The sequence below is a fragment of the Streptomyces sp. LZ34 genome, from assembly GCF_053890475.1.
In genome coordinates, this window is record NZ_CM132680.1 from 11,004,417 (window position 1) to 11,927,162 (window position 922,746).

General features: G+C 70.7%; 693 protein-coding genes, 48 pseudogenes and 1 riboswitch (2 of these 742 running past the window's edge). Of the genes and pseudogenes, 387 read left to right on the forward strand and 354 right to left on the reverse strand.

Going from position 1 to position 922,746, the window contains the following annotated elements:
• The 4 genes from ACWY4P_RS47350 to ACWY4P_RS47365 form a co-directional block, all read right to left on the reverse strand.
• Nucleotides 1–860, reverse strand: partial view of a BTAD domain-containing putative transcriptional regulator gene (locus ACWY4P_RS47350; RefSeq protein WP_456206990.1) — the 5' portion only. It extends 208 nt beyond the left edge of the window; 860 of the gene's 1,068 nt are visible here — the first part of the coding sequence; the start codon lies at nt 858–860; the stop codon falls past the left edge of the window.
• A 95-nt stretch (nt 861–955) separates the two neighbouring features.
• Entirely contained in the window at nt 956–1,219 is a 264-nt protein-coding gene (locus ACWY4P_RS47355) for a MarR family winged helix-turn-helix transcriptional regulator (RefSeq protein WP_456206991.1), read from the reverse strand.
• Between the two features lie 239 nt (nt 1,220–1,458).
• On the reverse strand, nt 1,459–1,830 hold the full coding sequence (locus ACWY4P_RS47360; protein ID WP_456206992.1) for a DoxX family protein: 372 nt from the start codon (nt 1,828–1,830) through the stop codon (nt 1,459–1,461).
• A 181-nt stretch (nt 1,831–2,011) separates the two neighbouring features.
• The gene (locus ACWY4P_RS47365) at nt 2,012–2,623 is read right to left on the reverse strand and encodes an NADPH-dependent F420 reductase (protein ID WP_456206993.1); all 612 of its coding nucleotides are present in this window, start codon (nt 2,621–2,623) and stop codon (nt 2,012–2,014) included.
• Nucleotides 2,624–2,815: 192 nt separating this feature from the next.
• Between ACWY4P_RS47365 and ACWY4P_RS47370 the strand changes: the two genes are divergently transcribed.
• From ACWY4P_RS47370 to ACWY4P_RS47380, 3 genes are all read left to right on the forward strand, one after another.
• A complete protein-coding gene (locus ACWY4P_RS47370) occupies nt 2,816–3,289 on the forward strand; it encodes a MarR family winged helix-turn-helix transcriptional regulator (RefSeq protein ID WP_456206994.1) in 474 nt (157 codons plus the stop codon).
• Between the two features lie 237 nt (nt 3,290–3,526).
• Nucleotides 3,527–4,138 (forward strand): recombinase family protein, encoded by a 612-nt coding sequence (locus ACWY4P_RS47375; RefSeq protein WP_456213296.1) that lies wholly within the window; start codon nt 3,527–3,529, stop codon nt 4,136–4,138.
• Nucleotides 4,139–4,188: 50 nt separating this feature from the next.
• A complete protein-coding gene (locus ACWY4P_RS47380) occupies nt 4,189–4,599 on the forward strand; it encodes a hypothetical protein (protein ID WP_456206995.1) in 411 nt (136 codons plus the stop codon).
• Between the two features lie 48 nt (nt 4,600–4,647).
• On the opposite strand, the pseudogene ACWY4P_RS47385 reads toward ACWY4P_RS47380, so the two are convergent.
• Nucleotides 4,648–4,836, reverse strand: a pseudogene (locus ACWY4P_RS47385) (transposase); the annotation flags it as partial.
• Nucleotides 4,837–5,055: 219 nt separating this feature from the next.
• Between ACWY4P_RS47385 and ACWY4P_RS47390 the strand changes: the two are divergent.
• From ACWY4P_RS47390 to ACWY4P_RS47410, 5 genes and pseudogenes are all read left to right on the forward strand, one after another.
• On the forward strand, nt 5,056–6,465 hold the full coding sequence (locus ACWY4P_RS47390) for a GntP family permease (protein WP_456206996.1): 1,410 nt from the start codon (nt 5,056–5,058) through the stop codon (nt 6,463–6,465).
• Between the two features lie 34 nt (nt 6,466–6,499).
• Nucleotides 6,500–7,735, forward strand: a complete 1,236-nt coding sequence (locus tag ACWY4P_RS47395) for a CaiB/BaiF CoA transferase family protein (RefSeq protein ID WP_456206997.1) — start codon at nt 6,500–6,502, stop codon at nt 7,733–7,735.
• The gene (locus tag ACWY4P_RS47400; RefSeq protein WP_456206998.1) at nt 7,735–8,676 is read left to right on the forward strand and encodes a hypothetical protein; all 942 of its coding nucleotides are present in this window, start codon (nt 7,735–7,737) and stop codon (nt 8,674–8,676) included. Before ACWY4P_RS47395 ends, ACWY4P_RS47400 begins: the two co-directional genes overlap by 1 nt.
• Before the next feature lie 8 nt (nt 8,677–8,684).
• On the forward strand, nt 8,685–9,647 hold the full coding sequence (locus tag ACWY4P_RS47405) for a 2-hydroxyacid dehydrogenase (RefSeq protein WP_456206999.1): 963 nt from the start codon (nt 8,685–8,687) through the stop codon (nt 9,645–9,647).
• Nucleotides 9,644–10,641 (forward strand): annotated as a pseudogene (locus ACWY4P_RS47410) (glycerate kinase). The gene ACWY4P_RS47405 and the pseudogene ACWY4P_RS47410 overlap by 4 nt, the downstream one beginning before the upstream one ends.
• On the opposite strand, the gene ACWY4P_RS47415 reads toward ACWY4P_RS47410, so the two are convergent.
• Nucleotides 10,607–11,461 (reverse strand): IclR family transcriptional regulator, encoded by an 855-nt coding sequence (locus ACWY4P_RS47415; RefSeq protein WP_456207000.1) that lies wholly within the window; start codon nt 11,459–11,461, stop codon nt 10,607–10,609. The pseudogene ACWY4P_RS47410 and the gene ACWY4P_RS47415 overlap by 35 nt on opposite strands.
• Here ACWY4P_RS47415 and ilvA point away from each other — a divergent pair.
• The 3 genes and pseudogenes from ilvA (at nt 11,436) to ACWY4P_RS47430 (ending at nt 14,159) form a co-directional block, all read left to right on the forward strand.
• Nucleotides 11,436–12,701, forward strand: coding sequence for a threonine ammonia-lyase IlvA (gene ilvA, locus ACWY4P_RS47420; RefSeq protein WP_456207001.1), 1,266 nt, complete (start codon nt 11,436–11,438; stop codon nt 12,699–12,701). The genes ACWY4P_RS47415 and ilvA overlap by 26 nt on opposite strands.
• A 255-nt stretch (nt 12,702–12,956) precedes the next feature.
• A pseudogene (locus tag ACWY4P_RS47425) lies at nt 12,957–13,409 on the forward strand (transposase family protein); the annotation flags it as partial.
• A 507-nt stretch (nt 13,410–13,916) separates the two neighbouring features.
• Nucleotides 13,917–14,159 carry an integrase core domain-containing protein gene (locus ACWY4P_RS47430; protein ID WP_456207002.1) on the forward strand — a complete coding sequence of 81 codons (243 nt, stop codon included), beginning with the start codon at nt 13,917–13,919 and terminating at the stop codon, nt 14,157–14,159.
• Between the two features lie 105 nt (nt 14,160–14,264).
• Here ACWY4P_RS47430 and ACWY4P_RS47435 read toward each other — a convergent pair whose 3' ends face one another.
• Nucleotides 14,265–14,528 carry a hypothetical protein gene (locus ACWY4P_RS47435; protein WP_456207003.1) on the reverse strand — a complete coding sequence of 88 codons (264 nt, stop codon included), beginning with the start codon at nt 14,526–14,528 and terminating at the stop codon, nt 14,265–14,267.
• On the opposite strand from ACWY4P_RS47435, the gene ACWY4P_RS47440 reads away from it, so the two are divergent.
• The 5 genes and pseudogenes from ACWY4P_RS47440 (at nt 14,527) to ACWY4P_RS47460 (ending at nt 17,614) form a co-directional block, all read left to right on the forward strand.
• Nucleotides 14,527–15,042 (forward strand): LysR family transcriptional regulator substrate-binding protein, encoded by a 516-nt coding sequence (locus ACWY4P_RS47440; RefSeq protein WP_456207004.1) that lies wholly within the window; start codon nt 14,527–14,529, stop codon nt 15,040–15,042. The genes ACWY4P_RS47435 and ACWY4P_RS47440 overlap by 2 nt on opposite strands.
• A 235-nt stretch (nt 15,043–15,277) precedes the next feature.
• Nucleotides 15,278–15,742 carry a RidA family protein gene (locus tag ACWY4P_RS47445; RefSeq protein ID WP_456207005.1) on the forward strand — a complete coding sequence of 155 codons (465 nt, stop codon included), beginning with the start codon at nt 15,278–15,280 and terminating at the stop codon, nt 15,740–15,742.
• Nucleotides 15,739–16,728: a threonine ammonia-lyase gene (locus ACWY4P_RS47450; protein WP_456207006.1), complete on the forward strand. Its 990-nt coding sequence runs from the start codon at nt 15,739–15,741 to the stop codon at nt 16,726–16,728. The genes ACWY4P_RS47445 and ACWY4P_RS47450 overlap by 4 nt, the downstream gene beginning before the upstream one ends.
• A 594-nt stretch (nt 16,729–17,322) precedes the next feature.
• Nucleotides 17,323–17,497: pseudogene (locus ACWY4P_RS47455) on the forward strand (IS110 family transposase); the annotation flags it as partial.
• 9 nt (nt 17,498–17,506) lie between these two features.
• Nucleotides 17,507–17,614 (forward strand): aminotransferase class I/II-fold pyridoxal phosphate-dependent enzyme, encoded by a 108-nt coding sequence (locus ACWY4P_RS47460; RefSeq protein ID WP_456213379.1) that lies wholly within the window; start codon nt 17,507–17,509, stop codon nt 17,612–17,614.
• A 469-nt stretch (nt 17,615–18,083) separates the two neighbouring features.
• Here the strand turns inward: ACWY4P_RS47460 and ACWY4P_RS47465 are convergent, their stop codons facing one another.
• Genes ACWY4P_RS47465 through ACWY4P_RS47475 form a run of 3 tightly spaced genes read right to left on the reverse strand, consistent with a single transcriptional unit; the run spans nt 18,084 to nt 20,001 of the window.
• Nucleotides 18,084–18,686 (reverse strand): RraA family protein, encoded by a 603-nt coding sequence (locus ACWY4P_RS47465; RefSeq protein ID WP_456207007.1) that lies wholly within the window; start codon nt 18,684–18,686, stop codon nt 18,084–18,086.
• Nucleotides 18,683–19,339 carry an RraA family protein gene (locus ACWY4P_RS47470; RefSeq protein ID WP_456207008.1) on the reverse strand — a complete coding sequence of 219 codons (657 nt, stop codon included), beginning with the start codon at nt 19,337–19,339 and terminating at the stop codon, nt 18,683–18,685. Before ACWY4P_RS47470 ends, ACWY4P_RS47465 begins: the two co-directional genes overlap by 4 nt.
• The gene (locus ACWY4P_RS47475) at nt 19,339–20,001 is read right to left on the reverse strand and encodes an RraA family protein (RefSeq protein ID WP_456207009.1); all 663 of its coding nucleotides are present in this window, start codon (nt 19,999–20,001) and stop codon (nt 19,339–19,341) included. Before ACWY4P_RS47475 ends, ACWY4P_RS47470 begins: the two co-directional genes overlap by 1 nt.
• A 74-nt stretch (nt 20,002–20,075) precedes the next feature.
• On the opposite strand from ACWY4P_RS47475, the gene ACWY4P_RS47480 reads away from it, so the two are divergent.
• From ACWY4P_RS47480 to ACWY4P_RS47505, 6 genes and pseudogenes are all read left to right on the forward strand, one after another.
• Nucleotides 20,076–20,975, forward strand: a complete 900-nt coding sequence (locus ACWY4P_RS47480; protein ID WP_456207010.1) for a LysR family transcriptional regulator — start codon at nt 20,076–20,078, stop codon at nt 20,973–20,975.
• A gap of 83 nt (nt 20,976–21,058) precedes the next feature.
• A pseudogene (locus tag ACWY4P_RS47485) lies at nt 21,059–21,477 on the forward strand (FAD-binding protein); the annotation flags it as partial.
• A gap of 88 nt (nt 21,478–21,565) precedes the next feature.
• Nucleotides 21,566–21,697, forward strand: a pseudogene (locus ACWY4P_RS47490) (ATP-binding protein); the annotation flags it as partial.
• Between the two features lie 256 nt (nt 21,698–21,953).
• Nucleotides 21,954–22,331 carry an NUDIX domain-containing protein gene (locus tag ACWY4P_RS47495; protein WP_456207011.1) on the forward strand — a complete coding sequence of 126 codons (378 nt, stop codon included), beginning with the start codon at nt 21,954–21,956 and terminating at the stop codon, nt 22,329–22,331.
• Between the two features lie 424 nt (nt 22,332–22,755).
• Nucleotides 22,756–23,889, forward strand: coding sequence for a DUF6183 family protein (locus ACWY4P_RS47500; protein ID WP_456207012.1), 1,134 nt, complete (start codon nt 22,756–22,758; stop codon nt 23,887–23,889).
• Nucleotides 23,890–24,227: 338 nt separating this feature from the next.
• On the forward strand, nt 24,228–25,430 hold the full coding sequence (locus ACWY4P_RS47505; protein ID WP_456207013.1) for an IS110 family RNA-guided transposase: 1,203 nt from the start codon (nt 24,228–24,230) through the stop codon (nt 25,428–25,430).
• Here the strand turns inward: ACWY4P_RS47505 and ACWY4P_RS47510 are convergent.
• The 3 genes from ACWY4P_RS47510 to ACWY4P_RS47520 all read right to left on the reverse strand — a co-directional run bounded on the left by ACWY4P_RS47510 (nt 25,418) and on the right by ACWY4P_RS47520 (nt 26,934).
• Nucleotides 25,418–25,708: an integrase core domain-containing protein gene (locus tag ACWY4P_RS47510; RefSeq protein ID WP_456207014.1), complete on the reverse strand. Its 291-nt coding sequence runs from the start codon at nt 25,706–25,708 to the stop codon at nt 25,418–25,420. The two genes, ACWY4P_RS47505 and ACWY4P_RS47510, sit on opposite strands and share 13 nt — an antisense overlap.
• Before the next feature lie 104 nt (nt 25,709–25,812).
• Nucleotides 25,813–26,172, reverse strand: coding sequence for a hypothetical protein (locus ACWY4P_RS47515; RefSeq protein WP_456207015.1), 360 nt, complete (start codon nt 26,170–26,172; stop codon nt 25,813–25,815).
• 135 nt (nt 26,173–26,307) lie between these two features.
• Nucleotides 26,308–26,934: a TetR/AcrR family transcriptional regulator gene (locus ACWY4P_RS47520; RefSeq protein WP_456207016.1), complete on the reverse strand. Its 627-nt coding sequence runs from the start codon at nt 26,932–26,934 to the stop codon at nt 26,308–26,310.
• Nucleotides 26,935–27,045: 111 nt separating this feature from the next.
• Between ACWY4P_RS47520 and ACWY4P_RS47525 the strand changes: the two genes are divergently transcribed.
• The 6 genes from ACWY4P_RS47525 (at nt 27,046) to ACWY4P_RS47550 (ending at nt 32,581) form a co-directional block, all read left to right on the forward strand.
• Complete coding sequence (locus ACWY4P_RS47525; RefSeq protein ID WP_456207017.1) at nt 27,046–28,467, forward strand: MFS transporter; 1,422 nt, start codon at nt 27,046–27,048, stop codon at nt 28,465–28,467.
• Nucleotides 28,468–28,772: 305 nt separating this feature from the next.
• Nucleotides 28,773–29,060, forward strand: a complete 288-nt coding sequence (locus tag ACWY4P_RS47530) for a hypothetical protein (RefSeq protein WP_456207018.1) — start codon at nt 28,773–28,775, stop codon at nt 29,058–29,060.
• On the forward strand, nt 29,057–29,722 hold the full coding sequence (locus ACWY4P_RS47535) for a winged helix-turn-helix transcriptional regulator (protein ID WP_456207019.1): 666 nt from the start codon (nt 29,057–29,059) through the stop codon (nt 29,720–29,722). The genes ACWY4P_RS47530 and ACWY4P_RS47535 overlap by 4 nt, the downstream gene beginning before the upstream one ends.
• A 69-nt stretch (nt 29,723–29,791) precedes the next feature.
• The gene (locus ACWY4P_RS47540) at nt 29,792–30,670 is read left to right on the forward strand and encodes an NmrA family NAD(P)-binding protein (protein WP_456207020.1); all 879 of its coding nucleotides are present in this window, start codon (nt 29,792–29,794) and stop codon (nt 30,668–30,670) included.
• Nucleotides 30,671–30,861: 191 nt separating this feature from the next.
• Nucleotides 30,862–31,734, forward strand: coding sequence for an NmrA family NAD(P)-binding protein (locus ACWY4P_RS47545; RefSeq protein WP_456207021.1), 873 nt, complete (start codon nt 30,862–30,864; stop codon nt 31,732–31,734).
• 16 nt (nt 31,735–31,750) lie between these two features.
• On the forward strand, nt 31,751–32,581 hold the full coding sequence (locus ACWY4P_RS47550; protein WP_456207022.1) for an oxidoreductase: 831 nt from the start codon (nt 31,751–31,753) through the stop codon (nt 32,579–32,581).
• 104 nt (nt 32,582–32,685) lie between these two features.
• Here ACWY4P_RS47550 and ACWY4P_RS47555 read toward each other — a convergent pair whose 3' ends face one another.
• Both ACWY4P_RS47555 and ACWY4P_RS47560 read right to left on the reverse strand, forming a co-directional pair.
• A complete protein-coding gene (locus ACWY4P_RS47555) occupies nt 32,686–33,078 on the reverse strand; it encodes a YybH family protein (RefSeq protein WP_456207023.1) in 393 nt (130 codons plus the stop codon).
• 225 nt (nt 33,079–33,303) lie between these two features.
• Nucleotides 33,304–33,861: an NAD(P)-dependent oxidoreductase gene (locus tag ACWY4P_RS47560; protein ID WP_456207024.1), complete on the reverse strand. Its 558-nt coding sequence runs from the start codon at nt 33,859–33,861 to the stop codon at nt 33,304–33,306.
• On the opposite strand from ACWY4P_RS47560, the gene ACWY4P_RS47565 reads away from it, so the two are divergent.
• The 4 genes and pseudogenes from ACWY4P_RS47565 (at nt 33,830) to ACWY4P_RS47580 (ending at nt 40,365) form a co-directional block, all read left to right on the forward strand.
• On the forward strand, nt 33,830–35,167 hold the full coding sequence (locus ACWY4P_RS47565; protein WP_456207025.1) for a transposase: 1,338 nt from the start codon (nt 33,830–33,832) through the stop codon (nt 35,165–35,167). The genes ACWY4P_RS47560 and ACWY4P_RS47565 overlap by 32 nt on opposite strands.
• 330 nt (nt 35,168–35,497) lie before the next feature.
• Complete coding sequence (locus ACWY4P_RS47570; protein WP_456207026.1) at nt 35,498–36,346, forward strand: MHYT domain-containing protein; 849 nt, start codon at nt 35,498–35,500, stop codon at nt 36,344–36,346.
• A 304-nt stretch (nt 36,347–36,650) separates the two neighbouring features.
• Nucleotides 36,651–37,007: pseudogene (locus ACWY4P_RS47575) on the forward strand (acetylxylan esterase); the annotation flags it as partial.
• A 226-nt stretch (nt 37,008–37,233) separates the two neighbouring features.
• Nucleotides 37,234–40,365 carry a discoidin domain-containing protein gene (locus tag ACWY4P_RS47580; RefSeq protein ID WP_456207027.1) on the forward strand — a complete coding sequence of 1,044 codons (3,132 nt, stop codon included), beginning with the start codon at nt 37,234–37,236 and terminating at the stop codon, nt 40,363–40,365.
• 482 nt (nt 40,366–40,847) lie between these two features.
• Here the strand turns inward: ACWY4P_RS47580 and ACWY4P_RS47585 are convergent, their stop codons facing one another.
• Genes ACWY4P_RS47585 through ACWY4P_RS47595 form a run of 3 tightly spaced genes read right to left on the reverse strand, consistent with a single transcriptional unit; the run spans nt 40,848 to nt 44,012 of the window.
• Complete coding sequence (locus tag ACWY4P_RS47585) at nt 40,848–42,101, reverse strand: sugar ABC transporter permease (protein WP_456207028.1); 1,254 nt, start codon at nt 42,099–42,101, stop codon at nt 40,848–40,850.
• Nucleotides 42,098–42,919 carry an ATP-binding cassette domain-containing protein gene (locus ACWY4P_RS47590; protein ID WP_456207029.1) on the reverse strand — a complete coding sequence of 274 codons (822 nt, stop codon included), beginning with the start codon at nt 42,917–42,919 and terminating at the stop codon, nt 42,098–42,100. Before ACWY4P_RS47590 ends, ACWY4P_RS47585 begins: the two co-directional genes overlap by 4 nt.
• A gap of 28 nt (nt 42,920–42,947) precedes the next feature.
• A complete protein-coding gene (locus ACWY4P_RS47595; protein WP_456207030.1) occupies nt 42,948–44,012 on the reverse strand; it encodes an ABC transporter substrate-binding protein in 1,065 nt (354 codons plus the stop codon).
• A gap of 313 nt (nt 44,013–44,325) precedes the next feature.
• Here ACWY4P_RS47595 and ACWY4P_RS47600 point away from each other — a divergent pair, with 313 nt between their 5' ends.
• The gene (locus ACWY4P_RS47600; protein ID WP_456207031.1) at nt 44,326–45,132 is read left to right on the forward strand and encodes a DeoR/GlpR family DNA-binding transcription regulator; all 807 of its coding nucleotides are present in this window, start codon (nt 44,326–44,328) and stop codon (nt 45,130–45,132) included.
• A gap of 117 nt (nt 45,133–45,249) precedes the next feature.
• Here ACWY4P_RS47600 and ACWY4P_RS47605 read toward each other — a convergent pair.
• Nucleotides 45,250–45,783 (reverse strand): annotated as a pseudogene (locus ACWY4P_RS47605) (integrase); the annotation flags it as partial.
• A 192-nt stretch (nt 45,784–45,975) separates the two neighbouring features.
• Complete coding sequence (locus ACWY4P_RS47610) at nt 45,976–46,632, reverse strand: hypothetical protein (RefSeq protein ID WP_456207032.1); 657 nt, start codon at nt 46,630–46,632, stop codon at nt 45,976–45,978.
• Nucleotides 46,633–46,884: 252 nt separating this feature from the next.
• On the opposite strand from ACWY4P_RS47610, the gene ACWY4P_RS47615 reads away from it, so the two are divergent.
• Nucleotides 46,885–47,433, forward strand: coding sequence for a GNAT family N-acetyltransferase (locus ACWY4P_RS47615; RefSeq protein ID WP_456207033.1), 549 nt, complete (start codon nt 46,885–46,887; stop codon nt 47,431–47,433).
• Between the two features lie 101 nt (nt 47,434–47,534).
• A complete protein-coding gene (locus ACWY4P_RS47620) occupies nt 47,535–47,783 on the forward strand; it encodes a hypothetical protein (protein ID WP_456207034.1) in 249 nt (82 codons plus the stop codon).
• Nucleotides 47,784–47,960: 177 nt separating this feature from the next.
• Here the strand turns inward: ACWY4P_RS47620 and ACWY4P_RS47625 are convergent, their stop codons facing one another.
• The 3 genes and pseudogenes from ACWY4P_RS47625 to ACWY4P_RS47635 all read right to left on the reverse strand — a co-directional run bounded on the left by ACWY4P_RS47625 (nt 47,961) and on the right by ACWY4P_RS47635 (nt 49,437).
• Nucleotides 47,961–48,206 carry a hypothetical protein gene (locus ACWY4P_RS47625; protein WP_456207035.1) on the reverse strand — a complete coding sequence of 82 codons (246 nt, stop codon included), beginning with the start codon at nt 48,204–48,206 and terminating at the stop codon, nt 47,961–47,963.
• Nucleotides 48,207–48,326: 120 nt separating this feature from the next.
• A pseudogene (locus ACWY4P_RS47630) lies at nt 48,327–48,561 on the reverse strand (LysR family transcriptional regulator); the annotation flags it as partial.
• A 192-nt stretch (nt 48,562–48,753) separates the two neighbouring features.
• Nucleotides 48,754–49,437 (reverse strand): maleylpyruvate isomerase family mycothiol-dependent enzyme, encoded by a 684-nt coding sequence (locus tag ACWY4P_RS47635; RefSeq protein ID WP_456207036.1) that lies wholly within the window; start codon nt 49,435–49,437, stop codon nt 48,754–48,756.
• Between the two features lie 465 nt (nt 49,438–49,902).
• Between ACWY4P_RS47635 and ACWY4P_RS47640 the strand changes: the two are divergent.
• The 5 genes and pseudogenes from ACWY4P_RS47640 to ACWY4P_RS47660 form a co-directional block, all read left to right on the forward strand.
• Nucleotides 49,903–50,247: pseudogene (locus ACWY4P_RS47640) on the forward strand (Gfo/Idh/MocA family protein); the annotation flags it as partial.
• Nucleotides 50,248–50,397: 150 nt separating this feature from the next.
• A pseudogene (locus ACWY4P_RS47645) lies at nt 50,398–52,699 on the forward strand (MMPL family transporter).
• A gap of 7 nt (nt 52,700–52,706) precedes the next feature.
• Entirely contained in the window at nt 52,707–54,038 is a 1,332-nt protein-coding gene (locus ACWY4P_RS47650; RefSeq protein ID WP_456207037.1) for a sensor histidine kinase, read from the forward strand.
• Nucleotides 54,035–54,727 carry a response regulator gene (locus tag ACWY4P_RS47655; protein WP_456207038.1) on the forward strand — a complete coding sequence of 231 codons (693 nt, stop codon included), beginning with the start codon at nt 54,035–54,037 and terminating at the stop codon, nt 54,725–54,727. The genes ACWY4P_RS47650 and ACWY4P_RS47655 overlap by 4 nt, the downstream gene beginning before the upstream one ends.
• 123 nt (nt 54,728–54,850) lie before the next feature.
• A pseudogene (locus ACWY4P_RS47660) lies at nt 54,851–55,312 on the forward strand (NF041680 family putative transposase); the annotation flags it as partial.
• Between the two features lie 10 nt (nt 55,313–55,322).
• On the opposite strand, the gene ACWY4P_RS47665 reads toward ACWY4P_RS47660, so the two are convergent.
• From ACWY4P_RS47665 to ACWY4P_RS47690, 6 genes and pseudogenes are all read right to left on the reverse strand, one after another.
• Nucleotides 55,323–56,546 (reverse strand): FAD-dependent monooxygenase, encoded by a 1,224-nt coding sequence (locus ACWY4P_RS47665; protein WP_456207039.1) that lies wholly within the window; start codon nt 56,544–56,546, stop codon nt 55,323–55,325.
• Nucleotides 56,543–57,940 carry an MFS transporter gene (locus ACWY4P_RS47670; protein WP_456207040.1) on the reverse strand — a complete coding sequence of 466 codons (1,398 nt, stop codon included), beginning with the start codon at nt 57,938–57,940 and terminating at the stop codon, nt 56,543–56,545. Before ACWY4P_RS47670 ends, ACWY4P_RS47665 begins: the two co-directional genes overlap by 4 nt.
• An 11-nt stretch (nt 57,941–57,951) precedes the next feature.
• Nucleotides 57,952–58,134, reverse strand: a pseudogene (locus ACWY4P_RS47675) (hypothetical protein); the annotation flags it as partial.
• A 202-nt stretch (nt 58,135–58,336) separates the two neighbouring features.
• Nucleotides 58,337–58,824, reverse strand: a pseudogene (locus tag ACWY4P_RS47680) (integrase core domain-containing protein); the annotation flags it as partial.
• A 193-nt stretch (nt 58,825–59,017) separates the two neighbouring features.
• Nucleotides 59,018–59,545 (reverse strand): NUDIX hydrolase family protein, encoded by a 528-nt coding sequence (locus tag ACWY4P_RS47685; RefSeq protein WP_456213297.1) that lies wholly within the window; start codon nt 59,543–59,545, stop codon nt 59,018–59,020.
• A gap of 34 nt (nt 59,546–59,579) precedes the next feature.
• A complete protein-coding gene (locus tag ACWY4P_RS47690) occupies nt 59,580–59,840 on the reverse strand; it encodes a hypothetical protein (protein WP_456207041.1) in 261 nt (86 codons plus the stop codon).
• An 87-nt stretch (nt 59,841–59,927) separates the two neighbouring features.
• Between ACWY4P_RS47690 and ACWY4P_RS47695 the strand changes: the two genes are divergently transcribed.
• Entirely contained in the window at nt 59,928–60,272 is a 345-nt protein-coding gene (locus tag ACWY4P_RS47695) for a hypothetical protein (protein ID WP_456207042.1), read from the forward strand.
• A gap of 346 nt (nt 60,273–60,618) precedes the next feature.
• The gene (locus ACWY4P_RS47700) at nt 60,619–61,716 is read left to right on the forward strand and encodes an AAA family ATPase (protein WP_456207043.1); all 1,098 of its coding nucleotides are present in this window, start codon (nt 60,619–60,621) and stop codon (nt 61,714–61,716) included.
• Nucleotides 61,717–61,893: 177 nt separating this feature from the next.
• Here the strand turns inward: ACWY4P_RS47700 and ACWY4P_RS47705 are convergent.
• Nucleotides 61,894–62,121: pseudogene (locus ACWY4P_RS47705) on the reverse strand (NADPH-dependent F420 reductase); the annotation flags it as partial.
• A 4-nt stretch (nt 62,122–62,125) separates the two neighbouring features.
• Between ACWY4P_RS47705 and ACWY4P_RS47710 the strand changes: the two are divergent.
• Nucleotides 62,126–62,755, forward strand: a pseudogene (locus ACWY4P_RS47710) (LysR substrate-binding domain-containing protein); the annotation flags it as partial.
• Nucleotides 62,756–63,003: 248 nt separating this feature from the next.
• Here ACWY4P_RS47710 and ACWY4P_RS47715 read toward each other — a convergent pair.
• Nucleotides 63,004–63,405 carry a RidA family protein gene (locus ACWY4P_RS47715; protein ID WP_431047157.1) on the reverse strand — a complete coding sequence of 134 codons (402 nt, stop codon included), beginning with the start codon at nt 63,403–63,405 and terminating at the stop codon, nt 63,004–63,006.
• A gap of 97 nt (nt 63,406–63,502) precedes the next feature.
• On the opposite strand from ACWY4P_RS47715, the gene ACWY4P_RS47720 reads away from it, so the two are divergent.
• A complete protein-coding gene (locus tag ACWY4P_RS47720; protein WP_456207044.1) occupies nt 63,503–64,477 on the forward strand; it encodes a helix-turn-helix transcriptional regulator in 975 nt (324 codons plus the stop codon).
• A gap of 143 nt (nt 64,478–64,620) precedes the next feature.
• Here ACWY4P_RS47720 and ACWY4P_RS47725 read toward each other — a convergent pair whose 3' ends face one another.
• From ACWY4P_RS47725 to ACWY4P_RS47760, 8 genes are all read right to left on the reverse strand, one after another.
• Nucleotides 64,621–65,982: an ABC transporter substrate-binding protein gene (locus ACWY4P_RS47725; RefSeq protein ID WP_456213298.1), complete on the reverse strand. Its 1,362-nt coding sequence runs from the start codon at nt 65,980–65,982 to the stop codon at nt 64,621–64,623.
• A gap of 116 nt (nt 65,983–66,098) precedes the next feature.
• Complete coding sequence (locus tag ACWY4P_RS47730; RefSeq protein ID WP_456207045.1) at nt 66,099–67,403, reverse strand: sugar ABC transporter permease; 1,305 nt, start codon at nt 67,401–67,403, stop codon at nt 66,099–66,101.
• On the reverse strand, nt 67,394–68,173 hold the full coding sequence (locus tag ACWY4P_RS47735; protein ID WP_456207046.1) for an ATP-binding cassette domain-containing protein: 780 nt from the start codon (nt 68,171–68,173) through the stop codon (nt 67,394–67,396). Before ACWY4P_RS47735 ends, ACWY4P_RS47730 begins: the two co-directional genes overlap by 10 nt.
• Before the next feature lie 50 nt (nt 68,174–68,223).
• A complete protein-coding gene (locus ACWY4P_RS47740) occupies nt 68,224–69,306 on the reverse strand; it encodes a sugar ABC transporter substrate-binding protein (protein WP_456207047.1) in 1,083 nt (360 codons plus the stop codon).
• Nucleotide 69,307: 1 nt separating this feature from the next.
• A complete protein-coding gene (locus ACWY4P_RS47745; RefSeq protein WP_456207048.1) occupies nt 69,308–71,077 on the reverse strand; it encodes an ATP-binding SpoIIE family protein phosphatase in 1,770 nt (589 codons plus the stop codon).
• Between the two features lie 261 nt (nt 71,078–71,338).
• Nucleotides 71,339–71,518, reverse strand: coding sequence for a hypothetical protein (locus tag ACWY4P_RS47750; protein ID WP_456207049.1), 180 nt, complete (start codon nt 71,516–71,518; stop codon nt 71,339–71,341).
• 498 nt (nt 71,519–72,016) lie between these two features.
• Nucleotides 72,017–73,450, reverse strand: a complete 1,434-nt coding sequence (locus ACWY4P_RS47755; RefSeq protein ID WP_456207050.1) for a sensor histidine kinase — start codon at nt 73,448–73,450, stop codon at nt 72,017–72,019.
• Nucleotides 73,447–74,136, reverse strand: coding sequence for a response regulator transcription factor (locus ACWY4P_RS47760; protein WP_456207051.1), 690 nt, complete (start codon nt 74,134–74,136; stop codon nt 73,447–73,449). The genes ACWY4P_RS47755 and ACWY4P_RS47760 overlap by 4 nt, the downstream gene beginning before the upstream one ends.
• A 151-nt stretch (nt 74,137–74,287) precedes the next feature.
• On the opposite strand from ACWY4P_RS47760, the gene ACWY4P_RS47765 reads away from it, so the two are divergent.
• The 4 genes from ACWY4P_RS47765 (at nt 74,288) to ACWY4P_RS47780 (ending at nt 77,539) form a co-directional block, all read left to right on the forward strand.
• A complete protein-coding gene (locus ACWY4P_RS47765; RefSeq protein ID WP_456207052.1) occupies nt 74,288–75,628 on the forward strand; it encodes a ferredoxin reductase family protein in 1,341 nt (446 codons plus the stop codon).
• Nucleotides 75,629–75,638: 10 nt separating this feature from the next.
• The gene (locus ACWY4P_RS47770) at nt 75,639–76,073 is read left to right on the forward strand and encodes an FMN-binding protein (protein ID WP_456207053.1); all 435 of its coding nucleotides are present in this window, start codon (nt 75,639–75,641) and stop codon (nt 76,071–76,073) included.
• Between the two features lie 22 nt (nt 76,074–76,095).
• Entirely contained in the window at nt 76,096–76,797 is a 702-nt protein-coding gene (locus ACWY4P_RS47775) for an FAD:protein FMN transferase (RefSeq protein WP_456213299.1), read from the forward strand.
• 115 nt (nt 76,798–76,912) lie between these two features.
• Nucleotides 76,913–77,539 (forward strand): GntR family transcriptional regulator, encoded by a 627-nt coding sequence (locus ACWY4P_RS47780; protein ID WP_456213300.1) that lies wholly within the window; start codon nt 76,913–76,915, stop codon nt 77,537–77,539.
• A gap of 3 nt (nt 77,540–77,542) precedes the next feature.
• Here the strand turns inward: ACWY4P_RS47780 and ACWY4P_RS47785 are convergent, their stop codons facing one another.
• From ACWY4P_RS47785 to ACWY4P_RS47795, 3 genes are read right to left on the reverse strand one after another with little or no spacing between them, the layout of a single operon-like run.
• Nucleotides 77,543–77,890 (reverse strand): cupin domain-containing protein, encoded by a 348-nt coding sequence (locus tag ACWY4P_RS47785; RefSeq protein WP_456207054.1) that lies wholly within the window; start codon nt 77,888–77,890, stop codon nt 77,543–77,545.
• Nucleotides 77,887–78,678 (reverse strand): carbon-nitrogen hydrolase family protein, encoded by a 792-nt coding sequence (locus ACWY4P_RS47790; protein WP_456207055.1) that lies wholly within the window; start codon nt 78,676–78,678, stop codon nt 77,887–77,889. The genes ACWY4P_RS47785 and ACWY4P_RS47790 overlap by 4 nt, the downstream gene beginning before the upstream one ends.
• 17 nt (nt 78,679–78,695) lie before the next feature.
• Nucleotides 78,696–80,051 carry an MFS transporter gene (locus ACWY4P_RS47795; protein ID WP_456207056.1) on the reverse strand — a complete coding sequence of 452 codons (1,356 nt, stop codon included), beginning with the start codon at nt 80,049–80,051 and terminating at the stop codon, nt 78,696–78,698.
• 141 nt (nt 80,052–80,192) lie between these two features.
• Here ACWY4P_RS47795 and ACWY4P_RS47800 point away from each other — a divergent pair, with 141 nt between their 5' ends.
• On the forward strand, nt 80,193–80,879 hold the full coding sequence (locus ACWY4P_RS47800) for a DUF2848 domain-containing protein (protein WP_456207057.1): 687 nt from the start codon (nt 80,193–80,195) through the stop codon (nt 80,877–80,879).
• Nucleotides 80,880–81,384: 505 nt separating this feature from the next.
• Nucleotides 81,385–84,408, forward strand: coding sequence for a family 16 glycoside hydrolase (locus ACWY4P_RS47805; RefSeq protein WP_456207058.1), 3,024 nt, complete (start codon nt 81,385–81,387; stop codon nt 84,406–84,408).
• 616 nt (nt 84,409–85,024) lie between these two features.
• On the opposite strand, the gene ACWY4P_RS47810 is transcribed toward ACWY4P_RS47805, so the two are convergent.
• Nucleotides 85,025–86,500, reverse strand: a complete 1,476-nt coding sequence (locus ACWY4P_RS47810; protein ID WP_456207059.1) for an FG-GAP-like repeat-containing protein — start codon at nt 86,498–86,500, stop codon at nt 85,025–85,027.
• A 205-nt stretch (nt 86,501–86,705) separates the two neighbouring features.
• On the opposite strand from ACWY4P_RS47810, the gene ACWY4P_RS47815 reads away from it, so the two are divergent.
• On the forward strand, nt 86,706–86,840 hold the full coding sequence (locus ACWY4P_RS47815; protein ID WP_456207060.1) for a hypothetical protein: 135 nt from the start codon (nt 86,706–86,708) through the stop codon (nt 86,838–86,840).
• A 113-nt stretch (nt 86,841–86,953) separates the two neighbouring features.
• Here the strand turns inward: ACWY4P_RS47815 and ACWY4P_RS47820 are convergent, their stop codons facing one another.
• The 3 genes from ACWY4P_RS47820 to ACWY4P_RS47830 all read right to left on the reverse strand — a co-directional run bounded on the left by ACWY4P_RS47820 (nt 86,954) and on the right by ACWY4P_RS47830 (nt 90,335).
• Entirely contained in the window at nt 86,954–88,120 is a 1,167-nt protein-coding gene (locus ACWY4P_RS47820) for an NAD(P)/FAD-dependent oxidoreductase (protein WP_456207061.1), read from the reverse strand.
• Between the two features lie 36 nt (nt 88,121–88,156).
• Entirely contained in the window at nt 88,157–88,870 is a 714-nt protein-coding gene (locus ACWY4P_RS47825) for a GntR family transcriptional regulator (protein WP_456207062.1), read from the reverse strand.
• Between the two features lie 742 nt (nt 88,871–89,612).
• Entirely contained in the window at nt 89,613–90,335 is a 723-nt protein-coding gene (locus tag ACWY4P_RS47830) for a hypothetical protein (protein ID WP_456207063.1), read from the reverse strand.
• Nucleotides 90,336–90,712: 377 nt separating this feature from the next.
• Between ACWY4P_RS47830 and ACWY4P_RS47835 the strand changes: the two genes are divergently transcribed.
• The 3 genes from ACWY4P_RS47835 (at nt 90,713) to ACWY4P_RS47845 (ending at nt 92,780) form a co-directional block, all read left to right on the forward strand.
• Nucleotides 90,713–91,291, forward strand: coding sequence for a carboxymuconolactone decarboxylase family protein (locus ACWY4P_RS47835; protein WP_456213087.1), 579 nt, complete (start codon nt 90,713–90,715; stop codon nt 91,289–91,291).
• Nucleotides 91,288–92,154, forward strand: a complete 867-nt coding sequence (locus ACWY4P_RS47840) for an RNA polymerase sigma-70 factor (RefSeq protein WP_456203233.1) — start codon at nt 91,288–91,290, stop codon at nt 92,152–92,154. Before ACWY4P_RS47835 ends, ACWY4P_RS47840 begins: the two co-directional genes overlap by 4 nt.
• A 239-nt stretch (nt 92,155–92,393) precedes the next feature.
• The gene (locus ACWY4P_RS47845; RefSeq protein ID WP_456207064.1) at nt 92,394–92,780 is read left to right on the forward strand and encodes an ester cyclase; all 387 of its coding nucleotides are present in this window, start codon (nt 92,394–92,396) and stop codon (nt 92,778–92,780) included.
• Between the two features lie 332 nt (nt 92,781–93,112).
• On the opposite strand, the pseudogene ACWY4P_RS47850 reads toward ACWY4P_RS47845, so the two are convergent.
• A pseudogene (locus ACWY4P_RS47850) lies at nt 93,113–93,315 on the reverse strand (helix-turn-helix domain-containing protein); the annotation flags it as partial.
• 71 nt (nt 93,316–93,386) lie between these two features.
• Nucleotides 93,387–94,169, reverse strand: a complete 783-nt coding sequence (map, locus tag ACWY4P_RS47855) for a type I methionyl aminopeptidase (protein WP_456207065.1) — start codon at nt 94,167–94,169, stop codon at nt 93,387–93,389.
• A gap of 66 nt (nt 94,170–94,235) precedes the next feature.
• Here map and ACWY4P_RS47860 point away from each other — a divergent pair, with 66 nt between their 5' ends.
• From ACWY4P_RS47860 to ACWY4P_RS47870, 3 genes are all read left to right on the forward strand, one after another.
• Complete coding sequence (locus tag ACWY4P_RS47860; RefSeq protein WP_456207066.1) at nt 94,236–94,538, forward strand: helix-turn-helix domain-containing protein; 303 nt, start codon at nt 94,236–94,238, stop codon at nt 94,536–94,538.
• Nucleotides 94,539–94,653: 115 nt separating this feature from the next.
• On the forward strand, nt 94,654–95,301 hold the full coding sequence (locus ACWY4P_RS47865; protein WP_456207067.1) for a class I SAM-dependent methyltransferase: 648 nt from the start codon (nt 94,654–94,656) through the stop codon (nt 95,299–95,301).
• 327 nt (nt 95,302–95,628) lie between these two features.
• Nucleotides 95,629–96,246, forward strand: a complete 618-nt coding sequence (locus ACWY4P_RS47870) for an SUKH-4 family immunity protein (RefSeq protein WP_456207068.1) — start codon at nt 95,629–95,631, stop codon at nt 96,244–96,246.
• 129 nt (nt 96,247–96,375) lie between these two features.
• On the opposite strand, the pseudogene ACWY4P_RS47875 reads toward ACWY4P_RS47870, so the two are convergent.
• Both ACWY4P_RS47875 and ACWY4P_RS47880 read right to left on the reverse strand, forming a co-directional pair.
• A pseudogene (locus tag ACWY4P_RS47875) lies at nt 96,376–97,036 on the reverse strand (IS5 family transposase).
• An 80-nt stretch (nt 97,037–97,116) separates the two neighbouring features.
• Nucleotides 97,117–100,899, reverse strand: coding sequence for an nSTAND1 domain-containing NTPase (locus ACWY4P_RS47880; RefSeq protein ID WP_456207069.1), 3,783 nt, complete (start codon nt 100,897–100,899; stop codon nt 97,117–97,119).
• 351 nt (nt 100,900–101,250) lie between these two features.
• Here ACWY4P_RS47880 and ACWY4P_RS47885 point away from each other — a divergent pair, with 351 nt between their 5' ends.
• Nucleotides 101,251–104,952, forward strand: a complete 3,702-nt coding sequence (locus ACWY4P_RS47885; RefSeq protein WP_456207070.1) for a family 78 glycoside hydrolase catalytic domain — start codon at nt 101,251–101,253, stop codon at nt 104,950–104,952.
• Here the strand turns inward: ACWY4P_RS47885 and ACWY4P_RS47890 are convergent.
• Nucleotides 104,922–105,278: an aldehyde dehydrogenase family protein gene (locus ACWY4P_RS47890; RefSeq protein ID WP_456207071.1), complete on the reverse strand. Its 357-nt coding sequence runs from the start codon at nt 105,276–105,278 to the stop codon at nt 104,922–104,924. The genes ACWY4P_RS47885 and ACWY4P_RS47890 overlap by 31 nt on opposite strands.
• 314 nt (nt 105,279–105,592) lie before the next feature.
• Between ACWY4P_RS47890 and ACWY4P_RS47895 the strand changes: the two genes are divergently transcribed.
• Nucleotides 105,593–106,279, forward strand: coding sequence for a class I SAM-dependent methyltransferase (locus tag ACWY4P_RS47895; protein WP_456207072.1), 687 nt, complete (start codon nt 105,593–105,595; stop codon nt 106,277–106,279).
• A gap of 345 nt (nt 106,280–106,624) precedes the next feature.
• Here ACWY4P_RS47895 and ACWY4P_RS47900 read toward each other — a convergent pair.
• A pseudogene (locus ACWY4P_RS47900) lies at nt 106,625–106,753 on the reverse strand (IS30 family transposase); the annotation flags it as partial.
• On the opposite strand from ACWY4P_RS47900, the gene ACWY4P_RS47905 reads away from it, so the two are divergent.
• Both ACWY4P_RS47905 and ACWY4P_RS47910 read left to right on the forward strand, forming a co-directional pair.
• Nucleotides 106,728–106,994 (forward strand): hypothetical protein, encoded by a 267-nt coding sequence (locus ACWY4P_RS47905; RefSeq protein ID WP_456213380.1) that lies wholly within the window; start codon nt 106,728–106,730, stop codon nt 106,992–106,994. The pseudogene ACWY4P_RS47900 and the gene ACWY4P_RS47905 overlap by 26 nt on opposite strands.
• Before the next feature lie 52 nt (nt 106,995–107,046).
• Nucleotides 107,047–109,593, forward strand: a complete 2,547-nt coding sequence (locus ACWY4P_RS47910) for a discoidin domain-containing protein (RefSeq protein WP_456207073.1) — start codon at nt 107,047–107,049, stop codon at nt 109,591–109,593.
• Between the two features lie 199 nt (nt 109,594–109,792).
• On the opposite strand, the gene ACWY4P_RS47915 is transcribed toward ACWY4P_RS47910, so the two are convergent.
• Complete coding sequence (locus tag ACWY4P_RS47915) at nt 109,793–110,242, reverse strand: DUF5709 domain-containing protein (protein ID WP_456213301.1); 450 nt, start codon at nt 110,240–110,242, stop codon at nt 109,793–109,795.
• Between the two features lie 411 nt (nt 110,243–110,653).
• On the opposite strand from ACWY4P_RS47915, the gene ACWY4P_RS47920 reads away from it, so the two are divergent.
• Nucleotides 110,654–114,028, forward strand: a complete 3,375-nt coding sequence (locus ACWY4P_RS47920; protein WP_456207074.1) for a pyruvate carboxylase — start codon at nt 110,654–110,656, stop codon at nt 114,026–114,028.
• Here ACWY4P_RS47920 and ACWY4P_RS47925 read toward each other — a convergent pair.
• Nucleotides 114,028–114,178, reverse strand: a pseudogene (locus tag ACWY4P_RS47925) (IS982 family transposase); the annotation flags it as partial. The gene ACWY4P_RS47920 and the pseudogene ACWY4P_RS47925 overlap by 1 nt on opposite strands.
• Nucleotides 114,179–114,777: 599 nt before the next feature.
• On the opposite strand from ACWY4P_RS47925, the gene ACWY4P_RS47930 reads away from it, so the two are divergent.
• Nucleotides 114,778–116,229, forward strand: coding sequence for an amidase (locus tag ACWY4P_RS47930; RefSeq protein ID WP_456207075.1), 1,452 nt, complete (start codon nt 114,778–114,780; stop codon nt 116,227–116,229).
• 124 nt (nt 116,230–116,353) lie between these two features.
• Here ACWY4P_RS47930 and ACWY4P_RS47935 read toward each other — a convergent pair whose 3' ends face one another.
• The 7 genes from ACWY4P_RS47935 to ACWY4P_RS47965 form a co-directional block, all read right to left on the reverse strand.
• Nucleotides 116,354–116,809, reverse strand: coding sequence for a DUF6585 family protein (locus tag ACWY4P_RS47935; protein WP_456207076.1), 456 nt, complete (start codon nt 116,807–116,809; stop codon nt 116,354–116,356).
• Nucleotides 116,810–117,126: 317 nt separating this feature from the next.
• Entirely contained in the window at nt 117,127–117,723 is a 597-nt protein-coding gene (locus tag ACWY4P_RS47940; RefSeq protein ID WP_456207077.1) for a TetR/AcrR family transcriptional regulator, read from the reverse strand.
• A gap of 87 nt (nt 117,724–117,810) precedes the next feature.
• Complete coding sequence (locus ACWY4P_RS47945; RefSeq protein ID WP_456207078.1) at nt 117,811–118,785, reverse strand: quinone oxidoreductase family protein; 975 nt, start codon at nt 118,783–118,785, stop codon at nt 117,811–117,813.
• Nucleotides 118,786–119,011: 226 nt separating this feature from the next.
• On the reverse strand, nt 119,012–120,700 hold the full coding sequence (locus ACWY4P_RS47950; protein ID WP_456207079.1) for a CocE/NonD family hydrolase: 1,689 nt from the start codon (nt 120,698–120,700) through the stop codon (nt 119,012–119,014).
• A 30-nt stretch (nt 120,701–120,730) separates the two neighbouring features.
• Nucleotides 120,731–122,113: an MFS transporter gene (locus tag ACWY4P_RS47955; protein WP_456207080.1), complete on the reverse strand. Its 1,383-nt coding sequence runs from the start codon at nt 122,111–122,113 to the stop codon at nt 120,731–120,733.
• A 229-nt stretch (nt 122,114–122,342) separates the two neighbouring features.
• Nucleotides 122,343–122,951 (reverse strand): carboxymuconolactone decarboxylase family protein, encoded by a 609-nt coding sequence (locus ACWY4P_RS47960; RefSeq protein WP_456207081.1) that lies wholly within the window; start codon nt 122,949–122,951, stop codon nt 122,343–122,345.
• On the reverse strand, nt 122,948–124,195 hold the full coding sequence (locus ACWY4P_RS47965; protein WP_456207082.1) for a CaiB/BaiF CoA transferase family protein: 1,248 nt from the start codon (nt 124,193–124,195) through the stop codon (nt 122,948–122,950). Before ACWY4P_RS47965 ends, ACWY4P_RS47960 begins: the two co-directional genes overlap by 4 nt.
• Before the next feature lie 112 nt (nt 124,196–124,307).
• On the opposite strand from ACWY4P_RS47965, the gene ACWY4P_RS47970 reads away from it, so the two are divergent.
• Nucleotides 124,308–124,934 (forward strand): glutathione S-transferase family protein, encoded by a 627-nt coding sequence (locus ACWY4P_RS47970; RefSeq protein WP_456207083.1) that lies wholly within the window; start codon nt 124,308–124,310, stop codon nt 124,932–124,934.
• Nucleotides 124,935–124,967: 33 nt separating this feature from the next.
• Here ACWY4P_RS47970 and ACWY4P_RS47975 read toward each other — a convergent pair whose 3' ends face one another.
• Nucleotides 124,968–125,699: a GntR family transcriptional regulator gene (locus tag ACWY4P_RS47975; RefSeq protein WP_456207084.1), complete on the reverse strand. Its 732-nt coding sequence runs from the start codon at nt 125,697–125,699 to the stop codon at nt 124,968–124,970.
• 69 nt (nt 125,700–125,768) lie between these two features.
• Here ACWY4P_RS47975 and gshB point away from each other — a divergent pair, with 69 nt between their 5' ends.
• The 6 genes from gshB to ACWY4P_RS48005 all read left to right on the forward strand — a co-directional run bounded on the left by gshB (nt 125,769) and on the right by ACWY4P_RS48005 (nt 131,229).
• A complete protein-coding gene (gene gshB, locus ACWY4P_RS47980; protein WP_456207085.1) occupies nt 125,769–126,746 on the forward strand; it encodes a glutathione synthase in 978 nt (325 codons plus the stop codon).
• 94 nt (nt 126,747–126,840) lie between these two features.
• Entirely contained in the window at nt 126,841–127,644 is an 804-nt protein-coding gene (locus tag ACWY4P_RS47985) for an enoyl-CoA hydratase-related protein (protein ID WP_456207086.1), read from the forward strand.
• Between the two features lie 5 nt (nt 127,645–127,649).
• Nucleotides 127,650–128,438, forward strand: a complete 789-nt coding sequence (locus tag ACWY4P_RS47990; RefSeq protein WP_456207087.1) for a dienelactone hydrolase family protein — start codon at nt 127,650–127,652, stop codon at nt 128,436–128,438.
• On the forward strand, nt 128,435–129,169 hold the full coding sequence (locus ACWY4P_RS47995) for an enoyl-CoA hydratase/isomerase family protein (protein ID WP_456207088.1): 735 nt from the start codon (nt 128,435–128,437) through the stop codon (nt 129,167–129,169). Before ACWY4P_RS47990 ends, ACWY4P_RS47995 begins: the two co-directional genes overlap by 4 nt.
• A 41-nt stretch (nt 129,170–129,210) precedes the next feature.
• The gene (locus ACWY4P_RS48000; RefSeq protein WP_456213302.1) at nt 129,211–130,017 is read left to right on the forward strand and encodes a 3-hydroxyacyl-CoA dehydrogenase family protein; all 807 of its coding nucleotides are present in this window, start codon (nt 129,211–129,213) and stop codon (nt 130,015–130,017) included.
• A 9-nt stretch (nt 130,018–130,026) separates the two neighbouring features.
• Complete coding sequence (locus tag ACWY4P_RS48005; protein ID WP_456207089.1) at nt 130,027–131,229, forward strand: thiolase family protein; 1,203 nt, start codon at nt 130,027–130,029, stop codon at nt 131,227–131,229.
• 368 nt (nt 131,230–131,597) lie between these two features.
• Here the strand turns inward: ACWY4P_RS48005 and ACWY4P_RS48010 are convergent, their stop codons facing one another.
• The 3 genes from ACWY4P_RS48010 to ACWY4P_RS48020 form a co-directional block, all read right to left on the reverse strand.
• Nucleotides 131,598–131,906, reverse strand: a complete 309-nt coding sequence (locus ACWY4P_RS48010; protein ID WP_456207090.1) for a hypothetical protein — start codon at nt 131,904–131,906, stop codon at nt 131,598–131,600.
• A 248-nt stretch (nt 131,907–132,154) separates the two neighbouring features.
• Nucleotides 132,155–132,343: a hypothetical protein gene (locus ACWY4P_RS48015; RefSeq protein ID WP_456207091.1), complete on the reverse strand. Its 189-nt coding sequence runs from the start codon at nt 132,341–132,343 to the stop codon at nt 132,155–132,157.
• Complete coding sequence (locus ACWY4P_RS48020; RefSeq protein WP_456213303.1) at nt 132,340–132,876, reverse strand: molybdopterin cofactor-binding domain-containing protein; 537 nt, start codon at nt 132,874–132,876, stop codon at nt 132,340–132,342. Before ACWY4P_RS48020 ends, ACWY4P_RS48015 begins: the two co-directional genes overlap by 4 nt.
• Nucleotides 132,877–133,154: 278 nt before the next feature.
• On the opposite strand from ACWY4P_RS48020, the gene ACWY4P_RS48025 reads away from it, so the two are divergent.
• From ACWY4P_RS48025 to ACWY4P_RS48050, 6 genes are all read left to right on the forward strand, one after another.
• The gene (locus ACWY4P_RS48025) at nt 133,155–133,481 is read left to right on the forward strand and encodes a DUF485 domain-containing protein (protein ID WP_456207092.1); all 327 of its coding nucleotides are present in this window, start codon (nt 133,155–133,157) and stop codon (nt 133,479–133,481) included.
• Nucleotides 133,478–135,058 (forward strand): solute symporter family protein, encoded by a 1,581-nt coding sequence (locus ACWY4P_RS48030; RefSeq protein ID WP_456207093.1) that lies wholly within the window; start codon nt 133,478–133,480, stop codon nt 135,056–135,058. The genes ACWY4P_RS48025 and ACWY4P_RS48030 overlap by 4 nt, the downstream gene beginning before the upstream one ends.
• Nucleotides 135,059–135,347: 289 nt before the next feature.
• Nucleotides 135,348–135,656: a transposase gene (locus ACWY4P_RS48035; RefSeq protein ID WP_456213304.1), complete on the forward strand. Its 309-nt coding sequence runs from the start codon at nt 135,348–135,350 to the stop codon at nt 135,654–135,656.
• Between the two features lie 156 nt (nt 135,657–135,812).
• Nucleotides 135,813–136,661, forward strand: a complete 849-nt coding sequence (locus tag ACWY4P_RS48040) for an IS5 family transposase (RefSeq protein WP_456207094.1) — start codon at nt 135,813–135,815, stop codon at nt 136,659–136,661.
• Nucleotides 136,658–137,056, forward strand: a complete 399-nt coding sequence (locus tag ACWY4P_RS48045) for a hypothetical protein (protein ID WP_456207095.1) — start codon at nt 136,658–136,660, stop codon at nt 137,054–137,056. The genes ACWY4P_RS48040 and ACWY4P_RS48045 overlap by 4 nt, the downstream gene beginning before the upstream one ends.
• Before the next feature lie 116 nt (nt 137,057–137,172).
• Nucleotides 137,173–137,964: a class I SAM-dependent methyltransferase gene (locus ACWY4P_RS48050; RefSeq protein ID WP_456207096.1), complete on the forward strand. Its 792-nt coding sequence runs from the start codon at nt 137,173–137,175 to the stop codon at nt 137,962–137,964.
• A 150-nt stretch (nt 137,965–138,114) separates the two neighbouring features.
• Here the strand turns inward: ACWY4P_RS48050 and ACWY4P_RS48055 are convergent.
• The 3 genes and pseudogenes from ACWY4P_RS48055 to ACWY4P_RS48065 all read right to left on the reverse strand — a co-directional run.
• Nucleotides 138,115–138,615: pseudogene (locus ACWY4P_RS48055) on the reverse strand (hypothetical protein); the annotation flags it as partial.
• A 264-nt stretch (nt 138,616–138,879) separates the two neighbouring features.
• Nucleotides 138,880–139,158 carry an HPr family phosphocarrier protein gene (locus tag ACWY4P_RS48060; RefSeq protein ID WP_456207097.1) on the reverse strand — a complete coding sequence of 93 codons (279 nt, stop codon included), beginning with the start codon at nt 139,156–139,158 and terminating at the stop codon, nt 138,880–138,882.
• 171 nt (nt 139,159–139,329) lie between these two features.
• The gene (locus tag ACWY4P_RS48065; RefSeq protein ID WP_456207098.1) at nt 139,330–140,211 is read right to left on the reverse strand and encodes a helix-turn-helix transcriptional regulator; all 882 of its coding nucleotides are present in this window, start codon (nt 140,209–140,211) and stop codon (nt 139,330–139,332) included.
• Nucleotides 140,212–140,385: 174 nt separating this feature from the next.
• Between ACWY4P_RS48065 and ACWY4P_RS48070 the strand changes: the two genes are divergently transcribed.
• From ACWY4P_RS48070 to ACWY4P_RS48090, 5 genes and pseudogenes are all read left to right on the forward strand, one after another.
• Nucleotides 140,386–141,402 (forward strand): zinc-dependent alcohol dehydrogenase family protein, encoded by a 1,017-nt coding sequence (locus tag ACWY4P_RS48070; RefSeq protein WP_456207099.1) that lies wholly within the window; start codon nt 140,386–140,388, stop codon nt 141,400–141,402.
• Nucleotides 141,403–141,499: 97 nt separating this feature from the next.
• Complete coding sequence (locus tag ACWY4P_RS48075) at nt 141,500–142,165, forward strand: SDR family NAD(P)-dependent oxidoreductase (protein ID WP_456207100.1); 666 nt, start codon at nt 141,500–141,502, stop codon at nt 142,163–142,165.
• A gap of 12 nt (nt 142,166–142,177) precedes the next feature.
• Nucleotides 142,178–142,738, forward strand: a complete 561-nt coding sequence (locus ACWY4P_RS48080) for a cyclophilin-like fold protein (RefSeq protein ID WP_456207101.1) — start codon at nt 142,178–142,180, stop codon at nt 142,736–142,738.
• Between the two features lie 98 nt (nt 142,739–142,836).
• Nucleotides 142,837–144,117 carry an MFS transporter gene (locus ACWY4P_RS48085; RefSeq protein WP_456207102.1) on the forward strand — a complete coding sequence of 427 codons (1,281 nt, stop codon included), beginning with the start codon at nt 142,837–142,839 and terminating at the stop codon, nt 144,115–144,117.
• Between the two features lie 15 nt (nt 144,118–144,132).
• Nucleotides 144,133–144,721 (forward strand): annotated as a pseudogene (locus ACWY4P_RS48090) (SDR family NAD(P)-dependent oxidoreductase).
• A gap of 101 nt (nt 144,722–144,822) precedes the next feature.
• Here the strand turns inward: ACWY4P_RS48090 and ACWY4P_RS48095 are convergent.
• The 4 genes from ACWY4P_RS48095 to ACWY4P_RS48110 form a co-directional block, all read right to left on the reverse strand.
• Entirely contained in the window at nt 144,823–145,965 is a 1,143-nt protein-coding gene (locus ACWY4P_RS48095) for an XdhC family protein (RefSeq protein ID WP_456207103.1), read from the reverse strand.
• A 61-nt stretch (nt 145,966–146,026) separates the two neighbouring features.
• Nucleotides 146,027–148,222, reverse strand: a complete 2,196-nt coding sequence (locus ACWY4P_RS48100; RefSeq protein ID WP_456207104.1) for a xanthine dehydrogenase family protein molybdopterin-binding subunit — start codon at nt 148,220–148,222, stop codon at nt 146,027–146,029.
• Nucleotides 148,219–149,199 (reverse strand): FAD binding domain-containing protein, encoded by a 981-nt coding sequence (locus ACWY4P_RS48105; RefSeq protein ID WP_456207105.1) that lies wholly within the window; start codon nt 149,197–149,199, stop codon nt 148,219–148,221. The genes ACWY4P_RS48100 and ACWY4P_RS48105 overlap by 4 nt, the downstream gene beginning before the upstream one ends.
• A gap of 10 nt (nt 149,200–149,209) precedes the next feature.
• Complete coding sequence (locus ACWY4P_RS48110) at nt 149,210–149,860, reverse strand: (2Fe-2S)-binding protein (protein WP_456207106.1); 651 nt, start codon at nt 149,858–149,860, stop codon at nt 149,210–149,212.
• Between the two features lie 606 nt (nt 149,861–150,466).
• Here ACWY4P_RS48110 and ACWY4P_RS48115 point away from each other — a divergent pair.
• Together ACWY4P_RS48115 and ACWY4P_RS48120 are read left to right on the forward strand one after the other, a co-directional pair.
• Entirely contained in the window at nt 150,467–152,482 is a 2,016-nt protein-coding gene (locus ACWY4P_RS48115; protein WP_456207107.1) for a beta-N-acetylglucosaminidase domain-containing protein, read from the forward strand.
• A gap of 326 nt (nt 152,483–152,808) precedes the next feature.
• On the forward strand, nt 152,809–153,402 hold the full coding sequence (locus ACWY4P_RS48120) for an agmatinase family protein (protein WP_456207108.1): 594 nt from the start codon (nt 152,809–152,811) through the stop codon (nt 153,400–153,402).
• A gap of 334 nt (nt 153,403–153,736) precedes the next feature.
• Here the strand turns inward: ACWY4P_RS48120 and gap (ACWY4P_RS48125) are convergent, their stop codons facing one another.
• Complete coding sequence (gene gap / locus ACWY4P_RS48125; protein WP_456207109.1) at nt 153,737–154,735, reverse strand: type I glyceraldehyde-3-phosphate dehydrogenase; 999 nt, start codon at nt 154,733–154,735, stop codon at nt 153,737–153,739.
• 103 nt (nt 154,736–154,838) lie between these two features.
• Nucleotides 154,839–155,795, reverse strand: a complete 957-nt coding sequence (locus ACWY4P_RS48130) for a GlxA family transcriptional regulator (protein WP_456207110.1) — start codon at nt 155,793–155,795, stop codon at nt 154,839–154,841.
• Between the two features lie 373 nt (nt 155,796–156,168).
• On the opposite strand from ACWY4P_RS48130, the gene ACWY4P_RS48135 reads away from it, so the two are divergent.
• Complete coding sequence (locus tag ACWY4P_RS48135) at nt 156,169–156,693, forward strand: hypothetical protein (RefSeq protein WP_456207111.1); 525 nt, start codon at nt 156,169–156,171, stop codon at nt 156,691–156,693.
• A gap of 1,796 nt (nt 156,694–158,489) precedes the next feature.
• On the opposite strand, the gene ACWY4P_RS48140 is transcribed toward ACWY4P_RS48135, so the two are convergent.
• The 3 genes from ACWY4P_RS48140 to ACWY4P_RS48150 all read right to left on the reverse strand — a co-directional run bounded on the left by ACWY4P_RS48140 (nt 158,490) and on the right by ACWY4P_RS48150 (nt 161,458).
• Complete coding sequence (locus ACWY4P_RS48140; protein ID WP_456207112.1) at nt 158,490–159,704, reverse strand: cation:proton antiporter domain-containing protein; 1,215 nt, start codon at nt 159,702–159,704, stop codon at nt 158,490–158,492.
• Nucleotides 159,705–159,753: 49 nt separating this feature from the next.
• A complete protein-coding gene (locus ACWY4P_RS48145; RefSeq protein ID WP_456207113.1) occupies nt 159,754–160,287 on the reverse strand; it encodes a flavin reductase family protein in 534 nt (177 codons plus the stop codon).
• A 274-nt stretch (nt 160,288–160,561) separates the two neighbouring features.
• Nucleotides 160,562–161,458 carry a helix-turn-helix domain-containing protein gene (locus tag ACWY4P_RS48150; protein WP_456207114.1) on the reverse strand — a complete coding sequence of 299 codons (897 nt, stop codon included), beginning with the start codon at nt 161,456–161,458 and terminating at the stop codon, nt 160,562–160,564.
• Nucleotides 161,459–161,805: 347 nt separating this feature from the next.
• Between ACWY4P_RS48150 and ACWY4P_RS48155 the strand changes: the two genes are divergently transcribed.
• Nucleotides 161,806–163,314, forward strand: a complete 1,509-nt coding sequence (locus ACWY4P_RS48155; RefSeq protein WP_456207115.1) for a CoA-acylating methylmalonate-semialdehyde dehydrogenase — start codon at nt 161,806–161,808, stop codon at nt 163,312–163,314.
• Here the strand turns inward: ACWY4P_RS48155 and ACWY4P_RS48160 are convergent.
• The gene (locus ACWY4P_RS48160; RefSeq protein ID WP_456207116.1) at nt 163,244–163,597 is read right to left on the reverse strand and encodes an integrase core domain-containing protein; all 354 of its coding nucleotides are present in this window, start codon (nt 163,595–163,597) and stop codon (nt 163,244–163,246) included. The two genes, ACWY4P_RS48155 and ACWY4P_RS48160, sit on opposite strands and share 71 nt — an antisense overlap.
• Before the next feature lie 216 nt (nt 163,598–163,813).
• On the opposite strand from ACWY4P_RS48160, the pseudogene ACWY4P_RS48165 reads away from it, so the two are divergent.
• The 4 genes and pseudogenes from ACWY4P_RS48165 to ACWY4P_RS48180 all read left to right on the forward strand — a co-directional run.
• Nucleotides 163,814–164,962: pseudogene (locus ACWY4P_RS48165) on the forward strand (protein kinase domain-containing protein); the annotation flags it as partial.
• Between the two features lie 540 nt (nt 164,963–165,502).
• On the forward strand, nt 165,503–165,721 hold the full coding sequence (locus ACWY4P_RS48170; protein ID WP_456207117.1) for a Rieske 2Fe-2S domain-containing protein: 219 nt from the start codon (nt 165,503–165,505) through the stop codon (nt 165,719–165,721).
• Nucleotides 165,718–166,377, forward strand: a complete 660-nt coding sequence (locus ACWY4P_RS48175) for a TetR/AcrR family transcriptional regulator (RefSeq protein WP_456207118.1) — start codon at nt 165,718–165,720, stop codon at nt 166,375–166,377. The genes ACWY4P_RS48170 and ACWY4P_RS48175 overlap by 4 nt, the downstream gene beginning before the upstream one ends.
• A 136-nt stretch (nt 166,378–166,513) precedes the next feature.
• On the forward strand, nt 166,514–167,344 hold the full coding sequence (locus tag ACWY4P_RS48180) for an oxygenase MpaB family protein (protein ID WP_456207119.1): 831 nt from the start codon (nt 166,514–166,516) through the stop codon (nt 167,342–167,344).
• A 241-nt stretch (nt 167,345–167,585) separates the two neighbouring features.
• On the opposite strand, the gene ACWY4P_RS48185 is transcribed toward ACWY4P_RS48180, so the two are convergent.
• A complete protein-coding gene (locus ACWY4P_RS48185) occupies nt 167,586–168,491 on the reverse strand; it encodes a LysR family transcriptional regulator (RefSeq protein ID WP_456207120.1) in 906 nt (301 codons plus the stop codon).
• Nucleotides 168,492–168,571: 80 nt separating this feature from the next.
• On the opposite strand from ACWY4P_RS48185, the gene ACWY4P_RS48190 reads away from it, so the two are divergent.
• Nucleotides 168,572–169,510 (forward strand): DMT family transporter, encoded by a 939-nt coding sequence (locus ACWY4P_RS48190; RefSeq protein WP_456207121.1) that lies wholly within the window; start codon nt 168,572–168,574, stop codon nt 169,508–169,510.
• Nucleotides 169,511–169,778: 268 nt separating this feature from the next.
• Here ACWY4P_RS48190 and ACWY4P_RS48195 read toward each other — a convergent pair whose 3' ends face one another.
• A complete protein-coding gene (locus ACWY4P_RS48195; protein WP_456207122.1) occupies nt 169,779–171,089 on the reverse strand; it encodes an MFS transporter in 1,311 nt (436 codons plus the stop codon).
• 476 nt (nt 171,090–171,565) lie between these two features.
• Here ACWY4P_RS48195 and ACWY4P_RS48200 point away from each other — a divergent pair, with 476 nt between their 5' ends.
• From ACWY4P_RS48200 to ACWY4P_RS48220, 5 genes are all read left to right on the forward strand, one after another.
• On the forward strand, nt 171,566–173,848 hold the full coding sequence (locus ACWY4P_RS48200; protein ID WP_456207123.1) for an ATP-binding protein: 2,283 nt from the start codon (nt 171,566–171,568) through the stop codon (nt 173,846–173,848).
• A gap of 200 nt (nt 173,849–174,048) precedes the next feature.
• Nucleotides 174,049–174,531, forward strand: coding sequence for a hypothetical protein (locus tag ACWY4P_RS48205; protein ID WP_456207124.1), 483 nt, complete (start codon nt 174,049–174,051; stop codon nt 174,529–174,531).
• Nucleotides 174,532–174,669: 138 nt separating this feature from the next.
• On the forward strand, nt 174,670–175,911 hold the full coding sequence (locus ACWY4P_RS48210; protein WP_456207125.1) for a serine hydrolase domain-containing protein: 1,242 nt from the start codon (nt 174,670–174,672) through the stop codon (nt 175,909–175,911).
• A gap of 87 nt (nt 175,912–175,998) precedes the next feature.
• Entirely contained in the window at nt 175,999–176,403 is a 405-nt protein-coding gene (locus ACWY4P_RS48215; protein WP_456207126.1) for a hypothetical protein, read from the forward strand.
• A 432-nt stretch (nt 176,404–176,835) separates the two neighbouring features.
• Entirely contained in the window at nt 176,836–176,961 is a 126-nt protein-coding gene (locus ACWY4P_RS48220) for a hypothetical protein (RefSeq protein WP_456207127.1), read from the forward strand.
• 161 nt (nt 176,962–177,122) lie between these two features.
• On the opposite strand, the gene ACWY4P_RS48225 is transcribed toward ACWY4P_RS48220, so the two are convergent.
• Together ACWY4P_RS48225 and ACWY4P_RS48230 are read right to left on the reverse strand one after the other, a co-directional pair.
• Nucleotides 177,123–177,752 carry a hypothetical protein gene (locus ACWY4P_RS48225; RefSeq protein ID WP_456207128.1) on the reverse strand — a complete coding sequence of 210 codons (630 nt, stop codon included), beginning with the start codon at nt 177,750–177,752 and terminating at the stop codon, nt 177,123–177,125.
• Between the two features lie 78 nt (nt 177,753–177,830).
• Nucleotides 177,831–178,463: a TetR/AcrR family transcriptional regulator gene (locus ACWY4P_RS48230; RefSeq protein ID WP_456207129.1), complete on the reverse strand. Its 633-nt coding sequence runs from the start codon at nt 178,461–178,463 to the stop codon at nt 177,831–177,833.
• 331 nt (nt 178,464–178,794) lie between these two features.
• Between ACWY4P_RS48230 and ACWY4P_RS48235 the strand changes: the two genes are divergently transcribed.
• The 6 genes from ACWY4P_RS48235 (at nt 178,795) to ACWY4P_RS48260 (ending at nt 184,949) form a co-directional block, all read left to right on the forward strand.
• The gene (locus ACWY4P_RS48235; RefSeq protein ID WP_456207130.1) at nt 178,795–179,931 is read left to right on the forward strand and encodes a sugar ABC transporter substrate-binding protein; all 1,137 of its coding nucleotides are present in this window, start codon (nt 178,795–178,797) and stop codon (nt 179,929–179,931) included.
• A complete protein-coding gene (locus tag ACWY4P_RS48240) occupies nt 179,928–180,851 on the forward strand; it encodes a carbohydrate ABC transporter permease (RefSeq protein ID WP_456207131.1) in 924 nt (307 codons plus the stop codon). The genes ACWY4P_RS48235 and ACWY4P_RS48240 overlap by 4 nt, the downstream gene beginning before the upstream one ends.
• Before the next feature lies 1 nt (nt 180,852).
• Nucleotides 180,853–181,728, forward strand: coding sequence for a carbohydrate ABC transporter permease (locus tag ACWY4P_RS48245; RefSeq protein WP_456207132.1), 876 nt, complete (start codon nt 180,853–180,855; stop codon nt 181,726–181,728).
• A gap of 130 nt (nt 181,729–181,858) precedes the next feature.
• Nucleotides 181,859–183,649, forward strand: coding sequence for a beta-glucuronidase (gene uidA, locus ACWY4P_RS48250; RefSeq protein ID WP_456207133.1), 1,791 nt, complete (start codon nt 181,859–181,861; stop codon nt 183,647–183,649).
• 265 nt (nt 183,650–183,914) lie between these two features.
• Nucleotides 183,915–184,124 (forward strand): hypothetical protein, encoded by a 210-nt coding sequence (locus ACWY4P_RS48255; protein WP_456207134.1) that lies wholly within the window; start codon nt 183,915–183,917, stop codon nt 184,122–184,124.
• Between the two features lie 57 nt (nt 184,125–184,181).
• Nucleotides 184,182–184,949 carry a hypothetical protein gene (locus ACWY4P_RS48260; protein WP_456207135.1) on the forward strand — a complete coding sequence of 256 codons (768 nt, stop codon included), beginning with the start codon at nt 184,182–184,184 and terminating at the stop codon, nt 184,947–184,949.
• A gap of 137 nt (nt 184,950–185,086) precedes the next feature.
• On the opposite strand, the gene ACWY4P_RS48265 is transcribed toward ACWY4P_RS48260, so the two are convergent.
• The gene (locus ACWY4P_RS48265; RefSeq protein WP_456207136.1) at nt 185,087–185,764 is read right to left on the reverse strand and encodes a hypothetical protein; all 678 of its coding nucleotides are present in this window, start codon (nt 185,762–185,764) and stop codon (nt 185,087–185,089) included.
• Between the two features lie 265 nt (nt 185,765–186,029).
• Between ACWY4P_RS48265 and ACWY4P_RS48270 the strand changes: the two genes are divergently transcribed.
• The gene (locus ACWY4P_RS48270) at nt 186,030–188,735 is read left to right on the forward strand and encodes a LuxR C-terminal-related transcriptional regulator (RefSeq protein ID WP_456207137.1); all 2,706 of its coding nucleotides are present in this window, start codon (nt 186,030–186,032) and stop codon (nt 188,733–188,735) included.
• Between the two features lie 115 nt (nt 188,736–188,850).
• Here ACWY4P_RS48270 and ACWY4P_RS48275 read toward each other — a convergent pair whose 3' ends face one another.
• A complete protein-coding gene (locus ACWY4P_RS48275) occupies nt 188,851–189,123 on the reverse strand; it encodes an alpha/beta hydrolase (RefSeq protein WP_456207138.1) in 273 nt (90 codons plus the stop codon).
• A 193-nt stretch (nt 189,124–189,316) separates the two neighbouring features.
• On the opposite strand from ACWY4P_RS48275, the gene ACWY4P_RS48280 reads away from it, so the two are divergent.
• Nucleotides 189,317–190,090: an SGNH/GDSL hydrolase family protein gene (locus tag ACWY4P_RS48280; RefSeq protein ID WP_456207139.1), complete on the forward strand. Its 774-nt coding sequence runs from the start codon at nt 189,317–189,319 to the stop codon at nt 190,088–190,090.
• Between the two features lie 183 nt (nt 190,091–190,273).
• Here ACWY4P_RS48280 and sigJ read toward each other — a convergent pair whose 3' ends face one another.
• A complete protein-coding gene (gene sigJ / locus ACWY4P_RS48285; RefSeq protein WP_456207140.1) occupies nt 190,274–191,209 on the reverse strand; it encodes an RNA polymerase sigma factor SigJ in 936 nt (311 codons plus the stop codon).
• 141 nt (nt 191,210–191,350) lie between these two features.
• Between sigJ and wrbA the strand changes: the two genes are divergently transcribed.
• From wrbA to ACWY4P_RS48300, 3 genes are all read left to right on the forward strand, one after another.
• Nucleotides 191,351–191,959, forward strand: a complete 609-nt coding sequence (gene wrbA, locus ACWY4P_RS48290) for an NAD(P)H:quinone oxidoreductase (protein WP_456207141.1) — start codon at nt 191,351–191,353, stop codon at nt 191,957–191,959.
• 121 nt (nt 191,960–192,080) lie between these two features.
• Nucleotides 192,081–192,359, forward strand: a complete 279-nt coding sequence (locus ACWY4P_RS48295) for a hypothetical protein (protein WP_456207142.1) — start codon at nt 192,081–192,083, stop codon at nt 192,357–192,359.
• A gap of 36 nt (nt 192,360–192,395) precedes the next feature.
• On the forward strand, nt 192,396–192,530 hold the full coding sequence (locus ACWY4P_RS48300; RefSeq protein WP_456207143.1) for a hypothetical protein: 135 nt from the start codon (nt 192,396–192,398) through the stop codon (nt 192,528–192,530).
• A 41-nt stretch (nt 192,531–192,571) separates the two neighbouring features.
• Here ACWY4P_RS48300 and ACWY4P_RS48305 read toward each other — a convergent pair whose 3' ends face one another.
• A complete protein-coding gene (locus tag ACWY4P_RS48305; RefSeq protein WP_456207144.1) occupies nt 192,572–193,615 on the reverse strand; it encodes an NAD(P)-dependent alcohol dehydrogenase in 1,044 nt (347 codons plus the stop codon).
• Between the two features lie 46 nt (nt 193,616–193,661).
• Here ACWY4P_RS48305 and ACWY4P_RS48310 point away from each other — a divergent pair, with 46 nt between their 5' ends.
• Nucleotides 193,662–194,024, forward strand: a complete 363-nt coding sequence (locus ACWY4P_RS48310) for a hypothetical protein (RefSeq protein ID WP_456207145.1) — start codon at nt 193,662–193,664, stop codon at nt 194,022–194,024.
• A gap of 183 nt (nt 194,025–194,207) precedes the next feature.
• Here the strand turns inward: ACWY4P_RS48310 and ACWY4P_RS48315 are convergent, their stop codons facing one another.
• Nucleotides 194,208–194,726 carry an ATP-binding protein gene (locus tag ACWY4P_RS48315; protein WP_456207146.1) on the reverse strand — a complete coding sequence of 173 codons (519 nt, stop codon included), beginning with the start codon at nt 194,724–194,726 and terminating at the stop codon, nt 194,208–194,210.
• On the opposite strand from ACWY4P_RS48315, the gene ACWY4P_RS48320 reads away from it, so the two are divergent.
• Nucleotides 194,725–194,940 (forward strand): hypothetical protein, encoded by a 216-nt coding sequence (locus ACWY4P_RS48320; RefSeq protein WP_456207147.1) that lies wholly within the window; start codon nt 194,725–194,727, stop codon nt 194,938–194,940. The genes ACWY4P_RS48315 and ACWY4P_RS48320 overlap by 2 nt on opposite strands.
• Here the strand turns inward: ACWY4P_RS48320 and ACWY4P_RS48325 are convergent.
• On the reverse strand, nt 194,922–195,143 hold the full coding sequence (locus tag ACWY4P_RS48325; protein ID WP_456207148.1) for a glycoside hydrolase family 78 protein: 222 nt from the start codon (nt 195,141–195,143) through the stop codon (nt 194,922–194,924). The genes ACWY4P_RS48320 and ACWY4P_RS48325 overlap by 19 nt on opposite strands.
• Nucleotides 195,144–195,196: 53 nt before the next feature.
• Between ACWY4P_RS48325 and ACWY4P_RS48330 the strand changes: the two are divergent.
• A pseudogene (locus tag ACWY4P_RS48330) lies at nt 195,197–195,383 on the forward strand (IS110 family transposase); the annotation flags it as partial.
• Between the two features lie 8 nt (nt 195,384–195,391).
• Here ACWY4P_RS48330 and ACWY4P_RS48335 read toward each other — a convergent pair.
• The 6 genes from ACWY4P_RS48335 to ACWY4P_RS48360 all read right to left on the reverse strand — a co-directional run bounded on the left by ACWY4P_RS48335 (nt 195,392) and on the right by ACWY4P_RS48360 (nt 202,159).
• Nucleotides 195,392–196,510, reverse strand: coding sequence for a Gfo/Idh/MocA family protein (locus ACWY4P_RS48335; protein WP_456207149.1), 1,119 nt, complete (start codon nt 196,508–196,510; stop codon nt 195,392–195,394).
• Complete coding sequence (locus tag ACWY4P_RS48340; RefSeq protein WP_456207150.1) at nt 196,471–197,100, reverse strand: ThuA domain-containing protein; 630 nt, start codon at nt 197,098–197,100, stop codon at nt 196,471–196,473. Before ACWY4P_RS48340 ends, ACWY4P_RS48335 begins: the two co-directional genes overlap by 40 nt.
• A 124-nt stretch (nt 197,101–197,224) precedes the next feature.
• A complete protein-coding gene (locus ACWY4P_RS48345) occupies nt 197,225–197,971 on the reverse strand; it encodes a sugar phosphate isomerase/epimerase family protein (protein ID WP_456207151.1) in 747 nt (248 codons plus the stop codon).
• Nucleotides 197,958–198,611 (reverse strand): beta-galactosidase small subunit-related protein, encoded by a 654-nt coding sequence (locus ACWY4P_RS48350; RefSeq protein ID WP_456207152.1) that lies wholly within the window; start codon nt 198,609–198,611, stop codon nt 197,958–197,960. The genes ACWY4P_RS48345 and ACWY4P_RS48350 overlap by 14 nt, the downstream gene beginning before the upstream one ends.
• Nucleotides 198,608–199,114, reverse strand: coding sequence for a DUF4981 domain-containing protein (locus ACWY4P_RS48355; RefSeq protein ID WP_456207153.1), 507 nt, complete (start codon nt 199,112–199,114; stop codon nt 198,608–198,610). The genes ACWY4P_RS48350 and ACWY4P_RS48355 overlap by 4 nt, the downstream gene beginning before the upstream one ends.
• Before the next feature lie 117 nt (nt 199,115–199,231).
• Complete coding sequence (locus ACWY4P_RS48360) at nt 199,232–202,159, reverse strand: alpha-glucuronidase family glycosyl hydrolase (RefSeq protein ID WP_456207154.1); 2,928 nt, start codon at nt 202,157–202,159, stop codon at nt 199,232–199,234.
• Between the two features lie 558 nt (nt 202,160–202,717).
• Here ACWY4P_RS48360 and ACWY4P_RS48365 point away from each other — a divergent pair.
• From ACWY4P_RS48365 to ACWY4P_RS48385, 5 genes are all read left to right on the forward strand, one after another.
• Complete coding sequence (locus ACWY4P_RS48365; RefSeq protein ID WP_456207155.1) at nt 202,718–204,466, forward strand: hypothetical protein; 1,749 nt, start codon at nt 202,718–202,720, stop codon at nt 204,464–204,466.
• Nucleotides 204,467–204,626: 160 nt separating this feature from the next.
• Nucleotides 204,627–205,184, forward strand: a complete 558-nt coding sequence (locus ACWY4P_RS48370) for a hypothetical protein (protein ID WP_456207156.1) — start codon at nt 204,627–204,629, stop codon at nt 205,182–205,184.
• Nucleotides 205,181–205,576: a hypothetical protein gene (locus tag ACWY4P_RS48375; protein ID WP_456207157.1), complete on the forward strand. Its 396-nt coding sequence runs from the start codon at nt 205,181–205,183 to the stop codon at nt 205,574–205,576. Before ACWY4P_RS48370 ends, ACWY4P_RS48375 begins: the two co-directional genes overlap by 4 nt.
• A 652-nt stretch (nt 205,577–206,228) precedes the next feature.
• Nucleotides 206,229–206,789, forward strand: a complete 561-nt coding sequence (locus ACWY4P_RS48380) for a GNAT family N-acetyltransferase (protein ID WP_456213305.1) — start codon at nt 206,229–206,231, stop codon at nt 206,787–206,789.
• Between the two features lie 48 nt (nt 206,790–206,837).
• The gene (locus tag ACWY4P_RS48385; protein ID WP_456207158.1) at nt 206,838–207,086 is read left to right on the forward strand and encodes a hypothetical protein; all 249 of its coding nucleotides are present in this window, start codon (nt 206,838–206,840) and stop codon (nt 207,084–207,086) included.
• A gap of 45 nt (nt 207,087–207,131) precedes the next feature.
• On the opposite strand, the pseudogene ACWY4P_RS48390 reads toward ACWY4P_RS48385, so the two are convergent.
• A pseudogene (locus ACWY4P_RS48390) lies at nt 207,132–207,832 on the reverse strand (MBL fold metallo-hydrolase).
• Between the two features lie 135 nt (nt 207,833–207,967).
• On the reverse strand, nt 207,968–208,918 hold the full coding sequence (locus ACWY4P_RS48395; RefSeq protein ID WP_456207159.1) for a LysR family transcriptional regulator: 951 nt from the start codon (nt 208,916–208,918) through the stop codon (nt 207,968–207,970).
• Nucleotides 208,919–209,058: 140 nt separating this feature from the next.
• On the opposite strand from ACWY4P_RS48395, the gene dnaE reads away from it, so the two are divergent.
• The 6 genes from dnaE (at nt 209,059) to ACWY4P_RS48425 (ending at nt 218,860) form a co-directional block, all read left to right on the forward strand.
• Nucleotides 209,059–212,655 (forward strand): DNA polymerase III subunit alpha, encoded by a 3,597-nt coding sequence (dnaE, locus tag ACWY4P_RS48400; protein WP_456207160.1) that lies wholly within the window; start codon nt 209,059–209,061, stop codon nt 212,653–212,655.
• Nucleotides 212,656–212,946: 291 nt separating this feature from the next.
• A complete protein-coding gene (locus tag ACWY4P_RS48405; RefSeq protein ID WP_456207161.1) occupies nt 212,947–214,041 on the forward strand; it encodes a substrate-binding domain-containing protein in 1,095 nt (364 codons plus the stop codon).
• A 40-nt stretch (nt 214,042–214,081) separates the two neighbouring features.
• Nucleotides 214,082–215,170 (forward strand): mandelate racemase/muconate lactonizing enzyme family protein, encoded by a 1,089-nt coding sequence (locus tag ACWY4P_RS48410; protein WP_456207162.1) that lies wholly within the window; start codon nt 214,082–214,084, stop codon nt 215,168–215,170.
• The gene (locus ACWY4P_RS48415; RefSeq protein WP_456207163.1) at nt 215,167–216,246 is read left to right on the forward strand and encodes an ABC transporter permease; all 1,080 of its coding nucleotides are present in this window, start codon (nt 215,167–215,169) and stop codon (nt 216,244–216,246) included. The genes ACWY4P_RS48410 and ACWY4P_RS48415 overlap by 4 nt, the downstream gene beginning before the upstream one ends.
• A complete protein-coding gene (locus ACWY4P_RS48420) occupies nt 216,243–217,319 on the forward strand; it encodes an ABC transporter permease (RefSeq protein ID WP_456207164.1) in 1,077 nt (358 codons plus the stop codon). The genes ACWY4P_RS48415 and ACWY4P_RS48420 overlap by 4 nt, the downstream gene beginning before the upstream one ends.
• Nucleotides 217,316–218,860 carry a sugar ABC transporter ATP-binding protein gene (locus ACWY4P_RS48425; RefSeq protein ID WP_456207165.1) on the forward strand — a complete coding sequence of 515 codons (1,545 nt, stop codon included), beginning with the start codon at nt 217,316–217,318 and terminating at the stop codon, nt 218,858–218,860. Before ACWY4P_RS48420 ends, ACWY4P_RS48425 begins: the two co-directional genes overlap by 4 nt.
• Before the next feature lie 40 nt (nt 218,861–218,900).
• Here the strand turns inward: ACWY4P_RS48425 and ACWY4P_RS48430 are convergent, their stop codons facing one another.
• Nucleotides 218,901–219,617, reverse strand: a complete 717-nt coding sequence (locus tag ACWY4P_RS48430; RefSeq protein WP_456207166.1) for a GntR family transcriptional regulator — start codon at nt 219,615–219,617, stop codon at nt 218,901–218,903.
• A 280-nt stretch (nt 219,618–219,897) separates the two neighbouring features.
• Between ACWY4P_RS48430 and ACWY4P_RS48435 the strand changes: the two genes are divergently transcribed.
• From ACWY4P_RS48435 to ACWY4P_RS48460, 6 genes are all read left to right on the forward strand, one after another.
• Entirely contained in the window at nt 219,898–220,998 is a 1,101-nt protein-coding gene (locus tag ACWY4P_RS48435; RefSeq protein ID WP_456207167.1) for a LacI family DNA-binding transcriptional regulator, read from the forward strand.
• A 68-nt stretch (nt 220,999–221,066) separates the two neighbouring features.
• Complete coding sequence (locus tag ACWY4P_RS48440; protein ID WP_456207168.1) at nt 221,067–222,677, forward strand: FAD-dependent oxidoreductase; 1,611 nt, start codon at nt 221,067–221,069, stop codon at nt 222,675–222,677.
• Between the two features lie 138 nt (nt 222,678–222,815).
• Nucleotides 222,816–224,945, forward strand: coding sequence for a hydantoinase/oxoprolinase family protein (locus ACWY4P_RS48445; protein WP_456207169.1), 2,130 nt, complete (start codon nt 222,816–222,818; stop codon nt 224,943–224,945).
• Nucleotides 224,942–225,547 carry a hypothetical protein gene (locus tag ACWY4P_RS48450; RefSeq protein ID WP_456207170.1) on the forward strand — a complete coding sequence of 202 codons (606 nt, stop codon included), beginning with the start codon at nt 224,942–224,944 and terminating at the stop codon, nt 225,545–225,547. Before ACWY4P_RS48445 ends, ACWY4P_RS48450 begins: the two co-directional genes overlap by 4 nt.
• Nucleotides 225,548–225,550: 3 nt before the next feature.
• The gene (locus tag ACWY4P_RS48455; RefSeq protein ID WP_456207171.1) at nt 225,551–226,837 is read left to right on the forward strand and encodes a transporter; all 1,287 of its coding nucleotides are present in this window, start codon (nt 225,551–225,553) and stop codon (nt 226,835–226,837) included.
• Between the two features lie 57 nt (nt 226,838–226,894).
• Nucleotides 226,895–227,920, forward strand: coding sequence for a hypothetical protein (locus ACWY4P_RS48460; protein ID WP_456207172.1), 1,026 nt, complete (start codon nt 226,895–226,897; stop codon nt 227,918–227,920).
• A 153-nt stretch (nt 227,921–228,073) separates the two neighbouring features.
• Here ACWY4P_RS48460 and ACWY4P_RS48465 read toward each other — a convergent pair whose 3' ends face one another.
• Nucleotides 228,074–229,204: a TetR family transcriptional regulator gene (locus ACWY4P_RS48465; protein ID WP_456207173.1), complete on the reverse strand. Its 1,131-nt coding sequence runs from the start codon at nt 229,202–229,204 to the stop codon at nt 228,074–228,076.
• 95 nt (nt 229,205–229,299) lie between these two features.
• On the opposite strand from ACWY4P_RS48465, the gene ACWY4P_RS48470 reads away from it, so the two are divergent.
• From ACWY4P_RS48470 to ACWY4P_RS48505, 8 genes are all read left to right on the forward strand, one after another.
• Nucleotides 229,300–230,247, forward strand: a complete 948-nt coding sequence (locus tag ACWY4P_RS48470; RefSeq protein ID WP_456213306.1) for an ATP-binding cassette domain-containing protein — start codon at nt 229,300–229,302, stop codon at nt 230,245–230,247.
• On the forward strand, nt 230,244–231,047 hold the full coding sequence (locus ACWY4P_RS48475; protein WP_456207174.1) for an ABC transporter permease: 804 nt from the start codon (nt 230,244–230,246) through the stop codon (nt 231,045–231,047). Before ACWY4P_RS48470 ends, ACWY4P_RS48475 begins: the two co-directional genes overlap by 4 nt.
• Nucleotides 231,048–231,118: 71 nt before the next feature.
• Entirely contained in the window at nt 231,119–231,745 is a 627-nt protein-coding gene (locus tag ACWY4P_RS48480) for a transcriptional regulator (protein WP_456207175.1), read from the forward strand.
• Nucleotides 231,742–233,382, forward strand: coding sequence for a pyruvate, phosphate dikinase (locus tag ACWY4P_RS48485; protein ID WP_456207176.1), 1,641 nt, complete (start codon nt 231,742–231,744; stop codon nt 233,380–233,382). The genes ACWY4P_RS48480 and ACWY4P_RS48485 overlap by 4 nt, the downstream gene beginning before the upstream one ends.
• A gap of 41 nt (nt 233,383–233,423) precedes the next feature.
• Entirely contained in the window at nt 233,424–234,011 is a 588-nt protein-coding gene (locus ACWY4P_RS48490; RefSeq protein ID WP_456207177.1) for a histidine phosphatase family protein, read from the forward strand.
• Entirely contained in the window at nt 234,008–234,217 is a 210-nt protein-coding gene (locus tag ACWY4P_RS48495) for a hypothetical protein (protein WP_456207178.1), read from the forward strand. Before ACWY4P_RS48490 ends, ACWY4P_RS48495 begins: the two co-directional genes overlap by 4 nt.
• Before the next feature lie 162 nt (nt 234,218–234,379).
• On the forward strand, nt 234,380–234,547 hold the full coding sequence (locus tag ACWY4P_RS48500; protein WP_456207179.1) for a hypothetical protein: 168 nt from the start codon (nt 234,380–234,382) through the stop codon (nt 234,545–234,547).
• Nucleotides 234,548–234,844: 297 nt separating this feature from the next.
• Entirely contained in the window at nt 234,845–235,192 is a 348-nt protein-coding gene (locus tag ACWY4P_RS48505) for a DODA-type extradiol aromatic ring-opening family dioxygenase (RefSeq protein ID WP_456207180.1), read from the forward strand.
• A 21-nt stretch (nt 235,193–235,213) separates the two neighbouring features.
• On the opposite strand, the gene ACWY4P_RS48510 is transcribed toward ACWY4P_RS48505, so the two are convergent.
• Complete coding sequence (locus ACWY4P_RS48510) at nt 235,214–235,537, reverse strand: hypothetical protein (RefSeq protein ID WP_456207181.1); 324 nt, start codon at nt 235,535–235,537, stop codon at nt 235,214–235,216.
• Between the two features lie 87 nt (nt 235,538–235,624).
• Between ACWY4P_RS48510 and ACWY4P_RS48515 the strand changes: the two genes are divergently transcribed.
• From ACWY4P_RS48515 to ACWY4P_RS48540, 6 genes and pseudogenes are all read left to right on the forward strand, one after another.
• Entirely contained in the window at nt 235,625–236,275 is a 651-nt protein-coding gene (locus ACWY4P_RS48515; RefSeq protein WP_456207182.1) for a GntR family transcriptional regulator, read from the forward strand.
• 61 nt (nt 236,276–236,336) lie between these two features.
• Nucleotides 236,337–237,085, forward strand: a pseudogene (locus tag ACWY4P_RS48520) (PIG-L deacetylase family protein).
• Nucleotides 237,082–237,795, forward strand: a complete 714-nt coding sequence (locus tag ACWY4P_RS48525; protein WP_456207183.1) for a 4-carboxy-4-hydroxy-2-oxoadipate aldolase/oxaloacetate decarboxylase — start codon at nt 237,082–237,084, stop codon at nt 237,793–237,795. Before ACWY4P_RS48520 ends, ACWY4P_RS48525 begins: the two are co-directional and overlap by 4 nt.
• Before the next feature lie 32 nt (nt 237,796–237,827).
• Nucleotides 237,828–238,883: a 4-oxalomesaconate tautomerase gene (locus ACWY4P_RS48530; RefSeq protein ID WP_456213307.1), complete on the forward strand. Its 1,056-nt coding sequence runs from the start codon at nt 237,828–237,830 to the stop codon at nt 238,881–238,883.
• 17 nt (nt 238,884–238,900) lie between these two features.
• Nucleotides 238,901–239,851, forward strand: a complete 951-nt coding sequence (locus ACWY4P_RS48535) for a VOC family protein (RefSeq protein ID WP_456207184.1) — start codon at nt 238,901–238,903, stop codon at nt 239,849–239,851.
• A 292-nt stretch (nt 239,852–240,143) separates the two neighbouring features.
• Nucleotides 240,144–241,344, forward strand: a pseudogene (locus ACWY4P_RS48540) (MFS transporter).
• A gap of 375 nt (nt 241,345–241,719) precedes the next feature.
• Here the strand turns inward: ACWY4P_RS48540 and ACWY4P_RS48545 are convergent.
• The 5 genes from ACWY4P_RS48545 to ACWY4P_RS48565 all read right to left on the reverse strand — a co-directional run bounded on the left by ACWY4P_RS48545 (nt 241,720) and on the right by ACWY4P_RS48565 (nt 246,650).
• Entirely contained in the window at nt 241,720–242,700 is a 981-nt protein-coding gene (locus ACWY4P_RS48545; RefSeq protein WP_456207185.1) for a cyclase family protein, read from the reverse strand.
• A 17-nt stretch (nt 242,701–242,717) separates the two neighbouring features.
• The gene (locus ACWY4P_RS48550) at nt 242,718–243,470 is read right to left on the reverse strand and encodes an IclR family transcriptional regulator (RefSeq protein WP_456207186.1); all 753 of its coding nucleotides are present in this window, start codon (nt 243,468–243,470) and stop codon (nt 242,718–242,720) included.
• A 104-nt stretch (nt 243,471–243,574) separates the two neighbouring features.
• A complete protein-coding gene (locus ACWY4P_RS48555; protein ID WP_456207187.1) occupies nt 243,575–243,859 on the reverse strand; it encodes a hypothetical protein in 285 nt (94 codons plus the stop codon).
• A gap of 32 nt (nt 243,860–243,891) precedes the next feature.
• Nucleotides 243,892–245,229 carry a TRAP transporter large permease subunit gene (locus ACWY4P_RS48560; protein ID WP_456207188.1) on the reverse strand — a complete coding sequence of 446 codons (1,338 nt, stop codon included), beginning with the start codon at nt 245,227–245,229 and terminating at the stop codon, nt 243,892–243,894.
• On the reverse strand, nt 245,226–246,650 hold the full coding sequence (locus ACWY4P_RS48565; protein ID WP_456207189.1) for an RraA family protein: 1,425 nt from the start codon (nt 246,648–246,650) through the stop codon (nt 245,226–245,228). Before ACWY4P_RS48565 ends, ACWY4P_RS48560 begins: the two co-directional genes overlap by 4 nt.
• Before the next feature lie 179 nt (nt 246,651–246,829).
• Here ACWY4P_RS48565 and ACWY4P_RS48570 point away from each other — a divergent pair, with 179 nt between their 5' ends.
• A complete protein-coding gene (locus tag ACWY4P_RS48570; RefSeq protein ID WP_456207190.1) occupies nt 246,830–247,378 on the forward strand; it encodes a YciI family protein in 549 nt (182 codons plus the stop codon).
• A 44-nt stretch (nt 247,379–247,422) separates the two neighbouring features.
• Here ACWY4P_RS48570 and ACWY4P_RS48575 read toward each other — a convergent pair whose 3' ends face one another.
• Nucleotides 247,423–248,664, reverse strand: a complete 1,242-nt coding sequence (locus ACWY4P_RS48575; protein ID WP_456207191.1) for an MFS transporter — start codon at nt 248,662–248,664, stop codon at nt 247,423–247,425.
• Nucleotides 248,665–248,763: 99 nt separating this feature from the next.
• Between ACWY4P_RS48575 and ACWY4P_RS48580 the strand changes: the two genes are divergently transcribed.
• Entirely contained in the window at nt 248,764–249,849 is a 1,086-nt protein-coding gene (locus ACWY4P_RS48580; protein WP_456207192.1) for a DUF5937 family protein, read from the forward strand.
• Between the two features lie 359 nt (nt 249,850–250,208).
• Here the strand turns inward: ACWY4P_RS48580 and ACWY4P_RS48585 are convergent, their stop codons facing one another.
• From ACWY4P_RS48585 to ACWY4P_RS48600, 4 genes are all read right to left on the reverse strand, one after another.
• Nucleotides 250,209–250,955 carry an MFS transporter gene (locus ACWY4P_RS48585; RefSeq protein ID WP_456207193.1) on the reverse strand — a complete coding sequence of 249 codons (747 nt, stop codon included), beginning with the start codon at nt 250,953–250,955 and terminating at the stop codon, nt 250,209–250,211.
• Nucleotides 250,943–251,323 (reverse strand): MFS transporter, encoded by a 381-nt coding sequence (locus ACWY4P_RS48590; RefSeq protein WP_456207194.1) that lies wholly within the window; start codon nt 251,321–251,323, stop codon nt 250,943–250,945. The genes ACWY4P_RS48585 and ACWY4P_RS48590 overlap by 13 nt, the downstream gene beginning before the upstream one ends.
• A 432-nt stretch (nt 251,324–251,755) precedes the next feature.
• Nucleotides 251,756–252,574 carry an SGNH/GDSL hydrolase family protein gene (locus tag ACWY4P_RS48595; protein ID WP_456207195.1) on the reverse strand — a complete coding sequence of 273 codons (819 nt, stop codon included), beginning with the start codon at nt 252,572–252,574 and terminating at the stop codon, nt 251,756–251,758.
• Nucleotides 252,561–253,130, reverse strand: a complete 570-nt coding sequence (locus ACWY4P_RS48600; protein WP_456207196.1) for a PadR family transcriptional regulator — start codon at nt 253,128–253,130, stop codon at nt 252,561–252,563. The genes ACWY4P_RS48595 and ACWY4P_RS48600 overlap by 14 nt, the downstream gene beginning before the upstream one ends.
• An 88-nt stretch (nt 253,131–253,218) precedes the next feature.
• On the opposite strand from ACWY4P_RS48600, the gene ACWY4P_RS48605 reads away from it, so the two are divergent.
• The gene (locus ACWY4P_RS48605) at nt 253,219–253,650 is read left to right on the forward strand and encodes a nuclear transport factor 2 family protein (RefSeq protein ID WP_456207197.1); all 432 of its coding nucleotides are present in this window, start codon (nt 253,219–253,221) and stop codon (nt 253,648–253,650) included.
• 54 nt (nt 253,651–253,704) lie between these two features.
• A pseudogene (locus tag ACWY4P_RS48610) lies at nt 253,705–254,572 on the forward strand (ISAzo13 family transposase); the annotation flags it as partial.
• An 86-nt stretch (nt 254,573–254,658) separates the two neighbouring features.
• Here ACWY4P_RS48610 and ltrA read toward each other — a convergent pair.
• The gene (gene ltrA, locus ACWY4P_RS48615) at nt 254,659–255,921 is read right to left on the reverse strand and encodes a group II intron reverse transcriptase/maturase (protein WP_456207198.1); all 1,263 of its coding nucleotides are present in this window, start codon (nt 255,919–255,921) and stop codon (nt 254,659–254,661) included.
• Nucleotides 255,922–256,504: 583 nt separating this feature from the next.
• Between ltrA and ACWY4P_RS48620 the strand changes: the two are divergent.
• The 4 genes and pseudogenes from ACWY4P_RS48620 to ACWY4P_RS48635 form a co-directional block, all read left to right on the forward strand.
• A pseudogene (locus tag ACWY4P_RS48620) lies at nt 256,505–256,844 on the forward strand (ISAzo13-like element transposase-related protein); the annotation flags it as partial.
• Between the two features lie 279 nt (nt 256,845–257,123).
• Nucleotides 257,124–258,479 carry a phosphatase PAP2 family protein gene (locus tag ACWY4P_RS48625; RefSeq protein WP_456207199.1) on the forward strand — a complete coding sequence of 452 codons (1,356 nt, stop codon included), beginning with the start codon at nt 257,124–257,126 and terminating at the stop codon, nt 258,477–258,479.
• 282 nt (nt 258,480–258,761) lie between these two features.
• Nucleotides 258,762–259,400, forward strand: coding sequence for a hypothetical protein (locus ACWY4P_RS48630; RefSeq protein WP_456207200.1), 639 nt, complete (start codon nt 258,762–258,764; stop codon nt 259,398–259,400).
• A 199-nt stretch (nt 259,401–259,599) separates the two neighbouring features.
• Nucleotides 259,600–259,749: pseudogene (locus ACWY4P_RS48635) on the forward strand (IS5/IS1182 family transposase); the annotation flags it as partial.
• Here the strand turns inward: ACWY4P_RS48635 and ACWY4P_RS48640 are convergent.
• Together ACWY4P_RS48640 and ACWY4P_RS48645 are read right to left on the reverse strand one after the other, a co-directional pair.
• The gene (locus tag ACWY4P_RS48640) at nt 259,742–260,590 is read right to left on the reverse strand and encodes a hypothetical protein (RefSeq protein ID WP_456213381.1); all 849 of its coding nucleotides are present in this window, start codon (nt 260,588–260,590) and stop codon (nt 259,742–259,744) included. The pseudogene ACWY4P_RS48635 and the gene ACWY4P_RS48640 overlap by 8 nt on opposite strands.
• A gap of 100 nt (nt 260,591–260,690) precedes the next feature.
• On the reverse strand, nt 260,691–261,158 hold the full coding sequence (locus ACWY4P_RS48645) for a helix-turn-helix domain-containing protein (RefSeq protein WP_456207201.1): 468 nt from the start codon (nt 261,156–261,158) through the stop codon (nt 260,691–260,693).
• A 209-nt stretch (nt 261,159–261,367) separates the two neighbouring features.
• Here ACWY4P_RS48645 and ACWY4P_RS48650 point away from each other — a divergent pair, with 209 nt between their 5' ends.
• The 8 genes from ACWY4P_RS48650 (at nt 261,368) to ACWY4P_RS48685 (ending at nt 265,042) form a co-directional block, all read left to right on the forward strand.
• Nucleotides 261,368–261,673, forward strand: a complete 306-nt coding sequence (locus ACWY4P_RS48650; protein WP_456207202.1) for a helix-turn-helix domain-containing protein — start codon at nt 261,368–261,370, stop codon at nt 261,671–261,673.
• A gap of 144 nt (nt 261,674–261,817) precedes the next feature.
• A complete protein-coding gene (locus ACWY4P_RS48655; protein ID WP_456207203.1) occupies nt 261,818–262,123 on the forward strand; it encodes a hypothetical protein in 306 nt (101 codons plus the stop codon).
• Nucleotides 262,120–262,293 carry a hypothetical protein gene (locus tag ACWY4P_RS48660; RefSeq protein WP_456207204.1) on the forward strand — a complete coding sequence of 58 codons (174 nt, stop codon included), beginning with the start codon at nt 262,120–262,122 and terminating at the stop codon, nt 262,291–262,293. The genes ACWY4P_RS48655 and ACWY4P_RS48660 overlap by 4 nt, the downstream gene beginning before the upstream one ends.
• 150 nt (nt 262,294–262,443) lie before the next feature.
• Nucleotides 262,444–263,145 carry a hypothetical protein gene (locus ACWY4P_RS48665; protein WP_456207205.1) on the forward strand — a complete coding sequence of 234 codons (702 nt, stop codon included), beginning with the start codon at nt 262,444–262,446 and terminating at the stop codon, nt 263,143–263,145.
• Nucleotides 263,146–263,328: 183 nt separating this feature from the next.
• Entirely contained in the window at nt 263,329–263,631 is a 303-nt protein-coding gene (locus ACWY4P_RS48670; RefSeq protein ID WP_456207206.1) for a hypothetical protein, read from the forward strand.
• A complete protein-coding gene (locus ACWY4P_RS48675; RefSeq protein ID WP_456207207.1) occupies nt 263,631–263,777 on the forward strand; it encodes a hypothetical protein in 147 nt (48 codons plus the stop codon). Before ACWY4P_RS48670 ends, ACWY4P_RS48675 begins: the two co-directional genes overlap by 1 nt.
• 28 nt (nt 263,778–263,805) lie before the next feature.
• Entirely contained in the window at nt 263,806–264,273 is a 468-nt protein-coding gene (locus tag ACWY4P_RS48680; protein WP_456207208.1) for a hypothetical protein, read from the forward strand.
• A 112-nt stretch (nt 264,274–264,385) separates the two neighbouring features.
• On the forward strand, nt 264,386–265,042 hold the full coding sequence (locus tag ACWY4P_RS48685; RefSeq protein ID WP_456207209.1) for a hypothetical protein: 657 nt from the start codon (nt 264,386–264,388) through the stop codon (nt 265,040–265,042).
• A 382-nt stretch (nt 265,043–265,424) separates the two neighbouring features.
• On the opposite strand, the gene ACWY4P_RS48690 is transcribed toward ACWY4P_RS48685, so the two are convergent.
• Entirely contained in the window at nt 265,425–265,775 is a 351-nt protein-coding gene (locus ACWY4P_RS48690; protein ID WP_456207210.1) for a hypothetical protein, read from the reverse strand.
• Between the two features lie 271 nt (nt 265,776–266,046).
• Between ACWY4P_RS48690 and ACWY4P_RS48695 the strand changes: the two genes are divergently transcribed.
• Nucleotides 266,047–267,210, forward strand: coding sequence for an ISAs1 family transposase (locus ACWY4P_RS48695; protein WP_456207211.1), 1,164 nt, complete (start codon nt 266,047–266,049; stop codon nt 267,208–267,210).
• Nucleotides 267,211–267,419: 209 nt separating this feature from the next.
• Here ACWY4P_RS48695 and ACWY4P_RS48700 read toward each other — a convergent pair whose 3' ends face one another.
• Entirely contained in the window at nt 267,420–270,743 is a 3,324-nt protein-coding gene (locus ACWY4P_RS48700) for a S8 family peptidase (RefSeq protein WP_456207212.1), read from the reverse strand.
• A 503-nt stretch (nt 270,744–271,246) separates the two neighbouring features.
• On the opposite strand from ACWY4P_RS48700, the gene ACWY4P_RS48705 reads away from it, so the two are divergent.
• The 6 genes and pseudogenes from ACWY4P_RS48705 (at nt 271,247) to ACWY4P_RS48730 (ending at nt 275,830) form a co-directional block, all read left to right on the forward strand.
• Nucleotides 271,247–271,927 carry a response regulator transcription factor gene (locus ACWY4P_RS48705; RefSeq protein ID WP_456206765.1) on the forward strand — a complete coding sequence of 227 codons (681 nt, stop codon included), beginning with the start codon at nt 271,247–271,249 and terminating at the stop codon, nt 271,925–271,927.
• Nucleotides 271,928–271,952: 25 nt separating this feature from the next.
• A complete protein-coding gene (locus ACWY4P_RS48710; protein WP_456213308.1) occupies nt 271,953–273,467 on the forward strand; it encodes a sensor histidine kinase in 1,515 nt (504 codons plus the stop codon).
• A gap of 110 nt (nt 273,468–273,577) precedes the next feature.
• Nucleotides 273,578–274,264, forward strand: a complete 687-nt coding sequence (locus ACWY4P_RS48715) for an ISAs1 family transposase (protein ID WP_456207213.1) — start codon at nt 273,578–273,580, stop codon at nt 274,262–274,264.
• 70 nt (nt 274,265–274,334) lie between these two features.
• On the forward strand, nt 274,335–274,646 hold the full coding sequence (locus ACWY4P_RS48720; protein WP_456207214.1) for a hypothetical protein: 312 nt from the start codon (nt 274,335–274,337) through the stop codon (nt 274,644–274,646).
• A 392-nt stretch (nt 274,647–275,038) separates the two neighbouring features.
• A pseudogene (locus tag ACWY4P_RS48725) lies at nt 275,039–275,439 on the forward strand (integrase/recombinase); the annotation flags it as partial.
• Between the two features lie 58 nt (nt 275,440–275,497).
• Nucleotides 275,498–275,830, forward strand: a complete 333-nt coding sequence (locus tag ACWY4P_RS48730; protein WP_456213382.1) for a hypothetical protein — start codon at nt 275,498–275,500, stop codon at nt 275,828–275,830.
• Here ACWY4P_RS48730 and ACWY4P_RS48735 read toward each other — a convergent pair.
• Nucleotides 275,820–277,274: an NF041680 family putative transposase gene (locus tag ACWY4P_RS48735; RefSeq protein ID WP_456202808.1), complete on the reverse strand. Its 1,455-nt coding sequence runs from the start codon at nt 277,272–277,274 to the stop codon at nt 275,820–275,822. The genes ACWY4P_RS48730 and ACWY4P_RS48735 overlap by 11 nt on opposite strands.
• 229 nt (nt 277,275–277,503) lie before the next feature.
• On the reverse strand, nt 277,504–278,313 hold the full coding sequence (locus tag ACWY4P_RS48740) for an alpha/beta fold hydrolase (RefSeq protein WP_456213062.1): 810 nt from the start codon (nt 278,311–278,313) through the stop codon (nt 277,504–277,506).
• A gap of 394 nt (nt 278,314–278,707) precedes the next feature.
• Between ACWY4P_RS48740 and ACWY4P_RS48745 the strand changes: the two genes are divergently transcribed.
• On the forward strand, nt 278,708–278,941 hold the full coding sequence (locus tag ACWY4P_RS48745; protein ID WP_456207215.1) for a hypothetical protein: 234 nt from the start codon (nt 278,708–278,710) through the stop codon (nt 278,939–278,941).
• 233 nt (nt 278,942–279,174) lie between these two features.
• Nucleotides 279,175–279,642: a hypothetical protein gene (locus tag ACWY4P_RS48750; RefSeq protein WP_456207216.1), complete on the forward strand. Its 468-nt coding sequence runs from the start codon at nt 279,175–279,177 to the stop codon at nt 279,640–279,642.
• Nucleotides 279,643–279,888: 246 nt separating this feature from the next.
• On the opposite strand, the gene ACWY4P_RS48755 is transcribed toward ACWY4P_RS48750, so the two are convergent.
• The gene (locus tag ACWY4P_RS48755; RefSeq protein WP_456207217.1) at nt 279,889–280,341 is read right to left on the reverse strand and encodes an Lrp/AsnC family transcriptional regulator; all 453 of its coding nucleotides are present in this window, start codon (nt 280,339–280,341) and stop codon (nt 279,889–279,891) included.
• Nucleotides 280,342–280,528: 187 nt separating this feature from the next.
• On the opposite strand from ACWY4P_RS48755, the gene ACWY4P_RS48760 reads away from it, so the two are divergent.
• Complete coding sequence (locus tag ACWY4P_RS48760; protein ID WP_456207218.1) at nt 280,529–281,515, forward strand: DMT family transporter; 987 nt, start codon at nt 280,529–280,531, stop codon at nt 281,513–281,515.
• Nucleotides 281,516–281,931: 416 nt separating this feature from the next.
• Here the strand turns inward: ACWY4P_RS48760 and infA are convergent, their stop codons facing one another.
• The 5 genes and pseudogenes from infA to ACWY4P_RS48785 all read right to left on the reverse strand — a co-directional run bounded on the left by infA (nt 281,932) and on the right by ACWY4P_RS48785 (nt 284,785).
• On the reverse strand, nt 281,932–282,156 hold the full coding sequence (gene infA, locus ACWY4P_RS48765; protein WP_188182509.1) for a translation initiation factor IF-1: 225 nt from the start codon (nt 282,154–282,156) through the stop codon (nt 281,932–281,934).
• Entirely contained in the window at nt 282,153–282,944 is a 792-nt protein-coding gene (locus ACWY4P_RS48770) for a GNAT family N-acetyltransferase (protein ID WP_456207219.1), read from the reverse strand. Before ACWY4P_RS48770 ends, infA begins: the two co-directional genes overlap by 4 nt.
• A gap of 205 nt (nt 282,945–283,149) precedes the next feature.
• Entirely contained in the window at nt 283,150–283,422 is a 273-nt protein-coding gene (locus ACWY4P_RS48775; RefSeq protein WP_456207220.1) for a hypothetical protein, read from the reverse strand.
• Between the two features lie 80 nt (nt 283,423–283,502).
• Nucleotides 283,503–283,683, reverse strand: a pseudogene (locus ACWY4P_RS48780) (transposase); the annotation flags it as partial.
• An 82-nt stretch (nt 283,684–283,765) separates the two neighbouring features.
• A complete protein-coding gene (locus ACWY4P_RS48785) occupies nt 283,766–284,785 on the reverse strand; it encodes an NADP-dependent oxidoreductase (protein WP_456207221.1) in 1,020 nt (339 codons plus the stop codon).
• 110 nt (nt 284,786–284,895) lie between these two features.
• Between ACWY4P_RS48785 and ACWY4P_RS48790 the strand changes: the two genes are divergently transcribed.
• On the forward strand, nt 284,896–285,543 hold the full coding sequence (locus tag ACWY4P_RS48790) for a TetR/AcrR family transcriptional regulator (RefSeq protein WP_456207222.1): 648 nt from the start codon (nt 284,896–284,898) through the stop codon (nt 285,541–285,543).
• Nucleotides 285,544–285,751: 208 nt separating this feature from the next.
• Here ACWY4P_RS48790 and ACWY4P_RS48795 read toward each other — a convergent pair whose 3' ends face one another.
• From ACWY4P_RS48795 to ACWY4P_RS48805, 3 genes are all read right to left on the reverse strand, one after another.
• On the reverse strand, nt 285,752–287,860 hold the full coding sequence (locus tag ACWY4P_RS48795) for a zinc ribbon domain-containing protein (protein WP_456207223.1): 2,109 nt from the start codon (nt 287,858–287,860) through the stop codon (nt 285,752–285,754).
• Between the two features lie 4 nt (nt 287,861–287,864).
• Nucleotides 287,865–288,569 carry an IS607 family transposase gene (locus ACWY4P_RS48800; RefSeq protein ID WP_456207224.1) on the reverse strand — a complete coding sequence of 235 codons (705 nt, stop codon included), beginning with the start codon at nt 288,567–288,569 and terminating at the stop codon, nt 287,865–287,867.
• Nucleotides 288,570–288,887: 318 nt separating this feature from the next.
• Entirely contained in the window at nt 288,888–289,913 is a 1,026-nt protein-coding gene (locus ACWY4P_RS48805) for a hypothetical protein (RefSeq protein WP_456207225.1), read from the reverse strand.
• A gap of 219 nt (nt 289,914–290,132) precedes the next feature.
• Between ACWY4P_RS48805 and ACWY4P_RS48810 the strand changes: the two genes are divergently transcribed.
• The 3 genes from ACWY4P_RS48810 to ACWY4P_RS48820 all read left to right on the forward strand — a co-directional run bounded on the left by ACWY4P_RS48810 (nt 290,133) and on the right by ACWY4P_RS48820 (nt 292,501).
• A complete protein-coding gene (locus ACWY4P_RS48810; protein WP_456207226.1) occupies nt 290,133–290,948 on the forward strand; it encodes a DUF899 family protein in 816 nt (271 codons plus the stop codon).
• Between the two features lie 81 nt (nt 290,949–291,029).
• Nucleotides 291,030–291,353 carry a transposase gene (locus tag ACWY4P_RS48815; RefSeq protein ID WP_456207227.1) on the forward strand — a complete coding sequence of 108 codons (324 nt, stop codon included), beginning with the start codon at nt 291,030–291,032 and terminating at the stop codon, nt 291,351–291,353.
• A 158-nt stretch (nt 291,354–291,511) separates the two neighbouring features.
• Entirely contained in the window at nt 291,512–292,501 is a 990-nt protein-coding gene (locus tag ACWY4P_RS48820) for a hypothetical protein (RefSeq protein WP_456207228.1), read from the forward strand.
• Nucleotides 292,502–292,555: 54 nt separating this feature from the next.
• On the opposite strand, the gene ACWY4P_RS48825 is transcribed toward ACWY4P_RS48820, so the two are convergent.
• Nucleotides 292,556–293,128 (reverse strand): cupin domain-containing protein, encoded by a 573-nt coding sequence (locus tag ACWY4P_RS48825; protein ID WP_456207229.1) that lies wholly within the window; start codon nt 293,126–293,128, stop codon nt 292,556–292,558.
• A gap of 245 nt (nt 293,129–293,373) precedes the next feature.
• On the opposite strand from ACWY4P_RS48825, the gene ACWY4P_RS48830 reads away from it, so the two are divergent.
• The gene (locus ACWY4P_RS48830; RefSeq protein ID WP_456207230.1) at nt 293,374–293,859 is read left to right on the forward strand and encodes a hypothetical protein; all 486 of its coding nucleotides are present in this window, start codon (nt 293,374–293,376) and stop codon (nt 293,857–293,859) included.
• Here the strand turns inward: ACWY4P_RS48830 and ACWY4P_RS48835 are convergent.
• From ACWY4P_RS48835 to ACWY4P_RS48845, 3 genes are read right to left on the reverse strand one after another with little or no spacing between them, the layout of a single operon-like run.
• On the reverse strand, nt 293,789–295,261 hold the full coding sequence (locus tag ACWY4P_RS48835; RefSeq protein WP_456207231.1) for an MFS transporter: 1,473 nt from the start codon (nt 295,259–295,261) through the stop codon (nt 293,789–293,791). The two genes, ACWY4P_RS48830 and ACWY4P_RS48835, sit on opposite strands and share 71 nt — an antisense overlap.
• A gap of 19 nt (nt 295,262–295,280) precedes the next feature.
• Nucleotides 295,281–296,090: an alpha/beta fold hydrolase gene (locus tag ACWY4P_RS48840; protein WP_456207232.1), complete on the reverse strand. Its 810-nt coding sequence runs from the start codon at nt 296,088–296,090 to the stop codon at nt 295,281–295,283.
• A gap of 56 nt (nt 296,091–296,146) precedes the next feature.
• Nucleotides 296,147–296,605, reverse strand: coding sequence for a cupin domain-containing protein (locus ACWY4P_RS48845; RefSeq protein WP_456207233.1), 459 nt, complete (start codon nt 296,603–296,605; stop codon nt 296,147–296,149).
• Nucleotides 296,606–296,729: 124 nt separating this feature from the next.
• On the opposite strand from ACWY4P_RS48845, the gene ACWY4P_RS48850 reads away from it, so the two are divergent.
• Nucleotides 296,730–297,338 carry a TetR/AcrR family transcriptional regulator gene (locus tag ACWY4P_RS48850; protein WP_456207234.1) on the forward strand — a complete coding sequence of 203 codons (609 nt, stop codon included), beginning with the start codon at nt 296,730–296,732 and terminating at the stop codon, nt 297,336–297,338.
• Here the strand turns inward: ACWY4P_RS48850 and ACWY4P_RS48855 are convergent.
• The 3 genes and pseudogenes from ACWY4P_RS48855 to ACWY4P_RS48865 all read right to left on the reverse strand — a co-directional run.
• Nucleotides 297,325–297,474 (reverse strand): annotated as a pseudogene (locus tag ACWY4P_RS48855) (VOC family protein); the annotation flags it as partial. The gene ACWY4P_RS48850 and the pseudogene ACWY4P_RS48855 sit on opposite strands and share 14 nt — an antisense overlap.
• Before the next feature lie 235 nt (nt 297,475–297,709).
• A complete protein-coding gene (locus tag ACWY4P_RS48860; protein WP_456207235.1) occupies nt 297,710–298,051 on the reverse strand; it encodes a DUF402 domain-containing protein in 342 nt (113 codons plus the stop codon).
• A 106-nt stretch (nt 298,052–298,157) separates the two neighbouring features.
• Nucleotides 298,158–298,760 (reverse strand): TetR/AcrR family transcriptional regulator, encoded by a 603-nt coding sequence (locus ACWY4P_RS48865; protein ID WP_456207236.1) that lies wholly within the window; start codon nt 298,758–298,760, stop codon nt 298,158–298,160.
• A gap of 236 nt (nt 298,761–298,996) precedes the next feature.
• Here ACWY4P_RS48865 and ACWY4P_RS48870 point away from each other — a divergent pair, with 236 nt between their 5' ends.
• The gene (locus ACWY4P_RS48870) at nt 298,997–302,692 is read left to right on the forward strand and encodes a family 78 glycoside hydrolase catalytic domain (RefSeq protein ID WP_456207237.1); all 3,696 of its coding nucleotides are present in this window, start codon (nt 298,997–298,999) and stop codon (nt 302,690–302,692) included.
• Here the strand turns inward: ACWY4P_RS48870 and ACWY4P_RS48875 are convergent.
• Nucleotides 302,679–303,659, reverse strand: coding sequence for an MMPL family transporter (locus ACWY4P_RS48875; protein ID WP_456207238.1), 981 nt, complete (start codon nt 303,657–303,659; stop codon nt 302,679–302,681). The two genes, ACWY4P_RS48870 and ACWY4P_RS48875, sit on opposite strands and share 14 nt — an antisense overlap.
• Before the next feature lie 65 nt (nt 303,660–303,724).
• Between ACWY4P_RS48875 and ACWY4P_RS48880 the strand changes: the two genes are divergently transcribed.
• From ACWY4P_RS48880 to ACWY4P_RS48900, 5 genes are all read left to right on the forward strand, one after another.
• Entirely contained in the window at nt 303,725–303,919 is a 195-nt protein-coding gene (locus tag ACWY4P_RS48880; RefSeq protein ID WP_456207239.1) for a hypothetical protein, read from the forward strand.
• Nucleotides 303,916–304,725 (forward strand): IclR family transcriptional regulator, encoded by an 810-nt coding sequence (locus ACWY4P_RS48885; protein ID WP_456207240.1) that lies wholly within the window; start codon nt 303,916–303,918, stop codon nt 304,723–304,725. Before ACWY4P_RS48880 ends, ACWY4P_RS48885 begins: the two co-directional genes overlap by 4 nt.
• 100 nt (nt 304,726–304,825) lie before the next feature.
• Nucleotides 304,826–305,845 (forward strand): PDR/VanB family oxidoreductase, encoded by a 1,020-nt coding sequence (locus ACWY4P_RS48890; protein ID WP_456207241.1) that lies wholly within the window; start codon nt 304,826–304,828, stop codon nt 305,843–305,845.
• 47 nt (nt 305,846–305,892) lie between these two features.
• Nucleotides 305,893–307,107, forward strand: coding sequence for a cytochrome P450 (locus ACWY4P_RS48895; protein ID WP_456207242.1), 1,215 nt, complete (start codon nt 305,893–305,895; stop codon nt 307,105–307,107).
• A gap of 69 nt (nt 307,108–307,176) precedes the next feature.
• The gene (locus ACWY4P_RS48900) at nt 307,177–308,262 is read left to right on the forward strand and encodes an S-(hydroxymethyl)mycothiol dehydrogenase (RefSeq protein WP_456207243.1); all 1,086 of its coding nucleotides are present in this window, start codon (nt 307,177–307,179) and stop codon (nt 308,260–308,262) included.
• Between the two features lie 396 nt (nt 308,263–308,658).
• Here the strand turns inward: ACWY4P_RS48900 and ACWY4P_RS48905 are convergent, their stop codons facing one another.
• On the reverse strand, nt 308,659–309,645 hold the full coding sequence (locus ACWY4P_RS48905; RefSeq protein WP_456207244.1) for a helix-turn-helix transcriptional regulator: 987 nt from the start codon (nt 309,643–309,645) through the stop codon (nt 308,659–308,661).
• Nucleotides 309,646–309,821: 176 nt separating this feature from the next.
• Between ACWY4P_RS48905 and ACWY4P_RS48910 the strand changes: the two genes are divergently transcribed.
• The 3 genes and pseudogenes from ACWY4P_RS48910 (at nt 309,822) to ACWY4P_RS48920 (ending at nt 311,728) form a co-directional block, all read left to right on the forward strand.
• Nucleotides 309,822–310,244: a VOC family protein gene (locus ACWY4P_RS48910; protein WP_456207245.1), complete on the forward strand. Its 423-nt coding sequence runs from the start codon at nt 309,822–309,824 to the stop codon at nt 310,242–310,244.
• Nucleotides 310,245–310,402: 158 nt separating this feature from the next.
• A pseudogene (locus ACWY4P_RS48915) lies at nt 310,403–310,519 on the forward strand (aldo/keto reductase); the annotation flags it as partial.
• A gap of 102 nt (nt 310,520–310,621) precedes the next feature.
• The gene (locus ACWY4P_RS48920; protein ID WP_456207246.1) at nt 310,622–311,728 is read left to right on the forward strand and encodes a winged helix DNA-binding domain-containing protein; all 1,107 of its coding nucleotides are present in this window, start codon (nt 310,622–310,624) and stop codon (nt 311,726–311,728) included.
• A gap of 20 nt (nt 311,729–311,748) precedes the next feature.
• On the opposite strand, the gene ACWY4P_RS48925 is transcribed toward ACWY4P_RS48920, so the two are convergent.
• From ACWY4P_RS48925 to ACWY4P_RS48940, 4 genes are all read right to left on the reverse strand, one after another.
• Nucleotides 311,749–313,164, reverse strand: coding sequence for a glycoside hydrolase family 5 protein (locus ACWY4P_RS48925; RefSeq protein WP_456207247.1), 1,416 nt, complete (start codon nt 313,162–313,164; stop codon nt 311,749–311,751).
• Nucleotides 313,165–313,262: 98 nt separating this feature from the next.
• Nucleotides 313,263–314,177 (reverse strand): carbohydrate ABC transporter permease, encoded by a 915-nt coding sequence (locus ACWY4P_RS48930; RefSeq protein WP_456207248.1) that lies wholly within the window; start codon nt 314,175–314,177, stop codon nt 313,263–313,265.
• On the reverse strand, nt 314,174–315,103 hold the full coding sequence (locus ACWY4P_RS48935) for a carbohydrate ABC transporter permease (protein WP_456207249.1): 930 nt from the start codon (nt 315,101–315,103) through the stop codon (nt 314,174–314,176). Before ACWY4P_RS48935 ends, ACWY4P_RS48930 begins: the two co-directional genes overlap by 4 nt.
• Nucleotides 315,103–316,428 (reverse strand): ABC transporter substrate-binding protein, encoded by a 1,326-nt coding sequence (locus ACWY4P_RS48940; protein ID WP_456207250.1) that lies wholly within the window; start codon nt 316,426–316,428, stop codon nt 315,103–315,105. Before ACWY4P_RS48940 ends, ACWY4P_RS48935 begins: the two co-directional genes overlap by 1 nt.
• A 413-nt stretch (nt 316,429–316,841) precedes the next feature.
• On the opposite strand from ACWY4P_RS48940, the gene ACWY4P_RS48945 reads away from it, so the two are divergent.
• On the forward strand, nt 316,842–317,900 hold the full coding sequence (locus ACWY4P_RS48945) for a LacI family DNA-binding transcriptional regulator (protein ID WP_456207251.1): 1,059 nt from the start codon (nt 316,842–316,844) through the stop codon (nt 317,898–317,900).
• Between the two features lie 27 nt (nt 317,901–317,927).
• Nucleotides 317,928–320,750 (forward strand): family 78 glycoside hydrolase catalytic domain, encoded by a 2,823-nt coding sequence (locus ACWY4P_RS48950; protein WP_456207252.1) that lies wholly within the window; start codon nt 317,928–317,930, stop codon nt 320,748–320,750.
• On the opposite strand, the gene ACWY4P_RS48955 is transcribed toward ACWY4P_RS48950, so the two are convergent.
• From ACWY4P_RS48955 to ACWY4P_RS48990, 8 genes are all read right to left on the reverse strand, one after another.
• On the reverse strand, nt 320,716–321,801 hold the full coding sequence (locus ACWY4P_RS48955; protein WP_456207253.1) for a maleylacetate reductase: 1,086 nt from the start codon (nt 321,799–321,801) through the stop codon (nt 320,716–320,718). The two genes, ACWY4P_RS48950 and ACWY4P_RS48955, sit on opposite strands and share 35 nt — an antisense overlap.
• Nucleotides 321,785–322,717: a dioxygenase family protein gene (locus ACWY4P_RS48960; RefSeq protein ID WP_456207254.1), complete on the reverse strand. Its 933-nt coding sequence runs from the start codon at nt 322,715–322,717 to the stop codon at nt 321,785–321,787. Before ACWY4P_RS48960 ends, ACWY4P_RS48955 begins: the two co-directional genes overlap by 17 nt.
• Before the next feature lie 114 nt (nt 322,718–322,831).
• Nucleotides 322,832–323,278 carry a DoxX family protein gene (locus ACWY4P_RS48965; RefSeq protein WP_456207255.1) on the reverse strand — a complete coding sequence of 149 codons (447 nt, stop codon included), beginning with the start codon at nt 323,276–323,278 and terminating at the stop codon, nt 322,832–322,834.
• Nucleotides 323,271–324,296 (reverse strand): alpha/beta hydrolase fold domain-containing protein, encoded by a 1,026-nt coding sequence (locus ACWY4P_RS48970; RefSeq protein ID WP_456207256.1) that lies wholly within the window; start codon nt 324,294–324,296, stop codon nt 323,271–323,273. The genes ACWY4P_RS48965 and ACWY4P_RS48970 overlap by 8 nt, the downstream gene beginning before the upstream one ends.
• The gene (locus tag ACWY4P_RS48975; protein WP_456207257.1) at nt 324,286–324,687 is read right to left on the reverse strand and encodes a metal-sulfur cluster assembly factor; all 402 of its coding nucleotides are present in this window, start codon (nt 324,685–324,687) and stop codon (nt 324,286–324,288) included. Before ACWY4P_RS48975 ends, ACWY4P_RS48970 begins: the two co-directional genes overlap by 11 nt.
• Nucleotides 324,687–325,763 carry an amidohydrolase family protein gene (locus tag ACWY4P_RS48980; RefSeq protein WP_456207258.1) on the reverse strand — a complete coding sequence of 359 codons (1,077 nt, stop codon included), beginning with the start codon at nt 325,761–325,763 and terminating at the stop codon, nt 324,687–324,689. Before ACWY4P_RS48980 ends, ACWY4P_RS48975 begins: the two co-directional genes overlap by 1 nt.
• A gap of 47 nt (nt 325,764–325,810) precedes the next feature.
• Nucleotides 325,811–326,233 (reverse strand): GlcG/HbpS family heme-binding protein, encoded by a 423-nt coding sequence (locus tag ACWY4P_RS48985; RefSeq protein WP_456207259.1) that lies wholly within the window; start codon nt 326,231–326,233, stop codon nt 325,811–325,813.
• Nucleotides 326,234–326,245: 12 nt separating this feature from the next.
• Entirely contained in the window at nt 326,246–327,910 is a 1,665-nt protein-coding gene (locus ACWY4P_RS48990; protein ID WP_456207260.1) for a GMC family oxidoreductase, read from the reverse strand.
• A 369-nt stretch (nt 327,911–328,279) separates the two neighbouring features.
• Here ACWY4P_RS48990 and ACWY4P_RS48995 point away from each other — a divergent pair, with 369 nt between their 5' ends.
• From ACWY4P_RS48995 to ACWY4P_RS49005, 3 genes are read left to right on the forward strand one after another with little or no spacing between them, the layout of a single operon-like run.
• Nucleotides 328,280–329,596 (forward strand): Rieske 2Fe-2S domain-containing protein, encoded by a 1,317-nt coding sequence (locus ACWY4P_RS48995; RefSeq protein ID WP_456207261.1) that lies wholly within the window; start codon nt 328,280–328,282, stop codon nt 329,594–329,596.
• Nucleotides 329,597–329,603: 7 nt separating this feature from the next.
• A complete protein-coding gene (locus tag ACWY4P_RS49000) occupies nt 329,604–330,566 on the forward strand; it encodes a PDR/VanB family oxidoreductase (RefSeq protein WP_456207262.1) in 963 nt (320 codons plus the stop codon).
• Nucleotides 330,563–330,982 (forward strand): nuclear transport factor 2 family protein, encoded by a 420-nt coding sequence (locus ACWY4P_RS49005; RefSeq protein WP_456207263.1) that lies wholly within the window; start codon nt 330,563–330,565, stop codon nt 330,980–330,982. The genes ACWY4P_RS49000 and ACWY4P_RS49005 overlap by 4 nt, the downstream gene beginning before the upstream one ends.
• Nucleotides 330,983–331,019: 37 nt before the next feature.
• On the opposite strand, the gene ACWY4P_RS49010 is transcribed toward ACWY4P_RS49005, so the two are convergent.
• Nucleotides 331,020–331,742 (reverse strand): TetR/AcrR family transcriptional regulator, encoded by a 723-nt coding sequence (locus ACWY4P_RS49010; protein WP_456207264.1) that lies wholly within the window; start codon nt 331,740–331,742, stop codon nt 331,020–331,022.
• Nucleotides 331,743–331,864: 122 nt separating this feature from the next.
• On the opposite strand from ACWY4P_RS49010, the gene ACWY4P_RS49015 reads away from it, so the two are divergent.
• The 4 genes from ACWY4P_RS49015 to ACWY4P_RS49030 are packed head-to-tail and all read left to right on the forward strand — an operon-like array spanning nt 331,865 to nt 335,084.
• The gene (locus tag ACWY4P_RS49015; RefSeq protein ID WP_456207265.1) at nt 331,865–332,485 is read left to right on the forward strand and encodes a PadR family transcriptional regulator; all 621 of its coding nucleotides are present in this window, start codon (nt 331,865–331,867) and stop codon (nt 332,483–332,485) included.
• A gap of 57 nt (nt 332,486–332,542) precedes the next feature.
• On the forward strand, nt 332,543–333,148 hold the full coding sequence (locus ACWY4P_RS49020; RefSeq protein ID WP_456207266.1) for a nuclear transport factor 2 family protein: 606 nt from the start codon (nt 332,543–332,545) through the stop codon (nt 333,146–333,148).
• Nucleotides 333,145–334,278, forward strand: a complete 1,134-nt coding sequence (locus ACWY4P_RS49025) for an aromatic ring-hydroxylating dioxygenase subunit alpha (RefSeq protein ID WP_456207267.1) — start codon at nt 333,145–333,147, stop codon at nt 334,276–334,278. Before ACWY4P_RS49020 ends, ACWY4P_RS49025 begins: the two co-directional genes overlap by 4 nt.
• Entirely contained in the window at nt 334,275–335,084 is an 810-nt protein-coding gene (locus ACWY4P_RS49030; protein WP_456207268.1) for a ferredoxin reductase, read from the forward strand. Before ACWY4P_RS49025 ends, ACWY4P_RS49030 begins: the two co-directional genes overlap by 4 nt.
• Here ACWY4P_RS49030 and ACWY4P_RS49035 read toward each other — a convergent pair.
• Nucleotides 335,068–336,267: an FAD-dependent monooxygenase gene (locus tag ACWY4P_RS49035; RefSeq protein WP_456207269.1), complete on the reverse strand. Its 1,200-nt coding sequence runs from the start codon at nt 336,265–336,267 to the stop codon at nt 335,068–335,070. The genes ACWY4P_RS49030 and ACWY4P_RS49035 overlap by 17 nt on opposite strands.
• A gap of 176 nt (nt 336,268–336,443) precedes the next feature.
• Here ACWY4P_RS49035 and ACWY4P_RS49040 point away from each other — a divergent pair, with 176 nt between their 5' ends.
• A complete protein-coding gene (locus ACWY4P_RS49040) occupies nt 336,444–337,187 on the forward strand; it encodes an IclR family transcriptional regulator (RefSeq protein ID WP_456207270.1) in 744 nt (247 codons plus the stop codon).
• A gap of 8 nt (nt 337,188–337,195) precedes the next feature.
• Here the strand turns inward: ACWY4P_RS49040 and ACWY4P_RS49045 are convergent, their stop codons facing one another.
• The 7 genes and pseudogenes from ACWY4P_RS49045 to ACWY4P_RS49075 all read right to left on the reverse strand — a co-directional run bounded on the left by ACWY4P_RS49045 (nt 337,196) and on the right by ACWY4P_RS49075 (nt 344,301).
• On the reverse strand, nt 337,196–337,615 hold the full coding sequence (locus tag ACWY4P_RS49045; protein ID WP_456207271.1) for an alpha-L-rhamnosidase C-terminal domain-containing protein: 420 nt from the start codon (nt 337,613–337,615) through the stop codon (nt 337,196–337,198).
• Nucleotides 337,518–337,946, reverse strand: a pseudogene (locus ACWY4P_RS49050) (alpha-L-rhamnosidase-related protein); the annotation flags it as partial. The pseudogene ACWY4P_RS49050 and the gene ACWY4P_RS49045, both read right to left, overlap by 98 nt.
• 480 nt (nt 337,947–338,426) lie before the next feature.
• Nucleotides 338,427–339,761, reverse strand: a complete 1,335-nt coding sequence (locus ACWY4P_RS49055) for an MFS transporter (protein ID WP_456207272.1) — start codon at nt 339,759–339,761, stop codon at nt 338,427–338,429.
• Nucleotides 339,762–339,776: 15 nt separating this feature from the next.
• The gene (locus ACWY4P_RS49060; RefSeq protein ID WP_456213309.1) at nt 339,777–340,322 is read right to left on the reverse strand and encodes an SDR family NAD(P)-dependent oxidoreductase; all 546 of its coding nucleotides are present in this window, start codon (nt 340,320–340,322) and stop codon (nt 339,777–339,779) included.
• Nucleotides 340,323–340,339: 17 nt separating this feature from the next.
• On the reverse strand, nt 340,340–342,166 hold the full coding sequence (gene uidA, locus ACWY4P_RS49065; protein ID WP_456207273.1) for a beta-glucuronidase: 1,827 nt from the start codon (nt 342,164–342,166) through the stop codon (nt 340,340–340,342).
• A gap of 67 nt (nt 342,167–342,233) precedes the next feature.
• Nucleotides 342,234–343,067, reverse strand: a complete 834-nt coding sequence (locus tag ACWY4P_RS49070) for an SDR family NAD(P)-dependent oxidoreductase (protein ID WP_456207274.1) — start codon at nt 343,065–343,067, stop codon at nt 342,234–342,236.
• A 31-nt stretch (nt 343,068–343,098) separates the two neighbouring features.
• Nucleotides 343,099–344,301, reverse strand: a complete 1,203-nt coding sequence (locus ACWY4P_RS49075; RefSeq protein ID WP_456207275.1) for a family 1 glycosylhydrolase — start codon at nt 344,299–344,301, stop codon at nt 343,099–343,101.
• 438 nt (nt 344,302–344,739) lie between these two features.
• On the opposite strand from ACWY4P_RS49075, the gene ACWY4P_RS49080 reads away from it, so the two are divergent.
• Entirely contained in the window at nt 344,740–347,178 is a 2,439-nt protein-coding gene (locus ACWY4P_RS49080; RefSeq protein ID WP_456207276.1) for a glycoside hydrolase family 95 protein, read from the forward strand.
• A gap of 109 nt (nt 347,179–347,287) precedes the next feature.
• On the opposite strand, the gene ACWY4P_RS49085 is transcribed toward ACWY4P_RS49080, so the two are convergent.
• Together ACWY4P_RS49085 and ACWY4P_RS49090 are read right to left on the reverse strand one after the other, a co-directional pair.
• Complete coding sequence (locus ACWY4P_RS49085; protein ID WP_456207277.1) at nt 347,288–348,337, reverse strand: pectate lyase family protein; 1,050 nt, start codon at nt 348,335–348,337, stop codon at nt 347,288–347,290.
• Between the two features lie 64 nt (nt 348,338–348,401).
• Nucleotides 348,402–349,340, reverse strand: a complete 939-nt coding sequence (locus tag ACWY4P_RS49090) for a pectinesterase family protein (protein ID WP_456207278.1) — start codon at nt 349,338–349,340, stop codon at nt 348,402–348,404.
• 449 nt (nt 349,341–349,789) lie between these two features.
• On the opposite strand from ACWY4P_RS49090, the gene ACWY4P_RS49095 reads away from it, so the two are divergent.
• Nucleotides 349,790–351,934, forward strand: a complete 2,145-nt coding sequence (locus ACWY4P_RS49095) for a sigma-70 family RNA polymerase sigma factor (RefSeq protein WP_456207279.1) — start codon at nt 349,790–349,792, stop codon at nt 351,932–351,934.
• Here ACWY4P_RS49095 and ACWY4P_RS49100 read toward each other — a convergent pair.
• The 9 genes and pseudogenes from ACWY4P_RS49100 to ACWY4P_RS49140 form a co-directional block, all read right to left on the reverse strand.
• Nucleotides 351,894–352,262: a hydantoinase/oxoprolinase family protein gene (locus tag ACWY4P_RS49100; protein WP_456207280.1), complete on the reverse strand. Its 369-nt coding sequence runs from the start codon at nt 352,260–352,262 to the stop codon at nt 351,894–351,896. The genes ACWY4P_RS49095 and ACWY4P_RS49100 overlap by 41 nt on opposite strands.
• Nucleotides 352,263–352,356: 94 nt before the next feature.
• A pseudogene (locus tag ACWY4P_RS49105) lies at nt 352,357–352,947 on the reverse strand (hydantoinase/oxoprolinase family protein); the annotation flags it as partial.
• Between the two features lie 115 nt (nt 352,948–353,062).
• Entirely contained in the window at nt 353,063–353,296 is a 234-nt protein-coding gene (locus ACWY4P_RS49110; RefSeq protein WP_456207281.1) for a hypothetical protein, read from the reverse strand.
• Nucleotides 353,297–353,484: 188 nt separating this feature from the next.
• Entirely contained in the window at nt 353,485–354,102 is a 618-nt protein-coding gene (locus ACWY4P_RS49115; protein WP_456207282.1) for a TOPRIM nucleotidyl transferase/hydrolase domain-containing protein, read from the reverse strand.
• Nucleotides 354,103–354,238: 136 nt separating this feature from the next.
• Nucleotides 354,239–357,112 (reverse strand): NHLP bacteriocin export ABC transporter permease/ATPase subunit, encoded by a 2,874-nt coding sequence (locus ACWY4P_RS49120; RefSeq protein ID WP_456207283.1) that lies wholly within the window; start codon nt 357,110–357,112, stop codon nt 354,239–354,241.
• Nucleotide 357,113: 1 nt separating this feature from the next.
• Nucleotides 357,114–359,198, reverse strand: coding sequence for an NHLP family bacteriocin export ABC transporter peptidase/permease/ATPase subunit (locus ACWY4P_RS49125; RefSeq protein ID WP_456213310.1), 2,085 nt, complete (start codon nt 359,196–359,198; stop codon nt 357,114–357,116).
• A gap of 194 nt (nt 359,199–359,392) precedes the next feature.
• Nucleotides 359,393–360,199 carry an HlyD family efflux transporter periplasmic adaptor subunit gene (locus ACWY4P_RS49130; RefSeq protein ID WP_456207284.1) on the reverse strand — a complete coding sequence of 269 codons (807 nt, stop codon included), beginning with the start codon at nt 360,197–360,199 and terminating at the stop codon, nt 359,393–359,395.
• A 218-nt stretch (nt 360,200–360,417) separates the two neighbouring features.
• Nucleotides 360,418–360,630 (reverse strand): type A2 lantipeptide, encoded by a 213-nt coding sequence (locus ACWY4P_RS49135; protein ID WP_456207285.1) that lies wholly within the window; start codon nt 360,628–360,630, stop codon nt 360,418–360,420.
• A gap of 440 nt (nt 360,631–361,070) precedes the next feature.
• Complete coding sequence (locus ACWY4P_RS49140) at nt 361,071–362,009, reverse strand: LysR family transcriptional regulator (RefSeq protein ID WP_456207286.1); 939 nt, start codon at nt 362,007–362,009, stop codon at nt 361,071–361,073.
• A 250-nt stretch (nt 362,010–362,259) separates the two neighbouring features.
• On the opposite strand from ACWY4P_RS49140, the gene ACWY4P_RS49145 reads away from it, so the two are divergent.
• The 5 genes from ACWY4P_RS49145 to ACWY4P_RS49165 all read left to right on the forward strand — a co-directional run bounded on the left by ACWY4P_RS49145 (nt 362,260) and on the right by ACWY4P_RS49165 (nt 368,232).
• Nucleotides 362,260–363,150, forward strand: coding sequence for an ABC transporter substrate-binding protein (locus ACWY4P_RS49145; RefSeq protein ID WP_456207287.1), 891 nt, complete (start codon nt 362,260–362,262; stop codon nt 363,148–363,150).
• Nucleotides 363,147–364,052 (forward strand): amino acid ABC transporter permease, encoded by a 906-nt coding sequence (locus tag ACWY4P_RS49150; RefSeq protein WP_456207288.1) that lies wholly within the window; start codon nt 363,147–363,149, stop codon nt 364,050–364,052. The genes ACWY4P_RS49145 and ACWY4P_RS49150 overlap by 4 nt, the downstream gene beginning before the upstream one ends.
• Nucleotides 364,049–364,810, forward strand: coding sequence for an amino acid ABC transporter ATP-binding protein (locus ACWY4P_RS49155; protein ID WP_456207289.1), 762 nt, complete (start codon nt 364,049–364,051; stop codon nt 364,808–364,810). The genes ACWY4P_RS49150 and ACWY4P_RS49155 overlap by 4 nt, the downstream gene beginning before the upstream one ends.
• A 65-nt stretch (nt 364,811–364,875) precedes the next feature.
• On the forward strand, nt 364,876–366,036 hold the full coding sequence (locus ACWY4P_RS49160; RefSeq protein ID WP_456207290.1) for an NAD(P)/FAD-dependent oxidoreductase: 1,161 nt from the start codon (nt 364,876–364,878) through the stop codon (nt 366,034–366,036).
• 36 nt (nt 366,037–366,072) lie between these two features.
• Entirely contained in the window at nt 366,073–368,232 is a 2,160-nt protein-coding gene (locus tag ACWY4P_RS49165; RefSeq protein ID WP_456207291.1) for an autotransporter, read from the forward strand.
• Between the two features lie 60 nt (nt 368,233–368,292).
• On the opposite strand, the gene ACWY4P_RS49170 is transcribed toward ACWY4P_RS49165, so the two are convergent.
• Nucleotides 368,293–369,594: a cytochrome P450 gene (locus ACWY4P_RS49170; protein ID WP_456213311.1), complete on the reverse strand. Its 1,302-nt coding sequence runs from the start codon at nt 369,592–369,594 to the stop codon at nt 368,293–368,295.
• 452 nt (nt 369,595–370,046) lie between these two features.
• Between ACWY4P_RS49170 and ACWY4P_RS49175 the strand changes: the two genes are divergently transcribed.
• The 4 genes from ACWY4P_RS49175 (at nt 370,047) to ACWY4P_RS49190 (ending at nt 373,200) form a co-directional block, all read left to right on the forward strand.
• Entirely contained in the window at nt 370,047–370,343 is a 297-nt protein-coding gene (locus ACWY4P_RS49175; protein ID WP_456207292.1) for a hypothetical protein, read from the forward strand.
• A gap of 136 nt (nt 370,344–370,479) precedes the next feature.
• Nucleotides 370,480–371,721: a glycoside hydrolase family 30 beta sandwich domain-containing protein gene (locus tag ACWY4P_RS49180; protein WP_456207293.1), complete on the forward strand. Its 1,242-nt coding sequence runs from the start codon at nt 370,480–370,482 to the stop codon at nt 371,719–371,721.
• A gap of 141 nt (nt 371,722–371,862) precedes the next feature.
• A complete protein-coding gene (locus ACWY4P_RS49185) occupies nt 371,863–372,942 on the forward strand; it encodes a hypothetical protein (protein WP_456207294.1) in 1,080 nt (359 codons plus the stop codon).
• A gap of 24 nt (nt 372,943–372,966) precedes the next feature.
• Nucleotides 372,967–373,200 carry a hypothetical protein gene (locus tag ACWY4P_RS49190; protein WP_456207295.1) on the forward strand — a complete coding sequence of 78 codons (234 nt, stop codon included), beginning with the start codon at nt 372,967–372,969 and terminating at the stop codon, nt 373,198–373,200.
• On the opposite strand, the gene ACWY4P_RS49195 is transcribed toward ACWY4P_RS49190, so the two are convergent.
• From ACWY4P_RS49195 to ACWY4P_RS49230, 8 genes are all read right to left on the reverse strand, one after another.
• Nucleotides 373,140–374,642 (reverse strand): family 43 glycosylhydrolase, encoded by a 1,503-nt coding sequence (locus ACWY4P_RS49195; protein ID WP_456207296.1) that lies wholly within the window; start codon nt 374,640–374,642, stop codon nt 373,140–373,142. The genes ACWY4P_RS49190 and ACWY4P_RS49195 overlap by 61 nt on opposite strands.
• A 160-nt stretch (nt 374,643–374,802) precedes the next feature.
• Nucleotides 374,803–375,240, reverse strand: a complete 438-nt coding sequence (locus ACWY4P_RS49200) for a glutaredoxin domain-containing protein (RefSeq protein WP_456207297.1) — start codon at nt 375,238–375,240, stop codon at nt 374,803–374,805.
• A gap of 82 nt (nt 375,241–375,322) precedes the next feature.
• Entirely contained in the window at nt 375,323–375,889 is a 567-nt protein-coding gene (locus tag ACWY4P_RS49205; protein WP_456207298.1) for a hypothetical protein, read from the reverse strand.
• On the reverse strand, nt 375,886–376,191 hold the full coding sequence (locus ACWY4P_RS49210) for an Ada metal-binding domain-containing protein (protein ID WP_456207299.1): 306 nt from the start codon (nt 376,189–376,191) through the stop codon (nt 375,886–375,888). The genes ACWY4P_RS49205 and ACWY4P_RS49210 overlap by 4 nt, the downstream gene beginning before the upstream one ends.
• On the reverse strand, nt 376,188–376,919 hold the full coding sequence (locus tag ACWY4P_RS49215; protein WP_456207300.1) for a 2OG-Fe(II) oxygenase: 732 nt from the start codon (nt 376,917–376,919) through the stop codon (nt 376,188–376,190). The genes ACWY4P_RS49210 and ACWY4P_RS49215 overlap by 4 nt, the downstream gene beginning before the upstream one ends.
• Before the next feature lie 80 nt (nt 376,920–376,999).
• Entirely contained in the window at nt 377,000–377,503 is a 504-nt protein-coding gene (locus ACWY4P_RS49220; protein ID WP_456207301.1) for a methylated-DNA--[protein]-cysteine S-methyltransferase, read from the reverse strand.
• A 124-nt stretch (nt 377,504–377,627) separates the two neighbouring features.
• Nucleotides 377,628–378,413: a 2OG-Fe(II) oxygenase gene (locus tag ACWY4P_RS49225; RefSeq protein WP_456207302.1), complete on the reverse strand. Its 786-nt coding sequence runs from the start codon at nt 378,411–378,413 to the stop codon at nt 377,628–377,630.
• A gap of 162 nt (nt 378,414–378,575) precedes the next feature.
• Entirely contained in the window at nt 378,576–379,037 is a 462-nt protein-coding gene (locus ACWY4P_RS49230) for an SRPBCC family protein (RefSeq protein WP_456207303.1), read from the reverse strand.
• A 46-nt stretch (nt 379,038–379,083) separates the two neighbouring features.
• Here ACWY4P_RS49230 and ACWY4P_RS49235 point away from each other — a divergent pair, with 46 nt between their 5' ends.
• Nucleotides 379,084–379,692, forward strand: a complete 609-nt coding sequence (locus ACWY4P_RS49235) for a TetR/AcrR family transcriptional regulator (RefSeq protein WP_456207304.1) — start codon at nt 379,084–379,086, stop codon at nt 379,690–379,692.
• A gap of 187 nt (nt 379,693–379,879) precedes the next feature.
• On the opposite strand, the gene ACWY4P_RS49240 is transcribed toward ACWY4P_RS49235, so the two are convergent.
• The gene (locus ACWY4P_RS49240) at nt 379,880–381,259 is read right to left on the reverse strand and encodes an aminotransferase class III-fold pyridoxal phosphate-dependent enzyme (protein WP_456207305.1); all 1,380 of its coding nucleotides are present in this window, start codon (nt 381,257–381,259) and stop codon (nt 379,880–379,882) included.
• A gap of 14 nt (nt 381,260–381,273) precedes the next feature.
• On the reverse strand, nt 381,274–382,779 hold the full coding sequence (locus ACWY4P_RS49245) for a CoA-acylating methylmalonate-semialdehyde dehydrogenase (RefSeq protein WP_456207306.1): 1,506 nt from the start codon (nt 382,777–382,779) through the stop codon (nt 381,274–381,276).
• Between the two features lie 141 nt (nt 382,780–382,920).
• Here ACWY4P_RS49245 and ACWY4P_RS49250 point away from each other — a divergent pair, with 141 nt between their 5' ends.
• Nucleotides 382,921–384,519 carry a PucR family transcriptional regulator gene (locus ACWY4P_RS49250; RefSeq protein WP_456207307.1) on the forward strand — a complete coding sequence of 533 codons (1,599 nt, stop codon included), beginning with the start codon at nt 382,921–382,923 and terminating at the stop codon, nt 384,517–384,519.
• Between the two features lie 33 nt (nt 384,520–384,552).
• Here ACWY4P_RS49250 and ACWY4P_RS49255 read toward each other — a convergent pair whose 3' ends face one another.
• A complete protein-coding gene (locus ACWY4P_RS49255) occupies nt 384,553–385,320 on the reverse strand; it encodes a FadR/GntR family transcriptional regulator (RefSeq protein WP_456207308.1) in 768 nt (255 codons plus the stop codon).
• Nucleotides 385,317–386,777 carry an amidase gene (locus tag ACWY4P_RS49260; RefSeq protein WP_456207309.1) on the reverse strand — a complete coding sequence of 487 codons (1,461 nt, stop codon included), beginning with the start codon at nt 386,775–386,777 and terminating at the stop codon, nt 385,317–385,319. The genes ACWY4P_RS49255 and ACWY4P_RS49260 overlap by 4 nt, the downstream gene beginning before the upstream one ends.
• A 150-nt stretch (nt 386,778–386,927) precedes the next feature.
• Between ACWY4P_RS49260 and ACWY4P_RS49265 the strand changes: the two genes are divergently transcribed.
• The 8 genes from ACWY4P_RS49265 to ACWY4P_RS49300 are packed head-to-tail and all read left to right on the forward strand — an operon-like array spanning nt 386,928 to nt 395,639.
• Nucleotides 386,928–388,001, forward strand: coding sequence for an isocitrate/isopropylmalate dehydrogenase family protein (locus ACWY4P_RS49265; protein WP_456207310.1), 1,074 nt, complete (start codon nt 386,928–386,930; stop codon nt 387,999–388,001).
• 5 nt (nt 388,002–388,006) lie between these two features.
• Entirely contained in the window at nt 388,007–389,539 is a 1,533-nt protein-coding gene (locus tag ACWY4P_RS49270) for an ABC transporter substrate-binding protein (protein WP_456207311.1), read from the forward strand.
• A gap of 16 nt (nt 389,540–389,555) precedes the next feature.
• A complete protein-coding gene (locus ACWY4P_RS49275; RefSeq protein WP_456207312.1) occupies nt 389,556–390,506 on the forward strand; it encodes an ABC transporter permease in 951 nt (316 codons plus the stop codon).
• Nucleotides 390,503–391,396, forward strand: coding sequence for an ABC transporter permease (locus ACWY4P_RS49280; RefSeq protein ID WP_456207313.1), 894 nt, complete (start codon nt 390,503–390,505; stop codon nt 391,394–391,396). Before ACWY4P_RS49275 ends, ACWY4P_RS49280 begins: the two co-directional genes overlap by 4 nt.
• Nucleotides 391,393–392,472 carry an ABC transporter ATP-binding protein gene (locus ACWY4P_RS49285; protein ID WP_456207314.1) on the forward strand — a complete coding sequence of 360 codons (1,080 nt, stop codon included), beginning with the start codon at nt 391,393–391,395 and terminating at the stop codon, nt 392,470–392,472. The genes ACWY4P_RS49280 and ACWY4P_RS49285 overlap by 4 nt, the downstream gene beginning before the upstream one ends.
• Nucleotides 392,465–393,331, forward strand: coding sequence for an ATP-binding cassette domain-containing protein (locus tag ACWY4P_RS49290; protein WP_456207315.1), 867 nt, complete (start codon nt 392,465–392,467; stop codon nt 393,329–393,331). The genes ACWY4P_RS49285 and ACWY4P_RS49290 overlap by 8 nt, the downstream gene beginning before the upstream one ends.
• A gap of 2 nt (nt 393,332–393,333) precedes the next feature.
• Entirely contained in the window at nt 393,334–394,836 is a 1,503-nt protein-coding gene (locus ACWY4P_RS49295; RefSeq protein ID WP_456207316.1) for an aldehyde dehydrogenase family protein, read from the forward strand.
• Between the two features lie 5 nt (nt 394,837–394,841).
• Entirely contained in the window at nt 394,842–395,639 is a 798-nt protein-coding gene (locus ACWY4P_RS49300; RefSeq protein ID WP_456213312.1) for an SDR family NAD(P)-dependent oxidoreductase, read from the forward strand.
• A gap of 85 nt (nt 395,640–395,724) precedes the next feature.
• Here ACWY4P_RS49300 and ACWY4P_RS49305 read toward each other — a convergent pair whose 3' ends face one another.
• The 3 genes from ACWY4P_RS49305 to ACWY4P_RS49315 form a co-directional block, all read right to left on the reverse strand.
• A complete protein-coding gene (locus tag ACWY4P_RS49305; RefSeq protein WP_456207317.1) occupies nt 395,725–397,992 on the reverse strand; it encodes an arylsulfatase in 2,268 nt (755 codons plus the stop codon).
• 242 nt (nt 397,993–398,234) lie between these two features.
• Nucleotides 398,235–399,212 carry a formylglycine-generating enzyme family protein gene (locus tag ACWY4P_RS49310; RefSeq protein WP_456207318.1) on the reverse strand — a complete coding sequence of 326 codons (978 nt, stop codon included), beginning with the start codon at nt 399,210–399,212 and terminating at the stop codon, nt 398,235–398,237.
• A 44-nt stretch (nt 399,213–399,256) separates the two neighbouring features.
• Nucleotides 399,257–399,718, reverse strand: a complete 462-nt coding sequence (locus tag ACWY4P_RS49315) for an Lrp/AsnC family transcriptional regulator (RefSeq protein WP_456207319.1) — start codon at nt 399,716–399,718, stop codon at nt 399,257–399,259.
• A gap of 179 nt (nt 399,719–399,897) precedes the next feature.
• On the opposite strand from ACWY4P_RS49315, the gene ilvN reads away from it, so the two are divergent.
• Genes ilvN through ACWY4P_RS49335 form a run of 4 tightly spaced genes read left to right on the forward strand, consistent with a single transcriptional unit; the run spans nt 399,898 to nt 403,856 of the window.
• Complete coding sequence (ilvN, locus tag ACWY4P_RS49320) at nt 399,898–400,443, forward strand: acetolactate synthase small subunit (protein ID WP_456207320.1); 546 nt, start codon at nt 399,898–399,900, stop codon at nt 400,441–400,443.
• On the forward strand, nt 400,440–401,537 hold the full coding sequence (locus ACWY4P_RS49325; protein ID WP_456207321.1) for a thiamine pyrophosphate-dependent enzyme: 1,098 nt from the start codon (nt 400,440–400,442) through the stop codon (nt 401,535–401,537). Before ilvN ends, ACWY4P_RS49325 begins: the two co-directional genes overlap by 4 nt.
• 56 nt (nt 401,538–401,593) lie before the next feature.
• Nucleotides 401,594–402,520: an alpha-ketoacid dehydrogenase subunit beta gene (locus ACWY4P_RS49330; protein ID WP_456213313.1), complete on the forward strand. Its 927-nt coding sequence runs from the start codon at nt 401,594–401,596 to the stop codon at nt 402,518–402,520.
• Nucleotides 402,521–402,551: 31 nt separating this feature from the next.
• Nucleotides 402,552–403,856: a dihydrolipoamide acetyltransferase family protein gene (locus tag ACWY4P_RS49335; RefSeq protein ID WP_456207322.1), complete on the forward strand. Its 1,305-nt coding sequence runs from the start codon at nt 402,552–402,554 to the stop codon at nt 403,854–403,856.
• Nucleotides 403,857–403,881: 25 nt separating this feature from the next.
• Here ACWY4P_RS49335 and ACWY4P_RS49340 read toward each other — a convergent pair whose 3' ends face one another.
• On the reverse strand, nt 403,882–404,580 hold the full coding sequence (locus ACWY4P_RS49340) for a TetR/AcrR family transcriptional regulator (protein WP_456207323.1): 699 nt from the start codon (nt 404,578–404,580) through the stop codon (nt 403,882–403,884).
• A gap of 200 nt (nt 404,581–404,780) precedes the next feature.
• Here ACWY4P_RS49340 and ACWY4P_RS49345 point away from each other — a divergent pair, with 200 nt between their 5' ends.
• Nucleotides 404,781–405,848, forward strand: a complete 1,068-nt coding sequence (locus tag ACWY4P_RS49345) for a LacI family DNA-binding transcriptional regulator (RefSeq protein ID WP_456207324.1) — start codon at nt 404,781–404,783, stop codon at nt 405,846–405,848.
• Nucleotides 405,849–406,218: 370 nt separating this feature from the next.
• Entirely contained in the window at nt 406,219–407,592 is a 1,374-nt protein-coding gene (locus ACWY4P_RS49350) for an LPXTG cell wall anchor domain-containing protein (protein WP_456207325.1), read from the forward strand.
• Between the two features lie 29 nt (nt 407,593–407,621).
• Here ACWY4P_RS49350 and ACWY4P_RS49355 read toward each other — a convergent pair whose 3' ends face one another.
• Nucleotides 407,622–408,908, reverse strand: coding sequence for a cellulase-like family protein (locus ACWY4P_RS49355; protein ID WP_456207326.1), 1,287 nt, complete (start codon nt 408,906–408,908; stop codon nt 407,622–407,624).
• Nucleotides 408,909–409,112: 204 nt separating this feature from the next.
• Between ACWY4P_RS49355 and ACWY4P_RS49360 the strand changes: the two genes are divergently transcribed.
• Nucleotides 409,113–411,194: a glycoside hydrolase family 2 protein gene (locus ACWY4P_RS49360; RefSeq protein ID WP_456207327.1), complete on the forward strand. Its 2,082-nt coding sequence runs from the start codon at nt 409,113–409,115 to the stop codon at nt 411,192–411,194.
• 7 nt (nt 411,195–411,201) lie between these two features.
• On the opposite strand, the gene ACWY4P_RS49365 is transcribed toward ACWY4P_RS49360, so the two are convergent.
• The 6 genes from ACWY4P_RS49365 to ACWY4P_RS49390 all read right to left on the reverse strand — a co-directional run bounded on the left by ACWY4P_RS49365 (nt 411,202) and on the right by ACWY4P_RS49390 (nt 416,516).
• Nucleotides 411,202–412,098, reverse strand: a complete 897-nt coding sequence (locus ACWY4P_RS49365) for an SMP-30/gluconolactonase/LRE family protein (protein ID WP_456207328.1) — start codon at nt 412,096–412,098, stop codon at nt 411,202–411,204.
• A gap of 15 nt (nt 412,099–412,113) precedes the next feature.
• Nucleotides 412,114–413,088, reverse strand: coding sequence for a sugar kinase (locus ACWY4P_RS49370; RefSeq protein WP_456207329.1), 975 nt, complete (start codon nt 413,086–413,088; stop codon nt 412,114–412,116).
• Nucleotides 413,085–413,714: a bifunctional 4-hydroxy-2-oxoglutarate aldolase/2-dehydro-3-deoxy-phosphogluconate aldolase gene (locus ACWY4P_RS49375; protein ID WP_456207330.1), complete on the reverse strand. Its 630-nt coding sequence runs from the start codon at nt 413,712–413,714 to the stop codon at nt 413,085–413,087. The genes ACWY4P_RS49370 and ACWY4P_RS49375 overlap by 4 nt, the downstream gene beginning before the upstream one ends.
• A 76-nt stretch (nt 413,715–413,790) precedes the next feature.
• Complete coding sequence (gene dgoD / locus ACWY4P_RS49380) at nt 413,791–414,936, reverse strand: galactonate dehydratase (RefSeq protein ID WP_456207331.1); 1,146 nt, start codon at nt 414,934–414,936, stop codon at nt 413,791–413,793.
• The gene (locus tag ACWY4P_RS49385; RefSeq protein ID WP_456207332.1) at nt 414,933–415,685 is read right to left on the reverse strand and encodes a FadR/GntR family transcriptional regulator; all 753 of its coding nucleotides are present in this window, start codon (nt 415,683–415,685) and stop codon (nt 414,933–414,935) included. Before ACWY4P_RS49385 ends, dgoD begins: the two co-directional genes overlap by 4 nt.
• Before the next feature lie 69 nt (nt 415,686–415,754).
• Nucleotides 415,755–416,516: an SDR family NAD(P)-dependent oxidoreductase gene (locus ACWY4P_RS49390; protein WP_456207333.1), complete on the reverse strand. Its 762-nt coding sequence runs from the start codon at nt 416,514–416,516 to the stop codon at nt 415,755–415,757.
• A 98-nt stretch (nt 416,517–416,614) separates the two neighbouring features.
• On the opposite strand from ACWY4P_RS49390, the gene ACWY4P_RS49395 reads away from it, so the two are divergent.
• Genes ACWY4P_RS49395 through ACWY4P_RS49410 form a run of 4 tightly spaced genes read left to right on the forward strand, consistent with a single transcriptional unit; the run spans nt 416,615 to nt 421,924 of the window.
• Complete coding sequence (locus tag ACWY4P_RS49395; protein ID WP_456207334.1) at nt 416,615–418,654, forward strand: beta-galactosidase; 2,040 nt, start codon at nt 416,615–416,617, stop codon at nt 418,652–418,654.
• Nucleotides 418,655–418,701: 47 nt separating this feature from the next.
• Complete coding sequence (locus ACWY4P_RS49400; RefSeq protein ID WP_456207335.1) at nt 418,702–420,054, forward strand: ABC transporter substrate-binding protein; 1,353 nt, start codon at nt 418,702–418,704, stop codon at nt 420,052–420,054.
• Nucleotides 420,051–420,995 (forward strand): carbohydrate ABC transporter permease, encoded by a 945-nt coding sequence (locus ACWY4P_RS49405; RefSeq protein ID WP_456207336.1) that lies wholly within the window; start codon nt 420,051–420,053, stop codon nt 420,993–420,995. The genes ACWY4P_RS49400 and ACWY4P_RS49405 overlap by 4 nt, the downstream gene beginning before the upstream one ends.
• Nucleotides 420,992–421,924: a carbohydrate ABC transporter permease gene (locus ACWY4P_RS49410; protein WP_456207337.1), complete on the forward strand. Its 933-nt coding sequence runs from the start codon at nt 420,992–420,994 to the stop codon at nt 421,922–421,924. The genes ACWY4P_RS49405 and ACWY4P_RS49410 overlap by 4 nt, the downstream gene beginning before the upstream one ends.
• Before the next feature lie 80 nt (nt 421,925–422,004).
• Here ACWY4P_RS49410 and ACWY4P_RS49415 read toward each other — a convergent pair whose 3' ends face one another.
• Nucleotides 422,005–422,391 (reverse strand): winged helix-turn-helix transcriptional regulator, encoded by a 387-nt coding sequence (locus tag ACWY4P_RS49415; protein ID WP_456207338.1) that lies wholly within the window; start codon nt 422,389–422,391, stop codon nt 422,005–422,007.
• A 103-nt stretch (nt 422,392–422,494) separates the two neighbouring features.
• Between ACWY4P_RS49415 and ACWY4P_RS49420 the strand changes: the two genes are divergently transcribed.
• A complete protein-coding gene (locus ACWY4P_RS49420; protein ID WP_456207339.1) occupies nt 422,495–423,118 on the forward strand; it encodes an NAD(P)-dependent oxidoreductase in 624 nt (207 codons plus the stop codon).
• Here the strand turns inward: ACWY4P_RS49420 and ACWY4P_RS49425 are convergent.
• The 4 genes from ACWY4P_RS49425 to ACWY4P_RS49440 form a co-directional block, all read right to left on the reverse strand.
• Entirely contained in the window at nt 423,099–424,127 is a 1,029-nt protein-coding gene (locus ACWY4P_RS49425; protein WP_456207340.1) for a BtrH N-terminal domain-containing protein, read from the reverse strand. The two genes, ACWY4P_RS49420 and ACWY4P_RS49425, sit on opposite strands and share 20 nt — an antisense overlap.
• Complete coding sequence (locus ACWY4P_RS49430; protein ID WP_456207341.1) at nt 424,124–424,930, reverse strand: MerR family transcriptional regulator; 807 nt, start codon at nt 424,928–424,930, stop codon at nt 424,124–424,126. Before ACWY4P_RS49430 ends, ACWY4P_RS49425 begins: the two co-directional genes overlap by 4 nt.
• 83 nt (nt 424,931–425,013) lie before the next feature.
• Complete coding sequence (pdxA, locus tag ACWY4P_RS49435) at nt 425,014–426,027, reverse strand: 4-hydroxythreonine-4-phosphate dehydrogenase PdxA (RefSeq protein WP_456207342.1); 1,014 nt, start codon at nt 426,025–426,027, stop codon at nt 425,014–425,016.
• A 38-nt stretch (nt 426,028–426,065) separates the two neighbouring features.
• On the reverse strand, nt 426,066–427,298 hold the full coding sequence (locus ACWY4P_RS49440; RefSeq protein WP_456207343.1) for a four-carbon acid sugar kinase family protein: 1,233 nt from the start codon (nt 427,296–427,298) through the stop codon (nt 426,066–426,068).
• A 347-nt stretch (nt 427,299–427,645) separates the two neighbouring features.
• On the opposite strand from ACWY4P_RS49440, the gene ACWY4P_RS49445 reads away from it, so the two are divergent.
• From ACWY4P_RS49445 to ACWY4P_RS49460, 4 genes are all read left to right on the forward strand, one after another.
• The gene (locus tag ACWY4P_RS49445; RefSeq protein ID WP_456207344.1) at nt 427,646–428,635 is read left to right on the forward strand and encodes an aldo/keto reductase; all 990 of its coding nucleotides are present in this window, start codon (nt 427,646–427,648) and stop codon (nt 428,633–428,635) included.
• Between the two features lie 55 nt (nt 428,636–428,690).
• Nucleotides 428,691–429,476, forward strand: coding sequence for an HpcH/HpaI aldolase family protein (locus tag ACWY4P_RS49450; RefSeq protein WP_456207345.1), 786 nt, complete (start codon nt 428,691–428,693; stop codon nt 429,474–429,476).
• On the forward strand, nt 429,476–430,429 hold the full coding sequence (locus ACWY4P_RS49455) for a phosphoglycerate dehydrogenase (RefSeq protein ID WP_456207346.1): 954 nt from the start codon (nt 429,476–429,478) through the stop codon (nt 430,427–430,429). The genes ACWY4P_RS49450 and ACWY4P_RS49455 overlap by 1 nt, the downstream gene beginning before the upstream one ends.
• 89 nt (nt 430,430–430,518) lie before the next feature.
• Entirely contained in the window at nt 430,519–431,946 is a 1,428-nt protein-coding gene (locus ACWY4P_RS49460; RefSeq protein ID WP_456207347.1) for an Nramp family divalent metal transporter, read from the forward strand.
• 151 nt (nt 431,947–432,097) lie between these two features.
• On the opposite strand, the gene ACWY4P_RS49465 is transcribed toward ACWY4P_RS49460, so the two are convergent.
• Entirely contained in the window at nt 432,098–432,817 is a 720-nt protein-coding gene (locus tag ACWY4P_RS49465) for a hypothetical protein (protein WP_456207348.1), read from the reverse strand.
• Between the two features lie 136 nt (nt 432,818–432,953).
• Here ACWY4P_RS49465 and ACWY4P_RS49470 point away from each other — a divergent pair, with 136 nt between their 5' ends.
• From ACWY4P_RS49470 to yicI, 7 genes are all read left to right on the forward strand, one after another.
• On the forward strand, nt 432,954–434,312 hold the full coding sequence (locus tag ACWY4P_RS49470) for an SGNH/GDSL hydrolase family protein (protein ID WP_456207349.1): 1,359 nt from the start codon (nt 432,954–432,956) through the stop codon (nt 434,310–434,312).
• A gap of 267 nt (nt 434,313–434,579) precedes the next feature.
• Nucleotides 434,580–435,653, forward strand: coding sequence for a LacI family DNA-binding transcriptional regulator (locus ACWY4P_RS49475; RefSeq protein ID WP_456207350.1), 1,074 nt, complete (start codon nt 434,580–434,582; stop codon nt 435,651–435,653).
• Nucleotides 435,654–435,917: 264 nt separating this feature from the next.
• Complete coding sequence (locus tag ACWY4P_RS49480; RefSeq protein ID WP_456207351.1) at nt 435,918–437,150, forward strand: sugar ABC transporter substrate-binding protein; 1,233 nt, start codon at nt 435,918–435,920, stop codon at nt 437,148–437,150.
• A gap of 9 nt (nt 437,151–437,159) precedes the next feature.
• Nucleotides 437,160–438,113, forward strand: a complete 954-nt coding sequence (locus tag ACWY4P_RS49485) for a carbohydrate ABC transporter permease (RefSeq protein WP_456207352.1) — start codon at nt 437,160–437,162, stop codon at nt 438,111–438,113.
• Nucleotides 438,110–438,934, forward strand: a complete 825-nt coding sequence (locus ACWY4P_RS49490; RefSeq protein ID WP_456207353.1) for a carbohydrate ABC transporter permease — start codon at nt 438,110–438,112, stop codon at nt 438,932–438,934. Before ACWY4P_RS49485 ends, ACWY4P_RS49490 begins: the two co-directional genes overlap by 4 nt.
• A gap of 102 nt (nt 438,935–439,036) precedes the next feature.
• The gene (locus tag ACWY4P_RS49495; RefSeq protein WP_456207354.1) at nt 439,037–440,455 is read left to right on the forward strand and encodes a GH1 family beta-glucosidase; all 1,419 of its coding nucleotides are present in this window, start codon (nt 439,037–439,039) and stop codon (nt 440,453–440,455) included.
• Between the two features lies 1 nt (nt 440,456).
• Complete coding sequence (gene yicI / locus ACWY4P_RS49500; protein ID WP_456207355.1) at nt 440,457–442,778, forward strand: alpha-xylosidase; 2,322 nt, start codon at nt 440,457–440,459, stop codon at nt 442,776–442,778.
• 20 nt (nt 442,779–442,798) lie between these two features.
• On the opposite strand, the gene ACWY4P_RS49505 is transcribed toward yicI, so the two are convergent.
• The 3 genes from ACWY4P_RS49505 to ACWY4P_RS49515 all read right to left on the reverse strand — a co-directional run bounded on the left by ACWY4P_RS49505 (nt 442,799) and on the right by ACWY4P_RS49515 (nt 445,044).
• Nucleotides 442,799–443,083, reverse strand: coding sequence for a hypothetical protein (locus tag ACWY4P_RS49505; RefSeq protein ID WP_456207356.1), 285 nt, complete (start codon nt 443,081–443,083; stop codon nt 442,799–442,801).
• Nucleotides 443,084–443,341: 258 nt separating this feature from the next.
• Nucleotides 443,342–444,409: a D-2-hydroxyacid dehydrogenase gene (locus ACWY4P_RS49510; RefSeq protein WP_456207357.1), complete on the reverse strand. Its 1,068-nt coding sequence runs from the start codon at nt 444,407–444,409 to the stop codon at nt 443,342–443,344.
• A complete protein-coding gene (locus tag ACWY4P_RS49515) occupies nt 444,406–445,044 on the reverse strand; it encodes an RraA family protein (RefSeq protein ID WP_456207358.1) in 639 nt (212 codons plus the stop codon). The genes ACWY4P_RS49510 and ACWY4P_RS49515 overlap by 4 nt, the downstream gene beginning before the upstream one ends.
• Before the next feature lie 711 nt (nt 445,045–445,755).
• On the opposite strand from ACWY4P_RS49515, the gene ACWY4P_RS49520 reads away from it, so the two are divergent.
• The 9 genes from ACWY4P_RS49520 (at nt 445,756) to ACWY4P_RS49560 (ending at nt 455,575) form a co-directional block, all read left to right on the forward strand.
• Nucleotides 445,756–447,132: an MFS transporter gene (locus tag ACWY4P_RS49520; protein WP_456207359.1), complete on the forward strand. Its 1,377-nt coding sequence runs from the start codon at nt 445,756–445,758 to the stop codon at nt 447,130–447,132.
• Between the two features lie 26 nt (nt 447,133–447,158).
• Nucleotides 447,159–448,001, forward strand: a complete 843-nt coding sequence (locus tag ACWY4P_RS49525) for a 5-oxoprolinase subunit PxpA (protein WP_456207360.1) — start codon at nt 447,159–447,161, stop codon at nt 447,999–448,001.
• A 22-nt stretch (nt 448,002–448,023) separates the two neighbouring features.
• Nucleotides 448,024–448,761, forward strand: coding sequence for a 5-oxoprolinase subunit B family protein (locus ACWY4P_RS49530; RefSeq protein ID WP_456207361.1), 738 nt, complete (start codon nt 448,024–448,026; stop codon nt 448,759–448,761).
• Entirely contained in the window at nt 448,758–449,777 is a 1,020-nt protein-coding gene (locus tag ACWY4P_RS49535) for a 5-oxoprolinase subunit C family protein (RefSeq protein ID WP_456207362.1), read from the forward strand. The genes ACWY4P_RS49530 and ACWY4P_RS49535 overlap by 4 nt, the downstream gene beginning before the upstream one ends.
• A 66-nt stretch (nt 449,778–449,843) precedes the next feature.
• Entirely contained in the window at nt 449,844–450,641 is a 798-nt protein-coding gene (locus tag ACWY4P_RS49540) for an SDR family oxidoreductase (protein ID WP_456207363.1), read from the forward strand.
• 24 nt (nt 450,642–450,665) lie between these two features.
• Nucleotides 450,666–451,835: a pyridoxal phosphate-dependent aminotransferase gene (locus ACWY4P_RS49545; protein WP_456207364.1), complete on the forward strand. Its 1,170-nt coding sequence runs from the start codon at nt 450,666–450,668 to the stop codon at nt 451,833–451,835.
• Between the two features lie 32 nt (nt 451,836–451,867).
• Nucleotides 451,868–452,461: a TetR/AcrR family transcriptional regulator gene (locus tag ACWY4P_RS49550; RefSeq protein WP_456207365.1), complete on the forward strand. Its 594-nt coding sequence runs from the start codon at nt 451,868–451,870 to the stop codon at nt 452,459–452,461.
• A 35-nt stretch (nt 452,462–452,496) separates the two neighbouring features.
• Entirely contained in the window at nt 452,497–453,843 is a 1,347-nt protein-coding gene (gene gdhA, locus ACWY4P_RS49555) for an NADP-specific glutamate dehydrogenase (protein WP_456207366.1), read from the forward strand.
• A 193-nt stretch (nt 453,844–454,036) separates the two neighbouring features.
• On the forward strand, nt 454,037–455,575 hold the full coding sequence (locus tag ACWY4P_RS49560; protein WP_456207367.1) for a methionine--tRNA ligase: 1,539 nt from the start codon (nt 454,037–454,039) through the stop codon (nt 455,573–455,575).
• Nucleotides 455,576–455,628: 53 nt separating this feature from the next.
• On the opposite strand, the gene ACWY4P_RS49565 is transcribed toward ACWY4P_RS49560, so the two are convergent.
• The 12 genes from ACWY4P_RS49565 to ACWY4P_RS49620 all read right to left on the reverse strand — a co-directional run bounded on the left by ACWY4P_RS49565 (nt 455,629) and on the right by ACWY4P_RS49620 (nt 469,628).
• Entirely contained in the window at nt 455,629–456,627 is a 999-nt protein-coding gene (locus ACWY4P_RS49565) for a sugar phosphate isomerase/epimerase family protein (protein ID WP_456207368.1), read from the reverse strand.
• 26 nt (nt 456,628–456,653) lie between these two features.
• On the reverse strand, nt 456,654–457,850 hold the full coding sequence (locus ACWY4P_RS49570) for a Gfo/Idh/MocA family protein (RefSeq protein ID WP_456207369.1): 1,197 nt from the start codon (nt 457,848–457,850) through the stop codon (nt 456,654–456,656).
• A gap of 29 nt (nt 457,851–457,879) precedes the next feature.
• Nucleotides 457,880–459,322, reverse strand: coding sequence for a sugar porter family MFS transporter (locus ACWY4P_RS49575; RefSeq protein ID WP_456207370.1), 1,443 nt, complete (start codon nt 459,320–459,322; stop codon nt 457,880–457,882).
• A gap of 36 nt (nt 459,323–459,358) precedes the next feature.
• Entirely contained in the window at nt 459,359–460,849 is a 1,491-nt protein-coding gene (locus ACWY4P_RS49580) for a CoA-acylating methylmalonate-semialdehyde dehydrogenase (protein ID WP_456207371.1), read from the reverse strand.
• Nucleotides 460,850–460,861: 12 nt separating this feature from the next.
• Nucleotides 460,862–462,739, reverse strand: coding sequence for a 3D-(3,5/4)-trihydroxycyclohexane-1,2-dione acylhydrolase (decyclizing) (gene iolD, locus ACWY4P_RS49585; protein ID WP_456207372.1), 1,878 nt, complete (start codon nt 462,737–462,739; stop codon nt 460,862–460,864).
• Nucleotides 462,739–463,617, reverse strand: a complete 879-nt coding sequence (iolB, locus tag ACWY4P_RS49590) for a 5-deoxy-glucuronate isomerase (protein WP_456207373.1) — start codon at nt 463,615–463,617, stop codon at nt 462,739–462,741. The genes iolD and iolB overlap by 1 nt, the downstream gene beginning before the upstream one ends.
• Complete coding sequence (locus ACWY4P_RS49595; protein WP_456207374.1) at nt 463,614–464,486, reverse strand: Cgl0159 family (beta/alpha)8-fold protein; 873 nt, start codon at nt 464,484–464,486, stop codon at nt 463,614–463,616. The genes iolB and ACWY4P_RS49595 overlap by 4 nt, the downstream gene beginning before the upstream one ends.
• Before the next feature lies 1 nt (nt 464,487).
• Entirely contained in the window at nt 464,488–465,468 is a 981-nt protein-coding gene (iolC, locus tag ACWY4P_RS49600; RefSeq protein WP_456207375.1) for a 5-dehydro-2-deoxygluconokinase, read from the reverse strand.
• Nucleotides 465,469–465,684: 216 nt separating this feature from the next.
• Nucleotides 465,685–466,542, reverse strand: a complete 858-nt coding sequence (locus tag ACWY4P_RS49605) for a sugar phosphate isomerase/epimerase family protein (protein WP_456213314.1) — start codon at nt 466,540–466,542, stop codon at nt 465,685–465,687.
• A gap of 70 nt (nt 466,543–466,612) precedes the next feature.
• On the reverse strand, nt 466,613–467,527 hold the full coding sequence (locus ACWY4P_RS49610; RefSeq protein ID WP_456207376.1) for an ATP-binding cassette domain-containing protein: 915 nt from the start codon (nt 467,525–467,527) through the stop codon (nt 466,613–466,615).
• 5 nt (nt 467,528–467,532) lie between these two features.
• Nucleotides 467,533–468,609 (reverse strand): ABC transporter permease, encoded by a 1,077-nt coding sequence (locus ACWY4P_RS49615; protein WP_456207377.1) that lies wholly within the window; start codon nt 468,607–468,609, stop codon nt 467,533–467,535.
• A complete protein-coding gene (locus ACWY4P_RS49620; protein ID WP_456207378.1) occupies nt 468,609–469,628 on the reverse strand; it encodes a substrate-binding domain-containing protein in 1,020 nt (339 codons plus the stop codon). Before ACWY4P_RS49620 ends, ACWY4P_RS49615 begins: the two co-directional genes overlap by 1 nt.
• 332 nt (nt 469,629–469,960) lie before the next feature.
• On the opposite strand from ACWY4P_RS49620, the gene ACWY4P_RS49625 reads away from it, so the two are divergent.
• Nucleotides 469,961–470,992, forward strand: coding sequence for a LacI family DNA-binding transcriptional regulator (locus tag ACWY4P_RS49625; protein WP_456207379.1), 1,032 nt, complete (start codon nt 469,961–469,963; stop codon nt 470,990–470,992).
• A gap of 77 nt (nt 470,993–471,069) precedes the next feature.
• Entirely contained in the window at nt 471,070–471,696 is a 627-nt protein-coding gene (locus ACWY4P_RS49630; RefSeq protein ID WP_456213315.1) for a PhzF family phenazine biosynthesis protein, read from the forward strand.
• Between the two features lie 26 nt (nt 471,697–471,722).
• On the opposite strand, the gene ACWY4P_RS49635 is transcribed toward ACWY4P_RS49630, so the two are convergent.
• From ACWY4P_RS49635 to ACWY4P_RS49650, 4 genes are read right to left on the reverse strand one after another with little or no spacing between them, the layout of a single operon-like run.
• Complete coding sequence (locus tag ACWY4P_RS49635; RefSeq protein WP_456207380.1) at nt 471,723–472,535, reverse strand: ATP-binding cassette domain-containing protein; 813 nt, start codon at nt 472,533–472,535, stop codon at nt 471,723–471,725.
• Entirely contained in the window at nt 472,528–474,246 is a 1,719-nt protein-coding gene (locus ACWY4P_RS49640; RefSeq protein WP_456207381.1) for a dipeptide/oligopeptide/nickel ABC transporter permease/ATP-binding protein, read from the reverse strand. The genes ACWY4P_RS49635 and ACWY4P_RS49640 overlap by 8 nt, the downstream gene beginning before the upstream one ends.
• Nucleotides 474,233–475,297, reverse strand: a complete 1,065-nt coding sequence (locus tag ACWY4P_RS49645; protein ID WP_456207382.1) for an ABC transporter permease — start codon at nt 475,295–475,297, stop codon at nt 474,233–474,235. The genes ACWY4P_RS49640 and ACWY4P_RS49645 overlap by 14 nt, the downstream gene beginning before the upstream one ends.
• A gap of 17 nt (nt 475,298–475,314) precedes the next feature.
• The gene (locus ACWY4P_RS49650; RefSeq protein WP_456207383.1) at nt 475,315–476,757 is read right to left on the reverse strand and encodes an ABC transporter substrate-binding protein; all 1,443 of its coding nucleotides are present in this window, start codon (nt 476,755–476,757) and stop codon (nt 475,315–475,317) included.
• Nucleotides 476,758–477,142: 385 nt separating this feature from the next.
• Here ACWY4P_RS49650 and ACWY4P_RS49655 point away from each other — a divergent pair, with 385 nt between their 5' ends.
• Together ACWY4P_RS49655 and ACWY4P_RS49660 are read left to right on the forward strand one after the other, a co-directional pair.
• Nucleotides 477,143–478,153 (forward strand): Lrp/AsnC ligand binding domain-containing protein, encoded by a 1,011-nt coding sequence (locus tag ACWY4P_RS49655; RefSeq protein WP_456207384.1) that lies wholly within the window; start codon nt 477,143–477,145, stop codon nt 478,151–478,153.
• 174 nt (nt 478,154–478,327) lie between these two features.
• Complete coding sequence (locus tag ACWY4P_RS49660) at nt 478,328–479,578, forward strand: amidohydrolase (protein ID WP_456207385.1); 1,251 nt, start codon at nt 478,328–478,330, stop codon at nt 479,576–479,578.
• A gap of 65 nt (nt 479,579–479,643) precedes the next feature.
• On the opposite strand, the gene ACWY4P_RS49665 is transcribed toward ACWY4P_RS49660, so the two are convergent.
• Nucleotides 479,644–479,775 carry a hypothetical protein gene (locus tag ACWY4P_RS49665; protein ID WP_456207386.1) on the reverse strand — a complete coding sequence of 44 codons (132 nt, stop codon included), beginning with the start codon at nt 479,773–479,775 and terminating at the stop codon, nt 479,644–479,646.
• Nucleotides 479,776–479,896: 121 nt separating this feature from the next.
• On the opposite strand from ACWY4P_RS49665, the pseudogene ACWY4P_RS49670 reads away from it, so the two are divergent.
• The 5 genes and pseudogenes from ACWY4P_RS49670 (at nt 479,897) to ACWY4P_RS49690 (ending at nt 485,177) form a co-directional block, all read left to right on the forward strand.
• Nucleotides 479,897–480,915, forward strand: a pseudogene (locus ACWY4P_RS49670) (cytochrome P450).
• 100 nt (nt 480,916–481,015) lie between these two features.
• Entirely contained in the window at nt 481,016–481,216 is a 201-nt protein-coding gene (locus ACWY4P_RS49675; protein WP_456207387.1) for a ferredoxin, read from the forward strand.
• Nucleotides 481,213–482,406: an NAD(P)/FAD-dependent oxidoreductase gene (locus ACWY4P_RS49680; protein ID WP_456207388.1), complete on the forward strand. Its 1,194-nt coding sequence runs from the start codon at nt 481,213–481,215 to the stop codon at nt 482,404–482,406. The genes ACWY4P_RS49675 and ACWY4P_RS49680 overlap by 4 nt, the downstream gene beginning before the upstream one ends.
• Nucleotides 482,407–482,460: 54 nt before the next feature.
• Nucleotides 482,461–483,951 carry an MFS transporter gene (locus ACWY4P_RS49685; RefSeq protein ID WP_456207389.1) on the forward strand — a complete coding sequence of 497 codons (1,491 nt, stop codon included), beginning with the start codon at nt 482,461–482,463 and terminating at the stop codon, nt 483,949–483,951.
• The gene (locus ACWY4P_RS49690) at nt 483,948–485,177 is read left to right on the forward strand and encodes a cytochrome P450 (RefSeq protein WP_456207390.1); all 1,230 of its coding nucleotides are present in this window, start codon (nt 483,948–483,950) and stop codon (nt 485,175–485,177) included. Before ACWY4P_RS49685 ends, ACWY4P_RS49690 begins: the two co-directional genes overlap by 4 nt.
• A gap of 190 nt (nt 485,178–485,367) precedes the next feature.
• Here ACWY4P_RS49690 and ACWY4P_RS49695 read toward each other — a convergent pair whose 3' ends face one another.
• Genes ACWY4P_RS49695 through ACWY4P_RS49705 form a run of 3 tightly spaced genes read right to left on the reverse strand, consistent with a single transcriptional unit; the run spans nt 485,368 to nt 488,475 of the window.
• Nucleotides 485,368–486,870 (reverse strand): tripartite tricarboxylate transporter permease, encoded by a 1,503-nt coding sequence (locus ACWY4P_RS49695; RefSeq protein ID WP_456207391.1) that lies wholly within the window; start codon nt 486,868–486,870, stop codon nt 485,368–485,370.
• A 1-nt stretch (nt 486,871) separates the two neighbouring features.
• Complete coding sequence (locus tag ACWY4P_RS49700; RefSeq protein ID WP_456207392.1) at nt 486,872–487,465, reverse strand: tripartite tricarboxylate transporter TctB family protein; 594 nt, start codon at nt 487,463–487,465, stop codon at nt 486,872–486,874.
• Nucleotides 487,462–488,475, reverse strand: a complete 1,014-nt coding sequence (locus ACWY4P_RS49705) for a Bug family tripartite tricarboxylate transporter substrate binding protein (RefSeq protein WP_456207393.1) — start codon at nt 488,473–488,475, stop codon at nt 487,462–487,464. Before ACWY4P_RS49705 ends, ACWY4P_RS49700 begins: the two co-directional genes overlap by 4 nt.
• 224 nt (nt 488,476–488,699) lie before the next feature.
• Between ACWY4P_RS49705 and ACWY4P_RS49710 the strand changes: the two genes are divergently transcribed.
• Nucleotides 488,700–489,782 carry a DUF5937 family protein gene (locus ACWY4P_RS49710; RefSeq protein WP_456207394.1) on the forward strand — a complete coding sequence of 361 codons (1,083 nt, stop codon included), beginning with the start codon at nt 488,700–488,702 and terminating at the stop codon, nt 489,780–489,782.
• A gap of 130 nt (nt 489,783–489,912) precedes the next feature.
• The gene (locus ACWY4P_RS49715; RefSeq protein WP_456207395.1) at nt 489,913–490,743 is read left to right on the forward strand and encodes an alpha/beta hydrolase; all 831 of its coding nucleotides are present in this window, start codon (nt 489,913–489,915) and stop codon (nt 490,741–490,743) included.
• A 174-nt stretch (nt 490,744–490,917) separates the two neighbouring features.
• Here ACWY4P_RS49715 and ACWY4P_RS49720 read toward each other — a convergent pair whose 3' ends face one another.
• Nucleotides 490,918–492,021 (reverse strand): aminotransferase class V-fold PLP-dependent enzyme, encoded by a 1,104-nt coding sequence (locus tag ACWY4P_RS49720; protein ID WP_456207396.1) that lies wholly within the window; start codon nt 492,019–492,021, stop codon nt 490,918–490,920.
• 454 nt (nt 492,022–492,475) lie between these two features.
• On the reverse strand, nt 492,476–493,306 hold the full coding sequence (locus ACWY4P_RS49725) for a DeoR/GlpR family DNA-binding transcription regulator (RefSeq protein WP_456207397.1): 831 nt from the start codon (nt 493,304–493,306) through the stop codon (nt 492,476–492,478).
• A gap of 312 nt (nt 493,307–493,618) precedes the next feature.
• Between ACWY4P_RS49725 and ACWY4P_RS49730 the strand changes: the two genes are divergently transcribed.
• Nucleotides 493,619–494,386, forward strand: coding sequence for an HpcH/HpaI aldolase family protein (locus ACWY4P_RS49730; RefSeq protein ID WP_456207398.1), 768 nt, complete (start codon nt 493,619–493,621; stop codon nt 494,384–494,386).
• A 35-nt stretch (nt 494,387–494,421) separates the two neighbouring features.
• On the opposite strand, the gene ACWY4P_RS49735 is transcribed toward ACWY4P_RS49730, so the two are convergent.
• The 8 genes from ACWY4P_RS49735 to ACWY4P_RS49770 form a co-directional block, all read right to left on the reverse strand.
• On the reverse strand, nt 494,422–495,813 hold the full coding sequence (locus ACWY4P_RS49735; protein WP_456207399.1) for an NAD(P)/FAD-dependent oxidoreductase: 1,392 nt from the start codon (nt 495,811–495,813) through the stop codon (nt 494,422–494,424).
• 112 nt (nt 495,814–495,925) lie between these two features.
• A complete protein-coding gene (locus ACWY4P_RS49740) occupies nt 495,926–496,915 on the reverse strand; it encodes a zinc-dependent alcohol dehydrogenase family protein (RefSeq protein WP_456207400.1) in 990 nt (329 codons plus the stop codon).
• Nucleotides 496,912–497,790, reverse strand: coding sequence for a carbohydrate ABC transporter permease (locus ACWY4P_RS49745; protein ID WP_456207401.1), 879 nt, complete (start codon nt 497,788–497,790; stop codon nt 496,912–496,914). The genes ACWY4P_RS49740 and ACWY4P_RS49745 overlap by 4 nt, the downstream gene beginning before the upstream one ends.
• A complete protein-coding gene (locus tag ACWY4P_RS49750; RefSeq protein ID WP_456207402.1) occupies nt 497,787–498,770 on the reverse strand; it encodes a carbohydrate ABC transporter permease in 984 nt (327 codons plus the stop codon). The genes ACWY4P_RS49745 and ACWY4P_RS49750 overlap by 4 nt, the downstream gene beginning before the upstream one ends.
• Complete coding sequence (locus ACWY4P_RS49755) at nt 498,763–500,118, reverse strand: ABC transporter substrate-binding protein (protein WP_456207403.1); 1,356 nt, start codon at nt 500,116–500,118, stop codon at nt 498,763–498,765. Before ACWY4P_RS49755 ends, ACWY4P_RS49750 begins: the two co-directional genes overlap by 8 nt.
• Nucleotides 500,119–500,193: 75 nt before the next feature.
• Entirely contained in the window at nt 500,194–500,955 is a 762-nt protein-coding gene (locus ACWY4P_RS49760; protein ID WP_456207404.1) for a DeoR/GlpR family DNA-binding transcription regulator, read from the reverse strand.
• A gap of 274 nt (nt 500,956–501,229) precedes the next feature.
• On the reverse strand, nt 501,230–502,627 hold the full coding sequence (locus ACWY4P_RS49765) for a 6-phospho-beta-glucosidase (RefSeq protein WP_456207405.1): 1,398 nt from the start codon (nt 502,625–502,627) through the stop codon (nt 501,230–501,232).
• A complete protein-coding gene (locus ACWY4P_RS49770; RefSeq protein WP_456207406.1) occupies nt 502,624–503,385 on the reverse strand; it encodes a DeoR/GlpR family DNA-binding transcription regulator in 762 nt (253 codons plus the stop codon). Before ACWY4P_RS49770 ends, ACWY4P_RS49765 begins: the two co-directional genes overlap by 4 nt.
• A 157-nt stretch (nt 503,386–503,542) precedes the next feature.
• On the opposite strand from ACWY4P_RS49770, the gene ACWY4P_RS49775 reads away from it, so the two are divergent.
• Genes ACWY4P_RS49775 through ACWY4P_RS49790 form a run of 4 tightly spaced genes read left to right on the forward strand, consistent with a single transcriptional unit; the run spans nt 503,543 to nt 507,847 of the window.
• Nucleotides 503,543–504,640 (forward strand): carbohydrate kinase family protein, encoded by a 1,098-nt coding sequence (locus ACWY4P_RS49775; protein WP_456207407.1) that lies wholly within the window; start codon nt 503,543–503,545, stop codon nt 504,638–504,640.
• A 41-nt stretch (nt 504,641–504,681) separates the two neighbouring features.
• Nucleotides 504,682–506,112, forward strand: a complete 1,431-nt coding sequence (locus ACWY4P_RS49780) for an extracellular solute-binding protein (RefSeq protein ID WP_456207408.1) — start codon at nt 504,682–504,684, stop codon at nt 506,110–506,112.
• A complete protein-coding gene (locus ACWY4P_RS49785; protein WP_456207409.1) occupies nt 506,109–507,026 on the forward strand; it encodes a carbohydrate ABC transporter permease in 918 nt (305 codons plus the stop codon). Before ACWY4P_RS49780 ends, ACWY4P_RS49785 begins: the two co-directional genes overlap by 4 nt.
• Nucleotides 507,023–507,847, forward strand: a complete 825-nt coding sequence (locus ACWY4P_RS49790) for a carbohydrate ABC transporter permease (protein WP_456207410.1) — start codon at nt 507,023–507,025, stop codon at nt 507,845–507,847. The genes ACWY4P_RS49785 and ACWY4P_RS49790 overlap by 4 nt, the downstream gene beginning before the upstream one ends.
• A 30-nt stretch (nt 507,848–507,877) precedes the next feature.
• Here ACWY4P_RS49790 and ACWY4P_RS49795 read toward each other — a convergent pair whose 3' ends face one another.
• On the reverse strand, nt 507,878–508,636 hold the full coding sequence (locus ACWY4P_RS49795) for a DUF72 domain-containing protein (RefSeq protein WP_456207411.1): 759 nt from the start codon (nt 508,634–508,636) through the stop codon (nt 507,878–507,880).
• Nucleotides 508,633–508,872, reverse strand: a complete 240-nt coding sequence (locus ACWY4P_RS49800; RefSeq protein WP_456207412.1) for a hypothetical protein — start codon at nt 508,870–508,872, stop codon at nt 508,633–508,635. The genes ACWY4P_RS49795 and ACWY4P_RS49800 overlap by 4 nt, the downstream gene beginning before the upstream one ends.
• A gap of 161 nt (nt 508,873–509,033) precedes the next feature.
• On the opposite strand from ACWY4P_RS49800, the pseudogene ACWY4P_RS49805 reads away from it, so the two are divergent.
• Nucleotides 509,034–509,675 (forward strand): annotated as a pseudogene (locus ACWY4P_RS49805) (phosphoribosyltransferase); the annotation flags it as partial.
• A 41-nt stretch (nt 509,676–509,716) separates the two neighbouring features.
• Nucleotides 509,717–509,986 (forward strand): dsRBD fold-containing protein, encoded by a 270-nt coding sequence (locus ACWY4P_RS49810; protein ID WP_456207413.1) that lies wholly within the window; start codon nt 509,717–509,719, stop codon nt 509,984–509,986.
• A gap of 54 nt (nt 509,987–510,040) precedes the next feature.
• On the opposite strand, the gene ACWY4P_RS49815 is transcribed toward ACWY4P_RS49810, so the two are convergent.
• Nucleotides 510,041–511,330, reverse strand: a complete 1,290-nt coding sequence (locus tag ACWY4P_RS49815) for a transglycosylase family protein (protein ID WP_456207414.1) — start codon at nt 511,328–511,330, stop codon at nt 510,041–510,043.
• 5 nt (nt 511,331–511,335) lie between these two features.
• Nucleotides 511,336–511,517, reverse strand: a riboswitch (cyclic di-AMP (ydaO/yuaA leader).
• A gap of 354 nt (nt 511,518–511,871) precedes the next feature.
• Between ACWY4P_RS49815 and ACWY4P_RS49820 the strand changes: the two genes are divergently transcribed.
• From ACWY4P_RS49820 to ACWY4P_RS49830, 3 genes are all read left to right on the forward strand, one after another.
• Nucleotides 511,872–512,585 (forward strand): DUF4232 domain-containing protein, encoded by a 714-nt coding sequence (locus ACWY4P_RS49820; RefSeq protein ID WP_456207415.1) that lies wholly within the window; start codon nt 511,872–511,874, stop codon nt 512,583–512,585.
• Between the two features lie 234 nt (nt 512,586–512,819).
• Nucleotides 512,820–512,990 (forward strand): hypothetical protein, encoded by a 171-nt coding sequence (locus ACWY4P_RS49825; RefSeq protein WP_456207416.1) that lies wholly within the window; start codon nt 512,820–512,822, stop codon nt 512,988–512,990.
• Between the two features lie 129 nt (nt 512,991–513,119).
• Nucleotides 513,120–514,940, forward strand: a complete 1,821-nt coding sequence (locus ACWY4P_RS49830) for an HEXXH motif domain-containing protein (protein WP_456207417.1) — start codon at nt 513,120–513,122, stop codon at nt 514,938–514,940.
• Nucleotides 514,941–514,955: 15 nt separating this feature from the next.
• Here ACWY4P_RS49830 and fxsT read toward each other — a convergent pair whose 3' ends face one another.
• From fxsT to ACWY4P_RS49855, 5 genes are all read right to left on the reverse strand, one after another.
• A complete protein-coding gene (gene fxsT / locus ACWY4P_RS49835) occupies nt 514,956–519,341 on the reverse strand; it encodes an FxSxx-COOH system tetratricopeptide repeat protein (protein WP_456207418.1) in 4,386 nt (1,461 codons plus the stop codon).
• The gene (locus ACWY4P_RS49840; protein WP_456207419.1) at nt 519,338–520,549 is read right to left on the reverse strand and encodes an AAA family ATPase; all 1,212 of its coding nucleotides are present in this window, start codon (nt 520,547–520,549) and stop codon (nt 519,338–519,340) included. The genes fxsT and ACWY4P_RS49840 overlap by 4 nt, the downstream gene beginning before the upstream one ends.
• Nucleotides 520,546–521,970, reverse strand: coding sequence for a VMAP-C domain-containing protein (locus tag ACWY4P_RS49845; protein ID WP_456207420.1), 1,425 nt, complete (start codon nt 521,968–521,970; stop codon nt 520,546–520,548). The genes ACWY4P_RS49840 and ACWY4P_RS49845 overlap by 4 nt, the downstream gene beginning before the upstream one ends.
• A gap of 260 nt (nt 521,971–522,230) precedes the next feature.
• Nucleotides 522,231–523,328, reverse strand: a complete 1,098-nt coding sequence (locus tag ACWY4P_RS49850; RefSeq protein ID WP_456207421.1) for a phosphorylase family protein — start codon at nt 523,326–523,328, stop codon at nt 522,231–522,233.
• A gap of 97 nt (nt 523,329–523,425) precedes the next feature.
• On the reverse strand, nt 523,426–523,971 hold the full coding sequence (locus tag ACWY4P_RS49855) for a hypothetical protein (RefSeq protein ID WP_456207422.1): 546 nt from the start codon (nt 523,969–523,971) through the stop codon (nt 523,426–523,428).
• Nucleotides 523,972–524,116: 145 nt separating this feature from the next.
• On the opposite strand from ACWY4P_RS49855, the gene ACWY4P_RS49860 reads away from it, so the two are divergent.
• Both ACWY4P_RS49860 and ACWY4P_RS49865 read left to right on the forward strand, forming a co-directional pair.
• A complete protein-coding gene (locus ACWY4P_RS49860) occupies nt 524,117–524,605 on the forward strand; it encodes a glutathione peroxidase (RefSeq protein ID WP_456207423.1) in 489 nt (162 codons plus the stop codon).
• Between the two features lie 193 nt (nt 524,606–524,798).
• Nucleotides 524,799–529,460: a putative T7SS-secreted protein gene (locus ACWY4P_RS49865; RefSeq protein ID WP_456207424.1), complete on the forward strand. Its 4,662-nt coding sequence runs from the start codon at nt 524,799–524,801 to the stop codon at nt 529,458–529,460.
• A 30-nt stretch (nt 529,461–529,490) separates the two neighbouring features.
• Here the strand turns inward: ACWY4P_RS49865 and ACWY4P_RS49870 are convergent, their stop codons facing one another.
• From ACWY4P_RS49870 to ACWY4P_RS49895, 6 genes and pseudogenes are all read right to left on the reverse strand, one after another.
• The gene (locus ACWY4P_RS49870) at nt 529,491–531,329 is read right to left on the reverse strand and encodes a glycoside hydrolase family 9 protein (protein WP_456207425.1); all 1,839 of its coding nucleotides are present in this window, start codon (nt 531,327–531,329) and stop codon (nt 529,491–529,493) included.
• A 111-nt stretch (nt 531,330–531,440) separates the two neighbouring features.
• A complete protein-coding gene (locus ACWY4P_RS49875; RefSeq protein WP_456207426.1) occupies nt 531,441–532,442 on the reverse strand; it encodes a glycoside hydrolase family 5 protein in 1,002 nt (333 codons plus the stop codon).
• A gap of 35 nt (nt 532,443–532,477) precedes the next feature.
• A pseudogene (locus tag ACWY4P_RS49880) lies at nt 532,478–533,236 on the reverse strand (SGNH/GDSL hydrolase family protein); the annotation flags it as partial.
• Nucleotides 533,237–533,465: 229 nt separating this feature from the next.
• Nucleotides 533,466–534,416: an HpcH/HpaI aldolase/citrate lyase family protein gene (locus tag ACWY4P_RS49885; protein WP_456207427.1), complete on the reverse strand. Its 951-nt coding sequence runs from the start codon at nt 534,414–534,416 to the stop codon at nt 533,466–533,468.
• A complete protein-coding gene (locus tag ACWY4P_RS49890; RefSeq protein WP_456207428.1) occupies nt 534,406–535,635 on the reverse strand; it encodes a CaiB/BaiF CoA transferase family protein in 1,230 nt (409 codons plus the stop codon). Before ACWY4P_RS49890 ends, ACWY4P_RS49885 begins: the two co-directional genes overlap by 11 nt.
• Before the next feature lie 141 nt (nt 535,636–535,776).
• The gene (locus ACWY4P_RS49895) at nt 535,777–536,715 is read right to left on the reverse strand and encodes a LysR substrate-binding domain-containing protein (protein WP_456213316.1); all 939 of its coding nucleotides are present in this window, start codon (nt 536,713–536,715) and stop codon (nt 535,777–535,779) included.
• Between the two features lie 158 nt (nt 536,716–536,873).
• Here ACWY4P_RS49895 and ACWY4P_RS49900 point away from each other — a divergent pair, with 158 nt between their 5' ends.
• Entirely contained in the window at nt 536,874–538,178 is a 1,305-nt protein-coding gene (locus ACWY4P_RS49900) for a CitMHS family transporter (protein ID WP_456207429.1), read from the forward strand.
• Between the two features lie 104 nt (nt 538,179–538,282).
• Complete coding sequence (locus ACWY4P_RS49905; RefSeq protein WP_456207430.1) at nt 538,283–540,367, forward strand: 3-hydroxybutyrate oligomer hydrolase family protein; 2,085 nt, start codon at nt 538,283–538,285, stop codon at nt 540,365–540,367.
• Between the two features lie 12 nt (nt 540,368–540,379).
• On the opposite strand, the gene ACWY4P_RS49910 is transcribed toward ACWY4P_RS49905, so the two are convergent.
• Both ACWY4P_RS49910 and ACWY4P_RS49915 read right to left on the reverse strand, forming a co-directional pair.
• Nucleotides 540,380–541,447 (reverse strand): zinc-dependent alcohol dehydrogenase family protein, encoded by a 1,068-nt coding sequence (locus tag ACWY4P_RS49910; RefSeq protein WP_456207431.1) that lies wholly within the window; start codon nt 541,445–541,447, stop codon nt 540,380–540,382.
• Nucleotides 541,448–541,493: 46 nt separating this feature from the next.
• Nucleotides 541,494–541,820 (reverse strand): glycoside hydrolase domain-containing protein, encoded by a 327-nt coding sequence (locus ACWY4P_RS49915; RefSeq protein ID WP_456207432.1) that lies wholly within the window; start codon nt 541,818–541,820, stop codon nt 541,494–541,496.
• Between the two features lie 227 nt (nt 541,821–542,047).
• On the opposite strand from ACWY4P_RS49915, the gene ACWY4P_RS49920 reads away from it, so the two are divergent.
• The 8 genes and pseudogenes from ACWY4P_RS49920 (at nt 542,048) to ACWY4P_RS49955 (ending at nt 548,865) form a co-directional block, all read left to right on the forward strand.
• A complete protein-coding gene (locus ACWY4P_RS49920) occupies nt 542,048–542,500 on the forward strand; it encodes a hypothetical protein (protein ID WP_456207433.1) in 453 nt (150 codons plus the stop codon).
• A 40-nt stretch (nt 542,501–542,540) separates the two neighbouring features.
• A pseudogene (locus ACWY4P_RS49925) lies at nt 542,541–543,503 on the forward strand (aminotransferase-like domain-containing protein); the annotation flags it as partial.
• Nucleotides 543,504–543,512: 9 nt separating this feature from the next.
• A complete protein-coding gene (locus ACWY4P_RS49930; RefSeq protein WP_456207434.1) occupies nt 543,513–544,634 on the forward strand; it encodes a CapA family protein in 1,122 nt (373 codons plus the stop codon).
• 70 nt (nt 544,635–544,704) lie between these two features.
• Nucleotides 544,705–545,472, forward strand: a complete 768-nt coding sequence (locus ACWY4P_RS49935; protein WP_456207435.1) for a DUF2127 domain-containing protein — start codon at nt 544,705–544,707, stop codon at nt 545,470–545,472.
• A 103-nt stretch (nt 545,473–545,575) separates the two neighbouring features.
• The gene (gene opcA / locus ACWY4P_RS49940) at nt 545,576–546,514 is read left to right on the forward strand and encodes a glucose-6-phosphate dehydrogenase assembly protein OpcA (RefSeq protein ID WP_456207436.1); all 939 of its coding nucleotides are present in this window, start codon (nt 545,576–545,578) and stop codon (nt 546,512–546,514) included.
• 143 nt (nt 546,515–546,657) lie between these two features.
• Nucleotides 546,658–547,755, forward strand: a complete 1,098-nt coding sequence (locus ACWY4P_RS49945) for an LLM class flavin-dependent oxidoreductase (RefSeq protein ID WP_456207437.1) — start codon at nt 546,658–546,660, stop codon at nt 547,753–547,755.
• Nucleotides 547,752–548,414 carry an FMN reductase gene (locus ACWY4P_RS49950; RefSeq protein WP_456207438.1) on the forward strand — a complete coding sequence of 221 codons (663 nt, stop codon included), beginning with the start codon at nt 547,752–547,754 and terminating at the stop codon, nt 548,412–548,414. The genes ACWY4P_RS49945 and ACWY4P_RS49950 overlap by 4 nt, the downstream gene beginning before the upstream one ends.
• Before the next feature lie 25 nt (nt 548,415–548,439).
• Nucleotides 548,440–548,865 carry a tetratricopeptide repeat protein gene (locus ACWY4P_RS49955; RefSeq protein WP_456207439.1) on the forward strand — a complete coding sequence of 142 codons (426 nt, stop codon included), beginning with the start codon at nt 548,440–548,442 and terminating at the stop codon, nt 548,863–548,865.
• A 109-nt stretch (nt 548,866–548,974) separates the two neighbouring features.
• On the opposite strand, the gene ACWY4P_RS49960 is transcribed toward ACWY4P_RS49955, so the two are convergent.
• Entirely contained in the window at nt 548,975–550,123 is a 1,149-nt protein-coding gene (locus tag ACWY4P_RS49960; protein WP_456207440.1) for a CapA family protein, read from the reverse strand.
• Between the two features lie 444 nt (nt 550,124–550,567).
• On the opposite strand from ACWY4P_RS49960, the pseudogene ACWY4P_RS49965 reads away from it, so the two are divergent.
• Nucleotides 550,568–559,981 (forward strand): annotated as a pseudogene (locus ACWY4P_RS49965) (amino acid adenylation domain-containing protein); the annotation flags it as partial.
• A 93-nt stretch (nt 559,982–560,074) separates the two neighbouring features.
• On the opposite strand, the gene ACWY4P_RS49970 reads toward ACWY4P_RS49965, so the two are convergent.
• Nucleotides 560,075–560,221: a hypothetical protein gene (locus ACWY4P_RS49970; protein WP_456207441.1), complete on the reverse strand. Its 147-nt coding sequence runs from the start codon at nt 560,219–560,221 to the stop codon at nt 560,075–560,077.
• A gap of 300 nt (nt 560,222–560,521) precedes the next feature.
• Between ACWY4P_RS49970 and ACWY4P_RS49975 the strand changes: the two genes are divergently transcribed.
• The 5 genes from ACWY4P_RS49975 to ACWY4P_RS49995 all read left to right on the forward strand — a co-directional run bounded on the left by ACWY4P_RS49975 (nt 560,522) and on the right by ACWY4P_RS49995 (nt 568,475).
• Nucleotides 560,522–563,062, forward strand: a complete 2,541-nt coding sequence (locus ACWY4P_RS49975) for an ATP-dependent Clp protease ATP-binding subunit (RefSeq protein WP_456207442.1) — start codon at nt 560,522–560,524, stop codon at nt 563,060–563,062.
• A gap of 123 nt (nt 563,063–563,185) precedes the next feature.
• The gene (locus ACWY4P_RS49980; protein ID WP_456207443.1) at nt 563,186–564,814 is read left to right on the forward strand and encodes an AMP-binding protein; all 1,629 of its coding nucleotides are present in this window, start codon (nt 563,186–563,188) and stop codon (nt 564,812–564,814) included.
• 449 nt (nt 564,815–565,263) lie between these two features.
• Nucleotides 565,264–566,307, forward strand: a complete 1,044-nt coding sequence (locus tag ACWY4P_RS49985; RefSeq protein ID WP_456213317.1) for a LacI family DNA-binding transcriptional regulator — start codon at nt 565,264–565,266, stop codon at nt 566,305–566,307.
• A 163-nt stretch (nt 566,308–566,470) separates the two neighbouring features.
• Nucleotides 566,471–567,139 carry a ThuA domain-containing protein gene (locus ACWY4P_RS49990; protein ID WP_456207444.1) on the forward strand — a complete coding sequence of 223 codons (669 nt, stop codon included), beginning with the start codon at nt 566,471–566,473 and terminating at the stop codon, nt 567,137–567,139.
• 106 nt (nt 567,140–567,245) lie between these two features.
• Entirely contained in the window at nt 567,246–568,475 is a 1,230-nt protein-coding gene (locus ACWY4P_RS49995) for an alginate lyase family protein (protein ID WP_456207445.1), read from the forward strand.
• A 267-nt stretch (nt 568,476–568,742) separates the two neighbouring features.
• Here the strand turns inward: ACWY4P_RS49995 and ACWY4P_RS50000 are convergent, their stop codons facing one another.
• From ACWY4P_RS50000 to ACWY4P_RS50020, 5 genes are all read right to left on the reverse strand, one after another.
• Nucleotides 568,743–571,268, reverse strand: coding sequence for a SpoIIE family protein phosphatase (locus ACWY4P_RS50000; protein WP_456207446.1), 2,526 nt, complete (start codon nt 571,266–571,268; stop codon nt 568,743–568,745).
• Nucleotides 571,269–571,403: 135 nt separating this feature from the next.
• A complete protein-coding gene (locus ACWY4P_RS50005; RefSeq protein WP_456207447.1) occupies nt 571,404–572,228 on the reverse strand; it encodes an ATP-grasp domain-containing protein in 825 nt (274 codons plus the stop codon).
• The gene (locus tag ACWY4P_RS50010; protein WP_456207448.1) at nt 572,225–573,127 is read right to left on the reverse strand and encodes an ATP-grasp domain-containing protein; all 903 of its coding nucleotides are present in this window, start codon (nt 573,125–573,127) and stop codon (nt 572,225–572,227) included. Before ACWY4P_RS50010 ends, ACWY4P_RS50005 begins: the two co-directional genes overlap by 4 nt.
• Before the next feature lie 110 nt (nt 573,128–573,237).
• Complete coding sequence (locus ACWY4P_RS50015; RefSeq protein ID WP_456207449.1) at nt 573,238–574,092, reverse strand: ABC transporter permease; 855 nt, start codon at nt 574,090–574,092, stop codon at nt 573,238–573,240.
• Between the two features lie 118 nt (nt 574,093–574,210).
• Entirely contained in the window at nt 574,211–576,934 is a 2,724-nt protein-coding gene (locus ACWY4P_RS50020; RefSeq protein ID WP_456207450.1) for an alpha/beta fold hydrolase, read from the reverse strand.
• 242 nt (nt 576,935–577,176) lie between these two features.
• Here ACWY4P_RS50020 and ACWY4P_RS50025 point away from each other — a divergent pair, with 242 nt between their 5' ends.
• Nucleotides 577,177–577,461 carry a hypothetical protein gene (locus ACWY4P_RS50025; RefSeq protein ID WP_456207451.1) on the forward strand — a complete coding sequence of 95 codons (285 nt, stop codon included), beginning with the start codon at nt 577,177–577,179 and terminating at the stop codon, nt 577,459–577,461.
• A gap of 74 nt (nt 577,462–577,535) precedes the next feature.
• On the opposite strand, the gene ACWY4P_RS50030 is transcribed toward ACWY4P_RS50025, so the two are convergent.
• From ACWY4P_RS50030 to ACWY4P_RS50055, 6 genes are read right to left on the reverse strand one after another with little or no spacing between them, the layout of a single operon-like run.
• Nucleotides 577,536–578,729, reverse strand: coding sequence for a class I SAM-dependent methyltransferase (locus ACWY4P_RS50030; RefSeq protein WP_456207452.1), 1,194 nt, complete (start codon nt 578,727–578,729; stop codon nt 577,536–577,538).
• Nucleotides 578,726–579,973, reverse strand: a complete 1,248-nt coding sequence (locus ACWY4P_RS50035) for a glycosyltransferase (RefSeq protein ID WP_456207453.1) — start codon at nt 579,971–579,973, stop codon at nt 578,726–578,728. The genes ACWY4P_RS50030 and ACWY4P_RS50035 overlap by 4 nt, the downstream gene beginning before the upstream one ends.
• Nucleotides 579,970–580,827 (reverse strand): alpha/beta fold hydrolase, encoded by an 858-nt coding sequence (locus ACWY4P_RS50040; RefSeq protein ID WP_456207454.1) that lies wholly within the window; start codon nt 580,825–580,827, stop codon nt 579,970–579,972. Before ACWY4P_RS50040 ends, ACWY4P_RS50035 begins: the two co-directional genes overlap by 4 nt.
• A 3-nt stretch (nt 580,828–580,830) precedes the next feature.
• Nucleotides 580,831–581,175: an acyl carrier protein gene (locus ACWY4P_RS50045; protein ID WP_456207455.1), complete on the reverse strand. Its 345-nt coding sequence runs from the start codon at nt 581,173–581,175 to the stop codon at nt 580,831–580,833.
• A gap of 11 nt (nt 581,176–581,186) precedes the next feature.
• Nucleotides 581,187–586,091, reverse strand: coding sequence for a beta-ketoacyl synthase N-terminal-like domain-containing protein (locus ACWY4P_RS50050; RefSeq protein ID WP_456213318.1), 4,905 nt, complete (start codon nt 586,089–586,091; stop codon nt 581,187–581,189).
• Nucleotides 586,092–586,144: 53 nt separating this feature from the next.
• On the reverse strand, nt 586,145–593,533 hold the full coding sequence (locus tag ACWY4P_RS50055; protein WP_456207456.1) for an SDR family NAD(P)-dependent oxidoreductase: 7,389 nt from the start codon (nt 593,531–593,533) through the stop codon (nt 586,145–586,147).
• 237 nt (nt 593,534–593,770) lie between these two features.
• Between ACWY4P_RS50055 and ACWY4P_RS50060 the strand changes: the two genes are divergently transcribed.
• Both ACWY4P_RS50060 and ACWY4P_RS50065 read left to right on the forward strand, forming a co-directional pair.
• The gene (locus ACWY4P_RS50060; protein ID WP_456207457.1) at nt 593,771–594,151 is read left to right on the forward strand and encodes a hypothetical protein; all 381 of its coding nucleotides are present in this window, start codon (nt 593,771–593,773) and stop codon (nt 594,149–594,151) included.
• 258 nt (nt 594,152–594,409) lie between these two features.
• The gene (locus tag ACWY4P_RS50065; RefSeq protein ID WP_456207458.1) at nt 594,410–594,940 is read left to right on the forward strand and encodes a TerD family protein; all 531 of its coding nucleotides are present in this window, start codon (nt 594,410–594,412) and stop codon (nt 594,938–594,940) included.
• 27 nt (nt 594,941–594,967) lie between these two features.
• Here ACWY4P_RS50065 and ACWY4P_RS50070 read toward each other — a convergent pair.
• From ACWY4P_RS50070 to ACWY4P_RS50110, 9 genes and pseudogenes are all read right to left on the reverse strand, one after another.
• Nucleotides 594,968–595,373, reverse strand: a pseudogene (locus ACWY4P_RS50070) (transposase); the annotation flags it as partial.
• A gap of 47 nt (nt 595,374–595,420) precedes the next feature.
• Nucleotides 595,421–596,014 (reverse strand): hypothetical protein, encoded by a 594-nt coding sequence (locus tag ACWY4P_RS50075; protein WP_456207459.1) that lies wholly within the window; start codon nt 596,012–596,014, stop codon nt 595,421–595,423.
• Nucleotides 596,011–598,098 (reverse strand): hypothetical protein, encoded by a 2,088-nt coding sequence (locus ACWY4P_RS50080; protein WP_456207460.1) that lies wholly within the window; start codon nt 598,096–598,098, stop codon nt 596,011–596,013. The genes ACWY4P_RS50075 and ACWY4P_RS50080 overlap by 4 nt, the downstream gene beginning before the upstream one ends.
• Complete coding sequence (locus ACWY4P_RS50085) at nt 598,095–598,535, reverse strand: hypothetical protein (RefSeq protein WP_456207461.1); 441 nt, start codon at nt 598,533–598,535, stop codon at nt 598,095–598,097. The genes ACWY4P_RS50080 and ACWY4P_RS50085 overlap by 4 nt, the downstream gene beginning before the upstream one ends.
• Nucleotides 598,536–598,651: 116 nt before the next feature.
• A complete protein-coding gene (locus ACWY4P_RS50090) occupies nt 598,652–599,650 on the reverse strand; it encodes an ArsR/SmtB family transcription factor (protein WP_456207462.1) in 999 nt (332 codons plus the stop codon).
• A 128-nt stretch (nt 599,651–599,778) separates the two neighbouring features.
• Entirely contained in the window at nt 599,779–600,669 is an 891-nt protein-coding gene (locus ACWY4P_RS50095) for an aminoglycoside phosphotransferase family protein (RefSeq protein WP_456207463.1), read from the reverse strand.
• Nucleotides 600,584–600,799: pseudogene (locus tag ACWY4P_RS50100) on the reverse strand (hypothetical protein); the annotation flags it as partial. The pseudogene ACWY4P_RS50100 and the gene ACWY4P_RS50095, both read right to left, overlap by 86 nt.
• 168 nt (nt 600,800–600,967) lie before the next feature.
• Nucleotides 600,968–601,262, reverse strand: a pseudogene (locus tag ACWY4P_RS50105) (Tn3 family transposase); the annotation flags it as partial.
• 4 nt (nt 601,263–601,266) lie between these two features.
• The gene (locus ACWY4P_RS50110; protein WP_456207464.1) at nt 601,267–601,953 is read right to left on the reverse strand and encodes a GntR family transcriptional regulator; all 687 of its coding nucleotides are present in this window, start codon (nt 601,951–601,953) and stop codon (nt 601,267–601,269) included.
• 165 nt (nt 601,954–602,118) lie between these two features.
• On the opposite strand from ACWY4P_RS50110, the gene ACWY4P_RS50115 reads away from it, so the two are divergent.
• The 7 genes and pseudogenes from ACWY4P_RS50115 to ACWY4P_RS50145 all read left to right on the forward strand — a co-directional run bounded on the left by ACWY4P_RS50115 (nt 602,119) and on the right by ACWY4P_RS50145 (nt 608,426).
• Nucleotides 602,119–603,306: a 4-oxalomesaconate tautomerase gene (locus ACWY4P_RS50115; RefSeq protein WP_456207465.1), complete on the forward strand. Its 1,188-nt coding sequence runs from the start codon at nt 602,119–602,121 to the stop codon at nt 603,304–603,306.
• Entirely contained in the window at nt 603,303–604,328 is a 1,026-nt protein-coding gene (locus ACWY4P_RS50120; RefSeq protein ID WP_456207466.1) for an amidohydrolase family protein, read from the forward strand. Before ACWY4P_RS50115 ends, ACWY4P_RS50120 begins: the two co-directional genes overlap by 4 nt.
• A 60-nt stretch (nt 604,329–604,388) precedes the next feature.
• Nucleotides 604,389–605,072, forward strand: a complete 684-nt coding sequence (gene ligK / locus ACWY4P_RS50125; protein WP_456207467.1) for a 4-carboxy-4-hydroxy-2-oxoadipate aldolase/oxaloacetate decarboxylase — start codon at nt 604,389–604,391, stop codon at nt 605,070–605,072.
• A gap of 20 nt (nt 605,073–605,092) precedes the next feature.
• Nucleotides 605,093–606,016 (forward strand): amidohydrolase family protein, encoded by a 924-nt coding sequence (locus ACWY4P_RS50130; protein ID WP_456207468.1) that lies wholly within the window; start codon nt 605,093–605,095, stop codon nt 606,014–606,016.
• A gap of 52 nt (nt 606,017–606,068) precedes the next feature.
• The gene (locus tag ACWY4P_RS50135; RefSeq protein ID WP_456207469.1) at nt 606,069–607,451 is read left to right on the forward strand and encodes an MFS transporter; all 1,383 of its coding nucleotides are present in this window, start codon (nt 606,069–606,071) and stop codon (nt 607,449–607,451) included.
• A 165-nt stretch (nt 607,452–607,616) separates the two neighbouring features.
• A pseudogene (locus ACWY4P_RS50140) lies at nt 607,617–607,757 on the forward strand (IS5/IS1182 family transposase); the annotation flags it as partial.
• Between the two features lie 192 nt (nt 607,758–607,949).
• A complete protein-coding gene (locus tag ACWY4P_RS50145) occupies nt 607,950–608,426 on the forward strand; it encodes a nucleoside deaminase (protein WP_456207470.1) in 477 nt (158 codons plus the stop codon).
• 42 nt (nt 608,427–608,468) lie between these two features.
• On the opposite strand, the gene ACWY4P_RS50150 is transcribed toward ACWY4P_RS50145, so the two are convergent.
• Nucleotides 608,469–609,095, reverse strand: a complete 627-nt coding sequence (locus ACWY4P_RS50150; protein ID WP_456207471.1) for a TetR/AcrR family transcriptional regulator — start codon at nt 609,093–609,095, stop codon at nt 608,469–608,471.
• 40 nt (nt 609,096–609,135) lie between these two features.
• On the opposite strand from ACWY4P_RS50150, the gene ACWY4P_RS50155 reads away from it, so the two are divergent.
• Complete coding sequence (locus ACWY4P_RS50155) at nt 609,136–609,858, forward strand: 2-oxoglutarate/malate transporter (RefSeq protein ID WP_456207472.1); 723 nt, start codon at nt 609,136–609,138, stop codon at nt 609,856–609,858.
• A 49-nt stretch (nt 609,859–609,907) separates the two neighbouring features.
• Here the strand turns inward: ACWY4P_RS50155 and ACWY4P_RS50160 are convergent, their stop codons facing one another.
• Nucleotides 609,908–610,639, reverse strand: a complete 732-nt coding sequence (locus tag ACWY4P_RS50160; RefSeq protein ID WP_456207473.1) for a TetR/AcrR family transcriptional regulator — start codon at nt 610,637–610,639, stop codon at nt 609,908–609,910.
• 103 nt (nt 610,640–610,742) lie between these two features.
• Between ACWY4P_RS50160 and ACWY4P_RS50165 the strand changes: the two genes are divergently transcribed.
• From ACWY4P_RS50165 to ACWY4P_RS50175, 3 genes are all read left to right on the forward strand, one after another.
• On the forward strand, nt 610,743–612,179 hold the full coding sequence (locus tag ACWY4P_RS50165) for an MDR family MFS transporter (RefSeq protein ID WP_456207474.1): 1,437 nt from the start codon (nt 610,743–610,745) through the stop codon (nt 612,177–612,179).
• A gap of 101 nt (nt 612,180–612,280) precedes the next feature.
• Nucleotides 612,281–612,532 carry a DUF6296 family protein gene (locus tag ACWY4P_RS50170; RefSeq protein WP_456207475.1) on the forward strand — a complete coding sequence of 84 codons (252 nt, stop codon included), beginning with the start codon at nt 612,281–612,283 and terminating at the stop codon, nt 612,530–612,532.
• 162 nt (nt 612,533–612,694) lie between these two features.
• The gene (locus tag ACWY4P_RS50175) at nt 612,695–613,684 is read left to right on the forward strand and encodes a sigma-70 family RNA polymerase sigma factor (RefSeq protein ID WP_456213319.1); all 990 of its coding nucleotides are present in this window, start codon (nt 612,695–612,697) and stop codon (nt 613,682–613,684) included.
• On the opposite strand, the gene ACWY4P_RS50180 is transcribed toward ACWY4P_RS50175, so the two are convergent.
• Entirely contained in the window at nt 613,583–614,059 is a 477-nt protein-coding gene (locus ACWY4P_RS50180) for an STAS domain-containing protein (RefSeq protein WP_456207476.1), read from the reverse strand. The two genes, ACWY4P_RS50175 and ACWY4P_RS50180, sit on opposite strands and share 102 nt — an antisense overlap.
• Nucleotides 614,060–614,141: 82 nt before the next feature.
• Between ACWY4P_RS50180 and ACWY4P_RS50185 the strand changes: the two genes are divergently transcribed.
• Together ACWY4P_RS50185 and ACWY4P_RS50190 are read left to right on the forward strand one after the other, a co-directional pair.
• Complete coding sequence (locus tag ACWY4P_RS50185; protein ID WP_456207477.1) at nt 614,142–614,642, forward strand: GNAT family N-acetyltransferase; 501 nt, start codon at nt 614,142–614,144, stop codon at nt 614,640–614,642.
• An 18-nt stretch (nt 614,643–614,660) separates the two neighbouring features.
• Nucleotides 614,661–616,037: a hypothetical protein gene (locus ACWY4P_RS50190; protein ID WP_456207478.1), complete on the forward strand. Its 1,377-nt coding sequence runs from the start codon at nt 614,661–614,663 to the stop codon at nt 616,035–616,037.
• Here the strand turns inward: ACWY4P_RS50190 and ACWY4P_RS50195 are convergent.
• From ACWY4P_RS50195 to ACWY4P_RS50205, 3 genes are all read right to left on the reverse strand, one after another.
• On the reverse strand, nt 615,970–617,991 hold the full coding sequence (locus tag ACWY4P_RS50195; RefSeq protein WP_456207479.1) for an AMP-binding protein: 2,022 nt from the start codon (nt 617,989–617,991) through the stop codon (nt 615,970–615,972). The two genes, ACWY4P_RS50190 and ACWY4P_RS50195, sit on opposite strands and share 68 nt — an antisense overlap.
• Before the next feature lie 118 nt (nt 617,992–618,109).
• Nucleotides 618,110–618,811, reverse strand: a complete 702-nt coding sequence (locus ACWY4P_RS50200) for a glycoside hydrolase family 75 protein (RefSeq protein ID WP_456207480.1) — start codon at nt 618,809–618,811, stop codon at nt 618,110–618,112.
• 107 nt (nt 618,812–618,918) lie between these two features.
• On the reverse strand, nt 618,919–619,824 hold the full coding sequence (locus ACWY4P_RS50205) for a LysR family transcriptional regulator (RefSeq protein ID WP_456207481.1): 906 nt from the start codon (nt 619,822–619,824) through the stop codon (nt 618,919–618,921).
• Between the two features lie 135 nt (nt 619,825–619,959).
• Here ACWY4P_RS50205 and ACWY4P_RS50210 point away from each other — a divergent pair, with 135 nt between their 5' ends.
• The 7 genes from ACWY4P_RS50210 to fabD all read left to right on the forward strand — a co-directional run bounded on the left by ACWY4P_RS50210 (nt 619,960) and on the right by fabD (nt 680,908).
• On the forward strand, nt 619,960–621,456 hold the full coding sequence (locus tag ACWY4P_RS50210; RefSeq protein ID WP_456207482.1) for an MFS transporter: 1,497 nt from the start codon (nt 619,960–619,962) through the stop codon (nt 621,454–621,456).
• Nucleotides 621,457–622,109: 653 nt separating this feature from the next.
• Entirely contained in the window at nt 622,110–640,361 is an 18,252-nt protein-coding gene (locus ACWY4P_RS50215; RefSeq protein ID WP_456207483.1) for an SDR family NAD(P)-dependent oxidoreductase, read from the forward strand.
• Nucleotides 640,362–640,467: 106 nt separating this feature from the next.
• Nucleotides 640,468–663,360, forward strand: a complete 22,893-nt coding sequence (locus tag ACWY4P_RS50220; RefSeq protein ID WP_456207484.1) for an amino acid adenylation domain-containing protein — start codon at nt 640,468–640,470, stop codon at nt 663,358–663,360.
• Entirely contained in the window at nt 663,357–668,810 is a 5,454-nt protein-coding gene (locus tag ACWY4P_RS50225) for a beta-ketoacyl synthase N-terminal-like domain-containing protein (RefSeq protein ID WP_456207485.1), read from the forward strand. The genes ACWY4P_RS50220 and ACWY4P_RS50225 overlap by 4 nt, the downstream gene beginning before the upstream one ends.
• Before the next feature lie 17 nt (nt 668,811–668,827).
• Entirely contained in the window at nt 668,828–672,508 is a 3,681-nt protein-coding gene (locus ACWY4P_RS50230; protein WP_456207486.1) for a beta-ketoacyl synthase N-terminal-like domain-containing protein, read from the forward strand.
• 25 nt (nt 672,509–672,533) lie between these two features.
• The gene (locus ACWY4P_RS50235; protein WP_456207487.1) at nt 672,534–678,638 is read left to right on the forward strand and encodes an amino acid adenylation domain-containing protein; all 6,105 of its coding nucleotides are present in this window, start codon (nt 672,534–672,536) and stop codon (nt 678,636–678,638) included.
• Nucleotides 678,635–680,908, forward strand: coding sequence for an ACP S-malonyltransferase (fabD, locus tag ACWY4P_RS50240; RefSeq protein WP_456207488.1), 2,274 nt, complete (start codon nt 678,635–678,637; stop codon nt 680,906–680,908). The genes ACWY4P_RS50235 and fabD overlap by 4 nt, the downstream gene beginning before the upstream one ends.
• Nucleotides 680,909–680,937: 29 nt before the next feature.
• Here the strand turns inward: fabD and ACWY4P_RS50245 are convergent, their stop codons facing one another.
• Both ACWY4P_RS50245 and ACWY4P_RS50250 read right to left on the reverse strand, forming a co-directional pair.
• A complete protein-coding gene (locus ACWY4P_RS50245) occupies nt 680,938–681,780 on the reverse strand; it encodes a class II fructose-bisphosphate aldolase (protein WP_456207489.1) in 843 nt (280 codons plus the stop codon).
• A 93-nt stretch (nt 681,781–681,873) separates the two neighbouring features.
• Nucleotides 681,874–682,764: an SIS domain-containing protein gene (locus ACWY4P_RS50250; protein WP_456207490.1), complete on the reverse strand. Its 891-nt coding sequence runs from the start codon at nt 682,762–682,764 to the stop codon at nt 681,874–681,876.
• A 155-nt stretch (nt 682,765–682,919) separates the two neighbouring features.
• Between ACWY4P_RS50250 and ACWY4P_RS50255 the strand changes: the two genes are divergently transcribed.
• Nucleotides 682,920–683,705, forward strand: coding sequence for a DeoR/GlpR family DNA-binding transcription regulator (locus ACWY4P_RS50255; protein WP_456207491.1), 786 nt, complete (start codon nt 682,920–682,922; stop codon nt 683,703–683,705).
• Here ACWY4P_RS50255 and ACWY4P_RS50260 read toward each other — a convergent pair.
• From ACWY4P_RS50260 to ACWY4P_RS50300, 9 genes are all read right to left on the reverse strand, one after another.
• Nucleotides 683,686–694,314, reverse strand: coding sequence for an amino acid adenylation domain-containing protein (locus ACWY4P_RS50260; RefSeq protein WP_456207492.1), 10,629 nt, complete (start codon nt 694,312–694,314; stop codon nt 683,686–683,688). The two genes, ACWY4P_RS50255 and ACWY4P_RS50260, sit on opposite strands and share 20 nt — an antisense overlap.
• Entirely contained in the window at nt 694,274–695,593 is a 1,320-nt protein-coding gene (locus ACWY4P_RS50265; RefSeq protein WP_456207493.1) for an MFS transporter, read from the reverse strand. Before ACWY4P_RS50265 ends, ACWY4P_RS50260 begins: the two co-directional genes overlap by 41 nt.
• Before the next feature lie 23 nt (nt 695,594–695,616).
• Nucleotides 695,617–696,858, reverse strand: a complete 1,242-nt coding sequence (locus ACWY4P_RS50270; RefSeq protein WP_456207494.1) for an MFS transporter — start codon at nt 696,856–696,858, stop codon at nt 695,617–695,619.
• A 120-nt stretch (nt 696,859–696,978) separates the two neighbouring features.
• Nucleotides 696,979–697,386: a helix-turn-helix transcriptional regulator gene (locus tag ACWY4P_RS50275; RefSeq protein WP_456207495.1), complete on the reverse strand. Its 408-nt coding sequence runs from the start codon at nt 697,384–697,386 to the stop codon at nt 696,979–696,981.
• A gap of 521 nt (nt 697,387–697,907) precedes the next feature.
• Nucleotides 697,908–698,555: an NADPH-dependent FMN reductase gene (locus ACWY4P_RS50280; protein WP_456207496.1), complete on the reverse strand. Its 648-nt coding sequence runs from the start codon at nt 698,553–698,555 to the stop codon at nt 697,908–697,910.
• A 36-nt stretch (nt 698,556–698,591) separates the two neighbouring features.
• A complete protein-coding gene (locus ACWY4P_RS50285) occupies nt 698,592–707,834 on the reverse strand; it encodes an amino acid adenylation domain-containing protein (RefSeq protein WP_456207497.1) in 9,243 nt (3,080 codons plus the stop codon).
• A gap of 44 nt (nt 707,835–707,878) precedes the next feature.
• A complete protein-coding gene (locus tag ACWY4P_RS50290) occupies nt 707,879–709,225 on the reverse strand; it encodes a glutamate synthase-related protein (protein ID WP_456207498.1) in 1,347 nt (448 codons plus the stop codon).
• On the reverse strand, nt 709,222–710,241 hold the full coding sequence (locus tag ACWY4P_RS50295) for an asparagine synthetase A (protein ID WP_456207499.1): 1,020 nt from the start codon (nt 710,239–710,241) through the stop codon (nt 709,222–709,224). The genes ACWY4P_RS50290 and ACWY4P_RS50295 overlap by 4 nt, the downstream gene beginning before the upstream one ends.
• Before the next feature lie 55 nt (nt 710,242–710,296).
• Complete coding sequence (locus ACWY4P_RS50300; RefSeq protein ID WP_456207500.1) at nt 710,297–710,791, reverse strand: cobalamin B12-binding domain-containing protein; 495 nt, start codon at nt 710,789–710,791, stop codon at nt 710,297–710,299.
• Between the two features lie 151 nt (nt 710,792–710,942).
• On the opposite strand from ACWY4P_RS50300, the gene ACWY4P_RS50305 reads away from it, so the two are divergent.
• The 8 genes from ACWY4P_RS50305 to ACWY4P_RS50340 all read left to right on the forward strand — a co-directional run bounded on the left by ACWY4P_RS50305 (nt 710,943) and on the right by ACWY4P_RS50340 (nt 719,550).
• Nucleotides 710,943–712,229, forward strand: coding sequence for a condensation domain-containing protein (locus ACWY4P_RS50305; RefSeq protein ID WP_456207501.1), 1,287 nt, complete (start codon nt 710,943–710,945; stop codon nt 712,227–712,229).
• A 219-nt stretch (nt 712,230–712,448) separates the two neighbouring features.
• Entirely contained in the window at nt 712,449–713,822 is a 1,374-nt protein-coding gene (locus tag ACWY4P_RS50310; protein WP_456207502.1) for a hypothetical protein, read from the forward strand.
• Nucleotides 713,823–713,856: 34 nt separating this feature from the next.
• Nucleotides 713,857–715,347 (forward strand): class I adenylate-forming enzyme family protein, encoded by a 1,491-nt coding sequence (locus ACWY4P_RS50315; protein ID WP_456207503.1) that lies wholly within the window; start codon nt 713,857–713,859, stop codon nt 715,345–715,347.
• A 12-nt stretch (nt 715,348–715,359) separates the two neighbouring features.
• Nucleotides 715,360–715,626 (forward strand): acyl carrier protein, encoded by a 267-nt coding sequence (locus ACWY4P_RS50320; RefSeq protein WP_456207504.1) that lies wholly within the window; start codon nt 715,360–715,362, stop codon nt 715,624–715,626.
• Nucleotides 715,616–716,395, forward strand: coding sequence for a dihydrodipicolinate reductase C-terminal domain-containing protein (locus ACWY4P_RS50325; RefSeq protein WP_456207505.1), 780 nt, complete (start codon nt 715,616–715,618; stop codon nt 716,393–716,395). Before ACWY4P_RS50320 ends, ACWY4P_RS50325 begins: the two co-directional genes overlap by 11 nt.
• A gap of 8 nt (nt 716,396–716,403) precedes the next feature.
• Nucleotides 716,404–717,171: a class II aldolase/adducin family protein gene (locus ACWY4P_RS50330; RefSeq protein ID WP_456207506.1), complete on the forward strand. Its 768-nt coding sequence runs from the start codon at nt 716,404–716,406 to the stop codon at nt 717,169–717,171.
• Nucleotides 717,168–718,304, forward strand: coding sequence for an acyl-CoA dehydrogenase family protein (locus tag ACWY4P_RS50335; RefSeq protein WP_456207507.1), 1,137 nt, complete (start codon nt 717,168–717,170; stop codon nt 718,302–718,304). The genes ACWY4P_RS50330 and ACWY4P_RS50335 overlap by 4 nt, the downstream gene beginning before the upstream one ends.
• Nucleotides 718,305–718,368: 64 nt before the next feature.
• The gene (locus ACWY4P_RS50340) at nt 718,369–719,550 is read left to right on the forward strand and encodes an LLM class flavin-dependent oxidoreductase (protein WP_456207508.1); all 1,182 of its coding nucleotides are present in this window, start codon (nt 718,369–718,371) and stop codon (nt 719,548–719,550) included.
• Nucleotides 719,551–719,627: 77 nt separating this feature from the next.
• On the opposite strand, the gene gap (ACWY4P_RS50345) is transcribed toward ACWY4P_RS50340, so the two are convergent.
• Together gap (ACWY4P_RS50345) and ACWY4P_RS50350 are read right to left on the reverse strand one after the other, a co-directional pair.
• Nucleotides 719,628–720,635, reverse strand: coding sequence for a type I glyceraldehyde-3-phosphate dehydrogenase (gap, locus tag ACWY4P_RS50345; protein ID WP_456207509.1), 1,008 nt, complete (start codon nt 720,633–720,635; stop codon nt 719,628–719,630).
• 147 nt (nt 720,636–720,782) lie between these two features.
• Nucleotides 720,783–721,811 (reverse strand): TauD/TfdA family dioxygenase, encoded by a 1,029-nt coding sequence (locus ACWY4P_RS50350; protein WP_456207510.1) that lies wholly within the window; start codon nt 721,809–721,811, stop codon nt 720,783–720,785.
• Nucleotides 721,812–721,958: 147 nt separating this feature from the next.
• On the opposite strand from ACWY4P_RS50350, the gene ACWY4P_RS50355 reads away from it, so the two are divergent.
• On the forward strand, nt 721,959–722,318 hold the full coding sequence (locus tag ACWY4P_RS50355; protein ID WP_456207511.1) for an L-rhamnose mutarotase: 360 nt from the start codon (nt 721,959–721,961) through the stop codon (nt 722,316–722,318).
• Between the two features lie 208 nt (nt 722,319–722,526).
• Nucleotides 722,527–724,179 carry a S1 family peptidase gene (locus tag ACWY4P_RS50360; protein WP_456207512.1) on the forward strand — a complete coding sequence of 551 codons (1,653 nt, stop codon included), beginning with the start codon at nt 722,527–722,529 and terminating at the stop codon, nt 724,177–724,179.
• 109 nt (nt 724,180–724,288) lie between these two features.
• Here the strand turns inward: ACWY4P_RS50360 and ACWY4P_RS50365 are convergent, their stop codons facing one another.
• The gene (locus ACWY4P_RS50365; protein WP_456207514.1) at nt 724,289–724,999 is read right to left on the reverse strand and encodes a uracil-DNA glycosylase; all 711 of its coding nucleotides are present in this window, start codon (nt 724,997–724,999) and stop codon (nt 724,289–724,291) included.
• Between the two features lie 83 nt (nt 725,000–725,082).
• Nucleotides 725,083–726,816, reverse strand: a complete 1,734-nt coding sequence (gene polX, locus ACWY4P_RS50370; RefSeq protein WP_456207515.1) for a DNA polymerase/3'-5' exonuclease PolX — start codon at nt 726,814–726,816, stop codon at nt 725,083–725,085.
• 160 nt (nt 726,817–726,976) lie between these two features.
• Between polX and ACWY4P_RS50375 the strand changes: the two genes are divergently transcribed.
• The 3 genes from ACWY4P_RS50375 to ACWY4P_RS50385 all read left to right on the forward strand — a co-directional run bounded on the left by ACWY4P_RS50375 (nt 726,977) and on the right by ACWY4P_RS50385 (nt 731,465).
• Complete coding sequence (locus ACWY4P_RS50375) at nt 726,977–728,131, forward strand: baeRF2 domain-containing protein (protein WP_456207516.1); 1,155 nt, start codon at nt 726,977–726,979, stop codon at nt 728,129–728,131.
• A 247-nt stretch (nt 728,132–728,378) separates the two neighbouring features.
• A complete protein-coding gene (locus ACWY4P_RS50380) occupies nt 728,379–731,147 on the forward strand; it encodes a glycoside hydrolase family 2 protein (protein ID WP_456207517.1) in 2,769 nt (922 codons plus the stop codon).
• 159 nt (nt 731,148–731,306) lie between these two features.
• Entirely contained in the window at nt 731,307–731,465 is a 159-nt protein-coding gene (locus tag ACWY4P_RS50385; protein ID WP_014173534.1) for a hypothetical protein, read from the forward strand.
• A 58-nt stretch (nt 731,466–731,523) separates the two neighbouring features.
• Here the strand turns inward: ACWY4P_RS50385 and ACWY4P_RS50390 are convergent, their stop codons facing one another.
• The gene (locus ACWY4P_RS50390; protein WP_456207518.1) at nt 731,524–732,870 is read right to left on the reverse strand and encodes an alpha-L-fucosidase; all 1,347 of its coding nucleotides are present in this window, start codon (nt 732,868–732,870) and stop codon (nt 731,524–731,526) included.
• Between the two features lie 5 nt (nt 732,871–732,875).
• Nucleotides 732,876–733,580 carry a carbohydrate ABC transporter permease gene (locus tag ACWY4P_RS50395; protein ID WP_456207519.1) on the reverse strand — a complete coding sequence of 235 codons (705 nt, stop codon included), beginning with the start codon at nt 733,578–733,580 and terminating at the stop codon, nt 732,876–732,878.
• A gap of 368 nt (nt 733,581–733,948) precedes the next feature.
• Here ACWY4P_RS50395 and ACWY4P_RS50400 point away from each other — a divergent pair, with 368 nt between their 5' ends.
• Nucleotides 733,949–734,956, forward strand: a complete 1,008-nt coding sequence (locus ACWY4P_RS50400) for a LacI family DNA-binding transcriptional regulator (RefSeq protein ID WP_456207520.1) — start codon at nt 733,949–733,951, stop codon at nt 734,954–734,956.
• A gap of 9 nt (nt 734,957–734,965) precedes the next feature.
• Here the strand turns inward: ACWY4P_RS50400 and ACWY4P_RS50405 are convergent, their stop codons facing one another.
• Nucleotides 734,966–735,109 (reverse strand): hypothetical protein, encoded by a 144-nt coding sequence (locus ACWY4P_RS50405; protein WP_456207521.1) that lies wholly within the window; start codon nt 735,107–735,109, stop codon nt 734,966–734,968.
• Nucleotides 735,110–735,369: 260 nt separating this feature from the next.
• Between ACWY4P_RS50405 and ACWY4P_RS50410 the strand changes: the two genes are divergently transcribed.
• Entirely contained in the window at nt 735,370–735,558 is a 189-nt protein-coding gene (locus tag ACWY4P_RS50410) for a hypothetical protein (RefSeq protein ID WP_456207522.1), read from the forward strand.
• A complete protein-coding gene (locus tag ACWY4P_RS50415; protein ID WP_456207523.1) occupies nt 735,551–737,680 on the forward strand; it encodes a zinc ribbon domain-containing protein in 2,130 nt (709 codons plus the stop codon). The genes ACWY4P_RS50410 and ACWY4P_RS50415 overlap by 8 nt, the downstream gene beginning before the upstream one ends.
• Nucleotides 737,681–737,793: 113 nt before the next feature.
• Here the strand turns inward: ACWY4P_RS50415 and ACWY4P_RS50420 are convergent, their stop codons facing one another.
• Complete coding sequence (locus ACWY4P_RS50420; RefSeq protein ID WP_456207524.1) at nt 737,794–738,600, reverse strand: SigB/SigF/SigG family RNA polymerase sigma factor; 807 nt, start codon at nt 738,598–738,600, stop codon at nt 737,794–737,796.
• 222 nt (nt 738,601–738,822) lie between these two features.
• On the opposite strand from ACWY4P_RS50420, the gene ACWY4P_RS50425 reads away from it, so the two are divergent.
• Nucleotides 738,823–740,424 carry an FGGY family carbohydrate kinase gene (locus ACWY4P_RS50425; RefSeq protein WP_456207525.1) on the forward strand — a complete coding sequence of 534 codons (1,602 nt, stop codon included), beginning with the start codon at nt 738,823–738,825 and terminating at the stop codon, nt 740,422–740,424.
• Nucleotides 740,425–740,466: 42 nt separating this feature from the next.
• On the opposite strand, the gene ACWY4P_RS50430 is transcribed toward ACWY4P_RS50425, so the two are convergent.
• Nucleotides 740,467–741,144, reverse strand: a complete 678-nt coding sequence (locus ACWY4P_RS50430) for a GntR family transcriptional regulator (RefSeq protein WP_456207526.1) — start codon at nt 741,142–741,144, stop codon at nt 740,467–740,469.
• A gap of 210 nt (nt 741,145–741,354) precedes the next feature.
• Here ACWY4P_RS50430 and ACWY4P_RS50435 point away from each other — a divergent pair, with 210 nt between their 5' ends.
• Nucleotides 741,355–742,401, forward strand: coding sequence for a PHP domain-containing protein (locus ACWY4P_RS50435; RefSeq protein WP_456207527.1), 1,047 nt, complete (start codon nt 741,355–741,357; stop codon nt 742,399–742,401).
• 12 nt (nt 742,402–742,413) lie between these two features.
• Here the strand turns inward: ACWY4P_RS50435 and ACWY4P_RS50440 are convergent, their stop codons facing one another.
• The 4 genes from ACWY4P_RS50440 to ACWY4P_RS50455 form a co-directional block, all read right to left on the reverse strand.
• Nucleotides 742,414–743,250 (reverse strand): carbohydrate ABC transporter permease, encoded by an 837-nt coding sequence (locus ACWY4P_RS50440; protein WP_456207528.1) that lies wholly within the window; start codon nt 743,248–743,250, stop codon nt 742,414–742,416.
• Nucleotides 743,247–744,230: a carbohydrate ABC transporter permease gene (locus tag ACWY4P_RS50445; RefSeq protein WP_456207529.1), complete on the reverse strand. Its 984-nt coding sequence runs from the start codon at nt 744,228–744,230 to the stop codon at nt 743,247–743,249. The genes ACWY4P_RS50440 and ACWY4P_RS50445 overlap by 4 nt, the downstream gene beginning before the upstream one ends.
• On the reverse strand, nt 744,227–745,531 hold the full coding sequence (locus ACWY4P_RS50450) for an ABC transporter substrate-binding protein (protein WP_456207530.1): 1,305 nt from the start codon (nt 745,529–745,531) through the stop codon (nt 744,227–744,229). The genes ACWY4P_RS50445 and ACWY4P_RS50450 overlap by 4 nt, the downstream gene beginning before the upstream one ends.
• Nucleotides 745,532–745,636: 105 nt before the next feature.
• On the reverse strand, nt 745,637–746,869 hold the full coding sequence (locus tag ACWY4P_RS50455) for an aminotransferase class V-fold PLP-dependent enzyme (protein WP_456207531.1): 1,233 nt from the start codon (nt 746,867–746,869) through the stop codon (nt 745,637–745,639).
• Nucleotides 746,870–747,110: 241 nt separating this feature from the next.
• On the opposite strand from ACWY4P_RS50455, the gene ACWY4P_RS50460 reads away from it, so the two are divergent.
• From ACWY4P_RS50460 to ACWY4P_RS50485, 6 genes are all read left to right on the forward strand, one after another.
• Nucleotides 747,111–747,833 (forward strand): FadR/GntR family transcriptional regulator, encoded by a 723-nt coding sequence (locus tag ACWY4P_RS50460; RefSeq protein ID WP_456213320.1) that lies wholly within the window; start codon nt 747,111–747,113, stop codon nt 747,831–747,833.
• A 158-nt stretch (nt 747,834–747,991) separates the two neighbouring features.
• Complete coding sequence (locus ACWY4P_RS50465; protein WP_456207532.1) at nt 747,992–748,627, forward strand: extensin; 636 nt, start codon at nt 747,992–747,994, stop codon at nt 748,625–748,627.
• Nucleotides 748,628–748,724: 97 nt separating this feature from the next.
• Nucleotides 748,725–749,405 carry a class I SAM-dependent DNA methyltransferase gene (locus ACWY4P_RS50470; RefSeq protein WP_456207533.1) on the forward strand — a complete coding sequence of 227 codons (681 nt, stop codon included), beginning with the start codon at nt 748,725–748,727 and terminating at the stop codon, nt 749,403–749,405.
• A 71-nt stretch (nt 749,406–749,476) separates the two neighbouring features.
• Nucleotides 749,477–751,435 carry a SpoIIE family protein phosphatase gene (locus ACWY4P_RS50475; protein ID WP_456207534.1) on the forward strand — a complete coding sequence of 653 codons (1,959 nt, stop codon included), beginning with the start codon at nt 749,477–749,479 and terminating at the stop codon, nt 751,433–751,435.
• A gap of 86 nt (nt 751,436–751,521) precedes the next feature.
• Nucleotides 751,522–753,417 carry a molecular chaperone DnaK gene (dnaK, locus tag ACWY4P_RS50480; protein WP_456207535.1) on the forward strand — a complete coding sequence of 632 codons (1,896 nt, stop codon included), beginning with the start codon at nt 751,522–751,524 and terminating at the stop codon, nt 753,415–753,417.
• The gene (locus ACWY4P_RS50485; protein WP_456207536.1) at nt 753,414–754,160 is read left to right on the forward strand and encodes a YoaK family protein; all 747 of its coding nucleotides are present in this window, start codon (nt 753,414–753,416) and stop codon (nt 754,158–754,160) included. The genes dnaK and ACWY4P_RS50485 overlap by 4 nt, the downstream gene beginning before the upstream one ends.
• Here ACWY4P_RS50485 and ACWY4P_RS50490 read toward each other — a convergent pair.
• Nucleotides 754,151–755,524, reverse strand: coding sequence for a CdaR family transcriptional regulator (locus tag ACWY4P_RS50490; protein WP_456207537.1), 1,374 nt, complete (start codon nt 755,522–755,524; stop codon nt 754,151–754,153). The two genes, ACWY4P_RS50485 and ACWY4P_RS50490, sit on opposite strands and share 10 nt — an antisense overlap.
• A gap of 23 nt (nt 755,525–755,547) precedes the next feature.
• Between ACWY4P_RS50490 and ACWY4P_RS50495 the strand changes: the two genes are divergently transcribed.
• Both ACWY4P_RS50495 and ACWY4P_RS50500 read left to right on the forward strand, forming a co-directional pair.
• Complete coding sequence (locus ACWY4P_RS50495) at nt 755,548–756,819, forward strand: VWA domain-containing protein (protein WP_456207538.1); 1,272 nt, start codon at nt 755,548–755,550, stop codon at nt 756,817–756,819.
• Nucleotides 756,819–757,673, forward strand: a complete 855-nt coding sequence (locus ACWY4P_RS50500; protein ID WP_456207539.1) for a hypothetical protein — start codon at nt 756,819–756,821, stop codon at nt 757,671–757,673. Before ACWY4P_RS50495 ends, ACWY4P_RS50500 begins: the two co-directional genes overlap by 1 nt.
• Nucleotides 757,674–757,803: 130 nt before the next feature.
• On the opposite strand, the gene ACWY4P_RS50505 is transcribed toward ACWY4P_RS50500, so the two are convergent.
• Together ACWY4P_RS50505 and ACWY4P_RS50510 are read right to left on the reverse strand one after the other, a co-directional pair.
• Complete coding sequence (locus ACWY4P_RS50505; protein ID WP_456207540.1) at nt 757,804–758,349, reverse strand: DoxX family protein; 546 nt, start codon at nt 758,347–758,349, stop codon at nt 757,804–757,806.
• A gap of 108 nt (nt 758,350–758,457) precedes the next feature.
• Complete coding sequence (locus tag ACWY4P_RS50510; RefSeq protein WP_456207541.1) at nt 758,458–758,937, reverse strand: macro domain-containing protein; 480 nt, start codon at nt 758,935–758,937, stop codon at nt 758,458–758,460.
• A 51-nt stretch (nt 758,938–758,988) separates the two neighbouring features.
• Between ACWY4P_RS50510 and ACWY4P_RS50515 the strand changes: the two genes are divergently transcribed.
• A complete protein-coding gene (locus ACWY4P_RS50515) occupies nt 758,989–759,438 on the forward strand; it encodes a cytidine deaminase (RefSeq protein WP_456207542.1) in 450 nt (149 codons plus the stop codon).
• 18 nt (nt 759,439–759,456) lie between these two features.
• Here ACWY4P_RS50515 and ACWY4P_RS50520 read toward each other — a convergent pair whose 3' ends face one another.
• The 5 genes from ACWY4P_RS50520 to ACWY4P_RS50540 form a co-directional block, all read right to left on the reverse strand.
• Nucleotides 759,457–760,641 (reverse strand): anhydro-N-acetylmuramic acid kinase, encoded by a 1,185-nt coding sequence (locus ACWY4P_RS50520; RefSeq protein WP_456207543.1) that lies wholly within the window; start codon nt 760,639–760,641, stop codon nt 759,457–759,459.
• A complete protein-coding gene (locus tag ACWY4P_RS50525; protein WP_456207544.1) occupies nt 760,632–762,089 on the reverse strand; it encodes an MFS transporter in 1,458 nt (485 codons plus the stop codon). Before ACWY4P_RS50525 ends, ACWY4P_RS50520 begins: the two co-directional genes overlap by 10 nt.
• Nucleotides 762,090–762,211: 122 nt before the next feature.
• The gene (gene gndA, locus ACWY4P_RS50530; protein WP_456213321.1) at nt 762,212–763,648 is read right to left on the reverse strand and encodes an NADP-dependent phosphogluconate dehydrogenase; all 1,437 of its coding nucleotides are present in this window, start codon (nt 763,646–763,648) and stop codon (nt 762,212–762,214) included.
• Nucleotides 763,649–763,827: 179 nt separating this feature from the next.
• Entirely contained in the window at nt 763,828–764,748 is a 921-nt protein-coding gene (locus ACWY4P_RS50535; protein ID WP_456207545.1) for an AEC family transporter, read from the reverse strand.
• A gap of 75 nt (nt 764,749–764,823) precedes the next feature.
• Nucleotides 764,824–766,038: a pyridoxal phosphate-dependent aminotransferase gene (locus ACWY4P_RS50540; RefSeq protein WP_456213322.1), complete on the reverse strand. Its 1,215-nt coding sequence runs from the start codon at nt 766,036–766,038 to the stop codon at nt 764,824–764,826.
• An 86-nt stretch (nt 766,039–766,124) separates the two neighbouring features.
• Between ACWY4P_RS50540 and ACWY4P_RS50545 the strand changes: the two genes are divergently transcribed.
• The 3 genes from ACWY4P_RS50545 (at nt 766,125) to ACWY4P_RS50555 (ending at nt 768,500) form a co-directional block, all read left to right on the forward strand.
• Complete coding sequence (locus ACWY4P_RS50545; protein ID WP_456207546.1) at nt 766,125–766,781, forward strand: winged helix-turn-helix transcriptional regulator; 657 nt, start codon at nt 766,125–766,127, stop codon at nt 766,779–766,781.
• Nucleotides 766,782–767,054: 273 nt separating this feature from the next.
• Complete coding sequence (locus ACWY4P_RS50550) at nt 767,055–767,525, forward strand: VOC family protein (RefSeq protein ID WP_456207547.1); 471 nt, start codon at nt 767,055–767,057, stop codon at nt 767,523–767,525.
• A gap of 291 nt (nt 767,526–767,816) precedes the next feature.
• Nucleotides 767,817–768,500: a prephenate dehydrogenase gene (locus ACWY4P_RS50555; protein ID WP_456207548.1), complete on the forward strand. Its 684-nt coding sequence runs from the start codon at nt 767,817–767,819 to the stop codon at nt 768,498–768,500.
• A gap of 95 nt (nt 768,501–768,595) precedes the next feature.
• Here the strand turns inward: ACWY4P_RS50555 and ACWY4P_RS50560 are convergent, their stop codons facing one another.
• Nucleotides 768,596–769,720, reverse strand: a complete 1,125-nt coding sequence (locus ACWY4P_RS50560) for an MGDG synthase family glycosyltransferase (protein WP_456207549.1) — start codon at nt 769,718–769,720, stop codon at nt 768,596–768,598.
• A 233-nt stretch (nt 769,721–769,953) separates the two neighbouring features.
• On the opposite strand from ACWY4P_RS50560, the gene ACWY4P_RS50565 reads away from it, so the two are divergent.
• The 3 genes from ACWY4P_RS50565 to ACWY4P_RS50575 all read left to right on the forward strand — a co-directional run bounded on the left by ACWY4P_RS50565 (nt 769,954) and on the right by ACWY4P_RS50575 (nt 773,077).
• Nucleotides 769,954–770,772 (forward strand): SDR family NAD(P)-dependent oxidoreductase, encoded by an 819-nt coding sequence (locus ACWY4P_RS50565; RefSeq protein WP_456207550.1) that lies wholly within the window; start codon nt 769,954–769,956, stop codon nt 770,770–770,772.
• 4 nt (nt 770,773–770,776) lie between these two features.
• Nucleotides 770,777–771,754: a DMT family transporter gene (locus ACWY4P_RS50570; protein ID WP_456207551.1), complete on the forward strand. Its 978-nt coding sequence runs from the start codon at nt 770,777–770,779 to the stop codon at nt 771,752–771,754.
• A 570-nt stretch (nt 771,755–772,324) separates the two neighbouring features.
• A complete protein-coding gene (locus ACWY4P_RS50575) occupies nt 772,325–773,077 on the forward strand; it encodes a polysaccharide deacetylase family protein (protein ID WP_456207552.1) in 753 nt (250 codons plus the stop codon).
• Nucleotides 773,078–773,132: 55 nt separating this feature from the next.
• On the opposite strand, the gene ACWY4P_RS50580 is transcribed toward ACWY4P_RS50575, so the two are convergent.
• A complete protein-coding gene (locus tag ACWY4P_RS50580) occupies nt 773,133–773,993 on the reverse strand; it encodes an SMI1/KNR4 family protein (RefSeq protein WP_456207553.1) in 861 nt (286 codons plus the stop codon).
• A 62-nt stretch (nt 773,994–774,055) separates the two neighbouring features.
• Here ACWY4P_RS50580 and ACWY4P_RS50585 point away from each other — a divergent pair, with 62 nt between their 5' ends.
• From ACWY4P_RS50585 to ACWY4P_RS50620, 8 genes are all read left to right on the forward strand, one after another.
• The gene (locus tag ACWY4P_RS50585) at nt 774,056–776,164 is read left to right on the forward strand and encodes a protein kinase domain-containing protein (protein WP_456213323.1); all 2,109 of its coding nucleotides are present in this window, start codon (nt 774,056–774,058) and stop codon (nt 776,162–776,164) included.
• A gap of 226 nt (nt 776,165–776,390) precedes the next feature.
• Entirely contained in the window at nt 776,391–778,736 is a 2,346-nt protein-coding gene (locus ACWY4P_RS50590) for an outer membrane protein assembly factor BamB family protein (protein WP_456207554.1), read from the forward strand.
• A gap of 4 nt (nt 778,737–778,740) precedes the next feature.
• Nucleotides 778,741–781,143, forward strand: a complete 2,403-nt coding sequence (locus ACWY4P_RS50595) for a protein kinase domain-containing protein (protein WP_456207555.1) — start codon at nt 778,741–778,743, stop codon at nt 781,141–781,143.
• A gap of 180 nt (nt 781,144–781,323) precedes the next feature.
• Nucleotides 781,324–782,784, forward strand: coding sequence for a DHA2 family efflux MFS transporter permease subunit (locus ACWY4P_RS50600; RefSeq protein ID WP_456207556.1), 1,461 nt, complete (start codon nt 781,324–781,326; stop codon nt 782,782–782,784).
• Between the two features lie 136 nt (nt 782,785–782,920).
• Complete coding sequence (locus ACWY4P_RS50605) at nt 782,921–783,865, forward strand: TIGR03564 family F420-dependent LLM class oxidoreductase (protein ID WP_456207557.1); 945 nt, start codon at nt 782,921–782,923, stop codon at nt 783,863–783,865.
• Nucleotides 783,866–783,939: 74 nt separating this feature from the next.
• Complete coding sequence (locus tag ACWY4P_RS50610) at nt 783,940–784,428, forward strand: N-acetyltransferase family protein (protein ID WP_456207558.1); 489 nt, start codon at nt 783,940–783,942, stop codon at nt 784,426–784,428.
• Nucleotides 784,429–784,479: 51 nt separating this feature from the next.
• Entirely contained in the window at nt 784,480–786,312 is a 1,833-nt protein-coding gene (locus ACWY4P_RS50615; protein WP_456207559.1) for a gamma-glutamyltransferase family protein, read from the forward strand.
• A 73-nt stretch (nt 786,313–786,385) separates the two neighbouring features.
• Complete coding sequence (locus ACWY4P_RS50620; RefSeq protein WP_456207560.1) at nt 786,386–786,736, forward strand: MmcQ/YjbR family DNA-binding protein; 351 nt, start codon at nt 786,386–786,388, stop codon at nt 786,734–786,736.
• Nucleotides 786,737–786,757: 21 nt separating this feature from the next.
• Here ACWY4P_RS50620 and ACWY4P_RS50625 read toward each other — a convergent pair whose 3' ends face one another.
• The 6 genes from ACWY4P_RS50625 to ACWY4P_RS50650 form a co-directional block, all read right to left on the reverse strand.
• A complete protein-coding gene (locus ACWY4P_RS50625) occupies nt 786,758–788,458 on the reverse strand; it encodes a phytoene desaturase family protein (RefSeq protein WP_456207561.1) in 1,701 nt (566 codons plus the stop codon).
• Nucleotides 788,459–788,720: 262 nt separating this feature from the next.
• Nucleotides 788,721–789,695 carry a threonine/serine dehydratase gene (locus ACWY4P_RS50630; RefSeq protein ID WP_456207562.1) on the reverse strand — a complete coding sequence of 325 codons (975 nt, stop codon included), beginning with the start codon at nt 789,693–789,695 and terminating at the stop codon, nt 788,721–788,723.
• Between the two features lie 67 nt (nt 789,696–789,762).
• On the reverse strand, nt 789,763–790,455 hold the full coding sequence (locus ACWY4P_RS50635) for an alpha-ketoglutarate-dependent dioxygenase AlkB family protein (RefSeq protein WP_456207563.1): 693 nt from the start codon (nt 790,453–790,455) through the stop codon (nt 789,763–789,765).
• Nucleotides 790,452–790,946, reverse strand: coding sequence for a methylated-DNA--[protein]-cysteine S-methyltransferase (locus ACWY4P_RS50640; protein WP_456207564.1), 495 nt, complete (start codon nt 790,944–790,946; stop codon nt 790,452–790,454). The genes ACWY4P_RS50635 and ACWY4P_RS50640 overlap by 4 nt, the downstream gene beginning before the upstream one ends.
• A complete protein-coding gene (locus ACWY4P_RS50645) occupies nt 790,943–792,490 on the reverse strand; it encodes an AlkA N-terminal domain-containing protein (protein WP_456207565.1) in 1,548 nt (515 codons plus the stop codon). Before ACWY4P_RS50645 ends, ACWY4P_RS50640 begins: the two co-directional genes overlap by 4 nt.
• Before the next feature lie 158 nt (nt 792,491–792,648).
• Nucleotides 792,649–793,638 carry a TauD/TfdA family dioxygenase gene (locus tag ACWY4P_RS50650; protein WP_456207566.1) on the reverse strand — a complete coding sequence of 330 codons (990 nt, stop codon included), beginning with the start codon at nt 793,636–793,638 and terminating at the stop codon, nt 792,649–792,651.
• A gap of 368 nt (nt 793,639–794,006) precedes the next feature.
• Between ACWY4P_RS50650 and ACWY4P_RS50655 the strand changes: the two genes are divergently transcribed.
• The 4 genes from ACWY4P_RS50655 (at nt 794,007) to ACWY4P_RS50670 (ending at nt 796,406) form a co-directional block, all read left to right on the forward strand.
• Nucleotides 794,007–794,168: a hypothetical protein gene (locus ACWY4P_RS50655; protein WP_456207567.1), complete on the forward strand. Its 162-nt coding sequence runs from the start codon at nt 794,007–794,009 to the stop codon at nt 794,166–794,168.
• Nucleotides 794,169–794,249: 81 nt separating this feature from the next.
• On the forward strand, nt 794,250–794,435 hold the full coding sequence (locus tag ACWY4P_RS50660; protein WP_456207568.1) for a cytochrome P450: 186 nt from the start codon (nt 794,250–794,252) through the stop codon (nt 794,433–794,435).
• Nucleotides 794,436–794,634: 199 nt separating this feature from the next.
• Nucleotides 794,635–795,963, forward strand: a complete 1,329-nt coding sequence (locus tag ACWY4P_RS50665) for an enolase C-terminal domain-like protein (protein WP_456207569.1) — start codon at nt 794,635–794,637, stop codon at nt 795,961–795,963.
• 131 nt (nt 795,964–796,094) lie between these two features.
• The gene (locus ACWY4P_RS50670) at nt 796,095–796,406 is read left to right on the forward strand and encodes a GNAT family N-acetyltransferase (RefSeq protein ID WP_456207570.1); all 312 of its coding nucleotides are present in this window, start codon (nt 796,095–796,097) and stop codon (nt 796,404–796,406) included.
• 58 nt (nt 796,407–796,464) lie between these two features.
• Here the strand turns inward: ACWY4P_RS50670 and gnd are convergent, their stop codons facing one another.
• From gnd to ACWY4P_RS50700, 6 genes are all read right to left on the reverse strand, one after another.
• The gene (gnd, locus tag ACWY4P_RS50675; protein WP_456207571.1) at nt 796,465–797,346 is read right to left on the reverse strand and encodes a phosphogluconate dehydrogenase (NAD(+)-dependent, decarboxylating); all 882 of its coding nucleotides are present in this window, start codon (nt 797,344–797,346) and stop codon (nt 796,465–796,467) included.
• Nucleotide 797,347: 1 nt separating this feature from the next.
• On the reverse strand, nt 797,348–799,015 hold the full coding sequence (gene pgi, locus ACWY4P_RS50680) for a glucose-6-phosphate isomerase (RefSeq protein ID WP_456207572.1): 1,668 nt from the start codon (nt 799,013–799,015) through the stop codon (nt 797,348–797,350).
• Nucleotides 799,008–799,991, reverse strand: a complete 984-nt coding sequence (gene opcA / locus ACWY4P_RS50685) for a glucose-6-phosphate dehydrogenase assembly protein OpcA (RefSeq protein WP_456207573.1) — start codon at nt 799,989–799,991, stop codon at nt 799,008–799,010. Before opcA (ACWY4P_RS50685) ends, pgi begins: the two co-directional genes overlap by 8 nt.
• Nucleotides 799,988–801,529: a glucose-6-phosphate dehydrogenase gene (gene zwf / locus ACWY4P_RS50690; RefSeq protein WP_456207574.1), complete on the reverse strand. Its 1,542-nt coding sequence runs from the start codon at nt 801,527–801,529 to the stop codon at nt 799,988–799,990. Before zwf ends, opcA (ACWY4P_RS50685) begins: the two co-directional genes overlap by 4 nt.
• Nucleotides 801,530–801,535: 6 nt before the next feature.
• Nucleotides 801,536–802,660, reverse strand: a complete 1,125-nt coding sequence (gene tal, locus ACWY4P_RS50695) for a transaldolase (RefSeq protein ID WP_456207575.1) — start codon at nt 802,658–802,660, stop codon at nt 801,536–801,538.
• 145 nt (nt 802,661–802,805) lie between these two features.
• Complete coding sequence (locus tag ACWY4P_RS50700; protein WP_456207576.1) at nt 802,806–803,456, reverse strand: CatB-related O-acetyltransferase; 651 nt, start codon at nt 803,454–803,456, stop codon at nt 802,806–802,808.
• A 225-nt stretch (nt 803,457–803,681) separates the two neighbouring features.
• Between ACWY4P_RS50700 and ACWY4P_RS50705 the strand changes: the two genes are divergently transcribed.
• The 5 genes from ACWY4P_RS50705 (at nt 803,682) to ACWY4P_RS50725 (ending at nt 810,094) form a co-directional block, all read left to right on the forward strand.
• On the forward strand, nt 803,682–804,983 hold the full coding sequence (locus ACWY4P_RS50705; protein ID WP_456207577.1) for an erythromycin esterase family protein: 1,302 nt from the start codon (nt 803,682–803,684) through the stop codon (nt 804,981–804,983).
• 52 nt (nt 804,984–805,035) lie between these two features.
• Nucleotides 805,036–806,280, forward strand: a complete 1,245-nt coding sequence (locus tag ACWY4P_RS50710; protein WP_456207578.1) for a serpin family protein — start codon at nt 805,036–805,038, stop codon at nt 806,278–806,280.
• Nucleotides 806,281–806,338: 58 nt separating this feature from the next.
• The gene (locus ACWY4P_RS50715) at nt 806,339–807,064 is read left to right on the forward strand and encodes a ribonuclease H family protein (protein WP_456207579.1); all 726 of its coding nucleotides are present in this window, start codon (nt 806,339–806,341) and stop codon (nt 807,062–807,064) included.
• A gap of 54 nt (nt 807,065–807,118) precedes the next feature.
• The gene (locus ACWY4P_RS50720; RefSeq protein ID WP_456207580.1) at nt 807,119–808,177 is read left to right on the forward strand and encodes an NAD(+)/NADH kinase; all 1,059 of its coding nucleotides are present in this window, start codon (nt 807,119–807,121) and stop codon (nt 808,175–808,177) included.
• Between the two features lie 66 nt (nt 808,178–808,243).
• Entirely contained in the window at nt 808,244–810,094 is a 1,851-nt protein-coding gene (locus ACWY4P_RS50725; RefSeq protein ID WP_456207581.1) for a glycoside hydrolase family 15 protein, read from the forward strand.
• Here ACWY4P_RS50725 and ACWY4P_RS50730 read toward each other — a convergent pair.
• The 13 genes and pseudogenes from ACWY4P_RS50730 to ACWY4P_RS50790 all read right to left on the reverse strand — a co-directional run bounded on the left by ACWY4P_RS50730 (nt 810,091) and on the right by ACWY4P_RS50790 (nt 827,832).
• Nucleotides 810,091–810,441 (reverse strand): UBP-type zinc finger domain-containing protein, encoded by a 351-nt coding sequence (locus ACWY4P_RS50730; protein ID WP_456207582.1) that lies wholly within the window; start codon nt 810,439–810,441, stop codon nt 810,091–810,093. The two genes, ACWY4P_RS50725 and ACWY4P_RS50730, sit on opposite strands and share 4 nt — an antisense overlap.
• On the reverse strand, nt 810,438–811,889 hold the full coding sequence (locus tag ACWY4P_RS50735; RefSeq protein ID WP_456207583.1) for an ATP-binding protein: 1,452 nt from the start codon (nt 811,887–811,889) through the stop codon (nt 810,438–810,440). Before ACWY4P_RS50735 ends, ACWY4P_RS50730 begins: the two co-directional genes overlap by 4 nt.
• Nucleotides 811,886–813,562: an FAD-dependent oxidoreductase gene (locus tag ACWY4P_RS50740; protein WP_456207584.1), complete on the reverse strand. Its 1,677-nt coding sequence runs from the start codon at nt 813,560–813,562 to the stop codon at nt 811,886–811,888. Before ACWY4P_RS50740 ends, ACWY4P_RS50735 begins: the two co-directional genes overlap by 4 nt.
• 375 nt (nt 813,563–813,937) lie before the next feature.
• The gene (locus tag ACWY4P_RS50745; protein ID WP_456207585.1) at nt 813,938–815,128 is read right to left on the reverse strand and encodes an alginate lyase family protein; all 1,191 of its coding nucleotides are present in this window, start codon (nt 815,126–815,128) and stop codon (nt 813,938–813,940) included.
• A gap of 184 nt (nt 815,129–815,312) precedes the next feature.
• Nucleotides 815,313–815,996, reverse strand: a complete 684-nt coding sequence (locus ACWY4P_RS50750) for a DUF899 family protein (protein ID WP_456207586.1) — start codon at nt 815,994–815,996, stop codon at nt 815,313–815,315.
• 159 nt (nt 815,997–816,155) lie between these two features.
• Nucleotides 816,156–816,779 carry a hypothetical protein gene (locus tag ACWY4P_RS50755; RefSeq protein WP_456207587.1) on the reverse strand — a complete coding sequence of 208 codons (624 nt, stop codon included), beginning with the start codon at nt 816,777–816,779 and terminating at the stop codon, nt 816,156–816,158.
• The gene (locus ACWY4P_RS50760) at nt 816,776–818,497 is read right to left on the reverse strand and encodes a PHP domain-containing protein (RefSeq protein ID WP_456207588.1); all 1,722 of its coding nucleotides are present in this window, start codon (nt 818,495–818,497) and stop codon (nt 816,776–816,778) included. The genes ACWY4P_RS50755 and ACWY4P_RS50760 overlap by 4 nt, the downstream gene beginning before the upstream one ends.
• Nucleotides 818,498–818,667: 170 nt before the next feature.
• Nucleotides 818,668–819,501 carry an NAD(P)H-binding protein gene (locus ACWY4P_RS50765; protein ID WP_456207589.1) on the reverse strand — a complete coding sequence of 278 codons (834 nt, stop codon included), beginning with the start codon at nt 819,499–819,501 and terminating at the stop codon, nt 818,668–818,670.
• Between the two features lie 95 nt (nt 819,502–819,596).
• Nucleotides 819,597–820,715, reverse strand: a complete 1,119-nt coding sequence (locus ACWY4P_RS50770) for a hypothetical protein (RefSeq protein ID WP_456207590.1) — start codon at nt 820,713–820,715, stop codon at nt 819,597–819,599.
• A 16-nt stretch (nt 820,716–820,731) separates the two neighbouring features.
• Complete coding sequence (locus ACWY4P_RS50775; protein WP_456207591.1) at nt 820,732–823,416, reverse strand: hypothetical protein; 2,685 nt, start codon at nt 823,414–823,416, stop codon at nt 820,732–820,734.
• A 101-nt stretch (nt 823,417–823,517) separates the two neighbouring features.
• Nucleotides 823,518–824,021, reverse strand: a complete 504-nt coding sequence (locus tag ACWY4P_RS50780) for an IclR family transcriptional regulator domain-containing protein (protein WP_456213324.1) — start codon at nt 824,019–824,021, stop codon at nt 823,518–823,520.
• 87 nt (nt 824,022–824,108) lie between these two features.
• Nucleotides 824,109–824,225 (reverse strand): annotated as a pseudogene (locus ACWY4P_RS50785) (helix-turn-helix domain-containing protein); the annotation flags it as partial.
• A gap of 295 nt (nt 824,226–824,520) precedes the next feature.
• Nucleotides 824,521–827,832 (reverse strand): right-handed parallel beta-helix repeat-containing protein, encoded by a 3,312-nt coding sequence (locus ACWY4P_RS50790; RefSeq protein WP_456207592.1) that lies wholly within the window; start codon nt 827,830–827,832, stop codon nt 824,521–824,523.
• An 85-nt stretch (nt 827,833–827,917) separates the two neighbouring features.
• On the opposite strand from ACWY4P_RS50790, the gene ACWY4P_RS50795 reads away from it, so the two are divergent.
• Nucleotides 827,918–829,099 (forward strand): S8 family serine peptidase, encoded by a 1,182-nt coding sequence (locus ACWY4P_RS50795; RefSeq protein ID WP_456207593.1) that lies wholly within the window; start codon nt 827,918–827,920, stop codon nt 829,097–829,099.
• Between the two features lie 113 nt (nt 829,100–829,212).
• Here ACWY4P_RS50795 and eccCa read toward each other — a convergent pair whose 3' ends face one another.
• On the reverse strand, nt 829,213–833,187 hold the full coding sequence (gene eccCa / locus ACWY4P_RS50800) for a type VII secretion protein EccCa (protein ID WP_456207594.1): 3,975 nt from the start codon (nt 833,185–833,187) through the stop codon (nt 829,213–829,215).
• 343 nt (nt 833,188–833,530) lie between these two features.
• On the opposite strand from eccCa, the gene eccD reads away from it, so the two are divergent.
• The 9 genes from eccD to ACWY4P_RS50845 all read left to right on the forward strand — a co-directional run bounded on the left by eccD (nt 833,531) and on the right by ACWY4P_RS50845 (nt 867,874).
• Entirely contained in the window at nt 833,531–834,931 is a 1,401-nt protein-coding gene (eccD, locus tag ACWY4P_RS50805) for a type VII secretion integral membrane protein EccD (RefSeq protein WP_456207595.1), read from the forward strand.
• A gap of 30 nt (nt 834,932–834,961) precedes the next feature.
• A complete protein-coding gene (gene eccB / locus ACWY4P_RS50810; RefSeq protein WP_456207596.1) occupies nt 834,962–836,491 on the forward strand; it encodes a type VII secretion protein EccB in 1,530 nt (509 codons plus the stop codon).
• 38 nt (nt 836,492–836,529) lie between these two features.
• Nucleotides 836,530–836,871, forward strand: a complete 342-nt coding sequence (locus ACWY4P_RS50815; RefSeq protein ID WP_456207597.1) for a hypothetical protein — start codon at nt 836,530–836,532, stop codon at nt 836,869–836,871.
• A gap of 59 nt (nt 836,872–836,930) precedes the next feature.
• Nucleotides 836,931–837,251, forward strand: coding sequence for a WXG100 family type VII secretion target (locus tag ACWY4P_RS50820; protein WP_456207598.1), 321 nt, complete (start codon nt 836,931–836,933; stop codon nt 837,249–837,251).
• Between the two features lie 66 nt (nt 837,252–837,317).
• On the forward strand, nt 837,318–837,821 hold the full coding sequence (locus tag ACWY4P_RS50825) for a type VII secretion system-associated protein (RefSeq protein ID WP_456207599.1): 504 nt from the start codon (nt 837,318–837,320) through the stop codon (nt 837,819–837,821).
• A gap of 75 nt (nt 837,822–837,896) precedes the next feature.
• Nucleotides 837,897–841,106: an AAWKG family protein gene (locus tag ACWY4P_RS50830; protein ID WP_456207600.1), complete on the forward strand. Its 3,210-nt coding sequence runs from the start codon at nt 837,897–837,899 to the stop codon at nt 841,104–841,106.
• 22 nt (nt 841,107–841,128) lie between these two features.
• A complete protein-coding gene (locus tag ACWY4P_RS50835; RefSeq protein WP_456207601.1) occupies nt 841,129–841,587 on the forward strand; it encodes a YbaB/EbfC family nucleoid-associated protein in 459 nt (152 codons plus the stop codon).
• A 5-nt stretch (nt 841,588–841,592) separates the two neighbouring features.
• The gene (locus ACWY4P_RS50840; RefSeq protein ID WP_456207602.1) at nt 841,593–841,979 is read left to right on the forward strand and encodes a hypothetical protein; all 387 of its coding nucleotides are present in this window, start codon (nt 841,593–841,595) and stop codon (nt 841,977–841,979) included.
• Complete coding sequence (locus ACWY4P_RS50845; protein WP_456207603.1) at nt 841,976–867,874, forward strand: lonely Cys domain-containing protein; 25,899 nt, start codon at nt 841,976–841,978, stop codon at nt 867,872–867,874. The genes ACWY4P_RS50840 and ACWY4P_RS50845 overlap by 4 nt, the downstream gene beginning before the upstream one ends.
• Nucleotides 867,875–867,939: 65 nt before the next feature.
• Here the strand turns inward: ACWY4P_RS50845 and ACWY4P_RS50850 are convergent, their stop codons facing one another.
• Nucleotides 867,940–869,334, reverse strand: coding sequence for an RICIN domain-containing protein (locus ACWY4P_RS50850; RefSeq protein WP_456207604.1), 1,395 nt, complete (start codon nt 869,332–869,334; stop codon nt 867,940–867,942).
• 79 nt (nt 869,335–869,413) lie between these two features.
• Entirely contained in the window at nt 869,414–871,378 is a 1,965-nt protein-coding gene (locus tag ACWY4P_RS50855) for a BTAD domain-containing putative transcriptional regulator (RefSeq protein WP_456207605.1), read from the reverse strand.
• A 478-nt stretch (nt 871,379–871,856) separates the two neighbouring features.
• Here ACWY4P_RS50855 and ACWY4P_RS50860 point away from each other — a divergent pair, with 478 nt between their 5' ends.
• Nucleotides 871,857–872,564: a response regulator transcription factor gene (locus ACWY4P_RS50860; protein WP_456207606.1), complete on the forward strand. Its 708-nt coding sequence runs from the start codon at nt 871,857–871,859 to the stop codon at nt 872,562–872,564.
• Nucleotides 872,565–872,842: 278 nt separating this feature from the next.
• Here ACWY4P_RS50860 and ACWY4P_RS50865 read toward each other — a convergent pair whose 3' ends face one another.
• Nucleotides 872,843–873,106 (reverse strand): UBP-type zinc finger domain-containing protein, encoded by a 264-nt coding sequence (locus tag ACWY4P_RS50865; RefSeq protein ID WP_456207607.1) that lies wholly within the window; start codon nt 873,104–873,106, stop codon nt 872,843–872,845.
• 79 nt (nt 873,107–873,185) lie between these two features.
• On the opposite strand from ACWY4P_RS50865, the gene ACWY4P_RS50870 reads away from it, so the two are divergent.
• Nucleotides 873,186–873,548, forward strand: a complete 363-nt coding sequence (locus ACWY4P_RS50870) for an SDR family NAD(P)-dependent oxidoreductase (protein WP_456207608.1) — start codon at nt 873,186–873,188, stop codon at nt 873,546–873,548.
• 72 nt (nt 873,549–873,620) lie between these two features.
• On the opposite strand, the gene ACWY4P_RS50875 is transcribed toward ACWY4P_RS50870, so the two are convergent.
• The 6 genes from ACWY4P_RS50875 to ACWY4P_RS50900 all read right to left on the reverse strand — a co-directional run bounded on the left by ACWY4P_RS50875 (nt 873,621) and on the right by ACWY4P_RS50900 (nt 879,522).
• Nucleotides 873,621–874,871: a cysteine desulfurase-like protein gene (locus ACWY4P_RS50875; protein WP_456207609.1), complete on the reverse strand. Its 1,251-nt coding sequence runs from the start codon at nt 874,869–874,871 to the stop codon at nt 873,621–873,623.
• Complete coding sequence (locus ACWY4P_RS50880) at nt 874,868–875,947, reverse strand: TPR domain-containing protein (RefSeq protein WP_456207610.1); 1,080 nt, start codon at nt 875,945–875,947, stop codon at nt 874,868–874,870. The genes ACWY4P_RS50875 and ACWY4P_RS50880 overlap by 4 nt, the downstream gene beginning before the upstream one ends.
• The gene (locus ACWY4P_RS50885) at nt 875,944–877,233 is read right to left on the reverse strand and encodes an ATP-binding protein (RefSeq protein WP_456207611.1); all 1,290 of its coding nucleotides are present in this window, start codon (nt 877,231–877,233) and stop codon (nt 875,944–875,946) included. Before ACWY4P_RS50885 ends, ACWY4P_RS50880 begins: the two co-directional genes overlap by 4 nt.
• 79 nt (nt 877,234–877,312) lie before the next feature.
• Nucleotides 877,313–878,434 carry a PP2C family protein-serine/threonine phosphatase gene (locus ACWY4P_RS50890; protein ID WP_456207612.1) on the reverse strand — a complete coding sequence of 374 codons (1,122 nt, stop codon included), beginning with the start codon at nt 878,432–878,434 and terminating at the stop codon, nt 877,313–877,315.
• Between the two features lie 9 nt (nt 878,435–878,443).
• Nucleotides 878,444–879,004, reverse strand: a complete 561-nt coding sequence (locus ACWY4P_RS50895) for a GNAT family N-acetyltransferase (protein WP_456213325.1) — start codon at nt 879,002–879,004, stop codon at nt 878,444–878,446.
• Nucleotides 879,001–879,522, reverse strand: coding sequence for a winged helix-turn-helix transcriptional regulator (locus ACWY4P_RS50900; protein ID WP_456207613.1), 522 nt, complete (start codon nt 879,520–879,522; stop codon nt 879,001–879,003). The genes ACWY4P_RS50895 and ACWY4P_RS50900 overlap by 4 nt, the downstream gene beginning before the upstream one ends.
• A gap of 92 nt (nt 879,523–879,614) precedes the next feature.
• Here ACWY4P_RS50900 and ACWY4P_RS50905 point away from each other — a divergent pair, with 92 nt between their 5' ends.
• Nucleotides 879,615–880,112 carry a PaaI family thioesterase gene (locus ACWY4P_RS50905; protein ID WP_456207614.1) on the forward strand — a complete coding sequence of 166 codons (498 nt, stop codon included), beginning with the start codon at nt 879,615–879,617 and terminating at the stop codon, nt 880,110–880,112.
• A 45-nt stretch (nt 880,113–880,157) separates the two neighbouring features.
• Here ACWY4P_RS50905 and ACWY4P_RS50910 read toward each other — a convergent pair whose 3' ends face one another.
• On the reverse strand, nt 880,158–881,084 hold the full coding sequence (locus ACWY4P_RS50910) for an endo alpha-1,4 polygalactosaminidase (RefSeq protein WP_456207615.1): 927 nt from the start codon (nt 881,082–881,084) through the stop codon (nt 880,158–880,160).
• 243 nt (nt 881,085–881,327) lie between these two features.
• On the opposite strand from ACWY4P_RS50910, the gene ACWY4P_RS50915 reads away from it, so the two are divergent.
• Together ACWY4P_RS50915 and ACWY4P_RS50920 are read left to right on the forward strand one after the other, a co-directional pair.
• Entirely contained in the window at nt 881,328–882,182 is an 855-nt protein-coding gene (locus ACWY4P_RS50915) for a hypothetical protein (protein ID WP_456207616.1), read from the forward strand.
• A 154-nt stretch (nt 882,183–882,336) separates the two neighbouring features.
• Nucleotides 882,337–883,668: a YncE family protein gene (locus ACWY4P_RS50920; RefSeq protein WP_456207617.1), complete on the forward strand. Its 1,332-nt coding sequence runs from the start codon at nt 882,337–882,339 to the stop codon at nt 883,666–883,668.
• A gap of 104 nt (nt 883,669–883,772) precedes the next feature.
• Here ACWY4P_RS50920 and ACWY4P_RS50925 read toward each other — a convergent pair whose 3' ends face one another.
• Together ACWY4P_RS50925 and ACWY4P_RS50930 are read right to left on the reverse strand one after the other, a co-directional pair.
• Nucleotides 883,773–884,777: a LacI family DNA-binding transcriptional regulator gene (locus ACWY4P_RS50925; protein WP_456207618.1), complete on the reverse strand. Its 1,005-nt coding sequence runs from the start codon at nt 884,775–884,777 to the stop codon at nt 883,773–883,775.
• Between the two features lie 67 nt (nt 884,778–884,844).
• Nucleotides 884,845–885,867 carry a LacI family DNA-binding transcriptional regulator gene (locus ACWY4P_RS50930; RefSeq protein WP_456207619.1) on the reverse strand — a complete coding sequence of 341 codons (1,023 nt, stop codon included), beginning with the start codon at nt 885,865–885,867 and terminating at the stop codon, nt 884,845–884,847.
• 252 nt (nt 885,868–886,119) lie between these two features.
• On the opposite strand from ACWY4P_RS50930, the gene ACWY4P_RS50935 reads away from it, so the two are divergent.
• The 5 genes from ACWY4P_RS50935 (at nt 886,120) to ACWY4P_RS50955 (ending at nt 893,762) form a co-directional block, all read left to right on the forward strand.
• Nucleotides 886,120–888,462: a beta-xylosidase/alpha-l-arabinosidase gene (locus ACWY4P_RS50935; protein ID WP_456207620.1), complete on the forward strand. Its 2,343-nt coding sequence runs from the start codon at nt 886,120–886,122 to the stop codon at nt 888,460–888,462.
• Between the two features lie 78 nt (nt 888,463–888,540).
• Complete coding sequence (locus ACWY4P_RS50940) at nt 888,541–889,830, forward strand: ABC transporter substrate-binding protein (protein ID WP_456207621.1); 1,290 nt, start codon at nt 888,541–888,543, stop codon at nt 889,828–889,830.
• Nucleotides 889,827–890,819 carry a carbohydrate ABC transporter permease gene (locus ACWY4P_RS50945; RefSeq protein WP_456207622.1) on the forward strand — a complete coding sequence of 331 codons (993 nt, stop codon included), beginning with the start codon at nt 889,827–889,829 and terminating at the stop codon, nt 890,817–890,819. The genes ACWY4P_RS50940 and ACWY4P_RS50945 overlap by 4 nt, the downstream gene beginning before the upstream one ends.
• Complete coding sequence (locus tag ACWY4P_RS50950; protein WP_456207623.1) at nt 890,812–891,714, forward strand: carbohydrate ABC transporter permease; 903 nt, start codon at nt 890,812–890,814, stop codon at nt 891,712–891,714. The genes ACWY4P_RS50945 and ACWY4P_RS50950 overlap by 8 nt, the downstream gene beginning before the upstream one ends.
• A gap of 2 nt (nt 891,715–891,716) precedes the next feature.
• Entirely contained in the window at nt 891,717–893,762 is a 2,046-nt protein-coding gene (locus tag ACWY4P_RS50955; RefSeq protein WP_456207624.1) for a beta-galactosidase, read from the forward strand.
• 13 nt (nt 893,763–893,775) lie between these two features.
• On the opposite strand, the gene ACWY4P_RS50960 is transcribed toward ACWY4P_RS50955, so the two are convergent.
• On the reverse strand, nt 893,776–895,023 hold the full coding sequence (locus ACWY4P_RS50960) for a cytochrome P450 family protein (RefSeq protein WP_456207625.1): 1,248 nt from the start codon (nt 895,021–895,023) through the stop codon (nt 893,776–893,778).
• A gap of 200 nt (nt 895,024–895,223) precedes the next feature.
• Here ACWY4P_RS50960 and ACWY4P_RS50965 point away from each other — a divergent pair, with 200 nt between their 5' ends.
• Complete coding sequence (locus ACWY4P_RS50965; RefSeq protein WP_456207626.1) at nt 895,224–903,551, forward strand: alpha/beta fold hydrolase; 8,328 nt, start codon at nt 895,224–895,226, stop codon at nt 903,549–903,551.
• Between the two features lie 71 nt (nt 903,552–903,622).
• Here ACWY4P_RS50965 and ACWY4P_RS50970 read toward each other — a convergent pair.
• A pseudogene (locus ACWY4P_RS50970) lies at nt 903,623–904,390 on the reverse strand (hypothetical protein); the annotation flags it as partial.
• Nucleotides 904,391–904,620: 230 nt separating this feature from the next.
• Here ACWY4P_RS50970 and ACWY4P_RS50975 point away from each other — a divergent pair.
• Complete coding sequence (locus ACWY4P_RS50975; RefSeq protein WP_456207627.1) at nt 904,621–905,871, forward strand: RNA-guided endonuclease InsQ/TnpB family protein; 1,251 nt, start codon at nt 904,621–904,623, stop codon at nt 905,869–905,871.
• Here ACWY4P_RS50975 and ACWY4P_RS50980 read toward each other — a convergent pair.
• Nucleotides 905,867–906,147, reverse strand: a pseudogene (locus ACWY4P_RS50980) (ATPase); the annotation flags it as partial. The gene ACWY4P_RS50975 and the pseudogene ACWY4P_RS50980 overlap by 5 nt on opposite strands.
• A gap of 991 nt (nt 906,148–907,138) precedes the next feature.
• Nucleotides 907,139–908,845 carry an IlvD/Edd family dehydratase gene (locus tag ACWY4P_RS50985; RefSeq protein ID WP_456207628.1) on the reverse strand — a complete coding sequence of 569 codons (1,707 nt, stop codon included), beginning with the start codon at nt 908,843–908,845 and terminating at the stop codon, nt 907,139–907,141.
• Nucleotides 908,846–909,127: 282 nt separating this feature from the next.
• On the opposite strand from ACWY4P_RS50985, the gene ACWY4P_RS50990 reads away from it, so the two are divergent.
• From ACWY4P_RS50990 to ACWY4P_RS51005, 4 genes are all read left to right on the forward strand, one after another.
• Nucleotides 909,128–910,405, forward strand: coding sequence for an ABC transporter substrate-binding protein (locus ACWY4P_RS50990; protein ID WP_456207629.1), 1,278 nt, complete (start codon nt 909,128–909,130; stop codon nt 910,403–910,405).
• Between the two features lie 4 nt (nt 910,406–910,409).
• Nucleotides 910,410–911,393 carry a carbohydrate ABC transporter permease gene (locus ACWY4P_RS50995; RefSeq protein WP_456207630.1) on the forward strand — a complete coding sequence of 328 codons (984 nt, stop codon included), beginning with the start codon at nt 910,410–910,412 and terminating at the stop codon, nt 911,391–911,393.
• Nucleotides 911,394–911,400: 7 nt separating this feature from the next.
• The gene (locus tag ACWY4P_RS51000; protein WP_456207631.1) at nt 911,401–912,273 is read left to right on the forward strand and encodes a carbohydrate ABC transporter permease; all 873 of its coding nucleotides are present in this window, start codon (nt 911,401–911,403) and stop codon (nt 912,271–912,273) included.
• Between the two features lie 240 nt (nt 912,274–912,513).
• A complete protein-coding gene (locus tag ACWY4P_RS51005) occupies nt 912,514–914,106 on the forward strand; it encodes a glycoside hydrolase family 43 protein (protein WP_456207632.1) in 1,593 nt (530 codons plus the stop codon).
• 19 nt (nt 914,107–914,125) lie between these two features.
• Here ACWY4P_RS51005 and ACWY4P_RS51010 read toward each other — a convergent pair whose 3' ends face one another.
• Nucleotides 914,126–914,728, reverse strand: coding sequence for a TetR/AcrR family transcriptional regulator (locus ACWY4P_RS51010; protein ID WP_456207633.1), 603 nt, complete (start codon nt 914,726–914,728; stop codon nt 914,126–914,128).
• 179 nt (nt 914,729–914,907) lie between these two features.
• Between ACWY4P_RS51010 and ACWY4P_RS51015 the strand changes: the two genes are divergently transcribed.
• Nucleotides 914,908–915,843, forward strand: a complete 936-nt coding sequence (locus tag ACWY4P_RS51015; RefSeq protein ID WP_456207634.1) for a hypothetical protein — start codon at nt 914,908–914,910, stop codon at nt 915,841–915,843.
• Here the strand turns inward: ACWY4P_RS51015 and ACWY4P_RS51020 are convergent.
• A complete protein-coding gene (locus ACWY4P_RS51020; protein WP_456207635.1) occupies nt 915,824–915,946 on the reverse strand; it encodes a hypothetical protein in 123 nt (40 codons plus the stop codon). The two genes, ACWY4P_RS51015 and ACWY4P_RS51020, sit on opposite strands and share 20 nt — an antisense overlap.
• Nucleotides 915,947–916,340: 394 nt before the next feature.
• Between ACWY4P_RS51020 and ACWY4P_RS51025 the strand changes: the two genes are divergently transcribed.
• Genes ACWY4P_RS51025 through ACWY4P_RS51035 form a run of 3 tightly spaced genes read left to right on the forward strand, consistent with a single transcriptional unit; the run spans nt 916,341 to nt 919,265 of the window.
• The gene (locus tag ACWY4P_RS51025; RefSeq protein ID WP_456207636.1) at nt 916,341–917,165 is read left to right on the forward strand and encodes an ABC transporter ATP-binding protein; all 825 of its coding nucleotides are present in this window, start codon (nt 916,341–916,343) and stop codon (nt 917,163–917,165) included.
• Nucleotides 917,162–918,067, forward strand: coding sequence for an ABC transporter permease (locus ACWY4P_RS51030; RefSeq protein ID WP_456207637.1), 906 nt, complete (start codon nt 917,162–917,164; stop codon nt 918,065–918,067). Before ACWY4P_RS51025 ends, ACWY4P_RS51030 begins: the two co-directional genes overlap by 4 nt.
• Nucleotides 918,068–918,110: 43 nt before the next feature.
• The gene (locus ACWY4P_RS51035; RefSeq protein ID WP_456207638.1) at nt 918,111–919,265 is read left to right on the forward strand and encodes an ABC transporter substrate-binding protein; all 1,155 of its coding nucleotides are present in this window, start codon (nt 918,111–918,113) and stop codon (nt 919,263–919,265) included.
• 31 nt (nt 919,266–919,296) lie between these two features.
• Here the strand turns inward: ACWY4P_RS51035 and ACWY4P_RS51040 are convergent, their stop codons facing one another.
• The 3 genes from ACWY4P_RS51040 to ACWY4P_RS51050 all read right to left on the reverse strand — a co-directional run.
• Nucleotides 919,297–919,788: a hypothetical protein gene (locus ACWY4P_RS51040; RefSeq protein ID WP_456207639.1), complete on the reverse strand. Its 492-nt coding sequence runs from the start codon at nt 919,786–919,788 to the stop codon at nt 919,297–919,299.
• Between the two features lie 137 nt (nt 919,789–919,925).
• Complete coding sequence (locus tag ACWY4P_RS51045; protein WP_456207640.1) at nt 919,926–920,795, reverse strand: SAM-dependent methyltransferase; 870 nt, start codon at nt 920,793–920,795, stop codon at nt 919,926–919,928.
• Between the two features lie 159 nt (nt 920,796–920,954).
• A protein-coding gene (locus ACWY4P_RS51050; protein ID WP_456207641.1) for a glycosyl hydrolase family 95 catalytic domain-containing protein crosses the window boundary here: on the reverse strand, nt 920,955–922,746 show its 3' portion. Its footprint extends 497 nt past the window's final position; the window shows 1,792 of its 2,289 coding nt (coding positions 498–2,289); its start codon lies beyond the right edge, outside the window; it ends in the stop codon at nt 920,955–920,957.

Sequence of the window (922,746 nt, forward strand, 5' to 3'; positions counted from 1 at the left end):
GGCGCGACCTGAGAAGGCGTCGCCACGGGTGATGCATTTCGCGCTTCAGCGGTGAAATCGAGAGCGGGGTCGCGGGAGAGAATGGCCGAGTAAAGGGATTCCACCTCCTGCCCGGGGTCGATTCCCAGCCGGTCGGCGAGAAGGCCGCGCACGGCGCCATAGGCATTCATGGCCTCGGTCCGCCTGCCGGACCGATAGAGGGCGAGCATGAGTTGAGCCGAGATCTGTTCACGAAACGGATACTGCTCCGTCAACTGACGTAGCGGTGCGATCAGGCCGCGGTGCCCGCCCTTGCGTAACACCACATCATTTCTCGCGGCCTCGATGTCCAGCTTGCGGTCGTGAAGTTGAGGGACATCCACCCTGTGCAGGAACTCTGATTCGACATCCGCCAACGCCGGACCACGCCATTCGGCCAATGCCTGGTCGAATGACGCCTCGGCGGCGTCCAGCTCACCCGACGCGGAAGCGGCCAGTCCCTGTGCGGCCAGGGACTCGAACCGCCCCAGGTCGAGGTCCTGGTCCGGGATCCGCAGCACGTACCCGGTCGATGTCGTGTCGATCAGCCGTGGCTCACCCAGCAGCTGCCGCAGCCGCATGACATACACGCGCAGCGCGGAGACCATCCGCCGCGGCACATCGTCCGACCAAGCGCTCTGAGCCAACTCGTCGATCGACACCGGTCGGTTGGCGCGCAACAGCAATGCCGCGATCAGAGAGCGCTGCTTGGCGGCCGTGACCGGGATCTTGCACTCACCCCGATGTACTTGGAGTGAACCCAGTAAACGGAACCTGAATCTCGAATTCCTGCCGCCGGGTGCCGCGCCGTCAGTCGTCGGCCCTCGTTCCTTGCGATCCACTCAAGATCCCCCCGTCTCCGCCCACCCCGACTCCGTAGGTCATGTCAAGATCGCACTTCATCGACCTTTAGTCTGCCTTACGCGCATTGCCCTGGTCAGTTTGCGATCTTCCGCAGCGCGGCGGCCTCCGGCAGTGCGTGGCCGTCCAGGTGGTCGAAGACGTGCCGTCGCACGCCGGCCAGGTGTGTCGGCCAGGCCTGCTCCAGGCGGGCGAGTCCGAACTCGGTCAGGACAGCGTTCCAGCCGCGCGCGTCCGTGTCGCACTTGGCGCGCCGTACGAGCCCCCGTTTTTCAAGTCGCGTCACCACGCGGGTCATTCCGCTGAGCGAGAGAGTGCAGGCCGTGGCCGGCTCGCTCATCCGCGGTGATCGTTGTAGAGGGATTCGTACTCGCGCGGTGCGTGGAGGAGGCGTCGCCGGGGAACAGCGAGGAATCGAGGTGCAGAAGAGCGGCCATGGGATGTTCCGCAGTTGTCGAATTGGTCGGGAAGCAGCTACGGATGAACGGTCGCGGTCCGCGTGGAGAGGCGATCTCGCGATCACCCGGCCGGGTTTGCCGGGCGGAGGATGAGCTGTGGCGCCGCGGATTCCGGCCCTGGTCAGGAGGCGAGGACGAGAGTGACGGCGGCAGCGATCGCGATGATGGTGAGGATGGCGGGTGCCATCGCGTTGCCGCGGGTCTCGGGGTTGGCGTAGTCGCCGGACTTGGCGTGGAAGCCGATGGCTCCGACGAGCACGACTGCGAATCCCAGGGCGGCGGCAACGCCGATGGGCTGCCAGAAGAGACCGGCGAGGAGCCCTGCGGCTGCGGCCAGCTCGGCCAGCCCGATGAACCGGACCAGCGGGGCGCTGAGGCCTCCCGGAGACTGCAACTGGGCTGGGATACTGCCCTTGAGCAGGGCTTTCGGTAGTCCGGCGGCCAGCCCGACAACGGCGAGCAGCACGCTCAGCACGGCGGCGAAGACAAACACGGGTCATGCCTTTCTGGAGAGTGGTTCGGACCGCCCGAGCTGTGAGGGACCGGCGTCCGTGGGCCAACCTGGCCGCGGGCCGGGCACCGGCCGCCGCGGTGCGGCCGGTGACGGCAGACGCTGAGGCGGGACGGCTCGTCGGCGCTGGCCGTGCCGCCCGTGGGAGGCGGAACGCGGCCACTCAGGTGAGCGGCTGTTCGGTGAAGTTCCTGAGCACCAGTGCGTTGGGAACCTGGATGAGGCGTCCGCCTTCGTCGATCCTGCCGAGTTCCACGGCCGACAGGCCGAGCGTGCGGGCGAGCTCGGCGATCCGGGAGCTGGCCTCCCCGGAGTCGCTGGAGACGAAGACCACGCGCTTGCCCTGGCCGGAGGGCACTTCGGCGGCGAGCGTCTGGGCGGGAAGCTGGTTGAAGGCCTTCACGATCTGGGCGCCGGGCAGGACCTCGGCCGCGTACCGCGAGGAGAGCCGGCCCTTGAGGATGTCGCCCGCGTTGGGCGCGTAGTGCGCGTTGGTGGTGTCGACGACGATCTTCCCGTTCCAGTCGGGCAGGGCGTTACCGAACGCCTCGACCGCGCCGAACGGGATGGCCATGAAGATGACGTCGCTCGCCAGTGCCTCGGTGAGCGTCACGGCCCGGACCGTGGAGCCCAGGGAGGCGGCGAGTTCGCTGATCGAGCGCGGTCCGCGGGTGTTGGCGATGCTTACCTCGACTCCGGCCCTGGCGAAGAGGCGCGCCAGCGCCGAACCGATGTTTCCGGTGCCCACGATGGCGTAGCGGGTGTCTGCAGACATGTGTGTTCCCATTTCCAGTCGATTGCTGAGGGCTGTCGAAGCGGCAGAGCGGCTTCGCCGTCCGGCTGCCGTCGCCGCGTTCCTGTCGGGCACGGTGGCGCCAACCCTCCGCCAGCCAATTTGGTTGAGGTGTTAACCAAACCGTACGCGCGGACTGGTTAACATGTCAACCAAAGCGGTAGGGTGGCCTTCATGGGCGAATCGCAATGGCTGGACGAGCGTGAACAGCGAGCTTGGCGCAGCCTCATGAAGATGCAGGCCGGCCTGTCCGAGTACATCGAACGGCAGCTGCGCACCCACAGCGGGCTGTCCACCGCCGACTACCAGGTGCTGGCGCACTTGTCCGAGGCGCCCGACGGGCGCCTGAGGTCGTTCGCTCTCGGGGATGCGCTGCAATGGGAGAAGAGCCGCCTGTCGCAGCATCTGACCCGCATGCAAAACCGAAACCTCATCCGTCGCGAGCGTTGTGCCACCGATCAACGGGGGGCCGTCGTGGTCATCACCGAGCAAGGCCGCACCCTGATCGAGGCAGCTGCCCCGCTCCATGTGGCTGACGTGCGCAATGTGCTGATAGACCACGTGACCCCCGCGCAGATGGACCTTCTGATCGAATTGGGAGACCAGGTGGACGCGAGACTCGCCATGATCGATCAGAAGCCGGGATGAGTCCTTCCGCGCCGCCGGGACCGGCTGACGCCGACCGTGCTGCCGGCGCCCCGCCCGGGGCACTGATGAGGGCCTGGCGATGCGCGAACCGTCCCTGCTCCAACACTCCGATCCAACAAAGAGGAGGATGCGGATCGACGTGCCCCGCCTTCGAAAACGTTCGTTTTCTGAAGATCACCCTGCGAGGCCGCCCGGCCCCCGCGGATCGACGCGCTCACCACCGCCGGATGCCGGAAAATCTTCTCGGACAAGAAATCCGGCAAGAACGCCCTCCGCCCGGAGCAGAAGGCGTGCCACGTCTTCCTCGACGCCGGCGACACCCTCGTCGTCCCCTCGCCCGACCGTTACGGCCGCAGCCTCCAGGACCTCATCAACATGGTCGCCGAACTCAGCGACCGTGGCATCGGCTTCACCTCGCTGCACGAGAACCTCGACACCACCACCCCCGGCGGCCGGCTCGTCTTCCACGTGGTTGCCGCCCTCGCGGAGTTCATCCGCGAACTCATCGTCCACGGCACCCGCGAGGGCCTGGTCGACGCCCGCGCCCGCGGCCGGGTCGGCGGACGCCCCACCGTCGGCACCGAGGAAGTCATCCGCGCCGCCCGCGACCTCCTGCCCGACCCCGGACGGGGAACAACGCATGACCGCGATGCCCACGCACGTCTACGTGGTGACGCACAGCGCCACTCAGGTCGGGAAGGTCGGGATCGCCGGTTTGGACTCCGCGTGGATCGCTCAGCACCGGAGCCAGGGCTGGCACCTGTACCGCGCTGTGCTGCTCCTCTCCCGGGAGGCCGAGCGGCAGGTGGAACAGTCCGTCTTTCGGGCAGCTCAGAGCCGACGGGGTGAGCGCACGCATGCGGGCGGACCGCATGCCGCGAGGGGGCCAGAGTGAAACCGTGAACCTCGACGAGGTGTCGGCGGCGGACCTGTGGGACCGGGTGGTTGCGGCGGCCGGCGAAGTGCAGGCTCAGGCGGACATGTCCCGCGTGGTGCTGTTCCTCGCCCGCATGGACGGCGCCCGCGTCCTGGTCGTCGGGACGGACGAGCCGCTTGGGCCGTCCAAGGGGAGCCCCGAGTGCGCCGTCGGGGAGGAACTCGCCGCTGACGGACGGCTGGTGTACGCGGCGAACATGACCGCTGCCGCGTCGGACGCCGCGCTGCGCGGTCTTGGGAAATGGGCGGCCACGGCCCGTGTGACCCGAGGCCGAGGAGATGCGTGCGGCCGACTGGCCAGTGCCGCTGCTCCGCAACAGATACGTACTTCGCCGACGCTCCGGACGAGGACGACTGACCGGCGAGGGGCGTGATCAATCTCAGCGGCACTTCCTGTACCGCAACTACTCACACCCGAAGACCACCGCCGCAAAGCCCTGAAAGCTACGGAACCGCTGGCGGTCGTCTCCGATCTCGGCGAGTACCCGGGCGCCGATCCGCACGCCGACGCCGGGGAACTTGGGGATGACCTCAGCGTCCGGGTGCTGTGGGAAAGCCTCTTCGACCGCCTTGGCCAGGTCGTCCGCGGCTGTGCAGGCGGCCTCCAGCTGGACCGGGCACGCCGCCGGGCAGGCGCTGAGGTCGCGGTAGTCGGGTCCTGGTGCGTCGATCGCATGAGCGGCCCCGCCTCCGGCTGCCGTTCCCACCTGCGCGCCTTCGACGCATCCCGACTGTTGACCCGCATTGTGGGTCCATGCTCATAATGCGGGTCATTGGATCGGGCCGCCGGCTTCGTATACGCCCTATCTCGCACGAAACGGACGGTAGGTATGTCGGACACCGCAATCTTGCTCAACACGGCCATCGCCGTGATCGCCATCGTGTTCCTGATTGTGCGGCTGCGGATGAACCCCGTGGTCGCCCTGGTTCTGGGCTCCTGCTATCTCGGTCTCGCGACCGGCCTTGGTGTCGAGAAGACCGTGAAGACCATCAGCAAGGGGTTCGGCGACGTCATGGCCGACATCGGACTCCTGATCGCGTTCGGGGTGCTCATCGGAGCTCTCCTGCGCGACCTCGGAGCCATCGAGCGCCTCGTCGGCACTTTGTTGCGCGCCGCGGGCCCGAAACGGATCCCCCATGCGATGGCCCTCACGATCGCGACGTTCCTGCAGTCCATATATCTGGACGTGTTGTTGGTGATCACCGGGCCGCTGGCCAAGGGCATAGCCTCCAAGCTCGGTCGGTACGGCACCGCCCGCATGGCCACTGCCTTGGCCATCGGGCTGGAGTGCGGCATCGTCTTCACGATCCCCGGGGTGGGAGCGCTGGCGCTCGCCGCGCTCCTCGATGTGCCGTTCGGTAAATATCTGCTGTTCGGGCTCGTTGTCGTCATCCCGACCGTGACCATCGCCATCGCCGTCATGAACTTCTTGCTGACGCGCGGCTGGTGGAACCCGGCACTCGACGAAGAGGACGTTTCCGGCCCGGCGCCGACCGCGGCAGCGGACGGTGGAAAGGCCGAGGAGGCAGCCCCCCTCGGCCCGAACACCGCTGCCGGGGGAACGATGACGGCCATGGAGGTGAAGACCCGCACGCAGCCCAGCCTCCTCGTACTCTTCTCGCCCCTCCTCGCCTCCCTCCTCCTCATCGCCACCGGAGCCCTCGCCGAGGTGGCGAGGTGGCACAACTCCGTTGTGGAGTTGGTCTCCAGCCCGGTCGTGGCCCTCCTGCTCGGCCTGGTCGCCACCTGCCTCCTCGCCCGGCGCCACCTTGGACAGCCCCGGGTGGACGCCTCGTTGAGCAGGGGCATGCGTGACAGCGGACAGATCCTGCTTCTCAATGGCGTCGGAGGCTGTCTCGCGGCGGTGATCGCCGCCTGCGGGCTGGGGGACATCCTCGGCGATTACTTCAAGACCAACACCTGGGCCCCGCTTCTGTTGGTGTGGCTGGTGGCCGCCGTGCTGCATGTCGCGGTCGGCTCGGTGACGATCTCCGCGATCACCGCCGCCGGCCTGCTCGCGCCGGTGGCCCCCACGCTGGGGCTCGATCCCGTACTGATCGCCCTGGCTGCCGGGGCCGGATCGCTGTTCTTCGTACACCTGACCAGCAACACCTTCTGGCTGCTCCAGTCTCTGATGGGCCAGACCACCCGCGGCACCCTCAAGACCTGCTCGGTCGGGGTCTCCGTCGCCTCCGTCGTCGCGATGGGCCCGATCCTCGCGCTGAGCGCCCTCCTCTGAATCCCCTTATCACCCACCTAGCACGTGAGGACCCATGACTAACCGCAGCACACAGTTGCCGCTGCACGGAGTGCGTGTGCTCGAACTCGGCAACTACATCGCGGGCCCCACCGCCGGGCGACTGCTCGCGGACTTCGGCGCCGAGGTCATCAAAATCGAACGCCCCGGCACCGGAGACGAGTTGAGGAACTGGCGGCTCTACGCCGGTGACGTCTCGATGCTCTTCCGCACCATCAACCGCAACAAGAAGTCGGTGGTGCTCGACCTCAAGACGGACCGCGGCCGGACGACCGTGCTGGAACTGGTGCGGCGATGTGATGTCGTGATCGAGAACTTCCGCCCCGGCACGCTGGAGCGATGGGGATTGGGCCCCGCCGCCCTCGAGGAGGCCAACCCCGACATCGTGCTGGCCCGCATCTCCGCGTTCGGCCAGTCCGGGCCTCTGTCGGACCGCCCGGGGTTCGCCGCGGTGGCCGAGGCCATGGGAGGTCTGCGCCACCTGGTCGGGGAAGCAGACCGCCCGCCCTCCCGGGTCGGAGTGTCCATCGGCGATTCGATCGCGGGCCTGTACGCGGCGTTCGGCGCAGTGATCTCGCTTCTGCAGCGCGAACGAGTCCCCACGAAGTCGCCGCTGTCCGAGCGAACGGTGGACGTCGCCTTGCACGAGGCCGTGTTCTCGATGATGGAATCACTCGTTCCCGACTACCTTGCCTACGGCCTCGAACGGCAGCGGGTCGGCGGCAGGATGGAGGGCATCGCCCCCACCAACGCCTATGAGTGCGTCGATGGGCACAGTGTGGTGATCGCCGGTAACGGCGACGCGATCTTCCGACGCTATATGCGGGCCATCGGCCGTCCCGATCTCGCCGACGATCCCGGACTGCAGACCAACGCGGAGCGATGGGCCCGTCGTGACGAACTCGACGGCGCGATCAGCACATGGACCAGGACGCTTCCTCGTGACGAGGTGCTCAAAGCCCTCGACGCCGCGGGCGTCCCGGCGGGCCCGATCTACACCGCGGCGGACATCTGTGCGGACCAGCAGTTCGCCGCCCGCGACATGATCCAGCGGCTACCTGTCCCCATAGCGGCGGATGAGCCTCAGGAGGTGGGATTCCCCGGCATCGTCCCGGTCCTCGGCGAGAGGTCCCTGCCTGTCCGGTCCCTGGGTCCCGACCTCGGCGAGCACACCCGACAGGTGCTCACCGAACTGCTCGGCAGGAGTGACGAGGAGACCGACGCGATCATCATGGAGATGGAGAAGAAGTGATGAGTACCCCTGTGACCCTGCGTGATGTGACGCTGCGCGACGGCCTCCAGCTCACCGGCAAGCCCTTGTCCACCGACCGGAAGGTGGCTGTCGTCCGTGAACTCCTTTCCCTCGGCATCCCCGGTGTGGAGATCGGCTCGCTCGCCAATCCGGCCCTCGTCCCGCCCATGGCCAACACGCTGGAGGTGATCGAACGCCTGGATCCGGACGAGCTCGCCCGGTCCTGGGTCTGGGTGGCCACCCCACGGCATGTCGAGAAGGCGGCGAGGGCGGGCGCGGTGAACTTCCAGTACTGCCTGTCGGCGTCCGACCGTCACAACCAGGCCAACATCAGCCGGTCGACCGAGGACAGCCTCGCGGCCATGCCGGCCGCGATCGAGTACGCGCGCTCGGCCGGCGGGCGCATCCAGCTCTGCATCGCCACGGCGTTCACCTGCCCGTTCGATGGCCTCGTCCCGGAGGCAACGGTGCTCCGGATAGCCAACGACCCCCGTACGGAGGGCGCCGAGGACATCGTGCTGTGCGACACCCTCGGGCAAGCCATACCGACCCAGGTGACCAGCCTGGTCTCCGCAGTGGCAACGCGATCGCCCGCGCGACGGATCGTCTACCACGGGCACGACACGTGGGGGATGGGCGTCGCCAACTCCCTGGCCGCGGTGGCCGCCGGAGCAAGCGAACTGGACGGGGCACTCGGCGGCCTCGGCGGCTGCCCGTTCGCACCCGGCGCGAGCGGGAACGCCGCGACGGAGGACCTGCTCTTCGCACTGCGTCCCGACTGGCTGACGCCGGACACCTTCGGCGCCGTGGTCGAACTGGCCGACGGGCTGCTGGCGGAGCTGGACGAGCCGAACCGTTCCCGGGCAGGTCAGGCGGCGCACTCCAGCACCACCGCGTTTGACTGGGCCGTGGCGGCACCGGATGCGCAGGCGTGCCGATGAAGTTCCTGGTGACAACCGCCATCCCGGCTCCCGGAATGCACATTCTGGAGGCTGCCGGTGAGGTGCACGTACCCGACCGGCAGCTGTCCGCGGGCGAACTGCGCCGGGAATGCTCCTCGGAGGACGTCGACGTCGTCGTCGCCCAGCTGACGGATGTGTTCGACCGCGCCGTACTGGAAGACGCGACGATCAAGGGCATCTCCAACTACGCGGTCGGATACGACAACGTCGACGTGGCCACCGCCACACGGCGCGGAATCCTCGTGGGCAACACGCCCGGTGTCCTCACCGACGCCACCGCCGACATCGCGATGCTTCTCCTGCTGGCCACGGCACGGCGCTGCGTGGAGGCGGACTGCTTCGTCCGCGCGGGGAAATATCAGGGCTGGCAACCCGAGCTCCTTCTCGGAAGCGACGTAAGCGGGGCCACGCTCGGACTCGTCGGCTTCGGCCGGATCGCCCGGGCGACGGCAGAACGCGCCCTCGGGTTCGGCATGACCGTGCGCTACACCGCACGCAGCGGACCCGTACCCCCCGAGCGGCTCGGACACCTCGCCGGCAGGGTGCAGTTCGCCGAGTGGGACGACCTGGTGCGCACCAGCGACTTCATTTCGCTGCACGTCCCGCTGACCGACGCCACACACCATCTCGTAGATGAGAAGACCCTTCGCGCCATGAAGCCGACGGCCTGCCTCGTCAACACCTCGCGCGGGCCCGTGGTGGACGAGAAGGCACTCGTCGAGGCGCTGCGCTCAGGTGAGATCGCAGGGGCGGGGCTCGATGTGTACGAGGACGAACCCATGCTCGCCGACGGCCTCGCCGACCTGCCGAACACCACCCTCCTGCCCCACGTCGGCAGCGCCACCCGCTCGGTCCGCGCCACCATGGCCGAGGTCTGCGCGAACAACGCGGTCGCCATGGCGCGGGGAGAGCTGCCGGCCCATGCGGTGAACCCGGAGGCGTGGCGATGAAGGTCGTCGGGGCGCCCGACAGCTTCAAGGGCACGTACACCGCACCGCAGGTGGCCACGGCGATCGGCCGGGGACTGGCCCAGACCCCGGCCGTCCCCGTGCTGGTCCCCGTGGCCGACGGCGGCGAGGGAACTCTCGCCGTCCTCGCCGAACCCCTCGGACTACGCCACCGTGCCGCACCGGCCCGCAACCCTTGGGGGGCGGAATGCGCGGGGATGATCGCGCTCGCGTCCTCCGGCGCCGCCTACATCGAGCTCGCCCAGGTGTGCGGGATAACGCTCCCCACAACGGCTCGCGGGATCCGGTGGCCGCCGACACGTATGGCGTCGGGATGCTGATGGCCGACGCCGCCCGTCAGGGCGTCACCGAGATCGTCGTGGCCACCGGCGGATCCGCCACCACCGATGGCGGGTTCGGGGCCATGCGGGCGATCGACGAACACGGCGGCCTGCGCGGCACACCGGTGACGATCCTGACCGACGTCACCACCCCGTACGCCGAAGCGGCACGGGTGTTCGGCCTCCAGAAGGGCGCGGACGCGGGGCAGGTCGCCGCCCTGACCCTGCGCCTGCATCATCGGGCGAGGCTGCTGCGGCGCGACCCGATCCATGTGCCACGGACCGGGGCTGCCGGAGGCTTCGCCGGGGCGATGTGGGCACAATTCGACGCCGAGCTGGAATCAGGCGCCGAATACGTTCTGAACGCACTGTCCTTCGACGACCACCTCGCCGACGCGGAAGCTGTCGTCGTCGGAGAGGGGCGATTCGACGCGCAGGGCAGTCAGGGGAAGATCGTGTCAGCCGTGCCGGCCCGCTCGACCGGCACCCCGCGCTTCGCCGTGGCGGGCTCCGTCGGCGCGAATCTCGGGCCTCTGCGCGAGGAGTTCATGGACATCATCGTGGCGAGCGACGAAGCAGCCATGCAAGCGGCAGGCCGGGCCGTCGGACAGCGGCTCCGGCTCAGGCCGGGTACCGGCCCCCGAGCGCTCGGGTGATCTGTTCGGCATGCTCCACCACCAGATCGACCCATTCGACGCACCGCTCATAGGGCATGCGCAGCGTCGGACCGTGGACCATGAGCGCCCCGACCAGATCCCCGGCCGAATCGAACACCGGGGCCGCGAGGCCCGACGCACCGTCGATGCGTTCACCGACCGTGATGGCATACCCCTCGGAACGCGTCTGCTTGATCAGCCTGCGCAGTTCGTCCCTGTCGGTCACGGTGCTCTCGGTCAGCTGCGGAAGCTCTTCCCGCAGCACGCGCTCCTTGAGATCCGGATCCCAGGCCAGCAGCACACGCCCCGACGACCCCACGGTGATGGGGGCGATCTTCCCCACCGACATCTCCCGGCGAAGGGCATGCCGGGTTTCGGCGACCGCGATGCACACCCGCTGGGTGCCTTCGGAGCGGAAGAAGCACGCGGTCTCCCCGGTCTGGTCGCGGAGGTCCTTCAGGGCGGGGTTGACCACGTGGAGGATGTCGAGATCCTTTGCCGCGGCAGCCGCCCAGTACGCCATCTTCACCCCGATCCTGAACGTGTCCTCGGACCGGTCGAGAAATCCGTGCGCGACCAGGTTCGTCACCAGGCGTTGCACGGTCGAGGCAGGCAGTCCGGTCTGCTGCTGGATCTCGCGCAAGTTCATCGAGGGCCGGGCCAGTGTGAAAGCGTTGAGAATCTCGGCGATCTTTCCCAGGACGAGCAGCGGCGCCTGCTTCGATCCTTCGTTCGCCACCGTGGCGGACTTTCCTCGGGCTGCCATGCGCATAACGATACGACAGGAGAAATGGGTGACTGAGCACAGCGGGACCGGCATCGTGGGCGCATCGGAAGTGGTCGCGGCCGCCCGGCGGTGTGCGGAGGTGATCCGGCCGAGCCCCCTGCACCGCAGCGAGCGGCTGTCCGCACGGTACGGATTCGACGTGTGGCTCAAGCGTGAGGATCAGCAGGCCGTACGGTCGTACAAGGCACGCGGCGCCTACAACCTCATCGCACAGCTGTCCGCGGAGGAACGCCGGCGAGGTGTGGTCTGTGCGAGCGCCGGGAATCACGGCCAGGGTGTCGCACTGGCCTGCGCATCCCTGGGCGTGCCCGCCCGGGTGTACCTGCCCAGGACGACACCCCGGCAGAAGCGGGATCGGGTGAGGACACTCGGTGGCGAGCACATTCACATGATCGTCGAGGGCGACACCTACGACGATGCCGCCGCTGCGGCGATCGAATACACCCATGCTTCCGGAGCGACGCTCGTACCCGCCTTCGACGACCCGCGCACCATCGCCGGACAAGGCACCGTGGTGAGCGAAGCCGTCGAGCAGCTCGGCCGCGCTCCGGATGCGGTGATCCTCCCCGTGGGCGGTGGCGGCCTGCTGGCGGGCGCCATCGCCTGGCTCCGTGAGACACACCCGACCGTCCAGGTAATCGGGGCCGAACCGCAGGGTGCGGCGGGGATGGCAGCGGCGCTGGCCGCCGGAGGTCCCGTCACGTTGCTGGAGATCGACCCCTTCGTCGACGGCGCAGCCGTACGCACGGTCGGCAGACACACCTATGCGGTCGTCGCCCGGCAGCCGCCTCGTCTGCTCACGGTGCCGGAAGGCCGGGTCTGTGTGGAGATGCTCGACCTCTACCAGTCCGACGGCATCATCAGCGAACCAGCGGGCGCCCTGGCCACCGCCGCGCTCGACTGCGATCTCGGCCTGGAGCCCGGCGCGACGGTCGTGTGCGTCGTCTCGGGCGGCAACAACGACGTGAGCAGATACGCCGAGATCGTCGAACGCGCGCTGCTCTTCGAGGGACGCAAGCACTACTTCCTCGTCGAGTTCCCGCAGGAACCGGGTGCACTGCGATGGTTCCTCGACGTCGTGCTGGGGCCGGACGACGACATCACCCTCTTCGAGTACATGAAGCGAAACAACCGCGAGACCGGCCCCGCGCTGGTGGGCATCGAACTCGGTGCGCCTGACGGCCTCGAGCCGCTGCTGGAACGCATGGCAAAGGCCCCGCACCGTATCGAGCGCGTCCCTCCGGACAGCCCGCTCTTCACGTTCCTGACCTGACCGCCGCGCCCCATGGTCCAAGCCCGCCGAACACCCGTGGCTGCTCCGGCAGACCAGCCACGGGTGTCCTGTCCTCTTCGGCAAGCTGATGATCCTCGGGAGATGGCGCGGTCCAGCAAGCCTCATAGCTTCGTGGGCTGTATTCCAACTGGCCGGGTCAGTAGGCAAGTTGGTGCAGCGGTGAGTCCGAGAAGAGGTGAAGCTCCTGGTAGATGAGTTGTCGACCAAGACCAACCTGTCCGCACGGAGCTTCACGTGCTTGTCTGCCCACCGGGGATCGATCTGTCCAGCCTGACGCTGCGGTACCTCTCCCGTCTGCTGGCCGTCCGGCGCCTGGAGCGGGGGAGGCGCTGGCGCCGGCTCACCTCGGACCGTCAGGCTCTGCTGGTACTGGCCCATCTGCGCTGCGGGCACACCTACGCCCAGCTCGCGGTCGGCTTCGGCATTGCCACCGTCTACCGTTACATCGCCGAGGCCGTAGAGGCCTTGGTCACCCGCGCGCCGGACCTCGCAACAGCCGCCCGCGCCGCCAGGCGCAAGGCGTTCGCCTGCTGGGCCGATAAGGGCTACCAGGGTGCCGGCGGCACCGTCCGTGTCCCCTGCCGCGGCCGCTGGGACAATCTCTCCGAGGGGCAGCGCGCCGTCAACGCCTCCCACGCAAAGATCCGCGCACTCGGCGAGCAGGCCATGGCCACCCCGAAATGGCGTCCTCGCTCTCCGCCTGGCAACGTCAGCCAGCGGTTGGAAAAGCTCAGTGAATACACCTCGGCCGAATTCCGGTGTGATACAGGGCAGTTAGGGCCACGGCAAGGCTGCGGACGCACCGGATCGTGCTTCGACAATGCCGCCGTGGAGAGATTCTGGGCCCTGTTCAAAGAAGAGATCGGCACCCGCCTGTGGCCCGACCGGGCCACCGCCCAGGCCGAGGTCTTCGCCTTCGTCGAGACCTTCTACAACCGCCGCCGCCTGCGCAAGCACCCTCATTTCGGGTACCTCACACCCCACGAGACGCGACAGCGGTTCCGCAACGGCCAAGCACTCGCAGCGTAGAAGAAGAGTGTCCGGGATGACGGGGAAACTGCACCGACGCCCTGGCCCCCGCCGGGGGGACCCTTAGGAGCCTCGCCGGCGCAGTCGTGCACACCGAACCACGGCGCCCAGTACACCAGCCGGGCGTTCGCCGATGCCTGCCGCCGAGCCGGCGTCCGCCAGTCCATGAGCGCGACGGGCTCCAGCGCGGACAACGCACTTGCCGAATCCTTCAACGCGACCTTCAAACGCGAGACGCTCGAGGGCCGCAAAAGCTGGCCCGACGAGCGCGATGCCCGCCTCGATGCATTCCGTTGGCTGCACCGCCACGACACCCGACGCCGTCACTCTCACCTCGGGCAACGCAGCCCGATCGCCTGCGAGACGGCGTCCCGAACAACATCAACTACGCTGACACCAGCCGCATAACAGATGTTCGCGGACCCCTACAGTCGCGCGGGGGAGCTACGTGAGCCTGTTGGGACAGCATCCGGCCCTGGTGCTGTGGCTCGCCGAGTCGCGTCCTGAGAGTTGTCAGGAGGCCGCCTTGTCCTTGGGGCGTGGAGCGACGGCCGGCCCCCGTGTGTTGCCGAGCGCGGCCTCAGACCGCCGCTTGCGGCCCATCCGCCCCACTCGGTCGCCATGGCGCTCGACGTACTGGGCCAGCTTGGACAGCAGCCAGTTGATGGTGACGTAGATCGCCCCGGTCACCAGGAACAGGGGGATGGGGTTGTTGAGCTGTTGTGCGGCGAGGTTCGAGGCGCGGGTCGACCTGGTTGCCTCCGGTGCGCTGGACATGGCGATCGTCGCCTGCTGGGGCCGTGAATTGACCCTTCCGCCCGGTCTCCAGGCGCATTGGCTGCTATGCGATCCGATCGTCCTGTGCCTGCCGGACGACCACCCGGTGATCCGCGGATGGCCGGAGCCGCGCGGCCTGCGCCTGGACCAACTCGGCGATCAGCCATGGATCGTCATCACGGCGGGCCACGACACCCGGCGCCAGTTTGATGAAGCGGCCGAACAGGCGGGACTCACTCCGCGCATCGTCTTCGAGTCGGCGAACTACAACGTGGCCCAGTCGCTTGTGGGCACCGGAATCGGGGTGACGGTGCTCTCCAGACTCACGGTCGCGCCCACACCGGGCGCCGTGCACCGGGAACTGTTCGAGCCGCGGCTGAAACGCGAGATCTACGCCGTCACCCAGGCCGACACCGGCCTGGTGCCCTTGGCCGATGTCCTGGTCGGGCTGCTGAAGGAGGTCGCCGACGAGATCCGCGAGGCGTGGGAGGCCCAACCGCTTGACGTCTCCTGAGAACCCGGGCTGACCTGGGGAGATGCGGGCGCGACGCACAGTAAGACGCTCTCGATATCGACGAAAGTCTGAATCAGACTTTGCCTCTATGGCGGGTGTCTGGTGCAGTGAGCGAGGCGACGGCGTCCGCGAGGCGCCACACGCGATCACGATGGAGAAGAGGGCGCGGAGTCACTGCCGGCTGTCTTCCCGCAGGCGAGGGCCTCAGCCCAGATCACCCGAAAGGACACGCGGCTTGTCCGACATTCACACCCGTCTCGAGGATCGGGGACTGCGTCTCCCGGAGCCCCCGAAGCCCAACGGCAACTACATCCCCTTCGCCCGGTCGGGCCGTCAGATACTCGTGGCCGGACAGACCTGTCTGACCGACGGAGTGCTCCAGTACGAAGGGGTCGTCGGCGTCGACCTCACCGTCCCCGAGGCCCAGCAGGCCGCCGGACTGTGCGCGCTCAACGCGTTGGCCATCGCCGGCCTCGCCTGCGACGGCGACTTCGACCGCCTCCGGGTACTGAAAGTGACCGGCTTTGTGCGGTGCGGCACCGACTTCGCCGACACGCCACTCGTCATGGACGGCGCCTTCGACGTGCTGGTTCTGGCCCTGGGCGAACGGGGCCGCCACGTCCGCGCCGCGGTCGGGGCAGCGGCCCTGCCACGCCGCGCGCCGGTCGAGATCGAGACCCTCTTCGAGGTGGAGCAGTGACCGACGATCCCGTGCCCGGCTTCGGCATCGACGCCATCCGCGAGGCCGCGAAGCGCCTGGCCGGCCGCGCGGTGCGGACGCCGCTGCTGAACTCCCCGATGCTGGACGACCTCGTCGGCGGCCGCGTCCTGGTCAAGGCCGAATGCCTGCAGCTGACGGGCTCGTTCAAGGTGCGCGGAGCACTCAACGCCCTGCTCGCCCTGGGCAAGGACGCGCGCCGCGGCGGGATCGTGACCTACTCCGCCGGCAACCACGGCCAGGCCGTGGCCGCCGCGGCACGGCGCGCCGGCTGCCCTGCGGTCATCGTCATGCCGCGCGACGCCCCCCGCATCAAGATCGACAGCTGCCGCTGGTGGGGCGCCGAGACCGTCTTCTACGACCCGGAGACCGAGGACCGCGAAGAGGTCGCCCGGAAGATCCTTCAGGCGCGCGGCATGACGCTGATCCCGCCCTTCGAAGACCCCAGGGTCATGGCGGGGCAGGGCACCGTCGGCCTGGAGATCGCCGAGCAGGCACGGGAGCTGGGCCTGACCCCGGACACGGTCCTGGTGAACTGCAGCGGCGGCGGACTGGCCGCCGGCGTGATCACCGCTCTCAACCACGAGTTCGAGGGCTTGGCCAACCACATCGTCGAGCCGGCCGGCTTCGACAAGATGGCCCGGTCCCTCGCGACCGGCCGCGTGTGCTCCAACCCGCGCCCGCCGGGCGGCGTGATGGACGCGATCTCCGGCCCGGTGGCCGGCGCACGCCCTCTGGCCGTCCTCAGCCGCCACGAGGTGACCGGTCTGACGGTCACCGACGAGGAAGCCCTGGCATCGGTGGGCATTGCCCACCGCCTCCTCAAGATCGTGGTCGAGCCGGGTGCTGCGGCGTCCTTGGCGGCGCTGCTGGCCGGGAAGGCCGACGTACGGGGCAGGACTGTGGCGCTCGTGGCGTCGGGCGGCAACGTCGATCCGGCTGTCCACCGCCAGGCCCTGTCGAACTGAGGCGGCATCCCGCTTTCGCCGGGCGCCCGTTTCTCCCTACGACGCGCCGGGGTGCGAGGAGACAACGTTCGCGGATCTGTCGCGGATCTCGATCCCCTCCTCCGCTCGTTCCACGCCCGCGCCGAGCGCTGACGACCTTCGAAAGCGCCTGGTGACCCCTGTTCCGGCCGTCCCAGGCCGCGGCCGCGAGCCCTAGGCCGTCGTGAACCCGGCGACCGCGTGGTGATCCCGAGCCCACCTACTCGCTCTGTCCCGACGCTGCCTCTGGCGGGCGGTCATGCCGGGCCCGGAGGCCAGCGGTCCCGTTGCGGGACCGCGAAGAACACAACTGTGAGAGTTCTACGGCGGCTCGGGCTGGGCTGCTGCCAGGCATGACGCCGATGTTCCGGTATGACTCGCAACATAACTGGCGTCCCCTCAGGGACTGCCGTGCCCCCGAGATGTCTGCCGGACGTCGGCGTCGGCCTGGCCCACCGTTGGCTTGATCAGCAGCTTGTCCGCCTCTCGGCGTGACTCATCACAGTCCCGCCACGCGGTGACTCCACCCAGGCCGACGCCGACCACGGCCGTCCCGTCTTGGAGGAGAACAACCGCGTGACCACGCTCGCAGAACAGGTCGACGGCGTCATTGGAGTCGACACCCACCGCGACACGCTCGCCGCAGCCGCCGTCAGTCCCATCGGGCCTCAAAGGCGCTGGTGAACGCGTCGTCGAAGTCTGCCGGCCCAAGCGTCCCGCGTTCCGTGGTGGGCGCAAGACCGACATGCTCGGGGGTCGCATGGTCGTGCTCTGCAACCCGTCCAACCCGACCGGCGTCGTGCTGCCGGCCGAGCAACTGCGCGGGCTGGGCGACCTCCTCGACGGCGCAGACACATCGTCCTCGTAGACGAGGCGTACGCCGATCTCGTCCACGACAGCGTGTGGTTTGCATCGCCTCGCTGCGGGAGCGGCTGATTCACTGCAGCACGCTCTCCAAGACGTAGGCGATGACGGGCTGGCGCATCGGCTACGCGATCGCACCGTCCGACGTCATCGCCGCGATCCGCCATGTGTACCGCACCTTCAACCTTCTCGGTCAACACCGCCCAGGGCATACAAGGGAACGCCGTGACTTCGTCGCGAAGCGACCAGCGGGCCTACGCGGCGCATCCCTAGCAGGTCCTCGACTCCGTCCCGGTTCGAACGCGCCGTTGCCCGGGCGGGAACAGCCCCGGCTGCCCCACCCTTGGCCGCTGGGACTTGCGCGTAGGTCCAGGAGGCGGCCGCCGCCCGGAAGCCGAAAGCGCGGCGTGCCACCCGTGAGCGTGTGGTGCTCCGGTGGCACGCCGCGCCGGTGGCAGCGGACCGAAGTCGGCTCAGTCGGCCGACAGGCCGTAGTACTCGAGCGTCGTCACACCGCTGCGGATGGCTTCGAGCGCGCGCTGCTCGGCCGCGACCCGGCTGTCGGACCGGTCGAGGGTCTTGGCCACCGCCTCGGCCGGTACGACCACCACGCCGTCCGCGTCGCCGACGACGAGGTCTCCGGGCCGTACGACGACACCGCCGACGCGTACGGGGACGTCGAACCGACCGGGGTGCTCCTTGCCGGTGCCAGTCACGGTGACGTGACGGGCGAAGACCGGGAAGTCCAGCGCCGCCTGCTCGGCCGTGTCCCGTACGCCACCGTCCGCGACCAGGCCGAGGATGCCCCCCTGCTGGGCGGCGACGGCGAGGATCTCGCCCCAGTGGCCGTACTGGGCGGCCTGGAGATCGATCACCAGGACGCTGCCGACCGGGGCGGCGGCCACCGCGCGGTGCAGGGCGAGGTTGTCGCCGCCGATGCCCTGCACGGTGAACGCCGGACCGGCCACGCGGGCCCCCGGCCAAGCGGCGCGCAGGGCCGGGTCGCAGGCACGGGCGGCCGAGGAGGACGCCTCGTACAGGGTCGCCGTGCTGTGTCCGCGTGCCGCGTCCGTCATGCCGACCTCCTCGTCTGGAGCCGGTGGTAGCCGAACTTCTCCCGCGCCTCGCGCAGGGCGCCGCCGGCGCGCGCGGCGCCGACGATGTCGGCCTCGACGCGCTCGATGCGTTCGGCGGTCACGGTGACCCGCTCCGCCTCGGCGGCGGGCACGGCGACCACCCCATCGGCGTCGGCGCAGATCAGCGTGGAGGGGCGGATCTCGATGCCGGACACGGCCACCGGCTCGCCGACGGCGACCAGGGACACCCGGTCCTTGCCGGTCCGCATGAACCGGCCGCGGCTGAAGAGCGGGTAGTGCTGCGCCAGCGAGGCGGACACGTCGCGGCAGACGCCGTTGATGACGGTGCCGGCGATGCCGCGGTGGGCGGCTACCTCGGTCATGATGCCGCCCCAGACAGTCACGTCGGTGCGGCCGGCGTTGTCGATGACGACGACCGCGCCCGGCGGGACGTCGTCGAGGAAGTCGCCGACCGTGCCGCGGGCGGTGCCGTCGACCGGCGCGTAGCGCACGGTGAAGGCCGGGCCCACCGCGCGGAAGTCGTTCGACAGGGGGGAGAGGCCGTGCAGCGCCCCCTCGACTCCGATCCGGTCGAGGGCGTCGGAGATCGCCGCGGTGGGCAGAGCGCGCAGCCGCTCGACGAGATCACTCATTACTTCGGCTCCGTTCCGGCCAGGCGGGTGTCCCGCATCGCTTCCGGCAGCGGCACCCCGGCCCGTACCTCGGCCTCGATGGCTGCCTCCCGGTCGGCGAGTCGCTGGGCGGCCTCCAGCACCTCGGTGGCGCGCTCGCGGGGCACGACCACGACACCCCCCTCGTCCGCGAGCAGCAGATCGCCCTGGCGCACGGTCACCTCTCCGATCCGGACGGGCTCACCGGACGACTTCTGCCGCAGCCGGCCGCGCGCGGTCACCGGCACCTGGGCGCGGGCGAACACCGGAAAGCCGAGCGCGCGCGCCTGTCCGACGTCCCGGCAGGCGCCGTCCGTGACGACACCCCGGACACCGCGCACTGAGGCGCCGACGCTCACGATTCCGCCCCACGACGACACGTCCGTACGGCCGCCGCCAGCGACCACAATGACGTCCTCGGGACCGGCCTCGGCAATCGCGCCGGTCAGGACGTGGGCGCCGCCATGCTCCCCGGTCAGGGGCTCGAGCTCGACGGTCCGCGCGAACCCGGCCAGCTTGGGCGTGCCCCACACCGGGCGCAGACCGCCCTGTCCCGGCGGCAGGCCATGGGCGTCCAGGGCGTCGGACACGGTCGCGCTGTCCAGCGCCGCGAACTGTGCCAACAGAGAAGTTCCAGCTGTCATGCCCCTCAGTGAAACAAGACGACCTCATATACTGAAGGTCTGATTTCCTATCTCAGCAATATGCGGAGCGACTGATGATCGAGGTTCGCCAGGCCCGTTACTTCCTCGCTGTCGCGGAGACGCTCCACTTCGGCCGGGCCGCTGAACAACTCGGCATGTCGCAGCCACCCCTCAGCCAGGCGATCCTCCAGCTGGAACGCCAGCTGGGGGTGCGGCTGTTCGACCGCAGCGAACGCAGGGTCCGGCTCACCGAGACCGGCCGTGCGTTCGCCGAGGAGTGCCGCAAGCTGGTGGCGGCTGCCCGGCACGCCCACGAGGTGGCGGCCCAGGCCGAGGCCGGACTGGTGGGCACACTGCGGATCGGCGTGGTGACCTCGGCGCTCAGCGAACCCCTGCTGGGCACACTGTCCGACTTCCGGGACGCCCGGCCCCACGTCGACCTGCACCTCACCGAAGTCGACACGGGAGAGGGCCAGGAGGCTGTGGCCCGACACGAGATCGACATCGCCGTCATCAGGCCCAGCGCGCCGGTCCGCGGGCTGCGCATGCAGCCCTGGCGCCACGACCAATTCGTGATCGCCATCCCGCCCGGGCATCCGCTGGCCGGGGACACCACGGACCCGGTCGACCTTGCCCGGTTCGCCGACGAACCCTGGGCGTGGCTGCGGCGCGAAGCTTCCCCCGACTACCATGACCAGCTCATGGCCACCTGCCGCAGAGCCGGGTTCACCCCCGAGGCGCGCCACGTCGCCAACTCGATCCTGACCCAGCTGGCGATGGTGGCCTGCGGCCTCGGCGTCACCCTCGTACCGAACGTGGCCGTCCGCTCGATCCAAGGACCCATCGTCTACCGGCCCCTCACCGACCCCGCCGACATCGTCGAACTGTCCCTCGTCTCCCGCGCCGACACGCACGAGCCGCTGGTGCAGGAGTTCCTGCGCCACGCCTCGGCTCACCGGCAGGAGAAGGTCTAGGCACGTCGGGGGCGGGCGGTGCCCTCAATCGCCGCCGCCCCCGGTTCCCACACCGCACGTGCCCCTCCGAGCCCGGGTGCGGAGACTCGGCCGCCGTGGAGGCCGCTCCGGCCGCCGGTGCAGTGGAGGCCCCGGGCGGTCTGTCTCCTTTTCCGCACAACCACTGGCGCCAAGGTCACCGGCCGTACGCCGCGTGAGGTGACGGGCTGTCCGGAGCTGACCGAGGTCGCGATCGTGGTCTCCAGCGGCTGTGGTGTGAACGGCGTGGAGAGCTTCTCGATCACCAAGGCGCCGCCGACGCGCCGTTGCGGCCATCGGTGCCTCGCGTGCCGCGGTGAACGCGGACTTCTACCGGCAGACCAACCAGGTCGGCCAGACCGGCCAGACCGGCAAGAGGGGCTCACCGCAGCTGGTTCATCGCCAACGGCATTTCGGCGCGATCCAGCACCGTGCTGGCATGCATACCTCGAAGACGATCGTGGCGGTCAACAAGGATGCCGAGGATGCGGCGTTGGTGAGGGCGACGTTGTAGTAGGCTGCGGCGCCCGGGTTGTCCAGGTTCCGACCGTAGTTGACGCAGGCCTCGCTGCGGGGATGAGGTCCTCGCCACCGCGATCCTCAACCGCCTCCTGCACCACTGCGAGGTCGTCTCCATCAACGGCAACAGCTACCGACTGAAGAACCGTCTTCAAGCTATCGAGTGGGACACCGACGTGGCCTGAGCAGTGGTGCACATACCTCTGTACTTGGTGGTGCACTCAGGCGAGTACGGGGACAGGCACGCCCGCTCGCCACCGACTGGCTGCCGACCGACGCTCAACCCTCCAACCAAGAACGCTCTTGACGACGCAGGACCAGCCCTAACTTCGTGGCATTGTCGGTTGAAGAGATTGCGTTGGGCGGCGGGGTGGTGGTCTTTGGTCTTGTGTCGCCGGTCGGGACTGGCTGAAAGACTCCACTGAGGTGGAGGCATCGTGGGTGACCGTGGACCTGACGATCTTCACCGTCAGAGGCGATCAGTTGATGGTGCTCCTGATCGGGCGTGGGGTGGAGCCCTTCCTCGGCCGGCCCGCGCTGCCCGGCGGCTACGTCCAGAAGAGCGAGACCTGGCACGAGGGGGCGCTGCGTGAACTCTGGGAGGAGGCCGGGATCGACGGCAGCCGGCTGCACCTGGAGCAGCTCGGCGCCTACGGAGATCCTCGACGTGACCCGAGAGGAAGGGTGGTCACGATCGCGTATCTCGCGCTGGGGCCAGAACTTCCCGCCCCTGTGGGCGGTACCGATGCCAAGCGCGCCTACTGGGCTCCCGTGTCACAGCTCATCAATGGGGCGCAGGAGCTGGCGACGCTGAAATGACGCTCATTTGGCGTCGTTCTGATGAGCCGTCAGGTAATTTGTGATGGCTATTCAGGGCCTATGCGGCGTGGCTCTTTACGGTAAGCCGCCGAAGAAGAGTGTCGGCGCACACGGTCAGAGTGCGGTCCTGGACAGTTGTCCCGGAAGAGGAGCAGAGAGCCCCGTGACCTGCCGCGATCGGCGGCGGCGGGCCGTTGACCCGCGCAGATGCTGAGGCATACAGACGCATCACCGGTGAGGAGTGGGATCGCAGCACCCACTACTCCTACGAGTCCTACTCGAACACCGCCGGATGGGTCGATGAATAGCCCCTACAGTCTCGTCCTAGGCTGGACATCGAAATGAGACGTCGCACCAGGGTTCCCTGCCTTCTACTCTCGCAGATGATCAGTTTCGGAGTACGGCTCACGGGGGAAGGCGGCACATGGCGAGCGTAGACATGGTGGGAGGGGACGCCGGTAAGCAGTACCCCTGGATCACCATCGAGGCGTGGGCCAACGGTGGGGAGGCTGAGCGGATCGGCGCGGTCGGTGAGGCGCTCGCTGCGGAGGCTCAGCAGATCGAGGAACGGCTGAGGGCGCTGCATCGCGACCTCACGTTCGTGCAGCGGGTCCTGGCTCTCACTCCGGGGCGACCGTTCATGGAGCGACTTCTGGCCCTGAGCCGTCAGGTGCGGTACTCGGGTGCCAGCGACGAGCGCCTGCTCGCGTCGCTGATTGCGGAGGCGCAGTCCCTCGACGACGCGCTGTACGTCCTCCGGCACCCGGAAGGCGAAGAGCACCATGAGCTACGGGCCTGTCTCTTCCACGAGTTGCTCTTGCGCGGGGCAGACCCCGACAAGCTGGTCCCCCACGCCACTCGGCGCCCCGATTTCCGCCCGTTCCACTGGAGCGGCCTTTCCTGGTTGCCGGCCCGGCTCTCGGAGATGGAGGGGCCGGACCTGAGGGCGTGGTTGCCGAGCCGTCGCTATCGAGGAGGCGCCTCCGGAACCGTCCCGACGATGAAATCGCCGACGCCTGTCGATATGGCTGCACGTCGGGTCGGCGTGGCCCACCGCATTCGGGAGGCCACGCCCGCGCATCTGGTCGACCTGATCGGCAGGCCGGCCAGGGACGGCAGATGGTGCAACCACGAAGCTCGGGTCTTCGTCCTGGACGAGCCCGTTGCCCCGGAGAATCTGCCGGGAGTCGTGGCCACGTTGCCGTTGGACTGCTTGCGAGGGCTGGGTGAGCAGGACCGGTTCGAGGGTGAGGCGTGCACGCTCGACTCGGTCTGGCTGACGTTGTTCATGACCGCCTCGGCCGGCGGAGTCGGCTCGGCGGGCGTCCACGGTGCCTGGGGGCGTTTCAGCGCGTGGCTCTCCCTCGCGGGGCTCTGCGGAGCCGAGTACCCCGAGGCAAGCGCTTCCGAGGTCGAGGAGCTGGCCCGGGCCTGTACCTGGTACCGGTTCGAGGCCGACACCGAATGGTTCCACAACGACCTTGACGACTACGGCATCGTCGCCATCTCCCCCGACGGCCGCCGTATCGCCGTACTCGCCGCGACGGACACCGACTGAACTGTTCAGTTACAACGGCTAAGAAGTCGTTGTTAGTCCGGAAAGCACGGCCTGCGCACGCTGCGAGTTCTGCACTGTGGGTGCCGATTATTACATCCGAGCTGGTCAGGTGGCTCTACCTTCTTGATTGGGTTGGTCCTCCCATTCGTAGGGTGAGGGTGCCCAGGGAGCTGGGTGTGGCTTTCAGGTGGCTGCCGACCATGGCTCAGCATGCTTCGCCGCCCGGCTCCCCACGACGACTCGGCCGCCGATTGGGAAGTGCGAACAGGTCGCTGTGTAGAGCAATGCCGGCGAGGTCGTCCGTGGTGTGCAAGACGAGTACGAACGACTGGAGCACGATGAGCCGGATATGGGTGGGGACCGACTGCGGGAAGACCCACCACCACTGCCTGGTCCTGGATGCCGAGGGTGACACGCTGCTGTCGCGGCGAGTGGCCAACGACGAGCCGGAGCTGCTGAAGCTCCTCGGCGACGTCCTGGACCTGGCAGGGGGTGACCAGGTGACCTGGGCCCTGGATATGACAGGCGGTGAGCCTGCTCTGCTGATCGCCCTGCTGGTCAACCATGGCCAGGAGCTCGTCTACATCCCCGGCATCGCAGTCAACCGGGCCACCGACAGCTACCGCGGTGCTGGCAAGACCGACGCCCGCGATGCAGGGGTGATCGCCGATCAGGCCCGCATGCGGCGGGACCTGGAGCCGATCCGGCCTGGCGACGAAGCCGGCATCGAGCTGCGGTTGCTGACCGACCGCCGCATCGACCTGGTCGGAGACCGCACGCGCACCATCAACCGGCTCCGGTCCCTGCTGACCAGCATGTTCCCGGCCCTGGAGCGGGCTGTCGACCTCGGCGGAAGCACCGGTCCTTTGATCCTGCTGAGCGGCTACCAGACTCCCGCCGCGATCCGCCGGACAGGCACCCGGCGCCTGACGACGTGGTTGCGCAACCGGAAGGTCCGCGGTCCCGAAGCGTTCGCATCGAAGGCGGTCGAGGCCGCCGGGCGCCAGCACGCCGCCGTTGCGGGTGAGCAGGCCATCGCCAAGATGGTGCACACCCTCGCGAAGGAGGTGATGGCCCTCAACGAGAAGATCACCGAGACCGACAAACTCATCGAGGGCCGGTTTCGCGAGCACGAACTCGCCGAGGTGATCTTGTCGATACCCGGCGTCGGAGCGATCCTGGGCGCCGAGTTCCTGGCCGGTATCGGGGGCAGCCTGGACGCCTTCCCCTCCCCGGACCGGCTCGCGGCCTTCGCTGGCGTCGCCCCTGCCCCGCGTGACTCCGGGCAGGTCAGCGGCAATCTGCACCGGCCACAGCGATACCATCGGCGGCTGCAACGCGTCTTCTACACCTCCGCACTCATCAGCATCCGCTGTGACCCCAACTCGCGCCGCTTCTACGACAGGAAGCGAGCCGAGGGCAAACGTCACATCCAGGCCGTGTTGGCCCTCGCCCGCCGTCGCGTCAACGTCTTCTGGGCTCTGATCCGTGACCGGCGGTGCTACCAAGTCACACCTCCTCCGGCCCCTCATGCGGCTTGACTTCCAGATTGGGAAGCATGTTCATAGGTGTGGAGAGTGCCGCCGAGTTGGTCCTTCCGCTGGATGTCGAGGTGGTTGAGCTGTTCGGGATTGGTGAGGGGATGGGGGAGTGGGCGCAGGGGTGCTGCGGCGTGGAGGGTGCGGTGGGGCCGGTGCTGGTTGTAGAAGGTCTCGTATGCGCGGAGGGCGTGGAGGAGGTGCGCTTGGTTCCAGATGAGTGTGCGGTCGAGGTGTTCTGTTCTGCAGGAACGGATCCAGCGCTCCATCACTGCGTTCATGCGGGGTACGCGGATACCTGGCTACGCGGATACCTGTCTTGATGATGGCGACGCTCTCGTCTTCGAGTACGGCGTCGAAGGCGTCCGTGTGTCTGCTGTCGCGGTCACGGATCAGGTATTTCACCGTCGCGTCGGCGTTGTGGAGGTCCATGGCGAGGTTCCGGGCGAGTTGTGTGGTCCAGCCTGCGGTGGGGTGGGAGGTTGCGGTGCCGGCGGAGGGCCGTGTCGGGGGAGACGATCAGATGAAGTCGCGGGAGTGTGGTGCGGGGGAGTCGGTGGAGCAGGGCGGCGGGGAATGTGCGGTCGGGCGGAGTGAGCCGGGGTTTGGCGACCTGGCGTTGAAGGACGGCCAGTTGGTGGTGCAGGGTGAGAGTCTCGACGTTCTTGTCGGTGTCGCTCATCGGCAGCAGCCGTAGGAGAGTGAACGCGTTGGTAAGCGTGAGGTAGAGGAGTCGCCGCAGCATGACGGATCATCCCGGCGTACCAGCCCGGTGACTCTCAGGCGCATCCTTAACCCTGCGGGTCACAGCCTACGGATGAGGTTTTCGGCACCCACGCCGCCGGCCTTGGTCCATCCGACGTTTGCCCGGTCAGAACGGTTAGCGCTCGGCGGCGAATGACTCGATGTAGGCCAGGGCCCCGTACAGCGCGTCGCGCAGCGGCGTGGACTCGCCAGCGGCCTGGTCCAGCAGCATTCCGCCCTGGAACGCAGCCGCGAGCAGGTGAGTGAGCGCGACCGGGTCCGCCTCCGGCCGCAGCTCGCCGCGCTCGCGCATCTTGCTCAGGCCGGACCGGAACAGCTCCTGCCACCGTTCGAAGCCGTCGGTCACCGCGTCGCGGTGGGAAGGTTCGGCCTTGACGACCTCGGCGGCCAGGGAGCCGAAAATACACCCGCCGCGCAACGCCTCCCGCGAAGCGATGTAGGAGTCGGCCCACAGGCGCAGGGCGGCGAAGCTGTCCAGCTCGCCCAGCTCGGGTGACTGATGACGGGCGAGGATGCCGTCGGCGCGCCAGGCGAGCACCGCGCGCACCAGGGACTCCTTGGCGGGGAAGTGGCGGGTCAACTGGGAGCCGCTGACCCCGGCGGCCGCGCGGATCTGCTCGTTGTTGGTGTTCTGCACCCCGTGTTCGTAGATCAGCTCGGCGGCCGCCTTGACGATGCGCTCGCGCGTGGCCAGGCCCTTGGGGGTCAGCTTCCTGGCCGGCGCATCGCTGGTGGTACTCATGGCGGCAACCTTACCACGAGAAAGGGCTTGACAGCCCATTTTTTTGGACGTCTCATGGGGGTGGACTCAAAAAGGGCTCTCAAGCCCATTTCTCTGTAAGGAGCGGACGGGATGTCCACACAGGCTTCACTGCAGGCGGCCGCTCTGGCGCCGCACGCCGTCCCGACCCCGGCCGCCACCGAGACGGGCCACCCGCGCCGCTGGGGCATCATGGCGGTGCTCGGCGCGGTCGCGTTCATGGCACAGCTCGACTTCTTCGTCGTCAACGTCGCCCTCGACGGGATCGGCAGGTCGTTCCCGGGTTCGAGCGTTGCCGGCGTGTCGTGGGTTCTGTCGGCCTACGCGATCGTGTTCGCTGCCGTACTCGTACCCGCGGGCCGGATCGCGGACCAGTGGGGGCGCAAGAAGGTGCTGCTCAGCGGGGTGGGGGTGTTCACCCTCAGCTCCGCCGTCGCGGCTGCCGCGCCGAATCTCGGCGTGCTGGTCGGTGCCCGCGCGGTCCAGGCTGTCGGCGCGGCGATGATCGTGCCGACCTCGCTCGGTCTGCTCTACCCGAGCTTCCCCAAGCGGCAGCACACCCTCGTGGTCGGCCTGTGGGCCGGCGTGGGCGCGATCGCGGCCTCGGCCGGCCCACCCGTCGGCGGGCTGCTGGTCAGCCTCGACTGGCGGTGGATCTTCCTGATCAACGTTCCCATCGGGATCGCCACCCTCGTCGCCGGCGCGCTGCTCCTGCCCGAGGTGCGCCAGCCCAAGGGCGCTCCTGTGCCGGATCCCGTCTCCGCCGTCACACTCCTGCTGGCCGTGAGCCTGCTGGTGCTCGCCACCGTCCAGGGATCCGGGTGGGGCTGGACCGACGCACGCACCCTGGCACTGTTCGCCGCCGCCGTCCTGGCCGGGGCCGCGACCATCGAGCGAACCCTGCGTGCCAAGGCGCCGGTGATCGAGAAGCAGCTGTTCACCAGCAGGCCGTTCACCGCCGCTACCGCGGCCCTGTTCCTGTTCTACGTCGGCTTCGCCATCGTCCTGCTCAGCACCGCCATGTTCATGCAGGAGGTCTGGCACTTCAGCCCGCTGCGCGCAGGTGTGTCCATCGCCCCGGCGCCCCTGGCCTCGATCGCCTTCGCGATGAACGCAGGTCCCATCCAGCGCCGCTTCGGGCGCATCGTCCCCGCCGTCACCGGCACCATCGCCATGGCGCTCGCCGCCGGTTACTGGCTCGCGACCGTGCACACCACCCCCGACTACTGGAGCGGCATGTTCCCGGGCCTCATCCTGGTGGGCCTGGCCGGCGGCCTGGCCCAGGCGCCGATGTTCGCCGCCGCCGGCACCCTCGCACCCGAACGCGCCACCACCGGCAGCGCCGTGCTCAACATGAGCCGGCAGATCGGCAGCGCCGTCGGCGTGGCTGTGCTCGTCGCCCTCACGGCCCAGCCCACGCTCACGGGATTCGACCATGCCTGGTGGGTCCAGGCCGGCGCGGGCCTGACCGCGGGCGTCGCCCTGCTCGCCCTCCACCCCCGCCGCGCGTCCTGACAGCAGGGCCTCCTCCCAACCGCGCGGGGTCACCAGCAGTCGGCGCCAACTGAACGCGGGCCATCGGGGTGCAAGAGGGCCTGGTGCGGGCCGGAGAGCCGGGGCCGCCCGATCGCGAACCCCTCGCTTCCGCTTGTCCCTGAGGCGCACCGAAATTTGTCAGCCGTACCGGGAAGGTTCTCGGCCTCGCGCTAGTTCTAAAAGAAGTAGCAACAACTACATGTTCTAGAAGTAGCGCCATCAGTCTCTGGTTCCAGGCACGTGGGCGCGACCGAAGGAGAAGGTCGATGAGTGATAATAAGTGGATGGTCGGATTCCGCCGCCGTTCTGCGGTGGGAGTGATCATTGAGCACTTCTATCTGGTGAACGGCGTAGCAGACAGCGCCGAAGCACGCCGCGCTGCCGCCCGGATGGCCGAGTTCGCGTCCGAGCCAGCGGGCCGACGCGGCGGCGAACTCGACGTACAGCGGGTGCAGGTGCAGCGAGTCATCCCTGACCTGCTGGGCAGGGTCAGCCTGTCCGCTCCTGTACCCGCCGCGATGCCGACGCCTTCCGCGCGCTTGGCGACGTCGCCGGCCGAGGCGGCAGGATGAGCCGCTCCTACGAACAGACCTGTTTCATCGCCCGCTCGCTTGATGTGCTGGGTGAGAGGTGGACACTGCTGATCGTGCGGGAGCTTGCACTGGGGCCCCGCCGCTACGGAGACCTCCTGTCGGCCCTGCCGGGCATGGGGACCAGCCTTTTGGCCGCACGCCTCAAGCACCTCGAACAACATGACGTGCTGCGTCGCACCACGCTGCCGGGCCCGGGCCGCGTCGCCGCCTATGAACTGACCGGCCGGGGCGAAGCGTTGATGCCCGTCCTCGCCGGCCTCGCCGAGTGGGGCGCAGGTCTGGGAGACCCGCCGCCCGGCTACACCGATCGCGCCGCCTGGTCCGTGGTGGCGATGCGCCTTACAGCTCCGGGAGAGGCGGCGCACTTCGACACGCTCACAGAGTTGGTGGTCGGCGAGGAGACGCTGTGGCTGCAGGGCGACGGCGAGCACGTACGGGTGGAGACCGGCCCGGCGCCGGTGACGCCCAATCTGCGCCTGATCTGCGACAAGGAAACGTTCTACGCCCTTGCGAAGGGGCAGGTCGCCGTCGATGACGCGGTGGCCTCAGGACGACTCGTCGTGGACGGCGAGTCTGACACCGCCCGGCTGTTCTTCGAACTGTTCCGCCTGCCCGACGGACATCGCACGACCTCTCCCTGAGCCCGCGCGGCACCCGCTCAAAGGGCCCACTTCCCCACACCGACACTTCTATGGAAACGGAAAGCCATCATGATGGAACGCAATCTTCTGGTGATCGGGGCGACCGGTAAGACCGGTGGCCACACTGCCGAACTGCTGCTTCAGCGCGGCCACCACGTCCGCGCGCTCGTCCGCCGAGTCGATGAGCGCTCCGAGAGGCTTGCCGGCCTCGGGGCGCAGATCGTGGAAGGCGACGTCCTCGACCTCAACTCCTTGGCGGAGGCGACGAAGGGGATCGATGCCCTGTACTTCACCTATCCGATCCTTCCTGGCCTGATGGACGCCACGGCGAACGTGGCCCTGGCGGCGGAGGAGAACGGGGTGCAGGCGATCGTGAACATGTCGCAAGTCTCCGCCCGCCGCGATTCCGCCAGCAACGCGGCACGCCAGCACTGGGTCGCGGAGCGTGTGCTGGACCGCTTCCCGGTGGCCGCCACCCACATCCGTCCGACCTTCTTCGCCCAGTGGCTGATCGATACCTGGGCCGACGGGACCGGCGAACTGCGCCTGCCCTTCGCGGACGGACGCCATGCCCCGATCGCTGAAAGCGACCAGGCAAAGGTGATCGCGGCCATCCTGGAGGACCCCGCCCCGCACGTCGGCAAGATCTACCCGCTGTACGGGCCGGTGGAGCTCAACCACCACGAGATCGCCGAGAAGATGTCGAAGGCACTCGGCCGTCAGGTCACCTACGTGCCCATCGACCTCGACGAGTTCAGGACCATCCTCGAAAACCGCGGAGCGCCGGAGCACCTGATCCAGCACCTTCTCGCCGTCGCGGTCGACTACCGCAACGGCGTCTTCGCCGGCACGAACGACCTCGTGAAGAAGATCGGCGGCACTGACCCCCTCGATGTCGAGAGCTTCGTCGCCCAGAACCGGGCGGCCTTCGACCTGCACACCGCCTGAACCCTCAGGACCGTCAGTAGATCAACTTCCTGATGCGACCGGCGCTGTCCACTGGCCGCGAATGGATTAGCCAGCAAGACCGCCCAGGGTCTGCCTCCGATGCACCTCGCACTGAGACGGCCCGTCGGCCTGGCACAGCTCCTTCGTCCCTACGCGGAGGGGGCTGTGCCCGGAAAAAGGAAATCACCCTCATGGAACGCAATCTGCTCGTGATTGGGGCGACCGGCAAGACCGGTGGCCACACCGCCGAACTGCTGCTTCAGCGCGGCCACCACGTCCGCGCGCTCGTCCGCCGGATCGACGAACGTGCCGAGAGGCTTGCCGGCCTCGGGGCAGAGCTTGTGGAAGGCGATGTCCAGGACCTCGACTCCTTGGCGGAGGCGACGAAGGGGATCGATGCCCTGTACTTCACCTATCCGATCCTTCCTGGCCTGATGGACGCCACGGCGAACGTGGCCCTGGCGGCGGAGGAGAACGGGGTGCAGGCGATCGTGAACATGTCGCAAGTCTCCGCCCGCCGCGATTCCGCCAGCAACGCGGCACGCCAGCACTGGGTCGCGGAGCGTGTGCTGGACCGCTTCCCGGTGGCCGCCACCCACATCCGTCCGACCTTCTTCGCCCAGTGGCTGATCAACATGTGGGACGGGAGTGGCGAGCTGCGGTTTCCTTTCGCCGACGGACGCCATGCCCCGATCGCTGCCAGTGACCAGGCAAGGGTGATCGCGGCCATCCTGGAGGACCCCGCCCCGCACGTCGGCAAGATCTACCCGCTGTACGGGCCGGTGGAGCTCAACCACCACGAGATCGCCGAGAAGATGTCGAAGGCGCTCGGCCGTCAGGTCACCTACGTGCCCATCAGTCTCGACGAGTTCAGGACCATCCTCGAAAACCGCGGAGCGCCGGAGCACCTGATCCAGCACCTTCTCGCCGTCGCGGTCGACTACCGCAACGGCGTCTTCGCCGGCACCAACGACCTCGTGAAGAAGATCGGCGGCACCGACCCCCTCGATGTCGAGAGCTTCGTCGCCCGGAACCGGGCGTTCTACGACTCACACACCGCCTGAAACGCAGGAGAAAACAATGAGTGTTTGGTTCATCACAGGATCGTCCCGTGGATTCGGCCTGGAAATCACGCGCGCGGCGCTCGCGGCAGGACATCAGGTGGCGGCAACCGCACGGAACGCGGAAGCCGTCCGCGAGCAGCTCCCCGACGCCGGTGATGCGCTGCTGGCCGTGCCGTTGGACGTCACCGACCCCGAGAGCATCCAGGCGGCTGTCGACGCAGCAGTCGAACGGTTCGGACGCATCGACGTCCTGGTCAACAACGCCGGCACCGGCCTGCTCGCCGCCGTGGAAGAGTCCGACGACGCCGCGGTGCGCGCGGTGTACGAGACCAACGTGTTCGGTCCCCTCGCCGTCCAGCGCGCCGTGCTACCGCTACTGCGGCGCCTGCGTTCCGGGCACGTCATCAACATCAGCTCCATCGTGGGCTTCGCCACCGCGCCGGGCTGGGGCATCTACGCCTCCACGAAGTTCGCCGTCGAGGGATTCACCGAGACCCTCCACGCCGAACTGGCGCCCCTCGGCGTCCACGTGACGCTCGTGGAGCCGGGCTTCTTCCGCACCGACTTCCTCGACCCGGCCAGCCTGCACACCGACACCGACGTGATCGACGACTACGCGGCCACCGTCGGCACCATGCGTGAAGCCGCTACGGGGCTCAACCACGCCCAGCCCGGCGACCCGGCCAAGGCCGCCCGCGCCATCGTGGAGATGGCGGCCGCCCCCGAGCCGCCCCTACGCCTCCAGCTCGGAGCCGACACCCTGCAAGCCTTCGACGCCAAGCTGGACACCTTCCGCAAGGAGATGGACGCCTGGCGGCACGTCGCCCTCTCCACCGACCACGAATAAGTCGGGTAGCCGGGTCACGTTGCCATGAGCCTGCTACCCGACTAAGCAGAGAGCCAACCGGAGTTCAGAGCGGGCTCCCACCCCAGTGAAGATGGCGCTGCGGGTCAGCCGAAGAAGAGGTCGTCGACGACGTGCAGCCATCGGCCGTTGGCCTGCCGACGCTGGACCTCGGTGCTGACGGTCTGGTGGGTGGTGCCGTCCGGCGCGGTAGTGGTCACGTCGTGCGAGACAAGCGCGATGTCATCCACGATGTGGATCTTACGCAGGGCAAGCTTCACCTGGGCCTGAGAGTCGAGGAGCTGGCCCAGGCCTACGCGGATGGCGTCCGTGCCGGTCAGTGCGGTGCCCGGTTCGTTCTGGACGAGTGCCTTGGGCTCATACAGCGAGACGAGGCCGTCCAGATCGCGCTCCTCGATGTAGCGCACGAAGAGCTGGGCGTGCTCCTGCGGGGTGGCGGTACCTCGGGGGTGCTCGTTGGAGGCAATCGGCGTGTTCATCAGGTCTGACTCCTTGCTGGACGGGAAACGGCTTGTTGATGGATGGGGCAATTTGATCGGGTACCTCTAGCGGGGAGAGGTGCCCCGTGCCCTGGAACTCGGTGAGGGCGGCGGCGGGGATCTTCGGCGGTAGGTGCTCGCGCCGGACCTCCGGGGGTCCTCAGGCCGCGGGGAAGTGGCGGGCCGCGGGGAAGTGGCGGGCCGAAAAGCCTGTGCGCCTGTCGGTCAGTAGCCGACGGCGAAGCGCTGCCGGCGGTGGCTGGGCTGCTCGATCTCGTCGAGGAGGGCGACCGCGTAGTCCTCCACGGTGATGGTGCTGTTGCCGTCGTCGTCGGTGATGAGGTCGTCCAGGGCGGTGCGGTAGCTGCCGGTGCGGGTGCCGGGCTCGATCATGGCCGCGGGGCTGATGTTGGTCCAGTCGACGTCGGTGACGGTCCGGTAGTAGTCGAGGGCGTCGCCGTGGGCGTGCATGATCTGCAGCAGGAAGTCGGGCAGGCCCGGGGCGTCCCACACCTGCTTGCCGTCGGGGGTGCGCAGGGAGCCGGCGCCGCCGACGGTGATCAGGCGGGGTGCCTGCCCGCCGAGGGTCCGCAGTCCTTCGGTGAGGGCGACGGCGGCAGGCTTGATGGTGGCGATGTGGCCGGGGCCGTCACCGCCGCCGACAGCGCTGACGACGATGTCCTGGTCCTTCGCGGCGGCGGCGACCGCAGAGTTCCGCTCCCGTGTTGTCGCCCACGGCCTGGAGGAACGTGTGCTGGACCTGTTGCTGGAGCGCCTGCACACCCTGGATCTGGTGCGGGCGGCCGGCAGCCAGCGCACCGACTCCACGCACATCGTTGCCGCGGTGCGCGATCTGAACCGACTCGAGCTGGTCGGCGAGAGCGTCCGCGCGGCCCTGAACGCGCTGGCCGCCGCATGCCCCGAATGGGTCGATGAGGTGCTGGTGGTAGAGGACTGGAGCCACCGCTACGCGGACCGGATCGACAACTGGCGACTGCCTGCCTCCAAGACCAAGCAGCACGAACTCGCGCTCGCCTACGCCGCCGACGGCTACACGCTGCTGCAAGCCGTCTACGCCCCCGCCTCGCCGGGGTGGCTGCGCGAGCTGCCCGCAGTGCAGACCCTACGGTGCGTGCTGGTGCAGAACCACACCCGCACCACCGACCGGGCCGGCAGGCTGCGGATCCGGCAGCGCGAGCGCACCGAGGACGGCGGCGACGGCCTGCCGCCCGCCCCGGCCCGCCTGGCCTCCCCCTACGACACCGACACTCGCTGGTCCGCCAAGCGTGACCTGTTCTGGAACGGCTACAAGCTGCACGTCTCACAGACCTGCCACCCGCAGGCCGACGGCGACCGGCCGACCCGCCCGAACCTGATCACCAACGTCACGACCACCTGTTCCACCCTGCCGGACAGCAAAGCCCTGGACACGATCCACCAGGCCCTTCGCCGCCGCCACCTGCTGCCTGCCCGGCACTACCTCGACTCCGGCTACCCCAGCGCCGATCTGATCGTTTCGTCCGCCAAGGACTACGGCATCGCCTTGGTCACCCCGGTCCTGCTCGACACCTCCCGCCAGGCCAAGGCCCAACAGGGCTTCACCGCACACGACTTCACCATCGACTGGGATCGTAAACGAGCCGTCTGTCCGACCGGAAAGATCAGCGCCACCTGGAACGACGTCGTCCAGGAGGGCGTGCCCAAGACCGTCGTCGCCTTCGCCGCCCTGGAATGCATCCCCTGCCCGGTCAAGGAGCAGTGCACCAATTCACGAAAGGGCCGCCGGCTCAGCCTCTACCCGCGTGAGCTCACCGAGGCCATCCGCACCGCCCGCGCCCAGCAACAGGACGGAACCTGGCAGCGCGACTATGCACTCCGCGCCGGGGTCGAGGGCGCCATCCGCCAGGCGACCCACACCACCGGCCTGCGCCGAGCCCGCTACCGCGGCCTTGCCAAGACACACCTCGACCACGCCACCAGCACCACCGCCCTCAACCTCATCCGACTCCATGCCTGGTGGAACGGCCACCCCCTCGACCGCGCCAACCACAGCCACCTCGCCCGACTCCAACTCCACCTCATAGCATAGGAGTTGGAATTAACCACCAAGATCGCGCACCTTTGCGGGTGAAGGCACTTGGGGCGAATGTCGAGGAGAGCCGAAGAGCCGTGATCAGGCTCCCGACCTGCGTGGATGATGTATCGGCACCCGCAGGCTCGTGTGTCTTTAGGCGATTCTGTCGTAGCCATGTGTGCAGTTCGTCGCTGCCAGATTGAGTAAAGACCACCGGCACTTTCAGTGGTCATATGACGCCAATAACGATCGTGTAAGGCTCAACTGCTACTAGCGGTAAGGGCTTGCTGCCTGTGGCTGAGGACAGCCTCAATGTCTCAACTACGGAAATAGGGGAGGGCGTGGATGAACGGCGCGATCGACGGTTTCAGCTACGGACTGGTCACGCCGGTGGCCGCCTACGTGATGGCCTGCCTGGGATCGGCCCTGGGGCTGCGCTGCGTGGTGCGCACAGTGCACCGCGCCCCCGGATGGAGGCTGGGGTGGCTCGCCCTGGGGGCCGTCTCTCTGGGCTGCGGCATCTGGACGATGCACTTTATCGCCATGACTGGTTTCTCCGTGCGCCAGACGCCCATCACCTATGACGTTCCGCTGACTGTGCTCAGTCTGGTGGTTGCGATCGTGGTGGTCTCGGCGGGCGTGTTGATCGTCGGCTACCGCGGTGCCGCCCCGGCCACCCTCACTCTGGCTGGCGGCATCACCGGGCTGGGCGTCGCCGCCATGCACTATCTCGGGATGTCCGCGATGCGGCTCAACGGCGACATCCGCTACGACAAGCTCACCGTGGCCCTGTCGGTGGTCATCGCCCTCGTCGCCGCGACGGCAGCGCTGTGGGCCGCAGTCTCCGTCCGCGGCTTCCTGCGGTCCCTCGGCGCCAGCCTTGTTATGGGCCTGGCGATCTCCGGTATGCACTACACCGGCATGGCCGCCATGAGCATCCACCTCCACACCGGCCCGGCGCAGGCGGCCGACGGCCCGTCTGGAGTCTCGCTCCTGCTGCCCATGCTGCTGGGCCCTGTCATCTTCCTGATCCTGGCCGGGGTTGTCGTCATGTTCGACCCGGTCCTGATCCTCGGCGACGGCGAATGGGACAAACCGGTCTCTCGGCTCGCCCCTGAGGCAGACTCACCGAAGTCCGCCGTCGATGCGGGGCACCAGGATTTCTCCCGTGCCCAGAACTGGCTGGTGCAATGACTGAGGAGGATCGTCAAGCCGGCACTTGTCTGGATGGTCGATCGGCGGGGCACAGGCGCGAGGGCCACGAGTGCGCGACCTGGCGTTGAAGGACGGTCAGTTGGTGGTGCAGGGTGAGAGTCTCGACGTTCTTGTCGGTGTCGCTCATCGGCAGCAGCCGTAGGAGAGCGAACGCGTTGGTAAGCGTGAGGTAGAGGAGTCGGCGCAGCGTGATGGATCATCCCGGCGTACCAGCCCGGTGACTCTCAGGCGCATCCTTAACCCTGCGGTTCACAGCCTACGGATGAGGTTTTCGGCACCCACAATCTCCATCGCGGTGGGAGCGCTGGTCCCCGACCTGCTGGCGGTCGCCCCGGACGTGCCGTTCCTGTGCGACGTCCCGCGCGCCGTCACCCTGACGGACTCGGGCCCATACCAGGAGATCGGCCTGTTCCTCCGCACGCATCGCGGTCGCACCGAGGAAGCGCTGCGCACGCTCTCCTGCTTCGACGGTGTCCACTTCGCCGCTCGCGGCCGGGCACCCGCGCTCTTCTCCACCGCCCCTGAGGACCAGACGTGCCAGCCCTCCACCGTGTTCGCGGCCTTCAACGCCTGGGCCCACGAGGGCGGCGGGCCGTACCAGGCGGCGGCGAAGCTGAGGTGGCTCAGGGTTCGGCTGTGACGCGGGCAGCGGCCCGGACCGCTGCAGGACCCCCGGCACGGCCGGTGGGCGGCCCTGCCCCACCGGTCGACGAGGCCTGCCCGGAACACGCCGGTCGCACGGACGGCACCCCGCGAAAACCGGTGAATGGCTGACGTCACACCCGTTGACGCGCAGACCGGGACCGCCGAAGAATATGCGGCACCTTTGCTCTGACAACGTTGTCCAGTCTCCGAGGTGTCGCTCCGTGTCACACCAATCCCTGCCCTTCGACCGCCGCCGCTTCCTGCACCTCGCCGGTCTCACGGGCGCGCTGGCTGCCCTGCCCCCGCTCACCGGAGCCGCGAGCGCCCACGCGGCGCACGGCCGCACGGACACGCTGCCCGGCGCCGTCGCGGCCACCTACCTGCGGGTGCTCCTGGACCACACCCGGTGGTCCGAGACGCAGTGGGACGAGGCCCAGGGCCACTACCGGGCCAAGGACTTCGGGTTCGCCGTGGTCCTCGGCCACGCGGTCCTGCTCACCCACGGCACCTACGACGCGGCGCGCGCGGGCACCGACCGGGAGACCCTCAAGCGGCGCACGCTCGCCACTATCCGTCACTTCGCCGCGTCGAACCGGCTCACCGGCGGCAACGAGTGGGGCCGCACGCTCTTCTTCGACACCACCTTCCAGTCGTACTTCGTCCTCGCCGCCCGGCTGCTGTGGAAGGACCTCGACACCGCGACGCAGAAGAACGTCGAGACCATCGTCCGCGAACAGGCCGCCTACACCGTGTCGTTGGGCAGCGGCGACGACCCCGCCTCGGGCGACTGGACGCCGAACGGCCTGAGCGGCGGACACGTCGGCGACACCAAGCTGGAAGAGATGGGCCTGTACGCGCAGACCCTCGCACCGGCGCTCGCGTGGGCCCACGACGACCGCCGCGCCGCCGACTGGGCCACGTGGTACGGCATCTGGTCGCGCAACGAGGCGGGGCTGCCGCCCGCCGACCTCGCCAACCCCGCCCGCGTGGACGGCGTCGCCGTCTCCGAGAACACCGCCCGCAACCTGTACGACACCTTCATCGTCGAGAACCACGGCTCCTTCGGCCCGCACTACCAAGAGGAGCTGTGGCGCACCTCCGGCCGCAACGCCGCGCACTTCCTTGCCGCCGGACGCCCCCTCCCGCAGGTCCTCGCACGGCAGCCGAACGCCCAGCCGCTGTGGCGCACGCTGCTGGGCGTCATGAGCGACGCGGGTGAACCGCTGATGCCGATGGTCAACGACCGCGAGCACCTCTACGGCAGGGACGTCATCCCGCTCGCCTTCCTCTCCCAGGTGATGCGCGACCGGGCCGCGGCGCGCGCGGAGCAGGAGCTGGTGTCGCGGCTGGAGGCGTACCAGCAGTACCCGCCCGAGCACCGGATGGCGAAGTTCTCGGGGGAGCCGAAGTACGAGCCGGAGGCACGCGCCGAGATCGCGATCAGCTACCTGCTGCACGTGTGGGCGGCGGCGTCCGGGCCGCCCGTCAAGGCGCTGTCGCGCGAGGAACTGTTCGCGCAGGCCTCCGGTGTCACGGACTTCGGGACCGGGCCCGGACTGGTGTCGCACCAGTCGCGAACCGCGTGGGCCGGTGCCGTGACGAAGCCCGGGTTCGTGAAGTTCGCCTGGCAGCCGGGGCACGACGACTGGCTGTTCCGGCTCAGCGGCGCGACCCCGATGTTCCTGCCCGCCACCGCCGCGAAGGTCCAGGGCCGTACCGTGCGCGTGTACGAGTCCCTGTGCGACGGCTTCGACGGCAGCGCGACGCTCCTGCGCCTCGACGGCGGCTGGGCCGGGTTCGCGACGCTCCCGACGGGCGCCGTCGTCTACGCGAGCAGCGGCACCGCCGACGCGGAGGGCCACCTAGACGTGCACAACCTGACGATGCCCGGTATGCCGGGGCTCGACGGCGCGCGCACCTACCGCTTCGAGGAGGGCGAGGCGACCGTCCGCGCCCGTGACACCTCCACCGACACACCCGCCGGACGGGTCGACGACCTCGGCTTCACACCCACGACGGTGCGCCACGTTCGCATGCTCGGCGTGCGGCCCGACCCGGCCTACGGGTACTCCCTGTACGCCTTCGAGGTGCGCGACGGCGCCCAGGGCGCGGACCTCGCGCGCGGCGGGTCCGCCACCGCCTCGTCGGCCGACGCCGGGAAGGGCGCACCGCTCGCGGTCGACGGCGAGGCGGCCACCCGCTGGGCGGTGTCGAGGGCCGACCGTCCGCGCGCCGACAGCTGGCTGGCCGTCGACCTCGGCGTCGAGCGCCGGATCGAACGGGTCACCCTGCGCTGGGAATCGGCGGCCGGCCGCGCCTACCGCATCCAGGGCTCCGCGGACGGCCGGGACTGGAGGGACCTGGCGACCGGGCCGAGGCCGGCGGTGAGCAGCCGCGGCGGCTGGCTCGACGTCGAGGGACGCGCCGGGCTCGTGGTGCGTGAGGGCCGGAACCCGATCGGCGTCTACGACGACAAGATCGTCCTCGGCGACGGCCCGACGGTACCTCTCCTCGTCGAGGGCTTCCCCGGCACGTCGGCCGGGAAGCTGCGCGCGATCGCCCGGGGGACCGCACCCACGGCGGAGGCCACCGAGGTGCGCACGACGCTGACGGACGGGCACCTGACCCTGTTCAACCTCTCCGGCGAGTCCGTCAGGACGCGGATCACGATCCCGCGCACCGGCACGGACACGGTGGTCTTCGAGGGCACGCAGAGGCTGACCGCCGACGGCACGTCCTTCGAGGCCGCGCTGCCCGCCGCCACGGCGGTCGTGCTGGCCCCGCGCTTCACGCTCACCCCCCTCACGAGCCGACGCCTGCCGTCGGGCCTGCGAGTCCAGGTCGTCGACGGCGCGACCGTGCGCCTGTCCGGGGCCTCCTGCGCCCTGCGCGTCCGGGCCCAGGGGCGCAGCAGGGTCGCCGTCGTCAGAGCGGGCCGGACGATCACCGTCGTCCTGGACGGCGCGGCCGCCCACCCGCACGACGACCTGGCCCTTGGCAGGACCGTCTTTCCCACGAGCCCGCTGCCGGAGGGCATGTCCGACCCCGCGGCGGCGGTGGACGGCGACGCCCACACGGCGTGGAAGCCGGGCACGCGCGGCCGCATGGTGGTGGACCTCGGCGCGGTCCGCCCGGTCCGCCTGGTGGAGACCGAGTGGACGGCGGGCGCGGCGCCGGGCGCGAAGGCCGGTTTCAGCACGGACGGCATCACCTACCGGGACGCCAGGACCCTCACCGGCCGGGGCCGCGTGCGCCGGCTGACCGCCTGCGAGACGGCCCGCTACGTCAGCCTCGAGGTCGACGGGTCGGCGCATGCGGCGGTGTCACGCCTGCGGCGCCTGACGGTGCGCTGACCGCTCCGCGCCCGCCGGGCCATGCGGGGACGCTCGCCGGCCGTCCCCCGCTCGAACCCGAGTCGGCCACAACAGCCCGTCCGGCGCTTGAGGACGAGACCGTTGTGGCCGACTACCCTGTGCGACCTGCGCCCGCCACCACCCCGTCCTGCTCCCACACGCTGACCTGGGCCACCGCCCGGCCGTCGTGCCACAGCACCGCGGGAGCAGTGGGCCGCCCCGGCCGTCGACTATCCAGGCACCGTCGCCCTGGGCGGTGAGGGCAACCATGTCCGGTACCGTCCGGGAGTGCGGCGACGACCTCCCGGACGGCCTCGCACACCGCGTCCCACACCTCGGCCATGTCCTGCTCGGCCCAGCCTGGGTGGGCCGAGCGACCCGGGTGGGCCGACGGCTCACCGCCAGCTCCGTTCCGTCGTCGCCGTATCCCACCGCTTCGATGGTGATGGTGCCCGCGTCGATGGCGATCGCGGTCATCCGTTTCACCCCCGGCCGTGTGCCTGCCGCGACCGGCGGGCTACGGCATCCAGGCCTACGGCGATGAACAGGACCAAGCCGGTGATCACGAACCGGTAGGACGAGTCGAGGTTGAGCAGGGTGAGACCACTGGAGATCGACTGGATGACGAGGGTGCCGAGCAGGGCGGCGAAGGCCGAGCCGCGGCCGCCGAACAGGCTCGTGCCGCCGATCACCGCCGCGGCGATGGCGTTGAGATTGACGTCTCCGCCGCCGGCGCTCTGGTTCGCCGCGGCGAGCCGCGACGCGGCCAGGACTCCGCCGAGCGCGGCCAGGCCAGAACAGATGACGAACACCGACGTGTACACGCGCCGCACGTTGATACCCGCCCTGCGGGCGGCCTCAGCATTGCCGCCGACCGCGTAGACGGACCGCCCGTACTTGGTCCGGGTGAGCACATAGTTCAGCGTCAGCACCAGGGCGACGAAGAGGACGAACATCCAGGCGACGCCACGGGTGCGGCACAGGTAGGAGACCATGAACAGCAGTGCGGCCAGCAGCAGCAGCGACTTCGCGACGAGCCACTGCGGCGACTGCGCCGAGAGTCCCGCGCGGCGCCGCGTACGGGCGCGCACCCATCCGGCGGCGGAGAACCCCGTTCCGGCCGCCACTGCCAGCGTGTAGGCCAGCCAGTCGGGGACGAACCACAGCTGCGCGAACTTGACGAGGGTGGAGTCGAAGGGGAGGTTGATCGCGTTCTCGCCCTGCAGCACCAGCAGTTGCACCCCGAGGAAGGCCAGCAGACCGGCCAGGGTGACCACGAAGCTGGGCACCCCGACGCGGTTGAATCCCTGGCCGTAGAGCCACCCGATCAGGCAGCTGGCGGCCACGGCCGCGAGGACGGCCAGCCAGGTCGGCTGCTCGAACCGGACCATCACGACGGCGGTGATCGCCCCCGACAGGCCGCTGACCGATCCCACGGAGAGGTCGATCTGGCCGACCAGCAGGACGCACACGATCCCCAGCGCGATGACGCCGATGGGAACCATGTCGAAGGACAGGTTCACCAGGTTGGTGCTGGACAGGAACGTGGGGTTCAGCACCTGGAAGATGGTCCAGATCACCACGATGCCAGCGATGACGGGCAGCGCGCCCAGGTCTCCGTCCCGGACCCGGCGCACTCCCGCCCGAACGTGGTCGGCGATGTCCCGCGGGGTCGCGAGACGCTCGTCTCGCAGATCGGCGGGCGGCGCCACCCGATTGTCCTCAGTAGTACTCACGGCTGTTCCTTCTCTTCCCGCTGGGCGAGCGTGTGGCGGGCGGCCCGCCGTGACACCACGTTGTCGGCCGCGCCGGTGATCGCGGCGACGATCTCCTCGGACGAGACGTCCCTGGCGTCGAACACGCCGTTGTTGCGGCCCAGCCTGAGGACGGCGACACGGTCGGCGACCGCCCGGACGTCCTCCATGTTGTGGCTGATCATCACCACGCCGAGTCCGTTGTCCTTGAGCCGCTCGACCAGGTTCAGCACCTCGGCCGTCTGTGCGACGCCCAGGGCCGCCGTCGGTTCGTCGAGCAGGACGACCTTGGGGCTGCTGAGCAGTGACCGCGCGATGGCGACCGTCTGCCGCTGGCCGCCCGAGAGAGCGGCCACCGGCACGTCGAGTGACGGGATCTTCGCCGACAGCTCGCGCAGCAGTTCCCACGAGCGCTTCTCCATGACGACCTCGTCCAGCATCCACGGCCGGAGTTCCTGGCCCAGGAACAGGTTCGCCTTGACGTCGAGGTTCTCGCACAGCGCCAGGTCCTGGAAGACCGTGGCTATTCCCATGGCGTGGGCCTCGGCGGGCGAGCCCATAAAGACCTCGTCGCCGTGAAAGAAGATCTTCCCCGAGTCGGCCGCGTACACTCCGGAAAGGACTTTCACGAGCGTGGACTTGCCGGCCCCGTTGTCCCCGACGATGGCCACCACCTCGCCGGCCGCGACATCGAGGTCGATGTCGGTGAGCGCGGCGACCGCGCCGAAGTGCTTGCATATGCCCCGCAGTGACAACGCGGTGTCCGTGTTCTCGCGGGGAACCGCTGTGCCCGTACTCATGGCCCGCTCTCCTCCAAGGCGAAGACCGCTACTTGATGCCCAGTCGGCGGCAGTCGGCGGCGTACTGCCGGGTGCACACGTCCTTGGTCTTGAGCACTCCGTCGGGGCCGAAGATGACCTTCTTGAGGTTCTCCTGCGTCACGACGGTCGGCTGGAACAGCTGGGAAGGCGTGTCGAACAGCGTGGTGTCGGCCTTCGGCTTCTTCCCTTGCATGAGCTCGTAGGCGACGTTCGCGGCGGCCCCGGCGACGGTCTTGATCGGCTTGGAGATAGTGTTGTATTGGCTCCCCGCGATGATGCGCTGCACCGCCGCCAGCTCGGCGTCGTTGCCCGTGACCGGCGGGACCTGCACATCCGCCGCCTTGAACGCGGCGATCGTGCCCCCGCTGGTGCCGTCGTTGGCCGCCACCACGCCGGCGATCCGGCCCTTGTACTGTGCGATCTGGCCGCTCACCCACTGCTGTGCCTTCTCCGGCGACCACTTCGGCGCGTCGTACTCGGCGAGCAGATCGAACCCGCTGTCATCGACGGCCTTGTGGATGCCCTTCTTGATCAGCCCGGCGGCGGCGTCGGTGGGAGACCCGTTGACCTCGAGCAGGCCACCCTTGGCCCCGGTCGCCTTCAGGTGATCGATCAGTGACTGCCCGATCGACGCGCCGATCGCCTCGTTGTCGAACGAGACGTAGAAGTCCGCCGGCTTCGCGACTATAGGTCGGTCGTAGGCGACCACCTTGACACCCTGGGACTGCGCCGTCCGCACGATCGTCGCCGCCGCGGTCGAGTCGACCGGGTCGAGGACTATCACCCTCGCGCCCTGAGTCACGGCGGAGTTCGCCTGCTGTTGCTGAAGCGAGGCGTCGCTGTTGGCATTCTGGTAGATCACCTTGCAGCCCGAGCACAGCTCGGCCATGCGCTTCTTGAACAACGGAGCGTCGTACTGCTCGTAGCGGGTGGAGGCGAGGTCGGGCATCAGGAACGCGACCTTGCCCGTCGTGGCCTTCCCCTGGACGGCCTTGGTAGGTTCCTCAGCGCATGCGGTGAGGACGCTCAGGGCGACGACGCCGATGAGAGCACCATGGGCCGTTCTCCTCATGTTCCACTCCTTGTTCCGGGGCCGCGAACCGGTAGCTATGCCACAACGCACAAAGACGTAGCGCACAAGTAACGTGACGGTCATCGGAGGTGTCAACAGGCAGCCTGAAACGAACATGAGTTGCTGGCAGTTCGATCACCTGAAGTGTTTGATTACCTTGCGTGGCTGAACAGCGGCGTACCACACTCCCCAGGGGGAACACAGGGCATGTCCGGCTGTCACAGCTTCTCTCCAGGTGGAAGTCAGGCAGTCGGCAGGTGAAGTCCGGAGCGCACGAGGATGTTCTCTTCACATCGATCGAACAGGGGGTCTCATGGAGGCAAGCGAACACCCGGCCGCCGACGAAGGCGGACGGGGGCCGAGCGACAGGCGGGAGCGGATCAAGACACGCGTTGTCGACGAAGGCTTCGTCCGCATCGAGCAACTCGCGGACGAGTTTGGCGTCACCCCGATGACCATCCGTCGCGACCTCGACTACCTACAGGGCAAGGGATGGCTCAGAAAGGTGCGTGGCGGGGCAACCGCACAGCCATCGACGGCATTCCACGGTGACGTCCGGCATCGCACCCAAGCCATGGTGGCGCAGAAGAGCATGCTCGCGCGTGCCGCGCTGACCTTCGTCAAACCGGGTCAGTCCCTCGTCATCGACGACAGTACGTCCGCCCTTGCCCTCGTCGGACTGCTCCCGCAGCGGGCACCGCTGACAGTCATCACCAACTTCGTGCCCGTCACCCAGCTTCTCGCCGGCAGCGCCGGAATCGATCTGATATCACTGGGCGGCTTGTACTACCCGGCCTACGACGCCTTTCTCGGTATCCGGACCGTCGACGCGGTCAGCACCCTGCACGCTGACATCCTGTTCGCCTCCACGACCGCCATCACCCGCGGTCACTGCTACCACCAGTCCCAGGAGACAGTGGCGGTCAAGCGAGCCTTGATGGAGGCATGCGACCGCAGAGTCCTCCTGGTCGACCACACCAAGTTCCGACGACGTGGGCTGTACCAACTCGCGCCCGTCACCGCCTTCGACCTCGTCATCGTCGATGCCGACATCCCGGAGCCGGATCTCGACTCGCTGCAGAGCAAAGGTGTGGAAGTCCTCGTTGCCCGACCGGACTGAACGGATGTGGTGTGGGGCTCGAATAATCATCGCCGCTGGTCAGGCGGCATATCTGTACTCGTTGATCGTGCCGTCGAGGATGCGAGTGCGCGGGACTCTGGGGCTGGTCGATGCATGGTCGGCGCGTGGACCGAGGTCGGCCCAGGTCGCGGTTGGGTGTGCGGTGACGCCGGTGATGTGCAGGAGCCGAGTGTGGTGCTCGAGGAAGACCAGGGCGTACAGGCGTTGCAGCCCGATGGTATCGATGTGGAGGAAGTCGCAGGCGATCAGCCCGGTAGCCTGCGCTGAGAGGACCTCGCGCCAGGTCGGACCAGCGCGGCGGGGTGCGGGATCGATGCCTGCGGCGTGGAGAATCTGCCAGACGGCCGAGGCGGCGATCGGGTGTCCGAGCCGGGCCAGTTCGCCCTGGATCCGGCGATGGCCCCATCGGCTGTTCTCGTGGGCGAGGCGCAGCACGAGCTTCTTGAGGGCGGCTTGCGTGGGCGGCCGTCCGGGACCGCGGCGTCGTCGGGAGTAGTCCCGTCGGTGGGCGATGAGCTTGCGGTGCCAGGCCAACAGCGTGCTCGGTGTGATCGGGAGGACCTTGACCCGGCCGTAGCGGGGGATCAGGGAGGGCAGGGACGCGACCCTCCGCAGCCAGGCCGAGGCCATTCTCGCCTGCGATCTCTTCGAAGTCCGCACGCTGACGGGGCGCGCCTGTACGTCTTCGCTGTCGTCGAGCACACCATTAGGGCTTCTCTTTTGGATCAGCGTGCGGACCGCATCACCCGTCTGACCGCCCACGTCGCCGACCACTGACGCGGCGGCGCGGGGGCGGGGTGGAGCAGGCAGGCAGGCGGCCGGTCAGCTGCGGGGGCCGCTCCCGTCGTGGTAGCCGAGTTCGAGGTAGCGGGTGTGGGTGCTCCAGGAGCCGAGGTCGGGCGTGTTGGCCAGGACGTCGTGCCAGGGCTGGGCGCCGGGAGCGGCCGCCTCGCCGGAAGCCGCCGCTTTGCCGGGAGCCGCCTTACCGGAAAGGTCCCCCTCGTCGTGCGCGGGCAGCGGACAGCCGGGGCGCGCGGCCCAGAGCCGCACTCCCGACCGCGCCTCGGACTCGCGGACCGGCTCCCACCAGCCCACCGAGAACATGCCGGCGAGCTGGTGCATGGCGATGAAGCTGGCCACGCCGCCCTCGGGGTCCGTGCGGTCCGGGCGCTCGGTGAGGGCGTGCCACAGGATGTACAGGTTCGGTAGCCGCACCCCGGGCTGGAAGCGGTACACGAGCCGCTCCAGCCTGATCGAGCCAATGCGCGGCAGCTGTACCCGGGTGAGCGGGACGACCTCGCGCTCGCCGCCGGTCCAGGTCAGCCTCTTGTTGCGGCCCATGTAGCCGGGCTCGCTGAAGACCGTGACGTGGAGGCGTTCCCTGCGATCAGGCCGGCGGTTGTGCAGCAGGCCCGCGCCGGCGACGACGCCGCCCATGGAAGCCAGGCCCGCCAGGAGGATTCTGGTTTTGCGCTTCATCGGGACGCGGCACCTCGCTTCTGACGGGACGGGCGCCTCCATCATGCGCCACCGACGGCCTGTTGATCCACCGTCAGGCCCGGTGCCGAGGAGGACCTCCATGGGCCCCCGCATCCCGCCGCCCGCGTCGCTGCCCGGCCCAACTCAGCCAGTCGGTTCGGACGTTCACCACGCGGGAGGAGGTACACGCCGGGACGCAGCTGGGCCGTCTCTTTCGGATCACTCTCACGGGCGTGCGATACGTTGCCCGCCATGACTGGACTCGGGCCCGGCGCCTGGCCACCTGCCCCGATCAGGACCGAACGGCTCGTGCTCCGCGAATCCGAGGCCCGGGACCGTGCGGCGTTCATCGAGCTGTTCGCCTCGCCAGAGGTGGGCACCTACATCGGTGGACCTCGACCGTGTGATGAGCTCGAACGCGCGATGCCTGAGGTGCCCGGGCGGCGCCCCGGCCCTTTCGTGATCGATCTCGACGGAGCGATGATCGGCATGATCACGCTCGATCGGCGCGACGCAGAGCGTCCGGGTCATGTCCTTCCGGATGCCGGAGAGGCCGAGCTCGGCTATATGTTCCTGCCGGAGGCGTGGGGATGCGGGTACGCCGCCGAGGCGTGCGCAGCGGTACTCGGCTGGTGCGCCGACGCGCTTCCCAGCGAGCCGGTGGTGCTCTGCACCCAGACCGCCAACGACCGCGCGATGCGCCTCGCGGCGAAGCTGGGGTTCACCGAGGTGGAGCGGTTCGAGGAGTACGGCGCCGAGCAGTGGTTCGGCGTGTGGTCCTCGGTCACGCCGTCCGGTTGAGCTAGGCCGTTTACTGAGGATCATCTGATCCGTTGGTTGACGTGTGTCGTTGGCTGATGCCCAGTGGCGCGCATCGAGCCGTTGCTGCCGGGACTCCGTGGATGGACCTGCCCGAGCACTTCGGGTCGTGGAAAGGCGTCCATAACCGGCTGCGGGTCTGGGCCACCGGCGGCACATGGGAGAGGGTCTTTACCGCCCTGCTCGCCCAGGCCGACGCCGAGGGCGACCTGGACTGGGTCGCCGCGGTCGGCTCCACGATCGTCCGGGCACATCAGCACGCCGCCGGGGCCCGTGAAAAGGGGCCCTGGCCGGCGAGCCGGACCAGCATAGGTCGACCGGGCCAGCCGTGATCGAAAGCTGGGGGAGCGGGCGAGCGACTGCTCCAACCAGCTCGTCGCTTGCCTCGCGGACGATCTCAACCTCGATGCTCATGCTCTGACGCTACCGAGTGCATGCGAAGGCGGAGGGGAACGATGTGGAACGACAGGGCGATCGGCTCCAACCGATTCGGCGGGCGTCCGGCCGAGTCACACCAGAGTGATCAGCAAGGCCGGGATTTCGAGGCGGAACACGTGTTGGGCCTGATCAACGGAGTATCGACCCTGCGGGCTTTTCGTGAGATAGCGGCTGCCGGTCAGAAACATCCAGGCTTCACCGGCCATCGGCGGTCCAGACCCCATGGCGACAGCCGAAAATGCAATGCCCGCTGCGGCTCCGGCCCAGCTGAGCGGAAGGTCGAGCAGTGCCGCCGTCACGGCCGGCATCACGACCATGACCAGGCGATGGACAACGACTTCTCTGCCAATCCAGCGTGTTGCAGCCGGCCCTGGTTGAGATGCGGCTACCCGACGCGGAGGCCGGCCCGTACTCCCGGGAGGATCAAGTGTCTTCGTGCACATCGCGGCGACCGTGTCGGCAAAGGTTTGAGCGAGCGGGGGAAGGGCGTCCCAGCGGCGTGCGGCCCAGCCGACCGACAGCGGCGGCAGCGCCGGAATGGGGATGAGACGCAGAGGGCCGCCGTTGCCAGGCGTCGGGAGACCCGGTACGGCGGGGACGACGGCGTGGCCCAGGCCGACTTCGGCAAGGAGCAGAGCTGTGTTCCCAGTCGGCGACGCTCGTGTCCGAGCCGGCCCGGATTGAGGTACAGGAAAAGCCGGTGAGACTGACCTTGCTGGTGCCTACTCCGTGGGCCCTGCGAGCCGGCGGGGAATGGCGCCCGCGCGCAACTCCTTCAGGTCCGGGATGTGGTTGTAGAGGCTACCCGGAGAGACGCCCGGCAGCTTGGCGATCTTCTTGGAGAGTTGCGGCCCAGCACAGGTGTCAGCCCAGGGCGAGCCATCGGATGCCGAGCTGTTCGATCTGCGCGGTCTCTGATTCGTCCAACGGCTCGCGGCCGGTGGCTCTGCGCAGGAAATGCGGCTGGCTCCAACCCAATTTGTCCCCCGCCGCCATCTGCTCTGCGCCGAGAAGCAGCTCCAGCACGACGTCACCGGCCGACGAGGTGAGCCAGGGTTCGCGCCCGAGCGCATCAGCCAGGTCGAGGCCGTGGACGGTGACTTCAACGACTCGGGTGAGCAGAAACTCCGACAAGAGCATGGCGTCACCATGACGCGTCCGCACGGTGCGGCTGGCCGGCTGGACCCGGCACAGCCGGTCGACTCGCCGCCAGATCGCGGCGAAATCGTTGGCAAAGGAGGCACCGCCAGCCGACTCTGCTGCCCGGTCCTGAGCCAGTGTGATCCGGGCACTGTTGGTTCGGGGCGAAAACCGGTCGTCCGGGCGGTAGTACTCCGCCGCGGAAACCTTGGCCGCACTCGGCGCCGGCGCATCCAGCATCCCCGGAAGCCAATCGATCACGACGCACACGTGCCCGAGCAGGTCGCGTACAGTCCAGGGGGTGCAGCGTGTCGGGAGGTTCCACTCAGCCTCGGACAGTCCTGACACAGCATCAGTGAGCGCCCCGGATTCCCGACGAAACGCTTCGAGCACACGGTCTGGATCCATGTCAGTGACGCTACCAACCGGGCGCAATCAGGCACCCGGTTGGCCATGATTCTGGAGCTCAGAACGCGGGATTCTCTACGGCGCAGACACCTCCGCCGATATCGGCCGTCCCGCCAGGGCCGGGGGCCTGTGCCGTTCGGAAACTCAGTGCCGCTGCTCGGGGCGGGTCTGGCGTTGCGCCCGCCGAAAACCCCATCCGCCCTGGTGGGAGGCGGTGTGGGTTGTGCAGAGAACCTCGTTGGAGGTCGCTCGAATCCATGCCCTCGCGTGGCTGCCGATCGTCGCGGAATGATGGTCGACCGTGCTGCTGCGGCTGGGCTACCTGGCTGTGACTACCGACATGCCGTATGACCTGCCCGGATGGGATTTCCGGCAAGCGCAACGTCGTCCAGGAACTCCGAGGCGGAGAACCGGCGGCGCAGCGCCACTCCCGCACCGGCTGCGAGCGCGGGCGCCCGGTCGGCGAACCGCCAATGGGACAGCGACTTCCTGACCCTGCGACGCTTGATCGCGGACGGCGAACTCGGAGGTCTCCTGTACGACCTGGGCAGCCATGTGGTCGACCAGGCGCTCGTCCTGTTCGGCGCGGTGGTGCGGGTGTACGCGCAGACCGACGTACGCGGGACGGGTGCGGCGGCCGACGACGACACGTTCCTCGCGCTCACCCACGCCAACGGGGCCCGCTCCCACCTGTACATGTCGGCGACGACCGCGTAGCTCGGGCCGGCACCGCCGCCACGATTCCGGGTGCTCGGTTCACGGGCCGGTTACGTCAAGCCCCGCCCCGGCCCAAGTCGGCCTGTAGTGCGTAGGCACCAGGACACATGAGTGGCTGGTCCGGGTGCACCAGGGGAAGACGGCGGCGGGAGACGATGCCCGGCGGGGCGCCGGAGGGAAGTGTTGGAGGCGCGTGAATCTCACGCATTCCCCTTGCCTAGCGGTGTCTGGAGTGATCAACAGGTGGCGACATTTCTTTACCGGATCGGACGGTGGGCCTTCCGGCGGCGCAGGCTCGTGGGTGGTCTGTGGCTGGGTGCCCTGGTGCTGGCCATCGCCGCCGCCGCCATGGCGCCGGCCGGGGAGGAAGAGGACCTCTCCATGCCCGGCACCGAGTCGCAGAAGGCGTTCGACCTGCTGGACGAGCGCTTCCCCCAGAGCAACTCCCAGGGTGCCGAGGCCCGCTTGGTGTTCCAGGCTCCGGACGGGCAGCGGGTGACGGCCAGGGAGAACAAGGCGGCCGTCGAGGACACGCTCGGCTCGCTGGACGGGGGCGGCCAGGTCGCGTCGGCCACCGACCCCTATGAGACCGGCGCTGTCAGCGAGGACGGCACCATCGCCTACTCCACGATCACCTACACCGCGGACGCCGTCGACCTGACCGAGCAGACGAAGAGCGCCCTCGAGGACGCCGCGAGCCAGGCCCGGGACGCGGGGCTGACCGTGGAGATCGGCGGCTCGGCCCTGGATTCGGAAGAGGAACCGGGCGGTACGACGGAGATCATCGGCGTGGCGGTGGCGGCGGTGGTGCTGGTCCTCACCCTCGGGTCGCTGGTCGCGGCCGGATTGTCGCTGCTGACCGCCCTCTTGGGCGTGGCCATCGCCTTCGGCCTGGTCACCGCGCTGGCCGTACCGCTGGGCCTGACGTCCACCGTCGCCATCCTGGCGCTGATGCTGGGGCTGGCGGTCGGCATCGACTACGCACTCTTCATCACCTCCCGCTTCCGCGACGAGCGCGCCCAGGGCAGCGAGCCGGAGGAGGCCGCCGGCCGGGCGGTGGGCACGGCCGGATCCGCCGTCGTCTTCGCCGGCGCGACCGTCTTCATCGCCCTGGTCGGGCTGGGGGGCGTCGGAATCCCCGAACTCACCAAGATGGGCATGGGCGGCGCGGGCGCCGTGGCCCTTGCCGTACTCGTCGCGCTGACCCTGGTCCCCGCGCTGTTCGGCTTCTTCGGCAATGGGGTATCCCCTGCTCGAGCGAAGCCGAGAGCTTGGGGAAGGGTACTGTCCCGCGCCGTACGCAAGGCACCCTCGTATCGCCGATCGGGAAGCGAGCGCCCGCACCCGGTGCCCACCGCGGCCGGCCGGCCGGCCTGGGCTCGGCACCCGCTGGGCGCGGTTCGTGCTGCGCCGGCCGGTGACCGTGCTGCTGATCGCCGGACTCGGTCTCGGCGCCGTCGCCCTACCGGCGCTGAGCCTCGAACTCGGGCTGCCCGGAGACGAGTCCAAGCCGGTGGAGACCACCCAGCGCCGTGCCTACGACCTGCTGTCAGAAGGCTTCGGCCCCGGCTTCAACGGCCCGTTGACCGTGGTCGTGGACACGTCGGAGTCCGGGGACACCCGGGCCACCACGGACCTGGTCGTCAAGACCGTACGGGGAGTGGACGGGGTCGCGTCGGTCGGTGATCCGGTTCTCAGCCGAACCAAGGACACGGCCGTCCTCACCGCCGTCCCGCAGACCGCGCCGAACAGCGGCGAGACCAAGGACCTGGTGCACGCGATCCGGAGCGCGGTCTCCGGCGTCGAGGCCGACACGGGCGCCGGCATCCTGGTGACCGGCACCACCGCGCTGAACATCGACATTTCCGAAGCCATGTCCGACGCCCTCATCCCCTATCTGACCGTGGTCATCGGCTTGGCGGTGCTCCTGCTGATGGTGGTCTTCCGCTCGGTCCTGGTCCCGGTCAAGGCCGCGCTCGGCTTCCTGCTGTCGGTGGGTGCCGCCTTCGGCGTCCTCGTCGCCGTCTTCCAGTGGGGCTGGGCGGCAGACCTGGTCGGCATCGAGCAGACCGGACCGGTCATGTCGCTGATGCCGATTCTCATCATCGGAATAGTGTTCGGCCTCGCCATGGATTACGAGGTCTTCCTCCTCACCCGGATGCGGGAGGCCTACGTCCATGGCGCGTCCCCCGGCGAGGCAATCGTCAACGGTTTCCGGCACAGCGGACGTGTGGTGGCCGCGGCGGCGATCATCATGATCAGCGTGTTCGCCGGATTCATCGGGATGAGCAGCCCGACCATCCAGACGATGGGCGTCGGCCTGGCCTCCGCCGTCGCCTTCGACGCCTTCGTGGTCCGGATGGCGATCGCACCCGCGGTCCTGGCACTGCTCGGCCACCGGGCCTGGTGGCTGCCCCGTATCCTGAACCGCGTGCTGCCGAATGTGGATATCGAGGGCGAGAAACTGAGCAGGCACGTCCCGGCCTCCGCGACCGAGCCGGACCCAGTGGTGCCGCGGCTCCCCGTCGGCCGGCACAAGCACTGAGCCGGCCATGACGAACACAGGTGGCGATGGCCCGCGACCACACGGCGCGTGGTGGCGGGAGGGAGCGATCACGGCGACGGCGTTCGCGCTCTGTCTGCTCGGCGGCATGCTGCAGGACGACGGCAGCGCCCTGTCACCGCCGCCTGCCGCCGCCTACTTCATCGCCGTGGTGTCCGGTGCCGTGCTGCCGGCGCGGCACCGGGCGCCCCTGGCCACCATGGCGGTCACGACCGCGAGCGGCGTGCTGGTGCCGCCCTTGGGCCTCCTGCTGAGCCCGCCCATCGTGGCCCCCGCCGTGATCACCGCCTACTCCTACTCGCTCACCGCGCGCACCGAACGGCGCGCGGCGATCGCGGTGTCGCTCACCTCCGCGGCGCTGCTGGTCGCCTCCACCCCCTTGTTCGGGGACCTCTCGTGGCAGGACGCGAGCAGAGTGGGAGCGGTGGCGGCGTTCCCGCTGGTGGCCGGCGTACTCGGTCACTCGGTGCAGAACCGACGGGCCTACCTGGCGGCCGTGGAGGAGCGGGCCCAGCGGGCCGAGAAGAGCCGGGACAGCGAGGCGCGCCGGAGAGTGGCCGAGGAACGGGTGCGCATCGCCCGGGAACTGCACGACCTCGTGGCCCATCAGATCACCCTGGCCAACGCGCAGGCCACGGTCGCCGCCCACCTCTTCGACGCCCGCCCGGAGCAGACCCGCAAGAGCCTGAAGGAGCTCGTCGAAACCACCGGCCACGCGCTCGACGAACTGCGGGCCACGGTCGGTCTGCTGCGTCAGTCCGGGGACGCGGCCGCGCCCGCCGAACCGGCGCCCGGTCTCACCCAACTTCCCACGCTCCTCGAGTCCTTCCGCCGCGCGGGTCTGGAGGTGTCGGTGCACCAGGAGGGCACGGCCAGGCCGCTGCCGCCGGGAGTGGACCTCACCGCCTACCGCATCATCCAGGAGGCCCTGACCAACGTGACCAAGCACGCCGGTACCGGTAGCGCCCGGGTGCGCCTCGCCTGGAACCGCGATCGCGTGACCATCGCCGTCGCCGACGACGGAAGGGGCGCCCGTACGGCGCCGACCGCATCCACGGGACCGAGCGCGTCCACGGTGCCGGACCGTCCGCCCGGTTACGGTCTGATCGGGATGCGTGAACGTGCCACCGCGGTCGGGGGACACCTCTCCGCGGGCAGGCGCCCGGAGGGCGGCTTCCTCGTCTCCACCCAGCTGCCCCTCCCGCCCGCCAAGGACACGGCGCGGAGGACTGACGGAGCAACAACCATCGAGGGGCGGATGGCCGACGGAGCGACAGGCGACGGACGGACGGGCGACGGAGAGGCCGGGGATGCGCCGTGACGCTCCGGGTGCTGCTCGCCGACGATCAAGCCCTGCTGCGCGGTGCCTTCCGGCTGCTTCTCGATTCCGCCGACGACATCACCGTGGTCGGCGAGGCCGCCGACGGCAGGGAGGCGGTGAGACTCACCCGGGAGCTGCGCCCGGACGTGGTGATCATGGACATCCGTATGCCCGAAGTGGACGGTCTCACCGCCACGTCGGAGATCTGCGCTGACCCGGAACTGCGGGCCAGCCGCATCCTGATCCTCACCACGTACGAGACCGACGAGTACGTCGCTCAGGCGCTGCGCGCGGGGGCCGGCGGCTTCATCGGCAAGGGCATCGGGGCCGAGGACCTGCTGGACGCCGTGCGTACGATCGCCGACGGCGACACTCTTCTGTCCCCCGCCGCGACCCGCTCCTTGGTCGCCCGTTTCCTGGCCACACCGGACGACGCCCCGCCGCACCACCCCGAACAGCTCGCCGTGCTCACCCCGCGCGAACGCGAGATGGTGGCTCTGGTCGCGACCGGCCTGTCCAACCAGGAGATCGCCGAGCGGATGTTCCTCAGCCCCTTCACCGTCCGCGCCCACGTGCAGCGCGCCATGACGAAGCTGGAGGCCCGCGACCGGGCGCAACTCGTCGTCATCGCCTACCGGACGGGCCTGGCCCACGCCGCCCCCGACGGCGGCACCGACCGCCTGTCGTAGTCCGACACCGGGAGCCCTTCGGCGGCTCCACGCGGCTGGCCGCGCACACCCCGCTGCTGCCTGGCGCGGAGACATCGGCGTTTGTGGACGTACGCGCTGAACTGCGGGAACGTCAACACTTCTCGCCTGCGCCGGTTGTTGGCGGCACTGCCGCAGCCGAGGGCCGCCAACGGACGGCTCGTGCCGGGACGGCCGCGCTCGGACCGGGTGATGCGCCGGCCCGCAACCCGCACCACCGCGTTGCGGCAGGGCGGGCGGACCCCCGAGCACGGGCCGGAGTTCCGCCTGGCCAAGCAGGAGACCTGGGGAGATCCGGAAACGGCGACGGTGCAGGACACCGAACGCCACGGCCTGGCCCGTGCCATGAGCTGGGACCACATCCATCCCAGCCTCTGGCACCGCTCCGCATGGATCGACCACACCGGCGAACTCCCCGTCATCGAGGGCACGCTGATCCGCCTCCAGGTCGACCACCTGCCCGGCGACGGTGACCCGCCGCCGGTCTGGCTCCGGTCCTCCGCCACCGGCCTGACCGGCCCGGACATCAACCTTCGCCGGCAGGCGTTCCTGCGCCGCTGCGACCTGGTGTATCAGGTCACGGCATCGGGGCGAATTCGGGCAGGGTAAGGGCTGAGTGGGCAGGTCGTGCTGTCGCGGAGGGCATGGTGACGAGGTCACGCAGCATGGTGTTGCGTTGCTCCAGGGCCCGCACCGTGGTGGGGAAGAGCGTGGCCGCACCGTTGTCGACCAGTGCCTGATTCATGGCTACGAACTCGCGAACGTCGCGTTCGTAGGCGGCGAAGGCCGCAGTGTGGTCCCGGTTCGTGGCTAGGGCGTTGGCGAGCATGTAGGCACCGACCAGCGCGAGGCTTGAGCCTTGTCCGGTAAGGAACGAGGGTGCGTACGCGGCGTCGCCGACGAGCGCGACGCGGCCGCTGGACCAGTGGGGCATGCGGATCTGACCGGCCGTGTCGAAGAACAGGTCATCCGCGTCGCGCATGGCGTTGACCATGCCAGGGACCTCCCATCCCGCGCCTGCGAAGATCGTGGCGACCAGGTCCCGCTGGGCGTCGGGGTTCCGGAGGGCATCGAACGGCGGTTCTGGTTGGTGAAAATTCAGGAAGGCGTGCAGTTCGTCGCTGTCCCCGACGGCGTAGAGGGCCGCGGCTTTCCCCGGAGTGTTCCACAACATGAGCTCGCGGGAGAGCCCGAAGGTGTTCGGCATGGTGAATATGGCGAAGCAGTAGCCGAGGTAGCGGTGGAACTGTTCTTCGGGGCCGAACAGGGACTCCCGGGTATGCGAGTGCATACCGTCGGCGCCGACTACCAGGTCGAACGTGCGCCGTTGCCCACTGTGGAAAGTAACGTCGACCCCTTGTTCGGACTGGTCGAGGGTGTCGATGGAGTCGTCGAACAGGAATTCCACATCGTCGCGAACTATCGCGTAGAGGATCGTGGCCAGATCCCCACGACGCACCTCGAGGTCCTGTCCCTCGACACTGCCGGCAACGGCGCGCGGGTTGAGCGAAGCCACTTCACTGCCATCGGCGTTGAGGAAAGTGCAGCGACGCGAGTTGATGTGCGCGTCCTGCAGCTGTGGCAGTATCCCCATCCGCCGGACCACCTCTATCGCGGTACCGCGGACGTCGATCGGGTAACCACCGTCGCGCAGTGCGCCTGCCTTCTCCACCACTGTGACCGCGAATCCGGACCGGTGCAGCCAGTACGCCAGCGCGGGTCCGGAGATACTGGCCCCGGAGATCAGGACTTTGCGCTGCGCGGCAGTACTCACGTCCATCGACAGACCGGTGGGTGTCATGCCTGGGCTCCTTTTTTCTTCGTGATACGGACAACGAGCAGTGACAGTGCGGCGACGAGGCCGGAGATGGCGAAACCTGTGACGAAGGCCGATTCGGTCGGCTGGCCCGTCATCGGGCCGGTCCCGGCGTCGAGGATCGCGCCGCCGACCTGGGCGCCCAGGGCGACGCCGATCACGCGTGTCACCACGAGCAGGCTGGTGGCGATGCCGGTGTCCCTGGTCTCGACGGCGGTGGCGGTGCTGGCGAGCAACGCCGTGGTACCGACGCCCGTGGCGAACGCGGTCAGCACCTTCGCGAGGACGAGCTGCCATGCCGCGGTGTGCAGAGACGCCAGGGCGATCATCGTGGCCGCCGTGACGACGGCGCCCACGATGACCACAGCACGTGGACCGAAACGCCGCGCCGCGATCCCGCCGGCCGAATCGCTTACCGCCCCGGCGATGGCGCCGGGCAGCAGGAACAGTCCGATGTCGGTAGTGCTGGCCCCGAAGCCGTACCCGTCGGCCGATACCGCGAACAACTGCGGGAGCAGAAAGAGCACCATCCCGGAACTGGTGGTTATGACGAAGGTGAGCACGCACGAATGCCACATTGCAGGCTTTGCCAGCATTCGTAGATCGACCATCGGCGAGGCTGCCCGGCGCTCGACGACGACCCATCCGGTCGCGAGGGCGGCCACGACCACCGCGATGGCACCGACCACGAGTGGCGGCAGGCCGTCGCCCGTCACCTTCACGAGCCCGAGCATGAACACGAGCAACGTGCCGCTCAGCAGAACCACGCCAGGCCAGTCGATCCTGTTGTCCGATGCGATCGGCGGATCATGCGGCATCAGCCGAGTCACGACCAACGTCGTCGCGATGATCGCGATCGTCGGTAGCGCGAACATCCAATGCCAGGACAGTCTTTCCGCGAGCGGCCCGGCAATCAGCGTTCCCACCATGCCGCCGCCCGTGAACAGCGCGATGACCAGCCCGATCGCGACCTGTGACTCTCCTGTCGGGAGGTGTTTGCGCACCAGGATGAAGGAGAGTGGCAGCGCACCCACCATGACGCCCTGCAATACCTGACCGAGCAACAACACCGGCAGGTTCGGCGCCAGGCTGGCCAACAGACCACCGGCCGAGACCACGGCCATCAGCCCGACCAGCACCCGCTTTCCGCCGTAGCGGTCGCCGAGTTTGCCTGCGACGGGTGTGACGACCGCACCGGTGATGAGTAATGTGTTGGCGACCAATGCCCCTTCGGCAGGACTGACCCCCAGCTCACGTTGCAGCAGCGGGAGCGCAGGCTCCACCACTGACTGCAGGGTGCCGAGGGCGAGTGCCAAGATGCCGAGGGCACCGATCGACAGCCTTCCGATGCGGACCGGGGAAACCACAGCTTCGGACATAGAGGTCCTTTTCATCGTTGGTTGCGAGCAAGTGCGTGGACCTGCTTGTGCGCGCCGTGTCGTAGCGGGGCGCCGACCCGGTGCAGGGGGCCGAGCGCCTCGGCCCAGGACCGGACCAGCCCGGTTTCGTGGTACGGCACGCCGATCTCCGCGCAGTACTGGCGCACGATCGGTTGCGCCTTGCGCAGGTGCGGCATAGAAATGTCGCCACCTGTTGATCACTCCAGACACCGCTAGGTAAGGGGAATGCGTGAGATTCACGCGCCTCCAACACTTCCCTCCGGCGCCCCGCCGGGCATCGTCTCCCGCCGCCGTCTTCCCCTGGTGCACCCGGACCAGCCACTCATGTGTCCTGGTGCCTACGCACTACAGGCCGACTTGGGCCGGGGCTTGATCCTGGCTGTCGGTGAAGGGCGGACGTTGCCCTCGGGCCTGATGGGGGCGATGGCCGTTGTAGTACCAGGCGTAAACGTCGAGGACGTGCCGAGCGTGGGTCTCGTGCCAGATCAGCACGTGATCGAGGAGTTCACGCCGCAGTGTCCCGATGGCTCTCTCGCAGTGTGCGTTCATCCGCGGAGACCGTGGGGCGGTCTTCAGGGTTTCGATGCCCTCGGCTTCGAAGACCGCGTCGAAGGATTCGGTTTATTTGCTGTCCCGGTCGCGGATCAAGAAGTGTAGTGACTCCAGGCGCACGCCCTCGTCGAAGGCGAGGTTGCGGGCCTGCTGGGCCGTCCTCGCGCCATGTCGGCCCCCGTGCGGCGGGGAGCCGGGTCGACGCCAGCTGCCGTCAGGATCTTCCAGACGGTGGAGGCACCGATCCTGTGGCCCAGCCGGGCGAGCTCGCCCTGGATTCTGCGGCAGCCCCAGCGCGGGTTCTCCCGTGCATCGTCGCGCACATCCGCCAGGACCGTCGGCTGGAAGAGTTGCCGACCAGTGAATGCCGGTGGCCACCGCTGACCACGCCGGCCCCCTTAGCCAGCCCTGGTCGGCACGCCGATCGGGCGCGGGTGTCATGGAAACACGCGTGCCCGTCGGCGGCGCGAAGCGACGGGTGGGTGTCTGCGGCAGGCGTCCCCGTCAGGACAGGCAGCCCACGTGGGCGAGTGCCTGCTTGAGCAGGGCCCCCTGGCCGCCCGGCATTTCGTTCTGTACCAGCGGTGACGCGGCCTCTTGCGGGCTGAACCAGACCAGGTCCAGGGCGTCCTGGCGGGGGCGGCAGTCACCGGTCACCGGGACGACATACGCAAGGGCCACCGCGTGCTGGCGGGGATCGTGGAACGGCGTGATCCCTTGTGTCGGGAAGTACTCGGCGACCGTGAAGGGTTGCAGCGAGGCCGGGACCCGGGGCAGTGCCACCGGCCCCAGGTCCTTCTCCAGGTGGCGCAGGAGGGCGTCCCGGACCCGTTCGTGGTGCAGCACCCGGCCCGAGACGAGGGTGCGGCTGACCGCCCCGTCCGGTCCGATGCGGAGCAGCAGTCCGATGCTGGTGACTTCGCCGCTGTCGTCGACTCGCACGGGCACGGCCTCGACGTACAGGATCGGCATCTGCGCGCGCGCCTGTTCGAGATTGTCCGGACTCAGCCAACCGGGCGTGGTTTCGGTCATGTCAGCCATTGCATGATCGTACTTTCACCGCGCCCTATTGTTCGTGCGCACCGCTCCAGGTCACGTGCGATCCGTACGGGCCGTGGGTGCCGGATGAACCGGGCCACTGGTCGGCGGCTGGGGCGCGCAGCCACCTCACGCTGAAGCCGACCAAGTCGTAGAGGAATGCCGCACTGGGCAGGTAAAGCTGCCAGTCGCTGGTCCAGTCCGTGAATCCGACAGGGTGCCGGATGTCCCGGACCGGGAAGTCCTCCTCGACCAGAGTGCCGTCGCCGTACAGCCGAGTACGGGCCATGTCGCGCACCCTAACCGCACCAGAGCAAGGTCAGCGGACATCGCGGCCGGACATCCACCCCGACGGGGGCGTGGCCTCGATCTGGCAATGATGAGTGTATCGGGGGCGGAAGCGACGCTTGGAGTGGTCTCAGGCCGGCGGCGTCAGGGCAAGACGTTCCTGCTGGATGGGCTCTGCCGGGCGGCAGGAGGCTTCTTCTTCGCGGCGAGCGAGGCGACCGAGGCGGAGTCGCTGCGCCAGTTCGGAGCAGCGCTGGCACGGTTTGAAGGACGCCGGGCGCCTTACCGGTTCGCGCACTGGGACGAGGCGGTCTCCGAGCTGATGGGCCTGGCGGGGCCCGGTGGCGCGCCCCTGGTAGTGGTGCTGGACGAGTTCCCTTTCCTGGCGAAGGGTGCTCAGCAGTACAGTGATTCGCTTCAGAAAGCTCAATGATGCTGAGGGAAGGTCAGGGCGTAACCATATGAGTCGCCTGTCGTTCTACCTGGCATACCCGCCGCGTGCTTGAAATGCGCGCGGTCCCCGCCGTCGGCGCCACGGCTTCGCCGAGGTGACCGGCCCAGCGTCCGGCGGGGCGGCAATCCCAGGGTGCGCCCGACCCGGAAGGGCCGGGCGCAGTCCAGATGTCGGCAACGCGTCACAGCCAGTGACGCCGCATGCGGGCTCTACCCAAGGATCGGCTCGGACTCGTCCGCGCTCGTTACCGCTTCCACCCCTCGGGGCCACGCGATAACCCAGGATCCTTAAGAGTTCCAGAGACGCTTCGCCGGAACTGCCCTCGTTGCTGCAGCGGGCCCTGGGGCCCCAGGCCCGGCACGAGAGCGGTCCGGTACGTCTGCTGCTGTGCGGCTCGGCACTGTCGTTCATGGGGAGCCTGCTCGCCGGCACTGCCCCCTTGCGCGGCCGGGTCAGCCTGGAACTGGTGGTGCCTACCCTGGACTATCGCCTGGCCGCCCGTTTCTGGGAGCTGACCGACGATCCCCAACTGGCGCTCCTGGTCAACTCCGTGGTCGGTGGAACCCCCGCCTACCGGCGCGAGTTCGTCCTCGGCGACACGCCCGCGAGTCTGGACGACTTCGGCCCGTGGGTCCTTCGCAACGTCCTCAACCCGGGGCGCCCGCTGTTCCGGGAAGCCCGGTTCCTGCTGACCGAGGAGCCCGACCTGCGGGACACCGCCCTCTACCACGGCGTGCTCGCTGCCATCGCCCAGGGCAACCACACCCGCGGCGGCATCGCCGGCTTCCTGGAACGCAAGTCCACCGACCTCAGCCACGCGCTGACAGTGCTGGAAGACACCGGCATGATCGTCCGCGAGCCGGACGCCTTCCACGGCAAACGCTCCGCCTACCGAATCGCCGAACCCATCCTGACCTTCTACCACGCGCTGATGCGCCCGGAATGGAGCGACCTGGAGCGCCCCGGCCAGGCACCCGCCGTATGGGAACGCTCGCAGGCCACGTTCCGCAGCAAGGTCATCGGCCCCCACTTCGAACAGCTCTGCCGCACCTGGACCCGCTGGTACGCCGGCCCCGACACCCTCGGTGGACGCCGCACCGGCGTGGAGTCCGGCACCGTCCCGGACCCGGCCGCCAAGACCACCCACGAAGTCGACCTCGCAACCTTTGGCCGTGACGAGGACGGCCGCGAGGTCCTGCTCGCCATCGGCGAAGCCAAGTGGAACGAGACCATGGGCCTGGGCCACCTGCAACGCCTCGACCGCATCCGCACCCTGCTGCGCGCCCGGGACGGTGTGCACGCCGAACGGACACGGCTGCTGTGCTTCAGCGGCGCCGGCTTCACCAGCGACCTGCGCGACCTCGCCCACCGCGACCCCACTGTCCAACTCGTCGACCTGGACCGCCTCTACACCGGAGACTGATCCGCACCTTCCCTGATGTACAGGAGGCGGTGTGCCTGTCGCCGGGGCTGCTCGTGATGGAGTTCAGCTGATGGGTCGGCCGCAGTTGTCGGTGTGTGGAGCGGTGGCGCCGATCTCAGCACGTTGTCTCCTCATCCGGGGCCGGCTCCCGCTCCATGGTGCCGGCCCCGGATGTGGTCAGCGGGCGAGGGAGACGGCGAAGGGCTGGAAGCCGTGTCGGCGCAGGATATGGGGAACCACCAGGATCATGGCCTCGGTGGCGCGGGCTGTGGTGATGTCGCCGAGGTCCTCGATCCATGCGGGCTGCCAGCCCAGGTCGCCGAGCAGGCCGGTGACGGTCTTTTTCGCGTGTTCGTCGTTGCCCGAGACATAGACGGTGGGCGGGGTGGTCAGGGTTTCGGGGGCGGCCGCCGCCTGCGGTACGGCCCTCATCGCCGCCGCCCGCCGCCAGGCCCCCGGCGTCCAGCTGCGCCTGCCCGCCGAACCCGGCACGGACACCCCCGAGCTGCGCCGGGGCGAGGTCGACCTCGAAACCAGCTCCAGCCGGCCGACGCTCCCCGACATCCGCCACCGCCTCGTCGGCAGGGACCGGCTCGTCGTCGCCGTCCGCCCCGGCCACCCGCTCACCGAAGGCCCCCTGAGCATCGAGCGCTACGCGGCCGCCGAACACCTCACTGTCTCGCGGCGCGGACGCCTGCGCGACCCGATCGACGACGCCCTGACCACGCTCGGCCATGAACGCCGCGTCGCAGCCGCCGGGCCCACCGCCGCCTTCGCGCTGCGACTCGCCCTCGACACCGACCTGGTGGTCACCCTCCCCGACGCGGTCACCCGCCCGGCCCGGGACCAGCTCGGCCTGATCACGCTGCCGCTGCCACTCCAGATGCCCGACGTCCCGCTGTACCTACTGTGGCACCAGCGCTACGACGACGACCGCGCCCACACCTGGCTGCGCGACCTGGCCACCGAAACCGTCCAGGCGCTGTTCGCACCACCGACCGCCTCCCAACAGGCCCTCACCTTCCCGACCGGGCACTGACAACACCCGGGTCGCACAGAGTCCTGACCTGGGGATTCCCCATGTCGAGGCGATAAGTGCGGGGGAGACGGTTGTGCCATGCCGTGACGGTGCCCTGTGGATACCGTGCAAGTGTGCCGCCCGAAAAGTCATTGCCGCAGGTGGGCAGGGATTCGTGTCCGATGGCGCCCGTTCACATCGCTACGCCACCGCGTTACTGAACCGCCGCCCGCGTCGGGTTGAACAGCCCGGATGCGGGCGGCGACGAGTCAGGGTCGGGCGGCGAGGGCCTCGACCTCGAACAGCACGTCAGGCGCAGCCAGGCTCGCGACACCGATGAGGGTTTGCGTGGGCGGTTTCGTACCCCAACCCTCCTGCACGGCCCCGGCGATTGGTCCAAGCTTGCTGACGTCATGGTTCACCACATACGTCCTGAGCTGGACGACGTGGCTGAGGTCGAGCCCATGGGCGGCAAGAGCGACGCCGATGTTGCGGAACGTCTGCTTCACCTGCTCGGTGAAGTCGGTCGAGACGACCGCGCCGTCTGGGCCCGATCCGTACTGACCCGCGATAAGCACCAGTTCCGTACCTGCGGGGACGGTGGCGGTGTGGCTGTAGCCGAACGGGACCGGGTCGTGCAAACCGTCCGGATTGACAATGGCGTGTGCCATGTGGGTCACCTCTCGTGTGCGATGGGTCTTTGTCGTGCTGGTAAGCCTCCCAACGAATCACGACATCGTGTGTCGTGTATTCCTGTAGAGTTTTCGTATGCGCGCCGACCGGTTGGTATCGCTGGTGCTGTTGCTGCGGCAGCACGGTCGGCTGTCCGCGGCCACACTGGCCCGCGAGCTGGAGGTATCCACCCGCACCGTGCTGCGCGACATCGAGGCGCTGTCCGCGGCCGGCGTCCCGGTCTACGCCGAACGCGGTCGGCACGGCGGTTTCGCGTTGCTGCCCGGTTTCCAGACCGAGCTCACCGGACTGAACCACGACGAGGCACTTGCCCTGCTGGTAGCCGGATCACGGCGCGGCGCGCACGCATTCGGCCTCGGCTCGGCGCTCGCTTCGGCCATGCGCAAGGTGGTTGACGCGCTACCCGAAAGCTATCGGGCCACTGCGGCCGGCGCGGCTCAGCGATTGCTCATCGACCCGGAGACCGACCTCCTCTCGCGCAGGCTGGTCGCTGAGGAGGTGCCCGACACCATCGTGGCCGAGGTCCGGCGCGCGGTGTTCGCCGGACACAAGCTGCGCATCCACTACGCGGCTGCGGACCAGGCCCCGAAGTGGCGCACGGTGGACCCGATCGGCCTGGTCACCGTACGCGACCAGGGCTACTTGCTGGCCACGAGGTCTGGCGCGGACCGCACCTACCGACTGTCCCGGGTCTTGGCCGCCGAGGAACTCCCCGAACCCGCACAGCGACCAGACCGGGTCGATCTGGACCGGGCCTGGCAGGAACGCAGCACGCAGTTTCGGACCGGCGGCGACCAAGTCACCGTGCTGGTACGGATGAACCCGGCGCGGCGGGAGGACCTGGTGGGCACCGCGCTGGCCGTCCGCGCCGAAGAAACCGACGCAGACGGCTGGCTGCGGCTGGAGGTGAGCTTCCAAGATCCGAGACACGCCGAATGGGCGCTGTGGCAGCTCGCCACGAACGCGGAGGCCCTGGCCCCGCAGTGGTTGCGCGACTCCCTGCGCAACCGCGCCGCCGCGATCGCCACCTGCTACGGAGTGTCATCCTGAGAGTAGTCGCCTTCTGCGGGCCGCCGCACCCGCGGCACCCGCAAAGCCCCCGGGCAAGCGCGTTTGCCGAAGGCTCAGCAGCCTGATCGGAATATTGACACCCTTCAGGCTTGAGCTCGTCGGCGCCGTGCCGTCGTTCCGGGTCAGCGGGTGCGGTACTTCGCCGCCGCCGCTTGCGCGAGCTTCTGGGACTGTTTCAGTGCCGCGTCCACCGATTGCTTTCCGGCGATGGCCGAGCCGATGTGCTGGGAGACCTTGGTGCCGAGGGTGGCGAATTCGGGGATGGCGACAAACGAGATACCCGTGTAGGGGCGCGGGCTGACGCCCGGGTTCTTTGGATCGGCGGAGTTCTTCACCGCTGCGTATTCCTGCCGGTACCAGGCAGCGGCGGCCTTCTGGTAGTCGGGGTTGGCATAGAGTGACTGCCGGGTTCCGGCGGGGGCCAGGGGCCAGCCGAGCGTGTCGCCGATCTGCTTCTGGTACTCCTTGGAGGAGGCCCAGGAGATGAACTTCCAGGCGGCTTTCTTCTTCTCGCTGGCGTTCTGGATGCCCCATGCCCAGGTCCACAGCCAGCCGGCCTTCTTGGTCCTGTCGTGCGGCGCCGGGACGTAGCCGACCTTGCCCTTGACGGTCGAGCCGTCGGCCTCGACCGTCTGGGCCGTCGAGGTGGCGTCGTACATCATGGCGCAGTTGCCCTGCACGAACTGGTCGAGGATTTCCAGGACTCCGCTGCGCGAGGCATGGGCCTCACCGTGCTTGCGGAGCAGGTCGACGTAGAACCGGATCGCCCTTTTGAAGTCCGGCGAGGTGAGCTGGGCGTTCCACTTCATGTCGTACCAGGCGCCGCCGAAGGTGTTGACGACGGTGTTGATGGGGGCGAGGTTCTGTCCCCAGCCGGGCAGACCGCGCAGGCAGATGCCTTTCGCGCCGTCCGAGCCGTCGACTTTGGCCGCGAGTGAGGCGACCTGCGTCCAGGTGGGGTTCCGCGGCATGGTCAGTTCGGCCTTGCGGAAGAGGTCCTTGCGGTACATCAGGAAGGACCCTTCGCCGAAGAAGGGTTCGGCGTAGATCTTCCCGTCCGCTCCGCTCACGGCAGTGGTCAGGCTGGGGAAGATGTCGCTCTGGTCGAATGACGGGTCCGCCTTCGCGTAGGAGTTCAAGGGGGCGAGCCAGTGGTTCTTCGAGTAGATCGCCACTTCGTAGGCGCTGACGCTCGCGACGTCATACCGTCCGGACTGGCGAGAGAACTCCTTGTTCATCTGCACCCTCGCTTCATTCTCCGGCAGCAGGGTGTAATTGACCGTTATACCGGTATTCGCAGTGAAGTACCTATTTGTGAGCTTCTTCAGGTTCTCCATCTGGGGGGCGTTGATGGTGAGCACATTGATGCTCTTGCTGGATTCCCCGGAGGATCGCGGCCCCGCGCCGCCGCAGCCGGAAAGGGTCAGGCTCGCGGCAATCGCGATGCTCACGGCCACATGGATGACGGGGGTGCGCTTCTTCATTGGGCTCCGGTGGGGATGGCGGGCCCGGCGGCCCCCTCCCGAACGGTGCGTCCGAATTGCCTGAATGTGGTGATTTGCCGGAAGTGTAGCGAAGTCATATCGGGCATGGCCAATCGTCATGCTCGGCCGCGCGCCCCGCGCGAGCGCCGGGCGAGCGTGTCGGCGGCCACGGCGGCGAGCAGCACGCCACCGGTGATCATGAATTGAACGGAGTCCTCCCATCCCAGAAGTGCCATGCCCGAGGCGAGTGACTGGATGACCAGCACGCCCAGCAGCGCTGACCATGCCGAGCCACGCCCGCCGAACAGGCTGGTGCAGCCGATGACAGCCGCGGCGACGGCGTTGATCAGCAGCATGCCGGAGCCTGCGGCACGGGCCGTCGTGGGGCTCGCCGAGGTGAGCCCCGAGGCCACGAACAGGCCGCCGATCGCGGCCAGCGTCCCCGACACGACGAACATCGAGATCCGCACCCGTATGACGTTGACGCCGGCGCGGCGGGCCGCTTCCACACCACTGCCCACCGCGAAGATTTTCCGTCCGTAGCGGGTGCGGCGCAGGACGTACTCCGAGCCGACGAGGACGACCAGGAAGATCAGAAGGGCGAGCGGCAGGCCCTGGAACTGGTTGAGCACGTACGCGGCGGCGAACCCGATCCCCGCCAGGACGCCAGTCCGCACCAAGGTCTCGCCCAGCGGCCGGTACGGCATCCCGGCGGCCCTGCGGCGTTTGGTGGTCCGGTAGGAGGCCAGGAAGTACGCGGCCGAGCCGAGCGCCGCCAGACTGTACGCGGCGCCGATGCCGCCGAAGTAGTAGCTGGTCAGCGCGGCGACCAGCCCGCCCTCGTCGATGTTGATGGTGCCGCCTGCGCCCAGCAGGTGGAGGGTCAGGCCGTTCCAGGCCAGCAGTCCCGCGAGGGTGACGACGAACGCCGGTATGCCGACTCTGGCGAAGAAGAACCCGTGGACGGCTCCCACGGCCATGCCCGAGACCACCGCCACGATGACGGCGAGCCATTCCGGCATGCCGAGGTTGACATTGAGCACGGCGAACGTGGCTCCCGCGAGCCCGCTGACGGAGCCGACCGACAAATCGATCTCGCCGATCAGCAGCACGAAGACGATACCCACGGCGACCAGGCCGGTACCCACGATGTCCACACTGATGTTGGACAGGTTGCGCGGCGAGAGGAAGTTGTCGTTGAGGCCGTAGAAGACGAGCCAGAGCGCGACGAGGCCGAGGGCGACCAGGATCGGACCGCGCTCACCGCTGTGCAGCCTGCCCCAGACCGCGGCGGCGTATTCTCTGATGTTCCGCCCCCGCGCAACGAGGCTCCGGCCGGCGGCGGCGGACACGGTCTCGGTTCCGCCGCCCGACCCGCCGGGGCGTGCTTGCGGGACTGTCTCCCTCCTGCTCACGGCCATACCTCCTGCGCGCTCGGCATGCGGTGGGCGACGGCGTTGTCCGCCGCGCCGGTGATGGCGCAAATGATCTGTTCCTGGGATGAGGTGTTCACCTCGAACAGGCCGTTGTTCCGGCCGTGGCGCAGCACGGCGACTCGGTCCGCCACGGCCTTGATGTCTCCCATGTTGTGGCTGATGAGGAGGATCCCGAGGCCGCGGTCGCGCAGCTCCTCGACGAGGTCGAGGAGCCGGCTGGTCTGCTCCACGCCCAGGGCGGCGGTGGGCTCGTCGAGGAGGAGGACCTTGGGCGCGCCGAGAAGCGAGCGGGTGATCGCGACGGCCTGCCGCTGGCCTGCGGACAGGGAGGAGACGGGCAACCGCACATCGGGGATGCGGACGGTCAGGGTGCGCATGAGCTCGCGGGCGCGGCGTTCCATCTCCACCTCGTCGAGGACGCCGAGCCTGTGGATTTCGCGGCCGAGGAAGAGGTTGCCGACGATGTCGAGGCCGTCGCACATGGCAAGGTCCTGGTAAACAGCCGTGATCCCCAGCTCCTGGGCGTCGTGGGGCCGTTTGATCTCGACGGCCCGGCCCTCCCACTTGATGACGCCCTTGTCGGCGGGGCCGACACCGGCGATCACTTTGACGAGGGTGGTCTTGCCGGCGCCGTTGTCGCCCACGAGGGCCACGATCTCACCGGCCCAGATCTGCAGCTCGACATCCGTGAGCGCCTGGACGCCGCCGAATCGCTTGGAGACGCCTCGCAGCGCCAGCAGGGGCGCGACCGGCATGGGGGCCACCTCCTTTCCAAGAGCCCCGTCCGAGCGGCTGAGGCCGAGCCTCAGCGGGTGAGTCCGGCCTTGTCACAGGCGCGCCGGAGCTCAGGGGTACAGATCTTGTCGATGGTGTAGACGCCGTCCTTGACGAGGGTCTGCTTGATGTTGCCGGCCGTGACGGCGACCGGAGTCAGAAGGGCGGCTGGGATGCCCTTGGCGGTCGGGCTGTCGACCGTCGTCCCGGCGATGCCATCGAGCTCCTCGCCGCGCCCCAGAGCGACTGCCATCGCCGCGGCGGCGTCCGCCTCGGCTCTGAAGGGCTTGTAGACGGTCATGTACTGATCGCCCTTGACGACGCGCCGTACAGCGTCGAGGTCGGCATCCTGACCGGTGACGGGCGGCAGCGGCCTGATGCGTGCGGCCTTGAGCGCGGAGACGACACCGGCGGCGATGCTGTCGTTGGCCGCCAGGACGCCGTCGATCCGGCCGGGGCCCAGGGCGGCGATGGCGGCGGACATGTTCTCGTGGGCCGTGGACTCCCGGTAGTCGAGAATGTTGTACGACTTGCCGATCTTCACCTTCCCTTGGATGACGGAGAGCGTCCCCCTCTTGAACCAGCCCGCGTTGGGACTGACCGGATCGCCGTTCATCATGACGATCTGGCTGTGGCCCGCCTTGCGGCCCAGGGCATCGAGGAGCGCCTTGCCCTGGAGCTTGCCGACCGTCGCGCCGTTGAAGGTGGCGTAGCCCGAGATCGGGCCCTCGGCGAGCCGGTCATAGGCGACGACCGGGATACCCGCCTTGTGCGCCTCAGCGACCGAGGAGCGGAGCGCCTTGACATCGACGGCGTCGAGGATCAGGGTCCCGACCCCCTTGGTGATCATGGAGTCCATCTGGCGCCGCTGGCTGGTCACATCGTCCCCGGCGTTGGCGTACGTCAGCCGGCACTCCGCGCACAGCGACTTCACCCTCTTCTCGATCAGGGGCCGGTCGAACTGCTCGTAGCGGGAGACTTCGCGGCTCGGCAGCAGCAGGCCGACGGTGAAGCTGTCCGTGCTGGGCCCGCCGTTGTTCCCACAGCCGGCCAGGGTCACGGCCATGAACCCTGCGGTCACGGCGGCGAGGGTGTTCCACACGAGGGCCTTCACGTCACCGGCCCCCTTCCCCTGGATGTACATCCCCGGACGAGGAGCCCGGCTCCGCGGAGCCCGGACCCCCGCGACGGGGCTCACGTGGTAGTAGGACGATCTCGCTCCACACCTGTCTGCCGCCGCCGACCGGCACGGAACCCCAGGATGCCGACCTGGCTTCGACCATGAGGATGCTCCGGCCGCCGGTCGCCTCCCAGTCCACGATCACCGGCTTGGCGGGCGCACGCGGCGAGGAGTCGGTCACCGCCACGCGTAGCCGGTCCGCGGCGGCGGTGAGTTCGAGGTGGACCGTGCCGTGCGCGTGCACCAGGGCGTTGGTGACCGGTTCGGAGACCGCCGGCAGCACGACGTCGGCCATCCGCCCGGGGTCGGCGGGGGGCGCGGCGGCGAGCGCGTCGCACATCCGGCGCACACCCTCGTCCAGATGCCGCCTCGCCGACTCGACCAGGCCGTCCGACAGCAGGGCCAGGACCGTGCCCGGGGCCGGCGCGGCCGTGGTCATGGGGAACTCCGCCTCCGCGAGCACACCCAGCGGGAGCCCGCCCTCGACCATCAGCTCATCGGCGCTGCCGTCCGGATGGCGCAGCAGCGGCGCCAGGTGCCCGGCCCGGACGAACCAGGCGTTGCCCTCCTCCAGGTCCAGCTCGACATAGCAGCAGGTGGCGAAGAGGTCGGTGTCCATGCCGGCGAGCAGGCGGTTGGCGTGCGAGACGACCACATCGGGCGGGTGCCCCTCCACGGCGTAGGCCCCGACCGCCGTGCGCATCTGGCCCATGATCGTCGCGGCGCCCGCGCCGTGCCCCTGCACGTCCCCGATGACCAGTGCCACCCGAGTCCCGGAGATGTGCGGATCGTCCCAGCCGATCAGACACGCTCCCGCCACCCGGCCGGGGGCCGGGAGCGACAGCACGGCCAGACCGCCGGGGCCGACCCCCGTCAGACCCGGCTCGAGCGTGGAGCCCGCAGGCCACAGGTGCGTACGGCCTTCCCACCCGCCGGCGACCACCGGCCGGTCGGTCCGCAGCTCGACCAGCGCCACCCGGTCGGCTCCCAACGGCTCGCGCAAGGCGGTGACCACCACCTGGCCGACGTCCCGGACGGTCATGGCGTTGGCGGGTGCGGTGGTCAGCCATCGCACCCGGGAGAGCACCTGCCCGGGCCCGCCGCCGGCATCACCCACTACCCGGCGGCTCATTGGACCCAGCAGCGACGGTGTGGGCGGGCCGGGCTCCGCCACGCGGCGTGGTTCGTCGCCGGCCTGGAGCTGGGCGACGATCGCGTCGGCGGACCGCTCCAGGAAGCTGCGCTGCCCGGCTCCGAAGCCATTCGCGGCATCACCCACGACGACCAGGTAACCCAGCCGCCTGCCCGCGGCCCCGAGCGACAGTGCGCCAGGCGACGCACCGGCACACATCGCTGTTGGTCCGTCCTCGTGGCACGCGGCGTATTCCGCGGAGCCCAGCCGCAGGGGCCGATCAGCGCTCAGGGCATCGGCGAGGGGAGAGCGACCGGACATGGACCAGCGCTCGGGCAGCCCATACCGGGCGGCGGTGCCCGGCCCGGCGGTCTCGATCAGCCGGAGGACGTCGCGCTCGTCGCCCGGCGCACAGGGGGCCGCCGGCACCGCGCCGGCGAACACCAGGAACCCTTCCCCCGAGGTGGGCTCTGGCGCAGTGGACACCCGGCCGGCGCCATTTGGCGCGGCCTGATATGCCCACAGCTTCGGGGCCTCCACCTGGGCCCCGTCGTCATTGGGCATGTTCCCCATCTACCTCCCCTCCCTGCCGCGGATACGGGCAAAGTGGAGGTCGTCGGGAGGCGGGCGGCGACGGGGTGCGGGAGCACAACCCGGCGGTGCCGGACCGCGCCGCCAAGGAGCGGCAGGGCATTTACACCCCAAATGGTACATGCGCATGGAAATGCCTCACGCATGTGTGCGCCGGGCTCGGCGGCGGCTTCGGCCCCTTCCGGGACCTGCGACCGCCGAGTAGCGCCGAGTAGCGGGACGCGACCCGGGCGGCCGGTCGTGTCAGGCCGTTCGACGGATGAGTCCCTCCTCAGCAGCCATCCGCCAGCGGTGCCGGACGCCAGTCATCCGCGGGGACTCCTCCCACGGCCGCCGGGCGACCGGCAGCGCCTCGGCGCGGTCCGTGAAGTGTCGCCCGCCGACGCCCTCCGGCAGGAGGCACCGGCCCATGGAGCGTCGCACGGGCCCGATGCTCCCAAATCCCTGACCGTCGGCAGCCCGCCGAGGGCTCCGCACAGTTGGCGTGCCGCATCGCCGTTCGGGTTGCGCGGGTGAGCAATCCCCGGAGGACGGCCGCGATGTGGGTGCGCGCAACTGCGCCGGTGCAGTGCGAAGTCGACCCGTGATCGGGCCGGCCGTCGGTCAACGGCCTCTGGAGAGGCAGAAGCGCGCGCTCAGAGCGGCGGGTTGAAGGTGAAGCGCTGCGAGAAGAGGCCCAACTGCAGCAGCTTGAGGCACTCCCATCAGAGGGGCCAGGGCTGCTGCCGCTGCGACTGCGGTCACCACCGACCGCCGCAGAGCCGCCTTCAACCTGACGATCACGTGAACCCCTCCTCTCTTCTTCGCCAGTTGGTCCGGCAAGCCCTTCTGCTTCTCGGTGTCCCAGGCATGGCGGTTGTGGCCGACTCCCGGATTCGATGGCGCAGAACATCGTCGCTGCAGGTCAGGTGGCATCGGGCGTCAGCCCGTCCAGGCCGAGGGGATGCTGAATGTGAAGATTGTCGAGCCCGGGTCACTGGTCAGGTCGAGGGTGCCGCCGTGCGCCCGCACCAGCGACCGCGCGACCGCCAGGCCCAGGCCGCTGCCGCCGCGGCTGCGGGCCTTGTCGACCCGGTAGAAGCGGTCGAAGACCCGCTCCTTGTCGGCAGCCGGAACGCCGGGGCCGGAGTCGGTGACCCGCACCACCGCCGCGCCGGACCGTGACTCCACCACCACGCACACCTTCGTACCCGCCGGGGTGTGCACGGCGGCGTTGGTGAGCAGATTGTCCAGCACCTGGCGGATACGCAGGGGGTCCAGCCGTATCCACAGCGGGGCGGGGCCGGCCGTCACGGTCAGCGGGTGGTCGGGGCGGCCCGCGCGGAACGCGTCCGCTGCCTGGAGCACCAGCTCCACCAGGTCCGCGTCCTCCAGCCGCAACGGAGTCTCCACCTCGGCGGCATCCAGGCGGGCGAGCAGCAGCAGGTCATCCAGCAGCACACTCATCCGGGCGGCCTCCGTGCGCAGCCGCGCCAGGTGCCTGTCCCGTTCCTCCGGCGTGTTCGCCGCCGCGTACTGGAACAGATCCGCGTAGCCGCGCACAGACATCAAGGGTGTGCGCAGCTCGTGCGAGGCGTCCGCGATGAACCGGCGCAACCGCTGCTCGGCCTCCGTACGGACGGCGAGCGAGTCGTCGATGTGTTCCAGCATGGTGTTGAACGCCGTGCGCAGTTCCTCGACCTCCGGCCCGCCGTTCCCGCCGTCGGCGCGCACCGGCAGCCGCGCGGCCGAGTCGGTCAGGTCGTGCGAGGTGATGTCATGGGCCGTGTGCGCCATGTCGCTGAGCGGCTTCAGGCCGCGCCGCAGCATCGCCCGGCCGATCACCACGAGCGTCAGCAACGCGAGCGCGAAGTCCACGACCTGGACCGTGATCAGCTGTCGTACGGTGCTCTGGATCTCCTCCATGGGCGCCGCGGTGACCAGGACCACTCCGGGTTCGACCTCGCAGGCGCGCAGCCGGTACGTGCCCTCCCCTTCGAGGTGCGCGGTGCGCAGGATGTCCCCGGACCCCGAGTGCGCCCTCGCCTCGGCCACGGCGGCGAGCTCCGTCGCGTCCGCCGGCACATCGCTGGGCTCGCGGAGTACGGCCGCCCCGCTCGAGACCTCGTACACCGCGGTATACCAGCGCCAGTACGGCTTGCCCTCCACCGTGCCGTGTGCCGCCGCGTCCTTGGACTGGGTGACCTGGACGAGCTTCATCTGGTCGCTCAGCTGGCGTTCCAGGTAATCCCGCATATACGTCGTCAGCGCCGTGCCGACGACGGCGAACACGACCAGCGACAGCATGCCCAGGCCCAGGGCCAGCCGGGTGCCCAGACGCAGCCTGCGGTAGATCTGCCTGAGGCGTCTGATCACTCGGCGGCCTGCCGTATCACGTACCCGACCCCCCGCACGGTGTGGATCAGCGGCGGGCCGGTGTCCTCGAGCTTGCGGCGCAGCCGACTGACGACCAACTCCACGACGTTGGAGCGGCCTCCGAAGCCGTACTCCCAGACGTGGTCGAGGATCTGGGCTTTGGTCAGCACGGCCGGCGACTTGCGCAACAGATAGCGGAGCACCTCGTACTCGGTCGGGGTGAGCGTGAGCAGCCGGTCGCCGCGCCGCACCTCATGGGTGTCCTCGTCCATGGTCAGGTCCGCCACCCGGAGCACGGATCGCTGGAAGCCGGGCCCGGCGCTGCGCCGCAGCACCGTCCGCAGCCGTGCCATGAGCTCTTCCACCGCGAACGGCTTGACCAGGTAGTCGTCTCCGCCCCGGGTGAGGCCCGCCACCCGGTCGGCGACACCGTCCCGCGCGGTGAGGAACACGACCGGCACCATCGTGCCCGACCGGCGCAGCCGGTCCAGCACACCGAACCCGTCCAGGCCGGGGAGCATCAGGTCCAGCACCACGATGTCCGGGTGGAGCTCGGCCGCTCGGCTCAGCGCCTCCTCACCGGAGTACGCGGTGACAGCCTCCCAGCCCTCATAGCGGGCGACCGTCGCAACCAGGTCGGCGATGGGGGGATCGTCGTCCACCACGAGGAGTCGTACTTTTTCCACGTGCTCATACTGCTTCACCCGGCCGCTGACGCGACACCGGCCGGTGCGCCGGAGCCGTATCGATAAGAACTTGAAAGCTGAAAGACAGGAAAACGACAGCTCCCGCCAGCGAAGCTCGGTGTCCCAGGACCCGATCGAGGAGTTTCCGGCCGTGACGACTGTCCAGACGACCGTCCCTCCGCCTCCCGCGGCCATCCGCCCCAAGGTGGTGGCCCGCACCGGCCTGTACGCCGTGCTGGCCCTGAACGCGGCTGTGGTGACCGTGTTCTTCTTCCGAGCCGGACTCGACTCGAACGCCCTCATTCTGCTGGGGCGGCTGGCCGGACTGTACGGCGCGCTCCTGATGGCGTTCCAACTGCTGCTCGTGGCCCGGTTGCCGTGGCTCGACCGCCGGATCGGCATGGACCGTCTGACCTCCTGGCACCGCTGGGTCGGCTTCTTTGTCCTGTGGCTGCTGGTGGCGCACGCCGTGTTCATCACCTTCGGCTACGCCGAGTATTCGTCGCTGGATCCGGTGAGCCAGCTGGTGGACCTTGCCGAGACCGTCGAGGGCGTGCTGCGCGCGACCGTCGCGCTGGCGCTGATCATCATGATCGGCGCGGTCTCGGCCCGCTTCGCCCGGCGCCGGCTGGCCTACGAGACGTGGCACTTCCTCCACCTGTACACCTACCTCGCGGTGGTGCTGGCGTTCACGCACCAGGTGGCGGTGGGTACGACGTTCACCACGTCGTCCACGGCGAAGACGTACTGGTACGCCGTCTGGGGCGTGGCCTTCACCTCGGTGTTCGTGGGTCGGCTGGTACTTCCGCTGTGGCGCAACCTGCGGCATCGGCTGCGCGTCTCGGCGGTCGTCCCCGAGTCCGACAACGTCGTCTCGGTCTACATCACGGGCCGCGACCTGGACCGGCTGCCCGCGCGGGCGGGCCAGTTCTTCCTGTGGCGCTTCCTGACCCGGGACCGCTGGTGGCAGGCCAACCCGTTCTCGCTGTCGGCGGCACCCGACGGCACGCGGCTCCGGCTGACCGCGAAGACGGCCGGGGACGGCACCGCCGCCCTGCGCCACCTCAAAGTGGGCACCCGCGTGTTCGCCGAGGGCCCGTACGGCGCCTTCACCACCTTGCACCGCACCCGGCCGGACGCCCTGCTCATCGCCGGCGGTGTCGGCATCACCCCGGTCCGGGCCCTGCTGGAGGAGTTGCACGGCCACGCGGTGCTCATCTACCGGGTCGCGGCCAACCGGGACGCGGTGCTCTACGACGAGCTGCGGGAGCTCGCCCACGCCAAGGGCGCCGAGCTGCACCTGATCACCGGGCCAGCCACCCCGGACCGGCTGGCCCCGCGCGAGCTCGCGTCGCTCGTACCGGACGTGGCCGACCGTGACGTCTATGTCTGCGGACCGCCCGGTATGACCACCGCCGTCCTGCGCACCCTGGGCGACCTGGGGGTACCCAAGCCGCAGATCCACTTCGAACGCTTCAGCCTGGCCGGATGAGGGGAATACCGTGAAGCGAGTACTGCCTGTCCTGGCCCTGACCGTCCTCGGCCTGATCCCGCTGTGGCGCTACGAGCCGTCGAGCGGCACGACGGCCGAGGCCGCCGAGCCCGCCCCGTCCTCGTCGACGTCGAGTCCGTCCTCGTCGTCCCCGGCCTCGCCGTCCGCTTCGGCCGCCGGCCCACCACAGGTCGTCCAGGGCTCCACCGTCAACACCGAGAAGGGCGCCGTGCAGGTGGAGGTGGTCTTCGAGAGCGACAAGATCACCGCCGTACGGATGCTGCAGGCGCCGGACCACCCGCAGACCGAGTCCTCCGTGCCGAAGCTGATCGAGGAGACGCTCGAGGCGCAGAGCGCCGACATCGACACGGTGTCCGGCGCCACGATCACCAGCGAGGGGTACATCCAGTCGCTGCAGGCCGCCATCGATGCGAAGGGATCCTGAGGTGCACCGCATCGAGCACATCATGGGGTTCCCGATCTCGGTACGGATCGACGACGAGGACGCCGTCACCGAGGACACCGACCCGGCGTTCGCGTGGCTGAGGGAGGTCGACGCGCGGTTCAGCCCCTTCCGCCAGGACAGCGAGGTGTCGCGCCTGGACCGGGGCGAGCTGGCACCCCACGAGCTCAGCGCGGACCTGGTCGAGATCCTCGACCTGTGCGAGGAGTACCGGGTCGCGACGGACGGGGCGTTCCAGGTGCGGCTGCCCGGCCGCGGCCTCGACCCGTGCGCGGTGGTGAAGGGATGGGCGGTGCAGCGGGCCGCGGACCTGCTGACAGCGGCGGGTACGGCGAGGTTCTGTCTCAACGCCGGCGGTGACGTGGTGGCGACCGACGGTCCGTGGCGGGTGGGTGTACGCCATCCCGAGCGGGCCGACCGGCTGTGCACGGTGCTGGAGATCACCGACGGCGCGGTAGCGACCTCCGCGCGCTACGAACGGGGCGACCACATCCTCGACGGGCGCACCGGTCGTCCGGCGGCCGCCCTGCTCAGCGTGACCGTCGTGGCACCGTCCCTGACCGAGGCGGACGCGACCGCGACGGCGGCGTTCGCGATGGGCGCCGAGGGGATCGAGTGGGCCGCCGATCGGGAAGGCTGCGAGGTGTTCGCGGTGGACGCCGACCGCAGGGTCTTCCGCACCCCGGGGCTCCCCGTCACCGTCTGACCCGCCGGAGCTGCCGACGACCAGCACCGCGGTGCGCAGTCGGCCCAGCCCGGTCATCGGCCGTACCGCATGGTAACCTCGTATACAAGGTGTATGCGAATTGCTGGGGGTTGCGGTGGCGTCCGGTCGGGAGACGGCGTACGCGTATCTCAAGGACACAGTACTGACCGACCCTGAGATGCAGGGGGCGTTCCTGTCCGAACAGGAGATCGCCGACCGGATCGGGGTGTCCCGCACCCCGATCCGGGAAGCGCTGCTGTTGCTCGCGGCCGAGGACCTGGTCGAGCTCGTGCCCAAGCGGGGCGCCCGGGTGTCGCCGCTGACCGGACGCGAGATCAGGGAGCTGATGGAGCTGCGGGGCATCGTCGAGCGGTATGCCGCGCAGCAGCTCGTCACCGCCGGACGGGCGCCTGTGCAAGAGCTGCGGTCGCTGCTGGAGCGGCAGCGTGAACTCACCGGACCCGGCCAGGCCCGGGAGTTCATCGCGGTGGACCACCAGTTCCATTCGACGCTGGTGTCGGCCGTGGGGAACGCGCTGCTGGACCGGCACTACGAGGGGTTGCGCAGCCGTCAGGTCCGGGCCGGGGTGGTGGCCGTGTTCAACCGGCAGGGGCGGCAGGAGGCGGTGCTCGAGGAGCACCGGGCCATCCTGGACGCCCTCGCCGCCGGCGACGCGCAGGCCGCGTGTGCCGCGATCGACCACCATCTCGAGTCGACGCTCAAGGTGCTGCTCGCGGGCTAGCGACTAGCCGGGCTCAGGGTAGGTGATCACGAGCATCGTGACGCCGTCCTGCGAGATCCAGGGGCCGTGCGGCATGCCCGGTGGGCGGCAGGCGTACATGCCCGCGGTGAAGGACCGGTCGAGCGTCAGGTCGTGCAGCGCTCCCTCGACGAGGTAGACCTCCTCCCAGAAGTCGTGGCGTGTCACGCCGCCGGCCGAGGTGTCGGTGCCCGGCGCCCAGCGGACGAGTGCGGTACGGCTTCCGCGCTCGGGGTCGTGGGCCAGGACGCGCTCCTCAACGCCGGGGCCCGCGCCGACCGGGGCAGTCCACGGCCCGTCGGGGAGGTGGAACTCGAGCTCGGGCTTGCTCACCGCCACACCTCCGGCCGCCGGTTGGCCAGCACGGACGTCTTCTCGCGGACCGCACGGACCTCGTCGACGTCCAGGTCGGTCACCAGCAGCTCCGGCTCGGCGCCCAGAGCGTGCCGGACGGTCCCATCGGGCCCGACGACGCGGCTGTGCCCGATGCCCGTCGGCGCGGGGCCCGGCTCGGTGCCGGGGTCGGCCTGGCCGACGGCGGCGAGCCAGACGGTGGCGTCCAGAGCACGGGCCCGCACCAGCAGCTCCCACTGATCGAGCTTGCCGGGCCCGGCGCCCCACGAGGCCGCCAGCAGCGTCGCGACCGCTCCGGCGTCGGCATGGGCCCGGAACAGCTCGGGGAATCGGACGTCATAGCAGGTGGCCAGGCCGAGCCGTACCCCGTCCACGTCGATCACCGTGATGCGGGAGCCCGCGGCGACGGTGTCGGACTCGCGGTAGCCGAAGGCGTCATAGAGGTGGATCTTGTCGTACGACGCCTCGACCCCGGGGCCGGTGGCCAGCAGGGTGTTGGCCACCCTGCCCTCGGGGGCCGGGGTGAACATGCCGGTCACGACGACCGTGCCGGTGGCCCGGGCGATCTCCCGCACCCCGTCGGCCCACGGCCCGTCCAGGGGTTCGGCGAGCGGTGCCAGTGGGGTGCCGAAGCAGGCCATCGAGGCCTCGGGAAAGACGACGACACGGGCTCCGGCGTCCGCGGCACGCTGTGTCCATTCCTCGATGAGCCGCAGGTTCTTCCCGGGGTCCGGGCCGGTGGTGAGCTGGTTCAGGGCGATCTGCACGGTTCCTCCTCAGGGGGTCAGACGGCGTCGGCCGTGGCCTGCGTGGTCGGCGCGGCAAACCGGGCGTCCTCGTCGACGGCGGCTTCCGGATCGCGGCCCAGGAAGACCCCCACGAGGGAGATCGCCGCTGCGAAAGCGATGTAGAGGGCCAGTGGCAGCCAGGTGCCGTAGGCGCTCAGCAGGGTGGTGAACAGCAGCGGAGCGATGGCGCCGCCGATGATGCCGGCCAGGGTATACGCCAGCGAGGAGCCGGTGTAGCGCAGCCGGGGCGAGAACTGCTCGGCGATGAAGGCGGCCTGCGGCCCGTACAGGAAGCAGTGGATCACCAGACCCACGACCACACCGATCGCCAGTGGGATCCAGGTGCCGCCGCCGACCATCGGGAAGAACAGGAACGGCCAGATGCCGGCGGCCACGGCGGCGCAGCCGTACAGCAGGCGGCGGTTGATCCGGTCGGAGATGGCGCCTGCCAGTGGCATGAGGAAGACCTGCAGGGAGGAGCCGATGAGGACGGCCGCGAGTGCGGAGCCGCGCGACATGCCCAGTTCCCCGGTGGCGTACGTCAGGGCGAAGACGGTGAACATGGCGTACAGCACGTCGGGGCCGACGCGGCAGAGGATCGCGGCGAGCAGCGCGCGGGGCTGGGTGGTGAAGACCTCGCGGATCGGTGCCTGGGGCCGGGACTGCTCGGCCTCCATCGCCTTGAAGACCGGGGTCTCCTCCAGCTTGGCCCGGATCCACAGACCGAAGGCGACGAGCACGCCGGAGAGCAGGAAGGCCACGCGCCAGCCCCACGCCTCGAACTGCGCCTCGGTCAGCAGTGCGCCGAGGGCGGCCAGCACGCCGTTGGCCAGCAGGTTGCCCGCGGGCGGGCCGACCTGCGCGGCGGAGGCGTAGAAGCCGCGGCGGCGCGGGTCCCCGAACTCGCTGGACAGCAGCACCGCGCCGCCCCACTCGCCGCCGACGCCCACGCCCTGCGCGAACCGCAGCACCACCAGGGCGACCGGGGCGGCGACCCCAACCGTGGAGTACGTGGGCAGGACGCCGATCAGGAAGGTGGCCACGCCGATCAGGACCAGTGTGGCGATCAGCACTTTCTTGCGGCCGATCACATCGCCGAGGCGACCGAAGACGAACCCGCCCAGCGGGCGCGAGACGTAGCCGACCGCGTACGTGGAGAACGCCAGCAGCGTGCCGGTGAGCGGGTCCTCCGAAGGGAAGAAGAGATCGCCGAAGACCAGGGCCGCCGCGGCGGAGTAGACGGCGAAGTCGTACCACTCCAGGGCTGTGCCGGTCAGGCTCGCGACGAAGGCCCGGCGAACGCCGGAGCGCCTCTCGGACGCCGTCGAAGCGTCCATGGCGGTGTCGTGCATGGTTCCCATCCTTGCTCGGGGGACATCGACTCTTCCTGCATACTTGTTGTATACAGGTCGTATGCGCAAGTCCTGCGCCAGAAGTTAACCGCGGAGAAATCCGGATCCGCAGCCCGTCACCCGAACTCTGGGAGTGCCCTCATGGCCCAGCTGACCTTCGAACTACCCGACGGATCGACGCGCGAGGTCGACATCGTCCAGGTCCTCAACGCCGGGTACGCCGGGCGCAGCCAGGAGGACGTCGCCGCGCACGTCGCCGAGCTCGCCGAGCTCGGCGTACCCGCGCCCTCCGTGACGCCGGCCCTCTACCCGGTCGCCCCCTACCTCGCCCAGCAGACCGACCGCGTGGCGGTGCAGCACGGGCGCACCTCCGGCGAGGCGGAGTGGGCGCTCGTCGTGGCCGGCGAGGGGGAGCTGCTGCTGACGGCCGCCTGCGACCATACCGACCGCGACCTGGAGGTGCACGGCGTGGCCTGGAGCAAGAACGCCGGCCCGGATGTCCTCGCCCGGCGGGCCTGGCGGCTCGCCGACGTCGAGTCACGCCTCGACGACCTGACCCTGCGCGCCTGGGTAACCCACGGCGACACCGAGACCGAGATCCAGCACGGCACCCTTGCTGAACTGCTCACTCCAGGCTATTGGGCCGACGTCCTGCGCTCCCGCCACGCCCTCACCCCGGGCACGGTCCTCATCTCCGGCACCATCCCCATGGCCCCGGATGTGGACCAGTTCGCCGACGCCTGGCGGGTGGAACTGGGCGACCCCGCCACTGGCGACACCATCCGCCTCGCCTACGACGTGCGCCCCATGCTGGAACCCATCGGCTGACGCGCGGTCGGCAGGCCTCCCCAGCCGGTTCGCGACGGCAGGAGGCCTGCCGGGGTGAGGGGTTCGTCCCGGTTCTTCCGTGTCGGACCGCATTGCCGCGTGGGTGGTTCCTGAACGGTCGTCAGCGGTGCTGTTGCGAGGGGGTCGCGTTGCATCGTTCCGCTGGGGCCGGGGCGACCGTGCGTTGTTCGGGGCCCCAGGTTTCGCGCGTGGACAGCACGCCGGTGAGGCCCACCGCGATGCACCCGTAGAACCCGTCGGGTCCGGTCCACCCGAAGGAGTCCGCCAGGAGCACGGCGAGGAAGCGAGGAACGGGGACTTTCGACTTGTTGAGGACAAAGTATGGACGGTTCGGGGTGTTGTTCGTACGCTGGGCGTCGCTTTCGTACGGACGTCTGCGTGCATCACGGCGAAAACCCGCCGCACCACCCGTACATGGACGAGCTCCACTCCGTGACCGCGGTCCGCCGTCGGCCGCTCCGCCTAGCGCCCAGCAGGAGGAAGAGTGACGCCACGCAAGTACCCGAGCCTCCGTAGCCATCGCCGTAGGCCACGAAGAATCGCCGGCCTGCTCCTCGCGACCCTTCTCGTCGGCGGTCTCGCGACACCGGCCGCCCAAGCGGACGAAAAGCCCTTCGGGGACCTGCCGCCCCAGGAACCCGGCGTCACCCTCCGCGTCTTCGATATCCAGTCCCCGCTGAGCAAGCTCTGCGACCTCAAGCCGGCCCAGACCCCCAACGTCGACAAGCTGATCCCCAACGTCGACTGGTCCTCCACCGAGGGCTTCGGTTTCACCGACAACTTCGTGTCGCAGATCATCGGCAACATCGACGTCCCCACCGACGGCACGTACACGTTCCGCCTGATCAGCGACGACGGCTCCCGACTGCTCATCGGCGACAAGAAGGTCGTCGACCACGACGGACTGCACGGTGCCGAGCCCAAGGACGGCGAGGTCGCCCTTTCACCCGGCTACCACGCCCTGCGCATCGACCACTTCGACCGCGGCGGCGACCAGCAGGTCACCCTCCAGTGGAAGCCCCCGGGCGCCGACGACTTCTCCCTCGTCCCGAACTCCGTGCTCAGCACCGACGCCGGCGTCGTCCGTGTCACCGCCCCCGGCCGCAAGGAGTGCGAGGGCAGCTATGACACCCCCGGCGACGGCCTCCCGTTGACCTCGGTCAACCCCGGCTACACCCTCACTGATCTGCGCCCCAAGGGCTTCGAGCCGCAGGTCTCCGCGATGGACTGGCTGCCGGGCGGCAAGCTCGCCGTGACGACGTGGGGCGGCAGCACCAAGACGGAAGGCGAGGTGTACGTCCTCGACCACGTCACGGGTGACACCGGCCCGGAGAAGGTCACGTACAAGAAGATCGCCGGCGGCCTGAAGGAGCCGATGGGGATCAAGTACGTCGACGGAAAGCTCTACGTCTCGGAGAAGCACCAGCTCACCGAGTTGTCCGACACCGAGGGCGACAACGCCGCGGGCGAGATCCGCAAGGTCGCCGACTGGCCGTACGGAGAGAACTTCCACGAGTTCGCCTTCGGACTGCTCTACGAGAACGGGAACTTCTATCTGAACCTCTCCGTGGCCATCAACTACGGCGGTGCGACCACCGATCCGCAGCCCGCCGCGAACCGCGGCACCACCATCAAGGTGAACAAGAAGACCGGAAAGGTGAGTTACCTGGCCGGCGGCCTCCGTACACCGAACGGGATCGGACGGGGCCCCCAGGGCGACCTCTTCGTCACCGACAATCAGGGCGGCTGGCTGCCCGCCTCCAAGCTGCTCCACGTCAAGCAGGACCGCTTCTTCAACCACTACACCAACCCGGACGGCCCGTTCGACGACCGCCCAGTCACCAAGCCCGCGCTCTGGCTGCCGCAGAACGAGATAGCCAACTCGCCCAGCACGCCGATGCTGTTGAAGAAGGGGCCCTTCGCCGGGCAAATGCTCTTCGGCGACGTCACCTACGGCGGAATCCAGCGCGCCGACCTGGAGAAGGTGGACGGCGAATACCAGGGCGCGGTGTTCCGGCATACCCAGGGCCTGGAGGCCGGCATCACCCGAATCAGCACCGGACCGGACGGTGCGATCTACGCCGGCGGTCTCGGCGCCGACGGAAACTGGGGCCAGGAAGGCAAACTCCGCTTCGGCCTGCAAAAACTCACGCCGAACGGCAAGACCGCCTTCGACATCAAGACCATGCGCGCCACCCGCGACGGCTTCGAACTCACCTATACCAAACCCCTGTCGGCTGAGACCGCCGCCAAGCTGACGAACGGCGCCTACTCCGTCGAGCAGTGGCGCTACGTCCCCACCCCGGCGTACGGCGGCCCGAAGGTCGACGAAGAGGCCCTCCCTGTCGCAGCCGCCCGACTGTCCGCCGACCGTCGCACGGTCCGGCTCACCATCCCCGGCCTCAAGACCGACCGGGTGGTGCACATACGCTCACCGCGCCCCTTCGCCTCGGACGCCGGTGAGCAACTCTGGTCCACCGAGGCCTGGTACACGCTGAACGCACGCCCCGGCCCCGAGCAGCCCATCACCTCGTACGACGCAGAATCGGCACGCCTGGCCGGCGGAGCCGACATCGACACCGAGCACGCCGGCTACACCGGCGGCGGCTTCGCCGACGGCTTCAGCACCCCGGGCGCCATGGCCACCTTCGAGGTCGACGCACCCGCGAAGGGCAGCTACGACGTGGGACTGCGCTACGCCAACGGCCCCCACCCCTTCACCGGCACCAAGACCATGGGCATCACCGTCAACGGCGGGCAGGCGCAACAGACCAGCCTCCCCTTCACCGGCGCCTGGAACCGCTGGTCCACCAAGACCGAGCGGCTCTCCCTGCGCAAGGGTCTCAACACCATCGCCTACACCTATCGGCCCGAGGACACCGGCCACGTCAACCTCGACATGATCGAGGTGCGCAGACCCGGCAGCCGGATCGACCTGTTCTCCGGCGGCAGCGTCTCCACCGCCTGGCAGCACACCGACGGCCGCAGCGTCGAATGGCCGCACTCCGCCGAGGACTCCATCGAGGTGTGCTGCGGCGACATCCGGACCAAACAGGCTTTCGGCGACTTCAGGCTGCACGCCGAATTCCGGGTGCCGAAGCTGCCGGACGATGTCACCGGGCAAGACCGCGGGAACAGCGGCATCTACCTCCAGGAGCGGTACGAGATCCAGATCCTGGACTCCTTCGGAGTGGAGAAACTCGCCCCTAACGAGGCCGCGTCCATTTACAACAAAAAGGCCGCCGACCTGAACGCCGCCACTCCACCGGAAAGCTGGCAGACGTACGACATCGTTTTCCGCGCGGCCCGTTTCGACACCGCGGGCCGGAAGACCGATGACGCCAGGATCACCGTGGTGTGGAACGGCAGGAAAGTCCACGACAACGTGGCAGTGGACGGCCCGACCGCCGCAGGCGACGCCGAATCGGCGGCGGCGGGCGCAATCCGGCTCCAGGACCACGGCAACAAGGTCCGCTTCAGGAACCTCTGGATCGAACCGCTGGACTGACGGCCACGAATGGAACTGTCCCGGGCCGGTGAACCCACCGTGCGTGAGAACGCACGGCTTCGTCGGACCCGGGACAGCTGGGCTCGTGATCCTTCGCTTTCCTACGTTCCTGCCGGTAGGCGACGGTGCCCTGGGCGGCCGCGACAACGCAGCGAGTCTGCGTGCCTGTACCGTGTGCCACGCCCAAGGACGTCCAGCCGCGGGCGGAACGGAGCTGTGCGGCACTTGCTCAGGCCGCGTCGTCCCGGTCTCGTTCGATGGCGGCGAGGCGGTTCTTGGTCCTCGTCGCGCCTGTCCGGCCTCACCACCCGTCCGGGGACCGAACACGGCATCGATCAAAGCCCGGGTGCCGCATTTCACCAGCTCAGGCGTGATGATCTGCGTCAACTCTCCAAGCTGCCCAGCTGCAAAGGCACGACGGCCGACAGCAGCGGGCATGCCAGACTGAACATGCAACCGGGCTCCTACCGCGACGGTGTGTCTTGGTCGACTTCCGTCCTACGCGGAGCCCCGTTTGCCTACCCTGCCTTCGCCAGGTGACTCCTCGGTTGCGCGGCCCCATTGCCCGGGCCCGCATCCCTGTGGGGAGCGGGCCCGGTGCGCGGTTGGGGCGCGCTCAGTCGGCGAAGTTGGCGCCGAAGTTCGGCGTGCCGGTGGTGGAGACTCCCGATGAGCTCGGCGAGACGGAGCGGGCGCCGGTCGTGGTGATCTTTGTGCCGCTGGAGGGCAGGTATGTCACCGCGCCGTTGCCGGAGTTCTCCCAGGAGCTGACCAGCAGGTCGGCCTTGCCGTCGCCGGTGACGTCGTCGAGCTTGGTGTCGAGGCCGAACCCGTCGTACTTCTCGTCGTCGCCGGGCACGCCGGCGGTGCTCTGTGCGAAGTACTGGGCGCCGGAGCTGGTGTTCAGGCCGCTCGCTGAGCCGTACAGGACGGTGACCGCACCGGTGTCGGCGACGCCGTTCAGGTCCTCGCCGGCGGCGCTGATGACGATGTCCTGGTAGTTGTCGCCGTTGATGTCGCCCAGGTCGAGCTCGTAGCCGAACTGGTCGTTCTTCTCCGACCCGCCGGGGACGTTGCCGGTGTTCTGGGTGATGCCCGTGGTCGAGCCAGGGCCCCTGTTGGAGCCGTAGGTGATGTTGGCTTTGCCGCCCAGGGCGGAGCCCGGGATGGTCGTGCCGTCGTCGGTCGTGTTGTTCCAGTAGGCGCCGCTGACGATGTCGCCGAAGCCGTCACCGTTGACGTCGCCGATGGCCGTGATCACGCCGGGCTTGAGGGTCTGCGCTGAGGAGGTGCTGAGGCCGCTCGCGGTGCCCGGCACGTAGTAGTTGGTGTTCCAGCCCCAGTCGGTCTGCGTCTCGAAGCCGTCGACCACGAGGTCGGTGCGGCTGTCGCCGTTGACGTCCCCGGCGGTGAGGTTCATCGGGCCTCGGGCGCTGCCGCCGGACTGGATCGGGGGCTTGATCGTGTAGCGGCCGCCGGCGGTGCCGGAGGTGCTGATGCCGCCCTTGTAGACGTAGACGGTGCTGGAGGAGTTGCCGACGGCCAGATCGTCCTTCCCGTCGCCGTCGAAGTCGCCGGCGGCCAGGTTCTTGCCCCAGAAGTCGTGCGACGAGGCGGCCGGGTCCGCGATCGTGACACCGGTGCCGGTGATGCCCGAGGCCGAGCCCCACAGTACGGCGAGGGTGCCGCCGTCGGTGTCGCCGCCCACGTCCTCGCCGGCCGCGGCCACGGCGATGTCGTCGTAACCGTCGCTGTTGAAGTCGCCGTAGGCGGTCTCACCACCGAAGGCGTCGTTGGCCTCCGCGGTGCCGGGGACGCCCGCGCTGTTCTGGCTGAGCACCGTCCGCTTGGCGGACGACACACCGGTGGAAGTGCCGTAGAGCACCACGAGTTGGCCCGCGGTCTTGTTGCCGCTCACATAGGCGCCGGCGGCCGAGAAGGCGACGTCGCCGATGCCGTCGCCGTTGAAGTCGGCCTGGGGGACCGTCGTCGAGTCCGCCGCCATGGCCGTCGCCATCGGTAACGTGAGCACACCGCCCGTCAGCGAGGCCGCGACGGCCGTCGCGAGGGCGATACGAAGGTGCTTGTGCACGCGGGGTTCTCCTGCAGTATGCGGGGGATGCCTGGCAGGCATCCGCAGTCAATGGGGTGTGTTCCGCCCGCGCTTGCCACGAGTTCGCTGGAAGGTAGCCACGGCTTCGCGAGACGGTTGGCGATCAGGAGACTCGCGAGGGAACCTAAGGGTTGTAGGTGAAAATGAAAAATGTCCGGGTGCCCCCACGAGCGACGGTGTCGTCATGGGAATGATCATTGCCCGCGCGCTCGAACTCTCAGTCGCCGCACAAGACCAGGCAAGCGCCGTCCAGTCGATGGAACGAATCAACACGCTCAGAGCCGACATCGTCGGCGGCAACCTCGACATCGAGAGCTGACGACCACGCCCGGCCTCAGCGACGGCGGCCCGAAGCGCTCTTCGGACTGTGCGGCCGGTGTTCTGGGCCGTCTGACGGACAGCACCGTTCCGGAAGCGGTGGAGGGCTGTCGGCTACTGCTCGCCCAGACTGGTGGCGTGTTGATCCACCTCGATGTCCGAGCGCCGTACGCCGGTGAATCGTGTGGGCCGGAAGGCCCCAAGGAGGTCCTGTTCCTGATCAGTCGTGATCTCGGCCGCGACCAGCCGTCCCAGAATCGGCGCCAAGGTGACCCCGCTGTGCGAGACGAGGCAGTAGACGCGGGACTGCGCGGAGGCATAGCCGGCGATGGTGTGGCCGTCTGCGGGCAGTGACCGGAAGCCGACGCGCAGGTCGATCTTCGGTGCCCGGCTCGGGGCGGGCAGCAGTGCGGAGAACCGCCGAGCGAGGGTGCTCGCGATGTCCCCGTCCGCGGACGGAGGGTCTTCTGGATCGACGTCGGCGTTCAGATCGAGAGCCTGCAGGACGGTATGCCCGCCGGCCGCGGGGCGGAGGTTGAGGCCGGGGCTGTGGATCACACAGCGCAGGTCGAGCTCCGGGGACCTGGCGTACCCGAGCAGACCGACGGTCTGCGATCCGCGACCGACATCCGTCACCATGGGAACGTCGATCCCGGCTCGGGCGGCGAGGCGTTCTGTCCAGCGGCCTGCCGCCAGGACGACTCGATCGCCGGTGCAGACCTCTCCTCCGGCCAGAGTGACGGATACTCCGTCAGACCTGTCGACAATGGCCACGACCTCGCCGATCGCGCACTGGGCTCCGTGCTGCTCGGCGTCCGCCAGCAGGCTGTTCACCAAGAGGTCCGGCAGAACGTATCCCTCGCTGGGGAAGTGTGCGATGCATGTGATGGCCGCCGGGATGCGGAGGTCGCCCGCGATCCGTGTTGCTTCGTCGGGCGTGACCCAGCGCGCGGGGTAGCCCAGGGCCTGCAGCCGTTCCACGTTGTCGGCGAGCCGCTGCTCGTTTGTGGCGTCTGTCCACTGCAGCGCCCCCCTGGGGAAGTACGATGGCGCGCCGCGCAGTTGCTCGGCGAGCCTGGCGTGCTCCTCCATCCCCGCGAGGTTCAGCCGGTGGTAGTCCGGGTCGGGCTTCCTGCTGGAGTTGGTCCAGGCGAAGGTGGTCGCGGTCGTACCGGTGCCGGCTCCCCACTGATCGAGCAGGAGAACGTCCTCGCCGGCGACGGCAAGCTGCCGCGCGACGCTCACCCCCAGCACGCCGGCACCGATGATGATGACCTTCATTGTTGGCGTATTTCCTTTCTGGCAGCGGCACGCTGCTCATATGGCGGGGACGGGAAGCTCCAGGAAGAACTCGGCGGTTCCCGGACGGACGAGGGTCGTGACCACCTCGACGGTGCTTCCGTCATCGGCACGCAACTCCCTGCGCCTCATCAGCGCGGGCGTTCCGGTCTCGCTGTGCAGCAATGTGGCGTCGTGCTCGTTGAGGGCCACCGGGTCGAGGTAGAGCCGGATCGCGTCGATCGGTACTCCTCTGCGTTGGAGATACGGGAGGGTGACGAGGTCTTCGAGGTTCTCGTTCAGCAGGTCGGGGGCGGCTGCGAAGAGCACGACATGTCGCTCGACCGACTGTGGCTCCTCGCGCACGTTGAGCTTGCGGCGGACCAGTTCCACTACGGCCGTGTCGGCGGAGGCGCCGGGGAGGGCCAGGATGGCGTCGGCGGCCCTGACGATCCGCGCCGAAACGACTTCGTGTCGGCCCGGCGCGCCCTTTGCGGCTGCCGCGGGGGTGACGAAGTTGAGCAGATTGATCTGCCGCGTCACGTCCGCGACGAACGTTCCGTGGCGCCGCCGGCGGATCGCCAGTCCCGCCTCTGCCAGGTCGTTGAGGACCCGTTGGGCCGTGGCACGACTGACGCCGTGCTGGGCGGAGAGGTCCTTCTCGGTCGGCAGCCGCGCGCCAGGGGGCAGGTCCCCGGCCCGGATCTTCGCTTCGATCTCTCGCCTGATCTGTACGTAAAGCGGCACGGTCATGGTTAGACCGTACATTCAGCCAATTGACTGGTAAGAGCGAGCCGGCCAGCCAGTTCTTCGGCGTCCGCGCCTTGTCGGCGGGATGCTGTTCTCGCCCCGTCCTGCGCGGTTGCTTGGGCCAGGCCGCGGGTGACTCCGGAGCCGAGCCGACGACAGCGCGGGTGCGGCCGCACCTGGAGTGTTCCGGAACGCCGACCACGGGTGATCGGACCCGCCTCCGCCGATTCGCCGAGAACGCGCTGGGCCCCGGCATGGCCGGCGCCGTACCGGCGGTGGAGATCCTTTTCAGCCGGTAGCCGCGTGCCAGCGGGCTGGACCCTGCCTGATTCGCCATGTCGGTCTCCCGTCTGATCTGCACGGCGACCCGCGCCGGGCCCTTAAACCGTACAATTAGCCAATTGACCGGTCAATAGTGAGGTGGTGAGCGCTGGGTCATCAACGACCCTCAGCTCGTCGGGTGAGGAGGAGGCCGCGCGGGGCGCTGCCCCCGTCAGGCCGCAGATTTCTGAGCTCTTCGGCCGCGTTCGTGCCGGCCGGCGGTGATCACGGCCCTGTCTCCGACGCGGCGATGCAGACGGCAACGGCCGGGTAGGGCGCATTCCTGCCACAGGCGGGAGTGCGGAGCGGCGCGTGAGGCAGAGCTGTGCCGTTCAGAAACCCATCGCTGCTGGTCAGGCCGCGTAGCTGTGCTCATTGATGAGGCGTGGCGGGGTGCTTGTGCCGCGCACGCCCAACGTGAGGGTCAGGTTGTGTGGTTGCTGCCCTGTCCAGTGTGCGGTGGGGTGAGCGGTGACGCCGGCCTGCCCAGCGGATAGCCGATCTCCGTGATGTCCCCCGCGAGGTCGGCCAGTGTGACCTCTGCGTTCAACGCGCTGACCACCCCTTCGGTCAGTGGACGTGAGGAAAAGACGTGACGAACGGCCTCCAAGTCGATCGGGACCTCGTAGTAGTCCGCAGCCCACCGCTGAAACGCTTCTGCCGAGCGGTCCACCAGCAGGGGGAACAAGGACCCGGCGCCGTCCGGATCTCCCGTGGTCTCCTCGGGGAAGTCGATTGTCCCCGTCTTCCAGTCGTTGTCTCCCTGCTCCCGCCACATACACGCAGTGATGACAGGCATCCCGTCTTCGTCCGAGAACGCGGGCTCCTCAACACACGACCGGAAGACTTCGGGAACATCATCGAGCACGCCGGGCCATGGCCCGTCCTGTGCATAGGGGCTCATGGGTGATTCGTGAGCGAACCCACGGACATAGGTGCCTGCGGCAGAGAAAACGATCGAGTACTCGTCGCCCGACCCGTTACGCATCGAGGCCATCGACTCCGTCTCGGACCAATGGCCATCGAAGGAGTAGCAGCGGTCCGCCCACTCGGGATTCAGCACCGCCTCCAGCATCGCCATGGAACGGCAGTGATCTTGGAGGACGGCTATCTCGGGCAGCCGCCGAGCAACGTCATGAACGGTCACGCACACATCCAAGCGCATGCCCCTGACACCAGCCGCCGAATGATGGAGCCCATCGGCCAATGCTCGGCGGAGTTCCCGTCAAGGTTCACCAAGGTCGTCCAGGCTCGGAGCCGCGCCCGGATCTTGTGCCGCTCGAAAAGCCATCGCTGCATGTCATGCCGCGACTACGCCGGACACTACAACGGGCATCGACCGCATCAGGCCCGAGGGCAAAAACGCCGTTTGCTGTCACGTGAGTTGACGCTTGTGGCGGTGGGCCGTCTGAGCGGCCGCGGGCCTGTGCGCGCTGACGATCTGTGTGCGGTTTCGGTGGTTGTCACATTCGCGGGCCCGGCGGTGTCTTCATGCCAAACACGCACACGTACACGGAGGACACCATGGCGCTACGCGTCCCGAAGGCCGAGCTCCCCACCGAGCTCAGCGAAAACATGATCAAGCAGCTCGGTGCCGTGCCCGAGCCCGTCGAGGTGGTGTTCAACAACCCCGACGTCGCCACGGACAACCTGGAGTTCTCGGCCAAGCTGGCCGAGTGGAACGCGGCCGACGCGAGTCTCAAGTCGTTCGCGCACATGGCCGTCGCGGCGCAGGTCGGCTGCAGTTGGTGCCTCGACGTCGGCTACTTCCAGGCGCTGAACCAGAACCTGGACCTGGCCAAGGCGAGCCAGGTGCCGCGCTGGCGGGAGTCGGAGGTGTTCACCCCGCTGGAGCGGGATGTCCTGGAGTACGCCGAGGCCATGACGAACACGCCGCCGACCGTCACCGACGAGCTGTACGCGAGCCTGCTCGACCGGCTCGGCCCGGCGGCGATGGTCGAGCTCACCGCGTACATCGCCTTCGTCAACATGGCGACCAGGAACAACAACGCGAACGGAGTCACGTCGCAGGGCTACTCCGATGCCTGCGAGATACCGCTCGCCGCGCGTCCTGAGACGTCCCGCGTAGCGTCGACGGCATGACCGAGGACCCGTTCGTCGCCCACCGCAGCCTGCTGTTCACCGTCGCCTACGAGATGCTCGGCTCGGCGGCCGACGCGGAGGACGTGCTGCAGGAATCCTGGCTGCGGTGGGCCGACGTCGACCACGCACAGGTGCGCGACCCACGGGCATACCTCATCCGGACCGTCACCCGGCAAGCGCTCAACCGCCTGCGAACCCTCTCACGCAGCCGCGAGGAATACGTAGGCGAGTGGCTGCCGGAACCGCTGCTGACCAGCCCCGATGTCGCCGAGGACATCGAACTCGCGGAGAGCGTCTCGATCGCGATGCTGACCGTGCTGGAAACACTCGGCCCGGCAGAACGGGCCGTGTTCGTACTCCGCGAGGTCTTCGAACTACCCTACGGCGAGATCGCCGAAGCCATCGGAAAATCCACGGCCACGGTACGCCAGATCGCCCGGCGGGCACGCGAGCATGTGGCGGCCCGACGCCCCCGGGTACGGGTGAGCCGGTCGGAACAACAGGCCGTGGTGGAGCGGTTCCTGATCGCGCTGCGCACCGGGCAGTTGCAGGAGCTGATGGAGATCATGGCACCCGACGTGGTCCTGATCGCCGATGGCGGCGGGCTTGTGGCCGCCGCTCTGGCTCCGATCCACGGGGCCGAACTGGTGGCGCCGCTGCTGGCGCGCGCGAACCGGGTGGTGACCGCGCTCGAGACGACGACCGTATGGCTCAACGGCGAGCCTGCGGGCCGGATCGCCTTCGACGGCGAACCGGCCGCCGTGAGCCTCGCGGTGGAGAACGGGCAGGTCACCCGGATCTACGTGGTGCGAAACCCACAGAAGCTGACACGACTGGACGAACCGGCCGAACTCGCCAGATAAGCCCGTCGCTGTTCCGGCGTCGTGAGTGTTCCGGGCGGTTCCAACCGCCCGGAACACTCACGGCCGCACAGTGGTCAGTCGCCGACCCGCCCCAGACGGGCTGCCGTACACCGGAAGCCAAGTCCCACACTCTGAGCAGCGATAACCACCTGACTGCTCAGGCCACCCCGACGAGGAGCCACATGTCGACATTCCCGGCAACAAGCAACAAAACGATGTTCAGCCGCTTGCATGACGCCATGAACACCGGCGATGCAGAGGTCATCTCGAAGACTATCGACGAGGTCGTCGCGCCGGACGTGCTGTTCCACGCGCCAGTACCGCTGGGTGCGACGGGAGCGCAGGCACTCAAGCAAGTGTGGGCGGTGCTCCTTCGCGCGTTCCCCGACCTTCACGTTGCGGTCGAGGATGTGATCGCCGAGGGGGACAAGGTCGTCTTCAGAAACACGGTTACCGGGACCCACCAGGGCGAGTACAGGGACCTCCCGCCAACCGGCAAGTCCGTCAGGTACAGCGAGATCTTCATCTTCCGCTTCGCGGGCGGTCGAATCGCTGAGATCTGGGGGGTCGTCGACGTCTTCTCTCAGATGCGGCAGCTCGGCGTGATTCCCCGAGGCTCTTCATGACCACAGCAGCGGAGCGCCTGGTGACGGCCATCGGGTGACTCGCGGATGTCCACATGAATGAGGCTTGTGGGGAACAGGACCGTGTCCTATGAGGTGAGGCGGAATTGAGGGATTGCCGAGGATCGGCATGCCGAGGTCGACCAGTTGTGGGCGGCCGTCGGTGGGGGTGGGTTCGAGGCTGTTGAGCTTGGCCATCGCAGCGTCGTCTGACCGATAGCAGCGGGCGTAGGTCCATCCGTCGGCCATGGTGCGGTGGAAGCGCTCGATCTCGCCACGCCGCGATCAGCAGCCCTGGGGCCGTCCGGCCTAGCGCCACCCGCCGCCGTCGGGAATGTTTCCAACGGCGAGGACTTGGACCGCGACGACCGATCGTGCATGGGCTCGCCGGCGAGGTAGCGGTCGGACCACCGTTCACGGTGGGCCGGGACACCTGGAAGCGGGACGCGACCTCGCTGATAGGCCACCCGTCGTCGACGACGAGACGAGCGATGGTGAGACGGTGTCGGGGAGTCAGGGCGCCGTTGACGTGAGACATTGGCAGCCTCTCATTTCACCAACGATTCGCGGTGAAGTGCTTGGAGCGGAGGGAAACGGGTCGCTCCGACCTCACGGCTGCACCTGCTTGGGCAAGGTGAGGATTTCGGCTCCGTCGTTGGTGATGGCGATCGTGTGCTCACTGTGCGCTGTCCGGCAGCCTGTCGCGCTTCGGAGGGTCCAGCCATCGGCATCGGTGACGAGCTCGGCGGTGTCCGCCATGACCCACGGCTCCAAAGCCAGCATCAGCCCAGGGCGCAGTTTGTATCCACGGCCGGGCCGTCCGGTGTTCGACACGTGCGGGTCCTGGTGCATCGTTGATCCGATGCCATGACCTCCGAACTCGGTGTTGATCGGGTACCCCGCCTCGCTGAGGACGGAGCCGATGGCATGGGAGATGTCACCGATGCGAGCTCCGGGGCCGGCCGCGGCTATCCCTGCGTACAGCGCGCGTTCGGTCGCGTTGATCATCGCGACGCTCTCCGGGGGCTTTGAGCCGCCCACGATGAAGCTGATGGCGGAGTCTGCGGCGACTCCGTTTTTGGAGACGGCGAGGTCGAGCGTCAGCAGGTCGCCGTCGGCAAGCGTGTAGTCGTATGGCAGTCCGTGGAGCACGGCGTCGTTGACGGCCGTGCAGATGTAGTGGCCGAACGGCCCGCGTCCGAAGGACGGCTCGTAGTCGACGTAGCAGGACTGCGCTCCAGCCTCGATGATCATGGTCTCGGCCCACCGATCGATGTCCAGGAGGCTCGTGCCGACCGTGCTACGGCTCTTCAGTGTCTGCAAAATGTCAGCGACCAGGGCGCCTGTGTCCTTTGCTCGGGCCAGTTCGGTGGGGTTCAGGATCTCGATCATGCGGCGCCCTTCTTGCGCTACCAATAACTATCCCGGCCATACTATACCGGTACTATAATCGGAGTCATGGTCAGGTTGCCGCTCACTCCCGCAGAGGTCGAGCGCGGGCAGCGCCTCGGCGCCCTCCTACGTCGGGCCAGGGGGGAGCGCTCGATGCTCGATACCGCGCTGGATGCAGGTGTCTCACCAGAAACCCTTCGGAAGATCGAGTCTGGTCGCGTAGCCACCCCTGCCTTCCCGACCATCGCGGCGATCGCCGATGTCCTCAGCCTTTCCCTCGATGAAGTGTGGGCCGAGATCAACCAGCCTGACGGCGAGGTCGAACCCACAAGAGCAGGTCGCAACGCACGCGAGCGGTTGGCCTCGTGAGTCTCGGGCCCGCAGCTCCGTTGCAGGTGCCGACGGCAGAGATCCCGTGGGCGCGGTGCTCAGTCAGTGTCCCCGGTCGGTACAACCAGCGATACCAGCGACTACTGTTGCGAGCATGGTCGAACACGATGCCCTGAGCGTCACCCGCGAGGCTTACGACGCTGCTGCCCTCACCTATGCGCAGCTGTTCCGCGACACGCTGCGTGACAGTCCCCTGGATCGCGCGATCTTGGGTGCCTTCGCCGAGGTCGTCAGTGCGAGTGGGGACGGTCAGGTCGCGGACCTGGGGTGTGGGCCTGGCCATATCACTGCTTATCTGGACGAGCTGGGGCTGGCGGCGTTTGGTGTTGATGCCTCTCCTGCGATGATCAAGTTGGCCCGGCAGGCCTGTCCGGGCCTGCGGTTCGACGTGGGCTCGATGGCCGCGTTGAACATCGCTGACGGTGTGCTGGGCGGCGTACTCTCACGTTGGTCCATCATCCACACTCCGCCGCAGGAACTCCCCGTCATCCTGGCGGAGTTCCATCGTGTGCTGGCGCCGGGCGGCCACCTTCTGGTCGGCTTTTCGGCAAGCGATGATCCGACTCACCCGACGCAGGTCTTCGATCACAAAGTCGCGCCGGCCTATCGGTGGTGGCCTGATCACCTCGCCGCGATGCTGCGCAAGTCCGGGTTGGCCGAAGTGGCCCGGATGGTTCGCGAGCCTCAGCCCACCGACCACAGGCAGTTCCAGGAGATTCAACTGCTCGCACGCAAAGCCTAAGCAGGGACTGTCTTGTCGAACACGTGACCGCGTCCAGCCTGCCGGACGGGGAGCCGTCAGGCTCCAGGCTGCTGGACGCCGTTTCTGATGGCGGCACACCGCACACGACCGACTGGTTCGTTCAGGGGGGCATGCTGCTCGCTGGTCGGAGATGTGGAACTCCTCGCCCTCGGACCACAAGTTCGTTCCGTAAGAGGGCGGGTGAGCGGGCGGGGCGGAATCGGAGTCGCCGGAAGCGCCTCGATCCGCAACGCTGTTGTTGTGACCGCTTCCACCCACTGAGAGTCCCACGGCGCCCGTACCGCCGCGGAGTTCGGAGTTCCGGCAGTGCTATTCGACGTCACCCGCAGCGAACTCGCCGACATCTTCGGCGAGGACCGGATCGCGACCCTGCCCGCCACCGCCTTCCCGCCCTCCACCGCGGACACCGAGGGCGCCCGCCTCCTGCAGACCGTCGGCGTCCCCACCGGGACGCTCCGGCTGCGTGAGCCCGACGAGGACACCGGCCGGCTGCCCCTCGTCCAGGACGTCGCCGACGCCGACGACTTCGACGACGCCTCGGAGGACGCGGGCGAATGGCCCGTCATCGGCTGGCTGCTCAACGCCCACCTCGCCCTCGACCCCGGTTCCGGCAAGGTGCACGCCTTCGACGCCGACGAGGAGACCGTGCAGGAACTCCACACGGACGTCTCCTCCCTCGTCCAGGTCACCCTCCGGTTCCAGTGCCTGCTCGAGGAGTTCACCTTCAGCGGCGACGACGGCGACGAGGAAGCCGACTTCGAGCGCCTGGAGCGCGAGGTCGAGCGTATCCGTCGGGAGACGAGCAGCATTGACCCGCTCCCCTTCCAGGACGACGAGACCGTCTGGTCGGTGGTCGGCGAGGAGATCGCCGCGGGCCAGCGCTTCAAGGGCAACAGTCCGGGAGCCCGCTCGCTCTACGGGTGATCGCCGGCCGATGCCGCCCACGCACCGCGCGGTCTGCGCGGTACGCAGGCCGCCTTCCTGCGGACCGGTCTCCTCTTCGACCTGCCCGACCAGCTCCCCACTCCGCCTGGCCCCGGCCTGGTAGGCGCGTCATGCACGAGACGCTGCTCCATTGATCAGACGCCGGTGGCAGATCAGGGCTGCCGCGATGCCGACGAAGGCGAGGAAGTGCTCAGCCTTTCGCTCGTAGCGGCGGTGGAGCCGACGGCAGCCCGCCAGCCAGGACACCGTCCTCTCGACGACCCAACGGTGCCGGCCGAGATGGTGTGAAGACTCGAGCCCTTGCGGGCGACGCGGTGGCGGATGCCGCGCCGACGGAGCCATCGACGCAGATGGGCGTAGTCGTAGCCCTTGTCAGCGTGCAGTTGTGCTGGGCGTCGGCGTCGCGGTCCCCGCCGTGAGCGAATGGGTGGAATGCCGCGGACGAGAGGCTCCAGGCCCTGACTGTCGTGCATGTTGGCGCCGGAGATACCCAGAGAAAGAGGGAGCCCGTTCCCGTCGGTGATCAATGGAGTCGGCCACATACGCGAGCCCGGCTCCACTGGGCGAAGCGTCGATAGACCGTCTGCCAGCACGGCCCGAACACCGGTGGGAGCTGCCGCCAGGTGCAGCCCGAGGTGGCCACGAAGATGATCGCGGCCAGGGCCTCGCGATCATCGGCCCTACGCCGACCGCCACCTTGCGGACGCTTCACCTCTGTCGGTGGCACCACCCGCCGGAACAGCACCCATAACTCATCGTTCCTGAGCAGATCAGCCGTTGATCACGACTTCCAGGGGACCTTGTCATGGTCACCGGTCATCGCGACATCCCGGTTGTGGAGACACCGGCTCAGCAGGTTCGGTGATACGACACGTCAGGAATGAGCGCATGCCAATCCGCCGCTGACAGCGGGTCTCCGGTTCGGCGGCAGACGTCCTCCGCCAGGCGCTGTGGAGCGATCGGGTACGTGTACAGCGGGACATGTGCGCCAGCGGCATACAGAGTGTTGCCGTCCCGGCTGAAGGCCAGGGACAGGATGGTGTCGCCCTGGGTCGGCAGGGTCGGACCGAGCTGCAGGTGGGACTCGGTGTCCCAGAGCTGTACCGTGCCGTCCTCGCCGGCCGCGGCCAGGACGCGCCCATTTCGGGAGAACGCGAGAGCTGAGACGTATTCCGCCTCCGTGCTCCGGGACATGCTCGTGGACGTTCCCGCGAAGGCCGCGAGACGGCGCCGCGTACGCCCATTCCACAGGGTGATCTGGTCGAATCGATTGCCTGATGCCAGCAACCGGCCATCGGCACTCGATGCCACGGCTCTGAGTACACCCTCCTCGAGCGGAAGCCGGCTCACCCGGCCTGTTTCCAGATCGGCAATGGTGCCGTCCGAGATGACCACGCGGCGCCCGCCGGACAGGAAGGCGAGGATGTTCGGATGGCCGCCCTGCAGAACCTTGGTTCTGACACGGCGGTGGACGTCCCAGAGTTCGATTCGCGTTGACGGCTCCGACGCCAGAAACCAGGAGACGAGCAAGGTCTTGCCGTCAGGGCTGAGTGCGATGTCCGCAGGGCCGGTGCCGCCTCCCTCAGGTGGCACCAGAGCGATGATGGTCCTCTCGTCGGGTGCCGCGACATCGAAGAGCGTGACGTCCTGCCGATGACGGGCTTTGTCCGGGGTGGACACGCTGACTGCGAACGTTCGGCCGTCTCGGGTGAAGGCCGCGTAGCTCACGCATGTGCGCCGTTTGCCTCGCGTGCGGGGTGAAATGCCCTTGGAGCAGGGCACATCGGGTAGAGCTGCCGGGAACGTGCCACGGTGCCTGCCCCGCAATCGGAAGAACTGCCTGCCATCACGCCGGCTCGTGGCGCTGAGGGTGCGCCCGTCCGAGCTGAACGCCGCCGTCAGAAACGGCTCTTCGCGCCAGCCGGTGCCGGCGATGCCACCCAGGTACAGGGATCGCACCACGGTTCCCGAGGTGCCACCCAGATAGCGAAGCACTCCACGTTCCAGGTCCAGCCTGAGGTGCGTCGCGGTCTCCTTCGGCAGCTGGTACCGGAAGACCGGACGGGCCGGCGCTGCGACGCGCCACAGCAGAATCTCGTCCTTGTCGGCTGCCGCGAGAAATTCCGCGTCCTCGCTGAACTCCGGCTGGGACAAGCCTGATTCTCTGACGCTCAAGCGTTCACGTCCGGTGGAGACATCCCACATACGAACGCCCTCGTCGGTCGTGACGGCCAGGTTCCGGCTGTCCGGGGTGAACCGCATGTGGCGTACGTCGCCCTGGCTGCCGCCGCACACCCCCGGCTTCGCCAGGCCCCGGCGCAAGGGCAGCTTTCGGCGCTTGGCCACGTCCCAGATCTCCGGCGAGCCGCCCGGTGGGCACAGCGCCAGCAGGCGATCGTTCCTGCTGACGGCCGTACGGCGCAGCGCCTGGGCACGTTCCGAGTTCCTCCTGATCAGTAGCCCTCGGCCATCGGCACTCCACACCTCCAGTGTCGAGCGGTTGCCTTCGTAGGAGTCGCTCACGACTACGCTTCGCCCGCTGTCCCCGAACCTGCTGTCGGCCATGACTGATCCGACACTGGTGCCCAGCGCTCGCCTTTTGCGGAGATCCCACAGTCGCGCTCCCTGCGGGGTCATCAGGATGGCCCTGCGCCCGTCCGGGCTGACATCCTCCGTATCCATGATCTGGTTGTAGGCAGCCACCTGCCGGTGTGTGTCCACCTCCCGCTGCACGATCCGGCCCTCTCCGACGGTGGTCAGCGTGCGGCCATGGCGATCGAGGAACCGTGCGGCGCCAGGGTCGGGAAAGGGGTCGCTATCGGTGTTCTGCTCCGTCTGGAAGGCGGCGCGCAGGAGGGAGGAACGCGTTTCCGGCACATCGGCTGTCCTCCACGCGGCCACGCTGAGCCTCATGGCAGCCATCGGGTCCGACTGACGCAGGTTCTCCGCCAGAGCGGCCGTGCTACGAGCCACTGCCTCGGCCCGTCGCTGATCGCGAGCGTGGCTCTGCTGCCAGGCGACCGCACCCGCCACCAGGACCAGGACGACCAGCAGGGCGAGGGCTCCTCGGAACGCCCGCAGACGCCTGCGTTCATATGTGTGATGGCGTGAGCCGGCGGTCAGGAAAGACCACTCGGTGGCGGTGAGTTCACCGTGCGGCCCCCCAGCGGAGAATGCCTCTTCGGCCGCCGCCAAGCGCGCGCCCCGGTACAGGGCCCCTGGGTCACGGTTGAGATCCTGCCATGCGCGGGCATCCTCCGTCAGACGCCGGTGCAGGCGCAGTCGGTCACGGTCGGACTCGATCCACCGGTGGAGCCGCGGCCATGCGGTGATCAGTGCTTCGTGAGCGAGGTCGACGGTGTTCGAGGACAGAGTGATCAGACGGGCGCGGGCCATGCGCTCGAGCACAAACCCGGCGTCCTCGGGACGGCCGGTGTCAAGTTCGGCCCGCTCGGCAGGCCGACGGGCGTCCTTGGCCTCCTCACCAGGGCTGATCAGGCGCAGCAGGATCCAGCGGGCCAGTTCCGCCTGCTCCACCGTGAGCTGGGCGTAGCAGTCCTCCGCCGTTTTGGCGACCGCGCCATGGAGGCCGCCCGCGGCGCCGTACGCCTCCACGGTCAACGAGCGGCCACGGCGGCGGGACCAGGTCTCCCGCAGCACATGGGACATCAGCGGCAGCCCGCCGGGCTCGCTCTCGGCCTCACGGACGAGTCGTGTCGTCAGCGCTCGTTCGACGATCAGGCCGACGGCCTGGGCGGGTTTGGCAATGGCCTCGCGCAGCTCACCCGGGGTCATGGGGCGCACCAGCAGATTGGCGTCGTTGACGGCGTCGGCAAGGTGTCGGTGACCCGCGCAGTGACCGTAGAAATCCGCGCGAACCGCGATGATGACGCGCAACCGGCTGCCGGGCTGCCGCGCGGCCAGCAACAAGGCGATGAACCGCGCGCGCTCTGCAACGTCGTGGCAGAGGGTGAACACCTCCTCGAACTGGTCCACGATCACGAGGGTGTCCGCGCCGGTCTCGGCATCGACGGGGGCGAGAAGACGGGCCTGAGCGCGGAAGGGACGCTCCCCGGGAGTCAAGACCCGGATCGCCGCCAACCCCAGGACCGACCCCTGAGCGTCCTGGAGGGCGGGGACCAGACCGGCACGCAGCAAGGAGGACTTGCCGCTGCCGGACGGCCCGAACACCGCTACGAACCGCTCCCGGCGCACCAGGTCCAACAGCTCCCCGGTCAGCTTGTCGCGGCCGAAGAACAGTTCGCTGTCGGCGGTCTCGTACCGGGCCAGCCCCCGGTACGGCGGCTCCACATCGCCGTGGACGTCCTCGGGAAGCCGAGCGGCCTCCTCCTCCGCCGCCTCACGCCATCGTGCCTCCCACGCGTCCGCATCGCCCCCGCATGCCGCCACGTAGGCCAACGCCACGGGCAGGGTCGGCAACTGCTCACCGCCCGCCGCCCGCGACAAGGTGGTGATCGAATAGCCCGCCCGGCGCGCCATGACCCGGTAGGTGATCCCGCCCGACTCGGTCCGCAGCTTCCGCAACTCACATGCGAATCGCTGCACCGGCCCCGCCCCGGGATCCACCGGCACCTCACGACGCCCTGCCACAGCTCTGCCTCCTCCAGCCATCCCGCACCGGGCAGCTGTCAAGCTACGGACTCTCGCTACCTCATCCCCAGCACACGATCAGCCATTGTTCAGCCGCCTGACGCTCCCAACGCCCCTGCACGGTCGGCGTCCGTCCATGACGCGCAAGTCAAAGATCAGTAGGCGAAGTCCGCGAACGTCAAACCATAGTGCGGCTGCGGTGGATTTGAAACGTTCAATGGCCCTCACCTCGTACATTTACCCAACCTCTCCAAGTCGGTGATCTGGGTTTTTCTGCAGGAAACATTGCCTAGGTGTTCCCGTCACGTTAGCCTCCACGCCAATCTTTGAAACGACTCAAATGGTCGCGCAGGGTAGACGAGGAGGATGCGCATGTCGGAGCTGCCGCAGGGTGCCCTGAGCCGCAGAGACATGGTCGGGATCATCTGTGCGGGAGGAGCCGGGGTGACGCTTCCTCTGGGCCTCGCCGCGGTGGCTTCCGCGGCTCCCGCGGGGGAAGTCACTCCAGCAGCATCCGTGGCCCGCCTGGAGGTCAACTCGGTCACCTCCCCGCTGGGCACTCAGACAGATCCGGTCTTCAGCTGGGTGCCGTATGTGGAGCGGCAGACGGCGTACGAGATCCAGGTAGGAACGGCGCCTGGTCGCTGGAATCTGTGGAGCAGCGGCAAGGTCCGCAGTTCCAACAGCACTGCCGTCCCCTATGAGGGCCGGCCGCTCGCCTCTCGCCAGGAGTGTTACTGGCGGGTGCGGTCCTGGGACGCCGAGGGCAGAGCCTCGCGCTGGAGCGACACCGCGCGCTGGGAGACCGGGCTCCTGGCCGGCGAGCCGGACTGGGGACGGGCACGGTGGATTGGCGGCCGGCAGCCGCAGGACCACGACTGGGAGGATCTGACCGAGACGGTCGTCTTCCGTGGCGGCACCACACCGACCACCGGGCTGACCCTGCTGCTGCGTGCCGAGCCGATCGGCAAGACCTGGGGCGAGGCCCTGAGCTGGACACTGCGCAAGGCTGGATCCGGCGCCGGGATGGAACTGGTGATGGCGACTGTCCACTACGCGGGGAACACCTGGGTCGATGACGGTACGTCCGAGCCCGACTGGGGCCATAACCACTACGACCCGCAGAGCGAGACGAACCCCACGGCTACGGGTACGCGGACCGTCACCATCGCCACTGTCGCCGTGCCGGCGGGCACCGGGCTCACGGCGGAGAGCTGGGACTCCCGCGACCACACCGTCGTCGTCCGGGTCGAGGACCTCACGGTGACCACCACGGTGAACGGCGTCCGCGTCGACTCCCGGACCCTGAAGGGGGACCAGATCCGGCGGCACGGGTCCATCGGTTTCGGAGCGGGCGGCTCGGCGATCGTACGCAAGGTGACAGTCACGGGGACAGGAGCCGCGGACTTCAGCTGCGATCTCACCGGCGGCGCCAACCCCTTCGAAAGCGGCATCGGTACCCCCGACGGTCTGATACTCGTCGCCAAGAACGCGATGCTGCCCATTGCGAACCCGGCCCCCTTGCTGCGCAAAACGGCCGACCTCGCACACGGCGACATCGCCAGGGCGCGGCTCTACCTCAGCGCGGCCGGCAACGTCACTTTCACCATCAACGGCGAGCAGCTCACCACCGACGGCAGGAAGCCCGCCAAGGACCTCTCGAACATCCCGCGGCTGCTGACCGACCACAGCACCTACGACCGCACCGTCTTCTACGACACCTTCGACGTCACCCGCCTGGTCCGTGCGGGCCGGGAGAACGCGCTGGCCGCCGAACTGGGTCGAGGCTGGTACGGGGTGACCACCCCGCAGGAGTGGTACTGGCACCTCGCCCCCTATGCGGGGGCGCCACGGATGCGGGCCATGCTGGTAGTGACCTACCGGGACGGGCGGACCACCACCGTGGTCACCGACGACTCGTGGCAGACCGCGGACGGTCCCACACTCTTCGACTCCGTCTACTCGGGGGAGAAGTACGACGCCCGCCGCGCCGCCGAACTCGGAGACTGGCGCGCCGCCGGCTACTGCGCCCGGTCGCGGTGGCAGCCGGCAACCGTTCTGATTGCGCCCGGCAGTTGCCAGGCCCCCGCACCCAAGCACCACGGGGTACTGCCCGCCACCACGGTCCCGGAGGGATTCACCCCGGCTCGCGTGCGGGCGCACGAGGCGGAACCCGTCGTGGTCAACCAGCGCCTGCACCCCCTCACGCTGCGGCGGGCCGCTCCGGCCGCAGACGTGTGGATCGCCGACTTCGGACAGATCCTCACAGGCTTCCCCGTCCTGTCCCTGTCCGGAGTGGACCGAGCGTCAGCGGGCCTGACCCTGCGGATGAGCGGCGCCAACAAGGTGTCGGGTCAGGGAACGGCGGACGCCCCGCTCACCCTCGTCGAGGAGAACAACTTCCACGACGCCAACCTGCAGACCAACTACTACACACTCGACTCCTCCGCTCGGCAGGACTGGGAACCCCAGTTCCATCACTGGGGCTTCCGCTACATGGAGGTCCGCAACCTCGAAGCGGTCCTCGGCCGCCCGGTAAATCCCAAGCTCGACATGCGCCTGTTCCGCGTGCACGTGGCCCGGTCGGGTTTCGCCCGCACCGGCACCTTCACGACCGGCAACGCGCTGATCAACCGCATCCAGCACAACCTCGAATGGGCCGAGCAGAACAACCTGGTCCAGAAGCCCACCGACACGCCCTCACGCGAGAAGAACGGCTGGACCGGAGACACCGTGGCCAGCTCCGAGTCCCAGCTCCTCACCTGGGACGTCAACGCCGCCTTCACCAAGTACCTGCGCGGCTTCCCCGACGGGCAGATCTCCACCGGCCAGCTCCCCATGATCCTCCCCGCCGCGAAGGGCGGATACGGCTACGACCACACCCCCGGTTGGTCGTCCACCTGGAAGGCCGTGCCCGCCTGGGACTCCGCCTACTTCGTCATCCCTCGCGAACTGCACAAGTACTACGGCAACAGCACCCTGTACGCCGAGCTGTACGACCACCAGGACGCCCTGCTCAAAACCTACGAGGCCCTCTTCACCGAGGCCAACGGCTACCGTTTCACCGCCTCCCTGGGCGCCTACTCCGGCGCCGAGGACCCCGGCGACAACGCGGTGATCAGCCTGGCCTTCTACATCCACTTCTGCGACTACATGGACGAAGTAGGCCAACTCCTCGGCAAGACCTCCAGAGCCCGCCACTACCGCACGCTGGCCGGCACCCTGCGCAGGGCCTTCATCGCCAACTACTGGGACACCGACAAGGGCTGCTTCACCCAGGGCAGCATCTCCAGCGAGAACACCCTGGCCATCGCCTTCGACCTGGTCCCCGGCTCGGACCTTCCCACCGACGACCCCCGACACCTCGCGGGTACCCGCACCCTGGCCCAGAACAAGAAGGCCCTCGCCAAGCTCCTCGCCGACCGCATCGTCGCCGCCGACCATCACATTCAGAACGACATGTACGGCTCGCGCTATGAGTTCAACATCCTTGACGAATACGGGTACACCGACATCGCGCTGAAAGCCGTCACACAGCCCGGCTATCCCGGATACGTGCACCAGATCGCGCAAGGAGCCACCTCCTTGTGGGAGAGCTGGGAAGTCGTCTACGAGGGCTATCCCTTCCAAGGCAGCGTCAACCACCACTACCGCAGCACCGTCGCCACCTGGTTCTACCAGGGCCTCGCCGGCATCCAGCCGACCTCCACCGCCTACGAGACCCTGCGCATCCGGCCGCACATCCCCACCATCGCGGTCAACAGCAAGGTGCCGGCTTCCACGACCGACACCAGTCTCGAACCGGCCCCGCTCGACCACGTGGCCGCGACGCTGAACACCGTCCGCGGAACGGTCGCATCCCACTGGACACGCCGTGACGACGGACGCATCCACCTCAAGGTCACCATCCCGCACAACACCCTCGCCGAGATCTGGGTGCCCACCCGGGGCAAGAGCGTCACAGCTCCCAAAGGCGCGGCGTTCGTCCGTGAGGACACCAGCGGCGGCAAGCCGTACCGGGTCTACCGAGCCACGGCAGGTACCTACCACTTCAACGCCCCGCGCCCCCGGTAAGCCGCGCGAGACGCCCGTGCGGCATCCAGAAAGCAGCAGCTCATGGATGAGATCGGCAACGAGAAGCAGGGGTGAGGGCGGAGGCTTCGATGAGTGGGCCGATCGCGGTCTCCGGGTCGGCCGGTTTCGGCAACGCGGCGCTGGTTTGCTGCCTTGACCAGGGCGGCGACGAACTCGTCCTTGATGGAGGAGTGGACCAGGATCCTGGATCCGGCGGTGCAGTTCTGGCCAGCGTTCCAGAACGCGGCCTCGGCGAGGTCGGCCGCCACCTCGGGGATGCGGTCCGCGTTGTCGCGGTCACGATCTGGGGGCTCTTGCCGCCGCACTCGATGACGACGTTCTTGAGGTTGCTGTCGGCGGCGTAGCGCAGGGGTGCCGCACGCGGCGATGTGGGCCAGGACCTCGCCGGTTGCCGGGGCGAGGCCGCCGCAGCGCAGCCCGCAGGGAAACGGTGTACTGGAGGCGCTCGGGTTCGCGATCGGTCACCCGCCGCGACAGCAGCCGACGGCTCTCACCATCCATCACCAGGCAATGACGGTGCGTCTTGTCATAGGCGGCACAGCGATGAAAGCGAGCAGCGATGACTTTTCGATCAGCGCAAGATAAGATTCACGCAATTGTGACCACGAATGAGAGGTGAATGATGGCGTCAGCGGATGACATCCTGAAGGAAATCGCTGAACTTCGGAGGAGTGTGGTGAACAGTTTCAGGCAGGTTGAGGCTCTGACGAATCTCTACGGAATCATTCCCGTCAAGCACGTAATGCCAAAATCCACAAACTGGACGGCCTCGCCCGACTTCCTGCTATTCCTGATTTCGCAGATCCAGGAGCGACGTCCGGTTTCCGTCCTGGACGTGGGGAGCGGCGCCACGACGGTCTGGATGGCAAACGCGCTTCGCCATTTCGAAATCCCCGGGAAGATTATCTCGATTGATCATGATAAGGACTTCGGTAATGCGACGGCTGCCACATTGGAGCAGCAAGGGCTGAGCGCATATGCGCAAGTGCGTATCGCCCCACTGGTTGAGGTGGATGTCAAAGGAGAGCGATGGCACTGGTACGACCCTATGCAGATAGAAGATGTTGAGAACTGCGACATGGTGGTGATCGATGGGCCTCCAGGATTCTTGTACCCACTTTCAAGGTACCCAGCACTCCCAATGCTTGAATCGAAGGTAAACGGCGATGCCCGGATATTTATGGACGATGCGAGTCGTCCTGACGAGCGGGAGATAGTTGAGCGCTGGTGCCGCGAGTATCCGGATTGGTCCTCCCGTTTCATTGATCATGACAAGGGGACGGCTGTTTTGACGCGATCCCCCTGACCGTTTGGCCTGAAATGCTTTCTCCGCGGTCATCGCGTCGAGGATCCGCACGCGGTCGTGCCGGGGCAGTCTGCTGACCTCGGCCTGTCAGCTCAAGGATTGGCGGGTGCCCCTATCCGCGGAGAGCTTTATCGCGTCAAGGAGGCGGTGCAGCCGCAGGCCGGCATCGAAGTCTGGGACGCTGCGTGAGCCGGTGCGGAGATCGAGGGCCAGCCGGGTATACATCTGAGCCACGTTGAAGCCCTCCGCAGCCGGATCAATACCTGAGATCCCACGGTACTGGCCGGGAATGGGAAGCTCCTGATAAATCCAGCTGTGGCCGAGTGTCGGCGACCGACGGCGAGCTCAAGTGATCAACGCACCACTGCTGTTCAGGAGGTCGGCGTAGACCTCTGCCGGAGTGCGGTAGCCGTGGGATTTACGCGGACGGTGGTTGAGCTCGTGGGCGATGGCATTCAGGTCGGCCTGGCTGAACTCGAGCGACCGGGCGTTCCCGGCGGCGCTGCCGCACCGGCTGCCGTTGCCCGCCCTGCACCGCCTGGCGGACGCCCTCAGCCGGGAGCCCCGGTTCGGCGTGGAACCCCGGATCATCGCAGATCACGAGGTACTCCCGGCACATCCGCACCCGGCCGGTAGCCCCACCAGCCGATCCGCCGACTCTCGTACCGGATTCCTCGCCATGCCGATGGATTGTGGCATCGGCCCCCGACAGTGATGCTCGTGTGAAACATCCGACTCGGAGGTCCTGGAAAGGATGCCGATCCATCATGACGAGCGCTAAGAGAGCCGCCGCGGTGTTCGCCACCGCCGTCTTACTGACTGGAACGACACCCGCCTTGGTGGGCGGCGTATCGTCGGCTGCCGCCGCGTCAGGGAACAAGGTCATCACCAACGGGCAGACGTTCTTCGACACGAACGGCGACCCGATCGATGCCCATGGTGGAGGTTTCCTCAAGCGAGGCGACACCTACTACTGGGTTGGCGAGGACAGGTCGTCGGGCGGCTACGTCTTCAACGGCGTGAATCTCTACGCCTCCAAGGACCTGAAGAACTGGACGAAGATCAAGCAAATCCTGAGCGCCGAAACCGTCGACGCCCGGGGCGACAAGCTCCTCAGCCACTCCAAGGTGGAGCGCCCCAAGCTCCTGTACAGCGAGAAGACCAAGAAGTACGTCCTGTGGGGCCACTGGGAGATGGCAGCCGACTACTCGGCCTCCGAGGTCCTCGTCGCCACCGCGGACAAACCCGAGGGGCCGTACACCATCACCTCGAAGGGCCACTTCCGCCCCGGCGCGGGCAACAACGACGGCAACGCCATGGGCAACCGGCTCGGACAGCTGACGGAGGACTGGGACACCTCGGCCAAGGACGCGTCGAACTCGACCCACGCCTACAAGCCCGTGCGGGCGGACTATCCACCGCGGATCATGGCCTACAAGGATCCGAGTTCCAGCACCCCGGAGAACCTGTCGTACGTCAGTGACGACGACTACGGCACGAGCCAGGCCGGCAACTGGTGGACCTATCAGCTCAACGACATCGCGCACGACACGACGCTGAAGGCGAAGGCGGTCAAGATGACCGCCTTCGACAAGAGCGCCTATGACACATACTCCAAGGACTACAACGTCTCGACTGACGACTACATCGTCCGGTATCCCACGCGGACGGAGTCGAAGACCACGACGGCCGAGTTCAAGATCGGCGACCCGGGCAACTCGCACGACACCCTCACCGCACCGCTGATCAGCCCGACCCTCGACGAGTCCACATCGAAGGACGTCGTCTACGTCAAGAGCAAGGACGTCGCCTTCGTCACCAGCGCGACCGCCGGCTCCGCCAGCTACTTCACCACTGACGGCTCCGACCCCGCCGACGCCTCCAACACCAAGCGGCAGCGGTTCTCGGACGGCATGCGCGTCTCCCTCGCCGGCGATGTCGGACACACGACCACCGTCAAGGCCGTGACCGAGAAGGACGGCAAGACGAGCGAGGTCGCCACCGTCACCTACGAGGTCGCCGCCGACCCATCCACCGTGCCCGTCTTCCAGCCCGTCATCAACCGCGCCTCCGGCACATACGAAGACTTTGGTTACAAGGAACTGCGCGTCTACGAACCCTCCTACGGCGCCGAGACCTACTACACCATGGACGGCCAGGATCCCGAGCCGGCGCGGAAGGGCGACAACATCGGCTACGGCTCCCGCGACTTCACCGTCGACCAGGACCCCAAGACCGGTGAGGCCTACCTGATCACCGCGCAGGACCACATCTACATGCGGGTGTGGAAGCTGAACGACGACTTCACCGACGTCGTGCCCGACAAGGAGTACGACCTGTACGTGGGCGGACACCGCGAGGCCCCCGCGCTGATCCGCAACGGTGGCAAGAACGGCGCATACGTCTACCTCATGACGTCCTCTCAGTCCGGTTGGTACCCCAACCAGGCCCAGTACGGACGCACCGACGACATGGACGCGGGCTTCAGCCAACCTCGCGACGCCTACGGCTACCGCGACGGCCAGAAGGCCTGGTCCGCGTTGCAGCCGGTCGGCGACAACACCACCTACGGCTCCCAACCCACCAAGATCCTCAACATTGGCACCGACAGCAAGCCGCAGTACGTGTACATGGGCGACCGCTGGCGGCCCGACCTCCTGTTGAAGTCCAGCTACGTCTGGCTCCCTCTGACCATCGACGACAAGGGCAACAGCGGCAAGGGCCTGATGGGGATGCGCTTCACCCCGCAGCTCGACGTCGACCTCAAGCGCGGCACGATCGTCGACACCGGCGACAAGCTGTTGTCGCTCAACCAGCCGGTCACCGCCACCGCCCAGGTCAAGACCGCCATCGGCGGGCCCACGGACGGGCTCGACGACTGGGAGACCACGCCCGAGCAGGAGGAGCAGGGCAAGTACCGGCACTACAACGCCGGACAGGCCAATGACGGCAGGGACTACGACGTCGACATCTATGACGACATCGAGCAGTACTACAAGAGCAAGGGGCTGCCCTTCTCCTGGCAGGTCGCCCTCGGCAAGGCGCGCAAACTGTCATGGGTCGGCCTGTCGTTCAAGACCGTCGGCGGCTCCGACAACGTCCACCGCTACACCGTGTCCGTCAGCGACGACGGCGAGAAGTGGACCGAACAGGTCGACAACACCCAGAACAACCGGATCGGCTACCAGAACCACCAACTGACCGGCACACACCGGTACGTCAGGCTGACCGTGTACAAGTCATTCGACCTGGCCCACAACAAGGACGCCGACTGGGCACGCGGCCTCTACGAGGTCTCCGTCTACGGCCGCTGACCTCGTCGCCGACCCGTATGCCCGCCACCAGCTCGGCCACGACGTGGCGGGCATACGGGTCACCATGGAGGCCGGTCGAGCCTGATCCGGGCGTACGGTTCCGGTCCCCACGTTCCGGTCCCCAGCGCGGGGCCCACGGACAGAGCCGTGCGGGCCGGGCCGTACTCGGCACCGGCCCACTCCCCGTGCTCGCGTGGCGTCAGGAGGTCTCGGAGTCGGGGATCAGATGCATCGCGGCTTCCTCTGCCGATGCCCCGGCGCCGTCCAGACCCACGTCGGAAGCGAACAGGTCGGACTCTCTGTTCTCATGGCTGCCCTCGTCCGGCGCGAGAAGCCGCCCGGCCCGCTCATCGCCGACCTCGTAGTCGATGAGCTCACCGTCCGTGTCCAAGGCGTCACCAATACCGTCGCCCTCCGGGACGCCGATGTCCGGCACCTCCTCGGAGAGGCGCTCGTCCAGAGTCTCCCCCCGCTGCTGCTCCGATGCCGTGACACCGGTGTGCTCCACGCCCCAGGGCCGCTCCGGAGGCGAGTAGCCCTCGTCCAGGGCCTGGTCGCCGCCCCGGTAGTCCAGGGTGTCGGACGCGTCCAGCACCCCGACGTCGTCCTGCACCTCCGAGCCGTCCGGCTGGTAGACCTCGTCACCCATCGCTTCGTCGGTCACGTGCGCTCCATCGTTGTTCGGGGCCAGAAGGCCGGGGTAGCCACCCCTCGCCAAACCCTTGCACTGCACCGGTGCCGTCTCGGCAACGGTGACAGGAGACGAGTATCCGCGCCGTATTCCTCGCCATGTCCACTGTAGGCGGCACCGTGCACTCCTGGGCCATAAGAGGGCGTGGGTGCGGCACTGGGTGCCAGGTGTGGGGCGAATGACGGTCGGTATGGGCCAATCGATGCGCGCACGATTTCTACCGAATCGTAATTATTTGTGGTCTATTCTTCCCGTCATCGGGCGTGCTGTATCCCTTTTCATTGGCACGTGGTGCCATTAACGTTCACGTGGCTTCCAGGGTGCGAAGAAGAGCCGATCGACGGCCCGACCGAAGGAGGGGGGACAGCGATGTTCCGGAAGATCCTCGTTGCCAACCGTGGTGAGATCGCGATTCGGGCGTTCCGTGCCGGCTTTGAGCTGGGTGCGAAGACCGTCGCTGTGTTCCCGCACGAAGACCGCAACTCGTTGCACCGGCTGAAGGCCGATGAGGCGTATGAGATCGGTGAGCCGGGGCATCCGGTGCGGGCTTATCTGTCCGTGGAGGAGATCGTCCGCGCGGCGCGCGCGGCGGGCGCGGACGCGGTCTACCCCGGGTACGGATTCCTGTCCGAGAATCCCGACCTCGCCCGTGCGTGCGAGGAGGCGGGCATCACGTTCGTCGGCCCTGACGCGGAGATCCTGGAGCTGACCGGGAACAAGGCGCGGGCCGTGGCCGCGGCCCGTGCGGCCGGCGTCCCGGTGCTCGGCTCCTCGCAGCCCTCCACCGATGTGGACGAGCTGGTCCGGGCGGCGGAGGAGCTCGGCTTCCCGGTGTTCGTCAAGGCCGTGGCCGGTGGTGGCGGACGCGGTATGCGGCGGGTCGAGGACCGAAGGACGCTGCGCGAGTCCGTCGAGGCGGCATCCCGCGAGGCCGCCTCCGCGTTCGGCGACCCCACCGTCTTCCTGGAGAAGGCCGTCGTCGAGCCCCGCCACATCGAGGTGCAGATCCTCGCCGACGGGGACGGCAACGTCATTCACCTGTTCGAGCGTGACTGTTCGGTGCAGCGCCGGCACCAGAAGGTGATCGAGCTGGCGCCCGCGCCCAACCTCGACCCGGAGCTGCGCGAGCGGATGTGCGCCGACGCGGTGAAGTTCGCCCGGCAGATCGGCTACCGCAACGCGGGCACGGTGGAGTTCTTGCTCGACCGTGCCGGGAAGCACGTGTTCATCGAGATGAACCCGCGCATCCAGGTCGAGCACACGGTGACCGAGGAGGTCACCGATGTCGACCTGGTGCAGGCTCAGCTGAGGATCGCCGCCGGTCAGACGCTGGCCGATCTCGGGCTGTCGCAGGAGACCGTCAAGCTGCACGGTGCCGCGTTGCAGTGCCGGATCACCACCGAGGACGCGGCCAACGGTTTCCGCCCGGATGTCGGCATGATCAGCGCGTACCGCTCGCCGGGCGGCTCGGGCATCCGGCTGGACGGCGGCACCGCCCACGCCGGCACGGAGATCAGCGCGCATTTCGACTCGATGCTGGTCAAGCTGACCTGCCGGGGCCGGGACTTTGACACCGCGGTCGGCCGTGCCCGGCGGGCCGTGGCCGAGTTCCGTATCCGCGGGGTGGCCACGAACATCCCGTTCCTCCAGGCTGTGCTGGACGATCCGGACTTCAGGGCCGGGCGGGTCACGACGTCGTTCATCGAGCAACGGCCGCACCTGCTGACGGCTCGGCACTCCGCCGACCGCGGCACGAAGCTGCTTACCTACCTCGCCGATGTCACGGTGAACAAGCCCCACGGTGAGCGGCCGGCGCTGATCGACCCGACCACCAAACTGCCGCGCATCCCCGGCACCGAACCTCCTGTCGGCTCCAGGCAGAAGCTCACCGAACTCGGCCCGGAGGGCTTTGCGCGGTGGCTGCGCGCCTCGCCGACCATCGGGGCGACCGACACCACCTTCCGTGACGCGCATCAGTCGCTGCTGGCCACCCGCGTGCGGACGAAGGACCTGCTCGCGGTGGCCCCGGTGGTGGCGCGGACGCTGCCGCAGCTGCTGTCCCTGGAGTGCTGGGGCGGCGCCACCTACGACGTCGCGCTCCGCTTCCTCGCCGAGGACCCCTGGGAGCGCCTCGCCGCGCTGCGCGAAGCGGTACCGAACATCTGCCTGCAGATGCTGCTGCGCGGCCGCAACACCGTGGGCTACACCCCGTACCCGACTGAGGTGACGGACACCTTCGTACAGGAGGCCACGGACACCGGCATCGACATCTTCCGGATCTTCGACGCGCTCAACGACGTCGGGCAGATGCGCCCCGCCATCGACGCCGTACGGAACACCGGCACCGCGATCGCCGAGGTCGCGCTGTGCTACACCGCCGACCTCTCCGACCCATCAGAGAAGCTGTACACCCTCGACTACTACCTGAAACTGGCCGAGCAGATCGTGGCCGCCGGCGCACACATCCTGGCTATCAAGGACATGGCCGGGCTGCTGCGCGCCCCGGCCGCGGCCAAGCTCGTTTCCGCGCTGCGCAGGGAGTTCGACCTGCCGGTGCATCTCCACACCCACGACACCACCGGCGGCCAGCTCGCCACCTACCTCGCGGCGATCCAGGCCGGCGCGGACGCGGTGGACGGGGCGGTGGCCTCCATGGCGGGCACCACCAGCCAGCCGTCGCTGTCGGCGATCGTGGCCGCCACCGACCACACCGACCGGCCCACCGGGCTGGACCTCCAAGCCGTCGGCGACCTGGAGCCGTACTGGGAGACCGTACGCGCCATCTACGCCCCGTTCGAGGCCGGCCTGGCCTCGCCGACCGGACGCGTCTACCACCACGAGATCCCCGGCGGACAGCTGTCCAACCTGCGCACCCAGGCCGTCGCGCTCGGCCTCGACGACCGCTTCGAGGAGGTCGAGGCGATGTACGCCGCCGCCGACCGGATCCTTGGCCGCCTGGTGAAGGTCACCCCCTCATCGAAGGTGGTCGGCGACCTCGCACTGCACCTGGTCGGGGCCGGCGTGGCACCGGAGGACTTCGAGGCCGAGCCGAACAAGTACGACATCCCCGACTCGGTCATCGGCTTCCTGCGGGGCGAGCTGGGCACCCCGCCCGGCGGCTGGCCGGAGCCGTTCCGTACCAAGGCGTTGCAGGGCCGCCCAAAGCCCAAGCCGACCCCCGAACTGTCCGTCGAAGACCGCGAACTGCTCTTGAAGGACCGGCGGGCGACGCTGAACCGGCTGCTGTTCCCCGGGCCGACCAAGGACTTCGCCACCCATCGCCAGACCTACGGCGACACCAGCCTGCTGGCCAGCAAGGACTTTTTCTACGGCCTGCGCCCGGGCAAGGAGTACACGGTGGACCTCGAGCCCGGGGTCCGGCTGCTCATCGAACTCGAAGCCATCGGCGAGGCCGACGAACGCGGCATGCGTACCGTGATGGCCACACTCAACGGCCAACTGAGGCCGATCCAGGTGCGGGACGCCTCCGTGGCGTCCGACATCCCGGCGACCCAGAAAGCCGACAAGGCCAACCCCGGCCACGTCGCAGCCCCCTTCGCCGGCGTGGTCACGCTCACGGTCACCGACGGCGACACGGTCAAGGCCGGCGCCACCGTGGCCACCATCGAAGCAATGAAGATGGAAGCCACCATCACCGCCCCCAGGGCAGGGAAGGTGTCCCGTGTCGCCATCAGCCAGATCCAGCAGGTCGAAGGCGGCGACCTCCTCATCGAGCTCAGCTGATCGAACGCGATCAGGGACCGTATGACCGGTTGACCGGTCTTGTGGTTGCGGGCGCCAGATGACCGCGGCCAGGGCGAGCACGCGCTGGGCGACGCGGACCGCGCCGCCCCCGGCGGCGCGGCCGTCGTGCTGCTCGAGGTCGAGCATTCCGAACGCTTCACCTTCGGGACCACGGCGTCGGCGGGAGTAGACCCATCGGCGGGCGACGAGCTTTCGGTGCCAGGCCGGCAGCGTGCTCGGTGTGATGGGGAGGACCTTGGCCCAGCGGCGGCGGGAGTTCAGGGAGGACAGGGCCGTGAACCACAGGCGGTCCGCGGGCTCGTACCGTACTCGCCCCTGCAGCTGGCGTCGTAGCACGGCGTTTTCGTGACGCAAGACAAGAAGTTCAGCCTCCTTCGCGGTGTCCCGCCGCAGAAGCACTGCGGGCACCGAGAGAAGACGTCGAGTCACCTGGTCAGAAGGGACACGATCATTCCATCATGGTCGTAGCTCTCTACGAGCCGGGGCGGGGCGTTTGACCAGCAGCGATGAATAACCGAGCCCCGCAGGTCGACGAGCTCACCGGCTTCCGCAGCCAGGCCCTGACTCGGCTCGTCGCCCAGCACGAAGAGATCGTCCGGCTCCGCGAGACGGTCTCTGCGGACACAAGCCTCTGTGGGGGAGAGGAACATGATGGGTACTGAGACATCCATTCCGTTGTGCGAAGCGGCATTTTATGACCTGTTCCAGAGGCCGGTACGGTCGGATTCATGGAGTGGAATTTTCAGACGGCCGAAAAACTGGTGGCTTCCTTGCGTGCCGGTGAAGTGACCTCGGCGGAACTGACCGACGAGGCGATCGCCCGAATCGAGCGGGTCGACAAGGCGATCAACGCGATCTGTGTGCCGGACTTCGACCGTGCACGGGCCGCCGCGCGCGGTGCCGACCAGGCGCGCGCCCGCGGTGAGGACCGGCCGCTGCTCGGCATTCCGGTGACGGTCAAAGAGTCCTACAACATGGCTGGGCTGCCCACGACCTGGGGCATGCCGCAACACCGGGACTATGTGCCGGCCGAGGACGCGGTGCAGGTGTCGCGGCTCAAGGCCGCGGGCGCGGTGGTGCTGGGTAAAACCAATGTGCCCTTGGGGCTGCAAGATATCCAGAGCTTCAACGAGATCTACGGCACCACTAACAATCCGTGGGATCACGATCGCACGTCGGGCGGATCCTCCGGCGGATCAGCGGCGGCCCTGGCGTCCGGATTCTGCGCGCTGTCCATCGGCTCCGACCTCGCCGGTTCGCTGCGCGCCCCCGCGCATTTCTGCGGCATCTATGCGCACAAGCCGACACTCGGACTGGCGGCAACCCGCGGCATGGTCGTGCCGCCGGCACCGCCATTGCCGGTCGACCTCGACCTCGCCGTCGTCGGTCCGATGGCGCGCACTGCCCGCGACCTCACGTTCCTGCTCGACGTCATGGCCGGACCGGACCCGCTGACGCTCGGCAAGGCGCACGACTTGACGCTGCCGCCCGCGCGCCACGAGCGGCTCGGCGACTTCCGGGTCCTGGTCGTCGACGAGCATCCGCTCATTCCGACCGGGTCCGCTGTGCGGGCGGGCGTGAACCGGGTGGCCGACGCCCTTGTCGACGGCGGCGCCCGCGTCGAACGGCACACTCCGCTGCTGCCCGATCTGACCGAAGCCGCGGTGCTCTACACGCAGTTGCTGTTTTCGAGCTCCGTTGCGCGTTTTCCCGTCGAAGCGTACGAGCAGCTGCGGACCCGCGCCGCCGGACTGAGCGCAGACGACCAGAGCCTCGACGCGACGCGGCTGCGTGGCATGGTGTTCAGCCACCGCGACTGGATCGAGGCGAACAACCGTCGCGAACTCCACCGCCACGGCTGGCGGCAGCTCTTCGCCGAGTTCGATGCCGTGGTGTGTCCGATCACGCCCACTCCCACGTTCCCGCACGACCACAACCCCAATGTGTTGGAACGCCGGATCGACATCGACGGCGTCGAGTACCCGTACTTCGACCAGCTTGTCTGGGCCGGTGTGGCCACCATGCCCGGCCTGCCCGCCACCGCCATACCAGCGGGCCGGTCCCCCGAGGGTCTGCCGGTGGGAGTGCAGCTCATCGGTCCGATGTTCGAGGACCGCACCCCGCTGCGGCTGGCCGAACTGCTCGAGCAGAAGATCGGCGGCTTCCAGGCACCGAGGTAGGGCGTACTACCGGGTGTCCGTCGAGGACGAGGTGCGGATCACGACGACATCCTCCGAACGCAACACGAACCCAACCGCACACGGCGACTGTGGAGACAAGACAAGCCATACACAGGCGACGTGTTCACACACCTGCCTGCGCTTCGCGCACCAGGTTCAGGAACGCGGTGAGGTTGGGGACGGCGGAGGTGCTCGCGGTGGCCCAGGCACCGCGCCGTCCTCGCTCGGTCACCTTGACGAGGCCGCGCTCCAAGGTGACCTGTTCGACCTGGGGCCAGGGCAGCCGTTTGTGCTTGCGGCCGGTCCCTGTCGCGAGCGCACTCGGCTCCAGGACATAGGCGCCGAAGGCCACAGCCCGCCCTTGGCGCATGGTCGCGAGCATTCCGGGGAGTTGGGCTGCGGCGATCTTCGGGTCGACGAGATGGCGGAAATCGTCGACGACATTGCGCTCCGTCCGGGTGGACTGGCCCTGCAACCGGTGGCTGCGGCCATCGTTGAGGCCGACCCAACAGGTGGTGGTTATGCCGCGGTAGCTCTGGTTGACGTATCGCTTGACCACGTCCTGGACAAAGCTGCTCACTTCGTCGTAGCGGAAGTGGAAGGGGGCCGCGACAGGAGCCAGAAGCTGCGAACGAAAACGCTCCCGGCGCCCGGCTCGCCGACAGTCGCGAATCACCTGATGGGGGGACGTGCGGATTCGGTCTCCGGATACGCAGGAGGTCGTGCGTCTGCGCCTTCTGCCGATTCAGACAAGTGGCATCAGCCGTGCAGCTCCCGCAGGTCGTCGATGTCGGTGGTGCCGAACGCCTCCCGCATCCAGACGGTGAGGATCTGCAGCCGGTGTCGCCCCTCTCGCACCACAGCACACGGCGGGATCCAGGCGTACGGAGTGGACTCTCAGGCCGTGGCCCGGCGTCGCAGGGAAGCGATGCCCTGGTCCAGGGCCGCTTCGAGGTGTGTCAGACGGCCCGTCGACATGAAGATCAATACTCCGCCTTGGACACCGGCCAGAAGCGCTGCCGCGCTGCTGTCGGTATCCAGATCAGCGTCCACCTCACCGATGCCCTGCATGTGCCGGATGCCCGCGGCCAACTCGTGCTGCCACTGCTCGAGCAGCTCCGTGGCCACGGCCTGCGCGCCCGCCGTGGCCGGCCCGGCCTGGGAGATCGCCACATGGAGCGGACAGTCCCTGCCCTGCTCGCGATAACGGGAGACGACCTTGTCGCGCCAGTCCTGCCAGGCGGACCACGAGGTGAGGGCGGAGAGCTCCGGCTGCTGGTCACTGATCACCCGGGCCGCCTCGTGACGGGCCACGGCCAGCAGTAGTTCCTCCTTCCCGCCGGGGAAGTAGTGGAACAGCTGGCTCTTGCTGGTCGCCGTACGCTCCATGACATCGTCGAGGGTCATGGCGAACACGCCCTGCCGCCGGATCTCCGAGGCGGTGCCCTCGATGATGCGCTGCCTCGTAGCGGCGCCCTTGCGCGTCAACGGCACGAGACCCTCCCTGTTGTGAACTTCCTGCTTCAGACTCCCTGATGCGGACCGCGAGTCCTGCGCAATCCCTCGGTGGCGGAAGGGACCCTACATGCGCGTTGAGGGAATGAGCAGCAGCTTCCCGGTGGTTTTGCGGGACTCGAGGTCCGCGTGTGCCTTCGAGGCTTCCGAGAGGGCGTAACGGGCTCCGATGCGCGGGGTGACCTGCCCCTTCCTGACCATGTCGAAGACCTCGGAACTCCGCTCGACCAGGGCTTCCCGGGTGGGAACGTGGTGGTGTACGACCGGATAGCTCAGCATGATGCTTTTCGGTAGATCGGTCACGGAGATCGACGGGATCCCCATGAAGGGCCCGTAGTAGGCGTGCACACCGTGCAGCCGCAGGGACAGCTGCGACGACAGGAACGTGGGGATGCCGCCGCCGTCGTACACCACGTGTGCGCCCTCGCCGCCTGTCAGCTCCTTCACACGGTCCTCGAAGCCGCCTCCGGCCGACACCAGGACGTGGTCCGCGCCGGCCTCCACGGCCACGGCCACCTTCTCCTCCCGGGACACAAGACCGATCACGTTGCCGCCCCGGGCCTTGACCATCTGCGTCAGCAGGAGACCCACGCCACCGGCTGCGGCGTGCACAACGGCCGTGTCCCCGGGCTTGATCGCGTACGTCTCGGTGGTGAGGTGATTCGCGGTCAGGCCCTGCATCATGACGGCGGCCGCGGTCTCGTCCGACACGTCGTCCGGGACCTTCACCAGCGAGTCCGCGGGAATGGCCAGCACGTCTGCGTAGCTGCCCGCGTGGTAGAACCAGGCCACCCGGTCGCCGACGGCCAGGTCGTCGACCCCGTCACCGACGGCGGTCACATACCCCATGCCCTCGGCGCCCAGGATCGTCGGGGCGGCCCAGCCCGGACCGCCCACCGACCGGGCGCCTACGTCCATGTAGTTGACCCCTGCGGCGCCGAGCCGGACGAGCGCTTCACCGGGGCCTGGTGTCGGATCGGGGAATTCGGTCCAGGACATGACCTCCGGGCCGCCGTGGTTCTGGATATGGATAGCGTGCATGGGGGTTGCCCTTCCCTGAGTGGTCGCCGAGTCCGATCTGTGGGCGTCGACGTTGTGCACCGTAGGGATTCAAAAATGGACCGGCAAGTCCAGAAATTCATTGCGCGATGGCCTGCCCGGAAGAGGCGCTGGGAGTGGTGTTCGGTTGGGGGTCGAGCAAGGTGCCTGCCGCGTCGTCATGACCAGGACAACACAGAACGTCATGTCGTCCCTGGTCAGCCCACGGCTATGGCCCCGACGCCACCGTGAGTGTGATCCCGCTCGGCCGCTGCGGGTCGTGGAAGACCAGTTGGTGGGCTGCCCTGCTGCGGGCGGAGTCGAGGACCGTTGCGCCGGTGTTGAGGTTGCGGTCCCAGCGCGGGTGGGAGCTGGAGGTGATGTCGACGCGGATGCGGTGGCCGGGGAGGAAGGTGGTGGCGGTGGCCCACAGGTCGACGACGTAGCGGTACACGGCGTCCGGCCGGATCGGAGTGGGGGAAACGGGGCGTACGGTGCCGGGCACCGGGTGGCTGTCGCGGGCGCTCGCCCGGATGATCCCGTCGGTGAGGGCGATCGCCGTGCCGTCGGGGTGGACGTCCACCAGGCGGGCGACGAAGTCGGTGTCGGGGGCCGACGAGGCCGCGTAGAGGGTGGCGTGCACCGAGCCGAGCACGGTGTACGGGCGGTCGAGGGCGGTGCTGGTCCAGCTGAGCACGTCGGGGCGCTGTTCGACGTCCCGCTGGTCGTGGGGGCCCGGCGGGTAGCGCGACGGCAGCAGCGTCGCGCCGCCCAGCGTCGGTACGGGGTCCTTCGGGGCGTACGTGTAGGAGTCGGGCTCGCTGGACGGCGGGGCCTGGCGGTCGAGCAGTCCGCCGGGGTGAAGGTGCCAGGTTTCGGCGCGGGTGGTGGGCGCCGGGTAGGTGTCGTATCCGCGCCAGCGGTTCTCGCCCATCACGAACAGCCGTACCGGCGGGGTGTCCGCCAGGCGTTCCTCCGCGCCCTTGAGAGTGGCGTCGAACCAGCGCAGGTGGGCGTCGTTGAGGTCGTACACGGCGTGCGGTCCGAAGTCGAGCTGTCCGCAGCGGTCCGTGAAGGACGTGTGGGACCAGGGGCCGATCATCAGGTGTGGCGGCCTGCCGCCGTGGTGCCGGGCGGCGGTCGCCGCGGCCTCGTACTGGGCGAGCGTGGCGTTGAGGAAGACGTCGAACCAGCCGCCGATGTGGAAGCTCGCCGCGCGGACCCGGTCGTAGCGGCCGATGAGGCTGTGCCGTTCCCGGCGGGGGTCGTCGAGGGGCCACCGCAGCTCGTCCAGCACCTCGGCCAAGGGGCCGTCCGCTCCGGCGGTGAGCGGCAGGGCGTCGTACGCCGCGCACACGCCCTCTTCGTCGAGCCCGCCGACCGTACCGAGCACCCAGCTCAGCCGGGAGCCGAACTCTCGCGCGCCGCCGCGCAGTCCGGTGCCGTCGAGCGTGGTGTGACCCGCGCAGACGCCGGGCACCAGGCTCAGCAACCCCGGCGGGTCGGTGAGGGCGGCACGCCATTGGGTGCCGGCGTGGTACGAGCGGCCCCACATGCCGACCCGGCCGTCTGAGCAGGGCAGGCGGGCCGCCCAGCGGACGGTGTCGTGACCGTCGGCCGCCTCGTGGACGTTGGGGACGAACTCGCCCCCGGAGGCGAAACGACCGCGGACGTCTTGCATGATCACGACATAGCCGTGGGCGGCGGCCCGGACCGGGTCGAAGTAGCCCGTGTTGATGTTGACGTCCTTGCCGTAGGGCAGCCGGGACAGCAGGACGGGGAAGCGGCCGTCGCCGGCGGGCCGGTAGACGGTGCCGCGCAGGATGGTGCCGTCGCGCATCGGGGTCTCTACGTCGCGCTCGACGAGCACGCCGTGGCGAGGCCCGGCCGCCGGTGCTGTCCTCGGCTGCTGGGGCATGGAACCTGTCCTTCGGTGGTGCGGCTCGGGTCAGGCGCGGTCGGTGGCGGGGAGGGGCTCGGCCGCCGGAGCCGTACTGGAGGCGGACTGCTTGTCGCCGAGCCGGCCGGAGGCGGTCCTGTAGGTCTCGCGCACGGTCAGCAGCACGACCAGGGCGGAGACCAGGCAGGCGGCCGAGGTGGCGGTGGCGACCCAGATCCAGCCGCCGTCGGCCGCCACCACCAGGCTCGCGGCGACGGTCGGGGCGAAGCCGGTGACGACCTGCGCGAGTTGGGTGGAGAGGGCGATGCCCGTGTACCGGACGTCGGCGTCGAACATCTCCGCCGTCATCGTGTACGACACCGAGTTGGCCAGTGCGTACCCGACCGCGATCACCAGGAAGTGGCCCAGGAAGACCAGGGGCACCGATTTCATGCCGATCGCGCCGAACAGCAGGAAGGTCGCGAGCACGTCGATCAGGGCGCCGGCCACGAAGACCGGCTTGCGGCCGATGCGGTCGGCGTAGCGGGCGCCCAGGATCTGGAAGCCCACGGCGGACGTGGTGGACAGGAGCTTGACGGTGAGCATGGTGCTGGCGGAGATGCCCGCGTGGAGCGTGCCGTAGGAGAGGGCGAAGACGCCGCCGATGGTGGCGAGCACCGTGTAGAGCTGGAGGCCGATCACGCGCAGGATGCTCAGCGGGTAGCGGGTCAGCACGCCGACGACCGGGAGTCGCGGCCTGGCCCGCTCTTCGCTGTTGGCGGGCTCGGCGGGCTCGGCGGCGGGAGGCTCGGGGAGCTTCGCCCGCAGGACGGTGCCGATGATCACCAGACCGGAGCTGAGCAGGAACGGCACGCGCCAGCCCCAGGACATGAACTGGTCCTCGGGCAGCGTCGAGAAGAGGAGGAAGACCAGGGAGGCGAGGGACGAACCGGCAAGCATGCCGTTCGGCGCCCAGCTGCCGAAGAACGCCCTACGGCCCTCCGGCGCGTGCTCGATGCTGAGCGAGACGGCGCCGGCGGCTTCACCGGCCGCGGAGGCGCCCTGCACCAGCCGCAGCACGGTGAGGAGGACCGGGGCCCAGACACCGATGACGGCGTATGTCGGCATCAGGCCCATCGAGAAGCTGGCCACTCCCATCAGGATCAGGGTCAGCACCAGCATCGACTTGCGGCTGATCCGGTCCCCGAAGTGGCCGAAGAGCACGGCGGCGAGAGGACGTACGACATAGCCGGCGCCGAAGGTCGCCAGCGAGGCCAGGGTGGCCATCGCCGGGTCCGAGGCCGGGAAGAACAGCTTCGGGAAGACCAGCGCCGACGCGCTTCCGTAGAGGAAGAAGTCGTAGTACTCCACAGCGCTGCCTATGAAGGCGGCCTTGGCCGCGAGCTTGGCGTTGCGCTGGGTGGTCTCTGGTGTATCAGGCGTCGTTGCCATGGGGGTGCTCCTGAGCGGGAGTGTGTCACATGGGCGCTCGGCGGCGTGGGGGACGCGGAGGGGGCGCGAGGCGCCGAGGCGGGGAGCGGGGGATGAACCCGCGCTGACGCTACATACAGTCTCCCGAATCGTCGAGAGATTCTGTAGACATTTTTATTGATGCAGCGTTCATCTATGGATGATTTGCCATAGAAAATCCGCTGCTAACGCCCGCGATGCGCCCGCCCGGTCAATTTTCTGTATCCAGAATGGGGTGAGGTGCTGGGAAGGGATCCTCTGCGGTCACGCCGTCCGGCAGTGGGATGCGGTGGACGTTCAGGGTCATGGCGACCATGGAGTAGTAGCCGACCAGAGCGGTGAGCTCCACCACTCCCGGGACACCGAGGGTCCGCAGTGCGCCGTCGTAGACCTCATCCGGGACGTCGTGCCGTCGCAGCAGACCCGTCACGAACGCGTGCACCGCACGGTCGGCCGGGTCGTCGAACATGGGCGCCCGGCCCTGGCGCACCGCCTCCGCGAGCTCGGACGGGACGCCCGCGTTCGCCGCGTGCGCGGTGTGCAGGATCCACTCCAGGCGGCTGTCCCAGTGGCGGGCGGTGATGAGGATCGCCAGTTCGCTCACGCGCGGGGGGAGCGAAGTGCCGTACCTGAGGAGTGCCCCGAGGTGCTGCCAGCGCTCGGCGAGTTCGGGGTTGTGGATCGCCGCTCTGATGGGGCCCTGCACCTTGCCGCGCGGGCCGCTGACCATCGCGTCGAAGACGGCGCGCTGGGCCGGGTCGAGCTCGTCGCCCGTCGGGAGCGGGATCCGGGGCGGGGGCCAGGCGTCCGCGGTCGTCATACGACCCCCTCCTCGCGCAGGGCCTTGATGTCGCCCTCCTCGACTCCGAGTTCGCGCAGCACCTCGTCGGTGTGCTGGCCGAGGAGGGGAGGGGGCTGTTCGAAGGTCAGGGGAGCGCCCGCGAACCGCAGCGGGCTGGCCACGAGGCGGACGCTGCCGGAGAGCGGGTGCGGCACCTCGACGACCATGTCCCGGTGCCGGACCTGTTCGTCCGCGAGGACCTCGTCGACCGTGTTGACGGTGCCGCAGGGCACGCCGGCCCGGTCCAGGCGCTCGACCCAGTGACGGCGTGTCTCGCCGGCCAGGACCGCGGCGATCGTCGGGCGCAGCTCGGCGAGGTTCCGGACCCGGGCGCGGTTGGTCGCGAACCGTTCGTCCTCGGCGAGGCCGTCGAGGCCGAGTGCCTCGCAGAAGCGGGCGAACTGCCCGTCGTTGCCGACGGCGACCGCGAGTCCTCCGTCCTTGCAGGCGTAGACGTCCTGGGGCTGGATGTTGGGGTGCGAGTTGCCGGTGCGGGCCGGGACCCTGCCGTCGACGAGGTGGTTCATGGCCTGGTTGGCCAGGGTGGCGACCTGGATGTCGAGCATGGCGAGGTCGATGTGGTCGCCCAGGCCCGTCTCGCCGCGGTGGGCGAGTGCGGCGAGCACGGCAACGGCGGCGTACGTGCCCGTGGTCAGGTCGACGATGGGGACGCCGACCTTCTGCGGGCCGCCGCCGGGCCTGTCGTCCCGTTCGCCGGTGACGCTCATCAGGCCGCCCATGGCCTGGATCGCGAAGTCGTACGCGGGCTGCGCGCGGCGGGGGCCGGTCTGGCCGAAGCCGGTGATGGAGCAGTAGATCAGGCCGGGGTTGACCTCCCGAAGGTCCTCGTAGCCGAGGCCCAGCCGGGCGAGGGTCCCGTACTTGAAGTTCTCCAGCAGGATGTCGGACTCCGCCGCCAGCTCCCGGATGATCTGCTGCCCCCGCGGCCTGGACAGGTCGACGGTGATGGAGCGCTTGGCGCGGTTGGCACCGAGGTAGTACGCGGACTCGTTGGTCGTGGCGCCGTCGGTGTCGGCGAGGAACGGCGGACCCCACGAGCGGGTGTCGTCGCCGACGCCCGGGCGTTCGACCTTGATGACGTCGGCGCCCATGTCGGCGAGGAGTTGCCCGGCCCAGGGGCCGGCCAGGACCCGGCTGAGGTCCAGGACTCGGATGTGGGACAGGGGACCGGAGCGGCTGAGGGAGGGGCGTGTGGTGGTCATGGGACCTCATCTGAAGACAGTCAGGGGATACATTTGCGCTCTCTTGTATCCAGAAGCTGTATCCAGTTAACTACACCGAGCCTGTAGAACCAACGCCCTCCGGAGACACCTCATGAAGCTCTACTGGTCCCCGAAGTCCCCGTTCGTCCGCAAGGTCATGGTCTTCGCCCACGAGACGGGCCTCGTCGACCGGCTGGAGCTGGAGCGCACGGTTGTGGCCCTCACCAGGCCCAACCTCCCGCACGTGCGGGAGCACAACCCGCTCGGCCGGATCCCCACGCTGCTCACCGACGACGGGATGTTCCTGCCCGAATCGGTCCTGATCTGCGAGTACCTCGACTCGCTGCACGACGGCCGGCCACTCTTCCCCGAGGCGCCGCGGGAGCGCTGGGCCTCGCTGCGGCGCCACGCGCTGGGCAGCGGGCTGCTGGAGATCCAGATCCTGTGGCGCAACGAGGCCCTGCGCGAGGAGCCCTACCGGCTCCCCGCGATGCTCGCCGCCTGCGAAACCAAGGCCGAGGCGACCCTCGACCTGCTGGAACGCGAGGCGGAGGAGCTGGAGAAGGTGCCCTTCGACATCGGGCACATCGGCATCGGCTGCGCGCTGGGCTACCTCGACTACCGCGGCGCCGACTTCACCGACCGCCAGTGGCGCACGGGCCGCGACCGGCTCGCGTCCTGGTACGAGACCTTCCGCGCCCGGCCCTCGGCGCGGGCGACGGAACCGTACGAGGGCTGAGTGCGAGCCCCCGGGCCGGGGGTCTAGCCGGGTCTAACCGGCCTCTTCCAGTACGAAGCGCAGCGATTCGCGGATCGTCTTGGGGTCGTGTGCGCCGGCCACGGAGGCGATCACTGTCAAGGCGGTACGGGCGAGATGCTCGGCCACCAGCCGCGACGCCTCGCGGGCCCGGCCTTCTCCGGCCGCCGCGAAGATCTCGTCGTGCCCTGTGCGGCCCATGGTGATCAGCGCGAGGCGGTAGCTGGGCGCGTTGTGGTAAAGCCGCAGGTAGCGCACGGAGTGGTCCCACATGCTCTCCACCTGCGTCCGCAGCCGGTCCTCGGTGTGCGAGAAGAGCAGGAAGTGGAACCGGCGGTGGTGGGCGATCGCGCCCTCCTCGTCCCCCGTCTCCGCCGCCGTGTTCATGGCCGACATCTCGGCCTCCAGCTCCTCCAGCTCGGCCGCCGTCAGCTGCGGCACGGAGAGGAGTACCGCGAGCGGCTCGCTGACCAGCCGCATCGAGTAGAGCGTCTCCAGGTCCGGGATCGACAGCGGCGCGACCCGGATCCGGCGGTTGAAGTCCAGCTGCACCAGCCCCTCGGTCTGTAGCCGCCGCAGCGCCTCGCGCAACGGCGTACGGCTGACTTGCAGGTCGGCTGCCAGCTGCACCTGCGAGACCCAGGTACCCGGCTTCAGACGCCCCTGAAGGATTGCGTCGCGGACGTGCTCGTACGCGAGCCCCATGGCATCGGTCTGATCGGCGGACGAACGCGGAGTGGTGGACACAGACTCCACAGTAGCGGCTTCCTCCTTGGGCGGATCATCTAGCAGCCGAAGCCGATTTCTGGATACAGAATGAAGATTGGCACACTGTCTCTGGAGGCGCATTACATGCTCGTCTTCGTCATGGATCCCGTCGAGGCGCTCTCGCAGGAGCACGACACCTCGATCGCCCTGATGCGCGCCGCCCGGGAACGCGGTCACCGGGTCTGGCACTGCCCGCCGTCCGGTCTGTCACTGCGTGATGGCAGGGTGCGGGCACGCGCACGGCCGGTGGACTTCACGCCGAGGCTGTCGTTGGGCCCGGCGGAGGACCTGGACCCGCGCAAGGCCGACGCGGTGCTGATCCGCACGGATCCGCCCTTCGACGCCGGCTATCTCGCGACCACACTCCTGCTGGAGCACTTGCGCGGCGACACTCTCCTGGTCAACGACCCGCGCGGCCTGCGCGAGGCCAACGAGAAGCTCTACGCCTGCCGCTTCCCGGACCTGATGCCGGCGACCCTGGTGACCGCCGATCCGGCACGGCTGCTCGCCTTCGCTGCGGAGCAGCGGCACGGTGCGGTCCTCAAACCACTCTTCGGGCACGGCGGGCGAGGCGTCCTCAGGCTCGATCCCGGGGACCGCAACGCCAGCGCCATCGCGGACACCATGACCGAGCGGGGCCGTGTCGTCGTCATGGCGCAGCAGTTCCTGCCCGAGGTCGTCGAGGGCGACAAGCGCATCCTGCTGCTCGACGGCCACCCACTGGGCGCGGTACTGCGACGGCCGCCCGTGGGCGACTTCCGCGCGAACCTCGCACTCGGCGGTGACGCGACAGCGACCGGCCTCGACGCGGACGACCTGCGGATCGTCGAGCGCATCGCACCCGCCCTCCGCGCTGACGGGCTGTACCTCACCGGCATCGACGTCATCGGCGGACGCCTGAGCGAGGTCAACGTCACCAGCCCGACGGGTCTGGTCCAGCTGAACGCGCTGACGGGGGCGCGGCACGACCTGACGGTCGTCGGATGGCTGGAGAGGGCCAGTTCTGTATGCAGATTCTCGCCCTAAGGCCCGGGATTCCTTGGATTTTTGGGCCATACAGAAGAATCTGGATACAGAAATCTCTTGGAACACGCGAATCCTGTGTGTAAAGTCCGCTGCCATGACCCCCCTGCTCACAGCACACGGCGTCCGCGTTGAGATCCTGGAGGCGGTGGCCGAGGTCGTCCTCGACCGCCCGCCGGTCAACGCGGTCACCGTCGAGATGTACGAAACCCTTGTCACCGCCTTCCGGGAGCTGTCGGCCCGTACCGACGTCCATGCGGTGATCCTCCGCTCGGATGGACGGCTGTTCTCGGCGGGCGCCGACATCAAGCAGTCGATCGAACCGGTCAGCGCGTCCGAGAGCGCGGCCGAGCGCCGCCAGCGCATGGCCCGTACCGCGTACGAGGCGATCCTGGACTGCGCCCTGCCGACGATCGCCGTCGTGCACGGGGCCGCACTGGGCGCGGGCGCCGTGCTCGCGGCCTGTTGCGACATCCGGTACGCGGCCACCGACGCCCGGCTCGGACTGCCCGAGATCAACGCGGGCCGCTGCGGCGGCGGCAGCCACCTCATGCGGCTGCTCCCGCAGGGCCAGGTCCGGCTCATGTACTTCACCGGAGACCCGGTCGACGCTGACGAGGCGTATCGCATCGGTCTCGTCCAGAAGATCTTCGAGCCCGAAGCCGTACTCGGCGAAGCCCGCGCGCTCGCCGCGCGGATCGCGGCCAAGAGCCCGCTGGGGCTGCGGCTGGCCAAGCAGGCCCTCAACGAGGCCGAAGACCTTCCCGTCCGCCCCGGCTACGCCGCCGAGCAGGTGTACACCCTGCGGCTGGGCGCCCACCCGGACGCCGCCGAAGCGGCGAAGGCCATCCTCGAAAAGCGCGCCCCCGTCTGGTCCTGGCCGGACGGGGCAGAGAGCTGATCACCATGTGCGAGTTCATCATCAAGACCATCGACGTCGCCACGCCCGGCGGCCCGATGCCGACCCTGGTCACCGCGCCCGCCACCGGCGGCCCGCACCCCGCCGTCGTCATCTACATGGACGCCCTCGGCGTACGCGAGACCCTGCGCGACATCAGCCGCCAGATCGCCTCCCACGGCTACACCGCCGTCCTGCCCGACGTCTACCACCGCATGGGCACCGGCCTGAACTGGACCACCGAGCAGCTCCTGAACGACCCCGCCGCGAAGGAGGAGATCCAGCGCGTCACGCGCAGCCTGCCCGACGCGGACGTCGTCGAGGACACCGCCGCGCTGGTGACCGCCCTGGCCGCCGAACCGCTCGTCGCCGGCGGCGCCATGGGCTGCGTCGGTTTCTGTATGGGCGGACGCCACGTCTTCCGTGTCATGGCCGCCCAGCCCCAGACGTTCGCCGCCGGCTCCGCCTTCCACCCCTCCGGCCTCATGGACGAGCGCTACGGCAGCCCACTCGCGTACGAGGATGCCGCCCGCATCACCGGCGACATCTACGTCGGTCTCGGCGACGCCGACCACCTCTCCCCGCTGGAGGCGATGCGCCCGCTGCGCGACACCCTGCGCGAGCACGGCGTACGGGCGATCGTCGACATCCACGCCGACGCCGAGCACGGCTACATGTTCCCCGGCCCCCGCCACAGCGAGCGGGGCGCCCGCCGTTCCTGGGAGGAGACGTACGAGCTGTTCGCCCGGGTCTTCGGGGAGCAGAAGGACGGAGAGCAGAAGGACGGGGACGCGTGAGCACGATCCTGGTCGAGGAGCGGGACGACAGGACGGTCGTCACGCTGCACCGCCCCGACGCACGCAACGCCCTCAACGCCCGGATGGTCGACGAACTACACGCCGTCTGCGAGCAGTTGGAGAAGTCGCCGAAGCCCCTGCTGCTCACCGGCAGCGGCGGAGTCTTCGCGGGCGGCGCCGACATCACCGAACTGCTCGAACGCGGCCGCGACGAGGCTCTCCTGGGCATCAACAGCCGTCTGTTCGACCGCATCGCCCGCCTCCCGCTGCCCACCCTCGCCGCCGTCGACGGCTACGCGCTGGGCGGTGGCGCGGAGCTGGCCTACGCCTGCGACCTGAGGATCGCCTCCGAGGGAGCCGTGTTCGGCAACCCGGAGCCGGGCCTCGGCATCATCGCGGCGGCCGGAGGCTGCTGGCGCCTTGCCGAACTGGTGGGCAGGTCGGCGGCCAAGCAGGTGCTGCTGGGCGGAACCCGCCTGGACGCCGCGCGAGCGTACGCCCTGGGGCTGGTCTCCGAGGTCGTGCCCGCGGACGAGTTGAGTGATCGGGCGCACGCACTGCTCGACCGCATCACCCGCTCCTCGCCCACCTCGCTGCGGCTGACCAAGCTCGTCGTCGACGCGCCCGGCGGCCACCCGTACATCGACGACCTCGCCCAGGCGGTGCTGTTCGAGTCGAGCGACAAGAAGGACCGGATGAGCCGGTTCCTGAGTGATGGGAGGACCCGGTGACTTCTGTTCCCAAGAGCGTGGGCGTGATCGGCGGCGGCCGGATGGGCGGTGGCATCGCCCAGGTCTTCGCCACCGCCGGAAGCGAGGTCGTGGTCGTCGAAGGCTCGGCCGCGGCGGCCGACGCCGCTCGCGCACGCATCGCGGACAGCCTCGACCGCGCCGCCGCCCGCGGCAAACTGCCGGTGCCCTCCGGCGACGTGCTCGGCAGACTGCACTTCGTCACCGAGGTCTTCGAACTGCCCTTGGACGCCGACCTCGTGATCGAGGCCGTACCCGAGGACCCCGAACTCAAGGTGTCCGTACTGACCGCCGCCGAGCGCGCTGTCTCGGAGCGCACCGTGCTGGCCAGCAACACCAGCTCCTTCTCCGTGACCGAGCTGTCCGCCGCCCTCCAGCACCCGGAGCGGTTCCTCGGGATGCACTTCTTCAACCCCGTACCGGGCTCGCGGCTGGTCGAGGTCGTCACCGGCCCCACCACCACGGTGACAGACCAAGTGCTATCCACTGTACGTGCGTTGGGCAAGACGGACATCGTCGTACGCGACTCCCCGGGCTTCGCCACCAGCCGCCTCGGCGTCCTCCTCGGCCTGGAGGCGATCCGCATGCTGGAGGAGGACGTCGCGGACGCCACCGCCATCGACACCGCGATGGAACTCGGCTACGGCCACCCCATGGGCCCGCTGCGCTCCACCGACCTGGTCGGTCTCGACGTACGCCTGGCCATCGCCGACCACCTGCACCGCACCCTCGGCGACCGCTTCGCCCCGCCTCCGCTCCTGCGCGCCAAGGTCGAGGCAGGCGAGCTGGGGCGGAAGACGGGACGCGGATTCCACACCTGGGACAAGTGAGACCACACCATGACTGACGTCTACATTGTCGATGCCATACGCACCCCGATCGGCCGGTACAACGGCTCGCTGGCCTCCGTCCGCCCGGACGACCTCGCCGCGCACGCCATCCGCGAACTCCTCACCCGCACACCGGACTTGGATCCGGCCCGCATCGAGGACGTGTACTTCGGCAACGCCAACGGCGCCGGCGAGGAGAACCGCAACGTCGGCCGGATGGCCGCGCTGCTGGCGGGCCTGCCCACCTCCGTGCCGGGCGTCACCGTCAACCGCCTGTGCGCGTCCGGCCTGGAGGCGGTCATCCAGGCGGCCCGCGCGATCGCCGTCGGGGACGCCTCGATCGCCGTAGCGGGTGGTGTGGAGTCGATGACACGGGCGCCGTATGTGCTGCCGAAGTCGGACCGGCCGTTCCCGGCCGGGCACGCCGAGCTGTACTCGACCACGCTGGGCTGGCGGATGGTCAACCCGAGGATGGATGCGCAGTGGACCGTCCAGCTGGGCGAGTCCGCCGAGCTGATCGCCGAGAAGCACAAGATCAGCCGCGAGCAGCAGGACGAGTTCGCCCTGTACAGCCATCAGAAGGCGGCCAAGGCGCAGGCCGAGGGCCTGTTCGAGCCCGAGCTCGCCCCGGTGGCGCTCCCGCGGCGCAAGGGCGAGCCGGTCGTCTTCGGCGCCGACGAGTGCGTACGCTCGTCCGCTTCTCTGGACGCGATGGCCAGGCTCAAGCCGTCCTTCCGCAAGGAGAACGGCACCGTCACAGCGGGCAACGCCTCGCCGCTGAACGACGGCGCGGCCGCGCTGCTGCTGGTGGACGAGGAGGGGCTGAAGGCCACCGGCCGCGAACCCCTCGCCCGCATCTCCGCGACCGGCGTCTCCGCGATCGAGCCACACTACTTCGGGCTCGCCCCGGTCGAGGCGGTCAACCGGGCTCTGGCCAAGGCGGGCAGGACATTCGACGGCCTGTCGACACTGGAGCTGAACGAGGCGTTCGCCGCGCAGGTGCTCGGCTGCGTGGCCGAGTGGCCCGAGTTCGACCCGGCGATCCTCAACCCGCAGGGCGGCGCGATCGCCCTCGGCCACCCGCTGGGCGCCTCCGGCGCCCGCCTCGTCGGCACCGTCGCCCACCAACTCGCCCGCAAGGGCTCGGGAGTCGGCGTCGCCACCTTGTGCATCGGGGTCGGCCAGGGCCTGGCCCTTCTCCTGGAACGCTGACCTTTCCCGCCCTTGGCGGGCTCCCGCTGACCGGCTCGGCAGACCTCACCTCATGGACCCACCCACCTCGGCCCGGCTGTTCCCGTCCAGAAAGGACCGCTTCGTGTCCTGTGGGTGTCTTCGGGGTCGATGGGCGGGTTGCGGGCGAGTTGGGTGCCCCATGGGTTCCGGTAACGGTGGCCACCACTATCTGCGCCCAAGTGGCCGAGGCGGTCGGCCGGCTCACGGACGATCTGCTGGCCGCGTACCGGAATCCGGCTGGGAGTACGACTCAGCATCCGGCCCAGCCGCGGTCGGCTCCTCCGGATCGCTGCCCCTGCCGCGGCCGGATAACCCATCCGCTCTGGTGAGAGGTGGTGTGCGCGGTGTCACTGCTGCGGCGGGGCCTGCCAGCCGGCCTGGGGCTGCTGCATGGGCTGGTACGCCTGCTGCGGCGGGTACTGCGGCGGCGCCGAGGGCAGCGGAGGCCGCACGGTGGCACCGCCCCGCGCGCGGTCCAGCAGACCGCAGGCGACGGCGCCGATCATCAACCCGATGCCGAGGTGCGAACTCGCCTCCCGGATCTGCATGAACTCGGCGTTCTCCACATCGCTGCGTTCCGCGATCATCGGCATGGCAAACCCTTGGGCGAGGAAGTACACACCGAGCGTGAGGAAAATCCATCCCATGACTCTCATGGACCGGTACCTTACTCACGCGGCCCTCACCGCCGACGGCGGTTCAGCATGGAGGGGCTGGACGGGGATACATCGCCACGTCGGTGCGAATGGTCTGGGCGCGCGGTCAGCCCAACCGGCCACGGTTCTTTCCGCGTAGCCAGCTTGCCGTGACCATCCCGTCCAGGGACGTTGCTACGCACATGTTCGCCTGTCTCCCCAGGCCGGGTGGGGGCCGTCAGGTGCGGGCGAGGGCTCGACGGCGGGTTTCACGCCGAGAAACGCGCGGCCGTTGGCTTCGAGTGTCGCGGCGTCGATGGATGGACCAGCACGGCGAGACCGAGTTCCGCAGCGGCCGCGAGCACCTCGCGCAGGACGCCGTGGTCGTAGGAGCGGCCCTGTACGAGCGGCGGTACGGCGATGCCGGCGACGCCCTCCGTCTGTGCCAGCCGCGTCATCTCCCCGAGTTGTTCGTTGTAGGCGGCGACGTAGTCGCGGCGATGACCGTGCCGATGTCGGTGATGGCCGCGGTCGGGAACGACAAGGGGATGTCGCCGAGGAAGAGTTCGCCGTTGCGGTCGTTCATGCCTCCGAACGTGTTACCGGGTGGTCTGTCCTCCACCCGCAACGGCCCCGTGGCCTTCACCAGTTCGGCCACGTCCATGGCCGCCGAGCCGTTGTGTACGGCGCCGTCGGACCACTCCACCTCGTCTACCGGCAGCTTCCACATCCCTGCGGCCCGCTCCCGGGCCTCGTCGATCAGCAGCTGGGAGGCGTGCTGCAGCATCGCACCGGCGACCTGCGCCGACCTGCTGCCAGTTCGTCGGTGTCCGATCAACCGGACCCGCTGCTCGTCGACGCCCAGGGTCTCGGCGACCAGCGCGGGGAAGACCGTCTCGTGGCCCTGACCGCTCGGTGCCGCGCCGCAACGGGCGATGATCGTGCCGTCCTCACCGACCTCGATGCTGCCGAACTCGTGCAGCCCTCCCAGGCGGGGGCACGTGGATGTCGCCGCCTAGCCAGCCGGCCTGCGGCGATATCGAACTGGCCGTGAGCGAGTCGACCTCGACGCATCGCCACCGAGTGGCCGGCGCACGGGTCAGTGTCCATCGGCTCGGGCTGACTCATCACTGGGGGAGACCACAGTCTTCGGCGCTCGTGCTGTGGAACAGGACATGGTGCGGGATGACCGGGTCGCCCACGCTGAGGTGCTCAGGAGCCCGAGGCCAGTCGGCCGGCTCCTGCACCGTCCGTTGTCAGGAGAGCGACATGTCAAGCCCACCGAAGCCGATCGATCCCCCCATGGTGATGTTCGAGGAACTGGAGCGGCGGCACCGCCGCTTCGTCTGGCCTGCTGTTGCCGTCTTCGTCGGCGGCTATCTCATCACCATGGCGGTGGTGGCTTACCAGCCGCGGGCGATGGCCGTCGCCGTGCTCGGCCGTCTCAACGTGGGTTACCTGCTGGTGCTGGGGAACTTCGCATTGACCTTCCTTGTCGCAATCGCTTACCGGTGGTACGCCGAGCGCAGGCTTGATCCGCTGGCACAGCAGGTGCGCGAGGCGATGGCCGAACCGTCGCCGGAGGGCGCGCTGTGACCCACCGCATCCTGGCCATTGCCCTGTTCGCGGTGTTCGTCATCGCGACTGTCGCCATCAGTTATGTAGCGGGCAGGCGCACCCGCTCCGCTTCCGACTTCTACGCCGCCGGTCAGCGAATCCGCGGCTGGCAGAACGGCATCGCGGTGGCCGGCGACTACCTGTCCGGTGCGACGCTCCTCGGGGTGACCGGTCTCATCGCGCTCTACGGCTTCGACGGGGCCGTGTATCTGGTCGGCTTCCTGGTGGCGTTCCTGGTCGTGCTGGTGCTCATAGCCGAGCTGCTGCGCAACACCGGCACCTACACGATGGCCGATACCCTGGCGTTCCGCTTGCGCCCGCGCCCGGTGCGCGCCGTCTCCGCCGCGTCCACCATGGTCATCAACCTCTTCTACCTGACATCACAGATGGTCGGCGCCGGCGGGTTGATCGGCCTGCTGCTCGGCCTGCACGGCACCCTGGCGGGGGGCATCGCCATCGGCGCGGTCGGCGCCTTGATGATTCTCTACGTCACGGTCGGCGGCATGATCGGCACCACCTGGGTCCAGGTCATCAAGGCAGTGCTGCTCCTGATCGCCACCGCCGTGCTGACCGTGCTGGTACTGGCTCACTTCGATTTCTCGGTCGGCCACCTGCTCGAGAGCGCCGCGCGGGCATCCGGAGACGCGGACCGGTACATGAGCTCCGGCTCGTACTTCACCAACAAGCTCGACCTCATCTCGCTGAGCATGGCGCTGGTGCTCGGCACAGCGGGCCTCCCACACGTGCTGATGCGGTTCTTCACGGTGCGCGACGCCCGGTCCGCGCGTGCGAGTTCCAACTGGACGATCGGCATCGTCGGCATCTTCTACCTGGGGCTGATCGTCCTCGGACTGGGCGCTGCCGCGCTGGTGGGCCCGAGGGCCATCAAAGCGGCCGACAGCAACATGGCCACTCCGCTGCTGGCGCAGTTCCTCGGCGGCGGGCGGAGCAGCATGGGCGGTACGCTGCTGATGGCGATCATCGCGGCGGTCGCGTTCGCGACGATCCTGGCCGTGGTCGCGGGGCTCACTCTCACTGCCTCGGCATCGTTCGCCCATGACTTCTATGCCGGCGTGCTGCGTCGAGGGACATCGAACGAGCAGCGCGAGGTCGCTGTCGCCCGCAGGACGGCCATCGTGCTCGGCGTGGCTGCCGTCGCATTGGCGATCGGGTTGCAGAAGGTGAACCTGGCGTTCTTGGTGGGCGTGGTGTTCGCCCTGGCGGCGAGTGCCAATCTCCCGGTGCTCGGGCTGTCCCTGTACTGGAAGCGCTTCAACACCGCGGGCGCCGTCGTCGGCACACTGGTGGGTCTGGTGTCCTGCTTGGCACTTGTCGCCCTGAGTCCCACGGTGATCGGCCCTCGCGGGCTGTTCCTGCATGAGGTGACGCCGTACTTCCCGCTGTCGAACCCGGGCATCGTGTCGATCCCCCTGGCATTCCTGTCCGCGATTGTTGCCACCCTGCTCACCGCACGCGAAGAGCAGGACCCCGGTTTCGCCGACCTGCGGCTGCGAGCGCTCACCGGGTTCAAAACCGCCGAGAAGCGTCTGCCGTAACTCCGCCATCGGCCTGTCCAGCGGCGAAGCCGCTGGACGCGGCGGTCTCCGCGGGGCCAGGACACAGGTCCGACGCTCACTCCCGGGCCTATGACGGTGGCCGGGCCCCGCGGGCCCCCGAGCGGCGCGCCGCCCGCTGCTCTGGGCCCGCGGTCCGGTCCGCTTTTCCGGCGCATGTCACATTCGTGCTGACTTCCTTGCCGATGCCGGCCTGCCAGGCGGGGCCGGCAGCCCACCCGGCAGCGCGCCGATCACCGTTGCGTGGAACGCCAAGGAAGACCTCCTGGACCTGCTTGCCACCGCCCGGACCCGCCCGGACCGGGAACAGGTCCGCGATCTGCTGTACCGGTTCTACCGCCGATGCGCCGACGCCGACCTTCCCGAACTGCAGCGCCTAGCCGCAACCGTCGAGACATGGTGGCCAGAGATCCTTGCGTTCCTGCACACTGGGATCACCAACGCTGGCTCCGAAGGCACCAACCGGGTCATCAAGACCATCGCCCGCGACGCCTACGGCTTCCGCAACCCCGGCAACCAGCGCTTACGCACCCGCTGCGCGACCACCCGTCGAGCCCGTGGACACCTCGATGCCCGCTAATTTCGTTGAGCCCGCACCCTGCAATCGTGTTGGCTAGCGGCACCGAACTGTCAGTGGGCGGTTCGTGAGTCTTTGAGTCGATCTGCTGTCGCCTGATGGTGTGGCGGTGGGGCGGAATCTGCCGGTCCGCGGTTGGTGGTCTGGTGATGTGACCGGGTGAGTGAACGCAAGCCGTACCCGAGTGACTTATCGGACGAGCAGTGGTCGTTGATCGAGCCGGTGATCACCGCGTGGAAGGACCGGCACCGCTCGGTCAGCGGCCACCAGGGCGCCTACGACATGCGGGAGATCGTGAACGCGATCCTCTACCAGGGACGGACCGGCTGTCAGTGGGCCTATCTCCCGCACGATCTGCCGCAGAAGAGCGCGACGTACTACTACTTCGCCGCCTGGCGGGACGACGGGACCGACCGGGTCATCCATGAACTCCTGCGCTGCCAGGTCCGTGAACGCGCCCGCCGATTAGAGGACCCGACCCTGGTGGTCCTGGACACCCAGAGTGTTCACGTGGCCGCCGGGGTCCCCGCCGCCACGAGCGGCCACGATCCGGCCAAGCGGGTGCCCGGCCGCAAACGGGGTCTTGCCGTGGACGTCCTGGGCCTGGTCATCGCGGTCGTCGTCCTCGCCGCGAACACCCACGACAACGCCGCGGGCACCATCCTGCTGGACCAGGTCGCCGAGCACGCCGGCAAAACCGTCCGCAAAGCCCTGGTCGACCAGGGCTTCAAGAACCAGGTCGTCGCACACGGCGCCGGCCTGGGCATCGACGTCGAGATCGTCGCCCGCAACCCGCAGGTCAAGGGGTTCGTGCCGCAGCCGAAGCGGTGGAGGGTCGAGCAGACCTACGGGATCCTGATACTGCACCGGCGACTGGTCCGTGACTACGAGCACCGCCCCTCCTCATCCGCCTCCCGCGTCTACTGGGCGATGACCCACGTCATGACCCGACGCCTCACCGGCGCGAACACCCCCACCTGGTGCGAGGCGCAGGCGGTGGGAGCGTGAACATCCAGCCCCTGCTCGACGCCCTGGACCTCCAGGAAGACGCCGCCCGGGCCCTGGCCGACGAACTCCGCACACAGATCGACGACCTGCAGACCCGGCTGCGAGAGGCCGAGACGCACCTGGAGCACCTCGCGATCACCCGCAAGACCGTCACCGCCCTCGCCGACCGACTACCGGCCGCCGCGCCGGACCTGCCCGAGCACCCGGACTACCCCCGCATCCTCACCGCCTTCAACCACACGACCGGGCCGTTGCGGGCAAAGGACGTCTGCGAAGCCCTCGGCCACGAACTGCTGCCGAAGAACGTCGAAGGCACCCGCGCCAAGCTGAAACGCCTGGTCAAACTCGGGATCCTTACCGAGGCCGACACCGGCAACTTCACCCGGAAGCAATAGCCGACGGAACCTCCACCAGCGACCTTGCGCCCACCCCCAGCCGGAAACGGACATAGCCTTACGAACCGCCCACTCAGTACCGCAGGTGTCCGCTTGGCTGTAGCAGGGAGTTAAACGTGCAGGACATTGTTGTCGACCCCGTTGCCCACAATCGGGCAGCCTGGGACAAGTGTGTCCAAGAGGGCAACGAGTGGTCGAGGCCGGTGAGTGCTGAGGATGTCGAGCGCGCCCGCATGGGCGACTGGTCGATTGTTCTCATCGGGCGTGAGCCAGTCGACCGCTCCTGGCTGCCGACGGACCTGACCGGCAAGGACGTGTTGTGCCTGGCCTCCGGCGGTGGCCAGCAGGGTCCGATCCTCGCCGCCGCAGGGGCGCGGGTCACCGTATTCGACAACTCACCCCGCCAGCTCGGCCAGGACCAGATGGTGGCGGCGCGCGACGGACTCGAGCTGCGCACCGTCCTAGGCGACATGCGCGACCTCAGCGCCTTCGGCGAGGCAACATTCGACGTCGTATTCCATCCGGTCTCTAACCTATTCGTACCAGACTTGGCACCGGTGTGGCGTGAGTGCTTCCGCATCCTGCGACCGGGCGGAACCCTGCTCGTGGGCTTCCTCAACCCTGATGTGTACTTGTTCGACCACGAGGCGCTCGACGAGCGCGGCGAGCTGATCGTCGTGCACAAGCTGCCCTACAGCGATGTCACGCAGTACTCCGCCGAGGAACGCGCCACGAAGTTCGGCGCGGATGCCCCTCTTGAATACAGCCACACCCTCACCGACCAGATCGGCGGGCAACTCGCCGCGGGGTTCGTCCTCACCGGCTTCGCGGAAGCGCCGCACCAATCCAACGCATCCGCTCAATACATGTCGAACTATTTTGCGACGCTGGCGGTCAAGCCGGGCTGACCCAGCCGTGGGGCCGGCCGAGACGGCCGTGTCTCCGAATGGCCAAGTGGAGCGCTGTGCCAGCCCGACCCCCACTAACTTCGCTGAGCCCCCTTCCTCCAGCTCGCCGTTGGGCCCTGGAACCAGATAGCAAAGCATTTGCATGCCACGTGAACCGAAGAAGGTGAATCGATTCGAAAGAAGCTCCAGCAGATCGTCCGGCACTCGGGATTCGGATTCCAGTCCGCGCCAGGCCACGTAGCCCGCATACGTGGGAAGCGCAGCGGGGTCGATAAGTCTTCGCGTAGCCGATTCCTCAGCCGTGACGTCATGGCCTTCCACCCGCACACGGGCGAGCGAGCTGTCCAGGCGGTAGCACACCTCGGTGAGCGGATCGCGAAGCGCGCGGTAGAGGGTGTCCCAAGAAGTCATCAACTGCGGGGCTTCGTAGCGCATGGCCTTTCCGCCGATGTGGAGTTGCTGACGTTCGTGCAGGGGGACGGCCACGGATCGCGCGGACGATCCCAGCCGCTCCAGCACATCGAGCCAGCTGAGGTCGACGGGGGCGGTGGCATGGGTGCGAACCTGTTCGTACAGATAGGACTCGGGGCGGCCGAGGAAACGGTGCCGTACTTGCGCGGGGGTGAGGGTCCAGCCGACTTCCGCGGCCATGTCTGCCACGACCTCGGGACCTATGCGTTCGGTGTCCACCAGAACTCCGTCGCAGTCAAAGATGACGAGTCGGGTGTCGGGCAGGGCACTGCGCGGACGCGTGTTCACGGTGACCTCGCTTCGTAAGCGATAGGGAGGCGAGACCGGAGGCGCCGCCGCCGCGAGGGCGGCGGCTCGTTCCTGCTGCCCGTCGACAGCGGACAGCAGGAACCGGGGGTACCGGGGGAGGGGCCGAGCGGCTGTCGCCGAGGTCGCTTCCGGGTGTTATCCCTCTTTCTGAGCGTCGTGGTCGCGGCTGAGCAGGGCGGCCAGTTCTTCCAGGGCGGCCTCCGCGCCGTCCCCCTCGGCGGCCAGCACCACTGAGTCGCCGTGGCCGGCCCCCAGCGCCGGCACGGACAAGAGACTCCGCGCGTCGACGGGGTCCCGGCCGTCGCGGGCGATGGTCACCTTGACCGGATGCTTGACGGCGGTCTGGACGAACACGGTCGCGGGCCGGGCGCGCAGCCCGCTGCGGGAACCGATGGCGACGACACGCTGAGGCATGGCGGATGCTCGGGCGCACGGCGCAGGGGAGCGCGCCGCCAGCGGAAGACGGTACGCAACGGACCGTACTCACCACGGGATGAGACCTGCCCCGCGACTCCCGAGGCCGCTCAGCGCCCGGGGCTCACCGATACCTCTTCAGGGCCTCCCGAACCTGGGCAGCCGACGTCGTCAGCTGAGTGGTTGCGACGGGGACAGATGCTGGTCGGCGGCCCAGGAGGCGAGGATGCGCAGCCGCTCGTGGGTGGGGGAGCCGGGCATGGCGGTCCACACGGTCAGATGCTGGTCGGGGTCGGTGTTGGCGGTAAGGGTGTCCCAGTCCAGGACGAGTTCCCCGACGACCGGGTGGTTGAGGGTCTTCGTGCCGACGGTCCGGGCGGCGACGCGGTGGTCGCCCCACCACTGGGCGAACTGCTCGTCCTGCATCGACAGCTCACCGACCAGCTCTATCAGGCGAGGGTCCTCGGGGTATTTCGCCGCTTCCATCCGCAGCTGGGCCACGGCGATCTGGGCGGAGGTCTCCCAGTCGGCGTACAGGGTGCGCATGGCCGGGTCGGTGAACTGGATCCGCGGGTAGTTTCGGTGCTTCTCCGGGACCCGGGAGAAGTCGGTGACCAGGGCGGCGGCCAACGCGTTCCAGGCCAGGATGTCGCCGCGCCGGCCCTGCACGATGGCCGGGGTGGCGGTGAGGTCGTCCAGGACCCGCTGCAACTGCGGCTGGACCTTCTGCCTGCCGCGGCGGCGGGCGCGGGTGGTGGTCTTGCCCGCGAGCTGGAAGAGGTAGCCGCGTTCGTCGTCGTCCAGGTGGAGGACGCGGGCGAGGACGTCGAGGACGGGCGCGGATGCCTGTATGCGGCCCTGTTCGAGCCGGGTGTAGTAGTCGGTGCTGATGCTGGCGAGGTGGGCGACCTCCTCGCGGCGCAGCCCGGCCACCCGGCGGGGGCGGCCGGTGTCGGGCAGGCCGACCGTGCGCGGGCTCAGCTCGGAGCGGCGCTTTTTGAGGAATTCTCCCAGCTCATTAAGAGGAACATTGCCCGTCATGCCGCCCAGCATGACACCGATCGTCCCGGAACAAGGGGGGAGGAATTACTCCCAGGATGTTTCCCTCCCCGGATGAATTTCACCGCTTTTCACGCCTGCCGCCGCGTGTGACCTTCGACCGTAGCGGCCGTACGCGCGTGACGGCCGCGCCACCCGCCAGAGCACTGCAGTGAAGGAAGACCACCCATGCGCGGAGCAGTCATCCATGCCCCCGGCGACGTGCGCTTCGAGGACCGGGAGGACCCCAAGATCCTCCAGCCCACCGATGCCGTCATCCGCACGGTCGCCACCTGTGTGTGCGGCTCGGACCTGTGGCCGTACCGCGGTCTGGAGTCGATCGGCGACCCGCACCCCATGGGGCACGAGTACGTCGGCCTCGTCGAGGAGACCGGCAGCGAGGTCACCAACGTCAAGCCGGGCCAGTTCGTGGTCGGCTCGTTCGCCACCTCGGACAACACCTGTGCGAACTGCCGTAACGGCTGGCAGTCCAGCTGTCTCAACCGGGAGTTCATGAGCACCTGCCAGGCCGAGTACGTCCGCATCCCCAACGCGCACGGCACCCTCGTCGCCACCGACGAGCACCCGGACGGCGATCTCGTGCCCGGCCTGCTCGCCGTCTCCGACGTGATGGGCACCGGCTGGTACGCCGCTCTCGCCGCCGAGGTCAAGCCCGGCTCCACCGTCGTCGTGGTCGGTGACGGTGCGGTCGGCCTGTGTGGTGTCATCGCCGCCAAGGAGCTCGGCGCGGAGCGGATCATCGCCATGAGCCGCCACGAGTCCCGGCAGAAGCTGGCCCGGGAGTTCGGCGCCACCGACATCGTCACCGAGCGCGGCGAGGACGGCGTCGCCGGTGTGAAGGAGCTGACGAACGGCATCGGCGCGGACTCGGTGCTGGAGTGCGTCGGCACCGCCGAGGCCATGCGGCAGGCTCTGCACTCCGCCCGGCCCGGCGGCAACGTCGGCTTCGTCGGCGTCCCCCACGAGGTCGCGATCGACGGGCAGGAGTTGTTCTTCTCCCACGTCGGCTTGCGTGGCGGGCCCGCCCCCGTACGCCGCTACCTGCCCGACCTGATCGATCGGGTCCTGTCCGGCCGGATCAATCCGGGCAAGGTCTTCGACCTCACCCTGCCCCTGGACCAGGTCGCAGAGGGCTACAAGGCGATGGACGAGCGCCGCGCCATCAAGGCCCTGCTGAAGCCCTGAGGCCGACCGTCCCGCATACGGGGCCGGGCAGCGGATACCCGGCCCCGGGCGGCCCCTGTCTCGTACAAGCAGCCCCTGTCTCGTACAAGGAGTCATCGTGACCACTTTTGCTCTCGTCGGTGCCGGCCCCGGCCTGGGGCTTGCCACCGCCCGGCGCTTCGGAAGCGCCGGCCACACCGTCGCCCTAGTCTCCCGCAGCGCCCAGCATCTGGAGGAACTGTCCGCCGAGTTGGCCCGCGACGGCATCCAGGCCCGCGGCTTCGCGGCCGACGTCCTGGATCCCGCGTCTCTCACCGCGGTCCTGCGGGCGGCGGCCGACGCCCTGGGGCCCATCGAGATCCTCCAGTACAGCCCCGTGCCCCGCGCCGACTTCATGAAGCCGGTCCTCGACACGACTGCCGACGACCTCGACGCTCCCCTGACCTTCTCCGTCGAATCCCCGGTCACCTGCGTAAACGCCGTCCTGCCCGGCATGCGCGCCCTGGGCCGTGGCACCCTGCTGTTCGTCAACGGCGGCAGCGCCGTACGCCCGCACCCCGAGCGGGCCGGTACCTCGATCGCCTTCGCCGCCGAGAGCGCGTACGTCCGCATGCTCCACCACGTCCTGGCACCCGAGAACATCCACGCCGCGCAGCTGATCATCCCGGGGGCCATCCGTCCCGACGCCGAGCACAGCAGCCCCGGCGTGCTGGCCCGGCGCCTGTACGACATCCACCTCGAGCGGGACGGATTCCGCCACTACGCCGAGCCGATGCCCGACTGAGGACCCCGGACGATGCCCATGACCCCGGCCGCCCTTCGCGTCCTCACCCGGGCCATGCCGGCCGCCTCCCTGCTGCTGGCCGTGACCGCCTGTACGGAGGACTCGCCGTCAACCTCCCGGACCTCCCCGGCCTCCGCGTCCCAGCGGACACCGACAGATCCGCCACCGCTCACACCGTCCGCCAGGAAAACCGCCAGGAACACCGTCGGGAACACCGCCATGAACATCCGGCTCACCATCGACGGCCACCAGGTCGACGCCACCTTGAACGACAGCACCACCGCCCGCGACCTCGCCACCCTGCTCCCGCTCACCCTGAACCTGAGCGACTTCCACCGGACGGAGAGGATCGCCGATCTGCCCCGCCGGCTGTCTACCGCCGGCGCGCCGGACGCGGCCGCCGCCAAGGCCGGTGACCTGGCCTACTACGCCCCCTGGGGCAACCTGGCCCTCTTCTACCGCGACGGCACGCCCGACCCCGCCCCCGGCCTGGTTCTCCTCGGCCGCTTGGGCGACGGCGGCACCGAGCGCCTCGCCACCGCCGAAAAGCTCACCATCGAAGCCGCTTCCTGACCTGGGCCCACCGCTCACCCTCCCCCTCGTAAACCAGTGATGGGGAGAGATCTCTCCCCATCTGCCCTCTTTCTGCCTCTCAAGGAAAGAACACACGTATGTCTTCCGCGTCCGGGACCGTTCCCGGCAAGCTGCCCCTCGTCGTCTGGGTGCTCGCCGCCGGCACGTTCCTGATGGGAACCACCGAGTTCGTCGTCGCCGGCCTGCTGCCGGAGCTCTCCGCCGACCTCGGCGTCAGCGTCTCCCGCACCGGCCTGCTGATCACCGCCTTCGCCATCGGCATGATCGTCGGCGCGCCGGCCATGGCCATGGCCACCCTGCGTCTGCCCCGGCGCCGGACCCTGATCCTGGCCCTGACGGTCTTCTGCCTCGGCCATGTGGCCGCGGCTCTGAGCGGCTCTTTCACCGTCGTCCTCGCCGCCCGGGTCGTCACCGCCCTGGCCACCGGGGCGTTCTGGTCCGTCGGCGCCGTCGTCGCGACCACCGCCGCAGGGCCGCGGAACGCCGCTCGCGCCATGGGCGTCATGATCGGCGGTCTGACCCTCGCCAACGTCATCGGCGTGCCGGTCGGCTCCCTCGCCGGCCACATCACCGGCTGGCGCGGCCCCTTCTGGGCCCTGGCCGCTCTCTCCGGGCTCGCCGCCGTGTTCATCGGCCGCTTCCTCCCCGCCCACGAGCGGCGTGCCGAGGTGCCCCTCCGGGCCGAGGTCCGCGCGCTGCGGCAGGGCCGGCTGTGGCTGGCGCTGAGCGCGGCCATGTGCATCATGGGCGGCGTCCTGGCGGCGTACAGCTACATCACCCCGCTGCTGACCGACCGCGCCGGCATCCCCGCAGGCGCGGTACCGCTCGTCCTGATCGCCTTCGGCCTCGGCGCCCTTGGCGGCACCACCACCGGCGGCCGCCTGGGCGACCACCGCCCGATGGCCACCACTCTCACCGCCGCCGCGGCGACCGCCGTGGTCCTCCTTCTGCTGATCCCCCTGTCCGCCAACCCTGTCACGGCCACGGTCCTGGTCTTCCTCATGGGCCTGACCGGATTCACGGTCAACCCGGTCGTCACAGCGCTCGCCATGCGGTTCGCCGGTGACGCCCCCACCCTCACCTCGGCCCTGAGCACCTCGGCCTTCAACACCGGCATCGCCGCCGGATCCGCGATCGCCGGTACGGCCCTGGAGTCCTCCCTCGGCCTGATCGGACCACCCCTGGTCGGCGCCGGTATCGCCGCACTCACCCTGCTGCCGCTGACCGCCCTCACCGTCGGCGGCGCCTCCACCACGACACGGATCGTGGCCCGGCGCACCCCCGCCCCCGAGCAGACCGACGAACCCCGCCCGGACACCGGCACCCCGTTGACGGCACCACGCAGCCCACGCCCGTGAGGAGGGAAGAACGCGATGAACCCCACCTACGACTTCACCGGCCAGGTCGCCTTCGTCACCGGAGCCGGCTCCGGCATGGGCCTGGCGACCGCCCGCGCCCGCGCCTTCGCCGAAGCCGGTGTCGCCGTCGCCCTCACCGACGTCGACGAAGCCGCTCTCGCCACAGCCGCCGAGAAGCTCACCGACGCCGGCCACCGCGTCCTGGCCCTCACCTGCGACGTCACTGACGAACAGCAGGTCGCCGCCGCGGTCGACCCCTGCGGCACATGCGGGCCCAGGGCAGCGGAGCAGTCGTCAACTGCTCCTCCCTCGGGGGCCTGGTCGGCCTCCCCGGGCGCGCCTCCTACCACGCCTCCAAGCACGGAGCCATCGGCCTGACCACCAGCGCCGCCCTCGAATACGCCCCGCGCGGCATCCGCATCAACGCCGCCTGCCCCGGCACCATCGACACCTCGACCGTGCCGAAGCCGAAGCCAACCAGCCCCTCAACCGCCTCGGCACCGCGGACTAGATCGCCCAAGCCGTCCTGTAGCTGTGCAGTCCCGGTGCCGGCTTCGTCGTCGGCGTCGCCCTCCCCGTCGACGGCGGTTACGTCGCCCGATAGGCACTGCCGCCGCACGACCCGCCGCTGTGCCCCGGCAGGCCGTGCAGATCCCTGTCGTACGGGTTGCGGCCGGCCTTGCCGGACAGGCAGTGACCACGGGCTCAGCCCGCCGCCTCCGTCAGCTGGGATTGTGGCAGCGTGCGGTGGATCGGGCCGGACAGGTCGGACAGGGGCAGGCCGGTTCCCCGGTTGCCGGCGGCGAGGATCTCCGCGGTGATGGAGACCGCCGTCTCCTCCGGCGTGCGCGCACCGAGGTCGAGGCCGATCGGGGAGCGTAGCCGCGCCAGCTGCTCCTCGCCGACCCCGGCCGCGCGCAGCAGACGGAGGCGCTCGCCGTGGGTGCGCCGGGAGCCCATCGCTCCGACGTAGCCGACGGGCATGCCGAGGGTCAGTCGCAGCAGGGGGATGTCGAACTTGGTGTCGTGGGTGAGGACGCAGACGGCGGTACGGGCGTCCACCTGGGTGCGTTTCAGATAGCGGTGGGGCCAGTCGACCACGACCTCGTCCGCGTGCGGGAAGCGGGCGGGGGTGGCGAAGACGGGGCGGGCGTCGCACACGGTGACCCGGTAGCCGAGAAAGCGGCCTGCCTGGCTGAGGGCGGCGGCGAAGTCGACGGCGCCGAAGATCAGCATGCGGCGGCGGGAGGCGTGGACGTGGACGAGGACGGTCAGCGGTTCGGGGCAGCCGTTCCCGTTCCCGCCGACCCTGACGCGGGCGGTGCGGCCCGCCCTCAGAAGTGCCCGGGCCTCTTCTGCTACCAGGCTGTCCACCGGCTCGCCGGTCAGGTTTCCGTAGGTGGCATTGCCGTCACCGAGGACGCTCAGCGTGGAGCCTATGAGGTCGTGAGGACCGTCGATGACCTGTGCGACGGCAACGGGCCGTCCGTGGACGACGTCGGCGACAGCCGCGGCGAGCTGCGGCTGGGCCGCGGGGGCGATGCGTTGTACGAGGACGTCGAGTTCGCCGCCGCAGGTCAGGCCGACGGCGAAGGCATTGTCGTCGGAGTAGCCGAACCGGGCACGCTGGGGTGGCCCCTGGTCGTGCAGCACCTGTCGGCACAGCTCGTAGACCGCGCCCTCGACGCAGCCGCCGGAGATGCTGCCGACCGCGTTGCCGCCCTCGTCCACCGCGACCGACGTGCCGGTCGGCAGGGGTGCGCTGCCGTGCACGTCGACGACGGTGGCCAGGGCGAAGGGGCGTGCCTCGCGGCACCAGCGGTGCAGTGTGTCCGCGATGTTGAGCATGGATTTTCTCCGTGGTTCGCCGTGGGCAAGGAGAGGCGGGCCGCCGTGGGGCGGCCCTGAGTCAGAGCAACGCCTCGGCCGTGATGGGCAGCTCGCGGATCCGGCGGCCGGTGGCGTTGAAGACCGCGTTGGCTATGGCGGGCGCCACGCCGATCATCACCAGCTCACCGAGGCCCTTGACGCCCAGTGGGTCGGCCTCGCGGTCCTCACCGTCCAGGTAGATGGCCTTGAGATCGCGGATGTCGGCGTTGACGGGGACGAGGTAGTCGGCGAGGTTGGCGTTGACGATCCGGCCGTCGCGGTGGTCGGTGACCGTGTGCTCCAGCAGGGCCGTGCCGATGCCGCCCACGATGCCGCCGAGGGCTTGGCTGTCGGCGAGCTTGGGGCTGATGATGCGGCCCGCGTCGTACACGCCGAGCACGCGTCGAACCCGCACCAGCCCAAGTGTCGCGTCGACGGCGACCTCGGCGAAGGTGGCGTTGTAGCCGTAGAAGGAGTGTCGCCCGGGCCCCGACGGCGGGGCGAAGGAGCCGTCCGCTTCCAGGTGGGTGCGGTTGTTCCGGGCCAACAACCGCTCGTACGTCTCACCGCGGGCCGGGGCGTTCTTCACGTGCAGTCGACCGCCGCGTACGACGACATCGTCGGCGTTGACCCCGTACAACGGTGACTCCCGGTCCTCGACGGCCAGTTTGACCGCCTGTTGCCGCACCTGGTCGCAGGCGTCCAGCACCGCGGATCCGACGCTGGCCATGGTCATCGAGCCGCCGTGCGGCGGGGTCGGCGGGTAGCGGGAGTCGCCGAGCCGGAAGGTGACCGTGCGCATGGTCAGCCCGAGGGCGTCGGCGGCGACCTGGGTCTGGGAGGTGTAGGTGCCCGGCCCCATGTCGCTGGCGGCGGCGGTGACCAGCGCGGTGCCGTCGGCGTCCAGGCGGGCGCGGGCCTGGGCCGGGAAGCGTGCGGTGTCGTACACACCGGCGGCCATGCCCAGGCCGATCAGCCAGTCCCCGTCGCGTGTCGAGCGGGGCCTGGGGTCGCGGCGATGCCAACCGAACTCCCGGGCGCCGGCGGTGTAGCACTCCCGCAGCCGACGGGTGGAGAACGGCAGCCCGTTGGACTCGTCCTCGTTCGGCTCGTTGCGCCGGCGCAGCTCGATCGGGTCGATGCCGAGCTTGTGCGCGAGTTCGTCCATGGCCGACTCGATCACGAAGGAGGCCGTTTGGAAGCCGGGGCCGCGCATGTACAGCGGCGTGGGCAGATCCAGCGGCACCAGCCGGTACGCCTGGCTGACGTTGGGCATGCTGTAGAGCATCTGCCCGGCCGCCAGGATGGACTCGGTGAACTGCTCGTACGACGACGTCTCGGCGGCCAACTCGTGGACCGCGGCGCTCAGACGGCCTCGACCGTCGCTGCCCAGCCGCAGGCGGTACTCGTACGAGGGGCGGAAGCCGGTCCCGAGATACATCTGCCTGCGGCTCAGAACGAGCTTGACCGGACGCTTCAGCTCGCGGGCGGCCAGCGCGGCGACGACCACGTGCGGCCAGCAGCGCAGCGCCGTGCCCAAACTGCCCCCGACGAACGGCGAGATGACCCGCACCGCGTCCATCTCCAGGCCGAACACCGCCGCGAGCTCGGTCTGCGTGCCCACCACCCACTGGGTCTTGTCCCACACGGTGAGCTTGTCGCCGTCCCAGCGGGCGATGGTGGCGTGCGGCTCCATCGGGTTGTGGTGGTTGCGCGCCGTGCGGTACGTCAGGTCCAGTCGTACGGCCGCGTCGCGCAGCGCCGCGTCGGCGTCTCCCCGCGCGTAACGGGTCGGCTCGTTCGGCTCGGCTTTGGCGAGGTCGGTCGAGGGCTGTTCGGCGTCGTAGCCAACCTTCACCAGGCTCGCGCCGTGCTGCGCGGCCTCCAGGGTGGTGGCCGCCACGACGGCGACCGGCTGTCCGTGGAAGAGGACCCGGTCGTCCTGGAAGACCCGCAGCCGCCGCCCGGCCGGGTTGTTGGACCCGGGGTTGTCGCGGTACGGCAGCTTCGGGGCGTTGCGGTGGCTGATCACCCGCAGAACGCCCGGGTGGTTTTCGGCAGCGCGGGTGTCGATGGACGTGATGCGGCCGCGTCCGACGCTCGCGTCGACGATGACGGCGTGCACGGCACCCTCGACGTCATGCTCGGCGGCGTACCGCGCCTTGCCGGTGACCTTCAGCCGACCGTCCACCCGGGACAGCGGCGCGCCCACGGCTGCCTGCGGCTGGGGGCTCACTTGGTACCTCCTACGATGCGCAGCTGGCGTTCGACGGTGCGCTTGAGCAGCTCGACCTTGAAGCCGTTGTGCCGAAGGGGACGGGCGCCGTCCGCGGCCCGCGCGGCGGCGGCCGCCCACAACGACTCGGAGGGACGCCCACCGACGAGGTGCCGCTCGACCTCGGGCAACTTCCACGGCACGGTGCCGACCCCTCCGGCGGCCACCCTCGCCTCCCGGATCACCCCACCCCGGATGTGCAGCGCGACCGCCGCCGACGTCAGCGCGAACTCGTACGACTGCCGGTCGCGCACCTTCAGGTAGCGGGACTTGAGCGGGCGCGGGAGCGCGGGGATCTCCACTGCGGTGATCAACTCACCCTGGCTGATGGCCTGTTCGCGCTGGGGGGTGTTGCCCGGCCGCAACAGGAAGTCGGCGACGGGGACTTGACGCTCCCCGTCCGGTCCCAGCAGGTGCACGGTCGCCTCCAGGGCCGCAAACGCCACCGCGACGTCGGACGGGTGGGTGGCCACGCAGGACTCGGAGGTGCCGAGGATCGCGTGGCTGCGGTTGAAGCCGTGCAGCGCGGCGCAACCGGAGCCGGGCTGGCGCTTGTTGCAGTCGGCCGTCACGTCACGGAAGTACGCGCACCGGGTGCGCTGCATGATGTTGCCGCCGATGGTGGCCATGTTCCGCAGCTGGGCCGAGGCGCTCAACTCCAGCGCCCGGGAGATGACGGGGTACAGAACGCGCACCTTGGGATGGGCGGCGGCCTCGGCCATCCGCACCAGCCCCCCGATGCGCAAGCCCCCGCCCTCGGTCACCGCGACCTCGCGCAGCGGCAGGCCGGAGATGTCGACCAGTTCCTCGGGGCGCTCCACGGTCTCGCGCATCAGGTCGACCAGAGTGGTGCCCCCGGCAATGTAACGTCCGCCGCGGCGACCGGCGTTGAGGGCCTCCCGGGTGTCGGACACGCGGGTGTAGGCGAAGGGATGCACAGGCCGTTCCTCACTTCCGGCCCGCGGTCTGCTCGACCGCGCGCACGATCTTCACGTAGCAGCCGCAGCGGCAGATGTTGCCGCTCATCCACTCCCGGATCTCCTCCGGCGAACCGGTGTGGCCCTCCTGGATGCAGCCGACGCCGGAGAGGATCTGGCCGGGGGTGCAGTAGCCGCACTGGAAGGCGTCCTGGTCGATGAACGCCTGTTGCAGCGGGTGCAACTCGTCGCCGTCGGCCAGTCCCTCGATGGTGGTGACCTCGGCGCCCTCCAGCCGGACGGCGAGCGTCAGGCAGGAGTTGACCCGGTGGCCGTCGACCAGCACGGTGCACGCGCCGCAGGCCCCGGCGTTGCAGCCCTTCTTCGAGCCGGGCAGGTCGAAGTGCTCGCGCAGCAGATCCAGCAGCGACGTACGGTTGTCCACCGTCACACTCCGGCGGGTGCCGTTGACCGTCAGCGAGACACGGCTGGAGGGGGTCGCCCCCGCGGCAGCCGCCTCCTCCTGGCCGGCCAGGAACGTCCCTCCGATCACACCACCCGCCACGACGGCACCACCGACCGTGGCACTGGTGGCGATGAAGGTGCGCCGGCTGGGCGCCGAGGACGACTCGCTGGATCCGGTGGGAGGAGGTACAGCAGATTCAGGGAGTTCAGAGGGCATACGCACGCCTTCGCATCACGGACGGGTAAGTCGTACAGAGCGGCACCGCAGGAGGCGGGATCGTCGTCGCCGCAGAGCCGGGCGACCGCGCGCCCTTGCTGCGGCCGTCCATGCGGGGAGTCTGGCATCGCGAGTTATGCCTGTGACAGGGAGAGTTTTGTACCCCCTTGATTTTCTCGCCCGCGAGTAAAGGGTATGGGAGCATCCTGGCGAGAACATGCCAGGCTGCTACCTCCGCTGAGTTCACGGGCACGCGCCGCGCCCCGAACGCACTACGAGCATCGTGCGCCACCAGGAATCCTCCGGCAGGCAGCGCGTCGGCCCTGGCCGTGGCGGCCGCAGGCAGCGGAGTGCGGACCGAGCTGATTGCCGACGAGCCAGTGCTGACGCGCCGTCACCCCATCGACGCCAGGCGTCCCGCTCCGCCGTCCGCGCCACTTCGAACGGCCGCGCCGGGATTTGCCGGTCCCGGGCCGTGGGTATGTGTTTCCGGAAAGCCGCGCACCGGGCACCGTGCCCCGCCCCGCCGCTCACTCCGCTCCACGTGTCACCGTCGTGCACCGCCGCCGTACGCCACGCCACGCCACGCCACGGAGGAGATGTCCCATGCGCCATAGCTCCCGCCCCCTGGCCGTTTTGATCGCGTTCCTCACCTTCCTCGGGCTGCTGCTGCCCACCCCCGCTGCCACCGCCGCCGGGGCCGCGCCGGCGGGCGCGTCGGGCCCGTTGCCGTCCGTCGTTCCGCGTCCGCAGGCGATGGCCCGGCTGGGCCCGGACGTCACGGTGCCTGCCGAGGTGCGAGTGGTCTATGGCGACGGGGTGGACAGGCCCACGCGCGAGCTCGTCGCCTCCGTACTGCGCCGGGCGGGGGCGCAGCGTCTGCGGGGCGGCTCCGGACCGGGGCTGACGGTGACCGTCGGGCGGATCGCCGACGCCCAGATCGCGGAGGCGCTGCGGGCCGCCGGGGGCCGGGTGCCCGAGGAACTGCCCGCGGAAGGGTACGCGCTCGCCGCGAGCGGTACCGCGGTGGCGCTCGCGGGCGCGGACGCCGACGGGACGTACTATGCGGCGCAGACGCTGCGTCAGCTGGTCACCGGCACCCATGCGATCGCCTCGGTGTCGGTCGTGGATCATCCGCTGATGCCGCTGCGCGGGGTGATCGAGGGGTTCTACGGAAGCCCGTGGACCCACGCCGAGCGCATGGACCAGCTGGCGTTCTACGGGGACGTCAAAATGAACACGTACGTCTACGCGCCCAAGGACGACCCGTACCACCGGGAGAAGTGGCGCGAGCCGTACCCGGCCGACAGGCTCGCCCAGCTCGGCGAGCTCGTCCGGCAAGCCGCCGGCCACCATGTGCGGTTCACCTTCGCCCTCTCCCCGGGCATGTCCCTGTGCTACAGCGATCCCGCCGAGTTCACGGCGTTTCAGGCCAAGCTGGGGGCGATGTACGACCTCGGGGTGCGCAGCTTCTCGGTGCCGCTGGACGACATCAGCTACACCCGGTGGAACTGCGCTGCCGACCGCGCCGCCTACGGCGAGCCTTCGCAGCGGACCGCGGCCGAGGCGCAGGCCGATCTGCTGAACCGGGTGCAGAAGGAGTTCCTGGGCGCCCATGAGGGCACCGCGCCGCTCCAGATGGTGCCGACCGAGTACGGCGATGTCACCGACACCGCGTACAAGCGGACCCTGCGCGAGCGGCTGGACCCGCGGGTCGAGGTCATGTGGACCGGCACTGAGGTGGTGCCGCCGCGGATCACCGTGGCCGACGCCGCGCGGGCCGCCGCAGTCTGGGGGCGCAAGGTGTTCGTCTGGGACAACTACCCGGTCAACGACTACGGCCAGGCCGAGGGCCGGCTGCTGCTCGCCCCGTATGACGCCCGTGAGCCCGGTCTGCACCAGCAGCTCTCCGGTCTGGTCCTCAACCCGATGAACCAGGCCGCCGCCAGCAAGGTCGCCCTGTTCGGCGGGGCGGATTTCGCCTGGAACGACACCGGGTACGACCCGGACCGCACCTGGCGGGCCGCCGCCGCATACCTGGCCGGGGACGATCCGGACGCCACCACCGTGCCCGCGCTGCTGTCCTTCTTCGACACCCAGCACCTCGCGCCCACCTTCGGCGCCGAACCCTGGCAGCCCCAGGCGCCCGAACTGGCCGCCCGACTGGCCCGGTTCCGTACCGACTGGGACGCCGGACGGCGGCGGGTGGCGCTGGACGCCCTGCGCCCCTCCGCGGAGCTGCTGGCCACCGCGTCGGCCACCATCAGGACGGGCGTGGCCGACCGCGGCTTCGTGGCGGACTGCGCGCCGTGGCTGGACGCGCTGGCGCTGTGGGGCCGCGCGTTCGAACGCACCCTGGACGCGCTGGGCGCCCGGCTCGACGGCAACACCCAGCAGGCCGAGCAGTGGTTCGCCGAGGCGTCGTCGCTGGCCGGGCAGGCCAGGCGGATCCGCACGATCCCGGGCGAGACCCGCCCCGAGGGCCCGGTCCGCGTCGCCGACGGAGTGCTCGACACCTTCCTGGCGGCCGCGCCCGGACTCGGTGGAGCGGGAGCACACGCCCGCTGGCCTCAATACCGGGAGTCTGTTGACCCTGTTACCGAGTTCGGCACGTCAGGGTGACGATGGTGGGTCGGGGGAGACGCCCGTGGCACGGCGTTCGCTCCGCGTCGATGTCGCCGTCGTGCTGCCCACTCTCTCGGCGGTCCCGGGCATCCGCCGCGCGGAGGAGCCCCGGCAGGAGGCAGCACCGGGGGCTGCCCGCGCTGGGGGCCCCGGGGTCGGGCGGACAACCATCAGGTTCGACACCGGGGACTTCAGGCAGCAGTCCTTATATCCGCGGGGTCGGGGGGCGCAACCGGTCGATCTCGGCGAGCACGTGGTCCACATGCGGACGCACCCCGCCCCGCCGCAGCATCATCCCCTGGTGATGGGGGGGTGACCACTCGGTGACGTGGCCGAGCGGGATGGCGGTCGGCGCGCATTACGGCCACGGTCGGATCGGGATGATCCATTTTGATGCGCACGCTGACACGGCTGACATTCTGCGCGGCAACCTCGCCAGTCACGGAACACCGATGAGGCGACTGATCGAGTCGGGAGCGATCGCCGGAAGAGACTTTGTCCAGGTCGGGCTTCGGGGTTACTGGCCACCGGCCGACGTACAGGAGTGGATGCGCGGGCAGGGAATGCGCCATCACACGATGCAGGAGATCTGGGAGCGCGGCATCAAGGATGTGATGGACGATGTCATCGCCGAAGCGATCGACGGCACGGATGGCGTCTACATCTCGATTGACATCGACGTGCTGGACCCGGGGTTCGCCCCAGGGACGGGGACACCCGAGCCTGGTGGTCTCGCGCCGATCGACCTGCTCAGAGCCGTTCGCCGGATCGCTCTGGAGACCAACGTGATCGCGCTCGACGTCACCGAGGTCTGCCCTCCGTACGACCACGCCGACCTGACGGTCAACAACGCCCATCGGCTGATCTGGGAGACACTCGCGGGCCTGGCCTGCAAGCGTGCCCGACGAACTGAGTAACCCCATGAGCGACGACATCCTGTCGATCATTCCGGCCGATCTCCAGTGGCACCCTGACCGGGAGGCGGCCAGTCGACGAGCGGAACGATCACCCGGGCAGGGCTCCAGCAGACTGTGATGGCGCGCCAGACCACCCGCGAGCAGCCGCGATGAGTTTCCGAACGGCACAAGACAGAGATCGTGCACCCTGAACTCACCTGCGGCTGCAAATTCGCGGCAGACGGCCGCAAGCGCTTCGCCGTCTCTGTCGACCCTCAGGAGGTCCGTCGACACCTACGCCGACCGCCTCGCCGACACCCTCGGGGTGGGGCGCCGGGTACCGCCCCGGCGTCGGTCAGCGGTTGGCGAGGAGCTCGAGCGTATCGATCACGCGGTTCGAGAAGCCCCACTCGTTGTCGTACCAGGCGACCACCTTGACGTGGCGGCCGTCGACACGGGTCAGGGCCGAGTCGAAGATCGACGAAGCAGGATTGCCCGTGATGTCGGACGACACGAGCGGGTCGTCCGAGTACTCGAGCACGCCGGCGAGCGGCCCCTCCGCTGCGACGCGGTACGCGGCCAGCACGTCGTCGCGCGTCACGTCGCGGGCGACGGTCGTGTTGAGTTCGACGATGGAGCCCACCGGAACCGGCACGCGGATCGAGTCGCCCGACAGCTTGCCTTCGAGGTTCGGCAGCACGAGACCGATCGCCTTGGCGGCACCCGTCGTGGTCGGCACGATGTTGACAGCGGCGGCACGGGCCCGGCGGGCGTCACGGTGCGGACCGTCCTGCAGGTTCTGCTCCTGCGTGTAGGCGTGCACCGTCGTCATGAAGCCGTGCTCGATGCCGGCGAGGTCGTCGAGCACCGCGGCCAGCGGCGCAAGCGCGTTGGTCGTGCACGAGGCGTTCGAGACGACCGTGTGCGCGTCCGGGTCGTACGCGTCGGTGTTGACCCCGAACGCGAGCGTGACATCGGCGCCGTCCGACGGCGCACTGACGAGGACCTTCTTCGCGCCGGCGTCGAGGTGGGCACGGGCAGCCTTGGCCGACGTGAAGCGGCCGGTCGCCTCCAGCACGATGTCCACGCCGAGTTCGGCCCACGGCAGCTGCGCCGGTTCGCGCTCGGCGAGCACCGTGATGCGACGGCCGTCGACGACGAGGGCGTTCCCGTCGACGGTCACCGGACGACCGAGGCGGCCGGCCGTCGTGTCGTAGGCGAGCAGCCGCGCGAGGGTGGCGGGCTCCGTGAGGTCGTTGACGGCGACGATTTCGAGGTCGCTGTGGCGTTCGAGCAGTGCGCGCAGCACGTTGCGTCCGATGCGGCCGAATCCGTTGACGGCGATGCGAGTCATGAATGGTGTCCCTTCGGTTTGCCACCAGCCTCACGCGCGGCATCCGCCCGTGACAGCGGCGTGATCGCCACGGTTCAAAAGGATCGCGCCAGGTGGCGGTGGGCTACTCGCCCTGGGTGAAGGTGCGCCGGTACTCGCTGGGCGTGGTGCCGAGGATGCGCTGGAAATGCAGCCGCAGATTGGCACCGGTGCCCAGACCGACGTCGGCAGCGATCTGCTCGACGCTCCGTTCCGAACGCTCGAGCAGTTCACGGGCCACGTCGATGCGGGCGCGCATGACCCACTGCATCGGCGTGTACCCCGTGTCTTCGACGAAGCGCCGGGAGAAGGTGCGCGGCGAGACCGCCGCATGCCGGGCGAGCACCTCCAGGGTGAGGGGCTCGCCGAGCCGGTGCAGCGCCCACTCGCGGGTGGCCGCGAACCGCTCGCCAAGCGGCTCGGGCACGCTGCGCGGCACATACTGCGCCTGGCCGCCGCTGCGGTATGGGGCCGCGACCAGGCGCCGGGCCGCGTGGTTCGACGCGGCCACCCCTAGGTCGCCGCGCAGAATGTGCAGGCACAGGTCGATGCCCGAGGCGGCGCCGGCCGACGTCAGCACGTTGCCCTCGTCGACGAACAGAACGTTCTCATCGACCTGGACGAGCGGGTGCTTCGCCGCAAGTGCCCGCGAATAGTGCCAGTGTGTCGTGGCGCGCTTGCCGTCGAGCAGGCCTGTGGCGGCGAGCGCGAAGGCGCCCGTCGAGATGGCAGCGAGCCGGGTGCCCCGAGCATGGGCGGCGATCAGCGCGTCGACGACGGCCTGCGGCGGGTCGTCGCGGTCCGGGAACCGGTAGCCGGGGATGAAGACGATGTCGGCCCACTCAAGGGCGTCGAGGCCGTGGGCGACGGCGTATGACAGGCCGTCTGCGCCGGTCACGAGACCGGGTGCCGCGCCGCACACCCGCACCTCGTACGGCATGCTCGCGCGGGTTGTGAACACCTGCGCGGGAATTCCGACATCGAGCGGCTTCGCACCCTCGAGTACAAGGACGGCGACGCGATGCAGGCGGGAGGCTGGCACGGGACAAAGGTTACGCAGGGTGTGACGTCGATGCGCCCACTGCGCGGACCGGGCAGATGACACCGGCCGGGCTGTCTTCCATGTCGCAGTCCACCGCCCGTCGCACTCTTTGCCCCGCCTCCAGCCGATCCGAGAGCAAACCCGCGATCAAGGGCAACCTCTACCGTCCACGGTCTCCGGGCCCCAGGCAGCACACTGGCGCGCCCTCGGGGTCGCGCGCCTGCTGGGCGCCATGCGGCGCAGGGGTGGCGCCGTAAATGGCTCCCAATGGCGCCACGTGTGTGCCATGATGATGCCACGGACAACGCGTCCCTCGGTCTCATAGGCCGAGGGACGCGCGTTTCGCGGAGCGAGCGATCAAAGGGGTCGGGTCATGGAGACAGCGCAGAGCCAGCAGCAGGCGACACCTGGCGCCTTCACCGCCTTCGCCCGCTTCGTGCTCTGCGGCGGCGGGGTGGGGCTCGCCTCCAGCTTCGCCGTGGCGGCCCTCGCCTCCTGGATTCCCTGGGCCCTGGCCAACGCCCTGATCACCGCGGTCTCCACGCTCCTCGCCACCGAGCTGCACGCCCGCTTCACCTTCGGCGCCGGCGGGCGCGCGACCTGGCGCCAGCATGCGCAGTCGGCCGGGTCCGCGGCGGCCGCGTACGCGGTGACCTGCGTGGCGATGCTCGTCCTGCAGCAGCTGGTGGCGGCGCCCGGTCCGGTGCTCGAGCAGATCGTCTACCTGTCCGCCTCCGCACTCACCGGTGTCGCGCGGTACGCGGTGCTGCGCCTCGTCGTCTTCGCACGGAACCGCTCGCAGGCCGAGGCCGCCGCCCGCACCGCCCGTCCCGTGCGCACGACCGTGGCCCGCGCCTCGGCCCCGGCCGACCCCGCGGCGCTCTGCCACGCCGCCTGACCGATCCGTCGGGCGGCGCGCCGCGCGAGCCGGCGAGGGGAAAGGTCTTCGATCATCTGGGGTGCATCACCCCGCATCACCCCGCATCACCCCGCATCACCCCGCATCACCCCGCATCACCCCGCATCACCCCGCATCACCCCGCATCACCCCACTGTCCCGGAGTGACCCACCACCGCACACCGGCACCGAACCGGCCCTCGCCCCAACGCACAGGTGACGCTGATCGAATCAGGCCCTCACCAGGGCGACCATGATCCACTGTCGGTGGCGGATGCCACGATGGCACGCGTGGAGATCTTCGAGTGGGGACCGCTGCTCAAGCGGTGGAGCGAGGAATGGTTCGAAGCGCTGGCCGCGAACGAGCTGGAGGAGTTCCAGGAGCTGAACGAGGACATCGTGCGGGACCGCTGGCTGGGATTCGCCCCCGTCGATCCGGCACGGATGGCGGCTCTGGAGGAGCGGGTCCGGGGACTAGGGACAGAGGTGCCACTGCCGCCGTCCTTGCGCTCCTTCCTTGAGACGACGGACGGTTGGCGTCATGCGGGTGGCTTCGTCTATCTGCTGGCCGGGGCGGACGGCATCGGGGCATACGGAGACCCGTACGGCCTGCAGGCGATGTACGAGGAGTGTCTGGACAAGGACCCGACCGAAGAGGAAGTGCTCCTGGCCGGCATGTGGGGCCGGGCGCTGCAACTGTCGCTCGACTCGGATATGACGGATGTGCTGCTCGACCCGGGCGATGTGGGCGCCGACGGGGAGTGGGCGGTGTACGTGTACCACGGGTGGGGTGGTGAACGGCCGGACCGGTACAACTCGTTCCGCGCGTTCATGGAGGACATGTACAAGGAGTTCTACCGCCTGGGCGGCAATCGCCCCGGCTTCGAGAACACGGTGACGCGTGAGCTCGACGCCAAGGTGGAGGAGGCCCGACTGGCCTGCCTGAGAGGCGAGTTGGATGAGGCGCTAGCCGTCCTCGGCGAGGCCGGGGAGCTCGGCAGGCCGCGCGCCGGCCTGCTGGCCGCACAGCTCCGGGCGCTGCTCGACGGCGGACGCAGCTGGGTGCCGGTCGACCCGCGCATGGACGATCCGCTGTACGCGGGCGAGGTGCTGCCCCTGAAGGTGCGCGACCACCTGCGCGTACATCGGAGCGACGACACCTTCGTGCTCGGTCCTGTGACCGAGGACTACGCGACGGACAGGGAACGGGCCAGGGTCGTCCTGGAGCAGATCAGGCAGCGCACCTACGAGTACACCTCGCCGGGCCCCTTCGGGCGCGCGGTCAAGGAGGCCAGGGAGCTGGCGCGCTGGGGCGATACGGATGGCGCCTGGCTGGTGCTCGCGGCGGCGGTCCCGCAGTGGGAGCCGTACCGGGAGGACCACATGGCCCCGTTCGGCCTGCTCGGGGACTCGCTGCTCGGGCCGGTCATCACACCGGAGCGGGGCCGACAGCTGCTGACCACGCCCCGAGCCGGTCGGGCGGAGGCGATGCCCTCGCCCGCGGCCGCGGGGGATGCGGTGCGCGACGGGCTCGGGTGGCTGGCCTATTGGCGCCCCAGGGGTGAACCGCGCCCGTACCGCTTCGTCCTGGTGGAGGGCATACGCCCCGAAGAGCTGGCGGAGCGGTTCGGCACGGGCCCGCTGGAGCCGGTGGCGAGCGAGACCGATCTCTGGGATCTCCAGTTCTCACGGCAGCAAGAGCGCCGCGGTCCCATGGCCCGGATCGGCGCCCGGGACGGCTGGAGCTTCGCCTTCGAGTCGGCCCACCTGCTGGGCTTCGACCCGGCCCGCCTGACTCATCCCGGGACCGAGCTGTCGCGTGGCACCCGCGCCCTCACGGTCTGGTGGGCGCCTGGCCTGTTCCACTTCGCCTGCGCCGAGGACGGCGAGCAGCGGTACGCGTTCACGGTCCACAAGGCGGAGCGCCACCAGACGGGCACACTCCCCACCGTGCTCTCCCCCGACCACCTTTTCCCGGACCGTGCAGGGCCTGCCACCGACCGCTCGGACGAGGGCCGTGCTCTGGACGCGATAGCGGCTACGTTCGGGGTCTCACTGCCCCAATTTGCCCTGGACCACGGAAGATTGCCCACGCTGCCGACGCAGCCGTGGATCAGGCCGTCGGGGCGCGGGGAGGCGTATGTGACGATCACGATTGCGCCCAGGTAGGCCATTCGCCGAAGCACGAACAGCGCACCGTTGAGCAGAAACGTGGTGACCTCCCAGAACGAGGTGGCCTGCATCCGGGCGTCGGAGCCGATGACCTTCGGCCCGACACGGCTGGTGACCAGCCCGCAGGTGACCACGGCCAGCACACCCGAGACATGCAGGGCCTCGGCCGGCAGATAGGCGATGAACGGGGTGGCGACGCTCAGACCGCTGTGCAGAACGCGGTCGTGCAGATGCCTGCGCACCGGGATGAGCAGGAGAGCGATCGCCGCGCCGATGGCCGCGCCCCCGGCGTAGGCTTCGACGAAGCGCACCGCGGTGTGGGTCCAGGAGAACGGCTCGCCTGTGGTGAGGAGTTCCAGGCCCACCGCCAGAAGGACGAGAGCCGTGCCGTCGTTGAGTAGGCTCTCGGTGCGCAGCAACGTCAGGATGCGGCGCGGCATGGCCATGGCCACCGCGGCGACCGCCGCCACGTCGGTGGGTGCCAGCACCGCGCCCAGGACGAAGGCGATCGGCCACTCGTAGCCCAGGGCATGAGCGACAAGGGCCACGGCGACGGCGGTCACCAGGACGAGGCCCGTCGCCTGGAGCGCGATCGACCGGAAGTTGTTCTTGATCTCGCGCAGCGAGGTGGTCAGCGACTCCCAGTACAGGAGTGCCGGCAAGAAGAGCAACAGCACCACATCGGGGGGCAGATGCACATTGCCGAAGCGCGGCATGAGACCGATGAGGATGCCGCCGATCAGCAACAACAACGGTTCGCTCAGCCGCAGGCGGCGGGCCGCCCATGTCATCAGCAGAACGGTGGCCGCGACCACCACGATGAGTTCGAGACCGGTCACGGGGGCTCCTCTCCGCGGTGTCGTGCGGATGCCTGGGCCGTCCGGGGCATCACAGGAGGTACTGCCACTTGGTCATGCGGTCCTTGAGGTCGATGGTTTCGCCGTCGAGCGTGAAGGTGCCGTCGCCACGGTGGTGGAGCATCCGCGGATGCGGCTGCGACGGGTCGGTCCAGGCGCGGACCGCTTCGAGGATGAACAAGTGGTACCTGCCGACGAGAGCGGTGTCGGCGACCCGGCATTCGATGTTCGCGAAGCACTCGGCGATCAGGGGTGCCTGGACCTGCCGCGCGGCCAGCGGAGTCAGGTCGAACTCCTGGAATTTGTCCACGTCCTGGCCGGAGCAGTTGCCGATGTCCACGACGGTCCTGGCCAGTTCGCTGCCGGGGATGGAGATAACACATTCCCCGGTCTCGCGCAGCGCGGTGTAGCTGTGGTCCCAGGGGCCGATGGTGCAGCCGATCAGGGGCGGAGCATGGCGAACCATCATGTTGAAGCCGTTGGTCATCACATTCGGGATGCCATGGTGCTGTGTGGTCACCAGGATCACCGGGCCGGGCTCCATGAGGCGGTGGACCTCATCCAAGCGGTGCTCCTGCAAATCGCTGACAGTAATCATCGGACATCTCTCCTGAAACATACGGACCAACCGAAGAGAGAGCTGCGCAAAGAATTCTGGATTTCCTCTTCGGCTTTTGGGTGTACGTACAGCCTGGCCGACGATGGATGTAGCTGTAAGGCCGAGATTTTCCTGGGAGCGGGACGGCTACGATATTCCCGCCCAGGTCACGCTGCGGCGCATTCCGCGCACGTCGCGTACCGAGGGGAAAGGGCGCCGGGCCCCGATCCCCTATCGGGCCTCAGGAGGCACCCGGCGCGCTGTGCGCGGCGGTCCGGGCACCGTCGGGCAGCGGTTCGCTCGACCGCGCCGCCAGGAGCCGCAGGGCGGTTGCGGAGGACGACCCCGGCTCGGTGGTGTAGATGAACAGGGTCTGGTCCGTCCCGCCCGGCAGGGCGAGAGCCTGGTAGGCGACGGTGAGGTCCCCGGCGATCGGGTGGTGATAGCCCTTGGTCCCCTCGCTGCGTTCGTGCACCCGGCGCTCGGCCCAGTACCCGCGGAACGGCCCGCTCCGGGCCGCGAGTTCCGCGACCAGTTCGCCGAGCCGTGGATCGTCGGGGTGGCGCCCCGCGTCCATGCGCAGCATCGCGGCGGTGTCCGCGGCGACGGTGTCCCAGTCCGCGTACAGGTCGCGCGCGGCGGGGTCGAGGAAGAGGAACCGGGCCTGGTTGCGCTGGTGCGCCGGCATGGCGTCGAAGTCGGCGATCAGCACACGGGCGAGCGGGTTGGCGGCCACCACATCGGTACGCCGCCCCAGAACGAACGCCGGACAGTAGGCCGCGCCGAGAGTGGCCAGCAGCTGGCGGGTCGCCGGGCTGACCGGCTCCGGCGCGGCGGGCCCGGTGTGCCGGAGCTGAGTGGGGCGCCGGTTGGCCAGGTCGAAGAGATGCGCACACTCGGTGTCATCCAAGCGCAGCGCGGTCGCCAGTGACTGAAGGATCTCCGGTGACGCGGTACGGCTGCGTCCCTGCTCCAGGCGGGTGTAGTAGTCGACACTGACCCCTGCCAGCTGGGCGAGCTCCTCACGGCGCAGTCCCGGCACCCGGCGCCGCGCCGTCCTCGGCATCCCCGCGCCAGCCGGGTCGAGCCGGCTTCGGCATGAACGAAGGAATTCCCCGAGTTCCACAATCCGTTCCATGCCGCCATTCTGTGCCGTCCGCGCCGTTGCGCGAGGGCGCGAGAGTAGCCCTGGCATACCCAGGATAAAGAGGGTGGATCCGAGCCCACGGTGACGGACTGACGTCACGGTGTGGCACACCGTTCACCATGTGGCGTACCTGCGCCGCTCGGCGCTCGGCGTGCAAGTGTTCCACGCCACGACACTATGGGACCTGAGGGAGGCACTTCGGGCCGCGAGGCTCCGAAGCGCCTGCACGTGGAGACCAGATCGGTAGCTTCGGGTGTCACTAGTCCGGCGCCGCGGGGGCGAGGCATACGACAGGAACCTCGCAGCCCGCCGCCGTCATCTTTGAAGGAGTTCCGCCGATGAAGACCGTCACCCACTGGATCGGTGGCAAGCCCTTCGGAGACGGTTCAGGCGCCATCGGCACCTGGGGCCCCGTGACCGACCCCGCGACCGGAGAGGTCACCACGCAGGTGGCGATGGCCGGCGCCGACGAGGTCGACTCCGCGGTCGCCGCGGCGAAGGAGGCCTACGCCACCTGGCGTACGTCCCCGCTCACTCAGCGGATCGCGATCCTCTTCCGCTACCGCGCCTTGCTGGACGCGCGCCGCGACGACATCGCCGCGCTGATCACCGCTGAGCAGGGCAAGGTCCACACGGACGCGCTGGCCGAGGTGGCCCGGGGCCTGGAGATCGTCGAACTGGCCTGCGGGCTCGGCATGGCGCTCAAGGGCGACACGTCCACGGAGGTGTCGAGCCGCATCGACGTGGCGTCGATCCGCCAGCCGCTCGGTGTGATCGTCGGCATCTCACCGTTCAACTTCCCCGCGATGATCAGCATGTGGATGTTCCCCATGGCGATTGCCTGCGGGAACACCTTCGTCCACAAGCCGAGCAGCAAGGCCCCGTCCGCGTCCATGCTCCTCGCGGAACTCGCGGCCGAGGCTGGCGTGCCCGACGGTGTGCTCAACATCCTGCACGGCGACAAGGTCGCGGTGGACGCGCTGCTCGACCACCCGGACGTGGCGGCCGTGTCGTTCGTGGGCTCCACGCCGGTCGCTCGCCACGTCTACGGCAGGGCGTCCGCCGGCGGCAAGCGCGTCCAGGCCCTCGGCGGCGCGAAGAACCACATGCTGGTACTGCCCGACGCCGACCTCGACGCGGCGGCCGACGCCGCCGTGTCCGCCGCCTACGGCTCGGCGGGCCAGCGCTGCATGGCAGTCTCCGTGGTGGTCGCGGTCGGCTCGGCGGGCGACGCGCTGGTGTCCCGGATCGCCGAGCGCGCCGCGAAGATCAAGATGGGCCCGGGCAACGACCCGACGTCCGAGATGGGCCCGCTCGTCACCAAGGCACACCGCGACAAGGTCGCGGACTACGTCGCGGGCGCGGCCGCCCAGGGAGCCGACGTGGTGCTCGACGGCAGGGGCTTCACTGTCGAGGGCCTGGAGAACGGGCACTGGATGGGTGTCTCGCTCCTCGACAAGGTCAGCACGGACTCGGACGCCTACCAGAACGAGATCTTCGGTCCCGTCCTGTGCGTGCTCCGCGCGGAGACCTACGAGGAGGCCATGGAAATCATCAACGGCTCCCCGTACGGCAACGCCGGCGCGATCTTCACCCGCGACGGCGGCGCGGCCCGCCGGTTCCAGCTGGAAGTCGAGGCCGGCATGGTCGGCGTGAACGTGCCGATGCCGGTGCCAGCGGGCTACCACTCCTTCGGCGGCTGGAAGGACTCGGCCTTCGGCGACCACCGCATGTACGGCAGCGAAGCCGTGCACTTCTACACCCGCGGCAAGGTCATCACGAGCCGTTGGCCGGACCCGGCTGAGACGGCGGCCGGTCCGGACCTGGGCTTTCCCGTGTCCCGCTGATCGCCGCACGCCCGACCACCTGGCGCAAGGGGTGCAGCGATCGGGTGTTGGCGATGCGCTGGTGAGGCCTAAGGGAGTTGTAAAACCGCTCGAACGGGGCGAGTTGGTTTCGGCCTTGGTGGGGTCGGTGTTCGTCGAAAAGGCGTGCGTGGTCGTGAAGCATCTTCTCGACGTGGCCGCGGTCGAGGAGCAGGACTCGGTTCGTGCACTCTTCGCGTACTGAACGCACGAAGCGTTCCGCGTGCGGGGTGCAGTTCGGGCTGCGTGGCGGGATTTCGGCCACCCAGGCTGCGGTGGGGTGAGCGGTGACACCGGGAATTGAACTGCTGTTTCAGCCAGAGGTTATGGGCGACGACTGTCGCCCGATTCGCGTTGAGTCCCGTTGGTGACGCCACCGAGGATCCGGTTGCGGTACCTGTGGCAGAGTTGGGCAGGGCTTTGATCCGAGGGCTCGCGGATCTCGCATCGACCCGGGCCCTCGTCGGGGTGAGGGGGACCTATGGCGCGGGTGATCGACGACCGTTTCGAGCTGCTGGCGCGGCTCGGCGGTGGCGGCATGAGACTGGTGTGGAGAGCGCGTGACCTGGCGCTGCGCCGTGAGGTGGCGCTCAAGGAGGTGCGCCCGCCCGACCCGGGACTCGCCGAGTACGACCCCGAGGCCGCCCGGGCCCTGCGCGCCCGTGTCCTACGGGAGGCCAGGGCGCTCGCGCGCATCGTCCACCCCAACGTGGTGACCATCCATCACATCGTGGACGGCGATGAGCACACGTACCCGTGGCTCGTCATGGAACTAATCGCAGGCGGTTCGCTCCAGGGTCGGCTCGACCGCGGCCTCCTCACCCCTGCCGAGGCGGCCCGGCTGGGGCGAGGAGTGCTGGCCGGGCTGGGGGCGGCACACGCGGCCGGCATCCAGCACCGGGACATCAAGCCCGCCAACATCCTGCTGCGGTCCGAGGACAGCCCGGTCCTCACCGACTTCGGGATCGCGGCCGTCCGGGACTCCACCGCCCTGACGGCCGCCGGCTCCGTCATCGGCACCCCCGACTACATGGCGCCCGAGCGCGCGTCCGGCCAGGCCGGCGGGCCGGCGGCCGACCTGTGGTGGCTGGCCATGACGCTCTACGTCGCCGTCGAGGGGCGCAACCCGATGCGCCGTGCCAACACGCTCGCCACGCTCGCGGCCGTCCTCAGTGAGGACATGCCGCCGCCGGAGAACGCCGGACCGCTGACCGATGTGCTGATGTCCGTCCTGGTGCGCGACCCGCAGGAGCGCCCGGACGCCCGGACACTGGACCGTTTGTTGACCGAGGCGGAGGTGGCAGCCGGGCCCGAGGTGGCAGCCGGGCCCGCGGCGACCGAGGCTCCCCCCGACGGCCCCACCTCCTACCCGCTGGCCCCGCCCCGCACGACCGGGCCGCAGCCGCAGCCGCCGCGGCCCGCAGTGCAGCAGGGCGACGCGCTCGCGCACGCGGCCCCGTACCCGGTGGTGCCGCACACACCACCGGCGCAGCCTCCGACGGCCCGGCCAAGGCGCGGCTGGGTGTACGGGTCGGCCCTCGGTGCCGTGGCGCTCGCCGGTGCCCTCCTGTGGACGCTGCTGCCCGCGGACAACGGCTCGGATGGCGAGGGGCGCGGCCTTCGGCCGGGCTGGGCGGTCGCCGGCCGCTCGGGCGTCTCCCGCCACTGGCTGCCGGTGCGGAACCGCCAGATCACCCCGTCGGCCTCAGAGCAGCCCGGGCTCTTGGCCAGCGGTCAGCGGAAAGTGGGCAAGGAAACGTAACGTCCTCGTCCAACGTATCGAAGTGGGCGATGGGAACACCTGCCGGCTCGAAGAACACATCCCCCGGCCGAAGGATGATCTCGACTTCCTCCTGAGCCAGGTGATCAGTGCCAGGCAGAAGTCCACGGGGCGCGGGCATGACAGCCTCGGCCACCCGTGCCGGCGGAGATGAGCGGTCGTGGCACAGTTGGCCGGCCGTCCTTGCGGACATGTGACAGCGTCCTAAGTCCATGTGCCGAATACGGTTCGATCTGGGGTCGGGTCCCATTCCCGGTCTTCGTCACTAGCGTTGGCGATCAGCCACGATCACACGCGTGACGCTCCTGGGCCGGTGCGGTGCGGCCTCCCCGATGCACCCCTGTGGAGCGGATGGCCGAGCCCGGCTCATGGATGCACCCGAGGAGAGCGATGCCCAGCAGCGGCTACACGTACCTCTGCAAGTTCGACGTATTGGAGGAGCGCGTCCCCCGACGGTTCGAGGTAGAGGGCGTTCCCATCTCCGTCGTCCGGACCGAGCACAAGGTGTTCGCCATCCACGATGTGTGCTCGCACAGTGCCGTCTCGCTCTCCGAGGGCGAGGTGGACGGGTACACGGTCGAGTGCTGGCTACCGCGGAGTGAACGGTGACGCAGGCGCCGGACGAGGCCCCTGTGGAGCGGGCCGATGCCGCCCGCAACCGCGCCCGACTGTTGGAGGCGGCTGCCCGGCTGATGGGCGACCAGGGAGTAGAGCATCTGACGATGCACGAAGTCGCGCAGGCAGCCGGTGTTGGCAAGGGCACGCTCTTTCGTCGGTTCGGCGACCGCAACGGACTCCTGCTGGCTCTGCTGAGCGACGCCGAGGCGGAGTTCCATGAGGCATACACCTCCGGTCCCCCTCCGTTGGGACCGGGAGCACCGGCGAGCGACCGGCTGACGGCGTTCGGGTGCGCCCTGATCGAGCGTATTGCCGATGACGGGGACCTGGGTGCCGTGCTGGCACGCCAGGTCCCCTGCGAACGGCGCCATGCCTCGGACACCGGCCGGGCCTTCCACCATCATGTGGAGTCCCTCTTGCGAGAAGCGGAGGTTGAGGGCGATCACGAAATTCTCGCCCATGCCATGCTCGCCTCCGTGACCTTCGAGACCGTGGACTACTTGCGCAACGAGCGCCAGGCCACCGTCGCACGTCTGCAAACCACCTGGAGGGACCTGGTACGGCGGGTGACCGGAGCCGACGGACGAGAACTCGGAGATCCGAACCATGACCGGCACAGCCCTGACCCAGCGCTCACGACCGAGTGAGCAGCCTTGCGAGGAGCTCCCTGGTATCGATATACCATCACACGCCGAGCGACAGCACCTGGTGGCGGTTGCCCGATTCATGGGGAGCCCTCTGATCACCCGAGCCCTAGCCGAATCCCGCCGGCGCTGAACCGGCATGGCTGACAGGGAGTACACGATCGACAGGAACCCGGCGAAGCGTAGCGAGGAACAAGCCCAGATTGCGTACCGTCGTCTGGCGCTGGTGGACTTTTCCGAGGATCTCCGGCTGGGCCTCAACCTGGCTTTCTACCGGACGTTCGCCGTCCCGACCATCGCCAAGGTGCTGGTCGGGACGGGCAAGATGACCAGCAACCCCAGGGCGCGAGCCAAAGCTACTGGTGAACTGATGTACATGCTCATCGAGCATGGCCTGGATTCGTCTGCCGGGCGAGAGACGGTCGCGGCGCTGAACCGGCTGCACGGCGGCTTGCCGGTGGGCGAGGCGGAGTTCGTATACGTTTTGGCGGCCTTCTGCGTCGCTCCTGTGCGGTGGATCGACAGCCACAGTTGGCGGGCGACCACGATTGCGGAGAAAGACGCATCGTACGGCTTCTACGCCGGCCTGGCGGAGCGGATGCACATCAACCTACCGCCCCGCTCGTACTCAGAGCTCGCCTCATGGATGGAAGAATACGAAGAGCGGAACTTCGCGGTTACCGGCGAAGGGCAGGCACTCATGGATGCCACCCGGTGTCTACTCGCCGCCCGTTTCCCTTCCCTGGTCGCGCCATTGGTCCGGCTCGGGGCAGACGCCTTGCTCGACGAGCGGCTACGCGCAGGCGTCGGAGTGGCTCGCCCGCCGGCTGTCATACGCGGGCTGGTGGGGGCCGCCCTGTGGGTCCGCGCCGGGAGGATGCGATGGCGTAAGAGACAGGCTGCACGCCACAGCGAGAGCACAGGGGAGGATCGCGGCCGGGCTCTGTGCCGGCCGGGGAGCCCGGAGTGATCGCCCGCGCTGTTGCGCTGCGGTCAAGTCGTTCTCGGTGTCGAGGAGTTTCGGCGAGTTGCGCGCGGAGACACGAGGACCGGCGCGGCCTGACCGCCCCGTTCTGGTCGAACGTCAACCCGTACGGAACCTTCCGCCTCGACACGACACGGACAAGCATTTCGGCCTCGCACCGTCGGATTCCGTGCCCAGCCGCGCTTCCCGGCGGACCAGCGTGGGTGTCGGCATCCGGCCGGGACGCTCAGGTGTCTCGGCCTTGGATCGCCGCGGCGGCGCGGTGCAATGCGGTAAGGACAGTTCGGATGGCCTTTCGTGCGGTGCGCTCGGGCCGGTAGAGCACGTCGATGTGGCGTCGGGCGTGTACTCCGCTCAGCGGCCTGAGGACTACGCCGGGGTGGGCACGGGCGGTCCAGCGGGGCATCAGCGCGAGGCCGCCGCCGGCGGCCACGGCCTCGGCGACCACCGCGAATTCGTTGATGCGGTGGACGATGTCGAGTCGGCGGTTGGCGACGCTGGCGATGGCCTCGATGGTGGCCATCAGCGGGAAGCCGTCGTGGACGGTGATCCAGGGCTGGTCTGCCACGTCCCGTGGCGAGAGCAGCGGTTTGGAGGCCAGCGGGTGGCCGGTCGGCAGTGCGACATCGAGGGGCTCGCGCAGCAGAGTCGTGGAGGTCACCGTACGTGGCCACGGCGGACCATGGTCGAGGCGGTGAGCGAGCACGAGATCGTAGTCACGGGTGAGGGTGGGGAAGCGGTCCTGGGCGACGTCTTCGTCGGCGAGAGTCAGGCGAGGGTCGTCCGGGCCGGCGAGGCTGTGGAGCAGGAGCGGGAAGAACGCGGAGCCTGCGCTGTGGAACGCCGCCACCGATACGTCGCCGTCCGGTCGCCCTGCGAAGTCGGTGATGGTGTGCCGTGCCCGGGCCAAGGCGGTCTCCACCTCGATGGCAGCCGCGGCCAGGGCCTGCCCGGCGTCGGTCAGTACCACCCGGCGGCCGGCGCGTTCGGTGAGCGGAACGGAAATCGAGCGCTGCAACAGCCGCAGCTGCTGCGAAATCGCTGAAGGCGTCACGTGCAAGGCCTCGGCGACGGCGCTGACACTGCCCAGCTCTCCCAGTTCGCGCAGGATCCGCAGCTGCCGTTCATCCACCCTGACAGTGTAGGACTGCTACAACTTAGTTTAAGACATTGGTCGTGGCCTTCAATGTCCTGGTGGTGCAGCGTGGGGGCATGCCTGCTGCACGCCGTACCGATGTGGTACTTCTCCTGGTCGCGCTCGTCTGGGGTTCCAGTTACCTGACCGCGAAGACGGCCACCGTCGCCCTCCCGGTCACGGCGGTGCTGTTCGCCCGGTACGCGATCTCCGCGCTCGCGTGCGGCGCCCTGGTCGCCGCTCGTGGCCGGACGCGCCGCTGGACCCGCGCGGAAGTCCGCGTCGGGTCGCTGCTGGGATTCACGCAGGCGGCCGTTCTGGTGCTGGAGACCTACGGGGTGGCGCACACCAGCGCCGCGAACGCCGGGCTGATCATCAGCCTGACCATTGTGCTGACGCCGCTGCTGGACCGTACCGGGGGCCGCCGCAGACTGCCTCCGACGTTCTTCCTCGCCGCCGGCCTCTGCGTTCTGGCTGTCGGGCTGCTCACCTCCAGCACTGGACTGCACGCGCCACGGCTCGGGGACGTCCTGGTGCTCGCCGCCGCAGTCGTACGGGCCGGGCACGTCGCGCTCCTCGGACGGCTCATCGCTGACCGCCCGATGGACCCGCTGCGCCTGACGACCGCCCAGACCATCGTCGGCTCGGCACTGCATTTGCCGGCCGCCATCACCCACGCGCCTGACCTGGCCCACAGCAGTGCCACCACCTGGACCCAGTTGATCTATCTCGCCCTGTTCTGCAGTGTGTTCGCCTTCCTCGCGCAGACCTGGGCCGTGCAACGCACTTCTGCCAGCCGGGCCAGTCTTCTGCTGGGCACCGAACCGATCTGGGCCGTCGCGGTCGGGATCGGCCTCGGCGGCGAACGGCTCACCCTGTGGGCCTCCCTCGGCGCCGTGCTCATGATCGCCGGAACCTATTGGGGCCAGGCCATCGAACGCACCCACCGCACCATCACAGCGAAAACCGTAAAAGAGGACGCAGCGTGCCCGGCAACGACACCTACCAGCGTCTGATGGCCCTGCCGACACCACCAAGGCCGCCCCCCCTACCGGCTCATCGATCACGAACCGGACGGCACCACAGACCAGCTGGCGCAGGTGTTGTGTGCCGGCCCTGGGGGTGATGATCCAGCGTGCGGCTTCGCGTGGGGAGGGCGGTCGGTCGCGTGGCTCGTCCCGGGGCAGGCGACGACGTAGCGGTGTGGAGGCCATTTTCACGCGCTGGTTGTGGCCAGGTGGCCTTGGTCGCGGAGTGGTGTCACGGCGGTCGGTCTCGTGGGAATCAGGGAGATGGTGGGTCGGTGGCGCGTCCTGCGCGGGCCGGAAGCGCCCGTCCCAGGCGGGCGAGCGGGGACAGGGCCATCAGGACTGGGGAGAGCATCATGCCAGCGGCCGTCACCAGGAGGCTGGTGCGCAACCCCCACTCCTGCGCGAGGAAGCCGCCGAGTAGCGAGCCGAGTGGGGTCAGCCCCATGCCGACAAATGTGATCGTCGCGGCCGCGCGGCCTTGCATCCCGTCCGGAGTCACCGCCTGCCGGACGGCCATGACCGTGACATTCACCAACTGGGCGCCAGTACCGAACACGAAGTTGATCGCAAGGAGCACGGGAACAGTCACCGCAGAGGAGCCGTGCAGCGCGGGCACACACAAGAGCGCGCCGTCGCCGAGTGCCGCCGCGGACACGAGCACCGCGCCATAGCCGAACCGGCCCGGCAGACGGGCGGCCAGCACCGAGCCCAGGAGCGCGCCCGGACCCGTCGCCGCAAGCGACAGCCCGACGGCGGTGCCCGTCAAGTGCAGTTCCCGCGGCAGGAAGAGTAGATAGACGGTCATCATGGCCGCGAAGGAGAACTGGAAGGCGGCCGAGGCGAGGCACACGGTCCGCAGCGAGGTGTCGCTGACGGCGAAACGGAGGCCCTCATGAATCCGCCGCCATATGCGAGGGGGACGTTCCGAGCGCTCCGGGATCGATTCGATCCGACGGATCCGTCGGATCGACAGGAACGACAGCGCGAAGAACAGCGCGCTGGAGGCGGCGGCGATCGGCGCCGACAGCAGTGACACCAAAGCACCGCCGAGGGCGGGACCGCCGATCTGCGCCGCGGACCGGCTGCCCTCGAGCGCGCTGTTACCCCGCACCAACTGATCGCGTCTCACCATCCGTACGAGAGACGTCTGGTATGCCACGTCGAAGAACACGGACAGGGCCCCGACGGCGAAGGCGACCACGAGCAGCGTGGGCAGGCCGAGCCAGCCGAGGAGACCGGCCACGGCGGCTGCGCCCAGGGCCAGGGTTCGGCTGACGTCCGTCAGCACCATCACCGTGCGGGTCCGCCATCTGTCGACCCACGCGCCCACGAAGAGCGAGAACAACAGGATCGGTGCCTGCCCCACCGCTCGGAGGACGCCCAACTGGCCGGCACCGGCGTCGAGTGTCAGGACGGCGAAGAGCGGCAACACCAACAGACTTGTATGTTCGCCGAGTTGGGAGGCGGTCTGACCCACCCAGAGTCTACGGAAGTCGCCATCCCGCCACAGACTTGAAGGGACAGGTCGACTGGAATCAGACACAGCGGAGGAAGCGGACGGCACAGGGATCCCTTGGATTGCCGACAACGAGGCCCGTTACCTGGCGCACAACAGACGCACCGATGGTTCAGGCAGGGGAAGGCTCGCTATGCCGCAACATCAAGGGCAGCACGCGATGACAGGCCGATCACGGCCTACAACGTCAACGCGCGCTCGGAAGACCGACCATGCCTCAGCTCCTCGTGGGTCACTCGCCGAACCTGAACACTAGCCTTTGGCGGCCAGGCATGAAAGACGGTTAAAGCCGGGGCGTCCGCGCGGGCCGGGAAAACCACCATCCCGGCGGGAGACGTCGGACCGGACCACCTGATCACCTGCGACATCAACGCGGTCAAGCCCGGCTACGCCGGCGGTCGCCTCGCGGATGACGGGGCCAAGGGAAAGTCCATGTCCGCGATCTACGCGGGGGACGGCCCGGTCCTAAGCCCACTTCACTCCATCTAGGATCAGCGCGTGAAGCTGGAGAAAGGCTGGCAAGAGTGCACGAGGAGTTGGCGGGGCGGCTACGGCAGCTGCGTGACCTGACCGGACGGAGCCTGCGCGAGCTCGCCCGCGACGTGCACGTCAGCAGCTCCTCGCTGTCGCGCTACTTCTCCGGCCAGGCCGTTCCACCCTGGCCGACGGTGGTGGCGCTCTGCAAGGCAGCTGGTCGTGACCCCAGGCCACTGCGTGAGGTGTGGGAGCGGGCCAAGGACGGACCCCAGACGAGCACGGCTGCCACTCCGCCAGTGCGCAATGACCTGCCACACGACATCACCGCCTTCACGGGGCGCCGGGCCGAGTTGGACGCCCTCCTCGGCGCCGCGCGGAACACGTCGGTGGTGGCGATCGACGGCATGGGCGGGGTGGGTAAGTCCGCGTTGGCCGTGCACGCCGCGCATCTGCTGACCACCGACTTCCCCGGTGGCCAGCTCTATCTGGACCTGCACGGGTTCACTCCGGGCCGGGAGCGGGTCGAGCCCGCGGAGGCGCTGCGTGTGCTGCTGGCCGCGATCGGGTTGCCGCCCGGCAGGATTCCCGACGGGGTCGCCGAGCGGGCCGCGCTGTGGCGGTCGGAGCTGGCGACGCGGCGCGCGATCGTGCTGCTGGACAACGCCGCCGACGCCGATCACGTGCGCGATCTGCTGCCCGGCGCCGGCCAGAGCTTCGTCGTGATCACCAGCCGCCGGCGGATGGTGGAGCTGGACGGCGTCCAGCCGATCTCGCTGGACGTCCTGCCGCCCCAGGAAGCGGCGGAGCTGTTCGTCGAATCCGCGGGCGGGGCTCGGCCCGGTGACGTCGGCGAGGTGCTGCGCCGGTGCGGGAACCTGCCGCTGGCCATCCGGGTGGCCGCCGCGCGGCTGCGGCATCGGCCCGCGTGGACGCTCGACACCCTGGTGGAACGGCTGCGCGAGGGCGAGCTGGCCGTCTCGGACGTGTTCGAGATGTCGCTGCGGCAGCTCGACCCCGCCCAGCGGCGGATGTTCGGGCTGCTGGGGCTGGTGCCGGGCGAGGACATCGACGCGTACGGCGCGGCCGCCCTGGCCGGGATCCCGCTGGCCAACGCCCGTTCCCTGCTGGAGGACCTGGTCGACGTCCATCTGGTCCAGGAGCCGGCGGCGGGGCGCTACCGGATGCACGACCTGCTGCGGCAGGCCGCTCGCGCCGACGACGCGGCAGCCGACCCCGTACCGGCGATCGCCCGGCTGGGCGACTACTACCTGAGCGGCATGCTGGCCGTGAAGAAGCTGGTCGAGATCCTCATTTCCCTGCCGGTCATCGTGTCGCAGCCACCTCCCGCGCTTCCCGACCTCTCCGGCTACGACACAGCCGTCGACTGGATGGACACCGAGTGGGGCAACCTCACCGCGACGTTCTCGCTCGCCGTGGAGCTGCGCATCGACGCGCCGGCGGTCGGGCTCGGACAGCTCGCCCTGATTTCCCACGCGCGACGCGGTGGCATGGCGCAGCTGCGCCGCGGGCTCGAGGTCAGCATGCCCGCCGCTGAAAGGCTCGGCGAGCGCCGTGTGCTCGCCTCGCACCGGTACTTGCTGGGCGCCGCGCTGATGCGCGTCGGCCGGCTGGAGGAGGCGGTGCCGGAGCTCGAGGCGGCCCGCGTGCTGATGGCCGCGGAGGGCGACATCGTCGGCGAGGCCATGGCCCTCCTACAGCTGGCGGAGATCCGGGTGTACGTCGCCGACGCCGCGGTTGCCGTCGAACTCCTGCGCCAGGCGACCGCGCTGCTGCCACCCGGCGAGGCCGCCGCCCGCGTGCGTGTGTGTACCGGTCTCGGTCAGGCCCTGGTGCAGCTGGGAAAGTACGACGAGGCCCGCGAGGCCGTCTCGGAGGTGATCGAGACCGCGCGCGGGCTGGACCGGCAAACGGAGCGCATGTGCCTGGACGTGCTCAGCCGGGTGGCGCTCGGCCTGGGTGACGCCCAGACCGCCCTCGGCTTCGCCGAGCAGGCCGTCGCGCTCAATCGGGCGACCCGCCATCCGATCTTCGAGGCGGCCAGCCTCACGGACACCGCCGTCGCCCTGCGCCACCTCGGGCGCGCCGAGGAGGCAACGGCCAGGCACGCCGAGGTCATGCGGATTCTCGAACGGGCCGGTGAGCCGCATCGGATGGTGCGCGGCCTCCTCCCGTACGCGGAGGCATGCCTGGCCACGGGCGATCGGGACGCTGCGGCGCGGCACTTCCAGGCGGCGCTGGAGATCGCCACCGCGCACGGGCTCAACTATCTGGTGTCCGCGGCGCGTGCGGGTCTGGCGCGGGTGTCCTGAGCCTGTCCCAGGGGTGGCGCGGGCGTCCTGAGCCTGTCCCAAGGGCGGCGCGGGTGTCCCGTCCCGTCCCGGGACACCCGCGCCACAGCCGTCCGCTGGAGTGACAGCGCAGGTCAGCCGGGTATCGATGGGATGTCCCGCGTCCCGGAAGGCACGGCATGGGTTGTCCCGGACAGGCCGCCACGGCGAGGCTCTTCGCTATGCACACAACGCCTTCCCTGCTCGCCGCACTGGACGCGCTGCCCCCTCGGTGGGAAGTACAAGGGACGCTCGCCGCGCCCGTCGCAGCGGTCACCGCGCTCCTGCTCGCCGTCGCCGAGGGGCGGGTCGGCGATGACAACCTGCTGGTGCTGGCCAGGGCTTCGGCGGCACGGCAGGGGGCGATGACCGTCGTGGCCGGGTCCGGCGCCGACGCCTACCGCGCCGAGCTCGCCGGGCCGGTGGAGCCGGTGGAGATCCAGGTGGACCGGGCCCAGTCCAGGGTGGCGGTGCAGAGCTGGTACGCCGGGGTGCACGCCGCCACCGCCTGCCCCGCAGGCACCCGGGTGACCCATCGCGTCCACCGGGTCCACCCCGACCATCCGGGGTTCTCGGTCGGGATCGCCGAGATCGGCCTGCGTGCCCGCATGTCACGCGATCTGCGGCAAGTGCTGGGTGTGATCGCCGACCGGCTCGGCTGCTGACCATCCGCTTTCCGCTCAAGGCCGGGGTGCCGAGAGGGAGATCCCCTCGGGTGACCCGACCTGAGCGATCCGGATACCCCTGGCGCCGACAGGGCCGCGTTCCACCATCCGTCCGTTCAATCCAAGGAGCACACGAGCATGTCCATCACCCTCACCGACCAGCACAGCGGCTTCTCCGAAGCAGGGCTGCGCAGACTGCGCGAGGCGCTGGCACGGCATGTCGATTCCGGGAAGATTCCCGGGCTTGTCGCCCTGGTCAGCCGGGGCGATGAGACGCACGTCGAAGTGATGGGGACGATGCGTCATGACGGTGGCGCGCCGATGCGCCGGGACACCATCTTCCGGATGGCCTCGACGTCCAAACCGGTGTCGATCGCGGCGGCGATGGTCCTGCTGGACGAGTGCAGGCTGCGGCTGGATGACCCGGTGGACCCGTGGCTGCCGGAACTGGCCGATCGGCGGGTGCTGAGGCGGGTCGACGGCCCGCTTGACGACACCGTGCCGGCGCGGCGGCCGATCACCGTGCGGGACGTGCTGACCTCCACGTTCGGGCTCGGCATGGATATGACGTCGCTGGGCACTCCGGTCATGAACGCGGTCTTCGAGCAGGGGCTCACGCCCAATCTCCCGGAGCCGATGCCCGAGCCGGATGAGTGGATGCGCCGCCTGGGCGCGCTTCCGCTGATGCACCAGCCCGGAGAGCGCTGGCAGTACCACATCAGCAGCGATCTCCTCGGCGTGCTCGTCGCCAGGGTCACGGGCCAGTCGTTCGAGGCGTTCCTGCGTGAGCGCATCTTCGACCCGCTGGGGATGAAGGACACCGGCTTCGACGTGCCCGCCGACAAGATCGACCGGCTGCCGCCCCTCTATGCCCCCGACCCGCAGACCGGAGAGTTCCTCGTGTGGGACGAGGCCGAAGGGGGACGCCACAGCCGGCCTCCGGTGTTCCAGGGCGGCGGTGGCGGACTGTGCTCCACCGCCGACGACTACCACGCCTACTTCCGGATGCTGCTCAATGGCGGGATGCACGGGAGCGAACGGATCCTGTCCCGGCCCGCCGTCCAGCTGATGACCACCAACCGCCTCACGCCCGAGCAACAAGCCGCCCGACACGCCATGGCCACCGACAACGTCCACGTGTCCTTCGGCCAAGGGCAGCACGGCGGCTGGGGCTTCGGGATGGCGGTGCGCACCTACCGCGGCGACTACGCCCCCATCGGTCAGTTCGGCTGGGACGGCGGAGCCGGCACCTCGACCTACGCCGACCCCGAGAACCAGATCACCGGAATCCTGCTCACCCAGGTCGGGACGTCCGTCCCGGACCCGATGCAGGTTATGCACGACTTCTGGACCACGCTCTACCAGGCAATCGACGACTGACACCGAGCCCACCGAGGGTGAGATCCCCTCGGTGGGCTCCCCGACCCAATCGATCTGGACACCCCCCGTTCCAAGGAGCACACAACCATGTCCATCACCCTCACCGACCAGGACAAGCTCACCCTGCGGATCGCCGCCTACGGCGCCGTCACGCTGCTTGCCGCCGCCGGCGCCGCCGGCAAGCCCCACAAGATCGCCACCGACGGCTCCATCGCCCTGGCCTCGGCGACCGGGCTGGTCGGCCACGTGCTCGGCAAGAACCCCGAAGGCAAGGACCTGGCCGGCAAGTCCACAGCCGAGATCGCCGACCGCGTGCTGCCGGCCCTGACCGCGGCCATGAGCCTGCTGAACGAACAGGCCCCCGCCGAGGCCGACAACTTCCGCCGCACCGTCCTCGTCGCCATCGAAGCCGCCCAGGCCCACCAAGGCGAGCCCAACCCCGCCGTGGTCGAGATGACCCGCAAGATCACCGAAGCCCTCGACGCCGCCTGACCGGACGCCGGCCCGCGTGGCCACAGCGTGTCACGGGGCCCCGGGCCCCGTGACACAGCGGCGTCGCGCGCCAGGAACAGGCCGAGCCCCGTCAGGGCGGCCAAGGCTGCCCAGCACGGGGCGGGGTGTGACCTGGGGCGGGGATGGCTCTGCGGCCGGTGGGGGCCATTGACGGTCCTCGACGGCGGCGTCCACTGGGGGCTTCACCCGATCACCAGACTCTCACCTTCCAGCACGTCGACCCGGATTCGCCGGCCACTGACACCGCGGTGATCTGGGTGAACGTCCGCGCGGCCGGCGACGCTCCTTCTGGGCGGACAGCGTTGGAGTCCGCCGTGGGCGACCAGAGCTCGCTGTCGACCCCGGTGCTCGAGACCGCGGTGGGCGACAGAACTGATCGCCGCACGCCACCCCGAATGGACCGTGCACATCGTGTGCGATGCCGCCTCCGCCTGCGCCGAGGAACTGATGGCCCGCTGTGCGGCGCGCTGGTCGATCGAGCAGGCCTTCGCCGGCGCCCGTAACCGCCTGCCCCAGGCCGTACGGCGCAAGTCCTGATCGACGAACGTCGTGAGGACGGCGCGGGTTGCTTCGGGTGCTTCGGGTGTGGGCAGCCGCCGCAACGTGAGCACTCAAAACCGCGGACCATGAGCGGGCCGTCACGGCCCCGCAGCCCGCTTGATACAGCGATGTCCGGCGCGACCTACCGTGCTCGCGTATCAGACAGCGGCCTCCGGGCTTTCGTCAGCGGAGACCATGAGGAGTCGGGCAGCGGCGTGCTCCAGATCGGCGCGGGGTACGGGCTGGCAGTCCAGTGGCGCGCACACCTCGAACCCGAGGCGCCGCACCGGCGTCTCGCCCGACGGCAGCACCTGGAAGAACTCGGGCCCGCCAGGCTCCTCACGGCCCATCAGGACCTCGACCGTCAGCAAGGTGCCCTCCGCGATGTGCCGTGATCCGGTCTGCGGCTCGCTGTCAATCAGCATGAACTCCTTCTCGTACGGGCCTTCCGGTGGGGGTGCCAGCAGCCACCGGGCGAATGCGGCGGCCCGTCGCGCGCCGCCGCGCAGTGTCACGCGTCCGATGAAGTACGCATCGAACCACCAGGTTCCGTCCGGGTCTTTGCCGACGGCCACCCACAGGTCTTCGACGGGCCTGCCGGAGTAGTGGCTGCCGCGCCAGCCGAGCCGGAAACCCGGGTCGGTCTCATCAACGTTTCCTGACACCATCGAACCTTTATCGTGCTGCCGCGCCTGGTCCACCTCGTCGCGACCAACGCCCGGGCGTTCCCATGCTTCCTGCCGGTGCGCGACGGAGACAAGGACATCGAGATCCTGGTGCTCCGGCACCAACTGCTGGTCCTGCAGCGCCAGGTCAGGAGGCCGACCTTCGCGGCTGAGTCTGGTCGGGAGGGGCGCCAGGTACTGCTACGGGTGCCGGCTGTCGGCGGCAGGATCGCCCAACAGATCCTCCAACCCGGCCGAGATCCCGGCTATGAGATCACGCCGCGGGTCGATGAGCCATTGCAGCTGGAGCCCGTCCCACATCGCGACAAGGGCCGCCGCGATCAGCTCGGGATGCCTCCTGTTCGCGATCCGTCCCTCGTCCTGGTCCCTGCGTACTGCGGTCGCGAGAGCGGTGACGACCCGCTCGTACCTGTCACGGAACCACTCGTGCGCCGGATGATCGGGAGCCGAGGCCTCCGCGGCCAGCAGGGCGAGGAGCCGCAGCATCTCCTGTCGTTCCAGATTGCGGCGGACGTACTGCAGGACCGCGTAGGCCACACCCTTTCCCCGGCTGTCCGACCAGAAGGAGTCGGTGCTTGCGGAATCGGCGTTCTCGAGGACGGCCACAAGGAGCGCGCTCTTGCTGGGAAAGTGGTGGACGACGCTGGTCAGGCTGAGGTCGAGCTGTTTAGCGATCTCCCTCAGGGAGCCTCCGCGGTAGCCGCGCGCCGCGAACACGGCGGTCGCTGAGGCGACGATCTCGGCCCTGCGCTGTGCGCTCTTGGCGTAGGGGCCTCGGCGAGTGGCCGGACGGGCCGCCGTCTCTTCGGTCATGGCTCCAAGCCTAAGCGGGCGGCGCGCAACAGTGTCCGGTCATCCGCCCGCCATCATTGCCCTTGCTGAAACTATGGCACCTGTTCGGTTTTCGCTGTACCGTCTCGCTCACCCACACCGCGACGTGCGGAAGAGCCGCTCACGCATCCACCGGGTGGAGAGGAGACGGGCAACGGTGATCACCTCACATTTTTCAAAAGCGCTCATAGGCGGTCTGACCGCCACACTGCTTCTGATCGGTTGCGGCCGGTCCGACACACAAGGAGGTGGGGGCGGAGCGGGCGCTCCCGTCGACAACTCACCTGCCAAGGGCGAAATCAGCGTATGGGCCATGGGCACCGAGGGTGAGCGCCTGCCCGAGCTGGCCGCGCGCTTCCAGAAGTCCAACCCGGACGCGAAGGTGAAGGTCACGGCCATCCCGTGGCAGGACTACGCCAAGAAGGTCGAAACGGCGATCGCCTCCCAGAGCACGCCGGACGCCACCCTCGTCGGAGCCGCTGACCTGACGAACTTCGCCTCGACGGGCGGACTCGAGCAGGTGCCGGCCGGGTTCGTCGACACCTCGTCCTTCTACCGCGGCGCCGCCCGGAGCACCACCTTCGACGGAGGTACGTACGGCGTCCCCTGGTATGTGGAGACACGCTCCCTCTTCTACCGCAAGGACCTGGCACGGGCTGCCGGAGTTTCCGCGCCGAAGACCTGGAAGGAGTACCGCCCGTTCCTCAAGGCCCTCCAGAAGGAGGGCGCGAAGTGGGGCCTGTCGCTGCCCACCGGCGCGGCGGCGAGCTGGCAGGGTGTCCTGCCCTTCATGTGGCAGGCCGGTGCCGATCTCATGAACGAGAACAGCACCGAATTCACCTTCGACACGCCCGAGGCGCTCGAGGGGCTGGAGTTCTACCAGTCGTTCTTCACAGCGAAGACCGCGAGCCGCAACGGGCCGGTGAGCCTCGGGGAGATCGAGCCGCAGTTCGTCGACGGTTCCACCGCCGCACTCATCTCGGGTCCCTGGGAAACGGCGCTGCTGAAGGCGGCGGGCGGAGCGGACTTCGTCGAGGACAAGGTGGGGATCGCCCCGCTCCCGAAGGGGCCGAAGTCCAACGCCGGCTACATCGGGGGAGGGCACTGGGCGGTGTTCAAGGACGCGAAGAACCGCGACGGTGCCTGGAAGTTCATCCGGTGGCTCTCCCGGCCCGACGTCCAGCAGGATTGGTACGGACTGTCCGGAGACCTTCCCGCCGTGCAGTCGGCCTGGAATGAGGGGAAGCTCAAGTCGGATCCGACGCTGGCCGTCTTCCGATCGCAGCTGGAGACCGCGCTGCCCGGCCCGAACGTCACCACGTGGAAGCAGATCACCGCGGTCCTCGATGCCGAGATCGAGAAGGTGGCCAAGGGCGTCTCTTCGCCGAAGGCGGCTCTGGAACGGGTCCAGGCGAAGGCGTCCGCGATCGGAACAGGGCAGCCTCGATGACCACGACCACCTCCTTGGAACCCACCAGGCAGCGGACTGGCGGTTCCGGACACCTGCGGCGCACACTGGTCGCCTGGGCCTTCTGCTCGCCCTTCGTCCTGCTGTTCGCCACTTTCGGCGTTTGGCCGGTCTTCTCGTCACTGTCGATGAGCGTGACCGACATCACCAGCAGGGACGTGAAGACGCCCTTCAGCGTCAACTTCGTCGGCCTGGACAACTTCACCGAGCTGTTCGCCGATCCCACCTTCGTCCGAGCCGCTCTGAACACGATCTATTTCGTCGCCGTGGGCATCCCTCTGACCATGGTGATCTCCCTCGCCGTCGCCGTCGCGCTCAACTCCGGGATCCAGCGTGCGAAGGGCTTCTTCCGCGTCGCCTACTTCGCTCCGGTCGTGACGAGCATCGTGGCGATAGCGGTCGTGTGGAGGTACCTCTACAAGCCTGACGGGATGATCAATTCAGCCCTGTCCGTGGTGGGAATTTCGGGGCCGGACTGGCTGAACGATCCGAACTGGTCCATGCCCGCTCTCATACTGATGGCGGTCTGGCGGCACTTCGGCATCCCCATGGTGATCTTCCTGGCGGGACTGCAGGCGATACCTCCGGAACTGCACGAGGCGGCCGTTGTGGACGGCGCGTCCCGCTGGCGTGTCTTCCGCAGCGTGACCTTGCCGCTGCTCCGGCCCGCCACGCTGGTCGTCGCCGTTCTGCTCAGCATCAGCTACCTCCAGTTCTTCGAGGAACCGTACGTCATGACGAGCGGCGGCCCCTTGGACAGCACGACATCGATCAGCTACTACGCCTACGAGCAATTCGGCTTCGGGAACTACGGACTGGCTTCGGCCGCGTCCTATGTGCTGGTCATCGCGATCGCTCTGCTGAGCCTTCTGCAGTTCCGTATCTTCCGAGCGAAGGCCTGACATGACCGCCACCACCACAACGGCAGGACCGGCCTTCCGGGACCGGCGTCCGTCCCGGCGAGTCCCGACGGCTCGTGTCGTTCTCTACTGCGCCCTCGTGCTGGGCCTGCTCGCGACGCTGGCGCCTTTCGCCTGGATGTTTCTCGGCTCGGTGAAACCGACGGGTGAGATCGTCGCCCATCCGAGTTCCTGGCTGCCCCGGTCCCCGACCCTCGCCAACTTCGAACAACTGCTGTCGAAGCAGAACTTCGGGCTGTACTTCCTGAACAGCACACTCGTCGCGGTGGCCTGTGTTCTGGGAAATCTGCTGTTCTGCTCGATGGCCGGATACGCCTTCGCGAAGATCGAGTTCGCGGGGAAGCGTCTGCTGTTCGGCCTCGTCCTCACCATGCTGATCATCCCCGGCGTCACAACCTTCGTCCCACTGTTCGTGCTCGTCAGCAACATGGGCCTGAGCAACTCCTACCTCGGGCTCATCCTGCCCTTCCTCGTGACACCGTTCGGCGTGTTCATCATGCGGCAGTTCATCCGGGACATCCCGGACGCCCTCGTCGAGGCGGCGCGACTCGACGGTGCGGGCGAATCCCGGATCTTCCTCAGGGTGATCCTTCCGCTGACACGGCCCGCGCTGGCGACACTGGCGATCCTCACCTTCCTCGCGCAGTGGAACAACTTCCTGTGGCCGCTCGTCATCGCGCAGACCGAGGACCACTACACGCTGCCCGTCGCCCTCGCCCTCTTCTCCGTGGGAGCCAACGGCACCAACTACGGCCTGTTGCTGGCCGGGGCGGTCACGGTCGTCGCACCGATCATCCTGCTCTTCCTCTTCCTGCAACGGCACTTCGTCCAGGGCATCGCCAACACCGGCATCAAATAGACCGGACCGCGCCCGACCCGACCGGCCCTGCAGGCGCCGGCGGCCGCGCGCCCTTCGCCCCCTGGGCACCCTTCATTCCTGCCTTTCGACCGCCGCGTCGACTTGCGCACACAGAACAGGAGAACCAACCATGCTTCGTCCGCAGGACGGCCCGACTCGTGAACGCCGCTCTCTGGGAGGCCTGTGGAGCTTCCGCCTGGACGCGGAGGGGGCCGGCCGTGCCGAGGGCTGGTGGCGCTCGCGGCTCGCGGGCGCTGTGGACATCCCGGTGCCGGCCAGCTACAACGACATCTTTCCGGACACGACCGTCCGTGACCACGTCGGCGACGTCTGGTACCAGACGCATGTACGGGTTCCCGCCCGGTGGGCCGGGGAACGGACGGTACTCCGCTTCGACGCTGCGACGCATCGCGCCACCGCCTGGGTCAACGATGTGGAGGTCGCCCGGCACGAAGGCGGTTACACCCCCTTCGAGGCCGACGTCACAGCGCACCTGCGGCTGGGCGCCGAGAACCGTGTCACCGTCGTGGTCAACAACGAACTGACCTGGGAGTCGATACCACCCGGCCGAGTGGAGGAACGTGCGGACGGCCGCCGGGTGCAGCGCTACTTCCACGACTTCTTCAACTACGCGGGCCTGCACCGGCCCGTGTGGCTGTACACCACGCCCCCCGTCCATATCACCGACATCACCGTGACCACCAGCCTCGAGGACACGAACGGCCTCGTCGCCTACCGCGTGGACAGCACCGCACAGGCCGAAGAGCACGTGGTGCGTGTCTCGCTGCGCGATGCCTCCGGGGTCGAGATCCATGCCACCACCGGGGCGGTGGGGACCCTGAGGATCGCGGACGTGCACCCCTGGGCGCCCGGCGACGGCTACCTCTACGAACTCGAGGCCACGCTGTGGAGCGACTCCGGCGACCTTGTCGACAGTTACCGGCAGTCCGTGGGCGTGCGCACTGTGGAGGTACGGGGCAAGGAGTTCCTGATCAACGGAATCCCCTTCTACTTCAAGGGCTTCGGCAAACACGAGGACGCCGCCGTGCGCGGCAGGGGCCACGATGACATCCTGATGGTGCATGACTTCGCCCTGCTGGAGTGGACCGGCGCGAACTCGTTCCGCACGTCGCACTACCCGTACGCCGAGGAGGTGCTGGACTATGCGGACCGGCAGGGCGTGGTGGTCATCGACGAGACCGCGGCCGTCGGCCTGAACCTGAACATCGCGGGAGGTGTTTTCGGCTCCGGTCGGCAGGTGTCCACGTTCTCGCCCGACACTGTGAGTGAGAGCACCCTTCGCACGCACCTCCAGGCGGTAAGGGAGCTCGTGGCGCGCGACAAGAACCATCCGAGTGTCGTGCTGTGGTCCATCGCCAACGAGCCGGACAACGTCCAACCGGAGGCGCGCGACTATTTCGCACCGCTGGCGGCCGAGGCACGCCGACTGGACCCCACACGGCCCGTCGCCTACGTCAACGCGCTCATGGGGGAACCGGACCAGTGCGTGGTCACCGACCTGTTCGACGTTGTGCTCCTCAACCGTTACTACGGCTGGTACTTCAGCCCCAACGACCTGGCAGCGGCCGAGACGGAGCTGGAGGCGGAACTGCGGCAGTGGGCCGCGCGCGACAAGCCCATCGTCATCACCGAGTACGGAGCGGACACGTACCCCGGACTGCACAACGTCGTACCCAGCCCGTGGACCGAGGAGTACCAGACCGAACTGCTCGACGTGTATCACCGGGTGTTCGACCGTGTCGACGCGGTCGTCGGCGAGCAGATCTGGAACTTCGCCGACTTCGCCACGGCGCCCGGTGTCTTCCGTGTCGATGGCAACAAGAAGGGAGTGTTCACCCGCGAACGTCGCCCGAAGGGCGCGGCGTTCAGTCTCCGCGCCCGCTGGCGGAAGGCCGGCTAGTACCGCAGTTGCGGTTCTCTATTTGGGCCGCAAGAACAGCCGGCAGCTGGCCGAGCTCCTCGTCGTCGACGACGCCGGCTTAATCCGCCCAAGTCCTGGACCGAAGACCCGCAGCGATGCCAGGCGGCACGAATCCCTGTGCTGTCCTGGCCCGCAGCGGGCGAATGGTGAGGCAGTGCCTCGACTGGATGGAAGCCCCGGAATGACGCGGTAGTAGAAAATGCAGCTGAGTGCGGGAGGCTTCGCAACGGGAGGAAAGTGGGGCGTGAGCCAACGGGATCTTCTGCAGCGGCGGCTGACTTGGGAGTGCACCGGAGACGTGCTTGCGCCGTACCGGGTCTCAGTCGGTGATCGGGTACTGACCGTGCAGGTCGGCAGTTTTCCCGATGAGGCCCTCTACACGCTGGTGGTCGACGGGATTCCTGCGGTGGAGTTCGACGACTGGCCGGCTACCTGGCAGCGTCCTGGCCTGTAGCAAGGGACCAAGCGGGGTTGACCGGCTGGAGCCGACGGGCTTGGCGAGGAGGCGGTGATGGCGGAGATCGCGGGTGCACGGGAGCGGCTCGAAGAGGCGTCGGCGTGGTTGCGTGAGCAGATCCGTACGCTGGCCGCTCACGTCACCCCGGGGGAGGACCCGGATGTGTCCGTACCGTTCGATCCGCTGATCGTCGACTGGCGCGAGCCGCTGCAATACCAGTACCGGATGAGCGGGCGGGTCGACCTGCCTGCGGAGCGGCACGAACTGCCGGTGCCCGCCCGGGCGGCTGCGTTCCTGCGCAAGGAGGGCTGGGATACCGCCGAAGAGATTGCGGAGTCCGATTCGGGTCGGCTCACCACCGTGATCGCGTCCCGTGAGGGATTCCGCGTCTCGGTGCGCTTCGAGGACGCCGGCGTGCTGTATTCCGGTCGTACATCGATGCTGGCCCTGTACACGGCGGAGCCGTTCGTACGGCCCGCTCCGGTGCTCACTCCGGAGGCGGTGCGACGCGGTTACCTTTTGTGCTGCGAGTGCGTGGGGCCCTTGGCCTGGCCGCTGTGCGAGAGCTTGCGGGAGGATGGGGGCCCGATGACCTGGGCGACATACAAGTGCCGGTGCAGCCATCCGCGGTATCGGCATGAAGGATCCCAGTTCTCAGGCGCCTGCACCGACGACTGCTTGTGCGCCGTGTTCGAGGCCCCGTCGCCGGGACCAGCGTATGGCGATCCCGAGCCGTCGACGCCCGAGCCGGACCGCACACCGCATCCAGCCTGTCCGTTGCAGGACCCGGACTGCTTGGGCTTCCACGACCTCGGAGCATGACGGGCAAGAGCGCGAACCACTCGTTCACCGGGCAGATGCCCGAAATATTGGCCTGGCCCGCCGTGACCCCGAGGTTGGATTCGCAACGGGCACGGCACCGTGGACGGTGCCGTGCCCGTTGTGGTGTGCGTGCCGGCTCAGCCGCAGTGGCGGAATGCGTCCGTGGTACCGGCGGTGGTGACGAGGCCGGAGCCCTGGTCCAGGACAACGATGGTGGCCGGCTGCGTCTGGCCGCTTCGGCACCTGATGTCCGCGACGTACTGCCACCCTGGCAGGGTGCCGGCGGCGTCGGCGGTCAGCGGGCCAAGCGAGTACGGCCCGGCCGTGTTGATCCCGACCGCGTAAAACCGCACGGTGCCGCCGGGGGTGAGCCCGCTGCCGCCGGCGTAGAGGTAGCCGCCCAGTTGGTGGAACGAGGTGTAGACGGACACCCCGCCGCGCGGCGTCGCGCCCGGGTCAGCCAGCCGCGAGGGAGCGTTGGCGTTGTCGCTGCGGGCCTGATCGCGGCTCGCCGGCGGCACGCAGACGTGGTCCGTGGGTCGTGTTTCGCGCCAGACGTAGCCCTGCTTACAGGTGTCCGGGCCGTAGACGCCACCGTTCGGCTCCCTGCGCGATGGGCCCAGCGCGTTCTCCGTTGAGGTCTGGGAGCGGATCTGCGGCGTCACGCAGACCTGGTCGGCCGGGATCGCCTCCCGCCACACGAAGCCCGTGGCGCAGGTGTACGGCCCGTACGGCAGGTCGGCCGCCGCGGCCGTTGAGCCCGTGACCACCAGTCCGGTCAGCAGCGCCACCGCCGCGATCAGCCCAGCGATCACGCGCCGTAAGGAGCCGGATCCGGCTTCCTCAGAGACGCTTCTCTTGCCGTGCATATGTCCCCCTCCGTTGGTGGGTCAAGAGTTGGGTAACGCCGCCGGATCACGAGTCCGGCAGCGTTACCCGTCATTCAGTGCGTCACCCGCGGGTACGGGAAAAGCTACGTTTGACACGGCGTCATGTCGTGAGTAGTGCGATACTCAATCCCGGGGCGGGGGCCTGCGAGGACCCGCGGGTGAGGGCTGATCTGCGCAGGTGGGGCTGCCGATGAAAGATCAGGAAAAACGTCCGACGTCGACGGGAAGTTGTGATCCGTCTCCGCGCTCCTGGCCGCTCACCGGCCGGGACGGAACATTGACCGAGTTGACTTGGCTGATGGAGCACCCGGCCCCGCCCGGCCTGCTGATCATGGGACCGGTCGGCGTCGGCAAGACGCGGCTGGCCCGCGAACTGCTGTCCCGGACCACCGTGCCCCAGGGGCGGGTACTAGCGGCCTCGGCCACCGAGAGCGCCGCGCAGATCCCCTTCGGCGCTCTGGCGCACCTGTTACCGGCAACGTTGCCCACCGCCGAGGGGCGTCCCAATCTTCTGCGGATCCTCGCCGATGCGCTGCTTGCTCATGTTCGTGACGGACGGCGGATCCTGCTCGTCGATGACGCGCATCTGCTTGACGACGGCTCGGCCGCCCTGCTGCTGCATCTGGCGGTACGTGGTGGCGTCCGGATCGTTCTCACCGCACGCTCCGGTATGCCGATGCCGGACGCGATCGCGGCGCTGGTGCGCGGAAACTACGCCAGCCGGGTCGACGTGCCGCCGCTGGGTCCGGATTCCGTCAGCCGCCTGCTGGAACGGACACTGTGCGGTCCGGTGCAGACTGCGACCGCGCGCCGACTGTGGGAGTGCAGCGGCGGTAATGTGCTGTGGTTGCAGCAGCTCGTAGACGCCGGACTCGTCTCCGGGAGGCTGGCGCTCATTGCGGAGGTGTGGTGCTGGCAGGGACCGTTCCAGCTGAGTGCGCACCTGGTTGACCTGGTAAGTCAGCGCATCGGGCAGCTCTCTTCAGAGGTGCAGCGCGCCGCCGAACTACTGGCGTTCGCGGAACCGCTCGGCGTGATGGTCCTCGAACAACTCACCAGCGCCGCGATGATGGACGAACTCGACCACCGCAACCTCCTCCTGAGTGAGGAGGACGGCCGGCGCACACAGGTCCGGCTGGCTCATCCCCTCTACGGGGAGGTGCTGCGTCGGCAGACGCCACCTCACCGGCGGCGGAAGTACTGCCGGGATCTGGCCACGGCGATCCAGCGGACCGGCATGCGTCGGCGCGAGGACCTGGCGCGGGTCGGCGGCTGGCGGCTGGAGGCCGGCGATCTCACCGATCCACAGTTCCTCCAGTCCGCGGCTGACCACGCCATCCTGACGATGGACTTCACCCTGGCGGCACGGTTGGCCCAAGCAGCCTGTGATGCCGGTGGTGGTGCGTCGGCCCGGCGAGCACTGGCCGTCGCGCTCGGCCACACCGGGGACGGTGTGCAAGCCGAGCAGGTCCACAGCGGACTGGCGCAGGCCGTCACGCCCGAACGCGATCAGTTGCGGTCGGTGCAACTGCGGGCCGTCAACATGTACCTGTCGCTCGACCGGCCCTCCGACGCGCTGGAACTGCTGCGCCTTGCCGAACAGACGATGACCGACGATGCCGCGCGTGCGGAACTGACTGCGCTGGAAGCAGTCCTGCTGGCGCTGCAGGCCGACTGGCCGGCGTACGCGCAGGCCGTCGCCTGCGCCCGGCAGGCGGGATCGCCGAGCACACGGACGACGCTCCGGATGCGCTACGCCGAGTGCATCGATCATTTCTGCCACGGGCGGCCGGGTGCTGCGTTGCAGCTCATCGAATCGGCACTGCCGATGGCGTCGGGCGAAGACGACTTGCCGATGTTGCACGCCGGTCTGCTGAGTTGGCAGTCCAACGCACAGGCATTCGCGGGACAGCTGGGCGAAGCCGAAGCGTCCGCCACCGCCCAGTACCGGCACGCACAGGCTGCCAACTGGATTGGCAGCCAGGGTGCCTGGCAGTTCTACCTCGGCAGGATCGCCGCCCGCCGGGGACGTCTGCGATCGGCCCAGCGGCACATGCGGGAGGCGGCCGCCACGCTGCGCGACGACGACTCCTGGGGCCAGCAGGCGTTGGTCCTCGGCGAGTGGGCCACCATCGAGGCGCTGATCGGCAACGCGGCCAAGGCCAAGACGCTGCTCGACCAGGCACATCTGGCCCGCGTGGAGTCCTACCGTATCCTCCACATCCCGGCCTTTCAGATGGCCCAACCGTGGATCCTGGCCGCTCAGGGCCGCGTACGTGACGCCGCGCGGCAGGCGATGCGCGCGGCCGACGACGCTCGGCGCCAGCACGTCCTTCTCTGGGAGGCAGAGTTGCTGCACGTGCCGGTACGCCTCGGCCAGTCCGCGGCCGTCTCCGGTCGGCTCGCCGAACTCGCCACCGCCTCGGACACCCCGCACATCAGGATCTACGCAGACCATGCGGACGCCCTCGCCGCCCGCGACGCATCCGCCATGGATCAGGTCTGTACCGCATTCGACATCATCGGCATGCATCTGCACGCCGCCGAGGCCGCCGCGCACGCGGCGGGCCTGTGGTCGCGTAACGGAAACGCGGAACATGCCCAGCAGGCCGCCGACCGATGCCACCAACTTGCCCAATGCTGTGGGGGCGTCATGACACCCGCCGTCCTCGCCTGCTGGACTCCCGAGCTGACCGACCGGGAACGCGACATCGCACGCCTCGCGGCCACCGGACAGAGCAGCCAGCACATCGCGAGGCAACTCGGCATCACCGTGCGTACCGTTGACAACCACCTGTACCGGGTCTACCGCAAGACTGGTGTGACGAGTCGAAAAGAACTGCGGAAGGTTCTCACCGTTGGCCTCCCCGAAGCGGGCCTCGCACCCAAGGAGTAAACACCTGGGTGCAGGCCAACCTCCAAGCGGGTGGGAAAGTCGCACCGGACATCCGGGCCGCTGGCTCGTTGACCAGCACGGACAACCCTTCATCGCGGGCGGGGACGGTAGCCGGTCAGCCGGCCAGGTGTTTGCCGAAAAATTCGGTGAGCTCAGCGACGACGGCGTTGACGTATTCGTCCTTGTCGTACAGGTCGATGTGTGTGGCGCCGTCGATGACGACCAGTTCCTTGGGCTCGGCCGCCTTCTCGATCGCTTCCCGGCTGAAGTAAATGCTCTCCGCCTCCGAACCGGCGATCATCAAACGATCACCGGGACAGGGCTCCAGCAGACCGTGATGGCGCGCCAGACCACCCTCGAGCAGCAGCGATGAGTTTCCGAACGGCACAGGACTCGGCCGCCCGCACCTGCCTCGCAGGCTCGGATCGCAGGCGTCTGTGCTCGCAATCCAGCTATGGCGCGTCTTGACTCTTGCCGACTGAAAAAGTTCGGAACACACTCCGGAATGTTTCATCACCGTTGCCCGGAGTCACCAGAGATCGAAAGGCGGCATCGTGGTCTCCCCACCAAGGAAGGTGATCATGACAAGGATAAGACGCCTGGTCACCAGCTCCCTCGCTCTCGCGTCCCTGATCATCGCGCTGATCACCACAACAGGCGCCGCCCACGCCGCCCACGCCGCATCCGCCGGCGGAGTCCGCGTCATGCCGCTCGGCGACTCGATCACCGACGGTTTCAACGTACCGGGCGGCTACCGCGTCGATCTCTGGCAGAAGTTCGTGGCAGGCGGCCACAATGTCGACTTCGTCGGTTCCATGTCCAACGGTCCGAGCAGTCTCGGCGACCGAGATCACGAAGGCCACTCCGGGTGGACGATCGGCCAGATCGACAACAACGTCGTGAACTGGCTCCGCACTTACACCCCGCGCACCGTACTTCTGCACATCGGCACCAATGACATGTACGGTGCCGACCCCGCCGGAGCACCGGCCCGGCTCTCCACCCTGCTCGACCACATCACCGCCACGGCCCCCGATACGGAGGTCTTCGTGGCCACGATCGTCCCCATATCCTTCGCCGACTCGACCGTCCGCACCTTCAACGCGGCGATCCCCGCGATCGTGCAGAGCAAGGTGAACGCCGGCAAACACGTCCATCTGGTTGACATGTACCGGGCACTTACAACCGCCGACCTGGCAGACGGAGTGCACCCGAACGCGGGCGGCTACAGCAAGATGGCCAACGTCTGGTACGGCGCGCTCCTCTCGGTGCCCGGCAGCATGGACGACAGAGGCCCGTCACAGACGGGAGGAGCACATCACGGCGCAGCCGTCGCTGTCCGGTCGAGCCGCTGACAGGAGTGGGAACCCACACTTGTTGATCATGGATCAGCGGCGCTGCGTGCCAAGGAGACTGGGCTCTCCCTGGACACCATCCGTTGATCGGCCGGGTCGAACTTCGGCGGACGGCCGCCGCACCGGCAGCGATGGGCTCGTTGAGTGCAAGGGGCGCATCGCCACGCCATGTTCGCGGGGCCGTCAGCCCGTCGTCCAGGAGCGGAGCTTGTCGGGGTTGAGTACGGCCCAGATGTGATTGATCCGGTTGCCGGTGACGTCGAACGCCATCACCGAGACGGTGGCGCCGTCCAGGTGAGCCACCAGACCCGGCTGACCGTTGACCGTACGCTCCACGAGCGTCACGGCGGGCGCCGCAACGGGCCGGTCGGCGAAGAACCGTGCGACCTGCTCGGCGCCTTGGACCGGGCGGAGCGTGGCCGTGACGAGTCCACCGCCGTCGCCGGTCGCCGTGGCGTCGGAGGCAAGCAGGCCGATGAGCGCGTCTACGTCCTTGGCCTCCCAAGCCTGCTTGAAGGCTCTGACGATGCCAGCGCGCTGGGCTGCTGAGGAGGCGTCGGGCTGCGACGCGCGAATGCGTCGGCGGGCCGAAGAGGCCAGCTGGCGGCATGCCGTCGGGGTTCGGCCGACGATCTCGGCCACTTCGGCGAAGGGGTAACGGAAGACGTCGTGCAGGATGAACGCGACGCGCTCGGCCGGGGTCATCGCCTCGAGCATGACGAGGAAGGCCATGTTGACCGACTCGTCGAGGGTGACCCGGTCGGCCGGGTCGACGCTGCCGACGCCCGGCCACCCGCTGATCCATTCCGCACGGTCGGGCAGCGGCTCCGGGATCCATTCGCCCACGTAGCGCTCGCGCCTGGCCCGCGCCGAGCGGAGCAGGTCGAGGCAGATACGGCCGGCGACGGTCGTCAGCCAGGCGCCGGGGGAGTCGATGGCTTCCTGCCGCTGTGGGGACATGGCGTACCAGCGGGCGTAGGTCTCCTGTACGACATCCTCGGCATCGGCCAGGGAGCCCAGCAGCCGGTACGCGAGGTTGGTCAGCTGACGCCGCTCGCTCATGATCGCGCTCAGGCACGGATCGGGCCGGCCGTGTCCCGGCTCGGATGGGTTGGTCATGGTGTCACCGGCTCCCTTGGACGCTCTGCCTCATCCCTTACGACGAGCCGTCGCATCGAACTGTGAGGTCGGCACCTCGCCTCACATCTCGCAGGGCTCTCTCGTCGTACCGATCAGGCCCGCTCAGAAAGGAAACCGATCATGGAACCCGTGAACGTCGCGATCATCTACTACAGCTCCACCGGCACCGTACATACCTTGGCGCAAGCCGCCGTCGAGGGCGCGGAGAAGGCCGGCGCCAACGTGCGACTGCGCAAGGTCGCCGAAACGGCCCCACCGGAGGCGGTCAGCGCCAGGCCGGAGTGGGGCCGACACCTGAAGGACACCGCCGACATCGCCGAGGCCGGCCACGACGACCTGGAGTGGGCCGACGCGGTGCTCTTCGGCACCCCCACCCGTTTCGGCAACCCGGCCAGCCAGCTCAGAGCTTTCATCGACACCACCGGCCCCCTGTGGTTCCAGGGCAAGCTCGCGGACAAGGTGTACTCGGCCTTCACCGCCTCCAACACTGCCCACGGCGGGCAGGAATCCACCCTCCTGGCGCTGGCGAACACGTTTTACCACTGGGGCGGCATCATCGTGCCCCCCGGCTACACCGACCCCGTCCAGTTCCAGTCGGGCAACCCCTACGGCACCTCCTACGTGGCCGCCGACGGCCCGCCCGGTGAGGTGGCCCTGCAGGCAGCCCGCTACCAGGCCCGCCGCGTCGTCGACACCGCGGCCTTCCTCAAGGCCGGTCGCGCCGCCTGATCCAGCACGGACAGACCGCGCCGCGGTCGACGGGGCTCGGACCCGGATCTGTGACCGCGCAACGGGGCTGTTCCGCTTGAACCGTCGGGCCTGTTCCCGCTTGCTGCGCAGAAACGTCAGGGTGAGGTCGAGTCTTTCGGCCTCACCCCGCCAGCCCTCCTCGATGGCGCGCTGGCGGCGGGCGAGGCGGGCACGGCTGGTCGGGATCCGTGACAACCTGAAGGCACGCGTCGAGGAGGCCGAACACGAGGGCTGGCTCCGCGAGGTCGAGGGACCGTGGGTCAGCCTTGCCGGCGCAGAGGGAAAGCTCACGCAACGCGACTCCCCGGTATCCCAAGCACAGCAGGCAGTCCACCTCGGAATGCCCTCGTTCCGCGAGATCGCCGCACGGGGCACCTGACCTCCGGCTCCGCCGGCACGTCGGCGGAGCGAGGATGTGATTGCCCAGCTCGTTCGGACGCTCGCTCAGGAGGTCCAGGTCCTCAACGAGAAGGTCGCCGAGACCGATCAGCTCATCGAAGCCCGGTTCCGAACGCATGAGCTGGCCGCGATGTGGCATGCGGCCAGGTAGATGGAGCCCCCAGACGTACTGCCGTTCCTGGCCTTCGCCGTTCAGCCCAGGTCGGACATGTCGAGTACGAAGCGGTAACGGACGTCGTTGCGCCGGAGACGGTCGAGGGCCTCGTTCACTCGCGCCGAGGGGAGCAGTTCGATGTCGGCGGTGATGCCGTGCTCAGCACAGAAGTCCAGCATGGCGGCGGTCGCGGGCCTGCCACCGCTGCCTGCCGAGCTGAGTTTCTTGCGTCCCACGAGCAGGTCGGTGGTCTCCACGGTGACGGGTCCCAGGTGTCCGAGGTGGCTGAGCGTCCCGTCCATGGCGACCAGGCGCAGGTAAGGGCCGAGGTCGTGCGGGGAGGAGATGGTGTCGATGACAACGCCGAACCGGTCGCGGGCGTCAGCCATCTGTTCCGGGTCCGTTGAGACGATGAGAGCGTGGGCGCCGAGACGACGAGCGTCGTCGACCTTGTCCGGTGAGCGGCTGACAACCGAGGTGTGGGCGCCGAGCGCCACGGCGATCTTGACCGCGAGATGGCCCAGGCCACCCAGCCCCGCCACCGCGACGCGGGTTCCCGGCCCCACGCCGAGGGCGTGCAGCGGCTCGCAGACAGTGATCCCGGCACAGAGCAGAGGAGCGGCGACGGCCGGATCCAGACCAGCGGGAAGAGGGTAGGCGAAGCGGTCGCGGACGACGTACTCGCGGGAGTAGCCCCCTAGTGTGGCCGATCCGTCGTGCCGGTCGATGCCGCCGTAGGTCAGGGTCGGGAAGGCGTGGCAGAAGTTCTCCTGGCCGGCCCGGCACATGGCGCACTCGCCGCACGAATCGACGATGTTGCCCACCGCGACCGGGTCACCCACGGTGAAGCGGGTGACCGCGGGTCCGGTCTCGGTCACCACGCCCGTGAACTCGTGCCCCGGCACCAGGGGCCGGCCTCCTTCGCCGTCCCGATTGCTGACGGCGTGCAGATCGGTGTGGCAGACACCGCAGTAGTCCACCCGGACCGCGAGGTCGTCGGGGCGCAGGTCGCGCCGTTCCAGTGGCGTCCGCCGCAGTGTCGACGACGGACCTTCCACCTGCCAACCAATGGTGCTCCTCATGGCGCCTCCTCATAGACAGACTGTTCGGTCTATTCACGGTAAGCGCATGATCGACGCCACCGACCTCGCGGACTGGGCCGTGCGCCTCTACGACGAGTATCTCCGCCGCCCCGACCTCATCCGGCTGGCCACATGGGCGCGCCTCGAGCGACGCCCGGCCGGCCACCTGGTCGACGACCCCGACCGCCTCGACGACCACAAGCTGGGCGCCATCGCCGAGGCCCAGGCCGCCGGCGTGGTGCGCCAGGGAGACCCGTTCGACGTGATGGCCATGGGTGATTGCCATGTCCATGGCGCGGTCGCCGTCAGCAATGTCTACGCGGCGACCGCACAGGAGCCCCCCGAACTGCACGAGCAACGTCGCGCCCTGCTCCGCGAGAGCGTCCGCCGCGCCATGGCAGCCGACTAGGTGTATTGATCACGGGCGTCCGAAGACCACGCGCGAGGAGGAGGTCGAGCGGCTACTGAACCTCGGGGCCACCCAAGAATAACCGAGTGTGACCTTTGGTGACTCATTCCGTGCTGGACTGTGTGTACCTCTCCCTGAGCCCTATCGACGTCGCGCCTGTTGGTGCCAGGTGGCGGGCAGACCTCAACTCTTGACGGCCTCTGCGATCTGAAGGGCGGCCTGGGCGGGCGTGAGGTGCGTGGTGTCGACGACCTCGGCCTCGCCGTGTAGCCACGTGCGGGCCGCCTCGGCGTAGGGCTCGAGGTATTTGAGGCGGAACGGGGAGGGGACGGGATGTGCCCCCTCGATGCGCCCGCGGAGGGTGTCCTGGTCAGCGTGGAGGACGAAGTGCCTTACCGGGATGGCATGTTGGGCCAGGCCCGTGCTGATCTCGCGCCAGTACTGCTCGACCAGGACAGTCATGGGCATCACCAGAGTGCCGCCGGTGTAGTCGAGTACGCGGCGGGCGGTCTCGACGACCAGCGGCCGCCACGGCGGCCAGTGCTGGAAGTTGTCCGTCCTGGGCAGCCCCGGCGTGATGTCCATGAGCGTCTCGCCAACCTTCTCGGCGTCGAACACCCGTGAATCCGGGATCAGCTGCTGCACGAATGCACTGGTCGTTGTCTTGCCTGCGCCGTGGGTGCCATTGAGCCATACGATCATGGGACCCAACGCTAGCGCCGTGCGGGCCGCGGGAACGGGTACGGCAGAAATCCGGTACGGCTTCGGGCCCGGCGCCAGGACGGACGGCTGCCAGAAGGCGACCGCTCGCGTGGTCCTGGTGGAACTCGTCGCGCTGGTCGCCCCCGGCGCCGTCGAGCGTGGGCACAACGAGGCACGGTGCGGTGGTCTGCGCGGTCAGGTCACCGGGTGTTGAACCGGCACGAGCCCGCCCGCGCCGGGCGCACCCTTGTCGTTCCAGGTCCGCACCCGCCAGAAGTACGCGTCCTCCGAGTGCAACGCGCCACCGTCGTAGGCTGCTTCGGTGCTGTTCGAACTCGCCACCTTGTCGCTGCGCCAGACATCGGCTTTGCCGGGTGCGGTGCCGACCTGGATCTCGTACGCGGTCTGCTTGGCCATCCGAGGCACCCGGCTGAACGCCGGGAGCGGCTCCGACCGCCGCTGCCGTCATGATCGGTAACGACCGCACCGGCTTCGCCAACGCCTGGGGACTGAAGGCATACGCGGACTCCTCGCCCGTCACCCGCGCCTCCGGCAAGAAGTCAAGCATCGCGTCGCCGCTGGGTGAAGAACGACCGGCGCAACCAAGCCAGCTATTTGTGGGCCTTCGCCGCTCCGAACAGGTCGCCCGGGGCCAAGACCCCTGTCTACTGCTCCTCGGGGCGGGCGTCTGCGGGTACAGCGGCCGGCCGGTCGCAGCTGCTGCCCACCCGGACTGACCTGCCGCTCTCAGCCGCGGCGAGCATGGACTCCATCACATCCAGGACGTGGTAGGCGAGTTCCCCGTCAGCGCGGTGCGGTCCACCCCGGGCGACGGCTCGGGCCAGGTCGGCGACCCCGTAGCCGCGGGAGGCGTCCTGGTAGCCGCCTCGTACCAGAAGCTGCTCCCATTCCTGGGCACCGGCTCTGAAGAGCCGCACCGGTCCGTCGAATCTGTTGGGGTCGGGAACGGAGAGTGAGCCGTCCGTGCCGTAGACCTCGATCCGGGGAAGTGCGCCGGCCCACACTTCGAAGCTCATCATCAGCGTCGACAGGGCGCCGGAGTGGTGTTCGAGTACGCCGGTGACGTGAGTGGCGACCTCGACCGGGACCTGCGCTCCGGCTCGGGGACCTTTGCCGATGGTACGGCTGGCACGGAAGGTCGAGGCCATTCCGACCACCCGGCGGACCGGTCCCAGCAGGGTCACCAGCGCGGTCAGGTAATACGGGCCCATGTCCAGAAGCGGGCCGCCGCCCGGGCGGTAGAAGAATTCCGGGTCGGGGTGCCAGCGCTCGGGGCCACCACTGACCATGAAGGCGGTCGCGGCGACCGGGATGCCGATGTCACCGGCATCCAGTGCTGCGCGGGCGCTCTGCACGCCAGTGCCGAGGACGGTGTCCGGGGCGCAGCCGACCCGGACGCCGGCGCCGGCGGCGGCATCCAGCAGAGCGCGAGCCTCGGTGGTGGTGGCGGCGAGTGGTTTCTCGCCGTAGACGTGCTTGCCGGCGTCGATGGCGGCATGGGCGACCTCCGCGTGTGCGGCCGGGATGGTGAGGTTGAGGACCAAGTCGACGTCCTCTGCCTCGTAGAGCCCGTCGAGGGTGGTGGCGCGGGCTCCAGGTACCGTGTCCGCAGCGGCGGCGGCGCGCGCGGTGTCCAGATCGGCGACGGCGGTCAGCCGCAGGTTGTTCAAGCGCGGAATCGTGGAGAGATAGGCGTTGCTGATCTTTCCTGCGCCTACGAGGCCTATGCGGAGTTCGGGGTGTGCGGCGAGCGGGTTGCCCATGACATTCCCTTCGTGATCATCGAGTGGACCTGGGGTATCTCCAGGTCTGCCAGGTTGTGGCCGATCGCGGTGACGAACACCCGGCCCGCGCCCCAGGACCGGGTCCAGGTCACGGGCATGACGGTATGGGCGAGTTCGGGGTGGTCGGGATCGGCGACGTAGTCGGTCACCGCGAGTACCTCTGCGGCCGGGTCCATGTGGAGGTAGTACTGCTCGGTGGTCACGAGGAACGGGGTGAGCCCCTCGACGATCGGGTGGCCGGCGGCCGCGGGCAGCGGCCGGACCTGGTAGGTGGTGTGTTCGCGGGGGTGGTAGACGAACTGGCCGCCCGTCATCAGCTGGTAGTCGGGCTGGGAGCGGAAGGAGTCGATGATCCCGCCGTGCCAGCCGGCGAAGCCGGTCCCGGCACGGACCGCACGGGACAGGCCGGTCACCTGCTCGCGGGTGATCTCTCCCATCGTCCAGCACTGCACGATCAGGTCCGTGGCGGCCAGCAGTTCCTGGTCGAGATAGCTGTCGAGGGAGTCGGAGACCGTGACCCGGTAGCCGGCCTCCTTGAGCACGGCGGCGTAGCGGTCGCTGGCGGGCACGGGGGCATGGCCTACCCATCCGCCGCGAACCACGAGGGCGTGTTTGGCCGTCATATCAGCTTTCCTGTGGGGTTCGTCGGTGGTCTGGCGTCCACGGCGCCGGTTACTCCGGTGCCGACCGTGCTCATGCCAGGGCGTCCTTGTCGGAGAGAAACCTGAAACTCTTCGCGACCGGGTCGAAGATGTCGCCGTCGAAGTCGTCGAGCTCGACCACGCGCAGCGCGTTCGGAGCCGCGGCCAGAATGTCCCTGACCGGGATGACGCCGTCGCCGACCGCCACCTGGGCTTTGTTGTTCATCGAGCGGTCCCCGTCCTTCACGTGCAGGGCCTTGACCCGGTCGCCGAGCCTGGTGAGCAGGACCGGCACGTCCGCGCCTCCGACGGCGGCCCAGTACGTGTCCACCTCGAGGATCACCTCATCCGCCAGGTGATCCGCGAGGACCTCCAACGCGTGCACGCCGTCCACCTTCAACTCAAGTTCGAAATGGTGGTTGTGGTACCCGACCGTGAGGCCGTGATCGGCCGCCTCGGCCGCGACTCGGTTCAGGTCCTGTGCGATGCCCTTGATGTCATCGGCGGTCTGCCAGTGCTCGGCTTTGACCATGGGCACGATGACAGTGGTGACCCCGAGACGCCGGGCCGCGGCGTAGATGGCGGCTCGATCGTCCCGGAGCAGCGCGGCGTGCGCGGTGGGCGCGGACAGTCCGTACCTGAGCAGCGCGTCTGCCAGCCGCTCCGCCCGATTGACGAAGCTGTACGGCTCCACGGTGCGGTAGCCCATCTCCGCGATGCGGGCCAGTGTTCCCTCCAAGTCGTCCTCGAGTCGCGATCGAACCGTGTACAGCTGAAGGGAGATCTCATCCCTCGGCATTTCGCTCTCCTCGTCGGTGACGCCGGCACATCGTGTGCGGCGGGCGCCGGGGCGGGGCTACTTCTCCAGCAGCAGGTGCCAGCGCCAGGCCTAGTGCCTGGCGTGGAGCCGGTGCCGGGGCCGGGTGTCCGGGCCGAGGCGACCGGTGCCGACTCCCCGATGGGCGATGTCGACGTGTACGACGGTCGCCGCGCTGTCCGGCAGCTTCCACCAGTGGCTCGTGTTCTCCAGTTGGTCGTGCGTGCGTGTGCCGGCTCACGGTGACATGGCAGGGCAACTCCGTGGAGATCATGGCCTGCCCCGCGGGCCCGGTGAGCTCCAGTCGCACGGTGCCGCCGCGGGTGCCGTTCTCCTGCGGCAGGATGTACGGCACCGTGAGCTTGTCGATCGGGCTGCTCCACCGCCCCCGCAGGGCGGAGGAGGAGCGGTCCGGGTAGTTCTCCCATGGGCCGAGGCCGATCCAGCTCGCGGTGTCAAAGCCTTCGGCCAGCTCGAACTCCATGCCGACCCTGGGCACGTCCACGTACTCCTCCGGCAGCCAGACCTCCTCGTCGAAGGTGAAGTACCCGTCGCCACGCTGGATGATGCGCCGCCGATGCCGGACCGTGTCGCCATAGGCCGCGCGGTACACCGTGGTCACCGCGGTTCGCTCGGCGCCCGCCGCCACCTCGGTGTCGGCCGGTTGGAGGGAGAGAAGCCCGAGCGGACGAACTTGTTGTCCAGGGAGTAGGAGGCGTCGTTGTCGGTCAGGGCCCGCCACAGGCACAGGCACAGGCACAGGCACAGGCACAGGCACAGGCGCGGGGACCGCACCAGCAGCTCGTGGGTGACCTGGCCGTCGTTGCGCGCCACCGAGCCCGCCGCGGCCCAGGACGGTTGCTCCGGACGGACCGGGAGGCGGACCTGGAGCGCGGCGAGTTCGGTCCCTGCCTCGGCCCACGGCGACGGTTCCCGGGTCCGCACGGTGAGGGTGAGTGCGAGCGCGGTCGGCTTGCGCAGGTCCCGCTCGACATCGGCCGGCAGCTCGATGTCGCCCTCCTCGCCGGGCCCCACACCGGCTGCGACGACCGTGACCGCGCGGGATCGCCGACCTGCTCCTCGGACACGCCCCGCTCCCGCTGCCCGCGGACGAGCAGATCGCACGACTGCGCTCCTGGCAGGACCCCCAAAGCGGCATCGTCGGCGCACTCGACCAGGACGGACGCCAACGCCCCGCAGGCACGCTCCCCTTCAGCAAAGAGACCGGCTACCACTTCGGTGCTAGGCCCGCTCCTGGCCGTCCGCCAGGACTACGCAGGCGCTGAGATGCCAGGTCTCGTCCTCCTGCGCGGACAGCTCCAGGTCCACCTCGCGTCCGGAGGATCCGCCGTCCAGCGGGATCCGGAGCCAGGTGAACTCCCGGCCGTCGAGTTGCTCGCTCCGGGCTTTCTCCATCCCGTCCACGCGGACGATCAGCGACCTGTTGAAGGTGTTGGGGTCGCCGGTGAGCAGATGCGCGGTGCAGCGCCCGGCGGGCAGCTTCAGCCGTAGCACGGTCGGGGCGCCGTCGCGTACGTAGTCCCGGCGGACGATATCGAACAGTCCGGTGTCCGTGGCGTCAGGCGTGTTGCCGACCCAGCCGAAGTCGGCGCCCTCGTGCCAGCTGCTGGCCGGCGAGAGACGGGTGTAGTCCTTCAGCACCGGCGCCGAGTTGGGCCCGGCGTCCAGCGCGTGTACGCATCGCGCGGCGGGTGGCACGACGACGGCCCTGGCCAGGCTGCGCAGAGAGGAGTCGAGAACCTGCACCGCGCCCGACCTCGGGCGCGCGTGCAGTGTGGCGAGCGCGGGGGTCCGCGGCGGCACGACGGGCAGCTTCACCGTCTCGGCCTCCCGCGAGGCCACGTAGCAGGTCGCCTCCTCGGACCGCCAGCCCCCGGGTACCTCCAGCGTGGTCACCGTGCGCAGCCCGGAGCCCGTCGCGTTGACCACCTGCACCGGCAGCTCGTTGCGCTCCCCGCCCATCAGCGCCGTGTCGGCTGGGGCGACGATCGCCTGGAGCCAGCTGCGGCGCTCGTCGCGGATCCGGCTCAGTTCGAACCAGTAGGCGACCAGGGTGTCCCGCCACTGGGCGGCCTTGGTGATCTGCTCCCCGAACTGGCGGCGCACGTCGGTGAACCGCCGGTGGTCGACGCGGCGGCGCAGCTCCTCCCAGTCCGTGCGCATGTCCGCCACCCGCGCCGCGCCGGAGAAGTGCGTGTCGTAGATGTGCTGGATCACGGTCTTGCCGTTGTCCAGCCGGTGGGTGTACGGGACATGGTGCAGGAAGAGGAGCAGTTCCTCGGGGCAGTTGTCCAGCGACTCGTAGGCGTCCCGTGTCGCCGGCGCGTACAGCTTGGTGTAGCCGTTGCCGGTGGCGGCGGTGCGGTCGTAGCCGATGCCCTCGCGGTTCGACTTGTGGAACTGGGTGGTCGTCGTCGGGCTCGGGTCGAAGTGCCCGGTCACCGAGCCGTCCGGCGGATGGGTGAGATATCCCGTGCCCAGCGGCGAGGTGTAGTCCTCGTAGGTGCGCCAGGAGCCCAGAAGCAGGGCGGAGACGGTCTTGACGACGTCGGGGTCGTTGCCGAAGGTCATCCGGGTCCACTCGGCGGCCAGGTCCTGCGCGGACAGGTCCGGGTTCCAGGAGAGCCGTCCGTAGCCGTGGGTGTTGGCGGCGGCCAGGTGTGAGCCGGTCCAGTTCCTGGCATCGCCGAAGTTCATCACGCCGGCGAATCCGAAGTGCGAGTAGGAGTGCACCCGGCCGGTCACGACACGGGCCACGGTGCTGCCCTCACCCGCCTTGAGTGTGTCGAAGTCCAGGACTTCCTTCCACTGCGGAACCAGATAGCACAGATGGGTGGCGTGCCCTGTGTACTCCTGCGTGACCTGGAGTTCGATCACGGAGTTGGTCCGCGGCAGCGAGCCGAAGAGAGGGTGGGCGGGCTCGCGGACCTGGAAGTCGATCGGCCCGTTCTTGATCTGCACCACGGCGTTGTCCGCGAACTTCCCGTCCAACGGCGTGAAGTCGAGGTAGGCCTGCCGGTCCCACTTCTCGTCACTGTCGTGCACGAACGACCGCCACATCACGATCCCGCCGTACGGCCTCAGCGCGCCCGCCAGCAGGTTGGCCCCGTCGGCGTGGGTGCGCCCGTAGTCCAACGGCCCGGGCCGACCCTCGGAGTTGGCCTTCACCAGGAAGCCGCCGAAGTCCTCGATCTTGCCGTAGATCTCCTCGGCCTTCTTTGTCCACCAGCTGCGCACCCCCGGGTCGAAGGGGTCGGCGGTGTCCAGCCCGCCCAAGTCGATGGGGGCGGCGAAGTTCGCCGTTACGTACAGTGCCACGCCGTAGCGGCGCAGCACACCGGCCAGCGCGGCCAGCTTGGTCAGGAACGGCTCGGCGAGGTAGTCCGCGGGCGTGTTGACATTATTGATCACGGCGCCGTTGATGCCGAGCGAGGCCAGGACACGCGCGTAGTCCGTGTACCGGTTGTCGAGTTGCGGCAGCTTCTCCCAGTCGAAGAAGGACCGGCCCGCATAGCCGCGCTCGATCGAACCGTTCTTGTTGTCCCAGTGGTTGGCCACGCGCAGCGGGGCGGCCGGGCGCTCCGTGAGGTCGACGTGTTCCAGCGGCCGTCGGGTCTGTACGAGGCGCAGCAGGTGGAACGCACCGTAGAGCACACCGCGGTCGGCGTGGGCCGCCACAACGGTGAAGTCCTCGCCGCGCCGGGTGACCCTGCGGATGACGTAGCCCTCGTCGCCCAGCTCGGCCAGGTCGGCCGCGGGGACGAGCTCTCGGATCAGGGCGGAACTTGTCGGGGTGCCCACCACAAGTGCCGCGCGTGAGGGGGCGCTGGTGCGTGGTCTCACCCGTGTGCCGAGCAGCCCGGTGAGCCCGCGGACCAACTCGTCCACCGCCGACTGTTGGAGCGGGCCGCCTCCTTGCCAGACCAGGGCCTCCAAGGCAGCCCGGTATCGGGTGAGTTGAGCGGAGTCCTCCACCTGCCTGTACCGCAGCCACAGGTCGTACCCGTCCTCGGTGGGCAGCACGGCCGCCGGCGGTTCGGCGCCGAGCGCCGGCTCTGCCGACGCCGCCACGGAGAGACCGAGCGAACCGACTGCGCTTCTCAGCGTGGCCGCGGACAGAATGCTGCGGCGCCGTATTCCTGAGCTCATGATTCTCACTTTCCGTTGATGAACGAACAGTGCACATCCAGGCCAGGAGCAGGCCTCGCAACCGTCACACGCGTCACGACAGATGTCAACACAACAAACCATAAAGGAACATGGCAGTCTCCGGTGTGCCACCATCGTGGGGCATCGGTGAATTGATCGGGCCGTATCTACGCGCGATATCAGCGCAGTATGACGTAGGTGGCTCTACATAGGTGAACGCCGGTCGCGTATGCCAACGATCAAAATCCAACAAACGTGAGTCTAGGTCAGCTGCTGGGTCGCGCCGCTGTTGCTCATCCTGTTTAGGTTCGTGCAGGGCTTCGCTGCGGGCGGCGAGAAGGCCGGCGACGGCATGCTCAACGCCGCGGCCCCGCCCATGACATGGGCATTTCGACTGCCGCTCAACACCCCCTGAAGATCACTGCTCCATCACAGAGGGGAGACAGCTGGTTGCCGACGTATCACGGCATGACCGCGATCTCCTGGAGGCCGCCGTGGATCACGCCTCATCGAGTTCGGGGTTTCCAGTGTCGGATCTCTTCGCAGTAAGGAAGATTCATGCCATTAATTCCATTCGAGGCCGGCGCGGCGTTCACAGTGCCAGCCCATTACCCTACCCAGAAACCCAAGTCCACGGAGATCATCCCGACCAGCACCTATTTCCTGCACGGCGACCGGTATACCCGCTTCGAATGGAGCGATGGCACGCCCGGGACCGGTGCATTCGAGGAATCCGGCACCATTACGGACATGGTCGGTGGATATGTGCCGACCGGCGGTTTCGACAGGGACGTCGACGCCGCGCTCACCTACTGGTCCGCAGACTCCATCTACCTGTTCAAAGGTAGTCAGTGTCTCAAGGTAGCCGTCGACGGAACCGCCCCCGAACCCCACGCGAAGTCCATCAAGGATACCTTCAAAAACCTCCCTTCCAATGCTGATGTGAATTTCAACAACGGGATCGACGCAGCCCTCCCCTACGTGGACGGCGAGGGCAACCACTACGTCTGGTTCTTCTCCGGCGAATACTGCTGCCTCTGGAAAAGAGGAGCCCCCGCTCCTGGCATCCAAAGAACACACGACACCTGGGGAATCACCTGGGACGACCACACCGGCACCATCGACTGCGCCGCCCCCCAGCTCGACAGCGAAGGAACACCCAAGGACACCGGCTACCTCTTCCACAACAGCCAGTACGCCATCTGCACACCCAGTACCCCCAAGTCCACGGTCTCGGTCTCCAAGACCGTCACCCACGACGACACGGACGCAGATGGCAACATCACCTTCGCCATCCCCAACGGTGTCAAAGAGCTCACCGTAGAACCGTGGGGACCCGGCGGAAACGGCGGCACCGGCGTTGGCATCGGTTCGTACAGAGGGACCGGCGTTGGCGCTGCCGGTGGGGCCGGTGCCTACCTCCAGGACACCTACAGCCCGGACGGCACCTCACTCACTTTCCACATCGGCAAGCCTGGCGACCACACCCGCAACGCCGCAACCGAGGGCCTGGCCACCCTCATCGCCGCCGGAGGCGGCCACGGCGGCGGCACCGGATATATCAGCGACAATCATGGCTATATACAGATCGCCGGCGGTGACGGCGGGGCCGGCGACGGATACACCAACCCCGAGCACCCCATGGTCCGCGGCGGCGCCCCCGGCAAAGAGGGCGACCTCGTCGCCGGTGGTGACGAAGTCGTCGCCGCTGCCGGCGGCGACGACCTCAAGGGTGGCGACAGCGGCAGCACCAAGTACCGGCCGTCAGCGAAGGGTGGCGACGGATGGGATACCGACGGCGAGGACTCTGACGACCAAAAGAGAGGGGCTGCCGGCGGCGGTGGCGCCGGCCCGGGCCACGGCCGCGGCGGCAACGTGATCGACCTCGGTTCTCCCAGAGGCGGTGGTGGCGGCGGTGGTGTCGGCGGCTCTGGGGGGTACTACAAATTTCTTCCCAGCGGTGGGGGCGACAACGGTGGCGGCCTCGGCATCGGCGTGGCGTATACCGGCGGTGGCGGTGGCGGCGGTGGCGGTGGAAGCGGCTGGGGCGGCTACGGCGCAGGCGGCGGCGGGGCCTGGGAAGGAGGAGGGGGAGGCGGTAGTCAGGGCTGGAGCCTTCTGCGGAATGAATACGCCAGCTACAAGGGCTGCTCAGAGACCGACCCCCGCAAGCCCTACGGCATCCCACCCGCCGACAGCGATGAGGGTATCGGCGTCGGCGGCAGCGGCCCCGGGGACTCGGACACCAACGGCGGCGCGGGCGGCAGCGGAGCCGTGAGGATCACGTGGATCCCGCCAGACCAATAGAGCAGCCGAGCAAACCTGCCCGAAGGCTTCCACTTACCGCTCAGGCGGGATCAGTCGAACAAGGCTCCTGTTCGGGTGATCCCGCGGTGGTCGGGCATATCGGCGCTCGGTCGGGCGCATCGGGCGCATCGGGCGGGTCGGGTACGTCGGACACCGGCAGATGGTGCGCCACGGAGGCGTCGGCGACCAGGGCACACCCACGGTGGGCAAGCTGAACGGGCCCAAGCCGCCGAAGATCACCGAGAGGCTCACCTGTCTCAACGACAACCTCGGCTCGCCGTACGCCAACGATGTGACCACCGCCGTCGAGCGGATCGCGCCACTGTTCCACCTCGTCAACGGCGATCTGTGCTACGCGAATCTCTCCGAGGACCGGCTGCGCACCTGGTCGGACTGGTTCGACATGACCAGCCGGTCCTCGCGGTTCCGGCCGTGGAGGCCCGCGGCCGGCGACCACGAGAACGAGCTGGGCAACGGGCCGATCGGGTTCGCCGCCTACCAGGCGTACTTCTCGCTGCCCGGCAACGGTGGCGACGACGAGACCCAGGGGCTGTGGTACGCCTTCACCGTCGGCTCGGTACGCGTCGTGAGCCTGGCCAACGGGAGGAGCGGCTGCCGCTCTTCGACAAGTACGGCGTGGACCTGGTCGTCTGCGGCCATGAACACCACTACGAGCGGTCCCACCCGATCCGCGGCCGGCAGCCCAACGACACCATGACGCCGACTCCCGCCGCCACCCGCACCGATCTGGTCGACACCACCGAGGGAACCGTGCACATGGTCATCGGTGGCGGTGGCACCTCGATCCCGTCGATGGACGTCCTGTTCGACACCCCGCAATGCAATGTCATCACCGGTGTGGGAGCCACCGGGACGGGCGGTCACAGGACCCCGGTCCATGTGACGGAGGCGGCCCCGTGGTCGGCGGTGCGCGACCGGGTGAACCCCTACGGCTTCGCCGCGTTCTCCGTCGACCCCGGCACCGAACCGGGCGGCTGTACCACGATGTCGGTGACCTACTACGCGGTCACCGGGCTCCACGGCCGCGTCGAACCCGTCGACACCTTCACGCTCCGGCGGACCCGCAGCGACGGTGAGCAGCGCCGGTAAGGGCAATGCCCGTTGGGCGTGCCCTCTGGCCTGCGTGCTCCCCAGTTCGATCAGGCTGAAGATCTGCGCCAGGTCCAGGCGCCTCGGCCCGGTCCCGGCCAGCGGCGGGGGAGTGCCGGTCCGCGGCCTCCGGCCATCGCCACCGCCAGCACCGTCGCCGCCGGCCAGGTCGGCCAGGCGCAGGCACGGGCGGGTGGCCAGCGGATCGGTCGCTGCCAGGGCGACCAGCCGGGGCTCGGTCAGCAGTGGTTCGACGTCCAGACCCCGGTCCTCGGAGGGGACGGGCAGCAGTGCGATGTCCGCACTGTCCAGCGCCAGTCGCAGTCCGGGATCGGTACGGCCGGCGTGCCGGGCGCGCCGGATGGTCGCGGCGACGGCGTCGAGCACGGTTCCGCGACGGAAGCAACGCGCCGTCCGGTCTGGTCGCGCACAGCCCCGAGTACGCCGGCAGGGTCATCCTGCGGGCGCTGCGCACGGGCGAGGAACGCATCGACATCCCGCACGGCCCCGAGCGGCCGGACTTCCCGGAGGCTCCGACGGCCTGACCGCCCCCGTGCCGACGTCCCGAGGCTCACGCGGCATGAACACCATCGCCTGCCGCCGGTCGGAAAACCGATGGCAGGCTTGGTCGGGCGGTGGAGAAGATCGCGGCATGCTCATCTTCCTGCAGACCGACCGGCTCATCCTGCGTACGGTCACGGCGGCCGACACCGACCACCTGTTTGCCTTGGACAACGATCCCGAGGTTATGCGCTTCATCAACGGCGGGCGCGCCACCAGCCGGGAGGCCATCGAGACGAGGATTCTCCCGCGGCTTTTGCGCGACTACCCGTGCTGGCAGACCCGCGGCTACTGGGCCGCGCAGGAGAAGTCCACCGGCACCTTCCTGGGCTGGTTCGAGTTCCGGCCGCTGGAGGATCACAGTCCCGCCGTGGTCGAACTCGGCTACCGGTTGAACCAGGCGGCGTGGGGGCGCGGCTACGCCACTGAGGGATCCCGGGCCCTGATCCACAAGGGGTTCACGGAACTGGGGGTCGAGCGGGTGACCGCGGACACCATGGCCGTCAACACCCGTTCCCGCCGTGTCATGGAGAAGTCGGGCCTGTCTTTCGTCCGGAACTTCACCGGGGACTGGCCGGAGGCGATCGAGGGCTCCGAGCATGGCGAAGTCGAGTACGAACTCACCCGGACCGCATGGGAACAGCTTCGATAGACGTCAGCTGCTCAATCCACAACTCGTGTGCCCGGCGGACGGCTCCGGTTGCGATCGGCAGTCCTGGGGCGGCCGGTCGGCTACCGTGACGTCCCCCTGAAGGAGTGGATCGACCACGATCTCAGGCCGCTGGGGCTGCCGGACCAAGTCTTCCAGCACATCTCCACCATGGCCCGCCGCCATGCGGAGAACCGGTACGACCGCGAGGCGGACGGTGTGGAGCGGGTCACCGGGCGGTCCCCTTCGGGTGTGGCCGACTTCGTCCGGACACACGCCGACTGGTTCACCGGCCCATGAGCGTTCCCGATGCCGCTGCCCGCGCACAGGATGCCGCGGAAGGCCTCACTGCCACGCAGCCCACTCCTTCACCGCGAACCGGTCGCCTACGCGCCGCACTTCGGCTGCGCCCGGCCCGGGGAAGTGCGCGGGAAACAGCAGGGCGCCCCGGTCCGCGGCCTCTCCCAGCACCCGGCGCCGGCTGTCCCGTGCGCGGGGCTCGTCCTCGTCGAAGATGGGGCAGTCGGCCGGCTCCACGATCTGCAGAGGGCTGTGCAGCAGATCCCCGGCGAACACCGCCAGGGCCGGGCCCGACCGCAGCCATACGACCGAGGAGCCGGGCGTATGGCCGGGGGAGGGTTCGATGCGGAGCTGGGCGCCGATGTCGTAGTGGTCGCCCTCCCACAGCACGGTCTGCCCGGCCTGGTGCACGGGGGCGACACTGTCCTCGAAGACGTTGGCCATCCGCGGGCCGGCGCGGGTCCGGTGGCCGTTGGCCGGGTTCCAGTAGTCGAAGTCCGCACGCGAGATGACGTACTGGGCGTTGGGGAAGGTCGCTCGCCACTCTCCGTCGTCCGTCAGGCGGTCTGGCTCATGATGCGGATCTCGTCGGCGGCCGGGTCCAGGAAGGTGGGGGCGAGCCAGTTCTCGTGCGCCTGCCAGTGCTCGACGGGCACGTCGGGGAAGATGGAGTCGCGGGCCCTGCCCTTGCTGGGCACCTCGACCACGCGGGTGATCTCCAGGTTTCCAAGCGCGATCGTGTCCATGTCTCCAGCCTGCGCGCCGGATGACGCAGGCGCTATCGGCCACATGACCGCACCTCGGAGGGAGCGGGATGCGGCGCGACAAGGCCGCGACCGGTGACGCGCCAGGGGGGACAGCGCTGACGCCGGAATCGGCGGTCATGCGTGTTCAGGGTGAGCGGGTTGGGACCATTTCGGGGTCCAGATGCCGGTGCTGGGGCGGCCGGGGTAGGCGGAGGTGAGGTGGCGGCGCAGGGTGGCAAGGGCGGGGTGGGGGTTGTCGGTGCGCCATATCAGCGAGTGCGGGTAGACCGGGGTCGGGTCCCGGAGGGGGATGCGCCGCAGGTCGTGGCCGGCGGGCCAGGCAAGCGGGGTCTGCTCGCTGACGAAGGTGGCCAGCGTCGTGGAGTCCGCGATGGTGTCGAGCAGGGGCTCGATGCCGAAGTTGGGTCCGATCGAGTCGATGGTGATGCCGAACGTGGCGGCGAGTTCGTCGTAGTAGGCGGCCCATTCGGTGTCGGCGGCGTTGCCGGGCATCCAGATCCGGCGGCCGGCGAGCTGCGCGGGAGCGATGGACCGGGCGTCCGCAAGCTCGTGACCAGGGCCCGTGAACAGGTGGAGCGGTTCGTCGAAGACCACGGCGGACTCGACGCCGTCGGGCAGCTGTCGGCCCGGCGCGATAAGGGCGCGGAAGGTGGCGTCAATCGTGCCGGCCTGTACGGCGGCGATGGCCTCGTCGGAGTTGAACAGGGTCACAACATCGAGATCGGTTCCGGGATGCGCATGGTGGAATGCGCGGAGCAGGCCCGCCGTGCAGAGCTGTCGGCCGATCACGTCGACGCGCAGTGCCCGGCGCCCGGGCCGTACGGATGCGGCTGCCCGCTCCTCGGCTTGCAGCAGCGCCCTGGCGTGGGGGAGGAACGCTTGCCCGTCGATGGTCAGCTTGGCTCCACGGGCCGGCCGGCTGAACAGCCGCACGCCGAGGTCCTTCTCCAGTGTGGCTATGCGCTTCGAGACCGCCTGTTGGGTGACCGAGAGAGCGGTGGCTGCCTCCTGGAACTGCCCTGTGTCGACGATCGTGACGTAGGTGCGTACGGCGGTGAGATCCACGGCGCTCATCCTACTGGCACAACCATTCGTTGTTCATTTCGCCGAAATGGTTGTTTGATTCCCCTGTGCACCGCCCGCTTTCATGTCTGTGGTCAACGTGCGGTTGAGCTTGTGCCCAGACACTGGAGGTCATTCCACTCGTGCCGGATTCTTTCGTCCACCTCCACAATCACACCGAGTATTCGATGCTCGACGGTGCACAGAAGCTGACGCCCATGTTCCGTGAGGTGGCCCGGCAGGGGATGCCCGCGATCGCCATGAGCGATCACGGCAACATGTTCGGCGCCTATGAGTTCGCGCAGGTCGCGAAGGGCTTCGAGGGCATCAGACCGATCATCGGTGTCGAGGCGTACGTGGCACCGTCCTCACGCTTCGTCCGGAAGCAGGAGTTCTGGGGGCCGGGAGGCCGTCGCGCCATGAGCGAAGGCGGCGAGGGCTCGAAGGATGTCTCCGGTGGCGGCCGCTTCACCCATATGACCATGTGGGCGCGGGACGTTCAGGGGCTGCGGAATCTGTTCTGGCTCAGTACGCAGGCCAGCTACGAGGGTCAGTTCCCCGCCGGCAAGCCGCGTATGGACCGGGAGCTGATCGCCGAGCGGCCGGACGGCATCATCGCCACCACCGGCTGCCCGTCGGGGGAGATCCAGACCCGGCTGCGGCTGAACCAATACGACGAGGCGAAGGCGGCCGCGGCGGCATATCAGGAGATCTTCGGCCGCGAGAACTACTTCCTGGAACTGATGGACCACGGCCTGGACATCGAGCGTGACGTCCGCCAGGGGCTGTTGCGACTGGCCAAGGACCTCGGCATCCCGCTCCTGGCCACCAACGACGCGCACTACGTCACCGAGGACCAGGCCGACGCTCACGACAGCCTTCTGTGCATCGGTGTCGGCAAGAACAAGGACGACCCGGACCGCTTCCGTTTCAACGGCTCCGGCTACTACATCAAGAGCGCCGCCGAGATGCGCAGCCTGTTCTCGGAGCTTCCGGAAGCCTGTGACAACACCCTGCTGATCGCCGAGCGCATCGAGTCCTACGACGAGGTCTTCGACTACGTCGACGAGATGCCGCAGTTCCCGGACGTACCCGAGGGCGAAACGCAGGAGTCGTGGCTTCGCGAGGAAGTCCTCAGAGGTCTGGCGATGCGCTACGGCGCCCCGGTCCCCCCGCACATCATGGACCGCTTCGAGACCGAGATGTCGGTCATCGGCCCTATGGGCTTCAGCTCCTACTTTCTCGTCGTGGCGGACATCTGCCGCCATGCCCGGGAGCACAAGATCCCGCTCGGTCCGGGCCGAGGTTCGTGCACAGGATCCATCGTTGCCTACGCCATCCGCATCACCGAGCTGTGCCCCCTGGAGCACGGCCTGCTGTTCGAGCGGTTCCTGAACCCCGAGCGCATCAACCCGCCGGATGTGGACCTCGACTTCGACGACCGTCAGCGCGACCGGATGGTCCGCTACGTGACCGAGAAGTACGGCGAGGAGTACACCGCCATGGTGAACACGTTCGGCAAGATCAAGGCCAAGAACGCGATCAAGGACTCCTCACGCATCCTCGGCTACCCCTACGCCCACGGAGAGCGGATCACCAAGGCGCTCCCGCCGGACCAGAACGGCAAGTCCGCCCCGCTGGCTGCGGTCTTCGACTCCTCTCACGAGCGGTATGGCGAGGCCGGCGAGATCCGGCAGCTGTATGACAACGAACAGGATGTGAAGCGGGTCATCGACACCGCCCGCGGGGTGGAGGGGCTCACCCGCGGCACCGGAGTGCACGCCGCGGCGGTGATCCTGTCCAAAACGAAGCTCACCGACCGCATCCCGCTGCACATGCGCGCCTCGGACGGCGTGAAGATCACCGGCTTCGACTACCCGTCCTGCGAAGCCATGGGCCTGATCAAGATGGACTTCCTGGGGCTGCGGAACCTGGGGGTCATCGACCAGGCCATCGAGAACATCCGCGAGAACCGGGGCATCAGCCTGGCCACCGTGGATCCCCTGGACGGCGACCCGTCCACCGTCGTGATCCCTCTGGACGACGCCAAGACGTACGGGCTGCTGGCCGAGGGCAACACGTTCGGTGTCTTCCAGCTCGACGGGGGCGGCATGCGCGTCCTGCTGAAACAGATGGAACCCACCCGCTTCGAGGACATCGCCGCGGTCAACGCTCTCTACCGGCCTGGCCCCATGGCGGCCAACGCGCACACCAACTACGCGCACCGCAAGACCGGCCGCCAGGAGATCACCCCGATCCACCCCGAGCTGCGCGACGCACTGGAACCAATCCTCGGCAACACCTTCCATCTGCTCGTCTACCAGGAGCAGATCATGGCCATTGCCCGGGAACTGGCCGGGTACACCCTCGGCGGCGCCGACCTGCTGCGCCGTGCGATGGGCAAGAAGAAACCGGAGGTGCTGGCCGCGGAGTGGGACAAGTTCCACGGCGGCATGCGGGGCAACGGATTCAGCGAGGAAGCCATCAAGGCCCTGTGGGACGTCATGCTCCCGTTCTCCGGCTACGCGTTCAACAAGTCCCAGACCGCCGGCTACGGCCTCGTCTCGTACTGGACCGCCTACCTCAAGGCCAACTACCCGGCCGAGTACATGGCCGCCCTGCTCACGTCGGTCGGCGACGACAAGGACAAGGCCGCGACCTACCTCGCCGACGCCCGAAAGAACGGCGTCCGTGTCCTCCAGCCCGACGTGAACGAGTCCGTCGCCGAGTTCACCGCCGTCGGCGACGACGTACGGTTCGGGCTGCGGTCCGTACGCAACGTCGGCGACAACGTCATCGAGGCCGTTGTCGACGCGCGCCACCGGAAAGGGAAATTCGCCTCCTTCTCCGACTTCCTCGACAAGGCCGACCTGCCCGCGCTGAACAAACGAGCTGTGGAGTCCCTGATCAAGGCCGGCACCTTCGACTCCCTGAACCATTCCCGTAAGGGCCTCACCGCCATCCACGAGGACGCCATCGACGCGATCATCCCCGTGAAGAAAGCGGCGAGTTACGGACAAGACGATCTCTTCGCCGACCTGGGCGGCGAAGAAGGCAGCGAACCGGCCTTCGGTCTTGACTTCCCCATCGACGACGCAGAGTGGCCCCGCAGGCAGCTCCTGGCGACCGAACGCGAAATGCTCGGCCTCTACGTCTCAGCCCACCCGCTGGACGGTGCCGAACACATCCTCTCCAGGGCACGGGACTGTTCCATCGCCGAACTGCTCGCCTCCGGCCGCGCCACCGGGGACGTACAGCTCTCCGGGCTGATCACCGGCATCCAGCTCAAGATGACCAAACAGGGCAACGCCTGGGCCATCGTGAACCTCGCGGACCGGGATGCCAACATCGAGGTCCTCTTCTTCCCCGCCGCCTACCGGCTCGTGCAGCACGCACTGGCCGAAGACAACGTCATCACCGTCAAGGGCAAGATCGAAGACCGGGACGGAACCGTGAACATCTTCGGCAGAGAACTCGCGGTACTGGACGTGTCCTCCGCCGAGCACGGCGGCAAACCCCCCGTGAGGCTCGCGCTCCCCGCGCACCGCATCACCGAACAGTCCGTCAAGGAACTCAAGCGCATCCTCGCGGACCACCCAGGCGACAGCCCCGTACTCCTCAGTGTCCGCGGCGCCCGCAAAACCACCGTCTACGCCCTCCAGGCCACGGTCGACCCCACGACCATCGCCTCCGATGTCAAAGGCACCTTCGGTACCGACGCCTGGGAAGGCATCGCATGAGAGCCCACCGCGACGCGCTGCAATGAGTTTCCTATATGAATGTGGGATCGAGGGCGGCCAGTCAAGAGGGGGGACTTGACCCGTTCGGGCCGTCGCTCCCGGGAGTGGTGAGGCTGCGGGGGAGGGGGCCAGCTGGCTAATTTGCCTGGCCGAAGACTCTGGGCGCGCATCTGGTCCATGGTTGCGGCGGATGTCGACGGGTCCTCGTGCTCGTCATGGGGCTTGACGGGACAGCCCAACTGGCACACTATCGCGGCATCAATTTCCTATTTGATTTCTGGAGGTGAGGGGATGCGTCTCCGGACCAGATCTCTCCTGCCGGGAGTTGTCGCCGTCGCGGTGCTGACCACGGGTTCGGCAGGTTGCACGATCAAGAACTCGGATGAGCCGACGGGCGGGCAGGGCCCCGCGTCCGCGCGGGCGGGCAACGGCACGGCCGTGCTCGCGGACGGGTCGGCCACCAAGGTCGCGCTCGTGCCCGGCGGCGCTCACCCCTACTTCCAGCCCTGGAAGTCCGCCGGCGCCGACGCGGAGAAGACGTACCGGCTCGGGGACGTGACGTTCGACGAGACGGCGGAGTGGGACCAGCAGAAGCAGAACAATCTGCTGTCCACGCTCGCCGCGCGCGGCTACAACGCGTTCGGCGTCTTCGGGGTCTCGCCGACCGACATCAACACCACCTTCGCGGACCTGAAGTCGCAGGGCTTCGCCGTGGCCTCACTCGGCTCCTGCCCGGCGGGTACGGAGAACAAGGCCGACTTCTGCCTCTCCACGGACGTCGAACTCGCCGCGTACAAGGCGGCCAAGGCCGCCATCGACGCGATGGGCGGCAAGGGCAGGATCGTCCACCTGACGGGCAATAACGTGGACGCCAACACCCAGCTGCGGATCAAGGGCGTTGCCAGGGCCGTGAAGGAGTCGGGCGGCAAGGTGAAGCTGCTGCAGACCGTCACCGACATCGACAAGGACCTGCAGACCGCGCAGAAGGCGGTGTCCGACCTACTGACGGCCAAGGGCAAGCAGATCCAGGGCATTGTCTCCACCGCCTACAACCCGGCCGTTGCCGCCGCCGACGTGGTCAGGAGCTCCGGTTCGCAGGCGAAGGTCGTCGCCATCGACGACGACGCCAAGATCCTCAGCTCGATCAAGCAGGGCACGGTCACCGCCACCGTCGTGCAGAACCCGGTGGGACAGGCCGAGGTCGGGGCGTGGGCACTCGCGCTGCTACAGACAAAGCAGTGCACTATGCGCAAGCCCGGGCAGTCCGTGGACTCCGGCTCGTTCGTCGTCACCAAGGAGAACATCGCGACCTACGACAGTGCGAGGAAGACGAAGACCGACCAGCTGAAGAAGCAGTTCGCTGACGACGTCCTGGCATGCAGCTGACCCCTGCCGTCCCCGCACTACAGAAAACGGACATCACGAGATGAGCATCATCACGACCGCCACGGCCAAGCTGGCCGACATCGCCGTGGAGACGGACCGCACCGACGCGGTGCAGTCCTTCGTCAAGCAGGAGACGGTACTCGTCGACATCACCACGGCGGACGGCAGCGCGGGGACCGGCTACGCCTACACCATCGGCACCGGCGGAACCTCCGTACTGGCCCTGCTGCGGGACCACCTGCTGCCCGTCCTCATCGGGCAGGACGCGCGCAACGTCGAGGCGCTGTGGCAGCGGCTGTTCGCTCTGACCCGCGCGACCACCACCGGAGCCATCACCTCGCTCGCGCTCGCCGCCGTCGACACCGCGCTCTGGGACGTGCGCTGCAAGCGCGCGGGCGAGCCGCTGTGGCGGCTGGCCGGCGGCCACCGCCAGGAAGTCCCGGTCTACGACACCGAGGGCGGCTGGCTCCACCTGACCACCGACGAACTGGTGAAGGGCGCGCTCCGGGCTCAGAAGGCCGGGTGGGCCGGTGTGAAGATCAAGGTGGGTAAGCCGCATGCCGCCGAGGACGCGGAGCGCCTGCGCGCCGTACGAGAGGCTGTCGGCCCCTCGCTGCACATCATGACGGACGCCAACCAGTCGCAGACGATGTCCTCGGCCCTCCAGCTGGCAGCCGCGCTGGAGCCCTACGACCCCTACTGGATCGAGGAGCCCCTGCCGGCGGACGACATCAGCGGCCATGCCCGGCTGGCGCGTGCGACACGGATTCCCGTCGCTGTCGGCGAGTCCATGTACTCGCCCATGCAGTTCCGCAACTACCTCGAGATCGGCGCCGCCTCCATCGTGCAGGTCGACGCCGCCCGCGTCGGCGGGATCACACCCTGGCTCAAGGTCGCGCACACGGCGGAGAGCCACAACACCATGGTGTGCCCGCACTTCCTGATGGAACTGCATGTCAGCCTCGCCGCCGCGGTGCCCAACGGCATGTACGTCGAGCACATCCCGCAGCTGCGGGCCGTCACCCGCAGTGAGCTGACGGTCCGCGACGGGCTGGCCGTGGCGCCCGACGTTCCGGGGATCGGCATCGACTGGGACATGGACGCCATCGACAACCGGAGGGTGTCATGACAACGCCCGTCATCCCGCCGGACAGTGACAGCGGCACCGCCGGGGCCGCGCCGTCGCGTCCCGCGCACCGCATGCCGTTCTGGGTCAACCAGCGGCTCGGCCTGCTGGCGCTCGTCGTCGGCCTCAGCGCCCTGTTCGGCGTGTTGCAGCCGGCGTTCCTCGACGAGCGGCTCGTGCTGTTCCCGCTGCTGCGGGACATCTCGACGCTGACCGTGGTGGCGCTCGCCCAGATGGTCGCCCTCTCGGTGGGGCACATGAACCTGGCCGTCGGACGGATGGCCGCCTTCGGAGCCCTGTTCGCGGGATTCGGATACGACCGGCTGGGCCTGCCACTGCCACTGGGCCTGCTGCTGTGCCTGCTCGCCGGAGCCGCCATCGGCGCGCTGACCGGCTGGATCATCACCCGCACAGGGGTGAGTTCCTTCGTCGTGACCCTGGCGATGGACTTCGCGCTGCTGGGACTCGTCTCCCTGCTCTACTCGGCCCTGACCGAGAACGCCGCCTTCACCACCAAGCCGTCAGGGCTCGCCGAACTGCGCTCGTACTCGCTGGCCGACATCTGCGTCGGGCCCGTCTGTGGATCCCCGGTCGTACCGCAGCTGGCGCAGTTCACCGTCCTGGCACTGCTCGGCATCGGTTTCCTGTACGCCTGCACCCGCATCGGCCGGGAGCTGCTGCTCACCGGGGCCAACCCCGCGGCGGCGGAGCTGTCCGGCATTCCCACCGGCCGCCGCGTCATCCTGGCGCACACGCTCTCGGGGCTGCTCGCCGCGCTCGCCGGATTCATGGCCGCCGTCGGCACCGGAACGTTCCGCGCCTCCATCGGGGACGACTTCATGCTGCCCTCGTTCCTCGGCTCGGTGCTCGGCGGCACCCTGCTCACCGGCGGCGTCGTCTCCGTACTGGGAGCCCTGCTGGGCACGTCCCTGGTCGGCGTCATCCGCAAGGGGCTCGATCTGCTCGGTGTCGGTCTCGAAAGCCTGAACATCTACCTCGGATGCGTACTCCTGCTGGCCCTCTCGGCCGACCGCGTGCGCACCGTCGTGTCCCATCGCAAGGTGGTGCGTTCCACATGATCACAATCCACGATCGGGGAGCCCGGGGCGCCGCGGTCCTGCGCCGCTTCTCCCGCTCCACGACGATGACCCTGCTGTGCGTGGTGCTCGCTGGTTACGTCGCCCTGGGTGTGGCCTCCTCCGGCTCGTTCTTCGAGGGCCCTTCGGTGCGCGTCTTCCTCCAGTACCTGGCCACCCCTGTCCTCATCGGGCTGGCCCAGATGGTCGCGCTGTGCGTCGGACAGCTCAACCTCGCGGTCGGCGCGCTCGGCGGCTTCACCGCCTGCCTGATTGGCGTCCTCATGGCGGACCAGGGCGTGCCCGCCGGGGTCGCGGTGGCAGCCGGTGTGCTGACGGCGACAGCTGTCGGCCTGGTGACGGGCCTGTTCATCGTGGCGACGAAGATCAACGGCTTTATCGTCACACTCGGGACGATGACGATCCTCCAGGGAGCGCAGTACCGGCTGGCCGGCACGCGCACCGTCGACGGCTACTCCGCCGGCCTGAGGGACCTCGGCAGGGCGGCCCCGCTGAACGTCCCGCTGGTGTTCCTCACCGCTCTGGCCGCCGCGGCCCTGCTCGCCGCCTTCCTGTACCGCAGCACCGCCGGCCGGCGGCTCCTGGCGGCCGGAGGCAACCCGCTGGCGGCCCGGCTGTCGGGCATCTCCACCGACCGGCAGATCGTGCTCGCCCACACCCTGTCGGGCCTCTTGATCGGCGTGGCCGCCCTGACCGCGACGGCGTCGCTGCCCGGAGTCAACCGCAGTGTCGGCGGCGACTGGCTGCTGCCCAGCTTCGCGGCTCCCATCATCGGCGGCGTCGCGCTCACCGGAGGTTCGGTCGCCGTGCTCGGCACGGTGCTGGCAGCCTTCGTGATGCGGCTCATCGACGCCGCACGCGCGCAGTTCTCGCTCGACCCGAGCTGGGTGAACTTCCTCATCGGCCTGGTCGTGCTCGGCACGGTGGTCGGCGGCCGTATCCACCAGACCCACCTGGAGAAGAAGGGCAGTTCGCGCGGCCGCATACCTCCCGCGCCACCGCGGAGTGACGCGCAGCCGGCTGTCGTCCTGCCGCACACGGAAGGTTCCCGATGAGCAACGTCCTTCTCGAATGCCAGGACATCGTCAAGGTCTTTCCCGGCGTACGGGCCCTGGACGGCGTCGGGCTGCGCCTCACCGCAGGGTCCGTCCATGCGCTGCTCGGCGAGAACGGCGCGGGAAAGTCCACCCTCATCAAGGTCCTGACCGGGGTGCACACTCCCAACAGCGGCCGTCTCACCTGGTGCGGCCGCGAGGTCCAGCTGCGCTCACCGCTGGAGGCCACCCGCACCGGCATCGGCGTCGTGCACCAGGAGCGCAATCTGATTCCGGGCTTCTCGGTGGCCGAGAACATCACGTTGCAGAGCCCTCCCTCGCGCCGCGGTCTCATCGACCGCGCGGCCATGACCGCCCCCGCGCTGGCCTGCCTCGGTGAGCTGGGCCTGGACATCAACCCGGACCAGCCGGTCCGTGAACTGTCCGTGGCACAACAGCAGTTGGTGGAGATCGCGAAAGCCCTGTACACCGAGAGCCGGGTGCTGCTCCTCGACGAGCCGACCGCTTCCCTCTCCCCGCGGGAGGCGGAGCGCCTGTTCGAGGTGGTCCGGCGGCTGAAGGCCCGAGGGACGTGCGTCGTCTTCGTCAGCCACAAACTGGAGGAGGTGTTCGCCATCTGCGACACCGTCACCGTGCTGCGCGACGGAAGGTCCGTGGTCGAGTCCTCGCCGCTCGCCGACCACACCCAGGACGACGTGGTCAGCCTCATGGTGGGCCGTGCCCACTCGGCGACCGAGATGCGTCCACGGGAGGTGGACACGTCCGCGGCGCCGGTGCTCTCGTTCGACAGGGTCTCCACCGCCGCCGGGCACCGGGACATCAGCCTGGACGTCCGGCCCGGCGAGATCGTCGGTCTGTACGGACTGGTCGGCGCGGGGCGCAGCGAACTGGTCAGGGCCATGCTCGGCCTCGACCGCGTCACCGGCGGCGAGATCCGGGTGCACGGCAAGCCGGCGCGTATCACTTCTCCCCGGCAGGCCTTGCACGGCTTCGGCATCGGCTATCTGACCGAGAACCGTAAGGAGGAAGGGGTCTTCCTGGAGCAGCCCATCGTCCGGAACATCACGGTGACGGTGTGGAAGAAGCTGGCGAAGGCGCTCGGGTTCGTCTCCTCGCGCGAGGAGCAGGACGTGGCGCACGACCTCGTCGAACGTCTCGGCATCCGCATCTCCGGGCTCGGGCAGAACGCCGGTGAGCTGTCCGGTGGCAACCAGCAGAAGGTGAGCCTGGCGAAGTGGCTGGCGGCCGACACGCGGCTGCTCATCGTCGATGAGCCGACCGTCGGTGTCGATGTGCGCACCAAGCACGCCTTCCACGAACTCATCTGGGAGCTGGCCCGCGACGGCCTGCCCATTCTGCTGATCAGCAGCGACCTCGCGGAGATGATCACGCTCGCGGACCGGGTGGTCGTGATGGCCGACCACCGGATCCGCGGTGAGGTCGACAACGATCGCGACTACGAGCGGATGAGCGGCAGGATCATCCGCATCATCCACGACCGCGCGACCTCGGCCGTACGCCCGCAGGCGGTGGAGGCATGATTCGCGGACCCGTCCACCGTGCTCGTCGGAAGCCGCGCGGTCAGGACTCCTCGTCCCGGCTGAGCTGGCGCTGGAGGCTACAGGCGAGGTGCTCCGCCATCGCCTCGGCCGCGCGGTCGGGATTGCGGCGCAATATCGCGTGAACCACGCGCTGGTGCTCCGCGCGGGTCGGGTCATCAGCGCCGAGGACACTGCTGAGCCTGAAGATGTGCAGATGGGAGTGGAGCCGCTCCACCGCGTCCGCGAGCAGCGGCCGTTGGGATGCCTGGGCGATCGCGTCGTGGAAGCGCTGGTCGAGGGCGGCGAAGTCGCGGTAGGCCGCATAGCGCTCGGCAGTCCCCGGGTGGGACTGCATCTCCTCCGCGATCCGCTCGATGCCGTCGAGCTGAGCCTCACTGGCGTTGACCGCGGCGAGAGCGGCTGCCCTCGGTTCCAGCAGCTTCCGCATCTCGAAGAGTTCCTCGAGTCCCTGGCGGGTCAGCAGCTCGGTGGTGCGGTACCCCGAGAGCGGCCTCTTCACCACCAGGCCGTCGGACTCCAGTCTGGCCAGCGCCTCCCGGATGGGGGTTGGCGAGACGCTGAGGGCGCGGGCCAGGGCCTCGATGCTGACGCGCGCGCCGGGGGTGATCTCATGGTCCATGACCATGGCCTTGATGTTCTCGTAGACGCTGTCCGAGAGAGCCTGACGGGCGGGCGGCAGGCCCGGCCCGTGCCCTTCCCGCGGTGCCCCGGGCGCGGACGTGTCGTGGGGCGGCATCCGGCCTCCTGCTGCTGTTCGGGGCTTGTCGGGGCGGCAACAGTTTACCCAGGTGAGGGACGCGGTTCAGGGCCAGTGGCGGGCGAGGCGGACGTACCGGCAGCGGCCCAACATGACGAGTTGGGCGGGGCGGTGACGCCCACAGAGCCATCGGGTCACCCGGCGAAACAGTCCCGCCCACCCTCTTGACGTGAGCTCCACCGAGGCCCAGAGTGCTGGCTAATGCGCATTAGTAATACGCATAAACAGCAGGCGGGGTCATCCCGATGGAGGAGTGCTGGTGGAGAAACCACGCAAGCGAGCCAGGTCAGGACGGGCTCCCACGCCCCCGGGCCGCACCTCACGGCCGCGCCAGGCCGAGGTGGCCCGGCTGGCCGGGGTCTCGCAGGCCACGGTCTCGCTTGTGCTCGGCGGCAAGAAGCAGGGCGCCGCGATCTCGCCGGAGACGCGGCAGAAGGTGCTCGACGCGGCCCTCAGCCTCGGCTACGTGCCCGACCCGGCGGCCCGCAGGCTCGCCTCCGCGCGCAACGATCTGCTCGGCGTCTTCAGCTTCACCGCGACCTTCCCCACGGACGTGCAGCACTCGTACTACCCCTTCCTGGTCGGCGTGGAGCAGGAGGCCGCCGCCCGCGGCTACGACCTCGTGCTCTTCACCGGCTCCAGCTCCGGCGGCGCGGGGGCCGCCGGACCGGACGCCCTGAGCCGAGTCCGGCTCGCCGACGGCTGCCTCTTCCTGGGCCGGCACGCGCCCACCGAGGAGCTGCGGCGCCTGGTCGGAGACGGTTTTCCCGCCGTGCACGTGGGCCGCAGGGGTGAACCGGAGGGCCTGGCCTGGGTCGGTGCCGACTACGTGAGCGCCAGCCACGAGGTCGTCGCCCAGCTCGCCGCGCTCGGTCACCGGCGCATCGTGCTGGTCCGCGAGGACGACGACGCGCCCGCCTCCACCGACCGCGAGCACGGCTTCCTCAAGGGCCTGGAGGAAGCCGGACTGCCCGTCGGCCCCGACGCGGTCTTCCGTACCGCCGACCCCGCGCGCACGCTCTCCGCCGAGCGGCTGCGGGAGTGGCTCGACGAGGGGGTGACCGCCCTGGTCGCCGAGGAGACCGACACCGGCAGCCCGTGGCGGGCCCTGCGCACCGCCGTCGACGAGGCCGGCCTCGACTGCCCCGGCGAGCTGAGCCTCGCCCTGCTCGGCAGCCCGCCCGCCGATCTCGCGGCCGAACCGGTCCCCACCGGATTCGACATCCCCCGCGCCCAGCTCGGCGCCGCCGCCGTCCGGCTGCTCGCCGCCCTGGTCGAGGGGGAGGAGGCGGACGAACCCCTCGTGGTCTGCCCCTTCCGGACCGGCGCCACGGCGGGACCCCCGCCCCACCGCACCTGACCCCCCGTACGAGCGCAGCACGCCGTACGACCGCATCACGCGCGCCACAACGCGCCACAAGGAGGACCGTGACCAGCCAACCCGACATACTCGTCGTCGGCGGCGGACTCGGCGGCGTCGCCGCCGCTCTCGCCGCCTGCCGCGCCGGCCGCACGGTCGTCCTCACCGAGGAGACCGACTGGATCGGGGGCCAGCTCACCTCCCAGGCGGTCCCGCCGGACGAGCACCCCTGGGTCGAGCAGTTCGGCGTCACCGCCTCCTACCGCGCGCTGCGCGAGGCCATCCGCGGCTACTACCGCGACTGGTACCCGCTGCGCGCCGAGGCCGCCGCCCTGCCCGGCCTCAACCCCGGCGCCGGCCGCGTCAGCAAACTGTGCGCCGAACCCCGCGTCGCGCTGGCCGCGCTGGAGGGCCTGCTCGCCCCGCACCGCTCCTCCGGCCGGCTGACCCTGCTCACCGAGCACCGCCCGGTGGCCGCCGAGACCGAGGGCGACACCGTACGGTCCGTCACTCTGGAGGACCTGCGCGGCGGTGGCCGGCGCACCTTCACCGCCCCCTACGTCCTCGACGCCACCGAGACCGGCGAACTGCTGGAGCTGGCCGGGGTCGAGCACGCGCTCGGCGCCGAGTCCCGCGCCGAGTTCGGCGAACCGCACGCCCCCGTGCAGGCCGACCCGCTCAACCAGCAGGGCATCACCTTCTGCTTCGCGCTCTCCCACCACGAGGGCGAGGACCACACGATAGAGAAGCCCGCCGACTACGACTTCTGGCGCAGCTACACCCCGGAGTTCTGGCCCGGCCCGCTGCTCGGCTTCCTGGCGCCCGACCCGCGCAGCCTGGAGGCGGTGCCGCGCACCTTCGTGCCGAACCCGGACATCGACCCGCTCGCCGTCAGCGCCGACCAGTCCGCCGACGCCGGGGACAAGGAACTCTTCGGCTTCCGCCGCATCCTCGCGCGCAAGCTGCACCGGGACGGCTCCTTCGACTCCGACATCACGCTCGTCAACTGGCCGCTCAACGACTACTGGCTCAAGCCGCTGATCGGCGCCGGCGAGCAGACCGCCGCCGAAGCGGTTCGCGAGGCCAAGCAGCTGTCGCTGTCCGTCCTGTACTGGCTCCAGACCGAGGCCCCGCGCCCCGACGGCGGCACCGGCTTCCCCGGCCTGCGGCTGCGCCCCGACGTCATGGGCACCGAGGACGGCCTCGCCAAGGCCCCCTACGTGCGCGAGTCCCGCCGTATCAAGGCCGTCACGACCGTCACCGAACAGGACGTGGCGATCGACCTCGTCGGCCCCACCGGCGGCACCCGCCACCGGGACTCGGTCGGCGTCGGCAGCTACCGCATCGACCTGCACCCTTCGACCGGCGGCGACAACTACATCGACATCGGCTCCGTGCCCTTCGAGATCCCGCTCGGCGCGCTCGTCCCGCGCCGGACACGCAACCTGCTGCCCGCCGGAAAGAACATCGGCACCACCCACATCACCAACGGCTGCTACCGGCTGCATCCCGTCGAGTGGAACATCGGCGAGGTCGCCGGCGCGCTCGCCGCCCACTGCCTCGACGAGGGCGTCGAACCGCACGAGGTACAGGCGGAGGACAAGCGCTTCGACGCCTTCGCCGCCCTGCTCGACCGCGCCGGAGTCGAACGGCACTGGCCGCAGGTGCGCGGCTACTGAACCCCAGCGGAGACCGGGAAGCGGTACAGCGCGCCCGGTCTCCCGGCGCCGGGACGGCCGGACGGGAGCAGCTCCACCTGCCCCGCCCGGCCCACCGCCCGCGTACGCGCCGACCCAGCACAAGGAGGTGCCCAGACCATGACCACCCACCGCATCCGCGTCGGCATCGACGTGGGCGGAACCTTCACCGACGCCGTGGCCGTAGACGCCACGACCCTCGACCTGCTCGGGCAGGTGAAGGTTCCCACCAGCCACCATCACGAGGACGGGGTCGCCCACGGCATCGTGGAAGCGCTCGACCGCCTGCTGGAACAGACCGGACACGCCCCTGAGGACGTCGCCTTCCTGGCCCACGGCACGACCCAGGCTACCAACGCCCTGCTGGAGGGCGATGTGGCCACCGTCGGGCTGCTCGGCATCGGCACCGGGGCCGGGGGCGTCTTCACCCGCCGCCTCGCCTCCCTCGCCAGGCTGGAACTGACGCCCGGCAAGCGACTTCCGCTGACCTACGCCCATGTCGCCGACCCCGAGGACCGGGCCGCCGTCGAAGGGGCCGTCGACGAGGTGGTGCGCGGCGGGGCCCAGGTCCTGGTCGCCACACAGCCCTTCAGCGTGGACCGCCCCGAGGGCGAGGACGCGGTGCGCGAGGTGGCCGCCGAGCGCGACCTGCCGATGACCGCCGCGCACGACATCACCTCGCTCTACGGCCTCCAGAAGCGCAGCAGGACCGCCGTCGTCAACGCGGCGATCCTGCCGAAGATGTTCGCCACCGCCGACCTCGTGGACGCCTCCATCACCAAAGCCGGCGTCACCGCCCCGCTCATGGTGATGCGCTGCGACGGCGGCGTCATGTCGCTCGACGAGATGCGCCGCCGCCCGCTGCTGACCGTGCTCTCCGGCCCCGCGGCCGGCGTCGCCGGGGCGCTCATGCAGGAACGCGTCAGCGAGGGCGTCTTCCTGGAGACCGGCGGCACCTCCACCGACATCAGCGTCGTACGCCGGGGCAAGGTCGCCGTGCGCCACGCGACCCTCCTCGGCAAGTCCTCCTACCTCTCCGCGCTCGACGTGCGCACCGTCGGCGTCGGCGGCGGCTCGATGGTCCGGGTCAGCGGCGGGAAGGTCACCACCGTCGGCCCGCGCAGCGCACACATCGCCGGACTGCCCTACGCCTGCTTCGCCTCCGCCGAGGACCTCGCGGGCGCGCGGCTCGCCACCGTCCGCCCGCTGCCCGAGGACGCCGAGGACCACATCGTGCTCGACGCCGCGGGCGGCCGCTACGCCATCACCCTGACCTGCGCCGCCAACGCCCTGGGCCGGGTCCCCGAGGGCGACTTCGCGCGCGCCGACCGCGACGTCGCCCGCGCCGCCCTCGCCCCGCTGGCCGCGGCCCTCGGCACCGACGTCGACACCGCCGCCACCCAGGTCCTCGACGCCGGCGTCGCCCAGGTCAGGAGCGTCGTCGACACCATGATCGACGACTATCGGCTCGACAAGGACACCGTCCTGCTCATCGGCGGGGGCGGCGGCGCCGCCTCCGTCACCCCGCACCTGGCCGCCACGACCGGCCACGAGGGCCGCATCGCCGCCCACAGCGAGGTCATCAGCCCCATCGGGGTCGCCCTCGCCCTCGTGCGCGAACAGATCGAGCGGATCATCCCCGGCGCCGGCCAGCAGGACATCCTCGCGGTGCGCTCCGAGGCCGAACGGGCCGTCGTCGCCCAGGGCGCCGCCGCCGACGCCGTCGAGGTGGAGGTCACCGTCGACCCGCAGACCAACACCGTGCGCGCCGTCGCCACCGGCGCCACCGAACTGCGCACCCAGGACCGCGCCCACCGCGCCGACGACGCCGAACGCCTGCGGCTGGCCGCCGAGAGCCTCAAGGTCCCCGAGAACCAGGTCGACGTCCTGGCCGGCACCCCCGCCTACACCGTCTACGGCACCGAACTGCGCCGCAGGCTGCGCGGAGTGCACCACCCGGTGCGCGTCGTCGACGCCGACGGCGTGGTCCGGCTGCACGCCCCCGACGCCCGCGTGGCCACCACCACCGTCGGCTCCGCGCAGCAGACCCTCGCCACCCTCGTCGACGAGGCCACCGCCTACGGCGACGGCGGAGTGCGCGCCCCGGCGCTGCGGCTGCTCATCGGCTCCCGCATCGCCGACCTCTCCGGGGTGCTCGACCCGCAACCCCTGCTCGCGCTGGCCCGCGCCGAGATGGAGAGTCGCCCAGGCGACGAGCCCGTCGTCGCGATCGTGGAGGTGCGGTCATGACCCGCCTCGCCGCCACCCGCACACACACCGGCCTCGCCGCCGTCGACACCGCCGTCGACGACATCGAGTACGGTGCGCGGTTCCTCGGCTCGCTCTCGCTGCACGAGGGCCGCGACCCCGCGCTGCTGCGTCACTGGGCCGCGACCGCCGCCGAGTTCGGCGCCGCCCTGGCCCCCGCCGAGGCGCCCGCCCCGCTTCGGATCGTGGAGCGCGAAGGCGGCCTGGAGCGCGGGCTCCTCGCCCGCTACACCTCCCGGCCGCCCACCGTCGAGCTGTACACGGACTCCATCGACGCGGCGGAGCGCCTGGTGACCGCCCACGGCTGGCGGGAGTGGTTCCCGGCCGGCTCGGTCCGCGCTGCCGCCCTCACCCACGAGGCGGTCCACGAACGGCTCCACCACGGCCCCGAGCGCGCCGCGCTCAAGGAGGCCCTCGGCCACACCGCGCTGCGCCTCGGGCGCCTCCGGGTCCTCACGTACGTCGCGGGCGCCGAGGAACTCGTCGCGCACGCCTACGCGCAATCCGTCTGCGGCCTGGGCCGCAGCCCGCTCCTGCTGTCCGCCGCCCTGGCCGCGTCAGCCGCGCCGGCAAGAGAGAAGTAAGTCATGGGCATCCTCATCCTGATCATCATGGCGGCCGGTGTCGCAGCGATACTCACCAAGAAGCTCCCCACCGCCTTCGCGCTCGTCCTGCTCGGCGTGGTCATCGCCTTCGTCTCGGGCGCCCCGGTCACCGGCAAGAACAGCGTCTTCGACACGGTCCTCCAAGAGGGCGCCCCCATGCTCGCCGCGACGATGATCGCGATCCTGCTGGGCTCCTGGCTGGGAAAGCTGCTCGACGAGACCGGCATCGCCGGCACCCTCGTCCGCAAGATAGTCGAGTTCGGCGGCGACCGGCCCACGGTCGTCGCGCTCGGCGTGCTGATGGTCTCGACCCTGGTGGGCACCGTGACCGGCTCCGCGCCCGCGGCGATGCTCGCCGGCATCATCGGCATCCCCGCCATGATCGCCGTCGGCATCCCCAAGGTGACCGCCGCCGGGACGATTCTCATGGGCATCGCCGCCGGGATGCCCTTCGAGCTGCCGGTGTGGCAGTTCTTCTCCAGCGCCCTCGACCTGCCGGTCTCCGAGGTGCGCGACTTCATGATCAAGCTCTTCCCGTTCGCGCTGTTCGCCGCCGTCATGTTCGTCCTCGTCGAGTCCCGCAGGCGCGGGGTCGAACACGCCTGGGCCTTCCGCACCGAGGCGCCGCGCACCAAGGCGGGCCAGCGGCGCGCCCGGCTCGGCGACGCCCCGTGGTACGCGCTGCTCACCCCGGCCGTGCCCCTCGTGCTGGCGCTCGGCTTCGAGATCGCGATCATCCCCTCGCTGCTCGCCGGGGTGCTCTACGCGATCGTGACGACCACCCGCCCACGCGACATGAACCGCCGGCTGCTGCGCACCCTGTACAGCGGCTTCGAGGTGGCCGCCGCGCCCATCACGCTGTTCGTGGCCATCGGCATCCTGCTCGCCGCGGTCAAGCTCCCCGGCGCCGTGGACGCGCTCGAACCCCTCGTCAAGGCGGTCAGCCCGCAGAACCCGGTGCTGTTCGTCGCGGTCTTCACGGTGCTGGTGCCGCTGTGCCTGTACCGCGGACCGCTCAACGTGTACGGCCTCGGCGCCGGCATCGCGGGCGTCCTCATCGCCGCCGGCATCTACCCGGCCGCCGCCGTCCTCGGCATCACCGCCTCCTACAACCAGGTGTTCGGCGTCGCCGACCCCACCAGCACTCAGACCGTGTGGAGCGCGCAGTACGCGGGGGTCGGCCCCCAGCAGGTGATGACGCGCACTCTGCCCTACGTCTGGTTCGTCGCCCTCGGCGGTTTCTGCGTCACCGCCGCCACCGCCCTCTGACCGCTCATCTCCAGCACACACCCCCTACCCCCTTCCACGTACTGGACGGAGCACTCCATGCACGAGCCGCATCACCCCAGCCGTCGCATCCTCCTCAAGTCGGCTGCCGCGACCACGGCGACGCTCGCCGTCGGCGCGACGCCCTCCCCGGCCCAGGCCGCCGCCCCGGCCCAGGCCGCGGCTGCGGCCCCCGGCGGGTTCCCCGACTACCGTTACGTCAAGACCCTCCTGACGCCCGCGCAGCTCAAGTACAACCCCACCGGCGAGATCATCTTCCCGTGCATCCGGGGCACGAAGGGGCGGCTGTCAGCACCGCTGGGCCGCTACTACCTCTACTACGCGCCGCACGACGCGCCCGGCGGGATCTGCCTCGCCTACGGGGACCACATCGAAGGGCCCTTCACCGAGTACCCGCACAACCCGATCGTCGCGAACGTCTGGCAGGGGCACTACTCCGTGACCCACGTCTCCTCCCCGCACGTGATGTGGAACGAGAGCGCCAAGGAGATGTGGCTCTACTTCCACGGCGAGAACACCACGACGCGGCTGGCCCGCTCCAAGGACGGCATCAACTTCACCTACGACAAGGTGGTCCTCACCGCGTCCATGCTGCCCGCGGGCACCAAGGAGACCTCGTACGCCCGGGTCTTCCCGCACGAACTGCCCGCGAAGAACGCCCACTACGTGATGCTGTTCATGCTGAACAACACCACCAACCACCGGGACATCCACTGGGGGTGGTCGGCCGACGGCCGCACCTGGACCTTCGACCAGAAGGCCCTGGTCAGCCACAACGACGTGTCGGCCGTCAACATCGGCGGCCCGCACCTGCTGACCCGCAACGGCAGCGCCTTCGTCGTCTACAACAAGGACAAGGAGAGCGGCGGCGACCTCATGATCACCGAGGTCGGGCAGAACTTCACACTCCGCCGCCACCTCGGCCGCTTCTACAACTCCGCGAACGGCGCGCCCGACAACGGGCGCAGCGCCGCACCCAGCTTCGGCACCGAAGGGGGAGTGCCCTACATGGTCTACGAGGCCGGTGAACGCCTTAAGGGCAGCATCGCGGTCGCCCGGGGCTGACCGGCGCGCGGGTCCTCCAGCACCAGGGTGTGCAGATGCCGGTCGTGCAGGCCGCCCTGGTGCAGGAGGGCGCGGCGCCTCGTGCCCTCCAGGGGGTAACCGGCCTTCGACGCGACGCGGCGCGGCAACCTGTGGCCGGGTTTGGGTGTCGGGTCAGTCGCGACTTGTCCGCAGGTCTCCCCGGTGTGGCGCCGCCGGGTCGCGGCGACGGTCATGGGCGCCGCCGGCTACGGCGTGGCCGGCGCCACGTCCGTCCGCGTGCGCCACGATCAACCCGTCACGCACCCGGATCGCGACCTCGGTGAGGTCGTCGGCCGAGGTCCGGCCGAGGGCCGCGGGAACCGTGCCACCGTCGTCGAAGACGATGCGCGGGCGCGGTAGTTCCTCGGCTGCGAACACCCGCCGCAGGCAGGCGACGAGATCGACGATGCGGAGGCGGGCCAGTCGACCGGTCTCGGCCGGGTCGCTCGTGACGACGACGACCGTCACCGCGTCGCGTGGCCGCGCCGAGCGAACCGCCTCCTCGGCCGCGGACAGGCGGCTCACGCCCAGCACGACGACCACGCCGTCGTCAGCGAGGTCGACCGCGCGGCCGGTGATCTCGTCGGTGAGTCCTCGGGGTGCCGCCCACGGGTCTTCCGCCGGCTGTGCCGGGGCGATGAAGGGCAGGTGCGGCGGCTCCGCGTCGTCGATGAGGGCGATGTCGGCCAGGTGCTCGGCGGCACGGGCCAGGTCGAACGGATCGCCGACCCCGGGGGCGTTCTCCGCGAGACCGGCCGCTCCGTTGAGGAGGGTCAGCGCCAGCGCGGCCGGTCGTACCATCCGGCCGCGCACCGCGGGGCGCGACTCGAGTGCCAGAGCGAGCAGCAGGGCTTCGAACCGGACGAGTTCGGCCAGCGCGGTCCTGGCCGGCTCGGTGTCGAGCACTCCGGACAGCGAACGCAACTGGAGATGCCCGCTCCCCGGTGTGTCGCCGGCGAGGGGCAGTCGTTCGAGCCAGACCCGGGCGAACGTGCCGAGCGCTCGCCCGGGTGAGCCGGGCGATTCCACCGGCGGTTCGGCGGAGGCCCGGGCCCGTTCGGCGGCGTCGGCGAGCACCGCGAGGTAGAGCGCGCGCTTGCCGGTGAAGTTGGAGTAGACCGCCCCCCTGGTCAGTTCGGCCCGCTCGGCGATCCGATCGACCTTGGCCTCGGCGTAGCCGTGCTCGGCGAACTCCTCCCGGGCCGCGACCAGCACCGCTGCGCGGGTCCGCTCCTGCTGCTGCGCGCGCGTCAGCCTCGCCATCGTGTCCCCTTCCGCTCCCGTGTCATGATACAAACAGCATCCAGATGATGACGTCATCGGGAAAACGCGAACATCGGAGATTGCTCGTGGGTGACATGGGGTTCGAGGCCGACGGACTGGTCAAGAGATTCGGCCGGACGACCGCGGTCGACGGAGTGAGTCTGTCGGCTCGACGCGGGCAGGTGCTGGGGCTGCTGGGGCCCAACGGCGCCGGAAAGACGACCGTCATCCGCGTGCTGGCGACGCTGCTGCGCCCCGATGCCGGCCAGGTGCGCGTGGCCGGCATCGACGTACGGCGGGATCCGGCTCAGGTCCGGCGGCGCATCGCGCTCTCGGGGCAGCACACGAGCGTCGACGACGAGCTGTCCGGGCGTTCCAACCTGGTCATGATCGGCAGGCTCCTCGACCTCGGACGGCACGACGCCCGTCGGCGGGCCGGCGAGTTGCTGTCTCGCTTCGGCCTGGACGATGCGGCCGACCGGCCCGTCGCCACCTACTCGGGCGGCATGCGGCGCCGGCTCGACCTCGCCGCCAGCCTGGTGGGGCGGCCCGAGGTCGTGTTCCTCGACGAGCCCTCGGTCGGGTTGGACCCCGGCAAGCGCGAAGAGTTGTGGCGGATGATCCTCGGGCTGGCCCAGGACGGCGTCACGGTCCTCCTCACGACGCAGTACCTGGAAGAGGCCGACGCCCTCGCCGACGACATCACCGTCATCGACCACGGACGAGTGATCGCGTCCGGCACGCCCGCCGACCTCAAGCGCGAGACGGGCGGACACACGATCGTCCTCCGACCGGCCGATGCCGGCGACCTCGACACCGCCGCCGCGATCGTCGCCCGAGTCGCGGGGCGGGAACCCGACCGGTCACGCCGCCAGGAACTGGTCGTGCCGGTCGCCGGCGACGCCGCGTTCTTCGAGATCACCGCCCAGCTCCGGGACCACGGCATCGACGTCAGCGAGCTCGAGTTCCGCCTTCCCAGCCTCGACGACGTCTTCCTGTCCCTGACCGGGGCCCCCACCGCCGACGCCAAGGACGCAGCATGACCACGACCCTCACCGGCACCGCCAGGACCCGACGCTTCGCCACCCTCCGGCACAGTGCGGTCCTCGCCCAGCGCAGCCTCGCCAAGACCACCCGGAACCCGGGCCCGATCGTGAACGGTGTCATTACCCCCGCGCTGTTCATGATCCTGTTCCTTTACCTGTTCGGCCGCCCGGTCGCCGGCTCCACCGGCGAGTACCTGCAGTACCTGTTCCCCGGCATCCTCGTCATGGGCGCCGGCCTGGCCGGGATGATCTCCACCGGCTCGGCCATCAACCTCGACCTGAAGAACGGCGTCACCGACCGCTTCCGCAGCCTCCCGATCAGCCGCACGGCGCCCCTGCTCGGCTCCGTGACGGCCGACATCCTCCGTTACCTGATCGCCGTGGCGATCCTGTCCACCATCGGCGCTCTGCTCGGGTTCCGCATCCAGGGAAGCCTCCCCGCCGCACTGGGGGCGGCCGGGCTCGCGATCCTGTTCGGGTTCTGCCTCAGCTGGCTCACGGTCCTCATCGGTGTCCTCGTCAGGAGCGCCGACGCCGTGCTGGCGTTCAGCTTCATCGCCTTCCTGCCGCTCCAACTGGGCAGCAGCCTGGCCGCCCCGACCGACACCCTGCCCGGATGGCTCCACGCCTGGGCGGACATCAACCCCGTCACCCACGTCATGGACGCCTGCCGCGCCCTGCTGAATGGGACACCGGACACGGGAAGCATCGGCCGCACCCTGCTGTGGTCGGCCGTCATGTTCCTCGTCTTCTGCCCACTCGCGGTGCGCGCCTACGGTCGCCAGGAGCCGACCTGAACCACACCCCTTCCCACGAACCGAACCGCACGCCCAACCGCACACCCAACCGCACATCCAGGGGACACGACATGACCTGGTCCGAAACACACACGACGGACACCAACCTGCTGGTGCTGCACGCCCTGCGTTGCGTCGGCGCCACCAGCCTCGCCCGCCTCCACGCGGTCACGGGACTCGACGAGTCCGACGTCGAGTCCGAGCTCATCGATCTCGGGGCCGAGGGCCTCGTCACGCGGATGTCCGGCGACATGCCCTGCTGGCTGCTCACGGACGCCGGCCGCGCCGCGGACGCCGAGCGCATCACCGACGAACTCGAGTCGGCCAACGCCCGCAGAGCGGTTGAGGCGGCATTCGGCCGGTTTCTCGTTCTCAACCCGGAGCTGCTCGACCTCTGCGGGGCATGGCAGCTCCGAACCATCGACGGCATCGTGAACGCCAACGACCACAGCGACCCGGCCTACGACTCCCGGGTCCTCGACCGATTCGCCGATCTCGACCGACGCGCCGCCCCTGTCTGCGCCGAGCTGTCCGCGGCACTGCCGCGCTTCGGCCGCTACCGCGACCGCCTCGCCGGAGCCCTCGATCGCGCTGCCTCCGGCGCGCTGGAGTACGTGACCGACAGCACCACCTCGTACCACACCATATGGGCGGAGCTGCACGAAGACCTGCTCGCCACCCTCGGGATGCGGCGATGAGATGGATTCGTACGATCTCCGCCCAGGCCGAGGAGGCGGCGGAGACGCTGGGCGGCAAGGCACTCGGCCTGGTCCTCCTGCACCGTCTCGGGCTGCCGGTGCCGGCCGGGTTCGTCGTCACGACACAGACATGCCGCGCCTTCCTGCGGGAGGGACGTCTGCCCGACGGACTCGACGACGAGCTCGCGACGGCCATCGCCGACCTCGAACTCGCCACCGGGCGCGCCTTCGGCGGACCGAGGAGGCCGCTGGCGGTCGCCGTACGCTCCGGGGCCGGTGTGTCGATGCCCGGCATGATGAGCACGATCCTCAACCTCGGCCTCACGGCCGAAGCCACCGCGGGCCTTGCCGTCGAGACCGGCGACCGGCCGTTCGCATGGAACTCGCGGCTGCGCTTCCTGTCGAGCTTCGCCTCCGCGGTCACGGACGCGGCCGCGGCCGATGTGGAAGCCGTCCACGCGGGAGATCCCGGGCGAGAAACCAAGCACGGCGAGGAAGCCCACCTCACCGAGGCGATGAAGGCAGTCGAGGACTTCGTTCGGCACCGGTGCGGACAGCCGATCCCTGACGACGCGACCCGCCAGTTGGCGCTGGCGGTCAAGGCCGTGTTCTCGTCCTGGGACACGCCACGCGCACGAACCTATCGCGCGTTGCACGACATCCCGCACCACCTCGGAACGGCCGTGATCGTCCAGACGATGGTGTTCGGGAACCGCGACGACCACAGCGGCACCGGAGTCGCGTTCAGCCGCGACCCCAACACCGGTGAGAACACGCCGTTCGGTGAAGTTTTGTTCGGCCACCAAGGAGAAGACGTCGTCTCCGGCCGATCGATGACCCGGCCGCTGCGCGACCTCGCCGAGCGGGAGCCGGCGATGTGGGCGGAACTGCTCGACGCCCTGAGCCGGATCGAAGGACACTACCGCGACGCCTGCTACGTCGAGTTCACGTACCAGGCCGGAGAGCTGTGGATCCTACAGGTCCGGCCCGGCCGGTTCACCGGGGGTGCTGCGGTGCGCGTGGCCACCGAACTCGCCGACGAGCGGGTCATCGAACGGCACGAAGCGCTCCTCAGGGTCTCGCCGAGGCATCTCCAGCACGTCCGCACGCCACGCATGGCGTCATCCGAGGAGGCCGACCTCTTCGCCCGGGGCCTCGGCGCCTGCCCCGGTGTCGCGGTCGGCCAGGTGGCGACCACGGCGGACCGAGCGGTACGCATGACCCAAGGCGCCCCGGTCATCCTGGTGCGCCCGGAGACCTCTCCCCATGACATGCACGGCCTCGCCGCCGCCACGGGAATCATCACCGCACGCGGCGGGCCGGCCAGCCACGCCGCGGTCGTCGCGCGAGCCATGGGAAAGCCCGCGGTCGTGGGCGTCGCCGACCTGACCGTCGATGTCGGCAACGGCACCGTGACGGCCGGCGGGCGCACCCTCGCCGAGGGCACCCTCGTCACCATCGACGGGACCAGTGGCGAGGTCGCCCTCGGCCGCCCCCGCATCGTCACGAACGCGGCCGACGAGCACCTCCACCGACTGCTCGCATGGGCCGACGACACCTCGGGGGACCACTCCGAACGCGACGAATCCCAGCGGCTCGAGGCGGCCCATGCCGCACTGCGATCCTCGGGCACCTGATGACAAGGCGGCTCTGAGGTGACTCCGAAAGGAGATCGGCGATGCCGATTCGGCACCTGTACCTGGTACGGCACGGAGTGGCGGACCCGTTCGGCGAGCTGACCGACGTCGGGCAGCGGCAGTCGGAACTGCTCGGGCGGCGCCTGGCCGGACTTCCGATCGACACGGTGTGGCATTCCCCTCTGCCCAGGGCGGTGCGGTCCGCGCAGATCGTCGGCAGACACCTTCCGAACGCCACCGTGCGGGAAGCGGCCGAGCTGATCGACCATGTACCGCACGTCCCGGACGAGGCGCCACCGGCGTGGGCGGCGTTCTTCGACGGATACGAGGCCGAGGAGGCCGCGGCGGGAGCACGCCTCGCCGATGCCCTCACCGGCAGGTTCGCGCGCCCTGCCGAATCCGAGACCCACGAGGTCCTGGTCACCCATGCCTACCAGGTGGCCTGGCTCGTCCGGCACGCCCTCGACGCGCCACCGGTGCGATGGCTGGGGCTGAACTGTGGGAACACGGCACTGACAGCGATCGAGTACCGCGACGGCATGGCGCCGACGGTGCTGCTCTACAACGACATGGGCCACCTGCCGACCGATCTGCGGTGGACGGGGTTCGGAAACGGCATACGGCCATGAGAGGCGCCCTCGACCGCAAGGCCGCCGCGGTCCGCGACGCCGCGGCCGCCGTGCTGAACCTGGTGCCGTCGGCCAAGAGCTACTTCACTGACATGCGCTTCAAGCCGATGCCTCGCTACGACCGCGGGGTGGTCGTCGACGTCACGAGCCGCACACCTGGCAGGGCGGACGAGCGCATCGCCCTCGACGATGTCCTCGGTCCGTGATGGACCATCGCCGCCTGGAGCAACAGCCCCGCCCGCCTGCTGAGCTCCGACGATCTGGAGCGGGTACGCGAACTCGGCGCCACCCTGGCGTGCTTCGTCCCCGAAACGCAGCGAGCCTGGACCGAGAAGGAATACGCCGACGCTCCGTTTCCCATCGTGGTCGTGGGAGACGCCGACGGCTCCCTCAAGCGGTGGTTCGACAACCGTCCGGTCGGAGTGGTCTTCCTGCGTCCGGACCGGTTCGTGGCCGCGTCGTGCCTCGCGCAGGAGGCGTCCGCCACCTTCGCCAGTGTGCTGACGGCCATGTCCTTCACCCAGCGGGAGGTCTGACGATGTCCTTGGCCCTGGTGTGCATGTCGCACAGCCCCCTGCTCGAGTTCGGGGAACCACCGGCGGATGTCCGCGATGCCGTCGACAGGGCCTTCGCCGACGCACGGGACTTCGTCAAGGAGTTCGACCCCACCCTGGTCGTCTCGTTCGCCCCCGACCACTACAACGGCTTCTTCTACGAACTCATGCCGCCGTTCTGCATCGGCTACGCCGCCCACGCCGTCGGCGACTACGACACCCAGTCCGGCCCTCTGGACGTGCCCGCCGACCGTGCCGAGGCACTGCCGCGTCCGCCGCATGGGAGAGGCCGTCGGCGGCCATCTGCGCAAGCTGTCCGAGCGGGTCCTGGTGATCGGTTCCGGCGGACTGTCCCACGATCCGCCGGTGCCGCAGTGGGCGTTCGCGACGCCGGCGCAGCGGGACATGCTGCTCAACGGCCGGCACCCGACAGCCGCCGCCCGGGCCGCGCGCCCCGAGGCCATGGCGGCCGACGCCGGCAACTCCGCGCACGAGGTACGGACGTGGCTCGCCGCGTTCGCGGCACTTGGTGCCGCCGGCCCTTACGAGGTCACTTCGCGTTTCTACCGCCCCGTCCCTGAATACATCGCTGGATTCGGGGTGATGACGGCACGAGGGAGGCAGTGAAGACCCTCGCGATGAATCCGCTCAGGTTTTGCCTTTGGTGACCACCCACTTGCCGTTGATCCAGTTGCCGACGGTCTCGTAGCCATCTTTTTGCAGTAGGCCGCGGTGAACTTGACGTCCTTGTAGGTCAGGGCCGGCAATGATCCCGGCCCAGTTCAGTTCGGAGCCCCGCAGCTGGTAGCCCGGGTACAGCAGCCTGCCGTGCTCGTCGGTCGGTCCCGAGTGGATCCGGCGCAGGGTGGTGACCTGGTCCGCGGTCAGGCAGAAGTCCGAGGAGGTGGAGGTCTGCCCGGGTCTCGCATGTGATGTCGGCCGGGGCGAAACCCCGCGCGCCGCTGGCGGCAATCCCGAGGCAATAGTGACGACAAGATTGTTGACAATTCTGTCTGGATAGATTTAGCGTCGACACGCACTCACCCAGGGAGAGCAACGATGCCGAAAGAAGCCCGTCCGAGCACCGGGGAGCAGGCCAAACAGCATGCGCTCGCGCAGCTGCGGCAGGCGATCCTGCGCGGCGAGATGGCACCGGCGCAGCGGCTGGTGGAGAACGAGCTCGCCGAGCAGTTCGGTGTGACGCGGGCCAGTATCCGGGCGGCGCTGATCGATCTGGAGGGCCAGGGTCTGGTCGAGCGGATCCGCAACCGTGGTTCGCGGGTGCGGGCGGTGACCGTGGAGGAAGCGGTCGCCATCACCGAGTGCCGCATGGTCCTTGAGGGGCTGTGCGCGGCAAAGGCGGCCGTCGCGGCCAGCGACGAGCAGCTGGCCGAACTCACCGAGCTGGGCACGGCTATGACCAAGGCCGTGGCCGACGGCGAGCCGGTGACCTACTCCGAGCTCAACCAGGAACTGCACGCCCGGATCCGGGACTTCTCCGGCCAGCGGACGGCCGTGGAACTACTGGAGCGGCTCAATGCCCAACTGGTCCGCCACCGCTTCCAGTTGGCGCTGCGCCCGGGGCGTCCCCAGCAATCCCTGAACGAGCATCTGACCATGGTCGAGGCGATCCGGGCCAGGGACCCGCAGGCGGCCGAGGCGGCCGTACGTGCCCACCTCGGCAGCGTGATCGAGGCGCTGCGCGGCTGACACGCGGCAACCGGCACATGTGCGAGGCGGGCGCCCACCTGTCCACCAAGGAGATCCGAGCATGACGCACGGCAACGCGCCCGCCACCTCACGATCCACACTCGTCGTCACCGCGCACGCGGGGGACTTCGTGTGGCGGGCGGGCGGAGCCATCGCCCTGGCCGCCTCCCGCGCGGAGAAGGTCACCATCGCCTGTCTGACCTTCGGCGAGCGCGGCGAGTCCGCCAAGGCGTGGCGTGAGGGCAAGCAGCTCGAAGAGATCAAGGCGATACGCCGGGACGAGGCCGAGCGCGCCGCCGCCACCCTCGGCGCCGAGATCCGCTTCTTCGACGCCGGCGACTACCCACTGCTCGCCACCCGCGAGCTCACCGACAAGCTCGTCGAGGTGTACCGCGAGACCCGGCCCGACGTCGTGCTCACCCACCCGACCGAGGACCCCTACAACGGCGATCACCCGGCCGCCAACCGGATGGCGCTGGAGGCCCGGGTGCTGGCCCAGGCCATCGGTTACCCGGCCCGGGCGAGATCATCGGAGCCCCGCCGGTCTTCTACTTCGAGCCGCACCAGCCCGAGATGAGCGGCTTCAAGCCCGAGGTCCTGCTCGACATCACCGACGTGGGGGAGACCAAGCGCAAGGCGATGGAGTGCCTCGGCGCCCAGCAGCACCTGTGGGACTACTACACCGACCTCGCCGTCCGCCGCGGCGTCCAGCTCAAGCGCAACGCCGGCCCCAACCTGGGCCTGGCGCACAAGACGATGGCCGAGGCGTACATGCGCCCGTACCCGCAGATCGCGAAGGAGCCGGCATGAGCGGTGTGATCGTCACCAACCCGCCGAAGGCGGACGCCAAGGATGTCGACGCGCTGGCCGGCTTCGGCGTGGCCACCATCAGCGAGGCCATGGGCCGCACCGGTCTGCTCGGGCCGGATGTCCGCCCCATCCAGCAGGGCGTACGGGTCGCGGGCACCGCGGTCACCGTGCTCAGCCGGCCCGGCGACAACCTCATGATCCATGCTGCCGTCGAGCAGTGCGGTGAGGGCGACATCCTGGTCGTCACCACCACCTCTCCGTCCACCGACGGGATGTTCGGCGAGCTGTTCGCCACCGCGCTGCACCGGCGCTGTGTGCGCGGCCTCATCATCAACGCGGGCATCCGTGACACGCAGGAGCTGCGCGAGATGGGCTTCGCCGCCTGGTCGCGGGCCGTCTCCGCGCAGGGCACCGTCAAGGCCACCGGCGGCTCGGTCAACGTGCCGGTCGCTGTCGACGGCCAGGTGATCCGCCCGGGAGATGTGATCCTCGCCGACGACGACGGCGTGGTGGTCGTACCCTGCGAGCGCGCCCGCGAGACGGCTGAGAAGTCCGCGGCCCGCGAGGCCAAGGAGGCCGCCTCCCGGGCCGCGTTCCGCGAGGGCCCACTCGGCCTGGACTGGTACGGGTTGAGGGACACCCTCAAGAACCTCGGCGTCGAGTACAAGAGCTACGAAGAATACGCGGCGTCCGCGGGGGAGCGGTCGTGACCCGCGTGCCCGAGGAGGTGCGCTGTCTGCTGATGCGCGGCGGCACCTCCAAGGGCGCCTACTTCCTCGCCGAGGACCTGCCCGCCGACCCGGCAGCCCGTGATGAGCTGCTGCTGCGGATCATGGGCAGCCCCGACGAGCGGCAGATCGACGGTCTGGGCGGTGCGCATCCGCTCACCAGCAAGGTGGCCGTGGTGTCGCCCTCATCCGACCCGAAGGCCGATGTCGACTACCCGTTCCTCCAAGTCGCCGTCGACAGGCCGGAGGTGAGTGGCCGCCAGAACTGCGGGAACATCCTCGCCGGCATCGGTCCGTTCGCTGTGGAGCGCGGGCTGGTCCCGGCGGGGGAGGAGCGGACCTCCGTACGCATCCGGATGGTCAACTCCGGTGACTTCGCCACGGCAACCTTCCCCACCCAGGGCGGGCGCGTGGACTACACGGGGGACGCCGAGATCTCGGGCGTGCCGGGCACGGCCGCGCCCGTGGTGATCGAGTTCCCGCCGAGCGCGAACCCCCTGCTGCCCACCGGCAACGTCCGGGACATGACCGAGGGCACCCCGGTGACCTGCGTGGACAACGGCATGCCGACGGTCCTCGTCCAGGCCGCCTCGCTCAAGGCCACCGGCTACGAGTCGCCCGCCGAGCTGGAGGCCGATCAGGATCTCGCCGACCGGCTCCACGCGATCCGTCTGGAGGCGGGGCGGCTGATGGGCCTGGGTGACGTCTCGGACACCACCGTGCCCAAGCTCACGCTGCTCGCGGCGCCCCGCGACGGCGGCGCCGTCACCACCCGTACCTTCATTCCCGTGCGCTGCCACGCCGCGATCGGCGTACTGGGCGCGGCGAGTGTCGCCGCCGGCCTGCGTATCAAGGGCGGCGTGGGCGCGGGCCTCGCGGAGCTTCCTGCCGGTGGTGACCGACTTCGCATAGAACATCCCACCGGATTCCTGGACATCGAAAGCAGCCTCGGCGGAACTCCTGATGGCCTGCCCTGCGCCCGCCGTACCGCCGTGGTGCGCACCGCCCGCAAGATCTTCGACGGCAGCGTGTTCCCCAGGTCCGCCGGGACGGCACCGATCCCCCCATAACGCTTTGGAGGCCAACGATGACTCCGCCGCTCGGCGACATCGCCCACATCGGCCACGCCCAGCTGTTCACCCCGGACCTGGACGCCAGCGTCGCCTTCTTCACCGACTACCTGGGCCTCACCGTCAACGGACAGGACGGCGACACCGTCTGCCTGCGCACCTTCGACGACTACGAGCACCACAGCCTCGTGCTCACCGCCCGCGAGCGGCCCGGCCTCGGCCGGCTCGCCCTGCGCACCTCCAGCCAGGAGGCCCTGCAACGCCGCATCAAGGCGATCGAGGCGGCGGGCGGCTCCGGCCACTGGGTGGAGGACGAGCCTGGCCTCGGCAAGTTGTACCTCACCACCGACCCGGACGGACACGAACACGCCCTGTACTGGGAGAGCGAGCACTACCGGGCCCCGGAGGAGTTGAAGCCGGCGCTCAAGAACCAGCCGCAGGCCAAGCCCAACCGGGGCGTGGGCGTACGCCGCCTGGACCACGTCAACTTCCTCGCCGCCGACGTGCTCGCCAACGCCGAGTTCCAGCAGCACGTCCTCGGAGCGAGGCCGACGGAGCAGATCCAGCTCGACAGCGAGCGGATCGCGGCTCGCTGGCTGACGTTCACCAACAAGTCGTACGACGTCGTCTACACCGCCGACTGGTCCGGCTCGACCGGGCGGCTGCACCACATCGCCTTCGCCACCGACACCCGTGAGGACATCCTGCGCGCCGCCGATCTCGCCATCGACAGCGGCGTGTTCATCGAGACGGGCCCGCACAAGCACGCCATCCAGCAGACGTTCTTCCTGTACGTCTACGAACCGGGCGGCAACCGCATCGAACTGTGCAACCCGCTCACACGCCTGGTGCTGGCGCCCGACTGGCCTCTGATCACCTGGACCGAGGCCGAGCGGGCCAAGGGCCAGGCATGGGGCCTGAAGACCATCGAGTCCTTCCACACACACGGGACCCCGCCCGTCGACTGAGGTGGGCGAACGGCGCGACGGGGCTGCACACGGCCGTGTGCAGCCCTTCGTTGTGGGTGCCGGGCATCGTGCACCCAGATTGTTGCTGAGATTGTTGACAAAAGCGTTGACTGTCTACGGGCGGCTCTTTAGCGTCTAGCGCACCACGCATGAGAGGAAAACAAGGATGTCCTCCTCAGGCTCCCTGGCTGCTCGCGGCAGCAGACTGACCGCACTGGTCCTCGTCCTGTGCTGGCTCGCGGTGCTCTTCGACGGCCTCGACATGTTCATCTACGGCTCGGTGCTGCCCCACATGCTGGAGCAGAAGGCCCTCGGGATCACCTCGGGCCAGGCCGGTGACCTCGGCAGCTACGCCACCTTCGGCATGCTGGTCGGCGCCCTGACCGCAGGCACGGTCGCCGACCGGATCGGCCGCAAGAAGCTGATGGTCTGCTGCGTCACGCTCTTCTCGCTGGCCTCCGGGCTGTGCGCGGTCTCGGGCAGCGTCGCGGTGTTCGGCCTCGGCCGGACCCTGGCCGGCGTCGGCCTCGGCGGGCTGCTGCCCACCGCGATCAGCATGGTCTCCGACTACGCCCCGCGCGGCCGTGGCCCTCACCATCGGCATGCTGATGACCGCCCACCACGCGGGCGGCATCCTCTCCGCCTACGTGGCCCTGTGGGTCGTGGAGCCGCTCGGCTGGCGCGCCGCCTTCTGGGTCTGCGTCGCCCCGCTGCTCTTCGTGCCGGTGCTCGCGAAACTCATGCCCGAGTCGCTGAGCTTCCTGCTTGCCAAGGGCCGCACAGAGGAGGCCCACGCGCTGGCGAGCCGCTACGACGTCGAACTGCCGGCCACCAAGTCCGCCCGCCCGGCAGCCGCCGACCGCTGGACGAACCTGGCCGGCCTCTTCCGCGGCGGTGAGTGGATCCAGACCCTGCTGTATTGGGTGGCCTCCTTCGGCGGTCTGCTGCTGGTCTACGGCGTCGCCACCTGGCTGCCGACCCTGATGCGCAGCGAGGGCTACGAGCTGGGCTCCGCGCTGACCTTCGTTGTTCTGTTCAACCTGGGCGGCATCGTGGGGATGCTGGTCGCCGGCCGAGCCTCCGACCGCTTCGGCGCGCCACGCATCTCGGCGATCTGGTTCGCGCTGACCGCCACCGGTGTCTTCCTGCTCAGCATCCACATGCCGCCGGCGCTGACGTTCACGGTCGTCTTTCTCACCGGCGTGTTCCTCAACAGCGCCCAGACCATGATCTACGCGACGGTCTCGATCCGCTCCACCCCGGAGAACCGCGCCACCGCCGTCGGCTGGACCTCCGGCATGGGCCGCTTCGGCGCCGTCTTCGGGCCGTGGCTCGGCGGCCGGCTGCTCGCCACGGGCAAAGGCGACTGGGGCTTCACCGCCTTCGCACTGGCCGGCGTGTCATCCATGATCTTCATCGGCCTCGCCGCGGTGCGAGGCTCGAAGCAGGCGGCGCGCAGCAGCACCGAGCAGGAGCTGATTGCCGCTCACTGACTGGGCGGCGATGAAGGCCAGGACCCGCCGGCCGTCGTCGCCACTGGCCTCGACGGTGACTGTTGTTCGCTTATCGGGCGACCGGGCCGCTCGACCCACGCGGAATGACGCGAGCAGCGACAGCATGGCCTGTCGGCCCAGGGCATCACCGGGCGGCGGACAGGGCATCGCGGTGAAGCGCGGAAGCACGGAGTTCGCGCTGCTCGGCACGGGCGAAGGAACCTCCCTCCTCCCCGGCGCACCGGTTCCACGTCCTACGAGGCGACGGACGACGCGATCTCCATCGATGTCGGCGCAGGCGAATGCATCCGCGTGAAACACCTCCTGGTCTGAGACCGGTAGAGCACCGGCCGGACCGCCACCGCCCTGTGCCCGTCAGCGCAGGGCGGTGGCGTTGGCGGGTGAGCCGACGCCGCCGGTGAGGTTGAGGGGCTTGACGGTGAGGAGGCTGTCCCAGCGGCCCGTCGCCCGGCAGTCGGCGGCCAGCGCGGTGAGATCCCACAGCTCACCCAGGGGCAGGCCGAGTTTGGCGATGAGTTCCTGGTGCATCATGCCGTCGTCCTCAGGGGCGCTGTCGTGGAAGTCGCTGTCGGGGCTGACGGGGAGGACCTCGACGGCGAAGGTGTCCGTGGCCATGAGGGCGATGCGGTGGTCCCAGCACCAGGCGGCGAAGTCCCGGGACTGGGCGAAGCCGGTGGCGCGTCGTTGAGCTCGGACCTGGGTGCGTTCCTCGGGGCTGGTGGTGAGGTACCAGTGGGCCCAGCCGGTGTGGACGAGTACCAGGTCACCCGGTTCGACGTGACACTCCTGTGCCCTGACGGCCTCGTCGAGCAGTTCGGCGTCCAGGGCGGGCCCTGCCGCGTGGCTGAGGGGCGTGCCTTGGCCGCGGAGCAGGCCGTCGATGTCGATGAGCAGGCCGCGGCCCGCCAGGGGGGTTTCGGCCCAGAGCTGGACGCCCAGGCGAGGGCTGCGCGGCGCGATCTCGTCGTCGGGCACCGCGTTGTAGAAGCCGTGCCCCGAGGCGCGGCGGTGGCGCAGTCCGTCGATCTGGGTGCTGGCCTGGAGGTGGAAGTTGTCCAGGAGGTCGTCCCGGGCCTGGTCGTGTTTGGCGGTGATGCGGTGGTGGGGGATGCCGCGTGCCTTGGACATGGGCGGGTCGAAGGCGTCGAGGGGGTGGTCGAGGTTGAAGGCGCGGCCGTCGCGGACGCGGTGTGCTGCCCGTCGGATCTGCTCGGGACCTGCGAGGTTGGCCATGCCCCGTTCGGGCTGGTCGGTGAAGAGGTGCCAGCTGGATCCGGGTGGGGCGTCGGTGCGCTGAAGCAACTGCTGGTAGCTGGGGAGGGAGACGGGCGTCACGGGCGGGGGCCTTTGGATCAGGGGCAGCGGGTGGCGACGGCGTCCGCTGCCCGGCGGACTTCGCTGATGATGCGGGCGTGGTCGGCTTCGGGCAGTTCGCTGCTGGAGCCGGCGATGCTCAGGGCGCCGAGGAGGTGGTCGCCGTGGCGGATGGGGGCGCTGACGGCGGTGACGTCGAGGACACGTTCGCTCACGGAAAGGGCGTAGCCGGCTGTCTTGACGCGTCGCAGTTCGGTGGTTAGGTCGTCGGCCGTGACCCGGTCGCCGGAGACGCGTGTGAACGGTGTGATCTTCTCGACGTAGGCGGTCAGCTCGTCTTCGGGCAGCCAGGCCGCTAGGGACTTTCCGGCGCCCAGGTGCAGCGGAAGTTTTTCTCCGATGGGCAGCTGGTAGCGCAGAGGGTTGCGGCCTTCGACACGGGCGATCAGCACGCGCGCGTGGCCGACCCGTACGTACAGGGTGGGGGTGAGGCCGGTGGTGGCGGCCAGTTCCTGTAGGACCGGGAGAGCGACCTGGCTGAGGCGGTTGTTGACCAGGAAGGCGTGGGCGGTGGCGACGGCGGCGGGGCCGGCGACGTAGCCGGGTTCTTCCTTGACCGCGTAGCCGCGGTCGATGAGGACGTTGAGGATGCGCTGGGCGGTGGCCACGTGGAGCTCGGCGCGGCGGGCGATGTCGCTGAGGCGCAGGGGGTGGCGAGTGTCCTCAAGGACGGCCAGGACGTCGAAGGCCCTCTCGACCGAACGCATGGGGGAGGCGGGGGTGGCGGCCATGGCGGGCTCCTGGATGGTCTGCTCGGCATACGGAGGTTCTGATAGGCCCTATCAGCATGCGAGCAGTGGTGTGGGTCGCACAAGATCCATCCAGCGAGCGGGGGTCATTCCGGCCGGGGTGCGGTGGTGGCGTGCTGCGGGCCGGGGATGTCGGCGGCGGGCGCCTCGGGCTTCTCCTTCGATGTCGTGTACGACAGGACGAAGGCGAGCAGTCCGGAGATACCGGCGGTGATGAAGGTGGGCGGTCCGGCGCTGGTTTCGACGTCGGCGACCCAGCCGCTGTCGCCGAGGACGATCCCCAGCGCCTGTCCGGCGACGATGGCGACGCCACCGATAAGGAAGCCGATGATGCTGAGGCTGAAGAGGACTTGAAGTGGTCGTATGGCCATGATGCGACCTCCGGTCGGCAGGAGTGGGCGGGTCAGACGGGCAGGACGCCGGTGGCCACGGCGGCGCCGATCAGCAGGATGGGGACGCAGTAGTAGGCGAGCAGGGGCATGAAGGTGCGGGCGGGGTCGACGCCGGCGATGCCGCTGGCGACGTAGATCGGTGCTCCGGAGGGGGGTGAGGCGCCCTCGGTGGAGGCGAAGATCAGCACGGCCACGCAGGCGGTGGTGGCCGGCACTCCGGCGTCGACCAGGGAGGTGACGGCGACGGGGCCGATGGCGGCCATGGTGGCGCTCGCGGTGAGCGGGATGGCCACTCCGACGACGAGGACCCCGACGATCAGCCCCATGGCCCACAGCGGTGCGTTCACATCAGCCAGCAGGTCGGTCAGCTGCTCGGGCAGTCCCAGCTCGCCCAGCACGTTGGAGGCGGAGAAGGCGGCGACGATGGTGACGCCGATGACGCCGAACTGCGGTGCGGCGCCGCCCAGCAGCCGCCACCATTCGCGTCCGGTCTGCGGGAGGTGGCGTCGGCCCAGCAGCAGGACGGTGGCGATGAGCAGCACGGGGATCCAGGTGATCAGGCTGATGGCGTCCGACATCTTGGCGCCGACGTAGTCTCCCAGGGCACCACCGGTGGGGCCGCGGGTGAGCAGCAGCGGCACCACCATGCCGACGAACAGGAACAAGCTGGTCCAGCCCACGCGCAGACTCGTGCGCAGGGGCATCAGGTCGGCGCGGTCGATGGGCTGGATCCCATGGCGGCGTACCAGCAGGAAGGCCGCGACCATGCGGTAGCCGAGGCACCACAGGCCGCCCAGGAACAGCGGCAGCACGATGTCGTCGGTGGTGGCCAGCGAGGCGACGCCCGCAGATCCCATGAGGATGAACATGGTGGAGCTGAAGGGGAAGGTGACACCCATGCCGGCGCCGCCCGCGGCGACGGTGGCGGCGAGTTCGCCGCTGACCTTGGAGCGTTTCATCCACGGGATGGTCACCGAGCCGACTGCCGCGGTGACGGCCGCGCCCACGTGGGCGATGGCGCCGAAGACACCGGAGGCGACGGTGGAGGTGTAGACGGGACCGCCCCTCAGTCGGCCGAACAGGGAGTTGAGGATGTTCAGCAGCTGGTCCAGGACCGGGGTGCGGGCCAGAAGATAGCTCATGAACACGAACGCCAGCGCGGCGAAGGTGACCTCCTCCTGCATCGCCTCCGTGAAGCCGCTCCACATGACGTGCCCGATGTCGCCGCCGGCGAACAGACAGGTGACCACGAACCCGACCATCAGTGCTTCGCCGATGTTGCGCTTGAGGACGGCGTTCCACACGATGATGGCCGCCATGTAGCAGCCCAGCGCCCATATGGCGATCACGACGCGTCTCCTTCCTGGGCGGCGCGGATGAGGTCCCGCCGATGTGCCTCGTCGGCCTCCACCTCCCGCGCGGCCGCCAGGACCGACTCTGCCTCGTCGGCGGGGAGGACGGCGACTCCGTCGCTGTCGCCCACGACCAGGTCACCGGGGTGGCAGACCACACCCCCCACCGCCACGGGAACTCCGATCCGGCCGGGGCCGTACTTGTAGGGCCCGGCCGGGGTCACCGCGCGAGCCCATACGGGGAAGCCGATCTCGGCGAGGACGTCGACGTCGCGGGCGGCGCCGTCCAGGACCATGCCTACCACGCCGCGGGCTCGGGCACGTTCTGCGATCAGCTCTCCGATCAGCGCCCGGGAGACGTCGCCCTGCCCGTTGACGACGATGATGTCGCCCGGAGCCGCGATCTTTATGGCCTCGTGGATGGCCTGGTTGTCGCCCGCTCGGGTCCACACCGTCAGGGCCCGGCCGATGGCCCGCGCGCCGGGCCACAGCGGACTGATGCCGGAGTCCAGGAGATCCAGCCGGTCCATCGCGTCACCGATGTTCGCGGTCGGAAGGTCCTGATGGGCGGCGAGCAGATCGTCGGACAGCAGCGGTGTGTCGCGCAGCCCGTCGGTGCGGGCCGTGAGGGTGTGCAGATGGCTGATCGCCCTGGCCAGCGTCGGGTCAAGGTTCAGCTCGGCCATCAGATCGGCCGTCGCGGACACTTCGGCGGCGCGGCGCGGACCGTGCTTGTAGGTGCCCGTGTACAGACGCTCCAGCGCCTCTTCGCCGTCGGCCAGTTCGTGGATGATCTGCTGACGTACCCACGGCTCGTCGCCCGCCGCGCGGCCGGCGTCCACGGCCTGCACGATGACCGCGGCCAGCCCCTTCATGAACAGGCTGCGCAGCAGCTTGCGCGCCGAGGCCGCACCCGTCTCCCTGCCCAGGTCCTCCACCGGCGCTCCCAGCGCGCCGAAATGGCCGGCGACCATGGACGCCCCGGGGCCGCTGACCACGAGGGTGGTGTGGTGGCGGAACTTGGGCACCGACCCGATCACCGCCACATCCGCGAAGACCGCCTGCGAAGCGTCGGCGATCGTGTCGGCGATCTTCCTCTTCAACTCGGGGGCCCCGGCGTTCATGTCCGCGTACACCGCGCTGCCCCGCAGATGCGGAGCCGCTTCCCCGGCCACCGCGAGAGCCGCCTTGGCCCCGGTCAGCCCCAGTACCAGGTCGCAGTCACGCACCGCGTCACCGACGTTGTCGGTCCGTTCGACGCCGTCCGGGGTGGGCACGTCTCCCGGGTCGAACCCGGCCACCGCCCATCCCGCCGCCACGAACCCCGTCGCATACAGGGCCCCGGCTTCGCCCAGACCCAGCACTCCGACACGCAAAGTGGCCTCCTCGCCATCCATCACCGAATACTCGTTTCTCATTGTGTCTCATTGTGTGATAAGTTTTATCGCAATGTGCGAAAAGGATGGTGCCTGTGCGGCAAGCGGCCGTCAAGGCTGTGCGAAATGATCGATCAAATGGCGCTTCTGGGCTGATGGGCTGGTCTCAGGCGGCGCTGAGGCCCGTATCGAGCACGCCATTCCCCAAGAGATCATTGGGCATGGAGTTCCTCTGTTACCACCGCGACCGGCCCGACTCCCTGCCGCTGCGCTACGAGCTGCTGGCAGAGCATTGGGCCTATATGGACCGGTACGCGAAGGAGATGATCGCCCGGGGCCCGACCCTTGCCGACGACGGCGACACACTCACGGGCAGTGTGCACATCGTCGACCTGCCCGATCCCGCCGCTGCCCGCACGTTCGCCTTCGACGAGCCGAACTACCAGGCCGGCGTCTACCGGGACGTGCTGCTGCGACGGTGGCGCAACACGCTGGGGCGCACCATGTGGGACTTCCCCGGCGGCCGGACCGGCGGCAACCGGTACCTGGTGCTCGGCCTCGGCGCGGGGCAGGCCGCCGACCTCGCGATGCCGCCCGACCGCGACGAACTGATCGCCTACGGGCCGCTGCTGTCCGACAACGGCGCCACCTGGCTTGGCACGGCGGTGTTGGTCCGGGCGCCGGACCCGGACACGGCACGCGCCATCCTGACCCCGGACCGGTACGCCGACATTGAGGTGCACAATTGGCAGTTCGGCGGGCGGCAGTGATCGTGTTCCACCCGAAAAATCATCGCCAGAGGCGATTGCCGAGCTCACGAGCCTGTTCGCGCCCGGCGGCGGCAACCGCTGAGCCGTGTTCCTTGATCCTTCTCGGTGGCAACGGCGGAGGCGGAGAGGAGCGTCGCAGCGGCGAGGCTGCCCCAGAGGGCGGCCGAGCCGTGGGGTGCGAGAGCGGTGATGACCGCCGGGGAGACGGCAAGGCCGAAGCCCGTGGAGAGCTCGAAGCGGGCGAGGGTGCGTCCCAGGGCATGGGCCGGGGCGAGGGCGGTGACGAGCGCGGTGGCGCTGCCGGCATAGATGATCTCGCCGAGAGTGCAGACCACGGACACCGTGGCGACGGCCGGAGCGCCCCAGCCGTGTCCCAGTGAGGTGGCCGCGAGGAAGCCGAGGTAGGACGCGGCGAGTACCACGCCGGCGAGAGCCAGCACGGTCCGCCGGGAGAAGCGGGACATCAGGACGGTGACCGGAACCTGCAGGGTGACCACCAGCACCGTGTTGGCCACGAAGATGGCCGCCGACCACACCGGGGATGCGTGCAACTGTGTCACCAGGACCAGAGGGAGCGCGATTTCGGGGACGTTGAGGCAGAAGACGTAGACCACGTTGGCGGCCAGCAGCACGCGCATCCGAGGTGCGGGCCCGTCGGCCCTGTCCTTGGCCGGGGTAGCGGCCGGATACGCGTGCAGGTGGACCGACCACGCCAAGGCCGCCGCGGCGAGATAGGCGAGCCCGGTGACGGCTGCCAGCGCCTGCAATGCGGGCGTGCCGCCCGCCAGGCATACGGTGGCGAGGAGCGCGCCCGCGCCCAGGCCGGCGTTGCGCAGGGCGCGGCTTCCCGCGAGAGCGGCGTCGCGTTCCCGGCCGTGGGCGACCGTGGCCACGAGAGCTGCGTGGGCGGCCGGCCATGCCTGGTTGCCGATGCCGAGGAAGAGCGCCGCCGTCGCGAACAGCCAGACGTGGCCCGCCGGGGTGGCCAGCAGCAGCGCCACGCCCGCCACCCGCACCAGCATCGACGCTGCCACGACCGTGCTGCGTGCGCCCCGGTCCAGCCATCGGCCCACCGCGGGCATGCACACCAGACCCACGACGACGCCGGCCGTCATGGCGATGCCGGTGTCCGGCGCGGACAGCCTCAGCACCGTCACCCCGTAGAGCAGCAGAAAGGGCCGCAGCAGGCCGGTGCCGAGCGCATCCACGGCCAGGGCGACGGCATAGCGGGGGCCTCCGGAGGCACGGACGAGGGCGCGGGGCTGGATCTTGGTGGTGGTTGCCATGGCGCCAACGGTGCGTTCGGCCGCCCGGCCGAGTACGTCGGTTGACGGACACCGTCAACCGACGCCGTCGCCGGGCATCCGGTCAGCGATGCTGAAGGGATGACGTTGAGGATCGACATCAGCGGCCTGCCGTCCGGGCGACTGCGGTTCGCCGCCTCCCCGCTGGCCGAGCTGACCGCGATGCTGCACGTGCTGGCCGAACCCGGGCATCATCCGCAGCTCGCCGGCTGGGCCGGGGATGTCTGGGCGGGGCTGCGGCCGGAGCTGGCCGAGCGGTTGCGGGAGGCGGAGTTCCTCTGGCGTTCCTCACAAGCCGACTTCCTGCTCCCCGCCCGACCTCGGCCGACCCTCGCCGAGGAGTTGGACGACGTGGACCGGATCGACGACGAAACGTATGTGACCGCCGCGCTCGTCACCACGTGCGGCAGCAACCGGGTCCACTTCGCCGCGCCGTCGCCGCTCACCGACGCGACTGCGCGCGAGCGGGCCCTGGACCTGGCCCAGGCCCGCGGCGCGCGGCAAGAGGCCTTCGCGGAACGGCTGCTCGCGGACCCGGCCGCGGTGCGGGCGCGGGTGCGCCACACCCTCGAACAGTGCGCCGAGGCCTTCTTCGACGCCGCCTGGACGGGCGTCGCCGTGCGGCTCGCCACCGACCTGCGCCTGAAGAACGACCTGCTGAAGCGCCAGGGCATCGGGGCGGCACTCGCATCGGTCTCCGGCGCGGTCACCCTGGCACCGGACGGCGACTGCATCATCGTGGACAAGCTGCAGGACAAGGCGACCGCCGCCCACGGCACCGGGGTCACCTTCATCCCCAGTGTCTTCGGCAGCCCGCACCTGGTGGTGGTCCACACGCCCGGGTGGCAGCCGGTGGTGCAGTACTCCGTGGCCGAGCCGAGTCCATCAGAGCCGGTATCGCTGGAAACGGTCACACTACGGCTGGAGGCACTCGCACATCCGGTACGGCTGCGGCTGCTGCGCACCCTGGCCCGCGGCCCGCACACCACCGGTGAGCTGGCCCACGCCTGGGAACTTTCACCCCCGGAGGTTTCCCGCCACCTCGCTGTCCTGCGCCGCGCGGGCCTGCTCACGGCCCGGCGGCGCGGTCGTTACGTCCGTTACTCCCTCAATCTGCCCGACCTGACGGCGCTGGGGGCCGACCTGCTGGCGGCCGTACTGCGCTGAGTGGCTTCGGTCTGCCAGAACGCGGGCGACCGCGCCTTCCAGCGCACCTGGAAGCTGTGCGCCGTCGTGCGAGCCGGCTCGGCGACGGTATTCGGTCACATAGCCCCACATGCCCGGAGGCGCGCCTTGATGGCGTAGGGCGTGCTGACGTGACCGTGGAGGCGGCGCGATCGACGCCGCCCACGTCGGCAGCACCATGGCGCCGGAGGCGGTAGCCGCCGAGCACGGCTGGCAGGTGCCGGCCTGGGTCGGCGACTACTTCCAGATCCCCACCGTAGGCGTGGCCGTCGACCCCACCTATCTCAACCTGGACGACCCAGACATCGCGGGCCGCGTACTCCAGGGTGTGTCCGTGCAGCTCAAGACCCTGCCGCTCCGCGTCGGGCGGCAGCCATGCCGGTGGCGGCGAGCGCGGCGGCCAGCGCTACGGCGGCGGCCAGCGCCAGGCTGACGCGCAGCCCATGCTCGAAGCCCGCCGAGGCGGAGATCAGGGCGCCGAAGACGGCCACGGCCAGGGCGCCACCGACCTGCCGGCTGGTGTTGAACACACCGCTGGCGGTGCCGGTCTGCTGGGCGGGCACGTGCTCCAGCAGCAGGGCGGTGGTCGGGGGCATCACCAGCGGGCCTGCCGACCCGACCGGGATCAGCAGCAGCGCGGTCAGCCACACCGGCGCCGAGGCGGGCACGAGGGCCAGGGCCACGGACCCGGCAGCGATCAGCACAAGGCCCGTGATGATCGGCACCCTGGGGCCGGTGCGCTCCGCGATCCGCGTCGACAGAGGGGTCAGGAAGGCGCTGAGCAGCATCATCGGCAGGAACGCGATGCCCGCGGCCAGCGCGGACATGCCGTGCTGCTGCTGGAAGTAGAGGCTGAACAGGAACGGCAGCCCGTAGAAGCCGACCATGAACGCGAACCCGATGCCCGTGGCGATCACCACCGTCTTGGATCGGAACAGCTCCAGCGGCACCATCGGGTGCGCGCCCTTGGCCTGCGCCCACACGAACGCGGCGAACGCCACCACGGCCAAGCCGAGCGCCCCGAGGACCTGCGGCGCGGTGAGCCCGGCCTCGCCGGCCTCGATGGCGGCGAAGGTCAGCCCGCCCATGGCCAGGATGCAGGTGACCTGCCCGATCCAGTCGAACGGCGCCGGGGGGGGGGCGACTGCGGGGCACGGGCGAGGAGCAGCAGGGTGACGAGGCCGACCGGCAGGTTGATCCAGAAGATCATCCGCCAGGACGCCAGGCTGAGCACACCGCCGAGCACGGGTCCGGCCGCCGCCGCGACAGCGCCGCCCAGCGCCCACACCCCCACCGCGCGGGCCCGGCGAGCCAAGCCGGGGTAGGCGTGGCGCACCAGCGCCATCGACGTCGGCATGGTGACGGCCGAGCCGATGCCCTGCACCACCCGCGCGGCGACCAGTGCCGACAGCGAGGGCGCCGGCCCGCAGGCCACCGAGGCGAGCACGAACAGCACCAGGCCGCCCGCGAAAGCACGGCGGGCACTGATCCGGTCCGACAGCGCCGGCCGACAGCAGCAGGGCGGCGAACATCAGCGTGTAGCCGTCCACCACCCACTGCAATCCGGTGATGCCACCGCCCAGCGCGTCACGGATCGAGGGCAGCGCGACGTTCACGATCGTCGCGTCCAGGGTGATCACGAAGAACCCCAGGACGGCGGCGGCCGGCGCCGCCGTGGCATGCCGGTCCCTGTCGTGCACGCCCCCGCATTCCTCCGGCTTCGCCACCACAGCCCGCAGGCCCCCGCCGGGGAGCCGGGCCGTCAGGCGGCCACCTGATCGGCGGACCGGGGCACATGACCAACTCCGGCACGGCGGTACGGAGGACGCCGCTGGTCAGTCCGCGCACCGCGGCCTGGACCTCGATGCCGACCAGGACGACGCTGTCCTTACGAAGAATCCCGTTGACCGGTGTCCGCCGCGGAGTCGGGCGTGACACTCAGGGGCAGGAGCTGGGGGCGTTTCGCGGTGCGGCCGTCGCCGGAGGACTGACCGCGCAGACGGCGTCCGAGCCAGGGGCCGAGGAATGCGGCCGCCCAGCGCAGTTCGGCTCCTGCGGCTTGCCAGCCCGCGGGAACCCTCTGTGGTGGCAGGGGGAGCGTCCAGGCGTCGTCGCTTCCGGGCAGGTGGATGGCTTGGGCGATGGCTGCGGCGATCCGCTCGTGGCCGAGGGGGCTGGCGTGGAGCCGGTCCGCACTCCACAGCCGCGGATCGGTGGCGACGGTGTGCTGGGCGGTTTCGGCGACCGTGACCCCGTGACGGGCGGCCGCGGCGCGGATGCGGGCATTGAGGTCGAACGCGCGGGACCTGATCGGCCGGGCAAGGGGCACGATCTTCCCCACGTCGGGGAAGGTCAGCGTCACCACCTGGGCCCCGGCGGCCGTGAGCGCGGCGAACATGTCTTCCAGGTGTCCGGCCACCTCGGCGGCGTCAAACCGGGGCCGGAGCAGGTCGTTGACCCCGGCGACGACACTGGCCAGGTCCGGGCGCAGGGCCAGGGCAGGCCCCAGCTGTTCAGCGCGGACCTGGCCGGCGACACGGCCTCGTACGGCAAGGTTGGCGTACCGAAGCTCCGGGTTGACGGCCGCGAGGTGCTCGGCGAGCCGGTCGGCAAAGCCCCGTAGGCCGACGGCGTCGTCCCCGTCGCCGAGCCCTTCGGTCTGGCTGTCGCCCAGGGCGACGTAGCGCAGGTATTCACCGTTCGGCATGAGTCGACTGCCTTTCCTTGAGGACGGCTGCGATCCGTAGGCACCAGTCCCGGTGTTCCTGCTCAAAGGCCAGGCCGCGCAGGCAGGTCAGGTACGGCCCGATCCGCTCGCCCCGGCGCAGGAACTCCTCCTCGTCCGTATCGCCGCGCAGCTGCCGCAGCAGATCGCCGAGAAGTTCGATCTTGGCCTCAGCCGCGGACGCTCGCTCTTCGAGCTGTTCGATCACCGGCGCCGTGCCGATGCGGTCGGCGACCTGGACCTTGACGAGCAGATCGTCGCGGATGAACGAGGGCTTCGATACGGCTGCGGCGAACTTCTCCAGCTCGGCGCGACCGGCGTCGGTGACCTGGAACAGACGTTTGTTGGGCCGGGTCTCCTGGACCACCTGCCGGCCCGCGACCAGCCCTTCCTTCTCCAGCTTGGTCAGCTCGGCGTACAGCTGCTGCGGCAGGGCGTGCCAGAAGTTCGCGACGCCGATGTCGAACGCCTTCGCCAACTGGTATCCGCTGTACTCGCCGTCCAGCAGCGCCGCCAGCACCGCATGCCGCAAGGCCATCGAAGCAGCCCCTTCCCTTTCCTCGTCCGCCGCTGCATCATACTCAAGAATATGATTAGTCATATCCTTGAGTATTGGGGGAGGGGTCATGGAGACTGCTGAACGCTTCCGCGCTGCCGTGGAGAAGGGCGAACTCGCCTCACTGGAAAACCTGTTCACCGAGGACATCCGCCTCTACAGCCCCGTGAAGTTCACGCCCTTCGAGGGCAAGCCCATGGTGCTGGGACTCTTCGGCGTCCTGCTGCGCACCTTCGAGGGCTTCCGCTACATCGGACACTTCGAGGGCGCGGCCGAGACCAGTGCCGACGGCGAAGAAGCTCCGTCGGCGATTCTGCTCTTCCGGGCCACCGTGAACGGCAAGCAGATCCACGGGATCGACCTGCTCCAGTTCGACGGGGCAGGCCGGATCAAGGAGTTCACCGTGATGGTTCGCCCTCAGTCCGCTGTGCACGCCCTGGGTCAGGCGGTACTTGCGGGCCTGGTCGCCGACGGCCTCGTCCCCGAGGCCGTCGACCGCTAAGGGCTTGCAGGGAATCAAGGTGTTGCTTCCCGTGCTGGGGCTCGTTGGTGTGGTATGCGCATCCCGGACGAGGTTCGTGCCCAACTCGCTGTGAAGTTTCCGGTCTTGTTCCCGCATCTCGACGAGCGGCAGCGGCGCTTGCTGATGGGAGCGGAGGCCCGGGTGCTGGGGCATGGCGGTATCCGGGCCGTTGCGCGGGCGGCCGGGGTAAGTGAGACGACGGTCCGCAGGGGGGTGCTCGAGCTGGAGGCCGGCGAGGCCCCGTTGAGGCGGGTGCGGCGGCCGGGCGGAGGACGCAAGCGGATCGCGGACCTCGATCCGGGGTTGCGGCCCGCACTGCTGGCGCTGGTCGAGCCGGACGAGCGCGGTGATCCGATGTCGCCGCTGCGGTGGACGGTGAAGTCGACCCGCACCTTCGCTCGCGAGCTGGCCCGGGCCGGACACCGAATCAGCGCGGACACCGTTGCTGCACTGCTGCGAGAGGAGGGCTTCAGCCTGCAGGCCAATGCCAAGACCCTGGAGGGCGGCCGGCACGCGGACCGCGATGCCCAGTTCCGCTGTCTCAACGAGCAGGCACGTGCGCACCGGGATGCCGGCCAGCCGGTGATCAGCGTGGACACCAAGAAGAAGGAACTCGTCGGAGAGTTCAAGAACAGCGGTCGGTCGTGGCGGCCTGCTGGTGACCCGGTGCCAGTGCACATCCACGACTTCGCCGACCCGAAGCTGGGCAAGGCCATTCCATCGCTGGTGGCACGGCCAGGGCACCACCGCCTACCCGCAGGCGACACGGCTGCTGATCACCGCCGACGCGGGCGGTTCCAACGGCTACCGCACCCGGGCCTGGAAGCTCGAACTCGCCCGGCTCGCCGCCGAGACGGGCCTGACCATCACGGTCTGCCACCTGCCACCCGGCACATCGAAGGTCGGGTAGCCGGAGGGATTCGCACCCTCCGGCTCCCACAGATCCGTACGTGACGATCTCTCGTCATACGGCTCTTGTCGTCCTGATCACCAGGCCAAGGAGGGGGAACTGACCCATCTCCACTGCGCGAACATCCCCGGGCGGCGCTTGGCTGCCCTTTGGAAGGCCGCGATGGCCTTCCTCATCGCACGAAACCGTCTGTACTTGTTGCGGAGCCAGCGCACCAGGTAGGCGTTGATGCGCATCAGAAGTGGATACAAGGCCGATCGGTAGAACCGGCCGTAGTACTGCATCCAGCCCGCGACGATCGGATTGATCCGCTGCGCGAGTTCTTCCACGGTGAGGTTGACCCGTCGGTGGAGCCGCCAGGAGCGGACCTCCTCGCCGAGTCGTTTGAGGGCGTCCCTGCTGACCGCGGGACGGAACGACCATCTGATGCGGCCGTTCTTGTCCCGCATTTGGCGCTGTTGGAACGTGAACCCCAGGAACGTGAAAGACGTGTGCTCGTACGAGCCGCGCCGCAATCCGTCCTGGCAGTACACGATCCGGGTCTTGGCCGGGTGCAGACGCAGCCCGACCTCGGCCATCCTGTCCGAGAGCGCGGCCAGCACCTGGCGGGCCTGGCGCTCGGTGACGCAGTGCACGACCGCATCGTCCGCATAGCGTTCGAACGAGACAGCAGGGAACTCCCGGGCCATCCAGACGTCGAACGCGTAGTGCAGGAACAGGTTCGCCAAAACGGGAGAAACCGGGGCTCCTTGTGGCGTCCCGCATTCCCGTTCCAGCAGGGTGCCGTCGGGCATCTTGAGCGGGGCGGCAAGCCACCTCCGCACATACAACTTCACCCAAACGGCGTCGGTGTGCGCTTCCACCGCCTTGACCAGGAGGTCCCAGGGCACACTGTCGAAGAACTGGGAGATGTCGAACTCGACAACCCAGTCCCGTTTCCAACTGCGTTCCCGACACTTCTCCACGGCATCCAAGGCGGACCGTCCGGGCCGGTACCCGAAGCTGTCCGGATGGAAAATAGGATCCACCCTCCGCACCAAATGCCGGGCCACTACGGTCTGAGCCACACGATCAGCGACGGCGGGAATCCCGAGGATTCTCTCACCGCCGCCATGAGGCTTAGGAATAGCCACCGCACGCACCGGCGGAGGAAAGTAGGAGCCCGACGACATTCGGTTCCAGATCCTATAGAGATTGTTCTTCAGGTCCTTCTCGAAGTCGGCGATGCTCTGCCCGTCCACTCCCGGTGCCCCCTTGTTAGCCCTGACTTCCTCCCATGCTTCCTTGACTTCCCACTTGGAAATCTCAAACGGCTTGGCCTGTGACTTCAACTGGCTCACCGAACTCCTCCCGGACACCGTCCGGTTGATGCGATCAACACAGTCACGGACGACCCGGCCCCTTCGCTCCACCCCCATTACAGAGGCTTCTCCACTACTACGAGCCGGTCCGCCAGCGCGTCCCGCGTCGGTACTCGGCCCCTTCACGGCACAACCGCTCGGGGTGCTCCCTCTCGCCCACCTCTACCAGGACGGGCTGTATCGGTACGCGCCTTCTCCTGTTCCACGTGACCGCGGCAGACCAGGTTCACGTCGTCTCCATGCCGGACACCGCCTGGCCAGTCGACGGGCTCCCGCCAGGCTTATCCCGGGGCGGTTCCAAGCTCCCCGGTTTTGATGTCGTCGGAATCTTTTCGACACGTCAGCAACGATTCACTTGCGTTCGTCTCCCTGATCCCCACCTGACGCCTACACGGCGCCTTTTCCTCATCGCTCACCACGACGGTCTTCAGCCAACGCAGCATGAGGTGGTTTAAAGCCTCCCCCCGTAGGGCGGCTTCGAAGGGCCAATCCTTCATCGGTCACGCAGCACTGCTTCAAGCAACTCGTCCTACATCGAATTCCCTCTGCATTCAGGACACACTGGAACAAAATCGAGCACCGGCTCTTCTCGCACATCACCATGAACTGGCGCGGCCACCCGCTGACCAGCCACGAAGTCATCGTCGAGTCGACCATCCCGGCGCCCCGAGACCCGCAGACACCGACGTCGGAGTGGGACCGGGCCCTGCTGTCCGACCCCGCACTGACCGGACTGTCCCCACACCATGCACCGCACCCTGCTGAAGATCAGGAGACTCCTCGAGGCTCACAGCATCGTCATCCCGCCGACTACCACACCGCCCACCACTCTCGCAGCCCTCCAGGCCCGGGTCATTGCCCAAAGCAGCCACCCCGACAGCAAGATCAAGACGACGTGTTAATGATCTGCAAGTCCTTAGAGGGGCCACAAGGCGGCCCACCTCAGGGGCTCACGACCCTGGCCGGACACCCCCACCGGCTTTGCCGGACAGTCCCTGGAGCCGCTGAATAACCCGTGACCAGCAAGCCACCCACACCGCTTCGATGGCATGATCGGACTCTCGACGAGCGCCCTAATCGCCCGTCCTTTACCGGAAAACAATGCCATACAGCACGAAGAGTGACCTCTCTACCTGACATCTAACAAATCGGTCAAACAATTGATATCTATAGTATCGCGGGTGTTTTCGCGAATAAACCACAGAATCACGTCCACCGGGTGGCGTCGACCACGGGCGATCCTGTGGGCCACGGCGGGTGTGGTGACCCTCGGATTCTTCATCGCGCTGGAGATCGCCGCGCGTCGCTACGGCGGCGTGCCGGGGCCGATGACCAACCAGGCGCGAGAGGTGATATTCGCCCCCAAACCGGGGCCGCTGTACGCCGGTTTGGCGTTGATGATGGTGGTGCTCACCTGGCGGCAACGGTTCATCGCGGCTGGTGCCGCGATCGGCATCGACATCGTCTTCGTGCTGGTGCGGTGGGCGGTCGACGCCAAGGTGGCCGCAGACCATTTCTTCGGCAACGGCGCGTTGTGGGTGATGTTGGGCTGTGCGGTCATCGCGGTCACGCGCCGCACCGGCCGGGAACGTGTCCTGCTGCTGAAGGGCGTCGGGCTGGGCTTGGTGCTGGTGGCCGGTCGCAAGACCGGCGACACCTGGCTGCTCATCACCTCGAAGACCCGCCCGACGGTGCTCGACCCGTACGTGGCGACCGCCGATCACGCGCTGGGCAACCCGTCGTGGCTGGCAGGCCGGATTCTCGAGGCCACCAGCCCGATCGGCACCCATCTCCTCGACTGGGTCTACGGTGAGCTTGCGGTGGCCGCGGTTGTCGTCGCGCTGTACCAGCTGCGCAACGTGGCGGTCGAGCGCCGCTTCCCGCGCCATCACCTGGTGCGCACCTTCCTGGTCATCGGTCTCCTCGGGCCGGCCATCTACATGATCTTCCCGGTGGTCGGACCGATCTTCGCCTACGGCCCGGGCACTTCCGGTACCGGCGGCGTGCAGTGGGCGGTGGCCGACCTGTGGCCGGACACGCCGCCGCCGATCGCTACCCCGCACCCGGTGCCATACGACGGGATCACCCCGCGCAACTGCATGCCCAGCCTGCACACGGCGTGGGCTGTCGCGATCTTCATTCATTCCCGCAAGGGCCCACGAATCCTGCGGTTCGCAGGGACGTTCTGGCTGATTGCCACGCTCGGCGCAACGCTGGGCTTCGGCTACCACTACGGCGTGGACCTCATTGCCGGCGTGGTGTTCACGCTCACGATCGAGGCAGCGCTGCGCTCGTTCGACCGTGGCTGGGACCGGTCAGGAATCCAGCTGGTCACCTACGGCACCACGGTCTTCGCTGCGCTCCTGGTGTCATATCGCTATCTGCCGATGGAGATGGCCAGACATCCGTGGGTGTTCGGCCCACTTCTCATTCTGGCGATGATCTCAGTGATCTACGGCTACGTACGGACCACCAAACTGTGGGAACCGAAGGCCGCACCAGCGCTGCAACCGGAACCAAAACCCGAACTGGTTTGAGTCATGTTGCATCAGGCTGCGGGCGCTCCGCGCGGTATCTCACGCCGTGTCCAGCCGGCTGGCGTGCGGCCCGGCCCGCCCTCGGCCCGATCCTGAGAGTTTCACCTTCAGCGAGGGGAGTCGCTGCGTCAACGACTAGGTATTGGTTGCAGGTCTCCACCGGACTGTGCACCACCAGGTCAGCAACGTCAGTCCAGCATGGCCGAACGCCGGATGGCTGCGCCCGAGGAATGCCGACTGTGGCACATGCTTCGGACTGATTCCCCAGGAGGAGAGAACTTCATGGCAGATTCGAACGACAACCAGAAGCGCGTCACCATCGCGCTGAAGTCCGTGTACTGCGGTGATACCGAAGACATTACCGGTGCCGATGAACTCTACGTCGCGGGGGGTGCGGGGACCGGTCCCCGGTCCGGCTCCAAGAGCAAGGCGATTCTGACCAAGCCGATCGACATCAACAGTGGGCAGCAGAAGGTTCTCTCCGGTGACGAGTATGTGATCTTCGACGACAACGTGTATGTCGACGACTTCGTCGAGCTGGGGCTCGAATTCCGCGATCAGGACTTCAGTGAGGATGATTTCGACGCCAAGTATTTGGCATTGGTCTCTGCGCTCACCGGAGCCGTCGGAACTGCGGTCGGTTCCCTGGCCACCCCCGCCGTGGGGGCGATTGCCGGAGCGATTCTTGCCGCCACGCCGCCGGCGCTGATCGCGGTTCTGGCGAGTATAGATAAGGACGACGTCCTTGGGACGGTCCAAAAGAGGGTTAATGTGGCCGAATATCCGGACGGGCGCAGCGGGCCACTCAAGTGGAAGTTCTCGGACAAGAAGCCGAACATCGTCGAGGAGGCGGGGCTATTCGCGTGGAGTGATTGGGACTACGAGATCAGCTACGTGATCGACGTGGGTCCCGCGCGGTGACTTCGGCCTCGGACAGCCGCGACCCGACCTGGTCGCAACCCGTGTAATGGACATCGGCATCGGTTGAGCAGGTAAAACTCGCGCCGGTTGTGCGGGCCTCGCGCGGCCGGCGACGATGCCACCCGGTCGTGGTGACAACTCGTCAGCACGACCGGGTGGCGTTGGGGCAGCCTGGTCTGTCTGAGCCGTGTTGAGGGACGACCGGAGAGCATTCGAGCCGCTTGTCAGAGGCATCCCGTCGATCCGTTCACGCCGTGGGCCGCGATGACGGCGCCCGGGCACATTGCACACGGACAACGGTTCTCATGTGCTACGGCGGACTCCCCGCACGAAATGGCTTGTCAGCCGGTGCACTGCGGGAGCCAGGGCAACCAGAAGCAGAGGCAGTCGACCGGGTCGTACGGACCCGGAGTCGCCGTAGCGGTCGGCGTGGGCGTGGGGTCGCTCGGCGCTGGTGGCGTGGTGCTCGGCTGAGCCGTGGGTGTGTTCGGCGTGGGGTCGCTCGGTGCCGGTGATGTGGTGCTCGGCTGAGCCGTGGGTGTCGGGGCATGTGTTGTCGACGCGCCCGGCGTGGGTGCGGTCGGTGTCGAGATCAGCGGCCGGCCGGAGGTGAATGACCGCTCGGGCTGTGGTGATGTGGTGCTCGTGCCTGGTGTGTCGGCCGTCGTGGGAGAGACAGTCGGAGAGGCCGAGGGAGAGGCCGAGGGAGAGGCCGACGGGGAGGCCGCGAGGGCCGTGCCCGTCGCTTCCGAGTTCGGGCGCTCCGGTGCCGTCGCGGGCGGTGTCGAACTGCTGCCTGGGGCAGGTGTGTTGTGGCCGCTGCCGGAGGTGAGGTAGACGGCGGCGGCGGTTGAGGCCGCGGCGATGGTGATCGCGGCGGCCGCGACGGTAACGCCGCGACGGCGGCGGCGCGTGAGGGAATGGATGCGCTCGCCGAGCGAGGCGAGCACGGCTGCGATGCCGCCACCGATGTAAAGCGCTAAGTGTCGCTTGCGGTGGGCGGGCTCCGGCGGCGCTTCCGGTGGTACGGGGGCCGCGGGCGTGAGCTGCTGGAGCGCGGCGATCTTTTGGGCGGTGACCTCAGCGTGGAGCTGGTCGAACTGCTTCGCCTGCTTCTGTTGTTTCTTGTGGAGCAGGGTGATGGCCAGGACCGCCGCGCCGAGGATCCCAGCCAGTAGAACGTCAACCACGTATTGCCCCTTGTTGATTTTTGATGGCCTGGGGGTACGGTTTGACGCTCTCAGGCCATGGGAGCCCTAGGCGAATACGTGATGGGTTTGTGACGTGGGGTCAACCGATGTGTCGGCGCTGCTCGTCCCGTTCCTGCTCTTCGCGTGCGGGCGTCATATGGCCAACCCTGCGCAGGACTTCGCTCCGCGCCTCAGGGGAGAGACTCTCCAGGAGCGCGGTGATCGCCGCGAGGTGCGGATCGCTCGCGTAGGCATCTGTTGAGCCCGCCGGCGCCGACAGCGCGGCGAGCTCCTCCAGGGCCTCGGCCGCAGTCTCGCGGTCGGCCCGTCTGAGTTCGTCGGCGGTTACCCCGGCGACGTGCGCCATGCGGGCGAGTGTCTCGTCCGGCGCCCTTACGGGGATATGGGAGCCGCTGACGGTCTGGTAACCGCTGACGATCTGCCGCCATCGGGCGTCGCTGATCCCGGCCCGCCTGGCTGCCTCGCGGCCGGAGATCCGGTTCCGCTTGAGGGCCTTCTTGATGAGCACGGCCTCGGGGGGCGGCTCTGGCCGCGTCTCTCGATTCATGCTCGCAGGTTCGCACGACTACGCGCTACTGCGCTACCTCGGCCCACGATGTGGCACTCATCCGGCACCGTAGCTGTGCCATCCGGGCTTCGGCCGCGGTGGCGGCCCCAGGAATGTCGAGCAGCACACCTAGCGCGCACTTGCGTAACTAGCGCGTTCTGCGCGCGCAGTAGTTGCTAGACGCGCTACTGCGCGCTAGTCTTCGAGTCATGAGCGATCGTCCCCAGCGGCGCCGCAGAGGTGCCCCCTTCCATCACGCGCCCGAGGCGGTGACGTACGCCCGGGAACAGGCCGGGCTGTCCCAGAAGGAACTAGCCGAGCGCTGCAACATCAGCCAGTCGCTGATGTGCGACATCGAGGCAGGCCGCCGCAACGCGACCCCCGCGACCCTGCGTCGGATGGCCGCCGTTCTGAACTGTCCGCTGGTCGTACTCCAGTCGAAGCGCCCCGGTGTTCCGACGCTGACCGACGAGGCGGAGGCACCGGTCGGGGTCCGGGAAGAGAAGGCGTCCTGAAGCTCAAGCTGCGTGACGACTGCCGGTACACCTCGCGTCATACGCCGCCGTCTCGTGACGGCGAGCGGGGCTGTCCTGACCGTGCCGCGTCCGACCAGCCCCGGATCACCAAGGCCACTGCGACACCGGGAGAAGAGGCACCCCTTGAACGAGAAACCTCACGGTCACATGACGGCCGCCGAGGCCCCTCCCGAACTGACGATTTACCGGGCCGAAGCCGGGCATCGGCGCTTCGCCCTCGACCTGTACACGAACCGAGAGGCCGCCCGCGCCCACTGCGAGGCCTACGCGCGCCGTGAGCCGTGCCACCAGCAACTCGCCTGGCACCCGGACCCCGCCAACGCGGCGGTGGAGGCCCTGTTCGTCGTCGCGGGCGAGGTGTCGGACACCGGTTTCACCGTCACCGCCGTTACGGTCGCCTCCGAGTACGGCGGCGAGGCCGACGAGTGAGCCACGCGACCACCACGCGCGACCTGCTCGCCTGCCTGGCCATCTCGATCGTCCTGTTCGGCGTGGTGTTCGGGCCGTTCTGCTTCCTCATGGGACGCCGCCCGGCGAAGAACACCAGCACTGCGCGTGTCACCGGGCCGGGCCGACACCGCAAGAGGGACCCCCGGTAACCGTCACCACCAGCGAGCCCGCCGTCCGTCTGCCCTACGCCCCGGCCGCCACCGGCTACTGCCCGGCCGAGGGCCGGACCACCCCGCACGCGATGCACGCCGACGGCCCAAGCCGGTGCTGGACGTGCTCAACCAAGACAGCAGGAACTCATGAATGATCAGATAGCGGATCCGATCGGCCCGGAACACCTCCGGTCCCTACAGCCCGAGTGCCCGAACTGCTCATGCTGCACGGCGCCGTTGTGCCAGAAGGGCCGCGACAGCACCCTGGAGTGCGTCGGCAACACGCGGGCCGAGTTCGCGGTCACGGTCGCCGGATGCCCGTGCTCGGCGGAGACCACCCGCGGTACGCATGCGTGGCGGATGGCGCGCATCCGTGTCACCCGGCACGCGGTCGAAGTGCCGCTCCCGGACGCCGCAGAGGGCATCCTGCGGGCGCTCGTCGAAGGCGCGGGCACGGTGAGAGATCCGGCCGGGCTGATCACGCCGCTGCGGGCTCTCCGGTACGTCGCGGTCGACAACGGCATGCCGTCGATCACCGACCTAGGCCACGCCTACCTCACAGCCCGGGACGAGCCGCGGTTCGCGACGCCGGTCGAGGTCGAGGCGGTCGACGTCGACACGGGCACGGCCCGCGTGGTCGTCGTCGGCTGGAACCCCACCGCCGGGGTGACCGTGCTCCTGGAGCAGCTCGCCCATGCCACCGGATTCAAGGCGGAGGAGCTTCCGGGCAAGCACCTGGAGGCCATCGCGAACTGCCGGACGCAGGACGCCGACGACATCGTTCTGACCTCGATCCGTATCGCCCAGCCGCTCCCCGAAAGCCGGATGGGGGCGGAATCGTATGGCTGAGCGTCGACCGACCGTGTTCGTCGAGGCCTCCGGGAAGGACCCGACCGCCCTCCTCCTGCCGAGGCCCCACGCGGAGCTGGGCATACGCGAGCAGCGGCGGCGTCGTGAGCCAGCGAAGAGCGTCGCTCAAGCGCTCGGCGTGACAGAGAAGACTGTCATCCGGCGGCGGGAGGGGGCGACACGGTGCTCCTGCTTGAGCTCCTGATCGCCATCGCGGAGCCCATCGACGCCACCATCGCTTCCGCGCACGTGTGGGCGCCCATCCTCATCACCGCGTGCTGCACGGCGATCCTCTGCCGCCTGGGGCGGGCGGCACGCCGGCGGGCCCGCGCCAGGACCACTGAGCGGACGACTGCCAGGACAGGCGCGGACAGCGATCAGGACACCGTCACGCTCAGGGTTCCGATCTGCGCCGACTGGTGTCCCGACGGGTGTCCGCAGAACTGCCTGGACGTGTCCGCGCAAGGGGGCATGGGGGAGAGCTGATGCCTCGTCCGCCTCGAGCTGCCGTCGACCCGGCCATGTCGCTACGGCGGCACCCGCCCAACCTCCGCGACTCCAAAGGCAAGCCTGCGCACAAGACATGCGCGCAGGCGGCGATCGCGCAGCAGACCGCGGAGGCCACCGAATGACACGAGAACGAGAGGCCGTAACCGAGCCATGGAGCTTGACCACCTTGCCCGGCTGACCGAGTCCGCCCTCCGGCACGCGTTCGCCCGGGAGTGGGAGCGGGCCGCTGTCGCTGTCACCGAGATCACAGACAGCGGTGACGCGGCCGACATATACGTGGCGTGCTGCGGGTTCGCCGAGGTCGGCCGCGCCCAGCTGCTCAGCCTGTACTCCGGCAGCCCGCCCGCACCGGCCCATGGCTGTGTGTGGCAACCCAGCGACATTCGCCGCGCCGTCAGGCCCGACGCGGACACACACGACTGGTTCGCCGCCCGGTTCCTGGCCGCATGGGCCAACGAGGACACCGCCACGACCGTGGCCCTGTACGCCGCTGCCAACCACGCCGGGCCCGCCACGCGCACGGAGTCCGTGTGCGCGCTCCTCGCCCACGTTGCCAGCCTCCGCCACGACGCCCAGACCGCAATGACCGCCCCACTCCAGGAAGGCCCACGCACCTGACCGCCACGACGCCGTAGCCCCGCGCACTCGTTTCGGCATCCTCATCGGCACCTACGCCGACGGCACGAACAACTGCCCAGCAAATCACCTTCTCTATGTGTCAGGACAAGAGATGACGACTCACCGCAACCGTCAGGCGGACCTTGATTCCCGGATCGCCGAAATTGAGTGCCAACAGGATGTTCGAGATGACTGGGAGTACCTCAAAGATCCACTGGCGCGATACGCGTACTCTGTTCTCTGTTCGTGGATCTCCCATGGTGTCATTTTCTCCAAAATTGAGCGACTGACCAGGATTCGCTTGCATGGCGCCGGTGAGCTGTCCAAGGATCCGGACGCTGCCGCCGAGCTGTCCGGGTTGACGGTCGCAGTCGCCCTGAAGTCATTTCTGGAGCGAATGGAGCAGGGCAACGGATGGCATCCGGGGGGCGGGTCGTCTCTCAAGACCTACTTCATCGGGCAGTGTCTGATGTGTTTCCCCAATGAGTACCGTCGATGGCTCAGAGAGCATCGTGACGGGCGCCTGCCAATGCCTGTGTCCCCACACCAGGAGTATTTCGACGTTCCTGACAGTGCCCCAGGTCCAGAACGTTCAGCGGAACTCCATATTGAGTCATTACAGATCCTCGGGAGAGCTCCGCTTCGGACTCGCACCGTACTCGCCTTCACCGCGGTCGGATATTCCCAACGTGAAATTGCCGGGCGTCTGAGCACCACGCCCAAGGGAGTTGAGAAACTGCTTCATCGATACCGGAAAAGGTACCTCTGAACCCGGACCAGGAGATTCAGACCTCGCAGCGGCTGGGGCGCCACCGGTGCACCGGTGGCGCCCCAGCCGCTGCGAGGCCCTTCTTATCACATACGAGCCGAAAGGGCCTGGCGAACGTTGGTGGTCAGTTCCCTGGGCCAGGGATCCAGCTGATTCTCACGGCTCCGCTGCCGCCCGCGCCACCGAGAGGGTCGTTGTTGATGAACATGTTGCCGCCGCGGCCGTGGCCCGGGCCGGCGCCGGCGCCGGCGCCGGCCCCGCTGCGGTAGTCGGCGTCTGTGCCGTCAGTACCCCAGCCGTCGCCGCCCTCACACGGCTTCCTGTCCGTACCGTGAAAGAGATCTGATCCTATTGACGTGGGCGGCAGGGGCAGCGGAACTGTTCAGGTGTTGCTGAACCCCGGACTCGTGCCGAAAGGGTGCCAGGTCGCGTAGTACGTGCTTCCGCTGTCTTCCTGGAGTGAAACCAGTGCTTCTTTTGCTACGGGGATGAGGATGTTCGTCCCGTATTCGGTTGAGTCGTCAGTGGTGATGTAGTAATCATCGGTAGATTCCCCGAAAGGGGTGACACCGATACAGAGTCCCGCGGTTGAGCTGAATCCTTGAACGGCACACAGAAGAAGTCCGTCGGTTCCGGTCCGGTAGCTACCGCTTTTCATTTGCTGGGGTTCGCCCAGCAGATTGGCCGTGCCGTAGATGCCCAGTTCGGTGATGTCGAGATTGGGGTTGGCCACGGAGACGATAGTTTGCAGAGAATGCGTACATTCGAGTTGCTGCACGGCGTTGTACAGATGGAGGTCGAGCTTGAAGGCAGTGGTGTGGGAGAGGGCAGGGGCTGTTGCATGATCGCCATCTGTCCGGAAGACCGGGCTGGTCCGGAGTCGGGGTGGACGTCCCGGTTCGGGCAGGGGTCGAACGCAGTGCAGGCACGGTCTCGGTGATCATGTGAGTGTCGAAGTCCCATGAACACTTGGCGAGTCCGTGCCTGCTCCTGCATCTTCCCCCATGCTCACCGCGCTGGGCCAACTGGCCCAGACTTCCGCGCCGGCCCCACTGACGGACGCGGTCTGCCTGTCCGGCTTCCTGGACCTGGTCCCCGACCCACGCGGCGTCCGGGGCCGTCGCTATCGGCTGACCGCGCTGGTGGCCGCCGCTGCGGCGAGCGTCCTGGCCGGCGCCCGCTCACTCACCGCGATCACGGAATGGATCACGGACGCCCCATCCTGGGCCTGCCGGGCCCTCGGCTTCCCCGTCGACCCGCTGACCGGCACGGTGTCCGTTCCGCACCCCCACACCGTGCGCCGTCTTCTCGTCCAGCTCGACGGCGACGCCCTGGACCAAGCGATTGGAGCCTTCCTCACCGCCCGCGCCACTCCCTCGCCCGCCGGACTGCGGGCGATCGCCGTCGACGGCAAGGCCCTGCGCGGCTCGCGCACCGCCACGACCCCGCACGTCACACTGCTCGCCGCGATGGACCACACCGGCCACGTCCTCGCCCAGCGGCAGGTCGCCGACAAGAGCAACGAGATCCCCGCCTTCAAGCCCCTGCTGGACACCATCGACCTGACCGACACGGTCATCACCGCCGATGCCCTGCACACCCAGCACGCCCACGGCGCCTACCTCCGTGAACGCGGCGCCCACTACATCGCCCAGGTCAAGGCCAACCACCCCGGCCTGTTCGACCGCGTCCGCCACCTGCCCTGGCGGGAGATCACGCTCGACCACCACGAGCGCACCCGTGCCCACCACCGCACGGAGATCCGGCGTCTGAAGACCACCGCCTTCGCCCACCTCGACTACCCCGACGCCCGCCAGGCCCTCCAAGTCGTCCGCTGGAGAAAGGACTTCACCACCGGCAAGCTCACCATCGAACGGGTCTACCTGATCACCAGCCTGCCGCCCGGCGTGGCGACCGGCGCCCAGCTCGCCGCCTGGATCACAGGACATTGGAAGATCGAAAATCTTCTGCACCACGTCCGCGACCGAACGTTCCGCGAGGACGACTCCAAGATCCATATCGGCCGTCTCCCGCGTACCATGGCCAGCCTGCGCAACCTCGCCATCGGCGTCCACCGCCAGGGCGACCACACCAACATCGCCGCCGCCCTACGCCACACCGCCCGCGACTGCCGCAGACCCCTGACCGCCCTCGGCCTCACCGGATGAACCCGGACAGAAAGCGATCATGCAAGGGACCCTGGCCCCTACCCCGTCGCGATCACGCCCCGCACACGAAGAGGCCCCTGCTCATCGAACAGAGACTCCCTTTGCCGCAACGCACTCATACACGGACGGCCCGCCGGAAGCTCTGCTTCCGGCGGGCCGTCCGTGTATGAGTGCGTTCAGCGAACCTGTCGGTGATCCACCGGATCAGGTCACTTCCCGTAGTACGCGTTGTAAAGCGAGATCGTCGACTTGTTGCCCTTCTTGTCGGCGATCTTGGCGTGGAACGAGATCCCCTTGCCCTTGGCCGGGTTCGTGACCGCAATCTTGCCGTTCTTGACGGTGACCTTCTTCCAGGTCTGGCCGTAGTCGTACGACACGTACACCGACAGGGACTTCAGGTTCGAGCCCGCTGCCGAGCCCTGGACGGTCACCGGGACGGAGACCTTCTTGTCGGCCGGAGCCCTGCTGTCCAGGCCGACGGCCGCGTCGAAGCGGATCGAGGACGCGGGCAGCTTGGCCAGGTCGGCCTTCTTGGAGCGGAAGGTCCAGCTGGCGTCGACGCGGGTGGAGGCCGCGGCGACCTTGACGCTGCGCTTGACCGAGGTGGTCAGTTTGTACGCGGCGTCACCGGCCGGAACCGTGAAGATACCCGCCCCTTCCAGTGGGTCGCTGTTCGAGCCGACCTTGGCGCCGTTGCGATAGAGGGTCGTGGTGACCGACGAGTAGAGCGAGGAACCGGAGTGGGTCTTGCCGTCGGTGAACACCGGCAGGTAGCCGTAAATGCCGTTGCCCTCGCGGTAGATACCGAGACTTGAGCCGACACGCGGGCCGAAGACCGCCGTGTTGAAGGTCTTCCCGTAGCTCTTGCCCGCCTTCAGGGTCTGCGGGGTGCCGAGCGTGTAGAAGGCCTCGACGATCGGGAAGCCGGACTCGTCGACCCCGCCGTGCTGCTCGAAGTCGAGTTTCCACTTCGCCCCGCCCGCGGTGGACAGGCGCAGCGTGCGCGTGCCGGGCAGCTTCTGCTGGACCCCGGGTGCAAAGGTGCTTGTACTGCCGGGCAGCTCGCCCCAGGCGTAGATCACGCCCTTCTTACCGCTCGACGAGGCGCCCAGACCGGTCTTCACCGTGGCCAGTTCACTCGCCTTGTAGCGCTTGGTGTAACCGGTGGCGAGCTGCTTGACCTTGCCGCCGGCGAGGGTGTCGTACTCCTCGGCGGGCTTGACCCAGTGACCGCCCCACTGCTGGTACAGGCTGCCGTCGGTGATCTGCGGGCCGGCGTGCGCGGTACGGAAGTTGGCGTACGAGTCCAGCCACCAGCCGTACGAGTTGCTGCCGTCCGGCACGCCGACGGTGTACAACGGCGTAGCGACCTCTGACTTCGCCGCCGCGTCGGGCACGGTGATGTCCACCGGCTTCGCGGTCCGCGCGTCCACCGTGATCGTGGCCTTCTTGGTGATGCTCAGCTTCGGCTGCGTCACCCAGTCGAAGCCCTTGGCGGGGTCATCCGGGTCGACGTGGACGGCCGAGTTGAAGATGTAACCGCCCTTGGGAAAGCGGACCTTGACGGTGCCGGACTCGTCGTAGGGCGAGTACCACTTGCCCTGTGCGAGCCCGGTGACACCGTCCAGTTCGGCGTTGTAGTACTTCGCCGGGTTGCCGTCACGGTCGATGAACTTGAGCGTGACGTCGTACGACTCCACCTCGCGCTGCACCGTCGCCGCCGTGCGTACGCTCTGGCCGCCGCCGGTGGCGGTCACGTACGCGGAGTAGGCGCCGTCGAGCGTGCCGCCCTGCTTCGTGTTGACCGTGAGGTCGGCGGAGGCCGAGCCGCCCGCCGGGACGGTCAGCGTCTTGGTGCCGAGCGTGAAGAAGCCGGCCGGTGCGGCCTGCCCCTTCGGGTCGGTGGCCGTCACCGCGAGGGTCAGCGTGACATCGGTCTTCCCGAGGTTCTTGTACGTGACCTTGTCGGTGACCGGCTTGTCGTCGGTGTGCGGCCACTGCTGGAGGCCGAAGCTCACCGACGTCGGGTCGGCGACCACGGTCTGCTTGATGGCCTTGTCGACCTGGATCCGGCCCGAACCCTGCTGGAACGGCGTGTACTTGTCGCCCTTCGCGGAGCCGGTCAGCGCACCCTTGAGCTGGGTGTACGTCCAGTCGGGGTGCTGCTGCTTCAGGATCGCCGCGGCGCCCGCGACATGCGGGGTGGCCATCGACGTACCCGAGATGCTCACGTAGCCGGGCGGCTTCTCGCCGACCTCCTGGGCTATGACGCTGCCCGGGGCCGAGGCGGCCGTGGTGTCCACGCCGGGTGCGGTCACGTCGGGCTTGATCTGCCCGTCGAGGCCGGGGCCCGTGCTGGAGAACGAGGCCAGCTTGTCGGTGTCGTCGACGGCGCCCACGGTGAGCGCGGCCTCCGCGCTGCCCGGGGAGCCGATCGTCTGCTCGCCGAAGTCGCCGTCGTTGCCCGCGGCGATGGCGAAGAGGACGCCCTTCTCCTTGGACAGCTTGTTGACCTGGGCCTCAAGCGGGTCGATGTCGGGGGTGTCCCCGCCGCCGAGGCTGAGGTTCACGACGTCGGCGCCCTGCTCGACCGCCCACTCCATGCCGGCGAGGATGCCGGAGTCGTCGCCGGAGCCGTCGTCGCCGAGCACCTTGCCGTTGAGCAGCTTGGCGCCCGGTGCGACGCCCTTGTACTTGCCCGCGGACTTGGCTCCCGTACCGGCCGCGATGGACGCGACGTGCGTGCCGTGGCCGTACTTGTCGGTCGCGTCGGGGGACGTGGAGAAGTTCTTCTCCCCGACCACCTGCTCCTTGAGGTCCGGGTGGGTCGCGTCGACACCGGTGTCGAGGACGGCGATCTTGACGCCCTTGCCGTTGTACCCGGCGGCCCACGCCTTGTCGGCGCCGATCTGCGGAACGGACTTGTCGAGGCTGGCCTTGCGGACCCCGTCGAGCCACACGTGGGCGATGCCGGAGGCGGTCTTCGCGCCGCCGGACGGCGTGTCGGTGACCGCGGCCCACAGGTCGGGCGCGTCGCCCTTGGGCGTCAGCACCGCGTCCGCGTTCAGCGACTTCAGGGTCCTGCGGACCTTGGTGTCGCCGGCCTCCCGGACGTCCGCCTTCGCCGCGGCGGCCGTGCCGCTGTAGCCGACGATCAGCTTGAGGCCCTGCTTCTGGGCCTTGCGGTTGGCCGACTTGTTGAGCTCGGTGACGTCGAAGAGCCGCTGGTCGAGTCTGCCGTCGGCTATCAGCCGTGCCGCGTCGGCCGGCACGACGAGGGTGTGCCCGTCGGCCTTGCGGATCTGGACGGGTATCCCCTCGCGGCCCTTGGCCCGCTCCAGGCCGATGACGCGGCCCTTGGCGTCGACGACGACACGGTCGCCGGTGATCAGGGTGACGCGGTGCTTGGGCGTGGTCTGTACGGCCTGGTCACCGGCCGTACGCTCGGGCTCCGCCGACGCCGGGCTGGTCATGCCCGCCGCCAGGGCCACGGCTGCCGCCGTGGCGATCGTGGCCGCGCACGCTCTTTTCACTTGTCTGCGCAAGTCTCCCCCTGGAGGCTATCTGAGAACTTGTTGTCTTCCGGGTGTAATCACTGGGTTTCTGCTGGTCAGGCGTAAATCTGCCGCCGACCGCTTCGCCATCGACGCGGTGTTCCTCATGTCGGCTCGTAAGGGCAAGGGTTCGCTTTCGCTCGCCCGCTCGGACCTCCCCATCGCTTGTGGCGTGATGATGGCCCGTCGTGCCCTTGAGCTTGACCAACTCGGCTCAGCACCCCCGCGTCACCGCAGACGCGCCCGAGGCTGGGGACCGCCATCGGTCACAGGCCGGAGCGGTGACTGACGACGGGCGCGTGCGGGAGGGGAAACCGTCCTGGCCGCGGCGGGGGCACGTTCAGCAACGGACATCGGTGGCAGGGCCTTTCAGCAGTGGCGAAGAGACTCGGCCAGCATGCCGGGACCTCGTTGACCGGTTGCTGATCCAACCTGACCGGCCGATCAGGAAGGCGGGCCGGCGCTGTGCGAGGCTGAACCGCATGCGCATCCTGGTGGTCGAAGACGAGGTGGACCTTGCCCACACCCTGCACACCGGTTTGACCGCCGAGGGCTACAGCGTCGACCTCGCCCATGACGGCCGGCAGGGACTGTGGATGGCCCGGACCGGCGAATACGCCCTTGTCGTGCTGGACTTGATGCTGCCCGGACTCAACGGCTACAAGGTCTGCGCCCAGTTGCGCCGGGAGGGCAACGCGACCCCCATCCTGGTCCTCACCGCCAAGGACGGGGAGTGGGATCAGGCGGAGGCCCTGGACACGGGGGCTGATGACTACCTGGCCAAGCCCTTCTCCTACGTGGTGCTCGTCGCACGGCTGCGGGCCCTGGTCAGACGAGCCGCCACGGTCGCCCCGCCCGTCCTTGCCGTGGGCGACCTCTCGTTGGATGTCGCCGGCCGGGTCTGCCGCCGGGCCGGGGCCCGGGTGGAACTCACACCCCGGGAGTTCGCCGTGCTGGAGCTGCTGGCCCGCCGGGCGGGCCAGGCGGTCTCCAAAACGGATCTGCTCTATCACGCGTGGCCCGACGAAGCCCGGGATCCCAACCTGGTGGAGGCGCGCGTCAGCGCGCTACGCAAGAAGGTGGACGCCGCGTTCCACCGGCAGTCCCTGCAGACCGTGCGGGGTACCGGCTACCGACTGGTGGATGACCGTGAACGCGACTGAGCCGCGACGCCGCTGGTGGCCGACCGTGAACGCGACCGGGCCGCGACGCCGCTGGTGGCCGCGTTCGGTACGAGCCCGCACGGCCCTGGCCGCCGCCTCGGCCGCCGCCGTCATCCTGGTCGGCATCGGCTGGTGGGTACACCACGACGTCTACCGCGAGAGCACGCAGATCGCCGAAGGGCAGGCGCAGGCACAATTCCGGGCTCTCGTCGATCAGGTGGAGGAGGGTGTGGTTCCCGTTCGCCGAAGCACCGTGCCGTACGAGGTCGTCGCGACCGACCGCCGCGGTGCTGTCGCCTACGGCGGAGGCATGGAGGAGTTCGATCCCGGCACCCGCCATGTGCTGCCCGCCCCGCCCAAGGCCGAGTTGCCCGCCCCACCAAATGACGAGCCGTCAGGCTGGGGCTATACGACCATTCCCACGCGCATGCCGACGCGCCCCGACTCCGAGCCCGGGGACCGGTTCGGCAAGGACGGTGGGACCTACCTGGTCATGTACCACGATGTCAGGGCCGATGAACTGAGCAGCGACAGAGTCGCCGCTCTGGGTGTCGCCGCCGACGCCCAACTGCGGGTCTATGTGGTGGTGCTGCCGCACGCAGCCGAGGACATCGCCGAAACAATCACCGAGGCCACCGACCGCCTGCTGCTGCGAGCCGGGCTCGTCAGCCTCGTACTGATCGCCGCCGTCACCTACTTCGCCGTCCGCATCGCGCTGCGGCCGGTCGAAGCCATCCGCGTCCTCACCGCCTCGGTCACCGCGAGCGACCCCCGCGAACGCGTCACCGTCCCCGCCACGGGACACGAGATCACCGCCCTGGCCACCACCATCAACACCACCCTCCAACGCCTCGACAACGCCGCCGCCCAGCAACGCCGCTTCGTCGCGGACGCCGCCCACGAACTACGCAGCCCCCTCACCACACTGCTGGCCAGCCTGGAAGTCGCGCTCGCCTACCCGGAACGTACCGACTGGCCCGCCGCAGCCACCACCGCCGCACGACAGACCCGCCGCCTCCACGCCCTCGCCGAAGACCTGCTGCTCCTCGCCCGCCTCGACACCCGCACCCCCATAGCCAGCCCCGACACCGTCGACCTGACAGCCCTCGCCTCCCGGCTGACCGAGCAATACCCCCTCACCGAACGACCGTTGACCCTCACCTGCGACAGCACCGCCCCCGCACACGCACACGGAAACCCCGACGAATACGAACGACTACTGCGCAACCTCATCGACAACGCCGCCCGCCACGCCGCACACCGCATCCACATCACCGTCCGGAACCAGGACGGCTGGGTCGACCTCACGGTGCACGACGACGGACCAGGCGTGCCCACTGAAGACGCCGAGCGCATCTTCGAACGCTTCGTCCGGCTCGACGACGCCCGCTCCCGCGACCAAGGCGGCACCGGCCTGGGCCTCGCCATTGCTCGCGACCTGGCCCACCGCCACAAAGGCACCCTCACCCTCACCCCCCGGACCCTCGGAGCATGCTTCCAACTACGCCTCCCCCAAGCCCCAACCCCAGCCGAGGAATAGCGCGCTTCACCCAGGCAGCACTGGCCACCTGATGAGACACCGGTGGTCGGCCCAGCGCAAACGGCACGGGCGCCGCCAATTGCATCGGATGCGAACTGGCGACAGTTGCTGTGTCGGCACCGGCGAGGGCGGACAACACCTCGCTGAACAGCGAGATCCCCGCCTTCAAGCCCCTGCTGGACACCATCGACCTGACCGACACGGTCATCACCGCCGATGCCCTGCACACCCAGCACGCCCACGGCGCCTACCTCCGTGAACGCGGCGCCCACTACATCGCCCAGGTCAAGGCCAACCACCCCGGCCTGTTCGACCGCGTCCGCCACCTGCCCTGGCGGGAGATCACGCTCGACCACCACGAGCGCACCCGTGCCCACCACCGCACGGAGATCCGGCGTCTGAAGACCACCGCCTTCGCCCACCTCGACTACCCCGACGCCCGCCAGGCCCTCCAAGTCGTCCGCTGGAGAAAGGACTTCACCACCGGCAAGCTCACCATCGAACGGGTCTACCTGATCACCAGCCTGCCGCCCGGCGTGGCGACCGGCGCCCAGCTCGCCGCCTGGATCAGAGGACATTGGAAGATCGAAAATCTTCTGCACCACGTCCGCGACCGAACGTTCCGCGAGGACGACTCCAAGATCCATATCGGCCGTCTCCCGCGTACCATGGCCAGCCTGCGCAACCTCGCCATCGGCGTCCACCGCCAGGGCGACCACACCAACATCGCCGCCGCCCTACGCCACACCGCCCGCGACTGCCGCAGACCCCTGACCGCCCTCGGCCTCACCGGATGAACCCGGACAGAAAGCGATCATGCAAGGGACCCTGTGGGAGAGGGTGAGGGTTTGGTCTGCGTTGTAGGTCTTGACGTTCGCCATGGTGCGTCTCCAACAGCAGGAAGATGTCTGTGAATCCGAGAGCGGTGGGAGGGGTCGTGTCGAAATGAAGATGACCCGAACGGACCACCCCGACATCTGTCGGCAAAACAATCCTGACCGAAACGCCCGTGACGCGGTCGCCGCGCATCGGAAAGGATACTTCTACATGTCCCCCGTGCCACGGCTCACCAGCAAGCTGGAGTCGGCCGGTCAGGAGTACGGCGTTGTCGGTGGTGATGCTGCCGACGAACTCAGCCGACTCAACGACAAGCGTTCCCTGAAGGTGTTCATGAAATAGCTGCTCGACTGCGGGAATTCCCAGCCGTTCGCCGGCTGTGGCGAACCTCCCGCTCTCCATGCACTCCATGAGGTCCATGCGGGACAGACCGTTCATGCCACACCTCCGGGGAACATACCGGTCACTTGGGAAGACGGAACAGGAGGAATCGGGTTGTGACCAATGCCGGCGAAGGAGACGTGTGCTCCAAGCCGACCTTGCGTCGTTGCCCGACTTCTATGTCACCCGGACCGCTTCTCTCTCGGCCGCCCGACGCCCCAGTAGAAGTCACATGGGAATCGGGGTCTGAGGAACATCCGTGTCAGATCGTGCGCTAAGCGTTCGTCGGTCCTGGTGGGGGGCCGACGGAGCGTCGCCGGTGGGGCCGGTGTGAAGTTGTTCCACGGATAACGCCCTATTATTCGGTTGCGGACGACGAGATCGGCGAGGCCCTGGAACTGCTGTGGGGTACCGCGGCGGTCTAATACCTGGAACGCCCGCCGGGCGGCGGTGCTGTCGTGGCTGGGCTGGTGCGAGGAGTACGGCTACGACGGGCCCGTCCGTCCCGGTCTGGGCGAAGCGGCTGGCGGTCCCGGACTCCGAGACCCCGGTCCGCTCGAAGGTGGCCGTGGACCGGCTTATCGCGCGGCGCGAGGTGCACCTGCGGGAGAAGACGCTGTGGCGGATGCTCTACGAGACCGCCGGGCGGGCCGAGGAGACCCTCGGCGTGAACATCGAGGACCTGGACCTCGCCGCCCGCCGCAGTCCCGAGCGCCCACGCCGCCCGGGGCGCAGTCGGCCAAGGCCCTCCGGGACCCGCGCACGCACAGAAGATCTTTCGTCCGGCGCTGTCCTCGCCGGCGGTAGCGTGGGTGCCCGCCAGGCTGGAGTCGACCGTGCCGAAGAAGCAGTCCACCGGCGCGCAGCGCGCCCGTGAGGCCGCGCGCCAGGGCGGCAAGTACACCCGAGTCCTCCGCGACGCCGCGGCCGCGACAGCCCATGTCGCCGAGCCGGACGACGGGTTCGGCGGCCACGAGTTCGAGTACGAGCAGGTGACCGACCTCTTCCGGGGCACGGAGTGCAGGGTCTACGAGGTGGTGGCCCGCGACACGGACGGACCGATCAAGCCGTGCACGGGCCTGGTCGGCTACGGCGGTGACACCGAGTGGGTCTACCTGCTGCTAAACTTGTTCTTTATGGTCTGAGTCGGTTTCGTTCGGTGATGCTCTCGGGTCGTTTCACGGTCTTGCCCACGTCGTAGCGGGTGGCGGGCCGCCGGTTCTTCGAGCCAAGTGGCCGTCCAGGGCCAGGAGTTGAGGGTATCGGTGCGCGGGCCGGGCAGTGCAGGTGCGGGCGGAGGTTCCGAAACCCTCGGCGGACTCGGGCCGGGGTGAGCCGGCCGGGCTCGGCGGGCTTCTCCCACGGCCGCCGCAAGTCGGCAGCGGCGTCGCGCAGAAGACGGATCTGGGTGTGCGCGGCGATGATCAGCCAGGTCCAGCGCTCGCTGGCCTCGGGGGTTCGCAGCTTCGGTCGGGTCCACCCGAGGGTCTGTTTCATCATCCTAAAGAGGTGTTCGATGTCGAATCTCCTCAGGAACGCCTGCCAGCGCACGTCGACGTCCTCGCTGTTCAGGCCGGTGGCGGACGACCAGAGCCAGAGCGGGAGCGGGTCGCCTCCGCCGGGCAGGCGGTCGACCTGGAGGCGGATCAGCGTGCCTTCGATGATGGGGAGTTCGCCGGTGTGGTCGATCCACGCGGAGCGGGTGGTCAGGCGGGGGTGGATGCGGTCCCAGGCCCTCGCGCGGGCGGTGCCGTACCGGTCGGTGACCTGCACGGTTGCCGCGTCCGACTCGCCCCAGGTCTCCGGCTTGGCGAAGCGGAACTCCTTGCCGTGCTTCGGCGGGCGCCCGCCCTGGGGATAGGCCAGGGCGTACTCCTTGAGCGAGGGCGTCGGCCGTCGCATCACCCGGTCCGACCGCATGCGTCCAAGGACCTCGACGGGGAGCCCGTCGAGGAGGTGGGCCATGCGCGGGGCGTCGTAGCCAGCGTCGAAGACAATGAGGATGTTGCGGTCGCCGAAGTGCCAGCGGCCCATCTCGATGAGGTCGGTGACCACCCGGCGGAGCTGGGCAGCGGTGACCCCGGCAACATCGTCCTCGGGTCCAAGACGGACGGCGTCCAGGAGCTGGCACCAGGACGTCCGGCCCGATTCGAGGGCGGCGACGAACGAGTACGGCCAGCCAGGGATGAACTGGTCCGAGGACCGTCCGCTGCGGCCGTAGACATGGCAGAACAAGCGGTCCGCGCTGGTCGGCGCGTCAGGTCGGAGCCAGTTGCTGACGTCGACGGCCAGGACCAGGCGCCCGTCGGCGGCCCGCGGCATCGGCAGACCAGCCAGCACCTGCCGCAGCCGGGGCACGTCCACGTTCCCGCTGTTCAACGCCTCGTACATCGCGCCGTGCCCACGCCGGTGCTCGGCCACCAGCGTCAGGTCTACCGGCGACGTCACCGGGCCATCCGCGCACAGCAACGCGTCCACCAACTCGAACAGCTCGTCCCCACGCATGGTCAGGCAGTCGAATAAGTCCTCCCGGAAGCGTGACGCTTGCGCGAACGCTTCCCCGGGACCGGCGTCAGGCAGCAGACTCACCCTCACGGCCTTCGTCTCGATCGGTGCACCTTGGTCGGAGCACATGATCAGACGAAGGCCGCCTCTACGTCCGGCGAACGCCCAGGTGAGCGGCCTAGTTCGAGGCCCATTTCGACACCGGACCCTCCGCGGGGCCGACAGCCGGGGATGACATCAGCCAGCAAACCGGCCGAAACCCTATGCGCCCACCGTGCCTTGCACGAATCGCCGAAGGTGCGCACGCACGGCGTCAGGCTGCTCCAGCCAAGGCTCGTGCCCAGCGCCCTCGATCCGCGTCAGCGGAAGATCGAGCCGGAGCGCAAGTGATTACAAGAGCCGACACAGGGCGGGGATCGTTGGCACCACCGAGGAGTTCCGTTCGCGCGGGCAGGCACGCGCGCAGCTCGGCAAGATGATCACCGAGCGGATCCGCGCGTCCTTCCCTGCCAAGTTCGCCATTCATAGTCCAGTTGACGGGGCGACGCCGCCGGGCGCCCTGCGCGGCCCAGTGCCACCCGCGTTCGGGATGGGCGTGGTCGGTGAACCAGGCCAGCGTGAGCAACTCGACTTCCTGTTCCTCCGTGCGGTCCGGCAACTCCTCCAAAGCGCGGAGCCGCTCCTGCTGTGCTGCGGACATACGGCGATCGCGCTCCGCTCGGTCCCCGGAGCGCCAATCACCGACGAACGGCCCGCACATCAACAGCATCGCGGCAACCCGGTCAGAGTGCGCCAGGCAGAACCGGCTCGCCAGGTTAGTGCCGTAGGAATGCCCAATCAGCACGGCCTTGGACACGTCCCATGCGTCGAGCAGCTCAGCGAGATCGTCGACATGCCGGGCGAGGGAATGGCGCCCCCGCCACGGCGACCGGCCCGTGCCGCGCTGGTCGTACCGGTACACGGGCGCAAGGTCCGCGACCATGGCGGCTACATCGCCCAGGTAGTCCGGCAGCCCCGGACCGCCATGGAGCATGACCACGGGCGGCCGCCGGGTGGTGTCTCCCAGCGCCATCCAGCGCAACTGCGCCTCGTCCGTCATCGACACGAGGCCCTGCGTCTCCATCAAGGTCACCGCGGAGAACCTACCGGTCTCACTGAGGCTCTGCCAAAGGTTAAAGAACAAGCTAAAAGCCTGTGTCTGAACTCCCAGTAGGGGGCCGAAACGTCCTCCGCGGGCAGCACCGACCGCATCGTTTACGAGGCGATCCGGAGGGGTGCGGCGGCAGGTAAGAATGAGGTCATGACCATGTGCAAGAAATGCGGTGTGCAAAAGCGCCGTTGGCCCCGTTCCTGCTCTCGGTGCCGTTCGGGGTCGGGCCGGGAGACCGCGGCCGCTGGCGCCGCCGACCTGGCCGTGCCAGCAGGACTGTTTGAGTGGATCTGGCGAGGATTAAAAGGAGTTGTCCGGCTGGTGCTGCGTACGCTCAACTGATTCGGTTCATTCCCGCTGACGAGCTGTGCAGCCGCAGGTCAGAACCTGGGTTCTAACCGAGAACCCGGCGCTGCCGTACAGCCGCGCGGCTTTCCTGGTGACCAGCGTCCGCAGCACCGGGATCGGCCGGGCACCGCGGTTCTCCTGGCGGGACGGGAGGCTGCTGGTCGATTCGGCTCCCAACGTCGTCGCCGAACTGGCCCGCCGGATCGAACCGCACGCTCGTCAGTTGGACCGCGAACCCGAGCCGATTGTGTGACCGCACATGCTCATCCGTCAGGAACTCGGGGTGGGACTGGGACGTCATCGAGGGAACGCCGGTGAGTTCCGTCTGGAGTTGCTCTCGGAACCACATGAGCGAGGGGGCCGGCCTGGAAGCTGACTAGAAGCATGGCGCTAGGGATAACACACCGCTGCGCAACGCTGTTGCGGTATGCGGGTGTTGCCCTGCTAGGCGAGTTTCGGTTCTCAACCTGAAGGAGAGGGCACTCGATGATTTCTAGTGAGATCGAAAGCGTATCTGAGGCGGAATGGGAGGGTCTCGCCGCCGCGATCGGACGTCCTGTCAGTGAAATAAAGGCGGCCCTGCAATCCGTAGATGAGTCCTCCGAGTCCTTTGTTGTCCCGCTGGAGCTCCTGAAGAAGGAGTATGAATTCCCCCTTATCCCGGGCGTGCTGGCCTTCAAGGTCTCGGCGGAGTACACGGGCGGTGACGACTGGAAGGCTGATGTAACCTTCAAGATTCTGGTGTTCGGGAAGGAGTGTTACTCCCAGAAGTTCGTTGACTTCTCGAAGGAGAAGAAGGTCGTCCATATCAAGCCCGGAGCGTTTGTGTTCCATGCTGATTTGGAATTCGGGTTCTATGGCGAGAGGTACTGCTTCGGGTTGCACGGGGAGGTGAAAGTGATTGGGTTCAAGAAGAAGGAATTCAGTTTCGACGACGTGTTCTGCCTCTATTAACTGAGAGCCGTAAGGGAAGGGCCCGCAGCGACTGGGTGAACGGGGCCCGCTCCTGAGCGGACTCGTGCGGCGGTTCGGCGGGCGGGGACGGGAAACCGACGTCCGAAAGGGCGCACGGTGTCCCGTCCCCGTCACCAACCTCCGCCACGGCGATGACCATCACAGCTGGTGACGTTCACGGCTGGTGACGATCACGGGGCGCGGCGTAACAGCTGGCCACTTTGGGGCTGGGGACGGTTTCCGGCGTCAGGCCGGACCGATGACCTTCTTGCGCATGTGCCCGTAGACCACCGACGTCCGTACGTCGGCGAGTTCCGGACGCTTCGTCAGCTTGTCCAGGACCACCGAGTGCAGGTGGTCGGTGTCGCGGACGGCGACGTGCACCAGGAAATCGTCGTTCCCGGTGAGGACGAAGATCGAGATGACCTCGGGCATCTGCTCCAGGAAGGTCTGGAAGGCCTCGATCACCGCACGCGTCGGCGGGCGGACCCGCACGGCGATCACGGCTTGCAGCCCGCGGCCGATCGCCGTGAGGTCGGCCTCCGCGTGGAATCCCGTCAGGATGCCACTCCTGCGCAGCGACCGGATCCGCTCCAGACACGTGGACGGGGCGATACCGAGTGCCTGGGCCATGTCCCGGTTGGTGCGCCGACCGTCCTCCTGGAGCATCCGCACCAACGCCGAATCTAGTTCGTCCACGCTTGCCTCACCCCGCCGGATTCCGAAGGTAATTCGGATTCTACGCATAACAGTCGATGATCTTGTTAGCCTCCTCCCGCATTGGCTGACGTTCGTTCGGTCATGGTGTGTTCGGTGGCAGTGGGTAGTGGAGGGGCGACTTCAGGTGCGTGAACGAGGGCCCACGGTGTGGGCAGTGTGTGCGGTCGTGGCAGCCGCGCTGTTCTGGAGCAGTTCGTACGCGGTGACCAAGCAGGTGCTGGAGGACGTCGGCCCGCTCAGCATCGGCGCCATCAGATTCACCTTCGCGGCGTTGCTCCTGGGCGTGATGGTACGGCTGAGCCGACGTCGCCCGGCCCGGCCGGACACGCGGCAGCGGCGGCAGCTCTACCTGAGCGGATTCCTCGGCATCACCGTGTACTTCATCCTGGAGAACATCGGCGTCGACCTGTCCACGGCCTCCGACGCGTCGCTGATCGTGGCCACGTACCCGCTGATGACGATGCTGGTGGAACTGTTCGTCTTCCGCACCCGGATGCCGTTGCTGAGGGTGACGGGCGTGCTGCTGGCCACCGTCGGTGCCTTCCTCGTCGTACGCAACGGGGCCGAGGTCGGCGGCAGTTCGCGCTGGCTGGGGGACATCCTGCTGCTGCTCGGCGGGCTGGCCTGGGCCGGCTACAACGTGCTCGGCAAGCGCGCGAGCGCCGGCCAGGACGCCGCGAGCGTCACCTACTACCAGACCCTGGCGGGCGCGGCCGGCTTCCTGCTCGCGTCCCTGCTGGAGGCCGACGACTGGCGGATGCCGGGCGCGACCGCCTCATCGCTGCTGGTCTACCTGGCCGTGGCGTGCTCGGTCGGCGGCTTCCTGCTCTACAACTACGGCCTGCGCAGGATGGCGTCGAGCGTCGCGGTCAACATCCTGAACCTGGTCCCGGTCTTCGGCGTCATCGGCGCCGTCGTGATCAACGGGGAGTCGATCCGGCTCGCCCAGGCGACGGGCGGCGTCATCATCATCGTCGGGGTGGTGCTGGGCATGATCGAGCGCAGGCAGGGAGCCCCGGCGAAGCCCGACGCGGGGGAAGGCAAGCCTTCCGGAACCGCGACCGCTCGGACTGCGGCAGAGGCCGGGCCCGTGCCGGACGAGCCCGGAGCCGCTGTACCCACCGCGCACGGAGTGATCGACGGAGCCCTGTAGTCCGGCCGGCTCCCGCATGAAGGGCCGTCTCCCTCAGCCCGCAGTGACGGCGCGTCCCCAAGAGCTCGTGACACGATCTTGTTGAACGGCCCTGTTCGGCCGTGTCCGGTGTGACGTTTCGACCGTTCGGGAGCGCTGATCGCGCCGCTGCTGCCGTCCTGGCCCGAGAAGGCTCCTGGCCCGCGGCCGGTGCCGGACCGCTGTGCCTGGTAGGGCCTCCTGTAGGTGCTGCACGACGACATCGCCTGGCAACTGCTGCCCCTGGAGCTGGGGTTCGGCTCGGGCCACCGCTCCAGCCGCGGCCACCGCTCCAGCCGTGGCCGCCGCGGCCGTGCGAGCCATCATCGGGGCCCCGGTCACGGAAACGCCGTGACCGGGGCCCCAGGATCAGCTGCCGCGAAAGGTGCCGACCGCCGCTAGTTCCGGTACCGGAACACGATCCGGCCGCGCGTCAGGTCGTACGGCGGGAGCTCCACCAGCACCCGGTCTTCCAGCATGATCTTGATGTAGTTCTTGCGGATCTTCCCGCTGATGTGCGCGAGCACCCGGTGGCCGTTCTCGAGCTCCACGGTGAACATGGCGCTGCGCAGGCACTCGACGACCTTGCCCTCGACTTCGATGACGTTCTTGTTCTTCGTCATCGCACCAGCTCCAGGTTGCTGCTCATCGGCCGGGCGCCGATGCCCTCGAACAGCGCAGAGGCTGCTTGGTTGGACTCGTGGACTTCGGTCCAGGCCGCGGTGAACCCGGAGCGGTGCAGCGTCCCCAGCGCGTGGGCCAGCAGCGCCCGCGCGATGCCGCGGCGCTGCTCGCCGGCCCGGACCGCGACCAGCCCGATGCGCGGCCGGTTCACCGTCACCACCCGGATCAGGCCCAGGTAGCGGTCCGGCGCCGCGGCCACCGCGTACTTCGACGGGTCGACGATGGTGTCGCCTTCGGGGCGGGGAATTACCTCCGCGGGCATCGACTGCCACCCGACGGTCGCCTCGACTTCGTCACGGATCGCGCGGTCCACCGCCCGCAGCAGACTCTCGTCCGCCTGACCGGCGGGCACGATCGTCACGCCCGAAGGCGGCAGGACTGCTTCGAGCCCGGTGACCCGCGGGTCGGTCGGCACGACGTACTCCCACTCGCGGCGCCGGATCGTGAAACCGGCCCGCCGCCAGCCGGCCGTCAGCTCGACGTCGGCTTCGTCGACCACCGTGTACAGCGGCGCCTGCAGTTCCGCCAGCATCGCCTCGGCGAGCCGGTCGAAGGTGGCGTCGTGCCAGGCGTCGATGCTGACGAACAAGCGTCCGTCGGGCCGGTGCTCCGCATGCCCGCGGCCGACCACCAGGTCGTCATCCAGTGCATGCCATTGCCTGTCCGCGACGTGCGTGATCATCACGGCGTTCTCGCTCAGGCCAGATGTGAAGGGCTTCGTGTTCATCGGAGTCTCCTTCCAGGAGTGCCTCGATCTCAGGCGCTCCTGGCGACACCGAACGTCAGCCGCCGGACCGTGACGGGTTGAGGGAGCACCCATGGGTAACTGTGTTCACGGGGCTCACCTCCATACGACGACTTCACGGTCCACCAGGAAAGTAGCAGCGGGGCGCCGCCTCGCTCAAATGATTTCCTATGAGCTCGTAACGCGATCATAATCCGGTCTTCTTGGGGCGTCTCCAGCAGATGAGGCTGCAAGCCAACGAGAGAAATGAGTCGTAGAGTTCGATACGTCGTTCCCAGCGGACCGCGAGGCGTTTGTACTGGTGGAGCAGGGTGAAGGTCTGCTCGACGACGTAGCGGAGCCTGCCCAGGCCCTTGATGTTCGGGGAGCCCTTGCGGGAGATCACCGCCTGGATGCGGCGGCGTCGCAGCTCACCACGAACATCCTCGACTCGATCGCCTACGCGCCGCCACCACGACACGAGGCTGGTGAACCCGTCTGATCAAAGGGCTCCAAGCCCGGTGGTGCTTCAGGCCTCACCAGCCTCGTAACGCACCATTACAGGATCCGGTGCAACCGCTCGAAGACTCCGGCCCGCTGCCAGCGGTCCAGGCGCCGCCGGCAGGTCTGCCCGGACCCGAACCCCACAGAGCCGATCATCCACTGGCCTCGGCCCCGGCGACCGCTTCGGCCAGGGCGGCAGCAGCGGTTCGATCAGCGCCCACAAGTCATCGTCCACGATCCACGGCCGAGTCGTCACACCCGCCGAACGATCAGATCGTCACAACGGTCACGCCCGACCGGGGCACCTCAGCAAGATCCTGTTACGAGCTCTGAGCGACCGCAAGCACGATCTTGCCTTGGATATGCCCTCGGGCGGCGCGTTCGTGCGCCGCTCGGGCATCCGCGAGCGGAAACGTGCTGTCAATCGCGACGCGAACCGTGCCCGCGTCGAGCAGGCGTCCCAGTTCAGCGAGTTGCGCGCCGTTCGAGCGGACCTGAGTGCCCGAGACCGTGACGCCCAGCTTCGCGGTCTCTTCGTCGTCGAAGTCGCCGAAGAACACCGGAAACAGGGCGCCGCCGCGCTTGAGCGTGCGCAGGAAGCGACTGCTGTGGCGACCACCGACGGCGTCGAGAACGAGGTCGGCGTCATGCACGAGTTCCTCGGGACGGCCCTTGGTGTAGTCGATGAACTGGTCGGCGCCGAGCTCGCGCAGGAACGATTCATGCGCGCCCGATGCCACCGCGATGACATGTGCACCCCGCCATTTCGCCAGCTGTACCGCGAAGTGCCCCACGCCGCCCGCGGCGCCGTTGATGAGCACCGTCGTGTCGGCGTCGAGTGCCATCGGGCGATGCCGCGCCGCCTGGAAGGGCGACGGGTGATCATGTCCAAGCTCGATCAGGAACTGCCACGCCGTCAGTCCGGCCATGGGCGCCCCGGCGGCGTGTACGTGGTCGATGCCGGCCGGCTTGCGTGTGAGGTCCGACGCAGGCGCGGCCACGTACTCGGCATATGCGCTGCCATCGAAGCTGGGAAAGCGAAGGAGACCGAAGACTTCATCACCGACGGAGAGGCCGTCCACATCCGCGGCGACGGCCTCGACGACGCCCGACACGTCCGTCCCCGGAATCACGGGCAAGCTGAACTTCGGCCTCGTCTCCGGAGGCAGGTTGGTCAGCCCGTCGCGCAGGTACCAGTCCGGAGGATTGACGCCGACCGCGTGAACGCGAACGAGCACCTCGCCCGGTGTCGGATCGGGAATCGGTACCTCGTCGTAACACAGAACCTCAGGGCCCCCGTGTTCATGCAACCGGATCGCCCTCATCGTGTGTGTCGGCATCGTTTTCTCCTGCTCCCGTCACGGGATACGCTCACCGGATCAGTGATCCGGTTATCCGGATCACTGATCCGAATATATGGATCACTGATCCGGATAGTCAAGAGGGGCAGATGCGGGCCGACGCCAGGAAGAATCACGACCACCTGCTCGCAGTTGCGGGCGCCGTCATCACCGAGCAAGGCGCCGAGGCGTCGATGCGCGACATCGCGCGCAGAGCCGGCGTAGGGCTCGCCACGCTGCTCCGTCACTTCCCGACGCGAGAGGCGCTGCTCGAGGCCTTGCTTCGCACGAGCTTCGACGAGCTGACGGCAAAGGCAGGCACACTCGAAACGTCGAGCTCGACCGAAGACGCGCTGGTGTCGTGGCTGCGCGACTTCGTCGCATGCGCGCACAACTATCGCGGCGTTGTGGCGTTGATGGTGACTGCCATTGAGGACACGCAGTCCGCACTCCACGCTTCGTGCGTCACGATGCGCGCGGCCGGCACGCGGCTCCTTGCCCGCGCTCAGGGCGAGGGCATGGCGCGAACCGACATCGACGGCACCGACCTGTTCGCGCTGGCCGGGTCGCTCGCATGGCTCGGCGATCAACCCTCGCTCGCGCCACGCGTCGATCACCTCTTCGGTGTCGTTGTGAGCGCGATCCTGACAAACCCGGCGAGCACCGATCCCCGGGGGAACGCCGCCCTCGGGCCCGAAGCTGACATCGTCGCGCATGCGGACCGGCGAACTTGGCCGCGAGACTCTCCGACGGGGTGAGTCTTGGGCACGACCAACCGGTTGACTCGCTCGGACGCGGATGGGGCGGTGGCGTCAGCGAGAGGAACCGTTGAGCTGCTCGTCGGTCGCTGCTGGCCACTCTTGTCGTGCCGGCAGTTCGGACCCCGACTCGCCGGCGTGCCTACGTAGACCGCCCGCATCGCCATGCGGACCAGCGTCTCGGAAACTCTGTGTGTGCCTGAGGGTTTCAGGCTTTTCGGGCGTGGCGTGGCCGTGTGCCGTCACGGTGGGGTCCGAACCTCGGGGTGAGGGGGTGGACTTCGGTGGCGTGCACGTGGTGGAAGCCGGTCCGCTCGGCAGCGCGGGTGCGCTGCCGACAGGTTTCGTGTGAGAGCCGTCTCCGACCGGCCGGAAGGAGTTCTTCCGGCCGGTCGGAGACGGGTACTTCATGACCTGGCCCCTGTCCCGGGAAGGGGGTCGGGGCCTGGGTGTCATGCCCCGCCGGACGCTGGACCGCCCCGGTGGGGGTGGTGGCGGGGACCGTACGCACGTCGGGCATACGGCGGGAAGTCTTTGGCTGGTGGGCCGGGGAGGGCCTGGCCGGTGTGGGGCGGGCTTTGCCCGGGGTGGTCTTCGGTCCGGGCGGCCGGGCGGGGAGGGTGGCCGCGTGGCGGGCGCGGCGCAGGCGGCGGGTGGTCTTCTTCGGCCGGCGCACTGCGGTGACGGTGCCCTCGACGGTGGTGCGGATGGTGCGGGCGTGGGTGGTGTGCTCGGTTGCGGTGTGGGCCTGGGCGAGCAGGCCGCGGGAGACGATGCGGCGGGCGGCCGCGTGGTCGCGGTCCAGGGACAGGCCGCAGCCGGTGCAGTGGGCCCATTTCCAGCCGCGCTCGCCCAGCCGGTCGGGGGCGGGGTGATGGCCGAGCGCTCCCAGGCACTGCGGGCACAGGGCGGAGGTGCCACGCGCGGGGACCGTGACGACGGCGTGGCCGGTCTTGGCGGCCAGGTGCCGCATCGCCTCGGCCACGGTGCCGCGGACCTGCCCGGACAGTCGGGCATTGCCCCGGCGCCTGCCTCGGGTTTCCAGGGTGGCCAGGTCTTCGAGGTAGATCACGGACGCGCCGAGCGCGGCTGCCTGGTCGACGGCCCAGCGGGCGGCCGACCACGCCAGCGCGTCATTCAGCTTCCGGATGCGGGCGCACACCCGCTCATGCTCGCGCTCCAGCATTGCTGCCTTGTCCAGCAGGACGGCCCGGGACCGGTGTGGGACGCCGGGGGAGTCGGCGAGCGTGTGGTAGTGGTCGCGTTTGGCGGCCAGGTGTTCGCGGTGACTGCGCAGCCGGTGCAGTTTCGCACTGATCGCGGTGGCGTCGAAGATCAGGGGACGGCCGTCGGTGACCACCCGTGCCGTGGCGCCCCGCCCGGTCAGGCGGCCCACCACGCCGGTGAGCAGGGTGTTCACACCCCAGTCGAAACCGACCGCCACGGTGTGTCCGGTGGCCGGGGCGGTGGCCACCGGCCTGGAGTGCGGCAGATCCACCGCGATACGCCCGGCCGGGGTGGGGCGAAGGGTCGGGGCGTGCAGGACCGCGTCCGGCTCGACGGTGACCGGCAGACGCAGGTCGATGGCGTGCCAGGCCCAGTCGCGGCGGGAGACGGGCGCGGCGACCAGCGGGAGTTTCACCCGCAGCCGGGCCCGTGCACTGTCCACGCGCTCCAGGGTGGTCTGCTGGCGGTCCATCGCCGCCAGCAGCACCAAAGCGGCCACTGTCGGGGGTTCTTCCAGCTCGCACAGGCCTGCGGGCAGGTGCCCGGCATGCGCGCGGGCATAGTCGCGGATCTGCCGGGTCCGGTTACGGATCTCCACCGTACTCGTCCCAGCGGGCAACACCTCCCACAGGGCCGTCCACTGCGCCTGGGTACGCCGGGAGGGATCGGCAGGCCACGTCGCCAGCAGTGCCATGACCACGGCCCGGCGATGCAGGGCCAGCCGCAGGGTACGGGCGGCCTGCTCCTCACCCGCCCGCCGCACCCGGTCCGACACATACACCAGCGTCCCGCCCGCCCCGGCACACACAGCAGAACCAGAACCAGAACCAGAAGCCGGGCCGTGAGTGTTCCAGCCCAGGCGGCGCAGGGCCATCCAGCCCTTGGACGGCAGCGCCTCGCCCCGCTCATCGACTCCGGCGGCCAGCACATCCAGCGAAGTCTCGTCCCACCGGGCCGCGACCAGCCGGGCGGTGAGGTCCCGGCACAAACCGGCCAGGAAACCGACCCGTTCGCGCAGCACCCGCTGCCCGATCCTGTGCCCGCCGTCTTCGAGGACGGCACGGAAAGCGGTACACGTCGCCGTCGCCATCAACCTAGCCACGGCCATCCCCCACCCGCACAGCTTCGGCTTCGGCTTCGGCTTCCGCTTTGGGAGCAGCGGAACAACCCGGACCTCCGCTGCCAGTGCCCAGATCACCGATCCGCTGATCGGCCCTGGCCAGCAACCGCTGCCGCGCCTCACGCGAGCGCAGCCCGTACATCCGTCCGGCAAAAGTGGCCACCAGGGACATGAAATCGTCCATCAACTCTTCCATGCCCCCGGCCGCGCCCTTGGCATGCAGGACCTCGACCGCCACCCCGCGATGAACCAGCACCTCGATCAACCAGCTTGCACCAAACCGGGCCAGACGGTCACGATGAGTGACTCGCACATGGGTGAACTCCCCCGCCGCGGCCCGCTTCAGTAACCGGTCAAGACCCGGGCGCGACTCCCGCAGCCCCGAAGCCCGGTCCCGGAACACCGCGACCACCGTGCCCGAAGCCGAGGCCCGCAACTCCGCCTCCTGGGCAGCCAGCGACGACTCCTGCCCACTGGTGCCCGAGACCCGCACATACAGCGCCTCACGCCGCTGGGCCGACACTGCACTCCCCGTCAACGCATCCAACGCCTCGATGGAGAAACGCCGTTCCCGACCCACCCACACCACCGCAACCTTGCCCTCGTTCGCCCACAGCCGCAGTGTCCCCGGGTGCACACCCACCCTGCGCGCGGCCACCGCCAGACGAAGAAGGTCCATGACCACGGACCCTACGGCCGCATCATCACCGAACACTCCAAACCAGCGTGAACTCAACACAATCGCGTGACGGATCACCGGATCACCTACAGATCCACACCAACCTTGCTATGCAGCATTAACAAGGATCCATAAACGAAACACTCAACAGTTGAAGACCCTGTCGAGTCGCTGGGCCGCTTGTTCGGCGTCGAGGGCGCGGATGAGGGTGTTGCCGGCGAAGATCGCGATGTGGTGTCCACGGCATCCGGGACTCCGGCCAAGCATGGGCACACGGCGGCTGCCCCAAGCGGCGTCACCCGCCGCTATGAGCAACGGTCAACGGTCGAGTGCCCACACCCGTACAGACGCATCGCCGCGCCCCACGGTGACGGCAACTGGCCGACCGTCCAGCTCGGTGAGCTGAACGCCGATCATGCCGCCCTCGTGCGCGGTGACCGGCGTTCCCAGTGCGTGACCTCGTTCCAGGTCCCACGCACGTAGCGTGCTGGTGAACCCCGGGGCGGGGTAGGGGTCGTCGGTGCCCGTGACGGCGATCGGCAGACCGTGCGCGGCGTCGACGGCCACCATGGTGTCGGTTTCGTCGTGCGGTTCGTTCCCGGCGAACGGCTGGCCCCACTCGCCGCGGTCGATGTCTCCCAGGACGAGACTGCCACAGCTGCCGGCGGCGACCAGGTAAGGGCGGCCACCCACGTTCGCCAGAGCGAACGACGTCAGCATCTCCTCGCCGTCCTCGGTTTCGATCTCGGTGTCGAACTCCACGAGGGATGCGCGTTTGTCGAGATCCCACGCCCTGATGGGACCACCGTCTTCGTCACGGGCCACGAGTAGCGGCCGGTGATCGAGCGTCCCCGTCGCCGAGGTGCGATCGCACCTGACATTGAGTTCCCCGGTACGTTCCTCGGTGCCGCTGCCGGCGGCGTCCCACACGGCCACGGCCTCCGCCTCGGGGGAGACGAGAAACAGTGACCGTCCCGGGAGTTCCAGCGCGCCGACCGTGTCCACACCGTAGTCGTCGGGATCCGCGAAGACGCGGACCGCACCGCTGTCCAGGTCCCACTGTGCGAACGGCTGGTCCTCCGAACCTCCGCCGACCACCAACCGCCCGTCAAAGACCAGGGCCCCCAGCGCCGACGGGGCGGCAGGGCCGTCCGGTCCGTCCCCCGGTCGCCACGGACTGTCAAGGCGGTGCACCGCCCACCGGTCCCGCACCGGATCCCAGGTGCACGCCCCGACCGGATGCGTGCCCACCAGCAGCGGTCCCGTGCTGGTGGTGACGAGGGCAAAGTCTGCAAGGCAGCCGAAAGGTATCTCGACGGCCTGCACGAGGGAGAGTCCTGCCATGGTCGGCAAGCCTAGACACGTCACGTCAGGACTTCCATGCCGACGTCGCCTGTGGATGCGACCTCGGAGACGAGTGCGCCCATGTGACCGACCAACATCAGTCCGGAAGCCGAGGGCGCCGCTGCCGCGATGAGTTTCGGCCGGGTCGCGAGTCTGTTCTGGTGAGCGTCGTAGGACGTCGTACGGCGCTGTCCGGCACGAGACACCACGGAGGACACCATGACGACCACGCCCGGCAACGCGAGCAGCAACATCCCCGGCAAGCCGCCCGTCGTCGACCTGGCCACCTGGCAGGCGGCGCGCGAGGAGTTGCTGGTCCGCGAGAAGGCGCACACCCGTGAGGGCGACGCGATCGCCGCGGCCCGGCGGCGGCTGCCGATGGTCGAGTTCGACGGGGCGGTCGAGGTCACCGGCGCTGACGGGCCGGTCCCGTTCCTCGACCTGTTCCAGGGCCGCGACGAGCTCGTGGTCTACCAGCACATGTGGTACGACGGCGCGCCGCACCAGGGGCAGTGCGAGGGCTGCACCACCACGGCCTGGCACATGAAGGACGCCGTCTACCTCAACGCCCGGGGCGTCTCGTTCGCCGTCCTGACCTCGGGCCCGTGGGACGAGGTGGCCCCCTACATCGCGTTCATGGGTTACACCCAGCCCTGGTACTCGGTGCGCGGTGTGGAGGCGCCGGTCGGCGGAGGAATGGGGCACATCGTCTGTTTCCTGCGCGACGGCGACCGTGTGTTCCTCACCTACTCCACGACGGGCCGTGGCAACGAGCCGGTCAACGGGTCCCTCGGCCTGCTCGACATGACGCCCTACGGCCGCGGCGAGGCGTGGGAGGACAACCCCGAGGGTCGGCCCGTGATCGGTGATGTCCACGAGGGGCACCCGTCCGAGGGCCGCCAGGCCTGCTGGTACTGGCGCTCGGACGCCGACGGCGTCGCCACCTGGGGCCCGACCAGCCGGCCCGTGCCGCAGTGGACCCGCCCCGGCGCGACCCCCGTGGAGACCCTCGGCCGGCACGGCCACCACCACTGACGCGCCTTCGTCGAAACGGCGTCGGCACAAGGTGTCAGGTGCCGGGCGGAACCTCCGGACGATGCGACCGGCCCCCGCGCCATGACCGACGGGCAGTGGGCGCTTCCGGCGCCGCTGCTCCCGGCGGCGGGGAACACCGGCGGGCGCGGGGGCGGGCCCGAGAAGTGGGACCGGCGCCCGGTCCTGGACGCGATCTTCTACCTGGTCCGCGGCGGGATCGCCTGGCGGACCCTGCCGGCCGACTTCCCGCCGCACCAGACGGCCGCACCAGACGGCCGCACCAGACCGTCTACGCCCTGTTCCACCGGTGGATCCGCGCGCGGGCGTGGTGCCGGATCTACGCGGCGCTGCGTGAACGTGCGCGTCTGGCCGACGGGCGTGGCCCAGTGCCGACCGCGGCCGTGATCCCCTCATGGCCGGCTGCCCTCTGGGGCTGCTGATGCCTCGGCGACGCGCTCCGTACGTATCTCGTGTTGGGACGGGAAGCGGCGGTCGGGCCACGGCAGAACCGCCCGTTCGGAGGCCACATCGGGCAGTTGATGTCCGTCAGTATTCTTTGCGCCGTGACCGATTCGACACCGCCACCATGGGTTGACGACCTCTTCCCGTTCCCCACTCCGCCCGCACTCCGCACGCTGATCGAGATCGCCTGGCAGGCCGCGTACGACTTCTACCAAGAAAACGAAAGCTATGATCACACCCTGCTGGAAACCCACTACGACTTCATATTCGACCTGGCCACGATTCCCCGCCCGCCCGATGGCTGCGACGGTTACCCGGAGTTCGACGACCAGGATCGGCAGCTGTCGGTACCGCACTTCGCCACGCCGGAGTTCGTGCCCTTCGGCTTCCTTGGCGACGGCGGCAACGTCGGCTGGCTGGTACCCGCGCCGGAACTCGGACGGCTGGATCATCCGGTTGCCCTGGCCAACGGTCATGACCACGGCGTGACCCTGATCGGCGCGGACACCCGTACCGGTCTGGAGTTCATGCTGTCGTGGGCCCTACGACGGTGGCGCGAGGACCCGGACCCGGAGCCTCCGGCGTCGCGCGACCCAGAAGTGTGGCTTGCCCAAAACCAGTGGCGCATCGACGCGCGCGCCAAAGACCGGAGACTCGTTGACCGGCTGGCCGCCGAACTCCGCGTACATCCGGACCCGGACCGGACCTTTCGCGGTTCATGGTGGAAAGGCACGAGCGTCATGGAGGACACCGAGTTCGAGATCGTGTTTGACGTACCCGAGGGGTGGCGGCACGAGCCCGGCGCCGACGGCATCGGGGTGCTCGCCCCAGCCGACGCGTACAACGATCGGGAGCCGGTGGTCTACGTCGGCTCGTGGGAGTCGTCGCTCGAACCAGCGCTGGCCGACGCTGAACGCTTGCTCGATGCCGGATACCCGGCGACCGCGTTGCTCGGGCTCAAGGACATCTTCGTCAACGCACAGAGCAGCCACTTCGCCGATCTCAAGCCGCTGTGGGCGCGGTCATACCGAGACCTTGGCCGACCCGAATACGCAGAGCGCCTCGACCTGATGACGCCGATGTACCGGTGACCAGGGTCGGTGTTACTGCCGTACCGCACGCTACGAACGCCTGCGCAATGGCGGTCAACATGGCCTCGTGCGTGCAACTGCGGCCGCGTAGAACGCGACGTCAGGTGACGTCAACGGGCCGCAAAATAGTGTGCCAAGCACACGGCCCGACTGGGAGCAACGGCACGCAAGAGCGGTCCGGCCGGGCGGGCTGCTCCCGGTGACGGTGCGCCGAGCCGCGGGGGTGACGGCCCGGTCGGCCGGCTTCGGCCGGGACCGGTCCCAGCCCGCGTCGCGGAAGAAGTTCTCCATGCTCAAGGGGGTAGCGATCGCGAGCATGTCGACGTTGTCGGAGGTGAAGCGGTACGCGTGGGGGATGTTGCGCGGCAGGAAGGCGACGCCGCCGGCGGTGAGTTCGAACCGGCGGTCACCGATCCAGACCAGGCCGCTGCCGCTCAGCATCACGAAGATCTCGTCCTCGTCGGGGTGCACGTGCACCGGGGAAGCCGTGGCGGTCGGCACGGTCGACCGGAACACGCTCAGATGGCCTCCGGTGAGCCGTGCGTCCAGCAGAACCTCCATGATCCCGCCACCGAGCCACTCCAGTTGCTCGTGCTCGCCGGCCTGGGCCACATAGGGAGAACTCACTGCGGTCCTTCCGTGATCAGACTGATGATCACCGTGAGCACGTCTCCGAGGGCATTCCGCCCGGCGACGCGGGGATCGCGTCGCACACCGAATACCTCGTGGCCGATGTGGACTAGTTCGCGGACCTGGCGCGGACCGGCCGTACCGTCGGGATCCTCAGGCACAGCGCCGGCGGTGACCCGAGCGGGAGCACCCGCTTCCGCACGGTTCTGCCCGTCATCGACGCCCGGCACGAACTGCGCGCCGTGTTCTTGGCGGACGGTGAGTGCTGGGGCGCGCTGGCCATGTTCCGGCGCGGCGACCGCGCGGACTTCACACCGGGGGAGGCGGCGCTGGTGCGCGTGCTGTCACGGCCGGTCGCGGTGGCGCTGCGCCGCGCCTGTATCGACGCCGCGCAGGTCGCACCTTCGGCGTCGGCCGGGCCCGGCGTCCTGGTGCTCGACGGCGGGGGCCGGACGCTGGTCGCCAACGAGCCGGCGCAGCGCTGGCTGGACGAGATCGGCACGCTGGCCCCGCACGAGGTGTCGGCGGCGGCCCGAGCCGGACGGGGTGAGGAGGCGTATCTGCGGGTACGGTCCCGCACCGGGCGGTGGCTGTCGCTGTGGGGCTCGCCGCTGGACGGCAAGGAGTTCGTTCTCCCCGCTCTCGATGCCGTTGGCGTCATGTGTCCTTCCGGTGGTTCTGGCTTCCGGCCCGATCGGTGGCTGTCGCGGGAAGGGCGACTTCTGTGAGATGGCCCAGCGCTCGGACGTGTTCGGACGAGGCGTTCCGACCGGCAGTGCGCGCGGCCCAGGGGCCGGTGGTCAGGATGCCCAGGGCGAGCACGGCCAGACCGCAGCCGACGATGATCCACCAGGCGGCCGGGCGGGCCCCGTCGGCGATCACCGCGCCGGTCACCGCGATGCCGAGCGCGGCGCCGACCTGGCGGCTGGTCGCAGCGATTGCTGCGGCTACCCCGGCCTGGGCGCGCGGCAGACCTGAGACTGCTGTGTCGGTGATGGGGGCGTTGACGAAGCCGAAGCCCAGGCCGAAGAGTGCGTACGCCGCGTAGAGGAGGAGGTCCGAGCGGTCGTCGGGGCGGGTGGTGGGGATGGCCAGCAAGCCGCCGACGGCGATGCCGACGCCGGCGAGCAGTAGCGGGATGCGCGGGCCGCGGCTGCCCACGATCCGCCCGGCCAGCGGCGGGCATATCAGTGACAGCGCCGCCATCGGCAGCAGACGCACCCCGGTGTCCAGCGCGCCGAGCCCCAACTCCTGTTGCAGGTACAGGCTGTTGGCGAACAGGAAGCCACCGAGCGCGGCGAATGCACACACTGCCATCACCGTCGCTCCGCTGAAGGGCGCGCTGCGGAAGAGGTGCGGCTCGATCAACGGTTCGTCATGTCTCATCTCATACGGCACGAGGACGGCCGCCGCACCTGTCGCGGCGATCAGACAGACCACGATGACGGGCGAGGTCCAGCCTCGGCCGGGCACCTCGATGATGGCGTACGTCAGCGTGCCGAGCACGGTGATCACCAGCAGTTGGCCGACCGGGTCCACTCTGCGGGGCCGCGGGGCGCGGGACTCGGGGACGAGCAGGATGGCGAGCAGCAGCGCGGCCAGCCCGATCGGCACGTTCAGCCAGAACACCGACCTCCACCCGGCCGTCTGCGCCAGCACGCCACCGAGGATCGGCCCCGCAGCCATGCTGATACCGACCACCCCACCCCACACGCCGATGGCCCTGGCCCGCTCCCGCGGCCCGGGGAAGGCGTTGGTGAGGATGGCCATGGCGACCGGGGTGAGCATGCAGCCGCCCACCGCCTGCGCCATGCGGAAGACGATCAGCCAGTCCAGCGACGGCGCCAGACTGCACAGTGCCGACCCGCCGGTGAACAGCATGAGCCCGAGGAGGAAGACGCGGCGTCGCCCGACGCGGTCGGCCGTGGAGCCGGCCGGCATCAGCAGCGAGGCCAGCACGATGGTGTATGCGTCCAGCGTCCACTGCAGGTCCGACACGGAGCAGTGCAGGTCCTGCTGTATCGAGGGCAGGGCGACATTGAGGATGGTGGTGTCGAGGCTGACCAGCAGCACGCTCATGCAGCAGACGGCCAGGATCAATGTGGGTCTGCTGCGCTCGGGTTGAGGCATCGGGCCCGCCCTTCCGGGGTCAGCGCCGTGGCCGGTGGGTGGCATGGGCGTCGGCGAAGTCCCAGAGGATCGGCAGGAGTTGCTCGGGCGTCTCGCTCTGCGGCATGTGGCCGGTGCCCTCCAGCAGACGGAACTCCGCGTCCGGGATGGCCTGTGCGTACGCGCGTCCGTAGCCGGCGTCCACGACCTGGTCGCTCGCGCCCCACGCGACCAGGGTCGGATGGCTGACCTTGGCGAGACGCTCGGGCAGGGTGGGATCAGCCATGGCGTGCGGGCCCGTATACACCTGGAGGGCGGCACGGTTGGCGGCCATGACCGCGCGCTGCGCCTCGGTCAGCGCGCTGGGGTCGAAGCGGAACTTTGAGGGGTCGTGGAAGGAGAGGCGGGACAGTTCGAGGGGCGTCAGGGAGAAGGTGTCGGCTATCGGGTGGCCGGGGACGGAGATGCCGACCGCGTTGACGAGGGTGATGCTGCTGATCCGGTCGCTGCCCAACGCCGCCAGTTCTGCGGAGGTCCAACCGCCGATCGAGTTTCCGACGACGGCGACGTCCCGCAGGTCGAGCGCGTCGAGCAGGTGGGCGTATATCTGGGCCAGGGTCGTGACGTCGGTCAGCCACTCGGGGCGGACGGTGTCGTCGAAGCCGGGGTGGACGGGGGTGAACACTCTGGCCGGCCGCTGTTCGGCGAGGAGACCGGCGAACGGGGCGATGGTCTGCGGGCCGCCGCCTCCGTGCAGGAGCAGGAAGGGGTGTCCCTGCTCGCCGTGGAGGTCGACGGTGACGTCGAGGGTGCCCTGGTCGAGCGTGAGGGTGTGGGTGCTGCGGGTCATTTCCGTGCTCCTCAGGTGGATGGTTTCAGAGGAAGTGGGGGTGCGTGGGGGTGCCGTCACGCGAAGTCGGTTGCGGGGACGGTGGCGTAGCGGCTCATGACCGCGATCGTCGACTCCGGGGTCAGTTCCCGGCCGCCCGCGATCATGTTCCGCAGGTCGCGGAAGTACTGCACGTACAGGTCCGGCGTGAAGGTGTTGAGCATTACCGCCGGCTCGTCGCCGAGGTTGGCGAAGGTGTGCGGGGCGCCGGGCGGGATCATCGCGAGCGTGCCGGCCGGCGCCGCGTGGGTGGTCTCCCCGATGGTGAAGTGGACGGTGCCGGAGACGACGTAGAAGCCCTCGTCGTGCTGGGCGTGCCGGTGTTGCGGCGGGCCCTGGGTGTGCGGGGCGATGGTGATCTCTCCGATGCCGAGGCGGTGCCCGGTGGTGCTGCCGTCCTCGAGGATGCGCATCTGCGTCGGGCCAAGCTGGATGGTCTCGCCGTCGTCCGGGCCGACCACGGATACCGTGCTCATTGCTCCTCCTTCGTGAGAGCTGACTCTCATGAGATTAGGGGGGTCAACTTTTGTTATGCAAGTGGACTCTCATGAAGAGAGGTGACTGCTATCGTGTGGAGAGATCGACGGGAGGAGTCGCGCGATGACGGCGCAGACAGGTGCCGGCCGCACCAACCAGAAGCAGCGCACGCGGACGGCGATCGTGGCGGCCGCCCGTGAACTCATCGGCACGGGTGCCGAGGTGGCCATGCCCGCGATCGCCCGCGCGGCCCTGGTCTCCGAGGCCACCGCCTACCGGTACTTCCCGGACCTGCCCTCCCTGATCAGCGAGGCCCTGGCCGGTGTCTGGCCGCCCCCCGCCGAAGCGCTCGCACCGGTCGGGGACTCCGCCGACCCCGTCGAACGCGTCGCCTTTGCCTGCGGGTTCCTGCTGCGCGGCATCCTCGCCCGCCAGGGCTCGGTGCGGGCGATGATCGCCGCCACCATCACCCGGCCCGAGACGGTGACCACGCGCCCCGGCATCCGCTTCGGACTCATCGACCACGCGCTCCTCCCGCTGGAGGACACCCTCGGCGCGACGGACCCGGACGCCTTCACCCAGCTCAAGCGGGACCTCGCGGTGGTCGTGAGCGCCGAGGCGCTCTTCACCCTCACCGATCTGTGCGGGCTCGGCCCCGACGAGGCCGTCGCCAGCGCCGTGCGGACCGCGTCGACCCTCACCGAAGCCGCGGTGCGCGTCACAGGGGCTTGAGCCGGGTGCGCAGAAGGCAGAACTCGTTGCCCTCGGGGTCGACCAGGACGTGCCAGCTTTCGGTGCCGGTCCGGCCGACGTCGACGGGCCTTGCGTCGAGAGCGAGCAGTCGTTCCAGCTCAGCATCGCTGCCCCGGCTGATGTGTTCCTGCTCGACTGGGCTGCGGCTCAACGCGCTCCACCAGCGCCGTGTGAGCAGCCGTCCCCCACGACCTGAGCGTGTTCTTTCGTCGCCGGGCTCGAACAACGGCCCGTACTCGGAGGTGCCGATGGGCCGAGCGCGAGCACCGCAAACCGTGACCTGCTGGTGGCGGCCCTTCGAGGCCGATGTCTCTCCTCAGTGGCAGCCCGGCGCGCATGGCGCCGACTTGTCAGCCTGAGCTCGCGCGGGCGGCCAGGAGCCCCACTCTGGCCTGACCGATGAGGCCGAGCCAGTAGCAGTACACCGAGGTGAAGGGTTCGACGCCATCACCATCGCGACGGACCGCCTCTATCAACCACTCGCAGGTTTCCCGGGCCTTGCCGCTGACACTGTCGGGATAGCCGTAGCCGACTTGGTGTTCGGCGAACTCGTCCTCGTCCTTGACATGGGCCTCGCCGCCACGAGGCCGCACGACATCGAGATCGAGGTCCACCATGCGCAGGGCGGTCCCGTCCGCATTCCACTCCGGCACCGAGCACACGTCGCAGTACATCTCGGGCCCCGGGTCCACACAGAACGTGGCTCTCCACCACTCGTCGCGCGGGATCAACATCACGTACGCGAACCGGTTTGTCCAGCCGCCCGTGACGGAACTGACGGGGACACCCTGTGCCTCGTCACCGGTCGTCCCGGTCGAGAAGAAGGCGCACGAAGTCGTTGATGGGTCCGATGACGTCGAGGTCCTGGTCGAGCACCCACTGCAACTGGAGCCCGTTGAGCACGGCATGGAAGAGAACCGCGGCGCTCTCGGGGCTGAGGTCCGCGCGCAGCTTGTCGCGGGCCGCCTCGTCGTGGAGTCCCTCGGCGAACTGCCTGCGCCCGCGTTCGTAGCGCTCGACGAAGTAGCTGTGGGCGGGGTGGTCCGGGCGTGAGGCCGCGGCGGCGAGTTCGATCCACAGGCGCATCAGCTCGGGGGCCTTCTGGTGGTGGCGGATGAGCTCGCCGAGGTAGGGCGTGAGCTGGTCCGGATTGTCGACCTGAGCGAGGCCCTGCTGCCACTCCTGGGAGTCCCGCTCGGCGAGCACCTCGGCGAGGAGCTCGTCCTTGTTGCGGAAGTGATGGAGGAGACCGGCGTGGGTGATGCCGACCCGTTCCGCGATGTCCCGCAGGGAGGCTTTGGCGTAGCCGTTCTCGGCGAAACTGTCACGCGCCGCCCGTACGATCTCCGCTCTGCGGGCCGGTGTCTTGGCGTATGGCCCACGCGCTTTGGCCTGACCCACGGTGCGCTCACTCTCCTCAACGAAGCCGGTCCGGATCGGTTGTGCGCATCAGCTGAGCATCAAAATCTACCACATGGTTGGGATTCGTTGGGTCGCCTGATCGGTGAAGCCATGTAATCAGTTTGGCGCCAGGTGTGCGTCGACATGGCGCAGGGGCGTTGTGTTCCGGCTCAGGTTGTCCATAAACTTTCCAGTTGTAAGGTATTGAAACGTTTCAAACAGAAGGAATCTGAGCCGTGGCCGAGGAGTACAGAAGTGCGCTGAGCCGTCGACACCTGGTCGGCATCATGACGGCGGCGGCAGTCGGGGCCTCCCTCCCGCTCACCGCCGCGCCGAGCGCCGTCGCGTCGAGCGCGGCAGCATCGGGCAGGCAGGGTTCCGCGCCCGCGGACCTGAAGGTCAACTCCCGGACCGCACCCCTGGGCACGGCAACCGCACCCGCGTTCAGCTGGGTGCCTCCGGTGGCCGGGCAGACCGCCTACGAGATCCAGGTCGGCACCGGACCCGGCGGGGCGGACATCTGGCGCAGCGGCAAGGTGGCACGTCCGAGCAGCGTCGAAGTGGCCTACGGGGGCGGCGCGCTGCGGTCGGAGCAGGCGTATTTCTGGCGGGTGCGGACCTGGGACGGGAAGGGCGCGCCCGGTCGCTGGAGCGAGCCCGCGATGTGGGAGACCGGTCTGCTGAGGGGCGAGAAGGACTGGTCGGGCGCACGGTGGATCGGCGGGCGCCAGCCGCAGGACCACGACTGGGATGACCTGACCGCGACGGTCGTCTTCCGCGGCGGCTCCGACGCCGCGGCCGGCCTGTCCCTGCTGCTGCGCGCCGAACCCATCGGCAAGACCTGGGGCGAAGGTCTCGTCTGGGCTCTCAAGCAAGCAGGCGACGAGATGCAGCTGGTCATGACGGCCAGCCACTACGCCGGCAACACGTGGGTGGACGACGGCACCTCGGAGCCGAACTGGGGTGTTGACTGCTACGACCCGCAGAGCGAGACCAACCCCACCGCGGCCGGCACTCGCGGTGTCCCGGTCGGCACGGTCACCCTCCCGGCCTCGACCGGGCTGACGAAGGACACCTGGGCCAGCCGCGACCACACCGTGCAGGTCACGGCTCGGGGGCTCACCGTGACCACCACCGTCAACGGCGTCGAGGTGGACAGCCGTACGCTCGCCGGCGACCAGATCCGCCGCCATGGAAGTTTCGGCTTCGGCGGCGGTACATCGGCCACCGTCCGCAGCGTCAGGGTGACGGGCACCGGCGCCCCCGACTTCTCCGTCGACCTCACCACCGGCGCCAACCCGTTCGAGAGTGGCATCGGCACTCTCGACGGCCTGACCTTCCCGCCCAAGAACCCCTACATTCCCGCCAAGAACGCCGTGCTGCCCATCGCCAACCCGGCACCGGTGCTGCGCCGCGCGTTCACACTGCCCCGCGGCCGGCGCATCGCCAAGGCCCGGCTGCACCTGAGCGCCGCCGGCAACGTCACCTTCACGGTCAACAACGACCCGATCACCGTCGACGGCAAGCAGGCGAACCGTGGCCGGACCAACGTGCCCCGGCTGCTCACCGACCAGAGCGCCTACGACCGTACGGTGCTCTACGACAGCTTCGACGTCACCGCGCTGCTCCGGGCCGGCCGGGACAACGTCGTCGCCGCTGAACTCGGCCGTGGCTGGTACGGAGTGACCACGCCGCAGGAGTGGTACTGGCAGCTCGCCCCCTACGCCGGGCCGCCCCGCCTGCGCGCGAAGCTCGTCGTGACCTACACGGACGGCTCGGCCACCACGCTCGTCACGGACCGGGACTGGCTCAGCGCGGACGGGCCCACGACGTTCGACTCCGTGTACTCGGGGGAGAAGTACGACGCCCGGCGCGCTGACCAGCTGGGCGACTGGCGCTCGGTCGGCTACCGCACCGGCCGCGGCTGGCGTCCGGCCACCGTGCTGATCCCGCCGGGCAGCTGCTCCGGCCCCTCGCCGAAGTACCACGGCGCGCTGCCCGCCACGACGGTTCCCGACGGCTTCACACCGGCCGTCATGCGGGCCCACGAGGCGGAGCCGGTGCTGGTCAACCAGACGCTGCGCCCGGTCTCGATCACCGAGACCGCTCCCGGTTCGGGAATCTGGGTCCTGGACTACGGCCAGATCCTGACGGGCTTCGTCCGCCTGTCCCTCACCCGTGTGCGCCCCGACAAGGAGGGCCTCACCCTGCGGATCCGCGGGGGCAACCGCATCACGGGCGGCGACGGCAGCACCGGCTCCCCGCTGTCGGTCGAGGAGGAGAACTTCCAGCACGACGCCGATCTCCAGACGCACTACTACACCCTCGGCCGGCGGCCGACGCAGACCTGGGAACAGCAGTTCAGCCACTTCGGCTTCCGCTACCTGGAAGTCCAGAACCTCGAAGCCGTCCTCGGACGGGCACCCGACCTCAAGCGGGACGCGGATGTGCTGGCCGTCGACGTGGCCCGCTCCGGCTTCGCCCGCACCGGCAGGTTCACCACGGACAACGCCCTGCTCAACCGCCTCCAGCGAAATCTGGAGTGGGCCGAGCAGAACAACCTGGTGGGGAAGCCCACCGACACCCCGTCACGGGAGAAGAACGGCTGGACCGGCGACGCCATGGCCAGCTCCGAGTCGCAGTGCCTCACCTGGGCCGTCAACGCGCTCCTCACCAACTACCTGCGCCACTTCCCCGACACCCAGATCTCCACCGGCCAGCTGCCCATGTTCGTACCCATCGCCAAGGGCGGCTACGGCTATGACCACACCCCCGGCTGGAACGCCGCGTGGAAGGCGGTGCCCGCCTGGGACTCGGCGTTCTTCGTCATCCCGAAGGAGCTGTACACGTACTACGGCAACAGCAGCCTGTTCGCCGAGCTCTACGACCACCAGGACACGCTCCTGAAGTACTACGAGACCCTGTTCACCGCCGAGAACGACTACAAGTTCGAAGCCTCCCTCGGTGCCTACTCCGGCGCCGAGGCCCCCGGCAGCAACGCCGTCATCAGCCTCGCCTTCTACATCCACTTCTGCGACTACATGGACGAGGTGGGACACCGGCTCGGCCACACCGAACGCGCCGCCCACTACGCGAAGCTGGCGCGCGCCCTCCGCAAGGCGTTCATCACCAACTACTGGGACGCCTCCAAGGGCCACTTCACCCAGGGCAGCATCTCCAGCGAGAACACCCTCGCCATCACCTTCGACCTGGTCCCCGGCTCCGACCTGAGCCCCGACGACCCCCGCTATCTGGCCGGCACGAAGACGCTCGCGGAGAACAAGAAAGCCCTCGCCAAGCTGCTCGCCGACCGCATCGTGGCAGCGGACCACCACATCCAGAACGACATGTACGGCTCGCGCTACGAGTTCAACATCCTCAGCGACTACGGCTACACGGACATCGCCCTCAAGGCCGTCACCCAGACCGGCCCGCCCGGGTACGTCCACCAGATCGCCAAGGGCGCCACCTCGCTGTGGGAACAGTGGACCGACCGGCTCTCGGTCAACCACCACTACCGCTCCAACGTCGCCACCTGGTTCTACCAGAGCCTGGCCGGCATCAAGCCGACCTCCACCGCCTACGAGTCGCTGCGCATCCGCCCGTACATCCCCGTGGCCGCGGTCAACAGCCGGGTCCCGAAGAACACCGACGACACCGACCTCTCACCCTCGACCCTCGACCACGTCAGCGCCTCCATCGACACCGTGCGCGGCAAGGTGTCCTCGGCATGGCGGCGCCGCAAGGACGGCAGGATCGACCTCGCGGTCACCATCCCGTACAACACCGAGGCCGAGATCTGGGTCCCCACCCGGAACAAGTCGGTCACCGCGCCCCGGGGGGTCAACTTCGTCCGCGACGACACCTCCGGCGGCGCCCGCTACCAGGTCTACCGGGCCCAGACAGGTTCGTACCGCTTCAACGCCCGATGACCTGACCGGGTGAACCACCGCGCCGTGCCGAGTCGTTGTCTCGGCACGGCGCGATCGCCATGACGGCCGGCACCAGCGCCATGCGGACGACGAACGCGTCCAGGAGGACCCCGATGTCGAGCGCGAAGCCCATGCCCTTGATGACCTGCATGTCGGCGAAGACGAAGGAGCCGAAGACCGCGATCATGATGAGCGCGGCGGCGGTGACCACCTTCGCGCCGTGTCCGAAGCCCCGGACCATCGCTTCGGCCGGGGACGCACCGTGTGCGTACTCCTCGCGCATCCGGGAGACGAGGAAGACCTCGTAGTCCATCGCCAGGCCGAAGAGGGGCACCGCGATCGACCGGAAGACCACGACCAGCAGGAGCAGCGCCAGGCCCAGCACCAGCAGGCAGTACACGGGCAGCGCGGCGGAGAGCTTGTCGGCCACGTCGATGTTGACGGCGGTTGTGCCGGTGACGTCGATGTCCGTGCCGGTGCGCTGTTCGATGGTGCCCCGGGCGTCACGTATCTCCGCCAGGACCTGCTTGGTCCGCTCGGTCTCGGGACCGCTGGTGGGGGTGACGCCGACCAGAGCCGCGTCGCCGGCCGCAGCCGGGGCCGGAGGGGCCACTGACGCCACGCCGGGCAGGTCCTTCACTGTGGCGGCGAGTGCCTTCGCGGCGGGCGTCACCTCGCCCTTCGCGCCCTGGACCAGGACGACGAGGGTGCCGCTGTAGCCGGGGCCGAAGCTGTCGTCGATCATCTTCTGGGCCCGTGCCGCCGAGGTGTCCGGGTCCTTGCCGCCGCCGAGCCCGAGTTGCAGGTCGGCCGCCGGAACCGCCGTGACGCCGAGCCCCAGGACGGATACGACCAGTACGGTCCAGCGGCGCCGTGCTGTGAGCGCCGCCCAGCGTCGGCCGGCGCTGGGCGGTCCCTCCTGGCCGAAGGCGCGCAGATGGGCCCGCTCGGCGGAGCGGCGCAGCACGGGTACGGAGCTGCCGGCGACGGCGGCGATGCTTCACGCTGGCCCTGGCCGAGTGGAGCATCGCCATGCCCCAGCTGCGACGCATGGTCCTCGGCCCCGACTACAGCCTCGACGACCTCCGCACGGATGTCGCCCGGGCCGTTGAGGCCCTGCCGGCAGGGGCACCCTCACCCGTCGCGAGGGTGATCCGGCCGGAGCCCGTGGTACGGCGCTTCCGCGGGCTTGACATACCCGGACGGAATCCGATGATGGCCGGGTGAGGACACGGAACGGCGAGTCGGTTCTGGCGAGGGTCGTGCGGATCTTCGAGGCGTTCACGCCGGAGGAGTCGGCCCTGACCGTCTCGGAGATTTCCCGGCGTACGGGGCTGCACGTGGCGACCGCGTCGCGGCTGGTGGCCGAGCTGGTCTCGTACGGGTTCCTGACCCGGGACGCCGGCCGCCGGGTGCGGATCGGCATGCGCATGTGGGAGCTGGCCACCCGGGCCTCGCCCACCCTGTCGCTGCGCAACGCGGCCATGCCGTTCATGGAGGGCGTCCACGACGTCGTCGGCCACCATGTGCAGCTCGGTGTGCTGGACGGCGACGAGGTGCTGTTCCTGGAGCGGCTGACGGCACCGGGCGCCGTCATCAACTACACCCGCATCGCGGGCCGCCTTCCGCTGCACGCCTCCTCCAGCGGCCTGGTCCTCCTGGCCCACGGCCCGGCCGATCTGCGGGAGCGGGTGCTCGACGGGCCCCTGCAGCGCTGCTATACCCCGGACACTCCCGCCACGGCCGCGCGGTTGCGGGCTGTGCTGGCCGAGGTGCGGCGGCAGGGATACGCGTACTGCCCGGGGTATGTGCATCCGGACGCCCTGGGTGTCGCGGCGCCGGTGCGTGACGCGCGCGGTGAGGTGGTGGCCGCGCTGGCGGTGATCGTCCCCAACGAGGCCCGGTCCACGTCCGTCGTGCCGGTGGTGCGGACCGCGGCACGTGGTGTCTCCCGCGCGCTGGGGGCACCGGATGCCTCAGGGTGCCGCAGGGAGCAGCGCGACGCAGGTGACGGCAGTACAACAGCCGTATGACGGCTACCGGAACTTCGTCTCTCACTGATTGAGAATGCCGTCGCGACCGTCCGCGGTGGCCGCGCATCCTGCCTGCAACCCAACGACGGGAGGCGACAGCGTGGTCGGAACCAGCGTGGTTGCGGACGCCGAGTCCGGCGTCACCGGCATCGGACGGTCGGCGCCGAACAGCGTGGCCAACGCGGCGACTCTGACGGTCACCGCCAAGGAGCGGGCTGCCGAGGGCGTGGTATCACTCACCCTTGAGCACCCGGACGGTGCCCGGCTGCCGGACTGGACGCCGGGTTCTCATATCGACCTGGTGCTGCCGGACGGGGCGACCCGGCAGTACTCCCTGTGCGGCGACCGGTGGGACGCGCACACCTACCGGATCGCCGTGCTGAGGGAACCCGGGGGCCGGGGTGGATCCGCCTCCGTGCACGACCGGTTGAGTCCGGGAGACCGCGTCGGGGTCGGCGGCCCGCGCAACCACTTCCCCCTCGTGCCGTCGGAGAAGTACCTCTTCATCGCGGGCGGCATCGGCATCACCCCGCTGCTGCCCATGGTGCGCCAGGCCGAACTGCTCGGCGTGGACTGGCAGTTGCTGTATGGGGGCCGCACCAGGGCGTCGATGGCGTTCCGCGAGGAGCTGACGGCGGCATACGGTGACCGGGTGCACATCGTCCCGCAGGACGAGCTCGGGCTGCTGGACCTGGCAGCCTGGCTGGACACACCGCGACCGGACACCAAGGTGTACTGCTGCGGCCCCGCCCCGCTGCTTACCGCCGTCGGAGCGGCCTGCGCCGCCTGGCCGCCGTACGCCCTGCGGGTCGAGCGCTTCACCGCCGCCGCGCAGACGGCGCCGGTGCGGGAGGCTCCCTTCGAGGTCGAGCTGCGGCGCACGGGACGCACCGTGGCCGTCACCCCGGACATCTCGGTACTGGAGGCGGTGCGCCGCGCCGGCGCGGAGGTGCTGTCCTCCTGCGAGCAGGGCACCTGCGGAACGTGTCTGACGCCAGTGCTGGAGGGACAGCCGGACCACCGGGACTCAGTGCTGACCGACCATGAACGGGCGGCGAACGACTGCATGTTCCTGTGCGTGTCACGGTCCTGCGGCGACCGCCTCGTCCTCGACCTCTGAGACTCTTCCGACCCCTCAGAACCTCCTCCCTTTCCCAAGGAGCCGCGATGACCGAGGCACTGGAGCGTGCCGTCGTGCCGCCCGTCAGTGATGCCGACCCGTTCGCCCACGATGTCCTCCTGGACCCCGAACCGCTGCACCAGGCCCTGCGCGAGGCGGGTCCGGTCGTGTACCTCTCGCGCTACGACGTCCACGCGCTGGCCCGCTACCAGCAGGTGCACGCCGCCCTGGTGGACTGGCAGCACTTCGAGTCGGGCTCGGGCGTGGGCCTGGCCAACTTCCGGCATGAGAAGCCGTGGCGCCCGCCGAGCCTGCTGCTGGAGGCCGACCCGCCCCGCCACGACGCCCCGCGCCGGGTCCTCCGCGAAATCCTCGCCCCGCCCGCTCTGCGGCGCCTGCGCGAGGCGTGGTTCGAAGTGGCTGAGGAGCTCGTCGGACAAGTTCTCGACGGGGGAGTCGAGTTCGACGCCTTCACCGCGCTCGCGGAGGCGTTTCCGCTGCGGGCCTTCCCGGACGCGGTGGGCCTCGGCCCAGACGGCCGGGAGAACCTCCTGCCGTACGGCAACATGGCCTTCAACGCCTTCGGCCCGCGCAACGACCTCGTCGCGGCGGACGCCCACCGGGTGGCCGAGCTGTCGGGCTGGGTGAACGCCCAGTGCGAAAGGCAGGCGTTGACCGAGGATGGCTTTGGAGCTGCCATCTGGGCCGCCGCCGACCGTGGCGATCTGACGTACGAGCAGGCGCCGTTGGTGGTGCGCTCCCTGCTCACCGCCGGCGTCGACACCACCGTGCACGGCCTGGCGGCCTGCCTGTACGCCTTCGCCACCCACCCCCGGGAGTGGCAGCGCCTGCGGGAGCGCCCGGAGTTGGCGCGGGCCGCGTTCGACGAAGCGGTTCGCTGGCAGTCACCGGTGCAGACCTTCTTCCGTACCGCGACCACCGACGTCACGATCGCCGGCACGGTCGTCCCGGCGGACACGAAGATTCTCATGTTCCTCGGCGCGGCCAACCGCGACCCGGACCGCTGGGCCGACCCTGACCGCTTCGACCTCACCCGTAACCCATCCGGCCACGTCGGCTTCGGCATGGGCCTGCACCAGTGCATCGGTCAGCACGTGGCCCGCCTGGAGGCCGAGGCGCTGCTGACCGCCCTGGCCCGCCGAGTCGAACGGTTCGAGCTGACCGGCACACCGGGCCGCCACCCCAACAACACCCTGCGCTCGTGGGCGTCCCTGCCCTTGCGCGTCCACCCGGCTGCTTGATCTGCCGTCCCCTTGTCCCGTTGCCCCCGCACTACCGAGCACTACTGAGCTACTGAGAGGAATCCAGCCATGTCCCAGCAGGTACGAGGCGTCGTCGCGCGGGCGAAGGGCGAGCCGGTCGGCATCGAGACGATCGTGATCCCCGATCCCGGGCCCGGGGAGGCGGTGGTGAAGATCCAGACATGCGGCGTGTGCCACACCGACCTCCACTACCGCGAGGGCGGCATCAACGACGACTTCCCCTTCCTGCTCGGACACGAGGCGGCGGGCGTCGTGGAGTCGGTGGGCGACGGCGTCACCGAGGTGGCCCCCGGCGACTTCGTCATCCTCAACTGGCGTGCAGTGTGCGGCCAGTGCCGGGCCTGTCTGCGCGGCCGACCCTGGTACTGCTTCGCCACGTACAACGCGAAGCAGAAGATGACGCTGACCGACGGCACCGAGCTGTCGCCCGCCCTGGGCATCGGTGCCTTCGTCGAGAAGACCCTGGTCGCGGCCGGTCAGTGCACCAAGGTCGACCCGGCCGCGTCGCCGGCCGCGGCGGGCCTGCTCGGCTGTGGCGTGATGGCGGGCATCGGCGCGGCGATCAACACCGGCAACGTCGGCCGCGGCGACTCCGTGGCCGTCATCGGCTGCGGTGGCGTCGGCGACGCCGCCATCGTCGGGTCCCGTCTGGCCGGCGCGGCGAAGATCATCGCCGTGGACATCGACGACCGCAAGCTCGCCACCGCGGGGTCGCTGGGCGCCACGCACACCGTCAACTCGCGGGAGATGGACCCCGTCGAGGCGGTGCGCGAACTGACCGGCGGCTTCGGCGCGGACGTCGTCATCGAAGCTGTCGGTCGCCCCGAGACCTACCGCCAGGCGTTCTACGCCCGCGATCTGGTCGGCACGGTCGTCCTTGTCGGTGTGCCGACCCCGGACATGAAGCTGGAGCTGCCACTGCTGGACGTCTTCGGCCGGGGCGGGGCGCTGAAGTCGAGCTGGTACGGCGACTGCCTGCCCTCGCGCGACTTCCCGCTGCTGATCGACCTGTACCTCCAGGGTCGCCTCGACCTCGACGCGTTCGTCAGCGAGACGATCGCCCTCGACGAGGTCGAGGACGCCTTCGCCCGGATGCACAAGGGGGACGTGCTCCGCTCCGTGGTGGTCCTGTGACGACCGCCCGCATCGAGCACCTGGTCACGTCCGGCACCTTCAGCCTGGACGGCGGCACCTGGGAACCACCTCGACGACCGATCACGACCGGGGCTCCTGAGGCGGTGGAGCCGTCTACGCTGCCCGGACAGCGAGGTCGTCGCAGGCCAGTGTTTGAGTACGGTAGGAATGGCGAATGTGAGCCACGTGGGTCTTTGCGCCGCCCAGGTCAGCACAGCCCCGCCCATGCTGTGGGCAGCCACCGTGAGCAGGCCACCGCGGCCCACCGGCACGCGGGCGGTGAGGAGCCTGGGCGCCGGAGCCATGGCGCTCGGCCCATGCCCTGCGCGACCATGGCCTGCTGTCGGTCAGCAAGAGTGGCGGGGAGGCCCATTCACCGAGGTCGGCCGGTATTACCTACGGCGGTCGGCGGGTCGTGTCCGCCGCGTTGGCGTAGCGCGCGGCGAGTTCGGCGAACGCACCGGTCAGTTGTGGTGGACCGATGACTTGGATGTCGGTGTCGAAGCGGCCGATGGTGGCGGCAAGGCCGGTCCACGACCAGGAACCCAGGGATAGGCGACAGCGGTCGGGGCCGAGTTCTTCGACGATTCCGTCCTGCGCGAAGGGGGCCACAGCCTGTGCGGGGAGGTTGAGGATGACTTCGCCGCGGCAGGGCCAGTCGGTGGTAGAGCCGTCAGTTCCCCGGAATCGGCCGGTGACGAACGCGGCTACGTCATCGCCGGGGAGATCGCGTGGGGTGAAGCGCGGGCCGGTCGGGGTACGGGGGCGTATGCGGTCGACGCGGAAGGTGCGCCAGTCGGCACGGTCGAGGTCCCAGGCGATCAGGTACCAGTGGCCGCGCCAGGTGACGAGGTGGTGGGGCTGTGTCCGGCGGGGTCGCTCGGCGGGGCCGGTGGCGTCGTGCCCGTAGTCGAAGCGCAGCTCCTCACGGGCGTGGATGACGCGGCTCACCTCCATGAGGAGCGGCGTGCCGAGCAGGGAGGCGTTGCCGGTCTCGGGTGACTGGACGGCAGTGACCTGCATCATGTCGATGCGCTGGCGCAGACGGGACGGCATGACCTGGCGGATGGTGGACAGGGCCCGTGCGGCGTCTTCGCCGATCGTGGTGCTGGTGGCCGCGGACTGCAGGGCGAGGGCCAGGGCGACGGCTTGGCCGTCGTCGAACAGCAGTGGGGGCAGTCGCGAGCCCGTGTCCAGGCGGTAGCCGCCGGAGGGCCCCTTGAAAGCGCGGATCGGGTAGCCCAGTTCCCGTAGGCGGTCGATGTCGCGGCGGACCGTGCGCGGGGTGATGTCGAGCCGCTCCGCGAGTTCGTCACCAGACCAGTCGCGATGCGTCTGAAGCAGCGAGAGCAGCGCGAGCAGCCGCGAGGAGGTCTTCTGCATGCTCACCATTCTGTCCGCATTACAGGACACAACCTGTCCGCTACCCGTGGAATGGTGCGTATCAAGATCCGCCAGGGCGGCCATGGCCCCCTGGCCACGAGGTTGCCGCCCGCAAGGTCCGCAAGGTCCATCGCTGCGGCGGCGCACCTCGCCGAACCGCGAGCAAGGAGAAGGCCATGTCCGTCGCGACCACCACCCACCTGAACTTCCGGGGCGACGCACGGGCGGCGCTGGACTACTACCAGTCCGTCTTCGGTGGGCGCATCGCCGCCGTCACGTACAAGGACACGGGCAACGCGCAGAACGAGAACGAGGCGGACTGGGTGGTGTGGGGTGAGGTGGCGGGCGACAACGGCTTCCACGTCATGGCCTACGACGTGCCCTCCCAGCTGCCCTGGGACCAGGGCAGCAACCCGTTCTTCGTCTCCGTGCGCGGTGACGACCCGGACGAGGTCAGTGCCCTGTGGCAGAAGCTGGCAGAGGGCTCGACGGTGGTGCAGCCCCTGGGATCGTCGCAGTGGGCACCGCTGTACGGCATGCTCACCGACCGCTTCGGCGTGACCTGGGTCCTGGATGTGGCGGCCCCGTACCACGGCTGATCCACATCCGAGAAGCGAAACGGCAAAGGGAACGGGGCACCATGCGCATGCGACAGCTCGGGCGTACCGGCATCGACGCGGGCATCAACTTCGTGGACACCGCCGATGTGTACGGCTACTTGACGGCGGTCGAGGGCTCGCTGCGGCGGCCGCGGCCCGTCCTCAACCGCGGCATCGAGGGCGAGGTCCTGCCGGCCTGCCGCCGTTACGGCATGGGCGTCCTCGTGCGGAGCCCTCTGGCCATGGGCCTGCTCACCGGCCGCTGCCGCGAGGGCGCCGCTCAGCAGAGGAACGCTCGCTCCTGCACCCCGGCATCCCTCACCCGACCAGCCCTGTGCCGCCGCCCGGTCGACGAGCGTGCCGCAGCCTGAGCACCCATGACCATCCTCAGCACGCGCGCTCTCAACCGCGCGACCCTGGCCCGCCAGTACCTGCTCGCGCGCACCACCGCAACGGTCGAGGCGGCGGTGGCACACCTGTGCGGCCTGCAGGCCCAGGAACCGCATGAACCCTTCGCCGGCCTGTGGTCGAGGTTGCACGCCTTCGCACCCGACCGGCTCGATCAAGCACTGATGGACCGGCACGTCGTGCGCACCCACCTGATGCGCCGCACCGTCCACCTGGTCACCGGCAACGACGCACTCGCCTGGCGGGCGCGCCACGACACCATGCTGCGCCAGCGGGTGATGGCCACCTACCGACGCGAACTCGCCGACATCGACCCCGACGAAGTCGCCGCAGCCGGCCGAGCGGTCATGGCCGACCACCAACCCCGCACCATGAAGGCCCTCGTCCAGGCACTCCAAGACCGCTGGCCCGGCCCACCACGCCGCGCCCTGGGCGAACTCCTCGTCGCCGCACTCATCCCGATGGCCCAGCTTCCCCCGCGCGGGCTGTGGCAGACGACGGCCGGCGTGCGGAATCTGCCCCTGGCCACCTGGCTCGGACAAGACCTTGCCCCGCTGCCCGACGACGCGGGCGACCCGGTCGGGCAGCAGCTGGTGCGCCGCTACCTCGCCGCCTACGGGCCCGCCGCCACCGCGGACATCCGCGCCTGGAGCGGTCTGGCCGGTCTCCCCGCCGCGGTCAAAGCCATCCGGGACGAGCTGATCACCTTCCGCGACGAACGCGGCCGAGAACTTCTCGACCTGCCCGACGCACCACGCCCGTCCCCGGACACGCCCGCTCCCGTCCGGTTCCTCCCGGCCTTCGACAACGCGATCCTCGGCTACCGCGACCGCAGCCGCATCATCGACGACGCCCACCTCGGCCTGTCCGTCGCAGGCCAACGCGCCGTGCTCGTTGACGGACGCGTCGCCGCCACCTGGACCGTGCACGAGCGGCAACTCCGCATCACGTCATTGCGGCCCCTTTCCCTCGAGGAGTTGGAAGCTGTCAGAGAAGAGGCCCACGACCTGGCCACCTTCCTGGACCAGGGCATCGACCATGTAGAGATCACAGCCACCCCCGCCACCGTCGGCTGAGTGGAACAGCCGTGCACCCGTCATCCGCTCGCGAGCGCGTCCAGGAGCCAGTCGCGCCGCACGCAGTGTTCCAGCGCGAAGGAGTCGGCCAGCGCGAGCACGTCGTCGTCACCGAGGCCCCGGAACAGTTGGGCGTACTCCTGAACCAGCGGCTGGCCGAGCAGGACGTGCCGGACGATGATCTCGATCCATTGCCGGGTGCCGAACGGGTAGGGAGAGAAGCCCGGGAACTCGTCGGTGACAAGCTGTTCGAGCGGCTTGGCCGCCTCGCGGATGTCGCCGTCCGGGGAAGCCCAGGAGTCCGCGCCCAGGCGGTGTTTCTTCGCCATGAACTCGGCGAAGTGACGGTGGTAGGGGCTGTCCCGGGCAAGGTGGACGAGGCCTTGCAGGCCGATGTCCTTGTAGGTCCAGATCGACCAGCCGGCCTCGTGCCGGCGGTATGTCTCCAGCTGGTCGGCGAGCAGCTGTGCATGCTGTTCGTCCCGCGCCGGGTCGCCGGTGTAGACCGGGCCGAACTCGCCGATCCAGATCGGGGTGCCGGTCCTGCGCATGTACGCGGTGCGGCGGAGGAAGGTTTCCTCGACGTGTTGCTTGTCGACCCAGACCCCATCCGTGCGACCAGGGTAGCCGCCGCCGCGGGCGAAGCCGGCGCGTGCGTAGTCGTGGCAGGTGTAGACGGCGTTCTCGAGGGGTTCGCCGAAGAGGTCGAACTCGGTGGAGTAGCGATTGCCGTCGAGGAAGAGGATGTGGTGCGGATCGATCGAGCGAATCGCTCCGGCGAGGCGGTCGTAGAAGGCGGGCAGCACGTGCCCGGACTCGTCGGCGGGTTCGTTGATCAGGTTGTATCCGGCCACCCGCGGGTTGTCCTTGTACCGTTCCGCGATGACCTCCCACAGGTGGACGACCCGGTCCTGGAAGTGCCGATGGGTCCAGAAGGACGGCAGGTGCGTGGGGTTGTCGGAGTGCCATTGGTGGTTCTGGGCGCCGGGCAGGGCGTGCAGGTCGATGACGGTGTAGATGCCGTGTCGTCCGCACAGTTCCACCACGCGGTCGAGCTGGGCGAAGCCCTCCTCGCGGATCTCGAGCGGGCGGGTGTCGTCCTCGAAGTGGCGGTAGTTCACCGGCAGCCGCAGGCAGTTGACGCCCTTGGAGGCGAGCAGCGCGGCGTCGGCCTCGTCGAAGAAGACGGTCAGCAGCCGGTCGAAGAACAACTGGTATCGGCGCTCACCGAGGACCTCCCGTACCGCCGAACGCATGGCGGATTCACTGGCGGGATAGCCGGTGATGAAGTTCTCCATGTTCATCCAGCCCCCGAGTCCGGCGCCACGGAGTCGGACCGGGGTCCCGTCCCGCGTTTCGAGCCGGGTGCCGGAGACCCTCAGCAGGGGGTCCGGGAGAGTGCGAGGGGAGCGGGCAGAGGAGAGCGTGGAGGTCATGCGGGCGGCCCCTTGGTGGTGTTGTGACGGGTGGGAAGCGACGGCACCTCGTCGGCCGGCGGAGCCGGACCACGGCACGGAGCCGTGCGCCCGATGGGTCACTTGAGCGCCCCGGCCGACACCCCTTTGATGATGCTGCGCTGCGCGAACGCGTAGAACACGATGATCGGCAGGATCGAGATGACGGTGGCGGCAAGGAGGATCTGCTGCTGCGGTGTCTCCGCCGAGACGAACTTGGTCAGGCCGCGCTGCACCGGCATCAGCGAGTCGTCGTTGAACAGGACCAGGGCCATCAGATACTCGTTCCAGACCGACATCGCCTGGATGACGGCCACCGCCGCGAGGCCCGGCATGGCCAGCGGGAGGATGATCCTCCAGAACGTCTTGAACATCGAGGCGCCGTCCAGGGCAGCGGCTTCTTCGAGTTCCCTCGGCTGGCCGGCGAAGAATCCGCGCATGATCAGGATGGAGATCGGGGTCCCGGACGCGATGAGGACGAGTATGTAGCCGATGCGGGTGTTCGCCAGCCCCAGTGTGATCATCAGTTTGTACTGGGCTATGAATGACGCGGGCAGCGGAATGATCATAATGATCAAGATCGCCACCACGATGATGCCGCGTCCCGGGAACTCGATCCGCGCCAGGGCGTAGCCGGCCATGCTGGAGATGACGAGGATGCCGAGCACGGCTGACGCCGTGTAGAGGATGCTGTTCGGCAGGTACTCCTTGAACCCGCCCTCGTTCCACGCGCTCGCGAAGTTGCTCCACTGCGGATCCCGGGGGATGACGTCGGTGCCGCGATACAGCTGCTCGGAAGTCTGGAGCGAACCGCTCAGCAGCCACAGGATGGGCAGCAGCGCCTCGAGGGCGCCGACGGCCAGCAGGGCGTACAGCGCGATGGGCTCCGGGCGGCGTCCGGCCCGCCGGGGCGGTGCCGGCGCCGTGGCCCGCGGGGCCTTCTTCGCCGATGCCCTGCTCCGCGACACGTCCGGCAGCTTCGTTCCTGGGCTCATGATTCCGTGCTTCCGCTGAGTCGACGGGAGATCCACAGCTGGACGAAGGCCAGCACGACCAGGCAGAGCCCGAAGATGACCGACATCGCCGCCGCCGGTCCGTACTCGTGGAACACGAAGGCTTCCTGGTAGATCCGAAGGGTGGGTACGGCGGTGTGGCCGGCCGGGCCGCCGTCCGTCAGCACCTGGACGGTGCCGAAGATCTGTAGCCCCGACAGCACGGTCAGGACGCTGACGATGGTCGTGACATGCGCCATCCCGGGCCAGGTGACATAGCGGAACTGGGCCCATGCCCGCGCGCCGTCCAGGGACGCCGCCTCGTACAGCTCCTTGGGTACGTCCTGGCGCCCGGCGAGGAACAGAATGAAACCGAAGCCCCAGTGGTACCAGACGAAGACGGCGGCGACGGCGATCAGGGCCGTGGTGGGATCGCCGAGCCAGTTCGGCTCGGGCAGTCCGACCGTTCCCAGCGCATTGTTGACGATGCCGATTCTCGGGTCGAGGAACCAGGAGAACATCAGGCCGACCACGACGACGGAGAAGATCCCGGGGAGGTAGTAGACGGTACGGAAGAACGCGGCGGCACGGCGTGCCCGGTTGACCGCCAGGGCCATGCCCAGGGCGACGCCGTTGGCGATGATCAGGCCGACGGCGCCGAAGAGGGCCGCGTTCTTCATCGACGCCCAGAACTGTGCGTCGTGCATCACCTCGCGGTAGTTGGCGAGGCCGACGTACGGAGTCGACAGGCTCACGCCGTCCCATGTCTGGAAGCTCAGGACGATGCCCTGCGCGAACGGGAGCAGCGTGAACACGGCGATGACCGCGAGCGCCGGGAGGACGAAGAGGTACCCGGCCAGCACCCGTCTGCGGCGGCGTGTCTTCAGTGTGTGGATCCGCGGCGGGCCGGCCGTGCCTGGTCGTGCCATCAGGAGCTCCGCTGGGCGGCGTCGAGGTCCTTCAGCACCTGGTCGACGGTGCGCTCCTTGAGTACGAGGGCCGCCGCTCCCTGCACCAACGCCTCGAGGACCTGCGCCTTCATCGTCGTGGGGACGATCTGGATGCGCGCGGCGTTCGCCGCGAATCCGGCGATCTTCGGGGAGACCTTCCCCTGAAGAGCCGCGTGGTTGGAGGGAATGAGCGGCACCTTGTCCATGAACACCCGGTCCTGGGCCGTCTCGGTCAGCCACCGGACGAACTTGAGGGCCTCGGCCGCGCGCTTGCTCTTCGGGTTGATCGCGGCGCCGCGGCCGACCCCGCCGGCGGGGCGCGGCGTCAGTGTCCCGTCCGGGGCCTTGGGTATGACGAGGGACCTGAAGTCGGTGAAGTCGGGCGCCGTCTTGGTGCCGACGCCGACGCCGACGCTCGCGTCGAAGATCGCCGCCACGTTCTGGGTGTTGAAGAACGCCTTCTCCACGGTCGGGTTGTCGCTCGTCCCGGACGCGAGAGAGCCCGTGGCGATCACGCCGGCGTCACGCAGGTCCGCCAGGAACTGGAGGCTCTTGCGCCACGCGTCGTTCTTCCAACTGGACTTGCCGGCGAAGGTGCTGTCGATCTCCGCGTCGGTGAGCCAGTTCGAGACGAGTGTCTGGACCAGCTGGGGAACGAGGCTGGCGGCGACCCAGAAGGGGTCCGCCCCCGCCTTCTTGATCTTCGAGAACTGGTCGATGAGGTCCGCGGTCGTGGCCGGAGGATCGTCCAGGCTCAGCCCCGCCTTCTTGAACATGGCGGGGTTGGCGAGGAGCCCGTAGTCCTGGACCTCCCAGTGGGCGCTGTAGACCCCGGGGTCCACGCCCTGGGGGTTGTCCTTGGCGAAGGTCGACAGCTTGACCACGGCGGGAATGAAGGTGTCGTCCCACCCCGACCGCATCCTGGACGACAGGTCCATGGCCCAGCCGGCCTTGTAGTACGCGGCCATGCTGTTGGCGTCCAGAGCCGAGTAGATGTCCGGCATGTCCCCCGACTGCGAACTCGACTGAAGCTTGGTCGGGAAGTCAGCCGGCCCGGCGTCGTCGATCCTGATCTTGACGCCGGTCTTCCGTGTGTACTCCTCGGCCAGCTGCGCGAGGGTCGCCGCCTGACCGCGGGACTGATTCATGAACACGATCTCGGAGCCGCCCCCGCCGCCGCCCGACCCGCACGCCGCCAGCGTCGTGGCGGCCAATCCGCCGCCGAGGGCGCCTAGGAAACCGCGGCGGGACAGGAATGTGGTGGCAGTCGGTGAGGCTGTCTCCGCAGTGTGGTCTCGCGTCATCTCGGGTCCTCCATGGGTCGGTGGCGATGATGTCGAGGCGCCGGGTGATCGAGGCCGGCGGGATCCGCAGGTCCTTGAGCGGGTCGACGTGGCGGGAGAGCGGGCTGCGGTAGCACGGGAAGACATCGGGGCGGATGCCGGATGTTCGCTGTGCCGCCCCGGTTCGTGTCGGGGCGCATCACTCGGAAGTGCTCCGAAAATATGTGACCCAAAAGAGCGAAACTGATCTCTCTGCGGCCTGCTGACGGTGAACGCTAAGCACGTGGAAGGCTTTCGTCAACCCCCTGCGCAGAGGCTGTTTTCGGCTGCGTGTTTCCCCTTGATGGGGACCGATAAGTCTACGAAAAATGTTTCGGTGCTAACGTGCTCAGGATGAGGAACGCGCAGACCGGTACTGTCGCCAAGGGGGATCAATGGCATCCGCTTCCCACCGCGTGACACTGGCGCAGATCGCCGAGTACGCCGGCGTCTCGGTGGCCACCGTCTCCAAGGTCGTCAACGGGCGCCCCGATGTCGCGCAGCAGACCCGCGACCTGGTGCTGGACCTGATGCGCCGGCACAACTACGGCGGGAACCGGGATGATCTGCGCTCGCACCCCACCGTCGAGCTGTTCTTCGGCTTTCGGGAGTTGAGCATCTATTGCACCGCCGCGATCCAGGCAGTGGTGGATGCCGGGGCCCGCGAGGGCGTTGGCGTGGTGGTCAGCAGGCGGGGCGATCGCGATCCGGCGGCCGACCCCGCCGCGTGGGCGCACAACCTGGCCGCCGCCGGCCGACGCGCGGTCATCGCCGTCACCGCCAACACCTTGTCCCCTCCGATGGTCGAAGCCCTGCGCCGGGTTCGGCTGCCGCTCGTGCTGCTCGACCCGGAGGTGCCCGACCCTTCGATCGTCAGCGTCGGTTCGACCTACTTCGCCGGCGGCCATGCCGCCACCACGCACCTGCTCTCCCTCGGCCACCGCCGCATCGCCTACCTCGGCGGCAAGGAGGACGCCAGCTCCAACCAGGCCCGGATGCACGGGTTCCGCAGCGCCATGGAGGCGGCCGGCGCGCCCGTGCCGGGCGAACTGGTCCGGCACGCCGGCAGTTTCCACACCGCGGAGGGCGTCGAGCACGGCGGGCGGCTGCTGGCCGCAGACCCGGCGCCCAGCGCGGTGTTCGCCGCCTGCGACGAGCTCGCCGCCGGGGTCATCGAGGCCGCCCGACGGCGCGGTCTGCGGGTCCCGGAGGATCTCAGCGTCGTCGGCTTCGACGACACCCCGCTGGCCCGGGTCACCTCGCCGCCGCTGACCACCGTCCACCAACCCATCAACGAGATGGGGGCCGTGGCCCTGCGGACCGCCCTTCGTCTGGCCTCCGCGGCGGAGATCGATTCCAACCACGTCGAGCTGGCCACCAGGTTGGTGGTCCGGGACTCGACCGGGCCGGTCCCCGCCGATACCGACGGCGACGGCGTCGGGCAGACCGAATGACCGAAATCCGTGTCAGCTCCTGAACCGATGAGCCACGCCCGCCCGAGCGACCGGGATTCGGCGGGAGGCACCCACCAGCTGCCGCGCGCTCCGGCGGCGCCACCGCGCCCGCGCCCGCTCGTCCGGCACCGGCAGGAGACAAACCGGCTGACCCACATGGAATGGGAGGCGATGGCTTCGATGGCCATGCTCGCTCCGTACGACCTCACGATCGACTTCGGTGGCGACCAGTTCCCGGTCTCCGGGAGCCGCCCACGGTTGTCCTGGAAGCCCTCGCGGGGCATGCCGACGCGTGCCGGCCACGAGCTGGAGATCCACGTCGACGGGCGCCCGCCGCAGCCGGCGCACGTCGGCGACCACCTGTGCGTCGACTGGCCGGCCCCTCCGTTGCGCAGTGGTGAGCGCGTGCGGTGGCGCGTCCGGACGCACTCCGACGCGGAGACCTCGCGGTGGAGCGTGTGGCACGCCTTCGAGGCCGGGCTGTTCGACGAGGACTGGACGGCACAGTGGATCACCCCCGCGGCCGATCCACAGGACGCGCGCCGCGCGCCCGGCACCCGCCCCGCGCACGTCCTGCGCTCCACGTTCACCACCGCCGAGGTGGTCCGCGCCCGGCTGTACGCCACGGCCCTGGGGGTGTACGAGGCATTCGTCAACGGCGAGCGCGCGGGCACCGCCGAGCTCGCGCCCGGCTCGACCTCCTACGACCGCACCCTGTACGCCCAGGCCGCCGACGTCACCGCGGCCGTTCGCCCCGGCTCCAACACCGTCGAGATCGTGCTGTCCGACGGCTGGTACCGCGGCCAGGTCGGCGCCTTCCGGAAACCGGCCGGCTGGGGGGAACTCCTCGCCACCCGGCTGGAGCTGCACCTCGAATACACGGACGGGTCACGCGGGGTCGTGCGCACCGACGAGCACTGGACCTCCGCCCCGAGCGCCGTCACCCGCGCCGACCTGATGGACGGCCAGATCACCGACTTCCTCGCCCCCCGAGGCCCTGAGCGGCCCGTCCTCGTCGACGCCGTCACCGCGCCCCCGATCGACTGGTCCCCGGCTCCGCCCGTGCGCCGCATCGAAGACCGCCCCGCCGACTCGCTCACCCGACTGCCCAACGGCGCCTGGATCGCCGACTTCGGCCAGAACGCCTCCGGCTGGATCATCCTCGCCGACCTGGGCCCGGCCGGCACCCGAACCGTGATCGACTACGGTGAGCACCTCGACCCCGCTACCGGGGATCTGACGACCTCCCACCTCGACTGCCAACGCCCGGGCGATCCGCCGACCATCTTCGTCCAGCGCGACGAGACCGTCTCCTCCGGGGCCGCCGGCGAGGTCTTCGAGCCCCGCCACACCGTGCACGGTTTCCGGTACGCCCGCCTGGACCGCGGCGACGCCCCCCTGGACACGTCGAGCCTCACCATGCGGGTGGTCCACACCGACCTGCGGCCCACCGGCACCTTCACCTGCGGCAACCAGGACCTCAACCACCTGCACGAGGTCGTCCGCTGGAGCTTCCGCGGCAACGCCGTCGACGTGCCCACCGACTGCCCCACCCGCGAGCGCATCGGCTGGACCGGCGACTACCAGATCTTCGCGTCCAGCGCGGCGCGCCTTTACGACGTGTCCGGGTTCAGCCGCAAGTGGCTCCGTTCGGTCCGCGACGACCAACTCGACGACGGGCGCATCGCCAACTTCTCCCCCGACGGACGGCGCATCAAGCTCCACACCGACCGGCGACTGGACATGATGACGGGCTCCGCCGGCTGGGGCGACGCCATCGTGCTGGTGCCCTGGGCGCTGTACGAGACGTACGGCGACCGCCGGGTACTCGCCGAGAACTGGGACGCGATGGTCCGCTGGGTCGAGTGGGCGCTGGTCACCGCCCGCACCGCCCGACACCCCTTCCGGGTGGCCCGCTCGGCCGAGCCCCTGCCGCACGAGGAGTTCGTCTGGGACGGCTCCTTCCACTGGGGCGAGTGGGGCGAGCCGAAGGCCCGCGCCGAGGACGGCTCGCTCATCGAGCCGGCGCAGGACGCCCCGGACGCCTGGCTCATGACCGACAAGGGCGAGGTGGGCACCGCCTTCCTGTACCGCTCCACCTCCACCCTCGCCGCCATCGGCCGTGTCCTGGGCCGCGAGGAGGAGGCCGCCCGCTACACGGGGCAGGCCGAACGGATCAAGGACGCCTGGCGAACGGAGTTCCTCGAAGACACCGGCCGGACCACCATCGACACCCAGGCGAGCTACGTCCGCGCCCTCGCCTTCGGACTGGTGCCCGAGAAGCTGCGTGACGCGGCCGCCGCGCGTCTGGTGGCACTCATCCGCGCGGCCGGAACGCACCTCGGCACCGGTTTCCTCTCCACCGCCGACCTGCTCCCCGTCCTCGCCGACACCGGCCATGCCGACCTCGCCTACCAGGTGCTGCTTCAGCGCACCGCGCCGTCCTGGCTCGGCATGCTCGACCGTGGTGCCACCACGATCTGGGAGGACTGGGACGGCATCGACGAGAACGGCACCGCGCACGATTCGCTGAACCATTACAGCAAGGGTGCCGTCATCCGTTTCCTGCACACCCGTACCCTCGGACTGCGGCAGGCCCAGGGCTCGGTGGCCTGGGAGTCGTTCGTCGTCGCGCCCGTGCCCCACGCCTCGGTCGGCTGGGCACGCGGCACCTTCGACGGTCCGCGGGGGACCATCGCGGTCGAGTGGCGCACCGAGGGCGACGAACTGCACATCACCGTCGACGTACCGCCCGCCTCTACCGCCACCGTCGTCTTCCCCGACGGGGAGGAACGGACGGCGGGCCCGGGCCGGTTCACGGCGCGGTGCTCTCCTCGCCGTCCGTCGTGACCGGGGCCGCGCCTTGCCATGCGGCTCGCAGCAGTCGCCGCATGCCGTCGGGGGTGACGTGTCGCGGGTTGCCGGCCGGGACTGCTTCCAGGATGGCGGGTACGGCGTCCTCGACGTCGGCTTCCTCGAAGCCGTAGTCGCGCAGCGCTTTCGGTGCGTCTACGGCGTGCCGCAGTTGCCGCAGGCCCTCAAGGGCTGACGGTGCGCCGAAGGCTTCGGCGATCCGGCGTTCGGCCCGCGGCGCGGCGGGTGCGTTGAACGCCAGCACGTACGGCAGTACGACCGCGTGTGTCTGGGCGTGCGGCAGGTCGTACCTGCCGCCCAGCACGTGACAGATCTTGTGGTGCAGCCCTGAGCCCGCTGAGGAGAACGCCATGGCCGACAGGTAGGCCCCGTACAGTACCTGCTCGCGGCCCTCGAGCCCGGCCGGGTCGGCCACCACCGCCGGCAGTCCGGCCGCCAACGCCCGGATGCCCTCGCCCGCCAGTGCCATGTCCACCGGATCGGTCCGCGGCGCCCACATGGAGTCCACGCAGTGGGCGAGTGCGTTCAGTCCCGAGGCGACGCTCATCGCCACCGGCAGCGACAGTGTCAGTGTCGCGTCGTACACGATCGAGCGCGGCAGAACCCGCGCGTCCACTCCGGTGGTCTTGCGCGCGCCCTCGGTCAGCCCCCAGACGCTGGTGGCCTCCGAGCCCGCGTACGTCGTGGGAACGGCGACGATCGGGATCCCGGTGGTCAGCGCGACCGCCTTCGCCAGGCCGGTCGTCGAGCCCCCGCCGACGCTGACCACGAGGTCCACGTCGTGCGCGGCCGCCGCGGCCCGCGCCCGCTCGGCCGAGGCGAGGGGAACATGCATCACCACCTCGTCGTGGCCAAGTACGACGGGCAGCTCCGCGGTGACCTTCCCGGCCAGGTCGGCCTCGGCCGCCGCCGCGATCACCATCACCCGCGTGCCGCCCAGCCGTTCCACCTCGGCGCGCACCGTCGCCGGCGCCTCGCCGGGAGCGAAACGGATGCGTTGCGCCAGCGTCTCATGCTCGAATCGCAACGGAGTCCTCTCCTTCTGCGCGTGGGGCCTTGGGGAGCACGATGTCGAACCGCACCCGGGACCAGCTCCGTCCGGACAGGTCGCGTCCGTCCGGGGCCGGGGTGCCGGCCGCCTGCCGTTCGAACCGCTTGACGAGGGACTCCTTGACGCCGAACACGGCGTCGGAGTCCAGCAGGTGGTCGCCCGCCACGAAGATGTGGGTGACGAGGGTGCGCAGGCCCGGTGCGGTGGCCATGAAGTGCAGGTGGGACGCGCGTAGGGGCGAGCGCGCGGTCTTGTCGAGGAGGGCTCCGACGGGCCCGTCATGGGGGATGGGGTACGGCGTCGGAGTGAGTCCCCAGAAGGCGTAACCGCCCTGGTCGTCGGTGTACAGATGGGCCCGGCCGGCGAGGTGGCCGTCGTCGTGCTGCACGTCGTACAGCCCGTCCTCGTCGGCTTCCCACACCTCCAGGCGCGCGCCGGGCACCGTGTTGCCGTCGGTGTCCGTGACGGTGCCCTCGACCCAGCAGGGCTCTCCCGGGGCGCCGAAGGCCATGTCGCCGCCCAGGGGGATCTCGGGGGAGCCCGCCACGAAGAACGGGCCGACCACCGTGGCCTCCGTGGCGCCGACGGTGGCTTCGTGGTTGACGTTGATGGTCTGCATGGAGGCGCCGAGGACGTCCGACAGCAGCACGAATTCCTGGCGGCGGTCGGTGGTGATGTGGCCGGTCGCGGTGAGGAAGTCGACGGCGTGCTGCCATTCGGCTTCGGTCAGGCGGACCTCGCGGATGAAGGCGTGCAGGTGCCGCACCAGGGCCTGCAGCACCTCCTTGAGCCGGGGATCCGGTGTGTTCCCGAAGGCCGCGCACACCGTCCGGACGAGCTCGTCCTCGACCTGTCGCTGCTGGTCCGACACTGCGGGAGGGGTGGTGGTCATGCTGAGGTTTCTCCTGTTGTCGGCATCGTTGTTGAGGTTGACTTCCTCGTGTGGCCGCGGGGCATGCCCGCGACCACCACGACGCGCGGGCACGTTGGCCACGCCGACCACCGCCTACCCGGGGCTGCGCCGGGTTCGTCGCCGGCCGCCCACGACGACCGCGAGCAGGCCGCCGGCGAGGGCGAGGTTCTTGAGGAAGTCGCCCTTCAGGTGGGTGCGTTGTGGGCCGTCGGGCTGGGTCCAGAAGGGGAAGGCGGCGAGTGTCGTGGGCACCAGCGAACCGGTGAGGGCCGTCGCGCAGGCCGCGGGGGCGAGGCCTGCCGCGAGAGCGGCACCGGCGGTGACGTGGACGGCCGCGTTGGCGCGCACCAGCTGGCGGTCCGTGAACCGGTCCAGGACCGGGGCCGTATGACGGCACTGCTTCAGGAAGGTCTCGGCCGCCTGCGCGGGGCCGTCCGGGTGCCGCCACACGTGGCGGCCCCCGGAGACGAAGACGGCGGCCAGCGCGAGACGGGAGAGCGCGCGACCCACGTCGTCGTAGCGCGGTGGTGTCTCAAACATTCCATGGATCCGTTCGCAGATGGCGGTCGAAGAAGCGCTCGATGAGAGCGGGGGTCAGGAGCACCGAGCGCTCGGCGTCCGGGGCGAGGGAGGAGGAGAGCAGAGCGGCCGTCATGGGGTGCAGTTCCCAGTCGCCGGTGTTGAGGAAGCCGTGGTCGGCGCCGTGGACCAGCAGCAGATGGGACTCGGCACCCACGGCGACCAGGGCGTCGTGGAGCCGGCGGCTCTGTGCCGGGCCGATGAGGAGGTCGGCGTCGCCGTGCAGCAGGAGCACGGGCGGCACGCCCGGGTGGGCCTGCCGGGCGGGGCTGGCCTGGGCGGCGGTGGCGGCCCGGTCCGACGGGCGTCCGCCCAGCAGGCCCCAGGCCGGATCGGATGGATCCACGCCCAGCACTCCACCGGGCAGAGCGTCGTCATTGAGACGCAGCAGATCCGTGGGGGGATAGCCCGCGACCACGGCGCGTACGCCGGGCGCCGCGGGGGAGGCGTCGGCGTCGGACGCGAAGGCCGCGAGCAGCGCCAGGTGCGCGCCGGCGGAGCTGCCCCACAGCCCGATCGACCCCCGATCCAGACCATGGGTGTCCGCCGTGTCATGCAGATGCCGCAACGCGGCGAGGACGTCGTGCAGTTGGGCCGGCCAGCGAGAGACCTCGGAGGACCGGTACTCGACGTCCGCCATGGCGTACCCGCGTTCGGCGAAGAGCCTGGGCAACTGAGGCCCGTAACCCCGCCGTTGGGTGCGCCAGCCACCTCCCGGAAGCCACACGATCACCGGGGCGGGGGTGGGTGCGGACCGCGGCAGGTACAGGTCCATCCGTAGTTCCGTCCGGCCCTGGGCGCCGGACGGTGTGCTGAACACGATGTCGCGCACCACGTGTACGGGAGCCGGGTCGGGCCGCTCGGGAGAGCGTGGTGCCCGGCTGAGCCCCTCCATGTATCGGCCCATGACGTCGGCGTTGTTCGCCAGCACAGGCGTGAGGTCGCAGGTGTGCGGCTGCTGTGAGGTGTCACTGGTCACCGGCTTGTCCCGTCGCGGTCACGGCCAGGAGAGGGAGGGTGCGGCGCCTACGGGCGCGGTGTTCGGTGAGCCGCTGCTGGTAGTGCGGGGCGAGCAGGTCCGGGGTCCACTCCATGTCGTGGTCCAGCGTGACGTCGACACCCGTGACACCGGGCAGTTGGGCGAGCCGCTCGCGCGCCTCGTTGGCGAAGGAGCCCAGCAGCATGCAGGTCGGGTCGGTGAGCCCGAACTTCACGCTGACCCGCTGACCGCCCGCGCCGTCGTCCTGGACCTGGATGTCGCTGATCAGCCCCATGTCGTCCATGCCGGCCGGGACACCCGCGGTGATGCTGCACGGGTCGACGATTCCGTTGAGCACGTCCCGGACCCGGGCCTCGGTGACGCCGCTCATCACGCCGCCCCCGGCGACGCGGGCTCGACCCTGCCGCCCCACGGCGGTGCCAGCTCGGGGGTGTCGAACTCGTCGCCGGCGATCGTGGCGCGCAGCTTGTCCTCGTCGATACCGTGCAGCCGCAGGAAGTTGCGGCCGAGGATGTCCTTCTTCGCCTCCCGGGTCAGCGGCTCCACGCCGCGTTCCTCGATCAGGTCCTGCGGTGTTTCCAGATCCCAGAACGCCTCGATCAGCGGGCGCGGATGGGCCGCGATGACGCCGGTGCCCCAGATGACGCGCTGGGCCCCATGAGGTACGGCGAGGAAGGCTCCGATCGCTTCGGCGAACCGCCGCGGCGCGGTGCGTGCCAGGGCGGAGGTCACCTCCAGGTTGACCACGACGTTCGGGGCACACTCCAGCAACATCGCCGTTTCCTCGACGAACGCCAGCCCGCCGTGCACCACCTCGAAGGTCAGGTCGGGAAACGCCGCCGCGGCTCCCTCGACGTCGTCGATCCGCAGCGCATGGGCCGGGCCGGGCCCGACCGGGAGTGCCTTGTGGATGCCTATGACCTTGAGCCCGCGCTCCCGGGCCCGTTCGAACACCGGGAAGCACACCTCCGGGTCGCTCATGTCCAGCGAGGTCACCCGGCCCTCGACCAGGTCGATCGGGTAGAGCTTGAGAGCGTTCACGTGGTGCTCGTCGACCAGCTCGTCGACACGGTCCACCGCGCCGGGCCGCAACGGGGACACCGCGCCGTACACCAGCACCCGGTTCGGCCAGAGCTCCCGCATGGCGAGGCCGGTGGACAGCGCGGAGCCGCCGTCGCGGAAGTGCCCGTAGATCGGTGTCTCGTGGTAGACGATGACGTCGGACTGGCTCTCCGCCAGGATCGCCCGGCCGATGGCTTCGGCGCCCGCGCCGTGGTCCAGGTAGAGCGACTTCTCGATGGCGTAGCCGGGCCCGCCGAACCGCTGGTGCTGGTGGTACATGTGCTCGCCGATCGCGCGGCCGAAAGCCGGGTTGACGCAGTTCTCGGGCAGGAAGTTGTAGTCGTGGGCCACACCCTCGACCACCAGGGTATTTTCGATCATCATCTGCTCCTTCCGCTGTTGTCCCTCGAGACAGGCTTGGCTGTTCGCGCTTACGCCAGCAGCGCTGCGATGCGCTTCAGCGCCTCGATCGCGAGGCGGTCGTCGGTGGCCCCGTCGGCACCACCCACCCCGATGCCTCCGATGACCTCGCCGTCGTCCACGGTGATGGGCACGCCGCCCGGCACCGGGAGGAGATGGGCGTCGACGAGGTGCACGGGCGCGACCGCCATCGCGGGGGACGCGGCGAAGTCGGCGAACGTCGAGGTCGGCAGGCCGGTGACGGCGGCGGTGTAGGCCTTGCGGCGTGCGGTCTCGACGCCGATGGGGCCCACCCCGTCGTCGCCGAGCAGCACCTTGGTGACGCCGCCGCGGTTGACGACCACCACGCAGATGCGTGCGCCCTCGGCCCGGGCCGCCTCCAGCGCGGCCTCGGCCGCCCCGTACGCGATGGTGTAGGTCAGGGGCTCCCTCATCCTGCGGTCCTTTCACTTCAGCGGGGTGACGGTGGCAGCGGAGCCGGCCGGCGCTGCCGGGACCCCGCGGATCAGGTCCGACGCCTTCTCGGCGACGGCGATGACGGTGGCGTTGATGTTCGCCCCGGGCACGCTCGGCAGCACCGACGCATCGACGACGCGCAGTCCGTCGACGCCGCGCACCCGCAGGTCGGGGTCGACGACGGCGTTCTCGGAGGTGCCGATGGCGCAGGTGCCGCAGGCGTGGTTGGCGGAGTAGCCGCTCTCCCGCAGATAGCGTTCGAAGTCTTCGTCGGTGCGCACGTCGGGGCCGGGTGCGAGCTCCACCCCGATCATCGGGGCGACCTCGGGACTGCGCAGGATGGCCAGCGTGGTGCGCACGGTCTCCCGCAGGGTGACGACGTCCTCCGGCTCGGTGAGGAGGTTGAACGTGATGCGCGGAGGGGCGGTCGGGTCGGCCGACCGCAGCCGGACCTCGCCGCGGCTGCGGGGGGTCGCGACGGCGTTGAGGGCCACGCAGTGGCGGTCTCGCAGCGGTCTGACGCCGGGGAACCAGGGCCGGGCGCTGAAGCCGCCGGCCAGGATGCCGAGGAACCCGTCGGGACGGTCCAGGCCGGCGCGGGTGCGGACGTACGCGGACAGGAACTCGGGCATCTGGGCCAGCGGACCGCTTCCGGTGGTGAACCAGCGGACCGCGCCCAGCACCAGTCGGTCCGCGCGCAGGTGCTCGTGGAAGGTCACTGCATCCTTGACGTCGAACAGCACGGGCGCCGCCGGATGCTCCTGGAGATTGGCCCCGACGCCGGGAAGGTCCATCACCGTGTCGACGCCGAGTTCGCGCAGCTGGTCCGCCGGACCGATGCCCGAACGCATCAGCAGCTGCGGCGAGTTGTAGGTACCGGCGCACACCACGACCTCGCGGGCTGCCCGGACGATCCGACTGCGTCCGCCCTCCAGGACACGGACGCCCGTCGCGCGTCCGTTCTCCAGCACTACCGTGTCCACCAGCACCCCGGTGAGCAGGGAGAGGTTCGGGCGTCGCCGCAGAGCGGGGCGCAGGTAGGCGGCCGCGGTGCTGTGCCGCCGGCCACGGTGGATGGCGTTCTCGATCTGGCCGGCGCCGGTGGGGTCGCCGCTCTGGGTGTCGTCCGGGAACTCGATGCCCAGTGATCGGGCCGCGCGGTCCAGACGCCGGCCGAAGGTGCCTCTTCGCACGGAGGTCGACACGGTGACGGGCCCGTACCCGCCGTGGTGCTCGGTGTCTCCGCGCCAGCTGCTCTCGGAGCGGCGGAAGTAGGGGAGCAGGTCGTCCCAGCCCCAGCCGGTCGCACCTTGCTCGACCCAGTCGTCGTAGTCGAGGCGGTGTGCGCGGACGTGGGTCGAGCCGTTGATCGAACCGGTGCCGCCGACCAGTCGGCCACGCGGGATCGCTATCCGTCTGCCGTTCAGCCCCGGCTCGGGCTCCGACTCGTATCCCCAGTTGATCTCCTTGCGGCCGGACAGCAGACCGACGCCCAGGGGCAGCTGGACGAGCAGGTTACGGTCAGCGGGCGGGCCGGCCTCGATCAGCAGCACGCGCGTCCCGGCATCGGCGGACAGGCGCGTGGCGAGGACGCAGCCAGCCGAGCCCGCGCCGACCACGACGTAGTCGTACTCGGCGCCGTGCCCGGCGCTCATGCGGAAGGTCCGGACATCATCGTCTCCTTCGGCTTCGGACGAACGCGCGGTGGAGGCGGGAGGCGAGGGGGATCGCGGGGAGGCGGTCGCTCGTGCGGCGCGTTCTCAGGTGTGATCGCGAGGCGGCAGGCGGGCCGCGAGCGGCTCCTCGCCTCGGCGCCGGCTCAACGTAACAGGGCTCTCGGCGATCCGACAGAGGTTCTGCAAGTAATTCATCAAAGCAGGTCAGGGCGATTGACAGTTTTTCATCAGGGTCGTACAACGGCAGGAGCGCCATGTGGGCCGCACCGCTCGCCGCACGGTGTCCGCCCCTCCAGCGGCCCTCATCCACGTGTCCCCGCTGCCTCAACGCCGAGGAGATGGTTCAGCATGACCGACACGACCGTGACCGACACGGGAACCGGCTACGGGCGCAAGCCCTCCTCTCACGACGCCCGCCTGACCGAGGTCGGCCCTGGCACGCCGATGGGCGAGGCACTGCGTCGCTACTGGCAGCCGATCGCCAGCTCCACCGCGCTCACCAGCGACGTTCCGCACCGCGCCCGCCTCCTGGGCGAGGACCTGCTCGTCTTCCGGGACGGCCAGGGCCGCGCCGGTGTCGTCTTCGAGCGGTGCGCCCACCGCGGTAGCAGCCTCTTTTACGGCCGCATCGAGGAGGACGGCATCCGCTGCTGCTACCACGGCTGGAAGTTCGATGTGCGGGGCCACTGCCTGGAACAGGCCTGTGAACTCGAAGGCGGCCGCCGCCGCAACCTCGCGCGCCAGCCGTGGTACCCGGTGGAGGAGCGGTACGGCCTGGTCTTCGTCTACATGGGGCCGCCCGAGCTCAAGCCCCCGCTGCCGCGCTTCGACAGCCTGGAACCCCTCGATCAGGGCGAGAGCTACTACACCAGCTGGATGGTGCCCGGCGCCGAGGTCGTCGGCATGGAGCAGGACTACAACTGGCTCCAGCTGTTCGAGAACGCCGTCGACCCCGTGCACGCCTCGTGGCTCCACTCCAACCACAGCGGGTTCCAGTTCCAGGGCACCGGGACGACCGGCTTTCCGGAGAGCTACTACGACTACCGCACCGCCGCGGAGCGCACCACCTACCACCGGACCGACCACGGAGTGAAGTACATCTGGCGCTACCCGGACGCCAAAGGCGCCGATGGCGCGCTCGTGGACCTGGACTGGTCGGTGGAGTGCATGGTGCCGAACATCGTCGCCCTGCCCGACTTCATCAGGTCGACCCCTGACGTCCGCAACGACATGCTGATGTGGGTGGTCCCCGCCGATGACACGCATCACCGGCTGGTCTTCTCCATCCGCTCCGCCGACCCCGACCGGGTCAAGTCCTTCGTCTTCGGCATCAAGCAGAACGGCAAGGACGGCTGGCAGCTGACCGAGGAGGAGCGTCAGCGCTATCCCGGCGACTACGAGGCCCAGTGGTCGCAGGGTTCCATCACTCAGCACTCGGAGGAGACTCTGGCCCCGTCCGACCGCGGGGTCGTCATGCTCCGGCGCATGCTGCGCGCGATGTTGGACGACGTCGAGGCCGGCCGGACCCCGCTCGGTGTCGGTACGCCCGGCGAGCCGGTGCGCCGCGTGGAAGCCGGCCTCACCACCCGGCGGGAGACAGGGGACGACGCCCGGGATCCGGCGGGGGCGGGCGAGGCAGCCGCGCCCACGGCGGCGGGGGCGTGACCGAGGCGTGAGCACCACCTGGACGGACGCGGTCGTCGTGGCCCGGTACGACGCCACGCCGAGAATCGCGGTCTTCGACCTCGCCCGGGCCGACGGCGGCGAGCTGTGGGAGTACGAGGCCGGCGCCCACATCGACGTACAGGCCGGCGAGGCGGGACCGGTCCGGCAGTACTCCCTGTGCGGACCTCCAGGCATCCGCAAGCAGTACCGGCTCGCGGTCCTCAACGAGCCCGCGTCGCGCGGCGGCTCACGAGCCATGCACGCCCTCGCCGAGGGCGACACGCTGCGCATCGCCGCGCCGAGGAACCGCTTCGGCCTGACATCCGCGCGCCGGCACCTGCTCCTCGCGGGCGGCATCGGCATCACCCCGCTGCTGTCGATGGCCCAGGCGCTCGACGCCGCCGGCGGCGACTACCACCTGCACTACTGCGCCCGCACCCGGACCGACGCGGCCTTCGTCCGCGAACTGGAGAACCATCCGAGGGTCACCCTCCACTTCGATGACCAGGCCCCGGACCAACTCCTCGACCCGGGACGCGACGTGGGGGAACCCGCCCCCGACACCGCGGTGTACGTCTGTGGTCCCGGTGGGTTCATGGACTACGTGCTGGGGCAGGCGGCCGAACTGGGATGGCCCGCGTCCGCCCTGCACAAGGAGCGCTTCAGCGCCTCGCCGACCGCCGCCGAGCCGGACGGGGGAGGGGAGGGCGGATTCACGGTGCGGCTGTCCTCCACGGGAGCGGAGTACGTCGTCCCCGAGGACCAGAGCGTCCTCGACGTCCTGCTGGCGAACGGCGTCGAGGCCCCCTACTCGTGCGGGCAGGGCATCTGTGGCGAGTGCATCGTACGGGTGCGCGCCGGCGAGCCCGATCACCGAGACGACGTCCTGACCGACGAGGAGCGCGCGGAGGGCCTGTTCACCCCGTGCTCGTCGCGGTCCCGGTCCCCGATCCTGGAGCTGGAACTGTGACCACCTCACCCACAGCGGCGACCGCCCGCCCCGCCCCCGCCACGGTGGAGGAGGCCGAGGCCGCCTGGCTCGCGGCGCAGACGCTCCCCGACCCGGAGCCGGCGATCCGCGCTCTGCTACACCCTGACTGCGTGATCGTCCACAGCCCCGTCGGCCACATCCACGGCATGGACGACTGGCTGGGGTACGCGGCACGTCTGGGCCGGACCAGCACGGTGGACACCTACGACGTGACCGTCCAGCGGTTCGGCGCCACGGCCGTGGTCAGCTGTCTGCAGGAGATGCGCGTCGCCTTCGTGCCCGAGCTGACCCCGTTCGTCATCCAGGCCGCCGTCAGCCGGGTCTGGGTGGCGGCCGAAGCGGGCGGCTGGCAGCTGGCGCACATGCAGCTGGCCCGGCGGCTCCCGCCGGGATGAGCGTCCGTGCTCCCGGCGGGCGGGAGCACGGCCACCGTCACTCTCCGGGCTCGGCGTCCACCGGTGGACCGGCCACCGGTGCGCCGCCCCCGGCCGCTTCGTCGAACGTCGCCTCGGCGAGCGCGGAGATGATCCGCGCCACCTGCTCGGAGTAGTGCTCGATGAACTCTGGCGACGAGGGGTCCTGACGGGTGAACTCGCGGGCGATCCAGGGGAGGGCCATCGGGGCGATCGAGGCGGCGAAGAAGGCGAGGGACACCGCCCCGACATCCAGGTCGGAGCGGAACTCGCCGCGCGCCTGCCGCTCCCGCAACTCCTCGACACTCTTGAACAGCTCGGCAGCGCGCTCGTCCTCGGCGGGCGGTGGCGTGTCGGGCTCTTCCCGTGTCAGCGTGCGGACCCAGCCCGGGTCTTCATGGGCCATGTGGCAGTACCGCCGGACGGCCTCGGCGTAGGGGAGGGCGTGGCCGACCGGCATCGCCGTCTCCAGCCACCGTCCGCTCAGCGCCTCGTACAGCCCGCGTTTGCTCCCGAAGTAGTAGGTGATCAGCTGATGGCTGACACCGGCCGCCTCGGCGATACGGACGACCCTGGCCCCGTCGAAGCCGTGGGCGCCGAACTCCGCGCCGGCCGCGGCCAGAATGGCGCGCCGGGTGCCCACCGGATCCCGCTGACGGTCGGGGTCATGGGGGTGCCTCCGGCGCTGCCGCCTGCCGGACGGTTCCGCTGACTTGCCTGATGTCGTCTCCTCCGCTGCCACAGGAACGACCTTACCGGCGACCTCACAGCGAGTCGTGCCGCGACCGTTGACACAGGTATGTATGGACGTACATTAATAACTGCTCGCCGCTGAGCGGCCCCGACTCCCGCGGAGGTTCTTCGATGTCGCTGCGCGTTGCCCTGCTGGCCCTGCTGGCCGCCCGGCCGATGACGGGCTTCGACGCCATGCGGCAGTTCGACGCCTCCGTCGGATACCTCTGGCACGCGCCGCACACCCAGATCTACGGCGAACTGCGCAAGCTGGAGTCCACCGGCCTGATCGAGGGCGAGGAGGTGCCGCGCGGCGAGCATGCGCGGAAACGCAGGTACAGCCTCACCGAGGCCGGCCGCGACCAGTTGCGGGCCTGGATGAACGAGGTCGAGGGACCGCGGCGTGAGCGCGACCCCCAGCGCCTCAGGGCCGCGTACTTCGAGTGGGCGAGCCCTCAGGCGGCACGGGCCCAACTGGAGGCGCACGCACGCTTCCACGAGGAGGCCATGGCGTCGTACGAGAAGCAGCGCGAGGACATCCTCGCGCGCCGGGTTCCCCTGCTCCTGGCCCGTCTGGAGCACACGCCGCCACAGGAGTGGGACGCGGTCGTGGAGTTCAAGGCCTTCGCGTACAGCGGTCTCATCGCCCGCGCCCGCGCGGAGGTGGAGTGGGCACGGGAGGGACTGCGGTTGCTGGACCGGCTGCACTCCGAGCGGCCCGAAGAAGAAGCCGCAGAGCAGCCGGGCACCTGACCCTGTGGCCAGGACGCGCCCGTCGATCGCTGTCGGCAACCGGAGACGGAGGTCTCGATGAATGCGGATCAGACGAAGATCAGGCAGTTGACGGAGAACTGGGCGCTGTGGCGGGACGCCGGCGACTGGGACCGGTTCGCCACCGTCTGGCATCCGGACGGATGGATGAGCGCCACCTGGTTCCAGGGCCCCGCCGCCGACTTCATAGCAGCCAGCAAGCAGGGGTTCGAGAACGGCGTCAGCATCCTGCACTTCCTGGGCGGCCACACCTCGGACCTCGCGGGGGAGCGCGCGATCGCCCAGACCAAGATGACGATCAGCCAGCGCGCCGAGGTCGACGGCGCGTTGGTGGACGTGGTGTGCACCGGCCGCTTCTACGACTTCCTGTCCCGGGACGACGACGAGTGGACGATCGTCCGCAGGCAGCCCATTTACGAGAAGGACCGCCTCGACCTCGTCGACCCCGCCGCCTCCCTCAAGCTCGACCCCGAGCTGCTCGCCCGCTTCCCGGTCGGCTACCGCCACCTGGGGTACGTGCAGACGAAGGCCGGCTTCACGGTGAAGCCCGGCCTGCCCGGCCTGGTCGGGGAGGCGGTCGACCGGCTCTACGCGGAGGGTGCCGCCTGGCTGGCCGGTTCCGAGCGTCCCGGAGAGCCCCGGTGACCCGCCCGGCACCGGCGCGGCAAGGAGGGCCCGCCCGCAGGTATCCCCTGAACGCCTGGTACGCGGTGGCCTGGGACACCGAGGTCGGCCGGTCCCTCCTCCCGCGCACGATCTGCGAACGCCCCGTCGTCCTGTACCGCACGGCAGCGGGAGCGCCGGTCGCCCTGGCGGACGCGTGCTGGCACCGGCTCGTCCCGCTGTCCATGGGCCGTCTCGACGGTGACGACCTGGTGTGCGGCTATCACGGACTGGCGTACGGCCCCCATGGGCGCTGTACGCGGATGCCGGCCCAGGAGACGCTCAACCCCTCGGCGGCCGTGACCTCCTACCCGGTCGTCGAGCGCCACCGCTTCGTCTGGCTCTGGCCGGGTGACCCCGCCCTGGCAGACCCGGCGCTCGTGCCCGACCTCCACTGGAACGACGACCCCGAGTGGGCCGGCGACGGCGAGCTGATCAAACTCGACTGTGACTACCGCCTGGTGCTGGACAACCTCATGGATCTCACCCACGAGCAGTTCCTGCACGCCGACAGCCTCGCCAACGACGAACTCTCCGACTCCGAACCGGACGTGGAACACGACGCGGACTCCGTTACCCTCACCCGCTGGATGCATGGCATCGAGGCGCCTCCGTTCCTGGCCATGCAGCTGAAGCGGAAGGCCCCGGAGTACCGCGGGCCGGTCGACCGCTGGCAGATCGTCCGTTTCACCGCGCCCTCGACGATCACCATCGACGTCGGCGTGGCACCCGTCGGCACGGGAGCACCGGAGGGGGACAGGAGCGCCGGGGTCAACGGCCACGTGCTCAACACCGTCACGCCCGCCGGCCCCGGCGCCTGCCACTACTTCTGGGCCTTCATCCGCAACTACCACCTCGGCGACCAGGGACTCACCAACCTGATCCGGCAGAACGTCTCCCGCGTCTTCGGCCAGGACGCGGACATGCTGGGCGCCCAGCAGCGGGCCATCCATGCCAACCCCGACCACGAGTTCTACAACCTCAACATCGACATCGGCGGCATGTGGGCACGGCGCATCATCGACGCCAAGGTCGCCGCCGAACAGGGCCGCGAACGCACCCACCCCGCCACCCTCGCGTCCGTCGCCGCGACGACCCGGCGGACAGCATGAGCGCCGGCCCTCAGCACGTGGTGGCGACCGCCGAGGCCGTGTATGAAGCGACGCCGGACATTGCCCTGATCACCCTGCGTCTGCCGATGCCGGCACTCGCCCCGCCGCCCGGCAGTCACCTGGACGTCACCGTCCGGCTGCCGGGCGGCACCGACACCCGGTCGTACTCCCTGGTCGATCTCGGCCACGACGACGGACTCCTGCGCATCGCCGTGCGCCGGCAGTGCGATGGCCGCGGCGGATCCGTGTGGATGCACTCGCTGCGATCCGGCGACGAACTCGAAGTTGTCGGCCCCGTCGACGAGTTCCCGCTCAACCCCGGTTCGGCCCCCAGTGTGCTGCTCGCCGCCGGCATCGGCATCACCCCCGTGCTCGGCCTCGCCCGGGCCCTGCGCGTCAGGGGCAGCACCTACCGGATCGTCTACGCCGGCCGCTCCCGCGACCGCATGGCGTTCGCGACGGAGCTGGAGTCCGCCCACCCCGGCCTGGTGACCCTGGCCGAATCCGCGGGCGGGGGGCGGGTGAGCCCCGCCGAGGTGGTGGCCGACGTTCCCCCCGACGGCGTGCTCTACGTCTGCGGGCCGATGGGCCTGCTCAGGGACGTCCGTCAGGCCTGGCAGCAGGAGGGACGGCCGCCCGCCGACCTCCGGTTCGAGACGTTCGGAACGAGCGGCAACCATCCCGCCCGGCCCCGGGCCGTCGACCACCGTGACGTGTTCCTCTCCTCACGGCAGAGGGCGGAAGGCCGTCAGATGTGCGCCTGCGTGTCCCGGATCGCCGGATCCGGGGTCACCATCGACTGCTGACCGCTTCCTCGGCGTCGTGGCCGTAGATCCAGCCGTTGCCCGCCAGCGGGTCGGACCCGGCCAGTGCCGCGTCGCGGGCCTGCTGCTCGGGCCCGTCGGGCAGGTGGTTGATGTCCCGGCGGGCGTGACTGACCTGCTGGAGGCGTGTGGTGCGTTCGATACGCACCGACTCGTACCGCTTCAGCGCCTGCTCCGGAGCGTCCACCGACGCGGCCAGGCAGCGCGCCAGCACCGCGGCGTCCTCGATGGACTGGGCCGCACCCTGGGCGAAGAAAGGGAACATGGGATGTGCGGCGTCACCCAGCAGCGTGACCCTGCCCCGGCTCCACCGCCGCAGCGGCGCCCGGTCCAGCAGTGTCCACCGCCCGGGGACACCACCGGCGGCGATGAGGTCCGTCACCCGCGGATCCCAGCCGGCGAACTCGGCGTGGAACTCCTCGACCGTGGCCGTCGCGCTCCAGGACTCGTCGGTGTAGTCCCCGGCGGGGGCGAAGGCGACCACATTGACGGCGCTCCCGCCGGCGATCGGGTAGTGCACAAAGTGCCGGCCGGGCCCGAGCCACAGAGTCTGGGCGGGCCGAAGGGCGAAGTCGGGCGCGGCGCGGGCGGGCACGACGGTGCGGAAGGCACAGATGCCGGAGTACTCCGGCGGTGTGGGCTCGGCCACCGCGCCGCGGACGACGGAGTGCACGCCGTCGGCGCCGATGACGACGTCGGCCTCCACTCGGCTGCCGTCGGCGAAGCGCAGCAGCACACCGTCCGGGCCGACGTCGACCGACGTGCACTTGGCCCCCAGACGGATCCACTCATCGGGCACGGCCGCCCTGACGGTGTCGAGCAGATCGGCCCGGTGCACGGCATAGGTGCGCTCGCCGTAGAGCTCCTCGCACACACCGCTCAGCTTCTCCACCGAGAGCACGGTCCCGTCCGCCCAGCGACGGAACTCCCACCCCCAGTCCAGCGGCACGGCCCGGCGCAGAAACCGCTCCGTGACATCGAGCCGGCGCAGCAGCCGTACGGCATTGGGGGCCGCGACGAGTCCGGCGCCGACCTCGGTGAGCGCGGGTGCCTGCTCATGGACGGTGGCAGTCAGCCCCGCGCGGCGCAGGAAGGCGCCGGCGGCCAGACCGCCGATGCCACCCCCGATGATGGCGATCCGCGGGCCGTGCACAAGAGTGGGCATGAATCCACTCCTCTTCCTCGAGGGCGAACGTGCGGTAGGACCTCGATCCTCACGGGTGACCCCCACCACCGAGAACCGCCATGTTCATTCAGTGGACATCCTCGTACGGCGGTCGCCACGGGGAGTGCACGGGGAGCGGAGGACTGATGCCCCGTTCCGGTCAGCCCGGTCGCAGCGTGAGTGCGCGACTGTTCGAGGTTCTCTTCGCGTTCCGGCCCGGCCGGTCCCGGCTCACCCTGGCCGACCTGACCCGGGAGACCGGCCTGCCCCACGCCACGGTCCGCCGACTCGCGCTGGAACTCGTCGAGGCCGGAGCACTCGACCGCGCGCCGGACGGCGCCTTCACCGTGGGCATCCGGCTGTGGCGACTGGGCACGCTCGCACCGCTGAGCGTCCCGCTGCGCACGGCCGCACTCCCGTTCATGGACGACCTGCACACCGCGCTGCGCCAGCACGTACAGCTCTCCGTACTGGAGGGCACGGAGGCGGTCCTCGTCGAGCGGCTGTCGGCGGGCAAGGCGGTGGACGTCATATCGAGGGTCGGCGAGAGGCTGCCGCTGCACTGCTCCGGCGTGGGCAAGGTGCTGCTCGCCCACGCCGGCCACGAGCTGACGGAACAGGTCATCGCACAGGGCCTGTCGGCGTACACCGAGCGCACCGTCACCGACCCCGCGCGGCTCCGGGTGATGCTGGCCGAGTGCCGGGAGACCGGCGTGGCTGTCGTCCGTCAGGAGACGACACCGGGCGTCGACTCGGTGGCCACCCGTGTCCTGAACGCCGACGGCGAGGTTGTCGCGGCGCTTTCCGTCGTCGTGGGCGCAGGTACGGTCGATCTGCGGGCGGTACGGCCGGCGGTCATCGCCTCCGGTCTGGCCGTGTCCCGCAGGCTGGGCTGGCATTCTTCGGCTGGAGTTCGGTAAGCCTTCTGTCAACGCCCCTTCGCCATACGGCGGGTGGCACGGTAGGTGCCTGCCGTGGTGGTCTCGGTGGTGCCGTCGGGGAAGACGACGCGTGCGGTGGTGGCCGGCGGCACGTCGACGGTGAGGGTCAGCTCGTCGCAGGTCGTCCGCCACTCGACGGTGATCGTGCCCTGCGGGGACTCGTGCGTGCCCCGGGCCCACGTCAGTGACGGGTGCGGGACGGGCGCGACCTCGAAGGACTCCCAGGCGGTCGACTCCGGGTACGGCCAGGACGAGGCGCGTGGCGGCGGCCGCGCGCAGCTCGTCGGGGACGAGTCCGAGGGAGAGCGCGCGCACATAGGCGGCCTGGGTGTCGCCGAGAGTGCGTCCCTCGGCGGTGAGGAACTCGGTGCGCCAGGCGTCGCGGATTCGCTCGGCGGTCTCGGCATATCGGGCGGCGTCCTCGGTACGGCCGAGAACCTTCGCGGCGCGGGCGAGGGTCGACGTCGAGCGGTACAGGAACGCCGTGCCGACCTCGCCCTTGTCGGCCGTGAACCAGGCGACCGGGTCGTCCCTGACCGGGGCGATGCCGGTGCCGTCGGCCGCCTTCGCTTTCGGCTCGGTCCACTCGCCCCAGTGGAAGGAGCCGTCCCAGAGGTACTGCTCGTGCGACAGCGGCTCGGCCGAACGCTCGGTACGGGATGGGTGGCGCGCGGTGCGGGGGGTCTTGAGTGCCCACTCGGCCCAGCGGGCCATGGCCTCCCAGTTCTCGGCGAGCACGTCCCGGTCGCCGTAGGACTGGTACAGCTCCCAGGGGACGGCGCCTTGCGGCTGAAGCCGAGGACGTCGTACAGGCGCGTGGCGGTCGGTGCGAAGACCTGGTAGTCGCCGGTCCAGGCGAGGCGTTCGCGGGTGGGGCAGTCCGTGGGGACATCGACGGCGTTGCCGCGGAAGCTTCATTCGGCGGTCTCGTGAAGGCGGTTTAGGTCGGCGTCGCTGCACGCGAAGGTGCCGGTGCGGCGCAGGTCGGCGTGGACGACGCGCATCGTGAGGCTTGTGGGGTCGAGCGGGGCGCCGTCGCGGCGAAGGCGCGCGTACCGGAAGCCGTGCACGGTGTGGCGTGGCTCGAACGTCTCGCCCCGGCCCGCGGAGACGGCCTCGTCGCGCTGGACGAAGGGGTTCGGCTCCTCGCCGGGGCGGACGGAGTCCGGAAGTCGATGAACTCTGTTGCTTCCTGCGAAGGTTGTGCCACCGCATGAGCTACCGGACCGACTTGACCTTGAGCTTGATGATCAGGCCGCCGACCAGCGCGAGGACCGCGCCGCTCAGATAGAGCTGCGTGTAGTTCTTGCCGCCCCCCGTGACGCCGATGGTGATGATGAGCGGGGCGATCAGCGGGGCGATGGCGCTGGGAATCTTCTGCGCGAACGCGACGACCGCGAGATAGCGGCCGGCCTGGGCCCGGTCCGGGAGGACGGCGAACACGATCGCCTGGTCGACGGCGCTGAAGACCGCGATGGCGAGCTGCATCAGCACCGCGCCGGCGACGAGTTGGGGCAGCGAGTGGGCGAACGCCTCGGTGACGGCCCCGGCGACGAAGATCGCGGAGCCGATCAGGGTGAACAGCTTGCGCCTGCCGAGCTTGTCGGAGAGGAAGCCGCCCCCGATCGCGCCGCCGGCTGCCGCCAGCACCCCGATGATCCCGATCGTCGCCACGATGCCGGCCACCTCCTTGACGGGCAGGTCGAGCCGCTGGGCGTAGAAGAAGGTGCCGAAGGTGGTGTTGCAGTACAGGCCCATGTAGAAGATGAAGCGGCCGAGCCAGTTCCAGCCGAAGTCGGGGTACTTCCGCGGATTGAACCCGTAGCCGGCGACCAGGCTCTTGAGGGTCACATCGCTGGTGTGGACGAGTTCACGGGAGTCCCCTTCCGGCTTGACGAGGGGGAACAGCACCAGCATGACGGCTCCGAGGACGCCCGGGACCAGAAAGACGAGGAGGGTGCTGGAGGACACCGCGTACGCGATGCCGATACCGATCACCGGTGAGACCTGGCTCGTGACGCTGGTCCATGCTGAGACAAGGCCGCGCTGCTCCTCGGGGACACGGTCGGCCTGGATGTTCAGGATGGCCTGACTGGCCGTGGACCAGCCGACCATGCCGACGACCCACGACAGGCCCACCAGGAGCACCGTCGGTGCGGCGGCGATCCCGAAGAGCGCGACGACACCGAGGACCGCCCCGATGACCATGAACGGGGTCCTGCGGCCGAAGCGGGACCGCGTCCGGTCGCTCCAGGAGCCGATCAGGGGGCTGAGGGCCAGGTAGACGAACTGGGCGGAACCGGTGACATACCCGAGCAACTCCTCGCGTCCGGGGACGAGGTCGGAGATCCGCAGTGCCAGCGAGTAGGAGAGCGGAACCATCAGGGCCAGCGAGGCCCCGAAGTTGGCGATCATCATCCAGGCGATGTAGCCCGTATCGACCTTCTTCAGTGGCGGGGCCTCGATCTCGGGGGCCGAGGTCCCACCGTCATCCTCCGCCGGCTCGGCCGGCGGTGGTCCGGCCACGCTGATGTCGCGGTCGTTCTGAGGCATGAGGACTCCTTCGTCTCATGATTGCCAGGTGGCGCGGCGGCCGGCGGAGGACGGCACACGCGCATGTGGATGAACGGGTGGGGTGAATGCGGAGCGGCGCGTAACCAGGCCCGCTCGACGATCGACTGCCACCGGCGTCTGGGCATTGCTGGACCGACCAGCCCCCGTCGGAGGGGAGTACGGCGCCGTGAGGTTGATGCCGATGACGCGATCCCGGATCTCGTCGGAGTTCTCATGGACCGGCGAGAAGTCGTCGTTCACACCGGCAACGCTCGCGAGGGCGTCGATGTGGCCGACGGCCGCCGCGACGATGCGGTCGATGTCGTCCTGCCGCGTGATGTCGCCGACGACGGCGGTGATCGCGCCATCGGGGACGGAGGCGGCGAGCGCTTCCAGGCGCTCGGCCGAGAGGTCCACACCGATCACGTGGCCGCCCTCCCGCGCGATGCGCGATGCGGTCGCCCGGCCGATGCCGGAGGCCGCTCCGGTGACGATGACGGTCTTGCCTGCGGTGCGCGCCGGATCAGGGAGAACGGAGCGGTCAGAAGCATCAGTCGGCAGTCGTCAGTCGGCAGTCGTCAATCGTTCTCGGGTCGGCCGGGCTTGCGCCCGCCCAGGCCGTGCCAGCGGCGGCGGAGGGTGAACGCGGCCGTCTTCGGCCTGCGGTCGCGGGTGAACACACCCTTCTTGTTGCCGTCGACGCGATGGATGCCGGCGGAGGTCTGAAAGTCGGCGAAGTTCCAGACGTGTTCGCCGATGAACTCGGGGATGCGGTCGAAGGCGCGGTGGTACATGGAGAGGTAGTCGCTCTGGTACTCCTCGCTCCACGGGGTGTCCCAGACAGAGTGCAGGCCGGGTTGGGTGTCGGCGCCGTACTCGGACATCATGACCGGCTTGCCGAAGCGCGCGGCCCAGCCTCGGAGGTCCTGCTCCAGGGCCTGCTCGGCGGTCGCGAGGTCGCCGGTGAAGAGGTACCAGCCGTAGTAGCGGTTGATGCTCAGTACGTCGAACAGGTCGCCGATCAGGTCGTTCTTCGGCGTCGCGAACATGACCGCGGCGTAGGTGAGGGGGCGGGTCGGGTCGAGCTTCCGGGCCAGCTCGACCAGCGGCCCGAAGTACTCGCGGGCGCCGTCCTCGTTGGATGCCGGCTCATTGGCCAGGCACCACATCACCACGCTCGGGTGGTTCTTGTCCCGTTCGATCAGCTCCCGCAGATGCTGGGCGTGGGCGTCGCGCGTGGTGCCGCCGAAGTTCTCCGGCGCGAAGGTCGGGGTGGGCGGAACGCCGGTGAGCCCGCCCTGGACTCCCAGGTTCAGGCCTACGGCGGCGGTCTCGTCGATGACGACGATGCCGTGCCGGTCGGCGAAGTCGAGCACCTCCTCCGCGTACGGGTAGTGCGAGGTGCGGAAGGAGTTGGCGCCGGTCCACTGAAGGAGCTGAAAGTCATGGACGAGGTAGGCGTCGTCGTGGCCCTTGCCCCGGACGGGGGTGTCCTCGTGCTTGCCGAAACCGGTGAAATAGAACGGCTCGCCGTTGATGAGGAACTCGGTGCCCCGCACTTCGACGGTGCGGACGCCGAACGGCTGGGTGTAGCTGTCGACCGGTTCTCCCTCACCGGCCTCGCCGTCGCCGGCCAGCTCCACCACGAGGTCGTACAGATAGGCGGCGCCGGGCTGCCAGAGAGTGACGTCCTCTATGCGGAGGGCGCCTTGGGGCCCGTGTGCCTCCGCCACGGTCCGGCCCGCAGCGTCGAGCGCGCGCACCCGGACGGCGGTCGCGTCGACGGCCTCGCCGGCGATCTCCACGCGGTACTCGACGTTCCCGGCCGTGCCGTCCCGCCCGGTGACCACCGTGACGTCCTCGACGAAGGTCCGCGGCGTGCTGAACAGGCGCACCGGGCGGGCGATGCCCGCGTAGTTGTAGAAGTCGTGCAGGTACGACTGGCGTTCGCGGCCATCGGGCCCCGTGGTGACGGTGCCGGGCGGGATCGTCTCGTTCGTCAGCCGGTTGTTGACACCGACGGTGAGCCGGAACTCGGCGCCCGGGCGGACGATCCCCGTCAGGTCGGCCTCGAACGGGGTGTAGCCGCCGGTGTGTTCGGCCACCAGCCGGTCGTCGACGTAGACCTGCGCGGCGTGGGTGACGGAGCCGAAGCGGAGGACCACCCGCTGCCCCGCCCAGCCGCGCGGCACGCGCGCGTCCCGCTGGTACCAGACGACGCCGACATGGTCACGGATCTCCGCGTCCGTGAACAGGTCGTTGTAGCTGGCGGGGACGGGGGCTTCGAGAGGCGAGGTGAGCCGCGACGTCCACGGGGTGGCGCCGGCGCGGGAGTCGAGAGCGAACCGCCACAGGCCGTCGAGGCTGACGATGTCGCGGGTGGGGCTGGTGCGAGGAGAGAGCATGGTGTTCCTACGCGTCGTCGCGGGGCAGAGGCCCGAGGAGGATGGGGGACTGGTGCGGCGTCGGCTGTTAAATGGTTTCACCGGCGTCGGCGAGGAGCGTGCTCCCCGTCATGAAGGCCGAGAGGTCGCTCGCGCAGAACAGCACCACGCGGGCGATGTCGTCGGGCACGCCGAGCCGACCGAGCAGGCTCGGCTGCATCACCGGCATGATGTCCCCGGCGTCTGCTGTGGCCGCGGTTTCCGAGGCGGCCGCCGCAGCTGCCGCCATGTTCCCCTCGGTCGGCACGTACGTCGGCGCGACGCCCAGTACGCGAATACCGAACGGTGCGAATTCGAGGGCGAGTTGCCGCGTGAGGCCGCGCGCCGCATGCTTGGAGGCGACGTACGCGGCGAGCCCGGGGGCCGTCCCCCGGAACCCGGCCGTGGAGACGACGTTGACGATGACTCCACCGCTCCCGGCCTCGCTCATGCGGCGCGCGGCCTCCCGGGAACCGAGGAAGACACCGCGCGTGTTCACGGCGAACACCTCGTCCCAGGTCGTGCCGGACATCTCCAGCGCGGGAACGCTGGGGAAGATCCCGGCGTTGTTGACCCAGATGTCGACCCCGCCGAACTCCCGGACCGCGAGGTCGGCGGCCGCGACGACGCTCCCGGCGTCGGTGACGTCCAGGAGGGCGGCCAGGGCACGGCCCTGACCACGGGCGTTGAGGTCCTCGGCGACAGTGGCGGCCAACTCTCGCTCGATGTCCGCGACGAGTACGTCCGCTCCTGCTTCGACCAGGCGCTCGGCGATGGCCCGGCCCAGTCCGCGGCCTGCGCCGGTCACGACGGCGTGCCGCCCGGACAGCGAGACCAGTTCGGCCAGCGGCCGGGATGAGACGTCGGGTACGGATATCTGCACGGTGAGTGTGTCCTTCCAAGGGGCAGGGCGGTCAGTTGCGTGCGCGGCGGGCGGTCTCGCCCAACCAGGCGAGGCTGGGCTTGGGACGGCGCTCGAAGGTCTCGCGGTCGACCTCGACCAGGCCGAAGGTCGGCGCCCAGTGGCCCCACTCGTAGTTGTCGAGGAGGCTCCAGTGCAGGTAGCCGCGGACGTCTGCGCCGTCGGCGATCGCCGCCTCGAGGTGTTTCAGGGCCTCGCCGGTGTAGGCGATCCGGCGGGTGTCGTCGCGGGTGGCGATGCCGTTCTCGGTGACCAGGATCGGCATGCCGCCGGTGACCTCGACGGTGTGCCGTACGGCGATGCCCAGGGCGTCGGGCCGGTAGGCGGTTCCCACGAGTGTGTTGTCCGGGTGCCGCGGGTGCGGCTCGATGCCGTCCGGGCCGACCCACTGGCTGGAGTACGACTGCACGCCGACGAAGTCGTCGCCGTGCGCTCCCTCCAGGTAGAGGTCCTCCCAGATGTACTCCAACTCCCGCTTCTTCTCCTCGGCCCCGGGGCGGGCGACGAAGGCGCGATTGGCGACCGTCCAGCCGACCTTGGCGCCGGTGCGCTCGCGCAGCACCTCGCGGACGGCGTGGTGCGCCTCGACCAGCCGTTCGCCGATCTTCACGTCGGGGGCTGGCAGCGGCGGCCGCGGGCCCTCGTTGTCGAGAGTGGGGCTCTGCCACTCCCCGGCCGCCTGCTGCTTCCGCATGGCCTGCGCCATGCCGACCATGATGGCCAGCATGTTCGGCTCGTTCATCGTGACGACCCATTCGACGCCTTCGAGGATCGACGAGGCCGCCTCGGCGTACGCCCGGAACCGCTCGACGGCGCGGTCGCCGAGCCAGCCGCCCTCCTGGGCGAACCACAGCGGGCTGGTGAAGTGGTGCAGGGTCACGACCGGGGTCAGACCCAGCTCGAAGGCCGTATCGATCATGCGCCGGTAGTGGGCGAGTTCGGCCCGCGAGATCATGCCTGGGACGGGCTCGATCCGGGCCCACTCGATGCCGAAGCGGTAGGCGTTGAGCCCGGCGCCGACGAGCAGCCGCATGTCCTCGCGGTACCGGTGGTAGCTGTCGCAGGCGTCGCCGCTGCGCTCCATGCCCGGCACGCGCCCCTCGTTCGCCCAGAAGTCGCTGTTGAGGTTGTTGCCCTCGATCTGGTGCGGGGCGGTGGAGGCTCCCCAGAGGAACCCCGGGGCGAGTTCGGTCATCGTCGACTGCCTTCCCTGTGAGCATTAACTCTTACCGTGTGGTTGGTTTTCGTGATCGGACGGTAGGCCGGGATCAGAAGTGCGGGAAGGCGCCGTTCGGCTTCGTGATCAGAGCGTTACCTCATGGCGGATCACCTGAATGTGGGAGGCGGCGTTCGCGGCCGCCGGCAGAACCCAGACATCCGGTCATTCACTGATCGTCGCGAAGCGGTGCATGCGGTTCACCGACTGTGGGCGTGGAGTCGGTGGCGCGGTACCGGTCGGCATGGAGGAGTCGACCAGATGGTCACTCACCTGCGATTTCCTCCGCAGCGAGGGGGTGGCCATCGTGCTGAGCCATGATGCGCAAGGGAGTGGCGGGTAGGTCCGGCATCGAAAACCGTCGAAAGTTGGGCCTGCCTGTCGACAGCAGACATCCCATGAGTTCAAGCTATCGGCATGGACCGCAGACATTTCCTTGCATGGTCGACCACGGCCGGAGCCGGCGTGGCGGATGTGGCGTTGTCCGGTGGCGCGTATGCGGCCGAAGGGCCCGACGCCGGCCGGGCGTCGGCGTCGGGTGCACCGGGGCCCGACACGAGACCCGGCGATCTCGTGCTCTGGTATCCCCGTCCGGCCTCCGCGTGGCTGGAGGCGCTGCCCATCGGCAACGGACGGCTCGGGGCCATGGTCTTCGGTGGCACTGAGAGCGAGCTGCTCCAGCTGAACGAGGACACGGTGTGGGCGGGCGGACCGTACGAGCCCGCCAATCCGAAGGCGCTGGCCAGTCTGCCCGAGATCCGCAGGCGGGTCTTCGCCGGGGAGTGGGCCGCCGCCCAGTCCCTGATCGACTCGGACTTTCTCGGCATCCCCAAGGGCGAGTTGATGTACCAGACGGTCGGGAACCTGCGGCTGGCCTTCGGTGCCGGGGGCGAAGTCGGAGAGTACCGGCGCACGCTGGACCTCGACTCCGCCGTCACCTCCGTGCGCTACGCGCAGGGTGGCGTGACCTACTACCGCGAGTGTTTCGCCAGCCACTCCGACCAGGTGATTGTCATGCGTCTGACCGCGGACGCGCCGGGGTCCGTGTCCTTCACCGCGGCCTTCGACAGCCCTCAGACCGTGACCGCGTCCTCGCCCGACCGGATCACCGCCGCGATCGACGGAACGTCGCAGACCCGTGAGGGCATCACTGGACAGGTACGGTTCCGGGCGCTGGCCCGCGCCCGGGCCGACGGCGGAACGGTCAGCAGCGAGAACGGGACTCTCATGGTGACGGGGGCCGATTCCGTCACCCTGCTGGTCTCGGTCGGCACCAGCTACACCGACTACCGGAACCCGACCGGCGACCACGCGGCCCGCGCCACCGCTCCCCTCAATGCCGCGTCGGACGTCCCGTACGCACGGCTCCGGAAGCGCCATGTCGCCGACTATCAGAGCCTGTTCCGGCGGGTCGCACTCGACCTCGGCACGACCGACGCGGCGGCGCTGCCCACCGATGAACGGGTGGCCAACTTCGCCTCGACCGCCGACCCGCAGTTGGTCGCCCTGCATTTCCAGTACGGGCGCTATCTGCTGATCTCCTCGTCACGGCCCGGGACCCAGCCCGCCAATCTTCAGGGCATCTGGAACGACTCGCTCAGCCCGTCCTGGGACTCGAAGTACACGATCAACATCAATACGGAGATGAACTACTGGCCGGCGCCCGTCACCAACCTCCTGGAGTGCTGGGAACCGGTCTTCGACATGCTCGCGGAGCTGTCGGTTGCCGGGGCCACCACCGCACGGGCGCAGTACGGGGCCGGAGGCTGGGTCACCCATCACAACACCGACGCCTGGCGCGGCACGGCCCCGGTGGACGGTGCGTTCTGGGGCATGTGGCAGACCGGCGGCGCCTGGCTGGCGACCGGCATCTGGGAGCACTATCTGTTCACGGGCGACAAGAAGGCGCTGCGTCGTCGCTATCCGGTGCTCCGGGGCGCGGTGCGGTTCTTCCTTGACACCCTGGTCCCCGATCCGGCCGGCGGACACCTCGTCACCTGCCCCGCGGTCTCCCCGGAGCACGCCCACCACACGGATGTGTCCATCTGCGCCGGGCCGACCATGGACAACCAGATCTTGCGTGATCTCTTCGACGGGTTCGTCAAGTCCTCCGAGCTCCTCGGCGAAGGCGCGGACGCCGGCATGCGGACCGAGGCGCGGGCCGTACGCGAGAAACTGCCGCCGATGAAGATCGGCGCCCAGGGCCAGTTGCGGGAGTGGCAGGAGGACTGGGACGCGATCGCTCCCGAGCAGAACCACCGGCACGTCTCGCACCTGTACGGTCTGCACCCCAGCAACCAGATCACCAAGCGGGACACCCCGGAGCTGTTCGCCGCGGCGCGCACGACCCTGGAGCAGCGCGGGGACGCGGGCACCGGCTGGTCCCTCGCCTGGAAGATCAACTTCTGGGCGAGGCTGGAGGAAGGCGCACGGTCCTACAAGCTGCTGACCGACCTGCTCACCCCCGAGCGCACCGCGCCGAATCTCTTCGATCTGCACCCGCCTTTCCAGATCGACGGCAACTTCGGGGCGACGGCGGGCGTGTCGGAGTGGTTGCTCCAGTCCCACGCGGGTGAGCTGCATCTGCTGCCCGCGCTGCCTCCGGCACTGCTCGACGGCCGGGTGCGCGGTCTGCTGGCGCGCGGTGGCTTCGAGGTGGACCTGGTGTGGGGTCAGGGCGCTTTGCTGACAGCCGAGCTGCGTTCCCGCTCCGGCAACCAGGTGACCGTGCGGTCCGCGACGGATCTGAAGGTGACCGCCCACGGCCGTCGGGTCCGGGCACGGCGCCCGGAGCCGGGGCTGATGGTGTTCGACACGGAGCGCGGGGCGACGTACCGCTTGAACGCTGCCGACTGAGCGCCGAGCCACTCGTACCGCACCCCTCGTCGTCGCTCCTGCCTGCCGTCGGCGGCAGGCAGGAGCGGTCGTGGCCCGCGCGAGCGCGCGGACCGCGGCATGGGACGGTTCAGCCGCCGATGTTGCTCTGCGGGCCGGCGTACGTCTTCAGCAGGGCGGGGACGTTCGCCGCCGGGTCGAGCGTGTACGAGTAGTGGCTGCTCGGCGTGAAGGTCGTCCCGTTGGTCTGCTGCTTGCCGGTGGAGTTGACCACGATGCTGCCCTTCTGGGTCAGCGAGGCCGCCGAGGTGTCGTTGTAGTACGGGTCTTTCACCTTCTCGAAGTAGCTGTTCTCGATGACCGTCTTCGACTGGCCGCGCGAGAGGTTGCCGTAGCCGGTGACGTTCTGCAGATAGTTGTTGTACAGGTGGGCCATGGCGACGTTGTCGATGCTCGGGTTCCGGCTGCCGGTGTCGTGGATCCAGTTGTGGTGGATCGTCATCCGCGAGGTGACGTTGTCCGTCCAGCCGATGCCGAAGGCCTTGCGGCTCCCGCTGAGGTCGTTCCAGGAGACGGTCAGGTAGCTGGTGTCCTTCCGGCTGTCGATCAGGCCGTCGTTCATCCGCTCGATCCGGTTGTGGTCGATCCAGATGTGGTCGACGGTGTCCATCTGGATGCCGTCGTAGTCGTACTCCTTGTCGTCCGGGTCGTCGTCGGCCATCTGGGTGTCCCGGATGGTCAGGTTCCTGATGATCACGTTCCGGACCCCGGAGCCGAGGAAGAAGCCGCCGTTGACGATCTGCCCGGAGGTGCCGACGCCCACCAGGGTCTTGTTCGACTTCACCGGGATCTCGTAGCCGTACGTCGGGACCTTGATGGCCGCGGCCACCTTGATCACGTAAGGGCTGCTGGAGGTCGCGTACTTCACCAGGTCGTCGTAGCTGGTGACGGTGACCGTCTGGCCACTCGCGCCGCCCGTGGTGCCGCCGCCGGTGGAGGCGAAGCCGTCGGGGGTGTTGGACCAGGTGGGTGCGGCGGGCGCCTGCCGGTCGGCGCCGCTGGCCGTCGGCGTGGAGGTGGCGCCGGCCGGCAGCGCCGCCCCGTTGAGCATCAGTCCGCACGTCCCCAGGAGGAGTGCAACGGACCAGGAGGTGCGCCGTACGGTCTTCCGTGTGGTCATGGGTGCGTCCTTGTGTGATGAGGGGGGTTTCGCGGTCAGTGAGGGGGTTTCGCGGTCGGGCGGGTCAGCCGACCGGGTTCCAGCCGTCGGATCCGGCCAGATACTTCTGCGGGGTGTACTGCGCCGCCTGGGCGGCGCTGAGCTGCGGGCGGTTGCCGTTGACCGTGGCGCCTGAGCCGTTGTTCCGGTATTCGAGGAACCGGGCGTTCTTCCAGGAGTTGTCGGACATGTCGGTCCACGGTTGGGCCGCCGCGATCGTCGTGGAGAGGGACGACTCGCGGTAGAGGACCTGGGCGGCGGCCCGCCATGGCCGGCCGAGCTGGGTGGTGTTGCCGGCGGCGCCGGTGACGTTCGACCTGTAGAACAGGAATCCGTACGTCTTGGCCGCATCGGTGCTGGCCGCGGTGATGGGACCGCCGGTGCTCCGCTTCTCGTAGATCTTGCAGGAGTGGAACACCGCGGTGCCGCCGCCGAAGATGAAGTCGACCGTGCCCTCCACGTAGGAGTTCCTGATGTAGGCCCTGGTGTTGTCGTTGACCAGGAACGTGTCCTGGTCGCCCAGCAGCCGCACGTTGTCCAGGACGGCCCGGTCGGCGTTCAGGTGCAGCGCCACCGCCTGGTGTCCGCTGGGCGTGCTGTTCTCGTCGAAGTCGTTGGAGATCGTCAGGTTGGTGGCGACGAAGTCGTGGCCGTAGGCGAAAACGGTCGCGCTGCCGGACGTGCCGTGCGTGCCGGCGCTGTGGTTGTTGACGATCACCACGTCCCCGGCCGAGCTGCCGGTGCCGTTCAGGGTGATGTACGGCTTGTTCGACGGGACGGTCACGATCTCCCGGTAGGTACCGGGCTTGACGCTGATGGTGACCCGGCTCCCGTTGCCGGTGGCGACGGAGTCGATCGCGGCCTGGATGGTCAGGTACTGGCCGCTGCCGTCCTTGGCGACCGTGATGGATCCCGCTGCCGGCGCGGTCGCGGCGGCCGCGGGCAGCACCGAGCCGGCTGACATCAAGCCGACCACTGCCAGGGCGAGTGGGGTCAGCCGGGGCAGGTGCCGGTGCCTGATGCGCCGGGACCGTCGCCCTGTCCCGGCGGGTGCCCCGCCGGCTGATTCGGACAACATGTGCATGTTCCTCCCTCGTACGAAGGTGGGGTGCCGCGGAGTCGTCCGACCCTGCGACCGCGCGGCATCGTGAACGTGCCGCCCGACCGGGGCCGCACGGTTCGTAGACGCCCGAAGTCACGGCGGATTACCGAAATCTGCGAGAAATCTTGGTGAGGTCCCCCGCTGCTCGCGGAGTTGACGTCGCGGCCGATGGCGGTCCTGCACGCCCGCGGTTGTTACGTTTCAATGACACAGGGAAAACGCTGTGCCAGCATACGGAACTCTCAGAAACCGCCGGGTGCGCCGGACGGCCATGGGGCCGCGGCCGCGACAGGGAGTGGGGATCCTCTGCGATGACGAGGGGGCAGAGCGAGGCCGAGCGGAATGTCACCGCACTGGTGTGCGACGCCCAGGCGGGCGGCCAACAGGCGCTCAGCGAACTGATCTCGCTCCATCTGCCCCTGATCTACAACATCATCGGCCGGGCCCTCAACGGGCATGCGGACGTGGACGACTTGGTGCAGGAGACCATGGAGCGGGTCGTCCGCGGCCTGCCGAAGCTGCGCGAGCCCGACCGGTTCCGGTCCTGGGCGGTCGCCATCGCCTACCGCCAGGTCCAACAGCACCAGCGGCGCCGGACGGCGGCCCCGCTGCACCAGCACGGCGACGTCCCGGACGTGGCCGACCCCCGCGCCGACTTCGCCGAACGCACCGTCACCGAACTGCTGCTGGACGGGCAGCGACGCGAGCTGGCCGAGGCGGCCCGCTGGCTTGAGGACACCGACCGGCAGATGCTGTCCCTGTGGTGGCAGGAGGCCTCCGGCCGGCTGACCCGGATCGAGCTGGCCGCCGCCCTCGCGGTCGGCCCGCGGCACGCGGCCGTCCGGCTGCGGCGGATGAGGGTCAAACTGGACGCGGCCCGAGGCATCGTACGTGCGCTGGCCGCGACGCCGCGCTGTCCCCGGCTCGCCGAGCTGGCAGAGGGGTGGGACGGCGGCGTGACATCGGTGTGGCGCAAGCGCCTCACCCGGCACACCCGGGACTGCGCGCACTGCGCCGGACACCAAACCGGCCTCGTTCCACCCGAGAAGCTGCTGCCCGGCATCGGCGTGGTCGCGGTACCCGTCGGAACACTGGACGGCCTGCGCCCCGTCCTGGAGACCGCCGCCGCGGCCGCCGCGGCGGTGGGCCAGTCACTGCTCGACCACCTCCGGACCGCCTTGCACCACCTGACCGCCAAGACCGCCGCGACCACCGCCGCGGTGGCCGTCGCAGGCACCCTCACCTACGCGGTGTGGCAGTCCCCGGTGCCGGAATCCGGCAGCGCCGCCCCGGACGTCAGCGCGCCGGCCGAGCCGCGCGGCGGGCCGACCGCGCCGGCCCCCACCCGGAAGCCGTCGGCATCGCCCTCCCCCCAGACGAGCGACCGCCGCTCCCCATCGGCGGCCACCGGCTTCAGCGGCGTGGCCAAGGCGGACATCTATGTGGCGCCGAACGGCTCGGACTCCGGCGACGGGACCAGGGCGCACCCCTACGCCACGCTCAACAAGGCCGTCTCTGTGGTCCGGCCCGGCGGGACCATCGCCCTGCGCGGTGGCGCCTACCGGCCGACCGAGCCGGTGACCATCACCACCAACGGCACGGCGACGGCCCGCATCACGCTGAGCAACTACCGCGACGAGCGGCCGGTCATCGACGCCGGCGGCGTGCCCGCGGACAAGTGGATGATCACCCAGCAGACGCGTTACTGGACCGTCCAGGGGCTGGAGATCCGCGACTCCGCCAGCCACGCCTATGTCTGCAGCAGCTGTCAGCACACCGTCTTCCGACGGCTGTCCCTCCATGACAACGCCAGGTCAGGGCTGACGTTGCGCGACCCGGGCACCATCGGCAACGCGGTGCTCGACAGCGACTTCTTCGACAACCGCGACGGCGCCCGTGTCGGAGTCGGGCTCGCGGTGAAGTTCGGCTCCGGAGCGGACAACGTCGTCCGGGGCTGCCGTGCCTACGGCAACGCGACCGACGGCATCGACCTGGGCGAGTTCACCAGCCCGGTCACCCTTGAGAGCAACTGGTCCTACCGCAACGGCAACGGTTTCACCTTCGGCGGCGGCACCTCGCCGGCCGCGGTCGCCCATGTCGTCAGGAACAATGCCGCCTGGGACAACCGCTCCCTCGGCTTCGACGACGCGGACAACACCGGCCGCCTCGTGCTGCTCCGCAACACCGCCTTCCGCAACGGCGCCGCCGGCTTCTCCCTGCCTGATGCCACCGCGTCACTGAGCGGCAACGTCTCCGTCGGCAACGAGCAGGACGACGCGTTCGGCACCACGGCGACATCCAGCCGGAACACCTGGAACGGCGGCAGCCGGGGCACCGCGCTCTTCGCCACGACCGACCCGGCCACGGCCCAGGCAGGGCGGCCGGCCGGCGGTGGCCTGCCGAAGACCGACTTCCTCACCACCGGCGGCGGAACCGGCGCCAGCATGACCGAGTAGGCGGAGCCGTCCCGGCGATACTCACCCCTGGCCGTAAGGTGGGCAGGGGCCGGCCAGGGCGTCCGGCACAGCCCCGGGGCCGAGTCCTGTGCGTGGTGCACACGCCGGTTTTCCGGGAGGTCATGTGCCCGCCCGCGAACCACTCCGCGTCCACCCGCCCCAGCACGGCGTTGGCATCCGTGACCGTCGGGCGGGTGCCGCCGCGCCCGTAGCAGGCGGGGCCCGGAACGGCGCCGGCCGATTCGGGGCCGACGCGCAGGCCGCCCGCTTCGGCGTATGCGATCGATCCGCCCCCGGCACCGATGGTGTGCAGGTTGACCAGGGGCATCAAGACCGGAAAACCGTCGGCGCGGCCCTCGCCGGGCGATGTCCGGCCGCCCGTCGAGCACCAGCGACACGTCGAACGACGTCCCGCCCATGTCGACGCAGATCGCGTTCGGGCGGCCGAGAAGCGCGGCTGCGGCGACCCCGCCCATGGTGCCGCCGACCGGCCCCGACAGCAGGGACTGAAGCGGATGGCGGCGTGCGAAGCGGGCGTTGACCACCCCTCCCGACGACTGCATGACCTGCACGGGCACGCCGAGCCCCCGTTCGGCGAAGCGTTCCTCGATGTGACCGAGATAGCGTCGTACGACGGGTCCCGTGTACGCGTCCAGGACGGCGGACGAGGTGCGCTCGTACTCACGCCACTCGTCGGCCACCTGATGCGAGAGAACGATCATGACGTCGTCGTCCGCGAGCTCCTGAGCGAGGATCTCGCCGGCCCGCCGTTCGTGCGCCGGGTTGACGTAGCTGAAGAGGAAGGAGACGGCGACCGGCCGTGGCCCGCCGCTCCACCAGCGGCACGGGCTTGCGGTAGTGCAGGTCGAACATGCGGTCGCGGTTGCCACGCGCGATGTGGTATCGCCCGGCGTCGTCGGTGCCTTCGCCGCGACGTGGGTGCCGCGCACCTCGTCGTACGCGACGACATCGGTGAACGTGCCACCGATGTCCATGGCCACCCGGTACGTCATGCCGCCTCCCAGCTGTCTCGGACAGGGGAAGCGACGCTAACCGGGCACGCCCGGGCAGCCGGTGTGCGCCGCGCACGGTCGGCCCACACCACTCGTGCACCCTGCACAGGCGGGCTCAGCCATCGGCCTCGGGCACCCCGCCCGCCTGCCGCACCTCCTCGTGGAGATGCACGATGCGCCAGGCACCACCGGCCCCTTTGCGCAGCACCGCGGTATTGCGTACCAGCTCGGGCCGGAGCGCACCGCCGCCCGGCGCGGCCGCGAAGTCGACACGTAGCCAGTAGCGCAGCAACGCCATGTCGCCGAAGACATCGGCCACCGGCCCGTAGGCGTTGGCCGCGGTCTCCACCGGACCGCTCCCGGCGGTCGGCCGCGCGTCGCGCAGGCGGTCCAGGTCTCCCTTACCGCAGAGCAGCGCATCGGCCGCCGATGACGCGGGTGGTGGTCTCGGGTCTCGAACGACGGCTGATACCAGAGAAGAGGTGTGAAGGCCTCCTGTGGTATACGGGCCGACATTCGATTGACGTGGCCCAGCGGTCAGAGGCTGTTGAGCAGGCCGTCGAGTGGGGCGGGTACGCGGTCGGGGTCGAGGGCCTCGACGAGGACGCGACCGTAGCGGATCTTGCGCCCTTTTTTCGTGCCGAGGAAGCGCCGCAACTGCTGCTGTGAGGTGCGGCCCCGCTGTGCGGGCTGGCGCAGGAAGGTCTCCAGGGCGCGCAGATCGCCCTCCGCCCGGACGAGCTCCTCCACCCGTGCCACGCCCAGCGCGCGGATGAGCTCGTCTTCCAGATCCGCCGCGCAGACGAAGAATTCTTGCCGCGCTGCACTGGCCCGTTCCAAGCCGCGGGCGTAGTAGCGAAGCTCCGCCTCGTCGCACAGTCCCGTGAGGCGGAGGCCCAGGCCGGGTGGCCCGAGGAGGCGAGCGAAGCGCCCGACGCTCATCGCACCGCCCATCGGCAGGACGCAGACTCCTTCGGCATCCAGATTCCGGTCGCGGCTCGCGGCCAGCGCGCTGACCGCTGCGACATCGCTCGGCCCTTCGAGTAGGACGACTTTCCGGACGGGCAGCCGCGCGGCCATCTCGCGCGCGGTGTCGCCTGGGCCACCGGCCGCCCACGTGGCGACCGCCTCCCGGAACGACCCCATGTCAGCCATGAGACGAGTCTCCGCCCTTTCCTGGCACCACGGTAGGGAATTTCGGTTCCGGCCCGCGGACTGCTCCGATCCAGCCCCGTCATGAACAGCCGGCCGAAGTCTTCGAAGCTGCCGAACCTGTCGCGCGCGCCCTCCGCTATCGCATCTGGCGCCGCACCAGTTCGTGCAGCTTTCCGCCCGGGAGGGCCATCAACTCGGCCGGGGCGCCCTCCTCCACGATCCGGGCGTCCTCCATGACGAGGACGCGGTCGGCGTCCATGACGGTGGACAGCCGGTGCGCGATCACCAGTCGGCTGGCCTTGAGGTGGCGGGTGCTGTCCATGACGATGCGCTGGGTCTCGTTGTCCAGGGCGCTGGTGGCCTCGTCGAAGAAGAGGATGCGCGGACGGCGGATCAGGGCCTGGGCGATCATCAACCGCTGCCGTTGGCCACCGGAGATGGCGCCGCTGCCGGAGATCATGGTCTGGAGCCCCATCGGCATCTGGCCGATGTCCTCGGCCAGACCCGCCAGTTCGGCGGCCGCCATGGCCTCCTCGGGGGTGAACGGCTCGGCGCCGCGGATGCATTCGAGCACCGTTCCGCCCAGGGGCTGGGCGTTCTGCAGGACCACTCCGCACTGGCGGCGCACCGCCGTCTGGTCGAGGGCGGCGAGGTCCTGGCCGTCGTAGAGCACACTGCCGGACACCGGCCGTTCGAAGCCGATGAGCAGCCGGAGCAGCGTCGACTTTCCGCAGCCGCTCGGGCCGACGACGGCCACGAACTCGCCCGGCCGGATCTCCAGTGAGACATCGTCGAGCACCAGCGGCCCGTCGTCGCCGTAGCGGAAGGTGAGGTTCCTGGCTCTGAGGTCGCCGGAGAGCACCCCCGGTGGGGCGCTGCCGCCACGGACCTCTGGCGGCTCGTCCAGGATCGGCTTGACCTGCTCGAACATGGGCAGGACGGCGACCACCGAGACCAGGGCGTTGGTGAGCTGGGTGAGCGAGGTGAGCAGCATGGTCACGGAGGTGTTGAACGTCAGGAACGCGCCCGCCGACATGCTCCCCCGCGCCGGACCGGCCAGCAGCATGAACACGATGAGCGAGACCAGCGGAAGGTAGACCGCGTCCAGCACCTGGGTGAGGTTCTTGATGCGCCCGGTGCGCTGATGCAGGTCGCGGGAGTGGGCGAAGCCACGGGCCCACGCCGCGTACGCGAAGTTCTCGGCCGCGGCGACCCGCAGTTTGGGAAGGCCGCGCAGGGTCTGGAACGCCTGGTTGTTGAGCTTGTTCTCGCTCTCCACCAGCCGCCGCTGCCAGCGCACCTGCCACAGCCCCATCCCCAGGAAGACCCCGGAGACCACCAGCAGTATGGCGACCACCGCGAGCGCCAGGGAGGCGCTGTAGTACAGCAGCAGGGCGAGGTTCATCGCGCCCACGGTGCCGGCCTGGAGGACCGTCGGCGCGATCCCGGACAGCACCCGGCGCATGGCGCTGATGCCCAGCGCCGCGCTGGCCAGCTCTCCGGTGGAGCGTTGGGCGAAGAAGCTGGTGGGCAGCCGCAGCAGCCGGTCCCACACGGCGGGCTGGAGGGTGCTCTCCAGCCGCCCCTCCAGCCGCAGCAGGGTGAGGTTCTGCAGCAGCATGAAGGCGGCCGCGACGACGCCGGCGACGATCAGGGCCAGGGAGATCTGGACGATGGGGCTCTTCTCCGCGCGGGGCACGAATCCGCCGAGCACCTGTCCGGTGGCGAGGGGCACCAGCGCGCCGAGCACCACCGTCACCAGCCCGCTGATCAGCAGGTTGCGGACGTCCCCGCCGGCGCCCCGGGCGCTGAAGCGCATCAGCCGCCACATCGTCATCGGCCGGTCGGGCAGCGGACGGTAGAACATCACGGCCCGCGGTTCGAACTCCTCCGCGTTGCCGCTGCTGACGCGGATCCGCAGGCCGGAGACGGGGTTGAGCGCCTCGTACCCGCCGCGCCGCCACAGCAGCGCCACCGGGGCCCCGGACTTGGCGCGGTAGCCCACCAGCGGTCCGGTGTCCTCCCGCCACCAGCGGCCCTCCAGCCGGACGGCGCGGGTGCGGATCCGGGCGTGTGCGGCGATGCGCTCCACCGGGTCCGTACGGTCGTCGGTGGCGCGGCCCCTCGGCGGTTCGGGCAGGGTGATCCCGGCTGCCTCCGCCACTTCGCGGCACACCGCGTGAACGGCGTCGTCGGTGCTCTCCTCCGACGGCCGCCGGTCGCGCCGCGGCCCTCCGATGGAGGCGATCAGCGCCTGGTCGGCGCGGGAGCGCATGGCCTCACCGGCTCGGATCCCGGCCGCCGTGCGGTCCGCGTGGGCCCGCTCCATGGTCTCGATCCAGCGGTCCACGGCGCTGCCGAGCCGGTACTGCTGGTTGACCATCCGCTGCCACAGCGCGCCGTCGATCAGCAGATCACCGGCGGCCTGGGCGCTGTACTCGGCGCCGTAGCGCACACTGCCGGGCGGCACCGGAAGCCAGAGCAGGTCCTCGTCGGCCGCCTCCGCGTCGGGCGCGGCCCCGCCGTCCAGCGGGGCCTGGAAGAGGACGCCGAGGCTGCGGCTCACCCCGAGCGCCACGGCGTGCTCCAGCGGGGTGGGCGGGATGTCCTGGAATCCGCCGCCCCCGTATGTGCCGTACGGATCGTGGGCGTGGCCCGTGCCGTACGCGTCGTACGCCTCCGGCCGGTACAGCTCGCGCAGCGGGATACGGCGCACCAGGCAGTCCTGAGAGGGGCGGCCCAGCAGGGTGTGGAGCGGTCCGTCGACCGGGCCCGGGAGCGCCGCGCCCGTCTCCAGCCGGCCGAGGAAGTGCCACTGCCCCTCCTCGGCGGCGTCGACCGCGAACAGGTCCAGGGCACCGCCGGCCACGAGCCAGAGCACCTGCGGCCCCTCGAGCGGAAGGCTGCGCAGCCCGGCGCAGTCGACGGGCGCGCCGAGGGCGCCAAGCGCCTGGACCACCGCGTCGCCGCCGTCCGCGGCCACCGAAGCGGCCGGGTGAACGGACGCCATGTCAGTGCTCCCTCATCAGCTCGGCGTACGGGCCTCCAGCGGCGGCGAGGTCCTCGTGACGGCCGCGTTCGACAACCGTGCCGCGGTTCAGGACGAGGATCTCGTCGCTGTCCCGCACGGTGCTGAGCCGGTGGGCGATCACCACACACGCACAGCCGCGGCGGCGCAGATTGTCCATGACGATCTGCTCGGTCCGCGCGTCCAGGGCGCTGGTGACCTCGTCCAGCACCAGCACGCTGGGACGGCGCACCAGGGCGCGGGCGATCTCCAGCCGCTGCCGCTGGCCGCCGGAGAAGTTGCGGCCGTCCTGCTCCACCCGGCAGTGGATCCCCTCCGGGCGCCGTGCGATCACATCGTCGTAGAGCGCGGCGTCCCGCAGGGCGTCCACCACCGCGTCGTCCGGGATGGACGGATCCCACAGCGCCACGTTGTCCCGCACCGTTCCCTCGAACAGGAAGACGTCCTGGTCGACGAAGGAGACCGAGGCGGCCAGCGCCCCGCGGGGGATGTCCTCCAGCCGCTGTCCGTCGATGCGGATGCCCCCCTCCCAGGGGGCGTAGAGACCGGAGACGAGCCGGGAGACGGTGGACTTGCCGCTGCCGGAGGCGCCGACCAGCGCCACCTGCCGACCGGGGCCGACGGACAGCGAGAAGTCGCGCAGCAGCGGTTCGTCCAGTGGGCTGTAGCCGAAGGTGATGTTCTCCAGCGTCACGTGCCCGGTCAGCCGGCGGGTGTCCGCGCGCGGCTCGTCGCGGGTGTGGAAGGAGTCCACGGGGAAGTTCTCCACGTCCTTGAGCCGGGTCACGTCGGCGGAGAAGTCCTGGATGCGGCCGGCCACGCCGTTGAGCCGGGTGATGGGCGCGGTGAAGCGGGCCACCAGCGCCTGGAAGGCCACCAGCAGACCGATCGAGATATGGCCCTCGATGGCCCGCAGCCCGCCGATCCAGAGGATCAGGGCGCTGTTGAGCGTGGCGAGGGTGGGGGCGACCACGGCCAGTGCGGCGCTCGGCACCCCGAGGCGCTGCTGCTCCTCCAGCGTGATGGCGTGCTGACCTGCCCAGCGGCGGAAGTAGCCCGTCTCCCCGCCGGTGGCCTTCACCGTCTCGATGAGCTGGAGACCGGTGTACGACGTGGTGGTCAGCCGCGCGGTGTCGGCCCGCAGCTTCTGGGTCCTGGTCGCCCGCAGCCGTATCACCACCCGCATCGCCACCACGTTGAGCAGCGCCAACCCGACGCCGACCAGGGTGAGTTGGGGGTCGTAGGTCCACAGCAGGAAGGCGTAGAGGACCACCACGACCCCGTCGACGGCCACGGCGGCCAGATCGCGGGCGAGCGTCTCGGCGACGGTGTCGTTGGAGCGCAGCCGCTGGACCAGGTCCGCCGGGCTGCGCTGGGCGAAAAAGGTGACGGGCAGCCGCAGCAGATGCCGCAGAAAACGCGCGCTGCTGAGGGTGGAGGAGATGATGCGTCCGCGCAGCAGATTCGCCTGCTGGACACCGGTCAGCACGGCGGTGAGCACCACCGCCACGGCCATGGACGCGAACAGCGGCCCCAGCAGCGAGTCCTGGCCGCCGATGAGGAAGGTGTCGATGAAGGTGCGGCTGAGCGCCGGGACCGCGGCGCCCACCGCCACCAGCAGCAGGCTGGCCAGCAGCGAGGCCAGCAGGGTGCCCGTGGTGCCCCGCATGCGCGGGGGCAGGGCACCCAGCACGCCGGGGCGGCGTCCGCCCCGGCGGAAGGACTCCTCGGGTTCGAAAACCAGGACCACACCGGTGAAGCTGGTGTCGAACTCCTCGACGGGGACGAAACGGCGCCCCTTGTCGGGATCGTTGATGTGGACGCCGCGCTTGCCGAACCGCCGTCCCATGCCGTCGTAGACGACGTAGTGGTTGAACTTCCAGAACAGGATCGCCGGGGCCCGGACCTCCGCGAGGGCCTCGGGCTCCATCTGCATGCCCTTGGCACGCAGACCGTAGCTCCGGGCGGCCTTGAGCAGATTGCTGGCGCGTGACCCGTCCCGGGAGACACCGCAGGCGATCCGCAGCTCCTCCAGCGGCACATGGCGCCCGTAGTGTCCGAGCACCATGGCGAGCGATGCCGCACCGCACTCCAGGGCCTCCAACTGAAGCACGGTGGGGGTGCGCACCGTCCGGCGCCCGGGTTTCCTCGGCCGGGATCCGCCGCGCGGGGCGCGCCGCCGTCCGCGGGCCGGCTGGGGGCGGCGCGCCCCGCTGCTTCCGGCGGGTGCGGGCCGGGGCGGCCCGCCCTCGTATCTCGCGGTCACGGGAGAAGCCAATCGATGGGGTGGTGGGCAGCCAGGTGAATGGTGCCGTCGGCCAGGGTCATGGAGCCGAGGGCGAACGGTGGGCCCTCGGGGGACGACCAGCGGTAGCCGGAGCGGGTGGCGGAGGTGCGGTCGAGGCGCACCTGGACCGCGACCGGCGGGCCGTGTTTCGAGAACTCCTCACCGAGTTGCTCAGCTCCGAGGTAGGAGCCGATCTGCTGGCGCGACAGGGCGGTCCGGCCCACGGCCTGGACCTCACCGCGCAGCACACCGTAGGTCTGCGTCGGCACGGACTGCACGCTGAGGTCGACCGACGCTCCCGGCCGCACCGAGGCCGCCCGGTCCGCCGGCACGTACAGGGTCGCGACCAGCGGGTCGCCGGAGTGGCGGACGCGTTCCACGGAGGCGACGTTCGCACCGGTGTCGAGGACGGAGCCGATCGAGACGGAGAGGGTGGTGAGCCGGCCGGCGGCGATGGTGCGCACCACCGTGGTGCCGCGGGCGGTGCGGACCTTCAGCAGCGGTGCGCCCGCCCGGAGGGTGCTGCCCTCCTGTGCGAGGACAGAGGTCACCTGGCCCGCGATGGGGCTCTGCAGCACATAGCTGCCCTGCCCGTGGGTGAGGATGCCGGTGGTCTCCAGGGTGTTCGACACGGTGCCCGTGACCGCCCATACGGCGGCGCCGGCCATGACCACCAGCGTGACCACCAGCGCCAGCCATCCCTGGGGGCGGGCGTAGCGCACCGGCAGATCGATGTCCTCTGCCGACTGCAGCTTGGAAAGGGCCTGCTGGCGGAACTGCACGAAAGTCTTTCCTCAACCGCGAGAGAACTGGCCGGATGCCCGGGCTCCGGAAGGAGGCGCGGTGGCGCGGGCGAAGTGGCACGGCGCGTGTGATGCGGCGGCGTGCATGTGACGCGGGGGCGTACGTGGATGCGGCGGTGCTGCGTGGATGCGGCCGCGGACCGCCGAGTGCCCCAGACCAGGCAGGCCCGGGGCACAGGGAAGGCGGTGTACCGGCCTCAGATGGTGTTGACGACTCCACCGACGATGGCGGTGGAGTTCACGCCGGTGACACTGTCAACCGTGCCGGTGGCCAGGGCGACGGTGCCGACGGCGCCGGTGAGGGAGTCCACGGTGCCGAGGGCGTCGCCCACGACGCCGAGCCCGCCGGCCACGTTGTCCAGCTCGGCGTCGGAGATCTCCTGGGTCGCGACCTTGGGCGCGTTGTTCATTGTTGCGTCTCCCTTGGATGACTGTCTCGTTGAGCTTCCGACCGCGCATGGGTGCCGACGGAAATCGGCTCCCTCGGCATGGCCACGGGGTCCCGGGGGGACCCGGGATTCGTGGATGCTTGAGCGCGGAAGGGATGTAACCACGGGGCACGCGGCACAGCGAATCAGCCAACCTCCGGAATCAGGCATTCCGCAACTTTCCGATCACGCGACAGGTACTTTCGCGCACGTCATCGGTGCTCTTTCCTCACAGGAAGGTCACTCTTACCCCTAGACATCACGCCGCTTTCGCAAGGTGATGCGCGTCATTTCGGCCACTACCGCCATGACCGGCAGGAAGGTCGGCACGACGGCCGGGCGCTACGCGTGTTGTCTGTGTAACAGGTGTGCCGATCACTTGAAGATGACGATTCTTCGGCCGGCCCGGCTCGGGCCGGGGCTCAGAGAGCCACCGGAAGGTCGGCCTGGAGCCACCGCTGGTCGACGGTGTCCGCTGCCGCGCGCAGCATGGAGATCGCCTGGTCCAGCAGCGGGTTCGGGTCCGCGGCGCGGCGGACCGCGGAGACTCTCCGCACATGGGAGGGGTCGGCGAGCCGGATCACATGCACATCCGAGGACTTGATCATCGCCAGCTCCGGGATGATCGCGATGCCCAGGCCCTTGCGGACGAGCTCGAACGGCAGGTTGTAGTCGTTGGTGCGGAAGAGCACATCGGGGTGGAAACCCGAGGCCGCGCAGATCCGGAACAGGGAGCGGGCCGCATCCGTGTCCTCCAGGAAGCAGATCCAGCGCTCATCGGCCAGCTCGCTGATCTGCACGCGCCTACGGTGCGCCAGCCGGTGGCCGGTGGGCAGCAGCAGATAGAGCGGCTCTTCCAGGAGCAGCGTCAGGTCGAGGTCGCTCTGCCAGCTGCTGTGCGGCACCGTTCCGTATTCGAAGACGACGGCGAGGTCCAGCCGTCCGTCGAGCACGGCGGGCACCGTGACCGGCGGATCGCCTTCCTGGTAGCGGATGTCCACGTCGGGGCGGTCCCGCAGAAATGCGGCGAGCAGCGCGGGGACGAGCTTGAAACCGGCCGACCAGAAGCTGCCCAGGTGAAGTCGGCCGCGCTGGGCCGAGGCGAACGAGCGCATCTCGTCCTCCGCCGCCTCGAGATCCGCCAGCAACCGGTTGGCGCGACGCGCCAGCTGAAGGCCCGCCGGGGTGGGGCGCACGCTGCGCGGGGTGCGCTCGAAGAGCGTGACGCCCACCGCGCGCTCGATGGATGAGATCTGCTGGGAAACGGCCGATGGCGTGAATCCCAGTTTTCTGGCAGCCGTGCGCAGGGAGCCGGTGGCCACGACCTCGCGAAGGGCCTGGAGCTGGGTCGGGGTCAGCATCGGCCGAACTTAACGCCTGGCACGCCATGAACACCAGCCCTGTTTCTACGGTGCTTCCTCGGCATCTCCCGCACCTCCGCCGCCAGCACGTCTGACGTGGCAGGGAGTCCGCCGATGGTGAGCGCCGAGCATCAGTTCAGCTGAACAACAGGGTCGCCAATGCTCATCCTGAACGACCTTGCGCCGATGGTGGGCGTCCCGCACATTGTGGGGAGCCAAATCCAGCCAACCCGATGAGAGAGGGGTCCCCATGGCCGCTCGACGTGCGCTGATGTCTCTCGTCCTCGTAGGGCTCGTGGCCACGACGGCGTGCGGTCCAACGGACGGTGAGCCGAGGGCCGCCGCCCCGAAGCAGAAGGTGGACCAGCGGCTGCACGATCTGCTGCCCGCGAAGATCAGGAAGTCCGGCAGGCTGACCGTCGCGCAGGGCAACAACTACCCGCCCCTGGTCTTCCTCGACAGCGACAACAAAACGGTCATCGGCATGGAGCCGGACCTGATGAAGGCCATCGGCGAGGTGCTCGGCGTCAAGGTCGACTTCTCCCAGACCAGCTTCGACAGCCTGATCGCGGGCGTCCGTGCACACCGCTACGACCTCGCCATCCAGGCCATGCTGGACAAGCCCGAGCGGCGTGAGTACATCACCTTCGTCGACTACTTCAAGACCAGCAGTTCCATCCTGGTACACGCGCAGGACGCCACAAAGATCGGCTCGCTCGGCGATCTGTGCGGCAAGTCCGTCGCCGTGGAGCAGGGCACCGCTCAGGTCGACGACGCCGAGGCCCAGTCCGGCACATGCCGCAAGGCGGGCAAGCCGGAGGTGAAGACCCTGGTGTTCCCCGACACGGTCGGGTGTATCCAGGCCCTGTCCACCTCGCGGGCGGACGCCTTCGTCGGCGGGACCCCCACCGTCGTCTACCACGCCGGGAAGTCCGCCGGGAAGCTGAAGGAGGTGGGCAAGCCCTACCGGTACCTGCCCTACGGAATCCTGGTCGACAAGGCGGACACCTCGTTGGTCAAGGCCGTCCAGGGCGCGCTGAGCGAGTTGATGCGCAACGGCAGTTACCGAAAGATCCTCAAGACGTGGAAGCTCTCTTCCGGGGCCCTCGACCGTGCCACGGTCAACGGCGGTGCTTCATGAAGGGACGGTCGCCGCAGTACGCCACCGAGGAGCTGAAACAGGACGGTGGAACGGCAGTGCGCCCGGCTGATCAGGGCGCGCCGATCCGGGCGGTGCCGCTGCGCCACCCCGGCCGGTGGTGCGCGTCCGCTGTGATGGTCTTCCTGGTGATCTTCCTGGTCCAGGGGTGGGCGGCCAATCCGCGCATGCAGTGGGACGTGGTGGGGGAGTACCTTTTCGCTCCCGCGGTGCTCGACGGGCTGCGGACCACCGCCTTGCTGACGGTTCTGGCCATGGCCATCGGAATCGTGGGCGGTGTCGTCCTGGCGATCCTGCGGATGTCGTCCAATCCACTGCTGTCGGCGCTCAGCGGTTTCTACATCTGGGTCTTCCGCGGCACCCCGCTGCTCGTCCAGTTGCTGTTCTGGTACTTCCTGTCCGCCGTCGTGCCCAGGGTGGGGCTGGGTATCCCGTGGGGCCCGACCTTCGTCGAGGCCGACACCAACCAGCTCATCACCCAGATGACGGCGGCCGTGCTCGGACTCGGGCTGCATGAGGCCGCGTACATGGCCGAAATCGTACGGGCCGGTATCTCCTCGGTGGACGACGGGCAGACCGAGGCGGCGCATGCGCTGGGGATGACCCGGCGCCAAACGATGCGGCGGATCGTTCTGCCGCAAGCGATGCGGGTGATCATCCCGCCCACCGGCAACCAGGCCGTGTCGATGCTCAAGACCACCTCTCTGGTGTTCGCGATCGCCGTACCCGAACTGCTCACCTCCGTCCAGGGCATCTACTCCCGCAACTTCGCCCAGATTCCGCTGCTCACGGTCGCCTGCATCTGGTACCTCGTGGCCACCACCGTGCTCACGGTGGCCCAGCGCTACCTCGAGCGCGCCTTCCGGAAGGAGAGCTCGTCGTGACGGCAGTGGTGAGGGCCGAGGGCGTACGCAAGAACTTCGGCGATGCGGAGGTGTTGAAGGGCATCGATCTTCAGGTGGCCCAGGGCGAGGTGCTCTGCCTCGTGGGCCCGTCCGGATCGGGCAAGTCGACCTTCCTGCGCTGTGTGAACCATCTGGAGCGGGTGGACGCGGGCCGTCTGTACGTTCGCGACAGACTGGTCGGCTACGAGGAGCGCGGAGGGAGGATCCACGAGCTTTCCGACAAGGCGGTGGCCCAGCAGCGCCGTGGCATCGGGATGGTTTTCCAGCAGTTCAATCTCTTCCCCCATATGACGGCGCTGCAAAACGTCATGGAAGCGCCGCTGCGGGTGGCCAAGGAGCGCAAGGAGATCGTCAGAACACGGGCGCTGGGGCTCCTCACCCGGGTCGGCCTGGCGGACAAGTGCGAGAGCTACCCCTCCCAGCTGTCCGGAGGCCAGCAGCAGCGGGTGGCCATCGCCCGAGCACTGGCCATGGAACCGGAGCTGATGCTCTTCGACGAGCCCACCTCCGCCCTCGACCCCGAACTCGTGGGCGAGGTCCTCGATGTGATGCGGGCGCTCGCCCGGGACGGCATGACCATGATCGTCGTCACTCATGAGATGGGTTTCGCGCGCGAGGTGTGCGACTCGCTGGCCTTCATGGACGGCGGGGTCGTGGTGGAGTCGGGGCCGCCCGACGCCGTCATCGGCTCGCCGCGGCACGAGCGCACCCAGGCGTTTCTCCGCAAGGTCCGCTGAGCGTGGTCCGCCGACCCTCCGCAGCTGACACCCGATCAGCTCTGATCAACCGTTAAGGAAACCACGTGTCCCGTGTCATCGTCCTCGGCGCCGGTGTGATCGGCGCTTCCGTCGCCTACCACCTGGCACTGGCCGGCGCCGACGTCATCGTGATCGAAGCGGGCGGCCCGGCCTCAGGAACGTCCAGCGCGACCTTCGCCATGGACGTCACCCACCTCAAAACACCCGTCAGCTACTACGAGTTCAACCGTCGCAGCGCCGCCCTCCACGCCGAACTGGCCGCGGAACTGGGCGGCACCTCGTGGCGCCACGCCGCCCCCACGGTGCAGTGGGCGAACACGGCGGCCGAACAGCGGTCGCTCCGGGACCGAGCCACCAGGCTGCGGTCCTGGGGCCACCCGTGCCGGATCGCGGATGCGGCGGAGCTGCGCGAGCTGGCACCCGCGGTGGACTCCGGCGCCTGCTCGGCGGAGGAGATCGTCGTCCACGACGGAACCGCGTGGTACGACGCTCCCCTGTTCGTGCGGTCGTTGCTCGACCGGGCCGCCTTGCTCGGGGCGGACATCCACTACGGCCTGCGGGCCACCGGACTGTCGCTCGCCGGTGGCCGGGTGCGGGGCGTGCGGACCGAGTCACGTCACTGGGAGGCGGACTGGGTGGTGAACTGCGCGGGCCCGGACGCGGGCCGGATCGCCGGTTTCGCGGGTGTACACCTTCCGATGGACCGTGTGCCGGGCCTGGTCGGCGAGACGACCCCGGTACCCGAGGCCCGGCTGGAGGCGATTATCACCACGCCCGAGGTGGATCTGCGGCCCGCGCCGGGCGACCGCGTCTGCTCGATCTCCTGGCCCATCGACGCCTTGCTGCCCCAAGAGCCCGCTCCGGGCGACCGGCTCACGCCCCAGGAGCAACTGCACCGCCATGGCCAGCGCCTGCTTCCCGCGCTCCGCTCGGCACGGCTGGCCGGGGCAAGGATCGGTGTCCGCCCCGTGCCCACCGACGGCCTCCCTCTGGTCGGCACCAGCCCGGAGGCCCCGGGACTCTACAGCGTGGTGACCCACAGCGGCGTCAATCTGGCCCCTCTGCTCGGGCGGCTGGTGGCCGACGAGATCAGCGGTGGACGGCCCAGTGCGGAGCTCGCCCCGTACCGGGCGACGCGCGATGTGGCGGCCACCGTGCAGGACGAGAGCCTGCACCGGATGAGCGGTGAGAAGGCCGCCCTCTGACCAGCGGGACAGAGGCCGCGCACGACCCCACCAAAGATGACCGTGGAATTTCTGTTATCGGTCCCGGCCCCGGCCCGTCTCCCCTTCGTGCGCAGCCTCATCCACAAGACAGCAGCATCCGCCGGAGCCCTCGCGGTGGCCGCCCTCATGCTCGGCGCTCCCACCGCGAGCGCCGCCGGGCCCCGGGACGTGACCGCCGACGTGCTGGCGGGCCGGAACGTGACACTCGCCGGTGACACGGTGGTGACCGTGCCGGCCGGGACGACCGTGTACGGCGGCGTGTTCAGCGGCACCGGCACGCTCACCGTGCGCGGCACCGGCACGCTGATCCTCACCAAGGACAGCGACTTCACCCTGCCGAAGTCCCGGCAGCGGCAGGTGGCGAAGACACAGGGCGGCAACCACCCGTACGTCACCGTCGCCAACCCCGACCCGCCGGCCGTGACCGTGGCGAAGGGCGCCACCCTTCAGTACGGCAACGGCGGCGCCACCGGACTGATCGGCCACTTCCCGTACAACACCCCGGCGTTCCGGCTGAACCAGGACAACATCCGGGTGGACGGTACCCTGCGGCTCTCCCTGAAGAGCGCCTTCAACCTGGGTACCATCAGCGGCTCCGGGCTGGTCACCCAGCCGAGGTTCCTCTGGGGCACCTGGGACCTGTCGGGCACGCACCCCTTCTCCGGGGTGATCGACAACGGCACGCAGGTGAACGCCGGCCGGCCGGAGTACGCGACGTCGCTGCCGAACATCCGCAAGGTCCTCAACCAGGGCACCTGGACCGTGGACACCCCGCTGGGCCAGACCGTCACCATGGGCATGGACTTCTACCAGCGCGAGTACGGCAGCGACATCAACGTCCAGTCCCGGCCGGGTAGCAAGGTCGTCCTGACCGGCCAGTACAGCTGGTCGGACCAGGGCGGCGACACCGACCCCTCGCTCAGTGACCCCGCCCTGAACTGGACGCCCGCGCGGAAGAACGTCAACAAGCGCGGCACCAACATCAAGGGCGCCAACCTCCAGTGGGGCGACGGCACCACGAACAAGATCTTCATGCCGGGCACCGCCGAGACCGTCTACATCAACCTGCTGGCGGCCCGCTCCCGTTCGCTGCTCACGTTCGACTACAACGGCCCGGTGACGCTGGGCGCCCCCATCGGCGGCGGCCGCTTCCACGACACGCTCTCCGCGCCCGGCGCCGGGGACATCGTCATCAAGGGGACGAAAGGCAACGACGTCACCTTCGCCGCCGTTCAGTACTACAACGGCTCGACGACCGTCGAGAAGGGCGCCGTGCTGCGGCTGGGCAGCGGCAAGCGGGGCGGCGACGGCGGGCTCTACACCAAGGGCGACCTCTACAAGGTCGTCAACAACGGCTCGCTCGTGCTGAACAACGTGGGCAAGCCCCTGGCCCTGTCCCGGATCAGCGGAAGCGGGTCGCTCACCCAGGCGGGTACCGCGACGACGACCCTGACCGGCAGCGCGGTGACGTACACGGGAACGACGACAGTCAAGAGGGGCACACTGGCGCTGCGCTCCGGGGCGACTCTCGCCCGCAGCAAGGCGATCCGCCTCACCTCGGCAGGTGCGAAGCTGGACGTGGGCACGGCGGGCTTGCGGGTGGCGGCCTCGTTGTCGGGCAAGGGCACGGTGAAGGGCTCGGTGACCAATCAGGGCGAGGTCGCGGGCGGCCTCACCGTGACGGGTGACTACACCCAGGGCGCGAAGGGGCAACTCACCCTGCGCAGCGAGCCGTTGACGGCGTCGGGCAAGGTCGGGCTGGCCGGAAAGCTCGACGTTTCGGGCGTCGGCGCCAAGCCACCGCGGGAGATCACCGTCCTCGACCACAAGGGCGGTGCCAAGACCACGGGCGCGTTCACCGGTCTCCGCGAGGGGGCCGAGGTGAAGCTCGCCGGCACCAGGTACCGGATCAGCTATCGGGGCGGGGACGGCAACGACGTGGTGCTGACCGCCGCCACCAGCCCCCACGCGTCCAACAGCGCCCATGCCGACGCGGCCTCCTCCGGTGCGGCGGCGGACACGCCGGAGAACGCGAGCGCCTCCGGCGACAGCGGGCCCGGCTGGTGGCCGTACGCGCTGGCCGCCGGGGTGCTGAGCGGCCTGGCGGTGCCGGTGGCGCGGCGCGGGCGCGGGCGCGGTGGGCGCCGGGGCGGACGGCACGCAGCGCACCGGTGACCCCTGGCCCGCCTCGACCGGCCCCCCAGAGATGGGCGTCGGTGCCGGTGACCGGGCGCTCTATGAGCCGTCCGGAGTGGGTGTGATGGTGGCGGGCGTCGGACCGTCGGGGCGGATGGTGAACCCGAAGGCGGCCGAGGTGGGGGTGGCGTGGAAGGAGGGGGTGAAGGCGGGCAGCAGGTGCTCCAGGAGCACGGTCATCTCGCGCATGGCGAACTGCGCGCCCAGACAGGCCCGGGCGCCGATGCCGAAGGGGTAGTAGGCGCCGTGCCGGGAGGAGGGGCGGTCCTCGTCCGCGGCGGTGAACCGCTCGGGGTCGAACCGCTCGGGCTCGGGCCACAGCGCCGGGTCGCGGTGGGTGAGGTACGGGCAGACGAAGATGTCGGTGCCTGCCGCGACGTGATAGCCGGCGAGGGTGTCGTCCTCGGTGGTGTGACGGGGGATCAGCCACGCCACCGGATAGAGCCGCAGGGTCTCCGAGGCGAGAGCCCGGATGGCCCTCTCGCGTTCGGGTGAGCCCGCGGGTCCTGTGCCCAGGGCCCGGCGGCGGGCTTCGGGGTGGCGGTCGAGCAGCAGATACAGCCAGGACAGCGTCGTGGCAGTGGTCTCGTGACCGGCGGCAAGCAGGGTGACCAGCTCGTCGCGGATCAGCTGGTCGGTGTATTCGGGGCGGGTCTGCCCGGCGTCCACCAGGACTTGCAGCAGGCCGGGGCCTTCCGGTCCCGCCTCTCCTCGGCGGGCGGCCGCGATCGCGTGTTCGGCGACGGCGTCGATCCTCGCGAGGTCCGCGGCCACGGCGGCACGCAGCTCGGCCGCGTCGGCCGACGCGGAGGGGGTGGTCGGAAGGGCGGCCCCCACCGCCTCGACGGCGGCGAGCTCGCGGTTCGTGGTCTCGTCGAGGGGGTGGCCGGTCAGGGAGCGCCAGATGGTGTCCAGGGCGAAGAAGCGCATGTCCTCGCCGACGTCGGTCGGCGTGCCGGTACGGGCGCACTCCGCCCAGTGGTCGGCGGCGCGCCGCGCGGCGCCGACGATCCGCTGCTCGTAGCGGCGGATCCCCGCTCCGGTGAACTGGGCCTGGAGAAGGCGGCGCTGACGCTTCCAGGGTTCCCCGGCGGCCGAGAGCACCCCGTCTCCGACCAGCACGCGGGCCCGGTGGGAGCGCTTGACGTAGCGGTCGGGATGAAGAGCGAGGACGTGCTGCACCGCCTCCGGGTCGGTGACCAGCACGGTGGGGCGCGGGCCGAGGCGTACCGCGCTGACCCCGCCCAGCTCGCGCGCCTGGGCCAGCAGGTCGACCACCGCTCCCGAGGAAGAGCGCCACCGCTCGACGGCCGCCGGGAGGAGTTCCGGAGGCAGGGGCATGGCACCGGGCCCGGGTGACGGGAGGGGGACGCCTTGCGGGGCTGTGGTCGCCAATGCGCTCTCCTGCTCGATGACTGCGTGCGTGGACACGGTGGGACAACGAGGGGCGGCCCCGGCCGATGACTTCCCACCCGGCTTCCCGGCAAGCTACCTGATTGCTGTCACCAGCCCGGTCCGCGGCACTGCGCTCCGCTCACCAGTCTGATCCGCTCAGCGGAACTCGGCTCGCGAGGCGGCGAGTCGGCATGGGACAGTCTGAAACGTCCGCTTTACCACATCCGCCACTCCGTACACGCCCAGGCCATCGCATCCCCTTCGCGTCCCGAAGCTGCCCCCTGACCAAGGGCAGGTTCGGCCGACCCGGCTGGGGTGAGGGAGTCCGGGCGGCGGGTCCCGGGCACAGCGGACACGACACCAGGCCGTGTTCCGTATGGTCGAACGGGGGAACGAGCATGCGCACAGAACCGACCGCGGCCGAAGGCGGCGCGGGGCCGGTACGGCTGGGCCCGGGGCATCGGCGCGAGAGCTGGGAGCCGGGGCAGGATCCCGGCCAGGGGCCGGCCGGGGACGGCGGACCGTCCGCAGGTCAGGGCAAGGGCCCGGACCACCCCTCCGTGTCGCTGCCGAAAGCCGGCGGGGCGATCCGGGCGATGGGCGGCCACCTCCGACGCGGGGTACGCCGCCGCCACCGTGTACGACCCGAGGTCGCGCACCTGGAGCCCGGCCGCCGGGATGCACCGGCGGGTTGACGGTGGCGAATTGGGTCGTTAGCTTGCCCGTGAGTGGGAGCGCTCCCAAAGGCTTTATGTCATAACGGGGTGAGATGAGGTGAAACCCATGGTCACAGGGTCGGAATCGCCAAGCCGGAGGTCTGTTCTGGCGACGATGAGTGCCCTGCCGGTCCTGGTGGCCGCGACGCCGGCCGTGGGAGCATCCAGAGCGCCATCCGCAGCGGCGGCTGCCGAGGTGATCGTCGACCCGGCGGCGGAGCGGCAGACGATTCGGGGCTTCGGTGGCATGAACCACACGGTCTGGATCAACGACCTGACACCTGCCCAGAGGGACACCGCGTTCGGCAACGGCGAGGGGCAGCTGGGGTTCTCCGTGCTGAGAATCCCCGTCCACGAGAACCAGGCGAACTGGAGCCGTGAGGTGGCGACGGCGAGACGTGCGATCGAGCACGGGGCGACCGTCATCGCGTCGCCGTGGAATCCCCCCGCTCAGATGGTCGAGACCTTCGTCCACGGCAATCAGTCCGACGCGAAGCGGCTCCGGTACGACATGTACGGCGCTTATGCGCGGCACCTGAACGACTTCTACAGGTTCATGAGGGACAACGGGGTGGACCTGTATGCCATATCGGTGCAGAACGAGCCTGATTACGCGCATGACTGGACGTGGTGGACTCCGAACGAGATGACCCGGTTCCTGCGGGAGAACGCCGGCTCGATCGGCACCAGGGTCATCGCGCCGGAGTCCTTCCAGTATGTGAAGAGCTTCTCGGACCCGATTCTCAACGACCCCCAAGCGCTCGCCAACCTGGACATTCTCGGGGCTCACCTCTACGGCACGCCGTACCAGAACTTTCCCTATCCCCTCTTCAAGGCAAAGGGCAGGGGCAAAGAACTCTGGATGACCGAGGTCTACTACCCCAACAGCAGCGATTCGGCGGACCTCTGGCCCCAAGCCCTCGACGTGGGGGAACACATCCACCATGCCCTGGTGGATGCCGAGTTCCAGGCGTACGTGTGGTGGTACATCCGGCGTAGCTACGGCCCCATGAGGGAGGACGGGCGGATCAGCAAGCGCGGCGCCACCATGGCACACTTCTCGAAGTTCGTCCGCCCGGGATATGTGCGTGTCGACGCGCCCTCGAATCCCCAGTCGAACGTCTACACGTCGGCGTACAAGGGCGGTGGCTCCAAGGTTGTCATCGTCGCCATCAACAAGAGCACTTCGCCGGTGAGTCAGCCGTTCACCCTGGAAAACAACACCTCGTCCAGCGTGTCGTCCTGGTTGACGGACGCAAGCGCGAGCCTCGCGCCCCAGGGCAGGATCAACGTGTCGAACGGCTCCTTCACGGGCCGGCTTCCCGCTCGAAGCGTGACGACCTTCGTGACCGAGTGAAGCGCACCACCTGCCGGGCTCGAGGCCGCGATGCTCTCCGCTGCGATGGAGAGAGTGGTTCACTGTCTCGGGACCGGTCCCGAGACAGTGGGCGCAGAGTGGGGGGCACCGGTCTTCGCCCGTTGCTTTCGGGAGGTAGGTGTGGGGGAGTTGCGGCTACGGCGATCGCTGCCGGGGCTGGCGACGGAGGCAGGTCTCGGCGAGGTGCGGCGGGTGCATCACGAGCGCCGACACGCGTTGGTGCTGGTTGTTGCCATGCTCGGTCTCGACTGGGCGACCGTGCTGTTCCTCGTGGAGGCTCTGTCCGAACTGGGCTTCGACCCGGACGCCAGACCCGTCGCGGTGTTCATCTGGCTGGTGGGTTCCTGGGGCGGCTTGGTGTATTGGCTGCTGGTCCGGGGCGGGAGACGGTGGTACGCGACATGCGATGGCGGTCTGTTGGTGGGGGTGGGAGGAAGGAAGACGAGCGCCATCGCATGGGAGGCAGTGGAGTCGGTGGCGTTGGCGCAGGGTGGCGGGGCTCGGCACGGGTCGTGGCGGCTCTCCTGGCTCGACGGCGGTAAACCGCGGTACGAGACGTTCCGCACCGTGACCGGCCGTGAAGCCCTGGTCAAGGCCATCGAGCTCCGGGAGCCGGTGCCGACGCCGCTGGCCCATCGGGTTCTCACCGGGACGGGGCTGGCGGCTGTGGCCTCCGTCGTGGTGTGGGCGGTCACGCTGTCGCCCCTCAGCGATGTCGTGATGGCCAGTCGGCCCTACTATCTGCGGGACTTGGCGCGCCTGTGCACGAACTCCGGTGGCTCGTATGCCAAGGCGGCCCCCTACAGCGCGAGCGGCCCGCATCCGGCGGTCCTGTTCGACGAGGAACACGGCGCCGACCCGGTGGTCACGTCCGCGGGCAAGGGCTCCGGTGAGCCGGACCCTGATGAGGTTCAACTGGTGGCGTGCAGCCGCCTTGAGCGGCGCAAGTACGACATGACCTGTGCGTTCTCGGGCGGGTGGAGTGTGACCTACTACCAGGCCCGCTACCGCATCGACGTATATGAAGCGCGTACCGGCCGCGGAGTGGACAGGCAAACGGTGGATGCCGACAACCACCTGTTCTGCAACGGCATCTTGGTGCGCCAAGGGAGAGGCGGCCACGAGGAGGATGTTTCCGTCCCGACCGAGGAGGACTATCAGCGCATCATCGACGGTGTCGCTGAGGCCGGCGCCGACTGACGTGCAGGTGCCCGGATACGCGGTGTGCCCACCGGCCGTGCCGAGGAAATGGCCGCTCGCACCGTCAAAACGGGGCTTGCGCCTACGGTCCTCCTCTTCATCGACGTCGCGGTCGGAGCCTTGCTCCGCCGGATGGGGATGACCGGCGAGCCGATGGTCGATGCCGACGTCGCCGCACTGGTCGAGATGGTTCTGCGTCAGGCGGTCGTGGGCACGAGCCGCCACTGCTGGCAGTTGTTGTTCAGCCAGCTCCACTGACGCACGTCGATGCCGTCTGCCGTGCCGCAGTCGGCGACATCGGCCACCTTGCCGCTGTTGGCGTTGGTGATCCGGACGTGGTCCCCGCCGGTGTAGATGAGGCGGGCCTTCTGGCAGTTGTTGTTCAGCCAGGTCCACTGGCGGATGTCGGCGCCGTCGGCGGTGGAGCAGTCGGCGGTGTCCATGACTTTGCCGGTGGCCAGGTTCACCAGGCGGCTGGTGTCGTCGCCCATGTCCTCGATGCGCCACTTCTGATGGGTGCCGCCGTTGCACGTCCACTGGGCGATGTTGGTGCCGTCGGCGGTGTTGCCGCCCGACACCTCGAGGCACTTGCCGCTGTTGCGGTTGACCAGTGTGTACGCCGTCGGAGTCGTCGCCGTCTCACCGGACGGGCCGGCCAGGGTGGTGCCCAGGGCCACCGGGCTGCCGAAGTTCGGCGTGCCGTCCGCGTTCCAGGTGAATTTCTGCGCTCGTGTCGTACGGCCGTTGCCGCAGCCGCCGTTGGTCGTGTTGTTGCCGTGGTAGACGATCCAGTTCTCGGTGCCGTCGGGGGAGGTGAAGAACCCGTTGTGGCCGGGGCCGTAGACGCCGGCCGCGTCGTTGCGCTGGAAGACGGGCGTCTGCTTCTTGGTCCAGGAGGTGGGGGTGAGCGGGTCGCTGCCGGTGAGCTCCAGCCGGCCCAGCTTGTAGTCGGGGGTCTGGCAGGAGCTGGCGGAGAAGGTCAGGAAGGTACGGCCGCCGTGGTAGAGCGGCTCGGGCCCTTCGTTGACCGGGCTGCCGGAGGTTTCCCAGTTCAGGGTGGGGCTGGAGATGATGGTGAAGGTGGAGCGCTCAAGCGTGTACGGGTTGCTCATCGGCGCGATGACGAGGCTCTGCGTGCTGCCGTTGATGAAGCCGCTGCCCACCAGGTACAGCTTGCCGTCGTGCCGGAGCACGCTGGCGTCGATGAGCCAGCCGTTGGGGCTGAGGTTGGATCCGGTGAGGCTGTTCTTGTAGGTGTAGGGGCCCATCGGGTCGGAGCCCGCGCTCTCCAGGACGTGGGTGCGCTGGGAGTCGCAGCAGGGGGTGCCGCGGTTGCCGGCCGAGTAGTACAGGTACCACTTGCCGTTGAAGAAGTGGATCTCGGGTGCCCAGAAGTTGGAGTTGCGGCCCGAGGTGGAGTCGGACCACACCTGGACGCTCGGCGCGGTGGCCAGCCCGGCCAGCGTGGGCGACTTGCGCATGGTGAGCTCACCGGTGAACGAGGTCGTCACCAGGTAGTAGTCGCCGTTGTAGTACTCCAGCCAGGGGTCGGCACCCTTCTGTGCCTTGACCGGGTTGCTGTACGGCCGACCGTCGGCCGCGGCGGCCGGCTGTGCGGACTGGACGGTGACGAATGACGCGAGCAGGGCCAGTACTGCTGCCACGAGGGTCAGCCAGTGGCGGGTGCGGGTGCCGAGCACGGTAAGTCCCTTCCGGAGGCGACTTGTTCGAAATTGCGAACGTCGTGCGTAACTTCGGCCAGAAGGTAGAGGTGGGGCTGGACTGGCGTCAATGGATCGGACGCGTTTGGTGGCGACGGGTGCGAGGGGCCGTGCGCGCTCCCCGGTGAACCGCTCCCCATCACGTGGATGGGGGGAGCTGTCCGCGCACCCATTCGGGATCGGGGTTGACGTGCGGCTGTCCCGCCACCATGACGGTCGGCACGGTCTCGTTGCCGTCGTTGGCCGCCCTCACCACCGCCGCCCCAGCCGGGTCGCGCCAGATGTCGACCCAATGCAGCCGATGGGCGTTGCGGCCCAACCGGATCCGCAGACGCAGACAGTACTTGCAGCCCGCCCGCCAGTAGACGATCGGTCGGCCGTCGATCGCGCTGCGGCGTTGTGCCTCCACCGCGCCGATCGACCGTGGGAACACCAGCGGCGAGTGCACCCCTGCAAGCAGGACAAACAGCAGCAGTAGTGCGACGGCGGCGACGGGGAACCCCCTGACGGCCGGCGCGGTCGCAACGAGTGAGCCGCAGACCACAAGCAACATGGGCAAGATCCAAGCGCGCGTCATGATGACGCAGGCTATCGGTGGCGTGGGTTCGGCGGATCGACGCCCCGACGTCTGGGCCTCGCGGGTGCGGGTGCGGGTGCGGTCATCGGCCCGCGGTGGCGGGCGGGTGGGAGGTGATCCAGCGGTGGCGTATGTCCCAGGTGCTGCCGTCCGTGGTGGCGCCGCGCAGCCCGTTCAGGATTTCCGGGCCGACGAGTGCCGGGAGGCCGGAGTCCTTCAGAGAGGCGAATGCGACGGTGCGGGCCGGGTCCCAGTCGGTGGAGTGGCGCAGCCGGCAGGCGAGTTGGGCGAAGCCGAGCGGGGATGCGGCCATGACCCAGGCGTCGGGTGCCCCTGCGGTGAGGCGGGTTGCCGGGCGCAGCCAGGACGCGGCGCTCTCCGGCCAGTCCACCACGGCGAGCACTTCGCCTTCGCGCGCTTGCCACGCGGCCGCGAACGCCTGCGCGGCGTTGCGGGACGCGGTGTCCCGGCTGTGGCCGATGGTGACGGTGGCGATCCGTGGCTTCGACCCGGTGAGCAGGCCGATGAGGGCGGCGAGTTCGGCATCGGTGTGCGGGGCGGGCGTGGGCAGGCCGTTGCCGTACGCGGCCAGTTCGGCCGCGGTGATGAGGGGCGAGCGGAAGGCCATTCGCTCGGTGGTGGGGGTCATGGTGTGGTGGTGCTTTCTCGGTCTGCTTTCCACTGGGCGTACTGGCTGGGCAGACACACGGCGCAGGGCCGGTAGCCGGCTGCGATCGCGGTGGCCTCGTCGGCGAAGAACACCCGGTGTTCGGCGTAGTGGCCGCGGGCGATGGCCCGCAGGGCGGAGGGGCAGTCCAGGCGCCCGTACAGGCGTCCGCGGCGGTGCCCGCCGAGCGTGCCGGGCGTGGGGTTCCGGTAGGGCTGCCCGTCCGGACCGAGGAGCGTGTAGGTGCGGGCGGGGCGGTCGGAGGCGGGCGTGGTGGGGTTCATGCCGCGTCGTGGAAGACGAGGCCGAGAGTGTGCCGACGGCCGGAGCGGACGGTGCTCACACCATGCCGCATCGGCCCGTTGGCCCAGCCCCGCTTGGTGGCGACCGGCCGGTCGCGGGTGGTGAAGACCAGCCCGTGTCCTTGGGGCAGGGTGGTGGACGAACCTCTCGACTGGGCGCGGGGCCGCTGCTCGGTCATCAGGAACTCCCCGCCGGTGAAATCCGCTCCGGGCGCATCCAGGCCGATGACCACCTGGAGCGGGAAGAGCATCTCGCCGAACACGTCCCGGTGCAGCGCGTTCCAGTCACCGGGGCCGTACCGCAGCAGGATCTGCGCGGACTTGGACTGTCCGGCCTCGTGGCACATGGCCACCCACTCCTGAAGCGTGTCCGGCCACGGGGCGGGACGGCCGAGCTTGGCCGCCCAGTCGCGGGCGATGGGGAGCAGATGGGGGTAGAACGCCTCGCGCAGCTCCCGTACGACCTCGGGCAGGTCGTGGGTGAAGTAGCGGTACTGACCGGAGCCGAAGCGGTGACGGGCCATGTCGACGGTCGTACGGAAGCGGCCGGGCTCGTGATACAGCGCGGCGATCTCGTGGCACTCGGCGGCGGTGAGAAGCGGGCTGGTCAGGGCGGTGCCGTACTCGCCCAGCTCGTCGGTCAGGGCTGCCCAGTCGCACTGGGCGACCCGGTCGGCGACGGGGCCCGCGAGTCGGGTGGTCTGGCTCATGGTGAGGGTCCTTGGGTCGTTGGTGGCGCCGCCCGGGTTTCGTCCCTCCGGGGGAGAGGCAGCACCGGGGGGCGACGCCCTTAGAGCAGCGTCGGCTGAAGGACACCTTCGTGGGTGAGGAGCTGGACTTTGCGCTCGACGCCTCCGGCGTACCCGCGCATGGTGCCGTCCGCGCCGATCACACGGTGGCAGGGGCGCACCAGCAGCAGAGGGTTCGCGCCGATCGCCGTGCCCAGGGCCTGGACCCGCTCGCGCGGCAGGCCGAGCCCCTCGGCGAGCTTGCCGTACGTGGTCGAGGTGCCGAAGGGGATCTCCTCGACCGCGTGCCACACACGACGCTGGAAGTCGGTGCCACTGGGGGTGAACTCGATGTCGAAATGGGTGAGTTCGCCCGTGAAGTACGCCCGGACCTGGCGGGCGACGTCCGCGAAGCGCTCCGGGTGGTGGCGCCAGCCGGGCCGGATGGCCGGGGCGTTCTTCTGGCCGGGCATGGACAGCGAGGTCAGGGTGGTCCCGGTCGCGGTTTCCTCGCCCACCAGGAGCAGCTCGCCCAGTGGGCTGGTGATCGTCGTGTAGGTGGTCATCGTCGCCTCCTTCTCGTCCGCAATGCATTCCACGTTCAACCATGCGGGGTTATCGGCCCGGATTCTGGCGGGATTCGGACGTCGCGCTGCGCGGGTGCGGTCGTGTCGCGGTGCGGGCAGGGGATCAGCGGGCGTTGTGGAAGATGATGCCGAGGGTGTTGCGGTGTCCGGTCTCGACGGCGTTGGTGCCGTGGCGCATCGGGTGGCGGCGGAAGCCGTTCTTGCCGCGGACCGGGCGGTGGCGCACCGGGAAGATCATTCCCTGGCCGAGCCGGGGCTTGACGACGATCGCCCGGGACTGGGACCGGGGCCGTTGTTCGACGAAGACGTTCTCGCCGCCGGTGAAGTCCTCGCCGGGCTGGTTGAGCATGATGGCGATCTGTAGCGGGAAGACGATGTCGCCGTAGATGTCCTGGTGCAGGCAGGCGTAGTCGCCGGGGCCGTAGCGCAGGAGCAGCGGGGTTGAGCGATGCTGTCCGTTGTCCGCACACTCGGCCAGCAGCTCTTCCAGCGCGGTGGGGAAGGTGCGCTCGTCCAACTGCGGCGCCCACCGGTTGGCCATCCACGCCATCGGCGGATACAGCCGCTCCCGCAGGGTCTGGATCAGCGGGACGGTGGCCGGGTCGGCGTAGTACTTGTAGGTGCCGCGGCCGAACTGGTACCGCTGCATGACGACGGTGGAGCGGAACAGGCCGGGCTCGTCGAACGTGTCGATGATCTCCTGACACTGAGCGCGCGAGAGGAGTGGCGCGGTGACCGCCACGCCCTCCTCGTTCAACTGCCCGTACAGCTCGTCCCAGTTGAGCTCGCTGAGCACCGCAAGGCCCGCGGTGGGAAGGACGCGCGGTGCCGCACCGTCCGATTCGGCGGGGGAGAAGAGGGTGTCGGTGGCGGCAGTGGGCTGGTTCATGAAGGGTCTTTCCTGGGCCGGCGGGGGTGGGCGGGGCGGTCACCGCCGGATTGCGGCATCGCCTCGCTGCGGGCCACCTCTGGTTCGCATCCCAGCATCGCGTCTGTCCCGACCGGATGCTGGCGGCATTCGGACGTCACGTTCCCGGGGTGACGGGTGCACTCACACGGCAGTGGACACGTGGCGAGCCAACTCGGTGGCCAGGCGTCGCATGACCGTGCGGTTGGCACGCCGCATCATGGTCCGAACGACAGGGGCCAGCAGCCGGTCGGCGAGAGGAGCGCGTACCCAGGTGTACGTGAACGAGATGTTGCTCCCCCCGGTTCGTAGCGGTTCGATGGCGTAGGTGCCATGGGCCAGGCGTCGGCCGGCCGCGCTGACGTTGCGTTCGACGATGCGCCGCGGCGCGTCGGCCTCGACGACCTGGATGGTGACGTCGGTCTTCGTGCCGCCCAGCGTCGCGGTGACCATGGCGCACGATCCGATGCCGCGGCCGGGGCCGCTGTGGCGCCAGTCGGTCAGGTAGTGGTTGGTGAATCGCTCGTGGTGAGCCATGACATCGAGGAAGTCGTAGACCTGCTCGGGCGTCTGCGGTACGTCGATCGACACGGTGACAGACTTCATGTACCACACGGTACATGCCCCATGTACCAATTGGTACACTCGCGATGTGGTGAATACGAGCGGCTCGCATCCCGAGGGCGAGGCGGGGCAGGACACGGACGGGGACCGGCGCACACAGCTGGTGGACGCGGCTGTCGACCACGTCGCGGCGCACGGCATCGCGGACCTGAGCCTGCGCCGCCTGGGCGCCGCGATCGGTGTCAGTCACCGCATGCTGATCCACTACTTCGGATCCAAGGAACAGCTGCTCATCGAGATCGTCCGGACATCGGAGCGGCGCCAGCGCGATCTGCTGTCTCGGCTCCGCCTGGAGCCCGGCCTCTCGCCCGCCGATGTCGCCCGGCTGCTGTGGCAGCAGCTGACGGATCCTCGGCTGGCCGGTCAGGAGCGGCTCTTCTTCGAAATCTGCGGGCAGGCGCTGCGGGGCCGCCCCGAGGCCGTCCCGGTCCTCGAAGGGCTCGTGACGGACTGGCTGGAGCCGCTCGTGGCCGCCGAGGTCGGCGCAGGGGCGGACCCTGCCATGGCCCGGAACCGCGCCAGGCTGGGACTTGCCACCGTCCGCGGTCTGCTGCTCGACCTGCTCGCCACCGGTGACCGCGCCGGCGTCGACGCGGCGATGGAGGAGTTCCTCCGGCTGTACTACGGCTCGGAGTGACGGAGTCGCCGCCGACACCCTGCGCCGTCGGCGGCCGCCCGGACCGGCGCGGCACGGCCCGTACACGCGGACGGCGAGCGTATGACATTCACCCGGGGCCGGGTGGTGGTGGCCGAGTCGCGCCGTGCCGGGTGGTTTGAGTGGCTGGAGGGCTGGGCGCGCAGCGGGCGGCGGAGTCCCGCGGGGTCTAAAGGGAATCGCCCTTGCTTACGCTGTGGACCAGCGCATCGACCCGGCTCAGGACCTGGTCGATGATGTGGAGCCCCTCGCGGGCCTCGGATTCGGTGATGGTGCACGGTGGCACGAGGTGGATGCGGTTCGAGTTGGTGAACGGCAGCAGCCCGAGCTCCTTCGCGGTGCGGACGGCCTCGGCCATCACCGGGCTGCTGCCCCCGGTCGGCGCGACAGGCCGGCGGGTGTGCCGGTCGGTGACGAGCTCGATGGCCCAGAAGACGCCGCGTCCGCGGACCTCGCCCACGCTGGGGTGTTGTCCGGCGAGCCGGACGAGTTCGGGGCCGATCACGTCGGTGCCGATGCGGCGGGCGTTGTCGACGATGCCGTCGCGCTCCATGACGGTGATCGCGGCGACGGCCGCCGCACACGCCAGGGGGTGCCCGGAGTAGGTGAGCCCGCCGGGGTAGGGACGGTGTGCGAAGTGTTCGGCGATCCGGTCCGAGATGACGACACCGCCCAGCGGGACGTACCCGGAGTTGACGCCCTTGGCGAAGGTCAGCAGGTCGGGGGCCACGTCTTCGTCGTCGCAGACGAACCACGCGCCGGTGCGGCCGAAGCCGGTCATCACCTCGTCGACGATGAACATGATGCCGTACCGGTCGCACAGCTCCCTCACGCCCGCGAGATAGCCCGGCGGGGGCAGCATGATGCCGGCCGTCCCGGGGATGGCCTCCAGCAGGATCGCGGCGATGGTCTGCGGCCCCTCGAGCTCGATGACCTGCTCGAGGTGTGCGAGCGCCCGCCGGCACTCCTCCTCTTCGGTCGTCGCGTCGAAGTGGCTGCGATACAGGTACGGGCCGAAGAAGTGGACCACGCCGGAGGTCCCTTCGTCGTTGGGCCAGCGGCGCGGGTCCCCGGTCAGGTTGATCGCGGTCTGCGTTCCGCCGTGGTACGAGCGGTAGCGGCTCAGTACCTTGGGCCGGCCGGTGGTCAGCCGCGCCATGCGCACGGCGTGTTCGTTGGCGTCGGCACCGCCGTTGGTGAAGAACACCCGGTTCAGATCGCCGGGGGCCCGTTCGCAGATCAGGCGGGCCGCCTCGGAGCGCTGGTCGTTGGCGTGCTGCGGGGCGACGGTGGCCAGGGTGCGGGCCTGGTGGGCGATCGCTTCCACCACATAGGGGTGCTGGTGGCCGATGTTGGTGTTCACCAGCTGGGAGGAGAAGTCGAGCAGCCGGTTGCCCTCGCCGTCCCAGATGTAGGAACCCTCGGCGCGGGTGATGACCATGGGGGTGAGTTCGGCCTGGGCGGACCAGGAGTGGAAGACATGGCGGCGGTCGAGCTCGTAGGTCCGGGCGACGGCCTGCGTGCCCCGCTCGGGGTGGACGAGAGTCATGGCGGGCGTCTCCTTCAGGTGGTCTGCGGGAAGCCGAGGTTGAGGCCGCCCTGGCTGGGGCCGCGCCAGCGGGTGGTGACGACCTTGCCGCGGGTGAAGAAGTGCACGCCCTCGGTGCCGTGCGCGTGGGTGTCCCCGAACAGGGAGCTCTTCCAGCCGCCGAAGCTGTAGTAGGCCATCGGCACGGGAATCGGCACGTTGATGCCGACCATGCCGACCTCGACCTCGCTGTGGAAGCGGCGCGCGGCCCCGCCGTCGTTGGTGAAGATCGCCGTGCCGTTGCCGTACGGGTTCGAGTTGACCAGCTCCAGGGCCTTGTCGTACGAGTCGACCCGCAGGATGGACAGGACCGGTCCGAAGATCTCGTCGGTGTAGCAGCTCATACCGGTGGTGACGTGATCGACCAGGGTCGGGCCGAGCCAGAAACCGTCCTGGCCGCCGTCGGCCACCACCTGCCGTCCGTCCACGACGATGGCCGCGCCCTCCCGCTCGGCCCCGTCGACGTAGGAGGCGACCCGGTCGCGGTGCGCGGCCGTCACCAGCGGCCCCATGTCACAGTCCCGGGTGCCGTCGCCGGTCTTGACGCGCCGGGTGCGCTCGGCGATCTTCGCGACCAGCTCGTCGGCGATGTCGCCGACCGCCACGACGGCGGAGATGGCCATGCAACGCTCCCCGGCCGACCCGAACCCGGCGTTGACCATGGCATCGGCAGCGAGGTCCAGGTCGGCGTCGGGCAGGACGACGGCGTGGTTCTTCGCCCCGCCCAGAGCCTGGACCCGCTTCCCCTTGGCGGTTCCCGCGGCGTACACGTACTCGGCGACCGGGGTGGAGCCCACGAAGCTGATGGCCTTGACGGCCCGGTGGGACAGCAACTCGTCGACCGCGACCTTGTCACCCTGTAGCACGTTGAACACACCGGGAGGCAGTCCGGCCTCGGCCCACAGCTCGGCCAGCCACAGGGCGGCCGAGGGATCCTTCTCGCTCGGCTTGAGCACCACGGTGTTGCCGGCCGCGATGGCTACGGGGAAGAACCACATGGGCACCATGGCGGGGAAGTTGAAGGGCGAGATGATGCCGACCACCCCGAGCGGCTGCCGGATCGAGGTCACGTCCACCCCGGTCGAGGCGTTCTCGCTGAACCCGCCCTTGAGCAGGTGCGGGATGCCGCAGGCGAACTCCACGACCTCCTGGCCGCGGGTGACCTCGCCCAGCGCGTCGGACAGGACCTTGCCGTGCTCGCTGGTGATGATCTCGGCGAGCTCGCCCTTGCGCTCGTTGAGCAGCTCACGGAACCGGAACATGATCGCGGTGCGCTTGGCCAGCGAGGTGTCGCGCCAGGTGGGGAAGGCGGCCGCGGCCGCCTCGATCACCGCACGTGAGTCCTCCACATGGGCCAGGGCCACCTCGCGCGTCACCGCACCGGTCGCGGGATTGGTCACCGCGACGGTACGGCCGCTCGTGCCGGGGAAGGCCTTGTTGTTGACCCAATGGCCAATGCGTGACAGATCACTGGTCGCCACTGATTCCTCGCCCTCGCTTGATCATTCATGACGCTGCGGGCCCGGCGCCGGGGAAGGGCCGTCGGCCGGCTTGCTGTGAGGCTGCCAGAACCTGGACCGACAGACTGTAAAAAAGTCCGGTCAGTTTTTTACACTTCGTGAATGCAGCTGACGATCCAGGAAGTCCTCGCACTCCCGGTCATGGCCGCGGGCCGGCCGCGCGCCATCGGCGGCCGGGACCACCTCGACCGCCCGGTCCGCTGGGTCCACATCAGCGACCTCACCGACCTCACCGATCTGCTCGAGGGCGGCGAACTCGTCCTGACCACCGGTCTGCCCCTGTCCGGCGGTGCCCGCCAGGCATCCGCCTACCTGACCATGCTGGCCGAGCAGGACGTGGCGGGGCTCGTCATCGAGCTGGGCACCCACCTCAAGACGGCGCCCGACTACCTGGGGACCCTGGCCGACTCGGTCCGTCTCCCCGTGGTGGTCCTGACCGCCAAGATCCGCTTCATCGAGGTCACCCAGCAGGTGCACCGGCTGATCGTGGCGGACCAGTACGACGAGGTGGAATTCGCCCGGACCACCCACGAGGTCTTCACCTCGCTCAACATCGCCCGCGCCTCCACCACGGACATCGTGACACGCGCGGCACAGACCCTGGGCGCGCCCCTCGTACTGGAAGATCTCAGCCGACATGTGCTGGCCTTCTGTGCCGCGGACACCCCGACGGCCCAACTGCTGGACCAGTGGGCCGAACGATCACGTCTCCACGACTCCGCGAGTGCCCCCACCAGCGGGTCGGCCTGGTCGGTCGTCCCGGTGGGCGTCGGCTCGGAACGATGGGGCCGGCTCGTCCTGCCCACACAGACACCGAACGCATCTCGCGCCCGCATGGTCCTCGAACGCGCCGCGCAGTCCCTTCAGTTGCACCGGATGATCCAGCAGGAGCGCGATGCCCTCGTCGTCCACGCGCTCGGCGGCCTCCTGGACGACTTGCTCAACGGCCGGATCAACGACGGTACGGAGGCCCTGGCACGGGCGAGCGCCCTCGGCCTCACCCCGAGCACCCGATACGTGCCGCTTTCCGTACGGGTTCCCGGGCGGCCCGACACCGACGCACTGACCCAGGGCGAAGTCGACCGCCGTCTCCTGACCGCCGTACGTCGGGCGGTTGCCGCAGCCGGTCAGAGCGCGATCGTCTCCATCCGCCGGGCCGGAACCGTCTCGGCGATCATGTCGTGTCCCCCCAGGGACGCCGACAGCGCGCTCAACACCGTGTGCGGCGGTCTGCGCGAGCGGCTGACCGGACGGAGCGGCATGGACGGCTGGGTCGCCGGCACCGCACCCGCCTCCCCGAGCCTCATCGCGGCAGCCCAGGGCATCACCGAAGCGGAACACGTGGCCGACGTGGGTCTGACCATGCCGGAGACCAACCGCCTCTACCGCTCAACTGACGTACGTCTGCGGGGCCTTGTCGCCCTCCTTCGCAATGACCACCGCGTACAGGCATTCGCCGAGACCGAACTGGGCCGCCTCCTCGACCACGACGCCCGCACAGGCGACAACCTCTTGGCTCTGCTGCGCACCCACCTCGACTGCGCAGGCTCCAAGACGCACACCGCTCGCCTGACCGGCCTGAGCCGCCCCACCCTCTACAGCCGTCTGCGGACCATCGAACGCGTCCTTGACGTCTCACTGGAGTCCGCCGAGTCACGTACCTCGCTCCACACTGCCCTCATGATCATCGACGCTCGCTGACCTTTGGGCAGCCGTTCTTCGAGCGGCAGAGGTTCAGGTCTCCTCGTCATCCACGAGCGCGAGCAGCGGCCCCTGCTCGTTCTCGGGGACGTAGCCGGCGTAGTAGTCGTAGAGTGTCCGCCGCGAGATGCGTGCTGCCGCCAGGCCGTCCCGTACCCGGATCGCCTCGAGCACCTCCTGGTGGTGGCGGAGCGACTTCCGCATGAGCGCCGTGCTGTTGCGCGCATGGGCGACCTTGTCCGAGATCAGCGAGAGGACAGCGCCCCGGACCACCTGGTTGCAGACCTCGATGAGGGAGTTGCGGCTGGCCACGGCCACCGCCTCGTGGAATGCCACGTCTGCCTTGCTGAACTCCTCGTACCCCGCCTCGATCGCGTCCGACATGACGGCAAGCGTCCGTTCCATGGCGGACAGCTCCTCCTCGGACCGCAGCCGAGCCGCCAGCAAGCTCGCCGACCCGTCGAGGATCATGCGGAACGAGATCAACTCGGCCATCGACATGTTGTCGAACTGGACGAGCCGGGTCATCTCCTTGGTCAGGCCGGCCGGCGTGAACGGCAGGATCTCCGGGCCGTTCGGGTCACCCGGGCGCGAGCGGACGAGGCCGTTGCTCTCCAGTACGCGCAAGGCCTCCCGCACGGTGGGCCGGCTCGCCCCGAACTGCGTCACCAGCTCCCGCTCGCTCGGCAGACGTTGCCCGGGCTTCAGGTCGCCTCGCGCTATCGCTTGCTCGATCTGCTCGACGATGCGCTGGTAGAGCCGTACCGGTGAGACCTGCCGGAACTGTGCCCCGTCACTCACGGCTTCTCCCCTTCGAGCGTGGTCGATGTTGTCTTCTCCCCGGTGGGCGCCCCGGGGACGCTGTCCGGCCAGTGCGGGACCGCCTCGGCAGGCCGGTTCCGTTCGTACCACGCAGCCGCCCTCAGGACACCGAGATCGTCGAAACGGCGGCCCGCGATCTGTACCCCGATGGGCCGGCGGTCCGCCGTAAAGCCGCAGTTGACGGTCGCCGCGGGCTGGCCCGACATGTTGTACGGCGCGGTGAAGCCGATGTGGTGCATGGTCTTCGCGTCCCCCGCGAACGGCATCGGCCGCTCAGCGGGAAACGCCGCCACCGGAGCTACCGGCGAGAGCACCAGATCGTACGGGGCCGTCGCCGCCACGGTCCGCGCCTGGATGCGCATGATCTGCTGGTAGCACTGGAGCACCCTCGTGCCCGGCACGTCCGCGCCGCCCCGACACCATTGGACGATGTGAGGGTGGACGCGCAGCGCGGCCTCGGGCGCCAGTTCGCGGAAGTCGTTCCAGGACCGCACCCGCCAGAACAGATCCAGGTCGTCCAGGAGATCTTGGCTCATGAACGGCTCCACCGGCTCCACGACGGCTCCCGCCGCCTCGAAGACCGCGGCGGCACGGTTCACCGCGGCGAGGATCTCGGCGTCGCACGGCTCCCCGCAGCCGGCGTCCAGGTGCACCCCCACCCGCAGTCCGCGTGCCTCGCCGTCCAGCGCCGACCAGTCGATGTCCTGCGGCGGCAGGCTCGACCAATCCCGAGGATCCGGTCGGCTCAGGACCCGCATGAACAGGGCCGCGTCCGCCACGGTGCGGGTCATGGGGCCGGCGGCGCGCCCCAGGTACGGGGCGTCCAGCGGGATCCTCCCGTAGCTGGGCTTGAGCGTGGCGAGGCCCAGCCAGGTGCCCGGCAGCCGGATCGATCCCCCGATGTCGGTGCCGACGTGGAGCGGACCGTATCCCCCGGCGGCCGCGGCCCCCGCACCGGAGCTGGAGCCGCCCGTGGTCCAGGCGGCGTTCCAGGGGCTGCGCGAAATGCCGTGCCGGCTGGAGACGCCCGAGGAGAGCATGCCCCAGTCCGGCATCACGGTCGACCCGAGTATCACCCCACCGGATTCGACGACCCGCGCGGTGATGGGCGCGTCCGCCTCGGGGACGACCGGCTCGACCCCCGCGTTGCCCGAGGGCATGGGGACGCCCCTGCGGGCGACGTTCTCCTTCAGCGTCACGGGCACGCCGTCGATGGGCCCGAGCGGTTCCCCCGCCGCCCATCGGGCCTCGCTGGCCAGGGCTGCCTTGCGGGACTCGTCCGGATCCCGCACCCAGAACGCGTTGAGCACACTCTCGCGCGCCTCGATCACCGCCTGGACGGCGTCGTGGACCTGCACGGGCGACAGCGTGCGGTCAGCGAATCCGGCCACCATCTCGACGGCCGGCATGGTGGCCAGGCCCTGTTCGGTGAGCACTTGCACTCTCCCTATCCCCCAGCTACCGCTGGGCGGCGCCCCCTCGCGACGTCCGTCGCATTTGAACCCTTGACAAGCACAGCCTCAGTCGTCACGGTACCTGGCAAGTGAGCTTACTGGTCAGGCCAGTGAGAGGGGAAGGTGGCGTTGATGACGAGGGAGACCAAGGTCGTGCGGCTCGCCGTCATACCGGGTGACGGAATCGGCCCCGAGGTCGTCGCGGCAACGGTGCCCGTGCTCCGGGCCGCGCTGGAGGCCGACGGCCACCGGCTCGAGATGACCTCGTTCGACTGGGGAGGCGAGCGGTTCCTCCGGCAGGGCGCGGCGATGCCGGCCGATGCGGCCGACCTCGTCAAGAAGACGGACGCCGTGTTGTTCGGCGCCGTCGGACGCCCCGATGTGCCGGATCACGAACTGGTCTGGGGCCTGATCATCGGCCTGCGGCAACAGCTCGACCTCGCCGTGAACATCCGCCCGGTGCGCGCGTTCCCCGGCGTCCCCACCAAGGTGCGCGACACCGATGGCGTGGACCTGGTCATCGTCCGCGAGAACACCGAGGGCGAGTACGTCGGCGCCGGCGGGGTGGCGCACGCCGGCAGCGGACACGATCTCGGTATCGAGATCGCGGTGCACTCACGTCGCGTCATCGAGCGGGCAGCGCACCATGCCTTCGCCCTGGCCGGCCGGCGGTCGGGGCGGCTGTGCCTGGTGACCAAGTCCAACGCGATGCGATACGGCTATCCGCTGTGGGACCGGGTGGTGCGCGAGGTCGGCGAGCAGTACCCGGCGGTCCGGCTGGAAACCGTGCTGGTCGACGCCATGGCCGCCCGTATGATCCAGGCTCCGCGCTCCCTCGACGTCCTGCTCACCAGCAACCTGTTCGGCGACATCCTGTCCGACCTCGCCGCGGTGCTCGCCGGCGGTATGGGCATGGCGCCCAGTGCCAACGTCCTTCCGGGCGCCAATGTGCCGGGTGTCTACGAACCCGTCCACGGCTCCGCACCCGACATCGCCGGGAAGGGCGTGGCGAATCCGGTGGCATGCATGCTCTCCGGGGCGCTGCTGCTCGACGACCTCGGACACACCGGCGTGGCTCGCCGCATCCGTGACGCGGTGGCGGGCACCTTGCGAGATGCCAGGCACCACACGGCCGACCTCGGCGGAAACGCCACCACAGCGGATGTGTCATCCGCTGTCCTGCACACCATGGAAAGCCAGGGGTAGAACCTATGAGAGACAACAAGCAGCTGACGCGACACACCGGGGTGGTCGCGGCCACGCTCGCATCCCTACTGCTGGCAGCCTGCTCGGCCGGGTCCACGGCAGACGGAGGTGGCACCGGCAAGTCCGGGAAGACCGACGACGCCCTGAAGATCGGCCTCAACGCCGAGCCGGCCAACCTCGACATCACCAAGACCGCGGGCGCCGCCATTCCCCAGGCACTGCTCTACAACGTCTACGAGAACCTGGTGAAGCTGGACCAGTCCGGGAAGGTACAGCCCCAACTGGCCAAGTCGTGGAGCCTGTCCAAGGACCGTAAGACGTACACGTTCCAGTTGGTGAAGGACGCCAAGTTCAGCAGTGGCGCACCGTTCACCGCCGAGGACGCGAAGTTCTCCATCGAACACGTCAAGTCCGACTGGACGATCGCGCAGAAGGCCCAGATGGACGTCGTCGACACGGTGCAGGCGGTGTCACCGACCGAACTCAAGGTCACCCTGAAGGAGCCGAGCAACGACTGGCTGTACCGGATGGCCACCCGCGTCGGCGTGATGTTCAGCCGGACCGGTGTGGGCAAGCTGGCCACCGAGCCGGTGGGCACCGGCCCGTACGTGGTGAAGAAGTGGAACCGCGGCGACTCGATCACGCTGGCCCGCCGTGATGGCTACTGGGGGCGCGAACCGCACTTCGCGTCGGTCACCCTCAAGTACTTCAAGGACCCGACGGCCATGAACAACGCGCTGCTCACGGGCACCATCAACGTGATCGGCACGATGCAGACCCCGGATTCTCTGGACCGGTTCGAGAACAACTCGAAGTACAAGGTCATCGAGGGCACGACCAACGGCGAGGTGGTCCTCTCCTTCAACAACGGCTCGGGCCCGCTGAAGAACCTGAAGGCCCGCCAGGCCGTCCGCTACGCCATCGACCACAAGGCCCTGATGGACACCTGCTGGGCAGGCCGCGGCAAGCTCATCGGCAGCATGGTCCCGCCGACCGACCCGTGGTACCAGGACCTCACGAACCAGTATCCGTACGACCGCGACAAGGCGAAGAAGCTTCTCAAGGAGTCCGGTGAAGCCGGCCGTACGCTGCGGCTGCGGATTCCGACGCTGCCCTATGCCACCGCGTGCGGCACCGTGGTCAAGAGCCAGCTCGAACAGGCCGGGTTCAAGGTCAAGCTCGATCAGCTGGAGTTCCCCGCCGCCTGGCTGAGCACCGTGTTCAAGAACGCCGACTACGACATGTCCATCATCGGACATCTGGAACCCCGCGATATGCAGACGGTGTTCGGGGACAAGAGCTACTACACCCACTACGACAACCCTGAATTCCGCGCGTTGCTGAAGAAGGCGGACCAGGGCACCCAGGAGGAGCAGATCACCGCCATGCGCGAGGCCGCCCGGCTGCTGTCCAAGGACGCCGCGGCCGACTGGCTGTTCCTGCTGCCGAACCTGATGGTGGCGGACAAGGACATCACCGGCCTGCCCGTGGACTACGTATCCGAGTCGCTGGATCTCACCGGCCTGGGCCGGTCATGAAAGGCGGACTCAACCGATGATCGTCCGTCTGGTGCAGCGGATCGGGATCCTCCTGGCCAGCCTTGTCGTGAGCTCCGTATTGGTGTTCGCGTTCATGGCGGTGCTGCCAGGGGATCCGGCCCGCGTCGCCCTTGGTGTCAGCGCGTCGGACACGGCGGTGGCGCAACTGCGCGAGCAGTTCGGGCTCGACCGGCCGCTCGTGGTCCAGTACTTCAGCTGGGTCAAGGGACTGGTGACCTTCGACCCGGGGAACTCGTATATCTCACAGACGGCGATCGGCCCGCAGATCGCCGACCGCCTCCAGGTCACCCTGTGGCTCGTCGGTGTCGGGATGGCGCTCGCCTGCGTCCTGGCGATCCCCATGGGCACGCTCATGGCGGTGCGGCACCGCAAGCCGTCCGGGCTCATTCTCTCGGCCCTGTCCCAGGTCGGCGTGGCCGTCCCGGCCTTCCTCGCGGGCATCCTCCTGATCACCGTGTTCGCGGTGGGGCTCGGGTGGCTGCCGGCGAACGGCTGGACACCCCCGGCGCAGGATCCGGTCATGTTCCTCAAGCAGTTGGTGCTGCCCGCGCTGTCCCTCGGACTGGTGCAGGGGGCCATGCTCACCCGCTATGTCCGCAGCGCCGTGCTCGATGTCCTCCGGGAGGACTATCTGCGCACCGCTCGTGCCAAAGGACTCCGCCCGACGCGGGCGCTGCTGCGGCACGGCCTGCGGAACGCGGCGGTGCCCGTGGTCACCGTCCTGGCGTTGCATCTCGCCACGCTTCTGGTGGGCGCCGTCGTCATTGAACGGGTCTTTGTCATCCCCGGGCTCGGGAGCCTGCTGCTGGACAGCGTCTCCAACCGGGACCTCATCATGGTGCAGGACGTGGTCATGATCATCGCAATGGCGGTGCTGCTGGTGAACTTCCTGGTGGACATCATCTATCTGGTGATCGACCCGCGGCTCAGGGTGGGTGCGTCATGAGTGCTCCGGACACCAAGTCCGCTCCGGACACCAAGGCTGCCGCGTCCGCGGTGCCCGACGTCCGTCGTCGGCGCCGCCCGGTGACGGGCAGCCTGCTGGTGGGCGGTCTCATCGTCGCGGTCGTGTTCGGCCTGGCGCTGCTGTCCTTCGTATGGACGCCGCACGACCCGACCCTGGTGAACGCCTCGGCGCGGCTGGAGAAGCCGTCGCTGGAGTACTGGTTCGGCACGGACAAATTCGGCCGTGATGTGTTCAGCCAGATCCTGGTGGGCTCGCGCACCACGCTGTTCGTCGGCTTCGTGGCGGTGGGGGTCGCCGCCCTGGTCGGGGTGCCCCTCGGCATCGCCGCCGGAATGGCGCCCCGCTGGCTCGGCGAGCTGCTGATGCGCGCCAACGACCTGCTTCTCGCCTTCCCGGCGCTGCTGCTGGCCATCATGTTCGCCGCCGTGTACGGCGCCAGCACGCTGGTCGCGATGGTCGCCATCGGCATCGCGTCCATCCCCAATTTCGCCCGGCTGATCCGCGGCGGCACGCTGCAGGTCATGAAGACCGAGTACGTCACCGCCGCGCGCGCGGCGGGCCGCGGCCCGTTCGCGATCGCAGTGCGGCATGTTCTGCCCAACGTCAGCAGTCTCGTCATCGTGCAGGCGTCGGTCGGCTTCGCCATCGCCGTACTCGCCGAAGCCGCACTGTCCTTCCTGGGCTTCGGCACCCCGCCCCCCACCCCGTCCTGGGGCCGGATGCTGCAGGAAAGCCAGGAGATGCTGTCGTCCGCCCCCCGGCTCGCCGTGTTCCCGGGCATCGCGATCGCGGTGGCGGTGCTCGGATTCAACCTGCTCGGTGACGGCCTGCGCGACCGTTTCGACCCCAAGCTGGAGGACCGCCGATGACCGCGGCACCCGACACGGCACCGGCCAATACGTCATCGGGGGTGGGCTCCCCAGACCCCGGCCCCGATGACGTATTGGCCGTGCGGAACCTCGACGTAACGGTGGGCGGCCGCAAGCTCGTCGAAGATGTCGACTTCACCATCCGGGCCGGCGAGCGGGTCGGCCTGATCGGCGAGTCGGGGTCGGGGAAGTCGCTGACCGCGCTGAGCGTCATGGGCCTGCTCCCCGAAGGGCTCCGGGCCACGGGTTCGGTGCGGCTCGCCGGAGTCGACCACGACTTGGTCGGCGCCGACGAGGCGCGGATGTCCCGGGTGCGGGGCAAGGAGATCGCCATGGTCTTCCAGGAGCCCATGACCGCTCTGAACCCCACGATGAGGATCGGGCGGCAGATCGCCGAGGTGCTGCTGATCCACCGGACCAGGCCCGACCGGGCCTCCGCGCGAGCCGCCGCCGTGGAACTGCTCGCCCAGGTGGGGCTCCCCGACCCCGCGGCCGCCGCGCAGGCCTATCCGCACCAGTTCTCCGGAGGCCAGCGGCAGCGGGTGGTGCTGGCCATCGCCCTCGCGAACGACCCCGCGCTCCTGGTCTGCGACGAACCCACCACCGCGCTTGACGTCACGGTGCAGGCGCGGGTGCTCGACCTGATCGTGCGAGGTGTCCAGGACCGCAGGTCGGCCATGCTGTTCATCACCCACGACCTGGCCGTGGTGGCCACCGCCTGCGAGCGGGTCATGGTCATGTACGGCGGGCGGCTGGTCGAGTCCGGACCGGTCCAGGAGGTGTTCACCCGCCCTCGGCATCGCTACACCCAGGGCCTGATCGGCGCATCGGACCTGACCGTGGTGGACGACCGCGGCCGACTGGCCACGATCCCCGGATCGGTGCCGCCGGCGGGCCAGTTCCCCGCCGGATGTGTCTTCAGAAACAGATGCGCCCACGCGACCGAGGTGTGCGCCACCAGGCCGGAATGGGTCCCGACCGGGCCGGACTCCGGCTACGCCTGCTTCCACCCGGCATCCGAGAGCGGCGCACCCGCGACCGGCACGCCCATGAACCAGGAGGCCGACCGTGGCTGAGCAGCCGACCAGCGCCCCCGGATCGCAGAAGGGCTCCGCGGACGCCATCAGCGTCCGCGATGTCACACGCGTCTACCATCGGCCTCGTACCTCGCTGCGCCGCCCCAGCCCGCCGGTGCACGCCCTGCGCGGCGTCAGCTTCGCCGTCCCCCAGGGGCAACGGTTCGGCATCGTGGGCGAGTCGGGGTGCGGCAAGTCGACCCTGCTGCGGATTCTGGCCGGGCTCGACCGCCCCACCGGCGGCAGCGTCGCGATCGACGGCCGGGACATCACCGGGCTCAGGGAAAGACAGCTCGGGTTCGTCCGCGAACGGCTTCAACTCGTGTTCCAGGACCCGATGAGTTCGCTGGACCCCCGTATGCGTGTCGGTGACATCGTGGCCGAGCCGCTTGTCGCGCAGGGACACCCGAACCGCCGGGAGCGGGTGGCCGAGTTGCTCGAGGCCGTCGGCCTGCGGGCCGACGCGGCGGACCGGTATCCGCACCAGTTCTCCGGCGGCCAGCGGCAGCGCATCTCGATCGCGCGCGCCCTCGCCCCCCGCCCGAAGATCATCGTGGCCGACGAGCCGGTGAGCGCCCTGGATGTGTCCGTACGGGCCCAAGTGCTCAACCTCATCGCCGACCTCGTCGAGGAGCTGTCCCTCACGCTGGTCTTCGTCTCCCACGACCTGTCTGTGGTCCGCCATGTGTGCGACCGGGTCGCGGTCATGAACGGCGGACAGATCGTGGAGACCGGGCCCACGGAGCAGGTGTACGAGGAGCCGCAACATTCCTACACACGCAGGCTGATCGCCGCCGTACCGACTCTGGGCAAGGCACTGTCCGGAGTGTCGGCGGCCGACCTCAACCGGGAGTACTGACCGTGACTACCCATGTCGAACCCGCCAGCGGCGACAGCCCCGTGGGGAGGGAGTTTCACCAGTTCCCGACGGGGCTACCCATCGGCGAGACCTGGTTGGCGGCCCCCGCCGCCGAGGACGTCCGCTTTCCCTACGACGGGACGCTCGTCGCCCGGGCGCCGGTCGGGGACGCCGGCCTCGCACGCCACGCGGTGGACGCGGCCGTCGCGGTCCGCGAGCGGGTCGGCCGACTCCCCTCGCACACGCGCAGGGCGGCGCTGCTCGCCACGCACGAGGCGGTCGCGTCCCGACGCGCGGACTTCGAGCGGCTCCTGGTCCTGGAGACCGGCAAGCCGCTGGTCGACTGCCGTGTCGAGGTGGATCGCACGCTGCTGACCCTGCTGACGGCGGCCGAGGAAGTGGCCCGGCTGCACGGGGAGACGGTGCCGCTGGACCTGCTGCCGTCGGGGGAGGGGCTGCTGGGCTTCTGGACCCGTAAGCCGATCGGCGTGGTGGTGGGCATCGCGGGCTTCAACTACCCGCTGCTGCTCGCCACGCACAAGATCGCGCCATCGCTGGCCGCCGGCTGCCCGGTCGTCGTCAAGCCCGCCCCGCAGACGCCGCTGGCCACCCTGTGGCTGGTGCACCTGCTCCGCGAGGCCCTTCGCGCCGCCGGTGCGCCGCAGGCCGCGGTACAGCTGGTGACCGGGGGCCCCGAAGTGGGCGTCGCGCTGACCACCGACCGCCGGATCGGGGCGGTGTCCTTCACCGGTTCCGCCGCCGTGGGCCACCAGATCGCCCGGGACGCGGCACCGACCAAGGTGTTGCTCGAACTCGGCTCCAACGCCGCCTTGGTGGTGGCCGCTGACGCCGACCTCGACGCCGCCGCCGATGCGGTGGTGCGCGGCGGATACTACGCGTCGGGCCAGGCGTGCATCAGCGTGCAGCGGGTCATCGTGGTGGACGCCGTGCGGGAGGAGTTCGTGGCCCGCTTGACGGAGCGGGTGGCCCAGGTGGTCGTGGGCGATCCCCGCGGTCCGGCGACGAGAGTCTCGGCACTCATCGACGAGCGGTCGACCAAGCGGGTGTGTGCGTGGCTGGAAGAGGCGGTGGAGGCGGGGGCGTCGCTGGTGGCCGGAGGCAGGGTCATCGACGGGGTGATCGAGCCCGTCGTGCTGCTCGACGTGGACCGCGCCCTCGCCGTCTGGGACGAGGAAGTCTTCGGCCCCGTGGTCGCGGTACGGTCCGTCCCCGATCTGGAGACGGCCTTCGACCTGGTCAACGACTCGCGCTACGGACTGCACGCGAGCGTCTACACCAGCGCCCTCGACACGGCGTTCGCCGCGCTCGACCGCCTGGAGGTGGGCGGAGTGGTCGTCAACGAGGTTCCCGGCTTCCGCTCCGACGTCATGCCGTACGGCGGCGTGAAGGACTCCGGGGCCGGACGGGAGGGCCCGAGGTTCGCCATCGAAGAGCTCACCGTGACCCGTATGGCAGTGATCCGTCCGACAACAACGAAGCCGTGAGGACCATGCAAGCAAAAGACCGCACCGATGCGGTGGAGGAGTACTCCCGCCTGTTCAGGCTCGACGGCCGCAAGGCTGTCGTGGTGGGCGCGGGCAGCGGAATAGGCCGCGAGAGCGCCCTGGCCCTCGCCGCGCACGGCGCCACGGTGGTGTGCGCCGACCGTGACCTGACGGCGGCCACGGCGTCGGCGTCGATGGGGCCGGGTCTTTCGGCGTACGCCCTCGACGTGCTCGACAGCGAGGCGGTCGTGCGGGCCGCCGAGGAGCTCGGACCCGTCGACGTGCTCGTCTTCACCGCGGCGACGAACGTGCGCAAGCGCCTGCTCGATTACACGGGGGAGGAATTCGAGCGGGTCGTGGCGCTCAATCTGCGCGCATCCTTCGACCTGGTGCGGGCGTTCGGCCGTGGCATGGCCGAACGCGGCAGGGGAAGCATCATTGGTTTCAGCTCGATTCGCGCGGTTGCCGTCGAGCCGGGACAGGGGGTGTACGCGGCCACGAAGGCGGGCCTCGTCCAGCTGGCGCGGACCGCGGCAGCCGAACTGGGCCCGTCGGGCGTGCGGGTGAACACCATCGCCCCGGGCATCGTGGACACACCGCTGACCACGCAGATCAGGGCTGTGCCGGAATGGTCGGAGGCCTATGCGACCAAGAGCGCGCTGGGGCGCTGGTCACGGCCCGACGAGCTGGCCGGCGCCGTCGTCTACCTCGCCTCGGACGCGTCATCCTTCGTCACGGGGAGCCAGCTTTTCGTGGATGGTGGCTGGACAGCGATCGACGGACGCTATACACCGCCCAACTGACCGGACCGAACAAGGTCGAAGGCCGCCTCCGCCCGTCGGCGGAGGCGGCCTTCGACCCGCGAAGGTGCAAGTGAGCGGGGACGAGTCAGTCGATTCGCTCGAAGGGAATCCCGCTTTCTTCGTCCGGCGCGACCGTGAAGACGACCTTCTCGAACTTTCCGGTGAACGCGAATTCGCCGTCGTAGTTGGGTGAGGAGGGCGACAGCGTGTCCCGGCCGATGTCGAGGCCCTGCCATCCCAGGAAGTGCGGGAGGACCCGCGGAATGGCCTCGGTGCCGGCCGGCCTTCCTGACACGTACAGGTTTCCCATGCCCTGCATGTCACCGGTCTTGACGAATTCGAAGGTCAGCTCCGCCGGGCCGATCGGGAGTTCTTCCGACGAGGTCACCGCGTACCGGGTGCCGAGGAAGTTGTACTCGTAGACCAGCCGGTTGTCCTTGACGTACAGGACGTATCCGCTGCTGATATTGCCCAGGGACACCAGGACACCCTCGTCCGACGCGGCGGCCCGGTCGACGAACGCGGTGATGCGGTGCCCGCGGTTCATCACCGGTGGCACCGCGGCGACGGGCAGATGGGCCATGCCGGGGTAGTAGGTGAAGGTCGTACGCCTGCGCGGAGAGCCGGGACGCGGAATCTTCGCCCGGTAGGCGAATCCGTTGTCGTCCAGCGGCAGCACATCGTATTTTCCTGCTTCCACCCAGAAGCGGGAGATCATCTTCTGCAATTTCTCGGGCTGCGCCTGCGCCAGGTCGTTGCATTCCGAGAAGTCGGTGTCGTGGTGGTAGAGCTCCCATTGGTCCGCGTCGAACGACGTTCCGCGCTGGTGGTAGGCGACGGCCTTCCAGCCGTCGTGCCAGATCGCGCGGTGCCCGAACATCTCGAAGTACTGGGCGTCTTTGCGTGTCGGCGCGGTCGGCGAGTCGAAGGTGTAGGCCATGCTGACACCGTGAATCGGCAGTTGCGGGATGCCGTTGTAGACCGAGGGAGCCTGTAGACCGAGCAGTTCGAAAAGGGTCGGGACGATGTCCGTGACATGGTGGAACTGCTGCCTGATCTCACCGGTGCGTGGTAGCCCCCGAGGCCACTGCACGATGAGCGGGCAGCGGACGCCGCCTTCGTGGGTGTTCTGCTTGTAGCGCTTGAACGGAGTGTTTCCCGCCTGTGCCCAGCCCCAGGGGTAGTTGGCATGAGCGCGTGTGGTGCCGATCTCATCGATCCGCGCCACCATCTCCTCGAAGTCCTCGGCGATGCCGTTCTGGAACGCGGTGGGGTTGAGTGAACCCTTCTGCCCGCCTTCCTGGCTGGCCCCGTTGTCCGAGAGCAGGATGGTGATGGTGTTCTCCATCTGGCCTATCTGCTCCAGGAACTCCGTGAGCCGGCCGATCTGGTGGTCGGTGTGGTCGACCATCGCCGCGTAGGCCTCCTGGAGGCGTACGGACAGCTTCTTCTCGTCGTCCGACAGCTCGTCGAAGGGAACGACCCCGGGGTTGTGCGGCGCCAGTTGGGTGCCGGGCGGCAGGATGCCCCGTTCGATCTGGCGGGCGTGGCGGGTGGCGCGCTCGGCGTCCCAGCCGTGGTCGAACCGGCCCCGGTACTTCTCCAGGTAATCCTGGGGAGCCTGGTGCGGGGCGTGCGCTGCGCCGAACGCCAGATACAGGAAGAAGGGCTTGTCCGGAGTGACCGAAGTCTGGTCCCGGACGAACTCGATCGACCGGTCGACCAGGTCCTCACTGAGGTGGTAGCCCTCTTCCGGGCTCTTCGGCGGAGCCACGGCGTGGTTGTCGTAGAACAGTTCCGGATAGAAGCTGTCCGTCTCGGCCTCGAGGAACCCGTAGTAGCGCTCGAACCCGCGAGACAGCGGCCACTGGGTGTACGGCCCGGACGCGGTGGTCTGCTCCATCGGCGCCAGGTGCCACTTGCCCACGGCCATGGTGTTGAAGCCGCTGTCGCGCAGCACCTCAGGCAGTGTCGAGGCGGCCGTGGTGATCCGTCCGCGACCGCTGGGGAAGCCGGTGTCGAAGTTGGACAGCATGCGCATGCCGACGGAGTGGTGGTTCCGGCCGGTCAGCAGGCAGGCACGGGTCGGCGAACACAGCGTGGTGGTGTGGAAGTTCGCGTAGCGAAGGCCGTCGGTGGCGAGGGCGTCCATGGCCGGGGTGTCGATGTCCGAGCCGAAGCAGCCGAGGTCGGAGAAGCCGACATCGTCGAGCACGATGACCACGACATTGGGCGTGTCCTCGGGAAGCGTCTGCTGGTCGGGCCACCACGGAGTCGACTCCGCGTAGGTCGTGCCGATCCTGCCTTGGAAGGTACCGCTCGCGGACGGCGGATGCGGAGACGCGTTGGTCATCCAGGACGCTCCTTTGCATGGACATTCGAACGTGCGCTGTGCCGACAGCGGAGTCCGCACCCATCACATCTGCTGGGCGGCGCGCCGGTCGGGCGGGCGGAATCCGAAGGCTTGGCGCGGCCGGCAGACCTCTGAAGGTTCCAAGGAAGGCTCCAGTTAACTGGTCTTACCAGTAGTCTGCGCGTAAGTTTTCCCTGCTCCTGTTGTCGTGTCAACCACAGTGCAGTGGCCCGAGCGGTCCCTCAGCGGGTCCGGGGCAGGTCCGCCGCGCAGCGGAACCCCATGTGTCCGGTGCTGCTGTCGGGTGTGTTCGAGGTGCGCGCGGCGACGCGGTAGCGGTTGCAGTACGACGCATGGCACAGGTAGGAGCCGCCGCGGATCACCTTCGCCTCCCCAGCGGGAGGTCCGGCCGGGTCCTGGCGGGTCTCCGGGCGGTCGGCCGCGTGCCATGTGGTGCTCCACCAGTCGGAGCACCATTCCCACACATTGCCCGATGTGTTGTACAGGCCGAAGTTGTTGGGCCGGTAGGTCTTGACCGGCGCGGTGCCCAGATACCCGTCCTCGCCCGTGTTGACCTGCGGGAACCGCCCCTGCCAGATGTTGCAGCGGTGCTGCCCCCGGGGCAGGAGCTCGTCCCCCCAGGGGAAGCGGGAACGTTCCAGGCCGCCACGCGCCGCCATCTCCCACTCCGCCTCCGTGGGCAAGCGCTTGCCCGCCCATGCCGCGTAGGCGGACGCGTCACGCCAGGAGACATGGACGACAGGGTGGTTCGACAGATCGGTCCATGACGACCCCGGCCCGTAGGGGGCCTGCCAGCACGCCCCCTCAACCGCGAGCCACCAGGGCGCCTGCCCCACCGTGTCGCGCACCAGGTGCCGGGCATCGGGGTGGACCAGTGCGTAGAACACGAAGGACCAGCCGTAGCGCTCGGCATCGGTCCGGTAGCCGCCGGCGCGCACGAACGACGCGAACTGCCTGTTGGTGACGGCGGTCGCGTCGATGAGGAACGGCGACAGCCGCACCGCCCGGACCGGGCCTTCACTGTCCTCGGGAAACGCGTCGGCGTCGTCGCCTCCCATCGAGAACGTCCCTCCGGGGATGCGCAGCATGGCGCGCAGCCCCTGTGCCCGATCCCGCTCCGGGGCCTGGAGCCGAGGGGAGGAGGGCTCGGGGATCTCCCGGTCGCCCCCTGATATGGGGGCGCAACATGCGCCTGACATCGCTCCTCCGACCACGGCTGGTGTTCCTCGTCCGACTGTCCGCCTCAGGGCACGGGAGTCCCGCGTTGCCAGGAGGCGATGACGATCAGCGTCTTCGTCTGTAGCACGCCGACACCCTTGCGACGCAGACGATTGACCACTTTCTGAAGGTCATCGACATTGTCGACATGCAACCGGACGAGTGCGTCCACGTCGCCGGTGAGTGTCAACACCTCGTCGACCTCCGGCAGGGTCGACGCGAACTCCACGATGTCGTGGATATCCGTATCACCCGTAAAGCGCAGCTCAGTGACCGCCTGAAGGCCCTGGCCGAGCTTGGCCTGATCCGTCGTGATCGTGTAGCCGGTGATGACTCCCGACTCCTCGAGGCGTGCGATGCGTCGGCGGACCGGCGCCGACGAGAGCTTCACCTGGCGTGCGATGTCGCGAACGGTACGCCGCGCGTCGGCTCGCAACAACTCCAAGATCTGTAGATCGACCGAGTCGAGATGTACGGGTGCCGACATGCCGCAAGTGTAAGTCGTACTTCCCGCAACGCTGACTCTCGACCCTTCTGGACTGCTCGAGAGGAGCGTGCTCCGCATCGCTGTGCACACTTTCGTTGTGGACGGATCGGGCCATTGCGAGTGTGTCCCTCATGTCAGTCGCGATACAACCAGCAAACCGCGCTGCCCCCTCTGAAGCCATGAAGCCAGGCACACACCATGGTGGTGCCGTGCTGCGGCTCGATGCCGTCGCCACGCCCTTGGCCGTCGCTCGGGTCGCCTCGATCTTGGCGCATCGCCAGTTCGACTTGGTCACCATGGACGTCGCCGCGCCCGTCGACGGGCTGCGCAGGATCACCATCGAGGTGGACACGGCAGACGAGATCAAGTTGGAGCAGCTGGTCAAGTTCTTGAACCGGTCACCCGACGTCGTCAAGGTCGTCCGCCTCTCCGACGACACGTCGCACAACCGGCGCGGGGCATTCGTGACGGTCACCTTCCCCGAAGGCCGACTCGTCGAAGCCGTCGCCATCGCTCGGGCGTTTTCCGCCGAGATCGTGGAAGCCGACCGGACGCGCTGCACCGTCTTCACCGCAGCGGAGCCCGCCCGTGTCGACGCCCTCGTCAAAGCGCTCTCCGGCTTCACCATCCGGGAGCTCGTGATGGCGGCGCCGCTGCGGATATCGCGCCCGCTCCGGAAGAACTGCGTCGCCGTGGACCGCGCCCGAACCTGGGGGCGATCATGAGCGCGAACTCTCTCGCGACGTCCGCGGCGGCCCGTACCGACGACGTCCTGCAGTTGGTCGATCCCGCTGGGACACTGAACGAACAGGCGGCCGCGGGCATGCTGGACGTGACCGAGGAACTGGTACGTACGCTGTACCGCGACATGGTGCTCGGGCGCCGCTTCGACCAGGAGGCGTACTCCCTGCAACGCCAGGGTGAGCTCGGGCTCTGGCTGATGTCCCTTGGGCAGGAAGCGGCCCAAGCCGGGTCGATCCGCGCTCTTCGGGCGGACGACCGGGTCTTCCCGTCCTACCGCGAGCACGTGGCAGCCCTGTGCCGTGGTATCTCACCGACAGAATTGCTTTCGCAGTGGCGTGGTGCGAGCCACGGCTCGTGGGACCCCGAGCGGTATCACTTCCACCTCTACAGTCTCGTGCTGGCAACGCAGACACTGCATGCGGTCGGCTATGCGATGGGCGTTCGGTACGACGCCGTCGACAGCGTCGTGTTCACCTACTTCGGCGACGGCGCGTCCAGCCAGGGGGACGCCAACGAGGCGCTCAACTGGGCGGCGGTGACGTCGGCACCCATCGTGTTCTTCTGCCAGAACAACGGATGGGCGATCTCGACACCCGCGAGCAAGCAGTACGCCGGCCCGCTGAGGGAACGTGCGAAGGGATTCGGACTCGACGCGGTGTCTGTGGACGGCAACGACGTACTGGCTGTCTACGCCGCCACACAGCGCATGGTCGAGCGGGTCCGGAACGGCGGGGCACCCGGGTTCATCGAGGCGCACACCTATCGCATGTCCGGACACAGCACGTCGGACGATCCCAGGCGCTATCGCGACGATGCCGAGCACGCCCGGTGGCAGGCCCACGACCCCCTGGAGCGCGTGCGCCTTCTGCTCACGGCGCGCGGCTGGGCCGACGAGGACTACTTCGCCACGGTCGCGTCCGACGCCGAGAACCTCGCGGTGCGGACGCGCAAGGAATGCCGTGCGATTCCAGAGCCCTCGCTGAGCGACACCTTCCGAAACACCTTGTGCGAGGAGACCCAGGCCCTGCGACGCGAACGCGAAGGCTTCGAGACTTTCAAGGAGTCCTTCCTGTGACCACCAGCGCCGGGGCCACGCTCGGACGCGCACTGAACGAGGGCCTGCGGCAGGCGATGCGCGATGACGAGCGGGTGGTTCTGCTCGGCGAGGACATCGCCTCCCTGGGCGGGGTGTTCCGGGTGACCGATGGTTTGGCCGCCGAGTTCGGCGACCGCGTCGTGGACACCCCGCTGGCCGAATCGGGGATCGTCGGGACGGCGATCGGCCTGGCCCTCCGGGGGTACCGGCCGGTGTGCGAGATCCAGTTCGACGGTTTCGTCTACCCCGCCTTCGATCAGATCGTCAGCCAACTGGCGAAGATGCGGGCGCGGTCCCGCGGACTGCTGCGGCTTCCCGTCACCATCCGGATCCCGGTGGGCGGCGGGATCGGCGCGGTCGAGCACCACAGCGAGTCGAATGAGGCGTACTTCTGCCACACGGCCGGGCTGCGCGTCGTGGCGTGCGGCCATCCCCAGGACGCGTACGACCTGCTCCGCGCCGCGATCGCGTGCGACGACCCCGTCATCTTCTACGAGCCGAAGCGCCGATACTGGGACCGGGCCGAGGTGGACCTCGGCCGCCCCGTGGACGGCGACACCTTGGAGCGCGCCCGGGTCCTGCGCGAGGGCGCCGACGTCACCCTGGTCGCGTACGGGCCCACGGTCGCGGTCGCGCTCAACGCGGCCGAGGTCGCCGCCTCCGAAGGCCGTTCGCTGGAAGTCCTGGACCTCCGCTCGCTGTCGCCGCTCGACACCACCGAGCTGTGCCGCTCGGCGTCGAAGACGGGACGTGTCGTGGTCGTACACGAGGCGCCCGTCAACGTCGGCCTGGGCGCGGAAATCGGTGCGACGGTCATGCAGCACTGCTTCCATGACCTCGAGGTCCCTGTGCAACGGGTCGGTGGCTACAACGTCCCCTATCCGCCGGCGCGGGCGGAAGACGACTACCTGCCCGATCTCGATCGAGTTCTCGACGCTGTCGACCGGGTGTGTGCCCCCTAAACCGTCCGGCGAACCTCTCCCGGAGGACACGATGCTCGTAACCAAGCACTTCCATCTGCCCGATGTCGGCGAGGGTCTCACCGAGGCCGAGATCCTCGAGTGGCGCGTGGGACCCGGCGACCCGATCGGCGTCAACGACATCATCGTGGAGATCGAGACGGCGAAGGCAGTGGTGGAGCTGCCCAGCCCGTACGCCGGGACCGTCACCGAAGTCCTCTGTGCCGCCGGCCAGGCGGTAGCCGTGGGCGCGCCGATCATCGCGTTCGCGGTCGAGGACGACAGCGCCCCGCAGGCGGGGCCCGAACCCGACGCCACACTCCAAGGGTCCGTCGATCCGCCTGCCCAGGGCGAGCAGCCGTCCGCCCCCGTCCGCGAGCCCGTCCTGGTCGGCTATGGGCCGACGCACGCGCAGACAGCGCGACGCCCGCGAAAGAGGAAGCCCGAGCCACCGGCCGTCGCACCTTCCTCCCGGAAATCCCTCGCCACTCCGCCGGTGCGCAAGCTCGCCCGCGACCTCGGAGTCGACCTGCGGCTCGTGACCGCCACAGGCCCGTCGGGACGCATCACACGCGAGGATGTGCACCACCTCGCCGAGAAGCAGACAACCGCGCTGAACGCCCCCGACCTCCTCCGTGACGACGTGGTGCGCACGCCGATTCGCGGAGTGCGCAAGCACACCGCGGAGGCCATGGTCAAGAGCGCCTTCACCGCTCCGCATGTCACGGAATGGGTCACCGTCGACGTGCAGCGGTCCCTCAAACTGCTGGAGCGGGCACGCGCCGAAAAGGCGTTCGGGAGTGTGCGTCTGACACCGCTGTGTCTCGTCATCAAGGCAGCGTTGACTGCCATCGCGCGGCATCCCGAGATCAATGCGAAGTGGGACGCCGCGGCCGGTGAGATCGTCCAGTACTCCGACGTCAACCTCGGCATCGCCGCGGCAACGCCGAGAGGGCTCATCGTCCCCAATATCGCCGCGGCCCAGCGGCTCTCCCTGCGTGAGATCGCCTCGGCGCTCACTGACCTCATCGATCAGGCCCGCGCCGGCAAGACGCCACCCGAGCGGATGAGAAACGGGACGTTCACGATCACCAACATCGGTGTGTTCGGTATCGACGGCGGAACACCGATCCTCAACCCTGGTGAAGCAGCGATCCTCTGTTTCGGCCAGGTGCGGCGAACGCCCTGGGAACACAAGGGGCGCATACGGCTGCGCGAGACCGCGACCCTCACCTTGTCGTTCGACCACCGCCTCGTCGACGGCGAACTCGGTTCGCTCGTCCTGCGCGACATCGCCCGGTTCCTCGAGCGGCCAGAGCTGATGGTTCTTCACCACTGAGCTCGCGGTTGTCGGGGGCCTGAGGTCAGCTGCTCTTGTCCGGCGCCGGTGCGGTGATGTCCGCCGAGCTGACGCGGAGCATGGCCTTGTAGAGAGCGCTGTGCTCGGGCGAGGCGGGCAGAGGGCCGCGGGCGGGGGCCTCGAAGGACTGGATCAGCAGGGCGACGACGCGTCGCCAGGCGTCGGGGGCGGCATCGCCGCAGGCGTTCACGACGCCGGCGTTGGCCATGTGCACCAGCACCAGGTCCGAGGGGTCGAAGTCCTCGCGCAGGCGGCCTGCGGCCTTGGCGCGGTTGATGAGCTGTACGTAGTCCTCGTATGCCTCGTTTCGCCGCTGCTCCAGGGCCTTTGCGGTGGGGAAGGTCATGGTGAGTACGTCGGCGAAGCCGTAGTCGGCGGCCTGCATCGCGCAGACGGTTTCGATGAATCCCGCGAGACCGTTCCAGGGGTCGGGGTCGTCGAGGGCGACGGCGACCGCGTCGGCGTAGGCGTCCATGCGGTCGGAGAAGACGGCAGCGACCAGCTCCTCCTTGGTGGGGAAGCGGCGGAAGATGGTGGCGATCCCCACTCCCGCCTCGCGGGCCACGGAGGCCATGGAGGCGTTCAGCCCGTCGCGCGCGAACACCGTGCGCGCGGTGGCGATGATCCGCTCCCGGTTGCGCTCGGCGTCGCTGCGCAGAGGCTGGGCGGCGGGGTCGCCGGTGTGCTGGGCGCCAGGGTTCATGCCGACCAGTCTAGCAATCGGATTGCCCTATCCAATTTCCAGTGAGAGAAACTTTCGCTGTGTGCGGCGGAGAAATAAACATGAAGCTGTGTTCGAGGCCACAGGTTCGTCGGCAAGAGATGCCAGAATGGCCGGGCACATCCATACGACGCTGGTCAACCCGCTTTCGTGTCAGGCCTCCGCCGGGCGCGAGCGGTTCGATGATCGGGAAGGCGACCTTGGCGGACTACGCAGCTGACGGGCCGGTGGACAAGGACGGCGAGCAGGGTGACGCGTCCCGGCCGGTCACCATCGCGTACATCGCCGAGTCGGCGGGGGTCTCGGTGCCGACCGTGTCCAAGGTGATCAACGGCAAGTCGGGGGTCTCCGCGGACACGCGGGCGCGGGTCGAGGCGCTGGTCGACAAGTACGGCTACCGCAAGCCGACGGGAGCCAACCGGAGCAACGTCGTGGAGCTCGTGTTCCGTGAGCTCAAGGACATGTGGGCGGTCGAGATCATCCGGGGCGTGGAGCGGGTCGCCCGTCGGCACCGCGTGGGACTGATGGTGTCCGAGTTCGGGCTGCACGACGCCGCCGCGCCCGCCTGGGACGACACCGTCTCGCGGTGTCCGAACTGCGTGCTGTCCGTGGCCCAGCTCTCCGAGGCCGAGCGTGAGCAACTGAAGGCGAAGGGGATCCCGTTCGTCGTCTTCGACCCGACCACGGAGCTGCCGGACGACGTTCCGTTCGTGGGCGCCACCAACTGGTCGGGCGGCCGGGCCGCGACCCGCCACCTCACCGGGCTCGGGCACCGGCGCATCGCGATGATCAGCGGTCCGGAGGACGTGCTGTGCTGCTGCGCCCGGCTGGACGGATACCGCTCCGCGATGCGGGCCGCCGGGCTGACGGCCGACCAGGAACTGGTCGTGCGGGCGCCACTGACCCGTGAGGCGGGCTGCGTGGCGGCCCGTTCCCTGCTGGCCCTGCCCGAGCGTCCGACGGCGATCTTCGCCGCCAACGACCTACAGGCGCTCGGCGTCTACCAGGCGGCGCGTGAGGCCGGCCTGCGTATTCCCGACGACCTGAGCGTCGTCGGCTTCGACGACCTGCCCGTCGTGGCCTGGGTGGACCCGCCCCTGACCACCGTCCACCAGCCCCTGACCGAAATGGCCGTCGCCGCAACGGAGTTGGCGCTCACGCTCGGTCGCGGTGAGGAGGCACCCCAGGTCGGGTTGGAGATCGCGACCACCCTGACGGTCCGGTCCAGTACGGCTCCGCCCAAGAGCTGACCTCGCACCGCCGATTTCTCACTTCAGCATCGGCGTTGGCGCCCGCAGCCCACCATGGGCCGGCTGCGGGCGCCTTGGCGTGCGCGGGACGGTCGTGTGAGAAGAGCTGTGGCCATTGACCACAGAGGTGGCCGCCGCTAACCTCCCTGGAAATTATCTGACGATGAGGAGCGAAACTTTCGCCCTCGTGAATGGCTCTCCCGCACTTCCGGACGGGCAGACCACGGCGCCCGTCTCGACTCCACCCGCCTCGGTCGTCATCCCGTTGGAGGAGCTCATGCGGAGGTTGGTTCAGAGGTTGGTTCATCGGTACGGCGCCCGGTTGGTCGGGCTGGCCGCTGCTGTGCCGCTGGTCGCGGCAGGTTCGGGCATGGCCGCGACACCGCCGGCGGCAGCCGCTGCCGCCGCCGTCACCGCCTCGGTGACGGTCGACACGGGCCGCGCGCTGGCGAGGATTCCGGCCACCGGTGTCGGCATGAACGTCGCGGTCTACGACGGCAACATGAACCACCCGGCCGTCCCCGGGCTGCTCAAGGACGCCGGCACCGGGATGGTTCGCTATCCGGGTGGCGGCTACGCCGACGGCTACCACTGGCAGACGCACACCGTCGAGGGTGGTTACGTCGCCCCCAACACGGACTTCGACACCTTCATGGGCACGGTACGCGCTACCGGCGCGCAGCCCATCATCACCGCCAACTACGGCTCGGGCACGCCCGACGAAGCCGCGGCCTGGGTGCGGTACGCGAACGTGACCAAGGGCTACGGGGTGAAGTACTGGGAGATCGGCAACGAGGTCTACGGCAACGGCCTCTACGGCGCCACCTGGGAGACCGACCACCACGCCAGCAAGACCGCCACGACGTACGCGACCAACCTCGTGCAGCACGCCAGGGCCATGAAGGCCGTCGACCCGTCCATCAAGATCGGTGCGGTGCTGACCACCCCGGGAGCCTGGCCGGACGGAATCACCGGGCCCGGCGACTCGATGGACTGGAACCACACGGTCATGTCGATCGCCGGATCGACAGTCGATTTCGTGATCGTGCACCACTATCCGATCGGCAACAGCCAGGCGGACCTGCTGGGCAAACCTCAGGCCGAGATCCCGGGCATGGCCGCCACCCTGCGGTCCCTGATCAACCAGTACACCGGGAGCAACGCGCCCAACGTGGGCATCGCGGTGACGGAAGCCAACGCCAACGCCTACAAGAACACCTCCCCGAACGGGCTGTTCGCGCCCGACGAGTATCTGACGTGGATGGAGAACGGCGCGTTCACCGTCGACTGGTGGAACCTGCACAACGGGACGGACTGTAGCCACGTGACCACGGTGGAGGGCGCCACCGACTACGACGACGGAGGAATACTGTCCAGCGGTGCCTCGTGCGAACCGCCGTTGAACACGCCCTTCCCGCCCTACCACGGCACCCGGATGATCACCAGGCTGGGTGCACCGGGCGACACGCTGGTCCGGGCCACCGGCTCGACACCGCTGGTCTCCGCGCACGCCGTGCGGCGTGCCAACGGCGACCTGAGCGTCATGCTCATCAACAAGGACCCCGCCAACGACGCGACCATCACCCTGTCCTACAGCGGGCTCACCCCGTCCTCGGCCACCCCGACGGTGCACTCGTACCTGAAGAACGCCGCGTCGATCGGGACCGCGACGGCGGGCAGCGCAACCCGCCAGACCGTACCGGCCTACTCGATCGCCGTCGTACAGCTGCGCCCCGCCCGCTGAACCGGCGGCCCGGACGCCCGCCGCGGCGTTCAGCCGGCGACAACGCGTGCGTTGACCCGGCGCATCCAGTCCCGGTCGGTGTTCCACATGGGGTGGTGAGGCGCTGCGTTGGAGGTCAGAACCACGCCCTGGAAACCTGCCGTGAGGCATCGGTCGACGACGAACTCCGCGATGTCCTTGCCGACGGCGTCCTCCTCGAAGCGCGTCAGGAGAGGGGTGTATCCCACCACGCCTTCGCCGAGGACGGCAGGGATTCCGCGGCGGCGGGCGAATGCGGCGACCGAGTCGACCCACAGGGCCAGGGTCTGCCGCATGGCCTGGCGGTGCGGGAGGTAGTTCTCGTAGAGCCACAGGTCCCAGCGGTCGGGGTCGACCCAGTCGTGTGCGTAGAACAGTTCGCGCGGGATCCCGGTGGCCGCCAGCTGCCAGGGCTCGTCGGGGTGGTAGTCGGCGAAGGCGGGGGCGTCGGGGCGCAGCATGCGGGTCAGTTCGGGGGTGGGCCAGGTGGCTGTCGGGAGCGCCTGCTCGGTGCCATGGCCGAGCCCCACGGCCTGGTACAGCGCGCCGAGCACGCCGTAGACGTAGAAGTGGAAGTGGGCGACCTGCGCCTGTTCCGGTAGGTCGTCGAGCTCAAGTGGCCAGGGCTCTCCGAGTGAGTACGTGACGGGGATGCCGGGGTGGCGCGCCCGCAGCAGGTCCACGGCGCGGCCGAGAGGGTCGCGCAGCCGGGAGTAGTGGGTGCCGCCGTCGTCCGGTACCAGGGAGCAGTTGTCGACCTCGTTGTGCACCTCGACGTAGGCGACGCGGTCGGCCAGCCCGCGCTCGGTGAGGAAGTCCAGCAGCCTGCCCAGCGCTTCGGCCATCACCTCGGCGCGTTCCGGTGCGGGGATCGCGGCCAGGGCGCGGTGCCAGGTGTCGGTGTCGGTGAAGCAGGGGGACTGCTGGTACTCCCACGAGGACACGATCACCTGGCAGTCGTGCCGGGCGGCCGCCTCGAACAGCTCGACAAGGCGCCGACGGCCGTCTATCGGGTAGCCGCCGCGCACGTTGTACCAGCGGGTGTGCTGTCCGAACTCCTTGCCCAGACCGCGGATGCGGAGGGTTTCCGGGTCGGGGACGCGGCCGGAGAACAGCAGGAAGGGCATGGCGCAGATCCGTACGGTGTTGAAGCCGCGGTCCACCGCCTCGGCGAAGGCGCGGTCGAGGTCGGCGAACGGCTCCCCGGGGCCGGCCTGCGTGTACCAGCTGAAGTCCCACAGGGTGATGGCGAGCCGACCGGTGGTCTCGCCTGTGGTGGCCTGTTCGTGTGCGGTCATGAGGTCGCCCGTCGCTCGTGTGCGGTGAGTGTCGTGGCCGGCAGGGCCGGCCTCAGGCTACCTCAATTCATTATTAATGAATATTCCTTGACGGGGTGCTCCGGGACGTCCAGGGTGTGGGGGCGTACGGACACACGCATGTCACCAGCCACCGTGTGAACGCCCAGACGTCGCGCGGACGCTGAGCCGAGGGAGTCCCACGTCATGACCGATCGCATCCACCCTTCAGAACAACGCCCCCGGACGGCGGGCCGCCCGTCCCGGCGCGCCGTCGTCGCCGCGCTCGGCGCCGCCGGATGTGTCGCCCTGCCGGCATGGCCGGACAAGGCATGGGCCGCGGCCGGTACGGCCACGGCCGCTTCGGGCGGCCCGGTGCTCGACACCCATCCGGACATCGAGCCGTCCGGCACACATGTGCGCGACGTCGGCGGCACCAACGTCGTCTTCCAGTACGGCGCGGTGCTCCCCGGCTTCGAGGGCTGGCGCACCCGGGAGCCAACCCGCGAGTACCTGTCCCTGGACAAGCGGTGGCGCTTCCGCTTCGACCCCCGCGACCGCGGACTCGGCGAGGGCTGGGAGTCGCCGCACCTCGATGACAGCGCATGGGGCCTCATCGACGTCCCGGCCGCCTGGGACCTGCTGGACACGCCCGGATTCGCCACGGAGACCGCCACCTTCGGCAAGGGCACGGCGTTCGCCGACGGCTACGCCTGGTACCGCACCGCCGTCGACGTTCCCCGATCCTGGCGGGCCCGCCACGTACGCCTGGCCTTCCTGGCTGTCGGCTACAGCGCCGAGGTCTGGCTCGATGGCAGCTACCTCGGCAAGCACGAAGGGGCGAGTTCGCCCTTCGCGCTGCCGGTGGCGGGGGCGCTCCGGCCGGGGGCGCGGCAGACGATCGCGGTGCGGGTCTTCCGCCGGGCCAGCTATGCCGACTACACGGCCCCGACTCCGCAGCCGGTCACCGACAACTACGAGATCCCGTACAAGCCGGTCGACTACTGGCCCTACGCGGGCCTGACCCGGTCCGCCTGGATCGAGGCGGTTCCGCAGGTCACCATCGCCAAGCTGCTCACGGCCGGCGCGAGCGGGAGGCTCGAGGCACGGGCCGTCGTCGAAAACCACGGCACCACCGACTTCGACGGCTGGCTCACGCTGGATCCTGGGCACGGGAGCGGCGGCCGGCCCACCGTTGTCGCGGCCCGGATCGCGGCGGGATCGGTCGGCGTCGTACCCGTCTCGGTCCCCGTACCCGACGCGCCACGGTGGAGCCCGGGCTCGCCGCACACGCTCACGGCCCGTGCCACGCTGACCGCCTCGAAACGCCACGGTTCGCGCGTGGACACGCTGTCCACGGTCTATGGGGTGCGCGAGCTGTCGGTCGTCGGCGCGCAACTGCGGTTGAACGGCGAGCCGGTGTTCCTCAAGGGCGTCAACTGGCATGAGGAGACCGCGGTGCACGGCAGGGCGATGACGCCGGCCGAGTACGACACGGAGCTGAGCCATGTTCCGGCACTGGGCGCCAACTTCATCCGCAACTGTGTCTACAACCGCCACCCGTACGTCTACGACTGGGCGGATGAGCACGGTGTGATGGTGATGGACGAGATCGACACCATGTGGCTCAACACCGCCCAGGAAAAGCTTCAGACCAACAGCTACGGCCTCGCCCGGGCCCAGGCCCTGACCATGGCGTGGAACCAGCACAACCACCCGTCAGTGATCCTCTGGGGTCTGCAGAACGAGTCGGAGATCGACGGCGACGGCGCCCCCGTCTACCGCGCCTGGCTCGCCGATCTCAAGGCGGCCGTGCACGCGGTCGACCTCACCGCCCGTCCCGTGACCTGGGCCTCCAACACCAGCAACGACCCCGCATTCGACATCGCCGACGTGATCGGCTTCAACGAGTACTTCGGCTACTTCTACGGCAAGGACACCGATCTCGGCCCGACACTCGACGCGGTGCATGCGAAGTACCCGCACAAGCCGATCCTGATCACTGAGAACGGCACGTGGTCACAGGCCGGCAACCACGGCTCGAGCGCCACGGAGGGCACCGAGGAGTGGCAGGCGGCCCGCTTCACCGACCACTGGGCCCAGGTGGCCGAGCGCAGCGACTTCGTCGTCGGCTACACCTATTGGGTGCTGAAGGACTACAAGGAACGGGCCGGGTACAACCAGGCCTACAACGGTATTTCCCTCATGGGCATGCTGACCTTCGCGGGGGAGCGGCCCAAGCTCGTCCACGAGGCCTTCCGGAAGGCGGCCGATCCCAGGGGAAGGTGAGAGGTCCTCATCGTGGGGCGGGGCTGCCCCCGCCCCAGGAGTGGGTTTCCGGTGCCCGGGCCGGTGCGGGAGCGCTGAGCACCGCGCCCGAGGCTGCCGTCGGGTGGTTCAGCCCGTGGCGGGCGGTGGTGATCAGGACGCGGGAGTCCGAGGGGTGCAGGCAGACGGAGGTGGGTTGCGGGGCGGGCACTGTCAGGGTCTGGAGCAGGCGGCCGTCGGGGTGGTACCGGCGGACCGCGCCGCCGCCCCATACCGCGACCCACAGGCAGCCCTCGTCGTCGACGGTCATTCCATCGGGGCTGCCCTCATCGCCGCGGAAACGGGCGAAGGTCTCGGGGCCGGTGAGGTCGCCTGTGGCCGGGTCGACCCGGTGGCGGTGGATGGTGCCGGCAGCGCTGTCCGCGAGGTACAGCGCCGTGCCGTCGGCGTTGAATGCCGGTCCGTTGACGATGGTGAGGCCGTCGAGGACGCGTACCACCGTGCCGTCGGGATCCGTGCGGTACAGCGAGCCCGCGCCGGGGGTGCCGTCGTAGGGCATGCTGCCGGCCCAGAAGCGGCCGGCGGGGTCCGCGACGCCGTCGTTCATCCGGCTGGGGACCGTGGCGCGGTCCTCGGGGCGGTCCAGCCACTCCAGTTCGCCGTCGGCGGTGAGCAGCGCGATTCCGGTGCCCGCGGCGGCGATCCACAGGTCCGGCCGGTCGCGTACCGGCGCGACGGCGCCGAGCGGTACGTCGAGCCGGGCCAGCTGGCGCGGCGCGTTGCCGACGCCCTCGGGCAGCTCGAAGAGCCGGCCGCTGAGGATGTCCACGTACACGAACCGGCCGCCGACCCAGCGGCCCCCTTCGGCGAGCTCGTAACCGCCCGGGACCGCGATCGTCACCTGCTGCTCTGCGGCGGATGCCATGGTCGGTCTCCTCGGTCAGCGGATGGTGGTGCCGTCTGGCTGGTCGAACAGGCCGAGTTCGTCCTGCGTCGGCAGGCCTTCCCAGTCGCCCCGGCTGGTGACGGCGAAGGCCGCGGTGGTGACGGCTCGGTGCAGACGGGCGGGGATGTCGGCGCCCTGGAGGAGTCCCGACAGGTATCCGGCCACGAAGGCGTCGCCCGCGCCGACCAGATCGACCGTGCTGACCTGCCGCGCCGCGCGGTCGGTTGTGCCGTCGGCGGTGAAGCTGGTCGCCCCGCGTGCGCCGCGCTTGATGAGCACCTCGGTGACGCCTTCGGCCAGGAGGCTCTGTACGCCCTCGGATTCGCCCGCGTCGGGCCGTTCCAGCGCCAGCGGCAGCTCGTCCTCGGAGGCGATGAGCAGGTCGGTGCGGGCCAGCAGCGGCCGGAGAGTCGTGCGGGCGCGGTCGGCGGTCCACAGCCGTGAGCGGTAGTTGACATCGAGGCACACGGTGATGCCGGCGTCGCGCGCTGTGGTGGCGGCGGCCAGTGTGGCCTCGGCCGCCGACGGGCTGAGTGCGGGCGTGATGCCGGTCAGATGGAGGACACGCGATCCGGGGGTCAGCGTGGGCAGCACGTCAGCCGGTGAGACGGCCGACCCCGCGGAGCCGGAGCGGTAGTAGCTGACGCGGGTCAGCGTGCCCGTGCGGGGTTCGGTCAGCAGCAGTCCCGTGGGGCGGCCGGTGTCGTCGGTGACCGCGTAGCCGGTGTCGATGTTCTCGGCGCGCAGCGTACGCAGCACCAGCGCGCCGAGTTCGTCCGCACCGACCCGGCCGGCCCAGCGCACCCGGTGTCCGAGCCGGGCCAGGCCGATGGCGACGTTGGATTCGGCTCCCGCTACGGAAAGGCCGAGGTTTCCGCCCAGCCGCAGAGCGCCGTGGGCCCGCATTGCCGCCATCGTCTCACCGAAGGTCACCACTTCGGGCGCGGCCGGAGAAGCCGGTGTCGTCATGGTGTCTCCCGCGTGACGGCCGCGCGGAACGCGGCCGCCCGGCTCCGGAGTTCGCTGAGGTCTCCGCCGTCCGCGGCGTCGCCGATCAGCGGGGAGCCCACGCCGACGGCGAGCGCGCCCCGGTCGAGGTAGTCGCGGGCGGCCGTCGCGTCGACTCCGCCGACGGGCACGAACGGCACCTCCGGGAAGGGGTCGCGCAGTGCGCCCAGGTAGGGGGGTCCGCCGAGTGAGCCGGGAAAGAGCTTGATCGCGCAGGCGCCCCGGGCGAGGGCGAGTTCGACCTCGCTGGGCGTCAGGGCGCCCATCAGCACGGGGATGTCCGGACCGACGGTGGAGTGCAGGCCGTCGACGAGTGCCGGGGTCACGAGATACGAGGCGCCGGCGTCCACGGCACGGACGGCGTCGGCGGCGGTGCGCACGGTCCCGGCACCCACCAGCGCCTCGGGGCCGAGTTCGGCGCGCGCCCGCGCGATCACCGCCAGTGCGTCGTTGGTGGTCAGCGAGACCTCAATGGCCTCGATGCCTTCCTCGGCGAGGGTCAGGACGGTGCGCAGTGCGGCGTCGGGATCGTTGCCACGCACGATCGCCAGCAGGCGGCGTGTTCGGAGCGATTCCACGAGATTCATCGGAGGGGGCTCTCCTGGGAAGCGAGGATGCGGGGCGCCGTGTCGACGCCGGGTGCCTGAGGGTGGTTGTGGGGCGTCACCATTCGGTGAAAGAGCCGTCGGCGCTGCGCCATACCGGGTTGCGCCAGTGGTGTCCGGTCTCGGCGGCGCGGCGTACCGCCTTCTCGTCGATCTCGACGCCCAGGCCGGGGCGGGAGCCCACGACGGCGCAGCCGTTGTCGAACCGGAAAGGTTCCGGGTCCAGCACGTAGTCCAGCAGGTCACACTGCCGGTTGTAGTGGATACCCATGCTCTGTTCCTGGATGAGGAAGTTCGGTACCGCGAAGGCGATCTGCAGGCTGGCGGCGAGGGCGATCGGGCCGAGCGGGCAGTGCGGTGCCATGGCGACGTCGTACGCTTCGGCCATGGCCGCGATGCGGCGGACCTCGGAGATGCCGCCGGCGTGGGACAGGTCCGGCTGGGCAACGGCGATGCCGCTGGTCAGTACCTCGCGGAAGTCCCAGCGCGAGTAGAGGCGTTCACCGGTCGCGAGCGGCACGCTCGTGGACTCCACCAGGCTGCGCAGGTGGCCGGAGTGTTCCGGCAGGACGGGCTCTTCGACGAACAGCGGGTGCAGCGGTTCGAGCAGGGGCAGCAGACGGCGCGACATGGCGGTGGAGACCCGGCCGTGGAAGTCGACGGCGACGTCCCGCTCGTCACCGAGCACCTCGCGGACGGCCGCCACGCGCTCGACGACCTGGGCGGTGCGTGCCGGGGTGTCGATCGGGGCGAGTTCGGCCGAAGCGTTCATCTTCACGGCCGTGAAGCCCGCCTGTACCTGTTCCCTGGCGAGCTCGGCCACGTCGCTCGGGCGGTCGCCGCCGATCCAGGCGTACATCCGCACGCGGTCACGTACGGGGCCGCCGAGGAGACGGTGTACCGGCACGCCGTAGGTCTTGCCGGCGATGTCCCACAGCGCCTGATCGATGCCCGCGACGGCGCTGGACAGGATCGGACCGCCACGGTAGAAGCCGCCCTTGGTGAGCACCTGCCAGTGGTCCTCGATGCGCAGCGGGTCCTGCCCGATGAGGTGGTCGGCCAGTTCATGGACCGCGGCGCGTACGGTCGCGGCGCGGCCCTCGATCACTGGTTCGCCCCAGCCGGTGATCCCCTCGTCGGTGGCGATGCGCAGGAACAGCCAGCGGGGAGCCACCAGGAATGTCTCAAGGCCGGTGATTTTCAAGGGGCTTCCTCCTGCACGGCCTCGGCGGTGTCTGCGTCGTCCGCGTCGCGTTCGTCCCTCGACCGCACGGCCGCCAAGTCCCGGGACGCTTGCGTGAGCAGCGACTCGACGGCGGCCGCGGCGGCGTCCGGGTCGCCCGCCTCGATGGCTCGCAGCAGTTCCCGGTGGACCGGTACGGAGTCGGAGAAGTGCTGGGCACCGTGCACGATCCCGTCGCGTATGCGCAGACCGGCCTCGATGACGACCTCCATCCGGCTCAGCAGTTCGTTGTGCGCGGCATTCAGCAGGGCTCGGTGGAAGGCCAGGTCGGCCTCAACCATGGCGTCGCCGTCCGTCCCGGCCGCCGCCATGCCATCGAGCGCTCGCCGCATCGCGGCCAGGTCGGATTCGGTACGGCGGGCCGCGGCGAACCGGGCGCCGGCGGGCTCGACGAGGGCGCGGACCTCGGCGAGGTCTTCCAGAAAGCCTTCGGTCGGAGCGCTGCTGCTCTGCCAGTTCAGCAGGTCGCTGTCGAGCAGGTTCCAGTGGGCACGGGGCCGGATCGTGGTGCCGCGCTTCTGCCGGGATTCGATCAGTCCCTTGGAGGCCAGTACCCGCAACGCCTCGCGTACCACGGTCTTGCTGACGCCGAGTTCCGCTTCGAGCTTGTCCGGGTGCAGGACGGAGCCCGGCGGGTAGTCACCGCGGATGATGCGCCGGCCTATCTCCTCCACGGCTTGGCCGTGCAGCCCTTTACCGGGATGGATCATCAGGTTCTCCGTTTCGCTCGAGCCCTGCGCGCGGGCCTCGGGCACAGCTGACCGCCTCGTGCGCGCCGCTCACGAGGACTCCTTCATGACGCTCCATCCTCCGTCAACCACAAGGCTCGCGCCGGTCACATAGGAGGCGTCGGCGGATGCCAGGAAGGCGACGGCGGCGGCCACCTCCTCCGGCTGCCCGAACCGCTTGGCCGCCGTGGCCGCCACGCTGCGCACCCGGTCGGGCTCGGGGATCGTGTCCCAGGCGGCGGTGAGGATGGGGCCGGGCAGCACGGTGTTGACCCGGATGTCCGGTCCGTACTCGACGGCCAGTTGGCGCCCCAGCGAGCACAGAGCGCCCTTCGCCGCGGCGTATGCGGCGTGGCCGGGCAGGCCGATGACCGCGTGCACCGAGGAGGTGAGGATCACGGACCCCGTTGCCTCGCGCAGCGGGGTCGCGAATGTCTTCATTCCCCGCCAGGCCGGCTTCAGCAGCACGGCCATCTGACCGTCCCACTCGGCCTCGCTCAGTTCGTGGGCGGGCTTGTTGAGCTGGGCGTAGGCGTTGCTGTGCAGCACGTCCAGCCGTCCGTGACGCCGGTCGACATGGCGGCCCAGGCTCTCCCAGTCGGAGGCGGAGGTCACGTCGCAGCGCACGTATTCCGCCCGTCCTCCGCTCGCGGCTATGTCTGCCGCGACCGCCTCTCCCGCCGCGTCGTCCACGTCGGTGACCACGACCGCCGCGCCCTCGGCCGCGAGCCTGTGGGCCGTGGCCGCGCCGATACCGTGCGCGGCGCCGGTGATCACCGCTACGCGCCCCGCCATCCTGCGGCATTTCGTCATCGCGAACCTCCCCTTCCGTTCCGACGCCAGCCTAGCTCTTTTAATTAATAATGCATATATCTTGACGAGATCGCGGCAGCGCTCCAAGACTGACCGGCATGCAAGAGGCAGATGCGGTAGCAACCGACAGCCGGCGGCGCCTGCGCCCGGCCGGGATCGCCTTCGGCGGCGACTACAACCCCGAGCAGTGGCCCGAGGAGGTGTGGGCCGAGGACGTCTCGCTGATGAAGGAGGCGGGCGTCTCCATGGTGACGGCCGGCATCTTCTCGTGGGCCAAGGCCGAACCGAGGCCCGGCGAGTACGACTTCACCTGGTTCGACCGGGTCATGGACAACCTCGCCGGGGCGGGAGTGGCAGTGTGCCTGGCCACCATGACGGCCTCTCCGCCGCCGTGGCTGTCCCGGCGGCACCCTCGGATCCTTCCCGAGACCGCCGACGGCCGCCGGATGTGGCCGGGCGGGCGGCAGCACTACTGCCCCTCCAGCGGCGTGTACCGCAGCCACGCCACGCGCCTGGTCGAGCGGCTGGCCACCCGCTACGCCGACCACCCGGCGCTGGAGATGTGGCACATCGGCAACGAGTACGGCTGCCACACCGCGATGTGCTGGTGCGAGGAGTCGGCGGCCGACTTCCGGCGCTGGCTGTCCGACCGGTACGGCGGCATCGAGGCGCTCAACGAGGCCTGGTCGACGGCGTTCTGGGCGCAGCGGTATGACAGCTTCGACGAGGTGCTGCCGCCGCGGCTCGCGCCGACCTTCCCCAACCCCGCGCAGCAGCTGGACTTCGCCCGTTTCTCCGACGACGCGCTGCTCCAGTGCTACCTGGCGGAGAAGGAGGTGCTGCGGCGGATCACCCCGGACGTCCCCGTCACCACGAACTTCATCGGCGTGCACAAACCCGTCGACGCCTTCCGCTGGGCCGCCGAGGAGGACGTCGTATCGGTCGACGTCTACCAGGACCCGCACGACCAGGACACGCACATCTCGGCCGGTTTCATCTTCGACGTCACCCGCTCCGCCCGCGGCGGTCAGCCGTGGATGCTGATGGAACAGGCGCCCAGCGCGGTGAACTGGCGCGACCGCAACGGGCCCAAGGAGCCGGGACGGATGCGCCTGTGGAGCTGGCAGGCGGTCGCCCAGGGCGCGGACGCGGTGCTGTACTTCCAGTGGCGCCAGTCCAGGGGCGGCGCCGAGAAGTACCACTCGGCGATGCTCCCGCACGGCGGCACCGACACCCGCACCTTCCGCGAAGTGTGCGAGCTGGGCCGCGAACTCGCCTCCGTGCCGCAGATCGCCGGCACACGGTCCACCGCCGAAGTCGCCCTGGTGCTGGACTGGAACAGCTGGTGGGCGCTGGAGCTGGACTCGCACCCGTCCACCGCGCTGGACCAGATGGAGATCGCGCTCGCCCACTACCGGCCGCTGTTCGAAGCCGGCATCGCCTGCGACGTCGTACCCCCCGACCGCGACCTGTCCGGGTACCGCCTCGTCGTCGTACCCAGCCTGTACCTGCTGAAGGAGCGGGACGCGACACGCCTCACCGAGTTCGTACGCGGTGGCGGCCACCTGCTGGTGTCGTTCTTCTCCGGCATCGTCGACGAATCCGACCGGGTGCACCTGGGCGGATACCCCGCGCCGCTGCGCGAGGTACTGGGCCTGCGCGTCGAGGAGTTCTGGCCGCTGGCGGAGAAGGAGACGGTGGACCTGCGGCACCACGACGGTACGGTCAGCCGTGGAGACCTGTGGTCGGAAGTCGTCGTACCCGAGGGGGCGCGGGCGGTGGCCGCGTTCGACTCGGGGCCGCTGGCCGGACAGCCGGCCATCACGCGCCACGTCTTCGGCGAGGGCGTCGCGTGGTACGTCGCCACGCGTCTCTCACCCGAGGCCCTGCGGGCCCTGACGGATGAGGTGAGCCGCACCGCGTGCGCCGGGCCGGTACTGACCGGTCTTCCTGAGCAGGTCCAGGCGACCGTCCGCGAGGGCGACGGCCGACGATTCGTCTTCCTGCTGAACCACGGCCGAGAAGAGGTCGAGGTCAGGCTGGTCGAGCCGATGACCGACGCCCTGGCCCGGGGGACGGCCCCCATCGACCGCATCGTGCTGCCGGCGGCCGGCGTAGCCGTACTGGGCAAGCCGTGAAGACCGGCTGAGCCGTGCTGAGTGAACCATAGAACAAAGGGACATAAATGGACACGCCAACACCATCGCGGAGAGCCGTTCTCCGGTGGGGCGCCGGGACGGCCGCGGCGGTCACCGCCGCCCCCGCCCTGACCGCCTGCGGCCAGACCGTCGGAGCCGCCCGCACCACCAGGCAGGAACCCACGCGCCGCGGCCAGAAGGTCGAGCTGGTCTTCTGGACGTGGGTGCCGATGCAGAAGACCGTCGACCTGTGGAACCGGACGCACCCTGACATCCATGTCGAGATGCAGACCGTCCCCGCCAACGTCCAGGGCGGCTACCAGAAGATGCACTCCTCGCTGACGGCCGGGAACCCCCCGGACCTGGCGCAGGTCGAGTACCACGAGCTTCCCGGCTTCATGCTGGTCAACGGCCTGACGGACCTGAGCGAATACGGTGCCGACGAGCTGCGCGACAGCTATGTTCCGTGGCAGTGGAAGCAGGGCGTCTTCGACGGCCGGGTCTACACCATCCCTCAGGCGTCCGGCCCGATGGGACTCTTCCACCGCCGGGACCTCTTCGCGAAATGGGGCATCGAAACGCCCGCCACCTGGGCCGATTTCGAACAGGCCGCCCGCGTGGTCAAGGCCCGCGGCAACGGCGCCCGGATATGCGCCTTCGCACCCAACCAGCCCAGCTGGTTCGCCGCGATGTGCTGGCAGCGCGGTGCCCGGTGGGTGCGCACCCAGGGCAACACCTGGATCGTCGCCATGAACGACGGTCTCTCCCGCGAGGTCGCGGACTACTGGGAGAGGATGGTCCGCGACGACCTCGTCTTCGTCGAACCCGACATGTCCAGCGCCTGGTACCGGCACGTCCAGACCGGAAGGATCGCCGCCTGGGTCGGACCGCAGTGGGGCGATGCCCTGCTGCGCGGCAACGCGCCGGGCACCGCGGGGAAGTGGCGGGTCGCCCCGCTGCCTCAGTGGCAGACGGGACAGAACGCCTCGGCCAACTGGGGCGGATCGTCCACCGCGATCCTTCAGGGCACCCGCCATCCGCGTGAAGCGCTGAAGTTCGCACACTGGCTCAACACCGATCGCCGGGCCGTCGACCTGAACATCGCCGTCGGCTACGGCTGGCCCGCCGCCGCGGGCATCTTCCGCGGATCGGCACTCGACCGGCCCGACCCGTTCTTCGGCGGACAGCGGTACAACGACGTGTTCATCGCCTCCGACCGGGCCATCGACACCTCCTGGAAGTGGTCGCCCACCACGGATGCCGACTTCTCCCAGCTCCAGGACGCCTTCGGCGCCGCCATAGCCGGACCAGGCACCCTCGCCGGGTCACTGGCCGACGCACAGAAACGCACCGTGGACAACCTGCTGGCCAAGGGACTGAAAGCGAGGGGCGCGCGATGAGCACCACGATCCGCCGGACGACGAAGTCCGCACCGGGCAGCCGGCGCTCCGCCCGCCCCGACCGGGCGGCATGGGGGTTCCTGCTCCCCTTCGTCGCCCTCTTTCTGTGCACTTTCGTTCTCCCGCTCGGCTACGCGGTCTACCAGAGCCTGCTCACCCCGGTCCGCTCCGGTCCGCTGGGCCTCGGTCCGGCCACCGTCGGCTTCGCCGGGCTGGACAACTATGCCCTCGCCCTGGAGCAGTCGGCCTTCCTGGAGAGCTTCGCGCGGGTGCTGCTCTTCGGCCTCGTGCAGATCCCGGTGATGCTGCTGCTGTCCACCGCGCTGGCGCTGGCACTCGACACGCTGTCCCACCGCTGGGCAGGCGTCCTGCGCGCCGCCTACTTCCTGCCGTACGGCGTCCCCGGCGTCATCGCCTCCGTCCTGTGGGGCTTTCTGTATGTGCCGGGCGTGAGCCCGATCGCCGACCTGCTCGGCAGGGTCGGGCTCGCGCCCGACTTCCTCGGCTACGACAGCGTGCTGTGGTCCATCGCCAACATCGTGATCTGGGAGTTCGCCGGCTACAACATGCTGGTGATCGTCGCCCAGCTCAAGGCGATCCCGCAGGAGCTCTACGAAGCCGCGCGCATCGACGGCGCCAACGCATGGCAGACGGCGATCCGGATCAAGCTGCCCCTGGCCCGGCCCGCCCTGGTGCTCACCGGCGTCTTCTCCATGATCGGGACGCTGCAACTGTTCGCCGAACCGCTGGTCATCAAGCCGCTGACCTCGACGGTCACCAATTCGTACACACCGAACCTGAGCGCCTACAACGAGGCGTTCGCCAACAACAACATCTACCTCGCCGCGGCCGAGTCGGTGATCCTCGCCCTGGTCGCGAGCGTGCTGTCCTTCGGCTTCCTCAGCCTGGTGAACCGCAAGGAAAGAAGGGACGCACGGTGAGCGTGTCCACACCCCACATCAAAAAGCCGGTGGCCGCCTCCGCCCACGCTTCACGGGCCGCCGGGCAAGCCCGTGACGGCAGGTCACGCCGTGGGGTGAAGCCCTCGCGGATCCTGCTTGTCGCGCTGCTGACGGTCGCGGCGCTCTACTTCCTGCTGCCCGTCTACTGGCTGGTGGTGGCCTCCACCAAGAGCAGTGCCGGACTCTTCGGCACCTTCGGACTGTGGTTCTCCGACCCGCAGTGGCTGCACAACCTGTCGAAGGTCTTCTCCTACGGCGACGGCATCTTCTGGAACTGGACATGGAACAGCGTCCTGTACGCGGGGGTGGGCGGCGCGCTGGCCACCCTGCTCGCCTGTGCCGCCGGCTACGCCCTCGCCGTCTACCGCTTCCGCGGTCGGGAGACCGTCTTCAAAGGCGTACTCGCCGGTGTTCTGCTCCCCAGCACCACGCTCGCCCTGCCGCTGTACCTGCTGTTCAGCAAGGTGGGCCTGGCCAACACCTACTGGGCCGTGCTGATCCCCAGCATTGTCAGCCCGTTCGGCGTGTATCTGTGCAGGATCTACGCCGAGGCGGCCGTCCCGGCCGAGATGCTGGAGGCGGCCCGTGTCGACGGCGCCGGCGAGTGGCGGATCTTCTGCACACTCGTGCTGCGCACCATGACACCCGCGCTCGTGACCGTCTTCCTCTTCCAGTTCGTCGGCATCTGGAACAACTACTTCCTGCCGCTGGTCATGCTCTCCGACGACCGTAAGTACCCCATCACGCTGGGCCTCACCACCTGGCAGTCGGCGGCCGACCGCAATCCCGAGCTCTACCAGCTCACGGTGGGCGGAGCGTTCCTCTCGATCCTCCCGCTGGCCGCCGCGATGCTCGTTCTGCAGCGCTACTGGCGTTCCGGCCTGACCCAGGGCAGCGTCAAGGGCTGACCGTGGCAACCTGAGTGCTTGTCTCCGCGGCGGCAGGCACGGCCGGGCCTCCTGGCAGAGCAGGACCGCTGCCCGTCGCGTTATCCGGCCCGGTCGAGGCGGGCGGCGGTCTCGTACGACTCGCGGGCGTCGAGCAGTTCGTCCCAGTGTTCCGCCGCCCAGGCGCAAGCGACCGCTAGCGGTTGGAGCATGCTGCGGCCCAGCGGCGTCAGTTCGTACTCGACATGCGGGGTGGCCTCGGCGTAGACGGTGCGCTTGACCAGACCATCTCGTTCGAGGGACCGCAGCGACTGGGTGAGGACCTTGGGAGTGACGCGGCTCAGCGGGACGCGCAACTCGGAGAACCGGCGCGGCCCGTGCTCGAGACAGCGGATGACGAGCGCTGCCCACTTGTCGCCGAATCGGATCGGATTGAGCGAGGAAGGGCACAGTTCGTCGAACATGTCGGCGGGCAGGGGTTCCCTCATGGCCTCACCCTAGCCGGTATCCCCGTGGTAACCGCGGCCCTCGATAGCGTCCGAGAACTGTCCGGGGCGCACGGGCTCCGGCTCTGTTGAGAGGCGGTTCGTCATGAACATCGTGGTCTTCGGCGCGGGAGGCCGGGCCGGGCGGCAGGCTGTCGCTGAGGCGCACCGACGCGGCCACCAGGTCACCGCCGTGGTGCGCGACCCCGCGGGCCACAGTGGCCTGACCGACGTGCGGGTCGTGGCGGGCGACGTCACGGACGCGGTGAGCATCGAGCATGCGGCCGCCGGGCATGACGCCGCCATCAGTGCCGCCGCGGACCTGTCCGTGCCACCGCACGAGTTCTTCCCCGCGTCGTCCCGCGCCCTGGCCACCGGCCTGGCGAAGGCGGGCGTGCGCCGCCTGGTGGTGGTCGGGCTCGCGTCGATCATGCCGGGTGCGTCCGGTGCTCCCCTGATGGACGAGCCCGGCTTCCCGAACGAGTACCGCCCCTTCTCTCTCGGCCACGCGGCGGGTCTCGACGAGTTGCGGACGGGTGACCTGGACTGGGCGTACGTGGCCCCGGCGGGCGACTTCGACCATGAGGGCACGCGCACCGGCCGGTACCGGATCGCCGAGCATGGCGACCTGGCCAGCCGGATCACGTATGCGGACCTGGCGATCGCGCTGCTCGACGAGATCGAGGCGCCCCGCCATCACCGCGCCGCTGTCAGCGTGCGGGAGGCGTGACAGCGCTGACCGTGCCGCTCTCACTCCCCAGGCAGCTCAGCGCCCGCATGGCCTCGCGCTCTGTTCGTGAAAGATCGCCGAGGACGGTGCCTGCCCGTACGAGGCACCGCTCATCGCCTGATTCACCGGCTTCTGCGATCAGCGCTGCGGCTTCCGTCCACAGGGTGGCTGCCTCCGTGTACAGCCTGTGGCCGGTGCGCAGATGGCTGCTGTCGAGCAGTTGGGCGCATTCGGCGAGGAAGTCGCGGTAGAGGTTACGGAACAGGGCGCCGCCGGTGCCGGCCTTCTCCATCAAGAGGGCAGCCTGCGGCAGGTCCCGCTCCGGGTTGTCGGTGCGCCGGAGCCAGGTGCGTACCAGCTTCCCGGCCTTCTCGATGCCTCGGTGGCCGAGGTTGGCGATGGGCGGGTTGAGGAAGGCTTCGGCGCAGGCGGTGATGGCGGGAATGATCTGGCCCTGTGGGGAGGGCAGATTCCTTGGAGCGGTGAGGGTGAAGGACCGGTGTTTGGCGGTCATCGGGCCGCGCGCGGCCCTGGCCTGGGCGAGGCCGGCCAGGCCGGCGGATACCGCTCCGCCTTGCTGGTCGGTGTCCACCAGGTAGGCGTCGTGGTCGTCGTAGCCGTACATGGCGACGACATGACCGCCGAAGTGCACCTTCGACCCGAAGTAGTCCAGGTAGTAGCTGTCGAGCTGTAGTCCGACGGGGTGGCCGGCGTCGATGGGGGCCACCACGTTCTCCCATGCCCTGCGGGGCGAGGTGGTCTCCTGGACCAGGAGCTCCAGCCGGAGTCTGGTGGCCAGGTTTCTGGTGAGGTCGAAAGGCCTGACCCGTCCCCCGAGGAAGGGGAAGCCCATGTTCTTGCTGTCCCAGTAGATGAAGGACAGGCCGGAGCCGAGTCCGAAGAGCATGGGCTCGGACAGATCGAGTCCCTGGTGCCGCAGCAGCACCCCCAGAGCTGTCGTCTCGCAGTGCTGACCACCGCGGGCATCGATGTCTATTACCGTGGTCATGCCACGCTCTCCTGGACGGGGATGATCAGCCGGGTCGTCAGTTCTTCTTGCGGTGCCTCTGCCGGTCCGACGAGATAGGCCTCGCCTACGGGTGCTTGCGGGCGCAGTCCGCGCTCGTGGATGGCGGCGAAGAGAGCGTTGTAGGCCAAGGGCAGCTGGGCGTAGGGCCCGATGTGTACGGTCTCGGCAACGAGTCCGCCGGGCAGCGCCTCGAACTCCAGGCCGGGTGTCCCTTCGCCCTGCGCAGTCTGCGCCCCGACGGCGATCTCCATCCGCTCTTCCAGATCCAGCGGGTACAGCGCCCACAGCGGCGGCTGCCATGCGATTCCCGCCTTGCCGAGCACGGGCAGCAGCCGGCCGACGCATTCCCCGACCTTCTCTCCGATCTCCGCAGGGGCGCAGGCCGCTCGCACCACTGCCAGCCGTCGCTCCGGCTCCCTGCTCATCGTCACCTCATAGCCGGGCAGGCCACCCTCCGCCAGCCGCTCCAGCATCTCCAGCCGGGCCTGGTCCCTGCTGATCCGCTCGGCCAGCCGGTCCCGCTCGGCGCGCAGGATCTGTGCCCTGTGCTCAGGCTCGGCAACCAGCGCCTGGGCGATCACCGCCAGGGGAAGATCCATCTCGCGGAGCAGGGCGATGGTCAGGGCGTCACGTGCCTGTTCAGGTGCGTAATAGCGGTAGCCGGAGCCGGCGTCCACGCGGACCGGAGCCAACAGCCCCGTCTCGTCGTAGTGACGTAGCTGCTTGACGCTGAGCCGGCACAGGCGGGCGAAGCGCCCGATGGTGAGAAGTTCGTCTGGCACGCCACCATGGTGGACCCTCCCACGGTGGGAGAGTCCAACACTGTCCCCCTTGGGGCGGTAACGGCGTTGCGGGGGAGGGCGGTTCAGGCCGCCGGGGCGACCGGCACCGTGGCCATCTCGGCCGCCTGGCGCAGCGCCTCGACCATGCTGCCGGCCTCCGCCGTGCCCGTCCCGGCGATGTCGAATGCGGTGCCGTGGTCGACGGAGGTGCGGATGACGGGCAGGCCCACGGTGAGGTTGACACCCGCCTCGATGCCCAGGACCTTGACCGGGCCGTGGCCCTGGTCGTGGTACATCGCCACGATCAGGTCGTAGTCGCCGCGTGAAGCGAGGAAGAAGGCGGTGTCTGCGGGGAGCGGACCCCGGGCGTCGACGCCCTCGGCGTGCAGCTTCTCCAGGGCCGGGACGATCTTCTCGGCTTCCTCGCCGTAGCCGAACAGGCCGTTTTCGCCCGCGTGCGGGTTGATGCCGCAGACACCGATGACAGGGTTCGGGGTGCCGGCGCGGACCATCGCCTCGTGGCCGCGGCGCACGGTGCGCTCGACGAGGCCCGGCTCGATGCGGTTGACGGCGTCGATCAGGCCGATGTGCGTGGTGACGTGGATGACCTTCACCTTCTCGGTGGAGAGCATCATCGAGACCTCCTCGGTCCCGGTCAGGTGGGCGAGGAGTTCGGTGTGGCCGGGGTAGATGTGGCCCGCGGCGTGCAGGGCCTCCTTGTTGAGAGGCGCGGTGCAGATGGCGTGCACCTCGCCTGCCACGGCGAGCTCGGCGGCACGCCTGATGTACGCGTACGCGGCGTCGCCCGCGACCGGGGACAGCTTGCCCCAGGGCAGATCGGCGGGGAGCAGACCGAGGTCGACCACGTTGACGCGGCCGGGTGTGAACTCGGCGTCGCGCGGGTGGTCGACGGCGGCGATCTCGCAGTCCAGGCCGAGGACGCGGGCGGCCTCGCGCAGCCGCTGCGCGTCGCCGACGACGACGGGGCGGCAGCGGGTCAGGACGGCGTCGTCGAGCAGGGCCGCGACGACGACCTCGGGGCCGATGCCGGCACCGTCGCCCATGGTGACGGCGATGAGGGGGAGGGGGGTGGGCATGAGAACAGCTCCTCGGCAGGAGGCGGACGGTGACAGGTTCAGGTGGCTGCCGCGGAGGCAGCCAGGTGGGGCCGTAGCGCGACAGCGATGCGCAGCAGCGAGTCCTCGGCGCCGTAGCTGCCGGGGCGGGTGACGACGTGGCGGCCGTCGGGGGTGCGGGAGTGGACGGCGCCGTGGTGGATCTGGCCGAGCGGTTCCAGCTCCCTTATGCCCAGCGCGTCCAGGGTGGCGCGGGCGGTCTCGCCGCCGGTCAGGACGGCGTCGGGGCGGCCCGGGTACGCGGCGGCGAGCGCACCCAGGGCGGCGCTGAGGGCCCGCCCCGCACCGGGGCGCGGGCCTGCCGAACCGTCGATGGACAACACGGTCAGGGCAGGGGCGGCGGCGGTACGCGGCAGGCGGACCGTGCCCGCCACCAAGTCGGCCGGATCCAGCGGCACATGGTGCGCGCCGAGCATGGTGAGGTGCGCGATCTGCGCAACCGCGCCGGGCTCGGCGGTCCCCACGACGAAGAGCAACGGGGTGCGGTCCTGAGCGGGCGCGGGCGGGGGTGTGGCGGCAGCGGGGCGCAGCAGCGCGCGCCCGAGCGCGGCCGCCAGACCACCGCTGCCCAGGAGCCGGAACCCGGAGCCGAGCCGCAGGGCCGCCGCGGCCACCGCGTCCAGATCGGCATCGGTCTCGGCGTCCGGAGCAGGGTGCGCACCGGACGCGGCGATCCGCAGAAACTCCGCGTCCAGTGCGGCGGGGGCGGACCGTACGACGTCGAGGGGGACCGTACGGACCGGCAGACCGGACAGCGCCTCGGGCAGCGAGCGGGGCGCGGACGCGCGCTCCGCTCGCCAGCCGTCCGTGCGGTGCAGCGGAACGCCGTTCACATGCACTACGCCGCCCGTCACGGTGCGCCGGGCCACGGGCAGCGCGGGGGCGATGACGACGGCCTCGGCGCCCTCGGCGTAGGCGGCGGCCTCCGCGGCGAGCTGGCCGCGCAGCTGTGAGTCGACCTTCTTGTACAGCAGGCGAGGCGGGCCGGCCGGCGCCGCGCGCAGCGCTGTCCGTACGGCGTGTGCCGCTTCGGCGGGTTGCCGGTGACGGGTGTCCAGGTCCACGACGAGATCGTGCGCGGCAGCGATGTCGGCCACGTCAGCGGCGTCGAGCGACAGCCGGACGGGACCGCCGAGCGCGCAGGCGGTCTCGGCCGCGCCGGACAGGTCGTCCGCGAGCGCGACGACGTACGGCAGCATGGACGGCGAGCCGGTTGGGAGTGGGGAAGCCACGGGGTCGAACCTCCTCGGGCGTGCCCGGCGGCGGGCGGCCCGGCGAGGATCATGACACAAGTTGCGTGAAGTGCGCGAGGCCTCTTGCGTGATTTACGCAGACGTGCGAGCGTTCCCATGGCGCCGACGACCGTCACCGCGGACCGCGTCGCCCTCGTGGACGCGACGCGTACCGGCTTACACAGCAGATCGCACCGCACTGGGCCGCGGCGCACCGCATCGCCGGGAACCACCGCAGCGACCGGTCGAGGCCGCGTAGGCCGCACGGCACCACCGCGATGCGCACATCACGCATGAGATCGCGCGCGAGCACGAGACCGCACGACCCGCCTCGGAAGGAACCCGCCGTGACCGCCGGCCTTGATCTCCCGCACGTTCCCGTCCCGCTGTCCCGTCTCGTCCTCGGCACGATGACCTTCGGCGACACCGTTGACCGCGCGACGGCCGCCGTGATGGTGGACACCGCGCTCGATGCGGGCATCACGGGCGTGGACACCGCCAACGGCTACGCGGGCGGCGAGAGCGAGCGTATCCTCGCCGAGCTGCTGCCCGGCCGCCGGGACCGGATGGTTCTCGCCACCAAGGCCGGCATCCCGCACCCCGACCAGGGCGAGCACGCGCCGCTCTCCCGCAAGGGCCTGCACGCCGCGCTCGACGGGAGCCTCAAGCGCCTGGGCACCGACCACGTCGACCTCTTCTACCTGCACCAGCCGGACCGCGGGACACCGCTCACCGAGACCCTGTCGACCGTCGCCGAGCTCGTACAGGCGGGCAAGGTCCTCGCCCTCGGCGTCTCCAACTTCGCCGCCTGGCAGATCGCCGAGCTGAACCGCGTGGCCGACGAGGTCGGCGCCCCCCGCCCCGTCGTCGCCCAGCAGCTCCACAATCTTCTCGCGCGCCGCATCGAGGAGGAATACGCCGCGTACGCCGCGTACGCCACCACCACCGGACTGCGCACGATGGTCTACAACCCGCTCGGCGGCGGCCTGCTCACCGGCCGCCACAGTTTCGCGCAGGCCCCGGAGGGCGGGCGCTTCGGCGACTCCAAGCTGGCCGCGATGTATCGCGAGCGGTACTGGAACGAGGATTTGTTCCGCGCCGTCACCGACCTCACCCGCATCGCCTCGGACGCGGGCCTGCCGCTGACCGACCTGGCCCTGCGCTGGCTGCTGTCGCAAGCCTCCACCGACGCGCTGCTGCTCGGCGGCTCCAAGGTCGATCACTTGAAGGCCAACATCGCCGCCGCGGCCGCGGGCCCGCTGCCCGCGGACGTCGTGGCCGCCTGCGACGAGGTCGGCGCCCGCCTGCGCGGTCCGATGCCCGCCTACAACCGCTGACCTCACAGCCCACCTCGCAGCCCACCCCGCCGCTCACCTCGCAATGGAGACACACATGGCCACCGGCCGCACGTCCGCCGAGTTCACCGCCGCACTGCGCAATCGCGAGCAGCTCATCGGCTACTGGTCGCTGCTCGACTCGCCGATCGCCGCCGAGCGCCTCGCCCGCGTCGGCTACGACTACCTGGCCTTCGACGCCCAGCACGGCCTCTTCGGCTACCAGGGCATGCTGAACAACCTCCTCGCCACCGACACCAAGGGCAGCACCGCCGTCGGCATGGTGCGCGTGGAGGCCAACGACCTCACCTACATCGGCAAGGCGCTCGACGCGGGCGCGAGCGCCGTGATCGTCCCGTTGATCGACAACGCCCAGGACGCCGCCGACGCCGTCGCGGCCGTCCGCTACCCGCCGCTGGGCCGCCGCTCGTACGGGCCGATGCGCGCTCAGCTGCGCATCGGCCCGAACCCGGCCGACACGCACGAACAGACCGCGGTCCTCGCGATGATCGAGACGGCCGACGGCCTGGCCAACGTCGAGGAGATCTGCGCGACCCCCGGCCTGGACGGCGTCTACGTCGGCCCGTCCGACCTGCGCCTGGCCATCGGCGGCGCGACCTCCACCGACCCCTCCGTACAGGATGAGTTCGAGCAGGCACTCACCCGCGTCCGCGAGGCGGCCGAGGCGGCGGGCATCGCGGCCGGCATCCACAACGCCGACGGCGCGAGCGCCGCCCGTCGCCTTGCCGAGGGCTTCACGTTCGCGACGGTCGCGGCCGATGTCGTGCACTTGCAGCAGATCGCGACCTCCCACCTGGAGGCGGCACGCGGCGGGGCGCGCTGATGCCGACCACGCTCATCACGACGCCCACCTTCGCCCGGTATTCGGTGCGCCCCTGGCAGATCCTTGAGGAGGCCGGAGCGGGTCCCCTGCGGCCCCGCGAGGACGTGGCGCTGCCCACCGCCGAACTCCTCGAGTACGCGGCCGAAGCGGACGCGTTGATCGTCGGCATGGACCCGATCACCGCCGAGGTGATGGACGCCGCACCCCGCCTCAAGGTGATCGCCAAGCACGGCGTCGGCGTCGACACCATCGACGTGGCCGCCGCCCGGGCGCGCGCGATACCGGTGGTGTGCGCGCCGGGCAGCAACTCGCGCGCGGTGGCGGAGTACACCTTCGGCCTGCTGCTGTCCGCGACCCGCTCCCTCGCCGCCTCGCACATCGCGGTGGCGGCGGGCGGCTGGCCGAAGCTGTTCGGCCCCGAACTGCACGGCAAGACGCTGGGCATCGTCGGCTTCGGCCGCATCGGCCGCCTGCTGGCCGGCTACGCCCGCGCCTTCGGGATGGAGCTGCTCGCCCACGACCCGTACGTCTCCGAGGCTGATGTCCGCGCGCACGGCGCCGAACCAGCCGCGCTCGACTCCCTGCTGGCGCGCGCCGACGCTGTCAGCCTGCACACCCCGCCCGACCCGTCCGGCACCCCGCTGCTCGACCGCGCCCGCCTGGCGGCGATGAAGCCGGGCGCGATCCTGGTCAACGCCGCGCGTGGCGGCCTCGTCGACGAACGCGCGCTCGCCGACCTGCTCGGCTCCGGGCACCTCGGGGCCGCGGCCCTCGACGCGTTCAGCACCGAGCCGCTGCCCGCCGGCCACCCGCTGCGCGAGGCCCCGCGCACCCTCCTCACCTCCCACATGGCCGCCTGCACGCCCGAGGCCAACCAGGCCATGGGCGCGATGGTGGCGGAGGACGTCGTCCGCGTACTGGCGGGCAAGGAGCCGCACCACCAGGTGCGCTGAGACACCACGGCACAAGCCACCACGCCACGACCCCTGCTCCCCGTTCCGGATACCGGCGACGACGCCGGAAGATCCCCTAAGGACCTGATATGGCCACCACGACCGACGGCGCCACGGCGGCGCCGCCACCCGCGCAGACCGACCCGTACGCGCTGCGCGCCGAAGACGCCCGCCCGGCCCCCGAGACCTTCCGCGGCCGAGTGCGGCAGCTCGGCCCCGGTCTCGTGCTGTCCGCCGCCGTCGTCGGATCCGGTGAACTGATCACCACCACCTCGCTCGGCGCGAAGGCCGGGTTCGCGTTGCTGTGGCTGGTGATCATCTCGACCGCGGTCAAGGTGTGGGTGCAGATGGAGCTGGCCCGCTGGACCATCCTCAACGGCCGTCCCGCGCTCGACGGCTTCCGTGACGTCGGCCCCCGGATCGGCCGGCTGAGCTGGATCAACTGGCTCTGGATCGGCATGGACTTCGCCAAGATGTTCCAGCGCGGCGGCATCATCGGCGGCACCGCGGCGGCCTGCTCGATCCTGCTGCCGATCCACGGGGCGGCGCTGAGCACATCGTCCCTGACCATCTGGGCCCTCATCGTCACCGGCGCCGCCATCCTCATCCTCCAGACGGGCAAGTACCCCGTCGTCGAGCGGGTCGAGGTCATCGGCATCACGCTCAAGACCCTCATCACCGTCGGCCTGGCACTCGCCCTGCCGTTCACCGCCTTCGGGTACGGCACCGAGCAGCTCGCCGACGGGCTGAGCTTCCAGATCCCCGCCGGCACGGTCGGCATCGCGCTCGCCATGTTCGGCATCACCGGCGTCGGCGCCGACGAGATGACGACGTACACGTACTGGTGCATGGAGAAGGGCTACGCCCGCTGGACCGGCCCCGACGACGGCACCGAGGAGCGCGCCCGGCGGGCCGAGGGCTGGCTCAAGGTCATGCGGCTCGACGTGGGCGTCTCCTGGATCATATGCACGGTCTGCACCCTGTCCTTCTACGTGATCGGCGCCTCGGTGCTCCACCCGCAGGGCCTGGTGCCCGAGGGCAACGGCATGATCACCACGTTGTCGCACATCTACACCGACACGCTCGGCCCCTGGGCCGAGTACCTGTTCCTGGCCGGCGCGATCGCCGTCCTCTTCTCGGTCACCGTCGCCTCGTCGGCCAGCGTGCCCCGCTTGTGGACCAACACCCTCGGTCTGCTCGGAGTGGTCAACTGGCACGACATGCGCTCGCGCACCCGCACCATCCGCATCCTCACCTGCTGCCTGCCCCCGGTGTGGATGTGCATCTTCCTGTGGGTCCAGTCCCCGGTCCTGATGGTGCAGATCGGCGGCATCGGCGGTGGCATCTTCCTGCTTGCGGTCGTGGTCGCGGTCTGGCGCCTGCGCTACACCGGCGTCCCGCCCCGCTTCCGCGCCAACCCCTGGCTGACCGCCGCCCTCGTCCTGAGCAGCGCGGCGATTCTCTTCCTCGGGGTGTACGGCGTGCTCGACACGCTCGAGCTCACGCCCGGCAGCTGAATCCGGCGGCGAGCCCCGCCCCCACACCGCACACCGCCCGGCCCGACCCGGCCTCGACTGACGGGCCCGGGTCCGCCGGGGCGCGGCGTCGGGGCGGGTCTCGCCCACACTTCGTCGATCACCTGCGCGTCCGCACCGAAGGCCGTACTCGTCATCTTGCCCATGGTGGGCAGAACTCCACGTGCAACTGCTCCCAGTTTCGCGTACCAGGGGAGTCCCAGTCGTAGATGCCTCGGCAGACGTGGTAGTTGCAGGCGCCGGGAATGTGATGTCCGGTCGCGGCATGGGGTGGCCCATCCCTCGTGACGGCGAATATCTCCTTCGCTCCTTCCCGGAAGGCGACGGATCCGCCGGTCAGTAGCAACGTCTCGGCGTAAACGTGCTTGCGAGGCAGGACCTCATTCGCCTCCTTCGGGTTGCCGGGAATCATCCGGTCGGACTCAGGGTCCGGCAGGTCTCGCTCCGGCACACTCGCGGTGCGCACCTCGCGCGGAGCATGGGCCGTGTTCAGAAGCTTCCGGATCCGCTTCCAGCGGGAAGGACGTAACTGCACCGCGCGAGGGGCCAGCACGAGGTCGAGTGGCTGCTCATGTTCCCAGCCGATACCAGGTGCGGCAGGAGCGGTACGCATCGGCAGGTAGACCAACGACCGCGGCGACCGCGCTGCGAGCAGCCACAGGGTGCCGATGCGCCTGCCATCCGTCCGGTCCACATACATGTCGTAATGGTCCCCGGTCTGGTAAAGCGCCCCGTTCTTCAAGGGTCTGGCCGGCCGGATCACTCGGTATTCCGTACCTGCGAGCCGCACCCGCTGCACGACGATCTTCACCCGCAGGCTGTCCCGGGTCAGGGGCGCCCTTGACGCGGTCATTTTGGTATCTCCTGTCTGTCAGTCGTGATCCCGCTGCCGTGTGCTGCCCCGCAGCGCGTCGTCGAAGGGGACCGTGTACCGCGGGCCACCGGTGGGAAGGGTGGGGTGCGTCAGGAAAGGATGGTCCATGCGAAAAATGACTCGAAGACTCAGTCTGCTGACGGCGGTTGCGCTCGTCACCGTTGTGCCCATGGTGATGCTGGTGTCCGGCGCCCAGGGAGCCGAGACGAGCGAGGCGCGCACCGCACCGGCCGAGGGAAGCGCGGGCGCGCCGCCCGCAGGCACACACTGGGTGGGGACCTGGACTGCCATGCCCCAGCTGACCGAGCCGGGAAACATGCCGCCCGCGCCCTACACCCAGGACGGCACGGTCTTGGCCGACAGCACACTCCGGCAGACCGTACACGTGTCGGTGGGCGGCAGCCACCTGCGGCTCCGCTTCTCCAATGCTTTCGGCGGTGCGCCGCTGCCCATCACCAGCGTCTCCATAGCCATGCCCGTGGACGGCCGGGCCGGTGTGAGCGCGATCAGACCGGGCACGTCCCGGCCGGTCACCTTCCACGGCCGTGCCTCGACGACAGTGCCGACGGGCGCGCAAGTGGTCTCCGACCCCCTGGACTTCGAGCTGTCGGCGGGCTCGAACCTCACCGTGACCGCTTACCTGGCCACCGGCCAGCAGTCGACCGCCATCACCTCCCATCCCGGTTCGCGCACCACCTCCTACATGGTGCGCGGCGACCACGTCGAGGCCACGGACCTGGAGGGGGCGACCTCGGTCGACCACTGGTACTTCCTGAGCGCCATCGAGGCGTGGTCGCCGGCGCGGACCCGGGCCACCGCTGTGCTGGGCGACTCCCTCACCGACGGGCGGGGCTCCACCACCAACCACAACGACCGTTGGACAGACCGGCTGACGACACGTCTGCGCGCGGACCGCAGGACGGCCGACACCGCGGTGCTGAACCAGGCGGCCGGCGGGAACCGGGTGCTCAACGACGGGTTGGGCCCCAACGGCCTCTCCCGTTTGGACCGTGACGTACTGGTGCAGCCCGGCGCCACCTCTCTGGTCGTCTTCGAAGGCGTCAACGACATCGGGACCGCCCCCGCCACCCCCGACGCACAGCAGGACGTCGCGGACCAGCTCATCGCCGCCTACGATCAGATCATCATGCGCGCCCACGCGCGGGGGATCCGCGTCTACGGTGCCACCATCACGCCGTTCGGCGGCAACAGCAACTATGACGACGCGGCGGGCTACCGCGAAGCGGCCCGGCAGCGGGTCAATCACTGGATACGTACCAGTGGTCGCTTTGACGCGGTCGTGGACTTGGACAGGGCGGCACGGGACAAGGACGATCCAAGGCGCCTCCACCCGGACCTCGACGTGGGCGACCACCTGCACTTCAACCCTGACGGCTACCGCGTGCTCGCCGACGCCTTCCCCTTGCATCTCTTCCTGAACCGGCCACTGCCGCCCGGCTTCGGCTACAACTGACAGCGCTGCCGCAGCGGACGCTCGGGCCGCGCAGCGCTCCGCGCCGGGTGCCGTGCGCTTTGGATCCTCGCGCACCATCGCGTCGGCGCATGCCGCCCGAGTAGCCGCCCACCGGGCGGCCGGCCGAGCACACCCACGAGGCAGAGGCGCTGTGCCTGGACAGCACACTGCGCCTCTGCGGCGGGGAGCGGGTGAGGCGTCCGCTATAGGATGGGGCTCGCCGCTCGGGCCACTCGTCGTCGTGCCCGCATCACCGAGGGGTCGAGGTTGCCTACCATCAGGGATGTCGCCCAGCATGCCGGGGTCGCGCCGAGCACCGTCTCGTATGTGTTCAACGGCTCCCGGCCCATTTCCGAGGAGACACGCAGACGCGTGCAGGAGGCCGTGGACGCACTCGGATACCACCCGCGGGCCAGCGCCCGGACTCTGCGCAGCGCCCGCACCCATGTGATCGCTCTCGCCCTGCCGCGCCCGGCCGGTCGGAGAAACGCTGTGGACGGCCCCTTCGCCATAGAGGTCAGCGACGCCGCCGTGAGCCTCGGCTACGACCTGCTGCTCACCACGTCCCAGGACAAGGCCGAGGGGCTGCGCCGGGTGGCACTGAGCGGACTCGCGGACGCGGCAGTGCTGATGGCCGTCGATATGGAGGACGCCCGGATCGATGTCGTACGGGAGCTGGCTTTTCCCGCCGCGCTCATCGGGCGGCCGGCCGACGAGGACGCCTTGCCGTGGACCGACCTGGACTGGGAGGAGGCCGTCGTCCTGGTGGTGCGTGAGCTGGCCGCCGCGGGACACCGCGAGATGGTGTACCTTGCACCCACCGAAGCGGAAGTGGCGGCCAGGCGCAGTTACGCGCTCCGGGGTATCGCCGGTGCGACCCGCGGTGCCCGGGGCACCGGCGCCGCCGTCACGGTGGCCCATGCGGTGAACGATCCGGCCGGACTGGCCCAGCGGCTCCGGACGCTGCTCGCGGAGCGCGCGGACGACGGAGCGCGTGGACGGCCGACCGCGCTGATCGTGCAGCACCCCTCCGCGCATCACCACATCCTGACATCCATGACCGATGCCGGGCTCCGTATACCCGAGGACCTCACCGTCGTCGTGATCGGCGCCCTGCCCGGAGATCCGTCCAGTCGGCGGCTGCCTCGTGTCGAGCTGCCGGTGGAGACGCTGGCCCGCGAAGTGACCCGGCTCGCTGTGGCCGCGGCCACAGCGCTGCACGAGACCGGCGCAGGGGATGTGGAGGCCGGTCCCCGGCTGCTCGCCGACGCCGTCGGTCATCTGCTGATCGCTCCGGCCCTGCTGCCGGGGGACACGCCGCTCACCGCCCCGCGGGCCTGATCTCGGCACGCTCTCCCCGCGCGCCTGCCTCGCCGGATCCCGTGAGGCCGGCTGGCGCCGCTGTGGCTGATTTCTTCTCCTGAGGCTCTTGTCGCCATCGGATACATGCCCTTAACATCACTGCAGTCCACTTCGTCGAATCGATTCGACGCAATGTTCCGGCACACTGGCCAGCGCGTGCCTCGGGTGCTGTCTCCCGGAACGCCGATCTCGTACGACCCCCGTCTCCTTGCAGAGCCGCAGCCCGAACTGAGAGACACCCACATGCCAATCCTTCGCCGCCGCCCGCCGGCGCCGGTCCTGCTCCTGACCCTCGTTGTGGCCTCGGCCGGCCTCACCGGGTGCGCGCGGGGGGCCGACCCCAACACCATCACGGTGCTGAATTCCGCCACGGACAAGCATGAGCACGACCAGCAGCAGAAGTTCTTCGACCGGTGTGCCAAGCCGCTCGGGGTGAAGGTCGAGCAGACCAGTGTCCCCGCCGCCCAGGTGGCCACCAAGGCGCTGCGGATGGCGTCGTCGCACTCGATGACCGACATCCTGGAGCTGGACGGATCGGAGCTGCCGCAGTTCGCCGACACCGGTGGCCTGGTCCCGCTGAAGACAGCGGGGGTGAGTGTGGACGGGCTCTCGCCGGGTGCCGTGAGCATGGGGAGCTTCAAGGGCACCGCGTATGGCATCGCCCGCTCGGTCAACACCCTGGCGCTGTTCTACAACAAGGACCTGCTGAAGAAGGCAGGAGTGACACCGCCCGCCACGTGGGACGAGCTGAAGGTGGCGGCCAAGAAGCTCACCCGGGGCAAGACGTTCGGGATGGCTTTCAGCGCGACGCCCGACGCGGACGGGGTGTACCAGTTCCTTCCCTTCTTCTGGTCCGCGGGCGGGGACGAGGCCCATATCGACAATGGCAAGGGTGCCCAGGCGGTCCAGCTGTGGAAGGATCTGGTCACCGAGCGGTCCGCCTCAAGCGCCGTGGTCACCTGGAACCAGCAGGACGTCAACGATCAGTTCATCGCCGGCCGGACGGCCATGATGGTCAACGGACCTTGGCAGGTTCCCGTGCTCAGCCAGCACAAGTCCCTGGACTGGGCGGTCAGCACCATCCCGGTGCCCGAGGCCGGCAAGGCTCCGGTGGCACCGATGGGTGGAACCGTGATGACTCTGCCCCGTACCGGCGAGACCGGGCGCCAGACCACCGCCGCCAAGATCCTCAACTGCCTGAACGAACGCCAGAACCAGGTGGGCTGGGGTGCGGGCGTGAACAACATCCCCACCCGGAACTCCGCCGCCGCCGAGTACAAGGCCGACAATCCGAAGCTCGCGGGCTTCGCCGACACGGTCGCCACCGCCCGGTCCCGTACCGCCAAAGTCGGCGCCCGGTGGCCGACCGTCTCCAGCGCCCTGGCAGGTGCCTTCCAGTCTGTTCTGACCGGCGGCTCCTCGCCCGAAGCCGCGCTGAAGCGTGCCCAGTCGCAGGCCACGGCCGGCGGAGAGTGAGGAGCCTTCATGAGTACCACCACCGCTGTGCCCGCCAAGTCCGTGGCGGCAAGCCCCGCGGCCCCCGGCCGGAGAAGGTCCCGCGTGGCGCTGACACGCTGGCTCTTCGTCGCGCCCGCCGTCCTCTACATGCTGGCCTTCTTCGGGTATCCGCTCGTACGCAACGTCGTCATGAGCTTCCAGCACTACACACCGCGTACCTTCTTCACCGGCGAGGCACCGTTCAACGGCCTCGACAACTGGACCGCGGTGTTCGCCAATCAGCTGTTCACCGAATCTCTCTGGCACACGGCCCTCTTCACGCTGGGCTCACTGTTCGGCCAGTTCGTCCTGGGCCTGGCGCTGGCCGTGTTCTTCTCCCGGCGCTTCCGGCTGTCCGGCTTCGCCCGCGCGGTGCTGCTGCTTCCGTGGCTCATCCCGATGGTCGTCTCGTCGGTCGTCTGGCGGAAACTCCTCGACCAGGACACCGGGGTGCTCAACACCCTGCTGATGAACCTGCACCTCACCTCGGAGCCGGTGCCCTGGCTGAGCAGTCCGAGTGTCGCCCTGCTGTCCGCGATCCTGGTCAACATCTGGGTCGGCATCCCGTTCAACATGGTGATCCTCTACGGCGGGCTCCAGGAGATCCCGCGTGAGATGTACGAGGCCGCCGCGCTCGACGGCGCCGGCCCCTGGCGTACGTTCCGCAGCATCACGCTGCCGCAGTTGCGGCCGGTGATCACGGTGGTACTGGTCCTCGGTTTCATGTCGACGATCAAGATCCTGGATCTGATCCTCGCGCTGACCGGCGGCGGGCCGGCCGACTCCACTCAGACTCTCGGCACCGCCACCTACCAACTGTCGTTCCAGCAGCTCGACTTCGGGCAGGGCGCGGTGGTCGGCAACGTCCTCATCCTCATCAGCGCGGTGTTCGCCGTGTTCTATCTGCGGGCCAATCGGTCCGACTTCGGTCAGGGGAAGTGATCGCCGTGTCCAACCGCACCCTGCGACGGGGCAGCAACACCGTCATCGCGCTGGTTGTTCTGATCATCCTGCTGTTCCCTCTGTACTGGATGCTCAACATCGCCCTTCAGCCGGGCGAAAGCCTTGCCTCGACCAGCTGGTTCCCGTCCTCGCCCGGCTGGTCGAACTTCGACCGGGCGCTGGAGAGTCAGGGCGGCTCACTCGTGACCAGCCTGGTCGTCGCGCTCGGCGCGGTCGTGGTCTGTCTCGCGATGGCGGCGCCCGCCGCCTACGGCCTGGCCCAGTTCGGCCTGAAGGGCGGCCGGTCCATCGTGTTCGGCACCCTGATCACCCAGATGGTGCCCGGCATCGTCATCGCCAACGCGCTCTACAGCGCCTATGTCGACCTGCACCTGGTCAACTCGCTCTTCGGTCTGATCCTGGCCGACGCCTCGCTCGGACTGCCGTTCTCCATCGTGCTGCTGAGGGCCTTCATGGTGTCGATCCCGAAGGAGATCGTGGAGGCGGCGATGGTCGACGGGGCGAACCGATTCACCGCCTTCGTGCGCATCGTGCTCCCGATCAGCCGTAACTCGCTCATCACGGCCGGCCTCTTCACCTTCCTCTTCGCCTGGTCCGACTTCATGTTCGCGCTGACGCTCAACACGACGGACACCGTCAAGCCGATCACTCTCAGCATGTACGAATACATCGGCGCCCACGTCAGCGACTGGGGCGCGGTCATGGCCACGGCCGTCGTCTCCGCCGTCCCGGCGGCGATCCTGCTGATACTGGCCCAGAAGTACGTCGCCGCGGGAATCACCGGTGGTTCGGTCAAGTAGTACGGACGCCCCTTGCGCACGAGCGGCCGGACCGCGCCGCTCGTGCGTGTTCGCCAAACACTCCACGCACACCTCTCAGACCCGGAAGGTCCGCATTACCGCATGAGCAGCACCCCACCTCACTCACCGGACATCGCGCGATTTCCCGTCTTCCCGCCCGGCTTCGTCTTCGGGACCGCGACCGCGAGCTACCAGATCGAGGGCGCGCACGACGAGGACGGTCGCGGACCGTCGATCTGGGACACCTTCAGCCACGCTCCGGGCCGTACCCAGGGCGGTGCCACCGGTGACGTCGCGTGCGACCACTACCACCGCTATCGGGAGGACGTCGAACTGCTGCGTCGACTCGGCGTCGACTCGTACCGCTTCTCCGTGGCCTGGCCGCGGATCCAGCCGCGGGGCACCGGCCCGGCCAATGTGAAGGGGCTGGATTTCTACGACCGGCTCACCGACGCACTGCTCGAAGCCGGTGTTTCCCCCGCCGTCACGCTCTACCACTGGGACCTGCCGCAGGCGCTGGAGGACCGGGGCGGCTGGCGGGTCCGGGAGACCGCCGAGGCCTTCGCCGAGTACACCCGGCTGGTGGTGGAGCGACTGGGTGACCGGGTAGGCCGGTGGATCACCCTCAACGAGCCCTTCTGCTCCGCCTTCGTGGGATACGGGGAAGGACGCCACGCCCCGGGCGCCCGCGAAGGCACCGGGGCCCTGGCCGCCGCGCACAACCTGCTGCTCGCCCATGGGCACGCGGTGCGGGTGCTGCGCGAGGCCGGCGCCTCCCAGGTCGGCATCACACTGAATCTCGACCGTATCCACCCGGCCAGCTCCTCCCCGGCCGATCTGGCCGCGCTGCGCCGCGCCGAGACGCTGCACAACGAGGTCTGGACGGAGCCGCTGTTCAACAGGCGGTATCCCACCGATGAGTCCGAAACCTGGGGTGAGCTGGCCGACGGCACGTACCGCCGCGATGGTGACCTGGACATCATCGGCACACCACTGGACTTCGTGGGGCTGAACTTCTACCGCCCGCTGACCGTTTCCGACGCACCGTACGCGGAGGCCGACGCGTCCCGGCGTACCGGCATGGACATCCGGGTCGCCGAGAGCGACCCGTACGGCACCCGGCACACCACCATGGGCTGGCCCGTCGTCCCCGCGGCCTTCACCGAGTTGCTGGTGGACCTGTCCACGCGGTACCCGAACCTGCCGCCCGTCTACATCACGGAAAACGGCTCCGCCGAGGCCGACACCGTCTCGCCGGACGGAGCCGTGCGGGACACCGACCGGGTGACGTACCTGCGTGACCACCTGGCGGCCGTGTCCGCCGCCATCGACGCGGGAGTCGACGTCCGCGGCTACTACTGCTGGTCGCTGCTGGACAACTTCGAATGGGCCCGGGGCTACAACCAGCGCTTCGGGATCGTACGGGTCGACTACGAGACCCAGGAACGTACGCCCAAAGACAGTTACCACTGGTTCCGTGAACTGATCACGACCAACCGCACGTCCACGCAGGAGCACTGAGATGAAGTTCACCGACGGCTACTGGCAGATGCGGCCAGGGGTGACGGCCCGCTATGCCACCTCCGTCGCCGACGTGGACGTCGCCGACGACCGTTTCACCCTCTACGCGCCGGTCACCCAGGTCCGGCACCGAGGTGACACGCTCAACGGCCCGCTGGTGACGGTGGAGGCGTGGTCACCCGCCGAGGGCGTCATCGGTGTCCGGCTGTGGCACCACGGCGGCAAGCGCCCCCGAACGCCGGAGTTCGCCCTCACCCCCGACCCGGACGGTGGGCATGCGAAGACCGTTCGCGAGGGTACGACCGTCGAGCTCGTTTCGGGCGCGCTGTCCCTCAAAGCCGACACCGAGGGCCCCTGGAACCTCGCGTTCGTTTCCGACGGCAAGGTCATCACGTCGCTCGGCCCCCGCGACATGGGCTTCGTCACCGACGCCGACGACCGCCACTACATGCTGGCGAAGACGTCGCTCGGCGTCGGCGAGACCGTGTACGGCCTCGGCGAGCGCTTCACCCCGTTCACCAAGAACGGCCAGAGCGTCGACATCTGGCAGGCCGACGGCGGCACCAGCAGTGAACAGGCATACAAGAACGTGCCCTTCCACCTGAGCAACCGTGGTTACGGTGTCTTCGTCAACCACCCCGGCAAGGTGTCCTACGAGATCGCCTCCGAGAGCGTCGGCCGGGTCCAATTCAGTGTGGAGGACCAGTCCCTCGAATTCTTCGTCATCGCCGGACCCGCCCCGAAGGACGTTCTGCGCCGCTACACGGGTCTCACCGGCCGCCCCGCGCTGCCACCGGACTGGTCGTTCGGGCTGTGGCTGTCGACCTCCTTCACCACCTCCTACGACGAGGAGACCGTGGCCCGGTTCGTGGAGGGCATGGCTGAGCGGGAAATCCCGCTCAGCGTCTTCCACTTCGACTGCTTCTGGATGCGCGAGTACCAGTGGTCAGACTTCGTCTGGGACCCAGCGGTCTTCCCGGATCCCGCGGGGATGCTGTCCCGGTTGAAGGAGCGGGGGTTGCGCGTCTGCGTCTGGATCAATCCGTACATCGCGCAGAAGTCCCACCTGTTCGCCGAGGGCATGGCAGGCGGCTACCTGCTGAAGCGGCCGGACGGAGATGTCTGGCAATGGGACAAGTGGCAGGCCGGGATGGGCCTGGTGGACTTCACCAATCCCGCCGCCCGCGAGTGGTTCGCCTCCAAGCTGCGACTCCTGCTCGGCCAGGGAGTGGACGCCTTCAAGACCGACTTCGGTGAGCGGGTGCCGACCGAGGACGTCGTCTGGTTCGACGGCTCGGACCCGGAGCGGATGCACAACTACTACACCCAGCTCTACAACGAGACCGTCTTCGACCTGCTGGTCGAAGAGCGCGGCGAGGGTGAGGCGGTGCTCTTCGCCCGCTCCGCCACCGTCGGCGGTCAGCGCATGCCGGTCCACTGGGGCGGCGACTGCGAGTCGACGTTCGAGGCGATGGCCGAGTCGCTGCGCGGCGGCCTCTCGCTCGGCCTGTCCGGCTTCGGCTTCTGGAGCCACGACATCGGTGGATTCGAGGGCACCCCGCCGCCGGCCGTCTTCAAACGGTGGGTGCAGTTCGGCCTGCTCTCCTCGCACAGCCGGCTGCACGGCAGCAAGTCCTACCGTGTGCCGTGGGACTACGGCGAGGAGGCGGTCGAGGTCACCCGTGACTTCACCCGGCTGAAGCACCGGCTGATGCCGTATCTCTTCCACGCGGCGGTCGAGGCCAAGGAGTCCGGCACGCCGGTGATGCGGGCCATGCTGCTGGAATTCCCCGAGGACCCGGGCACCCACTCGCTCGACCGTCAGTACATGCTCGGTGCTGATCTGCTGGTGGCCCCCGTCTTCAGTGAAGACGGCACGGTCGAGTACTACGTACCGGAGGGCACCTGGACCAATGTGATCACCGGCGAGCGGGTCAGTGGTCCGGGCTGGAGGCGCGAGCGGCATGGTTTCCATACGCTGCCGCTGCTGGCCCGGCCGGGCTCGGTGGTCCCCTTCGGCGCGGTGGACGACAGCCCGCGATCCGATTGGGCGGACGGCGTGACACTCCATGTGTACCCGGGCGGCGCCGACGGCTCCGAGACCGTCACCACCATCCCCGCGCGGTCAGGCTCCGCGGCCGCCGCGGTGTTCACTGTCCGGCGTTCGGGCGGCGAGACAGTCGTCGAGACCGAGAGTGAACTGCCCTGGAACGTGGTGGTCGTGGGGGCCACCCCGGCCGGTGACGCCCAAGCGCACCCGAGCGGTGCCCTGTACCCGGCCCCGCCCGGCACTTACCGTCTGAGGGTTCCGGCCGCCATGTGAGCATGCGCCGGGGCCATCGGCTAGGCAGTGCCTGTCATCTGCCGCTTTCGCTCTCCATCCGTGTGTGCCTTCCCCATCAGCGAGCCTTCTTCCTGCTCGTAGTGCGACAGGGCGACGCCGAGGCCGAAGAATGTGGGCGCCCACTCGCCGACGAAGATGCCCCAGCGGTCGGCACGGTCGAGTCCCGCGCCGGGTTCGGTACGCAGGGAGGCGGTCCAGGTGAGCACGGAGAGTCCGATGGAGGCGACGGCGGCGGTGTAGGCGTGCTCGCTGCGCAGGCCCATGTCGTGCAGCTTCTTGATCATGGCGGTAGTTCCTTAGGGAGTTCCCCCCCTCGGGGCTCACCTCCGGGTTCCCCCTCCGTGGCGAGTGACGCGGGGCGAACGAAACAACGAGGACACCGCCGCCTCATCCCGTTCGGACCGGTGCTGCGCGAGCGGGCCGCGTGGCTGGAGGGCCGCGGACTGATCGAACGGGGGATCCTCCAAGGTCCTGCCGTGCGCCCCTTGGAACAGCGCACCATCCCGAAAGAGGGATGATTTCCCGACGTGGCGACGTGCTGGTCAGTAGAACTCGACGGTGTTCACGCGGTTGAGCAGGTTGTGTCCGTCGAGGAGTCGAGTGGCGTTGGTGGCGAAGAGTTCGGCGATGAGGCGGTCCTCTGCCGCGTCGAGCGCAGCGGTGTGCGGGCTCACCAGCACGTGGTCGTGGTCCCAGAGCGGGCTGTGGGCGGGCAGTGGTTCGGTCTCGAAGACGTCCAGCGCGGCGAAGCCGACGCGGCCGGAGTCGAGCGCGTCGACCAGGGCGGCCTCGTCGACGACGCTTCCGCGGCCGACGTTGACGAGGGTGGCGCCGGGCCGGAGGGCGTCGAAGAACCGCTTGCCGATGAGGTGCTCGGTCGCCGCGGTGCCGGGGAGTGTGTTCACGACGGCGTCCACGGTGGGCGCCGCCTCGACGATGCGGTCGGGGCGCACCACGGTGGAGACACCGGCGACGCTGACGTCTCTTCTGCTGGTGCCGATGACCGTAGCGCCCAGCGCGTGCAGTTTCGCGGCGACGACCCGGCCGATCCCCCCGAGGCCGAGCACGAGCACGGTTTGCTCGCTCACCTGCTGCATCGTCCAGCGGCCGCTCCACTCGTGGTTGCGCTGCTGGCCGTTCAGGCGGGGCAGATTCTTGGCACCCGCGAGCACACCGAACACGGCGAACTCGGCCAGCGGCTGTCCGTGCACACCGGCCGAGGTGGTGAACTGGACCCGGTCGAGTTCGTCGGCGCGGAGCCGGGCGGCCTTGACCTGAATGCCTCCGCCGGCGGCCATCGTGTGCACCCAGCGCAGGCGGGGGTTGGCCCGGACGGCTCGTGCCAGGGCGGCTGGGTTCACATCGGGGATGCCGTACAGCGCGTCGGCTGTGTCGAGGGCGGCCTCGTAGACGCGCTGCTGCGCGGGGGTCCGCTGCCAGTCCGGATCGCCGGCGAAGTCGGCGGGCCAGCGCATCGGAGGAAGGAGAGACTGGTCGATGACGAGGTCGATCCGCGGCTCCAGCTCCTGGATGCGCGCGCCGTTCTCCTGGGACAGCGGCGCGGCTACCGCGACGCGGAGGCGGCTGGGCGGCCGGCCCCGGCCGGTCATCGGGCGGCCTTGTCGCGCAGCGCTTCGACCTCGGCGTCGAGCGCGGCCTCGCGGGCGACGATGTCCTCGACCGCGCTGAGTGCTTCGCCGGCGCGGTGCGGCGGGATGACGATGACGCCGTCCCCGTCGGCGGCGACGATGTCGCCGGGGTTCACCACGACGCCGCCGATGGCGACGGGTTCGCCGATCGTGCCCGGCCCGTTCTTGAAGGGGCCGGCGGGGGTCAGCCCGCGGGCGAAGACCGGGACGCCGAGCTTCTCGATGATCGCGGCGTCGCGTACATATCCGTCGACGACCGCGCCGGCGGCGCCGTACACGGCGAATCGCTGAGCGAGGTTGTCGCCGATGATCGCGCGGCCGTCGTAGCCGAAGGCGTTGATGACGAGGATGTCACCGGGGCGGATGTGCTCGAGCGCGGCGATCACGGCCTTGTTGTCGCCCGCGACGGTCAGCACCGGGAGCGCCCTGCCGACGGCCCTGGCGCCGCTCCAGATGGGTGAGATGCCCCCGTCGACGATGTTCAGCCGGTCGAGGGCGTCACCGAGGTTGGCCACGGAGTGCGCGCGGAACTGATCGAGCACTTTCTCGTCGACGCGTTCCCATGAGGTGTTCAGGCGCACGTTGTCCTGGGTCATCGCGGTCTCCTTGCGGGGCGGTGCGGAGGGCACGGAGGGCATCTGGCATCGGCTGTCACGGGGTCGGCCGTCGCGGACGGCACGTTCCCGCGGCTGCTCGGTGGGTGGGTCGCATGCCGCGCCGTCCTGCCGCGGCCCCGTGCCTCGGCCGCCGGTGCGGGTCATACCGTCCCGTTCAGAAAACGAGAAAGCTTTCGCGTTTTGCGAGAGTCAGTGTGCATCCATCCGTGCCGCAAGGCAAGGGGTGGCATGGGGGTCGCCGCGCGGATGGATCCGGCCTTCGGCCCGCGGGTGAAGGCGGCTCGAAGGCGCCGGGCGCCCTGACGGCCGGGTCGGAAGCGCGATGGAATCGGAAGGTTAACGTGGGGGCAACGCAGATCCTTGACCGCCCCAGAATGCGAATCTATTCTCATTCGCGATTGAAGTCGCAACTCGGCTCCGGCGTTGTTCTTCGGCCCAACACCGCGACGTCTCCGCTCGGCCCCACTCGGGCGAGCGTCGACGGCCTGAGCCGACCCCTACAGAGCGTCGTGCCACCTCGCGCGCACCGAAGCCGCACAACTCCCCCCGAGACACCGCCGCCCTCCCCACACAGGACCCACAACGTGTCGGTGCGCCTCGGCACTGGAGCGACTGCCGGCAGTGGCCACATGCAGCGCACGTTTCTCAGGACACCGTTCCCGGCGTCCGCGACACCGAAAGTGAACGCGAATGACAACGTCAGATCGGCTCGGCACCACATCGGATCGTCACGAGATCGCGTCAGAGAAGCCCGACGCGGCAGCGGTCGACGTCGTCTCCGCCAACGGCAAGGTCGTCCGGAAGGCCACCATCGCGGGCGCGGTCGGATCGTTCGTCGAGTGGTACGACTACGGCATCTACGGCCTGCTCGTCACCTACCTCGCGATCAACATCATGGGAGAGGCCGAGGCCGGAGGTCTCTTCCTCACCAACGTCGGTTTTCTCATCAGTTTCATCGCCCGCCCGTTCGGCAGCGTGATCTGCGGATACCTCGGGGACCGGCTCGGGCGCAAAGCCCTCCTCTCCACCCTCCTGGTGCTGATCTCCGGCGCGACCGCGGCCATCGGCCTCATCCCCTCCCACGCCGTCATCGGTGTCGCCGCCCCCGCCCTTCTCGTCCTCCTCCGTGTGCTCCAGGGCTTCTCCGCCGGCGGCGAGGTGGCCGGCGCCATGTCCTTCGTCGGCGAGTACGCCCCGGACGCACGCCGCAACTACATGATGAGCTTCATCGCCGTCGGCTCGTTCATCGCCCTGATGTTCGGCAGCGCCTTCTCCGCCGTCCTCATCACGACGCTCGGCGACGACGCGATGACCTCCTGGGCCTGGCGGGTGCCCTTCCTCCTCGCCGTCCCGCTCGGCTACGTCGGCTTCTACATCCGCCGCCAGCTGGAGGAGACTCCGCACTTCAAGGCGCTGCGCGAGCAGAACACCGTCGTGCGCAACCCGCTGAGGGCAGCCCTGACCTCCCCGCGCCACCTGAAGGCGATCGCCCTCACGATCTTCCTCCCGGCCCTCAACGGCCCCGGCTACTACCTGCTCTTCGTCTACATGCCGACCTACTTGAAGACCTCGCTCGGCGAGCACAACTTCTCGATGCTGCGGGCGCTCATGGTCACCGCGTTCAGCCTCGTCGCCATCGCGGTCTGTATCCCGCTCATGGCCCGGCTGTCGGACCGGATCGGGCGCAAACCCGTCCTCCTCATCTCCGCCGTCGCGATGGCGGCCGTCTCGTACCCGATGTTCCGGCTCATCACCACGGGAGAGTTCGGACTGGCCTGCATCGGCACCGTTGTCCTGGCGATCGCCTTCTCCGGCCACGCTGCCGTCGTCCACACCGTGCTCGCCGAGATGTTCCCGACGACCGTGCGCTACTCCGCCTACAGCATCGGGTTCAGCATCTCGACGATCATCTTCGGCGGCAGCGCCCCGCTCCTGATGACCGAGCTGATCGAGTCGACCGGCTCCAACCTCGTCCCGGCCTTCGCCTCCATCATCACCGCCTTGATCACGCTGGTCACCCTTGCCTTCGTGCGCGAGACCAAGGGCCAGCCCCTCGTGGCCAGCTGAACCGCCACCCCACACCAGGAGACACCATGGGAATCAACTCCGTAGCCGTCGTCGCCGACCTCGGCGAGAGCTTCGGCAACTACACGATCGGTGACGACGGCGCCCTGCTCGGGCTCGTCACCTCGTCGAACATCGCCTGTGGTTTCCACGCCGGTGACCCGCGCATCATGGACCGGACCGTCGCCGACTGCGTCGAGCGCGGCATAGAACTGGGCGCCCACCCCGGCTACCCCGACCTGGTCGGCTTCGGCCGTCGGCTCATCGAGGCGACCGAGGAGGAGATCCGCACCGACGTCCTCTACCAGCTCGGTGCGCTTGACGCCTTCGCGCGGGTGCACGGCGGCACCATCAGCCACGTCGCCCCGCACGGCCGGATGGGCTCGATCGCGCAGACCGACGCCAAGCACGCCCGGGCCATCACCGACGCGATCGCCGCGTACAACACCGACTACATCGTCATCTGCCAGCGCGGTCTGCTCGCGGAGGAGTCCCGCAAGCGCGGCCTCGAGGTCGGCTATGTGTTCCTGGCCGACCGCGGATACGGCGACGACGGCATGCCCGTGCCCCGCTCGCACGAAGGCGGCCTGATTCACGACCCCGAGCTGGTCGGGCGCCGGTCCGCGCAGGTCGTGCGGGAAGGTACCGTGCGCTCGGTCAACGGCAACGTGGTGCCGCTCGGCCACGACGCCGACGTCCTGCTCCTGCACGGCGACCACCCGTCCGTCCTCGAGAACGGCCTCGCGCTGCGTGCCGCGCTCGACGCCGCGGGCATCCGTGTCGCGGGCCTGCGGGACGTCCTGGTCGAGAAGGCAGAGAAGGCCGAGAAGGCCGAGACGGCCGAGAAGACGGAGGCCGCGCTCGCCCGCTGAGGGCCGAGCGCACGATCAGGCGATGACCAGAGCACAGTACGGCGCCGTCACCGTCGAGCCCTTCGGGGACTCGGCGGTGATGGTGACCATCCCCCACACCGACCAGGCCATCCGCAGGGCCGGGATCGTCGCCTTCCGCGACCGGTTCCTGGCGCACCGCCCGCACGGTGTGCTCGACGTCGTCTCCGGTCTCGAGTCCCTGCTCATCGAGTTCGACCCGCTGGAGACCGCGCTCCAGCACGTGGAGTACGCGGTCCGCCTGGTGGCGCGGTGGGCGCCGTCCCCGTCGGACGGTCCGGCCGGCCCGCGGCCGGTGCGGACGTTCGCCATCCCGGTCGTCTTCGGCGACGAGAGCGGCCCCGATCTGGCGTCCGTCGCCGAAGAACTGGGCCTGGTCCCCGCCGAGGTCGTCGAGGCGATCGTGGAGTCCACCTTCACGATCTCCCTCCTCGGCGCGGCGATGGCTCCGATGATGGACGGGCTCAAGGCACCCAGGCCGGTGCGCCGGCGTGCCGAGCCGCGGACGGACGTCGCCCCCGGAGCGATCATGATCGCCGGGACCAACGCGATCATCCAGCCGTTCCCCGGTCCGACCGGCTGGCGCGTGGTGGGGCGTACGCCGCACACCATCGTCGACATCTCCCGCCCGGACCCCGTCTCCTTCGGCCCCGGCGACATCGTGCGCTTCGTCCCCGTCACGCGGGACGAGGCGGTGTCGCTGGGCGCCGGTTTCCTGCTGCCGGTGGAGGAGCCCGCATGAAGACCGTGGCGCTGGAGATCACCGGCACCGGATGGGTCACCACGTTCCAGGACCTCGGCCGCCACGACACGGAGCGGCACGGAGTCCCCACCGGTGGCGCGGCCGACCAGCACTCGGCGGCCGTCGCGAACCTCCTCGTGGGCAACCCCCGCGGCGCGACCCTGATCGAGAACCTCGGGGGCGAGCTGGCGTTGGTGCCCGACGCCGACGTCCTGCTCGCCGTGGCCGGCGCCCCCGCCCGGGTCACCGTCGGCGGCGCACCGGCCGACAGCTGGTCGCCGCTGGTGGTGCCGGCGGGGCACGAGGTACGGGTCCGCGGGGACATGAACCGGGGAGCGCGCACCTATCTGGCCGTGAACGGCGCGCTCATCGCGCAGACCCTGCTGGGGAGCGCGGCGCCGGACGCCCGGATGGGCTTTGGGCAGGCCGTCACCCGCGGCTCGCGCGTCCTGCTGGACACGGAGTTCGGGGGGTTCGGCCGCCGGTTGTTCGAACCGCCGCTGTTCCGGCTTCCCGTCCCCGTGCCGCGCTTCGACGACGGGCCCTGGGTCGTCGACGTCGTGGCGAGCCACGGGATCCACACGATCGCCGGTATCCGTGAGGTGGTCGAGGAGGCGACGTACGTCGTCACCGCCCGCTCCAACCACGTGGGGCTCCGGCTCGACGGGCCGGTGCGCCACCCGGACACCGACACCGAGATCGTGTCGCACGGGGTGCCCATCGGGGCGCTGCAGATTCCGCACGCGGACGAGCTGATCGTGCTCGGCCGCTACCGGAGCCTGACGGCGGGCTATCCGATCGTCGGCGTCGCCTCACGGGCCTCCCTGTCCTTGCTGGGGCAGGCCGGTCCGGGCCGGGAACTGCGGTTCCGCTGGACCGATCGTGAGACCTCGCTGCGCCGGTTCACAAGGCGCGAGGCCGAGGTGCGCGCGCTGGGACACGCCGCCGCCGAGGCGTTCGGCGCCCTCGGGTTCACGGCGCCCTTGTCCCGCAACATCTTGTCCCGCAACAACTGAGAAGATATTCTCATTTGAAATGTGCGTCGCAGATTGATGATGGAGATCGCTGATGGAGGAGGAACAGTGACGACGTCGGCCGGCAGGACCGCGCTCATCACAGGAGCGGGCAGCGGGATGGGACGCGAGACCGCACGGCTGCTCGCCCGCGAAGGCGCCACCGTCGTGCTTCTCGGCCGCAGGCAGCAGGCGCTCGATGACGTCGCGGCCACGATCCGCGCCGAGGGCGGGACCGCCCTCGCCCTCGCGGCGGACATCACCCGAGCGCAGGACGTGGCCCGGGTCCTCGACCGGGTCCACGCCGAACTCGGCCCGGTCGACGTCCTGATCAACAACGCGGGCAGCGCCTCGTCGGTGCTCAACCCGCAATGGCTCCCGCACGAGGAGTGGCGCCAAGTCCTCGACGTCAACCTCACCGCGGTCTTCCAGCTCACCCAGGCCGTCCTGCCCGACATGCTCGGCCGCGGCACCGGGACGATCGTCACCGTCTCCTCGCTCGCCGCCGTCAACCCCAACCTGCTCGGCGGCGCCGCCTACGGCGCGGCCAAGGCCGGCGTCCGCAACTTCATGACCTTCCTGCACAACACCTTCCGCAACCAGGGACTGCGGGCGATCACCGTGCTGCCCGGCGAGGCGGACACCCCCATCCTCGACAACCGAGCCCGGCCCCCGGCGCCGGAAGAACGCGCCGGCATGGTGCAGCCGCAGGACGTGGCCGAGGCCATCCGCCTGGCCGTCACCCTTCCCCAGCGCGTCGTCCTCCAGGAGATCGTCGTCGCCCCCACCCGCCAGCGCGACACCTCCGCCGACCTCGAGATCAGCCGCTGGGCAGGCGCACCCGCCGACGCGGCACCGCAGGCCTGAACACCCCGCTACCAGGAGGAGCGCATGCCGCCCACCATCACCACGCAGCCGCCCGCGTTCACCACCGCCGAGGCCGTCGCCCGGATCGCAGCCGCCTCCCGCCGGACGCAGCAACCGCAGTCCCGAGCCGACCTCGTCTCCCTCGCCATGGGCGAACCCGACTTCGACACACCCCACCAGGTGACCGAGGCGGCCCACGCCTCGCTGCGCGCCGGACGCACCCACTACTCACCGCTGCTCGGCGAACCGGCGCTGCGCGAAGCGCTCGCCGAGAAGCTCGCCGGCCTCGCCGGGGCACCGGTCTCCGCCGCCGACGTCCTGATCACCCAGGGCGGAACCGCCGGCCTCGCCGCCGCGATCCTCGGCATCGTCAACCCCGGTGACAAGGTGGTCGTCCCCGACCCCACCTACTCCCTCTACACCGACCTGGTCAGCATGGCCGGAGGCACCGTCGTCCCCGTCCCGCTCGCACCGGACCTCCACTGGGACCTCGACCGGCTCGCCGACGCCCTCACGGACGCCAGGCTCTTCGTCTTCTGCAACCCCAGCAACCCGACCGGCATCGTCCACAGCCGCGGCGAACTCGACGCGCTCGCCGACCTGCTCGACGGCACCTCCACGATCGTCATCTCCGACGAGGCGTACTCCGACCTCGACTACACCGGCCGGCCGTTCACCTCGACGATCTCGATCGACGGCCTGCGCGACCGCACCGTCTACTGCCAGACCTTCTCCAAGAGCTACGCGATGACCGGCTGGCGCGTCGGCTACCTCTGGGGACCCTCGCCGCTCATCCAGGCGTCAGCGCGCATCCACAACACCTTCAACGGCTCCGTGAACACCTTCGTCCAGGATGCCGCGCTCGCCGCGGTGCAGAGCTGCGACGAAGACGTCGCCCGGATGCGTGCCGCGTACGAGCGGCGCGGCAAGATCATGCGCACGGAACTCGCCGCGATCCCGGGGCTCACCCTGAGCGCGCCGGAAGGGGCGTTCTACCAGTTCCCGCGCTACGACCTCGACTTGCCCTCCGTGGAGGTCGTGGCGGCGCTGCACGCGAGCGGTGTCGCCGTCCGCCCGGGAAGCGAGTTCGGCGCCCAGGGCGAAGGGCACCTTCGACTGTCGTACGCTGCCAGCCCGGAATCCATCACCGAGGGTGTCCGCCGGATGGCCCGTGCCTTCTTGGCCCTCCAGTGAACGCCGTCCCGCCGGCAACGAGGAGTCGACCCATGCGCAGTGACACCGAGCGCAACCGCAGGCACCTCATCAAGGCCGCCGCCCGGCTGTTCGAGAACTCACCGACGCCGGTCAGCCTGGCCGAGATCGCCAAGCATGCCGAGGTGTCCACCGCGACGGCCTACCGACATTTCTCCTCCGTCGAAGAGATCCTGCACGCCTTCAGAGCCCAAGTAGGCTCCGAACTACGCGACTTCAGTGCCCGGCAGACCACCCGGGGCATGGAGAGGGTCGAGGCGGTGTCCCGCTGCTGGGTGTCGCTCGTCCTCGAACACGGCGGGGCGATGGCGCAGATGCGCTCGCACCGCGGATACCTCGAACGGCTGCGCGAAGGCACCGGCTATCTCGCCCCGCAGGCCGAGGCGCTCGCCGAGCCCCTGCGGCAGACCACCGAGGAACTCGGGCTCGGGGACCTCGGGGACGAAGCCCTGTTCCTGTGGAACGCCCTGTTCGACCCCCGGGACATCCTCGACCTCATCAAGAGCGGACGCACCGAGGACGAGGCCGCCACCTGCCTGGTCGCCGCACTGCGCGGCGCCCTGATCGGCTGGTCCACGGCGGCGCAGCAGCCGGGCGCCGACACCTGATCGGCTCGCACCTGATTACGGAGAGAAAACAGCACATGGACATCAGCGCTCACATCGAGGCCGTCTACCAGGACCTCCGCCGACGGGACCCCGGAGAGACCGAGTTCCACCAGGCGGCCCGCGAGGTCCTGCACGCCATCGGCCCCGCACTCCAGGCACACCCGGAGTACGTGGAGGCCCGGATCGTGGAGCGGCTGTGCGAACCCGAGCGGCAACTGCTCTTCCGAGTCCCGTGGGTCGACGACCTCGGAAAGGTGCGGGTCAACCGAGGGTTCCGGGTGGAGTTCAACAGCGCCCTCGGCCCGTACAAGGGGGGCCTGCGGTTCCACCCGAGTGTCAACCTCGGCATCGTCAAGTTCCTCGGCTTCGAGCAGATCTTCAAGAACGCGCTGACCGGTATGGCGATCGGCGGCGGCAAGGGCGGGTCGGACTTCGACCCCAAGGGCCGCTCGGACGGCGAGGTCATGCGGTTCTGCCAGGCCTTCATGACCGAGCTGTACCGCCACCTGGGTGAGCACACCGACGTTCCCGCCGGGGACATCGGTGTGGGCGCCCGTGAGATCGGCTACCTCTTCGGCCAGTACAAGCGGATCACCAACCGCTACGAGGCCGGCGTCCTGACCGGCAAGCCGGTCGCCTGGGGCGGCTCGCACGCCCGTACCGAGGCCACCGGCTACGGCGCGGTGTACTTCGCCCAGGAGATGCTCACCACCCGCGGTCACGACTTCGACGGGCGCAGGGCGGTGGTCTCCGGGTCGGGAAACGTCGCCGTCTACGCCATTGAGAAGGTCCACGCCCTGGGCGGCCGCGTGGTGGCCTGTTCCGACTCCTCCGGCTACCTGGTCGACGAGGACGGTATCGACCTGGACCTGCTCAAGGACGTCAAGGAGGTGCGCCGGGCCCGGATCTCCGCCTATGCCGAGGCGAAGCCGACCGCGCGCTTCTCCGCCCGGGGCTCGGTGTTCGACGTGCCGTGCGAGGTCGCCCTGCCGTGCGCGACCCAGAACGAGCTGAACCAGCAGGACGCCGTGGCGCTGGTGAAGAACGGGGTACTCGCCGTCGCCGAGGGCGCGAACATGCCCTGCACCCCCGAGGCGGTCGAGGTGTTCCGCGGGGCGCAGGTGCTCTTCGGGCCCGGCAAGGCGGCCAATGCCGGCGGGGTGGCCACCTCCGCGCTGGAGATGCAGCAGAACGCCGCTCGCGACAGGTGGCCCTTCGAGCGGACCGAGACCCGGCTCGCCGCGACCATGCGCGACGTGCACGCCCAGTGCCGCGCCACCGCCGAGACCTACGGTGGTGACGCCGACGACTATGTCCTCGGCGCCAATGTCGCCGGGTTCCTCCGCGTGGCGCAGGCCATGATGGATCAGGGGGTGGTCTGAAGGGGGGCGGAAAAGGGTGTGCGGCGTACGAAGCTCTGTCGCTACGATCAGGAACATGATCGCGCTTTCGCCTCAGCACCGGATGATGCCCCGCCGACGGGGCTGCTGAGAACGGACGCGTACCGCATCCGAGGCCCCGGGACGGGGCCCCGATTCTTGTGCGATCAGGCCTCGCTACCCGGTAGGAGGACCGATGACCGCACGACGCCACTACATCACCACCACCATTCCGTACGTCAACGCCCGCCCGCACCTGGGCTTCGCCCTCGAGCTCGTCCAGGCGGACACGTTGGCCCGCCACCACCGCCACCGGGGCGAGCAGGTCCGGCTGCTCAGCGGAACCGACGACAACTCTCTGAAGAACGTCCTGGCCGCCGAAGCGGCCGGCGTCGACGTGCAGTCGTTCGTCGACCGCAACGCCGACGCCTTCGCCGCGTTGCGTGGTCCACTGGCGCTCTCACTCGACGACTTCATCCGCACCAGCAGCGACCCGCGTCACCGCGTCGGAGTCGAACGGCTGTGGCGCCGGTGCGCCGCGTCCGGCGACCTCTACCGCAAAGAGTACGAAGGCCTGTACTGCGTTGGCTGCGAGCAGTTCTACACCCCTGATGAACTGGTCGACGGACGGTGTGGCGAGCACGGCACCGAACCGCAGCTCGTCGCGGAAGAGAACTGGTTCTTTCGGCTGACCCGTTACGCCGACCGCCTCCATCAGCTGATCTCGAGCGGCGACCTGCGCGTCGAGCCCGCTGCCCGCCGCAACGAGGTCCTCGCGCTGATCGAAGGTGGCCTGCGCGACTTCTCCATCTCCCGCTCCCACGCCCGCGCCCGCGGCTGGGGCATCCCGGTGCCCGATGACCCGAGCCAGGTCGTCTATGTGTGGTGGGACGCCCTCGGCAACTACGTCACCAGCCTTGGCTACGGCACCGGTGACACCGCGTACGACCAGTGGTGGGCGACCAGCGAACGCCGCGTCCACCTGGTCGGCAAGGGAGTGGTGCGCTTCCACGCCGTGTACTGGCCGGCCATGCTGCTGTCGGCCGGACTCCCGCTGCCCACCGACATCCTGGTCCACGACTACCTCACTGTCGACGGCCGCAAGATCAGCAAGTCCGGTGGAACCGCCGTCGACCCGGCCGCGCTGGCCGCGGCCCATGGCACCGATGCGGTGCGCTGGTGGCTTCTGCGCGATGTGCCCCGGGTCGGGGACGCCGACTTCACTCCTGACCGCCTGACCGCCCGCGCGGACGCCGATTTCGCCGGAGGACTGGGCAACCTCGTCCACCGCATCGTGACAATGGTCCACCGCTTTCGCGGCGGGACAGCCCCCGCCTCTGCCCCCGTACCTTCCGGCGTGACGGCGTTGGCGGCGTTGGCGGACGCCTGCCGGAAGGCTCCGGGCCTCGTCGATGCCGCCTTGGCCGACTTCGACTTCCGGCGAGCCACCCGCGCTGTCTGGAACGTCGTGGAGGAAGCCAACCGATGTATTGATGCCACCCGGCCCTGGGAACTGGCCCGAGCAGAGCGGCAGGGCGACAGTGAAGCGGCGAAGCGTCTCGACACCGTCCTCGCCACACTGGTCACAGCATGCCGCGTGCTGGCCGACGAACTACGCCCCTTCATCCCCGATGCCGCCACGCGGATCACCGGGCAGCTGACACCGGTCGAGGGGCGTCTGCCGGCGGCGCAGCCGCTTTTCCCTCGTCTTCAGGAGGATACGCGGCCGGCGTGAGGCTGTGGCCCCGTGCCCGGCGGGCGGGAACGGGGCCATGTAGGGGGAGTAGGTCAGAGGGCGGACGCGGCGCTGTGCAGGTTCTTGGCGGCCAGGGCGAGTCCTTCGGTCTGGGAGTAGGCGGCGTCCTCGTGCTCGATGTTCACGGCCATGTCCGGGTTGATCTCGGCGAGGGCGCGCAGGAACTCGGTCCAGTAGGCGACGTCGTGTCCGAGGCCGACGGCGACGAACTTCCAGGCCGGGTCCTGGGGCCAGGCGTTGCACCAGAAGCCGTAGCCGGTGGGAACCTTGCCGGGTGCGTCGGCGGGGACACGGGTGAACGACGTGTCCAGTACACCGCGGATGTCGGCGCCGGGGCAGAGCGTGGCGTCCTTCGCGGCGGCGTGGAACACCAGCGGGCCCAGCCACTTGATGGAGGCGACGATGTCCATGCCCTGCCACATGAGGTGGGAGGGGTCCATCTCGGCGCCGACGTTCGTCGCGCCCGTCTCGTCGACCAGCCGCTTGAGGGTGACCGGGGAGAACACCAGGTTGTGCGGGTGCATCTCGATGGCGACCCGGACGTCGTTCTCCCGGGCCAGCGCGTCGATCTCCTGCCAGAACTCGACGGCCACGCCCCACTGGTAGTCCAGGACGTCCATGTAGACGCCGTCCCACGGGTTCACGACCCAGGAGGGGTACTTGGCGTCGGGGTCGGAGCCCGGCGTGCCGGACATGGTGACGACGTGCTTCACGCCGAGCAGACCCGCGAGACGGATGGTGCGGCGCAGGTCGTCGGCGTGCTTCGGACCGACACCAGGGAGCGGGTTGAGGGGGTTGCCGTTGCAGTTCAGGCCGGTCAGTTCCATGCCGCGGTCGGCGAAGGTGGCCAGGTACTCCTCGCGGGCGGTGGCCGAGGACAGCAGCAGGTCGACCGGGCAGTGCGGGGAGGGGATGAAGCCCCCGGTGTTGACCTCCACGGAGGTCAGACCGTTCTCCTTCAGGACGTCGAGGGCTTCGGTGAGGGGCCGGTCGTGCAGGCAGGCGGTGTAGGCGCCGAGCTTGAGAGCCATGCGGGTGCTCCTTCGATGCGTGGGGGTCAGGCGGTGGGCGGAACCGGGACGGCGACGCCGCCGCCCTGGGAGGACTCGACGACGGCCTGGATGATCTCCATGGTCCGCAGCGCGTCGGCGAACGTGGCGCAGGCCGGCCGCGGGTCGGCGACACCCGCGACCTGGTCGAGGAAGGCCCGGGCCTGGTAGGTGAAGTTGTCGGCGTTGCTGGCGCCCACGCCCGGCGCCTCCATCGGGACACCACCCGCGAAGTACGGCATCTGCGGCCCGGCGATGATCTGCCGGGCACCGCGCGTACGGGCCTCGGGCTGTGCGTCGTCGAAGAGGTACTCGGCGGGCCGGTGCTGGTCGAACGCGGCCCGCCCGCCGACGCCCAGCACGTCGAAGAAGAGCCCGTTGGGCAGGCCGAAGCCGGTGCGCGTCACCGAGAAGGTGCCGACGAGCCCGGACTCGAAGCGCGCGGTGAAGGACGCGGTGTCCTCGTTCTCGACCTCGCCCACCTCATCGGAGACGGGAGCCGCGTTGTGCCCGACGACCGCGCCCAGCGGCAGGGGCCGCTTGGTGATCTGTGTCGACAGCGAGGCGCCCGAGACCGAGGCGATGGGCCCGGCCACGTACTCGGCGGCGTCGATGATGTGCGAGCCGACGTCCCCGAGCGCACCGGAACCGGGGCCGCCCTTGAACCGCCAGCTCAGCGGCCCACTCGGGTCGGTCGCGTAGTCGCACCAGTACCGGCCGCTGAACAGCGTCAGGTCACCCAGCTCACCGTTGCGCACGTGATCGCGGATCGCGGCGATGCCGGGGGAACGGCGGAAGGTGTACCCGACGGCGGTCACCACATCGGCGCCGCGCTCCAACTCGGCCATCGCACGGGCATCCTCGAGCGATCCGGCCAGCGGCTTCTCGCACAACACATGCTTGCCCGCCGCGACCAGCGCCTCCGCGATCGGTCGGTGCAGGGCGTTGCCGACGACGATGCTGACGGCGTCGATTGTCGGGTCCTCGACGACGGCCTCCCAGCTCGGGAGCGCCTTCTCGTACCCGTAGCGGCGGGCGGCGTCCTCGCCGAGTTCGACGTTGGCGTCGGCGATCGCGGCCAGGCGGACCGGCGGCAGGCCGGCGCCGAAGACCGTGTTGACGTTGCGGTAGCCGGCGGCGTGGCTGCGGCCGGCCATGCCGGCTCCGATCACTGCGACGGAGATGGGTTTGCCGGACGTGGTCATGGGAGTGCCTTTCAAAAAAGGGGGGGTGATCAGGCGGCGAACTGCCGGCGGAAGTGGGACTCGATGGCTTCCATCGAGCGGCCCCGGGTCTCGGGAACGGTGCGGATGTAGAAGACGAACGTGGCGACGTTGACCGCGGCGAAGATCAGGAACGTGATCCCGCCGACCGCGTCGATCAGGGGCGGGAACACCAGCGTGACCAGGAAGTTGGCCATCCAGGTGCCGAACACGGCCGTGCCCATAGCGAAGCCGCGCAGCCGGAGCGGGAAGATCTCCGAGAGCATCAGCCAGAACACGGTCGCGATGCAGCCCTGCATGAACAGCAGGAAGGTCAGCATGGACGCGAGCACGAGGTAACTGCGGGCGGCCGACTCGGGCAGGACCAGAAAGCAGAAGGCGATCAGTACCAGCGAGACGGTGACGCCGATCTGTCCGGTCAGCAGCATGGGACGCCGGCCGAACCGGCTGAGCAGCCACATGCCGGTCGAGACCGCGAGCACCGCTACGACGCCGTTGGCGATGGTGGCGGTGAGGGCGGCCTGCGTGCCCAGCCCGGTGTCCAGCAGGATCGTCGGCGCGAAGTACATGATCGAGTTGACACCGGTGAGCTGGGTCAGGGCGGCCAGCCCGAACCCGAACACCACGAGGCGCCGCACCCACGGCGTGCCCAGGTCCCGCCAGCCCGCCCGCGGCTCGTGGGCGTCGGCGGCGACATGGCGCCTGATCTCGGCGAACTCCGCGTCGACGACCTGCGCGTCGCGGATGAGGCCCAGGGTGCGTGCGGCGTCGTCGAACCGCCCGCGGGAAGCCAGCCACCGGGGCGACTCGGGCACGAACAGCATCCCGAACCACAGCAGCACGGCCGGGACCGTGGCTATCGCGAGCATCCAGCGCCACACGCCACCCTCGCCCCCGGTCTCGGCGATGACCGCGTTCGAGGTGTATGCCAGCAACTGGCCGGTCACGATCATCAGCTCGTTCTGGGTCACGAGCCGGCCGCGGCGGTCGGCGGGGGCCAGCTCGGCGATGAAGACCGGCACCGTCGCGGACGCGCCGCCCACGGCGAGCCCGAGCAGGACGCGGAACAGCACCATCACCGCGAGATCGGGCGCGAGCGAGGTGCCCAACGCGCCGACGAAGAACAGGACGGCGAGCCCGAGGATCGTCCGCCTGCGCCCATAGCGGTCGCAGAGCCGGCCGCCGAACAGCGCCCCGAACGCCGCGCCGAGCACGAGGGAGGACGCGACGATCCCCTCGGTCAACGGGGTGAGCCCCAGCCCGCCCTCCTCGGGCGAACGGGACATGAAGGGAAGCGCACCGGAGATGACGCCGGTGTCGTAGCCGAAGAGCAGTCCGCCGAAGGTGGCGATGACGGTGATGGTGCGCAGCCGCCGGTAGACCTCTGGAGAGGCGTGGTCCGTGACGGCGCTGCTGGGAGTGGGGGCCTGTGTCGTGTCGTCCCTGACGTCCATGGCCACCTCCTACCGGTTGATGTGGACAGGGGGATCTCAGCTGGAGGTGGGGAAGGTGAACCCGGCGGCGACCTGCTGTGCGGGTTGGGGCCAGCGGGTGGTGACGACTTTGGGGCGGGTGTAGAAGCGGATGCCTTCGGGGCCGTGGATGGGGGAGTCGCCGATGAGGGAGTCCTTCCAGCCGCCGAAGGAGTAGTACGACATCGGGACGGGGACCGGCACGTTGATGCCGATCATGCCGACCTTGATGTTGCGCTGGAAGCGGCGGGCGGCTTCGCCGGAGGCGGTGAACAGGGCGGTGCCGTTGCCGTATGGGTTGGCGTTGATCAGTTCGATGGCCTCGTCGAGGGTGTCGGTGCGGATGATGGCGAGGACGGGGCCGAACAGTTCTTCTTGGTAGGCGTTCATCTCGGTGGTGACGTGGTCGAGGAGGGAGGGGCCGGTGAAGAAGCCGTTTTCGTGGCCGTTGACCTTCAGTCCGCGGCCGTCGACGACGATGGTGGCGCCTTGGGTGGCGGCGGTGGCGACGGCGTTTTCGACGCGTTCCTGGGCGGTCTTGGTGACGAGGGGGCCCATGTCGGTGTCGGGGGCGTCGCCGGGGCCGACCTTGACCTCGCGGGCCTTGCGTTCCAGCACCTGGACCAGCTTGTCGGCGGCGTCGCCGACGGCGACGGCCACGGACAGGGCCATGCAGCGTTCGCCTGCGGAGCCGTAGGCGCCGGCGGTGATGTGGTTGGCGGCGAATTCGAGGTCGGCGTCGGGGAGGACGACGGCGTGGTTCTTGGCGCCGCCCAGCGCCTGGACGCGCTTGCCGTGCGCGGTGGCCTGCTCGTGGACGTACTTGGCGATGGGGGTGGAGCCGACGAAGGACACGGCTTCGATGCCGGGGTGGGTGAGGATGGCGTCGACGGCGGTTTTGCCGCCGTGGATGATGTTGAAGACGCCGTTGGGCAGTCCGGCCTGCTGGTACAGCTGGGCGATGTAGTTGGCGGCGGATGGGTCGCGTTCGCTGGGTTTGAGGATGAAGGTGTTGCCGGTGGCGATGGCGATGGGGTGCATCCACAGGGGCACCATGGCGGGGAAGTTGAAGGGGGTGATGCCCGCGACGACGCCGAGGGGCTGGCGGAAGTTGTGTACGTCGATGCCGCGTGAGACCTGGTCGGAGAAGTTGCCCTTGAGGATGTCGCCGAGGCCGCAGGCGTACTCCACGACCTCCCGGCCGCGGACGATCTCGCCGCGTGCGTCGTCGACGGTCTTGCCGTGCTCGGCGGAGATGATCCGGCCCAGTTCCTCCTCGTGCTCGACGAGGAGCTGTCGGAAGGCGAACATCACCTGGGTGCGCTGGGTGAGTGACGACTCCGACCAGCTCTCGAAGGCTGCGGTGGCGGCTGTGACGGCAGTGTCCACGTCGGTGGCCGAGCCCAGGGCGACCCGGGCCTGCTCCTGCCCGGTGGCCGGGTTGAACACGGGGGCGGTGTCCCTACCGGAGGCCGGTGAGCCGTTGATCCAGTGCTGGATGGTCTTCACGTGAGGGTTTCCTTACAGGTAGTGCCGCTGGGCGAGCTTGTGGGCGGCGTACGTCTCGTGCGCGGTGCGGGTGGAGTCGAGGGCGGAGGTCTGGCTGACGGGGACGTCCCACCAGCCGTGGGCGGGCGGGTTGGGCCCGTACAGGTCGGTCTCCACATGCACGACGGTGGTGCGGTCGGAGGCTTTCGCCTTCTCCATTGCCGTACGGAACTGCTCGACCGTGGTGGCGTGCAGGACGTCCGCGCCCAGGGAGGAGGCGTTGGCGGCCAGGTCGACGGGCAGGACATCGCCGTCGAGGAGGCCTGATTCGCCGTGGCGGAAGCGGTACTTGGTGCCGAAGCGTTGCGAGCCGAGGGCTTCGGACAGTGAGCCGATGGAGGCGAAGCCGTGGTTTTGGACGAGGACGACGATGACCTTCAGGCCTTCGGAGACCATGGTTGCGATCTCCTGGGCCATCATCAGGTACGAGCCGTCTCCGACGAGGACGACGACCTCGCGTGAGGGGTCGGCCATCTTGGCGCCGACCCCGGCGGCGACCTCGTAGCCCATGCAGGAGTAGGCGTACTCGACGTGGTAGGCCTTCGGGTCCCGGGCCCGCCATAGCTGTTGCAGGTCGCCGGGCATCGAGCCGGCCGCGTTGATGACCACGTCACGGTCGCCGAGGACCTGGTTGAGCGCGCCGAGGATCTCGGTCTGGGCGGGCAGGGGGCCGTGGCCCAGGGTGAAGCACTGGTTCTCTATCTCCCGTGTGCGGGCGATGAGTTGGTGCGTGCGCTCGCGGTACGCGGGGTCGACCTCCCAGTCCGTCAGCGCGCCCGCGAGGGCCTGGATGCCGAGCTGGGCGTCGGCCACGAGCGGCTCGGCGGAGTGCTTGACGGCGTCCAGGCGGGCCACGTTGAGGTTGACGAAGGCGACGTCCGGGTTGCCGAAGACGGTGTGGCTGGCGGTGGTGAAGTCGGAGTACCGGGTGCCGATCCCCAGGACCACGTCGGCCTCGCGGGCCAGTTCGTTGGCCGCGTGGGAGCCGGTCGAGCCGATGCCGCCGACCGCGCAGGGGTGGTCCCAGGGGACCGCGCCTTTGCCGGCGTGGGTGTCGGCGACGGGGATGCCGGTGGCCTCGGCGAAGGCACGCAGCTGGGTCTCGGCACCCGAGTAGACGGTGCCGCCGCCCGCCACGATCAGTGGCCTCTTGGCGTTGCGCAACAGACGGGCGGCCCGCTCGACCGCGGCCGGCTCCGGCACCGGTCGGCCCACGTGCCACACCCGCCGCCGGAAGAAGGACACCGGCCAGTCGAAGCCTTCGGCTTGCACGTCCTGTGGCAGGGCGAGTGTGACGGCGCCGGTCTCCACCGGGTCGGTCAGCACCCGCATCGCGGCCAGGGCGGCCGGGATCAGTTGCTCGGGCCGGGAGACGCGGTCGAAGTACTTCGACACGGCCCGGAAGGCGTCGTTGACCGTGACGTCCCCGCCCCGGGCGTCCTCCAGCTGCTGGAGGACCGGCTCGGCGACGCGGGTGGCGAACATGTCGCTGGGCAGCAGCAGGACCGGGATCCGGTTGGTGGTGGCCAGCGCCGCACCGGTGATCATGTTCGTGGAGCCGGGGCCGGTGGACGCGGTGCAGGCGAAGGTCGCCAGCCGGTCGCGCATCTTCGCGTACGCCACCGACGCGTGCACCATGCCCTGCTCGTTGCGGGCCAGGTAGTAGGGAAGGTCGGCCTCGTGCGTGATGGCGGCCTGGAGCAGCGCCTGCCCGACCCCGGCCACATTGCCGTGCCCGAAAATGCCCCAGACCCCGGGGATCAGCCGCTGCTCCTGGCCGTCGCGCTCGCTGTACTGGTTGGCCAGGAAACGGACGAGGGCCTGCGCGGTGGTGAGCCTGATCGTTTCCATCACTCGGTCTCCTTGGCGCCGAACGGCAGCCGGGGGTCGGTCGCCTGGGAGTCCCAGGTGCCGCGGACCCACCCATGGGCGGGGTCGTCGCAGATCAGCCAGGCACGGTCCTGGCCGGGGCCCGCCATGACGTTGAGGTAGTAGAGGTCGTAGCCGGGCGCGGCGATGGACGGGCCGTGCCAGCCGTGCGGGATCAGCACGGTGTCGCCGGAACGGACCTCGGCGAGCACGTCGATCGGCCGCTCCTGGGTGCCGTAGACCCGCTGGTAGGCGAAGCCGTCCTCGCCCGCGACCTCGAAGTAGTAGATCTCCTCCAGCTCGGACTCCTGCCCGGGCCGCGCCTGGTCGTGCTTGTGCGGCGGGTACGAGGACCAGTTGCCGCCGGGCGTGAGCACCTCGCACACCAGGAGCTGCTCCGCGTCGAAGGTGCCGGGCAGGCAGTAGTTGTTGACCTGGCGGGAGCAGTTTCCGGCGCCACGCAGTTCGATGGGCACGTCCTCCTGGCGCCCGTACCGGGCGGGGAGGCCACCGCGCTCGGTACGGGCGGAGGGCAGCGCGAACCGTCCCCCGTGCGCGCTGCTGATGCGGGCCTCCGACTCGCGGGGGAGGTACGCGAAGTCGGTGACCGAGGCGAACACGCCCGTCCGGCCGTCGAGTTCGAGGGTCCGGCCGTCGACGTCGATGGTGCAACCGCCCGACAGCGGCAGGACCAGGAACTCGGACTCCCCGGTGGACAGGGTGTGCGCCTCACCCGGCCGCAGGGTCAGGATCCTGAGGCCGGAGTATCCCCAGCCTGCCGACTCGGGCGTGACCAGGAGGTCGTACGGGCCTTCGGCCGAAGCCCCCTTGGACAGGTGGTACTCGCTCGTGTCGGTCACAGCAGGCTCACCGCCCGGTCGACCGCGCCGGCGACGTCGCCGCTCGAGGGGTAGAGGAGGGAGCGGCCCACGATCAGGCCCTGTGCGGTGGGGAGCTTGAGGGTCCGGCCCCAGGAGGCGAAGGCCGCCTCGGGGTCGGTGACCTCGCCGCCCAGCAGGAGCGTCGGCAGTGTGGAGGACGCGAGGACGCGTTCCATGTCCTCGACGACCGGCAGCTTCAGCCAGGTGTACGCGGTGCGGCGGCCCAGTCCCGAGGCGATGGTGATGGACTTGATGACGGCGTCGGGGGAGAGGTCGTTGCGGATGCCGCCGTCGTGCCACACCGACAGGAACGGCTCGACCATGGCGATGAGCTGCCGGTCGTTCAGCGCGTCGACCGCGCGGGCGGTGTTCTCGAGCGCGGACGGGGTCGCCGGGTCCTCCAGGGCGATGCGGGTGAGCATCTTGCCGCCGTCGAAGCCCATCGCGGCGATCGTCTCGGCGTCGTAGCCGGTGAAGCGGTCGTCGATCTCGAACACCGACCCCGCCAACCCGGCCCGGTTCATCGAGCCGAAGACGCTCTTGCCGTCCAGGACGCCGAGCAGCAGCAGGTCCTCCAGGATGTCGGCGGTGGCCAGCACTCCGGTCACGCCCGGCCGCTCCAGCGCGGTGCACAGCCGGTCCAGCAGCTCGAAGCGGTCGGCCATCGCGCTCGGGTCGGCGCCGACGCGATTGGCGCCGCGCGCGGGATGGTCGGCCGCGATGATCATTGCCTTGCCGTGCTCGCCGAGCAGCGAGGTGGCCTTGACACGGCGCGCGGCGGCCGCCGCGATGGCTCCGGGATTGTTGACCCGGGCGTCCACGATGTGGCTCACGTTGTCGGACAGCACGTCATCGCACCTTTCGCTGGGAGTCGCTGGGGGAGTCGGGGGTCGCCCGGCGGAGTTTCGTCTCCACCTCGGCCTCGGTGGGCATGGCGTCGGAGCAGGCCAGGCGGCCCGCGACGATGGCGCCGGCGGCGTTGGCGAAGGACACCGTGCGGCGGGTGTCCCAGCCGGACAGCAGCCCGTGGCACAGCGCGCCGCCGAAGGCGTCACCGGCGCCCAGGCCGTTGACCACCTCCACCGGGACCGGCGGGATCTCGGCGGCCGAGCCGTCCCGGTCCATGGCCAGAACACCCTTGGGGCCCTGCTTCACCACGGCCAGTTCGACACCGGCGGCGAGCAGCGCCTTCGCGGCGGCGTACGGCTCGCGCTCGCCGGTCGCCACCTCGCACTCGTCGAGGTTGCCGACGGCGACGGTGGTGTGGCGCAGAGCCTCGGCGTAGTACGCCCGGGCCTGGCTGGGGTCCTCCCAGAACATCGGCCGCCAGTCCAGATCGAAGACCGTCGGCCCCGCCTTCGCCCGGTGCGCCAGCGCGGCCAGCGTGGCCGAACGGCTCGGCTCCTCACTCAGTCCGGTCCCGGTGACCCAGAAGATCCGCGCATCGCGCACCGCGGTCATATCGAGCTCTTCGGGCCGGATGTCGAGGTCGGGTGCCTTGGGCAGCCGGTAGAAGTACAGCGGGAAGTCGTCCGGCGGGAAGATCTCGCAGAAGGTCACCGGGGTCGGCGCGATGTCCGACGTGCCGACGAGGCGGGTGTCCACGCCGTAGCCGTCCAGGGCCGTGCGGACGAAGTCCCCGAACGGGTCGTGGCCCGTCTTGGTGATGACGGCGGAGGCATGCCCGTACCGGGCGGCGGCGACGGCGACGTTGGTCGGGCTGCCGCCGAGGTACTTGCCGAACGAGGTGACCTCGGCCAGTCCCACGCCTGTCTGGAGCGGGTACACATCCACTCCTACGCGGCCCATGGTCAGCACTTCGAACGGCATTTCGGCGGTTTCCCTTCGTTCCGGAGACTCCGGGGCGGAGCGGATTTAAAGCGCTTTAAAAGCGGCTTGCGCAGTACGATGCCCCGCGCGTAAATGTCATGTCAATAGGTTGTCGTTACAAGAATGTGCGGGCAGTGGAGTCCGGGCGGTCGCGGCTGGGCGCGAGGGCTGGCCGCGACCGCTCCGGCGAGGTGCCTGCGGGGAGTCCGCGGCTCGTCAGGGCCAGGTGGCCAGATACTCGGCGATCTTCTCGCGCATGAACACCGAGGATTCCTTGGCCCGTTCCTCCCAGGCGAAGACGCAGGCCGTCAGCGTGCCGTCGAAGCCGTTGGTACGCAGTGCGCGGAAGAGTTCACCGAAGTCGACCTCGCCCTGTCCGATGTCGAGGTGCTGGTGGATGCGGGCGGGCGTGCCGGGCGGGTTGAGGATGTAGCGGTTGCCGGAGGACGCGGTGTGGTCGAGGGCGTCGGCCAGGTGGACGTGGGTGAGCAGGTCGCCCGCGTATTCGATGATGCCGGGCGCGTCGTTGCCGATGTGGAAGGTGTGCGGGGCGCAGTAGAGGAAGGTGACGTTCGGGTGGTTGATGCCGCGGATCAGATTGATCGCGTCGTAGCCGTTCTCGATGAAGTCGTCCGGGTGCGGTTCCAGGGCGAGGCGGATTCCCTCCCGCTCGAAGAGGGGGAGGAGCTCGTCCAGCGAGTTCCAGAACTGGGCCTCGCTGCGGTCGGGGTCCTCGGGGCGTCCGTTGAACTCGGAGATCATGCTGTCCACGCCCAACTCGGCGGCGATCCGGATGGCGCGCTTCCAGTAGCGGACGGCGGCCTGGCGGGCGTCCTCGTCGGGGCCGGACCAGCGGAACAGCGGCAGGACAGAGGAGATGCCGACGCCGGCCGTGTCCAGTGCCTTGCGGAACTTCCGCACGGTGGTGTCGTCCACGCGTGGGTGCCGGAAGAACGGGATGAAGTCCTCCCGGGGGGACAGCTCGATCCACTCGTATCCCAACTCGGCTACTACAGCGGGTAGTTCGAGCAGCGGGACGTTGCGGATCATATACGGGTCGAGGGCGATCTTCATGGGGGAGTGCCTTCCGGTCACTGGGAGACGGTGGAGCGTTGGATCACGACGTCCTCGGTGTTCGCCGTGGTCAGGATGTCCCCTCGGGACAAGCCGCTACGGGGGCCGTGAGGTCTTCCTGCTCGGGGAGTTCCTCCACGTCGACGCCGCGGACCTGCGCCAGTTCGTGTTTGAGGGCGGCGAGTTCGGCGCCGCCGGCCATGTGGTTGGTCAGTTCCTCCAGACCGACCTGCTCGCGGGAGGCGCTGAGCTCCATGGTGCCCAGGCGCAGCACGCTGAAGTGGTCGCCGACCATGTAGGCGTGGTGGGGGTTGTGAGTGATGAAGATGACGCCGAGGCCGCGGTCGCGGGCGGCGGCGATGTACTTCAGCACGACACCGGACTGCTTGACGCCGAGGGCGGCGGTGGGCTCGTCCAGGATCAGCACGCGGGCGCCGAAGTAGACGGCGCGGGCGATGGCGACGCACTGGCGCTGGCCGCCGGAGAGCGTGCCGATGGGCTGCTCCAGGTCGTCCAGGATGATGCCCATGTTGCGCAGCTCTTCGTCCGCGGTCTTCTTCATCCGGTTGATGTCGAGACGGCGGACGGGCCAGGGGCCCCTGGTCATCTCGGAGCCGAGGAAGAAGTTGCGCCACACCGGCATCAGCGGCACGGTGGCCAGGTCCTGGTAGACGGTGGCGATTCCCTTGTCGAGGGCCCCGCGCGGGGTGGTGAAGCGGACCGGCTGGCCGTCGACGAGGAATTCGCCCTCGGTGTGCTGGTGCAGCCCGGAGATGATCTTGATGAGGGTGGACTTGCCGGCGCCGTTGTCGCCGAGCACGCAGGTCACCTTGGCGTGGTGGACGGCCAGGTCGACGCCGTGCAGGGCGCGGACGTTGCCGTAGGACTTGCCCGCCCCCCTCAACTCGACGACCGGCTTGTCGTCGTGGCGAGCGTTGTCCTCGGGCGCGGTCCCGTCGGGGGTGAGGTCGTTGGTGGTTGTCATGGGGGTCACCTCCGGGTCGCCGTGCGCTGGATCCACAGATTGATGAGGGTGGCGCCGAGCAGCATCACGCCGAGGAAGGTCTTGAACCAGTCGGGGTTCCAGCCGGCGTAGACGATGCCCTGCTGCACCATGCCGAACATGAAGGCACCGAAGACCGGGCCGATGGCGGAGCCGTACCCGCCGGTGAGCAGACAGCCGCCGATGACCGCCGCGGCGATGTAGATCAGCTCCTGGCCCACGCCCTCGCCGGACTGCACGGTGTTGAAGGAGAACAGCTGGTGCATGCCGACGAACCAGGCGCCGAAGCCGACCAGCATGAACAGCGAGATCTTGGTGAAGGTCACCGGCACACCGACGGCCCGCGCGCTCTCCTTGTGGCCCCCGACCGCGAAGATCCAGTTGCCGTACTTGGTGCGCAGCAGGACCCACGTGGCCAGGGCCGCGAAGACCAGCCACCACACGACGGTGATCTTCACCTCGACGCCGCCCACATCGAAGGTCGACGCGAAGACCTTTCTGGCCTGGTCGAAGCCTTCCATGTCGCTGATGTCATCGGTCGCCACATTGCCGGTGACCAGTTTGGTCACCGCGAGGTTCACGCCTTCCAGGCCCAGGAACGTGCCCAGCGTGACCAGGAAGCTCGGCAGGCCGGTCTTGACCAGCAACCAGCCGTTGAACAGGCCGATCCCCAGCGACACCAGGAGCGCGACGACCACACCGACCCAGACGTTCATGGTCAGCTGGTAGCTGAGCATGCTCGCGGTCAGCGCCGAGCTGATCACGGCGACACCGGCCGACAGGTCGTACTCGCCGCCGATCATCAGCAGTGCCACCGGGAGCGTCATGATCCCGAGCGTCGACGACTGGTACAGGACGTTGGCCATGGAGCTGCCGTCGCGCACCGGAGGTGCCGCGATCAGGAAGAAGACGAACACCGACGCGGCGGCGAGGAAGACACCCACCTCGGGCCGGGCGAGCAGCTTGAGCGCCAGTGGGCGCTGTGTGGTGCGGCTGTCGGTCTGCTTCGGGCCGGGGCCCGGCGGTGTGCTCACCGCCGGCGCAGCCTGCTGGGCCATGCTCATCACCGGGTACCCTTCGCGGCGAACTCGGCGATCTTGTCGATGTTGCTCTTGTCGACGAAGGCCGGACCGGTCAGCACAGGCTGCTCGCCGCCACCGCTGTAGTTGCCGTTGGTCTTGTAGAGCCACAGGGAGTCCACGGCCAGATAGCCCTGAAGGTAGGGCTGCTGGTCCACCGCGAACTGGATGTCGCCCTTCTCGACGCCGGAGACGAGGGCCTTGTTGAGGTCGAACGTGGCGATCTTCGCCTTGCTGCCCGCCTCGGACACGCCCTGCACGGCGGTCAGCGCGATGGGGGCGCCGAGGGTGACCACCTCGTCGATGGAGCCGTCCTGCTTGAGCTTGGCGGTGATGGTGGACTTCACGGACGGCATGTCGGTGCCGTTGACGTAGAGGATGTCCGTCTTGCCGCTGAAGCCCTTCTTCACGCCGGCGCAGCGCTCTTCGAGGTTGACGTCGCCCTGGGCCTGGATGACGCAGAGGGCGTGCTTGGCGCCGGTGCCGTTGAGCTTGTTCCCGAGGGCCTGGCCGGAGACGGACTCGTCCTGGCCGAAGAACGACAGCAGGCCCTGCTTCTTCCAGGCGGACAGACCCGCGTTCAGGCCGACGACCGGGATGCCGGCCTTCTTCGCCTTGGCGATCACGGCCTTCAAGGCGTCCGGCTTGGCCAGGGTGACGGCGATGCCGTCGACCTTCTGGTCGATCGCGTTCTGCACCAGGTTGGCCTGATCGCCGGCGTTCTCGTCGTTGGAGTAGATGAGCTTGACGTTGTCCTTGGCGGCGGCGGCCTGGGCGCCCTTGCGGATGGTGTCCCAGAAGGTGTCGCCGGAGGGCGCGTGAGTGATCATCGCGATCGTCATGCGCGGGGTGTTGGCCTTGCCCGCGGAGACGTTGTTCGCGGCCTCTTCGGCCTTCTTGCCGCCGGAGCTGCTGGAGCAGCCCGCGAGGGTCAGGGCGGCCGCGGTGGCCAGGGCCACGACGGGGACGACTCTGCGGGGACGGGGAAGGGATGTGCGGTTCATGGTGTGTGCACCTCACTGTGCAACTGGGAGGGGGAGCGGAGCTGCGGCTGGTGGGTGGGGCCGGGGGCCGTTTGCGACGGCCTCGGTCAGGGCCGCGCCATGGCAGGGGAGAGCAGGCTGAATCCGGTTCGGCGGTCTCAGCAGTGGCCGGCGGCGCCTGGAGGATGACGGCGGCCGGACGCAGGACCTCGATCTGGTCGAGTTGCGTGGTTCTTCAGTAACTTCGTCGGAACAACAGGACAATTTAAAGCGCTTTAAGTTCTGGTACTATCGGCTCGTTTCGTGAGCGTGTCAAGAGCGTTGCGCGAGGAGATCGCCGCGGGGAGGCACAAATGGATGATGTCGGTTCCGCAGGTCATCACAACGGTGCGAACAAGCGACCCCGGCTGGAGGACGTGGCCGCGCGGGTGGGTCTGTCCACGGCGTCGGTGTCCCTGGTGCTGCGTGGTGTGCCCGGCCCCAGCGAACGGACCCGGAAGCGTGTCCTGAAAGCGGCCGCCGACCTCGGCTACCAGGCGGACCGTACCGCCAGCCTGCTGGCCAGCAGACGTACCCGGCTGCTCGGCGTCATGGTCGACATCCACAGCCCCTTCCACGCCGAACTGGTCGAGCACCTGCACACGGCCGCCGAGGAGGTCGGCTACGACCTTGTCCTGAGCACCCTGACGCGCACCCGCGACGAGCACACCGCCGTGGAGACGCTGCTGGCCTTCCGCAGCGAGGCCCTGATCCTGCTCGGCCCGACCGCCCCCGCCGACACGCTCGCCGCACTCGACCGCAAGGCCCCCGTCATCGCCGTCGGTCGCCGCATCGCCGACGCCGACCTGGACGTCGTACGCACCGCCGACGACGACGGGGTCGGCCAGATCGTCGACCATCTGGTCGGTCTCGGCCACCGCGAGATCGTCTACGTCGACGGCGGCAAGGGTGTCATCGCCACCGACCGGCGCCGCGGCTACCGGACCGCCATGCGCCGCCATGACCTGGACGAGCACATCCGGATCCTGCACGGCGACAACACCGAAGCGGCCGGCGAACGCGCCGCTCGCCACCTCCTCGACGGTGCCGGGCTGCCCACCTCGGTCGTCGCCTTCAACGACCAGTGCGCCATCGGCCTTCTGGCCGCCCTTTCCCGCGCCGGCGTCGCTGTCCCGGGCGCGGTGTCGGTGGCCGGCTACGACGACGACACCCTCTCCCGGCTCAGCTGCTTCAATCTGACCACCGTCAGCCAGAACGCGCGGGAGCAGGCACGACACGCGGTGGCCGCCGCCGTGGAACGCCTCGATCAGGGCCGCACCGAACCCCGCGAGGTCGTACTCACCCCGCACCTGGTCGTACGCGGTACTACGGCCGAGCCCACCTGACCGGCTCTGGTCGCCCTTCTGCCCCCACCACTCCGGAGGCGGACTACCGGCTGCGGATCTTCACCCCTGGAGGCGAACTGCCGTTCGCCGGGCACCCCACCCTCGGGTCCGCACGCGCGTGGTTGGACAACGGCGGCACACCGCGGCACGCCGACCGTATCGTGCAGGAGTGTGCCGCCGGCCTGACCAGCGTGCGCCGTGGCGATGGCATCCTGTCCTTCGCCGCCCCGCCGCTTGTCCGCGACGGCGCGCTCGACGAGGAGTTCGTCGACCAGATCGTCGCCGCGTTCGGCATCAAGCGTGACCGTGTCCTCGCCCACCAGTGGGTCGACAACGGACCCGGTTGGGCCGTGGTCCAGTTGGCCACGGCCGAGGAGGTCCTCGCCCTCGAACCCGACCTGTCCCTCATCCCGGCCGCGATGGTCGGCGCGATCGGGGCCTGTCCCGAGGGGGCCGAGCACGCCTTTGAGATGCGTACCTTCGCCCCCGCCTGCGGTGTGGCCGAGGATCCCGTGTGCGGCAGCATGAACGCCTCGGTCGGACAATGGCTCACCGCCACCGGCCGCGCGGCCTCGACCTATCGGGTCTCCCAGGGCAAGCGCGTGGGCCGGGCCGGGACCGTCGAGATCACCGCCGATGCGGATGGCACCGTCTGGGTCGGCGGCGCTGCCACCAACTGCGTCCGCGGCACCATCACTCTCTGACAGTTCCTATCTGCAGCTGTCCCGCGTCACGCGGCGTCTTCCTGCGCGCGAGGCGTGATGTCGAAGCCGGGCGCGCCCGGGACCGCGTTGAGCAGCGCGCGCGTGTAGGCGTGCTGCGGGCGCTCGTAGAGATCGGCGGCCGTACCGTGTTCCACGATGTCGCCGCGGTACAACACCACGACCTCGTCACTGACATGCCTGACCACGGCGAGGTTGTGCGAGATGAACACCATGGTCAAACCGAGTTCACCGCGCAGCTTGGCGATGAGGTTGAGGATCTCCGCCTGGACCGAGACATCGAGCGCCGATGTGATCTCGTCCGCGATCACGACCTCGGGGCGAAGGATCAGCCCGCGTGCGATCGCGATCCGCTGGCGCTGCCCGCCCGAACACTCGTGGGGGTACTGGTGGATGGTGTCCGCCGGCATCCTGACGGTCTCGAGCCAGTGGACGATCTCGTCCCGGTGCTTCTTCACGTTGGCGCGGCGCGGGTCCACCGCCTCGGCGAGCGCCTCGCCGATGGTGCGACGGGGATTGAGCGAGGAATACGGGTCCTGGGGGATCATCTGCACCCTCCGCCGCATTCCCGTGCGGTCCGCACCGCGGGTGGCGAACACGTCCACGCCGGCGATCCTGACGCTGCCCGACGTCGGTCGGACCAGGCCGGCCAGGGTCTTCGCCAGGGTGGACTTCCCCGATCCGGACTCCCCGACGATGCCGACGGTATGTCCCTTGGCGACGTTCATGGTGATCCCGTGGAGGACGCGGGTCGCGCTCCTTCCCCAGCCGTAGCTCACTTCCAGGTCATGGACCTGGACGGCCGCCGTCTCCTCAACCATGCGTGTGCTCCTTCGCCGCTTCCGGGGTCCACGACATGCCGGGCAGCGTCTCCACCGGGCTGTCGATGTCGGGTGTGGCCTCGAGGAGTGCCCTCGTATAGGGGTGGCGGGCCGATTCCACCGTGAGGTCCGCGGCGTCGATCTCCTCCACCACCTCGCCGTGGTACATGACGATCACGCGATGACAGAGTGCGCGGACCACTCCGATGTCGTGCGAGATGAACATGACCGAGGTGCCGATCCGGCTGTTGAGGCGCCGCAGTTCGCGCAGGATCTCCGCCTGGACGGTCACATCCAGAGCCGTGGTCGGCTCGTCGGCGATGATCAGGAGCGGCTCGGTCGCCAGTGCCGTCGCGATCATCGCTCGCTGCCGCATACCGCCCGAGAGTTCGTGCGGATACTGCTTCATGCGGTGCTCGGGCTTCGTCATGTGTACGGCCCGGAGTGCGTCCGCCATGCGACGCTTCGCGACTCGCCTGCCGAGGCGCTTGTGGGTGCACAGCACCTCGGTGAGCTGGGTGCCCATGCGGAGTGCCGGGTTGAACGTGGAGCCCGGGTCCTGGTAGACGAGGCTGACCGTCTCGGCCATGAGGCCCGGTGGGACCGGTCGGCGGAGGTCGAGTTCGCCGAGGGCCATGCGGGACGAGCGGGAGGTCAGGCCGTCGGGCAGGAGTCGCGCGAGAGACATCGCGGTCAGAGTCTTTCCGGAACCGCTCTCGCCCACGATACCGACGATCTCACCCTGCCTGATGCCGAACGAGATGCCCTTCACCAGCGGCTTGTCGCCGCTGTGAATCCACAGGTCCTGTACGTCGACGAGATACCCGTCATTCGGCACCGGCGTGTCCCGCTCGGAGTGGCGGGCGCTCGTCCGGCTCGGCGCCTTCCTGCCCGCCCGCGGGTTCGCCGCGGCCGCGAGCCCGTCGCCGATCAGGACCGCGGCAAGCCCGGTCACGATCACGAGAGCCGCCGGGCCCACCATCTGGAACGGCCGGCCCGCCAGCAGCGACGGCAGCGCCTCGCTCAGCAGCTTTCCCCAGTCGTAGAGGGGCGACTGGACGCCGATCCCCACGAACGAAAGGGCGGAGATGGCCGTGAGCGTGCTGGCGAAGGTCGACGCCGACAGCACCAGCAGAGGCTCCGCCATGTTGGGCAGCATGTGCCTGAGCGCGATCCGTGCCGGGCTCACTCCGAGCAGGCGCGCGGTCGAGATGTAGTCCTGCTGAGACACCCTCGCGGCGAGATTCGCGGTGAGGCGCGCGAAGTAGGGTATGCCGGCCACGCCGATGGCGATCACCACCGAGGTACCTCCCGCGCCGAGCACTGCCGCGACGACGAGCGCGAGAAGGAGGCCGGGGAAGGCGACCATCGCGTCGATCATGCGAAGACAGATCTCCCGGGCCCGGGGCCGCATGAGCCATACGCTGGTGCCCACGAGAACACCGAGGACGACCGCGATCGCCGTCGCGCCCACGGTCATCAGCAGGGTCAGGCGCGTGGCGACCAGGCTGCGGAGCAGCACATCGTGGCCGGCGGCGTCGGTACCGAGCCAATGGCCGGACGAGGGGTGCGCGAACCGGGTGCCCAGCGCGCTCGCCTCGCTGGTGAAGAAGAGCGGGGCCAGCACGGCGATCAGGACGACGATGCCCAGGAGAACCAGGCCGAGGACGAGCCCGAGGTTCCCACGGTGCCGTCGGTTACGCGGAGACATGCGACCCCCCGAGGGTCCGTCGGTCGATCAGCCCGAGCAGGACATCGACGAGGAGGTTGATCAGCGCCGCGATCATGCCGATGACGATCACCATGCCCTGGATGACCGGATAGTCGCGGTCGAGAATGGCCTTGATGATGCCGCTGCCGAGGCCGGGCAGGGCGAACACCGACTCGATGATGATCGCCCCGCCGATCATCCCGGTCAGGATGAGCCCGCTCAGGGTGAGTGTGGTGGTGAGGAGGTTGGGCAGCGCCCATGTGATGTAGCGCTTGTGGGCGGGCAGTCGCCAGCCACGCGCGGTCCTCATGTAGTCGTTGTCGAGCACGACCGCCGTTTCGCGGCGGACGACCCGCGAGACGGTACAGATCGGACCGATCACGATCGACGCGACGGGAAGCACGAATGACTGGACGGCGAAGCGAGGCGTGTAGGCCGGAGGATAGAGCGGTACCACGCCGATGCCGACGGCGAACATCACCACGAGGAAGGACGCCATGATGTAGCCGGGCACCGCGTCGAGAAAACCGGTGATCACCCCGAACGTCGTGTCCAGCCACTTGCGTCGGCCACCCCGCGTGAGCACACCGATGACCATTCCCAGCGGAACCGAGACCAGCAGGACGATGACGATGCCCGCGAGCGCGATGGTCGCCGTGAAGGGGAGACGGTTGAAGATGATCGTCTCCACGGGCTGCCGGTACATGAACGACGTGCCGAGGTGCCCGGAGAAAACATCCCCCACGTAGTCGAGGAACCGTTCCCAGACCGGTTGATCGAGCCGGAGTTCGTGTCTGACGCGTGCGATGTCCGCGAGATCGGCGTTGGCACCGGCAACGCCTGCCGCCGGGTCGCCGGGGATGAGCTGGACGATCAGGAACGAGACGACGAGCAGCGCGAAGAAGATCGCGACGAGGCTGGTGAGCCGTCGGACGGCGAAACCGAGCCAGGGCGAAGAGGGCCGGAGAAGGCGTTGCGGGAATGTCGTCGAGCGGTCGTCCGCGGAGACGGGTGGCCGGGCACCCGTCTCCGCGGAATCGAGAGAAATCATGATGTGTGTGGCCTCGGCTACTTGGCGATGCGGAGGGTGGCGGGGTCGAGGTAGTCGTCGAAGGTGCGGATGCTGTAGCCCTTGGCGACGACCGTGGTGGAAGGCAGGGTCGACAGCGGGATCGCGTCGACCCGCTTCAGGAAGGACCTCTGCGCCGACTGGAGAGCGGCGCATTGCGCGGTGCGGTCCAGCTTGCTCATGGCCCGGTCGACAGCCGCGTATCCCTCGCCGTTGACCCGCCCCGTCTTGTTACGGCCGCCCTTCTCGGTCGGCGGGCCCATGACGCGCAGGAGGGAGGAGGAGAGAGTGCCCATCATGTTGTTGTCGCCCTGGACGTTGATGTCCCAGTCCTTGCCGCCCGCGGAGGTCACGGTGGCCCAGTTGGCGTTGTCGAGAGAGTCGACCTTCACCGTTGCCCCGGCCTTGCGGAGTGCCTCGGCGATGTAGTCGTTACCACCACGGAGCAGGGTCGTGCCCACGATACGGAAATGGACCCCGGCCAGCTTCTTGGCGGCAGCGGCGCGGTCGGCGGCGACCAGCAACGACCGGTCGGTGTTGACACAGGGCACCTTGGCCGATCCGACCGAGCGGATCGTGCTGCCTTCCTTGCCGCTGACGATGTCACTGAATGTCTGTGCGTCGATGGCCTGCGCCACCGCGGTGCGCAGGTCGGGCCGGTTCGCGAACACCGTCCCCGGACGCTCATTGAACAGCAGATACGTCGTGGTGTTCGACGCACTTGAAGTGGAGAAGCGGGAGTCGCCGCCGAACCGGCCCACGTTCTCGTCAGCGACCACACCCACGTCCAGGCTGCCGGACAGCAGCTGGGTGGCGATCGTCGAGTAGTCCGTGACCGGCGTGAGGTTGAGATGCTTCGCGGGCACTCCCTGAAGAGGCTTGGCGAACTTCGGCCAGGCCGTGTACTTGCTCCGAAGGGTCAGCTTGTACGACACCGCCGGCCGGGACGAGGTCAAGGTGTAGGGCCCGGAGAACGCTCCCTTGACCTTGCCGGTGGTCAGTCCCTTGGTGTCGGCCAGGCCTGCCGGGCACACGATCCCGGCCTGCGGCAGGCTCAGCCCGGTCAAGAAGTCCGACCAGGGAGCGGACAGCGCGGCCTTCACCGTGCCCGCCCCGTCGTCTGCCGTGAACGTCGCGGTTGCCGACCCGAGGGCCAGCGTGCGGCCCGAGGACCCCGTCTGCGGCGAGGCGAAACGGGTCAGTGACCGTGCCACGACCGACGGTGTGATCGCACTGCCATCCGAACACGTCATCCCTTTACGGATGGTGAATGTGTAGTGCGCGGCATCGTCGGCCTTCCACTTCGATGCGATCCCACCCACCAGGCGGTTGCCGGAGTCCTTGCGTACCACCGTGTCGAAGAGCAGCCGGGCCACGGTGTAGTCGTCGCCGCCCTTCGCCAGCGCCGGGTCGAAGGTCGCGGGATCGGTGTTCAGCGACATGCCGATCGTGTCCTTCGACCCCGCTCCGGCTTCCTCGTTCACCCCGCACCCGGTCGCTCCCAAGCCCACTGCGGCTATCACCGCCAGGACAGCACCCGACTGACGAAACATGATGCCTCCAACACAACGGCCGAAACGGTGGGCGGAGCGTAAGTCACGGCCATCCGCCGGAGGTGTTCCGTGGCGCACCGCGCAAGGAAATCGGCAATCCCGCAGCACCGCTGCACGGTCTTTCCACGAAACCCGGCAGTAGGTTTCCGGGACGTTGCACATGCCCGCACGAAAGCATGGCGCGGCATGTCTGGCGGAGCCGCATCAGCCCACCTGGAGCCGGGCACCCGCACGATTGTGGACAGGACGGCCTGATCGTTGCATGCTGCCGTGCATGGTCGACTCGCTGGACATGCAGATCATCAACGCGCTGCAGATACATCCCCGTGTCTCATGGGCTCAGCTCGGGGGGATCCTGCGGATCGACCCCTCGACGATTTCGCGCCGCTGGTCGGCTCTCACCAGCCAGCGACAGGTGTGGACGAGTTGTTCCGAGGCCGACGCACCACACCTCCGGGAGCAGATGATCTCCGCTCTGGTCGAGATCCGATGTGTTCCCGGGCGACGAGAGCATGTGATCGCTGAGCTCGGGCGGCAGGCGTCCATCTCCAGCGTGCACTGCACCTCCGGTCCGCGCGACCTCTATGTCATGATCTCGACCGACAGCCTGCTCTCCATGGACCGGTACATAGACGAGCGCATCGCTGTGATCCCCGGCATCGTCGGCACGCGCACCCACTACCTGCGAAAGATCTTTTTCGAGGGGGCGAGCTGGCGGCTGAAGGTTCTCTCCAAGGAGCAGGTCAAGGCGCTGCACGATTTCCGGCCGTCCGAGCCGCCCAAGCGGCGCAAGCCCACCCACCGAGCCGTCGTCGCCGCGCTCGAAGGGGACGTCCGCCGAACCGCCGCCGATATGCAGCGGGAGCTGGGCCGGTCCCTGTCCATGATCTCGCGGGACATCGACGCGGTACTGGCCGCGGACTGGGTCAGATGGCGGGTCGACTTCGCGCACACTCTCCTGGGCTGGTCCGCGGCGGCGGCGTTGTGGCTCGATGTCCAGCCGCTGAATCTGGAGCGTGTCGTCGCCTCGCTCCGGCTGCTGAACCATGTGCGGTTGTGTGCCTCGGTGACCGGTAAGGCCAACCTCGCGGTATTCCTGTGGCTGCACGACCTTCAGGAGCTGGACGAGATCGAGAACAAGCTGACTTCGGCCTTCCCGAAGGTCCTCATCAAGGACCGATGGATCGTCCCGAGGATCGCGAAGCGCGCCGGCCACATCCTCGATCTCGACAGCCGGCATGTCCGTCTGGTCCCCCTCGGCCACCACCCGGTGTTCGAGGACTAGCCGGCCAGTGGCTTGTCACCCACCCTGCCACTTGCGTAAATTCATGCGCACTTCGGCCTGGATCTTTGTCTTTCATGCCCACATCCCGCGCACAGCACCGATTCGCAGCACCTTCCGTAGCCTGAGCGAGGCGGCCGCCCGGCCAGCCGATCGCTGAGGAAAGAGAGGTCGCTCGTGGATTTTGAGCAGCTCAAAGCGTTTCGCCGAGAACTGCACCGGAACCCGGAGCCCGCGTTCGTGGAAGTCGGCACGGCGGCCCGGGTCGAACGAGCCATCGAGGGGCTACCGGTACATGTTCTGACCGGAAAAGACGCCCAGGACCTCTCGGCCGTCGTCAATTTCCCTTCGCGGGAAACCCTGGACGCATGGGCGGCTCGCGCCATCGAATCAGGTGTCCCGGCCGAGCGGGCCCGTTATTTCCGCGAAAACGGCACCGCGTTGGTCGTGGACCTCAAAGGCACTCGCCCGGGGCCGCGGTGGGGCCTTCGCGTCGACATCGACGCACTTCCGATGGGCGAATCAACCGATGCCGCTCATTTCCCGGTGGCGAACGGGTTCGCCGCGACGAACGGCGCGATGCACGCGTGCGGCCATGACGCGCACGCCACCATCGGAGTCGGCTTGCTCCACCGGCTGTCGGACCGCGACTTCGCGGGCTCGCTGCGGATCCTGTTCCAGCCTGCCGAAGAGGGGGTCCGCGGAGCGCAGACGATGATCGACGCAGGGGTGGCCGACGAGATAGACAACATGCTCGCCGTGCACGTGGCGGGAGACATGGCCGTCGGCGGAATCGTGGGGAGCTTCACCGGCGGGATGGCGACCCGCAAGCTGACCATCGACTTCGCGGGCAAAGCCTCGCACGCGGCCGGTACGCCGGAAGCCGGCCGCAACGCGCTGCTCGCGGCGGCGATGTCCGCACTGGGCATCATGGCCATCCCGCGCTTCAGCACCGCGGACACCCGGCTCAACGTCGGCACCCTTGTCGCCGGGGACGGAGTGAATATCGTGCCCTCCTCGGCGGTGATGACCTGCGAGGCCCGAGCCACCGATGACGAGGTCGTCGACGAGCTGGTCGACCGGATCCGATCCATTGTGGACGGTGTGGGCGCGGCGCAGGGTGTGCTGACGAACGTCGCCGTGATGGGCCAATCCGCGACCGTCGCGCCCGACGACGAGATGATCGATCGCATCGTCGAGGTGGCCACGGCCCATCGCGATGTCACCGAGGTCATCCGGACCCAGCAATTCGCCGGAAGCGATGACGCCAACCTTCTGATCAGGCATGTCCAGCAACGCGGAGGCATGGGTGCTTATCTGATGGTCGGAGCGGGCAGCCCGGGGCCCCATCACAGCGAGACCTTCGACATCGCGGAGGAATCAATTCCGACCGGGATCGACATCCTCGAATCGTTGATACGCGGGTGAACGTACGTCCCGGAAAGCCATAACCAGGAAAGTCCAGGAAGATCCAGGAAGTGCTGGTCGCGGGGTCAACTGTCGGGGGCGACGAGTTCGGGATCGCCGGTGCCGCCCGGCACGACCAGGCCGGCGATCCACTCCGGGTGCCGGGCTGCCGGCCGGAAGCCGACGGGGGCGCCGAAGCCGATGACGTCGCGCGGCATCTGAGTGGCGTGCGGGCGCACCTCGCTCGGCCTGAATTCAGTCAGTCGATTGACTTATGTCTTCCGGTTGGGTTGACTCTCGTCGGACGGTTCCTCCCTTCTCCCACGGACTGGAGCAGCCATGACCGACACCTCCCCGGCTGAGGCTCTGAGCTACCCGATTGGCGCGCCGGCGGCCCTGGAGCCCCCTGCCCAGTGGACAGAACTGCGGCAGACCCGTCCGGTGGCTCAGGTGACTTTTCCCAGTGGTGACGGCGCCGTGCTGCTGACCCGCTACGAAGACGTCCGCACCGCCCTGACCGACCCGCGGCTGACGCGCGAGGGACTGACCCGTCCGGATGCCGCGCGCATCACGGCCGGCGACGCCGAGGGAATCTTCTCCAGCCCCATGGCACGCACCCTCAACGCCGAAGGTCACGAGCGCTGGCGGCGCATGGTCGGCAAATGGTTCACCGCCAAGCGGATGACCGCTCTCAAAACGAGCCAGCCGCGCACGAGGACTTCGCTGCCTATATGTCGGGCCTCGTCGCCGAGAAGCGCGAGACGCCCGGCGACGACCTCATCAGCCAGCTGATGCTCGGCACCGACAACGACGGCGAGCCGATGTCGGAAGCCGGCCTGGTGGCCACGGGGCAGGCACTCCTGCTTGCCGGCCACGAGACGACGGCCGGATTCATCGCCATGATGACCGCCCACCTGCTGTCCGACCGCGCCCGCTGGGAGCGGCTCCTCGCGGACCGCTCGCTGATCCGGCCCGCCGTGGAAGAGGTGCTGCGCTTCGACCCGAACGGGAGTGGATTCGGCATGCTCCGCTATGCCCACGAGGACATCGAGCTGTCCAGTGGCGTGGTGCCGAAGGGCTCCACCGTGGTGTGCAGCATGGCGGCGGCCAACCGCGACGAACTCGCCTGGGCGGAGCCGGACTCGCTGAATCTGGGCCGCACCCCCAACCCGCACCTCACCTTCGGTGCCGGCCCCCATTCCTGCCTCGGCCAGCCCCTGGCCCGCACCGAGTTGCAGGCCGTGCTGGGCGTCATGCTGCGGCGCTTGCCCACCCTGGCCCTCGCCGTCGAGCCCGGTGAGCTGCGCCGGCAGGAGGGCATGCTGACCACGCCACTGCGTGAACCGGTGACATGGTGAACGCGATCCGCAAGCGCTACGTGGCCGAGGCCGGCGACAGACGTGGTCGTCGGCCTCTTCGCCGCCCCGGTAACCCCCACCACCACACCAAGGAAACGCCATGAAAATCACCATTGACGAAGAGAAGTGCTGTGCCGCCGGTCAGTGCGTGCTGATCGCCCCCGATGTCTTCGACCAGCGCGATGAGGACGGCATCGTCGTCCTGCTGGACGCCGAGCCGCCCGCGCACCAGCATGACGTGGTGCGCGAGTCCGCCGGGGTCTGCCCCGCAGCCGCGATCAAGGTCATCGAGGACGCGTGAACTCCCCCGGACACGTGCTGGTGGCAGGAGCCTCCGCGGCCGGGCTCAGCACCGCGGAGGCACTGCGCCGCAAGGGTTACCGCGGACGTCTCACCCTGCTCGGTGCCGAGCCCGAACTGCCCTACGACCGGCCGCCGCTGTCCAAACAGGTTCTCTGCGGCGCCTGGGAGCCCGCTCGGGCGCAGCTGCGCCCGAGGGAGGTCCTGGACGCGTTGGACGCCGAGTTCGTGCTCGGCGACCCGGCGGTCGCACTGGACGTCGCGGACCGCGGCGTGCGCACCGTTTCCGGTCTCACGCTGACCGCGGACGCGGTCGTCGTCGCCACCGGCATCCGGGCCCGCGAACTTCCGGGCCAGAGCGGGCTGCGCGGTGTGCACGTCATCCGCACGCTCGACGACGCGGCCGCCCTGCGCGCCGACCTGGTGGCGGCCCGCCGGGTCGTCGTAGTCGGTGACGGAGTGCTGGGCGCGGAGACCGCGGCCACCGCACGGCTGATGGGTCTGGAGGTCTGCATGGTCGGCCCGCAGCCGGCAGCGATGACCGACCAGCTCGGCCCCTTCGCCGCGAAGCACCTCACCGCCCTGCACGCCCGCAACGGCGTTGCGCTGCGAGCAGGCGTACTGCTGGATGCGCTGCTGTCGCGGGAAGGACGGGTCACCGGTGTGCGGCTCAGCGACGGCGAGACGTTGGAGGCGGACGTGGTGGTGGCCGCGATCGGCTGCTCACCGGCCACCGACTGGCTCGTCGGCAGCGGGCTGGAGCTGGACAACGGCGTCGTCTGCGACGCGCGCTGCCGTGCCGCGGACGGTATCTGGGCCGTGGGCGATGTGGCGCGCTGGCACCACGAGGGACTGGGGCGGCTACTGCGGCTGGAGAACCGCACCAACGCCGCCGAGCAGGCGCTCGCTGTCGCCCGGAACATCCTCGGGGAGGACCGGCCGTACCTGCCGGTGCCCTACTTCTGGACCGACCAGTTCGACGTGAAGGTCCAGGTGTTCGGCATACCGGCTGCCGAAGCCTCCGCCCAGGTGGTCGAGGGCGACCCCGCGGAGGGGCGTTTCGTGGTGCGGTACGACGGTCCGCAGGGGCCGTTGGGCGTGCTCGGCTGGAACATGCCCAAGCAGACCCGGCTGCACCGAGCAAGCCTGGTGGACCACTACACCCGCCCGCTGGAGCCGACCGCCCCGTGACCAGGTGCGGGCGCCCCGGCCCGCCGCCCGCATCCGCACAGCAGGGAACACTCAATGAATCCACCGCCGTCCGCCGTCTCTTCCCGCAGATGTGTGGCCGTGCTGGCCACGGCCGGTATCGTCGCCGCACTCATGCAGACCCTGGTGGTGCCGCTCATCGGACAACTGCCGGTGCTGCTGGACACCAGCGCCTCCAACGCCACATGGGCGGTGACCGCGACCCTGCTGGCCGGCGCCGTCACCACCCCGGTGACCGGACGGCTCGGTGACCTCTACGGCAAGCGCCGGATTCTGCTGCTGTGCTGCGTGCCGCTGGTCCTCGGATCGGTGGTGTGCGCCACTGCCGGATCGCTGACGGCGATGGTCGTCGGGCGGGCCCTGCAGGGCATGGGCATGGGTGTGGTGGCCCTGGGCATCAGCACCCTGCGCGACTTGCTGCCGCCCGAGCGCGTCGGCGCTTCCATCGCGCTGATCAGCTCCTCCCTCGGTGTGGGCGGCGCGCTCGGCCTGCCGTTCGCGGCCGCCGTCGCGGAGAACTCCGACTGGCGCGTCCTGTTCTGGGTCTCCGCCGGACTCAGCGCCGTGGTCGCCCTGTTGATCTACCTGGTGATCCCGGCGGGCCCGGCGGCATCTGCCCGTGGCCGTTTCGACGTCGTCGGCGCGCTCGGGCTCGGCGTCGGCCTGATCTGCCTGCTGCTGGCCGTCTCCAAGGGCGCCGACTGGGGCTGGAGCAGCACGAGTGTCCTCTCCTTGGCGATCGCCGCGCCGGTCGTCCTGGCGGCCTGGGGCTGGTGGGAGCTGCGTACCCCGGCGCCTCTGGTCGACCTGCGGATCGCCGCCCGTCCGCTGATTCTGGTCACCAATGCCGCCTCGGTCGTCGTCGCCTTCGCCATGTACGCCGCGGCGCTGATCGTCCCGCAGCTGCTGCAACTGCCGAGGGAGACCGGTCACGGCCTGGGACAGTCCATGGTGAACGCCGGCCTGCTGATGGCACCCTCCGGGCTGATGATGATGCTGATCTCCCCGCTCGGTGCGCGGCTGTCGGCAGCGACCAGTCCCAAAACGACCCTCGCCGTCGGCAGCATGGTCATCGCGCTCGGTTACGGCTCCTCCACCATCCTGATGAGCTCGGTGTGGGGGCTGATCGTGGTCACCTGTATCTGCAACTGTGGCGTCGCCCTGGCGTACGGCGCCATGCCCGCGCTGATCATGGGAGGGGTCCCGGTCTCCGAGACCGCTTCGGCGAACAGCTTCAACACCCTGCTGCGCTCCGTCGGCACCACCATCGCCGCAGCCGTGGTCGGCATCGTCCTCACCCAGATGACCGAGCCGTTCGCCGGCCGGGCCGTGCCCACAGAAGCGGGATTCCGCGCCGGACTCCTGCTGGGCTGCGGTGTGGCCGTGCTCGCCGCCCTGATCGCGCTGACCATCCCCCTGCGCAGGACGCCTGCCGACCCAGACGGACCGCACTGGGCCGAGACGCCGCCCCCGCCCCACCCCTCCGGCCCCGTTCCCTCAACACCCACCTCTGGAGCTTCACCATGACCACCCATCCCGAAGCCGCCCCCGACATCCCCGAGTTCCCCGCGCCGCGCTCGTCCGTCTGCCCCTTCGACCCGTCGCCCGAGATGCGTGCGCTGAGCGACCACGGCCCGGTCACCCGAGTCCGTTCCTGGGGCGACAGCACTCCCTGGGCGGTGACGGGACATGCCGAGCAGAAGGCGCTGCTGTCCGATCCCCGGCTGAGCGTCGACTTCTCACACCCCGGCTTTCCCAGCCCCGTCGACCCCCAGTACAGCCACGCGAGCGGTTCCACGGACCTGAGCTTCGTGGGCATGGACGACCCCGAGCACGCGCGCCTGCGCCGCATGGTCAGCGGCACCTTCACCATCAAACGCGTCGAGGCGCTGCGCCCGGCCATCCAGCGGATGACCGACACGTTCATCGACCAGATGCTGGCCGGACCCAAGCCCGCCGACCTCGTGCAGGCTCTGGCCCTGCCCTTGCCCTCGCTGGTCATCTCCGAAATGCTCGGAGTCCCCTACGAGGACCACGAGTTCTTCCAGAAGAACAGCAAAACCCTGGTCTCCGTCGTCGCAACCGGTGAGCAGCGCCACGCCGCCCACTCCGCGCTGTCGCAGTACCTCGACCAGCTGGTCGCCCAGAAGATCACCGAACCCGGCGACGACCTGCTGTCCAAGCTGGGCCGACAGGTCCAGGCGGGCGAGCTGACCCGCCATCAGGCGGCCACCATGGGCGTCCTGCTGCTGCTCGGCGGCCACGAGACCACCGCAAACATGATCAGCCTGGGCACCCTGCTGCTGCTCCAGCATCCCGACCAACTCGCCGCCATCCGCGACGCCGAGGACCCCCAGGTCGTCGTCAACGCCGTCGAAGAACTGCTGCGCTACCTGTCCATCGTGCACCTCGGGCGCCGCCGCACCGCACTGGAGGACATCGAAATCGACGGGCAGACCATCCCGGCCGGCGAAGGCGTCATTCTCCTCGGCGAGCTCGCCAACCGCGACCCGCGGGTCTTCGAAGACCCCGACCGCCTGGACATCACCCGCAACGCCCGTCAGCACCAGGCGTTCGGCGCCGGCACCCACCACTGCGTCGGCCAGCCGCTGGCCCGGCTCGAACTACAGGTGATCTACCCCACCCTCTTCCGCCGCATCCCCACACTGCGTACGGCCGTCTCGCTGCAGGACGCCCGCTTCAAGTACGACGCCGTGGTCTACGGCCTCCACGAGCTGCCCGTCACCTGGTGAGACCCACGGCCGGACCCTGACCCACGCGCACGACGCCAAGGGCCCGCCGCATCCGCCGCTCCGTGGCCGCACCCCACTCGGTGCCGGCACCAGGGCGCTGTTCGAGCTCGTGCGCGGGTGTGTGCCCTTCGCACGGGCTGTGCACCGTCCCTGGTGCCGGCCACATGTCACCGGTTACCCGGTGCCGCCTTCAGGAGGCCGTCACCGGTCGGCGCCGCAGCCTGCGTACGGCCATCGGCCCGACCAGGGCGACGGCTGCCAGACAGAGGATCGCCGCGGAGAGCGGGCGGGTCAGGAGCACCGTCCAGTCACCCTCGCTGAAGGCCAGTGTGCGGCGGAACTGCGTCTCCGCCATCGGGCCCAGCACCGCGCCGAGGATCAGTGGGGCGACGGGATATCCGGTGCGCCGCATCCCGAAGCCCAGGACTCCGAAGAGCACCGCGATCCCGAGGTCGACCGCGTTCTGCGAGAGCGCGTACACGCCCAGTGCGGCGAAGACCAGGATGCCCGCGGTGAGCAGCGGACGGGGCAGCCGCAGGAGCTTCACCCACAGCGGGATCAGCGGCAGGTTGAGCAGGAGCAGCATGAAATTGCCGATGTAGAGGCTGGCGATCAGCGTCCAGACCAGCCCCGGCTGGGTGTCGAACAGCTGCGGGCCCGGCTGGACGTTGTACATCTGGAACGCGATCAGCAGGACGCCGGCCGTCGCGGAGGTGGGGATGCCCAGCGTCAGCAGCGGCATCAGCACCCCGGAGAACGCGGCGTTGTTGGCGGCCTCGGGACCGGCCACCCCCTCGATGGCGCCCTTGCCGAACTGCTTCTTGTGCCGGGACAGCCGCCGTTCGAGGTTGTAGCTGAGGAAGGTGGGGATCTCCGCGCCGCCCGCGGGCAGGGCGCCGATCGGCAGGCCGATCGCCGTGCCCCTCAGCCACGGCTTCCAGGACCGCCGCCAGTCCTCGGGGCTCATGCCGATCTTGCCGCTCAGCGGGAGCATCTCCTGCTCGGGCTCGCGCCGCATCCTGGCCGCGGTGTACAGGGCCTCCCCGATCGCGAAGAGGCCCACGGCGACGGCCACGATCTGGATCCCGTCGTACAGTTCCGGCACCCCGAAGGTGTAGCGCGCCTGACCGGTGAGGCTGTCGATGCCGACGAGCCCGATGGCGAGGCCGAGGAAGAGGCTGCACAGTCCGCGTGCCGGGGCGTCGGCGACGACCGCGGTGACCGTGGCGAAGGCCAGGACCATCACGGCGAAGTACTCGGCCGGCTGGATCTTCTCGGCGATCTGGGCCATGCCCGGGCCGATGAAGGTGATGGCGACGGTGGAGATGGTGCCGGCCACGAACGAACCGATGGCGGCCGTCGCGAGCGCGGCCCCGGCCCGCCCGGACTTGGCCATCGGATGGCCCTCCAGGGTCGTGGGGACCGACGCCGTCTCCCCGGGCACGTTCAGCAGAATGGCCGTGGTGGAGCCGCCGTACATGCCGCCGTAGTAGATCCCGGCGAACAGCACCAGCGCTCCGGTGGGGTCGAAGACGAAGGTGAGCGGGAGCAGCAGCGCCACCGTGGTGGCGGGGCCCAGGCCGGGCAACACGCCGACCAGCGAGCCGAGCGTGCAGCCCGCGAAAGCCAGCAGCAGGTGCATCGGGCTGAACGCGTTGGCGAAACCGCCGACGAGGTCGTTGAGCACACCCATGTCAGAATGCCAATCGGACGATGCCGGGCGGCAGGTGGATGCCCAGCAGACGGTCGAAGAGGAAGTACACGGCCAGGGCCAGCACCAGGCCGATCAGGGCGTCACGCAGGGTCCGGCGGCTGCCGAGCACCCGCGCGACCAGGGTGAAGAGCACGGCGGTCGACTGCCAGTAGCCGCATGGCGCCAGCGCGAACAGGTAGCAGACCAGCAGCGCGAGCAGGGCCGCGACCGGGCGCCACTCGGTCAGCCGGGCCTCCTCGCGCGCCTGCTCGGTCTGCGCGGGGTCGGTGCCGCGGAAGGCCTGGACGACGGCGAACACCGCCGATACGCACAGCCCCGCACCGACCAGCAAGGGGAACGCCCGGGGGCCCACGTCCTGGTCGATGCCCGCTTTCGGGATGGCGAAGGCCCAGCCCAGCACGGCCACGCCCGCCGCGAGGAAGAGAAGCGCGGCCACCTTCGGCCCCCACAGCCGCTCGCCCGTCCCTGCCGGGTCACCCGTTCCGGTCTCCTGCCGGGTCACCTCGGTCACCTCGGACAACTCGGGCGCACCGCCCGCCGGCTCCAGCCCGCCCGCCGGGTTCCGCGCGCTCATGATCCCAGCCCCACTGCCTTGAGGGCTTGGCCGACCTGACGCTGCTGCTTCTTGATCAGAGCACCGAACTTCTTCCCCGGCACCCATACGCCCTTCCAGTCGTTCTGCTCCAACGTCCGCTTCCAGCACGAGGTCCGCCGCATCCGGTCCACCAGCGATACGATCGCCCGCTGTTCGTCGTCGTTGATCCCCGGCGGGGCCATGACCCCGCCGACGCTCTCCACGCCCTCGTCCGCGTAACCGAGTTCGGCGAGCGTCGGAGCGTCGATGCCCTTGGGAGCGGCATCGCCGCTGACCGCGAGGACCCGCAGCTTTCCGGCCTCGATCTGGGGACGGAGCTCCGCCAGCGTGGACAGACCGACCTTCGAGGCCCCGCTCAGCAGCAGGTTGAGTACTTCCCCGCCGCCACCGGTGGGCACATAGGTGACCTTGTGCGCCGGGATGCCCTCGGCCTTGGCGAAGGAGGCCACCGTGATGTGGTCCGGGCCGCCCAGCGAGCCGCCCACCCACGAGGTCCCCTTGGGGTCCTTCCGCATGGCGGCCAGCACCGAGGCGAGGTCACGGAAAGGCGACTTGGCCGACACCACGATCGCGCTTGTGCTCACCGTCAGCCCCGCCACGGGAGTGAGCGAGGACAGCTTCACGGGGGAGCGGTTCTGGATGGCGCCACCGGTCATGGTGACCGTGTCCATGGTCATCAGCTGGTACGGATCGCCACCGCGCCCGGCCATCCGGGCGAGCCCGATCGTGCCGCCCGCGCCCGGGGCGTTGGTGACCGTGACGTCCTCGTCGGTGATCTTGCAGGTGGTGAGCGCGGAGCTGATGCCGCGTGCCCGGGCGTCCCAGCCGCCGCCGACGCTGCCGGGAGCCAGGATCGACAGGCCGCGTGAGGGATAGCCGACGGCTGTACCCGAATCGTCCAGGGAACCGACGGTGCAGGCGGTGCTCACGGTGGCCGCCAGGGCGACGACCAGAGCCAGGCGTGGGCCGTTTCTGAGGAGTGGGGGCATGAGGGATGCTCCGTTGCCGAGAGGGGAGGGGGAGGGAGGGGACCAAGGGGGACCGGAGGACGGCGGTGGACGGCGGATGGAGGATAGGTGAGAGGGAAGGGACGAGGAGAAGAGGGGGAGGGGACAGGGGAAGGGAGAAGGGGAACGGGGCTCGGAGCTTCGCCGCCCCGCCCGGTGCCCACAAGACGATTGACGCAAAGGCGTCAATGAACGACGCTGCTCGAATGCCCATCGTGATCGAGCTGGGGCCCGCCCCGGAGCTCCGCATCAGCACCCGACTGTCCCCGCTCGCCGAGCTGTGCGCGTGTCTGCACGCACTGGACGGCCCACGCCACCATCCGGCCAGCCGGCGCTGGGTGGGCGCGGTGCTGCAGGGCGCGGACGAGCGGCTGCTTGAGCGGGCCACGCGGTGGGCGCCGCTGTGGGGCGCGTTCCGCGCCCGCTACCTGCTGCCTCTCACCACGGGCCCGGAGCGTGACCTGGAGGAGGAATTGGCGGAGGTGGCGCGGCTGGATGAGAAGACGTTCACGGAGATGACCGAGCAGGCGCTCGTCGGTAAGAACAGTCATGTCCCGTGGTCCGGCGCCAGGCAGGGCATCCGCTCGCCGGAGGGCTTCCTGGCCCGGGTGCGGCAGATCTCCGAGCGCCGGTTCGCCCTGGGCGTGCGCCTGCTGGCCGATCCGTCCGGTTTCCGCGACGCCCTCACCGCCTTCCTGTCCGCCGTGGCCGAGGAGGTCTTCGAAGCGGAGTGGAGCCGGCTGCGCGGCACCCTGGAGGCCGACGCCCGGGTCCGCTCCCACGAACAGGCCCGATACGGCGCCCGGGTCCTGGCCGGATTCCCCACGGCCCGCCTGGAGCAGGATCCGCCCAGAGTGGTCTTCGACAAGCTGTACAACGCGCGGGCCAGCCTCGCCGAGAACCCCTGCCTGCTGGTGCCCTCGCTGCACATCAACCCGCACCTGGCCATCAAGCACTACCCCGGATATCCGGTCGTGGTGCAGTACCCGGTGCGCGACGGGGCGGGTGCGGAGCCGCCCGCCCTGGACACGGTGGTGCGCGGACTGCGCGCCCTGGACGAGCCGCTGCGTATCCGGCTGTGCCGCGCGCTGCTGCGGCAGTCGATGACGACGACCGAGCTGGCCACCCAGTTCGAGATGACTCCTCCGCAGATGTCACGCCATCTGCGCAAGCTCCGGGAAGCCGGAATGGTGCACACACACCGGCAGGGTGCGCGGGTGCACTACCAGCTGGACGAGGAGGCCGTGCGCAATCTGGGTGTCGATCTGCTCGCCGCGCTGCACCGCTGACCGTCGGACGCTGCTGCCCCGGGAGGACGGCGGACCGGCGACCATTGACACTCGTGCGGCAATCATCTTGAGTCCGTATGCGGCTGTTGCCGATCGTTGCGAGACCCGCAACGGCAGAAGGAAGCGATACGTGACCCCCCGCGTCAAGACCACCAAGGCGTTCTACCGCACCGGCTCCACCACCGTGTTCGCGTCACAGCACGACCAGCGGTTCTCATACTGCCTGCACATCCCGTCCGTGCACGAGACCACCAGCACACCGCTGCCCCTGATGGTGATCCAGCACGGCACCGGACGCACCGCGGCCCAGTACCGGGACGCGATGGCCGAGTTTTCTGAAGCACACGGCTGCGCCGTGCTCGCCCCGCTGTTCCCGGCGGGCATCGGGGACCCGGATGACCTGCACAACTTCAAGTTCATCGAGTACCGCGGCATCCGGTACGACGAGGTGCTGCTCGCGATCGTGGCCGAGGCCGGGGAACGGTTCACCATCGACACCGAGCGCTTTCTGCTACAGGGCTTCTCGGGCGGTGGCCAGTTCGCGCACCGCTTTCTGTATCTGCACCCCGACCGGCTCTGCGGAGTGTCCATCGGCGCGCCCGGCCGGGTCACACTGATCGATCCCGACCGCGAATGGTGGCTGGGCACGGCGGGCTTCGAGGAGCGCTTCGGTGTCCCCGTCCGGCTGGAGGATATCCGCAAGGTGCCGGTGCACATGGTGGTCGGGGCGGAGGACACCGAGACCTGGGAGATCAACAACCCGGGCGACTCCAACTGGATGGACGGCGCCGATGCCGTCGGCCGCACCCGCGTGGAGCGCATCACCGCCCTGCGTGACAACTACACCGAGCTGGGTATCGACGTCACACTCGACATCGTGCCCGGAGTGGCGCACCAAGGCATGGGCGTGCTGGACGCGGTCCGGCAGTTCGCGGCACGCGTCCTTCCGCGCGTCTCCTGAAGCAGCGGCATCGCGGATTCACGCTTCGACTCACCGCGGTCCGGGGACACCCGGGCCGCGGGGCGAATGGACCTCGCAGCCGGCACGGCGGTCCTGGGCCCGCCTGCGGTATGCAGAAGAGCCGGGCGCGGGCACGGGGGCGCGGGCGCGGGCGCTTGATCCACGGGGCGGAACTCACGCGAACACCCCCGCCTTCCTACCGGCGGTCAGCACTTCGAGCGCCGAGCAGAGGCGCTCCACCTCTTCCTCCGTGTTGTAGTAGTGCACCGAGATGCGGAGCAGCCTGGAAAGCCCTCTGAGCTGCATGTCGTGGCATGCGGCGTTGTCCAGACACACCCAGGTGTTGATGCCGTACCGCAGCAACTCCGACCTGACGTGGAAGGGGTCGAGGTCCCGGAAGGTGACGGCGACGTTGCCGCACCGCTCCACCCCCCGGTCCTCCAGCCGTACCCCTGGCACCGCGGCAAGGCGTTCGCGGAGGTCGGCCGCGAGGTGCCGGATGCGCCGCCAAGTGTGCTCCACCCCCCACTGGAGTGCGTAGTCGACCGCCACACCGAGGCCGATCCGGGCGGCGGCGTTGACCTCCCATGTCTCGAACCGTGGCGCACCGGGGGCGAGATGATAGGTGCCGGAGTTCCAGCTCACCCCGTCGAGACCGAGCACGGCCGGGGTGAGCCGGCTCGCGACCGCCTGACGGACGTACAGGAAGCCGGTGCCGCGTGGCCCGCGCAGGAACTTGCGTCCGCAGCCGACCAGCAGATCGCACCCGATGCGCTCGACATCCACCGGCAGGTGCCCGGCCGACTGGCATGCGTCCACCATGAACAGGGCACCGGATCTGCGGGCCAGCGCGCCGACCTCGGCCACCGGGTTGACGAGCCCGTCGTGCATCGGGACATGCGCCATCGCGATCAGCTTGACGCGGTCGTCGAGCCGGTTCTCCAGTTCCGCGACGTCCACCAGCCCGTTCGCGTCGACAGGTATGAACTCCAGTGACACGCCCAGGCGTTGGGCGAGGTGCACCAGCAGGATGTGGTTGCTGCCGTATTCGACGGGGGAGGCCAGAATGCGGTCGCCCGCCGTGAAAGGAATGCTGGCCACGGCCATGCCCCACGCCCGGGTCGCGCTGTCGAGTACGGCGATCTCCTGGCGCTTGGCGTTGATCAGCGTCGCGATCGCATCGTGTGCGTGGTCGATGGAGTCCTGAGACCGCTCGGCAGCCTCGTAGGCGCCCATTTTGCTTTCCAGCTCCAGGTGTTGGGTCATCGCCTCGGTCACCACCCGCGGTGTGAGACTCGCACCCGCATTGTTCAAATGCACTACATGAGCCACGCCCGGCGTATCAGCACGAGCCTTTGCAAGATCGAATTTCATCGGGACCCTATTCGCCCAGCGTCCGGTACAGACGCCTGTCTTTTGTCGGATGGCGAGCACTAGTACTCCACCCATAGATGATGATCTGGCTGGTCAGGGGCGGTGCGCAGACAGGTGCGGCCACCGGCGATCTTCGTTTGCTGTGTGCACAAACGAAGATCAGGTGGTGGCCGCAGGCCACAGCGTAGACCCTGCCCGCCGGTTGGGGATGTTGGAGGGCACGGCAGCATCTGCCGGCTGTGCGCCTTGTGCCGGGGCGTCAGGCGGCGCAACAGCGGTACGTGGCTGGTGAGATGTTCTTCCGCGGCACGGAGCGATGGCTGCGCCGGCTCTGGCCGCGCTGAGCCGACCGACAGGGTCAGACGGTGACCACGTCCACCTCGGGCAGGGCCCGGAAGGGCGCGAGCTGGTCATCGGTGGCGCCGCTGTCGGTGACCAGCGTCCAGGGCCCGGTCAGCGGGGCCCAGGCGGTGAAGGGCGACTGACCGAGCTTGCTGCTGTCGGCCAGTATGTACACCTGTCCGCCGCGCTGGGCCATCAGCTCCTTGAGGGCCGTCTGCTGGAGGCTGGCCTCGCAGATGCCGAGCTTCGCGTCGAGGCCGTCGGCGCCCAGGAACACCTTGTCCGCGGTGAGGCGGGAGAGGGTCAGCTCGGCGAGCGGGCCGACGAAGCCCTGGCTGACGTGGCGCAGTGTCCCGGCGAGCGTGATCAGCTCGATGCCGTCCGCCTCGGCCAGCTCCCGCAGGGCGGTCAACCCGCTGGTGATGACGGTGAGTTCGGTCCGGCCGCGCAGATGGTGGGCGAGCCGTCCGGTGGTGGTTCCGGCGTCCAGGATGACGGTGTCCCCCTGCGCGATCCGCGCCGCCGCCCAGCGCCCGATACGGTCCTTCTCGGCGACGGCCAGGCCGCTGCGCTGGCCGAGCGTAGGCTCGGCCGTATGGCCCGCGCTCATCGCGCCGCCGTAGGTGCGGGCGATGGCGCCCTGCTCGGTGAGCAGGGCGAGGTCCCGGCGGATCGTGGACGGGGTGACCTCCAGAGAGCGGGCCAATTCCTCGACGACGACGGTTCCGTCGGTCTGGATCATGCGGGCGATCAGCGCCCGGCGCTCCGGGGCCCGCAGCCTTCTGCGGTCCTCCGCCCCAGCCGGTGCGGCCGTCGTGCGTGATGTGCGCGAACTTGCCGGACTCATGCCTGTCATCCTCTCCGCGACTGGCCGCGGCTGGCCGCGATTGGCGGATCACCCTATCAGTCTGCGCATTTCGCGCCGTTTCTCGACTGTTGTGGCCGGGAGTCTTGCGTGTTACATGCAATCATGCGAGCGTTTTGCTCACAACGCGCACTGAGCGGGGAGGGCTGATGAAGGCGGAAAGCTCGTCGGCCGATGTGCCGCCTTCACCCATCAGGCCAACAAGGCCGATGGGCACGACCGTCGCTCCGGGCGCCACCCCCGTTGCCACCCCCCGGTTGCCGACCCCGACCCCGAAGGAGAGAAGCTAACCCCATGAGCAATTCCCCCGCCGACTTCGCGGCCCGTCTGCGCGCACGACAGCGGATCCTCGGCTACTGGGTCGTCCTCGACAACCCGGTCGGCACCGAACGCCTGGCCGGGCTCGGCTACGACTACATCTGCGTGGACGCCCAGCACGGCCTCCTCGACTACAAGGGCACCCTCGGCGCGATGACCGCCATCGACGCGCGCGGCACCAGCGCCGGCATGGTCCGGGTCCCGGCCAACGACGGCTTCTGGATCGGCCAGGCCCTCGACGCCGGCGCCCGCGGTGTGATCGTCCCTCTGGTCAACACCGCCGAGGAGGCGGCCGCCGCCGTCAGCGCCTGCCGCTACCCGCCGCACGGCGTCCGCAGCTACGGGCCGATGCGCTCCGGCCTGCGGGTGGGGCCGACCCCGGCCGAGGCGAACGAGCAGGTCGCCTGCATCGTGATGATCGAGACCGCTCAGGCGCTCGGCAACACCGCGGAGATCTGCGCCACGGAAGGGCTCGACGGCGTCTATATCGGCCCCTCCGACCTCACCATCGCCCTCGGCGGGCGCACCTCCACCGACACCTCGGTCGCCGAGGAGTTCGAGGCGGCGCTCGTGAAGGTGGCCGAGGCGGCGAAGTCGGCGGGCATCGCGGCCGGGATCCACTGCCCGAACGGCGCCACGGCCGCCAAGCGGCTCGCCCAGGGCTTCACCTTCGCCACGGTCAGCAGTGACCTGGTCCACCTGGAGCAGGCCGCGGCCAGCCACCTCCGCGACGCCTGCGGCTGACCGCCGCCGGCGCCGGGCTACGACCGACGGGAGTATCAGGTGCGGGGCGAACCCACCGCGCCCTCCGCCCGCAGAGGGATGTCCGCCGGTCCCGGGCGCCGTGGCAGCAGTATCGTGCGCAGGGCGACCGTGGGGGTCAGCAGCCGCGACGGGGGCGCGGTCAGATGCGTGACGTCGCGGAAGGCGGCGCCGACCACCGGGTCATGCGTCGCCCGGGCCGCGAGTCGACCGAAGTACCAGGTCTGAAGCCGCTCGGCCGCCCCGGGCGGGGTGTCGTCGGCACCCGCGGCGTACGGGCGGTCTGCTCCGACGGCGGTCAGCCACGCGGTCTCTCCCGCCCGGGCGACGGCACGCTGGGCCGTGGCCGCGAAGCCGGGACGGCGCAGACCGCCGTCGGCCACGCACTCACGCAGGGCCAGTCCGCTCAGGACGGCCACCGACATCCCTTGCCCGTAAATCGGATTGAACGTGCAGGCGGCGTCCGAGACCGCGAGGAAACCCTCGGGGACGCCGCCCGGAGCGTGGTAGTCGCGGCGGCGGTTGGCCGTGTCGCGGTAGGCGTACGGCGGGGACACCGCTTCGCAGGTCTTGAGGTGGTCCAGCAGATACGGCTCGCCGAGCGAGGCCACGAAGTCGGGTACCGCGGAACCGTCGGTCGGCGGGTGATGACCGCGCACCCCGGCCAGTGTCAGCAGCCAATTGCCGCCCTCGACGGGCGACCACGCCGCGCCGCGTGGGAGAGCGGGCCTGGGCTCGAGGACCACGGCCATGCTTAAGGGCTTGGCGGGCCGGAACATCTGGGTGGAGTAGCCGATTCCGGCGTCGATCACCTCCTCGCGCGGCGCCGGGCGGCCGAGTTCCGCCAGCCACCGCGGAGCGCGCGAGCCGCGCCCGGAGGCATCGACCACCAGGTCGGCGGGCAGGTCCCGCTCGGCGCGCCCGGCGTCGCGCGAGCGCACCCGGACCCCGGTCACCCGGTCCGCGCCGCCGAGGAGCCCGACCGCCTCCCACGCCTGTAACACCTCCACCTGGGTCCCGGACTCGGCGGCCCTGGCGAGGACCTGGGCCCGTACGGTGGCGTCCAGGAGCGGTCGGGTGCAGCTGATCACGGCGTGTCTGCCCTCGTGAAGGCGGCGGTGCCAGCCGTGCGGGGTCCTGGTGAGCACATCGCGCGGCGCCTCCATGCGGTGCGCGCCGGCCGCTTCCAACTCCGCGACGGTCCCGGGCAGCAGCCTCTCCAGGGCGCGCTGCCCGCCGGAGAGGAAGACGTGCAGATGGCGGCCCTGGGGCACCCCTTTGCGGAAGATCGGCTGCTCCGGGTAGCGGTCGCGCTCGATGACGGTCACCGTGTCCACGTGCCCGAGCAGCGCCGCCACTGCCAGCGTTCCGGCCAGGCCACCGCCCACCACCACCGCGTCGCCGCTCATGCCGTACCCCGCCTCGTCTCCAGTGATCGGTGATCAGTACGGCCCGAGCCTGCAGCGCGGGGATCGGGCCGTCAACCGTGCCTGGTGGGAAGGGCGATATCCCGCCAGGGTGTCAGGGCTCGACGACGATCTTCCGGCCCTGTCCCGACCGGAACTGCTCGAGCGCCTGCGGGTACTGCTCCAGCGGCAGCCGGTCACTGATGAAGACCTTCGGGTCGAGCACCCCGGTGGCGAACAACTGGGCGGCGCGCTCATAGCTGTGCAGCACGGCCATGGAGCCGGTGATGGTGATCTCCTGGTTGTAGATCTTGTACGGCTCGATGACGGCCTTGGTCGCGTAGTCGGAGACACCGAACTGAAGGAATGTCCCCGCCTTGGCGACGCGGCCGAGTCCGTCCTGGATCGCGGCCTGGTTGCCCGTCGCGTCGATCACCACGTCCCAGCCGCGTGGCTGGTCGAGCTCATCGGCCGAGGCGGCGGCGCGGGAGCAGCCGAGCAGGTTCGCGGTGGTGAGCCGCTCGGGGTTGATGTCCAGGACGTCGACGCTCGCCGCCCCGGTGCGCTTGGCCAGCTCCAGCATCATCAGGCCCATGGTCCCCGACCCGTAGATCAGCACCTCGTTGCCCAGTCGGCTGTTCAGCACGTCGTAGCCGCGCACCGCACAGGACAGCGGCTCGATCAGCGCCGCGTCCGCGACGTCCACATGCCCGGGCAGCCGTACGCAGTTGGCCACCGGCGCCACGGCGAACTCCGCGGCGCCGCCGGGCACGCTGACCCCGATGGCGTTCCAGCGGTCGCAGAGGTTTCCCCGGCCGATACGGCAGTAGCGGCACTCATGACAGTGGAGGGAGGGGTCGACGGCGACCCGGTCGCCCACCGCCACCTCGGTGACCTCGCTGCCGATGCCGACGACCTCGCCGGCGAACTCGTGTCCGGGGACGATCGGCAGAGTGGGGGCGAACTCCCCCTGGAGGATGTGCAGATCGGTGCCGCACAGGCCGCAGGCCGCTACATCGATGACCACCTCGCGTGGCCCGGGGGCCGGGTCGGGGACGGTGGCGACGGTGACCTTGCCAGGGGCTTCGATGACGGCGGCTCTCATTTGACTGCTCCAAGCGAAAGGCCCTGGACCAGCTTGTCCTGGGCGGCGAAACCGGCGGCGAGCACCGGGAGGGAAATGACGATCGAGGCCGCGCACACCTGCGCCAGGAACAGGCCCTGGCTGGTGACGAAGCTGGTCAGAAACGCGGGTGCGGTCTGCGCGACCACGCCGGTGAGCACATTGGCGAACAGCAACTCGTTCCAGCTGAAGATGAAACAGATCAGCGAGGTGGCGGCGATGCCGGGCCCCGCGATCGGGGCGACGACCCGGAACAGGACGGTCGGCAGCTTGGCGCCGTCCATCTGGGCCGCCTCGATGATGGACACCGGGATGTCGGAGAGGAAGGACTGCATCATCCACACCGCGATCGGCAGGTTCATCGAGGTGTAGAGGATGACCAGCAGCCAGATGTTGTCCAGGAAACCGGTGTTCTTGGCGAACAGGTACACCGGCAGCAGCCCGGCCACCACCGGCAGCATCTTGGTGGACAGGAAGAAGAACATCACATCCGTCCACTTGCGCACCGGCCGGATCGACAGCGCGTACGCCGCCGGCAGGGCCAGCACCAGCACGAAGAGGGTGGAGAACAGGCTCGCGCCGAGCGAGTTGAGCAGCGGCGGCCAGGGGTCCGCGCCGCCGTTCACCCCGAAGAACTCGCGGTAGCCGTCGAGGGTGAGCGGAGCGGTCAGGGACGGCGGATTGGTGGCGGCGTCGGCCTCGGAGTGGAACGAGGTCAGCGCCATCCAGGCGACCGGCAGGGCGAACGCGATGCCGGTCAGCCAGGCGAGCAGGCCCAGCGCGGCGCCGCGGCGGCGGGCCCGGCGGGCGGCCGGCGGGACCGCGGTCACCTGGGCAGGGGCAGTCAAGGAGGTCATGCGCGGGACGCCTCCTCACGGAACAGGGACGACACCACACGCAGCGCGAAGGTGGCGATGATGATCGTGCCGATCACCACCAGCACACCCGCGGCGGATGCCTGCCCGTACTCGTGGGCGTTGTAGAAGGTCTCGTAGATGGTGTACGGGAGGTTGGCGGTATCCAGCCCGCCCCGGGTGATGGTGAACACCGCGTCGAAGTTCTGCACGATGTAGATCGAGCCCAGCAGGGTGCCCAGCTCCAGATAGCGCCGCAGATGCGGCAGGGTCAGATAGCGGAAGATCTGCCAGTTGCTCGCCCCGTCCAGCCGGGCCGCCTCGATCATCTCCAGGGGGCGGCCCTGCAGCCCGGCCAGCAGGATCAGCATCATGAACGGCGTCCACTGCCACACCAGCGAGGCCTCCACCGCGAGCATCGGCATGTCGGAGACCCATTCCGGCTGCGGCGGGTTGTCCACGCCGAACAGGTTGCCCAGCCAGCTGAGCGCGCCGTTGAACAGCCCGTACTCCGGGTTGTACAGCGCGTGCTTCCACAGCAGCGCGGAGGCCACGGGGACCAGCAGGAACGGCGCGATGAGCATGGTGCGCACCAGCCCCCGGCCGCGGAACTTACGGTCCATCAGCAGGGCCAGCAGCAACCCGAGCACCACGCTCACGATGACCACGGTCGCGGTCAGCAGCACGGTGGTGACGATCGACTCGCGCAGCGCCTCATCGCTCGCCGCCGAGGTGTAGTTGGACAGGCCGGCGAACTCGCGCTCGTCGGGCTTGAGCGAGTTCCAGTCGAAGAGGGAGATCACCAAGGTCGCCACGAACGGCAACTGGGTGACCGCGATCAGAAAGATCAGGGCGGGCATCAGCGGCGCCCGCGTGGCCCAGGCCCGGGCCGCCTTGGGCGCCCGCGGGGGGCGCCGGGGCGAGACGGCCACGGTCGGGGGCGGTCCGCTGCGCACGGGCGTCGCCGTGAGTGGATTAGTCATCTTGGTACTCCTCGCCAACCTTCTCGGCCAGCTTCTGTGACTTCTTGAGTGCCGACTCGACGGATTGTTTTCCGGCGATGGCGGCGCTGATCTCCTGGGCGACCTTGGTCCCGAGGTCGGAGAACTCGGGGATGTCGACGAACTGGATGCCGATGGTCGGCCGCGGCTGCACACCCGGGTCGCGCGGATTGGCGCTGGTGATGGACTGGCGGGTGACCTCGGAGAAGGTGCCCGCCGCCTTGCGGTACTCCGGGTTGGCGTAGGTGGAGGCCCGCTTGCCCGCGGGCGCGCTGGACCAGCCGTACGTCTTGCCGACCAGGGCCTCGTACTTCTTGCTGGAGGCCCAGGAGACGAACTTCCAGGCGTTGTCGCTGTTACGGGACGCCTTCTGCACGCCCCACGCCCAGGTGTAGAGCCACCCGGAGCTGTTGGTCTTCACCACCGGCGCCTGGACATAGCCGATCTTGCCCCGCACGGGGGACTTGGTGCCCTCCAGCGACCCGGCGGCGGAGGTGGCGTCGTACCACATGGCGGTCTTGCCCTGGGTGAGGTTGTTGAGGCACTCGGCGAAGCCCGACTGGGCCGCCCCGGATTCGCCGTGCTTGCGCACCAGGTCGACATAGAACTCGGTCGCCGCGGTGAACTCGGGGGAGGTGAGCTGCGCCTTCCAGTCCTTGGTGAACCAGGTGCCGCCGAAGGTGTTCACGACCGTGGTGAGCGGGGCCATCAGCTCACCCCAGCCGGGCAGCCCGCGCAGACAGATGCCCTTCATCCCCTTGCGGGCGCCGTCGGCCTTGGCCGCGAGGTCCGCGACCTGCTCCCAGGTGGGGCGCTTGGGCATCGTCAGGTTCTTCTCGGCGAAGACGTCCTTGCGATACATCAGGAAGGACGACTCGCCATAGAACGGCTGGGCGTACAGCTTGCCGTCGTCGGCGGTCAGGGACTGCCGCATCGAGGGCAGGATGTCCTTCTGGTCGAACGCCCGGTCGTCGGCGACATGGTCGTCCAGCGGCAGCAGCCAGCCGTTCTTGGCGTAGAACGGCACCTCGAAGTTGCTGATGGTGGCGACGTCGTACTGCCCGGCCTGGTTGGAGAAATCCTGGCTGATCTTGTCGCGGACGTCGTTCTCGGGCATCACCGTGAAGTTGACCCGGATGCCCGTTTCCTTGGTGAAGTGCTTGGCGGTGAGCTTCTGCAGATCCATCATCTGCGGGTTGTTCACCATCAGGACGTTGATGGTCTTGCCACCGGAACCACCGCCCCCCATACCGGCGCACCCGGCGAGGAGCGCTCCCGCGGCCATGGCCACGACCGGTATCCGGGCAGCACGAAGTGTCAGGATGGGCATAACGGGTCCAATCGAAGGAACAGTTGGAGAAGTGGGGAGAAGTCAGGGAAGGCCTGAAGAGCGGGGGACGGGGCGTCAGACCCGGATGATCTGCGGGCCCAGCAGCGAGTAGCGATTGGCCTCGGTCAGCGGGAGCCCGGTGTCCGTCACGATCGCCTCGAAGTCCGACACATCGGCGAAGCGGCAGAAGCTGACGGCCCCGAACTTGTTGTGCACCCCGGAGAACACCTTCCGCCGGGACACCTTGACCACCCGCGCCTTGACCTCGCTCACCGCGGGATCGGGCGTGGTGAGCCCGTACTGCCGGGAGATGCCGTTGGCGCCGATGAACGCCAGGTCGATGACGAAGCCCGAGAGCATATGGGTGGCCCAGTGGTCGACGGTGGCCATGGTGCCGCCGCGGACCCGGCCGCCCAGGAGCAGCACGGTGGTGTTCTCGCGGGTGGCCAGGCCGCTCGCGGCCGACAGCGAGGCGGTGATCACGGTGAGCGGACGGTCCCGGGGCAGCGCCTCCGCGATCAGCTGCGGGGTGAAGCCCTCGTCGATGAAGACCGTCTCGGCGTCGCCGAGCAGATCCGCGGCGGCCGCCGCGATCCGCGACTTCTCCGGGACGTGCATGGTGGTACGGAAGGCGAGGGTGGTCTCGAAGCCGGCGCTCTCCACGGGGTACGCGCCGCCATGGGTGCGCCGCACCAACCCGTGGTCCTCGAGCACCCGCAAATCGCGCCGTACGGTCTCCTTGGAGACCCCGAGGTCCGCGGCGAGCTTCCCGACATCGACGGACCCCGCGCGCCGGGCCGCGTCGAGGATCTCCCGACGGCGTTCCTCCGCGTCCACACCGCACCTCCTGCCTGCTGTTGACTTGCGTGGCAGTTTTACAAACGGGCAACAGGGTGGCCAGTGGCGGCGCAGGACGGATCGTGCCCGCCTGCGCCCGTTGTACGACCGTTGTCTTGCCTGGTCGGCTGGGGTACGGGGAGGGGCGGTGACGCGGTGGGGTGACTGAATACGCGCCTGGCGGGCCCGTTCGCTGCCCGCTTCTGCAAAATGGGCACGATCGGCGCCCGGGCGGGCGTGTTCAGAGACTAGGGAAAGCCCGTTCGGGCATGTGCTAGGAGGCTGAGAGTGCTCCCGAGGCGTCGAGGATGCGGCTCGCCACATTGACGGAGTCGACGAGCGGGTGCAGGGCGAGCGCGCGGAGGGCCGCGGCGCGGGCGGCCGGGCCGTGGGAGGTGGCCGAGGCGATCGTGGCACGTTCCACGGCTTTGAGCGAGAGCATCAGCCCGAGCTGGTCCGGCGCCACGGCCCCGGCCGCCAGCGGCCGGGCCCCGCCCGCGTCGACCAGGCAGGGAACCTCCACCACGGCGTCCGCGTCCAGACCGGGCACCGCGGTGCGGTTGCGGACGTTGAGGATCAGCGTGGCGCGCTCGTCGTGGGCGATGGCCCGCATGATGGCCAGCGCGATCCGGTCGTAGCCGCCGCCGTCCAGGTCGCAGGAGTCGCGCTGCCAGCCGCCGGTGGCCTCCCGGCTCTCGGCCATGTACGTGGCCTCGCGCTCCATGCGGGTCCGCTCCCACAGCTCCAGCGCCCCGGCCCCGGCGGCCCCCTCAGCCGTTCCCGCCGCCGCGGCCTCGGCGTAGAACCCCGCCTGCTGGTCGCGGAGGAACTCCCCGCGGGTGGCCGGGGCCTGCCGGATGGAGGCCACCGCCTCCCGGTTGAAGTAGTAGTAGTGCAGATACTCGTTGGGCAGGGCGCCCAGTGCCTGTAGCCACGGCGCCCCGAAGAGCTTGCCCTCCTCGAAGGACTCCAGGGCCGCGGCGTCGTCCAGCAGCGCGGGCAGCCGGTCCCGCCCGTCCACGATCACCCCGCGCAGCCAGCCGAGGTGGTTGAGGCCCACATAGTCGTAACTGGCCCGCCCCGGGTCGGCGCCCAGCGCCCGCGCGGCGCGGCGGCACAGGCCCACCGGGGAGTCGCAGATGCCGATCACCCGGTCGCCGAGCACCCGCTGCATCGCCTCGGTGACCATGCCGGCCGGGTTGGTGAAGTTGATGACCCAGGCGTCGGGGGCCACGGTCGCGATCCGCTCGGCGATCTCCAGCGCCACCGGCAGGGTGCGCAGCCCGTAGAGCACCCCGCCGGCGCCCACGGTCTCCTGGCCGAGGACGCCCTCGGCCAGCGGGACGCGCTCGTCGCGCGCCCGGCCGGCCAGGCCGCCGACGCGGATGGCGGAGAAGACGAAGTCGGCGCCGCGCAGCGCGTCGTCGAGGTCGGTGGTGGCCCGTACGGCGGGTGCGCCGGGGCGGCCGGCGGCCTGCTCGGCCAGCACGGCCCCGATCGCGTCCAGCCGGCCGCGGTCGGTGTCGAACAGGACCAGCTCGGTACAGCGCCCGGCGTCGTCCCCGCTGCCGGCTCTGCCGGGGTTGTCGGCGTAGTCGGAGTTGTCGTTCAGTAGCGCCCGGTACACCAGCGGCATCCGGAACCCGCCGCCGCCCAGTACGGTCAGCCTCATACGGTCACTACCTCCACACCGGCCTCGCGGAACACCTCGAGTGTCGCCGGGTCTGATGTCTTGTTGGTGATCAGGGTGTTGATCTGCTGCGGCCCGCAGATCCGGGCGAGCCCGGTGTCGCCGGGGAACTTCCCGGCGGAGACGAGCAGCACCACCTCGCGGGACGAGGCGAGCATCGCCCGCTTGACGGGCACCTCCACATGCGTGCTGTCCAGCACGCTCCCGTCGGGCAGCACACCGCTGGCGCCGAGGAAGAGGCGGCCGACGTGCAGCTGGCGGATGTTGGACTCGGTGAGGAAGCCGACCACGGACCGGTAGTTGCTGCGCACCTGCCCGCCCAGCAGGATCAAGGTCACCTCCGGGTCGTCGCGCAGCTCGTCGTAGACGGCGAGATTGCTGGTGACGACGGTGACGGGGCGGCCGCGCAGCAGCTTGGCGAGCTGGAGCGTGGTCGTGCCGATGTCCAGGAGTACCACGTCCCCGTCGACGATCAGCTGGGCGGCCCGGCGGGCGACGGCCGTCTTGTCGGCCAGGTCGTCCACCTCCACCTCGCTGAAGGGCCGCTCCTCGTCGGGGCGGGGGGTGGCCACCGCGCCGCCGTAGACCCGGGTGAGCCGGCCGGCCCGGCCCAGCTCGGTCAGGTCCCGGCGGGCGGTGGCCTCGCTGACCCCGAGCCGCTTGGCGATCTCCCCGATGGGCAGCACGCCCTCCTCACCGAGGATGCTCAGCAGCTTCTCGTGCCGGGTCTCGCGCAACATGGCGGCAACGTACTCCACGTGAGCGGGTTTGCGCGAGTCTGACCGACCTCTTGCAATCGCTGCCCGGGCCATGCAAGGTGTCGCTCACGCAGATCCCACCTGAACAGCACGTCGCACGACACGCTGAACAGCACGAGTGAAAAGGAAGGGCGCGCCGGTGAGCACTGCCGGAACCGCAGATTCCATAGACCCGCTGGCCGCCCTGCGCGCCCCCGGAGACCCCGAGCACGACGTCTACCTCACCGGCACCGTGTTCCTCGACATCGTCTTCACCGGCCTTGACCACGCCCCGGTGCGCGGCACCGAGACCTGGGCGCGCGGCATGGGGTCCAGTCCCGGCGGCATCGCCAACATGGCCACCGCCCTCGCCCGCCTGGGCCTGCACACCACCCTCGCCGCGGCCTTCGGCGCCGATGTGTACGGCGACTACTGCTGGGAGTCCCTGGCCACCGGCGAGGGCGTCGACCTCAGCCACTCCCGGCGGCTGCCGGGCTGGCACTCGCCGGTCACCGTCTCCATGGCGTACGACGGCGAGCGCACCATGGTCACCCACGAACACCCGGCCCCGCCGCCCGCCACCCCCAGCGCACCGCCGCCCTCCCGCGCCTGCGTCACCGCCTTCGAGCCGGGGCGGCAGGAGGACTGGGTGCGCCGGGCGCACGCCCAGGGCAGCCAGATCTTCGCCGATGTGGGCTGGGACGACTCCGGCCGCTGGGACCTGGCCGCGCTGCCCGATCTGCCGTACACCCACGCCTTTCTGCCCAACGCGGCCGAGGCGCAGCGCTACACCCGCACCGACACCCCCGAGCGGGCCGTGCGGGCGCTGGCCGACCTGGTGCCCATCGCGGTGGTCACCAAGGGCGCCGAAGGGGCCGTGGCCATCGACTCGCTCACCGGGGAGAGCGCCGAGGTGCCGGGGCTGCCCGTGGCGGCGCTCGACCCGACCGGGGCCGGCGACGTCTTCGTCGCGGGCTTCATGACCGGCACTCTCGCCGGCTGGCCGCTCGCCGAACGGCTCGCCTTCGCCAACCTCACCGCCGCCCTCTCGGTCCAGCACTTCGGCGGCTCGCTGGCCGCCCCGGGCTGGGCGGAGGTGGCCGCGTGGTGGGCGCTGACGGAGCGGGCCGCCGACGACGGCGCGGCAGGTGGCGAACTGGCGCACCGCTACGGGTTCCTGAACGGGCTCATTCCGGCCGGGGTGCGCCAGTGGCCGCGCCTGCGGGCCCTGCCCACCATCGGCTTCCGGGGCGCGTGACGATGCCCGCGGGCCCACCGATACGCCTCAAGGAGATCTTCATGAGATTCCCCTGTACCGGCTCGCGCCGCGTACGCCGGAGGGCTGTGCCGGCCCTGCTCACCGCCGGGATCGCGCTGCTGGCCACGGCCTGTGTGCCGGGCACCGACGGCTCGCAGGCCTACGGCCCGGGGAGCGGCCCCGCCACTGCCGTACCGGACCCGGCCAAGGCGGGGAAGGTCACTTTGACGGTCTGGGACCAGGAGGTCCGGGGCGGCACCAACGGGGAACTGGAGCAGCTGAACGAGGAGTTCGAGCGGAAGTACCCCAATGTGAAGATCAAGCGGGTGGCGCGCAGCTTCAACGATCTGAAGACCACGCTGAAGCTCGCGATCTCCGGCAACAACCCTCCCGATGTGGTCCAGGCCAACCAGGGCTACCCGGACATGGTGTCCTTCGTCCGGGCCGGGCTGCTCGCCCCGCTCGACAACTACGCCGGGATCTACGCCTGGAACACCCGCTACCCGAACACCCTGCTCAACCTCAACCGGGTCTCCGCCGACGGCACCGACTTCGGCACCGGCCGGCTCTACGGCATATCCCAGACCGGTGAGTTCGTAGGCCTCTACTACAACAAGGACGTGCTGGCGAAGGCGGGCCTCCAGCCGCCGAAGACCTGGGGCGAGTTCACCGCGAGCCTCCCGCGCCTCAAGGACCGTGGCGAGCTGCCCATCCAGTTCGGAAACCTGGACAAGTACCCGGCCATCCACACCTTCGGCGTGCTCCAGGACCAACTCGCCGCCAAAGAGGTCCGCGACACCGTCCTCGGCCGTGGCACGGGCTTCGACACCGCCGCCACCAAGGACGCCGCGGCCACCCTCGCCGACTGGACGAAGCGCGGCTACCTCCCCAAAGGCGCCAACGGGCTCGGCTACGACGACGCCGCCAAGAAGTTCTCCTCCGGCGACGGCGGCTATCTGCTGACCGGCACCTGGCTGCTCGCCGACCTGAAGAAGGCCATGGGCGACAAGCTCGGCATGATGACGCCGCCCCCGGCCTCGGCCGGCGGCGCCCCCGTCACCACCGGCGGCCAAGGGCTCGCCTGGTCGATCACCTCCCGCTCCAAGCACCCCGAAGTCGCCGCCGCCTACCTCGACTTCATCACCAACAAGCACGCGGCCGACGTGATGACCGCCCACGGCGTGCTCCCCGCGGTGCCCGGAGCGGCCGCCGAGCGGGTGAACCCGGACACCGTGGACGGCCAGATGATCGCCGGGTGGAAGCGGCTGAGCGCGGCCGACGGGCTGGTCCCGTACCTCGACTACGCCACCCCCACCTTCTTCGACACCATCACCGCCGCGCTCCAGGGCGTCATCAGCGGCAAGACCTCGCCCGAGAAATTCGCCGCGACCCTTCAGAAGGACTACGGCGCCTTCATGAAGAAACAGCGTGAGCGCCACGCGGCCACGCCCGCCCCGGCGGAGCCGAAATGAAGAACCCCCTCAGCCCCCTCGGCACCGCCGCATACCGGCGGCGGGCCCCGGGCGAGCCCCGCGCCATCGGCTACCTCTACATCCTGCCCGCCCTCGTCCTGTACGCCGCCTTTCTGCTCTACCCCTTCGGCCAGTCGGTCTGGCTGTCGTTCGTGCACTGGGACGGCCTGACCGTCGCCACCCCCGCGGGCTTCGACAACTACCGCGACCTGTTCACCGACCCCGCGCTGCGCGCCCCCTTCGCACACGCCCTGCTGCTGCTCGTCTTCTACTCGGCCCTGCCGGTGGCCATCGGACTGCTGCTGGCCGCCCTGATGTCCCGCGCCCGGGTCCGCGGCATGACCTTCTTCCGTACGGTCCTCTTCCTGCCCCAGGTCCTCGCGCTGATCGTGGTCGGCGTCGCCTGGCGCTCGATCCTCGCCCCGGACGGGCTGCTCAACGACACGCTCCGCGCGGTCGGCCTCGACTCGCTCGCGCGCCCCTGGCTCGGCGACTACGACTGGGCCCTGCCCGCCGTCGGCGTCGTCGGTACCTGGGTCGGCACCGGGCTGTGCATGGTCCTCTTCCTGGCGGGCGCCCAGCGCATCCCGCGCGAGCTGTACGAGGCGGCCCGGATGGACGGCGCCGGGCCGATGCGGGAGTTCCTCTCCGTCACCCTGCCCGGGCTGCGGCCGCAGATCGCGGTCGCGCTGACCCTGACGATCGTGGCGGGGCTGCGCAACTTCGACCTCATCTACATCACCACCAGCGGCGGCCCCGGCAACTCCACCTCCGTGCCTGCCTACGAGGTCTACCACCGGGCGTTCGAGACCAACCAGGTCGGCTCGGCGGCCGCCGTGGGGGTGGCTCTCACGGTCCTGATCTTCGTCCTGACCGTCACGGTCTCCCGGCTCGTGGAAGGGCGGCGGTCATGACCACGCGCCTTGAACGCAACGTCACCTACGGCATCCTCGCCCTCTTCTCGGTCATCGCGCTCACTCCGGTCATCGGCATCCTCTCCACCGCCTTCGGCTCACAGGACTCTCTGGACACCGGTTTCTCGCTGCCCGAGGGCGGACTCCACTGGAGCAACTTCGCCGACGCCTGGAACCGCGGCCACTTCGGCACCTACCTCGGCAACTCGGTCCTGGTGACGGCGGCCGTGGTGGCGGCCACCACCGTGCTGGCCGTGCTCGCCGCGTACGCCTTCGGGGTGATGCGCTTCCCCGGCTCCACGGTGCTGTTCTACCTCTTCGTGATCGGCCTGACGCTGCCCCAGGAGGCGCTGGTCGTGCCGCTCTATTTCGATCTGCGGTACGCCGAGCTCACCGACACCTACTGGGCGCTGATCCTGCCGCAGACCGCGCAGTCCCTCGCGTTCGGCGTCTTCTGGATGCGGACGTACTTCCGGGGCAGCGCGCGGTCGGTGATCGAGGCGGCCCGGCTCGACGGCGCGAACACCTGGACCACGCTGTGGCGGGTCCTGGTCCCCATGGGCCGCCCGGCCATCTCCACCATGGTGGTCATCACCTTCATGTGGACCTGGAACGAATTCCTGATGGCGCTGGTCATGGTCAGCGACGAGGCCCACCGCACGGTCCCGCTGGGCCTGGCCTTCTTCCAGGGGCAGCACAGCTCCGACGCGGCGCTGCTCGCGGCGGCCTCGGTGCTCATCGCGCTGCCGGTCGTGGTCGTCTATGTGGCCCTCCAGCGCCGGTTCATCGAGGGCATGCTCGGCGGCGCGGTCAAGGAGTGAGCGTGAGGCCCACCAGGCGAGCGGGGCCGGTCACAGGGCGGGGGTGCGGCTGACCTCGTGGCCGCGCCGCTCCACGGCCCGGGCGAAGACCACGGCGTCGTGGACGGCCGCTCCGCCCGGGTCGTTGTTGAAGTACGCGTAGACGTCGGCGCGCTCGGGCCAGGCGTCGGCCACCCGGCGCGCCCAGGCGGTCAGCGACTGGGGGCTGTAGCGCGGCGCCGGCCGGGCCAGCCCGTGATGGAAGCGCAGATAGCCCCATCCGGCCGTACGCCACAGCGGGGTCACCGGCCGGGAGGCGGCGTCCGCCCAGCACAGCGCCGCGCCGCGGCGCTCCAGCACCTCCCGGACCCCGTCGGTCCACCACGAGTCATGGCGGGGCTCGACGGCCACCCGCGTCCCGGAGGGGAAGCAGCCCAGAGCGGTGTCCAGCAGCTCGCTGTCGGCCCGCAGGGTGGGCGGCAGCTGTAGCAGCACCGGGCCCAGCCGGTCCCCGAGGCCCTCGGCGTGCGACATCAGCCGCGCGACCGGCTCCTCGGGGTCGCGGAGCCGCTTGATGTGGGTGAGGTAGCGGCTGGCCTTGAGGGCCATCACAAACCCGTCGGGGGTGCGCTCCCGCCAGGTGGCGAACTGCTCGCGGGTGGGCAGCCGGTAGAAGGCGTTGTTGGACTCGACGGTGGCGAAGCCCCGGGCGTACTCCTCCAGCCACAGCCGCTGTGGGCAGTCGGACGGATACAGGACCTCGCGCCAGTCCTTGTACTGCCACCCCGAGGTGCCGACGAGGACGGTCATGCTTCGCCCGGATGCCACGGCGGCCACTGGCCCGGCCGGTCGACCCAGTGGACCTGCCCGGGGTCGCCCAGGTCGATGTCCGGGAACAGCCGTCGCACACGCGGCTCGAACTCCTCCCGCTCCAGCGGCTCCCAGCCCAGGCCCCGCAGCCACACCCGCCGGTATCTGCTGTCCGCGTCGTACGCGTCCACGAAGACGAGATGGCCGGACTCGCTCGGATCCGTGGCGTTCTCCATGGTTCCAGGGTGGGCCGCTCCGGCCCGCTTCCGCGCGCCGACGCGGCCGACCGGGTCCCCGCCGGTTGCGGACGGGGGAATCTTCGGATGGAGTCGTAAGGGCGGGCCGGGTCTCTCGGCTCCGGGTCGGCTCCGGATCTCCCTGTGCTAGGGGGTGAGTCATGATCTTCGTCGACCGTGCGGACGCCGGGCGGCGTCTGGCCGCCCGGCTGCGCCCCCTGAGCAGCGAGGATCCGGTGGTGCTCGGGCTGCCGCGGGGCGGGGTGCCGGTGGCCTTCGAGGCCGCGCGGGAGCTGAAGGCGCCGCTGGACGTGATCATCGTGCGTAAGCTCGGCGTCCCCTTCCACCGCGAGCTGGGCTTCGGCGCCATCGGCGAGGGCGGGGTACGCGTGGTGCACGACGCGATCGTACGGATGAGCCGGGCGGGCAAGGAGGAGCTCGAGGAGGTTGAGCGGGCCGAGGAGGAGGAGCTGGCACGGCAGGCGCGGCGGTTCCGGCGCGGCCGGCCGCGGGTCGCGGTCAGCGGCCGAACGGTGATCGTCGTGGACGACGGGATCGCCACCGGCGCCACCGCCCGGGCCGCCTGCCGGGTCGCCCGGGCCCAGGGCGCGGCCCGGGTGGTGCTGGCGGTCCCGGTCGCGCCGCCGGATGCGGCCGAGTCGCTGCGGCAGGACGCGGACGACGTGGTGTGCCTGTCCACGCCCGCGGAGTTCTCGGCGGTCGGCGAGTGGTACGAGGACTTCTCCCAGACCAGCGACGCCGAGGTCGTCGAGCTGCTCTCCCGGTCGACCGGGATGCCGGGTGAGGCGCATCCTGGTAGATGAAGCAGGAGGTGATGACTGCGATGGAGACGATCGTGGGATGCGACATCGAAATGGAGTTCCGTGAGCTCGGACCCCTGACCGAGGCGGTCGTCCGGCTGAGGATGCACGACGGGACCGAGATGCTGGCTCAGGGCCGGGCGAACCGGAACCCCGACGACCCGGCTCAGCCGCGGGTCGGCGAGGAGGTCGCGGCGGCGCGCGCGCTGAACAACCTCGCTCACCGGCTGATCTCGAAGGCGGGCGGTGACATCGAGGAGGTCACGCACGCGAAGGCACATCTGGTGATGTAGGGCGGGTCTGCCGCGGCACCGGGCCGCGGCAGAGCACCCTTCACGACACACCTCTCAGATCTGGACGCCCTTGGACCGGAGATAGGCGAGCGGGTTGACGTCCGAGCCGTAGTCGGGCCCGGTGCGCATCTCGAAGTGCACATGCGGTCCGGTCACGTTGCCGGTCGCCCCGGAGCGGCCGATCTGCTGGCCGCCGGACACCGACTGGCCGACATGGACGGACAGCGCGGACATGTGCGCGTACTGGCTGTACATGCCGTCGGGGTGGCGCAGCACGACCTGGTAGCCGTACGCCCCGCCCCAGCCCGCGGCGACCACCTCGGCCGAGCCCACCGCGCGCACCTGGGTGCCGGTGGCGACGGGGAAGTCGACCCCGGTGTGGTGGCCGCTGGACCAGTTGCTGCCGGAGACGCCGTAGGCGGTGCCGACGGAGTGGCTGGAGACCGGCGTGGTGAAGGACGACGAGGATTGCGCCGCCGAGCCGGACTGCTTGGCGCGCTCGCGGGCCTTCTGCGCCTGCTCGACCCGCTGCTTGGCCGCCTGCTCGGCGCGCTGCTTGGCCCGGGCCTGTTCCGCGCGCTGCTTGGCCTGGTCCGTCTGCTCGGTCCGGGGCTTGCTCTCGCGCGCCTGCCCGGCGGGGGACCGGCTTCCGTCGAGGGTGAGCTTCTGGCCGGGGTAGATCAGGTCCGGGTCGCCGCCGATGACCTGGCGGTTGGACTCGTAGAGCCGCTGCCAGCCGCCGACGCCGTCCATGTCCTGCGCGTCGGCTATCCGGGACAGTGTGTCGCCGCCGACCACGGTGTACGAGGAGCCGGAGCGCCCGGAGGCGGCCGCGCTCTGGTCGACGGCCTTGGTGGTGGCCTTCGGAGCGGCTTCCGGAGCAGCCTTCGGCGTGGCTTTCGGGGCCGCCTTGGGAGTGGACTGTGTGGTGCCGGAGCTGCCGGTGGAGACGTCCGCGGGCTGGCCGCCGCGGGTCAGGCCCGCCTTGACCGAGCAGACCGGCCAGGCGCCGGGGCCCTGGGCGTCGAGCACCTTCTCGGCGATGGCTATCTGCTGGTCCTTGGAGGCCAGGTCGGCCCGCGGCGCGAAGGACGTCCCGCCGAACGCCTCCCAGGTGGACTGGGAGAATTGCAGGCCGCCGTAGTAGCCGTTCCCGGTGTTGATGCTCCAGTTGTCGGTGGACTCACACTCCGCCACCTTGTCCCAGGTGTCGACGGAGGCGGCGTTCGCCTGGCCGACGCCTATGAGGGGCAGCGCGACACCGGCGCCGCCCGCGGTGAACGCGAGCGAGGCGCGGGAGACGCGGCGGGGCCGGGGCCGTCGGTGACGTCCGCGTGCAGCCATTGAGCTCATCCTCTCCTGACGCCTGCGAGGTGAGCTGTCGGGTTCGGGCGGGAGCTGCCCGGCCGCGCCTTTCCCGGTGCCCCCGGCACCGTGGCGCGACTTCACCCCTAGCCGTCCCGCCCGACATCGCGCGGCACGGCGCCTACCTGGTTCCCCCGCTCCTGCCGTGACAGGTCGTCGTGTCACTCCTCCGCCACGGCAGGACTCGGCGCTCCGGCGGAGGAGAGACCCGTGCATGGAATGCGACGGGTGCGGCACAGTAAACACATCGTTTTGGTTACGACAAGGTCTCGACGGACCTGTGTCCGGAAATCGATCACGTCAGCGATGAACTGTGATCCGCGTCACTGCTTTCCAGATGGGGTGATTATGGTGCGGAATCCGCAATGCCGAATTGCCCCTGTTATGCGATTAATGCCGCCAGAGACATAAGGGCGCCGATCGGGGGAAGAGGAGCCGAAGGGGAATGGACGGGGAATGTCGGGGCACTCGGCGCGGCGGCTGACGAGCCGCCGGATGCCCGACCCACAGGAGGTTGCCCATGGCACAGCGGTACGGCGGGACGCCCGCGAGGCGTCGGCCGCCGGTCTTATCCGTATGCGCACTGCTCATCGGCGCGCTGGCCGCGGCCACGGCCTGCGGCACCGATACGGACTCGGGGGCGCCCGCGCCGCCCGGCTCCGCCGACGCGCCCCACTCGGCCACGGGCTCCTCCCGGCCCGGCACGGCTGAGCCGAGTGCCGCCGGGCACGACGCCGCCCCGGCCTCGACTCCCGCGAAGGCGCCGACCGCGGCCAAGCCGTCCGTCGCCACCGAGGGCGCCTCCGCCGCCCCGCCCGCCGTGCGCCGCATCTGCTCCGAGGGCCAGCTGAAACTGTCCACCGGCCGGGCGGATATCGGCGCGGGCAATGTCTATGTTCCCCTGGCCTTCACCAATACCGGCGAGACCAGTTGCACGCTGACGGGCTTTCCCGGCGTTTCCCTGCTCGACGCCCCCGGCGCGGCTATCGGCGACCCCGCCACCCGCCGTGGACCGGCGCGTCCCACGGTCGTCCTGAAACCCGGCGACAGCGCCTACGCGAGTCTGCACACCCTCAACAAAGGCCTCTCCGACAAGCCCTGTTGGCGGACCGCGTCCGAAATTCGCGCCTACCCGCCGGACTCCTACCGCTCCATGAAGACGTCGGCGCGCTCCTTCCAGGTCTGCGGGGAAGTATTCGAAGTCACCGCCCTCGAGCCGGGTTCCCAACCCTGACCCGGAGCGCCACGGCCGGGCGCGGAACCGCTGTCCCCGCCCCGCGCCCGGCCGGACGTGCCGGAAATGAATTGGCCGGGAAGCGCGGCCACATGACGCCCCTGGGTGTCCGAAAATCTTGATGGGTCCGACACCCACTGGCCCCTTTCGCTCTTCCGCAATCATTATCGGGTGGGCCACCATGTGAAGAGGCCTCGCCTGAGCCGGCGCGGAGCGTCTAGAGGGGACGATGTCATGGAGCGAGCGGCGACCGGGGTCGAGACGGAGTTGGTGGACCTCTCGGGTACGACGCTTGAAGAACTGGGCGACGGTCAGGAGTACACCCTCGCGACCCGGCGGTTGCTCGAACTCGTACAGTCCCCGCCGACACTCGCGACCGCCGCCGCGAACCAACAGGGCTGTTGACGGATTCCCGGCGATGGCACGGCAGCATTCACCCCACCAAGAAAGGCGGCCATGCCGGCGGACTATTCAGCTGGCCCTCCTTGCCCGCTCCCGACCCTGGGCCGTACGCAGTCGCTCACCGTGTCACCGATGAGCCGTCACCACCGGCTGTCCGCAGCGTGCTTTGACGAGTTGGCGCATGGCGGTGGGGGAGCGGCGGCGATCGCCGAGTTACGGGCGGGCCAGCGCAGCCGCCTCATGCTCCTGCTACGCGCGTTGACCGATTTCGCCTCCTCCCATCCCCAGGTGCCGGGGCCGCTGCCCGCACCACGTGAGGCGTGGGAGCTGCTGATAGAGGCCGAGCGGCGCAGCCCAGCGAGCGTGGAACACCTGCTGCTGCACCCATCGGTCGGTGCCTGGCTCAGCCGCTGTCTGCGCAGGCTGCGGGGCATCGCGGGGGAAGGAGAGCAAGAGACCGCAGCGGTCCCGCTGTGGCTGGAGACCGGCTATCTGCACACCGTGGCCGCTTCGGCGGCCCTCCTCGCGGGGATCGACTTCCGGATCGCGGTCGGAGTCCGCGACGGCGGGGTGATGCTGCCGGCACTGGGCTTCGTCGACCTGGCGGGCTGCGAGTCCCCCGTCGCGGAGATCGCCGCCGACGGCGCGGGCGGCCGAGCCCTGTGGGTCGCCGCGCACAGGAGGCCGCTGCCCTCCGACCTCGCCCAGGATGCCGAGGGCTGGCACGCCCTGAGACGGGTGCGCGGCCGCCACCCCGCCCACCCCTGCTCGCCCTACCTGGATGACCTCGACCCCTACCGGGACTTTCTGCGCCCCACCGCTCCGACGCGGTTGAGTGAACCGGAGGCGCGGGGGTGGCAGGAACACTTCGACGGCGCCTGGGCGCTCGTCGCTCGGCAGAGCAATCTGGATCCAGCGGGGGTCGCCGACTGTCTGATCTCCGTCGTCCCCGTGCGGTACCCCGCGCGGACGGAACCTTTCAGCGCATCGTCACCCGAGGCCTACGGCTGTGTGCTGCTCAACCCTCCGACCGATTCGGCCACGCTCGCCGCATCGCTGATCCACGAAGCCCAGCACATCAAACTCAGCGCCCTGCTGGACCTGGTGCCCTTGATGCACGGCGGCATGGAGGAGATTCACTACGCGCCCTGGCGCGTGGATCCCCGCCCGCTGCGGGGCCTGCTGCACGGCGTGTACGCCTTCTTGGGCGTCACGGCGTTCTGGCAGGCCCACAGGCATGGCGCAGCGGACGAGACCACGCGGGCCGTTGCGGAGTTCGAGTTCGCGCTGCGGCGCGCGCAGACCTCCCACGGGCTGCGGACGCTATGGGCGCACGCGGAGCTCACCGCGTTGGGCGATCGATTTCTGCGGGGGGTCGAGGACCGACTGGCCGTGTGGCTCACGGAGCCCGTGCCGGAGGTTCCGCTGCGCGCTGCTGAGGACCTCAACCTCGATCACCAGTTGCTCTACCGTCTGCATCATCTGTCTGTGGACCCCGGCCGGCTCGGGCAGTGGGCGCGGGCCTGGCGGCTGGGCCGCCCCGCCCCGGATGCCCTTCCCGCGACCGCGCTGCGCACGTCCCGGACGGCGGTGGCGGCGCGCCCTGCCCTGGTCCGGCTGCGCCTGCGCGACCCGGCCGGCTTTGCTCTGCTCCGGGAGAAGCCGGAGGGGCACCCGTTCGACGGTACGGATGCCCCGCTGAGGGCTGACCTCGACTGGGCCGCCGGGGACACGGCGGCCGCACTGCGCGGCTACCGCGACCGTGTCGCCGAGCGCCCCGACGACCTCCCCGCGTGGTCGGGGCTCGCCCTGACACTGCCCTCGGGCCCGGCCAAGGAGGCGCTGCTGGACTGCCCGGAAGTCGTGCTCGCGGTGCACCGGGCGCTGCGCGACCCGGCCGGCGCCGGCCCCGATCCGGTGGCTCTCGCCCGTTGGATCGGGACCCGCCGCTGAGCCCGGAGCGTCGCGTCAGAACGTGTACGCCTCCAGGTCGCAGTCCGCGCGGATGCCCCGGGCCGCCGCGATGGTGGCCGGGTGCTGGGAGCTCAGCACCCGGCGGAACCGCTCCAGGGCGTCGTTGTGCAGCTCCTCGGCCGACCGGCTCTCGCCCAGGGCGCGCAGGTCCGCCGAGAGATTGACCGCGCAGGCCAGCGTGGTGGGATGGTCCTCGCCCAGCCGCTCCCGGCAGGCGGCCAGGCTGTCGGTGTCCAGGCTGTGTGCCTCTTCGTAGTCCGCCAGCGTGTACAGATCGCTGGCCAGGTTGATGGCGCAGGAGAGGGTCGAGGGGTGATCGGCCCCGAGCGTCTCCACGAAGACCGGCAGCGTCTCCCTGTTGAGCGCCAGCGCCTCCTCGGTCTCGCCCAGCAGCCGGAGCGTGACGGCCAGGTTGGTCGCCGCGCTCGACGTGTAGGGGTGCCGGGGGCCGAGGATGACCCGCAGGTCCTCCAGGGACTTTCTGCCGAGGTCCCGGGCGCCGGCCAGGTCGGCGTTCTGACGCAGATCCATGGAGAGGTTCATCTCCGCCGTGGAGATGTCGAGGTTCGGCTCGATGTAGCGCAGCCGGTAGCTGTCCAGGGCCTGCCGGGTCAGTTCGATCGCCCCCTCGTGATCGCCCGCCTTGCGCCGGGCCACGGCCAGGGTGCGCATCGCATTGACGAACACGGGCGCGTTGGGCGGCACGGTGCGCAGCGCGAGCGCGAAGGTCTCCTCCTGCATGGCACGGGCGGCGTGGTAATGGCCGATGCCGCGGGCGTCGCTGGAGAGGTGGGTGGAGAGCAGGATCGTGGTGAGGGAGTCCTCCCCGAGGACGATGGCCGCGGTGTCGCGCGCGGACTGGTGGACCTCCTGGGCGAGTGCGAAGTCGCCGACGGCGCGGAGCGCCAGACCGTAGTCGTTCGCGGCGGCCAGGGTGTACGGGTCCTCCTCACCGAAGACGCGGAGGGCTCTGGTCCACCGGTCCTTCTCCAGCTCGACAGACCTGCCGTAATCCCCCTGGAGCCGGGCGCTGTTGGCGACCGCGCCCATGGTCGCGATGGTGTCCTCGTGGTTCTCGCCCGCTTGCGGATGGGCCCGCAGCAGCTCCAGGATCCTGACGTTGAGCTCCCGGGCCTCCTCGTAGTGGCCGAGCGAGGTCAGGGCGTGGCCGAGGGTCCGGGACGCGGCCAGCGTCTCCAGACTGTCCTCGCCCAGGGACTGGCGCCAGGTCTCCACCACCTGGCTGCCGAACTCGCGGGCGCCCTGGTGGTCTCCCCAGACGAACAGGAAGCTGATCAGGTTGCGCACCATCTGCCGCACCCATTTGTCGTCGCACTCCAGCGCGCGGGAGGCGCGGACATGGGACAGCAGATCGGCGTAGCGCGGCCAGTTGGCGGGAGCGACGTCGTTGGGGTCGCCGTAGGCGAGCAGTACGTGGGCGCTGTGCCGCATGTCCGCCTGCTGCTGTGGCGACATCTGGCCCATCAGTACGGCCTGCACCAGCCGGTGCATTTCGATGGTGTTGTTCCGGTGATTGATTTTGATCAGCGCGTAGCGATTGATCTCACGGATCGCATGACCGAGCTTGATCGGGTCCTGCAGCACCTCCGAGAGCTCGGGGGAGAGGGAGACCCCCCGGACCCCGGAGAACAGCCGCCGCGAGATGGGCTCCGGAGCGAAGAAGGAGCACACCTGGAGTAGTTGCAGGGCTCCAGGATGGTGCTCCGCGAGTCGGCGCAGCGACATGTTCCAGGCCGCGGCGACCGGCTCGGGGTAGTCGACCGGGACGCCCTGGGCCAGCAACTCGGCGCGCCGGGTGCTGACATCGGCCCGCTCGTCCTCGAAGACATGCAGATACTCGTCGACCGGCATACCGGTCTCGGTGAGCCACGCGGCCGCCTGCTCGATCGCCAGCGGCAGATCGCCCAGCGCCTCGGCCACCCGGTCGGCCTGCTCGTCCGGCAGCTCCGGGCCCCGGCGCCGCAGCAGTTCGATGCTCTCCTCCCGGTCGAAGACATCCACCTCGACCGTGCGCGCGGCCCGGGACCACTGGGCGTTGCGGGAGGTCACCAGGATGCGGCCGGGGCCGCCGCTGGGGAAGAAGGGGCGTACCGTCTCCAGCTCTTCCGCGTTGTCGAAGACCAGGAGCCAGTCACGGCAGGGGCGGCCGGTGCGCAACGCCTCCAGCACGCTGGGCACGGCCACGTTCGACTCCAGGCCGACCTGAAGCCCCAGCCGGTCGGCCAGCTGGACCAGCGCCTGCCGGATCTGCTCAGGGCGCTCCGCCGGGATCCACCACACCGCGTCGTAGTCGGACGCGTGCTGGTGTACGTACTCCAGGGCGATCTGCGACTTGCCCACCCCGCCGAGCCCGTGCAGGGCCTCGGGGAGCACGGCGGCCGTGCCCTCGCTGCGCAGACGTTCGTGCAAGGTGTCAAGCAACCCCTGTCGCCCGGTGAAGTTGTTGTTCCGGGGCGGGACGTTCCCCCAGATGGCCGGGGGATCCCCGGCGCGGCGCTCCTCCATGGCGGGCAGGGACCGGGCAGCGGTCACGGGCACAAAACTTCCTCTCGGGTGCTCACCCGCCGCGCCCGGCCTGCCGTGCGCCGACGGGGGTGATGATTCGTTCTTCGGGGCGGATGGGTGGGATCGGGGCAAGTCAGTCATGGCAACCGCCTCAGGGACCGAGCTTGCCCCATTGTCGACTGGTTTGTGTCGACGTTCGTCCGAGTGGCCGAGCGCCTGCTGTGCGAGCACGCGTGCGTGAAAGGTCCGTGCGCCCTCCAGATAGGGGCCGGAGAGCGCTTGGTAGACCTTTTCCTGGACGCGCATGTAGGGCAGCAGCCGCTCGCTCTCGGGAAGGTCGGGCAACGTCTCCGAGGGGTGGTTGAGCGCATCCCGCAGTACGTGTAGGGGCTTCCAGCGGCGGCCGAGCCGGTCGAGGACGCTGCGCAGGATGTACAGCGACTCGTCCCGCATTCCGGCCGACAGCAGTAACTCCCGTACGCCGTGGTGGAACTCATAGCCGATTCCCGTCTCGTCCATGGGGTCCGCGGCCCCGACTTTGCGCAGCAGCCCGCCCAGGAGGATTTCGGCGAGGTCGCCGGGGCTGCCCTGTGGTTCGTGCATGCCCTGGACGAACTCCATGACCGGGATGTTCAGGGGGGCCGCTGCCAGTCGGGCGGCGAGTTTGAAGGCGCTCGGTGAGGCGGTGGCACGGAAGCGGAAAACCCGGTCGCGGGCGGTGGGCTCCGGTTCGCGCTCCCAGCGCTCGGCGGGCACTCCGGGCAGCAGCGCCAGTGTGTCACGGCCGCGGGCCGACGGCTGGGTCACCAACTGCGCCCAGCGGTGCAGCCACCGTGCTTCGAGCTCCAGCACCGGCACCGGCGGCTCGCCTCCGGGCCAGGAGGCGCCGTCGGGGCGCTGCCAGGTGCCGTTGGGCGCGCCCGGCTCGGGCACCCGCACCCGTACCCGCTCGGGGGTGAGCCCCGTGTGGTGCCAGTGTCCCTGGTTCAGCACATGCAGGACGGCGACCGTGGCGTGCCGTGCCCAGCGTCCCAGTGCCCGCTTGCCGGTCTCGTCGCCCCAAGCGGCGCCGATGCCGTCGGTCAGGACCAGGACGGCCCGTCTGCCGCGGGGCGGGATGCCGTCGATCGGCGAGCGCCCGCTGCTCCGCCCGCGGTCCGCTCCGTCCCGGCGGGCCCCTGGTTCCGCGGGGAGCGGGTGGTCGCCGTTGATCCGCTGTACGCGGATGGTACGGAAGGCGCCGGTGCGCTCGAGGACGGTGACCAACTGACCGACTGTTTGGCGCCACACCACCATGGAGCTGCTGGAGTCCACGACGAGCACCATGTCCATCCAGCGCTCCTGTACCGGCACGCACTGGGGGAGCCACAGTCGCTCGCGCGCGGCGCGCTCGGCTGTGGCCTCCTCGTCGATCTCGTTCTGGACCGGCGAGGGTGAGGTGCGCTTGAACGGCCGAAGCGCCCGGGACAGGGCGCGCTCGGCGGTCGGCGGGGAGACGGCGGTGAGCCGGGGGGCGGGTGTGACGACATCGGCGGCGATCCCTTGACCGGGGGTCTCGCCGGGCGGCGCCGGGACGCCGACGAGCTCGACGGGGCGCGGTGCGCTCAGGACCAGTTCGTCCTCGGCCTCCGGCGCCTCGTCCTCGGCGTCCGCGGGCGAGCCCCGTGGCGGGTCGGGGGCGCGGGGCGGCTCCTGCGCGGTGGGCGCGGGGGAGGGTGGGGCGGGGATGGGGCGGTCGGCCTCGCGGTCGGTCTCCGCCCTGCAGACCGCGAGCCATAACGCGTCGGCGATCTGCTGCCAGTCGAGGTCCGGCCGGCCGCGCTCGGAGGACCTGTCGGCTGGGTCGTGTGTCATGGCTTCGGGCCTGCTGCATCCAGCCGGTGCCAGACGGCGTGCAGTAGCTCCTCCCACTCGGGACCCGGACGATGGGCTTGAGACGTCACCAAATACACCGCGTTGAGCAACTGGTCGGCCGCCAGCCCGCCTTCGAGCTGGCTGCGTTCGAGGAACATCTCGATGAGTTCCAGGGCGCGAGGGTCATCCGCCCGCCCCAGATGCGCGGCCACGATCGCGGCGAGCCGGTCGGCATCCGGGTCGGGCAGCCGCAACTGAAGACAGCGGCGCAGAAAGGCGGGCGGGAATTCCCGCTCGTCGTTGCTGGTGATGACGACGATCGGGAAGGCGCGGCAGCGCACCCGCCCGGAGGCGATGACGGCGCTGCGGTCGGGGTCGTCGGTGAGCACCCGGACGGCGGGGCGGCGGCTGCGGATGCGCACCAGCTCGGGAATGGTGTATTCGCCGGCCTCGAAGATGTCGAGGAGGTCATTGGGCAGATCGATATCGCTTTTGTCGAATTCGTCGATGAGCAGGACGCGGGGCAGCCGGTGCGGCAGCATCGCCGTGCCCAGCGGGCCGAGTTGGAGAAAGTCCCCGATGTCCTCCGGCCCGGGCTCGTGCAATTCCGCGTCCGCGGCCTGTCCGGCCGCCGCGGCGTGCACCCGGCCGACCGCGTCGTAATCGTACAGCCCCGACCGCAGGGTGCTGCGGGTGGTGACCGGCCAGCGCAGCACGCGGCCGAGCCCCAGCTCTCTGCTGATGCGGTACGCCAGCGTGGACTTGCCCGTCCCCGGGCGGCCGGTCACCAGAAGGGGGCGGCGCAAAATGAGCGCCGCGTTGACGACATCGGCCTCTTCGGGGTCCGACCGCATGCCCAGGGGAGCGGCGCCGAGCCGCCGGGCGGCGTCATGCTCGTTCTCGGGCGGGGCGGGCGGCTCGGTCGGCGCCGCGCCCTCACCGTTGTTCTCCGATATCTCGTTTGTGGAATCCCGTGCTTCGGCCTCGATGCCGTCCGCGGGGTCCGGGGAGACACCGTTGAAGGTGCGCCACGGAGGGGGCGGCGGAAGGATCTCTTCCAGGCTGACGTCGTGTAAGGGACGTCCGGTGCCCTGGTAGATCCACCACGGGCGTGGAATGCCCGACGACGGCGGGCCGACGCGGGAGGTGGGGCCCGGATCACCGTTGGCGTGTCCGTTCTGCCGCCTCGTAGGCCCTGCGTCGGTCATCGACTGCCCACCCCCTCGTCCGGCCCCGCCAACCGCCCTGTCTCCACGGGACGGGTCGGGTCGTCCCAAACGAGCACGACATGTTGCCCAAGGTGCTGTTCGCGTTCTGCGGATGCTATCCCTTGGGCCTCCATCCGCAACTCTTTCACGGCTTCACGGAGCCGTGCCAGGTCCCCGCTGGCCTTTTGTCTCATCTGATGAGCGAAGTCCGGATCCCGTGGGTGCCGCCGATCCCATACGACGACCGGGATGCCCGCCCGCCACGCCGCCGAGGCCTGCAGACTCCCCTCCGGGCTCGCGCCCGGCGGCGCGTTCAGCATCAGGGCGACCACATGCTGGTCGGCGTTGAGCCGGGCCAGCAGGGCGCCCGGGTCACCGGAGCGAGGACTGTCCGGATCCGGCCCGTCGACAACAAGCTCCCGGGACCGCTCGGGCTGGGAGCGGAATGTCTGCCACCGCTTCTTCCAGGGGCGGTACCAGTGCTTGCTCTGGCTGCGCTCCAGGCTCCGTACGGCCACTGGATAGCTCGAGCACAACGGGGTGGGGAAGTCGCTGTCCAGCTCATGGCGCCACATGTGCACCGGCAGATGGAGGTCCTCGGCGCTCAGGAGGAACTCCAGGTGGATACAGCTGGCGTCCTCCCACTCCACCACGGCCTCGTGCACCAGGTCCTGCACGGCGCGCTCGGCCGTGATGGCCGTGACCTTGCTGACCGGGCCGCGGACCGGATACCAGCCCGTCGGGTCGTAGGCCTGCCACGAGGAGAGCTCGTACCGGCCGGGCTCGTCCTGCGGCAGCAGTTGGATCACCAGATAGGCGTCGATCGACTCGGCCGGGGCGGCGTGCCCCACCTGCTGCCGCAGGGACCTCAGCGGCGAGGTCAGCGACAGCTCGCGCGCCTGCTCGTCCGCCCAGCCCCGCAGGCGGTCGGCCAGCTCCAGCGGACGGGCCGACGCGGCCAGGTACTCCACCAGGGCCAGGCCCGGCGGCAGGCCGTCCGGCCGGGCGTTCATCCGGGTCAGGGTCTCGAAGGCGTGCCAGGGGCCGGCGACCGGCGGTACCTCCTGCAGCGGCCCCGCCGCGCCGCGGCACAGCCGCGCCAGATGCGCGACCTCAAGCCCCTCCAGCAGCGAGCGCAGCCGGTCGGTGGCGTCCTCGGGCAGCGCCGGGCGGGCCGTCATCTGCGCCATGACCGAGTCGAGCTGCTTCATGGCGGGTGCATCCGGGGCCAGCATCGCCAGCGACTCGCGCAGCGCCCGCATGACGCGCCCGTTGTCCAGGCACTCCTGGGCCAGCTCAATCAGAAAGTAGTCGGCCACCCGATGGTTGCGGACCGGCAGCGCCGCATCCAGCTCCCTGGCGACCATTTCCAGACACAGCGCACGGGAGTCCAGATCGATCAGACACCGGAACTCCTTCAAAGCCGTGACGAGATGATGAATCGATTTCAGGCCGCCTTCCCCCGTGGCCACCATGGCATGACCTCCCGCGCCCCCATCACCGGTCCCCGCCGCCGGTGATCTTTGCCGGAGACCCTGCCACAGACGGGCGCCGCCCGGCGCGGACTCCGAACAACTCTTATGCCCCGAGCACCCCACCTGACACCCCGTGAGACACGAGAGTCGTGCCCGTCACACGGCGGCGGCCGGTGCTGAGGCACGTCCGCCGGGGCCGCGCGGGGTCACCCGAGGCCGAGCAGCTCCAGTCGCGCGATCAGTTCCGCCGTGGCCGGGGCGTCCGGCGCGATGACCGCGAGGACGTCCGCCAGGTCGCCCCACGCCCCGTACGCCTCGCAGGTGCGCAGCAGGGCCAGCGCCTCCGCCCGGCTCGCCGACTGCCGGGCCACCTGCGTGCCGACGCCCGGCAGTTCGTCCAGCAACTGCTGCCAGCGAGCCGGGGTGGCCAGGCCGGGGACGGCGAGCAACAGATCGGCCAGTTGGCCCAGGTCACGGATCGTCAGCTTGCCGGAGGCGGCGGGGTGGGCCGGGGCGCTCGTGGCGGCGGCGGTGGTCGCGGTGGTCGGTTTCGCGGAGGCCGCGGGCAGCCGACGGAGGAGTTCGAAGGCGAACGCCGCCGCGTGCCGGGAGGCGACGGGCTGCCAGTGCTCGTCGTGGGCCTCGTCCTTGTCGGCGAGCAGATCGGAGATCCCGCGGATCACCAGGGCGTCGACGTGCCGGTTGACGTACGCGCCCGCCAGGAAGCCGAAGCCCTCCATGTCCACCGCCACCGCGTCGCCCGCGCCCGCCGTGAGCCGGCGGCCGACCTCCGACCGCTGGTGCGCCACCACCCGGCCGCCCGCCGCGATGGGCTTGACATGGGCCCTCGGGCGCGGCGCGGCGTCGTGGTCCCGGGCGGGGCGGATCCCCTGCTGCCACTCGTCCCCGGCCGCGACCGTCCTGGCCAGCTGGACCAGGTCGTAGGTCGACTGATGGGTCTTCTGACGGGGCAGAAACGCGTCCTCGGTGTCCTTGCCGGTCTCGTAGTCGTACACCGCGTCCGCGGCCACCACGTCCCCCAGGCCGACGTCCTTGCGGCCACCCGCCACCCCGACGAACAGCAGGGTCCGCGGGGCGAAGAGCGCCGAGGCCCGCTCCACCAGGGCCGCGGCGCCCGGGTTCCCCGGGCCCGTCATATGGATGGCGACCGAGGTGCCGGCGTGGCCCGCGCGGAAGACGCCCACCTCGAACAGGGACCCCCGCTCGGCCGCCACGGTGCGCAGCTCCTCCAGATGCTCCCGCACGGCCCGGTACTCCACCTCGAGCGCGGTGAGGATGACCACCTCCGCTTGCCCGGCACCGCCCCCCGGACCTCTGTCCCCGTCAGACCACACCATGTCCCCCTAAGCCGCACGTGTCCGGCTGAGCGCTCCCATCGTGTCAGGGCCGGTGCAGATCCGCGTACACCACGATCTGCACCGTCAACACCCCGATCAGCAGGGTTTCGGCCACCGAGATCACGACGAGCGGCGCCTTGGCCGGGCCGCAGGTCCAGTAGACGATCAGGGCGGTGATCGGCGCTACGGCGAAGAGCAGCAGGTCGGCCGCGAGCTGTAGCCGTTTCCGGGAGATCCGGCGGCGGTCGTCGCGGTGGGCCGTCTCCCAGCCGAAGACCCGTGGCCGGTCGGGGACGAGCGCGGCCAGCCGTGGGTCCAGGTCCTGGCGTATGTAGCGGCCGATGGCCGAGATCTTCTCGTCGTTGACAAGATAGGTCCAGCCCAGCAGCACCGAAGCCGGCGGTAACAGCAGAAGCAGTTCGGGTCGGCCGCCGTCCTGGAGCGAGAAGGTGATGATGGCCGCCATCGAGGCGAGCGTGGCGTAGAGCAGATTGTCCCGGAACCCGATGCGTGCCCGCTGTTCTTCCTTCACCTGCTCGTATTCCACGATGAGCAGCCTGCCGACGACGGTTTCCTCGTCCAGTGACACGCATCCCCCTTTTCTCTTGCGCGAGTTTCCTTTGCGCGAGCCCCCGCGCCGTGAGCACCCCGACAACCGAGAGTAACCGCAGGGGGATGACGGCAGCGCGTAGATTTGCCGAGCACCGACGAAACGACGAAGGCGAGTCCCATCGATGAGTCTGTACGACATCCCCCTGCACACCCTCTCCGGCGAGCCCACCACCCTCGGCGCACACCAGGACACGGCGCTGCTGCTGGTCAACGTGGCCTCCAAGTGCGGGCTGACCCCGCAGTACGAGGGCCTGGAGCGGCTACAGCAGCGCTACGCCGAGCGCGGCTTCACCGTGCTGGGCTTCCCCTGCAACCAGTTCGCCGGCCAGGAGCCCGGGAGCAGCGAGGAGATCCAGACGTTCTGCTCCACCACCTACGGGGTCTCCTTCCCGCTCCTGGAGAAGATCGAGGTCAACGGCGAGGGGCGGCATCCGCTGTACGCCGAGCTGACGAAGGCCGCGGACGAGGCGGGCGAGGCGGGCGACGTCCAGTGGAACTTCGAGAAGTTCCTGGTCTCGCCGCGCGGCGAGGTCGTCGCCAGGTTCCGGCCGCGGACCGAGCCGGAGGCGGCGGAGGTCGTCGCGGCGATCGAGGCGCAGCTGCCCCGCTGACACCGGGGGACCGGGCGAACACCGCGCACGGGGTGAACGACCGCGCACCGGCCCGCGAGGGAACCGCCCTCGCGGGCCGGCCGCGTACCCGCTTCCTCAGAACCTGCTCAAACCCGTGGCCTGGGCGTTCTCGGCGGCCCGCGGCGCCAGTAGGCTCGCCGCGGGCACCAGCACACGTACGGGGGTACACGCGGTGGGACTCGGGGATTTCATACCTGACCCGGTGCAGCACTTCGTCGAGGACCAGGTGGAGAACCTCGGCGAGGCCGTCGACGGAGTGGGCGACTTCACCGCCGACCGGCTGGACGGCATGGGCTGGGCCGACGGGGCCGGCTGGGTCCGGCGTACGACCGACTCGGCCGCGAACGCGCTGGGCGCGGACGTCGGGGAGATGGGGCTGGACCAGACCGAGGACCCCAAGCGGCTCGTCCACGGCAGCCCCGGCAAGCTGCGGTCCACGGCCGACCACCTGACCGCCTTCGAGAACGCCTTCAACGACGTCGGCAAGGGGCTCGCGGGGGTCGATGCCGACGCCCTGAAGGGACGGTCTGCCGCGGCCTTCACCCGGCGGGCGTCCGCCGAGCCGAAGAAGTGGTACGTGGCGGCCGACGCCTGCGGAAAGGCGGCCGCGGCGCTGCGCGAGTTCGCCGAGACGGTGGAGTGGGCCCAGAAACAGGCCGACGAGGCCGTCCGCACCTACCGCAGGGGCAGGAAGGCGTCCGAGGAGGCCAGCGCCGCCCATCACCCCGAGGCGTCCGCCGGCCACGACCCGGGGAGCGCCGACATCGAGGCGGCCGAGGACATCCTCGGCGAGGCGCGGCGGCAGCGGGACACGGCACACCTCACCGCTCAGCGGGCGGTGGCGGCGGCGCGCGACAAGGCCCCGCGCGGGCCCTCGTACCTCCGGCGGGCGGCGGACGGGGTGGCGGGGCTGCGGCTGGACGGGAGCCACTTCGTCGGCGGCGCGGTCAAGGGCACGGCGGGGCTGGTGAACTTCGTGCGCTCCGTGAACGCCCTGGACCCCTACAACCTCACCCACCCCGCCGAATACGCCACCCACCTCAACACCACCGCCGCCGGTCTGCTCCGGATGGCGAACGACCCGGACACGGCGCTCAAGGCCATGTGGGACTCCTTCGAGAAGGACCCCGCGGAGGGCCTGGGGAGACTGGTGCCCGAACTCGTCGGCACCAAGGGCCTCGGCGGGGTGCGGTCGCTCGCCACCGCGGGCAAGGACCTCGCCGGGGTCGCCGAGCGGGCGCCGGGCAGGGGCTGGAAGCCCAGCAGTTGGAAGTGGAAGTCCGGCGGCCACGCACAGCTCGAGAAGGACGGAGCCGCGCCGCACAGCGTGCCCGACACCGCCAAGACCACCGGCGCCACCGACCCGGTGGACCTGGCCACCGGGAAGATGTACCTGCCGCAGACCGATGTGTCCCTGCCCGGCCTGCTGCCGCTGGTGTTCCACCGCAGGGCCGAGTCCGGCTACCGCGCCGGGCGGTGGTTCGGCCCCTCGTGGTCCAGCACGGCCGATCAGCGCCTGGAGATCCTCGACCGAGGCGTCGTCCTCGTCGGCGCCGACGGCCTGCTGCTGTCCTACCCGCACCCCGCCCCCGGGGTGCCGACCCTGCCCGAACTGGGCCCGCGGTGGCCGCTGGAGCGCACCCCCGGAGGCGACTACACCGTCACCGACCCGCACACCGGCCACGTCCGGCACTACACGGGACCCGCGGGCGCGCGGGCCGGCGGGGACGGCGAGGCACCGCTGACCGAGATCTCCGACCGCAACGGCCACCGCCTCACCTTCGAGTACGACGGCGACGGCACCCCCACGGGCATCGTCCACGACGGCGGCTACCACCTGACGTTCGCCACCGAGGGCGGCCGGATCACCGCCCTGCGCCTGGGCGGGACCGAACTGGTCCGCTACGGCTACACCGACGGCGACCTGACCGAGGTGACCGGCTCCAGCGGCCTCCCGCTGCGCTTCGAGTACGACAGTGACCACCGGGTCATCGCCTGGGTCGACACCAACCGCCGACGCTACGAGTATGTCTACGACGACCGCCACCGCGTCGTCTCCGAGGGCGGCACCGAAGGCCATGTGTCGCTGTGCATTGACTATGACGGCGCCGGCGTCGACCCGGACACCGGCCACCGCGTCACCACGGTTCGCACACCCGAGGGGCACACCACCCGCTACCTGGTCGACGACCGCTGCCGGGTGGTCGCCGTCACCGACCCGCTCGGCAACACCGTCCGCACCGGATCCGACCGTCACGGCCGCCCGCTGACCCACACCGACGCGCTCGGGCACACCACCCGCTACGCGTACGACGAGACCGGCCACCTGGCCCGGCTGACCACACCGGACGGTCACACCCGCACCATCGTCCACAACCGTCTGGGGCTGCCGGTGAAGATCACCGACACCGACGGGACGGTATGGCGCCACACCTACGACGAGCGCGGAAACCGCACCGCCACCACGGACCCCGCCGGCCACACCATCCGGTACACCTACGACGGGCGCTCCGCCCTGACCTCGGTCATCGACCCCCTCGGCGGGACCACCCGGATCCGCTGCGACGCGGCCGGTCTGCCGCTGGAGATCACCGACCCGCTGGGCGCCGTCACCACCTACCGCCGCGACGCCTTCGGCCGCCCGACCGCCGTCACCGACCCGCTCGGCGCCACCACCCGTCTGGAGTGGACGGTCGAGGGCAGGCTCGCCGCGCACACCGATCCGAACGGCGCCCGGCAGACCTGGGCTTACGACGGCGAGGGCAACTGCGTCTCGCACACCGACGCCCTGGGCCGGGTCACCTCGTACGAGTACACCCACTTCGACCTGCCGGCCGCCCGCACCGGGCCGGACGGCGCCCGCACCGAGTACACCTACGACACGCGGCTGCGCCTCACCCGGGTGACCGACCCGCAGGGCCTCACCTGGACCTACACATACGACCCGGCGGGCCGCCCGCTGAGCGAGACCGACTTCGACGGCCGTACGTCCACCTACCGGCACGACCCCGCCGGCCGGCTCGTCTCACGCACCAACCCTCTGGGCCAGACGGTCGTCCTCACCCGGGACGCCATGGGCCGGATCGTGCGCAAGGAGGCGGACGGCCGGGTCACCACCTTCGACTGGGACCCGGCCGGCCGGCTGGCGTCGGCCGCGGGCCCGGACGCGCAACTCGCCCTCCACCGCGACCTGATGGGCCGGGTCAAGTCGGAGCTGTCCGGCGGGCGGGTCCTGGCGCACACCTACGACGCGCTCGGCCGGCCCGTCCGGCGCGTCACCCCCTCCGGCGCGATGTCCTCCTTCTCCTACGACGCCGCGGGCCACCGCACCACGCTGAAGGCCGGCGGCCACACCATCGCCTTCGCATACGACGAGTCCGGCCGCGAGACCTCCCGCCGCATCGACCGCGCCGCCACGCTCGCCCAGATCTGGGACCCGGCCGGCCGCCTCACCGAGCAGACCCTCACCGGCCACCCCCCGGCCGCCGAAGAAGCCACCACCGTGCAGCGCCGGGTCTACACCTACCGTGCCGACGGCCATCTGACCGGAGTCGACGACCACCTGCGCGGCGCCCACGGCTTCGACCTCGACCCGGTGGGCCGGGTCACCGCCGTCCACGCCCCCGGCGGGCGGGGCGAGAGCTACGCGTACGACGAGGCGGGCAACCAGACCTACGCCTCCTGGCCCGCGCCGTTCGCGTCGCACTCCGACGCCGTCGGCCCCCGCACCTACACCGGTACGCGTGTCACCCGCGCCGGACGCGTCCGCTACGAGTACGACGCGGCGGGCCGGATCACCCTGAAGCAGCGGAACAGGCTGTCGCGCAAGCCGGACACCTGGCGGTACGCATGGGACGCCGAGGACCGGCTGACCTCCGTCACCACCCCCGACGGCACCGTCTGGCGCTATCTCTACGACCCGCTGGGCCGGCGCACCGCCAAACAGCGGCTCGCCGCCGACGGCGAGACCGTCGTCGAGCGCGTGGACTTCGTGTGGGACGGCTCCACGCTCGTCGAGCAGACCACCACCGGGCAGGTCCGGCCCGAGCCGACCACCCTCACCTGGGACCACGACGGTCTCCGCCCGGTCGCGCAGACCGAGCGCGTCACCGACGACATGGGCCGTCGGGAGATCGACCGCAGATTCTTCGGCATCGTCACCGACCTGGTGGGCACCCCCAGCGAACTCCTCGACGAGAACGGCGACATCGTCGCGCGCCACCACGCCACCCTGTGGGGCGCGACCGGCCCCGCGACGGCCGAGGGGGCGCACACACCACTGCGCTTCCCCGGCCAGTACCACGACCCCGAAACCGGACTCCACTACAACCACCACCGCTACTACGACCCCGAGACCGCCCGCTACACCAGCCCCGACCCGCTCGGTCTGGCCGCCGCGCCCAACCCCGTCGCGTATGTGCCGAACCCGCACGCCTGGATCGACCCCCTGGGCCTCTCCCCGTGCCCGCCGGGGCGGCCGGACGGCGAGACCGTTCTCAGCGGCCACGGCGCCATCTGGTCGGAAGACACCCGTCCGGGCCAAGAGGCCCAGGTCACGGTCCCGAAGGGGACGAGACTCCACCTGTACGCCGAACACGGCGGGCGCCTCAGCCTGGAAAAGGGCAACGACATCGAGCTCGGCACTCAGCCACTGACCCCGACCCAGACCGTCGAATCGGGCCAGCGGGTCTGGGACTACTCGCTCTTCCCGCCCGACGATCTGACGATCATGGGCAATCCGGTGACGGTGACGAGGGAGACCCCGCTCTCACAGCTGCTGCAGCCGAACATGGGCACCGTGCACTGGGCGGCGTGCCGGGAGGTCATACCGTGAGCGGGGGCCCTCAGCCCCCGCTCAGCCCGCTCAGCGCTCCGCGGCGAACGCGACCAGCCAGACCAGCGGGGCGTTCCAGTTGATCGCCACCTCGTTGGTCGAGTACGAGCCGATGTCGTCGATGTAGCACTTGGCCGCCGCGCACCCCGGCAGCTTCTCCTGCGCCACCGGGTCCTGGAGGGCGGAGTCCGGGCCGCCCGCGAGCGACCCGGCGGGTGGGTTGGGCAGCGAGGCGTCCGCCTGGTGGGCCCAGAAGCGGTGGTGCTGGTTGCGGGACGCCTGCTCGCCGTAGCCGGACACATAGGACTGGCCCAGCGCGTTGCGGCCGAGCAGATAGTCCAGCGCCTCCAGTGCCCCGTCACGGTAGCGCCGCTGTCCGGTGAGCTCGTACGCGACGGCGATCACGCTCGCGTTGTTGGCCACCTGGCCGTTGGAGCCCCACACATAGCCGTCCACCGGCAGTGGCACCGCGTACCCCTGGCGGGCCATGGCGGCCAGATAGCCGTCGGCGGCCGAGACCACCGAGGCGCGGACGCGCGCCCGGTCGTCGGAGGCGAGGCCGCTCGGGACGGTGGCCAGGGTGATCCGGCCCAGGGCGGCGGTCTCGGGCCAGGCGAAGCCGAGCGGGGTGAACGCGTCGGCCGAGGTGTGGAAGGGCGAGGAGGTGACCGCGTCCCGGTACGCGCTCTCCCCGGTGGTCGCGTACAGCTCGGCCGCCGCCCAGTAGAACTCGTCGCCGGCCCGGGTGTCCCCATACGCCCCGCCACCGGTGCCGTCCGAATCCGGGGCGAGCACGCCGGGGTTGGCCTTCGCGGCGCTCCAGGCGCGGCGGGTGGAGGCCAGGCAGCGGGCGGCGAAGGCCGTGTCGTACGGCGCGAACACCCGGGCGCACTGGGCCGTCACCGCCGCCAGGTTGAGCGTGGCCGCGGTCGACGGGGCGTGCAGCTCGCGCGGCTGGGGGTCCTGCTCGGGCCGGGTGGGCAGGCCGGTCCACTGCGCGTCATGGATCTTATGGAAGGCCATCCCTGCCCGGGGCTTGCCGTCCGGGATCTGCATCCGCATCAGGAACTCCAGCTCCCAGCGGGCCTCGTCCAGCACATCGGGGACACGGTTGCCGCGCTCGGGCACCCGCAGCGTGGCGTCCCCGAGCGCCGCCTGGTGGCCCGAGCGCTTGGCGCGCTCGAAGGAGTTCACCGTCTGCCATACCGCGATGCCGCCGTTGACCACGTACTTGCCCTGGTCACCGGCGTCGTACCAGCCGCCGCGGACATCCCGGGTGTAGTCGCACACCCCGGTCTGGCACGGCACACTGGTGTCCCCCTTGTTCGGCGCGACGCCCAGGTGTCCGGCGGGCCGGGCGTACGCCGCCCCCGCCAGCGACGCCTCGATCGGGATCCCGCTGCGCTGCTGGTAGAAGAAGGACATCGCGTCCGCGCGCAGCCCGTCGTACAGATCCGCGCGGATGTCGAAGGGATGGCTCGCCCGGCCGTCCACGGTGAGCGTGTAACCGGTGCCCGTGCCCTGGTACGTGGAGAAGTCCACCAGGTGCGTGGTGTCGCCCGAGGCGGCGTCGGCGCCGCGCACCGTGGTGGTGCCCGAGGCGGCCACCGCGCCCGTGGCGTCCCGAAGCTGCCAGGGCAGCGCGGCGGTGGCGGCGGTGACGACGGTGGCGCGCTTGGGGCCGGACGGCAGATAGCCCAGCTGGTTGACCTGGACCGCCGAGGGCGCGGCCGTGGGGGTGGCGTCGGCGCCCGCCCCGGCCGGGGCGGTGGGGGCGGCTGGGGCGGCTGGGGCGGCGATCAGGAGCAGCGCGCCGGCCAGCAGCGCTGCGGCGCCGCGTGCACCGCGCGGACGGGGGCGAGCGGGCATGGCGGACCTTTCTGTCGCGGCCGGTGTCCGGCCGACGCGGGTGTCGGGCAGCGGGTGTCGGGCGGTGGGTGTCAGGCAGCGGTGTTCGGGTGGCGGTTGCCGGGCGGCGGGTCAGGAGCGGTAGACCGTCGCCTCCTTGGCCGTCGCGCCGATGCCGTTGGCGCCCTTGAAGATGCGCTGGCCCCAGCTGGTGAGGGCGGCCGGGTCGAAGTTGGTGGTCATGTCGAGGTATTCGACCCCGCCGCTGTTGCCGCTCCAGGACCAGCCCAGATAGCCGAGCCCGAGCGACTGCGCGGTCGCCATGATCGCGTCCTCGTCCGGGTTGCCGTCGGAGTGGTTGTGTCCGAACTCGCCGACCACAATGGGAAGTTTGGCGTTCACGAAGCGGGTGAGGTAGTCCTTGACCTCGGCCGCGGTGTCGAACACGCCGTACATGTGGATGGAGAAGACCGTGTTGCGGTCCGGGTCGGCGGCGAGCACCGAGGCGGCGTTGTCGCGCATGGTGAAGGTCCAGTCCTGGCCCCAGTTGGGGGCGTCGGCCATCAGCGCGTTGTGGATCCCGGCACCGCGCAGCTTCGCGATGGCGGCCTTGGTGTCCGCGGTCCAGGCGGCGGCGTTGTTGTTGCCGTAGGGCTCGTTGCCGAGGTTGACGACGACGTAGTTCTCCTGGCCGGCGAGGGCCGAGCGGACGCCGATCCAGTAGTCGGCGGCGCGGGCGAGGGTGACCGCTCCGCTCTGTTCGCCGTAGCCCGTGGTGTCATGGGCCTCCAGCACACAGATGAGCCGGTTCTGCTTGCACCGCGCGACGACGTTGGCCACGTCGGCCGTGTCGTTCTTCGTCCAGCGGTCCCCGGTGCTCAGCACCACGCGCACCGTGTTGGCCTTCAGGGCCTTGATGTCGGACAGCGCCTTGGTGGTCCTGGACGCGTACCAGGTGTGGGCGTGGTTGACGCCGCGCATCACGAAGTCGCTGCCGTTTCCCTCGACCAGACGGCCGTTGCTCACATGTAATCCGGTGGCCGCGTGGGCGGTCGGGGCGAGGGCCAGGACGGACATCAGGACGGCGGCGACGGCGCCGAGTGCGGTACCGGCGCGGGTGGTCGCGCGCATCATCGACTCCTGGGGTGGCTCGGGGACCGGTCCGTCCGACCGGGGGTCAGCAGCTTGGTGAGCGCGGGGTACCAGCGCGCGGCTATCTTGTCGTCGCCCGCGGCGTTGGGGTGCACTCCGTCGTAGGTGTCGCTCGCCGTGGAGAAACCGCTCCACTGGTCCACTGCGATCACCGGGGAGCGTGAGGTGCTCTTGGCGGCTGCCCAGCCGGGGATCCGCGCGTTCAGCGCCGTGACCCGGGCGGCGCACTCCGGGCATGAGCCCGGGTTCATGGGGATGATCTGTGCCACGAGGACCTTCATGGCGGGGTTGCTCTGGCGCATCTGGTCCACGAGCGTGCTGTAGGCGGCCAGGATCCGGTCGGGGGCGATATTGCTCCAGACGTCGTTGGTGCCGAAGTGCATGACAACGATGTCCGGATGCGTGGCGGAGAGCCAGCCGGGCAGCTGGTTCTGCTGGGCCACGGCCGTCGCCAGGAAGCCGCCGTGGCCCTCGTTGTCGCCGTCGTAGGGCACCCCGCAGCCCTGCGGGCCGAGCGTCCCGACGAAGTCGACGGAGGTGTAGCCGGTGCTCTGGAGCTTGTTCCACAGCACGGCCCGCCAGCATCCGGGCGAGCCGGTGATCGAGTCGCCCAGCGGCATGATGCGCACCGGCGCGGCGGCCGCGGTGGTCGTGGTGGTCGTGGTGGCTGTGGCGTTCGCGGCGTTCGCGGCGTTCGCGGTGTCCGGCGCGGGGCCCGCGGGTCGCACCGCGGTCAGGGCCAGGGTCAGCGCCGGGATCGCCAGGAGTGTCCTCAGAAGCCTCGTTCTCCGCACGGCCGTTCCTCCTCGGCTCGGTGGGCGGATATATGGGAGCGCTCCCAATCGTGTGTAACCACGTTGCTGGGGTGCGTCAAGGGGCTGGGCGGGTGAGAGTGACCGGCCGGTGACGGCCGGTCGGATGGTCCAGTCCGGCGACTTTGTGGTGAACACGAGACAGAGACACGCCGTGGCTTCGGTGTGTCGCCGTCTCGGACTCACCGCAGGTTCAGGCACGCGGCGGGGCGTGCCGGGCGAGGGTGCGGCGCGCCGTCGCCGCCATCGCCTCGTCCACCATCCGCCCCTCGAACAGCACCGCGCCCTCGCCCCGTGCCTGGGCCGCCGCCACCGCCGCCACCAGCCGCTCGCACCGGGCCAGCTCCTCGGCGTCCGGCGAGAACACCTCGTTGACGACCGGCACATGGGACGGGTGGATCACTGCCATCCCCTCGTACCCCAGCGCCCGGTTCTGCTCCGCGAAGCGCCGCAGCCCCGCGAGGTCGGCGACATCCGCCCACAGCCCGGCCACCGGGTGCGGGCTGCCCGCGGCCCGCGCGTCCAGCAGCACCCGGGCGCGCAGCGGGTGGGTCTCCTCGCCGCCCGGGCTCCAGCGGTAGCCGACCGCGCGCTCGACGTCGCCGCCCGGGGCGGTCAGCGCGCCGAGGTGCGCCACCCGGCCGGCGGCCCGCCCGATGTCGTACGCCTCGCGCAGCCCGCGCGCCGTCTCCAGCAGCGGCACCAGTGCGATCCGCCCCTCGGTCAGGCCCGCCTCGCGCTCGCACCAGGCCAGCAGCCGGTCGGCGACCCGTACGTCGTCGGCGCAGTGCACCTTCGGCAGCACCACGCCGTACAGCCCCGGCCGGGCCACCGCGCGCAGGTCCTCGGCGCCCGCCCAGCCCGCCCCGTGGTCCAGCGGGTTGATCCGTACGAACAGCCGCATCGGCCCCGGTGTCCGTGCCGCCCGTTCGACGGCCTCGGCCACCGCCTCCCGCGCCGCCTCCTTCGCGTCCTGCGGGACCGCGTCCTCCAGGTCGAGGATCGCCGCGTCGGCGCCCGCGGCCTCCGCCTTGGCCAGCCAGCCGGTCCGGCTGCCCGGCACGAAGAGCAGCGAGCGCAGTGGCTCCCGGTCGCGGTCCCCGACGCGGTCGCGGTCGCAGCCGCCGTCGCGGTCAGATGACACCCTGGCCCTCCAGCTTCGCCAGCCGCTCCCCGTCGATGCCCAGCCACTGCCCGTACACCAGGCCGTTGTCCGCGCCCAGCGCGGGGCCGGTCCGCCACACCGCGCCGGGGTTGCGGCGGAAGTGCGGCAGCGCGGCCTGCATCCGGACCGGGCCGAGGTCCGGGTCGTCGACGGTGACGATGTCCTCGCGCTCGGCGTAGACCGGGTCGGCGACGATGTCCGCCGCGCTGAACACCCGGGAGGCCACCACCTCGGCGCGCTCGAAGGCCGCCAGGCACTCGTCCGCCGGACGCGCCGCCACCCACGCGCGCAGTGCGTGGTCCAGCCGCTCCCGCCCGGCGTGCTGCGCCTCCACGGTCGCGTACTCCTCCTCGTCCAGGCCCAGCAGCCGCACCACATTGAGCACCGAGCGGGTGGTGGCCGAGGTGACCGTCAGCCAGTCGCCGTCGCCGCTGCGGTAGGTGTTGATGACGGCGGCGGGCGCGACGGCCAGCTGGTTGCCGGCCCGCTCCGGGGCCGCGCCGAGCTGGTCGTACGCGATGACCTGCCACTCCACCAGCCGGAACAGCGGCTCGAAGAGGGCCAGGTCGATCCACTCGCCGTCGAAGTGCGGATCGGTGTCGCGGCGGTGCAGCGCGGCCAGGATCGCGAACGCACCCATCAGGCCGGTGACCGCGTCCCCGTGCGAGAACCCGGTGTGCACCGGCGGCCCGTCCGGGAAGCCCGTCAGGTGCACCACCCCGCTGCGGGCCTCGCCCATCTTGCCGAACCCCGGGGCGTCGGCCCGGGAGGAGGTCGCGCCGAAGCCGGAGATCTGTAGCAGGATCGCCTTGGGGTTGACCGCGTGCACCGCCTCCCAGTCCAGCCCCCAGGCGCGCAGCCGCCCGGCGCGCAGGGTCACGATCACCACATCGGCCCAGGCGATGAGGTCATGGGCGATCCGCCGCCCCTCCTCGTGGTGCAGATCCAGGGTGACGGAGCGCTTGTTGCGGCCCGCGACCTTGAACCACAGCGGCACGCCGTCGCGCCGGGGCCCCATGGCGCGCGCCGCGTCGCCCGCGCCCGGGGGTTCCACATGCACCACGTCGGCCCCTTGGTCGGCGAGCATCGCCCCGGCGAGGGGGCCCGCGACGACGTGGGCGAACTCCACCACCTTCAAGCCGGTCAGCTGGCCTTGCTGTTCCTGAGCGGCGCGGCTGTCGTTGTCCATACGGTCCATACGGGTCAGGCTGCGGGGTCGGCCATATGCGGGTCCAGCAATGAACGGGCATCAATTCATGCGGATCTCACAATGGTTCCGGGCTGGTCCCTCTTCGCCGGACGTCTCGCCTCAGTCCGTCCCGTCTCAGTCGGTCCCGTCTCAGTCCGTTTCGCCGTCCTCCCAGAAGACCCCGTCGGGAAGCCCATGGCCCGCGTCGCGGAACTCCTCCAGCTGTTCCAGAAAGCGGCGCGCCCCCGGCGGCAGCGCCCGCCGCGCCGGAAGCACCACATGCAGCCGCCGCTCCACCACCGGCTCCACCAGCGGGCGCCGCACCAGCTTCCCGGGGGGCACCAGCGGATGCACCAGGGCGGGCATCGCGGACACCCCGAGCCCGGCCGCGACCAGCCCGCCCACCGTCGCCACGCTCGACGCCTCCGCCGCCGGGTCAGCCGACAGGCCCGCCTGGGCGAAGGCGGCGTCCGTCATCCGGCGCACGCTGGAGTCGGCGCCCACCGCCAGGAACGGCTCGCGGCTCAGGTCCTCCCAGCTCACCTCGGACCGCTCGGCGAGCGGGTGGTGCTCGGGGAGTACGGCGTCGAAACGGTCGCGGACCAGCGGGCGCAGCCGTATCCCGGCCGTGCGCCGGGCCACGGTGGACACCGCGAAGTCCGCGTCGCCGTCCACGACCCGCTCCAGCACCGGGCGTTCCAGCCCGTCCAGCAGCCGCACGGTCACCTCCGGCCGCCGCGCGCGGAAGGCGGAGATCACCGGGGGCAGCAGCACGGCCGCCACCGAGGGGAGGGTCGACAGCGCCACCGTGCCGCGCTCGCCGGAGACATAGCGCCCCAGCTGCGCCAGGCCCGCCCGGTGCGCGGACAGGATCTGGTCCGCGATCCGCAGCGCCTCGGCCCCGGCCGGGGTCAGCTGCACATTGCGGGTGTCGCGCTCCAGCAGCCGCATGCCGAGCGTGCGCTCCAGGTCCGCGACGGCGCGGCTCAACGAGGACTGGGACACATGCAAATCGGCCGCCGCGGCGGTGAAGCTCGCGGCGCGGGCCACCGCGGCGTAGGCCGCGAGCTGGCGCAAAGTGACGTCCATCATGAAGCGCGAGAGTACGGGAGGGCAGGTGCGGGAGCCGTGCCCGGGGAACTGTTGCGCTAAACGCATGGACAGATCTGTGTTCGATGCTGGACGCGGATCTTTCGCCGCTCGGAAACTCATCGGCAACACCCGAGGTAAGAGAAAGCGAGCGGGCCATGCTGGCAGCACTGGGCTTCTGCACGATCGGCGGCTTCCTGCTGCTCACCATGACCAAACGGGTCTCGGTGCTGGTCGCCCTGGTCCTCACCCCGGTGGTCACCGCGGTCATCGGCGGATACGGGGACGATCTCGGCCCGATGGCGCTGGACGGGTTGTCCAAGGTCGCGCCCACCGGCATCATGATCGCCTTCGCGGTGCTCTACTTCAGCCTGATGGTCGACGCGGGCCTGTTCGAGCCGCTGATCCGCGGCATCCTGCGCGTCGCCCGCAGGGACCCGCTGCGCATCACCGTCGGCACCGCCGTCCTGACGATCTGTGTGGCGCTCGACGGGGACGGCGCGTCGACCTTCCTGATCACCATCTCCGCGCTGCTGCCCGTCTACCAGCGCCTGGGCATGAGCCGGCTGGTCCTCGCCGGGGTGGTCGCCCTCGGCGCGGGCGTGATGAACATGGTGCCGTGGGGCGGCCCCACCGCCCGGGCCGCCGCCGCGCTGAAGCTGGACACCTCGGATGTGATCACCCCGCTGCTGCCCGCCCTCGCCGCGGGCATCGCCTGGGTGCTGCTGGCCGCGTACTTCATCGGCCGCCGCGAGCGCAGCCGGCTCGGCGCGATCGCCACCCCGGAGGCCGAGGTGGCGGTCGGTGACGGCCCCGGCACGCCCCGGGTGGCCGCGCGGGCCGGCACCGCGCTGACGGTCTTCAATCTGCTGCTCACCGTCACCCTGCTGACCTGCCTGGTGCTGGAGGTCATGCCGCTGCCCGTGCTGTTCGTCCTCGCCTTCGTGATCGCGCTGCTGGTCAACCACCCCGGCTGGGAGGAGCAGCAGGCCCTGCTGGAGAAGCACGGCAACAGCGTGGTGCTGGTCACCACCATGATCTTTGCCGCGGGGGTGTTCACCGGCATCCTCACCGGCACCGGAATGATCGAGAAGATGGCCCACGCCATGGTCGAGGTGATCCCCGACAGCCTCGGCGGCCATCTGCCCGTGCTGGTCGCGGTCACCAGCATGCCGCTGAGCCTCGTCTTCACCCCCGACGCCTACTACTTCGGCATCCTCCCGGTGCTGGCCGGCACCGCCGACTCCTTCGGCACCGACCCGGCCGAGGTCGCCCGCGCTGCCGTTCTCGGCCAGATGACCACGGGCTTCCCGCTCAGCCCGCTCACCGCCGCCACCTTCATCCTGCTCGGCATGAGCGGCGTACAGCTCGGCGAGCACCAGCGGTTCATCTTCCGCTGGGCCTTCGGCACCACGCTCGTGATGACCGCCGCCGCCCTGCTGACCGGCGCCCTGCCGCTGTGACATCACTGCTGTGACATCACTGCTGTGACATCACTGCTGTGACATCACCGCTGTGACATCACCGCTGTGACCTCACCGTTGTGACATCACCCCCAGGAGAAACCGTGCCCAAGCCCCTGCGCAGGCCAGTGGCGCTCGTGCCGCTGCTGGCCGCGGCGCTCACCGCCGCCCTCGTCCCGGCCGCCACGGCCGCACCCGCCCCCCGCGCCCCCCTCCCCTCCTACATCAGCGCGTTGAGCTCCGCACGGTACGACGGGGAGAGCGACGACCTGCTCACCGCCGGGCTCGGCTTCTCCGGGCTGCGCGCCACCGCGCCGCCCGCCCCGGCCGACCCCGATCGCCCCACCGCCGCCGAGCTGCGCCGCCAGGCCATCTGGGCCTCCGCCGGGCTGTCCGCCGGGTCAGGCGGCGGCCTCGGGCGGCTGTACGGGCCGAACGTGGACCGCGGCCGCCCGGTGCCCGGCGACGGAAAGGTCGCGGGCGTCGAATACCGCGCCGTGGCGGGCAGCGGCTCGCAGAGCGTCAGCTTCGTCGTCCAGGTCCCGGACGACTTCGACCGGGCCCGCCCCTGCGTCGTCGCCGCGCCCGCCTCCGGCCTGGGCGGCGTCTACAACATGGTCGGCACCGCCGGGGCCTGGGGGCTGCACCGCCGCTGCGCGGTCGCCTACACGGACAAGGGCATGGGCCCGGCCTTCGACGATCTGCACTCCGGCACCGTCATGGCCTACGACGGCACGACCGGGCCCCGTGCGCAGACGGCGGACCGCGCCGCGTTCGACGCCGGGCTCAGCGACGCCGAACGGGCCCGGTTCGACGCCGAGCGCCCCTATCGCGTCGCGTACAAGATGGCGCACGCCAAGACCAACCCGCAGGCCACCTGGGGGCGGGATGTGCTGCGCTCCGTGGAGCTGGCCCTCGCCCTGCTCGGCCGCGACTGGCGCGCGGGCGCGCCCCGCGCCGGCTATACGCCCGCCACCACCATCGTCATCGCCACCGGGGTCTCCAACGGCGGCGGAGCGGCCGTCGCCGCCGGCGAGGACGACCGGGGCGGGCTGATCGACGCGGTCGTCGCCTCCGAGCCGCAGATGAACCTCGCCCCGCTGGACGGGATACGGGTCCGCCAGGGCGGGCGCGCGGTGCCCGCCGCCGGACTGCCGCTGATCCAGTACAACTCCCTCGCCTCGCTGCTCCAGCCGTGCGCCGCGCTCACCGAGCCCACCGCGCCCGGCTACGCCACGCTGGACACCGCGGCCGCCCGCCGCCGCTGTGCCGCCCTCGTCGGCGACGACCCCCGGCTCATCTCCCGGCGCGACGCCGAGCGGGCGGGGCCCGACGGGCTGCCCCGGCTCGCCCAGGAGGCCCTGGTACACGCCGGGTACCAGCCGCAGTCCAGCTATCTACAGCTCGCGCACTACGACCCGCAGACACCCGCCTCATACGCGATGAGCTTCGCCCGGGCCTCGGTCGCCGACTCCCTGTGCGGCTACGGCTGGGCCCGCACCGACGCCTCGGGCACCCCCGTCCCGTACCGCACCGCCGAACTGGCCGCCGCCTTCGGCACCAGCTCCGGCCGGGCGCCCGCGCCCGGGGTGCTGATCGACGAGAACTCGCCGGGCGGGCCCGTCGCCGACGCCAGGTCCCAGGGCCCGGGCGGCCGCCACGACTACAACCTGCGCGGGGAGACCTGCGTCTACCGCCTGGCGTTCAACACGGCTCGGGAGCCGGAGCGGGCGGCGCGGCTCGCCGAGGGGCTGGGCGCCACCCGGCGCACCGGCGATCTGCACGGCAAGCCCGCGCTGATCGTGCACGGCCGCGACGACACCCGGGTCCCCGTCAACCACAGCTCCAGGCCCTATCTGGGGCTCAACTCCCGAGCCCAACACGGCGCGGGCACCGTCGCCTACGTCGAGGTCACCAACGCCCACCACTTCGACTCCACGGCACCCGGCTTCGACAACCGCTATGTGCCGCTGGGCTACTACTACCAGCAGGCGCTGGACCTGATGTGGCAGCGGCTGGAGGGGCGTGGGACGCTGCCGCCCAGCCAGGTCGTGCGCACCGTCCCCCGGGGCGGCGAGCCGGGCCACGCCCCGGATCTGACGTCCGCCGACGTCCCGGACATCGAGGACCGCCCGGCCGCCGGGGATCGCGTGAGGATCACGGGCGACACGGTACGGATCCCGGGCTGAACCGCGCGGCGGTCACCGCCGGGCGGCCGTGGGCGGGCGCCGGGGCTCGATGACCGTGACCCCGGCGCCACCCGCCGCCCCCATCGCCATCAGGGCCTCGGGCACCTCGTCCAGACCGATGGTGTCGGTGACCAGGAGGTCCGGCCGCAACGTCCCGGCCTCGACCATCTCCATCATCGGCCCGTACGCGTGGGCGGCCATGCCATGGCTGCCCAGCAGCCGCAGTTCGAGCGCGATGACCCGGTCCATCGGCAGCATCGGGCTCCCGGCGGCCGGCGGCAGCAGGCCGACCTGCACATGGCGCCCGTGCCGCCGCAGGCTGTTGACGGACGCGGCGCAGGTCCGCGGGGAACCCAGCGCGTCCAGCGAGACGTGGGCGCCCCCGCCGGTCGCGTCCGCGACCGCGTCCGCCACGGACCCCAGGGTCGAGGCCGCGTCCACGCACACCTCCGCCCCGAACCGCCGGGCCAGGGCCAGGGCCCGAGGCGAGATGTCCACCGCGACCACCCGCGCCCCCGCCGCGGCCGCGATCATGACCGCGGACAGCCCCACCCCGCCGCACCCGTGCACCGCGACCCATTCGCCCGGGGCCACCCGGCCCTGGGCCACCACGGCGCGGAAGGCGGTCGCGAAGCGGCAGCCCAGACCGGCGGCCGTGGTGAAGGCCAGTTCGCCGCGGATGCCGACCAGGTTCACATCGGCGTTCTCGATCGCGACGTACTCCGCGAAGGAGCCCCAGTGGGTGAAGCCCGGCTGCGTCTGCCGCTCGCACACCTGCTGCGCACCGTCCGCGCAGGCGCTGCAGCGCCCGCACGCGCAGACGAACGGCACGGTGATGCGCTGCCCGGGGCGCCAGTTCAGGACCTCGGGCCCCACCTCCTCGACCACCCCCGCCAGCTCATGGCCCGGCACATGCGGCAGCCGGATGCCGGGGTCGTGCCCCATCCAGCCGTGCCAGTCGCTGCGGCACAGCCCGGTCGCCTCGACCCGGATGACCGCGCCGCGCCGCGAGGGAGTCGGATCCGGGACGTTCCGGACCTCGGGCCGGTGCCCGAAGGCATCGAACACCACAGCACGCATGGACCCGCTCCCTCGCTCAGACGCACATGGTGGGGGGCCGTAGAACCTACACCACGTCCGGCCCGTGCCGACCGGCCCCACCCACCGACGGCGGCTCGGCGCCCGGCCCGGTGCCCCAGGCGGACGGCTCGGTGCCCAGCCGGTGGGCGAGCGAGCCGCCGTGGGCGACCGCGGCCCAGGGCAGCCAGGTCCGCGGCAGGTCCCGCCCGTTCAGCGACACGCCGCGCACATAGCGCCGCTCGTCGCTGGCGCCGGGCGCGGTGACGGTCAGCGTGCCGCCCTGCCGGGTGCCGTAGCGGTCAACACGGCCAATACGGACGACCGCCGACTCGAACTGCGGGCTGGTGACGGCCAGGAAGTCGCCGCCGCTCATGGTCGGGTTGGAAGCAGTTCCCGGATGTGTAGGCCAGCGTCGGCCATTTCGGACAGGTCAGGGTGTTGTGGTCGGTGGCGAATGATCTGGCCGGCGGTCATCTTCGGCCCTTCCTGGACAGATGGGATCATTTGTTCTCCAATCGCTGTCATGTGCTTCCCGAGGAGTGGGGTGGGGATTAGCTTCGGCCCGTCGAGATCATCACAGGTGGGTGGGGGTGCAAGGCGATGGGCAAGCGGGCGCGGGGAGCGAAAGGGCGGGAGCAGCGCCCCTACCGTGCGCTGTCCGTTCCGTTCGTGGTCGCCCCGCCCTCCGGATGCCGCATCTGCACCCGCCTGCACCTCTCGCCCGCCGACGAGGAGGTACTTCGCGCGGCGGGCACCCACCTGGGCGCTCTGGCGGGGGCGGATCTGTCAGCTCGGGTGCGTATCGGCAACGTGTCCCCGGCCTTCAACCAGCGGGCCGCACGGAAGAAGGCACTGACCGCGCAGTCCTCCTCCCGCTGGGCAGGATCCATCACCCGCACCAGCGAGAACCAGTACCAGCTGGCACGCCGGGCACTTGATGCCCACATCGGATCGCTGCGCCGGGCGATCGCCACGATCAACGCCCGCCTCGCCGTCACACCCGGCACCCGCGAGCAGCACGGGCGCAGGTCTCCCGTTTGCATGTGGCGTTGAAGGACTCGGCGAGCGCGTTGTCCGCCGAACTGCCGACTGCGCCCGGCTGGCCGTCGCCAACTGGCTGGCGCGCAACCGCGGGATCAGGGCGGACCCGGCCGATGTCCTCGTCGTGGCGGGCACCGCCCAGGCGCTCGGACTCATCGGGCAGGTGTTCCGGGCCGACGGCATCCACCAGGTGGCCGTGGAGGACCCCGGCTCGCTGGGGGCCCGTCAGCATCTGCGCCACTGCGCGCTGGACACCCCGCCGGTCCCGGTCGACTCCGACGGCGTACGCGTCGACGCGCTGCGCGCCACCGGCGCCCCGGCCGTGCTGCTGACCCCGGCACACCAGTTTCCGACCGGGGTGGTGCTCGGCGGCGAGCGGAGGCGTGAGCTGATGCGATGGGCCGGCGAGGGAGGGCTGATCGTCGAGGACGACTACGACGCCGAACACCGCTACGACCGGCCACCCGCCCCCGCCCTGCGGTCGATGCTCGCCGAACACGTCTGCTACGCCGGAAGCGTGTCCAAGTTGCTCGCCCCCGCCCTGAGAGTGGGCTGGGTGCTCGCGCCGCCGAAGTACCGGGACGCGCTGGTGGCCGCCAAGCGGTTCGCCGACCTCGGCAACGCCGCGCTGCCCCAGCTTGTACTGGCCCGTCTGATGGAGTCGGGCGAGCTGGAACGCCATCTGCGCCAGCTGCGCCGCCGCCACCGTCGCCGCCGGGACGCGATGATCGGCGCCATCCGGACCCACCTGCCGGGCGCGGTGGTGCACGGCGCCGCGGCGGGCCTGCACCTGATGGTCACCTTCGACGGCGATTTCTCCGACACCGACCTCGCCGCCGCCGCGCTCGCGCACGGTGTGAAGACCCAGCCCCTGTCGTGGCACAGCAAGCGCCCGGGCCGCCCGGGGCTCGTCCTGGGCTACGCCGCGAGCAGGCCGGCCGACATCGCCGAAGGCGTCGCGCTCATCGGCGAGGCGCTGGGGCCGGGGCTGGGGCGGGCCTCGACCACGGGCTAGTTTGGGGGTGTGGGCGGCGATGCGACGACGCTGTTTCTCTGCGGCGATGTGATGCTCGGCCGTGGCGTCGACCAGATCCTCCCGCACCCCGGACACCCGGAGCTGCGGGAGCCGTACATCCGGGACTCCAGGGCGTATGTCGAGCTGACCGAGGAGGCACACGGGCGGGTGCCGCGCCCGGCCGACTACGCGTGGCCGTGGGGGGACGCGCTACGGGTGCTGGAGGAGACCGCGCCCGACGCCCGGGTGGTGAACCTGGAGACCAGCGTGACGCGGAGCGACGAGTTCGCGCCGGGGAAGAGCGTGCACTACCGGATGAGCCCGGCCAATCTGCCCTCCCTGGCCGCGGGCCGGCCCGATGTCTGCGTCCTGGCCAACAACCATGTGCTGGACTTCGGCCGGCAGGGGCTCGCGGAAACGCTCGACGCCCTGGCCGGAGCGGGGCTGCGGGTGGCGGGCGCGGGGCGGGACGCCGACGCGGCGCGGCGGCCCGCGGTCGTTCCGGTCGCCGGCGGCCGGCGTGTGCTGGTCTTCTCCTGTGGCACCGGGTCCAGCGGCATCCCGTACGGATGGGCCGCGCACGAGCACCAGTCCGGCGTCGACTTCCTCCCCGAGCTGTCGGAGGCCCGCGCGGCCCGGTTCGCCCGCCGGATCCGGCAGCTGAAGCGGCCGGGCGACGTCGCCGTCGTCTCCATCCACTGGGGCGGCAACTGGGGATACCGCGTCCCCGGCGACCAGATCCGCTTCGCGCACGCGCTGGTCGACGGCGGCGCCGACGTCGTGCACGGCCACTCCTCGCACCACCCCCGCCCCCTGGAGGTGTACCGGGGCAAACTCGTCCTCTACGGCTGCGGCGACTTCATCGACGACTACGAGGGCATCACCGGTTACGAGGAGTACCGGGACGATCTGCGGCTGCTGTACTTCGTCGCGGTGGCCCCGGACACCGGTGAGCTCGCCGGGATCCGGATGGTGCCCATGCGGGCCCGGCGGATGCGGCTGTGCCACGCCACCCTCGGCGACTCCCGCTGGCTGCGGACGGTGCTCGACCGGGTCAGCTCCGACTTCGGCTCCCGCGTCGTCCTCGACCGGGACGGCGCCCTCTCCCTGCACCGACCCCCGGCCCGGTGAGCACGGCGACAGCGCCTACGATCACGCACATGCCCGACACGCCGGCCACCACCGGAACGGAGCGCTGAGCGTGAAGATCGACTGGAACAGGCGTACCTGCGCCCGGCGCGGCCACATCACCTACTCACCCGCGGAGGACGAGCTGCGCGAGCGGCTGCACGCCGCCACCGCGCTGGGCGAGGCCTGGCGCTGTCTGCGCTGCGGCGACTTCGCCCTCGGCGCACCGCACGGCTCCGGGCCCGCGGCCGACGCCCCGCTCGTCCCGCGGGGCAAGGCCCTGCGGGACCTGATCGTGATGCGTTTCATCGCCGCCGAGCGGATCGTACGCGGGCTGTTCGTGCTGCTGGCGGCCGTCGCGGTGTGGCGGTTCAGCAACAGCCGGGCCGCGGTGCGCCGGCTCTTCCAGGAGAACCTCACCGTCTTCCGGCCGGTCGCGCGCCACTTCCACTACGACCTCGACCACTCGCCAGTGGCCGACACCATCCGCAAGACCTTCGAGTACCGGCACTCCACCCTCGTGATCGTGGCCACCGCGCTGGCCGCCTACGCGGCCATCGAGATCGTCGAGGGCGTGGGGCTGTGGCTGCTCAAGCGGTGGGCCGAGTATCTGGCAGTGGTGGCCACCGCCGCGTTTCTGCCGCTGGAGATCTACGAGCTGACCGAGAAGATCAGCTGGCTGAAGATCGCCACCTTGGTGGTCAACATCCTCGCCGTGTTCTACATCCTGCTCTCCAAGCGCCTCTTCGGGCTGCGCGGCGGCCATGCCGCGTTCGAGGCGGAGCGGCACAGTGCCTCGCTGCTGGAGGTGGAGGCCGCGGCCGGGGAGGCCACCTATTGATCATCCGGTATTGATCGTTCGCCCCGGTCGCGCGGGGGAGTGACGATACGCTCGGGTCGCGGACGAAACGCTCGAACGAGAACGGCAGGAGCTGGCGCCGGCCATGAAGACCGACCTGACCAACACCACATCGAGCAAGATCAATGCGGCCCTGGTACAGGCCCGCAGGGCGATTGGCAGTCCGGCGGTCGGCATGGTGCTGACGCTGGTCATCGTCACCGACGAGGCCAACCACTACGACGCCCTCAAGGCCGCGGGTGAGGCCTCGCAGGAGCACCCCTCCCGGATCCTCGTGGTGATCAAGCGGCCCGGCCGCACCCCGCGCGAGCGCGACGGCTCCCGGCTGGACGCCGAGGTGCGCGTCGGGGGCGGCGACGGCAGCGGCGAGACCGTACTGCTGCGGCTGCGCGGCGAACTCGCCCAGCACGCCGAGTCGGTGGTGCTGCCGCTGCTGCTGCCGGACGCCCCGGTCGTGGTCTGGTGGCCGGTCGACGCCCCGGACCACCCGGTCAGGGACCCGCTGGGCACGCTGGCGCAGCGGCGGATCACCGACGCGTACGCGGTCGAGCGCCCGCTGCGGGAGCTGGCGGCCCGCGCCGCCTCGTACGCGCCCGGCGACACCGACCTGGCCTGGACCCGGCTCACGCCCTGGCGGTCCATGCTGGCCGCCGCCCTTGACCAGGCGCGGGCCACCGTGACCTCGGCGGTGGTGGAGAGCGAGGCGGACAACCCGAGCGCCGAGCTGCTGGCCCGGTGGTTCGCCGACCGGCTGAAGGTGCCCGTCGAGCAGGTCGTCACCGACGGCCCGGTGGTCACGGCGGTCCGGCTGCGCACCGCTGCCGGGGACATCCACATCGACCGCCCGGAGGGCCCGGTGGCGACCCTCTCCATCCCCGGCCAGCCCGACCGCACCCTCGCGCTGAAGGTGCGCAGCACCGCCGAGCTGATCGCCGAGGAGCTGCGCCGGCTCGACCCCGACGAGGCGTACGCCGCCGCCCTGCGCGCCCCGATTCCGTCAGCAGGGCTCGGACAGCCCGGCTGACCCGTCCCACCAGCCACGACGCCCGATCCGAACCGACGCCCCGCCCGCGCCGGGGGCCCGCCACGGGCGGGGGAATAGGGGCGACAGGTGCCGCGTTCCCGGGGTGTAGTTGAATCGCAAACATCCTGAGGAGGGTGAGACCGGTGCAGTTCGGGATTTTCACGGTCGGCGATGTCACTCCGGACCCGACCACGGGCCGGGAGCCGACCGAGCACGAGCGGATCAAGGCGATGGTCACCATCGCCAAGAAGGTGGAAGAGGTGGGCCTCGACGTCTTCGCGACCGGCGAGCACCACAACCGGCCGTTCGTGCCCTCGTCGCCGACCACCATGCTGGGCTGGATCGCGGCCCGCACCGAGCGGCTGATCCTGTCCACCTCCACCACGCTGATCACCACCAACGACCCGGTGAAGATCGCCGAGGACTACGCGATGCTCCAGCACCTGGCCGACGGCCGGGTGGACCTGATGATGGGCCGCGGCAACACCGGCCCGGTCTACCCCTGGTTCGGGCAGGACATCCGCCAGGGCATTCCGCTCGCGGTCGAGAACTACGCGTTGCTGCACCGGCTGTGGCGCGAGGACGTCGTCGACTGGGAAGGCAGGTTCCGCACCCCGTTGCAGGGCTTCACCTCCACGCCGCGGCCACTGGACGGCGTGCCGCCGTTCGTCTGGCACGGCTCCATACGCTCGCCGGAGATCGCCGAGCAGGCCGCCTACTACGGCGACGGGTTCTTCGCCAACAACATCTTCTGGCCCAAGCACCACTTCCGGAAGCTGGTGAACCTCTACCGGGAGCGGTACGCGCACTACGGGCACGGCACGCCGGAGCAGGCCATCGTCGGCCTCGGTGGGCAGGTGTTCATGCGCCGCAACTCGCAGGACGCCGTCCGTGAGTTCCGGCCGTACTTCGACAACGCGCCCGTCTACGGCCACGGCCCCTCCCTGGAGGAGTTCACGGCCGAGACGCCGCTGACCGTCGGCAGCCCGCAGGAGGTCATCGAGAAGACGCTGACCTTCCGGGACACCTTCGGCGACTACCAGCGCCAGCTGTTCCTCGTCGACCACGCGGGCCTGCCGCTGAAGACGGTGCTGGAACAGCTCGACCTGCTGGGCGAGGTCGTCGAGGAGCTGCGCAAGGAGTTCGCCAAGAACCGCCCGGCCGAGGTGCCGGACGCCCCCACCCACGCGTCGCTGGTGGCCCAGCGCGACGCCAAGGCCCTTGAGGAGGTGGCCCAGTGACAAAGCTCGAGATCCCCAGGCAGCACGGCGCCCCGCGGCCGGTGAGGCTCGCGGTCGTATCGGCCGGGCTGAGCGTGCCCTCGTCCACCCGGCTGCTGGCCGACCGGCTGGCTGAGGCCACCCGGCAGCGGCTGGCGGCGGACGGGCACGAGGTCGAGGTGCACGTGGTCGAGTTGCGCGACCTGGCCGGTGACATCGCGAACAACCTGGTGACGGGCTTCCCCTCGGGCGCCCTGGAGGAGGCGATCGAGACCGTTACCGGCGCGGACGGGCTGATCGCGGTCACCCCGGTCTTCTCGGCCTCCTACAGCGGGCTGTTCAAGTCGTTCTTCGACGTGATCGACAACACCGCCCTGGCCGGCAAGCCGGTGCTCGCCGCCGCGACCGGCGGCACGGCGCGCCACTCGCTCGCGCTGGAGCACGCGCTGCGGCCGCTGTTCGCCTACCTGCGGGCGATCGTGGTGCCCACCGCGGTGTACGCCGCGTCCGAGGACTGGGGCGGCTCCGGCGATCCGCTCACCGACACCCTGCCCACCCGCATCGACCGCGCGGCGGGCGAACTGGCGGACCTGGTCGGCGGCCGCCGGGGCGCCGCGGCCCCCGAAGCCGACGCCGTCGTGCCGTTCGAGCAGCAACTAGCCGCTCTGCGGCCCGAATAACCGCTCACCCCAGGAAGGAGCTCACATGATCGACAACTTCAACAGCTACCGGCCCGACGGTGAGCCCACCGCCGACCGCTGGGTCACCGCGCTGAGCCTGTTCGACGACAAGGACCGCGAGGAGACCACCGCGGAGCGCTGGGAGCGGGCCGGGCTGCTCTTCGAGGCGAAGCAGTACGCCGAGGCCGCTCACCTCCTCGTCCAGGTCGTCGAGGAGGCCCCGGAGCAGACCGCCCCGCGGCTGCTGCTGGCCCGCGCCTACTACCACTCCGCGCAGCTGCGGCGCGCCGAGGAGCAGCTGCGTGAGGTGATCGCGCGGGACCCGGTCGAGCACTACGCCCATCTGATGCTGGGCCGTACGCTCCAGCGGCAGGGGCGCGCCGAGGAGGCCGAGCCATGGCTGCGGATGGCCGCGGCCTTCTCCACCGGCCAGGCCCCCGAGGCGGACTGAGCCCCCGAGGCGGACTGAGCCGCCGGGGTGGACTGAGCCGCCGGGGTGGACTGAGCCGCCGGCGCGGCGGCCGGGGCCGGCGGGCCCCGGCCGCCACCGGGGCGCGGTGTCAGCGGCCCATGGTGAGCCCGTCCCGCTCCGCGCCCCTGCTGAGCACGGCGCGGCGGATGGTGTCGAGGGCGGCGGTGTGGCCGCCGGCGCGCGGGACGTTCACCACCTTGATCGGGTCGTTGTCCACGGCGTGGGGGATGAACTCCGCCTTCTTCACGGTCCATGGCTTGTCCGTGGCGGCGGGCGGGGCGAAGGTGAAGCGGGCGGCCGAGCCCATCTGGCCGCGCGGGTCGTTCATGACGCCGGCGACCTGGTCGCCCATGCCGTAGACGACCCAGGTGTCGTTGATCTTCTCGTACGCCTGGGGTATGTGGGCGTGGGTGCCGAGGATGAGATCGATGTCGTGGCGTCCGCCGCCCATCGAGGCGGTGAGTTTTTTGGCGAGCGAGAGCTGGAGCCGGTCCGGCGCCTCCTGCCACTCGGTGCCCCAGTGCAGGCTCACCACGACCACGTCGGCCCCGGCCCGGCGCGCGGCCCGGGCATCCTTGACGATCTGCGCCGGGTCGATGAGGTTGACCAGCCACGGCTGGCCCTTGGGCACCGGGATGCCGTTGGTGCCGTAGCTGTAGGCGAGCTGGGCGACCGTGGCGTCACCGGCCTTCATGAGGGTCGGCATCGTGTGCTCCTCGGCGGAGCGGGCCGATCCGGCGTGTCGGAGCCCGGCGCGGTCCATCGCGTCCAGGGTGCGGGTCACCCCTTCCGCGCCCGCGTCCAGCGTGTGGTTGGAGGCGGTGGAGCAGGAGTCGTAGCCGAGCTCCTTGGCGGCCTCGGCGACCTCCGGAGGGCTTTTGAACGTCGGGTAGCCGGTGAACGGCCCGCCCGCGGCGCCGTAGACCGTCTCCATGTGGCAGATCGCCAGGTCGGCCCGGGAGACCACGGGCTCGGCCCCGGCGAGCATGGGCCCGAAGTTGTAGCCGTTGCCGCCCGCGTCCGCGCGCGCCTGGCGGATGACCGAGTCATGGATCAGCAGGTCGCCGGTGGCCACCAGGGTGAACCCCTTGGTGGGCCCGGGCTTCGCCGCGGCCGCGGTCCGGGAGGACTTCTCCCCCGATTCGGGGGTGGCGGGTATGCCGGCGGTGCACGCGGTGGCCGCGCCGAACAGCGCGGCGACCACGAGAGCGGTCCGTTGACGGGTCTCGAGAGACAAAAGGCTCACCTCACGCTCATATGGCCAAATGGGTGGATAGTCGTATGTATGTGCGTGTGGGAGCCCGTCCCTGTCGCGACGGCGCCGGGCTTCACCGGAACGGCCGACGAAACGCACCCGATGGGCCCACGCCGCTACGCCGTCGGGACCGGTGCCGCGGCGTGTCGCCGGGGGCGGGGCCGGGTCCGCGGCGGGACGCGGAACCCGGTCCGGAGTTCGCGGCAGGTTCCTAAGGCCGACAGTTGCCATTGCAGCGAACTGCCAGACCGTATGGCCGCATTACGGCCCTACACTCGGGAAACCGCCCGCGAAATCGGCAGCCCACTTATCGAGGAGGCCAGACCCTTCATGCCCGCCAATGGTCCCGTCCCGGGGATTCCGCTTGCCGCCCAGCGTGAATTCTGGATCGCCCACTTCCTGCGTCCGGACAGCGCCGCCTACAACATCGGCGAATATATCGAGATACATGGCCGGCTGCGTTTCGACTTATTCGAGTCCGCCCTGCGCCGTGCCTTCGCCGAATGCGCGGCGCTCGCGGTGCGGTTCGCCGCGGACGAGGCCGGTCCGCGCTGGGTCGTCAGGGGCCGCGAGGACTTCCCGCTTGTGCTCGTCGACGTGACGGCCGACGCGGACCCGCGCGCCGCCGCCGAGCGGTGGATGGCGGAATTCTTGGCCAGGCCGGTTCCGCTGCCGGACGGTGAGCTGGTCGCCCATGCGGTGATCCGGCTTGCGGACGATCTTTATTTCTGGTGCAGCCGATACCACCACATTCTCATCGACGGATTCAGCGGACCGCTTGTCGCGCACCGCGTGGCGGGCATCTACTCGGCGCTGGACGCGGGCGAGGAAATACCGCCGAGCCCCTTCGGTGATTTCGGCCGGCTCCTCGCCGAGGAAGAGGAATACCGTGCGTCGGAGGCGTTCGTCCGGGACCGCGACTACTGGCTCGAGAAACTGCGCGACCTTCCGGAACCCGTTTCCCTGACCCGGCGGCGCGCGCCCGCTTCCGGTTTCACCCGGGCCTCGGACCGCCTGTCGTCCGAGGACCTGCTCGCCCTGGACCGCGTCTGCGAGCGGGCGAGGATCCACCGCTCCGCGATGCTCTTCGCCCTGGCCGCGCTGTATCTGCACCGCATGACCGGGGAGCCGGAGGTGGTGCTCGGGCTCGTCGTCGCGGCCCGTGTCACCCCGGCCGCCAGGGCCACCCCCGCCGTACTGTCCAACGTCCTGCCCGTCCGGCTGTCCCCGCGCCCGGACATGACCGTCGCGGAGCTGGCCCGCGCCGCCCAGAAGGCCATCCGGTCCGCCCTCGCCCACCAGCGCTACCGCGCGGCCGACATGGCACGCCTGGTCTCGTCCGACGACCAGCCCGTCCCGCTGTACTCGATGATCGTCAACATCATGTCGTTCGACTACGACCTGCGGTTCGGCCCGCACCCCACCGTCGCGCACAACCTCTCCACCGGCCCCGTCGAGGACCTCGCGCTCGCCTTCACCGACCGCCTGGACGGCCGGGGCCTCACGGTCGACCTGGACGCCAACACCGCCGTGTGCGGCGACGCCGAGGCGCGGGGCCACGGCGAGCGGATCTCCCGGCTGCTGAGGGCCGTCGCGGCCGGCGGCAGCGGCATGTCGCTCGCCGAGGTGTCGCTGCTCTCCGATCGCGAGCGGGGCTCCCTGCTCCGCAGGGCCACCGAGGCGGCCGTGGTGGTGGCCGACGCCACGGCGGGCGAGCTCTTCGAACGGCAGGCCCGGCTCCACCCGGACCACGCCGCCGTGCTCTCCGGCTCCGCCGAGCTCTCGTACGCCGAGCTGGGCGCGCGGGCCAACCGGCTGGCGCGGGCGCTCATCGAGCGCGGTGTCGGCCCCGAGACGCCGGTCGCGCTCGCGCTCCAGCGGTCCGTCGAGTTCGTCGTCGCCGTCCTGGCCGTCTGGAAGGCGGGCGGCGCCTTTCTGCCGGTCGACCCCCACTATCCGCCCGCGCGCGTCGAGTTCATGCTCTCCGACGCCCGGCCCGCGCTGACGCTGACGACCACGGCCCACGCGCGGTCCCTCGGGCACCTGCCGGGCGACCGGCTGCTCCTGGACGCCCCCGAGACCGTCCGTGACCTGGCCGGCCGCGACCTGGCGGACGTACGGGACGAGGAGCGGCGCGCGCGGCTCGACCCGCGCCACCCCGCATACGTGGTCTATACCTCCGGGTCCACCGGCACCCCCAAGGGGGTCGTGGTGACCCACGCGGGCCTGCCGAGCCTGGTGCACACCCAGCGCACCCGGTTCGGCGTCGGCCCCCGGTCCCGGGTCCTGCAGTTCGCCTCGCCGAGCTTCGACTCCGCGGTCTGGGAGCTGACCGCGGCGCTGCTGTCCGGCGGCTGTCTGGTCATCGGCGCCGACGGCGCGCCGCCCGCGGGCCCCGAGCTGCCGGAGCTGATCACCGGCCTCGGCGTGACGCACGCCGTGCTGCCGCCCGCCGTGCTGGCGAGCCTGGACCGCGGCACCCTCCCGGCCGCGCTCAGGCTGATGTCGGTGGGCGAGGCACTCCCGCCGGAGCTGGCGGCCGACTGGGCCGCGGACACCGTCCTGCTCAACGGCTACGGCCCGACCGAGGCCACCATCTGCGCGGCCATGAGCGACCCGCTCGGCGGCGAGGGCACACCCCCGATCGGCACCGCCACCGCCAACACGGCCGCGTACGTACTCGACGCCGCCCTGCGCCCCGTCCCCGTCGGCACGGTCGGTGAACTCTGGCTGAGCGGGCCGGGGCTGGCCCGGGGCTATCTGAACCGGCCCGGCCAGACCGCGCAGCGGTTCGTCGCCAACCCCTTCGGCCCGCCCGGGTCACGGCTGTACCGCACCGGTGACCTGGTGCGCCGTCGCGAGGACCACCAGCTGGAGTACGTGGGGCGCGCCGACGGGCAGGTCAAGGTGCGGGGCCTGAGGATCGAGGTCGGCGAGATCGAGGCCGTGCTGGCGGGCCATCCGGCGGTCCGCCGGACCGTGGTGACGGCCGACGAGATCCGCCCCGGCGCCACCCGGCTGCTGGCCCATGTCGTCCCCGAGCCCGGCACGGACCCGGCCACGGCCGCCGCGCTTCCGGCCGAGCTCATGGCCCGCGCCAAGAGCGGGCTGCCGGACTTCATGGTGCCCGCGCAGATCGTCCTGGTGGACCGGCTGCCGCTGACCCCCAACGGCAAACTCGACCGGGCCGCGCTCCCGAAGCCCCGGCCGGCCGAGGACACCGGGCACCGGGGGCCGCGGACGGACCGCGAAGAGCTGTTCCACGAGCTCTTCACCGACATCCTCGGACTCGACCGCGTCGGCGCCGACGAGAGCTTCTTCGCCCTCGGCGGCGACAGCATCCTCTCCCTCACCCTGGTCAGCCGCGCCCGCGCCGCCGGGCTCGCCATCTCCCCGCGCGAGGTCTTCGAACACCGCTCCGTGGCCGCGCTGGCGCGGGCCGCGCGCTCCACGGCGGACACTTCCCCCGGCGAGACCTCCCATGGCGACACCTCCCATGGCGAAGGCCCCCACGGCAGCGACGACAGCGGCGAACTGTCCCCGACCCCGATCATCGGCTGGCTGACCGGGCTGGGACCGGACGCCGTCAAGGAGTTCCACCAGTCGGTGCTGGTGCGGGTGCCCGGCGACCTGTGCCACGACCACCTGGCCGGCGCGCTCGACACCCTGCTCGACCGCCATGCCGCGCTGCGCCTTCGGCTGGGCGCCGGGGAGGACGGCGCGCTGGAGATCGCCCCGCGCGGCGCCGTCCGCGGCCAAGAGTGCCTGACCCGTGTGCCCGTACAGGACGTGACCCCCAACGACGCCCCCAACGACACCGACACCGACAACGACACCGCGCGGTGGCGCCGGATCATCGATGCGGCCTCGGAGGCGGCGCGCGGCCAACTCGACTCGGAGAAGGGGGTGTTGCTGCGGGCGGTCTGGTTCGACGCGGGCCCCGGCCGGCCCGGGCGGCTGCTGCTGCTGATCCACCACCTCGCGGTCGACGGGGTCTCCTGGCGCGTGCTGCTGCGCGACCTCGCCGACGCCTGGGCCGCGGCCGCCGAGGACCGGCCCCTCGCCACCCCCGGGCCGGTCACCTCCCTGCGGCGCTGGTCCCGGCTGCTGACCGAGGGCGCACACCACGAGGCCCGGACGGCCGAGCTCCCGCTGTGGGAGAACATCCTCGACGGCGCCGACCCGCTCCTCGGCTCCCGCCCGCTGGACCCCGCCCGGGACACCGCCACCAGCGCCCGGATGCTGTCGCTCTCCCTGCCGGCCGACGCCACCGCCGCGCTGCTGACCTCCGTACCCGAGCGCTACCACACCGGGATCAACGACGTCCTCCTGACGGCGCTGAGCCTCGCCGTGGTCGAGTGGCGGCGCCGCCGCGGCATCGGCGACACGGGCGATGTGCTGCTGGAACTCGAAGGACACGGCCGGGAGAACATCGCCGACGGCGTCGACCTCAGCCAGACAGTCGGCTGGTTCACCAGCCTGTTCCCGGCGCGACTCGCCCCGGGAACACTCGACTGGACCGAGGTCACGGCCGGTTCCGCGGCGCTCGGCACCGCCGTCAAGACGGTCAAGGAACAGCTCGCGGCGCTGCCGGACCACGGCATCGGCTACGGCATGCTGCGCTACCTCAACCCCGACGCGGCGGGCCGGCTCGCCGGACACGTGGGCCCGCAGATCGGATTCAACTACCTCGGCCGGTTCACGGTGTCCGACGGCGCCGACTGGCTGCCCGACCCGGACCCCGACTTCGGCGCGCTGCGCGGCGGCTTTCCGCCCGGCATGCCGCTGCCGCACACCCTGGCCCTCAACGCCCACACCGAGGACCGGGAGGACGGCCCGCGGCTCACGGCGGTGTGGATCTGGGCCGGCGAACTGCTGGACGAGCCGGCCGTACGGGAGCTCGCCGACGCGTGGTTCGCCGCGCTCACCGGCCTGGTCACCCACGCCCGACACACCGAACACACCGAAGGCGCCGCACACCGGGGCCACACCCCCTCCGACTTCCCCCTGGTCGCGCTGTCCATGGCCGAGGTGGAGCGGCTCGAGCGGGCCGTGCCGGCCCTGGCCGACATCTGGCCGGTGTCCAGCCTCCAGCAGGGGCTGCTCTTCCACGCCGTGTACGACGACACCGCGCACGACGACTACGTGGTGCGGTTCGGCCTGGACCTGGCGGGCGAGGTCGACCCGGCGCGGCTGCGCACCGCCACCGAGGGGCTGTTCGCCCGGCACCCGGGGCTGCGCGCGTGCTTCGTGCGGGAGGGGCTCGCCGAGCCGGTGCAGGTGATCCCCGCCCGGGTGGCGCTGCCGTGGCGGGAACACGACCTGTCGCGGCTGGACGGGCCCGCGCGGGAGGCCGAGCTGTCCCGGCTGCTGGAGGCCGACGGCGCGCGACGCCTCCCCGTGGACACCGCCCCGCTGGCCCGCTGCATGCTGCTGCGGCTCGGGGAGGACAGCTACCGGCTGATTCTGACCAGCCACCACCTGCTGCTCGACGGCTGGTCGATGGCGCTGCTGTCGCGGGAGCTGCTCGCGCTGTACGACGCGGGCGGTGACCCCGACGCGCTCGCCGCGCTGCCCATGCCCCGCCCGTACTCCGCCTATCTGTCCTGGCTGAAGGGGCAGGACAGCGAGGCGGGGCTCGACGCCTGGCACACCGCCCTGTCCGGGGTGGCCGGGCCCACCCTCGTCGCGGAACAGGACACTCCGGCCGCGGCGGCCACCCGGCGGCACGTCCTGGAGCTGACGGCCGAGCAGACCACCACGCTCGCCGCGTTCGCCCGCCGGCACGGCCTGACGCTGAACACGGTGGTGCAGGGCGCCTGGGCGATCGTGCTGGGCTGGCTGACCGGCCGCGACGACGTGGTCTTCGGCGTCACCGTCTCCGGGCGCCCGCCCGAGATCGACGGCGTCGACGCCATGGTCGGGCTGTTCATCAATACCGTGCCGGCCCGGGTCCGGCTGCGCCCGGACGAGACGTTCCCGGAGCTGCTGACCCGCCTCCAGGGCGAACAGGCCCGGCTGCTGGACCACCACCACATCGGCCTCACCGACATCCAGCGCCGCACCGGCACCGGCCGGCTCTTCGACACCCTCCTGGTCTACGAGAACTACCCGCACGACCCGGACGCCCTGCGCACCGCCTCCAAGCGCCTGACCGTCACCGGGGTGCACCCCGAGGACGGCACCCACTACCCGCTCAGCGTGGTCGCGATCCCCGGCGAACGGCTGCGGATCCACATCAACTACTGCCCGGACACCGTCGGCCGGAGCCGGGCGTCGGCGGCCGCGGACGCGATCGAACGCCTGCTGACCGAGGTGCCCGAGGTGCCCGAGGCGCCCGGGGTGTCTGAAGTGTCAGGGGTGTCAGCGGCGGCCGAGGCCCCGGTGGCGCGGCTGCTGACCGCGGCCCGGCAGCAGTCGGCGCCCGGGCGCGTACGGTGCGAGGAGACCCTGCCGGAGCGGTTCGAGGCACAGGTGCGGGCCACCCCGCACAACACCGCCGTGGTCGACGGCCGGCGCTCCCTGACGTACGCGGAGCTCAACGACCGCGCCAACCGTCTGGCGCGGGTGCTGACCGGGCATGGCGCCGGGCCGGAACGGGTGGTGGCCCTGGCGGTCGACCGCCGGGCCGAGCTGGTCGTGGCGCTGCTGGCGGTCCTGAAGAGCGGCGCGATGTATCTGCCGGTGGACCCCGCCTATCCACGTGAGCGCATCGGGTTCATCCTCGCGGACGCCGCCTCGGTGTGCGTGGTCACCACCACCGACACCACCGCGGCGCTGCCCGACGGCCTCGACGTGCCGATCGTGGAGCTCGACGCGCCGCAGGTCGTCAGCGCCATGAAGGACATCGCGCCGGCCGACCTGACCGACGCGGACCGCGGCGGCCGGCTCACCCCGGCGCACGGCGCCTACGTCATCTACACCTCGGGCTCGACCGGGCGGCCCAAGGGCGTGCTGGTCCCGCACGAGAACGTCATCCGGCTCTTCACCTCCACCGAGCACCTCTTCGGGTTCGGCGAGGACGACGTGTGGACGCTGTTCCACTCCTACGCGTTCGACTTCTCGGTGTGGGAGATCTGGGGCCCGCTGCTGCACGGCGGCTCGCTGGTGATCGTGCCTCACACCGTCACCCGGTCCCCGGACGAATTCCTGGAACTGCTGGTCGAGCAGGGTGTCACCGTGCTCAACCAGACCCCGTCGGCGTTCTACCAACTGCTCGGCGCCGACCGCGACCACCCTGAGCTGGGCGCACGGCTCGCCCTGCGCCATGTGGTGTTCGGCGGCGAACGGCTCGACGTCTCCCGCCTGGCGGACTGGTACACCAGGCATGCCGAGAATGCGCCGAGGCTGGTCAACATGTACGGCATCACCGAGACGACCGTGCATGTCACCCACACCGAACTGGTCCGCGCCGACGCGGCGCGGGACGGCTCGGTGAGCCCCATCGGGCGGCAGATCCCGGACCTGCGGCTGTATGTCCTCGACCATCTGCTGCGGCCGGTGCCCCCGGGGTCCGTCGGCGAGCTGTACGTCGCCGGCCCCGGCCTGGCCCGCGGCTACGCGGGGCGGCCCGCGCTGACCGCCGAGCGGTTCGTCGCCGACCCGTTCGGCGCCCCCGGCGAGCGCATGTACCGCACCGGAGACCTGGCGCGCTCAGGCCCTGTCCGGGCGGTCTTTGAGGATCAGGCCGCGGCGTCAGATGCGGTGCATCGCAAGGCGGAGGATCGCCCTCGTACTGGGCGCTGCGGTCGATATGCCGCTGGCGCGGCGTGGCGGGCGACTCCGACAACGCAGCCGGGGGTCCCCCCAGCGGTAGCTGGGGGCGCCGTAGCTGGCGTCGCGGGCCCGAGAAGATCGCCCGGACAGGGCCTGGGGGCGGACGGCGAGCTGGAGTACGTCGGACGGGCCGACGGCCAGGTCAAGCTGCGGGGCTTTCGGATCGAGGTCGGCGAGATCGAGTCCGCGCTCACGGCCCTCGACCAGGTGGCGCGGGCGGCCGTCGTGCTGCGCGAGGACCGGCCGGGGAGGCCGGCGCTGGTCGCCTATCTGGTGGCCGAGCCCGGCGCCACACTGCCCGGGCCCGCCGCGCTGGCGGGGCTCGCGGCGGCCCGGCTGCCGGTCCACATGGTGCCCTCGGCGTTCGTGGAGATGCCCGAACTCCCGCTGACGGTCAACGGCAAGCTGGACCGCGCCGCCCTCCCGGCGCCCGACTTCACAGCCGTCTCGACGGCGGCCCGGCCGCGCACCCCCGTGGAGGAGACGCTGTGCTCGCTGATGAGCGAGGCGCTGGGGGTGGACAGCGTCGGTGTGGACGACGACTTCTTCCTGATGGGCGGCGACTCCATCGTCTCCATGCGCTTCGCCGACATGGCACGCCACGCCGGTCTGGCGCTGCGGCCCAGGGACGTGGCCGAGGGCCGTACGGCCGCGGCGCTGGCGGCGATCGCCGAGCGGAGCGCGCCGCGCCAGGGGCCGGCCGGCGAGGGCCGCCACCGGGACGGCGGCGGTGCGGGCGACGGGGTGGGCGAGCTCCCGGCGACGCCGATCATCAGGCGCATGTGGGACTGCGAGGGGCCGATCGACGCGTACCACCTCTCCATGGCGGTCCGTGTCCCGGCGGACGCGCGGCCCGAGCATCTGATCGCCGCCCTCCAGGCGCTCACCGACCGTCATGACGCGCTGCGGATGCGGCAGACGGACGACCGGGGGCGGCGGGGGCTGGAGATCGCGGAGCCCGGCTCGGTCCGGGTGGCCGACTGCTTCACCCACCAGGCCATCCAGGTCGCCGACGAGGCGGAGTGGCCTCCGGCACTGGCCGAGGCGTCCTTCCGCCACCAGGCGGAGCTCGACCCCGCGTCCGGCCGCACCCTCCAGGCGATCTGGCTGGACCCCGGGCCGGAGCGGCCCGGCCGGCTGCTGATCCTGCTGCACCACCTCGTGGTCGACGGGGTCTCCTGGCGGTTCCTGCTGCCGGACCTGGCCCGTGCGTACGAAGCGGTCGCCGCCGGCCGGCGGCCGGACCTGCGGGCGCCGGCGACCTCCTACCGGAGGTGGGCGCACCACCTGGTCGAGGAGGCCGTGGAGCCCGCCCGCGAGAAGGAACTGGACATGTGGACGCGGGCGTTCGAGCCGAAGCGGCCCACGCTGGGCACCCGGCCGCTCGACCCGCGGACCGACACCTTGGCCTCGGCGCGGATGCTGCTCATGGACCTCCCGGAGGAGGACACGGCGACCCTCCTCACGGTGCCGGGGGCGCTGGGCGTGGACCTGCGCGATGTGCTGTACGCCTCGTTCGCCGTCGCCTACGCGCGCTGGCGGGGCGACGAGGGCACCGGCGTGCTGGTGGACATCCAGGCGCACGGCCGCGAATTCCTCGCCGACGGGGTCGATCCGTCGGCCACCGTCGGGTGGTTCACCGCGCAGTTCCCGCTCGTCCTGGACCCGGGGGAGATCTCCGAGGAACAACTCGACACCTCCGGCGCCGCGTTGACCGAGGCCGCCGCACAAGTGGGGGCCCAGCTCGCGGCCCTGCCCGACAACGGCATCGGGTACGGCCTGCTGCGCTACCTCAACCCGCGTACCGCTCCGCTGCTGGCCGCGCTCGGCGACCCGCAGGTCTCCGTCAACTACCTGGGCCGGTTCCAGGTCGGCGAGCGCTCGGCCCACTGGAGCCCCACCGGCGAGGCGGGGTCAGCCATGGGCGGCGGCGCGGACGCCGGGGCGCCGCTGGAGCGCACCCTCACCCTCACGGTGGCGGTCGAGGACCGCGAGCGGGGGGCGCGGCTGGCGGCGCGGTGGATCTGGCCGTCGGGCGTCCTGGCGGACGACCATGTCGCCGAGCTCGCCCGGCGGTGGTTCGATGTGCTCCGCCGCTACGCCGGGCACGCCAGGACGGCGCGTTCCGGTTCGGGCCGTTGAGATCGTTCAGGTCGTTCAGATCCACGGGATGAGCGGAACGGCCCCGGGGCGGCGCGCCGCCAGGTGCATCAAGGTGATCGTGGAGCGGACGACCTGCTCCTTGACGCGGGCGGCGGCCCGGCTCGTGAGCACCAGCTCGCGCGGCGTGTCGTCCGCCGGCACCGCCTGGACCAGCCCGGTCCCCGGCCGCGTAGATCTCCGGGTGGGAGGTGGAGCGCCGCAGGGCGGCGTCGACGCGGATCCGGCCGGCCGCGCCGAGTGTGACACGCCTCCGGACTGCCGACCTCGGGTGCCGAGCGGCCCCGATGTCGGATAAAATCAATCAAAGTCGATCAAATAGGACTCCTCGCGGGTGCCTGAGTGAGCCGGGCAGCCCGGCTCACCCCACCCGAGCACCCGCACGCCACGAGAGCACCGATGACAACGGGGCCCGCGTCCGACGGGCCACCGGGACGGATGCCTATGAACAGCGGGTACGAGGGATCGGAAGAATTCGGTCCGGACCCCCTCGGAGACTTTCTCGCACGCTTCCTCGGTGTCGGACCGGCCGGGCAGCGACCCGGCTCCCGGCACGTCGACTTCGGCCGCCTGATGAGCGAGCCCGCACGGCAGCTCGTCTCCTCCGCGGCCTCCTACGCCGCCGACCGCGGATCCACCGACCTCGACACCGAACATCTGCTCCGCGCGGCCCTCACGGCCGAGCCGACCCGCACCATGGTCACCCGGGCCGGGGCCGACCCCGAAGCCCTCGTCGCCGAGATCGACCGGCAGACGGGGGAGGGGTCGCCGCGCAGCTCGGTCGCGGTCACGCCCGCCGTCAAGCGCGCGCTGCTGGACGCCCACGAGATCGCCCGGTCCGCGGGCTCCTCGTACATCGGCCCCGAGCACGTACTGATCGCGCTCGCCGCCAACCGCGACTCCACGGCCGGGCAGCTGCTGCACGCGGCCCGGTTCGAGCCACGCCCCGGCCCGCCGGGCGGGCTCGCGGCGGGCCCCGGCGCCGCCGAACCGCACCCCGGCCCCAGCCGGCGGGATACCCCCAACCTCGACAAGTTCGGCCGCGACCTGACCGAGATGGCCCGTGAGGGCCGGATCGACCCGGTGATCGGGCGCGACGAGGAGATCGAGCAGACCATCGAGGTGCTCGCCCGGCGGGGCAAGAACAACCCCGTCCTCATCGGCGAGGCCGGTGTGGGCAAGACCGCCGTCGTCGAGGGGCTGGCCCAGCGCATCGCCGAGGCCGACGTCCCCGACATCCTGCTCGGCCGACGCGTGCTGCAGCTCGACTTCGCGGGCGTCGTGGCCGGCACCCGCTACCGCGGCGACTTCGAGGAGCGGCTGACCGGCCTCATCGACGAGATCCGCGCCCACTCCGAGGAGCTGATCATCTTTATCGACGAGCTGCACACCGTCGTGGGCACCGGCGGCTCCGAGGGCGGCCCGATGGACGCCAGCAACATCCTCAAGCCCGCCCTGGCCCGCGGCGAACTGCATGTCATCGGCGCCAGCACGCTTCAGGAGTACCGCCGCCACATCGAGAAGGACGCGGCCCTCGCGCGCCGCTTCCAGCCCATCATGGTGCCCGAGCCCGCCCCCGCCGACGCGCTGGATATCCTGCGCGGGCTGCGCGACCGCTACGAGGCCCACCACCAGGTCCGCTACACCGACGAGGCGCTGCTGGCGGCCGTCGAGCTCTCCGACCGCTATCTCACCGACCGCTTCCTGCCCGACAAGGCCATCGACCTGATGGACCAGGCCGGCGCCCGCGTACGGCTGCGCTCCAGCACCCGGGGCACCGACGTCCGGGCGCTGGAACGCGAGGTCGAGCAGCTCACCCGGGACAAGGACCAGGCCGTCGCCGCCGAACAGTACGAGCGGGCCACCGCCCTGCGTGACCGGCTCGCCGACCTGGGCCGGCGCATCGAGGAAGGGGCCAACAAAGGGCACCCGGCCACCCGGGTCGCCGAGGTCACCGTCGAGGACATGGCGGACATCGTCTCCCGGCAGACCGGCATCCCGGTCAGCAGCCTCACCCAGGAGGAGCGGGACCGCCTGCTCGGCATCGAGGAGCACCTGCACAAGCGGGTCATCGGCCAGGAGGAGGCCGTCTCCGCCGTCGCCGACGCCGTACTGCGCTCCCGCGCCGGCCTCGGTGACCCCAACCGCCCGATCGGCAGCTTCCTGTTCCTCGGCCCCACCGGCGTCGGCAAGACCGAGCTGGCCCGCGCCCTGGCCGAGGCGCTCTTCGGCAGCGAGGACCGGATGGTCCGCCTGGACATGAGCGAATACCAGGAGAAGCACACCGTCAGCCGGCTGATCGGCGCCCCGCCCGGATACGTCGGCCACGAGGAGGCCGGGCAGCTCACCGAGGCGGTGCGCCGGCAGCCGTACTCGCTGCTGCTCCTGGACGAGGTCGAAAAGGGCCACGCCGACGTCTTCAACATCCTGTTGCAGGTTCTCGACGACGGACGGCTCACCGACGCCCAGGGCCGCACCATCGACTTCAAGAACACCGTCATCGTCATGACCAGCAACCTCGGCTCCGAGGAGATCTCCGGGCGCGGTGCGGTCCTGGGCTTCGGCGGCGGAGCGGAAGCCGACGAGGAGGCGCGCCGCGAGCGGATGCTGCGCCCGCTGCGCGAGCACTTCCGGCCCGAGTTCCTCAACCGCATCGACGAGATCGTCATCTTCCGGCGGCTCGCCGACGAACAGCTGCGGCAGATCACCGATGTGCTCCTGGAGGAGACCCGGCGCCGGCTGCGCGCCCAGGACGTGCCCGTCGACTTCACCCCCGCCGCCGTCGACTGGCTGGCCCACCACGGCTACCAGCCCGAGTACGGCGCCCGGCCGCTGCGCCGGACCATCCAGCGGGAAGTCGACAACCCGCTGTCCCGGATGCTGCTCAACGGCAAGCTACAGCCGCACAGCCATGTGGAAGTCGACGTGGAGGAGGGGAAGCTGACCTTCCGCAAGGAGGAGAACCCCACCACCGCGGTTGGCTGACAAGGGCCTTGTGAACACTGGTTGCCGAGCTCGCGAGCGGGCGCGATAGCGTGTACAAGCCAACGGGGACACCACCGCCCGCGGCACTTGGATTCCGCTCGCCCGCATGCACGAGGAGCCCACTTGACCAGCCCGGAACAGCGCATGGCCGACCTGCTCAAGACCTTCGGAGATCCGGCGGCGTGCACCGCCCGGCTGCTGTGCGACCGGCATCCGGCCGACGCCGTCGCGTTCACGGTGGTCGGCGCCGACCTCAACGGGCACGACATGACCTTCGGCGAACTCCGGGACGCCTCCGCGCGGATGGCGAGCGCCCTGGGGGCCCTCGGGGTGGGCCCGGGCGACAGGGTCGCCACGCTGATGAGCAAGTCGGCCGAGCTGCTCGTCGCGACACTCGCGATCTGGCGGATCGGCGCCGTCCAGGTGCCCCTGTTCACGGCGTTCGCGCCCCCGGCCATCGCCCTGCGGATCACCGGCAACGGAACCAAGGTCGTGATCACGGACGCCGGGCAGCGCCCCAAGCTGGCCGCGGGCTCCGACTTCCCGGCCGACCGGCCGTGGCGGATCGTCACCACCGGGCCCACCGAGGAAGGCGACCTGTCCTTCGCCGAGCTGTCGGCGGGACACCCGCCGCTGGACGAGCCGGCCGCCCTCGGCGGGGACGCCACCATCGTGGAGCTGTTCACCTCCGGCACCTCCGGCCCGCCCAAGGCGGTGCCCATCCCGCTGCGGGCCGTCGCGGGATTCGCCATGTACCAGGAGTTCGGCCTCGACCACCGGCCCACCGATGTGTTCTGGAACGCCGCCGACCCGGGCTGGGCCTACGGGCTGTACTACGCGGTCATCGCGCCGCTCGCCCTCGGCCTGCGCAGCCTGCTGTTCAACAGCCTGTTCTCCGCCGAGGGGACCTGGGCGGTGCTGTCCCGCTTCAATGTCACCAACTTCACCGCGAGCCCCACCGTCTACCGCAAGCTGCGCGGCACGCCTGCCCCCGACGGCCTGCGGCTGCGGTGCGCCTCCGCGGCCGGCGAGCCGCTCCCGACCGACGTGGTCACCTGGGCGGAGCGGACACTCGGCATCCCGGTCCGCGACCACTACGGCTCCACCGAGCTGGGCATGGCCATCGCCAACGCCTGGCACCCCGAGCTGCGCACCGACCTCAAGCCCGGCTCCATGGGTCGGCCCCTGCCCGGCTGGAGCGTGACCGTCCTGCGCGAGGACACCAACTCCGCCGTCGCCGAGACCGGCAGGCCCGGCCGGGTGGCGGTGGATATCACGAACAGCCCGCTGATGTGGTTCGAGGGCTACCGCGACGCCCCGGAGCGTACCGCCGAGAAGTTCAGCCCCGACGGACACTGGTTCTACTCCGGCGACACCGCCTCGCGGGACGAGGACGACCACTTGTTCTTCTCCGGGCGCAGCGACGACGTGATCCTGATGGCCGGGTACCGCATCGGCCCGTTCGAGGTGGAGAGCGTGCTGCTGGAGCACGAGGCAGTGGCGGAGGCGGCCGCGGTCGGCGTCCCCCGTGAGGAACACGGCGAGGTCATGGAGGCCTTCGTGGTGCTGCGCGCCGGGACCGAGGGCGATGACGCCCTCGCCGCCGAGCTGCAGCAGCTGGTCCGGGACCGGCTGGCGAAGCACGCCTACCCGCGGAGCGTGCACTTCGTCACCGAGCTGCCCAAGACGTCGAGCGGCAAGACCCAGCGTTTCCTGCTGCGCCCGCGGCAGGTCAGCTCCCGCGCTCGCTGAGCCGGCCCCGGGGCGGCCCCCGCTCGGCTATCGTGAGCGATACGCGGCGGGGGCCGGGGGCACCTCCCAGCGGTAGCTGGGAGGGGGCACCTCCCAGCGGTAGCTGGGGGAGAGCCGAAGGGGCGCGGCCGCCCACGCCGGAGGCGCTGATGTGCGCTGTGAAAGGGAGAGCGCGCGGAGGCCCTGAGGCTGCGATCGCCACGCGGCGGAGCCGCATAACGACTGCAGCCGGCTCCGCCGCGCGGAGGGCCGAGGCTGCGATCGATATGCGGCTACCGCCGCGTGGTCGACCGTCGACAGGGGCTGGCGGCCCGGCGGGGGCACCTCCCAGCGGTAGCTGGGGGCGAACTGAGCCCTGAAAAGGGGGAAAGGCCTACGTGAACGAGGCAGCAGAGGCGACCGGTGCGGGCAGGGCGGGCAAGCGGGGGGAGGCCACCGCGGGCAGGGACGTGTCCACGGTCAGGGATGTCGCCAAGCGCGCCGGGGTGTCCGCGTCCACCGTCTCCCGCGTCATGGGTGGCACTTATCCGGTGGCCGCGGCCACCCGGGCCAGGGTGCTCAAGGCGATGCGCGAGCTGGACTACGTGGTCAACGCGCATGCCCGCGCGCTCGGCGGGTCCACCAACAAGACGGTGGCGTTCGTCGTGGACGACGTGACCGGACCCTTCTACGCGCACATCGCGCGCGGTGTGGAGGAGCAGGCGTCCGCCGAGGGGCGGCTGTGCATGCTGTGCACCACACACGGCGACCCGCAGCGCGTCCTCGCCGTGGTGGAGATGATGCGCGAGCAGCGGGCCGACGCGGTGATCGTGGTCGGCGGCGCCTGGGAGGACAAGGCATACCAGGACCGCATGACCCACTTCGCGCACGCCCTGGACCGGGTGGGCTCGCGGCTGGTGCTGGTCGGCAGGCCGCCGCTGGGCGAGGGCGTGCCGGCCACCGTCGTGGACTACGACAACGAGGCCGGCGCCTTCGCGATGACCACCCACCTGCTCAGCGCCGGACACCGGCGCATCGCCTATCTGGCCCGGGTCCCGGGCCTGTCCACGAGCACCCAGCGCATCAGCGGTTTCACCCGGGCCCATGAGCTGATGGGCCTGAGCCCGGACCCGGCCCTGATCTGGGACGGAAGTTTCACCCGCGCCCACGGCTATCGCGCGGCCCGGGAGCTGCTGGCCTCCGGGGCCGAGTTCAGCGCGGTGTTCGCGGGGACCGACATGGTGGCGGCGGGGGCGCTCCAGGCGCTGCGCGAGGGTGGGCTACGGGTACCCGAGGACGTCTCGGTGGCCGGTTACGACGACATTCCGGTGGCGATCGACGTCTACCCCGCGCTGACCACCGTGCATGTGCCGCACGAGGAGCTGGGCCGCACCGCAGTGCGGCTGGCCCTGCACCGCGAGGAGCTCCCCGAGAGCCAGCACCAGGTGCTCGGCACGCACATCGTCATCCGCGACTCGACGAGGGGCCCTGGCCGCCTCACGGCCGGGAGATGAGCTAGAAAACGGTCTCTGTTGATCGCTCCCGCGCAGGGGAATCGCGTGGGACGCCGTCGAAAATTTTCGCATCTGGTAGCGATGGAAGACGGCACGGTGAGGCGCGCCCATGATGGGAATCGGTTTCCTGACCCCATCGAAGGCCCCCTTGGGAGCGACCACCATGGCGCAGAGCCGGCCGAGGTTCCTCGTCTACACCCGCACCACCGATTATCGGCACGACTCCATTCCCGAGGGTGTCCGCGCCTTCCGTGAGCTCGGCGCCGAGCACGGCTTCGACGCCTGGGCGACGGAGGACCCGCGGGACCTCGAGAGCGGCCTCGACCGCTTCGCGGCCGTGGTGTTCCTCTCCACCAGCGGCGATGTTCTCACCCCCGAGGGGCAAAAGGCGCTGCGGGCCTACTGCGGGACGGGTGGCGGGTTCATGGGTGTGCACGCCGCCGCGTGCACCGAGTACGGCTGGCCGTACTACGGCGAGCTGCTCGGGGCCCGCTTCGACCGCCACCCCGCACTTCAGCCGGGCGTCCTCACCATCGAGGACCGGGACCACCCGGCGACCAGCCACCTGGGCGCCACCTGGGCGTTCACCGACGAGTGGTACGACTTCCGGGCCAGCCCGCGCGGTGCGGTGCGGGTGCTGGCCTCCGCCGACGAGACCTCGTACGAGGGCGGGGGGATGGGGGACGACCATCCGCTCGTCTGGTGCCATGAACACGGCGGCGCTCGGGTCTTCTACACCGCGCTCGGACACACCTCCGAGGCGTACGACGATCCCGCCTTCCGGGCCCACCTCCTCGGCGGGCTCCGCCACGTGGCGCGATCACAGCCCTGACCACATCCCGCACCACCCCCGCACCACCCCCGCACCACCCCCGCACCACCCCCACACCCCCCCACGACCCCCCCACGACCCCCCCCACGATGGGAGTGACTTCTCGATGAGCCGCGAGAACACGCACAAACTCAGCCGCCGCGGAGTGCTGAAGGCCGCCGGAGGGCTCGCCCTCGCGGGCGCCGCCGGCGGCGTCACCGCCGCCGTCACCGCGGGCTCCGCCGACGCCGCCCCGGCCACCTTCACCCACCCGGGCATGCTGCACGCCTACGGCGAGCTCAACCGGGCCAAGGTACGGGTGGCCGCCGGGAACGACCCCTGGCTGGCCGGCTGGAACCGGCTGATCGCCAACTCGCACGCGCAGTCCGGCTGGAAGGCCAACCCGCAGGCCACCATCGTCCGTGGCGGCACCGGCGAGAACTACGGCATCCTCTACAACGACATCCACGCCGCCTACCAGAACGCCCTGCGCTGGAAGGTCGCCGGGACCACCGCGCACGGCGACACCGCCCGGGACATCCTCAACGCCTGGTCCGCCAAGCTCACCACGGTCACCGGAAACGCCGACCGGTTCCTGGCCGCCGGGATCTACGGCTACCAGTTCGCCAACGCCGCCGAGCTGATACGGGGCTACTCCGGCTTCGACCTCGACCGGTTCAAGAGGATGATGCTCAATGTCTTCTACCCGCTGAACAACCAGTTCCTCACCGGTCACAACGACGCCTGCATCACCAACTACTGGGCCAACTGGGACCTGTGCAACATGAACTCGATCCTGGCCATCGGCATCCTGTGCGATGACGGGGCCAAGTACGACCAGGCCGTGAACTACTTCAAGAACGGCGCGGGCAACGGCTCGATCAAGCACGCCGTCCCGTTCGTGTACGACAGCCAGGGGCTCGCCCAGTGGCAGGAGTCCGGCCGCGATCAGGGTCACACGATGATGGGCATGGGCCAGATGGGCGCCTTCTGCGAGATGGCCTGGTCCCAGGGCGAGGACCTGTACGGCTACGACAACAACCGCTTCATGAAGGCCGCCCAGTACGTCGCCAAGTACAACCTCGGCCAGGACGTCCCCTTCACCACATACACCTGGGGCACCGGCCAGAACTGCGCCCAGCAGTCGCAGACCGTGATCTCCTCCGCGAGCCGCGGCCAGACCCGGCCGGTGTGGGACATCCTGCACTACCACTACGCCAGGCGCCGGGGCCTGTCCGTCCCGTACATCACCGCCATGGCGGAGAAGGGCCGCCCCGAGGGCGGCGGTGGAGACTACGGCTCCACCAGCGGTGGCTTCGACCAGCTGGGCTACGGCACCCTGCTGTACGCCAAGTAGGGCTTGCCCGCCGAGGAGGGCGGGCGGGTCGCCCAGGGCGTGGAGGCCGCCCAGGGCGTGCACGCCAGGTAAGTGGACGCCAGGTAAGGCGGCACGACGGTCTTCGTCCGACGCCGGTCATCCAGAGCCCCCGCAGTTGTTACAACTCCAACCGCCGTTGGGCCCCTGGATGACCGGCGCTCCGCACTGACTGCAGTTCACAACGGCCCCCCTGTCTCACGTTCTACCCATGAAGACGCCGTAAGTCTGTCCCAGGCTGCTCGCATTTCAGGCGGAGATCGAAAGGGCGGCGTTCGCGCGGCTCGGCGGGAGGCTCTGCTCGGCCCAGATGACCTTGCCGTGCGAGGTCTGCCGGGTGCCCCAGCGCTGGGTGAGCTGGGCGACGAGCAGCAGTCCGCGGCCTCCCTCGTCGAAGCTGCGGGCCCGGCGCATATGCGGGGCGGTGCTGCTGGCGTCGGAGACCTCGCAGATCAGCCCGGTGTCATGGATCAGCCGCAGCTGGATGGGGCTGCTGGCGTGGCGGATGGCGTTGGTGACCAGCTCGCTCACCACGAGCTCGGTGGTGTAGATCGCCTCCTCCAGGCCCCAGGCCGTCAGCTGCCGCGAGGTCCACCGGCGCGCCTCGGCGACGGTCGCCGGAGTGGCCGGCACCTCCCGGGTGGCGACGCTGCCGGCGTCCAGGGTGCGGGTCCGGGCGACCAGCAGGGCGATGTCGTCACTGCCCCGCTCCGGAGAGAGGACGTCCAGCACGGACTGGCACATCTGCTCGGCCGACTCGGCGGGCCCGGCCAGCGCCCGGCACAGCAGCGCCAGCCCCTCGTCGGGGTCGCGGGCGGCGGACCGCACCAGCCCGTCGGTGTACAGGACGAGCGTGCTGTCCTCGGGGAGCTCCAGATCGACGGTCTCGAACGGCAGGCCGCCCACGCCCAGCGGCGGCCCCGGGGGCACATGCGGCAGCGTGACCGCCCCGCCGGGGGTGACGACGACCGGCGCGGGATGGCCGGCGCTGGCGAAGGAGGCCGTGCGGGTGATCGGGTCGTACACCCCGTACAGGCAGGTGGCGCCCAGCTCGCCCGTGCCGCCCTTCCGCTCCTCGGCCGCGGCCTCCCCGGCCTGGTGGCGGGGGTCGGCCTCGGCGGTGTGGAATTCCTCCTCGTCCAGCCGGATGACCAGATCGTCCAGGTGGGTGAGCAGCTCGTCCGGGGGCAGACCGATGTCGGCGAGCGTGCGCACCGCGGTCCGCAGCCGCCCCATGGTCGCCACGGCGTGCACGCCGTGCCCCACGACATCGCCCACGACCAGGGCGATCCGGGCCCCCGAGAGCCTGATGACGTCGAACCAGTCACCCCCGACCCCCGCCGTGGTGTGCCCGGGAAGGTAGCGGGAGGCGATCGACGCGGCCACCTGCCGCATCCCCGGCCGCGGCAGCATGCTGCGCTGGATGGCCAGCGAGACGGCGCGCTCGCGCGTGAAGCGGCGGGCGTTGTCCACGCACACCGCGGCCCGCGCCGTGATCTCCTCGGCCAGCAGCAGATCGTCGTCGTCGAACGGCTCTAGCGTCCGATGGCGGTAGAACATCGCGACCCCCAGCGTGGTGCCCCGGGCGATCAGCGGCACCGCCATCACCGAGTGGATCCCGTACCGGCGCACCGACTCGGCACGGCGGGGAACCTCCCGGGTCCAACGCCGGATCTCCTCGTCCCGGGCCGAGTGCCGCACGCCGCGGCCGGCCGCCAGGGCCTGGGCGGGAGGCGAGCACTCCGGCCAGGATTCCGAGCCCCCGGCCTCCAGCGACGCCTCCGGGCAGCCCTCCAGGACGGACCGGTGCGCGATGCGGCGGAAGTCCACGGCGCGGCTGACCGGCCGCACCACCGGCTCCTGACCCTGGTAGATGGAATCCAGCAGATCCACCGTGACGAAGTCGGCGAACCGGTCGACCGCCACATCCGCCAGCTCCTGCGCCGTCCGCGTCACGTCCAAGGTGGTGCCGATCCGGACGCTGGCCTCGTTGACGATGGCAAGCCGACGGCGGGCCCGGTGCTGCTCGGTGTAGTCGAAGACCACCGCTGAGAGGCCCCGCACCACGCCCACCGCGTCCTTCACGGGGATCAGATAGACGGTCCAGGCCGGGTCGAAGCCCTCGTGGCTCAGCCCTTCCCCGGTGCGGATGACCTGCTCCTGGAGCCGGTCGAGCTCCTGGACGATGGGCTGGGGGTCCATCTCGCGCAGGCGCAGCCCGCGCATCTGGTCCACCGACTGGCCCATGAGACGGGTCATGGCCACGTTCGCGCCCACCAGCCGCGCCTGGGTGTTGTAGACCGCCACGGGAATCGGCATCTGGGCCAGCGTCCAGTTCGCCAGCAGCCGCTCCTCCTCGGACGGCTCCGCTGCGCCCGGCTCCGGGCCGGGCCGGGCCACCGCCCCCGTGCCCGCCACCACCAGCCAGCGGACCTCGCCGCGGGCGTCGGTCAGCGGGTGCGCCTGGACCACCAGCTCCACGCGGTGCCCGTCCCGGTGCCTGGTCCCGATCCGGCCGCTCCAGCCGTCGCCCGGCCGCGCGCTCAGATACCGCCGGGCCGATCCGGGGAGATCGCCGGCGAGCAGCTCACGCACCGGCCGCCCCAGCATCTCGCCGGGCTGATACCCGAGCACCCGCGCCGCACCGGGCCCCCAGGCCGTGATGTACCCGCGGGCATCGACCTCGATCGCCGCCGAGAGCGGCGCGGCCTCCTGGTGCCCGAATTCCTCGGCCCGATCGTGGGACCTCGCGGAATCGTCCTTGCGCATCGGCATCTGCCTTGCCGGGGCCGTGCCCGAGTGCCCGGGCCCGCGGTCCGTACGCGGCGGCCCCTCTCCAGAATGGTCCCCGGGCCCGGGCCCGCTCAATCGAACCCGGGCCGTGGACCGGGCCGGGATCCGCCCGCGATCTCAGCCGGCCGGGACGGCGCCCCTCTCGGCGGTGCGCACCGCCAGCTCGGCCAGCGCCTCGGGGGCGCCCACCTGGCCGCGTACCCCTGGAAAGGCGTTGATGTCCACGATCAGCGGCACCGCGCCGCCCTTGTCGATCACATCCACGCCGTACACCTGCAATCCGAACACCGACCCGACCCGCAGTGCCAGCCGCGCCCAGCCGTCCGGCAGGTCCCCCGGCGCCAGCGGCCGCGCCGGGCCGCGGTCGGGATCCGCCAGCTCCGACCTGCGCACGGCCGCGAAGACCCGGTCCGCGATCACCCACAGCTTGTGATCCCAGCCGCTGTTCTCGGCGAACGGCTGCACCACCACCGGCTCGTCCGGCCAGACGGCCTCCAGGGCAGGCAGCCCGGCGGCGTCGTCGACCCGGGCCACCAGGTCGTGCCGCCGGCTGTGCCGGCTCTTGATCACCACCGGATAGGTGAGCTCCTCGGAGGTGAGCAGGGCGAGGGTGGATGCGGTCCTGGTGCACGCGAACGGCAGCCCCGCCCGGAGAGCCAGCTTTGCCATCGCCGTCCGGTCCTGGACGAGCCCGGTCGCCCCCGCCGCGTTCAGCACCGGAGCGCCACGCTCCTCCAGGTAGCGGGCCAGGCCGAGCGCGCGGGGCGTCCGAGCCTTCAGCAGATAGACATCGGCGGGCACCCCGAACGCGTCCGGGTCTTCCGGAGCGCCGTCCCAGGCGCCCGGGTCCACCACCTCCACCCGGTGCCGGGGCGTCAGCAGCGCGGTCGCCCCGGCCAGCAGCGGATGCTCCGGCTCCGGGGTGATCAGACCGATCCTCATCGGCCCTCACCGGCGCTCGCCGGGACGTGCTCCGCCGCCCGCGCCCGCGTCCGGGCGGGCACCACGGCCGTCGACCCCGCCCCGCTCGCGCCCCGGCGGGCCAGCTCCAGGACGGCCCGCCCCACCCGTGCCGCCGCGTCCGGCACCTGACGGAAGCTCGGGAAGTCGTTCACATCGACGATCACCGGGCCGTCCGGGCCCAGCAACACGTCCACGCCGTACAGCTCCAGGCCAAAGGCCGCCCCGGCCTCGGCGGCGATCCGGCCCACCTCGGCGGACAGCGGCACCCGCCGCTCGCGCACCGGCCCGTCGGGGTGCAGCGGCGAGCTCCGCTCGGTCGCGTACAGCTCGTCGCCCACGCAGTAGACCTTGAGGTCGACCCCGGAGTTGGCCACATAGGGCTGGGCTATCAGCATTCCTTCCCCCGCCAGCTCCGCCCGCAGCCCGGTCAGCCGGTCGGGGGAGGACACCAGCCGCACCGCCCGCCCCGAGCTCCCGTCGGCGGGCTTGACCACCAGCGGGAACTCCGCCTCCGGAATCTCCGCCAGCGACTCGGGCCGGGCCGCCGCATAGGTCCGCGGCATCGGCAGCCCCCGGGCGGCGCCGATCGCCGCCGCCAGCACCTTGTCCCGCACCCCGCGGATCGACCGCGCGTCGTTGACCGTCGTCAGCCCCACGGCCGCCGCGGCCTCCAGCAGCGTCAGGCCCGGGCCCCCGGAGACCGTCTTGAGCACCCAGGCGTCGTGGCTGCCCGCCCCGACCGCCTCCGACACGCTCACCAAGGTGCTCCCGGGCCACACCACATCCACCCGGTGCCCCCAGGCGGTGAGCTGACGGATCACCTCCAGCGGCATGCCGTCGTAGCGGTAGTGCTCCTCCACCAGAAAGCAGAGCCTCATCGACCTTCCCTGTCACGCCGGACGTCCGCCGACCCGTCCGGCGCGCCATAACGTCTCAGCATGTCATGGCGCGCCGGAGCACTCGTGGGCGGGAACGGGACGGCCGTGCGTCAGGAGACGATGTCCTTGCGGCCGAACCCGCGGAAGGCCAGCGCGATCAGCACCAGCGCATACGCCACGGAGACCGACACGCCCTGCACCATGCCGCTCCACTCCGGATGCGGCTGGAGCGCGTCGATCCAGGCGAACTGCCAGTGGGCGGGCAGGAAGTCGCGCCAGGAGCCGAGCGCGGTGACCGCGTCCAGGACATTGCCCACGATGGTCAGCCCGACCGCCCCGCCGACCGCGCCCAGCGGGGCGTCGGTGACCGTGGAGAGCCAGAACGCCAGCGCCGCGGTGACCAGTTGAGACAGGAAGATGTACGCGACCACCACGGCGAGCCGGCCCAGCGCCTCGCCCGTGGCCAGCGACCCGCCCGTGGGGAGCCGCAGCGGCTCCCAGCCGTACGCGACCGTCCCCACCACCAGCGCCACCAGCGGCAGCAGGACGATCGCGGCCGCGCTGAACCCGAGCGCCACCGCGAGCTTGCTCAGCAGCAACCGGGTCCTGGGCACGGGCGCGGCCAGCAGATAGCGCAGCGAGGACCAGTTGGCCTCGGCCGCGACGGTGTCCCCGCAGAACAGCGCCACCGGCACCACCAGCAGGAAGGCGGCCGAGACAAACAGCGCCGTGGCGGCGAAGTTGGCCCCGGAGGCCGTCGCGGTGACCATGAGCGTGGTCCGGTTCTCGCGCGCGTCCGGGGCGCCGCCGAGCGCGAAGGCCGCGACGAGCACGAACGGCAGCCCGGCCAGCACCGTCGCCATCACCAGGGTCCGGCGCCGGCGCAACTGCCGGACCGCCTCGACCCGCAGGGGCAGGGTACGGCCCGGACGGTGGCCGGGCGCCGCCTCCACCAGGGAACTCATGCGCCTCCCTCCCGCTCAGTCTTGGCGCGCTCCAACGCGCGGGCTTCCCTCGTCACTGCTCGCTCCTTCGTCGCTGCGCGGCTCCTCAGTCCAGCCCGCGCAGCGCGCCAAGACACGCTCATGCTGGCCCTCCTCCGATCAGGGTCAAGAACGCGTCCTCCAGGCGCCGGTTGGGCCCGAAGCTGGTCACCGGGATCTCCAGCCGCACCAGTTCCGTGAGCAGCCGCGCGGGGCCGGCGCCGTCGAGGAGCACCAGCAGCCCGTCGCCGGTACGCGCCGCGGAGGCGACCCCCGGCAGCGCGCCCACCTTCTCCACCAGGGCGTCGCTCAGCTCGCCCTCGTGGCCGACCAGCAGGCTGCTCCCGGTGCCGGCGATCTCCTCGACCGGGCCCGCCTCGACGAGCCGGCCGCGGTCCATGACCACCAGATGGGTGCAGGACTGCTCGACCTCCGCGAGCAGATGGCTGGAGACGATCACGGTGCGGCCCGCCGCCGCGTACCGGATCATCACCTCGCGCATCTCGCGGATCTGCGGCGGGTCGAGCCCGTTGGTCGGCTCGTCCAGGATCAGCAGATCGGGCAGGCCCAGCATGGCCTGGGCGATGGCCAGCCGCTGACGCATGCCCTGGGAGTAGGTGCGCACCGCGCGCTCCAGCGCGTCGCCGAGCCCCGCGATCTCCAGCGCCTCGTCCAAGTGGGCGTCCCCGGCCGGGCGGCCGGTGGCCCGCCAGTACAGCTCCAGGTTGGCCCGGCCGGTCAGATGCGGCAGAAAGCCCGCCCCCTCGACGAAGGCGCCCACACGGGAGAGCACCGAGGCGCCGGGCCTGATGGCGTGTCCGAACACTCGGATCTCACCGCTGTCGGGGGTGATCAGCCCCATCAGCATCCGCAAAGTGGTGGTCTTGCCCGCGCCATTGGGCCCGAGCAGCCCGAGGACCTGCCCCTTCTCCACGGTGAAGGAGAGGTCCTTGACCGCGTACCGGTCGACCGACTTCGCGTACCGCTTGCTCAGCCCCGTGATCCGCAGCGGCACCTCGGCCAGCTCGGGGTCGGGCGCCGGGGCGGCCGTCCGCCGCCGCGCGGTCAGCAGCAGGGCCAGCGCCACCACGGCGGCCACCAGCGGCAGCCCCCACACCCACCAGGGCAGCGGGGCGGACTGGGTGTGCACCTCCGGCGCGGTGGGGACCGTCAGGCCCCCGTCCGCGAGGGAGACGGTGTAGTCGGCGGGCTCGGCCGGCGAGGCGTAGCCGAGGTCGGTCGCGGCCAGCACCAGCCGCAGCCGGTGGCCCGGCTCCACCTCGTGGTCGACGGCGGGCAGCCGGAGTTCGACGGTCCGGCCCCGCTCGGCGCCGGTGACCCGCACGGGGGAGACCAGCTGCTCGGGCAGCACCTGCGCCCCGTCGGGCCCCACGTCGTACACCTTCGCGAACAGCACCGCGTCGGGCGCGTCCGCCTTCACCCGCACCGTGACCGAGGGCGAGCCGGTGATGCGCAGCGACCGGCGCAGCGGCGCGGAGTCGAAGCGGGCGTACTGCCCGGGGAAGTCGAGGGAGAGCCCGACGCCCAGGGACGAGGCCTGGGAGAGCCCCGCGATACCGGGCACCGAGGAGACGGCCGACGGCCCGCCCCCCGGCGGGTTGGCGAACGACTGCTCGCCGCCGCTCAGCCGCACGGTCCGCCCGTGGCCGGTGAGCCCCGGATAGCTGTCGCCCGTCGCGCCCCGCAGCCGGGCCGCGCCGTTGGTGGAGTCGAACCCGCCGGTGCGGGTGATCCGGAAGGCCGGGCCGGTGTCCACGCCCTTGTCACCCTTGAGATAGCGGTCGAACCACGCCCGGGTGCGGGCCGTGACGCGGTTGGTCTCCGGGTCGCCCCCGTCGTGTCCGCCGGCGATCCAGTCGACGGCGACCGGCGCCCCGTTGGCCTTGATGGCCTTGGCCATCGCGTCCGACTGGTCGAGCGGGAAGAGCGAGTCGGTCTGGCCCTGGAGGATCAGTGTCGGGACCTTGATCCGGTCGGCGACGGCGGACGGGCTGCGGGCCTCGAGCAGCCGGCGGGCGGCGGCGTCCGGCTTGCCGGCCACGGCGACCCGCTCGTACATCGCGCACAGCCGCTGCTCGAACCGGCCGCACCCCTGGCCCCCCCGGCCTCCCTGACCGCCCTGGTTCTCCTGGCCTCCCTGACCGCCCTGGCCTCCGCGCCCCGGGTCGGCGGTGGGGTCCGCCGAGCCGGTGGTGAAGAAGATCCCCGTCCAGAGCTTTTTGAACACGCCATCGGGGAAGAGTGAGTCGGCCAGGTTCCAGTAGGTGATCGCCGGGGCGATGGCGTCGACGCGGCGGTCGTACCCGGCGGCGAGCAGCGAGGCGGCCCCGCCGTACGAGGCGCCCGCCACCCCCACCCGGGGATCCCCGGCCGCGTCGAGCCGCACCTCGGGCCGCTCGGCCAGCCAGTCGATCAGCCGCCGGACATCGGCCACCTCGCGGTCCGGGTCGTTCAGCCCGATCTTCCCCGTGGACGCGCCGAAGCCGCGCGCCGACCAGGTCAGCACGGCGTATCCGTCCCGGGCCAGCTCCTCGGCCTGCGCCCGCAGATCGTCCTTGCTGCCCCCGAAGCCGTGGGCGAGCAGCACCGCGGGCCTGCGGCCGGAGCCCGCGGTGAAGTACGAGGTGTCGATGCGGGCACCCGGCATGTCCAGCACCCGGTCCTCGCGGTGGACGGACGGGCCACCTTCTGAGGCGACGGCGGCGACGGCCGCCCAGGTGCCCGCACCCGCGAGCACGGCGACCGCGGCTGCCGCCGACACCACCAGCCGTCGGCCGCGCAGCCGGGCTTTTCGCAGAATCATGTCTGCACCCTAAGCGGGCCCCGCAGGCAGGACCGCTGACACCGGGTGGATTCCGGGCCCCTCCCCGGGGAGTACCCTGCCCGTCTTCCGTACGACTTGCGCGGTACGGCGCGGCGGCCCGGCGGGTGTGGCGCGAGCGGCCTCTGGGACCCGCTCAAACCGCCCGTGGCCAGGGACTTTTGTCGGTGCCCGGCGGTAGAATAGAGGGGTCAAGAACAAGGGTCCCCGACCTCCTTTGGAGGATGCCGATGGCCGCTGCCGCCACACCTCTCCCGGACCTGCCGAGCTATGCGACCCTCCCGACACAACGAGTGCCCGCCGGACGTCCGCGCGAGTGGTACGAGACCCACCACCGCCGGCTGAAGGCCATGCGTCTGGCCATCGCCCTGCTCAACTCCGGGGTGTACCGCCCCGAGCAGGCGCCCAACCGCAAGATACGCACCACCGCGGCCCGGATCGGGGTGCGTCCGCCCTCCGACACCACCTGCCGCACGGTGCGGTCCCTCATCCGCTACGAGCACCGCTGATTCCGGTCCCGCCGCGCCGTCGTTCCACGGCGCGGCGGGCCATTCTCAGGTTTCTCAGGCGTTCTCAGGTTTTGTCAGTCCCGTTGGGCGATCACCCGGTAGGCGTTGGACAGATGGCGCCGGCCGGCCAGCGGCTTGATGAGGAAACGGTCCAGCCCGGCGGTCGCCAGCAGAGCGGGGACGCCCGCCAGCACGATCGCCGCGCGCAGCAGCCGGCGGACCCGCCCCGGCGGCGGCGCCAGCCAGGGCTGGTCCTCGGGCGGGGCGACGGCGTTCAGCAGCAGCCACACCGCGCCGACCAGATCGACCGGGTCGTGCGGCCCGGCGTGCTCCTCGGCGACCACGGTGAAGCCGAGCCGGGACAACTCCTCGCGCAGATTGGCCACGGGCACGAAGTGGAGGTGCTGCGGCTGTAGCCACGGCAGCCACCAGCGGCCCAGCAGCCGGGCGAAGCGGCTCTCCGGGTCGGGCACGTCGATCAGCAGATGTCCGCCCGGGCGCAGCGCGCGCCGCGCCGCGCGCAGCTCCCCGCGGGGGTCCGTACTGTGCTCCAGATAGTGGAACATGCTCACCACGTCGTACCCGTCGGCCAGTTCCGCCACCCGCTCGACGAAGCCGCCGCGGATGCCCTGCGTCACCCGGCCCGCCCGCTCGGCCAGCTCCACCCCGGCGCTCAGGTCCAGCCCGTCGAAGAGGGTGCCGGGGAAGACCGCGCGGGCCGACTCGCAGAAGTGGCCGTGCCCGGTGCCGACGTCCAGCCAGTTCCCCGGGGCCTCGGCGAACGGCCGCAGCGACTCCGCACGCCTGACGTACGTCTTCCGCCGCCCGGAGAAGAGACCGCCCATGTCCTTCTCGCCCAGGCCGTCGTAGAAGTCCCGGTAGTAGAACTCCAGGCCCTCGCCGCTCAGCCGCGGGTTCTGGAACACATGGCGGCAGTCCCGGCACCGATCCAGGCGGAAGTCGCCCGGCTTGTGCTGGAAGAGGTCGGTGGTGCGCAGCCGCTCCTCCAGCCCGGCCGAGCCGCACCACGGGCAGTCGACCCGGCGCGGCTCGAAGAACCGGCCGGTGCCCCGCGCGAGATCGTCCGCGTAGCGCGGGCGCAGCGCGGCGACAGCCGCGGCGCGATCGCCTTTCTTCGGGGCCTCGTCCGCCTCCGGGGCGCCCCCGCCGCTGTCGACAGCGGCGCGTCCCTTCGACTCACTCGGCTCCTCTTGTGCGGCTCGGTTCGCCGGGCCGGGCGCGGTGGGTGGTTCGACGCCGCTGCTCATCTCTCCTCCAATGAGGGCTGCGAAGGTGTCCGGGTGACGGCCCGCGCGGCCAGCCGTTCGAGATGGCCGGCGGCCGCGGCGGCGCCGCCGGCCGCGCGGAAGGACGCTCCGACGCGCTCGGCCGCCGCCCGATGACCCGGCTCGTACAGGACGGCGTCGAGGGCCTCGCCCAGCCCGGCCGCCGTCACCCGGCCGAACCGCACCCGCACGCCCGCCCCGGCGGCCACCACCTGCCCGGCGACCACGGGCTGGTCATCCCGGATGGGCGCCACGACCAGCGGTACGCCGTGCCACAGGGCCTCACACACCGTGTTGTGCCCGGCATGGCACACCACAGCCGCGACCCGGGCCAGCAGCGGCAGTTGGGGGATCCCGCGCACCACCAGCACATCGTCGTCCAGCGGCGCGCCGGGCGTGGTGTCCAGCGCGCCCGTGGGGTCGACGAGCACCGTCTGGAGGCGGCCGGCGCGGGCGCGCGCGGCCTCCCGGCAGACGGCGAGGAAGCGCGCCCCGGCGTCGGCGCTGACGGTGCCCAGGGTGACCAGGACCGCCGGGCGTGCCGGGTCGAGCCAATGCCAGGGGAAGTCGGGCGCGGCGGGGCGGGCGGCGATCGACGGGCCCACGAAGCGGATCCGCTCCGCGGCCCGCACGGGCCGGCCCGCCAGCTCCTCGGTGGTGAAGGCCAGCACCAGATGCGGCGAGAAGCGGGGATCCGCCGTCCCGGCCGGGTCGCCGATCCGGCCGCGCAACCCCTCCAGCAGCCCCTCCAGCCAGGCGCCGACCCGCGGCATGCCGTCCAGCGCCCCGGTGAACTCCGCCGAGGTGGTGGCCGAGGTGGCCCACCGTACGCCCAGCCGCTCGGCGACCAGACCACCGGCGACGGCCTGCTGGTCGGCGACCACCACATCCGGCCGGAACTCCTCGACCGCCGCCCGTACCCCCGGGGCCATCGCCTCGGCGAGCGGCACCAGAAAGCGCTCCCACAGGAACTTCAGCGCGCCGGGGCCCCGTGCGTCCGCGGGGCGCACGGCGCTGATGTCGCCTTCGCCGAGCGGGGGCACCGCGCAGCGGAAGACCACGGCCCCGTCCCCGGCCAGCCGCCCCACGACCTCCGGCGTACCGGCCCAGGCCACCCGGTGGCCGCGCGCGGCGAGTTCCGCTCCGACGCCGAGCGTGGGATTGATGTGTCCGGTGAGCGGCGGCACCACGAACAGGAAGCGGCGTCCGGTGGCGACGCCGCTCATAAGGCCGCCTCCACTTCGGCGCGGGCCGCCACCGGAGGTCTCGCACCGGGATCGCCGATCCAGCCCAGGACATGGCCGAGCACCAGGGCGGGCACCTCGACCAGGACCGAGTGCTCATGGCCCGGCACGACGACCGTCCGACTGACCGGCAGCAGCGACTCCAGCCACGGCGCCTGGGCGGCCATGTCCGAATCGGCGCCGTAGAGGGCGAGAACCGGGCTGCGCACGGAACGGATCCGGCCCTCGTCCAGCACCGCGCTCGACGGTATGTCCTCGGCGATGGTGGTGGTGCGCACCAGCCGGGCCGCCGACCTGGCCAGCCGGGCGGTGTGCCCGCCGTGGTGGGCGTCGATCCAGGCCAGGGCGTCGGCTTCGTGTTCCGACAGCTGGGCCGCGGTGTAGCCGAGGAGCCTGTCCAGCTTCGCCGCCCAGGCGCGGGTGGCCGGTTCGGACTCGATGAGCGAGAGGCCGGCCACCCGCTCCGGATGGCGGACCGCGTAGTGGAACGCGACCGTCCCGCCGAAACAGTTGCCGACCAGGTGCACCGGGCCGTGGATGCCCAGCCGGTCGAGCAGCCGCTCCAGGTCCCAGACGAAGGCCTCCAGCCGGTAGCCGCGCGCCGGGCGCTCGCTGCGCCCGTGGCCCCGCTGGTCGTACATGACCACGTCGATCCCGGCCGCGGCGAGGCCGGGGCCCACGGTGAAGTAATAGGCGGCCAGGCTGTCGGTGAGCAGGCCGTGCAGAAGCACGGCCGTGGGGGCCGTGGGGCCCCGTCCGGGGCGGGGCCGGCCGGGGCCGATCCGCTGCACATGGAGCCTGACGCCGTCCGGTCCGCCGGTGTGGACCATGGCCATCGGTCAGCTCCCCTCGGCGGCCTTCAGGCAGCCGACGACGTACTCGACGAGGCGCCCCACGGTGAGGTCGATGATCTCGTCGAGCTCCAGCCCGGCCACGAACTCGGCGAAGTTGACCTGCCGTCCGTACCGGGCCTGGAGACTTCCCGCCAGGGTGACCAGGTCGATGCTCTCCAGTTCCAGATCCTCCATGAACCGGCTGTCCGCGGCGATCTCGATGTCGTCGAGGCCGTACTCGTCGAGCATGCTCCGGAGCATGCCGGCGATGTCCGCGAGGACGGTTTCCTCGTCGTCCGCCGCGGGCGCTGTGGCCGTCTGCGGCCCGGCGGCCGCGTGTGCGTCGCTCATGTCGGGTCTCCTCACTCGTCGTCCGCCGGGCCGGGGGTCCAGGCCACGACGTAGTCCCTGCTGGGCAACCCGGGAGGGTTGGCCGTACGCACGCTGTGCACCCGGTAGCGGCGCGGCCGCCCGGCGGCCGTGGCCACCTCGAGCAGGAGCCGCTCCGGGTCCTCCGCGTCGAGCACGGTGACGCCCGGCCCGCGCCCCCCGCCCCCGACGTCCTCGGCCTTGGCGACCGCCTCCTTCGCCGCGCGGAGGGCCACGGCCTCCTGCCCGGCGGGGTCCTGTCCGGTGATCTCCTCGATATGGATGCCGGGGCCCGGCCCGGGGCCCTCGCGGGCCGGCGGCCGTGGCACCACCAGGGCCACTCCGGCCTCGGCCCGGCTCGCCAGCGAGACGTCCAGCCCGGGCAGCGTCCTACCGTGCACCCCGAGGACGTACGGGCGGCCGCGCGCGTCCTCGCACACCTGGATCTCGGCCGGGAAGACCGGCCCCTCCCCACGCGCCCACAGCCACTGCCGCACCGCGTCTTTGGCCGCGATCCGGCCCAGCAGCCACTGCCGCCGACCGCGCGGGGCCTGCCGCTCGTACGCCATGCGCTCGGCGCCGCCCAAGTGGTTGCGCATGATCAGGTCACGGGACGCCAGGTCGGGCCAGCGCTCGTGGAGCAGTACCCAGCCGCCGGGCCGCTGTGGCTGGGAGAGTGCGTTGAGCTCGGGGAAGCGCTCCACCGGCCGGGTGCTCGGGTGGTTGTCGAAGCGGCGGTCCTGCCAGCCGCCGATCTGGGCCCACACCTGCCCACCGACGAGCAGCTGGACATCCGCCTCGAGCGTGGCGTCGGTCAGCGAGACGACCCTGATCACGCACTCCACCGTGGTGCCGGGAAGCGGATGCGGCCCGAAGAGGCGGATGTGCCGCATGCCGACGGGGAAGACCACGGTCCGCTCGGTGCGGGTGGCCATGAGCCAGTAGCCGAGGAGCTGGCCGACGTTGTCCAGCAGCGCGCCGGGCGCGGCCGGTGTGGTGATCGAGCCGCGTACCCGCGCCGCACCGATCGCCGAGATCTCGCCGACCCCCTGGAACGCCGGGCCGTGGAACATCCAGCGCCGGCTGTACAGCTCGGCCGCGGTATGGGCGGGGGCCTCTTCGGCGGCCGGGTCGGCGGGCCAGGGGGCGGGGCGGGGGTGCGGGTAGCGGGTCGCGAGCTCCACCGTGCCCTGGGCGCTGCGGCCGAAGTCCACGGCCAGCCGGTCCGGGCCGTCGGGCGACGGCGTCACGGTGATGGGCACCTCGGCGGGCGGCGCGGCGGTCACCCACCGGCCGAACCGGGCACCGTGCACCGCGACCGCCCGCCGTCCGGGGGCCGCCTGCTCCGCCGCGTCCATGAGGTGTCCGACGATCGTGGTCGCCGGGACGACCGGCCACCGGTCCGACTCGTCGGGCCAGTCGGGCGGTTGCCGGAAGAAGCAGTGGTCGCGCAGGTACGGCATGGTGTCGGTGGACACCCGCAGCACGGTGCGCCAGGTTGTCGGCGGGGATGCGGTGGCGGGCGGTGCCGGCTGAGGGCTCGGCGGGGCCGACGGCCCGCCCGTGCGGCCCGCGACGGCGATCAGCTCGGTGGCGGCCCCGGCCGTCTCCCGCAGCAGCGCGCCGAGTTCCGCGGCCACCGGAAATTGCCCCGCCACCGCGCCCAGCGCGGACAGGGCGTCGGCCCGGTGGGCGGGGATGTCGGCAGGGGCGCCGTCGGCAGTGGCGGCGCCGGACGCCAACGCGCGGCGCAGCCCGGCGAGGTGGCGTTCGTCCAGGGAGATGAGCGCGCCGCCGAGGTCGAGCCGTACCGGCTTGGGCGAGGTGGCGGAGGGCGTGGTGGTGGGCGGTGCTGTGACGGAAGGCGGGGTGGCGGGGCGCGGCAGGGACGGGTCCACCCGGGCCCCGTCCACCCACAGGGCGGTGGCCACCCGGCGCAGCTGGGCGACGCCGTCGCGGTGCGGCGAGTCGGCGGCCACCGCGAGATGTTCCGACCCTTGCAGCGTGTCGTCGATGAGCGAGGCCAGCTGCCCCGGGCCGACCTGCACAAACGCCCGGAAGCCCGCCTCGTACAGCGCCTTCGTCAGCAGCCGGAAGCGCACCGGTTCGAGCAGATGCCGGACGAACAGCTCACGCACCCCGGCCGCGTCGGGCGGATACGGGGCCGCGGTCGTCCCCGACCAGATGGGCACGCTCGGCGGAAACAGCTCGAACCGCTCCGCGGCGGCTCTGATCGGCCCCAGGTAGGGCGCCAGCATCGGGGTGTGGAAGCCCGACTGGAACGGAAGGAGGTGCCCGATCACCCCTTCGCCACGCAACCGCCGCACGAACGCCTCGACGTCGGTCCGCGGCCCGCACACCATCGACTGGCTCGGCGCGTTGTCGTGGGAGAGCACGACCCGGCCGCCCGCGCCCTCCGCGAGCGCGGCCAGCACCCGCTCGGCGGGGGCGCCCAGCACGCCGAAGGCCAGCCCGGGCACGCGCAGCGCGTCGGGGTCGAACGAGCCGAGGAATTCGTCGACCGCGGCGCCGGAGTACACACCGGCCGACACCATCGCGGTCCACTCGCCGACGCTGTGCCCGGCCACCGCGTCCGGCACCACCCCCATCCGCCGCAACGCGCCGTCCAGCAGACGGCCGACGGCGAAGACACCGACACCGTGGCGGCCGACGTCGCCGACCGGCGCGCGGCCGTCGGCCGGTCCGACGGTGGCGGGGGAGAGCCCGAAGTACTCGGCGACGCCGTCCACCCGTGGCGCGAACTCGGCCTCCAGACCGGGGAAGACGAAGACAACGCGGCCCGGCCCGTTTGCCGCGCGCTCGCTCAGCAGCGGAGCGGGTGCGAACCACACGTCGTTGCGCCCACGCCACGAGTGCCCCTTGGCCACCACGCGCCGCGCCAGCGCCAGCCGCTTGGCGGTCGGCCCGACGACGCCGAGCCTGACCCGGCCCGCCGCGGGCGCGGTGGCCCGCAGCGCCGAGTCGTCCGCCGCCAGCCACGCGGCCAGCCGCTCCGGCGTCTCGGCCCCCAGCGCGAGCACGCGCTCCGCCTCGGTGACCTGGGCCCTGGGCGCGGCGGGATCGGGTACGCGCGGATGCGGTACGTCGGCCATGGCGCCGGGTGTGACATCGGGCGTAGCGGGAACCACCGCCCCGGCTGCGGCGGGCGCCACGGTGCCGGGCGTAGCGGTGGGCGTCAGCGTGGCGTCGGTGGCCTCGGTGGCGCCGATACCCGGCCTGGTGGCCATCGCCGCGTCCGTGGCGGGGAATGCGGCTGGTGGAGTGGTGTCGGGCCGGCGAGGCCGGGCGTGCGATGCGGCCCTCGGTGTGGCGCCGTGAGCGGCTGCCGCACGCTGCCGGGGAGCTGTGGTGTCGGCCATCGCGCCGGATGCGGCGATGGGCGCGGCCGTGGCCGCGGGCGCGCCGATGCCCGGCTCGGTGACCTGGGCCTTGTCCCGCGGCCGGGGGCTCGGGGGCGACGGGGGCCGAACGGCCCCCAACGGCGACTGCTCCAGCACCACATGCGCGTTGATCCCGCCGAACCCGAACGCGTTCACCGCCGCGCGGCGCACCCCCGCGCCCCGCCCGGTCTCCCACGGCTCCGCCGTGGCGATGGTACGGAAGCGGGTCGTGGCCAGGGCCGGGTGCGGGTCGTCGCAGTGCAGGGTGGGCGGCAGCAGTCCGTGGTGGATCGCCAGGGCCGCCTTGACCAGGCCCGCCACACCGGCCGCCGGCATGGTGTGGCCGATCATCGACTTCACCGACCCGATCACGGCGCGGTCGGCCCCGTCGCCGGTCACGGTGCCGAAGGCCTCCGCCACCGTGGCCAGTTCCGCCGTGTCACCCGCGGGCGTCGCGGTGCCGTGCGCCTCCAGCAGCCCGAGCGAGCCGGGCTCGCGCGGATCCAGCCCGGCCGCCCGCCACGCCTGGCGCACCGCCCGCGTCTGGCCGCCGGGGTCCGGGTTGACCAGGCCCGCGGCGCGGCCGTCGCCGGCCACGCCGGTGCCCCTGATGACGGCGTACACCTGGTCGCCGTCCCGCCGCGCGTCGGCCAGCCGCTTGAGCACCACGACGCCGGTGCCCTCGCCGATGAGGATCCCGTCGGCCTCGCGGTGGAAGGGGCGGATGCGTTCGCTCGGCGAGAGCGCGCGCAGCTGCGCGAAGACGCTCCACAGCGTGATGTCGTGGCAGTGGTGCACCCCGCCCGCCAGCACCGCGTCGCATCGGCCGGAGGCCAGCTCGCCCACCGCCTGGTCGACGGCGACGAGGGAGGACGCGCAGGCGGCGTCCACGGTGTACGCGGGGCCGCGCAGATCGAGCCGGTTGGCCACCCGCGAGGCGGCGAGGTTGGGCACCAGGCCGATGGCCGCCTCCGGGCGGTCGGGCCCCAAGCGTTCGGTGAACGCGGTCCGCACTCGCTCCAACTGGTCGGCGCCGAGGCCGGGCAGCAGCTCGCCGAGCGTGCGTACCAGCTGGTGGGCGGTGCGCACCCGCTGGTCGAGGCGGACCAGACCGGGCGTGAGATAGCCGCCGCGGCCCAGCACCACCCCGACCCGCCCCCGGTCGGGCAGCCGCTCCGCGCCGCCCGCGTCCGCGACGGCCGCGGCCGCGACATGCAGGGCGATCAACTGGTCGGGCTCGGTGCCCGGGACGGAGGCGGGCATGATCCCGAAGCGGGTGACCTCCACCTCGGCCAGCCCGTCGACGAATCCGCCACGGCGGCAGTACACCCGGTCGGCGGCGGCGGCGGCGGCGGTGGCGGTGGCCGGGCCGCGCCCGGGGGCGTAGAACTCGGCGTCCCACCGCTGGGCCGGGACCTCGGTGATGGCGTCCACGCCGGCCACCAGGTTGCGCCAGTATGTCCCCAGATCCGGCGCGCCGGGCAGCAGCACGGCCATCCCGACGATCGCCACCGGGGGTCTGCGCCCGCCGCCTTCGTCGTACGCCACGGTCACCAGCCCGACGCCGTGTAGACGACGGCCCGGGCGGACTCCTCGCCCCAGGCGAGCTCGCGCAGCAGCGCCAGCGCCCCTTCCTCGGGATCGATGAGCTCGACGCCACGCCTCGCGTATTCGCGCGCGAGCGCGGGGCTGACCATCCCGGCGTGTCCGCCGGCGGGCGCCCAGGGCCCCCAGTGGACCGTCAGCGCCCGGCGGCCGGTGCGGGCCGCCCACCGCGCGCCGAGGGTCTCCAGCGCGTCGTTGGCCGCCGCGTAGTCGGCCTGGCCTCGGTTGCCGAGGACGGCGGAGACGCTGCCGAAGAGCACCGCGAACAACGGCGCGCCGGGGCTGCCGCCCGGGCCTCCCGGCAGTTCCTCCAGCGCGTCCAGGAGCGTACGCGCGCCGCTCGCCTTCGTGTCGAACACCCGCTGGAAGGACTCGGCGGACTTCTCCTCGATCAGCCGGTCCTCGATCACCCCCGCCGCGTAGACGACGCCGTCCAGCCGGCCGTGGTCGGCATGGATCTCCTTGACGGCCTGGCGCACCGCGTCGGGATCGCGGAAGTCGACCGACCGGTAGCGAGCCCGGGCCCCGAGGTCGCTCAGCTCCCGCAGCGTGGCGGCCACTTCGCGGCGCGCCAGGATCAGGGCCGCCTCCCGCTGGATCTCGGCGGGCCTCAGACCGCCGCGCGCGGCGAGCGCCGCGCGCAGGGCGGCCTCGTCCGGGGCCCCGGCGGTGTCCGGGTCCTCGGGCCCGGCGGGCACGGGGGTGCGGCCCAGCAGTTCGATGCGGCAGCGGGCCGCCGCCGCGAGGACCGCCGCGCACCGCGAGGTGATCCCGCGCGCCCCGCCGACCAGCACCACCACCGACTCGCGGTCGAGCCCGATGGCCGCCGCCTCGGCCGCCCCGTCCCCGGCGGGCCCCGCGCCCGAGCTGCCGAGGACGCCCAAGCCGCTCTCCACGAGCTCCAGCCCGTGCCGTCCGTCGGCGGTGCGCAGCACGACGGGCGGGTGGTCGGGGGCGAGCAACTCCTCCAGCAGCGCGTCGGCGACGGCGGTGGCGGACGCGGCGGCGGGGAGGTCCACGACCGTGGCCGCCGTCCGCGGGTACTCCCTGGCGACGCTGCGGAACAGACCGTGCAGTCCGGCCGTTCCGACGTCGAGCGGGTCCGCGCGCCGCACGGCCAGCAGCCACCGCGGCCCGTGCGCCAGGGCCGCCCGCAGCACGGGAAACGCCGCGGGCAGTACGGCCGCGCCGGATGCGGCCGCCGGCTGGAGCAGGATCACCCCGTCAGGGGGTACCTCCCAGCGGTAGCCGGGGGACGGACCGTCGCCCTCGCCGAGAAGGTGCCCGCCCGCCAGGGCCACGGCCTCGGCGCCGCACCCCCGCAGCCGTTCCCCGACCGCCCCGGCCACGGTCTCGTCATCGCCCAGCAGTACGAACCGCCTGCCGGACAGGGCGGTCGAGAGTTCGCCGACCGCCCCGCCCCCGGCCAGCGGCACGGACCGCAACCGCATCCGCTTCGGCGCCACGCCCCTGACGGCGGGCGGGGGGAGTGGCCCGCGCACCGCGGCCTCGGGACCGGTGGCAACAGGGCCGCTCGGCAGTGGCACGCTCGCCGGGGACTCGATGACTCCCCCTGGTCCGGTGGCCGTGGGCGCGGTGGCGGTGGGGACGCTGTCGTCCCGTGGACCGGCGCCCCCGGGCCCGGCGAACGAGGCCGTCGCCTCAGCGACTCCGGCGGCCCGTGGCCCGGGCCCTACGGGCGCGCCGATCCCGTACGGCACGGCGTCGATGCCGCCGGTCGCCGCCGCATCGTTTGTCAGCCGGGGGGTGAGCCAGGCGGTGACCGCGGCGGTGGTACGGGCCTTCGTCAACTCCTCGAGCTCCTCGTCCGCGAGCGCCGCCGCGCCGCTGCCGCCCGTGCCGCCCACGCCCAGGCGGACCGCCAACTCGCCCGCGATCTCGGCCCGTTTGATCGAGTCGATGCTCAGATCCGCCTCGAGGTCGAGGTCCGGCTCGATCATGTCGACCGGGTACCCGGTGCGTTCGCTGATGATCTGCGCGACCATACGAGCCACCTCCGCCTCGGTGACCGCCGTCGGCTCCACGACTGCGGCCTCGGCAGGCCTCGGCACTGGCGTCGGCGTCGGCGTCGGCCCGCTCAGGGGCTGTGGCGGAAGCGCCCCGGCCGCCTCGACCGCTCCGGCCACCCCCGGGACCGCGGGCGCGACGGGAGCGGCGGGCGTGGCTCCCGGCGCCGCCCCGAGATGAGTGAGGAGCACATCGCGCTGGGCCGCCACCATCTCCCGGCTGGTTCTCAGGAACTCCAGGATCAGCGCGTCCCGGTCCGTCTGGCTCACTGTCGCCTCCACGACACGTCGGGCCGGCGCCAGCGCGCCGGGCAGGAGTTCCCCCGCGGCGGTACGGACCAGCTGCCCGTCCACCGTCCAGCCGGGCCGCTTCGGCGCCGTGGCGCGGCCGGCGTCCACGGCGTCGCGGCCGCGGAACATCCAGCCGGTACGCACCGGCAGCCCGGCGACGGCCAGTTGAGCCAGAGCGTCAAGTAAGCCGTACAGCCCGCGTGGACCGCCGCCGACGCTGTCGCCGACCACGCGCCGCGCGCCGCCGTGCCGCCCCTCGAAGGCGATGGCGCGGTGCGGACGGTCGCCGAGGATCTCCCCGACCAGCCGGGTGAGCACGGTGCCCGGCCCCGCCTCGACGAAGACCCTGGCCCCCGCCTCGTACATGGCCTCGATCTGCTCGACGAAGCGGACCGGCGCGCCGATCTGGGCCGCCAGTTCCGCGCGTATGGCGTCCGGCTCGCTGCCGTGCGGGGCGGCGGTGCGGTTCGCCCAGACCGGGTATTCGGCCGGACGTATCGGCTGCCGGGCGAGGGCCTCGGCGAACCGGTCGCCGGCCGTGGCCACCAGCGGGCTGTGGAAGGCGCAGGCCACCGGGAGCCGCTTCACCGGGTACCCGGCCTCCCGCAGCAGTCCGACCGCGGTGTCCACCTCCCGCCGCGGCCCCGAGACCGCGGTTTGGCGCGGCGCGTTGTGGTTGGCGGCCACCACCTGGCCGGCGAGGCCGCCGTGTCGCAGGACGCGCTCGACGTCCTCGCGGCTCGCGCTCACCGCCGCCATGGTGCCCGGCTCGGGGCCCGCGGCCTGCGCGGCGTCCAGGATCGCGGACGCCCGCTCGGCGCTCAGCTCCAGCAGCGCGGGCGGGTCGAGCGCGCCCGCCGCGCAGAGCGCGACCAGCTCGCCGTAGCTGTGCCCGGCGGCCATGTCGGGGCGGACCCCGGCCGCGGCGAGCAGCGTGTGCGCGGCCAGGCCGACGACGCCGAGCGCCGGCTGGGCCACCCGGGTGTCGGTGATCCTGGCCCGCTGCGCGGCCCGTTCCGGCTCGTCGAAGGCGGCCGGTGGGTGGAGGACGGGGGCGTGGGACCGGGCGAGCCGCGCATGGCCGTGGAGTTCGGGGAAGGCGACGAACAGGCCGGCGAACATGCCGGGCCGCTGGCTGCCCTGCCCCGGGAAGAGAAAGGCGACCTTGCCGGGCTCCTGCCCCGCGCCGTCGTCGGCGGATGGGTCACCACCGCCCTCCGCGACGGCGGGGCCGGCCGGGCCGCCACCGCCGCCCATACCGCCCCGGTCGCCATCGCCCTCCGGCCCGGCCGGGTCGGCCGACCCGGCCAGATGGATCCCCGCGGCCGGGTCGTGTTGCCCCGCCAGGACCCGGCGCAGCAGCGCCGCCAGTCCGGCGGGCCCGTCGGGGGCGGTGGCCACCACGGCCGCCCGGACCGGGCCCTGACCGGCTTCGGAGCGGGCAGCGGCGGCGAGGGCGAGGTCGCGCAGCCGCCAGGGTACGCCCGCGGCCTCGTTGGCCTCGGCGAGCGCCAGCGTCTCCTCGACGGCGCGGAGGGCCGCTGCCCGGTCGGTGCCGCGGAAGGTGAACAGCTCGGCGGGCCATGCGTCCAGGCCGTGGGCCGGGGGCGGGCCGGCGTCGTGGGCGGCCAGGACGACGTGGAAGTTGGTGCCTCCGAAGCCGAAGGCGCTGAGCCCGGCGATCCGCTCGGCGGGCGGGGCCACCCAGGGTCCGGCCTCGGTGTGGAAGGCGAAGGGGCTGCTCTTCGCATCCCAGGAGGCGTTGGGGCGGCGCAGGTGCGAGGTGGGCGGCTTGACGCCGGTGTACAGGGCCAGCGCGGTCTTGACCAGACCGGCCAGGCCCGCGGCGCATTTCGTATGCCCGATCTGCGACTTGACGGAGCCTAGCGCGCAACCGCCGGGCCTGGCCCCGGCGTCGGTGAACACCTCGGTGAGGATGGACAGCTCGGTGCGGTCGCCGACGACCGTACCGGTGCCGTGGGCCTCGACGAGCCCGACGTCAGCGGGGGAGATCCGGGCGTTGCGGTAGGCGCGCTCCAGGGCGGCCCGCTGGCCCTCGGGCCGGGGCGCGGTGAGCCCGAGCGACCGCCCGTCGCTGGAGCTGCCCACGCCCTTGATCACGCCGTATACGCGGTCGCCGTCGCGCTCGGCGTCCGCCAGCCGCTTGAGCACCACGCACGCGACTCCCTCGCCGAGCGCGATGCCGTCCGCCGAGGCGTCGAAGGTGCGCGAGCGGCCCGTTGGGGACAGCGCGTGCACGGAGGAGAAGAGCATGTAGTCGTTGATGCCGTTGTGCAGGTCGGCGCCCCCGCACAGCACGAGGTCGCTGTCGCCGGTGACCAGCTCCTTGCAGGCCACGTCGACGGCGGCGAGCGAGGAGGCGCAGGCCGCGTCCACCGTGTAGTTGGCACCGCCGAGGTCGAGCCGGTTGGCGATCCGCCCGGCGATGACATTGGCGAGCATGCCGGGGAAGGAGTCCTCGGTCAGCTCGGGCAGCTGCTCCGCCAGCCCTTCGGGCACCGTGCCGAAGTAGGACGGCAGTACGGCGCGCAGCGTCTGCGCGTTGGACAGATCGCTGCCCGCCTCGGCGCCGAAGACGACCGACGTACGGGAGCGGTCGAAGGCCCGGTCACCCGCACCGCCGGGGCCGCCCCGCTCGCCGGGCCCCGCCTCGTATCCGGCGTCCTCCAGGGCCCGCCGCGCCGCCTCCAGCGCCAGCAGCTGCACCGGCTCGATGCTGCCCAGGGACGCCGGCGGGATGCCGTAGCGCAGCGGGTCGAAGGGGACAGGGGGCAGGAAGCCGCCCCACTTGGAGGCGGCGGCGCCGGTGGAGGCCGTGGCGCCGTTCATGCCGGGGGAGTGGCCGGGGGAGTAGTGGACGGCGGGGTCCCAGCGCTCGACGGGCACTTCGGTGACGGCGTCGACGCCGCCGACCACATGGGCCCAGAACGTGGCGAGGTCGGGGGCGCGCGGGAACATGCACGCCATCCCGACCACGGCCACGTCCAGCGGCGCAGGAGCCTCCCGCTCCGCCCGCCCGGGCGACGCCATGCCCAGGCGCTCGCGCAGCGCGGCCGCGGCGCGGCGGAAGAAGTCCGCGGCGGCCGGGGCGACGGAGTGGTGCAGGGCGGCGACGGTGGTGGTGGCCGAGCGCAGCACGGCCACGTCGCCTGCCATGAACATGCCATCCTGGAGTTGGCGCTCCTCGCCGACCGCCACCAACTCGCCGTCCGGGCCGCGCTCGACACCCTTGCCCGCGATCCGCAGCCGGCCGACGTTGAGCCGCTCCAGCCGCTCCCACACCTGCCGCTCCGGGACCCCCTCCCCGCGCAGCCGCTCCTTGACGGCGCCGAACTCCTCGGTGAACGGGCTGGGGACGCAGCGGGTGGCGTGCCCCGGAGCGGTCTCCAGCAGCGCGGTGCGCCGCGCGGCCACCACCTGGCGCTGGAAGAGCGGCTGGACGGCGCCGTGGGCGACCGCCTCCTCGGTGAAGAGATACGCGGTGCCCATCAGCAGGCCGGCAAAGACACCGCGCCGGGTCAGTGGGGCGGCGAGGGCGGCGACCATCGCAGCGGACCGCTCGTCGTGGACACCGCCCGCGAAGAAGACCTCGATCGGGGCCGCGGCCCCATCCCCGCGCGCCTCGTCCAGGAAGTCCTCGATCACCGCGATCTGGGCCTCCCACAGCGGAAAGCTGTGGCGCGGGCCGACATGCCCGCCGCACTCGGAGCCCTCGAACACGAACCGACGGGCGCCGGACCGCAGGAACTGCCCCAGCAGCCCCGGCGAAGGGACATGCAGAAAGGTGGCGATCCCGGCCTTCTCCAGCGCCTCGGCCTGGGCGGGCCGCCCGCCCGCGATGATCGCGTGGCTGGGGCGGACCTCCCGTACGGCCTCGAGCTGGGCCGCTCTGATCTCCTCCGGCGCGAAGCCGAGCACCCCCACCCCCCACGGCCGCCCCGGCAGGGCGGCCGCCGCGTCCGCCAGCATGGCGCGCGCCTGCTCGCGCCCGGCGAGGGCGAGTGCGAAGAACGGCAGAGCGCCCTCGGCGGCGACCGCGGAGGCGAACCCGGCCCGGTCGCTGACCCGGGTCATCGGCCCCTGCGCCACCGGCAGCCGGGTGCCGAGCGCGACGCACATCGGCGAGCCCGGGCGCAGCGCGGAGGCGGCGCGGTCGTCCCGTACGGCATCCCGCACGGCCTCGGCCACGGCGCGTACGGTCCGGCCGACGTCGGCGTGGCGCTCGGCGAAGCGCGCCGCCAGAAAGCCGTCCTGGCCCACGGGCAGCGGCCGGGCGCGCGGATCGCGTACCCGCCGGCGCAGCACGCGATGGCCGTCGACCACGGCGGTCTCCGAGCCGTCCAGGGAACGGAGCGCGGCAGCCGTCTCCTCGGGCACCCCCGACTCGGCGAGCAGCGCCAGCTGGGTGTCCAGCACGACGCCCGCCGCCCCGCCGACGACCGCCGCCGCGGCCGTGTGGACGCCGATCCCGCCACAGGCCCACACGGGTACGGACACCTCCGGCTCGGCGAGCAACTGCTGGAGGAGTACGAACGTGCCGAGCGCCCCGACCCGGCCGCCGCTCTCGCCACCCCGGGCGATCAGGCCGTGCGCCCCTGCCCGTACGGCATCGAGCGCTTCGTCCAGGTCGGTGACCTCGGCGAGGACGCGGTGGTGGCCCACGGCTTCGGCCACCGCCCAGGGGGAGTCCGCCGCGAGAACCACCGTGTCCGGACCCGCGCCAACGCCCCCGTCCCGGGGCCCCGCCCCGGCGCGGGCCGCCGCCAGGTCCGCGGGCGCCAGCCGGCAGCCGGGGCCGATCCGCACTCCGTACCGGCCGTCGGGGGCCCAGCCCCGGAGGCGCTCCAGCGCCTCCCGGGCCCGCCGGTCCCCGGCTCCCAGGTCCAGGACCCCGAGCCCTCCGGCGCGGCCGACCGCCGCGGCGAGCCTGGCGTCCGGTCGTCCGAAAGGAGTGATGCCGATGACGAGGTCGCCGAGCCGGTCAGCAGATCTCATGGCTTCTCCGAAAGAATCGGCAGAGCGGGGTAAAAGGGAGATCATTCCCGGCACGTGGACCGAAGGTACGGCTTCGGAATTCCGCCCGGGGCGACGCGAGGCATGAAATTAGACGACGGCTCTGATGGAACGTCAAGAGCGAAGCCTCCGCCGGGTCGGCGATCACGCCGAATCGGCCGGTCGCCGGGCGGGCGGCCCGGCCGCGGGGCGTCCAGAGGGGGGATATAGGGTGCCGGGGTGCGCTGGAAAGATGGATCCGGAACCAAGTGGCGGCTGCGACAGCAGAGGCTGGCATGGCCGCGGTGGGTCAAACCGGAAGTAGCGTTCGAGCACGCCCCGAGTGGTCTGGGCGATGACCCGATCTCCGCGATCATCGCCCTGCCCTTTCTTCTCGTCTTCGCGGTAATGCTGCCGTTCTGGCTGGTCGAACTCCTGCTGCGGCTGCTGCTCGCCCCGTTCGCGGCCGTGCTCCGACTGGCCGGTGCCATCCCTTACCGGCTCAAGCTCCACAAGGCCGGGCGGTTGACCGGGTCATATTCGGCGCACGGCCACGGCGAGCTGGCACGGCTGCGCCACGAGCTTCGCCAGACGGGGGTCTCGGCCGGCGGCGGTCGCTGATTCCCGGTCCGGGCGTGTCCCGCGCGGTGCGGGCATGTCCCGTTTGGTGCGGGTGTGCCGGGTGTGCCGGGTGTGCCGGGTGTGCCGGGCGAGGCGGGCGTTGCGAGCCCGGCGGCCGTGTCCCGCCGCTCCCGGACGGATGTCGCTGATAAAATCCCAACTCCAATGTTGTGCAGCGGGATTGAGACAGCAGGATTGAGGTAGCAGGATCCGGCCGGGAGGGAATTCTGCCGGCTCAATTCCGGAAAGGGGAGTCAGGTGACCGGTCTCAACAAGGGCCCGAGCAAAGTCCAGGTGTCACTCAAGTGGGACCCCAGCTCGCTGGGGCAGCCGGCCCACGATCTCGACATCGTCGCGGCGACCTACACCGCGGCGGACCCGCACGGCGAACCGGCCTATCTCGTGCACTTCGACCGCCGGTCGCCCGACGGCACCATCACCCTCAACCGGGACAGCCAGACCGGCCAGGGCCTCGGCGCCGACGAGGTCATGACCTTGGAGCTGGACCGGCTGTCCCCCTCCTACACCCGGGTGGTCGTGGGCGTGGCCATCCAGCAGGGCAGCGGTCCGAAGACCTTCAGCGACGTGGCCAACTGCAGCTTCCGGATAGCCGACGGGATCACCGAACTGACGAGCAGCGGTTTCGTCGGGGCGCTGGGCGCCAAGGCCGCGACGATCGCCGAATTCATCCGGAACGACTCGGGGGAGTGGCAATTCCATGAGGGGATCCGCGGATTCGATGCCGACCCGGACGAATTCTCCTCGCTGATGGGCAGGGACTATTCCTGACCACTCCCCGGCCTCTTAGGGATCCTTTCAGAATGCTGGGTTCTTGCGGGCGAGGGTCATGCAGTGGGCGAGTTGGAGGAAGGCGTCTCGGGACGATGCCGCGCTCGCGCCGTTGGTGGCGGTACGCGTCGTGGTCGTAGCCGCGATCGGCATACAGCGTGCGGGGCTTGCGCCGGGGCCGGCCCTGCTTGCCCCGCACCGGAGGCAGGCCGTCGACCAGCGGCAGAAGCTGGGTGACATCGTTGCGGTGCCCGCCGGTCAGCGACACCCGCAGCGCGGTTCCGTGCCCGCCGGTCAGCGACACCCGCAGCGGGGTTCCGTGCGCGTCGGTCAGCACGTGGTGCTTCGAGCCCGGCCGTGCACGGTCAACCGGACTCGGACCGCCTTTTGGGCTGCTTCGCCCTCGCTTGGCCTGCACGTGCGAGGCATCCACGCCGGTGGCGATCTTGTGGCAGTCATGTTCCTGGGCCTGTGCAGGGTTTACATGAAGCGGGTCAGGTCTGTCTCGGTGTAACGGCAGCCGGCAATGGTCGCCTTTACGGTGCGGATCGTCTTCACGCCCTCATTGGCCTTCACGTACGCGTCGAAGCCGTCTTCACAGTTCAGATACAGCAGCCCGGCGGCCTCAAGCGCTTGCTGCTGTTGGGGGGTTTCAAAGTCGATCATGAAGCCTTCGCCGTACAGGAGGTAGCCGACGCTGTCAGCCTTCAGATGCAGCCGTTCGCGCTCCGTGTTGTCGATCAGGTCGATCTGGAGACTTGCAACGCTGCTGCCGTCTTCGTAGACGCATGTGTTGCCCTCTTTACTCGAAGGCATCGGGTGGTCATCTGGATGCATCTGAATGCACGGGCCGAAGACCTTCTTGATGATGGCGGCCACTTCTGCGGTGGTGTCGGCTTTGACGAGCTCCAACGGCCGCTCACTGCTCTCGGGGTCGGATACGCCTGTGCCGCCGGTGGCCTGCCCGGCCTCACCGCCACCGCCTGTGCCGTCGCCGCTTGCGCCACCACAAGCGGTCAGGGTGCCGAGCGTCAGGGCAGCTGCGGTAGCGGCGCGTGCTGCACGTTGGTTCATGGAGAGTCCTTCTTCCAGAGGGTGAGTTCGAAGTGCAGATCGGGGAGTGTGTCGCCGACATCGGTAGAACCGGTGAATTTCAGCCACGCGACGTTGTTCTCAGAGGTGATGACGCAGAACGTGTCGCCGCGGTGGAAGTCGGACGGGTCCTTGTCACCGGTTCCACGACGCTGCGCCTGCTCGATGCACTCGGCAGGGCTGGCGGGCGGTGTGCTGGGCCCGGTGCCGAAGTTCTTTCCTGCCAGCGACACTTCTTTGCTGTTGCAGAGGCTGTAGCCGATTTCGTTTCGGTTGCTGATGTCGTCGTGGACTTCCGGCACGTCGAGATCCACTACCGACTGCTGGCACGCTCCACCCGGGTAGGGAACGGTCAGCTGTTGACGGTCAACGGCCTTGACCAGCCCGGCGGGGTCCGGTGCGCCGGAGTCCTGCGGGTCGGGAGCGGTCGATCCGCCGCCGTCCTTGTCGTCCTCTTCGCCGAGGTCGAAGTCGAAGTCGGTGGATGAGGGCAGAGGGTGATCCGGGTCGGTGAAGCCGAGTTGGATCTCCCCGATGGGGAACTTGATCGGGACGAACTTGAACTCCGCTTTGGGGTCCGGAATTTTGTCGAGGATCTTCACGTCCGGAAGGTCCAGAGTGAGGCCCATCGTGTGGTCGATGACGCCTTCCACCTCCACCTTTTCGCGGTCGGTCTCATACTTGACACCTCGCGGGTACCAAATCTCGTATTCGAGGCTGAGGTCGGTCTTTTCGGTGCCGCCTCCGATCGACGCCTCGATGATGGTGGCCATCCCCATCCGTACCGCTCCGGAGACCTTTGTGTCGTCCGGTGAGGAGAACCACTTGTCGTCCACATGGATGTCCGGGCCTGCGGCCAGCGTCAGTGGTGGATGGGGCTTGCTTCCGGGGAACCTCCAGGAAGCCGCAGTGTCGATCCCGGCTGCGATGGTCACGCCGGTGGAGAACTCCTTGCTGGCTTCGATCTCCACGTCGCCCTTGAACGTGAGCTTGCAGCCGGGAGCGAGCGGCCCGAGCCTGAGGACCTTCCCCGCGGCCTTGCACGCCTTGTTCAAGCCCTTGTCGACACGGAAGGGGTCTTTCATCTCGAACGTCTCATGGGAGCACGACAGGGCCGCCTTGGTGAGGAACTCCGCTTTCACCTTCCCGTGGACATCAGCGGTGGCACGGGCCGTCATCTTCTTCGGGGCTCTGACCTCCATGCTGATCGTGACGTCCCGGCCGAAGGGGTTAGGGATCGTCACCTTGCCGCCCAGCTGGTACCACTCGATGTCGACCTCACTGGTGAACTCCGTCTCGAAGTCGTCGAAGCTGGCACGCACTGCGGCACTTCCTCTTCCGCAGTCGCCCAGGCCCAACGTGACCTCCCTGGTCGGCTGCGGTTCTGGCAGGTCGACGAGCGAAGCGCGGGAGATCCCCTGTCCTGTCGGCTTCGGCTTCGGGTTGTTGATCCGGAGGACCATCTTCGGCATCACCGAACTCATCAGAACGTGCACCACGTTGGCCACCAGCCGGCCACCTGCCTTCTCGGTGGTGGCAGTGACGACAGCTGCGAACGGTGTCGGCTGCGCCTCAGTCGCCGCCGACACGAGGATCTGCCCGGGCTTGAGCTGGTCTGTGTAGGTGTTGGGGGCCAGAGTCACCGACGTTTCGGTGACCTGCTCGATGGGGGAGTCGGCGCCAGCGGGTGCCACACGGGCGGCCTTGTGCAGGCTGACCCGGTACTCTGCGGTCGACCTCGTGTCCGTGCCCTGCGTTGCCGTGACGACCACGCTGTCCGTGGCGCCCATGTACCGGTATTCGCCGTGGACGACCGCCCCTATCGTGATCAGATAGTTTCCGGGGGCGACCCTGCGAGTGTCAGATCCAGACAGAGAGTAGTCGTGTGCTTCGCCTGTCCCGTTCACCTTGACATCGGCCTGGACGCCTTTCGGTAGCCCAGACACATCGACAGTCAGCGTTGTTGCCTGTTCGTCTCCCGCGCCGTCGCGGCCGGTGAAGTACAGCAAGCCGGCGACCGCGGCCAGGCCAATCACGACGATGGCGGCAATCCAGCGGCCCCTCATGTGAGCTGCTTGTAAGAGATCTTGATCGTGGGTGTGTTGCCTGGCCCGCGCGGAGCGCGGGCCTCATCGAAGCGCACGTAGAACAACATGTCCTTGCCCGTGTCGCCCTTCTTCTCCAGTTTCAAGCAGAGTTCCTCGCCCACAAGCTCTTCGACCGCTTCTGTTCGGAACTCCATGAGCTCGCCGCCGTCGAAGTCGCGGTCCTCGTCCAGCTCGGTGTCGCACTGCTCCCAGGTGGGGATCTCACCGTGAACGAACTCCGTTGTGTTCTGCCCGGTGTATAGCGTGCTCTCGACGTCGCACACGTCGTAGGCGCCAGTGGTAGTTGGGTAACGCATACGGCCCTTCCCTTGCCGGTGACTGCCCATCGACCGGTCCGGCGCGTGGAGCCGGAGGATGCCGCAGGGCAGATAGAGCGGCCCCGTCACTCTCTTCACGGTCAGAGGTCGTCCACCAGAGCGGGAAGGGGCGGTCACGGAGCATAGAGACATGCCTTGGCGGCGAAGCGGCTCAACTTTCGCTGTGCCCGAAAACACCAGCTCACAGCGGTTGCTTAGCGGGGCAGTTCGAGGCCAAGAACTATTTGACCCTCCACCGTCAGCGTGTGCGTCTTGCGCCCGCCGCCCCACACGCTGCCCACCAGGCCGGCATCGCGCAGGACCTTGATGTGGCCGCTGGCCGCGGACTCAGAGACGCCGAGACGGGCGGCCAGGTGGCCCGTGGTCGACGGACAACGCAGCGCGTCCAGGACCTTCGCCCGACTGCCACCGAGAAGGTGCTTGAGCGCCTCAGCGTGCGCGCCTACCGTCGCTTCGGTCAGCATGCGGTGGGCGACGGGATAGACGACGACCGGCGGTAGGTGCTGGTCGACGATGGCGACCGGCGCCCCGTAGCAGAAGTAGGAGGGGGCAAAACGAACGCCGCCGCCCTTGAGGTGTATGTCGAAATCCATCGGATATGGCGCGGACAGGATGGGCGGGGTCCAGGTGAAGGTACTCAGGGACGCCAAAAGACCGTCGATGCCATCGTTGAGGGCGTCCAGACGTAGCAGTCGGTCCCGGCCGACGGTGGCATCGATCATGGACCAGGCAGGAGTGATCAACTGGTCGTGGACGAGTCTGATCGCGGCAGCTACCTCATCCACCTGCTGCTGTTCACCGGCGGCAAGGCGGCGTGTCCAGACAGGCAGGTTTCGGGTTCGGGAGGCGTACTGCAACTCGCGGGCGAGACGCCTTCTGGAGGTGGAGCGCAGCATGTCGATCCCCGCCTCCAAGCCTTCAAGGGCTTCGACGGGGGTGAGGAAGTCGGGGAAGTAGGAGGCGTCCGATGGGGCGAGGTCGGCCAGCAGCTGCACCGCCTTGCGGATGGGCGGCCTGGTGACGTTCCTTCGTGTCCGGCCGCGCCAAGCGCGAAGTTGCAGCGGAACCTCACTCGCCGGGATCTCCAACACGTGCAGGGCCAGGATCGCTTCCCACATCGGATCGGGGGCGTTGGCGAACTGCACATGCCGGAAGTCTGTGTCGGTGAAGTGAATGCACAAAGTCCCGCTCATCGGCCACATTATTCAGGTGAACGGACCCGAAGGGCCAAGACAGTGAGACAGGATGCCGTGGTCCACGAGTGAGACATTTCGAGGACACGCAGGTCACCACAACGGAACGGGACATTCCGAATGCGGGTCTACAACGCGAGCAGTTCATCGATCACCGGCTCCTCACCACCGTTACCGAGGTGGGCGATGGCCGCGAACGGGGCGATCACCTGGCTCCAGGCGTGGAGCCGGTCGCCATCGAGCCCGCACGCCGCCGCCACGCGCGCGCAGCGAGTCTCGACGCCCTCCAGCCCGGCGCCGGCCACGACGTAGTCCACAGCGTCGAAGCACGGATCACCCACACATGCCTTCGGATCGATGGCCATCAGACCGCGCTCCGCGCCACCGTCGAGCACGTTGCCCAGGTGCAGGTCACCGTGGAGCAACACGGTTGTCGCTTGCGTGTCCAGCAGCCGCTCACACCGCTGGATGGCCCTGCTCCACGCAGTGACATCGATACGTGCACTGATCGCAGGCTCGGACAGCCGCCTACCGACACGAGCGAAGGCCTCCTCGCACCGGCCGCGCAGCACACGCGGCGGCCGCGGAGGCGGAGCGACCCCGTGCAACGCGGCGAGCAGATCCGACCACTGCCCGGGAAGCGAAGCAGCAGGCATGTCCTCCGCCGGCGTTCCGGGCACGACCTCTTCCAACACCATTGCGCCCGCGTCCTCGTCGACGGCCAGCACAGCGGGCACCCGGCCCGAGGCAGCGAACCACCCCAACATTCCGACCTGCTCGACCAAAAGGGCCCGATCCGGACTGAGCTTCAGCACCGCGGGCGTGCCGTCAGGCCATTGGCATCGCAACGTGACCGACGACGCACCATCCGGGAGGGATTCACCGAGGGAAAGGTCCCAACGGGACGTCAACCGTGCGATCAGGTTCGGCGTCTCAGCGCACCATTCGGCAACCTGTGGACCGAATCGACGAACCAGCCGCGTAGTTACGCTGTCCACATCCACCAATAGTCGTTTCATACGGGCCAGTCTGCCGCCGTTTCAGGCGGGTGCGGGCCAGTGCGCCGAGTTCGCTGATGCTGCACGGAGCCAGGTTGCCCAGGCTGCTCTTCAGATGCGCCCACACGCCTTCAGCAGGGTTGAGGTCAGGCCCTCGTACGGCAGCGCAGGCCAGGCCGGTCACTCGTCGTCGGTGGCGTCCGGGTCGCGCAGGGGCCGCAGGCCGCCGGGCAGGTCGGGAAGCTGGAAGGAGTACCGGCCGAGCACGTTGATGTGGTGCCGTACGAACGGGGAGAGGCGGGCGACGTCCTCGTCGCGGGACGATGTCGCTGTAGCTGGCGGTGTCGGTGACGATCATGTCCGGGCGCTTGCCGCCGTCGCGGTCGTAGAGGACGTCCGGCACGTACAGGGAGTCGCGCGGGGTGCCCGCCACGACCTTGCCGCCGAGCCCGGCCGCCTGATCGTTGATCATGTTGAGCCAGGTCGCGCCGCCCCCGGCGTCCGAAGTACTTCGGGTTCGGCCGCGCGCACACCGAGGGCACCGGCACGACGAAGCGCATCCCGTCCACCGAGGCGACCAAGCCGCCGCATCGTCCGCGGCCCCCAGCGACCGGTCGTTCAGGCGCCGGTCGGCACCGGCACCGGCGCGAGCGGCATGGCGGCCGGGGATCGCAGTTGCTCGATCACGTCCTCCAGGTGTGCGGCTGCAGCCCGTGCCGCTGCCGTGGCGTCACCGCTGACGATCGCATCGATGATGTCCAGATGCTGCTGCAGGGACTGGGCGGGACGGCCGGGGCGCAGCGCCAGCCGGAACTGGAAGCGCACCATCGGTCCGTTGAGCCGATCGAGCTGACGCCTGGCCACCTCTTGGCCGCTGGCCTCGACCACGAGCTCGTGCAGGCGCCGGTTGAGTTCGGAGTAGGTGTGCACCGCTCCGCCTGCGACGGCCTGCTGCATCTCGGCGCCGATCCGGCGCAGCTCCGCGCGCTGTGCGTGGCTCGCCTGCGTGGCCGCCTTCATGGCGCACAGCTGCTCCAGCGCGGAGCGGCACTCGGTGATCTGGATGGCCTCGTCGACGGACACCACCCGGACGCGGGCTCCGCGGCGAGGGAGGATCTCGACGACCTCTTCGGCGGCGAGGTCCTGTAGCGCCTCGCGGGCGGCGCTGCGGGTCGCCCCGTAGGCCTCGGCCAGGTCGTTCTCCACAAGCCGCTGCCCAGGCACCAGGTCTCCGGAACGCAGGGCGTGCCTGACGGCCTCGGCCACGTGCTGGCGTCCAGCTGCGCCCGTCAACTTGTCCGCCACTCGATCGCCCCTCCTGCCAGCAGGTCTGTGAGGGCGAGCCTAGTGCCGCACGGTCGTCGGCAGCACCCTCGAGAACCTTGGCGGCAATATTTTCAAATATATTGTCAACGATCTGGTCGGTGATCTAGTTTTCCCTGCACACCCCCAGCTCACGAAGGAGTGGCCATGCCCGCCGAAGCAGCCGCCCAGGTCCGCGGGACCCGCCGTCGCGGCTCTCAGACTGCGATTCCGTGCCTGTTCATGCGGGGAGGCACCTCGCGGGGGCCGTTCTTCGACGCGCGGCTGCTGCCCGAGGACACCGGGATCCGGGACGCCGTGCTGCTGGCCGCGCTGGGGTCGCCCGACCCGCGCCAGATCGACGGCATCGGCGGTGCGCATCCGCTGACCAGCAAGGTCGGACTCGTGCGTCCGGGGACGGTACCCGGCGTCGACGTGGAGTGGACCTTCGCGCAGGTGCAGCCTGGCGGGGACACCGTCGACACCTCGTCCAACTGCGGCAACATGCTCGCCGCCGTGCTGCCGTTCGGCATCGAGACCGGCATGGTCGTCCCCGCCGCCGAGCGCACCACTGCCCGCGTGCTCACCCGCAACACCGGCATGGTCGCCGAGATCACCGTCGCCACGCCGGCGGGCCCCGACGGGGTGCGGCATGTCGCCTACGAGGGCCAGGCCCGCATCGACGGGGTCCCCGGCGCCGCCGCTCCGGTCGAGATCGGCTTCTTGGACACCGCTGGCTCCGTCGCCGGCTCCCTGCTCCCCACCGGGAACCCCTGCGACACCGTCGCGGTCCCCGGTGTCGGCGCCGTCGACGTCACCCTGATCGACAACGGCCAGCCCCTCGTGATCGTGGCAGCCGAGCGCCTGGGCGCTACCGGCTACGAGACGCCGGCGGAGATCGACGCCGACGACGGGCTCAAGGCCCGCGTGGAGGCACTGCGCCTGGTCTGCGGCGAAGCCATGGGCCTGGGCGACGTCACGAAGAAGAACTACCCGAAGATGACGCTGGTGGCGCCGCCGCGTCGGGGCGGCACCCTCTGCACGCGCAGCCTCATCCCGCGGGTGTGCCACCAGTCCATCGGCGTGCTGGCGGCTGTCACGGCCGCCACCGCCTGCGTGCTCGAAGGCAGCGTCGCCCGCGACGTCGCCGCTCCCGTGTCCGGCACGGAGGTCACTGTCTCCGTCGAGCATCCGTCCGGAGAGTTCAGCGTCACCCTCGGCCTCGACCCGGACGCCCCCCAGCAGGTCGCACGCTCCGCGCTGCTGCGCACCGCCCGCCTCCTCATGGCCGGCGACCTGCTCGTACCCCGTTCCGTCTGGGACCCCGCCCCCACCACGCAGGAGATCACCGAGTGATCATCGACATCCACGGCCACTACACGACCGCGCCGGCTCCCCTGGGGGAGTGGCGCGACGCCCAGGTCGCCGCGCTCACCGACCCGGCGCAGGCGCCCGACCCCGCCGGGCCTGCCATCAGCGACGACCGGATCCGCGAGTCGATCGAAGCCAACCAGCTGCGCCTGATGGACAAGCGCGGCATCGACGTCACCGTCTTCTCCCCCCGCGCCTCGTTCATGGCCCACCACATCGGGGACTTCGCGACCTCCTCCGCCTGGGCCCGCATCTGCAACGACCTGTGCCACCGTGTCGCCGAGCTGTATCCCGGGCGGTTCGCCCCCGGGGCGATGCTGCCGCAGTCACCGGGGGTCGCTCCGGCCACCGTCGTCCCCGAGCTCGAGCGCGCCGTGCTGGAGCTCGGCGCCGTCACCGTCAACGTCAACCCTGACCCCTCCGGCGGCCACTGGACCGCTCCGCCGCTGACCGACCGGTCCTGGTACCCGGTGTGGCAGAAGCTCGTCGAGCTGGACGTGCCGGCCATGGTGCACGTCTCCACCAGCTGCAACCCGGCCTTCCACACCACCGGGGCGCACTACCTCAACGCCGACACCACGGCGTTCATGCAGCTGCTGACCGGGGACCTGTTTGCCGACTTCCCCGAGCTGCGCCTGGTCATCCCGCACGGCGGCGGCGCCGTGCCGTACCACTGGGGCCGCTTCCGCGGCCTGGCGCAGGCGCTGGGCAGGCGGGAGCCGGAGGAGTCGCTGCTACGCAACGTCTTCTTCGACACCTGCGTCTACCACCAGCCCGGCATCGATCTGCTGCTGGACGTGATCCCGCACGCCAACGTCCTGTTCGCCTCCGAGATGATCGGCGCCGTCCGCGGCATCGACCCGCGCACCGGTCACCACTTCGACGACACCCGCCGCTACGTAGAGAACGCCGGCCTTTCCGACGAGGACCTGGCGGCCGTCGAGGAGCGGAACGCCAGGCGTGTCTACCCACGCTTGGACGCCCGCCTGACCGCCCAGGGCCGCTGAGCCCCGCAACCCCGCGCCGGCCATTCCCCGGTCACCCACGAGAACGCAAGGAGCCGCAGCATGCACGAGCTCGGAGTCGTCCATCGGAACATCGAACGTGCCGACTACACGGCGGTCGAGGCCCTGTCACAGTTCGGGGTCGCCACCGTCCACGAGGCCATGGGCCGCCTCGGCCTGATGCGCCCGTATCTCCGGCCCGTCTACGAGGGCGCGCAGCTCTGCGGCACCGCGGTCACCGTGCTGCTGCAGCCAGGCGACAACTGGATGCTGCACGTGGCCGCCGAGCAGGTGCAGGAGGGCGATGTCGTCGTCGCCGGCTGCACCACAGAGAGCGAGGACGGCTTCTTCGGCGAGTTGCTCGCCACCTCCCTCCGCGCCCGCGGCGCCAGGGGCCTGGTCATCGACGGCGGCTGCCGTGACGTCGATGAGCTGCGGCGGATGGACTTCCCCGTCTTCTCCCGCGCCATCAACGCCAAGGGCACCGTCAAGGCCACGCTCGGCTCGGTCAACGTTCCCGTCGTCGTCGCCAACGCGCTGGTCACCCCGGGGGACGTGATCGTCGCGGACACCGATGGCGTCGTCGTCGTCCCCGCCGCCAGGGCCGCCGCGGTCGCCGAGGCCGCCGCGAAGCGCGAGGCCGGCGAGGCGGGCAAGCGGGAGCGGTTCCGGGGCGGGGAGCTCGGCCTGGACATGTACGGAATGCGCGGGCCCTTGGCCGAGCTCGGCCTGACCTACGTCGACTGACGACCTGAGGAGCATTCCTGATGACCGACGAGACCTTCGCCGTCACCCCCGGCTGGCTCGACTGGTACCGCGGCCCCAGCAAGCCTGCCTTCGCCTTGCCAGAGGGAGCCGTGGATGCCCACTGCCACGTGTTCGGCCCCGCCGCGGAGTTCCCGTACGCACCCGAGCGCAAGTACACGCCCGTCGACGCCTCCAAGCACGACCTATTCGCGCTCCGCGACCACCTCGGCATCTCGCGCAACGTCATCGTGCAGGCCACCTGCCACGGCGCCGACAACAGCGCCCTGGTGGACGCCCTGCGTGCCGCCGGCGGCCGGGCCCGCGGCGTGGCCACCGTACGTCCCGACGTCAGTGAGGAGGAGCTGCAGCGCCTGCACGACGCCGGAGTGCGGGGAGTGCGCTTCAACTTCGTCCGACGCCTCGTGGACACCGCGCCCACCGAGGCGCTGGAGACCATCGCCCGCAGGATCGCACCGCTGAGGTGGCACGTCGTCCTCTACTTCGAGGCTCCCGACCTGGCCGACCTGGCGCCGTTCTTCGCCTCTCTGCCGGTGCCGCTCGTCGTCGACCACATGGGACGCCCCGACGTCACCAAGGCCCCGGACGGGCCCGAGTTCGCGCGCTTCCTGCGCTTCGTCGAGGCCAACGACGTCTGGGTCAAGGTCTCCTGCCCCGAGCGCCTGACCGTCACCGGGCCGCGGGCCCTGGCCCGGGAGCGCCACGCCTACCGCGACGTCGTGCCGTTCGCCCGCAAGGTCGTCGACGAGTTCACCGACCGGGCCCTGTGGGGCACCGACTGGCCCCATCCCAATCTCAAGGACCACATGCCCGACGACGGTCTTCTCGTCGACCACATCCCGCATGTGGCCACAACCCCGACCAAGCAACACGCGCTGCTGGTCGACAACCCCATGCGCCTGTACTGGCCCAAAGAGGCCAACTGACCGCAACCTCCGACACGGCAACGGTGCCGGGTCCCCATCCCAGGAGCGTGCAGTGCAGCACACCCCCAGCGCCAACGCGGCCAACCGGCTCGACCGGCTGCCCATCTCGAAGTTCCACAAGACCACTCTCGTCACGGTGGCGTTCGCCTACTTCTTCGAGTTCGCGGACATCAACACCTTCGCCATCACGGCCCCGGTGGTGCGCGAACAGTGGGGCGCCGACGTCAACCAGGTCGCCTATGTGACCTCGTTGTCCTTCGTGGGCATGTTCATCGGTTCCGTCGTGGCCGGCGGGCTGGCCGACCGGCTGGGTCGCAAGCGCACTCTCACCCTGACCACGGTGTGGTTCGCTCTGTGGTCGTTCGCATGCATCTTCGCCTGGGACATCTGGTCCCTGGGCGTCTTCCGCGTGCTGACCTCGGCGGGACTGTCGGCGATGACCGTCGTCGCCGTCGTCTACATCAGCGAGCTCTACCCCCGCGCCAAGCGTGGCAAGTTCCAGGCGTACGCCATCGTCATCGGCATCTGCGGTACCCCCGCCACCAACCTCATCGCCTCCATGGTGGTGCCGATCTCCGACTGGTCCTGGCGCCTGGTCTATCTGTGGGGCTCCCTGGGCGTGCTGTTCCTGCTCTTCGTGCGGAAGGTCGAGGAGTCCCCGCAGTGGCTTGAGTCCCGCGGTCGCCACGGAGAGGCCGAGGCCGTCCTGGCTCGCATCGAGGCGAGCGTGGCAGCCGAGCACGGCCAGCTGCCCGCTGCGGAGGCCCCGCAGCCGCAGGGCCCGGTCACCAAGTCCGGCCTGGGCATGCTCAGGGACAGGAAGTTCCTGTTCCCCACGATCCTGCTGTCGGTACTGTGGTTGACCCAGACCATCGGCTTCTTTGGTTACTCCAGCTGGGCGCCGACGCTGCTGGCCGCCGAGGGCGTCAGCGTGGAGGACTCGATCTTCTATGTCGCCCTGACCACGGTCGGCGCACCGCTCGGCTCCTTCCTCGCCGCGATGGTCACCGACCGGTTCGAGCGCAAGTGGTGTCTGGTGATCTTTGGGCTGATGATCGCCGCGTCCGGCCTGGTGTACGGACTGACCTTCACCCCGCTGCTGATCGTCGTCTTCGGCTTCCTGGTCAATCTCTTCGAGCGCGGCTACACCGCCCTGGCCTATGCGTACTCGCCCGAGCTCTACGACACCAAGGGCCGCTCGCTCGGCACCAGCATCTCCTACGGCCTGGGGCGGCTGTCGAACGCGGTCGGTCCGCTGATGATCGCCGGGATCTACAACGGAATCGGCTACCAGGCGGTCTTCATGTTCATCGCCGGGACCTGGACGGTCGGCGCCGTCGTGCTGGCCATCTTCGGGCCGGCCACGCGCCGGCAGCGGCTGGCGATGGAGGCCGCGGCGAAGGACCAGCAGGAGGCGATGTCGGCGACGTCCTGAACGCCGACGTCACGGTGGTTGCACACGGGGTCCGGCCCGCTCGCCGAGCGGGCCGGACCCCGTTCTGGTCAATCGAGGGGTACTTCTTGCCCCACGTCTCGCTGAACTCGGTCAGGCGCTCACGGCCCTGTACTTCGTTGACGGCGGTGTAGAGGGGCTGTGACCATGACGCGGCGGAAGCCGTGGGAGGTCAGCGACGAGCTCTGGGCGGTGATCGAGCCGCTGCTGCCGAAGCATGAACGGCGCTTCCGGCACCCGGAGCGCAAGCGGATCGATGACCGCAAGACACTGCAGGGTGTGCTGTTCGCGCGCTGTATGCCGATCGCGGCTACGACCACGACGCGTACCGCCGCCAACTGCGCGAGCGCGGCATCGTCCCGAAGATCGCCAGGCGGGGACAACCGACGCCCAGCATTCTGAAAGGACCCCTTATGCGGATGCGCTCGGGCGCGGCGAGGCTCTAGCATCCCGCGAAGATCACTTCCCGAGGAGGCCACCATGACGAACGACGCCGACCTGCGCCATCTGCGCCGCTGCGTGGAGCTGGCGACCGAGGCCCTGGAAGCGGGCGACGAGCCGTTCGGTTCGGTGCTCGTCGCCGCGGACGGGACCGTCCTCTTCGAGGACCACAACCATGTGGCGTCCGGCGACCACACCCGCCACCCCGAGTTCGAGATCGCGCGCTGGGCCGCGGCCAACCTGACCCCTGAGGAGCGCGCCGCGGCCACCGTCTACACCTCGGGCGAACACTGCCCGATGTGCGCCGCGGCCCATGGCTGGGTCGGGTTGGGCCGCATCGTGTACGTCAGCTCCTCCGAGCAACTGGCGGCCTGGCTCACCGACCTCGGGGTCCCGGCCCCGCCCGTACGGACCCTGCCCATCCAGGAGGTGGTCCCGGGCGCGGTGGTGGAGGGCCCGTTCCCCGCCCTCGCCGAGCGCGTACGCGAACTGCACCGCCGCTTCCACGGCTCCTGAAGCGCGGGTGCGCGGCCCGGCTGCGAGGGCGGAACACGGAGCTCAGCTCAGGAGCTCCCGGGCCAGCGCCTCGCCCCACCACTGCTCGACCCGATCGGGTGACCAGCCGCGTTCCGTGGTGAGCAGGGTATAGACGTCTATGTTGCACAGGGCCGCGTAGACGTCGACCGCGGACCGCACGTCCAGGCCGCGCCGGAGGACGCCGGCCGGCCAGGACGAGAACACCTGCACACGGGTCTCGTCGCCCCGGGCGCGGCCGTCGCGGTAGACCGTCGCCAACTCCGGCTCGGCGCGGCCCGCTTCGCGCACCAGCGCGATGACGTCGCCCGCGCGCTCGAACAGCCGCCGGTCATAGCCGGCCATCGCCGCGAGTTGCCGGGCGGGGTCGGCCGCCGGGGCCTCCAACTCCGCGAGCATCCGCGACGCGTCGGCCGACAGGTCGGCCGCGTCGGCCAGGGCCCGGGTGAGCCCCGTCTTGTTTCCGTACGCCGCGTAGACCGTCGGCACGGAGACCCCCGCCTCGCGCGCCACATCCCGCACGGTGGTCGCCGCCCATCCCTGGGAGACGAACAGGCGGCGGGCGGCGTCGGCGATCTCCGCGCGGGTCTGCTGCGCCTGCGTCGTCCGGCGCACCGAGTCATAGCGGCGCCGGCCCTGCTCTGCGCTCATCGCTTGCCCCTTATCGCTTTACGCTGCTTATAATGAATACATGAGACATCAAACAATACGTCAGACAACACTCCCGGGGGCGGCGATGGGCTTCTCCCGGATCAGCGGCATCGCCGCCCTCGGCTTCGCCCTCCTGATCGTGCTCAGCAACGTGATCCAGGTCCCCGCCGGTCTGCCGCTCACCGGCGCCGACATCGGCGAAGTCGAGGCGTTCTTCAGCGGGGAGGGTGACGTCGTGGGCGTCGGTTCCGCGCTCACCCCCGCCGCCTGGGTGTTGGCCACGCTGTTCGGCGCGGGCGCGGTGTCCGCGCTGTGGCGGTCCGAGCGCGACCGGGGCGAGGTGTGGTCGCTGCTCGGCTTCGCCGGCCTGGCCCTGCAGAACGCCGCCTTCGCCGGGGTCGTGGCGGTGCGCCTCGCGCTCGCGTCGACAGACGGGGGCCGCGCCGGCGCGGCCCCGGGGCTGTGGGCGTTTCACGACGCGCTGTTCACCCTCAACGGCACCTTCCTGGCCCTCGCCCTCGTCGGCCTGTCCCTCGGAGGCCTGCGCGCCGGACTCATCCCGTCATGGCATGGCGCCCTGGGGCTGCTGTCGGCCGCGCTGCTGTTCACCTCGGCCACCCTCGCTCCTCTGGTCATCGACCACGCCGGTCCCCTCGGTCTCCTCGGCCTCGTCGGCTGGCTGATGTGGGTCGTCTGGCTCGTCGCGTACGGCGCGGCCCTGATCCGCCTGAACCCGGCCGGGCGCGCGCATGCGCCGGGCTGACCGACGGCCGAGGACACTCCGCTGACCTGGGCGGGCGCGACGCGGCCGGTCACCCCGGGATCCCCGCTCCGGGGCGGGGCCCGGGCGCGTACGCGCGCAGGAAGAACCGCACCCCGCCGGCCACCAGCTCGTCGATCAGCGCGTCGTCGACCTCCACGGCGCCGAACAGCGAGCGGTTGTTCACCCGGCCGGTGACCAGGAGCCCGAAGTACTCGGCGGCCTCGACCGGGTCGGCGATGTCGAGCAGTCCGGCCTCGGCGAACCGCGCCAGCCGCTCGGCGATGGCCTGCTGCACATGGCCCACCGAGCCCGCGCGGCGCCGCAGGGCGGGGAAGTGGCCGGCCTCGGCGCTGATCAGCCGGACCAGCGCCGCCCGCACCGGCGACCGCAGGACGGCGGACGCGAACTCCCGGCCGAACGCGATCAGCGCCGCCTCCAGCTCCGCGGCCCCGGGCCCCTGCTCCCCGGTCCCCGGCGCGGTCGCGACGGTGGCGGTGGCGGTGGCAGTAACGGCGGCGGTAACGGTATCCAGAGTCTGTTCGAGCAGCGCGTGGAAGCCCTCCTCCTGCGCCGCCTCGGTCTCCTCGATGGCCGCCAGGAACAGCCGTTCCTTGTCGCCGAAGTAGTCGTAGATGGTGCGCTTGGAGACCTTCGCGTCGGCGGCGATCGCGTCCACGCTCGCGCGCGCGTACCCCTCACGTACGAAGATCCGCAGGGCGGCCGCGACGATGGCGGCGCGCTTCTCGGGCGAGCCCTGGCGAAGGGTGGCCTGGCGGGGCATGGGCGCTCCTGATCTGGTGCCGCGAGCGCGGCGGTCCGGTGCGTGACGGGAACTGCACCGTGCAGTGTACAGAGCTACACTGCACCGTGTAGTTTCCTTCCTTATGAGTGATCCGTCATCTCAAACCCCTGCTTCCCCCGACTCGGCTGCCGGGGCTGCCCCCGCGCCCGCGCGGCTCGACGCGGCGCTGCTCCGGCTGGCCGCGGTTGTCGTCGTCGGCGCGCTGACCTCGATGCTCGACATGACCATGGTCACCGTTGCGCTGGCCGGTGTGGCCCGCGACTTCGACGCCTCGGTAGCGGTGATCCAGTGGGTCAGTACGGCCTATCTGCTGGCCATCGCCATGGTCATCCCCGTCGCCGGATGGGCCGCCGAACGCTTCGGCGCCAAGAACGTCTGGCTGTTCGCGCTCACGGTCTTCACGGCCGGATCGGCGCTGTGCGGCACCGCGTGGTCGGCGGGCAGCCTGATCGCCTTCCGGGTGCTCCAGGGTGTCGGCGGTGGCATGATCGTGCCGCTGAGCATGGCCATCGTGGCCCAGGCCGCCGGGGCAGAGCGGCGTGGCCGGGTGATGAGCGTCGTGGCGATACCCGCGCAGCTCGCCCCGATCGCCGGTCCGCCGCTGGGCGGACTGCTGGTGGAAGGCCCCGGTTGGCGATGGATCTTCTACGTCAATGTGCCGATCGGCCTGCTGGCCGTTCTGCTGGCCTGCCGAGGCATTCCCCGCGCGCCGCGTCCCGCGGCCGCCGGGACGTCGCTGGACGCGGTCGGCCTCGCCCTGCTGTCACCGGCCCTCGCCGCTCTCACCTACGGTCTCTACCGCACCAGCGTGCCGTTCACCACCGCCGGAGCGGCGCTGCTCGCCGCGTTCACGCTGCACGGGCTGCGTACGCGTGGCACGCCGGTCGTGGACCCGCGGCTGTTCGCCCGGCGGCCCTTCGCCGCCGCGTCCGCGCTGAACTTTCTCTCCCGGATGTCGATCTTCGGGGCCATGATCCTGATGCCGCTGTACTACCAGCAGGTGCGCGGCCACAGCGCGCTCACCGCCGGGCTGCTGCTGGTCCCGCAAAGCCTGGGCACCATGGCCGCCCTGCCGCTGGTGGGCAGGGCGACCGACCGTATCGGCGCCCGCCCGGTCGTGCTGGCCGGGATCGCCGCCGCCGTGCCCGCCGCGCTGGTCTGCGCCCGGATGGGCTCGGGCACCAGCGAGGTGCTGCTGTCCGCCGCGCTGTTCGTGTGGGGCCTGGCCACCGCCGCCGCCACCGTGCCGGTGATGGCAGCCGCGTACCACGGCCTCGAGCCGGCCGCGATCCCGCGCGCGACCAGTGCCATCACCACGGTCCAGACGGTGGGTGCCTCCGTCGGCGCGGCGGTCCTGGGCACGATCCTGGCGCACCGGACTGCCGATCGGCCGGACGCCCCCGCCGAGGCCTTCGCGGACACCTTCTGGTGGGTCGTGGCGTTCTGTGCCCTGGCGCTCCTCCCCGCGCTGCTGCTGCCGCGCCCGCCCCGCGCCCCGCGCGACAGCTCACGTAGCTGAAGCGTGGCCTGGTCGCGCTCTTGCGCGTCCGGGCCCGTTCGATAGTGTTGAATGTCCCGGTTTGGGGAGTGGGGCGGGATGGCGTGGCAGGAGGGCGTGTCATGGCGCGTCGTGAGAGATATGAGCTGGTCTTCGTGCATCCGGACGCTTCGGCCCAGGCCGTCGAGGACGTCGCCGAAGACATCGTGGTGGTACACCGTACGGACAGCAGCGGACCGGGCGGACACCCCGTGTACGCGGACGACACCGGCATCGTGCGCGCCGAGATAAGCGACCGCGCCGAGGTGAGGATGCTGGCCAGCGGGGGACATCAGGTGCACTCCTCCACGGTCCGTGCCCGGCCCGTCGGCTGAGCCTCGCGGGCCCCGCACGGCCCCCGGCGCCCGGGCTCACCTGCGCCGTATGCCCGCGGGCAAGGCTCCGGCCGGCCCGCCGCCGGGGGATTGTCGTACCCAGCCGCTACCTTGCGACCATGGGATTACCGGAGGTCGACAGGGGGCCTTGCGATGACTGACATGCAGGCGGCGGAGCGAGCGGCCGGGATCGAGCCGCAGCTGGAGCGGCACCGGGTGGAGCTGACCGGGTACTGCTACCGGATGCTGGGCTCGGGGTTCGAGGCCGAGGACGCCGTGCAGGAGACCATGGTGCGGGCCTGGCGGGGCTTCGACCGGTTCGAGGGCCGGTCGGCGGTGCGGTCGTGGCTGTACCGCATCGCGACCAACGTATGCCTGGACATGCTGGGCGGCAGCCAGCGCCGCGCCCGGCCCATGGACCTGTCGTCCGTGGCGTCGGCCTCCTCGCCGCTTGGGCCGCCCCTGCCGGAGACCGCGTGGGTCGGGCCGGCGCCCGACGGCCGGATCGTGACGGAGGAGGGCGACCCGGCCGAGCTGGCCGCCCAGCGGGAGTCCGTGCGGCTGGCGTTCATCGCCGCGCTGCAGCATCTGGCGCCCCGGCAGCGGGCGGTGCTGATCCTGCGGGAGGTGCTGGCCTGGAAGGCGAGCGAGGTCGCCGAGCTGCTGGACACCACGGTCGCGTCGGTCAACAGCGCGCTCCAGCGCGCGCGGGCCACCATCGCCGCGAGCGGGATCAGCGCCACCGACCCCATCCAGCCGCTGGACGAGGAGCAGCGCGCCCTGCTGGCCCGGTACGTGGACGCCTTCGAGCGCTACGACCTCGACTCCCTCACCTCACTGCTGCACGAGGACGCGACGCTGTCGATGCCGCCCTACTCGCTGTGGATGCGCGGCCACGCCGACATCCGCCAGTGGCTGCTGGGCACCGGCAAGGGCTGCTGCGGCTCACGGCTGGTCCCGACGGTGGCGAACGGCTCGCCCGCCTTCGGCCAGTACCGTGCCGCCTCGGACGGCGGTCACGAGCCATGGGCGCTCCAGGTCCTCGAGGTGTCAGCCGGCCGGATCACCGCGCTCAACTCCTTCCTGGACACCGCCCGCCTCTTCCCGCTCTTCGGGCTGCCCGCCCGCCTCGACCCCGCCGACGCCGGGTAGGCCCGCCGTCGGCAGCGCGGTGTCGAGGCCCGACCGGGCGAGGACGGCCCGCAGCTCGCCGCTCACGCCGCGCAGCCGGATCCCGCTGCCCAGGCGTCGCGCGGTGAGCTGGAGCCGGGCCAGCGCTTCGAGTACGGCCAGGTCCGGGGCGCGGACCGCGCCCACGTCCACGACGACCGGACCGGCCCCCGCGCCGTGCGACGCCAGCTCGCGCAGGCGCGCGCACAGCCCGGGCACGTCGGCGCGGCCGACCGCGGGGTCCAGGACCAGCACGGCCGGGGCGCTCACCGCACGAGCTTCGGGGCCACCGGATTCGGAGCCACCGGCTTCGGGACCCGGGCCGCGGGGCGCCGGTGTCTCGTCATGAGCGGTCAACGTCCACCTCCTCTCGGTGCGTTCACTCTGGAAGACCGGCCGGTGCGGGGAAACTCATCGCCCGGGATGGCAGGATCTGTACATGACGAGTGATCGGCCCGGGAGGGCGGCGGCCGGGCCCGCGGCCGCGGCGCGGCGGCTGCGGGCGGGGCGGGAGGACGAGGCCGAGACGCTGAGCGAGCTGGCGCTCAGATCGAAGGGCCACTGGGGGTACGACGAGGCGTTCCTGGCCGCCTGCCGGGAGGAACTGCGGCTGCGCCCGGGCGAGGTGGCGGCCCGCCGGACCACGGTCGTGGAGCAGGACGGGCGGATCCTGGGCTTCGCCACCCTGGAGGGAGAGGGCCCCGAGGGCGAGCTGGGGATGCTGTTCGTCGCCCCGGACGCGATCGGCGGGGGAGTGGGACGCCTGCTGTACCGGCATGTGCTGCGGGAGGCGGGCCGGCTCGGCTTCACCCGGCTGACCATCGAGTCCGACCCCCACGCCGAGGCCTTCTATCTGGCGATGGGCGCCCAGCGGGTCGGCGACGCGCCGTCCGGATCCCTGCCGGACCGGGAGCTGCCGCTGCTGGCCGCCTGGCCCTGACTGCCGGAGCCCTCCTGGGTGGCGGCGTGGACCGGCGGGGCACCGGCCGTGCACATCGGGAACGTCGGCGATTTCAACGCCCAGTTCGCCGACGGTTCGCCGGCGGTGCGGCGCGCCGGGGGCCACTACGCCTGCCTGGCCGCCTTCTACAGCCCGAATCCGCGGATCCTCGTGTTCCCGCAGCAGGTCGAGGGCTTCTGGGTGCGGGAGCTGGCCCGCGTGCTGGAGTGGCAGGACGTGGAGGTGTACGGCGGGGTCGCGGGGGACGACGGCGGAGTGGCGGAGGCGCTCCTGGCCAGGCCGGCGCTGCTGGAGCGGATCGGGCGGTCCGGGCTGCCGGTGATCACCTGGGGCCGTACTCCGGAGTCCGAGCGGATTTTGGCACGGCCGGACGGCCTTGGCCGGGCGCTGCGTGTCACGCGCCGTTATGAGTCCAAGGCGACCGCCCACCGGCTGTTCCGCACGCTGGCCCCGGCCCACCCCGGCATCGTCGTCCCCGCGCAGGAGCGCGTGACGTCGCGCCGGCGGGCCGCCCGTGTGCTGGCCGCCCGTGCCGCCGCCGGGGCCGCGGCGGTGGTGAAGGCCGAGTACGGGGTGGGCGGCTACGGCACCATCGTGGTGACGCCCCGTCAGGTCGCCGAGGCCGGTGGCGCCCGGGCCCTTGTCAAACGCCTGGCCCGGGGCACCGTGCTGATCGAGGAATACATTGATGGTGCTGGTGCTGGCTCCGGCCCCTTCCGGAACCTGACCTTCGATGCCGTCGTCGACGACGGTGGCGCCGTCCACCCCGTCGGCGTGGGGGTGATGGACATTGACGGGACGAGCTACCAGGGGGTCACGGTCGGCCCGGGGGCCGTGCCCGAGGTGCCCGCCGGGGTCGCCGAGAGGTTCGCGGCGGCCGTGGGCCGGGCCCTGGCCGCCGAGGGCTACCGGGGCTGGTACGACGTCGATTTCGTCATGGACCCTGCGGGCCGGCTCGCCCCCGTCGAGATCAACCTCCGGCTCACCGGCCCGGCCGTGGCGTTCATGATCCAGGCCAGGCTGGGCCGGCTCCAGGGCGGCCGGCCCGTCGTACGGACCCTGGACCGGCTGCCGCTGGGCGCCCGGCTCCCGGCCGTGGCGCTGGCCGACCACCTCGGCGAGGTGGCCCGCCGGTGCCGCTCGCTCGGGGTGACGCTGCTGCCGACGGTGGTGACCGCGGCCTTCGAGCCGGACCCCTACGTGGGCATGGCGCTCGCGGCCCGCACGCCGGGGGCGCTCGACGCGGCGGAGGCGGTGGTGCGCTCGGCCAACGACGCCCTGGGCGGGATGTTCCTGGACGCCGGCGTCAGCTCCGGTCCGTCTTCCGGGGCTGCGCCGCGACGAACGCGACGACCACGGCGGCGGCGACCATGAGCGTGACGTTGAAGGCGTAGACGAGGGCGGCCTGCCGCGCCCAGTCCGTCTTGGCCGCGAGCCGGTAGTAGTTGTCCTGCGGCCACCACGCGATCAGCAGCCAGACCACCGCGAGGTGCGCGGCGCTCGTCAGGGCGGGGGAGCGCCCCTGCTGGGCCATCAACGGCCGCCCGCAGAACAGGAATCCCATCCCCAGCCCGAAGGCGAGCGACTCAACGACGTACAGCCCGGTGAACAGCGCCGCCCAGGGCTGGGGAACCAGCGACAGATCGGTCGAATACGGCCAGAGAGCGTCGGTGAGAAACCAGGACAGGAAGGAGAAGAACACCGTGAGCGCCGCGATGGAGCCCCATGTGCTGCCCCCCTCGCCCCCGTCGCCCGACACCGCCCCCTTCCCGCCCGGCGCGCGCCGTGTGGCGTCGCGCTGCGCCGGGAGCGGAAGTCCGCTCCGGTCGATCTTGCCGGACCGCGTTCTGGGCAGTGAGGCCACCTGGGCCAGCGTCTGCGGGGCCCGGGCGGACGGCAGCCGGGTGGACAGGAACAGCTGGAGCTCGCTCCAGTCCACCTCGCCACCCTCGACGGCGGTGACGTAGGCGATCAGGGTCTTCCGGCCCTTGCCGAATTCGATGGTGGTGACCAGGCACTCCCCGACCGATGGATGCCCGCGCAGCACCGCCTCGGCGTCGGCGTGCGAGGCCACCCGGCCGAGGTGTTCGAGACCCCCGTCGTCGCGGATCCGGCCGCGGTCGCCGGTGCGCAGGAACTGACCGGACTTGAACGCAGGGCCGTCTCGATAGCCGCGGCCCAGGACCGGGCCCTTGACGCCGAGTTCGCCCCGGGCTCCCCGGGCGGCGGGCGCCCCGCCCCGGCCGAGCACCGCGACGGCGGCGCCGGGGAACGCCGTGCCGATCGGCGAGACGCGCTCGGGGTGCTCGGTGACCGCGGGCCGGTCGGGCAGTTCGAAGTACGCACCCGATCCGGCGGCCTCGGTCACTCCGTAGACGTTCAGGATCCGCACATGCGGCCCCAGGGTCCGGCGCAGGGCCTGCTGTTCGTCCAGGTACCAGCTGTCGCCCGAGACGGCGATCAGCCGGACGGCCGCGAGGTCCGCGCCGTGCGCCTTCAGGTGCTGGTGCAGGCCGCGGACGGTCGGGACGTCGCACGTCACGACGGTGACCGACTCGTCGACGATCAGCCGGTGCAGCGGGGCGGCGCCGCCCGCCCGGTCCAGGTCCTCGTCCCGGCCCGCCAGCACCAGGGTGCCGCCCGAGCACAGCGCGCGGACCCAGTCGGCCGTGAATCCGGCGAACTCCGAAGGGGTCGTCTGGAGATGCCTGTCCTCGGAGGTGAGCCGGTACACCACCCGCCACCCCTCGTAGGCGCTCACGAGGTTGCGATGTTCGATCAGGACGCCCCTGGGCATCCGCCCGGCCGTGCCGGAGGTGTACAGCACACACGCCAGGTCCGAGGTGCGGACACCGGCGTCGAGCGGGTCCCCGGACCGGGCGGCGATGGCCTCGGCCTGGGTGTCCAGGCAGATCACCGGCCGGCCCGAGCGGACCGTGTCGGACACCATGACCCGCAGCGACTCCCAGGTGACCGCGGCGAAGAGCCCCTGGTCCGCGAGGACGTGGCGCAGCACCGACGGCGGCGCGCCCGGCTCCACGGGCACATACGCCCCGCCCGCCTTGAGCACCCCGAGCATCGCCGTCAGGACCTCGGCGTCGCGGCCCAGGCACACCGCCACCGGCCCGCCCCGGGGCAGGCCCGCCTCCCGCAGATGGCGGGCCAACCGGTTGGCCCGCTGGTCCAGTTCACGGTACGTCAGCTGCCGGGACCCCGATATGACGGCGACCGCGTCGGGTGTGCGGCGCGCGTGGTCCTCGTACAGCTGGTGGACGCACCGTCGCGCGCGGGAGGCGGAATCCTCGGATGTGGGCGGCTCCTGCGGCATGACGTGTCCCCCGGCGGTCGTCGGATCGGCCCTGCGCCTGATCTGTGATCATGCCCAGGGCCGCGCTTCCGCACAATGGCACGCCGGACCGGTGCCGGGTGGTTGCGCCGAGGAGGGGTCAGTTGTTCTGGACGAACTGCTTGGCCAGGCCGTCGCCGACGGAGACCGCCTTGTCGTGGTTCTCGATGGGCGAGACCGAGGAGTTCTTGAAGAGGATGTACGTCACCCCCGAGTCCGCGCCGCCGGTCTCCGGGTCGGGGTCTATCCCCAGCGCGCTGGCCGTCGCGTAGGACGCCTCGCCGATTATCTTGGTGGGGCCGGTGTCGCCGACCACGGCGTACTCCACCTTGTTGTTGTAGATGACGGCGACCACGCCGCCGCCCTTGATGCCCGCCTGGCTGTAGTTCCAGGTGGAGCTGGTGCTCGGCACCACCACGTACGGCAGCTTGTCGGCGATGAGCGGCTTGCCGTCAGACTGGTGGAAGGCCGTGTCGTCCTGGAACCACGGGTCGGTGTCCTCGTTGCACCGCGAGGTGACCTGGCCGTCGCAGTCGATATCCATGTCGGCCTTCCAGAAGACCGCTCCGTTGGCGCCGCAGACCGGGATGGTGGCCGAGGTCTCGTCGTCGGTGCGGTACTTGCCGTTGGATATCTGCGAACAGCCCTGCACCTTGGCGAGTAACTGGGCCGCCGTGACCGTGCCTTCGTTGGCCGACTCGGGGGCCGGTGCCGGGCCCCGGGTGGCGGCACCGGCCCCCGTGGTGACGGAGACGGCCAGCAGACCGGCGCCGGCGAGCGCGAACGCGAGTCGCTTACGCATGACACACCCCTTTGTTAGGAACCTTTCCTAACCTCCCCTGCACTGTGGCGACTTGATAAGCTCATGTCAACAGTGAGGGCGGGGGCCGTCGTCCGCGTACGGGCCGCTCACCCCAGCTCGTCCGCGATCTCACGGACGCAGCGGCGCAGCCAGATGTGTCCGGGATCCGCCTCCAGCCGCGGGTGCCACGCCTGGGAGATCGGCAGCCGCGGCAGCTCCAGCGGGATCTCGAAGGTGACCAGGCCCAGCCGTTCGATCTGCGGTCCCGGCAGCCGCCGCGCGGTGCGTGCCACCAGATCGGTGGTCGCCGCCATCATCAGCGCCGCCGAGAACGTGGGCACCGAGGCGACCACCCGGCGCCGCAGCCCGAGTTCCGCCAGCCGCTCGTCGATGGGGCCGTACAGCTTGCCGCGCCGGGAAGCGGTGATGTGGTCGGCGGCGGCGAACCGCTCCGGTGTGACCTCCTGGTCCAGGAGCGGGTGGCCGCGCCGCGCCACGCCGACGTTGTCATCGGTGAACAGCGCCTCGACACGGATCTCGGGGGCGGGCCGGGCTATCACCCCGAGCTCCAGGTCGGCCCCGCCCTCGCGCATCACGAGCGAGTCTCCGGGGCCCTCCGGGATCAGCCGCAGACAGACCCCCGGCGCCTGCCGCCGAACCCGCTCCAGCAGCCGCATCCCGATGAGGGTCAGCAGCGCGTCGTCGGCCAGCAGGGTGAAGGTGCGCTCCAGGGCGGCCGGTTCGAGCTCGCCGACCGGGGTGAAGACCGCCTGGGCCCGCTCGACGATCTCCCGCACCTCGGCGCGCAGCGCGAGCGCCCGCGGGGTCGGCACCATCATCCGCCCCGAGCGGACCAGGACCGGGTCGCCGAGCGCCTTGCGGATCCGGGCGAGCGTACGGCTCATGGCCGGGCTGGACAGATGCAGCCGCTCGGCCGCGCCGCTCACGCTCCCCTCCCTCAGTAGCGCGTCGAGCGCGACCATCAGGTTCAGGTCCAACTTGGATTGCGTCATGTGCACTTATCCCTTGCATAAGTTGCATTTGCGGTTAAGTCGAGGGCTGCCTACGTTACAAGTCGACGGCCGGCCGCCGCACTTCACCTCTTCCGCCCCTCGGGCACCGCCCTCTTCGGAACGCGAGGTTCTCCCATGTCCGCCACCGCCACCGCCGGGCGCACCGCGCCGCCGGACCGCGGCCATCCGCGCCCCGGCGCGGTCCTGGCCCTGATGTCCTCCTGCGTGATCCTGACCATCGCCCTGGTCGCCGCCGTCAACCTGGCCGTCCCCAAGCTGGTCGCGAGTTCCCTGCACCCGACCTCCACCCAACTGCTGTGGATCGTCGACGCGTACGTCATCGTCTTCGCCTGCCTGCTGATACCGGCCGGGGCGCTCGGCGACCGGCGCGGCCGCAAGGGAACGCTCCTCACCGGCCTCGCGCTCTTCGCGGGCGGCTGCCTGGTGTCCGCGCTCGCCCCCGACGCCGCGGTGCTCATCGGCGGCCGCGCTCTCACCGGAGTCGGCGCCGCCCTGATCATGCCCGCCACGCTGTCGCTGGCCCTCCAGTCCGCCCCGCCCGAGCGGCGGCCGCACACCATCGCCGTATGGACGGCCGCGACCGGCGCCGCCGGCATGGTCGGCAACCTCGGCGGCGGCCTGGCGCTCCAATATCTGCCGTGGCAGGGGCTGTTCTGGGTGATGGGCCCGCTCGCGCTGGTGCTGCTCGCGCTCACCGCGCGGTTCGCGCCCCGGGGCGAGCGCCACCCCGCCCACCCCGACCTGCCCGGCACCGCGCTGCTCGTCCTCGGGTTCGTGGCCCTGCTCTACGGCGTCATCGAAGGACCCGAGCGGGGCTGGACCTCGGCCGGTGTCCTGGGCGCGCTTGGCGCCGCGGCCGTCGTGCTCACCGGCTTCGTGGTCCACGCGCTGCGCGCCGCGCACCCGCTGATCGACCCGAGGATCTTCGCCGTCCCCCGGCTGCGGGCCGGGACGCTGGGCGTGACCCTCTCCTTCTTCGGCCTCTTCGCGCTGTTCTTCGTCAACGCCCAGTATCTCCAGTACGCCAAGGGCTACTCGCCCGCGCTGACCGGGCTGGCCATCGGGCCGCTCGCCATCGGCATGCTGGCGGTCTCCGGCCGCAGCGTCGCGCTTTCCCGGCGCTTCGGTGCCCGGCGCGTGATCGCCGTGGGGCTCGGCACCCTCGTCGCCGGGCTGGCTCTGCTGGCGTTCGCCGACGCCGGTACCCCGTATCCGCAGTACGCGCTGGTCCTGCTGGTCATGGCCGTCGGCATGGGTCTGTCGCTGCCGACGCTGTCCATGGCGATCATGGACGCCATGCCGCACAGCCGGGCCGGACTCGGCTCGGGACTGGGCAGCGCGTCCCGGGAGGTCGGCAGCGCGCTCGGGGTGGCCGTCATGGGCACCGTGCTCACGGGCCGCTTCACCGACCGGCTGCCGCCCTCCGTGGCGGAACACGCCTCCTCCCCGGGCCAGGCGCTCGCGGCCGCGCGGCACCTCGGGCCCGCCGCGCACGCCCGCGCGGTCACGGCCTTCACCGACGCGATGTCCGTGGGCTTCGGTGTCATCGCTGCCGTCGTCGCGGTCCTCTCCGCCGTGGTGGTCGTCTGGTTCCGGGAGGAAACGCGCTGAGTCCGTTAAGAACTGGGCATTGACGCGAGTCGATCCAGAAAACCGGTTGCTCTCACATACGAGAACGGTTATGGCCGCAGGTGCCGGATTGGCGAACCTCGGGGTGGGTGAGGTCTGTGCCCGTGTGCTGCTCCGCCTCGAGGTTCGCCGGGCTGTCCGGGCACAACAAGGATGTCCAAGGGGTGGACGCCAAAGTTGGGCGACGTGCCTCCGCCGGAACTCGCTAACGCGTCGATGCCGTCCGCGGCAATTTCCCTGATTCTTTGTGCTATCTCGGGCGCGCTGTGCGCCTTTATGCCTATGACACATATGGAATCCGCTGGTGGAGGGGGGTCCGGGAAAGAAGTGATCTTCTAGGTAAAACGGGCAATTGTCTTCGTTTTGCGTCGTCTCTATAGGTGTTGCAAAGGCAGGTCTCCATGCATAGAGTCGCTCAGTGGCTTCCTGCTGCCGCTGTTCGGCTAACGCTTCGGTATTGACCGCCCGAACGTGCCGGGAGAGGGGGATGGCATTGTGTGTGATACGGCCTATTGATTCGCCTTCGGCATCGCCGAATCTCTCTGATATTCCAGTCGTAGATTTCGAACGGGACCGGTCCCCTCATCACCGCGAGCGCCGCCAGAGGTCACCGTTGGTGTGGGAGGTGTTGGAGCGTGCGGTCGACTGCCGCCAGGGACGACGGCCGTGAGTGCCTCGTCGTGCTGTCCGCCGGAACAGCACGGACGCTGGACGCGGTGACAGCCGATGTCGCCGACTGGCTGCGCGGGCTCTCGGACACGGGCCTCGCGGACGCCGCGTACACCCTTGCCACCGGGCGGAGGAGCCACCGGTACCGACGCGCGGTGCTGGGCCACGACGCACGGCAGGCCGCCCACTCGCTGGAAGAGCTGCTGACGGGCGGCGGCGCCGGGCATGAGGGCGCCGCCCGCTCCGGGACACCACTGGTGTTCGTACTGCCCGCCGAACTGGCCGACGTCGAGCGACTGGCCGCCGAAGCGGCGCGTGCCCACCCGGGCTTCGCCGGATACCACCGTGCCTGTCGCCGGGCAGGCGCTCTCCGGTACGGGCGCCGAGGAGCCGTCTTCGCCTTCGAATACGCGATGGCCCGGCTGTGGCTGCGCTGGGGGCTGCTGCCGTGCACCCTGTACGCCGACGGGGTCGGCGTCCTCGCCGCCGCCGCTGTCAGCGGCGAGCTCGGCCTGAGCCGGGCCGTGGCTCTGCTCGGCGCCCCGGAAGACACGGCGGACGACACCGTTCGCCGCACCCCCCGCATACCGACGGAGCTCCTCGAGGAGTGCGGGCCGGACCCGGCTGACGGCGTCGTCCTGCTGCCGGGTACCGACTCCCCGCTGGAGGGGCTGCGGCGCGCGTGGCTCGCGGGCGCGGAGGTCGACTGGCAGCAGGTGTACGAGGGCCGGGAGCACCGGAGGATCCGGCTGCCCGCACTCGGGAAGGCCGCCCGGCGGAATGACGCGGGACGCACCGAGGGCGCGAACGGTACGAAGGACGCGCCCGAGGTGCCCTGGGTACTTTCGGCCCCGTCGGGCACCGCGCTCAGGGAACGGGCCGCCGACCTGAAGGCCATGGCCGGGCGCGACCCCGAACGGCCGCCCGCCGGGACAGGCTGGTCGCTCGTGGCCGACCCGGCTGCCGCCGTGGCGGAATCCGGCCACCGCGCGGTGGTGATCGGCCGCTCCCACGAGGACTTCCTGCGCGGGCTCGCCGCTGTCGGCTCCGGCCGGCCGGCCGTCGGCGTCATCCGCGGCACGGCGTCGGTGACCGATGGGCGGGTCGTCTTCGTCTTCCCCGGTCACGGCTCCCAGTGGCAGGGCATGGCCGCGGACCTGGTCGAGTCCAGTCCGGTCTTCCGCGAGCAGGCCGAGCGCTGTGCCGAGGCCCTCGCGCCGCACCTGGACTGGTCGCTGATGGACGTGTTGCGCGACCGGCCCGGGGCGGCCTCGCTGGAGCGGATCGACGTGACGCAGTCCGCGCTGTTCGCGGTCATGGTGTCGCTGGACGCGCTGTGGCGGTCCTGGGGCGTGCGGCCGGATGAGGTGATCGGGCACAGCATCGGCGCGTTCGCCGCCGCGTACGTCAGCGGGGCGCTGTCGCTGGAGGACGCGGCGACGGTGGCCGCCCGGTGCGGCAAGGCCCAGGCCACGCTCGCGGGTATCGGGGACATCGCCTCGGTCGAGCTGCCGCCGGAGGCGGTGCGCGAGCGACTGGCCGGCCACGGCGGCCGGATCGAACTGGCGGCCGTGAACGGGCCCGACTGGGTGCTGGTCTCCGGTGACCGGGAGGACGTCGCGAGGCTGGTCGAGGAAGTCCGGGCCGATGGGGTACGGGCTCGGGTGATCAACGTGGGGCTGGCCGCGCACTCCGCCCACATCGACGCCATCACCGGCCGCATGATGCGGGATCTGGCGTCCATCGGACCGCGTCCGGTCGAGATCCCGTTCCGCTCCTCGATCACCGGTGAGCTGTTACGGGGCACCGAACTCGGCGCCGAGTACTGGTGCCGCAATCTGCGGGAGAGGGTGGAGTTCGCGCGCGCCGTGCGGGCCCAGGCGGACCGCGGGTTCCGGACATTCATCGAGATCAGCCCCCATCCGGCGCTGGCCATGGGGGTCAAGGGGACCCTGGAGGAGGCCGGGGCCGGGGCGGACGGCGTGGTCGTGGGTTCTCTCCGGCGTGGCCAGAGCGGGCGGTCCGCCATGCTCTCAGCCCTGGCCGAGCTGTATGTACGGGGCGTGCCGGTGGACTGGGCCGGGCCGTTCGACCGGAGCCCCGGCCCCGGCCGGGCCGCCGAGCGCGGTGCACCCCACCCCGCTCCGGCCGCCCCGTCCGTCCACGAGGGCGCGGCGCGCGGCGGCGCGTCGCAGGCCGAGGCGGAGCGTGCGCTCCTGGATCTGGTGGGCGCCCATGCGGCGGTCCTGCTCGGAAGGGACTCGCCCGACGAGGTGGACCCGGGCTGGCGGACCCGGTCGCTGGTCGCGCTGGGCTTCACCTCCCTGATGGCGGTCGAACTGCGCGACCGGCTGATCCGGGACACCGGCTTGCGGCTGCCGCGCACCCTGGTGTTCGACCACCCCACCCCGCTGGCGCTGTCCCGCTTCCTCGCGGCGGAGTCGCGCGGCGCCGCGGGCGGCGAGACGCCGGCCCCCGGGGCCGCGGCGGCCGGGGAGGGCGAGGCCATCGCCATCGTGGGCATGGCGGCCCAACTCCCCGGAGCCCGGGACCTGGAGGAGTACTGGGAGCTGCTGCGCGACGGACGGGAGGCGATATCCCGATTCGACGACGAGGAGCTCGCCGCGGCCGGGGTGCCGCAGGACCTGATCCGGGACCCGCGCTATGTGAAGGCGTACGGTGCGCTGCCCGAAGGGGAGCTGTTCGACGCCGCCTTCTTCGGTATGACCCCTGATGAGGCGGAGCTGACCGACCCCCAGCACCGGCTGTTCCTGCAGACCTGCCATGCCGCCCTGGAGCACTCCGGCTACGGCGCCGGCCACCGGCAGGGAGCGATCGGCGTCTTCGGCGGCGCCGCCAACAACACCTACCTCCAGCACCAGGTGCTCGGCGCCACGGATCGGACCACCACCTCCCAGTACCTCCGCGTCATGTTCGGGAACGACAAGGACTACCTGGCCACCCGCGTCGCCTACAAGCTGAACCTCACCGGCCCCGGCTACACCGTCCAGACAGCCTGTTCGACCTCGCTGGTGGCCGTCCACGTCGCCTGCCAGGCGCTGCGGGCCGGCGAGTGCGACCTGGCGCTCGCGGGCGGGGTGGCGCTCCGGGTGCCCCAGGTCCAGGGACATCTGTACGAGGAGGGCGCGATCCTGTCGGCCGACGGGCGGGTGCGCGCCTTCGACGCCGGGGCGAGCGGCACCGTCTTCGGCAACGGCGCCGGCGTCCTCGCGCTGAAGCGGCTGGCGGATGCCGTGGCGGACGGCGACACGGTGCACGCGGTGCTCCGCGGGACGGCCACCAACAACGACGGTGCGGAGAAGGTGAGTTACGCGGCGCCTGCCCGGGAAGGGCAGGCGGCGGTGATCGCCCGCGCCCAGGCAGCCGCCGGGGTGGACGCCGCGACGATCACCTATCTGGAGGCGCACGGCACGGGCACCAAGCTGGGAGACCCCGTGGAGGTGGCGGCGCTCACCCAGGCGTTCCGGCGCACCACCGCCGGAACGGGGTACTGCGCCATCGGCTCGGTCAAGCCGAACATCGGCCACCTCGACGCCGCCGCCGGCGTGGCCGGCGTGATCAAGGTGGTACTGATGCTGCGTCACCGGTCCATCGCGCCCAGCATCAACTACCGGCGCCCGAACCCCGCCATCGAGTTCGACGGCACCCCTTTCCGGGTCGTGACGCGGATCCGCCCGTGGACGGTGCGGGGCATGCCGCGCCGGGCCGGGGTCAGCTCGTTCGGCGTCGGCGGTACCAACGCCCACGCGGTGCTCGAGGAGGCACTCGAACGGGAGCCCTCCGGCCCCTCACGCCCCGAACAGCTGCTGCTCCTGTCGGCCGAGACCCCGACGGCCCTGGACCGGGCCGCCACCCGCCTCGCGGAGCACCTGCGGCGCCACCCCGAGGTGCCGCTGGCGGATGTCGCCCACACCCTGGCCGTGGGCCGCGCGGCACACCGCTACCGCCGGGCGGTGCTGTGCCGGACCACTGAGAACACCGAGAGCGCCGAGAACACCGAGAACACCGAGAGCGCCCAGGAGGCCGCCCGGCTGCTGGAGGACCGCGGTGGGGACGCGGGCCGTACGGCGCAGACCGGGTACGCCCTGCCCTCCGTCGCCTTCGCCCTGCCCGCGACCGGCGCCGACGAGGACGGGCGGTGGGCGGCCGCGCTGGCCGCGACCGAGCCGGTGTTCGCCGAGCGGTACGACGCCTGTGCCGCGGCCGGCGCGCTGGAGCAGGGCCCGCGGGGCCGGGCGTTCGCGTTCCAGTACGCCCTGGCCGGGCTCTGGGAGGACTGGGGGCTGCGTCCGGAGGTGCTGTTCGCCGAGGGCGCCGGGGAACGGGTGGCTCGCTGCCTGACCGGCGCCCTGAGCATCGACGAGGCGCTCGCCGGTCTCACCTCACCCGCCGCGGATCCGGACCCGGTCGACAGCGGGCCGAGGCCGCGGATCCTGCCGTACGGCGACCTCGCGCCCGCCGAGGGACGGGTGGTTCTCACGGCCCGGGCGGAGTCCCCGCTGGCCGGGTTGAGGGATGCCTGGCTGGGCGGGGCGGAGATCGACTGGGAGCGTTTCTACCACGGCCAGCGGCGCCACCGGGTGCCGCTGCCGACCTATCCCTTCGAAGGACGGCGGTACTGGCTGGAGCCCGCCGGGCCGCCCCAGGCGCCCGCGGAGCCGGCCGTCGCCGTCGACGGGCCCGCGGGCGGCGGGGAAGCGGACGCGTCCCGGCTGCGTGAGGTGCCGGACCCGGCGGGGGCGGGGCGGAGGTGTCAGGCGATCACCCTCACCGGCGGCGAGCCGTACCTCGTCGACCATGTCGTGCACGGCGCGTCCGTGTTGCCCGCGGCCGTGCACCTGGAACTGGCGCGCGCCGCCGCCGAGCTGGCGACCGGCGCGCAGCCCGGGACGATCCGGGAGGTCGGCTTCGAACGGATGCTGACCTTCGGCGGCGACGCCCGCACGCTGCGCGTCCTGCTCGAACCCCGCGGCGCCGGACTGGGCTTCGCCGTGACGGCGCCGGACGCCGCCCGGCCCGGCAGCGACGGGGTGTACGCGCGTGGCGAACTGATCATCCCCGAGGCCGGCCCGGCCGGTGCGACGAGGGACCCGGAGCGTATCGACCTCGGAGCCGCCCGGCTGAGCTGCCCGAGCGAGGTCGCTCCCGGCACGTGCTACGACCTGCTGCGGGCGCGGGGTCTGCGGCACGGCACCAGCCTGCGCGCGCTGCGCGACTTCAGGCACCGCGGGGGCCAGGAGGCCGTCGCCGTCGTCGAGGTGCCGGAGACCGGCGCCGAGACCGTGCCGGGCGGCGGTTTCGGCGGGCCCGGGACGCTGGTGCTGCACCCGGCCCTGCTGGACGGCGCCCTCCAGGCGGCGGTGTGCCTGCTTGCCGTCTCCGACGAGGACCGAGGAGCCGGTTACCTGCCGATCCGGCTCGGCGAGCTCCGGCTGCTCGCCGCCCCCGGCAGCCGCTGTACGGTGCACGTCACCCGGACCGCCCTCGGCGCCGGTGGCGCCGGGAACCAGGTGGCACGGCTGGACCTGGCGCTGGCCGACGAGGACGGGAACGTCGCCGTACGGCTGTCCGGGCTGGTGCTGCGCCGCGTCACGGGCGCCACCGGGGCGACGGCCGCGGCACGTCCGGCCGAGGAGCGCCCGGAGGCAGCCGCCGGGACGCCCGCGGTGTTCCTGCGCGGCCACTGGGAGCCCGCGCCGCTCGCCGCGTCCGGCGGCCCGGGCAGCGGTCCGTTCCTCCTGCTCGCGGACGGTGAAGGGGCTCGCCTGGCGCTGCGCCGGGCCCTGCGGGACGCCGGGGAGCAGGAGGTCCCGGTGGTCCTGGCGACCTCGGGATCCGGTTTCCGCCGCACCGACGAGCACACGTTCCGGGTGGATCCGGCGCGGCCCGGCGACTTCGCCGAACTGCTGGCGGCGCTGCACGCCGACGGGATCGCGCCCCGCCGGATCCTGCACGGCTGGAGCCTCGCGGCGCGGCCGTCCGACGCCTTCGGCGCCGACCTGCTCGACGTGGGCGTCGGCTCGCTGTTCCACCTCACCAAGGCGCTGCTGGCGCGGCGGCCGGTGGAGGGGGTGCGGCTGCTGTTCGTCCATCCGGTGGGGCCCGATCCGTTCGGCGGCGGGCCGGCGCCGGCGTACCAAGGGGTGGCGGCATACGAAGCGGTCGCCGCGTTCGCACGGACCGCGCGGCTGGAGAACCCGGCCCTGGAGTACCGGGTGTCGGGCGTCGCCCCGGCCGCCCTCGGCGAGCGGATGGCCTCGCTGTTGGGCGAGTTCGACGCCGCCACCGGCCGCGAGCCCGAGGTCCGGTACGAGGGAGACATCCGCCTGGCCCGCCGGTACCGGGTGGCGGACCCGCCCGGCGCGGTCGGCCACCGGGCCGGCGGCGGGACGGTGCTGCGGGACCGCGGGGTCTATCTGATCACCGGCGGAACGGGAGGGCTCGGGCTGCTGCTCGCCGAGCACCTGGCCCACCGGGTCGGCGCGCACCTCTTCCTGGTGAGCCGCTCCGAGCCGGACGCGCCTGCCCGGGCACGGATCGAGGCGCTGGCCGCTGTCGGCGGCACGGTCCGCCACCTGCGGGCGGACGTCTCCCGGGAGGACGACGTCCGTGCCGTGCTGGCGGCGGTGGAGGCCGAGCACGGCACGCTGCACGGGGTGGTCCACGCCGCCGGTGTCCTGCGGGACGCGTTCCTGGCCAACAAGGCCCCGGAGGACCTGTGGGCCGTCCTGGCCCCCAAGATCCAGGGAACGGTCCATCTGGACCGGCTGACCGCCGGCCACTCCCTGGACTTCTTCGTGACCTTCTCGTCGGCCGTCGCCGCACGGGGCAACGTGGGCCAGGCCGACTACGCCTTCGCCAACGCCTTCCTGGACGCCTCCATGGCGCACCGCGAGCGGATGGTGGCGGCGGGGCGGCGCAGCGGCAGATCCCTGTCGATCGGCTGGCCGCTGTGGCGGGACGGCGGGATGCGGCCCGACGACGCGTCGGCGGCCCTGCTCGAAAGGAGCCTGGGCTCCGTCGCGCTGCCCGCCCCGGTCGGTCTCGCGGCCTTCGAGACCGCCCTCGGCCTGCCGGGCGGAGCGGTCCGGGTCGCGCTCTCCCCGAACCCCGACGAGGCCGACCCCGCCCGCCACGCGGAGCCGGACCGGGGGCAGGGACGGACGGCGGAGCCGGATCTGCGGGCGGTGGCCGAGGACCTGCTGCGGAAGACGCTCGCGGCGCAGACCAAGCTGGAACCCGCCGCGATCGACCCCCGGGCGACACTGGACCGCTACGGCATCGACTCACTCCTGATCGTCAAGCTCAACGGAGTTCTGGAGGAGAGCTTCGGGGAGCTGTCCAAGACCCTCTTCTTCGAGTACGCGACCCTCGCGGAGCTGGCCGAGTACTTCGCCGCCCACCACGCCGAGCGGCTCCGCGAGCTGAGCGGCGTCCCGCGGGCGTCGGCGAGGCCGGCGGCCACGCCCACCGCGGCAGCGCCGCCCGACGCCGGATCCCCGGAGGGCGGCCAACCCGAAGGCAACCATCCCGAAGGCCGCGGTCCGGAAAGCAGCTGTCCCCCAGACGCCATCGCCGTGATCGGCTTGAGCGGCCGTTACCCGATGGCCGCGGACCTGGAGGAGTTCTGGCAGAACCTGACGCGAGGCCGTGACTGTGTCACCGAGGTGCCGCCCGAGCGCTGGGAGCACAGCCGCTTCTTCCAGGAGGGCGCGCCCGTCCCCGGCCGTGCCAACAGCAAGTGGGGCGGGTTCCTCGACGACGTCGACCGGTTCGATCCGCTGTTCTTCGGAATCTCGCCGCGAGAAGCCGAGCTGATGGACCCTCAGGAGCGGCTGTTCCTCCAGACCGCGTGGCACGTCGTGGAGGACGCCGGCTACCGGCCCGCGGACCTCGCCGGACGGCAGGTCGGGGTCTTCGTCGGCGCCATGTACGCCGAGTACCAGCTCTACGGCGCGCACAACGTGCTGCGTGGGGAGGGGCCGGTGGCGGCCTCGCTGCACGCCTCGATCGCCAACCGGGTGTCGTACGTGCTGAACCTGGCCGGGCCCAGCATGGCCGTGGACACCATGTGCTCCTCCTCGCTCACCGCGATCCACGTGGCCTGCCAGAGCCTGCGCGCGGGGGAGAGCGACCTGGCGATCGCCGGAGGCGTCAACCTCTCCCTCCACCCGCACAAGTACGTCTACCTCAGCCAGGGCCGGTTCGTGTCGACCGACGGCCGGTGCCGGTCCTTCGGCGCCGGCGGCACCGGTTACGTACCCGGCGAGGGCGTTGGCGCGGTCCTGCTCAAGCCGCTGCGCCAGGCCCTGGCCGACGGAGACCACATCCACGGCGTCATCCTCGGTGACGCGGTCAACCACGGCGGCCGCACCAACGGCTACACCGTGCCCAACCCCAACGCCCAGCGACAGGTGATCGAGCGAGCCCTGCGCCAGGCCCGCGTCTCGCCGCGCGACATCGGCTACGTCGAGGCCCACGGCACCGGCACCGCGCTCGGCGACCCGATCGAGATCACCGGCCTGCGCAAGGCGTTCCAGCGGGGCGACGGGGACCAGGGGGCCGAAGAGAAGCCGCAGGACTGCCCCATCGGCTCGCTGAAGTCGAACATCGGCCACCTGGAGGCGGCCGCGGGCATCGCCGGCCTCACCAAGGTGCTTCTCCAGTTACGGCACGGCCGGCTGGTGCCCTCCCTGCACGCCGAAACCCTCAACCCGGCCATCGACTTCCTTGGATCCCCGTTCCGGGTGCAGCGGGAACTCGCCGACTGGCGGCCGCACGCCGACGACGGCGGGACCGCCCCGCGCCGGGCCGCACTCAGCTCGTTCGGCGCCGGGGGCTCCAACGCGCACCTGATCCTGGCCGAAGGGCCGCCGTCGCCGGCCGCCCCCTCGGCCCCCGCCGCCCGGCAGCGCACCGCTGAGCCCCTGCTGTACGTGCTGTCCGCGCGGGACGAGGAGCGGCTGCGCGAGTACGCCGGACGGCTCGGCCGGTTCCTGCGCACCGCGCGGGCCGACCTCGCCGACGCCGCCCACACGCTCCTGCGCGGGCGGGAGCCCATGGCCGAGCGGCTGGCCGTGGTCACCGGTGACGGGGCGGCCCTCGCCGAGGCGCTGCTCTCCTTCGCCGAGGGCGGTGCCGCACCGGCGTACCTGTGGCACGGGCGTGCCGGGGAGGCGCCCCCGCCCGTCGGCCCCGCCGCGTCGGACCCCGACCCGGTGACGGCGGCTCGCCGGTGGGTGGCCGGAGCGGACCCGGACGAGGTCGCGCCCCTCGCGCTCGCCGGCGCTCCGGCGGCAGGCTCCCGGCCGCGCCGCATACCGCTGCCCGGCTATCCGTTCGCCCGGGAGCGGTACTGGCTGGGCGGCCCGGCATCCGTCGCGAAGGAGCCGGTCCCGCCCGGAGCGGCGCCGCTCCACCCGCTGCTGCACGCCAACGAGTCCACGCTCACGGAGACCCGGTTCCGCACCACCCTGCGAGGCGGCGACGCGCTGCTGCGCGACCACCAGGTCGCCGGGCGGCCGCTGTTGGCCGGCGCCGCGCTGCTGGAGATGGCCCGCGCCGCGGTCGGGCGGGCGGTGGGCCGGACCCCCGGGCGGTTGCGGGACGTGGTGTGGGGACGAGCGGTGGAGGTGCTGGACGCCACGCTCGACGTCTTCGTCGCGCTGCGATCCGAGGGCGCGGACGAAGCCGGGCCCGGCACCGTGGCGTTCGAGGTGTTCAGCGAGACGGCGGACGGCGGACGCGTGACCCATGTGCGTGGTGTCGCCGTCACCGGCCCGCCCGGGCCGGCCGGACGGCCGCTGGACCTGCCCGAGGCGCGCCGCCGCTGCGCCGCCTCGCGCGACGGCGCCGAGGTCTACGAGGACTACCGGCGCGTCGGCTTCCGCTACGGCCCGTCCTTCACGGTGTTGCGCGAGGTGCGGATCGGCGCGGACGAGGTGCTGGTGGAGGCCCGGCTGCCGGAACAGCCGGCGTCCGCGGCCGCGGCGGACTTCCTCCTCCATCCCGCCCTGCTGGACGGCCTGTTGAGGTCCGTGCACTGGATGAACCGCCATACGGCGCCCGGTGCCGACGACCTGGTGGTGCCGTTCTCGCTGGGGGAGATCGAGATCCTCGCGCCGCTGCCGCCGGTCTGCTTCGCCCGCGCGGTGCCGTCCGCCGGCTCCGGCCCGCGATCCGTGGCCGTCCAGCGGTTCGACGTGGTGATCGTCGACGAGCGGGGAGAGGAACTGGTCCGGGTGCGCGACTTCGCGGGACGGGTACTGACCGCCCCGGCCGGGCCCGGGACCGTCGTGGCGCGGTCCGCCGCGGGCGAACGGGCCGGTGAGCCGCTGTTCTACGCGTTCGACTGGGCCCCCCGGACCCTGCCCTCGCCCATGGGCCAGGACTCCCGGGCCGCGGACACGCTGCTGGTCCTGGCCGCGGACCCGGAGCCGGCCCGACTGCTGGCCCGGTCCGGCCGGTGGGCCCGGGTGGTCCGGGCGGCGGCGGGCGGCCGGTTCCGCGCCGTCGGCCCGGACGAGTACACCATCGACCCCCAGGACGCCGGCCACTACCGGCGTCTGCTGGCCGAGGTGGCCGGCGAGGGCGAGCGCCCCGGGTTGGACGTCGTCCACCTGTGGGACCTGCCCGGCGGCGAGCCGCCGCCGGGCGACCCCGCCGACGAGCCCGCGCTCGCGGAGCAACTCGCGCGGCTGGACGCGGCGTTCGGCACCGGACTGTTCGCGGTGCTGAACCTGCTCCAGGCGGCGCGGGACAGCCATGGCACCGTCCGGCTGCTGTACGGGCACACCGGGCCCGCGCGTGCGGCCCGGCCGGAGCTGGAGGCCGTGTCCGGCCTGGCCCGAGCCGCCGAGGCCGGCCCGCCGCGCCTGTGGTTCCGCTCCGTCCGGTACGACGGAGCCGTACCGCGGCCGGAGGGGCTCGCCCGGACGGTGCTGGACGAGTTCGCCGCCCCGGCCGACGCGGCGCCGCGGACGGCGGAGGTCCGCCATGACGAGGCCGGGCGGCGCCATGTGCGCGTGATGCGTCCGGCGCCCACGCCGGGCGCCTCCCTCCCCGCCGTACCCCTGCGTGAGAAGGGCGTGTACCTGATCACCGGCGGCACCGGCGGGATCGGGCTGGTCTTCGCCCGGTACCTGGCCGAGCGGTACCGGGCACGGCTGGTGCTGCTGGCCCGCTCCCCACTGGGGCAGGCGGCCCGGGCGGAGGTGGCCCGGCTGACGGAGCTGGGTGGCGAGGTGCTGGCCGTCCGGGGCGATGTGGCGGTGCCGGACGACGTACGGCGGGCGCTGGCCGGGGCGAAGGAGCGCTTCGGGCGGCTCGACGGCGTCTTCCACGCCGCCGGCGTGTACGACCCGACGCCGCTGCCCGGGGCGGACCGCGAGCGGTTCGAGCGGGTACTGGCCGCGAAGACCCGCGGCACGGTCAACCTCGACGTGCTCACGCGGGATGAGCGGCTCGACCTGTTCGTGCTCTTCTCGTCGGCCTCCACGGTGCTCGGTGACTTCGGAGTCGGCAGCTACGCCGCGGCCAACCGCTTCATGGACGCCCACGCCGTGCGGCGTGACCAATGGGTCCGGGAGAGGCGCCGGCACGGCCGCACCCTGTCGCTCGCCTGGCCGCTCTGGCAGGTCGGGGGCGTGGACTCCTCGCTGGGGGAGGCCGAGTTGGACCGTTATCTGACCGGCACGGGGATGCGTCCGGTGACCGCGGACGAGGGGCCGGAGGTCTTCGAACGGGCCTGGGCCCATGGAGCACCGCTTGTGCTCCCCGCCGCCGGGGATCGCGTCATGATCGAACGCGCGCTCGGTGTCGAGGGCGGGCGCGCCGAGGCTGCCGCCGCCCCCGTGCCGCATCCGGCCCCGGGACCGGACCTCGCGCCGCCGGCCCCCGACACCTCGGCGGACGCCCGGCTCCGGTCGCGGGTGGTGGAGCACGTACGTACGCGCCTCGCCGAGGTGCTGAAGCTGTCGGCCGCCAGGCTCGACGGCCGTACCGCGCTCGACGCCTACGGGCTGGACTCGGTGCTGGTGATGGCGGCCAACTCCTCGCTCAGCGGGGATTTCCCGGGCCTGCTCGGCACCCTGTTCTTCGAATACCGCACCGTGGAGGACGTCGCGGAGTACCTGATGCGGGAGCACTCCGAGGCCGTGGTGCGGCTCTTCGGGCGGGCGGCCACCGAGGCCGGCCCGGAGACGGGGACGGACGCGGCGCCTGCCCGGACGCCGTCGGCGCCCCCCGCCACCACGGCCCGTCCCGCGCGGGGCGCCGCTCGTGTCACCCCCGCGCCGTCCGGGTCCGACGAGGACGTGGCGATCATCGGCATGAGCGGGCGCTACCCCAAGGCGCGCGATCTGGACGAGTTCTGGGAGAACCTGCGGACCGGGCGGGACTGCGTCACCGAGGTGCCCGCCGGCCGCTGGGACGCGCGGGCGCTGTTCGACCCGGACCCGTCCGCGGCGGGCAGGAGCTACTGCCGGTGGGGCGGGTTCCTCGACGACGTCGACACCTTCGACTCGCTGTTCTTCCGGATCTCCCCGGCACAGGCCAGGACCATGGACCCGCAGGAGCGGCTCTTCCTGGAGACCGCCTGGGCCGCCCTGGAGGACGCGGGGTACCCGCTCGACGCCCTTCCCCGGCCGCGCTTCTCGCCCGATGGCCGCGACGTCGGCGTGTTCGTCGGAGTGATGTGGGGTGACTACGCGGTGCTGGCCGCGGAGGAGTCGTTCCGCGGCAACCACACCAACGTCCTGGCCAACCGCTCCTACATCGCCAACCAGGTGTCGCACTTCGGAGACTTCCGCGGGCCGAGCGTCGTGGTGGACACCGCGTGCTCCGCCTCCCTGGTCGCGGTCCACATGGCGTGCGAGAGCATCCGCCGCGGCGAGTGCGGCTACGCGATCGCGGGCGGCGTGAACATCGCCGCGCACCCGGCCAGGTACGTCCACCTGAGCCGGATCAACATGCTCGCCGAGGACGGCAGGTGCCGGTCCTTCGGCGCCGGCGGCAGTGGCTATGTGCCCGGTGAGGGCGTGGGCGCGGTGCTGCTCAAACGGCTGTCGCGGGCCGAGGCCGACGGTGACCGCATCCATGCCGTGATCAGGGCCAGCGCGGTCAACCACGGCGGGACCACCAGTGGTGTGACCGTGCCCAATCCCCGCGCCCAGCAGGCGCTGATCGAGGAGGCCCTGCACCGTGCGGGGGTCGACGCGCGCACCATCGGGTGGGTCGAGGCCCACGGCACCGGCACCGCGCTGGGCGACCCCATCGAGCACACAGCTCTGGAACGGGCCTTCCGCTCCCACACCGAGGACCGCGGTTTCTGCGCCCTCGGCTCGGCCAAGTCGTCGATCGGCCATCTGGAGGGTGCCGCGGGCATCGCCGGTCTGACCAAGGCCGTCCTGCAGATGCGGCACGGACAGCTCGCGCCGTCGCTGCACGCGCGGGAGCCCAACCCCGTCATCGACTTCGAGCGGTCGCCGTTCCGGCTGCAGCGCGAGCTCGCCGACTGGCCGCGGCCGTCGTCCGGCGCGGGAGAACTGCCGCGCCGGGCCGGGGTCAGCGCCTTCGGAGCCGGCGGCACCAACGCCCACGTGATCATCGAGGAGTACCTCGGTGGGCAGGACCGGCAGCCGGCCGAGCCCGGGACGGGCCGACCGGAGCTGCTGACGCTCTCCGCCCGCACCGAGGACCGGCTGGCCGCCTGCGCGGCGAGGCTGGCCGCCTTCCTGCGCCGCGAGAGCGACGCGGGCCGCCCGCCGGCGCTCGCCGACGTGGCGCACACCCTTCAGGCGGGCCGGGAGCCGATGGCCGAACGCATGGCCGCCACGGTGTACGGGCTGGACGAGGCCGTGGCGGTGCTCGAGGCGTTCGCCCGGGGCGAGGCGGGGGACCGGGTGGTCCGGGGCGCCGCCGGGGCGAACGCCGTCAGCGACCTGCTCACCGGCGTACCGGAGGGCCGGGACCTGGCGCTGGCGCTGGCCGCGGCGGGCGACTGCGACCGGCTCGGCCGGCTGTGGGCCTCGGGCCTCGCACTGGACCCGGACGCGCTCCAGCAGGCCAGGCCCCGACCGGCCAGAAGGATCTCGCTGCCCACGTACCCGTTCGCCCCGGAGCGGCACTGGATCGCACGGCGCTCCGCACCCGCGGCCGCGCCCGGCCCAGTGGCCTCGGAAGCCGACGGGCCGTCACCGGGCGGGTACCGCAGGACCGTGCGCCCGGACGAGCCGGTGGTGCGCGACCACGTCGTACTGGGCCGCCGCATCCTGCCCGGGGTCGCCCATCTGGACCTGGTGTTCTCCGCGGTGCCCGGCACCGCCGGCCGGCCGCGGGCGCTGAGGGACGTCCGCTGGCAGTCGCCGGTGGCGGTGGACGGTGAGGCGGTCGAGCTGGTCCTGCGCGTCGAGGACGACGGCACCGTCGTCCGGTACGAGATCCGCGGCGGTGACGGTGCGGCGGCGGTCGCCCACTCCGAGGGCGTCATCGCGGACGCACGGCGGGACGTCCGGCCCTCCGGCACGGGCGACGCGGCCGGCACCGGCCCGCTGTCCGTCGAGGGCATCCGGGAACGCTGTCCGACGACCCGGTCGGGCGACCAGCTGTACGCGTCACTGGACGGCCGGGGCCTGTGCTACGGGCCCTGGTTCCGGGCCGTGGAACGGGTGTGGACAGGCGACGGCGAGGCCCTGGCCAGGCTCGTCCTGCCCGCGGACCAGCGCTCGCGGGACGGTCGGCACGTCCTGCACCCCGGGATGGCGGACGCCGCCCTCCACACGGTCGCCGCGCTCCTCGGCCCCGGCGACGGCGTGCCGCTGCCCTTCGCGGCCGAGAGCGTGGAACTGCTGCGGCCGGTCCCGGAAGCGGGCTGGTCGCACATCACGGCGCGGGGCGGGCACCGGTACGACATCGTGCTGCTCGACGATGCGGGCCAGGCGTGCGTGCGCTTCCACGACCTCGCCTTCCGGCCCGCCCGGGGACCGGCACCGGACCGCGTACACAGGCACGACGCGGCCCCGGAGCCGGCCGGCGGGCACGAGACGTTCACCTACCGGCCCCGCTGGGTGCCGTCCCCGCTGCCCGGACCCGCCCGCCCCGCCGTGGGCCGGGAGACCGTGCTGGTCGTCGCCCCCGACTCGGCGCGCGACCTGGCGGCGGCGCTCGCCCGGGCACACCTGCTGCGGGGCGACGAGGTCGACCACCTGTGGCTGGAGGAGGACGCCGCGTCGGCGGACGGTGTCGACCGGGCCCTCGCCGGTCGCCCGGTGCCCGGTCTGGTGTACTTCCTCGGCGGCACGCACGATGCCCCCGCGGCCTCCGTACCGCACGACGCGGGCCCCTCGCAGGCCCGCGAGGAGGTCATGGCACTGCACCGCCTGGTGCGCGGCCTCCTGCGGGGCGACACGCCGACCGGTACCGCCCCGGGCGCGGGCACCGGCCTGCCCCTGTCGTTGAAGGTGGTCACGACCGACGCCTTCCCACTCCGCGAGGACGAGCCCTCACGGCCTTGGTCGGCCGGCCTCTGGGGTTACTGCTCCGTGCTCGACAAGGAGTTCCCGTCCCTGAAGGTCGCGTACGCGGACATCCGTGGCGAGGAGGCCGCCGAAGCGGTCGAAGCGGTGGTGGCCGAGCCGTTCCAGCCCCGGCCCCAGGCGGTGTCGCTGCGCGGCGGGGTCCGCCGGACGCTGCGGCCGGAGCCGGTGGCACTGCCGCCCGCGGCGGACGGCGTCCGCTTCCGCGACGACGGCGTGTACCTCATCCTCGGCGGTTCGGGCACGGTCGGCCACGACACCGCCCTGCACCTGGCGCGGGCCCACCGGGCGAAGCTGGTACTGGTGGGCCGTACCGCCCCCGACGAGCGGCGCGCGGCGCGGCTCGCCGAGATCGAGCGGTGCGGCGGAGAGGTCCTGTACCTCGCGTGCGACGCCACGGACCCGGCGGCCCTCCGCGACGCGGTGGCCCGTGCCAAGCAGCGGTTCGGACGTCTGCACGGTGTCATCCACTCGGCGATGGTGCTGGGCGCCGCGCCGGTCCGCGAGCTCGACGAGGCGGCCCTGCACACGGTCCTCGCGGCCAAGACCGACACCACCTGGAATCTGGCCGCGGCGGTGTGGGAGGAGCCCCTGGACTTCCTGCTCCTGTACTCCTCCGGAGCCTCCTTCGTCGGCAACACGGGGCAGACGGGGTACGCGGCCGGCTGTGCCGTCGCCGACGCCCTGGCCCGGCACCTCGCCCGCACCGCCCGCTTCCCCGTCCGCACGCTCAACTGGGGATACTGGCACTCCGGCGGAGACCAGGGCCGACAGGAGGCACTGCGCCGGCTCGCCGAAGTCGGCATCCGGCCGATCGGCGCCCGTGAGGGCATGGAGACCCTGGAGCGCTTCCTCTCCTGCGGCCTGCCCCAGATCCTGGCGACCCGCGCCTCCGGCCCGATCCTGGAAGCCCTCGGCGTGGACCCGTCCGCGCGCGTACGGCTGCACCGCGGGCAGCCGTCCGCCCCGACGGCCGGGGCCGGTGCGGAGCCGATCCGGATCGGCGGCGCCGAGTCGGAGCGGATCCGGGAACAGCGCGCCGCCTCCGAAGCGCTGGACCGGCTCGGCCGGCTCCTGCTGCTGGGCGCCTTCCAGCGGGCCGACGTGCTGACCCGCGCCGGCGAGCGCCGTTCGGTGACGGAGCTGCGCCGGGCGCTCGCGGTGACGGAACGTCATCACCGGCAGTACGAGGCGCTGCTGGACGTGCTGGCGCTGGGCGGCCTGGTACGGCGCCAGGGGGACGAGGTGATCGCCCTGCCCGCGGTCGAGGACGAGGAGACGCGCCGGGCCGTCGCCGACCCGGACGCCGCCCGCCGGCTGCTGCCCGCCGGGCAGCCGTGGACCGAGGCCGTGGCCGACCTGCTGCTGCGCTGCTCACGGGAGTTGCCCGGGGTACTGGCCGGGACCACCGCGGCCACGGAGGTGCTCTTCCCCGGGGGGTCGCTGGACGCGGTGACCGCCGTCTACCAGGGCAACCCGATCACCGACCGGCTCAACGCGCAGCTGGCCGACGTGGTACGACGGTACGTCCAGGAGCGGCTGGCCGCCGACCCCGCGGCCCGTATCCGGGTGCTGGAGGTGGGCGCCGGCACCGGAAGTACCACCCAGGAGGTGCTGGCGGTACTCGCGCCGTTCGCGGGGCGGGTCCGGTACACGTACACGGACATCTCGGCAGGGTTCGTCCGGCACGGCCGCAAGCGCTTCGCTGACGCCCACCCGTTCACCGAGTTCCGCGTGCTCGACATCGAGAGGGACCCCGCCGGCCAGGGGTTCGCGCCGGACAGCTACGACATCGTGCTGGGCACGAACGTCTTCCACGCCACCAGGCGGATCCATCGGACGGTGGAGCGGGTCAAGGTGCTGCTCCGGACGAACGGCCTGCTGCTGGCCAACGAGGGGACCCGGGCCGACCACGTGATGACACTGATCTTCGGTCTGACCGACGGCTGGTGGGCGTTCGACGACCCGGACCACCGGATTCCGGGCAGCCCGCTGCTCAGTGACGGTTCGTGGCGCGACGTGCTGTACGGCTGCGGTTTCCAACGGGTCGTCACGCACGGTGTGCCGCAGGACGGGGAGACCACGCAGAGCCTGGTCGTCGCCGAGAGCGACGGTGTGGTCGTCCGGCGGACGGAGCCCGCCACCACCCCGGCCGGATCCGCCGGAACGGTGGCGCCGCAGGACGGCCGCCCGGCCGCCGACCGCTACGCCGTGGCCGAGGAGTTCGTGCGGCGCGTCTTCGCCCGGGTGCTGGAGATGGCCCCGGACCAGCTGGACCCGGAGGCGACCTTCGAGAACTACGGCATCGACTCCCTGGTGGTACTCCAGCTCAACAAGGAGCTCGAGCGGCACCTGGGCCGGGTTCCCGCGACGCTGCTGTTCGAGCAGATCACCATCGGCCGACTCGCCCGCTGGCTGCTCGCCGAGCATCCGGACGCCCTGGAGGAGCCGGCACCACCACGGGACGGGGAGCCGCCGGCCCGGCCGGGCACGCGGCCGGAGTCCGGCGCGGCCCCGGGCCCGGTACGCGAACCGGTCGCGCCGGCCGGAACGGGACTCGAGCGGATGGTCGAAGCGCTGTCCGACGCCGAGGTCGACGACCTGCTGCGGCTGCTGACCCCTCCTGGGCCACGCCGCGGTGGACGGCCGGCGGCCAGGCCATGACGGCCGGGGCGGGGACGGGGCGACGGTGAGGACCGCGGCCGAACAGCCCGGTTCGACAGGTGACGAGACGCGTGCCACCCGGAGCGCGGCAGGCAGAGGAGCGGACATGGATGACAGGCGCAGGGAACTGCTGCGGCTGCTGCGGGAAACGGCGCAGGCCGGGCCCCGGGCCGTGGAAGGGATCGCCGTCATCGGGCTGGCCGGCAGGTACCCTCGGGCCGCCACCCCCGAGGAGCTGTGGGCACGGGTGCGCGACGGGGAGAACTGCGTCACCGCGTTCCCGCCGGGACGCGGGCACGGGGAGGCGGAGTCCGGCCCCGCCCTGCCCGAGGGCCCCCGATGGGCGGGGCTGATCGACGGCGCCGACGCCTTCGACCCGCTGTTCTTCGGCATCGCGCCCGTCGAGGCGGAGACCATGGACCCTCAGGAGCGGGTCTTCCTGGAGACCGTCTGGGCGACGCTGGAGGACGCCGGCTACCCACCGCGGCGGCTCTCCCGGCCGGACGATCCGGTGGGCGTGTTCGTCGGGGTGATGAACAGCGACTACGAGTGGATGGGCGGGCGGGCCACGGCCCTCGGCGCGGCCAACGGCGCCCGCTCCGCGCACTGGTCCATCGCCAACCGGGTCTCCTACGTGCTGGACCTCCACGGCCCGAGCATCGCCGTCAACACGGCCTGCTCGGCCTCCCTCACCGCCATCCACCTCGCCTGTGAGAGCTTGCGCGCCGGGGAGTGCTCGGTCGCGGTCGCCGGCGGTGTGAACCTGATCCTGGACACCTCGCACCTGCGCACGCTCTCCGACAACGGCATGACCTCGCCCGGAGACCGCTGCCGGAGCTTCGGCCGGGGCGCCGACGGCTTCGTGGACGGCGAGGGCGTCGGCGCGGTGCTGCTGAAGCCGCTGTCGCGCGCGGTGGCCGACGGCGACCGGATCCACGGTGTCATCCTGGCGTCCGCCGTCAACTCCGGTGGAAAGACCGGGGGTTACACGGTGCCCAGCCCGCGGGCGCAGTCGGAAGTGATCAAAACCTGTCTGCGCCGCGCGGGTATCGACCCCCGCACCATCGGCTGCGTCGAGGCGCACGGGACCGGCACGCCACTGGGCGATCCGATCGAGGTGTCGGGCCTGGCCGAGGCGTTCGGCGAGAGCCTCGACGAGGGGCTGCTGCGGGCGGTGGAGCGGTGCGCGGTGGGTTCGGTGAAGTCGAACATCGGCCATCTGGAGTCCGCCGCCGGTATCGCGGGACTGACGAAGGTGCTGATGCAGTTCCGGTACGGGACGATCCCGCCGTCGCTGCACTCCGCCGAGCTCAACCCGGAGATCGATCTCACCGGCACGCCGTTCCACGTACCTCAGGAGCCCGAGCCCTGGCCGCGGCCCGTCGCCGTCCACGCCGACGGGCGGCGCGTGGAGCTGCCGCGCCGGGCCGGTGTCAGCTCCTTCGGAGGCGGCGGAGCCAACGCGCATCTCGTCGTGGAGGAATACCGGGCGGACGAAGCGGTGCCCGCCCAGCCGGGTGAGCGGACCGGTCCTGAGCTCGTGGTCCTGTCGGCGCGCGACGAAGAGCGGCTGCGGGCGTCGGCCGCTCGGCTCGCCGACTTCCTGCGGGAGGCGCTCGGCGGCCCCGCGCACCACCCCGGCGACGCGGCCGGCCGGTTGGCGGAGGCCGAGGCCGAGTGTCTGCGGCTCGCCGCCGAAGCGGTCCAGGTGGGTGCCGAGGACCTCGACGCGGTCACGCCGCTGGGGGAGTACGGCTTCGGCGCCGCCGAGCTGGTCCTCCTCGGCAAGAAACTGGACGCGGCGTTCGACACGCGGCTGAGCCCCGGCGTCCTGGTCGGCAGCGCCACCCTTCGCGCGGTCGCCGCGCTGCTGGCCGGGCCCGACGCGACAGCGGACGGGCCGGAGCCGCTCGCACTGTCCGATGTCGCCCACACCCTGCAGACCGGCCGCGAGGCGATGGAGGTCCGGCTGGCGGTTCTCACCGCCGATCCGGCCGAGGCACGCGACCTGCTGCACGCGTACGCCGTCGGCGACGCCGCCCCCGGCGTCGTCACCGGCCGGGTCCCCGCCGGCCGGCCCGCCGCGGACGACCGGCAACGCCTGGAGCGCGCCCAGCGGGACCGGGACCTGCGCGGGGTGGCTGAGTGCTGGGTGAGGGGCGCCGAAGTCGACTGGGACCGATTGCGTCCGAACGGCCCGGCGCGACGCGTCGGCCTGCCCACCTATCCGTTCTCCCGTCAGTCCTACTGGCTGCCGAGGCCGCCGGAACAGCCGCGGCACCCCGTCGGGTCCGCCGACGCCGAGGGAGCCTTACCAGCGCCGACCGCCGACGCGGCCCTTGCCGCGCCGGCCGCGGCCGGCGCCATGGAGCCGACGGCGGACGACGGCTTCCCGTCCCTGAGCGGCGCCGCCGCCACGCTGCTGCTTCCCCGCCCCGGCAGCGCGGACATCGACGGCGTGCTCGAGGGCCACCGGCGGCTCGCCGAGGTCTGCCGGCCCGCGGTGCTCGGCGTCCTCCGCCGCATGGGCGCCCTGGTGAACCCCGGCGACAGCCACGACCGGGCGGAACTGCCGGAGCGCCTGGGCATCCAGCCGAAGTACCGGCGGCTGTACGAGGCCCTGCTGAACATCGTGCGGCGGGCCGGGTACGTCGAGTTCGACGGCGGACGGATACGGCTGCTGCCCGCCGCGCCGACGGGTCCGTACGATCCGGACGCCCTGGAGCCGGAGTTGGACCGGATCGCCGCCGATCACCCCGACCTCGCCGCGACGGTGACCCTGACCCGGCTGTTCCTCCGCTCGTACCCGGAGATCCTGCGCGGCCGGACGCGGGCCACCGAGATCATGTTTCCCGGCTCTTCTCTCGCCCTGGTGGAGGACTTCTACAAGGCCAACCCGCTCACCGACTCGTTCAACGAGCTGGTCGGCGACGCGGTGCTGGCTCATCTGGCGGCCCGGCTGGACAGGATCCCCCATGGCGAGCGGCTGCGCGTCATCGAGCTCGGGGCGGGGACCGGGGCCACCACGGAGAAGGTCCTGGCGGCACTGGCGCCCCACGCGGACCGCGTCACCTACCGCTTCACCGACATCTCGCCGCGGTTCCTGGAGCACGCCGAGGCACGCTTCACCGCCGCGTACGGCACCCCGGGATTCGTGGAGTACCGGGTGCTGGACCTGGAGCGGGGCATCGAGGAGCAGGGATTCACCCCGGGCAGCCACGACCTCGTGCTCGCCACCAACGTGGTGCACGCGACGGCGGATCTGCGCGCCTCCCTGCGGAAGGCCAAGGCCCTGCTGCGGCCGTACGGATGGCTGGTCCTCAACGAGCTGACCGAGGCGTGGGACGCCACCACGGTCGTGGGCGGGGTGCTGGACGGCTGGTGGCTGTTCGGCGACGCCGACCTGCGGCTGCCGGACTCGCCGCTGGCCGGACCGGAGACCTGGCGGCGGCTGCTGAGGGAGGAGGGATTCGGCGAGGTGGCGGTGGCCGGGGGCAGCGGGCCCGACGGTGCTCCGCGAGGCCAGCACGTGATCATCGGGGAGAGCGGCGGGCCGCGGCCGGCGGCATCCGAAGAGCTGTCCGTGAGGCTCGGGGCGATCGTGGCCCGTGCCCTGAAGCTCGACGTGGAGCTGGAGCCCGACCGAGCGCTGTCCTCCTACGGATTCGACTCGCTCACCGGTATGAAGATCGTGTCCGGGATCGCCGAAGAGTTCGGCGTGACGGTGCCGCTCGGTGACTTCTACGACCATCCGACGCTGCGCGAGCTGGCCCGGCACTACGTGGAACAGGGCGTGCTCGGCACCCGGCCGGACGCCGTCCCGGCACCGGCCGCACCGCGGCCGCCTGCCCCCGCGCCGGCGATCCCCCCGGAGGAACCGCCCACCGACCATCCGCTGTCGGAGGGCCAGCGGTCGCTGTGGATCATCGATCGGATGGCGCCGGGCACATACGCCTACAACCTGCCGCTCACCTTCTGGCTCGACCCGGGCGTCGACATCGGCGCGTTGCGCCAGGCCCTGCAGAGGATCACCGACCGGCACGACAGCCTTCGCTCCACGTTCCGCACCACCGACGACGGTCCCGTGCGCACCGTGGCGGCCTGGCAGGAACTCCACTTCCAGCAGCGTCATCTGGCCGTGACGGACGAGGGCGCGGTCCGCGCGCGGGTCGCGGAGGAGACCCGGCGCCCCTTCGATCTGGAGCGCGGTCCCCTCATGAGGGTCACCGTGTTCACCCTGGGCGACGGCCGTCAGGTGCTGCTCCTCGCCTTCCACCACCTCGTCGTCGACGGGGTGTCCATCGCCGTCATCCTGCGCGAGCTGACCGCCGGCTACCGGGCCGTCAGGGCCGGGAACCCGGTCGCCGCCCCGCCGCCCGCGGCGACCTTCGCCGACTTCACCACCTGGCAGCGGGAACTGCTCGGCGGACCGGAGGGGGAGCGGCTGCGCGCCTACTGGCTGCGGCGGCTCGACCACGACACCGAGCCGCTGGCACTGCCCTGCGACCGGCCGCGCCCGGCGGTGCCCGGCCACCGCGGCGCCGCCGTCGAGGGGCGGATCGACGCCGAACTCATGTGGGCCGCCCGGGAATTCGCCGCAGGCCGGCGGACCTCCCCCTTCGCCGTGCTGCTGACCGGATTCTTCACCCTGCTGCACCGGTACGGCGGCCAACGTGAGATGAGGGTCGGCACGCCGACGGCCGGCCGACCCCTGGCCCGGTTCGACGACACGCTCGGCCTGTTCATGAACATGGTGGTGCTCCCGGCCGATGTCGACCCCGACCAGGGATTCGGCGCACTGGCCGACCAGGTGCACCGCACGGTGCTGGAGGCACTGGAGCACGGCCACTACCCGCTGATCACGCTCGCCGAGGAGCTGCGGCGAGCCGGCCGCACGGACACCGCGGAACTGTTCCGGGCGGCCTTCTACTTCCAGAACTGGCTGGAGGCCGGCGACCGGGGCCCGGTGCGCGAAGTCTTCCCCGGGGTGCACCAGGAGGGCGAGTTCGACCTCACCCTGGACATCGTCGAGGGCGAGAGCGACGGCGCCTTCACCCTCAAGTACGACCCCGATCTCTTCGACGAGGCGACCGTACGCCGACTCTCCGCCCACTATCCGCGTCTGCTGCGGTCGGCGCTGGCGGAGCCGGACCGCGCCCTCGGCCGGCTGCCGCTGCTCACCGACGAGGAGCGGAGCCGGACCGAGGCGCGGTGGCGGCAGGCCCGCCGCGACCATCCGGGCGGGCGGACCCTGACCGACCTGATCGAGGACCAGGCCGCGCGTCGGCCCGACGCCGTCGCCGTGACGTTCGGCAGCGTGTCGGTGCGCTACGCGGAACTCGTCGAGCGCGTGGACATGCTCGCGGCGCGGCTGGCGAGCCGCGGGGTGGCCCCCGGCCGGGCCGTCGGCGTCCTGGTGGAGCGGTCCCCCGAACTGCTGGTCGCACTCCTGGCGGTGGCCAAGGCGGGCGGGTGCTATGTGCCGCTCGACCCCGCCTTCCCGGCCGACCGGCTCGGCCACATGGCCGAGGACGCGCGGCTGCGGCTGATCCTCACCACCGCGACCGCGCAGGGCGCGCTCGGCGGGAGCTCCGTACCGAGAGTGCTGCTGGACGGGCTCGCCTCGGAGGACGGCCCCGCCCCGGCCGCCCCGGGGAAGGCGGCCTGCCCGGCCAGCCCGGAGGACACCGCGTACATCATCTACACCTCCGGGTCCACCGGCGGGCCGAAGGGCGTCGCGGTTCCGCACCGGGCCCTGGTCAACCTCCTGAACTCGATGCGGCACGAGCCCGGGTTCGGCCCCGACGACACGCTGCTGGCCCTGACCACCGTCTGCTTCGACATCGCCGCGCTGGAGCTGTTCCTGCCGCTGGTGGCCGGAGGCCGGGTCGAGATCGCGCCCGCCGATGTCGCCCGGGACGGCCTGAAGCTGCGCCGGCACCTGGAGACGGCCGGCGCCACCGTGGTCCAGGCGACGCCCAGCACCTGGAAGATGCTGCTCGCCGCGGGATGGAAGGGCGACCCGGAGCTGACCGCGCTGTGCGGCGGGGAGGCCCTCGACCAGGACACCTCGGACCTCCTGGTGGCCCGGACCGGCGCGGTGTGGAACCTCTACGGCCCCACCGAGACCACCATCTGGTCCGCCGTCGGACGGCTCCGCGCCGGGGAGCGCGTGACGCTCGGCGGGGCCGTCGCCAACACCCAGCTGCTGGTGCTCGACGAGCGGCGGCAGCTTCTGCCGCCCGGCGTACCCGGAGAGCTGTACATCGGCGGCGACGGCCTGGCCGACGGCTATGTCGGGCGCCCGGAGTTGACCGCGGAGCGGTTTGTGCGGAACCCGTTCGACACCACGCTCTCACCACGTCTGTACCGGACCGGGGACCTGGTGCGAGCCCTGCCCGACGGCCGTCTCGAGTACCTGGGACGCGCGGACGCGCAGGTGAAGATCCGCGGCCACCGGGTCGAGCCCGGCGAGGTGGAGGCCGCGCTGCGCGGACTGGACGGGGTCGCCGAGGCGGTGGTGGTGCCCGCCGCAGCGGCAGGCGGCACCGGGCTGATGCTGCGCGGCTTCTACACGGCGGACGGCGGGCGGCCCGCCGAGCCGATCGACCCCGCACCGCTGTACGCGTGGCTGCCGGAATACATGGTTCCAGACGTCCTGGTGCCGCTGGCCGAGTTCCCCCGGACGCTCAACGGCAAGGTGGACCGCAAGCGGCTCGGCTCCACGCCGCTGGAGGAGCTGCGGGCGCAGTCCGGCACAGCCCAGTCGGCGCGGACGGGCGAGCCCCGCCCGCCGACGTCGGCGGGCGGGAGCGGCGACACCGCGCTGACCCGGCTGACGGAGGAGCTGGCGGACCTGGTGGCGGAGGTCGCGGAGGTGGCACCGGACCGGGTGCTCCCGCACCGCCCGCTGGGCGAACTGGGCCTGAACTCGGTCGGCTTCACCGCCCTCAGCTCCCGGATCGGCCAGGACTTCGGCATCGAGGTCTTCCCGACCCTCTTCTACCGGTACCCCGCCCCCGCGGCCCTGGCCGCGCACCTCCTGCACACCCACCCGGCCGTCTTCCGGGCCCGCTACGGCGGACCGTCCGCGGCGGGCACACCGGCGGCACCGGCCGGACCGGTGGCCGTCGCCGGCACCGCCGCCGCACCGTCGTCCGCGGCCGCCCGGCCCGGGGAGACCGGGCAACCGGCCGGCGGCGTAGGCGCGGTCGCCATCATCGGCATGGCGGGCCGGCTCCCGGCCTCCCCGGATCTGGACGCCTTCTGGCGGCACCTGGCCGCGGGGCACGACCTGATCGAGGAGATTCCCGCCGAGCGGTGGGATTGGCGCCGGCTCGCCGGCGATCCGCGCGAAGGCGAGTTCTCCCGCTCCCGCTGGGGCGGCTTCGTGCCGGAGGTCGACCGCTTCGACGCGGCGTTCTTCGGCATCTCGCCCCGCGAGGCGGAACTGATGGACCCGCAGCAGCGGCTGCTGCTCGAGGCGGTGTGGACGGCCCTGGAGGACGCGGGGGTGCGGCCGTCCGAGCTGGCCGGCCGCAGGGTCGGCGTCTTCGTCGGAGTCTCCAACTCCGACTACTTCCAGGTCCAGCGTGCCGCGGGGCGCGGCACCGACGCCCACACCCTCACGGGTGCCGCGCTTTCGGTGATCCCCAACCGGATCTCGTACCTCCTGGACCTGCGCGGGCCGAGCATCGCCGTCGACACGGCCTGCTCCAGCTCGCTGACCGCGATCCAGCTGGCCGTGTCGGCGCTCGGCGACGGAACGTGCGACCTCGCCGTCGCCGGCGCGGCGAACCTCCTGCTCGACCCCTCGCTGTATGTCGCGCTCAGCAAGGGCGAAATGCTCAGCGAGGACGGTCGCTGCAAGGCGTTCGACAGCCGTGCCAACGGCTATGTGCGCGGCGAGGGCATCGGCGCGGTGGTTCTCAAGGGCCTGGCCGCCGCCGAACGCGACGGCGATCCCGTGCACGCCGTGATCAGGGGTGTGGCCGTGAACCACGGGGGACGCACCAACTCGCTGACCGCACCCAGCCCCGACGCCCAGGCGGACGTCATCGTGCGCGCACACCGCGCGGCGGGCACCGACGTGTCCACGATCGGCTATGTCGAGGCGCACGGCACCGGTACGGCGCTGGGCGATCCCATCGAGGTCACGGGGCTGAAGACGGCCTTCACCCGACTGCACGAGGAGGCGGGCCGACCGCTGCCGGAGCGCCCGACGTGCGGCATCGGCTCGGTGAAGAGCAACGCGGGCCACCTGGAGACGGCGGCGGGCATGGCCGGTCTGTTCAAGGTGGTGCTGGCGATGCGGCACGGGACCATCCCGGCCGGCCTGCACGTGGTCGAGCGGAACCGCTATCTGGACCTGGACGGCAGCCCCTTCCAGCTCGTCACGGAGGCGGTCCGGTGGGAGCGGCGCCGCGACGACCGGGGCGAGCCCCTGCCCCGGCGGGCGGGCCTGAGTTCCTTCGGATTCGGCGGAGCCGGGGCCCACCTGGTGCTGGAAGAGGCGCCCGACCCCGCCCCGCGGGCCGGCGGGACCGCGGAAGCGGAGCGGCGGCCGTCGCTGCTGGTGCTGTCGGCGCGTACCGGCACGGCTCTGCTCGCCTACGCGGGGCGTCTCGCGGACCTGCTGAGGCAGGACGTGCCCCAGGGCTCCGGCCGGCCCGCACTCGCGGACATCGCCTACACCCTCCAGGTCGGTCGCGACCCGATGCCGGAGCGGTTGGCGGTCGTCGCCGAGGACCGGCAGCGGGCGGTGGAGCGGCTGGAGGCGTTCCTCGACGGCCGGGCGCGGTCGGCGGTGCCCGGCGTCTTCCACGGCCGCGCCGACGGCGGCCGACGCCCCGCGAGGCCCAGGGGAGTGGCCTGGCAGCGGTACGTCGAGGCGCTGGCGGCCGAGTACGACCTCGACACGCTGGCGGACCTGTGGGCCGGGGGAGAGGAGATCGACTGGCGTCTGCTGCACCACGACGCCGTCCGGCCGGCGCGGCGGGTGCGCGTGCCCACCTACCCCTTCGAGCGCACCCGGCACTGGGCCGCCGACGCCCCGGCCCTCGTGGCCGCGCGGGCCGGGGAGCCGGCCGGGCCGCATCCGCTGCTGGACGCCAATGTGTCGACCTTCGACGGCCAGGAGTTCGTCAAGCGGCTGACCGGGCGCGAGTTCTACCTGCGCGACCACGTGGCCGGGGAGACCCCGATCCTTCCCGGCACGGTCCTGCTGGAGATGGCGCGCGCGGCCGGCGAGCTGTCCCGGGCGGACGGCGTGCCGGTGAACCGCGTCGAAGAGGTGACCTGGGCGGCCCCGGTGGCCGTCGGCGGGGCGCGAGCCAACCTCCGGGGAACCGCGGAGCCCGGCGTCACCGTGCGGATCCGCCTGGCGCGCCGACCGGACCGGCCGGATCGCGTCGCCTTCGAGATCCTCACCGCCGCCGCGGACACGGGCGGCCACGAGCGGCTGCACGCCCGCGGGGAACTGGTCACCGGGCCGGCGGGCCGCGAGGCCGCCGAACGGCTGGCCCTGGAGCCCATCCGCGCACGCTGCGGGGAAGAACTGTCCGGCGAGGAGTGCTACCAGCGCTTCGAGCGGACCGGTTTCGTCTACGGCCCCTCCTTCCAGGCGGTGGAGCGGCTGGCGGTGGGCACCGGGGAGGCACTGGCCCGGCTGCGGCTCCCCTCCGACCCGGAGGCGGACGCCCAGAACCACCGCTTCCACCCCGTGCTGCTGGACGCGGCGCTGCAGACCGCCGGCAGCACGCTGCTGCCCGGGGCCGGCGAGGCGGACCGGCCCGCGTATCTGCCGTACTCGGTGGGATCGGTGGAACTGGCCGTCGACCGCCTCCCGGAAACCTGTTACGCCCACGCCCGGCGCACGGACGACGGCTCGTCGCCCGATGTCAGGGTCTTCGACCTCCGCCTGGTGGACGACGACGGGGCCGAGCTGGCGCGCCTCCAGCGGTTCACGGTCCGTTCGGTGCCCACGGCCCCCGACGTGCCGGGCGACGCGGAGGACGAGCCGCTGACCTGCTTCGAGCCGTACTGGCGGCAGACGGCACCCGAGGGAGCGGAAGCCGTCACCCCGCCGCGGGAGCCGCGCCCCGGAGGACTCCTGGTGCTGCTCGACGGGGTCGGCACCGGCCAGGCGCCCGGCGCCGCGCCGGCCGCGGCCACCGGCGCCGAGGTGATACGGGTCGACCTCGCCGCCCGGCCGGATCCGCAGCGGCTGGTCGACGACGTCGTGAGCCACGGTACCGGTCCGGTCCGTGTCGTCCATCTGCCCGCCCGGGACGGCTCCCTCGAGGATGCCCTCGACACCGGCTTCCACACGGCACTCGCCTTCTGCCGCGCCTGGATCGCCCGGCGCGCGGGACAACTGCGCTACCTGTACCTGTATCCCCGGGGGACGGCCGACGAGGCGGTGCACACGGCCATGGGCGGCTTCGCCCGTGCGGTGCGCGCCGAGCACCCGGACCTGCTGGTCACCGCGGTGGCCCACGAGCCGGGCGCCGACCTGTCCGCTCTGGTGCGGGCCGAGCTGAACGCGCCGCGGGTTCCCGCGGAAGTGCGCACCGAAGGGCGGTACCGGTCGGTGCGTGCCTGGCGGACGGCCGCCCTGCCCCCTGCGACGGCGCCGTCGCCGCTGGCCGCGGCCGGCGCGCACCTCGTCACGGGGGGAGCCGGCGGCATAGGACTGCATCTCGCCGAGCGGCTGGCGGCGCGCGGGAGCGAGGCCGGCATCGTGCTCGCCTCCCGGTCCGAGCCATCGCCCGAGGCCCGGGCCCGGATCGGTCGGCTGGCCGAAGGCGGCGCGCGGATCCTCCATGTCCGGGCCGATGTGACACGCCGCCAGGACGTCGCGGACCTGGTGGCCGCCGCGCGGGAGCGCTTCGGGCGGATCGCCGGGGTGCTGCACGCGGCGGGTGTGCTGCACGACGGTTTCGTCCTGCGGAAGACCCGGGCCGAGGCCGAGGCCGTGCTGGCCCCGAAGGTGCTGGGCGCGCGCCTGCTGGACGAGGAGACCCGGGACGAGCCGCTGGAGTACTTCGCGCTCTTCTCCTCCGCGGCCGCGGTGATGGGCAGCGTCGGGCAGAGCGACTACGCCTTCGCCAACGGATTCCTCGACCACTTCGCCCTCGATCGGGAGGAGCGGCGTCGGCGCGGTATCCGCTCCGGGCTCACGCTCTCGGTCAACTGGCCGCTGTGGCGCGACGGCGGGATGGACATGGACGCCGCGACCCAGCGGGCCCTGCGGCGCGAACTGGGCTTCCGCCCGCTGCCCACCGCCGTGGCGCTCGACGGACTGGAACGCGCCCTGTCCGGCGAGGCGCCGCGGCTGCTGCTGGCCATGGGGGACCGCGCCGCGATCGGGCGGGCCCTGGAGCCGGACGACGTGGCGGACCACGGTGGGCGGAGCGGACCGTCCGCGCCCCGGCCCGCCGCGGCACCCCCCTCGGCGGACCTGAGGCCCGCGACGGAGCGGTTCCTGCGGGAACTGCTGGCCCGCGAGCTGAAGATGGCCGTCGAGGACATCGAGCCGGATGGGCCCTTCGACCGCTACGGCATCGACTCGCTGTTGGTGATGAGCCTGACCCGGGCCCTGGAGCAGTCCTTCGGACCCTTGTCGAAGACGCTGTTCTTCGAATACTTCACGGTGGCCGAACTGGCGGACCACTTCCTGGCCGAGCACGCCGACCGGCTGCCGGAGGTGCTGAACGGCACCGCGGCGGACCCGTCGTCGCGGCAGGCGCCACCCCCGCGGGTGCCGTCGGAGCCACCGGTCGCCCCGGCGGACACCGCCGCCACGGCGGCCGCGACGGTGACCGGCACCGCGCAAGCCGCTGCCCCCGCGGTGGCGAACGCCCGGCCCACGGGGCGGCGGCGCGACGACGACATCGTGATCGTCGGAGTGAGCGGCCGCTACCCGCGCGCCGACGACCTGCCGGAGTTCTGGCGCAACCTGCGGGAGGGCCGGGACTGCGTCGAGGAGATCCCCAAGGACCGGTGGGACCACTCCCTCTACTACGACCCCGATCCGCGGACGACCGGCAAGGCACACGCGAAGTGGGGCGGTTTCCTGCGCGAAGTCGACCGGTTCGACCCGATGTTCTTCCGCATGTCCCAGCTGGAGGCCGAACACATCGACCCCCAGGAGCGGGTCTTCCTGGAGGTGGTCTGGCACCTGCTGGAGAACGCCGGCATCACGCGCGAGCGCCTGGCCTCCACCCGCACCGGGGTCTTCGTCGGCATGATGTACGGCCACTACCAGCTCTACGGGGTGGCGGAGGCACTGCGCGGCGAGGGCGTGGCGACCTCGTCCTCGTACGCCTCCGTCGCCAACCGCGTGTCGTACTTCTTCGACTTCGACGGTCCGAGCGTCGCCCTGGACACCATGTGCTCGTCCTCGCTCGTCGCCATCCACCTGGCCTGCCAGGCGATCCGGGACGGAGACTGCGAGACGGCCGTGGCCGGCGGAGTGAACATCTCCAGCCACCCGCTGAAGTACCTCCAGCTCAGCCACGGCGGTTTCCTGTCGAGCGACGGGCGCTGCCGCAGCTTCGGGGAGGGCGGCGACGGCTATGTGCCGGCGGAGGGATGCGGCGCGGTGCTGCTCAAGCGCCGCTCCGCGGCCGAGGCCGACGGAGACCGCGTCCTCGCCGTGGTGGCCGGCTCCGCCGTCAACCACGGCGGGGCCGGCAAGGGCTTCAGCGTGCCCAACGCGAAGGCCCAGGGCGGCCTGATCTCCGACGCGCTGGCCCGCGCCGGCTGGACGCCAGGGGACGTGCACTACATCGAGGCGCACGGGACCGGCACCGCCCTCGGCGACCCCGTGGAGGTCACCGGCCTGCTGCGCGCTTTCCGGGGCCATGACCTCGGAGGGCGGAAGATCCCGGTCGGGTCCGTGAAGTCGAACATCGGGCACGCCGAATCGGCGGCCGGCATCGCGGGCGTCACCAAGGTGCTGCTCCAGCTCCGGCACGGCCTGCTGGCGCCGTCCCTGCATGCCGAACGGCTCAATCCGAACATCGACTTCGAAACGGCGCCGCTGCGCGTTCAGCGCGAACTCGCCGAGTGGACCCGGCCGGTCGACGAGGCGGGCCGGCCGCTGCCCAGGACCGCGGCCGTGAGCGCCTTCGGCGCGGGCGGCACCAACGCCCACGTCCTGTTGGAGGAGTACATGCCGCCGGTCACACCGCCGTCCGCCGCCCCCCGGCCGCCGTTCGTCCTCGCACTGTCGGCCAGGGACCGTTCGCGGTTGGACGCCCACGCCCGGCGGATGGCGGACTTCCTCCGTGCCGACGGCGCGGGCACCGACCCGGCGGGCCTGGCCCACACCCTGCAGTCCGGGCGCGAGGCGATGGCCCACCGGCTGGCCGTGGTCTTCTCCGACCTCGCCGAGCTGCCGGGCCTGCTCGAGGCACACCTGCGGGGGCGACGGGACGTGCCCGGCGTCTGGGCCGGTGCCGTCCCGCGCGGCAACCGTCCCGAGCCGCCCGCCCGGCACACCCCCGAGGCACTGGCCGCGGCCTGGGCCGCCGGTGCCGCCGTGGACTGGAGCCGTCTGTACGACGGGCCGCGGCCCGCCCGGGTGGAACTGCCGGGCTACCCGTTCGCACGCGACCTGTGCTGGTACGACGCGGGTGACGAACCCGATGTGTCCGAAGCGACGACCGGATACGCCGTGGACGAGGAGATCACCTTCTCCGCGGACACCCCTGTCATCGACGGTCACCGGGTGGCCGGCCGCCGGCTGCTGCCGGCCGTCGCCTACCTCGACCTGATCCACCAGGCGTTCCGCAGGCACGGGGAGCGGTGTGACCGGCTGGAGCTGCGTGACCTGACCGTGCTGCGGCCGCTGCACGTCACCCCGGAGGCACCGGTCCGCGCGGCGCTGGTGTGCCGGCCCGCGGGCCCGGACCGCTGGGCGGTGCGGATCGTGGACCGTGCCGCGCCGGACGAGCGGCCGTACGCCACCGCCGAGGTGGTACGGGGGGACCGTCCGGCGTTCGCCGACCGGCCCGCGAACCCCGCACCGGGGGCCGTACCGCTCGACCTGGACGCCGTCTACGACCGGGAGGCCCTGCGCGGGCAGCAGTACAGCGGCGCGGTCCGGGCACGCGGCCGGGTGTGGCAGGGCGACGAGGAACTGGTCGCCGAACTCGCCCCGTGGCCCGGAGCCCGGGAGGACGGCTACCTGTTCCACCCCGCCCTGCTGCTCGGCGGTGCGGTGGCGGCGGGTGTGCTGATGCCGGACTCCACCGGAGACGAAGGGGCGTTCTACCTGCCCGTCCACGTCGAGTCCTTCCGGGCGGCGGCACCGCTGACCGGGCCCTGCACCGCCCGCGTCCGGCGGTCGTCGACCGGTCTGCGGGACGAACTGGTCAGGCTGACAGTGGAGTTCACCGACGCCGAAGGGCGCACGGTGTGCGAGCTGCGCGGGCTGTCCAGCAAGCTGGTCCGACCCGGCGGCGCGCCGCACGGCCGGCTCGCGCGGGCCGCCGCGGCCACGGCGCCGGAGGCCGCCGCGCCGCTGCCGGCGACCCAGGACAAGCTGCGCCGGCTGATGGCCCGGCGGCTCGGCCGCGCCCCGGAGACACTGAGCCCGGCCATCGGCTACTACGAGCTCGGCATCGACTCGACCAGCGTCCTGGAGCTTCTCGCCGCGCTGGAGGAGGCCCTGGGACAGAAGCTGCCGCCCACGCTCCTCTTCGAGTACACGACCATCCGGGACCTCGCGGGATACCTGGACGAACATCACCCCGGTGCCCTCGACGGCGATGACGAGGCCGCCGACCGGCGCGGCACGGGCCGCCCCGCGGACCCGGACGGCGAACCCACCGGGCCCGCCGTGGAGGGGCTGGACCGCGTGCTGTCACGGTCGCTGCTGGTGACCGTGGAGCGGATGGGCGCCTTCGCCGACGGGTCCGCGGACACGGTGGACGGCCTGAAGGCCCGCATCCTCACCAAGTACCACCGATGGCTGGAGGAGGCGGTCCGGCTGTGGCAGGCCGCCGGGCTCGTCCGCCGCACCGGCGACCGGGTGGAGCTGCTGCCGGACGGGCTCGACGCCTGCGCCGGCTCCGACGAGAGGGCCTGGCACGCGGCGCGTGCGCCGTACACGGCGGATCCGCACTGGAGCACCCATCTGTCGCTGGCCGAGGAGTGCCTGGAGCGGCTTCCGGAGATCCTCACCGGCCGGGTGACGGCCACCGAAGTGCTCTTCCCCGGCGGGTCACTGGCCAAGCTGTCCGGCGTCTACCAGGGGAATCCGGTCACGGACCGGCTCAACGAGGTCCTCGCGGAGACGGTGGCCGAAGCGGTGGAGCGGCGGCTGGCCGCGGGCGCCCCGGCCCCGGTACGGATCGCCGAGGTCGGCGCGGGCACCGGTGGCACGACCGCCGTCGTGCTGCCGCGGCTGGACCGGCACGCCGCCGACCTGGAGTACTGGTTCACCGACCTGTCCGTCGGCTTCCTCACCCCGGCCGAGGACCGCTTCGGCCCCGGCCGTCCCTACCTGCGCTACGGCCTGTGGGACCTGGAACGGCCGGGGGCGGGACCGGAGGTGGTCGGCGGCCCGTGCGACGTGGTGATCGCCACCAATGTGCTGCACGCGACCCGGGACATCCGGCAGGTGCTGCGCAACCTCCGGGCGGCGCTGCGCCCCGGTGGGCTGCTGCTGGTCAACGAGGTGGTCCGCAAGACGGCCGGCCTGACCCTGACCTTCGGGCTGCTGGACGGCTGGTGGCGGTACGACGACGAGCACGAGCGGATGTCCGGGGCGCCGATGCTCTCCGCCGACCGGTGGGAACAGGTCCTGAAGGACGAGGGATTCACCGTGGTGCGCCGCCCGCTGCGGCAGGACGACGCGTTCGGCGAGCTGTTCGTCGCCGGCGACGACGAATCCTGGGACCGGACGGAGCCGGGTGCGGCCGGAGCGGAGACGCCCGCTCCGGCACCGCACGGCACCCGCTTGCTGACCAAGGGCTGGGAGCCGGCCGACCCCGGCCGGGCGGGGCCGCCGCCGCGCTCGGTCGCCATCCTCGCCACCGCCGGGACCCGGGCGCTGGCGGACCGGCTCTCCATGGCACTGCCGCGGGCGGAGGTCCTGGAGCCGGACGCTCTCGCCGACGGCCCGGCACCGGGGCGGTTCCAGGCCTGCGTCGACCTGACCGGCTGCGCGCCCCTCGCGATGGGCACCCGCCGCCCGCAGGACGACCCGGCCGGCTGGCTGCCCTGGGTGCAGCGGTTCGTGGCCCGGGCCGAGGAGCGGGTCGTACTGCTCGGCGTCACCCGCGGCCTGGAGACCCCGCAGACCCTGGATACCGCCCACGCCGGTGACAGCGGCCCGCCGGTCAACCTCGCCGGCGCGGCGCGGGCCGGCCTGTACCGGATGCTGCAGAGCGAGTACGCCCAGGTCCGGTCGCGGCACATGGACCTCGACCCGCTGGACGACGACTCCTCCGCGGTCCGGCAGATCGTCGCCGAACTCCAGGACACCGGCGAGGACCCCGAGGTGTGTCATCGCGCGGGACGCCGCTACCGGGCGGTGCTGCGGGAGTCCCCGCTGGGCGGGGAAGGCGGCGGTCTGCCGCCGTTCCCCGAGGAGCAGACCCTGTGGATCACCGGCGGAACGGGCGGCCTCGGCCTGGCCTTCGCCCGGCACGCGGTGGCGCGCTGGGGCGTGCGCCGACTGGTGCTCACCGGCCGGACGCGGCTGCCGGACCGGGCCGACTGGGAGGCCCACCTGGACGACGGCCCGCTGGGCCGCCGGCTCCGCGCGCTGATCGATCTGGAGCGGGCCGGTGCCCGGCTGCGCGTCCTGTCGCTCCCGCTGGACGGTTCCGCCGCGGACGAGCCGGCCCGCGCCGTGCGCGAGGCCGAGCGCGACCTGGGGCCGGTGGGCGGGGTGATCCACTGTGCCGGCTTCGCCGACCGCGATCACCTGGCCTTCGTGAGCAAGCCGGCGGCAGCGGTCCGCGCCGTGCTCGACCCCAAGACCGCCGGCCTGGACACGCTGGTGGAGTGCTTCGCGGGGCGCCCGCTCCGGTTCTTCGTGCTGTGTTCCTCGGCGGCGGCGGTGGTCCCGAGCGCGGCCGTCGGCCAGAGCGACTACGCCATGGCCAACGCCTACGCCGACTACCTGGCGACGGCCCGGCCGCACGGCCTGCCGCTGCTGAGCGTGCAGTGGCCGTCCTGGAGCGGCGTCGGCATGGGCGAGGCCGAGCCCGGCCCCGGCTATCTGCGTACCGGGCTGGGCGGCCTCTCGGAGGCGGAGGGCACCGCCGTGCTCGACCACCTGCTGGCGCACGGCACGGGTCCCGTGGTGCTGCCCGCGGTGGTGCGGGACCCCGCGAGATGGCGTCCGGAACTGCTGCTCCGGCGTCGGAGCAGCAGTTCCGGCCCTGACGCACCGGCCGCCCGGCGGGAGCGGCCGAGCGGTGCGCGCGCCCCCGAAGAGTCCGTCGAGGCCGCCACCTCCTGGGTGCTCGGCCTGCTCGCGGAGCAGCTCCACTTCGACCCCGCCAGGCTGGCGGCGGACGTCCCGATCGAGGACTACGGAACCGACTCGATCACCATGGTCCAGCTGCTGCGCGGCGTGGGGAAGCGGCTGGGCACCGACCCGGACCCGTCCGCGTTCGTGGAGCACCCCACGGTGGGGGCGTTCGTGGGCTGGCTGGCGAACCAGTACCCGGCCGAGTTCGCGGCGGCGTTCGGCGACGGAGCCACCGAGGGCACCACCGCCCCCGCACGGGAGGGGGAGGCGCCCGCCACGCGGGAGGCCGCCGCGACCCGGAAGGCGTCCGCACGCGGGGAGACGGCCGCCGGGCGGTCCGCCGGCGTCCCGGCGGACGGCGACGGCCCGGGCCCGTACGACATGGCCGTGATCGGCATGTCCTGCCGCTTCCCCGGCGCCCCCGACGTGGAGGCGTACTGGCGACTGCTCAGCCAGGGACGCTCGGCCATCGCACCGGTCCCGGCGGACCGCTGGGGCACTGCCGCGGGCCTGACCGCCGGCCTCGTCGACCGGGAGGGCTTCGACCCCGGGTTCTTCCTGCTGTCCGAGCAGGACGCGGCGGCCATGGACCCGCAGGCGCTGGTGCTGCTGGAGGAGGCGCTGTTCGCCTTCAGCGACGCCGGCTACCGGCCGGCCGAGCTCAAGGGCAGGGACATCGGGGTCTATGTCGGCGCCCGGAGCAGGCACCTGCCCGGCGAGGAGGCGCTGCGCCGGACCCGGAACCCGATCATGACCGTGGGCCAGAACTACCTGGCGGCCAACATCTCCCGCTTCTTCGACCTCACGGGGCCGAGCGTGGTCGTGGACACCGCCTGTTCCTCGGCCCTGGTGGCCATGCACGCCGCCGTCCAGGCACTGCGCGGTGGAGACGCCGAGGCGGCCGTGGTGGCCGGTGTCACCCTGCTCGCCGACGAGTCGGGCCACCGGCTGTTCGAGCGGCGCGGTCTGCTCAGCCCGGACCCCGCCTTCCACGTGTTCGACCGGAGGGCCCAGGGCATCGTCCTCGCCGAGGGCGCCGGGGTGGTGGTGCTGAAGCCGCTGGCGCGCGCCCTCGCGGACGGGGATCGGGTGCACGCGGTGCTCAAGGGCACCGCGGTCAACAACGACGGCCGGACGGCGGGCCCCGCGTCCCCCAGCCTGGTCGCGCAGCAGGCCGTCATGGCCAAGGCCCTGGAGCGCAGCGGGAGGCGCGCCGACGAGGTGACGCACATCGAGGCGAACGCGGCCGGCGCGGCGGTGCACGACCTGACCGAGCTGAAGGCGATCCGGGCCGTCTACGGCGGCTCCTCCCGGACGCCGTGCAGCATCGGCTCGGCGAAGCCGAACATCGGCCATCCGCAGTGCGCGGAGGGCATCGCCGGCTTCATCAAGGTCGTACTGATGCTGCGCAACCGGCAGTTGGTGCCCTTCCTCTCCGGCCAGGAACCGCCGGACCACTTCGACCTGGCGGCGACGCCGTTCACCTTCGTCCGCGACCTGCGGACGTGGCCCGACGCGCCGCTCGTCGCGGCGGTGAGCTGCTTCGCCGACGGCGGCACCAACGCCCACGCGGTCGTGGAGGGATGGACCGGGCCGGACGGCGGCCGCCCGCCCGTGCCCCGCCCGGCCCTGGCCCGCCGCCCGTCGGCGGCCTTCCGCCCCGGCGCGGACCCCGCCCCGGCTGCGGCCGTACCGGCGGGGACCGCGGCGACCGACCCGTCCCCCGCCGCCGTCGCCGTCATCGGCATGGCCGGCCGGTATCCGGGAGCCGACGACCTGGGCGCTTTCTGGCAGAACCTGCGGCAGGGCCGTGACACGGTGACCGAGGTGCCACCCGACCGCTGGTCATGGCGTGACCTGCCCGACGGGGCGGACCGGCCGGTGTCCCGGTGGGGCGGCTTCCTGACCGACGTCGATTGTTTCGACTCCGACTTCTTCCGTGTCTCACGGCCGGAGGCGGAGATCACCGACCCGCAGGAGCGGCTGTTCGTGGAGACCTGCTGGGCGGCCGTCGAGGACGCCGGTCACACCCCCGCCACGCTGGCGGCACCGCGCGGGCCGGAGCGGCGCCGCCCCGTGGGGGTCTTCGTCGGCGTCATGCACAAGGACTACGCGCTGCTCGGCGTCCAGGCGGAGCCGGTGGACGGCCGACCGCTGCCGGCCAGCCTCAGTCAGGGACAGATCGCCAACAGGGTGTCCTTCTTCTGCGACTTCCACGGTCCGAGCGTGTCCGTGGACACCCTCTGCTCCTCCTCGCTCACCGCCGTGCATCTCGCGGTGGAGAGCCTGGCCCGCGGCGAGAGCGAGGTGGCGATCGCCGGCGGGGTGAACCTGTCGCTGCACCCGGCGAAGTACCAGACCTACGGCGCGGTCGCCATGCACTCCAGCGACGGGCGCTGCCGGTCGTTCGGCGAGGGCGGCGACGGCTATGTCTCCTCCGAGGGCGTCGGCGCCGTGGTGCTCAAGCCGCTGGAGGCGGCGGAGCGGGACGGGGACCACATCTACGCCGTCATCAGGTCGACCGCCGTCAACCACGTCGGCACCGGCAGCGGCATCAGCGTGCCGAGCCCGGCCGGCCAGGCGGCGGTGATCTCCGAAGCCCTGGACCGGTCGCGGATCGACGCGCGCACCGTCGGCTACGTCGAGGCGCACGGCACGGGCACCTCGCTCGGCGACCCCATCGAAGTGCAGGGCCTGGTACGGGCGTTCCGACGGCACACCGCCGACAGCGGTTTCTGCGCTCTGGGATCGGTGAAGTCCAACATCGGCCACGCGGAGGCGGCGGCGGGCATGGCCGGTCTGGCCAAGGCCGCCTTGCAGCTCCACCACCGCACGCTGGTGCCCTCGCTGCACTCCGAGACCGTCAACCCGCTGCTCGACCTGGAGCACACACCGTTCCGGATCCAGCACCGGACGGAGCCGTGGCCCGGACCGGAAGGGGGCGGTCCGCGGCGGGCCGGCCTCAGCGCCTTCGGCGCCACCGGGTCGAACGCCCACGTCCTGCTGGAGGAGTACATACCGGACCCACGCCTCGACGGGGCTCGGGGACGGCCGGCCGACGGCCCGTACATCGTCCCGCTCTCGGCACGGGACACGGACCGTTTGCGGGCCCTCGCGCAGCGGCTGCTGACCTTCCTCGACGGCGGCCCGGCTTCGGGGGCGCCACCGCACCTCGCGGGCATCGCCTACACCCTTCAGGCCGGCCGCACAGCGCTGGGGGAACGGGTGGCCTTCGTGGTGTCCGGCACCGACGAGCTGCGCAGGCGCCTGGCGGAGTACATCGCCGCTCCGGAGGCCGGGGCCGGCCCGGCCTCCGGGCCGTGGTCCTCCGCTGCTTCGCCCGCCGCGCAGGAGACCGTCGAGCGATGGCTCGCGCGGCGGCGGCTGCCGGAGCTGGCCGGCCACTGGTCGGCCGGCGGCGAGGTGGACTGGCCGCGGCTGTGGACGGGGGCCCGGCCGCGCCGGGTACCGCTTCCCGCCTACCCCTTCGTACGGGAGCGCCACTGGCATCCGGGCGTGGCGGCCACGGCCACCGTGTCGTCGCCCTCCGCCGGGCCCGGGGCGTCCTCCCCGGCCGACCTGATGCTGGTGCCGGCCTGGCAGGAGGATTCCGAGCCCCCTGCGGAGAACTCCGCCCCGGCCCGCCAGGTGCTGGTGGTGGTGTCCGGCCGCGCACCGTCCGACGGCGCGCTCGCGCTGGCCTCCGCCCTCGCCGACCACTACCGCCGCACCGGTGCGTCGGCGGCGACCGCACGGGTGGGCGCCACCGCCGCCCACCCGGCGGAGGGGTGGCTGCACCTCCCGGCTTCCGATCCGGCCGCCTGGGCATCCGCGCTCCGCGCCCTGGAGGCCCCTGACCGCGTCCACTTCATCGCGGCCGACGACGCGGCCGACGGAACACTGCAGGAGGCCGCGCCGGAACCCGAGTTGGCGTTCCTCCACCTGGTCAGGGCGCTGCCCGCCCCCGGGCGCTCCGGGCGTACGGACATCCATCTCCTCAGCCAGGACACCCAGTCCCTCGCGGATGGCGAGCCCGTCGTGCCGCGCGGCGGCGGGCTGGCGGGCCTCGCCTACTTCCTCGCCACGGACGACCGCGGGTTCGCCGTCCGCAACCTCGACATCGCCTCGGCGGAGCTGGCCACCCCGGCCGGCCGCGCCGACGTGGCCGCGGCGGTGGTGCGGGAGGAGCCCTCCGCGCTCGGCGAGCTGATCTTGCTGCGCGGCGGCCGGCGTTACCGCCGGCGGTTCCGGGCAGTGGACGACTCCGTGTGGACCGGACTGCCGCACCCCGGTCCTCGACAGGGCGGCGCATACGTGATCATCGGCGGCAGCGGCGTCGTCGGCCGCCTCCTCACCCGGTATCTGGTGGAGCGTCACGACGCCCAGGTGGCCTGGGTGGGCCGCAGGCCCGCCGCCGACCCGGCCGTTCGCGACGCACTCGCCGCGGCCACCCGGGGCGGGCGGGACCGCGCCCCGTACTACGTCCAGGCGGACATGACCAGCGGCGCGGAGGCCCGGCGGGCCATCGCCGCGGCGAAGGCCAGATTCGGGAGGTTGCACGGTGTGGTCTTCGCCGGTGCCGAGCGGATGGCGGCGCCGGGCCGGCGGCTGGCCGACGTCACGGAGCCGGAGTTCCGGACGCACTTCGACATCAAGGCGGCCGGGGCGGTGAACGTGTACGCCGCGGTGGCGGACGAACCGCTGGACTTCCTGTGCTACTTCTCCTCGGCGCAGGCGTTCTCCTTCTCCGGAGCGGCGACGCATCCCGCCTACGCCGCCGGCGTCACCTTCGCCGACTCCTTCGCGCTGGCGGCGGGCCGCACCGCCCCCTTCCCGGTGGGCGTCGTCAACTGGGGCGCTTGGCGGGCGTCCTTCGAGGGGCGGGCGCAGGACCACCCCGGGCTCGGCTTCCTCGACGACGACGAGGGCATCGCCTGCTTCGACGCGGCGGTGGCGCTGTTGCGCGGCGGCGTGCGCCAGGTCGTCTGCATGAAGGCTCCCGGCCCCGTGCGGGACATCGCGGCCGCCGCCCCGTCCCACCCGCACCCCGAGGTGGCCGGGCCCCTTCCGAAGGACGGCCCGGTCCGGGACGCCCGCCCGGTCGGCACGGTGCGCGAAGTGCTGGTCGAGAAGCTGGCCCGGACGCTGCGGGTGGCACCGGGCCGGATCTCGCCCGGCGCCGCCTTCGCCGACCTGGGCGTGGACTCGATCACCGGCATATCGTTCGCCTCAGAGGTCGGCCGGGCGCTGGGCGTCTCCCTGAACGCCACCACCCTCTACGAGCACACCACGGTCGACCGTCTGGCGAACCACCTCACCGGACTGGTCGCGCCCCACGGCGCCGACGGGCTCCCTTCGCCGGCCCCGGCCCCGGCCCCCGCGGCCCCCGCGGCCGAAGCCGACCTGTTGGCCGACCTGGAGGCCCGTTTCCGGGCCGGTGAACTGTCCGCCCAAGACGTCCTGGACCTTCTGGACGCCGGCCTGACCCACGGAGCCCAGCCATGACGAACAGCGATGTCCGGTCCGTCCTGGGCAGGTACGCCCGTGGGAAGCTCGACCGGGAGGGAGCCCGGAGCCTGCTGGAATCGGCGCGGCGCCCCACCCGGGCCGCCCCGCTGGACATCGCCGTGATCGGCATGGCCGGGCAGTTCCCCGGCGCCGCGGACGTGCGGGAGTTCTGGCGCAACCTGGAGAATGGCCAGGGCGTTGTGGGCGAACTTCCGGCCTCGTACCTGGACCCCGGCGGGGGCGGTTACCGGTGGGGTGGCGCCCTGACGGACCGGGACAGCTTCGACGCCTCGTTCTTCGGTATCAGCGGTGTCGAGGCCGACTCGATGAACCCGCACCAGCGGCTGGTGCTCCAGGAGAGCTGGCACGCGCTGGAGGACGCGGGGTACGACCCGCGAGCGCTGCGCGGTTCACGCACCGGAATGTTCATCGGCGCCGAGCCGGCCGGGTACCTGCACGAGACGCTCAGCGGCGCCTCCGACGCGCTGGTGGCCTCCCGGCTGTCGTACGTACTGGACCTGCGCGGGCCCGCTCTGGTGGTGAACACCGCCTGCTCGTCCGCACTGGCCGCGGTCCATCTGGCCTGCGAGAGCCTGCGCGGCGGCGAGTCGGCGCTGGCCCTGGCCGGCGGCGTGTACGCCGGGCTGGACCAGAGGTCGCTGAACGTCCTGGCGGAGAGCGGCATGCTCTCCGCGTCCGGCCGGTGCCGCACCTTCGACGCCGCGGCGGACGGCACGGTCTTCTCCGAGGCCGTCGCCGTGGTCGTGCTCAAACGGCTCGCGGACGCGGTCGCGGACGGCGACCACGTCCACGGCGTGATCCGGGCCGGCGGCATGAACCAGGACGGCGCCAGCAATGGCATCACGGCGCCCAACGGGGCCGCGCAGGAACAGCTCATCACCGACGTCTACCGTCGGTACGGGATCGATCCGGAGCGCATCTCCTACGTCGAGGCGCACGGCACGGCCACCCCTCTGGGCGATCCCGTGGAGGCCAACGCCCTGGTGAGGGCCTTCGGTCGGTTCACCGGCAGACGGGCCTACTGCGCCGTGGGCAGTGCCAAGGCCCACATCGGCCATTGCGGGGCCGCCGCGGGCGCCGTCGGACTGATCAAGGTCCTGCTGTCCATGCGACACGGCCGTCACGTCGGGATGCCGACGCTGCGTGAGCTGAATCCGCTCATCGAGCTGGACGGTTCGGCACTGACGGTGGACGACACGCCCCGTCCGTGGCAGACCGAGCCCGGGGTTCCCCGGACGGCCGCGGTCAGTTCCTTCGGGCACAGCGGCACCAACGTCCACCTGGTGGTCGAGGAGTACCGGCCGGCAGGCCGGGCCGACCAGGCGGGTACTCGTCCCGAGCGGTACCTGGTACCGGTGTCGGCGAGGGACCCGGAACGCCTGCGCGACCACGCGGGCCGGCTCGCGGCCTTCCTACAGGAGGCGGAGGCCGGAACCCCGGTGGCCCGGGACCGTCCGGATGTCATCGCCCCGGCTCGGCTGCGGCAGCTGCTGGCCGGCGTGCTGGAAGTGGAGCCCGAACAGCTCGCGGAGGACGAGCCGTTCTCCGACTTCGGCGTGGACCCCGGCCACCTGGCCCGGCTGGAGACGCTGATCGAGGCCGAGTCCGGTCGGCCGGCGGATGAGGCGGTGGTGCACCGGGCCCGGTCCCTGACCGACCTGGCACGGCTGCTCGCCGCCCGGCACGCCGCGCCGGACGCCCCCGTCCCGCCCGCGGTGGACCTCGCCGCGGTCGCCCACACGCTCCAGCGCGGCCGGGAGGCGATGGCGGAGCGGGCCGCGTTCGTGGTGCGGGACCTGACCGAGCTGGTCGCCGGGCTGAAGGCGCTGGCCGTCGGGGAAGCGTCCGTCGAGGGCTGCCGCCGGGGCGAGGTGGCCGCGGCGGGCGTGCTCGCCGACCTTTTCGCGAGCGACGCCGAACTGGCCGGGGCGATCGGCAGACGGCTGGAACAGGGCGAGCTGGAGACGGTCGCCGAGCTGTGGGCCAACGGGGTGCCGGTCGACTGGGGCGCGCTGTACCGGCACGGCGCGCCGACACGGATCCCGCTGCCGGGATATCCGTTCGCCAGGGAGTACCACGGCAAGGACCCCGATCCGTCCGAGCGGGTGCGGCACCGGCGCGGCGCGGACCGCGAAGCCGCCCCGGTCGGCCACGGCGGCCCGCGCCGGCCGGCCACGGCCCCCGCGGACCGGCCCGTGCCCGAGGCGGACGGTTCCGCCACGAGCCGGGCAGGGCGGGAAGAGCTGGAGCGGGGCGTCCGCCTGAGGATCAGTGAGCTGGTCTCGGAGACCGTCGGTGTTCCGGCCGCGGACGTCGATCCGTACGAACCGCTGGACACCTACGGCGTCGACTCGCTCGCCCGGACGCGGATGAACCACCAGCTCGCCCGGCTGTTCGCCGAGGCTTCGCGGACGCTGCTGTTCGAGTTCGCGACCGTGGCCGACCTGGCCGCCCACCTGGTCGCGGAGTTCCCGGCGGAGTGCCGGGCGCATACCGGCCCGGAGCAGGGCCCGGAGGCCGGCGTGGAGAGCGGCGGGCCGGCCGGCGAAGCCCCGGCGGCACAGGAGCCGGCCGACGTGCGGCGGCCGTCCGCGCCGCCCGCCCCCGACCCGGCGCTACCCGGCGTCCCGGCCGAGGACGGGATCGCGGTCATCGGCGTCAGCGGCCGGTTCCCCGGCGCCCCGGACCTGGGCCGCTACTGGGAGAACCTGATCGCCGGACACACGGCCGTCAGTGAGGTTCCGGCGGCCCGATGGGACTGGCGTGAGCACTACGACCCCGAGCCCACCGGAGAGGACCGGTTCCGCAAGAGCCATTCCAAGTGGGGCGCGTTCCTGGACGGTGTCGACGAGTTCGACCCGCTGTTCTTCGGCCTGGCTCCCCAGGAGGCCCGCAACATCGACCCACAGGAACGGATCTTCCTCCAGGAGTGCTGGAAGGCGATGGAGGACGCCGGGTGTTCGCCGGCGGTCCTGCCGGAGCACGTCCGGCGGCGCACCGGGGTCTTCGCCGGAGCCGCCAAGCACGGCTTCGAGCGGCACGGTGTCGAGTCCGGCCTCGAACTGCCGCGGACCTCCTTCGGCGCGCTGGTCAACAGGGTTTCGTACCACCTCGACCTCGGTGGTCCCAGCCAGCCGGTGGACACGGCCTGCTCGTCCGCCCTGGTCGCCGTCCACGCCGCGGCCGAGAGCATCCGCCGCGGCGAGTGCGAGCTGGCGCTCGCCGGGGGCGTCAACCTCTACCTGCACCCGTCGGCGTACGCCGAACTGGGCGCGGCCATGATGCTGTCGGACCGGCCGGACTGTGCCGCCTTCGGCAGCGAGGCCAATGGCATCCTGCCCGGTGAGGGCGTCGGCGTGGTGGTGCTGAAGTCCCACCGCCGGGCGCTGGATCACGGCGACCACGTGTACGCCGTGATCCGCGGCGGCGCGGTCAACCACAACGGCCGGGGCACGGGCTTCACCACGCCCAGCCCACAGCGCCAGGCGGACGTCGTCCGCGCCGCCCTCGACCGGGCCAAAGTCGATCCCCGCACCGTGAACTACATCGAGAGCTCGGTGAACGGATCGGCGATCGGTGACGCCGTGGAGATGACCGGGCTGACCCAGGTGTTCGGGCAGCGCGGCGGGGCGTCGGGGGACTACTGGCTCGGGACGGTGAAGCCGAACGTCGGCCACGGCGAGGCGTCCTCGGGCATGTCCCAGCTGTTCAAGGTGGTGCTGGCCCTCCGGCACCGCGTGCTGCCGCCCACCCGTGTGCCCCGGGACCTCAACCCGGCCATCGACTTCGCCCGACTGCCCTTCGGCATACCGCGTGCGGCGGTGGACTGGCGGCCCGTCGTGGTGGACGGTGCGCCGGCCCCGCTGCGGGCCGGCATCACCGGAGTGGGGGCCGGCGGCGTCAACGCGCACCTGGTGCTGGAGGAGCCCCTCCGGTCCCCCCGGCACGACAGCCCCCCGGCGCCCGGACCGGTGCTGTTCACCCTGTCGGCCCGCACCCCGGAGCGGCTCGGCCGCTACGTGGACCACTGGCTCGACTTCCTGGACGGCGACCCCGCGGTGAACCTCGCCGCGGTGGCGTACACCTTGCAGACCGGGCGGGAGGCGATGCGGTACCGCTTGGCCGTCGTCGCCTCGGCCCCGGCCGGCCTGCGGCGCGCCCTGCGGCAGTGGCGGGCCGCGGGCGACGCGGACGGGGTGTTCGGCGGCGACGCCGGGACCGTGGCACGGGCGATGGAACGCCCGCCCGCGGCGGCCGGCGGACCGCGACCCGGCAGCGACCTGGCCGCGACGGCCAGGGAGTGGGTCTCGGGGGCCGGCGTCGACTGGACCGGGTTGTACGCCGGCGGGGACGTACCCACCCGGGTGCCCGGGCTGCCGACCTACCCGTTCGAGCCGCGCCGCTGCTGGGCCGACGCCCCGTCGGCCGAGGCGCGGCCGGTCCACGCTCCGTCCCCCGGCGGACGGACGGCGGAACCCGGCGGGACCCCCGCCGGGGGACAAGTGCCCGGGACACCCTCGTCCCTCTTCTCCTCCTTCGCTCCTTTCCTCGAGCCCGTCCCCGGGTTCTCGGCCAGCCGGGTGCTGCTGGGGCTGGCAGAGGACCCGCACGACGTCGAGATCGTCCTGGAACGGCAGCGGGAGATGAGGGCGGTGCTGTTCCACGACGTACCGCTGGACCGGATGGGCGCGGTGCTCGACTTCGGCTGCGGTCCCGGCGACGACGTCGTGGACCTGGCGACCCGGTGCCCGCGGCTGCTGGTGCACGGCGCCACCGGCGACAAGGCCCAGGCGGAGTCGGCCGCCCGGCGCATCGAGGAGCGGGGCCTGGCCGGGCGGGCGGCGGTCTTCCACACCCCCGGCCCGGACACCCCCTTCCCGGCCACCTACGACCTGGCGCTGGGAGTCGAGGCCGTGTGCCGGGCGGAGGACCAGCCGTCGCTGTTGGCGCAGTTGGACACCGCCCTGGTCGACGGCGGGCTGGTGTTGCTCGCCGACTACATCGCCCGGCTGCGCGGCGACATCGTCGACCGCGACCTCGGGTTCCATGTCCCGTCGGCCGACCGGTGGGTGCGGCTGCTCGCGCGGCACCGCCTGGTGATCGAGGAACTGGTGGACCTGTCCCCGCAGATCGCCCACTTCCTCACCGACCCGGAGGTGGCGCGGAACACCGCCGGCCTGCCCGCCGAGGTGCGGGACGCCTGGCGCAGCCACACCAACCAGGCGACCTCGCTGCGGCGCGGCTGGCTGAACTACTGCCTGTTCCGGCTGCGCAAGGACGCCGGCACCAGCGAAACGGAGCGCGTCGAGGTGAACGCGCGACGCATCACCGAAGCCGTCCCCTACCTCGAGGTACGGCATCGGGCAGCGGCTCGGACGAACGGTACCGAGACCGGGTCCGGCCAGGTCCCCGGATCCCGGCTGTAAGGATGGAGAGACACCACATGTCCGCTGTCAAGGACTCCCTCGAGGAGATCGTCGTCCGGGTGCTCGGGCCGAGCCGGGACGAACTGGCCGGAGCCACGCTCCAGGATCTGGGACTGACCTCGGTCAACGCGGTCATGCTGGTCGAGGAGATCAACCAGAGGTTCGACCACGACTTCCCGACCAGCCTGGTCTTCGAGTTCGGCGAGATCACCGCGCTGGCGTCGCACGTCGAGTCCCACCTGTCCGCGGCTGCCGCGCCGGCCCGGCTGCCGCAGGCCGGGCCGCACCCCGCCCCGGCCGGCCGGGCGTCGCCCCCGCCGCCGTCCGCGCTCCCGCGCGAGGACGTGGCGGTCATCGGCATGGCCTGCCGGTCCGCCGGAGCCACCGGCCCCGAGGAGTTGTGGGAGGTCGTGAGCCAGGGCCGCGACTGCCTGGAAGAGATCTCCGAACCCGGCTGGCGCGGGCTGTTCCGCGAGCATTTCCCCGACGCCGCGCCGCCCCGGTACGGCGCCATGGCCGACACCGACGCCTTCGACGCCGCCTTCTTCCGTATCTCGCCTCGCGAGGCGGCGGCGATGGACCCCGCCCAGCGGGTCCTGCTGGAGGAGTGCCACCGGGCCCTCGAGGACGCGGCCCAGGATCCGGCGGCGCTGCGCGGGCGCCAGGTGGCGGTGGTCATCGGCTCGATCGGTCTGCCCCCGCGGAGCGACTACTCGGCGCACGCCACCATGGGGACCGACAGCAGCATCATGGCGGCGCGCCTGGCCTACCACCTGGACCTGAACGGCCCCGCTCTGGCGGTGGACACGGCCTGCTCGTCCTCGCTGGTCGCCCTGGACCTGGCCCGCGGGATGCTCCAGTCGGGGGAGGCGGAGCTGGCCATCGCCGGTGGTGTCTCCGTCTTCAGCCACCCCGGCTTCTTCGTCTCGATGGAGAGCCTGGGCATCACCTCTCCCACCCGCCATTGCCGCCCCTTCGACCAGGACGCCGATGGCATGCTGCTCGGCGAGGGCGTGGGTGTGCTGGTACTCAAGCGGCTGTCGGACGCCGTACGCGACCGTGACCGCATCCACGGCGTCATCCGCGGCAGCGGCACCAACCAGGACGGCCGGACGGCCGGCATCACGGCACCCAGCTTCATGGCGCAGAGCCGGCTGATCCAGGACGTCTTCCGGCGCAGCGGCATCGACGCGACGGACCTTCAGTACGTGGAGGCCCACGGCACCGGCACCAAGCTGGGCGATCCGGTGGAGATCCACGGCCTGACCGACGCGTTCGCCGCGTTCACCGACCGCAGGCGTTTCTGCGCGCTCGGCTCGATCAAGGCCAACATCGGGCACACCACCGCGGCGGCCGGGGTGCTCGGCGTCATCAAGGTGCTGCTCTGCCTCCAGCACCGCGAACTGCCCCCCGCCGCGAACTTCCGGCACCCCAACGAGCACATCGACTTCGCCGACAGCGCGGTCTACGTCAACACCGAACCGGCCGAGTGGCCCCGCAACGCGTCCGGGTCCCGCCTGGCGGCCGTCAGCTCCTTCGGTTACAGCGGAACCAACGCGCACCTGGTGATCGAGGAGTACGCCGAGCCGCAGCCGCCCTCCTGCCCGGCCCCGCCCCGCCGGCCGCAGTTGCTCCCGCTGTCCGCCCGCGACGAGGCCCGGCTGCGGGCCGGTGCGGGTGCGCTGCTGGAGCACCTTCGCACCCGCGGCCTCGGCGACCAGGACCTGTGCGACATCGCCTGGACGCTGCAGATTGGCCGCGAGGCGATGGAGGAACGCCTGGCCGTGGTCGCCGGTTCGATGACGGAGTTCACCGAGCGGCTGGCGGCCTTCGCGGACGGGGCCCGGGCCGACGGACCGGGCCTGTACCGGGGCCGGGTTCCGGAGGAGGCGAGGACCGGCCCGCCCGCCGAGGACGGCTACGGAGTCGGTGTCGCCGAGCTGGCGGCCGGCTGGTGCGAGGGCCGGGCGGTGGACTGGCCCCGGCTGCACACCGGGACCCGGCCGCGCCGGCTGCGCCTGCCCGGCCACCCGTTCGAGCGCGTCCGCTTCCCCCGCCGGGCCGACTTCACCGGTCCGGGCGCCGCGCAGCCCGTACCGCCCGCGGCCGCGGACGACGCGCCCGGGATTCCGGCCGGTGGCACCGGCTCCGTCCCGTCGGTGATGCCCGAGCTGGACGCCGCCGCGACGGGATTCCTCCGGGCCAACGCGGACTCCAGCGGCCTCGCCGCCGCCGCCCGCGCCTACGAGGCGGCCGGTGAGGTGCGGGCGCTCGGCCGGCAGATGCTGCTGGCGACCTTCCACCGGATGGGCGTCCTCACCCGGGGCGGCGAGCGCCACCGGGAAGGGGAACTGGCCGACCGCCTCGGCGTGGTGGCCGAGCACAGGGTGCTCTTCGGCGCCCTGCTCGGCATCCTCGAGGACGCCGAGCTTCTGCGGCGGGAGGGGGAGGAACTGGTCACGGCCGACGGCGCGGCCGCCGCCCAGGCCCCGGACGCCTCCGGGCTGCGGCGCCGCCGTGATGAACTGGCCGCCGACCACCCGGAGGTGAAGGGCTTCCTGAACCTGGTGGCGACGTGCCTGGACGGCTACCCGGACGTGCTCACCGGGCGGCGCAGGGCGCAGGAGGTGCTGTTCGCGGAGGGCTCCTTCGACGCGGTCGGGGACGTCTACCACAACGACCACGACACCAACGCGCTGATCGCCCGCATGGTGACCGAGTACGTCAGGGCCCGTCTGGAACACGACCCCCAGGCCACGGTGTCCGTCCTGGAGGTGGGGGCCGGCACCGGCGGCACCAGCGCCCGGGTCTTCCCGGCCCTGGCCCCGTATGCCTCACGGCTGCGCTACCTCTACACCGACATCTCCCGAGCCTTCACCCGGCTCGGCGCCGAGCGGTACGGCAAGGATCACCCGTTCGTCGAGTTCGCGCGGCTCGACGTGGAACGGCCACCGTCCGAGCAGGGCCTGGAACCGGGCTCCTTCGACGTCGTACTGGCCAACAACGTGCTGCACGCCACCAGCCGGATCGACCGGTCGCTGACCCACATCAACCAAGCGATGCGGCCGGGGGGCCTGTTCGTCCTCATGGAGGCAACGGTCGTCCAGGACGCCTACACACTGACCTTCGGGCTGACCTCGGAGTGGTGGTCGTTCGAGGAAACCTGGCGGCTGCCCGGATCACCCCTGCTCAGCGCCCCACAGTGGCGCACCGCGCTGGAACGGACGGGGTTCAGGTCCGTTCGCGCGCTGTCGCCCCTGCCGTTCCGCGAGGACCTGGCACCGGAGTCGGTGATACTCGCCGAGAGGGACACGCCCGCCGGTGCCACCCCCGCGCCCACGGGTCCGGCGGCCCCGCGACACTTCCCCCGGACGGACGCGCCCGGGGCCCCGGCCGGTGCGCAGGCCGCCGACGCCGACCGGGCCGGCGGTCTCGAGGGCCTGGTCGCCACCGCCTGGCGGGAGGTGCTGGGCCTGCACACGGTCGGCCGGGACGACGACTTCCAGCAGCTCGGCGGCGACTCGATCCTGGCCACGCAGATCATCTCCCGGCTGAAGAGCCACTTCCCCCTCGAGCTGGAACTGGGGTCGTTGTTCGAGGCGCGGACGGTGGCCCGGATGGCAGAGCTGGTGAAGGCCGAGCTGATTGAGCGCATCGACGAAATGCCGGAGGAGACCGCGCTCTCCCTGTTGGCGTGATCAGGAATTGCGAGGAGACACTGCGATGTCGTTGGACGAGACCCTGAGCGCCCGCGCGGAGAACCTGTCGCCCGCCAAGCGGGCCCTGCTGGCGAAGCTGATGAGTGGCACCGCCTCCAGAGCAGCCGCCCTGATACCCCGCAGGCCCGCCGACCCCAGGCCCGCGCTGTCGTTCGCACAGCGCCGGCTGTGGTTCCTCGACCAGATGGTCCCCGGCAGCCCGGCCTACAACGTGCCCATGAGCTTCCGGCTGCGCGGGCGACTCCGCCTGGATGTCGTGGAACGCGGCGTCAACGAGATCGTGCGCAGGCACGAGGCGCTGCGCACCACCTTCCCCAGCACGGACGGCGAGCCGTGGCAGGAGATCGCACCGCACGCCACGGTCCCCCCGGTGCTGGTCGATCTGTCCGGCGAGGCAGCCGCCGCCCGGCAGGCTTCGCTGGACCGGCTGGTCCAGGAGGAGGTGCGCAGGCCGTTCGACCTGGCGACCGGGCCGCTGCTGCGGATCACGGTCTACCGGCTGGAGCCGGAGCTGCATGTCCTGCTGCTCAACGCGCACCACATCACGGTGGACGGCTGGTCGCTGGGGCTGTTCTGGCAGGAAATGCTCACCCTGTACGAGGCGTTCGCCGCGGGACGCCCCTCACCACTTCCCGAACTTCCCCTCCAGTGCGCCGACTTCTCGGTGTGGCAGCACCAGCACCTGAGCGGCCGGCGGCTGGAGGCGCAGCTGGACTACTGGCGCGGGCGGCTCGACGGTGCCACGGAGTCACTGGAGCTGCCGTTCGACCACCCCCGTCCGCCGGTGAGCAGTTTCGAGGGCGGCAGCCTGGAGAGTCGCATCCTGCCCGCCGCACTCAGGGAGAGCCTGGCCGCCCTGGGCAGGGAGCGGCACGCGGGCCTGTTCGCCGTCCTGCTGGCAGCGCTGAACGTCCTGTTGTTCCGCTACACCGGCCAGAAGGACATCTCGGTGGGATCCCCGGTCACCAACCGGACCGAGGTCGACATCGAGGGCCTGATCGGCTTCTTCGTCAACACCCTCGTCTACCGGACCGACCTCGGCGGCGACCCGGACTTCCGCGCGGTGGTGGAGCGGGTCCGGGATGCCGTCCAGGGCGCCCAGCAGCACCAGGAGACCCCCTTCGAAGTGCTCGTGGACGCGCTCCGGCCGGAGCGCTACCTCAGCCAGAACCCGATGTTCCAGGTCTGCTTCTCCTATCTTCCCGGCCGTGCGCAGCACCAGGTTCCGGGCCTGGTGGTGGAGGCCATCGACGGCATCCGCAACGACACCGCCAAGTTCGACCTGTGGATCAGCGTGGTCGACAAGGACGGCGAGCTGCTGCTCGAGGTCGAGTACGACTCGGCGGTCTTCGAGGCGTCGACCGTCCAGCGGATGATCGACGGCTACCAGATCCTGCTGGAGGCGGTCGCGGCGAATCCCACGGCCCGCGTCTCCGCCCTGCCCGTGATCACCGAGGAGGAACGGCACCGGGCCCTGGTGGAGTGGAACGACACCCGGACCGACTACCCCGACGCCGGACGCTGCCTGCACGAGCTGGTCGAAGCCCAGGTCCGGCGGACCCCCGACGCGCCCGCCCTCGTCCTGCGCGGCGAGTCGCTGACGTACGCCGAACTCGACCGCAGGGCCGACGGACTGGCCCGGGTGCTGCGCGACGCGGGCGTCGGCCCGGACCGCATGGTCGGCGTCTGTGCCGAGCGTTCCTTCGAGATGGTGATCGGCCTGCTGGCGGTGGTCAAGGCGGGCGGAGCGTATGTGCCGGTGGACCCCGCCCACCCGCGCGAGCGCATCGAGTTCGTCCTCCTCGACGCCGGCGTGCCGGTCATCCTGACTCAGCGGCACCTGGCGGACGCACTGCCGAGGACCGGGGCGAAGGTCATCCTTCTCGACAACACCGCCGACACCGCCGCCGGCGGCGGCCGGGCGGACGAACTCCCGCCGGTGACCGGCGTCCGCTCCCAGGACCTCGCCTACGTCATCTACACCTCCGGTTCGACCGGCCGGCCCAAGGGAGTGCTCAACACCCACCGGGGAATCGTCAACCGGCTGCTGTGGATGCAGGAGCGCTTCGGCCTGGACGCGGACGACCGGGTGCTGCAGAAGACCACCTTCGGCTTCGACGTGTCGGTCTGGGAGTTCTTCTGGCCGCTGATGACCGGCGCCAGGCTCGTCCTGGCCGAACCCGAGGGCCACAAGGACCCCGCCTACCTGGCGAGGCTGATCCGCGACGAAGGCGTCACCACCGCGCACTTCGTGCCCACCATGCTCCAGGCCTTCCTGGACGGCGACGAGGCGTCGGCCTGCACCAGCCTGCGCCGCGTCCTGTGCAGCGGCGAGGCCCTGCCCCACGCCCTGCAGGAGCGGTTCTTCGGCCGGCTGGACGCCGAGCTGCACAACCTCTACGGCCCGACGGAGGCGGCCGTCGACGTCACCGCCTGGGCCTGCGAGCGCGGCAGCAGCCGCACCCTCGTCCCCATCGGACGCCCCATCGCCAACACCCGCGTCCACCTGCTCGACGAGGAGCTGAAGCCGGTCCCGGTCGGAGTGGTCGGCGAACTGCACATCGGCGGCGTGCAGGTGGCACGCGGCTACCACAACCGGCCGGAGCTGACCCGGGAACGGTTCATCGACGATCCGTTCGACCCCGACCCGCGCGCACGGCTGTACAAGACCGGCGACCTGGCCCGGTATCTTCCCGACGGCACCCTCGAATACCGGGGGCGCACCGACTTCCAGGTGAAGATCCGGGGCGTGCGCATCGAGCCCGGAGAGGTGGAGGCCGCACTCGAACAGCATCCGGCGGTGGCCGAGGCGGTCGTCCTGGCCCGCGTGGACGACCACTCCCCGGACCATCAGCAGTTGGTCGGATACGTGGTGCCGGCCCGGGACCGGGCGGAGGGCTCCGCCCCGGGGCACCCCGCCGCGGACGCCGGCGACTCCGGCCCGCGGATGCCCCGGCAATGGGAGGCCGTCTTCGACCGTGCCTACGACGCTGACCCCGACGCCGACCCCGACGAGGCCGACTTCAACATCCTCGGCTGGAACAGCAGCTTTACCGGCAGGCCGCTGAGCGCGCCGGAGATGCGCGAATGGGTCGAGACGACCGTTCAGCGCATCCTGGACCTCAAACCCCGGCGGGTGCTGGAGATCGGCTGTGGCACGGGCCTGCTGCTCTCCCGCGTCGCCCCGCACTGCGAAGAGTACGTCGGCACCGACATCTCCGCCGCGGGCCTGGACTTCGTGCGGGACCGGCTGGTGGCCCGGCGCCCCGAGCTGGCCCACGTGCGGCTGGTCAAGAGCGCCGCGGACGAGCTCACCCGGCTCTCCGGCGGACCGTTCGACGTGGTCGTCGTCAACTCGGTGGTGCAGTACTTCCCGGACGCCGGCTACCTGCGCGGGGTGCTGCGGCAGGCGCTGGCCCATGTCGAAGGGGCGGGCGCGGTGTTCGTGGGCGACGTCCGCCACCGAGCCCTGCTGGAGACCTTCCACACCGACGTGGAACTGCGCCAGGCGTCCGCGACGCTGCCGGTGGAGCGGTTGCGCCGGCGGGTACGGCAGCGGCAACAGCAGGATCAGGAGCTCCTCCTGGACTCCCGGTTCTTCCATGCCCTGAGCGTGGAGGAGCCGCGGATCAGCCAGGTGGAGATCCAGCTGCGGCGCGGCCGCCACGACAACGAGCTGACCCGCTACCGGTACGACGTGGTCCTGCGCCTCGCCCCCCGCGACGCGGACCCGGCCACGCCCGCCCCCGGCGGGACCCCCGCGGCCCGGATCCCCGTGCTGCGCTGGGGCCATGATGCGGCGGACCCGCAGGAGGTGGCCGGCCGGTTGCGGACCGAGCGGCCCGACGCCCTGTCGGTGCACGATGTGCCCAACGCCCGGCTCGCCGGGATCAACGCGCAGCTGGCCCTGTTGCGGGACAAGGACAGCCGGGAGACCGTCGGGGAACTGAAACGCCGACCCCCGGTGGCCGCCGCCCATATCGACCCCGAGGTGTGGTGGGAGCTGGCCGAGCGCGCCGGCTACACGGCCCGGGTCGAGTGGATGCCGGGCCGCACGGACGGCGGTTACGCCGTATTGTTGTGCCGCGCCGGAACCCGTCGCCCGCCGGCCGCCGACTGGCTGCCCGACGCACTGGAGCCCGGCGCCCGGCCCGAAGACCACGCCACCGACCCCGGGTTCGCCCGGCAGGCCCAGGAACTGGCCCCGGCGCTGCGGACACATCTGAAGGCCCGGGTGCCCGACTACATGATCCCGGCGGCGTTCGTGGTGCTCAAACGCTTCCCGGTGAACGTCAACGGAAAGCTGGACCGGGACGAACTGCCGCCGCCCGTCTTCGAGGCGACCGCGGACGGCGAGTCCGTGCCCGCCTCCACCCCGACCCAGAAGGCTCTGGCCGAGGCGTGGGCCGAGGTGCTCGGCCTCGACGAGGTGAGCGTGGAGAGCAACTTCTTCGAACTGGGCGGCGACTCGATCCACAGCATCCACGTCGTGGCCAAGGCCAGGAACCGGGGCCTGGAGCTCACCCCGCAGCAGCTGTTCCAACACGGCACCATCGCCGAACTGGCCGCCGCGCTGGACGCCGCGGAGCGGCGGCGGACCGGGCAGGACACCGCCGGACCGGACCGCGCACCGGCGCCGGCCTCACCGGACGAGCCGCGGGCCGACACCGGCGTGGAGGAGGTCTACCCGCTGTCGCCCTTCCAGGAGTGGGCGCTGCGGCTCTGGCGGGAGCAGCCCGAACCCGGCCTGTTCCTGGTCCATCGGATCGAGGCGCTGCCCCTCGCCGACGGCGACCTGGAGCCGTTCGAGCGCGCCCTGTCCCTCCAGGCCGCGGCCCATCCGGTGGTGCGCACGTCGTTCGCCTGGGAGGGACTGGACGAGCCGGTCCAGGTCGTCCACCGGGACGTCACCGTGTCGGTACGGCAGGAGGACTGGCGGGGGCGTACCCCACAGGAGCAGGACGCCCTCCTGGAGCGCCACCTCGCCGAGGACCGCGCACTGGGTATCGACCCCGCGCGCCCCAACGGCCTGCGCTATCTGGTCGCGAGGCTCGACGGCGGCCTGGGCCTGGCCGTGCTGAGCTTCAGCTATCTGTGCTTCGACGGCTGGAGCCTGGACATCTTCTCCGGCGAGCTCTTCGACCTGCTGCGCCGCCTGGCCGTGGGCGAGCAGCCGGACCGGGTCGCCCGGCTGCCCTTCAAGGAGTTCGTGGCCGATGTACGGTCCCGCCCGGACGGTGAGTCGCGAGCGTACTGGCGGCGGGCGCTGAGCGGCCTGAGCCGTCCGGTGTCGCTGTCCCAGGGGGTACCGGGAAACGAGCCCGGCCGTCAGGAGGGGTTCGCCCGGCAGACCGTCCACCTGCCCAAGGACCTCGCCCTCGGTCTGCGCGCCGTGGCCCGGCAGCGGCACGTGACCTTGAACGTGCTGTTCCAGACCGCCTGGGCGGTCACCGCCGCCGCCTACAGCGGGACCCACGACAGCGTTCACGGCATGCTGCTGACCGGCCGCTCCCAGGGACCGGAGGGGGTCGGGACCATGATCGGGCAGGCGTTCAACATCGTCCCCATGCGTATCGGGCTCGACCCCTCGGAGCAGGTCGGCGAGCTGCTGCCGCGGTTCATGGCGGCCATGACCGAGATGGCACACCACGAGAACACTCCGCTCCACCGGATCCTGGAGTGCGGCGAGCTGCCACCCGGCCGGCTGCCCTGCGAGAGCTACCTGGTCTTCCAGAACGTCGGGCTGGAGAGCATGGAGCAGGCGGGAGCACACTTCTTCGTCTCGAAGATGGGCTTCCCGCTACGGGTGGACGTCTTCCCGCAGAACACCGTCTCCCTGCACATGTCCTACCACCGCGACGTGTTCACCGACGCGGCGGTCACCCGGCTGCTCGGCTCGTTCCTGGCCGCCCTGGAGGAGCTGTGGCAGGGCTCGCGGAGCCCCGGGAACCCGACCGTCGGAGACCTGATGGCGGCCGTGACCCGGGAGCGGCCCGCGCCCGAGGGACTTGATGTGTTCGTCGAGGGCGAGTTCCGCGTCAGCGACGTCCTGCGGGTGTCGGGCATGCACGACACCCGGCACCACGCGCGAAAGGCGGCAGCAGGATGAACAGGGTGAGGGTGTTCGGATTTCCCGGCCAGGGTTCCCAGGTCAAGGGCATGGGAGCGGAGCTGTTCGGCGCGTTTCCCGAGCAGGTCGCCCAGGCGGACGAGCTCCTCGGCTATTCCATCCGGGACCTGTGCCTGAACAACCCCGAGGGCCGCCTGCGGCGCACGGAATTCACCCAGCCCGCGCTGTACGTGGTCGAGGCCCTGACCTATCTGCGGCGCAGCAGGCAGGACCCGCGGCCGCCGCACTTTCTCGTGGGGCACAGCCTCGGCGAATACCCGGCGCTCTTCGCTGCGGGAGTCTTCGACTTCGCCACCGGCCTGCGGCTGGCCCAGCGGCGGGGAGAGCTGATGGGCCGGGCCACCGGGGGTGGCATGGCCGCGGTGCTGGGCATGGACGTGGACACGGTGGAGTCGCTGCTGTCGCGGTCCGGGCTGACGGCCTTGGACATCGCCAACCACAACACACCGGAGCAGGTCGTGTTGTCCGGCCCCACGCCGGACATCGACCGGGCCCGCACGGTCTTCGAGGACCTCGGAGCGCGGGTGGCGGTGCTCAATGTGAGCGCGCCCTTCCATTCCCGCTATATGCGCGCGGTGGCCGAGGAGTTCCGGGAGCTGCTGGACGCGACCGAGTTCCGGCCGCCGCGGATCCCGGTGATCGCCAACCTGGACGCCCGGCCGTACCGCCCGGAGCGGGTGCGCGAGACACTGACCGGGCAGATCACGGGACGGGTGCGCTGGGTGGACACCATTCGCCACCTCATGGCCCATGGCGACATCGACTTCGAGGAACTGGGGCCCGGGCAGGCGCTGACCAAGATGGTCGGGAAGACCAGCGCGGTCGCGACCCCCCTCCCCCCGAGCGAGCCCCAGCCGGTGCCCGCCGCTCGTGCCGAGCCCGAGCCCGAGCCCGAGCCCGAGCCCGAGCCCGAGCCCGTGCCGGTTCCGGTGGCCCGGCGGGGCCTGGAGGCCGAGGACCTGGGATCCTCCGCCTTCCGCGACCGCTACGGTCTGCGCCTCGCGTACCTGGCGGGCGGAATGTACGGGGGGATATCCTCCGCGGCGCTCGTCATCAGGCTCGCCAAGGTCGGCGGCATGGGCTTCTTCGGTACCGGTGGTCTCCCGCTCACGGAGGTCGAGGACGGGTTGCGCGGCATTCGGAACGCCTTGGGCCCCCGCGGGCCGTTCGGGGCGAGTCTGCTGCACCAGCACGCCCACCCGGAGCGGGAACAGGCATTGGTCGATCTGCTGCTGCGGCTGGACGTCGGCACGGTGGAGGCCTCCGGCTTCCTGCGCATCACCCCCGCCCTCGTGAAGTACCGGCTCAAGGGTGGCCGGATCATCGCCAAGGTCTCCCGAACGGACATGGCCGAGGCGTTTCTGCGGCCCGCCCCCGCCGACGTGGTGCGCACTCTCGTCGAGCTCGGCGAGGTGACCCGGGAGGAGGCGGAGCGAGCGGGCTCGTCGGCCATGGCGGACGACATGTGCGTCGAGGCAGGCGGCGGATGGCAGACGAGCGCGGCGGACCTCGCCACCCTGCTGCCGCCCGTGCTGCGGCTGCGCGACACCCTGGCCGGAAGCCGGCCGCGCGTGCACGTGGGGGCGGCAGGCGGCATCGGCACCCCCGAGGCCGCGGCGGCGGCGCTCGTCCTCGGCGCCGAGTTCCTGGTCACCGGCTCGGTCAACCAGTGCACGCCCGAGGCGGCGACCAGCGCCGAGGTGAAGGACATGCTCCAGCGCCTCGACGTGCAGGACACGGAACCGGCGCCGTGGAGCGAGATGTTCGAACTCGGTGTGAGGGCCAGGGTGGTCAAGCGCGGCATCTTCCTCCCAGCCCGCGCCGACCGGCTGTACCAGCTCTGGCGCATGTACGACTCGTTCGCGGACATCGGCGCCGAAACGCGGCGCCAGATCGAGGAGACCTATCTGCGGCGCCCCTTCGAGGACGCCTGGCGCGAGGCCCTCGCCGCCGACGGTCCGGGCACCGTCGGCGAGCGGCCGACCGCCGGACACAAGCTGGCGCTCGCCTTCCGGTCCTACCTCGACCAGGGCTTCGAGCTGGCCCGCACCGGTGCGCCGGGCCGGAAGGTGGACTATCTGGTGTACTGCGGCCCGGCCATGGGAGCCTTCAACCACTGGGTCAGGGGCACCGGGCTGGAACCGTGGCAGGCGCGGAACGTGGACGCGGTGGCCGACCACCTGCTGTCGGAGACCGCCCGGCTGCTGTGGGACCGAGGTGCCTCGATGACCGTGGCACGACGTTCGTAGCCGGCGGGGACACGCTGCCCGGCGCGGCGTCAGGGGGCCACGGCCCGCAGCAGCGGGAGCAGCCGGGCCACCTCGCGCGCCACCGCGTCGCGGGCCTTCGCGACATAGCGGCGCGGGTCGACGGCCTCGGGGTGGGCCGCGAGGTGGTCGCGGATCGCCCGCGTGTAGGCGACGTTGAGATGGGTGGCGATGTTCACCTTCGTCAGGCCCGCCTCGACCGCGCGGGTCAGATCCGCCTCGGGCACCCCGGAGGAGCCGTGCAACACCAGCGGTACGGGCACGGCCGCGCGAAGGGCGGCCACCAGCCCGAGGTCCACCACCGCCTCCTTGACGACCATCGCGTGGGAGGTGCCGACCGCCACCGCGAGCGCGTCCACACCGGTCGCCGCCACATACGCGGCGGCCTCGGCCGGGTCCGTACGGGCCCCCGGCGCATGGACCCCGTCCTTCCCGCCCACCTCGCCCAGCTCCGCCTCCACCCACACCCCGCGGGCGTGGCAGTCGGCGGTGACCTCGGCGGTGGCCGCCACATTGGCCGCGTAGTCCAGCGCGGAGGCGTCGAACATCACCGACCCGAACCCGAGCCCGACCGCCTCCCGCACCAGGGCCGGGTCGGTCGCGTGATCCAGATGTACGGCGACCGGCACCCGCGCCCCGGCCGCGACCTCCACGGCCGCGCGCCCGATGGCCGCCAGCGCCCCGTGGTACCGCACGGCGTTCTCGCTGATCTGCAGGATGACCGGCGCCCTGGCCGCCTCCGCCCCGGCCACGATCGCCTGGGCGTGCTCGATCTGGATGGCGTTGAACGCCCCCGCGCCGAGCCCGGCCCGTACGGCCGGCCCGACGATCTCGCCGGTCGCCACCAACGGCATGGCCCGGCTCCTTCCGCTGTTCGTTGGTCTGTTGTCCCGGTGGTTCGGTGTCCTGTGCCGCGCAGCGGCCCGGCGGCGCGCCGGGCCGGGCGGTCACCCGAGGATCACCGAGCGGGTCAGATGCCGGGGCCGGTCCGGATCGAGGCCGCGCGCCTCGGCGATCGCGACGGCGAGCCGCTGCACCGCCACCAGCTCGGCCACCGGGTCCCGCCCGTCCCCGACCAGCCGGCCGCCGGCGGCCGCGATCTCCTCCTCCAGGCCGCTGGCGCCCTCGCCGAGCCACCACACCACGCTCTTGGGGCCGGTGACGCTGATCGGACCGTGCCGGAACTCCATCACCGGATAGGCCTCGGTCCACGCCCCTGCCGCCTCGCGCATCTTGAGCGCGGCCTCCTGCGCCAGCCCGTACGTCCAGCCCCGCCCGAGGAAGGTGAACTGCTCGGCGTCCACCAGGCTGTCGGCCACCGGCGCGGCGAGCGCGGCGCGCCCGTCGGCCTCCAGACGGTCCAGCGACGCGCCGAGGTGGGCCCGCAGCAGGACGAGTTCGGTGGTCGCGAAGCGGGTCTGGACGACGGACTCCTCGTCGGCGAAGTCGAGCAGGACCACCGAGTCGGCCACCTCGGTGACGGGGGAGCCGGGCACGGCGGTGACGACCGTGGTCGGCGCGGTGTCACGCAGGCGGCCGAGAAGTTCGAGCACTTCGGTCGTGGTGCCGGACCGGCACAGCGCGAGCACCCGGTCGTAACGGCGGCCCGGCGGCATCTCCGAGGCGGCGAACGCGTCCGTCTCGCCCTGGCCCGCCGATTCACGCAGCGCCGCGTACGACTGGGCGATGAACCACGACGTGCCGCACCCGACCACGGCCACCCGCTCGCCCGCCCGCGGCAACGCCTCCCGCACCGCTCCGCCCGGTTCCCGGACCAGTTCCGTGGCACGGCGCCAGCAGTCCGGCTGACTGGCGATCTCGGCCTCGGTGTAGCTCATACGGTTCCCCTTGTCATGCGTGAATGAGCAGGCGGCGTGATGTGAGTTGCATCTTACGGGCCGATAATGCGCATGATGTTGCAGAGAAGTCCAGCGTTCCCTGTCAGGCGCGGTAGGGTGAGCCGCGCGGGTGACGACGGGGTGAGGGAGACGGCGTGAAACGGCCCGAACGCTGGAACGCCCTGCTGGAGCTGTTGGCCCGGGACGGCAAGGTCGACCTCGAACAGGCGGCGGCCGAGCTGGCGGTGTCCACCGCCACGATCCGCCGCGACCTCGACGAACTCGCCCGACAGCAGATGCTCACCCGCACGCGCGGTGGCGCGGTGGCACACAACGTGTCCTACGACCTCCCGCTCCGCTACAAGACCGCCCGGCGCGCGTCCGAGAAGCAGCGGATCGGCGCCGCCGTCGCCCGGATGGTCGACCCCGGCGCGATCGTCGGCCTCAACGGCGGGACCACCACGACCGAGGCGGCCCGCGCCATCGCCACCCGCGCGGACCTGGCCGGCACCGGCGGCGCCCCCGCCGTCACCATCGTGACGAACGCGCTGAACATCGCCGGCGAGCTGGCGGTGCGCCCACAGATCAAGATCGTGCTCACCGGCGGGGTCGCCCGCCCCCAGTCCTTCGAGCTGATGGGCCCGCTGGCCACCGGGGTGCTCGACGAGGTCTCCCTCGATGTGGCGGTCATCGGCGTGGACGCGCTGGACCTCACTCAGGGCGCCACCGCCCACCACGAGGGCGAGGCGAGCATCAACCACCTGATGGCCCGCCGCGCGCAGCGGGTGGTCGTGGTGGCCGACAGCACCAAGCTGGGACACCGGGCGTTCGCCCGCATCTGCGCGGTCGACGAGATCGACACGCTGGTCACCGACACCGGTGCCCCCGACGAACTCGTCAACCGCTTCACCGAGGCCGGCATCAGGGTCGTCCGGGCCTGACCGCCGTCCGGGCCAGGCCCGGCAGGGGGTGCTCCGGGTTCTTCGTGACCTCTCCAAGGAGCCGGGTGAAGTCCGTACTCCACTCCTCGACAGTGGCATGCGTGAACAGATCCGTTGAGTACTCGAACGTGACGGTCATGGCATCGTCCTGGGGCTGGAGAACGACGTACAGCTCATTCCGGGCCACACCCGACGTAGGCAGTGCGCGCACCGAGGCCGACACCGACCGCAGGTCCAGAGCGGGCGGTGGGGTGGTGACGACGGTGAACAGCACGGCGGGGAACAGCGTGTCCCCGGTCCCGGGCGAGGCCAGCTCGACCACATCGGTCAGCGGCAATTCCTGGTGGTCGAGCGCCGTGAACAGCGTCCCGCCGAGTTGTGTCACGAGGTCGGCGAAGGTCTGAGCCTCGCCGATCCGGGCGCGCAGCAGGACGGCGTCGCCCAAGAGCCCGACCACGTCGGATCGCTCGGGTCGCAGGCGGTTCGCGCTGGAGGCGGCCAGCACCACGTCGGCGGGGCCGCCACACACCCCGGCCAGCCAGGTGGCGAACGCCGCCGCCAGCACGGCGTACGGGGTCGAGCCCAGGTGCGTCGCGGTGTCCCCGATCCGGCGGGGCGTCTCGCCGTCGATGGCCACGGTGTGCAGGGCGCCCCGGCCGGACAACATCTCGGGCCTCGGCCGGTCGTAGGGCAGGGCCGCGCGCAATGGCGCACCGTCGAGTTCCCTACGCCAGAACCGTTCGAGTTCCGCCCTGCGCTCGTCGCCCAGCCCGTGTTCCGCGCGCGCGATGTCCGCGAACTGTGTGGTGAGGTCGGGCAGTTGGGCTTCGACATCGGAGCGCCGCGCGTTGTACAGCTCCTGTAGGTCACGCCAGATGAGCCCCATGGACCAGCCGTCGCAGATCGCGTGGTGGAACACGGTCACCAGCACCCAGCGGTCCGCCCCGAGACGCGCCAGACGAAAACGAAACAGCGGTGCCCGATCCATCGCGAACGCGCGGGACGCCTGTTCCCGGCACCACCGCTCGACGGAGGCGGTGTCCTCGGCGTGTGCGGAGAGGTCGGTGACCGACAGGTCCACGGGCACGTCGGCCAGCACCTCGACGAGGTACTCGCCGTCGCCGTCCCGCCGCACCGCCCGGCTGCGCAGCGCGTGATGGCGACCCACCAGGTCTTCCAACGCCCCGGCCAGGGTCCCGGGATCCAGGTCGCCCCGCAGGTCGATGCGGTGGGCGACGTTGTAGACGCTCGGGTCGACGCGTTCATGGTGGCGCCGCCAGAGGCGGCGCATGGTGGATGGCATCGGCACGGTGTCCACCACCTCGTGCGCGGGGGCGGGCTCGCGGCGGGCCACGACGCCCCGGATGGTCGGATCGAGGAAGAAGTCGGCCATGGCAAGGTCGATGTCCAGGCGGTCCCGCATCCGGTTCAGCAGTCTGATCGCGCTCAGGGAGTGGCCGCCGAGCCGGAAGAAGGAAGCCGCCAACGGTATCCGCCGGGCGCCGAGTTCGTCGCACCACAGGTCGTGCAGGGCCTTCTCCAGAGGGGTGACGGGCCCGGCATCGGCCTCCCGGACCTCGTCGTCGGCGGCAGGCTCGGGCAGGGCTGCGCGGTTCAGCTTGCCGGAGGCGTTCACGGGCAGCCGCTCCAGACACACCCAGTGGCGCGGCACCAGATGGTCGGGGAGTTCGGCGGAGAGCGCGGTGCGCAGCCGCCCGGCATCGGCCGCCGAGGCCGCTGAGGCCGCCGAGACCGTGGGCACCACATAGGCGACCAGTTCCGTGTCGCCGTGCCGGTCACGCCGGGGTACGACGGCCGCGTCCCGTACGTCGGGGAGGGCGGTCAGCGCCGCCTGGACCTCGCCGGGTTCGACCCGGTACCCACGGATCTTGACCTGGTCGTCGGCCCGGCCGCAGTACTGAAGGGTGCCGTCGGCACGCCAGCGCCCCAGGTCTCCCGTCCGGTACAGCACCCCGCCCGCGCCGTCGTCCAGGAAGGCGGCGGCGGTCTCCTCGTGCCGGGCGTGGTAGCCGTGCGCGACCGGGACGCCGCCCACGCATATCTCGCCGACGACGCCCACGGGCACCTCCCGCCCCGCGTCGTCCAGGAGCGAGATCCGTGCCCCGGGCACCGGGGTGCCGATGGGGGGCCACTCCTCGCCGCCCGGGTCGACCAGGTGTGAGGTGACGATGACCGAGGCCTCCGTGGGACCGTACTGGTTGTACAGCGCACACCGCGGGTGCGCGGCGAGGAAGCGGCGGAAGGCGCCGGTGAGCTGGAGCGCCTCACCGGCGGAGACCAGCTCGCGCAGGAGCGGCAGTCGAGGCCCGGTCCCGATCAGATACTTCAGCGGGGTGCAGGGCATGAACATCCGCTGCACCTCGTGGCGCCGCACCAGTTCGGCCAAGGCGGCGGGATCGTGCCGTACCTCCTCGTCGATCAATACCAGCGCGGCTCCGGAGGCCAGCGTGGTGAAGATCTCCTGCACGCTGACGTCGAACGCGGGCGAGGTCCACTGCAGGGTACGCAGCGCCGGATGCCGCCGAAGGTGTCCGCGGACGAGGTTGGCCGGGCCGCGGTGGGGGACGACGACGCCCTTGGGGCGGCCGGTCGAGCCCGAGGTGTAAATGCAGTAGGCGGGATCCTCGGGCCGGGCCCCGTCCTCGAGGGGCTCGGCCGGGAGCGTGTCGTCAACCTCCTCGGCCAGCTGTACGGGCAGCCGTGCCGCGAGGCCCGGGTGGAGTGCCAGGGCGGCGTCAGAGGTCAGCAGCAGGACGGGTGTGCCGTCGTCGAGGAGCCCGGTGAGCCGCGGGGTGGGCACGGAGGGGTCCAGAGGCACATAGGCGGCGCCGCTCTTGAGCACGCCCAGCAGGGCGGCGATCAGCTGCGGGCCGCGCGGCAGCAGCACCGCCACCCGCTCCCCTCGCACCGCGCCCCGGGCGCGCAGCCGCCGGGCGAGCCGGTTGGCGTGCGCGTCCAACTCCCGGTAGCTGATGTGCCGTTCGCCGCTGATCAGCGCGACGGTATCCGGGGTCCGGCGTGCCTGCCGCTCGAACAGGGCGTTCAGGGTGGGTGTGTTCTCGGGGGCGGGCAGCGGCTCGTCCTGGTGTCCCAGCCGGGCCAGGGTGTCGCGGTCGGACCCGGTGACAGCGGTCAGTTCGCCGAGCGGTGCACCGGGGACGTCGAGGGCGCGGCGCAGCGTCTGCTCCACGTAGTCCACGAATCGGCGCACGGTGCTCTCGTCGAACAAGGCCGTGTCGTACTCGACCATGAACCGCACCCCGTCGCGGTGATGCGTCAGATAGACACTGAGGTCGAACGGGGCGCGGGCACTCGGCATGTCCAGGAGCGTGGACGTCAGCCGGGGCGGATCGAAGTCCACCTCGCCCTCGTTCTCGTACTCCACCATCACCTGGAAGAGCGGATTGCGGCTGGGGTCGCGGTGCGGGTTCAGCGCACCGACCAACTCGTCGAAGGGGACGCCGCGGTGTTCGTACGCCGCGGTGCTCCTCTGCCGCACCCGGTTCAGCAGTGTCGGGAAGTCCGGGTCGCCGGTGAGGTCCAGTCGCAGGGCGACGGTGTCGAGGAAGAGGCCGACCTGGTGCTCGGCGCCGGTCGGCCGGGCGGCGACCGCTGTGCCGAGGACCACGTCCTGTTGCCCGCTGAACCGGCCGAGCACCGCGCCGACGGCACTGATGAGCGTCATGAAAAGGGTGGCGCGGTGTGCGGCGGCGAACGTCCGGAGCCTGCCGACCAGTTCGGCGTCCAGCTCATGGGTGAGGCTCGCTCCCGCTCCCGATCTCACCGGCGGACGGGGCCGGTCGGTGGGGAGGGAGAGCTGTGGGACGCCGCCCAGCTCCCGCTGCCAGAACTCGAGGGATGCGGTCAGCTCGGCGGGGTCCGGCCGGCCGGGCGGGGGCGCCTCGGTGAGGTGCGGCAGCGCGGGCTCGCCGTTCGGCCAGGAGCGGTAGTAGGTGGCGAGGTCGCGGACCAGTACCACCGTGGAGGAGGAGTCGAAGACAATGTGATGGGCCAACAGGAAGAGCACATGCCGTTCTTCCGACAGACGCAGCAGCCGGGCCCTGACCAGCGGGCCGGTGTCCAGGACGAGGATCCGGCGCCCCTCCGTCTCCAGCACGGCGCGCAGCGCCTCCTCCTCCGTCGCTCCGCTGTGGTCGTCGACCGGACACTCGAGCCGTATCCGGTCGCGTATCTCCCGGTACGGCACTCCGTCGGTGACCCCGAACACCGTGCGCAGCGCGTGATGCCGCTCCGCGACCTGCTGCAACGCCCACCGCAGCGCCGGGACGTTCAGCGGGCCGTCCAGGCGGATCGCCTTGGGCTCGTGGTACATGCTGGTGCCGGGGTGCAGCTGGTCCAGGAACCAGATGCGGCGCTGCGCCGGCGACAGCGGCATCCGCTTCGGCACGGGGGCGGCCCGCTCCCGCGCCCTGGGCCCCTCCCGGCGGCGTACCCGGTCGAGCACGGGCAGGGCCGCCAGAACCTGCCGGGTCGGGACGCCGAAGTCGACGAAACAGGAGATCTCGTCCACTCCGGCGGCCACCAGACGGCGAACCGTCCCGGCGGCACTGTGCTCATCGCCGATCAGGGCCCGGGAGTCGCAGTAGCGCTCGTAGGCGCGGCCGAGCAGGAACTCCACGTCCTCCTCGGGGGCGCTGTCCAGGTCGACCTCGAAGCCCAGGCTGTTGGTGACCTGGTCGAAGAGGGACAGCGAAGAGCGCAGGTAGGAGACGAAGGGGCGGTACGCCTCGGCCCGTGCTCGTTCCGCGTCGTCGCCGAGGTAGGTGTGCACGAGCACCACGACCCGGCCCGCCGCCGGATCGAGGCCGTGCTCGGCGCGAGTGCGCCGGTACAGGGCGATGTTCTCGGCCAGTTGCTCGACGGTCTGCGTCATCAGGTTGGTGACCACGCCCAGATCCTCCGCGGCCGCCCGGCGGTAGCTGTCCGGGTTGCCCACCACCGCCGCGTACAGGGGAAGCCGCTCCTGTACGGGGCGTGGGTGCAGCCGTATCTCGACCGGCTCGCCGTCTCCCGCGGTCATCGCGAGCGGCTGCCCCGACCACAGCTGCCGCAGGGTCGCCAGCTGTTCGTACATCACTTCGCGGTGTCGGCCGTAGTGCTGCGGGGCGAGCGCGAAGTCGGTGGCGTGCCAGCCACTCGCCACGCACAGGCCCGCCCTGCCACCGGAAATGTTGTCGACGACCGACCATTCCTCGGCGACCCGGACCGGGTGGTGCAGCGGCAGCACCACCGAACCGGCGTGCAGCCGCACGCGGCTCGTCCTGGCCGCGAGCGCGGCAGCGAGTACGGAGGGGTTGGGAAAGAGCGCGCCGAAGGAGTTGAAGTGGCGCTCGGGAAACCACAGGGCATGGAAGCCGTGCCGGTCGGCGAACTCCGCCGCCGCCATGATCAGCGCGTACTTGTCGCGGTCGGCGTCCTCGGGGTAGTCGCCGAAGAAGTACAGACTGAAGTCGCAGCCCGGGGGAGAGGCGGTGGTGGTGGGGGCTGCTGATACGGGGAGTGGAGCCGCGGGCGATGTGGGGGGAATCGGGACCGAGGTCACCCGGGCCGGGCGCGAAGGGGGCGCGGGGGCCGGAACAGGGGCCGGGGCGGCCTCGGGCGGCTCCGTCGCGGACGCGAGCACCGTCGGCCCGGCCGGATCCCCGCCCAGCTGCGCCAGACGTTCGGCCAGCCTGCGCGGTGTGTCGGCCGAGTCGAACAACTCTCGCACCGGAACGCGTACCCCGTACCGCTGCTCCAGCTCCGCCGTCATGCCCATCAGGGAGAGCGAGTCCGCGCCGAAGTCGAAGAATGAGTTGTCGGGCGTGATGTCCGCCATGTCCCTGCCGAGTTTGTCCGCGGTCAGCTCCCTTACCGCCAGGAGGAGTTCGCTCGGTACGACAGAGGCCTTCGCGGCGGAGGGCGGCGGGAGCGTTTGCTGGACCGAGGTCCGCTGGACCGAGGCCGCCACCGGACGTCGCCGCAGCGGGTGCCCCGGCAGCGACACCCGGCCCCCGCCGTGGGTGAGCGCGCGCCAGTCCAGCTCGGCGCCCCTGCGGTAGAGCGAGCCGAGCGCGGTGAGCAGCCCGTGCGTCTGCACCGCCGCCCCGTCGCCGTCACCCTGCCCGCCCGTCCAGTGGCTCGCGGGTGCGCAGTGCCGGCCGAGGCCGGCGAGGGTGTTCCCGGCTCCGATCTCCACGAAGTCCTCGCACCCCTGCCCGACGGCCTTGGCCATGGCCAGGTCGAAGCGGACCGGCTGCCGGGCTTGAAGACAGAGATAGTCCGCGTCGACGGTCCAGCCCGCGCGGCGCAGCTCTCCGTCGGCGGCGGTCACCAGCGGGGTGTCCAGCGGACGGTACGTCACCTTCTCGGCGTGGGCGCGGAATTCACGTAGCGCGGGTTCCATCGCGGCCGAGTGGTAGGCCCGGTCGACGGGCAGCGCCCGCCAGCGCAGCCCCTCCTGGTCGAGCAGGTGCGCCACCTCGTCCAGGGACTGCCGCGACCCTGAGATCACCTGAGCACGCGGGCCGTTGACCGCGGCCACTTCGGCACCGGCGGCCCCCGCGACACGCCGCGCCGTCCGCGCGTCGGCACGGACCGCGAGCATGCCCCCGGCCGGGCAGGCCCGGTGCATCAGGCGCCCGCGCCACGCGGTGAGCCGCAGCCCCTCCTCCAGCGTCAGCGCGCCGGCCGTGTGCAGTGCCGCGTACTCGCCGATGCTGTGGCCCAGCAGCAGCGCGGGGCGGACACCGGCGGCGCGCCACACCTCGCCGAGCGCCGACTGGTGGGCGAACAGGGCGGCCTGGGCCGTCTCGGTGGGCCATACCTCGCTCTCGGCCGACGGCTCCGCGAGGAGGAGCGGCAGCAGGGTTCCACCGAACTCGCCGGCGTAGATCTCCTCGCACCGGTCGAGTACGCGCCGGGCGGCGGGATACGCGGCGTAGAGTCCGCCCGCCATACCGCGGCGTGCGCTGCCCTGTCCCGGGAAGGCAAACGCGAGGAGCCCAAGGGGGCCGCCCCGCGGCGCCCGCCGCTCCTCCAGCGCGCGGGCGAGCTCTTCGGCCGTCCGGCCGACGGCCGCGGCCCGTACCGCGCGGTGCGGCCTGCCGAGCGCCATGGTGGCCGCCACGTCGGTGGCCGCGAGCTCCGGCTGCTGCCGCAAGCGGTCGCGGAGCCTGCCGGTGAGTTCCTCCAGGGCCTGCGCGTCGCGGGCCGACACCGGCACGAGTACGGGCAGCTCGGACGCCGCCGTCGACGTCGCGGGCGGTGTGGGAGGCTCCTCCAGCACGACATGGGCGTTGGTGCCACCGACACCGAGGGCGCTGACTCCGGCCCGCCGCGGCACACCGCGTGGTGGCGACCACGGCTTCAGCTCGGTGGCCAGTGTCAACGGACTGTCGTCCAGGCGGAGTTCGGGGTTGGGGCGGGTCAGATGCGGCGTGGGCACCAGGGTGCGGTGCCGCAGCATGAGGACCGTCTTGATCAGCCCTGCCATACCGGCGCAGCTGTCGAGGTGCCCGATGTTCGGCTTCACCGAGCCGACCGCGCAGAATCCCTGGTGCTCGGTGCCCTCGCCGAGGGCCCGGGCGAGCGCCTCCCATTCCACCGGATCGCCGAGCCGGGTGCCCGTCCCGTGCGCCTCCACGTACGAGATCGACTCCGCGGGGACGGCCGCCCTGCGCAATGCCTGGCGTACCACCTCGACCTGCCCCGCGACGCCGGGTGCGCTGAACCCGACCTTGTCCGCGCCGTCGTTGTTGACCGCGGAGCCCAGGATCACCGCGTGCACGGTGTCGCCGTCGGCCAGCGCACGGTCGAGCCGCTTGAGCAGGATCGCCGCCACGCCGTTGCCGCCGACCGTGCCGTCTGCCTCCGCGTCGAAGGCCCGGCAGCGCCCGGTGGGCGACAGGATCGACCCGGGGTGGCTGCGGTAGCCGGTCTCCTGAGGAAAGTGCACGGCCGCGGCGCCCGCCAGCGCCAGGTCCGCGTCCCCGCTCAGCACTGCCTGGACCGCGAGGTGCACGGCGACCAGCGAGGTGGAACAGGCCGTCTGCACACCGATGGCAGGGCCGGTGAGCCCAAGCCGGTAGGCGACACGAGAGGCGAGGAAGTCCGGCTGCTGCCCGATGGCCGTCTGCATGCCGGTGGCGGGGTCCGTGACATCGCAGGGCGACCCGGACGCCGACGGCCGCTGGTGGTCGTAGAGGTTCATGCCCGAACCCGCGAACACCCCGATCCGGGTGCCCGGTTCGGCCGCCGCGTAGCCGCCGTCCTCCAGCGCCTGGTGGCAGCACTCCAGGAACAGCCGGTGTGCGGGGTGCGTGAGCTCGGCCTCTTTGGGGCTGATGCCGAAGAAGTCCGCGTCGAACTCCTGGACACCGTCGAGGACTCCGGCGACGGGAACGAGGCCGGGGGCGCTCAGAAACTCCGGGGGCAGGCCCGCCGCGGCAAGATCTTCCACGCCGAAGACCCGGACGCTGTCCACGCCGTCGCGGAGGTTGGCCCAGAACTGCTCCGGCGTCTGTGCACCCGGGAAGCGCAGGGACAGTCCGACGACCGCGATGCGCCGATCGGTGGGGTCCTCGGGGCCGAAGCCGGTGTGCGCGGGTTCGGCCCGCTTTCCGGCGGCGTCGGACAGATGCGCGGCAAGCGCGGCGGCGGTGGGGTGCTCGAAGAAGGCGGTCTGGGGGATCCGTGTCCCGAGCCGCTCCTCCAGCCGGGCCCGCAGGCGTACCAGAAGCACAGAGCTCAGGCCGAGTTCGTAAAACGGCAGGTCCGCGTCCACCGGCCGCCCCAGCACCGCGCCGGTCTCCTCCCGCACCGTCCGCGTGATCGCGTCGGGATCCGCCTCGGTGTGCGGACCCGGGTCCGTGCCCGCGGTGAGTCCGCCGCCCGCCAGTCGGTCCCGGAGCTCGGCGCGGCGCACCTTCCCCGCGGGCGTCCTCGGGAACTCGCTCCGCGGGACGGGCAGGACACGGGTCGCGGTGAGCCGGAGCCGAGTGAACAGTGCCGCCTTCACCTCGGCCGCGATCCGTGCGTCATCGGCGGCGCCGCGGCTCACGAAGAACACGGCCAGCTCCTCCGTGCCCCGCCCCGGGTGCGGGATGCCACAGGCGGCCACCTCGCCCTGCCGGACGCCGGCGACGGCGGTGGCGGCCTCCTCGACCTCGTGGCAGTAGACGTTGTGTCCGTTGAGGATGATCAGGTCCTTGCGCCGGCCGGTGATGACGACCTGGCCCGCGTCGAGGAAGGCGAGGTCTCCGGTGTCCAGCCAGTCCCGTCCGGCGGGGTAGGCCGCCGCGTCCGCCTCCGGGTTCTTCACATAGCCGGGGGTGAGGCGAGCGGGCGAGTGCACCTGGAGGCGGCCGATGCTGCCTTCGGGCGCGAGTTCACCGTGATCGTCGACGATGCGCAGACTGACGCCGTGCGCCGGTGCTCCGGCCGCGACGAACGTGACGCAGTCCTCCTCGGGTGTTTCCTCGCCGGCCCGTACCAGGTTCCCGCCGAGGCTGCCCTTGAGCAGCCGGTGTACGGTGCCGGGCCGGTCGAGCCTGCCGTAGGTGACGGCGGTGACCGTCTCGGCCATCCCCCACGCCGGGACGATGTGCCCCTCATGGATGCCGTACGCGGCTGTGGCGTCGAGGAAGCGGGTCAGTACCGGCAGCGCGATCCGCTCGCCCCCGCAGATCAGGGACTTGACGCAGCTGAGGTCCCAGCTACCCTCCGGCTGCTCGGCGAGCGCGTCCGCGACGAGTTGGTAGGCGAAGGTCGGCGCCCAGCTGTGCTGCGCCCGGTGCTCGTCGAGGAGGTCGAACCAGCGCCGTGGCTCGGCGAGGACCAGCTCGGTCGGTGCGTGGACGTTGGTACAGCCGGCGAAGACCGCAAGCATGTGGTACAGCAGGAACGCGCCGCTGTGGTCGACCGGCAGCCAGTTCACCATGGTGTCGTCCGGACTGACGTCCAGAATCCGTCGGGCGCTGGCGGCGAAGTCCGCCAGACCGACGTGCGTCAACTGCGCCGCCTTGGGCACGCCGGTGCTGCCGGAGGACAGCATCAGCAGGGCGGCGTCGGACGCGGCCGGCTCGATGTGGTCATCCGCGGGCGACACGTTCAGGCAGTCCCGCGCGACCACGGACCGCAGCTCCGGGGCGGCCGATGCGAGCTCCGCCGCGCCGGCCGGGTCGCTGAGCACCAGTGGCCGGTCCAGCAACTCGCAGGCTCGTAAGAGGCGTTCGAGGGCCGGTGAGGCGGGGGCGGGGTGCTCCGCGATGACGACGGGGCGGGCAGCGCCGAGCACACAGGCCCAGAAGGCGGGGAAGAACTCGGCCAGCGGCAGGCCGCACAGCACCACCGCGTCGCCGGGGTGCAGCCCGTGCTCCCGTAGCCCGGTGAGCAGTCGCCGGGCCCGCAGGAGAAGTTCCGGGTACGGCAGAGTGGTCGTCGAACCGTCCGCGGCAAGGGTGACGACGGCCCCGCCGGGCGCGGAGTCCGCGGCCATCAGCAGCGCCTGCACGGCGTCGCGCGGATCGTCCTCGGTGCGGTCCGGCTCAGGACCCTGGCAGAAAGCTTGCCCCCGTACGCGTTCCATGCGTTTCCTCTCCCTCTTCTTCCTGTTGTCCGGTTGACCGACGACTGCGCCGGGCCGTGCCGCGGCGGCCCGCGATGAACAACAGCAGGACCAGCGCCCCGCACACCGCCACGCCATGGAAGGCGGCCACGACGGCCGGGGCGGGCAGCGCTTCGAGAGCCGCCGCGGCGGCCACCGTCCCCAGCGCGAACCCTGACTGCTCCGCCGTGGCCGACAGCCCGAACAGCCGGCCGCGCTGTCGGTCGGGGGCCGCCTGGAGGCGGGAGGTATAGACGATCTCGGTCCAGCCGTCCGCGAACCCCGCCGACACGGCGGCCCCCACCAGGGCGACGGCGGGCAGTCCGAGGAACGCCGCCACGAACGACAGCGACATCGCGCAGGTGCCGAGCGCGAACGCACGCTCGTCCCACGCCGCCTCGCCCTGTCTGCGTTTCAGCACCAGATGAGCGAGCACGGTGCCCACCGCCCAGGCCGCCCAGAACCGGGTCATGAACAGCGCGGGCTCGTCCGGGGCGGCGGAGTGCGCGACCACCGGAAGGGCGACGTTGTGCGAGGAGGACGCCAGGGCGTCGATGCCTCGGAGCAGGATCATGCCAAGGACAAGGGAGGGCACACGTACTGCCCCGGGCCACAGGCGCAGCCTGCGCCCCGCGCGGATCGGAGACTCGACGCCCCCGCGGGAAGCCGTGTCCGCCGGTGCGTCCTGCCCCTCCTGCCCCTCGTTGTCCGTACGCGGCCGCAGCATCAACAATGTCGCGGCGGACCACAGGAAACTCACGGCATTGACCGCGAACGCGGCGGCGTAGCCGCCGAATCCGATGACCGGCGCGGCCGAGGCGAAGCCGAGGACCGTGGCCAGGGACCTCGCCGTGACCAGCAGGCCGTTCGCGCGGGCACGGGCCTCCTGGCCGACCATGACCGGAACCGCACTGCGCAGGGCGACGGTGAAGAACGTGTTCCCCGCGCCGAGGACCACGACCGCGACGGCGAGCAGCCACAGCGGGGTGGCCGGAGCGGTGAGCACCAGCACGGTCATGGCGGCGCCCTGGGCGACATCCGTCCAGATCATCACAGTCCGGCGGGTGACTCTGTCCGAGAGCGCCCCGGCGGCCAGCCCCGCCAGAAAGCCGGAGCACAGCCGTAACGCCATCGCCGCCCCGACACCGAGCGCGGTGCCGGTCACCTCGTAGGTGTACAGACTCAGCGCGATCAGGCTCAGGTAGTTGCCGTAGCCGGACACCGCATACGCGGACACGAGAACATGGAAACGTCGGTCCATACCAGGCATCGAGTCAGCCGAGTTCAGGCAGTGGCGGGCTCAGGTACGGACTTGCGGGGGACGGCCAGCCAGATGCAGAGAATCAGCGGCAGGACCAGCGCTGCGAGGTTCGTCCCCGTCCATCCCAGCTGGGAGAACACCATGTTGGCCGAAAACGACGAGGTGGCGCCCACACACGCGGTGCTGCCCTCGATCGTGGCCTGGACACGCCCGCCCTTGCCCTGCGGGTAGCAACGGACCGCGTAGGCGCTGCCGGAGACGTACGTCAGATTCCAGCCCACGCCCACGAGCCCCAATGACAACAGGAAGAAAGTCATCCCCGTGCCCAGCGAACCGATGCCGGCCCCTGTGACCAGCAGAGACGCCCCCAGCATTCCGGTCCAGCGAGGGCCCCACGCCGTGGTCAGCCTGCCGCTGAACAGAGCCGGGGCGAACATCCCCACCATGTGCCACTGGATGACCATCGCCCCCTGGGACAAGGAGTGCCCGGCGTGCTTGCTCCCGATCGGGCCGACGGCCATCAGCATGGTCATCACGCCCGTGGATACCGCCAGCAGGCAGAAGGCCCTGCGGAAGTCACTGGTGTGCACGACGTCCCGTACGCGCGTGGCTTGGGCCGTCTCCTCTTCCTCCTCCTCCGCATCGGGAGCCGCTTCCGTCGGACGAGGCGATCCACGTCGTACGGCGAGGATGACCGGCACGACGGCGAACGCCAGGCATGACACCAACAGGTAGGAGCCGGCGAACTCGGCGCCCATGAGGCCACTGCTCTCCGTCGCGGCCCAGGGACCGATGATCGCCGCTGCCACGCCACCACAGAGAACCGTGCTCAGCGCCCTGGTCCGGGATGCCTTGGGCACCAGGTCCGCCGCCAGGAACCGGAAGTAGCCGCCCGTCGACCGGTATACGCCGACCATGCCGGTGCCCACGCACAAGGTGAGAAACGAATCCGCCTGGACGGCGAGCATGGAGACCAGACCGCCGGCCACCGCGATGCAGGCGCCTACTGCCAGGACCGCTCGGTGGCCGTATCGCGCGGAAAGCATTCCGGTCGCGTACGAGGCGATGGTTCCGGTAACCGTCATCAGGGTGAGGGGCGCCGTCGCCAGGGCAGCGGACGGAGCCATCTCGAGGCCGACGACGGCCGTCAGCGTCAGGTCGACGCTGACGCCCGCGTAATACAGGAATTGACAGATGGTGAGAAGGTAGACCGGTCTGCCCAGCCGGCGCATCTCCCCGGTGGCCGGCCGGGTCGCCTCTGCCACGCTCTTTCCTGCACTGGTCTCGCTGTCCACTGATTCAGTTCTCTCTGTCACGCGGCCGTAAGCGGATACAGCCGCCGTCGCGGGCACTTCTGGCGTGGGGTTACTCGACTGGAGAAAAGATCACGCTCTGTCCGGCGAGAGGACGACGATGGCCATGTGGCGCCCTGTCAGATTTAAGTTCTTGGCCAGGGAGTTCAGCACGTCCGTATAGGTTCCGCCGTTTAGTGCATCAGGTGCCCCCATGCCCCGTTCGGGCAGGTATGCGAATACGACATCCGGCACTTCCTCGCGAGGGCCCCCCTCCGGGGGGTTTCTCTGCCGGGAGTCGGAGGTGGTCGATCTGAATCGATTGCCGCGGGCCGAGACCAACAGCGACTCAAATATTTCGCGGTCGTCGGCGGGGAGATCCAGCGCCTTTACCAGAAGGCGTAGGGTTTCCTTCCGCGGTCTGGCTACTTTCCCGCGCTCGAGATCACGAATGGCGCGCACGCTGAGCGTCGAGAAGTCCGCCAACTCCTGCTGCGTCATTCCGCATGATATTCGATACTCCCGAAGAATCTCCCCGAATTGGAGAGATTTCCCAGACATGCTCACGACATCCCCTTCCGTGGACTACGCACTGGCCACCGGCGACGGTCGCTTCTGGGAGGTGGGGGGAGGTGGAGAAATAGGCGATATGCGACAAAAAGTTTCAACATTGCGGTGCATCCGGGGCGTGTGAAACATTACGGGCCCGGTTAATCCTGCGTTGGGGTGTGGTTTTGTGCCCACCCGTCCCAATGTGCTGTCCCCCGTCCAGATTCGAAACGCCCCTCGCGGGTCGCTCTCAGTTGCTCTGCATTGAGCCACTGACGGTCACGCTCTGGTGATGGTTCAGTATTATCGAACGCCGTCCCGAAAGCTAAAGTGCCGCCCGTGGGGGTGTCAAGGGCTTTGGCGGCCTGCGCCCCGCGCTCCGCCGAAACGCGTCGCCTTTAGTTGTGGTTGCCATCGAAATCCTCGTCCTGGCAATCGGGGGCAGCCCACACGCTTGGGAACCGCGTCGACGGTCAGATCTGTGCGGGCGTAAGCTCCCGCAGCATGGGTGTTTCCGTCTGTTGTGCCCTCAACGCCCGCCGCATCAAGGCGAACTCGACGACCTGCTCGGCCACCAGCTCAAGGCGCTCGGCCACCTGCGGATCGTTCACCCGTCCATCGACGTCGAACGACGTGGTCTCCGTATTGATCGTGACCCCGAGCGGAGTGGGCCACCCACGCAGCGCATGAACGGTCGTCCGTAGCGCGGCGACCGCCGATGCGGACGCCTGCCATCCTCCGGCGACTGAAATGCAGCCCACGGCTCGCCCCGAGAAGTACGGTCGCCGGTCCGCGCGCAGTTCCTCCATGTAGTCGAGTGCGTTCTTCACCATTCCCGAGATCGAGCCGTGGTAGGCGGGCGTGGCGAGAATCAGCCCATCTGCCGACGAGACAGCATCGACGAGTGCTTTCGCCCGTTCGGACCGTTCTGCCGCCGAGTACTCGTACAACGGCATCTCCAGGTCCGGCCCACTGATCAGTTTCACTCGCGCGCCTCGGCGGACAGCCGCGGCGAGAACGATGCGCAAGGCCTTCTCCGCAGTCGAGCCGACCCTGTTGGACCCGCCGATTCCTACGACCTGAACCGCTTCCGGCACGATGCCCTCACTCTCTTCCTGCACGACAAGTCCCCTGACATCCGCCGTTGAGCGGCCCATTCAGGCCGACACCATTGTTCGAAGCCGCGCCGCCAGCACCGGACCGATGACCTCGAGCGCTTCGGGCCTGGTCATGGCACCGTGTGCGACGGGCACCTCGGTTACGTCGATGGTTCCGGCTACATACGGGCGCCATTCATCCGGAGTCGGCCATTCGTCTCGTCTGTCCACCGCAGCGGAGAAGAAGAGCAGATCGCCGCGGAAGACGCGGCCGCTGATCGCCCCGGACAGGGCGACATGAGTGGAGAACACGTGCGGGAGCAGTGCCAGCGCCCGGGCCGGAAGGAGCGAAAGCGGGCTGCCCGGCTCCGCGGCGAGACTGAGGAACCACTCCTTGTCGATGTCGGGCGAACGGTCATCAACCGCTGCCTCGGTGCCCTCGACCGCGGTGTGTCTCGAGGCCGGCAGCATGCCCACCGAATCCAGAAGAGCGCCGAGACCGGATGCCTCGTCCGTCATCTCCGATGTGACCGGATAACCGTCGAGAACGGCGACAAGCCCGACCTCCTCGCCTTCCGACTGCAGCCGCGCGGCGATCTCCTGCGCCACACCGCCTCCGAAGGACCAGCCGACAAGGTTGTAGGGACCAGTCGACTGAACCTTTCTTATCTGCCTGATGTACGTCTCGGCGATCTCCGCGAGACTGCCGGGACGCACCGTCGGGTCGGAGAGCATCGGCGACTGGAGTACATAGAGCGGAGTATCGGCGTCCAAATACCTCAGCAGCCCCGAATAGACCCACCCGATGCCGACCGCAGGATGGATACAGAACACCGGAGGCCTGTTACCACCAGCGCGTAGTGGCAGCATCACTGCCAACGGATCAGCCGCCTCGACGACGTCCGCACCGGTCGTTCCGGCATCGATCAGCGTGGCCAGTCCGGCCACCGTCGGCGCGTTGAACAGTGCGCGGATACCCAGTTCCACAGCCCGCCCGGCCCGGATACGGCTGATCAGCCGGGCCGCCAGCAGCGAATGACCCCCCAGATCGAAGAAGCTCTCTTCTGCTCCGACCCGAGCCGTGTCCACGCCCAGCACCTCGCCGAACAACTGCGTCAGCCAGGCCTCTGTCGATGTGGCGGCCGCCCGGCCCGGCTTACTCACCGCGTATTCCGGTAGCGGGAGTGCCCGCCGGTCCAGTTTTCCGTTCGGTGTCAGGGGCAGCCGTTCCAGCACTGTCACCGCTGCCGGCACCATGAACTCCGGCAGCCGCGTCGCCAGTGTGGCACGTACATTCATTCCGTCGACCACAGCATCCGATGCGGGCACCACATAGCCCACCAGTCGCCGGTCGCCGGCGCGATCCTCCCGTACCACCACGACGGCCTGGACCACCCCGGCGCAGGCCATCAAGGCGGCCTCGACCTCGCCCGGCTCGATACGGAAGCCCCGCACCTTCACCTGATCATCGGCACGGCCCACATACTCCAACACCCCATCGGCCGACCACCGCGCCAAATCCCCCGTCCGGTACATCCGCTCACCTCCCGCCCCCCACGGACACGCCACGAAACGCTCCGCCGACAACCCCGCCCGGCCCAGATACCCCCGGGCCAACTGCACCCCCGCGATATACAGCTCACCCACCAAACCCGGCAGCACCGGCCGCAACCCCGAATCCAGCACGAACATCCGCGTATTCGCCACCGGACGACCGATCGGCACCATCGCCCCATCGGTGTAGAGCGGTGTGGACTGCCAATACGTCACGTCCACCGACGCTTCCGTCGGGCCGTAGAGGTTGTGGAGTTCGGCGTCCAGGGTTGCATGGAACCTCTTGGCGAGGTCGCCCGAAAGAGCCTCACCGCTACAGAAGACCCGGCGCAGCCCCGTACAGCCTCGCGCCGCGTCGTGCTGAAGGAAGACCTCGAGCATCGAAGGTACGAAGTGGAGTGTGGTGACCGCCTGCTGTTGGATCAGCGCCGCCAGATAACGCGGGTCTTTGTGGCCCCCCGGCTTGGCGATGACGAGCGTGGCTCCCACCGTCAGCGGCCAGAAGAACTCCCATACCGAGACGTCGAAGCTCGACGGCGTCTTCTGTAGGACTCGGTCGTCGGCGTCCAGGCCGTACTCCGCCTGCATCCACCGCAGCCGGTTGACGATACCTTCGTGCGGCACGACCACGCCTTTGGGGCGGCCGGTGGAGCCCGAGGTGTAGATGACGTACGCAGGGCTTCGCGGGTCGAGCTCCCTCACCGACGGCAATCGCACAGCGGCCGGCACCCGCTGTGTACTCAGCGAGCCGTACCTACCCTCATCGATGACCAGGGCCGGCTGGGCGTCTTCGAGAAGGTAATCGATGCGGTCCTGCGGATAGGACGGGTCGACCGGCACGTACGCCGCCCCCGCCTTGTGAATCGCGTAAAGCGCGACAACCAGCTCGACGGAGCGGGGCAGCATGACCGCTACGATCCGTCCCGGGCCGACCCCTTGAAGGATGAGGCAGCGGGCGAGTTGGTTGGCTTGTTCGTCGAGTTGGCGGTAGGTGAGGCTGTGGTTGTCGCAGATGAGTGCCGTGTGGTCGGGTGTGCGGGCGGCCTGTTGTTCGAAGAGTGCGGGCAGGGTGGTGGGCGGGTACGGGCGGGTGGTGTCGTTCCATGCCGTCAACCTGGCTTGCTGCTCGGTGGGGTCCTCCAGGGGGAGTTCGCTCAGGGGGAGTTCGGGTTCGGTGGCGGCTGCGTCGAGCAGTCGTAGGAAGGCCTTTGCCAAGCGGTTTGCGGTGGCCGGTTCGTACAGGTCTGTCGCGTATTCGAGGACTCCGTGGATGCCGGCCGGGTGGCCCTGTTCGTCGAATGTCTCTTCCAGTTCGGCGAACAGGTCGAATTTCGCATTGCGTACGGTGACGGGTTCCGGTGCCGCACGCACCGTGCCCAGTTCCAGCATCGGGCGGGCGTTGTTCTGTAGGACCAGCATGACCTGGAACAGCGGATGCCGGCCTGCCGTCCGGGCCGGGTTCAGCTCTTCGACCACCCGCTCGAAGGGCACGTCCTGGTGCTCATAGGCGGCCAGGTCCACCTCGCGGACCCGCTCCAGCAACTGGGCGAACGTCGGATCCCCGCCCGCGTCCGTGCGCAGTACCAGGGTGTTCACGAAGAAGCCGACCAGGTCCTCCAACGATTCGTCGGTGCGGCCCGCCGTCACCGAACCCACCGGGATGTCTGTCCCCGCCCCGATTCGGGACAACAGGGCGACCAGGGCCGCATGCAGCACCATGAACACGCTCGCGCCCCGCTCGCGCGCCACACGCTCCACCCGCGCATGCACCTCAGCACAGACCGACAACCCGACCGTCGCCCCCCGGAACGACCCCACCGCAGGCCGCGGACGATCAGACGGCAGCGCCAACTCGTCGGGAACCCCCTCCAAAGCCTTCCGCCAATAGGCCAATTGGGTGTTGGTCACACTCGTCGGGTCCTTGTGTGAGCCCAGCAGTTCGCGCTGCCACAGCAGGTAATCCGCGTACTGCACCGGCAACGCGTCCCACATGGGCAACCCGCCGGAGACCCTGGCCTGATAGGCGCTTCCAAGATCCCGCAGCAACGGGCCCACCGACCACCCGTCACTCGCGATGTGGTGCAACAACAGCAACAGCAACAGCACCCGCTCACCCGACGAGGCCTCGTGGAACAGCCAGGCCCGTACCGGCACCTCCGTCGCGAGATCGAAGCAATACCCCTCCGCCTCCCTCACCGCCCCCGCAAGCCCACCCGCCGCCACCTCCACCACCGACAACCCGGACACCGCCGCACCGATCTCCTGATACGGCTCTCCCGCGAAGACCGGATACCGAGTCCGCAGCACCTCATGCCGACCCATCACATCAACCAGCGCACCACGCAGCGCCCCCACATCCACCGCACCGTCCAACCGCATCCGCAACGGCGTGTTATACGTCGAACTCGGCCCCTCCAACTCCCGCAAAAACCACATCCGCCGCTGCGCGAACGACAACGGCAACCGCCCCGGACGCACCCGCCCCCCAACCATCGGACGCCCAACCGAAACCCCCACACCACCCGCCCCGGAATCGATCAACGCCGCCAACCCGGCCACCGTCGGCGCGTTGAACAGCGTGCGGATACCCAGTTCCACAGCCCGCCCGGCCCGGATACGACTGATCAGCCGGGCCGCCAGCAGCGAATGACCCCCCAGATCGAAAAAGCTCTCCTCCACCCCGACCCGAGCCGCGTCCACCCCCAGCACCTCGCCGAACAACTGCGCCAGCCACACCTCTGTCGATGTGGCAGCCGTCCGGCCCGGCTTACTCACCGCGTATTCCGGTACCGGGAGTGCCTGCCGGTCCAGTTTTCCGTTCGGTGTCAGGGGCAGCCGTTCCAGCACTGTCACCGCTGCCGGCACCATGAACTCCGGCAGCCGCGTCGCCAGTGTGGCACGTACATTCATTCCGTCGACCACAGCATCCGATGCGGGCACCACATAGCCCACCAGCCGTCGGTCCCCGGCGCGATCCTCCCGCACCACCACGACGGCCTGGACCACCCCGGCACAGGCCATCAAGGCGGCCTCGACCTCGCCCGGCTCGATACGGAAGCCCCGCACCTTCACCTGATCATCAGCACGACCCACATACTCCAACACCCCATCGGCCGACCACCGCGCCAAATCCCCCGTCCGATACATCCGCTCACCCCCCGCCCCCCACGGACACGCAACAAAACGCTCCGCCGACAACCCCGCCCGGCCCAGATACCCGCGGGCCAACTGCACCCCCGCGATATACAGCTCACCCACCACACCCGGCAGCACCGGCCGCAACCCCGGATCCAGCACGAACATCCGCGTATTCGCCACCGGGCGACCGATCGGGGACACAGTGGTGGTGCTGTCCTCCATCGGCCAAGTGCTGGCGTACACCGTCGCCTCGGTGGGGCCATAGGCGTTGATCAGCCGACGGGCCGACAGCGCCTTCCTGATGTGGGTCGCCACCGCTGAGGGCAGTCCCTCACCGGCGAGCACGACGGTCTCCGCCGTCACGTCGACATCGGAGTGCGCGATGACACCGGCGAGTGCGGACGGGACCGCGCTGATCAAGCTGACGTGCCGCGCGTCGGAGCCACGATCGGCGAGGTCCAGGAGGTCGCGCAGGACCTCGATGGTGCCGCCGCACATGAGTGGAGCAAACATTTCGAAGACCGACACGTCGAAGTTGAATGACGTGGTGAGCAGCACATGGGCCAGGCCTTCCGCACCGAACTCGGCCACCGCCCAGCGCACGAAGTTGGCCGCATTGGCATGGGTGACGACCACGCCTTTGGGACGGCCGGTGGAGCCCGAGGTGTAGATGACGTAGGAAGAGTTGTACGGACTCAGCTCGCGCACACGGTGGGTGTCCGTCGGATTCGAGGTCGGCTGAGCCGCGAGGGCATCGGCGAAAGCCGCGTCATCCAGGAGCAGGACCGTTGCGGATGCCCCGCGTGGGAGAGCCGCGGCCACGTCCCGTGTCGACAGGATCAACGCCGGCTGGGTGCCTTCGAGGAGGTAGTCTATGCGGTCCTGCGGATAGGACGGGTCGACCGGCACGTACGCCGCACCCGCCTTCAGCGCGGCAATCACGGCTACGATCGCCAGTTCGGTATGGGGCAGTGCGAGGGCGACGTAGTCCTCCGGGCCCACGCCCAGCGAGATCAGATGATGGGCGAGTTGGTTGGCTTGTTCGTCGAGTTGGCGGTAGGTGAGGCTGTGGTTGTCGCAGACGATCGCGGTGTGGTCGGGTGTGCGGGCGGCCTGTTGTTCGAAGAGTGCGGGCAGGGTGGTGGGCGGGTACGGGCGGGTGGTGTCGTTCCATGCCGTCAACCTGGCTTGCTGCTCGGTGGGGTCCTCCAGGGGGAGTTCGCTCAGGGGGAGTTCGGGTTCGGTGGCGGCTGCGTCGAGCAGTTGTAGGAAGGCCTTTGCCAAGCGGTTTGCGGTGGCCGGTTCGTACAGGTCTGTCGCGTATTCGAGGACTCCGTGGATGCCGGCCGGGTGGCCTCGTTCGTCGAAGGTTTCTTCCAGTTCGGCGAACAGGTCGAATTTCGCATTGCGTACGGTGACGGGTTCCGGTGCCGCACGTACCGTGTCCAGTTCCAGCGCCGGGCGGGCGTTGTTCTGTAGGACCAGCATGACCTGGAACAGTGGATGCCGGCCTGCCGTCCGGGTCGGGTTCAGCTCTTCGACCACCCGCTCGAAGGGCACGTCCTGGTGCTCATAGGCGGCCAGGTCCACCTCGCGGACCCGCTCCAGCAACTGGGCGAACGTCGGATCCCCGCCCGCGTCCGTGCGCAGTACCAGGGTGTTCACGAAGAACCCGACCAGGTCCTCCAGGGACTCGTCGGTGCGGCCCGCCGTCACCGAACCCACCGGGACGTCTGTCCCCGCCCCGATTCGGGACAGCAAGGCGACCAGGGCCGCATGCAGCACCATGAAGACGCTCGCGCCCCGCTCGCGCGCCACACGCTCCACCCGTGCATGCACCTCAGCACAGACAGACAACCCGACCGTCGCCCCCCGGAACGACCCCACCGCAGGCCGCGGACGATCAGACGGCAGCGCCAACTCCTCAGGCACGTCCTTCAACACGCGGCGCCAATAGGCAAGTTGACTGTTCAGCGCACTCGTCGGGTCCTCGTCCGAGCCCAGCAGTTCGCGCTGCCACAGCAGGTAATCCGCGTACTGCACCGGCAACGCGTCCCACATGGGCAACCCGCCGGAGACCCTGGCCTGATAGGCGCTTCCAAGATCCCGCAGCAACGGGCCCACCGACCACCCGTCACTCGCGATGTGGTGCAACAACAGCAACAGCACCCGCTCACCCGACGAGGCCTCGTGGAACAGCCAGGCCCGTACCGGCACCTCCGTCGCGAGATCGAAGCAATACCCCTCCGCCTCCCTCACCGCCCCCGCAAGCCCACCCGCCGCCACCTCCACCACCGACAACCCGGACACCGCCGCACCGATCTCCTGATACGGCTCTCCCGCGAAGACCGGATACCGAGTCCGCAGCACCTCATGCCGACCCATCACATCAGCCAGCGCACCGCGCAGCGCCCCCACATCCACCGCACCGTCCAACCGCATCCGCAACGGCGTGTTATACGTCGAACTCGGCCCCTCCAACTCCCGCAAAAACCACATCCGCCGCTGCGCGAACGACAACGGCAACCGCCCCGGACGCACCCGCCCCCCAACCATCGGACGCCCAACCGAAACCCCCACACCACCCGCCCCGGAATCGATCAACGCCGCCAACCCGGCCACCGTCGGCGCGTTGAACAGCGTGCGGATACCCAGTTCCACAGCCCGCCCGGCCCGGATACGACTGATCAGCCGGGCCGCCAGCAGCGAATGACCCCCCAGATCGAAAAAGCTCTCCTCCACCCCGACCCGAGCCGCGTCCACCCCCAGCACCTCGCCGAACAACCCCGCCAGCCACACCTCCGTCGATGTGGCAGCCGCCCGACCCGACCCACCCACCGTGTACTCCGGCACCGGGAGTGCCCGCCGGTCCAGTTTTCCATTCGGCGTCAACGGCAACCGTTCCAGCACCATCACCACCGACGGCACCATGAACTCCGGCAACCGCCCGCCCAACGCCGCACGCACACTCGCCCCATCAACCACCGCACCCACCGTCGGCACCACATAGCCCACCAGCCGTCGGTCCCCGGCGCGATCCTCCCGCACCACCACGACGGCCTGGACCACCCCGGCACAGGCCATCAAGGCGGCCTCGACCTCGCCCGGCTCGATACGGAAGCCCCGCACCTTCACCTGATCATCAGCACGACCCACATACTCCAACACCCCATCGGCCGACCACCGCGCCAAATCCCCCGTCCGATACATCCGCTCACCCCCCGCCCCCCACGGACACGCAACAAAACGCTCCGCCGACAACCCAGGCCGCCCCAGATACCCCCGGGCCAGGCCGACTCCGGTCGCGTACAGCTCGCCGGTCTCGCCCATCGCGACCGGCTGGAGATCGGCGTCGAGGATCAGCACATGCTTGTTGGCGATCGGACGTCCAATGGGCAGGGAGGACGCTTGCGCGTTCTCCGGGGTCACCACGTGGCAGGTGGTGAAACCCATGCTCTCGGCCGGACCGTAGCCGTTGACGACGCGCAGTCGCGGATATCTGCGACTGATCTTGGTGACGTGCGCCACGGAAGCCGCCTCGCCGCCGGTGAAGGCGATCCGTACGCCGTCGAACGCCTGCGGGTACTCGTCGACGAGAAAGTTGAAGAGGCTCGCGGACAGCTGGAGCATGGTGATGCCGTGCTCGGCCACGGCATCGGCGATGAGTGCGGGCTCCGAGTCGGAGCCGGGCAGCAGAACACAGCGGGCGCCGAAGAGAAGCGCCCCCCACAGTTCGAGGGCGAAGGCGTCCCAGGACATGGACGAACACTGGAGGAACACCTGCTCGGGGCCGAAGTCCGCGTAGTCCTGACCGAGGTAGGTGCCGGTGAGCGCGCGGTGTGAAGAGGCGATTCCCTTCGGGGTGCCGGTCGACCCCGAGGTGAACATCACGCAGGCCACGTCTTCGGCTGACGCGGTGCGGCCCACGTTTTCGTCCGACTGGGCGTCGAGAGCCGCTTGTACACCCGGGGAGTCGATGAGGACGACCTCAGGTCCCGCCGGGCCGGACACCAGCGGGGGCAGACCGGCACGGCTGATCAGCAGCGCGGTCTCCGACGTGGTGAGCGCCGTACGCAACCTCGCCTCGGGGAAACCGGGGTCCAGCAGGGTGTAGCCGCCGCCGGCCTTGAGGACGGCGAGAAGCGCGACCACCATCTCCAGGGTCCGCTCCAGGTGGATGCCGACCACCGTCCCGGGCTGAACCCCCGATCGCACGAGGTGACCGGCCAGCCGGTTGGCCCGGCGGTTGAGTTCCGCGTAGGAGAGGGTGTCGCTCCGGTGGACGAGCGCGACAGTGTCCGGCGTCGACCGCGCCTGCTGCTCGAAGAGTTCGTGCAGGGTCCGGTCCCAGGGGATGTCGACGTGCTGCCCGTTCCAGGCAACCGTCATGTCCCAGCGGTCGGCGGCTGCCAGCAGGCTGCGCACCTTCGTGCCGTCGGGCGTCCGAACAACCGCTTCGAGGAGGGCCACCGCGGAGTCCGGCGCCCCGTCCTCGTCGAGGGCGGTGCACCATGCCCCCCGAATCAGTTTCTCGACGGGAAAGCCGCCGTCGGCGGCCAGTGCAGTGAGCTGCCGGGCGAGACCGTCTTCGAGTTCGATGAGGTGGGACACCGTCTGCTCTCCGCGTAGTTCGGCTTGGTTCGGCTCGCGCGGGCTCAGGGCGCGGACTCTTCGGCCACCGGCCACACCTTGTCGTGGCCGGTGCGAGCCGCCGGATCGGGTGCCGGCCAGATGTCCTCCCGCCCCACGGCATGCGGGCTGTACTTCCCGAGCGCGCTGATCAGCAGGCGCAGTTCCAGATCCAGGCAGGCGACGAACCGCTCCAGGCCGCACCCGGTGTCCTCGTCGACCGAGAGCAGGGCAGCCCTGCCGAGGCCGACCGCGGTGGCACCGAGCGCGATGGCCTTGACCGCTCGGGTGCCCTCCCATACACGGCCGCTGGCCAGTAGGTCCCCGGCAGGGGACCCGATGCGGTGCAGGCATTCGACCAGCGGCAGTCCGACACCGTCGAGGAAGGCCAGGGGCGCCCAGCCGGTGCCTCCCTCCGCACCGTCGACGGTGACCGCGTCCGCGCCCGCCTGCCACGCCACCGCGGCAGCCTCCGCGACGTCCCGGCCGGGGTGGAGCTTCACCCAGATCCGTGCCTGCGGGTAGTTGTTGCGCAACAGCCGGACCTGCTGACGCAGGATTTCCTCGGTGAACGTGCCGGGGCTGCTGCTGCGCAGATACGACACCGAGGCGTCCGCCGCATCTTCGCCCGCCGCCGCTTCCGCCGTCCCGGGACCGAACACCGCGTCGAGCTCATAGCGGTCCATGAGCTGTTCGGCGGTCGAGCCGTCCACCACCGTCATCCCACCGAGACCGGGCTTGGCCCCCTGCCCGACCTTCAGCTCGAAGGCCAGCCTGCCGGTCTCGAGCAGTGGCTGGGCTGATGGGTCGCTGTAGACGAGGTTCCACACTTCGGCGTCGGCATCCTCGGTGCACTGCTGTACGGCCACCCCTCCGTACCCTTCCGGAACCTCCTGGCCATAGGCGCTGATGCGGGCCAGCAGCGACGCGCTGTCCGGGGCCTGCGCGAGTCGGCCGTAGCCGTTGACGGGGACGATGTTCTCGCCGATCACCATCGGCAGTCCCAGCCGGGCGGCCTGGCGGCTCAGCGGTACGCCCAGGTCACCGCTGGCCGCCCGGGTGGAGCCGAAGGCCGTGATGTACACCGGCAGGGGGGAGCGGAACCCTCCGATGCCGCTGTCGAGCGCGACATCCTGATACACGGGCTCGCGGCCCAGTTCGACCAGCTTCTCCAGGCGCTGCGGCATGAAGACGGGGGGTACGAGCCGCAGGGTGTCGAGAGCGTCCGGTCCTTGACCGGCCGTCTCTCCCGCCGCCGCCCCGAACAGCCGGTTCCCGTACGACGCCCGGGGTGGGAAGGCTGCCGCGCGGCCGATGCGGGCACGCTCGCGGATGGCCTCTTCGGGCAGACCCGGAGCGCTCAGCCGGGTCATGGGGCCATCACCCCAGGCAGCTTCGGGAAGGCGCTGGCCTGCCACACGGAGTGCAGTCCGGCCGCATAGCGCGTCAGGCGCTGAGCGCCGAGGCCGAAACCGGCGCTCTGCGGGATGCCACCCTCCTTGAACGCCTTGAGGTACCACTCGTACTTCGCGGGGTTCTCGCCGGTCTCCCGCATCCGCTCGATGACCCGGCTGTAGTCCCCCTCCCGTTCGCTGCCGCTGCACAGTTCGCCGTAGCCCTCGGGGGCCACCAGGTCGAAGTTCCGGAGCCGGCCCGGGAGCGTACGGCTCTCCCGGTCGGGGAAGCCGCGTGAGCCCTTGGGGTAGTCGGTGATGAAGAACGGACGGGTGTGCTGCCGCGAGATGAGCGCCTCGCCCTCCCAGTCGATCTCCCCGTCGGGATTCTGCTCGTGGCCCATCTTGTGCAGGGTCTCCACCACGTCCATGTGCCGGATACTGGGGAACGACTGTTCCAGGAGGTCGGTGAAGGCCTCGGGGTCGCGCCCCAACTCCTCCAGGACATGGGGAAGCTGCTTGATGACACGCTGTAGTGCGCTGCGTACCACCCCCTGGCAGACCTCCAGCATCTCCTCGCGTGAGACATCCGCCGCCTCGACGTCGATCTGGTGGAACTCGGTCAGGTGCCGCAGGGTCGAGGAGGTCGTGAACGGCTCCAGCCGGACGCAGGGTGCGATGTAGAAGATCTTGGGATGAGCCAGCAGGGCGGCCTGTTTGTAGAAGATGACGCTGGTCATCAGCTTGTAGCGCCGACCGTAGTAGTCGATGTCGACCTGCTTGGCGCCGCGGCAGCCGGGGTCGGTGACCGGGCCGACGACCGGGGGCAGTAGCTCGACGAAGCCTTCGTCGCACAGGTATTCCCGGGCGCCCTGGAGCAGGGCGCTCTGGACGAGCAGCATGTTCCTGGTGGTGGCGGAGGTGAGGTGCTCGTGCGGCTGCGGAGGGACGAAGGCCTGTTCCCGCCCGGCCGTGGGCGACGGGTTGAGGGGCATGTTCATTCCTTTGCGGACGTGGCGGACTGGGTTGAGGCCATCCGCTGGTGCCGGCTCACTTCTGCGACATGACGGGAAGGGTGTCGAGGTAGGACCGCAGCAGGTTCAGTCCGTCCCCGTCCTCGAAGACCGCGCTGAACCCGGCGGCCAACAGCGCACTGGTGCGGGCCGGGTCGCCCGTGCCGAAGACGCTCAGCTTGCCGCCGATCACGGCCGGCACGGTGCCCAGACCCGGATCGGACCGGACGGCTCTGATGAGCTGTATCCCGTCCAGGTGACCGTGTCCGTTGACGGTACTGACGACGATGAGGTCGGGCCGGTGCTCGGTGCACTTGGCGATGAGAAGTTCCTCCGGTACACAAGGGCCGAGGTTGACCACCCGGTGGCCCAGTTCCTCGAGCAGCATCTGCAGGAACACCAAATTCCAGGTGTGGGCATCGGACGGGGTGCTGGTGAGCACGATGCACAGGCCGCCACGGCGGGCGGCGGAGGTGCCCGGCGCGTCCACCCCAGAACCGACGCGCCGGTGGCTGAGCAGATCAGAACTCACTGAGGAACCTCGTTGCCAATTACGCGATAGGGACAGCAATTTCAAGAAAGTACCTGCGGCACCGCGCGGCCGAGGGGCAGTTGCAGGGGAAGATTGACCGGCAGATTCAACGCCCTTGACCTGCCGGATCCCACAGCCTAGGGTCACCCCCATGCCTTTTTCCGGCCCGCTTTCCTATGGGCAGATATCACTGTGGCGCGACATCCAGAGACTTCCTCGAGACCGTTGGCACGAGGTCAACATATCGACGGTCTGGGAATTGCCCGAGGGAACCGGGGCGGCAGCGGTCAAGGATGCCCTGAAGGCGCTCGCTCATCGTCATCCGTCACTGCGCACAACATACGACCTGAGTGATCCTCACCATCCCGTCCAGCTGGTTCATGAACCGGATTCGCTGTCCGATCTCAAGGTGCCGGAGGAGGCCGCCGGCGATGTACAGGAGACGGCTCGCCGCATGGCGGCGCTACCTTTCGATCTGACCACTGAATTCGGCTGGCGCGGCCGTGTCCTGACGCGTTCCGGAACGGCAACGCACCTTGTGTTCACGCACCATCACCTGGCGGCGGACAACTGGTCCCAAGGGATTCTCCGAGAGGAATTCCAAAAGGCCCTGGCAGATCCCGGATCCTTTCTTGGCCCGGGAGATTCCTATAGCTTGATCACCATGGCCGAGGAGCAGCGGGGCGACCCGTTCAAGGCTCGGCGCACCGCGGCCGAACGGCACTGGGAGAAGGTCCTCACCGCCTCGGCCGAGATCCCGGAGCAGCCCCTCCCCACCTCGGACGAACGCCCATTTCACGTGTTGCAGGCCGCCGTTCGGTCGACAGCGGCACAGACGGCGGCTCAGCAGCTGGCGGAGCGGCTCTCTCTTCCGAAGTCGTCCGTGCTTCTGACCGCCTACACAAGGGCAGTGGCCCAGGTGTGCGGGCTGCCGTCGGTGCCGGTTCGGCTCCAGTCGTCGAATCGCGGCAACGCCCGTTGGGGAAGCTATGTGACCTCGATGAACCAATGGGCCGCCGGCTGCCTGGACGCCAACGCGGGGACCAGCTTCGGGGAGCTTGCACAGGGCATCAACAAAGCTGCGTTCCTGGCTTATCGCATGGGCATGTACGATCCGGATTCGATCGGTCTGATGAAGCAGCGGTTCCCCTCCGCGGGTATCGATCCCGAGCCGGTCTGGGCATTCAACTACATGGTCCGTCCGGCGGCCAGAGCAGCGGATCCGGAGGAATCCGATGTGCCGGTGGTGAAGTGGGAGCGGCAGGTTTCCGCGATCGGCCCAAAGTTCCACACCCGCTTCATCGAAGACGGCTCAGCGGCATTGACCATCTGGCTTCGGGCCAGGGAGGTGGGCAAGGAGCTGGTATCGGAATTGCTGCTGGGAATTCACGAGGTACTGGTGTCGGAGGCGCGCGGGCTACGGAACGGGGAACGGTAGCTCCGGGGAGCCGCTGAAGCTGCCCTCGATTCTGCCGATGAAACTGCCGATCGAAGATAGGCGACTCAAGTAGCTTGCTGAGTGACAACATATCACCTTCTCGCATATATACCGGTTCACTGCAATGAATGGCATCGAGGTCCCTCAGTGAGTTCTGCTGCGTTCAACTCGGATACCTGCGCCGTGCCGGACGAACGGTTACTGGCTGCCTGGCTGGATATGACGGAACTCCCTCCCGTCCCACGGCTCGAGGTGGAGGAACCGCGCAGTCAGGGGCTGCGGCAGGCCGTGCGTGTGGTGACCGACGCCCTTCTCGGCCGGCCCACGCAGGAGGGCCGCCAGGTGCCGTCGGCCGGCGCCATCTATCCGTACGACGTCCTGGTGCTGGTGGACGAAGGTGACCGTCCGGAGCGCTCATCGGCACACTCCCCGGGCCACGCCCTGTTCTGGATGGACCTGCTGCGCCGTACCTGTGTGCGCCTGGGCGGACCGGCCACGCGCCTGGCTCGGCTGCTGCGTCCGGCGCTGCTGCCGGACGGCGGCGAGGCCGTGGCGCATGTCATCCTCCTGGCCCGGCCCTGGCTGTCGATGCGGAAGTACGGCTCGCGCGGCTATCTCTACACACAGTTGGACACGGGGCACGCGGCCACGAACCTGCTCGGAACCGCGCTCCAGGACGGTCCGGCCGTGCTGCGGCTGCACGGCCCCCGCGCCGCGATCCGGGCCGCTGTCGAACCCTTCCTGCCCCACCGCGAAGTGCATTCCGTCGTCACGATCGGCCGGCCGCACACATACGGCGAGACCAGCGACTGGGCGACGTTCCGGATGGCGGGTGACGTCGACCCCGCGGGCACCGGCCAACTGGAGGAGGTGTGCTGGTCGGGGCTTTCGGAGGCGGTGTACGACAGTTCGCAGCCGTTCGCCGCGCCCGCACGGCTGCACACCGCCGCCCCCATAGCGACCGGGTGGCGCCCTACGGCCCCTGGGGCCATCCCGCTCACTCAGTGGCGTGAGACCTCTCGGCGCCGACAGTCCTGCAAGCGGTTCTCCGGGGACGCGCCCGAGCCGGGTCCGCTCCTGGGCATGCTGACGGCACTGGACACCCCGCTCCCGGCCGACCTGTCCGAAACGGAGACAGGCCGGGGGGTGCGCGCGACGCTCCTGCTGCACGACGGGCCAACGGCTCAGGCGTGCTCGGAAGCCCTGCGCGGCAGCCGGATCGCCGTGACCGTGCCGGACCGATTCCGCGACCTCGACCTGCTGGTCCGTTCCTGCATGGGCCAGGCCAACGCGCGGGTCGCGGCCGGGTTCGTGCTGTTCCACATCCCCCGCGACGAGCTCTTCTCCAGTGGTCCGCGTGATCTCCGCGACGCCGTGTTCCGTGCCTCGTGCGGCGCGCACCTGCTCTATCTCGGCGCCGGACGGAACTCCGTGGCCATCACCACCATCGGCGGATACGACCCGGACCTGTGGCGCGAGTTCGCCGGTCTGACGGGCGCGGACGAGACCTTGTACCTGCTGGCCCTCGGCGTCGACCAGGCCGGCTCGATCAAGCACGACCGCGCCCAAGTCGCCTACGCGCATGGCGAATAGGCCATCCATCGGACCACGGACTCGGAGGAACGACATGCCCGGGGTGCTGAACCAGGTCTTCACCGACCTCCTGACGCAGCACGCGGACCGCCTCGCCGTCGCCGACACGCAACGTCGGCTGACCTACGCCGAACTCGACGCCGCGGCCGAGGAGTTCACGACGGAGTTCGGCCGCTGGTGGAGCGAAGCGGCCGCACGAGGTCCGGCCGCGGCACCTCCCCGAGTGGTCGTCCTGGCCGCCAACTCGGCTTCGTACGTGGTCGCCTACGTGGGCCTGCTGCGCGCAGGCGCCGTGCCCTTCCTGCTCGACCCCGCCCTGGCCGCGGAGGAGGTCCGCGCCGTTGCCACCAGTTGCGGCATCGACGCGGTCGTGCACGACCGTCCCCTCTCGCTGGGGATCGAACCGTCCGGCTCCGTCACATCCGGCGGCTACGCACTCAGCCGGACGGCGACGCCCGCGGAGCAGCCGACGGCCGACCGCCCCGAGCTGCTCGCCTCGACGGAGGTGTGCCGGTTCACCTCGGGCTCGACCGGGTCGCCCAGCTGCATCGAATTCTCCGGTACGGCCGTGCACAACGCGGCCCTGTCCTGGCGCGACGCGACCGGTCTCGGCTCCGACGACCGCATTCTGTGCTTCGCCGGGCTCTTCAACGGGCTGGCGTTCAACACCTCGCTGCTGGCGGCGTTCCTGGCGGGCGCGGCGCTGTGGCTACCGTCCGGACTGCCCACCTCGGGACAGGTGATCCGCTTCCTGCGTGAGATACGGCCGACCCGGCTCACCGGCTTCCCCGCCCTGTACGAGTCCCTGCTGCGCCGCCCCGAGCACATACCCGAACTCGCCGAGCTGAAGGTCGCCCTGTCGTCGGCGGCGCCGCTGAAGGCCACGACAGCCGAGGAACTTCGCACCCGGCACGGCCTCGCGGTGTGCAACTACTACGGTGTCGCCGAGACAGGGCCGCTGACCTTCGATCCCTTCCCCGCTCCGGAGCACGGCCAGGGCCGTCCCCTGCCTGGTGTCGAGTTCGTCTTCGGCGACGGAACCGGCACGACCGGTGAGATCCGGGTGCGCAGCACATCCATGGGGTCGCGCTATCTGAACGCGCCCGGCGCCTTCGAAGGACGGCTGGACCCGGACGGCTTCTACGCCACCCACGACCTGGGCAGCCTGCGGGAGGGTCGACTCCACCTCTCGGGCCGGGCCGGTTCCCGGTTGAACATCGGGGGGCGCAAGATCGACTCGGTGGAGGTGCGCCGCGCACTGCTCGCGTCCGGTGCCACCGAAGCGGTGGTCTTCGCCGTGGACAAGCGCAACGGCGACCCGATGCTCGTCGCCGTCGTCAGCGGACCCGACGGTCTCACCGAGGACGGGCTACGCGTCCGCTGCCTGGAACGGCTCGCTCCCTACAAGGTCCCCGAGCGGTTCGTCGTCGTGCCCGAGATCCCGACGACGGGCGTCGGCAAGCCGCGCATGAACGCGGCGCGTGAGCTGTTCCACCAGGCCACCGATTCCGCTTTCACTTCCTGAGGGAGATCACCCATGCCGAACGACCAGACCCTCGCCCACCGCGTCGCCGAACTGGTGGAGGAGGCCAGCGAGGGCACGCTCAGCTCGGACAGCGCGCTCGCCGACGGCAAGACACTGGCCGAGAAGGGGCTCTCCTCGCTGTCGTATCTGCGCCTGATCGACTCGATCGAGACCGAGTTCGGCATCTACGTCGACCTGGAGGGTGACACCACCTTCATGTCGACGATCCCCGGAATCGTGGAGTACATGGCCGCTGAAGGGGTTGCGGGTGCCGCCTGACCAGCGCAGCGTGCCCGGGCTCCGGGTCGGTGTCGTCGGCGCGACCGGCCGGCTCGGCTCACGGATCGCGGCCGAGTGCGCCCTGCGCCACGTCCCGGTCGTGATGACCGCACACAGCGGTGCGTGGACGGCCGAGCAGCCGCCGACCGTGGTGATCGACGCGTCGCGGGGCGAGGTGCTCCCGCGCACCGTCGCGTACTGCCGGGACACGGGCGCGTCGCTCGTCGCCTGCGCCTCCGACATCGGACCCGACGGCGAGCCACTCCTGGCGGAACTCGCCGGATCGGTGACCGTGGTCCGCGCGGTCAACCTGTCACTCGGCCACTGGCTCCAGGACCACCTGCTGAGCGTCGCGGGACAGCTCCTCCGCTCGTCGGCCATGCCCCTGCCGCGCGTGAGCCTCCTGGAGCGGCACACCGCGGCCAAGCGGGACCGCCCGAGCGCGTCGGCGCGCTCTCTGGCGGCGACCTGGGAGGCGCACGCGGGTGGGGCGGCGGTGGACGAGGTGGCCTCCTTCCGAGCCGGCCATCAGGTCAGTGAGCACGCGGTGCAACTCGACTTCCCGAACGAGTCGTTGACGCTGCACCACGACGTACGAGACCTGTCGGCCGCGATCCCCGGAGCGCTCGCCATCGCCGCGTGGGCACATGGCGCTCCCGCCGGTCTGGTGACGGCCAAGCAGGTCTACGACGGGCTGTTTCTCGGACCGGGCCGTGACGGAGACCGCGACCGAACGCCCGCCAGCGAATCGTCCTTCGCAGAAACGTGAGACATACGGTGACCAAGCAAACCCCGGCCACGCTGCCGCCCCTCGCCCGTCGGTTGCGCGCCCACGTGGCCATCGCGGCACGTTCCCTGTCATTGGGCGGCCACGACGACTTCAACCAGGGGCAGGTTTCCGCCCGGGTGCCCGGCGCGGACTACATGCTGATCAAGGGCGCGCTCAAGGGTTTCGACGAGTGCGTACCCGACGATGTGATCGTGGCGCCGGTCGACCCCGCCGCGCAGGCCCCCGCGCTCGCGCCCCCGGAGCTGGCGCTGCATCAAGCGGTCTACCGGGCGCGTCCCGACGTCAACGCGATCGTGCACAGCCACGCACCGCACACCCTGGTGTTCGGAACGAGCGACCTGGACCTGCGCGCCGTGTCGCACGAAGGCGCCTACTTCGAGGGCCGGCTGCCCCGTTTCACTCTGACCAGCAACACCATCCTCGACATCGTCACGGGGGAGCAGGTGGCCGACGCCCTCGGGGAGAACCCGGCGGCGCTGCTGCGCAATCACGGTGGCGTGATCGTCGGCAAGTCCATCCGGCATGCGACGGTGCACGCACACACCCTGGAACGGGCCTGTCGACTCCAGCTGATGGCCGAGCGGATACCGGGTGGCTACCACTCCTCCTCGCTCGAGGACGTGGACAGTAAACGGGCCTTCATCTATGCCGACCTCTCCGTCCGCTCCTACTGGGACTACGCGGTCGGGCAGGTGCAGAGGCACTGGCCGGAAGCCGCCGACTGGCCGTCCCAGGCCGCGCGGGAGGCCGCGTGAACGGCAGCCCGGCCGCCGGATCCGCGGAGCACCGGGAACTGTTCGCCCTCGTCGACGAGCTCGCCCGGGAGGAACTCGAACCACGGGCCGCCCGGTTCGAGGAGAGCGGGCAGTTCCCCGGGGACCTCGTACGGCTCATGGGGAAGCAGGGACTGATGTCACTGCCCTTCCCCGAGCAGTGGGGCGGGGGCGGGCAGAGCTACACCGTCTACCTGAGGGTGATCGAGCGGCTGGCCGGCAGCTGGCTGGCCGTCGCGGAGTCCGTGCACCTCCAGGTGCTGGCCTGCCACGGTCTGGCCCGGTTCGGATCGGACGAGCTGCGGGGACAGCTGCTGCCACGCATGCTGAGCGGGGAACTCCTCGCCGCCAACTGCATGTCGGAGCCGGAAGCCGGCTCCGACCTGGGCGCCATGTCCACCAGGGCGGTGGCGGAAGACGGTCACTACGTGATCTCGGGCACCAAGGCCTGGGTGAGCCACGCCGGCGTCGCGGACGTCTACAACGTGTACTGCCGCACCGGAGGATCGGCCCTGAGCGGGCTGTCCTGCTTCCTGGTCGACGCGGACTCGGAGGGCCTGCGCCCCCTGGCCCATGAGCGGAAAATGGGGGTGCGCTCACTGCCCACGGCGCAGATCGCGTTCGACGGGGTTCAGGTCCCCGACGAGCGCATGATCGGTCGCCGCAACCGTGGCATGCTCGTCGCCGCCCATGTCTTCGACCACGGCCGCCTCGGTATCTCGGCGTGTGCCGTCGGCCTCGCCCAGGCGGCACTCGACCACGCGACCGCGTACGCCAAGGAACGCACGCAGTTCGGCAACCCCATCATCTCCTTCCAGGGGATCTCCTTCCTGCTCGCCGACATGGCCACACAGATCGCGGCGGCCCGTGCCCTGCTGTATTCGGTGGCCGCGCTCAAGGACCAGGGCAAGCCGATCTCCGCCGAAGCCGCGAAGTGCAAGCTGTTCGCCACGGACACCGCGATGCGGGTCACGACCGACGCGGTCCAGGTGCTCGGCGGCTACGGCTACACCCAGGACTTCCCGGTCGAGCGGTGGATGCGAGAGGCGAAACTCCTCCAGATCCTCGAGGGCACCAACCAGATCCAGCGAGTCGCCATCGCCCAGTCCCTGTGACGGCCCCGACGTCCCGGCAGCCCCGACGGCCCAGTCCATATCCTCCACATCCCAGAAGGAACACATGACCGACTTCATGCGCTTCGGCCTCTTCATGTCGCCACTGCACCCGATCGGCGAAGACCCCAATCTGCTGATGCGCCGCGACCTCGGCTACGCGGAACTGGCCGATGAGCTCAACTACGACGAGCTGTGGGTCGGCGAACACCACTCCAACGGCTGGGGCACCATCGGCTCCCCGGAAATCTTCCTGGCCGCCGCGGCCGAACGCACCCGGCGGATCAAACTGGCGACCGGCGTCATGGCACTGCCTTACCACCATCCGTACATGGCGGCAGCGCGCGCGGTACAGCTCGACCATCTGACCCGGGGCCGGTTCATCCTCGGCGTGGGCGCCGGTTCGCTCGCCTCGGACATGCACATGTTGTGCGTCGACCCCGTCGAGGCGCGCCGCCGGACCCAGGAGTCCCTGGAGACCATCGTGGAACTGCTGCGGGGCGAGGCGGTGACGCGCGAGACGGACTGGTTCCGGCTCCAGGATGCCCGGATCCAGCACCGTCCCTTCGAGCCGGGCGGTTTCGAGATCACCGTCAGCAGCGCATCGTCGCCCTTCGGCATGCGGCTCGCCGGCCGCCTCGGGGTGAACGCGATGTCGCACGCCGCCCCACCGTGGGGGATGGTGCGCGCCGGTCACAGCCTGGGCATGGAGAAACTGGCCGAACAGTGGGGACACTTGGAGGACGCGGCCGCCGAAGCAGGCCATACGGCGGACCGGTCGACATGGCGGCTGACCCTGCCCGTCCATGTGGCCGAGACCCGTGAGCAGGCGCTGGAGGACATCTACGCCGGGTGGCTGCGGCAACGCAACGAATACTGGGCGGGCACGCACGGCATGCCGATGGGCCGCAGCGAGGTCGGGGCGCGCAAAGCCTTCGAGGCGACCATCGAGGCCGGGGGGATCATCACCGGTGGCGTCGAGGACTGCGTGGCCGCGATCCACAAGCTCCGTGACCTCACGGGAGGCTTCGGCTGTCTGCTCAACTCGGTGACGGACTGGGCGAGCCCTGAGCGTACGCGCAGGAGCTTCGAGCTGTTCGCCCGATATGTGGCACCCCGATTCAAGGGATCCACCAAGGGCCTCCAGGAGTCGCAGTCCTGGGTCGCGTCACAGGCCGCCACCTTCCAGGAGCGGTTCAACGCGGCCCGCACCAAGGCGATGGCCACGAGTACCGAAACGCAGAACTGACCGGCACGGGCGGGCCACGCCATGCGTGGCCCGCCGGTCCGTATCGGGACTCGCCCCGGTGGGCGGAGTCCGTGTGCTCAGAGTGAGCCGCCGATCAGCATGGTGGTGTCGACCAGACGGTTGGAGAAGCCCCACTCGTTGTCGTACCAGCCGACGACCTTCGCGTGCCGACCACCGATCACCTTGGTCAGACCGGCGTCGAAGATGCAGGAGGCGGGGTCGGTGACGATGTCGCTGGAGACGATGGGGTCCTCGGTGTAGCTGAGGACACCGGCGAGCGGCCCCTCCGCCGCCTTGGCGAACAGCCCGTTGATCTCCTCCGCGGTCGCCTCGCGGCTGAGGGTCAGGGACAGGTCGGTGGCCGAGCCGGTGGGGATCGGGACGCGCATCGCGTAGCCGTCCAGTTTGCCGGCGAGCGCCGGGAGGACCAGACCGATGGCCTTGGCGGCCCCCGTGCTGGTGGGCACGGTGTTGGCGGCGGCGTGGCGGGCGCGGCGCAGATCGCGGTGCGGACCGTCCAGCAGATTCTGGTCCGAGGTGTAGGCGTGGACCGAGGTCATCAACCCGTACTCGATACCGATGGCGTCGTGCAGGACCTTGGCCATGGGGGCCAGGCAGTTGGTGGTGCAGGACGCGTTCGAGACGATGGTGTGACGGTCGGGGTCGTACTGGTCATGGTTGACGCCGTAGGCCAGCGTCAGATCCTCGTTCTTCGCCGGGGCGGAGATGATGACCTTCTTGGCCCCCGCTTCGATATGGGCGCGGGCGCGGGTGGCGTCTGTGAACACACCCGTCGATTCGATGACGATATCGGCGCCGAGTTCCGTCCAGGGAAGTGCCCCGGGGTCACGTTCGGCCGATACGGCGATCCGCCTTTCCCCGATGAGGATGGCGCCTTCCACAGCGCGTACTTCCTGCCCGAAGCGGCCCAATGTGCTGTCATATGCGAAGAGATGGGCCAGCGTGGCGGTGTCGGTGAGGTCGTTCACACCCACCACTTCCACATCGGCACCCTGGTCGAACACCGCACGCAGATAGTTGCGGCCGATGCGTCCAAAACCATTGATGCCCACACGCACTGTCATCCGCGGAACCTCTCCTAAACTGCCGGGCCATGAAACGGGAACGGCGCCATTGCTCGGTCCCTTTCGGGTGCATGCACGGACGCGATGATACGCGTACAACCGGGTGGAGACAGGCAGTTGGACCGGCAGTTTCCGCGGCGACTTCGATCAGGTGTGCACCCTCCGCGTCCCGGAGGCAATGCGGTCGCGGATGCTCCAGTGATTCCTGCGAATGTACGTGCGCTGCAACCAGCGATCACGGCCGTCGTAGCGCGGCTGGAATTCAGAACGGGCGTGCAGGCCTTTCCGGTTGTTGATGAGCAGTGCCTGGCCGGGGCGCAGGAAGACTTCATGCGCCACTTCCCGGCAAGTGGACTGAAGTCGCTGCAGTGTCACTTCGGCTTCGCGGGTGATGGCGTGCACTCCATTGGCGGAGGAAGCGATTTCGGGGGACCATTCGGGCCCGCTGATGATGGGCACGGGGTCGGAGAGGATTTGTTCCTTTCCGGCCAACCGTGCATAGCCTCCGGGAGCGTTCAGCCTGAACAGGGGCTCCCTGAGCAGCTTGAGCGAGGAGACGTCCAGGGCCTGGCAGACATCCCGGGCGTCCGCGTAGTAGGTCCCGGCGACACCCTCATGGTCCGCGCGAAGGCAGTTGAGGACAAGGAAGTCCGGATTGCTTACGTTGTACGATCCCGCCGCATCGTACACGATGTCGTTGTGGAAATTAAGGAAAACAGTTGAGCTGCGATTCGTCTGACTCGTCGCTCCATCGGCGACAGGAATCACATCGTGAATCAGCTGCCCATTCTTCTCGGTGGTGAATCCGACGGGCTCGCCCAGCATCCCGCTGAGCCCGAGGAGAACCCCTTCCGAAAGGTGTGTGCGCTTCCCCTGGCAAGGGCCACCGTCATCGGGCGTATCGGGAAGTTCATGTTCGACGGGCAGGTTGCCGACCCGTGCCACGCCAGGAGTTTCCGCATGCCTGCCGAAATCCAGGATGGTCTGTAGGAGATCGATCGGCAAGGTCGCGAATATCTGATGGCAGCGAGCTGTCGCCCGATCCATGTCACGCGTCGGATCGGCCAGGCCTCCGAGTTGCTCCCCGAGGGATTCCTTCACCGCCTCCGGAACGACGAGGTCCATGAATGTGGGCGTCGACCGGAGGTCCGCACCTGTGTTCTCGGCTGCGTTCATGATCTTCCTTGTCAGCTTGCGCTCAGACAGGTCCGTGGAGCTATACCCATGCCGATACCATCCACACAGTCAGCACAGTGAGTTGCCGGTCTCTTCCGACGCAGTTGATCCGGCACATCTGGCGGCACATCTGACAAAGAGAGAGGGATGGCCATGCGCATCGCACTGCACTCGGTTCTCAAGGAGGGCCAGGAGGCCGGATACGAGGAGGTGCACGCCACGGTTCCGGCAGACCTGTTGGCGGCGCTGGGCCGGGCGGGCATCACCAACTGGAGGATCTGGCGCAGCGGACGCCATCTGTTCCACCTCGTCGACTGCGAGGACTTCGCCGCCGCGATGGCCGCGCTCGACGAGGATCCGGTCAATCACCGGTGGCAGGCGTTCATCGGCGAATACGTCGACCACTTCGAGACCACGGCTGGCTCCCCGGCCGGCGCCTCGGCCGACATGGCGCTCGGGCAGGTGTGGGAGCTGCGCGCGCAGGCCGCGGCCGCGGCGGAGGGGTGAGGGAAGGGCCGAACCGGCGGAGCTTACTCATCCGGGGCGCCTCGCGTCCGGTTTTCATCACACCTTGAGTGCCCCTGAAAACACTGAACCACCACCTCCGTATGACCGGGTGACCACCGCGCAGGGACGCAGAGGAGACCGGCAGACCACTCCTCGCGCACCCCCCGGCGCACCCCTACTGGAGGTCAGTGAGTTGAGCCACCGACGTGTGAACAAGCGGACCGTCGTCATAGCCGGCGCCGCCACGGCAGCCCTTGCGGGAGCGGCGATCCTGCTTCCCAACGCCAATGCGAGCCCGGACAAGTCGGCCGAGTCCAAGACGTTTTCGTCGCAGGCAGCCGTGAAGCTCGCGACGGGCCTCGCGTCGGACCTGGGCGGCAACGCGGCGGGGTGGTACTACCAGGGCGACACCAAGCAGCTGGTGATGAACGTCCTGAACGAGGACGCGGCGAACGACGTCCGGGCCAAGGGCGCCGTGGCCAAGATCGTCGAGAACAGCATGACGGAGCTCAAGGCCACCACCAAGACGCTGAGCGACACCGCCTCGGTCCCGGGCACGGCCTGGTCGATCGACCCGAAGACCAACAAGGTCCGGGTCCTCGCCGACAGAACCGTCACGGGTACGAAGTGGGCCACGCTGACCAAGGCCGTGGACGGCTTGGCGGGCAAGGCCACCGTCCAGCGCACCAACGGCGAGTTCAAGAAGTTCGACGGGACCGACGAGACCCAGCCCGGGGCCGACGGAGGTGCGGGCCAGGGCGGTGTGGACGACGGGGCCGGCCAGGGCGCCGGCCAAGGCGGCGCGGACGAGGGAGCCGGTCAGGGCGCGGGCCAGGGCGGTGCCGACGACGGGACCGGCCAGGGCGCGGGCGACGGTCAGGGTGCCGGTGACGGCCAGGGCGCGGGCGATGGCCAGGGCGCGGGTGACGGCCAGGGCGCTGGTGACGGCCAGGGCGCGGGCGACGGCGCGGGCGGCGCCGGTGAGCAGGCCGGTGCCCTGGACGGCGGCGACGCCATCTTCGGCGGTGGCGCCCGCTGCTCGCTGGGCTTCAATGTCACGGTCGACGGTGCGCCCGCCTTCCTCACCGCGGGCCACTGCGGCAACATCGCGGAGACCTGGGCCACCGACCAGGCGGGCGCCCAGCAGGTGGGCACCACTGCCGAGTCCCAGTTCCCGGTGAGCGACTTCGCGCTGGTGACGTACGACGACCCGAACACCCAGGCCCCCAGCACGGTGGACCTACAGGATGGCACCACCCAGCAGATCACTCAGGTCGCCGAGGCGAGTGTCGGGCTGGCGGTGCAGCGCTCCGGCAGCACGACGGGTCTCTCCGACGGCACCGTCACCGGCCTGAACGCCACCGTGAACTACGGCAACGGCGACATCGTCAACGGCCTCATCCAGACCGATGTGTGCGCCGAGCCCGGTGACAGCGGTGGCGCGATGTTCGCCGAGGACGCGGCCGTGGGCCTGACCTCCGGCGGCAGCGGCGACTGCACGCAGGGCGGCGAGACGTTCTTCCAGCCGGTCAGCACCGCGCTGCAGGCCACGGGCGCCGTCATCGGCGCCGACAACGGTGGCGGCGACGCGGGCGAAGGCGCCGGTGACGGCGCCGGCGACGGCGCTGGTGAGGGTGCCGGTGACGGCGCGGGCGACGGCGCGGGCCAGGGTGCCGGCGATGGCGCTGACGATGGCGCCGGACAGGGAGCCGAGGGCGGCGCGGACGAAGGTGGCGCGGCCGGTGACGAAGGCGCGGTCGGCAACGGCGACAACGGCGCGGTCGGCAACGGCGACAACGGCGCGGCCGGTGACGGCAGTGGCGACGCGGTCGGTGACGGCAACGCCGCGGACCACACGTAACGGCTGACCGAGGCAGGGTACGTCCTGCCACCCCCTGACCGAGGTCCCGGGCGCCTACCTGCCCCAGTGCCTGGGACCTCGTACCACCCCCCACCGGGCCGTCGGCGCCTCACCGCGTCGGCGGCCCGTCTTCGTCGGCGCCGGGGGGCCGCAAACCGGCCGACTCCGCCGCCGCGCGGAGCACATCCCGCAGCATCGCCGGGGTGAGCCGCCCGGTGAAGGTGTTCTGCTGGCTGACGTGGTAGCAGCCGAACAGCCGCAGCGGCGCACCCGCCCCCACCGCCCGCAGCGTGACCTGCGCGCCGTGCCCGAACGGCGGGCGCGGGCGGGGCACCTCCCAGCCGGCCGCGGCGAGCGCCGGCAGCGCGGCCTGCCAGCCGAACGCGCCCAGTACCACCACCGAGCGCAAGGTGGGGCGCAGCAGCCGCAGTTCCTGGACCAGCCAGGGACGACAGGTGTCGCGCTCCCCGGGCGTGGGCCGGTTGGCCGGTGGGGCGCAGTGCACGGGCGCGGTGACCCTGGCCCCGCGCAGTTCCAGGCCGTCGCCCCGGTGGGTCGCCACGGGCTGGTTCGCCAGGCCGACGGCGTACAGAGCCGCGTACAGGAAGTCCCCGGAGCGGTCGCCGGTGAACATCCGGCCGGTGCGGTTGCCGCCGTGCGCGGCCGGGGCCAGACCGATGATGGCCAGTGCCGCGTCGTCCGGTCCGAACCCCGGCACCGGGCGGGCCCAGTAGTCCCACTCCCGGTAGGCCGGGCGCTTGATACGGGCGGCCTCCTCCCGCCACCGCACCAGCCGCGGGCAGGCACGGCAGCCGCTCACCCGCTCGTCCAGCTCGCGGAGTGTGCCCGCACCCGGCGCCTCATGCGCGGGGTGTGCGGGATGCTCGGGGTGTCCGGGGGTGTTCAGCCGTGCCCGTCCTTGCGCAGAAAACGCCTCAGCCGGGTCAGCGGCCAGGTGTTGATCACATCGTCGGGCGCCAGCCAGCCGCGCTGCGCCGTCCCCACCCCGTAGCGCAGGGCGTCGATGTCGAGGGTGGAGTGCGCGTCGCTGTCCACCGCGAACTTCGCGCCGTGTTCCTTGGCCCGCAGGATGTTCTCGTCCGACAGGTCCAGCCGGTCCGGGTGCGCGTTGATCTCCAGCGCGGTGCCGGTGCGGGCGCAGGCGGCGAACACCTCGTCCAGATCGGCGTCGATGCCCGGCCGCTTCCCGATCAGCCGGGTCGTCGGATGGCCGATGATGTTGACGTTCGGGTTCTCGCAGGCCCGCAGGAGCCGCCGGGTCATCTCGTCCCGCGCCAGGCCGAACTGCGTGTGCACCGAGGCCACGCACAGGTCGAAGCCCTCGAGGAACTCGTCGGGCCAGTCCACGTCCCCTTGGACGTCGATGTTCAGCTCCACGCCGTGCAGCAGCCGCATCCCGCCGCGCCCCCGCCCCCGGTCCAGATCCCGGATCCGCTCGCGCTGGGCCAGGATCTTCTCGTCGGTCATCTGCTGCATGTACAGCTTCGGGGCGTGGTCGGTGACGGCGTAGTACGCGTATCCGCGCCGCCGGGCCGCCGCGATCATCTCCTCCAAGGGTTCGAGGCCGTCGGTGAGGTCCGTGTGGGTGTGCAGATCGCCGCGCAGATCGGACTCCGCCACCAGCTGGGGCAGCCGCCCGTTCAAGGCGGCCTCGACCTCGCCGCGGTCCTCTCGCAGCGTCGGCGGGATCCAGTCCATGCCGAGCCTGGCGTACACGTCCTCCTCGCTGCGCGAGGCGATCCTCTCCCCGCTCTTGGCGTCGAAGAGCCCGTACTCGGAGAGCTTGAGGCCATGGCGCATCGCGATCGCGCGGACGCGGATGTTGTGCGCCTTGGACCCGGTGAAGTACTGGAGCCCCGCGCCCCAGGAGTCCAGGGGCAGCACCCGCAGGTCCACCTGGAGCCCCTTGGTGGTGCGGATCGAGGTCTTCTTCTCCCCGCGCGCGATGACCTCGGCGGTGTACGGCAGGCGGGTGAACGCCTCCATGAACCGGTTCGACCGGTCGGCCGCGACCAGGATGTCGATGTCGCCGACGGTCTCCTTCATCCGCCGCAGCGACCCTGCGTACTCGCACCGCTCACAGCCGGTCACCCGGGACAGCTCGGCCACGATGTCGTCGGCCACGCTCATGGCCACGTTCAGCGGGACCCGGTCGCCGGCGGCCTGCATGAGGGCGATGCCGTGGAGGATGTTCTCCTCCGTCTTGGGGCCGAAGCCCTTCAGGTCGCGCAGCCTGTGGTCGTGGATCGCGTCGGAGAGCTGGTCGATGGACGCGATGTGCAGCTCCTCGTACAGCATCATGGCCTTCTTCGGCCCGAGGGCCGGGATGGCGGTCAGCTGCCGCACCCCGGCCGGGATCGCGGCGCGCGCCTCGTCGACGGCGGGCACGCTGCCGGTGCGCAGATACTCCACGACCTTGTCGGCGATCGACTTGCCCACCCCGGGGATCTCCCGCAGGCCCTTCGCGTCGAGCTCGGAGACATCGCGGGGACAGCCGCCGATCGCGCGCGCGGCCTTCTCGTAGGCGCGCGCCTTGAACGCGTCCCCGCCGGTGATCAGAAGGAGGTCCGCGTACTCGCGGAGCAGCGCCTCGACCTCCTCGTTGGAGCGAGTCACACCGTCAAGTCTAGGCAGGACAGCTCTCCGGTGGCGCGGCCGGGCGTGCCTGGCGCTCGGGGTCCGGTGGAGGGATCCTGGGTTCAGGAACGGGGCGGGGGCTCCGGATTCCTCCGGGTGCGCCCCGGCTCTCGTGCGTTTCCCCGGGATGGGGGAGGTCATGGATGTTGGATTCCTGAAGCCGCTGTTCGACTGCCTGGGTCCCTGGGCCTGCGTCTATCTGGACACCTCGCGCGCGACCGAGGACGCGCCCACGCGGCGCAGGCTGCGGGAGCGGTTCGTGTCCGACCAGCTCGCCCGGCAGGGCGCCGACGCCGCCACGCGCGAGGCGCTGGTCCATCGGCTGGCGGGCGAGCGGCCGGCGAGGCCGTCCGCGGGGCGGGCGCTGTTCGCGGCGGGCGGGGAGGTGGTCCTCGACCTTCCCCTGGCCACCTCCCCGGCCGATGTGGTCACCTCCTGGTCGATGCTTCCCCGGGTCGCGCCGCTGGCCTCGCTGCGCGGCGAGTGGCCCTCCTGCCTGGTGGCCCGCGTCGACCGCTCCGGAGCCGACCTCGAACTGCTCGACGCCGCCGGCCCGCGCCCCGTCGGCCGGGCGAGCGCCGGCCCGCCGCCGGGGCGCGGACACCGCTCCGTACCCGCCGACCGGTACGAGTGGCACTACCGGAACCGGGTCGAGAACACCTGGGACCAGGCCGCGGACCTCGTCGCCGGCGAGCTCGCCCGGCGGTGGCCGGAGAGCGACGCGCGGCTGCTGGTCCTGGCCGGCGACCCGCGGGAGCGCAGGGCCGTGCACGACAGGCTGCCCGAGCCGCTGCGCGCCAGCACGGTGCAGGCGCAGCACGGCAGCAGGGCCGCGGGCAGTTCTCAGGAACTGCTCGAAGCGGAGATCGACCGCGCCCGCGAGAAGTATGTCCGCTCCCACCTGGAGGACGTCCTCGACCTCTTCCGCGCCGCGCGGGGCCGCCCGGGGGAGCCGGGGGTGGGCGGGGCCCATGACGGTTCGGCGCCCGGTGGCGCGGCGGAGGGAATGCCCGCGGTGGTGGAGGCGGTGCGCAGCCACCAGGCGGCCACGCTGCTGCTGGGGCAGACGGGGGCGGACGCCCGGCGTGAGGTGTGGGTCGGCCCGGGTGTCGACCAGGTGGCCGTGCAGCGCGCCCAGGCTCGTGCGCTGGGGGTGGCCGCGCCCGAGCCGGCGCGCGCGGACGACGCGCTGATGCGCGCGGCCGCGGCGGCGGACACCGAGGTGCTGATCGTGCCGGAGGGCATGGCCGGACCGGCGGGAGGCCTCGGCGCGGTGTTGCGCTGGCACGGTTGAGCGGGCCGGGGGCGCGGTGGTGCAGGGTCCGGGGTGGGTCGGGCGTGTGCCCGTGAGACGCGGCGGCGTCGGTCCGGGGTAGGGCAGGCGTGCGCTCGTGCGGTGCTTGTTGGTCCTGTTGTCCGGGGTGATTCAGGGGCGCGCTGGCACGGAGCGGCGGTGTTGACATGTCGCATTCACGTCTCTAGCGTCCAGAGACTGTTAGGAAAGTTGCCTAACCAACGCCCGGCCCCTCAGGGAGACCTCCGTGTTCCTCCGCCTGGCACCACCCCGGCGGCGGGCGACAGCCCGCGTGCGACCCGTCCTGACCGCCGCGCTCGCCGCCGGCGGGCTGCTCCTGGCGCTCTCCCTCCCGGCCGGCGCCGCCCCGCCGCCCCGTACGCCGACGGCCGCCGATCCGGCCCGGCCGCCGGTCACCCGGGTGGGGTCCGCCGCGGGCACGGCCACCGCCCTGGCCGGCTTCGCCGTGCAGTCCTCGGCGAAGGTCACCGACACCCCCGCCGCCGTCTCGACGCCCGGCTACCCCGCCACCGGCTGGTACTCCATGGCGCCCCGGTCGACGGTGCTCGCGGGCCTGCTGGCCACGGGCGCGTACGCGGATCCGTTCTACTCGACCAACCTCAAGAAGATCCCGGCCGCCGACTTCGCCGTGCCCTGGTGGTACCGCTCCGACTTCACCGTCACCGGCCCCGACACCCGCACCTACCTGGACTTCAGCGGGGTCGTCTCCGCCGCCGACGTGTACGTCAACGGCAAGCAGATCGCCACCAAGGACCAGGTCGCCGGCGCGTACACCCGTCATGAGCTGGACATCACCGACCTGGTGAAGTCCGGCACCAACACGGTGGCCTTCAGGGTCCAGCCCAACGACCCGCGCAAGAACCTCACCATGGGCTGGATCGACTGGCTTCAGCCCCCGCCCGACGAGAACATGGGGCTGGTGCGCGACGTCCTCGTCCGCCGCGGCGGCCCGGTGGCCCTGCGCGGCGCGCATGTGACCACCGAGCTGGCCGTCCCCTCGCTGTCCTCCGCCGAACTGACCGTCAAGGCCGAGGCCCGCAACGACTCCGGGGCTCCCGTCACCGCCACCGTCTCCGGATCCGTCGGCTCGGTGTCCTTCAGCCAGACGGTGGCGCTGGCCGCACACGAGAAGAAGACCGTCACCTTCACGCCCTCCGCCTATCCGCAACTGCGCCTGGACCAGCCCCGGGTGTGGTGGCCGGCCGGGATGGGCGGCCAGCCGCTGTACGGCCTCGACCTGACCGCCACCGTCTCGGGCACGGCCTCCGACACCGCCCACGAGACCTTCGGCATCCGGGACGTCAAGGCCCCGCTGAACGCCGACGGCGCCCGCCGGTACTCCGTCAACGGCCGCCCGCTGCTGATCAAGGCGGGCGGCTGGTCCCCGGACGTCTTTCTGCGCTGGGACGCCCGCTACGTCGAGGACCGGCTGAAGTACGCCCTCGACCTCGGCCTGAACACCATCCGCCTCGAAGGCCATATCGAGCCGGACGAGTTCTTCGACCTCACCGACCGGTACGGCATCCTCACCCTCCCCGGCTGGGAGTGCTGCGACAAGTGGGAGGGCCAGGTCAACGGCGACGAGACGGGCGACAAGTGGACCTCGGCCGACTACGCGGTGGCCAAGGACTCCATGGCCGCCGAGGCCGCGCGGCTGCGCGACCACCCCAGCGTCATCTCCTTCCTCATCGGCAGCGACTTCGCGCCCGACGCGACCATTGAGAAGAACTACCTCGACGCCCTGAAGGCAGCCGACTGGCCCACCCCCGTGATCCCCGCCGCCTCCGCCAAGTCCTCCCCGGTCCTCGGCAAGTCCGGGATGAAGATGACCGGTCCGTACGACTGGGTGCCCCCGAACTACTGGTACGCCAAGCGCGAGGGCGGCGCGACCGGATTCAACTCCGAGACCAGCGCCGGGCCGGACATCCCGACCCTCGACACGCTCAAGCGGATGATGCCCCCGAGCGAGCTGGAAACGCTGTGGAAGGACCCGAAGGCCAAGCAGTACCACCGCTCGCCGTCGAGCACCTTCGGCGACCTGAAGCTCTTCGGCAACGCGCTCGGCGGCCGCTACGGCCCGCCGACCGGCCTCGAGGACTACGTGCGCAAGGCGCAGCTCGCGCAGTACGAGGCGGTGCGCGCCCAGTACGAGGCGTACGGCCGGAACTTCTCCGACACCTCCAAGCCGGCCACCGGCGTCGTCTACTGGATGCTGAACAGCGGCTGGACCTCCCTGCACTGGCAGCTCTTCGACCGCTACCTCGACCAAGGCGGGGCCTACTTCGGCGCCAAGAAGGCCAATGAGCCGCTGCACATCCAGTACTCGTACGACTCGCGGGAGGTGGTCGTCGTCAACAACCGGCATGACGCGGCCACCGGACTCACCGCGCGGGTGAGCCTCTACGACACCAAGGGTGCGCGGAAGTACGACAAGAGCGCCACCGGCGTGACCGTGCCGGCCGACGGCGGCAAGGCCACCGCGCTGACCGTGCCGGGCAGTGTCAGTGGCCTGTCGGGCACCTACCTCGCCAAGCTGGTCCTCACCGACGGCGCGGGCAAGGAGTTCAGCCGCAACGTCTACTGGCTGTCCACCGAGCCGGACGTGCTCGACTGGGACAACACCGACTGGTACTACACCCCGACCACCTCCTACGCCGACCTGACCGGGCTCAGCCGGATGGACCGGGCGCCCGTGTCCGCCACCGCGGCCACGACCACCGCCCCCGACGGCACCGCGACCACGACGGTGACCCTGCGCAACACCTCGAGCGGCCAGACCCCGGCCCTGCTGGTGGACGCCCATCTGGTGACCGGCGCGGGCGCGCCCGTCCTGCCCGTGCGGTGGACGGACAACCAGGTCAGCCTGTGGCCGGGGGAGTCCATGACGCTCACCGCCACCTACCGGGCGGCGGACCTGGGAGGCTCCTCGCCGTCCGTACGGGTCTCGGGCTGGAACACCGAGACCCGTACGGTCGCGGCGAAGCGTGGGAGCTGAGCGAATTCCCGGCGGGTCCTGCGGATTTCACAAGATCACAATCTTGTATGCTATAGGCAGCGCAAAGGAGCCCGTGGTCAGCCACCCGGCTACGGCCGGCGCTGACGGGCTCCCAGCGTGGACCCGCCGGTGTCCGTACGCTCACGAAAGGGGCTCCACATGCTGTCTACGCAGGATCGTCCCCCGGCGCCCAGTCGCTCCACCGGGCGGTGGCGCCGCTACGCCCGGCTCGCGGCGGCGAATTTCGTGCGCGGCGCCTCGTACGCGTGCGGCACCTCGTTCATCGGCCTGATGACCTGGTGGGTGCAGACCCACTAGCGGCACGCCGAAGGGGATCCTGACGCCCGGTCGGGCGCCGGGCGTCAGGATCCCTGTCTCAGCGCGGGCCCGCCACGGCGTCCGGTTCCAGGAACAGCTCGACGACCGGGACGGACACATCGGGCTTGCGGACCGGGATCTCCAGGGTGAGGCTCCCCGCCGGAATGCCCTTGGGGGCGACGTTGCCGTTGTCCCAGGCCGGGTCGACGATCGGCCGGCGGACCTCCGAGGCGTCGTTCAGCAGCTGGGCGTAGCGCACCTTGCCCGCCAGATCCGGCAGGTGGAGATGGCGGTAGGGCCAGTCGAGGACATGGAGGTAGAGGCGGTCGCCGCGCTGGGTGTAGCGGCAGCCGGTGGGCGCGGTGTACGGGGAGGGGCCGGCGCCGTGGATGGACCGGGAGTGCAGCCGCATCCAGTCGCCGATGGCGCGCAGTGTTTCCAGGGCCCGCGGCTCGAGTTCGCCGCGCCCGTTCGGGCCGACGTTGAGCAGCAGGTTGCCGTCCTTGGAGACGGTGTCGACGAGCAGCCGGATCAGCTGGTCGGGGGACTTCCAGTTGAGGTTGTCCCGGTCGTAGCCCCAGCTGCCGTTGAGGGTCTGACAGGCCTCCCACACCACCGGCCGGCCGTCCTCGTCGGTCAGTGGCTCGCCGGGCTGGTGCTGCTCGGGCGTGGTGAAGTCGCCGGGCAGCTCCAGGCGGTTGTTGATGAGGATGTCCGGCTGGATCCGGCGGATCAGCGCCACCAGCTCCTCCGAGCGCCAGTCGGCCTTGCCCTTGCCGCCGGTGATCGGCTTGCCCTCGCGGATGCGGTTGGAGTACGAGAAGTCGAACCACAGCGTGTCCACGGGACCGTACCGGGTCAGCAGCTCCTCCACCTGCCCGTGCAGATAGCGGGCGTACGCGGCGATGTCGCGATCGCCCGGGTCCCCGCCGTCCGGTGCCCCCTCGTCCCACTGCGGATGGAGGCGGTCCAGCGGGAACTGGGGGTGGTGCCAGTCGAGCAGCGAGTGGTAGAAGCCCACCCCCAGCCCCCGCGCCCGGAACGCCTCGCAGAACGGCCCGACCAGGTCCTTGCCGTGCGGGGTGCCGGCCACGGTGTAGTCGGTGAGCGCCGAGTCCCACAGGCAGAAGCCGTCGTGGTGCTTGGTGGTGAGCACCGTGTAGCGCATTCCGGCGTGGTGCGCGGCATCCGCCCAGGCACCGGGGTCGTACAGATCCGGATCGAAGCGGTCGTAGTACGCCTGATACTGCTCGTCCGTCAGTAGCTCACGCTGCTTGACCCACTCATGGCGGCCGGCCAGGGAGTAGATCCCCCAGTGCACGAAGAGCCCGAAGCGCTGCTCCCGGAACTCGGCGAGGCGTCGCTGGTGAGGTGTTGGGGCCTGGGCGGGCGTCGGTTCGGTCATCGTGGTCATCCCTTCACTGCTCCGGCGGCGATCCCCGACAGGAAGGTCCGCTGGAAGGCGAGATAGACGAACAGGCTGGGCAGCAGGGCGACGAGCGCCCCCGCGAGCAGCGCCCCGATTCCGACCTGCGGATTGGTGCGCATCAAGGAGAGTCCGACCGTGAGGGTGTAGTCGTCGGGGGAGCGGGCGACGATCAGTGGCAGCAGATACTGGTCCCAGATCATATTGAAGCCGAAGATCACGACCACGCCCAGAGCCGGTTTGCACAGCGGCAGGATGATCTGGCCGAAGATGCGCAGCTCTCCGGCGCCGTCCACGCGCGCGGCCTCCTCCAGCTCGGCCGGGATGTCCTTCATGAATTCACTGAGGACGAAGATGGAGAAGCCCCAGCCGCCCAGGGGCAGGATCATGCCGAGGAAGGTGCCGCGCAGATCGAGACCGAGGCCCGGCAGATCGCCGAGGACCAGCGAGAGCGGGATGGCGATGACTTCCTCGGGCAGCATCATCGTGGCGAGGATCAGCATCAGCACCACCGCCTGGCCGCGGAACCGCCTGCGGGCCAGGGCGTATGCGGCGAAGGTCGTGACCGAGACCTGGAGCAGCAGCGCGCCGCCGGTGATGACCAGCGAGTTGCGGAAGTACTTCCACAGGCCGAGGCCCGAGGCGATGTCGAAGTTGTCCAGCGTGGGCTGTCGCGGGTACAGCGACATCCGGGACCGGGATGTACTTGACCTTGATGCCGGTCTTCGCGGTGAAATCGGCGAAGATCTTCTTGTACAGCGCGGCGGAGGCCGGGGAGGAGCGGGTCCAGATCTCCAGTCGGCTTTCGGACGTGTCCGAGCCGGAACCGCAACCGCAACCGCAACCGGTGAGCGTGAGGCCGGCCACCGTCAGGGCGACAGCGAGACGGCGGGGCATGCGCATGGGGACTCCAATCACGTGCCGCAGGCCATTGCGCAAGATTTCGCAACTGCCGAGAATGGCCGTAACGTAAGAGAAACATCGGATGACGTCAAGGGCGTGCGCTTGAAGTCCTGATGTTGTCCGCGAGCGCCGGAAGCCAAGGGAGAAGGGTCGAATGGCAAGGCGGAGCACGCTGGCGGAGATCGCGGCGGAGGCCGGGGTCTCCATCCCCACGGTCTCCAAGGTTCTCCATGGAAGGTCGGATGTATCGGTGGAGACGCGGGGGAGGGTGCGCCGTCTGCTTCAGCAGCACGGATATCCGGAGCCGGGTCGAGCCGCCCAGAGCGGCGGGCAGGTCGAGTTCGTCATCAACGAACTCGACAACCCTTGGGCCACCGAGCTGATCCGCGGCGCGGAGGAGGCGCTGGAGAGCGAGCGGCTGGGCCTGGTCGTCGCCGCCGTCCACAAGAGCCGCGCCCTGGCGGACAGCTGGGCCGAGGCCGTCCAGGCCCGTGGTTCGCTCGGCGCGATCCTGGCCCTGTCCGAGCTGTCGCCCGCCCAGGAGGACGAACTGCGCGACAAGGGCATCCCCTTCGTGATCGTGCAGCCCGCCACCGACACCAGCCCCGCGTCCCCGTCCGTCGGCTCCACCAACTGGCCCGGCGCCTACGCCGCGACCCGCCATCTGACCGAGCTCGGCCACCGGCGGATCGCGGCCATCGCCGGACCGGCGGGCCGCCTCACCACCCGGACCCGGCTACACGGCTACCGCGCCGCGCTGGCGGACGCGGGGCTGCCCGAGGACCCGGAACTCATCCGGCACGGCACGTACGCCCGCGGCCCCGCGGTGACCGAGATGCACGCCCTGCTGGACCTGGAGGACCCGCCCACCGCGGTCTTCGCCGGCAACGACGTACAGGCCCTAGGGGTCTACCGGGCGCTGCGTGACCGGGGCCTTTCGGTGCCCGACGAGGTGAGCGTGGTCGGCTTCGACGATCTGCCCTTCACTCAGTGGATCACCCCGGAGCTCACCACGGTCCGCCAGCCGCTCGCCGAGATGGCGGCGCTGGCGGCCCGTATGGTGGTGCGGCTCGCGCGCGGTGAGCAGCCGGAGGTGGTCAACCTCGAGCTGCCCACCACCCTCGTCGTCCGGGAGAGCACCGGCCCGGGCCCGGCCGCGTGACCGGTTGGACTACTTGCGGTAGACGTGGATGTTCTTGATGTAGCTGTCGGAGCGCGCGGACATCCCGTCCCGGCCGTAGAGGCCGCACTTGAAGTAGTGCGTGCCCGGCCCGTGGTCCTTGGAGGTGACGCGGAACTCCCGGTTGACGAACACGCACACTGCGGGCGGTCGTGTCGTGGACGACGTTCAGCCGCAGGTACGTGTCATAGATCGGGGAGTGGATCTCCTGGTCGGCCTTGCCGTAGTTGTTCAGGGTCTTCATCTGTTGGGCGCTTCGCTTATGGATCCTTGTTGACGGTGGATAGCAAGGCTGGCGTGGGTATGTAGGTAATTTGGCGAACTGCCATGCGATTGTGTGGGGTTCGCGTTGGTTTTGGCTGTCCGGTGATGATGTGGTCGTAGGGTCTGTGGTCATGGAGCTTCTTCGGCTGGCGGTGGCCGCGCGCAGGGCGGGTGTGCACCCGGGGGCACTGCGGCTGAGGATCGGCGATCTGGCCTCCAGCACCGGCACCGGCAGCGGAGGTCCAGGGCGCTTCCCTGCCACCGAAGCCGAAGCCGAAGCCGAAGCCGAAGCCGTGTGGGCGGGAGAAGGCCGTGGCTAGGTTGATGGCGACGGCGACGTGTACGGCTTTCGGTGCGGTCCTGGAGGACGGCGGGCAGCGGGTCGGGCAGCGGGTGCTGTATGAACGGGTGGGTTTCCTTGGTGTTCTGTGCCGGGATCTGACGGCTGGGCTGGTCGCGGCCCGGTGGGATGAGACGTCGCTGGATGTGCTGGCTGCCGGGGTGGACCGGCGGGGCGAGGTGCTGCCGTCCAAGGGCTGGATGGCGCTGCGCCGCCTGGGCTGGAACACCCCCGACCCCGCCCCGGCCTCTGCCTTTGCCTCTGCCGCTTGTGGTGAGTGTGCCGGGGTGGGCGGGGGTGCGGAGGTGTATGTGTCGGATCGGGTGCGGCGGGCGGGTGAGGAGCAGGCGGCCCGTACGCTGCGGCTGGCCCTGCACCGCCGGGCCGTTGTGGGGGCGCTCCTGGCGACGTGGCCCGCTGATCCGTCCCGGCGCAGCGGGGTGGAGTGGGCGGCGTTGCGTGCGGTGTTGCCTGCTGGGGTGGGTGGGGCGGAGGTCCGGAACCGGACCCGGCAGATCCGTGAGTTCGCCCGGGCGCATGGGGGGCGGTTGCCGTCGGGGCTGTGTGAGCTGGAGGGGCCGCCGGCGGTGGCCTGTCAGGTGCTGCTGGCGGCGATGGACCGCCAGCAGACCACCCTGGAACGCCTGGACGCGGTCTGGGCCCGGCTGCGGGTCAAGCTCCCGCTGTGTGCCGCCCCCCGGTCCCGGCGGGACTGGGCCTGGCACGTCATCGACCTGCGCCTGCCCGCCACCGTCGAACCGGACGCGCTCCTGCACGCCCCGACCCTGCGCCCCACCCCCGGCGGCCGGGTCGCGGTCGACCTGCCCCACTCCCGCCCCCACCCCGCCACCCAGGCGAGCGGGCACACCGTCGGGGTCGGTTTCGACTGGGGTGTGAACACCCTGCTGACCGGAGCGGTGGGCCGCCTGACCGGCCAACGCGCCACGGCCCGGGTGGTCACCGACGGCCGTCCCCTGATCTTCGACGCCACCGCGATCAGCGCGAAACTGCACCGGCTGCGCGGCCACCGCGAACACCTGGCCGCCAAACGCGACCACTACCTCGCGCTCGCGGCCTCCCTCGGCGCCCCACACCGCACCTGGGGAGTCCTGCTGGACAAGGCGGCGGTGCTGGAGCGCGAGCATGCCCGGATCTGCGCCCGCATCCGCCACCTCAACCACGCACTCGCGTGGTCGGCCGCCCGCTGGGCCGTCAACCAGGCCCGCGCCTTGGGCGCGTCCGTGATCTACCTCGAAGACCTGACCACCCTCGAAGCCCGCGGCCGCAGACGGGGTAATGCCCGGCTGTCCGGGCAGGTGCGGGGCACCGTCACCGACGCGATACGACACCTGGCCATCAAGGCGGGCATCGCGGTGGTCACCGTCCCGGCCCGGGGCACCTCCGCCCTGTGCCCCCAATGCCTCGGGGCACTCGGCCACCATCCCGCCCCCGACCGGCTGGGCGAGCGCGGCTGGAGCTGGGCCCACTGCACCAGGTGCGGCCTGTCCCTGGACCGCGACCACACAGCCGCCCGCCGCATCGTCTCCCGCGGCCTCCTCGGCCAGACCCACACCACAACCGAGCGCGCCACCGGCACCCGCACCATCCGCACCACGATCGACGGCACCGTCACCGCCGTGCGCCGCCCGAAGAAGACCACCCGCCACCTGCGCCGCGCCCGCCGCACGACCACCCTCCCCACCCGGCCGCCCGGACCGAAGACCACCCCCGGCAAGACACGCCCTACACCGGCCCGCCCGTCCCCGGCCCGCCGGTCACAGACTTCCCGCCGTATGCCCGATGTGCGTACGGTCCCCGCCACCACCTCCACCGAGGCGGTCAAGCGTCCGGCGGGGCATGACGCCCAGACCCCCACCCTCTTCCCGGGGCGCGGGCCAGGTCATGGAGTACCCGCCCCACCCCGCCCGGAGCATCCTCCGGCCCGGCCAGGGCGGCTCTCCCGCGAAACCTGTCGACGGCACACCCACGCCGCCGAGCGGACCGGCTTCCACCACGCGCACGCCACCGAAGTCCACCCCCTCACCCCGAGGTTCGGACCCCACCGTGACGACGCACGACCACGCCGCGCCCGAAAAGCCTGAAACCCACAGGCACACACAGAGCTTCCGAGACGCTTTGCTGTGGATCGGCCGACCCCTCGCGACTGATGCGAGGTCAGAGATGGGATGTATTCCCGCCGCGCCCGGGCGGTCGTTCAGCCCGCCTCGGCCATGGCCTGCTCGCACAGGTCCGAGCAGGTGCGGCTGATCAGACGGGAGACATGCATCTGGGAGATGCCCAACTGCTCGGCGATGCGGCTTTGGGTCATATCGCAGAAGAAGCGCATGTAGAGGATCCGCCGCTCCCGCTCGGGGAGCCGGACCAGCCCCGGCCGCACGGCCTCCATGTCGACCACCCGGTCATAGGCGGGCTCCCCCTCGCCGAGGGTGTCCATCAGCGCGTAGCCGTCGTCGGAGCCGGACAGCGGGGCGTCCAGCGAGAGCGGGGTGAAGCTGTCCAGGGCCGCCAGGCCGGTGCGTACGTCCTCCTCGCAGAGGCCGGTGCGAGCGGCTATCTCCCCGACGTCGGGGGCGCGGTCGTCCAGGGAGTGGGACAGCTCGCGATGGGCGGCCCGCACCCGGTTGCGCAACTCCTGGACCCTGCGGGGGACATGCAGCCCCCAGAGGTGGTCGCGGAAGTGGCGCTTGATCTCGCCGACGACGGTGGGCACCGCGAAGCTCTCGAAGGCGAAGCCGCGCCCCGGATCGTAGCGGTTGACGGCCTTCACCAGGCCCAGGGCGGCGACCTGCCGCAGATCCTCCAGCGCCTCGCCGCGGTTGCGGTACTGCCCGGCCAGCCGCTCGGCCATCGGCATCCAGGCCTCCACCACCCGCTGTCGCAGGGCCTCCTTCTCCGGCCCGTCGGGGAGTTCGGCGATCCTCTCGAACTCGGCAGAGGTGTCGGGGGCGTCGTCGTGCGGGTGGGCCATCGGGCGGGCCTTGGGCTGCACTGCGGTCGTCATGAGACACACCTCCTGCGGATCGGCTGACGCTTTGCGGGACCGTGGACGCTGCGCCGCAGGAGGAGTCCGGAACCGAACCGGGGCCGCACCCCGAGCAGACAGACTGCTCCCGCGGGGCGTGCCTCCGGTCCGAAGCACGAGTATCCGCCTGCCCGGGGTGCCGGGCGGTAAACCGTCTCCGGGCGGCTCGTCCGGCCCTCCCGGAAGAGCGGCGACTACCGTATGCAGCTGATGCCGGGCACCTTCGACACCTACGACGAGGAGACCGACGAGCGCATGATGCGGCCTTCCACACGCGCATGGCCACACGCCTTCGCCCGGCCGGACGCCGGGGCGGGCGGCAGCGAGCCGGTGTTCCTCGGTGTCGACATCGGCACCGGATCCTCCAAGGGGGTGGCGGTCCGCCCCGACGGCCGGGTGCTCGCCCGTGCCACGCGCCCGCACCGCACCGCCACCCCCCGCCCCGGCTGGTTCGAACACGACGCCGAGACCGTGTGGTGGGCCGACTTCACCGGCATCGTCCGGGAACTCCTCGGCGCCGACGGCGTGGACCCGCGGGCGGTTGCCGCGGTCGGCGTCTCCGGGATCGGCCCGTGTCTGCTGCCCGCCGACGCGGCCGGCCGCCCGCTGCGCCCCGCGATCCTGTACGGGATCGACACCCGCGCCACCACCGAGATCGCGGAGCTGACCGCCGAACTCTGCGCGGAGGAGATCCTGGCGCGCGGCGGCTCCCCGCTCACCAGCCAGGCGGTCGGCCCGAAGCTTCGCTGGCTCGCCCGCCATGAACCGGACGTATGGCGGGCGACCCGCCGGTTCTTCATGGCCTCCAGCCTGCTGGTGCACCGGCTTACGGGGGAGTATGTGCTGGACCACCACTCGGCCAGCCAGTGCGATCCGCTCTATGACCTCGACGCCCGGCGCTGGAGCGACACCTGGGCCCAGCGAGTCGCCCCCGGCCTCGAACTCCCGGCCCTGGCCTGGCCCGGCGAGGTGGTGGGCACCGTGCACACGGCCGCCGCGGCAGCCACCGGGCTGCCCGAGGGAGTGCCGGTCACCGCGGGCACCATCGACGCCTGGGCGGAGGCCGCGAGCGTGGACGCGCTGGCCCCCGGCGACACCATGGTGATGTACGGCTCGACCATGTTCCTCACCGTCATGGGCGATCGGCCGATGCGCCACCCCGCGCTGTGGGGCACCACCGGAGTGCACCCGGGCAGCTACTGCCTCGCGGCGGGCATGGCCACCTCCGGCAGCCTCACCGACTGGCTGCGCGAGCTCACCGGCTCGGACTTCGCCACGCTGCTGGCCGAGGCCGAGCGGGTGCCGCCCGGCGCGCGGGGCCTGCTGATGCTGCCGTACTTCGCCGGGGAGCGCACCCCGCTGTTCGACCCCCGGGCGCGCGGCACGGTCATCGGTCTGACGCTGGGCCACGGGCGCGCGGAGCTGTACCGGGCGGCGCTCGAAGCCACCGCCTTCGGAGTGCGCCACAACATCGAGGCGTTCGCCGACGCCGGGGCCCGCATCGACCGCCTGGTCGCGGTGGGCGGCGGCGCCCGCAGTCTGTGGACGGCCATCGTCTCCGCCGCCATCGCCCTGCCGCAGGAGATCCCCGCCGAGACCGTCGGCGCCTCCCTCGGCGACGCGGCTCTCGCGGCCCGGGCCCTCGGCGCCGACACCGACGGCTGGAACCCGATCATCGCGACCGTCGAACCGGACGAGGCCTGGCGCGCGGTCTACGACGGCCGGTACCCCCTGTACCGGGAGCTCTACGACGCGACCCGCCGCATCAGCCACGCCCTGGCCGGTGAGGTGACGGTCGGGTGAACCGCGGGAGGTGGTGGCCTTCCGCGGCCGGCTCCGCGTATCTCAGCCCTCCGCCTGGGCCTTGCCGTCGCCCAGGGCGGAGCGCAGCCGGTCGCGGGCGCCGATCAGATGCGAGCGCAGGGTGGTGAGGGCCAGCTCGCGGTCGCCCCGGCGGGCGGCGTCCAGCAGCGTGGCGTGGTTCTCGGCGGGGGAGTGCAGATCGACGTCCTGGGCGTTGGTGATGTCGAGGACGACCGCGAACGTGGGCCGGTACTGCTCCCACACCGCGATCAGCCGCCGGTGCCCGGACAACTCGTAGAACCGCGAGTGGAACTCCAGGTCCGCCTCGGCGAACAGCCGGGGGTCGGACCGGTCGGCGGCCTGCCGCATGCGCTCCACACAGGCCTGGGAGCGGGCCCAGTCGGCGTCCCGCGCCTTGTCCATGGCCAGGGTCAGGGCCAGGCTCTCCAGGGAATCGCGCAGGGTGTAGAGCTCCTCGACGTCCTCGGCGCCCAGGCCGGTGACATACACCCCGCGCCGCTGGGAGGCGACCAGACCTTCCGCCTCGAGCCGGCGCAGCGCGTCCCGCACCGGGCCGCGGCTGACGTCGAAGCGCTCGGCGAGCTGGCCCTCGACCAGGTGGGTACCGGGCCGCAGCCGGCCGCTGATGACCTGGACCCGCAGCTCGTGGGCGACGCGCTCGCCCAGAGAGTCCTCCCGCTTGATCGCAAGGTTGTCCACCTCGGGCACCTCTCGCTCGCTCCCAGCCTGTCCGGTCAACGGTTGACGGACGATCATTATCGCGGACCGGTGGCCGCGCCCTCGCCACGGGCGCCGGAAGGGGGAACACGCGACCCTGGAGAGAGACCCGGGAGCCATGAGAGGGCGCAAGGGCCATGAGAGGGCCGGGGCCATTCAGAGGGCAGGCGCGGCGGAAAGGCAGGGCACGCCATGGAACCCGTGGAGGCGCTGGACCGGATCGCGTTCCTCCTGGAGCGCGCCCAGGCCCCGACGTACCGCGTGCGCGCCTTCCGCACGGCCGCCGAGGTGCTGTCCCGGCTGCCCGCCGAGGAGGTGGCGCGGCGGGCGGCCACGGGCACGCTCCAGTCGCTGAAGGGGCTCGGCCCCACGACCTCCCAGGTGGTCCGGGAGGCACTGGCCGGAACGGCTCCCGGCTATCTGACGAAGCTGGAGGAGGAGTACCGGGGCGGAGGGCCGGCCGGGGCCGCCCGCCCGGACGAGCGGCCCGGAGCCGCGCTGCGCGCCGCCCTGCGCGGTGACTGCCATCTGCATTCGGACTGGTCGGACGGGGGCTCGCCGATCGAGCTGATGGCCCGCACCGCGGCCCGCCTCGGCCACGACTGGGCCGCGCTCACGGACCACTCGCCCCGGCTGACCGTGGCCCGCGGACTGTCCGCGGACCGGCTGCGCGAACAGCTGGAGGTGATCGCGGAGCTGAACGGGCGGATCGCGCCGTTCCGGCTGCTCACCGGCATCGAGGTCGACATCCACCTCGACGGCTCCCTGGACCAGGAGCCGGAGCTGCTCGACCGGCTGGACGTGGTGGTGGCCTCGGTCCACTCCAAGCTGCGCATGGACCCCCGCCCCATGACCCGCCGGATGGTCGCGGCGGTCAGCAACCCGCTGGTCGACGTGTTGGGGCACTGCACCGGGCGGCTGCTCGGCGAGCGCCGCCCGGAGTCGCGGTTCGACGCCGACGAGGTGTTCGGCGCCTGCGCCGCCGCGGGCACCGCCGTGGAGATCAACTGCCGCCCGGAGCGTCTTGACCCGCCGCGCCGGCTGCTGCGCCAGGCCGTCCGGGCGGGCGTCTTCTTCTCGATCGACACCGACGCGCACGCCCCGGGCCAGCTCGACTGGCAGATCAGCGGATGCGCCCGGGCGGAGGAGTGCGGCGTCCCCCAGGAGCGGGTCGTCAACACCTGGACGGCCCGCCAGCTGCTGACCTGGACCCGTACCCGCCGGGCTCCCCGCCGCTGAAGCGGGTCGCCCCTACCCCTTCACCGCGCCCGAGGTCAGCCCCTGGACGATATGGCGGCTGGCGAAGGCGAACAGCACCATGGTCGGCACGATGGTGAGCACGGCCGCCGCGGACATCGAACCCCAGTCGATGTTGAAGCTGGAGATGAAGCCGTTCAGCGCCGTGGGGATGGTCTTGTTCGCGTCGCTGTTCATGAGGGTGACCGACAGGAAGAGCTCGTTCCAGCAGTTCACGAAGTTGAAGATGAACGCGGCCACGATGCCCGGCTTCATCACCGGCAGCAGCACCCGGAAGAGCGCCCCGAAGCGCGAACATCCGTCGATCATGGCCGCTTCCTCCAGCGCGTCCGGGATGTTCTCGAAGAACCCGCGGAGCATCACGGTGCTGAACGGGATGCACACCGCGATATACACGAGGATGAGCCCGAGCCGGTTGTCGACCAGTTTCAGCTGGGTCATCATCATGTACAGCGGCCCGAGCGCGATAAAGGACGGAATCATCTGAGTGACCAGGGCGGCCATCAGCAGCGCCGTCTTGCTCCGGAATTCGAACCTGGCCAGCACGTAGGCCGAGAGCACGGAAATCGCCGTCGCCACCGTGCCCGCGACCGTCGCGACGAGCAGGCTGTTGGTGAGGTAGTCACCGAACTGGGCTTTGCTGAACAGCCCGCTGTAGTTCTCGAGGGAGAATTCCTTGGGCCAGTAGGCGAGCGGGAAGGTGAAGATGTCGCCGGGGGCCTTGAGCGAGGTGATGGTGATCCAGTACAGCGGGAAGACCGTGATGACCAGCCAGACCGTCAGAAAGGCGATCCGGGTCACGCGTCCCGCGACGGACTCCTTGCGTATCAAGACCTCGCTCCCTTCTTCTCGCGGGTGGCCATGAGGTAGAAGACGGAGAACACCAGGAGCAGCGCGACGACGATCAGACCGAGCGCCGAAGCCTTTCCGTAGTCCCCCTGCTGGGTGATTGAGATCATCCAGGTGGTCACGATGTGGGTCTCGTTGGACGGTCCGCCGCCGGTCATCCCGAAGATGATGTCCGGGGAGTTGAAGATCCAGATGATCCGGAGCAGCACGGTCAGTGCCAGCGTGGCGCGAATGTACGGGATCGTGATCTGGAACAGCGTACGGACCTTGCCCGCGCCGTCGAGTTCGGCGGCCTCGTACAGCTCGTCGGGGATCGACTGCAGGGCCGCCAGGATCATGATGGCGAAGAAGGTGACGCCGTACCAGACATTGGCGATGATGATGGAGGCCATCGCCGTCTTCGGCTCCGCCAGCCAGGGGATCGGCTCGTCGATCAGCCCGACCTTCGACAGCAGATCGTTGACGACGCCGAATTCGCTGTTGAACATCCAGCGGAACAGAATGCCGATGAGAAATCCGGAAATGGCCCAGGGGAAGAAGATCAACGCCTGGTAGAGCCCCCGGAAGCGGAAGCGACGACGCAGCCACAGGGCGATCGCGAAGCCGATCACCAGCTGGGGGACGATCGAGGCGACCACCCAGATCAGGGTGTTGTCGAGCACGGTGTAGAACACCGGGTCGTCGAAGATCGTCCGGAAGTTCTTGAGCCCCACCCATGAGATGTCGGTGAGGTCATTGAGGTTCCAGTTGCGGAACGCCATCTGACTGCCCGAGACCATCGGGTAGTAGATGAAGACCGCGACGAACAGGACGGCCGGAGCCATGAACCCGGCGATGCCCAGGCTCCGGCGGACGCTGAACACCGGTTTGCGCGAGCGCGGAGCCGCCGTCTTGGCGGGCCCGGGCCGGGCGCCCCGCTGCTTGGTGGGGCGCCCCGCCTGCTGGGAAGTGGACAGGCTCACGTCTGGCTCTTCCACTTCTTCGTCCAGTACGCGTCCCAGCTGGCCAGCAGCTGCTCGGGCGTCATCTTGCCCAGCAGCACCTTCTGCACCTCGGCGTCGGACTTCTGGACCCACTCGGTCCACCAGGAGGAGTTACGCGGCTGGACGACGGTGAGGTATTTGTCCGGATTCTCGGTCATCGTCACATAGCTCGCCCAGGGCCCGGTCTTGTAGAACGCGTTCTCGCCCGCGCCCTTGAGGATGGGCACCAGGCTGTTTTCCTTGGTGAAGGTGGTCGAGGCGTCGCCCTGCGAGAGGAACTTGACCAGCTTCACCGCCTCCGCCTTGTGCTTGCTGCTGGCGGCTATGCCCCAGCCGGCGGTCGCCACCGGCTGGACCGCCTTGCCGCTGGGACCGGCCAGCAGGGGAGCCGTGGTCCACTGGCTCTCCTTGATCGACTTCGACTGGCGGACCGTGGCGATGACCTCGGGGTCCTGCAGCAGGAAGGCCGTGGAGCCGTTGGAGAAACCTTCCACCATCTCCGGGTAGCCCCAGGCGACGGATGACGGCGGCGACGCCTTCTTGAACAGCTTGAAGTACGTGTTCAGGGCGTCGAGCGCCTCGGGCGCGGAGAAGATCGTCTTGCCGTTGGTGAGCTTGAAGCCGTTCTCGCGGTCGATCTTGTCCGCGACGTAGGCCTCGATGACGGCCACCACGTTGCTGTTGCCGTTGGCCCCGCCCCGGAACGCATAGCCGTACTGGCGCTTGGAGGGGTTCTGGATCGCGCCCGCCTGGTTCAGCAGCTCGTCCCAGCTGGCCGGGGGCTTCTTGAAGCCCGCCTCCTTGACCAGGTCGGAGCGGTAGAACAGGCTCAACCCGTAGAAGCCGTAGGGGATGTAGTACGTCCGGCCCTTGGCGTCCTTGGAGTACTTGGCGGCGTTGTCGGTGAGGTCCTTCCAGCCGCTCCAGCCCTTCAGATCCTTGCTCATGTCGTAGAGCCAGCCGTTGGTCGCCCACGGCCCGGCGGTGTTGTCCGGCACCTCGAGCGCGTCGATGCCCGTGCCGGACTGCAGCATCTGCTGGACCTTCTGGGTGGCCTGGCTGGTCGGCGGCGAGATGAGATCGACCTTGATCTTCGGATTCTTCTTCTCGAAGTCCGCGATGAGCTTCTTCAGGACCGCGGTGCGGCTGGGGTTGGTCAGGTTCTCCACCATCTTGAGGTGGACGGAACCGTCGCTCACCCCGGCGGTACAGCCCGTCATGGCCGTCATGACCGTGGTGGCGGCCAAGCCGAGGGCGATGACTGCCTTCCTTCTTCTCATCCCTGTCCTCATTCCGTGGGAGTTCCGTGGGGTTCTGCGGGAGTTCCGTGGGTGTCGATGTGCGCCACGGGCGCCGTGGTGATCACCAAGGTGTGTCGCGCGTATCTACGAGGCGGCGCCTGGCGTACGGGCCCATTCGGCGAGCTGTGGGACACAGCGCTCGGCGAAGTACTCGAAGTCGGCCGCGGTGTTGTACACATACGTCGACAGACGGAAGTAACCGACGCCGCCGAAGCTGGTGAAGGCCGTTTCCACAGCCAGCTCGCGGGCCACCCGGTCGCGCAGCGCGTCGGCCTCGAGGCGGGTGGTGCCGAGCCCCGCCGGAAGCCGCACCAGGCGCATGGCGCCCACCGGCATGCCGACGTCCACGGCCGCGCTCTCGCCCATGACCTCGGCGAAGGCCTCGCCGACGACGCGCTCCGCGTAGTCGGCCAGCTCGCTCATATAGGTACGGGCCCGCTCCCAGCCCCAGGTGGCCTCGATGAAGTCCACGGCGGCCGGCGCCGCCAGATAGCTGGTGGCGTCCACCGTTCCCTGGGTGTCGAACCGGTCGGGGAAGGGGTCGGCGGCGCCCCAGGAGTCGATCAGGGGATAGAGCTCCTCGCGCAGCGGGCCCCGGGCGACCAGGGCCGCGGTGCCGCGCGGCGCGCAGCCGAACTTGTGCAGATTGCCGATCCAGAAGTCACAGTCGAGCCCCGCCAGCGGGTCGGCGAGCAGGCCGGGCACATGCGCCCCGTCCACCAGCAGCGGAATGCCCCGCTCCCTGGCCGCCGCGGCGATCCGCTCCACCGGCATCCGACGGGCGGTCGCCGAGGTGATGTGGTCCAGCACGATCAGCCCGGTGGCCTCGTTCAGCTCGGCCACCAAGGCCGCGTAGGTCTGCTCCTCATCGGCGTCGAGCGGCACATGCGCGGTACGGACCGTGGCGCCCCGGCGCCGGGCCAGGCGCTCGGCCCCCATGGTCACCGCCCCGTACCCGTGGTCGGTGACCAGGATCTCGGCGCCGGACCGCAGCGGCACATTCGCGTATACGACGCTCGCCCCGCCGCTCGCGTTCGGCACCATCGCCAGGTCCTCGGGCGCGACGCGCAGAAACCCGGCCACGGCGGTCCGGGCGGCCGCGACCCGGCCCGGAAGCGTCGCGAACCACAGCACGGGGGACCGGTCCATCTCCTCGCGCAGCCGCTGCTGCTCGCGCTGCGCCATCACCGGAACCGCCCCGAAGGACCCGTGGTTGAGATGGCGCTCCCCGGGGTGCAGGGACCAAGCCTCCGCGGCGGGGCGGCCGTCGGCGAGGAGCAGGGGGCGCGGCGCAGTGCTGACGTCGGTCTCGCTCACGTGACTGGACATCTCCCAGGAATCGGGCCGAGACATCAGACATTCCTTGACGACAGGTCTGATGACTTGGCCGGTGACTTGGCCCGGGATCCTGGCACAGCAGCAAGGATGAAGGCAATAGATGAACGTCGCCGACAAGTCATCCAATGACTTGCCACGGTATCGGGGGAGAGATCTGATGACTCGATAGAGTGGGAACCTGAGGCACGGCGCCGTCGCCGAGCCACGGGGAAGGGGAATGATGTCCGCAGTCGACAAGGCCTTTCATGGCCTACGGCACATGATCGCCACGGGCCGACTGGTCGCCGGGCAGCGCATTCCGCCCGAGAACGAGCTGTGCGATGAGCTGGGGGTCTCCCGGGGTTCCCTCCGCGAGGCGGTGCGCATGCTGGCGGCCCTGGGCGTCATCGAGCCGCGCCACGGCTCGGGCACCTATGTCTCCCAGCTGCGCCCGGAGGACATCGTCGGCAGTCTCTCGCTGACCGTCGACCTGCTGCCGCTCGAGGGGCTGCTGGAGATGTTCGAGATCCGGCGCGTCCTGGAGTCCCACGCCGCGGCGCAGGCGGCCGCGCGGATGACGCCCGAGACGCTGGCCACGCTTTTTGAGTACATCGAGGCCATGGAGGCCACCGAGGACCCGACCGAGGTCTCCGAGCTCGACCACCGCTTCCACGCCGAGATCGCCCGCGTGGGCGGCAACCCCACCCTCGGCTCGCTGCTGGGGGTGTTCCGCGCGCGCTCCCGGGCCTATCAGGTGTTCACGCTGCCCGAGGGGCCCGGCATCAAGCGCTCCAGCGACGAGGACCACCGGGCGATCGCGGCCGCGCTCGCCCGGCGCGACCCGGCGGCCGCCGGGAACGCGGCCGCGGCGCATGTCGCCCACACCGAGAAGTGGCTGCACGCGTTTCTGCCCGGCCGGCCCGATGGAGCCGAGCGGGCGGACGCCGCCGGTTCGGACGCGTAGCCGGGCGCTTGCCGCCCCCGCCACGCCGCTGACCAGGCATCGGGGGACGAATCACCCCGTCGCGTAACAACTCCGTATCGGAAACGCCATTCGGTCGAGTGATCAGGCTTTACTGGTGCGCCGTAGCGAGGACATGTCATACGGGAGACTTGAGCGAGATGGGCCGACACAGCCGCCCCACCCCTGCACAGCAGGCACGTGCCACCACGATCAAGGCTGCCGCCGCGCTGGGGGTGGCGGGCACCATCGCCCTCGCTCTCCACTCGTCGCTCGGCAGCGACAAGACCGTTCAGGCCCGCTCCGATGTCAACTCCCAGCAGGCGGGGACGCCCGAGACCGACCCCACCGGCTCCGACCGGCCGAGCGGCGCGGACCGGTCCACCGGCGCGGACCGGCCCACCGGCGGGGGTCTGGCCCCCACCGCCTCCGCCGAGCCGGAGCTCGTACGGGACGGCGACGGCGGCACCTCCCGGGACGACACCTCGCGGACCCGCGAGCCGTCGCACACCCCGGCGACCGGCGCCCCCACGACCGCGCCCACGAGCGACCCCGGTTCCACGGCGCCCTCGGCCTCCGAGCCGGACACCGCGAAGCCGTCCTCGCCCAGCCAGGACCCCACCACCGACCCTGCGTCGCCCGGGGACGAGTCCGGCGGGCAGCAGTCCGGCGGTCAGCAGGACACCGACACCGGGAAGGACACCGGGAAGGGCAAGGACCGCGGGTTGGTGGGCGGTGTGATCGACGGCGTCGGCGACACGGTCGACGGCGTACTCGGCGGCCTCCTCGGCGGCTGAGCGTCACTCACGGGGGGTCCTTGAGGCCGCGCGGGTATGGTGCGGATCCGGACCAATGTGAAAATATGGGGTAACCGGGTCTGTGAGGGATGTCCGCGTGCACGACAGGATCAGCCGGACGGGTTACGAGAACATACGGCTCGACCGCACGGGTCAGGCCGAGGCGTTCGATGCCATCGGCGACCGCTACGACGAGGCCTTCCCGTACAAGGAGGGGCAGCTCGCCGCCGGACGGTGGCTGACCGACGCCCTGCCGGCCGGCTCCCGGGTGCTCGACCTCGGCTGCGGCACCGGCCTGCCGACCGCCCGGCAGCTGGTGGGCGCCGGATTCGAGGTGGTCGGCGTCGACCTCTCGCACGGGATGGTGGAGCTCGCGCGGCGCTACGTCCCCGACGCCACGTTCCACCGGCTGGACATCGCCGATCTGCGGCCGGGCGGCCCCCGGAACCTCGGCCGCTTCGACGCGGTCACGGCCTTCTTCTCCCTGCTGATGCTGCCACGCGCCGAGATCCCGCTCGCCCTGCGGACCGTACGCCACATCCTCGTGCCGGGCGGCCTGTTCGCCCTGTCGATGGTGGAGGCCGACGTGGACGACTTCTCGATCCCGTTCCTCCGCAGCACCATCCGGGTCTCCGGCTATCTCCGGGAGGACCTGCGCGCGGTCGTCCAGGCAGCCGGCTTCGAGATCACCCATGAGACCTCGTACACCTACGCCCCGGCGACCTCGGACGTGCCGCCGGAGGAGCAGATCTTCCTCACCTGCAGGAGGTCCGACTGAGGGCGGCGCCTTCCGCGGCCGCCGCAACCCATACCGACGCCACCGACGACCCCGACCGAACCGACAGCGCCATGGCTCACCGCATCCCCTGTGAAGGCCCGGAGCGGCCCGCCGCCGGGGCCGAGCGGCCGACCGCTCCCCCCGGCCGGATGGGGCGCGCCGCGTCCACGGACCGTGGGTGGCCGGCCACCCGCGGCCCCGCGACACCCGCCCGGGGCGCCCGGGACGCCCGGGGCGAGGCGGCGTACGGCGCCGGGGCGCAGACCGAGCGGCTGCGCTACCTCGACGAGGCGACCCGCCGGATCGCCCGCGGCATGGACCCGGACGAGACCCTGTGCGAACTGTGCCGGGTCGCCGCCCCCGCCTTCGCCGACGCGGCGTTGATCCACCTGTGCGACCCCCTGCCGGCCGGGGACGGGAAGCCCGCCGGGCCCGTGGCGCTGCGGCCGCACACCACCGGCCACAGACCCCGGGCTCCGGGCGCGCCCGCCGCGCCCCCGGACCCGGCCGGCCCGCAGGACCCCGGGACGGCTCCCGAGCCGGACGCCGAGCCCGGTCCCGGGCCCGACCCCGCGCCGGTGACCGTCACCGGCCGGTTCGCCGAACTGCTGCTGGCCGGGCGGCCGGTGTTCGGCGACGCGCCGGGGATCGCGCCGGCGGTGGGCCGGCTGCTACGGGGCGCCGCGCGCGGCCACGGGCCCCTCCCGCCGGCCCGGCGGTTGATCGTCGCCCCGCTGCGCGGCCGCCACCACGTCATCGGCACCGTCACGCTGCTGCGCGAGCCGGGCCGCCCCGCCTTCACCCCCGACGACCTGCTGGTCGCCTCCCAGCTCGCCACGCACACCGCCCTCGGCATCGACAAGGCGGTGCGATACGGACGCGAGGCGTCGGTCGCGGACGTGCTACAGCGCGCCATGCTCCCCTCCTCGCTGCCCGAGGCCGCCGGCATCCGCCTGGCCAGCCGCTATCTGCCCGCCTCGGAGACCGCCCGGGTCGGCGGCGACTGGTACGACGCCATCCCGCTGCCCGGCAACCGCGTCGCGCTGGTCATCGGCGACGTCATGGGCCACTCGATGACCTCTGCCGCGATCATGGGCCAGCTGCGCACCACCGTGCAGACCCTCGCCGGGCTCGACCTGCCGCCTGAGGAGATCCTGCGCCACCTCGACGAACAGGCCCAGCGCCTGGGCAGCCAGCACATCGCCACCTGCCTCTACGCCATCTACGACCCCATCGCGCACCGGTTGCAGCTGGCCAACGCCGGCCACCCGCCCCCGCTGCTGCTGCGCCCGGACGGCCGCGGGGAGGCGCTGCGGATCCCGCCCGGGGCGCCGATCGGCGTCGGTGGCGTGGTCTTCGAGTGCGTCGAGACGCACGCGCCCGCCGGAGCGAGCCTGCTGCTGTACACCGACGGCCTGGTCGAGTCCCGCGAGACCGATGTGTGGACCGGGGTGGAGTCGCTGTGTGTCCGGCTGCGCCGCGCCGTGGCCCACGCCCGCGCCCCCATGTCGCCCGAGGACCTGTGCGACCTGGTCCTGGGCCCCCTCGACCCGGGAAACCAGGACGACGATGTGGCGCTGCTCGCCGCCCGCTTCGACGGCATCCCCTGGCGCAACGTCGCCTATTGGTTCCTGGACCCCCAGCCGCGGACCGCGGGTCGGGCCCGTCGGCTGGCCCGCAGAACACTGCACCGCTGGCAGCTCGACCCCCTGATCGAGTCCACCGAGCTCATGGTCGGCGAGGTGGTGACCAACGCGGTGCGCTACGCCACCCGACCGCTGTCGCTGCGGCTGCTCCGTACGGACGTGCTCCGCTGCGAGGTGGGCGACGACTCGCCGCAGCTGCCCCGGATGCGCCACGCCCGGCTCGGCGACGAGGGCGGCCGCGGCCTGTTCCTGGTCAACCACTTCGCCGAGCGCTGGGGGGCGACGAGGCTGAGCACGGGCAAGGTGGTCTGGTTCGAGCAGCGCATCCCCGAGAGCACCGAGAACACCGACGGCACCGACAGCACCGACCGAGCTGACTCGTAAAACCACAAAGATGTTGTTTTGTAGCATTGAGCATGAATCTGATCACTCAGTGAAGGGCTCCCATCCCGCAGGAGAGGAGTGCTGAGATGACCCGCGCAGTCGGGATCGACCTGGGGACGACGAACTCCGTGGTGTGCGTTCTGGAGGGCGGCGAGCCGGCCGTCATCACCAACACCGAGGGCGCCCGGACGACCCCTTCCGTGGTGGCCTTCGCCAAGAACGGCGAGGTGCTGGTGGGCGAGGTGGCCAAGCGTCAGGCGGTGACCAACGTGGACCGCACCGCACGGTCGGTCAAGCGCCACATGGGGGAGGCGCAGTGGCGCTTCCCGGCCACCGGCGAGGTGGACGGCAGGCGCTACACCGCGCAGGAGATCTCCGCGCGTGTGCTGCAGAAGCTCAAGCGTGACGCGGAGGGCTACCTCGGCGAGGATGTGACGGAGGCGGTGGTCACCGTCCCGGCGTACTTCAACGACACCCAGCGCACCGCCACCAAGGAGGCGGGCGAGATCGCCGGCCTGAAGGTGCTGCGGATCATCAACGAGCCGACGGCGGCCGCCCTGGCCTACGGCCTGGACAAGGAGAACGATCAGACCATCCTGGTCTTCGACCTCGGCGGCGGCACCTTCGACGTCTCGCTGCTGGAGATCGGCGAGGGGGTCGTCGAGGTCAAGGCCACCAACGGCGACACCCACCTCGGCGGCGACGACTGGGACCAGCGGATCGTCGACCACCTCGTCACCCGGTTCAAGAACGGCTACGGGGTCGACCTGTCCAAGGACAAGATGGCGCTCCAGCGGCTGCGCGAGACCGCCGAGAAGGCGAAGATCGAGCTCTCCGCGGCGTCCGAGACCGCCATCAACCTTCCCTACATCACGGCGTCCGCCGAGGGCCCGCTGCATCTGGACGAGAAGCTCACCCGCGCCCAGTTCGAGCAGCTGACCGAAGATCTGCTGGATCGCTGCAAGGGGCCGTTCCATCAGGCGATCAAGGACGCCGGGATCAAGGTGTCCGACATCGACCATGTGATCCTGGTCGGCGGCTCGACGCGGATGCCCGCCGTGACCGGGCTGGTCAGGGAGTTGACCGGCAAGGATCCACACCGGGGCGTCAACCCGGACGAGGTGGTCGCGGTCGGCGCCTCGCTCCAGGCCGGTGTCCTCAGGGGCGAGGTCAAGGACGTCCTGCTGCTGGACGTCACCCCGCTGTCCCTCGGCATCGAGACCAAGGGCGGCATCATGACCAAGCTGATCGAGCGCAACACGACCATTCCGACCAAGCGCTCGGAGATCTTCACCACGGCCGAGGACAACCAGCCCTCCGTGCAGATCCAGGTGTTCCAGGGCGAGCGCGAGATCGCGGCGTACAACAAGAAGCTCGGCATGTTCGAGCTGACCGGCCTGCCGCCGGCCCCGCGCGGCGTGCCGCAGATCGAGGTCACCTTCGACATCGACGCCAACGGGATCATGCATGTGTCGGCGAAGGACCTCGGCACCGGTAGGGAACAGCGGATGACCGTCACCGGCGGCTCCGCGCTGCCGAAGGACGACATCGACCGCATGATGGGCGAGGCCGAGCAGTACGCGGACGAGGACCGCCGCAAGCGCGAGGCGGCCGAGACCCGCAACTCCGCCGAGTCCCTTGTCTACAACACCGAGAAGCTGCTGCGCGACCAGGCGGACAAGGTGCCGCAGGACGTGCGGCAGGAGACCGAGGCGGCGATCGCCGAGCTGAAGGAGGCGCTGAAGGGCGAGGACTCCGGCCGGATCCGCGCGGCCACCGACAAGGCCGCCGCGACCGCGCAGAAGATCGGCACGGCCATGTACGCCCGGGCCGGGGCCCAGGGCGACGCCGCCGGGTCGGCCGGCGGCGCGGGCCCGGACCACGGCGCCGACGATGACGTCGTCGAGGCGGAGATCGTCGACGAGGACAGGCCCAGGGAAGACAGGTCCAAGGAGGACAGGCCCAAGGGGGACACCGGATGACCGACCCCCTGCCACCCCGGGACGGCGATCCGGCGGGTCCGGCGAGCGGCTTAACCCGTGGGCGTGGCCGGGCCGAGCCGGGCGGCGGTGCCCTGACGGCCGCCGTGGCGCTGACCGTGGCCACCGGGTCGATGGACGCGGTCAGCTTTCTCGCGCTCGGCGGTGTCTTCACCAGCGTGATGACCGCGAACCTGTCGCTGCTCGGCATGTCGGCGGGGACCCGCGACGCCGCGCTCGCCGGCCACGCCGCCGTCGCGGTCAGCGGCTATGTCCTGGGCGCGCTGGTGAGCGGCCGGATCGTCAGCGGGCCCGCCAAGAGGCGGCTGGCCCGCCACGCGCTCGGCGTGGAACTGCTGGCGCTCGGCGTCCTGTGGGCGCTGTGGGCGGCGGCCGACGGCCACCCCGACGCGGGGTGGCGGCAGGGGCTGCTGGCCCTGGCCGCCCTGGCCATGGGAGGGCAGAGCGCGTTGGTGCGCGCCGTCGCGCCGTCCGGGATCTCCACCACGTACTTCACCGGCATGCTGACCGGCCTGCTGGCCGACCTCGCCATCACCGGCCGGGTGCGCGGGTCCAGCGCGGCGCTGCTGGCCGCCCTGGTCGCGGGGGCGGTCGGGGGAGGGTTTCTGCTCACCCTGGCGCCGCGGGCCGCGCCCGCGCTGCCGACCGGGCTGGTCGCCGCCGTCTGGCTGGGCTCCCTCGTGGGCTCGGCCGGCGGCGACGGGGGAGAGGAGACTCAGGGCTGAGTGCCGAGCTGGTCGGCCAGACAGGCCAGGTACAGGGCGAGCGTGGTGCGGTGGTCGCGTAATGGGCGGCCACTGATCTGCTCGATCTTGTTCATTCGGTAGACGAGGGTGTTGCGGTGGATGTGCAGCGCCGAGGAGGCGCGCACTAAGTTGAAGCCGTTCTCGCACCAGGCCACCACGGTGTCCCGGAGCACCGGCCAGTCCGGCTGCTCGCGCAGGTCCGCGGCGGTGAGCGCCAGCAGCCGGGTGCGGGTGTGATGGCCGGCGGCCGAGAGCAGCTGGTGCGCGCGCAGGTCGGAGACGAGGTGCACCGGCAGCTCGGGTGCGACACGGGCCCCCAGACGCAGCGCGTCGCACGCGTCCTGGTACGAGTCGTGCAGACCGCCGACCGAGGTGGCGGGCTCCCCGATCCCGACCCGGGCCGCCAGCCCGTGCTGGACACCCACGAGATCCGCCAGCCGTTGACAGGACGTCATCACCCGGCTGGCCGACCCCTGTTCCGGCAGCCGGTGCAGCACCCCGATCCACCCCGGCGCCGCCCCCGCGACGACGTCCTGCGGATCGGCGAACACCTCCCGCACGGTGCGCAGCAGCTCCGAGCGGACCAGCGAGGTGTCCGGCACCGGCGGCCCGGCGCGATGGCGGGCGCCGCTCGTCCCGCCGGACGTGGACACCTCGACGGCCACCGCGATCCGGCGCAGACGCAGATCGAAGCCCACCTCGGCGGCGCGGAAGACGACGAAGTCCGGCTCGACGACCTCGGCGTCGTACGTGGCGACATCCGCGAGCAGATCCTCCAGCACCCGCTCCCTGACCACCCGTGAGCGCAGCACGGCCGACTCGCGTAACAGGATTTCCGTCTGCCGCTTGACCACCAGTCCGAAGCGCCGCACCTGGGCGGGCGTACCCGTGATGCCGACCGTGCCCACCGCGTGTCCGTCCATGACCAGCGGCAGTGTCACCCCGGCGCGCACCCCCTTCAGCTCCTGCGCCTGCGTGGCGGTGTGCGTGGCGGCCACCTGGGTGCGCATCACCTCCACGGAGGCCTCGTGGAAGGTGCCGACGCGGCTGCTGTCACCGCTGCCGATGACGATGCCCTCGCTGTCGGTGATGAGGACGTTCAAACCGATGACCGCGGAGGTGTCCCCGGCGATCTCCTGGGCGAGTGAGGGGCTGAGCACGAACTGGATCCTCCGGCCGGTGGGCTGGACGCACCGTACAGCGCCACGGCCCCGGCTCGCCACATATTCGTACGGAGTGACCAATGACCTCGCGGCTCCGCCACCGCCACCGGCCTCGGGCCACCGGCGAGTGAGCCGCACATCGAACAGCCCGCCGCACACCACCCGCTTTGGAGCGGTCATATGAAGCTCCATAAGATGCCGCGGTGATCATAAAGAAACGCCTGGCGACAGGCGCCTTCGGGCTGCTCGCGGCCCTGGCCTGCGGCCTGTTGTCCCCCGCCGCGGCCTTCGCCGACGACGAAGCGGCCCGTGAGTCCCCCAAAGTCGAACTGGTCCTGGACGTCAGCGGTTCGATGCGCGCCCGCGACGTCGACGGCATGTCCCGCATGGCCGCGGCCAAACAGGCGTTCAACGAGGTTCTGGACGCCGTGCCCGACGAGGTGCGGCTCGGTATACGCACACTTGGCGCCACCTACCCCGGCAAGGACCGCGAGACCGGCTGCCTGGACAGCGAACAGCTCTACCCCGTCGGCAAGGTGGACCGCACCGAGGCCAAGACCGCCGTCGCCACGCTGCGCCCCACCGGCTGGACGCCCATCGGCCTCGCCCTGCGCGGCGCGTCCAAGGACCTCGCGGGTGGCGACGCCACCCGCCGGATCGTGCTCATCACCGACGGCGAGGACTCCTGCGGACAGCCCGACCCGTGCGACGTGGCCCGGGAACTGGCCGCCGAGGGGACCCATCTGGTCGTCGACACGCTCGGGCTGACCCTGGACCGCAAGGTCCGGGACCAGCTCAGCTGCATCGCCGAGGCCACCGGTGGCACCTACACCGCGGTCCAGCACACCGACCAGCTCTCCACCCGCATCAAGCAGCTGGTACGGCGCTCCGCGGACACCCCGGTCCAGACCCCGACCGCGGTACAGGGCGCCGAGGCGTGCGCCCAGGCCCCCGTGCTCGGCGCGGGCCTCTACAACGACCGTGAGGGCTTCGGCGAGCACCGCTGGTACCGGGTGAAGGTCGCCCCCGGCCAGGAGCTGCGGGCCTCGGCGACCGTGGGCGCCGACCGCGCCGTCGACCCGGACTACGGCGTGCTGGTGCGGGCGGTGACCGAGCGCGGCCGCGAGCTGGTGCGCGGCAGCGAGGCGGGCAGCGGCCGCACCGACGTCATCTCGACCGGGCTGCGCTACCCGGTGGCAGAGGGGCGCGAGGTGGAGGACAGCACGCCGCGCACGATCTGCCTCGAGGTGAGCCAGTCGTTCTCCGCGCCCGCCTCCGTCAAGCGCACCCCCGGACTGCCCGTCGAACTGGCCGTGAACATCGTCGACGCCGGCGACCCGCCCGGTGACGTGGCCGCCTTCGGCCTCGGCCGCGGCTGGGTGCTGCTGGCCGTGCTCACCGTCACCGGGCTGCTCGTGGGACTGCTGTGGGGCTGGCTGGCCCGTTGGCGCGTCACCGTCTGGAGGACCAACTGATGCGTGCCCTACGTACCGCGGGCGCCGCGTTCGCGCTCTGTGCCGCCCTGCTCGCCACCGCGCCCGCGGCGGCCGCCGACGCGTCCCCGAGCGCGAGCGCGGGCACGGACGGCGGCGACGGACCCTCCGAGGCGGGCACCGGCTTCCGGACCGCCACGGCGATCGAGCAGGGGCAGACCGCCACCGCGGCGGCGTCGGCCGGCGACTACCTCTACTGGGTGTTCCCCGCTGCGGCCGGGCAGGTCCCCACCGTCAAGGCCACCGTCAAGCTGCCCGAGGCGCAGGCCCGGCACGGCAGGACCACCTGGCAGCTCGATGTCTACGACGGGCTGCGCCGCCGCCAGGCCTGCACCTCGGGCAGCCAGACCGCGACCGCGGCCCAGCAGGACGCCTCCCTGGACCTCAGCTGCCGGCTGCGCCGGGTGCGCCCCTGGTCCGAGGCCTGGGCCAACGATCCGCTGCCGGGGTCGTACTACGTCCGTTTGACGGTCGTGAACCTGCCGGAACAGGACCTCGGGCTGCCCTTCACCACCGAGGTCACCGCGTCCACCCGGGACGCCGGCGGGAAGCACGCGGAGGGTGGCGAGCTCTCCCCGCTGACCCCGGCCGTGCGGGCCGGGGCGACCCGGGCGCCGGACGCGGAGCCGAGCCCGGACGGGGCCGAGCCGTCGGCCGGGGAGGACGCGTCGTCACACACCGCGGCCGAGCCGAACGGCGGCTGGGGTTCGGGCTGGTGGTCGGACCGCTGGGTGTGGACCGTGGTGGGCGGCGCCCTGGGGGCGCTCGCGGGGGTGGGCGGCTACGCGCTCACCCGCGGCCGCGGCTCCTCCCGCCGCCCACCGGCCGCCGAGTGAACGGCGCCAACTCGGTCACCGGCCGAACGCCCACCGGCTGAACGGCATGCACCGCCCCTCGCCCCGGCGAGTGGCGGTGCGCGCCGACCGGGCGTCGCCGTGGGCGCACGTGGCCGTGGACACACGGGGATCAGTCGCGGATCCCGATCGTGATCGCCGCCAGGACGGCGGCGATCAGCAGCGTGGCCACCCCGTAGATCACGCGATGGGACCGCAGCCCGGGGACCAGGGCGTCCACGGCGATCCGGCCCGGTCCGCTCAGCGCGAGCCCCGCCGCCCCCACCCCGATGAGCAGGGGAAACTCAAAGCCGCCGAAGAACCCCAATGGCCACACGACATTGACCGCGTTGGCCATCGTGCCGGCCACGGCGGCACCCGCGAGCGGTGTGAGCAGGCCCACGGCCAGTCCCAGGCCGCCGAACGTCTCCGCGATACCGGCCACCACCGCCATGAACTCGGGCACGGGATAGCCGAACTTCTCAAAGGCCCGGCCCGTGTTCTCGATCCCCAGGCCGCCCCACCAGCCGAACAGATGCTGCGCGCCCCGCGCGGCGACGATCAACCCGACCCCCAGACGTATCACCAGCAGGCCCACGTCGTGGGCCACCAGCACATGGGGCGAGGAGCGCGGTGAGGACACGTCGTTCGGGGGAGGGGTGTGATGGTTGGCAGACATGGCGCCCTCGTCTGGTCGGGTGCGTAACTCAGACAACACATGAACCGGATCCGGAAACACGCCTTGTGTCAAATATGCCCCGAATGGGGGGAGCGCTCAACTCGGAGGTCAGTCGCCGTGGTCATAGACGGTGACCGGGATCCCGCGCGCCACCAACCGCTCCGTTATCAGCGGCTCGATCCGCTCCCAGCGCCCGCCGGCCAGCCCGCAGCCGATGCGCGGCATATGGACCGACGCCCCCAGCTCGGCGGCCTTCGCCGCGACCGGGCCCAGCGCCGCGCCGATCGCCTCGTACCGCACCGGCACCCCCTTGCTGCCCGGGCGCATCCCGCGCTGGCCGACCATATTGGCCACCCACACATACTGGCTCACCTGCACGAACTGGACCGCGCCCAGGCCGAAGTCATTGCGCGCGCGTTCGCGGTGCCAGCGCCGGTAGGCCTCCTCCGGCTCCGGCCAGCGCCGGGAGACGGCCAGCACAAAACCCTTCCCCCAGCCGCCCAGGTCATTGCAGACATGGGCGATGATCTTCTTTCCCTTCCCCTGCGGCGCGGTGGCGTCCCCGCGCACATACTCGATCGCTGCCATAATCCGCAGGTTACGGCCCGGCACCGACAGCCCCCGGCGAGAGCGGAGAAGATGACCACGCAGCCCCCCACCGCCGACGAGGAGCTCATCCAGGCCGCGGCCCATGTCGCGCGGACCTACTGCCGGGGCGACGACCACACCGTGGCCGCCGCCGCGCGCGCCGCCGACGGCCGTGTCATCACGGCGGTGAACGCCTACCACTTCACCGGAGGCCCGTGCGCGGAGATGGTGGCCGTCGGCGCCGCGGCGGCCCAGGGCGCCTACGAGCTGGTCAGGATGGTCGCGGTGGGCGACCGCGAGCGCGGGGTGGTACCGCCGTGCGGCCGCTGCCGCCAGTTCCTGTTCGACTACTTCCCCACGCTCGAAGTCATCGTCGGCACCGTCGACCGGCCGCGCACCGTCCCCGTCGCCGAGCTGCTGCCCGACACCTACGTCTGGGCGGACCACCAGAACGACGGTAAGGGCGCCAAGAGCGCTGAGGGCGGCCCGGGCCAGGGGTGAGCCCCGCGACGGGCCGGGTCACCCCCGGACCTCCAGCCGGGACGGCGCGGCCCGGCCTGCGGCAGTGGCTTCCGGTGGCAGGCGCAGGCCGTGGCGGCCCGGGGTGATCGACCCGAGCACGCTGGGGTGGCGGGCGCCGGTGCAGGCCGGTACCGTGCCGGCCAGCCCATGGGCGGTCAGAAAGCCGAGGACGGCGAAGGCGTATGCCTCCTTGGCGGCCGAGGGGAGGCCCAGCTCGTCCGAGGTGCGCAGCGGGACGGGCCCCAGGGCCCGGCGCAGGGCGGCCAGCAGCGTGGGGTTGCGGGTGCCGCCCCCCGAGGCGATGACCTCGCCCGCCCCGGCGGAGCGCACCGCGTCTGCCACGGTGGCGGCGGTGAGCTCGGTGAGGGTGGCGACCACATCGTCGGCGGGGAGTGGGCCCGGACCCGCGAGCGCGGCCTGGAGATAGGGCAGGTGGAAGAGCTCCTTGCCGGTCGTCTTGGGGGCGGGCCGCGCGTAGTACGGCTCCGCCAGCAGCCGGCCCAGCAGCGGGCCGTGGACCGTGCCGCGCGCGGCCATCGCGCCGTCCTCGTCGTAGTCGAGCCGGCCACCCGTCAGATGGCGCACCGCCGCGTCGATGAGCGCGTTGCCCGGCCCGGTGTCGTACGCGAGGGGTTCCCCGCCGCCGTCCGGCACCACGGTGACGTTGGCGATGCCGCCGAGGTTCAGCGCCACGCACCCGCCGGGCCGTCCGCGCAGCCACAGGGTGTCGACGACGCTCACCAGGGGCGCCCCCTGCCCGCCCGCGGCGATGTCGCGGCTGCGCAGATCGGAGACGACCGGGTGGCCCGTGGCCTCGGCGATCCAGGCGGGCCGCCCCAGCTGGAGGGTGCCGTACGCCCGGCCGTCCGCCACCCAGTGGTAGACGGTCTGCCCGTGCGAGCTGATGAGCTCGGCGCGCCCGTCGCACAGCTCCCGGTCGGCCCGGACGGCGAGGGAGGCGAACGCCTGGCCGATGCGCGTGTCGAGCTCGCACACGGCCCGCAGGGTCGTCGGCGCCGGTGGCAGCGCGGCGCTCAGCGCTTCGCGCAGCTCCTCCTCGTACGGGGCGCTGACCAGGCCCAGCGGGGTCAGCACAAGCCGGTCCCCGTCGAGGGCCAGATCGGCGGCCGCGGCGTCGATGGCGTCGTACGACGTGCCCGACATCAGCCCGATCACCCGCACCGGCCGACTCCCTTTCCGTCCTCCTGCCCGTCCTCCTGTCCATCCCCCGGCCCGTCTCCTGCCCCGTCCGGGCGCGGTGTCTCGCCCTGCCGCGCCCGGTGGCCTTCGCGCAGCGGGCCGCGGTGGTCGTCCCCGCGCAGGGTGAGGAGCGCCAGGAGGCTGATGGCGCAGGTCACCGTGGTGTAGTACGCGGGGATGTCCACCTCGCCGGTCCGCTCGATGGTCTTGGTGATGATGAGCCCGGCGCAGCCGGAGAAGACGGCGTTCGACAGCGCGTACGCCAGGCCGAGCCCGGTGTAGCGGACCCGGGTCGGGAACATCTCCGCCAGCATGGCCGGGCCGGGGCCGGCCATCAGCCCGACCGCTGCCCCGGCGGCGAACACCGCCGGCCCCTTGACGAGGTTCGAACGATCCGCGTCCTGCAACAGGTCCAGCAGCGGGATCGCCGAGACGGCCACCAGCGCGGCCCCGGACACCATCACCGGCCGTCTGCCGATCCGGTCGCTGAGCCACCCGGCCGGGATGATGGAGGCGGCGAAGCCCAGATTGGCCACCACGGTCGCGATCAGCGCCTGCCGGAAGCTGGCCCCCAAGGTGCTCTGCAGATACGACGGCAGGACGACGAGGAAGGTGTAACCGGCCGCAGCCCAGCCCATGATGCGCCCGGCGCCCAGGACAATGGCCCGCGCCACCTCGGCCACGGGCGGAGCCGGCAGGGGCGCGGCCGCGCCACCGGTCTGCTCCTCGGCGTCCCTGGTGCCCCCGGCGCCACGGAAGGCGGGGGTCTCCTCGAGCCGCAGCCGCAGCCACAGGGCGCCGAGGCCCATCGGCAGCGTCAGGACGAAGGGCAGCCGCCAGCCCCAGTCGTTCAGCGCCTGCTCGCTCAACACCGTGGCCAGCAGCGCGGCCACGCCGGCCCCGCCCAGCAGGCCCAGCGCCACGGTGAAGGACTGCCACGCTCCGTACAGCCCGCGCCGCCCGGCAGGAGCGAACTCCGTCATGATCGAGACCGCCCCGCCGAACTCGCCGCCCGCGGACAGCCCTTGCAGCACCCTCAGAAAGGTGAGCAGCCACGGCGCGGCCGCGCCCACCGTGTCGTAGGTGGGAAGCAGCCCGATCAGCGTGGTGGCCGCGGTCATCAGCAGCACCACGGAGATCAGGACGGGGCGGCGGCCGATCCGGTCGCCGAGGCGGCCGAAGACGGCGGCGCCGATCGGCCGGAAGAAGAAGGCCAGCGCGAAGGACGCATAGGTCTTGACCAGGCCCTCGAGGTCGTTTCCTCCCTCGGGGGTGAAGAAGTTCGCGGCGATGACCGTCGCGAAGTAGCCGTAGACGCCGAACTCGTACCACTCGATGAAGTTGCCCACCGACCCCGCCACCAGGGCGCGGCGCGTCGGGCGGACGGCCTCCCCGGGTGTCCGGGGCGGATCCGGTATGGATACGGTCACCTGTGTTTCCCTCCAGCCGTCGTGGTCCTCGCACGGTCAGAAGCCGGTTTCCGTTTCCTGATTCCCCCGTTTCCCGATTCTTCACCGGGGCGCCGCCGATCACATCACGCCCCGGCGCGGCCTCACTTCCCGGTCTCGCTCCGGTCGCCGGACCACTCGGTGTGGAAGACGCCCTCGCGGTCGGCGCGCCGGTAGGTGTGGGCGCCGAAGAAGTCCCGCAGCCCCTGGATGAGGGCGGCGGGCAGGCGGTCGGCGCGCAGCGCGTCGTAGTAGGCGAGCGCGGAGGAGAACCCGGGCGTGGGGATCCCCTGCTGGGCGGCGGTGGTGACCACGGCCCGCCACGCGTCCTGCGCCTCGCCGAGCTGACGGGCGAACCGCTCGTCGGCGAGCAGTGTGGGCAGCGCGGGTTCGGCCGCGTACGCGCTGCGGATCTCGTCCAGGAAGCCGGCCCGGATGATGCAGCCGCCGCGCCAGATCTTGGCCACCGCGCCCAGGTCGATGTCCCAGCCGAACTGGTCGGCCGCGGCCTGGATCATGTTCCAGCCCTGTGCGTACGAGACGATCTTCGACGCGTACAGGGCCTGCTCGACCCGGTCGACCAGGCGGTCGGCGTCCGCCCCGGCCAGGGCGGCCCCCTGCGGTCCCGACAGCTGCCGGGCGGCCGCGCGCAGACCGGTGTGGCCGGACAGCGAGCGCGCGAAGACGGCCTCGGCGATGCCGGGCACCGGCGCGCCCACGTCGAGCGCGATCTGCACGGTCCAGCGGCCGGTGCCCTTCTGTTCGGCGGCGTCGGCGACGATGTCGACGAACGGCTTGCCGGTTTCCCGGTCGGTGTGGGCGAGGACCTCGGCGGTGATCTCGATGAGGTAGGAGTTCAGCATGCCGGTGTTCCAGCGGCGGAAGGTGTCCGCGATCTGCGCGGGGGTGTGTCCCGCCGCACGCCGCAGCAGGTCGTACGCCTCGGCGATCAGCTGCATGTCGGCGTACTCGATGCCGTTGTGCACCATCTTGACGAAGTGTCCGGCGCCGTCCGAGCCGATGTGGGTGCAGCACGGCTCGCCGTCGACATGCGCGCTGATCGTCTCCAGCATCGGCCCGACCTCGGCGTAGGCCTCCGCCGACCCGCCGGGCATGATGGAGGGGCCGTGCAGCGCGCCCTCCTCGCCGCCGGAGATGCCCGTGCCGACGAAGTGGATGCCTCTCTCGCGCAGCGCGGCCTCGCGGCGGCGGGTGTCCTCGAAGTGGGCGTTGCCGCCGTCGATGACGATGTCCCCGGGGTCCAGCAGCGGCACGAACTCGTCGATCACCGCGTCGGTCGGCTCGCCCGCCTTCACCATCACCACCAGCCGCCGGGGCCGCTCCAGCGCGGCCACGAAGTCCGCGGGCCTCTCGGCCGGCACGAACGAGCCCTCGTGCCCGAACTCCTCGATCAGGGCGCGGGTGCGGGTGGGGGTCCGGTTGTGCACCGCGACGGTGTAGCCGTGCCGGGCGAAGTTGCGGGCGAGGTTGCTGCCCATGACGGCGAGCCCTGTGACTCCGATGGAGGCAGAGGCCGACACAGAGGGTGCCATTGCTGTTCCTCGATTCCTGGCGGGGGTCCGAGCGACATCGACGGTAGCCGGGCCGCCGGGCATGCGCAGCGCGACACTCACATCCGGCACATCTCGCGGCGGACGCGGAGATCGCTGGTGTGGTGTCCACGGGCGGGCCCGCGCCTCCTCGTGGGGACCGGCACCCCTCAGCCGAGCAGCGCCGCCACCGTGAGCAGCACCGGAGCCGCGAGAAACGTCGACAGCAGGATCGACTCGCGCGCCAGCCTCGTCGCGGTCTCGTACTGCACGGCGTATGTGAAGAGGTTCTGCGCCGCCGGGAGCGCGGAGGTGACGACGGCGGCGAAGAGCGCGGCGCCGCCCAGCCCGAACACTCCGGCCGCGATGGCCCACGCCACCACCGGCTGCGCGAAGGCCTTCAGCGCCACCGACAGCAGCACCGGGCCGCGATCCTCGCCACGCCCGGGCAGGGCGCTGCCGGGCAGCGAGAGGCCGAAGGCCAGCAGCACACCGGGGACCGCCATCCCGCCCAGCAGCGAGACCGGCTCCATGACCGGCCCGGGGATCCGCCAGCCGGCGGCGGCCACCGCCACGCCGCACAGGGAGCCGACGAGAACGGGGTTGCGCAGCGGCGTGGTGAACCGCCTGACCAGCGACTGGCGGCCCTCGCTGCGGCTCAGGTCGATGACCGTCAGGGCGATCGGGCCCATGACGAGTTGCTGGAAGAGCAGGACCGGCGCGATCAGGGAGGCGTCCCCGAGGACGTACATGGCGACGGGGATGCCCAGATTTCCGGCGTTGACATAGCTGGCGCACAGCGCGCCGATCGTCGTCCGGCCCACGCTCCACCGGCGTACGGCGCCGACGGCGATGAACGTCCCCGCGACGACGAAGGTGCTCAGCGCGGTGACGAGCATCGGGACCGACACCAGGACGGAGAGGTCGGCCCGGGCGAGCGTGGAGAACAGCAGCGCCGGGCTGGCGACCTGGAAGGCGAGTGCGGTGAGCACGTCGCGCCCGTGCTTGCCCAGCGAGCCGCGGCGCCCCAGGGCGTAGCCGGTGACGACGATGCTCGCGATGACGCCGAAACCCGAGATCACCCCGCCCATAAGCATGCATCTTACAAACAGTTGTCCGCTCGTGGTGCGCGACACCTGTGCGAAGGCGCGCTCGGGCGCCCGCGGTCACGACTGCCGGTAACCGCCGAGGAACCGCCCGATCCTGCTGATGGCCGACTCGAGGTCGTCGACGTGCGGGAGGGTGAGGATGCGGAAGTGGTCGGGGCGCGGCCAGTTGAAGCCGGTGCCCTGTACCACCTGGATCTTCTCGCGCAGCAGCAGGTCCAGGACGAACCGCTCGTCGTCGTGGATCCGGTGGACGCCGAGGTCGATGCGCGGAAACGCGTACAGCGCGCCCTTGGGCTTGACGCAGGAGACTCCGGGGATCTCGTTCAGCTTCTCCCACGCGCGGTCGCGCTGCTCGTGCAGCCGTCCGCCGGGCAGCACGAGGTCCTCGATGGACTGCCGGCCGCCGAGGGCCGCCTGGATCGCGAACTGCGCGGGGGTGTTGGGGCACAGCCGCATGGAGGCCAGCATGGTCAGGCCCTCCAGGTAGTTCCTGGCGTGCTGCCGGGGGCCGGACACGACCACCCAGCCGGACCGGAACCCGGCCACCCGGTAGGCCTTGGACAGTCCGCTGAAGGTCAGGCACACCAGGTCCGGGGCGAGGACGGCGGGGCTGTGGTGGACCGCCCCGTCGTAGAGGATCTTGTCGTAGATCTCGTCGGAGAAGACCATCAGGTGGTGGCGGCGCGCCAGGTCGAGAATGCCTTCGAGGATCTCGCGCGGGTAGACGGCCCCGGTGGGGTTGTTCGGGCTGATGATCACCACGGCCTTCGTGCGGTCGGTGATCTTCGACGCCATGTCGTCGAGGTCCGGGTACCAGTCGGCGGACTCGTCGCACACATAGTGCACGGGCTTGCCGCCCGCCAGGGCGGTGACCGCCGTCCACAGCGGGAAGTCGGGGGCCGGGATGAGGATTTCGTCCCCGTCCTCGACCAGGGCCTGGACGGACATGGACACCAGCTCGGAGACGCCGTTGCCGAGGAAGACGTCGTCCACGCCGATGTCGTCCAGGCCGTGCTGCTGGTAGTGCTGGACCACGGCCCGGCGGGCGGGGAGGATGCCGCGCGAGTCGCTGTAGCCGTGGGCCTGCGGCAGCATCCGGATCATGTCCTGGAGGATCTCCTCCGGGGCCTCGAACCCGAACAGCGCCGGATTGCCCGTGTTGAGGCGCAGCACGCTGTGTCCGGCCTCCTCCAGCGCGTTGGCGTGCTCGATCACCGGACCCCGGATCTCGTAACAGACCTCGCTGAGCTTGCTCGACTGCCGGAACTCCATGTCGCGCCCTCCCGGTTCGCTCCGCCTCATCACTCGACGATGGCTTACTTTGTTCTACCAAGGTGCCACTTGGAAAGTCCAACTAAATGGCTAGACTGGGGCGCATGCCACGCCGAAGCTATGACCAGTACTGCGCGATCGCGCGGGCCCTCGATGTTGTCGGTGACCGATGGACGCTGCTGATCGCGCGGGAGTTGCTGGCGGGCCCCCGCAGATACACCGACCTCCACACCGACCTGCCCGGGGTCAGCACGGACATGCTCGCCACCCGGCTGAAGGACATGGAGCGTGACGGCGTACTCGCCCGCCGGAAGCTGCCGCCGCCGGCGTCGGTCTCCGTCTACGAACTCACCCCCCACGGCCGCTCGCTGCTGCCGGTCCTCACCGCCCTCGCCGCCTGGGGCGCGCCCGCGCTGGCCGAGCGGCAGCCCACCGACGCCATCCGGGCCCACTGGTTCGCCCTGCCGCTGCTCCACCGGCTGGGGCACCTCGCGGCGGAACACGAAGGGGTCGTCGATGTGGTGCTGGAGGAGGGCGGCTTCCATCTGGTGTTCGGTGCGGCCGAGCCGTCGTACGGGGACGGACCGGCCGAGCGCGCGGACGCCCGGCTCGTCGTGGACGCCGACACCTGCGTCGCCCTCGCCCAGGGCACGCTCACGGTCGCCGACGGCATCGCCGCCGGAGCCATCGAGCTGACCGGAGCGGGCCCGCTCGCCGACGCACTGCGCGGCGCCCGTTCCTGACGTCCGGACGGCCCGACGGCCACGCCGTATTCGGGACGGCGTCATTCCCGACGGCGTATGACGCGGATCACACGCGCGGCCCGTAACTCGACGGCACCCGGATCCGACGACTGATGCGGTGCGGCCACCGCCGTACCGCGCGGCGGCCTACCGGCGTGGCCTGCGCAGCTACCGATGAGCTCCGCCATTTTGCCCCCGACCGATGAGTTCTCGCGGCCCGGCCGGTCCTAGGACACACAGGCACCGGTCCCGAGTCGGCGAGGAGAGCACATCATGCAAAAGATCACGACGTTCCTGTGGTTCGACCACCAGGCCGAGGAGGCGGCCCACCACTACACGTCCATCTTCGACGACTCCCGGGTGGTGGACATCCAGCGCTACGGGGAGGCGGGGCCGGGAGAGGCGGGCACGGTCATGACCGTCACCTTCGAACTCGCCGGGCAGCGGTTCATCGCGCTCAACGGCGGCCCCCACTTCACCTTCACCGAGGCCATCTCGCTCTCCGTGGACTGCGCGACGCAGGAAGAGGTGGACGAGCTGTGGGCGCGGCTCGGCGACGGCGGGGAAGAGGGGCCCTGCGGCTGGCTGAAGGACAAGTACGGGCTGTCGTGGCAGATCGTGCCGGGGAAGCTGATGGAACTGCTGCGCGACCCCGACCCGGTCAAGTCGGCGCGGGTCACCAAGGCCATGCTCGGCATGAAGAAGATCGACATCCAGGGCCTGGTGGACGCCTACGAGCAGTGACCCGCCATGCCGATGTGGCCGCCGTCGCACGTCCGACGGCGGCCACATCTGTGTGGTGGCCACATCCGTATCGCCAACCGGTGTTCCGCTGGGCCCGATTACACCTCTACGCTCGGCCTTCCGGGGATTCTGACACCCAGTCGGACATTCACACGCGGGGAAACGCATGTGTTCGAAGTGGTGCGCAAGTGGATTCGATGGTGTTGTGTGGCGGTGTGGAGGGCACCGTACACATCTGAACACCAGGCATAATCGCAGCTGCGATGGGCGTAGAAAGGGTATGAAGTGGTGGTGAACGCATTGAGTGCGGACAACAGTGTGGGATCGACGATCGAGGCGCTGGAGACAGAACTCCCACGACTCGAGGAACAGCAGGAGGCTCTCAAGAAGGATTTGGAAACTGTCACCAAGCGACTGGAGGCGGTCAGCGGCGCGCTGAACAGCCTTCAAGCGCTCTCCAGCGTGCCGGCGCCGCAGCAGGCGCCGGAGGAGCCCGTGGCCGAGACCGCGGCTCCGGAGCCGGTGGCCGACGACAAGGCGGCCACGGCGGCTGAGGCTGCCCCCGAGGCGGCACCGGAAGCGGCCGCTGAGCCGGCTCCCGCCGCCGGGGCCACCGCCACCGCCACGCGGAAGGCCGCCATCGGCCGTCAGCGCAGCAAGGGCAAGGCCAAGGCCCCGGCCGCCGCGCGGACTTCGAAGACCGCCGCCAAGAAGGCCCCGGCCGCCAAGAAGACGGCCAAGAAGGCCGCCGCGGCGCCCAAGACCGAACCGGCGGCAGAGCGCTCCGGTGGGCTCTCGGAGAATGTGCTGGAAGCCCTGCGCAAGGCGGGCCGCCCGCTGCGGGCCGCTGAGGTCAACGAGGCCCTGGGGCGCGACGAGACGCGCACGAACGTCAACTCCGTGCGTAACACTTTGGAGCGACTCCGCAAGGCGGACCGGGCCAAGAGCGCCGGCCGCGGCCTGTACGAGGCCTGACCCAGGCCGCAGAGGTCGGCGCCTGACGGGCGGACACCGCCCATCCACCGCCCGGCGGGCGCCTCCTCGACACCCCCTTGAGCAAACCGGCAGGCCTAATCGCCCGCCGTACCGTGGGCCGCCCCGGCCACCCGGCCCAGGGCCACCTCGGCCAGACAGGCCGCGGCGTCGCCGGTGAACAGGCGGCGCCCCGCGGCGATCCGACGGTCACGCGCCACGCCGGGCGCGGTGAGCGTGTCGAGCATTCGTACGAGCTCCCGCGCGTTCCGCGCGTGGTCGCTCACACCCAGCGCCGCCATGTGGCGGACACCTTCCCGCCCATGGCCCGGGATGGGGCGGTAGCCGACCACGGGCACTCCGGCGGCCAGCGCTTCCAGGGCGGTCTGCCCGGCGGCGTTGTCCACCACGGCCCGCGAGGCGGCCAGCAGACCGGGCAGGTCCGGCTCCCAGCCGATGGCCCACACCCCGGGCGACCGCGACAGCTCGCGGCGCAGCCGTTCGTTGCGGGCACACAGCGCCACCGGCAGATATCCCGCCGAGGCCAACAGCCGCGCCGTGGCGGCCAGGCGGGTACCGGCCCCCCACGCACCCGCCGCCAGCGCCACCGGAGGCCTCCCGGGCGCGCGGGCCGCGAAGCGGCGCCGCCAGTCGGCCGCCCCCGGGGCGGGGGCGAAGAAACGCCCGGCCACCACCGGACCGGTGGCCACCGCGGGCCGGCCCACGGCCCGCCGCACGGTGACGGCCGCCTCGGCGGTGACGCACAGATGCAGATCGTTGCCCGGGTGCAGCCACTGCCGGTGCACCGCGAAGTCGGTGACGACGACGGCGCTGGGCACCGGCAGCGCCCCGCCCGCGCGGAGCCGGCCGGTGAGCTGGGCGGCGAGGTGGAAGACCGGGACGACCACATCCGGCCGCCACCGCTCCACCAGGTCCAGCAGGCGGTGTTCGGCGAGCGCCGCCAGCGGGGCGCTGCCCGGCCGCGGGCCGGGGCCGGGGCGGAAGAACGCGGCGTAGATCCCCGCGTAGAGGACGGGGAGGCGGCGGATCGCCGCCCGGTATCCGGAGCGCAGCCCCGGGCCGATCCCGGCGGGCAGCAGCGCGAGGACATCGGTCCGGTCCACCCGGTGTCCCCGGTCCGCAAGGCGCCGCGCCAGTTCCCCGGCCACCGCGTCGTGACCGGAGCCCATGCTGGCGCTCACCACGAGGAAACGCCTGCTCACCGGCGCTCCCGGGGAGGGGGCCCGGCACGCCGGCCATCGGGCGGCGGGTACATGGTCACCTCCGGTGGTGTGTACGGCCGACGCGCTGCGGGTGCCGGTGCGCCGCGTGTGGTGCGGCGTGGTGCGTGTGGTGCGTGGTGGAGCTGAACGTGGCTAACTGGAGGTAACCGATCCGCGTGTCGCCAAACCATCTGGCGGCCGCGCGCCCCGGCCGGCCGTCACAGGGAGTCGCCATGACCCGCCCCCTCCCGGACACAGGAACCCACCGTGGCCCGGCCCGGGACGCCGAAAGCCCCGCCGCCCCATGCCGCGGCGTGGCGCTGGTGACGGGCGCGTCCTCGGGCATCGGCGCCGCCGTCGCGGACCGGCTGGCCGCCGAGGGCGGCTGGCGGCTGCTGATCAGCGGCCGCCACCGGGAGCGGCTGGACCGCGTGGCGGCCCGGACCTCGGCCACCGCCCTCCCCGCCGACCTGGCCACCGACGAAGGAAGCGGCCACCTGGTCCGGGAGGCCTTCCGCGCGGCCGGGCGGATCGATCTGCTCGTCGCCGGGGCGGGGGTCGGCTGGGCCGGACCGTTCGGTTCGATGCCGCCCGCCGCCATCGACCGGGTGATCTCCGTCGACCTGCTCGCCGCCGTACGCCTGGCGCGTCTGGTGCTGCCACGCATGCTGGCCGAGCGGCGCGGACACATCGTGCTCATCGGATCGGTCGCGGGCAGCGTGGGGGTCGAGGGCGAGGCGGTGTACTCCGCCGCCAAAGCGGCGCTCGGCACCTTCGCCGACGCCCTGCGGTACGAGCTCCGCGGGTCCGGCGTACGGGTCACCCACGTCGTCCCGGGCGTGGTGGACACCCCGTTCTTCGCCCGCCGCGGCACCCCCTACACCCGCCGCAGACCCCGCCCGATGCCCCCGGACCGGGTCGCCGAAGCGGTCTGGGACGCCGTCGCGCGAGGCCGCGACGAGGTCTACGTACCCGCCTGGCTGCGCCTGCCCGGACTGGTCCGCAGCGCGGCCCCGGCGCTGTACCGCCGGCTGGCGGCCCGCTTCGGGTGACGAGGTGAACGACGCGCTGACGATCCTGCTGGCGCTGTTGTCCGCCCTGGGCAACGGCGCGGCGTCCGTGCTGCAGCGACGCGCCGCGATGGAACAGGAGCAGGAACAAGAGCAGGGGCGGCGAGCGGGGCGGAGGGCCGCGCGGAGGGCCGGGCAGTCCCTGCTCCGGCTGGCCCGGCTGCTGCGACGCCCGTTCTGGCTGGCCGGCGGGGCGGCGATGGTGGTCTCGGCGGTGGCCCAGGTCGGCGCGCTCGCGGTCGGGCGGCTCTCCGTCGTCCAGCCGCTGCTGGTGACCGAACTGCTGTTCACGTTGGTGGTCGGCAGCCTCGTCTTCCGCCACCGCCCGGACGGCCGGACGTGGCTGGCGTTCGTGACGCTCGCCGCCGGGCTGGCGCTGTTCCTCGTGGCCGCCGACCCCTCGCACGGCCAGAGCACCGCGAAGAACGGCCGCTGGCTCCCGGTGGGACTGTTGGCGGCGCTCGCCGTGTGCGTCCTGAGCGCGGTGGCCCGCGCGGTGCGCGGCCCGGCCCGCGCCGCCGTTCTGGGGTGTGCCACCGCCACGTGTTTCGCCTGCACCGCGGCGCTGATCAAGGAGTTCACCGGCCGGTTCTCCGGCGGCGTGGCCGCCGTGTTCACCAGCTGGCCGCTCTACGCGGTGTGCGGCGTCGGGCTGCTGAGCTTCCTGCTGCTACAGAGCACCCTGCGGGCCGGCACCCTCGCGGCGTCGCAGCCCGCGCTCACCCTCGGCGACGCGCTGATGAGCATCGCGCTGGGCTGGGTGCTCTTCGGCGAGCGCGTCGCCCTGGGGCCGCGCATCGTGCCCGAGGCGGTCGGTGTCGCCCTGATGGCAGCCGGGATCGTCGGCCTGTCCCGCTCGCCGGCCGTCGCCGACGGCTGGGACACAACCACCCGGCCGACCACCGAGCGCCCCACCCGCCCACCCCGCGCGGCGCGCCGGACCGGAAGCGGTGGCGCTTCGTGACGGGGGCGGTGGTTCCGGGTGGGCGGGTGCGGTGGCGCCTTGTGGCCAGGATGGTGGTCTCGGGTGGGTGGGGCGGTGGCGCCACGCCTTGTGCCCGCGCCGGCAGTGGTTCCGCGTGGCCGGGGCGGTGGCGCCTTGTGACGGGGGTGGCGGCCCCGGGTGGGTGGGGCGGCGGCGCTTCGTGCCCGGGGGGCGGTGGTTCCGCGTGCCCAGGGAGTGGTGGCGCTTCGTGGCCGGGGTGGCGGTCCGGGTGGCTGGGTGCGGTGGGCGACCGGGACGGTGGTCCCCGCGTGCCCAGGACGGTGGTCCCGCGTGGCCGGGGCGGCGGTCTCGCGTGCCCGGGTGCGGTGGCGCTTCGTGCCCGGGGTGGCGGTCCCGCGTGCCCGGGAGCGATGGAGCCCCGTGCCCGGGGCGGTGGCGCTTCATGGCCGGGGCGGTCTCGCGTGCCCAGGGCGGGCGGTGGCGCTTCGTGGCCGGGGCAGTGGTCCCGCGTGCACGAGTGCGGTGGAGCCTCGTGCCCGGGGCGGTGGCCCCACGTGACCGGAAGCGGCAGCCCCACATGAGCCGCTCATGAGCCGCCGAATGGCCGGATACGGCGGCCGCCAGCGGGCCGAGGCTCTGGCCACGGGGATGACGGCCCTGGTGGCGGCCGCACACGTGGCCCCCGCCGGCACGTGGCTGCCGGGCGTGCGGCGCGCTTTCTTCCCGGTCCTGGCCGGCCGCGGGCGGCCCGACCACATCGCCCTCACCTTTGACGACGGCCCCGACCCCGGGTCCACCCCGCACGTCCTCGACGCCCTCGACGAGCTCGCCGTACGGGCCACCTTCTTCGTCCTCGGCGACAGCGTCCTGCGCCACCCGCAGACCGCACAGGACATCTCCCGCCGTGGCCATGAGCTCGCCGTCCACGGCTGGACGCACAGCCGCCCGTGGCTGCCCACGGTCGCCCGCGACCTGCGTGAAGTCGCGCACGCCGCCCGCGTCGTACGGCGGACCACGGGCACGGTCCCGCGCTGGTACCGGCCGCCGTACGGGGTTCTGACCGGCGGCCGCGTGCTGGCCGCCGCACGGGCCGGGCTCAGCCCCGTCCTGTGGACGGCCTGGGGCCGCGACTGGACCGCGCAGGCGACGCCGGCCTCGGTGCTCGCCACCGTACGCCGCGATCTGCGCGGCGGCGGCACGGTGCTGCTCCACGACTCCGACCGGGTGGCCGAGCCCGGCTGCTGGCGGGCGACCCTCGGCGCGCTGCCCGCCCTCGTCCGCGTATGCCGGGACGAGGGCTGGACGGTGGGTCCGCTCGCCGACCACGGGATCGGCGGCTGAGCGACGCCCCCGGCCACCGGACGCGCCGGACGTGCCGGACGCGCCACGACAAGGCTCAGGGCAGGGGCTGCCACCCGGCCGTGCCGTGCACGGTCGACAGCCTCAGCACCTCACAGCCCATCACCCGCGCCGCGCCCAGCACGGCCAGCCGCGCCCGCTCGCTGTCCTCGGGAGGGAACGCCACCCGGATCTGATGGCCGTACGCCGTCTCGTACGTCACCTCCCAGCCGCCGTCCACGGTCGCGAAATGATCCTGCCGCTTGCCGTCGTGCTCGGACACGAAGCCGCCCCGGTCGGCGGTGGGCGCCAGCGCCTCGCGCAGGAGCCGCAGCCGCTCCGGGTAGGGCCGCTCGCCCTCCGCCAGCTCGACGTACACATGGGCCAGCTCGCGCGCCGAGTCGAACCACGGAGCCAGGTCGGGCTGGTCGTTGGGGATGGCCTCCGAGACGATCCGCCCGGTGATCCATCCCTCCAGGAAGTCGGCGGCGCCGGGCCCGTACTCCTCGTAGTCGTCGTCACGCGACCACACCACGACCGGCCACTCGTCCGGCGGCCCCGCGGTGCGCCAGCACAGATGGTGTCCGCTGCCGGTCACCGCCCACGCGATCAGTCCCCCCGGCTCGGGAAACAGCGGATAGGGGTAGCGCTCGGGGAACATGTCCCGCATGCCGCCGTAGTCCTCGAGCAGATCCGCCGCGAGCCGGACCGGATTGTCCTCGCCGAACGGTGTGCACAGGCAGATGTGGTCGCAGAACTCGCCCCGCCCGTAAGCCGCGACCAGCGCCTTGAAGTCGGCGGGCAGCCGCACGCCCAGCGCGGCCTCGGCCGCCTCCCAGTCGCCGTGGCCGTCCACGGCCTCGGACGGGGGCGGCACACGGCGGACGAGCTCGGACAGCGGGGCGCGCGGAAAGATCACGGGCACAGCGTAGACGCCGGTCCGGGGCCGTCTACGACCGTCTACGATCGCGGGTCGTGGCCATGACCGAGAACCCGACAGTCGCCCCGCTCGCCGACGACGACCCGATGCGGCTCGGTCCCTACCGGCTGCTCGGAGTGGTCGGCGCGGGCGGCATGGGGAAGGTCTATCTGGGGGTGGACGCGGCGGGCCGGACCGCCGCCGTGAAGGCGCTGCGGGCCACGGAGGGTGTGGACCCCGGGATGCTGGACCGCTTCCGGCGGGAGGCCGAGGTGGCGCGGTCGGTGCGCGGGCCCGGGGTGGCGGCCGTCCTCGGGCACGGGATGTGGGGCGAACGGCCCTGGCTCGCCTCGGAATTCCTCCCGGGGCTGACACTGACCCGCGCCGTGGACCGGTACGGTCCGTTCGCGGAGGCGGACGTGCGGGCGCTGGGGGCGGCACTGGCCGGAACGCTGGCGGAGATCCACGCGGCCGGACTGGTGCACCGGGACCTGAAGCCGTCGAACGTGGTGCTCACCCGCGGCGGCCCGTACATCATCGACTTCGGCATCGCCCGGCCCGAGCACGGAATGACCCTCACCGGCGCCGGGTCGGCCCCCGCCACGCCCGGCTTCTCCGCCCCCGAGCAGGTGCTCGGCCGGCGCACCGGGCCATCCGGCGACGTCTTCGCGCTGGGCGCCGTGCTCGCGTTCGCCGCCGGCGGGCGCCTGCCCTTCGGCGACGGTCACCCGGCGGCCGTCCAGTTCCGCACCGTCCATGAGGAGCCGGACCTGGAGGGCGTACCGCCGACCCTGTTGGGGGTGGTGACCGACTGTCTGGCCAAGGAGCCCGCACAACGCCCCGAGCCGCGTGAGGTGGCGCGGCGGTTGCGCACAGAACGGGGCACGGCGCGCGGTCCCGCATGGCGCGCGGCGAACCGGCCGTGCCTGGCCCTGCGCCGCCCCGCCTGGCGCTCCGGGCCGCTCGCCGCCGAACTCGCCCGCTGCGCGGCGGACGCCGACCGTACGGTCCGCTCCGCCGCCCCCGAGGCGGCCCCGTCCCGGCGCCGGGTGACGGCCGCGGCCGCCTCCGCGGCCGTGGTCACCGTCTGCGCCGCGGGCGGCGGGGCGGGGTGGTGGCTGCTGCGCGGCGACGGCCGTGGCCCCGGCGCGCCCGCCGCCACCCCGCTGGCGCGGTACACCACGGGCACCGCGCCCGCCCCGCTGTGGACCCGCGACGGCCTCGCCACCGACGGCCCCGGCCCGCTCGCGGCCGGCGAGGTCGTGGTCGCCGGAACGCCCAAGGGCCTGACCGCCTGGGCCGCGGACACCGGGCAGCCCGCGTGGACCTGGACCGACCGGGGCACGCCGCTGTCCGCCGCGGGCCTGCTCACGGCGGCCGGCGTCGTCCTCGTCGTCACCGCGGGCGGACGGCTGACCGCGTTGGACGTCCGCGGCGGACGGGAGCGCTGGTCCCGGGCGGCCGGCGCGACGCGGCTCCTGGCCGCCGACGCCGACACGATGTACGTACTGGACGGCGAACGGCGGTTGAGCGCACTGCCGCTGACGGGCGCTCGGGCCCGCTGGACGACCCGGGCGGCGACCGGCACGGCGAAGGGCGCCGCGGCGGCAGCGGCCGGAGGACGGCTCGTCGTCGCCGGATCCGACGGGACGGTGACCGCGTACCGCACCGACGACGGCTCGGTCGCCTGGCGTCAGGACACCGCCGCCGGGGTGGCCCTCACGCCCGCCGTCGCGGGCGACACCGTGTACCTGGGCGGCGCCTCGCTGAGGGCCCTCACCCTCGCGGACGGCGCACGGCGCTGGGCCACCCCGGCGCCCGGCGGCGGCGTCTGGGGCGCACCCACCCCGGCCCACGGCTCCCTCCACCTCGCCTGGCAGGACCAGCTGATCGCGGTCGACGCCCGCACCGGCGAACAGACCTGGTCCCTCCTCCCCGGTACGCACACCCTTCCCACGGTGGCCCCCGTGGTCCAGGGCCAGTCCCTCTACCACCCGCTCGGCGCGGACCGGTCCGGCCCGGACGACGGAGTCGTGACCGTCGACCTGCGCAAGGCCGCGGCGGCGTGGTCGCTCGGCGGCGGGGGCGACGAGCCCTGGCACCTGACCGGCGCGGCCAACCGGGTCTTCCTGACCCACGCCGGCGCCCTACAGGCGATGCCGGTCCTGTGACCTGCCACGCCAACGCACCGGACGCACCGGACGCACCGGACGCACAGGCTCCGACGCCCCGCCCGTGGGCTCGGCCATGTGGAACGTCCATGCTTCGACACCCCTAGGCTGCGGTACGTTCAGATAGCGGGGGCGCGGCACACCGTGCCGGGAGGGCTGCCGACATATGCACACCTTGCACCACGCGGATCCGCGTCGCCTCGGGCCGTTTCGGATGCTGGCCCGCTTGGGGGAGACGGAGAGCGGCGTGCGGCTGCTGGGGCGGCGCGTCGGCGCGGGGCCGGCTGTCGAGGTCACGCTGGTGCGCGCCGCGCTCGCCGACGACCAGCGGCTCCGCGCCCGGCTGCGCCGCGATGTGGCGGCGTCACGGGCCGCCGCCGGGCGCTGGGTGCGCCCCGTCGAGGACGCCGAACTCGACGCGTCGGCCCCGTGGGTGGCCTACGCGTACGTCCCCGCCGTGCCGCTCACCGAAGCCGTCCGCGCCGCACCCCGAGGGCTCGCGGAGGACGACGTACGCGCGCTGGGCGCCGCGCTCGCCGAGGCGCTGGAGCGGGTCCACTCGGCCGGAATGGTGCACGGCGGCATCTCGGCCGACGCGGTCCTGATCGCCGGGGACGGGCCCCGGCTGACCGGGTTTCACCACGCCCGCCTGCCGCGGCAAGAAGCCCACGGCGGGGGAGCCGGCTGCGGGGCAGAGCACAGCACGGGAGCCGGCGGCGGGGAAGAAGACGCGTACGACAACGACACCGGCCGGTTCGCCGGGCCCGCCCCCTTCCTGTCACCCGAACAGGCGAGGGGCCGGGCCCCTGTCCCCGCGTCCGATGTCTTCTCCCTGGGCGCGGTCCTCGCCTACGCCGCTTCCGGCCGCCCTCCGTTCGGCGACGACGCGCCGCCGCAGGTGCTGTACCGGATCGCCGCAGAACCTCCGGACCTCGGCCATCTGTCCGACTCGCTCGCCGGCCTCCTGACGAGCTGTCTGGACAAGGACCCCGCGCGCCGCCCGGAACCCGCCGCGCTGCGCGCGGGCTTCGGCGGTCCCGACCCGGCCGTGCCACCGCCGCCCCCTCGGCTGCCGAGCGCCGTGGTCGCCCGGCTGGCTCGCGAGGCCGCGCGGGTGCTGGTGCTGGAGGAGCCCGCGGCCGCCCCCGGGCCCGCCGCGGCTCCGCCCGGCGCCCGCGACGAACCGGCCGCCGAGGGCGAGGCGTTCCCGGACGACGATGTGTTCACGGCGCCCACGCGGGGCGAGGGCCGCAACCGCGCACATCCCATCGCCGACCCCCCGCCCTCCGGTGCCGCGGCCACCTCCCGCCGCGCCGTGCTCACCACCGCCGCCGCGGGGGCCGCCGGACTGCTGGCCGGCGGCGCGGCGGTGGCCGGGTGGGTGGCGGGCCGCGGCGGGCTGTCCGCCCTGACCGACCCCGGCCCGGCCCGGCGCCCCGCCACGAGCCCGGCGCCGCGGCCCCCGGCCGGTACCGCCCCCGTCGCCCGGTGGCGCTTCGACCTGACCGACGCCACATCCGTACGGCCGCTGGTGTGGCGCGGCAGGCTCGCCATCATCACCAACCTCCAGGAGGCGGTCGCGCTCGACCTGCGCACCGGCCGCCCGAGCTGGCGCCGCGACGACCTGGGCACCGACGCCGCCCCCGAGCCCATCAGCCGCGAACTCGCCCTCGTCGCCATCGGTGGCAGACTCGTCGCCTTCAACGCCCGCGACGGCCACCAGCGCTGGGTGGAGTCCACGTACTCCGGCACCGGCCTCACCTTCCAGACCATGCTCTCCGTCGACGCGGACGGCCGCCACGCCTACTTCACCGCGACCGGGACCGCCACCGGAACGGGCACCGGAAGCGGTGGCGACAAGCCCCCCGTCTACGTGGTCGCGTACGACACCCGGGCCCGCCGCGAGCGGTGGCGGAGCCGGCTGCCCGCCGCGTACGGCGAGGACATCGGGGCGTTCCCCACCCGCCGCTCGCTGGTCGGCCTGGGATACCCCGGCGGCGAGGTGGAGCTCATCTCGCTGCGGTTGTCCGACGGACACCAGGAGTGGCGCAGGCGCTTCGACGGCGTCGGCACGGGGGACAAGGTCGGGATGTCCGCCGGCCGCGGCCTGCTCTACGCCGCGCGCGGGGCCACGTTGCGCGCCGTGGACATCGATTCGGGCAGACAGCGGTGGTCGCTGGACATCAACAGCTACGCGACGACGAAGTCCCCGCTGGGCCACCCGGTGATCCGCCAGGGGCCGGGCGGAAAGGGCGATGTGCTGTATGTGTCCGACGGCACCAAGCTGGTCTACGCGGTCGACCCGGACCGCGGCACCGAACTGTGGCGGTCCGCGCTGCCCGACGACACCGTGTGGAAGGCGACCCCCGACCTCTCGGTCACCGACTCCGGCCGTACGGTGCTGGCCGCCGCGGCGGCGGGCGTGTTCGCGCTCGACGCCCGGACGGGCGGGGTGCGGTGGCGATTCGAGGAGAGCAGCAGCGGGCTCCTCGAGGATTACCACGTCTACCCGGCGAGATCGTCCGCCGTCGTCGCCCACGGCGCCGCCGTGTTCATGCTTCCGGTGGAGTGAAAGGATGACCGTGAACGTGACGGCGGACGAGCCCGCCCTGCCCGTGCGGCCGTTGCTCGGCCACGACCCGGAGGCGTTCGGCCGCTACCGCCTGCTCGCCCGCCTCGGGTCCGGCGGGATGGGAACCGTCTTCCTGGCCCGCTCCGACGGCGGACGGACCGTGGCCCTCAAGGCCGTCCACCGCGACCTGGCCGACGAGAAGGAGTTCCGCGAGCGGTTCCGGCAGGAGCTCCAGGCCGCCCGCTCCCTGGGCGGAGCCGACTTCTTCCCGGCCGTCGTGGACGCCGACACGGCCGGGCCGCGGCCGTGGCTGGCCTCCGAATACCTACTCGGCCCCTCCCTGGCACAGGCGGTGGAGGCCCACGGCCCCTGGCCGTACGCCGCGCTGCGCGCCCTGGGGGCGACGCTCGCCCGGGGCCTCGCCACGGTGCACCGCCAGGGCCTGGTGCACCGCGATCTGAAGCCCTCCAACGTGCTGATCACCGCCGACGGCCCCAAACTGATCGACTTCGGGCTCGCCCGGGCCGTCGGCGCCGAGCGGCTGACCCGCACCGGCCGTCAGATGGGCACCCCCGCCTACATATCGCCCGAACAGGCACGCCCCGTCGGCGGGCAGAGCGTCGGACCGCCCGCCGACGTGTTCGCGCTGGGCGGCCTGCTGGTGTACGCCGCCACCGGGAGGGCGCCGTTCGGCGAGGGCGAGGCCAACGACGTGCTGTACCGCGTGGCGTACGAGGAGCCGGACCTCGCCGGGGTGCCGGAGGAGCTGTGGCCGCTGGTCGTCGGGTGTCTGGCCAAGGACCCCGCGGACCGGCCCGCGGCCGACCGGATCGTGCGCGCCCTGGCGGGCACGGGCGACGACGGCGAGCACCCACGGGAACAGGAACAGGAACAGGAACAGGAACAGGAACAGGAACGGGAACGGGAACGGGAACGGGAACAAGAACGGGCAGGGGAACGGGAACGGGAGCGCGAAGGGGAGCGCGAGCGGGAAAGGGAACGGGAACGCTTCGCCGGCCTGCTCCCGGCGGGCGTCCTGCACGACATCGCGCTGCGCACCGCGGCCGTCTGGAACGTCGCGGCGCGGCGGAGCGAAGAGCCCCAGGCCCCGCCGCCCGACACCGCCCCCGAGGCGCCGGCGACCGAGGAGGGCCCGCGCCCGGCCCGCCGCCGGCTGGTGCTGGGCGGGCTGGGGGCCCTGGCCGCGGTCGGGGCGGCGGGCGGCGTGTGGTGGGCGGTGGCCGGCCCCGGTGACGACGACACCCGCGGCGAACCCCGGCCCGGCCCCGGCGCCACCGGCACGGACACCGCGCCGCAGCCGCTGTGGGAGTACCGGGGCCCCATCGGGGACCTCGGCACGCCGCTGTTCCACCGGGGAGTCATCGCCGTACAGGCCGACCCGGGGGACGGCATCCTCGGTGTGGACGCCCGCCGTGGCACCCTGCGCTGGACCGCGCCCGCGGTGTCCGGGTACACGCCGATGGCCTGCGGCGGTCTGCTGGTGATGAAGGCCGCCTACGCCGACGGGGACGACCGGCTGGCGATGGTCGACCCCGCCGACGGCAGGACCTGGTACTCCGACCCGCTGGGGGTGACCTTCCGCTTCACGGACCGCCCGGTCAGCGCCGGGGACGCCCGCACCGCGTATGTGTTCGGCCACTCGGGCCCGCACCGCGACGGCACGCCGGACACCCGCCGCCGGTATCTGCTCGCGTACGACACGGTGGCCCGGAAGGTGCGCTGGCGCCGGGAGCTCGGGCGCGGCGCGGCCAACGAGCTCCCGGGCGTGGTGGCGGGGGGCCTGCTGGTGCTCGTCGACACCGGTTCGGTGACCGCGTACGACACGGCCGACGGCCGGCGGTGGTGGCGGGTGGCGCTGCCCGGGGACGACGTGGTCCCGGGCGACGGCAGCGACATGGTGCCGCAGTGGACGGCGGCGGTGGCACGGGGCACCGTGCTGGTGAGCGGGCGCGGGCTCAGCACGGTCGATCTGCGCACCGGCCGCCGGGGCTGGCGGCTCGACCCCGACCAGTTGCCCTCCGGCACGGAGGGGTCGGGGTCGGTGTTCGGCGCCCCCGCGGTGGCGGACGGCGTCGCCTATCTCACGGTCCTGGGCACGCATGTGTTCGCCGTCGACCTGGCGCCCCGCCATGTGCGGTGGAGGTGGAAGGCGGACACCGACCTGGCCGCGCCGCCCGCCCCCACCACGGTGGCCGGCGGGCTGGTCTTCCCGCCGTCCTCCGACAGCCGCGCCTCCGCGGTCGCGGTGGACCGCCGCACCGGACGGACGCGGTGGACCCTGCGCGACTCGTCCGGCTCCGTACTCGGCGCCACGCGGCTGCTGGTGGGGCAGGACCGGCTCTACGTCGTGCGAGGCAAGTCGATCCGGGCGCTGCCGCTGACCTGAAGCCGCTGACCTGAAGCTGGTGTCCTGAAGCGGCTGAGCACGGCGCGCGGGCACTGCGCGCGGGCCGAACAACATGCCGGAGCCGGTCCTCGGTTGACTTAAACCTTGGTTTATATCGGAGTCTCGGGACGCGGGCGGGCGATCCACCCGCCCCGCCGATCACGAAGACAAGGCTCTGTCATGTCACCTGCGCAGCAAGCTCCCGGCGACGCCCCGCCCACCTCACCCCGGCTGGCGGTGCTCGCCGCCGTGGTCACCCTCGGCTCCATCATGTCGGTGCTGGACACCACCGTGGTGAACGTCGCCATCAACCCCCTGGCCCAGCGGTTCGACGCCCCGCTCCCCACGGTCCAGTGGGTGTCCTCCGGCTACTCGCTGGCCCTGGCCGCGGTGATCCCGGTGACGGCCTGGGCGATCCGGCGGTTCGGCACCAAGCGGGTCTACATGACGGCCATCGCGCTGTTCACCCTGGGCTCCCTGCTGGCCGGAACGGCGTGGTCGATCGAGTCGCTGGTGGCCTTCCGGATGGTGCAGGGGCTGGGCGGCGGCATGATCGTGCCGACCGGGATGACGATCATGATGCAGGCCGCCACCCCGGAGACCATGGGCCGCATCATGAGCATCATGGGCATCCCCATCCTCATCGGCCCCGTCAGCGGCCCGGTCCTGGGCGGCTGGCTGGTGGACTCCTTCTCCTGGCGCTGGATGTTCACCATCAATGTGCCCATCGGCGTCACCGCCCTGGTCGTCGCCGCCCGCGCCCTGCCACGCGCCGCGGGAGCCCCCGGCCGGCGGCTGGACGTGCCCGGCCTGCTGATGCTCTCCCCGGGCCTGGCCGCGCTGATCTACGGCCTGTCCACCGGCGCCGAGCGCCGCGACTTCGGCGACGTGGGTGCGGTGCTCCCGGCGGTCGTGGGGGCCGCGCTGGTCGTGGGCTTCGTCGTACGGACCCGGGTCTGCCCGCACCCGCTGATCGATCTGCGCCTGTACCGCGACCGCCCCTTCGCGGCCGGCGTGGGGACGCTGGGCCTGTTCGTCGTCGGCTACTTCGGCAGCATGCTGCTTCTGCCCATGTACTTCCAGGTGGTGCGGGGCGAGAGCGCCACGGCCTCCGGCCTGCTGGGCGCCCCGCTGGGGCTGGCGGCCGGGGTGACCATGCAGTTCTCCGGGCGGCTTGCGGACAAGGTCCCGCCGCGGTGGCTGGTGGCCGGCGGTGTCACCACGGCGGCGCTCGGCATGGGGCTGCTGACCCTGCAACTGTCGGACACCACCGCGTACTGGCGGCTGGCCGTCCCGCTGCTCGTCCTGGGTATCGGCGTCGGCACGACCATGATGCCGGCGATGGCCGCCGCCACCCGCGGGCTCTCGGCGGACGACGCCCCCTCGGCCTCGACGGCCCTTCAGATCACTTCCCAGGTGGCGGCCGCGATCGGTGTGGCCTTCTTCTCCGTCATGCTCTCCATCAACGGCGGCACCACCGCCACCCCCACACACGCCGGGCCCTTCGCCGACACCTACCTCTGGGCCGTGGCCCTGATGTTCACCGCAGTCCTCCCCGCGCTGTGCCTCCCGCGCCGCCGCCCGGCCGCTCCGGTGGCGGCGAACGCCCCCACCGAGGAGCGCACCCCGGAACGCGCCTGACGCCGCGTCGGCGCGCCTCGCGACCCCGAACAGCAAATCTTTACCCAGTAACTTTCGTTACCAGGTTAAGATGTGTCCCCGGTCCCCGCCCACGGCGGGGGCCCGCTGTCCGTCGATCGTCGATTCGGAGCACGTCATGCGCATCGGTGTCGCCCTGCCCACCGACCACACCCAGCTGTCACGCGAGGCCAACTCCGTCGACACTCTGATCGGCCAGGTGAAGGAGCTGGCCGACGCCGGGCTGTCCGCGGCCTGGTTCACCCAGCGGTTCGACCACGACGCCGTCACCGTGGCCGCCCTGGCGGCCCGCGAGGTCCCCGGCATCGACGTCGGCACCGCGGTCGTACCCATCTACCCGCGCCACCCCATCGCCCTGTCCATGCAGGCCCAGACCGCGCAGGCGGCCTCCCACGGGCGCTTCACGCTGGGCGTCGGGCTCTCCGTCAAGTCGTTCGTCGAACAGACCTACGGGCTCGCGCCGCACCCCAGGGTCCGCCATCTGCGCGAACACCTGGAGGCGCTGCGCTCCTTGCTGGAGACCGGCGCGGTGGACCTCAACGGCGAGACGCTGGTCGCCAGGACCTCGCTGCCGGCCACTGTGCCGGGCGCCCGGCCGCGGGTGCCGGTGCTGGTCGCGGCGGCGGGGGAGCAGACCCTGCGCGCCGCCGGCGAACTCGGCGACGGCGCGCTGCCGATCCTGTCCGGACCGCGCACCCTGGCCGAGTACACCGTGCCCACCCTCACGCGCTACGCCGAAGCCGCGGGCCGCCCGGCGCCCCGCGTCGCCGCGATCGTCTCCGGCGTCGTGACCGCCGACGTGGCGGGCGCCCGCGCCCGCGCCGAGCAGAACATGGCGTACTACGCGACCCTCCCCGCCTACCGCGCCGCGCTGGACCGCGAGGGCGTCGCCAACCCCGCCGACCTCGTCGCGATCGGCGACGAGGAGCTGCTCGCGGCCCAGGTGGCCGCGCACTTCGAGGCGGGCGCCACCGAACTCGTCTACACCCAGACCGCGATCGGCTCCCCCGAGGACGAGCGCCGCACCTGGAAGCTCCTCGGCGAGCTGGCCCAGCGGGGCTGACCCCGGCCGCCGCCCCGGACGCGGCCCGCGGAATACGTTGGCGTACCCACGGGCCCCACCGGCATCATGTCCGGATGCCGATCAGGGAAGCCACGCCCCGGGACTGGCCCGCCATCTGGCCCTTCTTCCACGGGATCGTCGCCGCGGGGGAGACCTTCACCTATCCGCTCGACCTCAGCGAGGAGCAGGGCCGCGACTGGTGGCTCCTGTCGCCGCCGAACCGTACGGTCGTCGCCGTCGACGAGGCGGGCACGGTCCTCGGCACGGCGAAGATGAACAACAACCAGATGGGTAACGGCGCGCACGTCGCGAGCGCCAGCTATATGGTCGACCCGGCCCACTCCGGACAGGGCGTGGGCCGGGCGCTGTGCGCGTACTCACTGGACTGGGCCCGGGCCGCGGGCTTCCGCCGGATGCAGTTCAACGCGGTCGTGGAGACCAACGTGCACGCGGTGCGGCTGTATCTGTCGCTCGGCTTCGAGGTGCTGGGCACGCTCCCGGAGGGCTTCCGCCACCCGACGAAGGGGTACGTGGGACTCCACATCATGCACCGCGCGCTGTGAGGCGCAGGTGCCGACCAGGGCCCAGCCGTACCAAGACCAGGAGAGCCCCTCATGTTCACCACCCGCCCCACCCTCCAGGGCACCCACGGCATGGTGTCCTCCACCCACTGGCTGGCCTCCCAGTCCGCCATGGCCGTCCTGGAGGACGGCGGCAACGCCTTCGACGCGGCCGTGGCCGCCGGGTTCGTCCTCCAGGTCGTCGAACCGCACCTGAACGGACCGGCCGGCGAGGTGCCGATCATCCTCGCCCCGGCGGGCTCCGCCCCCACCGTCCTGTGCGGACAGGGCCCCGCCCCCGCCGGGGCCACCATCGACCACTACACCTCGCTCGGCCTCGACCTGGTCCCGGGCACCGGCCCGCTCGCCGCGGCCGTGCCCGGCGCGTTCGACGCCTGGATGCTGCTCCTGCGCGACCACGGCACCAAGCAACTCGCCGAGGTCCTGAAGTACGCGATCGGCTACGCCGAGCACGGCCACCCCGCCGTCGAGCGCGTCGGCGGGACCGTCGAGACCGTACGGGAGCTCTTCGAGACCGAGTGGACCACCTCGGCCGAGCTCTACCTGCCCGGCGGCAGGGCCCCCGCCGCCGGGCGGCTGCTGAAGAACCCCGCCCTCGCCGCCACCTGGCGGCGGCTGATCGCCGAGGCCGAGGCGGCGGCTGGGGCAACGGCGGGATCAACGGGGTCCGGCCGTGAGACCCGGATCGACGCGGCCCGCGGGATCTGGCGCGAGGGCTTCATCGCCGAGGCGCTCGCCGAGGCCGCCGCCCGGCCCACCATGGACTCGTCCGGGGAACGCCACGCCGGCACCCTCACCCGCGACGACCTCGCCGCCTTCTCGGCCACCTACGAGCCCCCCGCCACCTACGACTGGAACGGCTGGACGGTGTGCAAGGCCGGGCCCTGGAGCCAGGGTCCGGTGTTCCTGCAGCAACTCGCCCTGCTGCCGCCCGGCCTGACCGCCGGCGACTACGGAACCCCCGACTATCTGCACACCCTCATCGAGGGCGGCAAGCTGGCCATGGCCGACCGCGAGGCCTGGTACGGCGACGCCGCCGACGTCCCGCTCGACGACCTGCTCTCCGCCCCGTACAACGACGAGCGCCGGGCGCTCATCGGGGAGCGTGCCAGCCACGAGCTGCGGCCGGGGCGGCCCGGCGGCCGCGAGCCGCGCCTGAGCAAGCAGGCCCTGGCCGCGGTCGCGCGGTCGGCGTCCCACGCCCCCGGGCCCGCCACCGCGCCCGGCGCCGGGGAGCCCACCGTCGGCCCCGACGGCACCACCCGCGGCGACACCTGCCACCTCGACGTCGTCGACCGCTGGGGGAACATGGTCGCGGCCACCCCCAGCGGCGGCTGGCTGCAGTCCAACCCCGTGATCCCGGAGCTCGGCTTTCCGCTCGGCACCCGCCTGCAGATGACCTGGCTGGACCCCGGGCTGCCGGGCTCCCTCACCCCCGGCCGCCGCCCGCGCACCACCCTCACCCCCTCCCTCGCCCTGCGCGACGGCATCCCCGTGATGGCCTTCGGCACACCCGGCGGCGACCAGCAGGACCAGTGGAGCACGCACTTCTTCCTCGCCGTCGCCCTGCGTCCGCCCGTCCGTTCCGGGCTCGATCTGCAAGGCGCCATCGACGCGCCCAACTGGCACCAGGAGAGCTTCCCCGGCTCGTTCCACCCGCGGTCGATGGCGGCGGGGAAGGTCGTGGTCGAGTCCCGGATCGGCGAGCCGGCCATCGCCGAGCTCCGCCGCCGCGGCCATGACGTCACGATCGCCGGCGCCTGGACCGAGGGCCGGCTGTGCGCGGTCGCCCGCGACCCCGACACCGGTGTCCTCCTCGCGGCCGCCAACCCCCGTGGCGCCCAGGGGTACGCCGTGGGCCGCTGACGGCGCGGGCCCCGGCCCGGGCGAGGAGCGGCCTGGCCGGGCGGGTGTCGGTGGCGTGCCTTACGGTCGTCCCATGACCACGTCCGACGATGTCCGTGCCATCGCGCTGTCGCTCCCCGAGACGACGGAGAAGACCGCCTGGTCCATGCCCACCTTCCGGGTGGCCGGGAAGATGTTCGCCACGCTCCCCGAGGAGGAGACCTCGATGGCCGTCAGGTGTCCCAAGGAGGAGCGCGACGAACTGGTCCTCGCCGAGCCGGAGAAGTTCTGGATCGCCGACCACGAGGCGAGCTTCGCCTGGGTGCGGGTGCGGCTCGCCGCGCTGGAGGACATGGACGAGCTGCGCGACATCCTCGTGGACTCCTGGCAGCAGGCCGCACCGCCCAGGCTCCTGGAGGAGCGGGCCGGGAGGACGGGGCGATGAGCCCACGGCACAAGCGCGCCGTCAGCCGATGCGTGCCAGGCCCTTCGCCTTCTGACGGGCCCGGCCGCGGGAGACCCTGAGCGGATCCCAGTCCGGCCCGCGGTCGGGGAGCAGCGACGGGTCTCCCACGACGGCGCCCCCGTGCACCTCCGCCAGCAGTTGGCGGTCCAGCACATGGGAGGCGCACATCATGCCGCCGGTGGCGGTGCCGCCCACCCCGGCGCCGTACCGGGTGCTCTGGCCGACCACATACAGCCCTTCGACGCCGGTGCGCACATCGGGGCGCTTGGCCACACCGCCCCAGCTGCCCAGCCCGTACGGTGTGCCCCCGCTGGCCAGGATGTACCGCTCGTTGGTCAGCGGGGTGGCGGTCTCCAGATGGGTGATGCGGTCCCGGAAGGGGCCGATGACCTTCTCGGCGGTGGCCAGCACCACCTCGGTGACCTGCTTCTTCCGCGCCAGATAGGCGGCGTTGCGGCGGTAGCGCTCGCCGTCGGCCGGTCCCTTGGGCACGCCCCAGAACTCATAGCCGGGCGGGCAGACCGTCATGATCTGGAAGTTGCTGTGCCCCGGCGGGCACACATTGGGCGCACCGGCGTCCTTGACCGAGGCGAAGGAGAAGATCAGCTGAGAAACCTCCCTCATCTGGTCCTCGATCATCCTCGCGTGCGCCCGCTCCAGGTCGTCGCTGTCGTGCCACCAGATGTTGGCGTTGGGGAGGTCGGGCAGCTCCGTGTCCAGCGCGACGTACACCGCGGTCAGCGGGCACCGCATGGTCGCTTCCCGGGTCTGCCTGACCAGGTGGGCGGGGAAGGCCGCCTCCCCGCCGCACAGGTCGAGGATGGTCCGGCGGTAGTCGGCGTTGGAGATCACCAGGGGCGCCATGATGCGCTCGCCGTCGGTGAGTTCGACCCCGACCGCCGTGTCGTTCTCGATGAGGATACGAGCTACCGCGGTCCGGGTGCGCAGCTCCCCGCCGTGCCCCTCGAGCGCCTCGACCAGGGTGGCCACCAGCACCTGGCCGCCGCCCTCGGGGTAGTAGGCGCCGCGCATGTAGTGGTCCATCAGGCCGGCGTGCACGGCGAAGCCGATGTCGTCGGGCAGCGCCCCGTAGTTTCCGAACTGTGCGGCCAGCACTGTCCTGGCCCTGGGGGAGAACCCGCAGTGGTCGAAGAGCTTGCCGAGGGACCGCCGACTCCAGCGCGTCACCTCGGGGTTGGCGCGGTAGAGGTCGGTGACGGGCTCGCCGAGCAGACTCGCCCGGCTCAGTGCGGTCGCGGTCTTGGAGAGGTCGATGAACGTGTCGATCTCGGCGGCCTCGCCGGGCAGCGCGCGCTTGAGCCGGTCACGGTAGTTGTCCCAGCCCGAGGGCACATCCAGCGTGGTGGTGGGGGTGATCACCCGGTCGAAGCCGCGCTCGTTGTCCATCGGCCGGAAGCGCACCCGGTCACCGACGCCGAGCCCGGAGAGGATGGCCGGAATGATCCCGTCCGTCCCGCAGTCGCCCAGGTAGTGCGTGCCGACGTCGAACTCGTACTGGCGCCGCCTGCGGAAGACATGCGCGTTTCCGCCTGCCACGTCGTGCTGTTCCAGGACCAGTACCCGGCGGCCGTCGGCGGCGAGATAACCCCCGCACACCAGGCCGCCGATGCCGCTGCCGACGATGATCGCGTCATAGCGATCCTGCCGCGCCGTCCGGTCCGAGGTCACATCGGTGGCCATCCCAGCCCTCCCTTGTACGGTGCCGCCTGGATCTCGAGGCCAACTGGGGCGTACCGGCCCGGCCCAGGACTTAACGACATGAACCACCTGTTCATGGATCAATCCTGACGTCAAATATATGGCCTGAAGCGCGAGCTAACGGTGAAAACTTAAATAAGGGTGGGTGGTCGGGAACGGCCGGTCAGCCGTCAGCCCAGGTCGCCTCCGTGGGGCAGGGCGCGGCTGCTGTCCATCATGTGGGCCGGACGGCCGGTGGGCCGGTTCAGCGCAGGCCGAAGCGGTCCGCCCAGGACATGACGTCCCACGTGGTCACGTTGCCGCCGCAGACCACCAGCCCCAGCCGGGCGCCGTCGCCCACCCGCTGCAACACCCGCCGCGCGGCCGGAAGGAGGCAGCCGGCGGCGGGCTCGGCCCAGACCTTCGCGTGCTCGGCGAGGTCGAGGGTGCCCTGCACCGCCTCGGCGTCCGACACCACGAGTACCTCGGTGACCAGGGCGGCCACATGGTCGTAGGTGAGCCGGGAGACGGACGGTGCGCTCAGGGTGGAGACGATCGACGAGAGCGCGACCGGCACCGGGCCGCCCGCGGCCAGCGCCTGGGACATGGCCTGGGCCCCCTCGGTCTCCACACCCCAGATCCGCACCTCGGGCCGCCGCGCGCGCAGCGCCGCGGCGACCCCGGCGATCAGCCCGCCGCCGCCGATGCTGACCAGCACATCGGTCAACTCGTCGGCGTCGTCGGTGTCTTCGGCCAGTTCCAGGCCGACGGTGCCCTGCGCGGCGACCACCAAGGGGTCGTCGTAGGGGTGCACCAGCGTCAGGCCCTCGGCCTGCAACCGCGGCATCAAGGCGAACGCGCCGTCCATGTCGTCCGTCAGACGCACCGTGGCCCCCGCCCCCTCCGCGATCCGGACGGCGCGCGCGGGCGCCGACCGCGGCATCACGATGGTCGCCTTCACATCGAGGGCGCCGGCCATGACCGCGACCGCGATCCCGTGGTTGCCGCCGCTCACCGCCACCACGCCCGCCGCGCGGTCGGCCTCGCTCAGCGACAGGAGCTTCGCCGTCGCCCCGCGCGCCTTGAAGGAGCCGGTGCGCTGCAACAACTCCAGCTTGGCGGTGACCGGCGCACCGAGCAGACCGGTGAGACCCGGGCTCGGCACGGTCGGGGTGCGTACGACATATCCGGCGATCCGTTCCGCCGCCGCCTCGATCGCCTCGATGTCCGCGATGCCCATGAAACGGCATCCACCTTTCTGTGTCGCCATCGCCCCGATCAACACCCTAACGACCCCGCCCGGACCGTCACGACGCGTCCCGCAACCCGGTCACCCGCATGGTGATGTTCAGCCGCCCCGCGCGCAGCCCGGTGGCCGGGTCGCCGGTGCCCTCATGGACCCTGGGCACCCCGTGGTACACGTACCGTGAGGGGCCGCCGAAGACGAACAGATCGCCGGACGCCAGCTCGATGTCCGTGTACGGCTTGGTGCGGGTCGCGGTGTTGCCGACCCGGAAGACGCAGGTGTCGCCGATGCTCAGCGAGACGACCGGGGCGGAGGACTTCTCGTCCTTGTCCTGGTGCATACCGAGCTTGGCCTCGCCGTCGTAGAAGTTGATCAGCGCCGTATCGGGTGTGTAGTCGGCCGCGGCCGTCCCGGCCGTCCCGGCCGTCCCGGCCGTCTCGTCCCGGTACGCGTCCGCCAGCGCTCGGCGGCCCAGCTCCACCATCCAGCGGGGGAATTCCGCGGCCCGGGCGCCGTTCACATCGTCGGCCGTACGGCTGTACCGGTAGGGCAGCCAGTGCCAGCCGACGCACACGGTCTGTACGGACATCACGCCCCCGCTGGGCAGCCTGGTGTGCCGGATCGGGACGGGCCCGCCGGCCCAGGCCCGGCAGGCCGCGACGAGCTCGCGCTGCTGCTGGAGCGTGAGCCAGTCGGGCACATGCACCGCGCCCGGCGCCACCTCCCTGCGGGGGCGTGGGATCAGGGCGCTCATGCGCCCTCGTGGGCCAGCAGCTGCCGCTTGCGCTCCAGGCCGCCGGCGTAGCCGGTCAGCGAGCCGTTCGCGCCGATCACACGGTGGCAGGGGCGCACCACCAGCAGCGGGTTCGCGCCGAGCGCCGCGCCCAGGGCGCGCACCGCCGCGCGCGGGGCCCCGATCCGCTCGGCGAGCCGCCCGTAGGTGGTCGTGGTGCCGTACGGGACGGTGTCCAGGGCCTGCCACACCCGCTGCTGGAATGCGCTGCCGCGGGTCACATACTCGAGGTCGAACCGGGTCAGCCCGCCGTCGAAGTACGCGCGCAGCTGAGAGACGATCTCACCGAACGCCTCCGGAGACCGCCGCCAGCCGTCCTGGACGACCGCACCGCCCTTCTGGCCGGGCACGGACAGAGAGACGAGCGCGGTGCCGCCCTTGGCGGTCTTCGACTCCTCGCCCACCAGCAGCAGTTCGCCCAGCGGGCTGTCGACCCTCGTGTAGACCGTCATCGGTCTTTCCTTTCGCGTGCGTCGTGCCTGCGGTGCGTGTCGTGCTTGAGGTGTGCGTCGCGCTCGGCGAAGTCTCCACGATCCGCGGCGGTGGTCCAGAAGTGATGCATGGCGTAGCTGCGCCAGGGCCGCCAGGCCTCGGAGTCGACCGCCGCGGCGCCCGTGTGCCGCATCCCGGCCCGTACGGCCACATCCGCGATCAGCAGCACGTCCGGGTCGCCCAGCGCCCGCATACGGACGTAGCCGGCCGTCCAGGGGCCGACGCCGCGCAGGCCCAGCAGCGCCTTCTCGGCCTCGTCCCGGTCGGCGCCGGGGTCGAGCCGGACGGCGCCGTCGGCGAGCGCCGCGCTGACGGCGCGCACGGTGTCACGGCGCGAGTCCGGCATCCCGAGCTCGCCCAGCGCCGCCCCGGCCAGCCGCTCCGCCCGCGGGAAGAGATGGGTCAGCCCGCCGCTCGGCGTCCGCAGCGGCTCGCCGTACGCCGCCAGCAGCGCCTCGCCGAGCCTGCGCCCCGCGGCCACCGAGACCTGCTGGCCCAGCACCGCGCGGACCGCCAGCTCGTGCGGATCGGCCGCGCCGGGCGCGCGCAGCCCCGGCCGCAGGGCGACCAGCGGGGCGAGCGCGGGGTCCGCGCCCAGCCGCTCGCCGACCGCGTACGGGTCGGCGTCCAGGTCGAACAGGCGGCGCACCCGCTGGGTCGCGGTGGTCAGATCACGCAGATCGCCCAGGTGCAGCCGGCACTCCAGCCAGCCGCCCGCGCCGGGTGCCTCGCCGACCTCCGCGATTCCGGCGCCGTTCGGCAGCCGCAGGGCGCGCCGGTAGACGCGCTCGCCGCGCTCGCCGGTGATCTCCTCGAGGCCCGCGAGGGCGCGGGCGCCCAGGTAGTCGAAGACCTCGGCGGAGCCGTACGGACCGCGGAAGGCGAGCCGCAGCGGTATGCCGGCCGCGCCGTCCCCGGAGCCGACCGGACCGAAGCGCGCGTCGTGCCCGGGGCGGGCGGCGCGCAGCTCGCTGGGCGTGGCGGCGTAGATCTCGCGGATGGTGTCGTTGAACTGCCGCACGCTGGCGAACCCGGCCGCGAAGGCGATCTCGGCGGCCTGCATGGAGGTGGTCTGCAGCAGGATCCGCGCGGTGTGACCGCGCTGGGCCCGCGCCAGGGCGAGCGGGCCCGCGCCCAGCTCGGCGTTCAGCTGGCGCTGTACCTGCCGGGCGCTGTAGCCCAGCCGCCCGGCGAGCCCGGCCACCCCCTCGCGGTCGACGACGCCGTCACCGATCAGCCGCATCGCCCGGCCGACGACATCGGCCCGGGTGTTCCACTCCGCGGACCCGGGCACCGCGTCCGGGCGGCAGCGACGGCAGGCCCGGAAGCCCGCGCCCTGGGCCGCGGCCGCGGTCGGGAAGAAGCGCACGTTCTTGCGCTTGGGCGTGTTCGCGGGGCAGCTCGGCCGACAGTAGATGCCGGTCGTGGAGACGGCGAGGAAGAACTCGCCGTCGAAGCGGGCGTCGCGGCTGCACACCGCCTCGTACTTGCTGTCGTCGGTCATCACCCCTCCACTGTGCGGCAGGACAGGGCGGTGTGCTGGCGGGAATCGGACATGGCGCTGCGGGGCCTGGGAGGGGTTCCGGGCGACGCCGCCCTCCAGCCCGGCCGCGCCGGCCGCTTCCCGGACGATCCGCCGCGCGGGACGACGGGTGTGACCGCTCAGCCGACCGGCGTGAGCCTGGCCGTCGGCCGGTAGGCGTAGCAGCGCCGCAGCCAGCGGGCCCGGCCCTCGGGGAGCGGCTGGAACGGCACCCGGCGGTGCATCACGCGGCGGTTGTCGAAGATATGGAACCCGCCCTCCTCGATCAGCACGGGAGTCCCCGGCAGGGTGGCCGCGCGGCGCTCGAAGTCCGCCAGTGCCTCGCGTGCCTCGTTGGTGAGGCCGGTGAGCCTGCCGGGGCCGTAGCGCACGGCGGGGTTGCCGTCCGGGAGGGTCCAGAGCATGGGGACACCGCTGCGGCTCAGCGGCCTGCCGTCGTCGTCGTTGGTGTACGACTCGGGCGCGGTCACCGTGAAGTCGGGGCGCCGCAGCGCCTCGGCCGTCCGGGCCGGCAGCGTCTCGAGGAGGGTGTCGACGGGCAGCAGATCCGTGGGGACCTGCTCGTCGTTCCGCATGCCGATGAAGGACAGGTAGTGCGGGATGGCCTTGGCGGCGTCCGCGTCCGGCCGGTGGTCGAGCACCGAGTCGTCGGTGTGCCAGTCCAATGGCTGTGCGTACCCCCAGGAGGTGAGGGTGCGGGCCGATGCCGCGCGCGGCGCCACGTTCCTGATCAGGTGGCCATCGTTCTCCCACGGGTAGGCGATCGGCGCGAGCCCGAGCAGGTGCAGGATGCCGAAGTGCACGAGGTTGGGCGTCCTCAGGAGCGACTCGTCGCAGAACCCGTCCCGGGGAGTGGGCACGGATTCGTGAGGGCCGGGCAGATTGGCCAGAGTGAGCCACGCGGTGGGGGAGTGCCGCCACTGCGCGAGCGCGTCCAGGAGCTGCGCGGGCAGATGGTTGCGCAACTGCTTGGCGCCGTACTCCAGATAGAGGTCGAGGTCGGTGTCGGGCACGGCGTCGCCGAGCTCGGTGACCGCGTCCAGGGCGGCGCCCGCCGCGGCCTTGGACGAGTCCGGAAGGTGCAGGGTGTGGCTACGGCTCTTGGTCATGATCTTGACCCTACGAACACCTCGCTCGCATGTTCGTCTTCTGTGGAAGATTTGAGCGGATTCTGAGGATGTCGCCCCGGTGGCCGCCAACGCCTCCCCACGGCCGCCCCGGGCGCGGCGGCGCCGGTGATGTCACCCCCTTGAACTAACGTGAACCACGGGCGGCTTGCGGGGGACAACTCATCTGGCACCAGGTCTGCGAGCATAGGGGGAATGGTGAACGCGGCTGCTGGGGCAGGGGCGCGCTCCGCGCCGTCCGGGGCGGTGCGGGTGCGCATTCCCGGCCCGGTGTCCCTGGAGGCCGACGGGCGCGAGATCGGGCCCGGCCCGCAACAGCGGGTGTCGGCCGAGGACCGGGAGCACATCTGGTGCGGGCCACCGCGACCGAGTTCAACCGCTACTTCCACACCTGGTTCGAGGAGTGCCGCCGTGCCCCGCGCCCGGGCCTGCTCTCCGAGCTCGTCCACCTCGAGCACCAGGGCGACCAGCTCACCGCCGGCGAACTGGTGGCACCCGCACGCTGCTCCTGACGGCCGGCTACGAGACGACCGTGAGCCTCATCGCCCACTGTTACCCGGCCCTGCTGCGCGACCCCGGCAAATGGCCGAGGTGTGGGCAGACCCCGCGCTCGCCGCGGCGGCGGTCGAAGAGACCGAGCCGACCACCACCTGGCCTTCGGTGGGGGTCCGCACTTCTGCCTCGGCGCGCCACTGGCCCGGCTGGAGGCCACCACGGCCCTGGAGACACTGGTCTCCCGGCTTCCCGGGGCGCGGCTGGTGGAAGGCGCCCTCCGCTAAAAAGAGCACATCACCCTGCGCGGGCCCCGGACCGTGATCGTCGCGCTTTCCCAGGACCACGCCCGGTGAGGGCGCGCGGCTGGTCGTAATCCGTGACCGCCGACCCATTGACCCATCGTGTCCATCAGCCTAGCCTCCATCTTCATATGTAGATGCAGTGCGCATACGTGGAGCTACCCCGGAGGCAAGGAACCCGTCCATGAGTCAGCCAACCATCACCGCCTTCTCCGTCTACCCGGTCGCCGGCCGGGACTGCATGGAGCTCAACCTCTCCGGGGCGCACGGCCCCTACTTCACCCGCAACGTGGTCGTCCTCGAGGACTCCGAAGGACGCACGGGGCTGGGAGAGGTACCGGGCGGCGAGAAGATCACACAGACGCTGCGGGACGCCGCCTCCCTCGTCGTCGGCGCGCGCGTGGGCGACTACAAGCGCGTGCTGCGCGAGATCGCGGACCGCTTCGCCGACCGCGACTCGGGGGGAAGGGGACTTCAGACCTTCGATCTGCGCACCACCGTCCACGCCGTCACCGCGGTCGAGTCGGCGCTGCTCGACCTGCTGGGACAGCACCTCGACGTCCCCGTCGCGGCCCTCCTGGGCGACGGACAGCAGCGTGACTCCGTCCGGGTCCTCGGGTATCTGTTCTACGTCGGCGACCCCGACCGCACCGACCTGGAGTACGTCCGCGAACCCGAGGCCGACGCGGAGTGGTACCGCATCCGGCACGAGGAGGCGCTGACCCCCGAGGCGATCGTCCGCCAGGCCGAGGCCACCTACGACCTGTACGGCTTCCGCGACTTCAAGCTCAAGGGCGGGGTCCTGGAGGGCCATGAGGAGGTCAAGGCCATCCGGGCGCTCAAGGAGCGCTTTCCCGAGGCCCGGATCACCCTCGACCCCAACGGCGCCTGGTCACTGCGCGAGGCCATCGAGCTGTGCCGGCCGCTGCTCGGCACCCTCGCCTACGCCGAGGACCCGTGCGGAGCCGAAGGAGGCTACTCGGGCCGCGAGATCCTGGCGGAGTTCCGCCGCGCCACCGGCCTTCCCACGGCGACCAACATGATCGCCACCGACTGGCGGCAGATGACCCACACGCTGGCCCTCCAGTCCGTGTCCATCCCGCTGGCCGACCCGCACTTCTGGACCATGCAGGGCTCGGTACGGGTGGCCCAGCTGTGCCATGACATGGGGCTGACCTGGGGATGCCACTCGAACAACCACTTCGACATCTCCCTGGCGATGGTCGCCCACTGCGGCGCCGCCGCACCGGGTGAGTACAACGCCCTGGACACACACTGGATCTGGCAGGAAGGGCTGGAGCGGCTCACCGTCGAGCCGCCCCGGATCGCCGACGGCCGGGTCGCCATCCCCGACCTCCCGGGCCTGGGCATCCGGCTCGACATGGACCGGCTCCTCGCCGCCCACGAGCTCTACCAGGAGAAGGCGCTCGGGGCCCGTGACGACGCGGCCGCGATGCGGTACCTCGTCCCGGACTGGACGTTCGACAACAAGCGCCCCTGTCTCGTGCGCTAGCGGGCCGGCGGGCCGGCGCGTGCCGCCCGGGGCCTTCGGTACCCCGAAGGCCCCGGGCGGGCCCGAGCCGTACGGTGGGAGTGAGCCGGTGCCCCGGTACAGTCCGATTACCGGTATCCCCAGGAGGAACAGTGGAACCACGCGTCACGGACAACCCTGAGCAGTCGCGCTTCGAGGTCTTCGACGGCGAGACCGGGGAGCTCGCGGGCTTCGCGGCGTATGAGCGCTCCGACGACCGGGTGGCGTTCACCCACACCGAGATCGACCCCCGCTTCGAGGGGAAGGGCCTCGGCGGCCGGCTGGTGCGCGCGGCGCTCGACTCGGCGCGGGAGCGCAACCTCGCGGTGCTGCCGTTCTGCCCCTTCGTACGGGGCTGGATCGGCAAGCACCCCGAGTACATAGCCCTGGTGCCCGAGGACCGGCGCCCGCGCTTCCACCTCTGAGCGGGCATCCTCTGAGCGGGCGGCCCGGCCCGCCGTGGCGGACCGGGCCGGGCCGGGCTCAGCCCTGGCTGGTCTCGACCGCGTGGCCGCCGAACTGGTTGCGCAGTGCGGCGATCATCTTCATCTGCGGGGAGTCGTCCTGGCGGGACGCGAACCGGGCGAAGAGCGAGGCCGTGATGGCGGGCAGTGGCACGGCGTTGTCGATCGCGGCCTCGACGGTCCAGCGGCCCTCGCCGGAGTCCTCCGCGAAGCCCCGCAGCTTCTCAAGGTGCTCGTCGTCGTCCAGGGCGCCCACCGCGAGATCCAGCAGCCAGGAGCGGATGACGGTGCCCTCCCGCCAGGAGCGGAAGACCTCGCGGACGTCGGTGACCGAGTCCACGGCCTCCAGCAGCTCCCAGCCCTCGGCGTAGGCCTGCATCATCGCGTACTCGATGCCGTTGTGGACCATCTTCGCGAAGTGGCCGGCGCCGACCCTCCCGGCGTGGACGTAGCCGAAGTCGCCCTCCGGCTTGAGCGCGTCGAAGACGGGCTTGACGGCGGCGATGTGCTCGGGCTCGCCGCCCACCATCAGGGCGTAGCCGTTCCGCAGGCCCCAGACGCCGCCGGAGACCCCCGCGTCGACGAAGCCTATGCCGCGCGCGGCCAGCTGTTCGGCGTGGCTCTCGTCCTCGGTCCAGCGGGAGTTGCCGCCGTCCACCACGATGTCGCCCGGGGAGAGCAGACCGGCGAGTTCGTCGATGACGGCCTGGGTGGGACCGCCGGCGGGGACCATCACCCACACCACGCGCGGCCCTTCGAGCGCGCCGACGAGCTCGGCGAGGCCGGCGACGTCGGAGAGGCCGGGGTCGCGGTCGTAGCCGATGACGGTGTGGCCCGCGCGGCGGATGCGCTCGCGCATGTTGCCGCCCATCTTGCCCAGGCCGATGAGTCCAAGTCGCATCTCAGATGTCCTTTTGGGGTTCGTGGCGCAGCGAGCGGTAGGCGGCGACCAGGGCGGCGGTGGAGGCGTCCAGGCCGGGTACGGCGGCGCCTTCGGTGAGCGCGGGCTCGACCCGCGTGGCCAGGACCTTGCCGAGCTCGACGCCCCACTGGTCGAAGGAGTCGATGTTCCAGATCGCGCCCTGGACGAACACCTTGTGCTCGTACAGCGCGATCAGCTGGCCCAGCACCGAGGGGGTCAGCTCGGCGGCCAGGATCGTGGTCGTGGGCTTGTTGCCGTGGAAGGTGCGGTGCGCGACCTGTTCCTCGGCGACGCCCTCGGCACGCACTTCCTCACCGGTCCTGCCGAACGCCAGCGCCTGGCCCTGGGCGAAGAGGTTGGCCATCAGCAGGTCGTGCTGGGCGGCCAGGTCGGGGCCGAGCTCCGCCACCGGCCGGGCGAAACCGATCAGATCGGCCGGGATCACCTTCGTGCCCTGGTGCAGCAGCTGGTAGTAGGCGTGCTGGCCGTTGGTGCCGGGGGTGCCCCACACCACCGGGCCGGTCTGCCAACTGACCGGATTGCCCTCGCGGTCCACCGACTTGCCGTTGGACTCCATGTCCAGCTGCTGCAGATACGCGGTGAACTTCGACAGATAGTGGCTGTATGGCAGCACCGCATGCGACTGGGCGTCGAAGAACGCGCCGTACCACACGCCCAGCAGCCCCAGCAGCAGCGGCGCGTTGGCCTCGGCGGGAGCGGTGCGGAAGTGCTCGTCGACCAGATGGAAACCGTCGAGCAGCTCGCGGAACCGCTCCGGGCCGATGGCGATCATCAGCGACAGGCCGATGGCGGAGTCGAACGAGTAGCGCCCGCCGACCCAGTCCCAGAACTCGAACATGTTGGCGGGGTCGATGCCGAACTCCGCCACCTTCTCCGCGTTGGTGGACAGCGCCACGAAGTGCCTGGCCACCGCCTCCTCGCCGGCGTCGGCGCCGAGACCGGCCAGCAGCCAGCCGCGGGCGGACGTGGCGTTGGTGATGGTCTCGATCGTGGTGAAGGTCTTCGACGCGACGATGAACAACGTCTCGGCCGGGTCCAGGTCCCGCACGGCCTCGTGCAGATCGGCGCCGTCCACATTGGACACGAAGCGGACGTCCAACTCCCGCGCGGTGTACGGGCGCAGCGCCTCGTACGCCATCGCGGGGCCCAGGTCCGAGCCGCCGATGCCGATGTTCACGACGCTACGGATGCGCTTGCCGGTGGCGCCGGTCCACTCACCCGAGCGGACCCGCCGGGCGAAGGAGGCCATCTTGTCCAGCACCGCGTGTACGGCAGGGACCACGTTCTCGCCGTCGACCTCGATCACCGCGTCGCGCGGGGCGCGCAGCGCGGTGTGCAGCACCGCCCGCTTCTCGGTGACATTGATCTGCTCGCCACGGAACATCGCGTCCCGCAGCCCCGCGACCCCGCGCGCCTTCGCCAGCTCCCGCAGCAGCCGCAGCGTCTCGTCGGTCACCAGGTGCTTGGAGTAGTCGATGTGCAGATCCCCGACCCGTACCACATAGCGGTCGGCGCGCCCGGCGTCGGCGGCGAACAGATCGCGCAGATGGACCCCCGCGATCTCCTCGCGGTGCTTGGCGAGCGCGGTCCACTCGGGAAGCCGGTCGAGGCGGGCGGGGTCAGACATCCTTCTGCTCCTTCTTCGCGGAGGCCGCAGGCTTGTCAGAGACCGCGGGTGCCGGCGCCGGGGCGGTGACCCGGGCGCGCAGGGCGGCCGCGTACGCCTCGTCGGGGTCGAGCCGGCGCAGCTCCTCGGCGATCAGCTCGGCGGTGCTGCGCACCTTGAGCGCGAGGGTGCGGTCGGGCTGGCCGGGGATGGAGAGTGCGGCCACCGGGCCGTCCGGGCGGTCGATGTGGATGTCCCCTGAGGCGGTGCGCAGCCGGACCGCGGTGACCACCGGGCCATCGGTGACGACCTGCTCGACGGGCACCTTCAGCCGGTCGGCGAACCACCTGGCCAGCAGCTCGGCGCTCGGGTTGTCCGCCTCGCTCTCCACCACCGCCGAGGTGACCTCCGTACGGGCCTGGTCCAGCGCGGCGGCGAGCATGGCCCGCCATGGGGTGAGCCGGGTCCAGGCCAGGTCCGTGTCGCCGGGCGCGTAGCCGGCCGCGCGGGCGGCCAGCTGCTCCAGGGGCTGTTCGACGGCGTACGCGTCGGTGATGCGTCGCTGCGCGAGCGCGCCCAGCGGGTCCTGCGCGGGCCGGGCCGGGGCGTCGACGGGCCACCAGACCACGACCGGGGCGTCGGGCAGCAGCAGCGGCAGGACCACCGAGTCCGCGTACTCCGCGAGTTCGCCGTGCAGTCGCAGGACGACGGTCTCCCCGCCCCCGGCGTCGCCGCCGACGCGCACCTCGGCGTCGAGGCGGGCGGTGCGGCGTTCGCGCGGGGAGCGGCCGGGCCGCTTGATGACCGCCAGGATGCGCGAGGGGTGCTCCCGGGAGGCGTCGGCGGCGGCCTTGAGCGCGTCGTAGTGGTTGCCCTCGTCGGTGACGACGACCAGGGTGAGCACCATGCCGACGGCGGGGCTGCCCGCCGCCCGGCGGGCCTCCACCAGGGCCGCGTTGATCTTGCTGGATGTGGTGTGGGTCAGATCGATGTTCATGGCCGGCGCCAGTTCCGTCCGTCTCGTGCGAGCATGTCGTCCGCGGCCTTCGGGCCCCACGTCCCGGCGGTGTACTGCTCGGGCCGGCCGTGGGTGTCCCAGTACCCCTCCACGGGATCGAGGATCCTCCAGGACTCCTCGACCTCCTCCGTGCGCGGGAAGAGGTTGGCGTCGCCGAGCAGGACGTCGAGGATCAGCCGCTCGTACGCCTCCGGGCTCTCCTCGGTGAACGACTCGCCGTAGGCGAAGTCCATCGTCACGTCCCGGATCTCCATGGAGGTGCCGGGCACCTTGGAGCCGAACCGGACCGTGATGCCCTCGTCCGGCTGCACCCGGATGACCAGCGCGTTCTGCCCCAGCTCCTGGGTGTCGGTGGCATCGAAGGGGGAGTGCGGGGCGCGCTGGAAGACCACCGCGATCTCGGTGACCCGCCGCCCGAGCCGCTTGCCGGTCCGCAGGTAGAAGGGCACACCGGCCCAGCGGCGGTTGTCGACCTCCAGCTTGACGGCCGCATACGTGTCGGTCCTGGAGTCCGGGGCGATGCCCTCTTCCTCCAGATAGCCCCGCACCAGCTCGCCGCCCTGCCAGCCGGCCGCGTACTGCCCGCGCACCGAGTGCGCACCGAGGTCGGCGGGGAGCTTGACCGCCCCCAGGACCTTCAGCTTCTCGGCCACCAGCGACTCGGCGTCGAATCCGGCCGGCTCCTCCATGGCGGTCAGCGCGAGGAGCTGGAGGAGGTGGTTCTGGATGACGTCCCGGGCCGCGCCGATGCCGTCGTAGTAGCCGGCCCGGCCGCCGATCCCGATGTCCTCGGCCATGGTGATCTGCACATGGTCGACATACGACCGGTTCCAGATCGGTTCGAACATCTGGTTGGCGAAGCGCAGCGCCAGGATGTTCTGGACGGTCTCCTTGCCCAGGTAGTGGTCGATACGGAAGACCTGGTCGGGCGCGAACACCTCGTGGACGACCTGGTTCAGCTCCTCGGCGGAGGCCAGGTCGTGGCCGAAGGGCTTCTCGATGACCGCGCGCCGCCAGGACCCCTCGGGCGCGTCGGACAGCCCGTGCCGCTTGAGCTGCCGCACGACGGTGGGGAAGAACTTCGGCGGTACGGAGAGGTAGAAGGCGAAGTTGCCGCTGGTGCCGCGCGCCGCGTCGAGCTCGTCGACGGTCTCGCGGAGCTGCTTGAACGCCTTGTCGTCGTCGAACTCACCGGGGACGAAGCGCATGCCCTCGGCGAGCTGCCGCCAGACCTCCTCGCGGAACGGGGTCCGGGCGTGTTCCCTGACCGCGTCATGCACGACCTGGGCGAAGTCCTGGTGTTCCCAGTCGCGGCGGGCGAAGCCCACGAGGGAGAAGCCCGGGGGCAGCAGACCGCGGTTGGCCAGGTCGTAGACGGCGGGCATCAGCTTCTTGCGCGACAGGTCGCCGGTGACACCGAAGATGACCAGGCCGGACGGGCCCGCGATGCGCGGCAGGCGGCGGTCCGACGGGTCGAGCAGCGGGTTGGCCCACTGGCCGGCTGTGGTTGCCGACATGGTTGTTCAGGCCTCCTTGGGCGCCAGGCGCCGGAGTTCGGCTTCGGTGGAGGTGAGCAGGTCCAGCCAGGCCTGCTCGAACTTCTCGACGCCCTCGTCCTCCAGCAGCTGGACCACCTCGTCGTACGAGACGCCCAGCGCGGCCAGCTCGTCGAGGACGGCCCTGGCCTCCTCGTAGGTGCCGCGGACGGTGTCGCCGGTGATCTCGCCGTGGTCGCCGGTGGCGGCCAGCGTGGCCTCGGGCATGGTGTTGACCGTGTCGGGGGCGACCAGCTCGGTGACGTAGAGGGTGTCGGGGAGGGCGGGGTCCTTGACGCCGGTCGAGGCCCACAGCGGACGCTGCCGGTTGGCACCCGCCCGCTCCAGGGACCGCCACCGCTCGCCGGCGAAGGCCTCCTCGTACGCCTGGTAGGCGAGGCGGGCGTTGGCGAGGGCGGCCCGGCTCTTGAGCGACGTGGCGGCGTCGGTGCCGAGCGCCTCGAGGCGCTTGTCGATCTCGGTGTCCACGCGGGAGACGAAGAAGGACGCCACCGAGTGGATCTCCGACAGGTCCAGGCCCGCCGCCCGGGCCTTCTCCAGACCGGCCAGATAGGCGTCGATCACGGCCCGGTACCGGTCGAGCGAGAAGATCAGCGTGACATTCACACTGATGCCCGCGCCGATGACCTCGGTGATCGCGGGGAGCCCGGCCTCGGTGGCCGGGATCTTGATGAGGGTGTTGGGGCGGTCGACGAGCCAGGCGAGCTGCTTGGCCTCGGCGACGGTGGCGGCGGTGCGGTGGGCGAGCCGCGGGTCGACCTCGATGGAGACCCGGCCGTCCCGGCCGCCGGTGGACGCGAACACCGGGCGAAGGATGTCCGCGGCGTCCCGCACATCGGCGGTGGTGACCATGCGGATGGCCTCGTCCACGGTCACCCCGCGGGTGGCCAGGTCGCGGAGCTGGTCCTGGTAGCCGTCGCCTCCGGAGATCGCCTTCTGGAAGATCGACGGGTTGGTGGTGACCCCGACCACATGGCTTCGGTCGATCAGCTCGGCCAGGTTGCCGGAGGCGATGCGCTTCCGCGACAGGTCGTCGAGCCAGATAGCGACGCCTTCGTCGGCCAGGCGCTTGAGTGCGTCAGCATCGTTCATCGTTTTCGCTTCTCCCGCTGGATCGCGTGCGCGTGGGCCCGATCCCTTTATGTTTAATTCTGAAACAATCAAAGGCAACATGAGACCCTCCGTCCCTATTCCGGGGAGCTGTGTGATCTGGCGCACGACCCCGACGGGGTGCCTGCTAGCGGTCCTCGGGAGCCACGGCCTCGAGCTCGTCGATGCGGCCCGACATGATCGTCCGGACGTGCTCGGTGATGTGCGGCGTCGGCCAGTCCCACCAGGCGACGGTCAGCAGCCGGGCGATGTCCTCGTCGCTGTAGCGGCGGCGGATCAGCCGGGCCGGGTTGCCGCCGACGATGCCGTAATCGGGAACGTCGTCGATGACCACGGAGCCGGACGCGATGATCGCCCCGTGGCCGATCCGGACCCCGGGCATCACCATGGCCCGGTACCCGAACCAGACGTCGTTGCCGACCACCGTGTCGCCACGGCCGGGCAGACCGCTGATGAGATCGAAATGGTCGGCCCACGAGCCGCCCATGATCGGGAACGGGAAGGTCGAGGGGCCGTCCATGCGGTGGTTGGCGCCGTTCATGATGAACCGCACGCCCTCGCCCAGCGCACAGAACTTCCCGATGACCAGTCTCTCCGGCCCGTAGTGGTACAGCACATTGCGGGTCTCGAACGCGGTCGGGTCGTCCGGGTCGTCGTAGTACGAGAACTCGCCGATCTCGATCAACGGCGAGGTGACCAGCGGCTTGAGCAGCACCACACGCGGCTGCTCGGGCATGGGGTGCACCACGGCCGGATCGGGGGGAACAACAGAGGGCATGAGGGATCGTCCTTCTCGGGTGCGGCGGACCGCCGCCCCATGATCGCGGCGGCGCACCCCAGACGTTAGGCTGCCCCCATGGCAGTTGGCAGCAATTTTCTCTGACGCGCTCCCCGGGAGACGCCCGCGCGCGGTGAGCCCCAAGGGCATCACCGTCCGATCGCTGTGCCCTCCCGCATCGGTGACCCGTACCTCTGTCCTCACACCGAGAGTCGAGCTGTCAGCATGTCCACTCGCCCGCGCACATCCCACTCGTTCGCCGACTGGCTCCGCGAACACGCCGTCCCCCTGACCCACCTTCACCCCGACGCCCCGCTCGACGACCTGGAGCCGCTGCGCGCCATCGTCGGCGGGGCCCGCGTCGTCGCGCTCGGAGAGAACTCGCACTTCATCGACGAGTTCTCGCTCGCCCGTACGCGCATCCTGCGCTTCCTCGTCGAACGCTGCGGTTTCACCATGCTCGCCTTCGAGTACGGCTTCAGCGAGGGCTTCGCCCTCGACCCCTGGGTCCAGGGAGCGGGCACCGCCGACGACCTCACGTCGGCCCTCGGAGCGGCGATCCCCATCGGACTCGAGGAGCCGCTGCGCCGGCTGCGCCACCACAACCGCACGGCCCGTCGCCCGGTGCGGTTCGCCGGTGTCGACATCCCCGAGGCCGGCGGCTCACTACTGCCCGCCCTGGCCCCGGTGGCCGACTATCTGCGCGAGGTGGATCCCGAAGTCCTGCCCCTGCTCGAGACGGCCACCGCGATCGCCGCATCGTTCGCCGGCGCCTCCGCGGCCGTGGCAGCCCCCGCGTGGGCACGTTTGGACACCGTCCGGCAGGACGCCCTGAGCGCGGCCCTGACGCGCCTGATCATCCGGTTCCGCGCCGTGGAGCCGCTCTATGTCTCCCGTGGCGGCAGGCACGGCTACGACCTCGCGCTGCGCCGCCTGGAGGCCGCCTGCCACGCGGACTACGGCTTCCGCGCCATGGCCGAGCTGTTCGCCGGTGGGGGCCTGACCGCCGACACCTCCGCCCGCGAGATTTTCATGGCCGGTTCGGTCCGCTGGCACCTGGAGCGCTCCGAACCGGACACCCGCGTCGTGCTGGCGGCCCACAACGCCCACATCCAGAAAACACCGATCTCCTTCGACGGCCGGCTCACCGGGCTGCCGATGGGACAGCATCTGCACCGCCTCCTCGGGGACGAGTACATTGCCCTCGGCCTGACCAGCACCACCGGACACACCGCCGAGATGCACCGCGACGAGAGCGCGAAGTTCGGGTTCACCGTCGAAGAAACACCGCTGGGACCCCCGGAACCGGGAAGTGTCGAAGCAGGCTTCGCCGACGCCGGCCTCGGCCTCGGCCTCGCCGACCTCCGCCGGGCACACCCGGCGGCCACCGGCCCCGAAACCCGCCTCGCCGCGGCCCCCGACCGCATCCGGATACAGAGCTCCTACCTCCACACCCCCGTCCTCGAGGCGTTCGACGCCATCCTCAACATCCCGACGTCCACCGTGGTCGGCCATCCCGACTTCTGAACCCACCACTGGTGATCGTTAAGCTGATCCCGCCAGGCGGTGGCGAGCCGCCATGTCGCAGCACACGGGGGAGAACATGGTCACCGAGGACGCCACGGCGGCGCGGGCCGTCAACGCGATGACGGCGAACTGGGCGCGGGAAGCCGTGGGCGAGGGCGGCACGGTCCTCACCGCGGCCGGCGTCTGGCCGGCCCTCGCCCTGCTCGCCGACGCCGCCGACGGCCCGGCCCGGCGGGAGCTGGAGGAAGCCCTGGGGATCGGCGCGGAAACCGCGCTCGCCCAGGGCCGGCACCTGCTCGCCGCACTGGGCGAGCTGCCGGGTGTCGACGCGGCCCTCGGGCTGTGGACACGCGCGGAACTGCCGCTGCGCCCCGAGTGGCTGGACCGGCTGCCCCTGGAGACCCACGGCGCCCTCACCGGCGACGTGGACGCCGACCTTGAGCGGATGAGCGCCTGGGCGGCGCGCCACACCGACGGCCTGATCGAGAAGATGCCCCCCGTGGTCGACCCGAACACGCTGCTGGTGCTGGCCACGGCCCTGGTCGTACGGACCACCTGGCGACAGCCGTTCGCCCCCTCCGTGACGGCCCCGAGCCACGGCCCGTGGGCCGGGCGCACGCTGGCCGGCCTGTTCCGCACCGGCCCGCTGTCGGACGAGATCGGCGTTGCGCACACCCCCGACGGCCCGCTGACCGTGCTGCGGGTCGAGGGGGACAGCGGCCTGGACGTGCAGCTGCTCCTCGGTGCGGAGGGCGCCCCGGGCGGGCAGGTGCTGCGGGCGGGCGTGGCGTCGCTCGGCGGGGCGTACCCGACGACGGCGGGCGAGGCGCTCCCGCCCGGCACCCCCGGACCCGGCCTGACCGCCGAGACCGTGGCGAGCTGGGACGGGACGCCCGTGCTGAGCGTCGCCGCGGTGCCCTTCACCGTGCACGGCGACCACGATCTGCTCGACCACGCGCCGCTGTTCGGGCTCCGCTCCGCGCGGAACGCCTCGCGCGGCCACTTCCCGGGGATCAGCGACGCGCCCCTGGCGATCTCGGCGGCGCGGCAGAGCGCGACGGCGACCTTCGGCGCCCTCGGCTTCCGGGCCGCCGCCGTGACCGCGCTGGCCGCGGCGCCCGGCGGTGTCCCGCCGACGCCCCCGCACCGGGCGAAGCTGGTCCGCGCCCGCTTCGACCGGCCCTTCGGCTTCCTCGCGGTGCACCGGGCCTCCGGCCTGGTGCTCATGGCCGGCTGGATCGGCGAACCGGAAGAATACCGGGACCGGCTTCTGCCGGGGATGCACATCAGCCACTGAGCGCCCGCGGGGGTGTGCGAGGTGCGGGACGGGTCCTCCGGGGTGGCAGTATCGGGGGATGACGACACGGATCATTGCCGCGTGCGACGGGGCGTCGAAAGGGAACCCCGGGCCCGCTGCCTGGGCATGGGTCATCGCGGGCGCCGACGGCGCGGTGGCGCGCTGGGAGGCCGGGCCGCTGGGCACCGCCACCAACAACGTGGCCGAACTGACCGCGCTCATGAGCCTGTTGGAGGCCACCGACCCGGCCGTGCCGCTGGAGGTGCGGATGGACTCGCAGTACGCGATGAAGGCGGTCACCACCTGGCTGCCGGGCTGGCGCAGGAAGGGCTGGAAGACCGCCTCGGGCACCCCGGTGGCCAACCGCGATCTCGTGGTGCGCATCGATGAGCTGCTGGGCGGCCGGGACGTGGAGTTCGTCTACGTGGCGGCGCACCAGGTGGACGGCGACCCGTTCAACGCGGCGGCGGACCAGGCGGCCAGCGACACGGCCCGCACCCAGCAGGCCATCGGCAGCTCCCTCGGCTCGGCCCTGCCCCCGCCCCAGGCCCCGGCCGGGCGCGGCGGCAAGCAGGGGATCGGCAAGCAGAAGACCAAGGAAACAAACGCGGCCAAACAGGGGGCCGGGGCGCGGCGGGGGAGCGGTGCCCGCTCGGGCGGCTCCATCACGGCGAAGTTCCCCGGCCGCTGCCGCTGCGGAGCGCCGTACGCGAAGGGGGAGACCATCAAGAAGAACCCCGACGGCTGGGGCCACCCCGCCTGCGCCATCGCCGCCGCGGACTGACCGGCGGCCGACGCGACCTGCGGGACGGACCGGCGCGGACTACCGTGGAAGGCGATGTCTCTGACCCGGCTCGGACTCGTCGTCCACCAGGGCCGTCCGGTCGCCGTCGCGGCGGCGCGGACCGCGCGGGAGTGGTGCGCCGCGCACGGTGTCGTCTGCGCCGACATCGACGTATGGCAGGAAGGGGTGCCGCGCCGCGGCGACCACGAAGAGGCCGTGGCCGCGGGCCACCCAGGGGTGGTCATGACCTTCGGCGGCGACGGCACATTTCTGCGCGGGGCGCGGATCGCCGCCAAGGACGGGGCGGCGGTGCTGGGCGTGAACGTGGGCCGGGTCGGCTTCCTCACCGAGATCGCCACCGACCAGGTGGAGAGCGCGCTGGACGCCCTCCACCGGGACCAGGCGGTCATCGAGGAGCGGATGGTGCTCACCCTCCGGGCGTCGCGTCCGCTGGAGACGCCCGTCGGCCTGGAGGAGCCGCTGTGCTACGGGCGCGGCCCCGCGCTGCCCGCGCCGTCCGTGCCCCCCGACGCCACGGACAAGGCCGGCTGGGGCATCCCTCTGGACGTCACCGCGGTCAACGACGTGGTCTTCGAGAAGCTCGCCCGGAACCGCCAGGCCAGCCTGGCCGTGTACCTGGCCGGGCAGCTGCTGGCCTGCTACTCGGCCGACGCCGTCATCGTGGCGACCCCCACCGGCTCCACCGCCTACAGCTTCGCCGCCGGAGGCCCCGTTCTGGCCCCCGAGGCCGACGCGATCGTCTTCACCCCGGTCGCCCCGCACATGGCCTTCGACCGCACCGTGATCGCCGGGGCCGACGAAATGGTCGCGGTCCGCGTGCTGCCGCACTCCGGACGCGTCGCCGTCAGCATCGACGGGCAGCTGCGCGGGGTGCTGAACCCGGGGGACTGGATGGCGGCCTACCGGGCCCCGTTCCGCCTGCGCCTGGCGCGGCTGGCCCCGCTGGAGTTCTACCGGCGCCTGCGCGGCCGCTTCCAGCTGGCCGACGCCCCGGCGGCCACCGTCGACCAGACCCCGCCCGTCTACCGGCCCGCCACCCCGCCGCCCGACGACCTGGCCCATCTGCACCGACCCTGGCCAATTACGCGGTGATTTACTCTGTTGGCGGTGATTTACTCTGTTATAGGAGCATTCGCCGCTATGGCAGGGAGGCCTGGCATGGTGTTCGACAGCGCCGGATTCGGGCAGGAGGCCCCCTTCCCGACGTCCTCCTCGCGCTATCTGCCGATCGCCGACCACGGACTGATCGGCGACCTGCGCACCGTCGCCCTGGTCGGCACGAACGGCACGATCGACTGGTACTGCTGCCCGCGCTTCGACTCGCCCAGCGTGTTCGGCTCGATCCTGGACTCGGAACGGGGCGGATCCTTCGAACTGGCCACCGACGTCCCCGCACGGACCCGCCAGTTCTACTTCCCGGACACCAATGTGCTGATCACCCGGTTCTCCGCCGCCGACGGCGCGGGGGAGGTCCAGGACTTCATGCCCGTCGTCGACGACTCCCGCGACGGCGGGCGGCACCGACTGATCAGGCGGGTGCGCTGCGTACGCGGCACCCTCCCCTTCACCGCACAGGTGGCGCCCCGCTTCGGCTACGGGGCCGAGCCGCACACCGCGCGCCTGCATGGCGACAGGGCGCGCTTCGACTCCCGCTCCCTGTCCCTGGCCCTGACCGCCACCGTGCCACTGGAGTGCGACGGCCGCGACGTACGGTCACGCTTCAAACTGCTCGAAGGCGAGTCCGCGGTCTTCGCCCTCGACCGGGTCGACGACGAGGTCGCCCTCCTCGGCTGCGCCCGGCGCGAGGCCGCGGTCGAATTCGAGGCCACGGTCCGCTTCTGGCGCAAGTGGCTGGGCGCCTCCCGCTACCACGGACGGTGGCGGGAGATGGTCCAGCGCTCCGTGCTGACCCTGAAACTGCTCACCTACGCACCGACCGGCGCCATCGTGGCCGCCCCGACCACCAGCCTGCCGGAGGCCATCGGCCGCGAGCGCAACTGGGACTACCGCTACATGTGGGTCCGGGACGCCGCCTTCTGTGTCTACGCCTTGCTCCGCCTGGGCTTCACCTCGGAAGCCGAGGCGTTCATAGGCTTTCTGTCCGAGCACTGCATCATGTGCGAGAACGGCGCCACCGGGCCACTGCAGATCATGTACGGCATCGACGGACGCCGCGAGATCCCCGAGCGCGAACTGCCCCATCTGGAAGGCTATCTGGGATCGTCCCCGGTCCGGGTGGGCAACGGCGCCGTGGCCCAGCTCCAGCTGGACATCTACGGAGCGCTCATCGACTCCGTCTATCTGTACGACAAGTGGGGACAACCCGTCAGCAGCGACCACTGGGACGAGGTGGGCTACCTGGTGAACTGGGTCTGCGACCACTGGGACCAGCCCGACGAAGGCATCTGGGAGATCCGCACGGGACGGCAGAACTTCCTGTACTCGCGCCTCATGTGCTGGGTGGCCATCGAGCGGGCCATACGCATGGCCAACCGCCGCGGACTGCCCGCCGACCTCCCGCGCTGGCGGAGCAGCCGCGACGCCATCTACCGGCAGATCATGACCCGCGGCTGGTCCGCCCGGCGCGGAGCCTTCGCCCAGCGCCTGGACCAGGACATCCTGGACGCCGCGGTGCTGATGATGCCGATGGCCAAGTTCATCTCCCCGGTCGACCCCAAGTGGCTCGCGACACTCGACGCCCTGTCGCAGGAGCTCGTGTCCGACTCCCTGGTCTACCGCTACGACCCCTACCTCAGCCCGGACGGCCTGCCCGGCACCGAGGGCACCTTCTCGATCTGCTCGTTCTGGTACGTCGAGGCGCTCACCCGGGCCGGCCGCCTGGAAGAGGCCCGGCTGGCCTTCGAGAAGATGCTCACCTACTCCAACCACCTGGGGCTGTACGCCGAGGAGATCGGCCCGACGGGCGAACAACTCGGCAACTTCCCCCAGGCCTTCACCCACCTCTCCCTCATCAGCGCGGCCTTCAACCTCGACCGCGCCCTCGGCTAGCCCAGCGTCTGCGCCCAGTTCGCGGGCACCCGCCCCGCGGGGCCCGGCACCGGCTGGTCGGCCGGGTGGCTCTCCGGCGGGGCCAGCTGCGGCCCCGACTCGTACAGCTCGGAGGACTCGTAGTCCCAGAACCAGCCCTCGCCCGGTTCGAAGCTGCGGATCAGCGGATGCCCGGTGGCCTCGGCATGCGCGGTCGCGTGCTTCGAGGGCGAATCGTCGCAACAGCCGATGTGACCGCACTGCGCGCAGCGCCGCAGATGGAACCACCACCCGCCGCCGGCGTCGCACTCGGCGCATCCGGTGCCGCTCGGCGGCACTGACGGGTCGATTCCGCTCGGTGAGGTCATGAGGGCTCCTGCGGGGTGTCGAGATCGGTGCCGGTCAGCGGGAGGCGCACCTGGAAGCGGGTGTCGCCGGGGGAGGAGTGAACGCGGAGGTCGCCGTGGTGTTTGTTGACGACGATGCGCCATGAGATGTCCAGGCCGAGCCCGGTGCCCTCGCCCACCGGTTTCGTGGTGAAGAAGGGGTCGAAGACGCGGTCGCGGTCGTCCTCGGGAATGCCGGGTCCTGTGTCGCCGAACTCGACGAGCAGACGGCCGCCGTCGCGCGCGGTGCGCACGGTCAAGGTGCCCTGGCCGTCGATGGTGTTCATCGCGGCGACCGCGTTGTCGATCAGGTTCGTCCATACCTGGTTGAGCTCGCCGGGGTACGCGGGGATCTTCGGCAGGGTGCGGTCGTAGTCCTTGACGACGGTGATGCGCGGGCCGATCTTCGCGGAGAGCATCAGCAGGGTGCTGTCCAGCAGTTCGTGCACATCGGCGACCTGGTGGGGCGCCCGGTCGAGCTGCGAGTACTGCCTCGCGGCGTTGACGAGGGACGAGACGCGGGCGGTCGAGTCCTCGATCTCGTTCATCAGGAGCTCGGTCTCGACGGTGTAGTTCAGCCACCGTACGGCCCCTGGGAGGGTGTCCTCGCCCACCGCCGCCGCGACGCCGTCCAGCCACTCGGTGTCCAGGCCGGCCTGGACGAACGTCGGCGCGAGCCGCCATCCGTCCTCGATGCCGTGGTCGTCCAGCCAGTCGGAGAGGGCGTCCTCACGGTCCGCGGCTTCCAGCGGGCTCAGGGTGGTGGCCTTGGCGACGCGCTCGGCCGTGCGCTCCTGGACCTCGACGAGGATCTGGAGGGCGTCGCGCTGGTACGGGCCCGCCGCGATGGCACCGAGCTTGTGGCGCATTCCGGCGACCCGCTCCCTGAGCGCCGAGGTGGCGCGCACCGCCGCGGCGGCCGGGTTGTTCAGCTCATGGGTGAGACCCGCGGACAGCGAGCCGAGAGCCAGGAGCCGCTCCCGCTGCCCGATGGCCTCCTGGGTGCTCTTGGTACCGAAGAAGAGCCCCTCCAGCAGATGGACCGCCATGGGGAACCACTCGCGCATGATGCCGGAGAACGTCTCGGCGGGCAGCACGAAGAACCGCGACGGCTCGACGACCCGCAGCGAGCTGGTGTACACCTGCTGGACGCGGTCGCCCAGGTAGGCGTGGAAGGCTCCCGCGTACACACCGCGGCTGGAGCTTCGGTTCACCTCCACGTCCTGGGCCCCGACCCGGCGGGAGAGCACGAGCGTCCCCTCGAGCAGCACATAGAAGCAGGTGGCCGGGTCGCCCTCGGCGTACACGGGTCCCGGCTCGAACCTCTGCACCCGGCCGTCGCGGCACAGCCGCGCCAGTTGCTCGGGGGACAGCTTCTCGAACAGGAACAGGGAGCCGATCTCCTCCGGGTAGCAGGGCGGCCCGTTCACGACTGCTCCAGATACCGGTGCACCAGCATGACCGCCATGGCTCCCTCTCCGACGGCGGAGGCGACGCGCTTGGCGGACTCGGCACGCGCGTCTCCCGCCACGAACACACCGGGGACATTGGTCTCCAGATGGTACGGCGGCCGGTCCAGCTCCCAGCCGGCCGGCGGGCGCCCGTCGGCGGTCAGATCGGGGCCGGTCAGGATGAATCCGCGGGAGTCCCTGAGCACGGTGTCGCCCAGCCAGTCGGTCAGCGGGGCCGCGCCGATGAACACGAACATCCACTGGGCGTCGATGAGCTCGGCGTGGCCGGTCGTGGTGTCGCGCAGGGTGAGCCGTTCCAACTGGTGCGCGCCATGGGCGGCCTCGACGACCGTGTTCGTCCGCACCGAGATCGTGGGCGCGTCCGTGACCTGCTCGATGAGGTAGTGCGACATCGAGGCCGACAGGGACGCCCCGCGCACGACGAGGGTGACCGACTTGGCGCTCCGGGCCAGATACATCGCGGCCTGACCGGCGGAGTTCGCGCCACCGACGATATAGACGTCATGGTTCTGGCAGGCGGCCGCTTCGGTCAGCGCGGACCCGTAGAACACTCCGCACCCGGTCAGATCGGCCACGCCGGGCGCGTCCAGCTGCCGGTACGACACGCCGGTGGCGAGGATCACGGAGTGCGTGGCGATCGCGGAGCCGTCCGAGAACCGGACGATGCGCGACGCGCCGTTGATCTCCAACCCGGTGACCTCGCGCGCGGTCAGTATCTCGGCGCCGAACTTCGCCGCCTGGCGGCGGGCCCGGTCCGTGAGCTGCGCCCCGGACACGCCGTCCGGAAAGCCGAGGTAGTTCTCGATCCGTGAGCTCTGACCCGCCTGACCACCGGTCGCGGAGCGCTCCACCAGGACCGTCCGCAGCCCCTCGGAGGCCCCGTACACGGCCGCCCCGAGCCCGGCGGGACCGCCGCCGATGACGACGAGGTCGTAGAAGTCGGCCGTCGGTGTCGTCGCCAGACCCACCCGGGCGGCGAGGTCCCGGTCGTCGGGCTCGACGAGCGCGGTGCCGTCCGGGGTGACCACGAGCGGGAGCCGCAGTCCGTCCTGGCCCGCGGCGGAGAGCAGCCGTCGGCCTTCCGGTTCGTCGGACGAGTACCAGCGGTACGGCACCTGGTTGCGGGCCAGGAATTCCCGTACCTCCGACGAACGCGCCGACCAGCGGTGTCCGACGACCTTGGTGGCGAACACCGGCCGGTGTTCGCTGGTCCGCCAGGCCTCCAGCAGATCGTCCAGGACCGGGTAGAGCTTCTCCTCGGGCGGGTCCCACGGCTTGAGCAGGTAGTGGTCGAGGTCGACGACATTGATCGCGTCGATGGCCGCATCGGTGTCCGCGTATGCGGTCAGGAGCACGCGGCGGGCACCGGGGTAGATGTCGAGCGCCTGCTCCAGAAACTCGATGCCGTTCATCCGCGGCATGCGGTAGTCGGCGAGGATCACCGCCACGGCGTCGCCCCGCAGCTTCAGCTCCCGGAGCGCGTCGAGGGCGGTTTCGCCGCACTCCGAGCGCACCACGCGGTACCCTGCGCCATAGCGTCGCCGCAGGTCGCGGGCTACGGAACGGGACACTCCAGGGTCGTCGTCCACGGTCAGAATGATGGTCCGCGCGGTACCTGCGGCCTGTGCCATGCGTCTCCCACCCCGGGCTGATCGGCGCCATCCTGGCGCCGCCGGTCCGTGTATGTCTGTTCCGGCCCGTGTGCGCGTGTGCGCCGGTGATCTCCATCATATGGAGGATCATCCCGCTTCGCTATGAAAAATCCTGTTGTATCCATCCCTCGACCGCCCGGGGGGCGGGAGCGGCCACACAGGTGGTCCGCCATGAGGTCCAGGCCACGCTAAGGGGGCGGGCAGCCGCGCGGTTGACTGTCCGCGCACGGCATCACGTCCGGCAGCGCACGGTCGCGAGCCGGCGGGTGCGGCGGGTGACGGTGTATCCAGGCATGTGTGCTCAGGCGGAGGCGCTCCCGCCTGAGCACACTGCGGCCCGGTGACCGGTGGCGGTCAGGAGGGGTTGTCCGCGTGGGTGAGGGTCGTCCAGGCGTTGAAGTAGTTGTCCGTGCCGGACGGCCGGTGTGCCTCGGTGTACTTCTGGGTGTTGGACATGGCGATGCCGAGGCGGTTGTGGAGGGCGTTGTAGCCGACCTCGGTGACCTCGTCGAGGCCCTTACTGACCGAGCCGCCGCACAGCCAGGACGGCACGGCGGTGCCGTTCTCGTAGGAGGTGTGGAAGCCCAGCGCGTAGCGCAGCCGGTCCTGGATCTTCGGGTAGAGGTCCTGGCCCTGGATGCGGCTGGTTTCCGCGACGTCCGCGATGGAGGCGATGCCCCAGCCGGTGTGCCCGAAGTCGCGGCAGGTCTCCTGGGCGAGGCCGTCGGCGAAGGTGCTCTGGCCCTGCCAGTACTTGATGATCTCGGCGCTGGTGTCGATGCTGCTGTCCGCGGGCGGCTTGGGCAGGTCGCCGTCGCTGGTCAGATAGATGTACGCCGGGACGCGGGCGAGGTAGGTGGCGACCGCCTTGTCGTAGCTGGTGCGGTCCTCGATGAAGACCGAGATGCCGATCGCCGCCTCGGTCATGACCAGTTCCCAGTTGCCGTTCTTGGTCGCCGCGCCGTTGATCACTTCGGGGAGGTAGACATTGCGCAGCATGGTCGCGAAGCGGCCGGCGGCCGGCCAGCCGCCGTCGTAGGTGTACTTGATGATCTCGGCGGCGCGCGGCCAGGTGGACCCGGCCCAGCCGGTCTGCAGCGGGGCGTTGCTGTTGGTGTGATCGGTGATGGTCGCGGACCAGGCGTCCATGATCTCGATCGACTTCTTGGCGTATCTGTTGTCCCGGGTGAAGTACCAGGCGAGCGCGTTGGTGTAGGCCGCGATGGCGTCCTGGCGCTCGTCGGTGCAGCCGTAGTTGGGGTTGGACGACGAGCCGCACTCCACGATGGCCCGCGGCTTGGCGGTGCGCGAGAGCGAGGCGTAGGAGCTGGCCATCATCTCGTCGTACGCGGCCTTCCAGGGCTGCTGGCCGGCTTGCACCTTCGACCGGGCGTAGTCGAGTTGGGCGCGGCTCACCAGTACACCGGGGTGGGCGAAGGTGGTCGGCGCGGCCGTTGCCCGTGGGGCCGGGCCGGTGAACTGAAGGCTCAGCAGGCCGGCCAGCAGGGCGAGGACAGTGCACAGGGCGGTTCTGGTTCGTGCCATCCGATGACCTCTTCCGTTCACGAATGAGAACACAGTTCCGAATACGGACAGGAATGGCCTGGACCATAGGGACTCTCTGTGGACATGTCAATGTGCTGAGGGTGTTGCTCGGGTGTCGCTCCGGGGCGTTGCCGCCTCGGAGCACTGCGGCCAGGGGGGCGGCCCGAGCGCCCGGGCTCGACGGTCAGTAGTCCAGCCGCGGATACCAGCCGTCGCGGCCGCCCGGCGTCAGGTCGAGGAGGTGCCAGACGGGGCTGAGGAGGTCGATGCCGCGCTCCTTGATGTCCTCGGCCATGCGCGGGTGGGCGGAGTAGCGGTGGCGGACCGTGCCATCACCGTCCCGGGTGAAGACGGAGACGGTGGAGTCCTGCTCGCCGTCCTCGGTCTCGCTGCCGAGGTCGTACTTGAAGGTGCTGTCCCCGCAGCTCAGCAGGCGCAGCCGGGACCAGCCGCGGTTGCGGGCGTGCTGCCGCAGGGCGGGCGGGTCGGCGGCCGCGGCGATGACGAAGTCGGCGTTCCGCGCGATGTGGTGGGCGATGCCGTGGTAGCCGTCGGTCCACAGGGTGCACATCGGGCACGGCTCCGTCTGTAGCTTGCCGTACATGAAGTGGTAGACGATCAGCGGCCGGTCCGGGGCGGTGAACAGCCCGCTCAGGGTGGTCTCGCGGACGGGGGCGTCGCCCGCGCCGAGGTCGGTGGGGCCCTCGATGAAGACGTAGTCGTCCACCGGAGGCCCCTCGGGGAGCGCCCGCCGCTGGGCCGCGACCCTTTCGCGGTGGCGCATGAGGTCGATCTCGGCGAGCCGGAGCTCTTCGCGGGCGGCGAGGTAGTCCGCGGACTCACCGGGCAGTCGGGTCTGCCGCAACATCGCGTCCTCCTGGGTGGGGAGCCCCGAGGCGATTCGAGTCTATGGCGGTTCCCATGTACACCGACATATACCGACAGCGGAAAATAGTGTGCCAAGCGAGAAATCGCAGGTCAGCAGGGTAACGGCTGGGAAGCGGGCTTACTCCGACGGGGAGCCCCGTCACGCGTGGTCGGCGCAGCAGGGCGTGGGATTGGGGACTTCGAAGGGCGCGAGCGCCCCGTCGGCGGCCGGCACCAGGGCGAGGGTGAGCCGTCCGTCCCGCCACTCGGGCCGTACGTGGCCGCGGGTGAGCACCGGCGCGGCGGGATCGGGCCCTTGGCCGTCCGCCGTCGGTGCGCCGATCACGGTGACCCGGTCGATGGCGGTCCGGGCGAGCAGGTCGGCCACGGTGACCGCCCCGGTGAGGTGGTCCACCCTGGGGTAGACCACGGCCCGACCGGCGCTGCGGTGGGCGTGCTCCGCGGCGGCCAGTGCCGCCGTACGGGCAGCCCGCTTCGAGCCGTACGGGCGCTCACGCAGGACGGCGCCCATGTCCGGGCTCTCCAAACCGGCGATGCGCTCCCACACGGCCTCGGCGGCGGCGGCGTCGGGCAGGGCGAGCGAGACGGCGGTGCCGCGGCGCTCGTCGGTGCGGATCAGATGAGTGCAGGCGATCGTGCCCGGGGCGAGGCCGAGGTGATCCAGCAGATCGTGGATCAGATGGTCGGCCTCCCGCAGGTTCGCCGTCCCGGCGTCCACCCCGATGAGGGAGTGGACGCCGGGCACGTCGTGTGGTGCGGTCATGCGGGCAGGACCCACATGGGGTTGGAGTAGAACCACAGGTCCTTCCACGGATCGCCGTCCCCGATCACGTCCATGGCCGGTCCGGCCGGGTCGACGGCGGCACCGCGCGGGCCGACGGCGGTGCGGTTGCCGTCGGTGCCGCGCAGCCGCACGTAAACCGGCTTGTCCACGCGGCCCAGGGAGTAGGTCAGGCGCACCGAGCCGGTCGACTTGTTCACCTCGAAGGACTTCACGACCTTGGTGTCCGGGGTGGTGAAGGCGTCCTTGTCGGAGACCGGGCCGGTGACATCGCCCTGGATGACGTCCACCCGGGCCAGCTTCGGCACGAACTGAGCCCAGTTGGGCCCGTTGGCCAGGCTGATCTCGACCACCAGGTCGACCTGGCCGCCGCGGCGCACCTGCAGGGCGTCGCCGAGGGTGACCGCGCGTCCGCCGGAGCGCAGCCGGGCGTTCAGGCCGCTGATGAGTCCGCCGTGGTCCACCCAGACCCGGCCGGCGCGGATCCCGTCCATGACCGCCTGGTAGGAGAAGGAGGCGGCGCCGACGTGGGTGCGGGAGTACTGGCCGGGCCAGAAGTCGGTGTCGGTGAGGTTGAGGCCGCCGCCGTAGACGGGGTCGTTGTAGCGGCCATTGGCGTCGAAGTCGCTGTTCGGGCCGCGCACGGCGGTGTCGGCGTAGACGTTGTGGGAGTCGGAGTTGGCGGTGATCCACCAGGGCTTGCCCTCGGCGAGCAGGCTGTCCCACAGGCCGCCGACGGTGGCGGTCATCCAGTCGAAGCCGCCCCAGGTGCGGTAGCTCTCCAGCGGGTAGCCGGGATAGGAGTCGGCGCCGGGGCTGTTGTCGTAGATGCCGCGGGCCCCGCCCGGGCCGTTCGGGGCGGGCAGCCCGGCGGCCTGGTGGCCCGGGGCGCCCTCCATGCCGACGGCGATGGTCGGCTGCGCGTCGCGCCAGGCGCGGATCTCGTGCGGGGAGTCGATGCCCTTGCGTGCCGGGTGGTTGGCCAGGAACAGGACGTCCTTCACCCTGCGGCGCTGGACCTGCTCGGCGAGGAAGTTGACTCCCGCGATGGCCAGCGCCTCGTTCGCGGGGGTGCCGGCGGTGGTCTTCTTCACCGAGCCGTCGAAGGAGTTCTCGAACTCCTTCAGCACCGCCACCTCGTTCTTGCCGGGGTGCACGAAGACGGTGCCGTGCTCCGCGGCCGGGATGTTCCACTCCAGGCCCTGGAAGACGAGCGTGTCGTCGATCCGGTCGCGGGCCGCGACGATGTCCGGGTTGACCTTCTCCACGCCGATCTTGGCATGTGTCTCGCTGCCGTGGTCGGTGATGACCATCCAGTCGAGACCGTGGGCGTTCGCCTGCCGCACATGGTCGATGACCCGGTACTTGGCGTCGGAGCTGTACTGCGTGTGGATGTGGTGGTCGCCGGCCAGCCACAGGTACCCGCCGGACCGCTCGCTCCGGGATTCCGCCGAGGCGGAGGTCGCGGCCGTGGGTGCCGCGGCCGCGGCCTGGCCCGCCCCACCGAGGACGCTGCCCGCCGCGAGGCCCGCCCCGAGCAGGCCGGTGCGGCGCAGCATGGACCGCCGGGAGAGCTGGCTGGGGGTCAGCGCCTCGTCCGGCACCGACATGTCGAGGGCTGGCGGCAGCGACGAGGCGTCGTCGCTCCCGTGGTGGTGGTGATGGTGGTGATCGTGGCCGTGTCTGTGACCGTGGCTCATGCTCAACTCCCGCCGGCGCAGGGACGTACATGCTGGGGACGTGCAGATTCTGAAAAGCCGGCGTGAACGAGGGGGGTCCGGTCGGTGGTGCGGTGAGGAACGGCTGAGGAATCCGGCGGGGGGCCGCTCGTGGAGCCGCCCCCCTTTCGCATGAGGTGCTGGTTTCCCGGCTACGACCACGCGCCGGCCGCGGCAGCCCGGGCGGCGTAGGTGTCGAAGTCGATGGGGTCGCGTCCCAGCACGTGCCGCACTCCGTCGCCGGGCTCGGTGAAGTGCCCGTCGCGCATCCCGGCGAACAACACGTTGAGCTCCGCGGCGACCTCCTCGGACGCACCCCCGGCCAGGAGCTCGGCCCGGTACTCCTCCGGCGTGAGCTCCACGTAACGGATGGACCGCCCCGCTGCCTTGGCGATCGTCGCCACGGCCGTACCGAAGGTGAGCGCCCGGGGCCCCGAGAGGTCGTACACCTGGCCATGGTGGCCGTCCGAGGTCAGCACGGCCGCGGCGACATCGGCGATGTCCTGGGCGTCGATGAACGGCTCCGGTACGGAGCCCATCGGCAGCGCCAGCCGGCCGTCCCGCAGCGGGGCGCGCCATATGTCCTCGTCGAAGTTCTGGTTGAAGTTGTTCGGGCGGATGATCGTCCACTCGGCGCCGGAGTCGCGCACGGCCTGCTCCGCGGCGGTCATGCCCTGGAAGAAGTCCGCGGGAAGCTGCTCGATTCCGCGTGCGGACAAGGCCACGAAGCGATCGACGCCTGCCTCGGTCGCCTGCTTGACGAAGATCTCGGCCAGGGCCGGGTCCTGGGGAGCCATGAGATGGACCGCCGACGCACCTTCCAGGGCGGTCGCCCATGTGTCCTGGTCGGACCAGTCGAACCGGACCTCACCGGAGCGGGACGCGGCCCGGACGGCCCGGCCGGCCGCTCGCAGCGTGTGCACCAGCCGGCGCCCGGTCTTGCCCGTCGCTCCCAGGACCAAAATCGTATGCGTGTGTGTCGTCATGCCGGTCAGTCAACAGTTCGCGGCACAGGGCGGGGCATGGCCCGTCGTCCGCGGGTCATGTCCGATCGTCCGGTCACGGCTCATCCGGTCACGGCTCAGCCGGCGAACGCCGGCTTCGGGCTGAGCACCAGGCGGCGGCCGAGGGCCGACAGCCACTTGCCCGCGGTCTCCAGCGCCGTGGGCAGAGCGGAGGCGCGTGCGGCGAGCGCGGCCGCGCCCACCTCCCCGGCCTCGGCCGCCACGCCCGCCCCCGCCCCTGCCCCCGCCTCGGCCAGGCCCGTCCCGAGCGCCGCCGCGCCGAGTTCCAGGCCCGCGACCACCGGCAGCAGTTCGACGGCGAGCAGGGCCAGCAGCCCGACGCCCATGACCGCGGCGGCCATTCGGAGGGCGTCCCGGTCACGGGGCATCCGATTGAGGTACTCCTCGTTCAGCCACGGGGTCAGGGTCACGCCGTACGGGGTCCGGGCGGCCGCTCGGCGGCGCTTCTCCTCGTCGACCAGCTTGCGCACGACCGGCAGGTTGGAGTCGTAGGGCATGCGGTGGATCTCGTACAGCAGCAGCCCGTCGATTCCGTAGGGCCAATTGCGGTTGAACGTCGGCTGGAAGCAGATCCACTCGATGTACTTGTTGCCCTTCTCGTCGGTGGCCGGCGGCAGTGGGACGATCCGCTGGTACATGGGCGTCGGCCGCCACTTCGAGGCACCGGCCTGGACGCTGTAGGAGGTCAGACTGAAGCCCTCCTTGATATCGGGATCGAGCCTGCGGATGATCTGCTCGAACTTGTTCAGCTTGTAGCCGATGTCGTCCCTGAGGGTGGCCACCGCCTGATTCGCCGTGGAGACCTCCAGCAGTTCCAGCACGATCGGACCGGCCTGCGGGGGCCTCGCACAGAACCCGAGGATGTCGGGGCGCAGCTGCCCGCCGGCCTTGTAGTCCTTGCGGAACTCCTTGAACAGCCGCTCCAGCAACCGGTCCGGTCCCGTCATATTGGTGAGCAGACGCGTGTACTCGTTCTCGGTCAGCACGAAGGACGCTTCGGGATAGCGGAATTTGAAGTCGGGGTAGAAGTAGCCGAACATGGCCCCTTGGGCCCACTGCCACTCCATGGTGTTCTGTTCACCCTTCGCGGTGCCCTGTACGCGCCCCGCGCCGCGGGTGAAGTTGCCCTCGCCGGGGCAGATCGTGACCTGCTGGGTGTCGAGCCGGGAGGCCATGACGCACCGAAGCCCTTCAGGAGATGGCCGAGAGATTGCTGGTGACCGCGATGTCCGTGCCCGACGTCGGGGTGTATTCGTTCCATTCGGCGATCAGTTCGCCCTTCTCTCCCGGCTGCATGACCGGGAACGGCGCGGTCGGGGACCCGGCGTGCGCGTTGTCGAGCCTGGCCACCTCGATGTGGGTGCCGTCGGGAATCCTGGTGATCTTCTGCGCCTCCTGGCTGTGTTCCAGGCCGTGGACCGCGTCGATGACGACCTGGGCACCGACCACGAACCCCGCGCTGGAGGCGACCGGGAGGGAGACCGGCCGGGTGGACGGGCCGACCGTGGCGGTCGAGGTGGTGAACACCGCGTCCTCCAGCCGGGTCGCGGCCCTGCCGGGGTTGGCGGGCGGGATTCCCGGATAGTTGCGGTCGTCGTAGGCGGCGATCTCCTGCGCGATGGTCCAGTACTGCGAGGGGTTCTCGGGGGCGTTCGGGTCGTCGATGACGCCGTGCTCGACGAAGTTCACCCACCGCGTCTCCCAGCCCCTGCGGATGGTGAGCACGACCCGCGCGCTGCCCGCGCGCAGGAACGCCTGCCGGTTGGCGTCGGGGTGCTCGATCTCGCGGATGAAACGCCAGCTCTCGGGGAGGTCCCAGAAGTACGAGTAGAGGAAGCTCACCACGTTCTCCCACTCGATGGCCTGGTTGACGAATCGCACGACGTCCTCGTACTGACGTACCGTCGTCCACAGCGTCGAGTCGGGGCCGACGGTGTTTCCCTCGAAGCCCGTACCGTGCGCCACGTCCACCTTGGCCGTGGCGAACGCGTCGAGAACCTCCTTCGGCATGCTGGGGAACCTGCCGCCGAGCAGGTAGCGCAGCACGTTCTTCATGATCTCGTCGCTCTCCTCACGGCGCAGGGTGAGCGTGTCCACGTCGTTCAGCCGCGCCTCCAGCGCCGCTATCCGGCCGGCGATGTCCTGCTGCTGTGCGTAGTATTTCGTCTGCGCGGCCGTGTAGAGCGCGTTCCACACATCGAACTGCCAGCGCTCCATGGCGGCTCGGGTGGGCCGCACCTCGGCGGTCAGCAGCAGGGACTGGGTGGACACCTGGTCGAAGACCAGGACGAGCACCGGTGTCCCGGTGGCGCCGGCCATGAAGTCGCCGCCGTCGGTGTCCCGCTTGAGCACGGTGCCCGGATCGAAGACCTTGTCCGCGAAGGGGTCGAAGGGGAGGGTCGTGCCCTCGATGGTGAACTGGCCCAGATGGCCGGCGAAACTCGTCATCCGGCCGCTGATCGCGATCTTCACGATCTCGTACCCGGCGGGGATGTTGAGGGGCATCCTGGTGACGCCGCGGCCCTGCGGAAGCGGCCCGCTCTCCACCGCGTACGTCTGCGGGGGCAGGTCCGGGGGCGGCGGCGGGACCTGCGCGTCGTACTGGTCGGCGAGCACCAGGTAGTGCGGCGACTTGGGGGTGGGCGGGTCCGTCTTCGGCGGCTCCGGGTCGCCCTTGCGGACCTCGGCGGTGATGTCGTTGTGCGGGACGTTGAACACGAACGGCCCGAGCTGGGCCTGCAGCGCCTCCAGTTCCGCGTACGGGCGGCGCATCGTGGCGGCGGGCTCCGGGAGGACGACGTCATAGGTCTGCCGCATGCCGTACCGGTAGAGGCGGACCCGCCACTTGCGCATGAGGCTGAAGTAGTCGATGCGGATCGGGTTGGTCGCGCTGGGATTCTTCAGCGTCCTGGTGGTGGTCTGCGAGGTCCCGGTGACCGTGGTCGTGGTGATGGTGACCTTGTGCTCCTGCCGGGCGCGGGTGGACGCCTTCTGGGTCAGGGTGGTCGCGTGTTTCCTGCTGTCGGTCGCCGACTGGGAGGAGGTGTCCTGGCCGGTGTACCCCGAGGTGACCGAGCCGGAGATGACGGGGATGCCGCCGGAGACGGTTCCGGTGATGTTGAACTGGTTGGAGTGCTGCTGCTGCGAGGCCGTCGACTGCGACAGCTCGGTGTTGTCCGTCACCCCGGTCTCGCTGAAGGTCTCCAGCGAGTCGGTGACGATCGAGCTGAACTCCTTCTTCTGGACCGACCATTCCTTGTAGGTGACGGCGGTCTCCTCCTGCGGGGCCAGGGGAATGGTGGCGACGAGCTCGCCCCGCTCGATCCCGGCCGGCGTCATCTCCAGCCGTTCCAGGTTCATCAGGCCCATCCGGGGCGCGGTGGTGTTGGCCTCGATGCCCTTGGCCGCCACCACGGCCGTCTGCAGCGCCTGCAGCGCGGCGCCGCGCGCGGACCTGTCGGTCTCCTCCGCGCGCTCGCGGCGCAGGGCGACAACGGCCTGCCCGAGTTCCTCGAGCGTGCGGGTGGGGATCGCGGCGAAGGCGGAGAGGGGAGCGGGGGAGAAGGCGGACGGGGTGAGCAGGTCCCGCAGGGGCTCGGCGAGCTCAGGGTGCCGGTCCAGTATCGCGTCCGCCTCGTCCGGCCGGAGCTGGAGCTGGCGTACGAACGCGGCCTTCGTCAGGGCCTGTCCGATGGGCGGGGTCTCCACCTCCAGGGGTACGAAGGTCGCTTTGTCGATCTCGCGGGTCGACTGGTCGAGCACGGGCGCCGTCACCGGCGGGGTCGTCGGCGGGGTCGTCGGCGGCACCGGCGAGGCGACGCTCGGTGCGTCGGCTCCGGGCCCGGATCCCGATCCGGACTCGCGGACATTGGCCATGATGACCTCCACAGAGGGTGACTGGGGCCGTACTCCGGGCCACTGGCCCCGACCTTCGCACAGCGGGTCACTCCGGGACACCTGTTGTGCCACTGAGCGGATCAGCGCCTTGGGCGCCCTTGCATCGCGGCGCTGATGACCCGGCTCGTCCGCACCACCGAGGCCGTCAGCGAGGGCAGCGGCCGGGAGGGGTCGACCAGGGCGCACAGGGCCGCGACGGCCGTGCCGTTGTGGCCGCGCAAGGGAGCGGCGACACAGCACACCCCTTCCGCGACCTCCTCACGGTCGACGGCGAACCCGGCCTCCCGGATCCGCGCCGCCTCCTGCGACCACGCCCTGGACGGCGGGTCGACGGGCAGGCCGGCGGGCGCGCCCGCCACCAGGACCTTCCCCGCGGCGGTCATCCAGGGGAAGGCCATTCCCGCTCGCATTGGCGCGAAGGCCTCCGCTTCGCCGGGGACCGCGGCGGCCGTCAGCGCCCGGCCCTCGCGCAGTACGAAGATCCCGACCGTCGCACCGGTGGCTCTCGCCAACTCGTGGGCCGGTCTGCGCGCGAGAGCCAGCATGCTGGGGTGCGGCTGCCAGCCGAGACCCAGTCGGAACATGCGCGAGCCCATTCGGAAAAGGCCACCCGACCGCTCCACCGCACCCAATTCGACGAGTTGTTCGAGAAGTCGACGCGCGGTCGTCTTCGGTAATCCGCTCTCCGCGGCCAACTCGGTCAGCCGGGATTCCCCGGCCCTTTCCACGGCCTCCAGCAAGGCGAACGCACCTTCGAGAACCCCACGCCCGCCACCTGGCATATTCATATCCACCACCGCCGAGCCCGCCCTTCCGCCACCCCTGTCGCGCTGCGCTCCCTCAGGGAAAAGGAAAGCAGGCTCGGATAGACAGAAGATAAATTCCCACGTGAAATGCGCGACAGGCTTATGGTGGAAGTTTGGAGTGCCGTCAGGGGGGCGAGAAACGCCGTCCGCCACGGGGCGGCCGCGCGCCGCCCGGGAGGCCGCGCATGCCCCCGTGCCGGGTGCCTCGCTGGGCGCGGATCGGTGGGCGGCAGCCCCTTGGCCGAGCGAGGTCACCTCGCTCGGCCAAGGGGCTGTCTCACCCGAGCACGCCCTGCCCGGCGGTCGGAAGGTCCCCCGGCAGCAGTGTCCGCAGGTCGTCCACGCTCGGCTGACGCAGCGCCGTCAGCCGTCGGGCCTGGTACGTGATCATGGTTTCGAGCAGTTGCCGGGCCAGCCGCGCGTTGCCGAAGGAGCGGTCGCGGGGGAGGGCCGCGATGTGGGCGCGCAGCGCCTCCAGCGTGGCTGCCGGGCAGGCGTAGCCGGACTCCTCGGCGTGTCGCTCCAGGATGGTGAGGAGTTCGTCGGTGGTGTAGTTCTCGAACTCCACGAAACGGGAGAAGCGCGAAGCGAGGCCGGGGTTGGAGTCCAGGAAGCGCCGCATCTCCGCGGTGTAGCCGGCGACGATCACCACGACCTGGTCCCGGTGGTCCTCCATGAGTTTCAGCAGGGTGTCCACGGCCTCGCGGCCGAAGTCGCTGGAGCTGCCCTCCGGGGTGAGGGTGTACGCCTCGTCGATGAACAGCACGCCGCCCATCGCGCTCTCGAACACCTCCTTGGTGAGCTGCGCGGTGTGGCCGACATAGCGCCCCACCAGGTCGGCGCGCGCCACTTCCACCAGCTGGCCGCGGGGCAGTACGCCGAGGGAGTGCAGCAGTCCGGAGTAGAGGCGGGCCACGGTGGTCTTGCCGGTGCCGGGCGGGCCGGAGAACACCAGATGCCGGCTGATCCGCGGGGCGGGCAGCCCGGCCGCCTCCCGCTGCTTGACCGTGGTGAGCAGCGAGACCAGATCGGTGACCTCGCGCTTGACCGCGCCGAGGCCCACCATGGCCTCCAGCCGGGCCAGCATCGCCTCCCGGTCCTCGCCGGTCTTCTGCTCTGCGCCGCCCTCTTCGCTGACGTCCTCGGGCAGGAGCAGGGTGAGGTCGCGTTCGGCGGGTTCGGCCATGGTGGCGAGGCGGAAGGCCTGGCGGTCCACCATCTCCTCGAACACCCGGCGCGCGGCACGGCCGTTGCCGAACGTGGCGCCCCGGTCCATCGCCTCGAAGTGGGCGGCAAGCGCCTCGGTGGTGCCCGGGCCCAGTTCGTACTGGTGGGAGGCGCACATGCTCTCGGTGATGGTCACCAGTTCCGTGACGGAGTAGTTGGCGAACTCGATGGTGCGGGTGAAGCGCGAGGCCAGGCCCGGGTTGGACTCCAGGAAGGAGGTCATTTCCGCCGAGTAGCCGGCGGCGATGACCACGACGTCCTCGCGGTGGTCCTCCATCAGCTTCAGCAGGGTGTCCACGGCTTCGCGTCCGAAGTCATTGGAGCTGCCGCCCTCGGGGGTGAGGGTGTAGGCCTCGTCGATGAACAGCACACCGCCGATCGCCTCGTTGAACGCCTCAGTGGACTTGATGGCGGTGCCGCCGATGACCTGGGCCACCAGATCCGCGCGGGACACCTCGACCAGATGGCCCGACGGCAACACGCCGAGCTGGGCGAGGATGGAGCCGTAGAGGCGGGCCACGGTGGTCTTGCCGGTGCCGGGCGGACCGGCGAACACCAGGTGGCGGCTCATCGACGGCACCGGCATGCCCAGCCGCTGGCGCCGCTGGGAGAGCTGGTTGAGATTGACCAGAGTGCGCACCTGGTGTTTGACGCCCTCCAGGCCGATCAGGGCCTCCAGCTCGTCAAGCGGCTCCTTGGGCTCGCCGGAGCCGGAGTCCTTCCCCGAGGAGCGCCCGGTGGTGTTCGCGGTCACCTCGGCGCCCCAGATGTCGGGCGTGGCGTTGTCGGCGCTGGTCAGCTCCAGCACCTCCAGGCGTTCGCTCACCCGGGTCTGGGTCAGCCCGGCGCCCCGGTTGTCGCGTACGGAGCAGCCGGTGACGATGACCGGCTCGGCGCTGTCGATCCGGATGCCGTCGCCGACGCTGCCGCTGATCTCACAGTGGTGCAGCTCCGCGCGGGAGCCCGCGGCGAGGAGCACACCGTGCGCTCCGGTCCCGGTGATCCGGGCCCGGGTCAGGGTCAGCTCCCCGCCTTCCTCCACGGCCACGCCCGAGGCGCCGCTGGTGTCGATCTCACAGTCGAGCACGGCCGCGACGGCGTCGCGGCCCACCGAAACGCCGGTCTCCGAGGACGAGCGCAGCACGCAGTCGTCGATCCGGGTGTTGCCGCCGTCGGCGACACGTATCCCGCCGCCGGCCGCCCGCTCGACGGTGCAGGACTCCAGGCGTCCGCGTCCGTCCTCGCCCACCTCGAAGCCGTACTTGCCGGGCGCGGTGATGCGGGCGCCGCGCAGCAGCGGGTTGGCGTGCGAGCGGATGGCGACCGCGCTGCCGACCGCGTCCGCCACCTCCAGCCGGTCGAACTCGGCGGTCGACTCCTCGGTGAGCAGCACGGCCGCCGCCGCGTCGGCGCAGTCCAGCACCGCGGTGCGCAGGAAGGACGGCGAGCTGGAACCCGCCACCCGGATCGCCGAGCCGGTGGCCGAGGCGAACTCGCAGTCCTCGAAGGTGCCGCGGGACCGTTCGGAGACGACCACCCCGCCGCCCTTGGTGCGCAGTGTCCGGCACCGGCGCAGCAGCGGATCGGCGCCCGCGGACAGGGCGATGGCGGGGCCGGTGGTGCCGGAGACCGTGACGTCCTCGACGGTGGGGCGGGACGCGCTGGTGAGATAGACGCCCACCGCTGTGTCGCGGACGGTGCAGCGGGAGACGTACGTGGTGCTGTTGCCCTCCAGGGCGATGGCGGGCTTGTCGGTGGCGGTGATGTCGCAGGACTCGATGGAGCCCTGCGACTCGCCGTTGGCGAGGACGCCGTTGCCCCGGGCGTCGCGGATACGGCAGCCGCGCACCGTCGAGCGGGCGTTCTCGCTGAGCACGACCCCGGAGGTGCCGAGGTTCTCCAGCACACAGTCCTCGATGACGCTCGCCACCTCGGAGGTGTCCACGATCCCGGCGCCCTCGCGGTTGGTGACCCGGCAGCCGCGCATGGCGAGCGAGCCGCTCTGCCGGGCCAGCACCGCCGTCCAGCCGGAGCCGATCACCGTGCAGCCGTCCATGGCCACTTGCCCGCGCGGCGCGTCCACCACCGCCACGTCCTCGCTGCCGCCGCGCAGCGTCAGGTCGGTGAGCATCACGGCGTCCGCGACCAGCGTCAGCGCGGTGCCGCGGCGCGGGCAGATCTCCACGCTGCCGGGCTCGCCCTCGGCGACGAGCGTGACCCGGGTCCTGACGGTGAGGTTCTCGGGGTAACGGCCGGGCCGGACATGGATCACCGCTCCGGTACGTGCCGTGGCCAGCGCCTCACCGATCGTCCGGAAACTCTCCGGTTGTTCCGGGCAGACCGTCAGTACCTGCCGTGACACGCTCGGACCTCCTGAATTGATGGTGCCGTGAACAATGCCCGGACCGGGCCGAGTTGGCGACCGGGCTTCCCTTATCATGCGTGGCATGCGAAGCGATCGTTACCGCCGCGCCTCTGTGACACTCGCGGCGGCAGCCGCTCTCCCCGCGCTCATGATGTCCACGCCCGCACAGGCCGATGAGGACGAGCCGGTCAGCCTGCCCGCACTCCGCTCGCGCGTCGCCGCCGACGAGAGCTGTGCCACCGCGTCGCGCAAGACCGCCGAGAAGCAGCCGTGGACGTGGCAGGCGTTGCAGCTCTCCCGGGCGTGGCAGCTGTCGAAGGGCGCCGATGTGACCGTGGGCGTCGTGGACACGGGCGTGGGCTCCGACCTCCCCGCGCTCTCCGGCCGGGTGACGGAGGTGGGTGACGCGGGCGTCGACTGTGTGGGGCACGGGAGCTTCGCCGCGGGCCTCATCGCCGGAGCCCCCAGGGACAAGGGCGCGGTCACCGGCGTCGCGCCCCGTGCCCGCATCCTGGCCGTCAAGGCCACCGACACGCGTGGCACGGCCACCGCTCAGCAGGTCGCGGACGGCATCAGGACCGCAGTGGACCAGGGCGCGGACATCGTCTACACCGGGCAGGCCCTGGCCGTGGGCAGAAGCCAACTGACCCAGGCGGTCGCCTACGCCACCGCCAAGGACGTGCTGGTCATCGCCCCGGCCGCGCCGGACATCGCCCCTGAGGGCCCCGACGGGCGCCCCGACCCGCGGTCCCGCGCCTACTGGCCCGCCCAGGTCCCACAGGTTCTGTCGGTGGTGGACTACGGGCCGGGAGGGGGCCGTCCGGAGAAGGCGGCGGCCCCCCTCGCCCCGGACCTGGCCGCCCCCGGCGACGCCGTGGTCGGCATCGGGCCCAAAGGCAGTGGCCACTACATCGGTTCGGGGTCGTCGCTGGCGGCCGCGCATGTCGCGGGGGCGGCGGCGCTGATCCGCTCGTACCACCCCGACCTGTCCGCCGCCGAGGTCTCCCGGCGGCTGACCGAGGCCGCCTACCCCGGCGAGGCCCCGCGGCTGGACACCTACGCCGGGCTGACGGCGGTCCTCGGCGACGGCACGCGGGCCGAGCCGAAGGCCGCGGCCGCCCACGTCCCGTCCGCCGAGCCGAAGACGCCGCGGACACGGGCCCTGCTGATCGCGGGCGGAGCCGCGGCCGTCGTCCTGCTGGTGGCCGCGGCCGCGTTCATCGTGCCGCGCGGCAAGGCCCGCGGCTGGCGTCCTGCCGGGTAGCCACCCAGCAGGCAGACCCGGGCCGGCCGGGGCCCGCTCGAGCGGGCCCCGGCACGGTGGTGACGGCGTACGGAGCCCGCTCCGTACGCCGTCACCACGACCGCCGCCGAGTGTCATGAATCCTCCGGGCCCACCAGGGCCGACTGGATCTGCACGCTCTTGCGCCGGGCGATCCGCAGACCCCGTCCGGGCGGCAGGATGCGTCCCTTGACGTTGCCGAAGAGGTAGCCCTCGGTCGGCGGGCAGGACAGCAGGATCCCGGGGGTGTTGACCTCCTGGAGCCGTCGCATCAGCGGGTCGTTGAGGCCCCGGCCCGCGCCCGCCGCCGCGCGTGCCACGACCATGTGCAGGCCGACCTCGTACCCCAGCGCGAGGAAGCCCGTCAGGCCCTCGAAGGGCTGGTTCAGCGGTCCGCCGCCGCCCACCATGTCGTAGTCGTCGACCAGGATGAACAGCCGCGGCCCGGTCCACCAGTCGCACAGCCGCATCCGGGACGGGGCGATGTCCGGGCCCGGCATCCGGGTCTTCACGGCCCGCGCCGCGCCCCCGACCAGCTCCTTGAGGGCGTCCAGCGAGACGGCGTGGCCGAGCCGGTACTCGTCGGGGACCGCCTCCACCAGCTCGCGGCGGTAGTCCACGACCATGATCCGGGCCTCGGCGGGGGTGTACCGGGCCATGATCGCCTGCGCCGTGAGCCGCAGCAGGTTGGTCTTGCCGCTCTCGGTGTCACCGACCACGATCATGTGCGGATTCGCGCTGAAGTCGTGCCAGACGGTGCCCATCCGGTCCTCCTCCAGGCCGAGCGGGATCCGCAGATCACCCTCGACGGGCGGCAGTTCGGTGGCCGGGAGCTTCGTCGGCAGCATCCGCACCAAGGGAGCGGGCGGGCCCGACCAGTGCTCGCGCACCGCCGCCACCAGCCCGGCGACGCCGTCCGCGAGATCCTCGGCCCCCGCCACACCGTCGATGCGCGGCAGCGCCGCCAGATAGTGCAGCTTGGACTCGCGGGTGAGGCCACGGCCCGGGATCCGCGGCACGCCCGCCGCCTTGCGTACATCGATCCCCGAGTCCATCGGGTCGCCCATGCGCAGCTCCAGGCGGGTGGCGGCCTGGTCGCGGACCGCCGAGGACAGCTCGACCCAGCGGGCAGTGGTGACGATCAGATGGATGCCGTAGTTGAGACCCCGGCCCGCGATGGCGTTGAACGTCGGGATGTGCCGGTCGTACTCCTGGCGGACCGTGGACCAGCCGTCGATGACGAGGAAGACGTCGCCGTGCTTCTCCCCGGGGAACTCCCCGGCCGCCCGGCGGCGCCGCAGCGTCGCCATCGAGTCGATGCCGTTATCGAGGAAGAACCGCTCCCGGTGCGCCAGCACCGCCGAGACCTCGGCGATCACCCGGCCGACCCGCTCCTGGTCCAGCCGGGCCGCGACACCGCCGACGTGCGGCAGGCCCACGAGCCCCGCGAGTGTGCCGCCGCCGAAGTCCAGGCAGTAGAACTGCACTTCGCGCGGGGTGTGGGTGAGCGCGAGGGAGGTGATCAGCGTACGCAGCAGGGTGGACTTGCCGCTCTGCGGGCCGCCCGCGACGGCGACATGGCCGCCGGCCGCGGACAGGTCCACCCGCAGCTCGTCCCGGAGCTGGTCGAAGGGCCGGTCCACGACGCCGACCGGCACCGACAGCCGCCCCCGCTTGGTGAGATCCGTGGTCGTCAGCCCGTACTCGGCGTGCGGTGCGAGCATCGGCAGCAACTCGTCCAGCGGCGACGGGTCGGTCAGCGGCGGCAGCCACACCTGGTGCGCGGGCGGCCCGGCGTCCCGCATCCGCTCCACGGCCACCGACAGCAGCGACTCGCCGTCCCCGTTGTCGTCCGGCTTTTCCGGCTCGTCCGGCGGGAGATCGGGCAGCTGCCGAGGCACCACCCAACCCGCCGTCCACGGCACCACCTGACTGGCCACGCGCGCCTGGTTCGCCGAGCCGCTGCGCCGCCGGTACGGGCCCGAGACATAGGCCGCGCGGAAGCGGGTCAGCGCCTCGACGCCCGTCTTGATGAAGCCGCTGCCCGGTGTGGGCGGCAGCTCGTACGCGTCGGGCACGCCCAGCACGCCCCGGCTCTCCATCGCGGAGAACGTACGCAGCCCGATGCGGTAGGACAGGTGGCTCTCCAACTGGTGCATCCGGCCCTCGTCCAGGCGCTGCGAGGCGAGCAGCAGATGCACCCCCAGGCTGCGGCCGAGCCGGCCGATCATGACGAACAGCTCCATGAACTCGCGTTGCGCGGCGAGCAGTTCGCTGAACTCATCGACCACCACGAACAGACTCGGCAACGGCTTCAGCGGCACGCCGTCCGCCCGCGCCTTCTCGTACTCCAGGGCCGAGGTGTAGTTGCCCGCCGCCCGCAGCAGCTCCTGCCGCCGTATCAACTCGCCGTGCAGCGCGTCCTGCATCCGGGAGACCAGCGCCACCTCGTCCGCGAGGTTCGTGATCACGGCGGAGGTGTGCGGCAGCTCGTCCAGGCCCAGGAAGGTCGCGCCGCCCTTGAAGTCGACCAGCACGAAGTTGAGCGTCTCGGAGGAGTTGGTCAGCGCCAGCCCCAGCACCAGGGTGCGCAGCAACTCGCTCTTGCCCGAGCCGGTCGCACCGATCAGCATGCCGTGCGGCCCGGTGCCGCCCTGCGCCGACTCCTTGATGTCCAGCTCCACCGGCACCCCGTCCGAGCCCACCGCGATCGGCACCCGCAGCCGGGCGGATCCGGTGCGGCGCGTCCACAGCGTGGGCGGCTCATGGCGGTACAGGTCCGGGATGCCCAGCAGCGAGGTCAGCTCCACATCGGCGGCGAGCGGCTCGGCCGACTCCGTGACCATACCCATCCGGTACGGGGCGAGCTGCTTCGCCAGCGACGCGGCGATGCTCGTGGCCAGCCGGTCGGGCCGGCCGAGCAAGGTCACCTGCTCCTTGCGCTCGCGGTCCGTACGCACCAGGTTCATGGTCTCGTCGGCTACCTCGAACCGCAGGGTGGCGCGCCCCGGCCGCCAGGGCAGCTCGCCGGTGAGGTCGAGCACTACCGCGTTGCGGTGGCCGGGCCCCTCCAGGCGGTGTCCGCCGGGTGGCGCCACGCCGTCCAGCACGACGACCGTGTACGGCTCCTCACGACCCGCCATCGCCTCCGGGTCGAACGGCGGCCGCTCCTGGAACTCCCCGCCGAGCAGGTCGTCCAGCTCGTTCACCGACGACACGACCATCCGTACGGAGCCTGCGCCGTCGCTCTCCTGCGCGTGCAGATTGTGCGGCAGCCACTTCACCCAGTCCCACTCGGCCCGCTGCTCGTCCGCCGTGACCACCGCGATCCACAGGTCCTCGGGCGAGTGCAGCACGGCCAGTTGGGCGAGCATCGCCCGGGTCAGCTCCCGGATCCGGACGGTGTCGCCCCGGAACAGCACCCGCGCCCACGTCCGCAGATACACCGCGATGGGCTGATCGGGGACGGTGGAGTAGGCACGGATGAAGCTGCGCAGCGCGTGTGCGGTGAGCGGTTCCAGGTCCTCCACCGGCTTGGTGGACAGCGGCGAGAGCCGGAGCCCCAGCTTCTGCTCGCCGACCGCCACCCGTATCTCACCGAAGTCCGGGTCCCCCGGGCGGCGTTCCCACAGCCGGGTGGTGCCCACCAGCGACCACAGCGCGGCCGGCTCCGGATGACGCCACAGGAGGGCGCGCTGCTGCTCCACCACGGCGGCCCGGACCTTCCTCCGGGTCTGCCGCAGATAGCGCAGATAGTCCCGCCGTTCACCCTTGAGCCGCTGCTTGCGCTCGCTGTTGCGGCGCACGACCTGGCCCAGGATCATGGCGACCGCCGAGACCACCATCATCCCGAGGGCCAGATAGATGAACGCGCCGCTCCGGGAGCCGCCCGGCCTCATGTACATCAGCATCATGGAGACCGACATCAGCGCCATCGGCAGGTAGTTCCACACCGCCGAGCTGTCGGGCGTCACCTCGGGGAGCGTGGGCGGCTCCTGGAGGCTCAACTCCCCTTCGGGCATGTCCGGGCCGCGCCGACGCGCGGGCCTGCGGAACAGGACGGTACTCAACGAGCGGTCTCCTTCGGGCCGGGGGTGCTGCCGGATGCTGCCAATGGGGCTGAAAAAACCGGTGAACGGGCGGTGACACGCGCGGCCGGGGCAGGCCGGGCCCGGCCATCAGGGCAGCCGCAGCAGACGGCAGGAGCGGTGAACCCGGGCCGGGGGCAGGAATCCCGGGCCGGTGGAGAAGAGTCTACGATCCGTTTCCGCGGTTCACTCGACGGCCGTGACCGAAGCAGGCGGTTCAGCAAGTAGTGTGCAGCCTCCCTGCGCACACGTCCAACGACCCACCCTCCCTTGGGACTTCCCCCGTCTCCCGAACACCGTCTCCCGAAGAAGCGTGAGTACTCTCATGACTGACAGCGCTACGGCAGGGCTTTGCCGCGTCACCGTGCGCGCCCCCGCCACCTCCATCGACCTCGCGGTCCCCGCCGATGTCCCCGTCGTCGATCTGCTGCCCACGCTGGTGCGGTACGCGGGTGACGACCTCGCCGAGCAGGGCCTGGAACACGGCGGCTGGGTACTCCAGCGGCTCGGTGGCGAGCCGCTCGCCGAGGACAGCAGCCTCGAATCCCTCGGCCTGCTCGACGGCGAGACGCTCTACCTCAGGCCGCGCACCGACGTCCTGCCCGAGGTCCGGCTGGACGACCTGGTCGACGGCATCGCCACCACCATGGCCGACCGTCCCTTCGGCTGGACGGCGACCATCAGCCGCCGTCTGCTGCTCGGCACCCTGATCCTCACCCTCGCCGCCGGACTCGCCGTCCTCGCGATACCCGGCCCGCCCGCCGTACTCCGTGCGCTGGCCGCGGCCGTGGCCGGGGCGCTGCTGCTCGGCGGCGCCGCTTCCGCCAGCCGCGCGGTCGGCGACGCGGAGGCGGGTGCGGCGCTCGGCTTCGCCGCCGTGCCCTACTGCGCCCTCGCCGGCTGGCTGCTGCCCGGCGGCGACCTCGGCGGACCGCACCCGTACGAGGTGCTCGGCTCCCGGCTGCTCGCCGCGAGCGCCGCCGCGGCCGGCGGCGCGATGCTGGCCGTCGCCCTGGTCGTCGCCTTCGCCGCACTCTTCGTCGCCGCCGTGGCGGTCGCCGCCGCCGGCATCCTCGCGGCTGTGCTGATGATGACCGCCGATCTGTCGGCCGCCCACGCCGCCGGGCTGGTCTCCCTGGCCGCCGTGCTCTTCGGCGCGTTCGTGCCCTCGATGTCGTTCCGGCTCTCCGGGCTGCGCATGCCCCCGCTGCCCAGCAACGCCCAGCAGCTGCAGGAGGGCATCGAACCCCACTCGCCGGCCGCCGTGGCCGCCCGTACCGTCGTCGCCGACGGCTGGATGACCGGCCTGTACGCCGCGGCCGGGACGATCTGTGCCGGCTGCATGCTGGGCCTCGCACGCGCCGAAGACCTCCCCGAGATCATCACCATGGCGGCCCTGTCGGTGCTGCTCCTGCTGCACAGTCGCGGCCTCGGCAACACCCTGCAGCGCCTGTCGCTGGTCGCCCCCGCCCTGTGGGGCGGCGCCCTGCTGGCGTACGAGGCGACCACCTCGTACAGCTCGACGGGCAAGCTCCTGCTGGTCGGCGCGCTGCTCGCGGTCGCCGCGGCCATCGCCATCGCCTCCTGGACGGTGCCGGGGCGGCGGCTGGTCCCGTACTGGGGCCGGGCGGCCGAACTGCTGCACTCCGCCATGGCGATCAGCATGTTGCCCCTGTCGCTGTGGGTGCTCGGCGTCTACGGCGCCCTCCGCTCCCTCAACGGATAACGCCCAAGACCGCCCAAGGACGAGTTCTCCATGCAGACCAAACGCGACCAGGTCCAGGCCCATATGTTCCTCATGGGGCGGCTGACCTCCAGCATGCTGCGCTCCGACCCGGACGCCCCCGAGAGCCCCCAGGGCCGCACCAACCGCGGCGTCGCCATCGGCGTGATCATCGCCGTGCTGCTGTGCGCCGGCGCCTTCGTCCTCGGCCTCGTCTCGCCCGGCCAGAAGGACTCCTGGCGCACGGCCGGAAAGCTGATCGTCGACAAGCAGACCGGCTCCCGCTACCTGTACCTCGACGGACGGCTGCGCCCGGTGCGCAACTACGCCTCGGCGCTGCTGCTCGCCGGCGCCGATCTGGAGACCACCACGGTGGGCACCAAGTCCCTCAAGGGGACCCCGCTCGGCACGCCCATCGGGATCGAGGGCGCCCCGGACGCGCTGCCCGGGGCGGACGACCTGTCCGAGGACCCGTGGCAGGTGTGTTCGGCGCCGTCGGCGGAGGACGACGGCAAGGTCGCCACCACGCTCGCGGTGGGCGCGGAGACTCCGGGAGACGCGCTCGGCAAGGGCGAGGGGGTGCTCGTATCGGGCCCGGACCGCACCCGCTACCTGCTGTGGCAGGGTAGCCGGCTGCGGCTGGACCGCGACTCCGGCGCGGCCGAGGCGCTCGGCTACGCCTCCACCAAGCCGGTGCCCGTATCGGCGGGGTTCCTGAGCGCGCTGCCCGCGGGCCCCGACCTCGCGCCGCCGGAGAGCCCCGGGATCGGTGACCCGGGACCGAGGCTGGGCGGCCGGTCCACCAGGGTCGGGCAGGCGTTCATGCTGGACGTCCCGGGTTCGGACAGCCGCTACTACCTGCTGCGGAAGGAGGGGCTCGTGCCGCTCACCGCGACCGAGCTGGCGTTGGTGCTGGGCGATCCGCAGACCCGCGAGAAGGCGTACGGGGGCCAGGCTCCGGTCGCCTCGCCGGTGACCTCCCAGGCGCTGCAGGGCAATCTCGCGCCGGAGGGCTCGCTGAACAAGGGTCCCGGCGCGACGCCGAGTTCGCCGCCGAAGGCGCTCACCGTGGCCGATGAGCAGACCCCGTGCGTGCGGGTGGCACCGCAGGGCAAGGGCACCCGGGTCGGCGTCACTTTGGTCGAGCAGCCCGACCTCGGTCCGGTCGCCCAGCACTCCGCGGGGGCGGCCGCGGCCCCCGCGTGTCTGCCTGTGGACCGGATCACCGTGCCGCCGGGCCGCGGTGTTCTCGTACGGGCGCTGGGCGCCGGCGGGGGCAGGGTCGGCAGCACGCTCTACCTGGTCACGGACTCGGGCGTGAAGCACCGGCTGGCGAACCAGGACGCGGTCAAGGCGTTCGGCTACGAGGGCGAAAGCCCGCAGGAGATGCCCTCGCTGATGTTGTCGATGCTCCCCTCCGGCCCCGACCTGTACCCGCAGGCGGCGCAGAACGGCCAGGTCAACGTGACGGCGCCGCGCTGCCGCTGGCCCGGCAAGGGCGAACAAGCGAAAAGCAATCTGACGACAAGTCAGAAACACCGGAAGACAAGCGAACCCTCGTAGCATCGCCGTCCTGAAGCCGATCGAGGAGAGGGGCGCAAGTGTCCGCCAATGGCATGCAGCAGTCAGAGGAATCCGCGACACGGAACGGCATCCAGGCCCTGGAGATGGCGTTCAGCGGGGTCATGAAGTGCCGCCAGGATGTCGAGTCCACCAAGAACAACCTCATGGCCCACTACAAGGGCAGCGACGGTGGCGCCTTCAAGGACCTCGTCACGTCATGGGAGGAGAAGGCCGATGTCATCCTCACCAATATCCAGGACATGATCGAGACGCTCAACCAGACCCTCGTCGAGCAGGGCAAGCAGCAGGGGTCCTCGAACGAGGCCATCAACCAGGCCTACGCGCAGTCGGACGCGGTCTTCGACACCCTGACCGGCTGATCCGGGCGGCCGGCTTCCCCACCAACCTTTCGGACCCCAAGGCGAGACGAGGACAGGCAATGAGTGACTTCACCGACGGCTACATCTACGTCGACTACTCGCACATGAGCAACGCGGCCGACGACATGATCACACAGACGAAGGCCATCGCGGCCACGGTCGAGAACCTGGAGATGGAGCTCAACGAGCTCAGGAACACCTGGATCGGTGACGACAAGGACATCTACGCTCAGAAGCAGGCGGCCTGGGACAACGCGGTGAAGGGGATGGAGGACCTGCTGACGAAGCACTCCGCCCTGCTGACCTCGGTCTCCGAGAACTACCAGTACAGCGAGCAGTCGCTGACGCAGATGTGGGACTCGGTGAAGATCGGCCGCTGACGCCCGCCGGCGGCCGGCCCCCGCGGCCGGCCCGCCCACCACACCCCCAGCGGGAAGGACTTCCGAGTGGACACCAAGGATCCGAACGACAAGACCGGCAAGCTGACCATGGACAAGGCCGGTCTCCAGAGTTTCCTCGACAATCGTGTGCTGCCCTTCAAGGACGAGCTTCGCAAGATCACCGAGGACGACCCCACGTTCGGTCCCTCGATGGGCGCGTTGATCGGCAGCGAGGACATCAGCCTCGACGAGTTCGACTCCTACCAGGCGGGGAAGCCGCTGGCACTCGGCTGGATGCTCCAGCAGGGCGAAGTCGACGGGCAGGTGGCGAAACTCAACAAGAGCCTCGCCACGATGGCGGAGAACATCGTCGAGATCTACGAAGAGCAGGCCAAGCTCTTCGGGGACATCGAGGACAACCTGGGAACCACCCTCGAGACGCTGTTCGCGACCCAGGGCGGCAACCTGATCTCCATCGACGGTCAGGAATTCCTGGACATCTTCGAGGACGTGGACGACGACCTCGGCGGCGGCAGCTCCGGCGGTGGCGACGACGACGAGAACGAGTAACGACTGAGCGTCCCTCCGCATCCCCGTTTCCGCCCGCCCCCACCCCGCTGACCGGCCCGCCGGAGGTCCTCCGCCATGTCCAAGAAAGTCCCCGTCGCCCACTCCGACAACGACTGGTGGGCCAGGGCTGTTCATGTGCTGACGGGCGTCGCCCTGCCGGCCCGGGCGGACCTCTTCGACAGTCTCATCGGCAACAACGACATCCCGCTGATGCGGCTGGAGTTCTCCGACTACGACGGCGAGCCCTCCAACGCGATCGTCGAAGCGGTCGACAACATGTCGTGGCGTACCGAGAACTCCGGCTGGCGCATCAACAACACGGACTTCGTGATCCCGTTCTACTCCGGGAAGCACGGCCCCATCAGCGCGGCGTCCCCGGGCACGAAGGTCGTGATGAAGCAGGCCCGCATCACCCTGCTCGGCACCAGCGGCGCGGACGACCCCCCGGCCGGCGGAGTGGTCGTGGGCTCGGAGTTCAGCAGCAAGCTGGGCAAGGACTTCGAGGGGCAGTCGAAGGACACGGTCTGGAGCAACGTCGGCCTGTCGCATTACAGCTACGGCGGCGGCATGGCCCTGCAGTGGCTGCTCAACAACAACAAGACCACCGGATTCGAATGGTATGGCCTGAGGGTCAACGAGAAGGACGCGGTGGACCTGGATTCCTTCTACAGGTCCGCCGACGCCCTCGACCGGGCCGCGCGCTTCTTCAAAAACCGGTACGACGACCTTCGGGACTGGGAGTTCGACCTCGGCAAGGAGGACGCGTCCTGGAAGGGGATGGCCGCCGGGGTCTTCCGGGACATGATCCACGGGATGACGCGCAACTACAAGTCGTACAGCGAGCAGATTCCCGTCGAAGGCACCGGTTCCAAGTACGGGAACGAACTCCGTAAGTACCGGCAGGACATCTACAACGCCAGCAACGGGCTGTACACCAAATGGAACAGCTGGCAGCTGGCCATGGGAAATCCGCTGCGCTGGCTCCACGACATCCTGCTGGACGTCTCGGAGTGGATCTGGGACAACAACATCACCAAGGTCCGTTACTACGAGGACTACGGATACGAGTACTACGACTCGTACCACGCGGTGAAGTTGGACGGATTCCACGGCGACCACCCGACATACGGCCAGCTCGAGGACAAGGCGACCTGGAAGAAGATCGGCGAAGAGGCCATCAAGAAGTGGCAGCAGTCTGTCGTGGACACGCTCGGGACGGCGGGCAAGGAAGCCGTCCTCGCCATTCAGAACTCCGTGAACGACCAGGACCTGCCGAAAAAGATCGACACGGAGACGACCAGCCTGAGCCAGGAGTTCGCCAAGGACCAGGCGGCGCAGGAGAAGGCCAAGGCCGAGGAGGAGAAGAGGAAGCTCGAGGAGGAGAACAAGAAGAAGGAAGAGGAGTGGGAGAGGAAGCAGAAGGAATGGGAGGAGAAGCAGGCGGAGGCCGAGCGTAAGGCCGAGGAGAAGGAGAAGGAGTGGGAGAAGAAGCAGGAAGAGGCTGAGCGCAAGGCGGAGGAGAAAGAGAAGGAGCAGGAGCGCAAGCAGGAGGAGAAGGAGAAGGAGCAGGAGGCCAAGCAGGCCGAGCAGGAGCGCAAGCAGGAGGAGAAGGAGAGGGAGGCCGAGGCCAAGCAGGCGGAGCAGGAGGCCAAGCAGGAGGAGAAGGAGAAGGAGCAGGAGGCCAAGCAGGCCGAGCAGGAGCGCAAGCAGGAGGAGAAGGAGAGGGAGGCCGAGGCCAAGCAGGCGGAGCAGGAGGCCAAGCAGGAGCAGAAGCAGGCCGAGCAGGAGCAGAAGCAGGAGGAGCGGTACAAGGAGCAAGAGGCACAGCAGTTGGCTGCTACTACCTTGGCGCGCGCTGAACGCGAGCAGGAGAAGAAGGAACAGGAAAAGAAGCAGGCGGAGCAGGAGGCCAAGCAGGAGGAGAAGGAGAGGGAGCAGGAGGCCAAACAGGCCGAGCAGGAGCGCAAGGCCGAGGAGAAGCAGGCGGAGCAGGAGCGCAAGCAGGAGGAAAAGGAGAAGGAGGCCGAGGCCAAACAGGCCGAGCAGGAACAGAAGCGCATTCAGACCGAGAGCGAATACGAAGACAAGCAGGCCGAGCAGGAGGCCAAGCAGGAGCAGAAAGAGAAGGAACAGGAGCAGAAGCAGGCCGAGCAGGAGCGCAAGGCCGAGGCCAAGCAGGCGGAGCAGGAAGCCAAGCAGGAGCAGAAGGAGCAGGAGCAGGAGGCCAAGCAGGCGGAGCAGGAACAGAAGCAGGAGCAGAAGCAGCAGGAGGCCGAGGCCAAACAGGCCGAGCAGGAGCGCAAACAGGAAGAGCGCCAGGCCGAGGCGGAGAAGCGCTACGAGAGCCAGACCCGGGAGCTCGGCGGCGGGAACGTGCGGCGGTACGAGAGCCCGGACCTGCCCTCCGACTACGGCGACCAGAGCCCCTCGCTCGACCGCAGCGGTGGCACGACGACCCTCAACCCCGACCGCACGGTCACCCTGGAGTACCCGGACGGGTCCTCACGGACCATCGATGTGCCGGGCGGCGACGTCTCCACGGTCCTGCCGGACGGCTCGACGGACGTCGACAGTCTGCGTCCCGGCGACTCGATCACCAACAGCGACGGCAGCATCACGACCCTGGAACGGGACGGGACCCTCACCACCGAATTCCCCGACGGCAGCAGCACCAGGATCGACCCGGAGAAGGGCCTGATCACCAATCATCAGCCCGACGGGACGACGACCACCACTCCGATCGAGTCGGGTGAGACCCTGCCGAGCAACCTCGGCGGTTCCACGAACCTTCACTCGCCGTCGAGCTCTTCCTCGTACGACGGCCTGTACGGCAGCGGCAATGAGGAAGAGTTGTACGACACCACCCCGTACAACGGCGATCCGTCCGGCAATGGATACGGCTCGGGCGGCAGCGGCTCGCCCGGTGGCATGCCGATGCTGCCACCCGGCACCCGGATGAACGGGTCCATCAGCGGCGGCGCGGGTTCCGGCGACACCGAGCGGGTCCGCGGGGTGTTCGACGACGCCGGCCAGCCCATCGTGCGGCGCGTCGGTACCCCTCGGCCGTCCGGTTCGACCCAGGACGAGGAGGAGATCGTCGCCGCCCGTCGCGGCGGGATGTCCACCGCCGGTGGTATGCCCTTCGCCCCGCCGATGGGCGGCGGCATGGGCGGCGGCCAGCCGCAGACCCAGAGCTCCGACCGCGAACGGGCCGGGTGGGTGGAGGAGGACGAGGACGTCTGGGGCACGGACGAGGGCGGCGCACCGGCCGTCATCGGGCGTTGAGAGCGGCGAGGGAGGCAAGCTGATGAAGAAGGAATCGATCAAGGAGCGGCTGGCCAAGGCCATGGCCGACATGGAGCGGACCCAGCAGGCCGTGGCCCAGGCCAAGGCACAGCTCAGCACGGCCTCCGTCACCGTGCGGTCGCGGGACCGCGCGGTCGAGGCGACCGTCAGCGCGCAGGGACAGGTCACCGATGTGAAGTTCCTGGACGGCAAGTACCGCACCATGGGCGCCGCGCAGCTCGCGGCCTCGGTGATGGAGGCGGTGACGCAGGCCCAGGCGCAGATGGCCCAGACGGTCATGGACACGTTCCGGCCGCTGTCCGACAGCGTGAGCGGCGCCCCCCGCCTCGACGGTGTCGGCATCGAGTGGGGCGAGATCTTCGCACCGCTCGCGGACACCGCGTCGAGGGGCGGGACCGCGCACGGCCGTTCCAGTGACCGGCTGCGAGACGAGATCCACGAGGACGGGGACCGGAGGTAGGCCTGGTGAGTTACGGATACGGTGGCGAGGCGTACGAGGCCGACCCGGCCCGGCTGCTGGGCATGATCGATGAGATCCGGGCCATCGCCAAACAGGCGGCGGCGCTCCCCGGTGGATTCACCTCGGCCCTGCAACCCACGCGGCGGTGGTACGGGATCGACGACGAATTCGCCGACGAGGCCGGCTCCAAGTACGAGGAAACCGTCGAGGGGGTCGCCGACACCTTCTTCGCCATCTCCGACGCCGTCATCGGCGTGGTCGAGGGCCGGCTCCAGGAAGTCCAGGGGATCCGGGGGGCATCGTCCTTCGCCATGGACGGCGTGGACGAGCTGCGGCGGGACCTGAACTCCGTGGGCGGGGACGACGGCGAAGGCGTCGGCGGCAAACATTGAGCGGTGCCGACAGGGGAAGCTCCGTCCCCGAGGACTCCATCGAGTTCCCCGATGAGGTCAGCGACATGCTCTTCGTCCTGTTGGGCGATCGGCCGCTGCAGGCCTCCTCGGACATGGCCTACGGCAGCAGCATGCCGTTCGACGAGTACGCGCAACTGCTGCTGGACCTGCGCGATCGCATCATGGACTCGGTCAACCGGGTCGACGGCGCGCTGCCGACCCAGGTGGCCGAGGTGTACAAACAGGCCATGGCGATGCTCACCGGCGCCGGTGGCCAGGACCCCATGGCGGAGTTCGCCGAGAATTTGCGGGAGCTGAGCAAGGGGCAGATCGACCACTCCAGAAACATCATGGAGAGCAAGTGGGAGATCATCGCCGAGATCATCCAACTGCTCATCGAGCTGGCCTTCATCGCCGCCATGGCGTTCTTCACCGGAGGACTGTCCTTCGGTGACGCCGCCCTGGCGAAGACCAGAAGCCGTCTGATGGTGCTGATCATCCTGGACCGGCTGCTGCAGATGACCCACCTGATGCCCGCGTTCAGCGAGGCCCTTCAGGAGGCGTTCACGACCTTCGCGGTACGGCTGGCGATGCTGGGCCTGAACCAGGGGGACCGTCGCCCCGACGGGATCGACTGGGGCAACATCGGCAAGTCCGCCGCCTTCGGTGCCCTGGCCGGGTTCTTCATCAGCGGCCTCTCGAGCGTGTTCGGGAAGTTCTTCAAGAACTTCTTCAACGACTTCGGCGACAACAAGTGGGGGAAGTTCGGCGGAGAGGTGTTCAACAGCTTCGGCAGCGAAGGCGTCGGAGAGGCCTTCGCCGAGTTCCTGGTCAACGGCCTCTTCGAAGGCAAGTGGAAGTTCGACCCCATGTCGCTGGTGGGCGGGGGCCTCAGCGGTGTCTCCGAACTCATCATCGGCAGCGGCCTCGATTACCTCGGCAAGAGCCTGAACGCCAAGTTCATCGGCGGCAATCTCTTCAGCAGCCTGTTCAACGACCCGCCGGGGCCGAACTCCATCCTGGGCGGGGGCGGCGGTGGTGGTGGCGTCGGGTCCGGCGGGCCGGCCACCGTCGACACGGTCACCAACGACTCCCCGCCCCCGACACCGACTCCGCCGCCCCCCACACCCGTTCCCACAACGGTCACCACTCCGATCGTCCACAACAACGACGTCGACATCCCGACGAGTGAAGTCCCCGACGCGTACGCGGAGATCGACCCCTACTCCGACAGCGACGTGTACTCGGACGCCGGTACGGACACGGACTCGATCGCGGGTTCGGACTCGGACGCGTACTCGGACATCACCGACTGGGACACCTACGAGGACACCGCCCCGGGCACCGTGCCGCTGACCACTCCCAAGGCCGGGGCTCCCGATCCGATGCCGCTGCCGTCGACGTCCCCGCGGCCGGACACCACCCCGCTCCCGGATCCCGCGCTGGACGGTCCCACCGCGTTCGCGCCTCCGTCCACACCGTCCGTCACGCCCTCCCCGACTCCCTCGACGACGCCGTACACATCGGCACGCGGCCGCGACACGGACCTGTACGGAAACGGGTTCGACGCGACCCTCGACGACACGCCGGACACGACCCCTGTTCCGGACCCCACCGCCGCCCGGGACGACGCCGGCAGCGACGAGGCGGCACAGTCCGCCCCGCACCAACCCGCGACCGCGGATCCGGTCCGGGACCCGGTACGCCCCGAGCAGTGGCGGGGGCGGCAGCAGCAGATGCCCCCGACGCAGATTCACACCGAGATCCAGGCCCCCGCCGCCGACGATCAGACGCAGGACCAGGACCAGGACCAGGACCAATACCAGGACGGGGGCCACGGCCTCGACCCGGTGACCCAGCCCGCTCAGGACACATCGGTCGTCCGCACCACGGTCCAGCGCGTCCAGGCCGACGACGGCCGCTGGGTGCGCAACCTGACCCTGGACCTCCCGGTGCGGTTCGGCGACGGGTTCTCCGCCGACCAGCTCGAGCAATTCCAGGAGCGGATGCGCGGCCTGCTGGACACCCATGTCAACCACGGCCTGCCACTGCCGCGCTCCGGCGATCAGTTGCACATCGACCTGAACCTCGTCCACGACCCCGGCAACGCCGAGGCCATCGAGCTGACCGCGACGGACACTCCAGCCCCGTCCGATCAGTTCCACCTCAGGATGTCCTCCGACGACCCGTCACTCGGCGCCTCCGAGCGCGACCGTCGCCAGGCCCGGAACGACGCGACCGCCGTGCGCCAGGTGCTGCGCTACGCCGGTCTCGACCCGGATCCGGACGCGCTGCCCGGCCCCGCCGTACCGCCGGCCCAGCTCCAGACCGTCGAGGACCTGACCGACACCGCCCCGGCCACACCCGCCGACGAGGCACAGCCCACCCCGCCCGGCGTCGATCATGCACAGCCCACCCCGCCCGTGGCCGTCGCCACGACGTCCACGACGCCCGCCGATCTCACCGACCCCACCCGTCCCACCGATATCGGCGGCCCCGCGGGCGTCACCGAGACGGTCGACACCAGTAGGGCCCCCCTTGCCGAGCCGACCACTCTGACGACGGCTTCCTCGTCGCCGGCCCAGCTGCCCCCGCCACCGGTCAACCCCGCACCGCGCGTGCCGGTGATGGCGGAGCCCGTCGACGACCCCGTGCGCCCCGAGCAGTGGCGCCCCCGGCGGGAGGGCGCGCCCTCGCTGCCGCTGTGGACCGAGCGCTACGACCCGGCCGCCGACCCGCTGGCGGAGGGCCCGGGCCGCGGGCCGCAGACGCTGGGCGGGCGCGACACCGTCATCCGTACGTGGATCCGGCGCGTCCAGGCCGACGACGGCCGCTGGGTGCGGAACCTGACGCTGAACCTGCCGGTGAGCTTCGGCCAGGGGTTCCCCGCCGACCGGCTCCCCGGCTTCGAGCGCCGGATGCGCGAGCTGCTCGACACGTACTTCAACCACGGGCTGACGCTGCCGCGCTCCGGCGACCAGTTGCACATCGACGTGAACCTCGTCCACGCGCCCGACCACCCGGAGGCCATCGAGCTCAGCACGGCCGCCGACCCCACCGAGTTCGACCAGTTCCACTTCCGGCTGTACTCCGACGACCCGTCTCTCGGGGCGGAGGAGAGCGCTCTGCGCCGTCGCAAGAACGACGCCCGGTCGCTGCACGAGCTGATGCACTTCACCGGCCTGGGGGACCGGTCGCTGGACCCCTCCTCGCTCTTCCGCCGGATCGAGAACGGATCGGTCGACAGCGTCGGGATCATGGCCGATCCGGACACGCTGCCCGGCCGCGCCGTGCCGCTGCACTACCTGAGGACCATCGAGGACGTCGCCGACTCCGGTCCCGCCGTGCCCGACCACCCGCGGTCGGCCGAGCCTCTGCCCACCACCACCTCCAGCGACCCTGCCGATCTGCTGCCGCCCGCCCACCTGCGGCCGGCGCATCCGCCGTCCCGGGCGAGCGTCGGGGTCACCGCGGCGCCCAAGGCCGTCGACGACCTCAAGGAGCTGTGGGACCGGGCGGTCCAGCGCCAGAACCCCGATGGCGGGCCCCTCACCATCACGGTGGGCGGCGGCAGCGTGACCGCACGGGAGCTGATGACCGCGGTCCTGGAGCGGATCGGCGCCACGGACCGGGTGGGCGAGATCACCGTGCCCAAGCCCAAGGCCAAGCTCACGGCGGGGGCCACCCACAAGGTGCTGCTCTCCTTCAACGCGGACGGCCACCGTGGCACCGTCAGCCGGGAGATCCGCATCGAGTCGGCGCTGACGGCCACCGCCTCCGAGCCCGGGCCGGCCGGTCCGCCACGTCCTCCGTACGACCCGGCGACCACGCCGGCGGCCAACGCGCGGGCGCTCGCGGTGGGCCGTGACGTCAGCGCGCTCATCAACCGGCTCATCCGGGACGACGGGCAGCCGCGGGACATCCAGGACCCTCTCGTGCTCACCGGCGGCGCCCAGGCCAATCTGCGCTTCGGCAGCCCGCGCCCCCTGGCGGGCCTGGACTTCCGGCTCGCCACCCCTGATGTGCGGCAGCACGAGGACCTGATCGACCGGGCCCTGGCCGAACACTTCCCGAGTCCGCCCGGCGCCCCGCCGAACGTCCTGCGGCAGGACGGGCGCGACCCCCGCGCGCTCAGCGGACAGGTCAACGGCGTCGACATCACCATCGCCCCGAGCACCGACGCGTACCGCGACACGAGCGAGGTCGACGGCATCGTCGTCCCGTCCCTCGTGGACTCCCTGGTCGACACGGCGTACGCGCTGGCCACCCGCCCGGGCGGGCACCAGCGGGGCTCGGACCTGTTCGACCTGCTGTGGGCGCTGGGCGAGCACCCCGGCCTGGACACGGCGCTCGCCGAGGAACTGGTGAAGCGGCGGGGCGCGGAGTACGCCGCCCAGCGGCCGGCCAACGGGAAGGGGGATGTGACGGGCCAGTTCATCGACGTTCTGAGCGGGCTGATGGGCACCAGGGCCGCGCGCGAGGCCCTGGAGGCCCAGTGGCGTGAGTTCGGCGCCACCCCGGGGGACGTCGAGCGGCTGCGCACCACCCTCGCCGACCTCGCCGACAGCTTCCGTGCCGGCTCCGGCCCGTACCGCGCGCTGGTCCTGACGGCGGGCAACTTCACCGGCGACATGTTCGGCCTCGCCACCGCCCTCTCGCTGAACCCGAAGCTGCACGTCGGCGTGGTGACGGGACCGCGCACCCGCGACCAGGTCGGGCCGTTCCTGCGGAAGACCCTCATGGCCCCGGTGCACGCCCGCCACGCCCAGGCGGTGGCCGAACTCGACGCGACCACCGATCTGTCGCCGAGCGAGCGCGCGGAGGCGCGGGACCGGCTCACCACCCGGCGCGACGCCGAGCTGCGCGCCCAGGAGAACCGCCTCCACACCCTCCACACCGAGGATCCGCACCAGCTGTACACACAGGCCGCCAACGGCTACGAAGCCCTGCCCTACGACGGGATGAGCCCGCCCGTGCCACCGGGGCTGCGCAGCACCCGGCTGCAGAAGCCGACGAAGTACGCCACGAGCGAGGTGGCGCAGCTGTGGCATGGCCAGGGGCGCTCGCGGGCGAAGATCCGTGGAGCCTGGGGCCTGGACGCCCCCCATACCGAGCGGGTGCGGCGTTTCCTCGCGGCACGGGGGGTGCCGGAGGACGGCCCGCACGTGGTGCTGTGGTCGCGGCTGGGCAGCCGTCAGGAGGGCGACGCGCACCCTCAGCACGACAGCGGCACGACCGGGCTGCGGCAGATCATCGACCGTCTGCCACCCGGCACGAACGTGATCATCGCGGGCGACAGCGCGCACAGCGGCGCGCTGAAGCGGCTCGCCGACGGCTATGGACACGTCCACGACCTCACGGAGTTCTGGAAGGACGAGGACTGGCGGCAGGCGTTCCCCGACGAGACGCGCGAGGTCCAGTTCCAGGTCTTCGACCACCTCTCCCAGGTCTCCGGCGGCAACCTGAAGCACCTGGGGTTCCGCAGCGGCAACCTGGAGGCGTACGCCCTGATCGGGCATCAGGTCCGCTACCTGGAGGAGACCGGAAACCTCCAGGCCAAGCGCATGAAGGCCTGGCATGACCCGAAGATCGGCTACCAGCGGATCACCGTGAACAAGGTGCCGACCCTCGCCGGGCAGTGGGTGGTCAAGAACGCCGAGGTGACCGGCAACGAGGCGCCCGTGCCGTGGTGGTCCGACCTCGACAGCGCGAACACGGGGCCCCGCGCGCGGCTGAAGACCGAGTCGCTCGCCGCCTTCGGCATCAAGAACACCCCGGCCCAGCGCGGCTTCGACCCGCTGGACCTGGAGGCCATCGGCTCGTATCTCGGCTTCTCCGCCCAGGGCTCGCAGGGCGTGCTCGACGCGCGCCCCCTGCCGCCGCCTCCCGGCACCCCGGCCCCCGGCCCGGCCGCCGGCCTGACGGGGCAGCGGCCGCGGGCCCGGCGGCCCGCCCCGTCCCCGGCATCCCCGGACCGCGTGGCGGACCTCGCCTCCCGGCTGCCGGGCATGTCGGCGGCGGAGCGCGCGAAGGAGCTGGCGCTGCTGTCGTCGGCCGACCGCGAGCAACTGGCTTCGGCCCCGGCGCTGATCGACGCGCTGGAGGCCAGGCTGCCCGCGCCGGAGTTCGCGGCGACGGCCGCGCGGCTGCTGATCCAGGTGCCGAAGGGGGTGAACCAGCCCGACTCGGCACGGCGCGAGGTGCTTGGCCGGCTCACGCCGATGCTGGGCAACCGCAAGGTGGCGGCCACCCTGCTGAGGGCCGGTTCGCGGGTCGTGGTGGTGCCCAAGGACGAGGCGATGACCTCGCTCGCCCCGTTCCGCCATCTGCGAGGCAAGCCGGTCGGCCCGGACGGGCGGGTCTGGGACACCGTGCGCGGCGTGGGCGGCCGGACGACAGCGGTGACGGAGGAGAACCTTCTCGGCAAACAGAGCACCATCGGAAACGAGCACATCTACGCCAAGGGGTACTCCACCACCACGCACGAGTTCGCGCACGCCATCCATCAGCACGGGCTCTCCGACAAGGACCGCAAGCGCATCCGCGACGCCTTCTACGCCAAGCGCAACCGGGAGCGGCGGTCGCAGCTGCCAGGCTCCAAGGTCCCCCCGCCGCAGTGGCCGGACGGCGTGGCCAGGGACCTGGCGGGGCAGCCGGTGCTGAACTACTCCGCCCGGGACGAGTACGAGTTCTTCGCCCAGTTGACCAATGCCTACCTCGGGACCAACGAGGGTACCGACCCGTACACCGGGCGGCGCCGCAACAACGGGGCCCAGTGGGTGCGGGAGTACGAGCGGGGACGGCCCAAGCGGGAGCGGCTGTTGCCCCTGCTGGAGCGGCTGTACGGCACGAGCCGTATCCAGGCCGAGAACCACCTGTACGAGGGGTTCCGGGGGCTGTGGGACCAGGCCGAGAACACCCACCGGCCCCAGCCGCACGTCCCGGCGCCCGCGCCCACCGCTCCGGCCACCGTGGACACCCTCGGGGCCGACGGGCAGGCGCCCCCTCCGCCGCAGAGCACCGTCCAGGACCAGCAGGAGCGGAACGGAGACCGGGACGGAGACGGTACCGAGACCGGTACGGACACGCCGGTTACGACGCCGCCCAAGGACCCGCTGAGCATCGAGCAGCACCTCGACCGCCGCCGCCCGCCCCGCCTCGACCGCGAGCTGCCCCCCGCCCCGCTGGAGCGCGACACCGCCCGGTTCACCGACGGCAGCCGGATGCCCGCCCCCCTCGACGGCATCCGACAGCTGATGGCGGATCTGCCCGAGGAGGTGCTGGCGCGCTCGGCCGCCTTCGGCACCAGGGACTTCACCCTGCGCGGCACGGACCAGGCGCTGAAGGAGCTCGAACGCGAGCTGCGGGCCCGGCCGGGCGCCCGGCCCGGCAAGCCTCGCTCGGGCGCCCCGCGCGGCACCGGGCTGCTTGCCGAGGTGGAGGCGGCGCTCCGCGAGGACCTGGGGGGACTCAGCGGCGACGGGCGCGAGTTCACCTACACCGACGAGCAGGGCAGGGTGCGGGTGCTGCACCTCGCGGTGCGCCACTACGGCGCCTGGGAACGCTTCACCGACACCTCCGACGGACCGCGGAAGATCGAGTCGACGGCGCGGACCCAGCGCACCACGGGACGTACCCCCGCCCAGAGCACCACCTACGCCGTCAACCCGTTCGCCCCGCTGTGGCCGCTGACCAAGCCGCTGGGCGTCTTCGGCCGGGTCGGCCTGCGCTTCGCCCGTACCCACGCGGTCGGCTACACCCTCACCGCCCAGACCACCAGCCAGTCCAAGACGAGCAGCACCGACGCCTCGCACCTCTACCTCGACGACGTCTACTACGAGTTCACCGTCAGCGATGAGCAGGGCCGGCCCGTGGCGGAAGCCGGCGGCCGGACACCCGCGACGTTCGGCTTCGGGATGCGCGGCGGGCTCTCCCTGCGGCTCTCGGACAGCGCGGTGACCGAGTCCAGGCCGGGCCGTATCCCGCCCCTGATCCGCTACCGGGGCCGACCGCACCACCGGCTCGTCACCACCGAGGACTTCGGCCCCCTCACCCATGTCCGGGACTGGGCCGCACGGCAGATCGGGGCCCGCCCCGGCTCCTCGGCCTACCGCGAGCTGGACGCGTTCATCTCGTCCCGGAACTTCCAGCGGATGTCCCGGGTACTCGGCACCGGCCGGATGACCACCGCCCCGCTGTTCGCCGACGACAAGCTCCGCACGCCGCTGGGCGTCTTCACGGTGGGGGTCCTGCCCCGCCGGGCGATCCTCATCGACGAGACGACCGCCGCGGCCCTCAAGGACGTCACCGCGCTCACGCTCACCAACGAGCGGAACCTCTCGATATCCACCGGCCAGGAGATCAACCCCACGGTGGGGCCGGCCTTCAACTGGCTCGGCCTCAACGGGGACAAGCTGAATCTGCGGTTCCTGCTCGGCTTCGCCGCCCGGTACGGCCACAAGACCACCCGCGCCATGAACACCGGAGGCTCCGGCGCGGTCAAGACGGAGGGGGAGGCCAAGAACACCCCGGTCGGCCTCTATCTCGTCGAGAAGGTCGTCGTGGTGCGGCGCGGCGGCCGTGACCGTACGGCGAACACCACCCCGGCACCCGAGTATCCGGCCGAGGTGTTCGTCACCTGGAGCCTGGACCGGATGCCCCGGTCCGAGGCGCGCCGGCTGGCGGGCTGGGACGACGGTACGCGGCTGCGCATGCGCAGCGGCGCGCCCGAGCCGTACGCACCCCCGTATCTGACCCTCGACCGGCCGCCCACGCTGGGGGTGGCGAGGGTCGAGGAGTTCACGGCGGACGACGCCACCGACAGCGCCACCGACAGCGCCATCGACACCACAGACACCGACAGCACCGTCGACACCGCAGACGCCGACGACGCCGCCGACACCTGGCTCGACGGGTTCGCCGACCTGATCCTGCGGGAGGCCGCCCGCGCCTACCCGGACCTGGTCGCCCCACTCAGCGAGCTCGACCCGAAGAATCCGCGCTGGCGCGATGCCGACCACTACCAGACGGCGCTCACCAACACCCTGGAGATCCTCACCACGCTCTCGCACCACGCCATGGCCGGAAACCTGGAGACGCTGATCACCAGCGGCATCCGGATCCCGCTGCGCGAGTCCCTCCGCTTCAAGCGTGGCTATCGCTATCTGTGGCTCGACGGAGTGCTGACCGGCCGCCGCTACGAGGGGAACCAGACCGGGCTGAAGATCAAGCACGCCACACCCGGCGGCGAGAAGCTCGACAGCGACCACGGGGTGGTCCACGACCTGGAGGGCGGTCTCGAGGGCAACTGGACACTGCGCACCATGGCCGCCACCACGCTCGGCCTCTCCAAGCACTCCGGCAGCCTGTTCCTCGGGTTGAGCGGGGGCCGCGGCCGCGGCCAGAACAGCGTGTTCGGGCCCAGCACCGCCGTCGAGCGGGCGGTGGCGAGCAACCGCCCGCCGCACCTGTACAGCTACCGCCTCAGCGTCACCGTCAGCCGGGGCGGCTACTGGCGGCTGCCCGGCCTGCTGCGCGGATTCGCCTCCGCCGGGCTGCTGGGCACCCAGCCCTTCGTCTTCCGCGAGAAGCCGTCCGATGTGATCGGCACCGCCGCCGACGGCACCCCCGTGGGTGGTGGCCCGCTCACCGCGCGGGTGCTGCTCAGCATCCTCGACGAGCACACCTCCGCCACGGATCCGCACGCGGACGGCGCGGTCAACCCCTACCGGGACTTCGAGGACGGCATCGACAGCACCCCGCTGGACGACGCGCAGGCCCTGGCGCTCGCGAAGGCCGACCACACGGCCCTCGACGCCGCGACCCGCCGCGCCCCGCAGCCGTTCCACAACCACGCCCAGCTCACCATCGCCGTCCTCGGCCAGCCCGCCCTGATCCAGGCGGTGGAGGAGTCGCTGCGGGGCGCCTCGGGCGGGTCGTGGCACCTGACACAGCAGGGCGCGCCCGCCCACGACGCGGCGCTGCGCCCGTTCCAGGCCCCGTATCTGACGGCCAACGCCGACCAGAGCCTCAGCCCGTCGGGCTGGCGGATCACCGGGCTGTGGGCCAAGGGCCCGTATCTCAACCGGGGCGGTGTCCTCGCCCACCGCATGACCGTGGCGGGCCTGTGGCTGATATCCGAGCCGGCGCCGATGGCCGCCGCCTTGAAGATCACCGGCGGCACGCAGGCGGGCGGGAAGAACACCGTCACCTACAGCTTCCTCTTCGGCGGACGGCTCTCCGCGTTCCAGCCGCACGGCGGCGAGCGCGGCCCGGCCGGGTTCTACTCGCTGAACTTCAGCCCCTGGTCGTACGGCCGGACCAAGGGCGACTCCCTCACCCGGTCCGTCACCAACGAGGTCTCCCGGCAGGACAACACCCACCAGGTCCTGGTGTCCGGCGACGCCGAGCACGAGATCGCGGTGGCCTCCAGCGCGCTCGGCACCACGACCGGCGCGGGCAGCCGACTGGTGCCCCGCGGCCTCGCCGGCGCCACGGGCCGGCGGCTCACCGTCCCCGGCGGCTGGATCGGGCTGCTCCCGGAGCTCAGCGCCGTGGAGATCCAGCTGATCGACGACGGCTGGGGCGGGGTGCCGCACTACGACGCGCAGACCTGGTCGCCGCAGGAGTGGCTGGCGGGCAACGCGCTGAGCGGCTATCCGCTGGGCGAGCTCAACGCGGCCGCGGTGCTGCACGCCTTCGACCGCGCGCTGCGCGGTCTGTCGCTCGACGAGACCGGCCGCGACGCACTGCTGCGCCTCGCGTCGAGCCGGCTGCTGCGCGCGCTGCGCGGGGACCTGGAGAGCGCCGGTTCCACGGTGCCCGCCCGGACCGGGCGCTGGGGGTGGGACGGGATGCGGATCGGCGGCCGCCAGGTGCGGCTGCGGGTCCAACTGATCGTCGGCGCCTCCCGATTCCGCCGACTCGGACACGGCATCGACTGGGAGGACAATCTCTCGGCCACCGAGTCCGAGGGTTCCAGCCTGAGCCGGACCCGCGGGCCGGACTTCGGGCTGTCGGTCGGCGAGAACGCGTACACCCACAACCCCGACGCCGCCACCGCGGGCCCCGGCTACAGCGAGACCGGCTCCAGCCGCAAGACCCTCACCGCCAGCCACTCGACCAGCCCGATGACGACCTGGACGGTGGCCACCAGCGAGCCCTACGCCGAATACGACACCCCCTACCGGCTGCGCATCGTCCTCGAAGTCGACGATGCCTCGGACTCCGCCCCTCCGACGGCCGCCGACAGCCGCGTCCGGCAACTGACCCACCAGGCGCGGCAGGCCTCCCGCTACCTCCGAGGCAAGCGCCGCGTCGTCGAGGAGGGGGACGTCGGCACGCTGCGCAAGCAGACCCCGCTCAGCCTGATGAGCCCGGATCCCGCCGCCCCCCGGACGGCCCCGCCCGCCGACGACCCCCTCGGGCCGCCCGCTCTCCCCGCCCCCTCCGCCCCGCGGCCGGTGCCGCTCCAGGCGCTGCGGGGGGACGGCGACTGGCGGCGCGTCACCTTCCTCGACGGCACGCAGGGCGTGTTCGAGGCACCCGCCCAGGGGTTCCAGGTCCGCGGGGTCATCGGCTTCGAGCAGGTCCGGGCGGGGAGTTACCTCGCGCTCGCCAAGGCGTACGACATCGGCTTCAAGGCCGACGTCGACGACGCCCTCGTACGGGCCAAGGACACCGGACTGACCGGTCTTGGCACTGGCTCGTCCCACACCCTGGACGAGGGCACCGGCAACATCGTGCTCGCCGCCCACTACCCGCTCACCCTCGGCCCCGGCGGCTACCAGGTGCCCGGCCTGACCGAGGACAGCCTGATCGGCGGGGCGGACGGCCATCTCGCGCTGCACTCCAAACCGGACTTCGGCGGCGCCCAACTGCTGACGGTGGCGCCCGGCACCAACCTCCAGGTCGCCCGGCGCCAGGTCACCGCGGACGGGGTGTCCGCCTCGGGGTCGGAGGGCCAGGGCTCGGCCCTCGACGCCGGCGTCGCCGCCTCGATGGGAAACGCGGGCTCGACCAGGCCGGGGGCCGCGGGCACCGGACCCAACGCCACGCAGGGCGAAGGAGGCGGATACAACCGGGACTTCATGGCGGAGATCTCCGTCAACGACGGCGAGGACCGGGCCTTCCTCTTCGCCATCCCCACCACCTGGCTCAGCAGCGCCACCGTCCACCGGCACATCAGGGACAGCGCCATCGGCCGGATGGTGGCCTCCCCGTTCCACAAGGCCATGCCGGGCCGCTTCGGCTCCGCCGGACGGCAGGCGTACGAGACCGACGCCGCCGTCCTCGCCTGGGTACGGGAGGACGTGGCCCGCCGGCTCGGCCTGATCGACGACACCAACTTCCCCGAGGAGGCCGGGAAGGCGTGGGAGGCCGTCCAGGAGGCGGCCGAGGCATGGACCGAGGCCGACAAGAAGTACTGGGAGGTACGCCGCCGGCAGGGCTCCGGACCGCGTGACACCCTGGCCGGGGCGGAACGGGAACTGAGGGCCGCCGAGCGGGCGCTGACCGAGGCGCGGGACGCGGCGACGGCGGCGCGGCAGCCGCTGGTGGACGCCAGGGCCGCCGCCGTGGAGGCGGACCGCACCGCCGGCGAGCTGGTGGCGGCCGCGCGGCTGCGCGTCGAGCAGGAGCGCGGCGCGGCCGATGACACCGCGCCCGAACACGACGGCTGGGCCGAGGTACAGCGGGAGGGGCTGGCGGACGCCCTCCGCGCCCTCGACGCCGCCGAGAGGCGCGCGGCCGAACGGCGGGCCGCGGCCACCGAACGGGTGGCCGGGGCCGAGCGGACCACGGCCGCCGACCGCGAGCGGACCGCGCGGGAACTCGAGGCCGCGACGGCCGCGGAGCGCAGGGCGACCGACACCCGGGACGCGGCCCGGGAGGGCCTGGAGCACTGGCAGGGCACCCTCGACACACTGCAAGCGACCGCCGAGCAGCTGGCCACCGAATACCACCGGGTGCGCACCGCCGCCGACCGGCTGACCCGCTGGCACCGGCTCAACGCCACCGAGGAGGGCCGCGCACGGCTGGACGGGCTGCTCAAGCCGCCCGAGGTGACGTTCACGGATCCGTCGAAGGAAACCGCTGAGAACACCACTGAGGACGCCGCGGACACCGAGGCACAGGACGCGCCGCGCTACACCCCGGAGGACGGCGACGAGGACCCGGCGGCGCTCATCGCCCCGGACGGCGAGCGGTTCGCCCTCCTCGATGTGCCCAGGGACGGCGACGCCTTCTTCCACGCGCTCGCCGAGGGCCTGCACCGGCTGGACCCCGGCCTGCTCGCGGACGCGGGTCTGGACCTGTCCAGCCGGGCGGCGCTGATCCGCGGCCTGCGGGAGCTGCTGGCCGCCCGGCTGGCGGACCCCGCCAACGCGGATCTGCTCGACGTTCTCGCGCCGGACACCACGGACACCTTCACCGAGGACGAGATCGCCGCCGCCTGGATCGGGCTGGGTGACGGTACCGCCGAGCGGCGGGAGTTCGACGCCCTCGGGGTGCTGCCCGACTCGCTCCCCGTACGCACCCGCTCCCGCCTGGCCCTGGCCGTCACCCAGTTGCTGCGCCCGGGCGGCGCGGCGGCACGGGGAGGGTGGGACCACGCCGCCGCCGACCTGCTGCCGCTGCTCGCGGCGCGCACCTTCGGCGTCCCCGTGCGCGTGGTGACGCGGGACGGCGGCTTCCTCCAGTTCTCCCCGGACGACTTCTCCCCGGACGACTTCTCCACTGACGAGTCCGGCGCCGACGCGGCCCCCCTGCCGCTGTGGCTGGGCGGGGAGGGCGACGACCGCCACTACCAGCTGATGGTGCCCGAGACATCGATCGGCACGGTCCCGGCACCGGGTCTGCCCGCCCCCGCGCCGGCGACCCCCGCCCCGGCCGTTCCCGCCCCCGCGGGTCCCACGGGGACGCGGCGCCCGGCGCACACCACACCGCCCTGGACGGCCCCTCGGGACAGCCAGGACGGGGCTCGGTTCGACGCCGCGAAGGACCACCGCACCCTCACCGGACCCGACGGGCGGGTGTACGACCTGGTGGAGGCCGAGGGGGACGGCAATCGCTTCTACGCCGCCGTGGCGGCGGCCCGGCCCCCGGCCGGTGTTCAGACCGCCCCGCACGGCCAGGACACGGGACCGGGCGTACCGGGGGCGACCCCGTTGGCCGACCTGTCCGGCAGCACCCGGGTGGCGCGCCGCATCGCCACCCGAGTGGCCGCGCTGCCCCTGCCGGACGGCGCCCGCCTCGACCCGTCGGCCACGTTCCGCTGGGAGGACGTGGCGGGGCTCCCGCTGGGCCTCGACGCGAACCAACGCGAGTCCCTGCGCCGCGAGATGCGGCGCACCGGCGGCCGGATACCCCAGGCGACCCGGGACGCCGACGGCAACGCGGAAGCGCTGCTCCGCGTCCAGTTGCACGCGGCCCGCCGCTGGGACGCCACCACCGCCGCGCTGGCGGCCGAGCTGACCGCGAGGGCGGAGGGGATCACCCTCACCCTGGTGTCCGAGGACGGCACCCACCGCACCTTCGGCGACCCCGCGGCCACTCCCGAGAACGCGGTCACCCTCTACCAACGGGGCGACGAATACCTCCTCGCCCGCCCCCGCCCCGCCGAGGACGAGGCCGGGGACACCGAGGACGACCAGGCCAGTGACGCCGAAGACCAAGCCGGGGACACCCAGGACATGCCCCTGCCGCCCCCTCCCGGCGCCGGCTCGGGCCACGGCCGGCCCCGGCCCGCCGAGCGCTCCCTCATCCCCGCGAGCCCCGACGACCTCCAACGGCTGCGCTATCAGCACGAGGCCGAGGCGTACGAGCGCAGGCTCGGCGACTACCTCTCGGAGCACCCGCAGGTCGTCGAGCAGATCTCCCGGTTCGCCCGTCTCGTGTGGGAGAAGACGCCCCCGACGCTGCGGGGCCTGCTCGGCACCTACGAGGAGGTGGTGCCCGGTGCGGTCGGCGTCGATCCCCAGACCCTGGAACAGGTCGTCTACCACGGCAACTTCCGTGAGCAGTCGACTATCGTGTGGAACGCGTTGCGGCGCGGCGTCTTCCATATGCTGCTAAAAACGCCGACCGAACAGCCGCCCCTGATCAACGAAGAGCGCCGCTGGCGTGGCGCTCCGTCCGACGGTCCGTTCGCCCGGCGCGCCCCGCAGGAGATCCGTCCGCCGCTCAGCGCCGCCGAGCGGGCGTTCACCTCGGACGGCGCCACCTGGAAGCCGGGCGAGGAACTGTCGGGCATCAACCACGAACCCCCGGAGCGGTTGGCCGGGGACCTCCGGCCACTGACCGTGGAGGACTCCCCGCACGCGGGGGCCCAGCGCACCGGCGGTCTGATCATGACCGGCACCTCCGGCACCGCCTACAGCCTGCTCGACGCCGCCGAGGGAGCCAACGAGAAATGGGACGCGGGCCTGGACCTGCGCTGGATGCGGCTGGCGTACGTCGGCTCGATGCTCGCCGACCGCCACCACACGCTCCATGAACTCCTCAGGGCGACCGAGCTGTGGGCCAATGAGAAGGACGATCCGGACCGCCGCAGGCTGCGCTTCGACTACGACGACACCTGGGGCCGCTACCACCGTCTGTCACCGCTGTCGGAGGAGGAGCTGCGGAAGCATGTCGCGATCGGCGGGCGGTTCCCCGACGAGCGGGTCCGGGAGTACTACGCGGACACCACCTCGGGGGCCCCGCCGGGCGCGGCGGCCCCGCTACTGTCCCGACTGCTGCCCCAGGATTCGTGGTGGCGGCTGTTCATCGACCCCAATGTGCACGCCGAAGCCTTCCGGGCGACCCCCGAGGACGTGGGCGGCCACCTCGACACCCGGACGTATCCCGGCTACCGGCAGGGCATGACCGAGGCGTACCGGGAAGTCCTGGACGGCGGGGACACCGGACGCGACTGGACGCGCATCGACGCCGACGCGTACGAGGAGCTGCACCACCTAGCCACCCGCCATCTCGTAGCGGGCGCCGGGCAGAACGTGGTGACCACGTGGTCCGGTCACGAAGGTGGCAGGATGAAGACCACGATGCGCGGCACCGGCGCCGACCGCATCGCGGCGGACATGAAAGACGATCTGCTGCTCGGCCGCAGGCTGCTGTTCGCCATCGACGAGCCGCGTGAGCAGGACATGGCGAAGCCCCTGGTGGTCTTCCACCACGGGCAGCGCGGCGGACAGATCTCCATCGACTACGCTCCCGGCGAGGCACGTCAGGTGGTGCAGGCCGCGCTGGACCGCTACTACGGCGAGGTGGCGGTCGCGGTCACGCCCGACCAGAAGCTGCGGGCCGTCGCCCGGGTGACCCGGGCCCTGCAGATCCTCCAGCCGTTCACGGACGCCAACAGCCGGGTCAACGTCCATCTGCTGATGCAGAAGTTCCTGCTCGAACAGGGTTTCCGCCCGGCGGTGCTGATGGATTCGCGCTCGCTGTTGCTCGGCGGGTTCACCGTGGACGAGATCGTGGAGCGTCTCAAGGAGGGCATGGCGCGGTTCGACCGGCACATCGGGCGAGCCCGTTGGGACGGGTTCAACGGGCCCCAGGGGCCCTCCGCCGAACAGGTGGACCGGCTGGCCACGGCCCTGGGGCTCGCCGACGCCACCCCGGAGGAGCGGCGCCGCGAGGTGACCGCCACGGTGCGCACGGCCCGGGCGCTGTTCGGCGACGGACTGCCCGGCCCCGACTCCGGCCCGGCCTCCGACTCCGACTCCGACGCGGCGGACCTGGCGCGGCTGGCGGCGATCCGGTCGCTGAGCGGGCCGGTCACGGCTCGTTTCCCCTCCCGCACCGCCGCCCAGGCGATCACCGAGTACACCCGGGAGGTGTTCGGTCTCGGCTCGGTGGACGACGTGAGCCAGGCCCACATCGGCGCGCTGACCGACGCCGCCACCGAGGCGGCCGGCCAGGGCCGGCCACTCGATACGGACGTCCTGCGCTCGCTCGCCCAGCCGCCACCCGCCCACGAGGCGGCGGAGGACGCGGCGTCCGACGGCTCGCGGCCGACGTCACCAGGTCCGGCCGGCGTGGTGGAGCCGGCCTGGGACACCCTCGTCCACGTACCGCCGGACGACGGCAGGAAGTCGCTGGACTTCCGGGTCTCGGAGCTGACCGGGGGCGCTCCGGTGCGCGAGGCCGACGATCTGGGCGAGGCGCTGCTGCCCTCGGTGGCGGGGGAGCCGCTGGGCGGGGTCCGGCTGGTGCTGCGGGCCGACGCCGGGTCGTTCGGAAGCGATCCGGTCGAGACGGTCGAGGAACTGGCCGAGAGCCTGGCCGCCCCGGTCGACCTGCTGCTGGCCGCCGCCGACGGCACCGTACGGCTGCTGCGGTTCGACGACCGCGGCCACCACGAGGACCTCGGCCAGGTGCTGAGCGCCGAGAAGCTGTCGATTCTGCGATCCGAGGTGGTCACGGAACTGCGGACCCTGTTGCGGCTGGGGCCCGATGACCCGGTCCGCGTGGATGACAGGGAGGTGGCGCGGCAGCACGCCGCACTGTCCCCCGATCAGTGGCGGCGGACGCTGCGGCAGCGCGGCCAGGCCATCGCCCAGACCCTGATGACCGGCGACATCGCCAGACTCCGCGGCGGCATGCCCCGGGCAGAGGGTTCGCGCGCCGCGCGCAATCGCCCGCCCGTGCTGGACATTCTGGCCGAGGACGAGGAGCCGGACGAGGACGAGGCACCCGCCGCCGGCCCCAGCGCCCCTCGGGGCCCGGCGGCCCTGCGGCCCGGCCCGGGGCGGGCCGGCGACGAGGCCCGGCACGCCGCGTTCCTGGACTCGTTCAAGGCCCGGCCCCTGGTGACGACCGACTACGAGGTCATCGACCCCAGCGGGAGCGGCGTGCTCTTCAGCCAGCCGTCCGGCGAGTCCCTGGGGGTGGTCCACCCCCTGGGCGGGCCGGACCCGGAGGTCGCCGCGCTGTATCTGCCGACCCAGGGGTACTACCCCTTCCGCGCCGACGCCCGCCCCCCGCTGCGTATCTCGGCGGACCGGACCCTGGCGCTGCGCTGCGACGACGACGGAGCACAGGGCAACCCCCAGCAGTTCTACGCGACCCGCCACGCCATCGAGCTAGCGAACGCGCAACTGGCCCTCTCCGAAGGCCGCGTCCGGCTGAAGGCGAGCGAGGACATGGCCATCGTCCTCCCCACGGACGACGGCACTCCGGGCGAGCCGCTGTACAAGGTGGAGCCGGAATTCCTGACCCGCAGCGGGCGGTCCGACGAGGAGATCTGCCGCGACTTTGCACAGATGATCGCCGGCGGGACGTCCGTCTCCCACATGGTGTTCACCGACCCCGACGGCGGCGGGGTGACCACCGTGCCGGTCAACGCCCTGGACGGGTGGGAGATGACCGGCACGCACCATCTGGCCCAGGCGCTCGCCGAACTGGCCGATGGCACAGGCGACATGGAGCAGGTGAATCCGCGGTGGGCGGCGGACCGCGCGCGCGAGGACGACCGCCCCATGGGCGGCATGGGCGGTCCGCTGCCGGGCCAGTCCTACGGCAGCGCCCAGAGCTACGAGACCGAGGACGACCCCCGGCGCGAGCGGCTGGACGCGGCGCTTCAGCGGATCGGCGCCAACAAAAACGCCTGGGCGCCGATCGGCTCCGGCTATGTGATCCAGTCGATCGGCGCCAGGGACGAGCAGGGCCGTCCGGCGCTGGACCGCAACTACGCCAAGTCCCCGGGGGCGGAGGGCGTCACCTTTGGTTACCACTTCGCGCAGGTGGTGATGGCCAGCGAGGACGGCGCGTACCAGGTCACCCTGGAGAACCACGCGCGCAAGGGCTATCTGCGGTCCCTGCTGTCCCGGATGGTCGAGGAGAACCGGGCCCGGTCCACCCCGGAAGGGCTGCGGAGGCTGGAGGCCGGACTCCGCCGCAGGATCGACGGGGCACAGACGGACGGCACGAGCGAGCGGGAGCTCGCCAACCTGCGCGCCTACCTCCAGCTGACGGAGGCGCTGCTCGCCATCGGCCAGGCGGAGGCCGACGCCCGTACGCACCCCGAGGGCACCCCCGAGCACGCCGGGGCGCAGGACCGGATGAACCGGGCCCACACCCGCGCCCAGACCGCCATGCGGCGTGCCGCACCACTCGTCCGCAACGAGGACCAGTGGTACTTCCGCGTCTTCAGCAGGCGCCAGGGCGAGAGCGTGCACGAGGTCAACGCCGATCTGCTGTCGGACGGCCCCTCCGCGGAGGCCAACCCGCTCACGGCGGTGGTGGTCCACGGACACCGGATCACTCCCAAGACCGTCGCCTTCGCCGAGGGCGAGCACGAGGTGACCGGCGAGCAGAAGAAGACCGTGATCCGCGGGCTGGCCGCCGGCGTGGCGCGGGTGGGGCTGTGGAACCTCGCCCACGGCCTTCCGGTGCCGGACATCACCGTCACCGGGCGCGCCAACAACCGCCGTTTTTCGCTGGGAAGCGGGGCAAAGGGCACCGGTCAGATCCGGGCCGAGAACATCGCCACGGCGCTGCGGGAGAGCCTGGCCGAACACCTGGAGCGGCTGCAGAGCGGGCTGGCCGTGCCCCTGCTCACCGTGGACCAGTTCCGTATCACCGAGGTGCCCGAGACGGCGCGCGCAGGCGGCGACCCCGACAAGGGCCGCGAGGCGACCATCACGGTCGACGACCACCGGGGTTCGGCGTCTCCCGCGACACGGACGGGCCTGCCGCGCAGGGAGTCGACGGCCGGGGACTACACCAACGCTCCGGACCACGACGTCCCCCGTCCCGACCAGGCCCCCGCCCCGGCGCAGTCGGCGGCGCCGACGGCGGCCACGCTCCGCGACACGCTGCCGCCGGTCCTGCCGCCCCGGTCCCATGTCTCCTTCGCGGACCGCTCCTCGGCACTCGACACACAACAGCGCGCCCGCGTCGAGGAACTGGGCAGTCAACTGGCCGAGGTGGCGCTGCGGGACGCCCGGGCCGGTCTGGCCCCGCCGAAGGTGAAGGTCACCGGGCACCGTGACGGAACCGGATCCGTACGGCTGGACGCCGGCCAGGGCAGCCGCGCCCTGGACCAGGAACGCGCGGACACCGTGGCCGACGCCCTCTTCGACACCCTGCACACGTCCCTGCGGCGGGCCCAGCGGAACGAGCCGTCCACCGCCGGGCCGATCGACGCCCGTGACATCCCCATCGAGGCCGTCGGCCAGGGACGGACGAACGGCACGGACCGGCGGCCACGCACCCGGACGACCGTGGAGATCGTCCGCTCACGCTACTCGGGGGCGGTCGAACGGCTCGACGCCCTGCGGCGCACGGACCCCGACCCTGCCCTGCGCGAGGCCCCGTTCGACCCGGATCCGCTGGTCCGCCGGATCCTCCACCTGGCCCCGGACGCGCCCGTGAGCAGCGAGCAGCGGCGCGAGCTGTACCAACTGGTGGACGAGACGATCGCGGCCGACCGGGCGGGCAGCCTGGCCGAACTGGGCGTCCAACACCTGGTGAAGCGGGGTGTGTTCGCCAAGGCCACCACCATCACCTCGACCAGCGGCAGGACCATGGGCCGCAATCTGACGGGCCGCTCGATCGGCGCCTTCGACCGGCGGTCGTACTCCGTCCAGAACCCCGACGGCACCCTCGGCAAGCCGATCACGGGGGAGTGGCAGCGCAGGCCCGGTGCCAGGTCCCCCTATGTCGTGGTGGCCGAGGGTGGCCACGACCACATCATGGTCTCGTCGCCGGGCTCCGCTCCCGTGCGGGTGACACTGGAGGAGTTCGCCGCACTGCTGGCCAGGGACCCGGAGCTGCTCGGCCTCGACCCCGATGTTCCGGTGCTGCTGGTCGTGCCGGGCGCGGGCGACCGGGGCCTCCTGCTGCCGCGCACCGGGGCCTTCCGGACCAACAGGACGGTCTGGGCGCACAGCGGCGAGGTGACCGTACGCTCCGGCCGGATCGTGGTGATCGACCGGGGGAAGGGGGGACCGCCGGCCGGCGAATGGATCGGCAGCGAGCCGGACGACCTGGACGAGGAGGACATCGCCGCGGGGGAGGGCTTCGTCCGCACGACCGACGGACGCCTCATCCCGGACAACGCCGTCAAGCACACGACCATGGTGGCCGACGGGCGTCCCTACGGCCGCGCGAGCTTCAACGACCCGGACCTGCGGATGCGGGAGGGCAGCTTCGCGCTGCTCCCCGACACCGATGAGTACGTCGTCCTCGACCCTGTCACCGGGCAGCCGGTGGGCCCGCCGGAAAAGGTGCCGTGGGCCGGCCGGAACGCGCACTTCATGAGCACGCACGCGATGCCCAACCGGTTCAGACTCACGGACGACCGCGACCGGTCCTGGAGCGTGGACGGGGACGAGATGGGGGGCTTCCTGGAGCGGCGCCCGAGTATCCGGCGGCTGCGCGCCGAGGACGTGGTCGTGAGCATGAACTGCTGGATCAACGCGCGCGCGGACGGCTACCCCGAGGTCGGCAACCTCAGCCGCGACACCGCCGCCGCCGACCCGCTGGAGACCGTCTCGGCCATGCAACTGGTGGCGAACAGGACCCGGCACACCCACTTCAGCGCCGATCGCACCTCCGGATACCGCGCCTCCCAGAGGAAGCACTCGATCATCACCGACCCGCTGCTCCGGCCGCGCCGTTGGCTCGAGACCCGGCCCGAGCCGTACGGCGCCGAACTGGACGAGCTCGCCCGGATCGCGGGCCTGCACAGGGGGGAGGGGCGCGCCCCGTCCGAGGTCAGGAAGGTGACCCTGCGGCTGGTCCGGGCGCTGCGCATCACCTTCGGCGTCACTGTGGAGAACGACAAGGACGACCCGGCGGGGGAGTACCGGCGGCTGCTGCGCGGCATCGGCGCGGTGGAGCGGATGCGCCGTGCCGAGCCCGGGCTGCGCGGTGCCGACGGGCGGTTCCGGATGGAGCTGCTGAGGCGCGCCGCCCTGGGCCATGCCGGGGTGCCGCCGCGCGCCGACGGCCGGCCGGTCGAGCCGACGCCGGAGCAGGTCAAGGCGCTGCTCCTCGCCGCGCCGTCCGCGCCGCGCGGCACGGAGCTGAGCGAGTTCGTGTCCATGCCGTCGGTGGAAGAGGGCCTGGATCTGCTGCGGAAGCTGGTCCGCGGAGACCGGCTGAGCCTGAACGAGCGCGTGGCGGAGGTCCTCCGCCTGAACTCCCCGGACCAGGTGACCGACGTGGACCGGGAACGCTTGCTGTGGGCAGTGATCGAAGCCCATGAAGTGCTCTCCGACACCCCCGATGTGCAGGCGCTGGCGGCCAAGGTCCTGCACCTCGGCGACGGGGCCGGGCCGCTCGACAGGGCGCGCCACGCGGAACTGGTGTGGCTGATCGCGGCCGCGTCGGCCGCCGGCCGTGATGTCCACAACCCCACCGCCCTCGCCGCCTACCACCTCCAACTGAACGACGCGCTCTCCGACGACACCCTGATCCGCACCCCCGGCAGCGAGGCGAGGGGCCGCGACTGGACCGGACAGCGCTCCACCAAGCCGCTCGAGGTGGCGTACTACCTGGAATCCCCGGACGGCACGCTCGAAGGGGCCTTCGAGGCCCGCACCCCGCAGTACACGCCGTGGAACGTCGACGGCAGCTCCGATGTGCCCAGGGCGCGGCTCCCGTTCTTCGTCCTGGCCGACGGCGGCGACGACCACATCGACATGCCCTGGCCGGACGGCTCACGCCGCCGGGTGCCTCCCGACGAGATCGCCGAACTGCTCGTCCACGACCCATGGCTGACGATCCGCCCCCCGGACGCCGAGGTAGCGGTGATCAAGTCCCACGCCGGCAGTGGGAGTCGCAGCCTGCCAAAGGCCCTCAACAGCCGGGCGGCGACCGCGCGCACCACCCTCTCGTCCCGCGGCCCCGTCACCGTGCACGACGATCCCCTGACCGGCACCCGCATGATCGTGGTGACGGCGGCTCCCGGGCAGAAGCTCCACTGGCAGCGCAGCCGTCCGCAGGCCCCGGCACCCGGCGCCCCGCGCACCGCGACGACCTTGGAAACGGACACGTTCAACGCGGACGATCCGTCCACGGACCGCCGCGAGGACCCGGTGTCACGCGACAGTGCCAGGGCGCGCGGCGGTCTGCCCCGGGCGGAGGGTTCGCGCTCCGCGCGGAGCCGGCCGCCGGTGCTGGACGCGCGCATCATCGCCGCCGCCGAACCGGGGCCGCCACGTGCCTTGCGGCGGGTGAGAGGGCGCATCAGGGGCGAGACCCGGCCTGCCGCGCCCCAGGACTCGCACCGGCCCCGGCCCGTGGTGACGAACGACTACGAGGTCATCGACAGCAGCGGCGACGGTGTGCTGTTCCGTCAGCCGGACAAGCCCGTCCTGGGAGTCGCCTATCCCCTCGGAAAGTCGGCCCCCCGGGAGGCCGCGCTCTACCTGCCCAGGCAGGGGTACACCGAGACCCCGACCGGCGAACGCCCCACCCTGCGTCTCTCGCGGGACCGGACGCTCGCCGTCCAGTGCGGTGACAACGGTGAACCGGGCTTCAACCAGCAGGTCTACGCGACCCGGCAGGCCATCGAGCGGTCGAACGCGCAACTGGCGGCGGCGGGAAACCACGTCCGGCTGACGGCGCATGAGGACGTGGCCATCGTCCTTCCCGCCGCCGACGGCATCCGCGGTGAGCCCCTGTTCAAGGTGGAGCCGGAGTTCCTGACCCGCAGCGGCCGTTCGGAAGAGGAGATCTGCCGCGACTTCGCGAGGATGCTGGCCGGCGGGGTGCCCGCGTCCCACATGGTCTTCGGCGACCCCGACGGCGGCGGCGTGGTCACCGTGCCCATCAACGCCTCCGACGGATGGGAGGTCACCGGCACTCACCATCTGGCGCGGGCACTGGCCGAGGTGGCCGACGGCGCGGAGGATCTGAAGCGGGTGAATCCGCGCTGGGCGGCGGCGCGGGTGCGGGAGGACGACCGCCCCATGGGCGGCGTGGACGGCCCGCTGCCGGGCGAGTCCTACGGGAGCGCGCAGAGCCTCGAGGAGCGGGACGATCCGCGCCGTGAGCGGCTGGACGCGGCGGTCGAGCGGATCGGTGCCAACAAGGACGCCTGGGCGCCGGTCGGCTCCGGCTATCTGATCCAGTCGATCGGCGCGGTCGACGAACAGGGCCGTCCCGTACTGAACCGCAACTTCGCCAAACCCCAGGCAGGGGAGGGCGTCCCGTTCGGCTATCACTTCGCGCAGGTGGTGCTGGCCAGTGAGGACGGCGCCGATCAGATCACCCTGGAGAACCACTCACGCAAGCTCTATATGAAGTCCCTGCTGTCCTGGATGGTCGAGGAGAACCAGGACCGCTCCACTGCCGAGGTGTGGTGGCGGTTGGAGACCGGACTCCGCCGGAGGATCGAGGAGGCCGAGCGGGATGGGACGAGTGCCGGGGAGCTCGACAGGCTGCGCGACTATCTGAAGGTGACGGAGGCGCTGCTCGCCGTCGACCGGGCGACGGCCGACCGGGACGAGCACGCCGAGGGCACCCCGGAACACGCGGCGGCGCGGGGGAATCTGGACCGGGCCCTGGGCCGGGCCCAGGCCGCGATCAAGCGTGCCGCCTCTCTCGTCCGGACCGAGGACATGTGGTACTTCCGCATGTTCAGCAGGCGGCAGGGCGAGAGCATGCACGAGGTCAACGCCGATCTGCTGTCGGACGGCCCCTCCGCGGAGGTCAACCCCCTCACCGCGGTGGTGGTCCACGGCCACCGCATCACTCCGAAGACGCTTACCGTCGAAAGCCCTCATCAGGTGACGGCCGATCAGAACAGCTACATCATCACCGATCTGGCCGCCACCCTGGCCAGGGTGGGGGTGTGGAACCTCGCCCACGGACTGCCCCTGCCGGACATCACCGTCACCGGGTGGGACAACGACCGCCGTTCCACAGCGGGTGGTCGGGGGAAGGATGCCGGCCCGTGGCGCGCCGAGGCGATCGCCATGGCGTTGCGGGAGAGCCTGGCCGGGCAGCTGGGGCGGCTGCAGGGCGGGCAGGGGAGACCGCGCGTCACGGCGGATCAGTTCCGCATCACGTCGGTGACAAGATCAGCGCGCGGTGGTGGCGATTCCGCGCGGGCCCAAGAGGTGAAGGTCACGGTCGACGATCACCGGGGTTCGTCGCCGGGGTCGGCTGTGGTCCGACTGCGTGGGGGGACCAGGGATTCCGGTGTGGAACCGGTGGCACAGGGCTGGCCGGTGGGCCATGCGTTGACCGTCGGGGGCCCGCGGTACGGCCCTGGTGTGCGTGAGGTGTCGCCGCCGGATGTGCCGGAGGGGAAGGGCAAGTCGGCGGAGCGGTGGCGGAGGTTCGAGCGCCCCTCTCCGAATCAGTCCACGCCATGGGGCTATGAGGTCAGCGACATGGGCAGCATCCGGCTTCCCGACGGCGAGGTGCTGCCGGCGGAGGGATGGCAGCGATTCGGCGACGACTTCGTCCATCCGCCGACCGGGGTGTTGCTGCGGGGAGACAGCGGCTGGATCGGCCGGGTGACCAATATCGACGAGCTGTGGGACGCGCTGGAGCTCCTGGATCCCGCGACGACGTCTCACCGGATGGTGGTGGACGCGTCGGGGATCCATCTGACGCCGGTCGTTCCGGCCACGGAGGGTGTCAGGGCAGTCCAGCTGCCGTGGGAGGCTCCCGTCGACGACCCCGACGGCGCGGGCGATGTCACCGCCGCCGAGGTGTCCGAGGCGGCGCTCCCCCCGCTGGACGAGAGCCGCACCGTTCCGGTGAAGCTGCTGGAGGAGATCGGGGTGGAACTCACGACCTTCCAGCGCACCCAGGCAGCCCTCCTCGTGGACAAGCTTCCGATCGCGGACGTCGATCTGGACGCGGCCCAGCGTCTGCTGCTGCTGACACTGGACCCGTCGTACGCGGCCGACGGCCCGGGAGGCGACGAGACCTGACGCGCGGATGGCGATGGCCCCGGCGGGAGGCGCCGGGGCCATGGGCAGATGAGCCGGGACGGGGCTCAGGAGCGGGTGAAGTACCACTCGTGGTTGTTGAGGTTCTCCGGTGCGCACGGCCAGATGATCAGGTCGCGCGTCTGGTCATCCGCCGCGTACGAGTCCAGGCAGGTGTTGTTGCTGGCGGCGTTGCGGATCCAGAATCGGCCGTCGGACTGCTTGTCCAGCCACCACAGCTGGTTGTCGGCGGTCGTGCCGTTGCACGGGAACTCCGTCACCTTGGTGGCGTTCCCGGCGGCGCCGTAGCCGGGCAGGTCGAGGCACATGCCGTCCATGACGTTGCGGATCTGGAACAGGGGAGCTCCGCCCGGACCCGCGCTGTCGTACCTCTTCTCCAGATTCCACAGCTGGTTGTCGTCCGTGTTGCTGTTGCAGGTCGACTGGTGGATCGGGCCGTCGGGGTTGCCGCTGGTGAAGCCGGGGACGTCGGCGCAGGTGCCGTTCGTGTTGTTCTTGATCAGCACCCGGGTCATCACGGCCGGCAGATTGCTGGGGGCCTTCTTGCCCACGGAGGTGCGCTTCTTCTTCTTCTTCTCCTCCTTCGCCGTGGCCGAAGGGCTGGGCGGCTGCGAGACGGCGGCCTTCTCCTTCGCCGGGGAGGGGGACTTCGACCCCTTCTCCTTCTTCTTCTCGGCCTTGCTCTTCTTGGGCGACGGCGACTCGGCCACGAACTCACCCGCCCGCCCTCCGTCGTCGTCCAGCACGGTGTCGGCGGAGCTGGAAGAGGCCACCTTCTTGCTGTCGTCGTCGTCCTTGCCGGTGGCCATGATGAGCAGCGGCACGGCGACGAGGATGGCACCCGCCATGGCGGCACCGGCGAGGAGTGGCTTCTTGGGGCGGCCGGAGAGGTCGGCGTCCGCGTCGGGGGAGTCGCCGCCGGGGCCGGAGACGGTGGCGATGGCGGTGGCCGCCGCGGCCCCACCGGACCGCCCGTCACCGGACGCGGTGGCGACCGCGCCCTTGCCGACGAGCGACCGCCGGGCGCGGTTGCTCCCGTCCGACTGCGCCTGGGCCGCCGACTCCTCGGCGCTCGCCGATTCGGCCTTGTCGTCCTCGTCCGTGCTCGCCGGGGAGGGGCGCGAGGTGGTGGCGCGGGCGGACGGCTTCTTGCCGGTGAGGTGTTCCTCGATGCTCGCCGCGTCGGGCACGGCGGTCTCCTCGCCCGCGGTTTTCTTGCCGAGGGCCTTCTCGCCGGTCGCGGACACTTCACCGGTGTCGGAGGTTTCACCGGTGTCGGAGGTTTCACCGCTGGCGGATGTTCCGCCAGTGGCGGCCTTCTCGCCGGAAGCGGATGAGGAACCGCGTGGCGAGATCGGCTCCGGCTCGGGCGACGCGAAGAACGACTCGGCCGGCGTGCCGCTCGGCGTCTTGGCGTCACCGGCCCGCTGCTGATCGGACATGGACTTCTCCTCGTGGCCACGGACACGGGTCCCGTGGCGATGGGGGTGTTGACGGGGGATCAGAGAGTCGGGACGGGGCTCAACGGCCCTGCTCCGGCGCCGGATGGCGGACCGGGTCGTGGTCCGCCACCGGCGCCATCGGGCCCGCCGCGCGAAGGTGCCGGGCGAGCCGCGCCGGGTCTGCGTCGTCCCGGCCGGCCAGCTCGCGGGCGAGCGAGGCGTGCAGCAGCTGTCTGGAGGACGGGGTGAGCGCGCTCAGCACGACCTCCCGTGCCAGTTCGGGGAAGCGGTAGTGCCCCGTGTCGCAGTCGTCGGGGTCCGTGTCCCAGACCAGGACACGGGCGGTGACGGCGGCGTCGACCAGGGGCAGCAGCCGGTCCCGCGACATGCCCTGGACGTCGGCGAGCAGCCCGATGTCCAGGTGCGCGCCGTCGGCGGCGGCGTAGCAGAGCATCGTCCTGGCCGGTGCGGCCAGCTCGGCGAGCCGCGCCTGGACGACGCTGCGTACCGCGGCCGGCACCCGCGCCGTAGGGCCCATGCGCCGCTCCGGCGGCAGCCTCAGCAACTCCCCGAGCGTGAAGGGGTTGCCCTCGGCGCGCCGGTGCAGCGCCGTGGCCTCCTCGGCGGAGGCGCGCTCGCCGCGGGCGGCCAGCAGCTCGGCCACCTCCGCGACGGACAGTGGCTCCAGATGCAGCCGGGTGGCGCCGTGGCGGGCCAGCTCGGCGAGCAACCCGCTGGTCGCGGGTTCGTCGGTGTTCCGCAGGGCGCACACCACGACGACGGGAGCGTTCCGCAGTACGGCGGCGAGCCGGCGCAGCAGGTCGTGGAAGTCCGGAGGCGCCCAGTCGAGGTCGTCGACGACGCACAGGGCGGGCCCTCGGGCGAGTTCCCGTACGAGCGAGGCGAGCCGGTCCTCATCGGGGCGGGCGTCGGGGCCGGTGCCGGGCCGCTCCCGGCGCAGCGCGTCCAGGAGCTGGGTGGCAGGGCACGCCAGGGAGATGCCGAGGCTCTCGCTGAGCGCCTGGCCGCCGCTGGCCCGCGCCACGGTGAACCCGGCGTTCTCGGCCCCCGCGGTCATCTCCTCCAGCAGCCGTGTCTTGCCGGACCCAGGCTCTCCCGAGACGACGGCCCACTGGGTGCGCCCCGCGGCCGCGGCCCGCAGCAGGGCGGCGAGTTGTGCGGTCTCCTCGGCCCGGCCCACCAAGGGCGCCGCGGCGGAGGTGGTTTGGGCGGGGGACAGGGTGACCGCGGGGCCGGCCGGGCGGGGCTCGCCGAGGACCTGGGTGTCGTGCCGCAGGATGGCGGTGTGCAGATTGGACAGCCCGGGGCTGGGGTCGAGGCCGAGCTCCTGGGCCAGGAACGTGCGGAACCGCTCGTACTGCCGGAGCGCCTCGACGGACCGTCCCGCCCCGTACAGCGCGCACATCAACAGCGCCCATGAGGCCTCGCGGAGCGGGGCGCTGACGATGAGGTTTTCGGCCACGCCGATCGCCTGCTCCAGGTCGCCCTGTTTGATGAGGATCGTGGCCTGCAGCTCGGTGGCGTCGTGGCGGGCGGTGTTCAGCCGGGCCGTCTCGCGCGCCGCGAAGGCGTGTTCGGCGGTCTCGCCCAGGGCCTCGCCGCGCCACAGGCCGAGTGCGTCGTCTATCTCCTTGCGGGCGATGTCCAGTTGGCCGCGGCGCATGGCCTGCCGGGCCTGGGCCACGGACATCTCGAAGCGCGTGGTGTCACGGGCCTCGTCGGGCACCTTCAGGGCGTAGCCGGCCGGGCCGTTGACCAGGAGGGTGGAGCGGCCGCGCCGCACGGGTTCCAGCACCGAGCGCAGTCTGCTGATGTGCGCGCGTACGGAGGAGACGGCCCCGGTCGGCTGGGACCCCTGCCACAGGTCCTGGCAGAGCTGTGTCAGGGAGACGGGTCGGCCGTCCTCGATGAGCAGGCGGATCAGCAGCACCCGGCGCTGCCGTGGCCCCAGGGCCAGCGCCGTGCCGTCCCGTACCACCTCGACCGGGCCCAGCAGGCTGTACCACGTGGAGTGATCGTGCACCGAGTTCCTTCCCTGTCAGCACGCGTGGGGGTTCTCCCACGGCCTGCGCGGCAGGGTCCGCGGGAAGGGGTTGCCGTGCGGGGTGAGTTGTCCGGCAGGGACCGGAAGCCCTCTTGGTGTTGCCACCACGGGGCGCAGGCGACAAGCCCAGATACTCCGAACGCGACGCTATAGAGCCCCCTTTGTGCCGGTCCAGGTGCGCTGGGGCAGTCTGCCCGGGCCATTCGGGCAACGTATGCGTCTGTCGGGGCGCGCGTGGCCTGCCGACGCCAAGTCGGCGGGTCCCCTGGGGAGGGGGGTACCGGGGCGCCCGCTGACCGCCGGCCCCCACCTGAGCTTTCATATTCGCAGAACGGGCTTTCGAGGATTTTCCTTAGCGTTTTTGTTGTATGGGTTGCCGGTGATATCGAAACGATAAAGAAGGATTTCGACGCGCAGTCGCTGAGGGCGGCTACCGTATGATCACATCCGGAGCCACATGATCCGTTTCGCGGTGGACAGAGGGAGAACATTGCGCGCCTCTTTAGAGTCGGCGAATCCACAGCCGGCGACGAGGGAATCCGGGCGCAGGATTTCCGTCGTTATCCACGCGCAGGACCCGATCTCCCGGGAGGGGGCGATCGGCCAGCTGCGCCAGCACCCCGAGGTCGCACTCCTTGATGAGCCGGCCGCCCAGGCGGGAGACGTGGCGGTGCTGCTCACGGACTCGGTCGACGAGACCGCGCTCGCCAGCCTGCGCCGACTCGTACACGACGTGGAGCTGCGCGCGGTCCTGGTCGCGAGCCTGATCCGCAGGGCTGAACTGCTCGACGTGATCGAGTGTGGCGTCGGGGCCATCGTCTGGCGGCGCGAGGCCACCGGAGACCGCCTGTTCCAGGCGGTGCTCGCGGCCTCCCGCGGCGACGGCGACCTCCCCGCCGACCTGATCGGCCAACTGGTCAGCCAGGTAGGTGCGTTACGGCCAGGCGCGGTCGGCCGCCTCGGGGTGCCGCTGGGCCTGACACCGCGTGAGACCGATGTCCTGCGGCTGGTCGCCGAGGGGATGGGCACCGGCGAGATCGCCGTCAAACTCGCCTACTCCGAACGGACCGTGAAGAACGTCATCCAAGGCCTGACGACCCGCCTGGGCCTGCGTAACCGCGCCCACGCCGTGGCCTACGCCCTGCGGGAGGGATATATCTCCTGACGGCGCGTCAGGGGTGCCCGTCCGGCCCTGCGGCCGATGGCCGAACGGGCAGTCGTGGCACCAGCGGGCTGGACGGCGATGAGCCGGCAGCTGGGCGATCCGGTGTCCTTCGCCCTGCGGTTCCTCGCGCCGCGACTGTCAGCCCCGTATCCACCCCGCGTACCGGCCGGTCCTCTTCCGCGGCCGGTCTGCCGCTGACCGCACCGTCTGGTGCGGGTGCGGGTGCGGGTGCGGGTGCGCGGCGCCGCGGCCCCGCCCGCCGACGCATGGCGGGGTTGTCAGACCAGCGCCTCGTGGACGAAGCACCACCGCCATTCCTCACCCGGTTCCATGGGCTCCATGATGGGGTGCTGCTCACTGTGGGCGTGGGCGCGGGCGTGCCTGAGCGGTGAGGAGTCGCAGCAGCCGACGTGTCCGCAGGTCAGACAGAGCCGCAGATGCACCCAGGGGGATCCCAGACGCAGACACTCCTCGCAGCCTTCGGGGGTGCGCGGGGTGACATCGCGGACCATGGACAGATGTGGGTCGGGCTCGATGGCCATGTCGTTCACCCTTTCCGCCGTTCTTCTGTCCTTCTGCCATCTTCCATCGTCCACCGGGCCTCCGGCCAGGCCCTCTCCAGTGGCAGGAGGCGGCCTTTCCGGCCTGCCGAATCGGCGAGCGATCGCCCTCCCCGCCGACGTCACGTGGTCCGACGAGCTCGCCGAAGCCGTGGCCGCGGTGGAACGTGGCCTCGGCCCGCTGCGGCTGGCCGTCAACGCCGCGGGCATCGCCAACGCGGCCCCCGCCGAGGACATGCCCCTCGAACAGTGGAACAAGGTCATCGACGTGAACCTCACGGGCGTGTTCCTCTCCTGCCAGGCCGGGGCGCGCGCCATGCTCCGGGGCGGCGGCGGTCACGGAGTGGTGCGACCGCGGAATCCGGGTGAACAGCGTCAGCCCCGGCTACACCGCCACGCCCGCCGTGGTGTTCCTGCTGAGTGACGCCGCGAGCTTTGTCACCGGGACGGATCTCATCGTCGACGGAGACGTGACGTGCTGGTAGTCACGGGCCGGTCAGTCCGTCTCGCGTAGAAAGTCGGACAGCCCCTCCAGCAGCCGGTCGACGTCCCCGGAGTCGTTGTACGGGGCGAGGCCCACGCGCAGCCCGCCGGCGTCGCCGAGCCCCAGCCGGCGGGACGCCTCCAGGGCGTAGAAGGAGCCGGACGGCGCGTCGACACCACGGGCGGCCAGGTAGTGGTAGGCGTCCACGGTGCTGCGCCCCTCGATGGTGAGCAGCAGGGTGGGGGTGCGATCGGCCGCGCGGGAGTGGACGGTGATCCGGTCCAGGCCGGCCAGCCCCGCCTCGATCCGCGACCGCAGGGAGTCCTCGTACCCCTCCAGCGCGGTGAGCGCGGAGACCAGCCGCTCCCGGCGCGGGCCGTCCTGCCGCGGGCCGAGACCGGCCAGGAAGTCGACGGCGGCCCGGGCGCCGGCCAGCAGCTCGTACGGCAGGGTGCCGAGCTCGAAGCGCTCGGGGACGGCGTCCGTCGAGGGCAGCAGCTTGTCCGGGCGGAGGGTCTCCAGCAGCTCGGGGCGGGCGGCGAGCACGCCGTGGTGGGGGCCGAGGAACTTGTACGGGGAGCAGGCGAAGAAGTCCGCGCCCAGTCGCCCGACGTCGACGGGGGAGTGGGCGGTGTAGTGGACGCCGTCGACGTACAGCAGGGCCCCGGCCCCGTGCGCCAGCCGGGAGATCTCGGCGATGTCGGGGCGGGTGCCGAGCAGGTTGGAGGCGGCGGTCACCGCGACCAGGCGGGTGCGGTCGCCGAGCACGGCGCCGATGGCCTCGGGGGCGAGCTCGGCGGTGCCGGGGTCGAAGTCGGCCCAGCGGACCGTGGCCCCGGCCGCCGCCGCGGCCTGGACCCAGGGGCGGATGTTGGAGTCGTGGTCCAGCCGGGTCACGACGATCTCGTCGCCGGGCTGCCAGGTCTTGGCGAGGGCGCGGGAGAAGTCGTACGCGAGCTGGGTGGCGCTTCGGCCGAAGACGACGCCCGACGGGTCGGCGCCCAGCAGGTCGGCGAGCGCCCGGCGGGCGCCGGTCACGGTGGCGTCGGCGTTGCGCTCGCCGGGCGTGCGGGTGCCGCGGTTGGACAGCGGGTTGGCCAGGGCGTCGGACATGGCCTCGATGACGGGCAGCGGTGTCTGGGTGCCGCCGGGGCCGTCGAAGTGGGCGGAGCCGGCCTTCAGAGCCGGGAACTGCCGGCGGACGGCGGCGATGTCGTAGTCGCCGCCGGAGCCGCTGTCGTGGGCGCTGCCGTAGTCGTTCATCGCGTCTTCTTCCGGTCGAACCAGACGGTGGCCAGGGTGGGCACCAGCCCCGCCCAGAAGAGGATCTGCGGCACGCCGCGCTCCGTCCACGGCACCTGCGAGATCAGCAGGGCGCAGAGCATCGCCCAGGCCGCCTGGGCGAGTACGACGCGGGCCCAGCGGCCGCGGCGCACCAGGGACCACACGTTCAGCTGGACGCCGGTGCGCAGCCTGCGGTAGCGCCGCCAGGCGCCGAAGGCCCACACCGCCGCCATCGGCACCAGTACCCACAGCCGGTTGCCGAGCGGCACCGGCAGCTCCCGCGCCGCCTCGCCGTCCTGGGGGAACAGGTCGACCATGGCGCCCGCGGCCGCCACACAGATCAGCGCCAGCCAGCGGATGCCGCGCAACAGCCGATAGGTGGCCCGGTCGAGGTCGTGGCGCAGCCCGGTGTTGTCCGGGGCGGCGGCGAGCGCGTCGGCGTACACCTCCGCGGCCTGCGCGGCCGTGGTACCCGGCTTGTGCGCCTCCTGCATGCTCACCAGATACAGGGCCTGGTTGTTGGTGGGTTCCAGGCGGAGCACCTGGCGCAGCGCCCACTTGTAGGTCTCGGTCTCGTGGATGGCGCCGGCCGTCCGCCACAGCGCCTGGTACGCGTCCACGCTCTCCGGGTCCAGTCGCACCGCCTCCTTGGCCAGGTCCAGGGCCTCGAGGCGACGGGTCGGGTAGTACATCAGGAACTCGGCGAGCAGCGCGTGCGCGAAGCTGTTCTGCGGATCGACGCGCAGGGCCTGGCGCAGCGCATCCTCCGCCTTCCGCCAGCGCTCCGGCTGCTCCAGATGGTCCGCGCGGCGCAGCGCCTGGGCGTACATGCACAGCGCGCCGAGATCCTCGGGGGCGCGCTGGAGGGCCTCGCCGAGCGAGGTGAGAGCCTGCTCCACCTGGCCCGCCGCCACCTGGCAGCGGCCGAGCCTCACCCAGGCTCGGATGTCGTCCGGATCCTCGGCCAGGCGGCGGCCCAGCAGGGCGGCGGCCTCGTCGTACCGCTTCAGCTCGATGAGTACGTCGGCCTGTTCGAGGGCCGGGTGCGGGGTCACAGCTTCCGCCTCTTCTTCAGATACGCGAGCAGGTCGTCGTACATCCCGCCCTCGTTGGCGAACATGGCCACATTGCGGGCGGCCGCGAACCACGGTTCGGTGGAGGGGACCACGGACTTCGCCGCGCTGAGCAGGTCCTTCATGCCGATCATGCGCACGGTGCCGGTGCGCGCGGAGTCGAGCAGCGCCGTCTCGGCCGCGGCCTCGCACACATGGGCCAGGTCGGCGCCCGAGAGGCCGTCGGTGGCCTTGGCGAGCTTGCCCAGGTCGACGCTTTCGATGGGGCGTTCGCGCAGGTGGTAGCGGAGGATCGCCTCGCGCGCGGGGGCGTCGGGCGGCAGCACGAGGAGGGTGCGGTCCAGCCGGCCGGGGCGGCGCAGCGCGATGTCTACGTCCCACGGGAGGTTGGTGGCCGCGAGCACGAACACACCGTCGTTCGCCGGGGCGTCGACGCCGTCCAGCTCGGTCAGCAACTGGTTGACCGTGTTGCGCATGCCGCTGTTCTGGGTTCGGCTGCGCTTGCCGCCGAGGGCGTCCAGCTCGTCGAGGAAGACCACACAAGGGGCCTGGCGGCGGGCGGTGGCGAACACCTCGTGCATATTGCGCTCGGAGTTGCCGATGAACATGTCGAGCACATCGTTGATCGACACCGACAGAAAGCCGGCGCCGAGCTCTCCGGCCACGGCGCGGGCGATGAAGGTCTTGCCGCAGCCGGGCGGGCCGTACAGCAGCAGTCCGCCACGCAGGCTCTTGCCGTACAGCTTGCGCAGCTCGGGATTGCGCATGGGGGCGAGGAAGGCCGCCTCCAGACGCTCCTTGACCTCCCGCATGCCGCCGACGTCCGCCAGCCGCACCGTGCCGGGCGCGGCCACCTCCCAGGCGGAGGCGTCCCCGGGGTCCCCGCTGCCGTCGGCGGTGAGCGGGGTCTCGACGAACCGGGGCGGCACCGCGTCGCCGACCTGGTTCTCGGCGGCCCGCCAGTCGAAGCCCCCGCGGGGCGCGGCGGACGGCGGCCGCGCGGCGGGCGCTTCGGCGGCGGGTGCTTCGGCGGCGGCCGGCACGCTCTGCCGGGGCTGCGCGGGCGCCCCCATGGCGCGGGTCATCAACTCCCGCGCCTGCGGGTCGCCGGGCGAGTGCTGCAGCGCGACGGCGACCTCCGCGATGGCCGCGTCGTGCCGGCCCGCGGTCAGCAGGAGTTCGGCGAGGTGCAGCCGCAGCGGTACGTCGCCGGGCGCCGCCGCGACGGCCGCACGCAGGCTCTGGATCAGGGGCGAGTCCTCCGACATGGCGCACACTCTACGGAGGTGGGCCACCCGGGTGATCACCCTCCCCCCGAAGGGCGCAGCCCCTGGTGTGCGCGGTTGGTCACACGTCCGGCGGGCCGGGGCAGCGGGCGATCACGACGATGGCCGCGTCGTCGTTCACATGTCCGCCGGTGTGCCGGAGCATGTCGTCCTGGAGACGGTGCGCCAGCGACCGCGGATCGTCGCTCGTCCAGGCCGCGACGCGGTCGACGAGGGGGTAGAAGGCGCCGCCGGCGTTCCGCGCCTCGATCAGGCCGTCGGTGTAGAGCAGCAGCAGGTCGCCCTCTTCGAAGTCGAAGGTTTCGGACGTGTACTCGCTCTCGGACGTCACGGCCAGCCCCAGCGGCAGCGCGGGCTCGCCGACCTCCAGCGTGCGGACCCTCCCGCCCCGCAGCAGCAGCGGAGGAGGGTGTCCGCAGTTCACCATCGCGGCGGCCGGGCGGTCGTCGTAGACGTCCAGCAGCAAAGCGGTCACGAACGACTCCTGGGGGTCCGGGCCGGCCCTGCCGCCGTGGTCCCAGTTCCAGCGCATCGCGTTGCCCAGGTGTGCCGCGATGGCCGGCAGCGAGAGGTTCCGGTAGGCGGACCCGCGGAAGGCGCCGATCAGCACCGCCGCGTCCCCGACGGCGGAGAGGCCCTTGCCGCGGACGTCGCCGATGACCAGCCGGGCCGCGTCCTTGGCGGCCACGGCCGCGTACAGATCCCCGCCGATCTGTGCCTCCTCCTCGGCCGCGAGATAGGTGGAGGCGATCCTCAGCGGTCCCATCCGGTCGGGGAGCGGCCGCAGCAGGACCTCCTGCGCCGCCACGGCCACCGAACGCACCTGGGTGAGCTTGCGCTGGTGCCGGTCGGTCGCGAACCGGAAGCCTGTCACCAGGGCCGAGATCAACAGGAGGGTGCCGATCTGCGCCTGGTGGTTCGGGGTCATCAGACCGCCGTGCAGCTGGCCGATGATCACCTGGGCCGCCACGGCGAGGGCTCCGATCACGCCGGTGGCCGCGGGGCCCGCGAACGAGGCGGTGATCGCGGGCGCCGCGATCAGGAACGGGCCCAGGTGGACGGTCTCGGGTGTCTTGATGTCGATCAGGGTGATCGCCAGAATGATTCCGAGCGGAATGGCGAGCAGTGCCCGGTTCCACCGCCGTGAACCGGCCGGACGGGCAGGACCGTGCCGAACGCGCATATCTCCTGCTTACACCCGTTGCCGCCGCGCCGCCCGGCCGTCAGCCCCGGGACGTTCTCCATCCCGCCGCGGCGGGATCAGCTCGTCGGCGAGGAGGTCCATCAGCAGTCCGTCGTGCACGGTGCCGTCCCGTCGGCGCTCGTACTGGCGCATGATGCCCACCGGACGGAAACCCAGACGCCGGTAGAGGCGGATCGCGCGCTCGTTGTCCGTGGCCGGGTCGATGGTCAGGCGGTGGTGGCCGTCGACGTCCAGCAGGTGGCGCGCCAGGGCGTGGATGGCGTCCGCGCCGATGCCCCGGCGGTGCCAGTCCGGATGGACGGCGATGTCGATGCCGGCGTGCCGGTAGTCGGGGGTGGGCTCCTCGCAGGACTGGATGATGCCGACGACCACCCCCTGGTACTCGATGGCGTAACTGCGGATGTCCTCCGGCGGGTCGCAGGCCTCCTCGGCCTGCTCGTCGGGGTCTCCCCACCAACGGGCGACGTCCGGCTGGGCGAGGATGTCGCGGAAGCGCCGAAGGTCGGAGGTCACGGCGGGGCGCAGCTGGACACGGTGTCCTGTGATCACGTCCACGACGGGCCCCCAGCCGTCGATGAAGCGGCCGTCGACGAAGCGGCCGTCGGCCGGGCGGATGCCGCGTGGCCGGGCTCGACGGCCACCTGCCGCGGTGTTACGGGCGTCTCCTCGGCGCAGCAGACCACGGCCGCGCGGACCGGGGCTCCGCAGCCCTCGTGCCGCAGCCGCAGGGGCGGGCCGTCCGGGCCCGCGGCGTAGGCGTCGCCCCACTGCATCAGGGCCACCAGGACCGGCCACAGATCCCAGCCCTTGCGGGTCATCCGGTATTCGTGCCGGGTCCGGCGGCCCGGCTCCTGGTACGGGGTGCTCCGCAGGATCCCGGACGCCACGAGCTTGCGCAGCCGGTCGGCCAGCACCGCCTGGGACAGCCCGACATGGCGGTGGAAGTCGTCGAAGCGGCGCACCCCGTTGACGGCGTCGCGCAGGATCAACAGGGTCCACTTCTCCCCGACCACCTCCAGAGCGCGCCGGATCGAGCAGTCCTCGGTGTCCACCTCGCGCCAGTCCATGGCGCCATCGTAGGCAGTCGGCCCGGCGTTGACAGCCGGTAGCGCAGCTGGCTAGCTTCGACTTTCGAAGCCAGATCGGGAGGGTCCCCAGCATGGGCAGATCGCGTACGTACTCATGGGCGGACCCGGCCGTCCCGGCCACCGCCGCGACGGGCACCAGCGGGCTGGAATTCCTGCGGGAACTGGCCGCCGGCCGGCTGCCCGGCCCGCCGATCGGGGCCACGCTGGGCCTCGCCCTCGAAGAAGTGGAACACGGCCGGGCGGTCTTCTGCCTGGAGCCGGGCGAGGAGCACTACAACCCCATCGGCAGTGTTCACGGCGGCGTGTACGCCACCCTGCTGGACTCCGCGGCGGGCTGCGCCGTCCACTCCACCCTCCCGCGGGGCATGGCCTACACCTCGCTCGATCTGACGGTGAAGTTCCTGCGTCCGATCACCGTCGACACCGGGAAGGTGCGCGCGGTGGGCACCGTGCTCAACGCGGGCCGCCGCACCGCGCTCGCCCAGGCCGAGCTGTACGACGCCGACGACCGCCGGCTGGCCCACGCCACCAGCAGCTGTCTGCTGTTCCCCGTACCGGACGGCGCGTAGGAGAGGCCGGCGGCGGGGTCGGGTGGTCGTGGTCGGTTATGCCGGTTACACGGAGTCGCAGGTCTTGAGTATGTAATCGTCGCTGTCCGGCGCGGACACATCCAGATCACGGCGGACGATGGCGACCCCCGGCTGCTGCCAGCCGGCACAGGTGGTCTTGAGCGCGGAGTCCCTGTACTCGATCATGATGACCTTCGAGAAGGCCTCGGTGTAGTCGCCGCACTCGGGAGGGCGCTGCTGCCCGCACTCCTCGGCGATGGCGAAGTCCAGGCCAAGGTCCTCGCGGTGCGAGGCGAGCTCCAGGGTGTTCTTCTGGCCGATCGCCAGGTGCGCGGCGTGCGCGCGGTCGGCCAGCAGCTTGATGAAGGCCATGGCGTCGTCCTCGGTGAGCAGGTCCCGGGAGCGGGTGTAGCTGTCGTAGTTGTCCGGCTCGACGGCCTGGTAGCCGGCCTTGGCGCAGCCGTCGATCCAGCCCCCGACCGTGTCCGCGATCCGCTCCCGCTTGTCCGCGGTGCCGATGTCGAGGAGCGCCTCATCCCAGTCCTCGTCGATCACCACATCGCCGTTCGCGTCCCTGAGCAGCAGATCCGCGTCCCAGTCGTCGTCGGCGTCCGGCTGCGCCTGGAAGGCGTTGACGTAACAGATGTTGTACAGCCCCGGCGCGGGCGGGGCCTCGCGGTCCCTGCTGACGATCTTGACACCGGAGGGCGGGGTGTACGGCTCGTTGATCTGGTAGTCGAAGTTGGCGCCGTCGGTCGGCGGGAGCGTGACACCGTCGGGCGGGGCGGCGGGGTCGGCAGCGGGGGAGGCGGTGGCCCGCGGGGCCTTGGTCGCCTTCTTCGCCCGCGGGGTGTCCTCCGGTCCCGCGTGTGCGATACCGATGACGGTGAAGAGGGCGACGATGCCGATCAGGGACACCAGCACCGCACCTGTCACCGGCCGGCGGGGCGAGAGGGAGCTGCGTAGAGACATGTGAATTCCCATGTGGTGGACGCTGACCCCGCCTCGGACCTCGATCCTGGCGACCAATGCCGGGCTGGTGATGGGGGCATCCGTTACCGGCTGGGTGCGTCGCTCTCGGCGCCTCGCTCCAAGGAGACTTCGGCGTACCGAATGTAATGATCGAACTGAACGAGCGTCAAGTGGTGGGCTGCGAGGGCGCCGGCCACCCTCCCACCGGATGGACAGAAGACCAGGTCCGATAGGGTGCGGGCCATGTCTTGGCACCAAAATTCCCCGCGCACCCTCCAGCGTCGGCAGCCCGTCACGGTATCGTCTCGCCGGAGCAAGAAGACCCTGATCGCGGCCGTCGGCATCGGCATGGCTCTGGTGCTGAGCGGGTGCAACGACGACAACGGCAGCGCCAAGGACGAGGGCGCCCGCGCCACGCAGCCGGAGTCGAAGTCGCCGTCGTCCGGGGCGTCGGGGGCGTCGGGGTCTTCCTTCGCCCCGGCGAGCCCGGCGGCCGATGAGCCGTTGGTCGCGGGGTGGCAGACACAGACCCGGGACGAACACCACTTCCGCTACGACGTGCCGGCCAAGGCCGACAAGTGGAAGGTCCTCGACCAGGACACGTCCCTCTCCTACACCGATGAGAACGGCAAGCCGATCGTCGTGATGACCGGCGCCGCCAACTACCGTGAGGGCGGTTGCGCGTCGAGTCCCAACCCCAAGGCGTTGGGCGAGGCGGGCAAGGGCCAGCTCGCCACGGTCGGCACCACCGGCGGGGGCAAGGACGGCACCCTGCAGGAGAACGCCCGGAACTGGGCGGGCAACTGGGGCTTCGTCGCCTACGGCGGCAAGGACGACAAGCCCAAGATCGTGGTCAGCCAGGCCAAGCCGTGGAAGCGGAACGGCATCGAGGGTTACACCGCGACCGCCAAGGTCACGGTCGTCAACCGCCCGAGCGACTGTGTCCCGCCGACGGCCATTGTGCACAGCATCGCGCAGAAGCTCCCCGACGGCACCATGCACGGCTGGGTCATCTACGCGGACCAGGGCGTACCGCACGCGCTGACGTCGGCCGAGATCGAGAAGATCATGAACACCGTCCGGCCGACGAACGGCTGACGCCCGCGCGAGGCGAAGTTGAGCCCGTGTCATTTTTGCGGTCCCCGGCCCTTGTGGGTTGGGGACCGCTTCATTACTTTCCAGTAGGCAGCGCGCTGTCATGTTCACGATTGCGCTCGGAAGGGGCGTTCCCCGCCGTCTGGAAGGAACCACCATGCCTGTCTGCGCAGCCGGGCGTACCCGGCGAGTGTTCTCCGTGAGCGGCCCTCGGCGCCGCGGATCCACACGAACCCTTCTCTCCCTCGCTGCCGCCGTGGTGCTGGCCGTGACCGGCTCCGCCGCGGCGACCGCCGCCCAGCCGGCCACGGCATCGGGCGACGCGCGCACCGGCGCCGCCGGGCTGCGGGAGGTGATGTTCGTGGGCAACAACTGGGACGGCACGGCCGATGTCATCAAGTCCACCGGAGACCTCACCAAGATCGGCCGGATCAACGCCATACCGGACAAGGACCAGCGGCTCACCGAGATCTACCTCAACCCCATCAAGCTCGCGTTCTTCCTCGGCATCCGGCAGGGGCCGGGGGAGGGGCACGACCAGTTCGTCGACGACATGTACTCGACCCCGGACGGGTCGGCCATCGTCGTCTCCCGCCCGAGCTTCGCCGACGTGGTGTCCATCGACCTCGCCACGGGCAAGATCAGGTGGCGTTTCCCGGTGTCGGGGTTCCGCGCGGACCACATGGCGGTGTCACCCGACGGCAAGCGCGTCGCGGTGTCCGCTTCGACCTCGAACACGGTGCATGTGCTCGACATCGAGACGGGCAAGCAGCTCGGGCAGTTCTCCGCCGGGGACAAGCCCCACGAGAACGTCTTCACCGCCGGTGGGAAGTATCTGTGGAACATGTCGATCGGCGAGGTCAACACCGCGCTGGACGACCCGTCGATGGACTGGACGAAGGGCGACCGCCACATCACCGTGGTCGACACGGACACCTACAAGCAGGTCAAGGTCATCGACATGCGGGACCGGCTGGACGCCTTCGGCCGCAAGGACCTGTCCGACGCGGTCCGGCCGGTGGCCTTCACGCCCGATGAGTCGAAGCTCTACTTCCAGGTGTCCTTCTTCAATGGATTCCTGGAGTACGACGTGGCCACGGACAAGATCACCCGCGCCAAGACCCTCCCGAAGAACCCCGCGACCAGCGAGGACCGCACCACCTGGGTCAACGACTCCCGCCACCACGGGCTGTCGATGAGCCCGGACGGCAACAAGCTGTGTGTCGCCGGGACGATGGACGACTACGCGACCGTCGTCGACCGGACCTCCTTCCAGGAGGGTCCGCTGGTGCCGACTTCCAAGCCGTACTGGGCGACGGTGAGTGGCGACGGCAAGTCCTGCGTCGTCTCCGAGAGCGGCGCCGACCAGGTCACCGCGATCGACTTCGCGACGGGCAAGAAGGTCGCGTCGGTCGCGGTCGGCGACCACCCGCAGCGGGTCCGCATCGGCCATGTGGCAGCCGACTGGACCGGCCCGCAGGCCCCGTAAGGCCGGTCCTGCCGCGGGGCCGGTTCCGGCGTCGGGCCGGTCCCGCGGCGGTGCCCGTCCCGACGTCGTGCCCGTCCCGACGTCGTGCCCGTCCCGGCGCCGGGTCAGTCCCCGCGTACCGGCCCCGGCCCCGTCGACTTCCTGACGACCAGGTCCACCGACATGTCGAGACGGATCGGGGTCAGGCCGGGGTCGTCGGTGACCGCGTCGAGCACCCGGATGCTCTCGGCCGCCATCTCCTCGAACGGCTGCCGCACGGTGGTCAGCGCCGGGGCCGCGGACGCGGCGGCGTCGATGTCGTCGTACCCGACGACCGACACGTCTTCCGGGACGCGCAGCCCACGCTCCACACACGCCTCGATGACGCCCAGGCCTTGCAGATCGTTGCCGGTGACGAAGGCCGTCGGCGGGCTCCACAGGTCGAGGAGGGCGTGGGCGGCGCGTCTGGCCGGCTCGGTCTGGAACGGCACCACGCGGATCAGGTCGCGGTCGGCACGGATCCCGGCGTCGCGGAGCGCGGCGAGATACCCGCCGAAGCGCGCCCGGCAACAGGTCAGTTCGAGGGGGCCGGAGAGCAGCGCGATCCGCTGGTGACCGAGGTCGGTGAGGTGGCGGGCCGCGAGCCACCCGCCCCGCCACTGGGTCGCCCCGACGGTGTTCATCCCCGTCGGGGCGTCGCCGATCGTGTCGAGGACGACCGTGGGGACGCGGGACCGCGCCAGCCGGTCCACGACGGCCGGCGGGACCGGGGAGAGCACGAGGACGACGCCGTCCGGACGGTGCGCGAGCAGTGGGTCCAGCCAGTCACCGTCGTCATCCGCGTGGTTCACCGTGAGCGCACGTCCGGAGGAACGCAGCACCCGGGACAGGCCCCGCAGCAGTGGTGCGTTGACCGCGCTGACCACGCAGCCGAACACCACCTCGACCGATCCGTGCCGGTGCCTGCGGCGACGCCACTCGTAACCGGTGGCCCGCACCGCGTCCAGGACGCGCTGCCGGACCTCGGCCGACACCCCGGGCCGCCCGTTGAGGACCTTCGACACGACGCTCTGCGAGACATTCGCGGCTTGCGCCACGGTCGTCATGCGCACCGCCGATCGCACACTCATCGCCTGCTCCTCCACCAGTCGTCTCCTCATCGGGCCCTGTCAGGTCCGTCAGCCCCCGCCAGGCCCGTCAGGCCCCGTCGCGGGCCGTACGTGGCGCGGTGCTCTCCCGGACCACGAGCGAGGTCGCCAACTCGATCCTGCGGCCGGCCGACGAGCCGTGCCGCGACTGCTCCTGGGCGATCAGCCGCACCCCCTCGCCCCCCATCTCCGCCAGCGGCTGGCGGACGGTCGTGAGCGGCGGTGCGAGCATGGCGCAGATCATCGTGTCGTCGAAGCCGACGACCGACAGGTCATCGGGCACCCGCATCCCCCGCGCGCGGGCCACCTGGTACACCCCGGCCGCCTGGGCGTCGGAGCCGGCGAAGATCGCCGTCGGCGGCTGCGGAAGATTCAGCAGGGCCGCGCCGTGGTCCGTGCCGCCGGTGATGCTGAAGTCGCCGTAGCGCGTCAGGGCCGGGTCGGGAGCGAGGGAGAACTCGCGGTGCGCGGCGAGATAGCCCTCGTGCCGCTCCCTGGTGCACTGGATCTCGGCGGGGCCGCCGATGAACCCGACGCGCCGGTGTCCGAGTTCCAGGAGGTGGCGCGTGGCCGTGGCGCCCCCGGACCAGTTGGTCGCCCCCACCGTGGGGATCGTGGGCTCGCTGCTGCCGACCGGGTCGAGGAGGACCAGGGGCGCGGGCAGCCCCGCCAGCGCGGCGATCTCGTCGTGGCGCGCCCGGGAGAGCACCAGGATGATGCCGTCCGACGGGCGCGTGCGCCGTGCGTCGATCCAGTCGCTGATGCGGAAGCGCGGATGGCCGGTCGCGGTGAGCGCCAGGGTGTACCCGAGGCTGAACGCCGCGTGCTGAGCCCCGGCGATGAGCTCTCCCGCCCAGGACGAGGTGGTTCCCTCGATGAGGACGTCCAGGATCCCGCCGAGTTGCTTCCGGCGCCCCTTGCGGTGGAGATAACCCGTGGCGTGTGCGGCCTGGGTGACACGGATGCGGGTCTCCTCCGATATGTCCGGCTTATCGGCGAGCACCCGGGACACTGTGGAGACCGAGACCCCCGCGGCCTCGGCGACGGCCGCCATCGTTGGGCGCGTGGTCATGCTGCCTTTCCCTCCCGTAGGGCATCGCGACAGTACTGCCCTGCCGCAAATTCCCGCAATGTTTGTTGGAATATTCCGCGAGGAACCCATGCAAACGGCCGGTGATCCGCGCTTTCGATCCGGTGTATTGACAGTCGTTTTTACCCCGGCTTAGCTTCTCGAGCGCAGAACTTCCGCAAACTTTTGCGGGGAATTGCAGAGCAGTGGCTGTGAGGACCGCGGGCCCGCCCGCCGAGCACGGAGATGTGACGAGTGTCTGCCATCGATGACGAAACGGTCGGGCTCGGCCGCGGCCGAGCCGACGTCCGCGAGCTGATCGCGGCCATGACGCTGGAGGAGAAGCTCGCTCAACTCGTGGGCCTGTGGCAGGGAGTCGACCGCGAGGGCGGCGCCGTGGCCCCGCTGCAGGACGCCATGGACACCGTCGAGCAGAGCTTCGCCGACTTCGCCGCACACGGACTCGGCCAGATCACCCGGCACTACGGGACCCGGCCCCTGGACCCGCGGGAGGGCCGGGCGACCCTGGCCACCAAGCAGCGGTGGCTGAGGGAGAACACCAGACTCGGCATCCCCGCCATCGTGCACGAGGAGTGCCTGACCGGGCTCGCCGCCTGGAAGGCGGCGACCTACCCCGTACCGCCTGCCTGGGGCGCCACCTTCGATCCGCCGCTCGTCGAACGCATGGCGGCGCGGATCGGCCGCACGATGGCGGGCCTGGGCATCCATCAGGGCCTGGCGCCGGTCCTCGACGTGATCCGCGACATGCGCTGGGGGCGGGTCGAGGAGTGCATCTCGGAGGATCCCTACCATGTCGCGGTCACCGGCGCCGCGTATGTGCGAGGCCTCCAGAGCGCCGGGATCATCGCCACCTTGAAGCACTTCGTCGGCTACTCCGACTCGCGCGCCGGCCGCAACCTCGCGCCGGTGCACGCCGGGCCGCGCGAGGTCCGCGACATCCTGGAGTTCCCCTTCGAGGTGGCCGTACGGGACGCCGGAGCGCGCTCCGTGATGAACTCGTACGCCGAGATCGACGGAGTGCCCGTCGCCGCGAGCAACGAGCACCTCACCGGAACACTGCGCGAGGAATGGGGCTTCACCGGCACCGTCGTCGCCGACTACTTCGCCGTGGCCTTCCTCCAGACCCTGCACCGGGTGGCCGAGGACGGCGGCGACGCCGCGGCCCAGGCGATCACCGCCGGGATCGACGTCGAACTCCCCACCGGCGTCACCTATCTGGAGCCCCTGAAGGAGCGCATCGCGGACGGCCGGCTCGGCGTGGACGTCGTGGACCGCGCGCTCGAGCGGGTGCTGCGCCAGAAGGCCGAGCTCGGCCTGCTCGACCCCGGGTGGTCACCCGACCCGATACCCGCCGACGGTGCGTCCGCCCGCGATGTGCCCGCCGGCGAGGTGGACACCGAAGAGGACCGCGCGCTGGCCGCGGCCATCGCCGAACGCTCCCTCGTACTGCTGCGCAACGACGGTGTGCTGCCGCTGGGCGGCACCCGGCCCGCGCCCGGACGCATCGCGGTCATCGGCCCGAACGCCCAGTCGCTGTCCGCGATGTTCGGCTGCTACTCGTTCATCAACCACGTCCTGCCGCACCACCCCGACTGCGACACCGGTCTCGGCGTCGAGTCCGTCGAAGGCGCCCTCCGCCGCGAGTTCGCCGCCGCCGACATCGTCACCGAGCGAGGCACCGGTGTCGACGACGGGGCCACGGACGGCATTCCCGCCGCCGCCACCGCCGCGGCCGGCGCGGATGTGGCCGTCGTCGTGGTCGGCGACCGCTCCGGCCTCTTCGGGCGCGGCACCAGCGGGGAGGGCTGCGACGCCGACGACCTGGAACTGCCCGGCGCACAGCGGGCCCTCGTCGAGGCGGTCATCGCCACCGGGACACCGACCGTGGTCGTCCTGCTGACCGGACGCGGCTACGCGCTCGGGTGGCTGCTGGACCGGGCCGCCGCGGTCGTGCAGGCCTTCTTCCCCGGCGAGGAGGGGGCGGCCGCCATCGCCGGAGTGCTGAGCGGCCGGGTCAACCCGAGCGGCCGGATGCCCATGAGCCTGCCCCGCGGCGCCGGGGCGCAGCCCTACAGCTATCTGCACCCGCCGCTCGGCGCCGCGAGCTCGGTGACCAACATCGACACCGAGCCGCCTGTCCGGTACGGATTCGGCCTCAGCTACACCCGGTTCGCCTACGAGGACTTCACGGTCGACTCCACAACCGTCGACGTCGCCGACGCGATCCGCTGCGCCGTCACCGTGCGCAACGCCGGCGACCGCGAGGGCGCCGAGGTCGTCCAGCTGTACGCGAGCGACCCCGTGGCCTCGGTCACCCGCCCGATGGCACAGCTCGTCGCCTTCGCGCGCGTCCCCCTCGGGCCCGGGGAGTCGGCGCGCGTCCACTTCACGGTGCCCACGCGGCTGCTGGCGTTCAGTGATCGCGACGGGGTGCGGATCGTCGAGCCCGGCGACATCCGCGTCGGCGTCCGGCGCGACGCCGGTGACGTGATCCTCGAACACACCGTACGGCTCACCGGCGATGTGCACATCGTGACCGGCGCCGAACCCCGGATCAGCACGGTCGACATCACCTAGACCCCGCCGTCCCCCACCGGCGCCTGCCCTCCCCGCACAGTCCATCCGTCCGAGAACACTCAATGAAGAGTTGTCATCATGTCGCACACAGCAATACGCCTCCGCTCCCGCGGCCTGGCCGCGGCGGCGGCCGCCCTGGCCCTCGTCCTCACCGGCTGTTCCTCCGGCTCCTCGGACAGCGCCGCATCCGGGAAACAGACCATCGTCTTCTGGGGGTGGTCCGACATGTCGAAGCCGGTCGCCCTCTGGAACAAGACCCACCCCGACATCCACGTCAAGTTCCAGGCGATCACCTCGAACTTCTACCCGAAGCTCCAGGCCGCGATCACCGGAAAGGACGGGGCGCCGGACATCACCCAGGTGGACTACCCCAACCTCACCTCGACGATCATCGCCGGTGATCTCAAGGATGTCACAGCCGAGACCGGCGACCTCAAGCCGCACTTCAAGCCCGCCGTGTGGGACCAGGTCGTGGTCAACGACAAGGTCTACGGGGTGCCGCAGGACATCGGCACACAGGTGCTCTACTACCGGTCCGATGTCTTCAAGGAGGCGGGTCTGACCGCCCCGAAGACATGGGACGAGTACATGGCGGCCGCCGCGAAGCTCAAGCGGACCCACCCCAATGCGTACACCACGGCGTTTCCCGCCAACGGCGGCGCGTGGCTGGCCTCTCTGGCGTGGAACGCGAAGGCGCAGTGGTTCGGCACGGACAAGGACGCCTGGAAGGTGGACCTCGACGACCAGCCGACCCTCAAGGTGGCCGAGTACTGGCAGAAGATGCTGGACAAGGGCTACGCCAAAGGTGATCAGCACTGGCAGCCCACGTGGTTCAAGGGGCTCGCCAAGGGCACGTATCTGACCTGGATCGGCCCTGCCTGGGGTGGTGCGGCGCTGAAGGAGAACGCCCCGGACCTCTCCGGCAAGTGGGCCGTCGCCCCGCTGCCGCAGTGGTCGAAGGGCGACACGGCCCCGGTGTACTGGGGCGGCTCTCTGACGGCGCTGACCAGCGTCACCAACAAGACCGACGCGGCGATGAAGTTCGTCACCTGGCTGAACACCAGCAAGGAGAGCGCCAAGCTGCTGGCGGCCGATGTTCTCCCCGCGTCCGACGTCGGCCAGGGGATCCCGGAGCTGGCCAAGCCCGACCCCTACTTCGGTGGCCAGGTGCCCAGCGAGGTGTTCACCGTGCGCGGCACCCAGTCGACCCCCTGGACCTGGGGTCCGACGATGACCGACACCACCAACTACCTCAACGACGCCATGCAGTCCGTCATCAACAAGTCGACGACGCTGCCCGACGCGATGAAGAAGGTCAACGGTGAGACCAGGTCACAGCTGAAGCGGAAGGGTCTGTCTGTCCGATGACCGCGCCAACCCTCCACCCGGCCACCCGGGATGCGGGGAACGGGGCCGAGCAGGCGGGGAAACCGTCCCGCCTGTCGGCGTCGCGCCGCAACAAGCGCCGCTTCGGCGCCGACTGGAAAATGGCGTGGGCGTTCGTGGTCCCGTTCCTGGCCCTCTTCGTGGTGTTCCACCTGGTGCCCGTGTTCTACGCGCTGTGGCAGAGCTTCCACGGCGTCGAGAAGGCGGGCGGCCTGGGATTCGGAAAGCCCAGCGTCATCTTCGTCGGCCTGGACAACTATGGGGAGGCCCTGACCGATCCGGGCTTCCTCGAATCGGTCGGCCGCGTGCTGCGCTACGGCATCGTCCAGGTGCCCGTCATGCTGGGCCTCGCGCTGGTGATGGCCCTCATCTTCGACACCGCGATCGTCCGCATGCGCAGCCTGTTCCAGCTCGCCGCGTTCCTGCCCTACGCGGTTCCGGGGATCATCGCGTCCATCCTGTGGGCGTTCCTCTATCTGCCCGGAGTGAGCCCGGTCCTGGACCTGCTCGACGGGGCGGGCGCCCATATCGACTTCCTCGCCCCGGGAAGTGTCCTGTGGTCCATCGCGAACATCTCGACGTGGCAGTGGACCGGCTACAACATGATCATTATCTTCGCCGCCCTCCAGGCCATCCCGCGTGACCTGTTCGAAGCGGCGCGCATCGACGGCGCGACCAACTGGCAGATCGCCTGGCGGATCAAGGTGCCGCTGGTGGCCCCGGCCATCCTCATCACCGGTCTGTTCTCGGTGGTCGGCACGCTCCAGCTGTTCTCCGAGCCGACGGTGCTGCGCACGATCACCAACAACGTGACCTACAACTACACACCGAACATGATCGTCTACAACCTCGCGTTCGGGTCCAACCAGCCGTACTACTCAGCCGCCGTCGCGGTCGTCATCGCCATCGGCGCGTTCCTGCTGTCCTTCGGCTTCCTGCGAGTGCTCCAGAGGAGGAATCCCGATGAGTGACATCACCGCCCGCCGATCGCGTCGCCGCACGGTGCGGACGGCCGGGGCACGGCGGGATCGCGCGCCGCTGTCGACCCGGTTCATCCTGACGGTGACGGTCATCGCGCTGACGGCCTACTTCCTCATCCCGATCGCGTGGATGCTGATCGCGTCGACCAAGTCGACGGCCGACCTCAACACCACGTTCGGACTCTGGTTCTCGCACTTCGATCTCATGCAGAACCTCCACGACCTGTTCGCCTACCGCGACGGCATCTTCCGGCGCTGGGTGGTGAACTCGCTCATCTACTCGGGAGGCGGCGCCCTCGGTTCGACCTTCCTGGCCGCCCTGTGCGGGTTCGCCCTGGCCAAGTACCGGTTCCGCGGGCGCAACGCCATCATGGGCCTCATCTTCGGCGGCGTGCTCATCCCCGGCACCGTGCTCGCCCTGCCGACCTATCTGCTCCTCAACTCCCTCGGCCTCATCAACACCTACTGGGCAGTGATCCTGCCGAGCCTGTCCAGCGCCTTCGGGGTGTTCCTGGTGCGCATCTACGCGGCGGCCGCCGTCCCCGACGAGCTGCTGGAGGCCGGCCGTATCGACGGCGCCCACGACATCCGCATCTTCTTCACGGTGGTGCTGCGGATCCTGCTGCCGAGCCTGGTCACCGTGTTCCTCTTCTCCTTCATCTCGATCTGGAACAACTTCCTCCTTCCCCTGATCGTCCTCAATGACCAGTCGCTCTGGCCGGTCACCCTCGGGCTCTACTCCTGGCAGATGAACGCGATGAGCGAGCCCGATCTCGTCCGGATCGTCATCACCGGATCCATGGTCGGCACCATCCCCCTCGTCGTCCTCTTCCTCACGCTGCAGAAGTACTGGCGCAGCGGCATCACGACAGGAGCACTCAAGTAGCCATGAACAGTCGTATGGACGCCTTCCGCGCCCGCCTCGGCGGGTTCGCCTTCGGCGGGGACTACAACCCCGAGCAGTGGGACCGGGCGGTGTGGGACGAGGACATCGAGCTGATGCGGCGCGCCGGGGTCAACCTGGTCACCCTGGGTGTGTTCGCGTGGGCGTCGCTCGAGCCCGAGCCGGGACGCTTCACCTTCGACTGGATGGACGAGGTGATGGACCTCCTCCACGCGGGCGGGATCAGCGTCGACCTGGCCACCCCGACCATGGCGCCACCGGTCTGGCTCACCCACGAACACCCCGAAGTCCTGCCGGTCATGGAGGACGGGGAGCGCTTCGGTTTCGGCAACCGGCTCCAGTTCGACCCCGCCTCGCCCCGCTACCGGGAACACGCCGCCCGGATCACCACGGCGCTGGCCGAGCGGTACTCCCACCACCCGGCCCTCGCGATGTGGCACATCAGCAACGAATACGGGCAGCCCTCCTACGGGGAGGCCAGCGCGCTGGCCTTCCGCGGCTGGCTCAAGCGGAAGTACGGCAGCCTGGACGCGCTCAACGACGCCTGGTACACCCGCTTCTGGTCCCAGGTCTACACCTCCTGGGACCAGATCAACCCGCCGGAAGTGCCCCGGTCGTGGTCCAACCCCACCCGCCGTCTGGACTTCAAGCGGTTCGTCTCGGACGCGCTGCTCGAGTGCTTCGTGATGGAACGCGACATCGTCCGTTCCTACCGTGACGACATCCCCGTCCTCACCAACTACATGCGCTTCTACAAGAATGCGGATTACTGGACCTGGGCGCCCGAACAGGACGCCGTGGCGCTGGACATCTACCCCAACCCCGGCCACGGCGACGCCCACATCTCCGCGGCGCTGAACTTCGACCTCATGCGCTCACTGCGCGGCGAGCCCTGGGTCCTCATGGAGCAGGCGGCCAGCGGCGTGTCGCAGTGGAAGGTGAACAACGTCAAGCGACCCGGCCGGATGCGCCTCGGCTCCTACCAGGCCATCGCCCACGGCGCCGACAGCGTCCTGTACTTCCAGTGGCGCGCGAGCCGCGGCGGCCACGAGCGCTTCCACTCCGCGATGCTGCCCCACTCCGGCACGGCCTCCCGCACCTGGAAGGAGATCGAGGCGCTCGGCGGGGAGCTGCCGAAGATCGCCGAGGCGGTGGGCGCCCGGTCGCGGGCCGACATCGCGGTGCTGTTCGACTGGAACGCCTGGTGGGGGCTGACCGAGACACACGGGCTGCCGCGCAACGACTTCGACTACACACAGATCGCCACGGACCACTACCAGCCGCTCCTGGAAGCACATCACGCGGTGGACATGGTGCACTTCGGCTCCGACCTCAGCCCGTACAAGGTCGTCGTCGTGCCGAACGCCTACCTCGTCGACGATCGCTTCACCGACGCCCTCACCCGCTTCGTCGAACAGGGCGGGACGCTGGTCTGCTCGTTCTTCTCCGGGGTCGTCGACGCGAACAACCACGTCAGGCAGCCCGCCTACCCCGGGGCCTTCCGGGCACTCATCGGGGCGTACATCGACGAGTACTGGCCCGCACGCGGCGACGAGACCTTCGCGGTGACCTTCGCCGACGGGACCACCCGGACCGCCGACTGGTGGCAGGACAGCATCCACCCCGAGACGGCGCGGGTGCTCGCCAGCTACGCCTCGGGCCACCTGGAGGGACGGCCCGCGATCCTGGACAACGCGGTCGGTCAGGGCCGCGTCGTGTACCTCGGCACCCGCCTCGAACCCACCGCGCTGCGCGACACCCTGCTCGACGCGGTGGCGGCGGCAGGGGTCTCCCCGCTCGTCGACACCGTGCCCGCACACCTGGAGGCGGCCAGGCGCGTCAGCGACGACGCGGAGTTCCTCTTCCTCCTGAACCACTCCGAGACGGAACCAGTCCAGGTCCGGCTCGCGGCGGACGGGCTCGACCTGATCTCCGGGGCGAAGACCGCCGACCCCCTCGAGCTGGCACCGCTCGGTGTCTCGGTGGTGCGATTCGAGCGCACCGAGCACACCGAGCGAACCGGGGCGTGACGTACGAGCCCGCTCAGACGGCGGCGGGGCGCAGGACGACGGGCAGTTCCCGGTAGCTGTTCATGCCCAGCGACGGGACGCGCGGGACGGGCCTCGGGGCGAGGGCGATATCGGGGAAGGTCTCGAACAGCCGCCGCAGGGCGATCTCGGCCTCCGCCTTGGCCAGGGACGCCCCGGGGCAGCGGTGGGCGCCGACGCCGAAGGAGATGTGGCGGGCGGCGTCCGGCCGGTCGGGGTTGAACCGGTCGGGCTCCGCGAAGGCGTGGGGGCAGCGGTTGATCGTCGCGAGGGGAAGGAGCACCGCCTCTCCCTCGCGGATGACGCCGCCGCCCGCCACGGAGACGTCCTCCGTGGCGTAGCGGAACATCAGGCTGCGCACCGGGGACTCCCAGCGCAGGGCCTCCTCCACCACATCGGGCCACGGGTCCTCGCCCGCCTCCTGCCGGGCCCTGGCGGCGGCCAGGATCTCGGGGTGCGTCAGCAGCCCCCGCACCGCGTGGCAGATCAGATTGACCGTGGTCTCGTGGCCGCCGATGACGGTGACCACCAGGTTGCCGATGACCTCCGCCACCGTGAGCTCATCCTGGTCCATGGCCTCGACCAGGTCCATCGTGAGATCGTCCTGGTCGGCACGGGCGCGCTTGCGCTCGATCATCGACATGAGGGTGGCCGGGAAGCGCTCCGCGATCGTGCGCTGGATCTCCTCGGCCCCGGCGTCGGTGCTCAACGCCGCCGCCGACAGCTCGTGCAACTCCTCGCGCAGCCCTCCCTCCTCGGGTACGCCGAGCAGATAGCAGATGACGTCCAGGGGAAGCGGAAGCGCGAAACGGCTCTGCAGGTCGGTCTCCTGGCCCGGCGCCACCTCGGTCAGGGCGGTCAGCAGCCGGTCGGTGACCGCCTCGATACGCGGGCGCAGGTCCCGCACCCGGCGCGGGGAGAAGGCGCGCTGGACGGGCAGCCGCAGCCGGCGGTGGAGGTCGCCGTCGGTGTTGAGCAGCCCCTCGCCCTCCAGGATGAAGAGCAGCGGCCACTCCGCGGGTATCTCCCCGCGCTGGTGGGCACCCCAGTTCCGGATGCTCTTGGAGAACCGCGGGTCGGTCAGCACCTGGGCGCCGGCTTCCCGGGTGGTGACCGCCTTGACCACCACTCCGCCGGGGAGCGCCACTGTGGCGACCGGGCCCGCGGCCCGCAGGGCCGCGCCTTCGACACCGTGGAGGTCGGTCGGTTCGGGGGCGAGATGAACGGGGGATATCGCGTCCATTGCTGTCCGTTCTGCAGTTGTCGGCGCCTGTAGGACCGGAGATCAAAAAGCCTATCCCACAGAACGGCTGCCGTGGGGTGTGCCGCGGACACCGTGGCGTCCCCCTTGGGGCCCGCGTGTCTTTCACCCTCGCTTTCGGCGACCGCTTACGGTGTGCGGCGGGGGCGTTGTCGTTGGTCCTGTGGCCGAAGGGGTGAGGGATGGCAGAGGTGCGCAGCGAGTTGATCCGTGCGCTGCCGGGGGTGCTCAAGGAGCACGCGGCGCGGTCCGGGGACAAGATCGCGTTCCAGGACGCGCGTCGGGCGGTCGACTACGCGGGTCTGGAGGAGCGGACCGGGCGGTTGGCGGGCCATCTCGCGCGGCTGGGGGTGCGGCCCGGGGACCGGGTGGCGCTGCATCTGGGCAACCGGGTGGAGCAGTTGGAGAGCCGGCTGGCGGTCCTGCGGGCGGGAGCGGTGGGGGTTCCGCTGGACCCGGGCGCCGCGGACGCGGAGTTGGAGTACTTCCTCGACGACAGCGGCGCGGTCGCCATCGTGACCGAGGAGGTGCTGCTGCCCCAGGTGGCCCGGGTGGCCGCCGGGCGGCCCGGATTGAGGGTCGTGGTGGCCGGCACCGAAGAGCTCCCGGCGGGGGCGCCGGACGAAGCGGTGGTGTTTGAGGAGTTGGCCCGGACGGACCCGGGCCTCGCGCCCCGGGACGACCTCGGCCTCGACGAACCGGCCTGGATCCTCTACACCTCGGGCACCACCGGGCGGAGCAAGGGCGTGGTGACCACCCAGCGCGCCGCGTTGTGGTCGGTGGCGGCGGGCTATGTCCCGTCGTACGGGCTGAAATCGAGCGACCGGCTGCTGTGGCCACTGCCGATGTTCCACGCGTACGCCAACTCCATGTGTGTGCTGGGGGTGGTCGCGGTGGGCGCGAGCGCATATCTCCTTGACCGGGGCGCCCGGGGCGCCAACCTCGCCGATGCCCTCGCCGAGCATCCGTGTACCGTCCTGGCCGGAGTTCCCACCACCTACCACCTTCTGGTGGACACGCTGCGGAAGACACCACGGCCGCTGCCCGGGCCACGGGTGTGCCTCACCGCGGGCGCGCCCTGTCCGCCGGAGCTGCGGGCCGAGGTCGAAGAGTTGCTCGGCGCGCCCCTGCTCGACGGCTACGGCTCCACCGAGACCTGCGGGAAGGTCGCGGTCGACCGGCTCGACGGGCCACGGGCCGACGACTCCAGCGGTGCTCCCCTCCCCGGGGTCACGGTGCGGCTGACCCACCCGTCCACCGGCGACGAGGTCGCCGAGGGGGAGGAGGGGGAGATCTGGGTCAGCGGGCCCAATCTGATGCGCGGCTACCACAACCGCCCGGAGGCCACCGCCCGCGTGTTACGCGACGGCTGGTACCGCACCGGGGACCTCGGCCGCCGCGTGGCGCACGGCCATCTCAAGGTCACCGGCCGCGTCAAGGAGCTGATCATCCGCGGCGGTGAGAACGTCAACCCGACCGAGGTGGAACAGGTCCTGCGGGGCTGCCCCGGCGTCGCCGACGCGGCCGTCGTCGGCCGGCCGCACGATGTGCTCGGCGAGGTGCCGGTCGCCTTTGTCGTCCCCGGCCCCGGCGGTGTCGACACCGCGCGGCTGCTGTCGTACTGCCGGGAGCGGCTGTCGGGCTTCAAGGTGCCCGACGAGGTGTACGAGACCGAGTCCGTGCCCCGCACACCCTCCGGCAAGATCCTGCGCCAGGAGCTCGCCCGCGAGCTGGCCGAACGGCTGGTCGGGGCACGCGACGCCGCCTCGGCCGCGCTGCGCGAGCGGCTGCTGTCCCAGCCCGTCGCCTCGGCGCGGGACACCGTGCTGCGTCTCGTCCTCGACCTGACGGCGCGTACCTGTGACGTGCCCGAACCCGGACCGGAGCCCGATCAGCCCTTCACCGCCTTCGGGATCACCTCCCTGGGCGGCGTGCTCCTGCGCGACCGGGTCGTCGCGGCGACCGGTCTCGCGCTCCCGGCGACCCTGGTGTTCGACCACCCGACGCCCGCCGCCGTGGCGGAGTTTGTGCGCACCGCGCTGCTCGGTGGCCAGGACCCGGCCCCGGCGGCCGTGGCCCGTACGGTCCGCCCCCAGGTGGGGACACCCGCCGAAGAGCCCGTGGCCATCGTCGCCATGGCCTGCCGGTACCCGGGCGACGTGGCCACTCCCGAGGACCTGTGGCGGCTGGTCGCGGACGGCACCGACGCCACCTCGGACTTCCCCACCGACCGCGGCTGGGACCTGGACCGGCTCTACGACCCCGACCCGGACCGGCTGGGCACCTCGGTCACCCGCCGGGGCGCCTTCCTGTGCCGGGCGGCCGACTTCGACGCGGCCTTCTTCGGCATGTCCCCGCGGGAGGCGCTGGCCACCGACCCACAGCAGCGGCTGTTGCTGGAGACCGCCTGGGAGGTCTTCGAACGCGCAGGGCTGGACCCGGCCCGGCTGCGCGGCAGCGACACGGGTGTCTACGTCGGCCTCATGCACGACGACTACGCGGCCCCCTTCCTGCACCGCGACCGGCATGAGCTGGAGGCGCATCTCGCGCTGGGCGGGGCGGGCAGCGTGGCGTCCGGCCGCCTCGCCTACACCCTGGGCCTGCGCGGGGCCGCCGTGACGGTGGACACCGCCTGCTCGTCCTCGCTGGTGGCGATGCACTGGGCCGCGCGGGCGCTGCGGGCGGGCGAGTGTTCGCTGGCCGTGGCGGGCGGCGTCACCGTCATGGCCGGGCCCAAGTCGTTCGTCGCGTTCAGCAGGTTGCGCGGCCTGGCGCCGGACGGCCGGTGCAAACCGTTCTCCGCCGGCGCCGACGGCACCGGCTGGGGCGAGGGCGTCGGCCTCGTGCTGCTGGAGCGGCTCTCCGACGCCCGGCGCAACGGCCACCCGGTGCTCGCCCTGCTGCGCGGCTCCGCCGTCAACTCCGACGGCGCCTCCAACGGGCTGACCGCACCCCACGGCCCCGCCCAGCAGCAGGTGATCCACGAGGCGCTGGCCACCGCCGGGCTGTCCCCCGCCGACATCGACACGGTCGAGGCCCACGGCACCGGCACCGCGCTCGGCGACCCCATCGAGGCCCAGGCGCTGCTGGCCACTTACGGCCGCGACCGGCCTGCGGACCGGCCGCTGTGGCTGGGCGCGCTGAAGGGCAACATCGGGCACACCCAGGCCGCCGCGGGCGTCGGCGGGGTCATCAAGACCGTCATGGCCATGCGTCATGGGCGGCTGCCGCGCACCTTGCACGCCGATGAGCCGTCCCCGCGCGTGGACTGGTCGCCCGGCACCGTGCGGCTGCTGGCGCGCGAGCGGCCGTGGCCGTCGGCGCCCGGCAGCCCGCGCCGCGCCGGGGTGTCGGCGTTCGGCATCGGCGGGACCAACGCCCACATCATCATCGAGGAGGCCGCAGAGGCCGCAGAGGCCGCAGAGGCCGCGGGGACCGCGCCGGAACACGCCGAAACCGCCGGGGCCGCGGAGCCGGCCGGCCGCTCGGGGCGTGCGGAAACCGTGCCGCCACTGCTGCTCTCCGGCGCCGACCCGCGGGCCCTGCGCGCACACGCCCGGCAGATCGCCGTCCTGCTGCGGGAGCGGCCCGAACTCGCCCCGCTGGACATCGCCTTCTCCCTGGCCACCACCCGCACCGCGCTCGCGCACCGGGCGGCCGTGCCCGCCGCGGACCGCGCGGCGCTGCTGACCGCCCTCGACACGCTGGCGGCGAACGGCGGCGGACAACGAGCCGCTGTGCCCGGCGGCGTGGAAACCACCGGCACGGCGAGGCCCGCCGGGCGACTGGCCCTGCTGTTCACCGGCCAGGGCGCCCAGTGGCCGGGCATGGGCCGGGAGCTTTACGCCGCCTTCCCCGCCTTCGCCACCGCCTTCGACAACCTGTGCCACCGCTTCGAGGCCGGCGACGCAGGCCTCGAGCGGCCGCTGCGCACCGTGCTGTGGGCCGCCGAGGGCACCGAGGACGCCGCTCTGCTGGACCGTACGGACTTCTCGCAGGCGGGCCTGTTCGTCTTCGAGGTGGCGACCTTCCGGCTGCTGGAGTCCTGGGGCATACGGCCGGACTTCCTGGCCGGACACTCCGTCGGCGAGCTGGCGGCGGCCCACGTGGCGGGCATCCTGTCCGAGCGGGACGCGGTCGAACTGGTCGCGGCCCGGGGCCGGCTGATGCGGCGACTGCCCGCGGGCGGGGCCATGGTGGCCGTGGAGGCCTCCGAACAGGAGGTGGCCGAGGAACTGGCCGAGCCTGCGGAACCGGCGTCGGCGAAACCGGCGGAAGCGGCGTCGGCGGGACCGGCGGAAGCGGCGTCGGCGGGACCCGTCGCGGTCGCGGCGGTGAACGGTCCGCGGTCGGTCGTCCTCTCCGGCGACGAGACGGCCGTGCTCGCCGTGGCGGCACGCCTCGCCGCGCGCGGGTTCCGCACCACACGGCTGCGCGTCGGCCACGCCTTCCACTCCCCGCTGGTGGAGCCGATGCTCGAGGAGTTCGGCCGTATCGCCTCGCGGCCGGAGTACGGGGCGCCGCGCATCCCCGTCGTATCGGCGCTGACCGGCCTCCCGGCCGCCGGGGACGACCTGCGCTCGGCCGGGTACTGGGTGCGGCACGCCCGCGAGGCCGTGCGCTTCGGGGATGTCGTGCAGCGGCTGGCCCATGAGGACGGGGTGACCGCCTTCGCCGAGGTCGGTCCCGACGCACACCTCACCGCGTCCGCCCTGGCGGCCCTCGACGACGAGGAGAGCGAGCGGCGGGTGTTCGCGGCCGTGTCCAGATCCGGTGCCGGCGCGCCGGGGTCCGGGCCCGGGGCCGTCCTGGCCGCGCTCGCCCGGCTCCATGTGCACGGCCTGCCGGTGGACTGGCGCCGGGTGTACGCGGACAGCGGCGCCCGGCGCGTGGACCTGCCCACGTACCCCTTCCAGCGGCAGCGCTACTGGCTGGCCGACACGGAACCGGACGCCCCCGCCAACGCCCCCGCCGCGCCCGCCGGGTACGGCAGCGGCCACCCGCTGCTGACCCTCACGACCACCGTCCCCGGCACGGAGCGCCTGTTGTGCACCGGCCACCTGTCGAGCGCCGCCCACCCGTGGCTGGGCGACCACGCCGTCGCCGGGCACCCGCTCGTCCCCGCCGCCGCGCTCGCCGAGCTGGTGCTCCACGCGGGCGACGCGTGCGGTCTCGAGGTGCTGGAGGACCTCGCCCTGCTGGCCCCGCTGTTCCTGCCGGGACCGGGCTCCCGGGTCCAGATCCAGGTGGCCCTCGGCGAACCGGACACCTCCGGCCGACGCACCGCCGATGTCCACTCCCGTCCGGAGGAGTCGGGCGCGCTGGGCCCGTGGTCCCACCACGCGACCGGGCGGCTCGGCCCGGCGGCCGCGCCGTTGGACCCGGCCGCCGACCTGGCCGTGTGGCCGCCCGCGGGCGCCGAGCGCGTGGACCTCACCGGCGGCTACGAGCGCCTGGCGGACGCCGGTTACGCGTACGGCCCGGCCTTCCAGGGGGTCACGGCCGCCTGGCGGCGGGGCGGGGAGCTCTTCGCCGAGGTGCGGCTGCCCGCGGCGGCGGGCCCGGACGCCCGGCGGTACGGCATCCACCCGGCGCTGCTGGACGCCGCGCTGCACGCCGGACGGCTGGCCGCGCCGTCAGCGCCGTCCGGGGACTCTGCGCGGCTGCCGTTCGCCCTCAGCGGCCTGACGCTGTACGCCGTCGGCGCCACGGAACTGCGCGTACGCATCCGCGCCGGCGGCGAGGACACGGTCGCCCTGGACCTCGCCGACGGGGCGGGCCGGCCGGTGGCCCGGGTGGCGTCGCTGACCACCCGGCCCCTCCCGGAAGACACCGCTGACGTGGGCAGGGCGGCGACACGGGAGCTGTACCGTCCGCGGTGGACCGGCGTTCCGGCCGACGACCCGGATGCCGGCGCACCGGCCCCGACCGTGGCGACCCCCGACGACCTGGAGCTGGGGGCGGCCCTCACCGCCACCTCCGGCGGCGCCGCCGTCGGTCCCCGGACGGTCGTCGTCTCCCTGGCCGCCGCGCGTCCGACCACCGATCCGGTCGCGGACACCCATGCCCTGACCGCGCGGGCCCTGGAGGTGCTGCGGACCCGGCTGGCCGATCCGGCAGCACCCGGAGCACGTCTGGTGGTGGTGACCCGCGGGGCCGCGTCCCCGGTACCGGACCTCCCCGCCGCGGCGGTGTGGGGCCTGGTGCGCGCCGCGCAGTCGGAGTACCCCGGGCGGCTGACGATCGTGGACCTCGACGACCGGCCCGACTCCGCGCGCCTGCTGCCCGCCGCCATCGCCACGGGCGAACCCCAACTCTCGATCGCCGACGGCACGCTGCGCGTCCCCCGGCTGGAACAAGTCCCCGATACCCCGGCCGACCCCGACCCCGACCGCGGCTTCGCGGGTGCGGGCACCGTCCTGCTCACCGGCGGCACCGGGTCCCTCGGCGCCCTGCTGGCGCGGCATCTGGTCGCCCGGCACGGGGTCCGGCACCTCGTGCTCGTCAGCCGCCGCGGCCCCCGGACCCCGGGCGCGCGGCGGCTGCGGACCGAACTGGAACGGTCGGGAGCCCGGGTGGACGTGATCGCCTGCGACACCGCCGACCGCCCCGCGCTGGCCGCCGTGATCGAGAAGTACGCGCCCGGCCTGACCGCGGTCGTCCACGCCGCCGGGATCCTGGACGACGGCGTTGTGGAGGCGCTGACCCCCGAGCGGCTGACGGCGGTGCTGCGGCCGAAGGCGGACGCGGCCTGGGACCTGCACGAGCTGACGCAGGGTCTGCCGCTGACCCGCTTCGTGCTGTTCTCCTCGGCGGCCGGGCTGCTGGGCAACCCGGGCCAGGCCAACTACGCCGCCGCGAACTCCTTCCTGGACGCCCTCGCCCACCACCGCACCGCCCTCGGCCTGCCCGCGCTCTCCCTGGCCTGGGGACCGTGGGCGGACGGGCACGGGATGGCGGCGCGCACCGACCACGCCGCCCGGGCCAGGGACACCATCGTACGCCCGGTCTCCCCCGAGCAGGGCCTGGCGATGTTCGACGCCGCGCTGGGCACCGGGGAGTCGGTGCTCGCCCCCTTGCCGCTGGACCGCCGTCCGGCCACGTCCGCCGGGCCGCCGGTCCCGCCACCGCTGCGCGGACTGCTGCGCCCGGCCCGCCCGACCGCCCGGCCCGGGGACGACGGCGCCCGAGCGGCGGCGGACACGGGTGAGGACCCCGGTGGCGCGGAGGGCTCCTGGCGCAAGAAGCTGGCGGCGCTGCCCGTCGCCGACCGGGCACCCGCGCTGCTGGCACTGGTCCGCGAGATGGCCGCCCTGGTGCTCGGTCACCCGGACGCGACGGCCGTGAGCGCCGAACGGCCCTTCGTCGAGCTGGGCTTCGACTCCCTGACCGGAGTGCTGCTGCGCAACCAGTTGAGCACCCTCACCGGCGTACCGCTGCCCGCCACCGTCGTGTTCGACCGGCCCAGCGCCCAGGAGCTGGCCGACCACCTGTACGCGGAGCTGAGCGGTTCGCTGGGCGATGCGCCGGCCGCGCCTTCGCCCGAAGAGGCGGCCGCCGAGTCCGAACCGCACCGGCCCGACCCCGTGGCCGCGCCCGCCCGGCCCCACGGCAGGCGGGCGGCGCAGACGCTGGGCTCCCTCTACCGGCGGGTGTGCGAGACGGGCGATGTGGTCTCGGCGATGCACCTGCTGGTGACCGCCTCCCTCGCCATGCCCGTGTTCGACCCCGCCGACGCCGCCCGGCACGCGCTCGCTCCGCTTCGCCTGGCCGAGGCCGCGGCGAGCATCCAGGGCGCCGAGGCCCCCGCGCTCGTGTGCTTCCCCGGCTTCTCCGCCACCCCCGGCGGGTCCTGGTACGCGGCGCTGGCTTCCTTCTTCGACGGCGAGCGCGACGTCTTGGAGGTCCAACACCCCGGCGTCCCGCACGGGAACGCGGTCCCGCGCGACTGGGAGACGCTCGTCGACCTGCACGCCGCCACCGTGCGCGAACACCTCGGCGACCGGCCGTGCGTCGTCCTCGGCTACTCGATGGGCGGCTACCCGGCACACGCGGTGGCCGCCCGGCTCGCGGCGACCGGCACCCCGCCGGCCGGCCTCGTCGTCGTCGACACCTACCACGTCACACCGGAGCGCGAGGACGAGCCCTGGCTGCTCGCCATGCCCGCCCGTGTCCCCCTGGAGATGGGCGAGCGGTTCGACGCCGCGGTGGACGATGTCTCCATGGCCGCGCTGGGGGCCTACACCCGTATGGTCCGCGGCCGGCCTCCGGAGCCGACGGACGTCCCCACACTGCTGGTCCGTGCCACCGATCCACTGCCGGAGCTGCGGACCCACGGCGGCCGCGAGGCGCTCGGCTTCGACGCGTCCGGGCGGACCTCCTGGCCGGAGCCGTACGACACCGTGGACGTCCCCGGCAGCCACTGGAGCCTGATGGAGAAACACGCGCGCACCACGGCCGGGGCGATCCGGGCGTGGCTCGCCGCGCTGGGCTGCACCGCCGCCGGATGACCCGGAACAGGGCCGTACGGGCGCGGCCGGCCGTGTCCCCCGAGACACGACCGGCCGCGCCCCCGGTCGCGCTATCCGACCGGCCGCAGCTCGAGCAGTCTCGCCACGGCGTCCGCGGTCTGCGGATGCCGGGTCAGCAGCTCGCCCGCCTCCCGCCGCTCGGCTCCGCCGTCGGCGGGCTCGGCGGCCTGCCACCCCGCGTCGTACCCGAGCGACCCGGCCACGGCGTCACAGGTCGCGGGATGGGCGGCCAGCAATCGCGCGACCACCCCGCCCGGCGCCGCCGACGGGCCCGACGCCGCCTCAGCACCGCCCGCCTCCGCCTCCGATGCCGGTGGGCGGGCCGACCATGGCGCCACCCACGCGTCGACCGCGGACAGCGCGGCGGGAAAGGTGCGGCCCGCCTCGCGCACCAGTACCGGCACCAGCTCCCGCGCACAGTCGCGCAGCGTCGTGATCAGCTTGGGCAGCCAGGGGAGCAGCACCGAGTCGGGCAGGCACGCGAACGCCTTGGACATCTGCTCGACCACGAAGGGGGCCAGCGTCGGCACCGGCTCCAGGGCCTGTACGAACCCGCTCATGTAGCGCGGGAACGCCGGGATGACCAGCGGGTTGGCCAGCAACTCGGCACAGCGCGAGCGCAGTTCGGCCGAGGACATCAGGCCGAGCCGCGATTGGGCCGCCCACACCAGCGCGACCTTGTCGGGCGCCTCGGGATGTGACTGCCGCACGGCGAGTTCGAGCTGGGTGTGATCACACCCGAGCGAGAGCGCGAAGCTCTCCATCTCGAACAGGAAGCCCAGCATGGCGGCCACCTGGCGCAGCCCCGTGGCCTCGTCGAGGGCGTCCAGCACCGGTGGGGTGGCCAGGAACCCGGACAACTGGTCGGTGACCCCCTCGGGGGGACCCGGCACGGCATCGGCCCGCTCGCGCTCCGCTCGCTTGGCCGCCCGCGTCGCAGCCCGGCGGAGCCGGTGATGGCGAACGTGTGCGCGATGGGGTCGCGCGTGCGGGTGACTGATGTTCGGAACTGAAATGTTTGTGCGCCTGACCACGTAGAGTCGCGGCCATGAAGCTGGTGGTCCAAGTGAAGCTCCTGCCGACGCCCGAGCAGGCGTCGGCCCTGTCGGCGACCCTGACCGCCTGCAACGAGGCGGCCACCTGGGTCAGTTCGCTCGCCTACGAATGCGGCGTCAGCAGGAACTTCGGCTTGCGTAAACTCGCCTATTCGCAGATCCGCGCCCGGTGGGGGCTCGGCGCGCAGGCCGCCCAGCACGTCATCAAGAAGACATGCGACGCGTACGCCACCTTGAAGGCGAACCTGAAAGCCGGGAACCTCGGCAGGCCGGGCTCGAAGCGCTACCGCAAGGCCACTGAGAAGCCGATCACCTTTCGTTCCGAGGGCGCCCAGCCGTTTGACGACCGGATGCTGTCCTGGCAGATCGCCCAGCGACGGGTCTCGATCTGGACGCTCGCCGGCCGGGTCAAGGACGTGAGGTTCACCGCCTCCGTGGAGCAACTGGCCACCCTGGCCCTGCACCGTCAGGGGGAGTCGGACCTGGTGTGCCGGGACGGCATGTGGTTCCTGATGGCGACCTGTGAGGTGCCCGAGCAGCTGCTGAACACCGAGCCTGCGGACTTCCTGGGGATCGACCTGGGCGTCGTCAACATCGCTACCACCTCGGACGGCGAGATCCTGGCGGGGCGCTGTCTCAACCGCACCCGGGCCCGCGAGCGGACGCTGCGCACCAAGCTGCAGAGGAAGAACACCCCGTCGGCCAGGCGTCGGCTGAAGAAGCGGCGCCGCAAGGAGGCGCGGCGGGCGAGGGATATCAATCACAAGATCGCGAAGCATGTGGTGGCCGTGGCAGAACGCACCGGTCGCGGGATCGCCCTGGAAGACCTTACGGGCATCCGTGAGCGGGTACGGCTTGGCAAGCCCCAACGGGCCACCGTGCACTCCTGGGCCTTCGCCCAGCTGGGCAGCTTCATCGACTACAAGGCCCGCAAGGCCGGGGTGCCGGTGGTGCACGTCGATCCGGCGTACACCTCCCGCACCTGTGCCGAATGCGGCCACATCGACAAGGCGAACCGGGTGAGTCAAGCTTGGTTCGCGTGCCGGTCCTGCGGATTCGTTGATCACGCGGACCGGAACGGCTCCCGCAACATCCGTGCCCGCGCACGGCAGTTGTGGCGACGCGGGGCCCAGTCAACGGCCCCCGCCCCACCCCACGATCCGGGGGCGAGGCTGGACGCAAGCGCAGCGCCACCGCCAGTGACGCCCGCTCTGCAAGCCCTTCGCTCGGCGAAAGGCAGTTGACGATGGCCAGGTCCTCGGGGCTGCGCCGGGCCAGTGAACTACCAGCGAACCGGCGAGCGTCCGCGCGCCGAGGACGCGGGCACCGAAGAACTGGCTGTGCAGGATGGCGTCCTCGAGTACACCGATCTGCTCGGCGGTGGACAGCGCCGATTCGAGTTTGTCGTCGTTGCTGGTGGCCGAGGCCGCCGCGGTGCGCAGATCGGCGAAGCTCCGCGGCAGGATGTCCAGCAGCGTGGGCGGCACCTCCAGCTTGATCCGGTGGCGGCGCAGCAGCTCACCAGGTAGCCGTACGCGGCACCATGCGCGTCGGATTCGGATACCCGCACCCTGCGGCCGTCGCAAAGGTCACGCTCACCTCGTAACCCTGAATGGGGTACTAACACAGTTCGCGTAGTACCCCAACAGGAGGTTTGGGGGCAGGCCCAAGACGCTCTCAACGGTTCACCGCACGCGTATAGCCGCTGACTCTATGCGTGCGCATCAGCGTGCGTGCGCGTGCATCTGACGTCTTGCTTACTGACCCGAGTAACCATGGCCTACCTGGGGGATACCCCCCTCAACGCAGCACGGCGGACCGCAAGCGTATAGCACCTCCGAAACCATACGGGTTCCAAGGCCCGTGAAAGCCCCGCCTCTTGTGCCGCTCCAGGCCAAGGAGCGGGGCGTGAGTCTTCTTTAGTTACGCGGCTTGCGAGCTGCCAGAGGGGGGATTGCGGCAATAGCGCCCGGGCTGAGGTATTCCCAGATGATCCCGGGTGGGCGTCGACGTGGTGCGCATTCGATGACTTTATCGGACGTGATAATTAGGTCAACGCGAAAATCATTTGCCTCTGATGACGCCCGCACGGCCGGGGATGCGTGCTTCCCCCTCCGGTCGTGCGGGATCGGTGGTGCTCCCGACCGGACAAGCCCCGAGCCCGATGGGCAGATGTGCCCACGCTGAGCGGACGCGCTCAGGCTCCCGCCCCGGTCCGCCCCTTCACTGGAGTGCCGCGCACCGCGCGGTGAGAGCGTCACCAACCAGCCGCGTCCCTGCGCTGCCCCCGTGGCGCATGGGCGGGGCTGTCCTCTGCCTGCTCACCAGCTACGATGCCCGGTACGTAAGTACGCATCATGCGCCCCTCCGCCTTGCGATCGCACGCGCCCCAGCTACCGCTGGGAGGTGCCCCCTCACGCCGCGGGCCCCCGCGGCGTCAGCCGCTGATGTCACCGCCACAAAGATCGGGGAGACAGGGCCCAGGCTCCGCTCACCGCGGAGGGAAGGCCGTCAGTGCGACTCCCGGGCGACGAAGGACCCGCGGGTCCCGGCGAGGAAGTCCAGGCCGGCGCCCCGGTCGGCCTGCTCGACATGTTCGCGATAGATGTGCTCCCACCCGCTCTCCGCGGGCGGGGCGGCAGCGGTCACCGGCTGTCGTGCGGCGAGTTCCCCATCCGGGACGTCCAGCCTCAACACGCGCCGTTCCACGTCCAGCTCGATCCAGTCGCCCGTGCGGACCAGACCCAGCGGCCCGCCCGCCGCGGACTCCGGGGCGATGTGCAGGACGACGGTGCCGAAGGCGGTGCCACTCATGCGGGCGTCGCTGATCCGGACCATGTCCCGCACACCGGTCTCCAGCACCTTCCGGGGCAGCGGCATGTTCCCCACCTCGGGCATGCCCGGGTAGCCGCGGGGACCGCACCCCCGCAGGACCAGCACGTCGGACGCCGCCACCGCGAGCTCCGGGTCGTCGATCCGGGCGTGGAAGTCCTCGATGCCGTCGAACACCACGGCGCGGCCCCGGTGGCGCAGCAACTCGGGTGTCGCGGCGGCCGGCTTGATGACCGCGCCGTCGGGACAGAGGTTGCCGCGGAGCACGGCGAGCCCGGCCTGGTGCGCGAGCGGCTGGTCGGCGGTGCGGATGACGGTGAGGTCGGTGCTGGGGCGGCCGGAGATCTGATCGGTCAGGGAGTGGCCGGAGACGGTGACGCTCGGCTCGAGGCGATCCTTGATCTGCCCGAGCACCGCGTCCAGGCCGCCGGCCCGGTGGAAGTCCTCCATGAGATGGGCCCCGGCGGGTTGCACATCGGCGAGCAGGGGAATGTCGCGGCCCACGCGGTCGATGTCCTCCAGGCCGACCTCCACGCCGACCCGGCGGGCGAGGGCCAGCAGATGGACGACGGCGTTGGTGGACCCGCCGATGGCCGCCACCGCGCGCACCGCGTTCAGCAGGGCCTCACGGGTCAGCACGGCGCTGGGGCGGAGGTCCTCGGCGACCATCTCGACGATGCGGTTGCCCGCCGCGTGCGACAGCTCGAGCAGCCGGCTGTCCGGCGCCGGGAGCCCCGCGTTCCCGGGCAGTGTCATGCCCAGCGCCTCGGCGACACAGGCCATCGTGGACGCGGTGCCCATGGTGTTGCAGTGTCCGCGGCTGCGGATCATCGCCGACTCCGCGCGCCGCAGGTCCGAGCGCGGCATCCGCCCGGCGCGCACCTCCTCGCTCATCTCCCAGACCCCTGTGCCGCAGCCCAGCGGGCGCCCCTTCCAGGAGCCGTTGAGCATGGGGCCGCCGGTGACCATCAGCGTGGGCAGGTCGACCGACGCGGCCCCCAGGAGCAGCGACGGAACCGTCTTGTCGCAGCCGCCGAGCAGGACGACACCGTCCACCGGGTTGGCGCGGATGAGCTCCTCGACGACCATCGCGGCGAGGTCGCGGAAGAACATCGCGGTCGGGCGCAGCAGGGTCTCGCCCAGCGACGGCACCGGCAGCTCAAGCGGCACACCGCCGGACTCCCACACGCCGCGCTTCACATGCTCGGCTATCTCACGGAAGTGGCTGTTGCAGGGCGTCAGATCCGACCAGGTGTTGCAGATGACGATCTGCGGCCGCCCGTCGAAGGCGTGGTCGGGGAGCCCGCGGCGCATCCAGGCGCGGTGGATGAAGGCGTCGCGGGAGTCTCCCGCATACCACTGCTGCGACCGAGTCGTGCCACTCATACGAACCGTTCCGATCTGTCGATGAAGATCCGTGCGAGTAAGACCTTGCCCGCGTAACCCGCCCGTCATGGCTCGGCGGAGTGCCCACCGGCACCGAAAGTTTCGAATAGCGCCGCTTACGCGACCGAAACATTGACCGCATGACAACCGGTTCCTACATTGAGCCCGCCTGGACACGACGCAAAGGGCAGAAGAATCCGCGGAATTTGCGAGCGTCGAAACTTTCGAAATCCCGAACTCGCAAGGGCGCAATGCCGAACACGGAAGCAGAGAGGTGAGGGCATGAAGTACCACGCCAGCCGGAGGGTTTGGGTGGTGGCGGCCACAGCCACGGTCATCGCCCTCACGGCATCGGGCTGCGGGAGCGGCGCGGGCGACTCGGACGGCAAGACGACGCTGACCGTGACCACCCAGGTCGACTACGGATACCGGGACCTCTACAAGGAGTACGAGAAGAGCCACCCCGGCATCAAGATCCGGGAGGTACTCGTCGACGACCTGCCGAAGAAGCTGGTCACCCAGCTCGCGGCGAACCGCGGCGCCTCCGATGTGGTGGGCCTCGGCGACGACACCATCGGCAAGTTCAAACCCAGCCACCAGCGCTTCGTCAACCTCGCCGACCACGGCGTCAACAACACCGACGACCCGTGGGTGCAGTGGGCCTACGACTACGGAACGGTCGAGAGCGGCACGTATGTGATGGGCCTGCGCACCGACCTCGGCGGGCTCGGCATCTGTTACCGCACCGACCTGTTCAAGAAGGCCGGGCTGCCCACCGACCCCGAGCGCGTCGGCCAACTCTGGCCCACCTGGGACAAGTTCACCGCGGTCGGTGAGGAATTCCGGGCCAAGGTGAAGGACGCCTCCTTCACCGCCAATACCGGCGACATCTGGGTCGGGATGGAGAACCAGCACAAGGAGACGTTCTTCTCGGAATCCGACGACTCGTTCACAGCCGATGAGAACTCCGGCCTCAAGCAGGACTTCCTGACCGCCGCGAGCATGTCCGTACGGAAGGTCAGCGGCGGATACCCGCCCTTCACCCCGGAAATGGCCAACGCCCTGAAGACCGGCAAGGCGGCAACCGCTGTCTGTCCCGCCTGGAAGCTGGACCGCACCAAGGAGGCCTCCGGCCCCGCCAACTCGGGCAAGTGGTCGGTGGCCGCGGCCCCGCAGGGCGGCAACTGGGGCGGCTCCTATCTGCTGGTGCCCAAGCAGACCAAGCACACCAAGGAGGCGGTCGAGCTCGCCCGGTGGCTGACCTCGTCCAAGGTCCAGAAGCGGCTCTTCCTCTCCAAGGGCTACCTCTCCAGCCACCCGTCGGTCTACAACGACCCCAGCGTGCAGGCGAAGAAGGACACCTACTTCTCCAACGCCCCCACCGGCAAGATCTTCGCCGAGGCCGTGGACAAGATGCGGCCCATCTACCGCGGTACCAAGGACAGCGATGTGGCCACCGCCTTCATGAACGCGCTGCTCCGGGTCGAACAGGGCAAGCAGAAGCCGGAGGACGCCTGGAGCCAGGCGGTCTCCGACGCGAAGAAGGTCGCGGGGGACTGACCCGATGACGGTCACCGAGACCCGCCCCGGGCAGGAGGCCGCCACGGCCTCCGCCCCGGGGCGCCACCCCCGACGCCGCGCCTGGCGATCCCGTCTGACCCGCTTCGACCTGCGCTGCACCCCGTATATCTTCATCGCCCCGTTCTTCGTGGTCTTCGGTGTCTTCGCGGTCTGGCCGCTGCTGTACACCGGCTGGATCTCCTTCCACAAGTGGGCGATCATCGAGGGTGACCAGGGCTGGACCGGGCTGCACAACTACCAGGCCCTCTTCGCCGACGAATACTTCTGGAACGCGCTGCTCAACACCGCCCTGCTGCTGGTGCTGGGCACCGGAGTGCAGCTGGCCGTGGCGCTGTGGCTCGCCGGTGTGCTCAACCGGAAGCTGGGCGCCAGCGCGGTCTGGCGGGCCGGGGTCGTGCTGCCGCACATCGTGTCGGTGGTCGCCGTCAGCCTGGTGTTCGCGCAGCTCTACGGCTTCCACACGGGCATCTTCAACGATGTGCTGAGCCTGGTCGGGATCGACCGGGTCGACTGGCAGGCCAACCGCTGGACCGCGATCCCCGCGGTCGCCACCATCATCATCTGGCGCTGGGCGGGCTACTACGCGCTGATCTTCCTCGCCGCCATGCAGGGCATCCCACGCGAGCTCAACGAGGCCGCGATGCTCGACGGCGCCTCCAGACGGCGCATCTTCTGGTCGATCACCGTGCCCTCGATCCGCCCCACCATCATCTTCTCCGTCGTCATGTCGACCATCGGCGCCATGCAGACCTTCACCGAGCCCCAGCTCTTCGACACCCAGGGCACCGACGGTACCGGCGGCAGCGACCGCCAGTTCCAGACGCTGATGATGTACCTCTACGAAAAGGGCTTCCGCGAGTTCAACGCCGGCTACGCGGCCACTCTCGCCTGGGTGATGTTCCTGCTCATCGCCGTCGTCTCCGGCATCAACTACGCGCTGTCGCGGCGCATCGCCTCGAAGGACTGATGTCGTCATGGCCCTCGCCACCCACCCCAGGACCGGCCGCCGCCGCGCCGTGTCCGACGGCGGCCGGCGCCCCGGATTCCTTGTGTACGCCACGCTCGTCGGTGTGCTCGCCGCCTCCGTGTTCCCGCTCTACTACTCCTTCGTGCTGCCCACCCGCGACAACTCGGCGATCGGCGACTCGCTGCTCACCCTCACGCCGGGCGGCAATCTGCTCCACAACATCCAGCGCGTCTACGACACCGTCGACTTCTGGCTGGCCCTGCGCAACTCGATGATCATCTCCACCACGGTGACGGTGTGCTGCGTCCTGCTGTCCTCGCTCGCCGGGTTCGCCTTCGCCAAACTGCCGTTCCGGGGGCGCAACGCCCTCTTCGTCGCGGTGGTGATCACCGCGATGCTCCCCACCCAGCTGGGCATGATCCCGCTGTACATGCTCATGGGAAACCTGGGCTGGATCGCCACCCTGAAGGCCGTCATCGTCCCGGCGCTCGTCAACGCCTTCGCCGTCTTCTGGATGCGGCAGGCCTGCGACGAGTCCGTGCCGTACGAGCTCGTCGAGGCCGCCCGCGTCGACGGCTGCTCCACACTCGGCATCTTCTGGCATGTGGCGCTGCCCGCGATCCGCCCGCAGGCCGCCGTGCTCGCCATGTTCACCTTCATGGCCACCTGGAACGACTTCATGTGGCCGCTGATCGTCCTGGACCCGTCCGTCACCCCGACCGTACAGACCGCGCTGTCCTCGCTGGCCAGCGGCTACGCCCTCGACTACACGCTCATTCTGTCCGGCGCCGCCATCGGGGTGCTGCCGCTGCTGCTCGTCTTCCTCCTGCTGTCCCGGCAGATCGTCGCCGGTGTGATGCAGGGCGCCGTCAAGGGCTGACCGCCCCGGCACCGCCGCCCGGCGGCGCCTCTCCTCCCGCTCAGTCTTGGCGCGCTCCCATGCGCCAAGACACGCGCCCCTCCTCCCGCTCAGTCCTGGCCCGCTCCAACGCGCGGGCTTCCCTCGTCGCTGCTCGCTCCTTCGTCGCTGCTCGCTCCTTCGTCGCTGCGCGGCTCCTCAGTCCAGCCCGCGCAGCGCGCCAAGACACGCTGATCTCCCAAGCCGTACGAAAGGACCTGCATGACCGCGGGCCAGATCCGCAACCCCGTGCTGCCCGGATTCCACCCGGACCCGAGCATTGTGCGCGTCGGTGCGGACTACTTCCTCGCCACCTCCACCTTCGAGTGGTTCCCGGGTGTGCCCGTGCACCGCTCCACCGACCTGGTCCACTGGGAGCCGGCCGGCCACATCCTGGACCGCACCGACCTCCTCGACCTGCGCGGGGTCCCGGACTCGGCCGGGGTGTGGGCGCCCTCGCTCTCGTACCACGACGGCCGGTTCTGGCTGGTGTACAGCATCGTGCGCACCATCGGACACCCCTACAAGGACGTGGACAACTACCTCGTCACCGCCCCGGACATCTCCGGCCCGTGGTCGGAGCCGGTGTTCCTCAACTCCTCCGGCTTCGACCCCTCTCTCTTCCACGACGAGGACGGGCGCACCTGGCTGCTCAACATCCAGTGGGACCCGCGCGACGGACACCCCTCCTTCGCGGGGATCCTGCTCCAGGAGTACGACCCCGGAAACCAGGCCCTGATCGGGGCCCCGCGCACCGTCCTCACCCACGATGTGCTGATCGAGGGGCCCAACGTCTACCGCCACGACGGCTGGTACTACCTGATGCTCGCCGAGGGGGGCACCGGCTGGAACCACGGCATCCTGATGGCCCGCTCGCGCGAGCTGACCGGACCGTATGAATTCGACCCGGCCGGCTCCCTGCTGACCACCCGCGACGCCCCCGAGTGGCCACTGCAGAAGGCCGGCCACGGCGAGCTGGTGCGGACGGCCGAGGGGGAGTGGTTTCTCACCCACCTGGCTTCGCGCCCGGTGCGCACGCTCGCCGGGGCGCGCTGTGTGCTCGGCCGGGAGACCTGTCTCCAGCGGGTGGCGTGGACCGACGAGGGCTGGCTGCGGCTCGTGGACGGTGGCCGGCTGCCGAGCCTGGAGGTGGCCGCCCCCCGGGGCGTCGCGCCGACCCCGGCGCCGGTCAGGCCCGTCCGCGACGACTTCGACGCGCCCGCCCTCGCCCCGCACTGGAACACCCTGCGCACCCCCGCGACCCCCCAGTGGCTGAGCCTGACCGAACGCGCCGGCCATCTGCGGCTGCGCGGCCGCCAGAGCCCGCACTCCCGCTACGACCAGAGCCTGGTCGCCCGCCGTCTGACGTCGGTGCGCTGCGAGGCGACGACGGTCGTCGACTTCCGGCCCTCCCACTTCAGCCAGCTCGCGGGCCTGATCTGCTGGTACGACACCACGACCCACTACTATCTGCGGCTGACCCATGCGGAGGGCCGGGGCCGGGTGCTGGGCATCGTCTTCACGGACGACGGCGCGTACGGCGAGCTGCCCTCCTGCGAACTCGACGTCGACGACTGGCCGCTGGTGCACCTGCGCGCCCGCTTCGACGGTCCGGAGCTGCGCTTCGCCGCCTCGCCGGACGGGGTGTCCTGGCAGGACGTCGGCCCGGTGCTGGAGGCGACCAGGCTCTCCGACGACTACGGGGACCGCCTGCGGTTCACCGGGGCGTTCGTCGGGGTCTGCGTCCAGGACCTGGGCGGGACCCGCGTCGCGGCGGACTTCGACTGGTTCGAACTGCGCGATCGGGCGCAGTGACCGGGCGCCCGGCCGCCGGTCAGGACAGGCCGAGCGCGGGGAAGACCGACGCGTCGAGGAAGCGGAGGAGATAGTCGCCGTCGGCCCGCTCTCCGTCCAGCAGCGGCCTGACCCGCATCACGCCGATCAGCTGGGCGGGGACGAACTCGGCCGCCGCGCTGTCGGCCGGGATCTCGCCGCGCTCGATCGCGCGCCGGACCATGGCGGCGATCACCGAGACCTCCCGGGAGAACAGGGCGTCGTGCAGCGCCTGGAGCAGGCTCGGGTCGTTGAGCGCGGCATGGCCCAGCGCATAGAGCAGGGTGGTGTCCGAGTCGCACATCTGCCCGACGACGCGCGCCGTCTCCCGCAGGTCGCCGACGAGGCTGCCGGTGTCGATGCCGTCCAGCGCCATGCGCCGGTCACAGCGGCGCATGGCGGCGGCGACCAGCTGGGGCTTGGTCTTCCACTGGCGGTAGAGGGTGGACCTGCTCGCCCGGGCCCTGGCGGCGACCCCCTCGAAGGTGCAGGCGTCATAGCCGCCCTCGGTGAGCAGGGCGAGGACGGCGTCGAAGATCTCCTGCTCGCGCTCGGGGCTGATCTTGGAGCGGCGGGGCATGTCCGCCGCGGTGGGCGATGCCATCGGCTCGGCACTCTCCTCCCGCTGTGAGCTCTCTCGCGGTGTGTGACGGTGCGGTGCGTGACTGTGCGGTACGACACACGGTACACCAGCGTATCGATACGCGCCTGTGCCGATACACTGTCGTATCGATACGCAGATGTATCGCACGCACGTCAACACAAAAGGGGCCGGGTAATGCCGTGAACGCCACCCTCATAGCCGTCACCCTCGCACTCCTGTCGGCCGTCGCCTACGCGACCGCGGCCGTCGCGCAGGAGCGCCTCGCCGCCCGCACCGGCCCGGGCGGCCTGCGGCGACTGCTGGCGCAGGGCGCCTGGTGGTCGACCGTCGGGCTCAACTCCGGCGGGGCCCTGCTCCATGTGGCGGCCCTCAAGTTCGGGCCGCTCACCCTGGTCCAGCCCCTCGGCGCGCTGACGCTGGTCGCCGCCGTGCCGCTCGGCGCCAGGGTCGCCGGGCGCCGAGCCACCCCCGACGAGTGGCGGGGCACCGCGCTCACCCTCATCGGCCTCGGCGCGCTGCTGCCGCTCACCGCCAGCGGCGCCGCCCCCGACGAGACGCTCGGCACCGTCGCCGCGCTCGCCGTCGCCGCCACCGTGCTGGCCCTGGTCGCCCTGCTCACCCACACCCGCCGCGGCCGGGGGCTCGGCCACGCGGCCGCCTCCGGTCTCACCTCCGGGGCCGCGTCGGCGCTCACCCAGACCCTGACGGTCGCGGGCCTGGCCCTGACCTGGCGGTTCGCGGTCGTGGGCGTGCTCGTCGCGGGCTTCGCCGTCGGCGGGCTCCTGCTGTCCCAGACCGCCTACACCGGCGGCCTCGGCGCGCCGCTGGCCGTCCTGACCCTGGCCAATCCCATGGCCGCCGCGGCCATCGGACTCGCCCTGCTCGGCGAGCGTGTCCACGGCGGCCCCGCCGGGGTCGCGCTGGCCGGTCTGGGCGCCGTGGTGGCCGCGCGCGGCGTCGTGCGGCTCACCCGCGCCACGCACCCGGCACACGCCGCGCCACCGAGCCCGGAACCGCGCACGGCGGCGGAACCGCTCCCGGTCACGGAACCCCTCATGGTGGCGGAGCCGTTCCTGGTCGCCGAGCCGGTCCTGGTCAGCGCGCCGGGACGGTGATGTCACGGAACTCGGCGCGGGCGTCCTCGGTGTAGGTGCCCACGCTGCCTTCCGTATGGGGCCGCTCCCGGTCGGTGAAGCCGACCACGTGGCGGCCGTTCACCGCCACTGTCATCCCCCGCGCTGCCGCACCCGGACCTCCGGCCGGTCACCGCCCCGGAACGGGGGAGTGCCGGTGGCCAGGAACCGCTGCCCGCCCCGGTAGGCGTCCGCTGTGCTTCGCCGGGACGCTGAGCGGCGCGCTGACCGACGCCGGCCGCTGCCTCGGGCAGTTCTTCCCATACCCGGTCGCCGACGTCTACGGCACCAAGGTGCTCCCGGCGGCGCTGGTGGCGCGACGGCGGAGCGGCCGGCCGGTAGCCGGCCCGCGGTCGGGTCGGCGCGAGCGCCGCGCCACCCCGACCCTTGCCTGAATCTGACGGGTCGTCATATCTTCTCTGTGGGGCCACACAGTCGCTTCCATACCACGACCGACCGATCGGATCAGGAGGCACGGGGTGGAGCCGCACACCACACCCACGGCCGCGCCGAAGGTGCGCGCCCGCGCGGTGACCCGCAGTTTTGGGCACTCGGGCGGGCGGGTGCACGCGCTCGGGCCACTCGATCTGGACGTCCGACACGGAGAGTTCTGCTGCGTCGTCGGCCCGTCCGGCTGTGGCAAGTCCACCTTCCTGCGCATCGTCGCCGGGCTCGTCCGCCCCAGCGGCGGCGAGGTCGAGGTGCGCGCGGGCCGGCGCCACCCGGCCGCGATGATCCCGCAGGACTACGGGATCTACGACTGGAAGACCGTGCTCGCCAACGTCCGCTTCGGCCTCGATGTGCAGCGCGTGCCGCGGAAGGCCGCCAACGCGCGGGCCCGGGACTGGCTGGACCGGCTGGGCCTCGCCGACTTCGCCGACGCCTACCCGGCCGCGCTGTCCGGCGGCATGCGGCAGCGCGTCGCGATCGCCCGCGCGCTCGCGGTGGAGCCGGAGGTACTGCTCATGGACGAACCCTTCGCCGCGCTCGACGCCCAGCTGCGCACCATCCTCCAGGACGAACTGCTCGCGGTGTGCCAGGCGACCCGCACCACCGCGCTGTTCGTCACCCACAGCCTGGAGGAGGCGATCGTGCTCGGGGACCGGGTGGTGGTGATGTCCGCCAGGCCCGGCAGGGTGATCGCCGAACGGCGGCCGCCGTTCGAGCGCCCGCGCACCGGGCGGCTGCGCCGCTCCCCGGAGTTCGCCGAGTTGCAGTCCGAGCTGTGGGAGCTGCTGCGCGGCGAGGTGCAGGCGGGAGCCGGTGGCGCCGCGACGGCGCGGGCGGCGGGGAAGCGCTCATGAACAGCGAGACCGCGCTCGGCGCGGACCATGCGGCCCAGGCCGATGCGGCACCCGGCGGACCCGCCGAGACCGTGCTGGTGCGGCGCCCCGGGCCCCGGGAGCGCGACCCGGTCCGCGCCCACCGGCGCCGCCTCGCCCTCGAGATCTCCCTGGCCGTCGCCGTGCCCACGGTGCTGATCCTGCTGTGGCAGCTCGCCGCGTACCGGCACTGGATCGACCCCCGCGTCTACCCCGCGCCGTCCACGATCGCGGCCGACGGCTGGCAGCGCGCCGCAGACGGCAAGCTGTGGCCCGATGTGCGGGCCACGCTCCAGCGGGTGATCGCCGGCTATGCGGTGGGCACGGCCGCGGGCTATGTCGTCGGACTGCTGATGGGCGCGCTGCGGATCGTCCGCGCGGCGCTGGAGCCCCTGCTCGACGCGCTGTACGTGGTGCCCAAGCTCGCGCTGCTACCGGTGTTCCTCAATATGTTCGGCCTCGGCGAAGGCCCGCAGATCGCGCTCGTGGCCACCACCGTCTTCTTCTTCGTCTGGATCTCCACGATGGCGGCCGTGATGGGCGTCGCCGAGGGGTACCGGGAGGCCGGTCAGGTCTTCGGCGCCGGTCCCTGGCAGATGTTCCGCCATGTGCTGCTGCCCGCTTCGCTGCCGCAGGTCCTGGTGGGCATGCGGGTCGCCGCCGGGGTGGCGGTCCTGGTGATCGTCGCCTCCGAGCAGATCGCCGCGGACAGCGGCCTCGGCCATCTCATCTTCGACTCGCGCGCGCTGTTCCAGAACGACGTGATGTTCGTCGGCATCGTCTGCGTGGCCGTGCTCGGCGTGGTCTTCTCCGAACTCGTGCGCTTCGTCGGCCGCCGGCTCACCCCCTGGGCGCCGCGGGACCGCGGCCGCCCCCAGTCCTGATCCCCAGCCCCCTGGCCGCACCCGGAACCGGAAGGCAACACCCATGGCACCCGGCCCCTCTCTCGCCCGCGCCCTGGCCACGGCCGTGACCCTGCTGGGCATTCTCGGCTCCCTCTCCGCCTGCGACGTCCAGACCTCCGACTCGGCGCGCTCCGGTGCCGAACGCAAGGCCCGGCCGATCATCCCGGTCGCAGGCTGCGCCAAGGGCTGGACCGACCCTTCCGACCTGTCCGAGGACCGCGCGCCGGCCCGCTGTGAGCCCGGCGCTCCCGCGCCCAAGCCGCTGAAGAAGAAGACGAAGATCGTCGTCTCCGCCAGCACCCTGAACGCCGAGTACCTGGCGCCGCTCCAGATCGCCCTGGCCAAGGGCGAGTTCGCCAAGGAGAAGCTCGACGTCGAGGTGAAGCTGCTGCCCACCCCGGACGCGCTGCCGTTGCTGGCCAAGGGCGACATCGACGTCCAGTACGCGGCGCCGGAGGCGGGGGTGCTCAACGGCATCCGGCAGGGATTCGACATCCGCTGGGTCGCCGGGAACTTCTCGCCCGCGCCCGGCTCCAAGAGCGGATTCTGGGCCAGGCTGCGGCCCGGGCAGACGGCGGGCGAGGTCGGCCTCAAGGACCGCACCGTCGGCACCCTCATCGGCAAGGGCTCGGTCATCATGTACCCGATGGAGAAGGTGCTCGCCCAACACCAGGCCGACGTGGACAGCGTCCGCTTCCAGCAGCTGGGCCCCGCCGAGGTCCTCACCTCGCTGAAGAACGGCGGCGTGGACGCGGCATGGCTGCTCGACCCGGTGTGGCGCGAGGTGGACGGCGACGCCGGCTACGCGTTCCTCGGCGGTCAGCCGCGGGGCGAGCCGCTCGGCGGTCTTCTCTTCGGCCCCGATCTGCTGACCGGCGACCCGGACGCGGGAGTGGCGTTTCTGCGCGCCTACATCCGCACCGTCAACACCTACTTCGCCGGGGACTACAAGAAGGACAAGGCGTTTGTGAACGAACTTGGCGAGGCGCTCAAGACCGAGCCGGACACGCTGACCGCCGTGCCGTCGCTGCGCATGGACTGGGAGATCCGCGACGGCACGGCGGACCGCCTGCAGAAGGCCTACGCCGCGGCCGGCGTGACCGAGGGCGACCCCCTGCCCGAGGACCGGGTCGTGGACCGCTCGTTCTACGCGGAGGCGGTCGGCCACAAGCCGTAACTCGTGGGCGCCGGGCGTCAGGCGCCGGGCGTCAGTCGAAGACGAACGGGCCCGGAGACTGCTTGGCCATCGCCTTGCAGGTCACCACGACGGCCCCGATCGACATGCGCAGTGAGTCGCCGCCCAGGTAGGAGTCCAGACTGTCGCCCGGCGCCACCGTGCCGACGAGTGTGACCAGGATCGGGGAACCCGCCGGGATGGCGGGGCTGGAGCTGTTGGTGAACGTGGTCGTGGCCGGGCCGCCGTTCTTCTCGAGCCGCAGGGTGACGGAGATGGCGTTCGCCGGGATCGCGACCGGGGCGGTCAGGTCCGGGGAGCCGGGCGTGAGGGTGGCCCTGGTGCCGTTCTGGGCGGCGTGGAGGGTGAGATCCATGAGGCCGTACGTGCCGCAGTTGTACGGGGCCGTGGCGGTGTCCGGCGACACGGCTGCCGCCGTGGGCGCCAGTGCCACGGCCCCCGCGAGCAGCGCCGCGCAGGCGGCGGTGGTGGCCGTGGCGCGTAACCCGGGAGTGGTAGGTCTCATCGCTCGTCCCGTCCGATCCGTGTCCGCATCGCTGATGCCCTGTCAGATGATGGGCTCATTGACGCGCAGGGATCTTCAGAAGGCAAGCGCCGCGGCTGTCCGGGCGGCCGGGTGCGCGTGGCCGGTGTCCCGGCGGGTCAGGCGGCCGGCTTACGGGCGACTCCCACCCAGAAGGAGACCTCCTCGTCGGTCACATCGCCGGTGCTCGTCCCGGTGTCCGGGGCCGCCAGGTCGGGGCGCCAGCGGTGCGGCACCTCGATGCCCGGCTCGACCAGCTCCAGCCCCGTGAAGAACCGTTCCACCTCGGCCTTGCTGCGGATTTTCCCCTGGATGCCGCCGCTGTGGTAGATCTGCACGGTCCGCTGGGTCGCCTCGGGGTCGAAGTCCGGCGTGATGTGGCTCAGCACGAGGTACGAGCCGGGGGCCAGCGGCTCGAGCAGGCGCTGGACGATCCTGTACGGGTCCCACTCGTCGGGGACGAAGTGCAGCAGCGCGCACAGGCTCAGGGCGACGGGCTGGGACAGATCCAGCACCTCGGTGAGTTCCGGGGCGCCCAGGATGGTCTCCGGGTCGGCGACATTCGCGTCGACGTAGGCGGTGCGCCCCCGTGGGTCGCTGCCGAGCAGGGCCTGGGCGTGGGCGAGGACGATCGGGTCGTTGTCGGCGTAGACGATCCGGGATTCCGGGGCGATCGACTGGGCGACCTCGTGGAGATTGGGGCTGGTCGGAATGCCGGTGCCGATGTCGAGGAACTGGCGGATGCCGCGCTCGGCGGCGAGGTACCGGATCGCGCGGTGCATGAAGGCGCGGTTGGTGCGGGCAGCGATCATGACGCCGGGCCACATGGTGAGCACCTTGGCGGCGGCCTGGCGGTCGGCGACGTAGTTGTCCTTGCCGCCCAGGAAGTAGTCGTACATCCGGGCGCTGTGCGGCTTGCCCTGGTTGAGGGGGCTGCTGGGGGGCTCCGGTCCGCTTCCGGTCTGGGCTGCTACCCCTTGAGCGGTCACGTGTGATCTCCTCGTTTCAGGGCTTTCAGGGCTTTCGGGGCGTGCGATCCTCCATCGCGCGCCTTGCACAGGATCGTAAGCCGCCTGCCCACCCCGCGTATGGACGGGGTGGGCATAACTGTCCTGGCGAAGCCCCAAGTTGTCCGCGCCCGGTACAACTCAGTCGGGCAGCCCCCACGGCTTGGCGTCGCCCACCGCCGGCACATCGCGCGGGTCCAGGTCCGGGTCGGTGCCGCGCGGGACGACGACCGCCGTCTCGTCCCGGCCCAGCGGGATCTCGATGCGCCCGGGCGCCGTCTCCCGGTACCGCAGCCGTCGTCCGCGCTCGTCCCGTACGTCGATCGCGCCCTGGATGCCGTGCGCCAGCACCAGCGGCGCGCCCGCCTCACTGTGCACACGCACCCACCGCGTCCGGCCGCCCGAGCGGTCCGCGTCCACCAGGAACGCGCCCTGGGTACGCAGGGACTGGAGGGAGGCGTCCGGCCAGCGTCGCGATATGGAGGGGAAGACCCGCACGACGCCGCCATGGCTCTGCACGGCCATGTCGAGGATCGACTGGGTCGCCGTCAGCGGGCTCTCCGTGCCCAGGTTCCCGCCCTCCACATACATGGTGTTCGGGGTCATCCAGGCGTTGTTGATGACCTCGCCGTCGGTGAAGAAGGTCAGGAAGTCCAGGGCCTCCTCGGGCCGTTCCATCCGGGATGTCATCGATGAGGCGACCCCGTAGCTGTAACCCGCCCACAGACTCCGGTCCTTGACCCAGTGGTCGAAGGTCGTGCGCATGATGTCCCGGTCGCCCGCCCGGTCCCAGTCCAGCTCACCCAGCGGGTAGAGCCACAGCATGTGGGAGAAGTGGCGGTGGGACTCGGTCAGCGGCTTCGCCGCGCCGATCATGACCCCGGTCGCGTCGCGCGGGTAGTCCACCAGGCGCTGGAGGATCTCGCGCCAGCGCGGGGCGCGCGGGTGGTCCGTGCGGAGGATGCGCAGACAGTCCAGCAGGGTGGCGCAGCCCCAGCGGAGCAGCGAGAGGTCGTAGGTGCAGTCCTCGGCGTCCGCCCACTCGGGCGACCTGGTCAGCGGCAGATGCAGCTTCCCGTCCCCGCCCTCGTGCAGGAAGTGGTCGTAGAAGTTCACCGCCTTGACGAGGATCGGGTAGAGGACGTCCCGCACGATGCGCACGTCCATGGTGTGGCGGTAGCTGAGCCAGATGTTGTGCATGGCCCAGATGAGATTGCCGTTGTTGTCGGTCTTGGTGGAGGTGCCGGGGATGCCGACGGTCTTCGCGCCCGGGCGCAGCATCCAGTCGGAGGGGTGGGCCAGGGCGTAGGTCTCGCCGTCCTGGTACTCCGGCGGCACCGAGAGCGGCAGATACTTCTCGAAGGTCCTGAAGGTGGAGGTGACCGAGTCGAGTTCGGGGTGGTTGGACCCCTGGATCAGCCAGGTGGCGATCTGGACGTTGAGGTTCCACCAGACCGCGGTCCAGCTGCCGCCGGTCTCCGGGTACCACGGCCCCCACTCGGACATCGAGGGTCCGTCCGCCCGGGTGGCGCACGCGGCCTTGTAGAGCTGGATCCAGTAGAAGTCCTGCAGCCGCTTGTCGGGTACGGACAGCAGGCTGCGCCGGTAGAAGCGGTGCCACCAGCCGCGGTGCTCGCGCACCAGCTCGTCCGGGTCGGCGGCCAGCGTACGGGCCACTTCGGCGACGGCCAGCTCGGTGGTCCCGTCCAGGTCCTCCGGGAAGCGGTAGACGATGTGCGCGGCGAGCAGGCGGCCGGTGCCCACCCGCCGCTCGCGCCAGGCGGTGGTCCACCCGCCGCCGGCGATCAGGGGCTGCTGGGCGTAGTGGGTGGCGCCCGTGGAGCCGGTGCGGGCGTCGGGGTTGCCCGTGTAGTCCGCGGGCTTGTCCTTCTGCCGGGGCGAGATGGCGGGCATCCAGGTGAACGACCAGGCC

Coding starts and splice junctions, on each gene's coding strand:
- ACWY4P_RS47480 (WP_456207010.1), top strand. CDS start 20,076: ATGATCGAGGTTCGCCAGGCCCGTTACTTCCTCGCTGTCGCGGAGACG.
- ACWY4P_RS49895 (WP_456213316.1), bottom strand. CDS start 536,715: ATGGACGTCACTTTGCGCCAGCTCGCGGCCTACGCCGCGGTGGCCCGC.
- ACWY4P_RS47510 (WP_456207014.1), bottom strand. CDS start 25,708: ATGAACGCAGTGATGGAGCGCTGGATCCGTTCCTGCAGAACAGAACAC.
- ACWY4P_RS49365 (WP_456207328.1), bottom strand. CDS start 412,098: ATGGCATCCGCCGCAGAGCAGCAGGTGACGATCGCGGTCCCGGGCGGT.
- ACWY4P_RS48910 (WP_456207245.1), top strand. CDS start 309,822: ATGTCCGTCGCGACCACCACCCACCTGAACTTCCGGGGCGACGCACGG.
- ACWY4P_RS50595 (WP_456207555.1), top strand. CDS start 778,741: ATGACCGTGAACGTGACGGCGGACGAGCCCGCCCTGCCCGTGCGGCCG.
- ACWY4P_RS50310 (WP_456207502.1), top strand. CDS start 712,449: ATGACGGAACTCCCTCCCGTCCCACGGCTCGAGGTGGAGGAACCGCGC.
- ACWY4P_RS48645 (WP_456207201.1), bottom strand. CDS start 261,158: ATGAATCGAGAGACGCGGCCAGAGCCGCCCCCCGAGGCCGTGCTCATC.
- ACWY4P_RS47390 (WP_456206996.1), top strand. CDS start 5,056: ATGTCGGACACCGCAATCTTGCTCAACACGGCCATCGCCGTGATCGCC.
- ACWY4P_RS49090 (WP_456207278.1), bottom strand. CDS start 349,340: ATGTCAGCCGGCTCGGTGCTGCCCGCGGCCGCCGCGACCGCGCCGGCA.
- ACWY4P_RS50245 (WP_456207489.1), bottom strand. CDS start 681,780: ATGCCGTTGGTGGCGACCGGCGAGATCGTCGGGCCGGCCGTACGGGCC.
- ACWY4P_RS49705 (WP_456207393.1), bottom strand. CDS start 488,475: ATGCCCCCACTCCTCAGAAACGGCCCACGCCTGGCTCTGGTCGTCGCC.
- fabD (WP_456207488.1), top strand. CDS start 678,635: ATGAACAGGGTGAGGGTGTTCGGATTTCCCGGCCAGGGTTCCCAGGTC.
- ACWY4P_RS49990 (WP_456207444.1), top strand. CDS start 566,471: ATGGCGCAGAGCCGGCCGAGGTTCCTCGTCTACACCCGCACCACCGAT.
- ACWY4P_RS49375 (WP_456207330.1), bottom strand. CDS start 413,714: ATGAATCTCGTGGAATCGCTCCGAACACGCCGCCTGCTGGCGATCGTG.
- ACWY4P_RS49610 (WP_456207376.1), bottom strand. CDS start 467,527: ATGACAACCACCAACGACCTCACCCCCGACGGGACCGCGCCCGAGGAC.
- ACWY4P_RS47955 (WP_456207080.1), bottom strand. CDS start 122,113: ATGGCAACGACGCCTGATACACCAGAGACCACCCAGCGCAACGCCAAG.
- ACWY4P_RS47395 (WP_456206997.1), top strand. CDS start 6,500: ATGACTAACCGCAGCACACAGTTGCCGCTGCACGGAGTGCGTGTGCTC.
- ACWY4P_RS50435 (WP_456207527.1), top strand. CDS start 741,355: ATGGAACCCGTGGAGGCGCTGGACCGGATCGCGTTCCTCCTGGAGCGC.
- ACWY4P_RS50150 (WP_456207471.1), bottom strand. CDS start 609,095: ATGAGCGCAGAGCAGGGCCGGCGCCGCTATGACTCGGTGCGCCGGACG.
- ACWY4P_RS48785 (WP_456207221.1), bottom strand. CDS start 284,785: ATGCCGACACACACGATGAGGGCGATCCGGTTGCATGAACACGGGGGC.
- ACWY4P_RS48605 (WP_456207197.1), top strand. CDS start 253,219: ATGGAGACTGCTGAACGCTTCCGCGCTGCCGTGGAGAAGGGCGAACTC.
- ACWY4P_RS47915 (WP_456213301.1), bottom strand. CDS start 110,242: ATGGGTGACGAGGTCTACCAGCCGGACGGCTCGGAGGTGCAGGACGAC.
- ACWY4P_RS48565 (WP_456207189.1), bottom strand. CDS start 246,650: ATGAGAAACGAGTATTCGGTGATGGATGGCGAGGAGGCCACTTTGCGT.
- ACWY4P_RS50220 (WP_456207484.1), top strand. CDS start 640,468: ATGGATGACAGGCGCAGGGAACTGCTGCGGCTGCTGCGGGAAACGGCG.
- ACWY4P_RS50640 (WP_456207564.1), bottom strand. CDS start 790,946: ATGACGGTCTACACGAGGGTCGACAGCCCGCTGGGCGAACTGCTGCTG.
- ACWY4P_RS50010 (WP_456207448.1), bottom strand. CDS start 573,127: ATGAGGCTCTGCTTTCTGGTGGAGGAGCACTACCGCTACGACGGCATG.
- ACWY4P_RS50340 (WP_456207508.1), top strand. CDS start 718,369: ATGACCGACTTCATGCGCTTCGGCCTCTTCATGTCGCCACTGCACCCG.
- ACWY4P_RS47690 (WP_456207041.1), bottom strand. CDS start 59,840: ATGGCCCGTACTCGGCTGTACGGCGACGGCACTCTGGTCGAGGAGGAC.
- ACWY4P_RS49910 (WP_456207431.1), bottom strand. CDS start 541,447: ATGCGTGCTGTGGTGTTCGATGCCTTCGGGCACCGGCCCGAGGTCCGG.
- ACWY4P_RS49325 (WP_456207321.1), top strand. CDS start 400,440: ATGAGCGCGAACTCTCTCGCGACGTCCGCGGCGGCCCGTACCGACGAC.
- ACWY4P_RS50040 (WP_456207454.1), bottom strand. CDS start 580,827: ATGGCCATGGTCCACACCGGCGGACCGGACGGCGTCAGGCTCCATGTG.
- ACWY4P_RS49360 (WP_456207327.1), top strand. CDS start 409,113: ATGACCGATCGCATCCACCCTTCAGAACAACGCCCCCGGACGGCGGGC.
- ACWY4P_RS48000 (WP_456213302.1), top strand. CDS start 129,211: ATGGGCGGTGGCATCGCCCAGGTCTTCGCCACCGCCGGAAGCGAGGTC.
- ACWY4P_RS48365 (WP_456207155.1), top strand. CDS start 202,718: ATGCCATTAATTCCATTCGAGGCCGGCGCGGCGTTCACAGTGCCAGCC.
- ACWY4P_RS48535 (WP_456207184.1), top strand. CDS start 238,901: ATGACTCCGCCGCTCGGCGACATCGCCCACATCGGCCACGCCCAGCTG.
- ACWY4P_RS49770 (WP_456207406.1), bottom strand. CDS start 503,385: ATGTTGCGCGAGACCCGGCACGAGAAGCTGCTGAGCATCCTCGGTGAG.
- ACWY4P_RS49955 (WP_456207439.1), top strand. CDS start 548,440: ATGATCGACAACTTCAACAGCTACCGGCCCGACGGTGAGCCCACCGCC.
- ACWY4P_RS50505 (WP_456207540.1), bottom strand. CDS start 758,349: ATGTCTGCCAACCATCACACCCCTCCCCCGAACGACGTGTCCTCACCG.
- ACWY4P_RS48850 (WP_456207234.1), top strand. CDS start 296,730: ATGACGGCGCAGACAGGTGCCGGCCGCACCAACCAGAAGCAGCGCACG.
- ACWY4P_RS49525 (WP_456207360.1), top strand. CDS start 447,159: ATGGGAATCAACTCCGTAGCCGTCGTCGCCGACCTCGGCGAGAGCTTC.
- ACWY4P_RS50490 (WP_456207537.1), bottom strand. CDS start 755,524: ATGACCGCTCCAAAGCGGGTGGTGTGCGGCGGGCTGTTCGATGTGCGG.
- ACWY4P_RS49125 (WP_456213310.1), bottom strand. CDS start 359,198: ATGGTGCTCGGACACTACGGGCGCCATGTGCCGCTGGAGGAGCTGCGG.
- ACWY4P_RS50305 (WP_456207501.1), top strand. CDS start 710,943: ATGCCTTTTTCCGGCCCGCTTTCCTATGGGCAGATATCACTGTGGCGC.
- ACWY4P_RS49830 (WP_456207417.1), top strand. CDS start 513,120: ATGAGCCGTCACCACCGGCTGTCCGCAGCGTGCTTTGACGAGTTGGCG.
- ACWY4P_RS48155 (WP_456207115.1), top strand. CDS start 161,806: ATGAAGACCGTCACCCACTGGATCGGTGGCAAGCCCTTCGGAGACGGT.
- ACWY4P_RS49535 (WP_456207362.1), top strand. CDS start 448,758: ATGAAGACCGTGGCGCTGGAGATCACCGGCACCGGATGGGTCACCACG.
- ACWY4P_RS48205 (WP_456207124.1), top strand. CDS start 174,049: ATGCACACAACGCCTTCCCTGCTCGCCGCACTGGACGCGCTGCCCCCT.
- ACWY4P_RS47965 (WP_456207082.1), bottom strand. CDS start 124,195: ATGACCACCACACGCCCCTCCCTCAGCCGCTCCGGTCCCCTGTCCCAC.
- ACWY4P_RS49520 (WP_456207359.1), top strand. CDS start 445,756: ATGACAACGTCAGATCGGCTCGGCACCACATCGGATCGTCACGAGATC.
- ACWY4P_RS48550 (WP_456207186.1), bottom strand. CDS start 243,470: ATGGCCGCCACCCCCGCCTCCCCCATGCGTTCGGTCGAGAGGGCCTTC.
- ACWY4P_RS48475 (WP_456207174.1), top strand. CDS start 230,244: ATGACCACGACCCTCACCGGCACCGCCAGGACCCGACGCTTCGCCACC.
- ACWY4P_RS49045 (WP_456207271.1), bottom strand. CDS start 337,615: ATGCCGAGACCGCCGAGCGAATCCGCGACGCCTGGCGCACCGAGTTCC.
- ACWY4P_RS50950 (WP_456207623.1), top strand. CDS start 890,812: ATGAGTGACATCACCGCCCGCCGATCGCGTCGCCGCACGGTGCGGACG.
- ACWY4P_RS47525 (WP_456207017.1), top strand. CDS start 27,046: ATGTCCACACAGGCTTCACTGCAGGCGGCCGCTCTGGCGCCGCACGCC.
- ACWY4P_RS47990 (WP_456207087.1), top strand. CDS start 127,650: ATGTGCGAGTTCATCATCAAGACCATCGACGTCGCCACGCCCGGCGGC.
- ACWY4P_RS49800 (WP_456207412.1), bottom strand. CDS start 508,872: ATGGAGAACGCCACGGATCCGAGCGAGTCCGGCCATCTCGTCTTCGTG.
- ACWY4P_RS50055 (WP_456207456.1), bottom strand. CDS start 593,533: ATGAGATCTGCTGACCGGCTCGGCGACCTCGTCATCGGCATCACTCCT.
- ACWY4P_RS49685 (WP_456207389.1), top strand. CDS start 482,461: ATGAATCCACCGCCGTCCGCCGTCTCTTCCCGCAGATGTGTGGCCGTG.
- ACWY4P_RS49165 (WP_456207291.1), top strand. CDS start 366,073: ATGACCGTGGAATTTCTGTTATCGGTCCCGGCCCCGGCCCGTCTCCCC.
- ACWY4P_RS50510 (WP_456207541.1), bottom strand. CDS start 758,937: ATGGCAGCGATCGAGTATGTGCGCGGGGACGCCACCGCGCCGCAGGGG.
- ACWY4P_RS47440 (WP_456207004.1), top strand. CDS start 14,527: ATGGCGATCGTCGCCTGCTGGGGCCGTGAATTGACCCTTCCGCCCGGT.
- ACWY4P_RS49150 (WP_456207288.1), top strand. CDS start 363,147: ATGAAGGGACGGTCGCCGCAGTACGCCACCGAGGAGCTGAAACAGGAC.
- ACWY4P_RS47505 (WP_456207013.1), top strand. CDS start 24,228: ATGAGCCGGATATGGGTGGGGACCGACTGCGGGAAGACCCACCACCAC.
- ACWY4P_RS48380 (WP_456213305.1), top strand. CDS start 206,229: ATGCTCATCTTCCTGCAGACCGACCGGCTCATCCTGCGTACGGTCACG.
- ACWY4P_RS47815 (WP_456207060.1), top strand. CDS start 86,706: ATGGGAATGATCATTGCCCGCGCGCTCGAACTCTCAGTCGCCGCACAA.
- ACWY4P_RS48065 (WP_456207098.1), bottom strand. CDS start 140,211: ATGCTGGGCGGCATGACGGGCAATGTTCCTCTTAATGAGCTGGGAGAA.
- ACWY4P_RS47795 (WP_456207056.1), bottom strand. CDS start 80,051: ATGCACGACACCGCCATGGACGCTTCGACGGCGTCCGAGAGGCGCTCC.
- ACWY4P_RS50600 (WP_456207556.1), top strand. CDS start 781,324: ATGTCACCTGCGCAGCAAGCTCCCGGCGACGCCCCGCCCACCTCACCC.
- ACWY4P_RS50635 (WP_456207563.1), bottom strand. CDS start 790,455: ATGAGCGCCCTGATCCCACGCCCCCGCAGGGAGGTGGCGCCGGGCGCG.
- ACWY4P_RS49655 (WP_456207384.1), top strand. CDS start 477,143: ATGGTCGACTCGCTGGACATGCAGATCATCAACGCGCTGCAGATACAT.
- ACWY4P_RS50875 (WP_456207609.1), bottom strand. CDS start 874,871: ATGAACGACTACGGCAGCGCCCACGACAGCGGCTCCGGCGGCGACTAC.
- ACWY4P_RS49920 (WP_456207433.1), top strand. CDS start 542,048: ATGGGCAAGCGGGCGCGGGGAGCGAAAGGGCGGGAGCAGCGCCCCTAC.
- ACWY4P_RS49840 (WP_456207419.1), bottom strand. CDS start 520,549: ATGACCGACGCAGGGCCTACGAGGCGGCAGAACGGACACGCCAACGGT.
- ACWY4P_RS48080 (WP_456207101.1), top strand. CDS start 142,178: ATGCCCATGACCCCGGCCGCCCTTCGCGTCCTCACCCGGGCCATGCCG.
- ACWY4P_RS50745 (WP_456207585.1), bottom strand. CDS start 815,128: ATGGCACGAACCAGAACCGCCCTGTGCACTGTCCTCGCCCTGCTGGCC.
- ACWY4P_RS50705 (WP_456207577.1), top strand. CDS start 803,682: ATGTCCACTCGCCCGCGCACATCCCACTCGTTCGCCGACTGGCTCCGC.
- ACWY4P_RS49400 (WP_456207335.1), top strand. CDS start 418,702: ATGGACACGCCAACACCATCGCGGAGAGCCGTTCTCCGGTGGGGCGCC.
- ACWY4P_RS49755 (WP_456207403.1), bottom strand. CDS start 500,118: ATGCCCATCCTGACACTTCGTGCTGCCCGGATACCGGTCGTGGCCATG.
- ACWY4P_RS50985 (WP_456207628.1), bottom strand. CDS start 908,845: ATGAGTGGCACGACTCGGTCGCAGCAGTGGTATGCGGGAGACTCCCGC.
- ACWY4P_RS47590 (WP_456207029.1), bottom strand. CDS start 42,919: ATGAGTACGGGCACAGCGGTTCCCCGCGAGAACACGGACACCGCGTTG.
- ligK (WP_456207467.1), top strand. CDS start 604,389: ATGCACGAGCTCGGAGTCGTCCATCGGAACATCGAACGTGCCGACTAC.
- ACWY4P_RS48305 (WP_456207144.1), bottom strand. CDS start 193,615: ATGAGGAGCACCATTGGTTGGCAGGTGGAAGGTCCGTCGTCGACACTG.
- ACWY4P_RS50045 (WP_456207455.1), bottom strand. CDS start 581,175: ATGAGCGACGCACACGCGGCCGCCGGGCCGCAGACGGCCACAGCGCCC.
- ACWY4P_RS48880 (WP_456207239.1), top strand. CDS start 303,725: ATGCCCCAGCTGCGACGCATGGTCCTCGGCCCCGACTACAGCCTCGAC.
- ACWY4P_RS47865 (WP_456207067.1), top strand. CDS start 94,654: ATGGTCGAACACGATGCCCTGAGCGTCACCCGCGAGGCTTACGACGCT.
- ACWY4P_RS48800 (WP_456207224.1), bottom strand. CDS start 288,569: ATGGACCTTCTTCGTCTGGCGGTGGCCGCGCGCAGGGTGGGTGTGCAC.
- ACWY4P_RS48530 (WP_456213307.1), top strand. CDS start 237,828: ATGCGCGGCGGCACCTCCAAGGGCGCCTACTTCCTCGCCGAGGACCTG.
- ACWY4P_RS48975 (WP_456207257.1), bottom strand. CDS start 324,687: ATGAGCGGCGTCACCGAGGCCCGGGTCCGGGACGTGCTCAACGGAATC.
- ACWY4P_RS47895 (WP_456207072.1), top strand. CDS start 105,593: ATGATGGCGTCAGCGGATGACATCCTGAAGGAAATCGCTGAACTTCGG.
- ACWY4P_RS49575 (WP_456207370.1), bottom strand. CDS start 459,322: ATGGACGTCAGGGACGACACGACACAGGCCCCCACTCCCAGCAGCGCC.
- ACWY4P_RS50995 (WP_456207630.1), top strand. CDS start 910,410: ATGACGGTCACCGAGACCCGCCCCGGGCAGGAGGCCGCCACGGCCTCC.
- ACWY4P_RS49180 (WP_456207293.1), top strand. CDS start 370,480: ATGAGTGCCCTGCCGGTCCTGGTGGCCGCGACGCCGGCCGTGGGAGCA.
- ACWY4P_RS49745 (WP_456207401.1), bottom strand. CDS start 497,790: ATGACCTCCTTGACTGCCCCTGCCCAGGTGACCGCGGTCCCGCCGGCC.
- ACWY4P_RS50260 (WP_456207492.1), bottom strand. CDS start 694,314: ATGGAACGCGTACGGGGGCAAGCTTTCTGCCAGGGTCCTGAGCCGGAC.
- ACWY4P_RS49810 (WP_456207413.1), top strand. CDS start 509,717: ATGGAGACGATCGTGGGATGCGACATCGAAATGGAGTTCCGTGAGCTC.
- ACWY4P_RS47370 (WP_456206994.1), top strand. CDS start 2,816: ATGGGCGAATCGCAATGGCTGGACGAGCGTGAACAGCGAGCTTGGCGC.
- ACWY4P_RS50700 (WP_456207576.1), bottom strand. CDS start 803,456: ATGCCCTCTGTTGTTCCCCCCGATCCGGCCGTGGTGCACCCCATGCCC.
- ACWY4P_RS47520 (WP_456207016.1), bottom strand. CDS start 26,934: ATGAGTACCACCAGCGATGCGCCGGCCAGGAAGCTGACCCCCAAGGGC.
- ACWY4P_RS48695 (WP_456207211.1), top strand. CDS start 266,047: ATGCTCACCGCGCTGGGCCAACTGGCCCAGACTTCCGCGCCGGCCCCA.
- ACWY4P_RS49350 (WP_456207325.1), top strand. CDS start 406,219: ATGGCCGCGACACCGCCGGCGGCAGCCGCTGCCGCCGCCGTCACCGCC.
- ACWY4P_RS48995 (WP_456207261.1), top strand. CDS start 328,280: ATGACCGACACGACCGTGACCGACACGGGAACCGGCTACGGGCGCAAG.
- ACWY4P_RS48370 (WP_456207156.1), top strand. CDS start 204,627: ATGGTGCGCCACGGAGGCGTCGGCGACCAGGGCACACCCACGGTGGGC.
- ACWY4P_RS47715 (WP_431047157.1), bottom strand. CDS start 63,405: ATGGCACACGCCATTGTCAATCCGGACGGTTTGCACGACCCGGTCCCG.
- ACWY4P_RS50645 (WP_456207565.1), bottom strand. CDS start 792,490: ATGACCGACGACAGCAAGTACGAGGCGGTGTGCAGCCGCGACGCCCGC.
- ACWY4P_RS50795 (WP_456207593.1), top strand. CDS start 827,918: ATGCGAAGCGATCGTTACCGCCGCGCCTCTGTGACACTCGCGGCGGCA.
- ACWY4P_RS48665 (WP_456207205.1), top strand. CDS start 262,444: ATGAATGATCAGATAGCGGATCCGATCGGCCCGGAACACCTCCGGTCC.
- ACWY4P_RS48705 (WP_456206765.1), top strand. CDS start 271,247: ATGCGCATCCTGGTGGTCGAAGACGAGGTGGACCTTGCCCACACCCTG.
- ACWY4P_RS50585 (WP_456213323.1), top strand. CDS start 774,056: ATGACCGAGAACCCGACAGTCGCCCCGCTCGCCGACGACGACCCGATG.
- ACWY4P_RS48795 (WP_456207223.1), bottom strand. CDS start 287,860: ATGGCGACGGCGACGTGTACCGCTTTCCGTGCCGTCCTCGAAGACGGC.
- yicI (WP_456207355.1), top strand. CDS start 440,457: ATGAAGTTCACCGACGGCTACTGGCAGATGCGGCCAGGGGTGACGGCC.
- ACWY4P_RS50975 (WP_456207627.1), top strand. CDS start 904,621: ATGAAGCTGGTGGTCCAAGTGAAGCTCCTGCCGACGCCCGAGCAGGCG.
- ACWY4P_RS48360 (WP_456207154.1), bottom strand. CDS start 202,159: ATGAGCTCAGGAATACGGCGCCGCAGCATTCTGTCCGCGGCCACGCTG.
- ACWY4P_RS49335 (WP_456207322.1), top strand. CDS start 402,552: ATGCTCGTAACCAAGCACTTCCATCTGCCCGATGTCGGCGAGGGTCTC.
- ACWY4P_RS51035 (WP_456207638.1), top strand. CDS start 918,111: ATGGCACCCGGCCCCTCTCTCGCCCGCGCCCTGGCCACGGCCGTGACC.
- ACWY4P_RS47950 (WP_456207079.1), bottom strand. CDS start 120,700: ATGCCCCAGCAGCCGAGGACAGCACCGGCGGCCGGGCCTCGCCACGGC.
- ACWY4P_RS50385 (WP_014173534.1), top strand. CDS start 731,307: ATGCTGTCTACGCAGGATCGTCCCCCGGCGCCCAGTCGCTCCACCGGG.
- ACWY4P_RS47460 (WP_456213379.1), top strand. CDS start 17,507: ATGGTCGTGCTCTGCAACCCGTCCAACCCGACCGGCGTCGTGCTGCCG.
- ACWY4P_RS50230 (WP_456207486.1), top strand. CDS start 668,828: ATGTCCGCTGTCAAGGACTCCCTCGAGGAGATCGTCGTCCGGGTGCTC.
- ACWY4P_RS49675 (WP_456207387.1), top strand. CDS start 481,016: ATGAAAATCACCATTGACGAAGAGAAGTGCTGTGCCGCCGGTCAGTGC.
- ACWY4P_RS49735 (WP_456207399.1), bottom strand. CDS start 495,813: ATGAGCGGCGACGCGGTGGTGGTGGGCGGTGGCCTGGCCGGAACGCTG.
- ACWY4P_RS48325 (WP_456207148.1), bottom strand. CDS start 195,143: ATGGCCAAGCAGACCGCGTACGAGATCCAGGTCGGCACCGCACCCGGC.
- ACWY4P_RS48930 (WP_456207248.1), bottom strand. CDS start 314,177: ATGAGCCCAGGAACGAAGCTGCCGGACGTGTCGCGGAGCAGGGCATCG.
- ACWY4P_RS50175 (WP_456213319.1), top strand. CDS start 612,695: ATGCAGGCGGCGGAGCGAGCGGCCGGGATCGAGCCGCAGCTGGAGCGG.
- ACWY4P_RS49210 (WP_456207299.1), bottom strand. CDS start 376,191: ATGAACCCCACCACGCCCGCCTCCGACCGCCCCGCCCGCACCTACACG.
- ACWY4P_RS47620 (WP_456207034.1), top strand. CDS start 47,535: ATGGACCTGCCCGAGCACTTCGGGTCGTGGAAAGGCGTCCATAACCGG.
- ACWY4P_RS49085 (WP_456207277.1), bottom strand. CDS start 348,337: ATGACCACACGGAAGACCGTACGGCGCACCTCCTGGTCCGTTGCACTC.
- wrbA (WP_456207141.1), top strand. CDS start 191,351: ATGGAACCCGTGAACGTCGCGATCATCTACTACAGCTCCACCGGCACC.
- ACWY4P_RS48455 (WP_456207171.1), top strand. CDS start 225,551: ATGGGCATCCTCATCCTGATCATCATGGCGGCCGGTGTCGCAGCGATA.
- ACWY4P_RS50000 (WP_456207446.1), bottom strand. CDS start 571,268: ATGCCGATGCGCAAGGACGATTCCGCGAGGTCCCACGATCGGGCCGAG.
- ACWY4P_RS49975 (WP_456207442.1), top strand. CDS start 560,522: ATGAACAGCGGGTACGAGGGATCGGAAGAATTCGGTCCGGACCCCCTC.
- ACWY4P_RS49815 (WP_456207414.1), bottom strand. CDS start 511,330: ATGGCTGCACGCGGACGTCACCGACGGCCCCGGCCCCGCCGCGTCTCC.
- ACWY4P_RS49620 (WP_456207378.1), bottom strand. CDS start 469,628: ATGAACCGCACATCCCTTCCCCGTCCCCGCAGAGTCGTCCCCGTCGTG.
- ACWY4P_RS47625 (WP_456207035.1), bottom strand. CDS start 48,206: ATGGTCGTGATGCCGGCCGTGACGGCGGCACTGCTCGACCTTCCGCTC.
- ACWY4P_RS49225 (WP_456207302.1), bottom strand. CDS start 378,413: ATGAACCAGCCCACTGCCGCCACCGACACCCTCTTCTCCCCCGCCGAA.
- ACWY4P_RS50760 (WP_456207588.1), bottom strand. CDS start 818,497: ATGAGCCACGGTCACAGACACGGCCACGATCACCACCATCACCACCAC.
- ACWY4P_RS50925 (WP_456207618.1), bottom strand. CDS start 884,777: ATGAGTGTGCGATCGGCGGTGCGCATGACGACCGTGGCGCAAGCCGCG.
- ACWY4P_RS48420 (WP_456207164.1), top strand. CDS start 216,243: ATGATCACAATCCACGATCGGGGAGCCCGGGGCGCCGCGGTCCTGCGC.
- ACWY4P_RS48815 (WP_456207227.1), top strand. CDS start 291,030: ATGACCGACGGGCAGTGGGCGCTTCCGGCGCCGCTGCTCCCGGCGGCG.
- ACWY4P_RS50155 (WP_456207472.1), top strand. CDS start 609,136: ATGAGACATCAAACAATACGTCAGACAACACTCCCGGGGGCGGCGATG.
- uidA (WP_456207133.1), top strand. CDS start 181,859: ATGCTTCGTCCGCAGGACGGCCCGACTCGTGAACGCCGCTCTCTGGGA.
- ACWY4P_RS50630 (WP_456207562.1), bottom strand. CDS start 789,695: ATGGGCATCGCGGACATCGAGGCGATCGAGGCGGCGGCGGAACGGATC.
- ACWY4P_RS48215 (WP_456207126.1), top strand. CDS start 175,999: ATGTCCATCACCCTCACCGACCAGGACAAGCTCACCCTGCGGATCGCC.
- ACWY4P_RS47825 (WP_456207062.1), bottom strand. CDS start 88,870: ATGACCGTGCCGCTTTACGTACAGATCAGGCGAGAGATCGAAGCGAAG.
- ACWY4P_RS50515 (WP_456207542.1), top strand. CDS start 758,989: ATGACCACGCAGCCCCCCACCGCCGACGAGGAGCTCATCCAGGCCGCG.
- ACWY4P_RS49765 (WP_456207405.1), bottom strand. CDS start 502,627: ATGAGGCTGACCGTACTGGGCGGCGGCGGGTTCCGGATGCCGCTGGTG.
- ACWY4P_RS48495 (WP_456207178.1), top strand. CDS start 234,008: ATGAGAGGCGCCCTCGACCGCAAGGCCGCCGCGGTCCGCGACGCCGCG.
- ACWY4P_RS50715 (WP_456207579.1), top strand. CDS start 806,339: ATGACGACACGGATCATTGCCGCGTGCGACGGGGCGTCGAAAGGGAAC.
- ACWY4P_RS50550 (WP_456207547.1), top strand. CDS start 767,055: ATGCAAAAGATCACGACGTTCCTGTGGTTCGACCACCAGGCCGAGGAG.
- ACWY4P_RS47545 (WP_456207021.1), top strand. CDS start 30,862: ATGGAACGCAATCTGCTCGTGATTGGGGCGACCGGCAAGACCGGTGGC.
- ACWY4P_RS49860 (WP_456207423.1), top strand. CDS start 524,117: ATGAGTCTGTACGACATCCCCCTGCACACCCTCTCCGGCGAGCCCACC.
- ACWY4P_RS47470 (WP_456207008.1), bottom strand. CDS start 19,339: ATGAGTGATCTCGTCGAGCGGCTGCGCGCTCTGCCCACCGCGGCGATC.
- ACWY4P_RS48515 (WP_456207182.1), top strand. CDS start 235,625: ATGCCGAAAGAAGCCCGTCCGAGCACCGGGGAGCAGGCCAAACAGCAT.
- ACWY4P_RS49795 (WP_456207411.1), bottom strand. CDS start 508,636: ATGACCGTCCTCGTCGGCACCTCGGGGTGGCAGTACAAGGACTGGCGC.
- ACWY4P_RS48985 (WP_456207259.1), bottom strand. CDS start 326,233: ATGAGGGAGCCCCTGACCTACACCATCGCGTACGGGGCGGCCGAGGCC.
- ACWY4P_RS47415 (WP_456207000.1), bottom strand. CDS start 11,461: ATGCCGGTCCCGCTGTGCTCAGTCACCCATTTCTCCTGTCGTATCGTT.
- ACWY4P_RS50765 (WP_456207589.1), bottom strand. CDS start 819,501: ATGACGACACACACGCATACGATTTTGGTCCTGGGAGCGACGGGCAAG.
- ACWY4P_RS48005 (WP_456207089.1), top strand. CDS start 130,027: ATGACTGACGTCTACATTGTCGATGCCATACGCACCCCGATCGGCCGG.
- ACWY4P_RS48180 (WP_456207119.1), top strand. CDS start 166,514: ATGGCTGACAGGGAGTACACGATCGACAGGAACCCGGCGAAGCGTAGC.
- ACWY4P_RS50410 (WP_456207522.1), top strand. CDS start 735,370: ATGGAGCTTCTTCGGCTGGCGGTGGCCGCGCGCAGGGCGGGTGTGCAC.
- ACWY4P_RS51000 (WP_456207631.1), top strand. CDS start 911,401: ATGGCCCTCGCCACCCACCCCAGGACCGGCCGCCGCCGCGCCGTGTCC.
- ACWY4P_RS49570 (WP_456207369.1), bottom strand. CDS start 457,850: ATGACCACGTCCGGCAAACCCATCTCCGTCGCAGTGATCGGAGCCGGC.
- ACWY4P_RS49870 (WP_456207425.1), bottom strand. CDS start 531,329: ATGCCCGCTCGCCCCCGTCCGCGCGGTGCACGCGGCGCCGCAGCGCTG.
- ACWY4P_RS50080 (WP_456207460.1), bottom strand. CDS start 598,098: ATGAGGGGCCGCTGGATTGCCGCCATCGTCGTGATTGGCCTGGCCGCG.
- ACWY4P_RS49875 (WP_456207426.1), bottom strand. CDS start 532,442: ATGATGCGCGCGACCACCCGCGCCGGTACCGCACTCGGCGCCGTCGCC.
- ACWY4P_RS49690 (WP_456207390.1), top strand. CDS start 483,948: ATGACCACCCATCCCGAAGCCGCCCCCGACATCCCCGAGTTCCCCGCG.
- ACWY4P_RS48245 (WP_456207132.1), top strand. CDS start 180,853: ATGACCGCCACCACCACAACGGCAGGACCGGCCTTCCGGGACCGGCGT.
- ACWY4P_RS50540 (WP_456213322.1), bottom strand. CDS start 766,038: ATGGAGTTCCGGCAGTCGAGCAAGCTCAGCGAGGTCTGTTACGAGATC.
- ACWY4P_RS50420 (WP_456207524.1), bottom strand. CDS start 738,600: ATGACGACCGCAGTGCAGCCCAAGGCCCGCCCGATGGCCCACCCGCAC.
- ACWY4P_RS48315 (WP_456207146.1), bottom strand. CDS start 194,726: ATGATCGTATGGCTCAATGGCACCCACGGCGCAGGCAAGACAACGACC.
- ACWY4P_RS47745 (WP_456207048.1), bottom strand. CDS start 71,077: ATGGGGAACATGCCCAATGACGACGGGGCCCAGGTGGAGGCCCCGAAG.
- ACWY4P_RS48335 (WP_456207149.1), bottom strand. CDS start 196,510: ATGGGCAACCCGCTCGCCGCACACCCCGAACTCCGCATAGGCCTCGTA.
- gap (WP_456207109.1), bottom strand. CDS start 154,735: ATGACTCGCATCGCCGTCAACGGATTCGGCCGCATCGGACGCAACGTG.
- ACWY4P_RS49135 (WP_456207285.1), bottom strand. CDS start 360,630: ATGAACAACGCGCCCAAGGTCGCGACCCAGGAGATCTCCGACGCCGAG.
- ACWY4P_RS49230 (WP_456207303.1), bottom strand. CDS start 379,037: ATGAAGTCTGTCACCGTGTCGATCGACGTACCGCAGACGCCCGAGCAG.
- ACWY4P_RS49220 (WP_456207301.1), bottom strand. CDS start 377,503: ATGACCACCTACACGACGATCACCAGCCCACTGGGCGAGCTGCTCCTG.
- ACWY4P_RS49355 (WP_456207326.1), bottom strand. CDS start 408,908: ATGACCGCACACGAACAGGCCACCACAGGCGAGACCACCGGTCGGCTC.
- ACWY4P_RS50035 (WP_456207453.1), bottom strand. CDS start 579,973: ATGAGCGGCGTCGCCACCGGACGCCGCTTCCTGTTCGTGGTGCCGCCG.
- ACWY4P_RS50160 (WP_456207473.1), bottom strand. CDS start 610,639: ATGCCCCGCCAGGCCACCCTTCGCCAGGGCTCGCCCGAGAAGCGCGCC.
- ACWY4P_RS48445 (WP_456207169.1), top strand. CDS start 222,816: ATGACCACCCACCGCATCCGCGTCGGCATCGACGTGGGCGGAACCTTC.
- ACWY4P_RS50620 (WP_456207560.1), top strand. CDS start 786,386: ATGACCACGTCCGACGATGTCCGTGCCATCGCGCTGTCGCTCCCCGAG.
- ACWY4P_RS50710 (WP_456207578.1), top strand. CDS start 805,036: ATGTCGCAGCACACGGGGGAGAACATGGTCACCGAGGACGCCACGGCG.
- ACWY4P_RS47930 (WP_456207075.1), top strand. CDS start 114,778: ATGGAGTGGAATTTTCAGACGGCCGAAAAACTGGTGGCTTCCTTGCGT.
- ACWY4P_RS49200 (WP_456207297.1), bottom strand. CDS start 375,240: ATGACGCGCGCTTGGATCTTGCCCATGTTGCTTGTGGTCTGCGGCTCA.
- ACWY4P_RS47920 (WP_456207074.1), top strand. CDS start 110,654: ATGTTCCGGAAGATCCTCGTTGCCAACCGTGGTGAGATCGCGATTCGG.
- ACWY4P_RS47515 (WP_456207015.1), bottom strand. CDS start 26,172: ATGCTGCGGCGACTCCTCTACCTCACGCTTACCAACGCGTTCACTCTC.
- ACWY4P_RS50350 (WP_456207510.1), bottom strand. CDS start 721,811: ATGAACGCAGCCGAGAACACAGGTGCGGACCTCCGGTCGACGCCCACA.
- ACWY4P_RS49275 (WP_456207312.1), top strand. CDS start 389,556: ATGATCGTCCGTCTGGTGCAGCGGATCGGGATCCTCCTGGCCAGCCTT.
- ACWY4P_RS48595 (WP_456207195.1), bottom strand. CDS start 252,574: ATGCCGAACGGTGAATACCTGCGCTACGTCGCCCTGGGCGACAGCCAG.
- ACWY4P_RS49100 (WP_456207280.1), bottom strand. CDS start 352,262: ATGCCCCTGGTCAACCTGCACACCATCGGTGCCGGGGGCGGATCGATC.
- ACWY4P_RS50990 (WP_456207629.1), top strand. CDS start 909,128: ATGAAGTACCACGCCAGCCGGAGGGTTTGGGTGGTGGCGGCCACAGCC.
- dnaK (WP_456207535.1), top strand. CDS start 751,522: ATGACCCGCGCAGTCGGGATCGACCTGGGGACGACGAACTCCGTGGTG.
- ACWY4P_RS50170 (WP_456207475.1), top strand. CDS start 612,281: ATGGCGCGTCGTGAGAGATATGAGCTGGTCTTCGTGCATCCGGACGCT.
- ACWY4P_RS48525 (WP_456207183.1), top strand. CDS start 237,082: ATGAGCGGTGTGATCGTCACCAACCCGCCGAAGGCGGACGCCAAGGAT.
- ACWY4P_RS50225 (WP_456207485.1), top strand. CDS start 663,357: ATGACGAACAGCGATGTCCGGTCCGTCCTGGGCAGGTACGCCCGTGGG.
- ACWY4P_RS48025 (WP_456207092.1), top strand. CDS start 133,155: ATGTCAAGCCCACCGAAGCCGATCGATCCCCCCATGGTGATGTTCGAG.
- ACWY4P_RS50265 (WP_456207493.1), bottom strand. CDS start 695,593: ATGGACCGACGTTTCCATGTTCTCGTGTCCGCGTATGCGGTGTCCGGC.
- ACWY4P_RS47845 (WP_456207064.1), top strand. CDS start 92,394: ATGAACACCGGCGATGCAGAGGTCATCTCGAAGACTATCGACGAGGTC.
- ACWY4P_RS49095 (WP_456207279.1), top strand. CDS start 349,790: ATGACGAGGGGGCAGAGCGAGGCCGAGCGGAATGTCACCGCACTGGTG.
- ACWY4P_RS50475 (WP_456207534.1), top strand. CDS start 749,477: ATGGCTCACCGCATCCCCTGTGAAGGCCCGGAGCGGCCCGCCGCCGGG.
- ACWY4P_RS50205 (WP_456207481.1), bottom strand. CDS start 619,824: ATGACGCAATCCAAGTTGGACCTGAACCTGATGGTCGCGCTCGACGCG.
- ACWY4P_RS48085 (WP_456207102.1), top strand. CDS start 142,837: ATGTCTTCCGCGTCCGGGACCGTTCCCGGCAAGCTGCCCCTCGTCGTC.
- ACWY4P_RS49825 (WP_456207416.1), top strand. CDS start 512,820: ATGGAGCGAGCGGCGACCGGGGTCGAGACGGAGTTGGTGGACCTCTCG.
- ACWY4P_RS50015 (WP_456207449.1), bottom strand. CDS start 574,092: ATGAGTTCCCTGGTGGAGGCGGCGCCCGGCCACCGTCCGGGCCGTACC.
- ACWY4P_RS47860 (WP_456207066.1), top strand. CDS start 94,236: ATGGTCAGGTTGCCGCTCACTCCCGCAGAGGTCGAGCGCGGGCAGCGC.
- ACWY4P_RS48575 (WP_456207191.1), bottom strand. CDS start 248,664: ATGGCAACCACCACCAAGATCCAGCCCCGCGCCCTCGTCCGTGCCTCC.
- ACWY4P_RS50780 (WP_456213324.1), bottom strand. CDS start 824,021: ATGTTCCGACTGGGTCTCGGCTGGCAGCCGCACCCCAGCATGCTGGCT.
- ACWY4P_RS50115 (WP_456207465.1), top strand. CDS start 602,119: ATGCCCGCCGAAGCAGCCGCCCAGGTCCGCGGGACCCGCCGTCGCGGC.
- ACWY4P_RS50355 (WP_456207511.1), top strand. CDS start 721,959: ATGGCCATGCGCATCGCACTGCACTCGGTTCTCAAGGAGGGCCAGGAG.
- ACWY4P_RS51005 (WP_456207632.1), top strand. CDS start 912,514: ATGACCGCGGGCCAGATCCGCAACCCCGTGCTGCCCGGATTCCACCCG.
- ACWY4P_RS49080 (WP_456207276.1), top strand. CDS start 344,740: ATGGACCGCAGACATTTCCTTGCATGGTCGACCACGGCCGGAGCCGGC.
- ACWY4P_RS49515 (WP_456207358.1), bottom strand. CDS start 445,044: ATGACCCAGGACAACGTGCGCCTGAACACCTCATGGGAACGCGTCGAC.
- ACWY4P_RS50615 (WP_456207559.1), top strand. CDS start 784,480: ATGTTCACCACCCGCCCCACCCTCCAGGGCACCCACGGCATGGTGTCC.
- ACWY4P_RS50890 (WP_456207612.1), bottom strand. CDS start 878,434: ATGCGCGTTCGGCACGGTCCTGCCCGTCCGGCCGGTTCACGGCGGTGG.
- ACWY4P_RS51010 (WP_456207633.1), bottom strand. CDS start 914,728: ATGGCATCGCCCACCGCGGCGGACATGCCCCGCCGCTCCAAGATCAGC.
- ACWY4P_RS47535 (WP_456207019.1), top strand. CDS start 29,057: ATGAGCCGCTCCTACGAACAGACCTGTTTCATCGCCCGCTCGCTTGAT.
- ACWY4P_RS47960 (WP_456207081.1), bottom strand. CDS start 122,951: ATGACGACCGCGGACGCCTGGCCCCCGCCCCGGATCCCGCTCCCGACG.
- ACWY4P_RS48115 (WP_456207107.1), top strand. CDS start 150,467: ATGCGCCATAGCTCCCGCCCCCTGGCCGTTTTGATCGCGTTCCTCACC.
- ACWY4P_RS49390 (WP_456207333.1), bottom strand. CDS start 416,516: ATGACGAAATGCCGCAGGATGGCGGGGCGCGTAGCGGTGATCACCGGC.
- ACWY4P_RS48170 (WP_456207117.1), top strand. CDS start 165,503: ATGCCCAGCAGCGGCTACACGTACCTCTGCAAGTTCGACGTATTGGAG.
- ACWY4P_RS49450 (WP_456207345.1), top strand. CDS start 428,691: ATGGCCACCGGCCGCACGTCCGCCGAGTTCACCGCCGCACTGCGCAAT.
- ACWY4P_RS48935 (WP_456207249.1), bottom strand. CDS start 315,103: ATGGCACGACCAGGCACGGCCGGCCCGCCGCGGATCCACACACTGAAG.
- ACWY4P_RS47400 (WP_456206998.1), top strand. CDS start 7,735: ATGAGTACCCCTGTGACCCTGCGTGATGTGACGCTGCGCGACGGCCTC.
- ACWY4P_RS49485 (WP_456207352.1), top strand. CDS start 437,160: ATGAGTACCACCACCGCTGTGCCCGCCAAGTCCGTGGCGGCAAGCCCC.
- ACWY4P_RS48750 (WP_456207216.1), top strand. CDS start 279,175: ATGATTTCTAGTGAGATCGAAAGCGTATCTGAGGCGGAATGGGAGGGT.
- ACWY4P_RS50930 (WP_456207619.1), bottom strand. CDS start 885,867: ATGACCACGCGCCCAACGATGGCGGCCGTCGCCGAGGCCGCGGGGGTC.
- ACWY4P_RS47650 (WP_456207037.1), top strand. CDS start 52,707: ATGACGAACACAGGTGGCGATGGCCCGCGACCACACGGCGCGTGGTGG.
- fxsT (WP_456207418.1), bottom strand. CDS start 519,341: ATGACACACGACCCAGCCGACAGGTCCTCCGAGCGCGGCCGGCCGGAC.
- ACWY4P_RS48585 (WP_456207193.1), bottom strand. CDS start 250,955: ATGGGCGGGCTGACCTTCGCCGCCATCGAGGCCGGCGAGGCCGGGCTC.
- ACWY4P_RS48945 (WP_456207251.1), top strand. CDS start 316,842: ATGGCATCCGCTTCCCACCGCGTGACACTGGCGCAGATCGCCGAGTAC.
- gnd (WP_456207571.1), bottom strand. CDS start 797,346: ATGCGACTTGGACTCATCGGCCTGGGCAAGATGGGCGGCAACATGCGC.
- ACWY4P_RS49385 (WP_456207332.1), bottom strand. CDS start 415,685: ATGATCCATCCCGGTAAAGGGCTGCACGGCCAAGCCGTGGAGGAGATA.
- ACWY4P_RS48320 (WP_456207147.1), top strand. CDS start 194,725: ATGGGACCCAACGCTAGCGCCGTGCGGGCCGCGGGAACGGGTACGGCA.
- ACWY4P_RS47435 (WP_456207003.1), bottom strand. CDS start 14,528: ATGTCCAGCGCACCGGAGGCAACCAGGTCGACCCGCGCCTCGAACCTC.
- uidA (WP_456207273.1), bottom strand. CDS start 342,166: ATGCTCTCTCCTCGCACCAGCCCCACCCGCGACATCGTCAGCCTCGAC.
- ACWY4P_RS50885 (WP_456207611.1), bottom strand. CDS start 877,233: ATGTCGGAGGACTCGCCCCTGATCCAGAGCCTGCGTGCGGCCGTCGCG.
- ACWY4P_RS48965 (WP_456207255.1), bottom strand. CDS start 323,278: ATGTTTGAGACACCACCGCGCTACGACGACGTGGGTCGCGCGCTCTCC.
- ACWY4P_RS47465 (WP_456207007.1), bottom strand. CDS start 18,686: ATGACGGACGCGGCACGCGGACACAGCACGGCGACCCTGTACGAGGCG.
- sigJ (WP_456207140.1), bottom strand. CDS start 191,209: ATGACCAACCCATCCGAGCCGGGACACGGCCGGCCCGATCCGTGCCTG.
- ACWY4P_RS50915 (WP_456207616.1), top strand. CDS start 881,328: ATGTCTTGGCACCAAAATTCCCCGCGCACCCTCCAGCGTCGGCAGCCC.
- ACWY4P_RS50295 (WP_456207499.1), bottom strand. CDS start 710,241: ATGCCCCTCAACCCGTCGCCCACGGCCGGGCGGGAACAGGCCTTCGTC.
- ACWY4P_RS48675 (WP_456207207.1), top strand. CDS start 263,631: ATGCCTCGTCCGCCTCGAGCTGCCGTCGACCCGGCCATGTCGCTACGG.
- ACWY4P_RS48740 (WP_456213062.1), bottom strand. CDS start 278,313: ATGGAGACGCAGGGCCTCGTGTCGATGACGGACGAGGCGCAGTTGCGC.
- ACWY4P_RS50820 (WP_456207598.1), top strand. CDS start 836,931: ATGAGTGACTTCACCGACGGCTACATCTACGTCGACTACTCGCACATG.
- ACWY4P_RS47570 (WP_456207026.1), top strand. CDS start 35,498: ATGAACGGCGCGATCGACGGTTTCAGCTACGGACTGGTCACGCCGGTG.
- ACWY4P_RS50030 (WP_456207452.1), bottom strand. CDS start 578,729: ATGAGCAGCGGCGTCGAACCACCCACCGCGCCCGGCCCGGCGAACCGA.
- ACWY4P_RS50020 (WP_456207450.1), bottom strand. CDS start 576,934: ATGATTCTGCGAAAAGCCCGGCTGCGCGGCCGACGGCTGGTGGTGTCG.
- ACWY4P_RS47475 (WP_456207009.1), bottom strand. CDS start 20,001: ATGACAGCTGGAACTTCTCTGTTGGCACAGTTCGCGGCGCTGGACAGC.
- ACWY4P_RS50940 (WP_456207621.1), top strand. CDS start 888,541: ATGTCGCACACAGCAATACGCCTCCGCTCCCGCGGCCTGGCCGCGGCG.
- ACWY4P_RS49995 (WP_456207445.1), top strand. CDS start 567,246: ATGAGCCGCGAGAACACGCACAAACTCAGCCGCCGCGGAGTGCTGAAG.
- ACWY4P_RS49215 (WP_456207300.1), bottom strand. CDS start 376,919: ATGAGCCAGACCACCCGACTCGCGGGCCCCGTCGCCGACCGGGTCGCC.
- ACWY4P_RS50575 (WP_456207552.1), top strand. CDS start 772,325: ATGAGCCGCCGAATGGCCGGATACGGCGGCCGCCAGCGGGCCGAGGCT.
- ACWY4P_RS50955 (WP_456207624.1), top strand. CDS start 891,717: ATGAACAGTCGTATGGACGCCTTCCGCGCCCGCCTCGGCGGGTTCGCC.
- ACWY4P_RS47735 (WP_456207046.1), bottom strand. CDS start 68,173: ATGCCGGTCGCGCCCCTGCTGGCGCTGCGAGGCGTCTCCAAGCGATTC.
- ACWY4P_RS48630 (WP_456207200.1), top strand. CDS start 258,762: ATGGCAGATTCGAACGACAACCAGAAGCGCGTCACCATCGCGCTGAAG.
- ACWY4P_RS50145 (WP_456207470.1), top strand. CDS start 607,950: ATGACGAACGACGCCGACCTGCGCCATCTGCGCCGCTGCGTGGAGCTG.
- ACWY4P_RS48405 (WP_456207161.1), top strand. CDS start 212,947: ATGCGTCTCCGGACCAGATCTCTCCTGCCGGGAGTTGTCGCCGTCGCG.
- ACWY4P_RS47550 (WP_456207022.1), top strand. CDS start 31,751: ATGAGTGTTTGGTTCATCACAGGATCGTCCCGTGGATTCGGCCTGGAA.
- ACWY4P_RS47835 (WP_456213087.1), top strand. CDS start 90,713: ATGGCGCTACGCGTCCCGAAGGCCGAGCTCCCCACCGAGCTCAGCGAA.
- ACWY4P_RS50535 (WP_456207545.1), bottom strand. CDS start 764,748: ATGGGCGGGGTGATCTCGGGTTTCGGCGTCATCGCGAGCATCGTCGTC.
- ACWY4P_RS50725 (WP_456207581.1), top strand. CDS start 808,244: ATGGTGTTCGACAGCGCCGGATTCGGGCAGGAGGCCCCCTTCCCGACG.
- ACWY4P_RS49605 (WP_456213314.1), bottom strand. CDS start 466,542: ATGAAGATCGCCCTCGACCCGTATATGATCCGCAACGTCCCGCTGCTC.
- ACWY4P_RS49635 (WP_456207380.1), bottom strand. CDS start 472,535: ATGGTTGAGGAGACGGCGGCCGTCCAGGTCCATGACCTGGAAGTGAGC.
- ACWY4P_RS49465 (WP_456207348.1), bottom strand. CDS start 432,817: ATGACCGCGTCAAGGGCGCCCCTGACCCGGGACAGCCTGCGGGTGAAG.
- ACWY4P_RS49270 (WP_456207311.1), top strand. CDS start 388,007: ATGAGAGACAACAAGCAGCTGACGCGACACACCGGGGTGGTCGCGGCC.
- ACWY4P_RS49510 (WP_456207357.1), bottom strand. CDS start 444,409: ATGACCGGCCGGGGCCGGCCGCCCAGCCGCCTCCGCGTCGCGGTAGCC.
- ACWY4P_RS50945 (WP_456207622.1), top strand. CDS start 889,827: ATGACCGCGCCAACCCTCCACCCGGCCACCCGGGATGCGGGGAACGGG.
- ACWY4P_RS49345 (WP_456207324.1), top strand. CDS start 404,781: ATGATCGGGAAGGCGACCTTGGCGGACTACGCAGCTGACGGGCCGGTG.
- ACWY4P_RS49280 (WP_456207313.1), top strand. CDS start 390,503: ATGAGTGCTCCGGACACCAAGTCCGCTCCGGACACCAAGGCTGCCGCG.
- ACWY4P_RS48345 (WP_456207151.1), bottom strand. CDS start 197,971: ATGCCGAGGGATGAGATCTCCCTTCAGCTGTACACGGTTCGATCGCGA.
- ACWY4P_RS48805 (WP_456207225.1), bottom strand. CDS start 289,913: ATGGCAGGACTCTCCCTCGTGCAGGCCGTCGAGATACCTTTCGGCTGC.
- ACWY4P_RS48430 (WP_456207166.1), bottom strand. CDS start 219,617: ATGCCGCCCCACGACACGTCCGCGCCCGGGGCACCGCGGGAAGGGCAC.
- ACWY4P_RS49020 (WP_456207266.1), top strand. CDS start 332,543: ATGAATGCGGATCAGACGAAGATCAGGCAGTTGACGGAGAACTGGGCG.
- ACWY4P_RS48210 (WP_456207125.1), top strand. CDS start 174,670: ATGTCCATCACCCTCACCGACCAGCACAGCGGCTTCTCCGAAGCAGGG.
- ACWY4P_RS47880 (WP_456207069.1), bottom strand. CDS start 100,899: ATGGCTGGAGGAGGCAGAGCTGTGGCAGGGCGTCGTGAGGTGCCGGTG.
- ACWY4P_RS49625 (WP_456207379.1), top strand. CDS start 469,961: ATGGATGATGTCGGTTCCGCAGGTCATCACAACGGTGCGAACAAGCGA.
- ACWY4P_RS48840 (WP_456207232.1), bottom strand. CDS start 296,090: ATGACCCGCAGCACCCACACCCTCACGCTCGACCAGGGCACCCTCGAC.
- ACWY4P_RS49455 (WP_456207346.1), top strand. CDS start 429,476: ATGCCGACCACGCTCATCACGACGCCCACCTTCGCCCGGTATTCGGTG.
- ACWY4P_RS47970 (WP_456207083.1), top strand. CDS start 124,308: ATGAAGCTCTACTGGTCCCCGAAGTCCCCGTTCGTCCGCAAGGTCATG.
- ACWY4P_RS47820 (WP_456207061.1), bottom strand. CDS start 88,120: ATGAAGGTCATCATCATCGGTGCCGGCGTGCTGGGGGTGAGCGTCGCG.
- ACWY4P_RS48460 (WP_456207172.1), top strand. CDS start 226,895: ATGCACGAGCCGCATCACCCCAGCCGTCGCATCCTCCTCAAGTCGGCT.
- ACWY4P_RS48555 (WP_456207187.1), bottom strand. CDS start 243,859: ATGGCCATACGACCACTTCAAGTCCTCTTCAGCCTCAGCATCATCGGC.
- ACWY4P_RS49900 (WP_456207429.1), top strand. CDS start 536,874: ATGCTGGCAGCACTGGGCTTCTGCACGATCGGCGGCTTCCTGCTGCTC.
- ACWY4P_RS48505 (WP_456207180.1), top strand. CDS start 234,845: ATGGGAGAGGCCGTCGGCGGCCATCTGCGCAAGCTGTCCGAGCGGGTC.
- ACWY4P_RS47840 (WP_456203233.1), top strand. CDS start 91,288: ATGACCGAGGACCCGTTCGTCGCCCACCGCAGCCTGCTGTTCACCGTC.
- ACWY4P_RS48060 (WP_456207097.1), bottom strand. CDS start 139,158: ATGCCTCAGCGTGTCGTCGCCATCGGTTCCCGCAGCGGGCTGCGCGCC.
- gshB (WP_456207085.1), top strand. CDS start 125,769: ATGAAGATTGGCACACTGTCTCTGGAGGCGCATTACATGCTCGTCTTC.
- ACWY4P_RS49565 (WP_456207368.1), bottom strand. CDS start 456,627: ATGGCTCTCAAGCTCGGCGCCTACACCGCCTGCCTGCACGACCGGCCC.
- ACWY4P_RS50165 (WP_456207474.1), top strand. CDS start 610,743: ATGAGTGATCCGTCATCTCAAACCCCTGCTTCCCCCGACTCGGCTGCC.
- ACWY4P_RS48410 (WP_456207162.1), top strand. CDS start 214,082: ATGAGCATCATCACGACCGCCACGGCCAAGCTGGCCGACATCGCCGTG.
- ACWY4P_RS49700 (WP_456207392.1), bottom strand. CDS start 487,465: ATGAGCGCGCGGAACCCGGCGGGCGGGCTGGAGCCGGCGGGCGGTGCG.
- ACWY4P_RS50400 (WP_456207520.1), top strand. CDS start 733,949: ATGGCAAGGCGGAGCACGCTGGCGGAGATCGCGGCGGAGGCCGGGGTC.
- ACWY4P_RS50625 (WP_456207561.1), bottom strand. CDS start 788,458: ATGGCCACCGATGTGACCTCGGACCGGACGGCGCGGCAGGATCGCTAT.
- ACWY4P_RS49340 (WP_456207323.1), bottom strand. CDS start 404,580: ATGAACCCTGGCGCCCAGCACACCGGCGACCCCGCCGCCCAGCCTCTG.
- ACWY4P_RS47910 (WP_456207073.1), top strand. CDS start 107,047: ATGACGAGCGCTAAGAGAGCCGCCGCGGTGTTCGCCACCGCCGTCTTA.
- ACWY4P_RS47730 (WP_456207045.1), bottom strand. CDS start 67,403: ATGGCCGTGAGCAGGAGGGAGACAGTCCCGCAAGCACGCCCCGGCGGG.
- ACWY4P_RS49695 (WP_456207391.1), bottom strand. CDS start 486,870: ATGGGTGTGCTCAACGACCTCGTCGGCGGTTTCGCCAACGCGTTCAGC.
- infA (WP_188182509.1), bottom strand. CDS start 282,156: ATGACGAAGAACAAGAACGTCATCGAAGTCGAGGGCAAGGTCGTCGAG.
- ACWY4P_RS50500 (WP_456207539.1), top strand. CDS start 756,819: ATGCGTGCCCTACGTACCGCGGGCGCCGCGTTCGCGCTCTGTGCCGCC.
- ACWY4P_RS48015 (WP_456207091.1), bottom strand. CDS start 132,343: ATGACGCGGCTGGCACAGACGGAGGGCGTCGCCGGCATCGCCGTACCG.
- ACWY4P_RS48480 (WP_456207175.1), top strand. CDS start 231,119: ATGACCTGGTCCGAAACACACACGACGGACACCAACCTGCTGGTGCTG.
- ACWY4P_RS48950 (WP_456207252.1), top strand. CDS start 317,928: ATGAGCCACGCCCGCCCGAGCGACCGGGATTCGGCGGGAGGCACCCAC.
- ACWY4P_RS47615 (WP_456207033.1), top strand. CDS start 46,885: ATGACTGGACTCGGGCCCGGCGCCTGGCCACCTGCCCCGATCAGGACC.
- ACWY4P_RS50465 (WP_456207532.1), top strand. CDS start 747,992: ATGGGCCGACACAGCCGCCCCACCCCTGCACAGCAGGCACGTGCCACC.
- ACWY4P_RS49615 (WP_456207377.1), bottom strand. CDS start 468,609: ATGAGCATGGCCCAGCAGGCTGCGCCGGCGGTGAGCACACCGCCGGGC.
- ACWY4P_RS49305 (WP_456207317.1), bottom strand. CDS start 397,992: ATGACCAACGCGTCTCCGCATCCGCCGTCCGCGAGCGGTACCTTCCAA.
- ACWY4P_RS48790 (WP_456207222.1), top strand. CDS start 284,896: ATGCGGGCCGACGCCAGGAAGAATCACGACCACCTGCTCGCAGTTGCG.
- ACWY4P_RS49645 (WP_456207382.1), bottom strand. CDS start 475,297: ATGATTTCTCTCGATTCCGCGGAGACGGGTGCCCGGCCACCCGTCTCC.
- ACWY4P_RS50835 (WP_456207601.1), top strand. CDS start 841,129: ATGAAGAAGGAATCGATCAAGGAGCGGCTGGCCAAGGCCATGGCCGAC.
- ACWY4P_RS50650 (WP_456207566.1), bottom strand. CDS start 793,638: ATGACCAAGAGCCGTAGCCACACCCTGCACCTTCCGGACTCGTCCAAG.
- ACWY4P_RS47530 (WP_456207018.1), top strand. CDS start 28,773: ATGGTCGGATTCCGCCGCCGTTCTGCGGTGGGAGTGATCATTGAGCAC.
- ACWY4P_RS49550 (WP_456207365.1), top strand. CDS start 451,868: ATGCGCAGTGACACCGAGCGCAACCGCAGGCACCTCATCAAGGCCGCC.
- ACWY4P_RS48940 (WP_456207250.1), bottom strand. CDS start 316,428: ATGACGCGAGACCACACTGCGGAGACAGCCTCACCGACTGCCACCACA.
- ACWY4P_RS50960 (WP_456207625.1), bottom strand. CDS start 895,023: ATGGACGCGATATCCCCCGTTCATCTCGCCCCCGAACCGACCGACCTC.
- ACWY4P_RS49890 (WP_456207428.1), bottom strand. CDS start 535,635: ATGGACCGTATGGACAACGACAGCCGCGCCGCTCAGGAACAGCAAGGC.
- ACWY4P_RS49495 (WP_456207354.1), top strand. CDS start 439,037: ATGAGCAGCACCCCACCTCACTCACCGGACATCGCGCGATTTCCCGTC.
- ACWY4P_RS49505 (WP_456207356.1), bottom strand. CDS start 443,083: ATGATCAAGAAGCTGCACGACATGGGCCTGCGCAGCGAGCACGCCTAC.
- ACWY4P_RS50210 (WP_456207482.1), top strand. CDS start 619,960: ATGTCCGCCACCGCCACCGCCGGGCGCACCGCGCCGCCGGACCGCGGC.
- ACWY4P_RS49460 (WP_456207347.1), top strand. CDS start 430,519: ATGGCCACCACGACCGACGGCGCCACGGCGGCGCCGCCACCCGCGCAG.
- ACWY4P_RS48280 (WP_456207139.1), top strand. CDS start 189,317: ATGACAAGGATAAGACGCCTGGTCACCAGCTCCCTCGCTCTCGCGTCC.
- ACWY4P_RS47685 (WP_456213297.1), bottom strand. CDS start 59,545: ATGACCGAAACCACGCCCGGTTGGCTGAGTCCGGACAATCTCGAACAG.
- ACWY4P_RS49780 (WP_456207408.1), top strand. CDS start 504,682: ATGAGATTCCCCTGTACCGGCTCGCGCCGCGTACGCCGGAGGGCTGTG.
- ACWY4P_RS48235 (WP_456207130.1), top strand. CDS start 178,795: ATGGGCACCGAGGGTGAGCGCCTGCCCGAGCTGGCCGCGCGCTTCCAG.
- ACWY4P_RS50605 (WP_456207557.1), top strand. CDS start 782,921: ATGCGCATCGGTGTCGCCCTGCCCACCGACCACACCCAGCTGTCACGC.
- ACWY4P_RS47695 (WP_456207042.1), top strand. CDS start 59,928: ATGATGAGTGTATCGGGGGCGGAAGCGACGCTTGGAGTGGTCTCAGGC.
- map (WP_456207065.1), bottom strand. CDS start 94,169: ATGATCGAGATCCTGAACCCCACCGAACTGGCCCGAGCAAAGGACACA.
- ACWY4P_RS47365 (WP_456206993.1), bottom strand. CDS start 2,623: ATGTCTGCAGACACCCGCTACGCCATCGTGGGCACCGGAAACATCGGT.
- ACWY4P_RS48980 (WP_456207258.1), bottom strand. CDS start 325,763: ATGATGATCGAAAATACCCTGGTGGTCGAGGGTGTGGCCCACGACTAC.
- ACWY4P_RS48415 (WP_456207163.1), top strand. CDS start 215,167: ATGACAACGCCCGTCATCCCGCCGGACAGTGACAGCGGCACCGCCGGG.
- ACWY4P_RS49015 (WP_456207265.1), top strand. CDS start 331,865: ATGTCGCTGCGCGTTGCCCTGCTGGCCCTGCTGGCCGCCCGGCCGATG.
- ACWY4P_RS48095 (WP_456207103.1), bottom strand. CDS start 145,965: ATGCTCAACATCGCGGACACACTGCACCGCTGGTGCCGCGAGGCACGC.
- ACWY4P_RS48310 (WP_456207145.1), top strand. CDS start 193,662: ATGATCGACGCCACCGACCTCGCGGACTGGGCCGTGCGCCTCTACGAC.
- ACWY4P_RS47670 (WP_456207040.1), bottom strand. CDS start 57,940: ATGTCCGAAGCTGTGGTTTCCCCGGTCCGCATCGGAAGGCTGTCGATC.
- ACWY4P_RS49405 (WP_456207336.1), top strand. CDS start 420,051: ATGAGCACCACGATCCGCCGGACGACGAAGTCCGCACCGGGCAGCCGG.
- ACWY4P_RS48570 (WP_456207190.1), top strand. CDS start 246,830: ATGGAGTTCCTCTGTTACCACCGCGACCGGCCCGACTCCCTGCCGCTG.
- ACWY4P_RS50005 (WP_456207447.1), bottom strand. CDS start 572,228: ATGAGGATCGGTCTGATCACCCCGGAGCCGGAGCATCCGCTGCTGGCC.
- ACWY4P_RS47665 (WP_456207039.1), bottom strand. CDS start 56,546: ATGACACCCACCGGTCTGTCGATGGACGTGAGTACTGCCGCGCAGCGC.
- ACWY4P_RS50095 (WP_456207463.1), bottom strand. CDS start 600,669: ATGAAACGACTATTGGTGGATGTGGACAGCGTAACTACGCGGCTGGTT.
- ACWY4P_RS50665 (WP_456207569.1), top strand. CDS start 794,635: ATGAGTCAGCCAACCATCACCGCCTTCTCCGTCTACCCGGTCGCCGGC.
- ACWY4P_RS49395 (WP_456207334.1), top strand. CDS start 416,615: ATGCAAGAGGCAGATGCGGTAGCAACCGACAGCCGGCGGCGCCTGCGC.
- ACWY4P_RS49710 (WP_456207394.1), top strand. CDS start 488,700: ATGCCCATCGTGATCGAGCTGGGGCCCGCCCCGGAGCTCCGCATCAGC.
- ACWY4P_RS50290 (WP_456207498.1), bottom strand. CDS start 709,225: ATGACCCGGCTGAGCGCTCCGGGTCTGCCCGAAGAGGCCATCCGCGAG.
- ACWY4P_RS49470 (WP_456207349.1), top strand. CDS start 432,954: ATGACTCGAAGACTCAGTCTGCTGACGGCGGTTGCGCTCGTCACCGTT.
- ACWY4P_RS49265 (WP_456207310.1), top strand. CDS start 386,928: ATGACGAGGGAGACCAAGGTCGTGCGGCTCGCCGTCATACCGGGTGAC.
- ACWY4P_RS48845 (WP_456207233.1), bottom strand. CDS start 296,605: ATGAGCACGGTATCCGTGGTCGGCCCGGACGACGGCGAGACCATCCAG.
- ACWY4P_RS48900 (WP_456207243.1), top strand. CDS start 307,177: ATGTCCCAGCAGGTACGAGGCGTCGTCGCGCGGGCGAAGGGCGAGCCG.
- ACWY4P_RS47985 (WP_456207086.1), top strand. CDS start 126,841: ATGACCCCCCTGCTCACAGCACACGGCGTCCGCGTTGAGATCCTGGAG.
- ACWY4P_RS49035 (WP_456207269.1), bottom strand. CDS start 336,267: ATGCCCACTCTTGTGCACGGCCCGCGGATCGCCATCATCGGGGGTGGC.
- ACWY4P_RS50250 (WP_456207490.1), bottom strand. CDS start 682,764: ATGAGCTACACCGAGGCCGAGATCGCCAGTCAGCCGGACTGCTGGCGC.
- ACWY4P_RS50185 (WP_456207477.1), top strand. CDS start 614,142: ATGACGAGTGATCGGCCCGGGAGGGCGGCGGCCGGGCCCGCGGCCGCG.
- ACWY4P_RS50770 (WP_456207590.1), bottom strand. CDS start 820,715: ATGGCCTCCCGGCTCGACACCCAGCAGGTCACGATCTGCCCCGGCGAG.
- ACWY4P_RS50130 (WP_456207468.1), top strand. CDS start 605,093: ATGACCGACGAGACCTTCGCCGTCACCCCCGGCTGGCTCGACTGGTAC.
- ACWY4P_RS49120 (WP_456207283.1), bottom strand. CDS start 357,112: ATGGCGTCCGTTCACCCGGCCGCTTCGGTGGCCGCGGACGGCGGCGAC.
- ACWY4P_RS49425 (WP_456207340.1), bottom strand. CDS start 424,127: ATGACCACGGTAATAGACATCGATGCCCGCGGTGGTCAGCACTGCGAG.
- ACWY4P_RS49640 (WP_456207381.1), bottom strand. CDS start 474,246: ATGTCTCCGCGTAACCGACGGCACCGTGGGAACCTCGGGCTCGTCCTC.
- ACWY4P_RS49300 (WP_456213312.1), top strand. CDS start 394,842: ATGCAAGCAAAAGACCGCACCGATGCGGTGGAGGAGTACTCCCGCCTG.
- ACWY4P_RS50850 (WP_456207604.1), bottom strand. CDS start 869,334: ATGTCCGATCAGCAGCGGGCCGGTGACGCCAAGACGCCGAGCGGCACG.
- gdhA (WP_456207366.1), top strand. CDS start 452,497: ATGGACATCAGCGCTCACATCGAGGCCGTCTACCAGGACCTCCGCCGA.
- tal (WP_456207575.1), bottom strand. CDS start 802,660: ATGAACGATGCTGACGCACTCAAGCGCCTGGCCGACGAAGGCGTCGCT.
- ACWY4P_RS49415 (WP_456207338.1), bottom strand. CDS start 422,391: ATGAGGGAACCCCTGCCCGCCGACATGTTCGACGAACTGTGCCCTTCC.
- ACWY4P_RS48810 (WP_456207226.1), top strand. CDS start 290,133: ATGACGACCACGCCCGGCAACGCGAGCAGCAACATCCCCGGCAAGCCG.
- ACWY4P_RS49370 (WP_456207329.1), bottom strand. CDS start 413,088: ATGACGACACCGGCTTCTCCGGCCGCGCCCGAAGTGGTGACCTTCGGT.
- ACWY4P_RS49480 (WP_456207351.1), top strand. CDS start 435,918: ATGCCAATCCTTCGCCGCCGCCCGCCGGCGCCGGTCCTGCTCCTGACC.
- pdxA (WP_456207342.1), bottom strand. CDS start 426,027: ATGCCCACCCCCCTCCCCCTCATCGCCGTCACCATGGGCGACGGTGCC.
- ACWY4P_RS47540 (WP_456207020.1), top strand. CDS start 29,792: ATGATGGAACGCAATCTTCTGGTGATCGGGGCGACCGGTAAGACCGGT.
- pgi (WP_456207572.1), bottom strand. CDS start 799,015: ATGTCTGACCCCGCCCGCCTCGACCGGCTTCCCGAGTGGACCGCGCTC.
- ACWY4P_RS50900 (WP_456207613.1), bottom strand. CDS start 879,522: ATGGACTGGCGCGAGGTGGACACCGAGGACTGCTCGATCCGGCGCGCT.
- ACWY4P_RS47800 (WP_456207057.1), top strand. CDS start 80,193: ATGGCCCAGCTGACCTTCGAACTACCCGACGGATCGACGCGCGAGGTC.
- ACWY4P_RS49740 (WP_456207400.1), bottom strand. CDS start 496,915: ATGAGAGCCGCCGTCATCGAAGCCCCTGGCAAGGTCACCGTCGCCACC.
- ACWY4P_RS47725 (WP_456213298.1), bottom strand. CDS start 65,982: ATGAAGAAGCGCACCCCCGTCATCCATGTGGCCGTGAGCATCGCGATT.
- opcA (WP_456207573.1), bottom strand. CDS start 799,991: ATGAACATCGATCTGACCCACACCACATCCAGCAAGATCAACGCGGCC.
- ACWY4P_RS49240 (WP_456207305.1), bottom strand. CDS start 381,259: ATGACTCTCGTCCACCCCGAGCGGGGCACGCAGGCCGTCGCCCGGACC.
- ACWY4P_RS49205 (WP_456207298.1), bottom strand. CDS start 375,889: ATGACCCCCACCACCGAGCGAATGGCCTTCCGCTCGCCCCTCATCACC.
- ACWY4P_RS48465 (WP_456207173.1), bottom strand. CDS start 229,204: ATGGCGAGGCTGACGCGCGCGCAGCAGCAGGAGCGGACCCGCGCAGCG.
- eccD (WP_456207595.1), top strand. CDS start 833,531: ATGACTGACAGCGCTACGGCAGGGCTTTGCCGCGTCACCGTGCGCGCC.
- ACWY4P_RS48685 (WP_456207209.1), top strand. CDS start 264,386: ATGACGACTCACCGCAACCGTCAGGCGGACCTTGATTCCCGGATCGCC.
- ACWY4P_RS50375 (WP_456207516.1), top strand. CDS start 726,977: ATGGATGTTGGATTCCTGAAGCCGCTGTTCGACTGCCTGGGTCCCTGG.
- gap (WP_456207509.1), bottom strand. CDS start 720,635: ATGACAGTGCGTGTGGGCATCAATGGTTTTGGACGCATCGGCCGCAAC.
- ACWY4P_RS49030 (WP_456207268.1), top strand. CDS start 334,275: ATGAGCGCCGGCCCTCAGCACGTGGTGGCGACCGCCGAGGCCGTGTAT.
- ACWY4P_RS49650 (WP_456207383.1), bottom strand. CDS start 476,757: ATGTCGCTGAACACCGATCCCGCGACCTTCGACCCGGCGCTGGCGAAG.
- ACWY4P_RS47885 (WP_456207070.1), top strand. CDS start 101,251: ATGTCGGAGCTGCCGCAGGGTGCCCTGAGCCGCAGAGACATGGTCGGG.
- ACWY4P_RS48425 (WP_456207165.1), top strand. CDS start 217,316: ATGAGCAACGTCCTTCTCGAATGCCAGGACATCGTCAAGGTCTTTCCC.
- ACWY4P_RS50425 (WP_456207525.1), top strand. CDS start 738,823: ATGCAGCTGATGCCGGGCACCTTCGACACCTACGACGAGGAGACCGAC.
- ACWY4P_RS51040 (WP_456207639.1), bottom strand. CDS start 919,788: ATGAGACCTACCACTCCCGGGTTACGCGCCACGGCCACCACCGCCGCC.
- ACWY4P_RS48150 (WP_456207114.1), bottom strand. CDS start 161,458: ATGGAACGGATTGTGGAACTCGGGGAATTCCTTCGTTCATGCCGAAGC.
- ACWY4P_RS49175 (WP_456207292.1), top strand. CDS start 370,047: ATGCGCACAGAACCGACCGCGGCCGAAGGCGGCGCGGGGCCGGTACGG.
- eccB (WP_456207596.1), top strand. CDS start 834,962: ATGCAGACCAAACGCGACCAGGTCCAGGCCCATATGTTCCTCATGGGG.
- ACWY4P_RS49730 (WP_456207398.1), top strand. CDS start 493,619: ATGAGCAATTCCCCCGCCGACTTCGCGGCCCGTCTGCGCGCACGACAG.
- ACWY4P_RS49140 (WP_456207286.1), bottom strand. CDS start 362,009: ATGCTGACCCCGACCCAGCTCCAGGCCCTTCGCGAGGTCGTGGCCACC.
- ACWY4P_RS50920 (WP_456207617.1), top strand. CDS start 882,337: ATGCCTGTCTGCGCAGCCGGGCGTACCCGGCGAGTGTTCTCCGTGAGC.
- ACWY4P_RS50830 (WP_456207600.1), top strand. CDS start 837,897: ATGTCCAAGAAAGTCCCCGTCGCCCACTCCGACAACGACTGGTGGGCC.
- ACWY4P_RS50025 (WP_456207451.1), top strand. CDS start 577,177: ATGCCGATGGCCGCTGCCGCCACACCTCTCCCGGACCTGCCGAGCTAT.
- ACWY4P_RS49915 (WP_456207432.1), bottom strand. CDS start 541,820: ATGAGCGGCGGCGACTTCCTGGCCGTCACCAGCCCGCAGTTCGAGTCG.
- ACWY4P_RS48490 (WP_456207177.1), top strand. CDS start 233,424: ATGCCGATTCGGCACCTGTACCTGGTACGGCACGGAGTGGCGGACCCG.
- ACWY4P_RS50050 (WP_456213318.1), bottom strand. CDS start 586,091: ATGGCCGTGCTGCTGCCCGGCGCGCCGGATCTGGGGACATACTGGCGC.
- ACWY4P_RS50965 (WP_456207626.1), top strand. CDS start 895,224: ATGGCAGAGGTGCGCAGCGAGTTGATCCGTGCGCTGCCGGGGGTGCTC.
- ACWY4P_RS48010 (WP_456207090.1), bottom strand. CDS start 131,906: ATGAGAGTCATGGGATGGATTTTCCTCACGCTCGGTGTGTACTTCCTC.
- ACWY4P_RS50860 (WP_456207606.1), top strand. CDS start 871,857: ATGATCCGTTTCGCGGTGGACAGAGGGAGAACATTGCGCGCCTCTTTA.
- ACWY4P_RS50610 (WP_456207558.1), top strand. CDS start 783,940: ATGCCGATCAGGGAAGCCACGCCCCGGGACTGGCCCGCCATCTGGCCC.
- ACWY4P_RS48240 (WP_456207131.1), top strand. CDS start 179,928: ATGACCACGACCACCTCCTTGGAACCCACCAGGCAGCGGACTGGCGGT.
- ACWY4P_RS50545 (WP_456207546.1), top strand. CDS start 766,125: ATGGCTAGACTGGGGCGCATGCCACGCCGAAGCTATGACCAGTACTGC.
- ACWY4P_RS48895 (WP_456207242.1), top strand. CDS start 305,893: ATGACCGAGGCACTGGAGCGTGCCGTCGTGCCGCCCGTCAGTGATGCC.
- ACWY4P_RS49530 (WP_456207361.1), top strand. CDS start 448,024: ATGACCAGAGCACAGTACGGCGCCGTCACCGTCGAGCCCTTCGGGGAC.
- ACWY4P_RS49330 (WP_456213313.1), top strand. CDS start 401,594: ATGCGCGATGACGAGCGGGTGGTTCTGCTCGGCGAGGACATCGCCTCC.
- ACWY4P_RS49750 (WP_456207402.1), bottom strand. CDS start 498,770: ATGACTAATCCACTCACGGCGACGCCCGTGCGCAGCGGACCGCCCCCG.
- ilvN (WP_456207320.1), top strand. CDS start 399,898: ATGAAGCCAGGCACACACCATGGTGGTGCCGTGCTGCGGCTCGATGCC.
- ACWY4P_RS47500 (WP_456207012.1), top strand. CDS start 22,756: ATGGCGAGCGTAGACATGGTGGGAGGGGACGCCGGTAAGCAGTACCCC.
- ACWY4P_RS48450 (WP_456207170.1), top strand. CDS start 224,942: ATGACCCGCCTCGCCGCCACCCGCACACACACCGGCCTCGCCGCCGTC.
- ACWY4P_RS50910 (WP_456207615.1), bottom strand. CDS start 881,084: ATGTCTCTACGCAGCTCCCTCTCGCCCCGCCGGCCGGTGACAGGTGCG.
- ACWY4P_RS47720 (WP_456207044.1), top strand. CDS start 63,503: ATGCGCGCCGACCGGTTGGTATCGCTGGTGCTGTTGCTGCGGCAGCAC.
- ACWY4P_RS50905 (WP_456207614.1), top strand. CDS start 879,615: ATGGGCAGATCGCGTACGTACTCATGGGCGGACCCGGCCGTCCCGGCC.
- ACWY4P_RS50395 (WP_456207519.1), bottom strand. CDS start 733,580: ATGTCGCTGTACCCGCGACAGCCCACGCTGGACAACTTCGACATCGCC.
- ACWY4P_RS50775 (WP_456207591.1), bottom strand. CDS start 823,416: ATGGCCAATGTCCGCGAGTCCGGATCGGGATCCGGGCCCGGAGCCGAC.
- ACWY4P_RS49725 (WP_456207397.1), bottom strand. CDS start 493,306: ATGAGTCCGGCAAGTTCGCGCACATCACGCACGACGGCCGCACCGGCT.
- ACWY4P_RS49250 (WP_456207307.1), top strand. CDS start 382,921: ATGCAGCTGACGATCCAGGAAGTCCTCGCACTCCCGGTCATGGCCGCG.
- ACWY4P_RS49145 (WP_456207287.1), top strand. CDS start 362,260: ATGGCCGCTCGACGTGCGCTGATGTCTCTCGTCCTCGTAGGGCTCGTG.
- ACWY4P_RS48110 (WP_456207106.1), bottom strand. CDS start 149,860: ATGCCCTCTGAACTCCCTGAATCTGCTGTACCTCCTCCCACCGGATCC.
- ACWY4P_RS48770 (WP_456207219.1), bottom strand. CDS start 282,944: ATGAACACGAAGCCCTTCACATCTGGCCTGAGCGAGAACGCCGTGATG.
- ACWY4P_RS50200 (WP_456207480.1), bottom strand. CDS start 618,811: ATGCGTAAGCGACTCGCGTTCGCGCTCGCCGGCGCCGGTCTGCTGGCC.
- ACWY4P_RS50075 (WP_456207459.1), bottom strand. CDS start 596,014: ATGAACCAACGTGCAGCACGCGCCGCTACCGCAGCTGCCCTGACGCTC.
- ACWY4P_RS50740 (WP_456207584.1), bottom strand. CDS start 813,562: ATGGCACAGGCCGCAGGTACCGCGCGGACCATCATTCTGACCGTGGAC.
- ACWY4P_RS47945 (WP_456207078.1), bottom strand. CDS start 118,785: ATGCACGCTATCCATATCCAGAACCACGGCGGCCCGGAGGTCATGTCC.
- ACWY4P_RS48925 (WP_456207247.1), bottom strand. CDS start 313,164: ATGACCTCCACGCTCTCCTCTGCCCGCTCCCCTCGCACTCTCCCGGAC.
- ACWY4P_RS49315 (WP_456207319.1), bottom strand. CDS start 399,718: ATGTCGGCACCCGTACATCTCGACTCGGTCGATCTACAGATCTTGGAG.
- ACWY4P_RS48485 (WP_456207176.1), top strand. CDS start 231,742: ATGAGATGGATTCGTACGATCTCCGCCCAGGCCGAGGAGGCGGCGGAG.
- ACWY4P_RS48375 (WP_456207157.1), top strand. CDS start 205,181: ATGACGCCGACTCCCGCCGCCACCCGCACCGATCTGGTCGACACCACC.
- ACWY4P_RS47555 (WP_456207023.1), bottom strand. CDS start 33,078: ATGAACACGCCGATTGCCTCCAACGAGCACCCCCGAGGTACCGCCACC.
- ACWY4P_RS49285 (WP_456207314.1), top strand. CDS start 391,393: ATGACCGCGGCACCCGACACGGCACCGGCCAATACGTCATCGGGGGTG.
- ACWY4P_RS49115 (WP_456207282.1), bottom strand. CDS start 354,102: ATGGCTGACATGGGGTCGTTCCGGGAGGCGGTCGCCACGTGGGCGGCC.
- ACWY4P_RS50090 (WP_456207462.1), bottom strand. CDS start 599,650: ATGAGCGGGACTTTGTGCATTCACTTCACCGACACAGACTTCCGGCAT.
- ACWY4P_RS50565 (WP_456207550.1), top strand. CDS start 769,954: ATGACCCGCCCCCTCCCGGACACAGGAACCCACCGTGGCCCGGCCCGG.
- ACWY4P_RS48990 (WP_456207260.1), bottom strand. CDS start 327,910: ATGAGCGCCGGGCACGGCGCCGAGTACGACTACGTCGTGGTCGGCGCG.
- ACWY4P_RS47610 (WP_456207032.1), bottom strand. CDS start 46,632: ATGAAGCGCAAAACCAGAATCCTCCTGGCGGGCCTGGCTTCCATGGGC.
- ACWY4P_RS48230 (WP_456207129.1), bottom strand. CDS start 178,463: ATGACCGAAGAGACGGCGGCCCGTCCGGCCACTCGCCGAGGCCCCTAC.
- ACWY4P_RS48270 (WP_456207137.1), top strand. CDS start 186,030: ATGAAAGATCAGGAAAAACGTCCGACGTCGACGGGAAGTTGTGATCCG.
- ACWY4P_RS47600 (WP_456207031.1), top strand. CDS start 44,326: ATGGAGGCAAGCGAACACCCGGCCGCCGACGAAGGCGGACGGGGGCCG.
- ACWY4P_RS50235 (WP_456207487.1), top strand. CDS start 672,534: ATGTCGTTGGACGAGACCCTGAGCGCCCGCGCGGAGAACCTGTCGCCC.
- ACWY4P_RS50275 (WP_456207495.1), bottom strand. CDS start 697,386: ATGACGCAGCAGGAGTTGGCGGACTTCTCGACGCTCAGCGTGCGCGCC.
- ACWY4P_RS50865 (WP_456207607.1), bottom strand. CDS start 873,106: ATGGCCATCGAGCCCGACCCACATCTGTCCATGGTCCGCGATGTCACC.
- ACWY4P_RS50730 (WP_456207582.1), bottom strand. CDS start 810,441: ATGACCTCACCGAGCGGAATCGACCCGTCAGTGCCGCCGAGCGGCACC.
- ACWY4P_RS50485 (WP_456207536.1), top strand. CDS start 753,414: ATGACCGACCCCCTGCCACCCCGGGACGGCGATCCGGCGGGTCCGGCG.
- ACWY4P_RS49785 (WP_456207409.1), top strand. CDS start 506,109: ATGAAGAACCCCCTCAGCCCCCTCGGCACCGCCGCATACCGGCGGCGG.
- opcA (WP_456207436.1), top strand. CDS start 545,576: ATGAAGACCGACCTGACCAACACCACATCGAGCAAGATCAATGCGGCC.
- ACWY4P_RS50450 (WP_456207530.1), bottom strand. CDS start 745,531: ATGAGAAGAAGGAAGGCAGTCATCGCCCTCGGCTTGGCCGCCACCACG.
- ACWY4P_RS48650 (WP_456207202.1), top strand. CDS start 261,368: ATGAGCGATCGTCCCCAGCGGCGCCGCAGAGGTGCCCCCTTCCATCAC.
- ACWY4P_RS51030 (WP_456207637.1), top strand. CDS start 917,162: ATGAACAGCGAGACCGCGCTCGGCGCGGACCATGCGGCCCAGGCCGAT.
- ACWY4P_RS47430 (WP_456207002.1), top strand. CDS start 13,917: ATGAGCGCGACGGGCTCCAGCGCGGACAACGCACTTGCCGAATCCTTC.
- ACWY4P_RS48070 (WP_456207099.1), top strand. CDS start 140,386: ATGCGCGGAGCAGTCATCCATGCCCCCGGCGACGTGCGCTTCGAGGAC.
- ACWY4P_RS48680 (WP_456207208.1), top strand. CDS start 263,806: ATGGAGCTTGACCACCTTGCCCGGCTGACCGAGTCCGCCCTCCGGCAC.
- ACWY4P_RS48135 (WP_456207111.1), top strand. CDS start 156,169: ATGGAGACAGCGCAGAGCCAGCAGCAGGCGACACCTGGCGCCTTCACC.
- ACWY4P_RS48470 (WP_456213306.1), top strand. CDS start 229,300: ATGGGGTTCGAGGCCGACGGACTGGTCAAGAGATTCGGCCGGACGACC.
- ACWY4P_RS50320 (WP_456207504.1), top strand. CDS start 715,360: ATGCCGAACGACCAGACCCTCGCCCACCGCGTCGCCGAACTGGTGGAG.
- ACWY4P_RS49545 (WP_456207364.1), top strand. CDS start 450,666: ATGCCGCCCACCATCACCACGCAGCCGCCCGCGTTCACCACCGCCGAG.
- ACWY4P_RS49170 (WP_456213311.1), bottom strand. CDS start 369,594: ATGCCCCTGCCTCCGGAACTCCTCCCGGCGGCCGTCGAGCGGTGGCGC.
- ACWY4P_RS47905 (WP_456213380.1), top strand. CDS start 106,728: ATGGCATTCAGGTCGGCCTGGCTGAACTCGAGCGACCGGGCGTTCCCG.
- ACWY4P_RS50750 (WP_456207586.1), bottom strand. CDS start 815,996: ATGTTGCGGCAGACCCGACTGCCCGGTGAGTCCGCGGACTACCTCGCC.
- ACWY4P_RS48190 (WP_456207121.1), top strand. CDS start 168,572: ATGCCTGCTGCACGCCGTACCGATGTGGTACTTCTCCTGGTCGCGCTC.
- ACWY4P_RS48960 (WP_456207254.1), bottom strand. CDS start 322,717: ATGACCACCACCCCTCCCGCAGTGTCGGACCAGCAGCGACAGGTCGAG.
- iolD (WP_456207372.1), bottom strand. CDS start 462,739: ATGGAAACGATCAGGCTCACCACCGCGCAGGCCCTCGTCCGTTTCCTG.
- ACWY4P_RS48600 (WP_456207196.1), bottom strand. CDS start 253,130: ATGGCCTTGCGGCATGCGGTGCTGGCGGCGCTGCTGGACGGCGAGTAC.
- ACWY4P_RS48920 (WP_456207246.1), top strand. CDS start 310,622: ATGACCATCCTCAGCACGCGCGCTCTCAACCGCGCGACCCTGGCCCGC.
- zwf (WP_456207574.1), bottom strand. CDS start 801,529: ATGTCGGCAACCACAGCCGGCCAGTGGGCCAACCCGCTGCTCGACCCG.
- ACWY4P_RS50755 (WP_456207587.1), bottom strand. CDS start 816,779: ATGACCGCACCACACGACGTGCCCGGCGTCCACTCCCTCATCGGGGTG.
- ACWY4P_RS48905 (WP_456207244.1), bottom strand. CDS start 309,645: ATGCAGAAGACCTCCTCGCGGCTGCTCGCGCTGCTCTCGCTGCTTCAG.
- ACWY4P_RS49310 (WP_456207318.1), bottom strand. CDS start 399,212: ATGTCAGGCGCATGTTGCGCCCCCATATCAGGGGGCGACCGGGAGATC.
- ACWY4P_RS47355 (WP_456206991.1), bottom strand. CDS start 1,219: ATGAGCGAGCCGGCCACGGCCTGCACTCTCTCGCTCAGCGGAATGACC.
- ACWY4P_RS50315 (WP_456207503.1), top strand. CDS start 713,857: ATGCCCGGGGTGCTGAACCAGGTCTTCACCGACCTCCTGACGCAGCAC.
- ACWY4P_RS48580 (WP_456207192.1), top strand. CDS start 248,764: ATGACGTTGAGGATCGACATCAGCGGCCTGCCGTCCGGGCGACTGCGG.
- ACWY4P_RS48835 (WP_456207231.1), bottom strand. CDS start 295,261: ATGCCTCAACCCGAGCGCAGCAGACCCACATTGATCCTGGCCGTCTGC.
- ACWY4P_RS49820 (WP_456207415.1), top strand. CDS start 511,872: ATGGCACAGCGGTACGGCGGGACGCCCGCGAGGCGTCGGCCGCCGGTC.
- ACWY4P_RS47775 (WP_456213299.1), top strand. CDS start 76,096: ATGGGGTTCCCGATCTCGGTACGGATCGACGACGAGGACGCCGTCACC.
- ACWY4P_RS49560 (WP_456207367.1), top strand. CDS start 454,037: ATGACCGCACGACGCCACTACATCACCACCACCATTCCGTACGTCAAC.
- ACWY4P_RS50720 (WP_456207580.1), top strand. CDS start 807,119: ATGTCTCTGACCCGGCTCGGACTCGTCGTCCACCAGGGCCGTCCGGTC.
- ACWY4P_RS49420 (WP_456207339.1), top strand. CDS start 422,495: ATGAACATCGTGGTCTTCGGCGCGGGAGGCCGGGCCGGGCGGCAGGCT.
- ACWY4P_RS49790 (WP_456207410.1), top strand. CDS start 507,023: ATGACCACGCGCCTTGAACGCAACGTCACCTACGGCATCCTCGCCCTC.
- ACWY4P_RS47635 (WP_456207036.1), bottom strand. CDS start 49,437: ATGGATCCAGACCGTGTGCTCGAAGCGTTTCGTCGGGAATCCGGGGCG.
- ACWY4P_RS49075 (WP_456207275.1), bottom strand. CDS start 344,301: ATGACCGAACTCGCCCCGGGGTTCCTCTGGGGAGCCTCCACCGCCCCG.
- ACWY4P_RS49665 (WP_456207386.1), bottom strand. CDS start 479,775: ATGCCGCGCGACGTCATCGGCTTCGGCGCCCCCGTCGGCTTCCGGCCG.
- ACWY4P_RS48260 (WP_456207135.1), top strand. CDS start 184,182: ATGGCGGAGATCGCGGGTGCACGGGAGCGGCTCGAAGAGGCGTCGGCG.
- ACWY4P_RS50390 (WP_456207518.1), bottom strand. CDS start 732,870: ATGACCGAACCGACGCCCGCCCAGGCCCCAACACCTCACCAGCGACGC.
- ACWY4P_RS47595 (WP_456207030.1), bottom strand. CDS start 44,012: ATGAGGAGAACGGCCCATGGTGCTCTCATCGGCGTCGTCGCCCTGAGC.
- iolC (WP_456207375.1), bottom strand. CDS start 465,468: ATGCCGTTCGAAGTGCTGACCATGGGCCGCGTAGGAGTGGATGTGTAC.
- ACWY4P_RS50460 (WP_456213320.1), top strand. CDS start 747,111: ATGTCCGCAGTCGACAAGGCCTTTCATGGCCTACGGCACATGATCGCC.
- ACWY4P_RS49055 (WP_456207272.1), bottom strand. CDS start 339,761: ATGCCTCAGAACGACCGCGACATCAGCGTGGCCGGACCACCGCCGGCC.
- ACWY4P_RS50195 (WP_456207479.1), bottom strand. CDS start 617,991: ATGCCGCAGGAGCCGCCCACATCCGAGGATTCCGCCTCCCGCGCGCGA.